Raw genomic sequence first — 922746 nt, 5'->3', positions numbered from 1 at the left:
AATCATCTTCCGGTTGTTGTCGAAAATGTCCTGCACGCTGTTGTTGTCGTTGGGGTTGCCCTGGAAGCCAAGGTCATTGGCGATGTAGTCGGCCAGGCGCTGGCCGACGATTTCCGCCGATTCCTCGTGCAGGTGCCAGACGTCGTCGGGATACGTCAGCGGATCGACTTCGTGTCGCAAGGGGAGGTCGTTGTAGTCCACCGCCAGCTTGACGTCGGCGCGCTCGGCGGCAATGGCTTCCTGGGCGGCGTGAACATAGCCAACCCCCTCGACGATGGAGGCGATCTTCTCTTCCGAATAGCCACGGGCGCGCGCCGCGTCCTGCTCGTAGTGACCGGTTTCCATCATGTACACGTCGAAGTTGCCGAACTGGGCATGCAGGTAGTCAAACACCTTTAGGGTCGCAGCCTTGTAGGCCGCGGCTGCCGCTGCTTTGTCCGTGGCTTGGGCGATCTCCTGAGCGGCTTCCTCACCCTGGCCCCAAATGATGCCCATGGTGACGTTATTGATCGATTGCAGTTCGGAGCGCTGTTCGCTCAGCAGCGTCACGGCGCGCAACAGCGCAGCCCCGGGTTGGTCGGTGTCGGTCAGCCACCAGCACAACTTGAGTTCCTCGGCGCTGAGCGTCGACAGGCCGGTGACCGTGCTGCCGCCCACCGCGATGTCGATGCCGTTGCCATCGGCATCGGTGAACTGGCTGCGCACGTCATAGGGGGTGTAGCGATCCAGGTCGTTGACCAGCATCGAGGTGCCGGACTGATTGTCGTCCTCCGTCATGCGCAGCAGGCGCGCATTGGATTGGCCGAGGGTGGGCAGGTAGAGGATGTCCTGCTGGGCGTGCTGGCCAAACACGAAGTCACTGGCGGTCAGGGTGTTAAGGTAGTTGCCGCTGAGGGCGATTTCAAAGCGATTGCCATTGGCATCCGCTTCGGCGGACTTGATGTAGGTCTTGTCGCCGGCCGCGTTGAGGGTGATGTACAACGTGCCATTGTGGCCATCGCCAAGGCCGACAAAGCCCAGGCCTGACACATCGATTTTGTCGACGCCCGCGGTGAAGTCATAAATCGTGTCGGTGGCCGTGATACCACCCGTGTCGTAGTCGCGGTAACTGTCGAGCAGGTTGGTATAGCGGAAGGTGTCGGCACCGTCGCCACCATACAGCGAGTCGCGTCCGCCGCCGCCGTCGACGGTGTCGGCGCCAGCGCCGGCCTTGATCGTGTCGTTGCCACCGAGGCCGAGGATCAGGTCTGCACCCGCCGTGCCGTTGAGGGTTTCGGCATTGTTGGTGCCGGTGACAGTGTTGGCCACTCCCAGGGCGAAGCTATCGCTGGCCGATGCACCGGCCGGGTCTGTGGCCTTGACCAGCACGTCGTAATTGCCGGACGCGGTGCTGGTCGGCGTGCCGGTGAAGGTCAGGTTGGTGGCATTGAAGCTCAGCCACGCGGGCAGGGCGCTGCCATCGGCGAGGGTGGCGGTGTAGCTGAGGTTGTCATTGTCCGCATCGGTGAAGCTGGTGGCTGGCACCACGTAGCTGAACGGGGCGTTTTCGGTTGCGTTCTGATCCAGCAGCGGCGTGGCCAGAACCGGTGCGTGGTTGGTCGGTGACGACGTGGCGAAGACGAAGTTGGCGCTGGTCAGCTTGTCGAGGTAGTTACCGTTCAGTGCCACTTCGAAGCGGTTGCCATCGGCGTCGGCAGTCAGGGACTTGATGTAAGTCTTGGTGCCGGCACTGTTGAGCACCACGTACACGGTGTTGTTCTTGCCATCCCCCAGGCCGGTGAAACCCATGGCCGAGAGGTCGATCTTGTCGGCGGTGATATCAAAATCGGTGATCAGGTCGGCAAGGTTGGCACCACCGGTGTTGTAATTGCGATAACTGTCCAGGCGATTGGAAAACACAAAGGTGTCCGCTCCGGCGCCACCGGTGAGGGTGTCCATACCGGCACCGCCATCGAGTTTGTCGTCACCCGCGCCGCCACTGAGGCTGTCGTTACCCGCCAGGCCGAGCAGGGTGTCGGCCGAATCACTGCCCAGCAGCGAGTCGTTGCCGCTGGTGCCGGCGAGCACACGATTGAAGATGAAATTGCTGGCGGTCAGAGTGCTGGCGAGGTTGCCCGAGAGTATCAATTCGAAGCGATTGCCACTGGCGTCGGCATCGTAGTCCTTGATGTAGGTGCGGTTAGTGCTGGCGCTGTAGCTGACTTGCAGGGTACTGCCATGGCCATTGCCCAGGCCGGTGAAACCGAGGCCGGCGAGGTCGATCTTGTCCTGGGTGACATCGAAGTCGGTGATGGTGTCATCGAAGCTCGCGGTTGCGTTGCGGTAGCTGTCGGACTGAGTGGTGAAACGGAACGTATCGGCGCCGGTACCGCCGGTGAGTTTGTCGATGCCTGCACCGCCTACCAGAATGTCGTCACCGGCCCCGCCATTGATGGTGTCGTTGCCGGCCACACCATAGAAAATCTCGCTGCTGGCGCTGCCCAGCAGGGTGTCATTGCCAGCTGTGCCTTGCACGGTGATCATCGGGACCGTGTCGCTGACGTAACTGCCGTCGCCATAGACCAGCGTCGCACCGTTGCTGGTGTGGCTGATGGTGTTGCCGATGATGGCGTTGCGATCAGTGCCGTCTTCATTGCGTTCCGCAACGCCGTAGGTCGACAGGTTACTGCCGGTGATGATGTTGCTCTGGATGATGTTATCGCTGCCGTTGTAGTACTTGCCGGACACACCCTGGGTGTCGTTGTAGGACTGGATGATGATCTCCGGTACGGGGTTGCCCAGGGAATTGCTGTGGAGCGTGTTGTCGATAAGCTCGACGTGGTTGCTGCCGTAGATACGGACCCCGGCGCTGGTGTTGTCGTGAATGTCGACGCCGCTGACCGTCACTTCGCTGGACATTTTGATCAGCACCCCTTCGGCGCCGTTGCCATACACCTCGCCACCGGTGATGGTGATGTTGCTGGGGGAGGGGATGTTCTCGCTGCCGCGCTGCACCACGATGCCATTGCCGCCGTTGTTGTAGGCAACGTTATTGGTGAGCGTGAAGTCGTGGGTGCTGGTCACGATATTGAAACCGTGCCGGTCGTTGTCGTAGGCGACGTTGTTTTCGAAGGTGCTGTTGCTCAGGAAGTCAGCTACGAAACCGTCCAGGCCGTTGCCGTGGGACACGCTGTTCTTGATGACCATGTTGACGGTCTGCTCGTGGGGGTCGAAACCGTACCCGGAGCAGTCCTTGATCTCGACGCTGTCGAGGGTGACGTTGGAGTCGTAGCCTGCTTGCCCGGGAATGTAGCCGTTGAACCAACCGTCGATCTTGCCCGTAGTGTTGTCACGGTTGCCGTCAATGGTGAGCTTGCTGACGCCGAAGTCGTGGGTTTCCTCGCCATAGGCGGAGCGGATGACGCCGGTGATCTTGGTGTCGGAGCCGTCAGCCACCTTGACGGTGGTAGCGCCCATGCCGTCGCCGTACAGGTAGACGTTGCTCTTGAGCATCAGGCAGCCGTCGGAAGGTTCCACTCCTCCCGAAACGATATAGGTTCCGGTCGGCACGTAAACCTGCCCCCCGCCTGCGGCGGCCGCCGCATCAATTGCACGTTGTATCGCCGCTGTGTCGTCAGTGATGCCATCTCCTTTGGCGCCAAAATTTTGTACATTGAAAATCATGAGCTTATCTCCGTATCAGGCAAGAACCTCGGAAGATGCCAATATTCCATCGACAACCAACGGTTATGACCGAGCGGAGAGCAAAAGTGTGTGACCACATATCGGGGATGTGTCAAAAAACCGGACTAACTGATTAGCGGTTGAGAAGGTGTTTCAAAAAAGTAACAGATTGTTGACGCTCACTCCGGTAGCGAGCGATGGCTCTGTGGGAGCGGGCTTTCATCATTGAGGTGTGTTACGAGGTGCTATCGATAGCCCGCAGGTGCGCTGCCGCAATGTTGTATGCGCGATGCTTGAGCTGGAGGTGTATGAGCGACATGGGTAATGAGGAGCGACCTCACTGGAACGTCGCTCCTCTGAATCCCAAAACGCTTACGTCGTCTTCAATGACTCCCGACGTGCAAGGCTTTCTCTAGAATCGCCAAGCCACCAGCGATTATCAGCGGCGCGGTGGTGAAATCCGCCCCGGCGTTACACAGGCTAGCTCCTGTCCTGCAACACGCGCCCATTCAGGTGCTTGCGTTAACCCGCGATCTTTATTGCAAGCTCAGCGACGTGTTTACCCTGGAAACGCGCAATATCCAGTTCATTTTTTGACGGTTGCCGTTTACCGTCAGCGCCTGCCAGGGTGGTCGCGCCATAGGGCGTACCGCCGGTGATCTCGCTCATGTTGGTCAGCCCTGCGCAGGTGTAAGGCACACCCACGATGACCATCCCTTGATGCAGGAGTGTGCTGTGAAACGACGTAATCGTGGTTTCCTGGCCACCGTGCTGGGTGCCGGTCGATGCAAAGACACTGCCGATTTTCCCGACCAGCGCGCCGCTCATCCACAGTCCGCCGGTCTGGTCGAGAAACGTGCGCATCTGTCCCGCCATATTGCCGAAGCGCGTCGGTGTACCAAAGATGATTGCATCGTAATTGCCCAGCTCGTCAGGTGTCGCCACCGGTGCCTTCTGGTCAAGTTTGACGCCGATGGCTGCTGCCTGTTCGGCCGGGATGGTTTCAGCGACACGCTTGAGCGTCACGTCGGTGCCAGGTACGGATCGTGCGCCTTCGGCCACTGCTCCAGCCATCGTTTCGAGGTGACCGTACATTGAGTAATAGAGAACCAGTACCTTCGCCATGATTTTTCTCCTGGAATAAGCGCCATTCGATGGATTAGGACGATCTTGGGTTACACCACTGCCAACGAACAGCAGCGGCAGGTGCAGCACTCGGTCATGAACAAAACGGCGGCTCACACCCACCCGACTGCAGGGACTTTGACGGCATGCGGATTAACACTAGCAGTTCCGTATGCTGCCTGCCGGGCAGTCAGGGAAGCTATTCGATTGGTGGCAGATGGCAGCACGTGTAGTGGGGAAGGGCGCGCAGCAAAGAGGGCATCTGTCATAGGTAATTCACTTCACTCAATGCGCATGGGCATGTGAATGGATGGTCAGGGCACCCGGTACCCAGCCATTAAAAAAAGTACCCCTTACTCCCGGATATCATGATTTTTCACAAGCATGAGCTTTCCATATAGTCCTCCCAAGCCCACTTGGAACACGGCTGTGTTTCCCTTGATGCGAGAGAACTTTATGGAAAATAAGAAACGCGCCGTCCAGGCTTCAGACATTGGGATGGGGACTCGAGTGGTATGGGGAGGAGAGCAGGTTCAACATCCTTACAATGCGACCCAGACACCCATCGTGGTCAGTGCTGCCTATGGCTATGACGATATCGATAAGTGGTATGACGTGGCATTGGGAAAGGAGCCCGGCTTCATTTACAGCCGGATGAGCAATCCTACTGTCTGCGTCTTGGAAGATAAACTCTGTGAGCTCGAAAACGCAGAGTCGGCCGTAGCTTTCAGTACCGGAATGGCCGCGATCAGCGGTGTACTGCACACCTTCCTGTCCTTTGGGCAGCGTGTGATATCTACGCGTGACAGCTACGGTGGTACGAACAAGATTTTCGAGGAGTTTCTTCCACGCATGGGGGTGGAGGTAACCCTTTGCGATACGCTCGACACCGTGGCACTTGAGCAGGAGATCGCTAAAGGCTGCAACGTCCTGTACCTGGAAACACCCACGAACCCAACGCTGAAAATCGTTGATATTCGGCGCCTTGTGGCAGCGGCCAAGCGAGTGGGCGCTTTGGTTGTTGCGGACAATACATTCGCGACGCCTCTGAATCAGAACCCGCTCGCCTTAGGCGTTGATGTGGTTGTGCACAGCGCGACCAAATTCCTGTCCGGTCATGGTGATGTCCTCGGTGGTGTGGTCTGCGGCGCCGAGCATTTGATGTCTCAAGTTCGCCATTACCGCGAAATCAATGGTGCCTCGCTGGATCCTTTTTCGGCGTATCTAATCATCCGAGGCATCAAGACTCTGGCTCTGCGTGTTCGCCAGCAACAGGCGAGCGCGAAGCTTTTGGCCGAGTACCTCTGTACCGAACCGCTGGTTGAGTCGGTGAACTATCCGGGGCTGCCTCAACATCCAGGTCATGACATCGCTCGTTCGCAAATGAACGGATTCGGAGCCATCGTCAGCTTCGTGCTGAAAGGAGGCATGGACACAGTGACTCGTTTGCTACCGCTGCTCAGGTATGCGCATCGGGCGGGTAATTTGGGCGCTGTCGAGACCATCTATGGGCCGGCTCGGACGACCAGTCACGTGGAAAATACCTTGGAAGAGCGTCAGGCACTGGGAATCTCCGAAGGCTTGGTTCGAGTGTCCGTAGGTATTGAAGATTCAGCAGATTTATTGGCTGACCTAAAACAAGCCTTCGCTTTAGTGCGAATTAAACACGGTGATGCAAACATTAACGCTGATAATGCCCAACGTTTCATTGAGGTAGAAACCTGAATACGGGCAGGACGCTCGAGATTCATCTTAAGCCCTTCATGAAGAATGAAAATAATAAAATCCAGCGACAACTAAATTGTACTGCCCAACCGCCAGTTACAAGGACGCTTGTCCGCACATTTCATGAGAATAAAACTATGTCCACGCATATTAAAGATCATCAGTCCGACCCAAACTCGCGTTTCAAAAAGGAAATGCAAACACGCCACATCGTTATGTTGGCACTGGGCGGTGTGATCGGTACGGGGTTATTCCTTACCTCCGGTTACACGGTTAATCAGGCAGGGCCACTCGGTGCAGTGATCGCTTACATCATCGGTGCAGTGATGGTGTATTTAGTCATGGTGTGTCTCGGTGAGCTGGCTGTACAGATGCCAGAAACCGGATCTTTCAGTAGTTACGCAACGCGATACCTGGGCCCAGGCACAGGCTATACAGTGGCCTGGCTATACTGGCTCACTTGGGCAGTAGCTATCGGTTCAGAGTTCACAGCTGCGGGCATTCTGATGGTTCGGTGGTTTCCTGATACACCCGTCTGGATTTGGAGCGCGCTATTTGCCATCGCAGTGTTCTCAAGCAATGTTGTCTCCGTTCGGTGGTTTGCGGAGACTGAGTTTTGGCTTTCGCTGATTAAGGTGCTGACCGTTATCACATTCATTGTGATCGGCGGAGCGGCAATTTTCGGTCTTATTCAAGTACAGAGTTTGCAGGGTGCGGGACTTTCCAACTTCACACGTGAGGGGCTTTTTCCCACCGGATTTCTACCCATTGCAATGACCCTCCTGGCTGTTTCCTTCGCCTTTTCGGGAACTGAGCTGATCGGGATTGCGGCAGGTGAAGCGCAAGATCCACAAACTAGCGTGCCCAAGGCAATCCGCACGACAGTGGTACGTTTGGCGCTGTTCTTCGTGGGGACCATTTTCGTCCTTGCGACGTTACTGCCACGAGAGCAAGCGGGGCTTGTAGAAAGTCCGTTCGTCATGGTGTTTGAGCTGATTGGCATCCCATACTCTGCCGACATTATGAACTTCGTCATTCTTACGGCACTGATTTCCGCCGCTAACTCGGGGCTGTATGCAGCATCGCGCATGCTGTGGACATTGAGCGATCAAGGACATATGCCTAAGCGCTACGCCAGGCTCTCCAGTCGTGGCACACCGGTGAACGCCATCGTGCTTAGTATGGCGGGCGCAGTGGCTTCTCTGCTCAGCAGTGTGTTTGCCCCTGATACGGTTTACTTGGCCTTGGTGTCCATTTCCGGTCTGGCGGTCGTAGTCGTGTGGATGAGCATTGCTGCCAGCCAGATCGCGTTCCGTCGTCAATACGTTGCTAATGGCGGACGAGTTGAAGACCTGCATTTCCGTGTACGCGGCTATCCATGGGTGCCTATCGGTGCACTGTTGTGTTGCTTGCTGGCCTGTGTGGGTATCGCTTTTGATCCTGAGCAGCGAGTGGCACTTTACTTCGGACTGCCCTTTATCGCGTGGTGTTATTTCGTCTACTGGGTCACTCGAAACAAGAGAGCAGAGCGGTTGGCTTTAGCCGCCGCTGTTCATTCCTCTGGCACCGCGTGAATTTCTCAGGCAATGATTGAGCATAGATAAAGCCCTGATGAGGTTGCGCCGATGAGTCAAAAGTCACTACCACCCTTGAACTGGTTGAGGGCATTCGAAGTATCGGCGCGCTGTTTAAACTTTACCCACGCGGCGGAAGAACTCCATTTGACTCAAGGGGCTGTGAGTCAGCAGATCCGTCAGTTAGAAAGTCACCTCGGTGTGGCGCTGTTCAAGCGCTTACCTCGAGGGCTTGGATTGACCGAGGAAGGGCAGTCGTACCTGCCTGTCGTACAAGACGCGATCAGTCGCCTTGCAGTCGGCACAAACGAGATTTTCGGCCAGCGCAATCGAAGACATTTGAAGGTGCGTGGCAGCCTTTCCTTTCTTCACTATTGGTTGGCCCCCCGACTCGCAGATTTTTGTCGGGAGTATCCCCAGATTGATATTCGATATATCAGCAATATTTGGGTGAAAGAACCGGACGGCGAGGATGACCTGGAGATTCGCTGGGGATGCGGTGAGTGGTCGGGCTTGCACGCTCAGCGGTTGACTTGGGACATCCTTCAGCCTGTTTGCTCCCCAAAGCTCATGGCCAGCTCACCCATACATGAGCCACGCGACTTGATGAACCATTCTCTGCTTCATGTGTTGGGGTACGAAGAAGGTTGGGGTTACTGGTTGAAGCGAGTTGGAGCAGACGACGTCGACTACTCCCGTGGCCTTCAGTTTGACACGCTGATTTCCACGATCCGCATGGCCGAATTGGGGCAGGGCGTTGCGCTGGCACGGTCTTCCGTGGTCGAGGATTTGCTTAAGAGTGGGCAATTGGTTGCGCCATTCAATCACCGAATCGAGGCAAGCGAATCCTTTTATCTGGTGCACGAACAGAACGAAGTGCTATCGCCTGATGCCGCACATTTTTCTACCTGGCTGGTGGCGCAAGCCCATCGCCTTTTGTAAAACTGATTTGGAGTTGCCATGGATTATGTAAGCACTCGCGGCGGCGACATGCGTGCTGATTTTCGCAGTGTGGTTCTGTCGGGGCTCGCCGAAAATGGTGGTCTCTATGTCCCAGCCAGTTTGCCTGTCTTTACCGAGAAACAGATTGCCGGCTGGTCGTGGCTGCCGTTTGATGAGTTGGTTTGGCGAGTGATTTCGCCTTTTGTTGGTTCATCCATAGACGAAAGCACCCTGCGTGCCTTGCTCAGTGACAGCTATCAACAATTCAAGCACCGCGCTATTACACCGCTTGAGCAAATCGGGCACAACGAGTGGATACTCCAGCTGTTTCATGGCCCGACCGGTTCTTCCAAGGATTTCGCCGCGCAATTGCAGTCGCGCCTGGTCGACCATTTCCTGAAGGAGATCGGTAAAGAAGCGTTGGTGGTCGGTGCAACTAACGGCGATACCGGCGTCGCGGCGCTTGAAGCCTTTGCTAACTGCCCGGCCGCCCGCATGGCGATACTGTATCCGCGCGACGGGCTTGCATCTGAGCAACTCAGTGCCTTGCAGGCAGCCGACCCGCAGCGGGTTCAGCTGTTTCCGGTTGACGGTAATTTCGATGATTGCCAGACGCTGGTCTCCCGACTCTTGCGTGAGTGGCCGTTGGATGGAGTGTTGCCGGTCTGTTTCAACTCGACCAATTGGATCGGCGTCCTGGCCCAGATCGTTTTTTACTTCCACGCAGCCTTGCAACTGGGCGGTGGCTCGCGTCCCGTTGGCTTTAGCGTTCCAGCTGCCAGCTCGGCCGAAATCTACGCTGGTTACATTGCGCAGAAAATGGGATTACCGATCAATCAGGTGATCATTTCCACCAACAGCAATGATGCCCTGCACCAGTTTTTTCATTGCAATCGGTACTCCACCCGGATGACTAATCGAACCGTGTCGCCGGCGATGGACTTCTCGTTGTTTTCCAACCTGGAGCGGTTTATCTGGGAGATTTACGAGCACGATGGCTGCTCAACAAAAGCACTGATGGAGCATTTTGAAAGTTGCGGAGAAATGAGCATCGGCAACCAGCAATGGCTGCGTGCTCGAGTACTCTTCGATTCCTATGCCGTACACGAATCCCAGGTGCGCGATGAAGTAGTCGAACTGTTCCGAGAGACAGGCTCGGCCATCGATCCTCACACCGCTGTCGGTGTACTGGCCGGCAGGCTTCATCGACGCAGCCTGGGCGCGCCGATGGTCACCTTCGGGCAAATTGCGCCGGCCAAGTCAGCGGCGCTGTTGGCCGAACTGGGCGTCTGGCAAGCAAGCGTTCCGAGCACTGTCGAGGTGCGCGCGCAACCGCCGTACCTGGCCAAGGGCGATCTGGACGGTTTGTACCAGGCTCTTCGTCTGGCGCAGCAGAGGTCTGCATGAAGCGCATTCTAGATCCGTTGGACGAACGCATACTGGCCGAACTTACCGCCAATGCGCGAATAGCCCATATCGAACTGGGTGCCAAGATCAACTTGTCGCGCAATGCGGTGCGCCAGCGCATCGAGCGTCTTGAGCGCGACGGTGCGATCCAGGGCTATACGGTACTTCTCGGTGAGTCGCGGCGGCCTACGTCACTTATCAGCGCGGTGATCTTTGTCTACCGCTACGACCGCATGCGTGGCGAAGAAGTACTGACTGCGCTGCGCTCCATTCCCGAAGTCGTGCAATGTGAAGTACTCAGTGGTGAGTTCGATTTAATGCTGCGTGTGAATGCCGCCACACCTGAACGCGTCCATCTCGTGTGGAAGGAAATCGCGGCCATGCCGGGGGTGGAAAACACCGTGACATCGTTCGTCCTTTCTGCGGTGTTTTGACAACATCGTGCTTGGGCAAAACGCTCAATTAATACAGCACTCTGCCATATTCAACTGCCAAAGCCCGGCTCTTAGGATGTTCCTAACGAACAACATCAATAAAGGAACAGCGTTTATGACTGAGTACAAAATTGCCTTGGTAGGGTTTGGTGGCGTGAACCGTGGCTTCGCCCAATTGGTCGCCGATCGTAATGCCGAGTGGAAAGAGGCCCTCGGCTTCACCATTAAAATTGTCGGGGTCACCGATCTGTTCCTCGGCTCAATCGTTGCCAAGGACGGTCTGGATGCAAAGCAGTTGGTGGCGCTACCGGTTGAGAAGGGCGCATTCGCTCAACTGCCCGGCGGCAATGCTGAGGCCTTCAACGAAACCGTGATCAAGCATTCCGGTGCAGACATCATCGCTGAGGCCACTTTTACCAATCCGGTGGATGGCGAGCCCGCCACTACCTTTTGCCGCTGGGCCTTGGAAAGCGGCATTCATGTAGTGACCACCAATAAGGGGCCTATTGCGCTGCACGGTGCCGAGCTCAAAGCGTTGGCCCGGCGCAACCAGGTCGCCTTCGAATACGAGGGGGCGGTGATGAGTGGCACCCCCGTGATTCGTCTGGCCAGGCAGGCTCTGGCGGGTGCCAATGTGCAAGGCTTCGAAGGCATCCTGAACGGCACTTCCAACTACGTGCTCACCCGGATGAAAGACGGCCTGGCGTTCAACGATGCCGTCGTACAAGCGCAACAACTCGGCTACGCCGAGGCAGATCCAACCGCCGATGTGGAAGGGTTTGACGTACGCCTCAAGGTGGTGATCCTGGCCAACGAACTGCTCAACGCACGACTGAATGTCAGCGATGTAGCGTGCTCGGGTATCAGCAATATCAGCGCACAAGATATTGCCCAGGCAAGTGCCAATGGCGCTAGCTGGAAACTGATTGGCTCAGCCGATCGTGAAGCAGATGGCTCGGTTCGAGCGAGTGTGGAAGCTCGGTTACTGTCGAACACACATCCTCTTGCCGGAATCAGCGGTGCTACGAATGCAGTGTCATTCAAGACCGAACTGCTGGGAGCTGTCACGGTGTCCGGGCCTGGGGCAGGGGGCATCGAAACAGCCTTCGCATTGCTGTCGGACATCGTCGCCATCCACACCGCCCACGGCAAATAACAGGAGATAGTCATGAGCGTATCCAGCATGGCCAGTATCCAGCTTGTTGAAGCCAAACAGATTGATGTGTTCAGTCCATTCGATGGTCGCCTGGTGGGCAGTGTCCCTTGCCTCGATGCCGCCGCAGTTCCTGGCTTGCTGGAACGTGCGCGAATTGGCGTGCGTGAGAGTGCGGCAATGCCTCGTCACCTGCGTGCGCGCATTCTTGAGGAGGCGGCCCGGCGTGTAGAGCTTGAGGCTGAAGCGTTTGCCAAACTTATTGTTGCAGAGGCGGGGAAGACGCTGCGACAAGCAGAGAAGGAAGTGAAGCGTTGTGTGAATACGCTGAAGCTATCGGCGGAAGAGGCTCGTCGTAACGCCGGGGAAGTGATTCCATTTGAGGCATATGAAGGCTCCGAATCGCGCCAAGGCTGGTTCACTCGGGAACCGTTGGGGCTTATCGTCGCGATCACCCCCTACAACGATCCGCTGAACCTGGTCGCCCATAAACTTGGCCCGGCCATCGCCGGTGGTAATGCTGTGATCCTGAAGCCCTCAGAGCTCGCACCGTTGTCTGCTCTCAAGCTGGTTGAGTGCCTGGTGGAAGCGGGTCTGCCTCCGTCTGTGGTAACCCCGGCGACCGGTGGCGTCGATCTGGGTAAAGCATTGGTGGAGGTTCGTGAAGTTCGGATGATTTCCTTTACGGGCGGTTTTGCCACAGGTGAGGCCATCGCTCGTAGTGCAGGGTTGAAGAAGCTAGCGATGGATCTGGGAGGAAATGCCCCGGTTCTCGTGCTTGAAGATTGCGATATCGAACCGACTGTTGAGTCCTGCGTGTCTGGCGCCTTTTGGGCAGCAGGGCAGAATTGCATCGGCACTCAACGCATCCTTGTACATAGTTCAATTTATGAGGACTTCCGTGAGCGGTTTGTCAGCCAAACGCGTGCCTTGGTAGTGGGTGATCCTGACCAGCGAGCAACGGATGTAGGCCCGATGATTACAGAACAGGCGGCCCGTCGTACCGAACAGTTGGTGAATGAAGCACTGGCCGAGGGGGCCGTTCTTCTGTGTGGGCACCATCGCGAAGTGGGAAGCTATGCGCCGACCGTGCTGGAGCGTGTACGCCATAACAGTCGGATCTGGCAGCAGGAAGTCTTCGCGCCGGTTGTCATCCTGGAGCCTTTTGACCAGTTGGATGATGCTGTTGCTCTGGCCAACGCTCCGGAGTACAGCTTACATGCGGGACTCTTCACACGTGATCTTTCCAAGGCCTTGAAATTGGCGCGGCAAATTCAAGCCGGTGGCGTGATGATCAATGACTCTTCCGATTATCGTTTTGATGCCATGCCTTTCGGTGGCTTCAAGTACGGAAGTCTGGGGCGAGAAGGTGTCCGGTTTGCCTATGAGGACATGACGCAGCCCAAAGTGGTCTGCATCAATGAAATGGGTTGAGCCATCAAAGTAGCTAATTACCGTCGACCGTTACATCGGGTGAAGTTGCTCGTCCAGTGACACCCGATGTTTTTTCTCAATGCTCATGGGCATGTGAATGGATGGTCAGGGCACCCGGTACCTTGGTGCGTTCGAGCCCCCCATGTTCCAGCCACCGGAGGGTCTGCTCATAGGCACGCTGCAGCAAAGACTCGGTTTGGTCGAAGTTGAACACCGAGACATCCACAGGGCACAAGGGCGGGACGATGTGCAGGCTGGTGAGCGTGCGGAAGTGTTCGATGTCGCTCACCAGTTGGCGCATGCTCATCAGATTGACGGTGTGCAAGGCCAAGGCGACCAGGCCTCGGGGCGGTTGTGTCAGGGCGCAACTCACCCCGGTGGGGATGACCACGACGTTGCTGGCTCCCAAGGCTACGGCAGTCGAAATAGGTGTATTGCTTGCCACGCCGCCGTCAACCAGGAACCGATCAGCGATCTGTACGCAGGGGAACACCAGTGGGATGGCAGCGCTGGCCAGTAACGCCTGCTCAAGTTCACCACTGGACAAAACCGTCTCGGCACCACTGAGCAGGTCGGTGGTGACGATGTGCAGGGGCAGCGCCGCATCCTCAATGCGATGAATGGGCAGTGCCTGACCCAGCAATCGGTGCAAGGCCGCCGGCTGCAACAGAAAACCACGCCGTTTGAGCAGTCCTCTGCAGGTGTCGAGCCAGGAGAGGGGAAAGATGTCCGTTTTACTCAGCCCACGCCAGAACCCGGCGAGCGCCTCGACGCCATCGGAATCGGGCCTTGCGGCAAAGTAGGCACCGTTGATAGCGCCTACCGAAGCGCCAACCACCATGTCGAATCGAACATCGGCCTCGACCAAGGCCCGCAACATCCCCACCTGCACCGCACCCAAGCTGCCGCCGCCAGCGAATACGATTGCGGTTTTGGTCGCCATGGTCGAAGTCTCGGCGTGGAAATGTATCGAATGAGTGTAGCTGGTGGGGTGGTGTTACAACGGAGCGTACTGGAAGGGAGGAGTGCCGAATGGGTAGCGAACAGGTATCAGTTCTGGGCCCGGTTTGAGCTTTAGCCATAGCTCTGCCAAGGAGATTTTGCACCCAGGTAGATGCAGCTTAGGTGCAAGTAGCTGCAGAGGATAGAGCACGAATGAGCGGGTCTGAATTTCGGCTCTAGGCAGCTGGACACCTTCAATATCGCCAGTCAGGCCGTCAAAAAGGAGCAGATCAATATCGAGAGTGATCAACCGCTGCGTCCCGCTCCTTCGACCATGGAGGTGTTCGATTCCTTTGATCCATGCGACGAGTTCGCGAATGTTGATATCAGTGGTCGCAGACATCACCAGGTTGTAAAAGGGCGGGTGGTCTCCGTCAAGGGAAATGCTTTCATAAACGGGTGAGCAACGGATATTTTCCAGATGCTCTTCCAGCATTGTAAGAGCGATCTCGATGTGTCTTTCACGCTCAACATTGCTGCCCAGGCCGAGATAGATTTTGTGATTTTTCATGAGGCCTGACTCGCTGATCTGAAACCTATTTGATGACGTAATTCCTTGTGGCATCAAATAGGCGATAGTAATGGCGCCTTCAATGGCATGACCTTCAGAATGAATTCAACTGATGGTGTAATTTAGAAGTAGAGTCGCGAGGAGAGCGACGATGGAGGCTACTACCGTCCCGCCTGTGAATTTCTTCAATGCATCTGAGAGCGATACATTTAAGTATTCCTTCACGACCCAGAAAGCAGAGTCGGTGACATGTGCCCAGCCGATAGAGCCAGCACCGATGGCGATAACAAGAATCTCGGGCTTCAGGTGAGGGTCGGCAGCCAACATTGGGTGAATCATTCCCGCGGCGCTCACCATTGCTACGGTCGCCGAGCCGACTGCGAAGTGCATCAGCCACGCAACAAACCAGGCAAGGATAATCAAATTAATATCAGATCCTGCAAGAAGCCCCGAGATGGCTTTACCCACCCCACTTTCGATCAGAACAGCATTGAATGCGCCGCCCGCTCCGATAACAAAGATGATATTGGCTAAGGCTGGAAAGCTACGCTGAGTCAGTTCCAATAGCTCGACCATGGTGCGACGTTGACGTAAGCCAAGCGACCAGTAGGCAAAGCCCACAGAAAGCATAAGCGCGATTAAAGGGTTTCCAACGAACTGTGCGGCCAACTTTACCCATATACCATCAGGGAGGCTTGCGGTAGCTGTTTTAAAAACCATGAGAACGAGGGGTAAGCCAATGGTCAATAGTGTAATCCCGAACCCTGGCAGTGTTCGCGCCGCGCCAACGCTTTCTCCTTGAACTTTCAGGAATACTTGCTGACTTGCTGAGGCTTCTCTCCCACAGTAAAGGTTTACCCAAATAGGCCCTGCAACAATGATTGTGGGAATGCCCACCAAAAGTCCGTAGATGATCACAGTCCCAACGTCAGCCCCCATCATCACAGTAATGGCCATCGCGGCTGGGTGCGGGGGTAGAATGCAATGGATGGTCATCAAGGATATGGCGAGAGGAATTCCCAAAAACAAGGTGTTTATCTTTGTTTCCCGCGCTACGACATAGACAAGTGGAATTAAGAGAACAAAACCGACTTCGAAAAATACTGGGATGCCTGCGATGGCCCCAACAATAGCCATTACCCAATGGGCTCGTTTGGAACCTAGGTTGTCGAGTAGTGTTTTAGCGAGTCGTTCAGCTCCACCGGACTCTTCTAGAATTTTACCAAGTATGCCTCCGAGGCCTATTATCGCAATCAGGAAGCCCAGTGTTCCGCCGATGCCTGATTCAAGGGTACTTATAATTTTTGGAACAGGCATTCCCGCACCAAAACCGACCACAAAACAAGCGATCACGAGTGCTATGAATGCGTGAAGCCTGACTTTCATAATCAGAAAAATAATTAACGCAATAGATGTAAATAGAACCCCTAACAACCATGTAGATTCTTGCATTGGTATGCCTCGCACCTTGTTTTTATTAGTGCAACGTTGAGCGGGATGATAATAAAGTGCCGAAGCTTTAAATTATTTTCATGGGATTTTGATTTGATATTGATCAGATTTTTTGTATGAAAGTGCCCCCTTGGGAATACTCCCAAGGGGGCACTTTCGTCTAAGGGTTTGGCCAGGTATCCAAGATTTTATGGTCTAGATATTGGTTGAAACACACACTTCAACCGATCGTCTCAGACGAATAGGAATCTGGCGAAGGCGGGAACACTATCGTCTTGGTATCGTTTAGAAAAACCCGGCCATGCACATAGGCATGAATAGCGCGTGCGAGAACCTGGCTTTCAACATCGCGTCCCAACGAAACATAGTCTTCAGGGCTCTGAGCATGAGTAATGCGAACGATATCCTGCTCGATGATCGGGCCTTCATCCAAGTCAGCTGTCACGAAGTGTGAGGTTGCGCCAATGAGTTTCACACCACGATCAAAAGCCTGCTTGTATGGGCTACCACCTTTGAAAGATGGCAGGAACGAGTGGTGGATATTGATGATCCGCCCCGACATCTGTTGGCACATTTCATCAGAGAGGATCTGCATGTAGCGAGCCAGAACGATGAGCTCGGCGCCGGTTTGGCGAACGATGCGCATTTGCTCAGCTTCAGCCTCTGCTTTGTTTTCCTTGGTTACCTTGATGAGGTGATAAGGAATGCCATGGCCTTCTACTACCTTTTGGAAGTCCAAGTGGTTTGAGATCACGCCAACGATGTCGATTGGCAGGGCACCGATGCTCCAGCGATAGAGCAGGTCGTTCAGGCAATGGCCGAAACGCGACACCATCAAAATGACTTTGCGTTTGGTACGCTCATCAAAGAATTCGTAATCCATCTTGTATTTCTCTACAAGTGGTTGGAATTCTCTTTCGAGATCCTGCAGTGAGCAACCTTCCTCAGAGCGGAAAGTAATGCGCATGAAGTAGTGATTGGTGCTCTCATCGTCAAATTGGGCGCTGTCACGAATATTGCAACCATGCCCAGACAAGAAAGCAGTAATATCAGCGGTTACGCCTCGGATCGAAGGACAGGTAACACGAAGTACGTTATTTTTAGCTTTGTTCATCTGAGATCACCTTAAACGGCAACTACTGCCTGATGGGTAACAATGTGGTGCTGACGCTTGAATGCTGTGACGGTATTGGCCAGCAAACATGCGATCGTCATTGGGCCAACGCCACCGGGAACTGGTGTGATTGCCGAGGCATGCCCTGCTTCTTCGAATGCAACATCACCAACAATCCGGGATCGCCCGTCGCGATGAATTCGGTTGATACCGACATCGATAACGACCGCGCCTGGTTTGATCCAGTCACCCCTCACCATCTCTGGGCGGCCTACAGCGACAACCAAGATGTCTGCGGTGCGGCAGAGCGCGGGTACGTCTTGGGTTTTCGAATGCGCCACTGTGACAGTGCAGTTCTCGCCCATCAGGAGTTGTGCCATGGGCTTGCCGACAATGTTGGATTTGCCCACGACCACGGCGTTAAGCCCTGCGAGGCTGCCGAGTCGATCTTTGAGCATCATCAAACAACCGAGGGGAGTGCACGGAACCAGGGCATCTTGACCGGTCGCGAGACGGCCAGCGTTCAAGATGTGGAAGCCGTCAACGTCTTTGTCCGGATCAATGGCGTTGATAACGGCATTTGTGTTCAGGTGTGCAGGCAGGGGAAGCTGCACCAAAATGCCATTGACTTCCGAAGCAGCATTTAGCTTTTCAAGCAACGCCATCAACTCGTTCTGAGTTGTTTCGGCTGGAAGTCGGTATACAAACGACTCCATGCCAATTGCGAGAGTTTGCCGGTGTTTGGCACCTACATATACGCCGCTGGCCGGATCCTCACCCACAAGGACAACTGCCAGGCCGGGTGTAAGGCCGGTTCTCGATTTGATATCTGCGACGTCAACCGTGAGCTTCTCAACGAGATCAGCTGCGAAGCCTTTCCCGTCGATACGGTCGGCCAGGAATGGATTATTCATGAAGCTTTACCTCAACATCAAAAACTGGCGTGGTTATAGTTTTTTGACGCAAGTTAGAGTGAATGGAGTATGAAGTTCATACCCTGGCAAAAACTCCTTAATCAACGTTGACCAAGGACGCGCCACGCTCCAGAAACTGTTTGAACTGGTCTTCGGGTACAAAGGCGCCACCGGTCGTCCAGACGACGTGAGTAGCCTGGGCGAGCTTGTCCTTCAGACCTTGGGCTTCCTGGTAAGCACGACCCTGCGTACTTTTGACAATGAACTCAGGCCCTGCGAATCCTGCGGTTGCCGAAGGTTCGAGACGAATGGACTGAGTCGTCTCGGCCATCCAGAGCCAGCGAAACAGGTCGTCATCGGCCACAGTAAAGACACCGGACAATATGGGTTTCATTACGTCCGCAACGAATGCCGACATGCGCGCGACTGCCATGCCGTCGGCTTCGGTACGGTTGGTCAGTCCAACGTCGTAGACGGATACCAGTTCTTTCGAACCACTCATCATGTGCACCAGCGCACATGGCGACTGGACAGGCTCAACGAAGAATGCGTGTGCAGCATCCCCGAAGATTGCCTTCAATCCATAGGCTGCGCCGCCTGGAGCTCCACCGATACCGCACGGTAGATAGATGAAAAGAGGATGCTCTTCATCTACGGTTACACCTGCTGCTTCCAATTGGGCCGCGAGCTCGCTTGCTGCTGCGCTGTAGCCGAAAAACAGCATTTCGGAGCGTTCGTCATCCACGAAGTAGATGGTTGGATCGCCTTCGGCGTCGATACGGGCACATTCAACCGCAGTGGTGTAATCAGCTTTATGCTGAACCACTTCAACCCCAAGACGAGTCAAGCGGTCGACTTTCCATTGTTTGGCATCGGACGACATGTGAACCACGGCTCGGAATCCTAGCGCGCGTGCGGCGATGCCCACGCTCAGGCCCAGGTTGCCGGTACTGCCCACAGCGATGGTGTGCTGGGCGAAAAGTGCTCGAGCCTGGGCACTGGCAAGCACGGTGATGTCGCCACCTGGTGTGAGAATTCCACGCTTCTCTGCCATCTGCTTGGCGTACATGAATACTTCATAGACACCGCCACGCGCCTTGATCGAGCCAGCGACAGGCAGATCATTGTCTGCCTTCACGAACACTCGACCGTATTCGGGGCCTGCGTAACCCAGGGCTTTGCGCAGATCTTTCGCTTCGATCAACTGGGAGAGAATCATCCCGTTTGAAGCCTCTAGTTCTGGAAAGCAGGTCTTCAATACAGGTGCAAGGATCCGCCAGTTTGCCTCGGCTTCGCTAACCTGGGCTGAACGAATTGGCAGCGACGGGTCGGAGATGCCATCAGGTTTCAAGTTGGGGTTCAGCCATAGTGCTGGACGCCCCGCCAAGACATCTTCCCGCGCTGGATCATTAGGGAGAGTAACGCTCATTTTTTTATTTTCCTGCGGAGTAGAGGAGGCCGGCGGCAGAGAATGTCCTCCACCGCCAATGTCACCTCAGGCATAAATCGGAAACGCAGCACACAGCTTGGCGACAGTTGCTTGGCTGCGTGCAATAACGGCGGCGCGTGTAGCCTCGTCAGCTACTTGAGCCTCGAAAATGTCCGCGATCAGGTTGCCGATGATCTCGAACTCGACCGCACCAAAACCACGAGTCGTACCCGCCGAGGAGCCCAGACGAAGACCTTTCCATTCCGAAGGTTTTGCACTGTCGAAAGGGATCGGGTTTTTGTTTGAGGTGACGTTGATCGTAGAAAGCGCATCTTGGGACTGCTGACCAGTCAGGTCTTTAGAAGAGACATCAACCAATACGACATGGGTATCAGTGCCGTCGCTGACGATACGCACGCCGCGTTTCTGTAGAACGTCTGCCAGCAGTCGTGCGTTGGCTTTGACGTTGGCGCCGTAAGTCTTGAACTCATCGGTCAGTGCTTCGCCTAGGCATACAGCCTTACCAGCGATAGTGGCCAGGTGAGCACTGCCTTGTACGCCAGGGAATACGGCTGGCTGGATTTTTTTGAACAGATCCTCTCTGTTGGTCAGGATCAAGCCGCCACGTGAACCGCGCAGGGTTTTGGTCGTGGTGCAGGTAACGATATCTGCGTAGGGGATCGGCGAAGGGTGAACACGTGCTGCAACCAGACCGGCGAAGTGAGCCATGTCGACCAAGTAAGTCGCGCCCACCTTGTCGGCGATTTCACGCATGCGAACGAAGTCGATTTCACGTGGATAGGACGAGCCGCCAGCGATCAGCAGTTTTGGCTTGTGTTCCAGAGCTAGCTTTTCGACGTTGTCATAATCGATACGCCCGGTTTCGCGGTCGACTCCATAAGAAACAATCGTAAACCAGCGACCGGATTGGTTGGGCTTTGCACCATGGCTGAGGTGGCCACCGGATGCCAAGTCAAGGCTCAGCACCACGTCGCCAGGTGTCAGCAAAGCAAAAAACACCGCCTGGTTGGCCTGCGTCCCGGAATGCGGCTGGACGTTGGCAAACTCGCAGCCGAACAGCTCTTTCGCACGATCAATGGCTGCTTGCTCGACGATATCTGCAAAATCAGCACCGCCGTGGAAACGTTTACCTGGGTAGCCTTCGACGGTTTTGTTGGTGATGACTGACCCAAGGGCGTCCAGCGATGCAAGGCTTACAGAGTTTTCGGAGGCGATGAGTTCGATCTGCCCTTGCTGGCGTTTCTTTTCATCTTCAAGCGCGTTGAAGATCAGCGGATCGCGTGCTGCAAGGTGAGCGTGGAAATAGGACTTGGTCATTGCTGCGGTTCCCGTCTTGGTTTTTTCATACCCTAATCCTTGGCCAAGATGAGAAAAAGCGAATAATATTTCAATATTACATTAGAGTTTCTTACTGATTGACTCTGTTAGGTGGAGGGACAAAAGCTCATGGATATCGGTAGATTGCGCGCATTGAGGGAGTTATCCATTCGCAAAACCATGGCGGCGGTAGCGGAGGCACTTCATGTATCTCCATCCGCTGTGTCCCAGCAAATTTCCCTTTTGGAGCAGGAAGTCGGAATCGACCTGGTCGAACGGCGGGGACGGGGGGTTAACCTGACCATCGCCGGTCGTATGCTGGTTGAACGGGCAAATCGCATTTTTACGGAACTTGAGTCGGCCCGTGCAGACATGGCGGAGCTCAAGGAAGTCGTTGCAGGCGAACTTCGGGTAGCGGCCTTTCCCTCAGTGGCAGCAGCCTTTATTCCTAAGACCATGCGCGCGCTGAGCGCCACACATCCTCAGTTGACGGTGCAATTTGACGAGATGGAGCCGGAGGAGGGGTTAAATGCGTTGAGAAGCTGGCAAACGGATGTTGCGCTAATCGACGATCTCAATATTCCCCCCGGCCTTCTTGATCCGGGCATCGAAACCATCCCGCTGATTGAGGATGTCTTTAATGTGATGATGTCTCCCAATCATCGGCTAGCAAACAAGGAAGAGGTCACGCTGGGTGATCTGAGTGGCGAGCACTGGGTGATAGATACGGCTTCCAGTACCTACACTCGCGTGTTGACTGATGCGTGTCAGAGCGCTGGTTTCACACCCCACATCATTGCGCGCTGTAAGGGGTTCGAAGTTGCTCTCTCCTTGATCCGCGAAGGCTGCGCAATTGCCATCTTCCCCGAATTACGAGCCAGCTTCGACCTGCAAGATGCACGGGTCTGTCGGCTGGTTCCCGAAATTCGACGCAGGATTTTCGTAGCGTTCCGCAAGGGTGAGAAGAAAAGCCCAGCGCTCCAGGCATTCATTCAAAGCATTTATGCTCATACAACTGATTTTCGCTGATCCTCCAGCCACCTGATCCTCTCAGAGGGTCAGTATCTCAAGCCCTATCCCCGCCAACCGCCAACCGCCAAGTGCCTCGACGCGCGGATGTCACTTCGTGTGCCTTGTCCTTCCCACAAAATCATTAGTTTTGCTTACGTGATATTGAAAAAATATTCGCTTTTTCTGACTTAGCGCAGGGGCTACGGTATTTGAAAGCGTTTTTGCCCCGTCACACCGGGGCCTTTTTAAAACAATAAAAAGAGGGCCTACGATGCCACTTTCCATAAGCGCTTACTGCGCATACCGGGTGCCCTGACGGCGTCCATCTTGTTTTCTGCCCTCCACATCGCTGTTCAAAATTCCGTCCGGTTTCGGTGCGTCGGCATCGTGCGGCCTGGATTTACTCGTGACATTTCTGGAGCATTAAAATGAAAAAAGAAAACAAGCTGATCAAAGTCTGTGGTGGTCTGGTTGGCATCACCCTGATGACTTTATTGTCCGCTAATGCCAGTGCTGGCGTGACGCTGGATAACGTGAAGAAAAAAGGCTTTGTACAGTGCGGAGTCAGTGATGGACTTCCAGGGTTTTCCTTTGTGGATGCCAAGGGGGCTTTTGCCGGTTTCGACGTAGACGTATGCCGTGCAGTGGCGGCGGCGGTCTTTGGTGATGCGAGCAAGGTCAAATACTCTCAGCTCACCGCCAAAGAACGCTTCACGGCGCTACAGTCCGGCGAAGTGGATCTGCTGTCCCGCAGTACCACCTGGACGTCCTCACGGGATGGCTCCATGGGCATTCTGTTTACAGGCGTCAGCTACTACGATGGCCAAGGATTTTTGGTCAATAAAAAACTGGGTGTGAAGAGTGCCAAAGAGTTGAATGGCGCAACGTTTTGCATCCAGGCGGGGACAGTTACCGAGCTGAACCTCGCAGACTATTTCCGTGCGAACAAACTGAAATTTACCCCTATCTCATTTGATACTTCTGACGAGAGCTTCAAGGCGCTCGAAGCTGGGCGCTGCGACGTGCTGACGTCTGATCAATCGCAGCTGTATGGTCAGAGATTGAAACTCGCGACTCCTGATGACTATGTCGTACTACCGGAAGTCATCTCAAAAGAACCCCTTACTCCTGCCGTAAGACGAGGTGATGAGGAGTGGTTTACGGTGGTGCGCTGGACGTTAAATGCAATGCTCAACGCTGAAGAGTTGGGCGTCACCTCCAAAAATGTGGCCGAGCAAAAGCAGGGCACTAACAATCCTGATGTTGCGCGGCTGCTAGGAGGCGAAGGAACGTTGGGTAAAGATTTGAATTTGCCGAACGACTGGGCTTTCCAGATCGTCAAGCAGGTAGGCAACTATGGTGAGTCGTTCGAGCGAAACCTCGGTGATGGCAGTGACTTGAAGATCAAGCGTGGGCTTAACGCGCTGTGGAGCAAAGGCGGCATTCAGTACGCGGCACCTGTTCGCTAAGTCTATTGCGCCCGGTCTTAGGCCGGGCGTTTTCTTATCTGTCCTGCCGGTGTACATATGCAAATGAACAATGGCTCAAAGCGCCTGGCGTCATTTAATGATCCTGTTGCGCGCGCATTACTCTTCCAGATCCTGATCGTTGCAGCAGTGGTGACGATGGGATGGACTCTCTACCAAAATACGTACACAAACCTTGTGCATCGCGGAATCACTTCTGGGTTTGCATTTCTTGAAAATAGTGCTGGCTTTGGGGTCGCGCAGCATCTGATTTCTTATAAAGAGGCCGATTCATACGCGCGTGTTTTTGTCATAGGTTTGTTGAATACGCTGCTAGTAACCTTCATCGGCGTGATCCTGGCGACGATCCTCGGTTTCATCGTCGGTGTGGCACGACTGTCGAAGAACTGGATCATTGCCAAGATGGCGACGGTTTATGTCGAGGTCTTCCGTAACATTCCGCCGCTGCTGCAAATCCTGTTCTGGTACTTCGCGGTGTTTCTCACCATGCCTGGGCCGCGCAATAGTCATAACTTCGGCGACACCTTCTTCGTCAGCAGCCGCGGCCTGAACATGCCGGCAGCGTTGATAGCGAACGGTTTCTGGCCGTTTGTGGCGAGCATCGTCGTGGCCATTGTCGCGATCGTGCTGATGTGCCGCTGGGCCAACAAGCGTTTCGAAGAGACCGGCGTACCGTTCCACAAATTCTGGGTAGGCCTGGCGATGTTCCTGGTGATCCCTGCGTTGTGCGCATTGATCTTTGGTGCGCCGCTGCACTGGGAAATGCCGAAGCTACAAGGCTTTAACTTTGTTGGCGGTTGGGTGTTGATCCCGGAGTTGCTGGCGCTGACCCTGGCGCTCACCGTTTACACGGCAGCGTTCATCGCCGAAATCGTGCGATCGGGCATCAAGTCGGTCAGTCATGGCCAGACCGAAGCAGCCCGTTCTCTGGGTCTGAGACCAAGGCCGACCTTGCGTAAAGTCATCATCCCGCAAGCCCTGCGCGTGATCATTCCGCCGCTGACCAGCCAATACCTGAACCTGGCGAAAAACTCCTCGCTGGCGGCCGGTATCGGTTATCCGGAGATGGTGTCGTTGTTTGCCGGTACGGTGCTGAACCAGACCGGCCAGGCGATCGAAGTCATTGCCATCACCATGAGCGTGTACCTGGCGATCAGTATCAGCATTTCCCTGCTGATGAACTGGTACAACAAGCGCATTGCGCTGATTGAGCGGTGAGGAAGCGTCCATGAGTTCGCATACTTTCAAACCCGACATGCTGCCACCGAGCAAAGTCTTCGGGCCGGTGGCGTGGATGCGCGCCAACATGTTTTCTAGCTGGCTGAATACCCTGCTGACCTTGCTCGCGTTCTATTTGATCTACCTGATCGTGCCACCGATTCTGCATTGGGCAATCCTGGATGCCAATTGGATGGGCACTACCCGCGCAGACTGCACCAAGGAGGGTGCTTGTTGGGTGTTCATCCAACAGCGCTTTGGCCAGTTCATGTACGGTTATTACCCACCGGAACTGCGCTGGCGAGTCGACCTGACGGTGTGTCTGGCGGTCATCGGCGTGGCACCGTTGTTCATCTCGCGCTTTCACCGTAAAGCAGTGTATGGCCTGAGCTTTTTGTTGCTGTATCCGTTCATTGCTTACTTCCTGTTGCACGGCGGCATCTTCGGCCTGACCAACGTTGCGACCAGTCAGTGGGGCGGCCTGATGCTGACCCTGGTGATCGCTACCGTCGGTATCGTCGGCGCATTGCCGCTGGGTATAGTGCTGGCCCTGGGCCGTCGTTCGAACATGCCGGCGATTCGAGTGGTCTGCGTGACCTTCATCGAATTCTGGCGCGGCGTGCCGTTGATCACGGTGCTGTTCATGTCGTCGGTGATGTTGCCGTTGTTCCTGCCCGAAGGCATGAACTTCGACAAACTGCTGCGGGCGCTGATCGGCGTGATCCTGTTCCAGTCGGCCTACATCGCCGAAGTGGTGCGTGGCGGTCTGCAAGCGATCCCCAAAGGTCAGTACGAAGCAGCCGCGGCGATGGGCCTCGGTTACTGGCACAGCATGGGCCTGGTGATTCTGCCGCAAGCCCTGAAGCTGGTGATCCCTGGCATCGTCAACACCTTCATTGCACTGTTCAAGGACACGAGCCTGGTGATCATCATCGGCCTGTTCGACCTGCTCAACAGCGTCAAGCAAGCCGCCGCCGACCCGAAATGGCTGGGCATGGCCACTGAAGGCTATGTGTTTGCGGCCCTGGTGTTCTGGATTTTCTGTTTTGGTATGTCCCGCTATTCCATGCATTTGGAACGCAAGCTGGACACTGGCCACAAGCGTTAGGAGTATCTCCATGAGTGAAGCGATCAAAAAGCCTGTGAGCCCTGAAGGCATTATTCAGATGCAGGGCGTGAACAAGTGGTACGGCCAGTTCCACGTCTTGAAAGACATCAACCTGAACGTCAAACAGGGCGAACGTATCGTACTGTGCGGCCCGTCGGGTTCCGGCAAGTCCACCACCATCCGTTGCCTCAATCGCCTGGAAGAACACCAGCAGGGCCGCATCGTGGTCGATGGCGTGGAACTGACCAACGACCTCAAGCAGATCGAAGCGATCCGCCGTGAAGTCGGCATGGTGTTCCAGCACTTCAACCTGTTCCCGCACCTGACCATTCTGCAGAACTGCACCCTGGCACCGATGTGGGTACGCAAGATGCCCAAGCGCAAGGCCGAAGAAATCGCCATGCATTACCTGGAACGCGTACGCATTCCAGAGCAGGCGCATAAATACCCGGGGCAACTGTCCGGTGGTCAGCAACAGCGTGTGGCGATTGCCCGTGCCCTGTGCATGAAACCGAAAATCATGCTGTTCGACGAACCGACGTCGGCACTCGACCCGGAGATGGTGAAAGAGGTGTTGGACACCATGATCGGCCTGGCCGAAGACGGCATGACCATGCTCTGCGTGACCCACGAAATGGGCTTCGCCCGTACCGTGGCCAACCGCGTGATCTTCATGGACAAGGGTGAAATCGTCGAACAGGCCGCGCCGAACGACTTCTTCGATACTCCGCAGAATTCGCGTACACGCTTGTTCTTGAGCCAAATCATTCACTGAGTCGACTGCCTTACTGGATTTCGACTTTGATAGTTTTTGTCAGGGCTCGTGATGAAAGATCCGTCTCTCCGTTCGAGCCGGTCTTTTGGTTTGGTCACCTTCGGTCACGTGTTCTGCGCTTGGTTTCCTGAGTAATCGGGAAACCCTTTTTATTTGGTTCGAGCTTAAGTCTTACGTATTGACTCTGCCGCCTATCAGCTGGACTCGCTTATTCACGGCTGGACTCCAAAACCACCCTCACGCTGAGAGAAACCAATATGCTCGATTCCAAACAATTACGTAGCCAAACTCAGGAAGTGGCGGATCGTCTTGCCTCCCGTGGCTTTAGCCTGGATGTCGCGCGCATAGAATCACTGGAAGAGCGCCGAAAAGCGGTGCAGACCCGCACCGAGAAATTGCAAGCAGAGCGTAATGCCCGCTCAAAATCTGTTGGACAGGCAAAGGCTAAGGGCGAAGACATTGCTCCCTTGATGGCTGACGTCGAGCGCGTGGCCAATGAACTTGAATCTGGCAAAAACGAACTGGATAGCATTCAGGCAGAACTGGACGATATCGTTCTGGCCGTTCCCAACCTACCGGACGCCAGCGTACCAATCGGCTCCGATGAGGATGACAACGTAGAAGTTCGCCGCTGGGGCACTCCGCGTGTGTTCGATTTCGAGATCAAAGACCATGTAGCGTTGGGTGAAATCAGCGGAGGTCTGGACTTTGAGGCCGCAGCCAAGCTGGCTGGCGCTCGCTTTTCCGTTTTGCACGGCCCGATTGCGCGCCTGCACCGCGCACTGGCGCAATTCATGATCAACCTGCACACCTCACAGCATGGCTATGAGGAAACCTACATCCCCTACATGGTTCATGCGTCTGCTCTTCAGGGCACCGGCCAACTGCCGAAGTTTGAGGAAGACCTCTTCAAGATCTCCCGTGAAGGTGAGGCTGACTTCTATCTGATCCCTACTTCTGAAGTCCCATTGACCAATCTGGCGGCTGGGCAGATTCTCGATGCAAAACGATTGCCCCTCAAATTTGTCGCCTACGGCCCATGCTTTCGCAGCGAGGCAGGTGCTTCTGGCCGTGACACTCGAGGAATGATCCGACAGCATCAGTTCGACAAGGTCGAGATGGTTCAGGTGGTTGAGCCTGCGAAGTCCATGGAGGCTTTGGAAGACATGACAGCTTGTGCCGAGCGTGTGTTGCAGGCGCTCAAATTGCCATACCGTGTTTTGGTTCTGTGCACCGGCGACATGGGTTTTAGCGCCGTCAAAACCTTCGACTTGGAAGTCTGGGTGCCGAGCCAGGACAAATACCGAGAGATCAGCTCTTGCTCCAACTGCGGTGACTTCCAGGCTCGTCGCATGCAAGCGCGCTGGCGCAACCCAGAAACCGGTAAGCCGGAGCTAGTGCACACCCTCAACGGTTCTGGGCTGGCGGTGGGGCGCACCTTGGTCGCGGTATTGGAAAACTACCAGGAGGCGGACGGATCTATCCGTGTGCCGGAGGTGCTCAAACCCTATATGGGCGGTGTCGATATCATTCGTTAAAGGCCGTATAGAGCTCTTGGGCTAGCACAGTGGTTCAGGCAGCAGAACGTCTTTGTATGGAAATTTCGGAAGGTAAACCGGGCCTATTCACATCCATCCGCGCAGGCTGACATCGATGGAATTGAGGTGGTGCGGTCACTATTGTCGAAGCTACTGGTAACATCACTAGACTCTGAGTGCATGCCTGGATTTGCACAAATCGGCAAGCAGTTGATTTGCTGTTTGGACGACTTGGCCCAAGCTAATTTCGCGGGTGATGTCTTTCAGTACGAAAAGATCCAGATCTCGTACCAGACGATCCCAGGCTGCGATCCGATCTCTACGCAGACGCATCATGCTGTCGATACCAGCCAACGTCACGCCACGCAAAATGAAGGGGGCAACGCTAGCAGCTAAGTCCATCCCTTGTGCGAGTCCGCATGCCGCAACGGTGCCTCCATAACAAGTGCTGGCACAGACGTTGGCCAGTGTATGGCTACCAACCGAATCAATCGCGCCTGCCCAGCGTTTTATCAGGACGATGGGGGCAGGGTGTTGGACAGGACAGGTGCGTGGCAGGCCTGCATTGATACGAAAGGCGAGTCAATGCAGGCAAGGTAGAGCGATTTATTCAGCTAAAAAACCAGAGCTCCAACGAAACCTCTCGTTGATCAAGCGTTGACTGTCACTGCCTTTTGCCGGTGATACAAGATCGTCGTCGCTGTGAAACCACACAAAGCGGCAAACATCAGCCAGTAGGCAGGCGACGCCTTGTCACCGGTTGCCTGCACTAGGATTGTGGATACGGCCGGTGTGAAACCGCCAAAAAAAGCGGTCGCCAAACTGAATGCCAGAGAAAATCCCACGACTCGTACGTTCTGAGGCATCACCTCAGTCAAAGCCGCAACCATCGCGCCGTTGTAAATGCCAAAGAAGAAAGAAAAGTACAACAGCACGGCGAGAAGGCGTTCAAAGCTTGCCGCCGCGGCCAGCCAATGCATGGCGGGATAAGCGGTGAACAGGCACAGTAAGGAAATCGCCAGCAACAAGGGGCGACGGCCGATGCGGTCGGAGAGTGCGCCGCCGATGGGCAACCAAATGAAGTTGCTCAGGCCGACGAAGAGCGTGACCACCAGACTGTCGGTGGTGCTCAGGTTCAGGACAGTCCTTCCGAAGGTGGGGGTGTAGACGGTAATCAGATAGAAAGTGGTGGTGGTCATTGAAGCCAGCAAGCCACCCGCCAGCACTGTTCGCCAGTTGTCTCGCATCGAGCGAAACACTTCATTGGCACTTGGGTGGTGCGCGCGTGCTTTGAACGCATCGGTTTCCTGTAGCGAGCGACGAATGATGAAGATGAACGGGATAATCAGGCAACCAATGAAGAATGGGATACGCCAGCCCCAGGCTGCAACGTCGGCTGCCTCCATGGACGCGTTAATCGTATAGCCCAACGCAGCCGCAAGAATGATCGCCACTTGTTGGCTGGCCGACTGCCAACTGGTATAGAAACCCCGGCGTCCGGGCGTGGCGATTTCAGCCAGGTACACGGAAACACCACCCATTTCCGCACCTGCGGAGAATCCCTGCAACAGTCGCCCGAGCAACACCAATATCGGCGCTGCGATGCCTATGCTGGCGTAGCCCGGAACCAAGGCGATCAAGACCGTGCCCGCGGCCATGATCGACAGCGTCACGATCAATCCCTTGCGCCGCCCTACCTTGTCGATGTACGCCCCCAGCACGATAGCGCCCAGCGGCCGCATCAGAAATCCTGAGCCAAATACGGCGAAGGTCATCATCAGCGAGGCGAACTCACTGGTGGTAGGAAAGAACGTCTGGGAGATGTAGGTCGCGTAAAACCCGAACAGAAAGAAGTCAAACTGTTCGAGAAAATTGCCGCTAGTGACCCGCAGGATGGCGCCCAGTTTCGACCCCTTGGATCGGGTGTCTTGAGTTGTTGTTTTCATCATGGCTACCGTGGTGATCAATATTGTTTTTGGAATGAATGGATCGCCGATCAGTCGCTACCTGCGTTGATCGGGTTGGGTTGGCGTTTTTCGATGGAGTACTTGAGCAGCGCGGCGCTGCGGAAGATGCCATGGGCGAATTTGCTGTAGGGCATTGTCAGGAAAAACGCCATGACCAGGCCGAGATGGATTGCCAGGAACAGGCCCAAGGCTGCGGTTTCACGGAACGCCAGGAGTGCCAGGCCGCTGGCGCTGACCAGGAACAGCAGTGCGATAAAGCCGCGATCCATGGGTTTCTGGTTTTCGTCGCCGTGTTCGGGGTTGCGACGCAGGTTCAACCACAACAGACCCGCAGGGCCGACCAGCAACCCGAGCCCACCGCTGATGCCCAGCATCACCGGCAAGCTCAAGACGGGGTAGGGCGCCGACCAGTCCAGCAGGAAATGGTAGAGCGTGGCGACCCCAGTGGCGGCGAAGCACAGCATGAAGCCGTAGAAGGTGAAGTGGTGGAAGCGCCGCCGCCACAAGGTGAATCGATCATCAGCGTTATTGCAGCCCTCGCCATGGCCACCGTCCAGAAATTTGAGCCGGGCGACGTTGGCCGTGGCTTCCAGTGCAGCAGCGGTTTTTTCCTGCGCGGGCGCGTCGGCCGGTGAAACATTGCGCCAGAAGCGCCGCGCGCCAAGGGTTAACGCGAGTACCGCGAATCCGAAAACTGCACCGAACATTACGGCCAGGGTGTTGTGCGGGAAGATCCCGTAGAAATTTCCCCCGGGCATCGCCGTGAACAGGTTGCCCATCACCATCAACGTGAGACACAGGAACAGTGCCAGCCCGGCACCGGCGGACAGTGCCAGAGTCAGTCCGTTGCGTCGGTATAGTGTGCCCATCACCTGTGGCCAGGCGTACTCGGTATAAGTGTCGAGGCGGACTTTGGCCATGGCCTTGGGCACATTGATTACGAATTCGTGAGGGGCAGCGTACTGACAGGCATGCAGGCACGCACCGCAGTTATGGCAAAGGTTCGCCAGGTAATGGATATCCGCCTGAGAAAACTCCAGACGCCTTGTCATGGCCGGGAATACAGCGCAGAAGCCCTCGCAGTAACGGCAGGCATTGCAAACGGTCATTTGTCGCTGAACTTCGCTTTCATCAAGGTTGAGTACGGGAATCAAATTACCCGGTGCCTTGGGATCAAACAGCTGCATGTTGGGGCTCCGTGGAGGAAGGGGTCAGGAAGCCGGCCGCAGCCGCGGCTTGCACACCGGCGATGCGACCGAATGCGGTACCAATGGCCATGCCGATGCCGGCGGTATAGCCCTTGCCCAATACGTTGCCCGCCATCATTTCTCCTGCGACAAACAGGTTGGGGCTAGCCTCGCCGTTGAAGTGAACGGCGGCGGTATCGTCGGTAGCCAGCCCCAGATAGGTGAAGGTCACGCCTGGCTTAAGTGGGTAGGCACAGAAGGGGGGCTTTACCAATGGGCGGGCCCAATGGGTTTTGGCGGGTGTCAAACCTTCGGTGTGGCAATTGTCCAGCGCGGTGTGGTCGAACGTGCCAACGCAGCAGGCTGCGTTATATTCCTCGATGGTTTTGACAAATTGCGTCACGGGAAGCTTCAACTGGCGGGCCAGGTCTTGCAGGGAGTTGGCTTTAGTGCCCGGAAACACCGGAGGCATGAAACGGCCGAGGGCTTGTTGGTCGATGATCGAGTAGGCCTGTTGACCGGGTTGACCCGCCACCAGGCGGCCCCAGATCGCATAGCGCTTGGGCCAGAAATCCTCGCCTTCGTCATAAAAGCGTTCGCCGTCGCGATTGACCACCACGCCCAGCGATACGCAATCGATACGGGTACAGATACCACCGTCATACAGGGGCGCACGGGCGTCGATGGCCACCATGTGCGCTTGGGTTGGGTCACCGATAAAATCGGCGCCCAAGCTCTGCATGCGCCGAAGCAGTACACCAGTATTGAAGCGTGTCCCGCGAATCAGAAAATTGTCTGACGGCCATTCTCCGCGATCGTTTTGGCCCCAAGCCTCACGGAGCCACTCGCGGTTCGACTCGAAACCGCCAGCCGCCAGAACGCACGTCTTGGCCTGGATCCGCTCGGCGGGCAAACGCTGACCATTGACCTCACGTTCACCGATGTGGGCTGCGACGAATGCTCCGTCCTTCAACTCGATGTCGGTGACTTGAGCGTTGTAGCTGATCTTCACACCCAGCCGCTCGGCGCTGCGGAAGTACGCGTTAACCAACGCTTTGCCGCCGCCCATGAAAAACGCATTGGTGCGCGCAACATGTAGGGCACCAGACAACGACGGCTGAAAATGCACACCATGGGAGCGCATCCAGTCACGGCAGTTCGACGAGGCGCGGATGACAATACGTGCAAGCTTTTCGTTAGTAATCCCACCGGTGACTTTCAGCAGATCCTGCCAATATTCTTCTTCGGGATAGGCATCGACCAACACATCTTGCGGTTCGTCGTGCATACATCGCAGGTTTCGTGTGTGTTGCGAGTTGCCACCACGCCAGATTTTCGGTGCGCCCTCCAGCAGCATCACGCTAGCACCAGCCTCTCGCGCCATCAACGCTGCACACAAGGCGGCATTGCCGCCGCCAATTACTAATACGTCGATCATCATCACTCCTCAATCGCAAGGAGGCATGAACGAAGTGCTCCTCGCGAGTGGGGGGAAGGTAGAGCTGTCAGCTTATTGTCGAAAGGCGCGAAATGAATGGGGGTGTTTAGTTTTCATAAAGGCTTTGGCGCGGACACCTCAGTATTGGAAACCGGGAAGAGGGTGCGCCGGGATCATGACGCGACGTCCTCAATCCACGATGCTCCCGGCCATTGTTGATCAACGACCAACTGTCGAGCGACATCGGTGATGACCAGTCGCGCCGCCAGAGCAGCGGGAGACAGCTCATCATCAGGCAGTGTCGCCAGCAGGTTTCGTCGACCTACGTGAGCATCGGAAATTTCCACCACTGAAAGTCCCGACTCACCTTTGAGCGCTGCTGCCGCACCGGGCTGGATGGTGGCAGCATGACCCGCGCGTACGGCGTTCATCAATACGGCAAGACCATCCACTTCCATGATGATGTTGGGAGCCAATCCCGAACGTTCAAACGCAACCATCAGCGTAGAACGCAAACCGTGTTGCGCACTCGGCATTACCAGTGGAAGTTGCCCCAGATCCGCCAGTTGCACGCTGGTTCCTTGTGGTGCGTGGGGCAGGTGCGGTGAGCTGATGACAAATAGTTTTTCGTCGAGCAGCGGTGTCACGCTCCAGCGCTTACCACCTTCGAGTTGAAACAGAATGGCCAGGTCGATCTGGCGAGCATTGAGTTGCGTGGCCAAATGCCCGGATAGCATTTCGACCAGGTGCAATTGAATATCCGGGTAACGCTCTCGCATCGCGTTGATCAATGGCAGGGCAAGAACAGTGGAAGTCGTGGGCGCCATTCCGACGGTGACGTACCCACTCATTCGCCCACGGTGAGCGGCCATGATCGCATTTTCGGCTTGCCGCAAACACAGCTGGGCATGGTGCAGGAACGCCATACCGGAGCTGGTAGGTGTGACGCCAGTAGTGGTGCGATTAAGGAGGCGGGTTGACAGCTCACTTTCAAGTTTCGCGATCTGTTGGCTAAGGGCTGATACGCCGACGTCCAGTTCAAGAGCTGCGCGTCCCAAGCTGCCGTGTTCGAGGATTTTTACGAAATATCGCAGTTGTCTCAATTCCAAGCGTTGCTGCTCCACGTCAAATTGTTGTTGGAATGCCTATCGATTACCGCGGCGAGCACCAAACCGCAAGACAATATAGGAGAGGGCCTGAAAATTTTGAGATTCGTTGTTGTTCCTACAATCCAAACAGAAACAGGATCAATGCGTAACGGAGCGCGCTTCTACTGCCAGACTGTACCGCAAGGTTTCAACATCTATGGTAGGGAAGAGAAACTACGTCTGAAGACTACCTATGAGTCTCGAGAAGGCACCGAGACTGAATGTCGACGACTTAACTTTGATCGCCTTCAAATCATACTTTCTGAGCGCGAATCCATAATTGCGCTGTAGGTATGAGCAGTCCTGCAAATCATCCGGCGCTTGGCGTTCCGAAATGAGTGGATCAAAGGATCTGGAGTTGCGTATCTGTCAGGCTGCGGTAACGAGCGTGGTCGGGACGAACATTGATGATATGGCTTTCAAAGCGTCGTTCAATCTCGAATGAGTATGGGCAACGGCGCTAGCAGGTTTGTCGAATCAGTGGTTTAGGCTGACACATGAACATCTATGACATGACACATCATTTAACATAATATACATTACACGTAACATTATGTTTCAAGATTAGTCCAGTGTCCCTTTCATTCAATGCAGGACGATCTCTGATGAATCAACCTATGTGCGTGCGGTGTGTCGATTTTACTGTCGATGGAAAACTACACGCTATCGGGAAGCTGCAAGGTGAAGCGGCTACCGCCATTCGGATTGGGCTCATGTCGAATGCCCCATCCAAGGTGATCTACAACACGTTCGACGGTGGATAGGTCCAAGCCCGAACCACCCGTGAAATCATCTGCGCCCCTAAAGCCGATTTTGGATTTGACAGGCATTCCTCGCATTTCTGATTGAGCTGTTCCCTTCAACGCCACCTTGGGATGAACTAATCAACAAAGTCGTGGGCGCGAGGCAGGAAAAAGGCATTCTGACGGTTTCTGAATGATCTGGCCCAGAGTGTGTAAAAACGCCGTCGCGAACACTTGCTATGGTTTTTGAGGGTTTCGTCGCAGGGATCGCCTCTGAAGCGCTTTATCCAATGTGAACATCGAGGCCAAGACACCTTTACTTCCCGAGAGCCTTGATGACTATGCCCACGATGCCAATCCGGTTCGCGTAGTCGACATCTTGGTCTACGATCTCGACCTCCGCCGTTATCGTTCCTGCCCCCTCTTCACTCTACTAATACCGGGACAGACCACATGCGTAGGCTCTGAGGTGTTGTCTCTCCTGAGTTGTCAGTAAAACCGTTTCCACCCTCTTTTCCTTTTTTCATAGATCATTAATCTGAGCCCATGTTGAACGACACCTCTAACTCGCATCGATAAAGGATTTCACCATGAGCCACGCCAGGTGCGCAAATGATGAACTGGTTCTCGGTAGCTTGCGAATTGCAGGGCGACTGGCGCAACGACATCGAAGGCCTGGGTAACCTGCTGTCCCAGCGCATTCCGAATTATCGCAACCTGATGAACAGCTACTCGGCATTAGCAGCGCGCTAAGCTTAATTCGGCCTTACAATTTCGAAAGCGCATACAACAAAGGGCCCTTGAAGGGCCCTTCGTTTCTACAACTTCGCCTGTGTGAGGTTTTTTGTAGACCTTCACCTGTCGGGGCTTACGCGTGCCGACACTTTAGGGTTAGAGCCGAGTAAAACACCCTGTGGAGCGTAACTCTATCTCCCCCCCTCGGCTAACTCGTTCGGGCAGGGTTACTAACTGCGAACAGATCCTGACTCAAACCACCGTGACAGCCGCATTCAACATCAACACCACAATCAAACCGACCACGGCTACGATGGATTGAACCACCGAAATGGTCTTGGTGGCTTCGCCCATAGTCATGCCGAAGGATTCCTTCACCATCCAGAAGCCCGCATGGTTCGCATAGTTGAAGAACAGCGAGCCGCAGCCTATGGACAAGGCAAGCAGAGGCAGGTTGAGGCTGGGATCAGCACCTGCAAGCGGCGCCAGCAAGCCAGCAGCACCAACGATACCGACAGTGGCAGAACCGGTAGATACCGAGAGCAACATCGCGATCAACCAACCCAAGATCAGCGGAGGGAACGCAGACTGCTGAGTCAGGTGCACAATGGCATCGCCCACCTTGGCGCTGGTCAACAGCTCCTGAAAGGCACCACCGCCGGCGATGATCATGATGATTGAGGCGATTGGCTTGAGGCTCTTGCCCAGGGATTCGCGCAATTGCCCCGCATCGCCGCCCCGCGCGAGTACCAGACTTGCCCCTGCGAACAGCACGCCCAGGAGCATGGCGATCAGGGGATTGCCCAAGAAACTAGCCATTTTCAGGATCGCATTGTCCTTGGGTAATACCATCTCAGCGACGGCATGAATCAGCATCAGGATCGCCGGTAGCAAGGCTGCCAGCACGCCAAGGCATACGCTGGTGCTTGGTTGATCGTCGGCTTTTTCAGCCAGGGTGAACTGATCTAGCAAAACCTGATCGGGCCGAGTGCTCATGCGCGGCGAAATGAATGCGCCATAAAGCGGGCCGCCTAAAATCATTGCAGGAATAGCCGCAAGGAAGCCATAGAGCATTGTGGGCCCAACCGAGGTTTTGAGCGCGGCGATGGCCGTCAAGGGGCCAGGGTGCGGCGGTACCATCCCGTGCATGGCTGCAAGTGCCGCAATCACCGGAACACCCACATACACATAGGCTGAACCTTTGAAGCGAGCCTGGCTTTCCAGCTTTCGCGCCACGCTGAATATCAGCGGCAGCATGATCACCAAGCCCACCTCGAAAAACATGGGAATGCCAATTACAAATGCAACCATCATCATGGCCCAAGGTATCATCCGATCCGATGTTCGCTTGAGGATGACCTCGGCGACCTGCTCTGTGACGCCTGCGTCAGCAAGGATTTTGCCTAGCATCGCTCCAAGCGCGATTACGACCCCTACTGCCCCCAGTGTCTTTCCGACGCCGGTGATCAAGTGGGAGACTATGGTTTCTGGTTCCATACTGGTTGCAAAGCCAACGCCAACGGAAACTACTAGCAAGGCCAGGAGCGGGTGCATTTTGAGACGCGACACGATGAGCGCCACCAGCACCAGGACGCTCACCAATGCGGTCAGTAAGAGGTCTACATCTAAGGGAGTCATGAAAGGATCTCGGTTGGGCTGGCGCTCAAACTGCACTCAGATTTGAAAGAGAAGTTTGAAACCGTAACGCCTGTCGGCGCACGCAATAAACCAAACATCGTTTGGGTGCTTTCAACTTCGGCATTGGATGACGTGTTCATGGAATCTACTCTCTTGTAATTGGAATATGCTGCTATTACACAGAACTTCTCGATGAGCCACGATAGGTTTTACTGCAACGGTCGCACTTCGAATGTTCTGTATGTATTCGTTTAAATGGGTGAGATGAATGGTCATCTGCAAATGCAGGCGTAAATTTCAGCTTTCGCCTTTCGCAAAACCGAATAACCTTCGAGGGACTTGCACCAGCAACGAATAGCTAACCTGCGTCGAACACTCCAGGGCTTGCAACTGATCGACTACGGTGCTGAAACCGATGCTTTGCTCATGCTGCGTATGCGGCCAGTCGCTGCCCCACACCAACTGGCGAAGGCCGAAACTTTGTTCCAGCAGCGGTAATGCCATTCGAGCGAAATTGATGTTCTGTTGCGGCGTACCTCCCAAACGATAGATTCCCGATACCTTCATCCAGATCGAACCTTTCGATCCCAACTCCAGTAACTCGCAAAAGCCGGGCTGATCGACGCCCGAATTGGCATCCGGCCGACCAAAGTGATCAATCACCAACTTCAAACCGAACGGCGTCAATTGATGGATCAGTCCCGGCAGATCCTTTACCTCCCTATGCAACTCGACATGCCAGTCAAGATCAGCAATGTGGCTGAAAAACTCTCTCCAGGCACTGTTACGAAAATCAGGTAACGCCTTACCCATCAGGTTCAAGCGAACGCCGACCACGCCCAGGTGATCCATGTCATTCAACATGGCGCGACTGACGCCTGGCTCCAGCACAACCACGCCTCGCAACTGCTCCGGCGCTTGCTTCAACGCCGCCAGCAAGTAGCTATTGTCGGTGCCGAGAAAGCTCGGTTGCACCAATACGCCATGACTCAGACCATGAGCGTGCAAGTGCGTCAGATACTGCTCAAGCGTGGCGTCGTAATCAGGGGTATAGCGCCGTGCACCGACCAGACATAGATCACGGCTAAACACATGAGCATGGGAGTCGATGCCGGTGATCGGCGTAGAACAGGTGTCAGTCATAGCGTTCATCTATAGAAGGTAAAGGGCATCAGGCCCGCGCACTCTCGTTGCCGTTGACCGTTGCTGGCACCGATGCACTCGAAGCTTCGAGGCTACGTCCACGGGTTTCCGGCAGACAAAGTGCCGCGATCACCGCCACGCCGTAGGCAATCCCAGCGTCGATGCCAATCGCCGAACCCAAGGACATGGAGTCGCTCATGTGACCGACCAGGAACGGGAATACTGCAGAGAGCACCCGGCCAAAGTTGTAGCAGAAACCGACACCGGCACCGCGTACATCCGCTGGGTACAACTCGTTGAACAGCGCACCAAGACTCGCAGGAATGCCTGCCGCGAAGAAGCCGAGCGGGAACCCCAGAAACAGCATCTGGGTATTGGTCAGCGGCAGGAACACATAACACTGCACGGTGACGACACAGCACAACGCGAACAACACGATGTTTTTGCGGCGGCCAATACGGTCGATCAAGAATCCGCTAACAACGCAGCCACACCAGAAGGCAAAGATGATCACGGCCAGGTAGCCACCGGAGTTCAGCACCGACAGGTTGCGTTCGGTCTTGAGGAATGTCGGCAGCCAAGTCATCACCGCGTGGTATCCGCCATGTGCGCCCAAGCCCAACAACCCGCCGAACAGCGTTACGCGGAGCAGTTCAGGTCGGAAAATACCGGCCAGGGATTTGAAGAAGCTCTGTGGAATGGCGTGTTCTTTCTGCAAACGTTGGAAGCTGTCAGGCTCCTCGACATTACGCCGTACCCAGAGGATCAGGAACGAGGGCAGCAGGCCTACGATAAACATCACACGCCAGGCCATGTCTTGCGGTACGAACGTATAAATCAGCGCAAATACCCCGACCGCCAGCCCCCAACCGACCGCCCAGGCACTTTGCACAGTGCCCATCACTTTGCCGCGGTATTTCGGGTTGATGGTTTCGGCCATCAATACCGCGCCGGCGGCCCACTCACCGCCAATGCCGAAGCCTTGCAGTGCCTTGACCATCAGCAACTGATGGAACCCTGTGACGAAGGCGGACAGAAAGGTGAAGAAGGAGAACCACAGAATCATCCACTGCAACGTACGCACCCGGCCGTAGCGGTCGGACAACGTCCCCCCTACCCATCCGCCGATGGCCGAAGTGACCAGCGTGGCGCCGCTGATCAGCCCGGCATCGCCCTTGGTCAGTGCGAACGCAGCGATCAACGCCGGAATGGCCAGGCCGAACATTTGTACTTCCAGAGCATCCAGCGACCATCCGCCGAAGCAGGCCCAGAACGTTTTGCGCTCCCGAGGAGTGACTTGGCGATACCAGCTGAACATGATTTCTTATCCTTATAAGTGAAACGTGAGGCAGCCGAAAGCGAACCGCGCCGCTACGAGGCCAGGCATGGCAAGCAAGACGATGAAGACGGCGCAGATCAGGCGCCGATGAGCGATCCGCTATTGAGGCAAGGCGCTAGCGAATATCCACGCTGTAACGGAAATGCTCGGCATGCCCACGGGAGCGACGCCATTCCAGAGGCGTCCCGGCGTAGTCACGCGCCAGACGCTCGATCACCACCACGGGACTGTTGACCGGTACTTGCAGCAATCGCGCATGCACGTCGTTTACAGACTCGGCGGTGAGTGTTTCTTCGGCAGAAGCGACGACCTGACCGCAGACTTCTTCGTAAATCGGATACAACAGCGGCCCTTTTCGACTCAGGTCGATCTCCAGCAGCGGCTGAAACCGGCTGCGAGGTAGCCAGATTTCTTCGGCAAGTACCGGCTGAACATCGAGAAGACGTACGCGAACAATGCGAATAACCGGTGCGTCGATTGGCAGGCCTAACGTTTGGGCCACCGCCGAGGGTGCGGCCACCGGCTCAATCGACAAGATGCGACTCTCCGGCACCTGGCGCTCGCCCGCAGCGGTCTGGAAGCGGAAAAATCGGAACAGTGACGATTGAAACTGCGGCCGGCGAACGAAGGTGCCTCGACCTTGCTGACGCTCAAGAACGCCCTCACTGACCAGCGCGTCAACCGCTTTGCGTACGGTGCCAGTGGACAGTTGGTACTCCGCTGAAAGTGCAGCCTCGGTGGGAATGGCCTCCCCGGGACGCCAACGATTGTTGGCAATCTGTTCAGCCAACTGATCTCGCAGGCGCTGATAAAGCGGTAGCCGGACATCACTGGATAAGGAGTTCATCGACTTTATTCACCTTGTTATATAGTCATATATATGAATCTTGAGGCGAGTATTCTCCTGATGCATTTTTCTGTCAACAAGGGTTGCTGATCTCGCTGACGAAAGGTGGGTGAGCCTAGGTCAACTGGAATGCCCCTCTGCCTCAATCCGAGAGAGCCCTACCCGCTCAGCCTGTTCTAAAATCTCCTCTGGCGTCGCGTCCGTAGTGGGCTTGATCTGGACTATGTGATTCAGTCCGGCACGCTTAAAGGTGTCGGATTTGGATGGCGCAACGGCAAGTCCAACAGCGAGGCGGCGCGTGACCAGGACCAGAATCGCTTGATCGTGAGCTACAGCATTCCGCTGCTTTAGCCAATCGACATCACGATATCGCGCACTTGGTAATCGCTGGCCCGGCCGCTTTACTTCAGCGCTGACGCAGAGTCAGCGTTTTATTGGCAGCCACCCGACATGTAAGCGTCAGGCGGCTCCGGCAATGCGGCAAGCATGTCTTGCAGTCCGGCGGCCCATTGCATACGGATACGCATGAAATACGGGTCGTCGGCCGTGATGCGATAACTTTTTGCACCACCAAAACTGTCTTTTCTGAACACCAGCAGATCCAGCGGCATACCCACCGACAGGTTGCTGCGCATGGTCGAGTCGAACGAGATCAGCCCGCAGCGCAGGCCCTCTTCGAGTGATGTGCGGTACGTGAGGTTGCGATCGAGTATCGGCCTGCCGTACTTGCTTTCACCCAATTGCAGGAAAGGCGTGTCCTCCGTCGCCTGAATGAAGTTGCCTTGCGGGTAAATGCTGTACACATCCATCGCCCCCTCCGCGATCTGCCCGCCCACCAGAAAAGAGCAACTCAAGTCGGTCTTGCCGGCCAACTTGGTACGGTCCCGGGCGACGACTTCGCGAACGGTTTCGGCCACCAGCACAGTGGCGTCATAGAGTGTGCGGACATTCAACAGGTGCGAGCCAGGCCCGCTGCAACGCTGCTTGAGCAAGTTCACCACCGATTGCGAGGTGGCCAGATTGCCCGCGGTCTGCAACACAATCAGCCGTTCGCCCGGCGTGCTGAAAATAAACAACTTACGAAACGTTGAAATCTGGTCGATACCGGCATTGGTCCGTGAGTCGGAGATGAACACCATCCCGTCGGCCAGGTGCATAGCGACGCAATAAGTCATTTGCGCTTACTCGTGAATTCTGGATGAAAGGCCATACCGTCTCCCCGACGGCATGGCCAATTACGATGAACGTTTCAGGCTTATTGGTGCTGAACCTGAAACAGCGACGTTACCTGTACCCGCGCCAGCATCGACTCGGCCCCGCCACCACGACGCATGCCACGTACCGGGCAGGCGTCGAGGTAGTCCAGGCCCACCGCCAGTTTCAGATGGCGTTCGGGCCGGGCCAGCCGGTTGGTGACATCGAAGCTGTACCAACCATCGTCGAGCCAGGCTTCGGCCCACGCATGGCTGGCCAAGTGGTTTTCATCTTCGGTGCACAAGTAACCGGAGACATAACGCGCAGGAATCCCCAGGCTACGGGCGCAGGCCAGGAAGGCGTGAGTGTGGTCCTGACAGACCCCGCCTCCGCCCGCAAACGCCTCGGCGGCCGTGGTGTCCACGGTGGTTGCGCCCGGGTTGTAGACCATACGGTCGGCCAGGCCGTGCATCAGGTCGATCAACGCCATTCGATCACGCCGTATGCCGCAGTGCTGCACGGCGAAGGCATTCAGGGCATCGTCCGCTATCGTCAGCTTACTGGTGCGCAAAAACGGCAAAGGCGATTGGCTGTCGCGCTCCAGCTCACGGTCCGAGTCGATATCCACCTGACCATAAGCTGTCAGTACCAAGGCCCCATGGGGTTCGTCCATCGTCAACACATGCAGGATGTTGCCGTACGGATCGAACTGGCTGCGCACCAGGCGCGGCAGTTCCAGGTGCCATTCCAGGATGCGCTGGCGTTCACTGTTCTGCGGCGTCAGACGCAGGAACTGAATGCTGGTGCAGACTTCATCGGCGTAGCTGTAGGTGGTGTCGTGACGTATGGACAGTTTCATACGGCCTCCAGATAGGACTCGTGAACGGTCTGGCCGAGATGGCGAACCTGGGAGATGAAGTCAGTCAGCCAAAGGTGCAGACCGAAGCCGAGAATCTCGTCGATACCGGTGTAGCGCAGCCGAGCATTCAACTCGGCGGCCAACCGCTGGGCGGCCCGCCCGTTGCTGCCCGGCAGGCTGGCGAGGATATGGTCCAGTTCCTCGATACAGGCGTGCAACGAACGCGGGACGTCGCTACGCAACAACAGCATCTCGGAGACCTGCTCGGCGCCCGGCGCATTGCGGTAGATCTCGTTGAACGCCTCGAAGGACGACAAGGCTCGCAGCAAGGCACTCCACTGGTAGTAGCCGCGCGCGGAGTTGTCACTCACCTCCTCCGACTCCTCGCCGAACATTTCGTAGCGTGCATCCAGCAGGCGCAGCGTGTTGTCTGCCCGCTCAAGGAAAGTCCCCAGGCGAATGAAGCAGTAGGCATCGTTGCGCATGATGGTGCCCGAGGTCGCACCGCGGAACAGGTGCGAACGCTCCTTGACCCACTCGCAGAAATGGCTGATGCCATAGCGCGCCAGACCATTGCTGGCGATGTTGCGCATCTCCAGCCAGGTGGCGTTGATGTTCTCCCACATGTCGGCGGTGATGCGTCCGCGCACGGCATGAGCATTGGCTCGCGCGGCTTGCAAACAGCAATAGATACTCCCGGGGTTGGTTTCATCCAGCGCGAAGAAGTGCAACATGCGTTCGGTGTTGAGCTCTCCATAACGCTCGTTGTAATCGTCCAGCGTACCGGCGGCGAGCAGCGACATTGCCAGTTCGGCGCGGCCATCGGTACGCCCCGCCTGAGGCATCAACGACAACGAGTAACTGACTTCGAGCATGCGCGCCAGGTTTTCGGCGCGCTCCAGGTAACGGGACATCCAGTAGAGGTCCGAAGCGGTTCTTGAAAGCATGTCTTAGTCCTCCACTACCCAAGTGTCTTTGGTGCCGCCGCCCTGAGACGAGTTCACCACCAGCGAGCCTTCGCGCAATGCCACGCGGGTCAGGCCACCGGGCACCAGACGGGTTTCTCTGCCCGACAGCACAAACGGGCGCAGGTCAATGTGGCGTGGAGCGATGCCGTTTTCGACAAAGGTCGGGCACGTCGACAGGCACAGGGTTGGTTGGGCGATATAAGCTTCGGGGCGTGCCTTGAGGCGCGCGCGGAAGTCTTCGATTTCCGCCGCCGTGGCCGCCGGGCCGACCAGCATGCCGTAGCCACCGGAGCCCTGGGTTTCCTTGACCACCAGCTCAGGCAGATTCGCCAACACATGGGACAACTCTTCCGGTTTGCGGCATTGCCAGGTAGGCACGTTCTTGAGGATCGGTTCCTCGGCAAGATAGAAGCGGATCATGTCGCCGACATAGGGATAGATCGACTTGTCGTCGGCCACGCCGGTGCCGACGGCGTTCGCCAGCACCACGTTGCCTGAGCGGTAAGCGGCAATCAGGCCCGGTACGCCGAGCATGGAGTCCGGGTTGAACGACAGTGGATCGAGATACGCATCGTCGAGACGGCGGTAAATGACGTCCACCTGTCTGGGGCCAGCGGTGGTGCGCATATAAACGTGATCGTCGCGGACAAACAGATCTGCGCCTTCAACCAGTTCTACGCCCATTTCACGGGCCAGGAACGCATGCTCGAAGTAAGCGCTGTTGAAGCGGCCCGGGGTCAGCACCACGGTCGTGGGATTGTCCAGCGGACTGGAGCTCCTCAAGGTGTCCAGCAGCAGGTTCGGGTAGTGATCGATGGGCGCCACACGCTGGGCGGCGAAGAGCTCGGGGAACAAACGCATCATCATCTTGCGGTCTTCAAGCATGTAGCTGACGCCGCTGGGAGTGCGCAGATTGTCTTCCAGTACGTAGTAGCTGCCATCGCCGTCGCGGACCAGATCGACCCCGGCGATGTGGGCGTAGAGGCCCCGGTGCAGATTCAGGCCCTGCATGGCGACCTGATAACCCTCATTGGCCAATACCTGTTCGGCCGGAATGATGCCCTCCTTGAGAATACGTTGCCCGTGGTAGATGTCGTCCAGGAACATGTTCAATGCCTGGACCCGCTGAATGCAGCCCTTCTCGACCATTTGCCATTCGCTGGCCTTGATGCTGCGCGGAATGATGTCGAACGGAATCAACCGTTCGGTGCCCTGCTCGTCCCCGTATAAAGTGAAGGTGATGCCGGCTCGGTGGAACAACAGGTCGGCTTCGCGACGACGTTGATCCAGTAACTCCAGAGGTGTGTCCGCCAACCAACGTGCGAACTCCTGGTAATGTGGGCGGCAGCCACCACTCGCATCATACATTTCGTTAAAAAAAGCTCGGGACATACCCTACTCCTTGCCGCGATACAGACGGCATTTTCTTATAACTTCGCTATTTCAATAAAATTAGGCCTTACGTTGTTTTAGTGAGTACTGTTTCTGTTGAGCACCTCAGTGTGCGTCGTTAACTTCCTGTCTCATTTGGAAACAAATTCCGCATGAATTCGGCAACCTCTTGACGCGTTCCGACGCCAGAGACTTGGCCTTTGCGGTTTGATTTCTGGCGCCCCATTTATAACGCTCCCCCATTATCTTTTTTCGATGAAAAACCACACTAGCGGTGGTTTGAAAGTACTTTTGCAAGGGCTGTGCCCAACTATTGTTACGACCGATAAAAACCGGAAAAACCCTTAGACAAGCCGGAATAGCGACACATCGTTTCATTTTTGAGACGAAAATCGATAAGACTACTGAAACGGTTTTTCCACTTGTAACTTGCACAACTCTGGATCGGACGAAAATGGTGCATTTGGCAACTGATTTGAGTTTTATGCCCTACAAGCGGGAAATTCCTACTCACTGTTTTTATTCTCCGTGTAATACAAGGCGTCCAGCGCGGCGCATTGATGAATACCGACGCACTATTAATGGTCAATAAAATGCACCCGGAGATGACGCCTGAAGCGAAGCTGCAAAGTAGTGAGGCATGGAGGACGGCCCGACACTGAGCCTTACCATCCGTACTACGCCAAAACCATATTCCACGCCCCGATGGCCAAGCTACAACGCAATAGGCATTGAGCTAGACAGTTGCTGTCCGACGCACGGCATCAGGCCGCGGGCAAACAGATCAGGATAGTTGATCCTGATCAATAGTTTGCCGGTTGATCGCGCACACGCTGTCGGGCACGCAACGACGCAATGCCATGGATTGCTCACCGCCAGCGTACTCAGAAAGCAAAGGATGAGCCTGCACACATCAGGATGATTGATTCCTGCCTTTTTGGAGCGCCGTCAATGAAGATTTATGTTGAAAAAGACCCTGCACAGAATTGTTGGTGGGTTCACATGGGTCTGTGGATGGCGAGCTTCCGCAGCCTTGATGGTGCCGAGTCTTTTGTCGAGAGATTGAACTCCCGAATCAATGCCCCGCACTCTCTGGAAATGATTACAAACCGTCCTTTGTGGCCGGGAACGATTTCCCGCAGCTCGCCTCTCGATCAGCACGATGAACCTCACTTGGCAAAGCCTGGGCCGAACGTATCAAGCAACTGTTGCCGTACCAGGTCAACACGGACTTGATGAAAGCCACCGGCAACCCGCCCCCCCCGGTTCATGCACTGCCTTCCGGCATTCGTTCTGTGAAATCCAAGCGTCCACGCGCGCTTTGCTTTCCCGGGAAATCCCGCCTGCGAAGCTCATTGGCGCGGGCTAACCCACTGGATAAATCACGAGATAACTTTCGACCGCATCGTCTATCGTTGGAAAAAACGCCGTTTCGCCCAGCTTGGCGAAAAGCCCGAATCGCTTTAGCTTGTCCTTGACCGGATCCTTCATCTCGGCCACGCACAACTTGATACCCGCCCCACGCAAGGTTTCATCGAGTTCAGCCAGCATATCGGCAGAAGTTACGTCCACGCTGGTGACCGGCTCCGACGCTACAACCAGCCAACGCACGGGCGAAGGCGATGTTGCCACGGCGTCCAGTACCCGGTCATTGAACAGCTCGGCATTGGCGAAAAACAAAGGCGCATCCCAGCGAAACAAAACCAGGCCTGGGATAAGGCGCGCGTCGGGATAGCGCTTGATATCGTGGTAACCCCGGATCTTTTCCGGGCTGCCCAGAACCGCCGAGTACGGGCGCCAGCCATCCCACAGGAACTCGATGACGGCGATCACGATGGCCAGGCCGATGCCCTCGATCGCGCCCAGTACGACCACACCGATGGTACAGACGATCGACAGCCAGAATTCCCAGCGCTGGATGCGATAGATTCGTCGCAGGTCGGTCACTTCGATCAGGCCGATGGCGGATGCGATCACCACTGCCGCCAATGCGCTGGTAGGCAGGTTCTGCAACAGGTTCGGCGCCACCATCAGCAATAAGGCAACGGCGATCGCACCGACGACACCGGTCAATTGGGTTTTCGCGCCTGCGGCCTCGGCGACGGGTGTCCGGGATGAACTGCTGCTGATTGGAAACCCCTGAAAAAGCCCGGCGGTCAGATTGGCGAAGCCGAGCCCGACCATTTCCTGGTTCGGGTCCACATAAGTACGAGTCCGCGCCGCATAGACACGAGAGAGCACACTGGTGTCGGCGAACGAAACGAGGGCGACGGCACAACCACCAATCAGGACGGGGACGATATCAGCCCTGGTGATCCAGGGAATGGCGAATGCTGGCAGCCCCTGTGGGAGCGATCCCAGGACCGACACCCCGGCGCGAGCTGCAAGGTCCAGTACACCAACGGCAACGGTCGCGCCTGCCACTGCGACCAGAATGCCCGGCACGCGTTTATTGCCCTTGAGTAGCAGGATCACCGACAGAGTACTTGCGCCCACCGTGAACGCGGCCCAGTTGGTTATCCCAGCCATCACTGCTGTAGCGATCTCCCATACATTTCTCAGCGGCCCGTCGGTTTCGATCGAAAAACCGAAAAACTTTGGCAGTTGACTGATCAATACCACCAGCGCAATCCCGTTCATGTATCCGTAGCGGATCGGTTTGGAAAGCAGCTCAGTAATGAAGCCCAGACGCGCGATGCCAGCCAGGATGCACACCACCCCCGAGACGATCGCCATCATGCCCGCGAGGGCGATTGCGCGATGCGGATCGCCGCCGGACAGTGGCAAGACGACGGCCAGGATGACAGCAGCCAGCGAAGAGTCTGGCCCAAGCACCAGAATCCGGCTGGGACCGAACAACGCATAAGCGAGTAATGGAACGATCGTTGCGTAGAGCCCATAAATACCGGGTACGCCCGATGCCACCGCATAGGCGATGCCGACGGGTATCAGCATAGTGGTGAGCACCAGTCCGGCCACGAGGTCGTGGCGCAACCAAATCATTTGGTATCCGCGCAACGTACGCAGTCCCGGGAACCAGCGGTCCCAGAGGGTCTGGCCGTCGTTCGACTTGCGGTGCGCAATCCGCCCCGGTTCCGGGACGGGAGGCACAATATCCGAATGACTCATGGCAATGCAGCCCTTGGCGGAGACTCGCTCGGCAATCCGTCAGAATTTTTCGGGAATTCGCCGCAACGGATAATCCGGCTCGCGATAACCGCCTGCCTTCTCTTGCAGACCGCTCATTCGTTTTATCCAGATCGCGTGGACGGCCCTTCTGCTCTTGACGTTTAACTCCATCAGGCCCCCGGTGAGTCTAGAACATGATCAGCGATCATGAGGGGCGTTCGCCCTGATGAAAAACCAGAGCGAATACCAACCGAATCGACCGTTGCAGGGTTGTCCTGCAACATAGAATCTCCCACAGGGTTTGGATCAACCTGGCTGTCAGGTCAGCAACACTTCGGCCCTGCCTTACCGCCGTAACGAGCCTCCTGGCGTTCGCGAAAGAACATCTCGTAGCTCATCACCGGCTTGTCCGGGTGTTCGGTTTGCATATGCTCGACGTAGTTGTCGTAGTCGGGCATGCCGACCATCAGGCGCGCGGCCTGACCGAGGTATTTACCGAGGCGACTCAGGTCATTGAACATTCTGCCCTCCTCGATCAAGCATCTGGCAGCGCATGGAATGGCGCTTCTTTATCCGTACGTTCTTTGGTGCCCCAGGCGGCGATACCGACCTTGAGCGCAAAGAACAGGATGCTGAACACCACGAGCAGGAACAACACCGTCAGCGTTGCGTTGGTGTAGGCGTTGTAGATCACATGCTGCATCTGCTCGATGCTCTTGGCCGGCGCCAGCACCTGACCGTTGGCCAGGGCATCGCTGTACTTCTTCGCCAGCGACAGGAAGCCGATCGCCGGGTTGGCGTCGAACAGCTTGATGAAGCCTGCAGTGGTGGTGCAGATCAGCAGCCATACCGCTGGCAGCATGGTCACCCACACATAGCGTTGGCGTTTCATTTTGATCAGCACAACGGTTGCCAACATCAGCGCGATACCGGCCAGCATCTGGTTGGAGATACCGAACAGTGGCCACAAGGTGTTGATCCCGCCCAACGGGTCGATCACGCCTTGGTACAGCAGGTAACCCCACATCGCCACGCAACCGGCGGTGGCGATCAGGTTGGCGGTCCAGGATTCGGTGCGTTTCAGCGCCGGCACGAAGGAGCCGAGCAAGTCCTGCAGCATGAAACGCCCGGCACGGGTACCGGCATCGACCGCAGTGAGGATGAACAGCGCTTCAAACAGGATCGCGAAGTGGTACCAGAACGCCATGGTGTTTTCACCCGGCAGCACGTGGTGCAGGATCTGCGCGATACCGACCGCCAGGGTCGGCGCACCGCCGGCACGGGCCAGGATGGTGGTTTCACCGATGTCCTTGGCCACCGCTTGCAACGCTTCCGGGGTAATCGCGAAACCCCAGCTGCTGACTGTCTGTGCAACCGAAACAGCATCGGCGCCGACAAGGGCCGCCGGGCTGTTCATGGCGAAATAGACACCCGGTTCGATCACCGAAGCGGCCACCATCGCCATGATCGCCACGAAGGATTCCATCAGCATGCCGCCATAACCGATGTAACGGGCATGGCCTTCGCTGGCGAGCAGCTTCGGCGTGGTGCCGGAAGCGATCAGTGCGTGGAAACCGGACACTGCGCCACAGGCAATGGTGATGAACAGGAACGGGAACAGCCCACCCTTCCACACCGGCCCGGTGCCGTCGATGAACTGGGTCAATGCCGGCATTTTCAGCACGGGCATGGTGATCAGAATGCCGATCGCCAGGGCGACGATGGTGCCGATCTTGAGGAACGTGGACAGGTAATCACGCGGCGCCAGAATCAGCCATACCGGCAACACCGCCGCCACGAAACCGTAGCCGATCAGCATCCAGGTAATCTGCAGTCCAGTGAAGGTAAAGGCTTTGGCCCAGACCGGGTCAGCAGCAATTTGCCCGCCCAGCCAGATCGAACCGAGCAGCAACGCCACGCCGATCACCGAGATTTCACCAATACGGCCCGGACGGATGTAGCGCATGTAGATGCCCATGAACATCGCGATCGGGATGGTCGCCATCACCGTGAAAATGCCCCACGGGCTCTCGGCCAGGGCCTTGACCACGATCAGCGCCAGCACCGCGAGGATGATGATCATGATCAGGAAGCAGCCGAACAGCGCTATGGTCCCGGGGATGCGGCCCATTTCTTCACGGACCATGTCGCCCAGGGAACGGCCGTTGCGGCGAGTGGACATGAACAGGACCATGAAGTCCTGAACCGCACCGGCCAGCACCACGCCGGCAATCAGCCACAGCGTACCGGGCAGATAGCCCATCTGCGCCGCCAACACCGGACCGACCAGCGGCCCCGCGCCGGCAATGGCTGCGAAGTGATGACCGAAGAGTACGTGTTTATTGGTCGGCACATAGTCCAGACCATCGTTGTTGAGTACGGCGGGAGTGGCCCGATTGGGGTCGAGCTGCATCACCTTGGTGGCGATGAACAGGCTGTAATAGCGGTATGCGACGAGATAAATAGCGACGGCTGCGACTACGATCCAGAGGGCGTTGATGGCTTCGCCGCGGCGCAGGGCCACGACACTTAGCGCAAACGCTCCCAAGACAGCCACGGCAAACCAGGCGAGGTGTTTAGCCAGACGGGGCATAGCGTGTCTCCTGCCGACAGTCAGTGACTGCGGCGGTAATTATTATAATTGTGTCCGCTTTGCGGAGCGGGCCCAATATCCACCCATGCTGTCGACAAATAAATCCGCGTTACTACGTACGTGGCGTCTACGTAGTTCTACGTAGACGGTTTGTCATTCTGTCCAGCACCGCTACTGGAGGCGCGTATCTTTGGCATATGATGCCGGGCCTTCGCCCTCCCTCGGTCTGGCCAGGAGTAGAGATGCAGCTCAAACACAAAATCGTCGCGCTCGGCATTCTGCCGCTGGTGTTGGCGATCGCGGTCATCTGCGCGCTGGTGATTTCCCTGAACCGCCAATTGGGTGATCAACAGGCGCAACTGATCGAAGACAGCATTCTGGCCAGCAAGCGCGCAGAGCTGAAAAACTACGTTGAAATGGCACAAAGCCTGATCGCGCCGCTGTACGACAACGGCCGTGGTGACGAACACGCACAGCAACAAGTGCTGGAAGAACTGCGCAAGCTCAGTTTTGGCATCAATGGCTACTTCTTCGTCTACGACCGCGAAGGCCGCAGCCTGATGCACGCACGCCAGTCAGAGCTGGTGGGCCAATACCTGTGGGACATGAAAGACCCTCACGGCCTGCCGGTAATCCAGGCGTTGCTCAAAAGCGCGGCATCCGGCGAAGGCTTTCAACGTTACGCCTGGAACAAACCCTCTTCCGGCCAAGTGACCGACAAGCTCGCCTACGTAGTGATGCTCGATCGTTGGGGCTGGATGCTCGGCACCGGCATCTACCTTGAAGATGTTGAGCGCGCCACCCAACAAGCGCGTGCCGAGGTGGCTCAGGGCATCCGCACAACCATGCTGGCGATTGCCGCGGTGGCGCTTGTAGCGGTGCTGTTTGTGTTCGCCAGCGGCATGACGCTGAACGTCAGCGAACATCGCCTGGCCGACAAAAAGCTGCAGCGCCTGACCCAACGTATCGTCAGCCTGCAGGAGGAGGAGCGTTCGCGGGTTTCCCGAGAGCTGCACGACGGTATCAGCCAGTTGCTGGTCTCTATCAAGTTTCAGTTCGAACTGGCCAGCCATGTACTGGAGAATGGCCAAGACAAAGGCTTGAGCATTTTAAGAGACGCCACCGAGCGCCTGGGGGAAGCGATCGGCGAGGTTCGCAGCCTCTCCCACGACCTGCGCTCATCATTGCTCGACACCCTCGGCCTGCCGGCGGCAATCGGTCAACTCGCCGCCGAGTTCGAGCAACGCAGCGGTCTTGTTGTAACCTTCAACGATAACGAATTCGACTGTCACCTGGCCGATGGCGCCGCCGCCTCGCTGTTTCGCATTGTGCAAGAAGGCCTGACCAACATCGAACGCCACGCCCAGGCAAAACACGTCATCATTACCCTGCACGGCTGCGAAAAGTCCGTACGGTTGACGGTGATCGATGACGGCATAGGTTTCAATGTCGCCCAGGTCGAACGTCGCCAGGCCGGCATTGGCCTGCGCAATATCCGTGAGCGAGTCGAGCATTTTGGCGGTCGATTCGACCTGACCTCGATGCCGGGAAGAAGTGAACTGGACGTGCTGCTGCCGATGAAGCCACCCGGTACAGAACGCTGACTCACCCCATAACAATTAGAGTGAATGCCTGCGATGAACCTGCCCTACCCGATCCGCGTCGCCCTGGTCGACGATCACTCCCTGGTCCGCGATGGAATCAAATCGCTGCTGGCGGTCATGGCGCCGCTGGAAGTGGTGGGCGAAGCCGAGAATGGCGCCGATGCCATTGAGATGGTCGGGCGCTGTCAGCCGGATCTGTTGCTGGTCGACATCAGCCTGAAGGATATCAACGGGCTCGAGCTGACCCGGCTGTTGCGCAGCCAGTACCCGTCGCTCAAGGTGCTGGTGCTGAGCATGTACGACAACTACGAATACGTCAGTGAATCGGTTCGCTCGGGGGCCAGCGGCTATGTGCTGAAGAACGCGCCTTCACGGGAAATCATTGCGGCCATCGAAGCCATTGTCAGTGGTGGGACGTTCTACAGTGCCGAAATCGCCCAACGGCTCATCGCCGATAAAAGTACCGACAACGAACTGACACCACGCGAGAGCCAGGTGCTGTACAAAATGGCTCAGGGGTTGAACAACAAGGAAATGGCTCGCGAGCTGGACATCAGCGTCCGCACAGTGGAAACCCATCGCCTGAGCATCCGCCGCAAACTCAACATCGACAAACCCGCCGCCCTCGTAAAATACGCGATCGATCACGGGATCATCTCTCGTTAGAAGCACTCACACCGTACTCACGTTGACAACACGCGCCGTGCGGATAAACAAAGCACGCACCTTGTCCCAGAAATTCCCGCCCAGTACGAAAAAGCTGCCGACCAACATGGCATCGCCCAGCGCCTGGACCTGCCAGAGGTTCGGTCTCAGCCCCGGCCACAGTGTGTCCACGTAAGGCTCGAGAAAGGATGAAATCAGTGGCAGGCAAAACATCACCAGGCCAATTCGATGGCGAGCCGGGCCTACTTCCAGTTCAGTCGGTGCGAGCGTGGAAACGTAGCCAAACACGCTGCGCTTGAGTTGCTGAAAACCAGACTTGCCCATGACGGCGATGGCGAGGATCAGCAGAATCTTGTTGCTGATAAACAAAATGCCTGTCAGTGCCGCGATCTTTGGGCCGGGCACATCCGCAGCGGCGGCGAGCGGCACCAACAGCCAGGCGAGCACTGTCAAACTGAGAATCCCGATGCCTGCTTTGAAACGCCAACCGGTAGAGCTGGGGGCAATCTCGTCCTGGGGACTGGTCATGGTCTTCGTACCCTTCTTATTCACCCGAATGAATAACTTTCAAAAGCGTAGCAGTTGCTCAATGCCCTGTTTGTCAAACATGACTTTGTGTTTGCCTTGGCTGTACTAACCTAATCAAAACCGGTTCAAACCCGCCCAACAGCCAGGGCATTCAACATTGGGGACGCTCGGATGAGGTTTTCCCGTGACCAACTTACAGTACTGCGATGCTGACGCGCCCGGGTCCGCTGCTTCTACTGAGTGCCCTCGCTCTTGGCGGTTGCGTGCGTCTGGGACCGGATTTCCAGGCCCCGGGCGAGGCCTGGACAAAACGCTGGAGCAGCCCTGCGCTTGAACAGGCCAGCCAAAGACGCGCCTATCCCGATGTGCGCCAGTGGTGGCAAGTGTTCGCTGACCCGGTCCTCGACGGGCTGATCGCCGAAGCGGATGCGCACAATTCCAACCTGAAAATTGCCGGCCTTCGTGTCATGGAAGCCCGTGCCCGGTTGGGGATTGCCCAAAGCGGACGCTATCCGCAACTGCAGCAGGCCAGCGCCGAGAGCTTGTACATCAACCGTCGGCAATACGGCGGCAACAACCCGCAAGACAGCCATTTCTGGCAACACAGCGTGGGTTTTGATGTCGGTTGGGAACTGGACTTCTGGGGACGTTTCAGTCGGGCCATCGAGTCGTCAGATGCCAGTTACTTTGCGGCTCAAGCCAATTATGAAGACGCACTGGTACTGCTGCGTGCTCAAGTGGCCGACACTTACTTCTCATTGCGCACCACCGAAGCGCGTTTACGCGTCGCCCGGGAAAACGCCGAACAGCAAAAGCGCAACTTTGAAATCACCGAGAAACTGTTCAACAGTGGCCAGAGCGCCGAGCTCGATTTGCAACAAGCCAAGACCCAGTACCTCGGCACCTTGAGCAGCATTCCGGAGCTTGAAGGGCAAGTACTGCGCACCCGCAACGCATTGGCCGTACTGATCGGACAGCCGCCCAACGCCCTGCCCCAATTGCTCGAAAACCAGGGACTGATTCCGCTGGTAGACCGTGCCGTGCTGCAAGACGTACCCGCCAGCCTGCTGTTGCGTCGACCGGACGTACGCGCCGCCGAACTCAACGTCGCCGCCCAATCGGCACTGATCGGCGTGGCAGAAACCGACTTCTATCCATCGCTGACCTTGCTCGGCAGCATCGTCTGGTCGACCGACACGCTGAAGGGCACCTCCAACAGCCTGGACCTGATCGGCGGCCCCAGTTTGCGCTGGAACCTGTTTGATCACGGTCAGATCAGCAACAACGTGCGGGTGCAGGATGCGCGATTGCAGCAGCTGATCGAGGTTTATCGCGACAAAGTCCGCGAGGCTGCACGCGAAGCCGATGATGCCGCCAGCGGCCTGAGCAAATCACTGGAACGCGAGCGCATCCTGAGTGAAGCGCAGGTCGCCGCCAAGCGCTCGCTGAGTTTGGCCAACAGCCAATACCGCGAAGGCTACTCGGACTTCCAGCGGGTGCTGGATGCCCAACGCGCATTGCTCGAACAACAGGACAATTACCTGATCAGCCGCAGCAGTGCCGTGAGCAACCTGATCGCCCTGTACAAAGCCCTCGGCGGTGGCTGGTACAGCGCCCTGCCAACCGTCGACCCAGGCACGCGCCAACAAATGGAACACCGCACCGACTGGGGCGACCTGCTGCATGAACCAGTCCCTTCGCCAGCCCCCTCTTCCACGTCAGACAAGGTCAAAGCCGATGAGTGAACCCTCACCGCCCGCCACTGAAGCGCCCTCTTCCAAGGCGCCCGAACCGGCTGCCGATCCGGCAAAAAAAGGCATCAAATGGGTGCTGCTGCTGATCGTCCTGAGCCTGGCCTGGTACCTGTTGGCTGACCGTTTCACGCCGTATACGCAACAGGCTCGGGTCGGTGCCTTTGTGATTCCGGTGACGGCCGAGGTGGCCGGTCAGGTGATCCGCGTGAATGTGCGCAACAACCAGGACGTCAAGGCCGGCGATGTGCTGTTCGAGGTCGATCAGCAGCCCTATCAAATAGCCGCCGACCGCGCACGCGCGGATCTTGAGTCTACCCGCCGGCAGATCGGTGCCAGCACTGCCGGCATTGCCTCCGCGCAAGCCTCGTTGCGGGCGGCCCAGGCCAATGAACTCAAGGCCCGGCAGGATAACGAACGCCTTGAAAGCCTGTACCGCCAAGACCGCGGAACCATTTCCGTGCGCCTGCTGGAAGCTTCGCGGGCCAGCCGTGAGCAGGCCGTCAGCCAGGTCGCCGCGGCCCGTGCTGAAGTCCAGCGAGCACGGGAACAGGAAGGCGGCAGCGAGGAAGACAACGCGTTGTTACGCAGCGCCGCCACGGCATTGTCAAAAGCCGAACTCGACATGGCCAACACCCAGGTCCGCGCGCGCTCGGCGGGTTTGATTACTGACCTGCGCACCGACGTCGGGCAATTCGCCGCGGTCGGCACGCCGGTCATGACCTTGATTGCCATTCACGATGTGTGGATCAGTGCGGACATGACCGAGAACAACCTGGGGCGGGTCAAGCCTGGAACTCCGGTGGCGATCGTGCTGGACGCGCTGCCGGGCGAGGTCTTCGAGGGGCGGGTGCGCAGCGTCGGCTACGGCGTCAGCGTGGGGCAGACGCCGGCGCCGGGCACCTTGCCCAGTGTGCAAAACAGTCGCGACTGGTTGCGTCCGGCCCAACGCTTCCCGGTGATCATCGAATTTTCTGACGAGGCGATGCAGGTGCTACGTGACAGTCGCGCCATTCGTGCCGGCGGCCAGGCCGAAGTCATGGCCTTTCCTGCGCAGAATAATCCGCTGAATCCCTTGGGACGCCTGTTTTTCTGGCTGATGAGTTGGTTGTCTTATGCCTACTGATCGCCCGCCCGGATTCCAACGGGCGCCGCGTCTGGCCGTCGGCACGGCGCTGTGCCTGGCCATCAGCTTCGGCCTGGCACTGCCGATTCCGTTTATTGCGTCGGTGCTTTGCGTGTTGCTGTTGGCCACGCTTAACAAACCCCTGCCATTCAAGGCAGGCGTGATGCTGGCAGTGGTTGCGATGCTGACCACCGGCATCGGGCTGTTACTGATCCCGGTCCTGCGTTATTACCCCCTCAGTGGCGTGCTGCTGATCGGTGTCGGTCTGTTCCTGGCCTTTGGTTTCGGGCTGCGCGGCGGCAACACCTTGGTCGTGACCTTTCTGATCATCGGCCTGACGATGATTTCCTCGGCCGGCGTTGCCGAGTTCGATCTGGCGATAATGGTCATCGGTGCCCTGGTCAAGGCCTTGCTCCTCGCCGTCATCGTCGTCGCGATCAGTCACTGGCTGTTTCCCGACCCGGCCAATGCACCCTTGCCACCTGTCGCCAGCGCTATGCCGGCGCAAGAAGTGCCAAGGATAGCGCTGCGTGCCACCCTGATCGTGATCCCAGCGTTCCTGTTGGCGCTGATCGACCCGGCCAGCTATCTGCCGATCATTTTGAAAGCGGTCAGTCTGGGCCAGCAGAGTTCGACGGTAACGACGCGCAACGCCAGTCGCGAACTGCTCGGCTCGACCTTGATGGGCGGGCTGTTGGCCATTATGTTCTGGTGCGCGCTCAGCCTGTTCGTGCACTTGTGGATGTTCTTTCTGTGGATGCTGCTGTTCGGCTTGCTGTTGGCGCGCAAGCTCTATGCCCTGAGTCCGACTCGACAAACCCCGGGGTTCTGGCTCAACAGCCTGGTCACGCTGATCATCCTGCTGGGCCAGTCGGTGCAGGACAGTCTTGCCGGCAAAGACGTCTATACCGCCTTCGCCGTGCGCATGGGGTTGTTTATCGCCCTCACGCTCTATGCCGACCTGATGGTTCACCTGATTGAACAGCGGCAGCGAACGCCCGGTGCTCAGGGCGTTACCTGATAACCCCGCCCTTGCAGGCAGCTGGTATAGGCGGTTGAACTGGTCGACGCGTTGGTCTGTTGCTGCGCCCGACGCTCCTGACGCTGGCGCGCGCCACCAACCACTGCGCCCGCCGCTGCGGTTTGCCCGGCCCGGTTCTGGCGATATTCCTGTTTCACATCGTCGTCGACCCCCTCGTAAAACTCGTCATGCTGACGCCCCCGCACCTCAGCGCCCACCGCCCCGGCAGCGGCACCCACCGCAGCACCGCGCAGTCGCCCGCCCGAGGGTGGTGGGGTTGAGGAACTCTGACTCGCCGCGACGTTGCGGCAATCGTTGATGTCCAGCTGGGTTTGTTGCGAACTCTGCCCTTTCAACGGCACAACCGCTTCGGCCTGGACCTGCGTACAGGCCATCGACACTACGACACACAGACTGAAAGACGATAACCGACTCATGATGACCTCCGACAAGGTCCACTGTGTTGGCGGGCGAGCGTCTGGCTGGGAAGCTCCTGGAACAACGCTCGATAACTGCTGGAAAACCGCCCCAAATGCCAGAACGACCAGTGCATCGCCACTTGCGCGACTGTCGTGTCGCTGGCCGTTCGGCTGAGCAACTCACGGCGCGCACTGTTGAGCCGGCGCAAGCGCAACCAATGCGAGGGCGTCATCCCGGTGTACGCCTTGAACGCGTGCTGCAACTGACGCAACGAAACCCCGGCCACCTGGGACAGTTCCAGCAAGTTGAGGGTTTCTTCCGGGGTATCGGCGGCCCATTCGGCGACGCGCTTCATGATCGTTCGCTCTTCGGCCCGACGCTGCAAGCCTGCGCGATCCAGGCACACACAGGCGTTATCGAGGATGAACAAACAGTCCTCCAGCAACTGCTGGGTCAATGCCTCTTTGCTCGGCGGATCCAGCGTCTGCTCCAGTCGCGTCAAGGTGCCGCTCAACCAGCGGCTGAACAGCGCGTTCTGCCCGCAATTGAGCGGCGACATGAACAAGCCTTCGAGCCGCGCCACGTCCAGGCCATGCCGTTGAACGAATTGCGGCCCGAACACCACGGCGATTTCCTGGTAGTTCTCCGGGGTGATCCAGATGTTGCGGCTCTCGCCGTTCAACATGTACAGCGAGTTGTCGTTGCGATCGAAACAGAACGCCAGTGAACCTTCGGGGGCGCTGAAATTCTGCTCGACCCGGGTGTTCATCTGCTCTTCGTAAATCTCCACGCCTTGCAAGTCCAGATAGCGCACCCGCCCGGCGAAATGCCCCGGTGACATCTGCTGATAGTGCTGCACCCAACCCGGTGTGGCGCGGATCTGCTCAGCCACGTCGGCGGTGTTGAAGGCTTGAACCTGTAACGGATTGCACGCTGTCATGGGGTGACCTTACGCACTCGTTTGGTGCGTTTTGGTGCTGCTTAAAGTGGATAGATGGAACGCCACGGCTCACCCAAGATAGTCGTCAACGCGCCACAGGGGAAGTGTCCGGTGGATGAAGGCGCCTTCCCCGGCGTAATTCAAACCAACAATGAGGTCTTTATGAATGTCCCTTTCGATCAGCTGTTCACGTGGCTGAAAGATCACAAGATTACCGAGGTCGAGTGTGTGGTCAGCGACTTGACCGGCATTGCTCGCGGCAAGATTGCACCCACCAACAAGTTCCTGCATGAGCGAGGCATGCGCCTGCCGGAAAGTGTGCTGTTGCAAACGGTAACCGGGGACTTTGTCGACGACGACATCTACTACGACCTGCTCGACCCGGCCGACATCGACATGGTCTGCAAACCTGTCGCCGACGCGGTTTACGTGGTGCCGTGGGCCATCGAACCCACCGCCATCGTGATCCACGACACCTTCGACAAGTTCGGCAACCCCATCGAACTGTCGCCGCGCAACGTGCTGAAGAAAGTGCTGCAGCTTTACACCGACAAAGGCTGGCAGCCGATTGTCGCGCCGGAAATGGAGTTCTACCTGACCCAGCGCTGCGAAGACCCGGACTTGCCACTCAAGGCGCCGCTGGGGCGTTCTGGCCGTGCGGAAAGCGGTCGACAGTCTTTTTCCATCGACGCCGCCAACGAGTTCGATCCACTGTTTGAAGACGTCTACGACTGGTGCGAACTGCAGGGCCTGGACCTCGACACGCTGATCCACGAAGACGGCCCGGCGCAGATGGAAATCAACTTCCGTCATGGCGATGCGCTGGACCTGGCGGACCAGATCACCGTGTTCAAACGCACCCTGCGCGAGGCGGCACTCAAGCACAACGTGACTGCGACTTTCATGGCCAAACCCATTGGTGACGAACCTGGCAGCGCCATGCACATCCATCAAAGCGTGGTCGACATCGCCAGCGGCCAGCCGATCTTCGCCGATGCCGACGGGCAGATGAGCGAGCTGTTCCGGCACCACATCGGCGGCCTGCAAAAGTACATCCCCAAAGTGCTGCCGATGTTCGCGCCCAACGTCAATTCGTTCCGCCGCTTCCTGCCCGACACCTCGGCACCGGTCAACGTCGAATGGGGCGAAGAAAACCGCACCGTCGGCCTGCGCGTGCCGACCTCGAGCCCCGACGCCATGCGCGTGGAAAACCGTTTGCCGGGTGCCGACGCCAACCCTTACCTGGCGATCGCCGCGAGCCTGTTGTGCGGCTACCTGGGCATGGTCGAAAAGGTCGAGCCGAGCGCCGCGGTGCAGGGTCGTGCCTACGAGCGACGCAACCTGCGCCTGCCGATCACCATCGAGGACGCACTCACGCGCATGGAAGAGTGCGAAACCATCAAGCGCTACCTGGGCAGCAAATTCGTCCGGGGGTATGTCGCGGTCAAGCGCGCCGAACACGAGAACTTCAAGCGCGTGATCAGCTCCTGGGAGCGCGAGTTCCTGCTGCTCAGCGTCTGAAAAACACACGCCCGCTCCCACAAAGCCAAATAACTCAAAGAGGTGTCGATATGCGTCTATTGAAATCCGTGGTTCCGGTCGCGCTGGCGGTATTGTTCAGCGCCGGGGCGCAGGCTCAGCCAAGCGTCAGCGTCTACAACTGGACCGATTACATCGGCGAGACCACCCTCGCCGACTTCCAGGCAAAAACCGGGATCAAGGTGATCTACGACGTATTCGATTCCAACGAAACCCTGGAAGGCAAACTGCTCGCCGGCCGCACCGGGTATGACGTGGTGGTGCCGTCCAACCACTTTCTCGCGCGGCAGGTGAAGGCCGGTGCGTTCCTCAAACTGGATCGCTCGCAGCTGCCCAACTTCAAAAACCTCGACCCAAAACTGCTGACACTGCTGGAGAAAAACGATCCGCAGAACGCGCATTCCGTGCCGTATCTGTGGGGCACCAACGGCATCGGCTACAACGTCGACAAGGTCAAGCAAGTGCTGGGCATTGATCACATCGATTCCTGGGCCGTGTTTTTCGAACCCGAGAACCTGAAGAAACTCAGCCAGTGTGGTGTGTCTATGATGGACTCGGCTGATGAAGTATTCCCGGCAGTCCTCAACTACATGGGCATGGACCCACGCAGCGAAAACCCTGAGGACTTTAAAAAAGCCGAAGCCAAACTCTTGAGCATCCGGCCTTACATCACCTACTTCCACTCCTCCAAGTACGTCTCGGACCTGGCCAACGGCGACATCTGCGTGGCCTTCGGTTACTCCGGCGACGTGTTCCAGGCGGCCAATCGCGCCAAGGAAGCGAAGAACGGCGTGAACATCGCCTACTCGATCCCCAAGGAAGGCAGCAACCTGTGGTTCGACCTGCTGGCAATTCCCGCCGACGCCAGCAACCCGAAAGAGGCCCACGCCTTCATCAATAACCTGCTGGACCCGCAAGTGATCGCCAAGGTCAGTGCCTCGGTGGGCTATGCCAATCCGAACCCGGCGGCCAAGGCCTACATGGATGCTGAGTTGGTCAATAATCCTGAGGTCTACCCACCCCAGGACGTCCTCGACAAACTCTACATTTCCACCACCCCGCCCCAGGCGATCATGCGTCTGATGACCCGTTCCTGGAGCAAAGTGAAGTCCAACCAATGAATCAGCATGACAAGCAACATGCCCGCTCCTATTACGCGGCATCGGCCAATGGCATGGCACCCTACCCTACGCTGGATTCGGACCTTGAAGCCGATGTCTGCGTGATCGGTGGCGGGTTCACCGGGGTCAACACCGCGATCGAACTGGCACAGCGCGGGCTCTCGGTGATTCTGCTGGAGGGCCGGCGGATCGGCTGGGGCGCCAGCGGTCGTAATGGCGGGCAGTTGATCCGTGGCATTGGCCATGACGTCAGTGGGTTCGCCCGTTATGTCGGCGAGGAAGGCGTGCGTTATCTGGAGCGTGCGGGCATCGAGTCCGTGGAGCTGGTGGGCAATCGCATCCGTGAACATGGCATCGATTGCGACCTGCGCTGGGGCTTCTGCGAACTGGCCAATACCCCGGCGCAGTTCGCTGCGTTCAAGGCAGAGCTGCATAGCCTCGCCGAGTTGGAGTACGCCCATGAAACCCGACTCGTCGGCCCCGAGCAGATCCGCCAGCAAGTGGTGGGCTCGGACCTTTATGCCGGCGGCCTGATCGACATGGGTTCGGGGCACTTGCATCCGCTGAATCTGGTGCTCGGCGAAGCGCGGCTGGCGCAATCTCTCGGGGTACGAATTTTCGAGCAGAGCCCGGTGCTGGAGTTGGTCCACGGCAGCACCGTGCAGGTTCGCTGCGCCGGCGGTACAGTGCGCGCCGGCAGCCTGGTGTTGGCCTGCAACGCACATCTGGAAGAACTCGAACCGCGCCTGAGCGGTAAGGTGCTGCCGGCGGGCAGTTACATCATCGCCACCGAACCGTTGGCACCCGAGGTGGCCGCTCAGCTGATCCCGCAGAACCTGGCGCTGTGCGACCAGAAAGTCGGTCTTGATTACTACCGGCTCTCGGCGGATCGACGTTTGTTATTCGGCGGTGCCTGCCATTATTCCGGGCGCGACCCGGTGGACATCGGCGCCTATATGCGGCCGAAAATGCTCAAGGTCTTCCCGCAATTGGCGGATGTGCGCATCGACTATCAATGGGGCGGCAAGATCGGCATCACCGCCAACCGCTTCCCCCAGGCCGGACGCTTGAGCCAGTACCCGAACGTGTTCTACGCCCAGGGTTATTCCGGCCATGGCCTGAACGTGACCCACTGGTGCGCCCGGTTGCTGGCCGAAGTGATACAGGTCGGCCACAGCCGGGGGCTGGACGTGTTCAGCGCCGTGCCGCATATGACCTTTCCCGGCGGACGAACCCTGCGCTCACCGCTGCTGGCGCTTGGCATGTTCTGGTACCGGTTGCGCGAATTGCTTGGCTGAGATTCGTGGTAATGGCTTTGCACATACCCTGAAGCCGAAGTGCAGTCTGCTACAAATGCCCTCTAGTGCCGCATTCGGGTTATCCCTGGAGTAGCCTTTAGATTTGCTCAATCGCAAGTCACTTCTATATTGAGGGAGTGCTCTGACTTTTCTGCCTCCCGGCGAGTGCTGCCCATGGCGACGACTGCTCCATTGATCATCTGCGAGCACTGCGACTGCGTGTATGAAAAAGTCACGCTCGCCAAACATCAAAAGGCCCTGTGTACACGTTGCGGCGGTGTGCTTGCGCGTTACAACGGTTTGTCGGTGCAACAACGCCTGGCGCTGAGTTTCACGGCGGCAGTGCTGTGGACTTTCGCTAATTTCTATCCGGTCATGAGCATCAGCCTCAAGGGCATGAGGAACAGCGCGACACTTTGGGATTCGGTGGTGGCGCTGAGCCAGGGGCCGATCACTTTCATCGCGTTGGTGGCGGCGATTTCCATCATCATCGCGCCGATGTTCCAGCTGCTCCTGTTGATCTGGGTATTGAGCTTCGCCCTTACCTCCCGACGCTCCCCAGGCTTCAAGCTGTGCATGCGCTGGCTGGAAACCCTCAGACCCTGGAGCATGCTGGAAGTCTGCTTGCTTGGGGCGATGGTCGCGGTGTTCAAACTCGCCGGGCTGCTGGATGTGCTGCCGGGTATCGGCATGTTTGCCCTGGCGCTCCTCAGCCTGTTGCTGATCCGCATCGCCGGGCGCGATGTACGTGATTTGTGGGACACCCTATGAACAGGCCACCGCTCGCCAGCGAACTCAACCTGTGCCTGTGCCACAGTTGTGGCATGGCCTGCGACATGACCGATCAACCTCACGAATGCGAACGCTGCGGCGCGCCGTTGCATGCCCGCAAACCTGACTCTCTGACCCGGACATGGGCCTACCTGCTGGCCTCACTGGTGTTTTATATCCCGGCCAATCTGCTGCCGGTCATGAACACCAGTCTGTTCGGCAACGGCTCCGACAGCACCATCATGAGCGGTGTGTTGGAGTTCTGGGCACACGGTGCATGGGACATTGCGCTGATCATTTTCATTGCCAGCATCGCGGTGCCGGGCATCAAGTTCGTTGCTCTCTCCCTGCTGCTGATCACGGTGCAACGCGGCAGCTTCTGGGCGCGCAAGGAACGTTCGAGGCTTTACCGTTTTGTCGAGCTGATCGGCTACTGGTCGATGCTCGACGTCATTGTCGTTGCGCTGGTGGCGGCATTGGTGAAATTCCAGGCCCTGGGCGATATCGAACCGCGCCCGGGCATTCTGTTCTTTGGTCTGGTGGTGGTGTTCACCATGCTGTCGGCGATGAGTTTCGACCCGCGGCTGATCTGGGATAACGAGCGGGATAGAGCGCTGCAAAACCCACAAGATGAGGAGCCCATGGATGAAGTCCCAAGCCACTGACGGTCCGCATGCCCCTGGCCAAGCCGCGATCAAGACCCGTCGCTTCAGCGTTTCGCTGGTATGGATCGTGCCGATCGTAGCGGTGTTGGTGGGGATTTCCCTGGTGGTGCACAGCTGGCTGCAGGAAGGCCCGACCATTACCGTCACGTTCAAGACAGGTAGCGGCCTGGTGGCCAACAAGACCGAGGTCAAATACCGCAATGTGGTCATCGGCCGCGTCTCGGAAGTGAAACTGAGCGGCGACCAGAAACGCGTCGACGCCACGATCCAGCTCGACAAACAGGCTGAAAGCTTTACTCGTGCAGACTCGCAATTCTGGGTTGTGCGGCCGCGCATCGGTGCCGGTGGCGTTTCGGGCATCGATACCTTGCTGTCGGGCGACTACATTGGTGCCGACATCGGCCAGGCCGATGCCCGCTCCAAACACTTCACCGGGCTGGAAAACCCGCCGCCCATTACCTATGGCGAGCCGGGCAAACGCTTTATGTTGCACACTCAGGACCTCGGTTCGCTGGACATCGGTTCCCCCGTCTACTACCGCAAGATCCCCGTCGGGCAAGTGGTGGCGTATGAACTGGATGCCGACGGCAAAGGGGTGAACATCGAAATCTTCGTACACGCACCCAACGATGCCTACGTTACCGAGAACACCCGGTTCTGGAACGCCAGCGGTATTGATGTGAATGTCGGCGCCAACGGTTTTTCGGTGAAGACCGAATCCCTGTCGGCCTTGTTGGTGGGCGGCGTCGCCTTTCGCGCGCCGGAATACAGTCCCAACGATGAAGTGGCCATCGAGGATAAAACCTTCGACCTGTTCGAGGATGAGCACACCGCCCTCGCCCCGCCCAACGGCAAGGCGCAGTTCCTGAGCTTGCGTTTCGATCAGGCGTTGCGCGGGCTCAAGGTTGATGCACCGGTGGAGTTTCTTGGTGTGGAGATCGGCCGGGTGGTGGCAGTCAATCTGGACTTCGACGCGAAAAAACGCAGCTTTCCAGTCAATGTCGGCATCGTGATCTACCCGCAACGTCTTGGTAAAGCTCACATCAAAATGCTCGAGGCCTTGAAGCATGACCCCAATGACGAATCTGCAACCGTGCGCCTGCTAGGCTCCTTCATCGAAAACGGCCTGCGAGCTCAGGCCCGTAGCGGCAATCTGTTGACCGGTCAGCTTTACATTGCGCTCGACTTCTATCCCAAGGCGGAGAAAGTCGCGTTCGATCCGGCTGCCCGCCCTATCTCTATTCCAACCATTCCCGGCAGTCTTGAGCAGTTGCAGGAAAAACTGGAAAGCATGGTCAACAAAATCAACCAACTGCCTATCGAACGCATAGCCGGGAACCTGGACAGCAATCTCGTCGAACTGCGCAAAGGCTTAGCGCAATTCAACGCCAAGACCCTGCCCGGCGTGCAAACCACCCTGTCGGACGTCAGCAAGACCTTGCAATCGGCCAGTTCGACCCTCGCCGAAGATTCGCCGCAACGGGAACAACTGAGCCAGACCCTAGACGAGCTTGGACGCATGTCGCGCTCGTTGCGTGAACTCTCGGACTACATGGGACGGCATCCGGAATCGCTGATTCGCGGCCGCCCCGACAATGCCGCGCCGATGGATCTGCAAGGGCCACCGCGCAACTGACCACAGGAGCTACCCATGGCATTTTCGCTGAAGATCACGCTGGTCACTGCGTTGTTGCTACTCGCCGCTTGCCGCAGTGAGCCGATTCAATTCCACACCCTGACCCCGGCTCAACCGAACGGTGCAAGCGGCGTCGCGGACATCCAGATCGAAAGCATCACCGTGCCGCCCCAGGTCGACCGTCCGCAGATCGTCATTCGTCAAGGCAACGCCGGCCTGGCAATCCTCGAAACCCAATGGTGGGGCGCAAGCCTGTCGGAAGAACTGCGCAGTGCCCTGGTCGATCAACTGGTCAACAGTAACCCGCAGCGCAAAGTGTCGTTGCGCCTGGACGTTCAGCGTTTTGATTCGATACCCGGCCAGTACGCATTGATCGACGTCAAATGGCGCCTGCGCAAACTCGGCGAAGGCGATGCTGCATTAATCACCTGCCGCAGCACCTTGCAGACGCCTTCCGGCACGAGTATCGATGAGTTGGTGGTGGCTCATCAGAACAATGTGAAGCGCTTGGCCGCCACCATCAGCCAGGCTACCGCTGGCACATCGAAAAGCTGCCCGGCAACTAAATAACAGTCATCAGACGCCTTCCAGTTCAATGGTGAAACAACTGCCGTTGGGCTGAAGGCTGCTGTGTTCCACTCGCCAATTCTGATGGGTGCAAATCCGTTGGACCAGTGAAAGCCCCAGTCCCAGGCCTTCTCCCCGGCGCTCGTCACCGCGAACGAACGGTTGAAACATCGTATGGCGTTTTTCTTCCGAAATGCCTATGCCACTGTCTTCGACGCTGAAACCGCGCGCCCGCAGGGTCAGGCGAATGTAGCCGTGATCGGTGTAATGCCAGGTATTGCGCAGCAAATTGCCCATGACCGATCGCAGGAACGTCAGGTTATGGCGATCCGACGAAACCTGTTCATTGTCGTAAATAAACTCGATGCCTTTTTCCCGGATCAGCGGTGCCCAGATATCCACGAGAGCATCGGCGACTTCTTTGAGCGTCGCACTTGCTGCGGTATCAGAGTCTTCCCGATCGCGAGCCAGCATCAGAAACGTATCGACCAATTGCCGCATTTCGTCGCTCGCGCGGGCAATTCGACTGACTTGAGCCACGGAGCGCCGGTCAAGCGAGGGATTGGCTAGCAGCAATTCGCAGGAACTGCCCAATACCATCAATGGCGTGCGCAGTTCGTGGCTGACATCGCTGGTAAAGAGTTTTTCCCGGTCCAGTGCCTCACGCAACCGGCCCAGGGTCTGATCGAAGGCAAGTGCCAGCGCTCCCACTTCGTCGGCCGCGTAGTCGGGATGAAGCTCAGGGGCCAGTTCCAGCAACTGCTCACGTTGACGCACCTGGTGCGCCAGACGAATGACCGGCGCCATCACACGCCTGGCCAGCATCCGGCCTAACAAAACCGCGAGCAGGATGCTCAAGACGAACCCGACGACCACCACTGAGAATAACGCCTGTTCACGCTGTTCGACGCTTCGCCGGTCTCGCAACAAAACGTATTTGCGACCGCCCACCAGGCTTACCATGGCGTAGTACTTAGAACCCGCGTAGAGCGTTTCCTGAAAACCTGGTGCAAGCGCCGCCAGTTCCTTATCCAGCGCCATCGCACCCGGACCTTCCTGGATGAAAAACAGTTCGTCTTTCTCCGGCTGATGGCTCCACCCGGCGCTGTTTTCCATCGACAGCAAGCGGTGCAGCCCTCCTACCAGGCGGGAAGCCGTGATATTTCGATCCACCACATGCACGGTCGCGACGATGCCCATCGCAAATACGCCCGCGACCAAGGTACTCATCAAGGCAAATACGATGACAATCCGTTTATTCAGACTCAGTTTGAAATCCATTCTGTTGCTTGGCTCCACTGCCGGTTCAAACCGCGCCATCTGCTGAATCAGGCCGATGCCGCAGAGCCGAGACGCGAACCAAAGATAGACCATAGACCACTGTACGTGGTGTTCAAGACAAGCGCTGCTACAACCAACTAAAAAAAAGTACTGAAATTTTTCTACGCAAATTTTTCACATCCCTTTCACTACTCCGACACCTCCCTTGAACTAGTGTCTTTCCAGGACCCTTCAAGCGTTGTTACGCTGGGTTGTATTTGAAAGTTGTTCTCTATTGCGTACCGACGGGTAAACAAAACATGGTTGATCATGTATCGCGCAAACAGCCAGCACGAATCGTTGCATCGCGGCTGGGCAAACTGGTCGCGGCAACGGCCGCTCTGGTTATCGCGGCACTCGTCATGGGGTTTGTCTGGTGGCCCAGATCGCCGATCAACCTGGTGACCGCCGGGTCCGAAGCGACCAACAGCCTGCTCGATCGCTGGCAAGCCGGTGAAGTGGTGGCACTGGTTCGCCATGCGGAACGCTGCGACCAGTCCAGCAATCCGTGCCTTGGCCCCGCCGACGGTATTACCCGAGTCGGCAGCGAAGCCGCCACAGCCGTGGGCCAAGGCTTTGTGCAGCTGGGCATGACCCAGACCGATGTGCTGAGCAGCCCAACCACCCGCACGGCGCAAACCTCGCGTTACATGTTCGGTAAAGACGCGGCGACCCAGGAATGGCTGGTCAGTTGTGGCAAAACCATGCGTAACGATGTGGTGGCGCACAAGCAAGCCCATCGAAATCTGGTGCTGGTCACGCACAGCGGTTGCATCAGCGACTTCGAAGCCCAGACCGGTTTCAAGCACGCGACGACCAGTAAGTATGGCAGTGCCTTGTTCGTGCAAATTGCCGCCGACGGGCAACCTCAGGTACTCGGCATTGTGAATGCCACTGACTGGCAGACGCTGTTGCACGGCAAAGCCTTGAAACAATAATCGCGGAAAAAAAAGTCGAAGCCGAGAAAGCCTTTTTGCTCGGGCAGACTATAACTAGTCCGTAACCATTAGATGGCTGACGCAACTTCTGTAGTCCACATCGCTATTGTGTTGCTTTATGTAAAAAGTTCCGCTAGTGCAAGCGTGCACCTGGCGGAGCAACATCCTTCTGCGCCAAGGTCGAGTCATGACGTCCAATAACTTGTTGCCCCACCCCGACGGCTCTTTATTGCGTGGCACCGCGCGTGCGCTGCCCATCACCGAACGCTGGATCGTGCCCGGCTTGCTGCTGGCGTACGTGGTCTTCTACCTGCTGCCGCTAGTCACCCATGGTCTATGGATTCCCGATGAAACCCGCTATGGCCAGATCAGTCAGGAAATGCTGCTGAGCGGTAACTGGGTGTCCCCGCACTTCATGGGTATCCGCTACTTCGAGAAACCCATCGCCGGTTACTGGATGATCGCCATCGGTCAAGCGGTGTTTGGCGACAACCTGTTTGGTGTGCGTATCGCTTCGGCGCTGAGCACCGGGCTGAGCGTCTGGCTGACTTACCTGATTGCTCGCCGATTCTGGAATGATCCGAGCAAGAGCTTTATCTGCGCCTTGCTCTACATGAGCTTCGGCCTGATCGCCGGGCAAGCCGGATACGCCAACCTCGATCCGCAATTCACGCTCTGGGTCAACTTGAGCCTGGTCGCGTTGTGGTTTGCCATCGATAGCCATTCCTCCCGCGGCAAACTCGGCGCTTGGGCGCTGTTGGGTTTTGCCTGTGGCATGGGCTTCATGACCAAGGGCTTTCTCGCCTGGTTGTTGCCGGTGTTGATCGCCCTGCCCTACATGATTTGGCAGCGACGCCTGGGCGAGCTGTTGCGCTACGGACCACTGGCGGTGGTCGTGGCCGCGGTGGTCTGCCTGCCGTGGGTGCTCGCCATTCACCATCAGGAACCGGATTTCTGGCGGTTTTTCTTCTGGCACGAACACATCCGCCGTTTCGCTGGCGAAGATGCGCAACACGCGCGCCCGTGGTGGTTCTATTTGCCGCTGCTGGTCGCCTCGAGCCTGCCGTGGGCTGCCTTGTTGCCAACGACACTCGTTCAGGCCTGGCAGCAAAAGCGCCAGCCCGTAATCGGCTTTCTGTTGCTCTGGATGCTGTTGCCGCTGGCATTCTTCAGCTTCAGTAGCGGCAAACTGCCGACCTACATCATGCCGTGTCTGTTGCCTCTGGCGTTGCTGATGGGACACGCAGTGATGGAGCTATTGAATCAAGGACGAGGCCGGATCATTCGCATCAACGGCGTGATCAACGTCGTCATCGCCACCAGCGCCCTGATCGCCCTGCTTTATCTGCAAGCCACCAAGGAAGTCTACGAAAACACCGAGATGTTCACCCTGTCCCTGGCGTTCATCGTGTTGCTCGGCTGGATCATCACCAACGCCTTGCAGGTGCTGCGTCCATTGATATTCTGGGCCATGCCGGCACTCGGCATCTGGCTGCTGGTAGCGTTGTTGCCGGCAGCGATGCCGGCGCAGATCGTCAATAGCCAAATGCCTGACCAGTTCATCGCCGAGCATCTGGATGCCTTGAGTCAGACGACATCGTTGCTCAGCAACGATCTGGGCGCGGCGTCAGCCTTGTCGTGGCGCCTGAAGCGACCTCAGGTCGATCTGTTCAACACTGTCGGCGAGCTGAAATATGGCCTCGACGATCCCGCCATGGCGTCACGTAAAGTCACCCTGGACAACGTCGGGCAATGGATGACCGAGGCCCGCAAAAAAGGCGCGGTCGGCGTGGTGATGCGGGTTAACAGTGTCGCGGAGATGCAGGAAGTCGAGATGTTGCCCATCGATGGCAAGCGCTATCAGCGCGGCCACCTGGAGATTCTGATATTCCCGCAGAGCCAACCCTGACACCGTTCTTCCTACAGGAAACCCGCTATGAACCTTCGGGCTAGTGACAGGGGCGCCTTGGCGCTCCTGCTCGGCGCCTCTGCGCTGATTTTGTTGTTGGGCCTGGGCACGCGGGAGTTATGGGGGCCGGAAACCCGCTGGGCCAACATCGCGTTGCAAATGCTCCAGAGCGGTGACTATTTCGATCCCTACCTCAAGGGCGGGCCGTATTACGACAAACCGCTGCCCTCCTACTGGCTGATCACGGCCACCGCCTGGCTGACCGGCGGTTTAGGGCACTGGTCACTACGCTTGTCTTCGGTGGTTGCCGCCTGGCTGAGCGTCTGGCTGGTGTACTTGATCGGCGAGCAGCTAATGCGCAAAGGCACCGGGTTGATTGCCGGGTGGATGCTGGCGACCACCTTTTATTTCGTGTTCTGGGCACGGGTCGCCACCGCCGACATCCTCACCGTCTGCGGTGTGCTGGCGGCGGTGTGGTGGTATTGGCGCGGGCCGCAAGACACGCGTTTCAGCCGTTACCTGGTGTTTTTCCTGCTGTTGTCCCTGACCTCATTGTTCAAAGGCCTGATCGGCTTCATTCTGCCGGGCTTGCTGCTATTACCGCATGTGGTGCAGGACGGTCGCTGGAAAAGCCATCTCAATCTGCGGCTGTGCGGCGCCCTGGTCATCGCCGGGGCGTTTTACATGACGCCATTCATATTGTCGCACCTCTACGGCGCGCCGACTTATGGCGAAAGTGGCCTGGGCCTGGTGCTGCGGGAAAACGTCGTGCGGTTTTTCCAGCCCTTCGACAACATCGGACCGATCTACACCTATTTGATTTACCTCCCGGTCTACACTCTGCCATGGGCGCCTTGCTGGATGCTGGGGTTGTGGTTTGCGCTGCGCCACTGGCGCAGCGTCGAACCCAATACGCGCTGGCTGGTTTGGGGGTTGGGTCTGTTGATGCTGTTTTTCACGGCCAGCGGCAGTCGACGCAGTTACTACGTATTGCCCCTGGTGCCCTTCGCCCAGTTGCTGGGCGCCTGGTGGATCACCCGGCGAATGGCCGAACGCAACGCCACAGACAGGTTCGGTAGTCGCCGATTGAAAATCGGTTTCGGCCTGACCGCTGTGTTGTTGATGGCGATACTCGGTGTGTTCTATCCCTGGACCAACGGCGGTGGCGGCGTGGTTCAGTTCGGTGAGACGGTCAGGCTTGAGGCCAGCAAACGCGCACCGCTCAATACATGGCGCATGGTGATGATCGAGGTGGACAACAAAGTGCCGATGTACCTGCAAACCGGCGGCGCCCCCTTCTATTACGTGCAGCAAAGCCAGGACTTTCCTCGCACCGGCGATACCGCCGCGCTGATGACCTGGCTGGACAACACCAGCGGCCAGCACTGGGACCCGCAACGCACCATCGTTATCACCCAGTACCGCAACGGTGATGCAGTACCGCTGGACTACCTGAGTGCCGACCATCAGGTCATCACCACCACGCCCACCAACGGCGAGCGCATATTCCACGGCCGTGAAGACCAGAGCGTGGCGTATATTCCCCGGGCCGAATAGGTGTCAGTGCAGGCGCTTGCTGTCGATCTTCGTCGCCTGGGTTTCCAGCGCCTCAGTACACGCAGTCAGATCCGGCGACCCGGTTCTGACTTGCTTCAACGCCCGGTCCAGGGACTTGTCGATGGAGGTCCAGCCTTCAGGATCAATCGGTCGCAGTTGTTCCTCGTTTTGGTCCCAGGCACTTTCCAGGTCAGTGATCCTGGCCCTTGCACCTTTCATGTCGCCACTGCCCAGTAGCTTTTTGGTGTCGGTAATGATGGCCATCAGGTAGGACAGATCGCCCATCGACCCGGCGGGAGTGGCTGCTACGGGGATGGCGGCACTGATCTGCTTGCTATCAAACTTGGCCAGCAGAGTCTTCAAGGCTTCGGCACAGGCTTGCGGATCCGGGTTGCCGGAGCGCAGTTGGGACAGTGCACGGTCAATCGATTTATCGACCGAAGTCCAGTCAGCCGGCGACTTCGGCTGCAAGGTTTCTTCGGCTTGATCCCACGCTGTTTCCAGATCGGTGATGCGAGCCTTGGCTGCTTTCAGGTCGCCGGCGTCCACTAAACGGGCAGTGTCTACGGTAATCGTCCGGAAACTCGACAAATCGCCAAGGGAACCGGTCACCGTCGAGGCGCTCACCGTCGGTTTACCGGCCGTTGCCTGAGCCGGCACCCAGAACCACCCACCGACGCCGACCGTGCAGACGAACAGCAGTGCCCCCAGGAACAGCGTGGACGCCAGATGCGGGACACGCTTGGGGCTGAGTTTCAATGTTGAACCAACCTTCGCCACCCGAAAGCTTCGCCGGGAAAGCGTCAGCCAGATAGCGCTGGACATGAAAATCGACGACACCGCGCCGGATATCAGACCCAGCACCAGAGCCAGCGAGAACATCTGCAACGGTTCGCAGGCAAACAGATACAGGCAGGTCGACGCCATCACCACTGTCAGCACGGTGTACAGCGAACGCCTCAGGGTCTGGCTGATGCTCAGGTTGATCAGGCTCCACAAGGCCAGCGCATCCACCGGCGGGGACTTTTTCACGTTTTCGACAATGCGTCCGAAGATCACGATCTTGTCGTTCAGTGAATAGCCGATGATCGTCAGCAATGCAGCGATGTAAGTGACGTCGATCTCGAACTTGAACAGCGAGAAGATCGCCGAAACGATGAGGATGTCCTGAACGATCGGCAGCAAGGTTGCCAAGGCGATGGCCCAGGAGAAACGCAGGCCGATATAGATTGCGATGCTGGCGAATGCCGCAATCACCGCATAAATGGCCCGAGTGGCAAAATCCCGTGCAACGCCCGGGTCTGCGGTGTTTTCCTCGTACTCTACGGTCTGATACTTACCCTTGAACGCAGTAATGATCTGCTTCAGATCAGCGGGCTTGAGCACTTCATCGAAGCGTACGGCGATGTGCTGATTCTGTGCACCGCCCACGGCCACGGTGGCCGGGATGGTGCCCGCCCCGGTCATGATTTGCGTGGCGGTTTCCTGAGTGATCGCACGGTCGACGTCGATGTCCAGCGCAGTGCCAGCGGTAAAATCAATGTCCAGGTTCAGGCCGTGAGCGCGGTAATACAGCGAGCCGGAAACGATGGTCAGCAACGAGACCACAATCGCCGTTTTACCCAGGCCCAAGAAGTTGAAACGGCGAGCCTTGGTGGCGCGCGGCTTGCTCTTTCCGATCAACCAACGCTGGCTGACCCACTGGGTATCGACCAGCCACAGCATCAGCTGGCGAATCAGCAAGAAGTTAGTGGCGACACTGATCACGATGCTCACCAGCATGGTCAGCGCAAATCCTTGAATCGGCCCGATGCCGGCCGCGAACAAGGCAATCATCGCCAGCGCGGTCACCAGGTTTGCATCACGTATCGTCGGCAGCGAGCCTTTGAAACCGTTATCCACGGCTTCGCGCAGAGACCGGCCAAGGTCGATTTCCTCGCGAATACGTTCCAGGCAAATGATGCTCGCATCCGCCGCCATGCCAATGCCCAGCACAAACGCGACCACCGCCGACAGCGACAAGGTGGCACCCGAGGCGGTGAATACAATCAGCAATAGCCACAGGTAGACCAGCGTACAAAACGCGGCGATCAAACCGGCAGTGCGGTACAGCCCCACCAGCAACAGGAAAATACAGGCGATGCCGATCAAACCTGCCTGAACGGTTTCCGCCAGCGCGGTTTTGCCGAGTACGCTGCCGACGGTCTGGGTGTATTTCTCGGTCAGCTGCGTGGGCAACCCCTGCGAACTTCCGAGCAGCGAGCGTGATTCTTCGGCGGACGTCAGGCCTGCCAGTTTCACCCGAATATGGTTGGCGCCCTCGACCCGGATGTCCGGTTCGGTAATACCAATGCTGTCGGCGCGTTTACTCAGGATCGCGACCGTCTGCAACAAGTCATCCTTGGCGAGCCGGGTTTTGCCCGGTGCCGGGTTCACAACGTAATAAATCTCGTAACCACCGCGAAACTCCAGCCCGAAGCGCACATGAGTGGCCAGGCTGGAAAATGTCGCAGCCACCAGACAGGCCAGCAGCCCCGTCAGGAGGATGAATGACAGGCGTCGACTGGAAAGGCTCATGGAAGAAATCCAGAAAAGGGACTGAAAAGCGAATCGAAGCCGAAGGGCTCGCTCACCACTGGCGGGCAGTCTAAAGAAGCGAAAATGAACCGCTTGTTAACGAAGTCACATGGCTGTGCGACGGCTTGCCAGTGCGTGCCGGACATGCAATGAATGCACGCCTGCAATGCCTGATCAGGAAGCGAGCGATGAAGGTTCTGGTGGCCGAAGACAATGCCCTGCTGGGTAACAGCATCAAGCGCGGGCTTGAGGAAGAAGGCTGGGTGGTGGATCTGGCCAGGGACGGCAAAGAGGCCTTGTACTATGCCGATGCCAGTGAATACGACGTGTTGGTGCTGGACTGGATGCTGCCGCAGATATCGGGTCTGGAAGTACTCAGCGTGGTGCGCGGCAAGGGCAACGACGTGCCGGTGATCATGGTCACGGCCAGAAGCGAAGTAGTGGATCGGGTGCAGGGCCTGGATCGCGGCGCCGACGATTATCTGAGCAAACCTTTCGAAATGATCGAGTTGGTGTCGCGGCTCAATGCCCTCTATCGGCGCTCGATCGCCCGTGGCTCGAAATCGCTGACACTGGGTAATCTGAACATCGAACTCGACACCTTGCGGGTCAGCATCGGCGGCCGTCCGCTGGATCTCACGGGCATGGAATACAATCTACTGGTGGCGCTGGCCGGCAAGGCGAATCAGTTGCAGACCCGCACGGTATTGCTGGGGTTGCTCTACCCTTTCGACAGCGAGCCGGACAGCAACAGCCTGGACGTGCTGCTCAATCGCCTGCGACGCAAGTTGGCTGGGGCCGACGTCGAGATTGAAACCGTTCGCGGCAAAGGGTTGATCCTTCGTGTGGCGTAACCTGGCACTGAACATCAAAATCGCGCTCACGCTGTTCGTGGTTCAGGCGTGTGTGTTGCTCGTCGGCTATGTGTGGCTGAGTCATTGGGTGCAAACCACCCGGCTCGATGAACTGCGGCACCATCTCGATACCCAGTCGGACGTCATCGAGTCGCTGATCAGCGTCGAAAACGCGCAGTTGGTCTATCAGCGCCAGGGTGAATTCGCCTCGGAACTGGATCACGATCACGACCTGTTTTTTGACTTGTCATCGATATCGGGTGAGATGCTGCAAGAATCCTGGGGACCAACGCCGTCAATGCGCAAAGCGCTTCGCGAGGCCATGAGTCAGGTTCGCGCGGGCGACGAAGAGACGTTCCTGTTCGATGTCGGTCACGAGAAATGGATCGCACAGATGGGCGACCTTGAGCGCGCCAGCCCCGAAGGCCCGCTGAAAGCCAGGCTGCTGGTGGCCACCAACGCGCAACCGGTGCTCAATGCGGTCAACGCCTTCAAACGGGTGGTGGCGCTGGCCGCGATAGGGATATTGCTGTTGACGACGCTTGGCAGTTTTATCGTGGTGTCGCTCTCCACCCGCAACCTTCGCCATTTCGCTCGACAACTGCGCACCTTGAAGCCGCCGGAATTCACCCGCCGGGTGGTGTTCGAGGCGCACTCGGCGGAAGAAAAACTGCTGTTCGACAGCTACGCGCAAATGGAAGCGGCGGTTCAGGAGGTGCTGGAACATCAACGGCTGTTTATCGCCAACGCCTCCCATGAACTGAAGACGCCGATTGCTGCCGTGACCTCTGCGCTGGAGGTCATTCTGGCGCGGCCACGGCACGCCGAAGATTACGCCCAGACCTGTCGTGATGTGCTGGCCGAAATGCAGGTGCTCAAGCGCCTGTCTCTCGGCCTGTTGGACCTTGCGCAACTGGAGGGCACCGCCGAGATTGCCGGGCAGGCAAGTGGGTTGAATGACAATGCGCTCAATGCTGTCGAGCGTTGGCGCAAGGCTGCCGAACTCAAAGGTCTCAGTCTCTCCCTGCATCTGCTGGAGGATTATCAGGCCCAAGTCGCCGGAGGACCGGAACAGTGGGAAGTGGTGTTTGGCAACCTGCTGGACAACGCCATCAAGTACACCCCGGCCGGCGGCGCCGTCGACGTCACGCTGGACGAACATCCGGGCAGCGGTTTGATCATCAGGATCACCGATAACGGTGCAGGCATGTCCGCGCAAGAAGTCCGGCAATTGGGGCAAGTGTTTTTCCGTGCCGACGCCGCACGGTCGCAATCATCGTCGTTCGGGCTTGGCTTTGCCCACTGCAAGCGGATTGTCGAAAGACTGGGTGGACATCTGACGGTTCAAAGTACGCCGCAGACAGGAACACGCGTGACCATTGCCATGATGCGTTATAAGCCTTGAGCCCCACGTCACCTCAGACCAGGCCAAAGTTCAGCCAAGGGGCCCAAAGCCACACTCCGATCGAAGATATCGTTTGAAAGTTGCCCACCACCGTGTCGGCTCAAGTTTTCCGTCGACCGTGAAATGACATCTATTTACGATTTTTTTGACGTTTTTTTCTCATTTGGCGCTCTACATTCGCGGCGACTCAAACATGCAAATGATTCGCATTGTTCCCATAATGAATCTGCGCGTGTTGACTAAAAAAACAGGAGCCGTCGACAGAATGATTTCCCGTATCCCCTCGTTCCTTAAAAACGCATTGCTGACCACTGCTTTCCTCAGCGCCGGTCACGTGTATGCCGCTGCGCAGACGGAGGGTATCGTGGTCTACAACGCTCAACACGAAAGCCTGACCAAATCCTGGGTCGAAGGTTTCACCAAGGAAACCGGCATCAAAGTGACCGTGCGCAATGGCGACGACACCGAGATGGGCAATCAGCTTGTGCAGGAAGGTGCAGCCTCCCCGGCCGACGTGTTCCTGACCGAAAACTCCCCGGCGATGGTGCTGGTCGACAACGCGGGGCTGTTTGCACCGGTTGCGCCGAGCACGCTGGAACAAGTGGGCGCGGCCTATCGTCCGGCGCATGGCAAATGGGTAGGGATTGCCGCACGCTCCACGGTGTTCGTCTACAACCCGAGCAAGCTGGCTGAAGCAGACTTGCCAAAATCGCTGATGGACCTCGCAGCACCGAACTGGAAAGGCCGCTGGGCCGCTTCGCCGGCCGGTGCCGACTTCCAGGCCATCGTCGCAGCGGTACTGGAACTCAAGGGTGAAGCCGCCACCCTCGACTGGCTGAAAGCCATGAAAACCAACTTCACCGCCTACCGGGGCAACAGCGCCGTGCTCAAGGCAGTCAATGCCGGTCAGATCGACAGCGGCGTGATCTATCACTATTACAGCTTCGTCGATCAGTCCAAGACCGGCGAGAACAGCAAGAACACCTCGCTGAGCTACTTCAAACACAAGGATCCAGGTGCCTTTGTCAGCCTGTCCGGCGGTGGCGTCCTGGCCTCCAGTCAACACAAGGAACAGGCTCAGGCATTCCTGAAATGGATTACCGGCAAAGACGGCCAGGCGATCCTCAAGAACGGCAACTCGTTTGAATACGCCGTGGGCAAGAATGCAGAGTCCAATCCAAAACTGGTGCCGCTGCAGCAACTCGACGCTCCGACTGTCGACGTCTCGAAACTCGACAGCAAAAAGGCGGTTGAGCTGATGACCCAGGCCGGGTTGCTCTAATTGTTGCCTGAAACGCTACCGGCAGAGGTCGCTGCGGCGTCCTCTGTAAACTTGCGCGCACGCTCTCGCGGCGTCTTCTCGGGCCGCGGCGGCGCCTGGGTGATTAGCCTGTCGGTGCTGATGTCGTTGCTGGCGTTGCTGCCGATTGCTTTCGTGATCGGCGTATCGGTGCAGACTGGCTGGGCGACGCTGGTGACGCTGGTATGGCGCCCACGCGTCGGCGAGTTGCTGATCAACACCGTGCTGCTGGTGGTGCTCACCATTCCCTTGTGCATCGCACTGGGTCTGGCGCTGGCCTGGTTGACGGAACGCACCAACTTGCCGGGGCGGCGCTGGTGGTCGCTGTTGGCGACGGCGCCGCTGGCGGTGCCGGCATTCGTGCACAGCTATGCGTGGGTCAGTCTGGTGCCACCGATTCATGGCCTGTTTGCCGGCGTTCTGGTGTCGGTCATCGCCTATTTCCCGTTTCTTTACCTGCCGATAGCAGCGACTTTGCGCCGGCTCGATCCGGCTATCGAAGATGTCTCCGAGTCGTTGGGGCTCAAGCCCTGGGCAGTGTTCTTTCGCGTGGTGCTGCCGCAGTTGCGCCTGGCCATCTGCGGCGGTGCCTTGCTGGTGGGGCTGCACCTGCTGGCCGAGTACGGTCTGTACGCGATGATTCGCTTCGACACCTTCACCACGGCCATCTTCGATCAGTTCAAGTCCACCTTCAACGGGCCTGCCGCCAATATGCTGGCCGGCGTCCTCGCGCTCTGCTGCCTGGCCATGCTGACGGCCGAGTCGGCTGCTCGCGGCACGGCGCGCTACGCCCGGGTCGGGTCGGGAAGCGCGCGCGAACAAAGGATTGTGCGCTTGAAGTTGCGCACCACCCTGCTCGCGCTGACGCTGCAAGGCATGACCTGTGTGCTGGCACTCGGTGTGCCGTTGATCACCCTTGGCAAGTGGCTGATCGACGGTGGCGCGCAAGTCTGGAACCTGAGCGAACTGCTGCCGGCGCTGGAGCAGACGCTGATGCTCGGGGCCGCCGGCGCGCTCATTACCACATGCGCGGCCATCCCGATCGCCTGGCTGTCGATTCGCTCACCGGGCCCGTTGCAACGTGTGCTGGAAAGCTGCAACTACATTACCAGCGCGTTGCCGGGGATTGTCGTTGCGCTGGCGCTGGTAACGCTGACGATTCATTTTGCCCGGCCGATTTACCAGACCACCATCACGGTGCTGCTGGCGTATTTACTGATGTTTTTGCCCCGCGCCCTGGTGAGTTTGCGCGCGGGCATCGCCCAGGCGCCGGTGGAACTGGAGAACATGGCGCGCAGCCTCGGCCGTTCGCCTGGTCGGGCGTTGTGGCTGATCACTCTGCGCCTGGCCGCACCCGGTGCTGCCGCCGGCGCTGCGCTGGTGTTTCTGGCGGTCAGCAATGAGTTGACCGCCACCCTGCTGCTCGCCCCCAATGGCACGCGCACCCTGGCTACCGGTTTCTGGGCAATGACCAGTGAAATCGACTATGCCGCCGCGGCGCCCTATGCCTTGCTCATGATTCTGCTGTCGCTTCCGTTAACCGGACTTCTTTACCATCAATCCAAACGCACGGCTGGCCGATGAACGCTCTTGAACTCCACTCGATCTGCAAGTCCTACGGTTCTCACCGAGCCCTGGAGAACATCAGCCTGTCGGTGCCGACGGGAAGCCGTACGGTGATCGTCGGCCCGTCCGGTTCGGGCAAGACCACCTTGCTGCGAATGATCGCCGGTTTCGAGTTCCCGGACTCGGGCAGCCTTGCGCTCAATGGTCAAATGCTGGTCGACGGCACCCGCGAGGTCCCCGCGCATCAACGCTTGATCGGCTATGTTCCGCAGGATGGTGCGCTGTTCCCGCACATGACCGTAGCCGCCAACATCGGTTTCGGGCTGGCGGCCAAGGGCGTTGCCAAACAGGAACGTGTCGCCGAGTTGATGGACAGCGTGGCACTGGACTCGAGTATGGCCAATCGTTGGCCGCATGAACTCTCCGGCGGCCAGCAACAGCGTGTCGCGCTGGCCCGGGCCCTGGCGCAACAACCACGGCTGATGTTGCTGGACGAGCCGTTTTCGGCACTCGATACCGGTTTGCGCGCCGCCATGCGCAAATTGGTCGCAAGGCTTCTGGCTGACGCCGGTGTCACGACCATTCTGGTGACTCACGATCAAAGTGAAGCGTTGTCATTCGCCGATCAGTTGGCGGTGATGCGTCAGGGCCGGCTAGTGCAATCCGGACATCCGCTGGACCTTTACCGCTATCCCGCCGATGAACAAACCGCCCTGTTTCTCGGGGATGCCGTGGTCATGCCGGCCAGAATCGAAGCGGGTTGGGCTCATTGCGATCTGGGTCGCATACCGGTCAACAACCACAGAAACAACCGATCAGCGCAAATCATGCTGCGCCCCGAGCAACTTCAGCTGATCAGCGCGCCCCACGGCCTGGAGCAACAGGACGGCTGTCGCGGCGTGGTCACCGAATGCGACTTCGGCGGTAATACCTGCACATTGACCGTGGAATTGCAGACGTTGAACGCTGATGACCGTCCGGGGCGTTCATTGCTGGTGCGCAGTTCCGGCATGCATGCGCCACCCGCTGGGAGCGAGGTTCATGTGTCGACCATCGGCCATGCTCATGTACTGAGCGAACCTTAAGCTTTTGAATCGGTAACGGGCGAGAAACGAAATCGCCCCCGAATATAACAATTCAAAAAAACAACTAAGCAATGCAGCGCAAGTCCATCAAGGCAGACACTTCTGTACGCCTTTCCCTACAAAAAATGCGATGAGCCGGTAGAAGCCTGAACAGTGCCTGTATGGGCTTGAAATAAAACGAATCACCTACCGGTTTTTCATGTTCCTTTCACAAAATCGCGCTTACCCTCAACGGATCACAGATGGCGTCTTGATAGCGTCCAACCCGTCGGGCATGACAAGCAAAGTCAACCGATGTAATTTGTCACAAATTACTGGCAACTGCTTGATGCCGCTTTTGTTTTAGCGTCTACGCTAATGTTGGATCCAACGTTCAAGCCTGATAGTCTAATTTTTTTTCAGTTCCGAGGTGCCCATGAGTCAGGCGTTTCTCCCCTTCTCTCGCCCGAGTATCGGCGATGAAGAAATTGCTGCGGTAGAGCAAGTACTGCGCTCTGGCTGGATCACTACCGGGCCGAAAAACCAGCAACTGGAAGAACACTTCGCCAACTATGTTGGCTGTCGGCATGCCGTCGCATTGTCCTCGGCCACCGGTGGCATGCACATTACTTTATTGGCCTTGGGTATCGGTCCCGGCGACGAAGTCATCACTCCGTCCCAGACCTGGGTGTCGACCGCCAACATGATCTGCCTGCTCGGTGCGACGCCGGTTTTCGTCGACGTTGACCGCGACACGTTGATGAGCGACCTGGAGAGCATCGAAGCGGCGATCACGCCTCGCACCAAGGCAATCATTCCGGTGCATTACGCCGGCGCGGCATTCGACCTCGATCCGCTCTACGCTCTGGCCGACAAACATGGCATCACCGTCATCGAAGACGCGGCTCACGCGGCGGGCACTTTCTATAAAGGTCGGCATGTCGGCGCCCAAGGCACGGCGATCTTCTCGTTCCACGCGATCAAGAACATGACCTGCGCCGAGGGCGCGATGTTCGTCAGCGACGATGAAGCCCTGGCCAATCGGGTACGCATGCTCAAGTTCCATGGCCTGGGCGTCGACGCCTACGACCGCCTCACCCACGGCCGCAAACCCCAGGCCCAGGTGATCGAACCCGGCTTCAAGTACAACCTGGCCGACATCAATGCCGCCATCGCCCTGGTTCAGCTGGAACGCCTGGACGCGATCAACGCCAAGCGCACAGAGCTGGCCCAGACCTACCTGCAACGCCTTGAAGGCCTGCCGGTGCAACCGCTGGCCATTCCGGCCCATGCGCAACAGCACGCCTGGCATCTGTTCATCCTGCGCATCGACGCCGAACGTTGCGGGCTGGATCGCGAGGCGTTCATGAAGGCGTTGCAGGAACAGAACATCGGCACAGGTATTCACTTCATCGCCACCCACCTGCACACTTACTACCGGCAGCGTTTCCCCAACATCTACCTGCCCAACACCGAATGGAACTCGGCGCGGCTGTGTTCGATCCCGTTGTTCCCCGACATGACTACCGATGATGTCGATCGTGTCGTCGGCGCCATTGAAAAAACACTGGACAGAAGCCTGTGAAACCTTATCCGATCCGTTGCGTATCAATCGTCATCCCGGTCTATAACGAGGAGGACAGTCTGCCCGAGTTGCTCCGGCGCACCGAAGCGGCGTGCCAGCAACTGCACCATGACTACGAAATTGTGCTGGTCGACGACGGCAGCCGCGACAACTCGGCGCAAATCCTCGAGGAGGCGGCCAGTCTCGACGGCAGCCCGGTGGTGGCGGTCATTCTCAACCGCAACTACGGCCAGCACGCGGCGATCATGGCAGGGTTCGAACAATGCAAGGGCGACGTGGTGATCACCCTCGACGCCGACCTGCAGAACCCGCCTGAAGAAATCCCGCGGCTGGTGGCTCAGGCCGAACTGGGCTATGACGTAGTCGCCACGGTGCGCAACAACCGTCAGGACTCGGCCTTGCGTCGCTGGCCGTCGAAGCTGATCAACCTTGCCGTGCAACGCTCCACCGGTGTTGCCATGAGCGACTACGGCTGCATGCTGCGCGCCTACCGCCGCACCATCGTCGACGCCATGCTCGCCTGCCGCGAACGCAGCACGTTCATCCCGATCCTGGCCAACAGCTTCGCCCGGCACACCACGGAAATTCTGGTGACCCACGCCGAGCGTGAACACGGCGAATCCAAATACAGCCCGATGCGCCTGATCAACCTGATGTTCGATCTGATCACCTGCATGACGACCACGCCCCTGCGATTGCTGAGCATCGTCGGCTTCGGCATGGCCGGCCTCGGCGTGCTGTTCGCCATCGCGTTGATTGTGCTGCGCATGGCTTTCGGCGCCGGTTGGGCGGGCGGCGGTACGTTCGTCCTGTTCGCCGTACTGTTCGTTTTCACCGGCGGGCAATTCATTGGCATGGGCCTGCTGGGCGAGTACCTGGGTCGCATGTACAGCGACGTCCGGGCACGTCCACGGTTCTTTATCGAAAAAGTTTTACGTAGCACCCCTTCTGCTCCTGCCCCCGTTGTCACCGTTGACGGTCTCACTTCCACTTCTTCAGATCAGGTTCTCTCATGAGTGCAAAAGCTGTTGTCTTCGCTTATCACGATATTGGCTGTGCCGGCATCGAATCCCTGCTTGCCAGCGGTTTCGAGATTGCAGCCGTGTTCACCCATCCCGATGACCCGAAGGAAAATGCGTTCTATGGCTCGGTTGCGCAACTGTGCGCCCGTAAAGGCATCCCGGTGCACGCCCCGGAAGACGCCAACCACCCGCTGTGGATCGAGCGCATCAGCAAACTCAACCCCGAGTACCTGTTTTCGTTCTACTACCGCAACCTGCTGAGCGAACCACTGTTGGCCACGGCCAGCAAAGGCGCCTTCAACCTGCACGGTTCGTTGCTGCCTCGCTACCGTGGCCGCGCACCGGCCAACTGGGTACTGGTCAACGGTGAAACCGAGACCGGCGTGACCCTGCACCGCATGGTCAAACGTGCCGATGCCGGCGCCATCATTGCCCAGGAGCGGGTAGCGATCGAGCGCGCCGACACCGCGCTGACCCTGCACGCCAAATTGCGCCAGGCCGCCAGCGATCTGCTGCGCGACACCTTGCCTGCCTTGCTTCAGGGCAAAATCAGCGAAACCCCACAGGACGAATCCAAAGCCACAGTGTTTGGCCGTCGCACCCCGGCGGACGGCAAACTGGTCTGGAGCAAGCCGGCCGAAGAACTGTTCAATCTGGTCCGCGCCGTGACCCAACCTTACCCGGGCGCGTTCTGTGCCGTGGGCGAGCACAAGTTGATTGTCTGGAGCGCGGATGTCGTCAAGGGCAACGAAGGCCAGGCACCGGGCCGGGTTATCAGCGTCGATCCGCTGCGAATCGCCTGCGGCGAAGACTCGCTGGTGGTCAACGCCGGCCAACGCAACGACAACGGCCTGTACCTCAGCGGTCCACAACTGGCCAATGAACTGGGGCTGGTCGACGGTTCTGTGCTGCGTGGCGCCGAATCGGGCCGTGCACCGCGTCGCACCCGCGTGCTGATCCTTGGCGTCAACGGCTTCATCGGCAATCACCTGTCCGAGCGCCTGCTGCGTGACGACCGCTATGAAGTGTACGGCCTGGACATCGGCTCGGACGCCATCGAGCGCCTGCGCAGCCATCCGAACTTCCACTTCGTCGAAGGCGATATCAGCATCCACTCGGAGTGGATCGAGTACCACATCAAGAAATGCGACGTGGTCCTGCCGCTGGTGGCGATCGCCACGCCGATCGAATACACCCGCAATCCGCTGCGTGTATTCGAACTGGACTTCGAAGAGAACCTGAAACTGGTTCGCTACTGCGTCAAATACAACAAGCGCGTGATCTTCCCGTCGACCTCCGAAGTCTATGGCATGTGCCAGGACGCCAACTTCGACGAAGACAGCTCCAACCTGGTGGTTGGGCCGATCAACAAGCAACGCTGGATCTACTCGATCTCCAAGCAGCTGCTTGACCGAGTGATCTGGGCTTACGGCCAGAAAGGCCTGAACTTCACCCTGTTCCGCCCTTTCAACTGGATGGGCCCACGCCTGGACCGTCTGGACTCGGCGCGTATCGGCAGCTCCCGGGCCATCACCCAGTTGATCCTGAACCTGGTGGAAGGCACGCCAATTCGCCTGTTCGACGGCGGCGAACAAAAACGCTGCTTCACCGACATCGCCGATGGCGTCGAAGCCCTGGCGCGGATCATCGACAACGACAACGATGTCTGCAACGGCCAGATCATCAACATCGGCAACCCGGACAACGAAGCCAGCATTCGTCAGCTGGGCGAAGAACTGCTGCGTCAGTTCGAAGCTCACCCGTTGCGCGACAACTTCCCGCCATTCGCCGGTTTCCGCGATATCGAAAGCAAGGCTTTCTACGGCACTGGCTATCAGGACGTGTCTCACCGCAAACCGAGCATCGCCAACGCCAAGCGTCTGCTTGACTGGGCACCCACCGTGGAGATGAAGGAAACCATCGGCAACACGCTGGACTTCTTCCTGCGCGAGGCCATGCTCGAAATCGCGGACAAAAAACGTTGATGCAGGCAGGCCTTCGAATCGATGTCGACACCTACCGAGGCACCCGTGAAGGGGTGCCGCGGTTACTCGAAATACTCGATGAAGCACAGGTCAAGGCGACGTTTTTCTTCAGCGTCGGGCCAGACAACATGGGGCGCCACTTGTGGCGCCTTATCCGTCCGCAGTTTCTCTGGAAGATGCTTCGTTCCAACGCTGCCGGCCTGTATGGCTGGGATATTTTGTTGGCAGGCACTGCGTGGCCGGGTAAACCGATCGGTCGCGACCTCGGGCACCTGATGCGTCAAGCCCAGGCGGCTGGGCATGAAGTCGGCCTGCACGCCTGGGATCACCACGGCTGGCAGGCCAATGCCGGACGCTGGAGCCAGGCGCAACTGATCGAGCAGATTCGTCGTGGCGTCGACAGCCTCAGTGACATCCTCGGTCAAAAAGTCGAATGCTCGGCATCCGCCGGTTGGCGGGCGGACGAGCGTGTGATCGAAGCCAAGCAAGGTTTCGGCTTTCGCTACAACAGCGATTGTCGAGGCCAGCATATGTTCCAGCCAATCCTGACCAATGGTAGTCTGGGCGCACCGCAGATTCCGGTGGACCTGCCGACCTTCGACGAAGTGGTTGGCCCGACCGTTGCGGCCAAAGACTTCAACACCTTCATTCTTGAGCGGTTCTCCCCGCAAAAACTCAATGTCTACACTGTCCATGCCGAAGTAGAAGGGATTCTGATGGCCAACGATTTTCGCCAATTATTGGCCGATGCTCGCCAACGTGATATTCATTTCCAGCCCTTGGGCAATTTGCTTCCCGACGCCCCCGCCATCTTGCCGAAGGGCCGGGTTGTACGCGGCACCCTTGAGGGTCGCGAAGGTTGGCTAGGGGTTCAAGGCGCATGAGCAAACCCTGGGCATTGCCGTTATTACTGGTCGTTCTGCTGCTGGCGTACTTGTTGCCACTGGGCACCCACGGCCTATGGATTCCCGACGAAACCCGTTACGCCCAGATCAGCCAGGACATGCTCCTGAGCGGTAACTGGGTGTCGCCGCATTTCATGAGCCTGCGTTATTTCGAAAAGCCCATCGCGGGCTACTGGATGATCGCTATCGGCCAGGCGCTGTTTGGCGACAATCTGTTTGGCGTACGTATTGCCTCGGTGCTGAGTACCGGGCTGAGCGTGTTGCTGTGCTACCTGATCGCTCACCGGCTGTGGAACGAGCCGCGCAAGAGTTTTGCCTGTGCGCTGCTGTACATGAGCTTTGCGATCATCGCCGGGCAAGCCGGCTACGCCAACCTCGATCCGCAATTCACCTTCTGGGTAAACCTGAGCCTGGTGGCTTTGTGGTTTGCGCTGGACAGCACCAGCCGTGGCCAGCGTCTGCTCGGCTGGACTGTACTGGGGCTGGCCTGCGGCATGGGCTTCATGACCAAAGGCTTCCTCGCCTGGGCGTTGCCGGTGTTGATCGCCCTGCCCTGGGTGCTCTGGCAGAAACGCTGGCGGGAACTGCTGACTTACGGCCCGGTGGCGATTATCGTCGCCATCGCGGTGAGCCTGCCGTGGGCCTTGGCGGTGCACGCGCAGGAACCCGATTACTGGCGGTTCTTCTTCTGGCACGAACACATTCGCCGCTTCGCCGGGGATGACGCCCAACACGATGCGCCATGGTGGTTCTACCTGCCGCTGCTGGTGGCGTTCAGCCTGCCATGGGCGGCGTTGCTGCCATCGGCGCTGAAACAGGCCTGGCAGACCCGGCGTCAGGCCAACATCGCTTTCCTGCTGCTGTGGTTGCTGATGCCCTTGCTGTTTTTCAGCCTGAGCAACGGCAAGCTGCCGACCTACATCATGCCCTGCCTGCTGCCTCTGGCGTTGTTGCTGGGCCATGCCCTGGCGGACCGACTGAAGCTGGAACAAGGCCGGGTGCTGGGGATCAATGGCCTGCTGAACATGACGCTGGGCCTGATCGTCCTGATTGCGCTGGTTTATCTGCAACTGAAAAAACCGCTGTACACCCACGAACTGCACAACCTGGTATTGGTGTTCATCGGGTTGATCGGCTGGATCATGGCCAACCTGCTGCAGGCCTTCCGTCCCTTGCAATGCTGGGCGGCACCGGCTTTTGGCAGTTTGCTGCTGATCGGCGTGCTGCCGGCCGGCATGCCGGATTCGGTGGTGGCGAACAAGATGCCCGACCAGTTCATCCTCCAGCACGCCCCGGAACTGGCGCAGACCGACAAGCTGTTGAGCAACGACCTGGGCGCTGCCTCGGCCCTGGCCTGGCGCTTGAAACGCCCGGAGGTGGCGTTGTACAACACGATAGGCGAATTGAAATACGGCCTCGACTATCCTGATCCAGATGCAATACAGCAACGGGTCGATCTCGAGCACGTGCAACAGTGGATGCGCGAAGCGCGTCAGAGTGGTTCGGTCGGCGTGGTGATGCGGGTCAAAGGGGATGACGAACTGCAAGAAATCGAACTGCTGCCCAAGGATGGCAAACGTTATGAACAAGGCAACCTGGTGATCCTGATCTTCCCCCGGGATGCGTCATGAGCCTGTTGCTGCTCCTGACCGCCTGCCTGCTGACTTGCCTTGGCCAGATCGCCCAGAAGTACGCCGTGGAAAGCTGGCGTGGCAAGACCTCGGGTTGGGGCGAGAAACTGCGTTCGCCCTGGCTGTGGCTGGCGCTCGCCTCTCTGGGGCTGGGCTTGCTGGTCTGGCTGCTGGTGTTGCAGCGCCTCGAAGTCGGTATCGCCTATCCCATGCTCAGCCTGAATTTCGTGCTGATCACACTGGTCGCCCGTTTCGTCTTTCACGAAGTCATCGACCGCCGTCACTGGTTGGGCGTGGCCCTGGTGATTGGTGGCGTGGCGTTGCTGGGGCAACACGCATGAGCCTGCGTCGCGGAATCGCCTTTACCATGGGCAGCGTAGTGCTGGGCACCGCCGCGCAGTTGGGCATGCGCTGGAGCATGACTCGCTTGCCACATCCCGAACAGTGGCTAGCGGCCTTGAGCAGCGGCAGTGTCGATATGCCCGCTGTGATTGTCGTGCTGGCCGCCATCCTCGCCTATGCCGTGTCGATGCTCACCTGGCTCGCCGCCCTGCGGGATGTGCCGCTGGGTCGGGCCTATTCGCTGCTGAGCATCAGCTACGCGCTGGTGTATGTGCTGGCCGCCAGCCTGCCGCTGTTCAACGAATCCTTCAGTCTTTCAAAAACCCTGGGAGTGGCGCTGGTCATCCTGGGGGTCATTACTATTAATTCTCGACCTGCTCGCGCGCCCGAACTTAGGAGTGCATCATGAAAATCAGTGTATTTGGTAGCGGTTACGTTGGTCTGGTGCAAGCCGCCGTCCTGGCTGAAGTCGGCCATGACGTAGTGTGCATGGACATTGACGAAAAAAAAGTTGCGTTGCTGCAACAAGGCCACGTCAGCATCTTCGAGCCGGGGCTGGCCAGCCTGGTGCGTGAAAGCCTGGATGCCAAGCGGCTGCACTTCACCTCGGACGAAAAGTTCGCGGTGCAACATGGCCAGGTGCTGTTCATCGCCGTCGGCACACCGTCCCGGGAGGATGGTTCGGCGGATCTGCAATACGTGTTGTCCGTGGGTGAAGCGGTCGCGCGTCATCGTGAACAGCCGGTGATCCTGGTGGAGAAATCCACGGTGCCGGTGGGCACCGGCGATACGCTACGCGCCCATATCGACCAGTACCTGCTCAAGGCCGGCCGTCAGCTGCAGTTCGATATCGTTTCCAACCCGGAGTTTTTGAAAGAAGGTTCGGCCGTGGCCGATTGCCGGCGCCCGGACCGCATCATCATCGGCTGTGAAGGCGATGAAGTGCGCGACGTGATGCGCGACCTCTATGCACCGTTCAACCGCAACCATGACCGCGTCATGTTCATGGACCTGCGCAGCGCCGAGCTGACCAAATACGCCGCCAACTGCATGCTGGCGACCAAAATCAGCTTCATCAACCAGATCGCCGAACTGGCCGAACACCTGGGTGCCGACATCGAATCGGTACGGCTGGGCATCGGTGCCGACTCGCGTATCGGTTACCACTTCATCTACCCCGGCTGCGGTTACGGCGGCTCGTGTTTCCCCAAGGACATGCGCGCTCTGATCCACAGTGCCGAAGAAGCCCACTGCAACAGCGACCTGCTGCAAGCGGTGGAAGCCATCAACGAGCGGCAGAAACACAAATTGTTCGAACGCATCAACGCGTTCTACAAGGGTGATTTGCGCGACAAGACCTTCGCCGTTTGGGGCCTGGCCTTCAAGCCCAACACCGACGACATGCGCGATGCGCCGAGCCGGGTGCTACTGGAATCGCTGTGGGCTGCGGGGGCCAATGTACGGGCGTTCGACCCGGAAGCCATGCAGGAAACCCAACACCTTTATCCTGACGAACCGAAGCTGATGCTCATGGGCACGCCGGAATCAGTCCTTTCGGGTGCCGACGCCTTGATCATCTGCACCGAATGGCAGCAGTTCAAGGCGCCAGACTTCGACCTGATCCAGCAACGCCTGAATGCACCGGTGATTTTCGACGGACGTAACCTGTACGACGCAGAGCGCCTGGCCCGCAGCGGCTTCCTGTATTTCCCGATGGGCCGTGGTGAATCCCGCAAATTGCCAATTCCCCTTCAGCAATGGCCATCGGCCTCAGGCGTCGCGTGAGTACGGTATCGCCCGGCATTCGTCGGCAGTCCTTAGGGTTCGGGCTGCTGACGTTCATGCTGTTCATCGCGGGGGTCTATCAGCAAACAGCAATCGGTTTCGATTCGCGGTTCGTGCTGTTCGCCCAGGAGATGCTGCGCCACGGGCCGTCGTTTTTCCCGACCACCTATGGCCAGCCCTATGCCGATTACTCGGCGCTGTCTACGGTGTTTGTCTGGCTGTTGTCCCTGCCGTTCGGTCAGGTCAATAGCCTCACCGCGTGGTTGCCGACTGCCATCGGCGCTGCGGTGATCGTCACGTTGATGTACCGGTTGGTCGCGCCCTGCTCCACACGCTGGGCGCTGCTGAGCATCGCGTTGATGTTGCTCACCAGTACATTTGTCACTGAAACCCGTGCCGTGTCCCAGGACCTGATGCTAGCGGCCGTGGCCTTTTCGGTGTTCTACCTTGGGTACGCCGCCGATCATTTCGCGATGCCCCGTCGGTGGCCGCTGATTTTTGTGCTGCTGCTGTTGGGCTTCGGGATTCGCGGGCCGATCGGGCTGGTTATCCCCACCGGTATGTTGTGCAGCTACTACCTGCTCAATCGCCAATGGTCACGGTTGTTCGGTTTTGGCCTGTTGGCGGCGGTGTTGTTGGTGGTGTGCGTCGGCGCGCTGCTGTGGCTGGCCGAAGCCAGTGGTGGAACGGCCTTCATGCATGACGTGGTGCGCATGCAGTTCATGGGGCGCATGGACGGCAGTGAAGGCGTCAGTGGCTCGCTGTATTACTTCACCGCTTCGTTTGGCAACTATGCGCTCGCTTATCCATTGGCACTGCTGGTATTGGCCGCGGTCTGGCTGACGAATCCACGGCAGGCAGGTCCGGCATTACGCTTGTTGCAATACTGCACGGCGGCCGGGTTGATCGTGATGATTGGCTTATCGATTCCCCAGGCGAAAAAGGCCCGTTACCTGCTGCCGATGCTGCCCATGGCGGCGATCATTGCGGCGTACCCGTTTCAGGTGGCGCAAGGTCGGGTATTCGGTTGGTTGCGGGGTTTGATGCAAGGGCTGTGGCTGGTGATACCGGGGGTGTTGATTGTCGCATTGCTGATCATTCAGCGGCGTCTGCCAGCACAACCTCCTGCCTTTGTGCCGGTATTGATCGTGCTTGCGGCTCTGCAAGTCATCACACTGGCGGCTTGGTTCCGCGCTCACTGGCGAGCCGAGGTACTGGCCTGTTGCGCAGTCCTGGCGCTGTGGTCGGTTTATATCCTGGTGTATGAACCGGTCGAACGTCAGCTTTACGACACGCAAGCCTTCAGTCGAGCCGCGTTCGCAGAGATTCAAAAAGCGCCGGCGCCGTTGGTGCTGCACGGCATGGGCAAAGACGCCAAGGCGATCAAGTTCATGGTCAATATCGAGCAGGACTTTCAACCGGTGTTCACCGAATCGACACAGGAACTGGAAGCCCTCTCGGGGCCGGCCTGGCTGATGATGGACCGAAACGACTACAACGCCCTGCAAGGCACTCCGCTGGGTGCCCAGCCACCGGTATTGAGCGGACGTTTCGATAAGAACGATTTCGTATTGCTGCACACGCCGCCCTTGTAGGAACTGCCGTAGGCTGCGATCTTTTGATGGTTTCGATGTTGCTGAAGAGCAAGATCAAAGATCGCAGCCTGCAGTAGCTCCTGCGTATCCATGTATTGTCCTTTAGTTACTGTTAACCACACTTGAACGCCTACGTTTGAGGTTAAACCGGCGCCTTCAAATCCACCCCCAGCGCCTGGGCAAACGCCTTCACCAACGGACTGCGCACAGTGTTGTGGCGCAGGATCAGATTGAACGGCGTGACGATGTTGATCAGGTCCGGACGCACCGCCCGAAACTGTCCCTGAGCCACCAGGTTTGCCACGTAATGCTCGGGCAGAAAACCGACGAAACGCCCCGTCTTGACCAGCAGCGCCACAGCTTCCACTTGAGTCGCCGAAGCGGAAAAGCTGTCGTAGCGGGCAAAGTTCAGTTTGTCCCGATGGATCGCGTAGCGGTGGTTGATGCACTCGTAATCCTGCAGCACATTGCCGCCCATGTCCGCCTCCGGCACCGAGAACAGTGGATGACCGACGGCGCAATACACATACGAGCGTTCTTCATACAGCGGGAAGTAATCGAACTCTTCTCTTTTTTGATAAACCGGCACGATCCCGGCCACTAACCGCCCCTCGACCACACCTCTTTCCACCTCATCTAACTGGGAGGCCTGAAGTTGAAATCTTACTTTCGGCGACTCTTCATTTATTCTTCTAAGCGCCGCAACTAACGGAGAATTCGAGTCCGTAATTGTATTATCAATGACGCCCACCCCAAGGTCGCCAATAAGTTCATTCTGCGCCGAACTAAGCCGATCACGAAAGTTATCGACCGAGGCAAATAAATCGATCGACGCCTGATACACCAGGCGCCCTTCTTCGGTCAGGTGAAACCCTTCCCGCCCCCGGGTACACAGGCGCATGCCGATGCGAATCTCAAGGTCGGAAATCTGTTTGCTGATGGCCGCCAAGCCCACGTTCAGCTCATTCTGCGCCGCACTGAAGCCGCCAGCCTCGACCACGGCCTTGAATACTTTGAGCAGTTTGAAGTCCAGGCCGCTGAGGGCCAACGGCGCCCGATGTACCGTTTTTAACGGCGGGTTTCCGGAATTGGAAAGTGGGGTTTCCATAATGCTTATTTACCTCTGGCGCCCTATTCAACAACCTGTGCCCAACAACAAAAACAGTGCTGGCTAATAATAATGAACACAGAAAACAAGGCTTGGCAACCGTTAATAAATTCCGCCGATCAGTGCCAACTCACTGATTTCGAACTATTAAAAGCTGACACTTCGATCAGCTCTCGCCCTTTAGCAACTGCCCTCTTGAACACTGCTTGGCCATGACCACACCCGAATAATTTCCGGGAAGTGTTTCAGGCTCTGCACACCGATATCAGTTCGCGTTACCGACGAGGAAAACAACAATGTCTCAAACCACCGACCGTCTCTGGGGTGCCCGCTTCAAGAGCGGCCCGTCCGAAGCCTTGGCGGCGCTGTCCCGTTGCCCCGAGCGCTACTTTCGCCTCACCCCGTACGACCTCGCCGGCTCCAAGGCGCATGCCCGGGAATTGCAGCGCGCCGGTCTTCTGAGTGAGCAGGAAACCCAGACCATGCTCGACGCCCTGCAGCGCATCGGTGATGACTTCCGTGCCGGCAGCATCGCGCCGACCCTGGATGACGAAGACGTGCATACCTTCATCGAGCGCCTGTTGACCGAACGCCTCGGCGCACTGGGCGGCAAGCTGCGCGCCGGCCGTTCGCGCAACGACCAGACCGCCAACGACCTGCGGCTGTTCCTGCGTGATCACGTCCGTACTTTGGCCGTTGAAGTGCTGGCCTTGCAGCAAGCGCTGGTGGAGCAGGCCGAGCAACACGTCGAAAGCATCTGCCCGGGCTTCACTCACCTGCAACAGGCCCAGCCGATCGTCTTCGCTCATCACTTGCTGGCCCACGCCCAATCGATGCTGCGCGATGTGCAGCGTCTGGTGGACTGGGACGCGCGCACCTCGCTGTCGCCACTGGGTGCGGCGGCCATGGCCGGTTCCGCCATCGCTCGCCTGCCCCAGCAGTCGGCCAAGGAAATGGGCTACAGCGGCGTGTGCGAAAACTCCATCGACGCCGTGGCCAGCCGCGATCACGTCGCCGAATTCCTGTTTATCGCCAGCATGCTCGGGATCAACATTTCCCGCCTCGCCGAAGAATTCTGCCTGTGGTCGTCGCGACAATTTCGCTGGGTCGCGCTGGACGATGCCTACGCCACCGGCAGTTCGATCATGCCGCAGAAGAAAAACCCGGACATCGCCGAACTGGCCCGGGGCAAGGCTGGCCGCTTGATCGGCAACCTGACCGGCCTGCTCTCGACGCTGAAATCCCTGCCGCTGTCCTACAACCGTGACTTGAGCGAAGACAAGAACGGCGTGCTCGACAGCGTCGACACCCTGCTGCTGGTGCTGCCGGCCATGGCCGGGATGGTCGCGACCATGAAGGTCAACGTCGAAGAACTGCGCCGTCAGGCACCACTGGGTTTCACCCTTGCCACCGAAGTCGCCGACTGGTTGGCGATGCGCGGCGTGCCGTTCAAGGAAGCGCATGAAATCACCGGCGCATTGGTCCAGGCCTGTGAGAAACACGACATCGAACTGTGGGAAGCCTCACCGGCGCTGCTGGCCGAGATCGATCCGCGCCTGACACCTGAGGTGCGCGACAGCCTGACCCTCGAAGCCGCCATCGCCGCCCGCAGTGGCTGGGGCGGTACCGCGCCGCAACAGGTGCGCGAGCAGATCGGCCGACTGAAAACCGCCCTTGTCGCGCAGCAAGAGTGGACCGAGAACTATCAGGGCTTCCGCCTCTGATAGACAACGCAAAACCTTGTAGGAGCCGGCTTGCTGGCGATGGTGTGTCAGCTGAATTGATGTCGACTGACACTCCATCGCCAGCAAGCCGGCTCCTACAAGGGGATTGTGCTTGATCTGAAAGAACAGTGTACGGAGAACCAACATGAGCCAGACACAGGCAGAACGACTCCAGGCGGAGCGCAAACTGGCGGAAAACCAGTTCGATATCACCCAGTACCAACACGTGCCACGGCGTTACTACGGGCGGATTTTCTTCGCCAGCGTCATCGTGATCGCGATTATTGGCCTGGTACGAGCCTTCGCCGAAGGCAAGATCGAATGGTCGTACATCGGCCAGTTCCTCACTTCGCAAGCGATCATGTGGGGCTTGCTCAACACCATCGTCATGGCGGTGCTGGCGATGGCGCTGGGCATTGTCTTCGGGGTGATCACGGCGATCATGCGCATGTCGGCCAACCCGATCCTGCGCTATGTGGCGCTGACCTACACCTGGCTGTTCCGTGGCACGCCGCTGATCCTGCAGCTGTTGCTGTGGTTCAACCTGGCGCTGATCTTCCCCACCATCGGCATTCCCGGCCTGTTCGAAATGGACACCGTGAGCCTGATGACGCCCTTCGTAGCCGCCCTCCTCGGCTTGAGCATCAACCAGGGCGCCTATACCGCCGAAGTGGTGCGTGCCGGCCTGTTGTCGGTGGACACCGGCCAGTACGAAGCCGCCAAGTCGATCGGCATGCCGCGCCTGCAAGCCTTGCGCCGGATCATCCTGCCCCAGGCCATGCGGATCATCATTCCGCCGGTCGGTAACGAGTTCATCGGCATGGTGAAAATGACCTCCCTGGCGAGCGTCATCCAGTACTCGGAGCTGCTCTACAACGCGCAGAACATCTACTACGCCAACGCCCGCGTGATGGAGCTGCTGATCGTCGCCGGTATCTGGTACCTGGCCACGGTCACCGTGCTGTCCTTTGGTCAAAGCCGTCTGGAGCGTCGTTTCGCTCGCGGCGCCGGCAAGCGTTCTTGAGGAATCCGACATGAGAAGCATCGTCAAGGCCGTGAGCCTGAACAAGTATTACGACCATTTCCACGCGCTCAAGGACATCAACATCGAAGTCGAGCAAGGCGAAGTGCTGTGCATCATCGGCCCGTCCGGCTCCGGCAAAAGTACCCTGCTGCGCTGCGTGAATCAGCTGGAAAAAATCGACAAGGGCGGCCTGTGGGTCGACGGCGAACTGGTGGGTTACCGGATCGTCGGCAACAAACTGCACGAGCTCAACGAATCGCAGATTGCCCGCCAGCGCCTGGCCACCGGCATGGTGTTCCAGCGTTTCAACCTGTTCCCGCACATGACTGTGCTGCAAAACATCATCGAAGGGCCGTGCCAGGTGCTCAAGCGTTCGCCCAAAGAGGCGCACGAAGAAGCCGTGGAACTGCTCGCTCGCGTCGGCCTGGCCGACAAGCGCAACAGCTACCCGATCGAACTGTCGGGTGGTCAGCAACAACGTGTCGCTATTGCCCGTGCATTGGCCATGCGCCCCAAGCTGATGCTGTTCGATGAACCCACTTCGGCACTCGACCCGGAACTGGTCGGAGAGGTGCTGTCGGTGATGCGCGATCTGGCGCAAACCGGCATGACCATGATCGTCGTCACCCATGAACTGGGCTTCGCTCGCGAGGTTTCCAACCGCATGGTGTTCATGGACGGCGGGCAGATCGTGGAGGCTGGAAGCCCCGAAGAAATACTAATAAGTCCGCAAAACCCACGCACCCAAAGCTTCATTTCTGCCGTTCGAACCTAAGCGCCCTTTGGCGCTCACAACACTCATAAGAGAACGACCATGAAGAACCTAGTAATCCCAGCAGTACTTGCCAGTGTCCTGGCATCCGGTTTCGCCTTCGCTGCCGAGTTGCCGGCCAGTATCAAAGACAAGGGCGAGATCGTTGTTGCGATCATGCCGAACTACCCGCCGATGGATTTCAAGGACCCGGCCACCAACACCCTCACCGGCCTTGACTATGACCTGGGCAACGCCCTGGCCGAACGTCTGGGCGTGAAGATCAAATGGCAGGAAACCGGCTTCGAGCAAATGATCAACGCGCTCACGACCGACCGCGTGGACATGGTGCTGTCGGGCATGACCGACACCGCCGAGCGTCAGGCCAGCGTGACCTTCGTCGATTACTTCACCAGTGGTCCGCAGTTCTACACCTTGCAGAAAAACAAGGACACCAACGAGATCGTCGACTTGTGCGGCAAGAAAGTCGGCACCAGCCGCCGTACCACCTTCCCGGCGGAAATCGCCGCGTGGAGCAAGGAAAACTGCGAAGCCGCCGGCAAACCCGCGATCAACGTGATCGGCACCGAAGGCTCGGCCGACGCCCGTGCGCAATTGCGTCAGAGCCGTATCGACGCGGCCATGCAAGGCAGCGAAACCCTGCCGTACCTCAAGACCCAGGAAAAGGACATGTACAAAACCGTGGGACTGCCGATCTCCAAGCAGTTCTCGGGCATGGGTGTGAGCAAGAAAAAACCTGAGCTGAGCGAAGCGGTGAAAGTCGCGTTGCAAAGCATGATCGATGACGGCAGCTACCAGGCAATCCTGAAGAAATGGGACCTGGAACTGGGCGCGATCAAGACCGTGACCATCAACGCCGGCAAGTAATGCTTGCCCTGTAGGAGCGAGGCTTGCCCGCGAAGAGGCCCTGCCAGTCAACTTTGACGTTGAATGACACACCGCTTTCGCGAGCAAGCTTCGCTCCTACAGGGTCTGTGTTTTATCTATGGATGAAGGGAGCGCCACGATGTCCTCCTCGCTGCAACCCACCTGGCCCGACCAGCACCAGGCCTGCCTCGCCCTGGCCTTCGACCTCGATGGCCCCACCGGCGATGCCATGCTTAACGGCTCGATCTGGCGCAAGCCCGAGTATTTCGGTTTCGGCGGTTACGGCCCCTATCGGGCGCTGCCGCGGATTCTCGATCTGCTGGATGAGTTCCGCATCCCGACCACGTTTTTCGTTCCGGCCTGGGTCGTGGAGAACTGGCCGAAACAGTGCCAGGCGATTGTCGAGCGCGGGCATGAGGTGGCCTATCACGGCTACAAACACGAATCTTTTTACGCCCTGACGCTGGAGCAGCAGAAGGACGTGATGCACAAATCCCGCGAGGTGTTCTGGAAGTACCTGAACATCCGCGCTGAAGGTTTCCGCACTCCATCGGGCGACTGGCGGGCCGAAACGCCGGCCATGCTGGTGGAAGCCGGCGTGACCTATTCCAGCAGCATGCGCGGCGATGACCGGCCCTACCTGGTCAAGGTGCCGGGCTTCGATACACCACTGGTGGAAATCCCCGGCCGCTGGGAAATGGACGACTACGCTTCCCTCGCCTACACCCGCGCACCGGACTTCCCTTCCGGGCTGGACCGAACCGCCAGCTACGAACTGACCCTCAATAACTGGTGCCGCGAGTTCGATGGCGCCATGGCTGAAGGCCTGTGCCTGACCACCCTGTTCCACCCCAAGATCAGCGGCAAACCGGGCCGCATCCTGTTACTGGAAAAACTCTTCGAACACATGCGCCAGCGCGACGACGTGTGGTTCGCCACCTGCCGCGATGTCGCCCACTGGTGGCTGAAGGAGCATCACCATGGCTGATTCCATTGTCTGGCCCAACGGCTACCGCTGCGCCGTGGTGCTGACTGTCGATTACAACGACATCCACGGCATCCTTACCCAGGCGCCGGAAGTCGCCGGGCGCGACAAGACCTTGTCGGTGTGGCGCTACGGCACCCAGCGCGGGGTCGAGCGTTTGCTTGGCGTGTTCGCAGAACTGGGGGTTTCCAGCTGCTGGTTCGTGCCCGGCATCGTCGCCGAGGAAAACCCGCAACACCTCCGGGCGATCCAGGCCGGCGGGCACGAGATTGCCTGCGCCGGCTACCGCCATCAGCACTACGACAACCTGACCCTGGCCGAGCAAAGCGCCGAAATCGCCAAGGGCTGCGCGGCCTTGAGCGCGCTGACCGGTCAGCGGCCGACAGGCTTTCGCATTCCCGCCGGCAATGGCGCACCGGGCTTCATCGAGGCGTTGCGCGAGCACGGTATCCGTTGGTCCTCGTCATGGCGCGGCGATGATTTGCCCTTCGCCCACCCGACGGCGCCCGAGGTAATCGAACTGCCGTTGCACTACGAACTGGAGGACGAGCCCTATTTCGCCTTCAACCTCAGCCCGGCGGTGCCACCGGCGCAATCGCGCATCGCCTCTTACAGCCACACCCTTGGCAATCTGAAGATGGACTTCGCCGGGTTTCACCGATTCGGCTTGTGTTACGTGCTGCGGCTGCACCCGGAAATCATCGCCACGCCAGGGCGGATCGGCGTGTTGCGCGAATTGCTGCAAAGCATTCAGCAGCACGATGACGTGTGGATCGCCACCGGTGCCGAAGTGGCCCAGTGGTGGGCAGAATCGGCAGCGCCGGTGACTGAGGATCACCCGGCCGCTGTGTACGAGCGTCATTATCGGGATTACGGCGTATGAGAGATCAGGATGGGGTTATGCGAATGGCGCGGCTGGCGCAGTTCTGCGTCGATACCCGTTTCGAAGATTTACCCGCCGCGTTGGTGGAGCAAGCCAAGCGGCACATTCTCGACACCTTCGGCGCAGCCCTGGCCGGAGCCGGCAGCGATGTCGCCAGACAGGCGCGTCAGGTGTTCAAGGGGGAAGCCGGCAGCACGTTGGTCTGGGGCACCGGTCAGCGAGTCGGCGCGGCGCAAGCCGCCATGCTCAACGGTATCGCCGCGCATGCCCTGGAGCTGGACGATACCGGCGGCTGCGACCATTCCGGCGCGGTGGTGCTGCCGGCGGTGATGGCAGCGTTGTCGATGTCAACGCTATCGGTTTCTGAAGCGTCAATTGATGGTCGCGAACTGATCACTGCCGTGGTGATCGGCTACGAAATCGGCCGTCGGGTGCTCGAAGCCTGCGGCAGTTACTCGGCCCACAACGGCGCCGGTTGGCACTCCACGGCGACGTGCGGAGTGTTTGGCGCGGCGGCGGCCAGTGCACGGATTCTGGGGCTGGATGCACAACAAACCTTATCGGCACTGGGCATCGCCGGCAGCTTCAGTGGTGGTCTGTGGGCGTTTATCCATGACGGCTCGCAAAGCAAAAGACTCCACAGCGGACGCGCCGCCGAAGGTGGATTGCTGGCCGCGCGGTTTGCTCAACAAGGCATCACCGGCCCGACAAAACTGTTCGATGACGTCTGGGGCGGTTTCCTCAAGACCCTCGCGGCGGACACCGCCGCGCCCGAGGCGTTGGACGCCGAACTGGGCCACGTATGGAAACTCGCGCGCTGCTCGATCAAGCCCTATGCGGCTTGCCGTGGGACCCATTCGGCGATTGATGCATTGGGCTTGTTGCTCAATCAATTGCAGATCAGCGCCGATCAGATCGAGGACGTTCAGGTGTCGCTGTGCGGATTCCTTCAGGACATGTGCGGTGGCCAGGACGTCAGCACGTTGCCGGCGGCGCAGATGAGCCTGCGTTATGCCCTGGCGGCCCGGCTGGTCCATGGGCATTGCCGGTTGGAAGCCTACGACGATGAACAACGCCGCCACCCGCGGATTGCGCACTGGATGTCGCGTATTCGCCTTGAAGTCGACCCGCAACTGTCCGAGGATGGCGAGCCTGTCGTCAGCGTGCGGACCGTGGACGGTCGGCAAGCAAGCCTGTGCGTTGAGGTGCCCTTGGGTGCTCCGGGCAATCCGCTGAGTGATGCGGCGCTGGAGGAGAAATTCTTCAGCCTGGCCGGGCGGGTGATACCGCTACAGCAGGCAAAAGAGCTGCTGGAGCAGTTGTGGCGGCTGGAAGAACTGGAGTCGGTTCGGGCGCTTGATCGGTGGCTGAGTTGAGCCTGGCGTTGCGCGTCGAACACCACAGAATCTGAATAAGGACATTTGCCCCACCGTGGCCACTTACTCCCTCGTTATCCGCCGGCTGATGATCTGCTCGCTGACCATCGTCGTCAGTCGCGCCATCACCAGCCCGTTGCTCACGCTGTTCCTGAGCACCAAGCTCGGCCTCAACCAACAGGACGTCGGCCTGCTGCTCGGGATTGCGGTGTTCATCGCCACCCTGCTCGCGCTCTATGGTGGTTACATCATCGACCGCCTCGAAAAGCGTCGGCTGTTGATCCTGGCCATGCTCTCCAGTGCCATCGGCTTCGTGCTGCTGACCTTTGCCGAAAACCTCTACCTGACCACCGCCACCCTGGTGATCACCGAAACCGCCTCGGCGCTGTTTCTGATCGGGTCCAAGGCGATTCTCAGCGACAACCTGCCCATGGGCCAACGCGCCAAGGCTTTTTCGCTGCGCTACACCCTGACCAATATCGGTTACGCCACCGGCCCGATGCTCGGCGTGGTGATCGCCGGCGTGTACCCGATTGCGCCGTTCCTGATCGCCGGCGGCATCGCGTTCTTCAGCATTTTCCTGATGAGCGGGATTCCCAAAGACCCGGCCCAGGTACCCGCCATCGGTCAGCCGCAAAACTTTCTCAAGACCCTGGTCACCCTGAAAAACGACCGCACGCTGATCATGTTCACCTGCGGCTGCCTGCTCAGCACCGTGGTCCACGGTCGTTTTACCTTGTACCTGTCGCAATACCTGCTGGTGACCCACGACTCCAAACGAGCGCTGGAAACCATGGCCGCCCTGCTCGCCTGCAACGCCATCAGCGTGATCCTGCTGCAATACCAGATCGGCCGGTTTCTCAAACGCGAACAACTGCGTTACTGGATTGTCGGCGGCAGCAGCCTGTTCATCCTCGGCTTGATCGGTTTCAGCCTGGCCGACGGCCTGGTGAGCTGGTGCATCGCAATGTTCATTTTCACCCTCGGCGAAATGATCATTTACCCGGCCGAATTCCTCTTCGTCGACACCCTGGCCCCGGAAGAACTGCGCGGCAGCTACTACGGCGCGCAGAACCTCGCAGCCCTCGGTGGTGCGATGAGCCCGGTGATCTGCGGCTTCTTGCTGATGCACACGCCCGCGCCCACCATGTTCTACGCCCTGAGCGCATTGACGGCGATGGGCGGTTTTCTCTGTTTCATGAGCGGTCGACGCGTCGCGATACTGCAAAAATAATGCATTGAAGCTGCATTAATATGAATTTGTCAGTATCGGTAATGACCGGCACACTGTTCGCCGTTCCTCCCCCAATAGTTGGAACCACTTCAAGGGCTTTCCGGGTATCCGGACAAGCCTTTTTTTTGCCCTGGTTTTTGTCAAAGGATCGATGTTCGTCATGCTCGCTCACTGGTTGCCCGCCGCCATCAACACCCGCCCCTCCGAATGGAGCCGTGCCGCCATCGGCATGGCCATGGGGACGATGTTCAGTGTCTGGTTGTGCGGCCAGGTGTTCGGCATCGACGTGGCGCTGCATCTGATAGGTCCGTTGGGCGCGTCGGCGGTATTACTGTTCGCCGTGTCCTCGGGTGCGCTGGCCCAGCCGTGGTCGATTCTTGGCGGTTACCTCTGCGCGGGGGTGATCTCGCTGCTGGTCGCTCACGTACTCGGCCGCACCCTCGGCAGCGCCTGCCTCGCGGCGGGCATGGCGCTGATTCTGATGTGCTGGCTGCGTTGCCTGCACCCACCCGCCGGGGCGCTGGCGCTGCTGATGGTGCTGGCAGACCCGGCGACCATCGCCATGGACTGGAAAGCCCTCGGCCCGGTAATGCTCAGTGGCTCGACGATGCTGCTCAGCGCGTTGGCGTACAACAACTTCACGCGCATTCGTTACCCCAAGCGTCCCGCCGAACCGGCCCCGCTTATGCCCGCGGCCGACAGCCAGGCGATCACCGCCGAAGATCTGCGACGGGCACTCGCCGACATGGAGGCCTTCTACGACGTCACCCCTGAAGACCTCGAGCAGTTGATTCATGCCAGTGAATTGCATGCCAAGCGCCGCAGTATCGGTGAAGTGCTGAGCAGCAGAACCTAAAGGCATCTTTGTGGCGAGGGGGCTTGCCCCCGTTGGGTCGCGAAGCGGCCCCAAAACCTGCTAACGAATTTTTCCAGGCATAGCTCATAGCCCTTATCTGCGGCTGCTGCGCAGTCGAACGGGACGGTGCGGCGATCCGACAAGCCCCCTCGCCACAAATTCAAGGTTGATTCAAAACGGAGTCAGTCTGCCGAAGGCTGCGATCTTTTGATTTTGCACTAAGGTAAAAATGCAGAAAGAACCTGCACGTATCTCGGTTGTACAGGGCAAATTTGCACTGTTACGATCCTGCATCGCTCGCGCGCGAGCTTCTCTATAAAGAACAATAAAAGCAGGGAGTTAGTGATGACTGCTCAGGTTTCATCCCCGGGGACACCGTCCATGGATGCCACGCAAAACGAAGTGTTGGCCGAGGTTCGCAATCACATCGGTCACCTGACCCTCAACCGCCCCGCCGGCCTCAACGCCATTACCCTGGACATGGTCCGCAGCCTGCAACAGCAACTCGATGCCTGGGCACAGGATCCGCAGGTGCATGCGGTGGTGTTGCGCGGTGCTGGCGAGAAAGCCTTCTGCGCCGGCGGCGATATCCGCTCGCTGTACGACAGCTTCAAAAGCGGCGACACGCTGCACGAAGATTTCTTCGTCGAGGAATACGCCCTCGACCTCACGATCCATCACTACCGCAAACCGGTCCTGGCCTTGATGGACGGCTTTGTCCTGGGCGGTGGCATGGGGCTGGTGCAAGGCGCCGATTTGCGGGTGGTCACCGAGCGTAGCCGTCTGGCGATGCCGGAAGTGGCCATCGGTTATTTCCCGGACGTCGGCGGCAGCTACTTCCTGCCGCGCATTCCCGGTGAGCTGGGCATCTATCTCGGCGTCAGCGGCGTGCAGATCCGCGCCGCCGATGCGCTCTATTGCGGCCTGGCCGACTGGTACCTGGAGAGCGCCAGCCTGGGCGAGCTGGACGAGCGACTCGACCATCTGGAATGGCACGATACCCCGCTCAAGGACCTGCAAGGCGCGCTGGCGAAACTCGCCGTGCAGCAACTGCCGGCAGCGCCGCTGGCGGCGCCGCTGGCGGCGCTGCGGCCGGTCATCGACCACTTCTTCGCCCTGCCCGATGTGCCGAGTATGGTGGAACAACTGCGTGCAGTGACCGTCGCCGACAGCCATGAGTGGGCCATGGCCACCGCCGACTTGCTGGAAAGCCGTTCACCGCTGGCCATGGGCGTGACCCTGGAAATGCTGCGGCGCGGTCGGCACCTGAGCCTGGAACAGTGCTTCGCCCTCGAACTGCACCTGGATCGCCAGTGGTTCGAACGCGGCGACCTGATCGAAGGCGTGCGCGCCTTGCTGATCGACAAAGACAAGAACCCGCGCTGGAACCCGCCGACCTTGCAGGCGCTGGACGCCGAGCACGTCGCGAGTTTTTTCACCGGGTTTGACCAGAGCGGGAGCTGAGCCATGCACGATATCGAATTGAGCGAAGAACAAGTGATGATCCGCGACATGGCCCGGGATTTTGCCCGCGGCGAAATCGCGCCCCACGCACAAGCCTGGGAAAAGGCCGGCTGGATCGATGACGGTCTGGTGGCGAAGATGGGGGAACTGGGTCTGCTGGGCATGGTGGTGCCCGAGGAATGGGGCGGCACCTATGTCGACTACGTGGCCTACGCGCTGGCGGTGGAAGAGATTTCCGCCGGTGACGGCGCCACCGGCGCGCTGATGAGCATCCACAACTCCGTCGGCTGCGGGCCGGTGCTGAATTACGGCACCGAAGAGCAAAAACAGCAATGGCTGCCGGACCTCGCCAGCGGCCAGGCCATCGGTTGCTTCTGCCTGACCGAACCGCAAGCCGGTTCCGAAGCCCATAACCTGCGCACCCGCGCCGAACTGCGCGACGGCCAGTGGGTGATCAACGGCGCCAAGCAATTCGTCAGCAACGGCAAACGGGCGAAGCTTGCAATCGTTTTCGCCGTGACTGATCCGGAGTTGGGCAAGCGTGGCATCTCGGCATTCCTGGTGCCGACCGAAACAGCGGGGTTCATCGTCGACCGCAGTGAACACAAGATGGGCATCCGCGCTTCCGACACCTGCGCCGTCACCCTGAACAACTGCACCGTCCCTGAAGCCAATTTGCTGGGTGAACGCGGCAAAGGCCTGGCCATCGCCCTCTCCAACCTCGAAGGCGGCCGTATCGGCATCGCTGCGCAAGCCCTGGGCATCGCCCGTGCGGCGTTCGAAGCGGCGCTGGCTTACGCGCGGGATCGGGTGCAGTTCGATAAGCCGATCATCGAACACCAGAGCATCGCCAATATGCTGGCCGACATGCAGACCCGACTGAACGCCGCGCGCCTGTTGATCCTGCACGCCGCGCGCTTGCGCAGTGCCGGCAAGCCGTGCCTGTCGGAGGCTTCACAGGCCAAGCTGTTTGCTTCGGAGATCGCGGAGAAAGTCTGTTCGTCAGCGATTCAGATTCATGGCGGGTATGGGTATCTGGAGGACTACCCGGTGGAGCGTTACTACCGGGATGCGCGGATCACGCAGATTTATGAAGGGTCGAGCGAGATACAGCGGATGGTGATTGCCCGGGAGCTCAAGAACTACCTGATCTAAAAAGATCTCTAAGAAGATCGTTCCCACGCTCTGTGTGGGAACGATCAGAAGCGCGACATCACTTGCCCTGGAATTCAGCCTCACGCTTGGCAATAAATGCCGCCATCCCTTCTTTCTGATCCTGGGTGGCAAACGCCGCATGGAATACCCGGCGTTCAAAACGCACGCCTTCCGACAGGCTGACTTCAAAGGCGCGGTTGACGCTTTCCTTGATCATCATCGCAATCGGCAGTGATTTCTTCGCAATCAGCGCCGCGACTTTCAGCGCTTCGTCCACCAGATCATCCGCCGGCACGATGCGCGCCACGATCCCGCAACGCTCGGCTTCCACCGCATCGATCAAGCGCCCGCTCAAGCACATTTCCATGGCCTTGGCCTTGCCCACGGCGCGGGTCAGGCGCTGGGTGCCGCCCATGCCCGGCAAGACGCCGAGGTTGATTTCCGGTTGGCCGAACTTTGCATTGTCGCCGGCCAGGATGAAGTCGCACATCAGCGCCAGTTCACAGCCACCGCCCAAGGCGAAACCGTTGACCGCGGCAATGATCGGCTTGCGGCGGTTAGCCACGCGATCGCTGTCGCTGAACAGATCATCGAGGTAGATCTGCGGGTAGGTCAGCTCGGCCATTTCCTTGATGTCGGCACCGGCGGCGAAGGCTTTTTTCGAGCCGGTCAGCACGATGCAACCGATGTTCGAATCGGCTTCCAGGCCATCGAGGGCGTGGTTCAGTTCACTGACGATTTGGGCATTCAACGCGTTCAAGGCTTGCGGACGGTTGAGGGTGATCAGGCCGACGCGGCCGTGGGTTTCCAGCAAAATCGTTTCGTAGTTCAGCTCTTTATTGCTCACAGACGGGACTCCTTCTCAAAGATTGCGCGAAATGACCATGCGCTGAATGTCGCTGGTGCCTTCGTAGATCTGGCACACCCGCACGTCGCGGTAGATCCGCTCCAGCGGGAAGTCGTTCAGGTAACCGTAACCGCCAAGGGTTTGCAACGCCGAGGAACAAACCTTTTCGGCCATTTCCGAGGCGAACAGTTTTGCCATCGACGCTTCGACCAGCGCCGGTTTGCCGCTGTCGCGCAATGCCGCCGCGTAATGCACCATCTGCCGGGCCACGGCGATCTGGGTGGCCATGTCGGCCAGGCGGAACGCTACCGCCTGGTGCTCGATGATCGGCTTGCCGAAGCTCTCGCGTTCGCGGGCGTAGTCGCGGGCCGCTTCGAACGCGGCGCGGGCCATGCCCACCGATTGCGAGGCGATGCCGACACGTCCGCCTTCGAGGTTAGCCAGGGCGATCTTGTAGCCTTCGCCCTCCTCACCCAGTCGATTGGCCACCGGCACTTTCACATCCTCGAAGAGGATCTGGCAGGTATCAGAGGCGTGCTGGCCGAGCTTGTCTTCGACCCGCGCGACTTTATAGCCCGGCGAATCGGTGGGCACGATCAGCGCGGTGATCCCGCGTTTGCCGGCACTCGGGTCAGTCACCGCAAACACAATCACCACTCCGGCGTTTTGCCCGGAAGTGATGAACTGCTTGCAGCCGTTGAGCACGTAGTGATCGCCTTCCAGCCGGGCACGGGTTTTCAGGCTGCTGGCATCGGAGCCGGCTTGCGGTTCGGTCAGCGCAAACGCACCGAGCATCGCGCCGGCGGCCAGCGGTTTGAGGAAACGTTCTTTCTGGTCGTCGTTGCCGAACTTGAGGATCGGCACGCAACCCACCGAGTTGTGCACGCTCATGATGGTCGAGCAGGCGCCGTCGCCGGCAGCGATTTCTTCCAGGGCCATGGCGTAAGCCAGGTATCCGGTGTCACAACCGCCCCACTGCTCCGGCACCAGCATGCCGAAGAAGCCCAGGTCAGCCATCTCGCTGATGGCTTCCTTGGGGAAGCGATGTTCGCGGTCCCATTCGGCGGCGAACGGTTTCAGCCGTTCCTGGGCAAACTGCCGGGCCGCGTCGCTGATCTGAAGTTGTTCGTCGTTGGGCAGCATGTAGATTCCTTAATGCCAAGCTTTAGTACAGGCATTCAACGGCCATGGCCGTCGCTTCGCCGCCACCGATGCAGATCGCTGCCACGCCGCGTTTCAGGCCTTTCTGGCGCAGGGCCGAGAGCAAGGTGACGAGAATCCGCGCGCCGGACGCACCAATCGGGTGGCCCAAGGCACAGGCACCGCCGTGGACGTTGATCTTCTCGTGGGAGATTTCCAGCTTGGTCATGGTCACCAGGCTCACCACGGCAAAAGCTTCGTTGACTTCAAACAACTCGACTTCGTCCAGTGACCAGCCGGTTTTCTTCATCAACTTCTTGATCGCACCCACCGGTGCCACCGGGAACAGCCCCGGGGTGTCGGCGAACGCCGCGTGGCCATGAATCACTGCCAGTGGTTTCAAGCCTTGTTTCTCGGCTTCGGAACGGCGCATCAGCACCAGTGCCGCCGCGCCGTCGGAAATCGAACTGGAGTTGGCCGCCGTCACCGTGCCGCCCTCGCGGAACGCCGGTTTCAGCGAAGCGATCTTGTCCAGTTTGGCTTTCGGCGGTTGTTCGTCGTGGCTGATCAGCACTTGCTGTTTGCCGACCGTCACGGTGAGCGGCACGATCTCGGCGTTAAAACTACCTTCCTCGATCGCCTGTTGGGCGCGGGTGGTCGACGCGATGGCAAACGCGTCCTGATCTTCACGGCTGAAGCCATTGGTCTCGGCGCAATCCTCGGCAAAGGTGCCCATCAGGCGGCCCTTGTCGTAGGCGTCTTCGAGGCCATCGAGGAACATGTGATCGAGCACCTGGCCATGGCCCATGCGGTAACCGCTGCGGGCGCGGTCCAGCAGGTACGGCGCGTTGGACATGCTTTCCATGCCGCCAGCGACCACCACGTCGGCGCTGCCGGCGATCAGCATGTCGTGGGCCAGGATCGTCGCTTCCATGCCCGAGCCGCACATTTTGTTCAGCGTCGTGCAGCGGGTCGATTTATCCAACCCGGCGCCCAGTGCCGCTTGCCGCGCCGGGGCCTGGCCGAGGCCGGCGGAGAGCACGCAGCCGAACAGCACTTCTTCGACGGATTCAGGGGCGATACCGGCGCGTTCGACCGCGGCACGAATCGCAGCAGCGCCCAGTTGCGGCGCGGTCAGGCTTTTCAGTTCGCCCTGGAAACCGCCCATCGGGGTGCGGACGGCGCTGACAATAACAATCGGATCGTTGGACAGTGTCATGACAAATACTCCTTATTTGGCGGCCATGCGCAAGGCACCGTCGAGACGGATCACCTCGCCGTTGAGCATGCTGTTTTCTATGATATGCCGGGCCAGCGCGGCGTACTCGCTCGGCTTGCCCAGGCGTGGCGGAAACGGCACCCCAGCGGCCAGTGAATCACGTACTTCCGGGGTCATGCCGGCCATCATCGGCGTTTCGAAAATGCCCGGTGCGATGGTCATCACGCGGATGCCGAAGCGCGCCAGCTCACGGGCGGCAGGCAAGGTCAGGCTGGCAATCGCGCCTTTGGACGCCGAATACGCGGCCTGGCCAATCTGGCCGTCGAAGGCCGCCACCGAGGCGGTGTTGATGATCACCCCGCGCTCGCCGTCTGCATCGGCTTCAGTCTCGGCAATCGCCGCAGCAGCCAGGCGCAGCATATTGAAACTGCCGATCAGGTTGACGTTGATCACCTGGCTGAAACTGGCCAAGGCATGAGGGCCGGTCTTGCCGAGGATCTTCTCGCCACGCACGATGCCGGCGCAATTGACCAAGCCATTAAGGCCGCCAAACGCTTTGACCGTCGCCTGCACCGCCGCTTCTGCCGCCGCTTCATTGCTGATGTCGGCCACCACGCTTTGCGCGCCGAGACATGCCGCCTGCGCCGCGACGGCTTCGGCGTTCATGTCCACCAACATCACCTTGGCGCCGGCGGCCACCAGCATTTCAGCAGTGGCGGCACCGAGGCCGGAAGCACCGCCGGTGACGAGAAAAACCTTGTTTTCGATCTGCATCATTGTTTCCTTGGATTCAAGCTGAAACGTTCTTCGCGGCGGCCTCTTGAGCCTTGGCGATTTCCTGGTTGCGCAAGATAAAGCGCTGCAATTTGCCGCTTGGGGTTTTCGGCAATTCGCTGACAAATTCGATTTCACGGGGGTACGAGTGCGCCGCCAGACGCTTGCGCACGTGTTGCCGCAGTTCTTCGGCCAGCGCAGGCTCGGCGCGGTATTGCGGGCTGAGCACGACGAAGGCTTTCACCAGTTCGGTGCGCTCCGGGTCGGGCTTGCCGATCACCGCCGCCTCGACCACCGCCGGGTGTTCGATCAGGGCGCTTTCCACGTCGAACGGGCCGACGCGGTAACCCGAGGTGGTAATCACGTCGTCGCTGCGGCCGACGAAGCTGATGCTGCCGTCCGGGTTCCACTCGACGGTGTCGCCGCTCAGGTAATAATTGCCGACGAACGCTTTGGTCGGTACGCCTTCGTAACCACCGAACCAGCACATCGGCGACTGGGTACGGTCAATGGCCAGGATTCCTGGCTGGCCAACGCCGAGTTCTTTGTATTCCTCATCCAGCACCACGATACGGTGGCCCGGCGAGGCAAAACCGGCGGCGCCCATGTGGATCGGATGTTCCAGGCCATGGTGATTGCACAGGACCATGCCCAGTTCGGTCTGGCCGTAATGGTCGTGAATCACCACGCCGAGGTTGTCGGCGAACCAGCGGATCACTTCCGGATTCAGCGGCTCGCCGGCGCTGCTGACGATGCGCAGCTTGCCCTTGATCGAACGGGCGAATTCATCGCCACCGGCAATCAGCAAGCGATAGGCGGTCGGTGAGCCAGTGAGGTTGGTAATCCCGTATTTGTTGATCACCCGGCAGGTGCTTTCGAGGGTGAACGGGCCATCGTAAAAGGTGATCGGATGCCCCATCGCCATCGGCCCGGTGACACCGAAATAAATACCGTAAGCCCAACCCGGATCGGCGACGTTCCAGAAGGCGTCCTCGGGGCGCAGGTCTACAGCGTCGCGGGTGTAACTCTGGAACGCAACGATGGCCTTGAGCGGCACCGACAGCGCTTTCGACGGGCCGGTGGTGCCCGAGGTGAACATCAGCAGGAACGGGTCTTCGCCAGTCAGCAATACCGGTTCGCAGACGCTGGAATAGTTGGCCAGTTCGGCCCAGAAACTGAAATCACCCCGAACAATACCTTGGCCTTTCGGACCGCCGACGGTGACGATGGTCGGGCAGTCGGCCACTTCAGCCAGTTTCGGGCGATTGACCGCATCGGTGACCACCACTTTGGCGCCGGAACTGTTCAGACGGTGTTCGATGGCTTTGGGGCCGAAGGCGGTGAACAGCGGCTGATAAACCGCCCCGATGCGCCAGGCGGCAAACACGGTGATCAGCAATTCGAAGTTGCGGGGCAGCAGGCCTGCGACCTTGTCGCCTTTCTTCACGCCCTGGGCCACCAGAAAGTTGGCGAAACGCGCGGCCTTGTCCTGCAAGTCGCTGAAGGTGTAGGTCGCGCTGCTGCCATCGCGACCCTCCCAGAACAGCGCAATGCGCCCCGGCAAGGCATGCCGGTCGCAACACTCGACGCAGGCGTTGAGCGCTGTCAACGACCCTGTGAGCGCGGCATCGACGGTGTGCTGATAATTGAACTGTGACGTAGCAGACAAGTAATCGCGCATTGCCAGAATCCCTCTGTATTTTTATTAGGTTGGGGGAACCGTAATCAACAAGGAAATACTCGCTCTGCGCGGGGAGCGGGACAATGGTCAAAGCTATCAAGTTGTGTGACTGGTTTGGCCAAGGTTCGAGGGCGTGCCCGCGATGGCGTCAGCCCCCCAGGATCCGGATCAGTCAGCCTCGTTCAGAATCAAACTCCGATAATGCCCAGGATTGGACCCCGACCATTTGCGAAACGCCTTGTAGAACGAGCTGGCATCGGCAAACCCCAAACGGGTGGCGATTTCAGCGAAGCTGATGGCCGGCTCGGCCAGCCAGACGATGGCCAGTTCCTTGCGCACGCTGTCCTTGAGCCCCTGATACGTCTGCCCTTCTTCAGCCAGGCGGCGGCGCAACGTTGAGGCCGACATGCACAGTTGCTGCGCCAGCGCTTCGGTTTCCGGCCAGCGCTCGGCGGGCAATTGCCGCAGATCGTGCTTGATCCGGCTGGCCAGGCTCTCGGGGTCGCGGTACTTGACCAGAATGTTCGCCGGCGCATGGGCCAGAAAGCGCTTGAGCTCTTCAGCGCTGCGCTTGATCGGCAAATCCAGGCAGTCGGCGGAGAAAATCATCCGCGTGCGCGGCCGGTCGAATCGCAGGTTCTCGGAAAACATCACCCGATAGTCATCGCAAAAATCCGGCTCCGGGCAACGCAGTTCGATGGCCAGGATCGGAATCCGCCGCCCCGCCAGCCAGCAGGCAACGCCGTGCACGATCATCCAGTAAGTGAAATAGGTGAAGGCGCGGCGCGGTTCTTCGTCGTCCTCCAGCAGGACGATTTCCGCCAGGCTTTGCTGGCGAACCAGTTGCGCGGGCAGGCGTTCGAGCATCAACGACAGAAAGCTCAGGCCCGAGGTCAGCCCGGCGGCCAGGCTTGGCTGGACCATGGAGCAGTGACAGAGGAACTCCAGGCTGCCGGACTTGAGCTTGCGCGGGTCCATGCCAAAAAACTCATCGTCCCCACGCCGGGCCAGCAAACGCCACAGGCGCGCATAGGCGGCGGCCGGGACACGCGCGTCGGTGCTGTCCAACAGCGCTGGATCGATGCCGACCTTGTTCAACACCTCTGCGGTGGCAGCGCCCGGGGCGCAACTTTGCAACAGTGCTTCACGCACCAGTTGAATGGCGATGGTGTCTTTTTCCGACATTGACCGGGGTGAGCCTTGTTATTGGAGTGGTGGGCATATTAGCGCACCGCTCGCTCCTAAGGGATGGTGGGATCTTCAGGGTTGTTCAGCTTAGGTTCAGGCAATTAGCAATAACTACCATATGAGAATGAGTTTCATCATGTTACAAATTAGCACCCTATCTAATTACTCCCCGGTGCTGAATGCTCGTTCCTTTTCTGATCATGCTGCGCGAAGGCATCGAAGCCGCGTTGATCGTTGGCATTATCGCCAGTTACCTCAAGCAGACCGGTCGCGGCCAATGGATGCCGGCAGTGTGGGTCGGTGTATTCCTCGCCGCCGCGCTGGCCCTGCTGGTCGGCGGTGGCCTGGAACTGGTCAGTGCTGAATTCCCGCAAAAGCAGCAAGAGCTGTTTGAAGGTGTGGTCGGTTTGCTGGCCGTCGGCATTCTCAGCTCCATGGTGTTCTGGATGCGCAAGGTGGCGCGTTCGATCAAGCATTCGCTGCACGTTTCCCTCGATCAGGCGCTGACCGGCTCCAGGCATCAAGTGACCGCGCTGATCGCCATGGTGTTTTTCGCCGTCGCCCGGGAAGGCCTGGAAACGGTGTTCTTCCTGCTCGCCGTGTTCCAGCAAAGCGAAGGCCCGGCCGCACCGCTCGGCGCCCTGCTCGGCCTGGCCCTGGCGATCATCGTCGGCTTCCTGATCTACACCGGCAGCCTGCGCCTGAATCTCTCGGCGTTCTTGCGCTGGACCGGTCTGTTCATTCTGGTGGTAGCCGCCGGGATTCTCTCCAACTCGGTGCAAGCCCTGCATGAAGCCGGCGTGTGGAATCACCTGCAAACCGTGCTCTTCGACTTCAGCGCCACGCTGCCGATGGACGGCCCGCTGGGCTCGGTGCTGGCCGGCATGTTCGGCTACCAGGACGCGCCGACCGTCAGCACCCTCGGGGCATATCTGACTTATCTGTTGGTGGCACTGGTGATGTTTTTTCTCCCGGCTCCCGTAGCCACGTCTGCGCAAACACCCTCCTCCGTTTCCAGCCAGTAAGGGCCTTCATGTCAACGCCAGTTCCTCCAGTGGCTTCCCCGCCCCGCGCCTTGCGCTGGGCGGTAGCCGGTTCGGTGATCGTGATGATCGCCGCCGGTGGCCTGTTCTACTACGCCTCGAAAATGGCCGCCGCCAAGCGCCAGAGCAACCACGACCAAGTGCTGGTCACCCTTCACCCGCACAGCTGCGAACCGAATGCGTTGACGGTTCCGGCCGGTCGCACCAGTTTCCGTATCGTCAACCGCTCGGACCGTGCCGTCGAATGGGAAATTCTTGACGGCGTGCTGGTGGTCGAAGAGCGCGAGAACATCGCCCCTGACCTGAGCCAGGTGATCAACGCCAACCTGTTGCCCGGCGACTACGCCATCACCTGCGGCTTGCTGAGCAACCCGCGCGGCATCTTGCATGTCACCCCGACCACCGCATCCGATGCGGCGGCCAAGGCGCGTCCGTCGATGGTGGCGTTCATTGGCCCATTGTCGGAATTTCGCGTGTACCTGAGCAGCCAGAGCACCGCATTGATCAAAGCCGTCGCCGCGCTTGAGCAAGCGATCGAGGCCGGCGACCTGAGCCAGGCACAAGCCTTGTATGTGCCGGCTCGTGCGGTCTATCAACGGTTGGCTCCAGCAGCCCAGCGCCTCGCGGAGCTGGACAACGCGATCAATTCCCGCGCCGATTACTTCGATAAGCGCGAGCAGGATCCGGGCTTCGTCGGCTTCCACCGCCTCGAATACGCGCTGTTCCAACAACGCAACCTCGACGGTCTGACGCCAGTTGCACAACGCCTGAGCATCGATGTCGCCAATCTCAAACAACAACTGCTGGCCCAGTCGCTGCCACCGGAACAACTGGTGAGCATGCTGGTGCGCAACCTCAACAGCCTCGCCGAGGTACGTGCCAGCAGCGGCGAAGAAGAACGCTACAGCCACTCCGACCTGAACGGTTTCGCCGCCAACCTCGACGCGACCCGCAAAGTCGTCGACCTGTTGCGGCCATTGCTGAGCAAACCTGCCGCTGAACTACTGGCGAAAATCGACAGCGCGGTCACGGCCTTCGACGCCGAACTCAACGGTTTCAAGGTCAAGGATGGCTACGCCAGCTACGACACTGTCAGCGCCGAACAGCGCAAACGTATCGCCGACAAGGCCAAGGTTCTGGCCGATGCACTCGATGGAATCGATCCCGCCCTTGGCCTTTCCGGCCTGTAAGCAGAAGACCTCAGACAGATGAACGACTCAGAACAGTTTTCAGCACAACGCCGTCGTGTATTGATGGGTATGGGAGCCGCCGGTGTGGCGATAGCCGGTTCGGCCCTGAGTTGCCCGGTCATGGCCGCGACCCCGGCGCAAGTCACCGAAGCACCGAGCAGCGACAAGACCGAGGACCGCCACGCCTTCCACGGCCAGCACCAGACCGGCATCGTCACCCCGCGCCCAACATCCGGCATGCTGGTGTCGTTCGACGTATTGGCCAGCGACCGCGCAGATCTGGAGCGGCTGTTTCGCACGCTCAACGAGCGTATCGCGTTCCTGATGCAGGGCGGTCCGGTGGCCCAGGTCGCCCCCAAACTGCCACCGCTGGACTCGGGGATTCTTGGCCCGGTGGTTACACCGGACAACCTGACCATCACCGTATCGGTGGGCGAGTCGCTGTTCGACGAGCGCTTCGGTCTGGCCGGCGCCAAGCCCAAGCGGCTGATCCGCATGGTCGGTTTCCCCAACGACGCACTGGAGGCCGACTGCTGCCACGGCGACCTTAGCCTGCAGTTCTGCTCCAACACCGCCGACACCAACATCCACGCCCTGCGCGACATCGTGAAAAACCTGCCGGACCTGTTGCTGGTGCGCTGGAAGCAGGAAGGCAGCGTGCCTCCGCAAGCCCCGACGAAACCCGGTGTGCCGGCGCAAAGCGCACGCAACTTTCTGGGTTTTCGCGACGGCTCGGCCAACCCCGACTCCAACGATGCCAAGGCCATGGACAGCATCGTCTGGGTCCAGCCCGGCAGCGACGAACCGGCCTGGGCGGTCAACGGCAGCTACCAGGCGGTGCGGATCATCCGCAACTTCGTCGAGCGCTGGGACCGCACGCCGCTGCAAGAACAGCAAAGCATTATCGGCCGGGTCAAGAGCACCGGTGCACCGATGGATGGTGCGCATGAAACCCAAGTCCCGGATTACGCCAAAGACCCGAAAGGCAAGCTGACCAAACTCGACGCCCACATCCGCCTGGCCAACCCGCGCACCGCCGCAACCCAGGCCAACCTGATCCTGCGCCGACCGTTCAACTACTCCAACGGCGTGAACAAGAACGGTCAGCTGGACATGGGTTTGCTGTTCATCTGTTACCAGGCGGATTTGCAAAAAGGCTTCATCACCGTGCAGACCCGACTCAATGGCGAGCCGTTGGAGGAATACCTGAAACCGGTTGGCGGCGGGTACTTCTTCACCCTGCCGGGTGTGACCGGCGACAAGGACTTCATCGGCCGCTCGCTGCTCAACGCCACACAACCCAAAGCCTCAGTCTGACCCTTACCACTCCACGGAACCGTCCCATGAAAAAGTCGCCCCTCGCGTTACTGCTGACCCTTGGTTTGCTCAACACCCCGTTTTCGGCTTTCGCGGCGACGGCGCCACTGGAGTTGGTGGGGCCGATCTCTGACTACAAGATCTACGTCACCGAACAACTGGATGAACTCGCCAGCCACACTCAGCAATTCACCGATGCAGTGAAAAAAGGCGACCTGGCCACCGCGAAAAAGCTCTACGCACCGACCCGCGTCTATTACGAGTCGATCGAACCAATTGCCGAGTTGTTCAGTGACCTCGATGCGTCCATCGACTCGCGGGTCGACGACCACGAAAAAGGCGTGAAGGCCGAAGACTTCACCGGTTTCCATCGCATCGAATATTCATTGTTTTCAGAGAACAGCACCCAGGGTCTGGACAAGCTGGCTGACGGCTTGAACAAAGACGTGAAAGACCTGCAAACCCGCGTCGCCGGCCTGACCTTCCCACCGGAAAAAGTCGTCGGCGGCGCCGCTGCGCTGCTTGAAGAAGTGGCCGCCACCAAGATATCCGGCGAGGAAGATCGCTACAGCCACACCGACCTCTATGATTTCCAGGGCAACATCGACGGCGCGAAGAAAATCGTCGACCTGTTCCGTCCGCAGATCGAGAAGCAAGACGCGGCATTCATGGCCAAAGTCGACAAGAACTTCGCTACGGTGAACAAGACGTTAGCCAAGTACAAAACTACAGGGGGTGGTTTTGAAACGTATGACAAGGTGAAGGACAGCGACCGCAAAGCGCTGGTCGGGCCGGTGAATACCTTGGCTGAGGACTTGTCGATGTTGCGGGGGAAGTTGGGGTTGAACTGAATATCGGCGTTGTCTGTGAAAAGATCGCAGCCTTCGGCGGCGCCCACAGGCGCGGAGCTGCCGAAGGCTGCAATCTTTGCTTTTGAGCCCTACAAAATCCGATACAACAACCGCTCGATCCGCACCCGACTCACACGCTTGAGAAACCTGGCCACTCCCGCCGGGTAATCCGGCAGCGTTTGCAGATCCAGGTAACGCTCAATACGGCGGGTGTGCTGGAAAATCTCTGCCAGTTCCTTGCCACGCGGCTCCAGCAACTCGCCTTTCGGATCATCAATCAGCAACGCATTTTCCAGGTCGAGACGGAACGCCCGTGGATTGAGGTTGTTGCCGGTCAGCAAGGTGTAGCGCTGATCGATCCACATGCCCTTGAGATGATAGGTGTTGTCACCATCCTTCCACAGATGCAGGTTCAGCTTGCCGCTGTCGATGTTGCGCTGATGACGCTTGGCGAAACGTCGCAGGCTGATTTCGTAGAGGTATGGCAGCGCCGCGATCACCTTGAACGGCTCGCTGGGCGGGATGTAGAAGTCGTTGGCGGTCTTGTCGCCGACGATGATGTCGATCTTCACGCCGCGAGCCAGGGCCCGATTGATTTCCCGGGTCACCGCCAGCGGCAGGTTGAAGTACGGCGTGCAGATGGTCAGCTGATGCTGCGCACTGGCGATCAGCTCGCAGATGACTCGACTCAACGGGTTGTTCTTGCCCACACCGAGCAACGGACTGACCGATAAACCGCCCTTTACCGTGCTGCCCGCCGTGGTGTCGTACGCCGCGTGCTTGAGACGGCTGCGCAGGTCGCCGATGTCGTGGCGCAGACTGCGGGTGGTCGGCAGGTTCGGCAGGTCTAGACGATGCACCGCTTTGGAGGTGATCAAACCGTGCTGGATCAGGTGATGCATCGAATCGGCCAGCGCCTGATTCTGCAGCAGGTGATAACGGTCGAAGCGGTACTTGTCGAATTTGTGCAGGTAAACGTTGTTCAGGCTCGCGCCGCTGTAGATCACGCAATCGTCGATCACGAAGCCTTTCAAATGCAGTACGCCGAACAGTTCGCGGGTCTGCACCGGCACGCCGTACACCGGCACTTCGCTTTCGTGGGTGCGGGTGGTTTCCTGATACCAGGCCGAGTTGCCCGGTTGCTTGCCGGCACCGATCAAGCCGCGCTGGGCGCGCAGCCAGTCCACGACCACCACCACGTCCAGTTCCGGACGTGCCAGTTTGGCCGCGTGCAGCGCATCGAGGATTTCCTGGCCGGCCTCATCCTGTTGCAGGTACAGCGCAACGATATAGATACGCCGGGTCGCCTGAGCGATTTTTTCCAGCAGGCAACGACGGAACTCGGCAGCGCCAGAGAGGATGGTGACGGCATCGGCGGTCAGCGGAAAACTGCGCAATTTAGGCAGCAGAGAACGTTTGAAAAGCAACGGCATAGGGCTCGCAAAGGGTCGAATCCGAAGAGCCTGAGAGCTTACACCATGGATGGGTTTGGGTCTTGTTACTGTCTGTAAAGACCTCTTCGCGGGCAAGCCTCGCTCCTACGGTTTTTCGTCGTTTGGAACACAAATCCTGTAGGAGCGAGGCTTGCCCGCGAAGGCAATTTCATAGGCGCTACAAATAACTACTTGACCATGAAGAACGATCATTCTACTGTTTGCCACATGAACGAAATCACTAGCAATGACACACGCGACATCATTCTGGATGTCACCGAAAAGTTGATCTACAAAAGTGGCATTGCTGCCACCGGCATGGATCTTCTGGTGAAAACCGCCGGCGTTTCCAGAAAAAGTATTTACCGCTACTTCACCAACAAGGAGGAGCTTGTCGTCGCGGCCCTGCAACGCCGTGATGAGCGCTGGATGCACTGGTACCGGAGCGAAGTCGGCACGGCCCAAACCCCGGCCGAGCGGCTGCTCAACCTGTTTACCGTGCTCAAGGCCTGGTTCGTCTCCGAAGGCTTCCGCGGCTGCGCATTCATCAATACCAGCGGCGAAACCGGCGACCCGCAAGACCCGGTTCGCCTGGTCGCCAAAGACCACAAACAGAAACTGCTCGACTACGTGCGCGAGCTCTGTACCGAATATGGCGCAACAGACCCGGAGACGCTGGCCAGACAGCTGCTGATCCTGATCGACGGTGCCATTACCGTAGCGCTTGTGATGGGTGATCACAGTGCCGCCGATAATGCGCAATGCATGGCGCGAAAGTTATTGGACCTGTAACACTTTAAATAAGCCCGACAACTTGTTTGAACGTTAATTTGATAGGGAGACTTAATATGTCTACTGCCGAAGTTCGTCCGCCATTGCCGCCGTTTACCCGTGAATCGGCCATCGAAAAAGTTCGCCTGGCCGAAGATGGCTGGAACTCCCGTGACCCGGAACGGGTGTCTCTTGCCTACACCCTGGACACCCAGTGGCGTAACCGCGCCGAGTTCGCCCACAACCGCGAAGAAGCCAAAGCTTTCCTGACCCGCAAATGGGCCAAGGAACTGGACTACCGGCTGATCAAGGAACTCTGGGCCCATGGCGACAACCGCATCGCCGTGCGTTACGCCTACGAATGGCACGACGATTCGGGTAACTGGTTCCGTTCCTACGGCAACGAAAACTGGGAGTTCGACGAGAACGGCCTGATGTTCAACCGCTACGCCTGCATCAACGACCTGCCGATCAAGGAAAGCGAGCGCAAATTCCACTGGCCACTGGGTCGCCGGCCGGATGATCACCCCGGGTTGTCTGACCTAGGTCTGTAACATCACCTCACCGATCGTTCCCACGCTCTGCGGGGTAATGCCGCCACGGACGCTCCGCGTCCGCCGTGACGCAGAGCGTCACAAGATGCATTCCCACGCGGAAGCGTGGGAACGATCGGCTCAGGTCGCCGCAGAAGTTGGATATGAGTAAGATACCGGCCTTTCCCCGCAGCCCTCTTCTGCGCCCTGCCGAATAAGCCCCATTCCATGCCTTTCGAACTCAGCGTTGACCTCACTACCCTGGCCGTTCTGGCTCTCGTCGCTTTCATTGCCGGTTTCATCGACGCCATCGCCGGTGGTGGCGGTCTGTTGACCACCCCGGCACTGCTGACCGCCGGCCTGCCGCCGCATCTGGTACTGGGCACCAACAAACTCAGTTCGACCTTTGGCTCGGCCACTGCCAGCTTCACCTTCTACCGGCGCAAGCTGTTTCATCCACGGCAATGGATGCATGCCATCGTCGGCACGTTGGTTGGTGCGCTCAGCGGCGCCATCGTCGCTCATTATTTGCCGGCGGAATGGCTGAACAAAATGCTGCCGGTAATTGTGTTCGCCTGCGGCCTGTACCTGTTGTTCGGCGGCACACCGAAAGCGCCGCTGGACAGCGATGCACCCATCAAGAAAAAGTGGCAATCGAGCCAAGGCTTCAGCCTCGGTTTCTATGACGGCGTGGCCGGCCCGGGAACGGGGGCGTTCTGGACCGTCAGCAGCCTGCTGCTCTACCCCATCGACCTGGTCAAGGCCAGCGGCGTGGCGCGCAGCATGAACTTCGTCAGCAACATTGCAGCGCTGTCGGTGTTCATCTTTTCCGGGCAAGTGGACTGGATTATCGGCCTGAGCATGGGCCTGTCGGTGATGGTCGGCGCCTTCTTTGGCGCGCGCACCGCCATCAGCGGCGGTGCGAAATTCATTCGTCCGGTGTTCATTACGGTGGTGCTCGGCCTGACCGTGCGCCTAGCCTGGCAGCACTGGTTCAGCGTGGCCTAAGCGCCGCGCCACGTAGACGTCGATCAGGTAGCGGGCAATCGAGCGTGACGCCGGCAACGGCGGCAGCTCGTGCACGTTGAACCACTGGGCGTCTTCGATCTCGTCTTCCTGACAGACAATCTCGCCACCGGCGTACTCGGCATGAAAACCGAGCATCATCGAATGCGGGAACGGCCAGCACTGACTGCCCATGTACTGGATGTTCTTGACCTCGATCTGCACCTCTTCGCGAACCTCGCGAATCAGGCAATCTTCGGCCGACTCACCCGGCTCGGCAAACCCCGCCAACGTGCTGTAGACCCCGGTGACAAAACGCGGCGAACGGGCCAGCAGAACCTCGTCGCCACGGGTCACCAGCACAATCATGCTTGGCGAAATACGCGGGTAGCTGCGTAAATCGCATGGCTCGCAGTACATTGCCCGCTCGCGCGGCACCTGGATCATCGCCTGCCCGCAGTTGCCGCAAAAACGGTGCTCACGGGCCCAGGTACCGATTTGCGCGGCATAGCCCAGAACCTTGTAGACGGTGTGATCGCCATCGAGCATGAACGCCCGCAGGCCTTTCCAGTTACAACCCGGCACGTCGCTGTGACCGCGCAGTTCCAGCAGGTACACCGGTTCGCCATCCAGGTGACCGATGCCGTGCTCGGCAAGAATCGACAAGTCCTGACGCTTGAGCCATTCCCGTGGAAACAGGGCGCCATTGTCATCGAACAAAAAACCTTCGGGGCTGCGCGCCACGGCCCAGCCGCCGGGTTGATCGGTGTCCAGTACTGCAGTGGTCCAGCGTGAAGTCATGGTTAATCAATCCAGAAATTCGGGTTTCTGTTTGCTCATATGGGCGGCCATGGCCACGCGCAGATCGGTGGACTGCAGCATGGCGGCGTTCCACGTGGCGACGTATTCAAGGCCGTCGTCGATGCGATGGTCGCGCATGTAGCTGATCATCTCTTTGGTACCGGTGATGGCAATCGGCGACTTGCCGGCGATTTCGCGGGCAATCCCCATCACGCCTTCAATCAGGCTGGCGGTGTCGCTGTAGACGCGATTGACCAAGCCAATGTTACGCGCTTCTTCGGCGCCAAAGGTGCGACCAGTGTAAGCCAGTTCACGCAGCATGCCGTCACCGATGATCCGCGGCAAGCGTTGCAAAGTGCCAACATCGGCCGCCATGCCGATATCGATTTCCTTGATGGAAAATTGCGCGTCTTCAGCCGCGTAACGCATGTCGCAGGCGGAAATCAGGTCGATGGCGCCGCCCAGGCAATAACCCTGCACCGCCGCCAGCACCGGTTTGCGGCAGTTGTCGACGGCGTTGAACGACGCTTGCAGCGCCAGGATCTTGCGCCGCAGCAGGCGCGCATTGCGGCCGACGTCCTTGCCCAGCTCATTGGCCACACCGGCGAGCATCATCAGGTCGATGCCGGAAGAAAAATGCTTGCCAGCGCCGCTGAGCACCACCACCCGGACTTCATCGGTATCGTCGATCCACTGGAAAATCTCGATGATCTCGCTCCAGAACGCGGCGTTCATCGAGTTGATCTTGTCCGGACGGTTGATCTGCACATGGGCGATGTTATCGGCCAGTTCGACGCTGAAGGCGGTGTATTGAGACATGGCAGTGATCCTTTACCGGGCAGAAAATGAAGCCCGAACTATAACAAGGCATCCGTGCCGGCAGTAAGGCAGCGGTTCGGCCAAATGCGGGACTGGCTTCAGGTTTTTTTAGCGTCTGGACCGGCCCTTTCGCGAGCAAGCCTGCTCCCACAGGGGGTCTTTGGCGCTCACAAATTCCCTGTGTGTGGGCTTACTCGCGAAGGCCGCACCGCCGATCTAACGGCCCTTCACCGCCACAAACGCTACGGTTTCATAAGGCACGGTCACCACATCCCGCCCCCTCAGCGCCGGTTCCCCGGCAATCAATGCCCGCAGTTGTGCATCAACCTTCGCCCGCTCCGCCACCGGCAACGCAGCGATATAACTGATGGAGCGCACCCGATTGAAAATTACATCCTCCAGCGACCCCGTATGACCATGACTGAAATACTGCACCTGCAACGGCCCGAATGCCTGATGTGGAAAGGCTTCGCGCCACGCGCCGGTGTAATAACGCGGTGTGTCGCCTTCCAGCGCGTTGACAATCGCATCCAGTTTTGGCATCCAGCTGACCTTGGCGTCGCGCAGGTTCCACACCAGCCCCAGCTTGCCGCCGGGCTTGAGCACCCGGGCAATCTCGGTCAACGCCTCGGTGCTGGCAAACCAGTGAAAGGCCTGAGCACAGACCACCACGTCCACCGACGCATCCGGCAGCGGGAGGTCGGTGGCGGTGCCGCTCGCTGCCAGTACCTCAGGAAAGGCTTCGCACAGTTTCTCCAGCATCTGCGGCACAGGTTCCACCGCAATCACCTGCGCCCCGGTCGCCACCAACGGCCCGGTGAACTTGCCGGTGCCGGCGCCTAGGTCGAGCACGGTTCTATCGGCGTTCAACTCAAGGGTAACCGTAAGCCAGTCAGCCACTTGGGGTGGATAATCCGGACGACCACGGACATAGGTGTCGGCACCGGTTTTATACCCTGCGGCCGCAGAGGGATGGACCTGATCTTTCATGGCAGTTCTCCAAATGGACAACGAACGCTGTCGAGGATAGCGCCTCGATTTGCGCTTTCCTTGCAATGATTGTCAGAAAAAAATGAATAATTGTTCACACTGCGGTGTTCACCGTCCATCGCCCATGAGGTCCATGACCGTTGTCTATTGGGCGAGCATGGAACACGCCTTGATGCTGATCGGGCATAACCCGGCGGCAGCACTGGAGGGCCCGGCGAAGTTATTGAGAAGCCGGCTTAGCACTCCAGCGAACTTGTCACTATGCTTGCACCCGACTTTCCAAGGAGGAACCTACCCCATGCCAATTTCTTCACGCGCTGCCTTACTGGTCATCGACGTACAAAACGACTTCATTCCCGGCGGTCAATTGCCGGTGCCGGAGGGTGACCTGATTGTGCCCCTGATTAATCGTCTGGGTCGCCAGTTCAAACAGGTCATCATTGCCCAGGACTGGCACCCGCCCGGCCACGCCTCGTTCGCTTCCAGCCACCCTGGGCACAAGCCTTACGACGTGATTCAGTTGCCTTACGGTGAACAGACGCTGTGGCCGGAGCATTGTGTTCGCGCCACGCCCGGCGCCGAGTTCCACCCGGAGCTGGACCTGCCCCACGCCCAATTGATCATCCGCAAGGGCTGCAACCCGGACATCGACAGTTATTCGGCGTTTCTGGAGGCGGATCGAACCACAACCACCGGTTTGGCCGGGTACCTGAAAGAACGCGGCATCGACACGGTTTACATGGTTGGGCTGGCACTGGATTTCTGCGTGATGTTTTCTGCGCTGGATGCGCGGGCGGCGGGGTTCAATGCGTTTGTGGTGATGGATGCTTGCCGCGCGATTGATCTGGAAGGGTCGCTGGCGGCGGCGATTGAGCGGATGCAGGTGGCGGGGGTTGGGTTGATTGAGTCAGCCGAACTGCTCGACTGAACTGCAGATCGTTCCCTCACCTGGCTCGTAGCAGCTGCCGAGCCCGCGAGGCTGCGTCCGAGGACGCAGTCCTCGCAAGTCCTGCGAATGCGGTTTTCCTGGAAGAACCGGTTGCCTGGTTTTACGAGTGCTGCGCACTCGAACGCAGCCTCGCGGGCTCGGCAGCTGCTACAACGAATGCGTCAGGCTGAGGTGGGCAGCCACAAACGGAACCGTGCGCCGCCCAATGGTGATGCCTGCGCGGTCAGCGTGCCGCCCTGCGCTTCCAGTGCTCGGCGGCTGATTGCCAGCCCCAGGCCAAACCCGCCTGTGGCGCGATCCCGACTGCGATCCAGCCGATAGAACGGCTCAAAGATCCGCTCCCGCTCTTCATCGGGAATGCCAATGCCATCGTCGTCCACCCAGATCTCACAGCCTTTGGCGCACACCTGCACACCAATCTGAATCCGCTTCTCGCAATAGCGCATGGCGTTGCGCAGCAGGTTCTGGATCGCCCGGGCGGTCAATCGCGGGTCCAGCGAGAAGCGTTCGAGCTGACCGTGCAGCAGCACATCAATGACGATTTCCGGTGACTCAAGCTCTTCATCGACGCTGCCCAAAATACTGTCGATGAATTCATCCAGCGACACCTCGACCTGATCCGGCAGCCGAGCCGGGTTTTGCAATCGGCTGTAGGACAGCAGCTCCAGCACCAGCTCATCCAGTTCGCGAATGTGCGCGACCAGGCCTTGCAGGCGTTCCCGGCTGGTGGCCGGCAAGTCGTCGGACAGCGCCAGGGCCAGGCCGAAATCCAGCCGCGTCAACGGCGTGCGCAATTCGTGGGACACGGCGTTGAGCAAGTCGCGCTGCTGGTTGAGCAGGTTTTCGATGTCGCCGGCCATGGTGTCGAACACGTTGGCCAGGCTGCCGATGTTGGAGCTGGGGGAAATCTGCGTGCGCTCGCTCAGGTGGCCCTTGCCGAAGCGTTCGGCGGTGCTTTTGAGACGTTCCAGGTCGCGCCAGTGCGGGCGCAGCCACAACAACAGGCAGGCCAGCATCGTCGCACCGATCAGCACGTTGATGCTCCAGTACAACCAACTGACATCCGTGGGGTCCGGTGGCACGACCATCTCCACCACCATCTGCTCGTTCAACGGTGTCACCGCCAGGGTGCGCCAGCCCCAGTCGCCGATGCGTACCACGTTCTCCCCGCGCTGCAAGCGTTCGCGCTCATCCAGGGTAAATTCGGTATCGTCGTTGCGGGTCAAAATGATGTGCAGCGGCTGGAACTCCTTGTCCATCTCCGCCGCCAGCGCCGGCCACTGCTCGACAGGCACCGTACGAAACTGTTTGACGATCAGCGTTTGCAAACCTCGGGAGTAATCGAGGTTGTAGGTCACAAAACGCTCATGGAAGACCTTGATCACCAGGTCCGGCACCAGGTAGATCGCCGCGCTGAACGAAACGATGGTCACCAGGTACAGACGAAACAGGATTCTGAACATGCTTCAGCATTCCCACTCGGAGCGGCTGAACAGGTAGCCCTTGCCCCACACGGTCTTGATCTTGCGCGCCTCGCCGGCGTGGTCGTCGAACTTGCGCCGCAGTTTGGAGATGGCCACATCCACCGAGCGGTCGGTACCGTTGAATTCGATACCGCGCAGGCGTTGCAGAATCTGATCGCGGCTCAGCACTTCGCCGGCATGCCGGGCCAGCACCACCAGCAAGTTGTATTCGCCGCTGGACAGCTCGACCAGTTGCCCGCGCCAGGTCACAGTGCGCTCGGACAGGTCGATGCACAGGTTGCCCATGAGAATACGGTCATTAGCGGTCTGCGGTTCGCTGAGGCTGCTGCGACGCAACAGCGTGCGTACGCGGGCCAGCAACACACGGGGCTCGCAAGGTTTGGTGACGTAGTCGTCTGCGCCCATTTCCAGGCCCAGCACCTGATCGTGGCTGTCGTCACGGGCGGTGAGCATCAGGATCGGCAACGTCGCCGAATCGGCCCGCAGCAAGCGGCAGACCTGCAAGCCGTCGAGCCCCGGCAGCATCAGATCGAGAATCACCAGGTCCGGCGGACTGACCCGCGCGCGTTCGCGTACATGATCGCCGCGGCTGATCACGCTGACGGAATAACCGTTGCGTTCCAGGTAGCTGGCAATCAGTTCCGAGAGTGCGGTGTCGTCTTCGACCAGGAGGATGTTGGGCATGGGTGTTTCCAGAAAGTGCTGTGGCGACTGGCGGGGCCTCATCGTGGGCTTGCCCGCGAAGGCGGCCTGACCGTCGCAAAAAGTTTCAAGCTGCGAAGGATATACGCCCTCATGCATACGCGAGCAAAACCCTTACACAATTTCACACAGCACCAACAAAGCTTCACCGCTACCCTCATCGACTCCCCGTAGGATGCGGGTAGTCATTATTGGGGTATTTCCATGTCAAAGAACCTGCTTGCCACGCTCAGCCTGATTGCCCTGGCGTTGGCGCTGAGCGCTTGTGACCAGTCTTCGACCGCCGAAGAATCGGCACCGCTGGCCACGGTGCGCATCGAAACCGTCGAAGCTCGTCCTCTGTCAATCAGCAGTGACTTGAGCGGGCGGATTGCCGCGCCACGAATTGCCGAAGTGCGTGCCCGGGTTGCCGGCGTGGTGTTGCAGCGGGTCTTCCGCGAAGGCAGCGACGTGAATAAAGGCGACGTTCTGTTCCGTATCGACCCGGCCCCCTTCAAGGCCGACCTGGACAGCGCCGAAGCCGCGCTGCGCAAGGCCGAAGCCAACGCGTTCCAGGCCAGATTGCAGGAGCAGCGTTACGCCCAGTTGATCGAAGGCAACGCCATCAGCGCTCAGGATTACGACAATGCCCGAGCCAATGCCCGGCAGACCGCCGCCGATGTCGCCGCCAACAAAGCCGCGGTGGAGCGGGCGAAATTGAACCTCGGTTATGCCACCGTCACCGCGCCGATTTCCGGGCGCATCGGTCGCGCGCTGGTAACTGAAGGCGCGCTGGTGGGCCAGAACGAAACCACGCCGCTGGCGCTGATTCAGCAGTTGAACCCGATCCACGCCGACCTGACCCAATCGACCCGTGAACTCAACGACCTGCGCCGGGCCTTCCGTTCCGGCCAACTGAAGGAAGTGGGCCAAGGCCAGGCCAAAGCCACACTGATCCAGGACGACGGCAGCCTTTATCCATTGCCCGGCAAGTTGTTGTTCACCGACATCACCGTCGACCCGGGCACCGGTCAGATCATTCTGCGCAGCGAGTTCCCCAACCCGGACCTCGACTTGCTGCCGGGCAGCTTCGTTCGCGTACGTCTGGAGCAGGCCTTCAATCAGCAAGGCATCAGCGTGCCGCAACGGGCCATTCAGCGTGACAGCGCCGGTGTCGCCCAAGTGCTATTGCTCGACGCCGAGCAGCGAGTCGGCCAGCAACCGGTAGAGCTGGGCCCGGTGCAGAACGATCGCTGGATCGTCACCCGCGGCCTCAAGCCCGGTGACCGCATCGTCACGGAAGGCCTGCAACACGCGCGCCCCGGTGAAAAAGTCCAGATCGACAACACCCCTCTTCCACTTGCCCAGGTTTCTGGTCAGTAAGCAGGACGCTTTTTATGCCGCAGTTCTTTATCGACCGCCCGGTATTCGCCTGGGTAGTTGCCTTGTTCATCCTGCTGGCCGGTGCGTTGGCCATTGGGCAGTTACCCGTGGCGCAATACCCGAACGTTGCGCCGCCGAAAGTCGAAATCTACGCCGCCTACCCCGGCGCTTCGGCGCAGACCGTGGACGAAAGCGTGGTCAGCCTGATCGAAGGAGAACTCAACGGCGCCGACCATCTGCTGTACTTCGAATCCCAGAGCAGCCTCGGCAGCGCCACCATCACCGCGACGTTCCAGCCGGGCACCAATCCGGAAATGGCCCAGGTCGATGTGCAAAACCGCCTCAAAGCGGTTGAGTCGCGCCTGCCTCAAGCGGTCACCCAGCAGGGTTTGCAGGTGGAGAAAGTTTCCGCCGGTTTCCTGCTTCTGATCACCCTCACCTCCAGCGACGGCAAGCTCGACGACGTGGCGCTCAGCGATTACCTGGCGCGCAACGTGATGAACGAGATCAAGCGTCTGGACGGCGTCGGCAAGGCCCAGTTATACGGCGCCGAACGGGCGATGCGGATCTGGATCGACCCGCAGAAGCTGATCGGCTTCAACCTGACTCCGGCCGACGTCAACGCAGCCATCGTTGCGCAGAACGCTCAGGTTTCCGCGGGCAGCATCGGCGACTTGCCGACCCGCACCACTCAGGAAATCACCGCGACCGTTCTGGTCAAAGGCCAGTTGTCGACGCCTGAAGAATTCGCCGACATCGTGCTCAAGGCCAATCCTGACGGTTCTACCGTGCGCATCCGTGATGTGGCGCGGGTCGAGATCGGCAGCCAGGAATATCAGTTCTCCACACGCCTGAACGGCAAACCGTCTACCGCCGTCAGTGTGCAACTGTCGCCGGGCGCCAATGCCCTGAGCACCGCAACGCTGGTGCGAGCAAAGATGGACGAACTGGCGCGCTATTTCCCGGCCGGTGTCGAATACAAGATCCCGTACGACACCTCACCCTTCGTCAAGGTCTCGATCACCAAAGTGGTTTACACCCTCGGCGAGGCGATGGTGCTGGTGTTTGCGGTGATGTTCCTGTTCCTGCAGAACATCCGCTACACGCTGATCCCGACGCTGGTGGTGCCGGTGGCGTTGATGGGCACGTTTGCGACCATGCTCGCGCTGGGCTTCTCGATCAACGTGTTGACCATGTTCGGCATGGTGCTGGCCATCGGCATTCTGGTGGACGACGCGATTGTGGTGGTGGAGAACGTCGAACGAATCATGGCCACCGAAGGCCTGTCGCCCAAGGAAGCGACGCGCAAGGCGATGAAGCAGATTACCGGCGCGATCATCGGCATCACCCTGGTGCTGGTGGCGGTATTCATTCCGATGGCGTTCATGCAGGGCTCGGTCGGGGTGATTTACCAACAGTTCTCGCTGTCCATGGCCACGTCGATCCTGTTCTCGGCGTTCCTCGCCCTGACGTTGACCCCGGCGTTGTGTGCGACGCTGTTGAAGCCGATCGCCAAAGGCGAGCATCACGAAAAAGCCGGATTCTTTGGCTGGTTCAACCGGCGCTTCGAACAACTGACCGAGCGTTATCAGGGCTGGGTCGCCTATGCGTTGAAACGCACCGGTCGTTACCTGTTGATTTATGGCGTGCTGCTAGTCGGCCTGGGACTGTGTTTCAGTCGTCTGCCCTCCTCGTTCCTGCCGGTGGAAGACCAGGGCTACACCATCACCGACATCCAACTGCCACCGGGCGCGAGCAAGAATCGCACAATAAATGTGGTGGAGCAGATCGAAGCACACAACGCCACCGAACCGGGCGTCGGCGACAGCACAGTGATTCTCGGCTTCAGTTTTTCCGGTAGCGGGCAGAACGCTGCGCTGGCGTTCACCACGCTCAAGGACTGGTCGGATCGGGGCAGCGACGACTCGGCGAGTTCCATCGCCGATCGCGCCAACATCGCGCTGAGCCAGATCAAGGATGCCATGGCTTTCTCGGTGCTGCCGCCGCCGGTTGACGGTCTCGGCACCTCCAGCGGTTTCGAGTTCCGCTTGCAGGACCGTGGCGGCCTCGGCCATGCCACGCTGATGCGGGCGCGTAGCCAGTTGCTGGCGGCCGCCGAGAAGAGCCCGATCCTGATGAACGTGCGCGAAAGTGCCCTGGCCGAAGCGCCACAGGTTCAGCTGATCGTGGACCGCAAGCAAGCCAACGCCTTGGGCATCTCCTTTGCCGACATCGGCAACGTACTGTCCACCGCTGTGGGTTCGGCTTACATCAACGACTTCCCCAACCAGGGGCGAATGCAGCGAGTGGTGGTCCAGGCTGAAGGCGATCAACGCAGCCAGGTCACCGATCTGCTGAAGATTCACGTACGCAACAACGCTGAAAAAATGGTGCCGCTGTCGGCCTTCGTCCGGGCCAACTGGACCCAGGGCCCGGCGCAATTGACCCGATACAACGGCTACCCGGCCATCAGCATTTCCGGCGAACCGGCGCCCGGTTACAGCACCGGCGAAGCCATGGCGGAAATCGAACGGCTGGTGGCGCAAGGCCCGGCGGGGTTGGGTCAGGAATGGACCGGGTTGTCGTTGCAGGAACGCTTGTCCGGCAGTCAGGCGCCGATGCTGCTCGGTCTGTCGCTGCTGATCGTGTTCCTGTGCCTGGCGGCGCTGTATGAGAGTTGGTCGATTCCGACCTCGGTGCTGCTGGTGGTGCCGCTGGGTGTGCTCGGCGCGGTCCTGGCTGTGACCCTGCGCGGGATGCCCAACGACGTGTTCTTCAAGGTCGGGCTGATCACCATCATTGGCCTGTCGGCGAAGAACGCAATCTTGATCATCGAGTTCGCCAAAAGCCTGTATGACGAAGGTCATGACCTGATCGATGCCACGCTGCAAGCGGCGCGCCTGCGGTTGCGGCCGATTGTGATGACATCGCTGGCGTTCATTCTTGGGGTGGTGCCGTTGGCGATTGCTACCGGAGCCAGTTCCGCAAGCCAGCAGGCGATCGGCACCGGGGTGATCGGCGGGATGATCACGGCGACATTGGCGGTGGTGTTTGTACCGGTGTTTTTTGTGGTGGTGATGAAGTGGGTGCGCAAATCCGCCAAACCCCACTGACTCCACCTGTAGGAGCTGCCGCAGGCTGCGATCTTTTGACTTTGCTTTTAAAGATCAAGATCAAAAGACCGTCCGAACGCGGCCCGAGCCTTCGGCAGCTCCTACAAAAGCGACGTCGCGTGCGCTATGGTGCTGGAACGCACCATCAAAGTGAGTCTCCATGCCCTTCCTCGCCCGCACCCACCCTCGCCTGTCCGCCGCCGCCACCCTTGGCGTCGCGGCAGGCATTCTGGCTCCGGCCGATTCGATCCTCGGCAAAATCCTCATCGGCTGGAATGCCGGGGTCTGGACGTATCTGGCCCTGATCATCTGGCTGACCATGCGCTCCAAAGCCGACGACGTGAAACGCATTGCCGAAGTCGAGGACGAAAACGCCGGGCTGGTGCTGTTCACCGTGAGCATGGCTGCACTGGCCAGCCTCGCCGCCATCACCCTCCAACTAGCAGGCAGCAAAGATCTGGACACCTATCACCGGCTGTTGCACTACGGCTTTACCGGGATGACCGTGATCGGCTCGTGGCTGTTGATCGGGGTGATTTTCAGCGTGCATTACGCCCGGTTGTATTACACCTGGGAAGGCAAGGAACCTGCGCTACGATTTGCCGAAGGGCTGACAACCCCCAATTACTGGGACTTCCTGTACTTCTCGTTCACCATCGGCGTGGCGGTGCAGACCGCGGATGTCGGCGTGGCCACGCGGGAGTTGCGCAAGATCGTGCTTGCGCAATCGTTGATCGGGTTTGTGTTCAACACGGCGATATTGGGGTTTTCCATCAACATTGCCGCCGGTTTGTTCAGCTGACGACCGCACCCTGCTCTGTTCAGCCTGGATACCAGCGTTTTGTGCCTGCATGCTGAGGCCATCCATTCACAGATTTTGACAGCTGTAACCTGTCAGGTTTGACAGTTTACAACCCGTCAGGAAAACGCTTCCATGGTGCATCCAGAGTTAGGGTCGGACGGCCTTTGGATACTTCCTTTTAGTGAACGGAGATCCTATTCATGAACGCTGTAATCAAACAAATCAGCTTTGCCCCAGGTAACTATGTTACTGCGAAGGCTTTCGCCAACACTGGTACACCCATCGAGGATTTCATTGCCACTTCCCGACTGATAGACCAGGTAAAAGTCGGCGTTCAACAACTTGATGCCGTACAGATTACGGCCATCGATCGACCCGCTTCGAATACTAAAGCCAAAAGCTATCCGGCACGTGAAATTATCATCATCCTCCCCAAGGACTTCCCGGTGGGCAAACATGCGATCAAAAGCAGTCCCGATGTGGCACTCAGCTTTAAAGACGACACCGTGGTAAGTGAAGCCATTTCAGGCGAAATCGAAATCGAACCGGCTGTCGACAGCGCTAACGTCAAAGCCAGGTTCAAGGTGGTCGTAGAGAATGCCGACGAAACTACATTTCAGCTCAATGGTGATTTTCAAGTTTTGAAATATTAACCGCTGTGTAAACCTTATTCAGGACGGGACACACAGTCAAAAAAAGGGAAGCCAGCGCTTCCCTTTTTCATTCGCGTCAGAACTTGTAATGCGCCCCCATGTTCACGCCAAAGTCCTTGGTAACGCCATCGCCCTTGCTGGTATCCAGTTCCGCGTGTAGCTGCCAGCGGTCATTGAGGGTCCAGGATGCTCCGGCGGCAACCTCCAACCGGCTGCCGGACAAATCATTGTTGAATTTATTGTTATTGACGCGCACCTCATTGGTCTTCACGAACTCATGAACGCCAGCAACACGCACATGAGGTTGCAGGACGCTGCCGTCAGACAGCGTCATGCCACGTCCCAGCGTTACACCCGCCTTGCCGAGCATGGAACGTGTGGTGTCGGCGTCGACCTTCAGGCCATTGTCCAGACCGAAGTCCTTGCCTTGCACGGAGGCTGCCTGCCATTGAGTGAACACCTCTGCGTAATAGCCGTCCTTGAAGTCGATGCGCTTGCCGAACTCGACCGATGCACTGGCCCCCAGATTGTTGTAGTTGCCTTTGGTTTTGGTGTTATCGCTCAGTGCGACATTGGCTTCATTGCGGAAGTGATTGAGCTTGGCCACCGTATCCAGGTAATAGCCACTATCACCCAGCCAGGTGCCATAAACGCCGAGGGATGTACTGCCGATTTCACCGGAGCTGCCACGGCTCAGATCGAGATCGGATTTGCTGTAACCGGCAAATACACCCAGCAACACGCGCTCGCCCGCGATCTCCACCGGGGTATCGACCCCCATCGACAACCCGTACTGGCGCTGGCTATAGCCGTTCCCGTAGGCATTGTTGCCGATGCTGTACCGACTGCCGAAAGACCGGACCCATCCGCCGGTTTGCCCGCCATTGACACGTAGATCGCCCATCCGGTTGTTCAATAGAGCCATTTCGCCGTAGGTCACCGCAGGCGTCGTGCCGGCAATCGCCAATATCGAGCGGGTCGGTGTGCTGACGACTTCCTTGTCGGGTTGCAAGTACCAGTCATTCCCGTCCTTCACCAGTCTATAGGTGAACGCCCCGACATCGACCTGGTTGTTGACGAGGCCGTATTGCGCGTTTGAAGCAACGCTCTGCACCACCTTGATCGAAGCATCATTGACCGGATCGAAACCCGAACTGCGAACCAGCAACTGATGATTGCCGGCAGCGCTTGCAGTGATATTCAACAAATCACTGATGCCCTGGTTGAAATCGGTACTCATCCTGAATGTACCGTTGCCCGCCAGGTTGGCCACGTTCAGTTGAAAATATTCCTGATTAGTGCCTAATCGGACTCCGCCGCCATTGCTGAGTGTCAGGTTGTTCACCGACTGGCTGCCGGTCATCTGCCAGAGCGCCTGATTACTGATGGCGAAATTGGCGACGTTGTTCACTTGCCCCGTCAGGCTCGCCCCGTTATCCAGTGTCAAGCCAGAAGCACTGCCCGTCGCAGCGTTGACGTTGCCGGTCATGATGCTCTGGTTGTTGATGGACACGCTGGCGACATTGTCCAGGTTACCGCTCAGTGTCGAACCATTATCAAGCGCGACACTTGAAGCACCCAGCACATTACCGGTCATACGTGCCTGATTATTTAACACGGCGGTCGTGACGTTTTGCAGGTCCCCGGTCAACGATGCATTGTTCTGCAGCGTGACGTTGGCGGAACTGCCGGAAGCCACCGTTACATTACCGGTCAATGCGCTGTTATCCACAAGGAAACCAGCCGAGGCGCCTCGCCTGACTTCCAGCAACGTATTGTTGCCTGAGACCAGGCTCGAGCCATTACGCACTTCGATGTTGGCCACGGTCGGAAAGTTCGGCGCGTTGATGCCGACCACCAACGCCGACCCTGTCTTGCCTTCGACACGGGTAGCGTCCAGAACGATGGTGGTTGGAATGACAGTCGATACTTGCGTGTCGGTGCCCACCGTCACGCCATTGAGGCCGCCGGTGATCGTACTTCCGGTGGCCGACAGTGAACCCTCCAGCATCCGAATCCCGAAACTGGTGGCGCCAGTCCCTTCAACAGTGGAATTTCGCAGATTGAGGACGCTGAACCGGTTGCCCGCGATACCTCCTTGCAAACCTCGAACGACAGACCCATTGCGCAATATCACATTCGAACCACCGACGCTGGCGACGTTTCGTACCGCAGAGATGCCGATGCCGGTGGCACTGTTGACGCTCGAGTTGTCCAGGTTGGCGCTGGCGTTGGTCAGGGAAATACCTGAACCCGTTGCGGCGCTGACGTTTGAGCCAGTCAAGTTGAACACACCACCAGCAGCACTGGTCATCTGCAGTGTTGTGGCATTGGTGGCGTTCAACGTAGCGTTGCTTTGAAGCTGCCAGGTTTGCAGGGGTGTCGTGGCGTCGATGGCTTGAGTGGTGCCCGCCGGAACAGTGGCAGCCTGAGTCATCGATGAATTCATCAGAAGAGGCATCAGGGTTGCCACCCAGAAGCTGATCGATGTTTTCAAAAAAGGAAATTGCGACTTTGGCAACATAGTTGAGTCCTACTCGATTGCATTCCATCAGGAACGAGTTTCCGACTCAAACGGTGTGCGAGCCGGACTAAAACGGTCGCCAGACTACGGATAACTTTCCCGGGGATATGTAGGATCAATCTCCGTCTTTGTACGATTTATCCCCTTGATTCGTAAGCTCGTACGTATCTGACTTCACCTCCTCGGATGAGGACGACAATTGCTGTCGCCCTTATCCTGGGAAGTTTCATTCGAAGCGCTGCTGATCCGTTATCAAGGACGGTTCTGCTCGCAATACACCAGGCTCGAGTTCAAGAGCGCCACGGGGACGATGACCTCGGAAGTGATTCCGTTGACCGTATACGCGATGCGCGCAAAACGGGTGGCAGGTCGCTGACCCGGGCCGGGGCTTGGCAGCTGGATCGTCCTGATGGCGGTGTAGTCCGTCAGGTTGAATTCCAGCACTCCGGTCGCTGGCATAGGCCTCGAATCCGTGATCTGAGTGCCGGGAATTGCAGCCCCACCCGCCGTGTTGGTGACCCGGCCCTCAAATTCCAGGTTCACTATTGCGCCTGTAGGGATATTGGGATCACGCAGGATCCTGATCCGCAGGCTGCGCGCCGCGTAAGGCGGCATCGGCCCGTTCGCTACAGTCGGGTGATCCATGCTTGGACAGTTGATGGAAGTCGCGACACGCTCCGGCACCAGGGTCCCGGTGGCTGTTCTGAAGGCTGAAACAATGATCTGTGGCGCAGGCAGATTGATCACGATGGCTGTCACGTTGACCGGGGTCACGGGCGTCTGCGTCATCACGTTCGCGCTGCCAGGGTATCCGATGGTGATGTAGGCTTCTCGCGCCGTTGCACCACTGCCGTTGCCTTCGGCCAGGATCGTGGCCCAAGGCAATGTCGTGGTGACCGTCGGCTGGTCACCCCGCACGCCCACCGGGCTCCCCACTTGCTTGCCCTGGTAGTAGAACGTCACGATTTCACGGTCTGTCACCGGCCGGTTTGGATCCCTCCACAAAGGCCAGGTCATGGTGGCGTCGAGGCCTGCCTGTGCCGTGCCAAGCGTGTTGGGGGCGGGTACCGGAGTGCCTGCGCCCTGAACCGCCACCGGCTGAATGTTGGGGTTTAGCGGGTCTGGCAGGTTCGGTTGCTCAGGCCCGGCGTACGATCGATCGAGAATACCGAATTGCTCCGGCTGCGAAACCGGATCAGATGAAATCGTAGGACGAATCAATCTGTACCTGTATGTGAACTGCTCCTCATCCTGGCGATTGGGGTCCGCATACACAGCGGCCCAAAACGCATCGTCCAGGTCGAAAAACAGTGTCTGTGGACCCGGTGTACCGACAGGCGGAATTTGTTGTTCAGGGATTGTCGGTGAAGGAACACCATTCGAATCAAAGACTTCTGGAACGATCCGATCACCGGGAAGCCCGTTCAACGGAAAATCGACTTCCATTACAGCTTTGGTGGGAAACGCTGACGTCCCAAGCGTAATAGGCGTTTGACCATTAGGACCGGTGACCGGGATCCTTGGCACGCCCAGTACCGGGGCGGGGGCACTTACCCGACTGAACAGCAACGTGATGGCCGAGTTGTTGCTGATATTTCCTGGCGCATCCTTGAGGTTATAGGAATAAAAGTACGAACCATCCCTCAACGCCTGCAGATCGGCCAGAGGAATGTTGATGACCCCGCCAACCGGCAGCGGAAAATCGATGACAGAGGCTCCGTTGACGTCGCCCTGCATCCCTGTAAATGTTGTTTGCGTAGAAACATAGATACTGACGCGATCGGTTAACGCTTCGAATTTTGTATAGCCGGTAGGAATGGGCAAATCGAGACCGCCGGCGTTGGCGGGATCCGCCAGCCAGGCGTCGTCAATCCTCGTAGGCAAGCCAGTCTGGCTGATCAACACAGGCCGTGTGCCGGTGCCGTTGCCCGTACCGGGTTGGCGCTGGTAAGGCGCGGTCAGATCGACTTTGAACTCAAGAGGTGGATCAGATATATCGGGGTTGGTGTGGGCGTCATAAATAATGAATGTCGCGCCGTATTCCGCGTATTCGCCGTTCATATCAAACCTGTCGACCAGTCGATCGAGTGCAGCTCCAGTCACGTCAAAATCGATCGGAAACGTCCAGTCAGCCGCTGGCTGATTGGCTTTCAACAACTCCAAAACCACCCATGTCGGGTCGAACTCTATGGGCTTGACCCCTTTCGGGTGCACGTGAAGTTCGATTCTGTGAGCGCCTTCAGGCGTTTTGTCATCGACATCGGCCAATTGAAATGTGACCCGTCTGTCGACTTTCAGTTGTTGATAGGGAATTCGGCCATCAGGCAACACACCGACAATAGTCGGAGGCAAGGCAAGGACACCGCCAGATTTAACCTGCATATTCATGTTTGTATGCTCCATGGATGAATTAATCGTTGAACCATCAACGTTGTGTCCCAATGAAAAATCTCGCGACTCCTGGCTGCATGTCCCTGGGATTGACGTTTTTCTTGCGTTTGTGTGTTCTACAACGGTTGAACTTGAGACTCCTTGAGTTATGGGCCGCAAGGTGGATTCCCCGATACGCCCCGGTCGATCTTTACCAGGCCCGGGGCCGATCGACCCAGAGCGACACCCTTTCGATAAAGCGTGTACTGAGCGAGTGCCGATGCGTTGATGACCATAGGCTTGATATGTTTTTCGTATTTGTCGCTTTCGAGCCTGAAGTCGAAGCCCAGCGCTGAATCGGCTTCCTGCTGCGTCAATGTTTTGCGCAAGCTCAGCGCCGTGCCTGGAATGGCGTTACCGCTGCCGTTGAGGCTGCTGAAGCCTACCCATCCCAGTTCACACACATCGCCTGCAAGGAACCGCCCCGGTTGTGCCGGAACACGCACAGTGACCACCACCCAGATCGCTGGAGACGTCCTGCAATTCAGGTAACCCCACAAGGTTGCGTTGGGAAAGACCGGTTCCTTCAGGTTGACCGGGACCGGGCGTTTGAGGATGAACACCTGCGCCAGCGAGTCATCCTCGTTCTTGGTATCTCCAGACGTCACCTTGTAGGTCAGAGTGATGTCACCTATCAGTTGCAGGAACTGCGAGGGCAAGTGGATCGAGGTCGGAAACACCACCGGGACGGGAAAAAGGTTGTTGTAAAAACGAGTGTCGGACGTTGCCCCAGGCTCTCGAATCCAGATCTGCAGCAAATCACTCTCGCCAGGTTTGAGCGAAGGTGCGAGCCAAGGGGGGATTCGCAGTGTCACGCCATTGAGGTGCGCGTCCGGCGGAAGCACCTTATCGGCACCGACACCGTCAATGCTTAATGGCGCGGCGAATATTCCGATGGGTGTCGTTGTGCTCATTCGCCGTTCTCCAGAGGCCTTGAAAACCCTTTGCTTCGGGAGAAATTAAACGCAGTAATCGCGATCTCGCCTACTGTCAGATCTGACAGGTTTAACTACCGCTGGTCGGAATACTCCGGCCCTGTCGTCGGGTTCAGATCTTTTCAAGCTTGACGAGCCGATGGGTTATGCGGTTACCTGAAACCGGTTTCAGACCTTGCGGTCGCCCCTGAATAATTCCAATAAGAAGGCTGTCTATCCGTGAACGACTTCTCCGCCGCCCAGCGCAGCCGCGTCACCATGCTCGACGTCGCCGAACACGCGGGCGTCTCCAAGGCCAGCGTCTCGCGCTTCATCGGCGATGACCGCGCCCTGCTCTCCGATGCCACGGCCCTGCGCATCGAGCAGGCGATTGCCGAATTGGGCTACCGCCCTAACCAGATGGCCCGCGGCCTGAAACGTGGGCGCACGCGTCTGATCGGCATGTTGGTGGCCGATATCCGTAACCCTTATTCGATTGCTGTGATGCATGGCGTGGAAACCGCCTGCCGTCGGCACGGCTACAGCCTGGTGGTGTGCAACACCGATCGCGATGACGAGCAGGAACGTCAGCACCTGGCGCTGCTGCGCTCGTACAACATTGAAGGCTTGATCGTGAACACCCTCGGCCACCACGTGGATGAGTTGCGCGAATTGCAGCAGGAAATGCCCATGGTGCTGGTGGATCGCAAGGTCGAACAGTTCGATAGCGATCTGGTGGGGCTAGACAATCCTGCCGCCGTTGAAATGGCCCTCGCCCACCTGCAAGAGCGCGGTTATCGCGATGTGCTGTTGGTGACCGAGCCGTATGACGGCACCAGTTCACGGATCGAGCGGGTCAGCAGTTTCAAGGCGCAGATTGCGCAACGTCCGGCGCTCTCAGGCGCGGTAGTTGAAACCGGCGGCGATCTGACCAGCCGCTTGAAAACCTTTCTTGAAACCCCTGGCCCGAAAGCGCTGTTTTGCGCCAACGGCATCGCTGCGCTGGCCAGCACCCATGCGTTGCGTGAATTGAAGTGCAACCTGTTTGAGGATATCGGGCTGATCGCCCTGGATGATCTGGATTGGTATCCGTTGGTGGGTAGCGGGATTACCGCCCTCGCCCAGCCGACCGAGGACATTGGCGCAAGTGCGTTCGAGTGTTTGCTCAAGCGTTTGCGCGGGGATGGCGGGCAGGTGCGGACTTTGGATTTTGCGGCGCGGTTGATCGTGCGGGGGTCGACTCTTGGGCATTTTCGGTGACTGAAAGAACGGCATCGACCACTGATATTTCTTTGAACATTTTTTTTGAACAGAAATGAAACCGGTTTCAGAGGTGATAACAATGAACAAACCACCCGTTTCCATCAGCCTGTCCAGCTACGGCGCCGAGCTTGTGCGCCAACGTGGCCAGGGTAGTTTTGTCGAAGTGCTGGCCGCTGCCGGTGCCACGCACATTGAATGGCGCGAAGAGCTGCTGACCCTTGAAGACCCCGCGCAATTGGCCGACTCCACGCAATCCCGGGGCCTGGAAAGCGTGTATTCCTCGCCGCTGGAGTTGTGGCTGGCCGGGCAATCGGCACCCAACCCTGAATTGCTCTCGACCCTGCAACGCGCCGAGGCATTCGGCGCCCAATGGCTGAAAGTCTCCCTGGGTTATTTCACCGATAACAATGACCTGCAAACACTGGCGCATGTGTTGCAGCAGAGCCCGGTGCAATTGCTGGTGGAAAACGACCAGACCTTGCACGGCGGCCGCATCGAGCCGTTCCAGCGTTTCTTCGCCGACGTCGAGCAGCATCAGTTGCCAATAAAAATGACCTTCGATATCGGCAACTGGCAATGGCAGGACCAGTCCGCCGCCAGCGCCGCGCGAATGCTCGGTCGACATGTCGGCTACGTGCACTGCAAAGCAGTGGCGCGTCGGGTCGACGGCAAACTGGTGGCGGTACCACCGGCGGCCAGTGACTTGCACCTGTGGCAACAATTGCTGCGGCACATGCCCCATAACGTAATGCGCGCGGCGGAATATCCGCTGCAAGGCGATGACCTGGTGCAGTTGACCACCGAACACGTCGCTACCCTCGCCTGCCTCGGCCAATCCCGCCTGGAGCCTGCGCATGTCTGAGATCGAGATTCTGTCGTTCGGCGAAACCATGGCGATGTTCGTTGCCGAGCAGAACGGTGAACTGGCCGACGTCGGCCACTTCCACAAGCGCATTGCCGGGGCCGACAGCAACGTCGCCATTGGCCTGTCGCGATTGGGCTTTAACGTCGCCTGGCTGAGCCGGGTGGGCGCCGATTCTCTCGGCCGTTTCGTCATCGATACGCTGAAGAAAGAAGGCCTGGATTGCAGCCACGTCGACATCGACCCGGCCCACCCCACCGGGTTTCAACTCAAATCCCGCGCAGATGACGGCAGCGATCCGGTGGTCGAGTATTTCCGTCGCGGTTCGGCGGCCAGTCACTTGTCGGTGCAGTCGATTTCCCCGTCGCTGCTCAACGCCCGGCACTTGCATGCCACCGGCATTCCTCCGGCGCTATCCGCGTCGGCCCGGGCAATGTCCTTCGAACTGATGACCCGCATGCGCGATGCCGGGCGCAGCGTGTCGTTCGACCCCAACCTGCGCCCGAGCCTGTGGGCCAGCGAACAGCAGATGATCAGCGAGATCAACCGCCTCGCCGCCCTCGCCCATTGGGTGCTGCCGGGGTTGAGCGAAGGACGGTTGCTGACCGGTTTCGAAGACCCCGCCGACATCGCGGCGTTTTACCTCGACCAGGGCGCCGAAGCCGTGGCGATCAAGCTTGGCCCGCACGGCGCGTATTACCGCACGCATCAGGATGAAGGTTTCGTCGCAGGCGTACCCGTGGCAACCGTGGTCGATACGGTCGGTGCCGGTGACGGGTTTGCCGTGGGCCTGATCAGCGCCCTGCTGGAAAACCACGGCGTTGCCCAAGCCGTACAACGTGCCAACTGGATCGGCAGCCGCGCGGTGCAGAGCCGTGGGGATATGGAGGGGTTGCCTACCCGAGCCGAAATGTATGCCGACTTGCCCGAGATAAGGCCCGCATAGTCACCACCGCATTTAAACCGTTACCTGCTGCGACAAAAACAACAAGCTCAGGAGCATCACTATGAAAACCGCAACACTGGCCACCCGCCGCTGGTGGTACATCATGCCCATCGTGTTCATCACCTACAGCCTGGCGTATCTGGACCGCGCCAACTACGGGTTCGCCGCCGCCTCCGGGATGGCCAAGGACCTGATGATCACCCCGGGGTTGTCTTCCCTGCTCGGCGCACTGTTCTTCCTCGGCTATTTCTTCTTCCAGATTCCGGGCGCGATCTACGCCCAGAAGCACAGCGTGAAAAAGCTGATTTTCGTCAGCCTGATTCTCTGGGGTGCCCTGGCGACCTTGACCGGGATCGTCTCCAACGCCTACTGGCTGATCGTCATTCGTTTCATGCTCGGAGTGGTCGAAGCGGCGGTGATGCCGGCGATGCTGGTGTACCTGTGCCACTGGTTCACCCGTGCCGAACGCTCGCGCGCCAATACCTTCCTGATCCTCGGCAACCCGGTGACCATGCTGTGGATGTCGGTGGTCTCGGGCTACCTGATCCAGCATTTCAACTGGCGCTGGATGTTCATCATCGAAGGCTTGCCGGCAGTGGTGTGGGCGTTTATCTGGTGGCGTCTGGCCGATGACCGTCCGGCTCAGGCCAAGTGGCTCAACGACCAGGAAAAGCAGGACCTGGAAAGTGCCTTGGCCGCCGAACAGGTCGGCATCAAGGCAGTGAAAAACTACGCCGAAGCCTTCCGTTCGCCAAAAGTCATCATCCTCGCCTTGCAGTTCTTCTGCTGGAGCATCGGCGTCTACGGTTTCGTGCTGTGGCTGCCATCGATCCTCAAGGCCGGCGCGCAAATGGACATGATCGAAGCGGGCTGGCTGTCGGCGCTGCCGTACCTGGCGGCAGTGATCGGCATGCTGCTGGTGTCCTGGGGCTCGGACAAGTTGCAGAAGCGCAAACGCTTCGTCTGGCCTCCGCTGCTGATCGCCTCGATTGCGTTCTACGGCTCCTACGCGCTGGGCGCGGAGCATTTCTGGTGGTCCTACACCCTGCTGGTGATTGCCGGTGCCTGCATGTACGCCCCGTACGGGCCGTTCTTCGCCATCGTTCCAGAAATCCTCCCGGCCAACGTGGCCGGTGGAGCCATGGCGTTGATCAACAGCATGGGTGCGCTCGGTTCGTTTGGCGGCTCTTATCTGGTCGGTTACCTGAACAGCTCCACCGGATCGCCCGGTGCGTCTTATCTGTTGATGAGCGGCGCGTTGCTGGTGTCGGTGGTGCTGACGATTTTCCTCAAGCCCGGCGCCAGTGACCGGGTCGTGGCCAAAACCGCCGCGCCCCGGCCGGTGGCGGCTCATTCCTGAATGGATGTAGATATGAAAAAGCAGGTTGTGCTGTACAAGAAACTCTCGCCGCTGCTGATGGCTCGCTTGCACGAGCAGACCGAGGTGACACTGATCGACAGCCTCGACGCCGAAGGCCTGGCCAAGCTGCGGCAGGCCCTGCCCCGTGCCCAAGGGTTGCTCGGCGCCAGTCTGAAACTCGATGCCGGGTTGCTCGACCTGGCACCGAACCTGGAAGCGATTGCCAGTGTGTCCGTCGGCGTCGACAACTACGACATCGACTACCTGACCGAACGGCGGATCCTGCTCAGCAACACCCCCGACGTGTTGACCGAGACCACCGCCGACACCGGCTTCGCGCTGATCCTGGCCACCGCCCGACGCGTGGTGGAACTGGCGAACATGGTTCGCGCCGGCCAGTGGAACCGCAACATTGGCCCGGCGCATTTCGGCAGCGATGTGCATGGCAAGACGCTGGGCATCATCGGCATGGGGCGGATTGGCGAGGCGTTGGCGCAGCGTGGGCATTTCGGTTTTGGCATGCCGGTTGTGTACCACAGCCATTCGCCGAAACCGGCGGTGGAGCAGCGCTTCAATGCGCAATACCGCAGCCTGACCGAGTTGTTGCAGCAGGCCGACTTCATTTGCCTGACCCTGCCGCTGACCGCCGAAACTGAAAAACTGATCGGCGCCCGGGAGTTCGCCTTGATGCGCCCGCAAAGCATCTTCATCAACATTTCACGGGGTAAGGTGGTGGACGAAGAGGCGTTGATCGAGACGTTGCAGCAGAACCGGATTCGCGCTGCCGGACTGGATGTGTTCGAGCGCGAACCGTTGCGCCATGACTCGCCGCTGTTGCAGTTGAACAATGTGGTGGCGACGCCGCATATCGGCTCGGCGACCCATGAGACACGGGAGGCGATGGCGACTTGTGCGGTCGAAAATTTGTTGGCGGCGTTGGCGGGTGAGCGGCCAGTGAATCTGGTGAATGCCGGAGCGTGGAAGGGGTAAGGAACTGATCGTTCTCACGCTCCGCGTGGGAACGATCAGGCCCGTCGCATCTGCAGCAAATCCGCCGCACAGGACGCAATCCGCCGACACGCTTCCGCCAGCTTCAGCTGGTCCACCACCAGCCCGATGCGTATGTGCCCCGCCGCACTCGGCCCGAAGGCTTCGCCGGCCAGCACCGACACGCCATAACCTTCCAGCAGCCGCTCGGCAAAATCCTGGGCGCCGAGCCCGGTCTGGCGCACATCGAGCATCACAAACATCCCGCCATCGGGCTTGATCGGCCGGATACCGGGGCAACCGCTCAACCTCGCGCACACCAGATCGCGTCGCTGGCGATACTCCTCACGCATCAGCGCCACTTCCGGCAAATCCTTATCGAGTGCCGCTTGCGCGGCTTTCTGAACGAAATCCGGAATGCCGAACAGCATGCACAACGACAGATGCATCACATGATCGGCCAGTGGTTTCGGGCCGATCATCCAGCCTACCCGCCAGCCAGTCATGGCATGGGATTTGGACAAACTGTTAAGGGTCGCGGTGCGCTCGGCCATGCCCGGCAGGCTGGCCGGGCTGATGTGCTCGCCCTCATACAACAAGTCGCTATAGACCTCATCGCTGATCAGCCAGAGGTCATGTTGCACACACAGCGCCGCCAGTTCCTGCCAGCTTTTCAAGGAAAGGCTGGCACCGGAGGGATTGTTCGGACTGTTGAGCAGAATGACCCGGGTTTTAGCGGTGATCAGCGCTGCGACATCCGCCGGCTCGACCCGAAAGCCGTTCTCCGGACGCACCGCCACCGGCACCACGCTCGCCCCGCAGGCACCGAACACGCCTTCATAAGTGACGTACATCGGTTCAGCGATGATCACTTCGTCACCCGGGTCGAGCAGGCACTGGGCAACCGAATACACCGCGCATTGAGCGCCGGGCAGCACGATCACATGGTCGGCGTCCACCTCTTGGCCGCAGCGCTGCTGGTGACGGCTGGCGATGCTGCTGCGCAATGTACGGGTGCCGCGCACATCCGAGTAATGGGTGTCGCCGGCCAGCAGGCTGTCGATGGCCGCGTGGACGACCGGCAGCGGCGTATCGAAATCCGGGTCGCCGACCGACAGCAGCAGCACGTCGACGCCCTGCTCGCGCAATTCCAGCGCTCGATCGTGAATCTTCCAGGCTGCCGCTCCATCACCGTCGATTCGTTGGGTCAAGGCTGAATAGCGCATGTACTTCTCCTAACGCGCGAGTTCCAGTTTCAACCCTATCTCAAATCACGAAACGCGCCACCATTGCGTTCAAATCTACCGCCAGTCGTGACAGTTCATGGGTGGCGGCGCTGGTCTGGTTGGCACCGGCGGCCGACTGGGTGGCCAGGTCGCGGATGTTCACCAGGTTGCGATCGACTTCACGGGACACCTGGGCCTGTTCTTCCGAGGCGCTGGCGATCACCAGATTGCGTTCATTGATCAGCTGAATCGATGAAGTGATCTGCTCCAGGGCGACACCCGCCGCACGGGCCATTTCCAGGGTGCTTTGGGTGCGCTGATTGCTTTGTTGCATCGACGAAACCGCTTCACCAGTACCGTTCTGAATGCCGGCCACCATTTTCTCGATTTCCTGGGTCGATTGCGCAGTGCGATGGGCCAGCGCCCGGACCTCGTCCGCCACCACCGCAAAGCCACGCCCGGCCTCCCCGGCACGGGCCGCTTCGATGGCAGCGTTGAGGGCCAGCAGGTTGGTCTGTTCGGCGATGGCGCGGATCACGTCCAGCACTTTGCCAATGTCGCGGCCCTGAGTGGCCAGCCCCTCGATCATCAATGCAGTGTTTTGCACGTCGTGGGTCATGGTCTGGATCGCGTCGACGGTTTCCACCACCCGGTCACGACCTTCACGGGCGGCCTGGGTCGACTGGTTCGAGGCTTCGGACGTCGATACCGCGTTGCGTGCCACTTCTTCCACGGCGGCGGTCATTTCGTTGACGGCGGTGGCGGCCTGTTCAATTTCGTTGTTCTGTTGTTGCAGGCCACGGGACGCTTCTTGGGTCACGGTGCTGAGTTCTTCGGCGGCGGCGCCCAGTTGCGTCGCGGAGCCGGCGATCTGTTCGATGGTCTTGCGCAGGTTCGTCTGCATGGTGGCCAAGGCGCCGAGTAAACGCGCCGGTTCGTCGTTGCCATCGACTTCGATGACCTTGCTCAGGTTGCCGCTGGCAATGGTTTCGGCCGCAAGCACCGCACGGTTCAGCGGCGTGACGATACTGCGGGTCAACAGCCAGGCCAGCAGCACGGTCATCAGGGCAGCGACCGCCGAGACCACGATGATGCCATTGGTGGCAAAGGCAAACTGCTCTTTGGCCTGGGCATCGGCCGCAGCCGCGCCAGCCTTGTTGATGGCAATCAACTTGTTCAACTGCTCGCCCATCTGATCGGTACCGTCCTTGATCCGGGTATTAATCAGGTTGAGCATTTCATCCAGTTTGTTCTGCCGCGAAAGCTCCATCATCTCACGCACCGCTTGCAGGTATTTGTCCAGCGTGGCCGAGAATGTCTTGAATAACGCCGCTTCCTCATCGCCGGCCGGCAATGCCCCATAAGCAGCCTGTGCCTGCTTGACCTTGTCCACCAGTATCCCGATTCGGGTTTCTGCTTCTTGCAGGCTCGCGGGCTCACGGTTCACCAGAACCCGGAACGAGAGAATTCGCAGACGCAGCACGTTTTCGGTCATGACCCCCAGGAAGCCGACGCTGGGTAGCTGATTGCTTTCCATATCCACAGAGGCCTGTCGGATGATCGACATGCGATTCGCCGCAAACACACCCAGCACAATGACCAGCAAGGCGATGAAAGCGAAACCGAGGAAAGCTCGAGGCGCGATTTTCAGATTACGCAGTGACATAGGATGATCTCGATAATTGAGGCGGCGAGCATCCTTGCGGTGATCACTGGCGGGCGGGCGATGGCGCGCACCTTTCAGTTTGGCGCCACTGTTGTAATTGGTTTGTGTACGCCTATTGGCTGTATCGGCCGGGGTTTAGGATTTTTGCAGGGGGGCTGGAGAAATATTTTTCAAGGGCGGCAGAGTGTTTCAGCGGTGAAACAGATGTTGCGCGGAGGTCGGCTTTGCGCAGTAGCCTTTGTGGCGAGGGAGCTTGCTCCCGCTGGGCTGCGTAGCGGCCCCAAAAAATTTACGGCTGCTGCGCAACCGAGCGGGAGCAAGCTCCCTCGCCACAGAGATTTCTTTTTACTGAAGACAGTGTCAGGCCTTGCGGGCGGCCACCCGCCAAACCCGCGCGATGTCACTGGCGCGCTCACGCAGCAATCGCGGCGCCTCGGTGCAGGCCTGCTCCAGGGTCATCGGCCCGCTCGCCAATGCAAAAGCCGCATCAATGCCATGCTCGTACAGCGCCTGATACCCCTCGCCCAAGGTGCCGGCGATGACGATGACCGGCACGCCCTGCTGCCGGGCAATGCGCGCCACGCCAAACGGGGTTTTGCCGCGCAATGTCTGGGCATCGAAACGACCTTCGCCGGTGATCACCAGGTCGGCGCCGTTGACCGCCTCGGCCAGCCCCACCAGTTCGGCGACCACTTCCACACCGGCCTGGAATTGCGCGCCAAGAAACGCCTTCGCGGCAAACCCCAGACCGCCCGCCGCGCCACTGCCCGGTTCATCGCGCACGTCCTTGTCCAAGGCTTGCGCACAGAGTTCGGCAAAGTGCCCGAGAGCAAGGTCCAGTTGCTGGACTTGCTCGGGCGACGCACCTTTCTGCGGGCCGAAAATTGCTGACGCCCCCTGAGGGCCGCACAGCGGATTATTGACGTCGGCGGCGATGTCGAAACGCACGCCGGCCAGACGCGGATCAATGTCGCTCAAATCGAGACGGGCCAGTTGCGCCAGCGCCAGACCACCCGGCGCCAGGGTTTGGCCCTGGACATCCAGCAGTTTCACCCCCAAGGCCTGCATCGCCCCGGCGCCGCCGTCGTTGGTGGCGCTGCCGCCAATCGCCAGAATCACTCGTTGCGCCCCGGCATCGAGCGCAGCGCGGATCAATTCGCCGGTGCCGAAGGTGCTGCTGGTGCAGGCATCGCGCAGGTTCGGCGGCACCCGTTGCAGGCCACTGGCCTCGGCCATTTCGATGATCGCGGTGTGGCTCTGCGGCAACCAGCCCCAGGCGGCATCGACCGTGGCGCCCAACGGCCCACGAACACGGGTGCGGCGCAGTTCTCCGTCGCACGCGGCCAGAATCGACTCGACCGTGCCTTCGCCACCATCAGCCATCGGGCACTTGAGCAATTGTGCATCTGGCCAAACCTGCGCCAACCCCAGCGCAATGGCCTCGGCCACACCCTGGGCACTCAAGCTATCCTTGAACGAATCGGGGGCAATGACGATTTTCATGCGAATTCTCCAGTTCCAATGCGTCCATGCTGCCAGCAGGCCTGAACAATAACGCCGGTCCGCTGCACAAGCGGCCATGTGGATTATTGTTCATTTCCACAAAACCCTTGTCCGCACTGGTCGTCGTAGCAGCTGCCGAGCCTGCGAGGCTGCGTTCGGCGGCGAAGCCGTCGTGAAATCATGCGGCGCGGTGTGTCAGGTAAGCCGTATTTATAGAATTTACGACGACTGCGTCGCCGAACGCAGCCTCGCAGGCTCGGCAGCTGCTACGGAGCGGTGGTCGGCAGCTCGGTTTGTGGCAGGAGCTGGACGCCAAGGTACAGTGCGAGCATTCCGTCGAGCTTCAGCGGGTCGACGCCGCTGAGTTCGGCGATCCGCTCCATGCGATAACGCAAACTGTTGCGGTGGATACCCAGGGCATCGGCGCAGGCCTGGCTCTGGCCGTCGTGTTCGCACCAACTGCGCAACGTCGCCAGCAGTTGGCCGTTGCCATCCTTGGCGATGACTTTACGCAGCGGCCGCAGCAGTTCATCCAGCGCATCGTCGTCGCGGTGCCGCCAGAGCATCACCGGCAGCCGATAACGGTTCAGGATCAACAAGCGAGAATGCGGCAACACATCGCGCCCGTAGGCCAGCAAATCGCCGACCCGTCGATAGCAGCGACGCAACCCCGACAAGCCGTCGGCCTGCCCGCCCACGGCGATGCGCAAAATGTTCCAGCCCAGGCCATCGAGCTTTTCCAGCAATCGTTCGTTCTCGACCGCAGGCGTCGCCGGGCGGCACCAGAGCAACGAAGATTTGGCCGAGCTCACGCACCAACTGTCCGGGTAGCGCGACATCAGCCAGGCGCTGAGCGCTTCGACGGTCTGGCTCGGGCCGTGTTCGATGCCCAACTCGAACAGATACGGCACCCGTGTCAGCTGTGGCTTGAGCCCCAGTTGCTGCGCTTCGTCCAGCAACCGTGGCGAATCCCCTGCTTCGCTCAACAGCAATGCCAGCAGATCGTCGCAACGTTGGCGCCGCCATTGCTGCTCGGCTTGCTGATTGCGCTGGGCGACCAGCATCTCGGCGGTCATGCGCACCAGTTCGGCGTAGGTGCGCAATTGCTCCGGTTCGCCAGTAATGCCCAGCACGCCGATCAAACGCTGATCGAGCAACAGCGGCAGATTAATGCCCGGCTGCACGCCTTTGAGATGAATCGCCGTTTGTGCGTCGATCTCCACCACGCGCCCGTTGGCCAACACCAGTTGCGCGCCTTCGTGACGGGTGTTGATCCGCTCCGGCTCGCCGCTGCCAAGAATCAGCCCCTGACTGTCCATGACATTGACGTTGTACGGCAGGATGGCCATCGCCCGGTCGACGATGTCCTGGGCCAGGTCGTGATCGAGTTCAAACATAGCGGGGATCCTTGAAAGCGTGATGGGGCGGCTTGTTCAGCCGCACAGGCCAGGGTCGCAAACCCTGTGCTCAGGCACAAAGACAACCACCCAAGGGGTGGCCGAGACTCACCGGGCGATCAACGTTACCCTTGCGTCGCAAAAAATCATAATAAAGAGAGAGCCCGCCATGTCACAGAGCGCCACCGCTACCCTGGCCAACGCTGACGACAAGAACGCCGTCTACAAACGCATTACCTTGCGTTTGATACCCTTCATCTTCATCTGCTACCTGTTCAACTACCTCGACCGGGTGAACGTCGGGTTTGCCAAACTGCAGATGCTCGACGCGCTGAAATTCAGCGAAACCGTATACGGCCTCGGTGCCGGGATCTTCTTCATCGGCTACGTCCTGTGCGGCGTGCCGAGCAACCTGGCCCTGACCAAGTTTGGCCCACGACGCTGGATCGCGTTGATGATGATGACGTGGGGCGCGCTCTCGACGTGTCTGCTGTTCGTCACTACACCCACCGAGTTCTACACCCTGCGCCTGTTCACCGGTGCCGCCGAAGCCGGGTTCTTCCCGGGCGTGGTGCTTTACCTTTCGCAGTGGTTCCCGACGTTCCGCCGTGGCCGCATCATGGCGCTGTTCATGTCGGCGATCCCGGTGTCGGGCCTGCTGGGCAGCCCGTTTTCCGGCTGGATCCTCAACCACTTCGGCGCAGGCCAGGCCGGTTTGGCCGGCTGGCAGTGGATGTTCCTGCTGCAAGGCATCCCGACCGTGATCCTCGGCGCCCTCGCCTACTTCCTGCTCAGCGACAGTTACGCCAACGCCAAGTGGCTGACCCCGTACGAGCGTTCAGTGCTTGAAGCCGACCACGCCGAAGACCTGGCCAGTAAACCGAAAACCACCACCGACTCCTTGCGGGCAGTGTTCAAGAACCCGGCGATCTGGGCGTTCGGCCTGATTTATTTCTGCATCCAGAGCGGTGTCTATGCGATCAACTTCTGGTTGCCGTCGATCATCAAGAACCTGGGTTTCAGCGATAACCTGGTGATTGGCTGGTTGAGCGCGATTCCGTACCTGCTGGCAGCGGTGTTCATGTTGATGGTCGGTCGCTCGGCGGACCTGCGCAAAGAACGTCGCTGGCACCTGGTGGTGCCGATGCTGATGGGCGCGGTCGGCCTGTTGATCGCCGTGAACTTCGCGACCACCCCAGCCATTGCAATCCTCGGCCTGACCCTCGCCACCATGGGCGCCCTCACCGGCTTGCCGATGTTCTGGCCGGTGCCGACAGCGATGCTCAGCGCCGGCGCGGCGGCCGGTGGCTTGGCGTTGATCAACTCCATGGGGCAGATGGCGGGTTTCCTTAGCCCGTATCTGGTGGGTTGGGTCAAGGACAGCACCGGGTCCACCGATGCGGCGTTGTACCTGCTGGCGGGTGTGATTGTGTGCGGCAGTTTGCTGGCGTTGCGCATGACCCGGACGTTGCGGGTTTAAGGTGCAGCGAAAACAAAAGCGGCCCTCCCGGGCCGTTTCTCATTCCATGCGTTCGCAATTGCTTCTGTGGCGAGGGAGCTTGCTCCCGCTGGGTTGCGAAGCGACCCCAATCCCGGTGATCGCGGTTTTTCAGACATACCGCATGCCCAGGCTTTGCGACTGCTGCGCAGCCGAGCGGGACGGTGCGGCGATCCGACAAGCTCCCTCGCCACAAGGAGTGCTCTCACTACAGACTTTCGTCAGCCTTGCGGATCGAGGTTATCCAGCACTCGGTTGACAGCCAGCTCCCCAAGCATGACCACCGATTGAATCCCCAGCATCATGTTGCGATGGGGCATGTCCATCAATCCGGCGAATTCAGTGAGCATCATGCTCGCTGACGCCAGGGATTCGCAGGCGTTGACCAGCAGGGTTTCGTTATCGACTTTCTCACCGACATGGTAAATGGTGCTGGGTTTGCGCTTGGTGACTTTGGGGGTGGGTGGTTTGAGGTAATGGTCGAGGGCGCGCTCGGCGGCTTCGTTGAGTTTTTTGGAATCGGGGGTTTCGTAGGGGGAAACGTCGTCCACTTCAGGTGGATTTGGCGTTGGTTTGAACATAGATGAAACTCCTAAAGCGCTTAAAAGGAGCCATCACCCTCGCTACCAAACGATGGGTGGAGGCCATACGCAGGTTGGTAGACCGGGCTCTAGGAAAACGGCGCACCCGAAGGTGCCCTGCGCATGACCACCATAAAGACGAGACGAAAAGGCTCGGCAAAAGGCAGTGCTTTGCAATTAGAGACCCGGGCTACCAAACCCGATCGCTGTTTTTCAGCGACAGAGAAACGATATAGCCCAGGCCAAAGATGCACTAGCCGGCGGATTCTGGCGCAGTCGTAGGCAGCGGCGCAAGAATATGTAGCCTTAGTGAGTATCTGGAAATGTCTTTTAAACATCGTCCTTAAACGCCCACCAGACTCCCCGCCTTGGCATCCAGCTCAATCACCAAACCACCCGGCATCTGCACGAAAATCTGCCAGATCCCGTCCTCCGGCACCTGCGCCACCTGATACGGCAAACCGCTGGCCTGCACCCGTCGCAACACCGTGGCAGCGTCCTCATCGGTGCGAAAGGCAATGTGGCTCAACGCCGTTTCATCGAACGTCGGCTGTTCGATTACATGCACCAGCGCCTGCGCATCCTGATACAACCAGCGTCCAGGGAACGGGAATGGCGGGCGGCGTCCCGGCGCCAATCCCAACAACGAACCGAAGGCCTCCTGCAACGGTTGCCCGTCGGGGGTGTTGAAGGCCAGATGATCAAAGTGCCAACTCATAGCAACCCTCCTCCGTCGACGTCGATGACGGTGCCGCTGATAAAGTCGTTTTCCATCGCCAGAATAAACGCTGCCGCCAGATCTTGTGGGGTGCCGACCCGGCCCACCGGCAATGCGGCGGCGGTACGGGCAAACATCGCGGCGCGTTGCGTTTCGTCCATTCCGGCGTAAGCCTCGGTGTCGGTGACACCGGGACTTATGACGTTGACCCGGCGCGGTGCCAGTTCCTTGGCCAGTTGCTTGCCCAATGCCTCCAGCGCCGCATTCAAGGTGGTTTTGATGAACTGCCCGGCGACAAATTTGCGCGACAACAAACCCGAGGTCAGCGTGATGCTGCCATGTGCGCTCAGGTATGGCAGCGCGACCTGAATCGCCCGCAGCGCGCCCCAGAATTTGACATCGAAGGCCTGTTGGGCGTGCTGCAAATCGCTGTCAGCCAACGGTTTGGCACTCACACTCGGACCGGCCGTGATCACCAGATGATCGAAAGGGCCGATACGCTCGAACAGCTGTCGCAACGACGCTTCATCGGTGACGTCCGCCGCTTCGTGTCGAATCTTTGCATCATGGTCGACCGCTGGCTGGCGGCGACTCGCCGCGACCACACGGGCCTCACGCTCGGCTGCGGCCCGGACGACGGCGGCGCCTATTCCACTGCTGCCACCGATCACCACGACGGTCTGATGGTGCAAGCAAGCGTTGAGTTGTGTCATGAGCTGATCTCCGGTCGGGTTAGGGAGATTCAATCTTCTCCGGTTGCCAATCGAAGAAAAATCCCGGTAAATCAGAAGGATCTTTAAAGGATTTTTACCAATGAGCTCGATTCTCGACCTGGAGATCTTCGTTCGCACCGCCGACTCCGGCAGCATTTCCGCCGCCGCCCGCGCCCTGGAGCTGACTCCGGCGGCGGCCAGCATCGCCCTCAAACGCCTGGAAACCCGCCTCGGCATCCGCTTGCTGGCCCGTTCCACGCGAAGCATGCGCCTGACCGAAGAAGGCCGGCGCTATCTGGATAGCGTGCGCCTGGCACTGGCCGCGCTGGCCGAAGGTGAGCAGGCGTTGAAGCAACAGACCCAAGGCTTGAGTGGTGTACTGCAATTGGCGGCGCCGTCGGACTTCGGGCGCAATGTGCTGTTACCGTGGCTAGATGATTTCAAGCGCCAACACCCCAACATTCAATTGCAACTATTGCTCAACGATCGACATGCCGACCTGTTCCGCGAGACGGTCGATGTGGCCCTGCGCTTCGGTGTGCCGAGTGACTCGACGCTGGTGGCGCTACCTATTCTGCCGCAGCATCGGCGCGTGGCCTGTGCCAGCCCCGAGTACCTGACCCGCCGTGGCACGCCGCAGCATCCCGAGGAACTGGGCGAACACAGTGCCCTTCTCTACCTGCGCAATGGCCGACCCTACAACCATTGGCGTTTCAGCCGTGGCGATGAGGTGCTGGAGGTTGATGTGCATGGCGACTATCTGAGCGATGACGGCGAAGTTGCCCGCCGCTGGGCCTTGGCCGGGCATGGCATCGCCTACAAGGCCTGGCTCGACGTCGCCGCCGATGTGCAGGCCGGGCGGCTGGTGACGCTGTTCGATGACTGGCAAGGCGAAAGCGTGCCATTCAATTTGCTCTGCCCGCATCGGGTGCAGGTTTCGGAGCGGGTCAAGGTGTTGCAAACGTTCTTGCAGGAGCGTTGTGAGGCACTGCGTCGATAATTCAGATTGCTCCGCGCAGCGGTTCTGGTATTTGATTAGGGCTTTCTGACCGGTAAAAGGATTTCGTCATGAGCTATCGCACGCTGGGTCATTCGGGTTTACAGGTGTCGACCCTCACATTGGGCACCATGATGTTCGGCGAACAGACCAGCACCGAAGATTCCCTGCGGATCATCGGCAAGGCCTGGGACCAGGGCATCAACTTCATCGACACCGCGGACGTGTACACCAATGGCCGCTCCGAAGAGATCGTCGGCGAAGCGATCGCCAGCCACCGCCACGAATGGGTGCTCGCCACCAAGGTCGGCTTCGGTCCAGTGGACGGTGTGCCGAACCGCAGCGGTTTGAGCCGCAAGCACCTGTTCAATGGCATCGACGCCAGCCTGACGCGGTTGGGCACCGATTATCTGGACATCTATTACCTGCACCGCGAAGACCACAACACGCCGCTGGAAGTCACGGTGTCGGCCATCGGCGATCTGATTCGTCAAGGCAAGATCCGCTACTGGGGCCTGTCGAACTATCGCGGCTGGCGCATCGCCGAGGTGATTCGTTTGGCCGACAAACTCGGCGTCGACAGGCCGGTGATCAGCCAGCCGCTGTACAACATCGTCAACCGTCAGGCGGAAACCGAGCAGATCACCGCCGCGCAAAACTATGGCCTCGGCGTGGTGCCTTACAGTCCGCTGGCGCGCGGTGTGCTCAGCGGCAAGTACGCGCCGGATGTGACACCGGACGCCAACAGCCGCGCCGGTCGCCAGGACAAACGCATCCTGGAAACCGAATGGCGGGTTGAGTCTTTGCGCATTGCCCAGCAGATCCAGCAATACACCCGGGACCGTGGCGTGGGCATCGTTGAGTTCGCCATCGCCTGGGTGCTGAATAACAGCGCCGTCACCTCGGCCATCGTCGGCCCGCGCACCGAAGAACAGTGGGATGGGTACACCAAGGCCCAGGCGGTGAAAATCACGGCGGAAGATGAAGCCTTTATCGATTCGCTGGTGACACCGGGGCATGCGTCGACACCGGGGTTCAATGATGTGAGCCATTTTGTGCCGGGACGCAAACCGCGTTCGGCTTGAGATTTATCAAGGGCAAGCTCGCTCTCACAGGTTCTGTGTCGATCTGCTGACTATGCTTCGACGAAGTTACTTGTGGGAGCAGGCTTGCCTGCGATAGCGATTCAACATCCACCGCGATGTTGAAAATATCAATCACCTGGCCAATATTCAGCACAAAAACCACGTATCCTGCGCGCCCCGTTTGACCTTCAACCCACGAGGACAGTTTGTCTAAAGGTATCGCTCTATCGGTCACAGCCTCGATGCTGTTTGCCGTCATGTATTACTACACCTCACTGCTCTCCCCCTTGAGTGGCGTGGAGATTTTCGGTTGGCGGATGTTGCTGACCGCACCATGCATGACCGTGTTCATGGTGGTGTCCGGCGAATGGAAACGTGTGGTCGAGATTCTTCGGCGGCTGGCCGCCAAGCCGAAGTTGCTCATCGCCCTGATCGGCTCGGCAGTGCTGCTGGGCCTGCAACTCTGGTTGTTCATGTGGGCGCCACTCAACGGCTATAGCCTTGACGTGTCGCTGGGGTACTTCCTGTTGCCGCTGTCCATGGTCCTGACCGGGCGAATCGTCTATGGCGAGCGCCTTTCCTATCTGCAGAAAATAGCCGTGTTCTTCGCCAGCCTCGGCGTGCTCAACGAGTTGTATCAGGTCGGCGGTTTTTCCTGGGCGACGTTGCTGGTGGTGATCGGCTATCCGATCTATTTCATCCTGCGCAAACGCCTGGCCACGGACAACCTTGGCGGGCTCTGGCTGGACATGGCGTTGATGCTGCCGGTGGCGTTCTGGTTCGTGCAGGGAGGTGAACAAGGTTTTGGCGTGTTCGATCAACATCCTTGGCTGTCGCTGTTGATTCCCCTGCTCGGGGTGATCAGCGCTTCGGCACTGGTGGTCTACATCATTGCCAGCCGGCTGCTGCCGTTCAGCCTGTTCGGGTTGTTGAGTTACGTCGAGCCCGTGCTGTTGCTGGGCGTTGCGTTGCTGTTGGGGGAAAGCATCAAGGCCGGCGAATGGCTGACTTACATTCCGATCTGGCTGGCGGTGGCGGCGTTGGTGTTTGAAGGGTTCAAGCATCTGGTCCGGCAACGACGCCGGCCAATGTAATTGCATGATTCAAAAAAAAGCCCGGCCAGCATTGCTGCTGACCGGGCTTTTTCACATCAGGAACGGCTTAATCGGTGGAGAGCACACCGCGACGAACCTGGTCGCGTTCGATGGATTCGAACAGAGCCTTGAAGTTGCCTTCGCCGAAACCATCGTCGCCTTTACGCTGGATGAACTCGAAGAACACCGGCCCCATCAGGGTTTCCGAGAAAATCTGCAGCAGCAGGCGCTTGTCGCCAGGTTCGGACGAACCGTCCAGCAAGATGCCCCGTGCTTGCAGTTGATCGACCGGCTCGCCGTGGTTCGGCAAACGGCCTTCGAGCATTTCGTAGTAGGTGTCCGGCGGCGGCGTCATGAAGCGCATGCCGATTTTCTTCAGGCGGTCCCAAGTATCGATCAGGTTATCGGTGAGGAACGCCACGTGCTGGATGCCCTCGCCGTTGAACTGCATCAGGAACTCTTCGATCTGCCCGGCGCCTTTGGACGACTCTTCGTTCAGCGGGATGCGGATCATGCCGTCCGGCGCGGTCATCGCCTTGGATGTCAGGCCGGTGTACTCGCCTTTGATGTCGAAGTAACGGATTTCGCGGAAGTTGAACAGCTTCTCGTAGAAGTTGGCCCAGTAGGCCATGCGACCGCGATACACGTTGTGGGTCAGGTGGTCGATGATTTTCAGACCGGCGCCGACCGGGTTGCGGTCCACACCTTCGATGAATACGAAGTCGATGTCGTAGATCGAGCTGCCTTCACCGAAACGGTCGATCAGGTACAGCGGCGCGCCGCCGATGCCTTTGATCGCCGGCAGGTGCAATTCCATCGGACCGGTTTCGATGTGGATCGGCTGGGCGCCGAGTTCCAGGGCACGCTTGTAGGCCTTTTGCGAATCCTTGACCCGGAACGCCATGCCGCACACCGACGGGCCGTGCTCGGCCGCGAAGTACGAGGCCACGCTGTGGGGTTCGTTGTTGAGGATCAGGTTGATCGAGCCCTGGCGATACAGGTGCACGTCTTTGGAGCGGTGGGTCGCGACCTTGGTGAAGCCCATGATCTCGAAGATCGGCTCCAGGGTGTTCGGGGTCGGCGATGCGAATTCGATGAACTCAAAGCCCATCAGGCCCATTGGGTTTTCGTATAAATCTGCCATTTTGGCGCCTCATCATGCTTTTAGAATTAACGGATCGTTAGTTGCTAGCAATGCTGAGACCGGCGGGTGGCGCGCAGGAGATGCCCCTCACGCTGCGGGCGAGGAAGTCACCGTAGATCAATTGGAACCCAAATATCTTCATTGTCGACCCAAGGCTCTTGCGGGCGAGGCTTCTGCTGCCAGAAGACGATTATTCTTATATGCGTAACCGGATTCTACACAGCGTAAATCAGTTTGTCCGCCTTCTTATACAATCCCCTTTTTCGTGGCCTGCGCAAGCGGTTTGTTGCACAGGAAAATCCCCGCCAAGATCAGCCCGCCGCCCAGGCACATCGCCAGTGTCAGCTGTTCGCCCAGCAACAACGCGCCGAGAAGAACAGCAGTCAACGGGTTCAAGGCGATGAACACGCCCGAGCGCGTCGCACCGATTTTGCGGATGCCGTCGTAATAACCAATGTAGGCCAATGCCGAACCCAGCACGCCCAGGTACATCAGGCTCAACCATTGTTGCGCGCCGAGCCCGGTGAGCGCCGCGACACTCAACTCGCCCCGCACGGCGCTGGTCACCCAGAGCATCAGCGTGCCGAGCCAAATCGAGTACGTCACCGTCTGCACCGGCCCCAGTGTTTGATTCAGGCCTTTGGAGAACAGCGAATAAATGCCCCAGCCGAGCACGCAGCCGAAGATCAACAGATCGCCGATCCAGGCATCGGCATTGCCGTCCAGTAACTGCGGATTGCGGCTGACGATCACCAGGCTGGCGCCAGCAATGCAGATCGCAATACCAGCCACTTTCGCCCGACTCAGCCGCTCCTTGAACAACAGCCAAGAAGCCAGGCCGATCACCGCCGGGTTCAACGCCACGATCAAAGACGCCCGGGACGCGTTGATGTAATGCAGCCCGTAAAAGAAGCACAGGTTGTAGAAGAAAATCCCGAAGAATCCCAACAGCGCCAATTGCAACCATTGCCTGGGGCTGGGTCGCACCAAGGGCACCCGCGCCAGCAGCAGGAACACCAGCAACGCCACGCTCGCCAGCAGGAACCGCAGACTCGCAGCGAATAACGGACTGAGGCTGTCGGCCAGAAACCGCCCGGCGACGAACGTCCCGCCCCAGATCATGGTGACCGCCGCCAGTTTCAGATAAACCGGCACATCCGAAGAGTTCGCAAGGGTCTGTTCACACGTAGTCATAAGTCTCCACCGCCAGAAATCGGGCATGTGGCGTATCATTCGACTAATGATCGATCATCGTAAAATGAGTAAAAACTCATGACCCTCACTCAACTCGAGATTTTCTCGCTGGTGGCCGAATTGCGCGGCTTCACGGCGGCCGCCCATCGTTTGGAGATTTCCCAGTCTGCGGTCTCCCACGCACTCAAGTCGCTGGAACAGGAATTGGGCGTCGAACTGCTGCGTCGGCATCAGTCCCAGGTCGAGCTCAGTGATATCGGCCAGCAGCTATTACTGCGCGCTCGGGCAATGCTCGGGCTGGCCAACACTTTGCGTCAGGAGGCGGCCGATTCACGCGGGATGAAAACCGGCACTCTGCGTATAGGCTCGTTCGGCCCGACCTCATCGATCAAGCTGTTGCCCAGGATCTTGCAGCACTACCGCGCCTCGCATCCGGGCATCGAGGTTCATATCGATGAAGGGCCGGATCGCCAGGTGATTCAGTGGCTGGAAGAACGGCGTATCGACATCGGCTTCGTGGTGTTGCCCCAAGAGCGTTTCGACACCGTGGCCTTGATCGAGGACCAGATGGTCGCGCTGCTGCCTGCCGACCATGTACTGGCCGGTCGCGGCAGCTTGCGCCTGAACGACTTGTGCCACGACCCTTTTGTGCTGACCGAAGCCGGGTCTTCGGAGCTGGTGTCGCGCCTGTTCAATACGGCGCGATTGACGCCGAACATTCGTTATCGCTGCTCGCAGTTGCTCAGCACATTGGACGTCGTAGGCCGTGGCGATGCCTTGACTGTCGTCGCCGAAAGCTCACTGCCTGACGACCACGACAACCGCTACGTGAAAAAACCGCTGTCGCCCCCCATCAGCCGCCAAGTCGGTCTGGCGGTGCTCGATCAGCGTCAGTCATCCCCCGCGACGCTGGCCTTTATTAAACTGGCCTCAAGATTGATTAAAGGTTGAGCGGCATAAGGGCCGATAGCCAACTATCATGGCTGAACTCTTTTGGGAGGCATGTCGACCTGCCAACCTTTGAGAGCCCTCTTTTATCGCGATGGATTTGCGAATGCCACTGAACGTCAAAAGTCGCCGCAAGCGTGGCACCCGAATCACTGTGACTGTTTTGAGCGGATTGCTCCCGGTGTTGCTGGGAGTCGCCATTCTCTATCTGCAGGCTGAACGTACCCTCAAGCAAAGTACTGAACTGACTGGCGAAGAATCCATTCGCCAGTTCGAACTGATGCTCGACAACACCGCCCAAGCGGCGCAGGAGCTCCTGCCGCTGGCTGGCAAAAACTGCAATGACGTCAAACTGGCCTTGCGCGAACAAGTTACGCGCCGGCCCTTCGTGCGCTCGACCAACCTGGTGTGGGACGACAACCTCTATTGCAGTTCGTTGTTCGGTGAATATCAGGAAAAGGTTAATCCCGGCGACTACACCCAAGGCCAGTTATGGCTCATGAACGGCAACCCGGTCACGCCCAATACCGCGCTGTTGGTGTACCGGCTCAGCGAAGGAAATAAAGGGGCATTGACCACGCTGAACGGTTATCACCTGAGCAATGAATTGCGCCTGATCGGCCGCAAGACATTACTGTTGCTACAAGTCGGTCCCAACTGGTTGTCCGCCGACGGCAAAGTTCACGAGGACGCCCTGCCCGCCTTGCCGGTAGCACAAAGTACGCTGACGTCCTCGCGTTATGCCTTTACGGTGGCCGCAGGTTTCCCCGAAGGAGAAACCTGGCGTTACATGCGTAGTGAATACCCGCCACTGTTCAGTCTGTTGATGTTCTTCGGCGTGGTGTCAGGTTCGATCGGGCATGTGCTGCAGAAGCGCTCGATGTCGCCCAGCCGTGAAATGCAGCGGGCGCTGGAGGCAGCAGAATTCATTCCTTACTTTCAGCCCGTGGTGCATGGCGACAATAAGCTGTGGTCCGGCACCGAAGTATTGATGCACTGGAAACATCCCAGGGAAGGCCTGGTGCGTCCGGATCTGTTTATCCCGTTTGCCGAACATTCCGGTCTGATCGTGCCGATGACCCGCTCGCTGATGCAACAGACCGCCACATTGCTGGCGCCCTTGTCGGCATCGTTCGAGGGGCCATTCCACATTGGCATCAACATCACCGCCAGTCATTGCCGGGATCTTGCGCTGGTCGAAGACTGCCGTGAATTCCTCAGTGCTTTTGCACCGGGCAGTGTCCATTTAGTGCTGGAGTTGACCGAGCGCGAACTGGTCGAACCGACAGCCATCACCCTGCTGTTGTTCGAACGGCTTCGCGCGCTGGGCGTGATGATCGCCATCGACGACTTTGGCACCGGCCATTCAAGCCTCGGTTACTTGCGTCAGTTCAATGTGGACTTCCTGAAAATCGACCAGAGTTTTGTCGCCATGATCGGTGTCGACGCCCTCTCCCGGCACATTCTGGACAGCATCATCGAACTCTCGGCCAAACTCGATCTGGGCATCGTCGCCGAAGGGGTGGAAACCGAGGAGCAAAGTGACTATCTGACTGCCCATGGCGTGAACTTTCTGCAAGGTTATCTGTTCGGCCGGCCGATGCCCGGCGCAGAGTTCATTAGAGCATTAAGTGATCATTAACTAACCACGTTAAGCGCCGGAATCATGATGATGCGCGCCAAATTGAATCAAAAGACTACTCTTGTTACATGAAGAAAAAGTCAGGATTTACTCTTGGCCAATTAACTACTACAATTTTTCATACCTGTGCAAAATCGGCAGGCGTGCCATTATCACCGAGTCGCTTCAAGGCTCTTGGCTTATAGCTTTGTTTGCGGTTGGTTTCAGCCAAACACACTATTGGAGTAAAGATATTGTCCAGACTCGCTGAATTCCGTGCAGCTGAAAAGGCCCTTCAAGAACAGCTCAAGCAGTTGGAATCTTTGAAGAACGATGCCGGTCTCAAAAAAGAAATCGAATTCGAAGAAAAGCTCCAGGGGCTGATGAAAACCTACGGCAAGAGCTTGCGCGACATCATCGCCATCCTCGACCCGCACCCGGCGAAATCCGGCCTGCAGCAGGCAACCGCCCCTAAAACCCGCCGCGCTCGCGTGGTCAAGGTTTATCAGAACCCGCACACGGGTGAACTGATTGAAACCAAGGGCGGCAATCACCGCGGCCTGAAAGCCTGGAAGGAACAATACGGTGCAGCCACCGTTGACTCCTGGCTGCGTGCCTAAGCGCTCACGGTAATAAAAAAGCCCTGCCAATGCAGGGCTTTTTCATGGATGCCGTCTAAAATGCGACGATAGTCGCCGATCAACTCGCTATAGACTGACTAACTTTGTGCTTAATCCGTTTGGCTATCTAAAAATCCGGGCCATGCTCAAAAGCGTGGGTACAGAAACCTTAAACTAAAGTTTCAAGCTGTTTCGAGCTGCCTCTATGTCGCCCTGACTTGCCTTATAAACCTCAGCCTGCCCCGCGTAGGAAAGAACATAGGCTTTATCGCCGTCGACTGCGGCGACCAATGTTTGAGACAACACATGTCGACCGTTCTGGGTAATGGTGCAGGTAGTTTCCAGCGCCGATAACCGGCTCAAGGCAGTCGGATGAATTTTGTTGCAGACGCTCTGATAGCCGCCCTGAAAAAAGTCCTTCTGCACAGACTTGCGCATTTCCAGCAACACACCTTCCAGATTCACCTGATGACCGCTTTCCACTTGAGTCATGGTCAACTCCATCACCATTACCGGTGTCCCGTCCTGGTCGTTTTTTACCGCGCGCTGCCGGGAAACCTGAGGCTTGGCCTCGTCTTGCGGAACGGTCTCGACAGTCCATCCATTGGGCCAGGTCACGACCGGAGCTTCTGCATCAGCACGGGTAACACCTGAAAGCAGACACATCAGGACGAACATCAATTGACAGGGTCGGATCATTGTAATGAACACTCACGGATTGAGCCGCGAAGTCTGAGCTTCACCCGCCCGGCAGGCAAGCCTGCGGTTTTGGTTTGGCGATGCCAGGGCCCTTGCGTATCATTGTGAGCATTCTTGGAATTTCCGGAGGGCCCATGAGCCTGCACGAACTCAATACATTTCCTGGCGTGACCGCCCAACCTGACACCGCCACCCAGAAGTTCGTCTTCAACCACACCATGCTGCGGGTCAAGGACATCACCCGGTCCCTGGATTTCTACACCCGCGTCCTGGGTTTCTCGCTGGTGGAAAAGCGTGATTTCCCGGAAGCCGAGTTCAGCCTGTACTTCCTGGCGCTGGTCGATAAAAACCAGATCCCGGCCGATGCCGCTGCCCGCACCGAGTGGATGAAATCGATCCCCGGCATTCTCGAACTGACCCACAACCACGGCACCGAGAACGACGCGGATTTCGCCTATCACAACGGCAACACCGACCCGCGCGGCTTCGGCCATATCTGCATCTCGGTCCCAGACATCCGTGCCGCGTGCGAACGTTTTGAAGCGTTGGGCTGCGATTTCCAGAAACGCCTGAACGACGGTCGCATGAAGAGCCTGGCGTTCATCAAGGACCCGGATGGCTACTGGGTCGAGATCATTCAGCCGGCACCGTTGTAAAACGATCGCAGCCTTGATCGCTCCCACGCTCTGTGTAGTAAAGATCAGTGCAAGACACAAAAAACCCCATGATCGCTCATGGGGTTTTGTGTTTTCAGCTTCGGCGTTTATGCCGGCGCCGAGGTGCGAATCAAGTGATCGAATGCGCTCAGGGAAGCCTTGGCGCCCTCGCCCACCGCAATCACGATCTGCTTGTACGGCACGGTGGTCACGTCGCCGGCCGCGAACACGCCGGGGATCGACGTCTCACCACGGGCATCGACAATGATCTCGCCGCGCGGCGACAGCTCGATGGTGCCTTTAAGCCAATCGGTATTAGGCAACAGACCGATCTGCACAAAAATCCCTTCCAGCTCGACAGTGCGCAGCTCGTCCGACTGACGATCCTTGTAGCGCAGGCCGTTGACCTTCTGGCCATCGCCGGTCACTTCAGTGGTTTGCGCACTGGTGATCACGGTAACGTTCGGCAGGCTGTGCAACTTGCGCTGCAGTACCGCGTCGGCGCGCAATTGCACGTCGAACTCCAGCAGGGTTACGTGGGACACGATCCCGGCCAGGTCGATGGCTGCTTCGACGCCGGAGTTACCGCCACCGATCACCGCCACACGCTTGCTTTTGAACAGCGGACCGTCACAGTGCGGGCAGTACGCCACACCCTTGTTGCGGTATTGCTGCTCACCCGGAACGTTCATTTCACGCCAGCGCGCGCCGGTGGCGAGGATCACGGTCTTGGCTTTCAAGGACGCGCCGCTGGCGAAATGGATTTCGTGCAATTCACCGTTTTTTCCCGGCACCAGCTTGTCGGCGCGTTGCAGGTTCATGATGTCCACGTCGTATTGCTTAACGTGTTCTTCCAGTGCCACGGCCAGTTTCGGCCCTTCGGTTTCCTGCACGGAGATGAAGTTCTCGATGGCCATGGTGTCGAGCACCTGGCCACCAAAACGTTCAGCCGCCACGCCGGTGCGAATGCCTTTACGAGCGGCGTAAATTGCCGCTGAAGCACCGGCCGGGCCACCGCCGACGACCAGTACGTCGAAGGCTTGCTTGGCGCTGATCTTCTCGGCCTGACGCTCGATGCCACTGGTGTCGATCTTGGCGAGGATTTCTTCCAGGCCCATGCGACCCTGGCCGAAGTTCACGCCGTTCAGGTAAACGCTTGGCACGGCCATGATCTGGCGCTCGTCAACTTCGGCCTGAAACAGCGCGCCGTCGATGGCGACGTGGCGGATGTTCGGGTTCAGCACAGCCATCAGGTTCAGCGCCTGAACCACATCCGGGCAGTTCTGGCAGGACAGCGAGAAGTAAGTCTCGAAGTTGAACTCGCCTTTGAGCGAGCGGATCTGCTCGATAACGTCGGCACTGGCTTTCGATGGGTGGCCGCCGACTTGCAGCAAGGCCAGCACCAGGGATGTGAATTCGTGGCCCATCGGGATGCCGGCGAAACGCAGGCTGATATCGGCTCCCGGGCGATTGATCGAGAACGATGGTTTACGCGCATCGTTACCGTTGTCGAGCAGAGTAATCTGGGTGGAAAGACTGGCAACGTCTTTGAGTAACGCGAGCATTTCCTGGGATTTCGCACCGTCGTCGAGGGATGCAACGATCTCGATCGGCTGAGTGACCCGTTCCAGGTACGATTTCAACTGGGCTTTAAGATTGGCGTCCAACATACGGGCGATTTCCTTAGATGCTGTTTGAATAGAGAGCAATCAGACATAAAAAAACGCCCGAGCGAATCTCGCCCGGGCGTTTTATGGGGCGGTGCAGCTTACTTAGTAGGTGCGGAGCTCCGCCCTGATGAAGCGCGTCACAGACTTAGATCTTGCCGACCAGGTCCAGGGACGGAGCCAGAGTGGCTTCGCCTTCTTTCCACTTGGCTGGGCACACTTCGCCCGGGTGAGCGGCGACGTATTGAGCGGCCTTGATTTTGCGCAGCAGCTCGGAAGCGTCACGACCTACACCGCCATCATTGAGTTCAACGATTTTGATCTGGCCTTCAGGGTTGATCACGAAAGTGCCACGGTCAGCCAGGCCAGCTTCTTCGATCAGCACGTCGAAGTTGCGGGAGATGACATGAGTCGGGTCGCCGATCATGGTGTACTGGATTTTGCCGATGGCTGGCGAAGTGTTGTGCCAGGCAGCGTGGGCAAAGTGGGTATCGGTGGAAACGCTGTAGATCTCGACGCCCAGTTTTTGGAACTCGGCGTAGTTGTCAGCCAGGTCTTCCAGTTCGGTCGGGCAAACAAAGGTGAAGTCAGCTGGGTAGAAGAAAACGACAGACCACTTACCTTTCAGGTCAGCGTCCGACACGTGTACGAAGTCGCCGTTTTTGTAGGCGGTAGCTTTGAACGGTTTAACTTGGCTGTTGATGATAGGCATCGGTGACTCTCCGTCAGGGGTTAAGAAGTTGATGTGGTGAATCCTACCCACCCGATCGCCAGTTGGCTCATTGGCAAACCTGATGTTGCTGATTTGTTTTCGCTATTAGCCGAGCGTATTAATAGAAGAAAACGTGATCTACAGCGCCAACGGCTTTTCAGCGATTCGGGTCATCCCGAGAAATGGGCTGGCTTCAACATAGCGCATGGCTGACTTCACATCCTTCCAGCCCACGTAATTCATCAACGACTTCAAATCCCAACCGCTCTGATGGGCCCAGGTGGCGAAGCCACGACGCAGGGAGTGACTGGTGTAGTGCTCGGCCGCAATGCCGGCGCGCTCCAGTGCCTGGCGCAACAACGGGATAACGCTATTGGCGTGCAAGCCCTCCTCGCTCAAATGGCCCCAGCGATCGATGCCACGAAACACGGGGCCACGGACCAACGCGGCTTCGGTAATCCATTCGATGTAGGCCTGTACCGGGCACAGGCGCTGCAAGGCGGGTGTCTGGTAGGTCTGGCCGAGGTTCTCGCGATCGCCCTTGCTGCGTGGCAAGTAGAGGGTAATGCCTGAACCGGCGCTGGCTTGTACATGCTCGATCTGCACGCGGCACAACTCATCACTACGAAAACCACGCCAGAAGCCCAGCAGGATCAGTGCGGTGTCGCGCTTGGCTCTCAGCAATCCCGCGCGATCGTCCTGCGCCCTGGCGGACTGTGCTTCCTGCTCCAGCCAGGCGATCACTTGCTCCAGATGTTGAAGCTGCAAGGGTTCAGCCTGTTTTTCCTGGGCCGGGTGCAGCGCGCGAATGCCTTTGAATACTTTGCGCACCACCGGCGCCTTGGTCGGATCGGCGAACCCCTGGCTGCTGTGCCACTGCGCCAACGCGGACAAGCGCAACTTCAAGGTATTGATCGACAGCACGCCCGCATGTGCAACCAGGTACCGCGCAACGCTATCGCTGGTCGCCGGCAGGAACCCGCCCCAGCTGACTTCGAAGTGCTCGATGGCCGCGCGATAGCTGCGACGGGTGTTGTCGCGGGTAGCGGCTTGCAGGTAGCGATCCAGATCGGTCATGGGCTCAGTGCTCGAAAACGTACCGCGTTGGCGATTGAATACCCGGTCTACAGCTCATCACACGGGGTAATACCAGTATATCCCGCATCAGTTATCACAAGTTTTTAACTTTATTCACGGCATGGTACATTGTGTATATTAGTGGTACGTACCACAGTATCAAATCGTAGGAGAACACATGGCACGTGGCGGCGTAAACAAGGCACTGGTGCAAGCGGCACGCTCGGCAATCCTCGCCCGGGGCGAACACCCGAGCATCGACGCAGTGCGGATCGAAATGGGCAATACCGGCTCGAAAACCACGATCCATCGCTATCTGAAAGAGCTCGATGACGGCACCGAACCCGCGCCAGCACCTTCCGAACCGATCGATGATGAGCTGACAGCGCTGGTGGCGCGACTGGCGCAACGCCTGAAAGAACAGGCGCAAGAACCCATCGACCAGGCACGCGCGCAGTTCGAGCAACAACGAAAAGAGCTGGAAACCCAGCTGCACGAGGCCCGCGAGGCCAATACCGAATTGCAACAGCAATACGAAATTCAAAGCCTGGCGCTGACCCAGGAATCGGCGGAACTGCACGACACCCGCTCGATGCTGCAATCCGAGCAAACCCGCAACGCCGGGCTGAACCAGGCACTGGCCGATTTCGAGTTGCGCTTGCAGGACAAGGACGAGCAGATCCGCTCACTGGAAGAAAAACACCTGCACGCCCGCGAAGCACTGGAGCACTACCGCAATGCCGTCAAAGACCAGCGCGAGCAGGAACAGCGACGCCACGAAGGCCAGGTACAACAAATTCAGATGGAATTGCGTCAGGCCCAGCAAAGCGCACTGGTACGCCAGGATGAAATCACCCAACTGCATCGCGACAATGAGCGTCTGCTGACCGAAAACCGTGGCACGCTGCGGGAGCTGAGCCTGTTGCAGGAGCAACTCAAGCACACCAACAGCCGACAGGATCAGTTACTGGAACAGGTCACCCGCATCGACAGCGAACGCACCCTCCTCCAGGAACGCTTGCGCATTGCCTTGCTGGAAAGCCAGTCGCTCAAGCAGAACATTGACGAGCAGTCGCACATCAACAAAGCGCTGGAAGTTGAACTGATCAAGTTGCAGGCAAGCCTGGATGAAAGCGTGCGCCTGGCCGCTGTCGTTGCGACAGCGCCAGACGCATCAGCGCCACAGAAGAACGATTAACCCGCGACTGGCGTGCGCATGGTGACGAACTCTTCGGCGGCCGTCGGATGCACGCCGATGGTTTCGTCGAAGTCGCGCTTGGTCGCGCCCGCTTTCAGGGCAATCGCCAACCCTTGCACGATCTCGCCAGCGTCCGGACCGACCATGTGGCAGCCCAGGACCTTGTCGGTCTTGGCGTCCACCACCAGTTTCATCAAGGTGCGTTCCTGGCATTCGGTCAGGGTCAGCTTCATCGGCCGAAAACGGCTTTCGAAGATGACCACATCGTGCCCAGCCTCGCGCGCCTCTTCTTCAGTCAGCCCGACAGTGCCGATGTTCGGCAAGCTGAACACGGCGGTCGGGATCATCTTGTAATCCACCGGGCGATATTGCTCAGGCTTGAACAAGCGCCGCGCCACGGCCATGCCTTCGGCCAGAGCAACCGGCGTGAGTTGTACCCGACCAATCACATCACCGAGGGCCAGGATCGACGGTTCAGCGGTTTGATACTGTTCATCGACCTCGACAAAACCTTTCTTGTCGAGTTTGACCCCGGTGTTTTCCAGCCCCAGGTTGTCGAGCATCGGACGCCGACCGGTGGCGTAGAACACGCAATCCGCCTCCAGCTCACGACCATCCTTGAGCGTCGCCTTCAGGCTGCCATCGGCCTGCTTGTCGATACGTTCGATGTCGGCATTGAATTGCAGGTTCATGCCGCGCTTGGTCAGCTCTTCCTGCAAATGTTTGCGCACTGCGCCGTCGAAGCCACGCAGAAACAGATCACCGCGATACAGCAGCGTGGTCTCAGCGCCCAGCCCGTGGAAAATCCCGGCAAACTCCACCGCAATGTAACCACCACCGACCACCAGAACGCGCTTGGGCAGCTCTTTAAGGAAGAATGCCTGGTTGGAGCTGATGGCATGCTCGTGCCCCGGAATCTGCGGGATCTGCGGCCAACCACCGGTGGCAATCAGGATGTTTTTGGCGGTGTAACGCTCGCCATTGATCTCAACCTGATGCGGATCGACGATTTTCGCGTGACCTTCATGCAAGGTCACACCACTGTTGACCAGCAGATTGCGATAAATGCCGTTCAGGCGATTGATCTCGCGATCCTTGTTGGCGATCAGCGTCGCCCAGTCGAACGTCGCTTCACCCGGAGTCCAGCCAAAACCTTGCGATTGCTCGAAGTCTTCGGCGAAGTGCGCGCCGTAGACCAGCAGTTTTTTCGGCACACAGCCAACGTTCACGCATGTACCGCCCAGGTAGCGGCTCTCGGCCACGGCGACTTTCGCACCAAAACCGGCCGCGAACCGCGCAGCCCGCACACCGCCAGAACCGGCACCAATCACATATAGGTCAAAATCGTAGGCCATTACTATCTCCTCGGCAGGACACCAGCATACCTGCGAGCGCCCTTTGGGCAAGCGTTGCAAACTATTTGGGGCCGAAAAATGAAAAAGCCACCCGAAGGTGGCTTTTCAATACAAGCAGCTCAGGCGCTATCAGTAAGCCTTGCCAGTCTTGTAGAAGTTCTCGAAGCAGAAGTTGGTTGCGTCGATGTAGCCTTCGGCGCCACCGCAGTCGAAACGCTTGCCTTTGAACTTGTAGGCCATGACGCAGCCGTTTTGCGCTTGCTTCATCAGGGCGTCGGTGATCTGGATTTCGCCGCCCTTGCCTGGCTCGGTCTGCTCGATCAGGTCGAAGATGTCCGGGGTCAGGATGTAACGGCCGATGATCGCCAGGTTCGACGGTGCATCTTCAGGTTTTGGCTTCTCGACCATGCTGTGAACGCGATAGATGTCGTCGCGAATCATCTCGCCGGCGATCACGCCGTACTTGTTGGTTTCCTGAGGATCGACTTCCTGGATGGCCACGATCGAGCAGCGGAACTGCTTGTACAGCTTGACCATCTGGGTCAGTACGCCGTCGCCTTCGAGGTTGACGCACAAGTCGTCCGCCAGTACTACGGCGAAAGGTTCGTCGCCAATCAGTGGACGGCCGGTCAGGATTGCGTGGCCCAGGCCTTTCATTTCGGTCTGGCGAGTGTAGGAGAACGAGCACTCGTCGAGCAGTTTACGGATGCCGACCAGGTATTTCTCCTTGTCAGTGCCCTTGATCTGGTTTTCCAGCTCGTAGCTGATGTCGAAGTGGTCTTCCAGGGCGCGTTTGCCGCGACCGGTAACGATGGAGATTTCGGTCAACCCGGCATCCAGTGCTTCTTCGACGCCGTACTGGATCAGTGGCTTGTTTACCACCGGCAGCATTTCTTTGGGCATGGCTTTAGTCGCTGGCAGGAAGCGAGTACCGTAACCGGCTGCTGGGAACAAGCATTTCTTGATCATATAAGTCCTTGAAAGGGCTGTGTGTACGAGTTTCGGCGCAGTCTAATCAGGCGGCGTGCACCTTACAATGCCCCGCACTGGCTAACCGACGCCATCATAGAGAAATATTCTGATGGATAGTTCCGCAGATAAGCTGCACAACGTCTTATAGATAGCAGAGATCGACGACCTGCGCGGCCATCAGTCTAGCGACAATCTGCCCCACCCTACACCCATCGGCACCCGTTGAGGGCATTTGGCGCTATCATTGCGCACCTGAACCAGCCAACGAGGCAGATAGATGTCGGCAGCAAAAAGCGTCAACGGGTACCTGATCAATCAGGCGAAAGACGGCCAGTGGTGGATAGACAGCGTCGGCGGCGAGAATATTGCCGGGCCGTTCCCTACAGAAGCGTTGGCGATTGAAGTGGCATCGGTGTTGCAGGATCAACCCGCAGCACCCAAGCGGCGCGGCAAGGACAAGCCTTGAGCTGAACCTGGCGCGACCGCAGCCCTGTCTTTGCGCAGGGCTTTTTTGTGAATGCCTGCAACGAAGTGGCCAATCGCTATAACCTTTCGTTGCAGCCGCTGTCATAGCGTTTAGCCCCCATCACTGACGACGACCACGACATGAAAAGATTCTTGCCACTGATTGCGGTACTGGCCCTGAGTGGCTGCGCCACGTCAGAAACGACTTACCTGAAAAATGGCGAGCAAGGCCTGACCATCGACTGCTCCGGGGAAGCCAACGCCTGGGCCAGTTGCTACGAAAAAGCCGATGCCTCTTGCGCCGGTACCGGCTATCGGATTGTCGGTACCGACGGTACACCTTCGACCAAGGAAAGCGACAAAACCCTGGGCGTCGACGTCGGCAATTACAAGAACCGCAGTGTGGTGGTGGTCTGCAAGTAGGGCACCCATTGCCCTACATATGGATTTCGGCGAACTTGATCCCGAGCCCGCGTACCGTCTCGATCAAATCGTCGAGGCGGCTGAAGGACTCGACTTCATCGTTGTCATCCACCAGGAAAAAACTGCGCCCGGCGCTTTTCTTGAAAAATACGATCCACTCCCCCGGATTCGCCGGGTTCTGAATCACATGGGTGGCAGAGATATGACCCTCTGCGTGGCGCTCCCGCACCTGCTCTCGTTTCATGCTCGACTCCAGAAATGACAATGCCGTCAAAGTGCGACTTTGACGGCATCGATGCTGACCGGGGGTAGTCTATCAGCCGGAAATGCACGCGGTGGCGGCATTGCGTACATCCCATGGGCGCAACGGCACATTGGAGATGCGCTCATGCAGTTTGATGCTGCTGCCACCGGAGCGGTCTTCAATGTCAAACACCGCTGCCGGCCCCGAGGAGAACTTCTGCGGCACAATCACCCGCATGCCATCCTTTTGCGGCTCGACTTGCAAGGCCCCACGGCTACTGGCCAATTTCTCGACCAGGCACTGGGCGTACTCATGGGGTTTCTTGCCTGAAATCACGTTCATGGTAGGCAACGACGCAGTGATGTCCGAGACCGTCGCACATCCACCCACTGCCAATACAAACGGCACGACCAGAACACCCCATTTCATATGAAACCTCCGATAAAGACCCTCCGACAGCACAAATGCTGTTTTTCTCCAAGGCTCCCTGCATTTATCGCTCATAGAATTCCAAATAACTGTTTTTAATTGTCAAAGCGGACCCCGACAGCCAGATAATAACCTGTTCGGGCTGATAAACTGCGCCAATCGCCCATGCTATCGTTTTGATTTTGTAGAAAAAGCCCTTCTGGAGGCGCCTCATGAAATTTATCCACCAGCGCGAGCACCTCAACGAAGACGACATCGTCGTCATTCAGTGCTCCCAAATGTGCAACATCCGCTTGATGAACGACGCCAACTTCCGCAGCTTCAAGAACGGCGGCCGTCACACGTATCACGGTGGCGCATTCGACACCTTCCCGGCCCGGATCACCGCGCCGAGCACCGGTTTCTGGAACATCACCATCGACACGGTCAACCGCCGCCCGATCAGCGTGACCCGCAAACCGACCCTGACGCACTCGATCAAGATCATCCGCCGCTCCAGCTCGAAGCTGAGCTGAACCCACACCAGAACAGGCAGGTATGACCGTGGCCCAGACGACCAAATACGTCATCAAATACAAACTCAACGGCGAACGTCGCTTCGAATTCGCCCAGCTTGAAAACGGCACTGCAGAAGAAGCCAAGGCTGCGCTGGACAAGCTGCATGGCCAGAGCGAAGACGTCATCAGCGAGATCAGCGTCAGCAAAGCGCTGTAACGCGATCTGGAGCGACAACATGGACGTCTGCTCCCCTCTCGCGAATTCGACCGCAAGCGCCGGAGTGCCCGCTCCCGCAACGCTCTCTAAACTGGCCGCCTCGACCTTTTGGTCAAGGAGTCAGAACCCTTGCTTACCGATCCGATTCACCACGATGCCCTCGACTGGGGCAAACTTACGCAGCAACTCGACCAGGATGGCTGCGCGATCATCAAATCGCTTTTAAGCCATAAGACCTGCGATGAAATAAGCGCCCTGTACGACTGCTCCGAACCCTTTCGCTCGAAAGTGGTGATGGCGCGCCACGGTTTTGGCCGTGGCGAGTACAAATACTTCAGATACCCGCTGCCTGATCCGGTGGCCCGGTTGCGCAGCGCGCTCTACCCTCGACTGGTTCCCATCGCCAATCGCTGGTACGAATGCATGGATTTGCCGACCCGTTTCCCCGAACCCCACGAAGCGTTTCTGCAACGCTGCCATGCCGCCGGTCAGGAACGCCCGACACCTTTATTGCTGCAATACGGCCCGCAGGACTACAACTGCTTGCATCAGGATCTGTACGGCGAACACGTGTTCCCGCTGCAAGTGGCAATTCTGCTGTCAGAACCGGGAAAGGACTTTACCGGTGGCGAATTTGTGCTGACCGAACAACGCCCACGGATGCAATCGCGCCCGCAAGTCATCGGACTGAAGAAAGGTGACGCGTTGATTTTTGCCGTGAATCAGCGCCCGGTTAAAGGCGTTCGCGGCTATTACCGAGTGACCCTGCGTCATGGGGTGAGTCGCCTGCACAGTGGAAAACGGCATACCCTTGGAATCATCTTTCACGATGCGTTATGAGCCCATGAACCCGATCACCTTCGATCTGTTTGCCGACGCAGAACCCGAGCAGCAGCCCAGGCGCGAGCAGATCGGCGAACAATCCTACGTCCTCAGGGGCTTCGCCCTACCCTGGCTCGACCGGTTACTACCGGCGCTGGAGGCGGTTCTGACAGCGGCGCCGTTTCGGCAGATGGTCACGCCCGGCGGCTTTACCATGTCGGTGGCCTTGAGCAGTTGCGGCACCTGGGGCTGGACCACCGATCGCAGCGGCTACCAGTACACCCGCAACGATCCGCAGACCGGCGCGCCCTGGCCTGAAATGCCCGAGGTGTTTTTCGAACTGGCCCAGGCGGCGGCGCGAGAGGCAGGGTTTATGGCGTTCGTACCGGACTCCTGCCTGATCAACCGCTATGTTCCCGGGGCCAGGATGTCGTTGCATCAGGACAAAAACGAAAACGCCTACACTGCCCCCATCGTGTCGGTGTCTTTGGGATTGCCGGCGACGTTTCTGTTTGGCGGCTTCGAACGCAGCGCCAAAAGCCAGCGAGTGCCGCTGTTTCACGGTGATATCGTGGTTTGGGGCGGTGTGGACCGTTTGCGTTACCACGGCGTATTGCCGATCAAGGAAGGCCAGCATCCGCGGCTGGGCGAACAGCGGATCAATTTCACTTTTCGTACTGCGCGATGATGCAGTCGAATTCGACCGCAAGACCCGGAGTGTGGCGTCGGTGCCGGCTGGTTAATCTGCATGAAACGGGTCAACGGACATGAAGCCATGACAACTCAATCGCCAACAATCGCCACCGAAAACGATCCTCGCTGGGCCGCCGTGGTCGCGCGCGATCCCCGTGCCGACGGGCAGTTTGTGTATGCGGTGAAAACCACCGGTATCTACTGTCGCCCCAGCAGCCTGGCACGCCTGCCGAAACCGCAGAATGTCGAGTTCTTCGACACTGCCGAGCAAGCTCAGGCGGCGGGTTATCGCCCCAGCAAACGTGCCGCGAAAGATCACAGCGACGTCGCCGCGCAACACGCCGCCACCGTGGCCGCCGCGTGCCGTCAAATCGAATCCGCCGAAACGTTACCGGCGTTGAATGAGCTGGCAGATGCAGCCGGTTTGAGCAGTTTCCACTTCCATCGTGTGTTCAAGGCCATCACCGGCCTGACGCCCAAGGGCTACGCCACCGCCCATCGTTCACGCAAGGTTCGCGAGCGCCTGACCGATGGCGGCACGGTTACCGATGCGCTGTATGACGCCGGATTCAATTCCAACAGCCGTTTCTATGAGGCAGCGGATCAATTGCTCGGCATGACACCCGGGGACTATCGCGCGGCCGGGCAGAACAATGACATTCGCTTTGCCGTCGGCCAGTGCTCTCTGGGAGCGATTCTGGTGGCACAAAGTGAGCGCGGAGTCTGCGCGATTCTGCTGGGCGACGACCCGCATCAACTGGTCTGCGACCTGCAGGACAAGTTTCGCCGCGCCAACCTGATTGGCGCCGATCATGAGTTCGAGCAGTTGATCGCCAAGGTCGTCGGCTTTATCGAAGCCCCGGCCCTCGGCCTGGATTTGCCGCTGGATGTACGCGGCACAGCGTTTCAAGAGCGGGTATGGCAAGCCCTGCGGGAGATTCCCGTCGGCAGCACCGCCAGTTACGCCGATATCGCTCAGCGCATCGGTGCACCGAAAGCCATGCGCGCCGTGGCCCAGGCCTGTGGCGCGAATAGTTTGGCGGTGGCGATCCCTTGCCATCGCGTGGTGCGCAGCGACGGCAACCTGTCGGGTTACCGCTGGGGCGTGGAACGCAAGCGTCAGTTGCTGGAACGTGAAAACGCGTCCGGGTCCTGAATGCCAATATAGACCGCCACGGATTCCGGGCCGGTGTAGACCTCGAAGTCCGTGGCGAACTTGCGGCGAACCTGCGGGTTGTCTTCGAAGTAAGCCCAGATAAAGCCCCAAGCCTGAATGACGCTGTCCGGCATCGCCCCTTTGGCGCTGAACACCAGGTAATCGCCGCCCTCAACCTGAATCTGCGCAAAGCCCTCGGAGGGTGTGGTGACCGCCGCGCCCGCGGTTACATCGAAGTGGCCTGAAGTGTCGGACTCGTAGTTGGAATACACGCCGTACATAAAGGAGTCCGGCTGTTTGTGGGCGATTTTGTCGAAAACGTCCTCGACGAAAAATTGTTCCCACATAGGGCCGATACGTGCGGTATCCGGCTGCTGCTCTGCGGCATTGCGGGTTCGCACCTGCAAACCCGAGACACTGAAGGGCAGCACTTCACGCAGTTTTACATCCATTGTCGCTATTTCCTTTTCACTACAGTTTGTCTGTTTGATTGGTGCCAAGACGATCAACGATTGACGTCGACCACCACCCGGCCGCGCAACTGCCCGGCAAGCAAGCGCGGCGCGGCGTCGATGGCTTCGCTCAAGCCGATTTCGTGGCTGATCAATGGTAACAAGGCGAAATCCAGGTCCTTGGCCAGGCGATTCCAGGCCAGTATCCGCCGGGCTTTGGGTTGGGTCACGCTGTTGATCCCGGCCAGGGTCACGCCGCGCAATATGAACGGTGCGACGGACGCCGGGAAGTCCATGCCCTGGGCCAGGCCGCAGGCGGCGACGGTGCCGTTAGCCCTGGTGCTCGCGCAAGCGTTGGCCAGTGTGTGGCTGCCGACCGAGTCGATCACCGCTGCCCAACGCTCCTTGGCCAACGGCTTGCCCGGCTCCGACAATGTGGCGCGGTCGATGATCTCACTGGCGCCCAAGTGCTTGAGGTAGTCGTGTTCGGAGGTGCGGCCGGTGGAGGCCACCACGCGATAGCCGAGTTTGCTCAGCAGCGCGATGGCGAAACTGCCTACACCGCCGTTGGCGCCCGTCACCAACACCTCGCCCTGTTCGGGACTCACGCCGTTGTGCTCCAGCGCCAGGATGCTCAGCATCGCCGTGTAGCCGGCCGTGCCGACGGCCATCGCTTGCGCGGCGGTGAATGCCTTGGGCAACGGAATCAGCCAGTCGCCATTCAAGCGAGCTTTCTGCGCCAATCCGCCCCAGTGTCCTTCACCCACACCCCAGCCATTGAGCAGGACTTGATCACCGACCTTGTAGTCCGGGTGACTGCTGACTTCGACGGTGCCCGCCAGATCGATCCCCGGCACCATCGGGAACTTGCGCACCACCGGGCTGCTGCCGGTGATCGCCAGGCCATCCTTGAAGTTCAGCGTGCTGTACGCCACACGCACCGTCACATCGCCCTCGGGCAATTGATCGTCAGCGATCTCTTGCAGCGTGGCCCGGTAACCGCTGTCATCTTTGTCGATCAGAATGCCTTTGAACATCACTGCCTCCTGGTGGAATCGTTCAGTTGTCGTGCTGTTGAAATAACACAGGGAACCCCATCACCGTACCCGACTTTAAGCCAATCCCCATCGGCTGGCGCCTTGCGGATCATCCTGTACGCATTAAAAACTCGACTGGCCTTGCGCCAGGCATTACTGATACAAACTTGCTTCTACCGTCCCTGCCCTGTTTCGACGTCGGAGAACACTGCACATGAGCCAATGGCCAGACACCCGCATTCTTGACCTGCTCGGGATCGAGCTGCCGATCATCCAGGGCCCTATGGCCGGCGCGACGACTTCGGCCATGGTGATTGCTGCGTGCAACGCTGGTGGCCTGGGTTCGATGCCTGCCGCGATGCTGAGCATCGAGCAGTTGCGCGAAGAACTGAATACGATTCGCCAACACACCCAGCGCCCGTTCAACGTCAATTTCTTCTGCCACCAACCTCCGCCGCCGGATGAGCAGCGCGCCCGGGAATGGAAGAATCTGCTGGAACCGTACTACCGGGAATTGGGCGTCGACTTCGACGCACCGACGCCGGTGTCCAATCGCGCGCCGTTCGATAACGCGGCCTGCGAAGTGATCGAAGAGTTTCGCCCCGCAGTGGTGAGTTTTCACTTCGGCCTGCCGGAAAAGTCGCTGCTGGATCGGGTAAAAGCCACCGGAGCGAAAGTTCTCTCCTCAGCGACTACGGTCGAAGAAGCCATCTGGCTGGAGCAGCATGGCTGCGATGCGATCATTGCGATGGGTTACGAGGCTGGCGGCCACCGGGGCATGTTCCTCAGTGATGACTTGAGCAGCCAGGTGGGTACTTTCGCGCTGGTGCCGCAGGTCGTTGATGCGGTGAAAGTGCCAGTCATTGCGGCGGGCGGGATTAGCGATGCGCGTGGCGTCGCAGCGGCTTTCATGCTGGGCGCATCGGCGGTTCAGGTAGGTACGGCTTATTTGTTCACGCCAGAGGCCAAGGTCAGCGCGTCCCACCACAAGGCGTTGCGCACGGCCAAGGAAAGCGAGACAGCGGTCACCAACATTTTCACCGGGCGCCCGGCGCGCGGGATTCTCAATCGGGTGATGCGTGAACTCGGGCCGATGAGCGCCAAGGCACCGGCCTTCCCCTTGGCGGGCGGTGCGCTGATGCCATTGCGGGCTAAAGGGGAAGCGGATTTCAGCAACCTTTGGGCCGGGCAGGCGTTCACCCTGGGCGTTGAACTGACTTCGGCAGAGATTACCCGGCGTTTGGCGGATGAAGGATTGGCCAAATTGCTTCACCGCTAGGACGGGGGCCCGTAGCAGCCGAACGCAGGCTGCGCCAGCTGCTACAGGGCGCGCGTGAATTCCGACGTGCACATCCCATTCGTTCCGTTTACAGGCATTTCGCTATATATTCTTATATATAGCGTTTCACTCGCCTACCACGGAGCCGTTTCATGACCATGCGTGCCTCACGTTTTGCCCCTGTGTGCCTGTTCAGCGTGTTCGCTTTCGGGTCCGCCCACGCGGATGAAGTCCAGGTCGCCGTTGCCGCGAACTTCACCGCGCCGATCCAGGCCATCGCTGCCGATTTCGAGAAAGACACCGGGCACAAACTGGTCACCTCCTTTGGTGCAACCGGCCAGTTCTATACCCAGATCAAGAACGGCGCGCCGTTCGAAGTGTTGCTCTCGGCGGATGACACCACGCCACAAAAACTCGAGACCGAAGGCGACACCGTCAAGGGTTCGCGCTTCACCTACGCTATCGGCACGCTGGCGCTGTGGTCGGCCAAGGAAGGTTATGTCGACGCCAAGGGCAAGGTTCTGAGCGACAACCAGTATCAGCATCTTTCCATCGCCAACCCGAAAGCCGCCCCGTACGGTCTGGCTGCCACTCAGGTGCTGGCCAAGCAAGGCCTGACCGACAAGGTCAAAGGCAAGATCGTTGAAGGCCAGAACATCACCCAGGCTTACCAATTCGTGTCCACCGGCAACGCCGAACTCGGTTTTGTGGCCTTGTCGCAGATCTACAAAGACGGCAAAGTGACCAACGGTTCGGCCTGGATCGTTCCGGCCAACCTGCATGATCCGATCAAACAAGACGCGGTGATCCTCAACAAGGGCAAGGACAACCCGGCCGCCCAAGCATTGGTTGACTACCTCAAAGGGCCGAAAGCCGCCGCCGTCATCAAGTCCTATGGTTACCAACTCTAAATGACGCTATCGAGTGCCGATTACTCCGCTATCTGGCTGACCCTGAAACTGGCGTCCCTGACCACGGTCATCCTGCTGATCATTGGCACTCCGATTGCGTTATGGCTGTCGCGTACCCAATCCTGGTTACGCGGCCCGGTCGGGGCGATCGTCGCCCTGCCCCTGGTGCTGCCACCCACGGTGATTGGCTTTTATTTACTGTTGGCTCTTGGCCCGAACGGGTGGATCGGCCAGTTCACCCAATCGCTGGGGCTCGGCACCCTGACCTTCAGTTTTGCGGGGCTGGTGATCGGCTCGGTGCTGTACTCGATGCCGTTCGTGGTCCAGCCGCTGCAAAATGCCTTTTCCGCCATCGGCACTCGCCCATTGGAAGTGGCCGCCACCTTGCGCGCCAACCCCTGGGACACGTTCTTCAGCGTGATTGTGCCGCTGGCCCGTCCCGGTTTCATCACCGCGGCCATTCTCGGTTTTGCCCACACCGTCGGCGAGTTTGGCGTGGTGCTGATGATCGGTGGCAACATTCCCGACAAAACCCGCGTGGTCTCGGTGCAGATCTACGATCACGTCGAAGCCATGGAATACGCCCAGGCCCATTGGCTGGCCGGGGCAATGCTGGTGTTCTCCTTTGCAGTGTTGCTGGCGCTCTACTCCAGCCGTAAAACCAAAGCGGCCTGGAGCTGACCCATGATTCAAACGCGCTTGAAACTGAGCTATTCGGGATTTGCCCTGGATATCGACCTGCAATTGCCCGGCCGTGGAGTGACTGCGCTCTATGGTCATTCCGGTTCGGGCAAAACCACTTGCCTGCGCTGCATCGCCGGTCTGGAACAGGCCGGGCAGGGCTTTATCCAGATCAACGATGAAGTCTGGCAGGACAGCGACAAGCGGATTTTCGTCCCGCCGCATAAACGCGCCCTGGGTTATGTTTTCCAGGAAGCCAGCCTGTTTCACCATCTGTCGGTGCGGGCCAATCTTGAATTCGGCCTCAAGCGCATCCCTCGCCAACAGCGGCGGGTCGACATGGCGCATGCCACTGAACTGCTAGGGATTGGCCATTTACTCGACCGCAATCCGCAGAATCTTTCCGGCGGCGAGCGCCAGCGTATCGGCATCGCCCGTGCCCTGCTCACCAGTCCCAAACTGCTGCTGATGGACGAGCCACTGGCGGCGCTCGATACCCAGCGTAAAAACGAAATCCTGCCTTACCTGCAACGGTTGCACGATGAGCTCGACATCCCGGTGCTGTACGTCAGCCATTCCCAGGATGAAGTCGCGCGGCTTGCCGATCACCTCGTCCTGCTCAGCAACGGCAAGGCTTTGGCCAGCGGCGCCATCGGCGAAACCCTGGCCCGGCTCGATCTGCCGCTGGCGCTGGGCGATGACGCCGGCGTGGTGATCGAAGGGCACGTCAGCGCCTATGACGCCGACTACCAGCTGTTGACCTTGCAACTGCCCGACACCGACCTGAGCATTCGGGTCGCCCACGCGCCGATGACCAAGGGCCAGGCATTGCGCTGCAAGGTTCAAGCGCGGGATGTCAGCCTGAGCCTGCAAGGCGTCGAACAGAGCAGCATCCTCAATCGCCTGCCGGTCACGGTGATCAGTGAAATCGGCGCCGACAACGCTGCTCACGTACTGATCCGCCTGAATGCCGCCGGCACACCGCTGCTGGCGCGAATCACCCGCTACTCCCGGGATCAACTGGGCGTGCACCCCGGCCAGCAACTCTGGGCGCAGATCAAAGCGGTGGCGGTGTTGGCCTGAAATCTGTCGGCATTCTTTAGGCACCCCGGCAATGGCGCGTGGTCAATGGCTTAACACCCTGACTCGCCGCCCGGGATTGCCTGCCATGCCAGATACCGCGTTGTCCGAGGGACTGCCGTCCGACCTGCATTACGTCGACGACAGCCAGCCTGGCATCACCCGCAAGAAGCTGCGTGGCGCATTCGGCTATTTCGCCCCGTCGGGTCGCCGCATTACCGATCCGGATGAAATCAAACGCATCAACGCCCTCGCAGTACCACCCGCCTACACCGATGTATGGATTTGCCCCGACCCGCGCGGTCATCTGCAAGCCACCGGTCGCGATGCCCGTGGCCGCAAGCAATACCGTTATCACCCGCGCTGGCGCGAAGTGCGCGATGCCGACAAATATTCACGCTTGCGGGACTTCGGCCTGGCCCTGCCGAAACTGCGCAAGCAGCTTGAAACCCTGTTGGCGACTCCCGGCTTCAGTCGCGACAAGGTGATGGCCACGGTGATTACCTTGCTCGATGCAACGCTGATCCGGGTTGGCAACACGCAGTACGCCCGGGACAACCGCTCCTATGGCCTGACGACCCTGCGCAACCGTCACGTCGAGATCAACGGCAGCGCGATCATGTTCCAGTTTCGCGGCAAGAGCGGCATCGAGCACCAGATCACCGTAAAAGACCGGCGCCTGGCGCGGATCATCAAGCGCTGCCTGGAGATTCCCGGGCAAAACCTCTTTCAGTATCTGGACGAAAACGGTGACCGGCACACCGTCAGCTCCTCCGACGTCAACGCTTACTTGCAAATGCTGACCGGCGCCGATTTCACCGCCAAGGATTACCGCACCTGGGCCGGCAGTGCGCTGGCGTTGGCGGTGTTGCGCAAGTTGCAGTGGCAATCGCCAGCCGATGCAAAGCGGCAGGTGGTGGACATGGTCAAGCATGTCGCCCGGCAACTGGGCAATACCCCGGCGGTTTGCCGCAAGTGCTACATCCACCCGGCGGTCGTCGATGAGTTTATGCAAGGCGCATTGGCCGGACTGCCGCCGTCGCGGGGGCGTAAAAGGCTCAGGGCAGAGGAAGTGGCGCTGGCGGTGTTTCTGGAGAAGCTCATCGAGAAGGCTGAAACACCATGAGTCGACTTCTGGGGTGCACTGAACCGACGAACTGACCCACCAGTTTTTTGCATGATCGCAAAGCGCTTCTATGCTTGATCTGAACACGAACAGCTTCGGTGGACGCCATGGAAGACATTTTCGTTGTGAAACGCTGCAACAAGATCATCGTTCATGGCCGCCGGGCCGGAGAAACCGGTCACCCACCACCCGACGCCGCCGTCTGGTATCGCATCGTCGATACCCGCACGCGCGGCTTCATCGGTGACGGTTACGATCTTGAAGAGGACGCCAGGCACGAATGTCGCAGGCTTAACGAGGCCAGTTCGCCGGTGTCGCACGGGTTGGCTTGACGCCGGCCACTTTCATTTTCCGGGTCTATACTTGAAGGAGCTGAAGGACCAGCGACCCATCGGCAGAAAGCTCGCTCCCCCGCGGGCTTTTTGTTGCCCTTTAGCCGATTTCCTTGAACGGAGGTGATTGTCATGTCCGAGAAAGAGTCTATCGCCACCCTGCTCACCCTGCTTGACTCCCGTCAGGCCCGCCTTGCTGCTGCGTGCAAGGAAATCGCCGACTGGGTCGATCATCAAGGGGGGCATCCGACAGCGCTCAGGATTCGTGACCGCTTGAACGACATCGAGAAGGACACGCCGCAGATTCGCAGCGCGTTGTCTGCACTCAAACATGTCGAGCCGCCACTGCCTCGGTTCAAATCAGGCGACCGCGTTATTTGAGCCAGGGACAGAGTCCAATCCAGCACACCTGAGCGGTGACCTCTTCGTCACCGTGGTTATGCCTGCCTGCCAGACTCGCGCTACATCCCAACCCGGCCCAGTTGCCGGGCTTTTTTTATTCGTGCCTTCGGCCATTTCACACCGTCTTCACAACCGAACTCCTACAGTTCACTTGCTCCTTTGAAAACATCCCCTGGCCCGCCCGCATGCGGGCCATTTTTTTGCCTGCCGTAACGCGAACGAACGCCCTCACCCGCCAGGTGTCGAACGCTTACACATCACGAAGGAGTATGTCCCATGGTCACTCACTTCAAAGTCGGCGGGCACCTGGCCTGCGGGCACAAAGGCAGCAACCTCACTTCCAGTAGCATATTGAACAGGGTGAAATGCAGAAGCTGCCGCAACACCGATGCGTACAAGGAAGCGCGCAAAACCGAACGCAACGCCGCCCGTCGGGCCGCACGCAAGGCCAAAGCCACCCACACCGCCAATGATTGGCGCTCAGAGTGGACCCAACGGCTGATCGAGATGCCCGGACTGCAACGGCTACCGCGTGGCTTTACTGGCCAGCCATTTGTATAGCTGACACGCCAGGCGTGAGGATTTCCTCTAGAAATTCGATAAACACATTGATCCGGCTGGATCCCCGGTGGTTGGGCAAATACAGCGCGTTGATGCAGCTGCTCGCACTGCCGGGATTGACTTCGTAGTGTTCCAGCAACCGCGTCAGCCGGCCTGCGGCGACATCGTCGCGCACCAGCCAGTCGGCCAACAGGGTCACCCCGCCGCCGGCGATTGCCGCTTCGCGCAGGATGTCGGCGTTGTTGCTTTGCAGGCGGCCGTGCACATTGAGCTGGATGGTTTCCTTATCGCCCTGGAACGTCCAGCACTGGTGCGAACCAGCGTAATCAAAGCGCAGGCATTGGTGCTCGAGCAAGTCGCGAGGATGACACGGCGCCGTGTGGCGGCTCAGGTAATCCGGGCTGGCCACCACCCAGCGCTGGAAGGCCCCTACCCGTTTACTGACGATGTCTTCACTGACCACCGACGATCCCAGACGCACCGACACGTCGATCTGTTCGCTCAGCAGGTCGCTGACCTGATCGCTCAACGACACGCTTATTTCCAGTCCCGGATGGCGCTCGAGCAATCGGCCCAGATGCGGCGCGATGATCCGCCGACCAAACTCGACGGGCACGCTGATCCGCAGGCGTCCTTGCGCCTCGCTGCCACGGTCGGCAACCACGGCATCGGCTTCGTCGATGGCGTCAAGAATCGCCACAGCCTTTTCGAAATAGGTTTGCCCGGCGACGGTCACGCTGGTGTTGCGTGTCGTGCGGTTGAGCAGGCTGGCGCCGAGCTCGTTTTCCAGCCCCGCCACCTGGCGAGTGACCGAAGACGTCGAGATGCCGAGCTTGCGCGCTGCGGAGGAATAACCGCCGCAACGCACGGTTTCAACAAACATCTTCAGTGCCAGCAACTTGTCCATAAGCGGAATCCGGTCAAAAAGAAACGGTGATGATAGTGCATCACCGTTCGCCAGCCGTCTTGTATGACCGTGCTTCACCGGACTCCCCCACACCCGGCGCTCAGGCATTGGCCTTGCGGCCGAGGAACATCACCAAAGCCAGGGTCGGGAGCAATGCCACCGACGCGGCAGACAGGTTCCAGCCGAAGTGCTCGTAGAGCGGGCTCGCCACCAGCGATCCCAAGGCACCGCCAACGAAGATACTGGTCATGTACACGGCGTTGAGTCGTGCCCGGCTGTGCGGGTCGATGGCGTACACCTCGCGCTGGCCCAGCACCATGTTCAGTTGCACGGCGAAATCCAGCAGCACCGCACACACCACCAGCCACAGGTAGCTGCTGCCGGGCAGCGCAGCGATCAACAATGAAACCGGTGCCAGCAGCAGTGCGACCCGTGTTCCGCGGTGGCCGTGGCCGGCATCGGCCAAGCGCCCGGCAATCGGCGCAGCGACTGCACCTACCGCTCCGACTAGGGCAAAAATCGCCACCTGCGCCTGGCTGAAACCGTGGTGACGCATCAGCTCAATCGGTGCAAGCGTCCAGAACAGGCTGAAGCTGGCGAACAACAATCCCTGATACAACGAACGTTGACGCAGCACCGGATGGCGACGAGCCAGGGTAAACACCGAGCCGATCAGCGCGGCATAAGTCGCCTGATGCGTTGGCACACGGCGCGGCAGCGCAGCCGCGGTGATCAGGGCGATGACGGCCATCAGCGCCGCCGCGCTGTAAAACACCCCGCGCCAGCCAAACACTTCCACCAGCAGGCTGGACAGCGGACGCGACAACAGAATGCCCAGCAGCAGCCCGCTCATGATATTTCCCACCACACGGCCGCGCGTGGCTTCGGGCGCCAGATGCGCCGCCAGTGGCACCAGAATCTGCACTGCAACCGAAGTGAGGCCGATCAGCAAGGAAAATACGAGGAACATCGACGGCGAGTGCGTCAGCCCGGCACACAGCAGCGTAACGCTCGCCGCGAGGGTGAAACCCACGACCAGGCGCCGGTTTTCCATCAGGTCGGCCAGCGGTACCAGCAACAGCAGACCCAACGCATAACCAAACTGTGTGAGTGAAACGATCAGGCTGGCATTGGCGCTGGACAGGCCGATCTGCGGCGCGATCAATTCGACAATCGGCTGGGCGTAATAGAGGTTGGCCACGACCGCGCCGCAGCAAAATGCCAGGAACGCGACCATCAGGCCGGAGAGTGAAGCAGGCTGTTCGGCCTTGGCCGCTGCTGCGGGGTTACCCGTGAGCATGATGACACCTCGTTGAGTTCGGGAAAGTGATGCCAAGGCTAAGGGCATGGGCCGACACAGAGAATCCATCATCCGGGCAATGGAGTGATGCGCCATCCGCAACGACCCCGGCGTTGCCGTTGGCGCAAAGCGCTATTGCGCGACGTGGCAATACTCCGGCGCTTGCGCTTTCTCTAACCTTGGGCACTTGGCGCAGGGCTCTCCATCAGCGCCCTTCCCCCGGATGCTCAAGGAGCTGTTCATGATCCCGAATCCTTCATCGATGCGCACCGCGCGTCCCTCGTGTTTCAAATCCTCATGAAGGGCAACTTCCTGAGATCCAGCCCCCTCTGGATCAGCGCGGCCGCCCTCGCTTCGATAGGTGCAATCGGCGCAGCGATGCTGATGTGGCGCCCGGCGATAGCACCGATTGAGCGCCCGCGAACGTTCGATGCCGCGCAATTGCAGCGCGGTGCGCGGGTGGTCGAAGCAGGCGATTGTGCGGTGTGTCATACGCGTCCGGGCGGTCAATACATGGCAGGCGGGCTGCCGCTGGTGACGCCGTTCGGCACGCTCTACAGCACCAACATCACACCCGACCCGCAGACCGGTCTCGGCCAATGGTCACTGCCGGCGTTCGAGCGGGCGATGCGTGAAGGGATCGCCCGCGATGGCCACTTCCTGTACCCCGCCTTCCCGTACGTGCACTACCGGCGCATGAGCGAAGACGACATTGCCGACGCGTATGCGTACTTGATGAGCGGCCCTGCCGTGAATTCACCGGCCATGCAAAACCACATGAATTTCCCGATGAACATCCGGCCGCTGGTGTCGTTCTGGAATCTGCTGTTTCTGCATGCAAAGCCGCTGACGCCGGTAGCGCAACAATCTGAAGCGTGGAATCGCGGACGTTATCTGGTTGAAGGCCCCGGCCACTGTGCGGGCTGCCATTCACCGTTGAACCTGATCGGTGCCGAGAAGTCCGGCGAAAGCCTCGCGGGCGGAGAGGTGGATGGCTGGGAGGCGCCTTCGCTGCTCGGCATGGCCCGTCGCACAAACCCGTGGAGCACTGAGCAGTTGGTCCACTATCTGCGGGCAGAAGTGGTGGACGGGCACGGCACAGCCGCGGGCCCGATGCGCCCGGTCAGCCTCAGTCTGGCTCGCTTGCCGGTCAGTGACGCCGAGGCGATTGCCGAGTATTTGCTGAGCCTGCAAACCAGGGCTGCGATCACCGAAATCCAACCCGGCGCCGGGAACGTTGAGACCTTGGACCAGACCAGCGGCGCCCTGCTGTTCGCCAGTGCCTGCGCCGGTTGTCATGCCCCTGCGGCGCCGATGCGCGAGATCGACGGGCGTCCGGGGCTGGATCGCACCTCGGCACTGCAAGCCCCAAGCGCACGCAACTTCCTGAAAACCGTGCTCGAAGGCGTGCCGGCAATGCCGGGCGTGCCCGGACCGGTCATGCCGCCGTTTGCCGCCAGCCTGGACAACGTTCAACTCATCGCCCTGGCGTCATACCTGCGCCAGCAAGCCAGGCCTGACCAACCCTGGACAGAGCTTTCTTCCACTATTGAAGCGATCCGTCAGGAGACGAAATGACCCAAGTCACGCTCAACGTCAACGGCTCGGCCCATGCATTGGAGCTGGAACCTGACATGCCGCTGCTCTATGCGCTGCGTAATCATCTGGGGCTGAACGGCGCCAAATACGGGTGTGGTTTGGGGCAGTGCGGCGCCTGTACGGTCATCGTCGATGACAAGCCGGTTTTTTCTTGCGTGACGCCCTGCGCGGGCCTTGAGGGCAAGAAGGTTCGAACGGTTGAAAGCCTCGGTTCTGCCGAACGTCCCGGCCCTTTGCAGAAAGCCTTTATCGACAAACAGGCGGCTCAATGCGGCTACTGCATCGCCGGCATGCTGATGCGCGCGCAGTCATTGCTGGAAAGCAATCCGCACCCGGACGAGCAGACCATTCGCGAGCACATGGCAGGCAACCTGTGTCGTTGCGGCACCCACCTGCGGATTATCGAGGCAATCAGCCTGGTGGCCGGGCAAAACGGGAGCGCGACATGACGATGGAGAAAAAAGTCGACCACAGTCGCCGGGCGTTCTTGCGTGGAGGCGCCTTGCTGGTGGCGTTTACCCTGGTGCCGGCGGCGCGTCGTGCATGGGCCGACACCGAAGTGGATACCCTCGGCACGGTGGTGCTGGCGCCTGATCTGCCCGGCAGCCTGCGCACCAATCCCTACCTCGATGCGTGGATTCGCGTGGGCCCTGAAGGCATCACCGTCTACACCGGCAAGGTCGAATTGGGCACTGGCGTCAAAACAGCCTTGCTGCAAATTGCCGCCGAACGTCTGGAGGTTTCGCCGACGGCGATCAACCTGCTGACTGCCGACACTGCCCTGACGCCCAACGAAGGCTACACCGCTGGCAGCCATAGCATTTTCGACAGCGGCACCGCGCTGTTCAACGCGGCGGCGCAGGTGCGTGAGTTATTGCTGCAGTCGGCCGGGCGCAGCTGGGAGGTGGCACCGCCACTGTTGACGACGCAGGAAGGCGTCATTCACGGCCCTGCCGGACAACGAATGTCCTACGCTGACGCCGTCAAAAACGTCGATCTGCACCTCTATGCCAAGTCCGAATCGCCGGCAATGCCCGCGACGGGCTTCAAGCTGATCGGTCATTCGCTGCAACGACTGGACATTCCGGCAAAAGTCAGCGGCGGCCCTGCATTTGTTCAGGACATTCGTCTGCCGGGCATGCTGCACGCTCGGGTAATTCGCCCTCCTCGTCCCGGCTGTACGCTGGAGGCCTTCGACGCGGAGTCGATCAAAACGTTGGCCGGGGTTGTGCAGGTGATTCGCGACGGCAATTACCTTGCCGTGGTGGCGCGTGATGAATGGCAAGCGATCAAGGCCATGCGCAGCGGATATGAATCGGCGCGCTGGAGCGGTGGACAAGCGATACCCGAGTCACGGGACATCCACACATTGCTCGAGCGCCTGCCTTCACGCCGCTACCCGATCAGCCATGAGGGAACCCCACAGGTGGCGACCGACAAGAGCTATCGAGCGCGCGTGACCAAGCAATACCTGATGCACGGATCCATCGGCCCGTCCTGCGCCGTGGCCTGGTTCAAGGACGGCACCCTCACCGTCTGGACCCACACCCAAGGCGTGTATCCGCTGCGCGCCGGGATCGCCGAAATGCTGCGGCTACCGCCCGACCGCGTTCGCTGTATCCACACCGAAGGGTCCGGTTGTTACGGCCACAACGGCGCAGACGATGCAGCGGCCGACGCGGCGTTGATTGCCATGCGAATACCGGGCACGCCGGTGCGGGTGCAGTGGATGCGCGAGCAGGAAAATCTCTGGGAACCCTACAGCTCGGCGATGGTGACTGAAGTGCAGGCCAATCTTGATGCGCAAGGTCGATTGCAGGACTGGAACTATGAACTGTGGACCACGCCGCATAACGAACGCATCGTCAACGCGGGCCGGTTGCTGCCGGCGCGACTGCTGGCCCGGCCGTTCATCTCTGCGCCTTCGGTGCCCATCGCTCAACCTGAAGGCGACGGCGATCGCAATGCCGTGCCGCTGTACACGCTGGCATCCACGCGCATCAACATGAACTTCGTCACTGAGATGCCGTTTCGCACCTCTGCCATGCGCTCGCTGGGCGCGCACATCAACATCTTCGCAATCGAGGCGTGCATCGATGAGCTTGCCGCCAGGGCCGGGAGCGATCCGGTGGCCTTGCGCCTTGCGCATCTGGCAGATCCCCGGGCGCGGGCCGTGGTGGAGCGCGTGCGCGACGCCATCGGCTGGTCGCAAAAAAGCAGCGAACCCGGCGCGGGCATCGGCTTCGCGTTTGCCCGCTATAAAAACATCATGGGTTATTGCGCGATCGCGGTGCGCTTGCGCGTACATCCGCAGACCGGCGAGGTGCAGGTCGATCACGTCGTCACGGCGGTAGACGTCGGGCAAATCGTCAATCCCGATGGCCTGCGCAACCAGGTGGAAGGCGGGATCGTGCAGTCCACCAGCTGGACGCTCTATGAAAAAGTCGCCTATGACGCCGGGGGCATACGCAGCTACGACTGGAGTGGCTACCCGATCCTGCGTTTTTCGCAGGTGCCGAAAAAGGTCGACGTGCACCTGCTCGACCAGCCGGGACAGCCGTTTCTCGGCGCCGCCGAAATCGTCCAGGGACCGATGGCCGCCGCCCTCGGCAATGCCGTGGCGAACGCTACCGGCCGACGCTGGCTGAACCTTCCTTTGACCCGCTCAGAGCAACCGTCCTGACCCTGCGCAGCGTTGCGTTTCACGCAATGCAGCGTAGAGGCTGATGCGGATTATCAAGCGGCATGCAGCGGATTAACTTACGGCCATACGGTGCCTGGCCAAACGTCCATCGCCGCCCTGCTCCCTCTTTTCGAAACCCGGAGAAATTCTATGACGCAGCAACTGTTCCAACCCATCGCATTGGGGCCATACACACTCCCGCACCGAGTGGCGATGGCGCCGCTGACCCGCTCACGCGCCGGGCAACCGGGCGATGTCCCGACGGCCATGAACGCCGAATATTACCGCCAGCGTGCGAGCGCCGCGTTGATCATCACCGAGGCGACGCAAATCTCCCGACAGGGCCAGGGCTATGCCTGGACCCCGGGAATCTACAGCGATGAGCAGGTACAGGCCTGGCGCGAAGTCAGCAGCCAGGTGCACGAGGCCGGCGGTTTGATCTTCATGCAACTCTGGCACGTGGGCCGCGTGTCGCACCCAAGCTTTCAGCCCGACAACGCCCTCCCGGTGGCCCCAAGCGCATTACCCGTGCCGGGCAAAACGTTCATCGTCGACGCGGATGGCAACGGTGTGTGGGGCGATGTGCCGGTTCCGCGGGCACTGGAAACCTCGGAGATCGCTGACATCATCAACGACTACCGCCGGGCCGCGCGCAATGCGCTGAACGCCGGGATGGATGGCGTGGAAATTCACGCCGGCAACGGCTATCTGTTGGATCAGTTCATCAACAGCAACAGTAACCAGCGCGAGGATAGCTACGGCGGCAGCCTGGAAAACCGTGCGCGCCTGTTATTGGAAGTGGTTGCTGCCGTCGTCGACGAAGTCGGTGCGCAGCGCGTGGGCGTACGCCTCACGCCGATGGGACGCTTCATGGGCATGGGCGATGAGACGCCGCAAGCTACGTTCGGCCACATCGTACGTTCGTTGAACCAGTGGAATCTGGCCTACCTGCACCTCGTCGAGCCTGCCGTCGTTGGCACCGTCAAGGACGAGAACTTCGATCCGCGCTGGGATGCAATCATCGGCCAACTGCGTGCAGCGTGGGACGGCGTGCTGATGATCGCCGGTGGCTACGACCCCGAGACGGCGGAACAGGCCTTGATCGACGGCCGCGCGGACATCATCGCGTTCGGCAGGCCGTTTCTGGCCAACCCTGATCTGCCACGACGAATTCGCGACGGGTTATCGCTCAATGCGCCGGATCCGAGCACCTTCTTCGGTGGCGATCAGCGTGGATACGTGGATTACCCGGCTCACTCCTGACAGGTGAATCCAGACCATCAATGCACCTTGGCGCGCCCGTGGGCGCCTCGTCCGACGGGCAGGAGCGCCGCGCCAAGGAACTGATGCTGCGTGCAATCAGCCGCAGCGTTTGCATCAGCGAACTGGCTGAACAATGCGCTCTAGCACAACCTCCAGTGGATGGCGCAATTGCGTGTTGGCGAAGCGCTTCACCTGACTGCGGCAGGAGTATCCCGTCGCCAGCGCCTCACCCTTTTTGTCCAGCTTGCCGGCCCATGACTGCTCGAAAATGGTCCGCGAGGTGTCCTGGTTCCGGGCTTCATGACCGTAGGTTCCAGACATGCCGCAGCAGCCGGTCGCCTCAGTCGTCAACTTGAGCCCGAGCCGGGCAAAAACGGTTTCCCATTGCGAAGTGCTGGCCGGGACATTGGTTTTCTCGGTGCAGTGCGCCAACAAACGGAAGGTATCAGTCGCCGGATGCGGATTTTCCGGCAACGCATCGCAGAGCCATTCCTGGGGTAGCAGGACCTTTGGGCAATCGTTGAGCCCCGGTACTTTCTGATATTCCTGGCGGTAGACCAGGGTCATCGCCGGGTCCAGGCCCACCAGCGGCACTCCACAGTCGGCGAGCGCCTTGAGCTGATGGGCGTTGCGGATCGCCGCCTTGGCGAAGGCACCGAGGAAACCCTGCACATGCAAAGGCTTGCCGTTGGGGCTATAGGGCGCCAGAAACACCCGATAACCCAGCTGATGCGCCAACTGGATGAAGCTCGCCAGCAATGGGGTTTCGAAGTACCGGGTGAAGGCGTCCTGCACCAGCACCACGCTGCGCTCGCGTTGCGCGACAGTGAGCTCGCGCAAGGCTGGCACACTGGCGACAGCGACCTTGCAGCGGGTCAGCGTGGCCTGCAGGTTATGGCGATTGATCAACGGACTGTCGAGCATACCGACCTGTCGCTCTAGCAGACGGCTCACCCATTTCGAGCTCATCACCGCGTTGTACACACCTGGCGCGTAGGCCATGTAAGGCAGGGTGAACTCCAGCGAGCCGATCAAATAGTCGCGCAGCGGGCGTTGATAACGACCGTGGTACAGCTCCAGAAATCGCGAACGGAATTCCGGCACGTTGACCTTGACCGGGCATTGTCCCGCACAGGATTTACAGGCCAGACACCCCGCCATCGCGTCGTAGACCTCATGGGAGAAATCCGCCTCGCCGCGCGAGCGCGCCAGGTTGTTGCGCAACCGAGCTGGCAACCCGCTCAGCCACGACAATTTGCCTCGGGCCGCTTGCAGTACATCGATATTGGCCGCGCCTTGCAGACGCAACCACTCGCGAATCAATGAGGCCCTGCCCTTTGGCGAATGCTGGCGTTCACGGGTGGCTTTCCACGACGGGCACATCGCATCGTTGGGATCGTAGTTGTAGCAGGCGCCATTACCGTTGCAGTGCACGGCGGAGCCGAAGCTTTGCCAGACGCGCTCGTCGATTTGCCGGTCCAGGTCACCACGCAGCGTGACTTCGTTGACCTTGAGCAAGCCTTGGGCGGCGTCCGGCGGAGTGCAGATTTTGCCGGGATTGAGCTGATTGTGCGGGTCGAACGCGCCCTTGAGCGATTGCAGCGCCGGGTACAGCTCGCCAAAAAATTCGGGGACATATTCCGAACGCAAACCTTTGCCGTGCTCACCCCACAGCAGCCCCCCATAACGCCGGGTCAGCTCGGCCACGGCATCGGAAATCGGCTTGACCAGAGCGGCCTGGGCCGGATCTTTCATATCCAGCGCCGGACGTACATGCAACACACCGGCATCGACGTGACCGAACATGCCATAGGCCAGGCCATGGCTATCCAGCAAGGCGCGGAACTCAGCGATGTAGTCAGCCAGTTTCTCCGGTGGCACGGCGGTGTCTTCGACGAAAGGCTGCGGGCGAACCTCGCCGTCAACGTTACCCAGCAGCCCGACCGAGCGTTTGCGCATGGTGTATACGCGGGTCACGGCTTCGGCCCCTTCGGCCAGGGTGTGGCCCAGTCGCTCAATCGTCGTGTCGGCCTGCAGATGCTCCACGAACGACGCCACGCGAGCATTTACGTCCGCCAGGTCTTCCCCGCTGAACTCCACCAGGTTGATGCCCAGCGTCGCGCGCCCGGCGTCCGTCGGGAAGTACTCGGCGACGCTGTGCCAGACGATGTCTTTCATCGCCAGCATCAACACTTTGGAGTCCACGGTTTCGATGGACAACGGCTTGTGCGCCAATAACGCATTAGCGTCGCGCAACGCATCCATGAAGCTGCTGTAGCGCACGTTCACCAACACCGAATACTTGGGAATCGGCAGCACGTTGAGCTTGGCCTCGACGATGTAGCCCAACGAACCTTCCGCACCGCACAGCACACTGTTGAGGTTGAAACGCCCGTGCTCGTCGCGCAGGTGCGCCAGGTCGTAACCGGTCAGGCAGCGGTTGAGTTTCGGGAATACCGACTCGATCAGGTCGGCCTGGGTTTCCTGAATGTGCCGCGCCGTCCGGTACACCTCGCCGATGCGGCCGGATTGCGTGCATGCCACTTCCAGCTCCGCGTCGGACAGAGGCCGGCTGTGCAGGCGCTCGCCACCGAGCAGCACACTGTGCAGTTCCAGCACGTGATCGCGGGTCTTGCCATAGGTGCAACTCCCCTGGCCGCTGGCGTCGGTGTTGATCATGCCGCCGACGGTGGCGCGGTTGGACGTCGACAGCTCCGGGGCGAAGAACAGCCCATGGGGTTTGAGCGCGGCATTCAGCTGGTCCTTGACCACGCCCGCCTGCACCCGCACCCAACGCTCGGCGACGTTGATTTCCAGGATGGTGTTCATGTGCCGCGACAAGTCGACCACGATGCCATCGGTCAATGACTGGCCGTTGGTGCCGGTGCCGCCGCCTCGCGGGGTCAGCTTGATCTGGCGAAAGCGTGGTTCGGCCATCAAGGTCGCGATGCGTGCGATGTCGTCCGCGTCCATGGGGAACACCGCCGCTTGCGGCAGGCGCTGGTAAATCGAGTTGTCGGTCGCCAGCACGGTGCGGGTGGCGTAGTCGGCGCTGAGCTGGCCACGAAAGCCGCTGGCGCGCAGGGCCTGAAGAAATTCCGGGTAGTCTGCCGCGAGTGCAACGGTGGGCAACTGAGCGATCATCGCAGGCTGTTCTCTTGTCGGTCTAATCATGGGAAAAAATCAAAACACTTGTCGCCTGAGCATTAATGGGTCAGCCTCAGGTCGTCGGCTACGCCAATGATCCTGTAGGCTCTGGCGCCGGACAAACGGATAATCCTGCCGCTATCGATGACTTTTACGAATGAATTACCGTCACCTCACGCCCTCGATGTCGTTGCTGCTGGCCTTTGAGGCCGCCGCCCGCCATGAAAGCTACACCCGTGCCGCGATGGAACTGTCACTGACCCAAAGCGCCGTGAGCCGGCAAGTCCAGGCGCTGGAACAGCAACTGGGCCTGACGCTGTTTCGCCGTGAAGGCCGGCAAGTGCAGTTGACCGATGTCGGTCGTCTCTACCAGCGGGAAATGAGCGAAGCGCTCGGACGCATCCGCAGCGCCACGTTGCAAGCCATGGCTTATCAATCCGGCAGCGGCACCCTGCGCCTGGCCACCTTGCCGACCTTCGGCTCGAAGTGGTTATTGCCGCGCCTACATGACTTCTACAAAACCCATCCCGGCATGCTGGTGCACATCAATTCCCGGATCGACGCCATCGACTTCGAAACCAGCGGTATCGATGCCGCGATCGTCGTCGGCAATGCCGATTTGCCGGGTCTGATCAGCCATCGCCTGCACACCGAAGAACTGATGGTGATCATTTCTCCAGAAGTGGCCGAGCTCCACGACGCCTGGACGCCGGAGCGCATTGGCGCACAGACACTGCTCAACGTCGCAAACAACGCTAACGTCTGGGGCGAGTGGTTCAGCCACCACGCCCTGCCCCATCGAATGATGCGGCTGGGGCCGAGTTTCGAACTCACCTCGCACTTGATCCAGGCCGTCAGGGCTGGCATCGGCATCGGTTTGGTGCCACGTATTCTAGTGGCCGACGAGTTGGCCAACGCAGAGCTGATCAGCCTCGACCAGCCGTTCGCCAGCCAGCGCAGTTACTACCTGACCTACCCGCCGCGCAACGAGATGTTGCCATCGCTTATCGCGTTCCGTACCTGGTTGCTGGAACAGATCTGAACGAGCGCGAAGAACAGGCTGACCATTTTGTTCTTCTATGATGTCCATCAGTTGCGCGCGCAACTGCAGGATTTTTGATGCGTTGGTGGCAAGGGAATTGAGGAATCGATGACTGACCGCGAACAACTCCATCGAGATGGCTTTGCGCTGCTCCGTCGAGCGATCCCAGCCGAGTGGCTGGGTGACCTTCGTGCCGTGTTCGATGCGGGCGTGAAGCCGGCGGACCAATGGCCAGTGCCGCGTGGCATGGATTGGCGCCATTCGCTGCTGGATTCTGATTCGAAGATTCAGGCGGTGTGTCGTCTGCCGGAGCTGCTGACGGTGGTTGGTGAGCTGATCGGAGAGCGGTTTTTCCTCTCGCAGGTGGAGGGTCGCGAGCCCCTTGCAGGTGGCGGTCATCAGCAGCTGCACCGCGACTTGTCGGTCCAACGGCCAGGCGACATTGTGAACGCTATTGCTTACTTCGACGATTATGGCCCCGAGAACGGCGCAACACGTATCGTTCCCGGCAGCCATCGCCCTGACCAGGAAGCGCCGCCATACGACTTCAATGATGAGTCCCGGTCCGTGCAGCTTTCAGGCTCCGCGGGTGACATCCTGGTGTTTGATGCCGATTTAGTGCATGCGGGCAGTCTGAACTCGATCGGCGCACGCCGACGCTCCATCCTGATCAGCTATTTTTCGGAGCCTTTATACGCGTCACACCTGGAAACGGTGAGCCTGCGCAGTATCCGGATGGACACAACCGATCGGTTCGACCCTTCGGACTTTACCTGCTCAAGCCATCAAAAATAGCGGACCGAAAACCAACAAGGAGTGCCTGCTATCAATGGCAGCCCCCACCACACCCGTCCAACTGACAATCGGACGGGTGTGGTGGCCTTGATGGATTCTCCAGGGGGGATCCACCCCTACAGCTGGGACTTTTTTTGTGTCCGCCACTTTCCTGGGGGCATATTGAATTTACTGGAGAACATTCGGGTGAAATGGGCTTGATCAGCAAACCCGCACTCCAACCCCACTTGAGAAATAGAAAAATCAGTTTGCTCAAGGAATTCTTTCGCTCGGGTTAATCTTGCAAGCTGAAGCCAATCACGTGGGGAGTGGCCCGTAGCATTCTTGAAAGCTCGGGAAAAATGACTTCGTGACAAGGAACACTCCTTGGCTACGGCCGAAACCTGAATGCCGCAATCAAGGTTTTCCATCATGACTTCTTTTGCTTTTCGCTCCTGCCAATAACTCAGTCTGCCCGGCCCGTTATTGGTCGCTATGAGTCGCAGATTGGCGCATGCCATCGTCATGATCGGCTCAGCGCCAAGCCCGGCGGCACCGATTGCGATGGATACCCGTTTGTCGCCTCCCTGGCTGGACTTGAAGACTTCTACAACGTCCACGTCGTTCATTGTGACCTCTCAATGTTGGAGACGAGGTCTATTGTGGCCAGCATCATTTTGGCGAAAGCGCTTGATCGGGCCGTCCATGCGCCCGTTTGGGCCAGATCGTTAGCGGGGTTTGCGTAGCCCGCTTGGGGTTAGACCCAGGTGGCGCTTGAACAGTCGAGCAAGGTATGAGGGGGAGTCCAGGCCTACCGCGAGGCTGACTTCGAGGATCGATAGTGAAGTGCATGAAACAAGCCGGGCGGCCGTTTCCACTCGGGTGCGGTTGGTGAAATCCAGCAGGGTTTCGCCCGTAATGTCTTTGAAGATACGAGTAAGGTGACGCCGTGACAGGTGGAACTCATGCCCAATCGACTCAATATCCAAATCTGTTTCCAGATTCTCCTGAATGTAGCGCTGTATGTCGCGAACCAGCGTCGCCTGCTGCTGATGTTCACTCGGCTGCGGCTGAGTCTGCTGACAAGCGATAACCCGCGCGCACTCCTCGAAGAGCAGATGATTGAGATGGGGTAATTGGCGCTGAAAGGCCTCCGCGGATGCACTGCCTTGCAGTTGGTCGTACAGGCGCAAGATACTTTCCAGCGTCTCTGTTCCTTGCCAGATCCCCGATCGATTTACCTGTTTGGCGAAACCGCTGTAACCGTTCATCTGTCCTTGATGCTTGATGTAAGAGGGATCGACATACAAGGTCATATGTTTCTCCCGCCCCGGAACCGCTTGGGTTGCGTGTGCAAAGTCTGCCGGCACAAAGGAAAACAACCGGGGCGAAACGTGAGAAGTTTGGCTGCTTTCGGTCGACAGAAATAGCCCTCCCTGGCGTGGTAACAGCAGCATATGACAGTCGTGGGCGTGCCAATCCACGGCGTAGCCACTGGTGTCGCTAGTCTCCAAGTGAAACACTTCGGGCGACTGACCACTGAGCTTGGACGACATGTAGGCCATAAAATAGACCCCTTAATACAAGTGCACCGCTGCAATAGCCTCGTCGGGGCGGTTCTGAGCGGCGGATGGGGACCATCGGTAACAATAGATGCGTCATCATACATACCTTCCCAACGCCGCACGACCAGACCAAAGCGTCCCTCCCCCCCTTGACTTGCGCCCGACCCACGCGCACTGCCGATCGCTGTGGATGACCCGGATCATCTCTCCATCAGGCAATACGCTCGAATAGTCCAAACATGGGTAACAGCCATTGGACTTGATCCGACGATGCAATTTTTTGAGGTATGCATTCCCTTCAGGAATGCTCCACATAAAATTAATGAATTTTTATTATTGCTGTGTCTGGCGTAGCTTGATTTCAGGACATGGAGAACCGCCTTGAAATCATCCCCTCTCAACTCAGAAAAATTTGATACCTCACGAGCCATTGAGTACGGACGACAGAGCCGTATTGCGCTAGCAGGATATGACGCCTGCCAAGACTTGGCGGCGTGCATGCTGGCGGCAAGCCTGGGCACTGCACGTTCGGCAAAAATACTTGTAGTTGGCGCTGGCGGTACGGCGCAGGAAATTGTTGCTATGGCCAAGCTTGAGCCGGGTTGGCGCTTCACGGCCGTTAATCCGTCCGAGCCGATGTTGGAGGCTGCAAAGCAGCAATTAGAGGCAAACAACTTGCTTGAAAGAACGGCCATGCATCTTGGGCATGTTGAAGACCTGGCAGCAGACGAGTCATACGACGCAGCGACCTTGATCGGGGTACTCCATCATCTCGATGGAGATGAAACCAAGCGACAAATTTTACGATCCATTCGGGCTCATCTAAAACCGGGGGCGCCGTTGATTGTCGCGGGGAATCAATACGCTTATGCCAGCCAGCCGCTACTGCTTGCGGCTTGGGGGCAGCGGTGGCGGCAGCATGGAGCCAGCCCGGATGAAGTGAAGGTCAAGCTTGGGAAAATCCTTCAAGGCGCTGATCCTCCACATTCCGAGGCGGCGGTTCAAAATCTCTTGCATGACGCCGGATTTGGAGACGCTACCCGTTTCTTCAGCAGCCTTTTCTGGGGGGCGTGGTTGACGTGCAAAGTGGTCTGAACATGATTGAAAGTATTAGATATACGTCGACCGTAACAGACCAATGGCGGGAAATCTATAATCACCAACGTCCACACCAAGCTCTGGATTTTAACGTTCCTGCCTCCCGGTACCGGCAAAGCGAGCTGTGCTATCAGGAGGTACCGGCGGAACTGGAGTACGGCGATGATGACGAAGTGCGAACAGTGCAAGCCAACGGGGAGCTCAACTGGTGAGGGTAGGAGCTCAAGCTGGGCCCGGGCGTTTACCGGTGAGCGTGTGGGCTTGCGCAGGACCTTGGAGGACGGCAAGCACGATGTCTACTGGGTAGGCATCGCATTGCACAAATTGAGATGAACGCCCGATCCGTAATATCAGGTAAACGGCTTCGTTAACTGTCCACTATGTCTCCGAACATGTGTCCACCATGTCCCCCGGTCCAAACAGAACGCCCCGCAGGAAACACCCTGCGCTTTCACAGAAGAGCGTTCAAGCGCAAGGGCACTGTCCTTCGGGGCATCACTCAATTTCGATGCAACAGGGTATTGGGCGCAACGCCAAATGCTTTGCGAAACGCATGGCTGAAATGGGAGAAGTCAGAAAACCCGAAGTCCAGCGCCGCCTGGGACACACTGCGCACCTGACCGCGCTCGATCGCTTCACGGCTGGCATTCAGGCGCTCTTTCCAGATTTCTGCCACGGGGGTCTTCTGGTAACGGGCGAAGGCTCGGGTGACGGTGCGGGTGGACACATTGTGGGCCTGCGCGATGACTTCAATCGACAGGTCCGGCTCGGTCAAGTGCCGTTGAATGTACTTCATGATGCGGCCGTAGAGATCCAGCTCATCGTGACTGATCTTCAAGTCCTGGAGTTCCAGGCTGATGACAAGGAGGTCGAGCAAAGCGCTGGAGTAACGGTTCGAGATGGCCTCATCCTGCAACGATGCCGGCGCACTCGCGGCCTGACGCAACATTTCACGCAATGGAATGACTCCCGGACGCCGCTCGTCGAGAACCATCGCGGTGTAATCGGCGATACGTGGCAGGCGTTCGACGAGCAAGGCTCGCGGAATGCGCACCAGGTGGTTTTCAGTGCCACCGAAGCTGAATCGAAACGCCTGAGTTGCGTCATAAAGAAACAAATTGCCCGCCGCCAGGTTGGCTTTTCTGCCGCCCTGTTCAATCTGGCCGTGGCCATTTCGAGAGAACCCCAACCATAAATCTTCGGAAGGACCACTGCGCAGATGCTGCTCGGAGCGTTCCCAGTAATGCAGGGGTGCAGACAGCGAACAAATGTCCAGATCACCCACGGTATTGACTGCAAGCGAGCCATCAAAACTGCTCTGGGACAAAGGTTTGCTATCGGCCGCCAGGCAATGGCGGCAGACCACTTCCTTCCAATAATCAAAGCGGCGCGGGGCCGCGACAGCGAGGGTCGAATATTGAGTGCTTGGGTTCATGCCACGGACCTCAGTACAACCTTGCAGTAAGAGCGCGAGAAGTTCTAACGGCTTTATCGCAGCAATTAACAGGCCAAGCGCATTCATGCCGATCCTGAAGGGCTCTGCGAAGAGACTGCCATCGAGGTTTTCGCCCGGCCAACGTGACGCGAGAACACCTCAAAATCCCCACTTAGAGGCAGAGTGCCTGACGTATTCGGCGTGGGTGCACCAATGCCGATCATGGCCGCGCCGCGTGTGTCGGCGTTGTCTTTTACAACCAAACGGTTGTCCTGACGAACAAAGCGGCCTATCGCCGTCCAGCCTAATTTTCACCTCACAGCAGCTCATCCCCCTGCTGATGAGGCCTCCCATGGACCGACAATATTCAAAACAATTGCCTGACTCATCCTGGCTTCTGCACATGCGCGATCTCGTGCCTGAGGAGTCGGCTTACTGGTTGATTGAATGGGGAGCCATGAAGCTGCTGCATCGACGGCAGGTCGCCAAGCGCACCCCGCCGCCGAAGCGTGAATCCAAACCGCTTGCCTGAAAAAAAACGAGGAGCTCAAGATGGAATCTGCAATCGACAAACATCTCAAATGCCCACGCACCCTGTCCCGCCGCGTGCCAGATGAGTATCAGCCACCGTTTCCGATGTGGGTGGCACGCGCTGACGAGCAACTGCAACAAGTAGTGATGGGGTACTTCGGCGTGCAGTATCAAGGCGATGCACAGCGCGAGGCCGCATTGCAGGCGATGCGTCATATCGTCGGCAGTTTCAGCCTGGCCAATGGCCCGCAGAACCACGACTTGACCCACCACACCGACAACAGCGGTTTCGACAATCTGATTGTCGTCGGGTATTGGAAAGACCCGGCGGCCCACTGTCGCTGGTTGCGTTCACCGGAGGTGAATGACTGGTGGGCTTCGTCGGATCGGCTGAGTGATGGCCTTGGCTATTTCCGTGAAATCAGCGCCCCGCGCGCCGAGCAGTTTGAGACCCTGTACGCCTTCCAGGACAACCTGCCCGGCGTCGGCGCGGTAATGGATACGACCAGTAGTGAAATCGAAGAACACGGCTACTGGGGCTCGATGCGCGACCGCTTCCCGATCTCCCAGACAGACTGGATGATGCCCACCAGCGAGCTGCAAGTGGTCGCGGGTGATCCCGCCAAGGGTGGCCGGGTGGTGATCATGGGGCATGACAACCTCGCCTTGATTCGCTCAGGCCAGGACTGGGCGGACGCCGAGGCTGAAGAACGTTCACTGTACCTCGACGAGATCCTGCCGACCCTGCAGGACGGCATGGACTTCCTGCGTGACAACGGCCAACCCCTGGGCTGCTACAGCAACCGCTTCGTGCGCAATATCGACCTGGACGGCAACTTCCTCGACGTGAGCTACAACATCGGTCACTGGCGCTCGATCGAGAAGCTCGAACGCTGGGCGGAATCCCACCCCACCCATCTGCGAATTTTCGTGACCTTCTTCCGTGTCGCGGCGGGCCTGAAGAAATTGCGGCTGTACCACGAAGTGTCGGTGTCGGACGCCAAGAGCCAGGTGTTCGAGTACATCAACTGTCACCCGCAGACCGGAATGCTGCGCGACGCGCAATCGCCTGCATCCTGAACCTGGCCGGCGTCTAAAACCCCGAATTTCTGCCGTTTTGCCGCCCTGCCCGGGCGGCACGGCCTTGCCGTGCAAGGAATAAAAGATGAATAAGATCCGTCTGCTGACACTCTCCACGCTGTTGCCCGTACTCCACGCGAACGCTGGTGAGGTGGCCCCTGGCGATTACGAGCAATACCCGGTCGGCGCTACCATCGGCGCGATTTACTACCAGCACTCCACCACAGACTCGGCCTACGCCAATGGCCATAAGGCCAGCTCGGACTTCAGGTTGAGCTCGGACGTCGGCATCCTGCGTCTGCTCCATGTGTACGCGCTGAGTGAAACGGTCACCATCGACCCGCAATTCCTCCTGCCCTTCGGGCACGTTTCCACTGGCGGCGATGCCTCGACACTCGGCAGTACCCGGGGCGTCGGCGACTTGATCCTCACCGCGCCGGTCAAGTGGCGGCTCAACGAAGCCCGCGACACCCTCAGTATCGCCCCCTATGTGTATGTCCCTTCCGGTACCTACGACAAGAACGACGCGCTCAACCTCGGTGAGAACCGCTGGAAATTCGAGCTGCAGAGCGCCTACGTCAAGCACTTCACGGAGAAGTGGGCAATGGACCTGGTCGGCGGTGCCACTTGGTATGGCGATAACACCGATTACGGCGCCAATGGCGACCGCCTCAAGCAGGACGTGTCCTACGCTGCCCAGGTGATGGGCCGTTACATGCCAGACGCCACCACGGCATTCGGCGTCGGCTTCGGGCGTACCTGGGGCGGTGAAACCAGCGTCGCGCGTGTCAACCAGGACGACGAAATGGGCACCACCAACTTCCGCCTGACAGCCACCAAATTCGTCACCCCCCAGGACCAGCTCCAGCTGCAGCTGGGCAAGGACCTTTCAGTGGATAACGGCGCCAAAGAGGACTTCCGCATGAACCTGCGTTACGCGCACGTGTTCTAGCCAACTGTCCAGCAGACAGCCGCCGGACACCCTTCCTGCGCCTGGCGCAAGGATGTCCGGCTCAACCAAGTCGGTGTCTTTTTCAACCAAGCCACCGCGCAGAGGCACGGATTATCTTGAACCCCAGGCCACCACGATAAGGACAGCCCCACCATGGCAATCGTTCGTCCCACCCTTGAACACTTACTGGACATCGCGAACGGCCTGCACATGCAGCTCAGCCGTGAACAAGCCAGTGAATACCTGGCCCTGATGCAGTCGAGCTTCGACGCCTACGACCTGATCGACGAGCTGCCCGATTGCGTGCCGCCCGTCCGTTACGAGCGCAGTTCCGGCTACCGCCCTTCGGCGGCCCACAACCCCTTGAACGCCTGGTATTACCGCACCGAAGTCAACGGCGCACCGCAAGGCAAGCTGGCGGGCAAAACCGTCGCGCTCAAGGACAATATCGCCCTGGCCGGCGTCCCCATGATGAACGGTGCCGCGCCACTCGAAGGTTTCGTCCCGTCGTTCGATGCCACCGTGGTCACGCGCTTACTGGATGCGGGGGCGACCATTCTCGGCAAGGCCACGTGCGAGCACTACTGCCTGTCCGGTGGCAGTCACACCTCTGACCCCGCACCGGTACATAACCCCTATCGTCAGGGTTTCGCCTCCGGTGGTTCCTCTTCCGGCAGCGCGGCACTGGTGGCCGCCGGCGAAGTGGATCTCGCGGTCGGCGGCGATCAGGGCGGCTCCATTCGGATTCCTTCGGCATTCTGCGGTACTTACGGGATGAAGCCGACCCACGGCCTGGTGCCCTACACCGGGATCATGGCGATCGAAGCGACCATCGACCATGCCGGGCCCATCACGGCCAACGTGCGCGACAACGCGTTGATGCTGGAAGTCATGGCCGGCGCCGACGGCCTCGACCCACGCCAGGCCGCGCCCCGGGTCGACACCTACAGCGATTACCTGGACCGTGGCGTGCAAGGGCTCAGGATCGGCATCCTGCAGGAAGGTTTCCAGCTGGCCAACCAGGACCCGCGCGTAACTGCATCGGTGCGTAACGCCATCGCCCAGTTGGAGCGGCTCGGCGCGCATGTCGAGGAAGTCTCCGTGCCGGAGCACAAGATCGCCGGCTCGCTGTGGCTCCCCATCGGCTGTGAAGGCCTGACAATGCAGATGATGCACGGCAATGGCGCCGGTTTTAACTGGAAAGGCCTGTACGACCTCACGTTGCTGGACAAGCAAGCCGGGTGGCGCGAGCAGGCGGATCAGCTGTCCGCGTCTCTCAAGCTGTGCATGTTTGTCGGTGAATACGGCATCAAGCACTACAACGGCCGTTTCTACGCCAAGGCGCAGAATCTCACACGCATGGCCCGGGCCGGTTACGACGCGGCGCTGGCGCGCTACGACTTGCTGGTGATGCCGACCGTGCCGATCATCGCCCAGCCTCATCCGGAACCCGGTTGCTCGATCACGGAATACGTGGCCCGGGCGCTGGAAATGATCGGCAACGCCTCAGCCCAGGACATCACCGGCCATCCGGCCATGTCGATTCCCTGCGGGCTGGTGGACGGCCTGCCGGTCGGGCTCATGCTGGTGGGCAAGCACTATGCCGAAGGCACGATTTACCAGGCGGCCGCAGCGTTCGAAGCGTCCGTTGACTGGAAAAACAATTAACCGGTCGGTTCCCGCGCAGCGCACAAAAACAAACACCCCAGGCGCTGCTTAAACGCTCAACGATGAGGAGTTAACTGATGAACACCGATGAAAAAACCACCTCGACCCCAGGCGAGCGAGCCCGCGCCCTATTCCAGGTGCTCAAGCAAAAGGAGCTGATTCCCGCCGGCTATATCGAACAGCTGACCCAACTCATGGCCCACGACTGGAGCCCGGAGAATGGCGCTCGCGTGGTGGCCAAGGCCTGGGTCGACCCGCAGTTTCGTGAACTGCTGCTCAAGGACGGCACCGCTGCCTGCGCGCAATTCGGCTATACCGGCCCACAAGGTGAATACATCGTCGCCCTGGAAGACACCCCCACGCTGAAAAACGTGATCGTCTGCAGCCTGTGCTCCTGCACCAACTGGCCCGTCCTCGGCCTGCCGCCGGAGTGGTACAAGGGCTTCGAATTCCGTGCCCGCCTGGTCCGCGAAGGGCGCACCGTTCTGCGGGAACTGGGCACCGAGCTGCCAGAGGGAGCCACCATCAAAGTGTGGGACACCAGTGCCGAAAGCCGCTATCTGGTGCTGCCGGTACGACCCGAGGGCAGTGAGGGCATGGATGAAGAGGCCCTGCGGGCCCTGATCACCAAGGACGTCCTGATCGGCGTGGCGCTGCCGCAGGTAGCGTAGCCAGGGCGCTGGGTTTCTTTCACTTTTCAGAGGTATTCACAATGGATGGCTTTCACGATCTCGGCGGTTTTCAAGGCTTTGGCAAAGTCCCGCACACCATCAATAGCCTGAGCTACAAACAGGTGTTCAAGCAGGACTGGGAACACCTGGCCTACAGCTTGATGTTCATCGGCGTCGATCACCTGAAAAAATTCAGCGTCGACGAAGTGCGCCACGCCGTCGAACGCCTGGATGTTCGCCAACATGTCGGCACGCAATACTACGAGCGCTACATCATCGCCACCGCGACCCTGCTGGTAGAAACAGGCGTGATTACCCAGGCAGAACTTGATGAGGCCCTAGGCTCTCACTTCAAGCTGGCGAACCCCGCCCACGCGGGCGGTCGCCAGGCGATCACCGGTCGGCCCCCCTTCGAGGTGGGCGATCGGGTGGTCGTTCGCGACGAATATGTGGCCGGGCATATCCGCATGCCGGCCTACGTACGCGGCAAGGAAGGCGTGATCCTGCACCGCACGTCAGAACAGTGGCCCTTCCCGGATGCCATCGGCCATGGCGATGTGAGCGCGGCGCATCAGCCGACCTACCACGTCGAATTTCGTGTGAAAGACCTTTGGGGCGACGCGGCGGACGATGGTTTCGTGGTGGTCGATCTTTTTGAAAGCTACCTCGACAAGGCGCCCAGCGCAAAAGCGGTGAACGCATGATTGACGGCGCCCAGGCGGGCCGACTGCCGGTGACGGTCCTTTCGGGCTTCCTCGGCGCCGGCAAAACCACCCTGCTGAACCATATCCTGCGCAATCGCGAAGGCCTGAGAGTCGCGGTCATCGTCAACGATATGAGCGAAGTCAACATCGATGCCGAAGCGGTGCAGCGCGACGTGTCGCTGCACCGTGGTCGCGATGAGTTAATCGAGATGAGCAACGGCTGTATTTGCTGCACACTGCGCGCCGATTTGCTGGAGCAGATCAGTGATCTGGCACGTCAGCAGCGTTTCGACTACCTGCTCATTGAATCCACCGGGATCTCCGAGCCGATGCCGGTGGCGGAGACATTCGCCTTCCTTGACACCGAAGGCTTCAGCCTCAGCGAACTGGCACGCCTGGACACCTTGGTGACGGTGGTCGATGGCAGCCAGTTTCAGGCGCTGCTCGAGTCGCCGGATACCGTGGCCCGTGCGGATGCCATGGAAGACGCGCCGGAGCGCCATCTGGCCGACCTTCTGATCGAGCAGGTGGAGTACGCCAACATTATTCTCGTCAACAAACTGGACCTGATCGATGACGCCGGTTACCAGGCACTGCACGCCATTCTCGCCGGCCTGAACCCCGGCGCGCGGATCCTGCCGATGACCCACGGTCAAGTCGCGCTGTCGAGCATCCTCGGCACCCATCTGTTTGATTTACCCAGCCTTGCCGCGTCGCCGGGCTGGATGAGGAAAATGGAGGCGACCGACGCGCCAGCCTCCGAAGCGGACACCTACGGTGTGACATCCTGGGTCTACCGTGAGCGGACACCCTTTCACCCACAGCGCTTGCTCGACTTTCTCCAGCGCCCCTGGCGCAACGGACGGCTGTTGCGCAGCAAAGGCTATTTCTGGCTCGCCAGCCGGCACCTGGAAACCGGCATGCTGGTGCAGAGCGGCGGGCAGTTCCAGTGGGACTATGTCGGCCACTGGTGGAACTTTATCGATCCGTCGCAATGGCCACGGGATGAATACCGGCTCCAGAGCATCATGGCCAAGTGGGACAACGTGGTCGGTGATTGTCGCCAGGAATTGGTGCTCATCGGCCAGGGCCTCGACACCGAGGTTTTACAGCGCGAGCTTGACCACTGCCTGCTCAGTACCCGGGAAATCGCCGCCGGCCCACTGGCCTGGCAAGCCCTGCCGGGGGCGACAGTGTTTGATTCGCAGTCGTTGTCGGTACGTCCACCGCAGCCCCTGGCGGCTGACATCACTTCACTCAGGTAGAGGTGCTCCATGTTTTTTTCAGCCGGACAACCCACTGGGTATTGGCTCCGCTCGCCGACAGACTGGACCAGCCTGACCAGGCGAGCACGCCGTTGTCGTCGAACAACCCGTTGTTGCGACGCATCCTGACCAGCGTCGAGCAATTGCTGCAAGAGCGTCGGATGCAGAAAGACGAGGTGCGCGCACTGAGCCTGGAAGTCGCCGAACTGAACGAGCGTGCCGTCGGCGTCAACGCGCTGCTGGGCGACCCGCGCCATTACCTCGCCGACTTCTATAGCCCGATTGGGCGTCCGTCGAAACGGCAGGCGTCGATTCAAGGCTACCTCCTCAACCCTAACAACCGCGCCGCATTCCCATAAAGCAACTTATCCAGCACCTGATCCTTGAACCCCAGCGCCTGAAAATCCTCGATCGACTGGCGGATCGGCCGGAACGGGTAGGACGAGCCAAACAACAGTTGGTCGCCCAGAAAGCCATTGGCTGCTGCGACAAAGGCCTCGCTGCCCGGCAGGAACAGGTACATGTCTGGCACGGCGAAGATGTTTTCATAGCGAAAAGCTACGCCCAGCAGTTGCGCCACGTTCGGCCAGTAGCCGTGGTAACAGACTATTTTCAGTTCGGGAAACGCTCGTGCCACCGCTGCCAGGCGGCCAGGGTCGTTGAAGGCCGGATCCGGCGTGGTCGGTCCGCTCATCAGGAACAGCGCAATGCCACGGCGCGACAAGTGTTCGTAGAGGGGAAAGTACAGCGGGTCATCCGGATGCCGTGCCGGCACGGCGAAACCCGGCTCCAGGCCGATACCGACCAGACCGAGTTGATCAATCACCCGGTCGATTTCGGCAATAGCGCCATCGATACCCTGAAGCGTCGGGTCAACCCCGGCGATACCCAGCAGCTCCTGATGGGGATGGGTGATTTCGTGGATGAAATCATTCGGCAGGTGTTGCCCAGGGGTGTGTCGCCCCACCACCACCGCCTGGCTCAAACCGGCTTCTCGGACTTCGGCAATAAAACCCTCTGGCGTCAGCGAGCGGGCAAAATGCTCGTCGCTGCCGCGAGCTCCGACGCGGCGATTCAGCCAGCGCGCGGTGGCGTAGCCCGCCGAGCCCGGGTTGGCGCCAAAGAAATCGTGCAGATAGGCCGGCCGGCAGCGCATGTCGATCACTTTCATACCGCGGTTTCCTCTTGTTTGGTCTTGGCTCGCACATCGAAGGCTCCGCCCGTGAGCACCTCATTGACGGTCACCGCCTGTTTACCGGGCAACGACGGGAACACCAGTTCGGCGAAGCGGTAGGCCTCTTCCAGGTGCGGATAACCTGAGAGCACGAAGCTGTCGACGCCGAGGTCGACGTATTCCTGCAGCCGGGCGGCGACGGTCTGCGGGTCACCGACCAAGGCAGTACCGGCACCGCCGCGCACCAGGCCGACACCGGCCCACAGGTTGGGACTGACTTCCAGCTGATCGCGACAGCCACCGTGCAGCGCAGCCATGCGGCGCTGGCCTTCGGAGTCCATGGTCGCGTAGTTGGCCTGGGCCTGGGCGATGGTCTCGTCGTCCAGGTACTGGATCAGTTCGTTGGCAGCGGCCCAGGCTTGCTCGTTGGTTTCACGCACGATCACGTGCAGACGTACGCCAAAACGCACTGTGCGGCCGTGCTTCGCGGCGCGGGCACGTACATCGCCGATCTTCTCGGCCACCGCGGCCGGTGGCTCGCCCCAGGTCAGGTAGGTGTCCACGTGTTTGGCGGCCAGCTCGTGGGCAGCCGGCGAAGAGCCACCGAAGTACAGCGGCGGATAGGGCTTCTGCACCGGCGGGAAGAAATTCTGCGCCCGCTTCACATGGATGTGCTTGCCCTCGAAGTCGACCGTTTCACCCTGCAATACCCGACGCCAGACGGTGAGGAACTCATCGGCGGCCTCATAGCGCTCATCGTGCTTGAGGTACACGCCCTCGGCGGCCAGCTCGGCCGCATCGCCACCGGGGACCACGTTGAGCAGCAGGCGCCCACCCAGGGCCTGGTCGAGGCTGGCAGCCTGACGTGCCGTTACGGTCGGGCTGCTGATTGACGTGCGCAAGGCCACCAACAATTTAATCCGGCTGGTCACTGGTACCAGGCTGGCAGCGGTGACCCAGGGATCAAGACAACTGCTGCCGGTGGGAATCAACAGGCCGTCGTAGCCAAGGCTTTCCGCAGCCACAGCAATCTGCCGCATGTACTGGTTGGTGGCCGGGCGGCCGGACTCGGACTTACCCAGGTAGCGGGTGTCACCGGAGGTGGGGAGAAACCAGAAAATATCCAAATTCATGGTACGGGCCTCAGGGAGTGATACAGGGCTGGATCACAAGGCGCACGGCACATCGGCCGGCAGATATAGGAAGCGAGCACTCTGTGGCGCCCTGATCAGCACTGTTGCTGGAGAGTCAGGTGCCTGAGCAAGAGCCATACCAGAAGCCCTGAAACCCTGCGTTGCGGGCTGCAGGCAGCGTGCACAACCACCTGAGCGGCGACGGTGGAAGGTGAATGCCATGCGCTTTGGTCCACCCACTGTTGCCCACCCAACAGTGATGTTGAACCGCTATTGTCTGAGCAACACTTGGCCGATCCGAGAGACATTACCCACTGATTTCGGCCGGCTAAAGCCTGCCAAAAGCTGCTCCCCTGGCACTGACAGCCCGACAAAGCCTTAAGCTAATAACCAAAAAGTATTTATTAGATGTTTTTTAGATCACTTACATTCAATTCATGGATGCCACAGTGTTGCCCGACAAACAGCAGCGCCATTGCTGCTCACGCAACAGTCGCTCAACAGTTAGCTGCCCAGACAACAGCAGCCGAGACCAAGCAATAGACTAACTTATTGTTTTTTATAGTTATTTTAACCATGGAACAACTCTTGCTCTGATGGCTGCACATCCCGCAACTCGAACAGGAACAGACCCCATGAGCACTCCACTTAAAGTCGTCGCCGTTTCCGGTGGAACCTATCGTCCGTCACGCACCCTGGTACTGGTCCAAGCCATCGTTGCTGAGCTGAGCCAGTACCTGCCAATCGAAAGCCGCATCATCGAGCTGGGTGACATTGTCCGCCCGCTGGGCAGCGCCATATCCCGTCGGGAGCTGCCGAAAACTGTTGAGTACGAGTTGAATGCGATTGAGTCGGCGGACCTGCTGGTGGTGGCTGCACCGGTCTACCGTGGTGCCTACCCGGGCCAGTTCAAGCACCTGTTCGACCTGATTGGCCAGGACGCATTGATCGATACCCCGGTGTTGCTGGCCGCCACCGGTGGCAGCGACCGGCATGCGCTGGTAATCGATCACCAGTTGCGCCCGCTGTTCAGCTTCTTCCAGTCGGTGACCCTACCCCTGGGCGTGTATGCCTCGGAGGCCGATTTCACGAATTACCAGATCAGCAGCGAAGCGCTGAAAACACGCATCCGCCTGGCAGTCGAACGGGCCGCACCGCTGTTCACCGCCAATGCCGCCGACCTGCGGAAAACAGCCTGAGGAACAGCCTGTGACCGCTATCCATACATCCAAACTTGAAACCCCGCTGCAGATCGCTCGGACGCTCGCCGCCGAGTTTTCCCGAACCGCCGCCGAACGCGACCATCTGGGCGGCACGCCGAAAGCCGAGCGCGACGAGTTGCGCCGTAGCGGTCTGCTGGCGATGAAAATTGACCAGCAGTACGGTGGCCTTGGCGCCAGCTGGAGCGACACCCTGGAAGTGGTGCGCGAATTCGCCAGGATCGACAGCTCGATCGCCCACGTGTTCGGCTTCCAGCACTTGATGCTGGCCACGGTGCGGCTGTTTTCCCGGCCCGAACAGTGGCAGCCCTGGTTCGAACAGACCGCGCGCAACAACTGGTTCTGGGGTAATGCCCTTAACCCGCTGGACACCCGCACCCTGTCGAAAAAGTTTGCCGGCTATCGCGAGTTTTCCGGGCGCAAGAGTTTCTGCTCCGGCTCCGCCGATTCGGAAATGCTGATTGCCTCGGCGCTGGATGAATCCACCAGCGGCAAGCTGTTGATCGCCGCCATTCCCAGCCACCGCACCGGCATCACCTTGCACGGCGACTGGGACAACATCGGCCAACGGCAGACCGACAGCGGCAGCGCCACCTTCGAACGGGTGCGCGTGGAAGAGAATGAGCTGCTGCTCGATCCCGGCCCGCTGAGCACGCCCTTTGCCTGCCTGCGCCCGCTGATCGCCCAACTGACCTTCGTCAATATCTTCCTCGGCATTGCCGAGGGCGCGTTCGAAGAGGCCCGCGATTACACCCTCAAGGAAACGCGCCCCTGGTTCAAGGCCAACGTCAGCCAGGCCAATCAGGACCCCTATGTCCTGCGCCATTACGGCGAATTCTGGGTCGGGCTGGAAAGCGTGCGCCTGCTCACTGAACGAGCCAACGCCCTGCTCGACCAAGCCTGGAGCAAGGAGCACCAACTCGCCGCCGAGGAACGTGGCCAACTGGCCCTGGCCATTGCCACCGCCAAGGTCGCCGCCACCCGCACCGGCCTGGACCTGACCAGCAGCCTGTTTGAAGTGACCGGCGCCCGCGCCACCCATGCCGCGCTGCGCCTTGATCGTCACTGGCGCAACCTGCGCACCCAGACCCTGCACGACCCCGTGGACTACAAGCTCCATGAACTGGGTGACTGGGCGCTCAACACGGCGCTGCCCACTCCGTCCTTTTACTCATAGGCCCGACCATGCAACTACTCACGCTGCCGCCCTCACCAGCCTTGGCCACCTCGATACGCGCCACCGCGCAAGTCTTCGAAGACCCGAAATCACAGGCGCTGCTGGCGCACCTGCAACAGGTTGCGCCCAGTGATGCCAGCGTGTTGATCATCGGCGAAACCGGGACCGGCAAGGAGCTGGTGGCCCGTCACCTGCACAACCTCAGCGCTCGTCGCAACAAACCGTTTATCGCGGTCAACTGCGGCGCGTTTTCCGAAAGTTTGGTGGAGGCCGAACTGTTCGGCCACGAAAAAGGCGCCTTCACCGGCGCCCTGAGCGCCAAAGCCGGCTGGTTCGAGGAAGCCAACGGCGGCACGCTGTTCCTCGACGAAATCGGCGACTTGCCGATGCCAATCCAGGTCAAGTTGCTGCGGGTGCTGCAGGAGCGTGAAGTGGTTCGCCTGGGTTCACGCAAAAGCATCCCAATCGATGTACGGGTGCTGGCTGCGACCAACGTGCAGCTGGAAAAAGCCATCAACGCCGGGCACTTTCGCGAAGACCTCTATTACCGGCTAAACGTGGTCAGCCTGGAACTCAGCCCGCTGCGCGAGCGACCGGGCGACATCCTGCCGCTGATCCGCCACTTCATCGCCGAGTACAGTCGTCGGCTGGGCTATGGCGAAGTGGTGCTGGATACCGAAGCCGAACAGAAGCTGGTGAATTACTCATGGCCGGGCAATATTCGCGAGCTGGAAAACGTCATTCACCACACCTTACTGATCTGCCGTAACAATCTGATCCGCGTCCAGGACTTGCACCTGTCCAACCTGCGTATCGAACGCCTGGACGCCAGCAATACCGTCCAGGACGACAGTGCCGACGCCCTGTTGCAGCAAGCCTTCAAGAAGCTGTTCGAGGAAGAAAGCGGCGCCCTCCACGAGCGGGTCGAGGAAGCGCTGTTGCGCGCGGCCTATCGCTTCTGCCACTACAACCAGGTGCACACCGCCAGCTTGCTGGGGCTGAGTCGCAACATCACCCGCGCGATGTTGATCAAGGTCGGTGAACTGGTGGTGAACAAACGCCGCCCGGTACAGGACGCCCAGACGGTCAAAGTGGTCAACCTGTCGATCTGACTGGTGGCGGTCAAGCAGCAGCTCCTTTACCCGCTGTCCCGCCCCCCAGATAGAAGTCCTGAATATCACTGCGCTCGGCCAACTGCCCGGTCGTGCCTTCGCTGACAACCCGGCCGCTTTCCAGCACGTAGCCGTACTGGGCGTAACGCAGGGCCAGGTTGATGTTCTGCTCGGCAATCAGGAAGCTCACGCCGTCGCGCTGATTGAGCTGCTGGATGATCTCGAAGATCTCCTCGACGATCTGCGGTGCCAGGCCCATCGAAGGTTCGTCCAGCAATACCAGCTGCGGCCGGGCCATCAGCGCCCGCCCGAGCGCAACCATCTGCTGTTCACCGCCGGAGGTGTAGCCGGCCAGGCTTTTGCGCCGCAGCTTGAGGCGCGGAAACTGGCTGTAGATACGCTCAAGATCGGCCTTCAGTTGCCCGCGGGACACCTGACGCGCAAAGGCACCCGTCAGCAAGTTTTCTTCCACTGTCAGTTGGGCAAAGCAATGCCGGCCTTCCAGTACCTGCACCAGGCCGCTGGCCACCAGGCTATGGGGCGTGCTACGGGTGACATCCTCGCCTCGATAGAGGATCCGCCCCTGCACTACCTCGCCCCGCTCGGCGCGCACCAGATTGGAGGCGGCCTTCAAGGTGGTGCTCTTGCCGGCACCGTTGGCCCCCAGCAACACCACGATCTGCCCTTGCGGTACCGCCAGCGATACCCCGCACACCGCGAGGATGGCCTGTTCGTACAGGACTTCAATCGCGTCGATCCGCAAGATCGGTACTTGGTTCATACGCCTATCCCCATGCTGTTCAATTAATAAAAGCTTGAAACAAGTGACTTGTGGCGAGTGACTTGCTCCCTCGCCACGGGATGTGTATTGAGCAGACATTGCCTTAACGGAAAAGCATTGGGGACGCCTCCCCGACCCGATTCACATCTCAGCTGTCCTGGCTGCAATCGCGCGGTGTGATGCCTTTTTCCTTGGCGTACTGGTGCGACGAGGCTTCGATGATCGGCCTGAGCAAGGCACGGTCGGCCTGCACCCAGTCACTGATCAGTTTCCACTGGCTGCCATCCCACTGCTGGAAGCGCACGGCACCGCCCCCTTCATGGTCCGAGCACGACAGCTGCAATGGTTGCACCAAGCCCAGTGCACCCAGCTCCTTGAGGCGGGCATCGTCCAGTTTGAGGTGCTCGAAGCCCCAGCGCACCTGCTCGCCGGTGAGCGGTTGCTTGCCGAATTTCTCCTGGGCAATGCGCACCGCTTCGACATTGAGAATGCCGTTCACCACACCGAGGTTGTAATACACGGTGCCGAAGCGTTTCGGATCGGCCAGGTCACCATTGCCCCTGGCCACCACCTGCTGCTGGATGCCTTGCAGGACCGGGAAATCGGTGCCCGTGGGGTGCGTGGTGATCGCGATAAAGCCTTTGGCGGCGGCACCGGCCGGTGCGGCATCGTCCTCGGAGTTACTCCAGATGTTGCCGATGATGTGATCCGCCGGGAAGCCGACTTTCTGCGCGGTTTTCAACGCCACCGGGTTCATCACGCCCCAGCCTCGCAGAATCACCCAGTCGGGTTTTTCCCGGCGAATGTTGAGCCATTGCGACTGCTGTTCGTTACCCGGATGGGGCACTTCCAGCAGGGTCAGCTTGAACCCGTACTTGTCGGCCAGGGTCTGCAACACCTCATTGGTTTCCTTGCCGTAGGGCGAGCCATGATACAGGGTGACTATCTTCTTGCCCTTGAGCTGGTCCAGCCCCCCGGCCTGCTGGCCGATGTAGTTGATGATCGCCGAGACTTCGGAGTACGGGTTCAGCTGCAACGGGAAGACATAGGGGAAAACGCTGCCGTCAGTGGAGTCAGTGCGGCCGTGGTTGATGGTGATCAAAGGCAGTTTGTCCGCGGTCGAGCGCTCCAGGGTGGCATAGGCGATGCCCACCGACAGCGGGTTAGTGGCGGCAGCCGGCGCACCATTGAGGCCTTTTTTCAGACGCTCGTAGCACTCCACGCCCTTCTCGACCACGTATTCGGTTTCGCACTCGCTCCAGGTCAGCTTGACGCCGTTGACCCCGCCATTGGCATTGACGTACTTGAGGTAGTCGATAAAACCACCAAAAAACCCGGTACCACCGGCGGCATAAGGACCGACCCGATAGCTCTGCAGCGGGAAGTACTGTTCGTTATCCGCCTGCGCAGTCAATGTGGCAACGCTCAGGCTGACGGCCAGGGCGAGGCTACTGAGTAGAGATCGTTTCAACATCGGTATTTTCCTTATCAATGATTCAATCGCACGTTTGCCGCAGGAGGATCGAAGCGCAGTCCATGCCTGCGCCGGTTTGCTCAGTAGCGCAGGGGCCACAACCGAGCGCGCTCGCGGAACTTCTGCCAGAGGCGCGCCAGGCCCTCCGGCTCCTTGACCAGGAACACAATGATCAGGGCGCCAAATGCCATCTTCTGCAGGTTTTCTATCTGCCCGGCATCGATCAGCCCGGCCGGCAACAAGGCCACCAGGTTCGACAGCAGCACCGGAAACAGCACAATGAACGCCGCGCCCAGGAAGTTGCCGAGGATGCTGCCCAGGCCACCGATAATGATGATGAACAGGATCTGGAAGGACCGATTCAGATCGAAACCGTGGGGCTCCACGGTGCCCAGGTAAGTGAAGGCCCACAGCGCTCCGGCCACCCCGAGAAAGAAGCCGCTGATGGCAAACGCCAGCAGCTTGGTCTTGAGCAACGCAATGCCCATCACTGCAGCGGCCGTGTCCATGTCACGCACGGCCATCCAGTTGCGTCCCAGTTCACTGCGCACCAGGTTCTTGCCCAGCCAGAACAACGCCACCACCACCCCCAACGTCAGCAGGTAACGGCCCACCGGTGAGTTCAAATCCACCCCGAGTATCTCCAGGCGCGGTGCACTGATCACCCCCGAGGCGCTGTTATTGGAGAACCAGCTCAAGCGGGTCAGCGCCCAGGTCACAAAGAACTGTGCCGCCAGGGTCGACACCAGCAGATAGAAGCCCTTGATCCGCAGGCTCGGCAGGCCGAACAGCACCGCCACCAGCGCTGCCACTCCCCCGCCCAGGGCCATGCTGAGCAATAACGGCGAGCCCGGCACCCGCAGTTCAACGTTGTAAGTGGCAAAGGCGCCCACAGCCATGAAGGCCGCCGAGCCCAGCGACAACTGCCCGGCATAGCCGGTCAGCAGGTTCAGCCCCAGCCCGGCCAGTGATAGCACCAGAAACGGAATCAGAATGGCGCTGAACCAATAGTCGTTACCCAGATACGGCACACCTACAAAGGCCAACAGCAGCAAGGCAACCAAGCCGTAACGGTCCTGCCGCAGGCGAAACACCCGGCGGTCCTGGGCATAGCGAGTACTGAACTGACCAGCTTCCTGATAAAACATCACGCCTCTCCTTAAACCCGCTCGATCGCGCGGTCACCAAATAGCCCGGCCGGCCGCACCAGCAGGAACAGCAACGCCAGCACATAGGGAAACCAGTTCTCGATACCGCCGCCGATGACGGGGCCCAGGTACACCTCGGCCAGCTTCTCCGAGGCGCCGACGATCAAGCCGCCGACAATCGCCCCACTGATCGAGGTAAAACCGCCGATGATCAGCACCGGCAATGCCTTGAGTACCACCAGCGACAGCGAAAACTGCACCCCCAGCCGCGCGCCCCAGAGCAGGCCGGCCACCAGACCGACAAACCCGGCCACCGCCCACACCAGCACCCACACCCGTTGGAGGCGGATGCCCATGGCCAACGCCGCCAGCGGGTCATCGGCCACGGCACGCAACGACAAACCGATACGGGTCTTGTTGAACAGCAGCGACAGCGCCAACACCAGCAGCGCAGCGGTCACGGCGGCAAAAATGTCGAACTGCGACAACAGCATGCCGCCCAGTTCCAGTGGCTCGTCACTGATGCCCAGTTCCAGGCCATGCACCTGGGCGCCCCACAGCGCCTGGGCGCCCCCTTCGATCACGTAGGACAAGCCGAGGGTGGCCATGAACAAGGTGATTGGCGAGCGGTTGACCAGCGGACGCAATACCACCCGCTCCACCGCCAACGCCAGCAGCACCATCGCCGCCAGGCTAATGACAAACGCCAGCCAGAACGGCACCCCGCGCTCCAAGAGGCTGACAAAGGTCAGCGCCGAAAACAGCACCATCGCCCCCTGGGCGAAGTTGAAGACGCCGGAGGCCTTGTAGATCAGGACAAAACCGATGGCCACCAGGGCGTACATCACCCCGGCCAGCAGCCCACCGATCAACACCTCTAAGAAAAATTCCATGAGCCTTCCTGTTTTGCGGGCAAAGGGTTCCTGGCCACCAGGCGGCTGGCGGCGATATCGACCCAGGGGTTAGTGGCGCGTGCCGAGGTAGGCGGCGATCACCTCGGGGTTTTGTCGCACTTCTTCGGGTGGGCCGTCGCCGATCTTGCGGCCGTAGTCGAGCACCACCACGTGATCGCAAATGCCCATGACCACGCCGATGTCGTGCTCGATCAACACCACCGTAGTGCCCAACTCACGGTTGATGTCGACGATGAAGCGGCTCATCTGCTGCTTCTCTTCGGCGTTCATCCCGGCCATCGGTTCGTCCAGCAACAGCAAACGCGGTTCGGCGGCCAGGGCACGGGCGAGTTCCACCCGTTTCTGCAAGCCATAGGGCAGCTTGCCGACAAGGGTGTCGCGCCAGGGCTGGATGTGCAGAAAGTCGATTATCCGCTCGGCGGCCTCACGTTGGCGGTCGTCCTCGCCAGCGGCGCGGCCGATGCGCAGAGCCTGCTCGATCCAGCTGCTGCGACGCTTGAGGGTGCGTCCGGTGAGCACGTTGTCGAGCACACTCATGCCTTTGAACAAGGCGATGTTCTGAAAGGTGCGGGCAATGCCGCGCACCGCCGCATCATGCGGGCTCATGCGCCGGCGCCCTTCTCCGGCAAAGCGGATGCGCCCCTGCTGGGCCTGGTACACGCCGTTGATCACATTCAGCAGTGAGCTTTTACCCGCGCCATTGGGGCCGATCAAGGCGCAAATCTCGCCGGCGGCCACGGCAAAGCTGATGTCGGTCACCGCCTTGACGCCCTTGAACGACAAGCCAATATTTTCCAGCTCCAGCAGATGTTCAACCTTTGTCGCCTGTGTCTGTGCCATGAGTCATGTCCTTGTCAGGCCGGTTGCGTGCTGTCTTCGATCCAGCCGTTGACCAACGGGGCTGGCCAGCGCGCAGGCCGGTGCCACTGTGCCGGGTCAGGCCAGGTGCGTACTTCAATCGCCAAGGCCTGGAAAAACGCCTGGGTGTGTGGCGCCAGCGCCTCGCCCACCACCAACGGCGCGCGGGTGCGGGAAAAGCCGAGGATGTCGCGCAACGGCCGGCGGATCAGCCAGTACCCCAGATGCCGTTGCAGCGCACCGGGGTGCGCCACCAGCGCCCAGTCCACCAGACGCCGACGCCAGCTGCCTGGCTCCGGCAAGCGGGCCAGGACCTGGGCATGCAGGCGCTCGTAGGTTTCCCGGGTGCCGGCCACCAGCGTCGGGCCCAACTCGCGACGGTCCTGGTCGCGAGTCGCCAGGTTCTCCGGAAAATTCAGTCGAAAGCCGGCAATCAACCAAGGCGCCAGCAAGTAACGCGCTTGACTACCCGCGGCAAACGCTCGCGCCGCCAGGGCTTCTTCCTGCCGCCCCAGCTGCTCGCTGTGCACCAGGCGCCAGCCTTCCTTTAGCAACTCGGCGTGGCTAATGCGCTGCTGCTCGATGCGCTGCCCCGCACCCAAACGGTAGAAGGTAAAAGCTGTGCGCTCGGCTCGGGCCTGGGGTTCCAGCCGGTGATCGCTGCCCAGCAGCAGTTGTGCGAACGCCAGGGTGTCACCGGCCTGACTCACCTCAGCCATGCCGCGGCCGTCGGCGTAAATCAGCAGCCTGGGCGCCAGTCCGGCGGCGCGCAGGCGCTGAATCTCCTCATGGCCTTCGGCGAACACCCATTCACTATGAAGCTCACGCAACAGCGGCACCTGTGCAGCCGCAGCCTCCAGCGGATCCAACAGCGCGGCCACCCCGCCCAACCACTGTGCCGCCAGTACAGCGATCAACGCCTCCGGCCGCGGGCGGCTGACAATCACCAAGTTCGCGCCAGGCACAAAACCACGCACCTGCAAGGCCATTGCCAGGTGTTCAACCTCAGCGGCCAGTTGGCGCCAGGTTCGCACCTGCCACACCCCCAGGCGCTTATGTCGCAGGGCAATGCCCGTCCCTTGCTGACGTGCCTGCTGTTGCAGCCACTGCGGCAAGGTGTCGGATTGCGTGTTATCAGTGAATGTCGCCATGACCTTTCCCCTCCTTTAGGCGAGCGCCGCAGCCTTGGCCGCGACCGCCTCGCGCTCCAGCTCACGCACCAACGGCAACACCTTGCGGCCGAAGTACTCCACTTCTTCATGAAAGTGCAGGAAGCCAGTGAGCACCAGGTCCACGCCCACCGCCTTGAGGGCGACGATGCGTTCGGCAATCTGCTGCGGCGTACCGATCAGGTTGGTCTTGAAGCCATCGTTGTACTGCACCAGGTCTTCGAAGGTGGACTTGGCCCAGTTGCCTTCGCCTTCAGGGCTGGAGGCGCCGGCGTTCTTCGCCTCGCTGCCGAAACCATTGACGGCCTCCGGATCGGCCTTGGCGATAATTTCCTGCAATACCGCTCGGGCTTCAGCCTCGGTTTTGCGGGCAATGACAAAGGCGTTCACCCCAACTTTCACTGAGTGGCCATTGATCGCGGCCTTGGCCCGAATGTCGTCGACCTGGGCCTTGATGCCTTCGACGCTGTTGCCGTTGGTGAAGTACCAATCGGAAACCCGCGAAGCCATGTCCCGCGCCGCGCGCGAGCTGCCACCCTGGAAGATTTCCGGGTGCGGTTGCTGCAGTGGCTTGGGTTTGAGGGTGTAGTCATGGAAGCGGTAGAAATCGCCATGAAAACTGAAGTTGTCCTGGGTCCAAATGCCCTTGAGCGCCTGGATGAATTCTTCCGAGCGACGATAGCGCTCATCGTGGTCCAGCCACGGCTCGCCAATGGCCCGGAACTCGCCCTTGAACCAACCCGACACGATATTCACCGCGACCCGACCGTTGGTGAATTGGTCGATGGTGGCCAGCTGTTTGGCCGCCAGCACCGGACTCCAGGGCCCAGGCAGGATGGCGGCGATCACCTTGAGCTTCTCGGTGGCGGCCAACAGCGCGTGGCTTATGGTCACCGACTCGTGCTGGTTTTCGGCGCCATAACCGGCGGTAAAGCGGATCTGTGACAAGGCGTATTCGAAGCCGGCCTTTTCGGCGATTTGCGCCAGCTTGCGGTTGTAATCGATGTCCCAGCTGGTGCGCTGTTCGATCTTGCTGACCACAAGGCCACCGCTGACGTTGGGAACCCAATAGGCAAACTTGATGTTGTCCTGGCTCATTGTACGTACTCCATTGACTCGTTGAAATGAGGGTTGACCCGGGACGTCAGGCAGCGCTGGCATCCCGGTGAACTTTCGGATTGAGGCTCAGGACCGCCGACTCGACAGCGCGCTCGATGCGTTCGAGCAACTGGGGGCTGGTGATCTGGTAGTCGGTGAAATCGGCTTCGGCGGCATACACACCGATGGGCAAGCTCAGGGCCTGGAAGAAACCAAACAGCGGGCGCAACTGGTGATCGATGATCAGGGCGTGGCGGTCCGAGCCACCGGTGGCGGCCAGTAACACCGGCACGTTGTTCAACGCCTGGTGATGGACGAAATCGAACAGGTGCTTGAACAGTCCGGTGTACGAGGCGCGGTACACCGGGCTGGCAGCAATCAGCAGGTCGGCCGTTTCAATGGCCTGCAGATCGGCCTCTACCGCAGCGGGCAAGTCTTCACGGCACAGCACCCCGGCAAACTGCGGGCCGACCTCGGACAACTCGATCAGGTGCAGCGCGATCGGCAGCTGTTGCGCAAGACCGGCGACCAGAGCCTTGAGCAGCACCAGGGTGCGCGTAGGCCGCTGCACGCTCCCGGATACCGCGACCACTTTCAGTGTGTTGCTCATTGCCCGTCCTCATGGTGGCAGAGGCCACCGCGGCACCTGCACAAGGACTAGAGCAGCAACCGTGCCATCTCTATAATTCAATAAAAATCAATAAGTTATACGGTTTTTCGCAAAACGCCGCAGTGTCGTCCACCGGGCAGGCTGTTGATCAACTGTTGCGCTCACAACAGCTGCCTCTCTGCCCATGCCGTGCAGCGCGCCCAGGCCGCTGTTGCCGGGCAGTCAGCGCTTCAGCAAGTTGCCCGGCAGACGACAGCAACCACCCTGGCGAACAGCCCTGCGCGCCCGATTAAACGGCTTTTGCAGTGCCAGGCACGACCTGTGCACTGGCAGTAGTACGCAACAGATCGACTGCACTGTTGCTTCTCTTGCCTTCCATAAGGAGCTACACCATGACTGTCCAGCAACAGCACCTGCCACACCCCCTCTCCAGCGGTACCGACTACCAGGCCCTGGCCGAGCGCTTCCGGCCGATCTTTGCACGCATCGCCGCCGGCGCACTGGAGCGCGAGCAAACTCGCAGCCTGCCCTTTGAACAAGTGAAGTGGCTGAAGGAAGCCGGCTTTGGCGCCGTGCGCGTGCCGGTGCAGTACGGTGGCGACGGCGCTTCCCTGCCCCAGTTGTTTGAGTTGCTGATCGAACTGGCCGAAGCCGATTCCAATCTGCCGCAGGCGTTGCGCGGTCACTTTGCCTTTGTCGAAGACCGCCTCAACGCCCATGCCGATGCGCCCCAGGACACCTGGTTCAAGCGTTTTGTCGACGGCGATCTGGTGGGCAACGCCTGGACCGAAGTCGGCAGCATCAAGATCGGCCAGGTTGGCACCCGTGTCTCGCGTCTGGGTGAACAATGGGTGGTCAACGGCACCAAGTACTACAGCACCGGCAGTATCTTCGCCGACTGGATCGACCTCTATGCCCAGCGCGATGACAACGGCGCCGATGTGATTGCCGCCGTTCGCGTGCAGCAACCGGGTATTGTGCAGAGCGACGACTGGGATGGCTTTGGTCAGCGCACCACCGGCAGCGGCACCTCGGTATTCGAGAACGCCGTGGTGGAGCCCGAAAACCTGCTGGACTTCACCACCCGCTTCAAATACCAGACGGCCTTCTATCAACTGGTGCTGTTGGCGGTCCAGACCGGTGCCGGCCGTGCCGCGGTGCGCGACATCACGGAAGAAGTACGCAAGCGCACGCGCATCTTCAGCACCGGCAACGCCAGCCACGTCAGCCAGGATGTCCAGGTGCAGCAAGTGGTGGGCAAGGCTTCAGCGCAGGTCTATGCCGCACACGCCACCACCCTGCGCGCCGCGGCTGCCTTGCAGGTGGCCTACGAAAGCCGCTTCGCCCATAACGACGAAGCCGAACGCGATGCCAACATCGCCGCCGAACTGGAATCCGCCCAGGCCCAAGTGGTGATCGCCGACCTGGTGCTACGCGCCACCAGCGACCTGTTCAACGCCCTCAGCGCCTCGGCCACCAGCACCGGCAAAGCCCTCGATCGTCACTGGCGCAACGCTCGCACCGCGGCCTCGCACAACCCGCTGATCTACAAGGAACGCATCATCGGCGACTGGGAAATCAACGGCACCGAACCGCCCTACGTCTGGCAGATCGGTGGAGGATCGAAGTAAGTCGACATAACGCGGGTGCCAGATACCCCGGCACCTGATCGGCCAGCGACGAAGCACGGGCCAGCAACGCGCCTGGCCCCTGGCTCGTCGCTACGCCCAGAAATCGACGTCCCTGGGCGCGGCTCTGGATACGCTCGATACCGCCATGCAGCAAGCTGACCTGCCCACCCAGTGCCTTGGGCGATGCCCAGCAGATCGGTCGCCACGGCCGGTGACACCTCGTGTTGCGGGTCACCAAAAATCTGCCACACCTCGCCCTGCTCCACGATCCGCCCACGGTCCAGCACCAGGCACGAGCGACCTGAGATAAGCTGACGGCTGACCTGTCTGTAGCTCAAATCTGCAACTGTCGCCTTTGCAGGATCCACAGACTCTACTGCTGACGCACATCGCCTCACTTCCAGCGTTATCGCGCTTGCTCAGTGTGCACCAGCAGAACGCACTACAACGTGTAGGAAATACCGACTTGCACGGTTCGTGGCGCACCCGGATAAGCGTAAACATTGCCGAACGCGCCTTCTTCATAATCGCGATCAAACAGGTTTTTCACGTCAAGATTGAGCCGCACCTTGTCATTGATCTTGTAGAAGCCAAGCAAGTCGACAACGGTGTAGCTGCCCATCGAAAACGCAGTGTTGGCGGTTTGTCCGGCGCGCTCGTCGACGTACTTGAATCCGGTGCCCAAGCCCAATCCCTTGAGGGTGCCGTCCTGGAATTCGTACATATTCAGCAGGCTGAAGCTGTTTTTCGGGATGTTCAGCAGCCGCGTGCCAGAGCGCAGTACGTTGTCTTTCGTCACTTCGGCATCGACATAGGCGTAGCCGCCAATCACGCGCCATTCGGGAGTGAGGTTGCCGGCAACGTTGATATCGAAACCACGGCTTCGCACTTCACCGGCAGCAACGCTGAAGGTGGAATCGACGGGGTCGGTGGTCAGCACGTTACGCTTCTCGATCTGATAGATCGCCGCATCGACACTCAACCGCTGATCCAGTGCTTCCCACTTGATACCCATTTCGTACGACTTGCCCTTCTCCGGCGCAAACCCTCCCCCGAGGCGGCTAGCGCCGGTGTTGGGCTTGAACGAGCGCGCGGTGTCGGCATAAACCGCTAATGTCTCGGTCAAATCGTAGGTCACGCCGATGCGCGGAGTTACTGCGTTGTCACTCGCCTGCCAACTCTTGCCGCCCGGGACAAAGGTTTCGTAGTCATGTTCGAAGCGTTCGAAACGCGCCCCTGCCAGCACCTTCAGTTTGTCGGTCAGTGCCAATTGATCCTGCACAAACGCGGCATAAGTTTTGAGGTTTTCCTTGTCGTGGGTCGGCGTGCGAGTCAGTGCTGGACGCGACTGGCCGTACACCGGATCGAAGATGTCGATCGGATACGCATCGACAGCACCGCTGGAGCGTTGAATGATCGACTTGTAGTCATAATCTTCGTACTCGATACCGGTGAGCAACGTGTGCTGCAAACCAGCGGTATCGAAATGGCCGGTCAGATTGAGCTGGGTATCCTTGTCGGTCCACTCCAGCTTGCGATAGTTGAAGTTGCGCCCCAAGGTGCGGCCGTCAGCGGCAATACCGTTGGCCTCGACTGCGTTGCCCTTGAGCGAACCATCGAGCCACTGGAAGCCACCACCCAGCGTCCAGTCGTCATTGAGCATGTGCTCGAAACGCAGCTGCGCCATGTTGTTGTCGTTATGCAGTTTGCCAGCGTCTTTTTCGCCGAAAAAACTGTCGCGAGAGGCGGTACCTGCCTGCCTCGGGTAACGTGTAACGCCTCGATCCAGAGGCGCGTTGTTACGCATGAAATCGCCTTCGAAAATCAGCTTGGTCGCGTCGGTTGCCTGCCACGTGAGCACCGGCGTGATACCGTAGCGCTCGGTTTCGACGTGATCGCGGAAGGTGTCGCCGCCCTCGCCCACTACGTTCAGTCGATAGGCCAGGCGCCCTTCTTCGTCGAGCGGGCCGGAAGCATCCAGCGTGCCACGCTTCATGCCCTGATCGTTCAGTTGACTGCCCAAGGTGACGGTGCGCTCGGGCAACGGCTGTTTGGAAATCACGTTGAACGTGCCGCCAGGATCACCCCGACCGTAGAGCATGGTTGCCGGACCGCGTAGCACTTCGAGTCGCTCGATAGTGTTGGCATCCGGCATGTTCGGATAGCCGCGGTTGATCGGAAAACCGTTGCGATAAAACTCGCCAGTGGTAAAGCCACGAACGGTAAACGTGGTCAGACCCTGTCCACCAAAATTGTTCGCCCGCCCCACGCCCCCAGCGTAGTCCAGCGCGTCCTGCAAACGGGTGGCTCCCAGATCCTCGACCGCATCTTTCGAGACCACACTGATCGATTGCGGGGTTTCGTGGATCGACGTGTCGGTGCGTGTGGCGCTGGCCGAGCGCGTAGCCAGATAACCCTGCACCGGGCCGTCCGCCCTTTCATAATTCGCAGTACCGATAACATCGGTTGCGTCCAGCTCAAGCGTTGAGGGTGACACCTCCGTTTGTTCAGCCCATGAGGTAGACGACAATGCTTGCAGCACACAAATGGAAAGCAGGGTTCGACGCATGAAGAGAAAAACCTTTACGAATAGGCCAATGCAGGGAGTGAAACCGCCAAAAAACTCCGACGCATGCTATACAAAACCATTCGTAATTAACACTGATTCCCATTAACAAAAACAGTCTTCGATAAAGTCATCACTTCATTGAAGCAATGGCCATTGCAGCATCATCCGCGCCACGGCCGAGATCATCCAGCGCTGCCGACCTTGGCGGTGTAGCCAATGACGCCGAGCATGCTCCGGAAGTGGTTTGATGATGCCCCGAAGTTTGCCGGCATTCCCAAGGCTGATTTTCAAATGCGCGTACGGACGAAGGCCGCGGCGGATAAGGAAGAATCGACACGCAACATTCGTGCTGCACGCGATCAACTTGGGCACACCACCGTAGGCATGACAGAGAAGTACATTCGAATGCGTAAAGGGATGAAAGTCACGCCCACAAAATGACCAGTGGTAGCGAATTGCGGAGCAGAGATAGATTTTTTGCGGTGGTACTCGATGCTCTGCCCCGCCGCGTCGGTAAAACAGATCATCAGGCCTCGCTCGTCGTATTCCCAAGCACTGGTTTTGCCGGAGCAGTCGGTATATTTCACGAGTTGGCCAGCGTCGTTGTATTCGAGCTCTTTCTCGTTGCCGTTTGCATCCTTAATAACGATCACCAACCTGCCGTTCGTCTTCAACCAGGTGATGGTGCTCGGCGACCTGCCGATCCGTGCCGCGAAGGCGCTCTTGTACAGGTAGTCGAATACGCTTAGGAGCTCTCCTTTTCAGCGGCTTCTCAATGAATCCTTTCAAGATTTCAGTGATTGAAATTTCAGTAAGCTGGCAGGCCTTCCACTAACAAGATCCCGCGGGTTTCCGACCCCGTGTCCTTTGCAAGTCCCCAGGGGCCCCGCCGGTTTTCTGCCTGGCCGGCTACCGAAGTCGGACAGGTCTGACAGTTCAAGCAGTGACATAGGAGGGCGTGGCCTGTTCATGGGCTACCTAATACTTGAAATACTGGCGCGTTGTAGGTATTGGTCGAGATCAACTCAACGCAAGGAGCGAGACAGTGATCAAAATTCGAGAGGCGACCATTGAGGATATCCACACACTTAGTGATATCGGTATAGAGACGTATCGAGACCACTTCTCCGACATATGGACCCCCTCAGGCATGCAGCATTTCTTGAGTGAAGACTTTTCAGTCCTGGCGCTTCAGGAATCGATAGGGGCACCCGCACGTCACTGTTGGCTCATAGCACTCGATGAAGACGACAGAGCGGTAGGGTTCTCAAAGGTTAACTGGTCGAAGCCGATGCCTATTTCCGGCAAGGCCGGTGCGGAGCTCCAAAAAATTTACTTCCTCAAGACCCAAGCAGGCAAAGGCTACGGGAAACAGCTTCTGCAATTCATCCGCCAACTGGCCGAAGATCGTAACGAGCATTTCATTTGGCTCGACGTACTCAAAACCAACGCCAGTGCGAGGCGTTTCTACGAGGGCTTCGGCTTCGAAGTACTAGGTGAGATCCCATTTAGCACCGACAAGACCGAGATCGGAATGGTTGTGATGTGCTGCGACATTTCCCGGTAGGCACGCTCGATCGACTCCCAGTTGCTTGGTTGTCATATTTCGTTACCTGTTAAGCCTAAAGCAGGATTGAAATAGCGGCGTGTTGCCGATATTGGTGTTGACCCAACTCAAACCAAGGAAAGCAACATGTCAGACTTCTCTAAGTACACTTTAAACGCGTCGTAGTATCAGAATGAGGGTCCAGCCCTCTAGAAACGATCGAACCTCTGCACGTTCGCCAGTACCTAACCTGGCGCAAATCAGCGCCGGTCCGAGCGAACCGTGAAAAGCCCCTCCTCAGGGCGATCTGAAACTACGCGCGGGACAAAGGCTACACATCGCTGGCCAATCCTTGTGCCGGCATCAAGGGCAATAAAGAAACTGGACGAGACACGTACGCCGAGGGGCAAATTTGGATTCTGCAGGGGAAAACAAAGGCGAAGCGCCGGATTGAAGTCACTGGCGAGCTGAAGTTTTGATTGATCGAATCATGCCCCGAAAGTCAGAAGGTAGGCTCGACACGGCTGATCGTTACAGAGGATGGCACACCAATGACGGTGGCGATGTTGCGGAGAAGGTTTGATTTGACCAGAGAAGCGGCCGGCGTCCAGAAATCTGAATTTCAGATGCGGGATTTACGCGCCAAAGCAGGTACAGATAAAGCCGAATCCAGCGGTGACATCTTACAGGCGAGAGATCAACTTGGGCATACGACGGTGGTGATGACGGAGCAATACATCCGTCATCGCCTTGGCAAGAAAGTCACTCCTATCAAGTGAATTGCGGAGCAACTCCAAAATAGCGGACCAGAAACAAACAAGGGTTTGCATTAGCTTTCGCCCGCAAACCCTTGATTTTAGATGGTGCCCGAAGCCGGAATCGAACCGGCACGCCCTTACGAGCGGGGGATTTTAAGTCCCATGCGTCTACCAGTTTCGCCATTCGGGCGGTAGCGCGGTAAGCAGTCTGAAGACTGTCCAAATAACGATCTGGCAGTTCTGACGCTTGTGCAACAGAGGGGGAAATATATACATCCCGCCCCGCTGAAGCAAGTTCGCAAATCCCCTTTTCAAGACTAAATCTTGCAGGACTGCGAAAATAAAAAAGCTCCGTAGATCATGGATCTACGGAGCTCGTTTAAAGTGGAGGCCGAAGTCGGAATCGAACCGGCGTAGGTGGATTTGCAATCCACTGCATAACCATTTTGCTATTCGGCCTCAAACATCTGATGTTCAGTAGCGCAACATCAAACGTGTAAACTCGTATCTGGAAACAAGATTCTAATCTAGCTTCCAACCCTTTGAAATCTAAGGGGTTTTCGTGTTCCTGAATCAGGAATGGACGCAATTCTGGACTGGTTCGAAAGGCATGTCAAGAACTGGAAGAAAATAATTCCAGATGCGCTAACGCCACTACCCGGTTGCTTTCGAGACTAACACTTCAGCGCCACAGAAAGCGCTACCCACCGCAAGATGCGCGCTGCAACCGCTGCCGATACTCGCTGGGTGTCTCATGCATTTCATGGCGAAAGTGCCGATTGAAATTCGACAAGTTGGCGTACCCCACCTCAAAACAGATATCGGCAACGCTGAAACTGCTTTGCGCCAGCAAACGGCAGGCGCGCTGGACTCGTAGTTTGCGCGTCAGGTCGACGAAGGTATGGCCGGTGGCGCGCTTGAAGAATTTGGAGAAGGCCGGCTCGTTCATGTCCAGCCGCTGGGCGATGACCGACATCCGCAACTCGTCAGCGAGGTCGTTCAGGATGTAGTCGAAGACAATGCTCATGCGCTGGGCCGTCAATGCGTCGAGCATGGGCGCGTATTGCAGGCTGGCAAGCGTCTGTCTCTCGCTGTCAGGGGCCGATGCCAGCAGTTGCAGCAATGACAGGAACAGGCACAGTCGCTGCAAGCCGTGGCACTGGCCGATCTCTTCCATCAGTCGAGCTGCTTTTTTGCGGGTGTTGCCATGAAATTCGATGCCCTGCGCCGCCTGGCGAAACAGGCTTTGTAACTCGCTGAGCTCCGGAACCTTGTCGCGCAGTTGCATCAGCATCTGGCCATCGAACTGCAACACGACGTCACGGCCGGTAATCACCTCGCCTTTGCCCAGATCGCTGATCCAGTCATGAGGCAGGCCCGGGCCGATGAGGGCGACATGGCCGGCTTCGAATACGCCGATGTAGTCACCAGCCAGTAGCCGACCGCTGCCTTCGCGGATCAGGTGGATCTCGAACTCCGGATGATGGTTCCAGCGCGCCAGGTCGAAGGGATAGTCGTGCTCATACCAACGAAAGCTGTGCTGGGGCTCGTTGAGGATGACTTCAAGCGCTGGCGGCTTGTCTGCGGTTACGTGATGGTTCATCACCCTGGCGATTCCGTTTTTGTTGGTTTTATCAAGGTACCGCGAAGCCTGGGACGAGTCGAAGTCTCGGGACGCTGACATGAGACTCGCACTAACGACGCCCGGCGCCTAGCACGTTACATGGCGCCCACTGATACTTTTTTTCCACGGTCAAAAAAGTATCAGCGGCGCGTATGCCATTCATTTGTTCGCTGCTTGGGTAGCTGCAATTCTGTGGTCATCCCGGTGCGGCTATGCCCCGCCTCGTGGATTACAACAACAATAAAGCTTCTGCCGCCCAAGGCGCAGAGCGGAGATCACGATGAAGATCATTCCAAGCGCACTTTTTCTGTCCGCCGGGCTGTGCTCTGCCCTGCTCTGCCAGGCGGGTGAAACGGTGACCATCGCCACAGTGAACAACAGCGACATGATCCGCATGCAGCGACTGTCCAAAACTTTCGAACAGCTGCACCCCGACGTAAAGCTCAACTGGGTGGTGCTTGAAGAGAACGTGTTGCGTCAGCGCCTGACCACCGACATAGCCACTCAGGGCGGCCAGTTCGACGTGCTCACCATCGGCACTTACGAAACACCGTTGTGGGGCGCCAAGCATTGGCTGGAGCCAATAAAGGACCTGCCCGCCAGCTATGACCTCGAAGATATTTTCCCTGCGGTTCGCCAAGGGTTATCGGTCAACGACACGCTCTATGCCCTGCCGTTCTATGGCGAAAGCACCGTCACCTATTACCGAACCGACCTGTTCAAGAACGCCGGCCTGAGCATGCCCGAGCACCCGACCTGGACGCAGCTCGGCGAGTTCGCCGGCAAGCTGCACCAGCCGGATAAAGAACAGTATGGGATGTGCTTGCGCGGCAAGGCCGGTTGGGGTGAGAACATGGCGCTGCTGACGACCATGTCCAACGCCTTTGGCGCGCGCTGGTTCAATGAGCAGTGGCAGCCGCAACTCACCGGGCCGCAATGGACTGCCGCCGCCAACTTCTACGTCAACACCCTCAAGCAGTACGGCCCACCGGGTGTGTCGAGCAATGGCTTCAACGAGACGCTCGCCCTGTTCAACAGTGGCAAATGCGCAATCTGGGTCGATGCCAGCGTCGCCGGCTCGTTCATCACCGACACAACGCAAAGCAAGGTGGCCAATGATGTTGGTTTCGTCGCCGCGCCAACAGAAGTCACCGACAAGGGTTCGTCCTGGCTCTATGCCTGGTCACTGGCCATCCCGGCGACATCCAAACACAAGGAAGCCGCCAAAGCCTTTGTGTCCTGGGCCACCTCCAGGGAATACATCCAACTGGTTGCCAAGACGGATGGCATCAGCAACGTACCACCGGGCACCCGCATGTCGACCTACAGCGACGCCTATTTGCAGGCTGCGCCCTTCGCCGGTGTCACGCTGAAAATGATGCAGAACGCCGACCCGGCGCACCCTTCGGTCCAGCCCGTGCCCTACGTCGGCATCCAATACGTGACCATTCCCGAATTCCAGGCGATTGGCACGTCGGTCGGCAAGCTGGTATCCGCGGCGCTCACCGGGCAGATGCCGGTGGAACAGGCCCTGGCCTCCGCGCAGCAAAGCACCGAACGCGAGATGAAGCGCGCCGGTTATCCCAAGTAGCAACGGCTAGGCGCAATCACTGCGGGGTCTTCGCAGACTAACGACTGGTTTTGATGCCCTCGATTGGGCAACTCTTTAGCTCTTACGATTGGATGGGAACAATGAAACGTCTAGAAGGAAAAAGCGCCCTGATTACCGGTTCCGCCAGAGGAATAGGCAGGACGTTCGCGCAAGCCTATATCCGCGAAGGCGCTACGGTCGCGATCGCCGACATCAACCTGGAGCGCGCCCAAGCCACGGCAACCGAGTTGGGGCCCAATGCTTATGCGGTCGAGATGGACGTGACCGATCAGCAATCCATCGACGCCGCCATCGCCACGGTGATCGCCACCACAGGCAAGCTCGACATCCTGATCAATAACGCGGCGCTGTTTGATCTCGCGCCGATCAGGGAGATTTCTCGCGACAGCTACGAACGGCTGTTCTCGATCAACGTTTCCGGCACCCTGTTCACACTGCAGGCCGCGGCCAAGCAGATGATCCGCCAGGGCCATGGTGGCAAGATCATCAATATGGCCAGCCAGGCCGGTCGGCGCGGCGAAGCGCTGGTCGCGGTGTATTGCGCGACCAAGGCGGCGGTGATCAGCCTCACGCAATCGGCCGGTCTCAATCTCATTCCCCATCGCATCAACGTGAACGCCATCGCGCCGGGGGTGGTGGACGGCGAGCATTGGGACGGCGTCGACGCGCTGTTCGCCCGGTATGAAAACCGCCCGCTCGGGGAAAAGAAAAAACTGGCGGGACAGGAAGTGCCGTACGGGCGCATGGGCACGGCGGATGACCTTGTCGGCATGGCGATCTTCCTGGCATCGGCCGAAAGCGATTACATCGTGGCGCAAACCTATAACGTCGATGGCGGCAACTGGATGAGCTGACTGGCCCTGATATCAGGGCCGCCAATGCCTCAAAGGCGAAACCGATCCACCGACTGCGAGAGCTGTCCGGCCAGGCTGGACAGCTCATCGGTGGTCGAGGCGGTCTGGTTGATCACCTTGCTGTTGCCTTCGGACATGCCGGCAATCATTTCCACCTGATGTGCGATTTCGTTACTGGCCAGGCTCTGCTCGCCGATCGTGCGGCTGATGTCATTGACCAGCTCCGTGGTATTGAGCGTGGCCTGGAGGATTTCGCGGATGGCGCGCTCGACGTCGGCGGTCACCGCCATGCCCTTGTCGACCTGCGCGACGCCCGCCTCCATGCTGCTGACCGCCTCGCGGGTGCTTTGCTGGATACGCGCGACCATGGTGGCGATTTCCTGGGTGGAGGCGCTGGTGCGGCCCGCCAGGCTACGCACTTCATCGGCGACGACGGCGAAACCACGGCCCTGCTCACCGGCACGGGCGGCCTCGATGGCGGCGTTAAGCGCCAACAGGTTGGTTTGATCGGCGATGCCCTTGATCACCTGAATGATGCTGAAAATCCCCTCGGACTCCTTGTCCAGGGTGCGGATCACCTGGGCCGACTGCTGCGCCGAACGGGCAATCCCGTCCATGTCGCTGACCACTTGATGAATCACCCGACCGCCGTCCTTGGCCAGTTCCTCGGCCTGGTTGGCCATGTTCAGTGCACGCTCGGCATGCCGGGTGATTTCCTCGATGCTCGCAGTCATTTCGCTGGCCGCCGCGGCCATGGTGCTGGCGGCAACGCTTTGCTGCTGGCTGCTGCCCGCGACCTGATGGCAACCGCTGCTCAACCGCTGGCTCATGCCACTTACGCCGTGGGCGTTGCTGCGAACCACTTCGATCATGCCGCGCAGGTCACGCTGCATGGTTGCCAGGCTGCGAATCAAGGTGCTGGCTTCGTCCTTGCGGGTGGGCTCGACGATAGGCTCGCTCAGGTTGCCATGGGCGATGCTGTCGGCAATCCGGCTGGCGATCTGCAACGGCCCCATGATGCTCAGGATGACCGAGCGTCCCAGGGCGAGCAGCAGCAACAAGCTGGCAATGAGTACGACACCGAGGGTGAAGTTGGCACTGCTGATGGTTTGCCGAGTGCCCGCGCTGGTCTGTTGAGTGTTGGTTTCGATCAGCTCACTGAGGGTGGCCATCTGGCTTTCCAGTTGGCTGAACGCGTTATTGAACGTACCCAGTTGCTGTTGTGCGGAATCAGGATTATCCAGCGCCAGCCCGACAATGCGCTCGGCGGCACTGATGTACGTATCGAGGCTTGGCTTGATCTTGTCCAGCGCGGCCTTGAGGGTGTCGTTGACCGGCAGCTTGAGGTTGTCACCGAGCATCTCGCGAAAATGCGCGGCATGCTCATTGAGTGAACTGCGCACCTCGGCCTTGCTGCTGGGGCTCTTGCCCAACCCTACCAGCATCGCCGACAGCACATCGGCGCGCAGTGCATCGTGCATCATGTCGGCTTCGAGGTGGTTGCGCAGCGCGGTCATACTGACCTCGTTGTCACTCACCGCTTCAGCCATCCGAGTGTTACCCACATAGCTGACCAGACTCACGATCAGGGCGGTGAGCAAGCCAGTGCCGATCAACAAGATCAAACGTAATTTTATGGACACTCGATGGTTCCCCTGTCGGCAGGTGCGTGGTCGGCTAATTGCCTACTGCTGGGGTTATCGACTGTTCCAACCGGTTACTTAGGTTTATTTCCACGCCAGCCGATTTTTGCGACCTACGGTATGCGCGGGCTCAATGCCCGCGAATATAGTGCTCAAGTTGCCGTATCAAATCGGCCTGCTCGACGATGGCTTCCTTGACCAGATCGCCGATCGACAGCAGCCCGATCAGTTCCCCGCCTTCCAGCACCGGCAGATGACGCAAATGACTGTCGGTCATGACCTCCATGCAGCGCTCGATGCTCTGCAAACTGTCGGCAGTCACCACCGGTGCGCTCATGATCTCGCGCACCGGCGTGCCGACCGAAGAACGCCCCTGTAGCACTACCTTGCGCGCATAGTCGCGCTCGCTGATGACGCCGACCACCTGCCCTTCTTCGATCACGGGCAGCGCGCCGACGTTCTTCTCGGCCATCATTTTCAGGGCGTCGAGCACCATCTGATCCGGTGCGATGCTGTGCACCTGCTGGTTTTGCACGATCTTCAGTTTCAGCAACTGTGCGGCTGTTTTCATCAACGTTCTCCGATACGGTCCAGGGCGACGGTCAAGCCGCCGCGACTTCCACGACGCCGGCGTTCAAGCGCACCGGCCACACCCGCAGGCGCTGTTCCGGGTACTCCAGGCAGCTGCCGTCTTCAAGACGGAAATGCTGCTTGTAGATCGGCGACGCCACCACCAGATCACCCTTGAGACTGCCGATCAGTCCGCGGCCAATGACGTTCGCGCCAGATTGCGGATCATGGTTGTCGATGGCGTAGAGGGTGCGGCCTTCGGCTTGTGGCAGGTAGAACAGCGCGACCTGGGCGCCGTCGAGCCAAACGACGACGCCGGAGTTGCTGACCAGATCCTGCTGGCTGCACACCGCCTGCCAGGCTTGGGCATTGGCTGCGGTGGCAAGGGCATCGACACGCTGGGTATTGGACTGGCTCATCAGGCATTCTCCTCGGTGACAGGGATAAGGTTGAGTTCGGCGGCCATGATCGGCCGGCGCTGACCGCGCTCCTGGACAAAATGAATGTCCGGGTCCGGGCGCTGATCGTTGACGAAGGTGCGGAAGCGCTTGAGTTTTTCCGGGTCTTTGAGGGCATTGGCCCATTCGCATTCGTAGCGGTTGACCACCAGTTGCATCTGCGACTCAAGTTCTGCGCCAAGCCCCAGGCTGTCGTTGATGATCACGTCCTTGAGGTAATCCAGCCCGCCCTCCAGGCTTTCGCGCCACACCGAGGTGCGCTGCAATTTATCGGCGGTGCGGATGTAGAACATCAAGAAACGGTCGATGTAACGGATCAGGGTTGCATCGTCCAGGTCGGTGGCGAACAGCTCGGCGTGGCGTGGGCGCATGCCGCCGTTGCCGGCAACATAGAGGTTCCAGCCGTTCTCGGTAGCGATCACGCCGACATCCTTGCTCTGCGCCTCGGCACATTCACGGGTGCAACCGGAGACGGCGAACTTGAGCTTGTGCGGCGAGCGCAGGCCTTTGTAGCGATCTTCGAGGGTCAGGGCCATTTTCACGCTGTCCTGCACGCCGTAACGGCACCAGGTGCTGCCCACGCAAGACTTCACGGTACGGGTCGATTTGCCGTAGGCGTGCCCGGTTTCGAAACCGGCCTCGATCAGCTCGGACCAAATGTCCGGCAACTGATGCAACTGCGCGCCGAACAGGTCGATCCGCTGGCCGCCGGTGATCTTGGTGTAGAGGTCGTATTTCTTCGCCACCACGCCGATCGCGATCAGTTTGTCGGCAGTGATCTCACCGCCAGCAATGCGCGGCACGACCGAATAGGTGCCGTTCTTCTGCATGTTGGCCATGAAGGTATCGTTGGTGTCCTGCAACGGCACCAGCGAGGCGTCCATGATCGGCTGGTTCCAGCACGAGGCGAGGATCGAGCCCACTGCCGGTTTGCACACGTCGCAACCGGTGTGTCCACGGCCGTGCTTGGCCAGCAGTTCTTCGAAAGTGATCACCCCTTCTACCCGCACCAGCGCATAAAGCTCTTGGCGGGTGTAGGCGAAGTGTTCGCACAGGCTCTTGTCGACGCTGACGCCACGGGCAATCAGTTCATGCTCGAAGACTTGCTTGAGCAGCCCAGCGCAACCGCCGCAACCGGTGCACGCCTTGGTCTGCGACTTGAGCAGGCCCAGGTCGGTGCAGCCGCCATCGATGGCCGAGCAGATCGAGCCCTTGGTGACGTTATGGCACGAGCACACCGTTGCCGACTCGGGCAACGCGCCCGGGCCCAGGGTTGGCGCACCGGCGGACGAAGGTAGAATCAGGCTGGCCGGTTCCGACGGCAAGGCAATGCCGTTCTGCATGTATTGCAGCAAGGTGTCGTAATAGCTGTTGTCGCCGACCAACACTGCGCCAAGTACACGCTTGCTGTCGGCATCCACCACCAGCCGGCGGTAACTGGCCGTCGCTTCATCGATGAACTGATAACTGCGCGCACCCGGCGTCTGCGCATGGGCATCGCCGATGGAGCCGACGTCAACACCGAGCAGTTTGAGCTTGGTCGACATGTCGGCGCCCTGGAACGGCTCGGCGACTTGATTGCACAGCAGCGACGCCACGCCACGGGCCATCTGATAACCGGGGGCGACCAGGCCGAAGAGGCTGCCATTCCAGGCGGCACACTCGCCGATGGCGTAGATGTTCGGGTCGCTGGTCAGGCACTGGTCGTCGATCACCACGCCGCCGCGAGGACCAATGTCCAGCGCGCATTGGCGGGCCAATGCATCTTGCGCACGGATGCCGGCGGAGAACACGATCAGGTCGGCTTCAAGAAATTCGTCGTTGGCAAAATTCATCCGGTAGCGGTACTGCTCGCCGGCACTGATCGACTGCGTGCCACGGGACAGGTGCACACCCACACCGAGCCGCTCGATTTGCGCCTTCAGCGCCAGACCGCCCTGCTCGTCCAGCTGCACCGGCATCAGGCGCGGGGCGAATTCCACCACATGGGCTTCCAGGCCCAGGCTTTTCAGGGCGTTGGCGGCCTCCAGACCGAGCAGGCCACCGCCGACCACCACGCCACGCCGGGCATTGGCCGCAGCAGCACGAATCGCGTCGAGGTCTTCAAGAGTGCGATACACCAGGCGCGAGTCGCCTTCGGCACCTTCAATAGGTGGCACGAAAGGATAAGAGCCGGTGGCCAGAACCAGTTTGTCGTAGGCGACGCAACCTTGCGCGGTAATCACCTGGCGCCGGGCGCGGTCGATTTCCAGCACCGGCACACCCAAATGCAGGGTGACGCCCGGCGTTTGATACAGGGAGGCTTCGCCCAGGGCCAGCGATTCGGCATCGCGACCGCCGAAATACTCGGACAGATGCACACGATCGTAGGCACGCATCGGCTCTTCGCTGAAGACATGCAGGCGGTAATGGTCGAGGGCGCCGCGCTCGATGAGCTGCTCGACACAATGATGTCCGACCATGCCATTGCCGATCACGATCAGCGTTTGCAGTTTGTTCAATGCGGCAACATTGGAATTCATAGTAAGCACCCAGCCAAAGCCAATCACGGATAAAAAAGCAAAAAAAAACGCCTGAAACCTCTCGGTTTCAGGCGTCTTTGCCTGTTCTTCGCGGTGTTCGACCTGGCGCCTTCGCCTGATCCACCGATGTTGCCCACGACCTGCCCGGCCGGTCGATCTTCGTTGATCGAGTGGGCTGCCCCTCTTTTTCAGATGAGGCTGAAGGGAGAATGCAGCCTTTGTGCCAGTCTGCAGCGCATGACTTCCTCAGTTCTGGAAAACCGACCTCTGAACGATGGGAGAATTTGATAAAAAACCCCGACCCAGTGGGTTTTATCAGGCACGAGTCACCTTTGCAGGATCCCACGAGCGGGTGGGCGGACGTTGGGGCTGAAGGAAGGAACAGCTCAGGAACCGCTTCGCACTGGTGCATGTTGTCAGGCATGGCTCTTTAAAAGTGCATGCGCTACACCCTGCCGGGCATTTCCCGGTGCCATTCGGGCAAGCGTCAATGCCGATCTGTAGCAGCTGCCGAGCCTGCGAGGCTGCGTTCGGCTGCGCAGCAGTCGTCAAATCAGTAATTGCGGTGTGTCAGGCAGACCGCGTCAGCCGGACTTACGGCTGCTGCGCAGCCGAACGCAGCCTCGCAGGCTCGACAGCTGCTACAGCGAGCTCGTCGCTGCTCAACTTACCGGCCCGGGCAAGCGTTGCCTTCAGCAGCATCGCGTATTTGTATTTTCAGATATATCGAGGCCGCGACCTTTTGGCGCATGCCGCCAAGCCATCGATTAAGCGTTACAGGGCAACAGTTTGTTAACATCCATGCGCTTTTTTTCGTCTGATTGATCAGCCACTGTAGATTCCCGGTCGCTACACAGGATGCTTTTGTTCATGAGTACGTTGTATACCCGTCGCTCGGTCCTGCGCGGCATGAGCCTGCTGAGCCTCGGCCTGCTCGCTGGCTGCGATGACAGCAGCAAGCTGTCGTTCAAGTACGGCAAGGACCTCAGTGACAAGATCATGGGGCGTACCTTCAAGCTCAAGGACGCCCAGGGCGAATCCCGGATGCTGACCAGCTATCGGGGCCTGATGCCGATGGTTTTTTTCGGTTTCACCCAATGTCCGGCGGTCTGCCCGACGACGCTGGCCCGTGCGGCACAAGCGAAAAAACTGATGGGCCGCGATGGCGAACGCCTGCAAGTGATCTTCATCACCCTGGACCCCGAGCGCGATACGCCGCAAATGCTCGACGCCTACGTCAAGGCCTTCGATCCCAGTTTCGAGGCACTGTACGGTACGCTGGAAGAAACCGCCGCCACCGCCAAGGAGTTCGGTGTGTTCTATGAAAAGATCCCGAGCGGTTCGACCTATACCCTCTCCCACACCGCGACCAGCTTCGTTTTCGACTCCCGAGGCAATTTGCGCCTGGGGCTGTCCGCGTCCCTTACCGCTAAAGAGTGTGCAGAAGACCTGCTCACCGTCATGGAGGTCTGCTGATGACTTCGATTTGCGCACCACGTATTAAACAGCTGGGTATCAAACAACTGGTCCTGGGTCTTTCCCTGATTGGCATGGCCTGGCAGGTGTCCGCTCAAACCCAGGTGAGCGACGCCTGGGTCCGCGCGACGGTGGCCGGTCAGCATTCGACCGGCGCCTTCATGACCCTGCAGGCCGACAGCGATAGCAAACTGCTCAGCGTACAGTCGCCGGTAGCGAACACCGTGCAAATTCACCAATCCAGCATGAAAGACGATGTGATGAGCATGAGCCAGGTCGAGTCCGTCGCGCTGCCGGCCGGCAAACCGGTAAGCTTCGATCCCCATGGCTATCACATCATGTTGATGGATTTGACGGCCCAGGTTAAGGAAGGCGACAAAGTGCCCCTGACCCTGACCGTGGAAAACGCCAAGGGCGAAAAAGAGACGATCACCGTTGACGCCGAGACTCAGGCGCTCGGCATGCCTGATCACAGCAAGATGCATTGAGAGCTCGATCCCAGCCTGTCTGATCGCTGGCTGGTGTTCCGGTGGCGTATGCCTGCCCTCACCTGATAGCCTGAGCACCCTTGCCTGCATGTCTCTGATGGATCATCGGCGCGTGAAGACGCCGCGATGATCACTTCACCCCCATTCAATCAAGACAACGGTGACTCTCTTGATCAGCAGCACCCCCACATTTGCCCGCGATATCGACGGCAAAGCCATTTCTGCCAAGGTTCTCGATGAGGTCCGGGAAGAGGTTCTGGCCCTGGCTGGCCAACAGATCTACCCCGCCCTGGCGGTCTTGTTGGTCGGCGACGACCCAGCCAGCCATGTGTATGTGCGCAATAAACTGCTGCGCGCCAAGGAAGTCGGTATCCGCTCCCTGGAATACCGCCTGCCGGAAACCGCCAGCCAGGCCCAGGTCCTGGAACTGATTGCACAACTCAATGCCGATCCCACGGTGAACGGCATCCTGGTGCAACTGCCCTTGCCGGCCCCTATCGATGAGCAGGCAGTGATTCATGCCATCGACCCGATCAAGGACGTGGACGGTTTTCACCGGGAAAACGTTGGCGGGCTGGTGCAAGGCATCGAAGTGCTGACTCCGTGCACGCCCAGCGGCTGCATGCGTCTGTTGCACGAAACCTGCGGTGATGACTTGAGTGGTTTGCACGCGGTGGTCATCGGCCGGTCGAACATCGTCGGAAAACCGATGGCGACCTTGCTGCTGCAGGCCAATTGTTCGGTCAGCGTGGTGCACTCGCGCAGCGTCGATGCCCCGGCATTGTGCCGGTTGGCGGATATCGTGGTCGCGGCGGTGGGCCGGCCAGCGTTGATCGATGCCAGTTGGCTCAAGCCCGGCGCGGTGGTGATCGATGTCGGCATCAACCGCATCACCAGCGAGTTCGGCAACCGTCTGGTGGGCGATGTCGACTACGCCAGCGCCCGCACCGTCGCCAGCGCGATCACCCCGGTGCCCGGTGGCGTCGGGCCGATGACCATTGCCTATCTGTTGAAGAACACCTTGATCGCCAGCCGGTTGCAACGCGCGGCACAGGCTCGCGGGCAGCAGCCCGAAGACGACCTGGCGTTAAACTGAGCACAATGCAAACGGCCCACCTGAGTGTGGGCCGTGTCGGTTTTGCACATCCTCTTGTTTATTTCCCCGCGTGCAACACCTGCGTTTGCGGCATCGCCGAAGAGTGGTGGTTGAGAATCTTCCACTGACCGCCCACCTGCTCATAAACGAAGGTGTAGCGTGCCTGCACCTGACGGGTCTTGCCATCGGCTTCGGTCAACGTAAAGGTGTAGACGCCACTGTCCATGGCCACCTTGGCGCCCAATGGGCGGATCTCACGGAAGTTGATCAGCCCTACCGGCTTGAGCGCCATGAAGTGATCGAAGTAGTCCTTGATCTGTGCCGGCGTGGTGCGCACCTGATTGGAAACCGTCGGTTGCAGCACCGCGTTCGGCGCATACAGGTCGACCACGCTCTGAACATTGCCACTCTTCAACGCGCTGTTCCAATGGTCAAACAGGGCGGCGATTTCACGATCCTTTGCGTTGGTCGGTTGCTGCGCCACGCTGCTGTAAACGTAAGGCACCGCTTCCAACGCCTGAGCCAACGGGGCGGTCAGGGCGAATAACAGGGCGATGGTCGAGGTCTTGAATTTCATTGCGCTATTCCAATGATGGTCGATGGGCACACTGTGCCGCCCTGAACGCGGCCCGCCATCGGCCAACCGGAGCCATTTGCCTATGCCATTCGGCAGATAGCGCCCTGCCCTGCTAACAAGGTTTAATGACGCCCCTGCCCGAACGGGCGTGCCCGCGCCGGAACCTGCCCCCATGCAAAACCCTGATCATGACCCCGGTAGCGCCCTGGCCATTCGCACTCAATATCGGCAGTCGCAAAGTCGCGCCGCGCGGCTGCGACTGCTGGTGGATACCGGCCAGGAGCTGACCCAACTGGCTCCCGAGGCCATGCGCCAACGGGTGCTGCAACGGGCCTGCGCCTTCCTGGCGATGGACCATGCGCTACTGCTGGAATGGGACATGGATGCGCAGGTCCGGACCACCGCCAGTCACGGCAGCCGTGATCGTTTGCACAGCCTCGAGCACCTCGCCGACACCGCAATGTGCGCACCGCAATGGCAGGAACAGCCGAGCGCGGATCTGCCCAATGTGTTGCGGGTGCCTTTACGCGGTGGCGATGGTGCCGCCTTCGGTGCGTTGGTGCTGGCCAACAGCGTCAGCATCAGCGCACCGGACACTGAAGACCTCGAATCCCTGCAACTGCTCGCCACCCTGCTCGCCGCGCACCTGGAAAACCAGCGCTTGCTCGACGCATTGGTGGCCCGCGAGCGCACCATGTCCGATCTGGTCCACAGACTGTTCCGGGCACAGGAAGACGAACGCAAACGCATGGCCTACGACCTGCACGACGGCCTGGCACAAACCCTTGCCGGGCTGCATCAGCGCCTGCAAGGTTTTGCCGGTCGCTGCCCGCCATTGCCCGATGAACTCGGTGCGGACTTACAGACGATTCTTCAACTGGCCCAGCATTGCGTCGGTGAAGGCCGGCAATTGATCCGTGGCCTGCGTCCGACGGTGCTCGACGACTTTGGCTTGCTGAAAGCGGTCGACAAAGAGGCCGATCGCCTGCGCGAGGCCGGGATCAAAGTGAACTGGAGTGCACGTTGCGAAGCACGTTTGCCCAGCCAGGTGGAGATCGCCCTGTTCAGGATCGCCCAGGAAGGCATCAACAATATTCTCAAACATGCGCAGGCCAGCCACGTCGTGCTGGCGCTGCAACTGCATGACGGACACGCCTCGCTGCGGGTGGACGATAACGGCCAGGGCTTTGCCATGGAACAACCCCTCGATACCTGCGGCGCCCGGCACCTGGGGCTTGCCGCGATGCAGGAACGCGCGAGCCTGCTGGGCGGCGAGTTCACCTGCATCAGCCATGCGCACGGCGGAACGCAACTGCGCGCCACCGTCCCCTCCGGCCTGAATGGAACCCCTCAATGACTGACGTTATACGACTGGTGGTCGCGGACGACCATGAAGTCACGCGCACCGGCTTCGTCTCGTTGCTCGCCGGCCTGACGCAATTCGAAGTGGTCGGCCAGGCGTGCAATGGCCAGCAAGCACTGGACTTATGTGAACGTCTTTTGCCCGACATCGTCATCCTCGACATCCGCATGCCGGTGCTCAACGGGCTGGGCGCCGCACGCCTGCTTCAAGAGCGCCTGCCGAGCCTGAAAGTGATGATGTTCACCATGGACGACAGCCCCGATCACCTTGAAGCCGCCATGAACGCCGGCGCCGTGGGCTATCTGCTCAAGGATGCCAGTCGCCACGAAGTGATCGACGCCTTGCAACGTGTCGCCGCCGGCGAGCAGGCCCTCAACAGTTCAGTCAGCGCGCAGTTGCTGCGCCGCCTGACCGAGCGCAACGCCAGCGGCGCTGCCCCCGTAACCCTGACCCCACGGGAACGCCAGGTGCTGGGGCTGGTGGCCAGCGGCATGAGCAACCGTGAAATAGGCGCAAAGCTCGGCATCACCACCGGCACGGCCAAGGCCCACGTGGAACGGGTCATCAGCAAACTCGGCGCCGCCGACCGCACCCAGGCCGCTGTGCGTGGCATTGCGCTGGGTCTGGTGACCCAGTCATGAAAGCGTCAAGCGCCCGCCGCTGGGCCGATCTGCCGTTACGCGGCAAAGCCCTCGTGGTGATTTCCCTGCCGTTGGTGATTCTGTTGCTCTCGCTGGTGCTGATCTACACCACCGAACGGCAGACCGCGCGCGCGGAAGAAGACGTGCGCCGCGTGTTGCTGGTGCAAGGCGATATTCAGGCGGTGCACACCCTGCTCGCCGAGGCCGCCGCCAGCGTGCGCGGCTATCTGCTGACCCATCGCGAGGATTTCCTGCCAGGTTACCGGCAAGCCAAGCCCCTGATCGAATCGGCCCTGCAGCGGCTCGACCGCAACGTTCGCGATCAGCGGGTGCGTAAACATCTGGAGGCGATCACGCCGCTGATCGACACCAAGGTCGAAGGTCTGGTTGAACTGCTCGATGATCGCAACGCAACCCCAGAGTCGATCACCACGATCCTGATCAACAACAAACATGTCCTCGACGAATTACGCGAACGCATCAGCGCCATGCGCACGCTTGAGGACACCCTGCTGGCCGAGCGCACCGCAGCGGCGGCCTCCACTCGACAGCGCCTGTTGTTCTCCACCTTGCTGGCCGCCGTTTGCGGGTTGTTCGGCGCCATTGTCGCGGTGCTGTTTCTGTCCAAAGGCATCGTCGCCCGAGTGCAGCAGGTTCAGCGCAACGCCCAACGGCTGGCACTCGGTCAGCCGTTATTGCCGCAACCGCCGGAGAACGATGAGATCGGTCAATTGGGCACGCGCCTGGTCGAGGCCGGGATGTTACTGGCCGAACGCGAACGAGCCTTGCGCGACAACGAAGAACGCTTGCGGCTGATCATCGACGGGGTGAAGGACTACGGTATTTTCGCCCTCGACACACGCGGCTTCGTCACCAGTTGGAATGCCGGCGCCGAACGGATCAAGGGCTACACCGAACAGGAGATCGTCGGCCAGCATTTCTCGGTGTTTTATCTGCCGCAAGAATGTCCGCAGCATCCCGACATGGCGCTGCGCGAGGCCACACGCAATGGTCATTACATGGAGGAGGCCTGGCGTTGCCGCAAGGATGGCAGCCGCTTCTGGGCCAGTGTGGTGATTACCGCGCAGTACGACAGCAGTGGCGCCCTGCGCGGGTTCTCCAAGATCACCCGCGACATCACCGATCGCCGTGTTGCCGAGATCGCGCTAAGTACTGCGCGGGAAGAAGCGGAACGCGCCAGCCGCGCCAAAAGCGAGTTTCTGTCGCGCATGAGCCACGAACTGCGTACTCCGCTCAACTCGATTCTCGGCTTCGCGCAACTGCTGGATATGGATTCGCCCAAAGGGCAGCGGGCGCAGATCGGTCACATCCTGCGGGCCGGGCAACACCTGCTGACCCTGATCAACGAAGTGCTGGACATCGCCAAGATCGAAGCCGGGCGGCTGCCGCTCAACGTTGAGGCTGTGCCCCTGGCGGTGGTGCTGCAAGAAGCCCTGACGCTGGTGTCGCCCATGGCCTGCGACGCCGGCATTCAACTGGTGGAACTGCCGATGCTGGCCGCCGACAGCGGGATCGTCGCCGATCGGCAACGGCTGGTTCAGGTGCTGCTGAACCTGTTGTCCAACGCGATCAAATACAACCGGCCCCAGGGTCAGGTGCACATTGAGGTCAGGGTTCATCAACAACGAATTGCAGTATCGGTCTGCGATACCGGCAAGGGCATTGCAGCTGATCGGCAGGACCAACTGTTCAAGCCGTTCGAACGCCTGGAGACCGACCCGAACGTTGAAGGCACGGGCCTCGGCCTGGCGTTGAGCAAAAGTCTTCTGGAAATGATGAACGGCAGCCTGACCGTCAAAAGCCAACCCGGCAACGGCTCCAGTTTCACCCTGGAGCTACCCTTCGAACGATTGCCGTCAACCACTGAGCCACCTGCGGCACTGATCAGCCCGCCAACCGCAACACCCGCCCTCGCCGCCCCCGATTACCAGGGCAAAGTGCTGTGCATCGAAGACAATCTGTCGAGCCTGGCTCTGATCGAAACCCTGCTGCAGCGACGGCCACACATCCAGTTGCTCTCAAGCATGCAGGGGCAAATGGGCCTGGACCTGGCCCGGCAACATGCACCGCAGCTGATTTTGCTGGATGTGGCGCTGCCGGATCTTGACGGTTTCAACGTTCTGCAGCGCTTGCGTCTGTCCTCCAGCACCCGCGCCACGCCCGTGCTGATGATCACCGCCGATGCCAGCGACCTCACGCACCAGGCCTTGCTGGAAGCAGGAGCGACCGCGGTGCTGACCAAGCCGATTCATATTCCTTCATTCCTCGCCCATCTTGACCAGCACCTACCGGAGCCCGTGTGAACACCGACCTGCGCATTCTGATCATCGACGACCAACGACCCAACCTCGATTTGATGGAGCAGTTGCTGGTCCGCGAAGGCCTGACCAATGTACTGAGCAGCACCCAGCCGCTGCGAACCCTGGACCTGTTCAACAGCTTCGAGCCGGATCTGGTGATTCTCGACCTGCACATGCCGGAGTTCGACGGCTTTGCCGTGCTCGAACAGCTCAACCGGCGCATTCCAGCCGGCGAATACCTGCCGATCCTCGTGCTCACCGCCGACGCCACCCGCGATACCCGCCTGCGCGCGCTGGCCCTGGGCGCCAAGGACTTCATCAGCAAGCCATTGGACGCCCTGGAAACCATGCTGCGGGTCTGGAACCTGCTAGAGACCCGCGCACTGTATAAAGCCCTGCGCACGCTGGTCCCTGCGGATCAAATCGAGTTGCTGCGTCAGTTAAGGCCGCAGCCAGTTAGCTGATTGCAGGGGCGGAATCACTGACGATTTGCCGCTGAAAGCCGGATTGCGTAGCTGGCTTGGCGTCTTCACGACTGGCGGCTGCAGAAAGCCCAGCAAGGCCCGCTGCGTGTCATGCCAGGCCGTGGGGTGTTCCATGTCGAGGAAATGCCCGGTGTTCTCGATGGTCTGAAACTGCGCCTTGGGGGTATGCGCCGCAAACAGACGGGCGTCTTCCACCGAGGTGTACTCGTCCCATTCACCATTGATAAACAGCAGCGGGACTTCGATGGCATCGGCACAAGACACGTAGCAGTGGGTGTCCTGGGTCAGCACCTCATTGACGTGGAAATGCATCTGACGGTATTCGTGTTCGTCCAGGCTGCTGACATGGCGCTCATTGAAACGCTTGAACAGCGACGGCAGGTGCTTGCCGATCGTGCTGTTGATCAAACGCCCGACGTTGCGCCGATCGCAGGCATGGAGAAAGTGCCGCCCGCTCTCCAGATACTCACGCATCGGTGTGTTGATCCGCGCGGCGAATGAACTGATCACCGCCTTTTCGATCCGGCGGGGCCGCTGGGCCAGCGCTACCAAGGTCGCCGCGCCGCCCCAGGAAAAGGACAGCACATGCTGGGCGCGAAAGTGCTCGATCAACTCCAGCAGTATTTCGGCCTCGTCTTCCTTGCGGATCGGTTGGTCATGCCGGTTGTGTTGTTTCGATTGACCGGCGTAGGGCTGATCGTAGAGAACCACATTGAAGCGTGGCCGCAGGTAACGCACCGTTTGCGCAAAGGATGCGGTCGTTGCCAGCGAGCCATTGACCAGAATGATCGTCTTGTCAGCAGCGGCGTTGAGATAGTGCTCGGTATAAACCTTGTACTTCTTACCAATCTCGACGATGGCAGTTTTCGGCATCATTTCATTCTATTCCTTGAACAAATTGGACCAGACACACAGCGTGATCGACTGTCCGGCTTCCTCCGGGCAAGCCTGACAGCACAAACCAGCGACAACGGTACAAGGGCGCTGAGATGAACGCCATGACCAATGAGTCACAACCCGACCAGCGGTTTCCAGTTAAGCAGGAATTCTCCCGTGTGCAAGCTCACAAGCTCGAAAGCATCTGCCCAGACGCTTCGCCGGCATCAGCCTATGCTTGTTGATTGCCCCACCCTTTTCATCTGCCCAACAAGGAGTTGAAAAATGTCGCTAACGCTTTACTACCATCCGCTGTCGTCGTACTGCCACAAAGTGCTCATCGCGCTTTACGAAAACGGCATCAAGTTCGACAGAAGAATCATCGATCTCACGGACGCCGCCGACCGCGCAGAGCTTCAGGCATTGTGGCCAATCGGAAAATTCCCGGTACTTCGCGATCATGCTCGTCAACGTAATCTGCCGGAGTCCAGCGTCATCATCGAGTACCTGGATCGCCTGTATCCAGGTGAACAGCGCCTGGTTCCGGACGATTGGGAGACCGCGTTGGAGGTGCGCTTATGGGACCGGTTTTTCGACAATTATCTACAAACGCCGGTCCAACAGATTGTCAGTGATCGACTACACGCGACCAACGGTGATTTGACCAGGGAACGGGCCACACTTGCGACGGCGTACGGCATGCTCGAGCGCCGAATGGCGTCCAGGATCTGGGTGGCCAGCCCGGACTTCAGCCTGGCCGATTGTGCCGCCGCCCCGGCGCTGTTCTATGCCTGCACACTGGTGCCGTTCCCCGACGACTACCAGCACTTGAGCGCCTATTTCGACCGGTTGATACAGCGACCGTCATTCCTGCGTGTGATCGACGAAGCCAGGCCCTGGTTTTCGTTTTATCCGTTTGCGGATCGCCTTGCACAACGGTTTCGTGAGGCGCCGGATAATGCATGACCAGTCATTGGCCGCAATGCGATCCGTAGACAACCCGGCGTTTGCGATGTTGCTGAAGGGGATTCGCAAGGCTGTGCGGGAGGGATGGGGGTCGTAGGAACGGCCCCTGCGACCGGCGGTTTACCGTTGCGCCAACTCATGCCGGATGCATTGCTCATAATACGTTTGCTTGATGCCGGCAGGCTTGAGACGCGAAGGGCTGTTATAGGTTTGCTCCGTGATGCCCATGGCCGTCATGCGCATCCACGGCCGGGGAAACTTGCGCGATTGCAGCTTCTTGCGTGCTCCGTAAAGCGTAAGCCCGGAAAGTTTCGAGGCTTGCGCGCCCTCGGCTATTTCCGAGCCCCAGCTGCATACATAGCGAGAGTTCTTGCTCAGTTCCTTTGCCTGGGCTCCAAACGAGATAACCACCAGGACAAACGTTGCAGTCATCCATACCAAAGTCCGCATATCGCCAATGCCTAACCTGCTGAAAAGAAAGCGAGTTTGACAACGAACCAGAGATCGGGGGGCCAGCAGTTTGCCTCATTTCATCACTGATTCTCTCTGCCAGGCCCGATGTAAAAGATCGATGACTTCCTGGTCCGACGTCTGAGTAAAGTCCGTGTACCAATGGCCGATCGATACCAGCCAATCGGGGGTGAGCGGGCAAATCAGCTCGTCCACTTCGTCGCGCAGTGCCTCTGCCGTTTCCATGGGGGCCACCGGCACGGCGACGACGATGCGCGATGGTGCTTGCAAGCGCACGGCCTGTATCGCAGCCATCATCGTGGCCCCTGTCGCCAGGCCGTCGTCGATCAGAATCACCACCTGATCCTTGAGTGCCAAAGGCCCGCGGGATACCCGGAATAGCTGCTCGCAACGCAACATTTCCTGCGTTTCCTTCGCCACCACCGCGTCGAGCGTACGCTGGTCGATGCCGTTAGCCCGCAGCGCATCGTCATTGACGATTTGAATACCACCGCTGGCGATAGCACCCATGGCGAATTCCTGGTGGGACGGCACCCCGAGCTTGCGGACCAGCATCAGGTCCAGGCGAACCTCCAGGGCCGTGGCCACTTCATAGGCGACCGGTACGCCGCCACGGGGCAAGGCCAGGACGATGACATCGGCTCTTTTAGCGTATTTAAGCAACGGTTCCACCAGGCTTCGGCCGGCATCAACCCGGTCATGCAAGATGGTTTGCAATGAAGGACTGTGATTCATCTGAAAACCTCCCTGGGGTAGGAACCCCGAAACGGGCAAGTCAATTTCGCCAAGGATGCTTGCGACTACACCGCCAGAACGCTGCAAGGCACCTGGTACAAAATATGTTCGGTCGTGCTGCCGAGCAGTTTCTCCAGGCTGCCGTACTGTGTTCTACCCATCACGATCACATCTATCTGGTGTTCGTGGGCGAACTCACTCAGCGCCGACACCGGATGCCCCGTGATGAAATGCCGGCATTCAGGGGGCACGCCGAACCGGGTGGCCAACTTGAGGAATGAGGTTTCCAGGTCCTTGCGCAATTCCCGGGTAAGCTCCGATAGCGTCAGGCCACCGCCCAGATCCGCCAGAAAAGCGGCCGGGATGTCACATGCGTACAGCAGATGCAACTCGGCATTGCATTGCAGCGCAAGGGTAGATGCCTGCAGGATGATCCGGTCATTGAGTTCGCTGTTCGAAGGCTCGGTATCGACAACATCAACCGCGGCCACCACCTTCTGCGGCAAGGCATGGCTTTCGGCGCCCACCAGATAGACCGGCACCGGACAATGGCGCAACAATCGCCAGTCCAGCGGCGTAAAGAACGCGCGCTTGAGCACGGGCTCATGCTGGACTTGCTTGATCAACAGATCGGGGTGCATTTCCGTGACGTGATCAAGGATGTCCTGGCGCATGTTGTCGGCCCAGGCGACCTCGGTTGTCACCTCGATCCCCCTGCCCTGCATTTTTTCCGCCTGTTCCTTGAGCCAGTCGCGGTGTTCCTGCAGGTAGCTCGCCCGAGCCACTTTCCGGTCGCCTTCTTCAAGTAACGAGAGAATGTCCAACGAGGGGATCAGCGCCGCAATATGCAAACTCGCCCCGCTGGCCTTGGCCACGGCAGCAGCATGGTTGAGCGCGGGAGACTGGCGCAGGAGCGGGTTGATGATCAGTAATAACCGTTGATACTGGCTCATGATCTGACTCCAGACAGCGATAGCGTTTTCGCCAGGTCAACACAACCCGGCTTCAGCCCAGACTCCCCCCTTAAAGCCTCTTGGGCCTTGATTCATATCAATTCCCTGTGGGCGTCATTGAAGGTGCCCACTTGGGAAAGAATAGTTCACAACGGTGTTGTGGAAATGCCCACCGGATGGTCGATGGCTCGGGTTTGTTTGTGACCCAAGAATCGGTCTCCCAGTCCCAAGAACAAACAACTCCAACATGGCCTCGACAGCATGCACCCGCAAAGACTGACCCTGCACAATGAGTTGCACGCGCGCCCTTCGCTGTATTTCGACGAGCCCGCCCACGTGTTTCATCTGGCGTTTCTGGCTAATGACGGGCAATGCGACACCCTGCTGAGTCGCTGCTGCCCCGGCCCCGTCGACCCGGATGCGGCCCAGGGCATCACCCGGCTGGAGGGGCATGCCTTGAAATGGGAGCGACACGCGGAGTTCCTGACGCTGACACTGGTGGTGCCCTCCTCCAGTCAGGAGCCTGACTGGAGCCAGCCCCCCAAGACCTTGATGGACCGCGTCGAACCCTTCATGCAGCACGTGATCAACGCCGTGCAGATTGTGGTGCGCAACGATGCGTCTTTTTCCGGCGATCTGTCGGTTTATGGATTCAAAGACCCTTGCGGCTCATGCATAGGCGGTGGCGATGCGACGGTCTGGAGCGATTTTCGCCTGAGCGAGGACGGCACCAACCGTTTCCTGTTCGTCAACAAGCGCCTGAATGCCTATCGCCAAGGCCGGATGATCCGCCGTCTGCTGGAAATCGAAACCTACCGCATGATGGCGTCGCTTTCCCTTACCACCGCGAAAACCTTGAGCGCTCAGCTCAACGTCTTCGATAAGACATTGGTCAACCTTTCGGAACGTAACGCCGGCCCCGATACCGGCAATGCAAAAGCGTTGTTGACTGATATCGCCAGTCTGTCGGCGCAAGTGGTCAGCAGCACCGCGAAAACTAGACACCGCTTCAGCGCCACCCAAGCGTATGCCCAGCTGGTTTTCGAGCGTTTGGGCGAACTCAGGGAAACTCACGTGGGCGATTGCCAGCGACTCGGGATCTTCATCGAAAGACGCTTCAAACCTACCGTCAGGTACTGTGACGTCACCGAACAACGCCTGGAGCAACTGGCCAAAAGCGTGGCCAACCTCGGGGATCTGCTGCAGGCGCGGGTGCAGGTTGAAATGGAAGAACAGAACTCGGAAATCCTGAGCAGCCTGAACGCTCGCGCCGATACCCAAATCAAAATCCAGCGCGCGGTCGAAGGCTTGTCGATTATCGCCATCACCTATTATTTGCTGAGCCTGTTCAAGCTGTTCTACTCGGGCCTGCACACCCTGGGCGCGGACATTTCCGCGCGGGACGCCATGCTGGCCATGACCCCGCTCGCGCTGTGCATCCTGCTGTTTATTTTGATCAGGATCAGAAAGGCCAAAGAACACTGATCAATCGGTTGGCGGCGTTCAAGGCTTGCGCAACAGGTAGGTATCCATGATCCACCCGTTGGCCAACCGCGCCGCCTTGCGCACCCGCTCAATTTCATCGGCCACGTCTTTGAGCTTGCCGCTGATCAGGATTTCATCCGGCGTCCCCAGATAGGCCCCCCAGTAAATGTCTATCTCCTGATCAGCCACGTGATGGTAGGCATCTTGCGCATCCAGCATTACCACCAGGCTGTCGGCATCGCTTACCTGGCCGGCCGCCAGCCGTCGGCCGGTGGTGATTTCAATCGAGCGGCCGATGCTGTTCAGCGGCACCTTATGTTGCGCCGCCAGCGCCTGCACGCTGGTGATGCCGGGAATCACCTCGAACTCGAACACACAACGACCAGACGCCAGAATCGCCTGCAGGATCCGAATGGTGCTGTCGTACAACGCCGGATCGCCCCACACCAGAAAACCGGCGCACTGGTCGTCGGTCATTTCCTCATCGATCAGTCGCTCGAACGTCTGCTGCTTGGCACGGTTCAGGTCTTCGACGCTGGCGTTGTAGTCCACTTCGCCGCGCTCACGCTCAGGGCTATTGGCTTCAACGAAGCGGTAGTCGCGATCGGTGATGTAGCGCTCGCAGATCTCGCGACGCAGATCGATCAGTTTGTCTTTGCTCTGGCCCTTGTCCATGAGGAAAAACACGTCGACCCGGTTCAGCGCCTTCACCGCCTGCATCGTGATGTAGTCGGGGTTGCCGGCGCCGACACCAATGACCAGAAGTTTTTTCATCACAGCGCTCCTTCAGGGTCCATGCCCATCAAGCGTAGCCGCCAGCGACCGTTGAACCGCAATTCGATGGCCGACAACGGTTCGACGTCGATCTGGTTGAACGCCGCACCCTGCAATACCTGCATCAGCGCGGCGCGAATGACAAACGGATGAGTGATGGCAACGATATGCTCCGGTGTCGCCTCAAGGGTCTTCAACCACGCGGCTACCCGCTCACCGAGCTGCGCCACCGATTCTCCACCGTGGGGCGCCGACGTCGGATCGCTGAGCCAGGTCTGAAGCGTCTCGGGTTCGGATGTTTGCAAGTCGTCGATCGACGTGCCCTTCCAGCGTCCGAAATCGCAATCCCCCAGTGCCGTGACAATCTCCACGTTGTCGCCAAACAGCTCAGCGGTTTGCCGGGTCCGCCGTTCAGGGCCGCAGAGTACACGGGGGGCTCGCTTGAACAGACGACAGCGCGAGCCCTTCGCCGATTGCCAATCCATTTCCACGGGTTCATTCGTAGGAAAACGCGCCAGTTTCTGTGCGACGGTTCGAGCGTGACAAATCAGGGTCAAGCGGGTTGCCTGCACGAAGGTTCTCTCTGTCGATGGGATTAAAGATGGCGCGATGCCACGAACGATCGGCTCATTGTGCCGCAAGAGGCGCACTCTGGGCGCCTTCCTTGTAGCAGCTGCCGAGCCTGCGAGGCTGCGTTCGGCCGCGTAGCGGTCGTAAAATCAGGCACTGTGATCCGTCAGGCACACTGTGCACTCAGGGTTTACGACTGCTTCGCAGCCGAACGCAGCCTCGCGAGCTCGGCAGCTGCTACGGCGTGGGCTCACAACGCCCATTTTATTCCTGAGCTGGGTCGATATCTCACACCTCTATGGGCGATGTCCTACAAAGCCTGTCGACATCCACTCAGCCCCGCACGCACGGGGGTTTTGCCCCATTTTAGTGCTTTCAAAATCCGCACAAAAATTCACTAGACATGTAGCACACGTTACATAAATACTAATTTAGCGTTTTATGAAATGAAACCGACATACCCATCCAGCAGGAGCCCGGATGCCCCCTCTCAGAGACCTGATCACCGAGCCCGGCCTGGACTTCACGCCGTCGGAACGCAAAGTCATACGTGCCTTGCTGGACCAGTACCCGCGTAACGGGCTGGGCCCGATGTCACGCTTGGCCGAACATGCCGGTGTCAGCGATCCGACCATCGTGCGGCTGGTAAAAAAGCTGGGTTTCAGCGGTTATGCCGACTTTCAGGAAGCCTTGCTCAGTGATATGGATCACCGCCTGCGCTCCCCCAGCACCCTGTTGCAGCCCCGCGCCCAACTCAAAAAAGATGACCCCTGGAGCCATTATCTGGCAGACAGCCATCGGGCACTGGTAGAAACCCAGGCCCTTACCCAGCCAGAAGATGTGCGGATTCTGGTGGAGTGGCTGCTCGACACCCGCCACCAGGTCCACTGCTTTGGCGGTCGCTTCAGCAGTTTCCTCGCCAACTATTTGCTCAATCACCTGCGCCTGTTGCGGCCCGGCTGTTTCGCCCTGGAAGACAACGCCCAGTTACCGGACCGGTTGTTTGACGTGCAGCGTCAGGACGTATTGCTGGTGTTCGACTATCGCCGCTATCAGTCCCAGGCCCTGCGGGTCGCCAATGCCGCGAAGAGCCGACATGCGCGTGTCGTGCTGTTCACCGACATCTACGCATCACCGCTGCGGGAAATAGCTGACCTGATCATCAGCGCACCGGTGGAATCGGCGTCGGCCTTCGACTCGATAGTGCCGGCGCTGGCCCAGGTTGAAGCACTGATTGCCTGCCTGACCCTGCGTAGCCCCGATCTGGCCGATCGCCTGGAAGGTATCGATGCCCTGCGAGCCGACTTCGACACTCACCTGCTGGAGGATAAATAAGGATGTTCATGCTCCCCCACCATTCGCCCCGGGACTTGCCGTTTGCCGCCGACCACACCGCGCTGTTGCTGGTGGACATGCAACGTGCCTGGCTCGAACCGCAGTTCGACCCACACCTCAACGAACCGGATGCCGACTACTTCCTGACCCGCGCCCGCACGCAGGTGGTGCCCAATCAACGCAGGCTGCTCAATGCCTTTCGCAGCGCCCGGCAAAACGTGTTGCACACACTCATCGAAAGCCTCACCGCCGATGGCCGCGACCGTTCGCTGGACCACAAACTCTCGGACATGCACCTGCCCAAGGGCAGCCCGCAAGCGCAAATCATCGAAGAGCTGACGCCGACCGAAAACGAAATCGTGCTGCCCAAGACCTCTTCCGGGGTGTTCAACTCCACCAGCATTGACTACGTGCTGCGCAACCTTGAAACCCGCCACCTGATCATCGCCGGCATCGTCACCGACCAATGCGTCGACATGGCCGTGCGCGACGCCGCCGACCGCGGGTATCTGGTAACGCTGGTCGAAGATGCCTGCGCCACCTACACCGAACAGCGGCATCACGCCTGCCTGAACGCCATCAAGGGCTACTGCTGGGTCACCGACACCCAGACTGTGCTTGGCCGGTTGCAGGAGATCCAGCCATGAGCGAACGCCTGTCACCCCTGCCCATGACCACCATTGTCACCACCGACCTGATCGGCGTGACACGCGGCCGTTCCTTCCCCACCGACGAACTCGATGCCTATCAAGTGGCCGGTTGCGGCTGGGTGCCGGCCAATAGCGCCCTGACCCCGCAAGACATCATCGCCGCCAGCAACCCTTGGGGCGCTTATGGGGATTTACGGCTGATTCCCGACTTGAGCAGCCGGGTGACCGTCAACAACGGCCCGGATGCCGACGCTCCGGCGCTGGACTTCATTCACGGCGACATTCGCGAAACCGATGGCCGTCCGTGGGGCGCCTGCCCTCGTACGCTGTTGCGCAACGAGGTGGCGCGCTATCGCGATGAGCTGGGGTTGCAGGTCAACGCCGCGTTCGAACACGAATTCAACCTCGACAGCGGCGCGGCGCAGCACCTGGCGTTCTCTCTGGAAGCCCAGCGCCAAGGCGCCGAATTCGGCGGCTGGCTGCTCAGTGCACTGCGAGCTGGCGGCGTCGAACCGGAAATGTTCCTGCCGGAATACGGCAAGCACCAATACGAAATCACCTGCCGCCCGGCCCTTGGTGTCGCCGCCGCCGACCGCGCGGTGAATGTGCGCGAGATCACCCGTGAGATCGCCCGGCAAATGGGCCTCAGCCTGAGTTTCGCCCCCAAGACGGCCGAGCATGCCGTGTGCAACGGCGTGCATTTGCACGTGAGCCTGCAAGACATGGCCGGCCAACCGGTGATGTATGACGCCGGCACCGCCAACGGCCTGTCGACCCTCGGCCAGCATTGGGCTGCCGGCGTTCTGCATTACTTGCCGGCGCTCTGTGCGTTCACCGCGCCAACGCCGATTTCCTATGAACGCTTGCAGCCCCATCACTGGAGCGCTTCCTACGCCTGCCTCGGCCAACGCAACCGCGAAGCGGCGCTGCGGATTTGCCCGACCGTCAGCCTGGGCGGCAAATCCGTGGCGATGCAGTACAACCTGGAATTTCGCGCCATGGACGCCACCGCCTCACCGCACCTGGCCATGGCTGCATTGCTGATCGCCGGGCGCCTGGGTATCGAGCAGCGCCTGGCGTTGAACGCCATCACCGATGAAATCCCCGACTCCCTGAACGAAGAGCAACGTCAGGCCCGCGGCATCGTCGCCCTGCCCGCGTCGCTGTCCCGGGCACTGGATTGCCTGCGCAACAGCGAGGCGCTGATCGAAGCCCTGCCGAGCGCGTTACTGGACACCTACTTCGCCCTGAAAACCGAGGAACTGACGCTGACGGAACAGCTCTCGCCCGCCGACCTCTGTGAGCACTATGCGCGCCTGTACTGAATCCGCCGAACTGGGCCTCTACACCCGGCCTGCCTACACCCTGAGCCGGGAAGCTTCCGAGCACCCGCTGATTCTGGTGTGTGAACACGCCAGTCGTTTTATCCCGGACCGGTTAAACGACCTGGGCCTGAGCGAGGAAGCCGCCCGCGAACACATCGCCTGGGACATCGGCGCCCTGGCGCTGGCCGAGGGTTTGGCCGAAGCACTGGGCGCGACCCTGTTGGCGGCCAACTATTCGCGGCTGTTGATCGACCTCAACCGCCCGCGCCACGCGCCGGACAGCATTCCGTTGCAGAGCGAGATTTATCAGGTGCCGGGCAATCGCGATCTGGACGAGGCCACCCGTGAATACCGCCGGCACTGCCTGTTCAAACCGTTTCATGCACGCCTGCAAACCTTGATCGACGCCCGTGTGGAGCAAAATAAACCGGTTCGAGTGGTGGGGATTCACAGTTTCACGCCGATATATTACGGCCAGCCACGATCGCTGGAAGTCGGCGTGTTGTACGGCCAGGCCACGGAATACGCCCAGCGAATGATCGACGGCCTGAGCCGGCACCCATTGAAAGTCGCCGGTAATCAGCCATACAAAGTCGATCCGCTGGGTGACATGACCGTACCGGTTCACGGCGACGCACGCGGGCTGGACTCGGTGCTGATCGAGGTGCGCAACGACCTGCTGCGCACCTCTGAGGACGTCAGTCGCTGGACCGACTATCTGGCGCCACTGCTATAGCAACAGCTTCAAACTCGCAGCGTGTAGCTGCTTATATCAAGGAGAACGGCTTCATGGACATTGAAGAATTCGGCTACAGGCAAGAGTTGAAACGTAGCCTGTCACTGACCGACCTGGTGGTGTACGGGATGATCTTCATGATCCCCATCGCTCCGTTCGGCGTGTATGGTTACGTCAACGCCGAAGCACCCGGCATGGTGCCGCTGGCCTACATCATCGGCATGGTGGCGATGCTGTTCACCGCCCTCAGTTACGGCAGCATGGCCCGGGCCTTTCCGGTGGCGGGCTCGGTGTATTCCTACGCACAACGCGGCCTCAACCAACATGTCGGGTTTATCGCCGGCTGGCTGATGCTGCTCGATTACCTACTGATTCCGCCGCTGCTCTACGTATACGCGGCGATGGCGCTGAATCATTTGTACCCGGACATCCCGAAAGTCGGTTTCATCCTGGCCTTTCTGGTCAGCGCCACTTTCGTCAACCTGCGGGGCATCACCTTCACCGCGCGGATGAACATCATCTTCCTGCTGGCGCAACTGGTGGTGCTGGGGATCTTCCTGTTCTACGCCTGGACTGCCTTGCACAGTGGCGGCGGTAACGGTCAGCTGACCCTGGCGCCGCTGTACAACCCCGAAACCTTCAACTTCGCCCTGCTGATGCAAGCGGTGTCGATTGCGGTGCTGTCGTTCCTCGGTTTCGATGCCATTTCCACCCTCGCCGAAGAGATCAAGGGTGATCCGGGCCGCAGTGTCGGCAAGGCTGCGCTGATTACGCTGCTGGTGATGGGCGTGATCTTCGTCGTGCAGACCTGGATCGCCACCGACCTGGCCGCCGGCCTGGGCTTCAAGTCCGCCGACACCGCGTTCTATGAAATCGCCGAAATCGCCGCCGGTAGCTGGCTGGCCACCCTGACCGCCGTGGCCACCGCGCTGGCCTGGGGTGTGGCGGTCGCCATCACCTCCCAAGCGGCGGTTTCGCGACTGCTGTTCGGCATGGCCCGAGACGGCAAACTGCCAAAAGTGCTGGCCAAAGTGCACCCGAAACACAACACACCGTACTTGAGCATTTATCTGGTGGCGGTGCTGTCGCTGGTGATCTGCTACCTGTTCATCAACTCGGTGGACATCCTCACCTCCCTGGTGAACTTCGGCGCCCTGAGCGGCTTCATGCTGCTGCACCTGACCGTGATCAACTACTACTGGCGCCGGCAGCAATCCGGCCAGGTGATCCGTCACCTGATCTGCCCGGTCATCGGCTTCATCATCGTCGCGGCCATCATGTACAACATGGGCGTCGATGCGCAGAAACTCGGCCTGATCTGGATTGCCCTGGGCCTGGTCTATCTGTTCTTCCTCAACAAACTGGGTGCCAGCACCGCACTGCCCGACCCAAGCAACGGCTGACAAGAAAAAGAGCAACGTCTGACATGATTTCAGGCGACTGCCGATTTTACGCGTGGAAACCGACAGTGATAGTCAGGTTCGGTGCAAGCCGCCGAACCCTTTGATACAGGAGTATGTCCATGCTGGTCTTACGTCCAGTCGAGTTAACCGACCTGCCCCAGTTGCAGCAACTGGCGCGTGACAGTCTGGTGGGGGTCACGTCCTTGCCGGACGACACCGAACGCCTGAGGGAGAAAATTCTCGATTCCTGTGCTTCGTTCGAAAAAGACGTCCAGGGCCAAGGTCCGGAGAACTATTTCTTCGTGCTGGAAAACCTGACGACTCGCCGTCTGGTCGGCTGCTCGGAAGTGCTCGCCACCGCCGGGTTCGGCGAGCCGTTCTACAGTTTGCGCAACCGCCATTTCACCAGCGCCTCACGGGAGCTGAACATCGAGCATGGGGTGCCGGCGTTGTCGTTGTGCCAAGACCTCAGCGGTCACTCTTTGCTACGCGGTTTCCATATCGACTCGGCACTGGAGCGCACGCCATTTTCCGAGTTGCTGTCCCGGGCGCGGCTGCTGTTCATCGCCGCCCACCCGGCACGTTTTGCCGAAGCGGTGATCACCGAGATCGTCGGTTACAGCGACGAACAGGGGCAATCGCCGTTCTGGGATGCGCTGGGCAAGCATTTCTTCGATTTGCCTTACGTCGAGGCCGAGCGGCTTTGCGGCCTGCAGAGCCGGACATTCCTCGCAGAATTGATGCCGCAATACCCGATCTACGTGCCGATGCTGTCGCAGGCTGCACAAGATTGCATCGGCCGGATCCACCCCGATGGCCAGGAGGCCTTCGACATTCTGGAGCGCGAAGGCTTCGAGACCAACAGCTACATCGACCTGTTCGACGGCGGCCCGACGCTGTACGCCCGCACCTCAAGCATTCGTTCCATCGCCCAGAGCCAGGCCGGCACGGTGCAAACGGGCTCGCCCATCGACGCCCGTGGCAGTTACCTGGTGAGCAACGATTCGTTGAAGGACTACCGCGCCATCGTCGCCGAGCTGGACTACAGCGCCGGGCAACCTATCGCCTTGAGCGCCGAGATGTGCGCGGCCTTGAACGTGACCGACGCCAGTGCGATCCGGCTGATCGCCCTGTGAGCGACAACCGGCCCCGAGCCCAACGACAGCGCCCGAGCAGGCGCGAAGAAGGAGCTGCATCATGATTTTGCGCCCGGTTCAAATGACCGACCTGCCCGCTTTACTGGATTTGGTACAACGGGCCGGCCCCGGGTTCACTACCCTGCCAGCCAACGAAGAGCGCCTGACCCACCGGGTGCGCTGGGCCCAGCGGACTTTCGCCGGACAGGTCGAGCGCGCGGATGCCGACTACCTGTTTGTGCTCGAAGACGATGATCAGCAAGTGGTTGGCGTCAGTGCCCTGATCGGGGCCGTCGGTCTGCGAGAGCCCTGGTACAACTACCGGGTCGGGCTCACGGTCAGTTCATCGCCGGACCTGGGTATTCAGCGCCAGATCCCCACGTTGTTCCTCAACAACGAAATGACCGGGCAATCGGAAATCTGCTCGTTGTTCCTGCGACACGATCAACGTTATGGCAGCAATGGTCGATTGCTGTCGCTGGGGCGTCTGCTGTTCGTTGCCGAATTCCCCCAGCTGTTCGGCGACAAGCTCATCGCCGAACTGCGCGGCAGTGCCGACGAACATGGCTGCTCACCGTTCTGGGACAGCCTGGGCCGGCACTTCTTCAAGATGGATTTCAGCCATGCCGATCACTTGTCGGGGCTGGGCAGCAAAGCGTTCATCGCCGAACTGATGCCGCGCCAGCCGCTCTACACCTGCCTGCTTACCGAACAGGCCCAGGCGGTGATCGGCAAGCCCCACCCCAACACCGAACCGGCGCTGAAGATCCTCACCGCCGAGGGGTTTGCCCATAAGGGTTACATCGACATATTCGATGCAGGCCCGGTGATCGAAGCCCCGGTGTCGAGAATCCGCGCGGTGCGCGACAGCCAATCACTGGTGCTGGCCATCGGCACGCCCGACGACCAGGCTCCGGTATGGCTGATCCACAACCGTCGCCTGGAAAACTGCCGCATCACCACCGCTCGGGCGCGGCTGGTGGGCAATAGCCTGGTGGTCGACCGCCTCACCGCGAAACGCCTGCAATTGCAACCCGGCAGCTCGGTCCGTGCGGTGCTGATGCGCAACCAACAGCAGCAGGCTGTGGCGGCGTAAGCGGTCAGTAGAGTTTGAACGCATCATCCCGCGGCACCCGCTAGCCCTCAGCCGTCAGCCGTCAGCCGTCAGCCGGGCGACAGGTTTCCCGGAATTGCGCATAAGCCGCGGCAAACTTCAGCTTCATCACTATCAATCAACACATCAAATAACAACTAACAACATAAACTAACAATCGCCAAATTGCGTTTAAGCGAAGCCTTCCTCCATACTCCAAAGACATTAACCAATCACGCAATGTAGCGCCTCATGATCAGATCTTTAATTTCCAAAAAACTTCACCTGACCGAAATAACCTCACTCATTAAAACTTTCGACATGACAGCAGAAGTCAAAGACCTGATCAGCAACTTGAACGCTCAACCAGAGTTCACTACAACCGTTTCTCGTCGTGCAGCGATCATGAACATTACTAACCCGCACACAGGGACCATCACGCTGCATTACACCGACATCGGCAACATCAGCATCAAGACACCACAATCCCGATCAGCACCGTCACCGCTGTACTCAGTTCCCGGACAATGTGTTTTGTTTGCGATCAAAAACCAGTCTTTCATGACCCATCGATACACCATTGAAGATAACCGCCTGATAATGAACGACACCATCATCGTTGATGAAAACAACCCATTGGCGATCGATGGTACACAGACATTATTCCACTGCGCTCCAATAACCCAAGGGCACCCTGCATTTATTGGCAGTATCAACCTGCCAGACAGAAGTGCAGATATCAGTGTGTTTGATCGTACCTCGTTGCGCAAAATTGCCTGGTTCCCGCATGACGATAGCGCCGCACGTTATCTGGTGAGCCTTGAGTTGCTAGAAGCCGCCCAAGATCCCGGGGGCGAGAAAGTGGCAGAAGAGTTGATTTATCACTACCACCCCGCCGTGGCATGGAAGGCGTTTCAGGTGCTTTACCAAGCCAACCGGCAGGCCGCGCTGCATTACATACCGCTATTGAGAAATCTGCAAAACCGTCGCCTTGACCATTTGCTCGATCAGTTCAAGGAAGCGGCATGAAACTGAAGACATTTATTGAGCGTATGTCGGCTTACGATCTGCAACGTGACAAGCCAAGAATAATTGACGATCTACGTCGACTGGCTACAAACCGCACATTGCTGAGCGAGCACCTTTATACCGCCATACAGAGCGAAGGTTTCAGTACCCGAAACAAACTTTATAGCGCTTATGCATTTGTACTTCACTACAACGAACTGTTTACTGTTCGCCTGGGATTCTGGTCGCCGGTCACGTCACAAGACGAAAGCGAAACATTCATCTATAAACTGAACCACACCCACGATTTTGAACTCTACGCGGTGGGTTACAGCGGCGATGGGTATACAACTATCACCCGAAAAATACTTGATCACACGCCGCCAAGAGTCGGAACAAGACCCACTCTGGGTGAAGAACAGGTACTTAAACTTGCGCCCGGTGAAGTTCTGCACATGCTTCCACTGCAAGATGTACACAGACAACTTCCGCCTCAAACAATGTCCGCATCGCTGAGCTTGCTTATCCACCCTCAGCGTTCGGTTAAAACCGGAGAAGCCTGGTGCTTTGACGAAAACCATATGCCGACTTACCCCGGCATAGCTACGCAGGAAACAGCGCTCTTTGAAGATACGCTGTCACTGCTTCAATATGGGTAGTCATTCGCTATCCAAATAAAACTAAAGGAAAACTGTATGAACAAGCCAATGAATAACTGGAACGAAACCCCACTGCTACGCGCAGCTACCAACGTGATCAACACCCCGGTCAAGACCACTATGGAAGCCCCGTGCTCCGGTTTCATGCCTCGCTATAACGTGGGCAATATCCACGAAATCAAACAAATCTGGAGTGTGCCAACCAAAGGCTGAAAGCGCTCTCGTTAAACGTACTACCAGGCTGCAGACAGAAAAGGTCTGCAGCCTTTTTTTAATCTAGCAATGGCATTGACGAAAATACCGCTTCCACCGACAAATTCGTCATCATCCTTTACCCGCCCGCGTGATAGCCTTTTGTTCCTTCGGCGTTGACACTTTTGCTCAAGCCCTTCCATTCCTTTATATGGTGGAACTCGTATGTCCAGGCTTTCTCATCAAGATTTGCGCCGTAATTTCCGCCAACTGCTCGCTTCCGGCATCTGCTACCACACGGCCTCGGTCTTCGACCCGATGTCGGCACGCATCGCCGCCGACCTGGGTTTTGAGGTGGGAATCCTGGGTGGTTCGGTGGCGTCGTTGCAGGTATTGGGCGCTCCCGATTTTGCGTTGATCACCCTCAGTGAGTTCGCCGAACAAGCCACCCGCATCGGCCGAGTGGCGCAATTGCCGGTCATTGCCGACGCCGATCACGGCTACGGCAACGCGCTCAATGTCATGCGCACCATCGTCGAACTCGAACGCGCCGGCGTGGCCGCCCTGACCATCGAAGACACTCTGCTGCCGGCGCAATTCGGTCGCAAGTCCACCGACCTGATCACGGTCGCCGAAGGTGTCGGCAAGATCCGCGCGGCCCTGGAAGCCCGGGTCGATTCGGAAATGGCGATCATCGCCCGCACCAACGCAGGGATCCTGCCGGTCCAGGAAATCATCAGCCGCACCCAGCATTACCAACAGGCCGGGGCCGACGGGATTTGCATGGTCGGCGTGCAGGATTTCGATCATCTGGAACAGATCGCCGAACACCTGAGCGTACCGCTGATGCTGGTCACCTACGGCAACCCGTTGCTGCGCGACGACAAACGCCTGGCCGAATTGGGCGTGCGCGTCACCATCGACGGCCATGGCGCCTACTTCGCCGCCATCAAAGCCACTTACGACAGCCTGCGCGAACAACGCCAGATCTTCACCCAAGCCTCCGACCTGAACGCCACCGAACTGACGCATACCTATACGCAGCCGGAGGACTACATTCGTTGGGCCAAGGAGTTCATGAGCGTTAAAGAGTGACGGCACAAGCGCCCTCACCACAGCGCTCGCGCGTCTGTGGTGAGGTTGCGGTCAAGCCATCTGCGCCTCTTTCGGTTCAACCTCCGGCGCCACCTCAAACCGATCCGCCAGAAACGGTGTGATATCCAGCGGCAACGGCTCGTTATTCACCAGTTTGTCCAGCACCACGCCGGTAATCGCCGAGGTCAGGATGCCGGTGCGGAAATGTCCGCAGGCATTGAGATAACCCTGCACGCCTTTCATCGGCCCGAGAATCGGCAGTTCGTCCGGCGAACCAGGACGTAACCCGGCCCAGCAACGTTTCAGGTTGATGTCGGCGAGCGCAGGAATGCAGCGCACCGCGCCTTGCACCAGACCGCTGATTTCAGGGTAGGTGGTGGTCACGTCGAAACCTTTGTCTTCGGTGGTGCTGCCGATCAGGATTTCGCCATTGTCTTTCTGCGCCACGTAACAGTCGCTGGTGGTCAGGCAACCGCGCAGGATCTTCGGCATGCGCTCGGTCAGCAGGATCTGGCCCTTCACCGGTTTCACCGGAATGCGAATGCCGGTGGCATGCTCGCTGAGGTCGGCGGCCCACGCACCCGCAGCGTTGATCAGCGTATCGCAACGGAACACACCGGCCTCGGAGGTCTGCACGCCAGTGACCTGCGAGCCGTGGTGCAGCACCCCGGTGACGTTGGTGTTGAAATACAGGTCCACACCGTTTTGCCGCGCGCCTTCGGTGTAGGCATCGGCCAGGCGGAACGGGCTGACCTGATGGTCGCAGAGAAACTCCAGCGCCCCCCTCGCCTCATGGCTGACACTTGGCTCGGCTTCGCGCAGTGCCGCTTGATCGAGCCAGCGCACCTGATCCGCCAGGTGCGGAATGCACGCCACGATGTGCTCGGCGTAGAGCCGGTCTTCATCGTCGTAGATCACGAATTTCAAGCCGGTCTTCTCGAACTTGAAATCCATCCCGTGATTGTCCTGCAGCTCCCGGTGCAAATCCGGGTACATCGCGTTGGACTGCAAGGCTAAATCGAAGAACGACTGCGGCAGGATATGCGGCGTGCTGGAGTCCACCGCCACCGCCGCGCCCTGGGCTTCGCGCTTGCGATTGGCCGACATCATGCGGAAGAAAATCACCCCGCAGCCCAAGCCCACCGACTCACCGATCGCCCACAAGCCACCGGCCGAAGCACGGGTCGCGTTGCCGGGTCGCTTGGCGTCGATCAGCGCGACTTTCAGGTGTTTGCGCTTGGATAACTGATAGGCGCAGGACGCCCCGATCACACCGCCGCCGGCGATGATCACGTCGTAGAACTTACTCATGGCTTGCAGCCTCCGTGCCGACAGACTGGAATGCTGAAAAAGGAATCGGGTCGACGGGAAAGCGCGGTCGCAACCAGCCCACATCTTGCCGCCCGGTGGCTTCGCGCAAACGGTCGGTGCAATAACCGACGCACATCCGCCCCTGACAGTCGCCCATGCTCACGCGGGTGCGCATTTTCAGGCTGGCCAGGTCTTGCACACCCTGCTCCAGCGCCCGATCGATATCGGCGCGGGTCGCGTGCTCACAGCGGCAAATCACCGTGTCGGCGACCGGCAATGCGGTCTGCCCGGCACCGCGTTCGGTGTAACGGTCGACGGCGGCGCGAAAGCGCACGATGGACTTGAGTTTCGACAGGTAGCGGTCACGTCTGACCCGCGCCAACTCCGCGTCCAGCACGTCACGTTGCAGCAGGATCGACACTGCTGCGATTCGTCCCGCGAGCATGGCCGCCTCGCCACCGCGAATTCCGCCCATGTCACCGGCCAGATGCACATGGGGTTCGCTGCTTTGCTGCCAGACATTGGCGCTGGCCCGCAGGTAGCCGTCATCGCTGAAGCCGTGGTCCAGGCCCATTTGCTGGCTGAGTTGGGTGCGAGGAATGAAGCCATAGCCGACCGCCAGGGTCTGCGCGGCAATCCGTTCAGCGCGGCTCAGGTCTGGCTCCCAGGTGCTGGAGTACGGCGCAACGGTCACTGATTTCAACTCTTCCCCGCCTTGAGCCTCGACCACGCCCCAGCCATAGTGCATGGGAATGCCGTGCAGTTTCAGGTACGCGAGCATGCTCAAACCGTCGAGGAACAACTGCGGCTTGTTCAATAGCGCGAGGCTTTCCCGGGCGATCTTGCCGAACGCGCACGCCTCGTAGACTCCGGCGACGCTCACCCCCGAAGCGTGTAGCTGGCAGGCCACCAGCGGCAACAGCGGACCGGTACCAGTAATCACCACCGGCCCCTGGGGTTGAACGACGCCGCTCTTGATTTGCAGTTGCAAACCACCCAGCAGAATCACCCCAGGCAAGGTCCAGCCGGGGAACGGTACGCTGCGCTCATGGCAACCGGCAGCCAACAGCAGCTGCGGGTATTGGACCTCCTGCAAATGCTCATTGACGTCCAGCACCACCAACGCCCGGGTAGCTTCGGCGCCGACCACGCGGTGGTTCAAGCGCACGTCGATCAGGCCCGACTGCTCGTGGAATTCTCCATGCAGTTTGGCCAGCACTTCCGAATAGCGCGGCCCCAGGTAATCCAGTTGCACGTTATCGCGCAAGGGGCCGCGATAGACCACCCCGCCAAGACGCGAAGCCTCTTCGAGCAAGGTACAACGCACACCATGGCGCGCCAGTTCAATGGCCGCGGCCATACCCGCCGGCCCGCCGCCGACGATCACCGGTTGCAGGCTCATAAAACCTCCTGCCCGGCGATACGGTTGACCCGGGTTTCGATGCTCATGCCCTCACGCACGATTGTCTGGCAGGCGCGCCGTTTGTGGCGCCCATCGATTTTCACCAGGCAGCATTGGCACACGCCCATGCCGCAATAGGCACCGCTGATTTGATCGTGATCGTTACGGGCCACCTGGCGAATGCCCAGTGATTGAATGACCGTCAGGACGGTTTCGCCGATGGCGGCGCTGACGGTCTGGCCATTGATGCACACAGTCATATCCGCACGCACCAGTGGCTGGATATCGAAGGTTCGGTTTATGCGTTGCATTGCGATTGTTCATCCGTGAAAGGTTCAGGTGAGATTCTTCAGCTCCATGCTGCACTACACCTTGCGGGCCACCTGACTGATAAAACGGGAAGGTCTGCACTGGTACTTCGACAACGCATCAGCTGCGCGCCCAAGCAATGTAGTCGATACCGCGAGATGGGGCTGGATCGTTTTATGTTAGGAAATATCGCCGAAGGAAATATTGATCCAGGCCAGTAAAAACACCTGAGCCGACGAACTAATCTGCAAACACCGTCTTCGCCGCCCGCAGCGCAAAAAAAGCAAAACGCCGCTTCTACCGGAGGCAGAAGCGGCAGAGGCCAAATGCCTCGAAGGGATCAGTGCATGAACAAGGCAATCAGAATGATGATCGGGATCGGCACGCCGAGCAGGAACAGCAGTAATGAGCGCATGGGGGTTCTCCTGGGTTAGCGAACAGGTGGTAGCGTCGTGGTCGTGGTGGTGGTCACATAGGCATCGGCCTCCAGATACTCCACGGCATCCCGGCGACGACCGCCGAAGGTCGCGGCGAGGCTGGCGAAAAACGCACCGGCCAACAGCGCGATAAACATCCACAACGCCGTCCATGCCGCAACTTTCGCGGCAGTGTCAGCCGCTTGTTGCGCGGCCAGTTTGGCGTCGGCCACGGCTTTTTGAGTACGGGCATACACTTCATCGACACGACGCTCGGCGTCCGCTTGCGTGAGGTTGGTCCGCTGGGCCACCAATTGCGCCAGATAAGCCCGATCTTCGGTGGCCAATTGACCGTCGTTGCTCAGGCTGCGCGCGAAGATGCGGGTGACGGTGCCGTGGGTGGCGTCATCACTGACAGCCACCGGGCGGTCATCGCGAAACAGACTGTCGATGAAGTAACCGTACGGATCATTCGCGGGATTGCCGATAGCGCTGCCGGCAGCCTGGGTCATGGCGCTGGCGGCACCGCCGGCGACCACTGCCCCGGCCCGCACACCACCGCTGACGACGCTACTGACCGAACCGACCACCAGGGTCGCGGTCACCAGCGTCGCCACACACCAGGCCAGGAAGCCATGGGCCGTGTCACGGAAATAAACCTCATCGCCGTGCATGAACGCCCACTTCACCCGCAAGCGGCCGGCGATGTAACCGCCGAGACCGGACGCCACGATCTGTGTAAAGGCCAGCCAGACAATCGTCGAAATACCCAGGCCCTTGGCACTCATACCTTCATTGGCCCACGGCGAGACCGCCGTGAAACCCAGGCCAAAACCGAGCAGTACGAGGATCAGCGACAACGCCGCGGCCGCTGCGGCCCCGGCGAAGATTGCGGGCCACGAGACGCCCGATAGTGTGCTGGACTCTTCGGCGACAGGATAAAAACCATCGGGGGATCTATTCATTGTTGTTGTACTCCAGGCAGTTGTTACAACTCGTCAAAGGAGCCATTGCAGACAGCGTGCCAGTCGCACCACTTAAATAAATCTTTGAATTTCAACAAGTTGAAAACAATGAACTTCTCAGGACCATGCACTTTGCAAGGAGCCGACGCTGGCGGCGGGTTTTATGCATTGCGCCAACCGAACTACTTGCGCTTGTAACTCTTGTTGCCGCTGGGCGTCAGGCAATACACCCCGCCTCTGGGCCCGGTGCAGAACGTACCGGTGCCGCAGGCGCAGCCGTCGGTTTCCTGTAACAGCGTCTGCGGCCGCGCCTGGCTTTTTGTGCCAAACATCGCCGAACAGCTTTTCTTTGAACCGCTGATGGAGCCGTCATTGCACAGGAACAGATCGCCGTCGCAACGATCAATACCGCCCTTCTTCCCGGAACACGGTGTGTTGGCAGCCCACGCAGATGAGCCGAACAGGCATACCAACAACAGAAATATTGGCATCCAGCCACGAACCATTAAAGTGCGCACAGTGCAGCTTCCCTTTAGAGTCATGGCTGGATGATATCAATGTTGCGACCAGCCTCACGAGACCACATGAAAGTTAATTTAATCAGCCGCATGTAATTCTTGGCAAAATGCCTCAACTTCGTATTGAACCGATTATCAGGCAAGCCCTATGACCCGTATTTTGACCATCGAAGACGACGCCGTGACCGCCCGGGAAATCGTCGCCGAACTGAGCAGCCACGGCCTCGAAGTGGATTGGGTCGACAATGGCCGCGAAGGCCTGGAGCGCGCCGTCAGCGGCGACTACGACCTGATCACCCTCGATCGCATGCTGCCGGAGCTCGATGGCCTGGCGATTGTCACCACCTTGCGCACCATGGGCGTGGCCACGCCGATTCTGATGATCAGCGCCCTCTCCGACGTCGATGAACGCGTGCGTGGCTTGCGCGCCGGCGGCGATGATTACCTGACCAAACCATTCGCCACCGATGAAATGGCCGCCCGGGTCGAAGTCTTGCTGCGCCGGCAGAACACCGTGACCGCCCAGGCCACCACGTTGCGCGTGGCCGATCTGGAGCTGAACCTGATCAGCCACGAGGCCAGCCGCGACAGCCAGTTGCTGACGCTGTTGCCCACCGAGTACAAGTTGCTGGAATTTCTGATGCGCAACACCGGGCAGATTCTGTCGCGGATGATGATTTTCGAAGAAGTCTGGGGTTATCACTTCGACCCCGGCACCAACCTGATCGACGTGCACATCGGCCGTCTGCGCAAGAAAATCGACCCGCCAGGCAAAGTCCCACTGATTCGGACCGTGCGAGGCTCGGGTTATGTCATTGCTGAACCCCTCTAAAGGCTGGCGTTCCTCCAGCAGCCGTTTGCTGGCGCTTTACAGTTCGCTGTTCGTCGCCTGGAGCGCGATTCTCATGGGGGTCATGTATTACGAGGTGTCCAACTACCTCGACACCCTCGCCAAACACTCGCTGATGCAACGTCAGCATCTGTTTTCACGCTTCCAGGGCGAGCAACTGGTGGATGCCCTCGCCGCCAGCATGACCTTCGACATTCGCGGCATCGATGCCTATGGCCTGTTCGATGACCAGCAGCGCTACCTCAGCGGCGCCTTGCGCCAGATCCCCGAAGAACTGCCGCTGGACGGCAAAATTCACATGCTCGGCGATTGCGCCGAATCCGACGACCCGACCCTGCCCGCCGACAGCTGCGACGCCGTCGCGACCCGAACCCTGGACGGCCGCTGGCTGGTGCTGGTGCGGGACAACGGTTCGTTGTTTGCCGTGACCCGGATCATCCTGCACGCGCTGTTGTGGGGCGTATCGCTGACGATTCTGCCGGGCATCGCCGGCTGGCATTTATTGAGACGGCGCCCGCTGCGGCGGATCCGGGCGATCCAGGCCAGCGCCGAAGCCATCGTCGCCGGCGACCTGACCCGGCGCCTGCCGTTGTCCAATCGCCGTGACGAACTGGACATGCTCGCCGCCATCGTCAACGCCATGCTCGAACGCATCGAGCGCTTGATGCATGAGGTCAAGGGCGTGTGCGACAACATCGCCCATGACCTGCGCACGCCGCTCACTCGTCTGCGGGCGCAGCTGTACCGGATTCAGCAGCAGGCCGATGAAGGCTCGACGCTGGCCGTGCAACTGGATTCGGTGCTCGGCGAGGCGGACACCTTGATGGCGCGTTTCCGTGGCTTGTTGCGGATTTCCGAGCTGGAGGATCGTCAGCGCCGTTCGGGGTTCGTGCGACTGGACCCGGTGCCGTTGCTGCGGGAGTTGCATGACTTTTATCTGCCGCTGGCGGAAGAAGGCGAACTGACCTTTGAACTGCAAATGCCCGAATCCTTGCCCGGGCTCAACGGCGACCGCGCTCTGCTGTTTGAAGCCGTGGCGAATTTGCTGAGCAACTCGATCAAATTCACCCCGCCGGGTGGCCAGGTGATTTTGCGTGGGGTGAATGACGCGGGGCACACGCGCATTGAAGTGCTCGACTCCGGCCCCGGGATTGCGCCGGCCGAGCGCGAGGCGGTGTTTCAACGTTTCTATCGCGCCGAAGGCGGCAACCCGCAAAGCGGATTCGGCCTGGGCCTGTCGATCGTCGCCGCGATTGCCAGCCTGCATGGGTTTACGCTGGAGGTGGACAGCAGTGAGTTAGGGGGCGCGCGGTTGGTGCTCGATTGCCGGCAGAACCTGATTCCCCAGGCTTGATACTTGCCTGTGTTTAACAGTGAAACGGGGCTTGTTTAAGTGCCCTCAAGGATACTTCCTGAAAGCTACAAAACCTTGCGTCGTTGCCTACGGCTGCGCCAGAATCCGCCGGCTTGTGCGCCTTGGGGCCGCTCGGTAACTTGATCCCGTCACTGCCCATCAGTGATCGGGTTTAGTCGCCCGTGGTTGTTAGTAAGGTGCATAGCGCATCATTCAGTCAGGCATTTCAGTCCTGTGCTTAATGGTGGTTGTGCGCAGGGCGCCCTCGGGCGCGCCGGTTTTGCTAACTTCCCCGGTCGACTAACCTGCGCACAGCTGCCTCCATTCGTTTAGTCGCGAAGTGGCTGCGGCTCCATTTCAGGAGTTAGCAACTATGTTCAAAGTAACACCCAACCCACCGGACACCGATCCAACCTCCCCGTACGAACCCGATTCAAAGAAACTCAACGAGGCCGCCGAGCGGGCTCTCGACTTCCACTTCCCATCGAACGCCGACATCAAAGCCACCACGCGTAAACCCAGCAAACTGTTTGCCGTAGCCCCAGAGGCCACGGCCGAAACCCTGGCGGTGTTTCTGGTCGAGACCCTGGCCTCGGTCGATGTGATGGTCCACCAGTTGGTGGATCATCTGGAGGGTGAGTCGCGCTATGCCCTGCTGGGTATTTCCAACAGCATCATGGTGGCGGAGATCACCGCGAACCGGGTGCTGGATAAGATTGATCTGCCCAAGTAGAGGCAATCTTCTGCGGAGAGTGGGTAACTGAGGCTGGCTGTGCAGCGGTCCCTTGTTCGGGGGCGTTGCGCAGTCCAGCGGCAGCAGGCATCCACTAGAGACAGGATGGCTGAATGAATGCGTACCCTTTTTGCACTGAACTCTCAAAACCAAAAGATCGCATTGCCCGCCAACTGACGATAACTCTGGCGTGCAAAGCATTCAAAGTACTATCAACTGGCGATTAGCATCATTCTAAAAACATATAAAGACCTGTCAAATATGACAGTAGACCAAGACTAAAAAGCAGGCGACCATTCATGGCACACCCTGATATAAACGATAAGCAGGTATTGCTATGAATTCGACCAAAGTTACTGCAACCGGGTATCTAACCGGCGACTCCTCAAAGTACGGCCATTTCGAAGCGACTCAGAAAACCGTGCGCTACCCATCCTATCCGCCACCGCATTCAGAACTAAGAATTATTGGCATGGATCCTTTTAATGGTGGCAGCCACGGTGTAATTCTTGTGATAAAGCGTAGTGAAATAATCAAGGGCGAATACAACATAGCCGAAGACACAGATATTACTGCGATCTATAATGCTGGCGAGCCATCCTATTTCGACAACAACGGCACACTTAATATCGAAGAATTCAACTCAGAAAAACAACATATCAAAGGGCAATTTAATTTCAAATCCGGAAAAGCTGAAATAACTGTTTCTGGCGAATTCGAACTAACTGGATTTGACAGTACTGTTTAGTACAAATAGAAATACCCTGCTCCCTTCAAGCCCGCTCCCACAGGATTTGCTTGGGCCAGCAGGGTTCAATACCCCGGAACCTCGCGCAAAAACTCTGACAGGTCGGTGATCGGCGGTATGGCCGGAATGTCGAAGTACATCTGGATCACCCAGCCCCGGTGATAGCTGGCGTGGTTGACCACATGCAACAGCATGGCGCCGGCACTCATGACCCCGCTTTCCCCCGACATGGAGGTGAATTCGATGGGTTTATCCAGCGACTCCTCGGTCTGGGCCGAGCTCCAGCCACAGAACCATTGATCAATCTCCTGTTGCGCCATTCGCAACTCGGCGAGCTCGGTATGGAGCAGGCCATGGGAGGTCTTGAAGTCGTGCCCCCGGCCCTCCAGATGAGCTTGCCAGATGCAATCCACCACATAGGTGTGGTTCAAGGCGCCGATCATGTTATTGAACACCGACACCCGTTTGCGATTGAGTTCCTCAGGTGGCAGCGCCATGAGGCTGTCGAAGAGTCGCTGATCGGCCCAGCGCTTGTAATCGGCGAGCATGCGGGCAGTGCGTACGTTGATCATCAAAGATCTCCCATAGCGATGGGCGCATTGCCAAGAATAGTCCTCGCAGCTGGTTGCAGCCTAAACCCTGATCATCGGTTGCGCCGCACGACTTTGTAGCAGCTGCCGAAGGCTGCGTTCGGCTGCACAGCAGTCGCTAAACCATACGCTGCGGGTGGGTCAGATAAACCACGTGCGCAGGATTCACGACTGCTACGCAGCCGAACGCAGGTTTCGCCAGCTGCTACAGAGTTTCATTGCGAATTAAACGCTGCACCACCCGTTCGGCCAGCGCCAGGCAACTGGTCAGCCCCGGCGATTCGATGCCGAACAAGTTAACCAAACCCGGTACGCCGTGGACGTCCGGGCCGCTGATGATGAAGTCGGCGGCCGGCTCGGTCGGCCCGCTGATTTTCGGGCGGATGCCGCTGTAGGCCGGTTGCAGACTGTCATCGGGCAACGCCGGCCAGTAGCGCCGGATCGCCTGATAGAAGCCGTCGCCACGATGGGGGTCAACGCGATAATCGATCTGCTCGACCCATTCGACATCCGGCCCGAAACGCGCCTGACCACCCAGGTCCAAAGTCATGTGCACGCCCAGCCCGGCGCTTTCCGGTGCTGGATAAACCAGATGCCGGAACGGCGCCGGGCCACTGAAACTGAAGTAACTGCCCTTGCACAGCCAGGCCTTGGGCACGTGCCGCGCCGACAAGCCTTCGATCCGGCTCGCCACCTCAGGCGCGGACAGTCCGGCGCAGTTGATCAGTTCACGACAGCTCAAGGTCATCGGCTGGGCCCCACCCATGTGCAGCTCGAAACCCTGCTCGGTACAACGGGCCGATGCAAACGGCGTATGAAAGGCTATCGAGGTGCCCCAGGCTTCGGCATCGGCCTGAAGCGCCAGCATCAAGGCGTGGGAATCGACAATCCCGGTGGACGGTGACCAAAGCGCTGCAACACAAAACAACGCCGGCTCAAGCGCCCGTGCCTGACCGGCATCCAGTAATTGCAGGTCATCGACACCGTTGCGCCGGCCTTGCTCCAGCAACGCCTGCAAGGCATGGCGCTGACGGTCATCGGTGGCCACGATCAGCTTGCCGAGGCGCCGGTAATCGACACCGCGCTCATCGCAGAAGGTATACAGGCGTTGCTTGCCCTCCACGCACAATTGCGCCTTGAGACTGCCGCTCGGGTAATAGATCCCGGCGTGGATCACTTCCGAATTGCGCGAGCTGATGCCCACGCCAATCCCCTCGCCCGCCTCGACCAGGATCACTTCTCGTCCGGTCCGGGCCAAGGCTCTGGCCACCGCCAGGCCGACCACGCCAGCCCCGACTACCACGCATTCGATATCGACGCTCACCTGCCCTCCACTCATTCAAGCCAGCCCTGGATGCGATAATCGATCAGGCTGGAGGATATCGCCAGCATGAACTCATACGGTCTGCTACGTGGCGTTCACACTATATGTTTAATTTCCCATTTAACGATCATTCAAAATAACAATTAACTGTCATTGACCTGAACACTTTCCAACTTCCCCCCTTCAACACAACCTTAACCGGCTATCGGCGATTGACTTTGCCAACCTGCCTGAGTAAATTGCGCCGGCCGATAACAACGGCTTTTTTCAACTCACAAAAGAATTCAATGGACACAGTATCTAGTCGCTGTCGGATGACTGCTCACACGCAGGATCTGGCACATAACCCAGACAATGACGGGCCTCGACTTTTCGGTCGGGTGAGCTGCGCTAGAGCTTGAGGCTCCACCGTAACTTGCCTCACCGGAATCATTCCGGCCCAGAGGCATGTTATGAACTTCAAAACCACTGTACTGCCGGGCGTACGCGCCTTTGCATCGACCATGCGGGTCACGCCCTGCCGTGAGCGTCTGCCGACGACTCGGCTCTGCGCCCCGTTCTCCGCCCCTTCTACCCACGCCAAGGTGCGCCCTCGTGCCAACTGGCGTGTCTGCCCGACGACCGGCCGGCTTCAGCAACGCTGGAGCTTCGACGACAGTCAGGACCCACAAAGTCGGCGCATCGCGCGCCTCTTCCAGCAGGCGAGCCTGATGCTCGGCCTGTCTATCGGGGCATGCATTTTCAGTTGATCTGAAGGCACTTCAAAGTCCTTCCAGAACGGTTTCCTTAAACGGGAATCCGACAACTTCTTATTGCCCGTAAAAAATTTGAATTATTGGAATTAGTTGCGGACCATCAAGTAACACCACAATCACGGGTGTTATTCAGATACCACGAGCCGGGTTCCGGGTCTTCAATAAATGCAATACGAAACAAGGGAGAGCCCTCATGTCGGGAACTACTCTACTGATCAACCTCGCCGGCTCCATTGCCCTGTTGCTATGGGGCACTCATATGATTTCTTCGGCGCTGTTGCGCGGCTTCGGCACGCCGCTGCGTCAGTGGCTGGGCCACAACCTGAACAACCGCTGGATGGCGTTGTTGTCGGGGATCGGTATCACCGGGGTCTTGCAAAGCAGCACCGCCGTGAGCCTGATGGCGACCTCGTTCACTGCCGCCGGGACGCTGGGACTGGCGCCGGCCCTGGCGGTGATGCTCGGCGCCAACATCGGCTCAACCCTGGTGGTGCAGTTGCTCAGCGTCGATGTGTCGATGCTCACGCCCAGCGTTTTGCTGGCGGGCCTGATCGTCTTTCGGCTGCGCGATGACTCGCGCTACGAAAGCGTCGGTTGTGCACTGATCGGCCTGGGGCTGATGCTCCTGGCCTTGCACATGCTCGGCTCCACATTGGCGGAAGTCGAAGGCACGCCGATCTTCCAGCTGATCATGCAGAGCCTCGAGGGCGATCTGGTCATTGCGCTGCTGGTGGCGCTGATCCTCACCTGGCTGTGCCACTCCAGCGTGGCCGTGGTGTTGCTGATCGTCTCGCTGGCCGCCACTGGCATGCTCTCGGCCAGCACCATCGTCGCGCTGGTGCTGGGGGTGAACATTGGCGGTGCGCTGCCCTCGGTCATCAACGCCGGATCGAGCGTCGGCCGACGCCTGCCGCTGGGCAACCTGCTGGTGCGTGCGGTCGGTGCTCTGGCGGTCTTGCCGTTTGCCGGGTTGCTCGCTCAGGCGCCGCTCGCGCCCTCGACCCTGGTGGTGTGCCTGCACACCGGTTTCAATCTACTGCTGGCGTTGGTGTTCATCGGTCTGACCGACGTACTTGCCAATGCCCTCACCCGACTGCTGCCGGCACCTGAGCGGGATGTCGATCCCGGCATGCCGTGCTATCTGGACGAAGCCGGCCTGGAAGTGGCCAACATCGGCCTGTCGAATGCCGCTCGCGAAGCGTTGCGCATGACCGACATGTTCTCGACCATGCTCGGCCGGATGCTGCAGCTGTTCCACACATCGCTACCGGCCTGCGCCGATGAAGTGCAGCGGATCGATCAATCCCTGGACCTGCTCAGCGCGGCGATTCGCGCTTATCTGGCCGACATCGGCAAGGAAGGCATCAGTGACAGCGATGCCGATCGTTCCCAGGAAATCCTCACGTTCGTGATCAACCTCGAACATGCCGCGGACATTCTTTCCAGCAGCCTCACGCAGTTGGCCATGCGCCGCTTGCGTCGGGGTGAACAGTTCTCGGCCTTCGAACTGGGCAACATCGCCCCGCTGCACGACGCCGTTCTGGAAAGCCTGAGCCTGGCGATCACCGTGTTCCTGCGCGAAGACATCGCCACCGCCCATCAACTGATCCAGCGCAAGGAGACCGTCAGAAGGCTCGAAGCCTGCGCCAGCCGCGAGCACTTTCGCCAGTTGCAGGAAGACAAAAGTACCTGGGCGCAATCCGGTGATATTTTCCAGCGGGTACTGCGTGATTACCGGCGCATGCATCACCACATCGCCGCCCTGGCGTATCCGCTGCTCGAACGCGCCGGTGAGCGCTCGGTCGAGAGCATCGATGCTCCCGCTACGGGTCGCATGACGGTAGATCTGGCTGGAATTGAGTGAGGCATATGTAGATCGGCAGGGAACTCCTGACCACCGCCGGGCATCCTAAATTATGTGTTACTTCTTTTACGCTTCACGCTTCGGAGGACGCCGTCATGCGCCGTCTGTTTTTAGTATCTTCACTCGTGCTTTGCTTGCCCTTTGGCTCAGCCATGGCCCGTGTGGATGCGGGCGATGTCGCCACCTCAGCCGGGGTATCCGCATCGCTGTACTCAACGTTCAAGGATCACAAAATGGTCATTCCCGCCCGGGATGACGCCTCCAGTTTTGTCGCCAGCGGCGGTACGATCCGTGGCGTTTACCTGGAGTCGGTATTGAAGGAAATTCGCCAGAATCATCCCGACCTGAAGGCCAGCGATGAAGACCTGGCCAGAGCGATCCTCGTTCAAGAAGGTGTTCCAGCCGGTCAATAAAGTCTGAAACGTAAGCGGTAGGGCTAGTGACAGCCCTACCTTGCTTCAACGCTGTGTTTTTCGACCCCGGCAGACAGGCGTGCCCAGCCGGCGACCAACTGCGCGCTGATGCTGACGCCGCCGCACACCACAATCACCACGTCATGGGCCTCGGCAATCGCCGGATGGTCGAGGTACGCCACCGCCAATGAAACGCCACACGCCGGTTCGACCAACTGGCGCAGGTCGTTGGCGTAACGAACCACGCCCATGATCGCCTCATCATCGCTGAGCACCACGCATTCATGCGGGAAATCAAGGATGTGCTGCACCGGCCAGGCGGCCACTTGCGCGGCGCCGAGTGACGTGGCAACGGTGTCGATGCGCGGCAGTCTGACCGGGTGCCCGGCAGCGATGGCGGCAGCGAACGACGCCGCCCCTTGGGTTTCGCACGCAACGATCCGACAATCCATGCGCTGATGACGGATCAGGCCGGTGAGCAGGCCCGCAAGCAAACCGCCGCCCCCCACGGATGTCACCAACGCATCGACCTGAGGGCAGTCCTCGAGGATTTCATCGACCATGGTGCTGTGTCCTTCCCACAACACCGGGTGATCGAAAGCCGGCACGTATTCGGTGTCTGCGCCCTGCGCGAGTTCTTTCGCCCGTTGATTGGCCTCGTCCCAGACCTTGCCATGGACAATCACCTCGGCACCGGTTTTCCTGATCCTGGCGCGGGTGGTTTCCGGGGTCGTGTTCGGCACCACGATGCAGGCTTTCAGCCCAAGGTTGGCGGCGGCCACCGCCGTGGCCAAACCGGCATTGCCACCGGAAGGGCAGACGACTTTGCGCTTGCCCTGCTCTGCCGCCTGACTGCATAACAGGCCCATGCCGCGCAGTTTGAACGAGCCGCTGGGTTGCAGGTTTTCCAGCTTGAGCCAGATTCGCCGGGTCGGAGTCGACAGACCCGGGTGCAGAATCAGGGGCGTTCTGATGTGAAGCATCGTGTGCTCCTTGTGACAGCACCGGCGCGTTGAGATCTTTCAACGGGCCGGAAGTGAACGGACAGGCTCATCCTTATCCAAGCTTAGTTCACCCTGCTCGACGACTACCGCTCTCATAACGGACTGCCCTCTACACTGGTGATATGCCCTTTTTGCGAGATCAGTTATGAAAATCTCAGCCAAACTCGCGTTTTTCGCCCTCGTCAGCACCCTTGCCTACCTCGCTCTCGCGGTGTTCGGGCTGGGCGGGTTGGCGGCGTTTTTCTCGCATCCACCGCTGGTGGTCATTGCGCTTGCGACCCTGGTGATGGCGATCGTGTCGTTGTTCAGTGAGGGCAATTTGAGCACTGGCGAACGTGAAGACCGGGCCAATCGCTGGGTGCTGCCGGTTTTCGGGGTGCTCGGGTTGTTGAGCGGGTATCTGCCGGCCTACACCGACCGGATCGACTTCTGGACCTTCGGTGGCGAGGGCGTGCGTTGGCTGGGTGCGCTGCTGTTCATTGGCGGCGGCGCGTTGCGGATGTGGCCGGTGCTTGTACTGGGCAAGCGCTTCAGCGGATTGGTGGCAATTCAACCTGGACACCGCCTGGTCACCGACGGAATTTATCGGAATGTGCGCAACCCCAGCTACCTGGGGCTGCTGATCAATGGCGTGGGCTGGGCGCTGGCCTTTCGTTCCGGTGTCGGGTTACTGCTGGTGGCGCTGATGTTGATACCGCTGATCGCCCGCATTCGCTCTGAAGAAGCGCTGTTACGCTCGCAGTTCGGCAACGAATACGAAGCTTATTGCGCCCGTAGCTGGCGATTGATTCCGGGGATCTACTGAACTGACCGCATCAGGGCCGTGTCGATTATAAAAAGTGTAAGCGGATCAGGTTATTGGCATCCACATGGCTCGTGACCGAGTCATAACTGGCCAGTGTGGCGTGCCGGGTCTGAAGGGGATGAACGTGGGTCGCGGTGATGACCATGATGTTGGCACCCGCCGCTTCGCCTGCGCGAATTCCGACGTCGGCGTCTTCGAAGATCAGGCACTCGGCTGGATCCACCTGCAGTCGACCAGCCGCCAGCCGATAGCCCGCAGGATCGGGCTTGCCGGCGCTGACATCTTCGGCGGTAACCATCACGCCAGGTTCGGGAATACCGGCCGCGGCCATTCGGCGCAACGCCAGGGCCCGCGGTGCAGAGGTGACGATGGCCCATTGGTGGGCGGGCAGCGACTTGAGGAAATTCGCCGCGCCGGACACCTCGACAATCCCCTCCACATCATCGATTTCCGCCTCGGTGATCCACGCCGCTTCAGCTTCGGCATCTACCCCTGGCAACGCCAGGCGATTGATGGTGTCGATGGCGCGAACGCCATGGATCGTCGGCAGGAAGGTTTCGACATCGACGCCGTGGCGCACCGCCCAGGTTGTCCAGATCCGCTCGGCGGCGGCGATGGAGTTGAGGACGGTTCCGTCCATATCAAACAGGAAGGCGCGGTATGAGCTGTTGAGCAGGGATGTTTGAACAGACAAAAGGGAGGTTTCCTTCGGTAAGAACCAGGCAGGTGTTGCCAGGCAATGTACACCACCCGCTACAGGGCTCGGCTCTACTCCAAGGCGTTTTTCACACAATCGAGCAACTGCCCCACCGCCCAGGGTTTCTTGATGAACGAAACCGGATGCTTGACTCCGGAGCTTTTCGGAGTTTCGAAGCCGGACATGATCATGATCGGTTTGTCTGGCCAACGGTCGCCAAACTGATTGGCCAGGTCCGCGCCATTGAGTTTGCCCGGCATGGTGATGTCCGTCAGCAATAACCTCACTTGCGGGGCGTGCTGTTCCAGAAACTGCGATGCGGCGTCCGCGCTGATCTGTGGTTCAACCGCAAAGCCTTCCTCCTGAAGAATTTCGCAAAGAAACTCCAGGATCAACGGGTCGTCCTCAACCACAAGAATCAATCCGCCAGACAAGCGCGCGCCCGCCGTTGATGCTGGACTCATGACTGTGCCACTCCCTGATTGCGCAAATAGTTTCGCAGGCTCAAATCCGCCACCTACAGGTATGAACAGCGGACCTCGCGAAAAATTCATTTTTGATACACCTATCCAGGGCATTCTCCGTTCCAGGCCGCTAAACATGACCGTTTGTCCGCGCATAATTGTGGTTAAAATGCCGCCCTTTCCACATGACCGACCCTGCCCGATGAATCCAGATGCCCTCTCCATCCTCCACGACCATTTGCTCACTGCGCTTGCGACAGCCCCCGCAGAAACCCGTCGGCTGTTCCACGGCCGTGGCCGCTGCTGGCCGGGGCTGGAGCAATTGACCGTCGACTGGCTCCAGGGCGTGATGCTGGTCTGTGTGTTCAAGGAGCCGCAAGCGTCGCAACTGGACGATTTGAAGCAGCGACTGATGGCGATCACACAGGCGCCTGCGTGGAAAACCTCCGGCGCACATACCTTGCTCCTGCAACATCGCTATCTGCAGGAAAGCACCACCGAATGGCTGCTCGGGGAGCCGATCGAGGAGATGACGATCACCGAGGGCGGCCTGCAGTATCGCGTGGACCTGGGCCGCAAACAGAACACCGGCCTGTTTCTCGACATGCGCTACGGCCGCGATTGGGTGCGGGCCAATGCGGATGGCAAGCGGGTGCTGAACCTGTTTGCCTATACCTGCGGGTTTTCGGTGGCCGCCATTGCGGGAGGCGCTACGCATGTGGTCAACCTGGACATGTCCCGCGCGGCCCTGAGCCGTGGTCGCGACAATCACCGGCTCAACGGCCATGACTTGAGCAAGGTGAGCTTTCTCGGCCACGACCTGTTCAAGTCCTGGGGCAAAGTGATCAATAGCGGCCCTTATGATCTGGTGATCATCGACCCACCGTCCTTTCAGAAAGGCAGTTTTCTGCTGACCAAGGATTATCAGCGCGTGCTGCGCCGTCTCCCGGAACTGCTCAGCCCCCAGGGCACGGTTTTGGCCTGCATGAACGACCCGGCTTTTGGCGCGGACTTCCTCATCGACGGCGTCACTCGCGAAGCACCGAGCCTGCGGTTTGAGCAACGGCTGGAAAATCCACCGGAGTTTCCCGATGCCGATGTCGAGTGTGGGTTGAAGGCGTTGGTGTTCAGGCAGGGTTAGTTGAAAATCAAAAGGGTGATTCAACACCAGGCAGGCCGGCCAGACTCAGTAGACTAATGGTACTTGAGCCCGAACCCGCGGCTTCCTACGATGATGATACGCAGCGGTTGGAGGTTTAAGCCGTTGCGTAAGTGGTGGGTGAACTGAACCCCAATAAGCCCACCCCTTGTTTCATGCGCATCTTGAGCCTCTCGGCTCTACTTCCTCCCCATCAAAGAGCTTTGAGGCTCTTTTTTTGTCTGTCAAAAAGCCTCGGCGCTGACCGCTCGGCAACGCTGAACATCCTGCTCCGCGTCGCGGCGCCCGGAGGCAGCAAAAAGCTCACGACCGATCGTGCGCGCAGCCTGCAAATGAACCGTCGGTTCCTGGATTTCCGATTCGAGCAGCAACTCGGACGTCACCACGCAAGCACCGCAATAATCGAAGATCCCATGGTCGATCTGCGTCTTCATGGCGTCGGCATAACCGTGGCGCGCATAGGTTCCTGCGTCGGCACCGCCAACACCCACCAGATGAACCCGCAGATGGCGAAGCTTCTTCTCCAACCTGGCATCCGCCGCGAAATCGAACGCCCAGCCATTGGCGAACACACGGTCGATCCAGCCTTTGAGCAGCGCCGGCATCGACCACCAATAAACCGGATAAACCAGCACCAGTGCATCGGCGCGATCGATTCGCGCCTGCTCGGCGGCCACATCGGCGGGCGGCGGTGCTTCACGGTGATGGACGGCGAGATCGGCCGCGCCGAATCTCGGATCGAACCCTTGCGCCCAGAGGTCCGCAATTTCGAAAGAGTGGTCGGCATCCGCCTCGGATACTCCTTCAGCGACGTGTCTCGCGAGGCTATGGGTAAGCGATTGGGGGTCATGGTGAGCCACAACGATGAGCGCGTGCATGGCAAAATCTCCTGCTACGGAATGAGTGATTGAGGGTGAAAGGCGAGCCTTATATACTCTTGGTAAGTTACGCTCAGTAAGCTACTTTTGGTATATAGCCATGTCAAGCACCGAAACACTCGAGCAAGATTCCAGTCCGCAACCGCGCCGGCGGATGTCGCGGGAGGAGCGCCTGCGCCAGTTGCTGGATGTCGCCTGGCAACTCGTTCGAGAGGAAGGTACGGACGCGTTGACGCTTGGCCGGCTCGCCGAACAGGCGGGGGTCACAAAACCGGTGGTTTACGATCACTTCACCACCCGCCCCGGGTTGCTGGCGGTGCTCTATCAGGAGTTCGACGCACGTCAGACCGCGCTCATGGATACCGCGCTTGAAGCCAGTGAACCGACACTGCCCAGTAAGGCAATGGTCATCGCCTCGTCTTATGTCGACTGCGTTCTGCTTCAGGGCCGCGAGATCCCGGGTGTGATCGCGGCGCTGACGAGCTCGCCCGAGCTGGAAAAGATCAAGCGCGAGTACGAAGCGATCTTCATGGGCAAGTGCCGCAACGCCCTGCTCCCTTTCGCCGGAACCGGTGATATCGCGCCAGCGAGTCTTCGGGCGATGCTCGGTGCCGCCGAGGCGCTGTCCCATGCCGCCGCGACCGGAGAAATCACCGCGGAGCAGGCACAGGACGAACTCTTCGAAACGATCGTGGCGATGGTCGAAAGGAGCGCACGTCAGGAGGGTCTAGAAACCTGAAGCGCATCGTAGGGCTGGCAAGCACTCGCCAGGACAGCAGCGTATTGCCACCTATACTCAAGCCACCTTCCCCGCGCTACCCACAATAAAAAGCAGAGGTGGAAAATGGTCTGGCAGCAAATCTACGACCCCTTCGGTAACCCGGTGCTCTCAACCATGATGGCGGCGACGCCGGTGGTGGTGATGCTGGTTTCCCTGGCGTTTTTCCACATCAAGGCGCATCTGGCGGCGTTGTTGGCCCTGGGTTCGGCCTTGCTGATCGCGATTTTCGCCTTCGGCATGCCCGCGAACATGGCGGGCTCGGCCGCACTGTTCGGCGCCGCCAACGGTCTGTTGCCGATTGGCTGGATCGTGCTCAACATTATTTTCCTGCATCGGCTGACCACCGAGAACGGCTCGTTCAAAGTGCTGCAAGACTCCCTGGCGCGCATCACCGACGACCGACGTCTGCAATTGCTGCTGATTGCCTTCTGCTTCGGTGCCTTCTTCGAAGGGGCCGCCGGTTTCGGCACTCCCGTGGCGGTAACCGGGGCCATTTTGATCGGGCTGGGTTTCTCACCCCTGGCCGCGTCTGGCCTGGCGTTGATTGCCAATACCGCGCCCGTGGCGTTCGGTGCTCTGGGCACGCCCGTTATCACCCTGGCCAAAGTGACCGGGCTGGATGAAATGGAGCTGTCGATGATGGTCGGTCGGCAGTTGCCGTTCTTCTCGGTGATCGTGCCGTTCTGGCTGATCTGGGCCTTCGCCGGATGGCGCAAGATGCTGGAAATCTGGCCGCCGATTCTGGTTGCCGGCGTCAGCTTCGCCATACCGCAATTCCTCGTCTCCAACTACCACGGGCCGATGCTGGTGGATGTGATCGCAGCGCTGATTTCCATGGCCTGCCTGACCGGTTTTCTCAAGATCTGGAAACCGGCCACCGTGCATACCTCGGCCGCCCTGTCAGGGCGAGTCGACAACTCCAAAATAGCCGAGGAGCATGACCAAAAACCCGTCGCCAGCGCGACCTTTGCCAGCGATGCAAAACCCGCCGTAATGCGCGCCTGGATGCCGTGGATCATCCTCACGGTGTTCGTTTTTGCCTGGGGCACCCAAAGTTTCAAAAACCTGTTCGATACCCGCCCGGCCATGGATCCGCAAACCCACTCGGCCAAGCTTGATCCGCAGGGCAAACCGATGCGCGAGGCCAACCCGATCTTTGCCCCGAGCGTGACCTTCACCACGATTCATCAACAGATCGAGAAGGTCCCGCCGGTGGTGCCCGCACCGAAAGCCGAGGACGCGATCTACAAGTTCACCTGGTTCACCAGCACCGGTAGCGGCATCTTGCTCGCGGCGATCCTCGGCGGGCTGCTGATGGGGTACTCAATCCCGCAACTGCTGCACCATTACCTGCGAACGCTGTGGGTAGTGCGCTATTCGCTCACCACCATTGTGGCGATGCTCGCCCTGGGTTTTCTCACCCGCTATTCGGGCCTCGACGCCACCATGGGCCTGGCCTTCGCCGCAACGGGCATTTTCTACCCGATGTTCGGCACCCTGCTCGGCTGGCTCGGCGTGGCCCTGACCGGCTCGGACACGGCCTCCAACGTGCTGTTCGGCGGCTTGCAACGGGTGACCTCCGAGCAACTGGGCCTGAGCCCGGTGCTGATGGCCGCCGCGAACAGTTCTGGCGGGGTCATGGGCAAGATGGTCGACGCCCAGTCGATCGTGGTCGCGTCCACCGCCACCCGCTGGTACGGCCATGAAGGGGAAATCCTGCGCTACGTGTTTTTCCACTCCGTGGTGCTGGCGATTCTGGTCGGCGGGCTGGTGACGTTGCAGGCGTATGTGGCGCCGTTCAGTCATATGGTGGTGGGCGGGCACTGATCCAGGGGGGCGGGCCTGATCGCGAACATTAATTCCAGCCGCCCCCCATTACCTTGTACAACGTCACCCGGTTGCTCTGCTCGGCCAGACGCAGGGTGATCAGGTCCTGTTGGGCGCTGTACCACGAACGCTGGGCGTCCAGCGCTTCGAGGTAGCTTTGCGAGCCGCCGCGATAGAGCGCGTCGGCCAGTTCAAAGCTTTTACGGCTGGCGTCGGTCAAGGCTTGCTGGGCCGTCAGACGTTGGTCCAGGGTGCTGCGCACCGCCAAGGCATCGGCCACTTCCTTGAAGGCAGTCTGCAAGGTTTGCTGGTAGGTCTGCACCTGAATTTCACGCTCGACCTTGGCCGCATCCAGTGTCGCGCGATTGCTGCCGGCATCGAAGATCGGCAGGCTGACGCTCGGGGCGAAGGTCCAGGCGCCGCTGCCGGACTTGAACAGACCGGACAAGGCCGAACTCGCAGAACCGGCATTGGCAGTCAGGCTGATGCTCGGAAAGAACGCCGCCCGCGCCGCGCCGATATCCATGTTGGCCGACTTGAGGGTGTGTTCGGCGGCCAGCACATCCGGGCGCCGTTGTAACAGACTGGACGGTAACTCATCCGGCACCTGCACCAGCAGCGCGACCGATTGCAGGCTCGCGCCGGGCAGCAGTTCATCGGGAATATCGCTGCCGACCAGCAAGCGCAAGGCATTGCGGTCCTGGAGAATCTGACTGGCGTAGACCGCCACATCGCCTCGGGCCGACTCCACAGTGGTTTGCGCCTGGGCCAGGGCCAAGCCGGAAGAACCGCCCAAGGCATGGCTGCGTTGGTTCAGTTCGTAGGTTGCCTGTTGGCTGCGCAGGGTTTCCTGGGCCAGTTGCAAACGCTCGTTGTCCGCCGCCAGCGTCAGCCAGGCCGTGGCCACTTCAGCCACCAGGCTGATCTGGGTGCTACGCCGGGTTTCGGTCAGTGCCAGATAGTCTTCCAGCGCTTCGTCCTGAAGGTTCTGTACTCGCCCGAACACATCCAGTTCATAGCTGCTCAGCCCCAGTTGCGCACTGTACTCATGACTGGTGCTCGCCGTGCCGCTGCTGGACGTGCGGCTATGTGTGCCGCTGACTCCGGCATCGATAGTGGGAAACGCCGCCGCCCGTTGAATGCGATATTGAGCCTGGGCCTTTTCGATGTTCAGGCTGGCCAGACGCAAATCACGGTTGTTGGTCAGCGCCAGGGTCTGCAAACGCGCCAAGCGACTGTCGGTAAAGAACTGCTGCCAGTGAATATCCGCCGCCGCATCGCCTGAGGCCACGCTGGTCGACGGCAACCATTGCCCGGCGACCGGCGCTTCGGGGCGCTGATACTGCGGCGCCAGATTGACACAACCGCTGAGCAACACCAGAGCAGCCAACAAGGGCCAATGAAACTTGATCATGCATCACCTTTCTGCGCGGTTGGGTTGGCGGTTGTTGCGGTGGATACGCGACCGAAACGACGACGGATCAGCACGAAAAACAGCGGCACAAAGAAGATCCCCAGCACGGTAGCGCTGAACATGCCCCCCAGCACGCCAGTACCGATGGCCTGGCGCCCGGCAGAACCGGCGCCGGAGCTCAATGCCAGTGGCAACACGCCGAACATGAAGGCCAAAGACGTCATCAGGATCGGTCGCAGGCGTTGGCGCACGGCAGTCAGTGTCGCGTCCCGCAGGCTGTTGCCCTGCTCTTGCAGGTGCTTGGCAAACTCAACGATCAGGATCGCGTTTTTCGCCGCCAGTCCCACCGTGGTCAACAGCCCGACCTGGAAGTACACGTCGTTGCTCAAACCACTGAAGCGGGTCGCCAGCACCGCGCCGACCACCCCCAGCGGCACCACCAGCATTACCGAAAACGGCACCGACCAACTCTCGTACAACGCCGCCAGGCAGAGGAACACAAACAACACCGAGATACCGTACAGCAGCGGCGCCTGGGAGCCGGACAAGCGCAGTTGATATGACTGCCCGGTCCACTCGTAGCCGATGCCTTCGGGCAGTTGTTTGATGATCGTTTCCACCGCATCCATCGCAACCCCGGCGCTCACCCCCGGTGCCGGATCACCGACCACCTCCAGCGAGGCGTTGCCGTTGTAGCGTTCCAGCAACGGCGAGCCATAGCTCCACGCGCTGCTGGCGAACGAGGAAAACGGCACCATCTCACCTTTGCTGTTGCGCACGAACCAGTGCTCCAGGTCGGCCGCCTGCATCCGCGCCGACGCCTCGCCCTGCACGTAGACCTTCTTCACCCGCCCCTGGTTGAGGAAGTCGTTGACGTAAGTGCCGCCCAACGCGGTGGACAAGGTGCTGTTAATGTCGCTGGTGCTCAGGCTCAAGGCCCCGGCCTTGCGATCGTCGATGCTGACTTTGAGCTGCGGTGTATCGTCCAGGCCATTGCTGCGTACTCCCAGCAGCCGCGGGTCTTTCTTCGCCAACTCGATGAACTGCTCCCGCGCGGCGACCAGGGCGTCATGCCCCAGCCCGCCAAGGTCTTTGAGTTGCAGGTCGAAACCCGAACTTTGCCCCAGGCCACGTACAGCGGGCGGCTGCATGACAAACACGTTGGCATCGCTAATGCTCGCCAACGCCAGGGTTGCACGTTGGGCAATAGAAGCCGCGTCCTGCCCTTTCCCCGATCGCTCGCTCCAGTCCTTGAGTTTGATGAAAGCCCGGCCGGTATTCTGGCTGTTGCCACCCATGCCCAAACCGCTGATGCTGATCAGCGCCTCGACTTCCGATTGTTCGAGCATGTAGCTCTCGAACTGCTTCATCACGGCCTGAGTACGGCTATCGGTGGCGCCCACCGGCAATTGGATCTGCGCCATGAGGATGCCTTGGTCTTCGTCCGGTAAGAACGAAGTCGGCAGGCTGGCATAACCAGCGCCCATCGCCAGCAAAATCACCCCGTACACCAGCAGGCTCCGACGCCCACGCTGCAGAATGCCGCCGACCCATTGTTGATAGCGCAAGGCGCTGCGTTCGAAGCTGCGGTTGAACCAGCCGAAGAAGCCGCTTTGCGCACCATGGCCCTGGGCATCGGACGGCTTGAGCAAGGTCGCACACAAGGCCGGTGTCAGGGTCATCGCCACCAACACCGACAGGAGCATGGCCGAGACGATGGTCACCGAAAACTGCCGATAGATAATCCCGGTGGAACCGCCAAAAAATGCCATGGGAATAAACACGGCGCTGAGCACCAGAGCGATGCCGATCAGTGCACTGGTGATTTCCGCCATGGACTGGCGAGTCGCCGCCAGCGCCGAAAGTCCCTTCTCACTCATCACCCGCTCGACGTTCTCCACCACCACGATGGCATCGTCCACCAGCAGTCCGATAGCCAGGACCATGGCGAACATGGTCAGGGTATTGATTGAATAGCCGAACAGCGCGAGCACGCCGAAGGTGCCCAGCAATACCACCGGCACGGTGATCGCCGGGATCAGCGTGGCCCGCAGATTCTGCAGGAACAGGAACATGATCAGCACCACCAGCACGATCGCCTCGCCCAGAGACTTGACCACCTCTTCGATGGACAGGCTGACAAAGGGGGTCGTGTCGTAAGCGATCACGTTCTTGAGCTGCATTTGCGCAGGGTAGAAAGGCTCCAGTTCCTTGAGTTTGGCCTTCACCGCTTCACCCACGCTCAGGGCATTGGCCCCGGCGGCGAGCTGCACGCCCATGGCGGCGGCAGGTTTGCCGTTGAGGGCAGAACTCACGTCGTAGCTTTCGCTGCCCAGTTCGACCCGCGCTACATCCCCCAACAGCACCACCGCCCCATTGCTGGTGGACTTGACCACCACGTTGCGAAATTCTTCGGCGGTTTGCAGCTTGCTGCGGGCACTGATAGTGGCGTTCAACTGTTGCCCGGCCACCGCTGGCAAGGCACCGAGCTGGCCGGCGGACACCTCGGTGTTCTGTGCTTCCAGGGCGCTGCTGATGTCCGAGGGCATCAACGCATACTTTTCCAACAGGGCCGGATCCAGCCAGATGCGCATGGCATAGCCCGAACCGAGGGTCTGCACGTCGCCGACGCCATCGATACGACTGATCTGGTCAAGCAAGGTGCTGGAAATGTAGTCGCCGATCTGGGTGCCGGTGACGCTTGGGTTGTCGGAGGCCAGGGCGGCAATCATCAGAAAGTCCGAACCGCCCTTGGTCACGGTCAGGCCTTCGCTCTGCACCGATTGCGGCAGTCGTGATTCAGCCTGTTGCAGTTTGTTCTGTACCTGCATCTGCGCCACATCCGGGTTAGTGCCGGCGGCAAAGGTCAGGCTGATGCTGGCGCTGCCCGCCGAACTGCTGGAGGCCGACATGTAGGTCAGGTTATCCAGCCCTTTCATCTGCTGTTCGATGACCTGCGTCACCGAGTTTTCCACGGTCTCGGCCGAGGCGCCGGTGTAGGTGGCGGAGATCCGTACCGTTGGCGGCGCGATGTCCGGGTACTGTTCCAGCGGCAGTTGGCTGATCGACAAGGCGCCGGCGAGCATGATGACAATGGCGATGACCCAGGCAAAAATCGGTCGATCGATAAAGAACCGCGCCATGCTCAACCCTCCTGCGCAATGGCAGTCGGCGCCGATTGCCGCGTGCGGCTGCGAGTGCCCGGGTTTTGCGCCAGCACCGGGGCGCCGACCCGGACTTTCTGCCCGCCCTCGACAATCACCTGGTCACCCGCCGTCAGGCCCGAGGTGACCCACCATTGGTTGCCCACGGCGCGATCGATAGTCAGCACACGCTGTTCGACCTTGCCATTGACCACCAGCAACACCGACGTCACGCCACTGGCGCTGCGGGTCACGGCTTGCTGCGGAATCAGGATCGCTTGATCGTCCCGGGCCTGCTCCAGCACCGCCCGTACATACATGCCCGGCAGCAACAGCCGGTCCGGGTTGGCGATTTCCGCCCGCAGGGTCACGGTGCCGGTGCCCTCATTGACGCTGACCCCGCTGAATTTCAAGCGGCCCTCATGGGCGTAGGTGCTGCCGTCGTCGAGCTTGAGACTGATCCGCGCTTCGCCCTCGCCGTTGCTTTGCAGCACACCGCTGGCGAGGTCGCGCTTGAGGCGCAACAGCTCAGTGGTCGATTGCGTGATATCCACGTAGATCGGGTCCAGTTGCTGCACCGTGGTCAGTGCGCTGTCCTGATTGGCCACCACCAATGCGCCAGGGGTGACCGTCGAAGTTTCGATACGCCCGTTGACGGGAGAACTGATGCGGGTATAGGCCAGGTTGATGCGCGCCGTATCCACGCCGGCCTGGGCCACTTGCAGTTCAGCCTCGGCGGTCAGCAGACTGGCCTGGGCATCCTCGTTGTCCTGCTGGCTGATGGCATCGATCTTCGCCAACTGGGCATCACGCTTGGCCGTGGCCTGAGCCGACTTCAATGTGGCGCGAGCCTTGGCCAGGGTCGCCTGTGCTTCAGCCAATGCAGCCTTGTATGAGGACGCGTCCAGCTGATACAGCGCCTGCCCGGCCTTGACCTCGGCGCCTTCGACAAACAGCCGTTGCTGGACGATACCGCCGACCTGCGGGCGAATCTCGGCAATCATGAACGCCTGAGTGCGCCCGGCCAGCTCCGTGGTCAGCGCCTGGCTTTGAGGTTGCACCGTGATCACTGACACTTTGGCCGGTTCGACCACGGGCGCGGATGCGCCGGGGGAGCAACCGCTCAACACCAACAGAACGATCAAGGACAGTAAAACCGCGGCGGTTACCAGGGATTTGGCGAGAATTTTGGTCGACATAAATGCCTCTGCAAGACGGGGTGGCTGAAGCCAGACGCCATACTGCGAGGCAAATGTGCAGGAAAATTGAAGATTGCCCGCCGCCCTTGAATCTTCGCCGCGCCAGGGCCTAAATGGGCGGGCCATTCACTGACCTGCCCGAGCCCATGAAACTGAGTATCTCCACCAAACTGTTTATCGCGGTACTGGCCAGTGTGCTGTTTGTCATCCTGAGCATGGGGCTGGCCAACGGCTGGAGCTTCGGCAAAGGCTTTCTCGATTACCTCAACGAACAGGCGCTGTTGCGCATGACTCCGGTGCTGCCGCGCCTGGCCAGCGCCTATGAGCGCGAAGGCAGTTGGGAATTTCTGCGCAACCAGCCGGATCGCTGGTTCGAACTCATGCGACCGGAGCCGGGCGTAGACTTCACCAACCCGCAGCAGCCGACCCTGCCCACGTCTGACCTGACCGGCGCGGTGTTTCGCATCGCTCTGTTGGACCAGCAAAAGCAGTTGGTCATGGGCTACTCGGCGATTGCCGACGACGCCCTGATGCGCCCGATCGAGGTGGCCGGTAAAACCGTCGGCTGGCTGGCGGTAACGCCGTTCCAGAACGTGACCGAAGCCGGCGGTGAACGCTTTCGCCTGTACCTGTTGCGCACCAGTCTGGCCGTGGGCGTGTTCTCGTTGCTGCTGGCAATGCTGATCGCCTGGTGGATCGCCCGCACTTTGCTTGACCCCGTCAAGCGAGTAGCCGCCGCCACGCATCGATTGGCCGCAGGCGAGTACAGCAACCGGGTGGCGGTGTCCTCCAATGACGAAGTCGGTCAGTTGGCCCGCGACTTCAATCAACTTGCGTATACGCTGGAGCGCAACGAAAAAATGCGCCGGGAGTTCATGGCCGATGTGTCCCATGAACTGCGCACCCCGCTGTCGGTGTTGCGAGGTGAACTGGAAGCGATCGAAGACGGTGTGCGCACGCTCGATCAGTCGTCGATGAAATCGCTGCAAGGCGAAGTCGGCATGCTCAGCAAACTGGTGGATGACCTGTATGAACTGTCCCTGGCCGATGTGGGCGCGCTGACCTACCGCAAAAGCGAATGCGATCTCAACGATCTGCTGCAAAGTTGCGTGGCGATGTTCCAGGAGCGCTGCAATGCCCGGCACTTGCGCTTGGAGCTGGAGCTGCCGACACCCCCCCTAAGAGTGGAAGCCGACCCCAAGCGCTTGCAGCAACTGTTCGGCAATCTGCTGGAAAACGCCGTGCGCTATACCGATGAAGGCGGTGTGCTGCGTATTCGTGCGGCCAGCGATGGCGACGACGTACGCATCGATTTCCTGGATTCCGGCCCCGGGGTCGACGCGGATCAGTTGCCGCGTCTGTTCGAGCGTTTCTACCGTGGCGAAACCTCACGCAACCGTGCCAGTGGTGGCGCCGGTCTGGGGCTGGCGATCTGTCACAGCATCGCCCTGGCTCATGGCGGCAGCCTCAGTGCCGATCACTCCCCGTTGGGTGGCCTTTGGCTGACCCTGCGCCTGCCACGGAATGCCTGAACCATGGTCAACGACAACCCGATCCTGATCGTCGAAGACGAGCCAAAACTGGCCGCGTTGATGCGTGACTACCTGATCGCCGCTGGGTATGCGACCCAATGCCTGGACAACGGGCTGGAGGTGGTACCGGCGGTCCGTGCCCGCGAGCCACGGCTGATCCTGCTCGACCTGATGCTGCCTGGACGCGATGGTCTGCAAGTGTGCAAGGAACTGCGCAGCTTCAGTGCCGTACCGATCATCATGATCACCGCCCGCGTCGAGGAAGTGGATCGCCTGCTCGGGCTGGATCTGGGCGCCGACGACTACATCTGCAAACCCTTCAGCCCGCGTGAAGTGGTAGCCAGGGTCAAAGCCATCCTGCGACGCAGCCCTCAGCTTTTGACGTCTGCACCACCGCGTCTACAGATTGATGAAGAACAGTACCTGGCCTCCCTCGACGGCATAACGCTGGACCTGACACCGCTGGAATTGCGCCTGCTAAGCACCCTCGCCCGCTCGCCGGGACGGGTGTTTTCCCGGGATCAGTTGCTCGACCGGATCTACTCCGATCACCGGGTGGTCACCGACCGCACGGTCGACAGCCATATCCGCAATCTACGGCGCAAGCTCGAACAGGCCTGCCCGGGGGAGCATCCGATTGAATCGTTGTATGGGGTGGGTTATCGGTTTCAGCTCGCCGACGCCTGAAGCGTCGTCGAGATGAAGGAAGACTACCGCCCCGTTCCACGGGCAGAACGGGGCGGCACATCAAGACAGTGCGATCAGAACGTCACGCTGGCGCTGAGGCGTGCCGTGCGCGGCTCGCCGACATTGACCGCCAGTTGGCTGCCGGTGGAGGACGGGTAGTACTGTTTGTCGAACAGGTTGTCGACGTTGAATTGCAGCGACGTCTTGTACCCGAACATCGGCGCCTCCCAGCGCACGAAGGCATCGGCGACGGTGTAGCTGCTCAGCCAGAAATCGTTGGCATTGTTGGCCGCACGCTCGCCGACATAACGCGCACCGCCGCCCGCATGCCAGGCCCCGAACTCCGTAGGCACATTCAGGTGATGGGTAAGGTACAGGCTTGCGGTGTGCTTCGGCGCATCGGCGAGGCGGTGACCTTCGTCATCCGGATCGTCGAGGATTTCCGTGTGAGTGTAAGCGTAGGTGCCGATCAGGTCCCAGCGCTCGGCCACACGCCCGGTGATGTCCAGTTCCAGGCCCTGTGAGCCGACTTTGCCCGCCGCCTCCGAGAGGCTGACGCCACCGACCGTCTGGGTGGTCACGACGTTTTTCTTCTCGATGTCGAACAGCGCCAGGTTGATGTTCAGCCCCGGCAGCGGATCGTACTTGGCGCCGACCTCATAACTGCGGCCCTCCTCCGGATCGAAGGTATGGCCGGCATCGTCGACTTGGGTATTGGGCTTGAACGAACGACTGTAGTTACCGTACAGCGACAAGCTATCGGTGGCTTTGTAGACCAGCCCCACGAACGGTACGAAAGCATCACCGTTATTGTCGCGGTTGACGGTGTAGCTGCTGCCGCGGCCCTGATCGCTGTACTGATCGTAATGCTGCTGGCGACCGCCGAGAACCAGGATCCAGCGGTCATCGAGGTGCCAGTTATCCTTGAAGTACACGGAGCTGGAGTTCAACTGGTTGCTCAGGTCACTTTGGCTGGCACTGACAAGGCTCGGCTCGGCCAGACGACCATAAACCGGCGAGGTGATGTCGAAGCCTGACTGCGCGGTATTACGGTAGGTTTTGCCACGGAATTGGTCGGACGCTTCGGTGTCCGCGCCGATCAGCAAGTCATGGCGCTGGCCGAACAGCTCCTGCTGGCCGATGAAATCCCAGCTGGCGTAACGGGTTTCATCGTCGTAGTGAGCGCCGTTGGCAGCACGTCGCAGGTTGTTGCCGGTCAACGAACTCGGCTGGGCAATCGAGAGGCTGTAGCGGTCGTTGTTCCAGCCGTAGGTAACGCGGGTCTTCCAGTCGTCACTCAGCTGATACTCGAAACGCGCGGTAGCCAATTCACGGATACCGACGCTTTTGGCCCATTTTTCGTCGAGGCGCTTGTCGTAGTCGATGTCCGCCGGATGACCATTGGTGAACACCGTGCCACGGTCGAAGGGTTTGGAGTAATCGTTGTATTCGTAGCTGAGGGTCAGGCTGGCACGCTCGCCCGTCCAGGTCAGCGAGGGTGCAACCAGGGTGCTTTCATTCACGCCGTAATTGCGCCAGTAATCCTCGTGGCCGCGTTCGGCAATCAGGCGATAAGCCAGGCCGGTATCGCCCAGCGGCCCGGTGGTGTCCACGGCCATGGTGCCGCCGCCTTCGCTGTAGGCCGAGCCGCTCAGGGTCGTGCTCTGGGTGTATTCAGGCTTCTTGCTGATCACGTTGATCAACCCGCCGGGTTCCAGCGCGCCGTACAGCATCGACGCAGGCCCTTTGAGCACTTCGATGCGATCCGTCGTGGCGCTGAAATTTTTCCCCAGGTTGGAACGCACGCCATCACGCAGGATCGAGCCGTCATCGTTGGTGCCGAAACCGCGCTTGACCAACGAGTCCCGGGAACCGCCCAGGGTGTTGCCCTGACTGACGCCGCTGACGAACTTCATCGCGTCGTCCAGCGAGCGCACCTGATAGTCGGCCAGGGTTTGCCGGGTGACGACGTTGACCGATTGCGCCTCCTCCTTGATCGGCACATCGCTTTTGCTCGCGGTGCTGGCTTGAGAGGTGGTGTAGCTGGTGTCTTGACTGACGCGGCTCGCCTGAATATCCGTGGTCGGCAGTTCAATCAGTTCCTGTGCCCACAAAGGACCGGCGAACATCACGCAGGACAGTGTCGGCAGCGCGTGTTTGATGAAAACCTTGCGACGGGCAAAGAGGTGGGGATGGCTCAAGACGTTGCACTCAATGAGTTAGTAGTAATGATTCTCATTGTATGGTGCGATGTATTTCCAGTAAACACCTTCGCGGTTATTAACTAACGAGTTATTGCTCTGCCACATAGATGATGGTTTGCGCGCTGTCTGCTGTCGCGGGCGGACGGGTGAAATAAGTGTCGCCGTCATCCGTGAGGATCTCGTATTGCACCTTGCCGGCGACACGGCTCGATACAGCGGCATGCTTGATGATCTTCAGCACCCGCTGAAATTTCACGCTTTGGGTGCCGTTCTGGGCAGGCCCGGTGAGCACATTGACCGTTTGAAACCAGCCATCATTTTTTTTGTTCGATACCAGGGTGCTGGTCAGCGCCTCGAAACGCTCCAACCGGGTAAAGCCCCAGAGCGTCTGCTCCTCGACCGTTTTGCCCTGCGCGGTAGAACCCGTAAACACAAACAGATTGATGGCCGGATTGTCTTCACAAAAGAAGTCATAGGGCACTAGCCCGTCGACCATTTTCTTGCCGGAAACGAAGCCCTTTTTATGAACCAGAAACATGCCCACCTCCACGCTGAAACATCAGCAAACGCTGCGTAAGTTTGAGCGGGAAGTCTACTGAGGCGAGGCGTACAGAGCCGTCAAGCCAATGTAATATCGTGTAAAGATCACGCCTGACGGGGCAAGCTGATTTCCACGGTCAGCCCAGCGGACGGCTCGTTGCGCGCCACAATCGTGCCGCCGTGCATTTCCACGGCCCTTGAAGCGATCGCCAGGCCCAGGCCGAAACCGGCACTGGCCTCGCTCAAGCCACGCTCGAACGGGTGAAAAATGCTCAGCAGCCGCTCGTTTTCAACACCCGCCCCCTGATCGGTAATCCGCACCGTCAGGCAGTCTGCTTCGAGATTGACCTCAGCCGACACAACAACCGCCGTCATCGGTTTGGTATGGCGCACCGCATTGCGAATGACGTTCTCGAAACACCGATACAGCAACTCGCCGCTGACCCGACTGACAAAGACCGGGCACGCCTGCAGGCTGACCCGGCAACCTTTCATTCCCGCCTCGAATTGAGCGTCCTCGACGATCACCGCCAGCAACTCGATGATGTCGAGTGGCTCGCGGTCGATACTTTCGGGCCGACCCTGCATGCGTGCCAGGGTCAACAACGCTTCGATCAGCGTATCCATGCGCACCGATTCGCGTTCGATGCGCTCCACCATTTCCTGGCGGGCCGGTTCTTGCTGCAACAGCCCGATGGCAGCTTGCATGCGCGTCAACGGTGAGCGAAGTTCGTGAGAGATGTCATGCAACAGGTGTTGCTGGGCCTCCACCAGCAGTTTCAGCTGGTTGGCCATTCGGTCACAGTCCCCGGCCAGATCGACGATTTCATCGCGGCGCCCGCCCATCATCGGTTTGACCCGGGTTTCGAAGCGCCCCTTGGCCACATCGCTCATCGCCCGCCTGAGATAGGCCAACGGCCACGCCAGGTAATACGCCATATACCCGCTGAACAGCGCACTCATCACCGTGCCGATGATCAGCGGGATCGAACGCCCCGGCCCTTGCTCACCTTCTTTGCCAAGGGGCTGTGAGGATCTGAGCGAGAGGGTCAAACCGTCCTTGCTGATGACCGTTCGCTCAAACGCTGGCCGCGGAACCGGCGACCCAGCCAGCAGTTGACCGGCACTGTCATAGACACCAATGGTTTCGTCGCCGGGGTGCCGCCACACTGTCAGCAATTGCCTTCCCGACTCGACGCCGAATTGTCGCAGCAGCTGTTCCTCGCTGGCCAGGATGGCCTCCAAATGAGGATCGCCAGGCCCGTGATTACCCAGTACCAGAATGCCCACCCCGACCAGAAACGTCAGGCTCGTGGCGAGCCAAAACGCCAGGAACAGTTTCCAGAACAGCCGACTGGGTTTCATCATTCGGCGATCAACAGATAACCGAGGCCACGCACGCTCTGAATCCAGGCCTTGGCGTCAGGGCGCGGACCGAGCTTCTGGCGAATGCTGCTGATGTGCACGTCGATGCGCCGGTCGTAGCGGGTCAAGGGACAGCCCAAGGCATTGAGAGACAGGTCCTGTTTGCTCACCACCTGCCCGGCACAGCGGGCCAGTTCTTCGAGCAGGCTGAACTCGGTACTGGTCACCCCCAGCTCGCCCCCCTGCCACTGGGCCTGGCGCTTGCCGGGCCACAAGACCAGCGGGCCGGTCCTGATCACTTCGGTGGTGGGCTGATCCGCCGGCTGCACCCGACGCATGATTGCCCGCAAACGCGCCACCAGTTCCCCCGGTGAACTGGGTTTAGGCACATAGTCGTCGGCCCCCAGTTCCAGGCCGGTGATCTTGTCGATGTTATCGCCACGGGCCGTGAGCAACACCACCGGTACCTGGCTCACGGCGCGAATGCGCCTGAGCACCTCGATACCCGACAGGCGTGGCAGCATCACGTCCAGCACCACAATGCTGTAGCGCCCGGACAGTGCTTGAATCTCGCCCTCCTCGCCCGTGTGCACGGCGGTCGCCTCGAAGCCTTCACGCTCCAGGTATTGGCTGAGCATTCCAGTCAGTTCCTGGTCATCGTCGACGAGCAATACAGAGATCATGGCGGGCTCTTGAGTGGGGGCCGCGCATTATCGCCCTTGCGCTGCACAGCGTCATCGCCCCGGGCAAACCTTTACCTAACTTGACACTTGGTTAACCGCACCAAACGCACCGAGCTTTTATGCTTCACCTCCACCAGCCTGCTCGCTTCGCGGTAACTCGTCTTGCTGTGAGATATCCGCGCCCGCCTACGCTGCTTGTCGATGTGTTCTGGATAAGATCTTGATGAATTTTTCGCGCCTGCTCTGCTCGGCTGCACTATTGCTCAACGCCACATTTGCGCACGCCCAAGGCTTCAAAATTTCCGATATTCGCATTAATGGCCTGCAACGGGTTTCCGCCGGCAGCGTGTTCGGTGCATTGCCGTTGAACGTCGGTGATGAAGCGGATGATCGTCGTTTGGTGGAGTCCACCCGTGCGTTGTTCAAGACCGGTTTCTTTCAGGATATCCAGCTGGGGCACGACGGTGACGTGCTGATCATCACGGTGGTCGAGCGCCCCTCGGTCGCCAGTATCGAGATCGAAGGCAACAAGGCGATCTCCACTGAAGACCTGATGAAGGGCCTCAAGCAATCGGGGCTGGCCGAAGGCGAGATCTTCCAGCGCGCCACCCTCGAAGGCGTGCGCAACGAGCTGCAGCGCCAATACGTCGCTCAGGGCCGCTACTCGGCGTCGGTCGATGCCGAAGTGATCCCACAACCGCGTAACCGCGTGGGCCTGAAAATCAAGATCGACGAAGGCTCTGTCGCGGCGATCCAGCACATCAACGTGGTGGGCAACACGGTCTTTGCTGATGAAGACCTGATCAACCTGTTCGAGCTCAAGACCAGCAACTGGCTGTCGTTCTTCAAGAACGACGACAAGTACGCCCGCGAAAAACTCTCCGGTGACCTGGAGCGCCTGCGCTCCTATTACCTGGATCGCGGCTATATCAACATGGACATCACCTCGACCCAGGTGTCGATCACCCCGGACAAGAAACACGTCTACATCACCGTCAACATCAACGAAGGCGCGAAGTACACCGTTCGTGACGTCAAGCTCAGCGGTGACCTGAAAGTGCCTGAAGACCAGATCAGATCGCTACTGCTGGTTCAAAAGGGCCAGGTGTTCTCGCGCAAGCTGATGACCACCAGCTCGGACTTGATCACCCGTCGCCTGGGCAACGAGGGTTACACCTTTACCAACGTCAACGCGGTCCCCAACCCGAATAATGACGACCATACCGTCGATATCACCTTCGTGGTCGACCCGGGCAAGCGGGCCTACATCAACCGCATCAACTTCCGTGGCAACACCAAGACCGACGACAAAGTGCTGCGCCGCGAAATGCGTCAGATGGAAGGCGGCTGGGCATCGACCTACCTGATCGACCAATCCAAGACCCGCCTGGAACGACTGGGCTTCTTCAAGGAAGTCAACGTCGAGACGCCGGCTGTAGCGGGCGTCGACGACCAGGTTGACGTGAACTACAGCGTCGAAGAGCAGGCCTCCGGTTCGATTAGCGCCAGCGTCGGTTTCTCTCAGAGTTCCGGCCTGATCCTCGGAGGTTCGATCACTCAGAACAACTTCCTGGGCACGGGCAACTACGCCAGCCTGGGCCTGACCCGCTCGGACTACCAAAGCAAGTACAACTTCGGTTTTACCAACCCCTACTTCACGCCGGACGGGGTGAGCCTGGGCTACAACCTGTTCTACAACGCCACCGACTACAGCGATTATTACAGTGACGGCGTTTCGTACTACTCCATCAACAGTTATGGCGCCGGCACTTCACTTGGCTACCCGATCAATGAAACCTCACGGCTGAGTTTCGGCCTGACCGTGCAACACGACAACATCGAGCCAGGCACCTACAGCGCTGATGAGATCTACGATTTCATTGCACGCGAGGGCAAGGAGTTCAACAACTTCAAGGCCAACCTCGGCTGGTCGGAATCGACCTTGAACAAGGGCGTGCTGGCCACCCGCGGGCATTCGCAGAACCTCAACCTGACGGTGACAGTGCCCGGCAGTGATCTGAGTTTCTACAAGATCGATTACACCGGGCAGACCTTCCTGCCACTGAGCAACGCCACTTCGCTGCGTTTCCACACCAAGCTCGGTTATGGCAACAGCTACGGCTCGACCGACGGCCTGCCCTTCTATGAAAACTACACGGCCGGTGGCGAAGGTTCGGTGCGCGGCTTTGAAAGCGGCACCCTCGGCCCGCGCAACACCCCGGCCACAGGCACCTATGCCAGTGCCGGCCAGGCGTATTATTCGGATCGGGACACCGACGCATTGGGCGGCAATATCCTCATTACCGGCGGGGTCGAATACCTGTTCCCGATGCCCTTCATCAAAGACAACAAATCCCTGCGCACTTCGGTTTTCTGGGACGTCGGCAGCGTCTACTCCAACAAGTGCTACCTGAGCACCACCCAGGGTTGCGACGGTGTCGACCTCGGTCAACTGGCCAGTTCCGTGGGGGTCGGCGTCACGTGGTACAGCCCGATGGGACCGTTGAGTTTCAACCTGGCCTTCCCGGTCAAAAAGCCTGAGAACGCTGATACGCAAGTGTTCCAGTTCTCCATGGGGCAGACTTTTTGAACCGGTGAGTCCGCAAGCATTCCACTTCGTTGGTGCACTGACACGATGTGCAGAATGTGGGACAAGCCCGCCCCCACAGGTTTCGCGCTGCCCCCCCTGCATCATGGCGCTCTCAGTCAACTCTGGCCGTTGTGCTCAAGCATCACGAACGTTCGGGAATTAAAGTCGAAGTGCCAGGGGAGCTACCCCGGCTCACAATTCCAAGAATAGAGCCACTTCGATGAGCCTGAAAAAATCCCTGCCAGTATGCCTGGCACTCAGCTTCGCATCGCTTGCCGTACCAGCAGCAGAGGGGCCTCCACCACCGTCGGTGAGTGAGCCCAGCGGTATCAATCTGGGCGGCACCAGTTTCTACGACGGTTTCGCGGGGCCGCCCGGTCTGTCCCACCTGACCTATCTGAAATTCAGCACCGCACGCAGCATCAGGGACAATGCAGGCAAGGATAATGGCGCCTTCGATAATCCGAAGATCAACGTCATCTCGCTGATCAACCAACTGAGCTATTACTCACCCGATACCATCGGCGGTGGTGCACACCTGGGCTGGAGCTTATTGGTGCCCATCATCTCCCTGGACGGTGACTTTGGCGACAACGGTGCCAAGCTCCAGGATAACGGCACAGGGCTTGGTGATGTCACGGTAGGGCCGCAGATCCAGTTCGACCCGATCGTCGACGCCCACGGCAGGCCCGTGTTTGTGCAGCGTCTGGCTTTCGACACCATCCTTCCAACCGGCAAATACGATAAACATAAAGATCTGAACCCAGGCTCCAACTACTTCTCTCTGAACCCTTACTGGGCCGCGACCTGGATGCCGGCGCCTCGTTGGGAAGTGAGCTGGAGGCTGCACTACCTGTACAACTTCAAGAACAACGATCCGGCGAGCAGTTCGACGCAACTTTTCGAGGGCCAGCCTGTGCGCGACACCCGGGCAGGACAATCGGCGTGGGCCAACTTCACGGCCTCGTATGAAGTGGTCCCCAACGTATCCGTCGGGATCAACGGGTACTACTTCAGGCAAATATCAGATGACGAGGTTAACGGAGGTCGGCTGAGCAACTCTCGGGAAAAGGTGCTGGGCATTGGCCCGGGCCTGTTCTGGAAAATCAGCGATGGCCAGGGCTTCTGGCTGAATACCTATAAAGAGACCGGCGTCGAGAACCGCGCGCAAACGGATTACGCCGTCCAGATCCGATACGCCCACACATTCTGACCGATGTGCGCCCACTCGTGCATGAGCGGGCCCTTTTACCCGAGGTGATGTTTCATGAACGCGCTCGACTCCATTGACAGTAAAAAATCATTGGCCGCTATCTGCCTGATGATGGTCATTTCCTTAGGGACGTTGCAAATCCAGCCTATTCTGGGCGGAGCCTTTATCGACCAACTCGGTTTGCCACTGAATGCCATCGGCGCCATTTTTGCGGCAGAACTGATTGCGATGGCCGTCGCCTGCGGCGTTTGCGCCATGTTGATGGCCAGCGTCGACCGGCGCCGCTTTGCCCTGATTGCCTTGCTGATGCTGGTACTCGGCAATCTGGCCAGTGCTCAACTGCATAGTCAGGGGTTGCTACTGATCTGCCGAATGATATGCGGCGCAAGCGGTGGCGCGGTCATGGCCGTTGTCTACGCCACCGCAGCCCTGCGCACATCCAAGGATTCGACGTTCGCGGTGATAAACATCGGCAACCTGCTCTGGGGGATGCTGCTTGTGAGTTCCATGCCGGTGATTCTGAAATCATTCGGCGTGGCCGGGGCGTTTTATCTCTTGGCCATCGCCAGTGCCCTGGCGATGGTTGGTAGCTGGAGAGTGCCGAGGAGCTACCCCGAGGCACATCGGGCAGCGAGCGGCTCGGTCCCGCCTTTCGGGCTCACATCGATCTTACTGCTGATGCTTTTTACGCTGCTGTTTTTTGGCCATTCCGCACTGTGGGTTTATCAAGAGCGCATTGGTAAAGGCATTGGCCTGGAGCCGCAACAGATCGGTGCAATACTGGGGGGCAGCATCCTTGCCGGTGCCCTTGGAGCGGCACTGGCCGGACTTATCGGCAGACGCCTTGGGTTGCTGTTTCCGCAACTACTGAGCTTCGGCACGGCGCTGATTGCGACTCTGGTCATGGTCTATGGCAATACCCCTGTCGCGTTTGCAGTCACTGCCTGCCTGATCCATGCAGTATGGTTTTTCAGTCTGCCTTACTTACTGTCTATGGCGGCCGAGCTGGACCCTTCCGGCCGACTGGCCGGGCTGGGTAACGCCGCGATTTTCGTTGGTCAGGGGCTCGGCCCGTTTGGCGCGGCACTCGTGGTAGGCGAAGGACAGTTCCGCGCCGTCGGATGGCTGGCGGCCTCGGCCTACCTGACAGCCCTGCTTATCTCGTGTCTGCTCGTTGCACGTTTTCGTCGTGACGCGAAGCCTTGCGCAACAGCACTGTCGCCTCAGTCGACCTGACCTGATATCAAACAGGAACCCCGTCAATGAACAATCGATACCCATCTTCAGAGGTTATGCCGATGACCACCCCGTTTCCCCAAACCCCTGAATTTTCCGGCGCGCTCTATGCACCCAGTCGGATAGAAGCCGAGGTGTTCGACCTGGAGATTGAAGGCACCCTTCCCGCTTCGATCCGTGGCGCTTTTTATCAGGTTGCGCCAGACCCGCAATACCCGCCGATGCTGGGCTCGGATATTTTCTTCAATGGCGACGGAATGGTCAGCGCGTTCTACTTTGCCGATGGCAAGGTGTCGATACGACGTCGCTACGTAATAACCGACCGGTTGATGGCTCAGCGCCGCGAAGGTCGCTCGCTCAATGGAATCTATCGCAACGTCTACACCAATGATCCACTGGCGGCGAAGAACAACACCACCGCCAATACCAGCGTTGTCGCTCATAACGGTGTGCTGCTTGCACTCAAAGAAGATGCCATGCCCTGGGCAATGGATCTTGAAACACTGGAAACCCTCGGCGAGTGGCATTTTGACGGGCAGATCGAATCAGCGACGTTCACCGCCCACCCCAAGCTCGACCCGGTAACAGGAAACCTCTTGGCCTTCAGCTACGAAGCCAAAGGTGACGGCACACCTGACCTGGCCTATTTCGAACTGTCGCCCGACGGAAAGCTGTTGCACCAAATCTGGTTCCAGGCGCCGTACGCGGCCATGGTTCATGATTTCGCGGTGACTGAACACTACGTGGTGTTCCCGCTGATTCCGTTGACGACCGACCTCGAGCGTATGAAGAAAGGTGGCCAGCATTTCCAATGGCAACCCGATCTGCCTCAGCTCTTCGCCGTCGTACCACGCAATGGGCGCGCGGAGGACGTTCGATGGTTCAAGGGCCCCAAGGACGGTTTCCAGGGCCATACGCTCAACGCGTTCGATGAGGGCGACAAGGTTTACGTAGACATGCCGGTCACCGGCGGGAATATCTTTTACTTCTTTCCCCAGGCCGACGGTCATGTCCCGCCACCCGAAACACTGGCGGCCAGCCTGATGCGCTGGACCTTCGACCTGACCAGCACGCAGGAGGACATTCAACCGCAGCCATTGACGGATTACCCCTGCGAATTCCCAAGGTGCGATGACCGCTACATCGGTCGAAAATATGAGCACGGCTTTGTGCTCGCGTTCGATCCAGAGCGCCCGTACAACCCCGCGAATGGGCCGATTCCGTTTCAATTCTTCAATCTGCTGGCCCATGTGAACCTGAAAACAGGCACCACCGATGCCTGGTTTCCCGGTGACAGCGGATGCTTCCAGGAGCCCATTTTCATTCCGCGCTCCCCTGATGCGCAGGAGGCGGATGGCTACGTCGTTTCCGTTCTCAATCACATCGCGGACGGTCGCAGCGAGCTTGTAGTTCTGGATTCTCGTGACATGGAGAATGGCCCCATTGCACGAATCAAAGTGCCGTTCCGGATGCGCATGTCGCTACATGGTTGCTGGGTGCCGAGCAAACAATGAACCCATGGGCGACCCACTGAAATGACAGGAAGCCTGTGATTCACCAGGCCGGGATACGGCCCCTGCCCTGACCTTCCAAACACGTCACTGTCTCGTATTGCCTGTTCCGGAGGGTCGGCAAAATGCTGCCAAAAATACATAAAAAAGCATAATTCCTGCATTTTGGGATTTTTAATAAATCCCGCTTTACAGGATTAATCTCCACAACTAGATTGAACCTCAACCGCCGCGGCTTACCTGCCGCCATAGCTGCATGAGCAGTGCCGAGCTTCTTTGCTCCCTGCGCATGCGCTGATCCTCTATCAAGGAGCACTCAATGAAACTCGCGAGCTTTATTGTTCAAGGCCGTAGCACCTACGGCGTCGTCGATGGCGAGCATGTCATCGATCTGGAGTCGGTCAAGCAAACCTTCGGCACCGATCTCAAGCAGGCTATCGCCAACAATCGCCTGGCCGAACTGAGCCACGAGGTCCTCGCGAGCCAGCCTCGTATCCCATTGGCTGAAGTAACTTTTCTACCCGTCATCCCGAACCCGGGCAAAGTGCTGTGCATTGGCATCAACTACGCCACACACGTACGTGAAACCGGTCGTGAGATGCCGACCTACCCGATGATTTTCACTCGTTTCGCTGACAGCCAGACTGCCCACCTGCAACCCATCGTTCGCCCGAAGGCCTCGCACAAGCTTGATTTTGAAGGCGAGCTGGCGGTGGTGATCGGCAAACCGGCGCGTCACGTCAAGCAAGCCGACGCGCTGGACTATGTCGCCGGTTACGCCTGCTACAACGACGGCAGTGTCCGCGACTGGCAGAAACACACCATTCAATTCGTGCCAGGCAAGAACTTCCCGAACACCGGCGGCTTTGGACCTTGGCTGGTCACCCGCGACGAGATCGGCGATCCGCAGGACCTGGAACTGACTACCCGCCTCAATGGCGAAGTCATGCAGCACACCAGCACCAGCGACATGATTTTCGATGTCCGCGCGCTGATCGAATATTGCTCCACCTTCACCGAACTGGCCCCCGGCGATGTGATTGTCAGCGGCACCACCGGCGGCGTCGGCGCGTTCCGTGAACCGCCGGTATGGATGAAACCGGGCGATGAAGTCGAGATCGAAATTTCGCGAATCGGCATCCTGCGCAACAGCATCGTCGACGAGCAGTAAGCCATGGCCACACTACGCGAATCAGAACAATTGCCGGCGCAGGATATCGACAGTAAAGGTTCTAGCCTGGAGCGCATGCTGCGGGTACTCGATCTATTTACCGAAGAGAGTCCGATCTGGGCTGTCGATGACATGGGCGGTGCATTGGGGTTTACCCGTTCAACCATCTACCGCTATGTGCGCGAACTGGCCGAGGCCAACTTGTTGTTCCAGGTCGGGGCCGGACGTTACGCCCTGGGCGCGAGAATCATTACCTGGGACCGTCAGTTGCGACTGAGCGACCCTTTGGTGCGCGCCGCACAATCATTGGAGCCAAGCCTCCCACGCTGGAGCGAGCAGCAGATCTGGCTGATCTGCCGCCTGTTCAAGGACCAGGTGGTCTGCATTCATCAATACGGCGATTTGTTCAGCGAGGTCAGCTACTCACGCGGCTCACCGAGGCCGCTGTTCCTGGGCGCGACCTCCAAGGCCATCCTCGCCAACATGACCTCGCGTCAACACAGCCAACTCTTCCTGGAAAACCCCGATGAGGTGCGCGCCAGCAACCTTGGTCAGACCTGGGAACAGTTCCGCCGCTCGCTGCAGCGTCTTCGTCATCAGGGCTATGTGGCCAGCGCCGGCGAAGTCGACGCTGGCGTCTATGGCCTCGCCGCTCCGATCTTCGATGGCGATGGCAAAGTCGTCGGCAGCATTAGCTGCGTGCGCCCGATTCAGGAACGTGACAGCACTCAGGAAGAACAGCAAGGACAGCAGGTCCTCGCCCTGGCGCAAAACCTGTCGCAACTCATGGCTGCACTCGCCAACCGCCCCAAGCCATTGGACTGAGCCATCCGGAAGGGAACAACAACAATGACACCCCTCAAAAAAATCAGTACACACGTCTTGATCGTCGGCGCCGGGCCCACCGGGCTGACCCTGGCCAACTTGCTTGGCCAAGCCGATGTGGACACCTTGATCATTGATCGCAAGCCGGACACCGTGACCGAGCCGCGGGCCGTTTCGATCGATGACGAATCCTTGCGCACCATGCAGGCCGTCGGACTGGATGAAGCCGTGTTGCGAGATGTAGTGCCGGGCTATGGCGTGCACTACTTCACTCGGCCCGGTGGCCGCTGCTTCGGCAAAGTCGAGCCCACCGGCAAGTTGTACGGGTTCCCCAAGCGCAATGCATTTCGCCAGCCACTGTTTGAACACACCCTGAAAATGGGCCTCGAGCGCTTTGCCAACCTGAAGGCCCGGTTCAGCCATGAGCTGCTGGAATTCAGTCAGGATAAGCATGGCGTACGCGCATTGATCCGTGACGCAGACGGCGAAACTGTCGAAGTCCATGCGGCCTATCTGGTCGCCTGCGACGGTGGTCGTAGCCCGGTGCGCAAGCAACTCGGAATCGAGATGGTTGGCTCGAGCTTCTCCTCGCGCTGGCTGGTGGTCGACACTGATCAGGATGACGATCCGTTCTGGCAAACGCGTGTGTACTGCGATGCACGCCGTCCCGTCGTTGAAGTACCCGGCCCCCACCGCACACGCCGCTTCGAGTTTCTGCTCAAGCCGGACGAAACCGATGAGCAGGTACTCGGCGATGCTCGCCTGCAAGCGTTGCTTTATCCCTTCAAGGGCAACACCCCGGCGTCCATCGTGCGCAAGACCGTTTATACCTTCCACGCCCGGGTTGCCGAACGGTGGCAAGTGAACCGCGTGTTTCTCGCCGGCGATGCCGCGCATCTGACCCCTCCCTATGCCGGACAGGGCATGAACAGCGGTGTTCGCGATGCCCATAACCTGGCCTGGAAACTGATCGGCGTGCTGAAGGGAAAAATGGCTGAAACGGCTCTACTGTCTTACGAAAGCGAGCGTCGCGATCACGCCTGGGCATTGATCAGACTGGCCTTGAACCTCGGCGTGGTCATGGCGCCGGCAACTGTCTTGCGCGCTCGTTTGATCAGCGGTGCATTTGCTTTGATCGGCCTGCTGCCGCCGTTGCGGGACTATTTCCTGCAAATGCGCTTCAAGCCTAAACCCCGATTCACCAAGGGGCTGGTACTGATCGAAGGCAAAGCCGGGAAACTGTCCTGCGGACACATGTTCCCTCAACCGATGCTCACCGATGTTCAAGGCCAGGAAATTCTGCTCGATGACTCGATCGGTGCCGGCTTCGCCTTGATTCAGTACGGCGACCACAGCCGCCAACGCATCGACGAACTCCAGCATGGCTTGTGGTTCCACCTCGAAGCCAAGCGCATTCTGATCCTTCCCGAGCCTGTCAAAAACATCCCTTCGATGCCTGGCTGCACGGTGCTTCATGACCGCCAGGGTTTGCTCAAAGAAATACTGGGCGATTCAAACACGTTCTTACTGCTGCGCCCGGATCGCTATATCGCCGCCATTTTCGATAAGGCCGGCGAAACAAAGGCTGCCGAATCTTTGCAGTTGCTGTTCGGCATCGCACAGGCGCGAAACCAAAAAGCCGAATCAAGCATCGCGCCAGTCTTTCCCTGAATTCTTAAAGCCACGGAGGTGTTTATGCAAACCCTACAGACCTGCACCCCTGCACCCCTGCACGCCTGTGCTACCTGCATCTGGCGAGCAAAGAGCCGCAACGACAAATCGATTTCTACCGGCGCATGCTGGACATGGAAGGCCTGGCACAGCCCGATGGCAGCTGGATACTCAGTGGCCCGCAACGCGCCATGCTCGTGTCGCCCGCCGATCACAGCGGCCTGCTTGCGGCGGCCTATGACCTGGGCGATCAGGCTCGGCTGGGAGAACTGCGCGCCCGCCTGAACGAGAACGGCTGTGCTGTCGAAGACATCGACTCGCCGTTGCTCGAACCGGATGCCTTTGTGCTTCGTGACCCTCAAGGCCGACAAACGATATTTGGCGTGTCCCGCGTTGATCCCGGTGTCGACCGTCAAGGCATGCCGGGCCGCTTGCAGCACGTGGTATTCCAGACCACTGAACTGGAAGCCATGATCGATTTCTACGTCAATAAGGTCGGGTTTACGGTATCGGACAATGTCGTCGACGAGCAGACCGGCCAGCTCATGACGTGTTTTCTGCGCTCCGACGATGAGCATCATTCGCTGGCGTTTTTCCGCGGTTCGAAAAACGAATGGGATCACCACTGTTACGAAACCAATGAATGGAACGACATCCGTGACTGGGGTGATCGCTTCGCCAAGGAACGTATAACCCTCTTTTTCGGCCCCGGCCGACATGGCCCTGGCAACAATTTGTTCTTCATGGTGGTCGATGCCGATCGCAACCGTCTGGAGTTTTCCGCCGAACTCGAAATAACCGATGCCGCCCGCCAACCCGGTGTCTGGCCTCAAGAGGAATACACGCTCAATTCCTGGGGACGCGCCTGGATCAGGAGCTGAGCAGTTTCTACAGACAAGGTTTTGCATCATCCATGTCCTTAATCGACGCGGCCACCTGCCTCCAAAGGTAAGACTATGACGACTCAACATTTGCCCCTCTACGCCATCAATGGCGACCAATACATCAATGGCACCTGGCGCGCAGGTCGTTCCTCGCGGCGCCTGGATGACCGCAACCCCTTCAATGGCGAGCAACTGCTGGAAATGCCACTGGCCTCGATTGCCGATCTCGACGATGCCTATCAGGCTGCATATCGTGCGCAAACAGCGTGGGCACAGCTGCATCCGACACAGCGCAGCGCGCAACTGGAGAAACTCGCTCACGTCATCCTGAACCGCCGCGATGAAATCATCGACTGGCTGATACGTGAGTCCGGCAGCACGCGCATCAAGGCGAGCATGGAATGGCAGTTCACCCTGAACCTGGTGCGTGAGTGCGCAACGTTGCCGATGCAGGTTGAAGGACGGATCCTGACGAGCTACAAGCCCGGTGAACAGAGCTTTGTCTTCCGTGAACCGCTGGGTGTTGTCGGGGTGATCAGCCCATGGAATTTTCCGTTGTACCTGAGCATGCGTTCGGTGGTCCCGGCACTCGCGCTTGGCAACACAGTGGTGCTTAAACCCGCCAGCGACACGGCAGTAACAGGCGGCCTGCTGATTGCTCATTTGTTCGAAGACGCAGGCTTCCCGGAGGGTTCGCTCAATGTCGTGGTCGGTGCAGGTTCGGAGATCGGCGATGCCTTCGTCGAACACCCGGTGCCAAGCCTGATTTCCTTCACCGGCTCAACCGATGTCGGTCGCAATGTCGGCCGGATTGCGACTGGCGGCAAACACATCAAGCGCGTTGCGCTGGAGTTGGGCGGCAATGCTCCACTGGTGGTCCTGGATGATGCGGATATTGATATAGCTGCGCACGCAGCAGTGGTCGGGCGTTTCCTGCATCAGGGCCAGATCTGCATGAGCGTCAACCGGGTGATCGTCGACCGCTCGCTGTATGCGGACTTCACCGCGCTGGTGGTGGAGCGAGTGCGCAAGCTCAAGACCGGCGACCCGGCCCACGCAGACACCGTGATCGGGCCGGTGGTCAATCAGAACCAGCTCGATGGCCTGTTGCGTAAAATCGATGCCGCCGAGAATGCGGGCCTCAAGCGGTTGTGTGGCGGCCCAGCGTCCGGGTTGGTGTTGCCTGCGCATGTCTTCGGTGAAGTCGGGATCGATCAGGAACTGGCACGTGATGAAACCTTCGGGCCGTTGCTGCCGCTGCTGATCGCAGAAAACGAAGCGCATGCGTTGGAGTTGGCCAACGCCAGCGAATATGGCCTGTCCAGCGCGGTATTCACCCGGGACATGGCCCGAGGCTTGAACTTTGCCCGTGGCATCGTGGCCGGGATGACCCATATCAACGACATCACCGTCGACGACCAGCCCAATGCGCCCTTCGGCGGCGAAAAGAACTCCGGCCTCGGGCGTTTCAATGGTCACTACGCCCTGGATGAATTCACCCGCGCCCATTGGGTCACCTGGCAACCGGGGAGCCACCACTACCCTTTCTGATTCTTGATCGATACTGACCGGACTAAAATTGGGCAAGTGTTGACCCATTTGCCCAATCAACAAAAACAATAAGAAAAGAGGCGAAAAAATGAGTCATTTAGCCTGTGTGTCCACCGATCAGGTTGTTCGCTCCGACCGGCTGATGAAGTGGAAAGAGTTCATGAGCGATCACTTGGGTCGCACGCCGGACTACATCAAGCGTCTGGAATCGACGTTCATCGACCCGTTGCATAACAGCAACTTTCAAGGTCGGCTGGAATATGGCGATCTGGGTCAGCTCGGCTTCTGCCGCATGACCGCCAGTGCCCATCGCTACTCACGCCATCTGAGCAAAGCGGTCGACTCACCCGATACGCCGCGCATGCTGATTCTGCAGATCGCCGGCGTCAGTCATTTCGAACAAGGTCGGCACTGCAGCGCATTAGCGCCTGACGAGATGCTGTTGGTCGACAGCGGCCAGCCCTTCAGCGTCACCAGCACTCAAGGTTGCGAACATTTTATCCTGCTCTTCAAGGGGCCGGCCCGACAGCCACCGCAAGCGGGCGATGTTCACCTGAACGGGCGCAATGGATTGGGCCGCATGTTGATGCATCTGATCAGTGATGCGTACAGCCAGTACCCACTGCTCAACAATCATTCGGCCGAACTGATCGGCAACAGCATCGTGGGGCTTCTGGATAACGCCCTGAAGAACAAACAGGAAGAAAAACAACTCGAACACGATTTCCGCTTCTTCAAGCAAAACCGCCTCAAGGCGTATATCGAGCGCCACCTGGCCGACCGCGACCTGACCATCGAGCGCATCGCCAGCGTCGAGCAATGCTCGGTGCGCAGTTTGCACCGCGCCTTTCAGGAGGAGCTCGGCTGCAGCATCAGCGAATACATCTGGCAACGGCGCCTGTCGCGCTGCGCCGAAGATCTGCGCAGCCGGGAACATGCCCATCGCTCACTCACCGACATCGCCTTTGCCTGGGGCTATGGCAGCAGTGCTCATTTCAGCAGACAGTTCAAATCGGCGTTCGGCATGTCGCCCAAGCTGTTCCGCGATACCCAGGCCCGATCCTGACGCCACCTGCTGCTCGCCCATTGTGATGCGGGTGCACAACAGGTACTGGCCCCGCAAAACACATTCACTTGGGAGGTAGATGTGTCCCGCCACAAAGTCTGCGTAAAATACGGCGTCGATGCCGAATCCAATACAAAAACAGACTCATCATCCCTGTGATCAATACCACCGGTGAATTGTGGCTCCCCCCTACTTTCAATGCCTGAATGATCAACCATGAGCGGGAGTTCACGGATCTCAACTGCCCGTACAAAGACGCTTTGCAGGTTGTGCCTGTCGATCTCGCTGCTGATTGCCTGTCACGCGAGTGGCGCGCCCTTGCCGCTCGAACTGTATATCCCGGACGCTCCACCCCTGACGTTCGTCGATGGCTCCAAAGGCCACGGCATGGTCGGCGAGGCCGTGATGACCGCCATTGCCAACGCCGGATATGTCGCGCATGTCCATGTGCTTCCCTGGGCCAGATCGCAGAAACATGTCAGCGAGACTCAGGACATCCTGATCGCCCCTTTGTCACGCACGCAGGAACGTGAAGATCGCTTCACCTGGATCGCGCCGATCATGCCCATGGAGCGTGCTTTTTTCAGCCTTGACCGGCCGGTGAGCAGCTTCGAGCAAGCGAAACAAACCTACCGGGGGATCGGCGTCGGCCTGGGCAGTGCGCAGGAGGAAATCCTCCGTGAACAAGGCTTCAGCGACGAGCAGATCCACCCCCTGACCATTGGCGACAACCCCGCGCAGATGCTCTTGAAAGGTCGCATCGATGCCTGGTTCAACGGTGTCCCGGAGAGTCGATACATCTGGCCGAAAGTGTCTGAACATACACTGCACATGAGCCCCGTCATGAGCAGTGTGGACCTCTACCTGGCTTGCTCGAAGCAGTGCTCCGCCCAACTGGTGCAAGACTTGCGTGCGGCGGTTGAAACGCTTCGCGATGACGGCACCCTGGCGCGCATACAAAAGCGCTATTTGTCGCCATAGGAATTCTGAGGGCACACGGCTAAACCCATTCAAGGCAGGCATCCCTCCTCCTCTGGCACCTGCAATCCCATGAACCGCCGCACTCTATGAGCCTCGGGCTGCTCGCGGATCGCCTGTGGCGAGGCATCCAGCTGAATGTGGCCGTTTTCCATGAAGATCACCCGGTCGGAAATCGACAGGGCAAAATCCATCTCGTGGGTGACAATCAGCAGGGTCATGCCTTCGCGGGCCAGGTGGCTGATGACCGCGAGTACTTCGCCGACCAGCTCCGGATCCAGCGCCGAGGTCGGTTCGTCGAACAGCAGGATATCCGGGTCCATGGCCATGGCCCGGGCAATCGCCACGCGTTGTTGCTGGCCGCCGGACAGTTGATGCGGATATTTGTGGACGTGTGCCAACAGGCCGACCTTGTCGAGTAACTGGCAGGCGCGTTGCTCGCTCAACACACGACCGACACCGTGATAACGGGGAGCGAGGCTGATGTTGTCCAGCAGTGTGCGGTGCGGGAACAGGTTGAAGCTCTGGAACACCATGCCGATGCGCCGTACGCCCTGACGAATCCGACGGCTATCCGGTTTGTCCCAGGCATTGATGAAGCCCTCGCCGAACAACAGGATTTCGCCCTGATCGATGCGCTCCAGGCCATTGACCGTACGAATCAGCGAAGTCTTGCCGGAGCCGGACGGGCCGATGATCGAAATCACCTGGCCACTTTGTACCTTCAGGTCGATGCCCTTGAGCACATGATGATCGCCGTAGCGTTTGTGCACGCCCTGCAGTTGCAGGGCCGGGGCGGCGCCTTTGGATGGCGGCTTGAGCTTGCTCGATAGAACAGGCGCCAGACTGTCACGCAGCGCTTGTGTCGAGGCGCTGTCGAGGGTTTGCGGTGTCCGCAGGTTGAGGTCCAGGTAGCGTTCCAGACGCTGCAGGGCAAAGCCGAACAGCGTAACGATCAGCACGTAGTACACACCCACCGCCGCCAGGGTTTCCATCACCAGGAAGTTCTGCGCATACAGGCGCTGGCCGACGGTCAACAGTTCGGTCAATGAAATCACCGAGATCAACGACGTCAGTTTGACCACCGTGATGTATTCGTTGATCAAGGTCGGCAGTGAGATACGAAATGCCTGGGGAATCACAATCAGCCGTTGCAGGCCGAGCAGGCCGATACCCAGGGCGCGGCCGGCTTCCTTCTGGCCCTTGGCGACCGAGATCAGTCCGCCACGATGAATTTCGGCCATGTAGGCGGCCTCAGTGACCACCAGCGCCAACAGGCCGGAATAGAACGGTACCGACAGCACCGGCCCGGCACCGGGCAGCAACTGCGGCAGGTTGTAGATGAAGACCACCAGCACCAGCAGCGGAATGCTGCGAAAGAACCAGATGTAGAGTGACGCCGGCAAGCGCAGCCAGGGCGAGCCGGACAGCTTGGCTGACGCCAGGACGAAGCCCAGCAACATCCCCAGGAACCAGGCCAGGGCGCTCAGTTCGATGACGGTCAGGCTCGCCGCCCAGAAGTCAGTCTTGGAGAACAGCGAAATAAAGTAAGACCAGTCGAATTGCATAGACACCTCGTGCTCGCCGCGCCCTCGACCGAGGGCGCGGCTTCAGCCATTACTCGGAGACCGGTTCCAGGTCGTACTTTTTGAGAATGGCGGCGTACTCGCCGTTGGCTTTGCTGTCAGCCAGGGCCTTGACCAGCGCCTGATAGGTTGCCTCGGCGTCTTTTTTCACGTAGATGCCCAAGGTCTGCGGGTAAACCAGTTTCTGCGAGCTGACCACGACCCGCCCGTTGGTGCGCTGGGCAATCATGTGCGCGGCACCGGCGATTTCCACCTGGGCCTGGATGTTCTTCGACAGCAGCGCCTGCGTCACTTCGGGAGCCGAGGGGTATTCGTTGACGGTGATCGCGCCTTTGTTGTTCGGAACGCAGTAGTCGCTGGACAACTGGTTGAACTTGGCGACCCAGGTGGTGCCCTGCTCCAGGCCGATCTTCAGGCCGCACAAGTCCTCGGGAACCTGCGGGCTCAACTCACTGCCCTTGGGCACCATGATCGCCGCGCCGGTATTGGCGTAGGCGATAGTGCGGGCCTGGAGCTGGCGCTCGGGGGTGATGTACATGCCGGAAATGATCGCGTCGTAATGCCCGGCGTTGAGGCCGTTGATCAGATTTGGGAACTTGGTGTCGACGAAGTTGGCCTTGACGCTCATCGCCTTGGCCAGGGAGTGGGCCAACTCAGGATCAGAGCCGACCACATTCTTGTCAGCGTCGTAGGACTCGAACGGCGGGTAAGTGATTTCCATACCGACTTTCAACACACCGGGGGTCGCGGTGCTGGCGAAGGCGGTGCTGGCGCAGAACAGGCTGGCGGCGAGCAGGCTCAGTCGGGTCGAGGCGCAATGGATTTTCATGGTGGGAAGCTCCGTGGGTTGTTTTTTTAGGAATGAGAGGTGGTGTTCTTCAGATGGCCGAAACTCGATGGCTTTCGGGCCCGGGACGGCAACTCAAGCTCGCCGTTCTCCACGCGTTTGCGCAGGTACTGGTAGGTCTGTAAGGCCTGGCTCCACATGTGTTCGCCAATCGCCAGCGCCTCGTACTCCCGGTCATCCCTGGCGAATGCCGGCAGCGGCTTGATCAGCGTGTGATAGTCGCAGGCGTAGAACAGCGGGAAGCTGTAGCGCTCCTGCGCGACCTTGCGCACCCGGTGGGCAGTGGCCACAAAGGCACCCGCGGTCATGACTTCCAGCATGTCGCCGATGTTCACCACGAACGCGTCGGGTAGTGGCGGCGCATCAATCCACTGCCCCTGATCATTGAGCACCTCCAGCCCCGGTTGATCGGCGTGCAGGATGGTGAAGCACTCGTAGTCGGTATGCGCGCCGATGCCCGGAGCGTCGACGACATCGGCGTCGAAGGGGTAATGGATCAGCCGCAATTTGGAGGGCGGGCGAGTCACCAGCGCGTCGAAGTACCCCTCCTCCAGCCCCAGGGCCAAGGCGAAGCCATCGAACAGCCGGCGGCCTAGCGCGAACACCGCCTGATAGTAGTTCTGTACCGCGCTCTGGAAACCCGGCACCTCAGGCCAGTGGTTCGGCCCCAGCAGCGGTGTACGGTTGAGGAACAGCGGGTCATCCGCTGGCACTTCGAAGCCGATATCGAACGCTTCTTTGTGATCCGGCTTGCCCTTGGAATACACCTCCTCGCCTTCGGGCACGAAGCCCTTGTGGCTTTCCGAGGCGCCGATGTAGTGGCGCATCTTGGCGTCCAGCGGTTGCGCAAAATAATCCCTGGCCGCCTGGCGCAGGCCCTCGATCAGCGCCGGATCGATGCCGTGCCCGGTGATGTACAGAAAGCCCACATCGCTGGCGGCGCGGCCCAGTTGCTCGGCCACGGCCAGGCGGTGCTCCAGTTCGATGCTGAAGAGTCCGGCGATGTTCACCACCGGAATGCTGTTGAAGTTGGCCTGGGTTGGCGAGGTGCTACGCATGGCGGGCTCCTTCACGGGTGAAACGGTCGAAGTGTTCGCGCTCGGTCCGGGCCATCCACTGGTTCAAGGTCCAGAGGTCGGCCACCGGCATGTTGGTGAAGGGCAAGTGGTGCAGATAACCGTCGGCACCGAACTCCGGGGTCAAGGTGCTGACCGGGTAGCCACGTTCGCGCTGAGCGGTCCAGACGGCCTCCCAGTGGCGCTGATGGAACGCCAGTTCACGGGCATATTCCGGTGCGGCGGGATGGGGGACTTGCGGGCCTTGGTCGTAGCCGACCCGAGCCTGGATGTGATGCACGCGTTCGACGAAAGCCGAAAGATCGTCGGCCGGATCGTCCAACAGTCGCTCACAGCACACCACCCAGTGGCTGACGTCACTGGTGAAACGCAGGCCCGGCAGTTGGCGGATCAGCTCCAGGGTCACCCAAGGGCTGTAAAGGGAACGGGCGCGATGGGTCTCGAAACTGCAGAACACGCCATGCCTGGCGGCCAGTTCCATGGCCTGGCCGAAGAATTCGACCTGCAATGCCTGCGGCCAGCGGTCGTTGCCTGCCAGCAGATTGACGAAACGTGGGGTCAGCTCCGAGGCCCAGCCCAGTTTGCGATCAATGTCGGCCAAGTGTTGGGTGGGCGTGGCGTTCTGGTCGGGCAATACATCGTAGGCACTGAACAGTGTGCAGATGTAGGGAACTTGATTACTGCGCAGGAAAGCGCCGAACTCGCCACGCTCATCGGCCTGCAGTGGCAGGCGCGCTTCGAGGCCATCGAAGCCGGCGGTGAGCAGTTCATCCAGGGCCTGCGCCTTGCTGGCGGTATAGCCCCATAACGTGCGGAAAATTTCTAGCTTCATGCATTCCTCTCGGCTGCGTCAGGCCACCCGCTATTGGGCTGGCGTTACTGGGCAGTCGAAAGAAGTTGCTGCGGGCCGCGGCTCTGATGGCTGCGATCCCGTGTGACGAATCCTAAGGCTAGGGCGACAAGCGATTGAATAGGCTGCAGCAAATAGTTAGTTCAGAAATTCATGAACTAACGATGCCGGATTTTCTCGCGTTGTGTAAGCCGCAATGCGATCCGTAGCAGCTGTCGAGCCTGCGCTCGCTGTAGCAGCTGTCGAGCTTGCGAGGCTGCGTTCGGCTGCGAAGCAGTCGTGAGTCCGGCTGATGTGGTCTGCCTGACACATCGCGAGCTCTGGTTTTACGACTGCTTCGCAGCCGAACGCAGCCTCGCAGGCTCGGCAGCTGCTACCAAGTGTGCGCCCGGTGCGGATGGGCACGAACCAGAACAGAGCACAGCGACGCAGCCATTCCCGCGACTGGTGCGTTGCTCGTCTGTGCTGCCCTTCGCAACCCTGTAGCCATCAGGTGCAATTCTCCTTCCACCGCGGGGTGACAGGCTGATCTGTTGTCGAGCACAAAGGCTGGCAAACAACTTGCTTGGGCTCTGTTCAAGCTTGAGCCATCAACACCGATGGTTTGGCAAACATCTCGGACAACGGCGTCCGCTCCCCTGCCCATTGCGGCAGGAGAGCGTGCGCCGTTTTTGCTTTCATCCCGGCATCAGAAGGAAATCCTCATGTCCGCTCAAGGAATGCACCCACCGGGTCACGCCATCGTTCATCTGCGCAGCGATGGCGGCACATCGCACCCGGCCGGCACATCATTCGCCAAAGCCTTGTTCGAACCTGGCAGAGCCCTGCTCGAACGCAGCAGGATCGGCTTCTGGCTACCGCTCGGATTAGCCCTCGGCGCCTGTGGTCTCGCACTGGCCGAACAGCCCGCAAGCGCATTGGCCCTGATACCTGGCGTGCTGTACCTGGGATGCGCCTGGCAGCTTCGCGAGCGTCATCAACGCCAACTGCAGACATTCTGGGACACGGAACTGGCACAACTGCTGCGCAGCTCCCAGGATGCCGACCCCGCGACGCTGCTGGTGGCCGCCAGCCTGCAACTGCGCAACAACGAACGCTTGCGCAGCGAAGTGCAGCGAAGTGCAGTTCGCCAGCCGTGCCCTGGAGCAGATGGCTCAGCAAGCCCGCGACCAGGGAGAGGAACAGAGCCAACGCATCGCGATGATCGCCGCCGCCAGCGAACAGATCGATCAGACCCTGCACAGCATCGATGCCTTGGCCAAGGGCGCGCTGGCAGCCTTCGCCAACGCTCACACCCAGAGCGAAACCGGTTGCCTGGAAGCGCGCTCAGTGGGTGACAGCATGCGCGCCATTCAACAACGCCTGGGCAATACCGCACACGCCGTGGAAGCGTTGCTGCAGCGCACGACCGCCGTGGAAAGCACGGTCAACAGCATTCAGGCATTGGCCAAACAGACCCAGTTGCTGGCGCTCAATGCCTCCATCGAGGCAGCCCGCGCCGGCGAGCACGGGCGCGGTTTTGCCGTGGTCGCCGATGAGGTCCGCAGCCTGGCCCAGGCCACCGACCGGGCGACCCACGAAATCACCAGCGCCGCGACGGCGATCGCCATGGCTGTGCGCCAGGTGGATGGCGAGGTCAAGGAACACCGCGATCTGCTGGCCGCCGGGAGTGAACAGAGCGAGCAGCTCGCCGCCAACCTCGACGACCTGGCGCAACATAGCCAGAGCAATCTGCAACACCTCGGTGCCATGCAACAGGCGCTCAGCGAGCATCAGCTAGCCAATCATGCCCTCAGCGAACAGTTGCAACAGGTCAATGGCGCGGTGCAGGAACAGAGCACGCAAACCAATGCGCTGCACGACCTGACCCGTTATCTCAACCAGCTCACCGTCGGAAGCCGCCCATGAATCCAGCACTCGCCACAGCATTCGACGATGGGCCGTCCCGCCAAGTCCGTCTGCCACAGGGTGACACCGGACTAAGGCTGGCGCTGTTGCTGGGTCTCGACCTGCTGCAAGGATTACAGCAACATCGCGGTCTCGGCGGACAAGTCACCCGCGAGGCGCAACAACGTTGCCAGGCATTGGGGCACGCGCTCGACCAACGCTGGAGGGAGTGGCCGTATTCCGCACAGTGCCAGGCCTGGGGCGCGTTACGTCGCGACCCGGCGGATTTCGATGGCCATTGCCGATTGCTGCAGGACCTGCTCGGCGCCATCCAGCACCTCGAACTGCAACGCTGTGCGCTCAGCCTGGCGCGCCCGAGCATCGCCGCGCGCTGCTGGGAACTTGAAGAGCTGGGACGACTGCGCGGGCTGTCGGTACGCGCCGCCGCCCATCGAAGTTGCCCATTGGAAATGCTGATTCAATTGCAGTACCTGCACGAACGCTTGCTCAAGCACGCTCCCCATTCGCTGCACACTGCGCTCGAACAACTGCAACGCTGCCTGATCGGGACAACCACCGTGTCCATCACCCCGGCGCAGTGCTATGCCCTCCTCACCCCATTGCTCGACGAACGCCTGGACGCCATTCGCCGGGATCTGGATTGAGGCTGCCGCCACCAGAACAGAGATCCGCAACAGCTCGTTCCTTTACCGTAGATTCGCTACTATGTTTGCACCGCTTTCCTTGTCGGCGGATTTCTTCACTCTGGAGCCCGAATGCCATCCTCAGCGACGACGCACTGACTCCTGCCGCGGCCGATAGCATCCGCAAACAGGGTGTCGAACTGCTGTTGCCTTCCGATAACAACCTGTAAGGCGTTAGCGCGCCTTCCAGTCCCGCAGCCACTGCAAGCCGGCCGACGTGTTGCCACGGGGCCGGTATTCGCACCCTACCCAGCCGTCATAACCCAACTGGTCGATCAACTCGAACAGATAGGGATAGTTGACTTCGCCCAAGTCTGGCTCGTGTCGATCCGGTACGCCGGCGATCTGGATATGACCGATGCCGGCGAAGTCCCGACGCAGTTTAGTCGCCAGGTCACCTTCTACGATCTGGCAGTGGTAGCAGTCGAACTGAACCTTCAGGTTACTGGCGCCCACTTCCTTGCAGATGGCCTGAGCCTGATCCTGGCGATTGAGGAAAAAGCCCGGCATGTCGCGCGTATTAATCGGCTCCAGTAGCACCGTGATGCCGGCCTTGGCAGCCTGCGCGGTGGCATACGCGAGGTTCTCCAGGTACACACCGTGGTGCCGCGGCCGATCACTTTCCGACGGTAGCAACCCGGCCATCACATGGATGCGCGAGTTGCCCAGCACTGCGGCGTATTCCAGTGCGCGATCGAAACCGCTGCGAAATTCACTCTCCCGGCCCGGCAACGATACCGTGCCCCGCTCGCCTGCCGCCCAATCGCCGGGCGGTGCGTTGAACAGCGCCTGTACCAGGCCGTTGTCGCTCAGGCGTTGTTTGAGTTCCTGGGCGCTGTAGTCGTAGGGGAACAGGTACTCCACCGCTTCGAAACCATCGGCGGCCGCGGCGGCAAAGCGATCCAGAAACTCATGTTCCGGATAGAGCATGCTGAGGTTGGCAGCAAAACGAGGCATGGTAGCTCCTTGGACAGAAGGTTAGACAAACGGCCAGATCAGCAAGGTAATACCGAAACCCAGCGTGCCGAGAAAGGTGGTCAGCACGGTCCAGGTACGCAGGCCGTCGGCCACGTTCAACCCGGACAGTTTGGTGAAGATCCAGTAACCGGCGTCGTTGATATGGGACATGGCCAACCCACCACCGCCCATGGCCAGGCACAGCAGCGCCATGTGATTCGCCGTGAGGTTGAGGGTCGCGATCAACGGGCTGATGATGCCGGCAGTGGTCACCAGCGCCACCGTGGTCGAACCCTGAACCGCACGCAGCAGCATGGTCAGCAGAAAGCCCAGCGCGAGGACCGGCAGACCGGTGGTGCGCAGCAAATCGGAGACCACCGCACCGATGCCGGTGTCCACCAGCACCTTGCCGAACACACCGCCGGCACCGGCAATCAGAATCACCATGGCCACACCTGGCAAGGCCGAACCGATCACGTCAGACACCTGGGTACGGCTCCAGCCCCGACGCGAACCCAGCAACCAGGCACACAGCAAAGTGTCGATCAGCAGCGCCACCAATGGCGCACCGAGCACGGTCATGATGCCGCGCAGGAGCGAGTCGGCCGGCAGCTGTGAAGTATTTTTTCAAAATAACATTTTTTAACATCAGCTCAGGGCATCCGTCGACGCAGGTGAAAAAGTCAGATTGCCATCAGGCCGCCTTGCAAAAACACCACGACCGTCTAAGTTCAGAACTATCTCTACAGGCGTAACCAAACCGTACATAAACCAGCCCCTCAGGCGAGAGAATCTATTGATCTAAAACCAACCAGACGCTGCTTTTAATTGCTGACACGGAATCAGTCATAAAAATAAAGAGGGATGCTTGATGAAGCGCAGCCATGGGTATCGTGCGTTCTCGCAACGGGGGCCTGCCGGTCATTTCTGGATTTCATTGCTTTGCTTCTCAGGCTTGGTGATCGCCAGCTTTCTGTTGTTCGAACAACAGATCCAGGACTTCCTGACCCATCTCAACTTGTACCAGCCTTCCACTCCCACCCAAAAACTCAACCTGGCCCTGCTGCTGATCGCCCTGCTCGCGCTGGACGTGGTGCTGCCGGTGCCTTCGAGCATGGTCGCGCTGCTGGCCGTGGCCATGCTCGGCGCTGTTGGCGGCTACCTGGTGATTTTCGTGGGGCTGTGCCTGGGGGCCGGACTGGGGTATGCGCTGGGGGCGGGCTATTTTCGGCTGCTGTCCGGCCGCCTGGGCCTGCATCAGCGCCAGCCGGGGCAACTGGCGTACAAGCTGGGCACGCTGTCGTTGATCTGCCTGCGCGGCGTGCCGGTATTGGCCGAAACCTCGGTGGTGGCCGCCGGGATGCAACGTTATCCGCTGCCCGCGTTCGTGTTAGTGACCACCCTGGCCAATGCCGGTCTGGCACTGGCCTACAGCGCCATCGGCATCTACCTCGTCGAGCAGAACGCGCTGCTGGTGACCCTGCTCGCCAGCATGGTGTTGCCCGGGCTGTTTATCGCCGGGTACAGCCTGTTCAAAACCTTGCGCAAGCAAAACGCCGAGCATTCCCTGCACGGGCGTTTCGAGGTCCGTTACGACTACCCGGTGGTGTTCACCGATCACCTATTCGAGCCGTCCAATCCGTGTCTGCACCGCCAGCTCACCGCAAGACTCACCCCACAGCACCGGGGCCCGGTGACGGTGCTGGTGTTCGCCGATGAACAACTGCTGCAAAGCGCCCCGAAATTGCTGGAACAGATCGACGCCTACTTTGCCGCCCATGCGACGGACCTGCATTTACAGGCCGCGCCGATTGCGGTGCCGGCCGGCGAACTGAGCAAGGACTCACAGGTGTTGCAGCAGCTTTACACCGACATGCTGCAGCATGGGCTGGACCGGCATTGCTATGTGCTGGCCCTGGGCGGCGGTGCGGTGCTGGATGCGGTGGGCTACGCCTGCGCCACCTTCCACCGTGGCATTCGCCTGATCCGCATCCCGAGCACCGTGCTGGCGCAGAACGACGCCGGCATCGGGGTGAAAAACGGCATCAATGCCTTCGGCCAGAAGAACCTGCTGGGCGCCTTCTACCCCGCCACCGCGGTAATCAACGACTTCCAGCTGCTGACCAGCCTGACTCGCCGCGACCAGATCGCCGGGCTGGCCGAGGCGGTAAAAGTGGCGCTGATCAAAGACCAGGCCTTCTTCCAATGGATGGAACAACAGGCCGACGCCCTCGCCCACTTCGATCACTCGGCCAGCCGCCATGCCATTCGCCGCTGCGCCGAACTGCACCTGGCACACATCACCGGTGCCGGCGACCCCTTCGAGCGCGGTAACGGACGGCCACTGGATTACGGGCATTGGGCCGCGCACAAACTGGAAAATCTCAGCCAGCACCGACTGCGCCATGGTGAAGCCGTGGCGGTGGGCATGGCCCTGGATGGGCTCTATGCCAATGCCCTGGGGTTGTTGAGCGATGCCGACACCGAACGGGTGCTGAACCTGTTGCTCAAGCTCGGCTTCAGCCTGAGCCCGCCGGAACTGACCTTGAAAGATGCACAGGGACGCTCGCTGGTGCTGCTCGGTCTGGAGGAATTCCGCCAGCACCTGGGCGGGCAACTCTCCATCCCCATGCTCAGCCGGATCGGCGAGTCGGTGGACCTGCACGAGATCGATGCCGCGCGGATGGAACAGGCGCTGCAACGGCTGTCGACCCGCATCGATCCGGCGCTCACCCTCAGCGAGGGCTGCGCGCAATGAGCCAGACACCACTGAACCTGAAAACCTGGATGACCCTCGGCCGGGTATCCAACCTGCCCACCGTGTGGACCAACACCTTGGCCGCCGCCCTGCTGGCCAGCAGCGCTGGTGCCCTGGCGCCGCCGTCGTCGCTGGTGTGGATCCTGCTGTTGGCCGCGCTGTCGTTGCTGTATTTGGCCGGCATGTTATTGAACGACCTGCTGGACGCCGACTGGGACCAACAGCACCACAATCCCCGCCCTATCACGTTGGGTCTGGTCAGCCGCCAGCAAGTGGGGCTGGCTACTGCGCTGTTGCTGATACTGGCTGCGGCCTCGGTATTGGGCCTGAGCCGGTTGATCGATCAACCGCACTGGTTGCTGGGTAGCGCCACCCTGCTGGTGGGCTGCATCCTCGGCTACAACGTGCTGCACAAGAAATACGCCCACAGCGTCTGGCTGATGGGCGCCTGCCGCTCGGCCCTCTACCTGACGGCGGCGGCCAGCCTGGCGGTGCCGCCGGAGCCGATCTGGCTGTGCGCCATGTTGCTTGGCGTCTACATCAGCGGCCTGACCTACCTGGCTCGTCAGGAGCACAACAACCAGTTGCTCAGCCGCCTGCCTCTACTGCTGATGTTGAGCCCGCTGGCGCTGGCGATCTATTCCGACAACGCCTGGTTCTGGCCGGTGCTGCTGCTCTGGCTTGGCTGGCTGGGCTGGCATTACTGGCACCACTTGGCCAACCCGCAGCAACGGCAAGTCCGTGCCTTTATCGGCGCTGGCCTAGCGGCTCTGCCACTGTTTGATGCCCTGGTGCTGGCTGTGGCCAACCAGCCGCTGGGCAGCCTGTTATGCGTTCTGGTGTTTTTCCTGCTTCCACACTTCCAGCGCTGGATCAAACCGACATGAACATGGACGTCACTGCATCGCCATCGGCGGCTCTCGAAATACGCCACGACTGCCTCGCCGAACAACACCAGGCCCTCACCCAACAGCTCGATGACACCGAGCTGCAGTGGTGGCGCCAGGCCCAGGAGCAGCTTGCCCAACGCCCGGACGGCAATACCGCGGCGCTGTTGAGCAGCCAGTGCAAGCGCAACCTCAAGGAGCAATCGCTGCCCCACAGTCCCGACTGGAGCAGTGTCCAACTGGCGCGGGCATTGTTGCTGGCTCAGGTCCTGGAGCAACAGCCCCTCGCAGGGCAACTGCCGTTGCTGCGCCAACTGTTCCTGTGGGGTGACGATCAAGAAAAAATCGCCACCCTGAAGGCCCTCGACTGGCTCGACAGTCGCGGGCTTTGCGTGGAACTGGCGCTGCAGGCCGGGCGTACCAGTAACAGCCAGGTGTTCGCCGCCCTCGCGCTCGACACCCTTTACCCATCGCGCCATTACAGCGAACGGGCCTTCCATCAATTGGTGCTGAAGGCGCTGGGCATGGGGCTCGATATACGACGCCTGATCGGCCTGACCCAACGACACAGCGTCACCCTCAACCAGCTGGCCCTCGACCTGCTGGACGAACAGCTCGCCGCCGAACGAACGGTGTCCGCCGGGCTGCCCCGAGTGATTGCCTTCGCCCTGCTCAGCCCGGCGCAACACCAGCGCCTGGCCGGCCTGAGTCAGCAGCAACGCTTGCCGCCTGAGTGGCATGAGTACTTGGCCGGCACCTCACAGAACTGACACTCAACGACTCCTTTTCCTTGACGAGGATTTACCATGCTCAAGTACTTCGACCCGCATATTCATATGGTCAGCCGCACCACCGATGACTACCAGAACATGGCCGCCGCCGGCATCACCGGGGTGATCGAACCGGCCTTCTGGCAGGGTCAGGCCAGGACCAGCGTCGGCAGTTTCATCGACTATTTCGACACCCTGTTGGGCTGGGAGCGCTTTCGCGCCAGCATGTTCGGCATTCATCATTTCTGCACCATCGGCCTCAACCCCAAGGAGGCCAATGACCTGTCGGTGGCCAATGAAGTGCTGGAGATTCTGCCGCGCTACCTGGTGAAAGACGGCGTCGTGGCGGTCGGCGAAATCGGCTACGACGACATCACCCCGGAGGAAGATCGCTTCCTCGCCGCTCAGCTGGAGCTGGCCAGACAATTCAATTTGCCGGTGCTGGTGCACACCCCGCACCGCGACAAGATCGGTGGCACCAAACGCACCCTGGCGGTGATTCGCGAAGTCGGGATTGCCGAGCACCTGGTGATCATCGACCACCTCAACGAACTGACCCTGCCGCTGGTGCTGGACAGCGACTGCTGGCGCGGCCATTCGATCTACCCCAACACCAAGATGTCGGAACAGCGCATGGTCGCCCTGTTGCAGCAGTACGGCACCGAGAAAATGGTGGTCAACAGCGCTGCCGACTGGGGCATCAGCGATCCGCTCAAGGTGCCGAAAACGGGCGAAGCGATGCTGGCGGCCGGCTTCAGCGAAAGCCAGGTCGAACAGGTGCTGTTCCACAACCCCGTGGACTTTTTTGCCCAAAGCGGCCAACTGGACAAGTCCCTGGTCAGCACCCCGCTGCCCATCGACCAGCGTCGGCAGTGGCAGGAGAACTCTGCCCTGCGTGGCCAGGAACCGGTGATCAAATGAGTGCCGGCACGGGTTGGGCTGCCGCGCAGGTCGGTTATTGCAGCAATGTGCACCCGACCCGTGACCTGGCGGGGCTACGGTCATCCATCGAATGGCATTTCCGGGGTGTGCGTACCCTGCGCGGCCTGAACGAGCAAGACAGTGGGCTGTGGATCAGCGCCCTCGCCGCGGCCGAACTACAGCAGGCGTCAGCTCGCGCGGATTTCCTCAGCCTGCTGCAACGCAGTGGGCTGCGGCTGACTTCACTTAACGGCTTTCCCTATGGCCAATTTCATCAGGGCGCGGTGAAAGCCAACGTCTATTTGCCCAACTGGACTGATCCGAAACGGCTGGCGTACAGCCTGAATCTGGCCCGAATCCTGGCGCACGCCCTGCCGTCGGATTGCCCCCAAGGCGTGATTTCCACCGTACCGCTGGGCTATGCCGCCGACTGGAACCCGCGGCGACAGCAGCGTGCCGAACATCTGCTGCGCCAACTCACGGCTTCACTGGCCAGGCTGCATCGGGAGACGGGCAAGAAGATCGTGTTCTGCCTGGAGATGGAGCCGGACTGCGTGCTGGAAAACACCGACCAGGCCATCGCCTTCTTCCACCGCTACCAAGCCAGCGACCCGCACCATGACTATCTGGCGCTGTGTTTTGATGTCTGCCACCAGGCCGTGGTTTTCGAACACTGCTATCAGTCGCTGGAAAAGCTGCGCCAGGCCCGGGTGCCTGTCGGCAAGATCCAGCTGTCCAACGCGCTGATTTGTCGCCTGCCCGCTGAAGACCACAACCGGCGCGAACACGTGCTCAAGACCTTGAGCGACTTCGCCGAAACCACCTACCTGCATCAAGTCAAAGCCCACGATGCACAGGCGCGGTTATCGGGCTGGGCCGACCTGCCCGCCGCCCTCGACGATTGCGCCAACAACCTGGGGCAATACCCCGAACTGCGGATTCATTTCCACATTCCGCTGTTCAGCGAACACTTGCTGCTGCCTGAGCTCAGCGGCAGCCAGATCGCCCTGTCGCAGACTTTCGACTATCTCGCAGACCATGGGGATTTTCGTCCCGTGCTGGAAGTGGAAACCTACAGCTGGGGCGTGCTGCCCGCGCAACTGCGGCCCGACACCGAGCACGCCCAACTGCAGGGAATCGCCGCAGAACTGCACTGGGTCGAAGAACAACTGCGCCAGCGTCAATTGCTACAACCCCAAGTGCGGGAGGCGTACGCCGATGCCCTCTGATCACCCGCGTCAACCGCTGCTGCTGATCAACGTGGTCGGGCTGACCCCCGCGCTGCTGGGGCCGGCAACGCCGCACATCAATGCCCTGCTGAAAACCGCAAAAATGGCCAGCCTGCAACCAGTGTTTCCGGCCGTCACATCGACGGTGCAGGCGTCGATTCTCACCGGCCTGTCGCCGTCGGAACACGGCATCGTCGGCAATGGCTGGTATTTTCGCGACCAGGCCGAAGTGCGATTCTGGCTGCAACCCAACGCACTGATCCAGGGAGAAAAGGTCTGGCAGGCGCTCAAGCGTGAGCTCCCCGGGTTCCGCTGCAGCCAGTTGTTCTGGTGGTACAACATGTATGCGGACGTGGATGCGGCCATCACCCCACGCCCGCACTACCCGGCCGATGGCCGCAAGCTGTTCGGCCTGTATTCGTCACCGGCCTCGTTGCATGAGCGTATCGAGCAGCAGATCGGTGAATTTCCGTTTCCGGGTTTCTGGGGTCCGGCGGCCGGCATCGCATCGAGCCGCTGGATCGTCGACTGCGCCATCGCCGAATTCCAGCTCGATCGACCGGACCTGCAGTTGGTCTACCTGCCGCATCTCGACTATTGCCTGCAGCGACTGGGCCCTGATCATCCGTCGATTGCCGACGAGGTGCGGGCCATCGACAGTGAAGTGGGTCGCCTGCTGGCCTTTGCCCAGGAGCAAGGCGCGGCGGTGATGCTGTTGTCCGAATATGGGATCGAAGCGGTACAGCAATCCATATCAATTAACCGGCTGTTGCGCTCGGAAGGCTTGTTGCAGGTGCGCCAATCGCTGACCTGGGAGTTGCTCGACCCTGGCGCCAGCGCGGCCTTTGCCGTGGCCGATCATCAGGTCGCGCACATCTACGTGAGGCAGGCGCAAGACATTCCTCGCGTCAAAGCGCTGCTGCAGCGCCAGCCCGGCATCGAGCAGGTGCTGGATAAAGCCGAACAACGGGCCTGGCAACTGGATCATCCGCGCAGCGGCGAGCTGGTGACCGTGGCCGCGCCGGGTTACTGGTTCGATTACTACTACTGGTTCGACGATCACAAGGCACCCGACTTTGCCCGCACCGTGGACATCCATCGCAAGCCCGGCTACGACCCGCTGGAACTGTTCATCGACCCGGCCATTCGCTTCCCCAAATTGAAAGTGGCGCGCCGCCTGCTGCAGAAAAAGCTCGGCTTTCGCTACTACATGGACCTGATTCCGCTGGACACCCGCCTGGTCCGTGGCAGCCATGGCCGCCTGCCCGACAGCGAGAACACCGGCCCGCTGCTCATCACCAATTGCGATCTGCCGTTGCCCCAGCGCCTTGCGGCCACGGCAGTGAAGCAACTGCTCCTGGAACACTTCCTGGGGCATTCACACACCGACCCGGCCAATGCCAAGGAGCTTCCATGCGGCGAGCCATTTCTATAACAGTTCTGAGTGCCTTGGCCGGTTTGGCTCAGGCTCAGAGCACAAACACCTTTGACTGCAGCAACTTTCTGCAATTTGGAGGAGACGTCGACAAGACCCGGGCCGCGTTTGCGCAGAGCCCCGAGACCATGGCCTGGAACTGGTTCGTCTGCCTGAACCAGCCCGCTGCCGCGGGGAGCCCCAACCGCGAGTGGGAATCCATGAAGCCTTCCGATCAGGTCTACCTGCCCAACGGCGCCAAGCCCGCCCCCTATGGCACGGCTGTGCCGCCGCCGAACGCGGTGCTTACACAGGCCAAGGCGCTAGGAATGGATATGTCCCGAACCTTCCATAACCTCAATGCCACCCAACAGGTCGATGGCTTGATTCTGCAGATGGGCGGCGCAGTGCCCTCAACAGAAAAAGGCAACCCTGTACGCTTTCAGCTGCTGATGGGCCAGGGCACGTTCGATTACATCGTGCAGAAGCAGGTCTACAACATGAACGGCCAGGCCGCCCTGACCAGCAATCTGGAGTTTCCGCCCATTGCCTGGGAGCTGAAATCCTCCTGGCTGTGGATCGGCTCCGACGCGACCTACAAACAGAAACTGGAGAAAGACGGTTACTACATCGCCCAGGCCTATTACCTGAAAAACGGTCAATACAAGGTCGGCTATGCAGCATTAAGCGGCTTACACGTCGTCAACAAGCTGAACGCCAACTGGGTCTGGACCACCTTCGAAAACATCAACAACAGCAAGTACACCGTGACCAATGCCGTACCGGCCACCCCGATGACCAACACCACAGGACCGACACCGGCTGCCCAATCGGTCAATACCAGCTTTCAGGCCGCTAATCCCTCCCTGTCGAAGTACGAACTGATCGGGGTGGAATTCCAGCCCATCACTCAGGTGCTGGCCAACTCCCAGCTGGAATCGGCCTTCCAGAACACCTCATCCTGCCTGGCCTGCCACGGCACCGCCGCCTACTCGAACCAAAAGGGTTACTTCAATTTCGCCCTGAAAGAACAGGGCGGCATTGTCTACCCCACCACCCCGCTGCCGAACTCGGCTTTCGCCGGTTACAACAAACTGGATTTTGTCTGGTCGTTGAAACACGCCCAGTGGCAACGCTAAGGAGCATGACATGAGCGTATTGAATTTCCCCCGTATCTACCTCAACGGCCACATGTTCTGGAACCCGCCAACAGCCAACAACAACGATGTGTTTCCACTCTATGACGCGGTCAACATGGATATTAACTGGCCGTTTGTGAACTTCTACGACATCACGCGCCAGAACGCCCCCAACAAGCTGATGCCCTGGGTCATCAGTCCCGTGAACAACGTCCCGGACTATGTGTCGATGGTGCCGACCAATGGCAGTCCGACCCCCTACATTCCCGCAGAATGGGATCTGTTTGGCGACAATGCCTGCGGCACGGTGAGCTACGACGATATCCGCTCCGTGGTCATCGGCGGCGAGCTGCAGGCCAACAACTACATCGCCCAGGATGCGCTGGTCGGCAAGAACTACCAATTGCTCGGTAACCCCTTTGGCAGCGCCAGTCCTACTGCCGCGCGCTTCGTGGACATCAGCCCGTGGCAGAACACCTTCACCGCGTTGTATTTCGACAAGCTGATGTTGGGGGATGATAAATGCGGCCTGACCCTCAATCGGCAATACCGGATGCTGGATCGATTCCTGAACTTCAATTGGGGGGCCCTCGGTGGTCTGAAGTATGTCACCACCACCTGGCAGACCTGCTTTCCTCAGGAAAACCTGGAATGGGTTATCGGCAACTCCGCGCTGCTGAGTCAGCTTCAACAGCAGATGAAGCAACAAGGAGCTCGTGGCTTGATGTTCAGGTTTTCCACCTACCTGACCTACTATGACAAGAACGGCATTTTCAACGATTTCCCGCCGATCAATACCCACTCCACGACAGCCGCGGACATGGCCAAAGTGCAAGCGATGTATCAGAAGGGCCTGGACAACGTTTCCGATATATTCTTCAACCCCGCCTACAGCCGCACCGCAGCGACCTTGGGTCTCTGGTTTGCCGACGAATACCCCACCGCACCCGCCGGCCGGCGCCTGGTATCTGCCAATCCGGTACCTGTTTTCAAAACAAACCAGCCTGTCGATGCCACAAGCATCACACTGGGTGTGATGTCGGCCCAGATTACCGGCAACACCCTGTCGCTGGATCTGGGCAACACTTTTCCGTTCTATCCAGTGGACTCCAACGCCCCGATCCCGACGGCCGAAAAATTCCATGCCGGCAACTATCTACTGGGCGTACGCAAGGATGGACAGTTCAACCCGGTGATCAACTTCGGTTTCGAGCAGTATCGACAAGCTGCCTTCGACAAACGTTCCGGCCTTCTGGACTTCACGCTCAACGACGCAGACAAGGCGACCCTGCAGGCCGGCCCTCTGGAGCTGCAGCTACAGGGCACACAAACGCCCCAGATCGCTTCCACTCAGCAGATGTGGACCGCCGAAGTGATAGAAAGCGGCAGTTTCATCGACGTGGGTGATCACAAGACGCTGCAAATCATGGTGCAAAAGGATGGCAAGCCAGCGGCCAACACCGTGCTGTGGGTGGCGGAGTATGGCAACCCCTTCTCGGTGACCACCAGCAACTACTATCTGGCATTCAGTAATCCGGCCGACTTCACACTGTTCTACGACCATCCGGCAGACCGTACATTGAACAAGCCCAATCTGCCGCAATTCAACGACATGCTCGCGATATCAAGCCACCTGGCTACCGGTAGCGGCCGTGGACTCATCGCCCTACAGGCCGTGGATACGTCGAATGCCGGGCCTTCGGGAATACCGGTAAATTATCAGCAGTTCCTGCATGACTTGGGCAAACCAGTCGCGGTCAATTTGCGCCCTTGCCTGACATTCGACTCAGCCATCTCCCGAACCGGGACGCTGCGCGATGCTCAGAACAGCATCGTCAATTACTCTGTTGCAAAGATCACCACCAACGCCAGCGGCATTGCCCAACTGGGCGTGAGTGCTCGAGCCCCGGGTTTTCCCACTCTGCGGTTCTTCGTGCAGGAAGATCACAACAACCCGGCCGTCCCCTTCAGTTTCAACTACACCCAGGCCTACACAGACTTCCTCGCCCCGATGCGCGTCCTGCCACTGGATCCTCAGTTGCAACAGGACTTCATCACCTACTGGAACTCCATCTGCACGCGTCAGAACGCCGCGACGCTGTTGTGGGAGAACTTCATCTACCCACGCATCTTGCAGACCTTCTATTACCTGTACCCGATCATGAACAAGTTCATGCCGCTCAACTCCCAGGCACGAGTTGAAGGCGCCATCGACCAACTGATTGTGCTGATCAGCAAGGAGTACCAGGAGGAAAGCACACTCGCCATGCCCATCACCCGCGACATGTCACAAAGCCGACGCGCCGTACTGGAGCTGTGGGCGCAGTCCCTGGTGAAACGCAATTACCCGCCCATCCCGCTCAGCATGAGCGACTACGAACAAAGCTAAAACTACAACGCTCAAGCAGGACCACCGGGTGACGAGTCTGTCACCCGGCACTTCACAGGAGTGTCATATGAAAGCCAGCATTTTGAACCGGCTGTTGCTGTTGACCCTGCTACTCATCCCGGCTCTATTCGCCCAGGCAGACAGCGGTGCCGTGTACTTCACCATGGGGGTGCACAACACCGAGGGGTGCAATGAACAGAACGGTAATTGCATCGCAACACGAGCACCGGGCGAGCCTTCCGATCCGTTTTTCCCGGCCTACTGGATCAGCGACTGGACCATGTACCGGGTGATGCACAACTACGAGAAAAACCCGCCGCCCTACAGCAATCCACCCACCACCCTGACCCCGGCGGACTACACCGTCTCTCGCGGCACCAGTTACTACGACACCGCCTACATCCCGCCGGATGGCGACGGCTTCGGCGCGATGATGGAACACTACGAGAAATACTGCCTGCCGATCTTCCCGATCAAGAACAACAACTACACCTGCTCCTTCGTGTCGCTGGGCAACAAGGCCTACTTCCTGACCTATCCCCAGGACCGTCCCAAGGACATGCCGGCCTGCTGCATGTTCTCGCCGATGAACCACCCACCACGGCAGGATTTCATCAAGCACCTGCCCTACAGTGCCGCGCGCAGCCAGAACCTCAATGGCAGCGTGCAAGCCTATGCCCTGGATGTCGACTCGCCACAAGGCCCGATCCTGTTCGGCTACGCCTTCTACAAGAACGTCACGGGACAACCGCCCTACCGGCATCCGCAATCGTTCTATTTCTCCGGTGATGCCAGCGTCGCCAACGCCCCCATCGTCAGCCAGAACTACACCAACTTCCGCATCGCCAAACCGGACCCGGCCCAGACCTGGGCGCAAGTGGCCGCCATGTGCCCGGCGAATCCGCCGCCCTGCCAATTGTTCGAGCCACCGGCGTCACAGAGCAACGGCCAAAAGGCGCAGTGGAACAAGCTCATGCAACGCAAACCCTGAATAACGACGAAGGATCGCCATGAAAACCACATTCCGTTTCTGCGTGATGTTAGTGGGCCTGGCCAGTCTGCCGGCCTTGATCCTGGAGCAGGCCCTGGCCCGAGAACAGGCCATGCCGTCGACGCAGGCCAGTAACCTGAGTTGCCAACCCCCCAGCACCGCGCCGGTCGCCACCGCCAGTCAGGACCAGTTCGATCAATACAGCTGGCAGATGTTCATCGCTTTGAACTGGCCCGCACAGGATGGGCAACGAGGTGATCCCGACTGCGCCAAACAGCTTGGGGATCCCGGCTACACCGTTTGGCAAACCTACAAGACCGTGGAGGAAATCTTTCTGCCGAGGGGTGCCAATCCTGGCCCGTGGAATACCCCGCAGACCGCCAAAAGCCTGGGCATCATCAACATCGCCGCGCTGAAGAACAGCACCCAGGTGAATGCCGTCGACCAGGCCGTCGGCGGCTGGCTGATCGACCAGGCAGGTAACCCGACCTACTACGACATCTCGGCCAACGAGACGTCCTACGACTACATCGTCAACAACAACTTCTATAACGCCGACGTCGTTTCCAAAGCCAATAACATCAACTTCCCCAATGGGGTCATCGAGGTCAAGTCGAGCTGGCGCATCCTCACCCCCAACGACAATGCCAGCCACTACCTGACCATGCTGGCGCGCGTAGCCACGTTCAACGACCAGGGCCAGCGCAGCGGTGTCACCGAGGCCTACCTGGGCCTGGTGGGCCTGCACATCATCACCAAGGTCAATGGCTACCCACAGTGGATCTGGTCGACCTTCGAGCAGATCGACAACGTTCCGCCCAAGGAGCTGGTGCACGGTCAGTGGGTCGATCAGCCGACACCCGGCACAACCTACTCCTACTTCAACCCCACCGCGCCCCTCGTCAGCCTCAACCAGTCACCCTGCGACTGGCAGACTCAGGGTGGACAACTGGTCTGCGTGCCCAAACCCGGCACCACGTTCCAGACCCCGAACCCACTGAACCGGGTCACCCCGATTGCCGAGATCACCAACGGGGTAAACACCAATTACCGCACCAACCCGGACGTGCAAAAAAGCGTGTTGAAGTACTACCAGCTCATCACCACCCAGCGCCCGCTGATGCCGGACAACCCCAGCAATCCACTGGGCCAGCCGACCCCGTCGCTCTCGGCCAACGTCACCATGGAGAGCTACATCCAGCCCAACAGCAGCTGCATGAATTGCCACTCCATGGCGACACCGGTCAAGAGCCCCTACAAGGCCGATTTCTCCTACATGTTCAAATTCGCCAACGCGCCTGTCGGCAAAACCACCAAGGACGAGGAATAGATCATGAGCATTCTCAATGGACCACGCCTGAATTTCTGGGGCGGCATCCGCACGGACGTCAGCCTGCCGAACAACTCCCCCACCATCCCTTACGACGGCAATGATGAATGGCCGCTCTTCGACCTGACCACCTCGACCCTGGCACCGACTGCGCAGTCTTACACCGACGATCAGCTGAACAACATGATCAACGCGCCCGACGGCGACTACTACACCGCCGGCGGCTGGAATCACTATGGGCAGCATGTCGTCGACATGCAGAACGCCTTGATCAGTTCCCAGGGTAATCCGGGCAGCATCAGCACCACCGGCGACATGGTGGGCCAGCCGGTTTATCTGCTCGGCTCGGTGGACCCGGTGACCGGACAAGGCCCCGTCTCCGGCCCGATGATGGTGGACCTGGACCCCACCTCCTCAACGACCACCCAGATATTCGTCGGCGGCCTGCAGATTGGTGGTAACAGCGACATCCAGTTGCTGATTCGCAGTAATACCGTGTGCAGCAGTTTCGACGTGGCGGGACGTGTGCTGTTGCCCGCGAAAATGGATGCGCCGGGATCTTTCCACGCCAGCGGTACGTTTCAACTGACCTTCCCTTTGAGCAGCATCGTCAGCTGGAACCAGAACAGCAGTGGCCTGCGCTCGATCATCCAGGCGCCGGGTGCGACCGGCATTGTCCTGCGTTTCGTCATGTTCGAAATGTGCCCCACGATGACCACGGAACAACTGGACGCCGATTATGCCGCCGGCCGATACACCCCCAACCCGAGCATCGGCAGGGTCATCGGTACACTGGCCCCGGCCTTCGCCGACGAGCCGCTGAACTGCCAGCCGGGCCGGCAACTGGTCAACCAGAGTACGGGGAATGCCGGCTATGCCGACCTGGGCGGCAACGGTTACCTGAGCATCGACATGGTGAACGTCATTCCGAAGCAAACCTTCAGGGCCGTCAGGGACGATATCACCAGCCCTATCGGACCGAACGCGAACTACGGCCCCGTCACCATCACCGCAGGCACCACTGAACTGGCCACCCTGGACCCGACCAACCGCTTTTTATTCGACTACTACGTGTATGGCGGCATCGTCGACCTGCCCCTGACCGCCAACCAGCTACAGGCAGTGCAGACCGCCGCCCTGGCGATCAACGCGCCCGGCAAGGTCGCCGGTACCACGTTGCAAGCCACCGAATCGACCTATCGGGTGTATGCCGATCAGCGCAACGTCTACCTGGAGGACTACCCCAATGGCCTGTCAATCACCTTGCAGGTCAGGTACTTGGGCGGTCCGGTCCCCAAAGCCACCGAAATCGACCTGCAGGCTGCTGCTCCTGCTGTGTACGATGAACCGCAATACTGGGATTTCCTCGATTTTCCTGCATCGCTGACCGTTAACCCTGGCCAGCTCGCGATCAGTTTCCCGGTCACCGTCAAAGCGGGTTCTGCCGCCCAGGCGGGTTTTGTCGCCTTGACCTACACAGCCAATGGCCTTCCAAGCAGTGGCTACTTCACCAGCTTTCGCAAATACGCACAGACCGACTTCGGCATCCCCGCGGGCACCCACATCACCTGGGAGCTGATGTACCCGAACGTCCTGCGCTTTCACTACCTGGCCTTCCCCGCCATGTCGCGCTACATCCCGCTCAATCAGCCCGACGCGGTCATGGGCGCCAAGAACCCCATCCTCGCCCGAACTTCGGATGCGTACAAAGGCACCACGCTGTTCATGCCCGTGGTGCGCTCGATGTCGCCCTGCCAGCGGGCGCTGCTCCGGGCTTATCTCACCGGTGAACCGTGGCAACCGCCGCAGTAACCGCATCCACCCGTTATTCATGGAGAGAGCCCTATGCCCATTCCCATTAATATCCCTGCGCGGCCCAGCGAAACCCTGTGCCCGAGCACCATCATCGCCGAAGGCCTGCTGAACCCTCGGGGCATTTGCGTGCAGGCCGATGGCAGCCTGCTGCTGACCGAAGCCGGCTCGGGCCTGCCGGAACAGCCCTTCAGCGGTCGTATCAGTCGACTGCGACCGGATCCGCACAAGCCCGGCGCCTATCTGCCCGGCGAGATACTGGCGCAAGGTTTTCGCGCCATGAACATGCAGGCTCGCATGCTGCGCGATGAAATCATGGGGCTGTCGGACATCGCCTGCGGTGACGGGCGCTGTCTGGTCAGCCAGACCGATTACGTCGAGGGTTCCAAACTGCTGGACCTGCAATTCACACCGCCCGAACCGGTGTTTCACAGCCGTGGCAATCTGAATGCGCTGTGTTACCACCCGACCCGCCGCAGTTGGCTGGCGGTCAAGCCCGATACCAATCAGTTGGTGGAATTCACCAGCGGACAGGACGAACGCGTGCTGGTCCGGTTGCCCGAACTGGACCAGGGCCAGGAAGCCGTCCCGGTGACCCTGGTGTACGAACCGGCGACCGACGCAGTGCTGATCAGTCTGTTTTCCGGAGAGTTGCAGGGCGACCCGACGCGCAAGGGCATCGACTTCGCCGAGAAGGCCGGCCAGGTGATTCGGGTCTGGCCTGACAGTGGGCAAGTCGAGCTCCTGATTCGCGGCCTGCAACTGCCCACCGGACTGGCGCTGTGTCCGAAGGGCAACGTGCTGGTCCTGGAACTCTGCGACCGCCTGCAGCAACCCTTGCCACCCGACTGGAACGGCGAACCGCTGCATGGCGGCTTTACCCGTTTTACCGGGCGACTGCTGAGCTGCAACTTGCATACCGCCCAGGTCGCCGTGCTCGCCCGCGACCTGGATACCCCTTCCAACCTGTGTCTGCTGGAGGATGCGGTACTGGTGAGCGAAGGCATGGGTTTGACCGGCCGGCCACTGCCCATGCCAGACAACACCGTCGTCCCGTTGAGCGGCAGGCTGCGGCGGGTGCAGCTCTGAAAAAGTGGGCCACAAGTTGCCTGAACATTACCTGCCCCGAGTTCGGCAGGAATGTTCAGGCTCGGTTCGCGTCAATCGCTTTCTGAGGCGTCTCGGATTCGAGCGGGTGACACGATGATTTTCACGTTGTGCTCCTTGTTGTTAACCAATTGCTCAAAGCCCTGCCCGACAATCTGTTCCAGCTGAATACGCCCGGTTATCAGCGGCGTGATGTCCAGCCGACCGTCGGCGATAAAGGCGATCACGTCTGCGAACTCCCCGTTATAGGCGAGTGCACCCAGCACCTGTTTTTCGGTGGCGACCAGCTCGAAGAAATTGAACTCGCTGGGCTCCTCGAAGATGCCCACCAATACACACGTGCCGGCCTTGCGGATCAGGTCGATGGCGAGCTTGGCCGTGTGTTTGTTGCCGATGCATTCGAAACTGACATCAGCGCCCAGCCCACCGGTCAGTCGCCGCACCTCTGCCAAAGCATCGCACTCATTGGGGTCCAGCACCTGGCTCGCCCCCACCTCCAGGGCCTTGGCCTTGCGCGCTCCCGACATTTCCAGAGCAATGACCTGGGCCGCGCCAGCCGCCTTGGCGCACATGATGGTGCACAGGCCGATGGTTCCCGCGCCAACCACCACCACATTTTTCCCCAGCAAACTCCCGGCCTTTTTCACCGCGTGCATGCCCACTGCCAGCGGTTCGATCAACGCCCCGGCTTCGGCGGGAAAGTTGGCCGGCAACTTGTAAAGCAGGTTGGCCGGTACGTTGACCAACTCGGCGAACGCGCCATTGTTCATCAGCCCGGTGAACGCCAGGTTCTCGCAAATGTTGTACAGCCCATGGGTGCAGTAATAACAAGTGCCACAGTGCTGACAGGCATCGGCTGCCACCGGTTCGCCCACACTGAACCCCTGGACCCCGGCGCCGATTTCGACGATCTCGCCACAGAACTCATGACCGAGAATGCACTGCCCCTTGATGCCGGTCAGCGGGTGCGGCGCATCCACCGGAATGAACACTGGCCCGGCCACGTATTCATGCAAGTCGGAGCCGCAAATACCGCACCATTGCACGCGAATCTGCACCCAGCCCGCCGGTGGCGAGACGGGCAACGGCACATCTTCGACGCGGATATCGTGACGACCATGCCAGACAGCGGCACGCATGCTGCGGGTCGGATCAATTGGAAGGCTCATGTTGGAATCTCCTTGAAATCGTTGGCCTTGGCGCCCGGCAAATGGCCGGCCGCCAAGGGAGGCATCAGTGTTGTTGGACAAAGTCCAGAATCAGCCGATTGACCTGCTCGGCCGCTTCCATCTGCACCATGTGCGCCTGACCCGGCAGGATTTCGACCTGAGCAGCCAGGCCAGCGCTGTGGGTCGCAGGAATGATCGCGTCGTCACTGCCCCAGATCAGCAACACCGGTTGCCGGTTTTCTTGCACCACGCCGCGCAGATCGAGTTGTTGCCGCCCTTCTTTGAACAGCCCCGCAACCAGCAGGCGCAGGGCCGCATCCACCCCTTCCAGACGCTTGTACTTGAGCATGTCTTCGAGCATCTGCCGATTGACCAGTTCGGGGTCGGAGAACAGTTTCACCAATTGTGGCTTGAGGGCATTGCGGCTGGCTGCCTCGACAAAACCTTGCAGGTAATCGCCGTTGATTTCCGCACCCAGGCCGGCGCTGCCGATCAAGCTCAGGGAACGCACCCGCTGGGGAGCCAGGCGCGCCGTGTTCAGCGACACCGCCCCGCCCATGGAATGCCCCACCAGATGCGCCACGGGAACATCCAGATGATCGAGCAGAGCCAGCAGCACCCCGCTCAACTCATCCAGAGTTCCGTGCTCCAACTGTTTGCCCGACTCGCCATGGCCCGGCAGATCCAGAGCAATCACCCGGCGCCCGGCGGCCAATGCTTCATGATTGAACATCCAGTTATTCAGGTCACCGCCGAACCCGTGCACCAGCACCAACGGCACCCCGCCTTCGCCGCGCTCGAAGTAACGGATCAGTCGCCCGTCCAGTTCGACCTTCTGCGGCTTTGGCCCACTGTCTTCCTCGGCACCGTCACCTGGCACGAACGCGGCCTGGAACTGCTCGATCACCGCATCGATCTCGGCCTCGCTGGCTTCGCCGTCGACCACGATGCCGAGCAATGCACCGACCGCGAGGGTTTCATCCTGGCGCGCGATCTGCCGGCGCAGCACACCGGAAAACGGCGCTTCGACACTGCTGGAAATTTTGTCGGTTTCTACGTCGAGCACTTCATCGCCCTTGGCGATCGCCTGGCCCTCCTCCTTGAGCCAGACATCGACCCGGCCTTCGGTCATGGACAAGCCCCACTTGGGCATGGTCAGGGTATGGATCTGGCTCATGAACGCTTGCTCCACTCGATCAGCTTGAGCACGGCGCTTTCGATCTTCGCCGCGTCGGGGATATAGAGGTCTTCCAGAGAGTCGGAGAACGGCACCGGCGTGTGCGGCGCGGTGACCATCTCGATGGGCGCCTTGAGCGAGGCGAACGCTTTTTGCGCCACCAGGGCCGAGATGTCGGTGGCCATGGAACAGCGCGGGTTGGCTTCGTCGATCACCACCAGGCGCCCGGTCTTTTCCACGCTTTCCAGAATGCTGTCTTCGTCCAGCGGGCTGGTGGTGCGCAGGTCAATGACCTCGCAGTCAATCCCCCGCCCTGCCAGGCTGCGGGCTGCATCCATCGCCGTATTGACCGTGCGCCCATAGGAAACCAGGGTCACGTCCTTGCCGTCGCGCAGGAAGTTGGCCTCGCCGAACGGGATGGTATAGAGCTCTTCCGGCACCTCGCCCTGCATGCTGTAGAGCAGTTTGTGTTCGCAGAAGATGACCGGATCGTTGTCGCGGATGGCCTGGATCAACAGGCCCTTGGCGTCATAAGGGGATGACGGGCAGACAACTTTCAGGCCGGGGATGTGGGTCCACAGCGACGTGAGCATTTGCGAGTGTTGGGCGGCGGCCCGCAGGCCCGCGCCGACCATGGTGCGAATCACCAACGGGGTGGAAGCCTTGCCCCCGAACATGTAGCGAAACTTGGCCGCCTGATTGAGGATCTGGTCCAGGCAGCAGCCGGCGAAGTCGACGAACATCAACTCACACACCGGGCGCACGCCGCAGGTCGCTGCGCCTACCGCGGCACCGACATAACCCAATTCCGACAGCGGCGTGTCCAGCACGCGGCCGGGAAATTGGTGGTAGAGGCCCTTGGTCACGCCCAATACCCCGCCCCAGGCGTCGTTTTCACCGGGAGCACCGGCACCGCCGGCGACGTCTTCCCCCATGATGAACACGCTGGGGTCGCGGCGCATTTCCTGAGCCAGGGCTTCGTTGATTGCCTGCTGATAACTGATTTTTCTCGCCATGATAAAGGTCTCGATTCTTGTTATAGGGGGCGTTCAGGGATAGGAAACGTAGACGTCGGTGAGCAGGTCGGCGGCGCTTGGCTTGGGGTCGGACTTGGCCTTGCGCACGGCATTTTCGATCAACAGGTCCACTTCGCCATCGATCTGGTCCAACTGGCTGGCATCGATCAAACCGGTCCGGGTGGTGCGCTCGCGAAACTGCATCAAGCAGTCGTTGTGTTCGCGGAAATACTTGACCTCGTCCGGTGCCCGATAGGTCTGGGCGTCGCCTTCAAAGTGACCGTAGTAGCGGGTCAACTTGACCTCGATCAACGACGGTCCTTCACCGGCTCGGGCGCGCGCCACCGCGGCACCGGCGGCTTCGTGAACGGCGAAAAAATCGAAGCCGTCGACGGTGACCCCAGGCATGCCGAAACCGGCTGCGCGGTCGGCGATGTGATCGCAGGCCACCGACCAGTTGGACGCAGTGGCCTCGGCGTAACCGTTGTTCTCGGCAATGAACAGGCACGGCAGGTTCCACACCGAGGCCATGTTCATCGCTTCGAACACGGCCCCTTCGTTGGAACCGCCGTCGCCGAAGAACGCGACGGCGACGCCATCGGTCCCCTTGAGCTTGGCGGCCAGGGCCGCCCCTACCACCAGCGGTGCACCGGCACCGACGATGCCATTGGCGCCGAGCATGCCTTTCTCGAAATCGGCGATGTGCATGGAGCCGCCCTTGCCCTGACAGACTCCGGTTTTCTTACCGTAGATTTCGGCCATCATCCCGTGCACATCAACGCCCTTGGCGATGCAATGACCGTGGCCACGGTGGTTGGAGGCGATGCAGTCGTCATCCCTCAGGTGAGCCATGACACCGGCGGCCGAGGCCTCTTCACCGGCATAAAGATGGACGAAACCGGGAATCTCGCCGGTGGCGAACTCCACGTGCAGGCGCTCTTCAAAGACGCGGATGGTGCGCATCACCCGATAGGCATGCAGCAATTGATCAGCAGTCAGCTGTGTCGACATTTTTATTCTCCAGGGTGTCTTGAGGCTCAAGTTTCAAAGTGCAAGGTTCAAAGGGTGTTGCGGGTGTTCACGACCGATGGCCAGCAGCCGCTCTTGCGCGGCATAGGCCAGCGCCGCATTGACATCGATGCTCAACGGGCCGCCGGAGTCGAGGGTCACGGTGGGCAAGTCATCGGCGTTGAATTCGATTTCCCGTTCGCCATCCAGGGCCAGGGTGCCGCTGCTCAGGCACAGGCGATGGGCAACACCGGGTTCAAGGCTGCCGGCCGCGAGTACGCCGCAGCCTTGCAACAGGCCGGGCGCCAGGGGCACCAGCAAGGCTTCGGACGATTGCGGATCAAGGCGCATCCAGGCACCGTTGGGGGCTTGGCGCGAGACCGGAAACCACAAGCCGCAGAGGGCCGATATGCCAATGGACTGAGGTTCCGCGAAGGTGACGAACACCTCCGCCAGATCGATCCCACGGCTGATTGCACGGGCGCCGATGAAGGGCAGCGGGGACACTGCCACGTCCACCAGCGCCACTTCGCACAGGTCGCGGCTCGGAATCCGCACCAGCAGGCGTTTATTGCGACGCAAGGCAATTTCGGGTGGGATCCGGCCGCTGGCGAATAGCCCGCCGGCCAGCCCGGCGCTGGTGGCCTCACGCAGTTCCGGGAAGGCATTGTTGGTCCCCGTCGACAGGGTCAGCAGCGGAATGTCGCCGACTTCGGCAGCCACCGCTTTGTGGGTGCCGTCACCGCCGAGCACGGCAATCAGCGACACGCCGCGTTCAGCCATCCAGCGCGCGGCCTGGCGAGTGTCCGCCACGCTCTGGCGCAAGGTCAGTTCCAGGAATTCCAGAGTTGGCCAGTGGCTGTCACGCGCCTGGCGGCCATGACTGTTCTTCTTCACCGCCGCCGCGATGCCGGTCATGTCGGTGGGCATCAGCACGCGCTCGACACCGGTGGCGCCAAAAGCCGCCAGCAGCCGTTGGATCACCGAGACCTTGTCGGTGCTGGAAAACAGCCCGGCATTCGCCGTCAGGCGCCTTACGTCCCGGCCGGACGCCGGATTGGCAATGATGCCGACGGTCAGGGGCAAGCGACTCATGTCGCCACCACGGGTACGGCAGAGTAAAAGCCTCGGCAGGAGGACATAGGGCACCTCTTGTTATTATCGGGTTGCCAGTCGTGCTGGTTGCCAGGGTTAGAGCAAGGCCGGTGCCAGAATCGCAAAAGATCGCCATAAAGCCCGTTCCAGAGCGGTTTTGACTACATTTCCAAGTGATGGGATCCCGCTCGATTGAGACGTCCCATGTCAGCCTGCACGGGTTAGCGGCCAGACCTTGAGACGTCGCGTCTCAGCTTCGCAGTGGGGTGAACCGATGCTTGTCGACCGTCCGTGAACGGCGCTTAATAGCCCGCACAACTAAAAGAAGATCGAACCGGAGGCCCTAATGCTTTCCGCACACTCGAAGGCGCATGTGGATTGCGTCAGCCGTGTTTTGAAGAACGCAGCGCACCTGCCGCAACTGCCCGTGCCGGACTTGATCCTGGATTCCTGGCGCCGTTCCATGGAGCAACACCACTTGGACCCTGGCTCATTACAAGGGCCGCGGATCCTGTCCCAGAACGTGCTGCAAGAGTGTCGAGAACGCTCCGAACTGTTCCTGCGCATCGCCAGCGAAGAAGTCGCCCGACTCCATGGTCGTGTGCGCGATGCCGACTATTGCGTGTTGCTCACCGACGCCCAGGGCCAGACCATCGACTATCGCGTGGAAACCTCCATCCGTAATGATTGCCGCAAAGCAGGCCTGTACCTGGGCACCTGCTGGTCAGAGGGCGAGGAAGGCACCTGCGGGGTGGCTGCGGTGCTGACCGCACGAACACCGGTTACGGTGCACAAGCGGGATCACTTCCGCGCGGCTTTTATCGGACTCACCTGCTCCGCCGCTCCGGTCTTTGACCCTCGGGGGGAACTGCTCGGGGTGCTCGATGTGTCTGCGGTGCGTTCGCCGGACGACCGTCGTTCGCAGCATCTGATCCGGCAGATGGTGGTGCAGAGCGCACGGGAAATAGAACAGGCGTTTTTCATGAACAGTGCCCAGGGTTACTGGGTGCTGCGGGCCCACAACAGCCCGGGCTACGTCGACAGCCAGCCCGACTACCTGCTCGCCTGGGACGACGACGGCCAACTGCAGGCACTCAACCCCGCGGCGCGGCAGTGGCTGTCGCAAAGTTTTGGTCACCTGCCGGACCACATCGGCCAAGTGTTCGATCAGCAGTTATTGCATCGCGCCAAAGACGAATCACTCTGCCTGTTTCACTGCCGGGGTGGCCGCCATGTCTTGCATGGGCGACTCAGCGCGCCACGGCAAGTGAAACGCAGCCCGGCTCGGCGGGTACTGTCACCCGCCGAACTCGACCCGCGACTGGAAGAAAGTTTGCGCCTTGCGGTTCGGGTCAAAGACCGTAATCTGCCGGTGCTGATCCACGGCGAAACCGGTTCCGGCAAGGAAGTCTTCGCCCGCCAGCTGCACCAGGCCAGTCTGCGCCGTGATCGACCTTTTATTGCGGTGAACTGCGCAGCGATTCCCGAAAACCTGATCGAAAGCGAGCTGTTTGGTTATGCAGCCGGCGCCTTCACTGGTGCTTCGAATAAAGGCATGCAAGGCCTGCTGGAACAGGCCGATGGCGGCACCCTGTTTCTCGATGAAATCGGCGATATGCCCCTGACCCTGCAAACCCGGCTACTGCGGGTTTTAGCCGAGGGCGAAGTGGCGCCCCTGGGAGCGTCAAGAAGCAAGGCGATAGACATTCAGGTGGTCTGCGCCAGCCACCGCGATCTGGAAGCCCTGGTGGCCAGCGGCGAGTTTCGCGAGGACCTGTACTTCCGCCTCAGTGGTGCGCGATTCCAATTGCCGCCGTTGCGCGAACGCAGTGATCGACTGGCATTGATCAACCGGATACTCGAGGAAGAATCATCGGCCTGCGCAATGGCGATGCAACTGGGAAGCGCCGCACTGGAATGCCTGCTCGGCTATCGCTGGCCGGGAAATGTGCGCGAACTGCGGCACGTATTGCGTTACGCCTGCGCGGTGTGCGAGACCGACTTGATTCTAATGAGTGACTTGCCTGAGCATCTGCCCGGCCGTCGACTCAACGATCCGGCTTCAGCTGACGCCTTGGAACGCTGCGCCAGTCCGGAACGCGAGGCACTCATCGATGCCCTCGTGCGTCATCGCTGGAAACCCACCCCCGCGGCCAAGGCTTTGGGCATCTCCCGGGCAACGCTGTATCGACGGGTGCATCAACATGGCATCGACATGCCTGGCAGGGGCTGACCACGAGTTCATCCGGCGGCCCCGCTTAATGAGCGTTGGCCACCGGACAGCACAATGGACTTGCATCGATCACAGTATTGGTGAACGGCATCGAATAAATGTGGGAGCAAGCCCCGGCTATTAAAACCAGGTTTCCATCTGTATCCCGTATTGCCACACACCGCCGGCGTTGAAGTCGGTCTTGCCGAAGTTGTCTGTGGAGCTGTATCGGTCCAGGTCCGAAGACCAGTTCATGAAGCTGGCGAACACTCGCAACTCGGGGCGTGTGAGCAGGTCTCCAACGTCGGGTTTGAAGGTCGGGGCGATGGTGAATTTCCAGAAGTTGCCGTCCACCGCATTACGTTGCAGGTAACCCTTGGGATCGAGGTTCATGGTTTGCCAGCTCATTTCGTAGGCCATCTCGAAATTGCTGTTGATTTCATTGGCCAACCGCATGTTCAGGGTCATCCAGCGGTAGTCGTCACCCTTGACGTAGCGATCCTTGCTTTGTTCGGCCAGCAGACTTGGACCGATGCGCCAGTGGGGTGCAATCGGTGTCTCGCCGTACAGCGCCAGGCGCAGCGCACGGGCGTCGTCGATCAGTTCGCCGTCCGAGCCGATGTTCTTGACCTCGGCCCCCAGCCCTTGCCCGTAGAGCAGCGCCGTCTTGAAGAAGCCTTCCCTGCCGAAAAAGTTTTTCTGATGATTTGCGATCATGCTGTGCAAGCCGGAGTCCGCAGGCTTCAGGCCCGCTTCATTGGTGCGAGTGCTAAAGTCGTTTTTCTTTGAGCCAATGCCATTGAACATCCACTGCCACTGACCATTATCGAAGAACTGGTTGGAGGTGAGGATGTAGCTTTCCACATCGGCATTGACACCGCCCTCACTGAAATCCCCGTAGTTACGCCCGATCAACGAGTAATTCGAGCGCCAGTTCTTGTTCATCTGCACGTCGTAGATACCACCCCCGGTGCCGGCCAGAAAGACGACGTCCGAGTCCAGCCAATGGATATCGAAGTTGTCCCTGTCGAATCGCTTGCCTGCCCACAGGGTGGCGTTCTCGAACGTCGAATTGCCCTTGAATGCGGCGAGATGATCGAGTTCCGTAAATACCTGGCGCACATTCAGGTTACTTTCGGCGGCCGTCCAGTCATTGGAGCTTTCCACTCCATCGGCGATGGAAACCGTGAATTTGGAATGGGTGCCGTTCTGCGCATAGGCTTCTTTCGACAGGTCTATACGCATGTAAGTATCGTCTTCATTACCCAGTCGCCCGACTGCACCACCGACTGAACCGGCAGGCGTTGTATAAGGACCGCCCCGCCCGCCCCCCAGGCCATCGTTGATCAGCAATCCCGAGCGGGCGTAGCCCTTGAAGCTGAACCCGTCGGTGAGGTGTCCGGTACTGCCCTCCTTCTCCAGGCTTTGCTGACGGGCTTCGAGTTTTGCCAACCGCGTATCCAAAGTGGGCGCCGCAGTGGCGGTCGCAGTGGACGCAACAGGCTGCAAAGCGGGAGTGGACTGTTTGAGCTGCTGCAATTCCCTGGCGAGCGCCTGGGTTTGTTGTTCGGCGGCGGCTGCACGTTTTTCCGCAGCGCTGGCGCGGGCTTCAAACGCGGCCATGCGTTCTTCCAGAGTCGCGGCCTGAGCAGTGGCCGCCGAGGTGCCGAGTACGCCTGCGAGTAGCCAGCTTGATGCTTTCTGCATGGGGGATTTCCTGTTTTGTTTTTATTTTTTGTCCTGCGACCGGCCTTTTTTTCGTGAATTGTTAATTGTCAAAATCCACGAAAAAAAGGATGCCTCATCGCAAATACGCTGCTACATTTGGCGATGTTAACGTTAACTTTTCTAAAAACAAAAATAAAGAGGGCTTTATGAAACAGCTCAAATCACTCTTTCCAGCAGCACTGCTTGCCCTTTGCGCCGGGCTTCCATCCCTCTCCAGCGCAGCCAATCTGACGATTTCCTGCGGTGCGGTGGGTGCGGAATTACAACTGTGCAAAGAGGCCGTCGAGGCGTGGTCTCAACAGACCGGCAATCACGTCGAGGTGGTGTCCACGCCTAACTCGGCAACCGAGCGGTTGTCGTTCTATCAACAGATCCTCAGTGCGCAGTCCAGCGACATCGACATCATTCAGATCGACATGGTGTGGCCGGGGATGTTGGCCAAACATCTGCTGGATCTGCGCGAGGTGCTGCCCGCCGACGCAACCCAAGGCTACTTCCAGGCACAGGTGGACAACGCCACGGTGAACGGACGGCTGGTGACGATGCCGTGGTTCACCGACTCGGGCCTGCTGTATTACCGCAAGGACTTGCTCGAGAAATACAACAAGCAAGTCCCCCAGACTTGGGAGGAAATGACCGCTACCGCCAAGGATGTACAACAGGCCGAGCGCAATGCCGGCAACGCCAACGCCTGGGGGTACATCTTTCAAGGGCGTGCCTACGAAGGCCTGACGTGTAATGCGCTGGAATGGATCAGCAGCCAACCGGACGGAGGGCTGGTCAATCCACGAGGCGACATCGTGGTCAACAGCCAGGCCTCAAGAGCGGCGTTGACCCTGGCCAAAAGCTGGGTAGGCGACATCTCCCCGCGTGGCGTGCTCAATTACACCGAGGAAGAAGGACGCGGCGTATTCCAGTCGGGCAATGCGTTGTTCATGCGTAATTGGCCTTATGTCTGGGCCCTGGTGCAAAGCCAGGACAGTGCGGTAAAAGACAAGGTCGGGGTCGCTCCCCTGCCCCGCGGCGGCAGCACCGGCACCCATGCCTCCACCCTCGGCGGGTGGGGTTTGGCGGTATCGCGTTACAGCGCCAACCCGAAGCTTGCCGCCGAACTGGTGAGCTACCTGACCAGCGCTCAACAGCAAAAACATCGTGCGTTGATTGGCGCCTATAACCCGGTGATCGAGTCGCTCTACCAGGATCCCGAGCTGCTCGCGGCCATGCCTTATTACAGTCAGCTGCACAGCATTCTCAACGATGGCGTCATGCGCCCCGCTTCAATCACCGCCGCTCGTTATCCACGGGTCACCAATGCGTTCTTCGATCAAGTGCATGGCGTGCTGGCCGGCGAGTTGCCGGTCGATCAGGCGCTGACCGAACTGGAAGGCGAACTCACGCGTATCAAACACCGGAACTGGTAAGCCACAAGGAAGAAAATCACCATGTCTGTCTCTACTACCCATGCTCCCTGTGACGAGCTCCTGCTCGCCAGGGAAACGCCGGTACAGCGCCGCCGAGTGCGCGCTGCCTGGCTGTTTCTGACGCCGATGTTGCTGTGTCTGGCCCTGGTAGCGGCCTGGCCGTTGCTGCGGACATTCTGGTTCAGCCTGACCGACGCTAACCTCGCGGACACCGCTGGCGGCACCTTCGTTGGCCTGAGCAATTATCTGTTCCACAACGGTTCCAGCTGGTCGGGCATCCTGGTCGATCCACAATGGTGGAATGCAGTGCGCAACACCTTGCATTTCACCGTGGTGTCGGTGGGGCTGGAAGTCGTGCTGGGGCTGCTGGTGGCTTTGCTGCTGAACATCCAGTTCGCCGGCCGTTCCCTGGTGCGAGCGTTGATTCTGATTCCGTGGGCGATTCCGACCATTGTCTCGGCGAAGATCTGGTCGTGGATGCTCAATGACCAGTTCGGCATCATCAATCACCTGATGCTCAGCCTCGGCCTGATTACCGCGCCTCTGGCCTGGACCGCAGATGCCGATCTGTCGATGTGGGCGGTGATTATCGTCGACGTCTGGAAGACCGTGCCGTTTGTCACCCTGCTGATGCTCGCCGCCTTGCAGATGTTGCCGAGTGACTGCTACGAAGCCGCCAGGGTCGATGGCATTCATCCACTGAAGGTGTTCTGGCGGGTCACGCTGCCACTGCTGATGCCCGCATTGCTGGTGGCGGCGATTTTCCGCATCCTCGACTCCCTGCGGGTGTTCGACGTGATTTATGTGCTGACCTCGAACTCATCGAGCACCATGAGCATGTCGGTCTACGCCCGCCAACACCTGGTGGAGTTCCAGGACGTCGGTTACGGCAGCGCCGCCTCGACCCTGCTGTTTCTGGTGGTTGCAGTGATCGCCATGCTTTATCTCTACCTCGGACGCCGTCAACTGGAGGTCCGGTCATGAGCCCTCGCCTACTGAAAAAAGCACTGTTGCGCTTCGGTTTCTGGTGCCTGATCGGGGTGTTGCTGCTGTATGCGGTGTTCCCTTTCTACTACGCCATCGTCACGTCGCTGAAGCCGTCCAGCGCCTTGTTCGAGGTGAGTTACTGGATCAAAAAACCCGACTTCTCCAATTACGCGGCGGTGCTTAACCAAGCCTCATTCCTGCGGGCTATCGGTAATTCACTGGTGGTCGCGCTTAGCGTAGTGACGCTGGCGCTGTTCCTCAGCCTGACCGCTGCTTATGCCTTGGGCCGGGTGAAATTCCGTGGGCGTGGCACGGTGTTGATGATGGTCCTTGGGGTGTCGATGTTTCCCCAGGTCGCGGTGCTGTCGGGGCTGTTCGAGGTGATCCGTGCCTTGGGCCTGTACAACACGTCCTGGGCGTTGATTCTCAGCTACACGATTTTCACCCTGCCCTTCACCGTTTGGGTGCTGACCACGTTCATGGGTCAACTGCCCCATGAACTGGAAGAAGCGGCAATCATGGATGGCGCCTCACCCTGGATCACGCTGACCCGGGTGCTGTTGCCGCTGCTCTGGCCCGCCCTGGTCACCACTGGCTTGCTGGCTTTCATCGCGGCGTGGAACGAGTTCCTGTTTGCCCTGACCTTCACCCTCACCGACACCCAACGCACGGTGCCAGTGGCCATCGCCCTGATTTCCGGCGGCAGCCCCCATGAGTTGCCTTGGGGGTTGTTGATGGCGGCATCGGTGCTGGTCACCGTCCCACTGGTGATTCTGGTGCTGATCTTCCAGCGCCGAATCGTTTCCGGCCTCACTACCGGCGCGTTAAAGGGTTGATGCCCGACAACTACAAGGAACAGCATCGTGATCAAGTTGAAACTGGATAACGTGAACAAACAATTGGGCGGTGCGCGGATTCTGCGCGACGTCAACCTGGAGATCGCGGCGGGTGAGTTCGTGGTATTCGTCGGCCCTTCGGGCTGCGGAAAGTCGACCCTGCTGCGCCTTATCGCTGGACTGGATTCGATCTGCGCCGGCGACCTGCTGATCGACGGGCGTCGGGTCAACGACCTGGAGCCGCGCGAGCGTGGCGTCGGCATGGTATTTCAGTCTTATGCTCTGTACCCGCACATGAGCGTCTACGACAACATCAGTTTTGGTCTGAAGCTGGCCAAGACTGAAAAGACCAGCCTGCGCGAACGCGTGCTGAAAACCGCGCAAATCCTGCAATTGGACAAGCTGCTGCAACGCAAGCCAAAGGAATTGTCCGGTGGGCAGCGTCAGCGTGTCGCCATGGGCAGAGCCATGGCGCGGGAACCGGACATTCTGTTGTTCGATGAGCCGCTCTCCAACCTGGATGCGTCCTTGCGGGTGCAGATGCGCAACGAAATCGCCCGGCTGCATGCCCGGCTGGGCTCGACCATGATCTACGTCACCCACGATCAGGTTGAAGCGATGACCCTGGCCGACAAAATTGTCGTGCTCAATGGCGGTCGCGTCGAACAGGTCGGCTCACCGCGCGAACTCTATGAGCGCCCGGCCAGTCGCTTTGTCGCCGGCTTTCTCGGTTCACCCAGAATGAACTTTCTGCTGGCGCGCTTGCAGGCGCCGGGCGAAACCAGCTTGGTCGACAGCCCCGTGTTGGGGATGACGTCCCTGCCCTTCGACAGCTCGAACCTGGCGGCGGGCACGCTGCTGAGCCTGGGCATTCGCCCGGAACACGTGTCGCTCAAGGCAGCGGAAGGAGCCGCCGGCATCGTGGTGACTGCGGTCGAATACCTGGGCAGTGAAACTTATGTGCACCTCGAGACAGGTCAGGACGAGCCACTGATCTGTCGTTGTGAAGTCCACGCCGGATGGCAGGCGGGCGACCGGGTCGAGCTGCTGCTGGACATCGACAACCTGCACCTGTTCGACGCTGACGGCACAGCCTTGAAGCGTCACCCACATGCCATTGAAACCGTCCCTCTGCGCCCGGCACGAGCAGGCGCCCTATGACTTTGTCTTTGAATACCATGAGCGATCCAATGCCTGACTCCCTTGACCTTGCGCAACAGGCGCTGAGTGACGGCCTGTCTCGGGTCATCCACGATTACCGCCCCGGTTATCACATTGCCCCCCCGACAGGCTGGATGAACGACCCTAACGGGGTGGTGTACTTCCGTGGCGAGTATCACGTTTTCTATCAACACCACCCCTTTGACGCCAAGTGGGGCCCGATGTATTGGGGGCATGCCAAGAGCGCCGACCTGGTCCATTGGCAGCATCTGCCCATTGCCCTGGCGCCCGGCGATGACTTCGACCGCGACGGTTGTTTTTCCGGTAGCGCGGTAGTGTGTGGAGACACCCTGGCGCTGATCTACACCGGGCACACCTGGCTGAAAGACGTGGGTGATGAAAGCTCGATCCGTCAAGTCCAGTGCCTGGCCACCAGTGTCGACGGCATTCGCTTCGTCAAGCATGGCGCTGTCATCGAGACCGCGCCGCAAGACTCGATCATGCATTTTCGTGACCCCAAGGTCTGGCAAGCGGACGACTATTGGTACCTGATTGCCGGCGCACGTCTGGGCGATCAACCGCTGCTGCCGCTGTATCGTTCCACCGATCTGCACACCTGGGAGTTCCTCGATTATGTAGCCAGCGGCAGCGAGGGCGATGGCTATATGTGGGAGTGCCCGGATCTGTTTCGCCTGAACGGGCGCGACGTGCTGCTGTACTCCCCTCAGGGCATGCAACCCCACGGTTACGAACGGCTCAACAAATACCAGACCGGTTATCGAGTGGGCCAACTCGACAGCCAATGGCACTTCACCGGCGGGCCTTTTATCGAGCTGGATAACGGCCACGATTTCTATGCCGCGCAAACGCTGGTGGCCGCCGATGGTCGGCGCCTGGTGTGGGCGTGGCTCGACATGTGGGAAAGCCCGATGCCGAGCCAGGCCCATCACTGGTGCGGCATGCTCGGTTTACCGCGCGAACTTGAACTGCATGACGATCGCCTTTGCGTGTATCCGGCACGGGAGCTCACCGCGCTGCGCGAGGCGCCATTGCCGAGTACGCCTTGGCGGGATGAGTCGGGAACCTGTTGGGTGCCGGAAGTGAATGGCGACCTGCTGGAAATCCATGTGCATCTGGATTTACGCGGCTGCACCGACGGCCACCTGGGCATCGCCTTGCGCTGCAGCAACGATGGCCGTGAAGAAACCCTGCTCTATTACGATGCGGCATTACAGCGCCTGGTGCTGGACCGCAGCCGCTCGGGTGCGCAAGTCAGCGGCCAGCGCAGCGTGTCGATAGACCCGACACAAGAGCGACTGGAACTGCGCGTGTTTCTCGATCGCTCGTCCATCGAGGTGTTCGACGAAAACGGCCGCTTCAGCCTCAGCAGTCGCCTCTATCCGCGGCCCGACAGTCTGGGCGTGAAGTTGTTTAACCACGGCAGTGGCGGGCGTGCTTCGATTCCCAGGGCGTGGCCTCTCGCTTCAGGTTGGGTATGAGCGTTGTCATTCGAGTCGCGAGAAACCCGGGCCCTGTGTCATGATTCTGCGTCAACCTGACCGGGCTCGCCTCGCATGACTTCAGTGAAAGACGTTGCACAGCTGGCCGGCGTGTCCTTGATGACGGTTTCTCGAGCGCTCAACAACCCGGAAAAACTGAGCCCCGAAACCCTTCAGCGGGTGCGTCGCGCCATTGATGAACTGCAATTCGTACCGAGCCTGTCGGCGCGCAAGATGCGCGGCGACAACCTCCAGTCGCGCACCATCGGTGTGTTCGCGCTGGACACCGCGACCACACCGTTCGCGGTGGAGCTGCTGCTGTCCATCGAACAGACCGCGCAACAGGCCGGCTGGAATGTCTTCATCCTTAACCTGTTAAGCAACCCGCCCACTGACCAGAACATCGACCTGATGCTGTCGCATCGCCCTGACGGGCTGATCTTCAGCGCCATGGGCTTTCGCCACGTCAGCATTCCCGAGCGCTTGAAGAGCAAACCGCTGGTACTCGCCAATTGCCTGGCCGATGACAGTCGCCTGGTCAGTTACGTACCGGACGACGAAACGGGGCAGTATCGCGCCGTGCATCACGCGTTGAGCCAAGGCTATCGGCGCCCGCTGTGCATCAATCTGCCAAAACAGAGCCTGGCCTGGGGGCTGCGACAAGAAGGCCTGCTGCGCGCCTGTCAGGCATTCGGGCTGGCGCCTGACGCGCTTCTGCAATACGACCTTTCCGAGCATGACGCCTACGGTGAAACCGCAGCCATCCTCGATCGGCACATTGTTGAGGGTCGCCCACAATTCGACATTCTGATCTGTGGCAACGACCGCATCGCGTTTTGTGCCTATCAGCTGTTGTTGAGCCGAGGCCTGAAAATTCCCGGCGATGTCGCCGTGCTCGGCTACGACAACATGATCGGTATCGCCGAACTGTTCATCCCGCCGCTGACCACGGTGCAACTGCCGTACTATGAGATCGGTCGCCGGGCTGCCCGGCATCTGATCGAAGCCCTTGAGGTAGAGGGAGCCCAGCCGGTTGATTGTCCATTGGTGGTCAGGGCGTCGCTATGAGTGCGAGCGCCGCAGACCAGCCTGTGCACGAGGTGCCTCAGGATTCGGCATCGACACCCGCGAGCATTGCCTCTCCCAATACGATTTTCCCGCTGTCCTTGAGTGCCTGACCTGCACCACGGATGTCTCTCGCTTCCTTATTCTGGCCCAGCTTGAACTTACCGACCAGGCGAGTGATCTCGATCTCTACCCCAACGATCGCTTTAAGCATCGAGGCGATGTAGTCCTTCGGGGCGTCCGTCATTTTCCATGGCTCGGGCTGGGAGGACTCATGGGTTCGGGTCAGGAGCGCCACCAACCCACGGACATAGCGCTCATCATCGTGAAGGGTGATCCTCCCATGGGCGTGCACCACCTTGTAGTTCCAGGTCGGAACCTGTTTATGTGTTTCGTGCTTGCTCGGATACCAGGTGGGCGAGATGTAAGCCTCGGCACCGCGAAAAACCACCAAGACTTCGTCGCCATTTTTAACGTCTTGCCAGACCGGATTGGCGCGCGCGACGTGCGCCTGGAGAACACCGAACTGCCCCTGCGCAGCCTTCAACTCGAAAGGAATGTGGTTGGCATCCAGTCCGCTTTCACCGTTGGTAAACAGAATGCCCAGCGGGTGCTGCACGATCAGTTCATGAAGGGCTTCGGCGCGAGGCTCATCAAAATGGGCAGGTACGTACATATCAACTCCTTCAATCGTTCAAGGGTGGGGACAGCGCGCCAGTGGTGAGGTGGCCTTCGTGTGAATTGTGTGGATGAACTGGCCCATGGTATAGAGCCAATATCCAACATAATCACTGAGCCAGAATTGATGGCACGTAAAGCCAACGTTGTTGAAATTCCATCGCTGGGCACGCTGGATCGAACCGCCGGTCAATTGGGACGACAGCTTGCTCAAGCGCTTAGGTCCGCGATCCGCAGGGGCGACCTCAAGCCTGGTGAGCTGCTGCCATCGACGCGCATTCTCGGCAAATCGCTGACGATTGCCCGAGGCACCGTTATCGAGGCTTTTGAGCAGTTGATCGCCGAGGGCTTCCTGGAATCCCAAGGCAGAGCAGGCACGCGGGTGGCCCGCTCTTTGGCAGAAGCGTCGCCAACCACCCGGCAGGAGCAAGGCCGGCCAACTGAAACCAGGTCGTGGACGCCCTCTTCCCGAATCGAACGGTTCGCTCAGGTGGCCCAGCAATTTAGAGCGGCTGCGCAGATTCCGTTCTCGGTCTCGGTGCCGATTGGCAAAGCGGCGCCTGACGATATCTGGCGTCGCCTTGGCAATCGCATCAGGGCGCGAGGGGCTGGAGCGCCCTCGGGATACGGCGATCCACAAGGTACGCTTGAGTTACGGGAAGCGGTAGCGGATTACGTGCGCAAGTCACGCTCTGTGCGCTGTGAAGCGAGCCAGGTCATCATTACATCCGGCACGCAACAGGGCCTGTATCTCGCCTGTCAGGTGCTGCTCGATGTGGGGGATTTTGCGTGGGTGGAGGATCCGGCCTACCGGGGTATCACAGGAATTCTGGAAAGCGCAGGCCATACAAATCAAATGATCCGCGTCCCGGTTGATGCCGAGGGGCTGAATGTTGAAAACGGCATAGCGCAATGCCCCCAGGCACGGGCAGCCTTCGTGACCTCGTCACATCAATATCCACTCGGCATGCCAATGAGCATGGCCAGGCGCGATGCCTTGCTGGCATGGGCCCGGGCGTCCGATGCCTGGATCGTCGAGGACGATTACGACAGTGAACTGCGTTACGCCGGCCACCCTTTTCCATCCTTGCAGGGGCTGGACCCCGACCGGGTTATCTACCTGGGGACGTTCAGCAAAATACTGTTCCCCTCGTTACGACTCGGCTACGCAATCGTTCCGCCTTATCTGGTGCAAGCCTTCTGCGGTGCGCGGGTCCTGATGGATCGGCATCCCGCCAACGCCGATCAGCACGTACTCGCAGCATTCATCGCAGAAGGACATCTGGATCGGCACATCCGGCGAATTCGCGGCGTATACGCAGACATCCACAGGCAAATCATCGAGGCGGTTGCCAGGCTGATTCCTCGCGAACTTGCGTGGCTGGAACCGAGCGATCAGGGCATGCATCTGGTGCTTTGGCTGGCGGAAGTTATCGACGATCAGTGGGTCGCCGCCAAAGCTTCCGAAGCTCAGGTATCGGTACGTGCCGTGTCGCCGATGTATGCCGGTGGCAATGGCCGTTCGGGATTGATTCTGGGTTTGGGCGGTTTCAGTGCCGAAGACATTGAGTCCGCCACCCGGCGCCTTGCGCAGGTCATCACGTTGGCCGCGAACCCGTCGGGCCGCAGAATCATGCCAATTGCCATAAAACATTTTTAAAACAATTAGTTGGACAACCTTAATAACTTATTGGACAGAAGGCTATATTTTTGACTAGTAACATTTGACAGGCCACCTTGAGTGATCAATACCTAACAGGGTCGACACCTGACAAAGGCGACGATCTAGTGGATGAATATCCATTGCTGACTGCATTGCAAATAAGGCTTACGAACAAAAGTACTTATTTTTAAAGGGCCGAAGGTTCGGACCGTGCGGTAGCTTTGGCCATCGCAAAGTATCGGCTTCATTTCGTGCCTGAAGGCGACATCATGCACAGCGTTAATTAAGGTTTACACATTCCACTTTGCAATCACTTTGAAATCACTTTACCGTTTCCCTGGCGTTACATGCTTCATCATTGATACACCGTTTTAAAAGCTTAACACTTTCGCGACTTCCACAACCTCATTGCGTTCACTGGAAGGATAACGGCATCGCTGATACGCAACAGGCATGCTTAAACCAACGTTACGGAGCTTGCCAGTATGCTGACGACTACCCAAGCCTCTAACTGGTATCTTTTGCAGTGCAAGCCACGTCAGGACGAACGGGCGAAAATCAATTTATTGCGGCAAAACTATGTCATATTTTGCCCGCAAACCGTTAGCCAACGCAGGATACATGGTAGCCCCCATCAATCCCTTGAGCCGCTCTTCCCGGGGTACCTTTTCATTCAGCTAGGCCGTGACGACAAGTGGGCCCCTTTGCGTTCTACACGTGGCGTCAGCCGAATCGTCGATTTTAATCACGGCCCGGCAATGGTCCCTGACGATGTCATCACACACTTGCAAGAGCGGTGTTATAAACCACCGGAAATTCTTGCACCTCACACGTTCAAGCCCGGTGAAAAACTGCAAATAACCCGAGGACCGCTGTCGACACTCGAAGGTATTTTCATGACCATGTTAGGTGACGAGCGAGTTATGATCCTGCTTCACTTTCTGAATAGAGAGCAGCCGGTTCGTATTCCACTGACTGATATTGAGCGAGCACGCCTCCATCTATAAGCCCCTATTCAACTTACTTCAATAACAAAACCTGAACACATTCACCCAACTTTAAATTCAAACAAAAATTTATGCCTTTTTTTATTTCATGGATTGTTTCCAGGCGAGTGATTACTCACACTTACGGACTCCATTCGCATGAAGAAATCACTGACATCAGCCGATATTACATCGCGCACATTCGGCCCTGTTTTTCCGGTCTATAGTCATTGGATTCATCCCCAAGGAGCAATGATATGACCCTTAAGACCCATGGCCCCTTCGCACTGATAGTGATCTCTCTATATCCCGGAGCGGCCTGGAGTCTCGACCCCCAGGCCATTAACATCTACGGATTCGACTTCACACCCACGTTGTTATTTTCAGAGAGCTACGATGACAACTTCCGGGAGCTGGATCGGGGACGTCAGTCTTCCATGGTGACCAAGGTGGCGCCCTCTTTCGAACTCAAGGCCGAAGATCGAAACAGTGCCACGCGACTTATCTGGCAGCCTACCCGCTACATTTATCATGATCATCCGGATGCCTCGAATACGGCACAACGTGTGCGGCTCGACAGCATCATGGAGTTCACCGACCGCCATCGCCTGAAACTTGAAGGGGAAGCGCGTAAATACGAACGCACGACATCGACTGCTGTCGATGGCATCAATGACAAGATTCGCACTAATCGCGTCAATGGTCTCTATACCTACGGCGCCAAGAGCGCTGCCAATCAGATCGATCTGGGCGCAAGTTACGCTCAACTTCGTTACGACAACTCCGACGGCATCAATAAAGACAAAGAGCGCAATACCACCGGCCTGACCACCACCTGGTACCACCGTATAGGCAGCAACACCCGCGGCTTGCTGGAGTACGACCATACCGTCTTCGACTACCTGCTCTCCGACAGCCGTCTCAACAGCACATCCAATGCGGTCCTGGCCGGTGCCGAGTGGGACTTCACCGCACGCACCACCGGCAAAGTACGCCTTGGTTATGAGCGCAAGAACTTTGATGACAGCAGTGTCAAAGACCTCAGTAACCCGACCTGGCAGGTGGACCTGCGATGGAAGCCACGAACCTACTCGACCTTTTCGTTCGTTGCTCGCCAGGCGCTGGCCGAGGGCGACGACGGTGCTGACGCCGTCAAGACCAGCTCTGCGCTGTTCGGCTGGCGTCATGGCTGGACCGAGCGGATCACAACGGTGGCCGAAGCAGGGCTGGCCCGCTATGAGTACGAGGGGCAGAACCGCACCGACAACCTTCGCGACTACAACTTCGCCGTGGAATACCAGATGCGCCGCTGGCTGGATATCGAATTGGGCTATCGCCACCGCAACGACAATTCCGATGCCGACAACCATAGTTTTGAACGCAACATCTTCCTGCTCAGCTTCAACGTAAGTCTCTAAGAGGTTTCCCCCCATGAACTCGCGAATGCTTGCCTTGTTGTTCGTGCCGTGGCTGTTGCCCGTGACTTTTGCAGCGGACACCGGCGCCCAGTACAAACTGGCGGCCGGCGATGTATTGCGCATCACCGTATTCGGAGAACGGGATTTAAGCTTCGACAAAATCCGCCTCAATGACGCCGGTACATTTTCCTATCCGTTCCTGGGTGAGATCTCCGCCAAGGGGCTCACCCCCAATCAGGTGGAAAAGATCATCGTCGACGGGCTCAAGCAAGGTTACCTGGTCGACCCCAAGGTCAGCCTCAACCTGATCGTCTACCGCTCGTTCTACATCAATGGCGAAGTACAAAAGCCCGGCAGCTATCCATACGAGCCCGGGCTGACACTGGAAAAAGCTATTGCACTGGGCGGTGGCCTGACCGAACGGGCCTCGATCAAGCGAGTGACCATCGTGCGCGGCGATGGCTCACCACCATTGACCGATACGGTCACGCGCAGCACCGCCATCGCTCCCGGTGACACCATCTCCATTGCACAAGGCTTTTTCTAAATCATGGATAACAGCCCAAGCATCTACGTTGAACGTCCGCTCCAGGCGCATCTGCCTCAGCACCAGCAGCATGGCGAGGAGAAGGACACCATTGACCTGCTCAAATTCTGGAGGGTGATCTGGCGTGCTCATTGGAAAATCGCTTGGTTGGTGCTGCTTGCCTGTGCGCTTGCGATGGCCATTCTGTCATTCATTCCCGCGCAGTACATCGGCAGCGCCACCCTGCTGATCAAAGAAAAAACGCCACCACTGCTGACCTTCCAGCAAGTCACGGACTCAAGCTCCGGTACCGTCGATTACTTGCAGACGCAATTGGCGCTTCTGCAATCGCGGGACTTGGCCGAACGCGCCGTCAAAAAGCTCAACCTCACCACTAACCCGGTGACCGATCCCCGCCAGCAACCGCAGTCATGGTTTACGCCACGCGAATGGTTGGCAAACCTTGATCTTGGCCAGTGGTGGCCGGCACTGGACTTTTTGATACCCCAACAGGTAACGCCCACTGAAACCGACATTTTCAATGAGGTCACGCAGAATCTCATGAAGCGCACCGACGTCAAATTCGTCGGCAAGAGCCAACTGCTCAACATAGAGGTGTTGCTGCCCGACCCTGACCTGGCGGCCGCAACCGCCAATGCGATTGCCCAAGGCTTCATTGATAGCCAGTTCGACAATAGCCTGAAGTCCTCGCAGACCAACGCCAGTTGGATGAATTCACGCCTGGTCGAATTGCGCAATAACCTGCGCATTGCCGAAGACAAGCTTCAGGCTTATCGGGAAGAACAAGGCCTGGTCGATGTCGGCGGTGTCGCCACCATCAGCGCCAACGAACTGGAAATGACCGGCAACCGCATGATCGATGCCCGCCGTAACCTGGCGGAAGCCGAGAGCCGGTACCGTCAGGTCCAGGCCCTGAGCAATGGCGATCTGAGCAGACTCTCCAGTGTGCCCGCCGTCTTGAGCAACGCTTTGGTGCAGAAATTCCAGGCACAACAGGCCAAGGCTCAAGCCAAGGTCGAAGAATTGTCCGGGCGTTACGGTCCAAAACATCCGACCCTGATCGCCGCCCTCGCCGAGTTGCGTACGGCCACCGACAGTTTGCGTCTACAGGTTCGACAGGTGGTTGCCAGCATCGAACAGGATTACCAGCTAGCCAAGGCCAGTGAAAGCTCACTGCATAAATCATTCAACAGCAACAAGACGCAGATACAGGATATCTCGCGCAAGGAGTTCCAGCTGCGTGAGTTACAGCGAGAAGTCGACAGCAGTCGCGCGTTGTATGAGACCTTCATCACTCGCTTGAAGGAAACTGCGGCCACCTCAGACATGGATTCCACCAAAGCGCGTATCGTCGACCCAGCGATTGTGCCTTTGGAACCGAGCAAACCCCGTAAAACACTGATCATGGTGATTGTCGCCATCGCGGCCGCGCTGATCGGCATGGCGCTGGCATTAATATCCGAAGCCCGGAACAAAACCTTCAAGACCGACGAAGCGGTCGAAAGCATGCTTAATATCCCCCTGCTCAGTGTGGTGCCGCTGGTCACGAAGAGAAGCCGCCGGCAACTGGCGCGATTGTTCGACGACAACGAGCATCCGCGTTTTTGCGAGACCATTCGCAACTTGCGCACCTGGCTGATGTTGCACAGTGGAGAAAAGCCGTCGCAGGTAGTGCTCGTTGCCTCGACCATGGCCGATGAAGGTAAAAGCACCATTGCCAACAACCTGGCTTACTCGCTTGCATTGCTGGAGCGGGTCCTGTTGATCGATGCCGACATGCGCCGATCCAGCCTTTCGCTCAATTTCGATTTTCCGGCAGACAGCCCGGGGCTGGCCAATGTCCTGGCGGGTACCGCCCGACTCGAAGACTGTATCCGGACTGTCGGCAATCTAGACATGTTGCCAGCCGGCAAGCTTGCGCCCCCGCCGCTTGATCTACTTAGTTCGCCGTGCCTGGCGCCCCTGCTCGAAGCGCTGAAGTCGCGTTACCAGCGCATCATCATCGACTCCCCGCCTGCGCAAATGGTCAGCGACGCGCTATTGCTGGCCAAGCATTCGGACGCGGTGATCTACGTGATCAAAGCCGAAAGCACACCGGTCAGCCAGGTGCAGAAATGCCTCGCCATTCTGCAACAGAGCCACGCGCCGGTGTTCGGTGTAGTGCTCAACCAGGTTGACCTGCGCAAGGCGCGCAAGCAGGGCTACAGCCATAGCGATACGTTCCAGAACTACGACTATCTGACCCGGTAAACCCTTGCGCCTGTCTCTTGAGTCGCTTCTTTCCAACAAACACCAAAAACTGCTTCATCCCAGTCGATCGATACCAGCGTGCGGGAACGAGGGCGTGCAGAATTCGACGCCGATGTCCAACCCATGCCTGGAGGTTGAGCCGATGACATCGCTATATACCGCTCAAATGATGCACCGGCGAGGTCTGACTTTCTGGGGCCAATGGGTGTGTGCGCTCAGCCTGGTCAACCTGCTATTGATATCGCTGGTGCATTGGAGGATCGGCAGCCTGACCAGTGAATACCGCATTCTGATGGTTCTCACTGTGCTCGGCTCGATTCCGATCTACAGCGTCATGCAGGTTTACCACAAGCGTCATGAGTGGTTGTCGGGGCTCGGTCGTTTGCTGGCGGCCTGGCTGATTCTACTGGCCGTTCTGATCAGCATCGCCTTTGTCACCCAGACCAGCGCGATTTTTTCGCGTCAAGTGATCATCGTCTGGACCGTGTTGGGTTACCTGATCCAGGCTGCAAGCTTCCTGCCCTTGCATTACCTGGCTCGATTGCACTCGCGCAAGCTCTGTAACGAACGCCGCGCGGTAATCATCGGTACTTGCCCGACCGCATGCCGGCTTGCAAGGAAACTGTCCAGACCGAACCGCGTACCCGTACTGGGGTTTATCGCGACCGCCGAACATACCGGCCCGGCACCGAGCATTTTGCCGCTGCTGGGCCGCATCGACGAAATTCGCGAAATCATCACCCACCTGCACGTACGCCGGGTCTACATCGTCCTGCCGTTGGCGCAGGCAGCCATCATTGAAGCCCTGTACATCGACCTTCTGGACATGAATGTCGACGTGGTCTGGATTCCTGATTTCGGCAGCATGGTGTTGCTCAATCAATCGATCTCGGAAATAGAGCGAATGCCGGCCATCTACCTCAATGAAAGCCTCATCAGTTCGCACCCCGGCAGCCTGCTCTGCAAAGAGCTGTTCGAACGTAGCCTGGCCGCCGTGGCCATTATTGTGCTCAGCCCCTTGCTGCTGATCGTGGCGGCAGCGGTCAAGCTCTCTTCGCCCGGCCCGGTGTTGTTCAAACAAGATCGTTACGGCTGTAACGCCGAGGTGATCAAGGTCTGGAAGTTCCGCTCGATGCATGTGCATGACGACAGCGAAGTGCGCCAAGCCTCTCGCGAAGATGAACGCATCACCCCGCTCGGGCGCTTTTTGCGCCGTAGTTCGATCGATGAGCTACCGCAGCTCTTCAACGTGCTGTTCGGTGAAATGGCCCTTGTCGGCCCGCGACCGCACGCGGTCACTCACAATATTTACTACACCGGCAAAGTACGCGCCTACATGGCCCGTCATCGCCTCAAGCCAGGCATCACCGGGCTGGCCCAGATCACCGGGCATCGCGGTGAAACCCAGACGCTGGAAAAAATGCAGCAACGCGTCGCCCAGGACCTCAACTACATCAACCAATGGTCGCTGTGGCTGGACATCAAGATTCTCGTCAAGACCCCTTTCACGTTGTTCTCAAAGGACATTTATTAAGGAGTCAGCCATGATAGATCTGGAACTGATCGGGCATTTCGCACCGAACCTGCTGGACGCCAACAAAGCATTTTCCTTCATTAACTTTGCGTCCATCGGCAGTCTGTTCGATCGGAGTCCGACGTCCATCGCCTATTTTTGCGATGGAATGTTGATGTCTACCTTCATGTCGCGCATCACCGGCCGGACGATCGGTCGGGTCAGCTTCGACTTCACGTCCATCGCCGACGCTGTCTTCAGTTGTGCCGAGAAACAAGGCAAGCGAATCTATTTTGTCGGTGCCAGGCAAACCGAACTGGACCTGTTCATCAACAAGATCAAGGGGCGCTACCCGGCGTTGCTTATCGCCGGTCATCACAACGGCTATTTCGATGCACCGCAGGCCGCGTGCATTCAGGCGGACATCTGCCGCAGTGAAGCCAACATCCTGATCGTCGGTCTGGGCGCCGGGCTTCAAGAGCAGTTCGAACAGGATGCCCTGCGTGCCGGCTTCAACGGTGTGGCATTCACCTGTGGCGGCTTCATACGCCAAGAGGCGACGGCCACACACCATTACTACCCTGAGCTGATCAACCGTCTGCATCTGCGCGCGTTCTATCGGATGTACCGCGAACCCCACACCATCAAGCGCTACCTGGTCGATTACCCGACCAATTTTGTTCATCTGCTGGCGATGATCGTCCGGCGCCAAGTGACGATCCATATCACTTATCCCTGAGCGCCAACCATGCATATCCTGTTCATCCTCAAGGACTTCAAGCCCGATGGCGGCCTGGAGCGTGTCCAGCAGCGCCTGGCCCGGCAGTTTCTCAAGGATGGCCAGCGGGTCAGCTATTTCGTCATGAACGGCGATATTGCGGACGATGAAGAAGCGGCCACCTTCAATGGTGGCGGCAATGGATTCTTCGGTCTGCTCAAGTCGATCGGAGTGCTGCGTCGCCTTATCCGCCGCGAGCGTGTGACCCACCTTATCGCCGCCAAGGAACAGGCCAACCTCTGCACCTGGTTTGCCACCCTGGGTCGCTCATGCAAGGTCATCTACGCCCGTCACGCGGCACTGGATTGCGGCGAGCAGAGAATAGGCCTCACTACCCTGCGCCTGCTCTATGGGTTGTACCTCTGCGGCAACGATCAGGTGGTGGCGGTATCCAAAGGCCTGCATCAGGCCCTCGCCGATCTGGTGCCCTGGGGTCGCCAGCGTATCCGTTATTGCCCCAATGCGGTGGTCACCGAACAACTGCTCAGCGCCGCGCAGACGCCCCTGCTCAGAGGGTTGCCGACCGAGTTCTGGTTGGCAGTGGGCCGGCTGGTGGAACCGAAGGGCTTCCATTTGCTGCTCGATGCCTATGCCATGGCCTTGAGCAGCGCCGCGCTACCGGATCTGGTGATCATTGGCGATGGTCCGCAACTCGCCGCGCTGACATTGCAGGCAAACCACCTGGGCATCAAGGACCGTGTGCATTTCACTGGTTTCCTGAGCAATCCCTACCCATTGATCAGGCATGCACGACTGCTGATCCTGAGTTCCTTTCATGAAGGCTTGCCGACCGTCCTGATCGAGGCCCTGGCGCTGGGTACGCCCGTGCTGGCCTGCGACTGCGAGACCGGGCCCAGGGAGCTGCTTGATAACGGCCGACTCGGCCAACTGGTCAAGGTCAATGATGTACCGGCACTGGCCGAAGGAATGCTGCGCAGCCTGGCCTCACAAGACCAGGCTGCGCCAAACGCACAAGTGGCCGCTGATGCAGTCCGCCAGTACACCAGTCAATACGCCGCGCAGGCGTATTACCAGGTATGGAATCAATGAAAAAATTGCTGATTATTCTGCAGGACTTGGGTGGAGGCGGTGCCGAAAAAATGATGGCGCGCCTCGCTGGAGCGCTGACTGACGCTGGCAATGACGTGACTTTACTGATGCTCACTGGCACCGGCGTGAACTCGGCGCACCTCGACCCACGGGTAAAACAGGTCGAGTTGCACAGCGCGCGCAGCTCCAGGGCCGTGCCGGCGCTGGCACGCTTTCTTCGCCACAATCGCTTCGACGCGCTACTGGCCGCCCTCACCCACGTCAACGTCGTGGCCATCGCTGCCGCCGCGCTGTCAGGTACGCTGGCGCGCCTGCATGTCAGCGAGCGCAACGCGTTTTCCCATGACAAATATGTCAACCCTGCGTTGAAGGTGCGCACAGCGTATCTGCTGGCACCATTGCTGTATCGACTGATCCCCAATCCGGTGATCTGCGTCTCGCGCGGCGTCGCCCAGGATCTGATCGACACCACCATCACCCGCCCCCAGGATGTCACCATCGCCGACAATCCGGTGCTCGACAACGATTTTCGCGACAAGGCACCGGCGCGTCCAAACCACCGCTGGCTGCAGGAAAAGTCCACCCCGGTGATTGTCGCCGTGGGCCGCCTGGCGCGACAAAAAGGCTTTGACGTATTGATCGACGCCTTCGCCCGACTGCCCGATCCCAGTGCCCGATTGATCATTTTCGGCGAAGGCGCGCTCAGGGCCCAATTGCTCGAACAAGCGGTCGCTGTGGGCGTGGCCGACCGGTTCGATTTACCAGGCTATACCAGTGATCCGATGGCAGAAGTGGCGGCGGCCGATTGCTTTGTCCTGTCGTCGCGTTTCGAGGGCAGCCCCAACGCACTGGTCGAGGCCATGGCCACTGGCACTCCGGTGGTATCGACTCACTGCCCCTATGGACCGCAAGAGATTCTCGGTAATGGCGCGATCGCTCCGCTGGTGGCCGTCGACGACCCTGACGCGCTGGCGCAGGCCATCACGATGCAGCTGACGTTACCGCGTGATGTAAATCGCCAGGCCCGCATCGATGCCGCCGCCCGTTTCGTGAGCGCTTGCGCGGCGAAAACTTATCTCGATGCGCTACTCGGGAGCCAGTCGTGATGAACACACTGGAAGTCAGGTACAGCACGCTGCGCAACGCCTTCACGCTGTTCGGTGTGCTGTTCTACATCCAGGTGATCGGATTTTTTTCCGGGCTGGCGGATACGTCAAATCTGGACTTGGCCGAAAAAGACCTCGAAGGCAACGCGGTCAATCAGATTTGCGGTCTGATCACCCTGCTGGTACCGCTGTTCTTCTTCATCCGCAACAAGGTCTTCCTCAGCAAAAGCTTTTACAGGAACAACGCCTTCTTGCTGGTGTTCATACTCTGCCTGGCGGTATCGATCAGTTGGTCCCACGACCCGATGTTAAGTTTCAAACGTTTTGTGGCGCTGATCAGCGTGGTCTTCTTTGCGGGTTTCATCGCCTACAACTACAGCCTCGAGAAAATCGCCTTCATGCTCGGCTGTCTCATCGGCGCCGCTGCGTTGTTCGGCTTGATACTGGCGCTTGTCAGGCCCGATGTCGCCTTCATTAACGGCGGTGTTCGCGAGGGTGCATTCAAAGGGATTTTCCCGGATAAAAATGCCGGCGCCCGGATCAACGCGATCGCCATTTTGCTACTGCTGCCGATGATCCGTCAGGGCAATCCCTGGGCCATCATCTGCTCGTTGTTCTCGCTGATCGCGATTGCACTGGCCCAATCCGCCACCGCCACAGCACTGATTGTTGCCGGCACCGTGAGCTACTGGTACTTCCTCACGCTGATCCGTTTGCACATCAACCGTTCATGGCCCGCATTCCTCGGCACGACGATCGTCTATTTGCTGATCTGTTTCTTTCTCTACGGCAACTACACGCTGCTGCTGGAGCTGACCGGTCGCGATCCATCACTCACCGACCGCACGTTGATCTGGGACCTGCTCACACCGCTGATCGACGCCGAGTTCCTCAAGGGTTACGGCTTCGGCGCCTTCTGGTCCAGCCCCAGCGCCGAGGTCTTTATCAGCCGCTGGGGTTACATCGGTAATGCCCACAACGGCTACATCGAAACCTTGCTGAACGGCGGTATCGTTCAGTTGATAGCGCTGCTCCTCATGCTGATCGAGGCACTGCTAAAACACTATCGGGCCGTGATGGCGGACCAATCGGCACGGTTTCATGTCAGCGCGATGGTCATCGTCGGATCATTCATGCTCACCAACTATGTAGCGTATGTCGTGCCCAACTACCGCTCGGCGGAGTTTCTGGTGTTCTGCGTCCTGGCCCTGTCCTTTCGGCATCACCACGCGAAATACCCCGTGTTGTCAGCAGCAACCCTGCGTCAGCGTCCGTCCGGCGAGGCATTGCCGCGCGATTCAGCCAAGGCGTAACGAAAGGAGAAATAACCATGCCAGACCAAGCCCACCCTTCACCCAATACCGTGTGCGTCATAATCGCGATGTACAACGGCGCCGACAGCATTGAGCAAACACTGGCGTCCGTGGCCGGGCAAACGCGACTGCCCGATCACGTCATCGTCATCGACGATGGTTCCACCGATGATGGACCCCAACGGGTCAGGGACTTCGCGGCGCCGTTTCGCCTGACGCTGTTGCATCAAGCCAACGAAGGCCAGGCCAGCGCCCGCAACCACGGACTGCAGCACACCGAAGAGACTCTTGTGGCGTTTCTCGATGCCGATGACAGATGGTATCCGCGAAAGCTGGAGCAACAAGTGGCACTGTTTGAAGAACTGGATCGTCAGGGACGGCCGGTGGGGCTGATAGATTGCTACGTGCATAACGACTACAGCGATGGCAGGCGAATACTGGAAGACCGGCAAAAAAACGGTAGGCATTTCGACGATTTCATCCGCGCCAACGTCCTCAATGGCGTGTCCTCCGCGATGGTCAGACGCGACGTGATCATGCAACTCGGCGGCTTCAATGCCAGCCTGCGTTACTCCGAAGACCGCTTCATGTGGACCCGGATCGCCGAACACTGGGAGGTCCATACGGTGCCAGAGGTGCTGCTGCAGCGCATGGTCAACAGCGCCAACATGACCGCGCAACCGACAAGGTACTACCCGCACAAGATCAGGTTCATCGAAGAGTACCTCGCCCACTTTGGCCCGCAGCTCAGCAAGCAGCAACGGATCGATTTCGCGCTGGGCAGCCTCTCCGACTTTCTCGAACTGTTTTCCCGCAGAGGAGAGCATGCCCAAGTGATCGGTGTGTACCGGCGAATGCTGGAGTATTCCTGGCAAGCGCTGATCTTCAGGAACGGCAAACCGACATTGCGCTTCCTCTATGCATGCGTCCAATCATTGCGCAAGGCACCTGCGTCCACCACCGCTCATTGAGCCGGTATCCGCCATGGCCAATCATCGTCTGGTTAAATTGATCTGGATTTTCACCGAGAAATTCGGCCTGATTTTCCTGTCGATGATTACCTTTGTCGCGTATGCCAGGCTGCTGTCGCCCACAGAGTTGGGTGTGGGCACGGTCATCATTGCCGTCGTCGAGTTGATCGGGATGATTTATTCCTCGGTTCTGGAAGACCCGCTGGTACGACTCGAACGACTGGAAGACAAACACATCGCCACAGCCTTCTGGGCGTCGGTACTCGTCAGCCTGCTGTCCATCGTCGTCATCTCGGGCGCGGTAACGCTGTACACACCCGACCCGGTGCTGCGATGGATGACAGCGGTGGCCTCGGTGAAAATCCTGTTCACCATGATGGCGCGGGTCTATGTGGCGCAAATGCGCCGTAGCGGCAACTTCAGGATGTTGGCGTCGCGCACGTTACTGGGCAAAGTATGTGGTGGCGTGGGTGGCATCGCTGTCGCGCTTTGGGGGTTGGGGGCCTGGGCGGTCATTGCCCAGGTACTGATCATGGAGTTCGTGTCCATTGTCGTATTGATGCGTGCAGACCCGCGCCGCATTGCCTTTAGCATTGACGGCCCGCTCCTGCGCGAACTGTTGAAGGCCGGTGCACCGGTTGCCATCAACGCGCTGAGTTCGCAAACGCTACAGCGCGGGGTCACCGTCATCCTGGGCATGACGGCCGGTAGCAACGCGGTGGGCATGTTCAACATGGCGATGCGCATCATCGATCTGCCGCGCACGGCGATCTATCACGGCCTGATCAGCTATGCGCTGCCGGTGTTTGCCCGGCGCAGCGCCGATCCCTCGCGGTTGCGCGCGATCATCAGCGATTCGACCGCCGTCAGCGGCTTCCTGCTGACGCCCCTGTTCATCGGCATCGCACTCACGGCGCATGACCTGATCCTGTTGATCTTCGGCGCCAAATGGACCGAGGCCATTCCCCTGCTGCAAGTGCTTGCGTGCACGGCAGCCATCGGCAATACCGCCATGTACGCCACAACCGCACTGGTCGCGGTCAATTGCAGCCACCTGACCATCAAGGCCGAAGTGGCAACCACCGTACTGGCACTGGCGCTGGTCTATAGCTTCGGCAGCCTTTATGGCGGCATGGCCGCCGCCCTCGCCCTGCTAGCCCGGATGGCGATCATCACGCCACTGCAAATCCGTGGGTTGAACCGCGCAATCGGCTATGACTGGCGGCTGTTTTTCGAAACCAACTATCGCAGCGTGGTTGCCTCGTTGGTCATGGCTGCGATCGTCCTGATGGTTTCTTTCCGATTGAGTGTTCAAGGCTACCTGCACCTGTTCTGCAGCATCGTGGTTGGCGCGCTGAGCTATGCCGTGGCGTACAGCGTGATGCATCCGCGCTGGCTGCAAGAATTCAAATCGGTTTTCACCACCCGCTGAGAGGACGCACCCGACAACCTTTCTCCTACCCGGCCCACATTCTCCTGACTCGCGCAATTTCCTTGTGACAGGAACGCCTCATCATGCACAAAACCACGTTGATTACCGGCGGGGCCGGATACATCGGCTCGCATACCACCCTGACCCTGATTGACGCCGGTCAACAGGTGCTGGTCCTCGATAACTTGTGTAACAGCTGCCGCGAATCGCTCGCGCGCCTGGAGTATCTGACTCGCAAGCGAGTCGACTTCATTGAAGGTGATATCCGCGATAACCACCTGCTCGATGATATCTTCAGCCGCTACGACATCGATGCCGTGGTGCACTTTGCCGGTCTCAAATCCGTGGAGGAAAGCATTCGAAAGCCGCTCGACTATTACGCCAACAATGTCATTGGTACGCTCAATCTTTGCCATGCGATGGCCCGATTCGAGGTCTTCAAACTGGTGTTCAGCTCATCGGCCACGGTGTATGGCATTCCCCGACAGATACCGCTCATTGAAGATCTGGGCACAGGCAAACCGATCAATCCCTATGGTCGTACCAAGCTGCTGATCGAAGAGTTGCTCACCGACCTGTGCCTGTCCGATCCGCAGTGGAGCATTGCGGTGCTGCGCTACTTCAACCCGATTGGTGCTCACGATAGCGGGCTGATCGGGGAAAACCCCAATGGCAAGCCCAACAATCTGCTGCCTTGCCTGACACGAGTCGCGATGAGGCAAATGCCCGAACTCACCGTATACGGCAGCGACTATCCCACTGTCGACGGAACGTGCGTGCGCGATTACGTCCATGTGGTCGACCTTGCCGAAGGCCATCTCAAAGCGTTGCGGGCGTTGCAGAACAGAAACGGTATCCACGTCTGGAACCTGGGAACAGGCATTGGCCACAGCGTGCTGCAAATCATCCGCAGCTTCGAGGACATTACCGGTATTACCATCCCGTTCCGGTTCGCGCCGCGCCGTGTCGGCGATATCGCCGAATGTTGGGCCGACCCCACCAAGGCGGGGCGTGATCTGGGCTGGTACGCACAGCGCGACCTGATGCAGATGATCATCGACACCTGGCGATGGCAAATGTGTAATCCGCACGGATACCGCTCCCAACCCGGATTGGCCGCATCGATTGTGTTAAAGCAATGGGTATGAGCAGGTACATCCTTTTGGCAGCCCTGGTATCGGTTGTGTGCTACGTGTCGGGGGGCACTCCCCCGCCGCTGGCCAACGGCCTGGTGCTGTGGCTCGACGCTGCCGATGCTTCAAAAATGACCTTCGATGCCCAGAACCACCTCCTGCGGTGGCACGACAAGTCCGGCAAATCCAATGACGTTACCGTAGACGATGCCGCAGGCGCCGCACTTCCGCTGCGTGTGGAGGACGCCATGAATGGCCATTCGGTGGTGCGTTTGAGTGGCTCGTCGGCGTTCCTTGGCAAGACAATTCGTGCCGCAAAAGGCCCCATGACCTTATTGATCGTGTCACGCAGACTGAACGGGCAAAGCGGCGGCGAGACCTGGCAGCGGCTGTTCAGCTCGCGCCCGTGGATCGCTGAAAACGACAACGTGGCACCAAATTTCGCGATCAGCGTGCAACAGCCCTCCGCCTACGCCCCGGCCCTCTTCGTTCTGGAACTCAACGACGTGCCTATAGGCCCGTTTGCGGTGGGGCGCAATGTGGTCGGTAGCACTGAAGACTTGCGTGGCGACATCGCGGAAGTGTTGGTGTACGACCGTCACCTGGCCTCTCTGGAGGAACGGCAGCGCGTGTTTCAGTATCTGGCGCAAAAGTGGTCCGTCGCTATCCCCAAGGCTGCCAATTCCTGGACCCGTATCGGCCCCCTGGACGCTGTACCGCAGCGGATCAATGCCGAACTGCCGTTGTCCGATCAGGCCAATGTCGGCCAATGGAGGGTGGACAGCCAATTTTCCGACGACTTCAACGGTGCGACCCTTAACACCAGTCGCTGGCACGTCAACAATGCCACGGGCACCGAATCGCTCGGGCGTAAACCGGCGCTGTTCACGCCGAACAATGCCTACCTGAGTGATGGCCATCTGAACATCGTTTTCCGCAAGGAAAACGTGCCGCAAAAGTACGTTCGGCTGGGTTACCAAGGCTATAGCTCGGCGATGGTCCGCACGATCGAGCGCAGTTTTTACGGCTACTACGAAGCCCGCGCCAAACCCATGGAATCGGCGGGTTCCAGCGCCTTCTGGCTAGCGTGGACGGGGCTTGCCGACAATGCCACGGAGATCGACATATTCGAGATCGGCGGCAAGACCAAGGGCGCCGCCTTCGACCGCCTATACAACATGAACGCCCATGTCTGGGCCACGCCACAGAGCACCGCCCACCTCAGCGACGGCAGCAGCTGGATCGCCCCGTGGCGACTGGCCAGCGACTTTCATGTCTACGGTTTTGACTGGCAACCCGACACCTTGCGCTGGTACGTAGACGGCGTCCTGGTGCGAGAGGCCAAGAACACCCACTGGTTCTTCCCGATGCAAATCAACTTTGACAGCGAGGCCATGTGGAATTGGTTCGGCGTTGTCGACGACGCCGATCTGCCCTCCACATTCAGCGTGGACTACCTCAAGGTGTGGCGGCGCGGTCGATAGCCGGGTCTTGATCCAGCGTCTTTGAATTTGATCCTTCCCCTTCCATCCTTGCTCAGCGGCAGATTCACTACATCAGCCATCGGATTCGGCCAAGGGATGAAGCCGATGGTTATTCGTGTTGCTCAGCGGACAAACGCCATCGGGCAGCACATGGGTGCCGGTCAGGCGTTTCGCCGCTACAATGCGCACCTTGACCGTGACAAGCCAGACTAAAAAAACATGTCCCTACCCAAGCATCACCTGGAATTGCTCAGCCCCGCCCGTGACGTGGCCATCGCCCGCGAGGCCATCCTGCATGGCGCCGACGCGGTGTACATCGGCGGCCCGAGCTTCGGCGCCCGCCACAACGCCTGTAACGAGGTGAGCGATATCGCCCAATTGGTGGAATTCGCCCGTCGCTATCACGCGCGGGTGTTCACCACCATCAACACAATCCTGCATGACAACGAGCTGGAGCCGGCGCGCAAGCTGATCCACCAGTTGTACGACGCCGGCGTCGATGCGCTGATCGTCCAGGATCTGGGCGTGATGGAGCTGGACATTCCACCGATCGAGCTGCACGCCAGCACCCAGACCGATATCCGCACCCTGGCGCGGGCGAAGTTCCTCGATCAGGCCGGTTTCTCGCAACTGGTACTGGCCCGCGAGCTGAACCTCCAGGAGATCCGCGCCATTGCCGACGAGACCGACGCGGCCATCGAGTTTTTCATCCATGGCGCGCTGTGCGTGGCGTTCTCCGGCCAGTGCAACATCTCCCATGCGCAGACCGGCCGTAGCGCCAACCGTGGCGACTGCTCCCAGGCCTGCCGCCTGCCCTACACCCTCAAGGATGAAAAAGGCGGTGTGATCGCCTACGAAAAACACCTGCTGTCGATGAAGGACAATAACCAGAGCGCCAACATCCGCGCGCTGGTGGAAGCCGGTGTACGCTCGTTCAAGATCGAGGGGCGCTACAAGGACATGGGCTATGTGAAGAACATCACCGCCTACTATCGCCAGCGCCTGGACGACGTTCTCGAAGACCGTCCGGACCTGGCTCGCGCTTCCAGCGGCCGCACCGCGCACTTCTTCCTGCCCGATCCGGACAAGACTTTCCATCGTGGCAGCACCGACTACTTCGTCAGCGAGCGCAAGATCGACATCGGCGCCTTCGACTCGCCGACCTTCACCGGCCTGCCGGTGGGCGTGGTGGAGAAAGTCGGCAAGCGCGACCTGCTGGTGGTCACCCACGAACCGCTGTCCAACGGCGACGGCCTCAATGTGCTGGTCAAGCGCGAGGTGGTGGGCTGGCGTACCAACATCGCCGAGCCCAAGGGTGAGTTCGAAGAAGACGGTGAAAAGCGCTACCGCTACCGTGTCGAGCCCAACGAAATGCCGAAGGGGCTGCACCAGTTGCGGCCGAATCACCCGCTGAGCCGCAACCTCGACCACAACTGGCAGCAAGCCCTGCTCAAGACCTCCGCCGAGCGCCGGGTGGGTCTGGCCTGGGTCGCTCGCCTGCGTGAGGATCGCCTCGAACTGACCGTCACCAGCGAGGAAGGTGTCAGCGCCAATGTCGCCCTGGACGGTCCATTCGGCCTGGCCAACAAGCCGGAACAGGCCCTGGAGCAACTGCACGACTTGCTCGGCCAGTTGGGCACCACGCAGTACCATGCCACGGATATCAAGCTGGATGCACCGCAGGCGTATTTCATCCCGAACTCGCAGCTCAAGGCCTTGCGCCGCGAAGTCATCGAAGCGCTGACCGCGGCCCGCATCGAAGCCCACCCACGGGGTGGTCGCAAGGCCGAGACCAATCCGCCACCGGTGTACCCGGAGTCCCACCTGTCGTTCCTGGCCAACGTCTACAACCAGAAAGCCCGCGACTTCTATCACCGTCACGGCGTCAAGCTGATCGACGCGGCCTATGAGGCTCACGAGGAGACCGGCGAGGTGCCGGTGATGATCACCAAGCACTGCCTGCGTTTCTCCTTCAACCTCTGCCCCAAGCAGGCCAAGGGCGTCACCGGCGTGCGCACCAAGGTCGCGCCGATGCAGCTGGTGCACGGTGACGAAGTGCTGACACTGAAGTTCGACTGCAAGCCTTGCGAGATGCACGTGATCGGCAAGATGAAGGGGCACATCCTTGGTCTGCCGCAACCGGGCAGCGTGCAGCAGGTTGTCGGGCACATCAGCCCTGAAGACCTGCTCAAGACCATCCCACGCGCGCCCCACTGAGTGACGGGCGAGCGCGCCGCCACGGCGTCGCGCTCGCTGTTCACTTAAGCCGTAATGCGATCTGTAGCAGCTGCCGAAGCCTGCGTTCGGCCTGTAGCAGCTGCCGAGCTCGCGAGGCTGCGTTCGGCTGCGCAGCAGTCGTAAAATCAGGCACTGCGGTCCGTCAGGCGCACCGTGCATTCAGGGTTTACGACTGCTTCGCAGCCGAACGCAGCCTCGCGAGCTCGGCAGCTGCTACAAGGAATGCGTCGCGGCTGAAATTGCTTAAGTGAACAGCATTACACCAAGAGGGGTATTTAACCGACACAAAAAAACGCCAGGCCGGATCGGCACTGGCGTTTCTCGTAAACACGACCATCCTGGACTCGCGCAATACTGCCGACTGAGTCATGACTGGATGAGTGTAAGGAAAATGGCAGGGGCGGCTGGATTCGAACCAACGCATGGCAGGATCAAAACCTGCTGCCTTACCGCTTGGCGACGCCCCTGTAGCTGTTGCGATGAGTGCCTGGCACTCTCTTTCTGAATGTGCAGCTTGCGAGCAATATCGAGCTGCTGCGTCCCTACGCTGCAAGCCCCGTAAGGGCCTCTGCAAGAACGCGCGGAAATTTATCAACTTTCGCTGCATCTGGGAAGCCCAAAAACAAACTAATTTGTTTTAAAACAGAGATTTACTGTTGATCCAGGCTATTCGGGATATCCGGAGGGTGCCATGGCAGCCGTTACCGATACGCTGAAGCTGTTTCTCACCGGCGATGTCATGACCGCCCGAGGCATCGACGCAGTGCTGCCGCATCCTGGCGATCCACGGCTTTACGAAGACTACGTCAAGAAAGCCGGCGATTACGTCCGGTTGGCGGAACGACGCAATGGCCCGATTCCCCGCCCGGTCGATTTCACCTATATCTGGGGCGTTGCGCTGGATGAGTTCGAACTTCGCCAGCCACACGCACGCATCATCAACCTGGAAACAGCGGTATCCCGACGCGGACGACCGGAGCCAAAGGGCATCAATTACCGCATGAGCCCGGAGAACTTCCCGGCCATCAGTGCCGCCGGCATCGACTGCTGCGTGCTGTCCAACAACCATGTGCTGGACTGGGGCGTGCCTGGCCTGGCCGATACGCTGGCCACCCTGGCGAACAACGGCATGTGCAGTGCCGGCGCCGGGCTCAACCGACAATCTGCCGAAGCGCCCGCCGTGCTGCCGTTGTCTGGCGGACAGCGCTTGCTGGTGTTTGGCCTCGGCGCTCCCGACAGCGGCATTCCACCGCAGTGGGCCGCCACGGATAGCCGCGCGGGCGTCGCGCGGCTGGAAGATCTGTCGATGCAAAGCCTGCGCCCTGTGGCCGAACGAATTCTCAAGTACAAAAATCCGGGGGATCGGGTGGTGGCCTCCATTCATTGGGGCGGCAACTGGGGGTTCGAGATCCCGCAGGAGCAGGTCCGGTTCGCCCATGCCCTGATCGATGAGGCCGGAGTTGACGTGGTGCATGGCCATTCCTCGCACCACGTCAAAGGCATCGAGGTGTACCGCGAGCGCCTGATTCTCTATGGCTGCGGGGATCTGCTGAACGATTACGAAGGCATCGAGGGCCACGCAGATTATCGCGGCGACCTGGGGCTTCTGTACTTTGTCTCGCTGGCCCCGGACGGACGCCTGCAGACGCTGGAGCTGATACCCACTCGCCTGCAGCGCTTTCGCCTCTGTCGCGCCGAAGGGGATGACCGTCAATGGCTGCAAGACACCCTTTCTCGCGAGTGCAAACGCTTGGGCAGCAGCCTCCAGACGGGCGCGCAAAATGCCTTCGAGTTGCGTTGGTAGGCTTTTTCATTTCTGCGTCGCTTTTGCATTTCTGTGCGACAGATCGCACTTCAGGTACTCCCGTACTACTCCCTCTTGGTGTTAGTTTGGAAAAGTTTCTGACTAATCAATCAGATATTTCCTACCAACCACCTGCAAAGGAATGCCCCCAGCAATGGACTTTTCACTTAAGCAACTGGCCGCGACAACCCTGATGCTGGCCAGCCTTTCGTCGTTCACCACCTCAGCGCACGCCAACATTACCCCGCAACAGAGCGCGACCATCCTCAAGACCTTCAGCGATGCATCGGTAACGGATTTCAGGCAGTTCCTGGAACGCCTGGCCAAGAGCGAGCTTGCCAAAACCGGTAACCTCGGCCCGGCAATCAGTGCTTTCCAGGGCAACAAGCCCCTTTCCGCTGAACAGCAGAACGAGATTCATCGCCTGCTTGGCCTCTATGCGCGGGTGAAGTACGGCAACGCGGCTACCGAGACCCTGCGCGAACTGGTGGCCATCCCGACCTTCCGCGTGGACGGCGTGGCCCAACACGACAACCCTGAATTCATCAAGATCGGCGACAAGCTCAAGGGCCTGGCCCAGGCCTTCAACCTGAACTTTCGCAATATCGACAACCGAGTCTATGAAATATCCCTCGAAGGGGCTGGCGACGAAATCGTGGGCATTCACGCACATGCCGATGTGGTGCCCGTGACGCCGGAGAACTGGGTCTTGAAAGACGGCACCCGCCTCGACCCGTTCAAGGTCACCCTGGTCGGCGACCGTATGTATGGCCGAGGCACCGAAGATGACAAAAACGGCATCGTGGTCGCGCTCTACGCCATGAAGATCATCAAGGAAGAGAAGCTGCCGCTGGCTCGCCATTTCAAGCTGCTGGTAGACACCACCGAGGAAACCACCGGCGACGCCATCCCCTATTACTTCGAACACAACCCGACACCCAACTACAACCTGGCGCTGGATGGCGGCTACCCGGTGGTGATTGCCGAGAAAGGCTACGGCACCGTCATGGCGAACTTTGCCCTGCGGAGCGCTCAGGGCAAGGGCGCCGAAATCACCTCAATGACCGGCGGCCTGGCAACCAACCAGATTCCGTCAACGTCGGTCGCTACCCTTGTGACTGACAAGCCCGCCGAACTGGCCGCCAGCCTGCAGAAGGCAGGTAGCGATTATGCCAAGCGCAATGGCGGCAACTTCGAGGTGACCGCCAAGGTCGTCGGCAAGGACGTCAAGCTCACGGTCACCGGCGTTTCCGCCCACTCCTCCGAGCCCGAGTCAGGCATCAACCCGGTGGCACGGATGCTGGGCTTCATCAACAGCCTCGACGGCAAGGTCGCGCTCAAGCACAACCACATTACCGACGCCGCCCGTTATGCCGTCGACAACTGGGGACTGGACTACCTGGGCGGCAAGTTGGGGGTCGGTTTTTCCGATGCCTTCATGGGGCCGCTGACCACCTCCCTGACCTATGTCGGGATGGATGAAAAAGCCTTCAAGCTTGCGGTCAACCTGCGCGTGCCGAAGGGCAAGTCCCCGGAAGCGCTCAAGGCTGAAATCGCCGAAAAGCTGGGTGCCTGGAGCAAGAAGACTCACATTGCAGTGGCTTTCGACTACAAGATCGCCGAGCCGATGTACCGCAACCCCGAAGGTGAATGGGTCAAGGCGCTGTTGGCGGTGGCCAGCGAGAACCTTGGCATGGAACACAAGTTCGGTACCTCAGCCGGCGCCACTTCGGTCCATGAGCTGCCCAACGGCGTGCAGTTCGGTTTGGCCAGGCCCGAGCTCAAGTACACCGGCCACAACGACAACGAGTTCAAGACCGTCGACCAGTTCCTGCTGGACCTGCAGATCGTGACCGAGATGATGGGTCGCATCGGGCAGTTGCCGACACTCTGATCCCCCTTCCGGACCCGCCATTCTGGCGGGTCCATCGTTTTGATCGTCTTGCCATGAACCGACGGCTATCGCATAACTGACCTATTCTGAATCAACCGACAAGAAGTCAAACCCCACCTGATGTACCCGGACTCTTTACAGCAATGGAGGCTAGGCGATGAAGGAGCAATCGATTGAGTTCCGCCCTGGAGAGGGACACTTTGAAGAGGGGCACTCTGCGCTCCTCGCCATGACCCACGCCACCCAATCTTCCACGACCAATAGCCGCATCGAGCTCTACACCCAGGAGTCGATGGTCAACTGGTTAGGCCCGTTTCAGCTCATGCGCACGGGCATGCAATCGGCCGCGGCCACCACCATGGGTGCCTTCGCAGACCCACGCGATGTGTTGGCCATGCTCAACCCCCGGGGCTCTAACCCACCCATTCAGGTGGCTGCCGACGGTGATGTGTGGATCGACTATCTGGCGGATACCGGCGATGGCTGGGACTCCACCTATTCCATGGCGCTGTGCGTCAGCCAGGATGTCAAGTTGCCGGAGCTCACGCTGCCGCGCGGCGACGTGCTGCTGCTCGGCGGCGATCAGGTCTACCCCACACCGGCCCAATCCGGCTATCGCACCCGCTTCCTTGATCCCTTCCGCGCCGCCTTCCCCGCGCCGGTCCCCAAGGTTCGCCCGAATGAGCAGGACCAGCCCGTGCCGCAGCCGGGTGCACCGTGGATGGTGGCGACGCCCGGCAACCACGATTGGTATGACGGCCTGCGCGGGTTCTCCCAACTGTTTTGCGAGCAGAAGCCCATCGGCGGCTGGGAAACCCGTCAACACACCAGTTACTACGTGCTGCAGCTGCCCAATGGCTGGTGGATCTGGGGCCTGGACCTGCAATTGGAGTCGATGATCGACCGCCAGCAGAAGCAGTACTTCGAAGAGATGCGCGCCAAACTGCAGCCAGGCGACCGCGTGATCCTCTGTACACCCGAGCCGAGCTGGGTGGATGAGGCCGAACGACTCGCACGCGTGGGGCGCAAGACCCTGCCCTCGATCGAGACCCAGACCTTGCGCTTCAGCAGTCTGCGCGAGATCGAGCAGCTCTTGGGTGACCACTTGGCGGTGGTCCTGGCCGGAGACTCGCACCACTACGCGCGCTACCAGCCAAAAGCCGGCAGCCAGGCACCGCAACGCATCACCTGCGGAGGCGGTGGCGCCTTCCTGCATGGCACTCATCAACTTCCAGATCCGCCCGAGCCGATCAGCGTCGGCGGAACGCCGCAGCACTACGAGCTGGCGGCAACCTACCCGGATAAAAAAACCTCCGAGCAGCTGCGTAACCGGGCATGGCGGCTACCCACCCACAACCTCTCGTTCTGCGGCATGCTGGCGATCTTGTACTTGCTGTTCGACTGGATGGTAGAAAGCGCCAGCAAGGTGCCCCATCCGGCGCGCGATAATCGCAGCCTGGTCGAGGTATTGTCTGGCCTCGAAGTATCTATTCCCAACCTGCGCGAGGTATGGCGACAGCTGGTCCTGGTTCTGGCACACAGTCCTTCGTCGGTGATGCTCGCCGTGACCATTGTGCTGGGCTGCGCAGTGCTCTCAGCCGCCGGGGTCAAACGCACCCGAAAGCTTGCCTATGGCGTCGGGGCCGTTCACGGGTTGCTTCATCTGGGACTGGCGATCGGGCTGCTGTGGCTCATGGGCCGTATCAACATCCACTACTTGCAGTTCGAGGTAGAAAACCTGCTCCAGGTCTTGTTGTTCCTGGTGGGGACACTGGTGCTCGGTGGTAGTTTGGGAGGCCTGCTATTCGGTGCCTGGATGGTGATGGCCAACACTTTATGGGGGCTGCATAGCGAGGTGGTTTTTTCCTCGCAACGCATCGCCGACCATAAATGCTTCCTGCGCATGCACTTCAACGGCGACCAACTCACCATTTACCCGCTCAAGCTGGAGAAGGTCTGCCGGCGCTGGTCCGTGGCGTCGGGAGTCGCCAAACTGGCGAAGGTGCAGCGCACCTGGAGGTTGCGGGCAACGCCTGAAAGCACTGGCCCGCGCTTCGTGCCCGCCTCGGGCGAGCTCGAACTGCGGCTGATCGAGCAGCCCATCGTGATTCGGCGTGGAGGAACCAGCTCATGAGGTCGCCCCCGCCGCCGTCTTGTGCTCATTCACAAACGTAATATACGACGTTACTCCTTCGCGCCCTCCTCCTCTTTCCCCTCCCAAGTAGTCTGAAACTCCCATCCCGCATGGGAGTTTCGGCCGATGCGCAATCCCCGGCGCTTCTCCATAGTTGCGACCAAAGGTCAACGGTCAGGCCTCGATGACCGCAATTGCTCTGGAGAAAGTCATGGCTACCGGCGAGCAAAATTCATCGCTAACGGGCGATCCGACCCCCCTATACATTCCGACCCTCGACTCAGTGGTCAACGCTCTCAGCGTTGTGACCTCTGGCGCGAGCGTTACGCTGGACGAAACGGCCGGGTTGCAAAACAGCACCGCCACGCCAAGCCCCGCGGGAGACGCTGACGACAACGACATTTTGCTGGCCTCCCTGCCCTCGACTTTCTCTACCCGTTTGACCGCACTGGGTGCAGGTACCGCAATGGGTGCGGCCTTGAGTGGCTATACCGGCGCCGTGGGCAATACCGGCAGCAATGCGTTCAGCGTCACCGCCGACCCTGGAGCAACCATTACCAACGTCAGCTTCGTCGACAGCACTGGCGCACTGCTCAATGGCGTGGACAGCGGACTGGACACCCTCGATGGCACCAGCATCCTTCTCTATACCGATACGAGCAACGACAACATCCTGGTGGGCCGAGCCGGGAGCGCAAGCGGCGCAATCGTGTTCGCGGCCTATATCGAAGAAACCGGATCGCCACTCTCGGGCGGCAAGATCTGGACCGTGGAGTACCAACCGCTCAAGCATCCAGATGCGACGAACCCCGACGATGCGGTCAATCTGCTGAATAAGGTGTTCATCGGAGCCGGTCAGGACGCGGAATTCAGTCTGGCCAATGCGCCGTCGGGTCAGCAGTTGTTCCTGATGTTCACGACCGCGGGCGCGACGGCCGATGCGAACGGCCGGATTCCCGGCGTCTCGATCGTCGTCACCGGCAGGGATCCGCTGGATCAGTCGGCAAGCAGTGCTGCCATCACCAGCGCCGACACGGTTAACAGCAGCCAGGGCGGCGGCAGCACAACCCTGGGCACCAACAACCAGGCGATCACCGAACAGGAAGGCCTGCGCTTCAGCTTCGTCACCGGTGCCAAGGCGGACTTCACAGTCCCCAACCTGAGCCCGGGCGAAGCGGGTGTCGAACAGAACATCGACTTCACCCAGTACTTCGGCGCCCGCTCCGCGACCTTCAAGATCGTGCAGGAGACGGGCGGCACGACTGCGAAGCTCTTGCTCACCGCCGTCAAGAACGCCGACAACGTCAGCGGGTCGCAGAGCGGTGTCAACTTCGTCAACAGCTACGCCAACGACAGCACCGAAAAGGTCGCGATCACCAACGGCAGCGTCACCGTGAAGACGTTCGCGGGCGCCACCGTCAGCACCGCCGTCATCACCTACAACGCCGACGGCACGGTGCTGATCACCGGCGTTCCGACCGACTCGCAGATCACCTACAGCACGGCGACCGACCACAACCGCGTGATGATCGAGAACGCCGGGTTGCTGACCGACAAGAACGGCGACAAGACGCACGCTGACTTCGACATTGGCGGCTTCAAGGTGCTGCAGTCCAGCACGTCAACCGCCGAAATCGGCTCCAAGATGATCTTCGAGGATGATGGGCCGAGCATCAGCACCACCGGCACGGAACCGACCCTGACGGTGGACGAAACGGTACTGGCGACCAACGATACCAAGAGCTTTGCCGCCAACTTCACGTCGGCGTTTGGCGCTGATGGGGCCGGCACGCTGACCTATGCCCTGGGCGTGGTCGCGGGAGGTTCAGGGTTAACGGACACCGCCACCGGTGAGGCAGTCAACCTGTCACTCAACGGTGCAGTGGTCGAAGGTCGCACGGCCACCACCAACCTGCTGGTGTTCACGGTCAGCGTGGCCGCCAATGGCGACGTCACCCTTGACCAGATCCGCGCCGTGGTGCATCCCGATGCGACCAATCCGGATGATTCGAAGACGCTGACCTCGGACAATCTGGTGACGCTGACGGCGACCAAGACCGATGGGGATGGGGACAGCGCCCATGCCACGCTAAATATCGGGCAGAACCTGGTGTTCAAGGATGACGCCCCCAACATCAGCACCACCGGCACCGAGCCAACGCTGACAGTCGACGAAACGGTACTGGCGACCAACGATACCAAGAGCTTCGCGGCTAACTTCAGTTCGGCGTATGGCGCTGACGGTGCCGGCACCCTGACCTATGCGCTGGGCGTGGTCGCGGGCGCCTCAGGGCTGGTGGACACAGCCACGGGCGAGGCGGTGAACCTGTCGCTCAATGGCGGCGTGGTCGAAGGTCACACGGCCACCACCAACCTGCTGGTATTCACGGTCAGCGTCGCCGCCAACGGTGACGTCACCCTCGATCAGCTCCGCGCCGTGGTGCATCCCGACACGACCAATCCCGATGATTCGAAAACGCTGACCGCGGACAATCTGGTGACCCTGACGGCAACCATCACCGACAAGGACGGCGACAGCACCCAGGCGACCCTCAACATCGGCCAGAACCTGGTGTTCAAGGACGACGGACCGAGCATCAGCACCACCGGCACCGAACCGACGTTGACGGTGGATGAGACGGTGCTGACCACCGACGCCACCCAGAGCTTCGCGGCGAACTTCACCTCGGCGTATGGCGCCGACGGTGCGGGTACGCTGACCTATGCGCTGGGCGTGGTGGCGGGTGCCTCCGGGCTGACCGACACGGCCACCGGTGAGGCAGTCAACCTGTCGCTCAACGGCGGCGTGGTGGAAGGCCGCACAGCCACTACCCATCTGCTGGTGTTCACCGTCAGCGTGGCCGCCAACGGTGACGTCACCCTCGACCAGCAACGGGCCGTGGTGCATCCCGATCCAACCAATCCGAATGATTCGACGAGTCTGTCCTCGGACAATCTGGTAACCCTGACGGCGACCAAAACCGATGGAGACGGCGACAGCGCCCATGCCACGCTCAACATCGGCCAGAACCTGGTGTTCCAGGACGACGGCCCTACACTTGCCTTCGGCAATCTGATCGGCACCGGTAGCATCCTTCCACAAACAGGGTACTGGGATCACTCGGCCGGAGCCGACGGATTGGGGGCAACCGGACTGGATATTTCGTTGGTGAATAACCAATTCACCCTCGTCCGGCCAGACAACACGACCACCACCGGCACCGGCACGCTCACCGAGCAGTCGCCCTCACCGGACGTCAATGGCGCCTACCATTTCGCAGGCACGTTGACCGGTGATTTCGACAACAACGCCGCCACCGCGAATACCAGCGTCGACTACACGCTGACCGCCTACACCAATGGCAGCTATACACTGGACCTGGTGCAAGGCTTCAGTTCGCAGATCGTGCTCAGCAGTGCCGACGGCTCGCTCAGTGCCGGCGGCCCGGATCCGGTGCGCACCTTGTTGATTCCGACGACGAATGACCCGACCATTCCTTCGGCCTCCGAGGAGATTGTGTTCTTTTCCGCCAAGGCGACGGCGTCGACTTCGGACATCCTGACCGGCATCGGGCTAGGGAAACCCGACCCCACCGAAGCCCAGCTACAGACCACCCCGCTGCCGTCGTACATCGACCCCGCAGCCATGAACGTCAGCACGTCCGGCATCGGCGTCGGCAATAACATTCTCCAGGGAGATAACCTGGCGGCCATCAGTTCTGCCGATGAAAGTTTCGTGATCAATCCGGAGACCCTGCTGGCGGGCATGAAGATCTTCATCGACAACTCCGTGGGAGGTTACAACACGGCGACCGAAGACCTGTACTACAGGGCCTACTATGAGGATGGCACGTTCTCGGCCCTCACCGAGGTGAACACCGTGACGCCGGAGGCCGGCGGACAGGTGTCCTTCCTCGTTCAGCAACAAGGCACGAAGTTGATTGATGCGGTTCAGCTCACGATGGGCCGAGGCGATGTCAAGATCCCGGTGATCCAGTTCATTCAGCCGACCGAAAGCCTGGCCAGCGATATCAAGCTGGCATTCAACGCGACGCTGACGGACAAGGATGGGGACTCGGCGACGAGTGGTTTCGACGCCAACCTGTTCGCCAACGACTTGGGCGCCACCTTCGACTTCACGCTGGTGGGCACAAGCGGTGAGCGGGATGCCTTCAACGTCGATTTGTCACTCACCCAGAACAAGTACCAGATCACCGGCTTCGATGCGAGCGCAGGGCTGCGCGACACGCTGGTGCTCAACGGCGACCAGAGCGCCGTTGTGCAGTCGATCGACAACAGCGGCGCCAACAGCGTCGTGACGATTGCCGAAACGGGCGGACAAATCACGACCATCACCTTGGTCGGGGTTGATGTTCTGAATACCGACATTGTCCATGGCAGCGCCTGAGGCAGCGCGTGTGTGAAAGGATGCGAGGGTGGCGAAAGTCACCCTCGCATTGTTTTTGCAGTTCCAAAATGAGATCGGCACGGATCGAATTCGCTGTGGGTTCTCAAACACCACAAGGCTTAAACACGGCAGAAAACAACGAGAACGACATGCAGCAGGCCACCAACGAGGACAGCTAGGCCGAAACTCCTATCCCGCATGGGAGTATCGGCCGATGTGCAATCCCCGGCGATTAGTCATAGTTGCAGAGGTCAATGGTCAGGCCTCGATGACCGTAATTGCTCAGGAGAACGTCATGACTATTCGCGAGCAAAACTCATCGCTAACGAGCGATCCGACCTCCCTCAACTTAACGTCGATTACAGCCAACGCCCTGAGCGTGACGCCCGGCGCAAACGTTACGCTGGACGAAACGGCCGGGCTGCAGAACCTCACCGCCACGCCAAGCCCCGCGGGAGACGCTGACGACAACGACATTCTGGTGGCCTCCCTGCCCTCGGCCTTCTCTACCCGTTTGACCGCACTAGGTGCAGGTACCGCAACGGGTGCGGCCTTGAGCGGCTATACCGGTGCCGCGGGCAACACGGGCAGCAATGCATTCACCCTCACCGACCCGTCCGGCGTTACCGATATCAGATTCGTCGACAGCGCTGGCGCACCGCTCAATGGCGTGGACAGCGGGCTGGATACTCTCGATGGCACCAGCATCCTTCTCTATACCGATACGAACGACAACAACATCGTTGTGGGCCGAGCCGGGGCCGCAGATGGCGCGATCGTGTTCGCGGCCTATATTGAAGAAACCGGATCGCCAGTCTCGGGCGCCAAGATCTGGACCGTGGAATACCAACCGCTCAAGCATCCAGATGCGACGAACCCCGATGATTCGCTCAATCTGCAGGATAAGGTGTTCGTCGGAGTCAGTCAGGACCTGGGATTCAGCCTGGCCGGTGCGCCCTCCGGTCAGAACCTCTTCCTGATGTTCACGAAAGCGAACCCGACAACTGAAGTTATCAATGGTGTCACACGGATCACCGATCCCTCCATCATCGCCACCGGTAAGGACCCCGCAGACCAGTCAAGTGGCGCCAACATAAACACTGGCGACACGATCAATACCAGCCAGGGCGGTGGCCCGACCACCATCGGCACCAATAACCAGATGATTACGGAACAGGAAGGTATCCGCTTTTCGTTCGTCACGGGTGCCCGGCAGGATGTGACCGTTCCCAACCTTAGCCAGACCGAAGCCGATGTTGAATCCAACATCGACTTTACCGGTGTCTACAATTCGACATCGGCCAATTTTGACATCGTGCAGTTGCAAAGCGGCAAGAGTGCGGTGGTAAAAATCAGCGCATTCAACACCGCAGCTGAACCTGGCGCGAATTTCGTCAACGGCTATGCGAATGACACGCCGGTTGCCATCACCAATGTTCAAGTCATCAACAATAGTACCGGGCTGGTGATCGAAAATTCCGACGGTTCGGTGAATGATCCGACCATCACCATCAGCTTTACGGGTGGGGTTGCAACACTCACCGGCATTAAAGCCGGCTACCAGATTGAATACACCACGACATCGGATCACAACCGCGTACTCATCGAGAACGGCGCGGCCCTCGACGCCAGAGGCGATAACCACGCCGATTTTGATATCGGCGGCTTCTCGCTGCGCCAAGCCTCCACCTCGATCGCCGAAATCGGCTCCAAGATGATCTTCGAAGACGACGGGCCGAGCGTCAGTGCGGCCGGCACGGAACCAACGCTGATCGTGGACGAAACGGTGCTGACCACCGACGCCACCCAGAATTTTGCCGCCAACTTCAGCTCGGCGTTTGGCGCTGATGGCGCGGGCACATTGACCTACGCGCTGGGCGTGGTCGCGGGCGGCTCCGGACTGACCGATACCGCCACCGGTGAGGCCGTCAACCTGTCGCTCAACGGCACCGTCGTGGAAGGCCGCACGGCCACCACCAACCTGCTGGTGTTCACGGTCAGCGTCGCCGCCAACGGTGACGTCACCCTCGACCAGCTGCGGGCCGTGGTGCATCCCGACGCGACCAATCCGGATGATTCAACGAGCCTGACCTCGGACAATCTGGTGACGTTGACCGCTACCATCACCGACAAGGACGGCGACAGTGCCCATGCCACGCTGAACATCGGCCAGAACCTGGTGTTCAAGGACGACGGACCGAGCATCAGCACCACCGGCAGCGAGCCAACGCTGACGGTCGACGAAACGGTGTTGACGACCGACGCCACCCAGAACTTCACCGCCAACTTCACCTCGGCGTTTGGCGCCGACGGTGCGGGAACGCTGACCTATGCACTGGGCGTGGTAGCCGGTGCCTCCGGGCTGACCGATACGGCCACTGGTGAGGCAGTCAACCTGTCGCTCAACGGCACCGTAGTCGAAGGCCGCACGGCCACCACCAACCTGTTGGTATTCACGGTCAGCGTTGCTGCCAATGGTGACGTCACCCTCGACCAGCAACGGGCCGTAGTGCATCCCGACGCGACCAATCCGGATGATTCGACGAGTCTGACCTCGGATAACCTGGTGACCCTGACCGCCACCATCACCGACAAGGACGGCGACAGTGCCCATGCCACGCTGAACATCGGCCAGAACCTGGTGTTCAAGGATGACGGGCCAAGCATCAGCACCACCGGCAGCGAGCCAACGCTGACGGTCGACGAAACGGTGTTGACGACCGACGCCACCCAGAACCTCGCCGCCAACTTCACCTCGGCGTTTGGCGCCGACGGTGCGGGTACGCTGACCTATGCACTGGGCGTGGTAGCCGGTGCCTCCGGGCTGACCGATACGGCCACTGGTGAGGCAGTCAACCTGTCGCTCAACGGCAGCGTAGTGGAAGGCCGAACGGCCACCACCAACCTGTTGGTATTCACGGTCAGCGTTGCTGCCAACGGTGACGTCACCCTCGACCAGCAACGGGCCGTGGTGCATCCCGACCCAACCAATCCGGATGATTCGACCAGTCTGACCTCGGACAATCTGGTGACCCTGACCGCCACCATCACCGACAAGGACGGCGACAGCGCTCATGCCACGCTGAACATCGGCCAGAACCTGGTGTTCAAGGACGATGGACCCAGCATCAGCACCACCGGCACGGAGCCAACCCTGACGGTCGATGAAACGGTACTGACCACCGACGCCACCCAGAGCTTCGCGGCTAACTTCAGCTCGGCATTTGGCGCCGACGGTGCGGGCACGCTGACCTATGCGCTGGGCGTGACTGCCGGCCCGTCGGGACTGACGGATACAGCCACCGGTGAAGCGGTGAACCTGTCACTCAACGGCAGCGTAGTGGAAGGCCGAACGGCCACCACCAACCTGTTGGTGTTTACCGTCAGTGTCGCCGCCAATGGTGACGTCACCCTCGACCAGCAACGGGCCGTGGTGCATCCCGACCCAACCAATCCGGATGATTCGACCAGTCTGACCTCGGACAATCTGGTGACCCTGACCGCCACCATCACCGACAAGGACGGCGACAGTGCCCATGCCACGCTGAACATCGGCCAAAACCTTGTGTTCAAGGATGACGGACCCAGCATCAGCACCACTGGCACGGAGCCAATCCTGACGGTCGATGAAACAGTGCTGGCGACCAACGACACCCAGAGCTTTACCGCCAACTTCAGCTCGGCGTTTGGCGCTGACGGTGCGGGTACGCTGACCTATGCACTGGGCGTGGTCGCGGGCGGTTCCGGGCTGACCGATACCGCTACCGGCCAAGCGGTGAATTTGTCGCTTAACGGTACAGTCGTGGAAGGCCGCACGGCGATTAGCAACGATCTGGTATTCACCGTCAGCGTCGCCGCCAATGGTGACGTTACCCTCGATCAGCTCCGCGCCATGGTACATCCCGACCCAACCAATCCGGATGATTCGAAGACGCTGACCTCGGATAATCTGGTGACCCTGACCGCCACCATCACCGACAAGGACGGCGACAGTGCCCATGCCACCCTCAACATCGGCCAGAACCTAGTGTTCAAGGATGACGGACCGAGCATCAGCACCACCGGCACGGAGCCAACGCTGACAGTGGACGAAACGGTGCTGGCGACCAACGACACCCAGAGCTTTACCGCCAACTTCAGCTCGGCGTTTGGCGCTGACGGTGCGGGTACGCTGACCTATGCACTGGGCGTGGTCGCGGGCGGTTCCGGGCTGACCGATACCGCTACCGGCCAAGCGGTGAATTTGTCGCTTAACGGTACAGTCGTGGAAGGCCGCACGGCGATTAGCAACGATCTGGTATTCACCGTCAGCGTCGCCGCCAATGGTGACGTTACCCTCGATCAGATCCGCGCCGTGGTACATCCCGACCCAACCAATCCGGATGATTCGAAGACGTTGACCTCGGACAATCTGGTAACCCTGACCGCCACCATCACCGACAAGGACGGCGACAGTGCCCATGCCACCCTCAACATCGGGCAGAACCTGGTGTTCAAGGACGACGGACCGAGCATCAGCACCACCGGCACGGAGCCAGTCCTGACGGTCGACGAAACGGTGCTGGCCACCAACGACACCCAGAGCTTTACCGCCAACTTCAGTTCGGCATTTGGCGCCGATGGGGCCGGCACGCTGACCTATGCACTGGGTGTGGTAGCGGGCGGCTCCGGGCTGACCGATACGGCCACCGGTGAAGCGGTCAACCTGTCGCTCAACGGCAGCGTGGTCGAAGGCCGCACGGCCATCACCAACCTGCTGGTGTTCACCGTCAGTGTGGCCGCCAACGGTGACGTCACTCTCGACCAGCAACGGGCCATAGTGCATCCAGACCCAACCAATCCGGATGATTCGAAGACGCTGACCTCGGACAATCTGGTGACCCTGACCGCCACCATCACCGACAAAGATGGCGACAGTGCCCATGCAACACTGAACATCGGCCAGAACCTGGTGTTCAAGGACGACGGGCCAAGCATCAGCACCACCGGCACGGAGCCAACCCTGACGGTTGACGAAACGGTACTGACCACCGACGCCACCCAGAGCTTTGCGGCCAACTTCACCTCGGCGTATGGCGCCGATGGCGCCGGCACGCTGACCTATGCGCTGGGCGTGGTGGCGGGTGCCTCCGGGCTGACCGACACGGCCACCGGTGAGGCGGTCAACCTGTCGCTCAACGGCAGCGTGGTGGAAGGCCGCACAGCCAATACCCACCTGCTGGTGTTCACCGTCAGCGTGGCCGCCAACGGTGACGTCACCCTCGACCAGCAACGGGCCGTGGTGCATCCCGATCCAACCAATCCGAATGATTCGACGAGTCTGTCCTCGGACAATCTGGTAACCCTGACGGCGACCAAAACCGATGGAGACGGCGACAGCGCCCATGCCACGCTCAACATCGGCCAGAACCTGGTGTTCCAGGACGACGGCCCTACACTTGCCTTCGGCAATCTGATCGGCACCGGTAGCATCCTTCCACAACAGGGATACTGGGATCATTCAACCGGAGCCGACGGACTGGGGGCAACCGGTCTGGATATTTCGTTGGTGAATAACCAATTCACTCTCGTCAGGCCAGACAACACGACCACCACCGGCACCGGCACGCTCACCGAGCAATCGCCTTCGCCGGATGTCAATGGCGCGTTCCACTTCGCAGGGACGTTGACCGGTGATTTCGACAACAACGCCGCCACCGCGAATACCAGCGTTGACTACACGCTGACCGCCTTTGCCAATGGCACTTATGCCCTGGACCTGGTGCAAGGCTTCAGTTCCGAGATCGTGCTCAGCAGTGCCGACGGCTCGCTCACTGCCGGCGGCCCGGATCCGGTGCGCACCTTGCTGATCCCACCGCAGAATCCGCCGACGATTCCTTCGCCATCTGAGGAGATTGTGTTCTTTTCCGCGAAAGCAACGGCGTCGACTGCGGACATCCTGACCGGTATCGGGCTTGGAGCCCCCGACCCCACCGAAGCCCAGCTACAGACCAACCCCCTGCCGTCGTACATCGACCCGAGGGCCATGAACGTCAGCACGTCCGGCATCGGCATCGCCAATAACCTGTTCCAGGGAGACAACCTGGCGGCCATCAGCAATGCCGATGAAAGCTTCGTGATCAACCCGGAAAGCCTGCTGACGAGCATGAAGGTCTTCATCGACAACTCCGTGGGGGGTTACGACACGGCGACCGAGGACCTGTACTACAGGGCCTTCTACGAGGATGGCACGTTCTCGAACCTGATCGAGGTGAACACCGTGACACCGGAGGCCGGTGGACAGGTGTCCTTCCTCATTCAGCAGCAGGGCACGAAGTTGATCGACGCTGTTCAGCTCACGATGGGCCGAGGCGAGATTAAGATCCCGACGATCGAGTTCACTCATGAGACCGAGAGCCTGGCCAGCGATGTCAAGCTGGCGTTCAACGCGACGCTGACAGACAAGGATGGGGACTCGGCGACGAGCACGTTCGACGCCAACCTGTTCGCCAACGACCTGGGCACCACCTTCGACTTCACGCTGGTGGGCACGAGTGGTGAGCGGGATGCCTTCAACATCGATTTGTCACTCACCCAGAACAAGTACCAGATCACCGGCTTCGATGCGAGCGCAGGGCTGCGCGACACGCTGGTGCTCAACGGCGACCAGAACGCCGTTGTCCAGTCGATCGACAACAGCGGCGCCAACAGCGTCGTGACGGTTGCCGAAACGGGCGGACAAGTCACGACCATCACCTTGGTCGGGGTTGATGTTCTGAATACCGACATTGTCCATGGCAGCGCCTGAGGCAGCGCGTGCGTGAAAGGATGCGAGGGTGGTGGAAACCACCCTCGCATTTTTTTGCAGTGCCAATATCAGATCCGCACGGATCGCATTCGTTGTGAGCGCTCTAGCACCACAAGCCTTGAACACTGGCCCCCTGCGGCCAGGCCTGCGACGAGGACGACTAGTCTGAAACTCCCAGCCCGCGTGGGAGTTTCGGCTGATGTGCAATCCCCGGTGCTTCTCCATAGTTGCGACCAATGGTCAACGGTCAGGCCTCGATGACCGCAACTACCCCAGGAACAAGTTATGACTATTGTCGAGCAAAATTCATCGCTGCCGGGCGATCCGACTTCCCTCTACACTTCGACCCTCGACCCATCGCTGACAACGTCGATTACGACCAACGCGCTGAGCGTCGTGGCCTCCGGCGCGAACGTTACGCTGGACGAAACGGCCGGGCTACAGAACCTCACCGCCACGCCAAGCCCCGCGGGAGACGCTGATGACAACGACATTCCGTTGGCGTCCCTGCCCTCGACTTTCTCTACCCGTTTGACCGCACTGGGTGCAGGTACCGCAACGGGTGCGGCCTTGAGTGGCTATACCGGCGCCGTGGGCAATACCGGCAGCAATGCGTTCAGCGTCAGCGCTGACCCCGGAGCAACCATTACCAATATCAGCTTCGTCGACAGCACTGGCGCACTGCTCAATGGCGTGGACAGCGGACTGGATACCCTCAATGGCACCAGCATCCTTCTCTATACCGATACGAGCAACGACAACATCCTGGTGGGCCGAGCCGGGAGCGCAACCGGCGCAATCGTGTTCGCAGCCTATATCGAAGAAACCGGGTCGCCGCTGTCGGGCGGCAAAATCTGGACCGTGGAGTACCAACCGCTCAAGCATCCAGATGCGACGAACCCCGACGATGCGGTCAATCTGCTGAATAAGGTGTTCATCGGAGCCGGTCAGGACGCGGAATTCAGTCTGGCCAATGCGCCGTCGGGCCAGCAGTTGTTCCTGATGTTCACGACCGCGGGCGCGACGGCCGATGCGAACGGCCGGATTCCCGGCGTCTCGATCGTCGTCACCGGCAGGGATCCGCTGGATCAGTCGGCAAGCAGTGCTGCCATCACCAGCGCCGACACGGTCAACAGCAGCCAGGGCGGCGGCAGCACAACCCTGGGCACCAACAACCAGGCGATCACCGAACAGGAAGGCCTGCGCTTCAGCTTCGTCACCGGTGCCAAGGCGGACTTCACGATCCCCAACCTGAGCCCGGGCGAAGCGGGCGTCGAAGCGAACATCGACTTCACCCAGTACTTCGGCGCCCGCTCCGCGACCTTCAAGGTCGTGCAGGAGACCGGCGGCACCACCGCGAAGCTCTTGCTCACCGCCGTCAAGAACGCCGACAACATCAGCGGGTCGCAGAGCGGCGTCAACTTCATCAACAGCTACGCCAACGACAGCACCGAAAAGGTCGCGATCATTAACGGCAGTGTCACCGTGAAGACGTTCGCGGGCGCCACCGTCAGCACCGCCGTCATCACCTACAACGCCGACGGCACGGTGCTGATCACCGGCGTTCCGACCGATTCGCAGATCACCTACAGCACGGCGACCGACCACAACCGCGTGATGATCGAGAACGCCGGGTTGCTGACCGACAAGAGCGGCGACAAGACGCACGCTGACTTCGACATTGGCGGCTTCAAGGTGCTGCAGTCCAGCACCTCAACCGCCGAAATCGGCTCCAAGATGATCTTCGAGGATGATGGGCCGAGCATCAGCACCACCGGCACGGAACCGACCCTGACGGTGGACGAAACGGTACTGGCGACCAACGATACCAAGAGCTTTGCCGCCAACTTCACGTCGGCGTTTGGCGCTGACGGTGCGGGCACGCTGACCTATGCCCTGGGCGTGGTCGCGGGTGGCTCCGGGCTGACCGACACGGCCACCGGTGAGGCAGTCAACCTGTCGCTCAACGGCACCGTGGTCGAAGGCCGCACCGCCACCAGCAACCTGCTGGTGTTCACCGTCAGCGTCGCCGCCAATGGCGACGTCACCCTCGACCAGATCCGCGCCGTGGTGCATCCCGACGCGACCAATCCCGATGATTCGAAGACCCTGACCTCGGACAGCCTGGTGACACTGACGGCGACCAAGACCGATGGGGACGGCGACAGCGTCCATGCCACCCTCAATATCGGGCAGAACCTGGTGTTCAAGGATGACGCCCCCAGCATCAGCACCACCGGCACCGAGCCAACGCTGACAGTCGACGAAACGGTGCTGGCGACCAACGCCACCCAGAACTTTGCCGCTAACTTCACCTCGGCGTATGGCGCTGATGGAGCCGGCACCCTGACTTATGCGCTGGGCGTGGTGGTGGGAGCCTCAGGGCTGGTGGACACAGCCACGGGCGAGGCGGTGAACCTGTCGCTCAATGGCGGCGTGGTGGAAGGCCACACGGCCACCACCAACCTGCTGGTGTTCACCGTCAGTGTCGCCGCCAACGGTGACGTCACCCTGGACCAGATCCGGGCCGTGGTGCATCCCGATACCACCAATCCCGATGATTCGAAAACGCTGACCGCGGACAATCTGGTGACCCTGACGGCAACCAAAACCGACAAGGACGGCGACAGCGCCCAGGCCACCCTCAACATCGGCCAGAACCTGGTGTTCAAGGACGACGGGCCGAGCATCAGCACCACCGGCACCGAGCCGACACTGACGGTCGATGAGACGGTGCTGGCGACCAACGATACCAAGAGCTTTGCCGCCAACTTCACCTCGGCGTTTGGCGCTGACGGTGCGGGTACGCTGACCTATGCCCTGGGCGTGGTGGCGGGTGGCTCCGGGCTGACCGACACCGCCACCGGCCAAGCGGTGAATTTGTCGGTTAACGGCGGCGTAGTGGAAGGCCGCACGGCGACGAGCAACGATCTGGTATTCACGGTCAGCGTCGCCGCCAACGGTGACGTCACCCTCGACCAACTCCGGGCCGTGGTGCATTCCGACGCAAGCAATCCGGATGATTCGAAAACGCTGACTTCGGACAGCCTGGTGACGCTCACAGCGACCAAGACCGATAAGGACGGCGACAGCGCCCAGGCCACCCTCAACATCGGCCAGAACCTGGTGTTCAAGGACGACGGGCCAAGTATCAGCACCACCGGTACAGAACCGACGCTGACAGTGGACGAAACGGTACTGGCGACCAACGATACCAAGAGCTTTGCCGCCAACTTCACCTCGGCGTTTGGCGCCGACGGTGCCGGCACCCTGACCTATGCGCTGGGCGTGGTCGCGGGCGGCTCCGGGCTGACGGATACGGCCACGGGCCAGGCAGTCAACCTGTCGCTCAACGGCGGCGTGGTGGAAGGCCACACGGCGATTAGCAACGACCTGGTGTTCACGGTCAGTGTCGCCGCTAATGGCGACGTCACCCTCGACCAGATCCGCGCTGTGGTGCATTCCGTCACGACCAATCCCGATGACTCGACGAGCCTGACCTCGGACGATCTGGTGACCCTGACGGCGACCAAGACCGACAAGGACGGCGACATCGCCCAGGCCACCCTCAACATCGGCCAGAACCTGGTGTTCAAGGATGACGGGCCAAGCATCAGCACCACCGGCACCGAGCCAACGCTGACGGTCGACGAAACGGTGCTGGCGACCAACGATACCAAGAGCTTTGCCGCCAACTTCACCTCATCGTTTGGCGCCGATGGCGCCGGCACGCTGACCTATGCCCTGGGCGTGGTCGCGGGAGGCTCAGGGCTGACCGATACGGCCACCGGTGAAGCGGTGAACCTGTCGCTCAACGGCGCAGTGGTCGAAGGTCGCACGGCCACCAGCAACCTGCTGGTGTTCACGGTCAGCGTCGCCGCCAATGGCGACGTCACCCTCGACCAGATCCGCGCCGTGGTGCATCCCGACGCGACCAATCCGGATGATTCGAAGACCCTGACTGCGGACACTTTGGTCACGCTGACAGCAACCAAGACCGATGGTGATGGCGACAGCGCCCAGGCAACGCTCAACATCGGCCAGAACCTGGTATTCAAGGATGACGCCCCCAGCATCAGCACCACCGGCACCGAGCCAATCCTGACGGTCGACGAAACGGTACTGGCGACCAACGATACCAAGAGCTTCGCGGCTAACTTCACCTCGGCGTTTGGCGCTGACGGTGCCGGTACCCTGACCTATGCGCTGGGCGTGGTCGCGGGCGGTTCCGGGCTGGTGGACACGGCCACGGGCCAGGCGGTCAACTTGTCGCTCAACGGTGGCGTGGTCGAAGGCCACACGGCGATTAGCAACGATCTGGTATTCACGGTCAGCGTGGCCGCCAACGGCGACGTCACCCTCGACCAACTCCGGGCCGTGGTGCATCCCGTCACGACCAATCCCGATGATTCGAAGACCCTGACCGCGGACAACCTGGTAACCCTGACGGCGACCAAGACCGATAAGGACGGCGACAGCGCCCAGGCGAGCCTGAACATCGGACAAAACCTGGTGTTCAAGGACGACGGACCGAGCATCAGCACCACCGGCACGGAGCCGACACTGACGGTCGACGAGACGGTGCTGGCGACCAACGATACCAAGAGCTTCGCGGCTAACTTCACCTCCGCGTTTGGCGCCGATGGCGCCGGCACGCTGACCTATGCGCTGGGCGTGGTGGTGGGGGCCTCCGGGCTGACCGACACGGCCAGCGGCCAGGCGGTGAACCTGTCGCTCAACGGCGGCGTGGTCGAAGGCCGCACGGCCACCAGCAACTTGCTGGTGTTCACGGCCAGCGTCGCCGCCAATGGCGACGTCACCCTCGACCAGCTCCGTGCCGTGGTGCATCCCAACGCCAGCAATCCCGATGATTCGACGACGCTGTCGGCGGACAACCTGGTGACGCTGATAGCGACCAAGACCGATGGGGACGGCGACAGCGCCCAGGCGACCCTGAACATAGGGCAGAACCTGGTGTTCAAGGACGACGGCCCTACACTTGCCTTCGGCAACCTGATCGGGACCGGTAGTATCCTTCCACAAACAGGGTACTGGGATCACTCGAACGGAGCCGACGGGCTGGGTGCAACCGGGCTGGATATTTCGTTGGTGAATAACCAATTCACCCTCGTCCGGCCAGACAACACGACCACCACCGGCACCGGCACGCTCACCGAGCAGTCACCCTCACCGGATGCCAACGGCGCCTACCATTTCGCAGGCACGTTGACCGGCGATTTCGACAACAACGCCTCCACGGCAAATACCAGCGTCGACTACACGCTGACCGCCTACACCAATGGCAGCTACACACTGGACCTGGTGCAAGGCTTCAGTTCGACGATCGTGCTCAGCAGTGCCGACGGCTCGCTCAGTGCCGGCGGCCCGGATCCGGTGCGCACCTTGCTGATCCCGGCGCAGAATCCGCCGACGATTCCTTCGCCATCCGAGGAGATTGTGTTCTTTTCCGCCAAGGCAACGGCGTCGCCTTCGGACATCCTTCCCGGTATCGGGGTCGGTAAACCCGACCCCACCGAAGCCCAGCTACAGACCACCCCGCTGCCGTCGTACATCGACCCGGCGGCCATGAACGTCAGCACGTCCGGCATCGGCGTCGGCAATAACCTTCTCCAGGGAGACAGCCTGGCGGCCATCAGCTCCGCCGATGAAAGTTTCGTGATCAATCCGGAAAGCCTGCTGACGGGGATGAAGATTTTCATCGACAACTCCGTGGGGGGGTACAACACGGCGACCGAGGACCTGTACTACCGGATCTACTACGAGAATGGCACGTTTTCGGCCCTCACCGAGGTGAACACTCTGACGCCAGAAGCCGGCGGACAAGTGTCCTTCCTCGTTCAAAAGGAAGGCTCGCTGCTGATTGACGCGGTTCAGCTCACGATGGGCCGAGGCGATGTCAAGATCCCGGTGATCCAGTTCATTCAGCAGACCGAGAACATGGCCAGTGATATCAAGCTGGCGTTCAACGCGACGCTGACGGACAAGGATGGGGACTCGGCGACGAGTGGTTTCAACGCCAACCTGTTCGCCAACGACTTGGGCACCACCTTCGACTTCACGCTGGCTGGCACGGCCGGTGTGCGGGATGCCTTCAACGTCGACTTGTCATTCACCCAGAACAAGTACCAGGTCACCGGCTTCGATGCGAGCGCAGGGCTGCGCGACACGCTGGTGCTCAACGGCGACCAAAGCTCCGTTGTCCAGTCGATCGACAACAGCGGCGCTAACAGCGTCGTGACGATTGCCGAAACGGGCGGACAAATCACGACCATCACCTTGGTCGGGGTCGATCTCCTGAATACCGACATTGTCCATGGCAGCGCCTGAGGAAGCGCACGCGTAAAAGAATGCGAGGGTGGTGAGAAACCACCCTCGCATGCCTTACAGGTCTGATATGAGGCTCACGAACGGCGACACAGTGACGGCTGGGCGCCCCGAAGAAATTCAGCGCAGTTGCACCCAAGTGGACTCGGGCGGTTCTTCGTTGTTGGTGAGCCCGTGCTTCTGTGCGTATATCAGCAAGTCGATCCGGTTAACGAGATTAAGCTTTTGATAAATGTTACTGAGGTGATTGTGCACGGTGTGCTCGCTGATACCCAGGCGCCCGGCGATGCACATGTATTTGGCAGACGGATCCCCCACGATGGCGCGAATCAGTTCCTTTTCACGCAGCGTCAGCCGCGCCTGTTTCGCCTGCTCCGAATTGCATTTCAAAGGTATATGCCCGGTCGCGGCATAGTCGGAAAGCCCACCGACCCAGGCTCTATCCAGCCCGATGTCGCGATGGTGGACCTGGATGATGGCTCGGATGATCGATTCCGTCGGGTCTTCCGCCAGCACGACGCCGCGTGCGCCCGCCTCTATCGCCTGGGCAACAGGGACGGTTTCGTACAGGCTCTTGAGCACCAGGACTTTCATTTCGGCGCTGCGGGCGAGCCCCGCGACGACCGCCAATGGGTTCAGCGCATCCGGAAAGAAACTGAAAAAAATGACATCGGGACGCAACTGATCGGCAAGATCCAGCGCTTTGGTATAGGTGGTGGCCTGCCCGCTCACTTCCATCTGAGGCTTGCGGGCATTGATCAAGTCTTGAAGGCCCATAAGAACAAGAGGACGACAGTCGATCAGCATCACGCTTATTGGTTTTATTTGGGTCGTCATTACCGTCCTGACTCCCTTGAAAAATGAACGATGGCCTCCACCCGTTGGCCTTCCTGGATCAGCAGCTCATTCACCTGTCCTTCACGATTGACGGACAGATACGAGCGCCGACAGGCCTTGACAGTGCCCGCCCGGGTATTAACCCTGGGGGACACTTCCACCCGTTGCACCGGCAGGGATTGCGGACGTTCCCAGAAGCCGGGCAAAAGCCATCGAAACAACAAAAATAGGAATAATCATCAATAGTTTGCGCTTGATGAAGTGCTCCTGCGAACCGCTCAACTGAGTCTAGGCCAGCTCGGCGCGCTGCCAGCCCAGCCATCCGCCAGTCGTCGACTCAGCCTCATGCGGATAGCCCGGCTGATGTTCCCAACGGTGCCATCTCCCCTAGAAAATCAAGGTCTTAGGCTCGCCACCGGCGACCTGCGGCTGAAGTCTGCCCCGATCAAAATCGTCAATTAACCGACGAGTGGCGTGCAGAAAAGCACGACAATAAAACCAGCGTCAATTTATCGGCGAAACCCACCTCGCCGAGCCACCCAAAAGCCGGCCCCAGGCCGTGGGCAGGCACTGAAAAACCAGCCTGGCGTGGAGGGTCTACAACGGCGGTATTGCTGGCAAGTTCAGGGGGATGTGAGTTTTTGGCTGGAGCTGCGGGGGCTCAGCCAGGCATTGACGTTTTCGACACTCTCGACAGGCGGCTTGCCCGCCCAGCGATTGAGCGTGAAGACATTGGTGACGAAGTCGTATTGGGTCTTGAGCAGATCACGACGAGCCCGGAATTCGTTGCGTACACTGGTCAGTACATCGACGGCATTGACCATTCCGTAACTGAGTCCTTTCTCTGCCGCCACTCTGGACAGCTGTGCCGAGGCCAGGGCATGCCGGCTCGCACTGATCTTTTCTGCGCTCGAGTTGGCCGTCAGGTAAGCGGTGGTGATCTCCTTGACCACCTGGCGCTGGACTGCTTCCAGTTGCTGCTCCGCCACAATCTGATCCTGGTAGAGCCCCCGCACCCGCGCCGAGGTTGAACCACCGCTGTATATCGGCACTTGCACGCCAATACCGGCGACATAACTGTCGGTACGCGGCGCCAGGGAGTTGTTGTAGCCCTCGTTGGTCTGTTGCGCGCTCAGAGACAGGCTCACGGTCGGATAGTGTCCGCCCTTGCCGCCGCGCAACGCAGCGCCTGCGGCCTCGACACCACTTTCGTTGGCCTTGAGCGCCGGGTTTTGCGCTATACCCTCGCGAACCCACGTTTCAAGACTCTGCGTCGACACCTGTAGTTGCACGTCATCGCGAATCCGGTTGAGCTTCTCCTTGACTGGCCGGCCGACGATCTCCGCCAATGCCTCGCGAGTGATACTGGCCTGGTTCTGGGCATCCAGTTCCTGCGCCGCCAGCAAATCGACCCGGGCCTTGAGGTCGAGCTGATCGGTAATCATTGCCAGCTGCTTTTCGTACAACGCATTGACCCTGTCCAGGCTCTTTTGCGTGGTTTGACGCTCCGCCTTTACCAACTCCAGTTCATCCTCGGCCGCCAATGCGGCGAAGTAACGCTGGGCGAGATCCACTGTAGCCTCGGCCTGGGCCTCCTGCGCTTCTGATTCGGTTTGCTTGGCCAGGCTTTTGAATCTTTGGTAGTTCTCCCACGCGGCCTTGTTGTAGAGGTACTGACGCAGCACCAGGCTGTAGATTTCGCTGTCGTAACTGCGCTGCACCAGGTCGCTCTCCTGATGAATCCGGTTCTGCCCGGCGTTGAGCGATACCTGTGGTAACAGCGAGCCCAGGGCCTCGCGCTGATGTTCCTCGCCCGCCTTCGCTCGCGCATACGAGGCCAACACTCGCGGGTCTTCCAGCCGGGCCTCGCGGTACAACTGCATGAGATCAGTGGAGTAAGTCGAGGCACTGACCCCGGTCGGCTTTGCTTCAGTGGTTTGCGCCAGAACGGCACCCGCGGCAAACATGAACGCCCCGCCCAGCAGAACTGTCGACGCTCGCATGATCACTCCTCGATCAACGCTTGAGAGATGACATTGCGGGCCGGCTGCAGAAGGTATTGCAACAGCGTGCGTTGCCCCGTGATGATCAACACGTCCGCAGGCATCCCTGGCAGTAATTTGCGATCACCCAAGGCGCGCACGCCGGCTTCGGTGACCCGGACCCGCGCCAGGTAATAGGGAGTCCCGGTCTTTTCGTTGACCAGCCGGTCCGCCGAGACACTGATGACCTCGCCCTGGATCACCGGCGTGGTCGCACTGTTGAACGCGCCGAAACGGATATCGGCACGCTTGCCGATGGCGATGCGATCGATATCGACCGGCGCCACCTGGGCCTCTATGACCAGTTCAGAAACCGAGGGAACGATGTCCAGCAAAGGCGTCGCCGAGCGCACGACGCCGCCAATCGTGTGCACCGTCATGCCGATCACCATGCCCGATTCGGGTGCGCGGATGATGATATGGCTGAGCCGGTCTTCCAGGGCGGAAGCCTTCTCTTGCAGGTCGTAGATTTTGGTCTGGACATCGGCCAATTGTTTGGCGACATCGGCATTGAAGTCTTTATCGACTTGTAGAATCTGCAGCTGTGTTTCATTGATCTGCAGGCGCGTCCTGGTGATGGTCGAACGATGGTCGGCCAATTCGGACTTGACCATTTCAAGCTTGCGCTGCTGCTCAAGCAGGCGTTGTTTGTCGACGAACCCTTGTGACAACATGTCTGTCAATTCAACGATTTCACCGCTGTAGGATTTATTCAGTTGGCTCTTGACCCCGATCATCGCCTCCAGCCCCTTGATCTGTTGATTCAACTGACCAATGCGCTCTTGCAGCACCGATATCTGGCCCAACCGTGACCCCCGTCGTGCGTTGAATACCTGGGTCTCGCCCTGGCGCGCCTCGGCACCTCGCAGACTGTCGGCATCGGTCATGACGTCAAAGCCAATGACTGGCAGATTGTCCCGCTCAGCCTTGAGTCTTGCCTCCATGGCTCTGGCGGCAATGAGCTGGCTTCGGGTCATCTCGTATTCGGATCGCAGCTGGGCATCATCGAGAATAATCAGCGGGTCATCCTGCTTGACGATGTCACCGTCATGGGCCAACACCTCTTTGACGATGCCACCTTCGAGGTGTTGTACCGTTTTCCGATAAGCCTGCACGGTGACCACACCAGGCGCGTAAGCCGCGCCATCGATCGGTGCGACCGCCGCCCAGGTGCCGAACACCCCGAAGGTCATCAATAAAATGCCAAAACCCAGGCGACGGATCTTTCGATCAGAGACCGCCAGGTCGGCGAAGTTATCTGTTTGACGACTGAGCATCGTACTGTTCATCGGCATCACCCTTGCGAGTAGCCACCGAAGCCACGCTTGCGCCTGCTTGCGTGGCGTGCTTTTGTGCCCGCTGCGCGAGTTCGGCCAGCACTTGTTCGCGTGGTCCATAGAGACTGATGGCGCCATCACTCATCACCATCAGCCGGTCAAGTTGGGACACAATGTTGGTTCGGTGGGTAATCACAAAAACGGTTGCACCTGTCAGCTTGAGCTGCTGGATGGCCACCGCCAGGGCACGATCACCGACTTCGTCGAGATTGGAATTGGGCTCGTCGAGGATAATCAGCCGCGGGTTGCCATACAGGGCACGGGCCAGGCCGATGCGTTGGCGCTGCCCTCCCGACAGCATGACGCCATCGCTGCCAATGACGGTGTCATAGCCATCGGGCAACAGCAGAATCATTTCGTGAACCCCGGCGGACTTGGCCGCCAGAACGACTTTCTCGGAGTCGACCTCGGCGAAGCGGGCAATGTTCTCGCTGACGCTGCCTTCGAATAATTCAATGTCCTGGGGCAAGTAGCCTATGTACGGCCCAAGTTCATGTTTGTCCCACGCGCTGATGTCTGCGCCATCAAGCCGGACCACCCCATGCTGCGGCGCCCATACTCCCATCAGTGCCCTGGCCAGGGTGGACTTGCCCGCCGCACTTGGACCGATGATTCCGATAATGCTGCCGGCAGGTACGCTGAAACTCATATTTTTGATGATCGGGGTTTTCGAGCCAGGTGCCGCAACGATCAGATTCTCCACCTGCACATGCCCCTGAGGCGCAGGCAATGACATACGCTCGGGCTGAGCCAGCTGTTTATCGAGGATGTCGTTGAGACGGCGGTACTGCGAGCGGGCCGCAATAAAGCCCTTCCAGCTGCCAATGATCAGATCGATGGGAGCCAATGCGCGCCCTAGCAGCACGGACCCGGCAAACACCATGCCTGGCCCCACCTGGTGATCCACGGTCAGGTACGCCCCCAGCCCCAGGATCAGCGATTGCACCAGGATCCGGAAGGACCTGGAAAGCGTGCTGATGATGCCACCTCTATCACTCGCCCCGGACTGCAGCATCAGGACATGTCTTTGGCGACGCCCCCACCGGTCCATCAGGGTTTCAAGCATGCCCATGGACTCGATGACTTCAGCGTTGCGCAGATTTTTCGTGGTGTGGAGCGTCGCGCTGATATGTTCCTTGTTGGCCTGGGCAAGTGCCGGCCCCGTCAACCTCTCATTGAGAAATGCGAGAAATAACAACAACAACGCACTGCCCACCGCTACCCAGCCATACCAGGGATGGAACATGAACATCACAGCGACATAGATAGGCAACCAGGGCGCATCAAAAAAGGCGAACAATCCATTACCGGAGAGAAACTGTCTCAAGCCCGTCAAGTCGTTGAGTGACTGGGCCGAGGCATCCATGCCGCCACTTTCCAGCGCCCGTTTGAAACTGGCCTTATAGACCTGGCGACTCAGCAACACATCCAGCCGGGTACTGACCCGAACCATGATGCGTGAACGCACCCATTCCAGGGAACCGAGTGTGACCACCAACCCGGTCATGATCAGCGTCAGCATCGCCAGGGTGGTCAGACTTCCGCTGGTGACCACTCGTCCATACACCTGAAGCATATAGAAGGTAGGAACGAGCATCAGCGCGTTGATGAAAAAGCTGAAAAAGCCAACAGAAACAAAGCTGTCTCTACAGGCTTTCAACGCTATTTTCAGACTGTTTTCAGGTGTGTTTCGCATGGAAACCCCTGCTCGGAAAGTCATACCTTGAGGAGCTTAGATCATGCCGAACGACTGTGTGTAGCAATCGACAGACCGTCAAAGGCACACGAGTTTTATCCCTGCAATTGCCCCGGTTCAGCTCTTTCCCCAACAAGGCCCCGCACTTGTCCTATCCTTCCATCCACCCCATTACTCTGGACATCAAAATGCCCGCCCCCGAATCCACCCTCCTCCAGAGCTGGCACCACAACGCCAAGCCCTGGATCGAGGCTATCCGCACCGGCACCATCGAAAGCCGCCTCAAGGTCACCGACCAGGCAATCCTGCTGGCGATACTGGGCCGCCAACCCGAGCGCGTGCTCGACCTGGGCTGCGGCGAGGGCTGGCTGTTGCGTGCGCTGGCTGAGCGGGCCATCGAGGCGGTCGGTGTGGATGGCGATGCGACACTGGTCGAAGCAGCACGGGCGGCGGGCTCTTCGCGGGTGCATTTGGCGAGCTATGACGAGTTGGTAGAGGCCAAGGTGGACATCGGCAGTGACTACGACCTGATCTGCGCCAACTTCGCCCTGCTGCACCAGGACATCATCCCCTTGCTCGCCGCCATGAACGCCCTGCTCGCCCCCGGCGGCGCGCTGGTGATCCAGACGCTGCATCCGTGGACTGCGGCGGCGGGCAACTATCAGGACGGTTGGCGGGAAGAGACCTTCGCCGGGTTCAAGGGGCAGTGGCAACCCATGCCGTGGTACTCGCGCACCTTGTCCAGTTGGCTCAACGCCCTGGACATGGCCGGTTTTCGGCTGGCCGCCCTGCAGGAGCCGCAGCACCCGCAAAGTCCGGTGCCGCAGTCGTTGTTGTTGGTGGCTGAGCGATAACGCTTTTACGCATGTCAACCTGGTCTGAGATCGGTGCTGTAATTCTGCCCGGACTCTCCTCGTTCATGGGCAGCCAGAGAAAATAGTGGCGAACAGTTAGCACATGCCAAGCATGCCCTCAGCCTTCGACAGCGGACACGAGCGGTAACCAGACGCAGACTTCGAATCCATCCTGTCGACCTGTTGCCGGCGACACCAGCATCATTCGCGCGTTGACCCCCTGCACAATGGTTTTGGCAATCGCCAACCCCAACCCTGACCCGCTGGCTTCACTGTGACCGCGCACAAAACGCTCGGTCAGGTGCTGCAACACGGGCTCCGGCACCACCGGGCCACCGTTGACCACCCGTAGCAACGCCTGGTCGGTCAGACTGACTTCGATCGGTTGATCCATCGCACCGTACTTCAGCGCATTCTCGATCAGGTTGCGCAACAGAATACCGAAAGCGTCTGGATCAATGACCGAGTACACGCAGGCCTGGGTTGGCAGCTGCAGCTCGATGTGGCGAGCGCTGCTATGGTTCCACTCATCAACCACATGGACCAGCAACGGAACGAGATCCTGGGGCGTTTCGGACAGCAGCCCACCGCCTTCGGCCTTGGCCAGTTGCATGAGCTTTTCCGAGAGCCGCGCCAACTCGCGCAACGAGTTTTCGATCTTTGCCGCGCGCACTCGCAACGGGCCTTCGGGCGCTTCGTGACGCAGCCGCTGGACCTGCGCCAGGGTAGCGGCCAGTGGCGTGCGCAGTTCATGAGCGCTATTGGCGGTAAAACTACGCTCGGCCTCCAGGGCCTTGCGCAAACGCTCCAGCAGATGGTTGACCGCGTCAGCCAGCGGATCGATTTCGGCCGGCAGGCGCGACGTTTTGATCGGCGACAGATCACCCACCCCACGGGCCTCCACCGCTCGACGATAGGCCAATACGCTGCGCAGGCTGATGCGCACGAATAACCAGGTGCCCAACAGGCTGATGGGAATCAGCGCCAATAGCGGCATCAGCAAGGCAAACAAGGCTTCCCGCGCAGCCTCACGGCGATGGCCAAGGGGCTCGGCGATTTCAATGAACAGCGTTTCCCGCAACGCACTGGCGCCATACAGACGGTATTTTTCAGTGGTGGAGAAACCTTCGGTCGGTTGTTTGTTGAAGATATTCGGGTTGGCGTCGTGGGATTGCATCAGGATCTTGCCCCTCGCATCGCGCACCAGATAGGTCAGGTATTCCTTGTGCATTGTGAGGGGGGCCACGTGGTGTGTCTCATCGGGCTTTTCCCGATTGCTGATTTCCAGTACGACCAGGGGCAGCATGCGTTGCGCCGTCTCTTCCAGCGCGCTGTCGAATGCCTCATTCAACTCATGTTGCACCACCAGCCAGGCGCCGACGGTCGCCCCCAGCCAAAGCAAGGTCATGCCCAGGGTCAAGCCCACGCCGAGACGTTTTTGCAGGCTGGACGACTTCATGCGGACGTCAACCGGTAGCCCATGCCGCGCACGGTTTCAATCAGGTCGCGCCCGAGTTTCTTACGCAACCGGCTGATATAGACCTCGATTGTGTTGCTCTCGATTTCGGCACCGAAAGCGTACAACCGTTCTTCGAGCTGCGCCTTGGACAGCAGTGCGCTGGGGCGCTGGACAAATGCCTCGAACAGCGCCCACTCCCGCGCCGTGAGGTCCACAGTCGCACCGGCCCGCTGCACCGTACGGGCACTCATATCGATCTGCAATTCGCCGAGTTTGATCTGCGGGTTGGGGTTGCCACTATAACGGCGAGCCACAGCAGCCACACGGGCCGAAAGTTCAAACAGGTCGAACGGTTTGACCAGATAATCATCGGCCCCGGCATTGAGGCCGGCGATACGATCGGATATCTGATCCTGGGCAGTCAGGATGATCACCGGCGTTGCATCCCCTGCGGAACGCTGCTGACGCAAAAAATCCAGCCCGCGACCGTCCGGCAACATCAGGTCAAGCAGGATCAGGTCGTAAGGGGTAGTGCGCACACTGTTGCGCGCATGCTCCAGGCGCTGCACCCAATCGACGGCGTGGCCGTCATCGGCGATCTGTTCGCGCACCGCCTCCCCCAACCCCGGTGCGTCCTCGACCAATAAAACCCGCATCTGGCACCTCCTTGATGGTTATCGTGCAGCACCTTAATCGTCTTACCTGACGTAAATCTGAAGACTCAGGTGAGTTCCTCTGTCGATGATTTTTACTGCGCTTCAGGTTGCTGTCAGCAAGCAAGTCCAGGATCTGGACCCAACGATCAAAAGGACACTCCCATGAAAAAAATTATCGCTGCATCCTGCCTCGCCGGCGCCGTTGCCCTGCCAGGACTGGTCCAGGCCCGTGAAGTGACCTTGACCACTCAGCTCAAGGACTACAGCGGCAATGATGCGTATCTGGCGATCTACGTCACCGACGCCACTGGCCAATACCAGAAAACCCTCTGGGTGGCCGGCAAGAAGGCCAAGTATTACAGACATCTGGCCGACTGGGCCCGTGGAAGCGGGATGAACCCGAGCGAGTTTGACGGAGTCAGCGGCGCCAGCGTCGGCAGTGGGCGCACCCTCAAAGTCAGTGTCGAACTGGCAGACACCCTGATCGATGCCGGCTATCAAATCCGCATCGACAGCGCCGTCGAGGACAAACGTGATGCCCGCGCCGATGTCAGCGTGCCCCTGACGTCCAAGGGCGCAGGCAAGCCGGCGACCGGCAGCACCTACGTCGAGTCCTTTACTTACGATCTGTAGCACTGGCCATTCTGGAGGCTGAACATGCTTCGCCAGTTCCATTCCCTGCCCGGCCTGATCGCCGCCCTGCTGGTCATGCTGTTGGCCATCAGCGGCGCGATGCTGTCTGTCGACCCCGCCCTGGAACGCCTGCACAGCACGTCCACCGCTGCCGGGCAAGTCAACGTCAGTCAACTGGCCGGGCGCGTAGCCAGCCATTTCCAGGGCGTGGAGCAGATCCAGCGCACAGCGTCCGGGACGGTCATCGTCTACTACAACCAGGACGGTCAGGCCGGGGCCGAAAAGGTCGATCCACTGACCGGTCAAGGCCTCGCACCTTACGAGCCATCCGCCTTCTCGCGCTGGATGAAAGACCTGCACCGCTCGCTGTTCCTTGGCACACCTGGCCACGGGGTGTCTGGAGTCGGCGCACTGTTGATGCTGATGCTGTCGGTGTCTGGTGCGCTGTTGCTGGCCCGGCGGCTGGGCGGCTGGCGCAACCTGTTGCGGCCACTGCGAGGTTCCTTCAGCCAGCGCTGGCATGCTGAAGTCGGACGCCTGGCATTGCTTGGGCTGCTGTTGTCGGCACTGAGCGGGCTCTATATGTGCGCCACGACTTTCGGCTTTATCGCTGATGGCAGTCAGAATGAGCCCACCTTCCCCGCCCACGTCAGCGCCGGCCCGGCCTTGCCGGTGGCGAACCTGAAAGCCTTGCAGGCCACTGACCTGAATGACCTGCGCGAGCTGGTCTACCCGAACCCCAATAACCCGCAAGACATGTTTTCCCTGCGCACGGCCCAGGGCGACGGTTACGTGGACCAGGCCAGCGGCACTTTGCTGTCCTATCAAGCCCACGATTCGATGCGCAACGTCTACGAATTGATTTATCAATTGCACACCGGTGAAGGCCTCTGGTGGCTCGGTCTGCCGCTGGGGCTCTGTGCCCTCTGCGTGCCGTTGATGAGCGTGACCGGTATCCTGCTGTGGTGGCGCCGCCGCAAGGCCGCTCCGAACATCCGTGAAAACTGCACCGCGCAATCTGCCGACAGCGTGATTCTGGTCGGCAGTGAAAACAATAGCACCTGGGGCTTTGCCAACACCTTGCATGACGCTTTGCACCAGGCCGGACACCGAGTACATAGCGCGGCGATGAATCAATACACCAGCGAATACGGCAATGCCCAACGGGTGTTCATCCTCACCGCGACCCACGGCGACGGCGACGCCCCGGCCTCGGCTTCGCAGTTCCTGGCACGGTTGACCAGGGTCGGCCTCAAACCCGGCCTTCCATTTGCCGTGCTGGGCTTGGGCGACCGCCAGTTTGCGCAGTTCTGTCAGTACGCCCATCAGGTGCAGGACGCGATGTTACAGGCCGGTGGCTCACCGCTGCTGGAGCTGGAAACCGTCAACCGCCAGTCCGCCCAGGAATTTGCTCGCTGGGGCCGCGCACTGGGCAAAGTACTGGGGCAGGACCTGACGCTGGTCCACACTCCGGAGCAGCCACGTACCCATCAACTGATTCTGATGGAGCGCATCGCCTACGGCGAACAGGTGAATGCGCCGACCCACGTACTACGCTTCAAGGCAGCCAGCGAGCTGCCGGAGTTTCTGGCCGGAGACCTGGCAGGGATTCTGCCCCCTGGTAGCGCGATCCCGCGGTTTTACTCGCTGGCCAGCAGTTCGCAGGACGGTGTGCTGGAAATCTGCGTACGTAAACACGAAGGTGGCGTGTGCTCGCAATTCCTTCACAACCTGGACATCGGTGCGTCGATCGAAGCTTTTATCCAGCCCAACCCACAATTTCGTCCGGCGTCGGGCGCGCACCCGGTGATCCTGATCGGCGCCGGTACCGGTATAGGCCCCTTGACCGGTTTTATTCGCAACAACAAGGCCCGACACCCCATGCACTTGTATTGGGGCGGGCGTAATCCGGCTTCGGATTTTCTCTATGAATCGGAGCTCAAACGTTACCTGGCGGACCAGCGCCTCACGGCATTGCGTGCCGCCTTCTCCCAGGTCATGGGCGGCAGTTACGTGCAAGACCGGTTGATCAGCGATGCGCTGGTCTTGCGCCGGTTGATTGAGAAAGGCGCCCAAGTGTTGGTGTGTGGCGGTCGCGAGATGGCCAAGGGCGTGATGCAGGCCCTGGATGAAGTGCTGGCGCCGATCAACCTGAGTGTGCTGACCCTCAAGGCACAAGGACGCTACCGTGAAGATGTCTACTGACTTGCAACGCTACAGCCTGAATGGCGAGACCATGGGCACCCGTTACACCGCCCTGTTCTATGCGCAAGCCGGGATCAATACCGACAACATCGACCATAGCCTGGCACGCGCCGTGGCCCGGGTAGACCAGCAAATGTCCACCTGGAAACCCGACTCCGATCTCAACCGCCTCAACGTCGCCCCCGAACAGGAGTGGGTGCCGGTACCCAAGGAACTGGCCATGGTGCTGTCTGCCGCGCTGCGTGTCAGTCAGCAATCCGGCGGCGCCTTCGACATCGCGGTCGGCGATCTGGTGAATGCCTGGGGGTTCGGCCCCGGCGAACAGACCGTCACGGAGCAGATGCTCGACACGCTGCCGCCGCAAGCTCGCCTGTCCGCCAGTGCGGCGCTGAGCGTTGACCCGCAACGTAATCAGGTGCGCAAACGTGCGTCGCTGAACCTCGATCTGAACGGTATCGCCAAGGGTTTTGCTGTCGATGAGCTGGCCCGCTGTCTGGAGGGTTTTGGCATCACTCGTTATCTGGTCGGCATCGATGGCGAGATGCGCGCCCGCGGCGTCAAACCTGATGCCCACCCCTGGGTCGTAGCCATTGAAAAACCCTGCCGGGGTGTGCGCGAAGTCATGGGTGTGATGGAACTCTGCGACGCTGCCATCGCCACGTCTGGAGACTACCGACACTGGGTCGATGTGAGGGGGCAGTCCTACGCCCACACCATGAACCCGGCCACCGGCGCACCGCTGTGCAACGCGCTCGCGGCCGTCACAGTGGTGGCGGCCTCATGCATGCTCGCCGACGCCTGGGCCACGGCGCTGATGGTGCTGGGCGAAACCGAAGGCCCACGCCTGGCACAAGAGCGCGGGATGGACGCGTTGTTCGTGCTGCGCGACGGTGAACAGTTCAAAGAAATATCCATCGTCGGCGGCCAGTTGCAGGCGCAGATTGAAATGCGCTGAAGGACCATTCGAAATCAGTACGAATCAAACCGCCAGATGAGACATGACGCCCTGGGCGGCCTCGCCCAGTTCGAGCCTTCATTGGTAACAGGTCGGTAGAAGACCCTGTGACCGGTTGATCCACCTCATCTGAATACAACCCGGATCAGCAGTGCCCACTGCTGAAGAGCTTTTTTATAGCTCCCAAGCATATTTTTAATAATTTTCCTCTTCCGATTGATGCCGCACTATCAAACCGCACTGAGCACCTCTGGTCCGGCTTTCCCGGATGAAAGCTTTTTTCATAACGATGCCAGCCCCAAGAGCCCGGCACGGTGGAACCTTATCGGCCTCTGGCCAGCACTGCCCGGCTTTACACCATTCTAAAAACCAGCTGTGGGAGCGTTCCATGTCTTTATCCTTACGTACCTGTGTTCCTTTTTCCCTGGCCCTGTTGTGCACCGGCGTGCTCGCCGAGCCCCAGGCCCTGACTGTCATTTCGTTCGGTGGCGCCACCAAGCAGGCCCAGGACAAGGCCTATTTCCAACCCTTCAATGCAAGCGGTGCAGGACGCATCGTCGCCGGCGAATACAATGGCGAACTGTCGAAGATCAAGGCCATGGTCGATGTGGGCCATGCCACCTGGGATGTGGTCGAGGTGGAGAGTCCGGAACTGTTGCGTGGCTGTGATGCCGGCTTGTTCGAGCGACTGGACAAGGCCAGTTTTGGCGACCAGGCCCAGTTCGTACCGGGGACCTTGACCGAGTGTGGTGTGGCCACCTACGTCTGGTCGATGGTCATGGCCTTCAACAAGGACAAGCTGGCCAAGACCCCGACTTCCTGGGCGGATTTCTGGAACGTCACCGACTTTCCGGGCAAGCGCGGCCTGCGCAAAGGCGCCAAGTACACCCTGGAAATCGCTCTGCTGGCCGATGGTGTCAAGCCAGACGAGCTCTACAAAGTGCTGGGCACCCCCGAGGGCGTGAACCGTGCCTTTGCCAAGCTCGACAAGATCAAGTCGAGCATCCAGTGGTGGGAGGCTGGAGCCCAACCGGCGCAGTGGTTGATCGCCGGTGACGTGGTGATGAGTGCCGCCTACAACGGTCGTATCGCCTCGGCGCAAAAAGAAGGTATGAACCTGAGCATCGTCTGGCCCCAGAGCCTGTACGACCCGGAATACTGGGCTGTGGTCAAAGGGTCGCCGAACAAGGCCCTGGCCGAGCGTTTCATCGCGTTTGCCAGCCAACCGCAAGCCCAGAAGGTTTTCTCGGAAAACATCCCTTACGGCCCCGTCCACCGCCAGGCCCTGGCGCTGCTGCCGGAGCCAGTACGGCAGCAATTGCCGACGGCCGAAGCCAACTTGGCCAAGGCTCAGTCGGTAGATGCGGAGTTCTGGGTGGACCACGGCGAGGAGTTGGAAGAACACTTCAACGCCTGGGCGGCGCGCTAGCCGCGGCACACTCTCTGTAGCAGCTGCCGAGCCTGCGAGGCTGCGTTCGGCTGCGAAGCAGTCGTGAATCCGGCTGACGCGGTCTGCCTGACGCACCGTAAGTTCTGGTTTTACGACTGCTGCGCAGCCTCGCCCCGGCTCGACAGCTGCTACGGATTAATCCATCAAGCCATCAAGAGCGCCCCACGGAACCTGTAACCGGTAGATTCCCCAGCAAGTTGAGCCCGGTACTCTTCACGAAAGCGTCATAGTCCATCGGCTTCTCGATGCGAGTTTCAGCGTTGGGCAGTACGTAAGCCCAGGCACGCTTGGACGATGCGTCGTAAACCAGTTTGAACAGGCGGGTCGGCACCCAGACCTTGTTGTCGCCGACGGTGCCGTGGCCTGAATCAAAGAGCGGGCCGGTAAAGACAAAGACATTGCCATCGGCTCGTTTGGCAAACTTTCTGACATCGGACTCGACCTTACTCCAGATCTTCCGGTTGTTGGTTGGGTCTTGCGGCACCATGTTCGACAGCGCAAAGGATTGGGCCATTGCATTGGGGTTCGGTGCATCGGCCGCCGGGGATTGATGGCCACGGTCCACGGCCGGATGTTGGCTACGGTAGTCGCTCAACTCTGCCCGCCCACTCTTGGGAATGCGTGGGTCCGGGTAGAACTGGTTGGTGCGCTCCTCCCCTTTGGCATCCTGCAGCTGGGCGGCATTAAGGCGTTCGACCACTACCAGCGGTGTCTTGCTGGTTTGCGAGTACAGCACCGCGAAGTTATCGGAACACAGGGCCAAGGGTTTCATTGTGGCAGGCACAGTGGCCATGTTGATCGGTTTCGCGGCCGGGAACAGATCCGCGCAGCCGTCAAACGATGCCTGTTTCTGTTTGTTTGAATAGAGTTCCAGCGCCGCGCTCTGGCTGATCGAGCCCGAGTGGGAGGTTTGTTGCTGATGCTGGGTGGGCGGCTTGATGAAATCCAGCAGACTGCGGGCTTGTGCCCCGGTCGAGAGCAAAACAAGGGCCGACAGCCCAACTGCAATTTTGCGTAGGTGCATGCTTTAAATCTTCGAATTGGATTGAGGGGTAAACGTACGGCGAGTCCCGATTCACGGAACCAGGTGCAGGCGGTTGCGGATTATATTGCGGTGAGCATGCTTTCACTGTCCTTGATCAAATTGCCGATGCGGATCCGGTCGGCGCCGGGCAGTACGACCGCTGACGGTCGCGCGGGGTGTATTGACCATCACAAGTCACATTAGTGCTGAGCGGCGTACACATTCTACTTGGCCATGCTCGTCGAATGGGCATACCTAAGCGGACTGGTTAACTGACGCGAAACGTTGTGCGTACTCCTTGTAGACAGGCGCGTATGCCGCTTTTCACTTAGCATCCAATAATCATCCATTCATTTTCAGGGAGTGTCTGATGAGCCCGAAAATAGAGCTGTATGGCGCGCCTACCGGCAACAGTCTGAGGGCTGCAATAGCCTTGGAGGAAGCAGGTATCCCCTACACCGCACGAAGACTGAACTTGCAGGCGAATGAGCAACGCGACTTGTCGTACCTGGCGCTTAATCCGGCAGGAAAAGTCCCAACCCTGGTCGACCATTCATCGACACTCCCGCTGGTCATTAACCAATCGAACGCAATCATTCAGTTCGCTGATGCAAAAGCTCCGGGTCGGCTTGCACCTGCGCATCGTGGACCAAAACGCGACCGGGTGTTTGATCGTTATTTCTTTTTCGTAACGGACGTCATCGGGCCCAGTCATGTTGCATTTTCCCTGCGCCAGGCAGGATTTAATGATGCGGCCACAGTTATCGATCAACGCGTCATTGAACAACTCGTCTACGCAGAACGGTTTCTTACCGACGACTTTATGGCCGGAGATCAGTTCTCCATGGCGGACATCTCCGCTTTCACCATTGCGGCATCATTTCGTGATCGGCTGGATTGGGCAGTGCTTTCACGCTTATCACGCTGGTTCGACGCGATCGAAGCCAGGCCCGCCGTACAACGAGGATTGAAAACGTTCCAGAATCACTGAGCGCTACTGCGCAGACCTTATTGTGTGCGCTAAAGATGGGCATGGCTGCTCGCATCCTGCCCGAGGTCTGAGCCCCGGACATGCGAATATCGTATGTATCACAAGAATGGCAGCGTTCTATAAGGGCTCTGCTGTCTGGATAAGCGAGTTCAACACCAGTTTTATTTCAGAGGCTGGATCTTTATGCCCTTGCAGTATCAAACCTTCCGACAAAGCGGTGAAGGTCCTTGCAAGAGCGGAATTCGCCAAAGGAGGCTTCTTGCCTGCATGATTAAATATGATGGTAATCAACTTACCCAAGGCTTCACTATTTTCCTGATGCAGATCGTAGTAATGCGTTGAGAACTCTTCATCACGCAAGGCGATCAGTTGCAACTCAGCATCAAGAATCGCGCAACTGGTATTATTTTTAAGCGTGTCAATATAGGCATTCAATCCATGGGTCAGCTCTTCCGATGAATACCCTGAAGTCAGGGTGACACTCAATCGATCAATCTCAACTCCCTTGAATCTCTGAGTTAACTGCAGAAGCAAGTCCGACTTACTTGTAAAGTTTGAAAAGAAGGCCCCCTTCGAAAAACCGGCTTCCTCGGAAATGGCGTTGACACTGGTGGCGTGAAAACCTTTTCTCACCATAAGGTCAGTGGCGGTATCGAATAACTTATCCCTTGTTATTTGCTGACTTTCTTCTCGACCTAATCTCTTTTTAATCACGCCTTCGGCTCCTTTGGCCAAACAAATCTATTTGTAACTGGATGCAACGGATCTGCCACTCACTGCGCAAACCTGTTTTAACTATCATATCTTATACTAAGCCCTCTTAATCACTTTGCATTTAAACTTTTAAGGAGTGCCATGTAAATGCCATGTATTGGGCCCCGCACGTTCAGGCGCCTTGGTATCCAGCCTGACGCGCGCGCCCTGATGAATCGAGTCAGCGAGGGTGTCTTTTGACTCCCCCCAGAAGGCAGGCGACGGACGGCAAAAATGTCTAGCGATGACCTCAATCCGCCCGATCCCGGTGAATGCCTGCTGTCGACAACGCTCTAAACCACAGGATTTTCGTGTTTCAGGTCGGGTTCAAGGACGTCGACCTTGTGGCGACTGTTAAATACCGCTTGATTTCCAGATACCGAATGGTTTTTACTTGCCGCCGTTGACGCCCCCTGCCTGGTCAAAGCATCGAGCGCGGTGACATCAATCTCAATGCAGTAGCAGGTTACCACCCCACAGGAGCTGGATTTTAATGGAATATGCCTTTGTTACAGGCGCTACAGGCCTGCTCGGCAATAATGTGGTTCATGCGCTTTTAAAGCGAAACATCAAAGTAAAAGCACTGGTCCGCTCCGTCGAAAAAGCCAAGAAGCAGTTCGGCAATCTGCCTGTCGAATTTATCGAAGGCGACATGCTCAATGTCGACGCCTTCAGTCATGCCTTGCAAGGCTGTGATGCCTTGTTTCATACGGCCGCCTATTTCCGCGATAGTTACAAAGGTGGAAAGCACTGGCAGAAACTGTATGACACTAACGTGACCGGTACCGAGCGCCTGTTGCAGGCCGCTTATGCCGCAGGCATTCGTCGTGCAGTCCATACCTCCTCCATTGCCGTCTTGAAGGGCGATAAAGATCAGGTGATCGATGAAACAATGTCTCGCAGTGAATCGGAGGCTGACGATTACTACCTGAGTAAAATATTGTCTGAACAGAAAGTTCAGGAATTCCTGGCGCGGCATCCGGACATGTTCGTCGCCATGGTATTGCCTGGCTGGATGTTTGGCCCTGGGGACATCGGCCCGACCTCATCAGGACAGTTCCTGCTCGACTTTGTCGGACAGAAATTGCCCGGCGTACTGCCTGGAAGTTTTTCCGTTGTCGATGCCAGGGATGTAGCAGAGCATCAACTCGCGGCGATCACACGCGGCCGATCCGGAGAACGCTACCTGGCAGCCGGCAATCACATGGACATGAAAAGCATTTTCCAGGCGCTCTCCAGTGTCAGCGGCGTAAAAGCGCCGGAGCGCAAAGTGCCACTGTTCATGCTGCGTATAATTGCCTTGATCTATGAAGGTTATTACCGAATCACGAAAAAACCGGTGCTCATCAGCACTTCCACTGTCAAACTCATGGAACAAGAGCAAGGGCGCACCCATTTCAGCCACAACAAAAGCCTGAAAGAATTGCAGTGCAAGTTCCGCCCCGTGACGGAAACATTGACCGATACCCTGGATTGGTATCGGAAAAATAACTACATTGATGCTTAATTGAAACAATTTATATATAGCCTGCCTCTGTAGTACTTTTTTGTCTGACCATAAATTCAAGGATTGAGAGAGGTTGGTAAATGAAAAGCCTTTCATCTAAAGAAGGTTTTCTGCATCGGTTCGTCGGTTTTTCAGAGTCGTTCCCCGAGCACATTGCTATCAGGAACCTGGACGCGGAAGAAGATACCGTCACTTACCGTGAGTTGCGTATAAAGGCTGAAGAGTGCAATGGCGCACTCTCAGCATTAAATGTATTGCCTGGCGACAAAGTAGCGCTCGTTCTACCCAATGGGGTGGAGTTCATCGCTTACTATTTGGCGATCATCGGTCGCGGTGCGGTTCCGGTCATTCTCAACTACAAACTGACGCCATTCGAAATGAACAGCGTCATCAGCATCGCCAGACCGACGCTGGTAGTGACCACCGAAACGCTGTTCGAGCAGCATAGCGAGACATTTCAGCCTGACTACGGCGTTAAGCACTCCTTGGTGTTGAACGCCGCAAGCGAGCCGTCATCGCCCCTGCCCGACAACGCAACAGCGGACTCTCGGCTTCCCCGACAGACCGAGCCCTTGTTACTGCCCGAAGGCAATCCGATTGTCTCGGTACAGTTCACCTACCGGGGCATCGGTAAACCGCTGGCCGTTTCTCACCGCTACCTTGATTTGACGCAATCGAGTGATGGCCTGCATGAGCAGTTTCATCTTCAAGGTGTCGGCTCCGTTCATCTGGTGACGCTGCCGCTGTATGCCATCTTCGGCCTGTCGGTGATGATGGTTTTCCCCTTGAGCGTGGGCGCCACACTGTTAATGACTAACACCCTGCTCAACAGGGATCTGGCAGAAGTCTTGTCCCAGCATAAGGTCACCTTTGCCTGCCTGGTGCCCGACGTCATTCGCTACTTCAATACACGACTGGCCAAACGCAAGGGCGCGTTGTTGCCGTTGCACCCTCACCTGATGATTTATTCGGGTGGCAGTCATTTACCCGCAGACGAAGCCGAGAAGCTGGGAAGGCTGCTGGGGTGCAATCCGGTGCTGCAAGGCTATGGATTGACCGAGAGCATGCCGGTGATTGTCCAGAGCTCGATTGGCAAGGTCCATCGCGGCGCCATGGGACAACCGATCAGAGGCGTAGAACTACGGGTCGTCGATGCCGAAGGGCGGGATGTCGCACCTGGACGCATTGGCGAACTGCTGATTCGCGGTTCGATGGTGATTGACGGCTATAACGATGCAGAGGACGCCAATGCCCGGTTCTTCCGTGATGGTTGGCTACACACGGGTGATCTGGTCTGGCGGGACGACGACGGGCATGTGTTCTTCTATTGCCAACGCCTGCGAATCTCGAAGATCAAAGCGCAAATGGTCGACCTGACTGAAATCGAATCCATTGCCCTGAAGCACCCGGATGTGGTGCGCGCGAAAGCTTACATCGTCCCGGACAACAAGGAGGTCAACGTACTGCACCTGTGCGTTGAAGGGAGCGGCGACCTGACCCAGAGCGCTGTCTCTACCCTGCTCTCGCGCTACCTCTCGGGCTTCAAGTTGCCCAAAACCATCGAGATCATCTCTCTCAAGGAAGAGATTCATGCAAGCTAATGGCACACAACCGGTACTGGCCGTGTTTGACTTTGACGGCACATTGACCGACAGACATACGTTCTGGCGCTACATGCGTTATATCGTGGGAACCCGATCGTTCTGGCTCAGGATCATTCCCCTGCTACCCAAAATGCTCAGTGTAATCGTTGGCATCACGCCATTGATGCAAGCCCGACTGGCATTCATTGCCTGTTATCTGGGCGGTCTGTCCGTTGAGCAAGAGCGCGAGCATGCCAAGTATTTCATCAGCGAGCTGCTACCGCTCTGGCTCAGGCCCGAGGCCCTGCGCCGGCTGCAATGGCATCAGTCCATGGGGCATGTCACTGCGCTGGTCAGCAACTCGCCGGAAAACTACCTGATTCCCTGGGGTCAGGCAGCGGGTTTTGACTATGTCTGCGGCACTCGCCTGGCGACGGCGAAGAACAAACTGACCGGAGGAATATCAGGTACCAACTGTGTTGAGAGAGAGAAAGTCACACGGCTCAAGGGCTGCCTGAGCAACCTTGATGACTTTTACATTTATGCCTACGGGGATTCATCCGGTGACGATGCCCTGCTCGGCATTGCCAACTCTCCCTTCTACAGAAACTGGTACTAACCGATGAACACTCTGAGCACTTTGGCCCCCAAGCACTTCAGCCAACCCGGTCATACCCCGACAGTCATGATCGTAGGCGCCGGCCCGATTGGCCTGTCCCTGGCAATCATGCTGAAGAAGTGGGGCGTCTCTTTTCGCATCATTGAAAAGAATGCCGGTCCCTCGACCGCAACCAAAGCGATGGCCATCCATTCCAGAACCCTGGAAATTTTCCGAGATCTGGGAGTTGCCGATCAGGCCATCAGCGACGGATTCACTATCAACCAGTTTTCGGTGCAATCGAACGCCAAACGGGTGCTGAACTACAACTTCTCCTACCTGGACGCCACCTACCCCCTGCTCCTCAGCCTGCCACAACCGCAGACAGAGAAGATTCTGCTTGAGCGACTGAACAAGTTGGGAGCAGATGTTGAATGGAATACCGAGCTGGTCGATATAGAAAACCAGCCGGGCTCGGTGCAGATGACGCTTCAGCATGCGGACGGCAGCGCCGAGTCCTTTTCCAGCCGCTGGGTGGTCGCGTGCGACGGTGCTCGCAGCAACATCAGAAAACGTCTTGATATGACCTTCGAAGGATCGTCCTACGACCGCTTCTTCATGCTCGCCGATGCCGATATCGAGTGGTCTGGAAGCAAGGACGAAGGCGCTTTCTTCCTGGGTGCACAGGACGGTTATGTCGCGGTCGCGCCGATCAGCGCTCAATCCCGTTATCGACTTTTCATCGAGATGCCCTACAACCTGCCACCAGAAGGTGAGCGCCCTTCCTTGAGCCTGGAGAACTTTCAGCGGTTGTGCGAAGGACGCGGGCAAAAGATGACGTTGTCCAATATTTCATCGACCACCATCGCCTCTTTCCAACATCGCCGCGTGCAGTCGTTGCAGCAAGGCTCTGTGTTTCTGGTAGGCGACTCGGCTCATATCGGCAGCCCGATCGGTGGCCAATGGATGAACCTGGGGGTTTCCGAGGCCTATAACCTGGCGTGGAAAATGGCCTATGTCGATCAGGGCCTGGCTGATCCATCGTTGCTGGAAAGCTACAACGAAGAGCGTTACCCGGTGGCCCTGGAAGTCGAGAACACGGCACATCGACTGACCGGACTGATTACCGTCAAGCATCGCGCCCTCGTTTGGCTGCGCGACAATGTTCTGCCACTGATAAGCAACAGGCGCAAGGTTCAGCGCAAACTGCCGTCGATGATTTCCGGTCATCAGTACCACTACGGCAAGAGTGATTACATCCAGGAATCGCTGACGAAAAAGCAGCGCATGAATTGGGATAAAAAAGGCAAGAAACCTGAATTCCAGACGTCGGTGCCTCGCGCCGGGCAACTGGCACCCGATGTCGAGTTGTGGCAACTGCAAGGTATGCCGCCAAAGCGCTTGATCGACTTGTTCCACGGAACGTTCACGCTGTTGATTTTCAGCGCAGCCGATCAGTTTTCCCCGTTGTTGCCGGGCTATTACTCGCTGGCCGAGTCGGTGGAGAAGGACTACCCGGGCATCAAGGCTTATTGCGTTATTGATGCCCTGAGCAGCGCCGAACTGCCTTCCTGGCACTCGACGTTGCTGGACCCCGATTGGCGGCTGCACAAGCGTTACCATGCCAAAGCGGGCACGTTGATGTTGATTCGTCCTGACGGCTACATCGCTTTCCAGGGAGCCGATGCAATAACGCTCTTCACTTATCTGAACGTAAGATCCGGGCTGCTCAAAGGAGCCAGAAAAACAACATCTTCCGAGATCGACGCAGTGGAACTCCAACTTTAAGTCGCTATATGGCTACTGCCAACCTGGTTCATTGATTCACACAAGGCCCACCCCTGGGCCAAGACTTTTTATTTCTTGTTTGTAGAAAACATATACCGACTTTGGTTAGGAGAACCTCATGCGCTTCCAACTCAACGATGTTGTGCAGGAATTCATCGTGTCCAATGGAAAAATAGCCAACAGCTATTTTTCTCTTTCAGAAAAAATCATTGATTCACTGTGCGAGTCCAATATTGCAAAAGAATCAATATTGATGCGTTTGCTGGAGCAGGCCGAATCCGTCACTGCGCATTACTTCAATGCTCACCAACAAGTCCTCGAGGGTGTTTATGCCAATGGGATTGAAGCCCCCGTCAATAAAAACCTTGCGGTGCTGGAGCCCGTACACTCGAACCCGGTAATACTGGAATCGACACCTGTTGCGGAACAAACACCCGCACTCAACTACGGGCAATGGCTGCGCGCCGAAATAAGTACAGTCACAGGATTCAAAAAAGAACAAATCGACTTCGATCAAAGTTTCGAAAGCCTGGGTATCGACTCTCTCGGCATGGTCGATATTTTCGAATCCCTGGCCCAGCACTTCCCGGAAAAGAAAGAGCTCACCTCGCAGCTCTTTGATGCCCCCACTCCTACCGCTTTGCTGGCGCGGCTTGAAGCCGATCCGCAGGCACCTGCCGTGGATGTCGAAGCATGGGTACTGGAACAACTGGCGAATATCACCGGTTTTACGGTTGACCAGATCGACCAAAAACAAAGCTATGAAAGCCTGGGCCTGGACTCCCTCGTGCAGCTGGACTTCCTGGAGTCGGTCGTCGCATTGTGGCCGCAACTCAAGGCCAACAGCACTGAGCTGGCCAACGCCAAGTATCCGCAGGCAACAATCGCCCTGATTAAAGCCGCCCTGGCCGCCCCCGAGTCGACATCAACACCCGCTACCGAAGTGCAAGCACCTGCCACAACGGACGACCAAGGGCAGGCAAGCAACCTGCTTTTCAACTCCCTGTCACCCCTGATCCCGGACGCGCCACAGTCGATCGACATTGAGACGCCCTTTGCACAGTTAGGGCTCAACGGTTTTGCCCGAGAAGCACTCTGCCAATCAATGGCGCAACAGTGCTCTGCCAGCGAGTTTGCCGGTGAAGCACTGATGTCGCGTCGTACGCCGCAGGACGCCTTGTCGCTTCTGGCACGACTGAGCTGAAGCACTGAGCCGCTGTAAAAAATGGCATGGAATCCGGGTGATCGGACAGATCACCCAGCATTTTGGCAATCAGGAGACAGGGTATGAATGGCGCGGTAACAACAGAGGGCGACTTTTGCTTCAGCGCGATGGCCGGCGAGTTTCCCGGGGCACCGTCAACGGATGCGCTTTGGCATTTGCTGACGCAAGGACAGATAGCACCTATCAATTCGATGCTGACACGCTGGGAACTGGATAAGGCGTCAATCTATTCAGCAAAGGCAGGTGAAAAGGATCGCGTTTACCTGGACAGCGCTTTTTGCCTGACCGATGACGCATCAACCCCTTCACGGCATGAAGGACGGCAAGTCGCCATCGGTAAGAAAGTACTGCAGACACTCCTCGCCCAGCTTGCCGGACAAGGCTCGACTCTGATCAAAGAACGCACCGCATTGGTGGTCGCAACATCCTGGAGTGACGAGAGTTATTTCGTCACCGGCATGTCCGGAAAAACCGAAGCACCACAGGGCTACACGCCGGGTGAACAAGTGGCTGAACTGGCGGCGGCTTTTGCCTTCGGTGGCCCGGCGTTATCGGTCGACACCGCCTGTAGTTCGTTCCCCTATGCAATCGACATGGCTCAGGCCCTGGTCAATAGCGGACAGGCGGATAACGCGATTGTCATGGCACTGAACACCGTGCTGCCACCGGCGCTGTTTCTGGGCTTCTCGCAGTTGACCGCCTTTTCCGCCCGGGCCCAAATGCAGGCGTTCGGCCAGGACGCTGACGGCATTGTGCCGGGCGAATGTGCAGTCGCCTTTTTGGTCGAACCTGTATCGCAGGCCCTGATTGCGCAGCGCCGTCCCCTGGGTGTTTTACGGGCATTGGGAATGTCCGCCGATGGCGCCGAAGGTTCAGTGTTTGCACCTGGCAAACAGGCCCAGTACACGGCTTACCAGCGTGCCTATATCGGTCTTGATCCCAATGACGTGGACTACATCGAAACCCATGGCACCGGTACTCCGCTGGGTGATGCGACAGAGCTGGACTCGCTGAACAGCTTCTTCGCCCCCCACTGCACAGACGGCAAAAAAATCACCATCGGTTCAATCAAGTCTGTCATTGGCCACCCACTGGCCGCTGCTGGAGGCGCTTCGCTCGCCAAGGCGCTGATGATCTTGCGCCACAAAGGGATTCCACCTCAGCCCGACTACCGTACCAGCGCAAAAGTCGACGAGACCAGCCTGCGACTGGCCACAAAGCAGATACAGCCCCTCGCGGACCGGCAGTCGGCGATCCGCATAGGCATATCCAGCTTCGGTTTTGGCGGCGCCAATGCGCATCTGGTAGTGGATGAATATATTCCCGACAACCGCCCTGTCGCCCCTCACGCCAACCCCGGCGTGTTAATGCTGGACCTTGCGATTGTCGAGGCTGAAGCAGCGATCGGCAGTCACGGCTCGTTGCAGTCATTCAAGCAACAGCTCGATCGGCCGGCAGCGCCATCAGTCAGTTTCCCTTATGGGCGTTTCGTTGATTACTCCCCTGCCCCAGGTCAGCCGTTACTGGGCCAATTCCTGGCGCAGGATCGCGTCATTGATATCGACGGTTTCGGCATGGGTCCCAAACCTCTGGCCCATGTCGATCCGTTCAAGCTGTTGATCACCGATCGCGTCAATCATTTGCTGCGACGCCTGCCGGGTGTGGCCGGCTCACCCGGCACGGCGATGGTCATGTGCTGCAACATGGGCGGGGAACGCTTCAGCAATGCGTACAGCAGCGCTCACAGCTTCTACTCCCAAGCTCAAGGCACGCCACCGGGCGTGGAGGTAGCGGACGTGGCAACCATGTTGCCGAACATGTTGTCCGGCTACCCGACGCAAATTTTTGACTTCAAGGGTTTCCATCAAACACTGGTCGGCACCCCGGGTCTGTTCTGGCAAACCTTGCTGGCATCGCAGCAATGGTTCAAGAACGGCATAACCACGCTGTTGCTCGGTGCAGGGCGCTTTATCAGCGGTGAAATCGAGATCGAGCGCGCCCGACATTCAGCGACGGTGCAAGGCGAAGGACTGGGGCTGATTGCGCTGCGTCCGTATCAACCAGACGCCAGCGACAAACCTGTACTGGTGATCCGCGCGGCGGTTCTCGCCCATGCCGCGAACTCGCTGGAAGAGGCTTGCCAACTGCTGGGCAAAGAGCGGAGTCAATACCAGAACATTGAAGTCTGCGAGCTGCAACCTGACGCGACTCATGCCAGTGGATCTCTGCAAGAGATTACCGGTTTCCTGGCTGAAGCCAGTGGCATCGAAACCCTGTTGGCGGTGATGTTGAGTGCATCGGCTCACACGGTGATCGAGGTTCGCGAAGCCGGCAAGGCAGTGATGTGGTTGTTTACTGAAAAGCTTCGGGAATGGAGCACGGCGGCCGAACCCGCTCCTGCCATCAAGCATCCCTTTACCCTGCGTTTTGCTCACTCGGCCCACCATGAACTGCAGCCGGTGATCCCGCCTGCCCGTCCTGTCAGCCTTGTCCGCGAACCACAAAACGACGGCGTCGATGTGTTGCAACTCAGCGACATGCTGACCAACACCCTGCTCTCAGGGTTGCGTGTCCGGGTTCGCGCCATGGAGAGTCTTTTCGCCCTGCACCGTGGCACTGAAGCCCAGCGCCCGGCGCACTGGCAACGTTGCCCGGAAAACGTCGTAATCACCAACGTCCAGCGCGGCCCCCAGTCACTGCGTGCCCAGCTCGTGGTGAATGAAGCGCACCCTTATTTCTTCGATCACCCTCTTGATCACATCCCCGGCATTTTATTGCTTGAGGGCGTGTTGCAATTGATTGAACTTGCCATGCCGCCACTGAGTGGACGGGTCGCCTATGTCAAAACCCTGAATATCAAGTTCCAGCAATACGTACAAAAGCAGGGTGTGATCGATCTGCATCTGGAACAGGGTAAAGACCCGCATGTGTTCAATGCCAAGGTGATGCAAGCCGGAAAGCTGATGTGCACCTGCGTCCTTGGGATGGCCTACAGCTCGGCGTTCGAGAAATCGCCCGCCGGCGAGTTCACGGCCACTCGCTGCCGCGACAAGGCCTTGCTGCACAAGGCCAGGGAAGAAAACGTCATCGTCAGTGACATGAGCGGCATCGCTCAGGGCTTGAGCGTGGACACGCTCAAACTGCCGGATGAGCACTTCTTCCAGGAGGGCGACCCCGAGCACCATTCGATGGTGTATTTCCTCGAAGTTGCCCGCCAGTGCTACATGCAGATTGCCCACAGCCATCTGCGGATTCCACTCAACACCCCGATGAACCTGCTGGCCTTGAGTTTCACCCTGGATCGGCCAATCCCCAGGAACAGTCCGCTGTCATTGGCACCGCAAGCCGGTTTTGACGCACAGCAGCCGTTCAAAACCAACCGCATCTATATCGACCTGTTCAACCGGGGCGAAAAAATCGGTCAAGCCAGCATTACAGCTCAAGTGCTGAGTCAATCCGCACCCGCGGCCTGAGGCACTCAATTGATCCCACTCTCCCGCATGACCGTGCCCCCAACAATCAAGGTGTCGCCGTGAACGATGTCAAAGTGCAAGTCATAGTCAAATCGCCGCGTGCTGAAATCTGGAATATCTGGAGCAATTTTTCAGAAGCGCCGCTATGGGATACCGACGTTCGCCAGTGTGAGCTCAATGGCCCGTTTCAACCTGGAACACGAGGCAAATGCGTCCTCAAAAATGGCCTGAATATGCCGCTGAAACTGGAAGCAGTGAAGCTGCATGAAAGCTATCGGAACACGGCAAGACTGCTTTGGATCGACCTTGAGTTCGATCACCAGATGCGCAGACTTTCCCCGAATGAAACCCAGGTCATCCATAGCGCGAAGATCTCTGGCCCCTTGAGTTTTTTATACCGCGGGCTGCTACGCAAAATGCTGACCGCGGCAATGACCACGGCACTGCGCAACCTGTGCACGCTGGCTGAACAACGAGCGAACGCCATCAGTACCCCAGGGCTCGAAAAACCTGGAAAGCATTTGCACCGTGTATGAAATATCCCGGGAGGGAGCGTGTTGAACGCTCGCTCCCTAACACCCCCCGCTTACTTATCGATAACGGCACACTTCGGACCGAGCATGAACCTATTTAAAAAACCTCAGTATCTCGTGATGGGCGTCATTGGCATGGGCCTTATTGCCCCTGAGTCCAGTTCCGCCGACACGCTCGGCCCCTATGTCAGTGTCATGGGTGGTCTGAACTGGGTGGCTCCGCAGGACCTTAACCAGAACAACCTCGACTTTGTCGAAATGGAATTCAACCAACCGTTACACTCCGGCTACGCCACCGGACTGGCACTGGGCTGGCGATTCCCCATCGGGCTCAGACCTGAAGTGGAACTCAGCTACCGCAAAAACACCCTGACCCAATTCAATAACCGGGTCTATGAAGGCGGCGGGAGCATCGACGGTAAAGGCGAAGAGGAAGCCACCAGCGTCATGGCCAACCTCTGGTATGACGTCTTGAACCTGCCAGCACCCTTCAGTCGGTTCACCCCTTACATCGGCGGCGGCCTGGGTTACACCACGCTGTCGGTCAGTGGCCTGGAAGCCGGCGGCGTCCAGTTCGGCGGCACTCATCGCGACACTGTATCGGCCTATCAACTCGGCGCCGGGGTAGGTTACGAACTCACCGAACAATGGTCCATGTCCCTGGATTATCGATACCTCAAGACTCGCGATGCGCACTTCGGTGACATTCAGGGCCTGCCCCAAGGCGATGTGCGTACTGACTACAGCGCCCAGTCATTAATGCTCGGCCTGCATTATTGGTTCTAAGGGGTTAAACAGATCGGCGCCTTGCGAGGCGTCGCTACGGCAAGCCGGTGAAATGCTTCGGCGCAGAGGCTCACCGGCTGATCAACTTACTGACGACCACCCGTTCAAAAATCGATCAAGGCACAAGTGAGTTCCTCACTTGATGCCTTGATTCGATACTTGACCCTCTGCCTACCTACACTTCACAAGCGCAGGAATCACATCGCCGCAGCCGCTTTTTCAATCAGCCGGGCTACCGGCTCCGGGTTTGAAACCATCACGACATGGGAAGCCCCTTTAACGACTTTCACCACCTTGGCCTCGGCTCGCTTGGCCATGAATTCCATGGCCTGCGGTGGAATGTTCTTGTCCTTGTCGCCATAGATGTACCAGGACGGAATGTGCTTCCAGGCGGGTGTACCTGACTGTTCGTTCAGCGCCGCTTCGGTGACCGGGCGCTGAGTCGCCGCCATCAATGCCGCCTGCGCGGCGGGGACGTCAGCGGCGAACTGATCGTGAAACTTGTCCTGTTGGATGTACAAATCCTTGCCGCCATCAGCCAGTGCGACAGGCGCTGCGAGGGTTGGGCCGAGGGTACTCCCCGGGAATTTTCCGGCTAGCCCGGCGACCGTTTCGCCCGCCTCGGGCGCGAAGGCGGCGACGTAAACAAGTGCCTTTACATTGGCATGGTCGTTGGCCGCTTCGCTGATGACGTTGCCACCGTAGGAGTGGCCGACCAGCACAACAGGCGACTTGATGCCATCGAGCAACGCAGAAACAGCAGCGCCATCGCTCTTCACACTGCGCAATGGATTGGCGGCGGCCACAACGGGGTAGCCATCTTTTTCGAGGATCTTCACCACACCATTCCAACTCGAAGCATCGGCAAAGGCGCCGTGTACGAGGACGACAGTAGGCTTTTCAGTTTGCGCCGACGCGTTGGCGCCGATGATCAGGCTAACGGTGCAGGCCAGAGCGGCCATTACTTTTTTCATTGGAAACTCCTTGGGTGGTTGAACTATTGAACGATGTCTCGATGGAGTTCATTTGACGCCGATCAGGTATCCCGGATGTGTCACCAACCGCCCATAAAAGAAACACTCCGTATCGGCATGCGGTCTGGATACACAGAGATACATTTGTGCTAGCAGTGGTGAAACTTGGCAACCATAAAAAAGAGACCGATGTTGCTCTTTTCAATTTTCACAAGCTTCAACGAAAGCCAATAGAACAATAACTTTAGCGAAAAACGCGACTCACACTCGGCCCCATTGAAATCGAAGAGATTTCTTTTATCCCTAAAACAAGAATATTCGGAAATTATTTCTTCCGATAAATGCACTTATTACCTGTTACCGCACCACACCTCACTGGACAGTTATTATTTTGGCGCACTTTAACACTCACACTTTCTACAAATATCACAACACACAAATAATACTTGGACAAACACCAACATGACTCGCTGACTTTTTATAACAATTATTGACACACCTACATGGAAACCCTAAATTAATGGCACTCTGCCAACGCCTAGACGACGCATCAACTTTGTTAAGTTAATGGAATGCTGAGTTTCTAAGTTATTTCATTCCTGGTACAACGCATGAAATATGTAGATGACATTACGAAACTCTTTACACGTTTTGGCGCAAACGCAGAGACTTACCAGGAAATACAACCAAACTATAAAGATTTCAAAGACGACCCGGTCATACCTGCGGTGGCTGAGCCAGAACCGCCGGTCGAACCGGTGAAAAATACTGTCCCCTCGCCACCATCGCCCAAGCCCCCTCCCCTGACCGAACCACTTGCGAGTTCTGCTACGGGTGACCGTCAGCGTTTGAGCGACCTGTTGCGAGAACTCAACCAGGTTCGCCGAGACGGTCTGCCAGAAACGATTCACAAGCGGACGAAGGCGAAGGTCATTGCCATCGTTTCAGCGAATGGTGGGGTGGGTAAAAGTACCGTCGCCGCTGGCCTCGCGAAAACCCTTCGGCACCCTGGCGGGCGAGTCATCGCGATTGATCTGGACCCTCAGAACGCGCTGTCCAGCCACTTGGGTATCACCAGGCCGGCTCCCGGGCTGATCCAGCTCAAAGAGCAGGACGCCGACTGGGGCGTTCATCGCCTGCCGGGCTTTAGTGACAGTGAGTGCCTGCCCTTCGGCACTGGCGAGCTGAACGAACGCCGATTGCTCAGGCAGATGCTGCTTGAAGATGCTGACTGGTTGAGCCAGCACCTGGCGTCAATGAACCTCAGCGAAAACGATACCGTGATCCTGGATACGCCTTCGGGCGCGACCGTCTATTCGCAACAGGCACTCGACGCTGCCGATCTGGTGCTGGTGATGACGGTGGCCGACGCGGCCTCCTACCTGGCACTGGACACCATGACCCAGTGGCTGGAAACCAGCCCGCGACGCGCACAGCGGCAGCGGTATGTGCTCAACCAACGGGATGACTCTCGTGCGTTCAGCAGGGACATGGGCGTGCTGTTTCAGCGACGGCTCGGCGCTGACCTGATCGGGACGATTCGCCTCGATCACCAGTTCAACGAGTCGCTGGCCTATGGTCGGGACCTGTTGCAGTACGCACCTGAGAGCATTGGCTGTCAGGACATTCTGTCGCTATCAGGCGCGGTCCATGCCCTGCTTTTCGCGGATGCTTCCAGCCAGCAGGGCACGCTATGACCGTCCAGCTGAATCAGCTACCTGCAAAGACCTGGTGGTTGCAGAAGCTACTGGATAGCTTCCAGGATCGCTTCAGTCAATGGCCCCTGCGTTGGCGCCTGGGCCTGAAAATTTCAGGCGGGCTGATTGCGGCATTGTTGGTGCTGGGTATCCTCACTGCACCGCAGAATCTGTATTCCCAAGCCGTGTTTGCCTCCGTCTGTTTTGCCGCCAGCCTGATCATCCGCAAGCAAACCGGGCGTCTGGCGATCCTGACCCTGATCACCCTCTCGCTGATCGCTTCGTTGCGTTACATGTACTGGCGCCTGTCCGACACCCTGGACTTCGACAACTGGCAGGATGCCGTATTTGGCTACGGGCTGGTGCTGGCAGAACTGTATGCCTTGCTCGTCCTGGTCTTCGGCTATATACAGACCGCCTGGCCGTTGCAACGTAAGCCGCAGTTTCTGCAACAGCCACCCGCTGAATGGCCGACGGTGGATGTGTTCATTCCCACCTATAACGAAGCATTGGGTATCGTCAAACTGGTGGTACTCGCGGCTCAGGCCATTGATTGGCCCGAGGGCAAACTGCGGGTGCACGTGCTCGATGACGGACGCCGGGAGGAATTCAAGGCTTTCTGTCAGCAGATTGGTGTCAACTACATCACCCGCGACAACAATCAACATGCCAAGGCCGGCAACCTCAACGAGGCACTCAAAGTCACCGATGGCGAGTTCATTGCCGTATTCGACGCCGACCACGTACCCACCCGCTCCTTCCTGCAAATCACCATGGGCTGGTTTTTAAAGGACCCGAACCTGGCGTTGCTGCAAACGCCGCACTTTTTCTACTCACCCGATCCGTTCGAAAAAAACCTCGATACCTTTCGCTCGGTACCCAATGAAGGTGAGCTGTTCTACGGCCTGGTGCAGGACGGCAACGACTTGTGGAACGCGGCATTCTTCTGTGGCTCCTGCGCGGTCATCCGGCGGACTCACTTGCTGGAAGTCGGCGGCATCGCCACCGAGACCGTGACCGAAGATGCGCACACGGCACTCAAGCTCAATCGCCGTGGTTTCAACACCGCTTACCTCGCCATTCCACAAGCGGCGGGACTGGCCACCGAAAGCCTTTCCCGACACATCAGCCAGCGCATACGCTGGGCGCGGGGCATGGTGCAGATTTTTCGGACCGACAATCCCTTGTTTGGCAAAGGACTGAACCTGGGGCAGCGCATCTGCTACCTCAACGCCATGATGCATTTTTTCTACAGCCTGCCCCGTCTGGTGTTCTTGACCGCACCATTGGCCTACCTTTTTTTCGACGCGCAGATTTTCCATGCCTCGGCGTTGATGGTCACGGTCTATGTGCTGCCGCATATTTTCCACTCCAGCCTGACCAACTCCAGCATCCAGGGGCGCTTCCGCCATTCCTTCTGGAACGAAGTGTATGAGTCGGTGTTGGCCTGGCACATCATGCGACCGGTACTGCTGGCCCTGATCAGCCCTTCGCTGGGCAAATTCAACGTAACCGACAAGGGCGGCACCGTCGAAAAGGACTATTTCAACTGGAAGCTCGCGCGGCCTTACATCGTCCTGCTGACCTTGAACATGATCGGTCTGGCGATCGGCGTGGTGAAACTGGTCGGGAGTGATTCGGCCGAGGTCACTACCCTGCTGATCAACCTGGTCTGGACCGTGTACAACATCATCATCGTCAGCACCGCCGTGGCGGTGGCCACTGAGTCCTCTCAAGTGCGCAACGAGCCCAGGGTGCCCGCGGATCTGCCCGTGCGCGTCTATCGCGAAGACGGCACATCGTTCGATTGCATAACCCGGGATTTCTCACAAAACGGCGTGGGTCTGGTACTGCCACCGCAGGTTCAGCTCAGCGCCAAAGAGAAGCTGCGGCTGTGCATTCTGCGCACCCCTCCCTCAAGCCTCTTTCCCGCAACAACGATCTTCAGCAACGACAACGTGGCAGGCGTGAAATTCGAGGGTTTGACCCTGCGCCAGCAAAGTGAGCTGGTGCGACTGACCTTTTCACGGGCCGACACCTGGGCCAACACGTGGGGCAACGGGCGCCTCGACGCGCCAATGTCAGCGTTGCGCGAGGTCAGCAGCATTGGCTTGCGCGCCATCCTGCGCTTGTTCGTTGCCACCCTAAAGGACAGCCAGGCGCTGCTGCGCAAACGCCCGGCCACTCCATCACCCATCGACCCCACCGCGGACACGCAACGATCTTGAAGCCTTCCACTCGCCGGACCTTTCCTCCTCGTCGCTCACTCATGCTGCTCGCCTGCTCACTAGTGGGCTGGAGCGACTGGGCGTTGAGTGCTACCACCCCCATCAGTGCCACAGAGCCGGCGGTGATGCCAGTCGCATCGCTGCCCGGGACCGATGCCCCGAGCAACAGCTATACCCGCACCCTCAAGGAGCTGGGCAAAAGCTATTCGATGAACCTTAAAGGCGTGGAGGCTACCGACAGTGTGAACTTCAATGTGCGCGCGGATGAAGTCGTCACGGCTGCGCAGGTCACGCTGCAGTACAGCTATTCACCGGCGCTGCTGGCCGACCTTTCGCAAATCAACGTGCTGATCAACGATCAAGTGGCCGCCAGCCTGCCCCTCCCGAAGGAAGAGGCCGGTAAATTGCAGACCCGGACCGTGCAGATTCCGCCGCAGACCATCACCGAATTCAACCGGCTCAGCCTGCAGTTCATCGGTCACTACACGATGCAATGTGAAGACCCTCTGCACTCCAGCCTGTGGGCCAAGATCGGCAACGATAGCCAGCTGAGCCTCCAGGTGTCCTCGATTAAACAGCCCAACGACCTGTCCGCTCTGCCTCTGCCCTTGTTCGATCGTCGAGACGCTTCGCCCCTGAAGCTGCCCTTCGTGTTCACTGCGCGCCCGGGCGGCCCTGAGCTTGAGGCCGCCGGTATCCTGTCGTCCTGGTTTGGCGCCCTGGCCAGCTACCGCGGCGCAACCTTCCCCGCCAGCCTCACCAGCCTGCCGGCCAAAGGCAACGCCGTGGTGTTTGTCAGCAGTGGCGAATCGACGGCCTTGAGTGGCTTGCCGATCAAAGCGGCCACGGGGCCGACATTGACACTCGTGAGCAACCCGAATGATGCTCAGGGCAAACTGTTGATCGTCTCCGGGCGCGATGGCGCCGATCTCAAGGTCGCCGCGACCGCGCTGGCCCTCGGTGGCTCGGCCTTTTCCGGGCAGAGCGTGGTGATCGACCGGATCGACTCGCTCAAGCCACGCCGACCGTACGACGCGCCTAACTGGCTGCCCTCCGACCGCCCGGTTCGCCTGGGTGAGCTGGCGAAGCCCGCAGAACTCAATGTGTCGGGTTACAACCCGGGACAAATGACGGTTGCGCTGCGCTTGCCACCCGACCTGTTCAACTGGCGTGAGCCTGGCGCGCAACTTGACCTGAAGTACCGCTATACGCCGCAACCGGTCTCCACCAATTCCTCGTTGCTGGTCCACTTCAACGATACCTTCATCAAGTCGATCGATCTGCCTTCGATCGAGAAACTCGGCAGCAGCGACAGCCTGCTGGCGATGCTCAAAACCGACGACAGCCTGGCCCGCACGTCGCGCATGCTGTTGCCGCTCAATTCCGTAGCGCTGCAATCACGCCTGCAATTTCGCTTTATGTATGACTACATCAAACAGGGCGACTGCCGCGACATCATCATCGACAACATGCGCGGTGTGATCGACCCGGACTCGACCCTGGACCTCAGCCAATACGAACACTTCATGGCCATGCCCAACCTCGGGGTGTTCAAGGACAGCGGCTTCCCGTTCACCCGCATGGCCGACCTTTCTGAAACATCGGTGATCCTGCCCAATGAGCCAGGCCCGGCCGATCTGAGCGCCTATCTGACCGTGCTGGGCCGCTTCGGTGACTCCACCGGTTATCCGGCCACCGGCGTAAAGGTGGTCCACGCCGACCAGGTGGCCGAGCAAAGCGACCGGGATCTGCTGGTGCTCGCCTCGGGCAACAATCAGCCGCTGCTGGAGCAATGGCAAAGCCTGCTGCCGGCCAAGGACGAAGCTGCTGCGCAGTACTTTGAACTGTCTGACCTGCCCTTGCGTCTGCGCAACTGGATCAGCCCGGATACGAAAACCAATCTGCGTGAAGCGCGCAGCAGCTTCAGGTTCAGCGCTGACGACGGCAGTGCTTATCTGACTGGATTCGAATCGCCGCTCAAGAGTGGGCGCAGTGTTGTGTTTATCGCCAGCGCAAGGCCCAACGGCTTGGCCGACGTGACCAACGCCCTGCTCAGCAACGAAGAAAACGCCCACGAGTTGCAGGGCAGTCTGGTGGTGGTCAAGGGCAAGCATGTCAAATCGCTGGTCGCCGAACAGGACTACTACGTCGGGAGCCTGGGGCCATTGCGCTATCTGCAGTGGTACCTCTCGCAAAACATAATGGCGCTCATGCTGTTCACGCTCCTCGGGGTCCTGCTGCTTGCTTCGATGACTTACCTGGCCCTGCGCTTACGGGCCAAACGTCGTCTTGGCCAATGAGCTGCGCATGCCTGTGTCGTCCATGAGCAGCCGGGCGGTTTCACTTCGCCAGTGCCTGCGCGGTAACGTGCGCAGGTTGAGCGTTGTGCTTGCGCTCGCCCTGCCGGTGCCTGCGATAGCCGCCACAACTCCCTGTGAGTTGCCGGCCTGGCCACTGTGGCAAACCTACGCAACGCGCTTCGTCCAGGCCGACGGCCGGGTTCTGGAATCGAGCCTGGAGAACAATCACAGCACTTCTGAAGGGCAATCCTACGGCATGCTCTTCGCACTAATCGGCAACGATCAGGCACGCTTTGACAAACTCTGGCGCTGGACATCAGCCAACCTCGCAGGCTCCACCACCGCCACTCGCCTGCCAGGCTGGTTATGGGGGCAAGGCACGGACGGTCAGTGGCGCCTGCAAGACGCCAACTCGGCTGCCGACGCCGACCTGTGGATCGCCTACGCCCTCCTCGAAGCCGCACGCCTGTGGCATCGGCCGGACTATCGCCAGGATGCCCTGCACCTGATGGCGACGATTGAAGCGCAATTGGTCGTCACGCTGCCCGGGCTGGGTCCGATGGTATTGCCTGGACCACAGGGCTTCGTCCTGCCGGATGCTCTCTGGCGCCTGAACCCCAGCTACCTGCCACTGCCACTGTTACGGCGGCTGGCCAAGGAAGCTCCCAACGGCCCCTGGCAAGCGATTGCCAACAACACCGCGACGATGATTGCCCAATCAAGCCACCACGGTTTTGTCGCTGACTGGGTCGGTTATCAAGGCACTTCAGCGCAATCGGGTGTCTTCGTCAGCGACCCGATCAACGGCGACACGGGCAGCTACGATGCCATTCGCGCGTACCTCTGGCTGGGCATGAGTGACGCCTCCGAACCGCTGGCAGCGCTCCTGCTCAAACGGCTGGACGGCATGGCTCGCAGCACTGTCGCGACGGGCTCCCCCCCGGAAACAGTCCGGACTCTCCACGGCAGTGTTCAGGGTCAGAGCCCGTTCGGATTCTGGGCTGCACTGATTCCCTACCTTGAGGCCAAGGGGCATCCCCGGTTGGCCGATCAACAACGCCAGCGCGTGGAGCTCGCCTTGCAAGAGGCGCTGGCCAGGCCTGATGCCGACGCCAGTCCGCCGCGTTACTACAACTTCATGCTTAGCCTGTTCGCGCTCGGCTGGGCAGATAAACATTACCGATTCCGGGAAGACGGAACGCTGAAACTCTCCTGGGAGACCGCATGCACGCGCACCACCGCACGCTAGCCATCGCCGTCATGAGCGCATGGACGGCTGCTGCACACGCTCAAAGTCCGACGCCACAGACGTTACTCGTCGAGCAAGGGCATTACTGGCAGTCGCACAACAACCCTCAACGCGCTACGGAAGTCTGGCAGAAAGTCCTGCTGCTGGACCCGGTCCAGGTTGACGCACTCTATGGCCTGGGCTTGATCGGCGTGCAACAGGGCAAGCCACAACAGGCGCAGCAATACCTCGCCCGCTTGCAAGCCATCCAGCCAACGCCTCGACAGGCCCTGCAATTGGCGCAGGACATCGGCGTGGCCCAACCGCAGAACCAGCAGCGCCTGGAGGAGGCTCGGCGCCTCGTCGATGCCGGTGAGCGTGACAAGGCGACCGCCGTGTTTCGCTCGCTGTTCGATGGCCGCCCACCTCAAGGTACGATCGGCCGCGAGTATTACAACAACCTTGCCTTCAATCAGGCTGACTGGGCTGAAGCACGCAGCGGATTCCAGCGCCTGCAACGTGAGATGCCCAACGACTCGATCGTCGCGCTGTTTTACGCCAAGCATCTGGTCCGTCGTGAAGACAGCCGTGCCGAGGGCATTCGTGCACTGGCCGCGCTGACCCAGCGTACCGACATTGCCGGTGATGCCGACGAAAGCTGGCGCCTGGCACTGACCTGGATCGGTCCGCCCAATCCGGCACAAGTACCGTTGTTCGAGGCGTACCTCAAGACGCATCCGGATGACGTGGAAATCCGCGCGCAGATGAACAAGGGCAAGCAACAGCCGGCAACGACGACCACCAAGGAATGGCAACCGCCCGCCGAAGTCGCGCGCGGCCTGAAGGCGCTCAAAGCAGGCGACCAGGCCACCGCCGAACAGGCGTTTCAAGCACGCTTGAAAACCCAGCCCGATGACGCTGACGCGCTGGGCGGCCTTGGAGTTATTCGCCAGCAGCAACAGCGACTGGCCGAAGCGGAAAAGCTCCTGGGGCAGGCCACGCGACAACACAACGGCAGCCGCTGGCAAGTGGCGCTGAACGAAGTGCGCTACTGGTCTGCGTTGCAGCAGGCCCGCGATGCCCAGGCCAAAGGCCAGACAGCCCAGGCACAGGCCTTGGTGAACCAGGCGCTGCGGCAGAATCCAAACGGGGCGGATGCTCTCCTCGCCCTGGCGGATATTCAGGCCAGCGCGGGCCAGTTCGATGAGGCTCAGCGCAACTATCGGCAAATTTTGAATCTGCGCCGCGACGACCCTCGAGCACAGGAAGGGTTGGTCAATGTGCTGCTCAAGAGCGGCAAGAACGATGAAGCCCTGCAACTGATCAACAGCCTGCCAGCCACCGGACAGGCAAAGACCGGCCAGTCCGCACGCCTGCAAGCCTTGCGCGCGACACAACTGGCCGCCCTCGCCGAACAACGCAACGACCTGCCCGCTGCGCGCAACGCCTTGCAAGACGCGCTGCGCTACGAACCGGACAACGTCTGGACACGTTTCGCCCTGGCCCGCCTGAACCTGGCGATGGGCGAACCGCAAAAGGCTCGGGACCTGATCAACACCATGCTCCAGGCCCACCCCGACAATGCCGATGCGCTTTACGTCAGCGCCTTGCTGTCGGTCCAGATGGGTGAGTGGAAAGCCGCCCAGGCAACCTTGGGACGCTTGCGCCCCGACCAGCGCACCCCGGACATGGAAGCACTGGCCGCTGATGTCAGCCTCAACCTGCAACTCAGCCAGGCGATCGGGTTGGGCAAGCGCGGACAGCGCCAGGAAGCCCTGACCTTGCTCGATCGTACTCAGCCGATGGCCAACAACAGTCCAGATCGCACGGCGAGCCTGGCCTCGGCCTATGTCGAGATCGGCGAGCCGACCCGAGCGCTGGCCCTCATGCGCGGCCAGTTGCAACACACCGCTGCGCCCTCGGCGGACTTCATCCTGCAATACGCCTCGGTCCTGCTTGAGTCCGGGGAAGACGCCCAGGTCAACGAGATTCTGCGCGACCTTCAGAACAAGCCCTTGAACGCACCGACTCGCAAGCGTTTCGACGACCTGCTCCATCTCTATCGCATCCGCCAGGCTGACCATCTACGCGAACAAGGCAATCTGGCCAGCGCGTATGACACGCTGGCGCCCGCGCTGGCGCAACGTCCCGGTGACAGCGCCGCCGTCGCGGCGCTGGCACGAATGTATTCGGCCAACGGCGACACGGCAAAAGCCCTCGAACTCTACAAGCCGCTGTTACAACGTCAGCCAAACGACCCACAACTGCTGTTGGGTGCCGCCGACGCGGCGGTGTTGGCACATGACACAGGCTTTGCCGAACAGGTACTGCAACAGCTGCTCAAGACCGAATCCGGTAACCCTCAAACGCTGACCGAGGCCGCCCGCCTTTACCAGAACATGGGCAAGACCGGCACGGCGACCGATCTGCTGCGCAAGGCAGTGGCCATCGAACAGAGCGAGAAACGCAGAAGCCAGAGCGGCCAACTGGCCGGTTCGACGGTGGCACCCAACCCTTTTGCGGGGGTGTCGGGGCCACGTAGCGAGGTCAGTCGCGACACCTTGCTGGCAGCGATCCCGCCACCGGCTCAGGAAATGCCGGGCAGCGTGAGGTCTACCTCCCCTTTTGGCATCGACGCCCTGCCAAGGCCCCAGCAGGCGAGCAATCCATTCGAGTCGCAGCTGCCGCGCGCAGCGCTGGTGAGTGAAGACATCAGCCCCGCACAACTGGCGCTGAATAAAATCCTTCAGGAGCGCAGTGCCTACGTCACCCAGGGCGTGAGCATTCGCAGCAACAACAGTGAGTCGGGGTTGAGCAAACTGACCGATATTGAAACGCCGCTGGAAATCAATATCCCGCTGGATGAAAGCCGCGTCGCCCTGCGCGTGACACCGGTCTCGCTGAACGCCGGCAGTGCCAGCGGCGAAGCACTGCAGCGCTTCGGTAGCGGTGCGCAGAGCGAAGGCGCCGGCTCGCAAAAAGCCGAGGGTGTCGGTCTTTCCGTCGCTATCCAACGGCCCGCGGAAGGGCTCAAGGCCGATCTCGGCACCACCCCGCTCGGCTTCAAATACTCCACCGCCACGGGCGGCATCAGCGTTGATCGCCCCATAAGCGACTCCTCTAATGTCCGCTACGGGGTGAGCGTTTCCCGGCGTCCGGTGACTGACAGCGTCACCTCGTTTGCCGGCACCACGGACAAACGCAGCGGGCAGTCCTGGGGCGGTGTGACCGCCAACGGCGGGCGCGGCCAGTTGAGCTATGACGACAGTGAAGTCGGCGCCTATGGCTACGCCTCCTGGCACCAGCTATTGGGCAACCATGTCGAATCCAACAGCCGCAGTGAACTGGGCAGCGGCATCTACTGGTACCTGCAAAATGCAACGGACAGCAAGCTGACCGTCGGCCTGAGCATGACCGGCATCAGCTACGCGAACAATCAGGACTATTTCACCTATGGCCACGGCGGCTATTTCAGTCCGCAGACGTTCTTCGCCCTGGGCGTACCGGTGACCTGGGCACAACGCACCGGGCGCTTGACGTATCAAGTCAAGGGCTCGGTCGGCGTGCAGCATTTCGAGCAAGACAGTGTCGACTATTTCCCGACCGACAAAGCCCTGCAGGCGGCCTCGGGCCTGCGTTACGCCGGGCAAAACAAAACCGGGATCGGCTACAGCGTCGCCGCAGCGGCTGAATACAAGGTCGCTTCGAACTTCCTGCTGGGCGCCAATCTGGGCCTGGACAACGCCCACGACTACCAACAATTCAGCGGCGCCCTGTCTTTGCGTTACCTGTTCGAGGACATCAGCGGCCCCATGAGCTTGCCGGTCAGTCCGTACGCCTCACCTTATTCCAACTGATCATTCTGGAGTTTCCGATGCCCACTTCTGCCCTTGCCGGCCTGACGCTCCTTGTTCTTGGGGAGAGCCATATGAGCCTCGCGGACCATTTGCTGGAGCCGCTGCACGACAACCTGACTCGCCAAGGCGCCCTGGTTCACTCCATCGGTGCCTGTGGCGCCAGCGCCGGCGACTGGCTGATCAGTAAAAAGGTCGACTGCGGTGCCGAGCGCAAAGGCAACGACAAGATGGTGATCAAGGGTCGTGACGCCACCACCACACCGATCCAGGACCTGATCGCCGCCGACAAGCCCGACCTGGTGGTACTGATCATCGGCGACACCATGGCGTCCTACGACAAGCCCGTGTTTCCGAAGGCCTGGGCATGGCAAAGCGTCACCGGCCTGGCCAAGGCCATCGCGGCCACCGGGACCCGTTGCGCCTGGGTGGGCCCGGCCTGGGGCAAAGCCGGTGGCATGTACCAGAAGAATGATGCCCGCACCCAGTTGATGTCGCAGTTTTTAGCCGCGAACGTGGCGCCTTGCACCTACATCGATTCGCTGACGTTCTCCAAACCCGGGCAGTGGATCACCACCGATGGGCAGCACTTTACCGTTGCCGGTTATCAAGCCTGGGGCACTGCGATTGGTGGTGCGTTGGCCAAGTTGCCCGCCGACACCGTCAGCAGCACAGGAGCCGGCAAATGACTCGATCCGCATGTGGCTGGGCGCTGTTCGCGCCCTTGATGCTGAGCCTGCACGCCCAGGCCGCCGACATTGCCCTGTACCCGACGGGCCCGGATCAGGACTCGGCCTTCTTGCGCTTTATCAACGCCGCCGACCGCCCCTTGCAGCTGCTGGCCGAAGGCTCGCGGGCCAGCCTCAGGCTCGAGGGTTCGAATGCCGTGTCCGACTACCTGCCCGTGCCCGCCAACCAACCGATCAAGGGCACCCTGGAACGCAACGGCAAAAGCCAGCCGCTGGACATCCAGGTGGCAGCAGGCGAATTCGCCAGTGTGATCGCTTTGCCAGATAGCGCTCAAGGTATCCGTCAGGTCGTCATCCGTGAGCAACCCGACGATTTCAATAGCCTGAGAGCCTCGCTGGCGTTTATCAGCGCCGATCCAGCGTGCACCCAGGCCGGTTTGCGTGCTGCGGGGAAAAATACCGACCTGTTCAAGGAGGTGGCCGACGGCAGCGTGCAACGCCGAGCGATCAACCCGGTCACCCTATCGGTTCAATTGGTCTGCGCCCAAACCAATGTCGGTGCGCCACTCGACCTCGGCCAGCTCAAGGCCGGCGAGCGCTACAGCGTTGTGCTGCTGCCTGGTGCAAATGGCCCGCACCTGTTGCTCGCGACTGACGTCCTGGCCCACTGATCGGATCGCGCCACCACCATGGTTTTTGCCTCTCTCGAGTTTCTGACGTTGTTCCTGCCGCTGTTCTTGTGCAGCTATGCAGTGTGCCCAGCCGCCTGGCGCAATGTCACGTTACTGATCGGCAGCTGGCTGTTCTATGGCTGGTTGAGCCCTCGGTTCCTCGCAGTGCATGTGGTGCTGACGATCACGGCGTGGGCCGGCGGCTTGCTGATTGACGCCTTGCGGGAAAAAGACAAGGGTCGCGTGCGGCTACTCGTGACATTGATCGTGCTCAACACGGCGGTGCTGTGCTGGTACAAGTACGCCAACATCGTCGCCGGTACGTTGATCGATGCCCTTGCCTGGTCTGGCGCCATGCCGCTGGACTGGCAGCGAGTCATCATGCCGGCCGGGCTATCGTTTATCGTCTTGCAGGCGATTTCCTATCTGGTGGATGTACACCGCCGCACCGTGCCGGCCGAACGCAGCTTCATTAATTACGCCACCTATATTTCGATGTTCGGCCATTCGGTCGCCGGTCCCATCATTCGCTATGACTGGGTTCGGCGTGAGCTGAATCAGCGTCACTTCAACTGGCAGAATTTCTCGCTGGGCGCACGCCGGTTCATGGTCGGGATGAGCATGAAGGTCCTGGTGGCCGACACCCTGTCGCCGGTGGTCGATGTGGCGTTCAATGTGCAGAACCCAAGTTTCTCTGACGCCTGGATCGGCTGCCTTGCCTACTCCTTGCAACTGTTCTTCGACTTCGCCGGCTACAGCGCCATGGCCATTGGTCTTGGATTGATGCTGGGCTTCCACTTTCCCGAGAACTTCAACCGTCCCTATCTGGCCAACAGCATCCAGGACTTCTGGCGCCGCTGGCATTTGTCGCTGTCCAGCTGGCTGCGTGACTATCTGTATATTTCGCTGGGTGGTAATCGCAACGGCACCTGGAAAACCTATCGCAACCTGTTCCTGATCATGGCCATCGCCGGCCTCTGGCACGGTGGCGATAGCTGGAATTATCTGCTGTGGGGCAGCGCCCATGGTATTGCGTTGTGTGTGAATCGTGTCTGGAACAGCTCTACCCTGCCCCCGTTACAGCCAGTGTTTTCCCATGGGCTGACCCTGCTGTTCGTCTGCCTGGCCTGGACACTGTTCCGCGCCCCCGACTTTCATAGCGCGCTGAGCCTGTATGCCGGACAGTTCGGCTTGCAGGGCATTGCCCTCGGTGACGAACTGTCCGCGACCCTACGCCCGGTACACGGCCTTGCGGGTTTGCTGGGGGTGTTCGGTGTCGTTGCACCGTTGTTGCACCCTTACTGTGAGAAACGACTGGGCGGCCTATTGCTCCACACCACCGCCCTTTGGCCCATCGCCGGTTTCATGCTGTCGTTCGCACTGATCGCCAGTCGCGAAACCGTACCCTTCCTGTACTTCCAATTCTGATGACAACCCTAAAGCCTCCCCCGCTCCCTACTCAGCCAGATGATTTGGCGATTCGCAGCAGTCGGTTGGCAGGCGTGGCGCTGCTGATATTCCTGTTCGTCGGACTGCTGTCCTCTGGCCATCTGATCGTTTCAGGGCAGATCTCACTGTTACCCGGTGAAGTGCAGACCTCGCAGATTCTTGACGGCGATATCACTCATCGACTCGCCAAGGAACTGTCGAACGCTCACCTCCCCACGACCTTCGCCAAGCTGGAGCGCGGAGTCAGTTGGCTGCTCCTCAGTGACACCGGGCCGAGGGTTCACTCAGGTTGTCCTGGCTGGTTGTTTTTGGCCGATGAGCTCAAGGTTAATCATCAAGCGCAGCGCAATGCCGATGCCAAAGCCCAGGCCGTGATTGACCTGAAGCAGCAGCTCTCCCAGCGTGGTATCAGCCTGCTGGTGGTCATCGTTCCAGACAAGAGCCGCATCGCTTCCGAGCAGCGTTGCACACTGCACCGCCCAGCTGCTCTCGAAGGACGCATCCAGGCCTGGACCTCAAAGCTGGATGCGGGCGGCGTGTCGAATCTGGACCTCACCGCTGCGCTGACGCCACTGGGGGCCAGTGCCTGGTTGCGCACCGATACGCACTGGAGCGAATCCGGCGCGAAAACGGCGGCCGATGCCATCACACAGCGCCTGAAGACCCTGGGCATCAGCGCCACGCCAAGCAGGTCGTTCAATGAACGTCATGCCCCGCTCGCGGTTCGACCTGGCGATCTGGTCCATCTGGCGGGAATCGACTGGCTGCCGCTCAAATGGCAACCCGCACCCGACATGGTCGCCCAAACCAGCACCCACGAACTTCCCGTTACGTCGGCCGCCAACCCTGACACTGAGGCAGACCTTTTTGGCGATGCCGACCTCCCCAACACCGCGCTCATCGGCACTTCATTCTCACGCAACTCCAACTTCGCAGGGTTTCTGCAGCAGGCACTGGGCGCCCCCGTGGGTAACTTCGCCAAAGACGGTGGAGCGTTCTCTGGCGCTGCAAACAGCTACCTCAACAACCCGGCTTCCAAAGAAACGCCGCCAAAGCAAATCATCTGGGAAATCCCGGAGCGGGACCTGCAATCGGCGTACGTCGACCCCATTGCCTATCGCTCTTTGCGGTAGGCAATCACACCTGGCTGAAGGCAATCTTCGCCAGCTCGCCCCGTGTGTTCAGGGGCATTTCTCTCGATTGTTACCGTATTCGCAACAGTGTTTCTCCTTTCCGGCAAATGACAATTTGTCGCAGGGCTCGCTTTTTTTGATATCTTTGCGCAATTAACCAAATAGTTAACAACTATTTTCAGACTTGCCTTCACTGCTCTTAACCCTCCCCACAAACGTTCATGCGTCAGTAGGATCATGCAACATGACTAAGTCTCGACCTTCGGCATCCGTCAGCCGCTGGCCCATCTGGGTCGTCGCCTTCGGTGTGCTGGTATTTGGATTATTCTTCGCAACCGGTGGTGGCTACCTCGCCACGCTGGGTGGCAGCTGGTACTTCCTGCTCGCCGGTTTCGGTTTGATCGTCTCTGCGGTACTGCTCTTCAAGCAGCGTCTGCAGGGTGCCTGGCTGTTCGCGGCGGTGATGGTGCTGACCGTGATTTGGGCGCTGGCGGATGTCGGACTGAACTTCTGGCCACTGATCTCTCGCTTGTTCGCCCTGGGCGTGCTGAGCCTGTTGGTGGCATTGGTCTACCCCCATCTGCGCAAGGCCAATAGCCTGGCCAGCGGTCGCAGTGGCTACGCTCTGAGCGGTGTGCTGGCAGTCGCCATCGTTGCAGGTGGTGCCGGTATGTTCGTACCCCATGCCCCTGTTTCGCCGACCGGTGACGGCCCTGGCCTGACCACGGTCGACCCTGCCAAGGCCCAGAAAAACTGGGAACACTACGGTAACGACGAAGGCGGCGGCCGCTTCGCCGCTCTGGACCAGATCAACCGTAGCAACGTCTCGAAGCTGGTGCCGGCATGGACCTACAATACCGGGGACATCGCGATCAGCGACGGCAATGGCGCCGAAGATCAGATGACACCGTTGCAGGTTGGCGACAAGGTGTTCATCTGCACCCCGCACAACAACCTCATCGCACTGGATGCCGATACCGGTAAACAGCTGTGGAAGAACGAGATCAACGCCAAGACCCGTGTTTGGCAGCGTTGCCGCGGTATCGCCTACTTCGACGCTACCGCTGCGCTCGCCCAGCCTGCTGACGGCAGCACACCTGTCAAACCCGTGTCGATACCGGCCGGCGCCAACTGCCAGCGCCGTCTGCTGACCAACACCATCGATGCGCGCCTGATTGCAGTGGACGCCGATACAGGGGAGTTCTGCCAGGGCTTCGGTAACAACGGCCAGGTTGATCTGAAAGCAGGTCTTGGCGACGTCCCTGATTCCTATTACCAGCTGTCATCGGCACCGCTGATGGCCGGGACCACCGTGGTTGTCGGCGGCCGTGTCGCCGACAACGTCCAAACCGACATGCCAGGTGGCGTGATCCGTGGTTTCGACGTCGTCACCGGCGAGATGCGCTGGGCATTCGACCCGGGCAACCCCGAAGACAAGCAGGCTCCGGCGGCCGGCAGCACCTACGTGCGCAGCACGCCCAACAGCTGGGCACCGATGTCCTACGACCCGGCAATGAACACCGTGTTCTTGCCGATGGGCAGTTCGTCCACCGACATCTACGGTGTGGAACGTACGGCACTGAACCACAAGTACGGCGCTTCCGTTCTTGCACTGAACGCAACAACCGGCGAAGAAAAGTGGGTCTACCAAACCGTCCACAACGACCTGTGGGATTTCGACCTGCCCATGCAGCCAAGCCTGATCGACTTCACCAAAGCCGACGGCAGCAAGGTGCCCGCCGTAGTGATCGGCACCAAAGCCGGCCAGATCTTCGTGCTTGATCGCGCCACCGGCAAGCCGCTGACCAAGGTTGAAGAGGTTCCGGTCAAAACCTCGAACATCCCGAACGAGCCTTACTCGCTGACTCAGCCGAAATCGGTGGGCATGCCAGCGATCGGCGCGCAAACGCTGACCGAGTCGGACATGTGGGGGGCAACGCCGTTCGATCAACTGCTCTGCCGTATCTCGTTCAAGAAAATGCGTTACGACGGGCTGTACACCGCACCAGGCACCGATATCTCGCTGAGCTTCCCGGGCTCGCTGGGAGGGATGAACTGGGGTGGTATCTCGACTGACCCGGTACACGGTTTTATCTTCGTCAACGACATGCGTCTGGGCCTGTGGATCCAGATGATTGCGGCGCAGAAAGATGCCAAGACCTCTTCCGGTGGTGAAGCACTGAACACCGGCATGGGCGCAGTACCGCTCAAAGGCACCCCGTATGCAGTGAACAAGAACCGCTTCCTGTCGGTTGCCGGCATCCCTTGCCAGGCACCGCCTTTTGGCACACTGACCGCGATCGACATGAAAACCCAGAAAGTCGCGTGGCAAGTGCCGGTCGGCACCGTCCAGGACACTGGCCCATTGGGTATCAAGATGCATCTGCCGTTGCCGATCGGCATGCCGACGCTGGGTGGTACGCTCTCCACCCAGGGCGGCCTGGTGTTCATCGCCGGTACACAGGACTACTACCTGCGCGCCTTCAACTCCGCCAACGGACAAGAGGCCTGGAAAGCCCGGCTACCCGTGGGCAGCCAGGGTGGCCCGATGACGTATGTGTCGCCGAAAACAGGCAAGCAGTACGTTGTCATCACCGCGGGTGGTGCGCGTCAGTCGCCCGATCGCGGCGATTATGTGATCGCTTACGCGCTGCCTGATAGCAAGTAACCTGTAACAACAAAAAGCCGCTGCCGCCCTGTGAGGGTGGCAGCGGCTTTTTGTTGTCTGCACGCTTGGCCCGTTGAACTCGCTGGCTCGGCGCGAAGCGGGTTTTAAAAATCGAAGAACACCGTTTCACCCTCCCCCTGAATACGTATGTCGAAACGATAAGCCGCCTTGCCATCCACCTCGCAACGCTGCGCTATCAGCGTTTCTCGACGCTGCGGTTGCTCGATCAGATTAAGCACCGGGCACGTCGCGTTGGCTTGTGGCTCATCGGCAAAGTACAGCCGGGTTTGCAGGTGAATATTGATCCCGCGGGCAAACAGCGACACATTGATGTGCGGCGCCATCGGCACCCCGGCGGCATTGTTCACCACGCCCGGCTTGATGGTATTGAGTGTCCACTCCCCCGCATCGAAGGTGGTGGCGGTTCGGCCGAAGCTGTTGAAGGTTTTTTCCGAGTCAAAGACCGGGTCGTAAACCCCTTCATGATTGGCCTGCCAAAACTCCAGAAACGAGTCTCGTACCAGGTGACCGTTGCCGTCATAGACATGACCGATCAGCAGAATCTGTTCGCCCTCGGCACCCGGCTTGGCCATCTGATTCCAGATTTCTTCCGGCCGTGTCGGGTTGCCGGCAGCCTCTAGGGCCAGACCGATATGCACATAGGGGCCGGCCGTTTGCGAAGGGGTTTCGGGTAGCAGTTCGATAGGCATGGACGGACTCCTCAGCAGTTTTCGAAGTGGGTCTTGCGCTGGCCGCGCAGCACGATGTCGAAGCGATAGGCCAGGCAATCCATCGGATTGGCATTACCCATGTCGAGCCGGGCGATCAGGCTCTGTACCGCCTCTGGATTGGCGATCGACTTGACGATCGGGCACATCGGGATCAGTGGATCGCCTTCGAAATACAGCTGGGTGATCAGGCGCGTGGCGATCGATGGTCCGCTGATGGAAAAATGGATGTGCGCCGGGCGCCAGTCATTCGGACCGTTGCGCCAAGGATACGGACCGGGTTTCACGGTGCGGAAGCTGTAGTAGCCGTCACGGTCGGTCAGAGCCCGGCCGACACCACCGAAATTTGGGTCCAGTGGTGCCAGGTAGCGATCATTCTTGTGCCGGTAGCGACCACCGGCGTTGGCCTGCCACATCTCCACCAGGGTATGCGGGATGGGCTTGCCATATTGATCACAGACCCGGCCGGAAACGATGATCCTCTCGCCCACCGGCAGCCCACCATTATTGAAGTTGAGTAGCAGGTCGTTATCGAACCGCCCCATCTTCAGGAGAGAGAAATCCGGGCCGCTGGTTTCGCTGGCCGACTGGGGGATGCTCACCAAGGCTTGGCGTGGAGAACGGGCGACAGAGGTTTTGTAATCAGGGGTCAGGGCTTTGGGGTGCCAATTACGGTCACGAATAACGAAACGACTGCTGTCTGCATCAGACATGTCGATCTCCTGTTGTTTGATTTATGGAGCACTACCTGCGCAGTTTCAAACAACAGAAGGCTGGGGAATATTGAAAAGCCACCCTCAACACATAACCAAATGGTTATGGATAAGACCCTTCGCGATACGCCTGCCCTACCTCGCGCAGCACCTCGACGCACCACTGGGCCGCCAGTGACAACGGCAAGCTGGCGTTACTGGAAATCCCCACCGAACCACCCGGTTCGCGCTGCCCCAGGTTGATCTCAAGCAGTTCGCCGCTTGCCAGATCCAGGCGCACGGCATCCAGAGGCGCGATCCAGATCGCCTCGCTGGACAACACATAACGACGGCTCAGGGTCACGGACAAGGTTTCCAGGCGCTGCCGCGACTGGCTGATGCCGCATTGCACGAACAGGCTATCGGCATATTTGCGAATCGTCGTCCCTGCCAGCGGCAGCACCAGCGGGAAATCTTCCAGGGCGCTACGCTCCAGTGGCTCGGCCAGCAAGGGATGATCGGGACGCACCACCAGTGTCATGGACTCACTGTACAGATGCTCGAAGGTCAGCCCCTGAATCTCCGGGCTATCGGTCATACGGCCGACCACCAGGTCCACATCGCCCACTCGCAACTGCGACAACAAATAGGCGCTTGGCCCGGTCACCACACTCACCACCAGCGCCGAATGGCGCTCGTGCAAGCGCCGTACAACCTCAGGCACCAGCAAACTTTCCACTGTCGACAACACGCCGAGTCGAACCGTGCCTGCCGCATATTCGCCACCGCGCAAGGTATTCACCCCATCACGCAGCGCCTGCACCGAGGGCCCGGCATAACGCAAAAAGGCAACCCCGGCTTCGGTCAGGTTCACACCACTTTTACTGCGTATAAACAGACTTGCCGCCAGCAGTTCCTCCAGCTCCTTGAGCGTCTTCGACATCGCTGGCTGACTCACCGCCAACACATCCGCCGCCCGCGCCAGACTGCCCTGACGAGCCATTTCGAGAAAGCACACGAGGTGACGGAATTTGATGCGGGTGTCGATGTTCACTACGGAGCCCCGTGAGGTTGCCTCATTGGTATCGAAACGTTTGCAGGCAATCTTAGCGTGCGCTCAATTTCCTGGTGATCGGATGGTGGCAATGGACTTTTTTGACTTGCTCGGAGGGGATGTCAAATACAGGACATTGCGTCAATCAGGGCTTGATGTTCTTCAATTTATTGAGCAGTTCCAGCAACTGCTCAAGCGACTCCGCGCCGAACTGCTCCTGAATCTTCAAGTAGTTGCTTTCCATCCCCGCACTCATGTCGACGAAACACTGCTGCCCCTGCTCGGTCAGGGCGATGAATACCCGGCGCTGATCTTCGGACGACTTCCTGCGCCGGACGATACCGTCGCGCTCCAGCCGGGACAGCACGCCGGTCATGCTCGGTTTGAGGATGCATGCCAGATTGGCCAGTTGATGGCTTTCCAGTTCGCCGTGCTGACGCAAGATACGGATCACCCGCCATTGCTGTTCAGTCAGATCATGTTCGTTGAGCAACGGCCGGAAAAATGCCATGGCTGCTTCGCGGGCCTGCAACAAGGTGAGCGTAAGGGACGGTCTGGGGGTCGGCATGGTTCACGCGGAAAAAGAGGTCGAAGCGTCAAAGCTTAGAGTCGGCACAGAGTGCATGCAACATCCCCTCTGCAGCACATCATTAACTTATAAACAAATCAATGATCTCAGATAAAAAATAATCGCCACCACCCCTATTTCTTCTGAAAAAACTGAAAAAAACGCTACGCAAATAATAGATAAGATGTTAACTATATGACACCCCTTACCGAATAGGGGGTGATACCTACAAAAACAACAAAAGGACCCCCCTCATGCATTCGTGCCTCCTTCGCACGGCGGCAAGCGTTGCCCTGTGCGCCGCGTTTAGCCCGTTTAGCGCTCACGCTGATTTTGTCCAGGACAGTAAAGCCAGTTTGGACCTGCGCAATTTCTACATGAACCGAGACTTTCGTCAGAGCAACGCACCACAGAACAAGGCCGAAGAGTGGGCCCAGGGTTTTGTATTACGCCTGGAGTCGGGCTACACCGACGGCATGGTCGGTTTCGGGGTCGATGCCTTGGGCGAACTCGGGGTGAAACTTGACTCCAGTCGCGATCGTCGAGGCACCGGCTTGCTGCCCTTTGGCGCCAGCCAGCAACCAGAGGACAGCTACAGCGAATTGGGCCTGACCGCCAAGCTGCGAACATCGAAGACCGTGCTCAAACTCGGCACCCTACAGCCGCAACTGCCCGTGGCCGCCTATAACGACACCCGACTGCTGCCCTCAACCTACAGCGGTGAGCTGGTCACCTCCCAGGAAGTCGACGGCCTGACCCTGAATCTGGGCCGCCTGGAAAAGCAGAACCTACGAGACTCCTCCAGCAATGACGAGATGAGTTACGCCGGTGTGCAAAGCAGCCATCTCGATCTGGCCGGTGGCACCTACGCGATCAATCCACACCTGGCAGCGACCTATTATTACGCCCGGATGCAGGACATCTACAGCCAGCACTTCATCGGTCTGGTGCATGAATTGCCCTTGGCAGAAGGTGTGAATCTGCGCAGCGATTTGCGCTATTTCGATACTCGCGAACAAGGCAACCATGAATTGCGCAGTCCATCCAGGGTCGATGGCGGCAAGATCGACAACCGTTTTTTCAACGGCATGGTAAGCCTGTCGATGGGTGCCCATAAATTCGGCCTGGGGTACCAGAATCTCTCCGGAGACGGCGACTTCGCCTTTCCGGGCCTGGACCCATATTCAGTAAACCTGGTGACCATCAACGTCTTCACCAAGGCCGAGACCGACGCCTGGCAGGCGCGTTACGACTACAACTTCGCGGCCCTGGGCCTGCCTGGGCTGACCTTCATGACTCGCTATGTCGACGGCTCTCATGTGCAAACCTCCACCGTGCGTAACGGTCGGGAATGGGAGCGTGACACCGACCTGGTTTACACGGTGCAGAGTGGTCCGCTGAAGAACGTCAATGTGCGGCTACGCAACGCCACTCTTCGCTCAAGCAACGGCCTGACCAGCGATATAGACGAAAACCGGATCATCATCGGCTACAGCCTGGCCTTGTGGTGAGCCGCCCATGAAAAGTGCAATCGGTTCCCTGTAAAAGCCATTTTTCAGGGCACCGGCTGCGACCATGATTGCTCGACAGACACTCGGCGCCTATCGAGAAGCAAACATGGCTACCTCAGCGCAAACCCGACTGCCGCAGGCGGTACTCCCCAGGGGTCACCAGCGCATAACGCTGGAAAAACCGACTGAAATAGGCCGGGTCCTTGAAGCCCAGCTGGTAGCAGATTTCATTGGCCGAACTGCCAGTGAACAACAACAGACGCTTGGCCTCCTGCATCAGCCGTTCAAGGATCAAACGTTTGGACGGCAGGTCGGCAATGCGCCGGCAGACATCATTGAGCCGTGCCTCGGTAACACCAATGCCATCGGCATAGCGCGACAGCGGCCAGTGCTGCAGGTAATGGTCTTCGATCAATTCGTTGAAGCGGTGGAAGATCCGCAAGTCTTCATGGCGTGCCGGGCGGGCTTCCAGGGAATTGGCGCACAGCCTGAGCAGGCTGATCACGATCAATCGCGTCAGGCTCTCCAAGGCCGCCCCCCGCCCTGGCTTGTCGCCGTTGATCTCGTTGCACAGTTCCTCGAACAGAAACTCCAGTCTCCTGGCCTCGGGCTGGAACTGTGGTGCCAGCCCCGCCAATGCCACGCAAGCCGCTGGCAACTGCGAGCCCGGCGCCAGACTCGGATCGGCATCGATCAACTGCCAGACCAGTTGCTGGCGCACCGTCAACACATGCCCGTCGGCGTCCGCTTCGGTGACGAAGGAATGGGCCACCGTCGGTGGCGTGAGGAAAAACATCGGTCCCGACTCGAGGTATTGCTGGTCATCCAGATAGACCCGCACCGCACCGCTCTTCACGTAATGCACCTGGAAGAACCGGTCGTGTCGGTGCACGGGCATATTGCGGCCGAAGAACTCAGCCAGATTGCCGAGTTTGTCGTAGTGCACTTCGGCATCGCTGTAACGCTGGTCGTAGACCTGACCGATGTTGATATTGGGGATCGTCTGACGATCGATCATCGCTCGGTTCTCTTTCTTGTTTGCGTGTTGGCAGTGCAAGGACTTTCATCCTGCGCCGGTTTGCGGCGGCTAACCACTGCCAGCGCATTTTGCCACGCTTGACGATTGTTAACATATTAATTATAACGTTAACAGGTTAACGAATATTTCGCGAAGCAGTCACTGCTCCGCCACTGCCAGGAGAAAAGCATGAGCCGTGCCCTGCATGATGTTGCGAACGGCACCCTGTTCGGCGTTGCGCTGAACTATCAAGGGTTGCTGAACCAACGTATCGCCGAATTCGGGCAAGCGCCTTACCAGAAACCGCCGGTTAAACCGGTGCTGTTCATCAAGACGCCCAACACCCGCAATGGCCATGACCGCGCGGTGATTCATCCGCAAGGTGAACGCCTGCAACCGGGGCCTGCACTGGGTGTGGTGATCGGTAAAAGCGCCAGCCGGGTCAGCATCGAGAATGCGCTGGAACATGTGGCCGGCTACACCATCGTCAACGAGTTCAGCCTGCCGGAAGACAGCTACTACCGCCCGGCGGTGAAAGCCAAGTGTCGTGACGGCTTCTGCTCGCTGGGCCCGGAATTGGTGGGCCGTGACCAGCTCGCCGATCCGCATCAGTTGAGTCTGAAACTGTTCGTCAACGGTGAACTGCGCCAGGAAAACTCCACGGCCAACTTTGTCCGCAGCATTCCCCAGTTGATCGCCGAAATCAGCGAATTCATGACCCTCCACGAAGGCGATGTGCTGATCACCGGCACCCCTGAAGGCCGTGTCGATGTCCAGCCCGGTGACACCGTCGAAGTCGAAATCAGCGGCCTGGGCCGCCTCGTCAACCACATCGTGGCCGAGTAACAGGAGCTTCCATGAAACACGCCCGTATCCGCTTTGAAGGTGAAGTCCACCTCGTCCATGTCGAAGAGCACAACGCCGTGCGCCTGGCCGACGGCCGCCTGCTGGCCGAAGAACAAGTGCAATGGCTGCCACCGGCCACCGGCAGCATGTTCGCCCTGGGCCTGAACTACGCCGACCACGCCGCCGAGTTGGCCTTCAAGCCGCCCACCGAGCCCCTGGCGTTCATCAAGTCCCCGGGCACCTACACCGGCCATAACCAGGCTACATGGCGCCCGGACAACGTCGCCTATATGCACTACGAGTGCGAACTGGTCGCCGTCATCGGCAAGCCCGCGCGTAACGTCAAGCGTGAAGACGCCCTCCAGTACCTGGCCGGCTACACGGTGTGCAACGACTACGCGATCCGTGACTACCTGGAAAATTACTACCGGCCCAACCTGCGGGTGAAGAACCGCGATGCCACGACGCCGGTCGGTCCGTGGATCGTCGACGTCGCCGACGTGCCGGACCCGAGCAACCTGAAACTGCGCACCTGGATCAACGGTGAGTTACGTCAGGAAGGCTCGACCTCCGACATGATTTTCGACATCCCTTACCTGATCGAATACCTGTCCAGCTTCATGACCTTGCAGCCCGGCGACATGATCGCTACGGGCACGCCGGAAGGTCTGGCCGATGTGGTTCCCGGCGATGAAGTGATTGTGGAAGTGGAAGGCGTGGGTCGCCTGGTTAATCGAATTGTTAGCGAAGCGGAATTTTTCTCCGCCCGTAAAGAGGCTTGAGCAGCATGATCAAACACTGGATCAACGGCCGTGAGGTCGAAAGCAAAGACGTTTTCGTCAACTACAACCCGGCCACCGGCGAAGCCATCGGTGAAATCGCCAGCGGCGGCGCCGAAGAAGTCGCTCAGGCCGTAGCCGCGGCCAAGGAAGCCTTCCCCAAGTGGGCTAATACGCCAGCCAAGGAACGTGCCCGACTGATGCGCAAGCTCGGTGAGCTGATCGAGCAGAATGTCCCGCGTCTGGCCGAACTGGAAACGCTGGACACGGGCCTTCCGATCCATCAGACCAAAAATGTGTTGATCCCCCGCGCTTCGCACAACTTCGATTTCTTCGCCGAAGTCTGCACCCGCATGGACGGTCACTCTTACCCCGTCGACGACCAGATGCTCAACTACACCCTGTATCAGCCGGTGGGTGTTTGCGGTCTGGTGTCACCGTGGAACGTGCCGTTCATGACTGCCACCTGGAAAACCGCGCCGTGCCTGGCACTGGGCAATACTGCGGTGCTGAAGATGTCCGAGCTGTCCCCGCTGACAGCCAACGAACTCGGTCGTCTGGCTGTTGAGGCTGGCATTCCCAATGGCGTGCTCAACGTCATCCAGGGTTACGGCGCCACCGCCGGTGACGCACTGGTTCGGCACCCGGATGTGCGCGCAATTTCGTTCACCGGAGGTACCGCCACCGGCAAGAAAATCATGCAGACCGCCGGCCTCAAAAAATACTCCATGGAACTCGGCGGCAAGTCACCGGTGCTGATCTTTGAAGATGCGGACCTGGAGCGCGCCCTCGACGCCGCACTGTTCACCATCTTCTCGCTGAACGGCGAACGCTGCACCGCTGGTAGCCGGATCTTCATTCAGGAAAGCGTTTACCCTCAGTTCGTCGCCGAGTTTGCTGCCCGCGCCAAACGCTTGATCGTCGGCGATCCACAGGACCCGAAGACTCAGGTCGGCTCGATGATCACTCAGGCCCACTACGACAAGGTCACTGGCTACATCAAGATCGGCATCGAGGAAGGCGCCACCCTCCTCGCCGGTGGTCTGGAACGTCCGGCCAACTTGCCGGCGCACCTGAGTAAAGGCCAGTTCATTCAGCCGACGGTGTTCGCCGACGTGAACAACAAGATGCGTATCGCCCAGGAAGAGATCTTCGGTCCGGTGGTGTGCCTGATTCCGTTCAAGGACGAAGCCGAGGCCCTGCAACTGGCCAACGATACCGAGTATGGCCTGGCGTCTTACATCTGGACCCAGGACATCGGCAAGGCCCATCGCCTGGCCTACGGCATCGAAGCCGGCATGGTGTTCATCAACAGTCAGAACGTGCGGGACTTGCGTCAGCCGTTCGGTGGTGTGAAAGGTTCCGGTACCGGACGCGAAGGCGGCCAGTACAGCTTTGAGGTGTTCGCCGAAATCAAGAACATCTGCATTTCCATGGGCAGTCATCACATCCCGCGTTGGGGTCTCTGAACAGCCGATGGTCGCTGCTGAAGGCAGCGATGGGCCGCGCATCGGCTCATCGCAGCCTTCACTGGCCACCAGATTGAATCGAATAACAACAATTTCAGGAGAATCATCATGGGCGAAGTCGTCCTGGCCGCGAAAATCTGCCATGTACCCTCGATGTACCTGTCGGAACTGCCCGGCAAGCATCACGGTTGTCGCGAGGCGGCAATTGCCGGACACAAGGAAATCGGCCGTCGCGCCCGCGAGCTCGGTGCCGACACCGCCGTGGTGTTCGACGTGCACTGGTTGGTCAACAGCGGCTATCACGTCAACTGCGGCGAGCATTTCAAGGGCATCTACACCAGCAACGAACTGCCGCACTTCATCAAGAACATGGAGTACGAGTACCCGGGTTGCCCAGCGTTGGGCGAGCTGATCGCCACCGAGGCCAATCAGGCCGGAGTGCGCACCATGGCCCATAACATCCCGAGCCTGGAGTTGGAATACGGCACTCTGGTACCTATGCGCTACATGCACATGGGCGTCCCGGACGAGCAGAAGTTTGACGTGATCTCCATCGCCGCCTGGTGCGCCTGGCATCGCCTGGAAGACAGCTTCGCCTTCGGCGCCGCCGTGCGCCGGGCCATCGAGAAGAGCGACCGCAAGGTGCTGGTACTGGCCTCCGGCTCGCTGTCCCACCGTTTCTCCGACGACCGCGAAGCCGAAGCCAACATTCACAACTGGACCCGTGAATTCGACAAGCAGATGGACCTGCACGTGGTCGAGATGTGGAAGCAAGGTCGCTTCAAGGAGTTCTGCGCAATGCTCCCGGACTACGCCGAGCATTGCTTCGGCGAAGGCAAGATGCACGACACCGCGATGCTCCTTGGACTGCTGGGCGGGCCCGAGTACAACAAACCGGTGGAAGTACTGACCGAGCCCTTCGGCAGTTCAGGCACTGGCCAGATCAACGCCATTTTCCCTCTCTGAGGTACCAGACAGGAACTGGCGTAGCAGCTGTCGAGCGGAGCGAGGCGGCGTCCGAGGACGTAGTCCTCGTAAAACCGGTGCTCTCGATTTACCTGAAACACAGAGGTGTATGAGGTTACGACTGCTTCGCAGCCGGACGCTGCCTCGCTCCGCTCGACAGCTGCTACGCGATGCGAAACATCAACGTTACGGGAGACTCACATGCCTCATTTCATTGCTGAATACACCGACAACATCGAACAACAAGCCGACTTGCCCAGCCTGTTCGAAAAAGTCCACGCCTCCCTCGGCGACAGCGGCGTGTTCCCCCTGGGCGGCATCCGCAGTCGTGGAGTGCGCCTGGACACCTGGCGCATGGCGGATGGCAAGCACGATTACGCCTTCGTCCATATGACCCTCAAGGTCGGTCACGGACGAGATCTGCCGACCCGGCAGACAGTCGCACAAACACTGTTCAACGTAATCACCGAGCACTTCGCCGAGCTGCAGTCGCAACGCTTGCTGGCGCTGTCGTTCGAGATGATCGAGCTGCACCCCGAACTGAATTTCAAGCAGAACAACGTGCATGCCTTCTTGAAGAACCAGGCGGGCTGATTCACGCCCTCCTTCCGCCAACGGCCACTCAAACAAAAAGTACAACATCATGAGCACAGCCAATACCGCTGACAGCATCACCCTTGCCGAGCACGATCGAACCCACAGCACCGTTACCTGGCGCCTGATGCCATTGCTGTTGATCTGTTACCTGTTCGCCCATCTGGACCGGATCAACATCGGCTTCGCCAAGATGCAGATGAGTACCGACCTGCACTTCAGCGACACCGTCTACGGCTTCGGAGCCGGACTGTTCTTCATTGCCTACGCGCTGTTCGGGGTACCGAGCAACATGGCCCTTGACCGGGTCGGACCACGGCGTTGGATCGCCAGCCTGATGGTGGTCTGGGGCGTACTTTCTGCCAGCATGTTGTGGGTCGAAAGCTCCAGCGGTTTCTATGTCCTGCGCTTTTTGCTGGGCGTAGCCGAAGCCGGCTTCTTTCCCGGGATCCTGGTGTTCCTCAATCGCTGGTACCCGGCCCGGCGCCGGGCTCAAGTCACCGCGCTGTTTGCCATTGCCGTGCCGATGGCCGGAGTCATCGGCGGACCGCTGTCCGGGGCGATTCTGGAAAACCTCCATGACTTCGGTGGACTGCGCGGCTGGCAGTGGATGTTCCTGATCGAAGGGGCGCCGGTGGTCTTGCTGGGCCTGGTGGTGCTCAAGTGTTTGCCGGATAACTTCGAAGTCGTGAAGTGGCTGAACCCGGCGCAGAAACAGCAACTGCGCGCGCAACTGAGCAGCGAAGAACAGCGTAAATCCATCACCTCCTTCGGTGGGATTGTGCGCGACCCGCAGGTCTGGCTGCTGGTGGCGATCTATTTTGCGGTGATGCTGGCGGTCAACACCCTGGCCTTCTGGATGCCAACACTGATCCACGGCGCGGGAATTGGCAGCGACGGCAAGGTAGGCCTGCTCAGTGCAGTGCCCTATCTGGCCGGGTGTTTCTTCATGATCGGCTGCGGACGCTCGTCGGACCGTAACCGCGAACGCCGCTGGCACCTGTGTGTGCCGCTACTGATGGCCGCCGCCGGTATCGCAGTGGCGGGCCTGGCGCCGGGCAACCCGCTGTTGGTGATGGGCGGCTTGACCGTCGCAGGCATGGGTGCCAGCGCCGCGTTGCCGATGTTCTGGCAACTGCCTCCGGCCTTTCTCTCCAACTGCACACAAGCCGCCGGCATTGCCCTGATCAGCTCGTTCGGCAGCATCGCCTCGTTCCTCGCGCCTTACCTGATCGGCTGGATGCGCGACACCACTCAGAGCGCCAGCCTGGCCCTGTATGTCCTGGCGCTGTTAATCGCTCTCGGCGGCTTCCTGGTGCTGCGCACCAATGCGGCCATCGTCAATCCACAATAAGAGATCTTCGTCATGCTCGATCAACAGCAAATCCTTCACGCCGCCGCACAACTGGATCGGGCTGAACGCTCCAGGGAGCAGGTCCGGCAATTTTCCCTCGATCACCCGGCTATCACCATCGAAGACGCGTATGCCATCCAGCGCGCCTGGGTCGCCCAGAAAATCAAGGACGGGCGCAAACTGGTCGGGCACAAGATCGGTCTGACCTCGCGGGCCATGCAAGTGTCCTCGAACATCACCGAGCCGGACTTTGGTGCCTTGCTCGATGACATGTTCTTCGACGAGGGCACGGACATTCCGTTCGAGCGCTTCATCGTGCCGCGGGTGGAAGTGGAGCTGGCGTTCATCCTTGGCAAGCCGCTCAAAGGTCCGAACTGCACGATCTTCGACGTGCTCGACGCCACTGAATGGGTGATCCCGGCGCTGGAAATCATCGATGCGCGAATTCAGCAAATCGACCCGCAGACCAAGGCGACACGCAAGGTGTTCGACACCATTTCCGACAACGCCGCCAACGCTGGCGTGGTCATGGGCGGTCGTGCCGTGCGGCCGACCGAGATCGACCTGCGCAAGGTGCCTGCGGTGCTCTACCGCAACGGCGTGATCGAGGAGTCCGGGGTGTCGGCCGCCGTGCTCAATCATCCGGCCAAAGGCGTGGCCTGGCTGGCGAACAAACTGGCCGCCTACGACGTCACCCTGGAAGCGGGCCAAATCATTCTCGGCGGCTCCTTCACCCGCCCGGTGGCGGCCGACCCCGGTGATACCTTCCATGTCGATTACGACATGCTGGGTTCCATCTCCTGCCGCTTTGTTTGATCCCTGGAGGACTGTTCCATGGACATGCCCATCAACCGTTTCAAACAACGCCTCAAAAGCGGCGAAGCTCAGATAGGCCTCTGGCTCGGTCTGGCCGACGCCTACTGTGCCGAGCTGGCAGCCAATGCCGGTTTCGATTGGCTGCTGATCGACGGCGAACATGCACCCAATGATCTTCGCGGGTTGCTCGGCCAGCTTCAGGCAGTGGCGCCCTACCCCAGTCATCCGGTGATACGCCCGGTGATCGGCGATATCGCGCTGATCAAGCAGGTGTTGGATATCGGCGCCCAGACCCTGCTGGTGCCGATGGTTGAAAGTGCCGAACAGGCACGGGAACTGGTGCGTGCGATTCACTATCCGCCCCAGGGCATACGCGGTGTCGGCAGTGCGCTGGCCCGTGCGTCACGCTGGAACAGCATTCCCGGTTACCTCGACAAAGCGGATGAACAAATGTGCCTGCTGGTACAGATCGAGAACCGCGAAGGCCTGGTCAACCTGGATGCCATTGCGGCGGTCGAGGGCGTGGACGGGGTGTTTATCGGCCCGGCGGATTTGAGCGCGTCCATGGGCCATCGCGGCAATCCGGGGCATCCCGAGGTGCAGGCGGCCATCGAGGACGCCATCGTGCGGATTCAGAAGGCCGGCAAGGCCGCAGGCATTCTCAGCGCCGACGAGACACTCGCCCGGCGCTATATCGAGTTGGGCGCGGCATTCGTTGCCGTGGGTGTCGACACCACCGTGCTGATGCGTGGCCTGCAAACCCTCGCCGGCAAATTCAAAGATGCTCCGGTGCCCACCAGCTCCGGCGGCGTGTACTGATTTTTCGAGAAGCCCGATGAAACTTAACGATTTGAAACTGCTGCGCGAGCAGGCTTACATCAATGGCCAATGGGTCGACGCCGATGACGGTTCACGCTTCGCGGTGACCAACCCGGCGGATGGCGAAGTCATCGCCCAAATCAGCTCCCTCGGCCAAGCCGAAACCGCCCGCGCCATCGCCGCGGCCCAGGCCGCCCTGCCCGCCTGGCGCGGCAAAACCGCCAAGGATCGCAGCAAGGTATTGCGCACATGGTTCGAGCTGATCATGGCCCATCAGGAAGACCTGGCCCGCCTGCTCAGTTGGGAACAAGGCAAACCGCTGGCCGAGAGTCGTGGCGAAGTTGCCTATGGCGCGAGCTTTATCGAGTGGTTCGCCGAAGAGGCCAAGCGGGTCTACGGCGATGTGATTCCTCATGACAAGCAAGGTCGGCGGCTGGTGGTGATCAAGCAAGCCATCGGGGTGGTGGCGGCCATCACACCGTGGAATTTTCCCAATGCAATGATCACCCGCAAGGTTGGTCCAGCGCTGGCCGCCGGTTGCACCGTGGTGCTTAAACCGGCTTCAGAAACCCCATTGTCGGCTTTGGCCCTGGCTGAACTCGGCGAACGCGCCGGCATTCCGGCGGGTGTGCTGAACGTCGTCACCGGCACCCGCTCCCGGGAAATCGGTGCAGAGCTGACGGGTAACCCGGCAGTGCAAAAACTCTCGTTCACCGGCTCCACCGGCATCGGCAAATTGCTGATGGCCCAGTGTGCGCAAACCATCAAGAAAGTCAGCCTGGAACTGGGCGGTAACGCGCCGTTTATCATCTTCGAAGACGCCGACCTGGATGCCGCCGTGGAAGGTGCGATCGGCTCGAAATTCCGCAACAGCGGCCAGACCTGTGTCTGTACCAACCGCTTGCTGGTACAAAACAGTGTCTATGACGAGTTCGCCCGCCGCCTGGTGCTGGCGGTCAACACCCTCAAGGTCGCCCGGGCCGAAACCGAAGGCGCGCAACAAGGGCCGCTGATCAACGCCAAGGCGGTGGCCAAGGTCGAGGAACACATCAACGACGCACTGGCCCAGGGCGCGACGCTGCTGGCCGGCGGCAAACCCCACGCACTGGGTGGCAACTTCTTCGAGCCCACGGTCCTCGGCGACGTCACCCCGGCCATGCTGGTGGCCCGGGATGAGACCTTCGGCCCGCTGGCACCGCTGTTCCGTTTCGACACCGAAGCCGAGGCAATCGCCATGGCCAACGATACCGAGTTCGGTCTGGCGTCCTATGTCTACACCCGCGACCTGGGCCGGGCCTGGCGCGTCAGCGAGGCGCTGGAGTACGGCATGGTCGGAGTCAACGAAGGACTGATCTCCACCGAAGTGGCGCCGTTCGGCGGGATAAAGCAGTCAGGGTTGGGCCGCGAAGGTTCCAAGTATGGGATCGATGATTACATCGAGCAGAAGTACATGTGCCTGAGCATCAAATAATCTCTGTACAACGCGTCATTCGATTTCGCGAGCAAGCTCGCTCGCGAAATCGCTCCGATATTGTCAGCGCTTGATGGTCTTCAACTCGTTGAGCAGCCCGAGCAACGTCTGCAACTTCTCCTCTCCCAACTGTGCCTGCAACCGTTGGTAGTTCTCTTCCATGCACTGGCTCATGGACTCAAAGCACGCCTCGCCCTTTTCGGCCAGGGTCACCAGCACCCGTCGCTGGTCCTGCTCGGCCTTGCGCCGATGGACCATGCCGGCCGCCTCCATGCGCACCAGCACACCGGTCATGCTCGGTTTGAGGATGCACGCCAGTTCCGCCAGCCGGTAGATTTCCAGCTCCCCGTGCTGACTGAGAATGCGGATAACCCGCCACTGTTGTTCAGTCAACCCGTGCTGGTTGAGCGAGGGACGAAAAAAACTCATGGCTGCTTCACGTGCTTGCAGCAGGGTCAAGGTCAGGGATTGCCGGGGTTTGAGCATCGGAGTCAGGATCACGGTTGATTTAGTTAATAATTTAACGAAACTCTATCATCCTGTCCTCCCGAACGCGCCATAACTTCTTATCGCAAAGGCCTTCTGGCGCGCTGAATCAAAAATCCCGGCATAGAGAATCAAGACATCCACCGAGCCAAGGCTCTTAATAGGAGTCATCCGGTACAGAGCTAATCAAAGGCCCTGCGTTGAGTTTTTCTTCACTTTTTCAGGCTGCGCCATGATCAATATCGAAACGCCCACCTATTACACGGCCACCAAAAAATACAATCTCAGCTTCCCGACCCTGGAACAGGATGTGGAAGCCGACGTTGTGGTCATTGGCGGTGGTTTCTCCGGCATCAATACCGCGCTTGAGCTCGCCGAAAAAGGCATCACCAACATCGTTGTGCTGGAGGCGCGTTACCTGGGTTTCGGTGGCACCGGGCGCAATGGAGGGCAGATCATGGCCGGCATCGGTCACGACCTGGAGAAGATCAAGAAGGACGTGGGTGAGGACGGTCTGCGCCAGGTCTTCGAGATCAGCGACCTGGGCGCGGACATCATCAAGGACCGCATCGCCAAGTACAACATCGATGCCGACTTCTGCCACGGCTACGGCTACATGGGCTTCAACGCTCGCCAGGAAAAGACCCTGCGCGCCTGGGAAAAAGACTTCAAATCGATCAACAGCAAACACGAGATTCGCTTTCTCGGTGGTTCGGACGTCAAGCAAATCATCGGCTCCGATGCCTACAGCAGCGCATTGCTGCACATGGGCGGCGGTCACGTCCATTCGTTGAACCTGCTACTCGGTGAAGCCAAGGCACTGGTTGGGCACGGCGTGCGGATTTTCGAGAACAGTCCAGCGCTGGAAGTCAGCTATGGCGAGCGCATCACCGTGCGCACCGGCCGTGGTTCAGTAAAGGCCAGCAAGCTTCTGTGGGCCTGCGACAGTTTCCTCAACAAGCTGGAACCTGAGCTGCACCGCTCGACCATAAACACTTACGCTTTCCAGATGATGACCGAGCCACTGTCGGACGAGTTGATCAACCGCATCAGCCCGATTCGCGGCGCCTACAGCGACATTCGTCCGGTGATCGACTACTACCGCGTCACCAACGAAAACCGTCTGTTGTTCGGTGCGGCCACACCGCTGGTCGAGCACATTCCCCTGGACCTGAAAGCCTGGAACCGCAACCTGATGCTGAAGATTTTCCCGTACCTCAAGGACGTGAAAATCGATCTGGCCTGGGGCGGTCCGATGGCCTGCAGCCCGAATCTGTTCCCGCAGATCGGCACCCTGCCCGGTCGCAGCAACGCCTTCTTCGTTCAGGGCTATTCGGGCTTCGGCGTCACCCCCAGCCACATCATCTGCAAGGTGCTGGCCGAAGGCATGAGTGAAGGCTCGGCGCGCTATGACCTGGTCAGCTCGATCCACCGCCCTACCATCCTTGGCAAAGATGCGTTTCGCCCACTGTTGCTGACCGCCGGCAAGTCCTGGCACCAGCTGTCAGGTTATTGGAACGGGCGTCGGTAACTGCCAAGGCGCTCTTCCCTTTTCTGTTTTTTTACTCATCAGGAGCAACTGCCATGACCCTTACCACCCTCAAGAAAGACATCCAGCTGTCCGAACTGGACGCCTGGGGCTCCGTTGCCGACCTCGGCTCGGAAATCCTCGAAGGCGAAGTCAAAGCCTTCGGCAAAATGACTTTCGGCGCACCGACCGACCCGGTCAGCAGTGCCTATTTCGGCACCACCCAGGGCAAGTTCCGCATGGTCTATCCGTTCGCCGAACAAGCTACGGTGGTTACCGGCGAAGTGGTCCTGACCAACGAATCCACCGGCCAGAGTGCTCGCTACAAGGCCGGCGACAGCTGGTTCGTGACCAAAGGCACTCCCGTGCTGTGGGAAGTGGTCAGCGAAAGTTTCGTCAAACACTACTTCGCTGTCGCTTGACCGATTCGGGTTGCCGGCGAACAGCCGGTAGCCCCTTGGCGAGGTACCGAACATGAATGCCCTCCCCACCCAGGAAATCGCCGGCCATTGCCTGCAAGCTTTCACTCAACTCGTACCTGCCAGTCAGGCGGCGTTCTACTGTGTCGACCGGCAACTGCAAGCCCGTGACTTCCGGCTGCATTGCATGAGCGATGAGATGCATCGCGACTATCTGGACAACTACCGTCGGTTCGACCCTTTGCAACCGCGAAATTGCCTGTCCAGCGGGCGAGCCGTGGTGCCTCTGGGTTTTGCCATGGCCCGACAGCCGACACGGGACAGTCGGCGCTATCGGGACTTTCTGCAGCGCTATGGCATTGTCGATGTGGTGGAAATCCTCGCCCATCGCGCCGGCCAGCCTCAGGCCGCGATCTCGATGTTACGCACCGCCGAACAAGGCGCCTTCACCACCGACCAACTGGCCCAGCTCAATGCCTTGCAGTCCCTGCTGCAACTCGCCGTCGCGAACATACAGCCCTGCGAAGATCCGCTGACCGGCCTGACGCCCAAGGAGCGGCAGATCGCGTTGTTACTGCGCCAGGGCGCCAGCAACAAGCAACTGGCCCTGGAACTGAAAGTCGGTCTGCCGACCATCAAGACCCACCTGATCAACCTGTTTCGCAAGACCGGCGTCAGCAGCCGCACCGAGCTGGTCGGAACCCTGTTTCTCCAGCTCTGATTTTTTAGCCCGGCTCAACCATCCGGTTGATAGGCGAGCTTGTTTGCGAACCGCATGCTCCAGATTGTTATTTCACTCAACTGGAGCATTGCAATGACAACATCATCCGACTGGATCACCGTTGGCGCCCTGGCCGACGGCTTCGCCCCTGAAGCCTTCATCCTGCCGAACCTGGCCGACCTGAACGGCAAGGCCTTCACGCTGAACTTCGCCAATGGCTGGCAGATCGAACATCGTTTCGACACCGAAGCCCTATCCTGGACCGCTGCCGATGGGCACTCCACAGGCACTGCAAACTATCGAGCCACCTCAGTGCGTCCAGGTCTGTACCTGGTGGACTTCATCAAGCACGAAGGTGGTCAAGCCTGGTCGATCAGCCTGGTGCTCGACACCGTTAGCGCTGCATTCACCGCCGTGATCGGCCGCATGCCGACCCAGGAGCAAACCCGTGAAGGCCTCTACAGCCGTGCGCTGGCGGGCAAGCACCTGACCTCGGTCGAAGTCGAGTTTTTGCATGGCAGCCTTGATCGTCCGTGGCAGGAAGGCCAATGCCCTCACGCACCGACCAGCGAACTGAGCGGCCTGCGCAACCTGTATCGCTACAGCCCAAGTGAAGTCTACGAACACATCTACCTCAACGATCAGTTCTATTCCTGGCAGTGCCTCAAGGGCGTCGAGCAAGGCCTGTGCGACACCGACCGTTGTCACTACTACAAGATCGCCGATCAGCTGTACCTGTTCGTCTGGCGCGAAAAGATCATCCCGACCCTCGGCCTGGTGCTGATCGATCTGCAACAGCACCGCAGCGACGGCAAGATCTTCGGTTATGCCGGGTCGTCCTTCGATGAACTGTCGAACTTTCCGGTCAGCTCTTACTGCCAGGTTCTCAACCGGACGGAGTATCCCAATGCCTGAGCCACGTACCGTTGCAATCACCGGTGCCGGGACGGGCATCGGTGCTGCCTGTGCCCGGCTGTACGCAGCCGAAGGCGTCAATCTGGTGTTGATCGGCCGCCGCCGCGAGCCCCTGGAGCAAATTGCCCGGGAAACCGGCGGGCTGGTTTTGGTCGGCGATGCCGCCTGCCCGGACACCTGGGAAGGATTCGTGGCACAGATTCGTCAGCGCTACGGGCGCCTTGATGTACTGCTGGCCTGTGCCGGCGGCCTTGGCCTGGGCAGCGCCACCGACACCAGCCCGCAGACTTGGGAAGCAGCGTTGCGCAGCAACCTGGACAGCGCCTTCTACAGTGCCCGGGCCTGCCTGCCTCTGCTGCTGGAGAGTACCGGCAGCATCGTGCTGATCGGTTCCATCGCCTCGCTAGCGGCGGGGCCCGAAGTCTGCGGCTACACCACGGCCAAGCACGCGCTGCTCGGCCTCAACCGCTCGCTGGCCAGGGATTACGGCCCGCGCGGTGTACGAGTGAACGCCGTCTGCCCGGGCTGGGTGCGCACGCCCATGGCCGATCAGGAGATGCAGCCGCTGATGGACTTTTATGGCGAAACGCTGCAGCAAGCCTATGACCGGGTCTGCGCCGACGTGCCGTTGCGACGACCGGCCAGCGCCGAGGAAATTGCCAGGGTTTGCCGCTTCCTGGCCTCTAGCGAAGCGTCGATTATCACGGGCGCAACCGTGGTGGCCGACGGCGGCTCGAGCATCGTCGATGTGCCGACCCTGGCCTACACCCACATGGAGCCGTCTCATGCCTGATGACCTGGATTTCAGCGGTAAAACCGTACTGGTGACCGGCGGCGCCCAAGGCATTGGCCGGGCGATCGTCGAAGCCTTCGCCTGGCGCGGTGCGCGAGTGGTAATCGCCGACCTGCAACTGTCACAGGCTCAGGCACTGGCCAGCGAATTGTCCGGGCAGACGTGTCAGGTCGAAGCTGTGGGCGTCGATCTGGCCGATGCCACGGCAGTGTTCGACATGGTCCGGGCACTGGAGCAACGCTGGGGTCGGCTCGATATTCTGGTGCACAACGCCGGGTATTTTCCGCTGACACCGTTTGCCGACATCACGCCATCCATTCTCGAGCGCACCCTGGCGGTCAATCTCTCGGCATTGTTCTGGCTGACCCAGGCGGCCTTGCCGATGTTTCACCGTCAGGGCGGTGGTTGTGTGCTGGTCACTTCGTCAGTTACCGGCCCAAAAGTGGCTTATCCGGGGCTGAGTCATTACGCGGCATCAAAAGCCGGGGTCAACGGTTTCATCCGCAACGCGGCACTGGAACTGGCCGGACACAACGTGCGGGTCAATGGCGTCGAGCCGGGCATGATCGCGACGCCAGCCATGGGCAATCTGGGGGACGACCAACTGAACGAAAATATCGCCAGTCGAGTGCCCCTGGGACGGCTTGGCAAGGCGGCGGATATTGCCGGAGCCATGCTGTTTCTAGCATCGGATCTGGCAACTTACATCACCGGACAGACGCTGGTGGTCGATGGCGGCTCGACCTTGCCAGAGGTTTGATGTAGCGTTTTTTCATGCTGGAAGGGGGCTTTGAAAAGCCCCCTTTTTCATTCAGAGAGTCAAGCCGTCCCCACCGCCTGCTGCAAATGACTGGAACGAAAATCCTTGGGTGACAGCTCGAACTGCTTCTTGAACGAGCGGCTGAAATGCGCCGAGTCGGTGAAGCCCCACTTGTAAGCGATGGAGGTGATCGATTCGCTACGCAAGAACGGATTGGTCAGGTCATCGGCGCTGCGCTTGAGCCGCGCCCGTTGAATGTAGCGGCAGACGCTATCGTCCTGCTCTTCAAATAACCGATACAAGTGCCGCACTGAAATGTTCAATCGATTGGCCAGCCCGACGGGACTCAAGCCCGGCTGGGTCAGGGACTCGTCGATGACTTTCTGCACATAACTGCGCAGGTTGTTGCCCTGCAACGAAGTAACGTCATCCCCCGACACCTGATCCTGATCGAATGCCGAACCCAGCAACGATACAAAAGCCGATTGCAACGCCTCACCCTCACCGACTGCGCCCTCGCCCACCCACGCGTCCTTGCACAGCTGATCCACCAGCACATGCAGCATCCGCCCACAGGCCTTGCTCGAGGAAATCTTGCCGAACGTCCGGGACTGGCTGCCAAGCTGTTTGCACACTTCGTTGCGGGACAAGGAGACCGAGACATGCTCGATCAGCCCGAATGGGCTGATTTCAATGGAACCTGCCGAGTCCATCAGCAGCAGGTCCCCGGGTGCCAACTGGATGCTCTGTCCGTACTGGGTGATCTGGCAGTAACCGCTGCGCTGGCTGACCAGGAAACAATCCTGTTCGTTGTCGTGATCGGCGTTGGGCTTGTCGCGCTTGATAAGCCCTGCGTTGGTACGCAAGTTCGCCAAGGACAGACCGCCCCGGGAACACTCGGAAACCTCACCAATGAACAGCGAACGGTTGTAGGCCAATTCTGTGTCGAAATGACCACAGGCTGCTCGCAGATCCCGGGTCCAGGTTTCCAACCCGTCTTGCACAGACTGATGGATGCTCATGGGGCTCTCCACAATGGCTTTTTGTTTTTGTTGCGCAATAGTTAACATGTTATCTATATACGCGCAACAAGTACGTGTCTGCCAAAGTGGGTAGCACTAATGATGCCAAAATCGCGAATCAGAACGTGCGCAACAGGCGCTGCAATCCAGTCAACGTGTCAAGCAGCCAAGTGCGTTGATCACGGCTCAAAGCGATGTAGCGACGAAAGGCCGGCATGCGGTTGACCACCTCGCTGCCACCCATATGCTCCAGCCGTACGCACCACTGATGCCCTTGCAGATCAATGCGCAAGCGTTTGAAGTCCAACGGCATCAAGGCCTGGTGCAGCGCACTGTCCTCCTGCAACCTGGCCTGCAACCTGGCTAATAGCGCGGCGTCTCCAGCACGCTGCCGACAGCGGATCCCGGTCCGTCGAACAGCCCCGCTATGGTGCAGTTCGAAGCTCGCCGCGCCCTCAGTCGAGGCAGGCACCCGGATCACGAACTCGGTCATGACCAGGTGCATCAACAGCTGCGACTCGGTGCGCTCGACGATCTCCAATTGCAGGCTGCCATCGTCCAGCGAAGCCCGGGCCGCTGTCGGCTCTGTCTGCTCGAAACTGGCCAGACCGAGGTTGCGCCGCAGGTGCTCGAGCGTCACCCCAGGTCGATAACCGGCTGGGGCGCGTCTGGCGCTGAACAGCTCAGACAGTTTTTGCAGCATGGTCGATATACCCGTTGTCAGGGTGCCCCGGTTCATTGGAGAACTCCTTGGCCAGCACTTCTTCCACCGAAGCAGGCTTGAATGGATTGACCTTCTGCACGACTAACGTCCAGAACAGCGCGTACACCGCGGTGCCACCAAGCATCACCGCGAACGGGACATAGATATCCGCGGGGTTCATGCCGGGCGGCGTGATAAACCACATGCCCAGCAGGATGCCGACGCTGGAAAGGATCTGTGGCAACGGGAAGAAGGGCGAGCGATAGGCCCGTGGCAGATCGGGACGACGGATGCGCAGCATTACCACCGACAGCGTCACCAGCAGATAGGCAAAACTCCAGGCACAAACGGCGGCCAACACCAGATGCATGATGTTGTCAGTGTTACCGCCCAGATACAGCGCATGCAGGCAAGGAATCAGCATCGCCACCAGAATGCACAGCAGCGGCGTCTTGAAGCGTGGGTGCAAGTAGGTGAAGACCTTGGGCAACGCGCCGTCGACTGCCATGCCGTAAAGAATCCTCGGCACACCCGCCATCAGTGTATTGATGGTCGCCGCCCCGGCAAACAGAAAGCCGATCCCCAGCCACATCGGACCGATATTGCCCATCACCTGCTCGGCGAACTTTGGAATGGCCATCGGTGTATCGAGCAGATGCACGCCACCGGCGGCATCAAGCAACACGTTCTCCACTTGACGCTTCATTGCCGCGCCATAGATGAACATGCACGACGCAACGCTCAACAACCCCAGAATCATCGCCTTGGGCATGACCTTGGCCGATTGGCGCAAGTCCGGCGCCAGAGGGGTGACGAACTCACAACCGACGAACATGAACATGGCCATGCCCACCAGCGACAGGATGGTGATCAGGTCAGTACCCACAAGGGATACACCGAACCAGCCATCCAGTTGCACCGCTGGCGCCGCGATCAACCCCAACACGCCAAACACCATCAACGTGGTCCACATGCCGAAGGTCAGAATGATCTCTGCCCTGCCGAAGGCGCTGACGCCGAAGGCATTGAGAATCCCGAACACCACGACGAACCCAACCCCAAGCAACCAGGAACCACCGGCAGATTCTGCCAAGGTATTGAGGTGCTCGAAGTTCACCAGGGCCATGACCCCGGAAAGAATGGTCTCGGCAGTGCCTGCGAACACATGCACGATCAGGTAGGCCGACAACGTGCCAGTGATAGCAAAGAAGCGGCCCATGCCGCAATTGATGTAGTCGTAGACCGAACCGGTAGTCGGCAGGATCGATGCCGCTTCAGCGAAGGTGGTCGCCTGGGCCAACATCATCACCACGGCAATCAGCATGGCCACCGCGAAGGCGCTGCCGCCGATGCCAAAGCCCATGGTCGCGGTGAGAATCACCGGGCTGGCCATGATCAGACCAATGGTACTGGCGAGCGCAGTGGGAAAACCGACCGTGCCCCGGTTCAAATGCTCGGTGAGTCTGTCATTGATCGACATAGTGCAGATCCTCAAAAGCGGATTTTTATAGTGGATGTAACGAGCCGTTCAAGGAGCTGGCGACAAAGCCCTCCCCAGCCAGTCCCTGAGCGAAACGGCGCCGTGTGCAGAGTGACTGTGCTCCTCTGCCACCCAGATCGTCTTGCCCATGTCTGCCGCCGGTCTTGTTGCTCCCTGCCATGCTTCACCGCGTGGCTGACAGGATCAAATGCCTGGCACGCAGGTGAAAGACTTCCCCCACCTCCAGTCGCCCTAATGCGCACTCGACCTATCGAACTGTCCAACAAAAGCTGGGGAAAACAACAATGGAGCAAACACTGAAAGCACGAGCGCTGCCCAAGGCCGTTGGTCTGGGTATCGCGCTCTTGATCGCCGACTCGTCGGCCCAGGCGTACGAGCTGTATGCTGATAACGACACCAAGGTCACGGGCAACTTCCTCGCGGTCTATGGGATGTTCAACAGTCGCAAGAACTATGACGGCACCACAGGCGGGTCTAGTTGGCGCGAAGGATTTATCAAGTATGGCTTGAGTGTCGAGCAAACGCTCGGCGGCCTGGGCAGCGCCTACGGCACGGCCAATATGGTCAGTTCCGGCACCTGGGGCGATGGCGATGCCGCGGGCATCACCGACGGTACCGAACGAACCACAAAGTTTGATGAAGCCTTCGCCGGCTGGCGTTCCGGCGACCTGTTCCCGGTACTTGGCAAGGATGGCGTGGATGTGTCGTTTGGGCGCCAGGTCATTACTCTCGGTGACGGTTTCATCATCAACGACGACGGCCTGAACCTGGGTAAAGGTGTGGCGGATGGTGAGTTCAACCGAGGTGGTGCCTATTATCTCGCGGCGCGCCACGCATTCGACGAAACGGCCGTCCTGCGCCTGGGCGGCAAGGAAGGCGTGCACGGCAGCCTGATGTGGATCAAGTCGGACAACCGCGCCCAGGCCAAGACCGAGATGGCCGCCAGCACCCTGGAATACACCGCCGCGCCAGGTACCCTCGGGCTGACGTATATTCACGGCATTGACGTCGATGATCGTTATGCCAGCGACTTCCAGAAGCAACGTGAAGGCATGAACATCTATAGCCTGCGGGGCGCTGGCAATGCCGGAATAGAGAACGCTCACTTTTCCTTCGAATATGCCTGGCAGGACAAGGACGCCGGCCCGGAAAAAGCCTGGTACACCGAAGCCGGCTACACCTTTGCCGACCTGCCATGGTCGCCGGACCTGACGTACCGTTACAGCCGCTATTCCAAAGATTGGGATTCGATGTTCAACGGTGTCAACCGTGGCTACGGCACCTGGTTCCAGGGCGAAGTGGCCGGTAATTATTCGGGCCCGTTCAACAGCAACACCGCGATCCAGCATGTGGCGCTCAAAGTCAAACCACTGGAGCCAGTGACCGTTGGCGTGCTGTTTTTCGACTACAAGACCCTGCACAAGAACAATGCGCTGGACCTCGATGGTCGTGAACTGGACCTGTATGCCGAATGGGCGGTGAACGAGCACCTGATCGTCACCCCGTTGGTGGGCCTGTATAAGCCGGAAAAGGATGAAAGCAACGGCGGTAATCAGGTTGGTGGCAACGGCACTAATGTCTACAGCCAACTGACCGTGGCCGTGCCTTTCTAATCCATGTCAGGAGCTGCCTGGCGCAGCTCCTGACGCGGTTTACTGTTTGTGCTGATGCAACATCGTCTGAATCTGATGAGTCGCCTGGCGGGTATTTTCCGCCAGTTTGCGCACTTCATCGGCCACCACTGAAAACCCGCGCCCGACCTCCCCCGCCCTGGCCGCTTCGATGGCGGCGTTCAAGGCCAGCAAGTTGGTCTGGTCGGCGATGCCTTTAATGACTCCTACCACCGTCGCGATCTGGCCGTAGGTCGCCTGATTCTGCTCGAGCATTCGTTGATGGGTGGCCTCGGCTGAACGCTCATCGCTAATGTCGCGCACCGCGCCGATCACTCGGGTCAAGCGGCCCTGCTCATCACGGGCTGCGCGACCACGCTCGCGACACCAGATGTAACCTCGGGTCTTGTGGCGCATCCGGTATTCAAAGACGTATTCACCACTGCCGTGGGTTGCGAGGATTTCCCGGTCGAAGATCGACATGATTTTCGGCAGATCGTCAGCATGGGTGATGTTGACTTGAGCATCCCAACCGTCGGGCAGCTCGTGCGGGGCATACCCCATGAGGAGGCGGAACTGACTGGAAAACCGCATGCAACTGGCTGGATCCTGCACATCACCGTTGACCACGGTGATGTCCCAGCAACCCTCGGTCAGCGTTGACTGCAACAATTCCCAGATCTGCTCCTCCTGCCGGTGCTGGTGGGACAACTGCACGTGCAGGCTTAACTCGGCCTCCAGCGCCTGCTCGCGGAGCCGGGTCTGTTCCAGCTGTTGGCGAAGCGTTTCAAGCGCCTGCTCGCTGCGCTCCAATTGGCAGGCCTGGCCCTTGGACAGCTCCTCGGCGACCCGCAGACGTTGCACGATTTGGTTTTTTTCTTGTGTAAACCGTTCCAGTTGCAAGGCCTCGGTGAGCGCCTGCTGCTGTTTATGTTTCTTGAAGAACATCAGCCTGTCCTTTGTTCATCGAGTCGAGACACTGGATCTGATAGCAAACGGGAGATGATTGCTTGTACGTGGCTGCTGAGGCGTTTGCTCCTGTCTGCCACACACAAAAGGCCTTCCTGTAGCAGCCATCGTGCATCTGTAGGATAGCGATACTCTCTCAACCCGCCGATACTCGTCCTCAGGCCCTGCCCACGTCAAAACGACGTTTCGGTCCTTAATGACTTCGTGACGAAAACAATAAAAATGTCGCACAGAGGTACATACGAATGAGCCGTCATGATCATGGTCACGCCAGCCTCCTAGAGGCGTTCAGTGCAATGACACTAGAGCTTCAGCGCCTGGCTCAGGACAAAGACATCGAGCATTTCCACCACGCCGCGCTGGGCTGCATCAACCAGTTGTTACCCTTCGACAGTGCCTGGTGGGGGCGTGCGGCGCTGATTGAAGGGTTGCCTGAAGAACACAACTCCTATCTCTACAAATTGCCCCGCAGCTACCTGTCGGACTGGCAATCGATTCGCCACATCGACGTGACCGTCGGCAGGGTCCACGACATCCCCGGGCAAGCGGTCATCGTCGACATGCGCGACCCTTCCAACGGTTCCGGACTCAACTGGCTCGGCGAATCCTATGGTATTGGCGAATTGCTGTGCATTGTGTACGTCGACCCACAAACCCACCTCAGCGATCACCTCACGGTGTATCGCGCTCCCGAAGCACCGCGCTTTTCCGATCAGGATTGTCGGTTGCTGAACAACCTCATGCTTCATCTGGTTGCTGCGGTATCGGCCAACCAGATCCGCACCCTTGTGGCCATGCGCGAAACCCTCACCCGCCCGCGCAATCTGGCGCTCGCCGTATGCGACCAGCGCGGCACACTGCACTGCGCGGAACGTGGTTTCGTCGACTTGCTGCTGACCGAGTGGACGGACTGGACCGGCCCTTGCCTGCCGGTGGCAATGGACGCTAATGGGTATGAAGGCAAGTATCTGCAGATCGAGGCCTCGACGGTCGGTGATCTGTTCTTGCTGGCAGCCCGCAGCCGCACTGTGCTGATGCAATTGAGTCCACGAGAAAACGATGTGGCTCAAGGCTTCGGCGAAGGCAAGACCTACAAGGAAGTCGCCCGCGATCTGGGCATGTCACCCAATACCGTGCGCCACCACATCCGCGCCATCTACAGCAAACTCGGGGTCAAGGACAAAGCCCGAATTGCCCATCTGCTGCACGCCCCGCCTGACTGATCTACCCCGCTGACTCGCGCTGACTTTTTAGCTGCCTTTTTGACAGCCACGGGACACTTTTGCCCTTTTTTCCCTATGCCACGTAGGGGCGATCCGTTCGCCGCACAACAACTCAAAGAAGAGACGCAATGCCCATGACCAGTACCTTCAACCGCAACACTGCACTGGCTCTTATCAGTGGTCTGTCGAGCCTGCATGCTGGCGCCGCCGACCTCAACGCCCGGGATTTTTTCGGCGCCCCTTCGGGCACCACCCTGGGCGTGCTGTATTTGCCGGCAAGCCGCGCCAATGATTTCCACGGCCCCGCCGACAGCACGGGCAAGGCCGACCTTAAGGTCAACGCCGTGGCTTATCGCCAGGTCTTTTTCACCGACATCTGCGGCACCCTCTGCACCCCACAATTCATCGTGCCCTTCGCCGACATCAGCGCCCACCTGCCAGGTGCCAGTCAGCACACCGGAGAAAGCGGTTTCGGTGACCCTCAGGTCGGCGGCACCCTGTTCTTCATCAACGACCCCACCTCGCGCACCTACAGCGGGTTGCTGACCCTGATTACCCTGCCGGTGGGCGAGTACCACAGCACAAATCCCGATGTGTCACCCGGTGCCAATCGCTGGGGGGCAACCTTCGTTTACAACTACACCCAGGGCATCGGTGAAAAATGGGTGCTGGAAGCCAACCTCGAAGCCCAGCTCTATGGCAAGAACGACGACTACTTCAGCAATGACCTCAAACAGGACCCTCTGTATCGCTTGCAAGCTTTTGCCTCTTATGACTTCACGTCGAGCACCTATGGCGCGTTGCGACTGATCCACGCCGATGGCGGCGAGTTGCGGATCAATGAACAACGCATCGATGACACCCACAAGCGCTACACCCAGGTGGGTTTCGAAGTCGGTCACTGGCTCGATAAACAGAATCAGTTGATGTTCAGCCTCTCGCAGAACGTCGTCACCGACAACGGCTATCACGGTACCGACGCATTGCTGCGTCTGGTCCATGTGTTCTGAATTCATTCATCGGAGCTTGAACATGAACACCCAGACCAAACCGCTGACCAATCACCGCTCGCTCGCATCATCCCAACTGGCATTGCTGGCAGCCATTGTGTTGTTCGCCGCCATCACCCCGACCATCCTCATGACCGCACCGGCTGTGGCGGCGCAACTGGCAACTCAATGGCAGCTGAGCCCGTCACAGATAGGCAATCTGTTCTCCACCGAACTCGGTGCCATGAGCCTGGCCACCCTGCCCGCTCTCTGGTGGCTCAAACGTATCGACTGGCGCCGCGCCGCATTGCTGGCCGGGATACTGTTCATTGCAGCCAACCTGCTCTCGATGCTTGCCCACAATTATTCGCTACTCCTGGCATTGCGCTTTTGCAGCGCCCTGGCCGGCGGTTCACTGATGATCATCTGTCTGTCCAGCGCCGCCTCGACGTCCAACCCCGATCGCGTCTATGGCTTATGGGTGATGGGGCAACTGGTGGTCGGGGCGATTGGCTTGAGCATCCTGCCACGCCTGTTCGAACACTACGGGCTGTCAGCCTGCTACTTGATCCTTGCAGGGCTGATGACGGTCTTTTTGCCAATGGCCCGTTACTTTCCCCAAGGCAGCCCGCCGACTGAGAAAACCGCCGAGCGAGTAGCCCTCGCCTCGAAGTGGAAGGCGGCACTAGGCATTCTTGCCATCCTGAGTTTTTACATCAGCCTGAGCGGCGTCTGGACCTTTATCGGTTCCATCAGCACCCACGCCGGCCTCTCTGCCGAGTCCAGCGGCGAGATTCTTGCCGTTGCTACGGTGACAGGCATTGTCGGTGCGGGTTGTGCCTCGCTGATCGGCAATCGTCTGCCACGCCTGCTGTTGTTGCTGCTGGGTTACGGGCTGATGGCAGGCTCGGTGCTGCTGTTGCTGGGCCAACCTGAAATGCTGCGCTTTGCTATGGCTGCGCTGCTTTTCAAGTTCACCTGGACCTTCATTCTGCCGTTGATTCTGGCCTGCCTGGCCGACCTCGACCGTTCCGGAAAACTGATGAATGCCTCCAACCTTGTGATCGGTGGTGGCCTCGCCATCGGCCCGACAGTGGCTGGCCGGCTGATCGAAGCCAGCGGCGGTTTCCAATCGCTGCTTATCGGAGGGGCCTGCATCACTTTGCTGTCCCTGGTGTTGATTCTGAGCTGCCGCCCTAGCGCGTGAGTGGTCCTTTTACCCTAAAGAAAATGGAAAGAACGATGAGCCGAAAAAGTGCGTTTTTCTTCGACGAACTCAGCCTCTGGCACAGCGCCGGACTGCACGCCTTGACCTTGCCGGTGGGAGGTTGGGTGCAACCGCCTGCCGCTGCCGGCCACGCCGAATCGCCGGAAACCAAGCGCCGTCTGAAGAGCCTGCTGGACGTTTCCGGCCTGACCCGACACTTACAGGTACGAAGCGCCAATGCGGCAGCAGATGAGGATCTGCTACGGGTTCATACGCCTGACTACCTGCAACGCTTCAAGGCCATGAGTGATGCCGGCGGCGGCGAATTGGGGCCGAATGCTCCCATTGGGCCCGGCAGTTATGAAATAGCCAGGCTGTCCGCCGGACTGGCCATGGCAGCGGTCGATGCCGTACTATCCGGCGAGGTCGACAATGCCTACTCTCTGTCACGCCCACCGGGTCACCACTGCCTGGCCGACAGCGCCATGGGTTTCTGCTTCCTGGCCAATATCGCCATCGCCATTGAAGCCGCAAAAGCACACCGTGGCCTGGGCAAAGTCGCGGTGATCGACTGGGATGTGCACCACGGCAACGGTACTCAATCAATCTTTGAGGAACGCGGTGATGTGCTGACCATTTCGCTGCATCAAGACAGCTGTTTCCCCGCCGGTTACAGCGGTGAAGCCGATCGCGGCCGCGGCGCGGGATTGGGAGCGAATATCAATATTCCGTTGCCCCCAGGCTGCGGTCATGAGGCTTATCTCTATGCGATGGAGCGTATCGTGATTCCGGCGCTGGAGCGCTTCGAGCCCGAGTTGATCATCGTTGCCTGCGGTTACGACGCCAACGCCGTCGATCCCCTCGCCCGGATGCTGTTACACAGCGACTCGTACCGGCAGATGACTCGCTGCGTGCGCGAAGCCGCCGAACGGTTGTGTCAAGGCCGTCTCGTTCTGGTGCATGAAGGCGGGTACTCCGAAGCGTATGTGCCGTTTTGCGGGTTAGCGACCATTGAGGAATTGGCTGGCATCAGGACTGAAGTCACCGACCCCATGTTGGAGTTTGTGCAGCTGCAGCAACCGAAGGAAGCGTTTGCGGCATTTCAACGGCACTTGATCGATGAGTTGGCCGTAGCACGCTGAGCCTTGGCGCTGACAATGTTGCAGCGCAGTTCAACGGCCCGAGCGTGACGCAAAAAAAAATCCGATGCCATTACCGGCATCGGATTTTTCTACCCCAAGATCAAACGGTCAGCAGTTGCTGATCAGTCGTTTCAACACGGTTTTGAACGTTTCTATCTGCGTCTCGCTGAATTCGGCAAAGACTTTCTCTTGTTGCGCCTGAGCGATCGCCCAAAGGTCTTCGGTCTGCTCGATACCGGCAGCCGTCAGACGTACACCGTTGTCATCGTCGTTCACCAACCCCTTGCGTTTGAGGTTGGCGACGGCCTCATCGATTTCCCGAACAGGCATCGCCACCTCACGCAACAGATCGTTGGGGTTCAGCCTTGCGTCACTTTCCAGCACCATCAGCATGCGCGCCTCGCTGGTGCGCAGGCCGGTGGACAGTTGCCGTGGCTGGTAGCTGGACTGGTAGGCCCGCACCGCCTGGGTCATCAGGTAATACAGATTATGGCTGAGGCGCCCCTGAAAATGGCTGCTCGGTGGCTGGCTTTCATCGCGTTTAGTCATGCGGGTATGGGGCAAGACCATGGAATAGGCGCCCTGGTGATAGAGCAACGGCGAGCGACCGAAATCATCGAACGCCACCACCTTGCCGATCATGATCCAGTGATCGCCGCCATCCACCTGCTGGTACTTCTCGCAGTGAAAACGCGCCGAGCAATCGGCGAACACCGGTGCCCCGCCCTCGCCCGGTTCGAACTCGATCTCGGCGAAACGATCTTCCTTGGGCCGGGCGAAATTATTGGAAAGGTCAATCTGGTCCGCCGCCAACACGTTGACCGCGAAATGGCTGGCCTGCTCGAACACCTCGTGGCTGTTGGAGCGCTTGTCGATGCTCCACAGCACCAGCGGCGGATCGAGGGATACCGAGTTGAAGCTGTTGGCGGTCACCCCGACTTTGCGCCCGGATGCGCTGGCGGCAGTCACCACCGTCACGCCGGTGGCGAAATTGCCCAGCGCCCGGCGAAAGGCTCGTGGGTCGAAGGTCGTTTCAGTAGCTGCACAAACGCTGTTATCAGACATGCAAGACTCCCGGACTGCTTTCAGGAGCAGTCCTGATTGTTGTTATGGGGACGCGGTGACGATCTGGCTCAGATCATGCTCGGGTCGGGCTCCAGTCCCATCAGCTCGCGGCCGAGGATCTGCGCGCAGACGTCGTAGTCGGTGTAGGCATGGGCCCCGGTCATGTGCGAGTCGCGGAACAGGCGTTGCATCTCGTTATGCTCGAACCAGGCATTGCCGCCGGCGGCCTCGAACAACCGGTCCACTGCCTGAATGCACATCTTGGTGGCGTAGGCCTGGTTGGTGCGCCAGAACGCCAGGGTTTCGCGGCTTGGGTATTCATGTCGTTCGCTGTGCTCGGCATGCTCCTGCCAGGTCTTTTCGAGAAAGGCCCGGGCCGCTGCTACCTGATGGGTCGACTCGGCCAGGCGCATCAACGCCGGGGTCGTGGCACCGACCGCCGCACCGGTGTAGGCACGCACGCGGGTTTTGGTTTTTTCACGGAACACCTCCAGCATGCGCTCGGCGACACCCAGGCTCACCGTGGAGAAACCGCTGGCAAAGTAAGGACGGTATGGCGAGTAGAAGATCTTGCTGTCCGGGTACAGACCGAAACCCGCGGACTTGCCTTCCATCATGTCTTTGGCTTTCTGGATGCGATGTTCCGGTACCAGCACATTGTCGATGATCAAAGTCTTGGTGCCACTGCCTTTCATGCCAGCGGCGAACCAGTCGTCACGGATCTGGTAGTCGCTGCGCGGCAGCACCGCGAAGCAGTAGTCCTGGGTACCCTCGGCATTCTTGCGACGGAAACCGACAATCGCCCACTCGGCATGGTCGCAGCCGCTGCTCCAGCCCATTTCACCGCTGAACAGCACACCGCCTTCGGTCTCTTCGGTACGGCCGAAAGGCGCGATGCTGCTGCTGGCGGTGGCATCCGGGTTGGTGCCCCAGACTTCCTGCTGCAATTTGGCCGGGAACATCGCCAGTTGATGGCTGTGAGTACACAGCAGACTCATGGCCCATGCCGTGCTGGCACAAGCGCCGGCGAGCAAGGCAATGCAGTCGGCAAATTGCGGCAGCGATATTTCCATCCCGCCGAACTGCTTCGGCTGAAAGGCACGGTGCATGCCGATGCTTTTGAGCAGCGCAATGTTCTCGTCGGGGACCTTGCGGTCCTGCTCGGCCTCAAAGGCATTGGCAGCGATGGTCGGCAGAATGGATTTGAGGTCTTCGAGGAGCGGGTTTGGCTTTTTCATGGACGGCCCTGCTTATTATTGGATGTCCGGCCGGCGCCCCGAATCGAGGCACGGCAGCGGATACAGGGCCAGTATGGAACCCGCCATCGCGGTAGAAAATGCACCTTCCAGAGCCAAGATTGTACTTTTCAAAGGCAACGATCCAATCATTCTGCCCACACTTGAAGCCGTTCTGGCACCCACGGGCATGTAGCACGGCAGGCACAGTCAAGCCACGCATGCCCCCACGGATTAACCTCGGGTTTTTCTCTTGTTCGCGATCAGGAAAACCCCCATGAGCGATATTGCGCTGCTGCCTCAAGTTGAAGCCTTCCTCCGTCGAAGCCATGCATTGTTTATCGACGGCGGCTACGTCCAGAGCCGTTCCAGCCAGACACTGGAAGTGATCAACCCTGCCACTGGCAAGGTCATTGCCCAGGTCGCCAATGCCGATCCAGCCGATATCGACGCGGCGGTGGAATCGGCCAAACGTGGCTTCAAACAATGGTCCCAGGCCACACCGGCGACGCGGGGCAATGTGCTGCTGAAACTGGCGGACTTGCTGGAGCGCAACCGCGAAGAACTGGCACAGATCGAAACCTGCCAATCGGGCAAGATCATCCAGATTTCCAGGGCTTTCGAAGTCGATCAGGCCGCTCACTTTCTGCGTTACTACGCTGGCTGGGCGACCAAGATCAGCGGCCAGACCATCACCCCGTCATTGCCCTCCTTCGCCGGCGAACGCTATACCGCCTACACCTTGCGCCAACCCGTCGGGGTGGTGGTCGGCATCGTGCCGTGGAACTTCTCCACCATGATCGCTATCTGGAAACTCGCCTCGGCGCTGGTGACCGGTTGCAGCATCATCATCAAACCCAGTGAGTTCACCCCGCTGACCATCCTGCGGATCGCCGAACTGGCCATTGAAGCCGGTCTCCCGGCCGGCGCACTGAACGTACTGACAGGGGGCGGGCTGGTTGGCAAAGGGCTGATCGAACACCCGGGCACCGACAAGGTGTCGTTCACCGGCTCGGTGCCGACCGGCATTGCCGTCGGTCAGAGCGCCATGGGTGCCGGCCTGACCCGCGCCACCCTGGAACTGGGCGGCAAAAACTCGGCGGGGTTCCTGCGCGACGTCGATCTGGATAAAGCGGTCAACGGCATCATCGAAGCCGGCTTCCTGCATTCCGGGCAAATCTGTGCCGCTGCCGAACGGTTCTTCGCCCATCGCTCACAGATCGAGCCAATCATGGACAAACTGGCCCAACGTTTGAGCACGCTGAACATCGGCTCGCCCCTGGACGAGCGCACCGAATTCGGCCCGGTGACCAACCGCCAGCATCAACTCAAGCTCGGCGCGTTTTTCGACAAGGCCCGTGCTGAAAACAACACCATCATCTGCGGTGGCAACCTGATCGACCGCCCCGGCTGTTATGTCGAACCGACGGTGATCCTCGCCAACACCGTCAACGACTCCCTGCTCAACGAAGAAACCTTCGGCCCGGTCGCCACCTTCTACCCCTACGACACCGAAGACGAGCTGCTCGAACTGATGAACAACACACCGTACGGCCTGAGCGCGAGCCTGTGGACCAACGATTTGTCCAAAGCCATGCGCATGATCCCGAGCATCGAAGCCGGCACCGTCTGGGTGAACATGCACACCCTCCTCGACCCGGCAGTACCGTTCGGCGGCATCAAGTCTTCAGGCATCGGCCGTGAATTCGGCGGCGCGTTTATCGACGACTACACGGAGCTGAAATCCGTGATGATCCGCTATTGATTCGGAGGATTCCAAAGTCACCAGTGGATCCACCAAATCGTTAATAAACAGAATCAGTTTGACAAAACCTCAATAAATCACCATTAATGGATCCACTAAATAACAACAAACAACCTTGGAGAATCTCCATGTACCCCAAGAACACCTGGTACGTCGCCTGCACGCCCGATGAAATCGCTGGCAAGCCATTGGGCCGTCAGATCTGCGGTGAAAAGATGGTTTTTTACCGCGGCCACGAGGGTAAGGTGGCGGCTGTCGAGGACTTCTGCCCTCATCGCGGCGCGCCGCTGTCCTTGGGTTATGTGGAAAACGGCAATCTGGTGTGCGGCTATCACGGCCTGGTGATGGGGTGCGACGGCAGGACTGTGGAAATGCCCGGGCAGCGGGTTCGCGGCTTCCCGTGCAACAAGACCTTTGCCGTGGTCGAGCGCTACGGCTTTATTTGGGTCTGGCCCGGCGATCAGGCGTTGGCCGACCCGGCGCTGATCCATCACCTGGAATGGGCCGTCAGTGACGAGTGGGCCTATGGCGGCGGCCTGTTCCACATCCAGTGCGACTACCGCCTGATGATCGACAACCTGATGGACCTGACTCATGAAACCTACGTTCATGCGTCCAGCATCGGCCAAAAGGAAATCGACGAAGCGCCGCCGGTCACAACGGTCGAAGGCGATGAGGTGGTCACCGCCCGCCACATGGACAACATCATGGCCCCGCCCTTCTGGCGCATGGCCCTGCGCGGCAACAACCTGGCCGACGATGTGCCGGTGGACCGCTGGCAGATCTGCCGCTTCACCCCGCCCAGCCATGTGCTGATCGAAGTCGGCGTGGCCCATGCCGGCCATGGTGGTTATCAGGCTCCCCAGCAGTTCAAGGCGTCGAGCATCGTCGTCGACTTCATCACGCCGGAAACCGAGACCTCGATCTGGTACTTCTGGGGCATGGCGCGCAACTTCAATCCGCAGGATGAAGCCTTGACCGCGAGCATTCGCGAGGGACAGGGCAAGATTTTCAGCGAGGACCTGGAGATGCTCGAACGCCAGCAACAGAACCTGCTCAGCCATCCCGCGCGCAATTTGCTCAAGCTCAACATCGACGCTGGCGGCGTGCAGTCGCGTCGGGTTCTGGAGCGCCTGATCGCCAGGGAGCAAGCCCCGCAGGAGTCAATGGCATGATCGAAGTGCTGGTGGTATCGCGCAACAACGAAGCCCACGACATCTGCAGCTATGAACTGGCCAGTGTCGATGACCGACCGCTGCCGGCCTTCAGCGCCGGTGCGCATATCGATGTGCACCTGCCCGGCGGCTTGATCCGGCAATACTCCCTGTGCAACCACCCCGAAGAACGCCATCGCTACCTGATCGGCGTGCTCAAGGACCCGACCTCCCGCGGTGGTTCACTGGCCATGCACGAGCAGATCCACCCCGGCACCCGCCTGCCGATCAGTGAACCGCGCAACCTGTTCCCGTTGGTCCATGAGGCCAGGCGCAGCCTGCTGTTCGCTGGTGGTATCGGGATCACGCCGATCCTGTGCATGGCCGAACGCCTGGCACACAGTGGCGCGGATTTCGAGCTGCATTACTGTGCCCGATCACGGGACCGTGCAGCCTTTGTCGAACGCCTGCAGCACTCGCCTTTTGCCGACCGGGTGTTCCTGCATTTCGATCAGGAACCCGACACCGCGCTGGACGCGGCCAAGGTTCTGGCCACGCCGCTGAACGACGTTCATTTATATGTGTGTGGCCCCGGCGGCTTCATGCAGCACGTGTTGGACACGGCCAGGAAGCAGGGCTGGCAGGAACAATACCTGCACCGCGAGTACTTCGCCGCCGCGCCCGTCGACACTGGCGCCGATGGCAGTTTCTCGATCAAGCTCGCCAGTAGCGGTCAGGTCTTCGAGGTGCCGGCCGACAAGAGCGTGGTGCAGGTGTTGCAAAACCAAGGCATCGAGATCGCCATTTCCTGTGAACAAGGCATTTGTGGCACTTGCCTGACTCGGGTTCTGGAGGGGGTGCCGGAGCATCGCGACCTGTTCCTCACCGAGGATGAACAGGCCTGCAACGACCAGTTCACCCCTTGCTGCTCGCGCTCGAAAACGCCGCTGCTGGTACTGGATATCTGATAAACCGCGCTTATTCCGAGCGGAGAATGACCTTCATCCGCTCCTCGGCCGTCGCTGAGCCGAAGACCTCGGCGTAGCGCAACGTGGCGTTGGCGTGTTCGCGCATGATCGCTTCGGCACGCGCGCCCTGGCGGTTGACCAAGGCATCGAACACCGAATGGTGTTGCATGTGGGCATAGTTGAAGCGTCGGTATTCCCGGACCATGTCGTTGCGGTCCACGGCCAGGGCGGTCACCGAAGCGAAGGGCAAATGATCGTTGCGCGCCAGGGCATCGGCGATCGCCGGGTTGTGGCTTCCCTCGACGATCACCTGGTGAAAACGCATGTTGAGGTCGTGATAGACCTCCAGGTCTTCTATGGTCACGTACCCTTTATCGAACAGCTGATCACCCTGCATCAGGCACTGTTCGAGGGTCGCCCGGGCTTCGTCTGAGAGCCCGCGCTCGGCGGTCTGACGCGCCGCCAGGCCTTCGAGTACGCCCCGTACTTCGACCGCACCGGCAATGTCATCGGGGCTGACCGAACGCACCTGAAACCCGCGCCCGCCAAAACGCACCAGCAAGCCTTCCTGCTCCAGCGTGCGGAACGCCATGCGCACCGGCATCCGCGAAACACCGAACAGCTGCGCCGTGGGGATTTCCATCAACCGCTCGCCCGCCGCCAGCTCGCCCGAGGCGATCATCTTGCGCAATGCGACCAACACCGTTTGACCGGGCTTACTCATCCAGGCAACTTCCAGAAAGGTGGGCCTGCATAGTAACGCAAGAGAGAGACGCCAGGTTTGAGCAGAGGTCGCGGTGTTCAGCCTTGATAGGCCGGGTTCTCGATCAGCAGCGCCATACCCTGCCCGCCGCCAACACACGCGGCGGCAATGCCATAACGCAGATTGCCCTCGCGCAGTTGCCTGGCCAGGGTCAGCACCAGACGCAACCCGCTGGCGGCCAAGGGATGCCCCAGGGCGATGGAGCCGCCCCGCCGGTTGAGGCGGTCGCCGTCCAGTTCAAGCACCTGCGCCACGGCCAGCACCTGTGCCGCCTGGGCCTCGTTGATTTCCAGCAAGCCGATGTCGTCAATAGCCAGGCCGCTGCGTTGCAGCAGCAACTGGATCGCCGGCGCCGGGCCGATGCCCATGAACTCCGGTGCCACGCCCACCACGGCACTGGCCAGCAAATGGGCCAACACCGGACGCCGCGCCGCAGAAGCTCGCCCCACCAGCGCGGCCGCCGCACCATCGACCACCGCGCAACTGTTGCCGGCCGTTTGCACACCGCCGGCATGCACCGACCGCAACCGGCCCAAAGCGCTCAGGTCGGTAGGTCGCGGGTGGCTATCGTGCGTTACGCGGTCCACGCCCCGTGGCAACTGAATATTGCGTGGCTGATAGCCGGCCAACTCAAAACGCTCATTACCGATCGCTACCAGTTCCGGTTCGAACCAGCCGTCGGCTTGCGCCTGCAATGCCAGTTGATGACTGCACAGAGCGTATCGATCCACTTCGTCGCGGCTCAGGCCATGCCGCCGGGCCAGGTTGTCGGCGGTGGTGATCATGTCTACGCCCGGGGCCGGGTCGTAGAGGGCTTCCCAGAGAAAGTCCTTGAACGCCACCTCGGCGCCGAGCCGGAAACCGCTGCGGTGGGTGTAAGCGGCAATCGGGTTGCGTGACATCGATTCGGCTGCCACACACAGGGCCAGCTGCACGCCGTCATCCAGCTGCCTGGCGGCCTGCCGCAAGAGTTCGAAACCGGTGGCGCAGATGCGCTGCACCCCCAGCGCCGGAGTCTCTTGCGGCACACCACTGTAAAGGCCGATATGTCGAGGCAGCAGGTAAGCATCGAAACTGGCCTGAGCCACGGAGCCGGCGAGCACGCTGTCCACCGAGGAGGGATCGAGAGCGGCGCGGGCCAATACCTCGCGCCCGACCTTGATCCCCAGATCGATCGGCGAGACCTGAGCCAAGGCCCCGCCAAGGTCGACCCAAGGCGTGCGCAGGGCTTCGAAAATCGCCACATCGCTAAAGCTCGAATACTGCCCCGCACCGTTCACGGCAGAGGTCCGGCGCGCAGGATGGAAGGCTCTTCACCGCGATACAGCGCCTCGACCTTGTCGGCACGCCACTGCAACACCGCACGCTGATTGATCGAGCCCTTGTCGGTGATTTCACCACGGTCGATGGAAGCTGGTTCGTCGAGCAACGCGATCCATTCCAGGCGGCTGGCATTACCGGTGGCGTCGCGGTTGAGCCGTTGCAGCCAATCGCTGAACCACTGACGCACCGGCGCGCTGGCCAGAACCTCGGCATCGCTGGCGTGGGCACTCAAACCCGCCAGACGTCGGCATTCATACAACCGGGGAAAGACCAGCGCCCCCAGGCACTCGCGGTCCGGCGCGGCCACCACCAGGTCCTGAACATAGGGCGAACCTTCAAGCACCGCGCGATTGCGCAACGGGCCGACGCTGACAAACACGCCGGAGCTCAGCTTGAAGTCCTCGGCGATGCGTCCGTCGAACATCAGCCCGAGTTGCGGATCACGGGGGTCAGCCAGCTTTAACGCATCGCCAGAACAATAGAAACCCTGCTCGTCGAACACCTCGGCGGTCTGCTGCGGCGCGCGCCAGTAACCGGGCATGATGTGCGGCCCGCGAAAGCGCCCTTCCAGCTTGCCGTCCACCGGCACCAACCGCACTTCGCAACCGGGTGCCGGCAGGCCAATGTAGCCGGCCATGGACAGCGGCCCGGTGGTGAACGTGCAGGACGGCGACGCCTCGGTCATGCCAAGCCCGGCCATCATGCGAATACGTTCGCCACAATGCTGTTCGGCGACCCGGTCCAGGCGATCCCAAACCCGTTGCGACAAACCGGCGGCAGCGAAAAAGAACAGCTTCATGCGCGAGAAGAAACGCTCGCGCAACTCGCCATCCTGCTCCAGAGCGTTGACCAGCTCTTCCCAGCCCTTGGGCACGGTCAGGTAGGCGGTGGGCGATATTTCCTTGAGGTTGCGCAGTGTTTCAGCAAAACCCTGAACGGTCGGCTTGCCGTCGTCCAGGTAAAAAGTGCCGCCGTTGTACAGCACGATGCCGACGTTGTGGCTGCCACCGAAGGTGTGATTCCACGGCAGCCAGTCCACCAGCACCGGAGGTTCTTCGCCGAACACCGGGAAGGTTTGCAACAGCATCTGCTGGTTGGCGCAGAGCATGCGCTGGGTGGTGACCACCGCCTTGGGCAGTTTGGTGGAGCCTGAGGTAAACAGGAATTTGGCGATGCTGTTTGGCCCGGTAGCCGTGAAGGCGCAATCGGCCTCGGCACCGCCGGGCCGTTCCAGCAGGCTGGCAAAACTCGCCTGACGGCGGCCCGGTACTTGGCCATGCACGGTAACCAGCGGCGTATCGGCCGGCAGCACCGCCTCAATCGCCCGCTGATAGGTCGCGGCGTCGCTGACGAACACCAGCCCCGGTTGCAGCAGGTCGCAGACATGCCGCAGCTTGGCGAAATCCTGGGACAACAACGAATAGGCCGGGGAAATCGGACTATAGGGAATGCCGGCGTACATCGCGCCCAGGGCCATCTGCAAATGCTCGATGTCATTACCCGAGAGGATCGCCAGCGGTCGCTCGGCCGACAGACCATAAGTCAGCAGGCTCTGGGCAATGGCGCGGACGCTGGTCAGCATCTCGGCGTAACTCACCCGGCGCCAGTCGCCGCCGTCCTGGCGAGCGGCGACAAAGGTCTGTTGCGGGCGCACCCGGGCCCAATGCACCAGGCGATCGAGCAAGCGTACGGGCAACTCGGCCAAGGGTTCCAGGGAGCGCATATGCAATATGCCCTGCTCTTCGCTGACTTCGACCGCAGGACAGCCAATGGATACCTGGCGATAGCGCGGTGCACTGGCTTCGGCCTGGGGTGGCGATCTGAATTCGGAACTCACGTGCTTGTTCTCCATCAAGGCACGCCACCGGTCCGCTGCGAAGCAGTCAACTGGGGCATGGCAGCCTTGTTATTGTTATTTCTGGCCTGCACGCGGGCGACGAGCGCTCTCAAGCGTACGTCGCCCGACGCTGCGACAGCTGCTCAGATCGGGTAGTGCCGCGGGCCGTTCTGCAAGGTCACCCAGCGCAATTGGGTGAAGTGCTCGATGGACGCCTTGCCGCCAAAACTGCCATAGCCGCTGGACTTGACCCCGCCGAAAGGCATCTGTGCCTCGTCGTGCACGGTCGGGCCGTTGATGTGGCAGATGCCCGACTCGACCCGCTGGGCCAAGGCCAGAGCACGGCCGGTGTCACGACTGAAGATCGCCGCCGACAAGCCGAACTCGGAATCATTGGCCAGACGCAGCAGCTCTTCATCGCCCTCACCGCGCAGCACCACCGCCACCGGGCCAAAGGATTCTTCGCGGTACAGGCGCATGGCATCGGTGACGCTATCGAGCAAAGTCGGCTGCAGAATACTGCCCTCCAACCGGCCACCTGCGACCAGGGTTGCGCCCTTGTCGAGAGCATCGTCGATCATCAGTTTGATCCGTTCGCCGGCGTTGCTGTCCACCAGGGAACCAAGCACCGAACCTTCCGCATTGGGGTTGCCGGCGGGCAAGGTGGCGATCTTCGCCGCCAGTTTGGTGACAAAGGCATCGGCCACCTTGGCATCGACGATCAGGCGCTCGGTGGACATGCAGATCTGCCCCTGATTGAAAAAGGCACCGAAGGCCGCTGCCTCCACCGCCGCATCCAGGTCGGCATCTTCCAGCACCAGGAACGGCGCCTTGCCACCCAGTTCCAGCAACGCCGGCTTGAGATGACGCGCCGACAGCTCACCAACGATGCGCCCGACATGGGTCGAGCCGGTGAAGTTGACCCGACGCACCGCCGGGTTGGCGATCAACCGTTCGACAATCGCCGCGGCATCCTGGGGCGCGTTGCTGATGACGTTGACCACGCCGTCACCGAGGCCGGCGTCTTGCAACACTTGGCCAATCAGCCGGTGCACCGCCGGGCTCAACTCCGACGCTTTGAGCACCACAGTATTGCCGCAGGCCAGCGGCATGGCGATGGCGCGGGTGGCGAGGATGACTGGGGCGTTCCACGGCGCGATGCCGAGCACCACGCCACACGGTTGACGCAGGGCCATGGCGAAGCTGCCGGGCACATCCGAAGGAATGACTTCGCCGGTGATCTGGGTGGTCATCGATGCCGCTTCACGCAGCATGTTCGACGCCAGATGCACATTGAAGCCGTACCAGTTGGCCATGGCGCCGGTCTCGCCAGCGGCGGCGATGAATTCCGCGCTGCGGGCCTGCAACTGCTCGGCGGCGCGCAACAACCGGGTGCGTCGTTCATTGGGGGCCAGGGGCGCCCAGGTGGGGAATGCCGCTTTGGCCGCAGCCACGGCGGCGTCGGCATCTTCCAGGGTGGCGGCGGCAACCCGCGACACGATTTCGCCGGTCACCGGATTACGCCGTTCGAAGGTTCGACCGTCTCGGGCGGGGCACGACTGGCCGCCGATCAGCAGGGGCACGTCCAGCATGGTGATTCCTCTTTATTGTCTTTATCGGGAATACAGTCGAGGGGTTCACAGTAGCGCCTGGGCGCCGGGGCGAACAGCTGGCGGACGCTCGATCGCCCGGCCAGCTCGCCTGATGCAACGCCAGGCTTCAGCGTTTGTAAGCCTGCAAACCGGGCTTGATGCTCTTGTCGTCGAGGAACTGCTTCATGCCCTGCTCGCGGCCACCTTCGGTGTCCAACAGGCGCGACTGATCGAGCTTGGCGTACAGGTAATCTTCGTTCTGCTCCCAGGTCAGTTCGCGGCAACGCTTGAAGCCATGCTTGGCTGCGCGCAGCACCACCGGGTTTTTCTCCAGCAGGTTACGCGCCAGTTCGATCGTCACCTCACGCAGTTGCGCCAGCGGCACGCTCTCGTTGACCAGGCCCATCTCGGCGGCTTTCTGCCCGCCGAAGGTCTTGCCGGTCATGATGTAGTACAGCGACTGGCGATGGCCCACGGTGTCGGCCATGGCCTTGCTCACCAGGTTGCCCGGCGGAATGCCCCAGTTGATTTCCGACAGGCCGAAAGTCGCTTCATCGGCGCAGATCGCCAAATCGCAGGCCACCAGCGGGCTGAAACCGCCACCGAAGCACCAGCCGTTGACCATGGCGATGGTCGGCTTGGCGTACATACGCAGCAGTTTCCATTGCCATTGAGAGGCTTCGCGGCGGATTTTTTCCTGAAGGATTTCCGGGCCGGCGTCCACTTCGCGGAAGTATTCCTTGAGGTCCATGCCTGCAGTCCAGGCTTCGCCCGCCCCCGTCAGCACCAGGACACCGGCGTCCGGATCCTGCTCCAGGGTTTCCAGAACGTCGATCATCTCGCGGTTCAGGGTCGGGCTCATGGCGTTGCGTTTTTCCGGACGGTTGAGGATGACCCAAGCGATGCCTTCCTCGATTTCCACTTTGACCGTTGTCCAGCGACCTTCGTAATTGCTCATGGCGATGCTCTCTTGTTCTTGGCTTGACGATGGGTAAAAACTAAACCGCAAATATAGTTATGTCAATTAACTATTAATAAAATTAACCGAGTTGTTTTCGTGCCTGAAACGGGCGCAGCGCCTAGAAATCTGAAAGAGGTCGTGGCTATCCCCGGCCAATCTCGGCAAACTAGATAGCCTTCTTAACCGCCAGCCCGAGGATTCACCCTGCAATGGCCAAGTCTTCCAAGATTGCCGCCGCCCCCGAGGCGCCTGCCGACAGCCCCGAAACCCAGGCGTCGCTGGACGCAGCCCTCGACGACCTGATCGGTTACGCCATGCGCCGGGCGCAACTGAAACTGTTCCAGAACCTGATTGGCCGGCTCTCGGCCCACGACTTGCGCCCGGCGCAGTTCTCGGCCCTGGCGATCATCGACCAGAACCCCGGGCTGATGCAGGCCGACCTGGCCAAGGCACTGGCCATCGAGCCACCGCAAGTGGTGCCGCTGCTGAACAAACTGGAAAGCCGGGCGCTGGCGGTGCGAGTGCGCTGCAAACCGGACAAACGCTCCTACGGGATTTTTCTCAGCAAGACCGGCGAAACCCTGCTCAAGGAGCTGAAACTGATCGCTGCCGAGAGCGACATGGATGCCACGTCCGCCCTCGACAGTCAGGAACGCGAAGAACTGCTCAGGTTGCTGAAGAAGGTCTATCAGGCCTGAAACGACTTACCAGATCGGCACGGTGTAGAGCACCAGAAAGCGGGTCTGGTTTTCATCGCGAAACGCCGCGCCGGTGGGGAAGTCATTGCGATAGATCGACTTGCGCGCCATCAGCCCGACGTTCTTCAGCGGGCCACTCTGGATCACATACCCCAGCTCCATCTGGAACTCCCGCTCCTTGCGGTCGTCGGCGTTCAGCGCCGCCAGTTCGATATGGTCACCGCGCACATAACGCAGCCGGCTCTTCAGGCCGGGCACCCCGGCGGCGGCGAAGTCATAGTCGTAGATCGCCTGCCAGGTTCGCTCCTTGGCATTGAGAAAGTCTGAGCTCATGGTCAGCTCACTCATGCCCATCAACTCGGTGCCCGACACGTAAGGCGTCGCGGTGTCACCACTGGAGTGCATATAACCCAGGCTCAGGCGATGGCCGCCAAAGCGATAACCGAACAACGCCGAGAGGTTGCGGTTGTCCACCTTGCCGGCCTTGGCGCTGCCGTCCTCGTCGCTGAAAAAACTGCGCAAGTCAGTGGTCAACGTGCCCTCGCCTACCTGCAGCGTGTGCAGCAAGGCCAGGGTGTTCTGCTGATACAGATCCGCCACTTCGGCGTGATAGGCACGCAGGCTCAGATCCTTGTTCACCTGGTAATCGCCACCGACATAGGCCATGTGCGATGAGGTGGCCGCGCCGTTGAAACGCCGGTTCGGCGAGGCGATGCTCATCGGCTGGTAGTTGGTGGAATCGCGCTTGTTGATGCGATCGATGTAGCCAGTGTTGAAGGTCAGCCCGTCGATGTCCTTTGAACTGAGGGTGGTGCCACGAAACGTCTGTGGCAGCAGCCGTGACGGACTGGCGAAAGCGAACGGCAGGAAGATCGACACATCGCCGGTCTTCACCGTGGTCTGGGCAAAACGCATCTTGGCGGTCATGGCCAGGCGCGAATACTCGTCCGCCGCACGCTTGTCGCTGGCGGACACCGGCAACAACTCGGTGCCACTGCGGTCCGGCGACGAGTCCAACTTGACGCCCATCAGGCCGCGAGCGTCCAGGCCAAAACCAACAGTCCCCGGAGTAAAGCCCGACTCCATATTCATGATAAAACCCTGGGCCCATTCCCGGGCCGCGGTCTTCGCCCCGTCGTCCTTGTAGTCCCGATCCAGGTAGTAATTGCGCAGGGTCAAGGTGCCGTGACTGTCATCGATAAAGCCTTCGGCCAGCGCCGGAGTGGCAATCACACTCAAACCCAACAGGGCCAGATGACGTGCGCGAACAGGTAAGGTTGAGATCGCCACGAGGGCGTCCCGAGGGAGATTTGGCATGTTCGATGTCCACTTATTGTTGTTGTTTTTTTGAACGGGATCGTCGGGTTGCCCCAAGGATCTCCGGTCAGAGAATGGAAACGCCTGAGGGTGGCGTCAATCCACAATGACCGATAATCGAACATTAATATTATTATCTATTTTTTAAATACATCTTCAACCTTATGTCATCACATTGATTTAAATGAAATTAATGGCATTTTTCAGTAAAAAACCTTGGTCATTCATTTTTTAGTTATCTTTGTTAATCTTAATTTCAGCCTGCTATCGCCTACAGCAATCAGGCTCGCGTTCCCCCGTAAGCCCCAACAAAAACAATAATGAGGTTCGCCATGGACACCCCATCACGTCGCACGACGCTGACCATCGCCCTGTGTTTTATCGTTGCACTGATCGAAGGCTTCGACCTGCAAGCCGCTGGCACTGCCGCCGCAGGCCTGCGCCAGACCTTTGCCCTGGACCCGAAAATGATGGGTTGGGTATTCAGCGCCGGCATCATCGGTTTACTGCCGGGTGCCTTCTTCGGCGGCTGGATCGCCGATCGCATCGGCCGCAAGAAAATCCTCATCGGCGCCGTGCTGCTGTTCGGCGTGTTCTCCCTCAACACGGCCTATGTCAGCAGTTTTTCCGGCCTGCTGCTGGCGCGCTTCATGACGGGCCTGGGCCTGGGTGCCGCCCTGCCCAACCTGATCGCGCTGTGTGCCGAAGCCGTGGGTGAGCAACGTCGCGGCACCGCGATCAGCATCATGTATGCCGGCGTGCCGTTGGGCGGCGCGCTGGCGGCGGTGGTCGCCATGTTGTTTGCCGAGCATTGGCAGATGACCTTCATCATCGGTGGTCTCGTGCCCTTGCTGGTGGTGCCGTTGATGGTCCTGCTGCTGCCTGAGTCCAGCGCCTTTCGCCAGCAACAAGACAGCGTCAACGTGGCGCGCGCGTCAACCGGCCAGGCGCTGTTCGGCGAAGACCGGACCCGCGTCACCCTGGCGTTGTGGCTGAGCTACTTCTTCACCCTGACAGTGATGTACATGCTGCTCAACTGGCTGCCATCGCTGTTGCTGGAACAGGGTTTCAGCAAACCCCAGGCAGGCCTGGTGCAGATGCTGTTCAACATCGGCGGCGCCCTCGGTTCCCTGCTCGGCGGACTGCTGCTGGATCGCTGCAACGGCATCAAAGTGGTGCTGTTTGTCTACGCCGGGTTGCTGGCGGCGCTGGCTGGAGTCGGCCTGTCGGTGGGCATCGTCCCCATGGCCATCGCCGGTTTTTCTGCCGGGTTGTTTGTGATGGCCGCGCAGCTGGTGCTTTACGCCCTGGCACCGCCGTCGTACCCGACCTCGGTGCGCGCCACCGGCGTCGGCGCTGCGGTGGCGATCGGTCGCCTCGGATCAGTGGCCGGGCCCTTGGCCGCCGGGCAGATTCTGGCGGCCGGGGCTGGCACCACCGGAGTTTTGCTGGCGACCTCGCCCGGGCTGCTGATTGCAGCACTGGCGATCATCAGCGTGATTGCCCGCTCGGCCGAGCCGCCGTTGCGTACGGCGAACCCGATTGCGGATAAAACCTGACCGGGGCGCCCTCCTTGTAGCAGCTGCCGAGCCTGCGTGGCTGCTGCTACAGATCGTGTTACGGCGTGGTGCGCAGGCACGCATTCACCGGCGGTACGCGCTGCCGCCAGGGCTGAGCCTGCTCCAGTTGTGCGGCCAGGCTCAGCAAGGTCGCCTCTTCGCCGAAGCGGCCTGCGAAGTGCGCGCCCATGGGCAAGCCTTGCGGGCTCCAGTGAAGCGGTACCGACATTGCCGGTTGCCCACTGGCATTGAACAACGCGGTAAACGGCGAGTAACTGTGGAAGCGCTCGATCAATTCATCGAGACTCAAGCGGTCGTCCCGCAGGTCCAGCTCGCCGATCGGTACCGGTTCACGGGTCAGGGTCGGGCTGAGGATCAGGTCGTAATCCTGCATGAACAGCGCCAGTTGCCGGCCCAGGGCATGAATCCACTCCACCGCTGCCGCGTATTGCGCGCCACTGACCCCGCCCTTGTCGCGCAGAATGATCCGCGTACGGGCTTCCAGCTCCTCGGGCTGTACAGGCGCGCCACGCAATTGGCCCAACAGGTCGACGTAGTTTCGCGTGCTGGCACCGATGATAGTGAACACCTGGTCAAGAAACTCAGGCAGCACCACCGGTAACCGGGCGGGTTCTACCCGATGCCCCAGCGACTCACACAGGCTCGCAGCCTGACGCACCGCCTCCAGGCTTTGTGTGGAAGTCGGCCAAGACCCGATCTGCTCCACCAGGGCGATACGCATTGGCCGCGGAGTCTGTTGTACAGCAGTCACATACGGTTGCGCCGACAGCGGCGCAGCATAGGGCGCACCCAAATCGATTCCCGCCGTGGCGTCGAGCAAAGCCGCGCTGTCACGTACCGATAAGGTGATGCAGTGGTTGGTGCCCATGCCCGCCCAGCCCTCGCCTATCATTGGCCCGGAGGGCAGCAAACCACGGCTGGGTTTGAGGCCGAAGACTCCGCAGCAGGACGCCGGCACCCGCAGCGAACCGCCGCCGTCATTGCCGTGGGCAAAAGGTACTACCCGCGCCGCCACCAGGGCCGCCGCCCCGCCGCTGGAGCCGCCGGCGCTGTGCTCGGTGTTCCACGGATTGCGGGTGGCGCCGAAACGTGTCGACTCGGTGGAATAGGATGTGCCGAACTCTGGTGCCGTGCTGGTGCCGACGATCAGGCAACCGGCGCGGCGCAGGCGGATCACCACCTCGGATTCGAAATCGGCGCGGGCCCCGCCCAGCGCCAGCGAACCATTGGTCATTGCGGCACCCTGCACCGGCGCGAACAGGTCCTTGATCAAGGTCGGCACACCGGCAAACAGTCCGTCCCGAACCTGAGGTTCGAGCGCTGCCTCGCGGGCCTTGTCGTAGAGCCGCTCGGCCACTGCGTTGAGTTGCGGTTCAACCCGCTCCAGTCGCTCGATCACTGCGTCGACCAGCTCCACGGGCTGCACTTCACCACGCCTGACCCAAGCGGCCAGGCCGGTGGCGTCTTCCTTGTCCAACAACTGATGGATGTCTTGCATGTTTGATACTCCGGATCTATTTCAATGACGAATGGGTGGATGGCACGGAAGAGTTCGAGCGGCGGCGCGATAACCCGGCGATCGCCCAAAGCAACGCGGCAGCAAGACTGGCAAAGGCCAGCCATTCGATGGCGTGACGCAGGTCGCCGGCAAATGCGCCGAGCATCGCCACCACCAAGGGGCTGACGAACTGACCGAAATACAGGCACGCGGTGAAGCCTCCCAATCCCCGACCACGGGTTCTAGCACTCAAGGCCTCCATCATCGGCGCCATGACATTGGGCACCAGCAATCCCGCGCCCAGGCCATGGATCACCACAGCCAACACCACTTGGTTGTAGCTTTGCCCGCGCATCAGCAACCACAACCCGAGCGCCAACAACAGCAGCAACACCGCATTGGTGCCGGCGATCCCCAAGCGTCGACGCAGCAGCGGCCAGGCCAGGGAACCGCCCAGGGTGGCCAGCAGGCTCAAGCCGGCGGACAGGCCAATCAGGGTGCTGGATGTGACCCCGAGACCCACCAGCAAAATGGGCGTCTGTACCGGCACCACAAAGCTCAGCACCATGCCAACGAGAATCAGCAGATAACCCAACACCAGCGGCAGAATCGCCACCCGCTCCGGTCCCTGAACCTCAACGGACGGCTGCGTACGAGCCGGCTCCCAGAGCACCTTCACCATGGCCGGCACCAGCAGCAGCGGCAGCAAATAGAGGAGGAACGGCAAGCGCCAGGAGTGCTCGCCCAAAGCGCCACCAACGACGAAGAACAACGCACCGACCAAACCGATGGTGACCACCTGACGGTTGATGTAGCGCAAGCGTTCCTCGCCCTGCCAATAGTCACCGATCAGGGTCGCGCAACAGGTCATCACCGCCGCCTCGGCCACCCCGAACAGCAGGCGCACGGCGACGATGGACTGCAGATCTCCCAGCACCGCCGGCAACGCGCCGAGCAAGGCATAGAGCAAGGTGGCGATCACCAGCAACGCCTTGCGCCCGACTCGATCGGCGAGCCAACCGGCCAGAGGCGCGCACACCGCAATCGCCAGCGCCGGTCCGGTGACCGCCAGTGGCACCAGCAGGTCGGCCCGGGAAGTGAGCGGCCCGAACTCGGCACCGAGTTTGGGCAGGATCGGCGCGATCATCACCGAGCCCATGATGGTCAGGCTGCTGCCCAGCACCAGCACCAGCCCTTCGCGGCGTCCCGTGGCCTGACGCACGACAGGCGTCGCCAGGGTTGAAGCGCAATGCACAGAAGTCATGGTCCGGTCCTCAGAAACTTTGGGAAACGCGCAAGGCGACGGTGTAGCCCTCGGCGCGGTTGCTCGCGCCCTGCTCTTTGTAGAGGTGCAGCCAGACCGGCGGCAGGCCCGGTTTGACGTAGCTCACCGCCGGTCCCACGGCCAGCACCCTGGCGCGATTGCCACTCGTCAGGCCCGGGGCGTCGTCATCGGTGAACTGACGGTAGTAGTACCCGCCGATACCGGCGGTCCAGGGGCCGAAGTGCTGGCCCACGGCGAACTCATGCCGGTACTCCACGCCGTTCTTGTAGTCAGTGGCAGGGTTGCGCGTGTTGATGTCCACCTCGAAGCTCGATGACACCTCGAAGCCGGTGTCACTGATGTAAGTGGCATTGACGATGGGGGAAAAAGTCCAGTGATTGAGCCCGGGGGAAATCAGCCGGTTCTTGTCGTAGTCGCCGGTGGGGGCCTGGATCTGAAACTGGGTGTTGACGAACAGGTTGGGCGACAGGTTCCACTGCAGGATCAGCGGCAGAAACTGCACGTCTGCCAGGCGGAACGGATCGGCCTCAAGCTTCAACGGACCGCCCGGCGTCGGCACCTCCAGGGAAGCATCCATCTTGAAGAAAGGCACCACCGTGCCGAAACCGTATTGGGCACCGAGGACGCTGTAGTCCGTCATGCGCATATAGGCCAGGCCGATGGACAGCACGTCCAGGGAGAGATTGTTGTCCAGAGAACGACCGTGGCGGTCCTTCTGCACGTTGGCCGAATAGTAGGCCGTGCGCAGGCCCAGGGTGCCGAATGGCGTGGCCGGCGGCATCATCCCGGCGCCGAAGTCATAGACGCCTACCGCGGTGGTCGGCGCTCCGTTTTCAGTGGCCTGTGCTCCGGCGCACAGGCCGAACAGCCCCAGGGTAAACACAGTGACGCGGCTGATGCCTGAGTTGTTGTTCTTGTGATTCATCGAATGCCCCTCCCAACCAAATGGTGTGGGCCATCCTAGTAACGACTCCGGTAGGCGGGTTATCCGTTTTCAGCACAGTTAATGGCGACGCAAGGTCTGTGAGGGCGTCTCTCCGAACAGTGTGCGGTAATCGCTGGCAAAGCGACTCAGGTGCCAGAAGCCCCAACGCGCCGCCACCTCTTGCACCCCATGTTCATGGGGGCTGTCACGCAGTTCACGACGCACTGCATTGAGGCGCAACGCCCTTAAATACGCCACCGGATTGATACCCAGGGTTTCCTGGAAACAGTACTGGAGTTTGCGTCGGCTGGCGCCGATGTGATTGCACAGATCGAGGATCGACAATGGTTCATCCAGATGCCCCAACGCGTATTCCCTGGCACGATCAACCATGCGTTTGCGCGCCGTCGGGTTAAGGGGCGCGGCCTGATCCGGCGCGACCAGTTCCAGCAGTTGCACCATCACGGCATCGCGAATGCCATGACGGATCGCCTCATAGCCCAGCAGGCTGTCGTGGCCCTGATCGGCAGCGGCCAGCTCGTCGAACAGCGCCGCCAACTCAGCCTGCACCGAGGAAGCCCCCAGACGGTAACACTTGGGAAGATCGGTAATTTGAAACCGGGCGCCCTGGCGCTCCAGCACATGTTCAAGGGCCTGGACATCAACCGCCACCCCCAACAGATCCAGATGTTCGGGCGTGCGCAGATCGGGCAAGTGATCACCATGGGCCACCAACAGGCTCGCATCATGAATCGGATGCCCCGCACAAAACACCGCCCCCTGAGCGCTCAGCGGCACGCTGAAGGTGATGGCTCCCTTCCAGGCGCTGCCACTCTTGAGCATCGCCTGATTAGAGCGGTCGCGCGCCAGTTGCATCCATCCGGCGCGAAACTCGATCAACTCACCTTCGAAGCGACCGGGCGTCAGCTGGTCATAGCGTACCTGCCAGCCGTCCATGTTCTGTGCGTGCTGATCGATGTCGTTGGTGCGATAACGATGAATCGCCGCAGTCATGTCCGGCGTACCGGTGGCGCCTTCCACGCTAGGGTTATTGTTATTCATGGACCTTTCCTGTTGGGCACACAAGGCTTGCAGGCCGTTGGGGAGGCAAGTTCCATTCCGCCGTAACAGGCATTGGCGCAATTGTGCCGAAAACGGCTAGTCGGTCCTCACTGTCCCCGTCCTCGTGTAGCGCTTGCCGAGTCCTCAGCCCTCCTTGACCAACAGCCCATGCCGGCTCGCTTCAGGCTTTTTTGCGAAGACCTTCTGCGGCAGCAGCAGCCAGGCCAGGGCCGGCAGCAGGATCAGGGCGCCGAGCATGTTCACCAGGAACATGAACGCCAGCAGAATCCCCATGTCGGCCTGGAACTTGATCGGTGAGAACGCCCAGGTCGACACTGCGACCGCCAGGGTCATGCCGGTCAGCAACACCACTTTGCCGGTGAACAGCAGCGCCTGGTAATACGCCTGGGCCAGGGTGTCGCCGGCACGCATGCGAGCCAGGATTACACTCAAGACATACAGCGCGTAGTCGATGCCAATGCCCACGCCCAATGCGATTACCGGCAGTGTCGCGACTTTAACCCCCATGCCCAGCCCCACCATCAGCGCCTCGCACAGTATCGAGGTGAGCATCAGCGGCAGCATCGCGCAAAGGGTTGCGCGCCAGCTGCGGAAGGTCAGCAGGCACAACAGGCTGACCGCGCCGTAGACCCAGAACAGCATCTCGCGCATGGATTTTTTCACCACGATATTGGTCGCGGCTTCGATCCCGGCGCTGCCGGCGGCGAGCATGAATTTGACCTCTGTGATCTGATGCTCGCTGATGAATTTCTCGCTGGCCTCCACCACCCGATTCAGGGTATCGGCCTTGTGATCGGCCAGGTAAACGTACAGCGACAACATCGAGCAGCCCTGATTGAACAGCTCCCTCGGTGCACGGGTTTGCACGGCGCCCAGTGCACCATCATTGGGGATCAGCTCATACCATTTGAAGTTGCCTTCGTTGTAACCGGCAGTGGCGATTTTGCTCAGCGCCGCCATCGAGGTGGTCGACTCCACGCCGGGCAATTGCTCCAGCCGCCAGGCCAACGCATCCACTGCCGACAGGCTCGCGTAACGGGTGCACTGATCTTCCGGAGTCTTGATCATGACCACGAAAATATCCGAGCTGGCCGCATAGTTCTGGGTCATGAACAGCGCGTCGCGGTTGTAGCGCGAGTCAGCCCGCAACTCCGGGGCGCCGGGATCGAGATCGCCGATCTTCAGGTGCAGGCTCACGGCAAAACCGAACGCTGCCAGCAGCAGACCGCCCAGCATGGCGCCCATGGCCCAGCGCCGTTGGGTGAACAAATCGAGCACGCGCCATAACGGATGCTTGATCTGCGCCTGCAGTTCGGCGTTTTCCGAACTCAGGCTGCGTTGCGCCGCTGCCGGGCTGACACCGATATAGCTGAGCAGGATCGGCAACAGAATCAGGTTGGTGAAGATCAGCACCGCCACGCCGAGGCTGGCGGTGATCGCCAGATCCTGAATCACCCGGATATTGATCAGCAGCAGCACCGCGAAGCCCACCGCATCACAGAGCAACGCGGTCATGCCGGCCGCGAACAGTCGGCGGAAGGTATAACGCGCGGCCACCACCCGGTGGGTGCCGCGACCGACGTCCTGCATGATGCCGTTCATCTTCTGCGCGCCGTGGCTCATGCCAATGGCGAACACCAGAAACGGCACCAGCGCCGAGTACGGGTCCAATTCATAACCGAGGATGGCGAGCAGACCCAGCTGCCAGAGCACCGCCACCAGCGAACACGTCACCACCACCAGCGTGCTGCGCGCGCAGCGGGTATAGCCAAACAGCACCAACACCGTCACCAGTACCGCCACCACGAAGAACAGCAAAACCTGGGTCAGCCCCTCGATCAGGTCGCCGACGATTTTGGTGAAACCGGTGATGTGAATCCGCAGGTCATCGCTCTGGTACTTGTCCCGCAGGGCTTCCAGTTGCCGGGAAAACTCGCCGTAGTCCAGGGCCTTGCCGGTCTGCGGACTGATGTCCAGCAACGGCACGAAGATCACGCTGGACTTGAAGTTGCCGGCCACCAATTGACCGACCTCACCGGAACGCGCGACGTTGGTCCGCACCTGTTCGATACTGGCCGCCGAGCCATCGTAGTCGTCGGGGATCACGGTGCCGCCATCGAGCCCCTCCTCGGTCACGGCGGTCCAGCGCGTGGTCGGGGTCCATAACGATTTCATGTAGGGCCGGTCGACACCCGGCAGCAGATAGAGCTCGTCGTTGAGCCTGGCCAAGGTGTCGAGATAGTCCTTGGTGAAAATGCTGCCTTGTTTGACCTCCACGGCGATCCGCAGCGAGTTGCCCAGGCCACTCAACTCACTGCGATTCTCCAGAAAGTTGGCGACATAGGGATGCCCCGTGGGAATGGTTTTCTCATAACTGGCATTGATGCCGATGCGCGTGGCTTGCCAGCCGAGCACCAGCGTCACCAGCAGACACAGCAGGATCACCAGCGGTCGATGGTTGAAGATCGCCCGCTCGGCGAAGTTGCCCGACGCCTGGTCGAAGTCTGCCAGGCGGCCAATCACGGTTTGGGTTTTGTCGTCTTTCAAGTCTGACTCCTGTTGCACGGGCCGTGGCCCGATAGCGCTGCACCGTGAAGATTCAAGGTTTGCCAGAGGCTCGTGGATCCTGGTCAGCGGCCACACCGCTCAAACCAACGCTGGCCAGACTGCCATCGGCCGCCTGTTGCACGGCAGCGACAGTCCCGCCGCTGCGGCTCTGGCGTTTGTCGAAGCTACGACCCTGGTCATGGCTGAATAAAAGCTCGCCGCCCTGGCTGGCTAACAGCAGGCTGCCATCGCGCAGTTCGATGGCGCTCGACAGTGTTGATTCGATGCCGGTGTCGAGGCGTCGCCAACTGCCGCCACGGTCATCGGACCACCAGGCGTTACCGCGCAAACCATAGGCAATCAAGGCGCCGCCGCGAGTGCCGAGCAGGCCGAAAAAGCTGCCTTCATAAGGTGACTTCAAGGCCTGGAATGAATGCCCGGCATCGGTCGAACGCAACAGCAAACCGCGCTCCCCCACCAGCAGCAAATCGTTGCCCGAGACGCGAATGCCATACAGGTTCAGGCCCTGCGGATTGTCCACATGCTGCATCCACGGCTGCCAGCTTCGCCCACCGTCGTCGGTGCGGTAGATCTGGTTATAGGCGCCAACGACGTAGCCATGCAGGCGGTCACTGAAGTACAGGTCGAGGAACGGTTTGTCCGGTCCGTCGTCGAGCATCTGCCGGGCCTGCGCCAGGTTGCCGGCGCCGCCCGGCTGATCGGCATCGCGCTCAGCGGCCTGCACCGCCAGCGCGGCGGCGCGTTCACCGTCGAGTTGCTTGTGCCAGGTTTCACCGCCGTCCTCGGTGTGCAACACCACGCCCAGATGACCGACTGCCCAACCCTGCTCGGCATCGACGAACTGCACCGCCGTCAGGCTGACGCTGACCGGCACACTGGCCTGGCGCCAATTCACTCCAGCGTCATCCGAGAGCAGCACGATCCCGCGCTCGCCGACCGCCACCAGCCGCTCACCGGCCCGGGTCAGCCCGAGCAATGCTGCGCGCTGGGCCTTGGCGGTCGACAGTGCCGGCTGCTGCAGTACTGCAAACGTGCTCGCCTGGGCGTTGAACACACACGCCATCAAGCCCAATGCCAGGACGCAGGCGCCCCGGCGCAGGCCGAAGCCCGCATAGCGTTTTTGCACCATCATGTCGGTATCCCACTCGCAAAGTCACAAGCGACCGTAGCGCGCACCCTCACCCACCACGGCCCCCTCAGGTTCAACGCATGTTTTCGTTGGCCATGGCATCCGGCGTGAAATAGGACGCCGAAGGTTTCGCGACTTTCTGGTACTGGACCGCCAGATCGTTGCTCGAGGAGTTGAGGAAGTAAGCCCCGGTGTCGAGGTTGTAGCTACCCCACATGACCTGCGCGGTAAGGGCCGGCAGGTCCGGCGCCAGCAGCGTCAGCGAATACATCTGCCGTCCGAGCTTGCCCTGCGCGTCATACCCGTCGGCCATCAGGATCTGCCAGGAGTCTTCGTCGATGTAGTAGGTGCGACGCGGCACCACATGGCGCTTGCCGGATTTGAGCGTGGCCTCGACCACCCAGACCCGATGTTTCTCCCAACGCACCAAGTCAGGATTGAGGAAGTTCTGCTTGACCAGGTCGTCGCTCTTGGCCAGGCCGGCGCGGTTATTGTTGTAGGCGACAATCAGTTCTTTCTTGCCCATCAGCTTGAGGTCATAGCGATCGGTAGGCCCGAACAGCATGAACGCTTCGTCGAACAGACCGACCCCCGAGGTCACGAAGTCCGGGGTGTCGTAGGCAATGTTCGGCGCCCGACGCACCCGGCGCTGGCCGACCAGATACTGCCAGGCCGCGCGGTTGGCCGGGTCCAGGTCCCAATGGGTCATCAGGCCTTCACCGGCCTTGGACGATGGCAACTCGGTCAGCAGCTTGCCCACCAGGTACTTGCCGGAAAAGTTTTCCAGGCTGCCGTCTTCGACGTAGTAGGGAAACTGGTAGGTGTACTGGGCGCGGGTTGCCTGGACTTTCTTGCCGCCGGCGGTCATCAGCCAGGTATCGAAAGGCGAGCTGATGGTGTCGCCGCCCTGCCAGGACAATCGATAGTTCCACAGCACTTGCGTACCGTTTTCCGGGATCGGGAACGGAATGCCGCCATAGGCGCCGGTGACTTTCTCGCTCGCCACGTCCAGCGTGGCGCGGGTGGCATTCTTGCCGGTGTTGTCATACACCCATTGCGGGGCTGCCGCCGAGCGATGGGTCGGGTAGACGTCCAGGCGATAGTCCGGGTATTTCTTCAGCAGCAGTTTGGTGCCTTCGGCCAATACATTGGCGTACTGCTCCATGTTCGAGGCCTTGATCGAATACAGCGGTTTTTCACCGGCGAATGGATCGGGACGTTTGTCACCTGGCTTGTAGCCAGGCGCGACCTTGGTGTAACCGCCTTGCCAGGCCGGGATGCTGCCATCGGCGTTGCCGGCGCGCTCGCCACCAAGGGGTGTCAGTTCAGTCTTCAAACGTGCAGCCTGCTCAGGCGACACGGCCGCCTGCGCCAGGCTCATGCCGGCAAGGGCCAGGGTGAGGACGCAAGTGTTGAGAAATGCTTTGTTCTGCATGGCGAATCCACCTTATTAGAATGAGGTTTTCACGTAGAGCGAGACGAAGTCGCGGTCGGCCAACGACTGCCCGTAACTGAAATTGCCGTCCTCGCGCAGCCCGGCTTTTGGGGCACCGAAGAAGTTCACGTAGTTCAGGCCGACATCCCAGCGCTGCAGGTAGGTGGCCTTGAGCCCGACACTCCAGTCGCCGGAATGGGTATTGCCGAAGCCCGATTTGTTGACCGCCGAAGAGCGCCCATCGAGTACCACACCCATGCCGATCGGCACGGTCAGGTCGATCCCGTCGACAATCTGGAAGTACGCCGGCTCCACCAATACCCGCAGTGCCGTAGCATCGCGGGTGGTGTTGGCATCCAGCGCGGCGGCGTTCTCGGTCACGCTCAGGGTGCGGTTCCAGGCCAGCTCGGCCAGTGCCGAGCCGCCATCCCAAAATGCGGTGGGCGATAACAGGTAAATCGCCGACAGGTTGGCGTGAGCGGTTTTGCCCCTGGCAAACAGTGAGTTATCGTCGCCATCGGCCGCCACGCCAGGGGCCACCACTTGCAGATTGCTCACCAGCGGCGCGTTCCAGCGCACGGAAGTTTCACCGGCAAAGTTGAACGGCCCATAAGCGGTGGAGAAGCTGACGCCGGCAGTCTTGATGTCTTCGGCGTAGACCTGACGATAGGAACTCAGGATCGGCAACCCGGTGGCGGCCGCAGCCGCACCGTCGAGGTAGGCGTACAGGCCGGTCGGGGTTTTGTCGTGATACTGCGCAGCGTAGAAACCCAGCTCCAACTCGGTGCCGGTCGGCTTGAAGCGGATCTGCATACCGCCCTGCCCCGAATTTCGCGGTTTCAAATCGCCAACATTCACCGTGTCGTTGCCGAACACTTCGTGCAGTGAACCGCTGCCGTAACCGATGGCATCGATATCGCTCAGGTAGCTGCCGGCGCCGGGCACATTGGAGCGTTCCCACTCAAACTGGTAGTAAGCGCCCACCGACAACTGCGGGTTGATCTGCAACTGCCCGGAGATCTGATTGACCGGACGCAGGATCTCCTTGAACTGGGTCCCCGGCACGCTGAGCAACTTGACCACATCGGTCGGGCCCTGGGCATTGGCAATGCCGTTGCCACCGTAGAACAGGCTTTCGCCGTAGATCAGGCTGTGTCGGCCCAGACGCACCACGCCCTGGGAGTCTTCACCGAGGTCACCGCGCAGGAACACGAAGGCGTCGAGAATTTCCGCATCGCGACCGTGGAGCTTGCGGGTTTCGCTGAGGAAATGCGTTTGCTCGCTGCTGTCGGTGCCCTTGTTGTAGATATCGTCGTACCAGGCTGCGCCGCTCACGCGCAGGCCATAGTTTTGCCGGCTGAGGTCCATTTCGGAAAACAGGTCCAGACGATTGGAGACCAGGCCACTGCTGAAGTTTTTATCGCCCTGACTCTGGATCGAGGGATACAGGCCGTTGGCGGTCGGTGCGTTGACCAATCGGCTGTCCTGCCCCTGAAGACGCCAGGCCTGGCTGTACTTGATGGTGTTGTCCCAACGCAGTTTCCAGTCGGAATCACCAAGGTCCATTTGCATGGCCTCGACCCTTTCGACCATCACACCGGCGCTGCATAACGCCAGAAACAGGGCGCAATGCTTGAAACGAAAGCAACGTTTAACGTTGTCCATGGACGCTCCTCATTATTTTTATTTTTGGCATGGCTTCGCCACAGGTAGCGGCTTGCGCCGCCGTCTACAGGTGTGCATTTCAGATGTAGGTGGAGGCCAATCCGCCATCGACGGCCAGGTTGACGCCGTTGATCCAGCGCGACTCGTCGGCACACAGGAAAGCGATCACCGCCGCTACCTCATCGGCATAAGCGGGGCGTTTCATGCGATGGGCATCGGCCTGGGTTCGGGCCTCACCGAGCATGCTCACGAAGTCGCCGAGGATCGGCGTGAAAACCGGACCTGGCGCGACGCTGTTCATGCGCACCGAATGTTCGAGAAACCAGGGTTGGGCCTGCAGGTAATTCCAGACGATCAAGGCTTCCTTGAAATACTGGTAGCAGGTCTGGTCCGGTACCAGGTGCTCGGCCAGCCAGGCCTGCCCGGCGGCGAAACCTTCGATGCGCGCCAGCGCCTTGTGCTGTTCCAGACGTAACGGCCACTCGGCGCCGAGGATCGAGGCGATATTGACGATGCTGCCGCCAGCGTTCATGCGTGGCAGCAACGCGCTGCTCAAGTGGCGCAATCCCAGGTAGTTGACCCGCGCCAACAGTTGCGGGTTTGCAGTGCCCGGCACCCCGGCGATATTGCACAGGCTGTCGATCCGTGCCGGTAGCTGCGCCAGCAACCGGTCGATGTTCTCGGCACTGCTCAGATCGCCCTGAACAAAACCATCCAGGGTCATGTGCGGCGCCTTCAGGTCCACGCCAATCACGTGGGCGCCGTGGCTGCGCAGCAGGCTTGCCGTGGCCGCGCCGATACCCGAAGAGACGCCGGTCACCAGCACAATCTTGTTGTCGAGTTTCATGTTGAGTCCTCTTATTATTTTTGTGTACTCGGTGAGCCGACCTACCTTGTCGGCCCGACAAAACCGGCCCGTCAGAACGGGTAACGCGGCGCCTTATCCTTGACCGTCACCCATTGCCATTGGGTGTATTCATCCCAGTCGGCCGGGCCGCCTACGCTGCCGGCATTTCCTGAGCTGCCGCGTCCGCCGAAGGGGTTGATGCATTCGTCGGCCACTGTCTGGTCGTTGATGTGCAGCAGCCCGCAATTGAGTTGCTCGCCCATCGCCATCGCGTGCCCGACCGAAGGCGTAATGATCCCCGCGGACAAGCCATACTCGGTGCGGTTGGCCAGGTCGATGGCCTCATCGTCGCTGGCAAAACTCACCACCGTGGCCACCGGGCCGAAGATTTCCTCGTCGAACGCACGCATGCCCGGGCGCACACCGGAAAGCACCGTGGGTTGGTAGAAGAGCTGCTCATACTCGCCGCCGGCTTGCAGAGTTGCCCCGGCCGTCACACTCTCCGTGACGATTTCATGCACTCGCAACAGCTGGCGTTTGTTGATCAACGGCCCCAGCACCGCCTCACCGCGAGCGGCATTGCCGACCGTGATTGCCCGTGCCTTTTCTGCCAACCGGCGGACCAGTTCTTGTGCAATCGACTCATGGGCCAGGATGCGTCCGGTGGCCATGCAAATCTGCCCCTGATGCAGCCAGGCACCCCACGCGGCGTTGCTGGCCGCCAGTTCGAGATCGGCGTCTTCGAGCACGATCAACGAGTTCTTGCCGCCCAGCTCCAGGGCGACTTTTTTTAGATGACGCCCAGCCAGCTCCGCGACTTTGCGCCCCGCTGCGGTGGAGCCGGTGAACGCGATCATCCGCACATGCGGATCGCGGCACAGCGCTTCTCCGGCTGGCGCTGCACCCGGCAACACCTGCAGCAAGCCCTTGGGCAGACCGGCCGCCTCGAACAACCGGGCAATGATGAAACCGCCACTGACCGGGGTCTGCGGATCGGGCTTGAGCACCACGGCGTTGCCCGCCGCCAGCGCCGGCGCCACCGAACGCAGGGACAACACCAGGGGAAAGTTGAACGGCGAGATCACCCCGACCACGCCATGGGGCAATCGGCGTGCATAGGACAAACGCCCCGCTTCGCTCGGCAGAACCAGACCATGGGGTTGCGACAGCAGCCCGGCCGCCTGATGCAGCAACACGATCGCCTCACGGACCTCATGTTCACCCTTGAACAGGCTGCCGCCACTTTCCCGGGCGATGTACAACGCCAGTTCGGCAAAGTGTTGCTGGGCCAGTGCGGCAGCTTTACGAAAGATCTCTGCGCGTTCCCGTGGCCCCAATGCCGCCCAGGCCGGTTGAGCACGAGCGGCGTTCAGGCTGGCAAACGCGATGTCCGCTGCATCGGCCAAACCGGTGACGGTCAACACCTCGCCGGTGGCCGGTTCGATGACGCTATGGCTGCCGCCCAATGGACGTAGCCAGTCGCCATTGAAGATGCGTTCACGCCATGGCTCGTCCCGCAGAAAATCAGATGGTTCACTTACCGACATTTCGGTCTCCCGGCTCTTGTGTTTGTCATTGCCTGACGCGGCCTTGCTAAAACGATGCAAGGCGTCTGCGTGGTGAAAGCGCTAGAGCAAGGGCTGTGCCGACTTCCTGCGTCGCGCCGCATTTCAAGTGGCGAAGGCTCTGGCCTGCGGGCTATAGAGGGGTGTTTGCGAATAGGACAAGGTGCTTGGCGTACAGCCGGCAGCTCGCCACTTGTCCAAATGATAAAGTTATGTTTAATAACTGTTTTGCTAGTTGATCATTTCGATCAGTCGACTCGCTCAGGGGCATAACAATGAACAATCCCCATTCGCTGCTTCCTCATCTTGCCGTGCAGGAGGAGCATTTCTCGCCCCGAGGCGACAGTACCCAACTGGCCGAAGGCAACTCACCGACCCTGGCCGAGTTGACCGAATGCCTGTTCTTTTCCCCTGTTGACGGACGTATCTGGCTCAACGACCAGCGCATGCTGCTATTGCACAGCTCATCCTTCGGCGCGCTGCGACGGGAAATTATCGAGCGCCAGGGACTGGAACAGAGCCGCGGCCTGTTTACCCGCACCGGCTATCTCTCCGGCGCACGCGATGCGCGACTGATCCGCGAGCGCTGGCCGGACGCCGACGCCGCGGCGGTTTTCTCGGCCGGCACGCGTCTGCATACACTTGAAGGCATGACCAAGGTCGAACCCCTGCACTTCAAATTCGACGCCGACTCAGGCTTCTATGAAGGTGAATTCCTCTGGCACCATTCCTGTGAGGCCGACGAACATATCGCCGCCTACGGGATCGGCCAGGATCCGGTGTGCTGGACCGAACTGGGCTATGCCATCGGTTATGTCAGCGGGCTGTTCGGCCGTCTGGTGATCTTCCGCGAAACCGAATGCCGGGGCATGGGCCATGAGAGCTGCCGGGTGATCGGCAAGACCGCCGAGCAATGGGGCGATGTCGAGCAGGACCTGAGTTATCTCACTGCCTCACCCTCAAGCGCCGAGCCCAAACAGCCTCAAGCCCCGGCGCCCGCCCCCCAGGATGACGACAGCGAAAACCCCGGCGGGCCAAAACCGATTGGCGCCAGCGCGGCCTTCAATGCCGCTACCCTCGCCTTGCAGCGCGTGGCGCCGACGCCCGCCACGGTGTTGTTCAGCGGCGAGTCCGGGGTCGGCAAAGAGTTGTTCGCCCGTCAGTTGCACCAGTTCAGCCCACGCCATCAAGCACCTTTCGTGGCGCTCAACTGCGCCGCCATCCCGGACAATCTGATCGAGGCTGAGCTGTTTGGTGTCGAGCGTGGCGCCTACACCGGCGCGACCCATTCGCGCCCCGGACGCTTCGAGCGCGCCCAGGGCGGCACGCTGTTTCTCGACGAAATCGCCAGCCTCAGCCTGCCGGGTCAGGGCAAGTTGCTGCGTGCATTGCAGGAGCGAGAGATCGAGCGCATCGGCGGTGGCCAGCCCATCAAGGTCGACGTCCGGGTGGTGGCGGCCACCAATGTCGACTTGCGCAAAGCCGTGGCGGCCGGAGAATTTCGCGAAGACTTGTTCTACCGGCTGAATGTCTACCCCATCGTGCTGCCACCGCTGCGCGAACGTCGCGACGACATTCCGTTGCTGGTCAACGCGTTCCTGCGGCGCTTCTGTCAGGCCTACGCCCGCAAACCCGCCGGCCTGACCATGCGCGCACTCAAGGTGTTATTGCGCTATGACTTCCCCGGCAACGTACGGGAACTGCAGAACCTGGTGGAGCGCGGCCTGATCGCCAGCGAAGACGGCCAAGCCATCGATCTGATCCACCTGTTTCGCAACGAACCCATGCCGCAGGATGCGTACTCTCTGGACGACAATGGCAGTCTCGCCGCAACCGACCAGAGTCCCGCCGGCACACAGCCTCGCCCGGCCTTGCTGGAGACCCTGGCTCGCCTGGAACACGGCTTCTCCATTGAAGGGCTGGAGTCGCGCCTGATCGATGAAGCGCTGCAAAAAAGCCAAGGCAATCTGGCCGCTGCCGCGCGACTGCTGGGTTTGAGTCGTGCGCAGTTTGCCTATCGACTGAAAAAATACCGACAGGCATCGGCTTGATTCAGGCGGGTCAATGCATGGTGAACAGCGCTTAAAAGATTAATGAAATTAACTATTAAGCCTGAGGACGCTCGCCATCAGCCAACGAGACTTTTCGCTTCCGGGATAAACGCGCACTACAGAAATTAGCGCTTTAAAAGTTTTACCCGATTAAGTATTTTGCATGGATGATTGGGCGACATGCGCCCCCTTTATTCATAGCGACAAGGGATCAACCGTGAGCGGACTGCGTGAACGTCAGAAAGTCGAACGACGCCAAGCCATCAGCAAGGCAGCGATCGAACTGTTCGAGCGTCAAGGTTTCCAGAACACCACCATCGAACAGATCGCCAACCAGGCTGGGGTGTCGGCGCCCACCGTGTTCAAGTACTTCGGCAACAAGCAGGAAATCATCCTGGAAATCCTGCACGACGCCGACCAGCGCGCCCTCAAGGACACCCGCAACCAGATCCCTGAAATTGAGGATCCGGTCGACGCCCTGTGCTACCTGGAACGCCTGCTGACCGGTTACGCCCTGGAAGTCATGCATCCCAGTCTCTGGCGTGAACTGCTGCCGTTGATTCTATTTGGTGGTGATAACGGACTGCCCGAAGGTTATCGGGCCATGAACGATGCGCTCAGGGCCGAAATCAGCGGTTTACTCAGAGAACTGCAACAGGCCGGCAAGCTACGCGCCGACCTCAACGTCGACCTGGCCGCCTTCCTGTTGAACGACTACTCACACCTGCAGTTGTTCAGGCTGGTCAACCAGGAACAGCCGGACATCGAGTCACACTCCGCCCAGGTAAGGCGTATCACCGAGCTGCTCTTTTACGGAATGCGGGCCTGAGAACGCCAGCCTCCTCCCAGACTGGCTGCATGCCATAGCCGAGGCGCGTCATCGCTGGCGAGCCCGGCGTCACGATGATCAGCGGTTGGTCTTGATGGTGGTCCAGGTGCGGGTGCGGATCCGCTCCACGGCTGCCGGCATGGGCTGCAGAGCGAACAGTGTTTTGCGCGCTTCGTCCGGCACATACATGTTGGGGTTATTACGGATCTCGGCGTTCACCAGTGCGGTGGCGTCCTTGTTCGGATTGGGGTAACCGATCTTGTTGCTGATCCGGGCAATGACGTCAGGGCGCAGGATGTAGTTGATGAACTCATAAGCTTCTTTGGTATGGGGGGCGTTGGTCGGCACCATCATCACGTCCGACCACATCGGCGCGCCTTCCTTGGGTAACGCCATCTCCACCCTGACGCCCTTGCCGGCCGCATCGGCCAGTTGCTTGGCCAGCGCCACGCCACCCGACCAGCCGACGGCTACGCAAATGTCACCGTTGGCCAGGTCCATGCCGTAGCGTGAGGAGTTGAAGTAGGTGATGTGCGGGCGAATCTTCATCATCGCCGCCTGGGCCTGCGGGTAGTCTTCGCGCTTCTGGCTGTTGGGGTCGAGGCCCTTGTAGTGCAAGGCGATGGGCACGATTTCGTTGGCTGCGTCGAGGAAACCGACACCGCAACTGGCCAGCTTGGCGAGGTTCTCTTCCTTGAAGATCATGTCCCAGGTGTTCATCTGCACATTGGCGCCCAGGACTTGCTGAACCTTGTCGACGTTGTAGCCGATCAGCGTGGTGCCCCATAGGTACGGTGCTGCGTAGCGGTTGCCCGTATCACCGGCAGCTTCCAGGGTTTTCATGAACTCCGGGTCCAGGTGCCGCCAGTTCGGCAGCTGGTTGCGGTCCAGCGGCTGGACGGCACCGGCGGCGATCAGGTGACTCAGGTTGGCGCTGCCGGGGTACACCACGTCATACCCGGAATTGCCGGTCAGCAGCTTGGACTCCAGGGTTTCGACACTGTCAAAAACGTCGTAGATCGGACGGATGCCCGTTTCCTCCTGGAAGCTCTTGAGCACTTCAGGTGGCAGGTATTCGATCCAGTTGTAGATCCGCACCGTGCGCTCTTCAGCCAGGCACACACCGCTGGCCAGCAACGACACTACAGCGCCCAATAAGGTGTTACGCAAAAACGTGTTCATGGTGAAGCACTCCTGCGCGGCCGCGAAGGCTCGCGGCACTTAATAGCGGTAGGTGAAGTACAGTTCCAGCGCACTGAATTTCTGGTCATCGCCGAACACCTGCCTGGCGGCGGCCAGCGGCTTGACCCAGTTATAGGAGAGCGACGTATAGAACGACGGCGTCGGGGTCCAGTCGAGGAAAACCACACTCTCGTCCGCAAAGCGCCGATCGCTGACCTGCGCACCCATGTAGTTTTTCTCGTCCAGCCAGAACTGATAGTGGATCGCGCCGAGGGTCAGCGTTTCATTGAGGTGGGTCTTGAGCGAGAACTGCTGGACGTTTTCGTTGCTGTTGAACAGCAGGTAGTTGCCGACGACATCCCCCACCAGCCAGGTGCTCCAGTCGACGAAGCCCTTGCTCAGTGACTCCCAGGCTTTCTGCCGGTTGTCGGCGAGGTTGTCGTCGCCGGAAAAACTGGCGTAGCGATAGCCGATCACCGGGGTCAGCGGCAACGTGTTGAAGGCGTAATCCGCCTGACCGTACCAGGCGTTGGCATCGTAATCCACGCCTTCACCACTGCCCCGTTCCACGGCGTATTCGGCATTCAGGGTCAAGTCCGGCACGCCCGGTACTTTGGCCTTCAACGCACGCACGTTGTACACCTGCATCCCGTCCCGGCGTCGTGGCAGTGTACTGCCCTTGGGCCCCAGCGCGTTGACCTTCATCGCCATGGCCCCCAGTGTCACCTGGTCGTCGAGGTTGTAGTCCAGGTTAGCGCCGGTCATGCGGAAGTCACCCAGATCGTCATCGACCCGCAAGGTGAAGGCCTGGGTCTTCAATGCGCCATGATCCCAGGCCAGGATGGCCGAATCCTTGAAGGCGGTTCTGGGGCCAAGCCAGTAGGCGCCGTCCTTGAGTTGGTCGAGGTTACCGTCCATGACGATGAAGCCGGTCCCGATCATGTAGTTCTGGCGACCGGCTGTGAGCGTCCACTCCCCGGCCCGGAAACCACCGTAGAGTTCTTCGGTGGCTACATCACCATCAGAGCTGCGGGTGAAGCCGCCGGCATCGCCGTCGCCAAAGGTGGTCGCCGCCACCAGCGAGCCACCGGCCAACAGGCTGAAGTCTGGCTGCAGGGCGTATTCCAGCTTGACGCCGGGCTTGACGTAGAGCTCCTGCCAGTCGATTTTCGTACCGCCATTCTTGCCACTGCGCGCATCGACGCGGCCGCTGCCGAAGTTGACGTTACGGGTGGAAAGGGTCGCACCGCCGGCAGTGAAGTTGACCTCACCCTTGAGGTTGCCATCCTCGAAGGTGTAGCCCGCCAGTGCGACTTGGGCGGTCAGGGGTAAGCTGACCGCTAAGAGCGTTCGAGAGAAACGCGTCATGAGAACCATATGAAGCTCCTGTGTGATTATTGTTGTTACAGGGCAGTGAATGGCGGCGCAAAGCGCCGCCAACACCTGGTCGAGCCAGGCGAATAGGTCGCAAACTTCTTGTCGTTATGAGGCGTTTCAGTGAGTAAGGTGCGCGGCGATGGCACGCAGCATGCGCACGCTGTCAGCATCGAACGGGCTGACAGCCTCGGTCAGCGATGACTGCTTGACGATCACCACACCGGACGGCTTATCGACGAACAGGTACTGGCCGTGGATACCGCCGGCCATGATCGCCTGACTGTGGTCGTTGAAGACGTACCACTGGCTGCGGTAGGAGGCGTCAGGGGTCCATTGGGAGAACTCGGAGTTTTTGGCGTAGATCGCTGGATCGGAGCCGGCACAAATGCGTGCAACCGTCTCGGTCGACAGCAATTGCAGCCCATCACGGCGACCGTCGTTGGCCAGCAGCCGACCGAACCGCGCCATGTCTCGCAAGGTGGCGTTGAAACCGGCACCGGCAACGCTACGCCCCCAAGGATCGGCCATGAAGTAGCCGTCGCGCTCACACCCCAACTGGCTCCAGATGTCTTGCAGCAATTGATTGCAAGCCTTGCCCGAAGCGCGCTCCATGACCCAGGCCAGGGCTTCGGTGGTGGCGGTCACGTAATGGAAAAAGCCGCCGTGACTGCCGCGTTTTTTCAGCGACGGCAGGTACTGATACAGCGACTCGAACTGAGCGTACTGCGCAGGTGCCGGCTGGAAACCGCAGGCATAGCCGTACTGCGAGCTCTCGGAGTTGGGATCGTCATAGACTTCGCTGTAGTCGATGCCCACGGCCATGTCGAACAGCTGGCGCACCGTGGCATCGCCAAACGCGCTGCCCAACAGTTCGGGCACGTAAAACGCCGCCGGCAACTCCGGATTGAGGATGCCATCGCAGACCAGTTGCTCCCCCAGGGTGCCGATCAGCGACTTGGTCACCGAGAACATGACGTGCCGGTCCCGGGGACGCTGGCCGTTGAAGTAACGCTCGAACAACACGGTGTCGCCCTGCATCACCAAAAAGGCGTCGGTCTGACTGGCCACCAGATGATCGATGACACTGACGCTCAGGCCACATTCACTGTCGAAGTGCAGTTCATCCAGCGCTTGTGGCGCTTCCTTCAAGACGCTGACCGCTCCACCACCCGCCTCCACATCAATGGAGGGACGCAGGCGCGCCAGATTGCGGAACCCCCACTGATTGAACGGTGGACGCATCCAGTTGTTCCAGGTGACGCGGCGTTTCGGCTCGGCCGGAAAACCCTGCATAAACAAAGGCGCCAAGCGCCTGTGGAGTGACGATTCATTCGTCTCGATGTAAAGACTGGCCAGCAACGGCACGGTGTTCTGACTCATCGGGTTTCCCCTGCAAAATGACTCTGCGTGAAAGCAGATGCAGGGAAATAATTACCCGGTATTATTTTTTAGTCAATAAAACATTTATCAGATAAAAATATTTTTATCGCTGTGCTTTGATGGGGGGGCAAACACGGCGTTCAGCGCCCGTTACTCCTGCACCAGCCCTGCCAACCGGGGGGTAATTGGGTGCTAAATGCCCTCGCAGGGTGCTGATACCAGGCGTAGGATCAATACGATGACGGCTTATCACGCATCGTTGGAAGGTGACTTCCAACCCATCTGCATTCACGCGCAAACGCAAGACATTTACCGCCGCACTGTAAGGCCGCGCGACCCTTCGCAGTACAAGGGCCGTGTTCTCACAACAACAAAAGCGAGGTGAAATCATGTCTGGTAATCGTGGTGTCGTGTATCTCGGCGCAGGCAAGGTCGAGGTGCAAACCATCCCCTATCCGAAAATGGAAGACCCGCGCGGCAAGCGCATTGACCATGGCGTGATCCTGCGCGTGGTTTCGACCAATATCTGCGGCTCCGACCAGCATATGGTGCGTGGCCGGACCACGGCCCAGGTCGGGCTGGTGCTTGGCCATGAGATCACAGGCGAGGTCATCGAGAAGGGCCGTGACGTGGAAAACGTGCAGATCGGTGACCTGGTATCGGTGCCGTTCAACGTCGCCTGCGGCCGTTGTCGCAGTTGCAAGGAGCAGCACACCGGCGTCTGCCTGACGGTCAATCCGGCGCGCCCCGGCGGTGCCTATGGCTATGTGGACATGGGTGACTGGGTTGGCGGCCAGGCCGAATATGTGTTGGTGCCGTATGCCGACTTCAACCTGCTGAAGCTGCCCGACCGCGACAAGGCAATGGAGAAAATCCGCGACCTGACCTGCCTCTCCGATATCCTGCCGACCGGCTACCATGGCGCGGTGACCGCCGGTGTCGGCCCTGGCAGCACGGTGTATATCGCCGGCGCCGGTCCGGTCGGACTGGCTGCCGCCGCCTCCGCCCGTCTGCTGGGTGCGGCGGTGGTGATAGTCGGCGACGTCAATCCGCTGCGCCTGGCGCATGCCAAGGCCCAGGGCTTCGAGATCGCCGACCTGACCCTGGACACTCCGCTGCACGAGCAAATCGCCAACCTGCTCGGTGAGCCGGAAGTCGATTGTGCGGTCGATGCGGTCGGTTTCGAAGCCCGTGGCCACGGCCATGACGGCGCGCAGCACGAGGCCCCGGCCGATGTGCTCAACGCGCTGATGGGCGTGGTGCGCGTCGCCGGCAATATCGGTATCCCCGGTCTGTATGTCACCGAAGACCCGGGTGCGGTCAACAAAGCCGCCAAGCATGGCAGCCTGAACATCCGTTTCGGCCTCGGCTGGGCCAAGTCCCACAGTTTCCACACCGGCCAGACCCCGACGATGAAGTACAACCGTCAGCTGATGCAGGCGATCATGTGGGACCGGATCAAGATTGCCGAGGTCGTCGGCGTGCAGGTGATCAGCCTGGACGACGCGCCGCGTGGCTACCACGAGTTCGATGCCGGGGCGCCGAAGAAATTCGTCATGGATCCGCACAGGCTGTTTACCGCAGCCTAAGGAATGGGTTGGGACAAGGGCAGCTTTGAGCTGCCCTTTTTTATGGCCGTTTATAACGTTAGAAACAGCGCCGAGGTCCAGACTCGGGATTGATCGCGCTGCCGGGCGCAGATGAACAATGGATGTTCACGCCCCTGCTCCAGATTCAACCGGGCAAGCTCGATTTGCCCTTGCAGTTCACGAGGCAGCGGCGCAGCGGTTGTCCTTTCGAGGGACACCTTCAACTCCGCGCCCGGCAACTCTTCGGTCACTTGCGATTGCACCAGCAACTCATCGCCGGACAACTCCATCAGCACCGTCGGCGCATGCACGTAAGGTTGCGGTTCAGACGGGTCGCCGACCTTGATGTAGTTATCGATGCGGCTATGAACCTGCAGCGTGGCGCCGGCCAATTGCGACAAGTCGATTTCGATGCTGTCGGTGTCGCCGTTGGTGTCGGTGCGAAAGGCCAGAACCGTTGCATCCTTGCGCCATACAGTTTGTTCGGGGTGATCGAGACCCAAGGCGCGAAAGCCGTTGATGACCGCACCCGTCACGCGAATCTCGCCGGTCCAGTAGGCGCCGCGATAACGGTCCTTGATCCTTGCGCCGCCCAGGCGCAGACGAATACGTTGGCTGGAAAAACCCAATTCCTGATGCAGGTTGCGCGACCAGATCAGTTTGTCGCCATCGAACAGATCGACCTGCTCCCAGCCCGCCTCTCCGAGCAGTCGATAGTCCAGCGTGGCATTTGCATCGGCGGTGAACACTTCACCCATGAAATGCTGGCCCTGGCGCAGGCTGGCAAATGAACGCTCGCCGGTGGTGGCAAAAGTGCGACGGGCGCGAAGTGCCTTGCCAACACTGGCTCGATCGAAGGCCTCGGCCACCACGCCAGTCAGCCCGCCGCGAGAGCCGAACACCGCCGTGGCCGGAACACCACCGCCACAACGCCCCTGATGCTCATCGCTGTTCGCCGCGGCACCCACCCGATAGCCACGCTGAAGCGCTTCGGCGTAGACCCAATGGAACTGCCCCCAGGCCGAGCCGACCTCGATCAGGCGCTCCAGCTCCGGATGGTGCCAGTCGAGGTTGCAACGGCGTCCGCCGACGTGAGGCATCATCAAATGCCCTTCGGGGTCCTTGGCATAGGCGGCATACAACTCATCCACCGGCCAGGCACCCGGCTTGATAGTGCCGGCGGTGAACTCGTTCCACTCGAAAGAACGCACCAGCCGCCCTTGATTGTCGAAGGGAAACTCGGGTTTGCGGTCATGCAGGAACACCACATTACGGTCGCCGCCCGCGCAAGAGTTGCCGCACCATTCGGTGCCGGGATAGCAAACAAATCGTCCTGGTTCATTGAGTTCGTGAATCAGGTTGACCGCCTGATCCCAGCGCTGCTCAGTGATATTGAAATCATTGGCGGTGTAACCGAGGACATCGAGCCCGGCGACATCGCGACCGTAGCTGAGGTTGTACAAGGTGTCGTTGGTGCCCACCGTGTCATCGGAGTGCACATGCAGGTCGGCGTACAGCGGGCGCAATGCAGTGCCAGCCGGATCGACCGTGACAAACGCCCGAGCGGCACGCACAAAAGGTACCGCCACCTCGGCCGACAAGCGCCACTCCCCCACCGCACCAAGATCAAAACCTTCAAGCCGGGCAGTCGCCCAACCTTCAGCCGCCAGGGTGAACGGTTGTTGTCGCTCCCCCCCTTCGGGATCAACCAGAGTCAGGACACCTTGGAGCGGCAAGTTGCGGCAGGTGTTGCCCCAGGCATCATCCACCCTGAGCAGTACGTCGAACGCCTCACCCGCGCTGACCAGGCGAGGCACGATCAACTGCACGCTTTGCGCCGGTCCCGGCACGATGTTCAGCAGCGGGTCACCCGGCACCTCGGCAAATTTCGAGCTGCCCAGCGGGTCGATGAACAAACGGAAACGGAAGTCCTTCTCGACAAAACTCTGCACCCGCGTACCCGCGCCGCCCTGACGACGATCGCCCAGGCGAATGATTATTTTGTCTCCCGGATTCAGGTAACCGTCGATGATGTCGATGATGATCGCTTTCTGAAACGGCCGTTCATGCCCCTTCTGGTCGAAGCGCACTTTCAGATGCTGCACAGAGGCCTGGCTCTGGCCAGGGACCAGCTCGCCTGCCTGATATTCGGCGCTGACATAGTTGGGGCCAGTCGGATTCGAGGTCTGGAACAAGGCCCAGTCGGAGTAGAACTTGAAGGCCAGTTTCAGCCAGGCGCCGTCCGCAAGGCCGCTGCCGCCGACCTCGTAGACCAGGGTAATTTCATCCCATTGGCCGGCAATCAGCGTGTCACGATCACAGTGGATGCTGCCCAGAAACGGGCGTTGTTTGTTGCGTTCGTAGAGGCCTTGAGGGGCAATGTAATACCCGGCTTCGCGGGGATCGAAAACGTTACTCACATGACACCTCGTGCAGTGGTCCACTGAAGGTTTGAAGGGGGTTGAAGTCAAATGACGATGCTTACTGCACTCGCCATTTCTGGTAATGACGCTCGATACGCCTGAACACAAAACTCTCCATCAGCCAGGCAATCAGGCCGATCACCACAATGCCCAGCAGCACCTGGCTGCTGTTGCCGATCTGCCCACCCGTCGACACCATCCAGCCGATGCCCTGGGACGCACCGATCATTTCCGCCGCGACCAATGCCCTCCAGCCCTGGCTGAAGCCGATGCGCAACGCCGCCGTCACGAAGGGCAGCGAGGCCGGCAGGTAAACGTGGGCCAGCAGTTGCCAGCGGTTGGCGCCCAAGGTGCGTGCCGCACGGACTTCACCGCCGCGGATACTCTGCACGCCCTCCTGAATGGTCACGGCCATGGGGAACATCGCGGCGATGAAAATCACCAACACGATGGAGACATAGCCCAAGCCAAAAATGATCATGATTAGCGGTGCCCAGGCGATCGGCGGGATCGCCATGAACAGGCTGTTGAGCGGCGAGATGAAATCGCGAAAACGCGAGGACAGGCCACCGGCAGTACCCAGCAGAATCGCGACGACCACCGCCGCGCAAAAGCCGCCAACCTCTTCAAGGACGCTGGCCCGCAGGTGCTGCCACAACGAACTGTCGCCCAGCCAGCGCACAGCCTCGCGGGCAACATCCCATGGCTGCGGCAGGATGTAAGTGGGAAAGCGGCTGGCCAGGGCCATCCAGATCAACAGCAGGAATGGCAGTGACGCCCATCCCCAATTCGGTTTTGGCAAGGACATGACAGACTCAGTGCGAGGCTTTTTGCAGGTAGGAGGTATCCACGATCTGTTCGGTCTTTAGCGTGGTATCGATAAAACCCAGGTCGTGGGAGTAATTCATCAGGCGCTGGATGAATTGAATATCCGCAGGCTGCAAGTCCGCTGACCAGCCCAACCGGGTACGTGCCTGGGCGACGATGGCTTGCGGGGCGATGGTCTTGCCGTCTACGCCTTGCACCGCTTCAAGCTTGAACGCCTCGGCGATGATTCGATTCGACTCATCGGGGTGCTCGTTGAGAAAGGCGATGGCCTTGCGGTGCGCACGCAGCAGCTTCACCACATCTTCCGGTCGCTCCTGCAAGGTTTTGGGTAAGGCGATCACCACGTACCAAGGGTAATTCGGCAGCGCCTGATTGACGTCGAGCAGGATCCGGCTCGACCCGCGCAACAACGACTGGCTGACAAAGGGTTCCCAGGAAAACGCCGCATCGACAATGCCGCGCTCCAGCGCCGCGTTCATATTGCCGGGTGGCATGTCGATGATGTCCAGATCCTTGTCAGGATTGAGCCCGGCCTTTTCTTTCAGCACATAGCCGCGCAGCAGCACATCCATGCCACTGCCCTTCTTGACCCCGGCCAGTTTTTTCCCCTTGAGTTCATCCAGGGCGGTAACCGGACTCTTGGCGTCGACAATCACCGCGGCCTGACCGTAATTGACCTTGGCCAGAATCCGGCTTTGCAGCCCCCGGGAAAACCATTGATACACCGGCGGCGTACCGACATAGGCCACATCCAGCTCGCCAGCGGCCAGCGCCTGCTGGATTACCGGACCATCGCCCAAGGCCATGAGATCGACATTCAAGCCTTCCTCGCGGTAGTAGCCCTGTTTGTCGGCGATCAACGCCGGGGCGTTGGCCATCGCGAATACATAACCCACACGCAAGGGTTTCTCTTCGCCAGCCATGGCGAATACGCTGCTTGCCAAGGCGGCAACAGACAAGGAAAGGGCAAGCAGCGAATGTTTGATCATGCTGTCAACTCAGGTTGGCGGGTTGGGTAAGCGGAGGCTGCAGGCACTTCCATGACCTGGGAAATGCGCTCCATCAGCTCATTGCGGTAATCGAGAAAGGCCGGCAACCGGCGGGTTTCGAGGTTGGAGCGAGGACGCGGCAAATGAATATTCAGTTCGCTGTGGATACCGCCGGGGGCGATGTTGAGCACGATGACCCGATCCGCCAGAAACACCGCTTCGTCGATATCGTGGGTAATGAACAGCACCGTCTGACCCAATTCAGCCCAGATGCGCAAGGTCTCTTCGTTCAAGCTGTTGCGGCTGATGGCATCCAGTGCAGCGAATGGCTCATCCATCAGCAACACGCTGGGCTCCAATGCCAGGGTCCTGGCCAGGGAAACCCGCTGCTGCATGCCGCCAGACAACTGATGCGGCAACCGATGCGCGGCATTCTCCAGACCGACCAGACGCAGGTACTGCAAGGCTTGAGAACGCTGCTGCGATTCGTTGATCCGAGCCGCCATTCGCAGGCCGAAACGGACGTTTTCCAAGGCGCTCAACCAGGGAAACAACTGCGGCGCCTGAAACACATAACCCAACTCCGAACGCTCTGGACGCACCGCCGTCTGGTTGATACTGATCTGACCACTTTGCGGTTGCACAAAACCTGACAACAAGTTCAGCAAGGTGGTTTTCCCGCAACCGGATGGCCCCAGGATCGCAACGAACTCACCGGGCCTGGCGTTCAGGCTGAAAGAGGAAAACACGCGATGCCCATTGGGGTAGCTGAAGCTGATGTCATCGACCGTCAGCGCATCGGCTTGCTGCTGTGCGTAAGGGAGGGTTTTGAACATGGCAAGTGTCGTCAGGTCGTTTACAATGGGAATACCTGACATAATACGTATTAATACAAGTCGTCCCAATAACCTATTTTTATAACCTTAGAAGTGAAGGCGCACCGCCCTCCTCCAAGGCCATGGAAACCGACAGTGTCTACGTCCATTCTTCGCGACAGCACCACCTCACTCTACGAGCAGATTGCCCAGCAATTGCTGGAAGAGATTCAACGTGGCGACTTTGAGCCCAGCGGCAAGCTGCCGTCAGAAGCAGAGCTGGGTAAACGTTTTGCGGTGAGCCGCGTCACCGTTCGCCTGGCGGTGGGCAAACTCAGCGACGACGGCGTGGTAGAGCGCAAACAAGGCAAAGGCACCTTCGTGGCGGCCAAACAGGTGCGGCACGGCCTGGACGCGTTGCGTAGTTTTCATGAAGCCTTGTTGCTGCAAGGGCTCGAACCGAGCATGCGCGTCATCAGCCATACCCTGCAGCCGGTTCCAGAGGCATTGCGTGGTTTGTTTGAAGAAGCGGACGATTGCCTGCTTCTGGAACGACTGCATTTCGTCGATGACGAACCCATCGCACTGGGCCGCAGCCATTTACCGGCCGAATTGGCCAGCGTGGTCTGGACTGAAGTCGAGCATCAACCGATTTACTCCATTCTCGAGTCGATCACTGGCATGGCGGTCACCCGAGCCGATCTGGCGATCCGCGCGCAAGAAGCCGATAAACACCTGGCCAGTGCCTTGCACATCAAACGTGGCGCGGCACTGCTGGTCATGGAGCGCACCTCCTGGTTTGCCGACGGCCGCTGCTGCGACCGTACGACCTTCTACATCCGCCCGGAACGTTATGCCTTTGTCTTGAGTGGTGTCTTCAAATCCAGACCCGCCAGCTGAATCAGTGCACCCGCAGGAATGCCCGCCTCAATCGCCAATTCAACCCGACGCATGGCGGTCAATGGGGTTTCCATCGCCGGTTTGATTCTCACCGTGCCGTGGGTTTCATTGGCCCGGGAGCTCAAGGTTTTTGAGAAAGCCTGCGACCAGCGCGTTGAACGCCTCGCCTTGATCATCGTGTACATAGTGACTGGCGCCTGCGACCTCCACCGTCTGGACGTGCGGATTGCTGGCGCTCATCGCTTGCAGCATCGCGGGCGGCAGAAAGTCCGAGCGGCCGCCGCGAATGAACAGGGTCGGGCAATCCAGCGCGCGCACCGCCGGCCATAGGTCCGTCGGCTCGATACTCAGGCGCGCCTCGGCAATACCCTGCTGATCATGGCGCCAAGTGATCACGCCATCGATCTCTTTCATCGAATGAGTGAGCCTTGATGCCAGGCCCTGTTCCGACAACCCAGGGCGCGAAGCCTGCCAGAATGTGCGGGCCGCCTCCCAGCTATCGAACTGCAAAGGCGTCTGGCTCATTTCGCGGCGAATACGCGCGGCGCCATCGCCCCGGATTGAGGAGCCGGGGCCGATGTCCTCGATCATCAAGCCAACCAATCGCCCCGGGTTTTGCCGCGCATATTCAAGGGCGTTGGCGCCCCCTAATGAGTGCCCCAGCAATACAAAACGCGACAAGCCAACATGGGCGACCAAGTCCTCGAGGTCCTCGACATACGACTGCGTGTGGTAGCTGCCGGGCGCGGCCCAGTCACTCAGTCCTCGACCGCGCTGGTCCAGGGCATAGACGCAGTAGCCTGCACCCAGAGATTGCACCAGCGATTCCCAGGTTTGGGCGTAGGCCCGCAAGCCATGTAATAGCACCAGGGGCACGCCGGTGGATTCACCCCAGCGCAAAAAGTGCAGGCGCAAGCCAGAACGGTTGGTAAAGAAGCAGCTGTCAGAAGGCATCGTTTGGTTCCTTATATGCGTGGCTTCGACCGACCTAGAAACGATCGAACCGATAAGGGCTTGGATCAATGATCGGCGCATGACCGCTGACGAGATCCGCGGCGAGGTGACCTGCCGCCGGCGACGTGCCGAAGCCGTGCCCCGAGAAGCCGGTGGCCACGGTCAGCCCCGGAATCTGCGCGACCGGCCCAATGACAGGATTCGAATCGGGTGTGACATCAATAGTGCCTGCCCAGGCCAGGGCGATCCGCGCCTGTTCAAACACCGGCCAGGCCGCAATGAGGTTGTTCATCGCATCGTTATTGAGCTGCGGGTTGGCGGCCGGGTCCTGCACCCTGACGCGCTCGAACGGGCTGACACTGTCGGATTTCCAACGCCGGGCAAGCGCCAAGTCATTGAAAAAAGGCTTGCCCAACGACACGTTCAGAACGCTGCGTTGCGCACGGAACTGCGGCATGTATTGCTTGGCGAGCAACAGGTGGTCGAGGGTCAGGAAGGCATCCAGTTTGCCGCGCTGGGTAATGATGAAGCCGCCGTCCTTGTGCTTGCGAAACGAAAAGTCCGGTGCGCCGACAGCAATTTCCGTCGGCCCCTCCATTGGGTGAGTACGTAGCACCGAGCAGGTCAAGGGCAAGGTCGGCAACGACACACCGAGGTTGCCCAGAAAACGCCGTGACCACATCCCCCCAGCCAGCAGCACATGATCACAGCGAATCTCACCTTGCTCGGTGACCACGCCACTGACCGTGCCGGCGGACATTTGCAGCGTCCGTACCGCGCACTGCTCGATAATCACCACACCCAGGGCCATGGCGGCCTTGGCGATAGCGCTGCTTGCCAGCGTCGGTTCGGCACGCGCATCGGACGGCGTGAAGATGCCACCGGCCCACTCACCCACGCCGCCCGGAACCAGCGCGTCAATCTCGCGCTTGCTGAGCAGCCGTGAATCCAGCGACAAATGCTCCACCGACTTGAGCCATCCCTCGTGCATCGCCATCTGCGATGGGCTGCGGCCCACGAACATGATGCCTTCCTGGCGATACCCGACATCCGCCCCTACCCGCTCAGGCATCTTTGCCCACAGACGGTCAGCGGCGAGGGCCAGAGGGATATCGGCTGCGTGGCGGCTGGTCTTGCGTACCCAGCCCAGGTTGCGTGACGACTGCTCGCCGGCGATACGACCTTTTTCCAGCACCACCACCGCAATATTGCGTTCGGCCAATGTCAACGCTGCAGTCAGGCCGATAATCCCGCCGCCAATGATGACGACGGAGGTTGCGGAGGGAAACACGGTAGACGTTTTCACGGGCGCTATAGTGGGTGCCATGATCAAGACTCGGTAAACGAATGAGGTAGGCCACGCCTGCGCATGGCCGCGTGACAGTTACTGCGACAGTCGAATGACTTCAACTTGCGCCTTCGACGCGTTGCGATACGCCGTCACTTCCAGCTCCACCTTGTAGACCGTCGACCCCAAGGGCGGACAGGTGACGGTGCTGGCAGGGTCAACGCCGCGAAACTTTTCGCCGATCAGGGCCATCACGGCAGGTACGTCCTTGGGGTCTTGGATGAACACCCGCGAACACACCACGTCCGCCAGGCTCGCATCGACCGCCGCCAGGGCCGCCTCGATGTTGGCGAATACCTGATGGGTCTGTTCGAGGATATCTTCCGGGATCAGCTTGGTTTGTGGGTTGCGGCCTGCGGTGTTGGACACGTAGATCCAGTTGTCCACGACCACCAGGCGCGAATAGCTGGCCTGATCTTCAAACGGGGAACCGGTCTTGAGCTTGATGATGTTTGTCATGTGGAATGCCTCTTCAAAATAAGTGATGGATGGCTTAACGCAGAACCGGGGTTTCCCACAGGTTCAAGGTGACGCCGATGCCTTTTTCGATGGCGTTGCGGTAAACCACCGTGCCCCAGGCCACGTCTTCCACGGGCATCCCGCCCACCGACATGATGATGATTTCTTCATCGTTCTTACGGCCTTGCGCGGCCCCGGCGATGATCTTGCCAATGTCCTCGACGTCTTCGAGCCGCATCTTGCCTTCGGCAATCATGTCCATGAAGCGCACGCCAATCACCGGCACGCAGTGATGCGCAGGCTTGGGCAGTTCTTCAAACCAGGCTTGGTAGAGACCGGTGTTGTCCAGCACCTTGCGTACGTCGCGCTGTTCCATCCCGTCGTCAAGGGAGCAGGATGCAGGCATCGCGAGGAAGGCACCTGGCTTGACCCACTCGCGCTTCACAATTGGGTAGGTTGTGGGATCGCCCACCTCACCGGAGCTACAATAAGTAACAAGGTCGGAGTCACGAACCACCGCTTCAAGGGTGTCGACCACTTCGATCGTGGTGACCTGCGGGTAGGTTTCCTTGACCCAGGCAATAAAGTTATCAAGGCTCTTCTGGCCGCGACCCTTGATCTTCAGTGTGTCGATATGCGGGCATACCGCGATGAATGCCGCCAGTGTGGTCTTGCCCATCACACCCGGGCCGAGCAGGCCGACGACTTTCGAGTCCTTGCGTGCCAGGTGGCGCGCGCCCACGCCGGGAATCGCACCGGTGCGGTACGCGGACAGCAGGTTGGCCGACATATGGGCCAGCGGTGCGCCGGTGTCGGGGTCGTTCAAGGTAAACATCAGAATCGAGCGCGGCAGGCCTTTTTCGCGGTTGGCGATATTGGAGCCGTACCATTTCACGCCTGCGGTGCAAAAGCTGCCGCCCAGGTAGGCAGGCATGGCCATCATGCGTCGGTCAGCCGTGGGCTTGGGCATGTTCGGGAAGGGTGAATCCTGCGGGAAGATCACCATCGCGCCATGGGAGTCATTGTTCGGACCGGCCATGCGATAGTCACCGGCATAGAGCAGGCCGAACATCTCCTCCATGGTGTTCACGCACGCCAGCATGTCAGTCACGCCCGCGCGGATCATGTCCTGCTCGGAGAGGTAGATGAAGTCGATTTTTGTATTTGTAGACATAGTTATTCTCGGGCTGAAGGTGATATCGCTGCGGTAGGCGCAGCTCCACGCTGTCGACCTCGAGTATCAGGGCGCGTTTTTCGGCGGTATTGTAAATTTCGGACATGCCCGATTGACCGGCGCGCAACAGTTGGCGTGATTAATGCGTGAAAACTTCCGTATCGCTGCTCATCGAAGGTGCAACCATGATCAAACAGTGCGCGCCGCCTCCCAGGCACCACACTGCGAACGAACAGCCCTGGTTCGTGCTCAACTCTTCACGGTATTCGGTCATGCCCTCCGAACACCCGGCGATCTCGCATTTCTATGCCTTCGATGTGGCTCAATCAGCCAACCTGCTGGCCGTGCCGGACGGTTGCGTGGATATTGTTTTCGACTGTGATGCGACACGCCCTACCGCCCGGATCTGTGGCACGCCGCTGGCTGCCCAAGCGGTCGAGTTACACCAGAACCATCACTACTTCGGCGTGCGCTTTTCACCGGGCGTCATTCCCGGATTTATCAATGTGCTGGCCGAGGAATTGACCGAACGGGAACTCGACCTGCTGGAGGTCTCGGGGTTCGCCCAGCGCATCTTCGAAAATATCGTTCAAGCACCGCTGCTGGGCGATCAGATGCGGCTGTTCAACGACTACCTCGCCCCCCGCCTGATGGGGAGAACGTCAGCGCTCACGGCCATGGTCATTCAGCAGGCGCTGCGCCACCGCGGTGATATTCGTATTCAGCAACTGGAAGAACTCAGCGGGTACACCAGTCGCACGCTGCACCGACAGTTCAGCCAGGACACTGGTATGTCACCCAAGACCTTTTGCCGAATCATCCGCTGCCAGGCAGCTCTGGACACCCTCAATACCCAACACGATGTATCGTTTTCGGAGCTGGCCCTCGACCTGGGCTTTTCCGATCAATCGCACTTCCTGCGCGACTTCAAGAAACTGGTCAGTACAACGCCTTGCGACTATCAACGCCAAATGACCCAGAACGCCTACACCGACCGGATCAACTACGCCTGACCCTCCCTTTCAAAAACAAACGCGCGCCTTCATCCCCCCTGGGTAACTCCCTGTGTTTCGAATACGGCAAGGCATATCCAGCGAGCCGAGTTGCCAGCTTCGCGCAGCGAAACCAACAATTCACGAGCGCTTGAATATCAGCCTGGAAAAGGAAATCGGGTGGGAGGACAGCGTCAGCCGCACATGAGGTCTTTAGCGCATAGCCCTGAGCGTTTCAGACGGTGACTCGCCGAACAATTGCCGGTAATGCGCGGCAAAGTGGCTCAGATGAAAAAAGCCCATCGCCATCGCGATCTCACTGATGTTGTGAGTGCAGGCAGAGGTTGTGATCAAGCGGCGTCGCACCGCGTTGAGGCGTAGATTGCGCAGGTATTCGACCGGACGCATTCCGGTCACTGCCTGAAAACTGTTCTGCAGGGTCCGGCGACTCACCCGCAGGTGCTCGCACAGGTCGAGAATGCTCAGCGGTGTTTCACCACTGGCATCGATCAGCTCTTGGCAACGCTTCACCAGGTAAGCACTCACGGCGAAATTACCGCGACGACAACGTACCTCATCGGTGGCGTGGCTGAACAAATCGAGGAACGCGCCGAGCAGTTCTTCCTCCAGCATTTTCTCGGCGGTTGAGTTGATAGCGTCCGTCTGTTCCAAAAGGTGATGAAACAGCGGGTGGATACGCTGACGTATTCGCAACAGTAACGCGTCATCCACGCTGAGTTGGGACGTGGTCTTCAGGCGCTTGAGCTGATCGTCAGACAATTCGAAGGCCGCCAGTTTGGCGAAGCGTACCGCGTCGATATTGAGCGCAAAGAAGTGCATGCCTTCAGGGGCGTGCAACACAAACTCCTCGCCGTCACGCAACAGTACCACGCTGTGAGTGCCCACCTGTTGCCCCTGCACCACCGGCGCGCAGCCTAACGACATGGCTGCGCACAGCCGACCTTTGGGCGCATAGCCGCGCTGTACCACGCGTTTGTCCAGCACTTCCTGGAAGATTTGAAAGCGGTCAGAGGACAACTGCCGCAGCTCACTGGTCAGGCAGCCACGGCCGAGTTGGTCATACACTTGTCGCCAGCCCTGGATGGAGCCAGCGTGTTGTTGAGGGTCATTGAAGGTTCGAACTTCAGCAAGCATGGTCGTCGTTCCTCGGTGGCCCCGTTTGTTTATCGGCCTGAAAGGGACTCAGTCATCCGTGACGGCAGCTATCGTTCACACCGGGGCGGCGTCCGCCTTGAAAACCAAAGCCAGTTCCATGCCAAGCATGTGCAGGCAGTACGTGGCGGGCTGGATATTCATCGGCGGCAACAACGCCCCGGACAACACGACCTGCCCAGCCTCCACAGGTTGACCGTCGGCCAACAGACGCCGAATCAGCCAGCACAGATTGGCCAGCGGGCTGTCCTCCCGATCACGCGTATTACCGTTACCGCAGAGCGCGCCGTCGCACTCCAGGCGATACGCTACGTTGACGTGGTGTACAGGATCGAACGGGATACGCGGTCCGAGACAATAAAGCCCCGCCGCCGCGTTGTCGGCAAGAAAGGCGCCCACTCCGAAATCCCAGCCCTGCCAACGGCAGTCGGCGATCTCGAACGCGGGCGCTACGTCGCCGATGGCGGCCAGAATATCCTCGTCACGGTAATCCCCCGGCGCCAGGGTACGCCCCAGTACAAACGCCAATTCGATCTCCAGCTTGGGCTGGATCAATCGCGAGAACTCCACCGCCGTACCCGGCTCGACGATCATGCTATCCATCAGGCCGCCATACACCGGCTCGTCAAGGCCAAAGCGTTTTTGCGCGGCGCTGCCGGCGAAGGCGACCTTCCACCCGCTCAGTCGCTCGCCTGCGGCTTGGCGATGGTCCAGCGCCTGGCGTTGCAGCGCATAACCCGCAAGCCGATCTATCGCCTCGGGGGCCAGTGGCGCAATGGCTTGCACCGTGCGCGTTGCCTGATGTAGCCGGTTAAGTAGCGCGTTGCCGCTGTTCATGACAGTTGCTCCGCCAGTTTGCGCAGCACACCTTCAAGCCTCTCTGGTGTGGTAATGGCGGCGACAAACCGGTCCGGACGCACCACCACGATGCAGTCACGCACCCTGGAGAACCATTCACCCAGGCGATTATCCACGTCCTCCACGCTGATGGCGTCCGAGGCCGTCAACGGCTGGCCACGTCCGATGCCGCTGCGCGAACGATTGACCTGAATGAAACGCGTGTCCCAGCGCGCCCAATAAGCGGCCATTTCCTCGCTGAGTTGCTCGCGCGGGTTCACCCGATAACCCAGCACCGCATAGGAATTGCCAAGCACTTCGTCCAGGCGACGACGCTGCCCCTGGGCGTCTTCGATATGCGGCTGTACAAACAGCTGGCCGACCAGGTCGTCCTCGCGCAACTCGGCCCGCTCGTGATAGACCAACCCCTTGGTGATGGTGGCCTTGGGTTTGAATTTGAACTCCAGCAGGTGCGAGCGCAGGTTGTCGACACTGTTCACCGCCTGGAACAGCCAGTCGCGCACGCCGGCCATCAGCGGGTTGGTCATTCCCAGTACCGCGCCCATGTTGTCGGCCAGGGCTACCAGCTCGGTGGCATGCCCACGGCGCTCCTGGTCGTAGCTGGCGAGGATCGAGTGCGAGGCACGGCCCTGGATGATCGCCGCCAGTTTCCAGGCCACGTTGGCCACGTCCCTCAGCCCGGAATTGAGGCCCTGCCCGGCCCAGGGTGGAGAAATATGCGCGGCATCACCCACCAGCGCCACACGCCCTTCGACAAACCGCACCGCGACCCGGGAGTGGTGGGTATAGGCGCGGATGCGGATGATGTTCAACTGATCGACCGCGTTGCCGATATGCCCACGGATCAAGTCGCGAATAGTGCTTTCCTCACACATCCTCGCTTCATCTTCGCCCTCCAGGAGCATGAATTCCCAGCGGCGTTGCTGGTACGGCAGATAGATGCACACGAAGGGCCGCTCCGGGTCGGCATGCAGTGCGGTGTAGGGTGCATCTAGGGTGTCATTGGCCGTATCGACCACCACCCATTTGCGCGCATGTGTCAGCCCCGACAGCTCGATACCAAGCTTTTTACGCACAGTGGAGCGTCCGCCATCGGCGCCGATGACATAGTCAGCCCGCAGTTGATAAATCTCGCCTTGAGCATCGCGCACCTGCAATGTCACGCCCTGCCCGTCCTGCTCGAGTTCGAGCATTTCGTGGCCTTGGCGCAACACAACGCTGGCACGCTGTCCCAGGGTTTCGCGCAACGTGCCTTCCAGCAACTGCTGCATGAAAATATTACGCATTGGCCAGCCGTAATGTGCGGTACTCGGCTTGACCTCGGCGAAGCACACACCGCGTGCATTGTAATAGCGCAGCGGTACATCACAGATCATGTCGCGTACAGCGAGATCGGCGATGCCGATCCCCTGCAGCACGCGCAGTGCTTCATCATCCATGCCCACCGCGCGTGGGTAAGGCAGTACGCCGTCGGCAAGCTCAAGGACGACGCAGTCGATACCGTACATCCCCATATAGTGTGCGGCCGTGATCCCGTTAGGGCCGCCGCCGACAATGACAACTTGGGTCTTCTCCTGCTTCATCGCTATTCACCGCTTTCTTGTTGTGTTTTTAATCCGACGCCGCTAAAGCCATGCGCCTGAAATCAGTGCAGCCCATCAATACCTTTGACGTCTGCCGCCTGCAGACCGCCCAGCCGCGCATGCAAGCGCCCGCGCGTGGCGAAGGCCCAGATCACGATTACCTCATCCGGCGCGGGGCCGTCGCCAAACATCAGGGACATGCTGTCGTAATGGGAGCGTACATACAGTGCATCCTTGTGGGCCAACGGCACATCGATGGTTGAACCCGGGGCGCCCCGTTTGCCGGTGGACGGCACCCAGGATTTGCCCCCGCCCAGCGCCAGGCGCACCGGATCGGCAGCCGGGTTGGTCAGGAACGCATTGCCGTGTTCGTATTCGCCCTGGCTGCCCACCATGCAAGCTTTACCGTAGCTGACAATATCCCGCGAGCCGGCCAGCGCCTGAATGCGACGACCGAACTCTTCGCCCAGCAGCGGCGACGGTTCTACCAGCTCTGTCAGCGACTCGCTGTAGCGACCGGCATAGGGGTTGGCGATAACGGCGGCGACGGCATATTTGAACAGCGGCTCGCCATCGGCCAACTGGCCACTTTCGTTGGCCAGGGTTTCTTCGACAAAGCTGTACCACTTGCGGATGTGATACGAAGCAAAATTCGCGGTTTTCATCTGGGTGGCCTCAAAGCGGGTCTAGTGGGTCTAGTGGATCTAGATTGAAATGTCGGCTTGGCGCGCCAGCGGCCTTGAACCGGGCCTTGCCGCGCGCATCGTCGTGTTCAGTCTCAAGGAAAAATTCCATGCGATTACCGTCAGGGTCGTTGAAATACACACCATGGCCGATTTCGTGATCGGTGATCTTCACCACCTCGACGCCCTTGCCCAGCAACATGCCGTAGAGCTGGCGCAAGGTGGTCATGTCCCCGGCGATTTCCAATCCATAGTGTTGCAACCCCAACCCGCCCTGATGGGCGCCGGGCTCTGCACGAAGCAAGGCGATGTCGTGATGTTTGGTGCCAAACGCCATCATGACCCAGCTTTCGCCCCGGGCACTTTCATGCATGCCCAGGATGTCGGCGTACCAGCGTGCCGACACATCAGGATCACTTACCGAGAGCGATAAGTGAGTACGAAGGATTTCGACTTTCATCGCGTGATACCTCAGCTTTTTTTGACCACGGATTGATGCCCTGCCTTGATCTGCGCCACTGCGGGGGTCCAGAGCACGTCAGCGATCTCACTGAATTCGCGCCACTGTTTCTGCCAGCCATCACCGCCATTCCCGGAGGTGAACAAGTGCCCGTACTTGGTTCCCGCAACGATCTGTCGCGGATTTTCCGGGTTGAAGGCAATGGCCCAGACGCAGGAATTGGGTTGTTGCGGCAGGGGCAGCACTTCCCAGCTGAGCGCAGCATCACGGGACACCAGGATCTTGCTGGTGGTACCGGGCGTGCCATCGGAAATACTCAGGTACAGGTCGCTTTGCGTGCCCAACGGCGCGTTCATGGCGCGCATGTAGTACAGGCCGAACGCTTCTCGACCGATAATGCCAGTCCAGGTCAGCCCCTCATCCAGGCTGCGGTAGACGGCGTTGACGCAGACCACCACGATGACTTTCTGACCATGATTGGGCAGTACCAGAATGTTGTGGACATCCGAGTTGTAGTCCCACAGCAGCCGATCATCGACGCGCGTCCAGCTGTCGCCACCGTCACGGGAGTGGAATAACCCACCCTCTTCAAGGCCGAACCATAGCTGGTTGCGGTCGGTCGGGTCATAGGTGAAAGCCAGCAGCCGTGGGCGGCTGACTCCGTCGCAGAACTCCGGAATCTCCACCGGCGCACGGTCCCAACTGAGACCACCGTCCAGGGTCCGCCACAGTACGGCGCGCGAAGGTGCACCGGTGCCGACGAAGATCCGTTGCGCGTCCTGCGGATCGACGGCGACTTTCCAGACCGTCTGCCCGTTGAACGGCGAATCGACCCGCTGCCAATGGCCGCCGGTGTCGCGGCTGACACACAAACCTACGTCCGTGCCGGCGTAGATCACCTCAGGCTCGCCGGGGTGCACGCTCAAGGATCGAGTGATCGCGTCGAACTCCAGATCCTGGCCCAGGCCCAGGCGATGCCAGGTCCGACCCTCGTCGGCGCTGCGGATCACCGCCTGCCCTACCGTGGCCACTAACAGGGTTCCGTTACTCATCGCTGGTGCTCCTCAGATGTAGATACCGCGGGTCAAACCGCCGTCGATGCCGATGGATTCTCCGGTCACCGCGCCAGCCTTCGGCGACGCCAGGAAACCAATCAGCCAGCCCATTTCAATCGGTGCCAGGGTGCGGCGAATCGGCGTCGCGTCGATGTAGGCCTGCTCAACCTGTTCCGAGGTCTTGCCTTGCTTGACCGCTTCGCGCTCGTACAACTCCTGGATGTGCGGGGTATCCACCACGCCGGGATGGATCAGGTTGACCGTGATGCCCGAAGGGCCCAACTGGTCGGAGAGGGTTTTGGTCATGTGGGCGATCGCCAGGTTGCGCATCCCCGAGAGGACTTTGCTGCTACGCCCGGTGAGGCCGCCGATGTTGATGATGCGACCGAAACCGCCGGCCTTCATGTGCGGGGTCACTGCCTTGGCGCAACGGAAGTAGCCGATCACCTTGGTGTTGAGATCCGACAGCAACTCGTCGTCGCCGGCATGTTCGATGTCATTGCGCACCACGCCGGACGGCGCTGCGGCACCGTTGACCAGGATGTCGATGCGGCCGAAGTGTTTGTGCGCGGCTTCGACCATGTCAGACACGGCCGACATCTGATTGGTGTCGCAGTACAGCGGCAGCACTTCGTTGCCGGTCTGAGCCGTGATCTCTTCGGCAGCCTGTTGGAGAAACTCCATGCGGCGTGCGCAGATCACCACCTTGCAGCCCTCTTCGGACAGAAAACGTGCGACTTCCTTGCCGATACCCATACCGCCGCCGGTGACGATGGCCACGCGGCCTTTCAATTCCAGATCCATAGCATTTCCTCTTGTGATTATTCGGTTCAGGCGAGATCGACGAAGACGCTCTTGGTCTCGGTGTAGGCATCGATCACGTTTTTACCCATTTCCCGGCCCCAGCCAGATTGCTTGTACCCGCCGAACGGCGAAGCCGCGTCGACCACGTTCCAGCAGTTGATCCACACCGAGCCCGCCTTGAGCTGCGCCGCCACGCGGTGCGCCGAGCGCAGGTCGCGGGTCCACAGGCCTGCTGCGAGGCCATAAGGCGAATCGTTGGCGCGCAGCACCAGGTCGTCGATTTCGGTCCAGCTCATGACGGTCAACACCGGACCGAAGATCTCTTCGCGGGCGACACAGGCACGTTCGGCGCGATCAAGGAACACGCTGGGCGCAATGAAGTGGCCGCGCTCCAGGTGGGCGGGACGGCCGCCACCGCAGATCAGTTCGGCGCCCTCCTCCTGACCACGTTGCAGGTAGCCTTTGACCGTGCTCAATTGGCGGCCCGACACGAGTGGGCCCATGCTGGTGGCCGGGTCCAAACCATTACCGAGCACGTGGGCGGTGGCATGCCGCTCAAGTTCTTCGAGCACCTGATCGAGCACACTGGCGTGCACGTATAAACGTGAGGCAGCCGTGCACACCTGGCCCTGGTTGTAGAAGATGCCGTCGGCGGCACCTTTGGCGGCGCGCACGATATCGGCGTCCGGCAAGATGATGTTCGGCGACTTGCCGCCCAATTCCAGCGAGACCTTTTTCATGTTGCTGGTGGCCGCCTGAGCGATCAGCCGGCCGACGTGGGTCGAGCCGGTGAAGGCGATCTTGTCCACGTCGGGATGCTGCGCCAGCGGTCCGCCCGTTTCCGCGCCAAGACCGGTGATCAGGTTGACCACCCCCGGTGGAAACCCGGCGGCCTCGATCAACTGCACCAGTCGAATCGCAACCAGCGGCGTTTGCTCGGCGGGCTTGAGCACCGCGACACAACCTGTCGCCAGCGCTGGGCCAAGCTTCCACACGCACATGTTCAACGGGAAGTTCCACGGTACGATCAGCGCGCACACACCCACCGGTTCACGCAAGGTGTAGTTGAGCATCGGCGCACCGCTGGCCGGCGATACAGGCAACGTGCTGCCTTCGATCTTGGTCGGCCAGCCGGCGAAATAGCGAATGATGGTCGCCGCACTGGCCGCTTCACCTCGAGCGGCCGAGATGGGCTTGCCGTTCTCCAGCGTGATCAACTGCGCCAGCTCCTCGCGGTGCTGATCCAACAGGACCGCCAGTCGAAACAGCAGCAGACCGCGCTGGGCGGGAGACTGCAGCGCCCAGGCGCCGTTGAACGCTGCGCGGGCTGCCGCAACGGCCGCATCTACGTCACTCGCGTCACCTTGGGCCACTTCCGTCAGGGTTTCTTCAGTTGCCGGGTTTTCCACGGCAAACCGTCGGCCAGCGGCGGCGTCCTGCCAACTGCCACCGATAAACAGGCGGCCAGGCTGGGACAGAAAATGTTGCACAGCAGGTAGCACTTCGAACTGTTTCATCATCGACTCCTTCACAGCGCCATTTCGATCAGGCAAGGACCACCGTCGGCATTGGCATTGGCCAGCGCCTGTTGCAGTTCGGCATTGGTGTGCACCGTGCAGGCCGGCACACCGTAGCCCTTGGCCAGCGCTTTCCAGTCAATCCGCGGGCTATCGAGCACCGTCAGGCGCAGGGCTTCGGGGCCCATTTCAGTCATGCCGAAGCGGCGCAGTTCGTTCTGCAAAATGGCGTAGCGATGGTTGGCGGCAATCAGGATCACCACCGGCACCTGCTCACGGGCGATGCTCCACAGGGTTTGGATGGTGTACTGGGCACTGCCGTCGGATTGCAGGCAGAACACGCGATTGCCCCGCTCCGCCAAGGCGGCGCCGAACCCCACCGGAATGCCCTGGCCGATCGCGCCACCGGTATTGGTCAACACCCGGTGCCGCGCGGCGCTAGCAGAGGCGGTGAAAAACGGATAGCCACAAGTGCCGCCTTCCACGGAGACAATGCTGTCGTCCGGCAGCGATGCGGCTAAAACCTGGCCGATGGACTGAGGTGTGAGCTCGGCATGGCCTGGCGGCAGTTCGATGCCCATCGGCGTCGGCACGTAGGCCGGTGCATTGAGGGCATCGGCCAGCGCCGTCAGCGCGCCGGCTACATCGTCACCGACATCGGCCAGCGTCAGCAGACGCTCACGCTCGGCGAGGCGCGACGGGATGCCTTCGTAGCCAAAATAACTGATGGGCTCCGGCACCCCGGCACACACGACCTGGTCGTACTGCTCAAGGATTTCAATGGCCACTTCCGGGAAGTACGGCAGGCGATCCAGATCCGGCAAACCACCACCACGGTAGCTGAGCCGTGGAAAGGTCTCGGCAAACAGGCGCACGCCAGGCAGTTGGGCCAGGCGCCCCGCTGCTTCCAGACCGGCAACCGACAACCCCTCATCCCCGACAATAAACACCAGGCGCTGCCCGTCACGCAGTGCCTGTGCCACCGTCTCGACCCGGTCACCGGCAAACCGGCGAATCGGCGCCCGCATCGGAGCGAACACGCCGTTGTGCGTCACTGCGCTGGCTTGCAGGTCCATGGGCAGAATCAGGCTGGCGATCTGCCCTTTGGCCTGCCAGGCCGACCGCACCGCTTCCTGCAAATCTTCGCCGATACCCGACGCCGTGCGCGAGGTGCGCACCCAACCGGAGACAGTCCCGGCCAAGGCCTGGATGTCACTGGCCAGCGGCGGATCGTAGTTGACATGCCATGACGCGTGATCACCGATCACGTTGACGATAGGGGTATTGGCACGACGTGCGTTGTGCAGGTTGGCGATGCCATTGGCAAACCCGGGGCCCAGGTGCGTCAGGGTCATCGCCGGCTTGCCGGCAATCCGGCCATACCCATCCGCCGCCCCCGTGCACACCCCTTCGAACAACGACAACACCGGCTTCAGTGCTGGTGCGCTGGCCATGGCCGCCACCAATGGAATTTCGGTGGTTCCGGGGTTGGCGAAGCAGTATTCGATACCGCTTGCCGCTGCCGCATTCACTATCAGTTGCGCACCATTCATTTTCAGCCCTCTTGCTTGAGCATTTGCAGTGATGAGATTTATCACACACAAATACTCAACCAACAAGCATTAAATTCGTATTTGTCTCGTTTTGTGAGATTTATGCGATTTTATTTGCACCAGAAAGACTGCCGAGATTGCGTTTTTCTCTCACTGAGGTAGTGTTGCGCCAGCGCTTGGCGCTTCTGCGGGATGTCTGGTCTACGCCGGAACGAAGCACGCGCCCTCCCCCCGTCTTTAGGAACGAAATGAGTAGCCTGAGCAAATTGCTGAGTGTCTTGGACCTGTTCGGTCCACAGACATTGAAAATCGACCCCGACACCATTGCCGAGCGCATGGGCCTGTCACGTGCGACCGTGTACCGCTACGTCAAGGATTTGTGCGACGCCGGCCTGCTGACCCGCGTGGACGCCGGCAGTTATGGCTTGGGACCGCGAGTCATCGAACTGGACTGGATGATGCGTCAGTACGACCCTATCCTCGTTGCCGGGCGCGAGTTGATGCACGAGCTGTCCGCGCAAACCGGCCTGGCCGTGTTTGCGAGCGTCTTTTATGACGGTCGCATCATCAACACCTACATCGCCGAACCCACCGACACCTACCACTTTGCGTTCGGGCGCGGGCAACCGCTGCCGTTCTTTCGCGGCGCGCAATCCAAGGTGTTGATCGCCTTTCAGAAAGGTCGCCGTTTGCAACGCTTGTTCGACGAGCATATGGCCAACGACCCGGACTGCCCTTATGACTGGTCAAGCTTCTCCAAGGCCGCGAAAAAGATTCGCAAGGACGGTTACTGCCTCACCCATGATGAACTCAACCTGGGCTTGACCGGCATCGCCGCGCCGATCATCCAGACGGACATCGACGAAGTGGTTGGCAGCCTGTCCGCCGTCGGCAGCACGCAGAGCTTCAAGCTGCTGCGCCAGGAAACCGTGATCGAAATGGTCATGGATACCACTCGGCGCATCGCCGAAAACATGCGTAATCAGTCGAACACCACCACGCCCTAGCCTATGGACAAGCCGCCGGTCTCTTACCGGGGACGCGGCGGATGTGCGGTCAGAACGGAACAGCCACCGTCAATTGGCTGTACAGGTTGGTGCCATTGCCGCCGACTTGATTGCCACCCGTGGTTGAGTCCTGATCGGGTTTGTAGAGGCCAATCAGCGGGGTAATGATCAAGTGCGGGTTGGCTGCCCATTCGGCGTAGATATCCAGCTCACGGGCATTGAGGTTCAGCGCGTTGTTTTTACGCACCGTATCGAAATCGAAATACAGCGCGCCCAAGGTCAGGTTTTCCAGCGGAGTGGCCTTCAGACCGACGTGCTGAATGCTGGTATTGCTGTTGAACGGCCCGGCGTAGTTTCCGGCGACTTCGCCCTGGAACCAGGTGCCGTAGCCCATGCTCAAGCCAGTGAACAGCGGATCCCATTTCTGTGAATAGCGGGTATAGCGATAGGTCACCTTGGGCGCCCAGGCGGTATCGGCGAAGGTGTAGCCCGCTTCGCCGTACCAGGCTTTCTCAGGCCCGGCGTCCTTGTCCTGCCAGGCGTATTCGAACGCCAGGCTGACGTTCTCGATGCCCGCATCGCCTTCACCGCGAACGCTGTAGACGTTCATGCCTTTGCGCTGGCGTTGAAAGTCGGTGGCCCATTGATCGCTCACGTCGATGCCGTGTACCCAGGTCAATCCGATCGTACCCGGCTGGGTGGTGTAATCCAGCGTGCCGGCGGCCAGTTCGGTTTCGGCCTGGACGCGGTTGTCGGATTTGAGCCACACCAGACTGCCGTGCAGGCCATCTTGCCCACCCAGGCGCAACAGCGCGGTTTGATCGAACGCATGCCGTGCAGCCAGGTAATAAGCGCCCCCACGGTTCATAGTGCCATTGGCCGGACCCTCGCCCGGGTTCAGTCCGTCATCGTTGATCAGGAACCCTCGGCCCAGCTTGACCACCTGGCGCCCGCCGGAAATATCAACCCCGTCCTTGCCTAACGCAGGGAACAGGTCGCCGGAGCGCCAGCCCAGGTAGGCGTCTTCGATCTTTGTTGTGCGCTCAGTTCCCAGGGAATTGCCGCCTGGGTCGCCGTCGCCCCAGGTGGCGGAACTGACCAGGGCGAATGCCCCATATGCAGTGCCATTGCCCGCCAGGGACTGGTCGCCACTCAAGCCGTATTTGATAAAGCCTTCGCGCCAGGTAGATCCACCGGGTGTGCCGTCGTAGTTCTTGCGACTGTTGAACTGGCCGAACACGGCGGTCATGTCTGCGTTGAGGTGACGGCCCTCATCACTGTACAACTCATAGGCCTGGGCCTGATTGATGGCGCATAGCACCAATGTGCACACAAGCGTGCTACCAAACACGGGATGGCGTGATGGATTGCGCATGGCTCAAGCTCCTTGTGGTGCGCTTTTAAAGGGGCGGACAAACAGCAGTTGCTGGCCAGTGAACTCCAGCAGCCCCTCAAGGCCGAACTCGACGCCAAACCCGGACATCTTGCTGCCGCCAAACGGCGTATTCGGCTGAATCTGCGCGTGGCAATTGACCCAGGCAACGCCGCTTTCCAGGCGGCTGGCCAGTGCCTGGGCCTGCTCGACATCCGGCCCCCAGACCGATCCGCCCAGCCCCATGTCGCCGGCATTGGCGCGCCGCAGTACATCCTCGACATCCCGGTACGCGATCAAAGGCAACACAGGACCGAACTGTTCCTCGTCGACCAGACGCTGGCCATCTGTCACGTCCGCGACCAGGGTCGGCGGATAAAAGAAACCGGGGCGATCCAGACGCGCGCCGCCGCACAGCACGCGTGCGCCTTGTGCCCGCGCGTCAGCGACCAGCGCGTCGACAAGCTCCAATTGCTCAAGGTTTTGCACCGGTCCAAAGGTGACGCCAGCTTCCAGGCCATCGCCCACCACTTGGCGCGTCGCAATCAGGGTCAGCGCATCAGCAAAGGCCTGGTACTGCGATTCGTGGATATACAGGCGCTTGAGGGCCGCGCAGGTCTGGCCCATGTTGAGAAACGCCGCCTGGAAAATCTCCTCGACCACCGCCTCAACCGACGTACCGGGCAGAACGATTGCCGCGTCGTTACCACCCAGCTCCAGCGTCAGGCGCTTGAGGTTGTTGGCGGCGCCGCGCATGACGCTTTGTCCGGTGGCGGTCGAGCCGGTGAACACAATCTTCTGAATGCCGGTGTGCGAAGTGATTGCGCTGCCGAAACCTTGCTCACCCGTCAGGCAATTGATCACGCCGTGAGGCACATGGCGGGCGATGATCTCCACCAGGCGCAAGGTGCTCAGCGGGGTCAGGCTCGACGGTTTGCTGATCACACAGTTACCGGCTCGCAGCGCCGGCATGATGTGCCAGACGGCGATCATGAATGGCCAGTTCCACGGCGTGATCGACGCCACCACACCCAAAGGCTTGCGATGCAACTCGATCCGCTGGGTGGGGGTTTCCTCCACCAGCTCCACGGCAATCTCCTGCCCGGCCGCATAGCGGGTCCAGGCGGCGGACCCCATGACTTCGGAAAACGCCAGTTCCAGTGGTTTACCTTGTTCCAGCACAATCAGTCGGGCCAGTGACTCTGCCTCCCGCTCGATATCCGCCGCAACCGCCAACAGGCGCTCGCAACGGTCTGCGTGGGTGCTGTGCCGCCAGCTTTTGAACGCCGCTTGTGCAGCGTCGACCGCCTGGTCGAGTTGCGCCAGCGAGCCGGCGGGGCATTGGGCGAATGCAGCACCGGTGGCCGGGTTGATCACATCAAACTGGCCCTGTTCACCGGCGACCTGAACGCCATTGATGAGCATCTTGTAGTTGTGCATTTGAAACCTTCCTTTCACACACTGACGAGCCATGCCGAGCAACGGCAGGCTGGAATTGTCTGGTTAGTCGAGCAGTAACGAGTGCGGCCTTAAAGCTTGTGGCTGCCCAAGGCGAGAAACCGTTGCGGGGAGATCTTTCGCAAGCGCGCGGCGAGCATGACGCCGATGATCAGGGCCGCGGGAATGATGGCGCAGAGTCCGTAGGACAACAGCTGGCTGGCCCCGGTCAACACGTCGAAATGCACCACCGCCAGTCCCAGCACGAGCACCAATGCCAGGGAGGAGAAAACAGGCAGGATGCGCCCACGCCATATCCCGACGTTAAGCTCGGGATGACGCTGAAAGTAGACGCAGACCGCTACCGACGTCAGCGCCATCAGTAAAATGACGCAGAGGGTGGCGAGGTTGGAGAACCAGGCGAACAGTTGCAGGATCGGGTCCGCATCCAATGCAGCGAAAATCAGTACCACCACAGCAGCAATCAGGCTCTGCAACACTGAGCCCATATGGGGGCTCTGATGCACGCGGTGAGTGGTGCCCAACAGACTGTGCAACAGGCCGTCACGGCCGATCGCGTAAAAATAACGCGCCGCGGCGTTATGAAAGGCCAGGAGGCCGGCATAGATACTCACCATGAACAGCACCCGGATAATCTGAGTCAGCCAGGGGCCGACAAAGTGATCGGACATGCCATAGATAAACGTCGTGGGATCCTGCAAGGCCTGCAGCATCGGCACGATCTTGTCCGCGCCCACGCCCACCACCATCGACCACACCGACAGCGCGTAGAACCCGCCGATCAGCAGCACCGAACTGTAGGTGGCAATCGGAATGGTACGTTTAGGGTTTATGGCTTCTTCACCGTAAATGGTGGTGGCCTCAAAGCCGATGAATGCCGCAAAGCAAAACAGCAGGCCGATGGACGGGGTACCGCCGAGCACATGGGCGCGGTCGAATGCATCAAGGTTGATGCCGCTGTCGCCGCCGGATTTGAGGATGGCAAAATCCAGGATCAGGATCGCCAGGTACTCGGCGATTACCACCACCGACAGCACCCGCGCAGAAAGGTCGATCTTGCGATAGCCCAGAATCGCAATGCTCGCCATCGCCATCAGCGAGTAGGACCACCACGGCAACACCAGCCCAAATACACTTTCCATGGTGCCACTGACGACCCCACCGAACATGCCATACAACCCGACCTGAAGAATGTTATAGGCAAACATCGCCAACACCCCGGCCGCGCCGCCTGCCAGGCCACCCAAACCACGTGAGGTGAACGCATAAAAACCGCCGGCATTGGTCAGGTGCCGGGACATGGTGGTGTAACCCACCGAGAACGCGAGCAGCACCAGCAACGCCAGGATCAGCAATGCCGGAGTACCGGCACCGTTACCCAGCATGATGCCAATCGGGAAGCCACCGGCGATCACACTTAAAGGACTCGCCGCCGACACCACGAAGAAGATGATGAACCCGACGCCCAGGGCGCCACGCTTGAGCTCCGTGGAGCTGTTGATCGAGATAGGTACACTCATGTTGTTGACCTTATTGTATGAGGCAGTCGCTGTTGGGGTGGCCCGATTGAATTCCATCGGCACCAATTAGCGTTTTGTTTTAGTTGCGCGCTGAACTCGATCCTATGCCCGCCCCTGAACCGCTCGCTATCCCAAATCGGTAGCATCCGAGGCGCCGCCCCAAAACAGGTCGATGCGGCACCCGCAATCCGGCAGTCCTTGCCGATTCGGGATAACCGGCTGGCCGTTCCCTCCCGCATGCTAGCGTCACCCGCTCTATACCCAGATGCCGGCACCGATAATAAAAGCGAGGGCCTGGTCCACAGCCCATCGCAGCCAAAGCCCTCTGCAGGAAGTCCCAGTCATGCGTTTAGCTCATCTCACTATCCAATGGCGGATCACACTCCTGAGCGGACTGTGCCTGTTGGCTGTCGTCGGCGCGCTGGTAGGCACCTCGGTGTACCAGAACCAACAAAGTGCAAAATTGCTGAAGGAGCAGAGCAGTCACCTGCTCGGGCAAGCCGCCGTGGAGCGCTTGCAAGCCCAGGCCGCTGCCCATGGCCAACAGGTCGAACGCTTTTTCAACGAAACGGCGCTGTATAGCGAAGGATTCGCGCAACAGGTTCTGCAACTGCGCGATCAAACGCTCAATGGACGCCTCACGGCTGGGCAATTGCGCGAAGCGCTGATCAGCGTGACCCGTCAGACATTGCTCAACCGCGAAAAAGTGCTCGGCCTGTACGTCATCCTTCTGCCTGACGCGTTGGCGGGCGCAGACGCTAATTTCGTCGGGCAACGTGCACTGGCGAGCAACGAAAAAGGTCGTTTTGCGCTGTATTGGTCACAGAGCCAGCCGGGACAATTGGTCCAGGATGTGCTCACCGAGGCGCAAATCTTCACCAACACAGCGCCCCCCGGCAGCGAACCGACAAACGTCTGGTACACCTGCCCTCAAGCTCAAAGGCGCACGTGCGTGGTGGAGCCCTACACCAGTGAGGTGGAAGGCCAGAAAGTCCTGATGAGCAGCATTTCTGTCCCTCTGATCGCCAACGGCAAGATCCTCGGCGTGGTCGGCATAGACATTGGCCTCGACACGCTGCAAAAGCTGGCTGCCGACCTCGGCCAGGACCTGTATCAAGGCAACAGCGAAGTGGCCATTGTGTCGGCCTCCGGCCAGGTGGCAGGACGCAGCGGCGAAGTCTCCGGGACCACCCTCGATATACGCCAGGCTCTGCAACCCGTGGCAGGCAATCCACTCTGGCAACTGGAGATCAAGGTTCCCCAAGCCCTGGTGCAGGCACCCGCCCGGCAAATGCAAAGCGAACTGGACGACAAAAGCCGCCAGGCCAACTGGCTCAACCTTTGCCTGGGGGTATTGGCCAGTTGCCTCGGCATGTTGCTGATCTGGCTGGCCGCCTACGGGGTGACACGCCCGCTGCTGAAGGTGGCAGGCCTGCTTGATGCCATCGTCGATGGCGATGGTGACCTCACCCAACGCCTGCCCGCCGGGCGACGCGACGAATTGGGCCAATTAGCCAATGGGTTCAACCGTTTTCTGGACAAGTTGCAGCCAATTATTCGCGACATTCAAACCGCCTCCCTGGATACCCGCAACAGCGCCAATACCTCGTCGGGGATTGCCCGGGAAGTCAGCGCAGGGATGCAACGCCAGTACCGCGAAGTGGAGCTGGCCGCGACCGCGCTGCACGAAATGAGTGCCAGTGCCCAGCAAGTGGCGCGCCATTCCCACGGTGCCGCCGACGCAGCGACAGCCGCCGAAAGCGCGAGCCGATCAGGTCAAGCGGTGTTCTCCATCGCCGAAAGCAGCATCGAAAGCCTCGATCAGCGTCTGGACACCACCCTTAAGCAAGTGCATGCCCTCGCCAATAGCAGCACCCAGATCGGCCAGGTGCTGGACGTCATCAGCACCATCGCGCAGCAGACCAACTTGCTGGCGTTGAATGCGGCCATCGAAGCGGCCAGAGCGGGCGAACAGGGGCGCGGCTTCGCGGTGGTAGCCGATGAAGTCAGGCACCTGGCCAGCAACACCCAGAGCTCGGTCGAACAGGTCCGCACGGTGATAGAAATGTTGCAGCAGTTGAGCCAGGAGGTGGTGCACAGTACCCAGCTGAGCCGCGAGCAAGCCGGCAACAGCGTGATCCAGGTGCAACAGACCCGTACGGCGCTGGAGAATATTTCCCAGGCCGTGGATGTGATCGAGCAGATGAATCAGCAGATCGCCAGCGCAGCCCTGGAGCAAAGCACGGTCGTGGAAGATATCAACCATCGGGTCAGTGGCATTCGCAGCATCAGCGAAACACTGACCAAACGGATGAGCGATGCCTCAACGGCCAGTGACTCACTCCATGAAATGGCCAACCATCAACAGCAGCTTGTCGGCCATTTTCGAGTGTAAAGGGGCACGGCAGGCTACCTGCCGGTGCTGACGTCTTGACTGAGTGACAGTTGCCGGCTTTCGACCATCGTTCATCGAGCCCCCCCATGATTCCCCCACGTCGTTGGCTGATCCTGGCCATTATTTCCAGCGCATTGCTGCTGATCGTCATTGATATGACGGTGTTGTACACCGCCCTGCCGACACTGACCCGTGAGCTCGATGCCTCGGCCTCGCAAAAGCTCTGGATCATCAACATCTATGCATTGATCGCTGCCGGGCTGCTGTTGGGCATGGGCACACTCGGTGACCGCCTCGGGCACAAACGCCTGTTTATCGGCGGGCTGAGTGTGTTTGGCCTGTTCTCGCTGATCGCGGCCTTCTCGCCATCGGCCAGCGTATTGATCGGTGCCCGCGGCTTCCTGGCTGTCGGCGCGGCGATGATGATGCCGGCTACGCTGGCCATCGTGCGGTTGACGTTCGCCGACCCGCGCGAGCAGGCGATGGCATTCGGCATCTGGGCATCGGTTGCCTCAGGGGGCGCCGCGTTCGGCCCGGTGGTGGGCGGCCTGCTGCTGGAGCACTTCTGGTGGGGCTCGGTATTTCTGATCAACGTGCCTATTGTGCTGGTGGCATTGGTCCTCGGCGCGGTGTTGATCCCGAATCACCCGGGGGATGCCAAAAAGCGATGGGACTGGCTGGGCTCGCTGCAGGTCATGATCGGGTTGATCAGCCTGGCGTATGCCGTCAAGGAACTCGGTAAACGGGCGCCCTCCTTCGACGGCATGCTGGTGGCGGTCGTGCTGGGTGCGCTATTTCTGACACTGTTCATTCGACGCCAACGCCGTGCCGCACAGCCGATGCTCGATCTGGCGCTGTTCACTGCACCGGGCTTCAGAAATGCCGTCATTTCAGCAGTCGTGTCGGCCGCTGCGTTGATCGGCATGGAACTGGTGTTCAGCCAGCGCCTGCAACTGGTACTCGGCATGTCGCCGCTGGAGGCGGCATTGTTCATCCTTCCCCTCCCACTGGGCTCCTTCGTCGCAGGGCCGCTTGCCGGTTACTACCTGCCGCGCCTGGGAAACCGGCGGATGCTGTGCTGGACGTTGCTGCTGTCGTCAGCCGCGATGCTGAGCTATCTCTTGCTGTACAACGCTGCGGTTTACCTGCAAGTCGCCAGCCTTGCCCTATTGGGCTTGACGATTGGCGCTGCACTGACCGTTTCGTCCAGCACCATCATGCTCAGCGTGCCCGCCGATAAAGCCGGCATGGCCGCCTCCATCGAGGAAGTGTCCTTTGAACTGGGCGGTGCTGTGGGTGTGACGCTGGCGGGCAGTCTGTCATCGGCGATTTATGCGTATTCGGCGGGCCTGATGATTCCGGCATGGCTGACCCTGAACCCCGCGACATTCGAGAGTCTCGACGACGCGTTGGTCGTCGCCGAGACGTTGTCACCCGAAGGCCGCGCGATGCTGAGCGCATTCGCCCGTGCGGCGTTCGATGCAGGCTTCGTTGCCGTGCTGGCAGCGTCGGCAGTCCTGCTGTTGATCGCCTCGCTGCTGGTCATGCTGAGCAGACAGGCGCAGCCGCGCGAGGTCGCAGACCTTCCTTGGTAAGCAACGCGCAGATTTGGTTGAAAAGTTCTGCGTGGGGCCTTAAAGCTTGTGGCTGCCCAATGCCTGGTACCGCTGCGGCGACGCCTTGCGAAGTCGAGCCGCCAGGAACACGCCACCCAGCAGGGCCGCGGGAATGATCGCGCAGAGACTGTATGACAAGGCCAGGCTGGCGCCCGTCAGTACATCGAAATGCACCACCGCGAGTACCAGGACCGCCAATAGGGCAATGCAAGAGAAACCGGGGAAAATCCGCCCACGCCAGATCCCCACCTTGAGTTCGGGGTGACGCCGGAAAAAGAAGATAACCGCTGCGGACGTGAGCGCCATCAACAAAATCACGCACAGCGTGGCCAAGTTGGACAGCCAGGCAAACAGCTGCAGGATCGGATCGGCATCCATGGCGGCGAAAATCAGTACCACCACCGCCGAAATAAGGCTCTGCAACGCCGACCCCATATGAGGACTCTGGTGCACGCGATGGGTAGTACCCAAGCGGTGCGGCAACAGGCCGTCACGCCCAATCGCGTAGAAGTAACGGGCCGCGGCGTTATGAAACGCCAGCAGGCCGGCATAGATACTGACCATGAACAGCACCCGGATAATCTGAGTCAGCCAGGGGCCGACAAAGTGGTCGGACATGCCGTAGATAAACGTCGTCGGGTCCTGCAAGGACTGCAGCATCGGCACGATTTTGTCCGCACCCACGCCCACCACCATCGACCATACCGACAGTGCGTAGAACCCACCGATCAGCAACACCGAGCAGTAGGTGGCAATCGGGATAGTACGCTGCGGGTTCTTGGCCTCTTCGCCGTAAATAGTCGTCGCCTCGAAGCCGATAAATGCCGCGAAGCAGAACAGCAAGCCGATTGACGGTGTGCCGCTGAACACATGACCGCGATCAAACGCATCAAGGTTGATGCCGCTGTCGCCGCCGGATTTGAGGATGGAAAAATCCAGGATCAGGATCGCCAGGTACTCGGCGATCACCATCACCGACAGCAGCCGCGCCGACAGGTCGATCTTGCGATACCCCAGAATCGCAATGCTCGCCATCGCCATCAGCGAGTAAGACCACCACGGCAGCACCAGTGCGAACATGCTTTCCATGGTGCCACTGACCACCCCGCCGAACATGCCATACAACCCGACCTGAAGAATGTTATAGGCAAACATCGCCAATACCCCGGCCGCTCCGCCTGCCAGGCCACCCAAACCACGTGAGGTGAACGCATAAAAACCGCCGGCATTGGTCAGGTGCCGGGACATGGTGGTGTAACCCACCGAGAACGCGAGCAGCACCAGCAACGCCAGGATCAGCAACGCTGGCGTGCCGGCGCCATTGCCCAGCATGATGCCAATCGGGAAGCCACCGGCGATGACACTTAACGGGCTCGCCGCCGACACCACGAAGAAGATGATGAAACCAACACCCAGGGCACCACGCTTCAACTCCGTCGAACTGTTGATCGGGATAGATACGCTCATGTTCTTGACCTTATTGTATGAGGCAGTCGCTGTAGGATCGGTGCAGCAAGCCGTTCACCATCACCGATAGAGCTTGTCGCTTTTATCGCACGCTGGATTCGATCCTATGCCTCACCGTGAACGCCCCGGTATCCCAAATCGGTAACCTGTTACTCCATCACCTGAACAGCGCCATCCGCCTGCCTGACCTCACTGCGAAGCGAGACGCGCCGTCAGTTCTGACGCCGCGCCGGTCACCAGGTCGCACAGATAGCCTTGCTGAAACGCACCGAACCGCTCACTGCGCCCCACCAGGGTCATGCTCCCTAGGACGCGCTGCTTTTCGTCGAAGATCGGCGCCGCGACGCCACTGCGTCCTGGGTGCAGCTCGCTTTCGCTGATGCAGTAGCCCTGCTTGCGGATGGCGAGCAGGCTCTTGATGAACGGCTTCCACTCCAGCCCCAGATGCTGCAATTCGGATGGGTTCACGTGCGCGTCGTAAACACGTCGGATTTGGCGCGGTAGCAGATAAGCCAGTACGACCCGGGAGGTCGCGCTGTGGAAAAGATCGATCGACCGCCCCCTGCCGCTACCGACCGGTCCAGCATCGGAGCCACGATGGATCAGCACGTTGACCACGGAGTCGCCATGCCACTCGCTGACCAGCGCGTCCAGGCCGGTGTCGACGACCAGGTTGTCGACCAGATCCCGGCTGCATGCCAACAACGGATCGTAGTTCGTCATCAGATGCTCCAGCGTGACGATTCGCGGGCCGAGCGCGTAACCGCGCGGCAATCGCTTCAAAAAGCCCGCGTCGCCCAGTTCGCGCAGATAACGATAGGCGGTGGCGGACGTGTAGCCGAGCTCCCGGCAAATGATGTCCACATCGATGACCGGTTGTTCCGGGCGAAACAGGTCGAAGACCATGAGCAGACGGCGCAGGCTATTCATCTTTCTCTACATCCTTGTGAAGCCAACGGTCACCCCACACTGCTTTCAGCGGGCGGGTGTTCAGGCATGAGCGCAACCGGTGATGGCTGCGCGGGGGGTATGGGACGGCAACTCTGCGAACAACTCCTGGTACTCCGCCGCAAAATGGCTGAGGTGAAAGAAGCCCCATTGGGCAGCGGCATCGCCGATCGAGAGATGCGACGCGCGGGTGGACATCAAGGTCCGGCGTACACCGTTGAGCCTCACAGAGCGCAAGTAATTCAGCGGCGTCGTCTCGGCAACCGAGCGAAAGCTGTTCTGCACGGTACGCCGACTGACCTGGAGTCGCTGGCACAACTCGATCACGCTGGGCACGTCGATCATCTCCGCGGTCGCCAGACGGTGGCATTTCTCGACAATGAAGCTGCGCGTGGAGCTTGCGGAGCGTTGTTGCTTGTCGCATGCCGGGTCGGTCATGAGTTGCAGCAACTCGCCGAGCATCGCCTGTTCCAGCGCCAGCTCCCGCTCCCGATCTCGCGTGCTGTCGAGTTCTTCGTACACCAGGGCCTGGGAGAACATCGCCAGCAATCGGCGACGAGCGTCTGCAAAGCGCGGCGTGGAAACCCTGATCACCGGCTGACGCAGCAACAGGCTGACCTCCTTCGCCGAAGCCGTTTGCGCCAACGCCTGCTCGAACAATTCACGTTCGAAGGTGATCGACAGCAGCTCCATGCCCATCGGCATATGGAACATGAACTCCTCGCCACCGTGAAGAAAGAACAGGCTGCTATCGTCCGCCTCCCGTCCCTGCATCCGAATCGAACCCGGGGTGGTGATCGGCACGGCAAAGCACATCTTGCCTCGGGGAGCCACGCCGTGCTGCACGACACGCTGGTTGATCTGCTCGAGAAAGACGTGGACACCCGCCGTCGACAACTGCATCAGCGAACTCTCAGTCGAGCCTGCCGTTAGCTGACTGTAGTCCTGGCTCCACTCCTGGACGGTGGCCGCATGGACATGGACGTCTCTGAAATGGCTGATAGTCTGATTTTTCATGATGTCGAAAGCCTCTGCCAATATTCTTGTTTTTAGATCGCCTTCCTATGCGATATTCGCACATAGTGAGAATTTTGCACAATTCTTTATGAGATTTTAAATTCACTGGACAGTGCGCTCAGGGCGGTCCACTCATATGCCAATTCGGGCTACCGGCCATACACACACCACGGAGATGATCAGCACACTTAAATCGACATCCAGAGTGAACGTCATGAGTGAAGCCAAACTTGAATCCCTCCATTTCGCGGATGCCCCGCGAATTACCTCCAGCACACTTCCCGGCCCCAAAACCAGCGAGGCCCTGGCGTTGTCGGCGCGTACCGAGTCGATGGCGCGCGGCGGCGGACGCATGCCGGTGGCCATGGACCGCGCCTTCGGCGCGACCTTCAAAGACCCCGATGGCAACACCTACATCGATTTGTCCGCCGGCGTGGGCGTCAGCAGCGTAGGCCGCTGCCATCCGAAGGTGGTGCAGGCGATCCGCGAACAGTCCGAAGTGCTGATGCATGCCCTGGAGGTCAACAGCACCCGGCGCACCGAGCTGGCGGCCAAGCTCTCCGAGATCGCGCCCGACGGCTTGCGTGGCGACTGCATCACCTTCTTCACGCAAAGCGGCAGCGATGCGCTTGAAGCAGCCATCAAGTTCGCCAAACGCATCACCGGGAGGCACCAGATCATCGCCTTTCATGGAGGCTACCACGGCGTGTGGAACGCCTCGGGTTCCCTGACGACAGGTACGGCCTACCGCAAGGGTTACGGAGCCCAAATGGGCGGGGTGATTCACGCCCCCTACCCTTATGCCTACCGTTTCCCTTTCGACACCACTCACAAAAGCGCCGAGCAGATCGCCGGCGAGTACGTGGACTACCTGTTGAACACCCCCTACACCGCCGCCGATGACGTGGCTGCCGTTATCGTGGAGCCGGTGCAGGGCGAAGGCGGCTACGTGCCTCCTTCACCAGAATTCCTGCAGCTGTTGCGCAAAGCATGCGACCGTAGCGGCACGCTGCTGATCGTCGACGAAGTGCAATCGGGCGCAGGGCGCACCGGCAAGATGTGGGCGGTCGAGCACTCGGGCGTGAAGCCGGACATGCTCACGTTCGGCAAAGGCATCGGCAGCGACCTGCCAATGGCGGGCCTGATCATGCGTTCGGACCTGGCGGCCGCGATTCCTGACGGATCGATGCCCAACACCTTTGCCGCCAACTCGTTGTCCGCGGCGGTGGCGCTGACCAACATCAGCATCCTGCAGGACCCGGAGCTCGATCTGCTCAACCGCGCGCACACCCTGGGGTTGGAGGCGCAGGAACGTATCCGTGGCTTCAACAGCCCGTTCGTCGCTGAAGTCCGCGGCCGCGGCCTGATGATCGGTATCGAACTGGTCGAAGACCCAGCCACCAAGGCTCCCCTGGCGCCCGAAAAAATCGGCCAGCTCATGGGCTACCTGCTGAACCACGGCGTGCTGATGATTCCCTGTGGTCGCTACAGCAACGTGATGCGAGTCATGCCGTCGCTGACGATCTCACGCTCGCTGTTCTTCAAGGCACTGGACATCTTCGGCGACGCCCTGGCTTCCCTTGAGGCATGACCCGACCACTGCACATCACTTATGGACCGCAAAATGACTGAGCACTTGAATCACTTCATCGAAGGCGCGTCCTTCGAAGCCTCCGACGGTCGTCGCATAAACCTCGTCAACCCCGTGACAGAACAGGTGTACGGCAGTTCCGCACAGGGCACGACTGAGGACGTGGACCGCGCAGTGGGGGCCGCACACCGCCAACTTGAGGGTGGCGCCTGGAGCCAGCTCGACGGCGCCCAGCGCGGTCGACTGCTATCGAAACTCTCTGACCTGGTTGAACGCGACAGCGAATTGCTGGCCGATCTGGACGCCAACGCCATCGGTCGCTCACCCATCGAACCGCGCCGGATGGACTTGCCCAACGCGATCGCCAACCTGCGTGCCGCTGCTGGCTGGGCCAACCAGCTGGAAGGTCGCACCATTCCCACCGGTGGCTACTTCGGCACCAAGACTCTTTCGTACACGGTACGCGAGCCCGTGGGTGTGGTCGGCGCCATCGTTCCCTGGAATTCGCCGTTGATGATCACCGTCTGGAAGCTCGCCGCGTTGCTGGCGGCAGGCTGCACCGTGGTCATCAAACCTTCGGAAGAGACGCCGCAGTCTGCCCTGCACCTGGCGGTGCTGGCTCAGGAAGCGGGCTTCCCTGACGGTGTGATCAACGTGGTCACCGGCTACGGCAATGAGGTGGGTCGCGCCTTGTGCGAACACCCGCTCGTTGCCAAGATCAGCTTCACCGGCAGCCCCGAGGCCGGACGCGAAATCCAGCGCACCGCCGGTGTGCTGTTCAAGCGCGTGGCATTGGAACTGGGCGGCAAAAGCCCCCAGATTGTCTTCGACGATGCTTCTTTCGAAGACGCGCTGCGCGGGTGTGCGCTCGGCCTGTTCGCCAACCAGGGCCAGGTCTGTGCGGCCGGCTCGCGCATCCTGGTGCACCGCAGCATCGCAGATCGCTTCGGCGCAGCGCTGGCCGATGCCGCAGAGGCAGTCAACGTGGGCGACCCTCGCCAGCCCGGTGTACAGATGGGACCGGTGGCCAAGAAAGCGCAATTCGATCGCGTTAACCGATACATCCAACTGGGAATAGACCAAGGCGCCTCGCTGCTGGCCGGTGGTGTATCGACGCCTGAACAGGGCTGGTTTGTCCGGCCGACGATCTTCACCAACGCGAACAACGCCATGGCGATCGCCCAAGACGAAATCTTCGGGCCCGTCGGCACGCTGATCACGTTCGACAGCGAAGAGGAAGCTATCGCACTGGCCAATGACTCCTCCTACGGCCTGGCGGCCACGGTCTGGACGACCGACCTGGTGCGAGCGCACCGCGTAGCCGCTGCGGTGAAGGCCGGTGCCGTGGGTATCAACTGCTGGAGTCCGCTGGACGCCAACCTGCCCTGGGGTGGCGTAAAGACCAGCGGTATCGGCCGTGAAGGCGGGTTTGCCGGCGCGGTGGCCTACACCGAGGAGAAAGTCATCACCGTGCTGCTACCTTCCTGAGCACGATCCCTGTCCTGACCGAATAACCCTCCGGCCCCTGTGCCGCGAGGGTTAGCGTTCAAAAGTGCATCCCTGATGCCGTTGATAATCAATGGAGAGACTGCGATGAACCCGATAGATCAACAAACAACCGATCGGTATCCGACGTCCCTGCGAATGTTGCACTGGGTGCGTGCCGCACTCATCGCAGGCCTCCTCTGGGCAGGCTGGCATATGACCGGTCTGAATGACGAAGTGGCGAGCAAGTACGAGCTCTATTACCCGTGGCACAAATCCTTTGGGCTGTTGGTGTTTCTGGTTGTCCTGACCCAGATCGCCCTGCGCTTTCGGACCCCCGTGCTTCCGCAGCCGCTGGAAACGCTGGCAAGTTATGAAAGGTTCCTGTCAAGGCTTACGCAGCGTGTCATGTATGCGCTCGTCGTGATCGTGCCGTTGATGGGTTACTCAATGTCGAGCACTTACACGATGAGCGACGGGGTGTTCTTTTTTGGGGTCAACCTGCCGGAGCTCCTTCCGAAAAATGACAATTGGTTCGTCGTCTTCCAATGGCTGCACAAAGTGCTCGCCTACACCCTGCTCGGACTGATCCTGTTGCATGTCGTAGGCGCCCTCAAACACCGGTTTTACGACCGGGACCCTCGAAACGACGTCCTGCGCCGCATGCTGTAACTTGATGAGGCGTGGGCGCAAGATGTCCACGCCTTCGTGGCTCTGACCTGAGGGGGCCCGGTACAGTCACTTGCGTACGGGGTTCTTGAAGTCTTCAGTTCTGTTGTGCTTACCTGCTATCAGTTTGGCCCAGGTCTGACGAGGTGAGCCCGCCATGCTGAAATCACTCGCTGTTATCGCCGTTGGTGCGTCACTTGGTGCCTGGTTGCGCTGGCTCCTGGGCATGAAGCTGAACGCCCTGTTCCCCACGATTCCCCCGGGCACGGTGGTCGCGAACATGGTCGGGGGCTACATCATTGGCCTGGCTATCGCGTTTTTGGCCGCCTCACCCACCTTGAGTCCTGAGTGGCGCCTGCTGATCATCACGGGTTTCTGCGGTGGGCTTACCACCTTTTCTACGTTTTCGGCCGAAACAGTTGCCCTGATCCAGGAAGGCAGACTGCTCTGGGCGCTCGGCTCAATTTCATTGCACGTCGTAGGCTCGTTGGTGATGACCGCTGCCGGGCTTTTGTCCTATCAAATCATTGGCATGCGATGAGGAGATGAAAATGAAAGGTTTTCTGGTGATTTTCTTCACTCAACAGAACCGCCGTTATCAGGGAAAGATGCTTGGCGAATGGATCGTCGATGTGGCCAAGGAGATGGGGCTGCGTGGTGCGACTCTCTCTACGGCTATCGAGGGTTTTGGACACACCGGTCGACTGCACTCTTCGCATTTTTTTGAACTCGCGGATCAGCCTACGGAGATTCGCATGGCTATCACCGAGGACGAATCCGAAAGGTTGCTCAAGAGGCTGGAGGCTGAGGAAATCTCTGTGTTCTACATAAAGACCCCAATCGAGATGGGCTTCGTCGGCAAAAAAACCACCTAGCCTGGCCCCTCCTCGATCGTCTGTTGCCTGGCGACCTCCCATCGGGAATGCGCCACCGCGGGTGGCGCCCCCGATCAAGATACCGGCAACAAACCTTCGTCGTTACGGCGTGAGCGGCGACTCAGAACGTCATCCACACGATGAACTGGAAGTAAGTGTTCGTTGATGCGCTCCCGCTCTGCAGACCACCGTCCCCGAGCCACTTTTCGGGCTTGTAGAAGCCGACCAGAGGCGAGAGTGTGACGTTATCCGTCACCATCCAATCCAGAAAAAGGTCGACCTCACGTGCAGCGAAGTCCTGCTCATGCGTACGGGAGAGCTGGTGGTAGTTGAAGGCCATTGCGTTAAGGGTCAATTTATCGGTCGGCTTGACTGAGAGGAGCACGTCGTTGATCGCCATGTTCGAGGTCACTGAACCTGCGTAATTGGCGGCGACTTCACCCTGGTATCGCTTGCGAAAACCTCCCTGGAACAGAAAGTCGTAACCTTCGGAATAGCGCGAATATCGATAGCTCACCGTCGGTTGCCATTGGGTGTCGGCAAAGGTGTAGCCCGCTTCGAAGAACATCGCCCGCTGTGAGCCCGAGCGTTTTTCCTGACGTGCGACCTCGAACGCAAAGTCGGCATTCTCGATCCCGGCATTGCCCTGCCCACGAATGCTGTAGACGTTCATGCCCTTGCGCTCAAGCCGATCACCAAAGGCATATCGCTCGTCAACATCCAGGCCGTGCACGTACGTCGAACCGATCGAGCCGACGGGCGTCGTGTAGTCGAGGGTGGCGGCAGCCACTTCGGTCTTCGACTGCCCGGGGTTATCGGATTTGAGCCATATCAGGCTACCGTGCAGGCCCTCCTGACCACCCAGTTTCAAGACTGCCGTATTCCCGAACGCCAACCGCGGGCCAAGGTAAAAGGCGCCACCGCGATTGAACCGGCCATCCCTTACGCCCTCGATAGGGCTGAAGGCCTTCCCGGGGGCGAACCCGTCGTCAGTGATCAGGAAGCCGTCCACCGTAACGAGCTGCCGGCCAAAAGAGAAATCAACGCCGTCCTTGCCCAGCGCAGGAATCAGGTCACCTGACTTCCAGCCCAGGTAGGCGTCTTCCACAGCCGTTCTTCTTTCATCCCCGACGGTGAGTCCTCCCGCGTCCCCATCGCCAAATGATCCCGTGCTGATCCAGCTGAGTCCGCCATAGACGGAACCGGCAGTGATCTTGTTTGTCGTGCCGTTGAGACCGTACTTGGCGAAGCCTTCTTGCCAGCGCATCCTGCCAGGCTCCCTCTCAGGGTCGCCAATGTAGTTTTTCTCGCTGCCGAACCAGCCAAACGCCGCCGACAGGTCGGCGTTCAGGACGGTTCCGCCATCGTCTTCGTTGTAGAGCTGGTAGGCGTGTACCTGCGGCTCAAATGTACAGAGTGCGACCAGCGAAAGTAATGGGGCATAACTGAGGGTGCGCATGACGTCTCTCCTGTTTTTATATTTATGAGGCGAGCCATGAGTGTTCCGGCTTGGGTCGCGCAAGCGGTAACCCAAATCAGCACTTTCAAGGGGCTGGCCGCCCATCCCCTCGCGCGATACCTCCCCCGCTGCAAAACATCCTCAGCGCCTCGAATGGTTGCCGTTTTGGGCTACGGCCTCTGAGCGCACTCCCCCTATGCTGGGCCCATAAGAACCATAAGAACCGAGGCACCTGTCATGACCCCTTTGTCACCCTCCCCGCTGTTACGTCAGGGGCTTTGTCTTCTGACCCTCTTCGCCTGCAGTGCCCTGGCACCTGTTGCCAGTGCTCACCATTCGTTCGCGCTTTTCGACCAGACCCAGACCGTCTCGATCAAGGGTGTCGTCGAGCGCTTTGCCTGGACCAATCCCCACATCACGATTTACGTCGATACACCCGGCCCGCCGGCCCAGCGATTCAAGATCGAAACGGGCAGTGTCAACGCGTTACAGCGCACGGGCTGGACCGCTGAGTCGATCAAGGCCGGCGAGACTGCCGAGGTGTCCTTCAAACCGTTGAAAAACGGTGAGCCAGGCGGGCTGCTCGTGGAAATCAAGAGCGGAGACGTCGTACTCACGGGCGGCGGATGAGAAGTCCCTCCCCGGCTTCCTGACGAACTCACCGACCAGACCAGACCAGCAGCGTGGAGACGTTTCAATGAAACCGACACGAACCTTGAACACGGCAATGATCGTCCTGGGCATCGCCCTCGTGACTGTCGCCGGGATGTGCAACGCCGCTACACCTTCCAAACCTCTAAGCGACAAACACAGCGTCAGCGCACGCCCCGACATCAGCGGCACCTGGGAACGAACCCCGGACGACTGGTTCGGTGAGAACCCCGACAACCCGGTGCACCCAGGCGGACCGATGGACCTGAAGGCGCCCTATGCCGACGAATACGTCGCGCTGAAGAAGAAACAAGCCGCTGCGAACGAGGCCGGAACGCCGTTGGCCACAACAAGTTCCAGATGCCTGCCCGAGGGAATGCCAACGTTGATGGCGGCGCTCTTCCCGATCCAGATCATTCACGACGACAAGCAAGTGATTGTCCTCGGTGAGTATCTCCAGCAGGTCCGCCGGATTCTCTTGAACGAAGCGATGCCTGCAAAAGAGACCCTGGACCCTAAATATCAAGGCCATTCACGCGGCCATTGGGAAGGCGACACGCTCGTCGTGGAAACACAACGGGTGCGAACGGACGTGAGTTTCTACGACGTTCCACACGGCAAGGACATGAAGATCATCGAACGCATCAGGCTGACGGCGCCGGATCACCTGGAGAACCAGGTCGTGATCGAAGACCCGCAGGTGCTCAAGACCCCGTATCGCTTCACGTTCGAGTACAAACGGTCCAACTACGCCATTCAAGAGTATGTCTGCGAGAACAATCAGATCGTGATCGATAAAGAGGGCAAGGCATCCCTCAGTCTCGAGTGAAGTCGCCATTAATCGCCATCGGAGCTGACCAAATGGAAAGACTGACAACCATCAGCATCCTGCGGCCGACGCTGCAAAGCGCCCTGCTGTTGCTGATCCTCACGTCGAACACATTCGCCGAGGTGCCCCGAATGCCCACGGCCATCGCGGTGCCGCCCTCCGGCAAGCCACCGCTCTCGTCGGCGAAACGCCCGGGCACCGAATACAGCGACCTCGACAAGTACGGCTACATCGAGGAGGAGTTTTACCTGCAAGGCGTTGCCCCGGCCATTACCGCCTCGGGCAAAACCCTGTTGGAGGCGCCTTACACCACACGCATTCTGGTGCGCAAACCGGCTGACCCCGCGCGCTTCAATGGCACGGTCGTGATCGAGCCGTTCAGCTGGTTCGGCGAACGCGCCGCGGGATGGATCCTGACCCGCGACTATTTGCTGCGTCGCGGCTACGCGTACGTCGGGTACACGCTGAATGTGAACAAGCCGCCAGTCGATCCCAAGTTCATCTCGGACACCCCGGCTGCCGAGGCCGAGCAGATCGCCCAGTACGGACGGATCGTGAACTTCGAGTTCATGCGCCGCTTCGACTTTGCACGCTACGCGCCGCTGGGCACCTATTACGACCCGGAACACTTCACCCGCGGTGAAGCTCCCGATCCGTTCGCTCCACAGTCCCAGGGCATCGGGGCGCAACTGGCGTTGCTGCTGAAAACCAATGCAGCGCAAAGCCCGTTGGCCGGTCTCGATGTTCAACGCATCTACGTCAATAGCTGGGCCGTGACTGCGCAAGTCTGGATGGACTACCTCGACCAGGGCCGGCACCAGCAATGGCGTATGCCCGACGCAAGGCCGCTGATCGATGCCTACATGACCGGCCGCATGGCCTACGGAGAAGTGGGCGGCGACGTCATCCGGGTGCCGCGCCATACGCCCGATGGCGTGCCGTTCGTGACCGTCTACAGCCAGTCCGAACTGATGCACGACGTGATCGAAGGCATCAACCTGCCGCCGGACACCGACAGCCCGCAGATTCGCTACTACGAAGTGACCGGCATGCCGCACCTGCGGCTGGCCGACCTCGGTACGGAGCATACCGAAAAGCTCGCTGCCGACATCGGCAAGGGCGACGACCCACGGTGCCGGACGCTGTACGACGAACCGGCGGAGCTGGTCGTCTCGGCGCTCCTGGATCGCATGGACCAATGGGTGCGCCAAGGCAAACCCATGCCGAATGCTCCGCGGGTCGCCCGCGATGGCAAGACCGCCGCGCGCGACCCTGTTACCGGCAACCTGCAAGGGGGCGTACGCCCACCGTGGGTCCAGGTGCCCAGTGCGACCTACCTCACGGATCAGGAGACCGGCTGCGGACTGATTTACGACACCAAGGTGCCTTACTCCAAGGACGTGCTTGACCAGCGTTATGGAAGCTTCAGCAACTACGAACAGAAATTCGAAGACGCCAAAGCCCTTTCGATAAAGGAAGGCTACCTACTGCCAGAAGATGCGGCGGGCCTGCGTTCGATCGCAACGCCTCAAGACTTCTAACCCATTGGGAAGAACAGCAAATGTCATCATCACTCATCATTGCCTGGATCTATGCGTCACCTTTGAGCACAGCCATCCGGGACATTCTCTGGGTCATACCCACCGTCCAGAGCATTCATATCCTCGCCATCACAGTGCTCTTCGGCTCTGCGGTCATCTCCGATCTTCGGCTGGCGGGTGTGTTCGCCACGGACGAGCCCTTGCGTGGCGTCGTTCGCCGGTACTACCCGTGGATGCGCAATGCGCTCCTCGTCCTGCTCTTCACGGGGTTGATCATGATCATCGCCGAGCCTGATCGCGTACTCGTCAACTCGACCTTCTGGCTGAAGATGGCGCTGGTCGTGAGTGCGTTCACGCTGACCTTGCTTCTGCGGCGCCCCCTTCTGCGCCCTGCCGACGATGCACAACGTGATGACAAGCCTCCTCTTGTCAAGGCGCTAGCCTGGCTGTCGATTGGCTTGTGGTGCGTCGTCATCATCTGTGGTCGCTGGATCGCCTACGCGATCTAAGCGTTTTCAACGAAAGCTCCCAGGTATTCGCCATGGACATTCAACCAACACTACAAGCCCTCCAGGACACCTCTGTCGCCACCTTCATCCGAGAGTCGGGCTCCGTCTTTCCAGCCCTTGAATCGGTACATGTGATCGGCATCGCCCTTGTGTTCGGGACCATCGCCGTCGTCGATTTGCGTCTGCTCGGCGTTGCCTCCCATCGCCGCAGCGCGCTACGGCTGATAAAAGATTTGCTGCCGTTCACCTGGGTCGCTTTCGTGGCTTGCGTGATCACCGGCCTGCTCATGTTCGCCGCCAATGCCACGACCTATGCCGAGAACACCGCGTTCTTGTGCAAGATGGGCGTGTTACTGCTGGCGGGGCTCAACATGGGGGTATTCCATTTGGGCGTCTTTCGCCGCATTGCCGAATGGGACACAACGCTAATGCCTCCCAGCCAGGCGCGTGTCGCAGGGTTCAGTTCGTTGGCATTGTGGGCGGGCGTGGTGTTCCTCGGCCGCTGGATCGCGTTTCTCTGATGGCTCGTCTATCGCCGCGTCGCGCATCCGGTGCAGATATGCCCAGCGATCACGCAAACAGCGCAATCAAGGTGGTGCGCCCGGTATCCGGCCGATGGGAATCGCTGGCACTGTTGCTTGCGGCCCTGGCAGTCATCGCCAGCGTGGCAGGCTATATAACGCTGCGCCCCCAGAAAGTCGGCCCACCGATAACCTTGAGCTGGCAGGTGCGTTCCTTCGATGGCCTGGGTGCGGTCGATCAGGCGATTCACAGCGCTCTGCTGCCGGCCGGTGAAGAAATCATCTGGTTCAATAACGATACCGGCGGCTGGATCACGCTGGAGCGTGCGCAGAAAATCTTGCTGCCGCCCTTCTACCGTGACGCCTTCTGGAAGACCAATGGCGAGGTGCAGTGGCAATTGATTCTGCCTGGCACTCACCTGCCGCATGCCGCTTCCGGCGACGTGCACGCCGATGCGCCTGTCACCCCGCCGGACCAGACCGCCAACAAGGTGTCGCAAGCCACCCAGGGCCAGGGCGCTACGGTCTATTACGGCTCGGGCGGCCGCGCGCCGGGCCAGAGCGCCTACCTGCTCGTCATCGGTCACGCGCATGCCGGTGTCATGTGGGCCAACCAGGCGACGATCTGGGTCCACCGCGACCCGAACGCGCCCTACCCTGGCATCGTCAAGCCCGAATCGCTGGTCGGCGACGGCTGGCGCCAGGTCATCCCTTACAACGGTGCCAGCGAAGTCGAACGCGTAAAAGGAACCCAGCCATGACCGTTTCTACGAAACACCGCGCACTGTGGCGCCGATGCATCGCGCTATTGCTGCTGATACCCGCCATCGCACTCGCCAGCCCGGCTCCCTCTTCGGGCAAGAAGCTCAAGATCGGCGTCACACTGCATCCCTACTACAGCTTCGTGGCAAATATCGTTGGAGATCGGGCGGAAGTCGTTGCGCTCATCCCGGCGGAAGCGAATCCGCACAACTACCAGCCGCAGCCCGATGACATCACCCGCGCGATGAATATCGATGTTCTGGTCGTCAACGGCATCGGACACGATGAATGGGCCTTCCAGATCATCAAGGCCGCTGGCCGCGGGGCGACCCTGCCGATCATCCAGGCCAATGCCTCGGTTGCGCTCATTCCAATCGGCGGCGGCCAGGACGGCGTCAAGGTGGTCAATCCGCATACCTTCGTATCCACCACGGCAGCGATACAACAGGTCTTCGAGATCACTCGCCGGTTGGGGGAACTGGACCCGGACAACGCTGCGGCGTATCGACAAAACGCCCTGGCGTATGCCGCGCGTATCCGGGCGCTAAGGGCCGGCTTCATGACCCGTTTCGCCGCGCTGGATTTGTCTTCCTTCCGGTGCGCGACAACGCACGCTGGCTACGACTACATGATGCAAGAGTTCGGCCTGTTCGTGAGTGCGGTGATCGAGCCGCGTCACGGCGTCGCGCCGACTGCGCGCCAGTTGGCCAACACCATCGACGCGATCAAGAAGGCCAATGTGCGTGTGCTTTTTGCCGAGAAGAATTTCTCCCTCGACCTGGCCAAGCCTATCGAGGCAGCCACCGGCGTGAAGGTGTTCGCGCTGTCTCACATCACCGGTAATACCTACAGCCCGGACGAATTCGAGGTGGCGATGCGTGAAAACCTCGAGACCTTGGCCGAAGCCGTTGAGTTTACGCAGCGATGAACGCGATGAAGGAGGAACAAGCGATGCGCGGCCCCGCCATAGTGTTCGATAACGTCTCCCTGCAATTGGGAGGTACGCAAGTGCTCGACAAAGTGAGCTTCCGGGTAGAAGCCGGTGCGCTGCACTGCCTGGTAGGCCCGAACGGCGGTGGCAAGACTTCACTGGTGCGTGCGCTGCTGGGCCAGATGCCGCATTCAGGGACGGTCCGGTTCGAAGGCGAGGTCACGACACCCATGGGGTATGTCCCGCAATTGCCGGACTTCGACCGCAACGTGCCGATGACGGTCAACGACATCATGGCCCTTCTCGGTCAACGCAGGCCGGCCTTCCTGGGCTCAAGCCGATCTGCCAAGGCGGCCAATGCCCAAGCACTGGAGCGCACCGGCGTGGCCGGAATGGGCGCAAAACCTTTTGGCAGCCTGTCCGGTGGCCAGCGTCAGCGAGTGCTGCTGGCCCAGGCGATCAGCCCGGCGCCCTGGCTACTGATCCTTGACGAACCGACCGCCGGCATCGACGAACCGGGTGTGCGACTGGTGGAGGCGCTGGTGGCCGAGCTGAACGGCCGCGGCGTCACCATCCTCTGGATCAACCATGACCTGGAACAAGTCAGGCGCATCGCGCAATCGGTGACCGTTATCAACCGGCGGGTGCTGTTCCATGGTTCGCCCGACCAGGTCGCCTACCCTCTGGAGGCTACCCAATGAGTGCCCTGTACGAATTGATTCGCAACCAGCTCCAGGCGCTTGCCGCGAGTGGCATCCTGCCGCAACCGTTCGAGTACGAGTTCGTGATCAATGCGCTGCTCTGTGCAGTGCTCATCGGACCGCTACTGGGCGTGCTGGGCTCGATGGTGATGATCAAGCGCATGGCGTTCTTCAGTCAGGCCGTCGGTAATGCGGCGATGACCGGCGTTGCCATTGGCGTGCTGATCGGCGAGTCCTACACCTCCCCCTACTTCTCAATGTTCGGCTTTTGCCTGCTGTTCGCCCTGACGCTGAAGTACACGCAGCACCGCACCACGCTGGCCAATGACACGCTGATCGGCGTGTTCTTGTCCATCTCGCTGGCGGTCGGGGCCTCGTTGCTGCTGTTCGTGTCGGCGAAGATCAACACGCACGTAATGGAAAGCGTGCTGTTCGGTTCCATCCTGGCGGTCGACTACACCGACATGAACGTGCTGCTTGTGGTAACGGCGACGTGTGCTCTGCTCGGACTGCCGATGTACAACGGCATGCTGTTGGCCAGCCTCAATCCGAGCCTGGCACATGCTCGCGGCGTGCGCGTGCGAAGCGTCGAGTACCTGTTTGTCGTACTGGTCACCCTGGTGACGGTAGCCTGCCTGAAAATCATCGGCGCAGTACTCGTCGAAGCCCTTCTGCTCATACCGGCCGCGGCAGCACGCAACATCAGCCATTCGCTCCCGGGGCTGGTCGTGCGCGCCATCCTGATCGCGACTTTTTCCTGCGTGGTCGGCATCCTGGCCCCCATGCAATTCCACATCCCCGTACCGACAGGCGGCGCAATCGTGATCGTCGCCGCCCTGGTATTCGTCGTCACCACCGTCATCCGCGCTACCGGGGCCCGGTTCAGAGGTGCCAGCGTATGAAATGGCTTTGCATGTCACGTCGACCCTGGCTAGCGATGCTGGTACTGCTGCTGGGCAATCCGCTTTCTGCCTTCGCGGATACCGGCAGGCAGCAGGTGCTTGTCGCACTGCCGGCGGTGTATGCGCTCACCTCGACGCTCAGCGACGGCACAACCCTCAAGGTCGTCCGCCTTCCGGCAGACTCTGCCGTGCCCATGGAAAGCCAGGCCAACGCGCTGTCGCGCCTGGAGCCCGCCGTGTTCCAGCAGGCCACCGCCGTAGTTACCCTGGGCAACCTCTGGCGCGCGGATCCGCTTTACACCACGGCACGTCGCCACAATCTGCGAATCGTCGAGATCGATGCCTCGCACTCATGGGACACCGTCAAGCCCGGAGTGGCCGTGGCCCGCGTGCCATCGAACGACGTTCCCTGGGCAACCGAACGCGACGTCGATGGCGGACTGTCGCCGTACGCCTGGCTCGGCCCCGTCAACGCCATGCGCATGTCGGCGATTATCGCTACCGACCTGGCACGCCTGTCTCCCCCCGATGCGCCTCGGATAGAGCGCAACCTCGCCGCACTCGAAGGCCGATTGCGCCAGCTCAAGGCCAACTACGGTGCCCGGCTGCTGGCAGTGCCGGATCTGCGCGTGCTGTCGCTGGCCGATGAGTTCACCTATTTGTTCGGCGAGTTCGGGATTTTTGTCGACGGCTGGTTCGTCCGACAGGACATCGACTGGAGCGACGCCGACTGCACCGCACTGACCCGATACCTGCGCGAGCGTGACATCCACGTGGTGGTCCACAAGTGGGCACCGGACGCCAGGATTGCCAAGGCCATCGAGGACGGCGGCGCACGGTTGTTGATACTGGACGCCGGCAACCCGGGAATGCTCGCCGACGCGGCCAACGGGTACGAAGCACTCCTGAGTTCGAACCTGGATTCCTTACTGACGGCCTTCGCGCCGCCTGGCCCGAATACGAGCGGCGATCACAAATCGCCGCTCCAATGATCAACCTCGACCGTGGAGATCGAAGACCTTATGAAACCCCCAGGTTCAGCACATCGGATACTGATCGCCGGCGCCCTGGTGTTCTGCCAGGCAGCCTTCCCTCATGGCCCCGTCTTCGACTGCTACATCGAGAGCGATGATCTGGTGAAGTGCGAGGCGGGTTACACCGACGGCAGCTCCGCCGCTGGCAGAAAAATCCATGTCCAGGACACCAGCAACAAGGTGTTGCTCGAAGGAAGCGTCGATAAAGACAACAGCTACACCTTCCAGCCCCCCGCCGGAAAATACTCCGTTGTGTTCATGGGCGGAGACAACCATCAAGCCACGATTCAGTCATCCGACATTTCCAGGTGAAATCGACAATGCCGATCAAACGACGACTGCTCCAAGCACTTGCCGCCGTAACATTAGGCTGCCTGACAGGCGCTGCACAGGCCCATTTCCAGATGCTCTACGTCGAGGAAACGGCGCTGCCACGTGCGGATAAACTGGAGTTCGCGCTGGTGTTCACGCATCCCTTCTCCGGCGGCCCCACCATGACCATGGATGAACCCCGCGCCTTTAGCCACATCAGCTCGCACGGCGGGGAAAAAATCGATCTTCGCCAATACTTGCGCCCTGTCCAGTGGCAGAGTCGCGATAACCAAACGACTGCCTATCGTGCGTCGATTCCGCGGGAGTTGGTTCGCTCACTGGGTGACCATATCTTCGTACTCGAGCCCGAGCCCTACCTGGAAACCGAGGAAGACGTCTACATCCAACAGTTCACCAAGCTGATCGTGAACGTGGGCGGAGTACCCGGCAACTGGGCAGAACCACAAGGGTTGCCGGTTGAGATCCAGCCACTGAACAAGCCTTATGCAAACTGGACAGGCGGAGTGTTCCGCGCCTTGGTGCTGGCCGATGGCAAGCCCGTTCCGTTCGCCGAAATCGAAATCGAATACATCAACCATTCCGTCGATATCGAGAAAAACGCCTTCGGCCAGCAAGACTATGTAACGGCACCTCAAGCTTCATTCAAGTCCCTGAGCACGTACACGGACGCCCAGGGTGTCGTGACCATCGGCCTGCCCCGGGCCGGCTGGTGGGGTATTGCAGCGCTCGACATCGGGACAACGAAAACCCACAAGGGCAAGCCCTTGTCGCAAGACGCGGTGCTGTGGGTGCAAGCCAGGGATATGAAATGAAAAGCGCATAAAGCAACCGCGCCTGATAGCCCTCACGGAAAGCGCCCCCCGCCCCCTCAGAAACGGATAGATATCGCCTCGAATCCGGATAGATGCACCGCACAGAAAGGCTTTCAATCAGGTCGTGCCTAAAACTACAAAAAGGGTGTACCTGATGAACAGCTCTAGAAGCATTGCGCAGTGGCAAGATTACATTCAGGGTTGCCTGGATTTTCGGCCGGCCGAAGGTATTTACCGCGTCGCCCGTGACATGTTCACAGAGCCGGAACTGTTCGACCTGGAGATGGAACTGATCTTCGAGAAGAACTGGATCTACGCCTGCCACGAGAGCGAAATCGCCAATCCCAATGATTTTCTGACGATGCGCGCGGGTCGTCAGCCGATGATCATCACCCGCGATGGGAGCAATCAGCTCCATGCGCTGATCAACGCTTGCCAGCACCGGGGCGCGACCCTGACTCGCGTCAGCAAAGGCAACCAATCTACCTTTACCTGTCCGTTCCACGCCTGGTGTTACAAAAGTGACGGCCGCCTGGTCAAGGTCAAGGCCCCAGGTGAATACCCGGAGGGTTTCGATAAAGCAACCCGCGGCCTGAAGAAGGCCCGGATCGAGAGCTACAAGGGCTTCGTCTTTATCAGCCTGGACGTCAATGGCAGCGACTCGCTGGAGGACTACCTCGGCGATGCCAAAGTGTTCTTCGACATGATGGTCGCGCAGTCTCCGACCGGCGAGCTGGAAGTACTGCCCGGCAAGTCGACCTATAGCTATGACGGCAACTGGAAACTGCAGCACGAAAACGGCCTGGATGGTTATCACGTCAGCACCGTGCACTACAACTACGTCTCCACGGTGCAGCATCGCCAGCAAGTCAACTCGGCCAAGGGCGGCGGCTCCGACACGCTGGACTACAGCAAGTTGGGCGCCGGAGATGCCGAAACCGACGACGGCTGGTTCTCGTTCAAGAATGGCCACAGCCTCTTGTTCAGCGACATGCCCAACCCGACTGTACGCGCCGGGTATGCCAGCGTCATGCCGCGTCTGGTGAAGGAATACGGCCAGCAACAAGCCGAGTGGATGATGCACCGTCTACGCAATCTCAACATCTACCCAAGCCTGTTCTTCATGGATCAGATCAGCTCACAGCTGCGTATCGTGCGCCCAGTGGCCTGGAACAAGACCGAGATCACCAGCCAGTGCATCGGCGTCAAGGGTGAGTCCGACGCAGATCGGGAAAACCGGATCCGCCAGTTCGAGGACTTCTTCAACGTTTCAGGCATGGGCACTCCCGACGACCTGGTGGAGTTTCGCGAAGCCCAACGCGGATTCCAGGCCCGCCTCGAGCGCTGGAACGAAGTGTCCCGCGGCAGTGAGAAATGGGTCGAAGGCCCCACCCCGAACAGCGAGGCTCTGGGCATCAACCCGGTACTGACCGGCACCGAGTTCACGCATGAGGGGCTCTACATCAATCAGCACGGATCCTGGCAGCGCTTCCTTCTGCAAGGTCTTGCACAAAAAGCCCTGAAGTTGAAGGAGGTGTGAAATGAGCGCACTACAACATTCCGTCGAACAATTCCTCTACCGCAAAGCCGAGCTGTGTGATCAACAGGATTGGGACGCCTACATCGCCCTGTTTGATGAACAGAGCGAATTCCACCTGCCGCAATGGGAGTCGGAGCATGTGTACACCACCGATCCCAAGCGCGGCATGTCGCTGATTTACTACTCGAACCGCTCCGGTTTGGAAGACCGGGTATTTCGTCTGCGCACAGGCAAGTCGGCGGCTTCAAACCCGATGCCGCGCACCTTGCATCAAATCAGCAATGTGCGAATCAAGGAGATCGATAACGGCTTGCTTGAAGTCAAGGCCGCCTGGGTCACGCTCTACACCCGGCAAGGGCTGTCCGAGCAGTTCTACGGCCATGTGACCTACCACCTCAAAGCGGACGCAGACAGCTGGAAGATCACTCGCAAGCACATCGTGCTGCTCAACGACACGATCAACTCAGTGCTTGATTTCTATCACCTGTGAACTGTGGGGCACGCTGTCATGAACCATAAAGTCGCTTTCAGCTTCGCAGATGGCAAGACCTCGTTCTTCGAGGTCAAGCCCAACGAACTGCTGCTCGACGCCGCGCTACGCAATGGCGTGAACATCCCGCTGGACTGTCGCGAAGGTGTCTGTGGCACTTGCCAGGGTCGCTGCGAATCAGGCCAATTCACTCAAGACTACGTCGATGAAGAGGCTCTTTCCGAGCAGGATCTGGCGCAACGCAAAATGCTCTCTTGCCAGACCCGCGTGCAATCGGATGCGTCGTTCTATTTCGACTTCGATTCGAGCTTGTGCAACGCTGGCGCAACCCGGTTACTGCAAACGGTGATCACCGGTGTAGAACAGGTGTCGGCCACCACGGCGATCCTTCATCTGGACGCTTGCGCCCACCAGCAGCAATTGGACTTTCTTCCGGGGCAATACGCTCGACTGCATGTACCGGGCACCAGTGAGTGGCGCTCCTACTCATTCGCCAACCGCCCCAACCCCACCAACCAATTGCAGTTTCTCATCAGGCTCTTGCCTGATGGCGTGATGAGCAACTTCATCCGTGAGCATTGCCGCCCCGGTCAAACACTCGAGCTCGAGGCCCCATTGGGAAGCTTTTATCTACGTCAGGTGACCAAACCTCTCGTACTGGTGGCAGGAGGAACCGGCCTGTCGGCCTTCCTCGGGATGCTTGATAACATTGCAGAAAAAGGTGGCTGCGGGCACCCGATCCAACTGTTCTATGGCGTCACGCAGGACAATGACCTGTGCGAAACTCAACGCCTGGCTGATTATCGCGACCGCATCGCCGACTTCGACTATCACCTTGTGGTTTCGAAACCCTCCGTGGATTGGCAAGGTAAAACCGGGTGGATTCCTGATCACTTCGACCGTCAGTCGTTCGACGCCAACCCATTCGACATCTACCTGTGCGGTCCTCCGCCCATGGTCGACGCGATTAAAACCTGGTTCAACGATCAGAAGATCGAGCAGTTCCAGATGTATTACGAGAAGTTTATCGATAGCAATTCCACACATTGAGCAACAGGGAAATATCCGGAGAGGCATCCAGATATTTCCCTGTTTTTTTATCTTCTGACTACGTCGCAGCCAATCTCACTTCCTCAAAGAATCTGCGAGGTTTGGCGCGCACTAGACACCATCATCCGCTGTCTTGTCTGTGACGATGAGGGGCTCGATGCCCCAGTCTCCAGACAAATACCAATCTTCTCCGAACATCTCGGCCGGATGCATCGTACGGTCGGAGCCATTGCCGCATGCCAGGGACTTGGCCGGACAATACCGGTCGCACCCCCAACAGATCCGCTCGGGGTGCTTGGGGTTGACGGGGAAGTTCTTGGCCATTTCGATCTCCGGTCATTGAGAGATGTTCTTGCAACCTACAGCCATTGTGCAAAACCATCCTTGATGGATATCAAGAATCGACATCTAGCGACTGCTCTCCCTATCGCGATCCTGGAGCTAAGCTTCTAACGGTTTAATTGATCAAAACTTGATAACAATCATTATTGTTCGCAGCAAAGCTTCCTAGACTCGGGTTCCTACTCGTCAGTGCTCAGGAAGACATTATGCGTACCCACCTCTCACTCGCCCTGCTCTTGCTCGTACCGCTGGCTCACGCAAAGGAATACCCGATCGGGGAACCACAGCTGTGTCAGGGACTGGAAGTCGGGGCGGTGTATCTGCAACCGATCGAGATGGCCCCGGCTGGCATGATGCGGGCTACTGTCGATTCTGATGTTCACCTGGAAGCCGACATTCGGGCCACCGCGGACAATCGACAGGGTTTTCAGGAAGGCAGTTTCGTGCCTTACCTCAATGTCTCGTTCAACTTGAGCAGAGCGGGTAACCCGGACGAAATCAAGGGTGACTTCCATCCCATGGTCGCCAATGACGGCCCGCACTATGGCGACAATGTGAAGCTGCTGGGGCCGGGCAAATATCGGCTGACGTTCACCGTGCTACCACCCACCGGTCACGGCTCCCTCGGGCGTCACACCGATAAGGAAACCGGTGTGGCGCCCTGGTTCGAACGCTGCGAACTGCACTACGAGTTCATCTACGCCGGCATCGGTAAAAAAGGCGGCTATTGAATGAAGCGCCTGCATCTTGCCTGGCTGATCGTGGCCGCAACAGTTGCGCCGTTGACGGCCCATGCCGAGTTGCCGAGCTTTGAGCTGACCCTGCGCGATGGCCACTTCTCCCCTGCCTTGCTTGAGGTCCCGGCCGGACAGCGCTTCAAGATCGTCCTGAAAAATAGCGGTCAGGGGCCGGCCGAGTTCGAGAGCACGCCGTTGCGGGTTGAAAAGGTACTGTCGCCGGGCGTGACAACCTTCGTCGTCATTCACCCGCTCAGGCCCGGCCACTATCCCTTTTTCGACGAGTTCAATCCGCAATTGCCCGAGGGCGGCATCCTCGCGAAATAACCTGTTAGCGCACGGAGCTTCCATGAATCAATCAATGTTCATCGTCTGGCGCGAAAGCGTCGAGACGTTGCTGGTGATCGGCATTCTCCAGGCCTGGGCCAGCCAGCAAGGCCAACGTCATCGTTTGGTCAAATACCTGTGGGCGGGTGTGGTGCTGGGGTTGATGCTCTCGGGCCTGCTGGCGGTGTTGATTCTGTTTGCCGGTGAGGCCATGAGCGGGTCGGCCAGTGAATGGTTCCAGGCCGCACTCGCACTGTTTGCCAGCCTGTTAATGGTGCAAATGGTCGGCTGGATGCACCGTCACGGGCGCACCCTCAACCACGATTTGCGACGGCACGCCGATAGCCACCTGGCTCGACAAGGAGGCGCAGGTCTACTACTGCTGGCCATGCTCGCGATCAGCCGTGAAGGCAGCGAAACGGTGGTATTTCTCTATGGCGCCGGCGCCCGATTGCGGGGTCCGCAGCTCGGTTTGTTTGCCGTCGGCGGCGTGTTGGGGCTGGTGTTGTCCGCGCTGACCATTACGCTGCTGCACAGCAGTCGCCGCTTCATTTCATGGCAACGATTCTTTGCCATCAGCGAAGTCATCTTGCTCATGCTCGGCGCGGGGTTGCTGGTCAGCGGCACCGAGCGAATCGGCGGCCAACTGCTCGCCCTGGATGTGCCGGACGTGGTTTACAGCCTCGTAGGCGAATCGCTTTGGGACGGCAGCGCGTGGCTGAGCGATAGCCATGGATTGGGTGGTTTTCTGGCCAGTTTTGTCGGTTATCGCGCAACACCCAGCGGCATGACCTTACTGGTGTGGGTCGGTTACTGGCTGGTCGTCAGCGCCTGGCTCCGCCAACGGACTGCGGAGAAAGTCCCATGCCTGACCTGAGCCGGCACAATCGATGGCTCCAGCGCCTGGGTGACGGGATGCGTCGCCATGCGTCCGTCATCCGGGCGCTGCAGTGGGCTGTCGTAGTGTTTTACGCAGTGCTGTTGGTGACCCCGGCGCTGTTGCCGCTGCCGGACAGCCAGGCACGGATACTCGACAACCTGACCTTGCTCGCGCAGTTTTTATTCTGGGGAATCTGGTGGCCGTTCGTGTTGCTGTCGATGGTGTGCTTCGGTCGACTCTGGTGTGGCGTTCTGTGCCCGGAAGGTTCGCTCAGCGAATGGGCCAGTCATTACGGCAAAGGCCTGGGTGTGCCGCGTTGGTTGCGTTGGGGCGGTTGGCCCACATTGGCGTTCTGCCTGACGACCCTCTACGGCCAATTGATCAGCGTCTATGACTACGCCCAGGCCGCACTGTTGATTCTGGGTGGCTCGACCGTCGCAGCGGTCATCGTCGGGTTGTTGTTTGCCCGGGGCAAGCGGGTCTGGTGCCGTTACCTGTGCCCGGTCAGCGGGGTTTTCGCCCTGCTCGCAAGGCTGGCCCCCGTGCACTTTCAGGTCAATGAGCAACGCTGGATAGAGAATGCCGCGCCACGCCTGCCGCCCCCCAACTGCGCTCCCCTGCTCGATATCCGTCGCCTGCAAGGCGCCAGTGATTGCCACGCCTGCGGACGCTGCAGCGGGCAACGCGGCGCCGTGCAGCTGATCGCCCGCTCCAGCAATCAGGAGATTCTTCACGCAACCGCGCAGGCGCTGTCCCCTTGGGATACACGCTTGCTGCTGTTCGGCGTGATCGGCTTGGCCATGGGCGCGTTTCAGTGGACGGTCAGCCCATGGTTTATCGCCCTCAAACAAACCCTGGCCCAGTGGCTGGTGGAACACAACCAGCTCTGGGCCTTACGGGACAACGCCCCCTGGTGGTTGCTGACCCATTACCCGCAACTCAACGACAGCTTCAGCTGGCTCGACGGCTTCAGCATTGTCGCTTACTTGAGTGTGAGTTCGATCATGCTCGGCACGGCGTTGATGCTGCTCCTGCGCCTGACGGCCCGACTGGCGCGAGATCGCGCACTGTATTGGCCTCTGGCGCTGACACTCACGCCTGTGGGTGGTGCCGGACTGTTTCTCGGGCTGTCGGCCACCACCGTCAAATTACTGCGTTATGAAGGTCTGCTGCTGGAGTGGGTACAACCCGCCAGGGCCTGCCTGCTATTGGCCACCATGGGGTGGAGCCTGCTACTGGGTTGGAAACGGCTGAAACACGAAGGTATTCCCCTGGCTCGGCGCGTGTCGGGTGGAGTTTGCCTGTTCCTCGCCAACGCCCTGATCGGGTTTGGCTGGTGGTTGCAGTTCTGGGGCTGGGCTTGAGTTTCCCCAGCCCCCGTTACCCCCGCAGCACGAAGGCTGGGAACAACTCGCGCATGGCCTCCCACAACTCTGGCAACAAGGCTTGTGCCGAAATGCTTGGCAGTAGCGAATCGAACATCCGCTCAGTGCGGACCAGTTGCACGGCGAAGCGTTTGACGCCGAGCGCACTCAAGCGTTTTGCCAGGATCAGCAGACGCGCCGGCTCGAACAGACGCCAATGCACGGTGGTGCGACATTCGTAGTCCACACCACTGGCCAGCAGATGCTCAAGGCTGCGCCAGTTAGCCGTTCCACTGCCCTCGACCCGGGTAATGGCCAGGCAATCTTCGGGCAACGCCTTGACGTCGAAACCGACCCAATCCGCGCCCGTGAGTGCCTTGGCGAAGGCGGCAGGCTTGATGCCGGCGCTGTGCAAGCCGATGCGAAAGCCCATGTCCCGCACTTCATCCATGGCACCGAGCAAGCCGTCCTGCAAGGTTGGCTCACCGCCGCTGAACACCACGGCATCGAGCAGGTCCTGACGACGTTGCAGAAACGCCAACACCCGCCGCCAATCCACTTCCTCACTGCCACGAGGCGGAATCAGCTGCGGGTTATGACAGTAACGACAACGCCAGGCGCAACCCTGGCAAAACAGCACGCAAGCGAGCTGTCCCGGATAGTCGATAGTGGTCAGGGGCACCATGCCCCCGACCCGAAGCATTCGACTCATTGGCGCCCGGCCAGTGCCGCGCTTTCAGTGAAGTGCAGCCGCTCGCGGTGCTCCGACTGTTTGCCCGGATTGAACGCCGACACAGGACGGTGATAGCCCATCACCCGGGTCCAGACTTCGCAGCGTTGACGTTGAGCCTGGGGCAGTGGTTGCGATGCAGTCATGGTGAAGCTCCTTGCAGTTGAGTGGATCAAAATCAATGAACAGCGCCGGCCTTCTGTTCTTGTAGCAACAGGGCCTCGTCGCATTTGGGGCAGAACTCATGTTCGCCATCGAGGTAGCCGTGCACCGGGCAGATGGAGAACGTCGGGGTCACGGTCAGGTACGGCAGGCGGAAACGTCCAAGGGCCTTGCGCACCAGTTGCTTGCAGGCCTGCACCGAGGAAATCCGCTCGGCCATGTACAGGTGCAAGACCGTGCCGCCGGTGTATTTGCATTGCAGTTCGTCTTGAAGTTCAAGGGCCTCGAAGGGGTCTTCGGTGTAGCCCACGGGCAGTTGCGAGGAGTTGGTGTAATACGGCGCCTGCGTACTGCCCGCCTGGAGAATGTCCGGATAGCGCTTGAGGTCTTCCTTGGCGAAGCGGTAGGTGGTGCCCTCCGCCGGTGTCGCTTCCAGGTTGTAGAGATGACCGGTTTCCTCCTGGAAACGCAGCAAGGTGGCGCGCACATGGTCCAGCAGATTCAGGGCAAACTGTCGGCCATGTTCGGTGTGCATGCCCTCCTCGTCGCCAGTGAAATTGCGCAGCATTTCATGCAGGCCGTTGAGGCCGATGGTGGAAAAATGGTTACGCAAGGTGCCCAGGTAGCGCTTGGTGTAAGGGTACAAACCGGCATCCATGTGGTGCGCAATGACCTTGCGCTTGACCTCCAGGCTCTCCATCGCCAGCTCCATCAGCGTGTCCAGGCGTTGCAACAAGCCACTGGTGTTGCCCTTGAACACATAGCCCAGGCGTGCACAGTTGATGGTCACCACGCCGAGCGATCCGGTCTGTTCCGCCGAACCGAACAAGCCACCGCCGCGCTTGAGCAACTCGCGCACATCGAGCTGCAACCGGCAGCACATCGAACGCACCTGATTGGGCTGCATGTCCGAATTGAGGAAGTTCTGGAAATACGGCAAACCGTACCGCGCCGTCATCTCGAACAGACGGTCGGCGTTGTCACTGTCCCACGGAAAGTCATGGGTGATGTTGTAGGTCGGGATCGGAAAGGTGAACACTCGCCCTTTCGCGTCGCCAGCCTGCATCACCTCGATGTACGCGCGGTTGAGCAGGTCCATTTCGACTTGCAGGTCACCATAGGCAAACGGCATCTCCTCACCGTTGATGACGGGTATCTGCTCACGCAAATCCTGCGGGCAAACCCAGTCGAAGGTCAGGTTGGTGAACGGCGTCTGGGTGCCCCAGCGTGACGGCACATTGAGGTTGTAGATGAACTCCTGGATCGCCTGGCGCACCTCCTGGTAACTCAGCCGGTCCTTGCGCACGTAAGGCGCCAGGTAGGTGTCGAATGAACTGAACGCCTGGGCACCGGCCCATTCGTTCTGCAGGGTGCCGAGAAAATTCACCATTTGCCCCAGGGCACTGCTCAAGTGCTTTGGCGGGCCGGCTTCGACACGCCCCGGCACACCGTTGAGCCCCTCGTGCAACAGAGTACGCAGCGACCAACCGGCACAGTAACCGGCGAGCATATCCAGGTCGTGCACATGCAAATCCGCCTCGCGATGGGCCTGGCCGATGGCCTCGCTGTACACCTCGTCCAGCCAGTAGTTGGCGGTGACCTTGCCCGACACGTTCAACACCAGCCCGCCCAGGGAGTAGCCCTGATTGGCGTTGGCCTGGACCCGCCAGTCTTCACGGTCCAGGTACTCATTCATAGAAGTCGCCACCTCGACCATGGTCCGGCGGTCACGACGCAAACGCCCGTGCTGTTCGCGGTAGACGATGTAGGCGCGCATGGCGAAGAAGTAACCGGCATCCATCAATACCCGTTCGACCCGATCCTGAATCTGCTCGACGTGCAACCTTGGCAGCCCTTCCAGTCGGGCGAGTACCGCCTGAAGCAGGCCTTCAACCTCAACCTCGGTGTACTCCCCGGTTGCCTTGCCGGCGGCGATCAACGCCTGGCGGATCTTGTCGGCATCGAAGGCAACCAGACTGCCATCGCGTTTGTGCAAGCGGTTACATCCCACTGAGATCAGCGTGCTCTGCATTTGGCCTCCAGATACTACATATAGATGTTCAGACACAATCAAACACAACATGCAGTGAAGACTACGGACAAAGTGCTGTTCTGCAATTGATCGACATCAAGATTTGCCGGTGAAAAAAACCGCCCGAAGGCGGTGAAGGAAAAATCGGTGCGAACACTGTGGCGAGGGAGCTTGCTCCCGCTCGGCCGCGAAGCGGTCGCAATCCTGCAAGCTCGATTTGTCTGAATAATCGTGGTGCCTCATTTAGGGTTGCTTCGCAACCCAGCGGGAGCAAGCTCCCTCGCCACAAGTATTGTGTTTAGCAAACTCTTTCCTTAACAGAACAGCTCAACCGCCACTCATGTTCATGAACCGCACAATCTGCACCTCCCCTTCGGGGTTGAAGTCGTGGCGCAATGGCTTGCCGCGCAAAGCCTTTTGCACCGCATTGATCAGCGGCTGGTCGTCCAGCGGATAACGCCGCAACAATCCACGCAAATCCAGCGCGTCGTCCTGGCCCAGACAGAGCAACAGCTTCCCTTCAACGGTCATCCGCACCCGGTTGCAGGTGCCGCAGAAGTTATGGCTGTTGGGTGAAATGAAACCGATCCGGGTATCGGGATGGCGTTCCAGACGCACATAGCGCGCCGGTCCGCCGCTGTTTTCCGTACTGTCGAGCAACCGATGTTGAGCGGCGATCGATGCCCGCACTTCATCGCTGGAACAAAACGATTCACCCCGTGACCTGCCGACATCGCCCAACGGCATTTCTTCGATGAAACTGATATCGATGCGCTGATCGATGGCGTACTGCACCAACGCCGGGACTTCATCGAAGTTGCGCCCCTTCATCACCACGCAGTTGAGCTTGATCCGCTCAAACCCTGCGTCCCGCGCCGCCTCAATGCCGCCCAGCACCTGATCGAGATCGCCGTTGCGGGTGATCGCGCGAAACTTCTGCCCGTCCAGGCTATCGAGGCTGATGTTCATCCGCTTGACGCCTGCCTCCGCCAACGGCCGGGCCAGACGGCCCAGCTGCGAGCCGTTGCTGGTCATCACCAGTTCGCGCAAACCGGGCAATGCGGCGATGTTGCGGCACAGTTCGACAATGCCCGGACGAATCAGCGGCTCGCCGCCGGTGAGGCGGATTTTGCGGACGCCCAACCCGACGAACAGCGTTGCCAGGCGCTGCAACTCCTCCAGCGTCAGGACCTGCTGACGCGGCAGGAAGGTCATGTTTTTCGCCATGCAATACACACAACGAAAATCACAACGGTCCGTCACCGACATCCGCAGATAATCGATCTGCCGTCCAAAACCATCCTGCATGACAGCGTTCATCACATCTCCCGGTTTGTCTCGATGCTCACTGCACCAACGGTGAGTCGGCGCCCTGCAAGTGGATGCCACGAATATCCGCCGCTCCGATCAGGGTTTGCAGGTACTGCACCAGCGCTTTTTGCCAGACGCCCTGCTGCAACTGCGTGCGGATCGCCGTCGACACCACTTCATAAGGCAACGGCATGCCTTCAATCCGCTGATCGACACTCACCACATGCCAGCCGTAGCGACTTTCCAGCGGTTTACTGGCCAGGCCGGGCGCCAGCGTGAACAGCTGACGCTCCAGTTCCGGCACGGTCTGGCCCTTGCTGATCTGCCCCAGAGAACCGCCTTGAGCCTTCGACGGGCAGGCCGAATATTTCACCGCCAGCTCGGCGAAACTGCCGGGGAAATCCTCCAGACGTTGCAGCAATATCTCGGCCTGAGCATGCGCAAGGCTGCGAGCCTCGACATCATCCGGCGCGCACTCGAGCAGGATGTGTCGCACCGCCAGCAACGGCGCGCTGTGAAAGCGCCCGCGATTGTTTTCGTAGTAGCGCAGGCTGGTTTCCTCGTCGCACTGCGGCACGTGCACCTCGCGTTCGAGCAACAAACGCGTGGCCGCTTCTTCTTCGTTCTCACCAGCGCCGATCTCCAGAGCCAGGCCGAGTTCGGCAATGCGCTGCTGCAACAATTCGCGGATCACCAGTGCCCTGGCGGCCAGATAGACCGCCTCTTCACGGCTTTCGGCCGGGTGATATTGCAGCTCCTGGGCCATTGCCTCAGGCGTGATCGACACCCCGTTGACGCTGATGATCGGCCACTCCTGTTCGCTGCTGGCGATCAACTGCACCGGGGCGTCCTCGGCCGCCGCCGGCTCGACCGGCAGTGCTTCAAACTGCGCGATGTCGACAACTTCCGGTACCGAAGACTCTGCATTTTTAGAAGAACCGCAGCCACCGCTGCCGCCGTTACCGCCGCCACATCCACATCCACCTGACATGATGTTCTCCTCAGACTTTCTGCCGAACGATTTGATAACGACGCCCCAGGTACCAGATCGGTGCACTGACGATGTGTACGAGACGGGTGAAGGGGAACAACACGAACAGGGTCAAGCCTAGAAACACATGCAGCTTGTAGGTCAGCCCGACCGGCGCAATGGACGCCGCCGCTTCCATCGGCCGCAACAGCACGGTGTTCTGCGCCCAGTCGGCGAGCATCACCATCACCGAGCCGTCCATGTGCGCGGTGGACGCTGCAATCGTCAGCAAACCGAGCAGCAACTGCACCAGCAGCACCAGCAGAATCAAAATGTCCGAAGCGCTGGAGGCGGCACGTACCCGAGGATCGGTGAGCCGCCGATTGACCAGCATCAGCAAGCCGATCAGGCACAGCAGGCCGAAGAGCCCGCCGGAGACCATCGCCAGCAACTGCTTGTTCTCGGTGCTGATCACATGGTGATAAACCGATGCAGGCGTCAGCAGGCCGACGAAATGCCCGGCCAGTACAAACAGCACACCGATGTGGAAGAGGTTGCTCGCCACGCGCATGCCGCGCTGGTTGAGCATCTGGCTGGAGCCAGCCTTCCAGGTGTACTGCGACAGATCGAAACGGGCCCAACTGCCAATCAGGCAAATCGCCAAAGCGACATAGGGATAGATCCCGAACAACAACAGGTTCCATTTAGACATTGCCTACCTCCTTGGCTGGCACGGTGGCCAACCCTTCATGCTGAAAATCCACCCAGTGCAACGGCACGGCGCTTTCTTCCCGGGCCTTGCCCGGGGCGCCAGGCAACGAACTGCAACGGTCTTGCTGTTCGGCCTGGAGAAAGTCCACGGCCTCCTCTTCCCAGATCTTGTCGAGGGCTTCGAGGGAGTCGTCGCGCGGTTCCGACGCCACCTGCGCCCGCAGGTCGGCCACCGCCTGATGCGGCTCGGCCCCGGCGATTTGCAGCAACGCCCGGAAGCAACTGGCATAGGCGCTTTCGCGCTCTTCCAGACGCGCCGCGAGCAAGGCCAGCAAGTGCGAAACATCCGCCAGGCCCTCGCGGGCCTCGAGGTCTTCGCGGGTGGACAGGAACTCCAGGTACAGCGGGATATAGTCCGGCAGCTCCTTGACGCCGATGGCAAAACCGGCGGCTTCGTATTGCGCCATCATGTCGACCATGGCCTGGCCACGATCGCGGGATTCGCCGTGCACATGCTCGAACAACAGCAACGACAGCGAACGCCCCCGGCCGAACAGCGCGCCGTAGTGCTCCTGCCCGTCCATCAGGTCATTGGCGCAGATCAACTCCAGCAATTCGAACAACGCACCGCGCTGTTTAGGGCTGATTTCCCGTGACTGGATGATCGCCTGCTCCAGTTCGTCGCGCCCGCCAATCAGCGTCTCGGTCGGATAGTCGAGCAGCAGCGAAATCACTTTGAGAATTTGCATACTCACTCCTCCCACAACTGGACGGTTTTCAGGACGTCGCGGCGGTTGGCTTTCTTCGCACCGAACATGTTGGTGTCGGAGCTGCCGCTGCAACCGCTGCCGAAACTGAAGCCGCAACCGGAGCGCTCGGCAAAGGCGTCGCTCATGGCGTCTTCACGGTGGGCACTCGGTACCACAAAGCGGTCTTCATAGTTGGCAATCGCCAGGTAGCGATACATCTCTTCGACCTGGGCCACGCTCAAGCCGACGTCCTTCAACACTTGCAGGTCCTGAACGCCATCGACTTGCTCGGAACGTTTGTAGGCGCGCATCGCCAGCAAGCGTTTAAGTGCGCGCTTGACCGGTTTTTCATCGCCCGCTGTCAGCAGGTTCGCCAGGTACTTCAGTGGAATACGCAGGCTGTCGACATCCGGGATCACCCCGTTCATGCCCACGGTGCCGGCAGTGGCGGCGTTCTGGATCGGCGACAGCGGCGGCACGTACCAGACCATTGGCAAGGTGCGGTATTCCGGGTGCAGCGGCAGTGCGAGTTTCCAGTCCACGGCCATTTTGTAGACCGGCGAACGCTGGGCGGAATCAATCACCGACTGCGGTACGCCATCGGCCAGGGCCTGGCGAATCACTGCCGGGTCATTCGGATCGAGGAAGATCTCCAGTTGTTTCTCGTACAGGTCTTGCTCATTGGCGGTGCTCGCCACTTCGCTGATGCGGTCGGCGTCATACAGCAGCACACCGAGGTAACGGATACGCCCGACACAGGTTTCGGCGCAAACAGTCGGCATCCCGGCTTCGATACGCGGGTAGCAGAAGATGCACTTCTCGGACTTGCCGCTTTTCCAGTTGAAATAGATCTTCTTGTACGGGCAGCCGCTGATGCACATCCGCCAGCCACGGCATTTTTCCTGGTCGATCAGCACAATGCCGTCTTCTTCACGCTTGTAGATCGCCCCGCTCGGGCACGACGCTGCGCACGCCGGGTTGAGGCAGTGCTCGCACAGGCGCGGCAAATACATCATGAAGGTGTTTTCGTATTCGCCGTAAATGTCCGCCTGGATCTTGTCGAAGTTCTTGTCCTTGCGGCGCTTGGCGAATTCGGTGCCGAGGATTTCTTCCCAGTTCGGGCCCCATTCGATTTTCTCCATGCGCTTGCCAGAGATCAGCGAACGCGGGCGCGCAGTGGGCTGATGCTCGCCCAGCGGCGCGGTATGCAGGTGCTGGTAATCGAAGTCGAACGGTTCGTAGTAATCGTCGAGGCTCGGCAGGTCCGGGTTGGCGAAAATATTCGCCAAGACCCGGAATTTACCGCCGATGCGCGGGTTGATCGTGCCGTTGGCATTGCGGATCCAGCCGCCCTTCCACTTGTCCTGGTTTTCCCATTCTTTCGGGTAACCGATGCCGGGTTTCGATTCGACGTTGTTGAACCAGGCGTATTCCATGCCTTCGCGGCTGGTCCAGACGTTCTTGCAGGTAATCGAACAAGTGTGGCAACCGATGCACTTGTCCAGGTTCAGCACCATGCCGATCTGTGAGCGAATCTTCATCTCAGTTCTCCTCGATATCGGTCGGCAGAGGACGCGGCAGGTCATCGCCGTTTGAGCCATCGAGCCAGTCGACTTTGGCCATTTTGCGTACCACGACGAATTCATCGCGGTTGCAACCGACCGTGCCGTAATAGTTGAAACCGTAGGCCTGCTGCGCATAGCCACCGATCATGTGGGTCGGTTTGAGCACCACGCGGGTGACCGAGTTGTGGTGGCCGCCACGGGTCTTGGTGGTTTCCGAACCAGGCACGTTCACGATCCGTTCCTGGGCGTGGTACATCATCACCATGCCGTCCTTGACCCGCTGGCTGACCACCGCTCGTGCGGTCAGCGCGCCGTTGGCGTTGAAGCATTCGATCCAGTCGTTGTCTTCGATGCCGGCGCGTTTCGCGTCGTTCTCCGAGAGCCAGACAATCGGCCCGCCGCGGCTGAGGGTCAGCATCAGCAGGTTGTCGCTGTAAGTGCTGTGGATGCCCCATTTCTGGTGCGGAGTAATCCAGTTCAGGACGATTTCGGTCTCGCCGTTGCTGCGCTTGCCTTTCACCCCTGCAATGGTGCGGGTGTTGACCGGCGGGCGGTAACTCATCAGTTGCTCGCCGAATGCCTGCATCCACGGGTGATCCTGGTAGAACTGCTGGCGACCGGTGATGGTGCGCCATGGGATGGCTTCGTGAACGTTGGTGTAGCCGGCGTTGTAGCTGACGTGATCGTCTTCGAGACCCGACCAGGTAGGGCTGGAAATGATCTTGCGCGGCTGCGCCTGAATGTCGCGGAATCGGATCGCCTCGTGTTCCTTGGATAACGCCAGGTGGCTGTGATCGATGCCGGTAAATTCCGACAACGCAGCCCAGGCCTTGACGGCAACATGGCCGTTGGTTTCCGGCGCCAGGGACAGAATCACTTCAGCAGCATCGATCGCCGAGTCGATTTTCGGCCGGCCATGACTGATCCCGGCAGCCCCTTCGCGGTGATTGAGCGCACCGAGGAATTTCACTTCGGCGTCGGTGTTCCAGTTGATGCCCTTGCCACCGTTGCCGTGTTTTTCCAGCAATGGCCCCAGCGAGGAAAACTGCTTGTAAATGTTCGGGTAATCACGCTCCACCACATGCAGGTTCGGCGCGTTCTTGCCTGGCACGGGGGCCACGCCGGCGCTTTTCCAGTCGGTGCCGCCAAAAGGTTGAGCCAGTTCACCGACGCTGTCGTGCATCAGCGGGATGGTCACCAGGTCCTTCTCAACGCCCAGATGCCCTTCAGCCATGCTGGAAAAGGCCTTGGCGATGCCTTTGTAGATTTCCCAGTCGGAACGCGATTCCCACGCCGGGTCGATGGCGGCCGACAACGGGTGAATGAACGGGTGCATGTCCGAGGTGTTCATGTCGTCCTTTTCGTACCAGGTCGCGGTCGGCAAGACGATGTCGGAATAGACGCAGGTCGAGGACATGCGGAAATCCAGTGTGGTGACCAGATCGAGCTTGCCGATGGCGCCCTCGTCCACCCATTCGGCTTCTTCGGGTTTGCAATCCCCGACCTGGCCGATGTCTTCGTTCATCACCCCATTCTTGGTGCCGAGCAGGTACTTGAGCATGTACTCGTGGCCCTTGCCCGAGGAGCCCAGCAGATTGGAACGCCAGATAAACATGTTGCGCGGGAAGTTCACCGGGCTGTCCGGCTGTTCGCAGGAGAAGCGCAGCGAGCCGTCTTGCAGCGACTTGACCACGTAGTCTTTCGGGTCCATGCCGGCTGCCGCGGCATCGCGGCAAATGTGCAGCGGGTTGGTGTTGAGTTGCGGTGCGCTGGGCAACCAGCCGGCGCGTTCGGCACGGATGTTGTAGTCCAGGGCATGCTCGGGAAACTGTGATTTATCGGCCAGCGGCGAGAGCACGTCGTGCATGCTCATTTTCTCGTGGCGCCATTGCGAACTGTGGGCGTAGAAGAAGCTGGTGCCGTTCATCTGCCGTGGCGGACGGTTCCAGTCCAGGCCGAACGCCAGGGGCAGCCAGCCGCATTGCGGACGCAGTTTTTCCTGACCGACATAGTGCGCCCAACCGCCACCGGTCTGGCCGACACACCCGCAGAGCATGAGCATGTTGATCAGCCCGCGGTAGTTCATGTCCATGTGGTACCAGTGGTTCATCGCCGCGCCGACGATGATCATCGAGCGCCCCTTGGTCTTGTCGGCGTTATCGGCGAACTCGCGGGCGATCTGGATCGCTTTCTCGCGGCTGACGCCGGTGATCTGCTCCTGCCAGGCCGGGGTGCCGGGTACGCTTGCATCGTTGTAGTCCTTGGCGACGTTAGCGCCACCCAGGCCACGATCGATCGCCAGATTGGCGGCCGACAGGTCGAACACAGTGGCGACTTTGGCCACACTGCCATCGGCCAGTACCACGTTGTGCACCGGCACGCGGCGGTATTGCACGGCATCGCCAGCGACGTGCTGGAAGTGCTCGTGGGACTCGCCGGCAAAATACGGGAACGCCACTTCGGCGACGTCATCGCCGATCAGGCTCAGCTTCAGATCGATCTCACGCCCTTCACCGCCTTCACGAGGCAGGATGTTCCACTTGCCCTTCTCGCCCCAGCGATAACCGATGGAGCCCTGAGGAGAAACCAGTTCACCGCTGACATCCAGCGCGATGGTTTTCCATTCCGGGTTGTTTTCCTGGCCGAGGTTGTCGGTAAGGTCCGAGGCGCGCAAGAAACGGTCCGGCTGGTAACCGGCGCCCGGCGCCTTGTCGACCATTTGTTTGAGCAGCACCAGCACCGGCAAATCGGTGAAGCGCTTGGCGTAGTTGGTGAAATACGCGCTCGGTTTGTCCAGGTGAAACTCTTTGAAGATCACATGATTGAACGCCTGGGCCAGCGCCGCATCGGTACCCTGCTTGGGGTTGAGCCACAGGTCGGTGAGCTTGGCGACTTCCGAGTAGTCGGGGGTGATGGCGACGGTCTTGGTGCCCTTGTAACGGACTTCGGTAAAAAAGTGCGCATCGGGGGTACGGGTCTGCGGGACGTTGGAGCCCCAGGCAATGATGTAGTTGGAGTTGTACCAGTCGGCCGATTCCGGCACGTCGGTTTGCTCGCCCCAGACCATCGGCGAGGCCGGTGGCAAGTCGCAGTACCAGTCATAGAAACTCAGGCACGCACCGCCGATCAGCGACAGATAACGCGAACCCGCGGCATAGCTGACCATCGACATGGCCGGAATCGGCGAGAAACCGACGATCCTGTCCGGGCCGTATTGCTTGATGGTGTAGACGTTGGACGCGGCAATGATCTCGTTGACTTCCTCCCAGTTGGAGCGAATGAAGCCCCCCATGCCGCGCTTGCTTTTATAGGAGTCGGCCTTGGCCTTGTTCTCGACAATGCTGGCCCAGGCTTCCACCGGCGCCATGGTCTGCCGCGCCTCGCGCCAGAGCTTGAGCAACGGCTTGCGGATTTTCGGGTACTTGAGGCGGTTGGCGCTGTAGATGTACCAGCTGTAACTGGCGCCACGCGGGCAACCGCGGGGTTCGTGGTTAGGCAAATCGTTGCGGGTGCGCGGGTAATCGGTCTGCTGGGTTTCCCAGGTGATCAGGCCGTTCTTGACGTAGATTTTCCACGAGCACGAGCCGGTGCAGTTCACCCCATGGGTGGAACGCACGATCTTGTCGTACTGCCAGCGCGAACGGTAGACGTTCTCCCAGTCGCGAGACTCTTTGCGAGTCTCTCCATGACCATCGGAAAACTCGTTTTGCTTGCGATTGAAAAACCGCAGTTGATCCAGTAAATGACTCACGGTGTGTCCTCTCAGGCTTGCTGCGGGGTTCTGTGCCCCGCCCACGCAATGGTTGGATTCAGGTCGTCTCAGCAGGGTGTCGCGGCGCCTTTGCGCGCGTACCACCACCAGGTCACCACGATGCAGCTCAGGTAAAAAACGACGAACATGTAGAAGGCCATCTCAGGGCCGCCGGTCTGGGCCATCGAAGTGCCGAAGGATTTGGGAATGAAGAACGCACCGAAGGCGCCCATGGCCGAACTGAAGCCCAGGACGGCGGCCGATTCCTTGCCGGCATCCTTGAGCGCCTGTTCACGCACGGCTGGCGATTTCCCGGCCGAGGCTTTTTCGTGCTGCGTGCGGAAGATCACCGGGATCATCCGGAAGGTGGAGCCGTTGCCCACGCCAGTGGTGATGAACAGCAGCATGAACAAGCCGAGGAAGCCGTAGAAGCTGCCGCCCGCGCCGTTCTGCGGCAAGAAGTGCATCACGCCGAAGACCATCGCGATCATCGCCACGAAGTTCCACAGGGTCACTTTCGCGCCACCGAGCTTGTCCGCCAGCCAGCCACCCAATGGCCGCACCAGAGCGCCAACCAGTGGGCCGAGGAAGGCGAATTTCAAGGCAATGACATCCGGAAAGGAGGTTTTGATCAGCAGCGGAAACGCGGCGGAAAAGCCGATGAACGAACCGAAGGTCGCCAGGTACAACCAGCACATCAGCCAGTTGTGCTTGCGCTTGAAGATCACCGCCTGTTCGCTGAACGAGGCCCGGGCGCTGGACAGGTCATTCATGCCGAACCAGGCCAACACTGTCACCAGGACGATAAATGGCACCCAGATGAACCCGGCGTTCTGCAGCCACAACTGACCGCCGTCCGGCAACGCTTGCGGCGAGCCACCCATGAAGCCGAACACACCGAAGGTAATCACCAGCGGCACGCAGAACTGCATCACCGAGACGCCCAGGTTGCCCAGTCCGGCGTTGAGGCCCAGAGCTGTGCCCTGTTGGGACTTGGGATAGAAGAAGCTGATGTTGGACATGCTCGAGGCGAAGTTGCCGCCACCGAAACCGCAGAGCAAGGCAATCACTACGAACACGCTGTATGAGGTGCTCGGGTCCTGCACGGCGAAGCCCATCCAGATCGATGGCAACAGCAGCGACGCGGTGCTCAGGGCAGTCCAGCGCCGGCCGCCGAAGATCGGCACCATAAAGGAATAGAAGACCCGCAAGGTCGCACCGGACAGCCCCGGCAATGCCGCCAGCCAAAACAGTTGGTCGGTGGTGAAGCTGAAGCCGATGGCGTTCAAGCGCACAATCACCGTGCTCCAGACCATCCACACCGCAAAGGCCAACAACAGCGCAGGAATGGAAATCCACAAGTTGCGAGTGGCGGTCTGTTTGCCGCTACTTCCCCAGAACGCGGGGTCCTCGGGGCGCCAGTCATGAATGACCGGGCCTTTGTCAGGCGTTTGCAGAACGGACATGTTCTTCTCCTTGGGCAATGCTGGAAATCGGGGACGGGATCAGCAGCGGCTCTTTACCAAGCACCGGGCTTTTGCGTATTTCGCTGAAGTACATCCAGGTGAGGGAGACCCAGACCACGCCGTACATCAACATGAAGCAGGAAGAGCGCACGCCGGTGAGGTCCACCAGGGCGCCGAACAGGATCGGCAGCACGAAACCGCCCAGGCCACCCGCCAGGCCGACGATGCCGGACACCGCGCCCATGTTTTTCGGGTAGTCATTGGCGATGTACTTGAAGACCGAGGCCTTGCCGAATGCGAAGGCGATGCCCATGACGAACAGCAGCACGGTGAACAGCGCAGGGCTCAGGCCAATGTGGAAATCCAGCGGGCCGTCGATGGTCTGCACTTGCAGTTGGGTCTGGGGATACGAGAGCAGGAACAGGCAGATCCAGCTGACCCACAACACCCACCAGGTCACGCTTTGCGCCCCCCAGCGATCCGACATCCAGCCGCCGACGGCGCGCAGTACGCCGCCGGGCAGGGAGAAACAGGCCGCCAGCAGCGCCGCGCTTTGCAAGCTGAAACCGTATTCCTGCACGTAGTACTTGGTCATCCACAGTGCCAGGGCAACGTAGCCGCCGAAGACGATCGAGTAGTACTGGCAGTAGCGCCACACCGCAGGATCTTTCAGTGAGCGCAGTTGCTCACGCAAGCTGGCGCCCGTGGCACTACGATGGCCCTTGTTTTCTGAGGTCAGGAACCAGAACAGCAGCGCAGTGATAAACAAGATCGCACTGAAGACTTTCGGCACCAGCTGCCAGCTGCCGGCGGCGATCAGCGCCGGGGCCAGGAACTTGGTCACCGCCGACCCGGCGTTACCGGCACCGAAGATGCCCATGGCGAAGCCCTGGTTCTCCTTGTCGAACCATTTGGCGACGTAGGCAATCCCAACGGAAAACGAGCCACCGGCCAGGCCGACGAACAAACCCAGTACCAGGAACTGCCAGTAGGCGGTGGCGTGACTGATCAAGTACAGCGGCGTGACGCAAGTCAGCATCAGCAGGAAAAACACGCTGCGCCCGCCAAATCGGTCGGTCAGCAACCCCAGCGGCAAACGCACCAGCGAGCCGGTCAGCACCGGGGTCGCGGCCAGCAGGCCGAATTGGGTTTCGTTGAGCTGGAGCAATTCCTTGATCGGCACCCCGAGCACGGCAAACATCATCCAGACCATGAAGCACACAGTGAAGGCCAGCGTGCTCATGCCCAGCACCAAGCCTTGTCGTACACGCGGTTGGGTCACAATGCTCTCCCGTCAATTAGCCATGGCGGCAGACTAGAGAGGCAAACCCCGCAAAAACTTGACCCAGGTCAACGATGCCCATGAGGGCCTAAGCCTATGCTTAGCCCGCCTACCTCCAAGGAGGTAGTGCAAGAAAACCTTGAAAACCTTTATTTATCAGCTTGTTAAGGGTTTCAACCCACGCTTTTGCCGACAAGGAACTGTCGACAACTCTTTAGAGGTAGCTCGCCCAGGAACGGCGGCAAAACCCCACGCTGGAACGTGCATGCTCTGTTTTCTTATCGCTTTCCCGGACCTGCGCCGATGATCCGCTGGTTGCGCAGCTCCCTGCCCGCTCGCGCCGGGCTGGCGGTGATCCTGATCGCCGTGCTGGCGCTCGCCAGTTCATTGAGCGCCGGGCTGATCGCCTGGTTCAGCCAGGGCGATGCCGCTGCCATCAACACCGCAGGCTCGGTGCGCATGGAGACCTATCACCTGAGCTGGAAACTCGCCGCTGGCGTCGCCGACGAAGAAATCACCACCATCATCGACAGCCTGCAAAACCGCTTGGACAGCCACTCTCTCAAAGCGGTACTGGAAGATGGCCCGACCACCGCATTGCAACTCAGTTATGGGCAAATCCAGCAACACTGGAATGAGGATTTGCGTCCGGCACTGGAGCGCGGCGATGCGGCGGCCTTTCAGGCCCAGGCGCAGTCCTTCGTTGAGCAACTGAACCAGTTCGTCGATCTGTTGCAGCGCCAAAGCGAACAAAAGCAAGGTTGGCAACAGGCGATCCAGGGCCTGGCCCTGTTCACCACCATGATCGTCCTGCTGCTCGGGCTCTACGAACTGCAGTACGGCGTCGTTACCCCTTTGAAGGAGTTGGTGGATGCAACCCAGCGCTTTCGTCGCGGCGACTTCAAGGTGCGGGTCAACCATCAGTCCGAGGATGAGCTGGGCCAGTTGGCCATGAGTTTCAACACCATGGCCGAGACGATCGAAGAGTCGCATCGCACCCTGGAAAGTCAGGTCCGGCAAAAAACCCTGAACCTGCAACAAGCCAATGCCGCCCTGGAGCTTCTGTATCAAAGCAGCCGAAGCCTGGCCACACGCCTGGCCAATGCCGAGGGGCTGGACGAGTTGATTCGACGCTTCCAGCAACGCCTGCCCGGCTTGCGCCTGTCGCTGTGCCTGCAGGGACAAATGCAGGCACCGGCCCAGCAGTTGCTCGCCCTGCATGGCGCAAACATCCGGGAAGTCTGCGCCAGTAGCGACTGCGCCACGTGCCAGAGACACCCTAAAACCAACCCGCAAATCTTCAGCATCAGCAACCAGGGCAGTGAACTGGGGGAGCTCAAGGCGCACTTTGTCGACGGGCACCCCATGCAAGCCTGGGAAACCCAACTGATCCAGGCCCTGGCCAATCTGATCGGCACCTCGCTCTCGCTCAAGCGTCAACGGGAACAGGATCATCGCCTGCTGCTGCTCGAAGAACGCACGATCATCGCCCGCGAGCTGCACGATTCACTGGCCCAGGCCCTGTCCTACATGAAGCTGCAAGTCAGCCGCATGCAAACCCTGATGCGCCGGGGCGAACCGGTCCAGACCCTGGAAACCGTCACCAGCGAATTGCGCGAGGGACTGAACAATGCCTATCGCCAGTTGCGCGAGTTGCTGACCACGTTTCGCTTGCAGATTCACGACGCGGGACTGGTACAGGAACTCAAGGACACGGCCGAGGAGTTTTCCCGTCGCGGAGAATTCCAGGTGCACCTGCACGTCGACACGCTGGCCTTTCAACTATCGGCCAGCGAACAAATCCACATTTTGCAGATCACCCGCGAGGCGCTCTCCAACTGCCTGCGCCACGCCCATGCGCAAAACGCCTGGCTGCAACTGCGCCAGGATGGCGAGACCGTCAGGTTGTCGGTCGAAGACGACGGGCGTGGGTTCAGTGGCAACGTCGACCAGCGCGAACACCACGGCCTGAACATCATGGATGAGCGGGCTCGCAGCTTGCGCGGCCAACTGCAGATATTTTCCAGGGAGCCCCAAGGCACCCGTGTCCAACTGGAATTCCACCCGGAGTTTCTCGGGCAGCAAACAGAAGGTAGCGCCACATGACCCTGTCCCCACAACACAAAATCCTGCTGGTAGACGATCACCCGATGATGCGTCACGGCATTCGCCAGATGCTCGAACTCGAAGATGATTTCCTGATCGTCGGCGAAGCCAGCCAGGGTGAAGAAGCACTCAGTCTCATTGAGCCGCTTCAACCGGACCTGGTTTTGCTCGACAACAACATGCCGCAAATGAATGGCATCGAAACCCTGCGCCGACTACGAGCCATGCACTACACCGGCAAAGTGCTGCTGTTTACGGTATCGGACGCCGAAGACGATATTCGCGATGCACTGCGCCTGGATGCCGACGGCTATCTGCTCAAGGACATGGAGCCCGAACTGTTGATTCAGTACATCCGCGATGCCCTGAACGGCGCGTTGGTAATCAGCCCGGGACTGACCCAAGTCATGGCGCAAGCACTGCGTGCTCCTGCGCGTCAGGCCGTGGTGGAACTGACCGAGCGTGAGCGTCAGGTGCTGAAAACCATCGCCAGCGGCTTCAGCAACAAGGTCATCGGGCACAAACTGGGCATCACCGAAGGCACGGTCAAGGTTCACGTCAAAAACCTGTTGCACAAACTCGGCTTGCGCTCACGAGTAGAGGCGGCGGTGTGGGCCATGGAACATCTGCGCAACGCCGGCTGAAGGGTATTCCTCTTTGGAGGTAGGCCTGCAGAGGCATAGGTCATCAAGCCTGCGCTCTCTACTATGGCCGTCAGCGGAGGTACGCCATGCTGACTCACCCTTCCATCGTTTTAACGTTGCGCCGTCATCATCTGTTCAGCCAACTGCCGGAGAAAGTCTTCGAGGAAGTCTGCAGCCTGGCCATGCTCAAGCGCCTGAGTTGTCACAGTACGCTCATGCATCAAGGGGATCCGGCCAGGCGTTTTTTCCTGCTGGTCAGCGGCCAGGTCAAGTTGTACCGGCTCACCGGCGAAGGCCAGGAGAACCTGGTGGAGATCATTCAGCCCGGCCAGACTTTTGCCGAAGCCTTGCTGTTCAGCCAGGCTCGTCTGTATCCGGTGAGCGCCACCGCGCTGAAGGACAGCGTGCTGGTGAGCATCGACGGCAACCATTACCGCAATGCCCTGGAGGACCAGCCGAAAGTCTGCCTGGCCATCCTGGCGAGCATGAGCGTTCACCTGCACCTGCGTCTGCGCGATATCGATACCTTGACCATGGCCAGTGCGAGCCGTCGGGTGATCAATTTCCTGTTCCAGGAACGCCACCCGGTGACCGGCCAGATTGTCTTGCAGATGTCCAAACGCCTGGTGGCGTCGAAGCTGGGAATTCAGCCGGAAACCTTTTCGCGGATACTGCATCGCCTGGTGGAAAGCGGCCTGATTGCCATGGAGCGACGCCACATCAGCATCCTCGCTGAAGAGGAACTGGCCGCTTTCCAATAGCCGGAATTGACCGTCATCAAGGTACCCATCCACACCTCTTGCACACTGACAGAGCCCATCCACGGAGAGTGCAAATGCCCCGTTCAACCCTGCCTTTGGTTTACTCCTGCTCAGGCTGCTCCAACGTCGCCCAACTGGCCAACACCCTGGCCGTGCGCCTGGATCGCAGTGGTCTCGCTGAAATGTCCTGCATCGTTGGTGTCGGCGGGCATGTGGCAGCGCTGGTCAACAAAGCGCGCTCGGGGCGCCGGATCTTCGCGCTGGACGGCTGCCCGCTGCAATGCGTCGAGAACTGCCTCAAGCAACATGGCCTGCACGCGGACGTGCACCTGATCCTCAGCCACTACGGGCTGCGCAAACGCTATGGCGAGGACTGCACGCTGGCGCAGAGTGATGAGTTGTTTGAAGGGATCAGGCAGTTGATTGCCAGTGATGCCCGACAGCACGGAAGCCGCCAGTAAACGATTAATGCTGTTCACTTAAGCAATTTCAGCCGCGACGCATTCCTTGTAGCAGCTGCCGAAGGCTGCGTTCGGCGGCGAAGCCGTCGTCAAACCAGTGATTGCGGCGTGTCAGGCAGACCGCACTAGCCGGATTCACGACGGCTTCGCCGCCGAACGCAGCCTCGCAGGCTCGACAGCTGCTACAGATCGCATTACGGCTTAAGTGAACAGCATTACAGTAAACGATGGCCTGAGGGCCAACGAAAATCCAACTGTGGGAGCGGCGGTGCGACGATTCGACCTGCTCGCTCCCACATTTAATCTACGTTGGTCATCCCGCCGCCAAGCCCTTCCCCGCCCGCTCCAGATTGCGCCACAACCACACAGGCAGAACATCGGGGTCAAGGCTGTCGATCAGGTTCTTCAGCGCCAGCCCCAGTTCGGTATCGCCCTCGATGACCAGTCGCCGGCGAAAGAACAACGTGTCCGGATCTTCCTGACGGCTGGCCAGCAATAAAAATTCGCGCCAGTTACCGCTGATGGTCACGTTCGCCGTAGCGTGCTCGGCAATCCGCAAGCCCTGACGACTGAGTGTCAGGTACCAGGACAAACCCAGGTCCGGAATCCGCAAGCACAGCCAGCGCCCGCGCAGCACTTCGAACTCGCCCTCGCGCAATGGCTCGGCGAGGCAGCGATTCAGCGCCTGCTGCAACGCCAGGCGCTGCACGGCAAAAGGCACCCGGCGCACCAGTGGCAACAACCGGTCGGCGCCTTTCAACAGCCACTTCTTTCGATTCAGCACAGGCCAACCTCCTCGACGCGCAGCATGCCGGCCTGACCATGCCAATAGCCATTGCAACCTTCGACGAACAGCGGCGGTGTTTCGCCCAGACGAACCCGTTGATAGGCCGCGATCACTTCGTCCATGCCCTGAGCACGAGGGCTCAAGCGCAACAGATCGGCACCACAGGCCACCAGTCCGGCGTAATCGGCCAGCAGGTTGGTCACCTCGGCCGACATCGTTTGAATACCGTTAAGGGTAAACAGTGGTTGCCCCTCCTGGCTGGTCAGCGCCAGGCCATCGGGGTAGTTGATGCAGCAGAACCGGCAGTCGTCCTTGGGCCGGTTTTCTGCACGGGCAGTGAAGCAGCGGGCGGAATAGGCCAACGGCAGATGCCCATAGGCGAAGATTTCAACTTCCGGCACTGCACGGCCCAACTCGCGCACTTGCCCGATCACGTCGCTGATCAGCGTCGCCGAACACTCCACGGGCGGCACCCAGCGAGTCATTCCGCTGTCGAGTAATTGTGCCAATGAGTGGCCGTTGTACAGATTGAGCGCCGGGCCGCCCACGAAAGGTAACTTGCGCTCGGCCAGGAAATGCACCGCGCCCATGTCGTTGGCCTCCACCAACAACTCGCCGTTGTCGCACAGCCGGCGCAGGCTGGAGAGTTCGGAGGCAGCCTCGATCAGCGTCAGGCTGGAAAGCACCAACTGTGCCTGGCTGCATTCCTGTAACTCGCGCCCCAGCCCCAGCCATTGATCCAGGGAAAAGGCCCGGCGTTTGGAGCACACGGTTTCCCCCAGATAAATCACGTCCAGGGGCAAGGTCGACATGTCGGCGTAAAAGTTGCTGAGTTGCTCTTTGTCCCAATAAAACAGGACCGGTCCCAGGCTGAGCTTCATGTCGCGTCCCTCATTGCCATGATCGATGATAAGCGCCCAGGGTGGTCTGGCTGCCTTCGGACAAACCGGCCAGCACCTGACGCCATTCTTCCTTGACCCGAAAACTGCCGGGCGCGCCACGGTGAGCATCCAATGCCGCGCGCCAGACCCGGGTGACTTGTTCGACATACGCCGGGCTGCGTTGGCGGCCCTCGATTTTCACCGCTTCGACGCCAATGGCCGTCAATTCCGGGAGCAAGTCCAGGGTGTCGAGGCTGGTGGGCTCCTCCAGCGCATGAAAGCGTTTGCCATCGACCAGAAAACGGCCTTTGCACAAGGTCGGGTAACCGGCCGATTCGTCAGGGGTGTAGCGATCGATCAGCACTTCGCTGAGGCGCGCGCTCAAGCCTTCGGCGTCCTCGCTCCAACGCACGGCTTTGGCTGGCGAACAGACACCGCACAGGTTCGGCGACTCACCGGTAATGTAGGAAGACAGGTGGCAACGCCCTTCGGCCATGATGCACAAGCTGCCGAAGCCAAAGACTTCGATGGGCACCGGGCTGCTGGCGGCGACTTGACGTACCTGCGCCAACGACAACACCCGTGGCAATACCGCGCGACGAATGCCGTAGCGCTGCGCATAAAATTCCAGCGCCGCGGCATGGGTTGCCGACCCCTGAACCGACAGATGCAGGGCCAATTGCGGGTGACGCTGACTGGCATAGTCGAGCACCCCGGGGTCGGCGGCGATCAGCGCATCGACGCCGAAATCGGCGGCACGATCCACCGCCCGTTGCCAGCGCTCCCACCCCTTGGGTTGTGGGTACGTGTTGACCGCGACGTAGAGTTTGCGTTGATGTTGGCGGATGTGGGCGACGGCGGCGTCGAACTGTTTGTCGTCCATGTTCAACCCCGCGAAATGCCGGGCATTGGTGTCATCGCGAAAGCCGACATACACGGCATCGGCGCCTTGGCGCACCGCCGCTTTAAGCGCAGGCAGATTCCCTGCCGGGCAGACCAGTTGCATGGGTAATCCTCATGAAATTACGCGTCCGGGGCAGCGCCCGGCGTCTGTGGCGCACCCTTCGAAAAAGGCGCTGCCAGTCTAGCCAGACCGGCAGGCACAGCCTTGACGGCAATCAATTGCCATCACTGCATCAGGTCGGCGAAGGACAGGAACATCACGTTGTCGTGCTTGAGCACTTGCTGCTCACACTCGATCACCGCCAGCCCGTCGGCCCAGCACGCGGCGGTCAACATGGCCGAGCTTTGCTGAGGGTGCAGTTCCACACTCAACTGGCCATCGGCGCCGGGCGTCAACCTGGCCCGCAGGTATTGTCGACGCTTGTTACGCTGCAACCAGTCGAACCCGGCGGGTACAGCCAACGGCACTGGCATCACGTCAGTCACACCCTGAGCCCTGAGCAGGAACGGACGCACCACCACCAACGCGGTAATCAGCGCCCCTGACGGGTTTCCCGGCATACCGATCCACGGTTTACCGGCCACTTCGCCATAGGCCAATGGCTTACCCGGCTGGATGGCCAGCCGCCAGAAATCCACACTGCCCAGTTCCTCGATGGCCTGTTTGAGGTGATCTTCCTCGCCGACCGACACGCCACCGGAGCTCAACAGCAAGTCGCATTCCGAAGACGCCAGGCTCAAGGCATGCCGGCTGGCCACCAACTCATCGGCCATGACGTCATAGTCATGCACCTCGACGCCCCAGCCGCGCAACAACGCAGCAAGGCAATACCGGTTGCTGTTGTAGATCTGCCCCGGTGCCAAGGAATCGCCCGGCTCGCGCAGTTCATTACCGCTGCTGAGCAGGCACACTTGCAACGGCCTATAGACCTCGACCCGGGCAATCCCGGCACCGGCCAGCAATCCCAGTTCTTGTGCGCGCAGGCGTTTGCCAGCCTTGAGCAGCAGATGCCCGCGGCGAACTTCCTCCCCTTCCTTGCGCACGTGATCGCCAACGGCTACGGGCGGGAACCAGACTCGCTCGCCTTCGACCCGGCAGCGCTCTTGCGGCACGACGGTATCGGCACCCGGTGGCAATGGCGCGCCGGTAAAGATCTGCACCGTTTGCTGCGCAAGCAAGGGCGAGCACGCCTGATCCCCCGCCGCAATTCGGCCGCCAATCGTCAAACAGCCACCTTCCGCCGGCAGGTCGGCAGCCCTGAGGGCATAACCGTCCATGGCACTGTTGTCCCAGGCCGGCAGGTTCACCGGGCAATGAATGTCCACCGCCAGTACCCGCCCCATGGCTTGGTCCAGACGGACCATTTGCGCCAGGGGTGGTGGTGGCGCCTGGTCGAGCAGACGGCTGATGGCCTCGTCCACGGGCATCAGGTTGCCGAGGTCGCACACCCGGCCGCTCATGAGCGTGTCTCGCAGGCGTCGATGACCCGCTGTGCTTGCGCTTTCAAATGCGGGGCGAAGTTACACGGGCCGGTGCGACTGTCCAGTTGCTCGAGCAGAATCTTGTTCCAGGCAGTCCGGCAGGCACCCGGCGAGCCAGGAACGCAGCACACCAGTACACCGTTACTCATCCCGGCCAGTGCCCGGGACTGCAGACTGGACATGCCAATCTCCTCCAGCGACACCTGGCGGAACAATTCGCCGAAGCCTTCCACATGTTTGTCCAGCAGTGGCAGCACCGCTTGCGGTGTGTTGTCACGAGCGGTGAAACCGGTGCCGCCAGTCATCAATATGACTTGCACCCGGGGGTCGGCGATCCACTGGGAGACCGTTGCGCGGATCTGATAAATGTCGTCCTTGACCAGGCCACGATCGATCAGCACATGCCCGGCCGTTTGCAGCAAATCCGCCAGGGTCTGTCCTGAAGTGTCGGTGTCAAAGGTGCGCGTATCGCTGATGGTCAGCACGGCAATGTTCAGGGGTTCGAAACTGCGTTGCGTCAGATGGGCCATATCCAGGCTTTCCCGTAGATGAGGGTATGGCCCAAAGCCTGAACCGGAATAGCGAACGAGCCTATTCCTCCAAGGAGGTACCTCGTCGGGGTCTATGGATTAATGGGGGACTCAAGCCCGTAGCAGCTGCCGCAGGCTGCTACGGGGGAACTTACTCGTCGCTCAAGGCGCCAAGCGGCGCCGTTGCCATGCACCATCTCGCAACCGGTAATCGAGACGGTCATGCAAGCGGTCGGCACGGCCCTGCCAGAACTCCAGACGTTCAGGGTGCAGGCAATAACCGCCCCAATGTTCGGGGCGCGAGACGGTCTGGCCAACGAAGCGCTTGATGGTCTGCGCCAACATCGACTCCAGCGCGGCACGACTGGCCAACGGCCGGCTTTGCGGTGAAGCCCAGGCGCCCAGGCGACTGGCCATCGAGCGGGAATCGAAGTATGCATCCGAGAGTTGCGGGTCGAGCCTGGACACCCGGCCTTCGATGCGCACTTGACGCTCCAGCCCCGGCCAGAAAAACGTCATGGCGGCATAGGGATTGACCGCCAGCTGCTGCCCCTTGTCGCTCTGGTAATTACCGAAAAAAGTAAAACCTTCATCGCTCAAGCCTTTGAGCAACAGCACACGGCAGTGCGGCCGTCCTTCACCGTCGACCGTCGCCAGCACCATGCTATTGGCCTCGACAGGTGCGCACTCGGTGTCGCGGGCCTGTTGCAGCCATTGACGGAACATCGCCAGCGGATCGTCCAGCGCAGCCTCATCTTGCAGGCCATTAAGGGTGTAGTTACGGCGCATTTGGGCCAGGGACAGGGGCATGACGGTAATCTCCGGAAGGTTTTGCGCAGTGTGCGAGGCACTGCGCGATACCACCTTGACCGCCATCAACACCGAGGGTCGAAGCGACAACGCCCTGACCTACTTCAGACGCAGGCGCCGCGCCAGTTTGTGCAAATTGCTGGGGTCGACTTCCAGCATCCGCGCGGCGCTGGCCCAGTTGTCCCCGGACAGGCTCAGGGCCTCGAGGATCTTCCTGCGCTGGTAATCGTCGACGGCTTCGCCCAGGGGCTGGAACGGTAGATCAGCCGTAATGTCCCGGGATGGCTCGACCTCTGCCCCCGATGCTGCCATCGGGCTGTCGAGATCGAGAACCTCTGGCTCCAGCGTCATGATCGATGTGCGACTCGTCCCGCGACTGAGCTGCTTCAACGCCGCCCGACTGATGACGTGCTCCAGTTCGCGCACATTGCCCGGCCAGGTGTATGCCAGCAAGGCTCGCTCCGCCGCCGGCGACAAACGCAAACCTCGCAGGCCGAGCCGCGCCCGATTGAGCTCCAGAAAATGCCCGGCCAGCATCAACACATCGTGACCACGCTCGCGCAGCGCTGGAATCGGCACCGGGTACACCGAGAGGCGGTGATACAGATCGGCGCGAAACAAGCCATCGCGGATGCTGTCCGGCAGGTGCCGATTGGTGGCGGCGATGATGCGCACATCGACGTGCAACGGCTTGTCGGCGCCCAGGCGCTGGATCTCGCCGTTTTGCAGGGTGCGCAGCAATTTCGCTTGCACACTCAAGGGCAACTCCCCGACTTCATCGAGAAACAGCGTGCCACCGTTGGCGGCGTCGAAGCGTCCGGCACGGTCACTCGTAGCACCGGAAAAGGCGCCTTTGACATGCCCGAACAACTCACTCTCTGCCAGCGACTCCGGCAAGGCTGCGCAGTTAACCTGTATCAGCGGTTTGTGGTGGCGCCTTGAAAGACGATGCAAGCGCCGTGCGAACAGCTCTTTGCCGACGCCGGTCTCGCCCAGCAGCAATACCGGCAGATCGGAATCGGCCAGTACATCCAGCTCATTGAGCAACTGATGCAACACCTCACTTTGCCCAAGGATCTCGCCTTCTCCGACGGGCACGCGCAAGTCCTGAGGATCGCTGCGGGACAGGCGCAAGCTGCGGTTTTCCTGCTCCAGGCGGGTGACCCGCACGGCGGCTTCGATCTGCAAAGTGCAACGCTTGAGTTCTTCCCGCGCCCGGTTGTCAAAGGTCCCGGCGTGCAGCGCATCGAGGGTGATCGCGCCCCAGATCCGCCCCTCGACATAGAGGCTCACGCCCATGCAGTCATGCACCGGCAGCGGTTCGCCGACATGGTTGTCGAGCAAGCCGTCGTAGGGGTCCGGCAGGCGGCTGTCGGGCTCGAACCAGGTCGGCTCGCGCGACGCCATGATTGCCGCCAGCCGAGGATGCTGGGCAATGACGAACCGGCGCCCCAACGCTTCATGAACCAGCCCCACCGTTGCAACGGGCCTGAGGCTGTCGTCATCCAGACGCAGCAAGCCCACGGCGCCACTGTTGAAGTATTCGCGCAGGGTCTGGACCAGTCGTTGCAACCGCACGGCATTGGGCAACTCGACGATCAGGTCGGCCGCCAGGCTTTCTCGCAGCATGGTAGTCATCACCCTCTATGGTTGTATTTACCCTGAAGCATCAGGGTGAATATCACCACAACTAAAAATTAATCCATGTTTTTCAATACGTTAAAAATGGCATGCCGGGTGCAATGAGCCTGGGGAACCGTTGAAACCCAAACAAGGAACCCTGATGAGCCAGCCCCTATTGGAACAAAGCCTCGGCCAACTGGCCTGCGACATTCCCGGTGCCACCCGGATCTTTCACACCTTCAAACTGGACTTCTGTTGCGGCGGGCATAAAAGCCTGCGTGAAGCGGCCCTTGGCAAAAACCTCGATCCGGTCCTCATTGCCGACGCCCTGCAGATTCTGCAAGACGCCGGCGAAACCCAGCACGACTGGCGCAACGAACCGTCGGAACTGCTGATCGCCCACCTTCTGACGCGCTACCACGCCCGCCACCGCGAGCAACTGCCGGAGCTGATCCGACTGGCTCGCCGCGTCGAGCAGGTCCATGGCGCGCGCAGCAGTTGCCCCAACGGCCTGGCCGATCTGCTGACAGACATGCAGCAGGAACTCGAAGGCCACATGCTCAAGGAAGAACAAGTGCTCTTCCCGATGTTGCAACAAGGCGTTGGCCCTCAGGCCGCACCGCCGATCCAGGTGCTGCGTTTCGAACACGATCAACATGGTGAAGCGCTGGAGAAGATGCTCGCCCTGACCAATCACATCATCCCGCCCGCCGATGCCTGTAACACCTGGCGTGCGCTCTACCGTGGGCTGCTGGAGTTCAAAGACGACCTGATGCAACACATCCACCTGGAAAACAACGTGTTGTTCATTAATGCCCTGACCCCCCGCCATTGATCGATTACCGGCCACCCCCAACCCGCGCCATCCAACCGGATGACGCGGGTTTTGTTTATGAGGGACGTATTGCGATCAGCCGTGCCAATAGAACATGGCCTTGGCCAGGATCACGATCAACACCATGTGCCCGAGAATGCTGCGGCGAATCCAGCTTGCGCGGGTCGCGGTCAGGCGCCCGTGGGTCAGCCAATAGGCCAGCAGCAAGTAATGACCGATGATGCTCAAGGCCAACAGGATTTTCAGGCTCAGCAACGTACCAAAACTGCTGGCCAGCGGCTGACTCAATGCGCCACGGTACTGCCACGCCAAACCGATACCGGCGCCATACAACAGCAACACCACGCCGTGCAGAACCTTACGCGAACGCAGGGCAATCGCCTGATCCGCCGTCACTTGCGCAATCTCCGTCAACGGCTGGCGGGCGCGATGCCAGATGACCACCTCGAAAAACAGCGTGCCAATGAAGGCGATTGCCGCCAGCAAATGCGTGACCAGTAAAAAGGGATACATCAGCGGCTGCCTCCATTCATTCGCGTATTCATCCTGGATGACCGTCGACCCGGGCCCGCAACAGCATCGGCCCATAGCGCCAGGCATACAGTGCAAACGCCAGCGCCCAGCACAGGCCCGCCAACCACAATGCGGCCAAGGGGAAAAACAGGATCAACACCACCCGGCTCAGACACGCCAGGTTGAGCAGAATGAAGGCCAGGGTCATGCCCGATGGCGGTTCCAGGGGGCGACCGGTGTGGCCGAGGCTGACCCGCGCGATCATCGCCAGCACCAGGCCAGCCATGGCCCCGATGGTCAGGCAATGCACCGCCAGACTCGGGTTAACCGGCACACCGAAATGCCACAGCGCCATCCCGAGACACGCCACCGCCAGCCAGCCATAGGCCAGATGCAGCGACCACAACAACGGCACGCGCCAGAGTGCCCGGTCATGCCAGCGCACCAGGCGCACCAGATGCCCTGCCGCCAGCACCGCGAACAGCAGGCCCACCCAGACATTGGGGTTGAGCGCCGGTCCTGCGGCATACAACAACGCCACCAGCGGCGAACCGACCAACAGCAGGCGATCCAGCCAGGGCCAGGCGGCAACGCCTTCAACCCGACCAAGGCCGCGCTGGGTGAAGAACGGAATGACCCGCCCGCCGATCAACCCCATCATCGCCGCCACCAGCCAGAGGCCGCTCAGCACGCCCTGGCGTTGCCAGCCTTCATGCCCCTCGACCAAGCCATACAGGGACAACCCGTCGGCCCCGGCCAACAACAGCAGAACCACCACAATCGGGTAGTTACGTTTCTGCCGCACTTTCCACAAGGTGAAGCCCATGAGTACCGCCACCGCCAACGGGAACGCCAGTTCCAGCACGGCGAGCAACGGCCATGGCGCATTGGCCAGCCAGACCACCCGCGCCAACAACCACAGCAACGCCAGCGCGGCCAACGGTTTGCTGCTGAGGCCGGGGCGACCGGTCCAGGTCTGCACCGCCGTCAACAGAAAGCCCGCGATAATCGCCAACCCGAACCCGAACAGCAATTCATGCCGATGCCAGCCCAGCCAACCGCCCGCCGGCTGCCAGTTGGAAATCGAACCACTGAAGGCCGCCAGCCAGAGTGGAATGACCAGCACTGCCAAAAGGCAACCGGCGAGGAAAAATGGCCGAAAGGCCAGCCGAAACAGCGGCGTGATTGCCATCGCTTTACGGCGGTCAAGCACTTGCATAAAACCACTCCTCTACCTTGTTGCCGACCTGACACCAACCCGCAGGCGCCGAGGTAAATCCAGGGGCAATCATCGGGTATTACCGATCCATTGCCGTTGTCGCAGATCAAGTGTGCAAGGGGCGTGCCCTGATGCTTTCTCGTATTCCTGTGGCGAGGGAGCTTGCTCCCGCTCGGGTGCGCAGCAGCCGTAAAACCGGCGAATGCGTTCTATCAGACATACCGCGTAGATCGATGTTGGGAGTGCTTCGCACTCCAGCGGGAGCAAGCTCCCTCGCCACAGGGCATTCCGGATCAGGGTACTAATGACCATTAAAGGGTTATTTTCACCCTAATCCTCAGGGTCTTTTTTACCCTCACGCCTGAGAACCCCGCTAAATAAAGGCCTCCAAGCCTGGCCCATGTCTTGCTCAAGCTTGTGGAAATCAAACAAACCGATCCCAGGAGTCGTCATGAAAAAAGTCATCCAGCCACTGGCCTGGTTCGTGGTGTTGACCTCAATCCTGGCCGTAGCCAGCGGCGTTTCCCTGGGCCTCGTCTGACTTGATCGCCAGCCCCCTTCTCAATCTTCAGGATGAATTCTCATGGTGCTTCACCGCGTCCATCACCAGATTCTGCGCAGTCATCATCTGTTCGAGCCGTTGAACGAAGAACAGCTGGACGAATTGATGAGTACCAGCCAATTGCTGAGCATCGACAAAGGCGAGCCGTTGTTCCGTCAGGGCGAGCCGGCCGATGCGTTCTACTTCGTGATTGCCGGCGCGGTAAAAATCTACCGGCTGACACCGGATGGGCAGGAGAAAGTGTTCGAGGTCATCAGCGAGCGGCAAACCTTCGCCGAGGCGATGATGCTGATGGACACCCCAAACTATGTGGCCTCGGCCGAAGCGATCTGCCCCACCCAGCTCTATCGTTTATCCAACAGCACCTACATGCGCCTGCTGCAGAGCAATAGTCGGTTGACCTTCGCACTACTGGGCAAGCTCTGCGTTCGCTTACATCAACGGGTCAACGAAATCGAAACCCTGTCGCTGAAAAACGCCACCCACCGGGTCGTGCGTTATCTGCTGACGCAACTGGTGCGCCAGCAAACCGTTGACTGCCAATTCGAACTGCCGATGGCCAAGCAACTGATTGCCGGGCATCTGTCGATCCAGCCAGAAACCTTTTCGCGAATCATCCGCCGCTTGATCGATGAAAACATCATCACTCAGGACGGCCGTCAGATCGCCATTCTTGATCGTCTGCGCCTGGAACAGTTCGAGTGAGTGCCATGCCCGTCTGCCTGTATTGCCAACATGCCAACCCTTCACAAGAAACCGAGTGCCACCAATGCGGCATGCCCCTGCCAGCACTGGCCGAATACGCCGGGGAACGTCGGCAGCGCCGATTCATGTGGTTCTGCGTTGGCCTGACGGTCTTTTGCGTGGTGATGTTTTTCTGGTTGCCGCGCAGCTGAAGATCGCACATATCCCTGTAGCAGCTGGCGCAGCCTGCGTTCGGCTGCGCAGCAGTCGTAAATCCTGAGCCCACGGTACGACTGAAACACCGCGTTGTATGGTTTTGCGACTGCTGCGCAGCCGAACGCAGCCTTCGGCAGCTGCTACAGGAGCGCAGGTGGTCAAGGACATCACGGTTGGGTCAGCTGGCGGTACAACTGCGGCAAGCGCAGGGGCAGTTGTTCGGGCTGGCGGATCAAGGTGTAGCCATTGGCGCCGAACATGTACGGCAAGTAATCCCCGGCCTCGCGATCGATCGTGATACAGAACGGCGTCAGCCCCTGACGCCGTGCCTCAAGCACCGCCTCGCGAGTATCTTCAACACCGTAGCGCCCTTCATACAGATCCAGATCATTCGGTTTGCCATCCGTCAGCAGCAGCAACAGTTTGCTGCGCCGCTTGCTCGTGCCCAATAGTTGCGTGGCCTGGCGAATGGCAGCCCCCATGCGTGTGTAATACCCCGGTTTGAGACCTTGAATACGACCTCGGGTGGTGTCGTCATAACGCTGGATGAACGACTTGAGTTCCTGCATGCGCACTTGCTGACGACGCAACGAGGAAAACCCGTACAGGGCGAAATCATCACCCAGCACCGACAAGGTTTCGCCGAACAGCAGCAGGCTGTCGCGGATCACGTCGATGACACGATGCTGATCGTTCAGGTGGGCGTCAGTGGACATCGACACGTCGGCCAGCAACAGGCACGCCAGGTCGCGGCGAGTCTGCCGCTGCTCCATGAACAAACCGCGTTCGGCGCACTGGCCATGCTCGCGATCAACGTGAAAATCCAGCCAGGCCTGCATGTCCAGCTCTGATCCCTGAGGTTGTTGGCGTAACCATTGACGATCATTGCGCAGGTGCTCGAACTGACGCCGCAAACGGTGCGCCGAGGCCTTCAAGCGTAGCGGCAGCGGCTGCGCCTCACAGTCGCGGGGCACCAGCATCTGCAGGTTGACGAAGCTGTCCTGCATCCGTTGTTTGCGATAGTCCCACTCCGGCAACTTGATGCCCTCGCCGAGGGGAATATCGTCGACATCGGCCGGTGGTAAATCCAGATGCAGCTTGAGACCGCCCCCCTTGCGCAGGCGTGTGCGCGACAGCGTCAACTCATCCAGGTCGTCGGCGACTCGGGCAGCGTCCGGGTCTTCGCTGTCATCCGACCAGCGATCCAGGTCCACGTGCTCGGTCCAGCTGAACAGGTTCTCCAGACGCACCACCAGCAACCCGCCTTCACGGGTGCTTTCATCGATCCGCGTCGCGCGCTTACGCCCGCCTTTCTGCTCGCCGGGTGGCGTGGTCAAAGACTCTTCGGACTCATCGCCCAGATCGGCAGCCTGGGGACTAGCGAGATTTTGCGGCGGGTACAACCACAGCGGCAACGGCCACGCGGCCCGTTCGCTGCGAGGAAAATGCTCGACACTGCCGGGCTCGCGCAACGCCTGGCATAACGCCCGTTCCAGCGCCGCTTCGCTGCCGTTCAACGAGGCCGGATCGGGGCGCAATTGCAGATGGGCATCGACCAGTCGTTGGTAACGAGCACGCAGCGCGGGATAGCGTCGCAGCAGCTGTTGCGTCCAGCGTTGATTGTCCCTGTCCCAGTGGCGCATCTGCCCGGCCTGCGCCGCCAGCAACGCGAGCCAGCGATAGAGTTCCTCATTCAGTGCCACTTCGGGAAACACCGCCAGGCTCGATGGCAGCCGTAAATTACGCTCGTCACACCACGCCAGCGGCACTTGTTTGCAGGTGCCGGCGATTTGCTGCAACACGTTGCGTCGCAGCAGCAGATCGCGGTCGCTGGCCGCTTCCACACCGACGCCATTGGCACCGCCCATGGCGCGGAACAACAGCGCCAGCGGGCGTTGCTGGCTGGCCAGTTCAACCCGTGCTTCGGGGAAATCAGGGCTGGCGCGCCGGGTGATGAAACGATGCCAGACACTGCCTACCCACTCTTCCAGTTCGACGGTAAACGCCATGATGCTTGCCCTTGCTGGAACCAAAAAACGGCCCGCTGTATCAGCCGGGCCGACCTTTTCCTAGCCATTGCACCCGATCATGAAGGTACAACCGCCGCCGGAGCGCGCAAGGCTGCGCGGCCACGTTGCTTGAAGCTGAACAGGTAACAGAGCAGCCCGGCGAAGAAGCCGATACCAGCACCCAGACGCGCCCAGAACAGCACTTGCAGATGTTCGACCGTGGCCATGAATGGCAACGCGATCCCATCGGCCTGCCAGCGTTGCAGGTAAACCTGTACGACACCGGCCGCGGTGAGGAACAGCGTGATCATCACCATCGACAGGGTCATTAACCAGAAGCCCCAGACTTCGAGGGTCTGTGAACGCTCGTCACCCGCTTCACCCAGCCCGCGCAGGCGTGGCATGGCGTAGCTGATCAAGGTCATCACGATCATCGCGTAAGCACCGTAGAAAGCCAGGTGACCGTGCGCTGCCGTCAATTGCGAACCGTGGGTGTAGAAGTTGACCGGCGCCAGGGTATGCAGAAAGCCCCAGACACCCGCACCGAAGAACGCCGTGACCGTGGTGCCCTTGGCCCACAGCGTGGCGGCACGGTTCGGGTGTTGCCGCCGACGGTTCTTCACCATGCTGAAGGCAAAGATCACCATGGCCAGGAACGGCAGCGGTTCGAATGCGGAGAAGATCGAGCCGACCCACAGCCAGACCTCGGGCGCACCGATCCAGAAGAAGTGGTGACCGGTGCCGATGATCCCGGTAATCAGCGCCATGGCGATGATCACGTAGAGCCATTTCTCCACGACTTCCCGGTCGACACCGGTGATCTTGATCAGCACGAAGGCGAGCATCGAGCCCATGATCAGTTCCCACACGCCTTCCACCCAAAGATGCACCACCCACCACCAGTAGAACTTGTCGCGGGCCAGATTACCGGGGTTGTAGAAGGAGAACAGGAAGAACACCGCAAGGCCGATCAACCCGGTCATCATCACCATGCTGACGGTGGTCTTGCGACCTTTGAGCAAGGTCATGCCGATGTTGTAGAGAAAGCCCAGGCACACCACCACAATGCCCATCTTGGTGATGGTCGGCTGCTCCAGGAACTCCCGGCCCATGGTCGGCAGCAGCTCGTTATGCGTCAGTTTGGCCAGGCCCGCATAAGGCACCAGCAGATAGCCGAGAATCGTCAACACACCAGCAGCGGCGAATACCCAGAACAGAATGATCGCCAGCTTCGGGCTGTGCAGTTCGCGGTCGGCCTCTTCCGGAATCAGGTAATAGGCGGCGCCCATGAAGCCGAACAGCAACCAGACGATCAGCAGATTGGTGTGCACCATCCGCGCCACGTTGAAGGGAATGATCGGGAACAGAAAGTCTCCGATCACGTATTGCACCCCCATGATCAAACCGAACAGCACCTGACCGAGAAACAGCATCAGGGCAAACACGAAGTACGGTTTGGCCACGGCTTGCGAGGCGAATTTCAGATGCGGATTAGCGATGCTCATCTCTTAGCCCTCCTTGTTTGGCGGCCAGCCATTGGTGTTGATGTTCGAGCTCCATTTGAGGAACTCGGCGATGTCATCCACCTCTTGCTCGCTCAACTTGAACTGCGGCATCGCTCGTCGGCCCGGTACGCCCAGCGGCTGCATTTTCATCCAGGCATGTAGAAAAGGTTTAAAGCCCTCCTCCCCGCCGCGCCGCTGGAATACGTTGCCCAGCTCTGGCGCAAAGTAGGCGCCCTCGCCCAGCAACGTGTGGCAGCCGACGCAGTTGTTTTGCTCCCAGACCGTCTTGCCGCGAATCACTGATTCGGTTAACTGCGCTTCGTTGCTGCGCACTGGAAAGGTCTGTTCCGTGTGATAGGTCAAGGCCAGGAATATCAGGAAGAAAAAGACGCTTCCCCCGAAGTAGATATTCCTGGCCATGCCTTTGGTGAAGGTCTCTGACATGGTCGCTTCCTCTTTGCTTGGCGTGCTCATGATAGAAAGCGAGGGGGTAAAACCTGCTTGATGGCGATCAAGAAAGGCAGATGGTTTTGGTCGGGTAATACGCTTAAGTCGTACTCGGTCCATGTAGCAGCTGGCGCAGCCTGCGTTCGGCTGCGAAGCAGTCGTGAAATCAGCCACCGCGGTGTTTCAGATGGACCGAGGCGGTAGGATTTACGACTGCTGCGCAGCCGAACGCAGGCTTCGCCAGCTGCTACATGGATTGGTTAGCCGATCGACAGCAGCGTCAGCCCCACAACGACTGCCAACACCAGCGCCCAGCTCACCATCAACCGGCGCCACAATCGCGGCGCATGGCGCATCTCCATGAAGCCATCGGCGATCAGCCAGGCCTTGCCAACCGCCACCAGCAAAATGGCAATGGACAACAGCCACGTCGCGCCGACTTGTGACAACACAACGGTGCACACGCTTAATGTGGCCAACGCTGCCCAGCAGACGAGCAACAACCTGGAAGCCGACATCAGAACCTCCGTCAATTCAGCACGTACACCAGCGGAAACAGCACGACCCAGATCAGATCGACCATGTGCCAATACAGCACGCCCGATTCAAACCCGCTGCGGTTGACGGCGTTGTACAGGCCTCGACGGCAGCGCTCGGCCAGCCATCCGAGAATGACCATGCCGAGCAATACATGGAGAAAATGAAAACCGGTGAGGATCCAATAGAGGGTGAAAAACGTGTTGTGCTCCATGCCCAGCCCCGAGGCCAGCAAGTGCCGGTATTCGGTAAGTTTCAACACCACGTAGACGCTGCCGGCAAGCAACGCGGCCAGCAGAAGTACGGCGCCGTGGCGGGACCGGGAACGCCTGACCTGCTCCTGAGCCAGCGCGGCGAACAGCCCGGCGGTGAGCAGGCTCAGGGTCATCGCCAGGCCGGTAGAGGTGTTGAGCAATTGACGGCTTTCACCAAACAACTGCGGCTTGAGTGCCTGGGTCACGGCGAACGCCAGAATCAGGATGGCGAACACCGACAACTCGGCCAAAATGAAAAACCACATCGCCAGATCGCCCGGCAGGTGGCCACGCGCAACGCCCCTGGACTCAGCCGAAGTGGACATCAACCACGCCCATCAGCGCCGCAACCGTCAGCGGATCATCGCTCAGCGGCTCGGCCAGGCAAGCCATGCACGCTTCACGCGGGCTCATGCCGGAGCGGATCATTCGCGCAGTAAAAATCAGCAGCCGTGTCGAGGCGACTTCCTCAAGATCATGTTGATCCAGCCTTCGCAGGGCCTGCCCCAGCCTGACCACTTGCGCCGCCAGCGCGCTGTCCACCTGCGCTTCCCGGCTGACAATACGCTCTTCGTCGGCCACCGGCGGATAGCCGAAACGCATCGCCACGAAACGTTGTCGGGTGCTGGGTTTCATGCCTTTGAGCAGGTTCTGGTAGCCGGGGTTGTACGACACGACCAGCATGAATGAGGACGGCGCCTGCAACACTTCGCCGGTGCGCTCCAGGAACAACTCGCGACGATCATCGGCCAGTGGGTGCAGTACGACCACCGTGTCCTGCCGCGACTCGACCACTTCGTCCAGATAACAAATGCCGCCTTCACGCACCGCGCGGGTCAGCGGCCCGTCCTGCCACCAGGTGCCTTGGGCGCCAATCAGATGACGGCCAATCAGGTCGGCGGCACTCAGGTCGTCATGGCACGCCACGGTGTACAGCGGTAGCTTCAGCCGATGGGCCATGTGCTGGACGAAACGGGTCTTGCCGCACCCCGTCGGGCCTTTGATCAGCACCGGCATGCCGTGTCGCCAGGCTTGCTCGAACAGCGCCTCCTCATTATTGAGCGGTTGATAGAAGGGTTCGCAAGACTGGATTCGGTCCATGGGCTGTCTGTTCCAAAAGCGGATTCAAGCCACACGCTACGGGCGCCTGCGACAACCTGGCAAGTGACATGGCCGGCAAACTTGATCGCGGTCAAGCAAGCATTGGCCTGCTCGGGCATAGCCTTGCACGGCACTAAGAACCTGCGTTCTGCGCTGCCGTTCCAGCACATCGCAAAGGTCTTGCCTGAGGAGAAATGGAATGCTGATCAGCAATAGAAAAACGTTTGCTCTGACTGTCGCCACATTGTGGTCGGCGCTGGCCCTTGCGGTGACTCACGCAGCCAGAGCCGAGGAACCCGCCACTGCTGCGGCCAGCCCGCTGATGGTCAAAACCGCCGGAGCGCCCGACATGAGTCAGGCCGAGTTCGACGCGTCCAAGGAAATCTATTTCCAGCGCTGCGCCGGCTGCCACGGCGTGCTGCGCAAAGGCGCCACGGGTAAACCACTGACGCCGGACATCACCCAGTCTCGCGGCCAACTGTATCTGGAGGCGTTGATTACCTTCGGTTCACCAGCGGGCATGCCGAACTGGGGAACATCCAATGCGCTGACCAAGGATCAGATCACGGCCATGGCCAAGTTCATCCAGCACACACCGCCCACGCCACCGGAATGGGGCATGGCCGAGACGCTGAAAACCTGGAAAGTGCTGGTCAAGCCCGAGGATCGTCCGAAGAAGCAACTGAGCAAACTCAATCTGCCCAACCTGTTTTCGGTGACGTTGCGCGATGACGGCAAGATTGCCCTGATCGACGGTGACAGCAAGAAAATCGTCAAGCTGATCGAGACCGGTTACGCGGTGCACATCTCGCGCATTTCTGCCTCCGGTCGCTACCTGCTGGTGATTGGTCGAGACGCCCGGATCGACATGATCGACCTGTGGCCGGTGGAGCCGACCAAGGTCGCCGAAGTCAAAGTGGGCATCGAGGCGCGCTCGGTGGAGACTTCCAAGTTCAAGGGTTACGAAGACAAATACACGGTCGCCGGCTCCTATTGGCCACCACAATTCACCATCATGGATGGTGAAACCCTGGAGCCCAAACAGATCGTCTCGACCCGCGGCATGACTGTCGACAAGCAAGAATATCACCCGGAACCCCGGGTCGCGGCGATCATCGCCTCCCACGAATGGCCGGAGTTCATCGTTAACGTCAAGGAAACCGGCAAGGTCATGCTGGTCAATTACCAGGACATCAAAAACCTCACCATCACCTACATCGATGCCGCCCCTTTCCTGCATGACGGCGGTTGGGACAGCACCCATCGCTACTTCATGACCGCCGCCAACAACTCCAACAAAGTCGCCGTGATCGACTCCAAGGATCGCAAGTTGGCCGCCCTGGTGGACGTCGGCAAAACCCCTCACCCGGGTCGTGGCGCCAACTTTGATCATCCTGTCTACGGCCCGGTCTGGGCCACCAGCCACCTGGGAGACGACGGTATCTCGCTGATCGGTACCGACCCGGCCAAACACCCGCAATACGCCTGGAAACAGGTCGCCTCGCTCAAGGGCCAGGGCGGCGGTTCGTTGTTCATCAAAACCCACCCCAACTCGCGCCACCTGTATGTCGACACCACCCTCAACCCGGACGCCAAACTGAGTCAGTCGGTGGCGGTGTTCAACCTCGACAAACTCGACGCCGGCTACACCGTGCTGCCCATCGCCGAGTACGCCGGCATCAAGCAAGGCGCCATGCGGGTCGTGCAGCCGGAATACAACAAGGCCGGCGATGAGGTCTGGTTCTCCGTGTGGAGCGGTCAATCAGAGGAGTCGGCACTGGTGGTGATCGACGACAAAACGCTGAAGCTCAAATCGGTGATCAAGGACAAACGCCTGATTACCCCCACCGGGAAATTCAATGTCTACAACACCCAACACGACATTTATTGAGCTCCATCAATGCAAGGAACGACCATGAAAAATACTCTGCTTTCACTGTTCGCCCTGACCGCTGCGCTGAGCGTGCAGCCGGTTGTGGCCCAAGATGCGCAGGAACTGTTCAAGAGCAAACCCTGCGCCGCCTGCCATTCCATCGACACCAAGCTTGTCGGCCCGGCGCTCAAGGATGTCGCGGCCAAGAACGCTGGCGTACCCGAGGCCGTCGACACCCTGGCCAACCACATCAAGAACGGTACGCAAGGCAACTGGGGCCCGATACCAATGCCGGCCAACCCGGTGACGGATGACGAAGCGAAGACACTTGCAACTTGGGTCCTGAGTCTCAAATAGCCAACGGAGGGCGCCATGATGGTTCATCGACACGCAGTGGTTCTGGCGGCCCTCCTCCTTTTTTGCGCGACCTCGGTTGCGGCGCCGAACGCCAAGCGTCAGGCCCAACTCGAGCACCTGCTGGCCCAGGATTGCGGCGCCTGTCATGGACTGCACATGACCGGCGGGCTGGGTCCCGACCTGACACGTGCAACGCTGGCAGGCAAGTCCCGCGACAGCCTGATTGCCACCGTCACCCAAGGCCGCCCCGGCACCGCGATGCCCGGTTGGGCCCCGTTGCTCAGCCCGGACGACATCCGTTGGCTGGTCGATCTTCTTCTCCAGGGATATCCCGCACCATGATCCGTTCAACCCTGCTTTTAGCGGCGACCGGGCTGCTGTTGTCCGCGTGTGTTCAGCCTCCGTTGCGGGGCTCCGGCGATCTGGGCGTGGTGGTGGAGCGCGCCACCGGCAGCGTGCAAATCATCGAAAGCGACACCCGCACGGCACTGGCCCGACTCGAAGGCTTCGGCGATCTGTCCCATGCCTCGGTGGTGTTTTCCCGCGACCAGCGCTATGCCTATGTGTTCGGCCGCGACGGCGGGTTGAGCAAAATCGACTTGCTGACCCAACGCATCGACCATCGCGTCATCCAGGGCGGCAACAGCATCGGCGGCGCCATCAGTCAGGACGGCAAGTTGATCGCGGTCTCCAACTACGTGCCCGGCGGCGTGAAGGTGTTCGATGCCGTCACTCTGCAACAGGTGGCCGATATTCCCGCGACACCGCTCGCCGATGGCAGCAAACGCTCACGGGTGGTCGGCCTGGTCGACGCGCCCGGTCAGCGTTTTGTGTTCAGCCTGTTCGATACCGGCGAGATCTGGACCGCCGATTTCAGTCAGGGCAGCACGCCACGGATCAGCCGCTTCACCGGCATCGGCCAGCAACCCTACGACGCGCTGATTACCCCCGATGGTCGCTATTACATGGCTGGGCTGTTCGGCGAAGACGGCATGGCGCAACTCGACCTCTGGCACCCCGAGCGCGGGGTGCAGCGAGTGCTCGGTGATTACGGACGCGGCCAGGCGAAGTTGCCCGTCTACAAGATGCCGCATCTGGAGGGTTGGGCCGTTGCCGACAACCAGGCCTTCGTGCCCGCCGTCGGCCGTCATCAGGTGCTGGTGATGGATTCCCGCACGTGGCAGCAGACCGCTGCCATCCCGGTGGCCGGCCAACCGGTGTTCGTCACGTCGCGGCCGGACGGTCGGCAACTGTGGGTCAATTTCGCCTACCCGGACAACGATCGGGTCCAGGTCATCGACACCGAAACCCGTGCCGTAGTCGCCGATCTGCGACCGGGGCCGGCGGTGCTGCACATGGAATTCACCGCGCGCGGCGACCAGTTGTGGCTGTCGTTACGCGATGGCGATCAGGTTCAGGTCTGGGATCCGTACAGCCTGAAGCAGCTGAGCACCCTTCCCGCCACCGCGCCGAGCGGCATCTTCTTCAGCAGTCGCGCGCAGAAAATGGGCTATTGAAATGAACCTCGACCTGCTCAGCCGCCAACTTATCGACCGCTTCCAGCACGGCATGCCGTTGTGCCCGGAACCTTACAAGGAGATGGCCCGGATTCTCGGTTGCCGCGAGGCCCAGGTGATGGATTGTCTGGAAAAAATGGCTCAGGCCGGCCCCCTCTCACGCATCGGCCCGGTGTTCGAACACAGCCGCGCCGGGGCCAGCACCCTCGCCGCCTTCGCCGTGCCCGCCGAACGTCTGCAACAGGTCGCCGAGCGCGTCAGCCAGTATCCCGAGGTCAATCACAACTACGCACGGGAGCATTTCTACAACCTGTGGTTTGTGCTGACCGGGCCTGATCGCCCCCACATCGAACGTGTTCTCGAAGCACTTGAGAACGAAACCGGCCTTGTTCCGCTGGATCTGCCGATGTTGACCGCTTACCGCATCGACCTCGGTTTTGCCTTGGGAGAAGGCCCATGAAGACGGGATTGAGCCCCGAACAGACACAAGCCTTACGAAGGCACCTGGAAGACGGATTACCGCGTGTTTCGCGCCCCTATCAAACCCTCGCGGAACGGATAAACGCCGACGAAAACCAGGTGCTCGCGCAGATGCACCAGTGGCACGAACAGGGGCTGTTTCGCCGGGTCGGCCTGGTGCTCAACCATCGCGCCCTGGGCTTTACCGCCAACGCCATGCTGGTGCTGGATGTTCCGGACGCGCTGATCGACGAAGTCGGCCAGCGCCTGGGGCGAGCGTCCGGTATCACCCTCTGCTATCAACGGCCACGGCGCCTGCCGCAGTGGCGCTACAACCTGTTCTGCATGGTTCACGGACGCCAACGCGCGCAGGTCGAGGCGCAGATCCAGGCGTTGCTGGGAGAACACTTGCTGAGTGACCTGCCCCATCAACTGCTGTTCAGCACCCATGCCTTCAAACAATGCGGCGGACGCTTTGTCGCCTCCTCAACGGGAACCAAGCCCCATGGATGATCTTGACCGTCGGTTGATCAACCGCTTGCAACTGGGCCTGCCACTGGTGCGTAACCCCTGGCAGGCGCTGGCCAGCGAACTGGACAGCAGCAGCCCTGAATTGCTCCACCGCCTCCACGAACTGCTCTGTGAAGGAATACTCACGCGCTTCGGTCCGATGTTCGACATCGAACGCCTCGGTGGCGCCTTCACCCTCGCGGCGCTGGCAGTGCCGGAAGAACGGTTCGAAGAGGTCGCCGAGCAACTGCATGCCCTGCCTGAAGTGGCGCACAACTATCGACGCGAACACGCCTGGAACATGTGGTTCGTGCTCGCCTGCGCGACCGAACAAGACGTCACCGAAACCTTGCAATACATCGAAACCCTGACCGGTTTGCCGCTGCTCAACTTGCCTAAAGAGGAGACTTACCATGTCGGTCTGTACTTCCCGGTCTGAAGACACCCTGGCACACCGGCTGATTGAACTGACCCAGGCCGGCCTGCCGCTGCTGAATGACCCGTGGGCCTGGCTCGCCGAACAGCTGGACCTGAGCATCGAATCCACCCTGGATCTGCTCAAGCGCTTGCAGGCCGAGGGCGCGATCCGGCGCATTGCCGCCGTCCCCAACCACTATCGCCTCGGCTATCGCTACAACGGCATGACCGTTTGGGATGTGCGCGACACCGACATGCCGCGCCTCGGCGCGCTGATCGGCGCACAGCCTTTTGTCAGCCACTGTTATCGACGCCCGCGACGAACCGCGTGGCGCTACAACCTGTTCGCCATGGTGCACGGTCGCAGCCGCGAGGAAATCGACAGCTACCGCGAACACCTGCGCTACTTACTGGGCGACGCCTGTGTCGCCGACGAGATGCTGGTGAGCAGTCGCATCCTGAAAAAAACCGGTTTACGGCTACCGCCAGTGCCACGCTGAACACGCGCTGGTTCAAGGAGAGTTGCATGTTGAGGATCAGCCAATACCTGCGTGCCCTGACCGGCCAGGTGCCCGCCCCCAGAACCAGCCCACCGGGCAGCAACCGGCCGCCGGTGGTGATCTGGAACCTGCTCAGGCGCTGCAACCTGACCTGCAAGCACTGCTACGCCACGTCCGCCGACAGCGTCTTTCGCGACGAACTGGATACGCCCGCCGCACTGAACGTGATCGACGATCTGCACGATGCCGGCGTGAAGGTATTGATTCTTTCCGGCGGTGAACCCCTGCTGCGTGACGATCTGTTTGTGCTCAGCGCCTACGCCCGCGCCAAGGGTTTCTTCGTGGCGTTGTCCACCAACGGCACGTTGATCGATGAGCAGAACATCGCGCAGATCCGCGCAGCGAATTTCGACTATGTCGGGATCAGCATCGATGGCCTGGAAGCCACCCATGACGCCTTCCGCCAATTGAAGGGCAGCTTCGCCAGTTCCATGCGGGCGATCCGGCTCTGTCGCGAACAGGGCATTCGCGTCGGCCTGCGCACCACCCTGACCCAGGAGAATCATGCGCAGCTGCCGCAATTACTGGCACTGATGCGCGAATACGACGTGCAGAAGTTTTATCTGTCGCACCTCAACTACAGCGGTCGCGGCAAACGCAGCCGCCAGCTCGACGCCCGGCAGCAGATGAGCCGCGAGGCGATGACGCTGATCTTCGAACGGGCCTGGGAAGATATCCAGCACGGTCGCGACAGCGATTTTGTCAGCGGCAACAACGATGCCGACGCGATTCTCCTGCTGCAATGGGTAGGCCTGCATCTACCCGAGCATTACCGGCGCCTGGAACACATGCTCCGCGCCTGGGGCGGCAATGCCTCGGGCAGCGGCATCGCCAACATCGACAACACCGGCGAAGTTCACCCCGACACCTATTGGTGGCAGCACTCGGTGGGCAATGTCCGGCACACACCGTTTCGCACGCTGTGGCTGGACCGCCCGGACGCCTTGTTGCAGCAACTGCGCGCGCATCCTCGCGCCGTGGGTGGCCGTTGTGGCCAATGCCGCTGGCTCAGCATCTGCAACGGCAATACCCGCACCCGCGCCTGGGCCGAAGGTGATCTCTGGGGCCAGGACCCCGGATGCCACCTCAGCGATGAAGAAATCGGCATACCACCATTAACGACCATCCCTTGCGTCATGCACTGAAGCACCCGCCTGGCGAGCCATCTGACAAAGGATGGGGCCGGCCCACCTGATGAAGTACCAAGGACGTCCCATGCATCCATCGATTATTTTACCGGCTGCACTTGAGTCCCCGTTCAGACCGGGCGAAGTCGCCCTGGTCGGCGCTGGCCCCGGCGATCCACGCTTGCTGACCCTGCGCGCCTGGAGCCTGTTGATGCAAGCCGACGCCGTGGTTTACGACCGCCTGATCAGCCCCGAGCTGCTGGCATTGATCCCCCTCACCTGCGCCCGGCATTACGTCGGCAAGGCCAGCGGCTGCCACAGCCTGCCTCAGGATCAGATCAACGAACTACTCGCCGACCTCGCCGATCTGGGGCAGCGTGTGGTCCGGCTCAAGGGTGGCGACCCGTTCATCTTCGGCCGTGGCGCCGAGGAGCTGGAGTATCTGCTGCAACGCAACATTGACTGCCAGGTGGTCCCCGGCATTACTGCCGCCTCCGGGTGTAGCGCTTACGCTGGCATTCCGTTGACCCATCGGGATCTGGTCAACTCCTGTCGATTCATCACCGGGCACTTGCAACACGATGGTGAGTTGCAATTACCCTGGAGCAGCCTCGTCGACAGCAGTCAGACCCTGGTGTTTTACATGGGGTTGTCAAATCTCGGGATTATCGCCCAGCGCTTGATCGAAGCCGGAATGCCCGCCGAGACACCGGCGGCGCTGATCAGCAATGGCACGCGTCCCGACCAGCACGTTGCCCGAGGCAGGCTGCACCAATTGCCGACCCTGGCGCGGGAATGCCCACCTGGCATTCCGACGCTTGCGGTGATCGGCAAAGTGGTCGATCTGTTCGCTGCCCAACAGCAGCAATACCCGGCGCGTTTTTCCTCCGCCCCAGCGCTGCAACGCCAGCGCAAGGTGGCGATATGAGGCGCATGGTGCTTGCCCCATTGTTATGGATCGGCGCGGCTCATGCCGGTACAGCGGTTCCGCCCAACGACACGGCCGCCAATCTCTACCAACAGCATTGCCAGAGCTGCCATGGCGCCAATCGTCTCGGCGGTACGGGACCGGCCTTGCTGCCGGAAAGCCTGAGCCGGATCAAACCCGACGAAATCCGCAGCGTGATCCAGGACGGTCGTCCCGCGAGTCAGATGAGCGGGTATGCCAACGTGTTCAACGCCACGCAGATCGACGCGCTGGTGGACTACCTCCAGCAACCACCCGCCACCCCACCCACCTGGAGCAACGATGACATTCGCGGCAGTCATTCGGTTCTCGCCGATATCAACAAACTGCCCGACACGCCCCAGCATCGCGCCGATCCACTGAACCTGTTTGTGGTGGTGGAAGCCGGTGATCATCACATCGACATCCTCGACGGCGACCGCCTTGAAGTGCTTGCACGGTTCGCTTCGCACTTTGCAGTGCATGGCGGGCCGAAGTTTTCGCCGGACGGACGCTTCGTCTACGTGGCCTCTCGCGATGGCTGGATCAGCCTGTATGACTTGCATAACCTGAAACTGATCGCCGAGGTCCGCGCCGGGCTCAACACCCGCAACCTTGCGGTGAGTAAGGACGGCCGATGGGTGCTGGTGGGCAACTACTTGCCGGGCAACCTGGTGGTGCTCGATGCCCGTGATCTGTCATTGGTCAAAACCATTCCGGCGATCGGCCAGGACGGCACCGCGTCACGGGTCAGCGCGGTCTATACCGCACCGCCACGGGACAGCTTCATCGTGGCGCTCAAGGACGTGAAGGAAGTCTGGGAACTGCCCTGCACCGGCACACCGGATTTCGAACCGCGACGGATCCACGCCGAAGATATGCTGGACGACTTTTCCTTCTCACCGGACTACAAGCAACTGCTGGCCACGTCGCGCAAGGCCAAGGGCGGTCAGGTGATCGACCTCGACAGTGGCAAGGTGGTCACCGACATTCCACTGCCGGGCATGCCGCACCTGGGGTCCGGGACCTACTGGAAACGTAACGGTGAGTGGGTGTTCGCCACGCCGAACATCAGCAAGGGCCTGATCTCGGTCATCGACTTCAAGACCTGGAAACTGCTCAAGGAAATACCGACCCTGGGGCCGGGCTTCTTCATGCGCAGCCACGTCAACTCGCGGTATGCCTGGACCGACGTGTTCTTCGGCCCCGACAACGATGCGATCCACCTGATCGACAAACAGACCCTGGAAATCGCTCACACCCTGCGCCCGATGCCCGGAAAGACCGCCGCCCACGTCGAATTCACCCGCGACGGTCGCTACCTGCTGCTGAGTATCTGGGCCACTGACGGTGCGCTGATCGTCTACGACAGCAACACCCTCAAGGAGGTCAAACGCCTGCCGATGAACAAGCCGTCGGGTAAGTACAACGTGGGCAATAAAATCGAGTTTGCCGAGGGTACGTCGCACTAGATTTTGTGTCTGAACATCGAAATACACATCGCACTTGTGGCGAGGGAGCTTGCTCCCGCTGGGGCGCGAAGCGGCCCTAAAAGCAGTCACTGCGTACATTCAGATTAAACGCAGGTGCTGATTTTACGACTGCTACGCAGCCGAGCGGGAGCAAGCTCCCTCGCCACAGGGTTTGTGTTCACCTCTTCAGCTCAGGGTATAACCGTTATCGACTTTCCAGTCCTGACCATAAACACCCCGCGCGCCTTGAGACAGCTGAAAAACAATCACGTTGGCCACCGCAGACGCATCGAGGAAATGACCGGGCAGCAGACGTTTGCCGAGGGTGCCGGCAACGTCGTCGAGTTCCCCGTCGCTCAACCCCAGGTTGTCCCACATCGAGGTCGCGGTCGGCCCCGGGGAGACCAGATTGATGCGCACGTCATAACGCGCGAATTCCACCGCCAACGTGCGCGCCTGCGCCGCCAGCGCGGCCTTGCTGGCAATGCAGGCGGCCAGACCGGGAAAACTCGAGCCGGTCAGGAAGCTGCCGACAAACACCACCGAAGCCGGACTCGCCAACTCCCCGCGTAACGCTGCCAGGGTATTCAACGCCCCGGCGCCGTTGACCGCCCACTGACGCTGGAAGGCCGGCATGTCGAGGCTATCGGCCATTTCGGCGATACCCGCGTTGGGCACCAGATAATCCACCTGGCCCAGTGTCGATGCACGTTGGGCCAGCGCCTGCAGGTCATCCTGACAGGTCACGTCACCGGCACACCATTGCAAGCGCTCGCCATAGATCTGCTGCAAGGCCGGCAGTTCCCCGATTTTCCGTGACATCGCCAGCACCTTGACCCCGCGCGGCAACAGCGCCGCACACAGGGCCAGGCCTATCCCGGAACTGGCACCCGTGACCACCGCCAAACGATCCTGAAACTCGGTTCTCATCATTTCCTCCTGGCATCGCGGACGCCAGCACTGGGGACTTCAAACGGTACGTGAAAACCGGCCTTTTTGATCAGCGCCCAAATAGGCATCAAACGCCATCGCGGCGCTGCGCATCATCAAATGCCCGTGGGGCAACAACACCAACGCGTCTTTGTGAATCTGCAGCAAGCCATCGCGAACATGCTCGTCCAGTTGCATCAGCGCATCGGCAAAGTAATCGGTAAAGCAGATGTCATGACCCGCTTCAAACTTGCCGAAGTCGATCCGGCCGTGGCACATCAGATCGCTGATCACTTCACGGCGCAGACGATCATCGGCGCTCAACCGGTAACCCCGATGCACAGGCAACAAGCCTTGATCAATGCGGGCGTAGTACTGCGATAGCTCCTTGACGCTCTGGCTGTAGCTGTCGCCGACCTTGCCGATGGAGGACACCCCGAGACCGATCAAATCGCAGTCGGAATGGGTGGAATAACCCTGGAAATTGCGTTGCAACGTGCCATTGGCCCGGGCCAACGCCAACTCATCGTCCGGCAAGGCAAAATGGTCCATGCCGATATAGATATAACCGGCCTCAGTCAGACGACGGACAGTCAGTTCAAGCAATTCCAGTTTGCGCTCCGGTGGCGGCATGTCGGCCGAACGAATCAGCCGTTGTGCGCGCACCAGTTCCGGCAGATGGGCGTAGCTGTAGGCGGCAATCCGGTCCGGACGCAGCGCGATGATTTTGCCGAGGGTGACATCGAAACTCTGCACGGTTTGCAATGGCAGGCCGTAAATCAGATCGACACTGATCGATTTGAATCGCGCCTGGCGCGCCGCAGCGACCAGCGCATGGATTTGCTCTTCACTTTGCTGCCGATTGACCGCTGCCTGCACGTCGGGATCGAAGTCCTGTACGCCAAAGCTCAAACGATTGAACCCCAACTGACGCAACAACTGGATCTGTTGCGTACTGATGGTGCGAGGGTCGACCTCGATGGAAAACTCATGGTCATCGCTGTCGTCCATGTCGAATGCCTGGTGCAGGCAGTCCATAAGGTCAGCCAGTTGTTCGCCGGTCAAATAGGTCGGCGTGCCACCTCCCAGGTGCAGTTGCGTGAGTTTGCGGGTGCGGTCGAACAAGGCAGCCTGCATCACGATTTCGCGCTTGAGGTACGTCAGGTACTCGACGGCGCGGTGGGTTTTCTGGGTAATGATTTTGTTGCAGGCGCAGTAGTAACAAAGGCTCTTGCAGAACGGGATGTGGATGTACACCGACAGCGATTTTGGCGTTGTCGCCTGGTTGCTGTCCGAGGCCGCACGCTGATAGTCATCGACGGCGAACGCCTGATGAAACTGCGGCGCGGTCGGGTAAGAGGTATAGCGCGGCCCCGGGAGGTCATACTTTTCGACCAGGGCACGATTGAAATCAAATGAAGTTGTCATGATCAATCCATTCGTAATGGGGTTCATGCCCCGCACCGTCCGAATCCTTTTCAAACAGGTTGCAGACGGCATCCACGTGCGGCCGACCGGCCGGAAGAATGCTGATGAAACGGTCAGACAGTTCAATCAACCCGTCACGGCTCAATTGCTCAAGCACAGGCCAGGCGGTGAAAAAGTACTGGCGAAAAATGACTCCATGACGCCTCTCGATTGCCTGGATATCCAGCTCCAGATCACACGCCAGGCGTTCCATGACCATGTGCCTGACCTGATCCCCTTCCTCACAGCGCCAGCCACGACTCGTCGGCAGTTGGTCCATGTCCAGTTGCTGCTGGTACCGTTCCAGTTCGTCGGTGTTTTGCGCATACAAACCGTCGATCTGACTGATAGCGCCCAAACCGAACCCGATATGGTCGCAATGCCCGTGACGGGTAAACCCCTCACAATTGCGACGTAATCGGCCGCGCTCCTGAGCAATCGCCAAATCGTCATCGGGTCGGACAAACTGCCCCAGGCCAATGTAGTGATAACCGGCGCCGATCAACTGTTCAAAGCAGATCCGGCGCATGGCGCCTTTATCTTCCTCGCTGCAAAACGCCCCGATTGTGTCTGCAGTCTTTGGCCGATAGCGTTGGGGTGGCCGGGCATAGTCAAACACCAGCAGCCGGTCCGGCTCCAGTTCGATGATGGTCGCCAGTTTCAGCGCAAAACTTTCTGGCGTCTGCCAGGTATGGCCATAACCCAGATCGACATTGATGGATCGATAGCCGAAGGTCCGAGCGGCATCGATAAGCGAATGGATCGGTGCCGGATTCTGGTAGCAGGCCACCGACATCGCACGGTCGGCACCGATGTCCGGAACGCCGATGCTGACATGGTTGAACCCCAGGTCACGCAGCATGCCCATGGTCGACCAATCCGTATGGTGAAGGTCCACTTCTATGCTGTAGTCACCGCACTCATGTCCAAGAAAGTTGAATCGGCCACGAAGGTGATTCATCAGCCGTCTCAGTTGGGCGATGGCGGGTGTTCCGCCCCCCAGATGGAACTGCTCGACCCGCTGCCCGGCTCCCAGATGACAACCGACGAGGTCGATCTCATGTTGCAGACGCTGAAGATAGTGTTCGACACCACTGTGCTCGCATGAAGTTTCGCGAGGGGACCACAAGGCACGCTTGAGGTTAGAAGGCAGTTGCACGTTCAGCGACAGCGGACGGCACTTCTGACGGCTGACGCGCAATGCACGATGCAAATCCAGAGAGCCGATGCCGTCGTGAAATTTTTCAGTGTCGACATGGCCGTTGGGGTCGAGCACGCCTTGATCGCACCGGACGTTCAGCTCTCCAGGGCTGTGAAACGAATTGAGCATAACGGGTCTCCGAGACTGGCTGCGGACCGCCAGTGTCGGAGCCTGGCGACCCATGCTCCTTGATTTGCATCAAGCGCGAGCAAAGTGCTTGTCGCGCAACGGACACCAGGCATGCCCAGTCACCACGTCAGGTAAAACATCCACTTGGCCAACAGCACAATGACAACCATGTGGCAGAACAGGCTGCCATGGATGAAATGCAGGTATCGAGCACTCATCCGGCCACTTTTGAACAAAAACATGGCGACCAGGAAATGCAGCAGTACGCTGACGGCCACCACGATTTTCAACATCAGCAACGTGCCAAACGATGAGGCCATTGGTGTGGCAAGGACCGGTAAATAGCGCAGCCAGACCATCCCCAACCCGGCACCGAACAACACCAGCAAGACCCATGGAATCAAGGTGCGTGCACGTCGACCGACACCCTGCTCGACCAGTAACATGACCTTGACCGGCAGTTGTTTGCGGATACTTTCAAGGAACAGGACTTCGAAGAATACCGTGCCGATGAAAATCATCGCGGCAAACAGGTGCAATGTCAGAAACAGCGGATAGAGCATGGGATTCTCGCTCTCAATACAGCTGAACACGTTCCACTCACCGCGAGGGAAACGTCACTCCCATCGTTGCGCCGCCTCGCGATCACTGTGGCGAGCCTCGACCCAATGGGAACTCTCGGCCACCTGTTCTTTCTTCCAGAATGGCGCTCGGGTTTTCAGGTAATCCATTACAAACGCACAGGCATCAAAAGCCGCTTGACGATGACTGCTGCTGACGCCGACAAAGACAATGGGGTCTCCCGGTTGCAGCGCGCCGATTCGATGGATCAGCACCAGTCCGAGCAACGGCCAGCGCTGTCGGGCTTCGTCGGCGATCTTGCCCAGGACCTTTTCGGTCATACCGGGGTAATGCTCAAGAAACATCCCGGCGACTTCTTGTCCGACGTTGGTGTCACGTACATACCCGACAAAACTCACCACGGCACCGACATTCAGGCTCAAAGCCTGCAGGGCATTGATTTCGGTGCCGGGTTCGAAGCGCTCTGTCTGCACTCGAATCATCGAATCACCCTCCCGTTACGGTTGGGAAAAAACCCACTTCATCACCGTCTATCAACGGCTCATCGAGCCCACACATGTCCTGATTGCGGGCACACATGAGGTTCTGTTCGGCCAGCACCTGCCAGACGCCAGACCGATGTATCAGGTGCTGACGCAACTGATCGACAGAAGTGAAATCACCTTCAATCGTTTCATCGTCCAGGCCAAGCGTTTCGCGGTACCGCGAGAAATACAAAACATTCAGCTTCATTGTTGCGGCGCCTGATACCGGCCACTCTTACCACCCTGTTTCTCCAACAGCCGCACCGATTCGATACTCATGCCCCGGTCCACGGCCTTGCACATGTCATACAGGGTCAAGGCCGCCACACTGGCGGCGGTCAGTGCCTCCATCTCGACGCCGGTCTGTCCGGACAGCTTGCACCGAGAAACAATGCGTACGCGTTGGTCACCTTCAAAACTCAACTCAACGTTAACACTGCTCAGAAGCAGCGGATGACAGAGCGGAATCAACTCGCTCGTGCGTTTGGCCGCCTGAATGCCGGCGATCCGCGCTACCGCAAATACATCACCTTTAGGGTGAGCACCACTGGCAATCAGTTGTCGGGTCTCGGCAAGCATATGAACCCATGCCTCAGCCACGGCTTCTCGGGACGTCACGCATTTATCCGTAACATCGACCATTCGCACGCGTCCCAGTGAGTCGAGGTGAGTCAGCATCAATTCAGTCATGAGCAATAAGCCTTGCGCTACCAACAGTCGGTTTCAGCGCAGAATACAGCGCAGGCCGACACAGGCGGTTGACGTCAATCAAGTAATCCAGACAAGGCCATTCCTACAACCTTGCGTAAACCTGGATGTCGAGGACGGACCTGGAAAAAAATCTAAGCGGGACCCGATTTCCAACGAGCAAAATTTATGTAACTCATTGTTGTTAAATATAATTTTAAAAAAATCACTCACATTTTCCTGGCGTCTGCCGATGGCTTTTTTACCGGACCCAGGGAGCTGCAGGAATGAGGAACAACCAACCCGTTACGCAACGTGAGGTCGCGCTTGCACCTCAACAGAAACTCATCTCGACAACAGATGCTCGAGGAGTCATCACTTACTGCAATGACGCCTTCGTAGAAATCAGTGGCTTCGACAGAGCCGACCTGATTGGCGCACCGCAAAATATCGTCCGCCATCCCGATGTGCCTCCTGCTGTATTCGCCCATATGTGGGGCGCTCTTAAGCAAGGCAACCCGTGGATGGGCATTGTCAAAAACCGCTCCAGAAACGGTGACCATTACTGGGTCAATGCCTACGTCACACCGATTTTCGAAGGCAGCCAAGTGGTTGGCTATGAATCAGTCAGGGTCAAACCCACTGCCGAACAAGTTCACCGCGCCGAATCCCTCTACAAGCGCATCAGTCAGGGCAAGGCGGCCATCCCCGCGCGTGACAAGTGGCAACCGGCCCTGCTTGGCTGGTTGCCATTCCTGGTTATGGGCTTGGCGGGGGCTTTGAGTGGTGTCTTACTCAACACCTTCGTGGCCATTGCCATCACCGCAGCAGTCTCTGCACCGCTCGGACTGATCGTCACGCGCTGGCAAAAACAGGGGACATTGCGCTTGCTACAGATGGCTGAACCCTCCACCTCCGATCAACTGATCGCGAAAATGTACAGCGACGAGTGTGGCCCTCAGGCACGCCTTGAAACGGCCTTTGTGAGCCAGGCCGCGCGCCTGAAGACCTGTCTTACACGTCTGCAGGACACCGCGGAGCAACTCAGCGGACTAGCCGGGAGGTCCGATGTATTGGCCGCCGACAGCTCACGGGGTCTTGATCGCCAGCGTGTCGAGACCGAACAAGTGTCCGCAGCGGTCAATCAGATGGCGGCGACCACACAAGAAGTCGCCAGCCATGTCCAACGCACCGCTGACGCCTCCCAAGAAGCTAACTTGCTGACCGGACGCGGACGCGATGTGGCCCGAGATACCCGCGAAGCGATCCAGCGACTGTCCGCAGTGGTTGGCGAAACCGGGCAGACGGTCGCGCAGTTGGCCAAGGACAGCAATGAAATCGGAACCGTGGTCGATGTCATCAAAGGCATTGCCGATCAAACCAACCTACTGGCCTTGAATGCCGCGATCGAAGCTGCGCGCGCTGGTGATATGGGGCGAGGCTTCGCCGTGGTGGCGGACGAGGTGCGTCAGTTGGCGCAGCGCACCTCTGAATCCACGACGCAAATCCATGGCCTGATAACCAAGCTCCAGATGTCTTCCGATAACGCCGTGCAAACAATGGAAAGTGGTCGCCGTCAGGCCGAAGAAGGTGTGACGTGGGTGCTTGAAGCAGACAAAGCGTTGGTAGGTATCAGTGAAGCGGTCGCCAATATCACTGATATGACAACCCAAATTGCAGCAGCCACTGAAGAGCAAACCGCCGTTGCAGAGGAAATCAGCCGTAATATCACCACCATCGCGCACCTGGCAGATCAGACATCAGAGCAGGCCCATCATTCGGCAGAGTTAAGCAAGGAATTGACCCGGACGGCTAATACTCAGTATTCATTGGTCGAGCGCTTTAATCGATGACTAGAGGTGTTTGAGCTGACCGAAGAAGCTCGCAGTTGACCGGCGAAAATACGCGAGAGCACCGACCTCAAGTGGTTTGCGCCACAATCGGCATGGGGACGGCCTTCATAGGTCGTTCCCCTGCCACACTACCCGGCTCATCGAGATTGGCACCATGGTTCATGCCAGATGCAAGTTTTCTCTCTTGCTGAATGCCGAGCGTGCCATGCCACAGTCCATCAAAAATGCTGAAGCGAAATTCCGTCGTCCGGTGCTGGCCACTCTGGTGGTTTCTCTGGTCACCAGTTGGGTGAGCAGCAGAAAAATCGCCGATGCCTTTTTTGCCGCAGGTCGACACAGCAGCGTTTTACCGTACGCCAAGTCATTAATGCCCGGGCATTGGACTGCGTGGACGTTTTACATCGCGTTTTCGCCTTACCGCGTCAGGGCTGGTAATACAGCTCGATTGAGGCAATCGGGGCGTACGCAGTAATAGACTGATTTCCTCTGCGCTGACCGCTCTGCTGAAAAAGTGGCCCTGAATTTCATCGCAGCCGTTTTCACGCAGGAAGGTTTGCTGCTCTTCGGTTTCGACACCTTCGGCTATGACCTTGAGGTTCAGTTGGTGCCCCAACGAAATCACTGCGGTAGCGATGGCTTTGTCGTTCTCGTTGTCGGGCAGATCGTGCACGAAAGACTGGTCGATCTTGAGTCTTGCGATGGGGAAGCTTTTCAATGCCGCGAGGCTGGAGTAGCCGGTGCCGAAGTCGTCGATCGACAGACTGATCCCCATTGATTGCAATTCCTTCATTTTGCTGATGGCTTGCTGAAGGTCTTGCATGATCAGACTTTCGGTCAGCTCCAGCTCAAGGTACATCGGGTCCAGACCGGTCTCTTGCAAGGCATGCCTCACCCGGTCGATCAGGTCCCTTTCGATGAACTGGCGTGCTGAAATATTCACCGACATGGTGATCGGCGGCCAGCCCGCATCCTGCCAGTCCTTGTTCTGTCTACACGCGGTATGAATCACCCAATCGCCTATGGGCACGATCAACCCGGTCTCTTCGGCCTGCGGAATGAATTTGACTGGAGACACCATGCCGAGTTCGGGATGCTGCCAGCGGATCAGTGCTTCTACGCCGATAATCTGACCTGACTGCAAATCCACCTGTGGCTGGTACAGCAGCAGGAACTCGTCATGGTTGAGTGCGTTTCGTAGCCCGTCTTGCATGGCGAGCTTGCCCTGATCCTTGTTATTCATCTCGCTCGTATAGAACTGGTAACTGTTGCGACCCAGTTCCTTGGCCCGGTACATGGCGGCGTCCGCATTGCTGAGCAACGTGTCGGTATCGCTGCCGTCGGCTGGGTAGGTGGCCAACCCCATGCTGCAGGTGACGTGGAGTGTATGCCCGCTGAGCTGAATCGGCTGCAGGATGGCTTCCTGGATCTTGTGCAGGGCTGGAGTAACGCCGTCGAGGTCTGAGGGCTGGTCGAACAGGATGATCACAAACTCGTCGCCACCCAGTCGCACGACGGTGTCGGTGCGGCGCACACACTCCTGCATGCGCTGGGCGACGGTTTTCAGCAGTACGTCTCCAGCGCTGTGCCCAAGGCTGTCATTCACCAGTTTGAATTTGTCCAGATCGAGAAACACCACCGTCACCAGCCGGCTGTAGCGCTGGGCATAAAGTATTGCCTGCTTGAGACGGTCTTCGAGCAGTGTGCGATTCGGCAGCCCGGTCAGTGCGTCATGGTCGCCCATATAGCGAATGCGCTTTTCGGTCAGTTGGCGTTCTATCGCAATACCGGCAAGAGGTGTCGCCATGTCGATCAGTCGCGTCTCGGTCGAGCTAGGGCTGCGGACGGTGTTGGAATACAAGGCAAACGTACCCAATACCTTTCGCTCATGGGACAGAATCGGCGTCGACCAGCAGGCGCGAAATCCATAGGGCGCAGCGGCTGATCGGTACTCCTCCCACAGCGGGTCCAGCTCGATATCCGTGACGATGACCGGTTCTCGTCGATACACCGCGGTGCCGCAAGAGCCGACGTTTGGACCGATCGCAATCCCGTCAATGAGCTGGTTATAGGCTTTCGGCAAACTGGGGGCAGCCCCGTGCAGCAGGTGTTTGCCATCCTCATCCAGCACCAGGATGGACACCATCATCCCCTCCAGTTGGGACTCGACCAGGTGAGCCAGACTCTCGAGGACTTCTGCAAGCTCGGTGCTCCTGGCGATCAGCTCCAGGACATGACCTTGTCCGGCACGGATGATGGCTTCTTGCTCTAATCGGTTGTTTTGCAGGGCGAGCCGCTCTGTGGCGATACTCAATTGGACCGTCTTTTTTTCCAGCTGAAGACGGTCTTTGAGGAATTGATTCACCGCGCGAGCCATGTTGCCGATCTCGTCTTTCCCATGTTCCACCATCATCAAATGCGTTTTGTCAGTGCGTTCCTGACGCAATTGCCGGCTTATTTCATTCAGGCGCACAAGCACATGACGGCCCATGAAGACCCGGGTCACGAACCAGGCGAACACCAGGCTGGCGCCCAACATGATCAGCACCCATTGCTGGCTACGATTTGAGGCCTCGACCAGGCGCTGCACGGCTTCGCGATAGTCTTCGGTGTAAGCACTGGATTGCGCACGGGCCACCGCGACCAGAACCCCGGCCTCATTCTTCAACTCCTCATTGAAGCGCTGGATGACGCTGTGCTGATTGATGAGTCTCAGGCGCAGGGAGAAGAGATCGGGCGTTTCCCCATCAGCGTCGGGTAACTTGCCAGCGGCGCGTGACAGGCGCTCATATCGGATCCGCAGCCGTTGCACGGCATCACTGTCATTAGCCTGCGGCAGATCGAAAAGTAACACCGCCAGTTCCAGGCTGGACCGGGACTTGGTCGCGGTTAACCGGGCAGCGTGATCCTCCAGGGCTTGCTCGAAGGTGACCTCGGTCTGCAACAGGCTTTCTCGCAGTTGCGCAACGATGTTGGCGGTATTGCGGAACATCTGACTCGACTGATGCATGTCGAGTATCGCCTCGCCACTGTTCGCGGCAGTCAGCTCCTGCACCAGTTGATCAAGGGCTTCAAGCTGTTCGACGGTCGCCGCATAGCTTGAACGCAGGGCGTCGGGGGAACGGGTTGTCAGAAGCTGATCGGTCTGGCGTTCGATCAGCAAGGTCCGCTGCACCATGTCTTGCCCATTTTGCATGCGCACCAGTCGTTCATCCGTCAGCTGGCGGGTGGCGCTGTTTGACGTGCGCAACGCGTAGACCGCTGTGGCACCACCCGCCAGGATCAGCAGCGCCAGCGTCAGGAACGCCAGTGTGAACTGTGCGCGCAACGACTGCGGCAATAGCCGGCGTCCGAGCCGGGAAATAACGTCCAATGTCAGGGATTCCATTGGTGGCGATAAATGTCTCGATAACCATTGTCAGGGTCGTACTGGAATTTCTTCCCGCCGTCGAAAGCAATATTGTCGGCATTGACCAAGTGAATCGGTGCTACGAAGCCGCTCACCGGCTGCCCTGCAAACAACCGGTTCAATTCATCCATCACTTGCCAGCCATGCAGGTTGAGCGGCTCGGCCACGGTGACGGTCTGGTAGGTTTTTGCCTGTATGCGCAAGAAAGCCGAGGCGCTGCCATCACCGGCAGATAACAGACTGATGCCGTCACTGGGCATTGCGGCGTTGGTCAATGAGGCAATCGAGTAGTCGAAATAGATATCGTTGATGGCCAGCGTGTGGGTCCAGCGCTTGCCATAGCGCTGAAGCAGCTCCTTGGTGAGCGCCGGCATCTTCTCGCCACTTTCGGAGATCGCCACATCGCGCACTTCCAGCAACGTACATTCTCGACAGGCCCGAATGACGTTTTCCATGGCCTTGGCTTTCGCCATGGCGATGCTGTACTTGGAGTCGGTCAGGATGACCACGCCGGCGTGTCCGTTTGACTGTGCCACTGCCGCCATGGCCGTGAGGCGAGCCACTTCGAGCGGGTCGGTCGTGACGTTCATGGCCACCGGCGTGCCGTCAATCGGCCCGGGGCGTGCCCCGGCGTGCCAGCCAACCACCGGCACATCCCTGTTGGCGAAGAGGATCAGCGCCGCATTGTTCTCAAGGGCATCGGAACCGCACAGAATGAGGCCGTCGGGTTTCTCTGCCAGCGCATCGGAGAAGGCCTTTGCGCGCCCGGCCGATGATCCAGCGCCATCGAATATCTTCAGCGTCCAGCCCATCGCCTTGGCTGCCTCGCGAGCGCCCTGCGCGACACCGACGATGCCTCCGTTACGCAAATCCTCTGCGACAAGGGCGATGCTCTTGCCCCGCTGGGCTTTCGGGCCGGACTCAGGGCCGCTCCAGCGAACGGCTTCAAGGGTGGCCCTGGAAACGATTTCCTGCGCTTGAATCACCGTTACCGTGGCGTTTTCGATACCTGCCGCGGTTGGCAGGTTCTGGCCGTATCCGGGTGTTGCCGTGAAAAGACAGAAAACCGTAATTGAAGCCATCCGGAGTAGCCAGGGCCTGAGTAACCAGGGCCCGATCAGACAGGTTCGATCACCGTATGTAATGCCGGGTGTGGAGCCGATGGCGCGATCATAGTCTGGCATGGCGTCCCTTTTTGCCAAGAGTGCAGCGTTCACTATCCGAAAGGATAGTCGGTTCTGCTGTCATCAGGTCTTCGGTGGTTAAAAGTGCGCGAACTTTAGTTTTACAGTACTCATCCTTTACGCAACTTTGAAAGATGCTCTTCATAAGCACGATTGAATTCGCGCTGAATAAATTGCGCGGGTACTCACTTTTTAGAATAAAGCCTATAACCAAAGATACTAAATAATGACCTCCGATCACCGATCTTGAAACGCCTCGGTGTTCACCCCACTGGTCGGAGAGTTTCTTGACAAGAATTGAACAGCGCTAACACTTCCTTGAATTGTAAGGATTAGAGATAACGCCAAAGAGGCGTTGGGCAAAAGGTTAATCCGCTGGAAACGGATTCAGTCGTACGTTGCGTTATGTATTCGAGACGGCCGACTGACGCCCAAACACGAGGCAGAGGAAGCCGTGCATGGCAATCACGCAAAACAACCGTTTGGTGCAGGTCAACTGCCCCCTCGGCGGCGATGTCCTGCTGCTGCGGAGCATGGAAGGCAACGAAGAATTGGGGCGGTTGTTCCACTACGAATTGAACCTCACCTCCGAAGACCGGGCGATCACGTTCGACCATTTGCTGGGCAAGCCGATGGGCCTGACCCTGGAACTGCACGACGGCGGCAAACGCTACTTCCACGGCATTGCCTGCAGCTGTCGACAACTGACCGGCCATGGCCAGTTCGCCGGCTACCACGTCAGCCTGCGGCCCTGGTTCTGGCTGCTCACGCGCACCTCGGATTGCCGGATTTTCCAGAACAATACGGTGCCGGACATCATCAAGCAGGTGTTCCGCGACCTCGGTTTTTCCGATTTCGAAGACAGCCTGAGCGGCAGCTACCGCCAGTGGGAATATTGCGTGCAGTACCGCGAAACCAGCTTCGATTTCGTCAGCCGCTTGATGGAACAGGAAGGGATCTATTACTACTTCCGCCATGAGCAAGCGCGTCATGTACTGGTGTTGGCCGACGCCTATGGCGCCCACTCCACGGTGGCAGATTACGACTCAGTGCCGTTCTACCCACCCGATCGGCAAATGCGCGAGCGCGATCATTTCTACGATTGGCAACTGACGCGGGAAGTCCAACCCGGTTCGCTGGAGCTCAACGATTACGACTTCCAGCGCCCCCGCGCCAACCTTGAGGTGCGCTCCAGTGTGTCGCGCAGCCACAGCAACGGCGACTACCCGCTCTACGACTACCCCGGTGAATACGCACAGAGCAATGACGGCGAGCACTATGCGCGTACCCGCATCGAAGCCATCCACAGCCAGTTCGAGCGCGTACAACTGCGCGGCCGTGCCCGCGGACTGGGCTCCGGCCACCTGTTCTCGCTGACCGGCTATGAGCGCGAAGACCAGAACCGCGAATACCTGGTGGTCAGCGCGCGCTACCACATCCACCAGGAGCCCTATGAAAGTGGCACCCAGGATCTCTCCGAGCAGTTCGTGGGCGAACTCGCTTGCATGGATGCCAGCCAGGTTTTCCACCCCCTCCCCCTGACCCCCATGCCGATTGTCCGAGGGCCACAGACCGCGGTGGTGGTCGGCCCCAATGGCGAGGAGATTTGGACCGACCAGTATGGCCGGGTCAAAGTGCACTTCTACTGGGATCGCCACGACCAATCCAACGAGAACAGCTCCTGCTGGATGCGCGTCTCCCAGGCCTGGGCCGGCAAGAACTGGGGGGCGATGCAGATCCCGCGAATCGGTCAGGAAGTGATTGTCAGTTTTCTCGAAGGCGACCCGGATCGGCCGATCATCACCGGCCGCGTCTACAACGCCGAACAGACCGTGCCCTACACGCTGCCGGCCAATGCCACCCAGAGCGGCGTGAAGAGCCGTTCAAGCAAGGGCGGCTCACCGGCCAACTTCAATGAAATCCGCATGGAAGACAAGAAAGGCGCGGAGCAACTGTTTATCCACGCCGAGAAGAACCAGGACATCGAGGTCGAGAACGACGAGACCCACTGGGTCGGCCACGACCGCAGCAAGTGCATCGACAACGACGAAACCGTGCACGTCAAACACGACCGCACCGAAACCGTCGATAACAACGAGACCATCACCATTGGCGTCAACCGTACGGAACGCGTCGGCAGCAACGAGACCATCAACATTGGCAGCAACCGCACGATCAGCGTCGGCGCCAACGAAACCGCGACCGTGACCCTGCAGCGCACCCATGCGGTAGGTATCAACGAGACGATCGCCATCGGCGCAGCGCAGGAAGTTGTCATCGGTGCCTTTCAAACGGTGAATGTCGGGGCCTACCAAAACGTCAATGTGGGCCTCTACCAGTCGACCAATGTGGGCGCCAACCGCTCGGTGGACGTGGGTGCCAATCTTTCAACCACGGTAAAGGCAAACGAATCGCGCAAGGTCGGTGCAGGACGCACGACCGATATCGACAACAACGATGCGCTGACGGTGGGCAAGGACCTTGTCATCGATGCCGGTGACTCGGTGACCATCACCACCGGCAAAGCCAGCATCGTCATGAAGAAGGACGGCACCATCAGCATCCGCGGCAAGGACATCACCATAGACGGCTCTGGCGCGATCAACATCAAGGCCAACAAGAACGTGGTGATCAAAGGACGCAAGATCCTGCAAAACTAGGAGTCACGCGTATGACGGTTCAATACCCACTACCCACCCAGGCCCGCATCGATGGCGTGGTCATCGGCGTCCTGCTCGACCTGCCGCAAGCCAGTGCGCCCCTGGTGACCTACCCCGGTTGCCCCGAGGAACAGAGCATCGCCGCCCGCAGCACCACCCTGCTCGCCCCTGCAGACATCGGCACCCAGGTGGCGCTGATGTTCGAAGATGGCGACCCTTTCCGCCCGCTAGTGATCGGCCGCCTGCTTGGCCAGACCGCGGCGCCCGCACCGGTTGCCTGCGTGCAACTGGACGACCAGCGCCTGGAATTGAGTGCCGAACGCGAGATCGTGCTGCGTTGCGGCAAGGCCAGTATCACCCTGACCCGAGCGGGCAAAGTGATTATCCAGGGCGCCTACCTGTCCAGCCGCTCCAGCGGGGTCAACCGCATCAAGGGTGGTTCGGTGCAGATCAACTAGACAGGTATTCGGCCCATGGAACTGCTCAACGCCAGCAAACTGCTTGCTGCCTATACCCAGGGCATGGAGCCCGATGGCCGCGAATCCCTGGTGGTGGTGGCCAAAGGCACTTTCAATCTGCCGCTGGACGGCCGCGCGGCGACCCTCGCCGACAGCCAGCAACCGCTGCTGATGGCCGATACCTTCCTCGGCGAGCCTGGTCTCAGCGCCCCGCTGCAGGAAATGGACTTCGCCCCGATCAAGCCATTCTGCGATGTGCTGGTGCGAGGCAAGGCCTATGCCCCAGGCGGGCGGCCCGTGAGGCAACTGGCTGCGGGCATTCGCGTCGGTCAGATGAGCAAAGCCTTTTCCGTCCTCGGCCCCCGGCAGTGGCAACCGGGGCTATTGGGCGTTTCTCCCGGCTTGCCGCAGCCCTTCACCGAGCAGCACATCTCTTATGCCCAGGCCTTTGGCGGCAGTCATCCGATGGCCAAAGACTCCGAAATGCGTCACTGCTACCTGGACAATCCGACCGGTTGTGGCTGGTTCCCACGCCATATGGGTAGTGCTGATATCGGTGGCATGCCGATGCCGAACACCGAGGAATTGGGCAAGGCGATCGACAGTCCCTCTGGCGACTACCGCCCGATGGCCCTCGGCCCCATCGGCCGCAGCTGGCCGCAACGCGCCCGCTTCGCCGGTACTTACGACGATGCCTGGTTGGCCGACTGCTTTCCGTTTCTGCCGAGTGATTTCGACCGCCGCTACTTTCAGGCGGCCCCTGACGATCAGCAGATCCACTATCTGCGAGGCGGCGAGGACGTGCTGCTGCTCAACCTCACGCCCCAGGAGCGCGCGGGCTTTCGCATCCCCGAAATCGACGTGCCGGTGACCTTCTTCCTGAAAAAAGGCGGTCATGAGACTGTGCAGGCGGTGATCGACACCCTGCTGATCGACACCGACGCGCTCCAGGTGCAGCTGACCTGGCGTGTCGCCCGTCCGCTACGGCGCAACATGTTCGAGATCGCTCAGGTGCTGGTCGGCACGATGTCCACGGGCTGGTGGCGCGCCCGTGAACTGGGCAAGGATTACTACCCGTCGCTCTCCTCCCTGGTAAAAGACAAGCACACACCCGAGGAGACGGACTGATGACCGTGCTTTGCATCATCGGCTCCGGCATGGTCAGTGCTGTCGGCCTCAGCGCACCCGCGAGCTGCGCGGCGATCCGCTGCGCCATCGACAATTTCCAGGAAACCCGCTTTATCGACCAAGGCGGCGAATGGCTGATTGCCGCCAGCGTGCCTTTGGAACAGCCCTGGCGCGGCCGCACCAAGCTGATCAAGATGGCCGCCCGCGCCATCGCCGAGGCGCTGCAAAGCACCCCCAACGTCGACCCGGAAAAGACCCCGCTGCTGCTGGGGGTGGCGGAAGTCGAGCGCCCCGGCCGCCTCGATGGTCTCGATAAGGGGCTGCTGCACGCCATCGAAGCCGAACTGGGCCTGCGCTTTCATCCCGGTTCCAACGTCATTGCCCGTGGTCGGGTCAGCGCTGCCGTGGCCCTGCTGAATGCACGCACGCTGATCTACCAGGGCGGCCATCGCCATGTGCTGATTGCCGGCGTCGACTCCTTCCTCAACGGACCGACCTTGGCCGCTTTCGAAGCACGCGAACGCCTGCTCACCAGCCAGAACTCCAACGGATTTATCCCCGGCGAAGGCGCCGCCGCCGTGGTGCTGGCCGCCCCCGTTGCCAGCAAAGAGCCGCAATTGGCCTGCATCGGCCTGGGGTTCGGTATGGAGAAGGCCACGGTGGAGGCCGAAGACATTCCCCTTCGCGCCGACGGCCTGACTCAAGCCGTACGCGCCGCCCTGAGCGAAGTCGGCTGTGGTTTGGAGCAAATGGATTATCGGCTCACCGACATCTCCGGCGAGCAGTACTACTTCAAGGAAGCGTCCCTGGCCCTGAGCCGCACCCTGCGCGTGCGCAAGGAGTTCTTCCACCTCTGGCACCCCGCCGACTGCATCGGCGAAGTCGGCGCCGCCATCGGCCCGGCGATGCTCGCCGTGGCACTGGCCGCCAGCCGCAAGGGCTATGGCGAAGGCCCGAATATCTTCTGCCACTTGGGCAACGACGCCGGCGAACGCGCCGCCGCGATGCTCAGTTACCAGACTGTGAGGGCTGCGTGATGGCGAATGAGGTCTACGCCAACAATATGGAAGTTTCTTGCAAGGCGGCGGCTGGCAAGTCGATCGCCTGCTTTCCGGATGTCTGCTTCACCCCGCCCCAGGCTCCGCCCACCCCGCCCGGGGTGCCGATCCCCTACCCCAATACCGGCATGGCCAAGGACACGACCAAGGGAAGTCGGACGGTGAAGATCAGTGGTAAGGAAGTGATGCTCAAGAACAAGAGTTACTTCAAGACCAGCTATGGAGATGAAGCAGGCTGTGCGCCGAAGAAGGGTGTGATCACCGGTAAGATCAAAGGCAAGGTGTACTTCACCTCCTGGTCGATGGATGTGAAGTTCGAGGGGGAGAATGTGGTTCGGCATATGGATATGACGACCCATAACCACGCTTCCGATCCGGGTAATACTGTACCTTGGACATACTTGGACCGCATGGCGCTCGGCATGAAGACGGGCCAGTGCAACAACGAGATCGACGCTGCAAAGAAGGCCTGCGGGGACGATCTGAACCGGAAGGCGACCTGCCCGCCTGAGGGCCAGCAGGTGGCCGATGAGCGCAAGAAATTTGACAGGGAGCGCAGGGGTGGGGCGAACAAACAGACGCTGGATAATATCCGTAAAGACATTAGGCAATTAGAAAGGCGGCTGGGCGGCGCCTCGCAGAGACCCTGCCAGCGGGCAATGCGTTGCTTTCTCACCCCCTACGACAGCGGCCATTGCTGTCCCGGCCAGACGCCCGACCACCTCATCGAAGTGAAATGCATCGTCGAGGCCGGAGCGGACCGTCAGAGTGGTGGAAAAAGACCGGGCTGGGACAATTACGACTCCAACAAGGCACCCTGTCTGTGCGCCGAAGGCGAAGCGGCCACGGTTAGCACTCACGGGGTGCTCTCGGCAAGACGCAAGGTGGCGATGAAGGCCCGTGGATCTAGCGAGATGAGCCTAGATGAAGCCGCAACCATAGGTGCGAAATCAGCCTCCACCACTTTCAAGGGCTGCTCGGAAGCATGCCTCAAGGCACAACTCATGGACTACCATCAGGAGGCGCGGACCGACCCGAACGCGACCTTACGCCCTTCCTCTTACGGGATGGGGAAAACAGGCAGGGCGAAGAAAGGCGTGCTGGCGCGGTCCACCGCGTTAATGAACGGTTAGATAGGGAGATCGCCCCCCATGCCATTACAGATTCCAAGACAGATTCCTGGCATGACGCTTGTCGATGCACGGCTCGTCGCGCCCGGCAGTGGCGCCTTGATCGTCTCCGTCGATGAGCTGTTTCAACAGGACGAACCCAATGCAGTGCTCAGCTGGCTGGAGGCCGGCAAGCTAACCTCCATTCCTGTCGAGTGGAACGCCTGTTCGGTCGATATCCGCCAGATCCGTCCCTATCCACAAGCCATCTATCTGGGAGAGGCTGGGCAGCTCGTTCGGTTCGACGGCCAGAGCTTCCATGAGCTTCCGTCCATCGAGGGGGTGGAGCCGCAGGGCCCGCTACGCTCAATCAGGACCATAGGCGCGGATTTTACACTGGTGGTGGGTACGGTCCTACAGGTGTACTGCAGCCGCGACTGGACCCTCTGGGAAGCGGAAACGATTCCCTTACTACCAGGCGAACAAGCCTTGGATCTGGCCGTGGAAGCGGTGGCGGCCTTTTCCAGCGATGAGCTGTATGCCGTCGGCTGGCAAGGATTGCTCTGCCGACGAACAGCAGCCGGCTGGGAACGCCTGGACGCCCCGACCAACCTGGACCTTTTCGATCTAGTCTGCGCCGAGGATGGCTCGGTATATGCTGTGGGCGACGAGGGCGTCATTCTCAAGGGACGCGGTGATGTCTGGACCCTGATCGAGCAGGACGAAACGTGCGAGAAGCTGTGGGGTGTCGCCTCTTTCGCCGGGCGCGTGTTCGTATCCGATATGCGTCGGCTCTATGAAATCGTCGGCAATGAACTGATTCCCCTCGCGCCACCCGATGATGAGGTATTCCCCTCCTCCACTTACCGCCTGAGAACCACTGAAGAGGGGCTCTGGTCGGTCGGAGGCAAGGAATTGTTCGAGTTCGACGGCCAGCGCTGGAAACCACTGCTGAGCTTCTTCGACCAGTGAAGGAGACTTAGGGGGGAGGGACTCCCACGGTAGGCGCTCGGCAATTTTCCGCTCCTCTTCCTAAACACCTAGTGGAAATTGGAAAGGTCGTTGAAACCTAGCAACAAGGTGGTTTCAGGCAGTGGCAGTTGCCGAGGTGCACGAGAGAGTCGCTTCGCTTTGCTTTTCCGCCTGTGTTAGACCTGAAGAGATCACGTTTCTGGTGAAATACGCCGACTCCGCTATCCCAGTTTAGCCATGAAGCAGATGACCTTCGTCGGTGCTGAGTGCGCCGCCAAGCGCAAGCAGACCCGCAAGGAGTTGTTCCTGATCGAGCCGCACTACTCGACAGGTGAAGGCGGTCATCCGGGTTATCCGCTGATGGCAATGTTGCACATGCATCTTGGGCGCAGGTTATATATCCAGATAACATTTAAACGCTTTCAATTTTAAAATACGCCACTCCATAACTGAGAAGTCCCTATTGAAAATAGTCTCCTTGGTGATCGATCAACACGCCGACGAAGCCGGTTTTCTCGTCGATCTTCGTGACCATGCCGTGTGTGCCCCGCACTACAGCCTGAACGACCTGCACACCCTTGAACGGCGTATCGAGGCCCATCTCGATGGCCTAAGGGTCGCCGGTTCAGCCGGTCTGGAGACTCTGCTGCAGTTCCGGCCGAATACCCGCGCAGAAGTCTTTGCCGCCGTCGTGCTAGCCTTCGAGTCCGGCAATAGCGTCGCACTCTACAAGCTCAGTGTACATCTGCACGAATACCCCGAAGCCGAGCGCTTTTTCTCGGCCGCACTCGGTTGGCTGGAGTGGGAACTGATCTCGCCCTGGATCGACCGCATGCTCGCCTCCCCTGAACCCCTGTTCCACCGCCTCGGCCTGGCCGCCTGCGGCATGCACCGCTACGACCCTGGCCCTGCCCTGCTTACCGGACTTTCCCACGCCGACCCAAGCGTGCTGGCACGTGCCGCCCGCACTGCCGGCGAGCTGCGTCGTCGTGACCTGATGCCGACAATTCGTGCCCACCGTCTACACCCGGATCCAGCCACGCGCTTCTGGGCCAATTGGGCCACCGCACAGATGGGCGATGAGCACGCCCTGGAACCGCTGCGCCAGTTCGCCGAGCAACCGGGCGAGTTCCAGTACCGAGCGCTCTGCGTATTGCTGGCCTGGCAAAAGCGTGAAAACAGCATCGCCTGGATACGCCAATTGATAGAGAACCCTGAGCAGCAGCGCATCGGCATCCAGGTCATCGGGCTGCTGGGCGACCCGTTCAGTGTGCCCTGGTTGATCCAGCAGATGAGCGACCTGCCTCATGCCCGCGTCGCCGGCGAAGCCTTCAGTCTGATCACTGGCGCTGACCTGGCGCTGCTCGACCTGGAATTGCAGGACCTGCCGGATTTCGATGCCGGCCCGAACGACGATCCTGAGGACGCTAATGTCGCCATGGACCCCGATGAAAACCTGCCCTGGCCCGACCCACAGTTGATCGCCGCCTGGTGGCGAGCCCATGGAGGCGATTTCCAGGCGGGCATGGGCTATGTGCTGGGGCTACAGCAGAGCGAGAACAGTTACCGGCGCGTCCTTGTCCAGGGCCAGCAACGCCAGCGTATTGCGGCCGCCTTCGGCGTTGCTCGCTGGCGACCGAACGAAGTGCTGTTCCCCACCAGCGCACCCGCCTGGCGGCAAAGGATGTTGTTGGGGGAGCCGGCGCCGCCCGTTCGGCGCCTCTGAGGTTTTGCCAAAATAGAATGCAGCCCCTAAGCCAGACAGCTTGGAAATACTTAAATGGTTGGGCCTTTTCGTGCTGGCATTCATTCCGCAGTTTGTCGACCCGCACCGCGGCTCAGTGAGTATCCAGATGCAGGTGTACGGCGTGTGATTTGCTGTACTTACGGCAGCTGGATTCGCGCCCATGGGCGCTTTCGCCACTACACTTTCCGGTTTTCTACGCCAGCGGCCACGACTTGTGAATGGTCTGACGTGGGGGCAGGAATGACGTTTGTGGCATCGGGGGTATCGATCGCGGCGCTCAGCCAAAAATAGAGCAAGGGACTCGCCCCGCTGAGCACCCTACGCGCGCGCGCCTCGTATGGCTTTAATCACCCACGCCGATCGGTCGCGGCGTTTCATAATTCTTAAGGTTTGATTAAGGACTTTAAAGGTCGCCGGCGGACAGACTTTCCCTAACGATCAGGAGAGCCGCCATGAACCCGCAATCGGTGAATTCAGACCATCCATGTGAACTTGCGAGACCGCTGGGCGCCCTGTCCAGCTGGCAAGAGCGCCGCGCCAAGGAACTGATGCTGCGTGATATGGGCAGTTGCGTTCGCATCAGCGAGATTGCCGAACACTGCAACCTTTCGCGCAGCCATTTTTCCCGGGCGTTCAAAAAAAGTACCGGACACTCACCCCAAGGTTGGCTGGTGAGGATGAAAATCGAAAAAGCCAAAAGCCTGCTGATCACCTCGATGCCGATCACCGACGTCGTCTATGAATGCGGTTTCGCGGACCACTCGCATTTCACCCACACCTTTAGCCGGCTGGAAGGGATGACACCCAAGGCCTGGCGGCGGGCCGTTGATCACGTGATCACAAACCGACGTCCCAACACACCAATGATTGATCGAGACATATCCGACAGGAGAATCCCCGATAGCGTGGTCGACGGCTTGCGACAACTTCGCGCGCAGGCGCTGCACGCGTGAACTGATCGAGGCCAACAGAACGAACTCCTCCCCTTTGGCCGCTCATGCGGCCTTTTTTTATCCGACGCTGGCCGCCGCGATCGGCAGATTGAAACAGATCCTGGCGCCCTGCTCGCTGTCCTGGACCACCAGCGTCCCGCCGTGCGCACCGATCACTGACCTGCAGATGGCCAGCCCCATCCCCATGCCGCTGCCTTTGGTGGTGTAGAACGCATCGAAGATTTGCTCGCGCTGTGGTGCGTCAATTCCCGGCCCATTGTCCTGGAAGCAGACTTGAACATGATCATCCTTGACCGCTGAGCCGATGATGATGCGTCCATCTGGCAACCCGGCTCCGACGATGGCTTCCTGCGCATTGGTGATCAGGTTGAACACCACTTGCTGGATCTGCACCGCATCGACCCAAACCGGGCATTGCGCATCAAGCCGGGTTTGCAGTTGCACGTTGCGGTTCGCCAGATCGGTGGCGGTCAGGCGCACGACCTCACCAATCAACTCGTCGATCTGCACCGGTAGCCGTTGCAACGGCGCCTGTTTGGCGAGCGCGCGAAGTGCCTGGACAATATCGGCGGCGCGGGCGCTGTCTGAGCGAATGTCTTCCAGCCCCTGAATCGCCTCTTCCAGATCGGGCTGATCGCGCTTAAGCCAGCGCAGGCTCGCCGAGGCGTTAGACAAGATGCCCAGCAGCGGCTGGCTGATTTCATGGGCAATTGAAGCAGACAACTCGCCCATGACTTTAAGGTGCGAGCTACGCGCCAGTTCTGCCCGGGAACTGCGCAAGTCCGCTTCCATTTGCGCACGCAGTCGGGTGTCTTCGACCAGCTGTGCATACAGCCTGGCGGTATGCAGTGACACGGCGGCCTGAGAGGCGAGTATTTCCAGCATGGTCAGGCGCTCGGCGCTGAACAGCTTGGGGACCAGGCTGTTTTCGAGATAGACCAGACCGATCAATGTGCCTTGTCTGAGCAACGGCAGGCACAACATGGAACGCGTCTGGCGCTGTAGGAGGTCGGCGCTGTAGGCCTCGGGACAATCTGCCCGGGCATCGTCGAGCACCAGAGTGTTGCGGGTGCGCTTGCTGGCGTTGAGCACCGAGGCAGGCGCCATCTGTTCGAGCGGCTGCCCGGTGTCCAGCGCGACCCGCACGTTGCCGGCCTCGACAGAAGCGGTTGCCGCGAGTTGCAGCTCGGCGCCGCTGACAATCATCAGAACGCCATGATCGGCACCCGCCTGAATCATCAGGTGGTTCATCAGGGTTTCGACCAGTCGTTCCAGCAATACCTCTTGCGAAAGTGCGCGCGCCGCCTCGATTCCCACTTCAAGATCGAGGCGGACCTGGGTCACAGGCCGGACAGGTTCGAACGACGACTCTGCGCTCAGAAACGGGTGCAAGGCTTCCAGCTGGCGGGCCTTGCTGTTGGCCCCCCAGAGGTTGTAACAGTCGCGCGCGACGCGCAGGTGGTGATTGGCACCCGACACCAGCCCGTTAGGTAAGCAGATATCGGCTAGCTGTTCATGCGCCAGCGCCTGCTCGTGGATGAAACCGGCCGCTGCAGCAGCTATCTGGGACTGATCAAAACAGCGGATGGCAACCAGCTCCTGACCGCGTAAACGGGCGATGACCCCTTCGATCAGCAGCAATTTGTTGCGAAAGGTTGCCGGGTTGAGCTCGACCCATGACAGAAACCGCAGACGTTGCCGTTCGAGTTGTTCCAGTTTTTCGGCCACCTCCCCCGGTGCCTGCGCACTGCCCAGCGCCAGGCTGTAGAACAGGTAGTAATCGGCGAGATTGATGTGTGCCGGAATGGACCAGGTCAGCGCGGCCGCCTCTTCGAAACGCCGCAATGCGTAAGGGATATCGCCGTAGTAAAACGCGGACATGCCTGAATACAGCCACGTCCAGAACAGAGTCGGCTGTGACACGCTGGTGCGGTCGATGGGGCCGAAACGGTCATGTTCAGTGCCGTCCAGTTCGGTCAGCGGCCGGTGCTGACGCCCATCGCGCAGATCGCTGGCGTACGCCTGTTGCGCCAGCAGGATGCGTTCGATGTCGATATAGTGAAACTGACGCACCCAGGCCAGGCCATGCTCCAGTTCGCTCAACACTCGTTGTAAGGGTTCGCCCATGAACAACAGATCGGAGCCGATGTGGTTGCAGGCATAACAGGACATACCCAGGTCACCGCCGGCCTGACCGCACTCGAATGCTGCGAACGCCTTCTGTCGGGCGTACGCCATCGGTCGGGTCCACGGGCTGACTTGATCAAGCGCCACCAGCGTACCTGTGCGTCCGGCTTCGTAGCCGTGTTTGTCAGTGAGTTCAAGGGCCACTTCAGCGAAGGACTGCCCGTCCACATACTCGCCATAGCGCTCGGCAATCATCACGCCAAACCAGGCAAACCCATAACCGCTGCTCGGCGTGGTGCCATGCATCAACGTAAGTTCGACCATTTTCGCCAAATGCAGAAAACGAATGTCGTCGTTGACGAAGAACGAGGAAATCAACGTGCTGAGCAACTCCATGGCCACTTCGACAAGCGGGTCTTCGGCCTTGGGCAAATGCACCAGATCGGCGATGCGGCGCGCGCCCACGAGTGCGCGTACCTGGGCAAACACGAGGTTCAGCTGATCGTGCGAGGGCTTGCGCTGCAGGGGAATATCCAGCAGGGCCAACCCGGTCAACGCCTCGGTTATCGCACCCTCGTAATCGGAGTGCAACGTGCGCAAGGTGGCCCGTAACCGATAGGTTTTCGCGCGGTCGAGCGCTGTGGTGGCGTGATTCAGGCAGTCGTCGAGGCGGTGTTGGGCGCTGGCCAGATCGGCCAGCAGCATGTCACATTCGGCAGTCAGCCATTGGGTGGCAAACGCCTGAGTGTAAAGGCTCGACCAACCGGTCTGCCCGAGCAGACGCTCGGCCGTGCGCAGATAGCCCACGGCCTGCTCGACAGCCGCGGTGTCCCTGGCACGTTCGGCAGCTTCGACCAACAGCTCGACGAACGCGGCACGGCGATGCGCCTCCAGTTTATCCACGTCAATACGCTGAACCTGGCTGGCGACTTCAAATACACGCTCATGGATCTGCTCACCCCACTGATCAAGCATGGCGACGGCGATACGGGCATGCTCGGCGGCGCGTCCCGCTGGCGCAGCAAGCCGACAGGCTGCCTCAAGTACACGGTCGTGGGGAAACACCAGTTGCTCGCGCTCACGCAACAGAAAACCGGCATCGACCAGACTTTGCACTTCACGGTTGATCTGTTGCTGATCACACGGTAACAACCGGTGCAGCAGCGATTCATCACAGCGCCCGCCGACATATCCGGCCGTGCGCAACACTTCGCGTTCCATCGGTGCCAGCCGTTCGAATCGCTGCACCATCAAGTCCGCGACGTTATCGGCATAACGGTAACCATCCACCTCCTCCTGGTTCCAGACCCAGCGGCGACCGTGCACGTCGAAGCACACCAGACGTTCATCGATCAACGCGCGCAACACCTGGCTGATGAAAAGAGGGTTGCCGGCCGTCTTGTAGTGCACGACTGGTGCGAGCGACTCGATAGCCTCGGGGTCGGTGTCCAGTTCAGCGGCGATCAGTTCCGCGACTGCTGGCACCGATAGTGGACCCAGCATGACGCTTGTACAGGGTAACGATTGCCCATGCTCCAACACCTGCAGCAATCCACCCTCACGCTGGAGGGACTGCGATTCGGCCTCACGGTACGCCAGAATGAGCGCCAGATGCCGGGGCGGCCGGGCGATGAAGGCTTGCAAGAACGACAGCGTCGAGTCGTCGGCCCACTGCACATCATCTACGAATAGCACCAGGGGTCGTCCCGGCTGAGCGAAGACTTCCAAAACATCGAGCAGCGTTTGATTGGCGCGATCAAGCGCATGCCGGGCCGGCATGTTCGGCAGTTCAGGCGCGACACCGATGACCAGCTCGGCCTCGGGCGCCAGCTCCGCCAGGAGTTTACCCCGTCCCTTGAGGCGTTCGATCAGTTGCTCGCCCAGCGTCTCCAGTTCCAGAGCCGGCTTGCCCAGCAGTTGGGTCATCAGCGACTTGAGGATCTCTGCCAATGGCGCATAGGGAATTTCCTGCTGCAGCAGATTGCTCTTGCCGCTGGCCCAGTAGCCGGGCGCCAAGGGCCGGACACCCTGGTGGATCAGCGTCGACTTGCCGGCACCCGGCGCGCCACCGATCAGCAGGACCCGGGCGATGCCATCGCTGCGCACCTGACTTATCTGCTCGATCAACTGCATGCGTTCGGCCTCGCGGCCGAACAGAACATCACCGCGGGCCGCAGAAGGCAACGCATCGAAGGCGCCTAGCCGAAACCCATCGATGCGCTCGTGCTCCAGCCACTGCTGTTGGCACCAGGCCAGATCCGCGGCCATCGACTCTGCGCGCTGATAGCGGGCACCCGGTTCCTTCGCCAAGCCTTTGAGCAGCACTTGGCAGATGCCTTCCGGCAGATCGGCAACATGAATTGCCGGTGATTGCGGTTGCACGGCGGCGTGCACGTGCAGCCATTGCGAGGGGTCGCGGGCGGTGAGCGGCAGTCGGCCGGTCAGCGCTTGATAGAGGATTACGGTCAGGGCGTAGATATCGCTGCGCGCGTCAAAACTGGCGGCATCGCGCCGTACCTGTTCGGGCGCCAGGTACGGCCATTGTTCCAGACCGGGCAACTCAGCGGTGGGCGCCTCTGCGGCATGACTGTGAAAACCCAGGAGTCTGACCGAATCGGTGGTTTCCACCATCAAATGGTGGGGCAGCAGGCTGGCATGGCGCACACCCGCGTTCTGCGCGCTGGCCAGCGCGTTGGCCGCCGCCACGGCGATGGCCAACAAGCGCCCCAGCGGCAGCCCGGCGTCACCGATCAGATCCATCAGCGGCGTCCCCGATGCGGGATAGATCAACAAGGGCCCCTCGGCCGAGCGGATAAACGCGACAGGTGCAATCGCCCATGCCGGATCCAGGCGCAGATGAAAATCGCGCTCCAGCCGCTGGCACGTGGCGGGCAGCTGAATCGGTGCCCGGGCGGCAAGCCAGTGTGTGCCCGACGGCCGGTCCTGAAGCGTGAACCAGGTCAGGTCATTTTGCCTGCGCAGCATGGAGAAGGTGCAGCGTTCCAGCCAGGCTTCATCGTGGACGACCTCAAGACTGCGGGAACCGGATGATGAGAGAGGACGGCTGGACATGAACAATCACCGCTGAAGATTCGTTTCGGGCTGAGCCCTGGAGTATACGCAAGGCTCTGGCCCAACGGCTGCATGCCGGTAATCCTGTCCGTAATCGGCACCATGATGGCTGTCTTGCTGCCCCGTTGCCGATGGTTTTTGCGCACTGAAATCACGGTGTGTTATCCCTCGGGATAATTGCATTATGCGGGGCCGTCCCCTAGCGTGTACCTCTGATGAATCGATGCTCCGGCGTCACTCTCCATCCACGCAGTGCAGAGGAACGCATGATCCGACTCGGCCAAGCCACTATTTCCCTGGAGCGGCGCGAAGCCTTTCTTGATGGACGGCCGCTGCGTGTCGGGGGCCGGGCGTTCGAAATCCTCTCGGTGCTGATGCACGCCGATGGCCGGATTGTCAGCAAAGATGAATTGATCACACAGGTCTGGCCCGACACCGTCGTCGAGGAAAACAATCTGCAGGTGCAGATTTCCTCGCTGCGCAAGCTGCTCGGGGAAAAAGAACTTATCCAGACGGTCCCGCGCCGAGGTTACCGATTATTGAAAAAACGTGAACCGCCCCTGCCCCTGTTCCATCCGGTGGCACCGGGCCCTTTGGCGCCAGAGGATCAGGAGACGATCGATCCTGACAGCGTGCCGGTGTTCATCGTCGACGATGAAGCGAGCGTGCGTACAGCTCTCAGCCGACTGCTGCGGGCTGAAGGCATCGCGCACCGGATATTCGCCTCGGCCGAAGAATTGCTCAACGCTGACCTCGACACCGGCCCCGCTTGCCTGTTGCTTGACGTCAGTCTGCCCGAAACGACAGGCCTGGAACTTCAATCGGCGCTCGGACAGCGCGGGCATCCGTGGCCGGTCATTTTCATGACCGGTTTCGGCACCATCTCGATGTCGGTGCAGGCCATGAAAGCAGGTGCGGTCGAATTCCTGACCAAACCATTCAACGACGACCAGTTGTTGGACACCCTGCGCGCCACCCGTCAGCGTGCAGCGACGGCGTTCGAGCAATGGCAACGCATACAAAGCGCCCGTCAAAGGGCTGCCCTGTTGACCCCCCGTGAGCGCGAAGTGCTGCCGCTGATCGTCGCGGGTCTGTCCAACAAGCACATCGCCAACCAGCTGGGCACCAGTGAAGTCACCGCCAAGGTCCATCGCAAACACATCATGGAGAAAATGCAGACACGCTCGCTGGTCAATCTGGTCAAGCTGTATGGTTTGATCAGCACGGAGCCAGCGTTTGGCATGCAGGGTTCTTCATGACTACGGAGACTGGCTGCGCCCCCGAATCATCCCGTAGCGCCATGATCATCGTCTGCATCGTGGACGACGATGCGTCCGTACGCAAAAGCCTGGCCAATCTGCTCCGGTCGGCCGGATACCGTTCTCGGGTGTTCGCCTCGGGCGAGGAATTCCTGGCCCTCGAAAACTTCGATGACGTTGCCTGCCTGCTGTTGGATCTGAAAATGAACGGCCTGTCAGGGCTGGACGTCATGCGCGCGCTGACGCTCAAGGGCAGAAAGTTTCCAGTGATTTGCATGTCGGCACACTGGGATGAAGCCACACTGGCCGAATCCAGCCGCTATGAGCCCATCGAATGCTTGCGTAAACCCTTCAACGGCGATGCCTTGCTAAGCGCCGTCGAGTTTGCGCTGCAACGTGAGCGATGAACAATCACGTGTTGGACGGTGATTGCGGCGTATCAGGATTGAGTTGCTGACGCCTGAATTGCCCTGGAGGCTGGCCGTGGATCTGGCGGAAGCGTCGCGAAAAATAAGCCTCGTCAGCGAAACCGCACAACCTTGCCACCTCCCCCACTGGTCGTGTCCCATTGAGCAAATAATTGCGTGCCGCGTGCATCCTGCGCTCGAGCACCAGCTCAGTGAAGGTCTTGCCGATTTCCTTGCGCAACCAGTGCGTCAGGTATGTCGGTGACAGGTAAGTCGCAGCAGCCACCTTGATCAGGTTGAGGTCGGGATCGGCAATGTTCTTGCGCAAGTATTCGGACATCCTGCTCAGCGCATCGCGTCGGCTGACTTCGGCGGCATTCTCTTCGGCCAACCGTTTGAGCGGCTCGGCATACAAGGCACAAACGCTCCCCACCAGTTGCAGCAACAACCCCTTGAGCATCTCGCGAGTGCCGAACTGACGGTTTTCATCGAGCACGCGCATCTGTTCGATCAGGGCACAGACTTTGCTGAAATCTTCATCGGACAGAATGAAATCCAGATGCTCCTGAAAGCGGAACGGCGACAACTCGGGTGCCAGCAGAATCGAGACTTCCTCCAGGTCCATCGGGTCGCACTGCAAATGCGGCAACAGGAAGGTCTGGGAAAAGTTGATCACCATGAAATTGCTGTCGGCCGGATGCGGAATCACGTGCACGCGATGCGGCAGGATGAAGGCCAGCGTGTTGCGCGGAAACGGCCGCTCGACGTTGCCGATGTGCTGCACGGTATCGCCACCGAGGTTGACCTGGATCTGGAAATACTCATGGCGATGCGGGCTGGTTTCGGCGCGCCGGCCCTTTTTGTCGCGGATGTAAAAGTCCGTCAATTCGCTGCGTTGCTGCATGACGTAAGTGGGTACTCGACTCGGTGACGACATCGCCTGAGGATCCTCGACAGGTACATGGACAGGTTGTCGTCGCGCCGCGACGCAGGCGGCGACCGCAGTGATTGTGAAGGCAGACACCGCTGGCTTCAACATGTCATAGGATGACAATGAAACACAGAGAACTAATTGTATCCGTGTGTGATGTGTCGCCTGTCCAAAAAAATAAGAGCACACAAAAATATTTAATCCTTTAAAAACATCAACTTATTAAGTGAATAAAGCATAACGAAGGAAATGAGCCGATTTGATTTCTCTTGGACACCTGCATGAATAACCTTTTACAGGAGAAAAAACGATCTAACGCCTCCGTTGATTTTGAGAGGTTGTACGACCACTGTAACAACCAATGCAGCCCGACCCTTCCAAAAACAATCAAAAGGTGCGCTCGTGATGAACCTGCTTTTTTCCCTCGCCAACCCTCCCCCGACCGAGCCAGTCCGAAGGCGTATCTGAGCGCCTGACAGTAGCTGTCCGCGCCCTCATTCAAGTAGCGATTGCCCTGCCCCGGCACTGGGGGCATCGGCTTCGGCTGCGCGCGAACATCTCGATTCTCCTAACAATAAAAAGGTCTACTCATGTCGAATTCGCAAACCTCCCCGTCCACCGCGCCGTCGGTGAGCGCCGGCGCCCGGGACGCCCTGTTGCCTCAGCGACTACCGACGCGGCGGCGCTGGTTCATGCTGTCATTGCTGCTGATTGCGACCATCATCAACTACATCGACCGCGTAAATATCTCGATTGCCGCACCGTTCATGGCCAAGGACCTGGGCCTGGACAAGATCGAAATGGGCCTGATTTTTTCCGCGTTTGCCTGGACCTACGCACTCGCCCTGGTCCCCGCCGGGTTCATCGCCGATCGCTTCGGTTCCCGGTTCACCTACGGGGTGTCGCTGATCAGTTGGTCGACGGTCACCGTGTGCCAAGGCTTTGCCACTGGGTTCGCTTCGCTGTTCGGGCTGCGCCTGGCTGTCGGCGCCATGGAAGCTCCAGCGTTTCCGGCCAACAGCCGAGCGGTCACAGTGTGGTTCCCAGCCCGCGAACGGGGCCTGGCCAGCAGCATTTACGTGTGCGGCCAGTATCTGGGCACGGCATTGTTTACCGGCATGCTGTTATGGCTGGCCACGACCTATGACTGGCGCCATGTTTTCTACAGCACCGGGATACTCGGCATTGTGTTTGGTGTGATCTGGCTCTACGTGTACCGCGATCCGCTGAGCTGCAAGAACGTCAGCCAGGAAGAACTGAAGTACATCGAAGCCGGGGGCGGACTGGTCAAGAGCAGTCAGGAGCGCACCCGGTTCAACTGGCGGCAGATCGCCGAGCTGTTCAGCTATCGGCAGATCTGGGCGATTTGCATCGGCAAGTTCGCCAGCACCTCGGCGTTGTACTTCTTCCTGACCTGGTTCCCGACGTACCTGATCGAAGAACGCAAGCTGACCATGATCAAGGCCGGGGTCTTCGCCGTGCTGCCGTTCGTAGGTGCAACGGTCGGCATTCTGCTGGCCGGCATCGTCTCTGACTTGCTGATCCGTCGTGGTTACTCAATGTCCTTCGCTCGCAAGTTGCCATTGGTGGTCGGCTCAATGCTGGGGATGTCGATCGTGCTGGTGAATTTCACCGACTCGAACGTGATCTGCATTGCAGTGCTGACCATGGCCTTCTTCGCCCAGGGAATCGCTTCGTCGTCGTGGGCGGCCGTATCGGAAGTCGCGCCCAAGGAACTGATCGGCCTGACCGGCGGGGTCACCAGCCTGGCCGCCAACATCGGCGGGATCGTCACCCCGATCGTGATTGGCGGCATCGTCCACGCGACAGGCTCGTTTGCCTACGCCTTCTGGTTCATTGGCGGCGTGGCGCTGATGGGGACCTTGTCCTATTCGTTGCTGCTCGGTCGCTTGTATCGCATCGAACTCAAGGCGCGCTGAGCCAAGAAACCGTTTTTCTCCAACACGAGGCGGCTTTCGTCCAACTTTGCAAAAGATTGCCGCCGTACGCTGACGCTTCAAACAGGACGACAACAAAAATGACGATGACCGAGTACGTGTTTACCCCGGACCTGCCCGTGACCTTGCCGGTTGCCGCCAGCCAGCAACGCTTTCCCGTTGGCCGAGTATTTTGCGTCGGCCGCAACTACCCTTGGCCAGACACCCAAGGCCAGTCCCGCCAGCCGCCGGTGTTCTTCATGAAACCGGCGAGTAACGTGGTGGATGCGACGGGCGAAGTGACTTTCCCGCCATTGACCGAAGAGTTTGTCCACGAAATCGAATTGGTCGTGGCCATCGGCGAAGGCGGCGCCAATATTCCGGAGAGTCAGGCGCTGGCCTATGTCTGGGGCTATGCCGTCGGCCTTGACCTGACCCGCCGTGATGTCCAGCGTGCGGCCAAAAGCAATGGCTTGCCGTGGGAAGGTGCCAAGGTGTTCGACGGCGCCGCGCCGATGACCGCCATCGTGCCGGTGACTCGTGCCGGACACCCGGACGGTGATTTGTGGCTGAACGTCAACGGCGAAGAGCGCCAACGCGACAGCCTCGACAGCCAGATCTGGTCGGTCAGTGAAATCATCAGCCGCATCTCGCAATCGGTAGCGCTACGGGCCGGTGACTTGATCATGACCGGCAGCCCGGCGGGCGTCGATGTGCTGCAACCGGGCGACATCATCAATGCCGGGATCGACGGCATCGGCCAACTGGAAATGCGCGTCGGTCAGCGACCTTGAACCCGACGTACGCTCTCGTGAATTGAAAAAAGGAGATAACAACATGTCCAGTCCTTTGAAAGTGGCCCTGGTCACCGGCGCCGGCAGCGGAATCGGCCGCGCCGTGGCGCTGGCTCTGATGGCAGACGGATTCACCCTGGTGTTGGCCGGTCGCCGAGCGGAGCCTTTGCAGGCCTTGGTCGAATTGGCGCTCAGCGAAGGACACGAAGCGTTGGCGGTGCCCACTGATGTGCGCGACCCGGCCAGCGTCGATGCGCTGTTTGCCACCATCACCGAGGTATACGGACGCCTCGACGTGGTGTTCAACAACGCCGGGGTCAACGCCCCTGCAGTGCCGCTCGATGAGCTGACGTTCGAGCAGTGGCGAAACGTGATCGACACCAACCTCAACGGCGTTTTCCTCTGCGCCCGTGGTGCCTTCGCACTGATGCGCCGGCAACAGCCACAGGGCGGACGCATCATCAATAACGGCTCGATCTCGGCGCATACCCCACGCCCCTTCAGCAGCGCCTACACCGCCAGCAAACATGCGGTGCTGGGGCTGACCAAATCCCTGGCCCTGGACGGGCGCGAATTCAACATCGCCTGCAGCCAGATCGACATCGGCAACGCCTTGACCGAAATGTCGGTGCGCATGACCAAAGGCGTGCGCCAGGCCAACGGCACCATCGCCGTGGAGCCGATGGTGGACGTCAAACATGTGGCCGATGCCGTGCGCTACATCGCCGGCCTGCCGCTGGAAGCGAACGTCCTGAACATGACCGTCATGGCCACTGCCATGCCGTTTGCCGGTCGCGGTTGAACCGGTCTTTTTATTCCGCTACACGAGGTTTACATGAAGCCAGAAGTCTTGCAGCTCAGCCCGATCCTGATCCCTGAAATCAACGCGCGGCTCGATGAGCTGTTTACCGTCAGACCTTACTTCCAGCAGGCCGACAAGCAGGCTTATTTGCAGGAACACGGCGCGAACATTCGCGGGGTGATCACCGGCGGGCATACCGGAATCAGCCAGGCGCTGATGGCGCAACTACCGAAACTGGAAGTGGTGGCGGTCAACGGCGTGGGTACCGATGCGGTGGATCTGGCTTACGCCCGGGATCGCGGAATCCGCGTAACGGCAACCATCGGAGCGCTGACCGAAGATGTCGCCGACCTGGCCATCGGCTTGTTGATTGCCGTGTGCCGGGGTCTGTGCACCAGTGATCGTTATGTGCGTTCGGGCCAATGGCCCCATAGCCCGACGCCGTTGGCTCCGTTGCCGTTGGCACGTCAGGTGTCGGGCATGCGCATCGGCATCGTCGGCATGGGCCGGGTCGGCCGTGCCGTGGCGACCCGGGCCGCGGCGTTCGGCTGCCCGATCAGTTACACCGATCTGCAGCCGATGAGCGACGTGAACCACACGTTCATCGCCGATCTGAAGCAGCTGGCCAGCTACAGTGATGCACTGATTCTCGCGGCCGCTGCCGACAAGGCTGAAGCCATCATCAATGCCGAGGTGCTGCACGCACTGGGCAAGGACGGGTATCTGATCAACGTGGCGCGCGGCAAGTTGGTCAACGAGGTCGATCTGGTGACGGCACTGGCCGCTGGAGAGATCGCGGGTGCGGCAATGGATGTGTTTGTCGATGAGCCGAACGTACCCGAAGCACTGTTTGGTAACGAGAACGTGGTGCTGCAGCCCCATCGCGCCAGTGCGACGCTGCAGACTCGCACGCGAATGGGAGAGATGGTGGTGGCGAGCCTGGTGGACAGTTTCGCCGGGAGAATACCGCAGGGGTCTGTGACTGACTGAACGTTGGCCGCCGAGGAGACGTTGCGTCCCCTCGGCGGTTCGGTGTCAGGTAAACAGCCACGTCGACGCCCACTAAAGCAGCACGCTATGGCCTACGGCTAAAGCTCTGTGGTTTGGTGAACATCGAGAGGACGAGGTGGCGTCCTATCCACCAGGCTTGCTTGCTTATTGGCTGGTTCAGTTTTCCCCGCATGGTCGGGACGGATCTTGAACCAGATGGAGTACATCGCTGGCAGGAACACCAGCGTCATGATGGTTCCGACGAACGTGCCTCCGATCAGCGTGTAGGCCAGCGTCCCCCAGAAGACGGAGTGTGTCAGGGGAATGAATGCCAGGATCGCCGCCAGCGCTGTCAGCAGTACCGGGCGGGCACGTTGGACCGTGGCTTCGACCACCGCGTGAAACGGATCCAGCCCTTCTTGGGCGTTGTGATGGATTTGCCCAATCAGAATCAGCGTATTGCGCATCAAAATGCCTGAAAGGGCGATTAGACCTACCAGAGCGTTGATACCAAACGGCTGCTGGAAGATAAGCAGTGTCGGCACCACACCAATCAACCCCAGTGGCGAGGTGAGGAACACCATGACCATCGCCGAGATCGAACGTACCTGCAGAATAATGATCAGCAGCGTCATGGCAATCATGATCGGGAACAGCGGCAACATCGCTTTACCGGCTTTGCCCGACTCCTCGATTGCACCCGCCTGCTCGATCCGGTACCCGTCAGGCAGCTGGTCGATGACCGGCTGCAGCTCTTTCATGATCACGCTCGAGACGTCCGGTGGCTGCAGGCCTTCGGCAATGTCACCGCGCACGGTAATGGTCGGCGTGCGGTCACGACGTCGGAGGATCGGATCCTCCATACGAACATCGACCTCTCCCACCTGAGACAGCGGAATCCGCTGACCCGCCGTGCCCACCAGCGTAAAACCTTCTATCTTGGCGGGATCGAGCCGGATATCACCCGCAGCACGACCAACCACCTGCACCGAGCGAATGTCCTCACGAACTGCGGTGATCGGTACTCCGGCCAACAGGAATTGCAGTTGCTGCGCGACTGAGTTTGACGTCAACCCCACCGCCTCCAAGCGATCCTGATCCAGGGCGAAATGCAGCGTCGGCGTCAGTGGCCCCCAGTCAGTGTTGACGGTTCTCATCATCGGGCTCGACTGCATCACGTCCTGTACCTGGCTCGCGATCTCGCGCAATTTTGACGGATCAGGCCCCATCACCCGATAGGCAACAGGGAACGGCGAATACGGACCAAATACAAGCTGAGTCACCCTGACACGCGCTTCTGGGGCAAGTCCCTCAGCAGCGGCTTCGCGGAGACGGAACTTGAGGGCCTCGCGCTCCTCCTGGCTGTCCGTCAGCACCACAATCTTCGCGAACGATGGATCAGGGAGTTCCGGCGCCATCGCCAGATAGAAACGCGGCGCGCCTTGCCCGATATAGGCCGTGACGATTTTTGCCTCACCCTGCTTTTGCAGCCAGGCCTCTATCTTGGCGGTGGTGGCGCTGGTCTGCTCAATGGAGGTTCCATAAGGCATTTGCACTTCAATCAATACCTCTGGACGGTCCGAGGTAGGGAAGAACTGTTTCTTGACCAGGCTCATGCCGAGAATCGCCACGCCAAACATTGCGATAACAGTACCGGCTACCAGCCATTTGCGAGCGATGACACGCGTCAATACCTGGCGGAAGCGGTTGTAATTTCGGGTGTTGTAGATGGCCGCATGACCACCCTCCACCTTCTTGATGTTCGGCAACATCTTCACACCCAGGTACGGGGTAAAAGCTACCGCAACCACCCAAGAGGCAATCAGGGCAATGCCCACGATCCAGAACATGTTGCTGGTGTACTCGCCGGCTGTCGACTGCGCGAAACCGTTGGGCATAAAGCCGATAGCCGTCACCAGCGTACCGGAAAGCATCGGCGCGGCTGTATGACTCCAGGCGTACGCGGAAGCTTTGATGCGGTCGTAGCCCTCTTCCATTTTCACCACCATCATTTCGATAGCAATGATGGCGTCGTCCACCAACAGTCCGAGCGCCAGAATCAACGAGCCAAGGGTGATACGGTCAAAGTTCTTTCCAGTGGCCGCCATCACCACAAACACCACAGCCAACGTCAACGGCACAGCCGCAGCGACCACAACGCCTACACGCCAGCCCATGCTGAGAAAGCAGACGAGCATCACCACAAGCAGCGCGACGAAAAACTTGACCATGAACTCGCCGACGGCCGAACTGATATTTACAGATTGATCGGTGACCTTGGAGAGCGTCATGCCCAACGGCATGCCTTCATTGATCTTGACCGTCTCCGCGTCCAGCGCCTTGCCCAGGTCAAGACCGTTCCAACCCTCACGCATCACGATCCCCAGCAACAAGGCCTCTTCACCGTTATTACGCACGAGAAAGGTTGCCGGATCTTCATAACCACGTTCGATCGTCGCCACGTCCGAGAGCTTCAGCGTCCGCCCCTGAACCGCAATGGGTGTGTCACGAATCTTCTGCACCTTATCGAAGGCGCCATCCAGCCGAAGAAAAACCTGCGGCCCGTCGCTTTCGATCGAGCCGGCAGGCGTGAGCACGTTCTGATTATTCAGCGCGGCAAAGATGTCCTGAGGCGATACGCCCAAGGTGGCCAGCCGATCATGGGAAAAGGAAACAAAGATGCGCTCGGGTTGCTCCCCAATGATGTTGACCTTCTTCACGCCCGGCACATGCAACAGTTGTTGGCGCAACGACTCTGCATCACGCACCAACAGTCGCTGCGGTTCGCCTTTGGCTTTCAGGGCGAACAGTGCAAATGTCACGTCCGAAAACTCGTCGTTGACCATTGGCCCGATGACACCCGCCGGCAGCTTCCTGGCCTCATCGTCGAGCTTTTTACGCGCCTGATAGAACTCCTCCTGCACCTGCGCGGGCGGCGTGCTATCGCGCAGTGACACCATGGTGAAGGCGAGGCCAGGACGGGTGTAGGTTTCCGTGCGGTCGTACCATTTCAGTTCTTGCAGGCGCTTTTCAAGTGGCTCTGCTACCTGATCCTGCATCTCCTGCGCCGTGGCGCCCGGCCACGCGGTAATGACCGTCAACTGCTTGACCGTAAACGGAGGATCTTCCGCACGCCCCAGCTGGAAGAACGACAGGATGCCCGCAACGGCGATCAGGAAGATCAGAAACACCGTGATGGAGCGCTCGCGAACGGCGATCGCGGAGAGATTGAAGCGCCCCTCGCTCATGGATGACTCCCTGCGACCTTGACGCCATCCGGTTGAGCCAGCCTCACCTCCTCACCATCGCGCAGCAGATGCGCGCCTAACGCTACAATCTGCTCGCCGACCTTGAGATCGCCTGCGACTCGCGCTGCGTCGTCGCTCAAGCCCAAGACTTGAACAGGTCGCCAGGCCACCTTCGCAGGTGTACCGGCAATGACCCACACGCCAGTGCCTTGGCCTGGGTCATAAACGGCAGCGATCGGCACTTGTAGCCCCTGCCCTTGCGTGGCGCCTTCAGCGATCCGAAGCGTGACGGTCGAACCTAGCGGTGCATTGGCCAGCGCGCCCTCAAGCACATACCGCGCCTCGAAGGTGCGTGTCATTCGGTCGGCCGAGTCAGAAAGCAACCTCAGCTTCGCTGTAACAGCACCCGTGGTATTGCCATAAAGCGTCGCCTGCGCGGTGGATCCTGCTGCGGGGCGTAGCGTCTCGGGCAGATGCACGATGGCTTCACGTTGCCCCGCCCGCGCCAGTCGAACCACGGGCTGTCCCGGGCTGACGACTTGTCCGGGCTCGGCGAGCGTCTCCACCACTACGCCGTCGGAATCCGCAAACAGCACCGCATAACCAGAAGCATTGCGGGCTACATCAGCCTGCGCTTCAGCGGCGCTGAGCTGCGCCTTTGCGGTATCCGCTGCGGCTTTGATCTGGTCGTAAGCCGATGCGGAAATAGCGCCTGCGGCGACCAGGTCGCGATATCGCGCCTCGTCATCTGCAGTCTGCTTGGCTCGGGCCCGAGCGGCGATGACCGACTCTTGCTGTGCTCGCGCCTGCAACCCCAGGTCGATTGGGTCGAGACGCATGAGTGGCTGACCGCGCTTAACGGTCTGACCGGTGTCAACCAGACGCTCAAGCACCTTGCCTGATACCCGGAAGCCCAGGTCGCCCTGGACGCGGGCAGCCACGACGCCCGTGAAAGAACGTGAGACGTCGGACGAACCCTGAACCGCAGAGGACCTCACCAGAGGGGCATGCGTGCGTGGATCTTCAACGGTGGATGAGTCGCCACACGCCGTCAGGACGAGAGGCAACAAGCAAGCGGCAATGGGGACAGGTCGAAGCCGGCGCATAGGTTCCCTTACTTAAACAAATAGGACTGGCGCTTCATTCTCAGTCTAGTGACTATATCTGTCAATGGTCACGATTCATGAAGTACTGCCCCCCATGATCCCAGCACTAGCGTTGCCGAATACTGCTGGCCAACCTCGAGCTCAGTCCAAAGAGCGTCGATTGACAGATAGTGACCATAACGTAATATGGTCACAAACATCCTCAATTGAAGGTACCTCAATGCCTCCCCTCCGCCCCATTGCTCTCTTGGTGAGTGCCAGCTTGATGACAGGTTGCGCGGTCGGTCCGGACTATCACCGTCCGGACGCCCCACTGTCGGACCATTACTTGGGGCAGTCTTCTGTCGAACAGAGGCCTGGGGCGACGCCGGCCAGTCTTGTCGCCTGGTGGGAAGGCTTTGGTGATCCGCTGTTAGCCGACTTCGTCTCCAAGGCACTTGAGCAGAACCTGGATCTGGCGCAGGCGTCGGCGCGAGTCACGCAGGCACGGGCCGGACTGGGCGCCGCAAATGCCGCTTTACTGCCCTCGGGGAACATCAGCGGACAGGCCGCGCGCTCCTACCAGTCAATCGAGACTCCGCTCGGCCAGGTGTTGAACTCAACGCCTGGCTATGACCGGTACGGAAGTTCCTACGAGGCCAACCTCGATGCCAGCTGGGAGGTAGATGTCTTTGGCGGATTGCGCCGCGGACGCGAGGCTGCTCTGGCTGAGTACCAGGCTTCCCAGGCGGGCGTCGCTGCCACACGATTGGCCGTCGCTGCACAGACCGCCGATGTCTACATCACTATCCGCGGACTGCAGACCCGGCTGGACATTGCGAACCGACAAGTCAAAACACAGCGAGAGCTACTAGAGAAAGTCCAGTTGCTCTACAGCAAGGGGCTCGCCGCCAACTATCAGGTTCGCCAGGCCGAAGGGGCGCTATCGCAGGTCCAGGCGACAGTGCCGGTCCTGCAGACCGGTCTCGATGCTGCCATGAATGCGCTGGATGTCATGCTCGGCACGCCGCCAGGCACTCACCGCACACAACTGGCCAGTGCGGGGAGCATTCCTGTAGCGCCGCAGTTAAAGGCGATGGGAACGCCGGCCGATTTGCTGCGCCGCAGGCCAGACCTCATTGTGGCTGAGCGCCGTCTTGCGGCTTCAAACGCACGCATCGGGGAGGCGATTGCTGAGTACTACCCGAAATTCTCCCTCAGCGCATTGCTGGGTAGTGCTACGGCTGTATCCGCAGGCAATCTTTTCACCAGCGGCGCCAGCCAGTCGGCGGGCGTATTGGGACTGCGCTGGAGACTCTTCGACTTCGGTCGCATAAACGCCCAAATCGACCAAGCCAAGGGACAGGAAGCCGAAACCCTGGCCGCTTACCGTCAGTCCGTGCTGCGCGCCACCGAGGATGTGGAGAACGCGCTCTCCTCCCTGGTGAATCGGGAAGCTCAAGCAACCACCCTCACCGGGGGAGAGGCGTCTCTGACACAGGCTCGCCAATCGTCGTTCATTGCCTATGAGAAAGGCACGGCCAGCCTGATCGACGTCCTGCACGCCGACGAGACGATGCTGCAGGCTTCCGATGCCCGGGCACAAGCACGAACGGAATCAGCACGGGCGGCGGTCGCGGCATTCAAGGCCCTCGGTGGTGGCTGGCAGCCTCCTGAAGCCCAGCCTGTTGCGACACGATGATTTAACCAGGTGATGTAGCACTTGATGCACGCACCTCCCCCCTCTTTCAGCTACTACCCAATCCGAGAGTGGGTTCGCTCACCGACTGACGCGGTCAGCAGCCAATTGCTCAATAGAAACCAACCGGAGTAAAGCGAAATGAAGTCGAACGAAAATTCCTGGGTACTCATCACCGGCGCATCAAGCGGATTTGGCGAGGAGTTTGCCCGGCAATATGCAGCGCAGGGAAAATCGCTCGTTCTGGTAGCAAGAAGGCTGAGCAAGCTCGAAGCGCTATCGGCGCAGTTGCGCGAACGCTTCGGCGTTGATGTGATCGTCGAACAAGTAGACCTGTCCTCGATCCCGGCGATCATCGGACTGCATGAGCGACTCAGCGAACGCAATATAGTGATCGATGTGCTCATCAACAATGCGGGTCATGGATTGCAGGGGCCTTTCCTGGATCAACCTCTGGATGAGTCCCTGACCATGATTGATTTGGATATCGCCAGCCTGACAGCCCTGACACGCCTTTTCGCGGCCGACATGCGAGCCCGCAAACGTGGGCACATCCTGATGGTCGCCAGCTTGCTGTCCTTCCAGGGCGTGAAGAATTTCGCCGTTTACTCTGCCGCGAAAGCCTATGTTCTTCGCTTCTCTGATGCGCTTCATCGCGAACTGAAAAATGACGGCGTCGTCGTTACCGCACTGTGCCCAGGAATGTCGGATACCGGATTTGCAGAAAGCGCCAAGCAAAAGATCACGCCGGTCTTGAAAAGGGTGATGATGCAGCCCCAACCCGTCGTACGTGCAGGAATCCGTGCGCTGCAAGCCGGACGCATGAGCGTGGTGCCGGGTTTTGGCAACAAGGCCATTACTGTCTTGACTTGGGCCACGCCTCGTCGGTTTCATCAGGGCCTTATGGCGCAGGTGATGGGAGTCTGAGGGGGCGACAAAGAGGCCTTTTACCTCAGGGGAAAGGCCCGAGATGTGTTCCTAAAGGTCGGGAGGCAACGCGTGCTCCCGACAGGACATTCATCGTGTAACAGCACTCAATTAGAAGCGGTAACTCACAGACGTACCGAGCCCGTTCGCACTGTTCTTGAATTTGGCACTGTATGCACCTCTATTCGCAGAGGCGTCGTTGATCTGCACGCTCTCCTCCCATAGGTAGGAATAAGCAACATCGATCGTGACATTGTCCGCCGGAGTCCAGCCAGCACCGAAGCTGATAACCTTCCGGTCACCCGTAGGAATGCGCGGTCCACGGTTGGTGTTGTTGGTGGGAGACTGGTCGACCGAGAAGCCTGCGCGAAGTACCCATTGGCTGTTCAATTTGTACGCCGTGCCGATAGCGTGAGCCCACGTATCATGCCAGTTCTGTTCTTCGGTAATCGTGCCCAGCGAGCCGCTCAACAAAGGGGGTAAACCCGTGTTCTCGATGGTTAATTCTTTAAAGCGACTCCAGCGTGTCCAGGTACTCCCCAAATATAGAGTCCAGTCATTATTGAGCTGATGAGTCACCGAGAAATCCACTGACTCTGGGGTATCCACATCCAGCGAAGCGTCATAACTCCGGCCGCTGACCCCCAACACGCTAAAGATGCCGTCGGTGACCTTGGTCTTGGCGTCCAAGTGGTAACTGACCTTGGAATGGTAAGTCATGCCCAAGCGAGTTTGGTCTGTAGCCTGCACCAGGATACCGGCGTTGAAACCGAGGGCCGTGTCATCGCCCGTGCTTTTGAGTTTTCCGTCATTGCGACCTGGGCTAAGTGGATTGGGCACCATCCCGGACAGCTCACCGGTGATGCGGTTGATGGTCGGACCGAACCCGATCGAAACTTTGTCGTTGAAGGCATAGCTGATGGTGGGCTGGAACGTAAGGGTCGTGACCTCACTTTTGTTGGCGTAGTAACGCCCGGCAAAACCGCTGCCATAGTCAGTCATCAGACCGAAAGGTACATAAAAACCTACACCGAACGCCCAATGCTCATCGATGGGTTTGACGTAGTAACCCATAGGCACTGTGGTGGTTGGCACCATGTCGCCGTCTTCCTGACCTCCGAATGTACTGCGGGTTTGGCTTATGTCGGTCTTCGCGAATAGAGTCGCCGCGCCCACGCTGACCTGCTCTCTTTTCAATCGAGACATACCCGCCGGATTACCGAAGACCGTGCTCGCATCTTCAGCGGATGAGGAGCGCCCGGCAAACCCGGACCCCATCCCACTGACGCTTTGTTCATTGAGAGCGAAACCGCTTGCAAACACATTTGAAGATGCGAGCACGACAGCGAGGCCAAATGGGCTCTTGAGCAACATTTTTTTCATTGTTTGAACTCTATGGGATCACTGAGATGAAGCAGTAGAAGTAACGGCTCACCATATTTATTCATGTGACCAATTCAGTCAACGGTCACAATGCGAATAAATGAAATACCCTTCGACGACTGGAAGAAGGGCAAAGTGAAAAGCCGTTTTGGTGATGTGTCGCTTACACAGGCATGACGTAAAACCGTTAGCCGAAGGTCAAGGCATGAGGCTACGCAAAATGAGGTTGGCGGTGAGCGTGGGCGCCTCCTCGACATAATCGAGGTTGTACTGCAGGAGTAAAGGATTGACGAAAGGCCGCAAAGCCAGATGTATCGCTTCTACTGTTTCGTCCAGGGGAGTCTTGCGTTCAAATTCGCCGATCTCTCGCCCCTCCCGCACGATTTGCAACACGAAGCGTTTGATCTGTGCGTCATAAGCCTGCGTACTGGGCCAGCTTTCCGACGCCGCAAATGCTGCAATGTCATAGAGTTTTCGGTCGTTAAAGAACAGATTCACGCCTGTGGCGACCACAGTTTTGACCAATCGTCGAAAGCGTTCCGTCGGCGACAGGTCTTCTACATTGATCGCCTGCTTCACAGCCGCGACGATTTCTGCCAGACAATTTGCGCAGATGGCTTCACCGATCGCCTGCTTGGAATCAAAAAATTTGTAGATGTAGGCCTTGGAAAACCCAATGGCCCTAGCCAGGTCGGAAACCGTGGTTTTGCCGTAGCCGTACTGACTGAAGTGTTCGTTGGCCGCCGCAACAATCTGGTCTCGAATGTCGTGATCGGCTGGGCCACGGGGGCTGGGCGAAGCTGAAGATATTGATGGCTGATTCATGGGAACAGCTTACTCACCCAATCGCCGACTGACAACTTGTGACCGATAAGATATCTAGTCACGAATCGGCCATTTTGAACGACTTTTCCGAGCGCCCACAAACTTCATCACTTGAGCCGGTCGACAGTGGCTGCCTCGAAGAGTTGCTGCTGCGCGACACACGACTGATTTATTGGAGAACATTATCTGATAGTCCTTCAGTGGTGAGTGCGGCCGCCGAGACTGGTTCGGGGAACGGAACTGCGAACGAAGGTGTCATCTGTATTAGGCACCATGGTGTCGCAATCCTGTTGGGATAGAGAGGTGGTTTTCATGAACAATATTATCTACATCGTCGGGGCAGTTGTGATTGTCCTGGTTATTCTGTCGTTTGTCGGCCTTGTATAGCCTTAGCTGCCAGCTGAGAGCCATCCTGATGGCGCCTGCCTGACAGGGTGTATTTATGTTGCTACCCCCTGCCCTCGCAACATCGCAATATCCCGCTTGGGGGGTACGCCAAACAGACGGCTGTATTCGCGGCTGAACTGCGATGGGCTTTCATAGCCGACCTGGTAGGCTGCGCTTGATACTTCCTGATGCTCGTTGAGCATCAATCGCCTCGCCTCGTTCAATCGCAACCACTTCTGGTACTGCAACGGGCTCATCGAGGTGAGCTGGCGGAAGTGGTGATGAAAGGTGGGTGTGCTCATCTGCACTCGCGCCGCAAGTTCTTCGACGCGAAGCGCCGAGGCGTAATTCAACTTCAGCCAGTCGATGGCTTTTGCGATGCGATAACCCTGGCCATCGACCGAGGTAATCTGCCGCAACCTGGCGGCCTGATCACTCTTCAAGAGACGATAGTGAATCTCGCGCTGAATCAGGGGCGCAAGCACAGGGATGGCTTCGGGTTCATCGAGTAGCGCCAGCAAGCGCTCGAACGACGCCAACATGGCAGGCGTTACTGAACCAATCCCGACACCTTTCACCACTGATCGATCACGGGTTGGCGGCAAGTCACCCTGCACTATCAGCTCAGCCAGCATGCGCAGATCGAGCTTCAAAGTCAGCCCCAGGCATGGCTGCTCCGGGCTTGCCGCCAGCACCTCAGAATTGGCGGGCAAGTCCAATGAGGTGATCAGAAATCGCGACGTGTCATACGGGTAGCCCTCGCCACCTACCCACAACTGTTTCTCACCTTGGGCGACGAGGATGATGCTTGGCTCGACCATGCAGACGACGGGCGGCGACGGATGTTCGCGCCTGAAAAAGCCCAGGCCCGCAATGGGCGTTCCGTAGTCACCTGGTTTCGGGATCTGCTCGCCAATGATCCGCACGAGCGTTTCTTGTGGCGACAGGTGCTGAGCAGCAGTGTCGTGTTTGATCGTCATGTTCGCCTTGTACCTCTTCGCTGAACTCTAACTCGCCCGCTCGTGACCGTCCTGCAAAAAAACAGAGACTCATAGAATCAGGCAAGTAATCCAGCGCAATGCACTACAGGGAGTCTGGGCAGAGCCGGAAAATGTTCATCCGACAAAGCCATTGAGGACTCTCCCATGCTTGTACAAGCCTATGGTGCTCATGCGGGCGACAAGCCCCTTGAACCGTTGCAAATCATTCGCCGTACACCCGCCGCCCATGACGTTCAGATCGATATTGCCTTTTGCGGCATCTGCCATTCGGACTTGCACCAGGTGCGCGCCGAGTGGGCAGGCACGCAATTTCCCTGCGTACCGGGGCACGAAATTGTGGGTCGTGTATCGGCGGTCGGCGCGCATGTTGTGGATTTCAAAGTCGGCGATCTGGTCGGTGTCGGTTGCATCGTCGACAGCTGCAAACACTGTGAAGACTGTGCCACGGGGCTGGAAAACTATTGCGACGGCATGGTCGGCACCTACAACTTCCCGACCCCGGACGCACCTGGCTGGACGCTCGGCGGCTACTCACAAAACATCGTGGTGCATGAACGTTATGTTCTGCGTATCCGCCATCCCGAAGAACAACTGGCCGCCGTCGCACCACTGCTGTGTGCGGGCATCACCACCTATTCCCCACTCCGTCACTGGAACGCCGGGCCGGGCAAGAAAATCGGCGTGGTCGGCATTGGTGGCCTGGGCCACATGGGCATCAAGCTGGCCCACGCGATGGGCGCCCACGTCGTGGCGTTCACTACATCCGAATCCAAGCGCGAAGCGGCGAAGGAGTTGGGCGCTGACGAAGTGGTGGTATCGCGCAACGCTGAGGAGATGGCCGCGCATGCCAAGAGCTTCGACTTCATCCTCAACACCGTCGCAGCCCCCCACGATCTCGATGCCTTTCTGGTTCTACTCAAGCGCGATGGTGCGCTGACCCTGGTCGGTGCGCCCGCCTCGCCGCATCCATCGCCCAATGTGTTCAACCTGATCATGAAACGACGAACGATTGCCGGCTCGATGATCGGCGGTATCCCCGAGACGCAGGAGATGCTGGATTTCTGCGCCGAGCACGGCATCGTCGCCGACATCGAGTTGGTCCGGGTCGATCAGATCAACGAATCCTATGAGCGGATGCTCAAGGGCGACGTCAAGTATCGCTTCGTGATCGACAACGCCACATTGGCTGGCTAAGCGAAAGGCGCCAGCGAATAACCACTCATCAAAAGGACTATCCAGTGAAAGGCATTTTGCTTGCCCTAGGGCTGCTTGTTACCTCTTTTTCTTCAACGGGAGCCGATTTGTCGAACGGCGCGGACAACTTCTACAAAAGCGAAAAAGTGACGGTAGAAAAGGTCACCTTCAAGAATCAATACGGCATGAAGGTGGTGGGCAATCTGTTCATCCTGAAGAACCTCAATCCTCAATCGAAGAATGCCGCGATCATTGTCGGTCATCCAATGGGGGCAGTGAAGGAGCAGAGTGCAAACCTCTACGCCACAAAAATGGCCGAACAGGGATTTATCACACTGTCGCTGGACTTGTCCTTCTGGGGTGAAAGTGAGGGCACGCCTCGCCAGGCCGTTTCGCCTGATATCTACGCCGAAGACTTCAGTGCCGCCGTGGACTTTCTCGGCTCTCGCCCATTGGTCGATCGTGAACGTATCGGCGTCATCGGTATTTGCGGCAGTGGCAGCTTCGCCATCAGTGCGGCCAAGATCGATCCGCGCCTGAAGGCCATCGCCACCGTCAGCATGTACGACATGGGCGCCGCCAATCGTAATGGCCTCAAGCACAGTGTAACGATCGAACAACGCCAGCAAATCATTCGCGAAGCGGCGCAGCAGCGCAACGCCGAATTCTGGGGTGGCGAAGTCCGCTATACCAGCGGCTCACCACTGAAGCTGACCGGCAACGCCGTGGGTGACGAGTTCTACGATTTCTATCGCACACCGCGTGGTGAGGTCACCCCTGCCGGCGCATCGGCACAGACAACCACCATGCCGACGCTGACCAGCAACGTGAAATTCATGAACTTCTATCCGTTCAACGACATCGAGACGATCTCCCCTCGCCCACTGCTGTTCATTGCTGGCGCCCGGGCACACTCACTCGAGTTCAGCGAGGATGCCTACAAACGCGCGGCAGAACCTAAAGAACTGCTCATCATTCCAGATGCCGGCCATGTGGATCTTTACGACCGGGTCGACCTCATACCATTCGCCAAGTTGACCACGTTCTTCAAAAGCAACCTGAAGTAGCACTGAGCAGTGCCCTGGCCGGGCATCCGTTCTCACGCGCGGCCTCGTTCCCGGGGCCGCGACGCTTCGCGCATTACGGGATTCAATCAATGATCCAACACACGCTCTCAGCCCCGCGAAAACCTGAACAATCATGGGGTGCCGTATTCGCCATGTCGCTCGCCGCCTTCGTCCTGGTGGCATCGGAGTTCATGCCCGTCAGCCTGCTGACACCGATTGCCGCCGATCTGCATATCACCGAAGGGCAAGCGGGCCAGGGCATTTCAGTCTCTGGGCTGTTTGCGCTATTCGCCAGCCTCCTGACCGCTTCGGTGGCGGCGCGGGTCGACCGCAAGCCACTGCTGTTGTCCCTGACCCTGCTGATGATCGTTTCGGGAACCGTGGTCGCGTTCGCGCCGAACTACTGGGTGTTCATGGCCGGCCGCGCGCTGATCGGCGTAGCAATTGGTGGTTTCTGGTCATTGTCGGCGGCAACTGCCATACGCCTGGTGCCTGACGACCAGATCGCTCGCGCCATGGCAGTCGTCAATGGCGGCAACGCTCTGGCGACAGTGATTGCAGCACCTCTGGGCAGTTTTCTCGGAGCCTTCATCGGATGGCGCGGCGCATTTTTGTGCGTCATCCCGGTCGCGGTAATCGCCAGTCTCTGGCTTTGGGCGAGCCTTCCTGCGATGAAGTCGCAAAGCGGTTCAGGCACTGGAAATGTTTTCAGGCTGATGAAAAGCACACCGGTCGCGTTAGGCATGGCGGCGGTCAGTGTCTTTTTCATGGGCCAGTTCATGCTATTTACCTACCTGCGCCCGTTCCTTGAAACGGTCACGCACGTCAGTATTTCCATGCTGTCACTGATGTTGCTCGTCCTCGGCCTGGCAGGCCTCGCGGGAACCTTCCTGATTGAAGCATTCTTGAAAAATGGCCTGCATCGCACCCTCATCGTCATCCCGATATTGATGGCGGCGATCGCACTGGCACTCGTTTCGTTCGGCAGCTCTGCGACTACCACCACCGTCTTGTTGAGCCTCTGGGGGCTGGTTGCGACCGCGGCGCCGGTGGGATGGTGGACATGGCTGGCCAGAACATTGCCAGAGGATGCTGAAGCCGGAGGCGGCTTAATGGTGGCGATCATCCAACTGGCCATTGCATCCGGCGCAACCGTTGGCGGGCTGGTCTTTGACTCGAACGGCTATCAAGCGACTTTCGAGTTGAGCGCCACGCTGCTAGGCGTGGCGGCAGTTCTTGCCTTCCTGGCGGCACGCGCTGCCTCGCGAGAACCTGTTGCATCGGAGAGCATCGCTTGAAAAAACACAAGACATGCCAAGGCGAGTCTTGTGTTCCCTGTGGGGCAATCGGTTGCAGACTGGACGGTAAAATCAGCGTGCGCTGTCGATGATTTGGCCACCGTCAGGCGTCAGGCTATACCCCGTCAAAAATTGCCCATCCTTGCTGGCGAGAAACAGCACCACCGGTGCGATGTCCTCTTCGGGTGATCCATAACGGCCAAGTACGTTAGTGGGCGCAGGCACATCGGCCGCAGTACCCCAAGTGTCTGCGACCGGCATGACATTGTTCACCGTTCCTCAAAGAGCCGTGGACGTTAATTACCGATTCAGGGACAGATGAATCGCTGGTGGCGCCGTTCCGGGCAAACAAAATGATCACCCTTGAAATAGCTGACAGCTGACTGTTCTATGTACGGGCTCAAGGGACAAGCTTTCTTCTCTCGATGGGGACAGACAAGACAATGCTTGTACGTGTCTCACCGTACGCGTTGATCTTCGCAATGATATTTTCGATATCGGCCATTGACCTGGCATAGATCCTGATCAGGTAGGAGTCGTTACCCGTGACGTGCAGGCACTCAACGACTTCGGGTATGTCGTTGAGCGTCGCTATCAATTTGGATTTCGCAGGCTTGAGGGTGGTCATGCCGACGACAGCAGATATGCCGAACCCTAGTTTGGTTGGATCTAACTGAGCGCTATATCCCTTGATGACCCCAGAATCTTCGAGCTTTCGCAACCGATCAGTGGTGGCGGGAATAGAAAGACCTGCGTGCTTGGACAGCTCCGTGATGGAAATGCGACCAAAGTCCTGCACCTTCCCCAAGATTTTGATGTCTATACGGTCCATGTAAGCTCCCACAGCAAAAAGTATAAATTTTAATGAAAAGCACCCGGTTTTCATTAAAAAATAATGCACCAAAATAAAGCAGAGTGCTAGTCTATTTGCAGCCCGGTAAAGCCTAACAAGAACCCGGGTAATCAATAGCTCTGAATCCTTAGCGTTACGCACTGCATAATAAAATATTCTCCTCCAGGGATGGTGTTCGTATGGAAGATGAAAAAATAAAGTGTGAAAAAAAATCCTATCCATCATTCGCGAATTATATTGGAACGCAAGTCCTAAGTTTTCGTGATTTCAAGATGGATCAGATTTTTATGTATTTGGCTGGCGTCGCCCTTTTCTCGGTGGGGGCCAAGTTTTTCATAGTCAGTCAACTGGGGACTGACCCATTAGATGTCCTGATCATCTCGATAAATAAAATACTCATGCTCGGAATGGGCGTTTGTTCGGGTATCGTTTCTCTATTCTTTCTGCTGTGGTGGATGCTCTGGAACAAGAAATATCCTCCGATAAGCCCATTTGTTACAACCACACTTACAGGTCTGTTGATTGACCTCTGGTCCGTGCTGGGGCTTGGAGAGTATTTGATTGTCAGAGTGAATGAGTACACGATATTGGCGATGGGTCTGGTGCTGTGTGCTTATTCGTCTGCACTGATTATCATGAGCGGTATTGGTATCAGAATCATGGACCTTGTGGTGCTTACCATGGTGTCCAAATGGGCGTGGTCATTCACCAAAGCCAAAATGATAATTGAAATTGGCATCTTTTCAACCGGATGGCTTCTAGGCGGGCCCTTCGGTATGGGAACCATTGCATTCTTGTTGGTCATAGGCCCTCTTATACAGCCTTTCATGAATATAAACGCCAGGCGTTTTTCACTTAAGAATTATGGATTGACCAGCGTTTCTTCCGCCTATCAATAACTACTAGGGGATTGCTGCCACTGTGGCGGCGGGATTGTTTCGCCTCGACTATTTAAACCGATGATATTGACAGCAACTTCCGTAAAATGAGGAGTGAGAGATGGACACTACAAAAAATAAAAACTGGACCTTGGAAAGCACGCCTGCAAAGTTGGAAGAAATACTCCCGAACGGCGTTGTAAAGTGTCATCTTTCTCCCCGAAACTGTGTCATTCAGGAGGGTAAAGTAGGTTTTTGCAAGGTGCGCGGAAACAGAGGCGGCCGGTTAGTTACATTGAATTATGGCAAAGGCGTTCACAGCACCGAAGAGACCATCGAAACCGAGGCGGTATTCCACTTTGCTCCCGGAGAGCGAATCCTTTCCCTAGGCAATATCGGCTGCATGCTTAACTGCGGCTACTGCCACAATTGGAAGACCTCTCAGGCCAAGTATGTGACAGACAAAGATGTTTACTACTATACGCCTGAACAGGTTGTAGAAACCGCCTTAAAGCATGGTATACGCGTTATCTCCTGGACGTATAACGACCCTGTTGTCTGGCATGAATTCATCCTCGATACGGCAAAACTGGCAAAGGAAGCGGGCTTAATCAATTTATATAAATCAGCTTTTTTTATCAGTGAAGAAGCCATTGATGAACTATTGCCCGTCATCGACATATTCTCGATTTCGCTAAAATCCATCTCCCCCGAATACTATCGAAAAGTCACAACAGGCTGGGTAGAGCCCGTTCTGGCTGGCATCAAGAAAGTATACGATGCTGGTAAATATGTTGAAGTCAGCACCTTGATGGTTACCGATATCAGTGACGATGAGGATACCGCCAGGAAAATCAGCCAGTGGGTGCTGGATGAACTGGGCCCGAATGTACCGCTCCACTTTGTAAGGTTTCACCCTGATTATAAAATGAGTAATAGCATCAGGACGCCCGTGGATAGACTCCTGAAGGCCCGGGACATTGCCCGGAGCATGGGGGTTGAGCATGTTTATCTGGGTAACGTAAATGATGTCGAGGGCACCAATACCAACTGCAATAATTGTAACGCTCTACTCGTTACCCGCTACGGTTTGAATGCTGAACTGATCGGATTGGATAGCAACGGTTGCTGCACCCGTTGTGGGCACGACGCACACTTCAAGTTACTGGGCGAACACAAAGCGAACATGCCTGTTGAACTGCGAGAGGCTGCATTGACCTCTTACGAGAAGCGAAAGTTCGAGTGGCATGGGGATATCGTATCGCTGCACGCCCAAGTGCTGAATACTGAAGACTTTGAACAGACCGTCTACCTGCGGCGCAACTATACCGACGGGCTCAACAGTGATTGGAAATCACTGACATTGCGGCCGTATGAAAGCTATCGATTTATTATTGCCAAGGCACGAATTGATGAATCAGGCCCTGAAGTCTGGCTTCCCAAGGGGGTGAACTCAAATCTTCATGAAGTATTCGACAGGGCTCACTTCCCAACCGAGTCGATTGAAGAGATTGGTATTTCGCAAAACGACATCACGCCGACCATTGGGTATGAAGGCAAGCAGAACATGTATGAGCAGGTTATCAAACTGGTGAGCAAATCATGAGCGTGTCTACTGAAATACTCCACATCAGGGTCGATGACCGAGAGGCCCACCCATCCGTGACGCCTATTTATCAGTGCAGCGCTTTTAGCGCTGACTCGGCGTTCTTCTACTCGAGAAAAGCCAATCCCAATGTGACTGAGCTGGAACAGGTTGTCGCTGCACTGGAAGGAAGCGAATACGCCTTGGCCTACAGCACCGGAATGAGTGCCATCTACATGGTGCTGGAGCTGCTGAAACCTGGTGGGTCGCTGGTGATCAACAAATATATCTATGGCTGTTCTTATAAGCTGTTTCAGCGATATGCGGCACGTATCGGTGCGAAACTGACGATTCTGGATCTCACCACGGAAAGTGGATTGAAAGAGTTGCCGTCGGACGTGGACATGGTCATTTTCGAAACACCGACCAATCCCTTTCTGAAAGACATTGATATTCATGCGGTCAGCAAGGCGGTTAAGCAAAACAACCCACACGCTCTGGTGGTCGTTGACAACACGTGGGCCACTCCGATATTTCAAAAGCCTCTGAACTTCGGCGCGGATATTTCTCTGTACAGCGCAACGAAGTATTTCTCCGGGCATAGCGATGTCATGGGCGGCCTGGTACTCGTCAACAATGAAATGATTTATACGCGCCTCCTCGAAGGCCGCTTTTACTCAGGCTCAATATTAGCGCCTAATAGCGCATGGCTGCTCCGCAGAAGCATGCAGACATTTAACCTGCGCATGGAGAAACACAGCAACACAACCTCCAGCATGCTCAACTATCTACGGGAACTGCCCTTCATTGAGCATGTATATTATCCACGAGTCGATGGTAAACAATTGACCGGCTACGGTGGCATTGTGTTTGTTGATATTCGGCCCGATCTGGTCCCCTTTTACAAAACCTTCACCAGCTCCCTCAAATGGTTTGGAACGGGTACGGGAATGGCCTGTGTCACGTCAATGGTTGCGCAACCCTTTAGCGGAAGCCATGCCTCGATGACTGAGCAGGAAAAAGCGGATATGGGGATTGAAAAGGGGTTGGTACGATTGTGTTTTGGTTTAGAGGCCCTTGAGGATCTTAAAGAGGATCTGCTTCAGGCATTTGTGGCCATGGAAAATATGGCCAATCAAAAAAGTGCACTTAAACCTGCGTAACAGATGTTAATCATGAGCAACGAGCCTTCAACGGCTCGTTGCTTTTTATGGAGAAGCGAGATTGCCCAGCGTACTCGAAAAAACGATATTCGAAGACCCTACTCTGAACGTTATCCATCTTCTAAATTCCATTTCCAGTGAAAATCCAGAGGCAATCTCTCTGGCTTCCGGTCGACCTGACGACGAGCAATGCGACCTGTCCCTTATTGATAAAGGGCTGGCCAGCTATGCACGATACGCCGTCAATCCGGAACACTCGCTTGCGACACTACTTTGCCAATATGGAAAAACCACCGGAATTATCAACGGCATAATAGCCGAACACTTGCAGGTGGATGAAGGCATAAAGATTTTCAACCCTGAAAGTATTGTCGTGTGTATGGGGTTTCAGGAAGCTGCTACCTTGACACTGCTATCAATTTTTGAAGGAGGTGGTATTTTATTAGTGCCTGACCCTGTGTTTTCCGGAATAACGGGGATTGCGAAATTATTAAGAATAAAAATTGTACCCGTTCCCGAGGACACCTTCCTCGATCCATCTGCCCTGCGCAAGGTAGCTGAAGATCTTGAGTCCAGGGGGGAAAAGGTAAAAGCGCTGTACGCGATTTCAGATTTTAGTAACCCTACTGCTAACAGCCTTTCCTATGAAAACAGAAAGGCCATGCTCTCCTTGGCCAATGAAATGAATTTTTTTATCCTGGAGGATAATGCCTACAGCTACTTCAGGTACGAGGGAGATAAAATCCCCTTGATGAAGTCGATCGACAGTAGTCGAGTATTCCTTCTTGGTTCTTTTGCAAAGTCAATTTTTCCGGGATTGCGTATGGGCTATGTAGTCGCCCCGGAGAACGCTGGGGTGATTTCCTTTAGCGCCAGGTTATGTAAAGCCAAAAGCTTGATCACCGTCAATACACCTGCCCTGTGCCAGGCAATTGTCGGAGGTTTGCTGATAGAGAACAATTACTCTTTAAAACAGCTTAATCAACCAAGAGTGTTGTCTTACAGGCAAAAAAGAAACCATATGATTGAATGCCTTGAACGTGAATTCCCGGTCAAGGCTGGTTCTGAAAGAAGTGTCACCTGGAACCATCCAGAGGGAGGTTTTTTCATCAATGTACAGTTGCCCTTCACCTTTGAATATTTTGAAATGTGCGAGTGCGCCAGGAACTTCAAGGTTATTGTATTTCCCACTTCCTTGTTTTCGCTGACGAATCAGGCTGTCACTCAGGTCAGATTGTCGTTTAGCAATGCGACAGAATCAGAAATCAAACAAGCGATAGGTAGCCTCAGGGCGTACATTGAATCCAGAATTCAGTAAAGCATCCTCCCGTCAAACCGTAGGGGATTGATGCCAAGGCTTACTCATCAGCCAATAAGAAATAAGCCTTGCCTCATTTCCCTATTAAGCTGCTGTGGCGAGCATAACGCCAGTGGCTACTTGGTAGGCACCCAGAATGGTGATGGTTGACCCGGAAAAATAGTTGATCAACCTGAGCTTTGATTGGGAGATTCTGGTCTTGAATATGGAGGAGAATCCGCTCAATCCCAGCCACCAGACAGCCGAGCCTAGAAATATACCTGTCACCATAGGCAGCACTGAGTGCTGACCGCTTTGATCATTAGCCATGCCGTCGCTCATGGCAGCAAATATCGCAATAAACGACAGGATGGTCATTGGGTTCGACAGTGTCAAAAACAGTGTACTCAAGTAGGCTTTTAACAGGTTGGCTCGTTCACCCGCCAGGGCTGTTGAGCTCGCTTTCGATTTTATTGTTTGATAACCAATGTACGCGAGGAACATCCCCCCCAAAATACACAACCATGGCTTAAAGCTAATGAGTGTCGCTATGATGACTGTGATTCCCAGCGCACCGACAAATCCATAGATCGAATCGGCTGTGGCCGCCCCTAACCCTGTCGCGAAACCTGCTCTCCATCCAAGCGCAAGGCTCCTCTGTATGCACAACAACCCAATGGGTCCCACAGGGGCTGCAATACAAAGCCCAATGATCATCGACTTAATGAAAATCAACATAAATGCACCTCCGCAATTGATGCTTAAAGGTTAGGGGAAGTGCATTTTTTTATGAATTAATTATTTATTCCTATAGAGGCTTTTTCGATAATTTTGTAAGAAGTATTCTTATTTTTCCTTCATTATTAAGGTGCACTCTGTGATGAGCCTTACTAAACACGATCGGCATGCCATTCGCCTTCGACGATGACGCCGGCCAGGACGTTGCAGGCTTTTTCGTTTCTGCGTCGCTTTTGCATTTTTGTGCGATAGATCCCACTTCAGGGATCTCCCCTACCGCTCCTTCTGTCTCCGATGCCGTGGGACGAATAACCGGCTATACACACGACATCGCAGGCCGTGACTGACAGCTGACCCCACCTTCAACCAACTGACCAGTCACACCGATGGTCTGAGCCATACTACCAACTACAGCTACGACAGTTTGGGGCGTCTGACACAGATTACCGCCCCCTTGGGCAATACCGTGAAATTCACATCAGATAGCCAAGGGCGGGTGACGCAGATCACTGATCCCATCGGAGCGAATACCGCTCTCAACTATTCTCTTGGAGACCTCGCCAGCGTTAGTGACCCATTGGGGCGAACCACCAGCTACGTCACCGACAACGTGGGACGCGTCATGGCAATGACTGACACCGTGGGACGCCGCACCCTGATGGAGTACGACGTGTTGGATCGCAAAACCAGGATCACAGACCCGCCAAGAAGCGTGACCGGTTTTGCTTACGACACGAACAGTAATCTCCTGAGCGTCACTGACGCCAAGAACGGAGAGCATGCGTACACCTATGATGCTCGCGATCGTCGTATAACTTACACCGACCCATTGAACGCTACGCAAAGCTATGGTCTCGACGGCTTGGGTAATGTGACACAGTGGACCGCCCGCAATGGCGTCATCGCCACCTACACCTATGACGCCTTGAATCGCCGCACGCAATCAGCCTTCGGACAGACCTTGATTGGCAGTGGTCCCTCGTTGACAGCACCGGATGCCACCGTGGGCTACACCTTCGATGGTGGTAACCGTCTGACGCAGATTGTTGATACTCAAGGCGGCACGATCACCCGCAGCTATGACAATCTGGATCACCTGCTTAGCGAGACTACTTCCCTAGGCACCGTTTCCTACACCTACGATGCCGCTGATCGCCGCACCAGTATGACGGTGACGGGCCAGCCCGCTGTGAATTACACCTACGACGCTGGCAGTCGCCTGACCAATCTCAGTAACGGCAGCCAGAGCGCGGCGTTCACCTATGACGCGGACAACCGTCGTGCCACCTTGACCCTGCCCAACGGGGTGACCGTCAGTTACGGTTACGATAACGCCGGTCAACTGATCAACCTCAACACTTACACCTGGGATTCGCGCCAGCGCCTGAGCAAGACCGCAAAGTTCAAGAGGCCACCGATCAAATTAAAAAAAACCCCGGAAACTACCGAATTACAGGACCAAACTGCTCAACCACAGTGCATGACACATTTAGCGCCGGAGGAATAAACTCTATATATACAATATGGCCAAGACGACTGATGGAAAACTTAAAAGAAAATTACACCCCGGAGGCAAAATGAAACTCTCACGTCTTCTGATTTGGTCTGCAACTGCAGGAGCATTTACTCCTATCATTCTCCATATCATATGGCGCCTAGATAACAACATGCTTCTTCTTAGCAATAGTGCAAAAATAATATTACAAAAAATAACTTTAGCCTTATGGCCAAGTTCCTTTTTTATGCTAGCAGCAAGTGGCGATGAACCGTATTTATTATCCGTACTGGCAAATATTGCGCTTTATGGCATTCTGGGTATCGGCATATATTATGGGCTTACCAAACACTGGCTAATTCTAATATTCCCCATCCTGGGGACCTGCCTAATTTGGTGGGGTCTTTTCTCACTAAAATAAACAATGAGATTTTGTCATTACTCTGAGTATCATGGCAACGGCCCCAATCCGCATCCAGAGAGTGGTACCAATGGCCCATATGGTTTGCATAGGATTATCATCTTCAACGTTCCGGGGCGAACAGGAATGGGACTCCATTCAGGAAGAGCGAATAGCGGTGCACAAAACCATCCGACGCTGGTAGGCATCCGAACGACAGACGCTGCTATGGGATTCGTGCGTAATCTCATAACACCTGCCCCAGCAACATCCATGACTGCTATCATCAATAACGTCAATACTCCTCAGTTTGGTACCCAACAGTAGTGTGGTCGACAGGGTGATAATCATGATGCTCATCAGATTTTTATGCACTCGCTCCCTGACCTTCTTAGTCTTGTTGTTCGGACTTGGATTGGGATGTGTGTCACTCTCTCAGGTTTCGGCACACGGAAACTGCCCTCCCGAAATGAATAGCCAAGCAGGGTCTTTTTTAGTTGATGCGCGCGGAGATTGGCCCTCCCTTTTCAAGCATCAGAGAGTCTTCGCTTCTTGTGATGATGGTGAGCTTGGCGAGGGCTATTCTGAAGCAGTGGCGAACCTCTTCGCCCAAGAATGGGATCAGTTCGATACATTTGTTGCACTTGCAAAAACACACCCTGACTTTCAAAATTGGGCGATACGACATATCGATGCGACTGTCTCAGATGACGACCTAAATAGAATCATATTAAATTCCAACACATGCATTAATAATGCACCGGTGGAAAAACTTTGCAGGGTTATTCGACAGAGTGCTGAAAATGCCCTGATGGAATCTGCACGGATGCGACGATAAAATTTGGGGATAGGTTCTACGCCTATGTCAGCTGCATCCTTGCTGTATGACGCCAACGGCAATATGACCAGTGACGGCAGCAATACCTACACTTGGGATTCGCGCCAGCGCCTGAGCACACTCAAAGGCACCACGTCCGGGAGCTTCATTTATGAGGCGGCCAACAGACGCAGCCAGAAGACGATTGCCAGACAGACCACCGGGTATGTTTTCGATGGCCTCAACCTGGTGCAAGAGCTGACCGGTGCCGTCCCCCCGACGGTGCGAGCCAATCTCCTCACGGGCGGTCTCGATGAAATCTTCAGCCGCACCGAGGCGGCAACACCTACAGCTACTTGGTTGATGCACTGGGTTCAACTCAGGTTCTCACCGACAGCAGCGGAGCGCTCACCACGCAATACACCTATGACCCCTACGGCAAGACCAGCAGCAGCGGCTCCACCAGTGCTAACAGCCAGCAGTATACCGGGCGGGAAAATGATGGCACGGGGGTCTATTATTATCGGGCACGGTATGACTCTCCTAGCTTTGGACGGTTTATCTCAGGAGATCCGATTGGCTTGGCTGGAGGGCTTAATATCTATGCATATGTTCGTTGGAATCCGTTGAGTGGAATTGATCCATTAGGTCTTTTCGATATCCTCGCTTATAGCCAATGGATGAATTATCACGCACATACAAGTTCTCAGCATCAATGCACGAAGTATGTTCGGCGAGGTCTCGAAGCTGGAGATGCAGATATTACTGGGCACCCTAGCGATGCGAGAAATTATGGGCTGACGTTGACAAACAATGGGTTTACGCCTATTCCTTCAGAAAATTACACTCCTCAAGCAGGTGATACCGTAGTATTTCAACCAAATCCTGGCGGAAATCCGTCTGGATATATTGAAATATTCATTAGTGATCAATGGGTGTCGAACTTCAACAAAAATCATTTCTCACCAGGCATCTAACATGAAAACTCGACATATCAAATATATCGAGCACCAAATCAATAATATAAAATCTATAACATTAGTCTACTTGCGAAACCTGGTATTCCTGCATATCGTTGGAGTGCCGCTTCTATTTGCACAACCTGCCTACCCACAAGATGCCGAATCGACAGACATTGTATATCAACTATATAAGAATTATGGTTGGGAGGCGCTATTCTCATCTCCAGATGATGCCAAGAAGAGCATTGGAGACCCTCTTCTAATGCAATCGAAGGAAGAACTCGAGAAGTATTTTGATGACAAACTTGTGCACCTCATTTTAAAGGAGGCAGACTGTATTGCAAAAAATCCCGGCGAGACTTGCAAGTTAGAGTTTAATCCAATATTTGCCTCACAAGATGCTTCCGCATCAGAATTAAGCATAAAGAGCATCAATCCAAGGCGCGTTGACGTGCAATTTGTTTATCCATCAAATCATGAAAAAATCAAGCTTTCGTATGTAATGATTGATTCTCCGAAAGGATGGAGAATTGCAGATATCAAATATATTGACAGTCATGCATCACTGAAGAATCTTCTGGAAAGATAAGGTAATGTAACCCCCACGGTACAGGCCAAATCTCCTCACGGGCGGCTTGGATGAAGTATTCAACCGCACCGAGGCCAGTGGCAGCACCTACAGCCACTTGGTTGATGCGCTGGGTTCAACCCCAAGCACTTGCCGACAGCACTGGCGCGCTCACCGCGCAATACACCTATGACCCTTATGGCCAGACCAGTAGCAGCGGCTCCGCCAGTGTTAACAGCAGCAGTACACCGATCGAAAAAATGATGGCACGGGTCTCTATTACTATCGGGCACGGTATTGCCAACCAGGTTTTGGGCGTTTTATCTCGGGAGATCCGATTGGTCTTGCGGGAGGGATAAATATATTTGTCTATGTATCGGGAAACCCGACAAATTTCATTGATCCATTTGGTTTAGAACTTGCCCCAGTGCAGCAGGCAGCTGTGGAGCTAGCAGCCCAAGACTGGTCAAGTTCCAACGCCCCATATGTCTGGGGCGGCGCTACGAAGACTGGGGCAGATTGTTCAGGATCCATTTCATTGATCTACAAACAAGCAGATATTGATATTGGACGAATGACAAGTGGCCAATTCTCTAGTAGCTTCCTCAAATAGAGATGTATGGAGCGCCTCACACACAGGAGGGCCAGTTTTTGGTCCCGCCAAAAGCTCCTGGTACGGCGCGCCGACTTTGTATCGTTACAAAGGAAATTAACCGATGAGCATTCCAAACATTAAGATCTTCATGATTGCAATTTCGTGCCTATTGCCGCCATTGACTGCATGGGCCAAATCACCCTGTGATGGTATTGACCGACGTTTAAACTTATCTGAAATACCGAAGCTACGCATAGAGGTGGGACATCAATTAAATGTCGACAACGTAGAGATTTTACAATCTTTTAAAAGCCTTAGCTGGACGATTTTGTATGCAGCCTCAGATGAGACTGACCCTGCATTTTTATTTTATTCAGACAACCCAATCAACCATCACTTTATAACTCTATGGAGTGGCGGAGCGAAGCCTGATGAGGAGCAAGCTATTAGTTCATGGCTTCAGAAAAACGCCAAAGGTATTCCTACCAATCTAGCGCAATGTTTTGTATGGCATGTGACGAAAGATCGAGACATGTAAACAAATCTCCGCTCGAAAAGCTAAAACATCTTTCCCCATGCTGGGGGGAAGATCGATAATTTAGGCCACATCAAACAAGGTCAAGCCCGACTCCCCACATTGCTTTACGGTGAGGGCGGCAGTTGTCAAATATACGCCCCCAAGCGACAATCAGTTGCAATGGCAGCTAATGCACCCGATTAGCCCCGGAACTCCGCATTCCACCGATCGCCTTGGTGACACAATAAACACCATGGATAGAACCAACAACATTATCAGCCCTGATGGAACTGAAAGAATTACAGCATCTGTTAGTCCATCGAATGACTTGTTTGACGACGAATGAGAACACCCTGCGTACGGGGGTAATTCTCCAGGAAAGATACTTCATTGATCTATTGAAAGGTGGTGCGCCATGATCATAAAAAAGTCGACACTTGAATTTTTGTTTACGCTACTCACACTTACAAGCTTAGGCATGCCAGCTTCGGGGAGTGATAGTTCACCCCATTGCCGAGAGGCAGTCATGATGTTTTTAACCACTCCAGAAAAGCGTACTCTTATTGCATTATCAGAAGCTAGCGAAACTGAATGCTGGTCGGTTATCGAGCAGTCGAACAGCAACCTCAACCAATTGATGCATTTGGTTGAACAAGGAAATGATTGGAGCGCTCAGTATTTAGTTGAGCACTTAAGAGTGCTAGATGGCGGAAATTTAGAAGACTCACTTATAGCGCTGGGGCTATTTTCTGACCACCATATGGAACGCTTATTGATTTTCGCGAAGAAAGGACAGCTCTCAAAGCAGGAACTCAGTGACACCTTAACCATGCTTCCACTTTCATTGAGTGATAATCCAGCGGGCCAATTGGATTATCTAAAGGCAAGAAGAAATCGAGTGATGCGCGTAACGAGAAAAAATCTATCTGAGCAAAAGACTCTAGCACTAAGCGCTATCGATAATTTTGAGTCCGAGATCAGGTCAAAAAACCCGCAACTCATTGAAAATCCTCAGCATTAGATTAGTGCTTTCATCACCCCCAAGCTCTACATCAAACTGGGCCGAGCCTCAATGTAACCACCTTGAAGGTTCGCCAGGCCAGAAAGACTGCTGTAAGAGAATTCTCGCCAGCAGCCAAGGCAGTGAGACGATCCTCTCTTCGAGCGGTTCGAGGATTAATCCCCTTTCGCATTTTCAGTCAAAGGCATATGTACATCTCCTCGTCTCGATCGATTGAGGAGAGATGTACGGGTTCCAGCAATGCGTCATCTATCTGAAAACCGGCATGCCCTGGGACCGGATTTCGACGTACGTTTTAATGTACAAAAAAGCGTGGCTGGGGGTGGTTCTCAGTAGAAATCACTGGAACGAAAAAAAGAGGCAAAAGCCTCTTTTTTCAATGCTGACAACAAAATACCGCGCAAAAAAAACGCCACTCAATGAGTGGCGTTTTTCTGTATTTGGAGCGGGAAACGAGACTCGCATCTAGCGTCCTACCCATTGAAATCTAAGGGTTTTCTTTTATTCCTGCTGCAGGAATGGACTTGATTCTGGACTTGTTTTCAGGGTGTATCAAGAGCAAAAAAGGAGTGAATCCACGCCACGCTATTGGAGCCTACCTATAGCCAACTGACGATTTTTGCGGCTACGAGGCCAGCTTTGAACTTGGTGTCATCGAACTTGTGCCGCCATGGATCAAGCTGCCAATAGGGAATGCGCTGACCGCGATTCCCCTGGCTCAGAAGCAGTAAGCGTCGAGCCTTGATATCGCGATTGATCTGATCGCGAGATTTACCTGCCAGCCTGGCGAAAACCAGCAGCGGCAAGTTACTCGAAACCTCAAACGTGGCCGACATTTCAGCTCGTTCACGCTGGATGTCAGACACGTGAGATTTGTGAGGTTTTTCTGTCCGTATCGGTGCAGGTACGGCAGGCGATCGGTTGCGCCCAAGGGGGGCTTTCTCGCTACTGACCAGCATCGTCGATGCGACGGTCGCCGGTACAAAGCTTCGGTAGCTGAGCCACAACTGCACTTGCCTTCGGATTTGAACGTCACCTAAATCGTCGAGCATCGAATTCAATAGCAGCTCGTCCTCACAGTCCAGAATCTTACGTGCAGGTTGACCGATTTCCAGATCAAGAGGTCAACAGCGACAGCGCGATCACGGCCTTCCAAGACGTGACTCCAAGCAGCAACAAATCCCGGTGCAATGAACATCCATGTTTTCACTCCAATAGTTCCCGTAGTCGTACACCTCACCGACCATCGACCGCTACAAGATCGATAGCACCAGTCCTGCTGCAGCGATGTACTCCGAGCAACGGGCAATACCTGCCCTCCCTTTTATCGCCTTCCGACCAGAAACCCATAGAGGGGACTTGCGCAACCAGTATTATGGTATACCATCATACGCACAGACACTCTTACCCTTACAACGGAGCAGCTCATGAGTTTCGAAATTCGCAAGATCGTCAGCTATGTCGAAGAAACCTTTATCGAAGGCGGCAAGGCTGCCGACAAGCCCGTGACCATGGTCGGGCTGGCCGTGGTGATGAAAAACCCTTGGCTGGGTCGCGGCTTCGTCGAAGACCTGAAGCCGGAGATCCGTGCCAATTGCTCCGACCTCGGCGCGCTGATGGTTGAACGCCTGGTGGGCATCATCGGCGGCGCCGAGAAGATCGAAGCTTACGGCAAGGCCGCGGTGGTTGGCGCCGATGGCGAAATCGAGCACGCCTCTGCCGTGATCCACACCCTGCGCTTCGGCAACCATTACCGCGAAGCGGTCAAGGCCAAGAGCTACCTGAGCTTCACCAACAAGCGCGGCGGCCCGGGCACTTCGATCCAGATTCCGATGATGCACAAGGACGACGAAGGCCTGCGTTCGCACTACATCACCCTGGAAATGCAGATCGAAGACGCGCCGCGCGCCGATGAAATCGTCGTGGTACTGGGTTGCGCCGATGGCGGCCGCCTGCACCCACGCATCGGCAACCGTTACATCGACCTGGAAGAACTGGCGGCCGAGAACGCCCAGTAATCCGATCAGTCACCACAACAAAAAAGGCATGCAGGAGCGCTCCATGATTCGGCTCACCGCTGAACGCACCCCGGCTGGCACCAGTTACCTGGCGACCGGCCAAGGCCAGCCCGTGGTTTTGATCCACGGCGTGGGCCTGAACAAAGAAATGTGGGGCGGCCAGGTCGTTGGCCTGGCCACAAAGTACCGTGTGATTGCCTACGACATGCTGGGCCATGGCGCCAGCCCGCGCCCGGAAAGCGGCACGCCCCTGCTGGGCTATGCCGACCAGTTACTGGAGTTGCTCGACCATCTGCAATTGCCTCAGGCAACAGTGATCGGTTTTTCCATGGGCGGGCTAGTGGCGCGGGCGTTTGCCTTGCATTACCCGCAACGCTTGCAAGGCCTGGTGGTGCTCAACAGCGTGTTCAACCGCAGCCCCGAACAGCGTGCCGGCGTCATCGCGCGCACCGCTCAAGCGGCCGAGCATGGCCCGGATGCCAACGCCGAAGCTGCGCTGTCGCGCTGGTTCAGCCGTGAATACCAGGCGGCCAACCCGGCGCAGATCGCCGCGCTGCGCCAGACCTTGGCGGGCAACGATCCGCAGGGCTATCTGACCACGTATGAGTTGTTCGCCACCCAGGACATGTACCGCGCGGAAGATCTGGGCAGCATTCAGGTGCCGACACTGGTCGCCACCGGCGAACTGGATCCCGGCTCGACACCGGAAATGGCCAAACAACTGGCCGAGCGAATTCCCGGCGCGACCGTTGCCGTGCTCGCCGAGCAGCGGCATATGATGCCCGTAGAATCGCCGCGCCTGGTCAACCAGCTGTTGCTGGAGTTTCTCGACACGGCAAACGCCCGACAAAACCAAATAAAGGGGATCGTTGCATGACACTCGCACGCTTCCAGATGTGCATCGGCGGTGAATGGGTCGATGCCCTCTCCGGCAAGACTTTTGAAAGCCTGAACCCTGCCCTGGCGCAAGCCTGGGCTGAATTACCCGATGCCGACGAAGCCGATGTCGAACGCGCCGTGCAGGCCGCGCAGACGGCTTTCGACAGCCCGGCCTGGCGCGGCTTGACCGCCACCGCTCGCGGCAAACTGCTGCGACGCCTCGGTGATCTGATCGCTGAGAACAAAGAACAACTGGCGCAGCTGGAAAGCCGCGACAATGGCAAGCTGATTCGCGAAACCCGCGGTCAGGTCAGCTACCTGCCGGAGTTTTTCCACTACACCGCGGGTCTGGCCGACAAACTCGAAGGCGGCACCCTGCCCCTCGATAAGCCCGATCTGTTTGCCTACACCGTGCATGAAGCCATGGGCGTAGTCGCGGCGATCATTCCCTGGAACAGCCCGCTGTACCTGACCGCGATCAAACTGGCGCCAGCTCTTGCGGCAGGCAACACCATCGTGATCAAACCGTCCGAGCACGCCTCGGCGACCATTCTGGAGCTGGCTCGCCTGGCGCTGGAAGCCGGGATTCCGCCGGGGGTAGTCAACGTCGTCACCGGTTACGGCCCAAGCACCGGCGCCGCCCTCACCCGCCATCCGCTGGTGCGCAAGATCGCCTTCACCGGTGGCGCCGCGACCGCACGGCATGTGGTGCGCAGCAGCGCGGAGAACTTCGCCAAGCTGTCGCTGGAGCTGGGCGGCAAATCGCCGAACATCATCTTTGCCGACGCCGACCTCGACAGCGCGATCAACGGTGCGATTGCCGGGATCTATGCGGCGTCCGGCCAGAGCTGCGTTTCCGGCTCGCGACTGCTGGTGCAGGACGACATCTACGACGAATTCGTCTCGCGTCTGGTTGAACGCGCCAAGCGCATCCGCATTGGCAACCCGCAGGAAGACAGCAGCGAAATGGGCCCCATGGCCACCGCGCAGCAATTGGCGGTGGTCGAAGGCCTGGTGGCCGATGCCATCGCCGAAGGTGCGCTCCTGCGCCTGGGCGGCAAGCGTCCAAAGAATCTGGGCGATGGCTGGTTCTATGAGCCGACCCTGTTCGAGTGCGACCGCAACTCGATGAAGATCATGCAGGAAGAAGTCTTCGGCCCGGTGGCCTCGGTCATCCGCTTCAAGGACGAAGCCGAAGCGCTGGCGATTGCCAACGACTCGCAGTTCGGCCTCGCCGCCGGCATCTGGACCCGCGACCTGGGCCGCGCCCATCGCCTGGCCCGGGACGTGCGCTCCGGGATCATCTGGGTCAACACTTACCGTGCGGTATCGGCCATGGCGCCAATCGGCGGCTTCAAGAACAGCGGCTATGGACGCGAAAGCGGCATCGATTCGGTGCTGGCCTACACCGAGCTGAAAACGGTGTGGATCAACCTGTCTCAGGCGCCAATGCCTGATCCCTTCGTGATGCGCTAGGAGACCGCCGACATGATCGAACCCGGCATTTATAAAGACGTCATGAGCTCGTTCCCTTCCGGAGTCACGGTGGTTACCACCCTGGACCCGGACGGCGGCATCGTCGGCATCACCGCCAGCGCCTTCAGTGCGCTGTCGATCGACCCGGCACTGGTGCTGTTCTGCCCCAATTATGCCTCCGACACCTACCCGATCCTGCGCGACAGCAAGCAGTTCGCGATTCATCTGCTGTCCGCCGACCAGACTGCCGAAGCCTATGCGTTTGCCGGTAAAGGCAAGGACAAGGCCAAAGGCATCGACTGGCACCTCAGCGAGCTGGGCAACCCGCTGCTGGGCAAAGCCACCGCGATTATCGAGTGCGAACTATGGCGTGAGTACGACGGCGGCGATCACGCGATCATCGTCGGCGCGGTGAAGAACCTGATTCTGCCCGAGCAACCGGTGACGCCGATGGTCTATCACAAAGGCAAGCTGGGCCCGCTGCCCGCGCTGGCCTGATATTTATCTTCAGGGGCGCAGGTCCATGTGGCAGCGCCCCCCACTTTCTTAGGAGCCGGCATGAGCCCAGCAGCCTTGCAACTGTTCCGCCAGCAGGCCTACATCGACGGCCAATGGCTGGATGCGCCCAACGGTGCCTGTCAGGACATCTTCAACCCGGCCAACGGCGAGCTGATCGGCCAAGTGCCCAACCTTGGCGCCGAACACGCGCGCCAGGCCATCGCCGCCGCCAATAATGCCTGGCCGGCCTGGCGCGCACTGACCGCCAAGGAACGCAGCGAGACGCTCAAGCGCTGGCATTCGCTGATGCTCGAAAACGCCGACGCCCTGGCGGAAATCCTCACCCTGGAACAAGGCAAACCCCTGGCCGAAGCCAAGGGTGAAATTCTCTACGCCGCAAGTTTCATCGAGTGGTTCGCCGAAGAAGCCAAGCGCATCTACGGCGACACCATTCCCAGCCACAAAGCCGATGCGCGCATTGTGGTCAGCAAAGAGCCGATCGGAGTCGTCGCGGCGATCACCCCGTGGAACTTCCCGTCGGCGATGATCACCCGTAAGGCCGGCCCGGCGCTGGCGGCCGGTTGCCCGTGCATCGTCAAACCGGCCCCGGAGACACCGTTCTCGGCGCTGGCCATGGCCGCGCTGGCGGAACAGGCCGGGATTCCACCGGGCATTTTCAACGTGATCACCGGCGACGCCGTGGCCATCGGTGGCGAACTGACTGCCAGCCCATTGGTGCGCAAACTGTCATTCACCGGCTCCACTGCAATCGGAAAGTTGTTGATGGCTCAGTGCGCGCCGACGCTGAAAAAAGTCTCGCTGGAACTGGGGGGCAACGCGCCCTTCATTGTGTTCGACGATGCCGACCTGGAGCGTGCCGTGGAAGGCGCGCTGATCGCCAAGTTCCGCAATGCCGGGCAGACCTGCGTCTGCGCCAATCGCTTCCTGGTGCAGAGTGGTATTCATGATGCTTTCGCCACGCGCCTGGCCGAACGCGTGGTGCAACTGAACGTGGGCGACGGTTTTGAGGCAGGCGTCACCCAAGGTCCGCTGATCAACGAACGCGCGGTGGCCAAAGTCGAAGACCACGTGCAGGACGCCCTCGCCCAGGGTGCACAACTGCTTTGCGGTGGCGACCGCCATGCGCTGGGCCACGGTTTCTTCCAGCCAACGGTGCTGGCCGGCGTAACCGGTGAGATGAAAGTCGCTCAGGAAGAAACCTTCGGCCCGCTGGCCGCGGTGTTCCGCTTCGACACCGAAGCCGAGGCCGTGCACCTGGCCAACGACACCGAGTTCGGCCTCGCCGCCTATTGCTACACCCGCGACCTGGGCCGGGCCTGGCGCATGAGCGAAGCGTTGGAGTACGGCATGGTCGGGATCAACGAAGGACTGATTTCCACCGAAGTCGCGCCGTTCGGTGGCATTAAGTCCTCGGGGCTGGGCCGCGAAGGTTCCAAGTACGGCATCGAGGATTATCTGGAACTCAAATACACCCTGATGGGCGGGCTCGACGACTTTGGGAGCACACAACGATGAGCAACGAAAAGTATGAAAAAGGCCTGAAAATCCGCACCCAGGTGCTGGGCGAAGCCTACGTGAACCGCTCCATCGAGAACGCCGACGACTTCACCCGGCCACTGCAGGAAATGGTCACCGAGTATTGCTGGGGCCACGTCTGGGGCCGTGAGGGTTTGTCGCTTAAAGAGCGCAGCATGATAAACTTGGCGATGATTTCGGCCCTCAACCGGCCGCACGAACTCAAGCTGCATGTACGCGGTGCCTTGCGTAACGGGCTGAGTCGTGAACAAATACGCGAAATTCTGCTTCAGGTCGGTATTTATTGCGGTGTCCCCGCTGCCGTAGACAGTTTCCGGCTCGCCCGTGAAGCCTTCGCCGAAGCCGATGCCGAGGCCTCCAGTTAACCCTTGGCTGCTGTGATGACCTGAGCACGATGATCCTCGATCGACGTGCTCTTTTTGCATGGACAGCCACACTCAGAGCGGACCCCATGAAACGCCTGCCACTCGACGACAGCTTCAAGGTCAATCGCAACCCCGTTACCCTGCGCGAAATCGTGCTGGATAAACTGCGTAGCGCCATCATGAACTTCCAGCTCCTGCCGGGAGACCGACTGGTCGAACGCGATCTGTGCGATCGCCTGGGCGTCAGCCGCACTTCCGTACGTGAAGCCTTGCGTCACCTGGAATCCGAAGGCCTGGTGGAGTTCGCCGACGCCAAGGGCCCACGGGTCGCGATCATCACCCTGGCCGATGCCGTCGATATCTATGAGCTGCGTTGCGTGCTCGAAGGCCTGATCGTTCAGCTGTTCACCCTGCGCGCCAAAGCCAAGGACATCAAGGCCCTGGAAAAAGCCCTGGAAGAAAACCGCAAGGCCCTCAAGGAAGGCGAACTGCAACAGGTCATCGATTCGGTGCAGGGTTTCTACGACGTGCTGCTCGAAGGTTCCGGCAACCATGTCGCCGCCACCCAGCTGCGCCAGTTGCAGGCCCGCATCAGCTACCTGCGGGCGACCTCGGTGTCCCAGGAAAACCGTCGCGGCAGCAGCAACCAGGAAATGGAACGCATGGTCGAGGCGATCAAGAGCGGCGATCCGCTAGCCGCTCACCAGGCTTGCGTCGACCACGTGCGCGCCGCCGCTGCTGTGGCTCTCGATTACCTGAAACGCAAACAGGAAGAAACCGGCGCGATCCCAGAGATCACGCTGCCCATCGCCCTTAAAGAACCGCGCATAGGTCGCTAATCATGTTCAGCCCGAGCTTTTGTCCGAAGTGTGGCGGCAGTGACCTGGGTCAGCAGCTACCGCCGGGCGATACGCACGAGCGCCTGATGTGCCGCGGTTGCGGCTACATCCATTACATCAATCCGAAAATCATCGCCGGTTGTATCATCGAACAGGACGGCAAGTACCTGCTCTGCCAGCGCGCGATCCCGCCGCGCCCTGGTACCTGGACGCTGCCGGCCGGCTTCATGGAAGCTGGCGAGACCACCGAGCAGGCAGCGCTGCGTGAAGTCTGGGAAGAAAGCGGTGTGCGCGCGGAAATCCTCTCGCCCTACTCGATCTTCAGCGTGCCGAAGATCAGCGAGGTGTACATCATCTTCCGCGCCATCGCGCTGGAGATCACCGGTCAGTATGGGCCGGAAACCCTGGACTACAAATTCTTCGCGCCCGAGGACATTCCCTGGGACAGCATCTATTATCCGGCGATCCGGCAGATCCTCGAACGCTATATCGAGGAACGCCAGGCCGGGGTCTACGGCATCTACATCGGCAACGACGACAGCGGCAAAATTCACTTCATCCGCTGATATCCCCTAGGGCGCCACGCCTTCGACAATGATCACTTCGGCCCGAGCCACGCCCTCGCGGTGCCGTTTCGCCTCTTGATATTGCTCGCTGTGGTAACAGGCGAGCGCCTGCTCGTAAGAATCGAATTCGATGACCACGCTGCGTTGCGGCGTGCGGCGACCTTCCATCGCTTCGCTGCGCCCGCCCCTGGCAAGCATCCGCCCGCCATATAACGCGAAGGCCGCCGGTGCCCGCTGGGTGTATTGGCTGTATTGATCGGGGTCGGAGACATCCACGTGAGCAATCCAGTACGCCTTCATAGTGACCTCTTGGTTTATTTTGTATTATGGTATACCAATAAATATACCCACCCAACACTGAGAGTTCCAGCATGGCCTTCAACAGCATCGAAGAAATCATCGAAGACTACCGGCAAGGCAAGATGGTGCTGCTGGTCGATGACGAGGACCGGGAAAACGAAGGCGATCTGCTCCTCGCCGCCGATCGCTGTACCGCCGAGGCTATCAGCTTCATGGCCCGCGAAGCACGGGGCCTGATCTGCCTGACCTTGACCGATGAACACTGTCAGCGCCTGGGGCTGGAGCAGATGGTGCCGAGCAATGGCAGCGTGTTCAGCACCGCGTTCACCGTGTCTATTGAAGCCGCCGTCGGTGTGACCACTGGCATCTCCGCCGCCGACCGTGCACGTACCGTCGCCGCGGCGGTTGCCGCCGATGCCGGGCCCGCCGACCTTGTGCAACCGGGTCATATCTTTCCGTTACGCGCCAAAGAAGGTGGCGTACTGACCCGCGCCGGCCACACAGAAGCCGGTTGTGACCTCGCCCGCCTGGCCGGTTTCACCCCGGCGTCGGTGATTGTCGAAGTGATGAACGACGATGGAACCATGGCCCGTCGCCCGGACCTAGAAGTGTTCGCCCGCAAACACGGGATCAAGATTGGCACCATCGCCGACCTGATCCATTACCGCCTGAGCACCGAACACACAGTGGTGCGCATCGGCGAGCGCGAATTGCCGACGGTGCATGGGACTTTCCGGCTGATCACCTTCGAAGACCGCATCGAAGGCGGCGTACACATGGCGATGGTAATGGGCGACATCCGCCGGGACGAGCCGACGCTGGTGCGGGTGCATGTGATTGATCCGCTGCGTGATCTGGTTGGCGCCGAATACAACGGCCCGTCCAACTGGACACTATGGGCGGCCCTGCAGCGAGTGGCTGAAGAAGGTCGCGGCGTAGTGGTCGTGCTGGCCAATCATGAGTCGTCGCAAGCGCTGTTGGAACGCGTGCCTCAACTCACCCAGCCGCCGCGACAGTTCAGCCGCTCGCAATCGCGCATCTATTCTGAAGTAGGGACCGGAGCGCAGATTCTCCAGGATCTCGGGGTGGGCAAGTTGCGTCATCTCGGCCCACCACTGAAATACGCAGGCTTGACCGGTTACGACCTGGAAGTGGTAGAGAGCATCCCTTTCACCGAATGAGTCCGGGGCTGGCCCCTTTACCCGCGCAGTTCACTATTGGGTGGCCTGACGGCAAAAAAACCGCTTTTGGCTGATAACCGGTAAGGCAAAATGCTTGCACAAAGCTTGGAATACCATAATATGATATTCCATAGACCGAACGCTTCAGCCAAAAGCCCCGGCAGGGAAAAGCACAAACAACAGCTCTTGGCACGGTCGCCTTTAAGGCCAGATGGACCTACTGCTCCCGATAGGCGGGCGACAAAAGCCCGCTTAAAAACACAACAATGAGGGCGTGAAAATGGTGTTGAAGAAAAGTGCAACCGCAATACTGTTCGCGGGCTTACTGGCCACGGTCAGCCATGTGGCAATGGCGGCCGAAAGCGTCAACTTCGTCAGCTGGGGCGGTACCACCCAGGATGCGCAGAAGCAGGCCTGGGCCGATCCGTTCAGCAAGGCCACCGGCATCACCGTGGTCCAGGATGGCCCTACCGACTATGGCAAACTCAAAGCCATGGTCGAAAGCGGTAACGTGCAGTGGGACGTGGTCGACGTCGAAGCTGACTTCGCCTTGCGCGCAGCCTCCGAAGGTTTGCTCGAACCCCTCGATTTCTCCGTGATCCAGCGCGACAAAATCGACCCGCGCTTCGTCTCCGATCATGGCGTCGGTTCGTTCTTCTTCTCGTTTGTGCTCGGTTACAACGAAGGCAAGCTCGGCGCCAACAAACCTCAGGACTGGTCCGCGCTGTTCGATACCAAGACCTACCCCGGCAAACGCGCCCTCTACAAATGGCCAAGCCCTGGCGTGCTCGAATTGGCACTTCTGGCCGATGGTGTAGCTGCCGACAAACTCTATCCGCTGGACCTGGATCGGGCCTTCAAGAAGCTCGACACCATCAAGAAAGACATCGTCTGGTGGGGCGGCGGCGCGCAATCGCAACAGCTGCTGGCGTCGGGTGAGGCGAGCATGGGCCAATTCTGGAACGGCCGGATTCATGCCCTCCAGGAAGATGGTGCACCGGTGGGTGTGAGCTGGAAACAGAACCTGGTCATGGCCGACATTCTGGTCATTCCAAAAGGCTCGAAAAACAAGGCCGCGGCCATGAAGTTCCTGGCCAATGCCAGCAGCGCCAAAGGACAAGCTGACTTCTCCAACCTGACCGCCTATGCGCCGGTCAACGTCGACAGCGTGGCACGCCTGGATTCAGTGCTGGCCCCTAACCTGCCGACGGCCTACGCCAAGGATCAGATCACTCTTGATTTCGCGTACTGGGCCAAGAACGGTCCGGCCATCGCGACACGGTGGAACGAATGGCTGGTCAAATGAAAATGACGGCAACAGCGTCCCGTCAACCTACACCGACCGGGAGCGCCGCTGGCGCTGCCGGGGCGGTTCCCGGCAAGGCGGCTGCGATGAACCAATCTCCTTCCCTGGCACAGCGCTGGCGCGGGTCGAGCAATCTGATCCCCGCCCTGCTGTTCCTCGGTCTGTTCTTTCTCGCGCCGTTGATCGGCCTGCTGCTGCGGGGGGTGCTGGAGCCGGTACCGGGCCTGGGCAACTATGAACAACTGTTCGCGAACTCGGCTTACGCCCGGGTCTTGATCAACACCTTCTCGGTAGCCGGACTGGTAACGCTGTTCAGCTTGCTGCTGGGTTTTCCGCTGGCCTGGGCAATCACGCTGGTGCCCCGTGGCTGGGGCCGCTGGATGCTCAACATCGTGCTGCTGTCGATGTGGACCAGTCTGCTGGCGCGGACCTATTCCTGGCTGGTGCTGTTGCAGGCCTCCGGGGTGATCAACAAAGCGCTGATGGCGATGGGCATCATCGATCAACCCCTGGAAATGGTGCACAACCTGACCGGCGTGGTGATCGGCATGAGCTACATCATGATCCCGTTCATCGTGCTGCCGTTGCAGGCGACCATGCAGGCCATCGACCCGATGATTCTGCAAGCCGGTTCGATTTGCGGTGCCAGCCCCTGGACCAACTTCTTCCGGGTGTTCCTGCCGCTGTGCCGGCCGGGGCTGTTCTCCGGTGGCCTGATGGTGTTCGTGATGTCTCTTGGTTACTACGTGACCCCGGCCCTGCTGGGCGGCGCGCAGAACATGATGCTGCCCGAATTCATCATCCAGCAGGTGCAGTCGTTCCTCAATTGGGGACTGGCCAGCGCCGGCGCAGCCTTGCTGATCGTGATCACGCTGGTGTTGTTCTACTTCTATCTGAAGCTCCAGCCGGAATCCCCGGTTGGCGCCAGCAACGCGAGGTAAGCCGTCATGCTCCTGACCCCCAATGCCATGAGCCGCCGGATGCGTTTCGGCCTGTACTTCACCACCGGGCTGATCGCGTTGTTCCTGCTGTTGCCGATTGTGTTCATCGTGCTGCTGTCCTTCGGCTCCTCCCAGTGGCTGGTGTTCCCGCCACCGGGCTGGACACTGAAATGGTACGGCCAGTTCTTCTCCAACGCCGACTGGATGAACGCCGCCATGGCCAGTCTCAAGGTGGCGGTGCTGACTACGATCTGCGCCGTAACCCTGGGCTTGCCGACCGCGTTTGCCTTGGTGCGCGGGCGCTTCCCTGGCCGGGAAATGCTCTATGGCCTGTTCACCCTGCCGATGATCGTGCCGCTGGTGATCATCGCGGTGGCGGTGTACGCGCTGTTCCTCAAGCTTGGTTACACCGGGACGATGTTCGCTTTCGTGGTTAGTCACGTGATTGTCGCGCTGCCGTTCACCATCATCTCGATCATCAATTCGCTGAAGCTGTTCGATCAGTCGATCGAGGATGCGGCGGTGATCTGCGGTGCCTCGCGCCTGCAAGCGGTGTTCAAGGTGACCTTTCCGGCGATTCGTCCGGGCATGGTCGCCGGTGCGCTGTTCGCGTTCCTGGTTTCCTGGGATGAAGTGGTGCTGAGCGTGATGATGGCCAGCCCGACCCTGCAAACCCTTCCGGTAAAAATGTGGACCACCCTGCGCCAGGACCTGACGCCCGTGATCGCCGTCGCCTCGACGCTGCTGATCGGCCTCTCGGTATTGGTCATGGTCATCGCCGCCGCCGTTCGCCGGCGTAATCAAATCAGCGCCTGAGCGCCCAGGAGAACGACATGAGTGCCGTCATCAAAGATTCCGCGCAGCAGCACGACAAACCACTGGTCAGCCTGCGCAACCTGAACAAGTACTACGGCGACTTCGCCGCCGTGGACAACATCTCGCTGGACATCAAGGACGGTGAATTCCTCACCTTCCTCGGCTCCAGCGGCTCCGGCAAAAGCACCACCTTGTCGATGCTCGCCGGCTTCGAAACCCCGAGCAGCGGCGAGATCCTGGTCAACGGTCAATCGCTGGTCAACGTGCCGCCGCACAAGCGCGACATCGGCATGGTGTTCCAGCGTTATTCGCTATTCCCACACCTGTCGGTGCGCGACAACATCGCGTTCCCGTTGTCGATCCGCAAACTGGCCCCCGCCGAACGCGAGCGCCGGGTCGATGCCATGCTCAAACTGGTACAGCTTGAGCAGTTTGCCCATCGCCGCCCTTCACAACTCTCCGGTGGTCAGCAACAACGGGTAGCGATCGCTCGCGCGCTGGTCTATGAGCCACGCATCTTGCTGATGGACGAACCCCTCGGCGCGCTGGATAAAAAGCTGCGCGAAGACTTGCAGGACGAACTGCGCCAACTGCATCGGCGACTCGGTATCACCATTATCTACGTGACCCACGATCAGGAAGAAGCCATGCGTTTGTCTCAGCGCATCGCGATCTTCAGCCATGGCAAGATCGTGGGCCTGGGCAGCGGTTATGACCTGTACCAGAATCCGCCGAATGCGTTTGTCGCTTCGTTCCTCGGCAACTCGAATTTCCTCAAACTCAAGGCTCAGGGCAATGCGGTGGCTTCGTTTGAAGGCCAGTCGTTGTCGATTCGCCTGACAGCCGGTTTGCAAACCGATCAGGATGTATTGCTGATGGTGCGTCCGGAAAAAGCCCTGGCCCTGAGTGTCGAACAAGCGAGTCAAGAACCATTGGCGGCGGGCTGGAATGAAGTCTCGGCCAAGGTGGTGGAAGTGCTGTTCCTTGGCGAAAGCCAGACCTGCAGCGTAGTGACCTCGGGCGGCACGTCGATGACCGTCAAGGCCCTCTCTGCGGCCGGCATGCCACTCAAGGCGGGCGACCCGGTGCGCGTGCGCTGGGCGACGGCAGACGCTTGCGTTTATACCGAATGGGCTGAAAGTGATCTGAACAAAGCCGCTGGCGCTCACTGATGCAAAGGCCCACCAAGGTGGGTCCGATTTTCGCGTATCACCCTCGGGTCACCACAGCGTCGGGCTGCGGTGACCCTTTTTTATGCCGAGGATTGGTGATCATCCGCGACACTTCGTAAATAACGAACTATCGATAAGGAATAATCGATTTTTCTTCCTCGCAATTCCCCCGCTAGCATGAACCTGTCGGCTCCAGAACACGTCCAGACAGGGAGAACGACATGCAGCCTATGAACATCGGCGAACCCTGGATGTGGGTCGCCTTCATCGCCTTCGTCCTGGCCATGCTGACTCTGGATCTGTTTGTCTTCGGCGGGCGCAAGGCACATCGGGTGTCGGTGCGTGAAGCATCGTGCTGGGTCATTGCCTGGTGCGCGCTGGCGCTGGCCTTCGCGGGATTGCTCCGGTGGTACTTGAATGGCGAGTTCGGACCCGAGATCGCCCAGCGCAAAATGCTGGAATTCCTCACGGGGTATCTGATCGAGCAGTCGCTATCGATCGACAACATGTTCATCTTCGTAATGATTTTCGGCTACTTCGCCGTGCCGCCGGAGCTGCAGCGCCGAGTGCTGCTGTACGGTGTGCTCGGGGCAATCGTGATGCGCGGGGCGATGATTCTCGCCGGCGTGTGGCTGGTGTCGCAGTTCGCGTGGGTGCTGTATGTGTTCGGTGTATTCCTGATCATCACCGGGATCAAAATGCTGGTATTCGCCGGTCACCGGCCTGACCTCGATAAAAACCCCTTATTGCGCTGGATACGCGGCCATCTGCGCGTTACCAACGGGCTTCATGGCGAGCATTTTTTTGTGGTGCAAGACGGTCGGCACTGGGCGACGCCGATGTTTCTGGTACTGGTGCTGATCGAAGCCAGCGACCTGGTGTTTGCGATCGACAGCATCCCGGCGATCTTCGCCGTCACCACCGATCCATTCATTGTGTTCACATCGAACATCTTCGCGATCATGGGTTTGCGGGCGTTGTATTTCCTGCTGGCCGACATGGCTGACCGCTTTCACTTGCTCAAATACGGTTTGGCGACCGTATTGGTGTTCATCGGCACCAAGATGACGCTGATGCCGTGGCTTCACATGCCAGTTGAATGGTCACTGGCCGTTGTCGGCGGGATCATCCTGACTTCGGTGCTGTTGAGCCTGATCATGAGTCGCAAGGAGGATCGAATGCGATCCCTGTAGAAGCTGATGCGGGCTGCGGCAGCTTCTACAGGCTTGATGCCCTACATTGTCAGTCGGCATAGCCCAGCTGCGCCGCCCTGCTCTGCCGGGTTTGCCCACGCGTCGCCAGGCAATAATAAAGCGGACACGTCACCACCAACCCCACCAGCCACGAAAGATCCGCCCCCTCGACCATATTGGCATACGGCCCGACATACAACGATGTATTGGCAAACGGCAGCTGCACGATGATCCCGATGAAATACGCAACGATCGCATGCAGATTGAAGCGTCCATAAATCCCGCCGTCAGCCCGGAAGATCGACGCGATGTCGTAGCGGCCGCGCTTGATCACATAGAAGTCGATCAGATTGATCGAAGCCCACGGCACCAGTACCAGCAACAGCGCCAGGATCAAACCGATGAACTGCGAGATGAAATCCGCCGAAGCGCCCAGCGCAATAACACAGCAACCGGCCAGCACCCCGCTCGACAACACCACCCGCAGCTTGATGCTCGGCGTCCACTGGCTGGCGAAGGTCTGGATCGAAGTGATGATCGACAGCACCGCGCCATACAGATTCAAGGCGTTGTGGCTGATGATGTTGAGCAAAAACAGCACCATCAGGATCGGTCCGAGCCAGCCGGTGGATTGCTTCACCGCGGCCATCGCTTCGGTACCTTCCGGGGTCGCCAGCACCGCCACCGCGCCGAAGCTAAACGACAGAATGGTGCCCAGGGTCGCACCCATGTAAGTGGCCCAGAACGGTTTGGCGATGCCGATATCCGCCGGCAGGTAACGGGAATAGTCCGATACATAAGGCGAGAAACTGATCTGCCAGATGATCCCCAGCGATACCGTGGCCAGCCAGCCGGAGAGGTTGAAGCTGCCGCGAGTCAGGAAATCCGATGGCAAATCATGGGCGAAGATGTAAATGAACCCGGCAAGCAATGCGCTGCCCATCACCCAAGTACCGATGCGGTTGAGGGTGTGGATGAAGTTGTACCCGATCACGCCGATCGCGGTGGCGCCAAGGGCACCGATCAGGATGCTCGCCGGCACCGGAACCGCAGGCGCGATGCCGACGATTGACTTGCCGGCCAACACGATGTTGGAAATAAAGAAGCCGATGTAGATCAGCGCGGCGAAAAACACAATCAACAACGCGCCATAACGGCCGAACTGGCCACGGCTCTGGACCATCTGCGGAATGCCCATACGCGGGCCCTGGGCTGATGCAAGGGCGATCACCAGTCCGCCGAGCATATGCCCGAGGGCAATCGCCAGCAGCCCCCAGAACAGGTCGAGGTGAAACACCTGAACCACCATCGCCCCCGTCACGATCGGCAACGGTGCGATGTTGGTGCTGAACCATAAAGTGAACAGGTCGCGGGCCTTCCCATGGCGTTCCGCGAGAGGGACGTAATCGACCGTGTGATTCTCGATCAACGGGTCTTGCCGGGACATCTGGGACATGTGCATGAACTCGAGTTTGTCTGATCTTATAGTTGTACGAAGCCAAACCGGGGGTGCGGCTTGGCAGCCCTCCAGATGCGAACCATATTATGGTATTCCAACCTTTTCACAAGGCTGATCCGATACTTTACCGGTAATCTGATCTGCACCTTCTGGGGTCTTCAGTACTCAAATTCGCGCCACAAACCCCGAAAACATTGGGTTATAAGCCCTCGAAATGCGTTTATCGGCAAAAATAAAAAGCCCTTGCAAACTATGTATTACGGTATACCATCAGACCTATAAATTCATAAAAACCACCTCACAGCACCCGAGGACCCTCCAATGATCGATGCCGCCATCTACAAACAAGTCATGGGCTCGTTCCCGTCCGGGGTGACGGTCATCACCACGCTGGATGACGATGGACAAATCGTCGGCCTCACCGCCAGCGCATTCAGCTCGCTGTCGATGGACCCGGCCCTGGTGCTGTTCTGCCCCAACTACAGTTCCGATTCCTATCCCGTATTGATCAAGAACAAACGCTTTGCCATCCACGTCCTTTCCGGCGGCCAGCAAAGCGAAGCCTATGCTTTCGCCCGCAAAGGCAAGGACAAGGCGCAAGGGATCGAATGGACGTTGAGCGAACTGGGCAATCCGATCCTGGCCAACGCCACGGCCGTCATCGAGTGCGAGTTGTGGCGCGAATATGAAGGCGGCGACCACGCGATCATGGTCGGCGCCGTGAAGAACCTGATAGTGCCGCAGCACACCGCCGGCCCACTGGTGTACTGCCACGGCAAGATGGGCGCCCTGCCCGTCCTCGCCTGAACCGACAGCCAATTACAAAGATTAGAGGTAGCGTCATGAAATTTTCCCTGTTCGTACACATGGAACGTTGGGACGAAAGCGTCAGCCACCGTCAGTTGTTCGAAGAACTGACCGAACTGACCCTGATGGCCGAGGCCGGTGGCTTCAGCACTGTGTGGATCGGCGAACACCACGCCATGGAATACACCATCTCGCCAAGCCCGATGCCGCTGCTGGCGTATCTGGCCGCCAAGACCACCACCATTCACCTGGGCGCCGGCACCATCATCGCGCCGTTCTGGCACCCTCTGCGGGTAGCGGGCGAATGTGCGCTGCTGGACGTGATCAGTAACGGTCGCATGGAAGTCGGCCTGGCCCGTGGCGCCTACCAGGTCGAATTCGACCGCATGGCCGGCGGCATGCCTGCCTCGTCCGGCGGTCAGGCGCTGCGGGAAATGGTCCCGGTGGTGCGCGCCCTGTGGCAAGGCGACTACGCCCACGACGGCGAGATCTGGAAATTCCCCACTTCCACCAGCGTGCCCAAGCCGATCCAGAAGCCCAACCCGCCAATGTGGATAGCGGCTCGCGACCCCGACTCGCACAACTTCGCCGTGGCCAACGGCTGCAACGTGATGGTCACGCCATTGATGAAGGGCGACGAAGAAGTTCTCGACCTGAAGAACAAGTTTCAGACCGCCCTGGACAACAACCCGGACGTACCGCGCCCGCAATTGATGGTGTTGCGCCACACCCACGTGCATGCCGCCGATGACCCTGAGGGCTGGAAAGTCGGGGCCAAGGCGATTTCCAAGTTCTACCGCACCTTCGATGCTTGGTTCGGTAACAAGACAACACCGGTCAACGGTTTCCTGGAACCGAGCCCGGAAGAGAAGTTCGCCGAGCGCCCGGAGTTCAAACTGGAAAGCCTGCACAAAACAGCGATGATCGGCACCGCGGAAGAAATCATCCCGCGCATCAAGTATTACCAGGAACTGGGCGTCGATGAGTTCAGCTTCTGGTGCGACAACAGTCTGCCCCACGCAGAGAAGAAAAAATCCCTGGAGCTGTTCATCAAGCAGGTGGTACCAGCGTTTCGCTGAGTCCACCTATCAGGCTTTGCGATAAAACCCAGGTAAGCCAAACGCCGGCTCATGCCGGCGTTTTGCTGTCCGCGCCAGACCTCAATGGTTGTAGGCACGCTCGTTGTGCTCGGCCAGATCCAGCCCCATCTCCTCCACCGATTCATCAGCCCGTAAGCCGACAAGGACATTGACGAGTTTGAGAATGACCCAGCTCACCACGAAGCAATAGACCGTGGTCAGCGCAACGCTTTTATCTGCGCCCAGACTTGTCCTCCCAGGGTCACGCCCTCCACCAGCCCGCCCAGAGATGGTATGCAGAATACTCCGGTCAGGATCGCGCCAATCATCCCGCCGATACCGTGCAAGCCGAACACGTCGAGACTGTCGTCATAACCGAAGCGACGTTTCAGCACGGTGACGCTCAAGTAGCAGAACACCCCGCACAGCAGACCAATAGCCAACGCACCTCCAACGCCGACATAGGCGCACGCCGGCGTGATGCCCACCAGACCGGCCAAAGCCCCACTGGCCAGGCCCAAAGCACTCGGTTTGCCGACCTTGAACCACTCGGTGAACATCCAGCCGAGAATCCCGGCGCAAGCGCCCAGCTGGGTGTTGAGCATGACGATGCCGGAGGTGCCATTCAGACCGCCGCCAGAGCCGATGTTGAAGCCGAACCAGCCGACCCAGAGCATGGCCGCACCGGCCATGGTCAGGCTCAAGTTATGCGCCGGCATTGGCTCGTTTTGGTAACCCTTGCGTTTGCCCAGGATCAGGCACGCCGCCAGCGCTGCAACACCCGCATTGATATGTACCGCGGTGCCACCGGCAAAGTCGAGGACGCCCCAGTTATGCATCAAGGCCCCCGAACCACCCCAGACCATGTGCGCTACCGGGGCGTACACGAGGGTGAACCACAGCGCCATGAACAGCAGCGCCGCCGAGAACTTCATGCGTTCGGCGAATGCCCCGGCGATCAGCGCCGGGGTGATGATGGCGAAGGTCATCTGGAAGGTCACGAACACCCCTTCCGGAATTTCACCGACAAGGCTTTCCGGTGTCATGCCCGCCAGAAAGGCCCGGCTCAATCCACCGACAAAACTGTTGAACGTCACCTGTCCCTCGACCATGCCGGTGCTGTCGACCACCATGCTGTAGCCATAAATCACCCACAGCACCCCCACCAGGCCGGCGATGCCGAAGCACTGGGTAAACAACGACAGCATGTTTTTTGCCCGCACCAGGCCGCCGTAAAACAACGCAAGGCCTGGCAGACACATGAACAACACCAGCACGGCGGCGGTGACCATCCAGGCCGTGCTGCCGGTGTTCAACGTGGGAGCATCGGCTGCCTGTGCCAGCGGCACGAGCGCGCCGGCAGCCAGTAGGCCGAAAAGGGACTTGCCGAGAAGACGATTGACCATGTTCAAAGCTCCTGCAAAAGAAATGGGAAGTGTCGGGCAGTGAGCAAAGTAAGTGCGTACGGGTCTCTTGGGAGACCTCTTGATCGTTGGGCGAGCCTGCAGGCCAACCGACGTTTGTGGCGAGGCGCAGAACCTGTAGGAGCCTGGCTTGCCCGCGAAGAATGCACCGCGTTTTTTCACGTATTACGCGTCATCGTTCTTCGCAGGCTAGCCACGTTCCTACTTTCATTGGGGCTTGCCCCCTCGCCACAGGTTATCTCACCGGTTTCAATAACCACCCGAGCCCGGAACCCAGTTGGTCCCCGCCAACGGCACCCGCGCCATGGCGGCCGACTCCACCGTCAATGCCACCAAATCCTCGGGATCGAGGTTATGCAAGTGCGACTTGCCACACGCCCGGGCCATGGTCTGCGCCTCCAGTACCAATACCCGCAGGTAGTTGGCCAAACGCCGACCGCCTTCCACTGGATCCAGACGTTTGGACAGCTCCGGATCCTGGGTAGTGATCCCCGCCGGGTCGCGGCCGTTCTGCCAGTCGTCGTAGAAACCGGCGGCCGAGCCGATTTTCTTCAGTTCCTCGTCCAGGCGTGGATGGTTATCACCCAAGGCAATCAGCGCCGCCGTGCCGATGGCCACCGCATCCGCGCCCAGCGCCATCGCCTTGGCCACATCGGCGCCGTTGCGAATACCACCCGACACGATCAACTGCACCTTGCGATGCATGCCCATCTCCTGCAAAGCCTGTACCGCTTGCGGGATGGCCGGCAGAATCGGAATCCCCACGTGTTCGATAAACACTTCCTGAGTCGCCGCGGTGCCGCCCTGCATGCCGTCAAGGACAATCACATCCGCGCCTGCCTTCACCGCCAATTTGACGTCGTAGTACGGCCGGCTCGCGCCGATTTTCACGTAGATCGGTTTTTCCCAATCCGTGATTTCACGGATCTCGGCAATTTTGATCGCCAGGTCATCCGGGCCGGTCCAGTCCGGGTGACGGCAGGCGCTGCGCTGATCGACACCGATCGGCAACGTGCGCATGCCGGCCACCCGCTCGGTGACTTTCATGCCCAGCAGCATGCCGCCGCCACCGGGTTTGGCGCCCTGGCCCAGGACGATTTCGATGGCGTCGGCTTTACGCAGGTCGTCCGGGTTCATGCCGTAGCGCGATGGCAAATACTGATAAACCAAATGCTGGGATTGACCGCGTTCTTCCGGGGTCATGCCACCGTCACCGGTAGTGGTGCTGGTGCCGGCGATGGTCGCGCCACGGCCCAGCGCCTCCTTGGCATTGGCCGACAACGCACCGAAACTCATGCCGGCAATGGTTACCGGAATCTTCAGGTGGATCGGCTTCTTGGCGAAGCGGTTGCCGAGGATCACATCGGTGCCGCACTTCTCCCGATAACCTTCCAGCGGGTAGCGTGAAACGCTGGCGCCCAGCAGCAACAAGTCATCGAAGTGCGGCAGCTTGCGCTTGGTGCCACCGCCGCGAATGTCATAGATGCCGGTTTCAGCGGCACGCTGTATTTCCTGAATGGTCAGGCGGTCGAAGGTCGCGGACTCACGCAACACTGGAGTGCCTGCTTTTTGGGTAGTAGGGTCGCTCATGTCTATTCTCCTCGCGCGGATCAGTACGCGGATGCGTTATCGACTTTGAAGTTGTACAACTGACGGGCCGAGCCATAGCGCTTGAAGTCAGTCGCCTTATGCTCGAAACCGGCACGGTTCAGCAGGACTTGCAGCTCCTCCAAGTGTTCGGCGCGCATCTCTTTTTCGACGCAGTCCGAACCCAGAGATGCGACGCTACCCTTCACGTAAATATGGGTCTCGTATAACGAATCACCCAGTGCATCGCCGGCATCGCCGCACACCACCAGGCGTCCCGCCTGGCCCATGAAACAACTCATATGGCCAATGCTGCCGCCGACCACGATGTCGATACCCTTCATGGAAATCCCGCAACGCGCACCAGCATCACCTTCAATCACCAGCAGCCCGCCATGGGCCGTGGCACCGGCCGCCTGAGAGGCGCTACCTTTGACCCGGACGTAGCCGGACATCATGTTCTCGGCGCAACCGACACCGACATTGCCGTGGACGGTGATCGAAGCCTTTTGATTCATGCCGGCGCAGTAGTAACCGGCGTGGCCCTGGATCTCGATGGACACGGCCTGGTTCACCCCGACCGCGAGGTTGTGCTTGCCGTTCGAATGAGTCACCACCCATTCGCGGTCTTCAACGTTGTTGACCTGGTCGTGCAGCGCCTGGTTGAGGTCGCGCACGGTGGCAATGGAAAGATCGATGGTTTTCATGTGTGCGCCCCTTAAGCTGACTCGCGTTCCCAGATGTACATAGTGGCCGGTGCCGGTTCCCAGACCCTCGCGTGTTCGATCCCCGGCAGGCTCGACAGCGCCTGGTATTCGGAAGCCATAGCGACGTAGTCCTCCGTCTCGGCGAGGATCGCCGGCTTGCAGGCGATCGGATCGCGGATCACCGCAAAACCGTTACGGGTACCGATGGCGAAGGTGAAGAAGCCGTCCAGATCCTCCAGCGAATGATCCAGTGCCTCCTTCAGCGAGTCGCCCTGTTGCAGGCGCCAGGTCAGGTAGCCGGCGGCGACTTCGGTGTCGTTGTCGGTCTCGAAGTGAATGCCTTCGCGCTTAAGTTCCTGACGCAGGCGGAAGTGGTTGGACAGCGAGCCGTTGTGCACCAGGCACAGGTCGGCGCCGGTGGAGAACGGGTGGCTGCCTTCCATGGTCACCGCGCTTTCGGTGGCCATCCGGGTGTGGCCGATGATGTGGCTGCCCTTCATGCCGGCCAGGCCAAAGCGTTGGGAAATCTCCTGGGGCAAGCCCATACCCTTAAGGATTTCGATGCTTTGTCCAGCGCTCATAATGCGTACGCTCGGCGCCAGCTCAGCGAGGGCCAAGCGTACCGGCGCCTCTTCGGCATTGACCTTGAGCACGGCGGCGTTGGCGTTCTGGAACCAGTCCAGCGAGCAGCCGAGGCGCCCTTCCAGCTCACCCATCAGGGTTGTCCAGTCGAAGCCTTCGGTGGTCGCCTGCAGGGTCAGCTTGACCCAGCCATCGGCGACTTCATCGCCGTAAATGGCGAAGCCGGCACTGTCCGGGCCACGATCGGTCATGGCCTGCAACATGGGTTCAAACAGCTGGCCGAGCTGAGATTCCAGCTGTGGATTTTTCAGATAAAGACCTACGATTCCACACATATCAAGTCTCCTTCGGAGGCAGTGAACACTCGACGCCATGCCGGGTGCCCGAATGGTTGTCACAACTCAGTGTTAGAAAAATTCGGTGTAGCGCTGGATTTCCCAGTCGGAGACGTGGCGGCTGTATTCCACCCACTCCATGCGCTTGAGCTTGATGAACTCGCCGACGATCTGCGGACCCAGCACCTCGGCGAACAACGGGTCGGCTTCCAGCGCATCGCAGGCTTCCTTGAGCGATTGCGGCAAAGTCTTGATGCCCCGTGCAGCGATCTGCTCCAGGCTCAGGCTGTAGAGGTTTTCATTGCAAACCTGGTCGATTTCCAGCTGACGGTCGACGCCATCCAGGCCGGCCGCAATGATCGCGGCGCTGACCAGATAGGGATTGCAACCGGCGTCCGGCAGGCGGAATTCGAGGCGGCCGTAAGGCACCCGCACCATCGCCGAACGGTTGTTTGCGCCGAAGGCAATAAAGGCCGGCGCCCAGGTCGCGCCGGACAACGAGTTGCCCACCACCAGACGCTTGTAGGAGTTGACCGTCGGCGCGGCGAAGGCACATAGCGCCGGGCCGTGGGCCAGCAGACCGGCGGCGAAGTGATAAGCCATTTTCGACAGGCCCATGCCGCTCGGGTCGCTGGCGTCATGGAACAGGTTCTTGTTCTCGGCGCTGCTGATCGACAGGTGAAAGTGCATGCCGTTGCCGGCACGTTTCGGGTCTGGTTTGGGCATGAACGAGCAGATCATGTCCAGGTCATTGGCAATCTCGCCGGCGGCCATGCGGAAGAAGGTGAAGCGGTCCGCCGAGGTCATGGCGTCGCTGTAGGTGTAGTTGATTTCGAACTGGCCGTTGGCGTCCTCATGGTCGATTTGATAGACCTCGAAATCCACCGCCTGCAAAGCTTCCGTCAGGCGTTCAAGAAACACCCGGGAGCGCGACAGGCCTTTGTAGTCGTAGCAAGGCTTGTCCAGGTTGTCGCTGAGGTCGACCAGTTGCAGCTTGCCCTGCTCGTCGCGGCGCATCAGGTTGAACTCGGGCTCCAGACCAGTGTTGAGGGTCCAACCCTTTTCTTCCAGGCGTTGCACTTGTTGCTGCAGCACATAACGGCTGTCATAGGGATGGGGCTTGCCGTCGACGTGGCCGATGCACACCACCCGCCCGTAACCCGGTTGCCAGGGCACTGCCGTCAGCGTCGACAGATCGCCACGGGCCATAAAGTCCGGGCCGTGAGGTTCCATGCCCATGCCGCTGATCGCGAACCCGGCAAACCCCGCTCCTTCCTCGGCAACAGCCTTGAGCCCACAGATGGGCACCGACTTGGTTTTGGCCGCCCCGTGTATATCCACAAACTGCGCAAGCACATACTTGATCCCGTGCTTGTCGATGATGCGCTGGGTTTCTGCTGGCAACATTGCTCGTCACTCCTCGCGAAAGGCAAAACATTGTGGATGGGCCTTGACTGACTTTTTATTCCTAAAAAGAAAGTTAGTTTCCCACTAGGAATGCAAGGCCCTTGCCAGATTCGCGAGTGAAGCGTTGATTCGCCGAGAAAAGCGCTTTTGTGCTGTATATATGGGAAAATTCTTTTCCCAGTGGGAATACCGCCCAATGGATGCGAGCTGAGCGCCGCGATTTGCACTTTCTCAGTGCGAAACTAATATTACCGAACGGAAAGTGTGCAGGATCTGATGACTATGCCGACCGAAACCGCCCCGCGCCTCAAGCTTGAGCAATACCTGGGTTTGCAGATCAAGCGCCAACGCCAGGCGCAGGATCTGAAACTGTCCGATGTAGCCAAGATCGCCGATATCAGCCAGGGCATGCTGAGCAAGATCGAAAACGCCCAGGTGTCCACCAGCCTCGATACCCTGAGCCGTCTGTGCGACGTGCTGGGCCTGCCGTTGTCGAAATTGTTCAGCGAATACGACCAGCAAGATGGCAGCGCGTTGTTGGTCAAGGCTGATCAGGGGATGGAAGTGGTTCGGCGAGGGACCGAGAAAGGTCACACCTACCATCTGCTCAATCACACCCGTGGGCCGAAGAAGAGTTTCGAGGCGTACATGGTGAGCATGGATGACGCGAGTGAAGAGTTTCCGACCTTCTCCCACCCGGGCACCGAATTCCTGCACTTGCTGGAAGGCGAACTGATTTATCGCCACGGCAATCAGCTGTACCGCATGGAAGCCGGCGACAGCCTGACCTTCGAAGGGGAAATTCCCCATGGCCCCGAGCAACTGGTGCAGGTGCCGATCCGTATGCTGTCGATCATGAATTACGGCAACGACAAAGAGTAACGCCCCCCTCTCCCTCGCTTTTCAGATGCCTTGGGGTCGGCTCATGCCGACCTCACGCTTTTTCCTGCCAGTTAAAAAACTTTCACAAAAGATCTGGACGCCACGCGGCCATTCCCCTATAAAGCCACCAACAGGAATATATTATTCCCCACAAGAAAATGCGCTCATGGATGAGCCTGCTGTCCGCTGATGATTTTTTTCGCTATGCGATGAGCTGCCGCCATCATCCCGAGGACGTGTCATGCAACACGAAAAAAACCATTTCATTATCAAGATCACCTGTCCCGCGGTGTCTGGCATTGTCGCTGCCGTCACCACCTACCTGGCGGACAACGGTTGCTACATCGGGGAGATGGCGCAATTCGACGACGACTTCAGCGGCCGTTTTTTCATGCGCGCGGTGTTCCGTTTCAACGACGGCCACCAGGGCGATATTCAGCAGATCAAGGATGGTTTCGCCGACGTCGCCCAAGCGTTCGACATGACCTGGGAATTGCACGATACCCGTGAACCGATGCGCGTACTGCTGATGGTCAGCAAGTTCGACCACTGCCTGACCGACCTGCTCTACCGCTACCACAAGGGCGAGATGGACATGACCATCACCGCCATCGTCTCCAACCACCTCGACCTGCGGCCCATGGCCGAACGCGAGGGCATTCGCTTCATCTACCTGCCAGTCACCAAAGACACTAAGGTGCAACAAGAAACCGAGTTGATGAAGATCGTCGACGACACTCGCACCGAACTGGTGGTGCTGGCGCGCTACATGCAAATCCTCTCCGACGATTTGTGCAAGCAACTCTCGGGCCGGGCGATCAACATCCACCATTCGTTCCTGCCCGGGTTCAAAGGCGCGAAGCCCTATCACCAGGCCTACCAGCGTGGTGTGAAACTGATCGGCGCCACGGCGCATTACGTCACCAGCGACCTCGACGAGGGGCCGATCATCGAGCAGGAAGTGCAGCGCGTCGATCACGTCTATCTGCCCGACGATTTGGTGGCTACCGGGCGTGACACCGAAACCGTGGCCCTGTCCAAAGCGGTCAAGTACCACCTGGAACACCGGGTTTTCCTCAACCAGGACAGAACGGTGATCTTCCGGTGAACGCGCCCCGACTGATTGACGGCAAAGCCGCCGCCGCCCGTGTGTTGGCACAGGTCCGCGAGGACGTGGACAGCCTGCGCGAGCAAGACATTCAACCGGCACTGGCCGTAATTCTGGTGGGCAGCGACCCGGCCAGCCAGGTCTACGTGCGCAACAAAATCCTGCGCACCGAAGAGGTCGGTATCCGCTCCGTGGAGCACCGGTTGTCTACGGACACCAGCACCGAACAGCTACTCAATTTGATTGCCTGCCTGAATGCCGACCACTCGATCAACGGCATTCTCTTGCAACTGCCGTTACCGGCGCATATCGACGAATTACGTGCACTGGAGGCCATCGACCCGGACAAGGACGTCGACGGTTTTCATAGCCAGAACGTCGGCGGACTCAGCCAGGGTCGCACCGTGCTTGCGCCCTGCACCCCCAGCGGCTGCCTGTATTTGCTGGAGCAAACCTGCGGCGACCTGCGCGGCAAGCATGCGGTGGTGGTTGGTCGCTCGAACATCGTCGGCAAGCCCATGGCCGCGCTGCTGCTCAAGGCTGACTGCTCGGTGACTGTGCTGCATTCGCGCAGTCGCGATGCGCAAGCCCTGTGCCGTCAGGCCGACATCGTCATTGCCGCCGTGGGTCGGCCGCGGCTGATCGATGCCGGCTGGCTCAAGCCCGGCGCGGTGGTGATCGACGTCGGCATCAATCGCATCGACGACGATGGTCGCAGCCGTCTGGTGGGCGACGTCGACTTCGACAGTGCTCTGCCCCACGTCGCGGCGATCACCCCGGTACCCGGTGGTGTCGGCCCGATGACCATCGCCTTTCTGATGAAAAACACCGTCAGCGCAGCCGTTGCGCAACACCAGGCCCTACGCAGCCAATCGGAGGCCCTATGCCATTCAATCTATTGAAGTACGGGCTGAGTTCGGAGTACCCGGTGGAAGTGGATTTGCCGCCACCGAAGGAACTCAAGCCGAGCTATGACGTGGTGATCATCGGTGCTGGCGGCCATGGCCTGGCCACCGCTTATTACCTGGCCAAGTACCACGGCATCACCAACATCGCGGTGCTGGAAAAGTCCTATCTGGGCGGCGGCAACACGGCTCGCAACACTGCAGTGATCCGCTCCAACTACCTGACCAGTGAGGGCGTACGCTTTTATGCCGAGTCGGTGCGAATGTTTCAGGGGCTGTCCAACGAGTTCGATTTCAACATCATGTACTCCGAGCGCGGCCAACTGACCCTGGCCCACACCGATGCCACGGTGCGTTCGTTCCGTCAGCGCGCCGAGGTCAACAAACACTTCGGCGGCCGTACCGAGATGATCGACCGCCAGCAGATCCGCGAGCTGGTGCCCAGTCTCAACCTCGATCCCGGCCACTTGCCGGTGCTCGCCGGGCTCTGGCACATCGACGGCGCCACCGCACGCCACGACGCCGTGGCCTGGGGGTACGCCAAACAGGCGGCCAAGCGCGGGGTGGAAATCCATCAGCTCACCGAAGTCCAGGACCTGATCATCGAGAACGGCGCGATCACCGCCGTCAAAACCAACCGCGGCACGATTAAATGTGGTTGCGCGGTGCAGGCGATTGCCGGGCACAGTTCCTTGCTGATGGCCAAGGCCGGGATTCGTTCGCCGATCCAGACCTTCCCGCTGCAAGCGATGGTCACGCAGCCGTTCAAGCCGTTTCTCGACCCGCTGGTGAGCTCCTCCGCCCTGCACTGCTACGTGCAGCAAACCAGTCGTGGCGAAGTGGTGTTCGGCGGCGGCTCCGATCCCTATCCATTGTTCAACACTCGGTCGACCCTGGACCTCAAGGAAAGCTTGCTGGCCCACGCCATCGAGATGTTCCCGTTCCTGGCCAACGCCAAGCTGATGCGCCAATGGGCCGGCATTACTGACATGACCCCGGATTACAGCCCGATCATGGGCCTGTCGCCGGTGAAGAACTACTACCTCGACGCTGGCTGGGGCACCTGGGGCTTCAAAGCTACGCCGATCTGCGGCAAGACCATGGCCGAGTTGGTCGCCAGCGGCGGCAAGGTGCCGGAGTTGATCAAGCCCTTTGGTCTCGAACGCTTTTCGACCTTCCAGCAAGTCAACGAAATGGGCGCCACGGCGGCCAGCCACTGACGGAGAGCAGACGATGAAAATCATGAATTGCCCGCTCAACGGGCCGCGCAACATCAGCGAGTTCACCTATGGCGGTGAGTTCAAGCCAATGCCCGACCCAGTTAATTGCAGCGATGCCGAATGGGCCGACTACGTGTTCAACACCGACAACCTCGCCGGCGTGGTGCGCGAATGGTGGATGCATACACCGTCCAGCTACTGGTTTCTGGCAGAACGTCACACCGTCAGCGATGAAATCCTGCACACCTTCGACCCTAAAGAACTGTTCAGCACCCGTGTCGAGTTCAGCGCAATTGCCAAGGAGATCGCAGGATGAACCGCCTACCCGCCCCCATGGGCCTGCTGATTAACCGCGATCAGCCGCTGGATTTCAGTTTCGACGGCGACCGTTATCAGGGCTTGCAAGGCGACAGCATCGCCAGCGCCTTGTTGGCCAACGGACGCTTCCTGATTTCCCGTTCGTTCAAATACCATCGCCCGCGTGGCCCGCTGACCATGGCCGGCCAAGACGCCAACAGTCTGGTGCAACTGCCCGAAGAACCTAACGTCCTGGCCGATGCACACGCTTTGTCCGCCGGCTTGCAAGTCACGGCGCAGAACGTCAATGGCTCGCTGGACAATGACCGCGATGCTTACCTGGGCAAGTTTTCCAAATTCATGCCAGTGGGGTTCTACTACCGCTCGTTCTACAAACCCAAAGGCATGTGGAAGGTCTGGGAACCGATCATTCGCAAAAAGGCTGGCCTCGGCGTGCTCGACCTGACCTTCCAGCCCGAGTATTACGACAAAGCATATCTGTTCACCGATCTGGCGGTGATCGGCGCAGGACCCGCCGGCCTGTACGCGGCCCTCACTGCAGCGAATGCCGGAGCCAAGGTTCTACTCATCGAGCAGCAGCCAATTCTCGGCGGCTCGCTGACCTATGCCCGCTTCGATATCGAAGGTAAAAGAGCAGAAAACCTACGCCGCGAATTGCTCGCTGCGGTGCAACAGCACGCCAACATCCAGATACTCACAGAAGCTACCTGCAACGCCTGGTTCACCGACAACTACCTGCCGGTGATTCAGGGCAAGCGCCTGTACAAGGTGCGTGCCCGCCAGTGCCTGGTGTGCAGCGGCTCTTTCGACCAACCGGTGATCTTTCGCAACAACGACCTGCCGGGCGTGATGCTGACCAGCGCCGCGCAACGGCTGATGAAGCTGTATGCGGTCAAACCCGGCAAACGCGCCGTGGTGCTGACGGGTAACGATGATGGTTATCTCGCCGCCCTCGATCTGCATGATCAAGGCGTGGAAGTGGCCGCTCTGGTGGACCTCCGTACAGGACCCGGCGACGCAGCCCTGTCCGAAGCGTTGGCCAAGCGCAAAATTCGTTGTTTGAGCAACAGTACGGTGTACGAAGCCCTGTACGAAAAAGGCATGCGCCATGTCACTGGCGTCGACGTGCGCAAGATCACCGCACAGGGTCAGGTCGCCGACAGTGGGCACCACCTGGATTGCGATTTGCTGTGCATGTCAGCCGGTTACATGCCGGTCTATCAACTGCTGTGCCAGGCCGGCGGCAAACTGGCCTATGACGACCAGCGTGCGGAGTTCACTCTCAATGGCCTGCCACAGAACCTCGCCGTTGCCGGTTCGGTCAATGGTCGCCACCAACTGGACAACGTGATCGCCGACGGCGTGAATGCCGGTACTGACGCCGCCCTCGCCCTCGGCCTGACAGTCGGCGCGCAACGCGCGCCGTTCAGCGGCGAAGCTCGGGTCAACTTCAACTGGCCGATTTTCCCTCATCCCAAGGGCAAGGATTTCGTCGACTTTGACGAGGATCTGCAAGTGGCCGACATCGTCAATGCAACGAAAATCGGCTACCGCGACGTGCAACTGGTCAAGCGCTACTCCACCGTAGGCATGGGCCCGTCCCAGGGACGACATTCGGCACTGCCGACTGCGCGTCTGGTGGCTTGGGCGACCCAGCGCAACATCAGCGAAACCGGGGTGACCACCGCTCGGCCGCCCTTTGTTGCCGAGAAACTGGCACATGTCGCCGGTCGCGCTTTTGATCCCTATCGGCAAACGCCGATGCATGCGCGCCATTTGCAAGCCGGGGCGAAGATGATGCCCGCCGGCATCTGGCAACGTCCGGCCTACTACGGCAGCGCCAAGGATCGCGAGGCGTGCATGCAGGCCGAAGCCCTGCACGTGCGCAACAAGGTTGGCCTCATTGACGTCTCGACCCTGGGCGGCCTCGATGTGCGCGGTCCGGACGCCGCCGAACTGCTCAACCGGATGTACACCTTTGCGTTCCTCAAGCAGCCAGTCGGCCGTTCCCGCTACGCGCTAATGACCAATGAGCACGGGGTGGTGATCGACGACGGCGTCTGCGCGCGGTTTGCCGAGAACCATTTCTACGTCACCGCCACCACCAGCGGTGTCGACCGAATCTATCAGCAGATGCTCAAGTGGAATGCGCAATGGCGCCTTGACGTGGACGTTGCCAACGTCACCGCGGCTATCTGCGCGGTCAACGTCGCCGGCCCCGACTCGCGCAAGGTACTGGAACAGGTCTGCAGCGACCTGGACCTGAGTGCCGAAGCGTTCCCTTATCTGGGAGTGCGCCAGGGCACGGTGGCAGGCATCAAGGCTCGGTTGCTGCGGGTCGGTTTTGTCGGCGAACTGGGCTATGAAATCCACGTCCCGGCGCGCCACGGACTCAAGCTCTGGGACGCGCTGATGGAGGCCGGCAAGGTGCATGACATCCGCCCGTTCGGCGTGGAAACCCAACGCCTGCTACGTCTGGAAAAAGGCCATGTGATCATCAGTCAGGACACTGACGGCATGACCCACCCCGCGGAAATCGACATGGGCTGGGCGGTCAGTCGCACCAAACCATTCTTCGTCGGTCGCCGCTCGGTGGACATCCTCGAAGCCCAGCCGCTGAAACGCAAACTGGTCGGTTTCACCTTGCCCAAGGGCAGCCCACAACCACTGGAAGGCCATCTGGTGCTCAACGGCCCGGACATCAGCGGCAACGTCACCTCCTGCGAATATTCCGCCTCTCTGGGCAAGATCATCGGCCTGGCCTACGCCGGCATCGACCAGAGCACGCCTGGGCAACGGATTCCGATCCGCGTCGAAGGCGGCATCGTGGTCCAGGCCGAAGTGGTGAAATTGCCTTTCTTCGATCCCGATAATCAACGCCAGGAACTTTGAGTCATGACCAGTCTGAGAGAACAACCTAGCGTCAGTCAGCAAGCCCTGGCGCCTTCGCCGGAGTACTGCCTGGTGGACCTGACCGACCTGCCTCGGGTCGGCTTTCGCGGCGCACACAGTGCCGAGTACTTGCGCAACCGAGGCTTCGTCCTGCCGGACGCGCCCAACCGCGCCGTGGCCCAGGCCGATGGCAGCCTAGTTGCGCGACTGTCGCAGACCGAGTACTTACTGCTGGGCAGTCCAGAAGATCAGGGCGAACGGATGGCCGATGAAGAAGCCCGCTGGGAACTCGATCATCAGGCCAATTACCTGCTGCCGCGTCAGGACAGTCATGCCTGGTTTCAGCTGACAGGGGAATGTCCGAGCGAGGTGATGGCCAAGCTCTGTGGCGCTGACTTGAGTCCCCAGACATTCGGTCCGGGGACGGTGGCACAGACGTCGGCGGCGCGCATCAACGTGATCGTGATCAACGCCGGTACCGCGCATCAGGCGAGTTTGCACATCCTTTGTGATCGGGCGTCGAAAGCGTATTTTCGGGGGGCGTTGGAGGATGCAATGCAGGAGTATTCAGGTCTGGCTACGGCTGTGACAACGCGCTGACTCTGCCGCCCTACTGGTCATGCATGCTGAGACAAAATTCCGTTCTAAGCATGTATGGGCAGATGCCAACAGTGATGACAATGCCGCTTGTACACGCTGCACCGGCGATTAACAACGCCCCAATAATTTAGCTTTTCAGTGTAGCGAATTCGCTTCTGTGAACGCACGATAAATGAGCAACGTAGTACTGACGCTTCAGCTAGGATTTCGATGTACGTTTTAACGTACAAAAAAAAGCGTGGCTGATAATGGTTTTCAGCAGAACTCGCTGGAACGAAAAAAGAGGCAAAAGCCTCTTTTTTCAATGCTGACAACAAAATAGCGCGCAAAAAAAAACGCCACTCAATGAGTGGCGTTTTTCTGTATTTGGAGCGGGAAACGAGACTCGAACTCGCGACCCCGACCTTGGCAAGGTCGTGCTCTACCAACTGAGCTATTCCCGCGTCTTGGTGAGGCGCATTCTATAGAATCCAGATGCCCCGTCAACCCCTTGATTCAAAAAAGTTTTATTTCTTTTCCACATCCGTCTTCAGATGCGGCCAGGCGGCCCGCAAGTACTGGACCATGGACCACAAGGTCAGGCCAGCGGACACCATCAGCAAAGCGTAGCCCATCAGGACCCAGAAGCTGAAGTCCGACGGATTGGCCAGCAGGATCACCAGCGCCAGCATTTGCGCGGCGGTTTTCCATTTGCCCAGGTTCGATACCGCCACATGGGCACGGGCGCCGAGTTCGGCCATCCACTCGCGCAGCGCCGATACGACGATCTCGCGACCGATGATGACGGCGGCCGGCAGTGTGAGCCACAGGTTGCCGTGTTCTTGCACCAGCAGCACCAGCGCAACGGCGACCATCAGCTTGTCCGCAACAGGATCGAGGAAAGCCCCGAACGGTGTGCTTTGTTCCAGACGTCGGGCCAGATACCCGTCCAGCCAGTCGGTCGCGGCGGCAAAGGCAAAAACCGAAGCCGACGCCAGATAGCTCCAGTGGTAAGGCAAGTAAAACAGCAAAATGAAGATCGGGATGAGCAGGACGCGTAGAACGGTAATCAGATTAGGGATATTCATCGACACAACTGGCTACGAGGTGAGTTGGGCATTCTACTCGCTGTGCAGATTTGCATAAATCAACTCTGCGAGCTTTTTACTGATCCCGGGTGCTTTGGCGATCTCTTCGATGCTGGCACGAGACAGCTCCTGCAATCCACCAAAATGTTTCAACAAATCCCGTCGACGTGTCGGTCCGACACCAGCAACCCCCTCGAGCGTCGAGGTGCGGCGGGTTTTACCGCGCCGTGCACGGTGCCCGGTGATGGCAAAACGGTGAGCTTCGTCGCGGATCTGCTGGATCAAATGCAGCGCGGGGGAATCACCGCGCAAGGTGAATTCATGGGCCGCATCGTTGAGGTACAAGGTTTCGAAACCGGCCTTGCGCGTCGCCCCCTTGGCCACGCCCAGCAGAATCAGGTCGGGCACGGCCAGCTCATTGAGCACGTCACGGGCCATCGACAGCTGACCTTTACCGCCGTCGACCAGCAGAATGTCCGGCAGTTTGCCCTCCCCGTCCTTCAACTTGCTGAAGCGTCGGGTCAGGGCCTGGTGCATCGCGGCATAGTCGTCGCCTGGCGTGACGCCTTCGATGTTGTAGCGGCGGTAGTCGGACTTGATCGGGCCTTCCGGGCCGAACACCACGCAGGACGCCACGGTGGCCTCGCCACTGGAATGACTGATGTCGTAGCACTCGAGACGTTGCGGCGGCTCGTCCAGGCTCAGTACTTCGGCCAGGGCATCAAAACGTGCCGCGACGTGTTGCCGGTTCGCCAGACGTGCACCCAGAGCCTGCTCGGCATTGGTGACCGCCAATTGCTGCCAGCGCGCGCGGGTGCCCCGTACACGATGACTGATGGTCAGTTCACGACCGCGCAGCTCTTCAATGGCCGCAATCAGGGTCGGAAAGTCTTCGTGAACCACGTTGACGATCAGCTCGCTCGGCAAGTCGCGTTCGGGGCTGCTGATGAAGTACTGACCGAGAAACGCCGCCATGACTTCGGAAACGTCTTCTTCAATACCCACCTGCGGGAAGAAGTTCTTGCTCCCCAACACCCGGCCGCCGCGTACGCTGATCAAGTGCACACAGGCGCCACCCGGATTGACGAACGCTGCGATCACATCGACATCGCCCGTCCCGCCTTCCATGCTCTGCTGGTCCTGGACCCGGCGCAGCAATGAAATCTGGTCGCGCAATTCGGCGGCACGTTCGAACTCCAGATTGACCGCCGCCTCCTCCATGGCCGCGGACAACTCGTCCGCCAACGCGTTGCTGCGCCCTTCAAGAAACATCACCGAGTGGCGAACATCTTCGGCATACACTTCGGGCTCGACCAGGCCGACACACGGCGCCTTGCAGCGCTTGATCTGGTATTGCAGGCAAGGTCGCGTGCGGTTCTTGTAATAGCTGTCTTCGCACTGACGTACAAAAAAAGCCTTTTGCAGCAGGCTCAGGCTTTCGCGGATCGCTCCTGCGCTGGGGTAAGGGCCGAAATACTTGCCCTTGGCCTTTTTCGCTCCGCGATGGATGCTCAAGCGCGGAAACTGGCCATCCGAGAGAAAGACATAAGGGTAGGACTTATCGTCGCGCAGCAGGATGTTGTACGGCGGGCGCCATTCCTTGATCAGCGTCTGCTCGAGTAGCAAGGCCTCTGTTTCGTTGGCCGTGATGGTGGTTTCGACCTGGGCGATACGGCCTACCAGCGCGGCGGTCTTGGGGGCCAGACCGGTTTTGCGGAAGTAGCTCGCCAAACGTTTCTTGAGATTCTTGGCTTTGCCGACATAAAGCAGACGGGCATCGCTGTCGAACATGCGATAGACACCCGGCCGCCCACTGACCGTCGACAGAAAAGCACTTGGATCGAAGGTTTCAGTCATTTTCAGAGGCTGGCATCAACCATGCCGTGACGAACCGCCAACAGCGTCAACTCGACATCGCTGCTGATCGAAAGCTTTTCGAAAATACGGTAACGGTAGGTATTCGCTGTTTTTGGCGACAGGCACAGTTTGTCGGAGATGATCTGCACCTTCTGACAGCCGACAATCATCAACGCAATCTGGATTTCCCGCTCAGACAAGGCGTCGAACGGCGAATCGTTGGTTGGCTGGAACGATTTGATCGCCAGTTGCTGGGCAATTTGCGGGCTGATATAGCGTTGCCCGGCAAACACCAGGCGAATGGCCTGGACCATTTCCGGCAATCCGGCGCCCTTGGTCAGGTAGCCCGCGGCACCTGCCTGTAACAGGCGGGTTGGAAACGGATCTTCTTCGCACACGGTGACCGCGACGACTTTGATGTCGGGATGACTGCGCAATAATTTGCGCGTGGCTTCAAGACCGCCGATCCCGGGCATCTTGACGTCCATCAGCACCACATCGGGTTTCAACTCACGCGCTTTGAGCAGGGATTCCTCTCCCGACTCGGCCTGACCGACTACTTGCAGGCCATCGATGTCAGCCAGCATTCGTGTAATGCCTGTACGAACGAGATCATGGTCATCGACTACTAGCACCCTAATCAAGCAGACACCTCGCGATTTGGTCTTATTGGGTTGCCGGACACCTTAGCAAAAAGCGACTGGCAGACCTAGCGGAAAGCAGCATATAAAAAGTGTCAATTCTTCTGGCGAGGCTTGCTGGCAGTGTGTTTCAGCGATGCAGTCCATTGATATCACGCTGCATTCTCAGGAAACACTGGTCCTTGCCGACCACCTTCAGTCCTTTTCTCTCGTAAAGTATTTTTGCCGGATTATTTTCAAATACGGTCAGACGCAATGCCAGGCGCCGTTCCTTGCAGGCCATGGCGAATACCTGATCGATCACCCACGAACCGGCGCCCTGCCCCCGGCACGCTTCAAGTAAATGCAATTCGCGGATATACAAGGCGCTGGCGTCACGGCTCAGGCTGACATACCCCATCAGTGTGTCATCACGCACAATCAGCCAGTTTTCGCGTCCCTCCCAAGCAACATCGAAAGCCTCGTCCTGCCACAACAGTTCATGTTGAATGTAGTAGCGCAGCATATTTCGACAAGTCAGGTCACGCGCGAAGTCCAGGTCACGAGACGTTGCCGGGCGTAATTCGAACCCCATTCAAGCCTCCGCGACAGTCACGATTTGCCCCTTCCAGCCGTCAGCATTGCGACGAGCAACCACCATGAGATTCCCCGTCCCCGGTGCCGCCGCAACCAACGAGCCGTCCGCCGCCCAGATTGCACTACGCCCTGCCGACTCCCAGCCACCCGTTGCGCCACCATGGTTGGCCATCAGTACCGCCATCGAGTGGGTGCGGGCATAACCTTGCAACAGTGCGGTATCTGGAGCGTAGCCGCTTTCTGTAATCAACACGCCCGCGGCATAAAGATCAGCGCCCTGCCGTGCCGCGGCGGCTGCATGACTGGCGTGAGAAAAATCGGCGCATACCGCCAACGCGACGGTGTCGGTGCCGATCTTCAATGTCGAACCGCCTGTTCCCGGGGCAAATGCCACCTCCTCCCCTGGGTGCAAATGCTGTTTGCTGTAGATCTCGAGCAAACCATCGGCCCCCAACACCAGGGCACCGATCAACACCGGCGAATCGTCCGACAGACGAATCGGCATCCCGACGACACTGGTCACACCGACCTCCCGCGCGAAATCGCGCAGAGGTTGCAGCACTCTGGCGTCTGGCGCGATGGCCAGCTCCGCTGCCAGACCGCGCTCGTAGCCGGTCAGCGACAGTTCTGGAAACACCAGCAATTGCACGCCCTGCTCCGCGGCAACCTGCATGAAGCGCAGGTGCCGGGCAATATTGGCGGCAAGATCACCGGCGACAGAGATCGATTGTGCGGCGGCGATGGTCAGTGTCGTCATGGTTCGTCCTTGTGACGTTGATGGTTTGGACGCCGGTTACACGCCGCCCGCTGCGTAAAGTGTGTCACAACTCCCGACCTACCCAACCGATAGAAACGCCCCGTGATGCCCGATAGCATTTTCTGATTGAATCCGCGTACCGGCCTCTAGTAAGCTCGGCTCATTCATCGGAGACAGACCATGTTCAACGCCCTCTCACCGCTTCGTACCGCCAGCGCCTCGCGCTCGGATGCGGCTGCCCGGGTGAATGACGTTTGTGCTTCGGTCAGCTTTTATTTTGGGTATTGGTTTAGCCACTGGCGCGCCTGATACCCACACGGCGCCCACTTTAAACGGGTCGCCACCAGAGAATTCTCTACCCCCGGTCGGCCTCCCGACCGGGGGTTTTGTTTTTTCAGCCCTGAACATTTTTAGCGTCACACCAGACAACTTGAGGATTTACGACATGAATTACGCCACTTATTACCGTTACGACACTTTTACCGCCTGGCGATTTACCAGCTTCCGCTCGGGACAGCCTGCCGCCTCCGATCGGTCACCCACAGGTGGCAAGCACACACACGCAGCCAATCCGGCCAATTGTCGAACACCCCACTAGGGCCGAGCGCGCGGGACGAACCCGCCGCCAGCCCAGGAAGCCCGAATATGAACTCGTCCGTCTCTGCTCTGCCGCTGTCCACCTTGAGCCCTGCCAATGAAGCGCTGACCTTGCGTCTGCCCAGCTCATTGCAACTCAAACAGCAACTGCCACTCAGCAATGCCCTGACCCAACAAGTCGCCGCCCACCGCCAGGCCGTCCGCGCGATCCTCAACGGTGAAGACTCCCGTCTGCTGGTGATCGTCGGTCCCTGCTCGATTCACGACCCACGTTCTGCCCTCGAATACGCCGCCAACCTGGCCCGTCTGTCTGCACAAGTCGGCGACGAGATGCTGCTGGTGATGCGCGCCTACGTCGAAAAACCCCGCACCACGGTCGGCTGGAAAGGCCTGGCCTACGACCCGCACCTGGATGGCAGCGATGACATGGCGGGTGGTTTGACCCTGTCCCGCGAATTGATGCGCGAAATGCTCCAACTGGGCCTGCCCGTTGCCACCGAGCTGCTGCAACCGATGGCCGCCGGTTACTTTGACGACCTGCTGAGCTGGGTCGCGATCGGCGCCCGCACCACCGAATCGCAGATCCATCGGGAAATGGCCAGTGGCCTGAGCATGCCGGTAGGGTTCAAGAACGGCACCGATGGTGGTGTGGCTGTCGCCAGCGACGCCATGCGCTCGGCCGCTCATCCGCACCGCCATTTCGGTGTCGACAGCCAGGGCCATCCTGCGATTATCCAGACACCGGGCAACCCCGACACTCACCTGGTATTGCGCGGTGGCCATCGCGGGCCGAACTACGACCGCGACAGCATTGCCAAAGTGCACAGCGACTTGACCAGACTCAAGATTCCGGCGCGGATCATGGTCGACTGCAGCCACGCCAACAGCGGTAAAGATCCGTTGCGTCAGCCCGCCGTGTTCAACGACGTGCTTGAACAGCGCCTGCAAGGTGATCGCTCGCTGGTCGGCATGATGATTGAGAGTCATCTGTTCGAAGGCTGCCAACCGTTGAGCCCTTCGTTGCGGTACGGGGTGTCGGTAACGGACGGCTGCCTTGGCTGGACCGGGACGGAACAATTGTTGTTGCAGGGAGCCGAGCGACTTCGTGCACAACGAAGCGCTCAGCAGCCAAAGTAAGCCGTGTCGCCGAGAACCGCGATGCAGCGCGATCGGGTCGGTTTGCACGGAAAAATGACCTACCAGAGGTAGGTCATTGAAAGAAATATCTCGGCCATCGTTAAAAAGATGTCCGGATATTCCGACCAAGACCTCACGCTCATTCGAGTTTTCGTACCATTTCTATTCCGTTTTCATCAGGTTACAGCGGCTTTTTCATACATCGCCGAGCGGTGGGTGTGCTTTAGAGTGCCCCCTTGAGCACACACCTGACCTACTGCGAAAAAGGAAATGTACATGCTACGGAATGCAACCACTGACTATCCGATCCTGCTGGTCCACGGGCTCTTCGGCTTCGATCGCATCGGCAAACTCGAACTGTTCCATGACGTCAAACAGGCCTTGAGAAGCGCCGGTGCGAGGGTTTTCATCCCGCACCTGTCGGCGACCCACAGCAATGAAACCCGTGGCGAACAGTTGCTGGTGCAGATCGAACGGGTACTGCAAGGAACCGGTGCAAGCAAAGTCAATCTGATCGGTCACAGCCAGGGCGCACTGGCTGCACGATATGCGGGGGCGCTGGCGCCACAGGTGGTCGCTTCGGTGACATCGGTCAGCGGGCCGAACCACGGCTCGGAACTGGCCGACTTCCTGCGCAAGGCGCTGACGCCCGGGCGCCTGCCGGAACAGGTCGCCGGAGCGGTGGCCACCCTGTTCGCCGACTTCCTGTCGTTGCTCAGCGGCAACCGGCACCTGCCGCAGAACGCCATCGCCGCACTCAACGCGCTGACCACCGAAGGTGTCGGCGCATTCAACGACAAGTACCCTCAAGGGTTGCCGAAAACCTGGGGCGGCAAGGGTCGCGAACTGGTGAACGGCGTACGCTACTACTCCTGGAGCGGCACCCTGCAGGGAAACATCCTCGACGAAGGGCTCTATGCGCTCAACCCGCTGCACGGGTTCCTGCGGGCCTTCTCCCACTACTTCACCACCGAAGCCGAGCAGAATGACGGCATGGTCGGCCGGTTCAGCTCCCATCTGGGTAAAGTGATCCGTTCCGACTATCCGCTGGATCATCTGGACAGCCTCAGCCAGACCACAGGTCAAGTCCGCAAGGGCATCGACCCCATTGACCTGTATGTGCAACATGCCGAACGCTTAAGAAATGCCGGGCTTTAGACAATGCCTTAAGCTGGACGGCATTTTGAGAAGAAATAGCCCTCTGAATCCGGTAGGCTCCGCACTTTACTGAACATTGAATGGAGTATTTTCCCATGGCCAAAGCCACCGCCCGCCACATCCTGGTTTCCAGCGAAGCCAAGTGCAACGAACTCAAGGCCCAGATCGAAGCCGGCGCCGATTTCGCCGAAGTCGCCAAAGCCAACTCCAGCTGCCCATCAAGCCGCCAGGGCGGTGACCTGGGTTCGTTCGGTCCAGGCCAGATGGTCAAGGAATTCGACACCGTGGTTTTCAGCGCGCCAATCAACGTGGTGCAAGGCCCGGTCAAGACCCAGTTCGGTTACCACCTGCTGGAAGTAACCAGCCGTCAGGACTGATCAACCCCTGAGTTTTCTCCACAACGGCCCGCCTTTTGGTGGGCCGTTGTGTTTTCGTTACGTGATACGGCTGGCGAGGGACGCGCCGCTAGCGTACAAATTGTGCTTATCGATCACCCGGCTCTAAGGCTGACAATGCGACTGGCTTTCCCCACTTTACTGTTCACTGCCGTGGCCCTGCTGTTGGGCGCCGCCGGTGTGAGCGCTGCACCGCAACAGGCGTTGACCGTGTACGGTGAACCGGCGAAGTATCCCGCCGGTTTCAGTCATTTCGACTACACCAACCCGCAAGCGCCCAAGGGCGGCACGATGCGTCGCTCGGCGCTGGAAATCGGTCATTTCGACCACATCCTGCCGTACATCGACAAAGGGATTGGCGTCACACAAGTCGATGGCTTGATCTACTCGCCCCTGGCCGTGCGTTCACTGGACGAACCCTACACCGTGTACGGCCTGGTGGCGCAGCAGATGGAGCGTTCCGACGATGGACTGTCCCTGCGTTTCTACCTGAACCCGAAGGCCCGTTTCGCCGATGGCAAGCCGATCACCGCCGAAGACGTGCGCTACACTTTCGACCTGCTGATGACCCAGGGCAGCCTGCGCTATCGCACGCAATTTGCCGACGTCAAAGGCGTCGAAGTGGAATCGCCGCGAACCATTCGGTTCGATTTCAAGAGCAACGAGAACCGCACCCTGCCCCTCGACATCGCCACTTTGCCGGTGCTTCCCGAACACTGGTGGAAGACCCGCGACTTCGCCAACGGTGGCGGTTACGAGCCGCCGCTGGGCAGCGGGCCGTACCGCGTGAGCAAGGTCGACTCAGGGCGCAGCATTACCTTCGAGCGTAACGCCGACTGGTGGGCCAGGGATTTACCGGTCAGCCGCGGCCTCTACAACTTCGATCATTTCAGCATCGAGTACTTCGGCGACACCGACGTCGCCCGTCAGGTCCTGCGTGGCGGCGCCTATGACTACAACCGCGAGTTCTCCGCCACCGCCTACTCCATCGGCTACGAGAGTCCGGCCTTGCGCGACGGCCGCCTGCAAAAAGCCCACCTGGCGACACAGGCACCACAACCGTCCCAGGGTTTTGTATTTAACTTGCAAAACCCGATGTTCCAGGACCGCCGCGTGCGCCAAGCGCTGGCCATGCTCTGGGATTTCGAATGGAGCAACCGGCAGATGATGCGCGACCTGTACATCCGCCAGCAGAGTTTCTTTTCCAACACCGAGCTCGCCGCCCGACAACTGCCCGACGCGGGTGAGCGGGCGATTCTCGAACCGCTGCGCGGACAGATCCCCGACGAAGTCTTCACTCAGGTCTTCGAAGCACCGAAAACCGATGGCAGCGGCGTAATTCGCGACAAACAGTTGCAAGCACTGGATCTGCTCGAACAGGCCGGCTGGAAACCCGATGGCGATCAACTGGTCAACGCCGAAGGCCAACCGCTGAGCTTCACCTTCCTGATCAGCCAGAACGGCATGGACCGATTGCTGCTGCCTTACAAGCGCACCCTGAAACAAATCGGCATCGACCTGAACATTCGGCGCATCGACGCCTCCCAGTACGTCAACCGCCTGATGTCCCGGGACTACGACATGATCGTCACCGGCTACCCGGTCACCAACTCGCCGGGTAACGAGCTGTACAACTACTTTGGCTCGGCGGCGGCCAGCGATCCGGGCTCCAACAACTACATGGTGCTGAAGAACCCGGCGGTCGATACGTTGATCAACGGCCTGGTCCGCGCCAACACCCAGGCCGACATGCTGCGCTACGCCCATGCCCTGGACCGTGTCCTGCAATGGAACTTCTATTGGATTCCCAACTATTACCCGCCCGGCAGTTCGACCGTGTGGTGGAACCGCTTCGGCATTCCCTCTGTACAAGCAAGCAATGACGAAGCCATCGAGAGTTGGTGGGAAGTCAGCTCCACACCCCTGACCAACGAACAGATGACCGCCGAACTCATCAAGCGCGGCAAATCCGGAGGGTCGCACTGATGTGGGCTTACGTACTGCGGCGCTTGCTGCTGATCATCCCGACTTTAGTGATCATTCTTCTGGTCAACTTCGCCATCGTCCAGGCCGCGCCCGGTGGCCCGGTGGAACAGGCCATAGCGCACTTGCAAGGCATCGGTGGCGCGAGTATCGGCGGCGGTTCCAGTGAGACCATGCACGGCAGCTCTCGGGCCAGCCGTGGGCTCGATCCGCAGCTGATCAAGGAGATCGAAAAGCAATACGGCTTTGACAAGCCAGCGCCGGAACGCTTGTGGCTGATGCTCAAGAGCTATGCCCACCTCGACTTCGGCAAGAGCTTTTTTCGCGGTGCCACGGTCACCGACCTGATCCTGGATAAAATGCCGGTGACCATTTCCCTCGGGCTCTGGGCGACGTTGATCACTTATCTGGTGTCGATTCCGCTGGGCATCCGCAAGGCCGTGCACCACGGCAGCCATTTCGATATCTGGAGCAGCACCGCGATCATCATCGGTTACGCAATGCCGGCGTTCCTGTTCGCGATGTTCCTGATCGTGGTCTTCGCCGGCGGCACCTCGTTGAACTGGTTTCCGGTACGCGGCCTGGTCTCGGACAACTTCGATTCGCTGTCGACGGTGGGCAAGATCGCCGATTACTTCTGGCACCTGGTGCTGCCAGTAACGGCGCTAGTGGTCGGCGGCTTTGCGACCCTGACCATCCTCACCAAAAATTCCTTCCTCAATGAAATCACCCGCCAGTACGTGGTCACCGCCCGGGCCAAGGGCTTGAGCGAACGCCAGGTGCTTTACGGCCATGTGTTTCGCAACGCCATGCTGCTGGTGGTCTCGGGAATTCCCCAGGCCTTTATCAGCGTTTTCTTCGCCGGCTCGCTGCTGATCGAAGTGATTTTCTCCCTCGATGGCCTGGGTCGCATGAGTTACGAAGCGGCGGTATCGCGGGACTATCCGGTGGTATTCGGTTCGCTGTTCATCTTCACCTTGTTCGGCCTGCTGATAAAAATCATCGGTGACCTGTGCTACACCCTGGTCGATCCGCGTATCGACTTCGCCGCGAGGAACGCCTGATGTTCAAACTCTCGCCGCTGGGCCGTCGCCGTTTTGAACGCTTCAAGAAAAACCGCCGGGGCTGGTGGTCGTTGTGGTTGTTTGTCGGTTTGTTCCTGCTGACCCTGGGCGGCGAACTGATCGCCAATGACCAACCGCTGGTGCTCAGTTATCAGGGCTCGCTGTACTTCCCGGCGTTCAAACACCACACCGAGCAAGAATTCGGCGGCCAGTTGCCGTTTCAGGCCGATTTCCGCAGCGATTACGTGCAGAAGCTGATTCACAAGGGCGACGGCTGGATGCTGTTTGCGCCGATCCCGTTCAGCGACGACACGCCCAATTACGATCTCAATCAACCGGCGCCGAGTCCGCCGTCGAAGGTCAACTGGCTGGGCACCGACGATCAGGCCCGGGACGTGCTGGCGCGAGTGATTTTCGGGGCACGGGTGTCGATCCTGTTTGCGCTGATGCTGACGTTTATCAGCGCCTTGATCGGTATCGCCGCCGGTGCATTGCAGGGCTATTACGGCGGCTGGGTCGACCTGCTTGGTCAGCGCTTGCAGGAAGTCTGGTCGGGGCTGCCCGTGCTGTACCTGCTGATCATTCTGTCGGGTTTCGTCGAGCCGAATTTCTGGTGGCTGTTGGGGATCATGGCGTTGTTTTCCTGGCTGGCGCTGGTGGACGTAGTGCGCGCCGAGTTCCTGCGCGGGCGTAACCTGGAATACGTCAAAGCCGCCCGTGCGTTGGGCCTGACCGACCGCAAGGTGATCGTGCGACACATTCTGCCCAACGCAATGAACGCCACCCTGAGTTATCTGCCGTTCATCCTGACCGGGGCGATTTCCACCCTCACGGCGCTGGATTTCCTCGGTTTCGGCATGCCAGCCGGCAGTGCGTCCCTGGGCGAATTGATTGGCCAAGGCAAACAGAACCTGCAAGCGCCGTGGCTGGGGCTGACGGCGTTTTTCACCCTGGCGCTGATTCTTTCTTTGCTGGTATTCATTGGCGAGGCGTTGCGTGATGCCTTTGACCCTCGTTCTTGAAGCGGACTGGTGATATGACTGACAACCTGATCGAAATCCGTGACCTCAATGTAGCCTTCAGTGGCCAGACTGTGGTGCGCAACCTGTGCCTGGACATCCACCCCGGCGAATGCCTGGCGCTGGTCGGCGAGTCCGGATCCGGCAAGTCGGTGACCGCCCACTCGATCCTGCAACTGCTGCCAGAAAACGGTACGCAAACCACCGGCAGCATTCGCTATCGCGGCCAGGAATTGATCGGCGCCGACGCTAACGTCTTGCGCGAACTGCGCGGTAACCGGATCGCGATCATATTCCAGGAGCCGATGACCTCCCTCAATCCGCTGCACAGCATCGAGAAACAGATCGGCGAAACCCTGCTGCTGCACAAAGGGCTGGGTGGCAAAGCGGCGCAAGCGCGGATTCTCGAATTACTGCAACTGGTGGGCATCCAGAAGCCCGAAGAGCGGCTCAAGGCCTACCCTCATCAACTGTCCGGCGGCCAGCGACAACGGGTGATGATCGCCATGGCCCTGGCCTGCGAACCGGAATTGCTGATCGCCGACGAGCCGACCACCGCGCTGGATGTGACGGTGCAGCGCAAGATCCTGCGGCTGCTCAAATCCCTGCAACAGCAGCTTGGCATGTCGCTGCTGCTGATCAGCCACGACCTCAATCTGGTGCGCAGCATGGCCCAGCGGGTGTGCGTGATGCACGCTGGGGAAATCGTCGAGCAGGCACCTTGCGAAACGCTGTTCACCGAGCCGAAACACCCTTACAGCTGTGTGCTGCTGAACGCCGAGCCGGAAGGTGAAGCCCTGCCCCGGGACGAGCGTGAAAACGTGCTGGAAGTGGAGAATCTGCAAGTGCAGTTCACCCTCGGTGGCGGGCTGTTCCAGCGTAAGACGTACCTGCGTGCAGTGGACGGCATCAGCCTGAACGTTCAGCGCGGCAAGACCCTGGGCATCGTCGGTGAGTCCGGTTCAGGCAAGTCCACGCTCGGTCAGGCGATCCTGCGCTTGCTTGATTCCGAAGGCAGCATTCGCTTTCAGGGGCAGGCGCTGGATGGCCTGACGCAAAAGCAACTGCGACCATGGCGCAAGAAGATGCAGGTGGTGTTCCAGGACCCGTTCGGCAGCCTCAGCCCGCGAATGTCCGTGGCGCAGATCATCAGTGAAGGCCTTGAGGTCCATAGCCAGTCCACCCCTGCCCAATGCGAAGCCCAGGTCATCCGGGTGCTGGAAGAAGTCGGCCTCGATCCGCAAAGCCGTCATCGCTACCCGCACGAATTTTCCGGCGGGCAGCGCCAACGCATTGCCATTGCCCGCGCGCTGGTGCTCAAACCGGCGTTGATCCTGCTCGACGAACCGACCTCGGCCCTCGATCGCACGGTGCAAAAACAAGTGGTCGCCCTGCTCCGCCAGCTTCAGGAGAAATATGGCCTGACCTACCTGTTCATCAGCCACGACCTGGCGGTGGTGCGTGCCCTGGCCCACGACATGATCGTGATCAAGGACGGCAAAGTGGTGGAAAGCGGCGCTAGCCACACGGTGTTCGAATCACCGCAGCACCCATACACCAAAGAGCTGTTGGCGGCGGCGCATCCGGGGTTGGCATAATCCCTGCGATCTTTTGATCTTGATTTCCAAAAATGGACACTCCGATGAACACCACCGAAAGCCTCAAGGACTACCAGCGCGTTCGCACCCTGGCGATCCGCTCGCTGTTCGAGATCATCGAGCAATCGAGCGAAGGCACGGTGATTGTCGACCGCGATGCGAATATTGTCTGGATGAACGAGCGCTATGCCCGGCGATTCGGCCTGGAGTCGGCCGCAGGCGCCATCGGCAGGGCCTGTGAAAGCGTGATCCCCGGCAGCCTGTTGCGCGAGGTGGTGCGTACCGGACGGCCGATCCTGCTGGACATGCAAGACACCCCCAAAGAACCGCTGGTGGTGATGCGCCTGCCGATTCACGACGATGCCGGCGCGGTGATCGGCGCCATCGGTTTTGCCCTGTTCGACGAATTGCGCAGCCTGTCGCCGATGCTCAAGCGCTACCTGAGCATGCAGGAAGAACTGGCGTCCACCCGCTCGCTGCTGCGGGCGCGACAGACCAAGTACAACTTCGCGCACTTCATCGGCACCAGCGCCGCCAGCCTCGAAGTCAAACGCCGCGCCCGACGCAGCGCCAGTGCAGAGTCGCCGGTGTTGTTGCTCGGTGAAACCGGCACCGGCAAGGAACTGCTGGCCCAGGCGATCCACGGCGCATCGCCCCGGGCACATAAAGCCTTCGTCAGCATCAACAGCGCAGCGATTCCCGAGTCGCTGCTGGAAGCCGAGTTCTTCGGCACCGCGCCCGGTGCGTTCACCGGCGCCGATCGCAAGGGCCGCGCCGGCAAGCTGCAGATCGCCCAGGGCGGCACGCTGTTTCTCGACGAAATCGGCGACATGCCGCTGCCGCTGCAAAGCAAGTTGCTGCGGGTGTTGCAGGAGAAGGAATTCGAACCGGTGGGCTCCAACGAGGTGATTCAGAGTGATGTGCGAGTGATCGCCGCCACCTCCACCGATCTGGTGGCGGCGATCAAACGCGGCGAGTTTCGCGCCGACTTGTATTACCGCCTCAACGTGCTGCCGATCCAGGTCCCGCCCCTGCGTGATCGCCTCGACGACCTGCCGGCCCTCAGTGAAGCGATCCTTGAGGAACTGCGCAGCCAGCACGAATTGAACCGCGAAGCCCTGGATTTGTTGGGGCAACACGCCTGGCCGGGGAACATTCGTGAACTGCGCAACGTGCTGGAGCGGGCGGCGTTGCTCAGTGATGACTTGATGCTGAACGCGGCGGATATCCGCGCGGCGATTGGCAGCTTTACCCCGGTGGAGCGTGCGGCGCCTCTGCCCATTGAGCCGATTACCCATGAAACCTTCAGTGAGGCTCGCGAACGGTTTGATCGGCAGTTGATTGAATCGACCCTCGCGCAATGCGGTGGGAAGGTAATCGAAGCGGCGGCGCGGTTGGGGCTGGGGCGGTCGACGCTGTACAAGAAGATGGCGGCGCTGGGGATTGCTGAGTCTCTATAAAGAGACATTGATCTCCATGGGTAGACAGCGCCTCTTCGCGGGCAAGCCTCGCTCCTACAGGTCGTGCAATTTCGTAGATAACCACACTCCCGTAGGAGCGAGGCTTGCCCGCGAAAGCGTCAGCCCAATCGCCAAAAATCTCAATACAGAGACAAAAATCACCAAAATCACCTCACAAACAAATAATCTCCTTATATTTCAATAGCTTAGATATCTGGCACGAAACCCGCTATAGCCCTCCCACCAAGCTTCACCCTACAAAAATAACAATCCAGGAGAGACACACCATGAGTGTGATCATTGCCTTGGCAGCCCTCGCGCTGCTGATGGTGGCTGCTTACCGTGGCTACAGCGTTATCCTCTTTGCCCCGATCGCCGCCCTCGGCGCCGTCCTGTTCACCGACCCTTCCGCCGTAGCCCCCGTCTTCACCGGGGTGTTCATGGAAAAGATGGTCGGCTTCGTCAAACTGTATTTCCCGGTGTTCCTGCTCGGTGCGGTGTTCGGCAAGCTGATCGAGCTGTCGGGCTTCTCCCGCTCCATCGTTGCGGCGGCGATTCGCTTGCTCGGCACCCGTCAGGCGATGCTGGTGATCGTGCTGGTCTGCGCCCTGCTCACGTACGGCGGTGTGTCGCTGTTTGTGGTGGTGTTTGCGGTGTACCCGTTTGCCGCCGAGATGTTCCGCCAGAGCAATATTCCCAAACGCCTGATCCCGGCGACCATCGCCCTCGGCGCGTTCTCGTTCACCATGGACGCCCTGCCTGGCACGCCGCAGATCCAGAACATCATCCCCAGCACCTTCTTCAACACCACCGCCTGGGCGGCGCCATGGCTGGGTGTGATCGGCACGATTTTCGTGTTCTGTGCCGGCATGCTGTTTCTGCAGCGCCAGCGCAACAAGGCCCAGCGCACGGGTGAAGGTTACGGCTCAGAACTGCGCAACGAGCCGGAAACCGCACCGGACATCCAGCTGCCTAATCCGTGGATCGCGCTGTCGCCGCTGTTGCTGGTGGGCCTGATGAACCTGCTGTTCACCCGCTGGATTCCTGTGTGGTACGGCAAGACCCACAGCCTTTCGCTGCCGGGCATGGCCGCCCCGGTGACCACCGACATCGCCAAGCTGACGGCGATCTGGGCGGTCCAGGCGGCCTTGCTGGTCGGCATCGTCATGGTGCTGGTGTTCGGCTTTCAGGCGATTCGTGGCAAGTTGGCCGAAGGCAGTAAAAGTGCGGTCAGCGGCGCATTGCTGGCAGCGATGAACACTGCGTCGGAATACGGTTTCGGGGCGGTGATCGCCTCGTTGCCAGGTTTTCTGGTGCTGGCCGACTGGCTCAAGAGCATTCCCAACCCGTTGGTCAATGAAGCGATCACTGTGACCTTGCTGGCCGGCATCACCGGCTCGGCGTCAGGCGGGATGAGCATCGCTTTGGCGGCGATGTCCGAGAGTTTCATCAGCGCTGCCCACGCCGCCAATATTCCCCTGGAAGTGCTGCACCGGGTCGCCGCGATGGCCAGTGGCGGCATGGACACCCTGCCGCACAACGGCGCGGTGATTACCTTGCTGGCGGTCACCGGGTTGACCCACCGCGAGGCCTACAAAGACATTTTCTGTATTACGCTGATCAAGACACTCGCTGTTTTTGTGGTGATCGGTACTTTCTACGCCACTGGCATTGTGTGAGGTATTCATGACGACTCTTTCGGGCAAGACCGCACTGGTCACCGGTTCCACCAGCGGCATCGGTCTGGGGATCGCCCTGAGCCTGGCCAAGGCCGGCGCCAACCTGATCCTCAACGGTTTCGGCGATGCGTCCTCGGTGATCGCTGAGGTCGAACAATTCGGCGGCAAGGTCGGCCATCACCCGGCCGATGTCAGCGACCCTGCACAGATCGCCGACATGATCGAGTACGCCGAGCGTGAGTTCGGCGGCGTGGATATCCTGGTCAACAACGCCGGCATCCAGCACGTGGCGGCGGTGGAAGATTTTCCGGTGGAGCGCTGGGACTCGATTATTGCGATCAATCTGTCGTCGGTGTTCCACAGCACCCGCTTGAGCCTGCCGGGCATGCGTACCAAGGGCTGGGGACGCATCATCAACATCGCTTCGGTGCACGGCCAGGTCGGTTCGGTGGGTAAAGCGGCGTATGTCGCGGCCAAGCATGGCGTGATCGGCCTGACCAAAGTGGTCGGCCTGGAAACCGCCACCACCAACGTTACCTGCAACGCCATTTGCCCAGGCTGGGTGCTGACGCCGCTGGTGCAGAAGCAGATTGATGATCGCGCCGCGACCGGGATTGACCCGCAGCAGGCGCAACACGATTTGCTGTCCGAGAAACAGCCCTCCCTGGAATTCGTGACGCCGCCGCAGCTGGGTGAGTTGGTGCTGTTTTTATGCAGCGAAGCCGGTAGCCAGGTGCGTGGCGCAGCGTGGAATATAGATGGTGGGTGGTTGGCGCAGTAGCCTGCCGCCCGCCCCTGTGGCGAGGGAGTTCTGTGGCGAGGGGGCTTGCCCCCGTTCGGCTGCGAAGCAGCCGTAAATAGGTTTGGGACAGCTGCGCTATCCAGCGGGAGCAAGCGCCCTCGCCACAAAAGCCTGTGTGTTATGCATAAACAAGAAGAGGCCAAGCCATGTCCGACATCCTCTGGCAACCCGGCACCGAGCGCATCGGCAAGTCCCGCATGGAGGCCTTCCGGCGTTTCGTCAATCAGCGACACACCCTTGGAATCGCCGACTACCCTGCCCTGCACCAATGGAGCATCGACCAGCGGGAAGCCTTCTGGCAGGCCATCGTCGATTTCTTTGACATCCGTTTTCACGATCAGCCAGACGCGGTGCTGATCGAAGGCTCGCAAATGCCCAGCGCCCAGTGGTTCCCCGGCGCTACCTTGAACTTCGCCGAACACCTGCTGCGCCGTCGTGACGATGCCGTGGCCGTGGTCGCCATCGGTGAAAACGGCCAACGGGAACAGCTGACCTGGGCCGAACTGGCAAGCCACGTCGCCGGTTTTGAAAATAGCCTGAAAGCCGCCGGTGTCGGCCTCGGCGACCGCGTGGCAGCGTGCATGCCGAACACCTGGCAAACCCTGGTGGCCATGCTCGCCACCACCAGCCTGGGTGCAATCTGGTCCTGTTCTTCACCGGACTTCGGCACCCACGGGGTGATCGATCGCTTCGGCCAGATCGAACCGAAAGTGCTGATCACCTGCGCCGGTTACCGCTACGCCGGCAAAGAGATCGACCAGACCACCAAGGTCAATGAAATCCTCGGACAGTTGCCGTCCTTGCAGCAATTGATTGTTGTGCCTTATGCGCGTTCTCAAGCGCGCATCGAGGATTTCCGCTGCCAGGCCAACGTGACGCTGTGGGACGATTTTTACGACCCGGGCGGCGAGCCGCAATTCGTTCCCGTGCCTTTCGCCCATCCGCTGTACATCCTCTACTCCAGCGGCACCACCGGCGTACCGAAGTGCATTGTGCACGGCACCGGCGGCGTGCTGCTGCAACACGTCAAGGAACATGGCCTGCACACCGACCTCAGTGCCGGTGACCGTTTGTTCTACTACACCACCTGCGGCTGGATGATGTGGAATTGGCTGGTCTCGGCGCTGGCCGTCGGCAGCGCCGTGGTGCTGTACGACGGCTCGCCGTTTCATCCAGGGCCGGAGCGCCTGATCGACCTGATCGACGACGAACGCCTCAATGTCTTCGGCACCAGCCCGAAATTCCTCACAGCGCTGGAAAGCAATGGCTTGAAGCCGTGCGAAAGTCATGACCTGAGCAGCCTGAGAACCATCCTGTCTACCGGCTCGGCGCTGTCGCCGCAAAGCTTCGATTACGTCTACCGCACGTTCAAATCCGACCTGTGCCTGTCTTCGATGTCCGGTGGTACCGATATCGTTTCGTGCTTTGTGATTGGCAACCCGGTCCTGCCGGTGCGCCGTGGTGAGATGCAATGCAAGAGCCTGGGCATGGCGGTCGAAGTGTGGAACGACGATGGCAAGCCTGTGATCGGTGAAAAAGGCGAACTGGTGTGCACCCGGCATTTTCCGGCCATGCCCATCGGCTTGTGGAACGACCCGCAACAGGAAAAGCTGCGCGCTTCGTATTTCAGCCTGTTCCCCGGCGTCTGGGCCCAGGGCGATTACGCCGAGCAACTGCCCCACGGTGGCATGCTGATCCACGGCCGCTCCGACGCAGTGCTCAACCCCGGCGGCGTACGCATCGGCACGGCGGAAATCTACCGTCAGGTGGAGAAAGTCCCGCAGGTGCTGGACAGCGTCGCCATCGGTCAGCAATGGCAGGATGACGTGCGAGTGGTGCTGTTCGTGCGCTTGCGCGAAGGCGTCGAGCTGGACGAAACGCTGCAACAACAGATCCGCCAGGTCATCCGCGCCAACACCACGCCACGGCATGTGCCGGCGAAGATTGTCGCGGTGACGGACATTCCGCGGACCATCAGCGGCAAGGTGGTCGAACTGGCGGTGCGCAACGTGGTGCATGGCCAGAAGGTGAAGAACACCGATGCACTGGCCAACCCCGAAGCCCTGGAGCAATTTCGAAACCGCCCCGAACTGAACGACTGACGCCGTAGATCTACTGTGGGAGCAAGCCCGCTCCCACATTTTTGATCAGCGTCGGCCCCTTCAGTCCATCAACCCCCATTCGCCCGGCGGCGTATGGGGGCCAGGCGTGGCCTCGGCGTGCATTTTCAGGCGCAAGCGCAGATTGTTCACCGAATCAGCATGTTTCAACGCCTCTGCCTCATCGATTGCGCCCTCGGCAAACAGCGCGAACAGCGCCCCGTCAAACGTCTGCATCCCCACCTCTGAAGACTTCTCCATGATCCCCTTGAGTTCGCCAAACTCATTGCGCCGGATCAGGTCACCGATGGTTGGTGTGCCCAGCATCACCTCCACCGCCGCCCGGCGCTGCCCGTCGCGGGTACGCACCAGACGCTGGGACACAAACGCCTTGAGGTTGTTGCCCAGGTCGTTGAGCAACTGCCCCCGGCGCTCTTCAGGAAAGAAATTGATCACCCGATCCAGCGCCTGATTGGCGTTGTGCGCATGCAACGTGGAAATCACCAGATGACCGGTATCGGCAAACGCCAGCGCATGTTCCATAGTCTCGCGGTCACGGATTTCGCCGATCAACACAACGTCCGGTGCCTGGCGCAACGTGTTTTTCAGCGCAGCGTGGAAACTGCGGGTATCGACGCCGACCTCGCGCTGATTGACGATCGACTTCTTGTGCCGATGGATAAACTCGACCGGGTCTTCGATAGTGATGATATGACCGCTGCTGTGGCGGTTGCGGTAATCGATCAGCGCTGCCAGCGAGGTCGACTTGCCCGAGCCGGTCGAACCGACAAACAGCATCAGCCCTTGTTTGAGCATCACGGTTTCAAGCAGCACCGGTGGCAAGTTAAGGTCTTCGAAGCGTGGAATGTCGAGCTTGATGTTGCGCGCCACGATGGACACATCATTACGCTGCTTGAAGATATTGAGCCGGAAACGCCCGACCCCGGCCAGGGAAAGCGCCAGGTTCATTTCCAGGTCCCGATCGAACTCCAGGCGTTGTTCGGCGTCCATGATGGACGCGGCAATGGCCGCCACTTCTCCCGGCTTGAACGGTTGATCGGTCAGGGCTTTGAGCACACCGTCAAATTTCGCGCTGGGTGGCGCGCCCGTGGACAGGTAAAGATCGGAGCCATGGCGGCTGGCCAGAATCTGCAACAGTGCATCGATTTCCATGGCAAAAAGCACCCGCGAAGCATTCAATGAAAAAAATGACCCCATGCGGGTCATCCAGCGTCTACCGCCTTGCAAGGATAGTAGACGCCGCCACACTGACTCATGCGCAGGACATGTAGATGAACGCACCACCGACCGCCAGCGATGCCCAGGCCTTGATTGCCCGACTGGACTGGACAAACAACCCGCTGGGCGCCGCCGAAAACTGGCCGCAGAGCCTGCGCACCGCGGTGGACATCGTGATCCACTCGCCAATGCCGATGCTATTGCTGTGGGGCCCGCAGCTCACCCAGATCTACAACGACGGCTTCGCCTTCCTCGCCGGCAGCAAACACCCTCACGCTTTCGGACAACCGACGCACCAGATCTGGCCGGAACTCAAAGACTTTACCGACCCGATTTACAGCGCCGTCCTACAGGGCCAGGTGCGGACCTACAGCGAACAGCGCTTCACCTTGCAACGCGACGGTCGGGATTCTGACTTCTGGCTGGATTTGACCTACAGCCCCATTCGCAACGAAAGCGCCGAGGTTGCCGGGATTCTGGTCACGGCCATCGAAACCAACGAACGTCGCCGCATCGCCCTCGAACTGGAACAACGCTCTGCCGCCAGCCTCAAGGCCCAGCAAGAAACCGAGCAGCGCCTGCAACTGGCACTGGCCGCCACCGATGCCGTCGGCACCTGGGACTGGGACATTGGCGAAGACCGTTTCATTGCCGATGCGCACTTCGCGCAATTGCATGGCGTCGATCCGGCCATGGCCAACCAGTTGCCGATCAGCGAATACCTCCACGGCGTGCACCCGGAAGACCGCGCCATGATCGCCCGCAGCATCAAGCACTGCATCACCCATGGCAGCGAGTACGCCGAGGAATATCGCTTGCTGCAAGCCGATGGCCAGTTGCGCTGGGTGTTTGCCCGGGGTCGTTGCTACAAGGACCACCATGGCCGGCCGATCCGCTTTCTCGGCGCCGCGCTGGACCTGACCGAACGCAAACACATCGAACAGGCCTTGCGCCAAAGCCAGACCGAGCTGCAACTGATCATCAACGCGATGCCGATCCTGATCAGTTATGTGGACCGCGAAGAGCGCTTTCGCCTGAACAATGCCGCCTATCTGGAATGGTATGGCCTGACGCCCCAGGAGCTTTACGGCCGCACCATTCGTGAAGTGCTCGGCGATGAAGCCTATGCCCTGCGCGCCGAATACATCGCCGAGGCGCTGAAAGGCAAGACCTGTTGTTTCAGCATCAGCGCCGATCACCGCGATGGCAGCACCCGCCAGGCCCTGATGAACTACCTGCCACGCCACGGCGCAGACGGCGCGGTGAATGGTTTCTACATCTTCGTGATCGACGAGACCGAGCGCAAACAGACTGAAGAGGCGCTGCGCAACCTCAACGAAACCCTGGAAGAACGCGTGAGCGCTCGCACCCAACAACTGGCCGAAGCCAACCAGCGACTGCAGAACGAGATGTTCGAGCGTGAGCGTGCCGAAGACGCCTTGCGGCATGCGCAGAAAATGGAAGCGGTCGGCCAGCTCACCGGCGGCATCGCCCATGACTTCAACAACATGCTCACCGGGATCATCGGCAGCCTCGATTTGATGCAGCGCTACATCGCCGATGGGCGCGCGGCCGAGATCGGTCGCTTCACCGAAGCGGCGGTGTCCTCGGCCCATCGCGCCGCCGCCCTGACCCATCGGTTGCTGGCATTCTCAAGGCGTCAGTCACTGGATCGCAGGCCACTGGACGCCAACCAGCTGGTGCATTCCCTGGAAGACTTGCTCAGCCGGACCAAGGGCGATCACATCGAGCTCAAACTGAAGCTGGCCGATGAGGTCTGGCCGGTCAGTACCGATGTCAGCCAACTGGAAAACGCCTTGCTCAACCTCGTGATCAACGCCCGGGATGCGATGCCCGATGGCGGTGAGTTGTTGATCGAAACCGCCAATGTTCACCTCGACGGCAGCGACGTCACTCCGCTGGAGCCAGTCAGGGCCGGGGATTACCTGATGATTGCCGTCAGCGACAACGGTGCCGGCATGACCCCATCAGTACTGGCCAAGGCCTTCGATCCGTTCTTCACCACCAAACCCATCGGCCAGGGCACCGGCCTTGGGTTGTCGATGATCTATGGTTTCGCCCAGCAGTCGGGCGGGCACGTCAGCCTGCACAGCCGGCCGGGCCAGGGCACCAGCGTTCGCCTGTATTTGCCACGGTTGCACGTCGCCCTGCCGGAACACGCTCAGCTGCCGGCCACCGGCGAAGCACCGCCAGCGGTTGCCGGTGAAACCGTGGTGTTGGTGGAAGACGATCCGGCGGTGCGCATGCTGGTGCTCGACCTGCTCAAAGAGTTGGGTTACCACGCCCATGAAGCCGAAGATGCCAATAGCGCCCTGCCGTTGCTGGAGTCCGACCTGCGGGTCGATCTGCTGGTGACCGACGTCGGGCTGCCGGGCATGAACGGTCGGCAACTGGCGGAAATCGCACGTCAGCACCGCCCGGAACTCAAAGTGCTGTTTATTACCGGTTATGCCGAGAAAGCCGCCGAACGCCAGGGTTTCCTGGAGGCGGGCATGGACATGGTGGCCAAACCCTTTTCCATGGACCTGTTGGCCAACAAGATTCGCACGATGATCGGCCAAGCCGGCTGAGTTGAGGCATAATCGCGCGCCCCACGCTGGCACCAACATAGCCACCACCGTTGCAAGGTACTGCCCATGAAAGCCCAAGCCCGCCATATTCTGGTGAAAACCTCGGAAGAAGCCGAGCAGCTCAAACAACGCATCGCCAAGGGCGAAGCCTTCGATGTGCTGGCCAAGAAATACTCCACCTGCCCGTCCGGCAAACGCGGTGGCGATCTTGGCGAAGTGCGGCCCGGGCAAATGGTCGGGGCAATCGATGCGGTGATCTTCAAAAAACCGCTGCGAGTGGTGCATGGGCCGATCAAGAGCAAGTTCGGGTATCACCTGGTGCAGGTGTTTTACCGGGACTGATCGATTGGCTCGATGTACAGGGTGAGGCTTGCCAAAAAAATCACAGCATCCCCAAAGATTGCATTTCAATCTTTGGGGATCAGTGCCCCCGGCACTTGAATCACCCGACTCGCCAAGCGATGCCCCGCTTCAGCAGCCTCGACCGGGCTCCCACCCTTGAGGCGGCAAGCCAGATACGCCGCGCTGAACGAATCTCCCGCCGCCGTGGTGTCCACCACCCGTTCGACCACTTGCGCCGGCACTTCGAACGACTCGCCGTCACAGCGAATCAGACACGCCTCGGCACCGCGCTTGAGCACCACTTCGGGCGTGCCCATCTGCTCGTAAGCGGCAAACACCGCCGCGCAATCGGAAAACTGGAACAGCGCCTGCTCGTCATCAACCGTCAGCAACGCCAGGTCGACATAGGGCAACACTTCGCGATAAGCCGCTCGTGCGTCCTCGACCGAAGCCCATAGGCGTGGTCGATAATTGTTGTCGAACACGATCCGCGCATCCCGCTGTCGGGCTTCGATCAGGGTGTCCAGCAGTTTCTCCCGGCCCTGTTCACCGAGCACCGCCAGGGTGATGCCGCTGAAATACAGCACGTCGTAATCCGGCAGCGCTGCCAGGATCGGCGCGGCCGCCGGGGTGGTAAAGCAATCGCGCACGGCCGCTTCATTGCGCCAGTAGAGAAAACGCCGCTCGCCGGCCGCGTCGGTCTGGATGCAATACAGACCGGGCAAGCGACCGGGCAAACGCTGGACCATGCCCAGGCCGATGTGTTCGCTGGCCCAGCTCTGGCACATCGCATCACTGAAACTGTCGTCACCCAGGGCAGTGACGTAATCCACCATGCCGCCATCGCCCAGTTCACGGGCCAGATAGACCGCGGTGTTCAGGGTATCGCCGCCGAAGCTTTGTTGCAGGGAGCCGTCGGCGCGCTGCTGCAGTTCGATCATGCACTCGCCGATCAGGGCGATGCGCGGGATGTTGGGGCCCAGAGGGCTGATGTTGTTCATGTTGTGGGGGCTCTTAGAAACAGGTTTCCATGGTTTCGATGACATTCAGCTGCTCATCCACCAGACACCCGATACGCCACTTGTCGAACGTCAAACACGGGTGCGAAGTCCCGAACGAAATGATATCGCCCACCCGCAACTCAACTCCCGGCGCCACGGTCATGAATGCGTGCTGGTCCATCACCGCCGTCACCTTGCAGGCACTCACATCATCGCCGGTCGCCGGCACCACGCCGGCCTTGTAACGCAGCAACGGCACCGGCAAACCGGCGTCGTAGGCCACGTCGCGCTTGCCCAGGGCGATCACCGCAAAACCCGGTTCGGGCAACGACTGCACATGCGCCCAGACTTCCAGCGCCGGGCGCAAACCTTCGTGCAGGTCGCTGCGACGGTCGAGCACGCAACATTGCGCTTCTTTGTAGATGCCATGGTCGTGGGCCACGTAACTGCCGGGGCGCAGCACGCTGAGGAAACGCCCGCCGGCATTCTGCGCTTCGAACGACTCGGCGATCAGGTCGTACCAGGCCGACCCCGACGCAGTGATGATCGGCTTGACAATCGCGAACGCGCCGCTGTCCTGCAGTTGCACCGCCAGACGCACCAGGGAGGCGGCGAACTCGCGGATGCCGCTCACCGCATGATCACCGTGAATCACCCCTTCATAGCCCTCGATGCCGGTCAGCGCCAACGCCGGTTGAGCGTTGATAGCCTTGGCCAGTGCCAGCACTTCGGCTTCGGTGCGGCAACCGCAACGACCGCCGACCACTCCGTACTCGATCATCACGTTCAGGCGCACGCCCCGCGAGGCGAAAAACGCGCCGAGGTCGGCGACGTTATCCGGGTGATCGACCATGCAATAGAAATCGAAAGTCGGGTCAGCCAGCAGGTCGGCGATCAGTGCCATGTTCGGCGTGCCAACCAGTTGATTGGCCATCAGCACCCGGCGCACGCCATGGGCGTAAGCCGCGCGGGTTTGCGTGGCGCTGGCCAGGGTGATGCCCCAGGCACCGGCGTCCAGTTGGCGACGAAACAGCGCCGGGGTCATGCTGGTTTTACCGTGAGGTGCCAGTTCCGCGCCGCTGTGGCTGACGAAGTCCTGCATCCAGCGAATGTTGTGTTCCAGCGCGTCGCGGTGCAGCACCAGCGCCGGCAGACTGACGTCCCGCACCAGGTTGGCGCCGGTCTGGGCAGCGCCCTTTTCCACGGCGGCGGTATTGATGGCAGTAGACATGGTCGATCTCCTCACACACGGCCGCAGGCAGCCGCTGTTATTCGTTGATACGCCGGGCGAGGCTGTTGGCGCTGTCGATCAGCACCCGGCGATAGTCGTTGTAATTGTTCTTCGCATCGGCCCGTGGGGCGACGATGCACAGGGTCGCGATGGCCACGCCGCTCGGGTCTTTGACCGGGGCGGCGAAGCAATGGGTAAAGGTGTCGGCGACGCTGTCGAAGGAAAAGAATCCGTCGATGGCGGCCTGGCGGATTTCCTCAAGAAACTGCTCCAGTGGCAGGCGTTTGCCGTCGGGCAGGATGAAGTCGTCGGGGTCGATCAAATCGACAATTTGCTGATCGCTCAGGTGCGCCAGCAGCAGGCGCCCGGAAGCGGTCCAGGGGATCGGCGCGTTTTCGCCGATGTCCGAGGAAATGCGGAAATGCCGCTCCCCCTCTTTCATCAATGCCACGGTGTATTTGCGCCCGTTGAGCAGACACATCTGCGCGGTTTCGCGGGTCTGGCTGACGATTTCCTGCAAGGCGTGATCGGCCTCGCGGGACAGGTCGAAATGACGCAAATGCGCCTGCCCGAGGAAGTACAGCTGACGACCGAGGTAAACGTGACCTTCCTTGCCCACGGGTTCGAGGATGCGCCGCTCCAATAAGGACGCTACCAGTTCATAGATCGTGGATTTCGGGCTGCCGATGCCGCTGGCGATTTCGTTCGGGCGCAGGGGCTGGCCGATTTCCTTGAGGAAGTCGAGGATGTCGAACGCCCGGTCCAGACCGCGAGCCCGGCGCTTGATGGTGTCTTCGGTCATTTCAGTGGTCCCATTCAAAGTGCCGGGAGTTTACCCAGAAGGCCGCCTTCGCGGGCAAGCCTCGCTCCTACAGGATTTCGCCGTTTGTAGGAGCGAGGCTTGCCCGCGAAGAATTCACTGCGGTTCAGACCTTTTTCTTGTACGCGATGCAATCAATCTCGACCTTGCAATCGACCATCATGTTCGCCTGCACGCAGGCCCGGGCCGGGGCGTGTTCGCTTTTGAAGTACTCGGAAAACACCTTGTTGAAACTCCAGAAGTCCCGCGGGTCTTCCAGCCACACGCCCGTGCGCACCACGTCTTCAAGCCCGTAACCGGCCTCTTCCAGAATCGCGATCAGGTTTTTCATGGTTTGGTGAGTCTGCTCGACAATCCCGCCCACGATGATTTCACCATCCACCGCCGGCACTTGGCCGGACACGTGCAGCCAGCCATCGGCTTCGACGGCGCGGGCAAAAGGACGGGGCTGGCCGCCACCGGCGGTGCTGCCGGTGCCGTAACGAGTAATGCTCATGGGTGTTTCTCCTGATTAAAAAGTGAAGGCTTAAAAGCGGGTGCTCTTGAGAAATTCCGCCAGTCGCGGCGACTGCGGGCGCTCGAACAGTTCCTTGGGCGGCCCCTGCTCTTCGATCCGCCCCTGATTCATGAACACGATCTTGTCCGAGACCTCGAAGGCAAAACGCATTTCGTGGGTCACCAGCAACATGGTCATGCCATCCTCGGCCAGGCCCTTGATCACGTTCAGCACTTCGCCCACCAGTTCCGGATCGAGGGCCGAGGTGACTTCATCGAACAGCATCAAACTCGGGTTCATCGCAATCGCCCGGGCAATCGCCACGCGCTGTTGCTGACCACCGGACAACTGACCGGGGTAATGATCGCGGCGCTCCAGCAGGCCGACCCGCTCCAGCCATTTCTCCGCCAGCGCTACCGCCTCGTCCTTGTGCAACTTTTTTACCTTGAGCAAACCGAGGGTGACGTTCTGCAACGCAGTGAGGTGCGGGAACAGATTGAATTGCTGGAAGGCCATGCCGGTCATGGCGCGATGGCGGGCGATGACTTTTTCCGGGTGGCGCACGCGCTTGCCGTTGACCTCGTCATAGCCGATGGATTCACCGTCGAGCAGAATCTGCCCGCCCTGGAACTCTTCGAGCATGTTCACGCAGCGCAGCAGCGTGGTCTTGCCCGAGCCGCTGGAGCCGATCAACGTGACCACATTGCCGCGCTGCATAGTCAGGTCGACACCCTTGAGCACTTCGAGCGGGCCGTATTGTTTGTGCAGGCCGCGGATGTCCAGCAGCGCCTGATTCTGGGTCGAAACTTGAGCTTGTGTCATGGCAAGGCCACCCGCTTTTCAATGTGCCGGCCGAGTAATTCGATGGCGTAGTTGATGACGAAAAACAGCAATCCGGCGAACAGGTAAAACTCCAGGGTCATGAAGGTCCGGGCGATGATCTGTTGAGTACTGAGCAGCAGCTCGGCGACGCCGATCACCGACAACAAGGTCGACGCCTTGACGATCTCGGTGGACGAGTTGACCCAGGTCGGCAAGATCTGCCGCAACGCCTGGGGCAACAACACATAACCCAGCGCCTGGTAAAACGTCAGGCCGATGGCCTTGCTCGCTTCCATCTGACCGCTGGGCAGCGCTTGCAACGCACCGCGCACGATCTCGGCGACATGGGAACCGCAAAACAGCGTCAGGCCCAAAGTGCCTGCCCCGAAGGCGCTGATTTGCCAGCCCAGTGCCGGCGCCATGTAAAAGCAGGCCAGTACCAATACAAACACCGGCGTGCCGCGAATGATGTCGACGTAGAACCGGAACGGCGCGCGCATCCAGAACGTGCCGTAGGTGAGTACCAGGCCGGCGACGATGCCAACCAGCGTACCCAGCAAAATTGCCAGGCCCGAGCACTGCACACTTGTCAGGAAGCCCTGCCACAGGACATCCCGGGCCACCCATAACTCATGCAACCAACTGGGGGATTCGTACATGGGGCCTCCTAACGGCGAATCGCCAGACGCTGCTCGAGGTAACGCAGCATCATGGCAATGAGGTAACAGGCCGCAACATAGAGCGCTGTGGTCACCAGCCAGGTTTCGATCACCCGGTAGCTCTCGACATTGATCTTGCGCGCGTAATAGGTCAGCTCCGGCACGGCAATCGCCGCCGCCAGCGAGGTGTCCTTGAACAGCGAAATGAAGTTGTTCGACAGCGCCGGCAGCACATTGCGCAGCATCACCGGCACGGTGATGTACGCCTTGACCTGCCACTCGCCCAAGCCGATCGCCAACCCGGCTTCACGTAGCCCCTTGGGAATGCTCAACAGCCCGCCACGAAACACTTCAGTCAGGTACGCCCCGGCATACAGCGACAGGGTGATGATGAACGAGGGGATCTTGTCCAGACGAATGCCCAGACTCGGCAACGCGAAGTAGATCAACAGAATCAACACCAGAATCGGCGTATTACGGATCACCGTCACATACACCGACGCCAGCCCCCGCAATGCGCGGTGCTTCGACAGCAAAGCAAACGCCATCAGCAGGCCGATCACGCAGCCGATGGCGATCGACACCAGCGCCAGCTCAAGACCCAGACCGAGCCCCGCCAGCAAGGTGTCGAAGTCGCGCCACACGGCGGCAAAATTCAACTGATAGTTCATGGTCAGCAGTACCTTGAGCGGGGCGATGTATCACCGCCCCGCTCTCACGGGATCATTTGAATTCGACTGGGAAACCGATTGCAGGTGTAGGCAGGTCGACACCGAACCACTGCTTGAACGATGCCGCGTAAGTCGGGAATTCAACGCCGGTCATGCCTTCATGCAGCACGGTGTTGACGAAGTTCAGCCAATCCTGATCGCCGCGTTTGACCGCACAGGCGTAGGTCTGCGGGCTCCAGGCGTAGGTCGGGCTGCGATAACGGCCTGGGTTCTGCACCATCAGGTATTTCACCGACGACTGATCGGTGGCCGCCGCGTCGGCACGGCCGGAGTTCACCGCCTGATACATCAGATCCACGCTGTCGTACTGATCGACCTTGGCCTTGGGCAGCGCCTGATGCACCAGTTCTTCGGCGTACACGTTCTGCAGCACCGCCACGGTCACGCCGTCGGCGGCGGCCCTGAGGTCTTCGATTTCCTTGTACTTGCTGTTGGCCGGCAGCAACAGGCCAACACCTTCACGGTAGTACGGCAGCGTGAACGCGACCTGTTGGGCCCGGCTGGCGGTCACGGTGATGAACTGGCAACTCATATCGACCTTGTCGGTCAGCAGGTTCGGAATCCGCGCATCGGACGACTGCACCACGAACTCGACCTTGCTCGGGTCGTTGAACAACCCCTTGGCCACCATCCGCGCGATATCGATATCAAAACCCTGCAACTTGCCGTCGGCTCCCTGGAAGTGCCACGGCGCGTTGGTACTGCCCGTGCCCACGATCAATTTCCCACGGGCCAGCACGCTGTCGAGCTTGCTGTCTGCCGCTTGAGCGACACCCACGGCAGCGGCCGAAGCCGCGAGTACGAAAACACACGCTTTAAACAAGGAAAGTCGACGATGCATGGCAAGCACTCCAGGGCTGTGTTTATTCCGCTATACCGGAACTTGGTATGTAACAACGGAATAGACAGCAGAAAGTGTGCCACAGGATGTGGCCAGAATCTCGGAGGATTTGAAAAGTGTTTTGAATCAAATGGATGCGCACAGGCGCGAAGAAAGTGTTACGAAAAGACAGCTGGCTGAACGCTACCGTTGGCTACAGGCTGTGTGTGGTTGAGTCACATTGCGGTGCATTGCAGGTCAAAAAGAAGCAGAGCACACCTGTAATTTCTGACAGTAGACCCACCCGCTCGCCTCCTTTAACGTCAAAGGGCCTTCGATAGTCTTTGAAAAGGAGATTTCAATGAGTTCGATGTCCACCCAGTCATTGGATCCGGCCTACCGCAAAGCGCTCAACACTTGGCGCCCGGTGATTCTGTATTTCGGCAACGACCACTGTCCCGCCTGCGAATGGGCCGGACCGGTTTTCCGGGCCATTGCCGAGAAGTACAAAGATCATGCGTGCATCTATATGCTGGATACGAGCAAGTCCCCTCGGCATCCGGAAGTCAAAGGCACACCCACTTTGCTGTTCTACGAGGAGGGGAAGCTGCTGACGAAGCTCAAGGGCATAGGCACCCCGGAAACCCTGGAAGAACATTTCAAAAAGCACATCGGCAAGCTCAGGCCCAAACAGATTGCCCACAAACCCCGCCACGACTTGCCGTGGTTGCAGAGAACCCTCAGCACTTTATGCACTGCGCCTCGGGCACGGGAGCGGTTGAATGCACGTTTGATGAGTAATGCAATGGGCAAATAACTGACCTGTAGCAGCAGCCTTGCGCTGCTCGGCAGCTGCTACAAAAAGTGCCCGCCGGTGTGTTTATCGTCCGGAAAAACGCAGCCGCGACAACATCCGCAGGTCGCCCTCGCGGTAATAGTCATCGGTCCAGCTGTCATCCGCCGCCAACGGCCGGACCTGCTTGAGTTGCAGTTTCTTTGCGAAGTAGCGGAACCGGTAATGTTCGTAGAAGCGCAGCAGTTCCAGCCCGTAACGATCGGCCAGGTCGGTGTCGCCACGGATGATCAGGTAGTTTTCGTCATTGCCGTTGCTGGCCGCGTCACTGAGGTTGTGGCTGCCGCTGATGATGGTCGGTGAATCGCTGGTGAAGTCGACGACGATGGCTTTGGTGTGCACCAGCAGGTTGCCCTTCTGGCCTTTCATGTTTTCCTTGAGCCAGCCCTCCAGGCCGGTGTTGAGCAGCGCGGTGGCGGCGAATTCGGCGGTGCGGTCGGCATGGAAACCGGTGATGTTGCTGACCGTGTTTTGCAGGCCGTAACGCAAGATGTCGTCGTGGGGTTGGCCGAGCAGCGCGTTGAGTATTTTGTCCGGCAAGGTGAATGCGGTGACAAACAGCAGGTCTTTTTTGGCGGCGTTGATGATCTTGATGAACTCACTCAAGTCGCCCTCGCCCGAGCGCGGTGAAAAACCGGCGAACAGCGGCTGGTCAGGCTGCATCGGATTGTGTTCCGTGAGCCAGTCCCGCGTGGCGCCGACGTCCGTCGGTGTGGCCCAGACCTGCTCGAAGGTTTGCAGGTAAGTGGCGCCGATCCGAGCGTCGTCCAGCACATGCACGACGTTGGCCTGACGGTAGACGCCGTTGGCAGTGAAGTTGGTACTGCCGCAGAGTACCGCTTCGGGCTGATGCTGCCCCGCCGCATCGAGCCGGCTCAGGACCATGAACTTATCGTGAAAGATATTGTGGGTGACTCGCCCGCGTTTGTTCGCCGCCGGGATTTTTTCCAGGCTGGCTTCGTTCAGCGCCGTGGTGTCTTCGCCAGGTTGGGCGTGATACAGGACCCGAACCTTTACGCCACGCTCGAAGGCGGCGTTCACCGCATCGACGATCGCCTGCAGCTGGTATTCATAGATCGCGATGTCCAGCGCCCACTGGCCATCCACGGCACGTTCGATAAACCCGAGCAGGCGTGCGAGCAGACCATTTTCCAGCCATTGCCGCGGCGCATCGGGCCATTCTTCGATGGGCAGTGTCTTGTTGACGCTGAGCAGCGCATCGAGGTCGGCGAATTTGCGCTGGAACGCCTGACTGGCAGCCACTGCTCGGTTGAATATCACGTTCTGCCCCTTGGGCAGGCCATTGTCCGTGGTGACCGTCACTTCCAGGCTTTCACCCAACTGTGGCGTATCGGCAGTGCCATAGGCCAGGTGAACCCGATAATGGATCGTCACACCCGGATTGACCGCGTAATCGGCCCAGCGAAATTTCTGCAAAGGCGCGGCATCGCTGGGGGTGGCGTGAAACTGAGGGAATGTATGATCCTTGCCGGGGAAGGTCAGGCTGTTGAACAGAAACAACCAGGGTTTGTCACCTTGCTGTTTTTCGATGGCAAACCCCAACAGGCCTTTGCGGCGGGGTTCGGCCAGGTCGATGGCCAGCAGCACACCGTTGGTGCCAGCGTAGGCTTTGACGCGGAAATCGTCCTGATCGTTGCGGGCTAGAACGCGCATGGGTCACTCCTGTGATGGGTTTGCTTACAGAGCATAGGGCAGCGATGCGATGGGGCCAGCACTGTCAGCACAAAACTCAACCTGAAATCAGCTCATCGATATGTCGATAATCAACCTGTAACTGCGCTGCCAACACCTTTGCCCGCCCGAGCCGAATCGGCCCGCGCTCGATGTCGATCAGCAACCCCGGACAATCCAGCTCCGGCAATGTCGACCATTCCTTCAACCGTCCATCCGTCACTAGCAACAGCCGCTGCTGTTCGGCCTGAAAACGCTTTTGCCGTGCCACCAGCCAGTGCCCCGCCTCGCCCAGCGCCGCCAGCATCGGCGTCCCGCCGCCGGCGCCCAATCCCTCGAGCCAATCGCGTAAGCCCGCAGAAGCTTTCAACCCCTGCACCTGCCACTTCGGCAAGTGACCGCTGGCGGTCAGCAAAGCCAGGCGTGCGCGCTGGCGATAGGCATCGTCGAACAGTTGCGCCAGCAAGCCCTTGGCATCGCTCAACGCCTGATGGCGCCGGGTCGAAGCCGAGGCATCGACGATCACCAGCCACAGTTCATGCGGGGTGCGGGTCCGCAGATGGAACAATAGGTCATCGCGTTGACGCGGTCGGCCATTGAGCAAGGTGCCGGGCCAGTTGACCGATCCGCTACGGGCGGCGTGACGCTTGCCCTGTTTACCGTGATCCAGCCGGCCTGCGCGGGGTCTGGCATTCGCCCCCGCGTCTGATCGAGGGCGAATGCCTAGGGCTTTTTTGGCCAGCTCGGCACTTCACGTCGAGCACCGACCGGCAGCGCCTGGGCGGGCATTTCGCCCCACTGGCCCTGACCTTCGTTCGGGTTGGGGGTTTGCGCAGGGGATTGCTGTGGCGCTTGGGAGTTTTGCGGCGCAGAGGTCGAATGCTCCCGACGACGATGACGCAAGGCAAATTCGGCGACCGCGTCGATATCCTCTTCGGCAATGGCGTTCGCACCGCGCCAGGCCGCATGTGCCCGCGCCGCGCGCAGCCAGACCAGATCGGCCCGCAAGCCATCGACGCCGGCAGCAAAGCAGCGCTCGGTGATCTGCGCCAGTGCAGCATCGTCGAGCGGGATACTCGCCAAGGCCGCACGCGCCTTCTGGCAACGCTCGCGCAGGGCGTGTTGCTGACTTTCCCACTCGGCGCAGAACCCTTGCGGATCGCTGTCGAAATCCAGTCGACGACGGATGATCTGGCCGCGCTCGGCGGGTGCGGTATGGCCACTGAGGGCGACGTTCAGGCCAAAGCGGTCGAGCAGTTGTGGGCGCAGTTCGCCCTCTTCCGGGTTCATGGTGCCGATCAGCACAAACTTCGCCGAATGCCGATGGGAAATCCCGTCGCGCTCGATCAGGTTGGTGCCGCTGGCGGCCACGTCGAGCAGCAGGTCCACGAGGTGATCGGGCAGCAAGTTCACTTCATCGACGTAGAGCACGCCGCCGTCGGCCTTGGCCAATACACCCGGAGAAAACTGTGCGCGCCCTTCGCTCAAGGCCGCGTCGAGATCGAGGGTGCCGACCAGCCGTTCTTCAGTGGCGCCCAGGGGCAAGGTAACGAATTGACCGCTGGCCAGCAGGTCCGCCAGGCCTCGGGCCAGGGTCGACTTGGCCATGCCGCGCGGGCCTTCGATCAGCACACCACCGATTTTCGGGTCGATGGCGGTCAGGTACAGGGCGAGCTTCAAGTCATCGGCGCCGACCACGGCGGAGAGCGGGAAATGGGCGGTGTCGGTCATGTTCAAATCTCGGTCATGGTCGGTGATTACTCTGTGGCGAGGGAGCTTGCTCCCGTTGGGCTGCGTAGCAGTCGTAAAACCTGAAAATGCGGTGTGCCTGACAGAGCCTGGTTTTTTGTTTTGGGGCTGCTGCGCAGCCCAACGGGAGCAAGCTCCCTCGCCACAAATTTCCTTTGCTCACCGGCTAACTGTCTTCTTCTATGTCCAGCAACAAATTCTCCAGCGCCTCGCGGTATTCACCCGGCTCCTGCCACATCCCCCGTTGCTGCGCTTCGAGCAGGCGCTCGGTCATGTCGCGCAAGGCGTGGGGATTGTGTTCGCGAACAAACTCCCGGGTCGCCGGATCAAGCAAATAGGCGTCCGCCAGCAACGCATACTGGTGATCGTCGATCAACTGCGTGGTGGCGTCGAACGCAAACAGGTTATCGACCGTCGCCGCCAGTTCGAACGCGCCTTTATAGCCATGACGCTTGATCCCGTCGATCCATTTCGGATTGGCCGCCCGGGAACGGATCACCCGGTTCAGCTCTTCCTTCAATGTGCGGATCTTCGGCAAGTCCGGCTGACTGTGGTCGCCGTGATAACTCGCCGCCGCTGCGCCGCCGAGGCTTTCGACGGCCGCCAACATGCCGCCCTGGAACTGGTAATAGTCGTTGGAATCGAGCAAGTCGTGCTCGCGGTTGTCCTGATTTTGCAGCACGGCCTGCACCTGGCTCAGACGCTGGGCGAACTGCTCGCGTGCGGCGGTGCCTTCATCGGAGCCGCCGTAAGCGTAGCCGCCCCAGTTCAGGTAAACCTCGGCCAGGTCTTCGCGGCTCTGCCACAAACGACCGTCGATGGCACCTTGCACGCCGGCACCGTAAGCACCCGGTTTGGCCCCGAAGATCCGCCAGCCGGCCTGTCGCCTGGCCGCTTCTTCATCCAGACCGGACGTCAGCAGCGCTTCGCGCTCGGCACGAACCTTGGCTGCCAACGGGTTGAGATCGTCCGGTTCATCCAGCGCGGCGACCGCTTGCACGGCGGCGTCGAACAGCCTGATCAGGTTGGCAAAGGCATCGCGGAAGAATCCGGAGACGCGCAAGGTCACGTCCACCCGCGGCCGGTCCAGCAGGCTCAACGGCAGAATCTCGAAGTCGTCGACCCGCTGACTGCCCGTCGCCCACACCGGCCGCACACCCATCAAGGCCATGGCCTGGGCAATGTCGTCGCCGCCGGTGCGCATGGTCGCGGTGCCCCAGACCGACAGGCCGAGCTGACGCAAGTGATCGCCGTGATCCTGCAAGTGCCGTTCAAGAATCAGGTTCGCGGATTGAAAACCGATGCGCCACGCCGTGGTGGTCGGCAGGTTGCGCACGTCCACCGAATAGAAATTGCGCCCGGTGGGCAACACGTCCAGCCGTCCACGGCTGGGCGCACCACTCGGCCCGGCCGGGACGAATCGCCCGCTGAGGGCGTCCAGCAGGCCGCGCATTTCCGCCGGGCCGCAGGCGTCCAGGCGCGGGGCGACGACCTCGCGCAAACTGTCGATGATCGCGCTCACGTCGGACCAGCCTCGCTGGTTCAACGGAGCAATTTCAGCGCTCAAGGCTTGCTCGATCAACTGCTCGGCGAACAGTTCCAGACGCTCACGGGTGTCCCCCGCCGTGCGCCACAGCTCATCACTGACCGCCTGCAAGGCATCCGGCCGAGGACCGTTCCAGGGCTCGGCCAACACGCAATCCAGTGGATCGAAGCCCAATTCGAACGCCTTGGCCAGCGCCCGCAGCACGCTCGATTGCGCGCCACGACCGTCACCGCGAGGAATGCGCAGCAAGGCCAATAAAGTGTCGATGCGCAATCGCCCGGTCGGCGACTCGCCAAACACGTGCAGGCCATCGCGGATCTGCGATTCCTTCAAGTCACACAGGTAAGTGTCCAGGCGCGGCAACCAGATCGCCGCGTCGGCATCGCTGTCGAGCTTCTCGTCCAGCTGCAGTTCGCGATCAATGTGCGTGTCGCGCACCAGTTGCAGAATGTCGCGTTGCAGTTCCCGGGCGCGGCGCGGATCGAGCAACTGCGCTTCGTAATATTCGTCAGCCAACAACTCAAGGTTGCGCAGCGGGCCGTAGGTTTCGGCGCGGGTCAGCGGTGGCATCAGGTGATCGATGATCACCGCTTGCGTACGGCGCTTGGCCTGGGCACCCTCGCCCGGGTCGTTGACGATGAACGGATAGATGTTCGGCAGCGGTCCGAGCAGCGCGTCGGGCCAGCAGTTTTCAGATAACCCGACGCCCTTGCCCGGCAGCCATTCGAGGTTACCGTGCTTGCCGACATGGATCACGCCGTGGGCGCCGTAGGTGTTGCGCAACCAGAAGTAGAACGCCAGATAACCGTGGGGCGGCACCAGGTCCGGGTCGTGATAGACCGCGCTCGGGTCAACCTGATACCCCCGGGCCGGTTGAATGCCGACGAAAGTCAGGCCGAAGCGCAACCCGGCAATCATCATTCGCCCGCCACGGAACATCGGATCGCTTTCGGGCGTGCCCCAACGTTGCAGCACCGCCTCGCGATTGGCTTCGGGCAGTGCGTTGAACATCAAAAAGTAATCATCCAGCGCCAGGCTTTGCTGGCACGGACGTTGATCGATAGTGTCCAGATCATTGCTGACACCACCAAGCAGTTGCTGGATCAGCGCGGTGCCGCTGTCCGGCAACTCGGCCGGCAACGGATAACCTTCGGCGTACAGGGCACGCAGGATGTTCAGCGCAGCGGCCGGGGTGTCGAGACCGACGCCATTACCGATGCGTCCATCGCGAGTCGGGTAGTTGGCGAGGATCAGGGCGATGCGTTTTTCGCTGTTGGGCAGCCGCGCCAGATCGATCCAGCACCGCGCCAGTTCAGCGACAAAATCCATGCGTTCCGGTTGTGGTCGATAGCAAACCACATCGGACTGACTGCGCTCGCTGCGCCACGCCAGATCCTTGAAGCTGATCGGCCGACTGATGATTCGCCCGTCCAGCTCCGGCAGCGCGATGTGCATCGCCAAGTCACGGGGACCGAGGCCTTGCTCGCTGGCACGCCAACCGGGCTCGTTGTCCTGGGCGCAGATCGCCTGAATCACCGGGATGTTGCGACGAAACGGCCGCAGATGCGGCGCTTCAGGGCTGGACTGGGCGAAACCGGTGGTGTTCAGAATCACCCCCGCCTCAACTTCATCCAGCCAGTCCTCGACCACCGCCAGGCAGCCTGGCTCTTTCAGACTGGCCAGCGCAATCGGCAACGGGTTGAGCCCTGCCGCCTGCAAACGCTGGCAGAAAATATCGATGAAACCGGTGTTCGCCGCCTGCAAGTGCGAGCGGTAAAACAGCACCGCCGCCACCGGCTGATCGGCCTGCCAATCGGCTTGCCAATCCTGAAGGTGCGCGGGGCTTTTTTGCGGGTGGTAGATCGCGGTGCGTGGCAGGGTTTGCGGCTCGGACCATGGATAATCACGACCCAGCCAACGACTGGCAAGGCAGCGAAACAGGTCGAGCGCATTGGCCATGCCGCCCTGACGCAGGAAGTGCCAGAGCCGGTCGCGGTCTTCGGGGGCCACGGTGCTCAGATCGCTGAGTTCCGGGTCCGGGCGATCGTCACCCGGCACCAGAATCAACTGCACACCGCGCTGGGACAATTCCACCAGACGCTCGATGCCGTAACGCCAATAGGCGATGCCGCCGTGCAGCGAGATCAGAATCACCTTGGCGTGGCGCAGCACTTCGTCGACATAAAGATCGACCGAGGCGTGATTCTGCACCTGCATCGGGTTGGCCAGGCGCAGGCTCGGGTAATCGTCGGGCAGCTGCTGCGCCGCCTCGGCGAGCAACGCCAGACTGGAATCGCCGCTGCACAGGATCACCAGCTCGGCGGGGGTTTGTCCAAGGTCGGCAATGTTGTCATCCGACACGAAACCGCCGGGCTGGGTCCTGAGCAGGTGCATGGGTTAAACGCTGAGCGCAGCGCGCAATTGCGCTTCGAGTTGAACGGCGTCCAGCGCCTGACCGATCAACACCAGACGGGTGGTGCGCGCTTCCTCGGCGCCCCACTGACGGTCGAAGTGCTTGTCGAAACGCGTGCCCACGCCCTGAATCAGCAGGCGCATCGGCTTGTTCGGCACCGCCGCGAAACCCTTGACCCGCAGAATACCGTGCTGCACCACCAGTTGCGTCAGCGCGTCCATCAGCAGGCTTTCGTCGGCTTGTGGCAGCTCGATCGAGATGGAGTCGAACGCGTCATGGTCGTGATCGTGGTCGTCTTCACCTTCATGGTGATGATCGTGATGGCTGTGGCGGCTGTCGATGTGTTCTTCGGAACCGGCGCCGAGGCCGATCAGCACGTCCAGCGGCAAGCGACCGCTGCTGGCTTCGATGACTTTCACCGCCGGTGGCAGCTCTTCGGCGACTTCCAGGCGCACGCGGGCAAGGTCTGCGGCGCTGATCAGGTCGGCCTTGTTGAGAATCACCAGGTCGGCGCTGGCCAGTTGGTCGGCGAACAGTTCGTGCAGCGGCGATTCGTGGTCCAGGTTCGGGTCGAGTTTGCGCTGGGCGTCCACTTGATCCGGGAATGCAGCGAAAGTGCCGGCAGCGACGGCCGGGCTGTCGACCACGGTGATCACCGCGTCAACGGTGCAGGCGCTGCGGATTTCCGGCCACTGGAAGGCTTGAACCAAAGGCTTTGGCAGGGCCAGGCCCGAGGTTTCGATGAGGATGTGGTCGAGGTCGCCGCGGCGAGCAACCAACTCGCGCATCACCGGGAAGAATTCCTCCTGAACGGTGCAGCACAGGCAGCCGTTGGCCAACTCGTAGACGCGGCCGCTGGCCTCTTCTTCGGTGCAGCCGATTGAGCACTGCTTGAGGATCTCGCCGTCGATGCCCAGCTCGCCGAACTCGTTGACGATCACCGCGATGCGACGGCCCTGGGCGTTGTCGAGCATGTGCCGCAGCAAGGTGGTTTTGCCCGAACCGAGGAAGCCGGTAACGATGGTGACGGGGAGTTTGGCCAGTGTTTTCATCGGATGCCCTTTGGCAAGGTGGCGGGCATACGGGACGACAACCGGCAACGCGGGCACGCGTGCCTGAAGAGTTCGCCACCGGATCACCCCGCCCGGTTGAAAGTGAGAATCTGTGTCGAGGCAGGTCTCCTGGCTGACGGTGCGCCGGGCGTTGGCCCGGCATTCGCTGCGCCTTCCCGCGAACCCGTTGCACAGGGTTTGCAGTGGCGTGGCAGCGAACATCACCGTTCACAGTTGCGGGGGCAGCCGCGGCATCGACCGCGTTCCCTTCTTAGCTTCGACAGACGCCGAAGAACCTCGAAAGCGCAAGGCTACGCATCGTGTGGGGGCGGGTCAATGTCTTGTCGGCGAATACGATCACCTGTGGCGAGGGGGCTTGCCTGTGGCGAGGGAGCTTGCTCCCGTTCGGCTGCGAAGCAGCCGTGAAACCATGCACTGCAAATCTTACAGACAGACCGCATGAATCCGATGCGACCGCTACGCGCTCGAGCGGGAGCAAGCTCCCTCGCCACAGGTATTGGGTGTTAGTGAGACCCCCTGCCAATTGACTCCCCGCCCTCGCCCATGCTCTCCTACACGCCTTGTTACGGGTGCCCTTCACAGGGTGAAACGGGAAACCGGTGAATCATGTGCTTTACTCTAAAGCCATGTCAGTCCGGTGCTGCCCCCGCAACGGTAAGCGAGTGAAGCGTCAGATCCACTGTGCCGGTCATATGGCATGGGAAGGTGATGCTTGCAGGTCCAGGCGCAAGCCCAGCCCCTCGCGAGCCCGGAGACCGGCCCGCAACACAAAGTGACTTTTACGTTCACTGAATAACAAACCCGCGGTGGGCGGGCGCTGTTCGAAATCTCTGCGAGCCCTTGGCGTGCGGAGATTTTCATGCGCTCTATTCACCCGCTGACAGACCAGAGGGAAGCGCCATGACGATCATCAGCAGCACCGCCAGCAATACCGACAAGAGCATCGCCAGCACCACCACGACCCTGACTCAACGCCTGACCGCCGCCGTGTGTGCGTCGATCCTTGGCGCCAGCCTTGTGTATTTCGCCGGTTTCTCGCACATCGAAGCGGTGCACAACGCCGCGCACGATACCCGTCACAGCTCCGCCTTTCCGTGCCATTGAGACCTGCTGAGATGATCAAGCGTATTGCGCAAACCGCAGGTTTCACCGGGCTGCTGGCCGCCCTGCTATTGACCCTGCTGCAAAGCTTCTGGGTCTCCCCGCTGATTTTGCAGGCCGAGACCTACGAAAAATCCGAGCCGGCTGCTGTTGAAATCCACGAGCACGCCGCGGGCGCAGTCGCTCATACCCACGATGCCGAAGCCTGGGAACCGGAAGACGGCTGGCAGCGCGTGCTGTCCACTACCGGCGGCAACCTGGTGGTAGCCGTCGGTTTCGCCCTGATGCTCGCCGGTCTTTACACCCTGCGCGCACCGACCAAAACCTCTCAGGGCCTGCTCTGGGGCCTGGCCGGTTATGCGACGTTCGTACTGGCTCCGACTCTCGGCCTGCCGCCTGAGCTGCCGGGCACTGCCGCGGCTGATCTGGCGCAACGGCAAATCTGGTGGATCGGCACTGCCGCGTCCACGGCCGTCGGCATCGCGTTGATCGTGTTCAGCCGTCACTGGCTGATGAAAGTTCTCGGCGTGGCGATCCTGGCCGTGCCGCATGTGATTGGCGCACCACAACCGGAAGTCCATTCGATGCTGGCGCCGGAAGCCCTGGAAGCACAATTCAAAATCGCTTCGCAGTTGACCAACGTGGCGTTCTGGCTGGCCCTGGGCCTGATCAGCGCCTGGTTGTTCCGCCGCAAAAGCGATGGCCATTACAGCGCATGACTGAAAACGGCACAGTGCCGACCCTGGTGGTCGGCCTGGGCTGCCAGCGCGGCTGCCCCGTCAGCACGCTGCGGGCGCTGCTCGATCAGGCGTTACAGGCCCATCAAATCGAGCTTCGTGAGATCAAGGCCCTGGCCAGCATCGACCTCAAGCGCGATGAACCTGGCCTGATCGAACTGGCCGAACAACTGGCATTGCCGCTGATGTACTTCAGCAGCGAACAATTGGCGACCTATCAAGCACAACTGAGCCACCACTCGGACATCGCGTTTGAACGCACCGGTTGCTACGGCGTGGCGGAAAGCGCTGCGTTGGCCCTGGCCGAACAATTGGCCCAGGCACCGGCAAAGTTGCTGATTCCACGACAAAAATACGCCCAGGCCACCCTGGCATTGGCCAGCGCCGCGTAAAATCCCCGATAATCCTCGCCTTCGATCATGAGCATTCTTCATCTGAAGCATGCCCAGGCCCTATTTCTGACAGGAAACGACGATGACCGTCTACTTCATTGGCGCCGGCCCCGGCGACCCGGAACTGATCACCGTCAAAGGCCAGCGGCTGATTCGTAGCTGCCCGGTCATCATATATGCCGGCTCCCTGGTCCCCGCCGCCGTGCTGGAAGGCCACCGGGCCGAACAGGTGGTCAACAGCGCCGAACTGCATCTGGAACAGATCGTCGAGCTGATCAAGACCGCCCACGCCAACGGCCAGGACGTGGCCCGGGTGCATTCCGGCGACCCGAGTCTGTACGGCGCGATCGGCGAGCAGATTCGCTACTTGCGTGAACTCGACATCCCTTTCGAAATCATTCCCGGCGTCACCGCCACCGCCGCCTGCGCGGCCCTTTTGGGGGCCGAACTGACCCTGCCGGACGTGTCACAGAGCGTGATTCTGACCCGTTACGCCGACAAGACCGCCATGCCCGCTGGCGAAGAACTGGGCAGCCTGGCGCAACACGGGGCGACCATGGCGATCCATCTGGGGGTCAATCATCTAGAGAAGATCCTTGCCCAATTGCTGCCGCACTACGGCGCCGACTGCCCGATCGCGGTGATTCACCGGGCGACCTGGCCGGATCAGGATTGGGTGGTGGGAACGCTTGCGGACATTGCGCAGAAGGTACAAGCCAAGGGTTTTCGCCGAACGGCGCTGATTCTGGTGGGTCGAGTGCTGGGCAGCGATCACTTCAGTGAATCGTCGCTGTATCGCGCGGGGCATGCTCACCTCTACAGACCCTGAAGCACTTGTGGCGAGGGAGCTTGCTCCCGCTGGACCGCGCAGCGGTCCCAAAATCAGCCAACGCATTCATCACGGGAAAATGCATCGGCTGGATTGCGACTGCTTCGCAGTCGAGCGGGAGCAAGCTCCCTCGCCACAGGTTATCGATCATCCATAAAAAAACGGTGCTCACGGGCACCGTTTTTTTATGTCGCAGCGAACACCTTAGTAGTAGGCGTTTTCTTTCTGCGTGTGGTCAGTCACGTCACGTACACCCTTGAGCTCGGGAATACGCTCGAGCAAGGTGCGCTCGATGCCTTCCTTCAGGGTGACGTCTGCCTGGCCGCAGCCCTGGCAACCGCCGCCGAACTTCAGCACGGCGATGCCGTCTTCGACCACATCGATCAGGCTGACCTGACCGCCGTGGCTGGCCAGCCCCGGGTTGATCTCGGTTTGCAGGTAGTAGTTGATGCGCTCGTTGACCGGGCTGTCGGCGTTGACCATCGGTACTTTGGCGTTTGGCGCCTTGATGGTCAGTTGGCCGCCCATGCGGTCGGTGGCGTAGTCGACTACCGCATCGTCCAGAAACGCTTCGCTGAACGAGTCGATATAGGCGGTGAAGCTTTTGAGCCCCAGCGCGGTATCTTCAGGTTTTTCTTCGCCCGGCTTGCAGTAGGCAATGCAGGTTTCGGCGTACTGGGTGCCAGGCTGGGTGATAAAGACGCGGATGCCGATACCCGGGGTGTTCTGCTTGGAGAGCAGATCGGCCAGGTAATCATGGGCGGCGTCGGTAATGGTAATAGCGGTCATGGAAACTCCTCGCAGGCTTGGACGCAGTTTACGCCAATCGACGCGCCGCACAAAGTCCTAGTATTTTTGTCGGGAAAGCGGTCATCACAGATTCTCGTAGCGATTCATGTCCAGCACGCCCTCTTCCACCGGGTCGGTGTCGTGGATGTACCGGCTCAGATCATGGAAATACTGCCAGAATTGCGGATGACTGCGACGAATGCCCCAGCGTTCGACGATTTTTTCGAAACTCGCGGCGTCTTTGGCATTTTCCATCTCGTCGACAAACGCCGGCACCTGCCCGGCCGGAATGTTGAACATGAAGTTCGGGTAGCTGCTCAGAACACCCGGATAGATCGTCAACGTGTCGAGCCCCGGCTGATAACGCAGCGACTCCCCGAGCAGGAACGCCACGTTGCTGTGGGCGCGGTTACGCAGCAGGCTGTAGACCTCACGCTTGCCGCTTGAGGTCTCGATGCGCAACATCGTGGCCTCCGGCAACTGATCGATGACTTTCAAACCGGCGGCCGGGCGCGACGTCAGGCGGCTCAAGGCTTGCTCGGCGTTCTGCAACGCCGGATCAATGTTCGGCCGCGAGCAGTAAGCGCCGTCGCAGCGGTTGATCGGATCGGGCCTGGCATTAAGTTCGCCGTAACGGGACAGCAGCTGCAAGGCGAAATCGCGTTTCGGGTCGTTTTCGTCCAGCGTCAGCGCCGTCGGCTTGTCGTTGTCGATGTCCTCGTAATCCAGCCACATCTTGAACTTGCCGCTGTTCTGGTACCAATCGTCGAGATAGCCGTCCCGTGAGCTGGCCGGCATCAGGCGCAGGAAGTTCTGCTCGGCGCCGTTGCGGATCAGGTCGAAGTACAGCCGGGTCTGGGCCTGATGGGACACGTTACCGAACACATCGAAGTTGACCGCCAACTGGTAATACGTGCGTTCCAGCAACGGGTAATCGAACAGCCACATCGTCTGCGGCACATCGCCGATCAGGCCCTTGGTCACCGAGGCGCTGTCGAAATGCCGGAAGATACTCAGCAACGCATTGTCATTACCGGCCCACAGGGTCGACCAGCTCGGCGCTGGCAAGTCGGCATAGCTGTCCCGGCGCAGGGCCTCATATTCGTTGCGTTTGTTGCGGTAGTCGTGCCACAGGCTCAGGACACTGCCGACGTCATCGTTCTGCCCCGGCATCGCCAGCAACGGCGTAGCCTTGCCGCGATATTTCGGGTCGGTGATGTAAAGGTCATGTTCCGGGGCCTGGAACAGTGCCCAGAAGTTGTCGCGAATCACGTCGGTGGCGATCTGGCCCCGGCAGACCGGGCCGCGAATAAAGGTACGCACGAAGTATTCGGCGTTATCGAGCATGAACTGGTAACGCGCCTGGGCCGGGATCGCTTCGAACGTGGCAAACGGATTGGCCCGCCGCTCCGGCCCGTAGCCCGGTAACGCGTTGACCTGCCAGTTACCGTTGTAAAACAGGCTCTTGATCCGCGCCATCTTCGCCGCGCTCAGCGGGTAGGTGATGTGGGTCTTGTGCACGATCACGCCTTGCACCGGCCACAGACGGTAATAGACCTGAGTGCCCGGATCATCATTCGGACGGCGGGTGTTGATCAGGTCGATGGGCTGCCCCGTCGGCGTGCGCGAACGTACCCACTGAAAGAAATGCCCCGGTTCGCCGTCCTTGAAATAGATATGGGCCAAGAACCAGTGCTCGAACAGCCAGCGCCCGACCAGGCTCTCCCGGGCGCCCGGCGCATTGAGCAGGTTTTCCCACTGCACCACTTCCAAGGCTTCCCTGGCGCTGGGCACCAGGCCCTGCTGATCGATCGGCGCGCCGGAGGCCAGCCAGCGCTGCAGCGTCTGGTATTGCTGATCGGTCAGACCGGTGACCGCTAGCGGCATGCCCTCTTTCGGATGAGAGTTGGCGTAATCGCTGAACTCTGCCGGCATGGCGCACTGGTTTTCCCGGTTCAGGCCCAGGACGATGTCTTCCGGCAGTTTGGCGTTGGGTTGCAACGGGGTTTTGTGCCCCAGCTCAAGCATCCGCGCCATCAGCGCCGCCTGACTGCCTTGGGCGTCGAGCACCGAATAGAAGCCCTTTTGCTGCCAGGCACGCTTGCCGAAGGCGTCATAAAACAACCGGGTCGGCGCGGCGGCCTTGCTACGTTCGCCGTCATAGACCGGCGCCTTCGTCGCACCTCGGGACGCCCCTTCGCCACTGCCCAGGTTGAGCTGACAGGCGGAGTCGTAGCAGGCATGGCAGGCCACGCACTTTTCGGTGAAGATCGGTTGAATGTCGCGAACGTAGGAAATGTCCGGACCTTGCGCAGCGGCGCCCCCGCTTAAAAACAGCATCAATAGGCTGGTGACGACGCGATACGACATATCCCTGGTCCTGATCATGAGAAAACGCCGCGATTCTACCGGTCCGACCCGCGCACCAACATGAACGATATTCATGCAAAACCGGCATATGCTCCAAAAGCACACAGGTTTGTTATTATCCCGGCCCTTCGTCATGGCCTTACCGAGTAGTCCAAATGTCCGATCGCAGCGTTCGCCTTCAAGCTCTCAAGCACGCCCTCAAAGAGCGCATCCTGATTCTCGACGGCGGCATGGGGACAATGATCCAGAGCTACAAGCTCGAGGAACAGGATTACCGTGGCAAACGCTTCGCCGACTGGCCGAGCGATGTCAAAGGTAACAACGACCTGTTGGTGCTGACCCGCCCGGATGTGATTGGCTCTATTGAAAAAGCCTACCTGGATGCCGGCGCCGACATTCTGGAAACCAACACCTTCAACGCCACTCAGGTGTCCCAAGCCGACTACGGCATGCAAGGCCTGGCGTACGAACTCAACGTAGAAGGCGCACGCCTGGCGCGCAAGGTGGCGGACGCCAAGACCCTGGAAACCCCGGACAAGCCGCGTTTCGTCGCCGGCGTGCTCGGTCCTACAAGTCGTACCTGCTCGCTGTCGCCCGACGTGAACAACCCCGGCTACCGCAACGTGACCTTCGATGAACTGGTGGAGAACTACACCGAGGCCACCAAAGGCCTGATCGAAGGCGGCGCCGACCTGATCCTGATCGAAACCATTTTCGACACCCTCAACGCCAAAGCGGCGATCTTCGCCGTGCAAGGGGTTTACGAAGAGCTGGGCGTCGAGCTGCCGATCATGATTTCCGGCACCATCACCGATGCCTCTGGCCGCACCCTCTCCGGCCAGACCACCGAAGCGTTCTGGAACTCCGTGGCCCACGCCAAGCCGATTTCCGTCGGCCTGAACTGCGCCCTCGGCGCCCGTGAATTGCGTCCGTACCTTGAAGAGCTGTCGAACAAGGCCAGCACCCACGTGTCGGCGCACCCGAACGCCGGCCTGCCGAACGAGTTCGGCGAGTACGACGAACTGCCGGCCCAAACCGCCAAGGTCATCGAAGAGTTCGCCCAAAGTGGCTTCCTCAACATCGTCGGCGGCTGCTGCGGCACCACACCGGGCCACATCGAAGCCATCGCCAAAGCGGTCGCCGGTTACGCCCCGCGTGAAATTCCGGACATCCCCAAGGCCTGCCGCTTGTCGGGCCTGGAACCGTTCACCATCGATCGCAGCTCGTTGTTCGTCAACGTCGGCGAACGGACCAACATCACCGGTTCCGCCAAGTTCGCCCGCCTGATCCGTGAAGACAACTACACCGAGGCCCTGGAAGTCGCCCTGCAGCAGGTCGAAGCCGGCGCCCAAGTGATCGACATCAACATGGATGAAGGGATGCTCGATTCGAAGAAGGCCATGGTGACCTTCCTCAATCTGATTGCCGGCGAACCGGACATCTCCCGCGTCCCGATCATGATCGACTCCTCCAAGTGGGAAGTGATCGAAGCCGGCCTCAAGTGCATTCAGGGCAAGGGCATCGTCAACTCCATCAGCATGAAGGAAGGTGTCGAGCAGTTCATTCATCACGCCAAACTGTGCAAACGCTACGGCGCCGCGGTGGTGGTGATGGCCTTCGATGAAGCCGGCCAGGCCGACACCGAAGCGCGCAAGAAAGAAATCTGCAAACGCTCCTACGACATTCTGGTCAACGAAGTCGGCTTCCCGCCGGAAGACATCATCTTCGACCCGAACATCTTCGCCGTGGCCACCGGTATCGAAGAACACAACAACTACGCTGTGGACTTCATCAACGCCTGTGCCTACATCCGTGACGAACTGCCCTACGCCCTGAGCTCCGGCGGCGTGTCCAACGTGTCGTTCTCGTTCCGTGGCAACAATCCGGTGCGCGAGGCGATTCACTCGGTGTTCCTGCTGTATGCAATCCGCAACGGCCTGACCATGGGCATCGTCAACGCCGGCCAACTGGAGATCTACGACCAGATCCCGGTGGAGTTGCGCGACGCCGTTGAAGACGTGATCCTCAACCGTACTCCGGAAGGCACCGACGCCCTCCTCGCCATCGCCGACAAGTACAAGGGCGACGGCAGCGTCAAGGAAGCCGAGACCGAAGAGTGGCGCAACTGGGACGTCAACAAGCGTCTGGAGCATGCGCTGGTCAAGGGCATCACCACGCACATTGTTGAAGATACTGAAGAATCGCGGTTGTCGTTCGCGCGCCCGATCGAAGTCATCGAAGGCCCGTTGATGGCCGGCATGAACATCGTCGGCGACCTGTTCGGCGCCGGCAAAATGTTCCTGCCGCAAGTGGTGAAGTCCGCCCGCGTGATGAAGCAGGCCGTGGCCCACCTGATCCCGTTCATCGAACTGGAAAAAGGCGACAAGCCGGAAGCCAAGGGCAAGATCCTCATGGCCACGGTCAAGGGCGACGTGCACGACATCGGCAAGAACATTGTCGGCGTGGTGCTGGGCTGTAATGGCTACGACATCGTTGACCTCGGCGTGATGGTGCCGGCGGAGAAGATCCTGCAGGTCGCCAAAGACGAGAAATGCGACATCATCGGTCTGTCCGGCCTGATCACGCCTTCGCTGGACGAAATGGTTCACGTGGCCCGCGAAATGCAGCGTCAGGACTTCTATCTGCCGCTGATGATCGGTGGCGCGACCACTTCCAAAGCGCACACGGCGGTGAAGATCGAGCCCAAGTACAGCAACGACGCGGTGATCTACGTCACCGACGCCTCCCGCGCCGTGGGCGTGGCGACGCAGTTGCTGTCCAAGGAATTGAAGGCCGGCTTCGTCGAGAAGACCCGCCTGGAATACATCGACGTTCGCGAGCGCACCGCCAACCGCAGCGCCCGCACCGAGCGCCTGAGCTACCCGGCGGCCATTGCCAAGAAACCGCAGTTCGACTGGGCCAACTATGAGCCGGTCAAACCGACGTTCACCGGCGCCAAGGTGCTGGACAACATCGACCTGAAGGTTTTGGCCGAATACATCGACTGGACACCGTTCTTCATCTCCTGGGACCTGGCCGGCAAGTTCCCGCGCATCCTGCAGGATGAAGTGGTCGGTGAAGCCGCTACCGCGCTGTACGCCGATGCCCAGGAAATGCTTGCCAAGTTGATCGACGAGAAACTGATCAGCGCCCGTGCCGTGTTCGGTTTCTGGCCGGCCAACCAGGTGCGCGACGATGACATCGAAGTCTATGGCGACGACGGCAAGCCATTGGCCAAGCTGCATCACTTGCGCCAGCAGATCATCAAGACCGACGGAAAGCCGAACTTCTCCCTGGCCGACTTCGTCGCGCCGAAGGACAGCGGCGTGACCGACTACGTGGGTGGTTTCATCACCACCGCCGGGATTGGCGCCGAAGAAGTGGCCAAGGCCTATCAGGAAGCGGGCGACGACTACAACTCGATCATGGTCAAGGCGTTGGCCGACCGTCTGGCCGAGGCGTGCGCCGAGTGGCTGCACCAGCAAGTGCGTAAAGACTACTGGGGCTACGCCAAGGACGAGACGCTGGACAACGAGGCGCTGATCAAAGAGCAATACACCGGCATCCGCCCTGCTCCGGGCTACCCGGCGTGCCCGGATCACACCGAGAAAGCCACGCTGTTCAAGCTGCTGGACCCGGAAGCGGAAGAGCTCAAGGCCGGCCGCAGCGGCGTATTCCTCACCGAGCACTACGCGATGTTCCCGGCGGCGGCGGTCAGCGGCTGGTACTTCGCTCACCCACAGGCGCAGTATTTCGCCGTGGGCAAGATCGACAAGGATCAGGTGCAGAGCTACACCTCGCGCAAAGGCCAGGAGTTGAGCGTGACCGAGCGCTGGCTGGCGCCTAACCTGGGTTACGACAACTAACCCCTTCCCCTGTGGGAGCGAGCCTTTGTGGCGAGGGAGCTTGCTCCCGTTGGACTGCGTAGCAGTCCCATTTTTTGGGGCCGCTTCGCGACCCAACGGGAGCAAGCTCCCTCGCCACAACGGCTCCCACAGAGTTCGAGTCTGTTGTCTATGCTTGCCTCATACACATTCGTGACGGGGGATTTATGGACGATCCAGTCGACAACAATAACCACAACAAACCGCCGACCTTCTGGCAGATGCTGCACAGCGTCATGGCAGCGGCGTTCGGGGTGCAAAGCGGGAAAAACCGGGCCCGGGACTTCACCCATGGCAAGCCCAGTCATTTTGTGATTCTGGGGATTCTGTTCACGGTGGTGTTCGCCCTGACGCTGTTCGGCATCGTCAAACTGGTGTTGCACCTGGCCGGGATCTGAGCCGGCTCAATGCATCAAGGTTTGCAGGTTGAACGGGTAGCGGTACGACGTCGGCCGCCCCTTGGCCGAGAGCTTTTGAAAATCCACGTCGTAATCCTGAGTGGTACTCAAGCCCAGCAGTCGCCGGGCTTGCGCGTGGTCGATCAACTGCAATAAGGGGATCTGTCGGTCGCGCCCGCCGTACTGGCTGACATCCACCCCCTGATCGTAGTCATGCAACTGCACAAGAGCCCAGCCGCCCAGAGTGAAGTGCCCGCCCAACAACACGCTTAGCCGCCCTTCCAACAGCGCCTGCAACGCGGCCGGTGAATTGTTGATGGCACTGAACAGCACACCCTTGCCCGGCTGGCCTCCCGTTTCGGCGTATGCCTGCATGGCACCGAACGCCATTTCATCGTTGGCCGACCAGACCAGCGATGTTTGCGGGTAACGCTTGAACAATAACCTGGCCTGTTCATAGGCGCGCTCGCGGGTCCAGCCGCCGTACACCAACTGGCGCAACCGCACTTCGGGGTGTTCGGCCAATGCCCGCATCATGCCCTGCTCACGCTCTTGCGCGGCCGGCGTGATTTTCAGGCCGGAAAAGGCCACCAGTTCAATGACCTCACCGGGTGCTACCGGGCCATGCAGGCGAATCAGTTCCTTGAGCATCAGGTAGCCGCCCTCCTCATTGTTGGGCACCAGGCTACCCAACCAGTCGGGATACTTGTCCGGCTGGGCGCCGAGCAGACGCATCTGGTCGGCGGTCAGGCCGTTGTTGACCAAAAACAGCTTCACACCGCTGCCTTGAGCCAGGCGCAGGATTTCGGGGGCGACATACAGTTCGTTGGAGAACACCAGATAGTCCGGCCGACTCGGCCCTTGCAGCGCTTCGCGGGCCTGTTTGAGTGTGGTCTCGGCGTTTCGCTCGGCATACTGGATTTGCAAATCCATGCCCAGGTTCTTGGCCGCGGTCTGCATGAACTGCGAGTAACTGACCCAGAACGTCTCTTGGCTGGTCCCGGGATTGAGAAACAATACGGACGCCGCCTGGGCACACGGCCCCAGGACCGCGCCAAGCGCCAGCACTACACCATAGAAGAACTTCAACATTGATCGTCCGAGCCCCCGAAAATCCGCCGCGCATTATAGCCAGCGAAGTCCCTGGAAACGGCGCATATTCCGGCTTTTTGTCCGACAATCGTCGGCGCCGGGCCCGGACGGGGTTGTTTATTGATGGCTGACCCAGAATACCGCCGTACCCACGACCAGGATGATCAGGAACAGAATCGCCCAGGCATCGACCGTGCTATCGCTTTTCCTTGCTTTGGTTGGGTTGCTCATTGCATCGCCTCTTGTCGGTTTTATCGGTGATTGCATAAAGACTCGAGCACAGTTAAGACGATGATTGCCCGCACGACAAATGAGGGTTTTATCACAACGACTTTCATTAGTCGTTTTGGTTCTTTGCATATACTCAAACATCACTTTTGCGCATAACTGCAAACTGGTATCTTGCGTCGGCTCCGTTGGGAGTGCGCGGCCGTGCGCGCAGAATTGCCGAGGCAGAATCGGATGAAAGCTTGCGAAAACGCAGCTGTATCCGACCGGCCCAAGCCTGAGAACAGGACTTATATGTACGTATACGACGAGTACGATCAGCGGATCATCGAGGACCGCGTCAAGCAGTTCCGTGATCAGACCCGACGCTATCTGGCAGGCGAGCTGAGCGAAGAAGAATTCCGCCCCCTGCGCCTGCAAAATGGCCTTTATATCCAGCGCTTTGCCCCGATGCTGCGGGTGGCGGTGCCTTACGGCCAACTCACTTCGCGCCAGACGCGAATGATGGCCAAGATTGCCCGCGACTATGACAAGGGCTACGCCCACATCAGTACCCGGCAGAACGTGCAGTTCAACTGGCCGGCCGTGGAAGACATCCCGGACATCCTGGCTGAGCTGGCGACCGTGCAGATGCACGCGATCCAGACCAGCGGCAACTGCCTGCGCAACGTCACCACCGACCAGTTCGCCGGTGTCGCCGCCGACGAGTTGATCGACCCGCGGCCATGGTGCGAAATCGTCCGTCAGTGGACCACGTTCCACCCGGAATTCGCTTACCTGCCGCGTAAATTCAAAATTGCCATCAACGGTTCGACGTCCGACCGTGCGGCCATCGAAGTCCATGACATCGGCCTCGAGCCGGTGCACAACGCCGCGGGCGAACTGGGCTTCCGTGTGCTGGTCGGTGGCGGCCTGGGCCGTACTCCGGTGGTGGGCGCGTTCATCAACGAATTCCTGCCGTGGCAGGACCTGTTGAGCTACCTCGACGCCATTCTGCGGGTCTACAACCGCTACGGCCGTCGCGACAACAAGTACAAGGCGCGGATCAAGATTCTGGTCAAGGCCCTGACGCCTGAAGTGTTCGCGCAGAAAGTCGATGCGGAAATGGAACACCTTCGCGGTGGCCAGACCACGCTGACCGAGGCCGAAGTGCATCGCGTGGCCAAGCACTTTGTCGATCCGGACTACAAGGCTCTGGAAAACCAGACGGCCGAACTGGCCGACCTCGACAAGCAACACCCGGGTTTCGCCCGCTGGCGTGCCCGCAACACCCTGGCCCACAAAAAGCCGGGTTACGTCGCCGTGACGCTGTCCCTGAAACCGACCGGCGTTGCACCGGGCGACATCACCGACAAGCAGCTCGATGCCGTTGCCGACCTCGCCGACCGTTACAGCTTCGGTCAGCTGCGCACCTCCCACGAGCAGAACATCATTCTGGCCGATGTCGAGCAGAGCCAGTTGTTCGCCATGTGGGGCGAGTTGCGCGAGCAAGGTTTCGCCACGCCGAACATCGGCTTGCTGACCGACATCATCTGCTGCCCTGGCGGCGACTTCTGTTCCCTGGCCAACGCCAAGTCGATCCCGATCGCCGAATCGATCCAGCGCCGTTTCGACGACCTGGACTACCTGTTCGACATTGGCGAGCTGGACCTGAACATCTCCGGCTGCATGAACGCCTGTGGTCACCACCACGTCGGCCACATCGGTATTCTCGGAGTGGACAAGAAAGGCGAAGAGTTCTATCAGGTGTCCCTGGGTGGCAGCGCCAGCCGCGATGCGAGCCTGGGCAAGATCCTCGGCCCGTCCTTCGCCCAGGAAGCCATGCCTGATGTGATCGAGAAGCTGATCAACGTGTACATCGAACAACGTACCGAAGACGAGCGCTTCATCGACACTTATCAGCGTATCGGCATCGACCTCTTCAAGGAGCGCGTCTATGCAGCGAATAATTAAGAACAACGAAGTCGTCGACGAAACCTGGCACTTGCTGCCGAAAGATTTCAACATCGATGAAATCAGCAACTGCGACGACCTGATCGTCCCGTTGCACATGTGGCGCGAACACAGCCGCATGCTCATGGCCCGCGATGGCGGCCTGGGTGTATGGCTGGATGCCGATGAAGAAGCTGAGGAAATCGGTGATGACGTGGCGAACTTCCAGGTCATCGCCCTGAACTTCCCGGCCTTCACCGATGGTCGCAATTACTCCAACGCCCGTCTGCTGCGTGACCGCTATGGTTTCAAAGGCGAATTGCGGGCAATTGGCGATGTGTTGCGCGACCAGCTGTTCTACATGCACCGCTGCGGTTTCGATGCGTTTGCCATTCGCGCCGATAAAGACCCCTACGAAGCCCTTGAAGGCCTCAAGGACTTCTCGGTGACCTATCAGGCCGCCACCGACGAACCGCTGCCGCTGTTCCGTCGCCGTTGATCGTCACACCTTGAACCCCTTGCGGGGTTCAAGGTTTTTCCCTTACTGCGTGCCTATCGGAAACGGTCGCCCCATGGCCTCCCAGTTCCGATAAAACCGGGCACGGTCCTCAAGTGCCGTGAACAGCGCAAACGGGTTTTCAGGATCGACCTCGGCCGATTCAATATCCTGGACCAGTCTTTCCCAAAGCGCTTGCGAAGCATCGGCTTCACCGAGCAGTCGCCACACCCTCGCCTGAAGCGGCAGATAATCGACCCGGAAGTCCGCCGTCAGGCTCAGTCCATCCATTACCCTCAAGAACCGGGCGCCAAGGGGCCTGGCTGCCAGCCTCTGCCAGATCAATCGTCGCGTCGCTTGCAACTCCCCATCGCCCTCGCGCAACCACTCGATGACATTCCCGTAATTAACCCCGGGATCACTTAACCACAGGTTGATACCCGTTCGCCGCCGATGATCGACAATGCGCAACAAGGTGTCCTCATCCGTCAATGGATTGCCCTGCAGCAGCACACGGTCCCTCGAGATAGCCTGGTTCAGTACTGCTGGCGGCACTCGGGTTATCTGGTTATTACGCAGGTCCAATGACGTCAGATAGGGCTGCTCCATGATTCCGACTGGGCAACCAGTGATCCCGGTGTTGCTCAGGTTCAGCCAGCGCAAGTCGTTCATTCCGAGCACCAAAGGCGGGACGCCCAGCGGGTTGTTGCTCAGGTCCAGCGTCTGCAAGTGTGTCAACCCGGTCAATTGAGAGGCGGCGCGCTCATTGAACGTCAGATTCGTCGACCTCAGATTCAGCGAAGAGAGACGCGCCATCTGGTTGATCGAAGGAGGCAGTGCACACTCCGCAAGGCCGCCATGGTTGAAGTGACTCAGGTCGACATTTTCCAGGTTCAGCACTTCAAGATTTGGAAAACACTCGAGAAATCCGTTCAGACTTTCTTCTTCAGTCAGGTGAAAGCCGCGCATCGATAACTCGAGAATATTATTGAACCGGACATTCAACGTGGGTAACCGGTGATAATTCTCGAAGTCGAGATCCAGCCTGACGCCGCGTATCTGATCAGCAGGCAATAACGGATCCTGCAGCGCCCTGCGTCGTTGCCAGATGGAGACCAGCTCCTCGGCCAACTCATTTCGAATCGCTCGCTCCTGTTGCATTTCGGTCTGCACCAACTGAACGTTATAGGCCTCGATTTGTGCAGCGCTCAATCCCGCTGCTTCGGGATCATTCGGGGCCAGGAAATCGATAGCCATGTCATGAATGTCATCCGCCACCTGATCTACCCAGGCGGTCAGGTCGATGTCGAGTTGCTGCAGCTGTTGCTTCAACCACTCAATGTGCGCCTGCGCGTTTACACCTTCGCGTTGAAGAACCGCATCTGCCTGGGCATCGGTGAAGTCTGGATAGACCTCTTTGAGTTGCAGCCTCATCATCTGGTGCGTCAGCGCCTCGGCCTGGGGCGTTCCCGGAAAACCGCCGCCGCTGAGCCCGTGGGCATCGAACGGCAACCCACCGTCCATTCTTCGCAGCCCGAGTATCACCTGTGATCGGGGCAACGCCTGGTCGCTGATGGCGAGTCGTAGTTCGTCGACTGAACCAGGCGACGTCAGGAGCAGCGCTGAACGGTCGTCGTCCGTCAACACACCGAGAAGCGCCGTATAAAAGTCTGTTGGCGAGGCCTGATGCAGATAGTGCTGTCCGACTCTGACCAAGCGCCGGACCTCCGTGGCATCCTGCGCGCCGATGCGGTCCAGCACTCGCCCCGCGACGGATTGATCAAGGACATCGATCCGCAGGTTCCGCGGCCAGCCCGGCAGGTTTTGCAGCGAGTGCAAGGCCAGGATGTCCGAGTCCGGGCTCGCCACCGAATGCAGATAAAGACCTTCATAAGCGCGATTGAGCCGCACATGCTGCTGGTACTGCCGCGCCTTGCTGTCCAGACGCGTGAACACTTGCCTGACCTCGGTCACATCGGGGGCTTGCTGGATATCCACGCCATAGCGGTCGAGCATTTGTTCGATGGCACCTTTGGGCAGCGCCGGGTATTGCTGCTGAAACAGCCGCACCCATTCATGTTCCGACTGTTGAAGTGCGGCGTAACGCCTGTTGAATTGCTCAGGCGTGCCGGCCGCCCCCAGATCCTGATCGATCTTGAAGCGACTGATCGTATCCGTCAGTAAAGGCGTAGGTGGACGCCCCGTTTGCATCAGTCGCAGCATGTCATCGTCAATCACACTGACCTTGCCGATCTGTGCCAGGACTTCATCGCTGAAAGACGCCACAGTCGGGCCGATTCCGCGGATCAGCTCCACGCGGGAGGACAGCACGGAAACCGGTGGCTCGGGCGTCGGGGCAACGGTGATTTGCGAAGACGGACGTACTGACTCGACGGCCGCTTCATCCTTCAGCACCGCCTGTGCGCCGATCGGCAGCGCATTAAGCAAACCGAACACGGTGCGCGACACGCCCTCCGACCGTTCACGTGGTGTTTCACCGTTTACTGCCTGATCAAGACCGTAACCGGCGTCAATAAGCCCGGCCAGCGCCAATATGCCTTCGCCTCCCGGGACGAACAACGCCAATGGCCCGAACCGGTTGATCCATTGCACCACCGGTTCGACCACCGCACTTAAATTGTCACGATTGACCTGTGCATCGGTACGAATGCTTTCGATACTGGCGTGGGCGGCCTGCTTCATCGTCAGCACCAGTTGCGCAAACGGATCGGTCGCCGATGGCGGATTGTCGTAGCCAATGTAATCGGCGGGGTCCCAATAGCCGTCGTTATTGAAAAAACCGGCATTGTTGGTCAGCCGATGCATCGCGGGGTACTGCGCCATGCCGTCCAATGCCGTCAGCACCCCCGCATGAAACGTACCGTCCTCTCGATCATCTTCGGCAAAATGGGCGGCCAATGCCTGTTTTGTCTCGCTGAGCTTGCCCTGCGCGACGACCCATTGGTGCAGTTGAGTGGCATCGGTGAATTCGTGCAGCGGAGAAGAGTTGCCAGGGATGTACAGCAGCACTCGGGTACTGGCAGTGTCACGGAACGCCCAGATATCTGTTGCGGTGTAACGGTATAGCTTCAAACGGCCGGCCCTGACGGACAAAGGGGGGCGCGTCGCCGCTTGCAGTTGTTCGATGGTCAGCGTTTCCCATGCCTGACCGGGCGGCAAGCCAGCCGCCTCCATCGCGAGCTCAAGTCCTTTTTGCGACAGGCAGCGCTCCTTGAACTGCAACCAGGCCGTCATCACAAACGCTGCCTTGACCGATGTCCTCAAGGCGTACGGGCCGGACGCAGCGAGCACCTCGTCAGCGGGCCAGACCTTTTCAAGATAGGTCTCGTACACGTGCTTGAAGTCCAGCTCCCAGACCCATTTCTTGAAATCGGCCGGCCTCAGCTTCAGTTGTGAGGCGGGACCGTAAGTCTGCGGCGTCGTTTGCCGATAGATGCCTTCATAGGTGTCGTGATTGCCGCTGCCGTAATCAGCGAACTCATCGACATGCTCGACAATCCGCACCCTCGGGCCGACGTCCGGCGGTGTGTACAGACCAAAGGCGGTTTCAGCAAAACGGCCGTCCCCAACCGTCTGGTAATTTGAAAGCAGCGCTTGCAACAGCGACCGCGAGTTCGCCACCTGGCCCTGCTGGAAACCGTTCTCTTCAGGGTGGCCCTTGTAGTGGTAATCGAGGGTGACCATCAAGGTCGTCTGCGGGTCGATGTCCTGCCCCCATTTTTCCTTGATCAGGTGTGCGCCCAACTGGCCGGGGGTTTGGGGGAGAGCGATGTCCAGTGCAGCTTTCAGTTCGTCGCGCATTCGCAACGATGGGGGTGGATGAGGTGCGGCAACGTGGTGAAGGAGCTCATTCATGGTGCAATCCATTGCAGTCAATTCAGGCCAGTCACCCTACCCCACCTGACTCCACACGAAAGCGCGACCGATCGACAAAGGCATTAGGAAAATTCGTTATTTCTTGAGGGTGAGTGGACACTTTCTGAAGGTCAAAAAAAAACCGTGGGCAATCCACGGTTTTTTTACTGACGGTGATGCCTGGTACGGTTACCAGAAGCGTTGCTGGGTCAACCGGCTCCACCAGCTCAGCAATACGCGATCGATCGAACCGCTGGCCGCCATGCCGATGCGCTCCTGCAGGGTTTTACGTTCGGCGTAATGCAAATGATAGAGCTCGGACTGTTTAGCGCGCTCAGCGAGGTATTCGTCGCTGGTCTTGAGCTCGTCCACCAGTTGCTTGTCGAGTGCCGAAACACCGAGCCAGATTTCACCGGTGGCCACTTCGTCGATAGCCAGTTGCGGGCGATAGCGGGAAACGAAGTTCTTGAACAGCTGATGGGTGATGTCCAGCTCTTCCTGGAATTTCTCCCGGCCCTTCTCGGTGTTTTCGCCAAACACTGTCAGGGTGCGCTTGTACTCACCAGCCGTGAGCACTTCGAAGTCGATGTCATGCTTTTTCAGCAGGCGATTGACGTTGGGCAACTGCGCCACCACGCCGATCGAGCCTAGAATCGCGAACGGTGCGCTGATAATTTTCTCGCCGATGCACGCCATCATGTAGCCGCCGCTGGCCGCGACCTTGTCGATGCACACGGTCAACGGCACGCCGGCTTCGCGAATGCGCGCCAGTTGCGAAGATGCCAGGCCATAGCTGTGAACCATGCCGCCGCCGCTTTCCAGGCGCAGCACCACTTCATCCTTTGGCGTGGCGAGGGTCAGCAGCGCGGTGATTTCGTGGCGCAGGCTTTCAGTGGCCGACGCCTTGATGTCACCGTCGAAATCCAGCACGAACACCCGCGGCTTGGCCTCGGGCTTCTTCTTTTGCTTTTTCTCGGTTTTAGCCTGGGATTTGCGCAAAGCCTTGAGCTGGTCCTTGTCGAGCAAGGTCTGCTCCAGCCGCTCGCGCAGTCCTTTGTAGAAATCATTGAGTTTGCTGACTTGCAGTTGGCCGGTCGACTTGCGCCGACCTTTGCTGCGCAACGCCGCAAAACTGGCCAGGACCACCAGAATGGCGATCACCAGTGTCACGGTTTTAGCCAGGAAACTGGCGTACTCGGACAAAAACTCCACAGAGACTCCTTCAACACGATGCGCGGCATGAACACGCGCGGGATACCTTCAGCATACCCATGAGCCGGCCCGGCGACCAGTCGTGAAACCTCGAGTGTCCTGTCTCACAAATACTGTTCCCTTTTTACGGCGTCCGTTGCCGTCATGCTGCGTTGCCGCTCCTCGCCTGACGACAACAGCCACTCGTCAAAAGAGAAACGTATTTGTGAGACAGGACACTAGCAACAGGCCTGTAACGGGCATTTCAAACAAGCGTATGTTTTTTCATTGACAGCTCACCGTCATCCTCATAACCTCGCCAAACCTTCAACGTACCGGGATGACGCGGACGTGGGCAGCATCTATTTGATTCGACATGGCCAGGCCTCCTTTGGTGCAGACGACTATGACGTTCTGTCGCCGACCGGTATTCGCCAGGCAGAAGTCCTTGGCCGGCACCTGGCCGAACTCGGTGTCAGCTTCGATCGCTGTCTGTCGGGTGACCTGCGCCGTCAGCAACATACGGCCACCAGCGCTCTGGAACAGTACGCTGCCGTGGGCTTGCCGGTGCCGCCCCTGGAAATCGATTCGGCCTTCAACGAGTTCGACGCCGACGCGGTGATCCGCGCCCTGCTGCCCGCCATGCTGGAAGACGAACCCGAGGCGCTGGAGATCCTGCGCAACGCCGCGCAAAACCGTGCCGAGTTCCAGCGTATCTTCGCCCTGATCATCGAGCGCTGGCTCGCCGGTACCTATGACACACCGGGCCTGGAAAGCTGGCTGGGCTTCGTCGATCGTGTGCAGGCTGGCCTGCAGCGGCTGCTCGAAAATGCCGACAACACCCAGAAAATCGCCGTGTTCACCTCCGGCGGCACCATCACTGCCCTGCTCCACCTTATTACGCAAATGCCTGCCCGGCAGGCCTTTGAGCTGAACTGGCAAATCGTCAACACCTCGCTCAACCTGCTCAAGTTTCGTGGTCGCGAGGTGGCCCTGGCTTCCTTCAACAGTCATACGCACCTGCAACTGCTGAAGGCCCCGGAACTCATCACGTTTCGCTGATTCCGGACTATTGTGACCCTGGCTGTATCCACCCAGCTCTTATTACCCAAGAAAGGATCGAACCATGACCTCCGTAGCTGATGCCGTACAAGCAATGAAAGCCAAGTTCAACCCAGCCGCTGCTGCCGGTCTGGACCTGGTATTCGGTTTCCGCATCGACGACACCAAGAACTTCTCGTTGATCGTCAAAGACGGCACCTGCGAGCTGCAAGAAGGCGAAAACCCGGACGCCCAGGTGACTCTGGTGATGGACGGCGAAACCCTGGAAGGCATCGTCGACGGTTCGACCGACGGCATGCAAGCGTTCATGGGCGGCAAGCTGCGCGCTGAAGGCGACATGATGCTGGCCATGAAACTGTCCGAGCTGTTCCCAGGCTAAGACGACGGCTCCCGCTCTCGGGAGCCTCTCTGGCTGCATGCGAATCCCGCCCCTCGTGGCGGGATTCGTCGTTTTTCACCCTCGGAAAACGGCTATCTGTGGATATGCCGTCTATATTCCTTCTGGCCGCATGCGTCAGACATCGGCTGTTTGCCCTCGCTTCTTTTATGAAGAACTGTGTGGAGAGCACTGCCATGAGCCCACCTGACGAGCACAATGACTTCAGTCGCCGCCGTGTACTGCAAGGTCTTTCGGCAGGCGCCATCGGTGCCTGGATCAGTCCGCTAACCGCAGGGAGTAAAACCATGCCCGACACCCCCGCCGACCTGATTCTGTACAACGGACGCCTGCACACCGTCGACCGCAAGAAACCCCAGGCCAGCGCCGTCGCGATCAAGGACGGGCACTTTGTGGTGGTCGGCAGCGATGCCCAGGCCATGGCCCTGCAAGGCCCCGGCACGCAAATCGTTGACCTGCATGGGCGCACGGTGATTCCCGGCCTCAACGACTCCCACTTGCACCTGATTCGTGGCGGCCTCAATTACAACCTCGAACTGCGCTGGGAAGGCGTGCCGTCCCTGGCTGATGCGTTGCGCATGCTCAAGGATCAGGCCGACCGCACCCCTACCCCGCAATGGGTGCGGGTGGTCGGTGGCTGGAATGAATTCCAGTTTGCCGAAAAACGCATGCCGACCCTTGAAGATCTGAACAAAGCCGCGCCGGACACTCCGGTATTCGTCCTGCACCTCTACGACCGCGCCCTGCTCAACCGTGCCGCACTGAAAGTGGTCGGCTACACCCGTGACACGCCGAACCCGCCGGGCGGCGAGATCCAGCGCGATGCCAATGGCGACCCCACCGGCATGCTGATCGCCCGCCCGAATGCGATGATCCTCTACTCAACCCTGGCCAAAGGGCCGAAGCTGCCGCTGGAGTATCAGGTCAACTCGACCCGCCAGTTCATGCGCGAACTCAATCGACTGGGCATCACCAGCGCCATCGATGCCGGCGGCGGTTATCAGAATTACCCGGACGACTATCAAGTCATCCAGCAACTGGCCAAAGATCAACAGCTCACGGTGCGCATTGCCTACAACCTGTTCACCCAGAAACCCAAGGAAGAACTGACCGATTTCAAGAACTGGACCAGCACTTCCCATTACGGCCAGGGCGATGACTTCCTGCGGCACAACGGCGCCGGCGAGATGCTGGTGTTCTCGGCAGCGGATTTCGAAGACTTCCTCGAACCACGCCCGGACCTGCCGCAAACTATGGAGCAGGAACTGGAACCGGTGGTGCGCCATCTGGTGGAGCAGCGCTGGCCCTTCCGTTTGCACGCCACCTACAACGAATCCATCAGCCGCATGCTCGACGTGTTCGAGAAGGTCAACCGGGATATTCCATTCAACGGTTTGCCGTGGTTCTTCGATCACGCCGAAACCATCACCCCCCGTAACATCGAACGGGTCAAGGCCCTGGGCGGTGGTATCGCCATCCAGGACCGCATGGCGTTCCAGGGTGAATACTTCGTCGACCGTTACGGCGCCAAGGCGGCCGAAGCCACGCCACCGATCGCACGCATGCTCGCCGAGGGCGTTCCAGTGGGCGCCGGCACCGATGCCACGCGCGTCTCCAGCTACAACCCCTGGACCTCGCTGTACTGGCTGGTCAGCGGCCGCACCGTCGGCGGATTAGCCCTGTACCCACAAGGCTTGAGCCGCGATACGGCGCTGGAACTGTTCACCCACGGCAGCGCCTGGTTCTCCTCCGAACAGGGCAAGAAAGGTCAGATCAAAGTCGGGCAACTGGCGGACCTGATTGCGCTGTCGGCAGATTACTTTCACATCGAAGACGAAGCCATAAAGTGGATCGAGTCGGTGCTGACCATTGTCGACGGCAAGATCGTCCACGGTAGCGTCGAGTTCGAAAAACTGGGGCCACCGCCAATCCCGGTGGTGCCTGAGTGGTCGCCCGTGGTGAATGTGCCGGGGCACTGGAAACCCCTGGCGCCAATGACCGCGCAAGTGCACCAGTGTGTGGGCGCTTGCGCGGTGCATGCCCATAGCCATGAACGAGCGCGATTGTCGTCGGCGCCGGTCAGTGACTTCCAAGGGTTCTGGGGGGCGTTTGGCTGTTCGTGTTTTGCGTTTTAAAAAGCGAAAAAATCGTCCGAAGGCTCGGGCCGCGTTCGGACGATCTTTTAATTTTAAGCCTCTGCAACACCCCCTCACACAAGCTTGATCTCGATCAGTTGTTCTCTCCCCCACACTCTCTACTATCGCTCTTCCATCGAAGGCCAAGGACGGCTCATCGGGAGCCTGCGGCCGATCACTCTCAAGGAAGAGTCAATCATGCGGTCATTGAAAATCATTCTGCTGGCATCGGCGTTCAACGGCCTGACCCAGCGGGCCTGGCTGGACTTGCGTCAGGCCGGCCACTCGCCCAGCGTGGTGCTGTTCACCGATGAAGAGGCAGTGTGCGAGCAGATCGAGCATTCCGGCGCCGATCTGGTGATCTGCCCGTTCCTCAAGGATCGGGTGCCACAACAACTGTGGAGCAATCTCCAGCGTCCTGTGGTGATCATTCATCCGGGTATCGTCGGCGACCGTGGCGCCAGTGCGCTGGACTGGGCGATCACCCGTGAACTCAGCCGTTGGGGCGTGACCGCGTTGCAAGCGGTGGAGGAAATGGACGCCGGGCCGGTCTGGGCCACTTGTGAATTCAACCTGCCCCAGGGTCTGCGCAAATCCGAGTTGTACAACGGGCGCGTCAGCGACGCGGCAATCACCTGTATCCGCGAAGTCGTGGAAAAGTTTATCGACGGTTTCGAGCCAGTGCCTTTGGACTACAGCCAACGCCATGTGATTGGCCGCTTGCAGCCGAACATGAAGCAAGCTGACCGGATCTTCAGCTGGCACGACAGCGCACACTTCATCAAACGCAGCATCGACGCCGCCGACGGTCAGCCCGGCGTATTGGCCAGCCTGGCCGGCGGTCAGTATTACCTGTATGACGCTCATCTGGACTCGCGCAGCGGCACGCCGGGAGAGATTCTCGCGGTGCACGACGATGCGGTGCTGGTCGCGACCGGTGATCACAGCCTGTGGATCGGTTCGCTGCGACGCAAACCCCGGCCCGGCGAAGAAACCTTCAAGCGTCCGGCCCGACATGTACTCGCCGAACAGCTTGCGCACGTCCCGACCCTTGATTGGTCGATCGCCTCTCAGCCGTTTAACAACGAAAGCTATCAACCGATCCGCTATCGCGAGTCGGGGCATGTCGGCGAGTTGACCTTCGAGTTTTACAACGGCGCCATGAGCACCGAACAGTGCCAACGACTGGTGGAGGCCCTGCGCTGGGCCAAGTCCCGGGACACCCAAGTGCTGCTGATCAAGGGTGGACGCGGCAGTTTCTCCAACGGCGTGCACCTCAACGCGATCCAGGCCGCAGCGGTTCCGGGGCTGGAAGCCTGGGCCAATATTCAGGCGATCGACGACGTCTGCCAGGAACTGCTCAGCGCCCGGCAACTGGTGGTCAGCGGCCTGACCGGCAATGCCGGGGCCGGTGGCGTGATGCTGGCGCTGGCTGCCGATATTGTTTTCGCCCGCTCCGACATCGTGCTCAACCCCCATTACAAAACCATGGGCCTGTACGGCTCCGAATACTGGACCTACAGCCTGCCCCGCGCCGTCGGCCCGGCGATGGCGGAAAAACTCACCGAAGACTGTCTGCCGATCAGCGCCGTCCAGGCCTTGCAGCTAGGCATGGTCCAGGAAATCGGTCCGCGCTGCCCGGATGAGTTTGGCCTGTGGCTGTTGCAGCGCGCCAATGGAGCGTTGAGTGATCCGGCATATCTGGCGGTGCGTGAGCGTAAAAACCGGTTCGATACTCAATTGATGCAGCACTGCCGCAATGCCGAGCTGGAAGAAATGCACCAGGACATGGTGCAAAACCGTAAACAGTTCGCCGAGAAGTGCCGTAATTTTGTGCTTAAGCGCAAGGCGTGTGGCACGCCGCAGCGGTTGGTGGCCGATTGGGCGGTGGTGAGGGCGGTTGAGTTGGCGGACTGATTGTTTGGCACGGGTGATCAGGCCGGACAGTGAACTCTGTGGCGAGGGAGCTTGGGGCCGCTTCGCGCCCCAGCGGGAGCAAGCTCCCTCGCCACAGACGGTATCGGAAGACCATGGCTGCTCTTACAATGCCCGCACCTCCCTCATCGGCCTGCCCATGGACATCGACCTCGCACGCACCTTTCTGGAAATTGTCCGCCACGGCAGCCTGGCCGCGGCGGCTGAAAAGCTGCACGTCACCCAGACCGCGATCACTGCCCGGGTGCAGAAGCTCGAAAGTCAGCTGGGCAGCACGCTGTTCGTGCGCAATCGCGCCGGTGCGCGCCTGACGCCGAACGGCGAGGCCTTTGTGGTTTACGCCAATCAACTGGTGCAGACCTGGGAAGCCGCACGCCGGGACTTGCCGCTGCCCGAGGGCTACCGCGACGTGCTGCACATCGGTGGCGAGGTCAGCCTGTGCAACCCGTTGATGCTCAGTTGGGCCGGGGAACTGCGCGAGAAGATTCCCAGCCACGCCCTGCGCATGGAAATCCGCGATGGCGAAAACCTGCTGCGCCAACTGGAGTTGGGGGTGTTGGATGCGGCGCTGGTCTATCAGCCCGAATACTGGCCACGCCTGCAAGTCGAGCAGGTGCTGGAAGAAAAACTGATCCTGGTACGCCTGGCCGGAAAGCCCGATCCTTACGTGTATATCGACTGGGGTCCGGATTTCCGTCGCCAGCACGATGCGGCGCTGCCGGAAAAAGCCAAGGCAGCCCTGAGCTTCAACCTCGGCCCGCTGGCCTTGCAATACATCCTGGAAAACGGCGGCAGCGGCTATTTCCGCACCCGCGTGGTCCAGAGTTACCTGGAAAACGGCTTGCTGGAACAAGTGCCCAAAGCTCCGGAGTTCAGCTACCCGACCTATCTGGTTTACTCCCGGGACCGCGACTCGGCGACCCTGCAACGGGCGTTCGACTTGCTGCGTGAAGTGATCAAGACGGACGACGACTGGTCCCAGCGCTGGAACCCGCTGACCTGACACCATACGGGCGTCTTGCACCGGAGCATGGCGCTTGTGTCCTCAAGGTTCGGCCTGCCTGTGCGGAGGGATCGGCTAATCTGCTGGTTATAACAATAACCACAGGTGAACCCAGTGAGGCAGACCACCGAAGCGTTCCGCGCGCGCTACCGTGCCGATATTCATCCGCTCTACAACCCTTGGTTGCACGGCGCTTTTGTGTTGCTGTTCGGGTTGCTGGTCATCGGTGGGTTCTGGAGCACGGTGCATCAGGTGCAACCGCTGGAATGGCTGGCGGTGCCGCTGACCCTGTTGTTTTTCAACTTCGGCGTGTACGTCGTGCATCGGCATCTGGGGCACCACAAAAAGAGCCTGGCGCGGATGTTCTACGCCCGTCACGCCGGTGACCATCACAGCTTTTTCACCCCCGGCCACATGACCTACGACAGCGCCCGGGACTGGCGGGTGATTCTGTTTCCAGCCTGGCTGATCGTGTTGCACACCCTCGTCATCACGGCGCCTGGCTGGTGGCTGCTGGCTCAGTTCAATAGCAACGTCGCGGGGCTGTTTGGCGGCTGCATGGTGCTCGGTTACCTGACCTACGAGGTGTTCCATGCCTGCGAACATCTACCGCCCGGCAACCCAGTGACGCGTTTGCCGTGGATCCGCCAGATGCGCCGTCTGCATGAGCTGCATCACCGTCGTGAGCTGATGCAGGAACGCAATTTCAATATCGTGTTGCCCCTGATGGACTACCTGTTCGGCACCCTCTACTGGGAACCGGAGCAAGCGCCCCCGCACCTGACGAGCACGTCCATGACCCGTATGCAGCATGTGATCGACATCGCTGGAAACCCAGTGGCTGTGCTCGCCTACGCCAGCACAGCGACCCATTGGCCGCAGTGGCATCCGTCCTCCCTCAAGGTCGACGGCCAGAGCGGCCCGCTGTATGCCGGGGAGCGATTCGAGGAAGACATTCGGGCCGGCGGGCGTGAGGGGCATTTGAGCTGGGAAGTCGACGAATACCTGCCCGGACGCCGCTGGAGGGCTCGGGCCCGGGGCGATCATGGTCTGTCGTTGGTGGTGACTTACGAGTGTGAGGTTGAGGGCGATGACACGCGGTTTGTCCGCACTCTGGAATACAGCTTCAGCGGCCTGGCAATGCGCATTGCCAATCGTCTGGTGCTCAAGCGGCGCATCGAGCGCGAATCGGCGGAGTCGATGCTGGCGTTACGCGAGATGGCGCAAAAACATCTGGCCCTGGCAGGAGTCAGCGCATGAAAAGACCCCTCAAGTTTCGGCATTGGTTGCTGCTGCTGATCATCGTGATCAGTGCCTTGCTGTTTCTATTGCCGACCAAGGTTCAACCGGTAGCCTGGACACCGCCAACGGCGCCCTCCCTCGTCGAGGGCATCTACGCCGACAACCAGCGACTCAAAGGCGTGAAGCGGGTCGGTGCTGCTGACATCGACGGCCCTGAGGCGTTGCTGCTGGAGAAAGACGCCCTTATCACCGGCCTGCATGACGGCCGATTGATTCGCACCAGCCTCGACGGCAAAACCACCCAGGTGCTGGCTGATACCGGTGGCCGGCCGCTGGGCCTGGCGCGGCACCCCAATGGTTTGTTGGTGATCGCCGACGGGGTCAAAGGCTTGCTGTCGCTCGACGCTCAGGGCCGGTTGATTCCATTGACCACCACGGCCAACAACCTGCCCTTCGGTTTTACCAATGACGTGGCCATCGACAAGCCCGGGCATTACGCTTATTTCAGCGACTCCTCCAGCCGTTGGGGCTACGGCAAGGACGGCGAGGCGATCATCGAGCACGGTGGCGACGGCCGTTTGCTGCGCTATAACTTCCAGACCGGCAATACGGCGGTCCTGCTGGACAAACTGGAGTTCGCCAACGGCGTGACACTGGGGCCTGACGACGCGTTTGTGCTGGTCAATGAAACTGGCGCCTATCGCATCAGCCGCTATTGGCTGACCGGGCCGAAAGCCGGCACTCACGACCTGTTCATCGACAATTTGCCGGGGCTGCCGGACAACCTGGCATTCAATGGTCGCGACCGTTTCTGGGTGGCGCTGTATGCACCGCGCAATGCACTGCTCGACACCACGGCGCCCTACCCTCTGGTACGCAAAATGATCGTGCGAGCGATGACTATTCTGCCCAAGCCCCTGGAGAAACGTGCCTTCGTCCTGGGACTGGACCTCGACGGCAAAGTGATTGCCAATCTGCAGGACGCCAGCAGCGGCAACTACTCACCCATCACCACCGTGCGCGAATATGGGGACTGGTTGTATCTGGGGTCGCTGAAAGCCCGGCACATGGCGCGGTTGCCGTTGAGTGCAGCATTGAAATAGAGGGTGTAGCCAAAAGATCGCCCGAAGGTTCGGACCGCGTTCGGACGATCTTTTGATTTTGAATCAACGCAGATCTCGTATTGATCCCCGTTCCAATTGTTCAGTCACCGGTCGTCGGTGATTCTGCACAGCGTCCTCAGGACGGCGTCTTAAGTCGCTCAGCGATCTTGTCCTTGACCTGCACACGCTTCTCCTTGAGCTTCTTCAGTACCTCATCGCTAGGCGCATCCGATTGTGCGGACTCGGCCTTCACCACCTCTGCGTCCGCCTGGGTGTACTTGTTGAGCAGTGAATCCAGTAACTTATCCTTGGTGCGTTTTTGCTGGAGCTCTTCCTTCGTACAGCGCAAGTCCTGATAAAGGTCATGGGTCACCGGCATGGAACACCTCCGTTTGTTAATCGGTGGCAAACGTGATCGATGGCGTTCGCCAATTATCAGAATGGCCTTGCTTACCCGGTTCTGTCGACCGTCTATCAGACCAGCGGCGTCCGTTCGTCGTCCTGTCGCAAACGTGATACCCCCTTGCCCGAGCGCCTGGAAAGCCCCCCTTGAATCAACCACCGAGTACCGTACGAACCATTCGTGTCAGCGCCTCGGGACCATAAGGTTTGCTCAGCAGATAAGTGTCAGAGCTGAGTTGGTGATCGCGCGAAATGATGTCGCGGGTGTGTCCGGAGGTAAACAACACCGCCACCGGAGGGTTTTGCACCTTGGCCCAGGCGGCCAGGTCCGAGCTTTTGATCAAGCCGGGCATGACCACGTCGGTAAAGATCAGGTCCACTGTCGCGCCGTCGAGCAACATCTGCATCGCCAGGTCACCGTTGGCCGCGGTCAGGACCTGATAGCCCTCTTCGCACAACAAGTCCACGGCCGAACTGCGCACCGCTTCGTTGTCCTCGACCACCAGAATGGTTTCATGCCCGCCCCGGTGCTGCGGAGCATGGCGCATTGTTTCGTCAGGCAACGGGCGCAAGCTGCGAGGGAAATACAGCTGCACCCGAGTGCCCCGCCCGACGACGCTGGAAATCTCGATATGCCCGCCGCTCTGTTTGACGAACCCGAACACCATACTCAAACCCAGGCCGGTGCCTTGACCATCAGCCTTGGTGGTGAAAAACGGCTCGAAGGCCTGTGCAAGCACTTGCGGCGGCATGCCGACGCCCGAGTCAGCCACCGTCAGGCAGACATAATCGCCAGCGACGATGCCCTTGCCGGCGCAAAACTTGCGGTCGAGGACGATGTTCTCTGCGCTAAGGGCAATGGTCCCCTCGCCGTTCATGGCATCTCGGGCGTTGATCGCAAGGTTGAGAATGGCGTTTTCCAGTTGATTGCAGTCCACGTAGAAGTGCCATGGATCGTCAGGTGCGGACACCTTGATCTGGATCGTCTCTCCCAGCGCGCGCTGCAATAATTCCCCGAGGTCTTCGAAGATCTGCCGTGGGTCGCATACGGCCGGTGACAACGGCTGACGTCGGGCAAAGGCGAGTAATTGCGAAGACAATTTGGCCCCGCGCTCGACTGCGGCAATTGAGGCGCCGACCCGGCGCTGCACGTTGGCGTTATCCGGCTCATGACGCGCCAGCAAGTGCAGGTTGCCGGCGATCACCTGCAACAGGTTGTTGAAGTCATGGGCCACCCCGCCGGTGAGACCACCAATGGCTTCGAGCTTCTGTGATTGACGCAGTTGCTCTTCGGCCGCCAGCCGCGCCTCGACTTCTTCAGCGACTCGTTGCTCCAGGTTGCGGGTGAACTTGAGCAAGGACTCTTCGGCAATCTTGCGTTCGTGGATGTCGATCAACACCCCTGGAAAGCGCAACGCTTCACCTTGCTCATTGAACTCGCAACACCCGCTGGCGAGCACCCACAGGTAACTGCCATCGGGACGCAGGACCCGATATTCGGCGTTATAGGGCACGCCGGTTTCCACCGACTGATTCATCCGCTCCCGGGCCCAGCTGCGATCATCGGGATGGATCTGCATTTGGGCGATGGCCGGTGGCAGGTTGGCCAGGTCCTGGCCTGGCGGATAGGAAAACGTGCGGGCGAATCGCTCGTCGCCCGATAGCACATCAGCCTTGATGTCCCAGACAAACGAGCCGAGCAAAGCCCCGGCATTGAGGGCCAGGCGAACCCTTTCATTATCGGCACGATAGGCGTTTTCGGCTTCTTGGCGTCGGCGTTCGGAAATCACATGGTCAGTGGTTTCGACCACCATTGCCATGACCCCGGCGGGACACCCTTCATCATTGGAGACAGGGCTGTAGTAAAGGTCCATCCAGACGTCTTCGGGAACGCCGTCGCGCAGCAATACCAGGGCTTTGTTGTGATAGGACAAGGTGCCGCCCGCAAGGCAGGTGTCCACCACTTGCCGATTGAATTCGGCGACCTCCGGCCAGCCCAACTCCACCGGGGAGCCCAGCAGGTAAGGATGGCGGCCACCGGCAAATCTTGAGTAGGCGTCGTTATAGATCATGTAACCGGGGCGGCCCCACAGCATCACCATCGGCAGCGGTGAAGCGAGCAGTAACTGCACCGCGCTGCACAGACTTCCGGGCCAGGTGTCGATGCGTCCGAGTTCGGTCAGGCTCCAGTCGAACGCGCGAATGCGTTCGGCCATTTCGCCGCTCCAGCCGGTACAACCGTGGCTATTGTCTAGAAACTGCATCGACTGGCCTATGTCTTGTGAATGACATGTTTTCAGGCAGTGCAACAGCATGAGGAGACGGTGCCTGCCCGTTTGTTTCGAGCACTGCCGACGCCAATGGTTTCATTGAGGTATAGCTGATTCTCGACCGGCCCCTGCGACAAGCTGCTCCTGCACAGGTGACATATCCACCACCAAGGCTCAGTGGAAATCCCGACTGCGCACATGGATACCGTCGAGCAATGAACTCAGGTCGCTCAAGCGTCCGGCAATCAGGTGCCGCACCTCGCCCACCTGTTCCCAGCGCCCGTCGACCTTGAGCAATTGCGAGCCGACCAATACCTGCCGTTGCCGTTCGGCCAGGTCGCGCCAGACCACCACGTTGACGTTGCCGAATTCGTCTTCAAGCGTCACGAAGGTCACACCGCTGGCGGTTCCCGGACGCTGCCGACCGGTGACCAGCCCGGCGACGCTGACCGGACGCCCATGCTCGACCATCAGCAGTTCCCTGGAGCTGCGACAGCGTCGGGCCTTGAGCTCCCCCCGCAGCAACGCCAGCGGATGCGGGCCGAGGGTGGTGCCGACACTGGCGTAATCGGCTTGCAGGTCCTCGCCCACGGTGGGTTTAGGCAGCTCCACCGCCGGCTCTTCCTGACTCGGCAGACCGGCAAACAAACCGAGCTGCTTCTGCACCCCCGCCACCTCCCAGCGCGCCCGATGCCGGTCACCGGCCAGCCCGCGCAGCGCACCGGCATCGGCCAGTTGCTCCTGGGCGCGAGCATCGAGTCGTGCCCGCTCGCCGAGGTCGGCGATGTCGGCAAACGCCCCTTTCGACCTTGCTATCTCGATGCGCCGGGCATCGTCTTCGCGAAAGCCCTTGATCATCCGCAGCCCCATGCGTATCGCCGGCTGCGCACCGGTGATCGGTTCCAGGCTGCAATCCCAGTCACTGGCCCGCACGTCCACCGGGCGAATCTGCAAATGATGGCGGCGGGCGTCCTGGAGAATCTGGTCCGGGCTGTAGAACCCCATCGGCCAGCTGTTGATCAGCGCACAGGCGAAAGCCGCCGGCTCGTGGCATTTCAACCAGCAACTGGCGTAGGTCAGCAAGGCGAAACTGGCGGCGTGGGATTCGGGAAAACCGTAATCGCCGAAGCCTTTGATCTGCTCGAAGATCTGCGCGGCGAACTCCGCCGTGTAGCCGTTTTTCTTCATTCCGTCCGCCAGGCGTTCCTTGTGCGGTTCCAGTCCGCCGTGGCGTTTCCAGGCCGCCATGGAGCGGCGTAACTGATCAGCCTCGCCGGGGCTGTAGTCGGCGGCGACAATCGCGATCTGCATCACCTGCTCCTGAAACAGCGGCACGCCCAGCGTACGTTTCAGCACCGCTTCAAGTTCTTTCGACGGGTATTTCACCTCTTCTTCGCCCTTACGCCGCCGCAGGTAGGGATGCACCATCCCGCCCTGAATCGGCCCCGGACGAACGATCGCCACCTCGATCACCAGATCGTAGAAGTTCTTGGGCTTGAGCCTGGGCAGCATCGACATCTGCGCCCGGGACTCGATCTGGAACACCCCGATGGTGTCCGCATGGCCAATCATCTCGTAGGTTTGCGGGTCTTCGGCCGGCACCGTCGCCAGGCTCAGGTCGCGGCCCCGGTGCCGACGCAGCAGATCGAAACAACGGCGAATCGCGCTGAGCATGCCCAGCGCCAGAATATCGACCTTGAGCAGCCCGACCGCATCCAGATCGTCCTTATCCCACTGGATGATGGTGCGCTCGGCCATGGCGGCGTTTTCCACCGGCACCAGGCTGTCCAGAGGCTGCTCGGAAATCACGAAACCGCCGGGGTGCTGGGACAGGTGCCGGGGAAAACCGATCAGTTGCTGGGTCAGGCTCAGCACTCGACGCAACACCGGGCTATCGGGGTCGAAACCACCTTCACGCAGGCGCTCGACGGGCGGCGCCTGATTACTCCAGTGGCCGCAACAGTCGGCCAGGGCGTTGACCTGATCCGGCGGCAAACCCAACGCCTTGGCCACGTCGCGGATTGCGCCGGCACCGTGGTAAGTGCTGACCACCGCCGTCAGCGCCGCACGGGCCCGGCCATAACGCTGAAACACATACTGCAGGACTTCTTCGCGCCGCTCGTGCTCGAAATCCACGTCGATGTCCGGCGGTTCGTTGCGTTCCCTGGAGAGAAAACGCTCGAACAGCAGCGTGCTGCGTTCCGGGTCGATCTCCGTGATCCCCAGCACGAAGCACACCGCCGAGTTGGCGGCAGAACCGCGGCCCTGGCAAAGGATGTGTTGCTGGCGGGCGAAATTCACAATGTCGTGAACCGTGAGGAAATAACTCTCGTACCCCAGCTCGGCAATCAGCTCCAGTTCCTTGTCGATCTGCGCCAACACCTCGGCCTTGGGGCTTTTTTCCCAGCGCCAGCGAATCCCCTTTTCTGCCAGCACCCGCAGCCAGGACGTGGCCGTGTGCCCCTCGGGCACCAGTTCCCGGGGATATTGATAACGCAACTGACCGAGGTCGAAAGTACAGCGCCGGGCGATGTTCAGCGTCTCGTCGAGCAGCGCTTGCGGGTAGAGATCGCGCAAGTCGTCGAGGCTGCGCAAATGCCGTTCGCCATTGGGGTGCAGACGCAACCCGGCCTCGGCCACGGGAACGTGATGGCGGATTGCGGTCATGGTGTCCTGCAAGGCGCGCCGGCCGCGGGCGTGCATATGCACATCGCCGCTGGCCACCGCCGGGATCCGCAGTTCCCGCGCCAGGGTCAGCAGTGCTGCCAGTCGCCGGGTGTCGTCCTGCCCGCGATGTAACTGAACGCTCAGCCACAGGCGCTCGGCGAAGCTCTGCTTCAGCCAATGGCCCTGCGCAAAATCATCGACGGCGTCCGGCGCCCACAACGCCAACAGCCCCGGCAACGGCTCGCTGAAATCCTCCCGCAGCACCTGATACTGGCCTTTCTGCGTGCGGCGTCTGGCGCGGGTAATCAGTCGGCACAGGGCTTGATAACCTTCGAGGCTTTCCACCAGCAGCACCAGTTTCGGGCCATTTTCGATACGTATTTCGCTGCCGATGATCAGCGGCAGCTCCACGGTCTTGGCCGCCTGCCAGGCACGGACGATACCCGCCAGCGTGCATTCGTCGGTGATTGCCAGCGCTTGATAGCCCTGCTTTTTCGCCCGTTGAAAAAGCTCAAGCGCACTGGAGGCACCGCGCTGGAAACTGAAGTTCGACAGGCAGTGCAGCTCGGCATAGTCGACGCTCATGCGAACCAGCCTTGCAGCCACAACGGACCGTCTTCGCCCACCGCCCGATAGGCCCAGCCCTGCTGACCGGAACGGGTTTCGATCAGGTAGTAATCGCGGCGCACGTCGTCGCCGTCCCACCAGCCGGACTCGATGCGCTCCGGCCCCATGAGGATGCGCGTCGAGCTTTCGTGTACCGCCTGCGGTTCAGTCAGCAACCAGCCTGGACGTTGCACGGCAGGCAGCCCCTCGCAGGCCTGGCTGTCGACAGTGGTCTGCCACGCGCATTCCGGCCGGTGATCGGCCTGGAAGCGCAAGCCCTGCACCGCGTCATCCCCCAGCCGTGCGCGCAAGCGTTCACGCAGTTGCTCCCAGGGCAAGGACTGCTGCGGACGGTCGTCGAACAGCTCCTGACGCTGGGGCACGAAGGCCGGCAGATCTTCGGCGCGCAGACGAAAACCGCGCACCGGGGCTTCGACCTGAACCTGTTCCAGCCGCCCTCGGGCCAGTTCGAACAGCATCGCCGGATCGCGCTCGGCGCTGAGCAGGCCGACCTTGATCACGGTGTCCGGCAAGCCGGCGTGTTCCAGGTGCAAGTCGAAACGTTGCACGCCGCTGTCCCGGCCGCAGAGGAACGCCGACAGATCGCCGGTCAATCGTCTTAAAGGAAACAACAATGCCTGATGGGATTGCACATCGAAATTGAGTTCGATGCGCACATCGAAACGGTCCGGCGGCAGGTAAAACGCCAGTGCCAGCCGCCGCTCACCGAACAGGCTGTCCAGATGCTTGAGCACCTGGGCCTCGAAACGCCGGGCCAGACTATGCCGGGGCAGCGCCTGCACCTGACTCAAGGTGCGCAGCCCCATGCGCGATAACGCCGTAGCAACGCTGGGCTCCAGGGCAATGCGATCGACGGGCAGTTGCCCGAGGTGATGCTGCAAGGCTTGATTGTCCGGCACCACCAGACCGTCATAAACGTTGGCCAGCACCCGCGCCGCCACCGGATTTGGCGCGGCGACAATCCGATGGCGAAACCCCAGCTCAGCGAGCTCGGCGCGCAGCCGCGCCTCGAACTGCGGCCAGGGCCCGAACAAGCCCAGGCTGGATTCGATTTCAAACACCACGGCACGCGGGTAATGCACGCTGACCTGGGAGCTGAACCGATAGGCCCAGGCGGCCAGGAACTGCTGCCAATGTTCGATTTCGGCGGCATCGTATTCGGCGGTGACGAACCCTTTGCTCAGGGCCTGTGCGGCCGTCATCGACTGACCGGGTCGCAAACCCAGCGCCCGTGCCGCACCGTTGACTGCCTGCAGCACCCGCCGCTGGGCCGGGCCGGTCAGCAGCGCCAACGGCTCATCGGGGTCGGGGCGCTGACGCAGTACCGCGTCCAGCGCCAATTGCGGGAAGACAATGCACACCCAGCGCATGGCAACCTCAATGCCCCACGGCAAAGGCAATCGGCGCCGAACGGGCCAGCCCGCCCCGGCACTTGAGCACCCGCAACTGAGCAGGCTTGGCGTCGATGGCGATGCGCAGGGCCGCTGGCGACGGGTTGATGGCTTCACTGAGCGAGCGATAGGCGAACGCCAGGGTCTGCCCGGTTTCGGCCGCCACCTGCAAACGTCGCAACGCCCGGTCATCGGCCTTGTGCGGCCAGCACAACACCGCCCCGCAACTGCCCGAACGCAGGCATTGTTCCGCCGCCCACAGCGCATCGCGCTCGCTGGCCTGGATGATCGACAACTGGCGCAGATCGACCCCGGCGTTCTGCCAGGCCTGGGGATACGGCACGTAGGGCGGCGCCACCAGCACGATGCGCTCGCCCGCCGCCGACAGCCGTGCCAGCGTCGGCCACACCAGTTGCAACTCACCCACGCCCTGCCCGGCCAGGAGGATTTCGCTCAGCGCCGCTTCCGGCCAGCCACCGCTCGGCAACGCCGCATCCAGCGCCGCATGCCCCGTGGGTTGCGGGCTGACGGCCGGTGGCGCAGGTCGGCCCTTCCAGACCTGGCCGCCATTGAACAGCGTATCCAGCGCAACGACGGCGCCCATCACCCTTGCCTCACCAGACCACAGAACACGCCTTCGATGGCCAGCTCCTGATCGGCTCGAACAATGATCGGCTGGTAAGCCGGATTGCGCGGCAACAGGCGAACGGTATCGCCGACCCGCTCGAAACGCTTGATGGTGACTTCGCCGTCGAGCCGCGCCACCACGATCTGGCCGTTGACCGCCTCGGGATTGCGCCGCACGCCCACCAGATCGCCATCGAGAATGCCGTCCTCGATCATCGAATCACCCTGGACCCGCAGCAGGTAATCCGGCACCCGCGAGAAGATCGACGGATCGAGCAGCAAGCGGCTGTGGACCTCGGCATCGGCACCGATCGGTGCGCCGGCCGCCACTCGACCGAGTACCGGAACGTCCAGCAGCTCGGGCCGCAGCGGCTGGTTCAACAGGCGGATGCCGCGCGCCTGATGCGGATTGACCTCGATGAAACCGGCTTCGGTCAGCGCCAGCACGTGCTTGCGCGCCACGCTACGGGAGGCGAAGCCAAAGGCCTCGCTGATCTCAGCGAGGCTCGGGGGCTGACCGTGTTCGGCGATGCGATCGCGGATGAAGGTCAGGATGGCGGTACGGCGGGGAGTTAAAGTCGTCATGGAGTACATTTGTACTCTTTCGGCTTTTTCCTGGCAAGGACCGCCAGTCAGCTCAGCCCGCGAGAGGCCAGAAACCCGGCGATGTAATCGATAAAAGCCACGACTTTGGCGGTCGCTCGCCGATGGCTCGGGTACACCGCCAGAATGTGCGGGCCAAAGCTGTCGGGATCGATGTCGTAGTCCGCCATCACCCGCACCAGTCGACCGTCGGCCAGATACGGCGCAGCGCTCCATAGCGGCGTGTGCAACAACCCGCGTCCGGCCAGCGCATTGGCCAGCAGCAAGTCGTAATTGTCGCTGCGCAGCCGTGGCGCCTGGGGTTGCGACAGGCTCAAGCGCTGCCCATCGCGCTCGGCCCACCAGAATTCGCGGCTGAGCAAGGGATGGCGATACAGCAACCATTCGTGCTCATCGAGGGTTTGCGCGGTGACCGGCAACGCCTTGCGCGCCAGATAGGCCGGGCTGCCACACAACGCCAGACGATTGCTGCCAACGACGCGGGCGATCAGCCCCGGCAGGTCGTCATGGCCTTCGCGCAGGGCCAGGTCGTAGCCGCTTTCCAGCAGATTGACGAACTCATCGCACAGGTCCACTTGCAGATTGATCTGCGGATACTGCTCCAGAAAACCGCCACACACCTGATCGAGAAAGGCATGCCCATAGGCCAGTGGCGCGGTGATTTTCAGATTGCCGCGCAGGCCATGCTGCAACTGCTCGATTTCCTCACCGGCCTCGTCCAGCCGCTGCAACACCTGACGCGCGGTTTCCAGGTAGAGCCGCCCCACTTCCGTCAGCAGAATCCGCCGGGTGCTGCGCTCGAATAGCCGGGCACCGAGCTCGGCCTCCAGGTGATTGACCGCTTTGGTCAGGGCCGACGGGGTCTTGCCCAGTTGCTCGGCGGCGCGGCTGAAACTGCCCAGTTGCGCCGTGACCACGAACATTTTCAACGCACCCAACTTGTCCATTCTTTTTCCATTCCGGCAAAAACGTTTTTCGTGAGTGAGGCGTTCTGTTGAGCATAAGCAGCCACTAATCTGGCCATCAGACGCAATAACAAGGAAACATTCAATGAAAAGATTCCTCCCGAATCTATTGATGGCCGCTGTGGCTTTTGCCTCGATGGAAGCCATGGCAGCGACCGATCTGGTGCTGCTCAACGGCAAGATATTCACCGCCGACCGCAACCAGCCCAAGGTGCAGGCCCTGGCGGTGCAGGACGGCAAAGTGCTGCAAGTTGGCAGCGATGCACAGATAAAAGCCTTGATTGAATCGCAAACGAAAGTGATCGACCTCGGCGGCAAGACGTTGATGCCCGGCCTGATCGACAGCCATTCCCACGCGATTTTCGGCGGCCTGGAAATGGCCTCGGCCAATATGGAAGATGAGGTGGTCGACCTCAATGAGCTGGAAAAACGCCTGCGCGGATGGCGTGATGACGGCAAGGCGAAACACGGCGATGTGCTAAGCGTGGCCGGCATGAGTTCGGCGTATTGGGCCCAGGCCGAGGCCCTCGGCAAAAAATTCAACAGCGGCGAATGGGCCAAGGTGCCTGTGGTGTTCACCGGCAGCGACCACCACACCGCCTGGGCCAACAACGTCATGCTCGAACGCGCGGGCATCGACGCCGCCCTGCTGCAAAACCTGCCGGCCGCCGAACTCGACACCATTGGCAAGCTTGTCGACGGTAGCCCCAACGGTTTTCTGGTGGACGCCGGTTGGGATCGGGTTGCGTTAAAAATGCCCGCGCCCAGTGCCGCCGACATGCTGCGCGCCGCGCAAACCGCCGTGCGCTACAACAACAGCCTGGGCATTACGGCCTGGATGGACCCCGCTGCCAACGCCGCCCCCGGCGAGCCGGTGTTTGCCCTTAAACCCACAGAGAAAACCGTCGGCGTACTGCCGGTGTACAAAGCGCTGTCGCAAAGTGGTGGCATGACCGCCCACGTCGCGGCCCTGCTGGTGGCCAATCCGAAAAGCGTACCGGCCGATCTCGACACGCTGGACAAGGTCCGCCAGCAATTCCAGGGCATCCCCAACCTGACCCTGCCCGGTATCAAGATTTTTGCCGACGGCGTGATCGAATACCCGGCCCAGAGCGCGGCGATGATCGATCCTTACACCAACTCGCAAAAACAGGGCGAGTTGCTGATCGATCCGAAGCACTTCGGCGAACTGGTCAGTGCCATCGATCAACGCGGCTGGCGGGTGCACATCCACGCCATCGGCGACCGCGCGGTACGAGAATCCCTGAACGGCATCGCCCAGGCGCGCAAGGATCGCCAGAGCGGCGTGACTCACTCGATCACCCACTTGCAAATGGTCAACCCGAAAGAGTTTGCGCGGTTCAAACCGCTCAACGTCATCGCCTCCATGCAGTTGCTCTGGGCCTCCGCCGACGATTACACCCTGGACATGATCAAGCCTTACGTCAGCGCCCTCGCCTTCCGCTATCAGTACCCGGCGCACTCGCTGCTCAAACAGGGCGCGACGATCGCCGGAGCCAGCGACTGGCCGGTGTCTTCACCCAATCCATGGAACGCCATCGCCCAGGCGATCACCCGAAACGGCCCGTTGGGTGTGTTGAACGCCGACGAACGCATCGACCGGGAAACGATGTTCTACACCTACACCCTCAACGCCGCCCGCACTATCGGTCTAGAGAAGCAAATCGGCTCGTTGAGCCCCGGCAAGCAAGCCGATTTCATCGTGCTGGACCGCGACGTGTTCAGCGTCGATGAGAAAGCCCTGCACGACACCCAAGTGCTGCAAACCTGGTTCGCCGGTCGCGAAGTCTACGCCCCGACACTCTGAGAAAAATCGCCTGTACACGCAGCCCAACTCCGCGTTCATCGCTGGGGTCTGGAGCAGCGTTGTCTCAAATCTGCCCATAACAATCACAACAAAGGCACTGCACCATGAAAGCGTTCACCCTGTTCGCCCTCGCATCCTTCAGCCTGTTGCCCCTGGGCAGCCAGGCCCTGCCCTTGAATGACGACTTCACCGTGCTGGTCGACCTGACCCTGGCCAGCGACTATCGCACTCGCGGCATCTCGCAAACCCAGAACGACCCCGCCGTGCAAGCCGGTGTGACCCTGGCCCACAGCAGCGGCCTGTACCTGGGCGCCTGGAGTTCGAACGTCGATTTCGGCGGTGGCCTGAAAACCCGCCAGGAAGTCGACTACTACGGTGGTTGGCTGTGGCAGGCGACCGACGCCATCAGCCTGGATGTCGGCTATCTCAAATACGCGTATCCAAAAGAGAGCCAGTTCAATCAGAGCGAGGTCTACGGGATTCTCGACGTCTATGGCGTGAAACTCGCGGCCTATTACTCTGCCGATGCACCGGGCATCGACAGCAAACAGAGCACGTTGTACCGCTACGTTGGCTACGAAACCGAGTTGCCCTATGGGCTGGGGCTGAAACTGCGCTACGGCGAAATGGACTTCAAAGACCCGCGCCTGTATTCGGCCTCGGGGCATGGCGAGGAGGCTTACCACGAGTGGGAGGCGAAGCTGACCCGCGAAGTGGCCGGGGTGCTGCTAGGGTTGAGTTACATCGATACCGATTTGTCGAAAAGCCAATGCATCAGTAACTGGGGGTTCGACGATGTGTGCAGCGCGACCCTGGTGGCGAGTGTCAGCAAATCCTTTTGATGGTTTTTTGTAGGAGCGAGGCTTGCCCGCGAAAGCGTTTTACCTGACACACCGCCTTCGCGGGCAAGCCTCGCTCCTACAGGTGTACGCGATCCGCTATTTAGCCGACACGCAATGCGCGCAGGTCGAGGCGACCGTCCTTGAGCGGCGGGCACCAGTAGTAGCCGCCAGTGATCGGTCGGCTGATGCGGTACAAACCGTCGGTGATGCCGTCCTCCAGACCGCTCATGCGTCGCAGTTGGGCTTCGAATGCATCGAGGGAAAAACCGAATGCCAGGAACATCAGGCCGGCGCGATCGCCTTCGATCCACGGCATCGAGCGACGGACCACGAAGGCTTCCGGTGCGAAGCTTTCCTGGGCGGTGCGTTTGACGTGGGCAGAGATCGGCGCGTCGTCGAGTTCTTCGTTGTCGCTCAGGCGCCGGCCCATGATGTTGTCCTTCTCGTGGGACGGCATCGCGTGGAAGCCTTTCAAGTCATGCTGCCATTGCTGGATCGCGGCGAAGCTGCCACCGACCAGCCCCTCAGCGCCCTTGCCCAGCAGCGCGGCGGCGACAGCGGCTTCGTCGTGAGGGTTTTCGGTGCCGTCTTCGTAACCGGTCAGGTCATGGCCAGTCATGTGGCGGAAGGTTTCGTTCATCTGCACCAGACGCAGGGCCGGTGCCAGCGCGGCTTCGATCGCGTGGCTGCGATTGAGCAGTTCGCCACGGTCAACACCGTGCAACCAGCACCAGAGCGCGTGTTGGGTCGACGGGTTGTCGACGCCGACACCGACCAGCGCAGGAAAGGCGCGCAAGCCGTCGATCTGCGCGTGCAGCGCCTTGACCAGGGACTCGCCGAAACCGACCACCGCCGATTTTCCGTCCACCAGGCGCGTCAGGTTATCCAGCGCTGCCGGCAGTGCCTCGGCGGATTCGAGGGCGAAGAACATATGACGAGCTTGAGGCGGAACTGGGGTGGCGAGGATGCCCGGCTGGTAGTAACTCATATGAACTCCTTTGAGAAAGAGCGCGAAGTTTAACCGGGGGATCGTTACTTGTGTGTTCTCAAGGGGAAAAGATCGGCTTTCATGAGCGGATGAGCCGACAGATTCGCGATCCACAACGCCGAGCCCAAAAAACCCTAAGATGAATCATGACAAGCCAGGCCGAGGTCTGCTAAAACGATTCATCAGTGCATCACCCAATCCAGACGGGGTAGCGACATGACCACAGCATCGATCCTTGGCAACCTGTTTCCCACCGCCGACGGCATCCCGGAAAAGTATCGCCTCAACGGCCAGACCGAACAGCGCGAATACCTGGTCGACGGTGAACTGAAAACCTGGTCCGGCCCCCTCGCCCAGGTGCGCAGCCCGGTGTACCTGAGCGGCGCGAATGGCGACGAACAAGTGATCCTCGGCAGCACGCCGCTCCTCGATGCCGACACCGCCCTGACCGCGCTCGACGCGGCTGTCCGTGCCTATGACCGGGGCCAGGGTTTGTGGCCGACCATGCGCGTGGCCGAGCGTATCCAGCATGTCGAGACCTTCCTCGGTCGCATGCGCGAACAGCGCGAGGCGGTGGTCAAGTTGCTGATGTGGGAGATCGGCAAGAACCTCAAGGATTCGGAGAAAGAGTTCGACCGCACCTGCGACTACATCGTCGACACCATCAACGCCCTCAAGGAACTCGACCGCCGCTCCAGCCGCTTCGAACTGGAACAGGACACCCTCGGCCAGATCCGACGCGTTCCGCTGGGCGTGGCGTTGTGCATGGGGCCTTACAACTATCCGCTGAACGAGACCTTCACCACGCTGATTCCGGCGCTGATCATGGGCAACACCGTGGTGTTCAAGCCGGCCAAGCTTGGGGTGCTGTTGATTCGTCCGCTGCTGGAAGCCTTTCGCGACAGCTTCCCGGCCGGGGTGATCAACGTCATTTACGGCAGTGGCCGCGAGACCGTCAGCGCACTGATGGCCAGCGGCAAGATCGATATCTTTGCGTTTATCGGCACCAACAAGGCCGCCAGCGACCTGAAAAAACTCCACCCAAGGCCTCACCGCTTGCGTGCGGCACTGGGCCTGGATGCGAAGAACCCCGGCATCGTGTTGCCTGAGGTGGATCTGGACAACGCGGTCAGCGAAGCCGTTACCGGCTCCCTGTCATTCAACGGTCAGCGCTGCACCGCGCTGAAAATCCTCTTCGTCCATGAAGACGTGGTCGAGGCGTTCATTGAGAAATTCAACGCCAGGCTCGCCTCACTGAAACCCGGTATGCCGTGGGACAGCGGCGTGGCCCTGACACCGCTGCCGGAGGCGAGCAAAGTCGATTATCTGCATTCGCTGGTGGCGGACTCGGTCAGCAAAGGCGCCGCCGTGGTCAACCCCAATGGTGGTGAGTCCCGGGCATCGTTCTTCTACCCGGCCGTGTTGTACCCGGTGACACCGCAGATGCGCGTCTATCAGGAAGAACAGTTTGGCCCGGTCGTGCCGATCGTGCCTTACCGTCATCTGGACACCGTGATCGATTACGTCCTGGAATCCGACTTCGGCCAGCAACTGAGCATCTTCGGCACCAACCCGGTGGCGGTCGGCAGGCTGGTGGACACCTTCGCCAACCAGGTCGGCCGGATCAACCTCAACGCCCAGTGCCAACGCGGCCCGGACACCTACCCGTTCAACGGCCGCAAGAACTCCGCCGAGGGCACGTTGTCGGTGCATGATGCGCTGCGGGTATTTTCGATCCGGACCCTGGTGGCGACCAAGTTCCAGGAAAGCAGCAAAGAGCTTCTCAGCGAGATCATCAGCGGCCGGAACTCGAGCTTCCTGACCACCGACTATATTTTCTGAGGACACCAAAATTTTCTGAGGACACCAGACCTGAGCATCATCAAAGGCCTTCGACTGCCACCGCTGTTGCGCCGAATACTGCGTCCATTGCTGGACCCGTACCGGCGCTACCGCCACGCCAAACTGATCCATGCGGTGCGGGTTTCGTTGGGGTTGCTGGCGACGATTCTGCTGACCACCGGCATCCATCTGCCCCATGGCGAATGGGCGTCGGTGACCATGCTGGTGGTGATCGGCGGTTTGCAGCACCACGGTAACATCGGCAAAAAAGCCGCCGAGCGAGCCATCGGCACCTTGATCGGGGCCGGTGTCGGCTTGTTGCTGGTGGCGCAACAGGCCTGGCTCGGGATGCCGTGGCTGACCTATTTCGCAATGTCGGTGGTGTGCGGGTTTTTCTCGTACCACGCCATCGGCAAGGGTGGTTATACGGCGCTGCTGTCGGCGATCACCGTGTTTATCGTTGCCGGGCACGGTGACAACCCGGTCACCGATGGCCTGTGGCGCGGGGTGGATATTCTGATCGGCATCGCCCTGGCACTGGCTTTCTCCTTTGCCCTGCCGCTGTACGCGGTGTACTCCTGGCGCTACAACTTGGCCGATGCGTTGCGCGACTGCGCGGCAATCTATGGCCGTATCATCAACGGCGAGTCCGTCGCCGCTGACGAGCACTTGAAGCTCATGAATCGCTTGAACGCAGTCATGGTGCAACTGCGCTCACTGATGCCCTCTGTGTCCAAGGAGGTGCGGGTTTCCATGACCGAACTCGATGCGATTCAGCGCAACCTGCGGATGTGCGTCAGCATCCTGGAAATCCTCGGCAATAGCCGGCCGAATGCCGATGACTCTGAGGCAATGGCCCACCTGCAATCGTCATTGAAAACCGAGCACCGACAGATCCGGGTGCAACTGATCGGTATGGCCCGGGCATTGAAATCGGGCGCTTCACAACGGCTCAGCCGGCCAGCCGAACCGCCATTGGACTCTACGCTTGATATGCCGGTCTACAGTCCACTGGATGGCTACCGATTGCTGACCCGACAATTGGCCGCGAACATCGGCGAGATGCGCCAGCGTCTGGCGAAAACCGCACCGCGCTGGAACATCTGAGAGGCCGTTTATTGTGTAGCCACCCGCCGAAGCTTCAGGCCCCAACCCTGTTGCATCCCGGCGGCGGCCAGCAGAATCGCGGCGACACCGATCCATTGCAGCGGCTCCAGGCGATGACCGAAGGCAAACCAGTCCACGAAAATCGCCGCAATCGGATAGATGAACGACAACGCGCCGGTCAGGGCGGTCGGTAGCTTTTGAATTGCTCCGTAGAGCAGCACATACATCAAGCCGGTATGCACGATACCCAGGGTCACCAGGCTGGCCCAGGCACTGGGCGCTTGCGGCATCGCCGAGAAGTGCGCAAAGGGCGCGAGCAACAGCACGCCGGTGCAGACCTGGATCAACGCGATCAGATGCGGTGGCGTGCCGGTCAGGCGTTTGATGATCAATGCGGCAATCGCGTACAGGAAGGCAGCACCCAGCGCCAGAGCGATCCCCATCAGGTAATCGTTGCCACCCTCGCCTTGCTCGCCATGTGCGCTGACAATCGCCAGCATCCCGAGAAACGAAATGCCCAGCCAGAACAGTTTTTGCAGGGTGATTTTCTCCCCGAGAAACAGCGCGGCCAGCCCCACCAACATGAACGGCTGGACGTTATAAACCGCCGTGCCGATGGCAATCGAGGCGCGAGAATAGGACGCGAACAACAGCACCCAGTTACCGACAATCGCCACGCCACTCAGTACGGCCAACACGAAAGTGGTGGACGTCAAAATGCCCGGGCGCAGAAAGCCGAACGCCGCGCAAATCAGCAACAAGGTGGCGGCACCGAACACACAGCGCCAGAACACCACGTCCAGCACCGGTTGCCCGGACACCAGCACGAACCAGCCAATGGTTCCGGAAATCAGCATGGCGGCGGTCATCTCGAATGAGCCGCGACGTAGTGTTCTGTCCATCATCAACCTCCTGTGTTTGAGGCCAAAGTATGCCAATCCGCCGAGGGGCTTCTCCAGCGCAAAAAGCAGGCTAAACTCGGTATCTGCCTTTTTTATCAAGGCTTATCCAGCCGATTGCCTAACAGGGGATTCGCCATGACCGACGACATCGACCAAGTGCTGATCAGCGCATTGATGGAAGACTCCCGCCGCTCACTCAAGGCCCTGGCACAGATCAGCGGCCTGTCCTCGCCCAGCGTTGCCGAGCGCCTGCGCCGCCTCGAAGAACGCGGCGTACTCAAGGGCTATACCGTCGAAATCGACCCTAAATGCTTCGGCTATCAACTCCAGGCCATCGTCCGCATCCGCCCGTTACCGGGCCAGTTGCAGGAAGTGGAACGGCAGATTCAGGCGATCCCCGAATTCACCGAGTGCGACAAAGTCACCGGCGACGACTGCTTCATCGCCCGCCTGCATGTGCGCTCGATGGAACAACTGGACACCCTCCTCGACCGCCTCAACACCCACGCCGAAACCAACACCGCCATCGTCAAGAAAACCCCGATCAAACGCCGGCTGCCACCGATGGCGTGAGTGCTGTTTGGTTCGCAAAGACGTGGATACCCCGATTCCCAGACGATAAAAAACCCGCCGAAGCGGGTTTTTTACTCAAGGCTGGCGATCAATCATCGCGGCCCATGATGCCGAACAGCTGCAGCAAGCTGATGAACAGGTTGTAGATCGATACATACAGGCTGATGGTCGCCATGATGTAGTTGCGCTCGCCGCCGTGAATGATGGCGCTGGTCTGGAACAGAATGCAGACCGAGGAGAACAGCACGAAACCTGCGCTGATCGCCAGTTGCAGACCACTGATCTTGAAGAAGAAGCTCGCCAGCGTCGCACCCAGCAACACGAAGAAACCGGCCGTGATGAAACCACCCAGGAAGCTCATGTCCTTACGGGTGATCAGCACATAAGCCGACAGGCCGCCGAACACCAGCGCGGTCATCGCGAAGGCCGAGCTGACCACTTCCGCGCCGCCCTGCATGCCCAGGTAACGGTTGAGGATCGGGCCGAGCAGGAAACCCATGAAACCGGTCAGCGCGAACGCAGAAACCAGGCCCCACGCCGAGTCACGGAGTTTGTTGGTGAGGAAGAAAAGGCCGTAGAAGCCGATCAGCACCACGAAGACGTTCGGGTAACCGACACGCATCTGCTGTGCGACAAACGCCATCACGCCGCTGAATGCGAGGGTGAGGGCGAGTAGGCCGTAAGTGTTGCGCAGGACGCGGCTAACCTCTAGCTGCTCAGCCTGCACGCTGTTATTAACTGCGTAATCCTGTTCGCGCATGGCGACACTCCTGTTGGTTTGAAACGTTCAGTCGCAAAGATCATAACAGACGCTCTGTAACAAGCCATGCAGAGAGTTTGACAGTGTGTTTCATTCAGGTATTATGGCGCCCGCAACGCAAACGGAGGTGTGGCCGAGTGGTTTAAGGCAACGGTCTTGAAAACCGTCGACTGTAACAGGTCCATGAGTTCGAATCCCATCGCCTCCGCCATCTTTATACGACAAAGCCCTGATTTTTCAGGGCTTTGTCGTTTCTGGGGTTTGGTGAAAATCTCGGCTCTCGGCATGTGTTCCATAACTATTATGGACGTGTTCCAGAACTCAGCGGCTGAACCCCCTCCTCCGGCGTCCTGCTGATCGTTAAAAATCCTTCACGTAAGGTGGTGCTACGCTGTCCTCAAAACCGAGGATTTGCGATGCCACATTCGGACCGTCCCCCTCCCTGCTGTACAAGATCAACGAAAACCAACTCGCGCTCGAAGCCGCCATCATGGAGCTTTCCAACTGGGTCGAAGCCCGCGGCTCAGCCGACGTCGCCGACAACGTGCGCGGCGCCTTGGACACCATCGACAAGAACGAAGAGTTCATCAAGATGACGCTCGCGGTACTGATGACGCTGGAGTGAATTAGCACTGCATCTTATCGCTACCCCGCTACCACCTCGCCTCAAATACTGAGGCGAAACCGTGGATCCGTACGAAATCGAAGACACCCGCAACTGGCTGGAATGTCCTTAATCCTCCCTATCAAAACCAACGTACGTTCGATCTTTTTTAAAGATTTTACGATTGCTGAAACGTATCATCACCGAAATTAGCCGGTTTTAACCGAAATACACTCTGCATTGCACTGCGCCATCTCCGCTGACCTAGGAATTTCTCTATTTCGAGCCAGCTAGCGGAAGAGCAATACATCCAAAGAAACATCCTCACTTAGATGAATATCGATACGCCCCCCTCCAGACGACCCTCCGCTTTCGAGGCGCACGCCCCCGTTGAAAAGAGTATGTTCAACGCAATACGCGCACAAAGTTCAAATGCATGGATGCTAGTCGAGCCTCTGCGATTACTTACTAACAATGAAAAAACTATCAATCTAACCAAGATGGAGTACGCAGTACTCGACTTGTTAATAAGCAGCACAGAACGGATAGTAAGTAATGATGCCATTGCCAAAAAACTAAACAAAAACCTTGACCACTATAAGGGACTGGTGATGTGCCTCAGCAGGCTACAAGCGAAGTTCAAGAGGTCCGCTAGAGGAGATAACCTTTTCCGCTCGGTGAGAAATCGCGGCTACTGCATCGTCCAAACAATACACATTGAGAAGGACTTATCTAACAGGCATACCGCATGCGATGAAAAAACCTGGAAGCGCTGCTCGCCCCCCCCCCCGCCACAGCATCTACTTGCTAGCCGATGCATCTGCCTATTGGGTTGACGTATGTAGCGGCTCTGGCACGGAGGAGGTGCCGAGCTTCCATGAAGTGCGGGCGCTGTCGCTGCACCTGTGGAAGAACGCCGGAAACGATGGACAGAAGATCGCAGGGCACGCGAGCGAGGGCATGACCAAAAACTACCAGCGGGACCACGAGAAAATCGTCCGGCCTGAGGCGATACCGGATCTGAATATCAGCGAAATCACTGGGTAGTTTTGCGTAGACCTGAAACGAGAAAGGGGACCAAGCCACTAAGCGCTTGATCTCCTCACGAAATATGGTCGGGACGGAGTGACTCGAACACTCGACCCCTAGCACCTCATGCCGGGGACTGTAACGACCTAAGCTATTGTTTTAGAACGAATATGACCCCCTTTAAGAGTGGCAAAACATTCGATTTTTTGTGCTTATGCAAACGGAAACACGCGGCCTCCAGAGGAGGTTTTGCGCAAGCCACCGCAGGAGAATGACGAGGTGACATTGCGAAACTTTCTGCATCCGCTAGAACTTCGAGATGGCGCAGAATTGTCTGCCCGTCACCTCGAGGAAGGGACATGGCTGTAATCACGAAGAGTGACTTGGTGTACAAGTACACTTGGTCGGCAGATCAAGGCGACAACCCGCATTACACTGGGTTGCTGGATCGCGACAAGGTAGACCGGGACGAGGGACACCAGGTTGTACATTTTCCGACAGTAGTGCCCTCCCTTCCAGGCGTTCTGCCGACCTGAACCCCAAGCCCCTAGTTTGCCCCTGCCCTTACGCACCAGCCAAAAAACCGAGTAATCAGCGTGTTTTTTCCTCCTAAAGACCAAGCGCCGGATATGTATTAACCCTGATACATGAAAGGTTATTATTTGACGCTTTTCTAACAGAGGCACATTGCTATGATCCCGGCAAACTCCACTGCTAGAGGCTCTGAAGTGAAATTAACACCTGCCGAAAAGACCAAGTCTCGGGGTTGGGAATGGGCCTATAAAAAAATCCGGAGTTTTGGTTGCTCTCGAAGAACGGCCATCTACAGGGCAAGCCTCTATGCTCTTCGAGGTGACTCGGGAGGTTTCTCAAGCGAGCGGAGCTTGCAAAGATTCCGACTACGGCGTTAACCAAGCTGGTCATCACCGGTACGCCATGGCTCGACCCGATCCCCCTTCGGGCTGCAGGGCTGCGGCCACAAAGACAACCCTGACTACAAGACCGGCGCCTGCAAGATCTCCATCAACTGCTAAGACAAGCGTTGGAACTCCTTCTCGGGGCGGCATGGGGCCGCGTACGGTGGCCGAGTAGGTCCCTTGATCTCCCCCGACGGCCTCACGCTGGCGTCACACATTCCGCCGCCGACGATGACACCCCGCCCGAACCAATGACATGCATGACCGACTCGACCTGCCAAAGTCTGTTCGCGCTGGCGCGATGGTTGTGCACATCGATCCGCCCCTCGGCGACCATTCCAGGCGTCAGCGGCCGAGTGATGGACATGGTCGACTTGCCGCGTTGCAGCTTCTTCAGTTGCGCCGTTGCAGCTTCCTGGGCGCTCTTCTGATCCGTATGTGTCTTGCGGATGATGTAGCGCGGACCCGCCTGACTGTCGGCGTCCTCGTTGGCCTCACCGGCATTGTCCGGGGCATTGCCGTACACCGACACCGCCCCGGCGACTATGCCCGTGACTACCGGCACCTTGCGCTGCTCGGCTTCGTTGAACCAATACGCGACCACCAACTGATAGTCGTTGCGCTCTTGGATCGTGACCCGGCCGCTACTGTTTTCCGGATCACAAATCACGACGGTCGGCAGCGCCGCGCCGGTGACGGTCTGAGCCCCCCCCTAGGCACCACTACCAGGCGACCGTCGACCGGCTTCGCCACGGCGCCCAGTTCACGTGCCAAACGCGTCAGTAGGTTCATATCGGATTCGGCGCGCTGGTCGATATGGCTGAAAACATGCTTTGCCAGCTCCGGCGCTACGGCCGCAATGTAGCATGCTCCTTGGCCATCTTGGCGACCAGAGCGCCCAGCGTTTTGGATCGGACCTCCCTCCGGAAAATCAAGGAACCAACTGATAGGTTGACTGCACTAGACCGGAAGGAAAACACCGGCTATTTACTAGCTTCAATTCAATGTCCTGCGTAAGGGCCCCGAACAATGGTCTTCCCGACCCAATCAGCACGGGAACAGTGGTGATCACCATATCGGCGACTAACCCGTCACGCAGGAATGACTGCACCAATTGCCCGCCATCGACATAGACTCGATGCACACCTTGCCTCGCCAGTTCCGCCAGTAGGTCTGAAGGAGTGAGGTTGGAAAAACGCACTTTCCCCTCTAGCGCATTAGGCACCTGTGAATCGGCCAACTGTTGAGACAACACGATTACTGGCAGGTCGTAGAACCAAGTGTCGAAGGTCAGCACTTTCTCATAGCTCCCCCTCCCCATCACGATAGCATCCTTATCGGCGATGAAGCCCAGGTAGCCGTGATCCTCACTCTGATCATCGCGCTGCAATAGCCAGTCAATGTCACCGTCGGACCTGGCGATATAGCCATCTAGACTGATGGCGATGAAAACATGTGCAGTAGTCATAGAAGTTTCCTTATTCAGACGACGCATGACTGACCGCAAAGAGGATAGCAAAACTAATATATAGCTAAATTTCTTAGCTGGTTTTCTACAAATCCCGCTCAAATCAAATGGGTCAAAAAAACCGTGTAGCGTATTTTGATCGCGCGAATAGGCCGTTCACGCTTTGAATTAATCTTCCTTCAACACCGGTTCAACTTCATCGACCGGCAACGAAGCCAACATTTCAGCGCGACAAACCTCAAGGATCTCATCCGCGAGTGCAGAATCATCCGGACAGGCACGCGACAAAATAATCGCGCCGACAGCGCGAGACAGCAGGTCGATCATTTTCTTTCTCCCCTCTCCCGCCTCGGCATCCGGTCCCGTCGGATATTTCTCTCCCAGCGTTTGCAGGGTGTGTTCAATGCCTTCGGCAAATGTCGTTTTCACATCATCCGATTGACGCGCCGCGTCGCTGCACAACGCGGCCATGGTGCAACCGCTGCCACGTCCGTCCCGATGTTCTCGGGTCACATAGACGTTGATGAAGCCCGGAACATCGAGCGCTTGGGCGCCTGTCAGCGATTTGGCAAGACTGCAGGCCGAGGCTTCGGCCATCAGGTCGGCCTTCGACCCGAAGTGCTTGTAGAAGCCTCCATGGGTGAAACCGGCAGCCGCCATGAGATCCGCCACACCGACGCCATCAAAGCCGCGCTCACGGAACAGCTCTGAGGCCGTTTCAACGATGTGCTCTCGATTGGCCTGCGCCTGGGCCTTGGTCACTCTCACGTGCAATACCTCGTGTTTACCGGAAAATCATGCGTCCAATCATACATAGATGCTGGTCATAATCAAAACCGTTGACAGTTTAGATTTCGATCATCATCCTAATTGCACGCAACACCGATCTCCATCAACGGGCACGGAAGAAATACCAGATGACCAATCAGAATCTGTTCACCCCTTACACCCTTGGCAGCCTAACGCTGTCGAACCGGGTAGTCCTTGCGCCGCTGACACGTAACCGCGCAGGCCAGGGCTTCGTCCCCAGCGAGTTCGCGGCCACCTATTACAGCCAACGCGCCAGCGCCGGCCTGCTGATCAGCGAAGCCACGCAGATTTCCCGACAGGGCCAGGGCTATCAGGACACCCCCGGGATCTACACGCAGAAGCAGATAGACGGCTGGCGCACCGTGACCGATGCCGTCCATGCCAAGGGCGGAAAAATCTTTCTGCAACTGTGGCATGTCGGCCGCGTGTCGCATGTTGATCTGCAAGAAAACGGCGCCGCTCCTGTGGCCCCTTCTGCACTGCGCGCCGCCACCAAAGTGTTCGTCAACAACTGTTTTGAAGACGTCTCCGAGCCGCGCGCACTGGACATCAGCGAACTGCCGGGGATCGTCTCCGATTTCCGCCAGGCCGCGGCAAACGCGGTCGCCGCCGGGTTCGATGGTGTGGAGATTCACGGTGCAAACGGCTATTTGCTGGATCAATTCCTCAAGGACAGCGCCAATCTGCGTACCGACGCTTACGGCGGTTCGATTGAGAATCGTGCGCGCCTGTTGCTCGAAGTGACGGCGGCGGTCGTTAATGAAATCGGCGCGGATCGCACCGGTGTGCGCCTGTCTCCGGTTTCGCCGGCCAATGGCGTATCCAGCAGCGATCCGCAGGCGCAATTCGATTACGTCGTTGAACAACTCGACGCCCTCGACGTGGTTTATCTGCACGTGGTCGAAGGCGCGACCGGTGGCCCGCGCGACGTGGCGCCCTTCGATTTCGGCGCCCTGCGCCAGCGCTTCAAAAACACCTACATCGCCAACAACGGCTATGACCTGGACCTGGCGACTTCGAAACTCGCTGAAGACCAGGCTGACCTGATCGCCTTCGGTCGCCCGTTCATTGGCAATCCGGATCTGGTGGAGCGCCTCAAACGTGGCGCGCCGTTGTCCGCGTTCAATCCCGCCACCCTCTATGGCGGCGGTGCGGCTGGCTACATCGACTACCCGACGCTGGCTGAATCGAGCGCTATCGCAAGCTGAGCCATCAGTGATCGCGCTTTCTGTTTCTCACATCCTGAAAGAGAGATAACCCATGAGCACTCGCCCTACTGTTCTCATCACTGGCGCCTCCACCGGCATTGGCGCGGTCTACGCCGAGCGCTTCGCGCAACGCGGCCACGATCTGGTACTGGTCGCCCGCGATCAGGCGCGCCTGGATGCACTTGCAGCGCGCTTGCGCAGCGAACACGACGTCGCCGTCGATGTCATTGCGGCGGACCTGACCCAACTCAGCGATCTGACAACCGTTGAAAGCCGCCTGCGCGACGACGCCCGCATCGGCATCCTCGTCAATAACGCCGGCGCCGCGCTGTCCGGTAACTTCATCGACCAGAGCACCGACAGCGTTGCGCAACTGGTCGCCCTCAACACCACGGCGCTGGTGCGGCTCGCCAGCGCCATCGCCCCACGCCTGGCCAAGGCAGGCGACGGCGCGATCATCAACATCGGTTCGGTGGTAGGTCTCGCGCCGGAGTTCGGCATGACAGTCTACGGTGCGACCAAGGCATTTGTGCTGTTCCTTTCCCAGGGCCTGAGCCTGGAACTTTCGCCTCAGGGCGTCTACGTGCAGGCCGTGCTGCCCGCCGCCACCCGCACGGAGATCTGGGATCGCTCCGGCGTCGACATCAACACCTTGAGCGAAATCATGGAAGTGGGCGATCTGGTGGATGCCGCCCTAGTCGGTTTTGATCGTCGTGAACCGGTGACCATCCCGCCGCTGCACGAAGCGGAACGCTGGGATGAGCTGCAGAGAGCACGTCAGGGCCTGCTGGGGCAAATCCGCCAGTCTGCAGTCGCCCAGCGCTACCAGACCCAACCGTGATCTTTTGGTAGCGAGTATCCGCGCCGGATTCGATGCAGGCGCAAGGCACTGCATCGAACCCGGCCACTGTCCGGAGTAGCAATGAATTCAACGCAGACAAGTACGCCCTCGGGTTCACAGACGTCGTTCATCAACGCGACGAACCAGTCGATCACGGTCAACGGCATTCCCTTTGCCTATCGCGATACCGGCCAAGCAACCGGTGTGCCCCTCGTACTGTTCAACCATTGGGGCGCGGTGCTGGACAACTTCGACCCCGCGATCATCGATGGCCTTGCACAAACCAGACGCGTCATTACCACCGACTATCGCGGCATCGGCGGCTCTGGCGGAAGCGCACCACTGACCGTCGGCGAAATGGCTGACGATGCCATCCAGCTGATTCATGCGCTGGGGTTGGAAACCGTTGATGTGCTCGGTTTCTCCCTCGGCGGCTTCGTCGCTCAGGACATCGCCCTGAAGGCGCCTGATTTGGTGCGGCGTTTGATTCTGACCGGCACCGGACCAGCCGGCGGCAGCGGTATCGACAAGGTCGGCTCGGTGACATGGCCATTGATGCTCAAAGGCTTGCTGACCTGGCGCGATCCGAAGTTCTACCTGTTCTTTACTTCGACGCCCAATGGTCGTCGATCCGCCTCGCAGTATTTACAACGCCTGAAAGCACGCAAAAAAAATCGCGACAAAGGCCCGACGCCCAGCGCTTTCCTGCGGCAGTTGAAAGCCATCACTGCGTGGGGCAAACAGGCGCCACAAGACCTCAGACGCTTGCGGACGCCGACGCTGATCGTCAACGGCGACAACGACATCATGGTGCCCAGCGTTAACTCGAGTGCACTGGCAAAGCGTATCCCCAACGCACAACTGGTGATTTATGAGGATGCCGGGCACGGCGGTATTTTCCAACACCACGTTGACTTTGTGGCCAAGGCGCAGGCGTTCCTCGATGCCTGACAACACGGCGCAGCAACGCCGCAACACACCGGCTACCCTCCTTACAACCGAAAAGAGCTGCACCACGATGAAAGCATTTCTAATTGATCGCTATGGCAAGAACCCCGGGCGGATTGGCGAAGCGCCCGCCCCCGCAGTGGGTGCCCACGACGCCTTGATCGAGGTACACGCCAGCAGTGTCAACGTGCTGGATTCGAAGATCAGCAAAGGCGAATTCAAGCTGATCCTGCCCTACTCATTTCCGTTGATCCTGGGTAACGATCTGGCAGGCGTCGTGATTGAGGTGGGCTCGAAGGTGACACGCTTCAAACCGGGAGACGAAGTGTACGCTCGCCCACCGGAAGCGCGGATCGGCACGTTCGCCGAATTGATCGCCGTGAACGAGAACGCGATCGCCCTGAAACCTGCCAATACCAGCATGGCACAAGCCGCGTCCCTCCCCTTGGTTGCACTGACCGCCTGGCAAGTGCTGGTCGAAACCGCCCAACTGAAAAAGGGTCAGAAAGTGCTGATTCACGCCGGCTCCGGCGGCGTCGGCACCCTCGCCATCCAGCTCGCCAAACACCTCGGTGCGTTTGTCGCTACAACCACCAGCACTGCGAATGTCGAATGGGTGAAGGCATTGGGGGCCGATTTGGTGATCGACTACAAACAGCAGAACTTCGAAAGTGTCTTGCACGACTACGACGTAGTGTTGAACAGTCTCGGCGCCGATGTCCTGGAGAAGTCACTCAAGGTGCTCAAGCCAGGTGGCCAGCTCATTTCCATCTCTGGGCCACCCACTGCGCAGTTCGCACAGGAGCAAGATTTGTCCTGGCCATTGAAGCAAATCATGCGCCTGCTGAGCCTCGGTATTCGGCGCAAGGCCCGCAAGCAAGACGTCAGCTACAGGTTTGTATTCATGCGGGCCAACGGCGCCCAACTGCAACAAATAACCGCGCTCATCGAGGCCCGCATCATCAAACCGGTGATTGACCGCGCCTTCCCCTTTGAATCAACGGCAGAGGCGTTGAAGTATGTCGAGCAGGGACGAGCCAAAGGCAAGGTCGTTGTTTCGATCAAATGACTAAGCCGCCTATCGATGAGTCGACCGAAGAGCCCGACAAACTTTTAGCACGCCAGCATTCTTCATCCGGGCTGAGCGAGTTGACGACACTAGAGTTGCCGAAACCGGAAGCGCAGCAAACGGACGTCGTGCCTGTAGCACCAACTGTGATCCTATGGCGCAGTTTGATGCTTAAGCAGTAGATCTCGGCCTCGCCACAGCCACCGTACAAAGCACATTCATAATCAGTTTGGCGACTCTCTCCGTAGCACAATTGACGAACCCGAGGATGAATATACGTTCATCAAAAACATTGTTCTATGCGTCTAGCCTGTGGGTTCCGACATAGTGAATACAGGAGTAACCCACCATGTTCTCGCACGAAAGCATCCCGCTGATCATCATTTTCATCATCCTGCTGCTTGGCGTGCTTACCGCCGTCCTCCATCCGGTACATGCGTTCTATAGCTGGCTTCAGAGGCGCAGGGAAAAATCATCCGTCGAGATCGCGAAAGAGGTGGATTCGCGCTGAATTTTTTTTAACGAGCCCGGCTAAGTCCGGGCATTTTTTTGAAGCTTTCGGGCCGATTCTGTTGAAAAAGTCGGCCTTGGTTTGCGCATCAGAAAAGTACGCGTCCGAGATTGAAATCCGAGTCCTGAACCTTCTGCCCAAAACACAGATTTAAATCTCAGGCACGTACTTTTCTGCCGTGGAAACCGAAGCCGACTTTTTCAACAGAATCGGCCAAGAGCGGACACTCGAGCACATCACCTGGTTGGCTGTTTTTTCAGGACGAAGCGGTCACCCGTGTTCTGCTGCCAACATTGACCTGAACTGAGAAATGATCTCTGAAGATAACCCGGCAGCTTCGAACACTGCGCAGGTAAAGCTAACGGGAGCAGGACCTGGCGCAGTTATGATGCGGTCAGCAAAAGCGAGGACCCTTCATAACCTGCGGCATTCTGTTGTAAAAAGTCAGCGCTGTTCGAGGTATGAGAAACCGTGTCGAGAAGCCCGGCTCTCGCAAGTGCCAGCGTTCCCCCACAGATACCGGCAATTGTCGCGCCACTTGAACGACTAGTATGAAGAAAGTCCCGAATATCCGGTGCATCTGCACGTTCCCAGATCATTCCACCGATGACGACAACAACGTCCGGTTTCCAGTCCAGGCATTGTTGCAAGCTGCAATTCACAGTTACTGCCAATCCACCCTGCGAGCGGAACTGTCCCGTAGTAGAGGCGAAAAACCTAACGTCGATCCCGTAGAACGGGGATGCAGTTCCTGCAATGAAAGCATATTCCCAGTCCGCAAAACCGGGTGTCAGTATCAATCCCACGCGTGCCATCAGTCAGAATCCTCCATGAAAACGAATAACATAAAGCGACAACACATAGGTCTCAACGGCTGCCTTGGGTCGAAAGTTTCCCCTCACCACTGACAGCTTTCGGCCAGAGGCTGATTGTTGAAATCGACTGAAATCGCCACTCAATGGTCAAGCCTATAAACTTGCGGATGACTCAAGGTGCGTATCACTTCCTGCCAGTCGCCGTAATTCGCTCACATCGGCGAACCACTCATGGGACTGAAGACTGTGGAATGCATCATATGCTCCATACCCCCAGGCGACCGCACCAAAGGCGATACCGGCAGTCGCAGCTGCTTCACCATCCGTAGGTTGGTCGCCGATGTAGATAACTTCCTCTTGCGCCACGTCGAATTTGCGCATGACCCGGCGCAAGCGAGACGCCTTGCCGAAAATGGAGGCGCCGCACTCGAAGGCCCGGATATGTTGACAGCTGGAGCCCAAAATTTGCTTGATATTTTCTTGGGAGTTAGAAGATACCACCGCCAGAATCAGTCCTCTCTCGTCAAGATGGGCGAGGGTATTTGCAATGTTATTGAACAGTGGGATCGAGCTTCGATGTTTCTTCATCAAGCTCATGAAGGTTCGCGCCACCAGAGGCAACTTCCAGCGAGGCATTCCGATATGAGCCATGATCTCCCGAGCCCCCTGCTTGCGCAAACCGTCCAACTCTTGCGGGTGAATTCGACTGAATGCGTGCCTGTCAGCGACCTGGTTGAACACTGAAACAAAGAACGGAAAGGAATCAGCGAGCGTGCCGTCAAAGTCGAAAATGGCAAGCCGGTATGACATGTAAAAGCTCCTTCCTGTAGTGGTGGCAGCCGAGTCCAGGCGGCTGCTTGTGCTGGGCGATTGATTCACCCGATTGGTGGGAAAGGCGCATTATCCCTGCTCCGGAATCTGCCCGGAAGGAGTAAGTGGCTTAACGCTGTTGCCGTATCTGACTACCTTCAAGGCCTTGACTTGATTTATCGAGCTCGCCGAGCATATTCCGATGATTGCCAAGGCCAAAGTCGTTTTTCTCGCCACCCGCAATCACCTCAACCATCCGCTTCAGCACTCCTTCACGGCGATGCATGGGAGTAAACGTCCCATCGATATGGGGCGGCATTCTATCGAACGACAAATCAGCGACAGGGATCGTCATCAATGCAATGCTGACCGAGCCGTTGTTCGCCGCGCTGCTGGCGTTTGTGGTGCTCAATGAAGTACCGCGCGAAAGCCTGTACGCAGGAGCGGTACTGATCATCGTCGGCCTGTGTTTTTCCAATGAGCTGATCCGCTTGGGCAGCAAAGCATCCGTCCCTTCGACCGAGTGAGCTACTTTCGGATCCTGATTGCTTTAGCAATCAGTGGTTTTGAAGTGTTTTCAGGGCTTTGTCGTTTCTGGGGATGCGAGCGAGCAGCCCCTCTAAGCCCCAGCAATCTCCACTGAACCTACCGCGCCCCAACCACGTCCAGTCGAAGAAGGCTAGAGAACACGCGAGGCCACGCTGTGCATCAGTTCCGCGCACGGATGCACAGCGTATTTCTCACGCAGAAGAGACCGAGTCGTCTTCGTTTGTTTTCAGCTACCCGTTACCACACAGCAATATGGGAATCGGCCCGCGGCTCGGTGCCGCCGCACAACACACCGGTGTCCGGGTCGCGGATGATGATCTGCCCTCGGCCATAGTTGATCAGGTCGCAATCGACCTGAACCTTATGTCCGCGCCGGGCCAGCGAAGCGGCCAAGTCCCTCGACGCCCCCTGCTCGATGCCGACTTTCATGCCTCCCAGCCATTGCCATCGCGGTGCATCCAGCGCAGCTTGAGGATTGAGACCAAAATCCACCAGGTTCATGACCATCTGCACATGGCCTTGGGGCTGCATGTAGCCACCCATGACGCCGAACGGTCCCACCGGCGCGTCACCTTTACTGATGAAGCCAGGAATGATGGTGTGGAAGGTCTTTTTGCCCGGTGCCAGGCAGTTGGCGTGGTCAGGGTCGAGACTGAATTCCTGCCCACGGTTCTGCAAGGCGATGCCGCTGTCTGGCAGCACCACGCCAGAACCGAAGCCGTGGTAGTTACTCTGGATGAAGGACACCATATTGCCCTGCGCATCTGCCGTGGCCAGGTACACCGTACCGCTGGCGTGAGGATCGCCGGGATCAGGTTGCTGAGCCTGATCAACGATCTGTTCACGGCGTTGGCTGCTATAGGTGTCGCTGAGAAGATCAGCCACCGCCACACGCATGTGCAGCGGATCGGTGATGTAATGCAGGCCATCGCTGTAGGCCAGCTTCATGGCTTCCAATTGACGATGCCAGGTCTGCTGGCTGTCTCGGTGATCGAAGTCGAAACCCTGAAGGATTTTCAGGGTCATCAGGGCCACCAATCCTTGCCCGCTTGGAGGGATTTCCCACACATCGTAGCCGCGGTAATTGATGCTGATCGGGTCCACCCATTGGGCGCGATAGTCCTGCAGGTCGCTGGCTCGCAGGTAGCCGCCGGTGGCGCGGGAATGGGCATCCAGCCGCTGAGCCAGAGCGCCGCGATAGAGGCTTTCGCAAGCGCTGTCCGCCAGTTCTTCCAGCGTTCGGGCTTGCGCCGGGTTGCGGAATAATTCACCGGCCTTTGGCGCACGGCCATCAATCAGGAACGTGTCGAACCAGGCGTCTAGCACCGGGTCTCGATGGGGGCTGAATTCATCCACAGCAGTCTGCCATTGTCGGGCGACCACCGGCGACACTGGGAAGCCCTCCCGGGCCAGACTGATCGCGGGCTGCAGCAACTCGGCAAAGGGCAGCTTGCCGAACCGTCTGGACAACTCCGCCCAGGCCGAAGGACAACCGGGCACCGTGACCGGCGTCCAGCCATAAAGCGGCATCCGCTCGTGACCACACGCCTTGACTGCATCGATCGTCAGTGCCGCCGGCGCTTGGCCGTTGCCGTTCAGTCCGTGCAATTGGCCTTTGCTCCAGACCAGAGCAAAGGCGTCGCCGCCCAAGCCGCAGCCGGTGGGTTCAACTACCGTTAGCGCCGCCGCTGTAGCGATCGCGGCATCAATGGCATTGCCGCCGTTGCGCATGATTTCGATGCCGGCCTCGGCGGCCAGTGGCTGTGAAGCCGCGACCATGCCACGGCGGGCAAACACACTCTGACGTTGCGACGGATAGGGATATTCGTGGGCAGAAAATTTCAACATGGCAAAAGCTCTTCCAAACAAAGATTCAATGGCCGCAGGTATCCGGTTCCATTGCCGGGTAAAAAACCCTGACTGAGAAGGTCACAGCACGCGACTGAGAAAGGCCCGAGTTCGCGGGTGTGTCGGTCGACTGAAGATCTGCTCCGGCGGACCCTGCTCAATCAGTTCGCCCTGATCGAGAACCACCACGCGATCAGCGACTTCCCGGGCAAAACCCATTTCATGGGTGACCACTACCATGGTCATGCCGTCATCGGCCAACTGCTTCATCACCTGCAGGACCTCGCCGACGGTTTCCGGATCCAGGGCGCTGGTGGGCTCGTCGAACAGCATGGCTTGAGGTTTCATCGCCAACGCCCGGGCGATTGCCACGCGCTGCTGCTGTCCACCGGACAACATCGACGGGTAATGCATGGCCTTGTCCGCCAGGCCGACCCGGGCGAGCAAGGCCCGGGCCTGTTCCAACGCTTCGGCGCGTGGCACGCCGAGCACCTGGATCGGTGCCTCAATGATGTTTTCCAGCGCGGTCATGTGGGGGAACAGATTGAAACGTTGAAAGACCATGCCGATGTCCCGACGCTGGCGAGCGATGTTGCGCTCGGAGTCGCGCACCAGGCTGCCGTCGGCGCGCTCGCGATACCCCATGGAGCGACCGTTGACGCGTATGCGCCCGCCTTGAATGTCCTCCAGCAGATTAATGCAGCGAATGAAGGTGGTCTTGCCTGAACCCGATGCACCGATCAACACCACCACTTCACCGCGCCGCACCTGCAAGGAAATCCCCTTGAGAATCTCCAGGTCGCCAAAAGACTTATGAATGTCCAGGGCCTCGATAATCAGTTCTTCACTTTTGTGCGCCATGCTTAACGCCCTCTCAGCAATTTGAGCGTGCCGCGGCCAAACATGCGACTGCCGGCCGCTGGCGGTGCGGGTCGATCGGACTGTCCGAAACGCGCTTCCAGCCAACGCTGGAAGAAACCCCAGAGGGTGGTCAGCAGCAGGAAATAAATCGCCACCACCAGGTACAGTTCAAATACCCGGAATGTCGCCGACGTGACCATTTGCGTACTCAGCAGCAACTCCTGCACGCCAATCACGCTGACCAGCGTCGTATTCTTGAGCATCACGTTGAATTCGTTGCCCAACGGCGGAACGATGACCCGGAACGCCTGAGGCAAAACGATACGCCGCATCAGTTTGGCGAAGGTCATGCCCAGCGAACGCCCAGCCTCATACTGTCCCTTGTCGACAGCGCCGATCCCGGCACGAATGATCTCGGCCATGTAGGCACCTTCGTTCAGGCCCAGGGCGATGATCGCTGCCTGAATATTGCCCGGCACCACCAAACCAAACAGTTCCACGTCCTCGAAACGGAAGATGCCGCCGGCCGCCAATGCGGTATAGAGAAAAACGATTTGCACCAACAGCGGAGTGCCGCGCATCAGCCACACATAGAACCGTACCGGCAGGTTGAGCAACGGGTTGCGCGACAGACGCATCAGCGCCGCTGCCAGCCCAAGCACGCAGCCCAACACCATTGCCAGCACACTGATCAGGCAGGTCAACCAGAGCCCAGTGAGGTACACCCCGCTGGGCTGCAAAAGGTATTGCCAGAACACATCCCAATTGAAATTCATCGAGCGCTCGCCTCAGTCGAGTGTGTCGCTGGAAACATGCCATTTGCTCAACAACTGCACATAACTGCCGTCACTGCGCATGTCACTGATGATCTGCTGTACTGCGGTGGTGAGCTGGGAATCATCCTTGCGGGTCCCTAAACCCGTGAGAATCCGGCTGAAGGCTGGCACCCCCTCCTCGAATAAATCAGGCGCCATTGCGGCGTAGTAACCTGCTGTTTCTACGGTGGTGCCGTAAGCGTCCACCTGACTGATACGCAGCGCCTGGAAGGCGTCAGTGTCACTGTTGTAAACCACCAGTTTCATCGGTGTCTTGCCGGCCTTGGTGAGCTTTTCGTTCTCGGCGTCCAACAAGGTTTTGATCGTGGAGCCATTGAGCACTGCCACCTTGTGCCCAGACAGTCCATCCAGGGTTTTGATGCCCTTGGGATTGCCTTTGGGAACGACCACTGACTGGCTGGAATACATGTAGTTGACGATGTCGATCACTTCCCGGCGTTCGGGCTTGTCGAACAGCTGATCAACGATCATGTCGCACTGCTGGGCGAGCAATGCCGGCAGCAACCCGGAGAATGGAATGACCCGCCATTGCACCGGTTTGTCTCCGAGCCGTTTGGCGATTTCCAGCCCCAGATCGACAGTCAGGCCCCTGGGTTTTTGCGCCTCATCGAAAGACACCAAGGGTGGCGAGTCCATGCCAGAGCAATACGTGAGTTTTTCGGCCTTTTGCAGTCGTTCCGGCACTTGGGGTGTGGCGAACGCCCACTGTGCGCAGAGTCCCAGGGATACAGCAGCAAGCAACACACGGCGTTTATGCATGACCAGACACTCCAGTTGTTTAGTAACGGGGCAGTACTCAAAGTCAACACACGGTCGGGCTCGAGCCCGATTCTATTTTTCCGATTGCAGGAACTGAATCAGCGCCGGCACTGTGCCCTCGATGTGCTGACGCACCACCGACTCGGCCTGGTCGGCATCGCCTGAGCGAATGGCATCAAGGATCACCGCGTGTTCCTGGCGGGCACTCAAGGGCTTTTCACCGTGTTGCAGCCACAGGCGCATGGGCGCCTCGATCAACGAGTACAGGGCCGAGATTTGCTTCATCAAACGCGGACGGCCGCTGAGGCTGCACAGGTATTCATGGAAAGCCCGATGACGGCTGACCCATTCCGCGCTTTCGTCGCGGTAGTCATCCATCTCGTCCAGCATGCGTTCCAGAGCCGCCAGCTGACGCTCACCGATCTTGGCCACGGCGACGCGGATGGCCAGGCCCTCGAGGGCACTGCGCATCTCGAAGACTTCGTGCAGTTCGTCGATGTTCAGGCCGCTGACTATCGCCCCGCGGTTAGGCCGCAAGGTCACCAGGCCTTGAGCATCGAGGCGTCGGAAGGCTTCGCGCACCGGCATGCGGCTCATGCCGATCTCAGTGGCGATGTCCTCGGCGATCAACCGGTCGCCTTTGCGGTAACGACCGCCACAGATCGCTTCCAGCAGAAAGTTGTAAGCCTCCTCCTCGGCGGTCAGGGGCTGACGCTCAATGTAAGCGGGAGCGAATTGCATAAAGTCACCTTTTGCAGTTTTGTATCCAATTATCCACGGATTCAAAAATGCAGAAACCGTGCCAGGCTGCGTAGCACTGCTTCAAGCGCTTAATTGGAAAGGATTTTCGACTCAAGAGACGCTGATCTATAGATCAGCGTGGTACTCACCGTGCGCTACGAAATGGCCCAGTGCGCCCCAAATGGGTGAAAAATGGTACCCAGGTAACAAATCATTTCGCCGAATGCCCCCAAAGCCCTTGGCGCGTTCTCTGAGTAATTGCACAGACTTGCCCACCCATTTACATTCGGCCTGACCAGTCATTTGCAACGGATTTGACCAGCACGTTTCGCGGACATGACCGGCAGAGAATGGCCCAAAGCTGACCCCTCAGGATTTCGTACTCTCAGACCCCGCCCGCGAATTTGCACACCACTGACGACATATTGGTACGTCTGGAGAGGGGCATGACCACCACGCAAAAACTGACTCAAACAATGCTATGTGCATTGTAAGATCAACCAAAGGTTATGGTTTGTCATGAAATGAAAAAGCGCTGTCGCCAAATGAAAGGCTGGCGCGCGCCCCGTCTATAAACTCCTCCTCAAGCCTGCGCAGCAAGCCCAGGGCTCTCACGGGTGCGAAACACCTATGGAGAAATCCACGCATTTCCCACGAATGGAGAAGAGACAATGAGTGACCGGTCGATCAAGCCACGGCTGATCGATACATCCTACGATTACCTGCTTCAACGTTGAATCTGGATAATTAAGAGTTTTAAAAAACCAATTCTATTAGTAAGCGCTTAATGCCCAGCCTACAAATATATTACTGAAAGCCCACGACCTACCGTGCACTCACCTTAATAGAACTCACACTTAAAAATACGCCCCCTAGAACTACATTGCGGAAGACAAAAATAAGTAATGTTTTTGCGATTTGTTTTTTGTTGCATTCATGAATTTTATAATCAGAAACCATGACAAAACTTGCAGAGACATCACTTCAACACCCTCAATGCTGGAAGCTCGATATAAATAATCGAATCTTATTCGACGACGCCATTCAAATACACTTAACAAATATTGAGGGCATCATTGTAAAAAACATGCTCCTCAAGGAGGAACGCGTAATCAGTAGAGCAGAGCTAATTAGCAGTATTGGGAGAGATCCTGAGCTCTATCGCGGCCTGGAGATGAGTTTGAGTAGACTGCAAATAAAATTCAAGAAAAACGCAGGAGGACGGCATCTCTTTCGCGCAGTCAGAAATCGCGGCTACTGCCTCACTCAAGCCATACATATTAATGGGGAGCCGTCTCGGGAATTTACGTGAGGTAAGCGGCAATACACCCCTCGCATGGTCATATGGCTGATGATGACTAACGAACGTATGAATTTAGGGGTGGCCGTGGGCGCAGCGTTCAAGATGAGTGAGTTCACTTTTTACGATTGACCTTGCGCTTTGATACTGGTGTAGCGGCGTTAAAAAACTGTCGCATAACTTCTAAGTTATGCGACGACTCACTCGGGCTTGACAGTAAAGGCTTTGTGACATCACGTGAGTCTGTCGCAGGTTCTCAATTATCTGCGACATGAAATGTGATAGATGTGACATTGAGAATGTTGGAATGTTAATCCGATATGCTCGTCCCCCACTCCAGGCAAAAATCTGGAGCCGCAGCAAGGCCTGCTGGCGTATCTGTCACGGTTGACCGGAAATGGCCGTTTTCAGCCGGCCGCGACCGACTGAAAACGCCCTATAGCAACCACTCGCAGTGGTGCGACAAATGTCCTGCGAGCTGTAATACCTTACTGCTCCGCCTGCCCTTGCAGATGTCGGTACCCAGCCGCCTGAATGAAATCGGCCAAATGCCAAATCGCTCCGTTGGCTGCCCAGAAGCCATCTCTGACTTCATCAAGGATGATCGAAGTCATGATGATCCGCAGGTCGTCCGCTGCTTGCGACCGGGTTACTGCTTGATGCAAACGCTGCACATAGTCGCTTCGCATGGCCTCATTCAGCACACCGCCGGGAACCTTAACCTGCACAATGCAGGGGATGGCTTGAGCGCTGATATCCACTGCGCCGCATGTCCAGGAGCCAGAAGCCACTTCGTCAATGAGAGTCCAGCACAGGCCCCGTTGACGTGGATCGTCGCCGATTTGCTCGACCGCGATGGCCACTTTCGTAATCTCTTCGCACAGCAGTGCCCGTTGTTCGCAAGTAAAAGAACCTTGAGGCACCTTGATCAGGATATTTGGCATACAGGTTAACGCTCGATGAAATGGAAGCGTTATTAAGTCAGCCCTCGACCACTGCAACCAGCGACCGATTCGACATCTTTCGTGCATAATCAGCCAATGAATGACTTCACGATTCTGGTAGTTCCTGGCGCCTTTGCCTCCAGTGTCGCACTGACTCTGGATATCCTTTCAACGGCGGCCGTACTCGCCCAGCGACTGGGCTCCGCTGTACCTCGCTGGCAAGTCTGTGGGGTGAACACGGATTGCGTGACGCTCGGCCACGGTATGCAGATTGCGGTTCAGCCCTTGGCTATCAACCCTGATGACCGCTCTTGCTGGATCATCCCCGGCATCGGAGTGGCTGACGCCCCCATGATCGAGCACCGATTACAACAGGCGGATATCGCTCTGCTGGTTCCGGCATTACGCGCGCATGTGCAGGCCGGGGGTAACGTAGCCGCATCATGTTCTGCGGTATTCGTGCTACAGGCTGCAAACCTGCTCGCTGGGCGCTGTGTAACCACTTCTTGGTGGATGGCACCCTTACTCCAGCAGTGGGCGCCGGAGTGCCAGGTAGATGCCGAGCGCATGGTAATCCTCGATCCGCCGTTGATTACTGCGGGTGCAGCGCTAGGTCATAGCGATCTGATGTTGCATCTTCTGCGAAGCCATTTCTCCCCAGCTTTGGCAGATGGCGTTGCTCGGGCGCTACTGATCGATGGTCGGCAACTGCAATCGCCTTTTATGGTTCCGGCAATGATGGCTCAGGGGAACGAATTGATCGCACAATTGACAGCTCATATTGAAGCCTCGCTACCGGCGATTATCAGCGTCAGCACACTCGCATCCGACTTTGGTCTGTCAGAGCGGACCTTGTCTCGACACATCCACAAGGCCACCGGATATAGCCCGTTGCGGCTGATCCAGCGTGTCCAGGCCAATAAAGCCCGGGAACTGCTGGCAAACAGTAAATACTCAATCGACACCATTGCCGAACAAGTTGGATACAGAGATCCCACATCCCTGCGGCGACTGATGAAAAAAATGCTGAACGCAACACCACGGCAACTGCGTTAACTGCAGCGACGATTTTTTCAATTCAATTATCCGATTTGGCGTGCGACTCAGGCAGTTCAATATTGGCCGATTTCTGCCTTTGCCAAGGACTACAATCGACCCTTAGGCGTCATCCAGTTGCGGACTGACGAACATTAGCCAGATGTCTTGGGATGACTAGTGCTTCGACGCCTGAATGGCTTCTTCGAGCAAAGGCCCCGTAATTCGTCGACCGTTGTAATCATCGACAAAGTAATTGATTCGGTTAGCCAGGTGCTGAATGGACAGCCAGCCCAAGCCCTGGTAGTCACGCAATTCCTCGTCGTTGAGCTTGATCAGGCATTCGTAACTCACAAAAGACGCTTCACACTCGACGAGAATATAAATTGAGCCATCCTCTGCGTTGAGAAGGTGCCAGTAGCTGTCCGTTGTGTGGTATGCCGCAGGTACGAGCCGAACCAAATCCATGTTTGATTTCCATGCGTTACTTTTCGGTTTCTGACCATAACATGGCTGCGAGCGCACGATTCTCGAATGTCTGCTTCTGGCTGTCGATTCAACCGGTCAGGCGCGGCAGCTAACAGCCAATTTCTGCCTCTTGCGAAGGTCTGCAATCCCCCGATTCTGTTGAAAAAGTCGGATTTTCAGCTGGCCTGAACTCAGGCACGACCAGCACTGGAGAACCTACTCACCACATTGAGTGGTTTTTCGGCCCTTCGTTGAGCTTTGCCGCTCGGTTATTGGGTTGGTTTTAGGGTTTTTGTTTCGTGCAGACGCACCTATCCCGTGACCGGTGGCCCTTGAGAGGTAAATTTGGCCAGACGTCGCAGGTTCTGCACCGCAGCGGCCAGCGTGAATTCATCAGTCGCGCCACTCATGCCACGTAGGCGCAGGCGATCCAATTTCAGGATGCGCTTGAGGTGGGCAAACAACATTTCGACCTTTTTACGTTCGTGGCGAGAGCGCACATACGCAGGTGTCGTTGCGATTTGCCGAGCCACATCACGCGCGGCTTCATGGACGCTGCGAGCGATCTTACGGAACGCAGTGTTCGGGCAGCATTGGGCTTTCATCGGACATTCAACGCAGTCGGCCTGCCGGGATCGGAAGATGATGGTGTTGGCCTTGGTGACGTGTGAACGCTCATTCTTGAAGGCTCGCCATTCGCTGCGCAATGCGTTGCCGGCCGGACAGCGGTATTCCTCAGTCTCTTCATTCCAGTGGAAATCGCTGTTCGAGAAACTGTCGTTCTTGCGCTCGGTTTTGTCCCACACCGGCACATGCGGCTCGATGTCTTTTTCCTCCACCATCCAGGCCAACATCGGCGCAGTGCCGTACGCGGTATCGCCGATGAGGCGTTCCGGCTTGATGTCGAATTGCGCTTCGACTCGTTCGATCATCGTCTTGGTGCTCTCAACCTCCGCCGTTCGATGAGCCGGTGTGGGTTCCACATCCATGATCACGCCGTGCTCGGTATCGATCAGATAATTCGTGGAGTAAGCGTAGAACGCTGGCCCACCTGGAGCTGCGGTCCAGCGGGCTTGAGGATCCGTCAGCGACAGGCGCTTCGGTAGCGTTTCGGCCAGAGCCTCTTCATCGAGAGCTTCAAGGTACTCACGCACGGCGCGGGTACTCAGGGCCGGATCGCTCCAGTTGACCGGTTCATCACCTGGTACACCGCGCTGCCGACTCGCATCCGCTTTGATGATGCTGGCATCCACGGCAAATCCTTCACCCTTGACCAGACCTGCGTCCATGCAGCGACGCAGCACTTCATTGAACAACCAGCGAAACAGATCACTGTCCCGAAAGCGGCCATGTCGATTTTTGGAAAAGGTCGAGTGATTAGGGACTTCATCTTCAAGGCTCAACCGGCAGAACCAACGATACGCCAGGTTCAAGTGAGCCTCTTCGCACAGCCGTCTCTCGGAGCGAATACCGTAGCAATAACCCACGATCAGCATGCGAATCATCAGTTCGGGATCAATCGACGGACGCCCAATCGGGCTGTAGAAATCGGCGAGGTAATGGCGCAGGTCGCTTAGATCGAGACACTGATCAATGCTGCGCAAAAGGTGATTGGCTGGGATGTGATCTTCAAGGTTGAACGAGTAAAACAGTCGCTCCTGCCCACTCGATAACTGTCCCATCATGCTGCGTGCTTCCCTGCTGGCCAATGCAGCAATTTTGCCGCAGGCCAAATAGGGGAGCTACTTTTTCAACAGAATCCCCCCATAGCGGACAATCGCCTGTGTAAGCTCAGACGCCAAGTCTTTATGGCTCCCCGGCATAGTTCATCACAGATTCCGTCCCGCTCCCCCTAGCAGGTCGCGTCTATTGGTCGTCCCCTTGGTTTTGATGGGACGTGGCCGGAACGAGCAACATTATGAAGAAGCAGAGCTGAATCCTATGAGGTACCAGGCCCAGATCGGCAGAGCTCAACAATAGCAAAGGGCCTCGACACTTGGCTTGGCGATAATGGCTTTCTGATTTCAGTCCGGCTACGCTCATGCGTATCAGGGAGGAGGCGCGATGAGCCAGTACCTTTTGAGTTTTGCCAGGCAGAATCTTGAAGGACGCAGTGACGCTTACCTCGTGCTGCTCTGGTGCATGTACCAGGCGAACCAAGGCAAGGGCCGCTATTCCGACCACATCAAAACGCACATCACAGCGGCAGCTGACCAGTTGCTGGGTCGCAACTATCAGCGCATCGCCGCACGCTTCAAAAAGGTGCTCGACAGCAAGCCAGAACTGGATCGAATACCGCCGTTCGGACTCGGCACGTTGGACTACCTTCGCGTAAAAAACTTCCGAGGCTTTGGAGAATTTGGCCCTGACGACACAGGCACCTTCATTCGCTTCAGCAAGCTGAAGAACATCTTCTACGCACCCAATGGCGGCGGCAAATCATCGTTGTGCGAGGCGTTGGAAATCGGCACCACTGGCGATATCAAAGAAGCGGCCAGGCGCAAGACTAAGATCAATCAGTACATCGCCCGGGGAGAGGTGAAGCCCAAGCTCATGCTGATGGGAACAGACAAGTTACCAGTCAAGCGAAGCATCAGCTGGTCGGGCTGTTTCATTGATCGGAACCGTCTTCAAGAATTTTCGTTGCTGGGCTCCAAGGATACTGGCAGTGCCGAGAGCGATGTCCTGGCCACCTTGTTTGGTTTGGAAGAACTCCAGGAGGTCATTTCTCGGTTCGTCCGGCCTGAAAGCTTCTCGCTCAAAGCCTTCATGCGTGCTGATCAAGCCGAGGCACTGGACACCCTGGAACGTGCCCGGGTAAGCCTGGGCCAGCTGCGGCGTAATCACAGGGCAGACCTTCATGCATCGATTTCCGAGAGTTGTAGGCTGCTGGGGTTGAGGGCCGACCAAGACTTCGATGTGCGCCGAAAGGTCTTGCGGCTGCGCGACACGGTCGAAATGCATATTCGTGGCGCTGAGCGCCTGCGAGCCGCCAAGGCCCCGTTCGCTATACCGCTAAAGCAGGTCAGGCGTATCTGTGCCATCGCTCAGCGCTTGCTCCACCGCAGAGCCGATATCGAGAAGGTGTTTCTGCAGAGGGCCAGCGAGGTCAATTATCGCGCCGTATATGAGGCATTGGTGACCATCGAACAGTTGCAGGTCGGGGAAACTTGTCCCGCATGCCTGACGCCCCTCGACCAGGTGGTGATGAACCCGTTCGAGAGGGCGCGAGAGCAGATCAAGGCGTTGGGTGCACTGGAGTCCCTCAAGCAATCCAGGCAGAGAAATGACGCCCGGATCGCGCTCTGGGCTTCACGAGTCGCGACCGGAATCGGCGCGGTGAAAGGCAATGAGCACGCCGATGTTCCCTGCCCACTGAACATGGACGAATTGGAGGTGGAGCTTGCAAAGTTCCATGCCGCTACCGATCGCTCGGAAGTGGCGCCGTCCGTTCTCGACTCGTTTCTGAAGCTCTGCGCGCGGAGTGCAGATCAGATCGAGGACTACTTGCGCGCCTGTGAGCGCAAGCTTGGGGAGGTTGGCCAGGCAGACGCGCAGGCAGCCCGCCTCGAAGAACGGGTGACGCAGCTGAAAGAAATTGACGAATTGCTGAAGCTGCAGTTCGACAGAAAAAAACTGGCGATAAGCGAGTTCAAGGTCGCCAACGACCAGATGGCAGACCTGATAAAGCAAAAAGCGGCATTGCTCAACGATGCAGTCGACAATAGCCACTTCAACCAGTTGCTCAAGGATCTGGAAGCTGAGTACCGAACACTGTACCGCGACCTGCTGGATTACAAGCTTGAGCTGGAGAAAGCGCGAATCACCGGGATCGAAGCCAAGGCTGCTGAGTACTACCGCGCGATCAACAACCACGACGATGACCATGAGCAGATCGCGTCGTTGACCTTCGACCGCCAGGCGGATAGCTATCGGATCAAGATCACCAGCGTGGACGGATCATTCCTTGATGCGTTTGCGGTGCTCAGCGAAGGGCATCTGCGAGCGCTGGGTTTGTCCATCCTCTTGGCGATGGCTGAGAAGAACAACTTCCCGCTCATCGTATTCGATGACGTCGTCAATGCGATCGACACCGATCACCGATCGAACATCATCGACCTGTTCTTCAGCGATGCTTACCTGCGCCGGATCCAAATGGTCGTCACCACCCATGACCGTCTTTTCTGGGAGCGTTTCTGTATTATTGCCCAGCGTCATGCTCAGCAGGTTCAGTACACCAGTAATGTTCTCAGCTATACGAACAAAGGCATTCTAGTCATTGATCACGTGGGCAGCTTCCAGGAGAAAATTCTTGCCGCGCTTTCGGTATTCGATGTGCGTCAAGCGCTGCTCTATTGTCGTATCTGGTTCGAATCCATGGTGCTTGAGTTCTGCATAGAAAATGAAGTCAAAGTAACCGCGCACTTTAATAAATCACAGCTCAAGAAGAGCATGTACCTGCAGGTCAGCCTGGAACACACCTTTTCGCTGGTGGAACCGTTCATTGACTATGACCTGTCATATTTCAATTTCATCAAGAATGACCTGGTCAACTGGGGTGGGCAGAACCAGGAGCACCATGCCTTCAACGAGGGCAGCCTGAACTTCGTGCACTCAAAAACTAGCAGTGAGGTCTTTAAAATCTACGACGCCATCCGCTATTTGGAGTGCCAGCTATTTACAGCTAAGAAGAGAGAATCAGGCGTCAAATGTCTTGCCGACCTGAACGGTGATATCGCGTGGAGGCAGCGCAAGCTTGCCAGACTCGCCAAGGCGCCAGAAGAGGTGCAGCAGGAGCACCAGGCGGCGTTGAAAGCTCTGGAAAAGCGCGCGGTCGAGCTCGACCAGGAGCTTCAGTTCATCGAACAGTGTCTCGCCAGCGTCGCTCAGCGCGAGCAAGCTAAAGAACTGCCATGACCTCTGTTCCGCTTGGAGCAGATCTGGCTGCTTTAGGCTCATATTCTGCGAGGACTCAACGGCCGCTTTGGGTCGGATAGCGACGGTCTGGCCTAGACCGTCGCAGTGGATGGTCAGACTTCTGTCTGCTCTGCCATTTCCAGAGCATCGTCGACCTCGATGCCCAGGTACCTGACAGTGCTTTCGAGCTTCGTATGACCAAGCAAGAGTTGGACTGCTCTCAAGTTCTTTGTCCTGCGATAGATCAACGATGCCTTGGTTCGCCGTAGCGTGTGAGTACCGTACATGGTCGGGTCAAGGCCAATGGCTGTTACCCATGCTTTGACTATTCGAGCGTATTGCCTGGTGGAGAGATGATCTGAGCCATGCAACCTGGTCGGGAACAGGAAGTCCTCACTGCAAAGATGGGCCTGATGCATCCAAGCCTCCAGAACCGTTCGTGTTTGCTCAGTAATTTCAAACTGCACTGGATGCTGAGTTTTCTGCTGCATCACGATGGCCCGTGATGACACATGCTCCCCATGCGCTATGTCTCGTACTCGCAGCTTGGTTAAGTCACAGGCACGCAGCTTGCTGTCGATGGCCAAGTTGAAGAGAGCCAGATCCCGTGTCTTCTCCGCGAGCTGGAGTCTGACCCGGATGGCCCAGATATCTCTGACTCGGAGCGGGGCTTTCTGCCCTACAAGCTTTCCCTTGTTCCAAGGCTGATGGCGATATTTAGCAATAGTGTTCATGGCATGTCCTCCAGGTTGAGGGAGGACAAGGGTGGATCAGTCACAGTGCGTGGTGGTCGCTAACCGACCCATAGCGGACGCTGACCAACGAGTAAGCTAAGGGGCGGCGGCGCGCCGTCCCAGCGAATGAAATGAGCGATTTCAGCGCCTTGTTAGGCGTAACTGATATACGGCTCACCGAATACATCCTTGAATCTGAAAATATCTTTACCCACTATAAATATCCGAAATCTTGGGTCATTTTGTGCTTGATATGCAGGTATGTCATTGCGCACAAATCGGATTCCAAGGTTAGAAAGCTTAGATTCCATGGCTTCTGCCAAGTTGTTGTCTTTGTAAAAGCCTACGATGTGCCAATGCTCCATTTTCATAATGTGGTCATAGAAGAATTTACAGGCTGCTTCTTCGGATATCGAACTGAATATTGGAGGGTGATCTATCCCGCGCTCCGTATAAAAAACTGACCAAAAACCATTTGTATTGCATAGGCAATACATGTCACTTCCAATGCTGTTGATTGCGAAGTTTTGAGTGCTGCAGCCTTCGGCAATTAACTTTTCATGCGTTTCGAAGGTATTCATGGCTATGCCTGACTATAAGTAGACGACACAAGTGGCATAATATTTTCCGCTGTTTGTGTCTGATAACGTTCCTTGTCCATGTGTAACCCTTGTTCGGCTTGAGTGTCGCGCCAGAAACGCAACATGAGGTGAGGATGTAAAGCGACATGACTTGGGCACACATTACTGGCGTATTAGCAGCGTGTCCATGGTCTGCTTTTGGCCGAGTGCAGCCAATTTCAACTGTAGCTTTCGGCCAATCACGCGCGCTCAATTTCGATTTTCAGACTCTCCTGATGCCACTGCCAGGATCGCCCCAAATGCGCCTTCCTCAGGGACATAGGAAACAAATCTGTCACTGGCATCCTTTTGCACCCAAAGGCGTCCACAGTTCTGGCATTCGTAGACAGTCGACATTCGATGGATGTAGATGCTGGATATCCGGCCTTGCAGTTCGTCAGTAGCGCTGATCCAGGGTGCGAACTCGCCAAATGCCTCAGCTATCGCAGCCTTGTCTCCGGACTCCGCAGCCTCTATCAGAGGTTTGAGCTCACGGTGCACTTCATTCCAGAATTCATTTTCTACCTCGTCGCGAAGCAGGCTAGCCTTAAAGGGCGAGCTGTCGGTCTGATCGGTAATCACATGGCCACACTTGCAACCCAGTTTGCTCATTTGCGGTTCATCACCCTGGCGTTCGATCATTTCGTTAAATGGCGGACAACTCTTTGGCAAAACTTTCGACTTGGGCAGGAGTAATTCACTCAGCCCCTCAGGCTTTCATCAGCCTGTAAAAGTCCTCCAGCGCCTCGCGAAAGTCCGCCAGGGAAAAACTGATCGGGCGATTCTCGACGTCCCATCGAGTGGTAATACCGACTTCCAGGCCGCTGGACACGCTCAACCCAAAACGGCGCCAGTGCAGAGTATCTCCGTCAATCACCTGTTCGGTCATCAGCACAAAGCAATCGAAGTCCATGTCATCGCCGCAGACCAGCAGCGGAACCGGCGTCGATGTGCCGTCTTCTGCAGGCGCGAAACGCCGTTGGGCGAGCGCGTCTTCTTCCTCGTCCAACAACCACATCAATGAAAGACCATTCAGGTCTAGATCGGGGTATTCGAGGTGACTGTATAGCCACTCCTCGATAGGTACATCGTCGATAAACAGCCAGGCACAGCGGCTACGGCTAAACTTCGCTTGATGGTAAGCGGCATGGATGCGGTGATGCATAGGAAGTCCATTCAACGATAGAGGGCTAGGGGATCACTCGGTGGGAAAACGCCCGAGTCCGCGTGAGTCGCCGAACAGGTTATCGCCAGGTTCAACGCTTGCTGAAGGGCAACCGCGCGATAAACGGCTCGTGCCAATAGCGGACGTCAAACCTTGGTATTTATCGTTTACGTGTCGTAGCTAGCCGATGCGGGAAGTGTTCCAATTACGGAATTTCCGAAAATGATTGAAAGGTAATCAGCAATGCCAGATGCGACCGATGAAGCATTCTATGATCGTGCAGACGCGCATATAAACCTGTCGAACAAGCAGCTTAGAGAGTTCAGAGACCTTGGCAAGGTAAGCGCGTCGATGATGTTTGGCACCACTCGATTCAATGCTTGGGTGAGCGCTCGCAACTTCAAATCAGGCGAGGAAATGGCGCAGGCTCGCGAAGCGATGTTGAAGTATTTTTGTGAGCAGTACCGGATGATGCTCGAGGATAATCTCGACGACCATATCAACAACTTCAGCAAGTACATGACTGCGAAAGACGCCTGATTGATCTTGGTTGCTCTCGGTGATTGACTGTTTTTGGTCGTTGGCAGTCGATCTTGATGCGCCGCTATCGACCAGAAGCACGCCGACCGCAAGTTATCTTAATCGAAGGAGTGTTTTTAGTGAGCGGCCATAACCACGACTTGAGAAACGACTTCATAGAGGCGCTCAAGGAAATCACCGCGCTGATGTCCATTGCATACGAACAAACCGGCCCAGTACCGGATGACCATGCGTTAGCTCAGGCAGGTTTAGAGAATGGTGGTGAAATCGTTCTGGATTATGTCGATCACAACGAGGCTGGAATAGCGTTCGAACACCTGCTTTACATGATTAATGAGCCACCACTCATTGTTTCTGAAAAATGCACAAAGATATTGGCCCGAATCGCAAAGACTCTGGAGATGCCGTTTACAGGGGACGAACGCAGCCGCCTATGAAGGGCAGCTTCTGGCCGTTACTTGCCTGTCACGACCGCAGCCGACTGCTGCTTGATGCGAAGAGCCACCCGAGCTTGTATTAATCGGAGATTGTTCATTAGCGATGTGCCCGCGCGAGGTCGACTGACTCACCGGCATCGCCCCACAAGCCCTCAAATCTGAAATGGCATTTAATTTTCTGTGCCTGCCTCTCATCTCTAAAATCATCGATTCTTTGAAATCACACCACCCATGTATTCATTTAAATCGCGCAGATCTTTAATCCTCCAAGCGTACGGCGATAGCTTTACACCATTCTCTCGCAACGTTCTTGGAATCAAGTCTCCATTTGGACGAAGTATTATCGATGATACAATTACGCCCGGATAATCATTTAATCGCTTTTTGAAAGCGGATGTTGTTAGATCAGGCGTAGGAGGATTGCTTTTATTAGCCAATGGTCCTGTTGCTTTAAGATCTACTCCGTGGCACATGCTGCATCGCTGTAAATAGAGATTTTTTCCATTAACATTATCCGCGAAGGATAGTGATGCTTGAATTAGCGATGCAATTCCTAGCGAAGCGATGAATAACACTTTCATTGTTTCTATCTTCCTTGATGGGATCAGCGCCGACTGGAGGCAATTTGGTGCGCAGGAAAGATATCAGCCATCGTGTCCGCACGCACCGTCATTTCTGATGCCCATTGAATCAACTCGTTTTCCAGGCGCATCCCGCCGACCGCTTCTGGCCGTTCTCTGCCGTACATGGTTGCAAAGTATGCTGCTCGAATCCGATGCAATCGGTAGTCAGAACGAATGCAAATGACTGGTCAGGTCGATGCAAACGGGTGTTCCAGTGGAGTGCAATTTCGCATTCTCCACTGGGCGCCTTTATGCAAGGCATCCAAGCCTATAAAGTAGCCCCCTCCAAACAAGGAGGATGGAACAGTGCTCACCAAAATTGAGCTGCTGGACGAACTGCTTCAGCGCTATGCCGGAAACCTCGGCAATGACTTCACCGGATACCGAAATCATGTGTACCGAGTCATCAACTTTTGTTGCTCGCTCAGTACGCTGGACGCTGTGAATCTAGAAAAGATAGTTTTGGCCGGGGTATTTCATGATCTTGGTATATGGACGGCCAAGACGTTTGATTATTTGCCCCCCTCAGAGCAATTGGCAGAAGACTTCCTTCAGGAAATCGACAAGCTGGATTGGGCGCAAGAAATTATCTTGATCATTCGCAACCACCATAAAATAACTCGGTCCCATCGCGATCCACAGAACCTTGCAGAGGTCTTTCGCAAAGCCGATTGGGTCGACGTCTCCCGTGGTGCGGTTACTTTTGGACTCTCACGACAGAAGCGACGTGAGATATTCTCGGCCTTTCCTGATGCAGGATTTCACATTCGCTTAGTTCAGCTTTCGCTCAAACGATTGCTAACGAACCCACTGAGCCCACTGCCAATGATGCGGCTCTGAATTTAGTGAGCCCACCCAGGCTGTGGTGATCACAACGCTACCGGACTTGTGGTCGTTGCACGGCGCGCATTGCTTCCAGACATTGAGCGCTTTGGGGGGGACCGCCCATACGGGAACACCCATACCACATGATTATAGGAATACCGATTTGCAAGAGTATGGGAGCGCCCGTAATACTTCGCGGATGGAATTTAAAGAAAGACTCAAAATCGCCCGTCGCCATGCCGGTCTAAACCAGACCGAGCTTGCCGAGCGCGCCGGCCTCACGCAGACATCAATTTCCGACCTTGAGCGCGGCAAATCGAAGGCGACAGCCTTTGCTGCTCAGATTGCTTCGGTCTGTGGTGTCTCCCCTATGTGGCTCGCTGAAGGCAGTGGCGACATGCTCAAAGGTGTTGCAGTAACTGCTGAGCGCACTCAACCAAACGTGGCAATGTCAGACATTGAGACATGGGATGACGAAACCCCGCTCGATGACGACGAGGTTTACGTGCCATTTCTCCAGGAAGTGGAGTTAGCAGCGGGCTCCGGCCGATTCGCGATTGCCGAAAGCGCCAGCGCCAGGCTGCGCTTCTTCAAGAAAGACCTTCGCCACAACAACGTTCAGTTCAGCAACGCGAAGTGCGTCGCGGTGAGCGGCAACAGCATGCTGCCGGTGCTGCGCGACGGCGCCACGGTTGGCGTGAACGTTGGCAAGAACACATTGAGCGATATCGTCGACGGCGAGATGTACGCGATCAACCACCACGGCCAGCTAAGGGTCAAACAGGTGTACCGCACGCCCACCGGAATTCGCCTGCGAAGCTTCAACCGAGACGAACATCCGGACGAGGACTACACGTTCCAGCAAATCCAGGAGCAGCAGATTTCAATTCTGGGGCATGTGTTCTGGTGGGCGATGTATTCGCGTTGAAGGGCTGAGTTGGCTCCAACGGTTGCAGCCTTGGCAGAACACACGCTCTGCTGGACGCCACTCCTCAATGCCTGGACGAGCTTGAGGCGTTCGTCGTACTGCGCGTGGCTGCACTCCCAAGAAGAATTTCAGCGCATCCAATCTCACCAAATACAGACCCCCTCTCCATAGGAATGTGGGAGCGGCTGAATTATGGGAATGCCCATTGACATAAATTACGGGAATACCTATATTTCAATTCAAGCCAACGCATCACTGGCCCAGCAGCACCAAACGTAAGGCTCAACTGAGCAAAGGGTGACATCAAATGAAATAGGGAAATGACCATGACCGTAGACATCAGCAACTACACAATCGCTACACCGCTTCCAATCTCCGACACCAACCCGATCGCGCTTGAATTGATCGGTTGGCGGGCACTGCTTGAATGCCCGGAAGTTGTTTCGATGCTTCCAGATGGCTCGCTGCAAATGACGGCGCCGACGCTCGGTGCTTCGAGCAAGAGCACCCTGCGGACGCGCTGCGAGTGGAAAGAGCCGGGCTATTGGTTGTTCGCCAGCGCTGCTGACCACTGGAACCGACAAGAAATGCGAGTCACGAAGGTCAACTCGCTGCAGAAGGTTGTGATCAGCCAGATTCATGTTCAGGGTTCGGAAAGGCCACCTGTAAAAGTGTTTTGGAACAAAGGCCGAATCACGATGGGATTTCGGTCGAGCTATCTCCAGGAAGACCCGGTGAACACGACGATTCTGGAAGACGTGCCACTCGGTGCACTTTTCAAAATCAACATTCACGCCAATTCGAGCGGCGCTGTATCCGTCTCGGCGAGCTGTAATGGCGTCAAATCCACCTCTGCAATCATGCGCCTCGACAACACCTGGGACACGAAAACTCTCGCCTTCCACGGCGGTGTGTACAACCAGATCGATTACTCCGACACCACTGACCCGCAAGACGGTTCGGTCTGCATCATCAGCGACCTTTCCATCACCCACCTCTGAAATCGCGCATTTCGTGCGAGCAAGACAACCAGCGTCACGTCAGCCTGACGATAACTGCCCGCCCCTCTCAATGAGAGCGCATCGGAGTGTGATCTGTAGCAAAGCAGGCACCTGACCGGTAATCAGGCCAGCCACTGAGTACGCCGGGCAGAGACCGGCGCAGGCAGAGCCAGAGGTGACGACCTCGCGCAGATCACCCCCGATGCGCACGGCACGGATGAGCGCAGCCGAGTGGCTTGGGATCAATTCACGACCTGAATGCACCACAAAAAGCGATTATCGGTTGAGGCAGATATCCGAGCGCAATGCTCAACACGTCTCGAACTAAACAGACCACAAGAAGACTTCCCGGATGGGTCAATCATCCCGACCTTGAAACCGCAAACGGTATTGCCCCGGGCTCTCCCCCGTCCATTTTTTGAAGGCGCGGTGAAACGCACTCGGCTCCTGAAACCCCAACTGTTCGGCAATATCACTGATGTTCGCCTTACTCTGGCGCAACCGTTCAAACGCCACCCCGCGCCGCACTTCATCCTTGATTTCCTGATACGAACAGCCCTCACGTCCCAGTTTCCGGCGAAAGGTACTGGGGCTCAGGTGCTGTTCCAGGGCGAAGTCCTGCAAGGTCGGCCATTCGCTGTAATGGCTATGGCGCAGGCGCTGATGAACCTGCGATGCCAGCCCATGCTGGTTGCGGAAGCGGATCACCAGCCATTGCGGTGCGGTGCGCAAAAACACTTTCAGCGAGGCAAGGTCCTGAACCACCGGCAGCCGCAAGTAGTGACTGGCGAACTCGATTTCGGTGTGTTCGGTGCCAAAGGTCAGGTTGGGCCCCCAGAGCAAGGCATCATCACGCAGCGACAAACGCTGATGACGAAAGTCCGCACGATCGATGGGAATTCGCCGCCCGCCCAGCCAACACAGCAGACTGATCATCAACACCAGAAACGTTTCTTCGCCCAGCCGGCTGACCTCGCTGTTCTGCGAGCGGGTCTGCAAGCTGATGACCGCACGCTTGCCACGCACACTCAACGTGCCGCGAAAATCACGCAGGAACAAGGCGAAATTGGCCAGGCACTGACGCATGGCTTTTTCCAGCGTCGGCTCCTGAATCAATGCCCGACAGATCAAGGCAAAACTGCCCGGCGGCATACCATGGGAGTCCAACTGGAAAAACTCATCGTTCAACTCACGAATCTGTGCCAGCCACAACGCGGCGAAAGCCGTGGCCGGCACCCGTGCTGTCGGCTGATCCATCAGTGCCGGATCAATTCCCACCTGTTCAAGGAGTGACCGCAGACGCTGCGGCTTCTCACGCAACGCATGGATCATGGGATACATGAAGTAAACCGCCACCGAATCCGTTTCCCGCATTTGAATGCCTCTCTCGTTACATCTGAACATGGCAAAAAACGCCATCACCCTTGAACAGTTTTGGCATAGGCCAGCGGCGCTGCTGATTCTAGACTCGTGCTCAACAAAAAAGACCTGTTCAAGAGAGCCAACATGAACCATTCCGATATTTTTGTAGTGAGCGCCGTCCGCTCTGCCATCGGCAGCTTTGGCGGTTCACTCAAGGATGTACCGCCTATTCAGTTGGCAACCGATGTTTGCCGCGCCGCTATCGAACGATCTGGCCTGGCGCCCGAGCATATCGGCCACGCGGTGATGGGACATGTGATCCCGACCGAGGCACGCGATGCCTACATCTCCCGGGTCGTAGCGATGAATGCCGGCCTGACGAAAGAGACTCCCGCCTTCAACGTCAACCGTCTTTGCGGTTCGGGTTTGCAGGCGATTGTCAGTGCCGCGCAAAGTTTGATGCTGGGGGATGCGGGCGCTGCGCTGGCAGGTGGCGTCGAGTCCATGAGCCGAGGCGCGTACCTGTTGCCGCAGGCGCGCTGGGGCGCACGAATGGGCGACATGCAGGCCGTCGACTACATGCTTGGCGCACTGCAAGACCCGTTTGCCGGTTTCCATATGGGGATCACCGCTGAAAATATCGCCGAGCACTATGGCATCACGCGTCAGGCCCAGGATGAGTTGGCGCTTCTCAGCCAACAGCGTGCTGCCCGGGCGATTGCCGAGGGGCGTTTTTCCGGGCAGATCGTGCCGATCGAAGTCGCGACCCGCAAAGGGACGGTTTCGTTTGCGACGGATGAGCATGTACGGGCTGAGGTCAACGTCGAGCAATTGAGCCGCATGAAACCGGCGTTCAAAAAGGACGGCACCGTCACCGCCGGCAACGCGTCTGGTCTCAATGATGGTGCCGGCGCACTGATCATGGCCACCGGTCAAACTGTTCAGGAACAGGGTCTCAAGCCCATGGCTCGACTGGTGGGTTATGCCCACGCAGGCGTTGAGCCCTCAATGATGGGGCTGGGACCGATTCCCGCCACCCGTTTGGTGCTCAAGCGCGCCGGCCTGACCGTTGCCGATCTTGACGTGATCGAGTCCAACGAAGCCTTCGCCGCCCAGGCCTGTGCCGTAGCGCAAGAGCTGGGCTTCGATCCGCAGAAGGTCAACCTCAACGGTTCGGGCATCTCGCTGGGCCATCCGGTGGGCGCCACTGGCGCGATCATCGCCACCAAAGCCATTCATGAACTGCATCGCTGTCAGGGCCGTTATGCCCTGGCGACCATGTGCATCGGTGGCGGCCAAGGCATCGCCGTGTTGTTCGAACGGGTTTGATCACAAGGACATACGCATGAACCTACAGAACATTGGCGTTATCGGCGCCGGCACCATGGGCAATGGCATCGCGCAAGTCTGCGCCCTGGCCGGCTTCAACGTGACCTTGATCGACATTTCCGAGAGTGCTCTGCAAAAGGCAATCGCGACCGTCGATAAAAATCTCGATCGCCAGATCGCCAAAGACACGCTCACGCTTGAGCAAAAGCTCGCTGCCCTCGACAAGATTCGCACCAGCACTGATTACGGCAGCCTGCTGAACGCGCAACTGGTGATCGAAGCCGCCACCGAAAACCTCGATCTGAAACTGCGCGTGTTGCAACAGATCGCCGCGCAGGTCAGCGCCGAGTGCGTGATCGCTTCCAACACGTCGTCGCTGTCCATTACCCAACTGGCAGCCAGCGTGAGCCAGCCTGAGCGTTTCATCGGCCTGCACTTTTTCAACCCGGTGCCGGTGATGGGCCTGATCGAAGTGATTCGTGGCCTGCAAACCAGCGATGCCACCCACGCCCTGGCGCTGGACATGGCAAAAACCCTCGGCAAGACCGCGATCACCGCGGGCAACCGTCCGGGCTTCGTGGTCAACCGGATTCTGGTGCCGATGATCAACGAAGCGATCCTGGTGTTTCAGGAAGGCCTGGCCAGCGCCGAAGACATCGACGCCGGCATGCGCCTGGGTTGCAACCAGCCGATCGGGCCACTGGCTCTGGCGGATCTGATCGGTCTGGACACGGTGCTGGCCATTCTCGAAGCGTTTTACGACGGCTTCAATGACAGCAAATATCGCCCTGCACCGCTGCTCAAGGAAATGGTCGCCGCCGGTTACCTGGGGCGTAAAACGGGACGTGGCTTCCATGCCTATGCCTGAGCGTTGCTCACGGTTTGCCGAGTACCGGGGCAAGGTGCTGGAGCTGTTTGCCAGCAAGGGTTTCGGTCAGGTCGGCATGCGTGAGCTGGCGACAAGCCTGGGGCTCACTCCAGGCTCGTTGTATCACCATTACCCCAGCAAACAGCACTTGCTGCTCGACTTGATCGAGGAGTTCTACGAAGAGCTGTTGGCAACCTTGGGGCGCCTTGAACAACAGGCGCCGGCAAAACGCGACAGGCTCAACAGCCTGATCCGCGCCCACCTGAATCTGCACCAGGAAATGCCCTGGCATTTTCGACTGGCGGAGCGCGATAGTGGCTGCCTGAACGAGGAGCAGCAGGAACAGGTTCGCCACTTGCGTGAGCAATACGAACGCAAATTGCTGCTGATGCTCGGAGCCAAACCCCGCGTGAGCGAACCGGCGCAACGGGCCGCGGGTCGAGCCATTGCAGCCTTGCTCAATAGCGCGCCCAGTTGGCTGATGCAACATTCGCTGGAGGAACAAGAGCGCGATAATTTGATGGAAAACATGGTGAGTGGCGCCATCGAGCGATTATTGGCGCCAAAGACGCGTAATTGGGTGACGACTGCCAACGCGGGCGACAGTACGGAGCCGCCAACTACGAAATAAGCGGCTCTTCCTTGAACTGTACCGCCAGCCGATTCCGTACGACAAAGCCCCGATTATTCGGGGCTTTGTCATTTCTGGGGATACCTGCTGGTTGAGCCGGCAGACGTCGGAACAGTCGAAGGCTGCGGTCTTTTGACCTTCCAGCGCCCTTTGTTTACTGGGTGACCACAATCTTCCCGATCATCTGCGGGTGCAGCGCACAAAAATACTCGAACTCTCCCGGTGTATTGAACACCCAGGAAAAACTGTCATTCGTATCCAGCGCCCCCGAGCGAAACACCTTGTGGGTTTCTGCCACCGTGTGCGGAATCTGGTCGTCATTCACCCACGTCACTTTGGTGCCCACGGCCACGGTCAAATCCTTGGGTGCAAACATGAACTCCTTGATATCGATCTTCACCTCCTGAGCCCACGCCGGCATCGACAGCATCAGGCACACCACCGCCAACAGTCGCGTTTTCATCTGACCGCCCTCCCCTAGACCAGTGTCGAATCAATCAGCGCCAGCGGATGATCGCCCTGTGTCGCTCGCACATCGGTGATCCCCAGGTAATTGCGCAATTGATCGGCGGCCACCGTCATCGGCCCCGGTGCCGGCGCCGCACCCGGTGCAGGTTGTGGGTAAGCCGTGCCACGGGCGGTGTGGAAGGTGATGTTGCCTTCGACCTTCTGGATGACTTGATGGATGTGGCCGTTCAATACCGTCACTGAACCGTACTTGCGCAGCATCGCAATCGCTTGATCACCATCCTCGGTGCCCCAGCCCCACGGCTGATAAATCGTCCACAGCGGAATGTGGGTAAACACGACGATGGGTGTACTGGTCGTCACCGCCCGCAAATCATCGGCCAGCCAGGCCAGTTGATCGGCGCCAAGGGTGGCTTCGTGACCGGCCTGGAAGTTGAAGACGTTTACCAGTGCGATGAAATGCACGCCGTGGTCATCGAAGCTGTACCAGCCATTGCCTTTGGTGCCCTTGCCGTATCGCTCCAGGTAAAGCTTGCCGCCGCCCTCATCGAGGGTGTCGTGTTCACCCGGCACGTAATGCACGGTGGACGGCAGCCCCTTGAGCAACTGTGCCGCAGTGTCGAACTCCTCAGGCTTGGACAGGTGCGTGATGTCGCCGGTATGCAGAATCAGCGACGGTGGTTTTGGCAGCTTGATGACCTTGTCGATCGCCACCTGCAATGTCTTTGCCGGCTCCGGGTTGGCTTCCTTGTTGAAGCCGATGTGCGAGTCGCTGATCTGCACGAAGTGAAACGTGCTGGCCAGTGCCTTGGGGTCGGCGACGTTGCCTGCCTCATCCAGCGCAAAGGCCCGGGGAATGCCGCCGCTCAGGGCCCAGATAACCCCTGCCCCGGCCCACGCCGAGCACTTGAGCAGCGTTCGGCGGTCAGGGTTCAGCAAGTCGTCGGTGCGCAATGGGTGTTTTGATTGAATGTCCATCGGTATGTCCTCGCTGGCGGACTACAGTGATGTAGCTGACACGAGGTAAACCTTGCGGGATGAGTGTTTATTCCGTGCTGGAAAACAAATTCTTTTCAGGGAATAAAAGACCACGCACCACGGTTATAGGGGTGTGACAGTGCGGAAGCCACTATGAAGCGATTTGAGGACCTGATTGCGCCCCATCTGGACGCCGCTTACAACCTCGCGCGCTGGCTCACTGGCAACGACGCCGCCGCACGCGATGTCGTGCAGGAAAGTGCCCTGCGCGCCTTCAGGTTTTTGCAGCGTTTCGCCGATGGCAACGCCAAGGCCTGGTTTCTGACCATCGTGCGCAATGAAAGCTACACCTGGCTCAAAGCCTCGGCCGGGCGCCATTGGGTTGCTTTCGATGACGACATTGGCGATGACGAAGGCGCACTGAGCCACAGCCAGACCCCGGAATTGCTGGCTATTCACACGGAAAACGCAGCGCTGATCCAGCAAGCGCTGTGCGCCCTGCCGCCAGTGTTTCGTGAGGTGATTGTGCTGAAAGAACTCGAAGACATGCCTTACAAGGACATCGCTTTGGTGGTCGATATCCCCATCGGCACCGTCATGTCGAGACTGGCCCGGGGGCGCGCGATGCTCAAGCTCGAACTACTGAAGTTGCACGATCATGAATGAACTCGACTGCACGGTTTGCCAGACACGGCTGCATGGTTATCTGGATCACGAACTCGATCCTGCGACGGCTGCGGATGTAGCTGCGCATCTGGCCGCATGCCCCGAGTGCGCGCGGCTGCATGATGAAGTGAAACTGCTGAAGGTCAGTGTGAAGCGCCAGGCGCCGTATTACCCGGCGCCGGCATCGTTAGCGGCCAGCGTGTTTGCCGCGGGTGCTCCCGCGACTCGCGCCGTCGAACGCTGGCAGAAATGGTTCGCACCGACGTTTTCCGCGGCGGCGCTGGCCTTGGCGGCAGTGCTTTATGTGATGACGCCGGGCAGCGAGCAACCTCTGATGGACGAGGCTGTTTCCAGCCATGTCCGCTCGTTGATGGGCGAGCATCTGAACGATGTGGTGTCCTCCGACCGCCACACCGTGAAGCCCTGGTTCACCGGCAAACTCGACTTCTCGCCGCCGGTGTTCGATTACTCGGCGCAGGGATTTCCATTACTGGGCGGACGGCTGGATTATCTGCAACACCAGACCACGGCAGCGCTGAGTTATGGGAGGGCCAAACACATCATCAATGTGTTTATCCTGCCCGTGCCGGAGGCAGACAAGCCGCGGCAGACCCAGACGATTCGTGGCTTTAACGTGGTGTCCTGGCAAGCCAACCACATGCGCTTCGTGCTGGTTTCCGATGTGGAAAAAAGTGAACTGGAGGCGTTCAGCCAGTTGCTCAGGGACGGTGCCTGAAGGGAGCACGGTTTCGCGTGCGCCGTCATTCTCTCTGTCGAGAACAATCAAAAATGGGTGCTCGCCCAACCAAGGCCTAGCACTCCGTGCCTGGTAAAGAGCCGAAGCTGGGTGAGCGGTGAGAACTCTATCCAGAGTTGCGCCCAGTGTCCCGAACACAATTCTGAATAAACCTGAACAGCCCGCCGGTGAACGGCGGGCCAGGAATCTTCATGTTCGAAGAACTCTGAACTGCCTAACAGGTCGGCATTTCTGTTACGAATGCACGCGCCCCTACGCGCAATGGTTCGTCGTTCAGCGTCCGGCGTAATCAGGTTTTACTCACTGCCAGTGCGCGACCACTCATCATCCATGGCACCCGCTGTGCTGGCAACTATCCACTCCACTGCACAAGCCACTAACGAGAACACGGCAAAAGCCCCCATCACCTGCAAGTAAGGCAGCACGTGATTCCACGCTCGAGCCACCCCCAGGAATGCGGCAAATAACCAGCCACTCATAGAGAGAGCGCCCAACAGGGCAAGGCGAGTCCGGGCGCAGCTGTTTAACAAAACAAAGGGAGCTTTCTGCAGCAGCGGAAAACCGATTCGATGCAACAAAGCGCCGTTGAGGCTAAGCAGCGCGACAACACTCACCTTGGCCCAGAGCTTTTGATTGAGCAGATACGTGGTCCCCTCATAGAGGTAACCCTGGAGCACCAGCAGCAAGCCACTTCCCCAAAGAGCCAATAGCGCGAGCATGACGATTTTTTGAGTCTCGTCGAGATACTCACGTTGCACTTGGCTCAACACCTCCTTGCGTCAGCTCCATAGCTTTTGATCTGCCTGCAGCACCCTCCCCTGAGCAATACAGGTGGCAATCAGATGACCGTACACGAGTAGCATTTTGAGCATTACCTGAACCTTATTTTTATGTGGGCAATGCACTCCCTCGCACCCTTGATTTGAAACTAAATGATACGGATTATTATTTGTATCGAGCAAGTTACAAACTCAACCATCCATCCGAAGCCGCCCTCCCGCACGTTTGCGGTGTTGCGCTGTTCCTTGAGCAACGCCCGAATACGAAAACGCCGCTAAGTGAGCGGCGCTGGAGAATCCCGGTTCACCACGATGACGAGCGGAGACAAAACATTCTGAACCCTGTACATCCCCTCCAAGTCGAAAAATATACAGTCAGTAATCACTGAAGCATCCCTTTAAAAGGAGTCTTTTTCATGAAGATCTCGGAAGTTATGACGAAAGATGTTTTAACAGCCAAACCAAGCCAGACGATCCAGGAGGCTGCAAGCATGATGGCCAGGATCGATAGCGGCGCCATTATGGTTGAAGAGCAAGAGCGCCTGATTGGCATGATCACGGACCGGGACATCGCCATCAGAGCAGTCGCCGAAGGACTCACCGGAACAACCCCTATCAGTAAAATAATGAGTGGCGGCATCCGCTATTGCTATGAGGATGAAGACATCGAGCATGTCGCTAGAAACATGGCGGACGTCCACCTCCGTCGCCTGCCCGTGCTTAACCGAGACAAGCGTCTGGTTGGCGTCGTATCGCTGGGAAACATTGCCAGCACACGATCTCAGTCCGCCGCCGCGACTGTTTTGTGCGGCGTGGCACAGGCTCATTAACCGATTGGATAATGAGCCGTTCAAGTGTTTATCAGGATTAAAGCCCCATGGATCCGACACGCTCGCCTGACCTGGAATCCGTTGGAAATTCGGCTTCAAGGCCAGGCGAGTCCTTCTGTAAATAGTCGCTGCCCCTTCCCCCACGCAACGCACCCTTCGCTGAACTGCATTCGCTTTGCGCGACACATTAGCCCGGCTCGATGAGTAGGTCTTTGTCTTCCGGGCCTAGCGCCGGCTCTTGATCCTCCAATTTGCCGGTTTCACGCTTCTTCTTCAGGCGGGTTCGAGCGCGCTCGGTGTCATAAGACTTTCCTTCAGCCAAGGCATGCAGGGTCGATGAAATTCGATAGAAACCACCACACGGTTCGCAATGAATGCGCAATCCGCCCCCGAACGAAAGATCTTCCAGCGCATTGGTATTGCCACACAGCGGACAGTTCATAGCCACCTCCTGAACATTCAGCTATAGCCGCTTTCAGCCCGCCATAAACGCTGGCAACCTGGACAGGTGTGATGACGAATAGCGCGGATATGTTTATATCGACACGGGCGATCCAAGGAGGTTGCTTGTTTTTACATGACAGTCGAACGTTAGGCGTCGCTCGGCAGCTGCTGCATCTCTTGGATCGTTCAGAAGCCGCTGAAGATCAAAAGATCGCAGCCTTGGGCAGCGCCTACCGAGGGTGGCGTTACAGCCGGGGCGGAATCTAATCCGAAGTCAGCGGCTGCCTGGAGCGACTCGGCGCGATGGCCGACTTCTCCCCGGTGTCGCGATGCAACAAGGCAACGTTGTAGTCATAGCGGGATATCAACGGCACCGGCTCGTCATTGCGGGACATCTTGAGCCATTGTCTTGTGCGCTCGATGTCAAAGGATTCGTTCCTGCCCTTCATGCTTTTAATCAGGTTGGCCGAGACCCTGAAGCGTCCACATCCAGCCGAGCATGCAACTTCTGACCAGTCTTCAGCCACATGAACAGTGTTAGAGACAGCGTGACAAATTAAGCACTTCATGTTCGATCTCCGTATCCATGAATTACCAACTGTAGACGATCCACGAACAAAGAACTCAGCGCCCAAAAAAACCGGGGCAGTCCATCGCGCCACCCAGTGACAGCCTGGCCAGGTGACCTGTCAAAGGGGCGATAAGTGAAGAGCCCGGCCGCAATGGCCGGGCTCCGTTTTATCTTCTGTTTTCAAGCATCTTGTCGGCGAGCGCTTTGGCTCTTTGGATCAGCATGTTTTGCCTGTCTTCGTGGGTGGTTTCTCCTACCACCGGTGCCGTCAGATGGCTTTCGGCAATCAGCGCAGCACAGAAATATTGGTCCCAAACAGTGCTTTGCTCCGACGCCTGTCTAATCGTTTGGTCGGCGATCATATGCGGCTCCTTTTGATGAGGTAGCCTTTTCAGTTTACGCCCGAATCACCAACAACCTACGTTGTGCAGGACAGTCGGCACTGCCAATCGCTGGCGACAAATCGTTTCCTCGACTAGGATCTTTATCGCACAGGACTTCGCCCACTGTGTTGTCGGGCGACTCACAAGGGAGAGATAGATGACGCCTACTCGTATTACCGAGCAAACCTATCGTGGCTGGTCCAGCCCCATCTTGCTTGAACTCAAGGAGAGAGAACATCAACTGGATCCTTCGGCACGCCAGGCCCTGCGAAATGTCCTGGTCGAGAGAAGGCTTATAAACACTGGCAATCCTTCTGGCAGTGATCGGCGCAAGGCTGATCCGGCCGGGTAACAACAGGTTTTAGCAATAGCGCTTACCCACCTCATCACCGACGCTGCTGGCGCTTTGCCGGCAGCGTGCTTGTACGTCACCCCCAAATTCCAGGCAAAAAAAAGCCCAGGCAGCTGATGGACGCCTGGGCTTTAAAAATGCATAAACCGTGGTGGTGAACGCGGGGCAATATTACCCAATCAATTGATCTGTAACAAGATATTTTTACTCACCATCCAGTTACTAAATCTCGCAACCCATTAAATATCCACACTATTTTTGAGTCATCTACTGAAGAAACCGTTACAAACAATCCCGGACAGCCTTGCGCAGCGTTCCTGACTTGGCCCATGGCGGCCCTTGGTAAAGCGATACCCGGCTGCCATCCTTGGACTTCACGATATCCAGAATTTCGTCAGCTGTGATGACGCTCGGTGCAGTAATCCGATAGCCATTGGAAATCGCAGTTTGCGTCGTTCCAGCAATCTCCTGGCGCCACAATGGCAATACACACCCGGCATATTCCTTGGGCGCCTTATCGCTGTATTTGCTGACATTAGGCTCACCGGGCACCAGGGATGCGGGCAATGAACAGCCCGCCAACGCAGCCAACGCTACTCCCGCTATCAACATCCGCATGATGCTTCTCTATCCTGAAAAACGGGAAATGTAGCCTGTACTTGCGCAGACATCCAGCAAACGCTGGGGCTACGCCGCTATAAAGCAGCTTTTTATACAAAGGCTTCTATACAGAGGCTTCGCCCTGCCCCGGATCGACCCCCGAGCCGGAATCGGTATACGAACTCGCATTCAGATACTTCATCCACCGCTCGTACGCTTCATGCTGCCATTTCGTGACCCGTTCCCATTCCGGCCCAGTGAGCTGATGAGCTGAAATCAACTTCATCATTTCCGTTGTGGCCGCATCCAGGTCCGCGATCAGATCATGCGCATGGTGTCTGAAATCATCAGTCGCCGTCATTTGAGATACCTCGCCCCAGCGAATAGATCACTACCTCCATACGACAGCAGAGCTGTCCACTCCCGTTGATTTTCCCGACCAGCGGAATACCTCCCATCCCTACCCCTTCACGCACACCACCTGTCGCAACGTATGCAGCACTTCCACCAGATCACGCTGGGCGTGCATGACTTTGTCGATGTCCTTGTAGGCCATCGGGATCTCATCGATGACCGCCGCATCCTTGCGGCATTCCACATGGGCGGTCGCGCGGATCTGGTCGGCGACGGTGAAGGTGTTCTTGGCTTTGGTGCGGCTCATGGTGCGACCGGCGCCGTGGCTGCAGGAACAGAACGATTGCTCGTTGCCGAGGCCGCGAACGATGAAGCTTTTGGCCCCCATGGAACCGGGAATGATCCCCAGCTCGTCCTTCTTCGCCGACACCGCGCCTTTGCGGGTGACCAGGATGTCCTCGCCAAAATGCCGCTCTTTCTGCACGTAATTGTGATGGCAGTTCACGGCCTCCAGCGCAACCTCGAAGGGCTTGCGGATCACCTGCCGCGCCGCATGAATCACCGCTTGCATCATCAAGGCACGGTTCTGCCGGGCGAAGTCCTGAGCCCAGCCCACCGCTTCGACGTAGTCATCGAAGTGCCGGCTGCCCTCCTTGAAGTAGGCCAGGTCACGGTCCGGCAGGTTGGCGATGTGCTGGCGCATGTCCGCCTGGGCCAATTGAATGAACAGAGTACCGATGGCATTGCCCACGCCGCGAGAGCCGCTGTGCAGCATGAACCACACGCGATTGGCCTCGTCCAGACAGACCTCGATGAAGTGATTACCGGTGCCGAGGGTCCCCAGGTGCTGGCGGTTGTTGGTGCTGGCGAGTTTCGGGTACTTGTCGGTGATCGCCTTGAACCGAGGGTTCAGCGCCGCCCAGGCCTGATCGGCCTGCTGTGGAACGCGTTCCCAGGCGCCTTCGTCACGGCGGCCATGGCTCAAGGTGCGGCCATGGGGCACGGCCTTTTCAATGGCAGTGCGCAGACCATGCAAGTTATCCGGCAAGTCGGCAGCGGTCAGCGAGGTGCGCGCGGCGATCATGCCGCAGCCGATGTCCACGCCCACGGCCGCCGGAATGATCGCGCCCACGGTGGGGATCACGCTGCCGATAGTGGAACCTTTGCCCAGGTGCACGTCCGGCATCACCGCCAGGTGCTTGAAGATGAACGGCATCTTCGCGGTATTGATCAGTTGCTGCCGGGCTTCGCTTTCAACCGGCACGCCTTCGGTCCAGAGTTTGATCGGCTTGCCGTTGGCGACTTCCAGCAGTTGGTAGGCAGGTTGTTGCATGATTTCGACTCTCTTTGGATCAGACGAACATAACGCTCCATCGAGGTAAATGGGATTACTATTTCGTAGCGGGGAACTGCAGGAGGTCATCATGTGGCTTAACGAATATGAACAGCAACTACGGCGCGACCTGCAAGGTGTGGCGTCGGATCTGAGGTGGTCGGCGGTAGAGCTTTTGCGCATCGCAGAGCAGTTGCGCCTGGCCGGCAATGATGTGGACGCAGAGGCGACGCTCAGGCTGTGCTCCTTGTTCCAGGGCGATGAAGAGCGGCTGGCGGGCTATGCTGAAGAAGTGAAAGCAAAAACCATCACGCGAACGAAAGTTCACTAGAGAGCATTGCCATGAACAAGCCTCTATGCGCGCTAATCGCCGTGCTGGCGGCGACAGGTGGCTGTAACACGGAATCGCATATCTACCGGGACCAACCGCTGGTCGCCAAGGTCGAAGCCGGCATGACCAAGGATCAGGTCGAGCAGATTGGCGGCAAGCCGCTATCGATCACCGATCGCACGGTGGAGCCAGGCGCTTGCTTTGATTACAAGTTGACCCAGGCCGGCAATCAGCAGCCGTACAGTGTCAGTTTTGATGGCAGGGGCCAGGTCGACCATAAAGCCTTCATGACCTGCGCCGAGTGGAGTCGCGTCCAACAAAAAGCCAGAGCGTATTCCCCGTCCACGGGCGGGATGGGTGGTGGTTACTGAGCCCACGACTTTAATAACGAGAAGCCCCGGCGTACCGGGGCTTCAGGCACACTATTTGTCTGATTTGTGGCTACGCGATGATCTGCCCGACCGGGCTCTGTAGGCGGGAAGCGCAGCCGCATAGGCCAGTGCTTCTTCTCGGCTGCCAAAGGATCCAAGCCGGTCACCTTTGGTGCACACCCGCCACGGGCCACTGTTCACGCTGAGTACGTCATAGCCGTTCATGTGCATTTTGGTCAGCATCGGAACGCTCATTAGTCACCTCCATTTCGGCAGTGATAGTCCAGGGTCCACTTAGCTACCTTACACCCGACCTTCACTGAAGTGCCGACCAGACGTCGCGTCAGGATTCCGGCATTCCATTGCACTTTCAACCGCCCTGTCGACTCTAACCCTTGAAGCAGACACGTCTGCGGATTGCGGTCTGAATATTGCATTTTTATGACTGTTTTATGACAACCGGCAGTCAGGTAATCCATGAAAGTACGCGCAACCGTCATTTGCGAGCAGGACCGGCACATTCTCCTGGTGCGCAAACCCAGGGGGCGCTGGACCCTGCCGGGTGGAAAAATCGAGCCTGGCGAAACCATCGCGGGCGCGGCCACAAGAGAGCTTTATGAAGAAACCGGGCTTGGGGTCGACAGCCTGCTGTACTTGATGGAGTTGGACACGACCAGCACCAGGCATCATGTCTACGAGGCATCGGTCATAAACGTGGCCGAGGCGCGGCCCCAGAATGAAATCGTCGACTGCATCTGGTACCCGCTGGACGCCGTCCAGAACCTGAACACAAGCGACGCCACACTCAGAATCGTCAGAGCATTTCAGCGTCGCTTGTAGCTCAACACAGCCGACGCCCTCCTGAAGGTCAGCCCAGATCGCCGCCACCGACCGGCATGACCATGCCGGTGATGTAGGAGGCTTCGTCGCTGGCCAGAAACAGGATAGCGCTGGCCTGTTCATCCAGTGTGCCATAGCGCTTCATCAAACTGCTGTCGAGGGTCTGGTCGACGATCTGCTGATACCACAGCTTTTCCTGAGCGCTTTGTTCCGCGGTGTTGCGCGGGATCAGCCGCGGCGGCGCTTCGGTGCCACCGGGAGCGGTCGCGTTGACCCGTACCCCACGGCCGGCGGTTTCGAACGCCAGGCACGCGGTCAACGCGTTGACCCCACCCTTCGCCGCACCGTAAGGCACGCGATTGACGCTGCGGGTGGCGATGGATGAAACGTTGACGATGGCGCCGTTGCCTTGCTCAAGCATGAACGGCAGCGCGGCATGGCAACACCACAGCGTCGGGAACAATGAACGTCGGACTTCGGCCTCGATCTGCGACTCTTCATAGTGCTCGAAAGGCTTGGCCCAGATCGTGCCGCCGACATTGTTGACCAACACATCGAGGCGCCCGAAGCGCTCGACGGCGGTGCGCATCACCCGGCTGCATTCGCTGTATTGCTCAAGGTCGGCGGTCAGGGCGAGCACCTGGCTGTCCCGCCCCAGTTCTTTCTGCAACTCGAACACCAGATCGGAGCGGTCGACCAGAATCAACCGCGCACCTTCAGCGGCCATGCGTTCCGCCACACGCCGGCCGATGCCTTGGGCGGCACCGGTAATCAGCGCGATTTTTTCGTGGAATCTATTCATGTATCTCTCCCACAACAGCGCGGCTCAGGCCGCGCTGGCGGCAAATTTCTCGTAGTAGAAGTTCGCAGGCGCGATGCCTTGCTCGCGAATGAACTGGCTGACCGCTTCGACCATCGGCGGCGGGCCGCACAGATAGACATCGACGTCGCCATCGTTCAGATGCCGTGGCTCGATGTGCTGGGTCACGTAGCCCTTGAGCGGGTGCCGACTGTCGGGGTTGGCCACGCAGGCGCTGAAGCTGAAGTTCGGGATTCGTGCGGTAAAGGCTTCCAGTCGATCGATTTCCACCAGGTCGAAATCGTTGGTCACGCCGTAGATCAAATGCAGCGGATGCTCGCTGCCCTGCTCGGCGATTTTTTCCAGCATCGCGGTAAACGGCGCCAGACCGGTGCCACCGGCCAGCAGCAACAACGGCCGGCGGATATCGCGCAGATAGAAACTGCCCAACGGTCCGGCCAGGCTCATGCTGTCGCCGGCCTTGGCCATGCCGGTCAGGAAACTGCTCATCAAGCCGCCGGGCACGTTGCGAATCAGGAAACTGACTTCGCCGTCACGCTGCAACGAGCTGAACGAATACGCGCGGGTCTGCTCGCTGCCCGGAACCCCGAGGTTCACATACTGCCCCGGCAAAAACGCCAGTTTGCTCAGGGCTTCGCCCTTGATCGACAGTGCGATGGTGCTGTCGGACAGCTGACGCACGGCGCTGATGGTCGCGTCGTAACTGGCCTGACGAGTACGGCAGACATCCGATGAAACCGGCACCCGCACCACGCAATCGCTCTGCGCACGCATCTGGCAAGTCAGGACAAAACCCTGCTGCGCTTCGTCAGCGCTGAGGGCGTCTTCGATGTAGTCCTCGCCCAGGTCGTAGCGCCCGGCTTCGGCGAAACACTTGCAGGTGCCGCAAGCGCCGTCGCGGCAGTCCAGCGGAATATTGATGCCCTGGCGGTACGCAGCATCGGCCACGGTTTCGCCGGCGTTGGCGTCGATGAACCGGGTGACGCCGTCTTCGAAATTGAACGCAATGGAATGAGTCATGACGGCCGCCTCAGAGGTGGTAAACATCAATGACCTGGCGAACGTAGTCGTTCTTCAGGATCACTTTCTTGGCCAAGATCAGCGGGTTCTCACCGCGCACATCCAGGGTGTAGAAACTGCTGCCGAAATAGCTGTCGACGGTCTTGTAGCGAAAGCTCAGGGTGTGCCAGTTGAAACGCACCTTGCACAGGCCGTCGGCCTGTTCGATCAGCTCGATGTTGCTGAGGTTGTGCGAGGTGCGGGTGTCCGGCACGCTGGCACTGGAACGCTCGGTCTTGATACGGAAGATGCGGTCTTCCAGGCCCGTGCGGTTGCCGTACCAGATCAGCGAGATTTCCCGCTGCGGATCGATGGTCAGCTCGTCGTTGTCATCCCAGGACGGCATCCAGAACGTTGCGTCCGGCGCGTACAACTCCAGCCAGTCATCCCATTGCTTGTCGTCGAGGTAGCGCGCTTCGCGGTAGAGAAAATCGCGCACCGCGTCATAGGTCATGGTCATTGCACGGCCTCCACTGCAATCAGTTCGGACTGTTCGGCGGCCAGGGCCTTGAGCATGGTCTGCTGCCAATATTTGTGTTGCAGCACGAACAGGCCTTCGTCTTCGGTACGCACCCCGCTGAGCAATGGGTGCAGGTCAATTTCCTTGGCCGCGTCATCGGCGCCTTCAATCCAGTGTTCGGCACCACGGGACATGTCATTCCAGGTGGTGACGCTGCCCTGGTAACCGGTCTGGCAGGAGCGAAACTCTTCCAGATCGTCTGGAGTGGCCATGCCACTGACGTTGAAAAAGTCCTCGTACTGCCGAATGCGGCTCGAACGGGCGTGGTCGCTTTCACCTTTGGGGGCGATGCAGTAAATGGTGATTTCGGTGCGGTTGACCGAGATCGGCCGGGCGATGCGAATCTGCGAGCTGAACTGGTCCATCAGGTACACGTTCGGGTACAGGCACAGGTTGCGCGAGTTCTCGATCATCCAGTCGGCGCGAGCCTGGCCGAAGTCCCGGGCCAACTCGTCGCGACGCTCGTACAGCGGACGGTCCTCGGGGTTGGACCAACGGGTCCAGAGCAGCATGTGGCCCTTGTCGAAGGAATAGAAACCACCGCCCTGCTTGGCCCAGGTGCCGGCGCTCATGGTGCGGATGTCTTCGCCCGCTTCGCGCTGTTTGCGCTGATTCTGGGTGGCGGCGTAGTTCCAGTGCACGGAGCTGACGTGATAGCCGTCGGCACCGTTTTCGGCGGTGAGTTTCCAGTTGCCTTCGTAGATGTAACTGGAGGAACCGCGCAGCACTTCCAGGCCATCGGCGGACTGGTCGACGATCATGTCGATGATCTTCGCCGACTCGCCCAGGTGCTCCACCAACGGCACCACGTCGGCCTTGAGACTGCCGAACAGGAAGCCGCGATAGGACTCGAAACGCGCGACTTTGGTCAGGTCGTGGGAGCCTTCGCAATTGAAGCTCGCCGGGTAGCCGGCCGCCGCCGGGTCCTTGACCTTGAGCAGCTTGCCGGAGTTGTTGAAGGTCCAGCCGTGGAACGGGCAGGTGTAGGAGCTCTTGTTGCCGGTCTTGTGCCGGCAGAGCATCGCCCCGCGGTGGCTGCATGCGTTGATAAAGGCATTCAGCACGCCATCCTTGTTGCGCGCGATGAAGATCGACTGGCGCCCCATGGTGGTGGTGTAGAAATCGTTGTTGTTGGGGATCTGGCTTTCGTGCGCCAGGTACAGCCAGTTGCCTTCGAAGATGTGTTCCATCTCAAGGTCGAACAGCCGCGGGTCAGTGAACATCTCGCGCTTACAGCGATAGATACCCTGTTCAGGGTTTTCTTCAAGCAGGGAGTGAAGGTATTCGGGTCGCAGGGACATGGCCGCCGCCTCCATTGTTTTTATTCAGGCAGGGCCATGCTAGGGCGTGGGGATGGGGCGGACTATCCGCCGGGTGCAGACCTGTATCCGTTTTGTGCAAAGGGCGGTCGGTGGTTGATGATTGCCACAGGTTGCTCATTGATCTCAGTGACGGCGCTTGAGGGTGTCGGAAGGCAATTCGCCGAACTGTTTGCGGTAGCTGTCGGAGAACCGGCCCAGGTGCAGGAAGCCGTAATCCATGGCCACCTCCGTGACGTTGCGCACGTTGCAGGTCGGGTCGCTCAGGTTGGCGTGAATGCGCTCGAGCTTCTTCTGCCGGATGTAGTTTTTCGGCGTGTCCCCCGCATTGCGTTCGAACAGCCCATACAGCGAACGCAGGCTCATCCGCGCCTGGCGCGCCAGTTCTTCGCTGTCGATGTCTTGCTTGAGGTTGCAGGCGATGTAATCGACCAGCGCCTCGAACGTGGCCGAGGCTGAGCCGGGATCGGTGCGCATGACGTTGGTTTTCATCAGGCCGAGCATCTTGCTGACCACGATTTGCGCATAGTGCTCCTGCACGCGAGGAATCGGCTCGGATGCCTCGGCTTCCTGGCAAATCATCGCCAGCAGGCCGACGAAACCTTCCAGTTGATTGAGCTGATAACGGTTTTCCAGAAACCGCACGCCCTGCCCCGGATACCGCCAGCGCTGCTCCTCGCACACCGACTCCAACAGCCGGGTGGGGACTTTCAGGATGAATTTTTCGCAATCACTGGAATAGGTCAGATCCACCGGATCGTCCGGGTTGATCAGCAGCAACTCCCCGGGCGCGAAGTAATGTTCCTGACCGTGGCCACGCCACAGACAATTGCCGCGCAACAACACTTGCAAGTGATAGATGCTGTCGAGCGCGCCAGAGGTAACCCGCACGCTGGCGCCATAACTGATGCGGCACAGGTCGAGGCTGGCGAACGTGCGATGATCGAGGCTGGCCAGCGGTCGGCCGGCCCTGGGCATCTGCAGGCAATGGTTGCCGACATGCTGATTGACGTAGCCCGACACTGCATACGGGTCGGCATGGTCGAAGATTCTGCTGCGATGACTCAACAATTGCGCTTGCATCATCGGTTCACTCTCATTGTTGTTATCAGTGGCGCCGCCATTCTAGTGTCCTGCCCGAAACACAGAAGGCCACGAGATAAACGGTCGGTTATCTCGTGGCCCGGTTCGGCTGCTCGAGAGGTATCAGTCCTCGAGTGCGCGGACCCGTTCGTGGCGTTGCTGCTCCTCAGGCTGGGCGGACGACTGCAGGGTGAAGTCGAAATCGATTTCGGCAAAACGACCACTCACGCCATGAGCCGCCGCACGCTGCGGATCGTCGCTGAAGGTGATTTTGGCGATCAGTTCGTCACGGGTGGCGTAGGCGAAATCGTCATGCAGGTACTGATCGCCATCGAGGTTGATCTGGGTGGTCAGGTGACGATGATCCGGTGCCGAAATGAAGAAGTGAATGTGCGCCGGCCGCTGGCCATGACGTCCCAGTTGATTGAGCAGTTGCTGGGTCGGACCATCCGGCGGGCAGCCGTAGCCCGACGGCACGATGCTACGGAAGCGATAACGGCCCTCGGCATCGGTGACGATCCGGCGACGCAGGTTGAACTCGGACTGGGTGGTGTCGAAGTACGAATAGGTGCCGCCGGTGTTGGCGTGCCAGACATCCACCACCGCCCCGGCCAGCGGTTCGCCGGCGGTGTTGAACACCCGGCCCTGCATGAACAGAGTCACACCCGGATCGACGCCGTCATCGAGACGCGCTTCGCCTTGCGACAGCGGCGCACCCGCCACATACAGCGGCCCCTCGATGGTTCGCGGGGTGCCGCCGGATTTGCCGGCCTGCTCGTCTTCGGCATCCATCAACAGGTCGAGGTAATGCTCAAGACCGAGCCCGGCAACCAACAGACCGGCCTCCTGCCGCGCGCCCAGCACGTTGAGGTAATTGACGGCTTTCCAGAATTCTTCCGGGGTCACGGCCAGGTCTTCGATGATGTTCACCGAATCACGCAGGATGCGGTAAACCAGCGCTTTGACCCGCGGATCGCCGGCTTCATTGAGCAGGCCGCTGGCTTCTTCGAGAAACTTCTGGACACTGGCGGTGTGGGAAATCTTGACGTTCATGGTGGATCCTCATCTTGTAATTATTAGCGTAGCGAACTGAACAGGCTGGATTCAGCGGTCATCCTCGCGAATGGAAGAAGGATGCCGGCACAGCGCGTTGACCTCGATCGCCATGTACGGGTACAGCGGCAATTGCATCAGTAGGTCGTGCAGTTCCTGAACGCTGTCGACATCGAACACGCTGTAATTGGCATAGAGCCCGGCAATGCGCCACAGATGACGCCACTTGCCTTGCTCTTGCAGGCGCTGGGCCAGGGCTTTCTCGTCGGCCTTGAGCTGAGCGGCGCGCTCCGGGTTCATGTCGACCGGTAAATTCACGGTCATTTTTACGTGAAACAGCATGATGCCCTCCTCAGGCTTGATGAACGACAGTGGAACTTTTGTCCCGACGGAAAAACGCCAGGCGTTCTTCATCCAGAACCAGGCCCAGCCCCGGTGTTGACGGGACGTGCAGTTGAAAATCGCGGTAGACCAATGGCTCGCTGAGGATGTCTTCGGTCAGCAGCAGCGGGCCGAACAATTCGGTATCCCAGCTCAAGGTATTCAGTGTGACAAAGGCATGGGCCGAGGCCAGCGTGCCGATTCCGCCTTCGAGCATGGTGCCGCCGTACAGGCCGATACCGGCCGCCTCGGCAATCGCGGCGGTTCGCAGCACGGCGCGCGGGCCACCGTTCTTGGCGATTTTCAGAGCGAACACCGAAGCGGCGCCTTCCCGTGCCAGGTTAAAGGCATCTTCCACGCATTCGATGGATTCATCGGCCATGATCGGCGCCGGGCTCATGGCATTCAGGCGCACCATCCCGGCGCGGTTATTGCGCGAGATCGGTTGTTCGATCAGGTCGATGCCGTTGGTGCCGAGGATCCGGCAGGCCCGCAGAGCGACTGCTTCGTCCCAGGCCTGATTGACATCGACCCGCACGCTGGCGCGATCGCCCAGGGCCTTTTTGATCGCAATGACGTGAGCCAGGTCGCGGTTGACCTCGCCGGCGCCGATTTTCAGTTTGAAGATCCGGTGGCGGCGCAGGTCGAGCATTTTTTCCGCTTCGGCAATGTCCTTGGCGGTGTCGCCGCTGGCCAGGGTCCAGGCCACCGGCAATGCATCGCGAACCCGTCCACCCAACAGTTCGCTGACCGGCAGGCCAAGGCGCTTGCCCTGGGCGTCGAGCAAGGCGCTTTCGATACCCGATTTGGCGAAGGTGTTGCCACGAATGCTGCGCTCCAGGCGCAACATCGCGGCATTCACATTGCCGCAGTCCTGGCCGATCAGCAGTGGCGCGAAGTGTTTGTCGATGTTGGTCTTGATACTGTCCGGGCTTTCGTTGCCGTAGGCCAGGCCGCCAATGGTGGTCGACTCACCGATACCTTCAATGCCATCGGCACAGCGCACCCGAATGATCACCAGAGTCTGGTTCTGCATGGTGTGCATCGCCAGCTTGTGTGGGCGAATGGTCGGCAGATCGACGATGATCGTCTCGATCGATTCAATGGCTGTTGCAAGCATGTCGCGATACCCGTCAGGTTCTTAAAGTTCTGGAACCGATTCTGGTACGGCTTTTTTCGGGAAGCCAATATAGAATTGGTCTGACTCGATACCTTAAAGGTATTTAACAGATCGACGTCCGGAGGCCCCATGGAACTGCGTCACCTGCGATATTTTCAGGTGCTGGCTCAAACCCTCAACTTCACCCGCGCCGCCGAACTGCTGCACATCGCCCAACCGCCGCTGAGCCGGCAGATCCAGCAGCTGGAAGACGAACTCGGGGTACTGCTGCTGGAGCGCGGCCGACCGTTGAAGTTGACCGACGCCGGGCGTTTTTTCCATGAACACTCCACCGCCCTGCTCGAACAACTGGGCAAGGTCTGCGACAACACGCGGCGGATCGGCCTGGGCGAAAAGACCTGGCTGGGCATCGGCTTTGCGCCCTCGACCCTCTATGGCGTGCTGCCGGAACTGATTCGCCGGTTGCGCAGCGGCGAGCCTCTGGCGCTGGAATTGGGGCTCTCGGAAATGACCACGTTGCAACAGGTGCAGGCGCTCAAGGCCGGGCGTATCGATATCGGCTTCGGGCGCATCCGCATCGACGACCCGGCCATTCTGCAGACCGTGCTCACCGAAGACCGACTGGTGGCCGCCCTCCCCGCCGGCCACCCGCTCCTCGCCAGGCCCATCAGCCTTCGGGAACTGGCCAAGGAACCCTTTGTGCTCTATCCCGGCAACCCGCGCCCGAGTTACGCCGACCACGTGATCGCATTGTTCGAAGCCAGTGGCGTGCACATCAAGGTGGCGCAATGGACCAACGAGCTGCAAACGGCGATTGGTCTGGTGGGGGCGGGAATCGGGGTGACGCTGGTACCGGCCTCGGTGCAGTTGCTGCACCGCGACGACATTGGCTTCACTCCAGTGCTGGAAGACAACGCGATCTCGCCGATTATTCTCAGCAGGCGCGTGGGCGATGTGTCGCCGGGGTTGAATCATTGCTTACAGATGATTGATGAACTGCTGCCGCGCGACAGTTGAGCCGTAAATGCAATCCGTAGCAGCTGTCGAGCCCCAGCGAGGCTGCGTAGCGGTCGTGAATCCGGCTAATGCGGTCTGCCTGATGTATCGCGATCTCCGATTTTACGACTGCTACGCAGCCGAACGCAGCCTTCGGCAGCTGCTACAAGAAGTCGCGGTTAGGCCACGACACCGGCGAACGCTCGGCGACCGGCACGCATTTCTGTACGAAGTTCGCCAATCAGGTTGGAAATATCGCGAACACTGATCAGTTTGTCGGGGGATACGCCGGTGATCAACAACTCAATCCGCCCGGTGCTCTGATCGAAAACCTTGATCCGCAAGGTTTCATCATGGTTCACGGTGCATTCGCAGGAGAGCGGCTTGAAACCGGACTCGACAATCTGGCAAAGCTGCTCAATTGAAACCATGACAGACGCCCCTCCATGGACGGTTTTCCGATTGGATCCACTGAGATTAGTCCAGCTTGCGCAATGCGCCAGCGGGTTCAGTGAGCATCCCCATCCCATATCCAATTCCAGATCCCCGGCAAACGAACAGGCTCGGAACTCTGCTTGACGGTGCGCGCCATGGCCGCCCGCTGTAGCGCTGCCGTGTCGTCGTAAAACGGCTTCTGCGCCGTGGCCAGACCGGTGGCGTTGGCACTGTCGAGGAGGATTTGCAGGTATTCGCGGGCATGCCGGGCGGTGTAGCGGTTGAGGTCGTGAAAGGTCACCACCACCGGAATCACCCCATCCACCGTCGGCAACTCGCCAAGGGCTATGCGCTCGCGGACTTCGGACAGCTGCCGCAGCATATTGGCCCGCCGCCGAGGGCTGGCGTTGAAGCCCCAGATCTTGCCGTCATTGGCGCTCAGGTCGGTCAGCAGTACATGCATGCCGTGCTGCTGATAGGCCGCGAAAGTGCGCTTGTCATAATTCCAGAACGGCGGACGCACCAGGATCGGCGAGGCGCCAGTGATCGCGGCGATGTCTGCGCTGCCGTTGGTCAGCGATTGCTCCAGTTGCTCCGGCTCCAGGGAGCGATGGTTGGTGTGGTGGGGAGTGGCCGTGTGGAAGCCCAGTAGATGCCCTTCGGCCTGTTCGCGCCGCATGAGTTGGCGCCCCACGTCACTGCCGCCGGCGCCCGAGGCTCGGGTCTGCACGAAGAACACGGCTTTGATGTCCGGTTGCAGCGGATTGTGCGCCAGGCTGTCGAGTACAGTGGCGGTCGGGTTGTAAAAACCGGACGCGCTGGGCCCGTCGTCGAAGGTCAGCAGAAAGCGGATCGGCGCCTGCGCTTGCAGACGCTGTTGCGTCTGCGGCGTCATTTCAATGGGCGCGGCGATGCAGCCAAACAGGCCGACAGCGATGGCGAATACGGATAGAACCTTGATCAACTGCTTCATGTTTTGCCTTGGGCCAGACCTTGCGACCGTCACGTTTAATGGCAAAAACCCCTCGCCCATTCATCCTTCGACCGGCCCGCCAATCGCTGCGAGCCGAGGTTGGATAAGGGTACACAGTGTTTGGTTCCAGCGCCTGCTCCCCAGGTGATTGCATTACAAACTACAAAAACTAAAAAGCCCCGCCATCTATTGGCGGGGCTTTGGGGATGTGCAAACCGATCAGGGCTTCAGCGGGTGTTCCTGGTCGCGGTCCGACAGCTCTTTGCCGTCGTCGGGGTGCTTCCAGTCCGGCGTCGAACGCTTCTGCCGCTCGATTTCTTCCTCTGTCGGTTCATCGGTCTCATCATCCAGGTCCGGACGCTTTGGTTCAGTGGCCATGCCCACCTCCCGTCCTCAAGGGATCATCCGTTAAGCGTAGAACAGTTTCGCCTCGGACGACTCAGAGCCACCAGCGCAGCAAAAAGAAAAAGCCCATGCTCAACAACATGCTGAGCAGAGTATTGCGGGTGTAAAGCACCAGGCCCACGGCCACCAGCGAACTGATCAGGTAGGGGTTGTCCCACTGCAGGTTCAACTGTTTGTCGGGCATGAACACAATCGGCCCGCAGATCGCGGTGAGCATGCCCGGCACCGCGAAACCGAGGAACTGCCGGGCATTGCTGCTCAAGCGCACCGGCAGCCGAGGTTCGAGAAAGACGTAGCGGTTCAGGAACACCAGCAGGCCCATCCCGATAATCACAGCCCAGACCATCATGTGCGCCCCACGTAGAGTTTGTTGCAGATAAAGCCCGCCGTCATGCCCGCCAACCCCGACAGCACCAGCGCCGAGCCCCATTGCCAATAGCTGAACAGCACCGAACAGAACAGCGAGACTGCCACGCAAACCACTGTCGGAACGTTGCGCACCACCGGCGTGATCAAGGCGATAAAGGTCGCGGCGATGGAGAAGTCCAGTCCCAAGTGTTCAAGGCCCGGAATGCTGCTGCCCAGCACAATGCCCGCCAGGGTGAAGAGGTTCCATGCGATGTAAAACGTCAGGCCCACACCGAGGGCGTACCAGCGATTGAACTGCTGTTTGTCATGCTGGCTGGTCAGGGCGAACAACTCGTCGGTGAGCAAAAAGCCCAGCCCGATACGCCAGCGGCCCGGCAACGGGGAAATCACCGAACGCATGCTCATCCCGTACAGCAAATGCTGGGAGGTCAGCAGCAGCGTGGTCAACAGAATCGAAAAGACCCCGGCGCCGCCCTTGAGCATGCCGATGGCGACCAATTGCGCCGCGCCGGCAAACACGATGCTCGACAGCCCCTGGCCTTGCAGGGGCGTGAGGTTGGCCTCGATGGCCATGGAACCGGCCAGCAATCCCCAGGGCGCGGTCGCCAGGGACAACGGCATGATGGCCGCGGCGCCACGAAGGAATGCAGTGCGCGGCATGAATGAGTTGGACATAACGCTCTACAACCAGGAAAAGTCTTCAGACTGTGCCAGCAGTCATGGCCGATGGCTTGAACAATCTTGCGCACTTGCAACGACTTCACGATTGACAAATACCCCGTCGGCTTTTAAAACTGGGCGCCTCATTCAGGGTGTAAGCAACCATGTCCGCAACCTTCAACCTCAACACTGTCGTCATTGGCTTGATTGCCAAGGCGCAAGGTTGCGTTGCGCACGCCCCTAAATCGAAGAAACAGTCGCTCATGTGACCGGGGCGCGCTGTCCCGTCAGATGAGCTGACAGGACATTGAGCGCGACGGACACCCCTCCTCTTGCTGACTTCCTTCTACGCTTCTGACGGTGACGAAATCGGTCAACCTTCAGGAGAAAGTGCATGTCATCGTTTCAAGGTATCTGGGTTCCCATCGTTACGCCGTTTCACGATGGCGCGATCGACTTCGCCGGATTGCGACGGCTGGTCAGTCATCTGCTGGAAAAAGGCGTCGATGGCATAGTGGTCTGCGGCACCACCGGGGAAGCCGCGGCGCTGGGTAAACACGAGCAACTGGCGGTGCTCGATGCGGTGCTGGAACAGGTTCCGCCAGAACGCGTGGTCATGGGCCTGGCCGGCAACAACCTCACCGAGTTGCTGCAATTTCAAAGCGAAATCCTGAAGCGTCCCCTGGCGGGCTTGCTGGTGCCGCCGCCGTACTACATCCGCCCTTCCCAGGCCGGCCTCGAAGCCTTTTTCAAGACCGTCGCCGATGCGTCCAGCGCCCCGATTATTCTCTACGACATCCCCTATCGCACCGGCATAGCCTTCGAGCAGGCGACCCTGCTCCGGATCGTCGCCCATGAGCGGATCGTCGCGATCAAGGACTGCGGCGGCAACCCAGCCAACACCTTGGCACTGCTCTCCAGCGGTAACGTCGACGTGCTGTGCGGCGAAGATAATCAGATCTTCGGCGCGCTATGCCTGGGGGCCAAAGGCGCAATTGCCGCCTCGGCCCATGTTCATCCCGAGCTGTTCGTGACGCTGTATCAACAGCTTCGCGACAACCGCTTAGCGGCCGGCCGAACGACCTTCTTCCAGTTGCTGCCACTGATCCACAGCCTGTTCATCGAGCCCAATCCCGCCCCGGTGAAAACTGCCCTGGCCCTTGAAGGATTGATCCGCGACGAGCTGCGAGCGCCAATGCAACGCAGCAGTGAAAGCACGACGGTGCGTTTGAAAGAAGTACTGACAGCGCTTGAAGGCGGCAATCGATAGAGCACAAGCGTCCAGCCCGAGTACCATGGAGCGATTCACCCAACACGTCAGGGAATCGACATGCTTTACCGAATCGCCGCCGACGGGCTGGTGCTGTCTCACTTGTTGTTCATTCTGTTCGTGCTGTTCGGCGGGCTGCTGGTGCTCAAATGGCGCCACCTGATCTGGTGGCACCTGCCCGCCGCTGCATGGGGTGTGATCGTGGAAATCTTCCACCTGGCGTGCCCACTCACCGAATGGGAAAACCGCATGCGCCACGCGGCCGGGCAAACCGGTTACGGTGGCGGTTTTATCGAGCATTACGTGTGGCCGATTATTTACCCGGCCGGGCTGACGCCCACGATTCAACTGGCACTGGGCAGCGTGGTGTTGGCGCTCAACGTGCTGATCTATGCGCGGCTGTTCCGGCAATGGAAGCATCCGACCCGTTCAGGCAGTAACCACCGGTCCGGTTGAACTCAGTTGGCGATAACACTCATGTTCCGGCCACTGGCCTTGGCCACATATAGCGCCTTGTCCGCGGCGCCGACAATGTCGTCGGGCTGGGCTTGCGAGGCCGGGTCGTAGGCGCAGACACCCACGCTGACCGTGACCACGCCCTCCACACCCTCAACGTGTTTGATGCCGGCCTGCTGAACCGCACGGCGGATGTTTTCTGCTACCAGAAACGCCCCCACGTAGTCGGTTCCGGGCAGCACCACCGTAAACTCCTCACCACCGAAGCGAGCCGCGAGATCGCCGGGGCGCTTGATGTTTTCGGTGATGATCGTGCTGATTTTGCGCAAACACTCATCGCCCGCCAAATGACCGTAGTGATCATTGAAGTTCTTGAAGTGGTCGACATCGATCATCAACAGCGCAAGATGGGTCTGGCTACGCCTGGCGCGGCCCATTTCCGCGAGAATGAACAGGTCGAATTGACGCCGGTTGGAAAGCCCGGTCAGTGCATCCTCCAGCGCCAGCAACTCCAGGCTGCGGTTGACCTCAATGAGTTTGTCCTGAGTCTCCAACAGATTGTTCTGAATATGATTCTGCTGCTTCATGAGGCGGATCAGGCGATAACCGAGAGCCCCCAGAAACCCCAGCAGCAACAGGACGATGCCCGCACTGAATATTGATTCCTGCCGCCAACTGGCCAGGACTTCATCCTTGTCGAGCCCGGCAAAGACGACAAGCGGATACCCCTCGACCCGTCGAAACCCCACGACCCGCACCACCCCGTCGACAAAGGACCTGACCGTTGCCGTACCGGAATCGCCCTTGGGCAACAGCTGGGTAAACAGCGGCCCTTTGGCAACACTGGTGCCGATATCGGCTTCGTTGAACGGGCGCCGAACGACGATGGTGGCGTCATCGGAGATCAGGTTGATCACGCCGTTATTGCCCATGTCGATGCTGTTGTACAAATCCAGGAAATGCTTGAGGTAGATCGAAGCCACCACCACGCCGGCAAACCGGCCATCAGGGTGATTGATCCGGCGTGACACGGTCATGATCCACTCACCGGTCGAGCGACTTTTTATCGACGGACCGATATGAGGGCCGCGGTCGGGATGATCACGGTGGTAGATGAAATATTCACGGTCGGAATTATTGGCATTGGGCGGTATGACGTTAATGGCGTTGGCGAGCCAGCGTCCTTCTTCATCGAACACGAACAGCCCATGGATCTGTACCAACTCACTGCGCTGAGCCTGGAGCAAACGTTGCAGTCGGGGAAATTTTTCCGGTTGCATGCCATCGATTTCGAGGCGGTCCACCAGGGAGAACAGTAGCGTGTCGGCCTGTTTGATCGATGCCTGCGCCTGCGAGGCCAGGGTTTGCGCCAGGTTGGACATCGCCACTTCGCTCTCACGCAGATGGTACTGACGCGAGTTCCAGCTTTCACCGATCACAATGGCCATCAAGGACAGGCACACCGAAATCAGCAGAGAAACCGCGTATCGAACCTTGAGCGTTGTCTCAACCGGCTCGGGCACCCAAGGCGTGGCGAACCGGGTGTGTTCAATACGATCTTTGACGGACGGATGCCCCATGACGCTCCCTGAATCCCTTATGACATGGCGAATTTTCCCGTTCGCCCTTTTAGCGCCAGCCAGCCGTGACCGGCGCTCAAACCATTACAACCCGATACCGATACGATAGGTGATTTGCACAAAAACGCTCATTGCCAGCGATCGTAATCGCTACATCGGCGTCTGTTTGATCGCCTCAAACCAGGCCGGATTCAATCGCCTCTGTTCGGTCTCGATGCCCAACGCGTCCATCCGTGCCTTGTGCTGGTCCATCTCTCGGGTCAGCTGACTTTGATCGCTGGAGTTGCCGTCCAACTGGTGCATCTGGCTCAGCCCCAAGTGATAAAAGCGCAGCAGCTTCATGGCGGCAGGGTCGCCCTGCTCCACCGCCGCCGTCACCTGGTGCATGACGTTGGTGACGCTCATCAGGCTGCGCTTGAGCTGCCAACCATAGACCGCTGGCGCCATCCACTCCTGCCTCCAGAACTTGCCGCGCATCAGCGCCACCGTCAGCAACAACGCGGCAAACACACCGCCCACGTTGAACCGCAGATTATCGCCGCCGGGTTCACCGAACAACGTCACCGCCGCCGTCGACAGCACCATCGCCAGCGCCAGGAACATCAGGGCGATGATCACCGTGCTGCGCCGCGTCTGGCGTCGATAGGTTTCGGCATTCATTGGCTGGATTTCGAACATCGCGACGGGGTTCCTTGCATCGATGGTAAAAGGCGCTGTGACAAAAAGACTGCGAGGCATTATCGCCTCCCCGAAGGATTTAGCTATGCTGGAGCTCCTTTTCATCTTTTCATCGTCAAACGGGAGCATGGCGATACAGCGCAGTTCGTGCCATCTTCATCATGGATACACACTATTCGGATGCCATGCGCCGTTGCTGGCGGGTGACATCGTTTTAAGGATCATTGAATGACCCAACGACATGTAATCAACGCCTCGGTCAGCCCTAAAGGCAGCCTGGAAACGCTCTCCCAGCGTGAAGTGCAGCAACTGAGCGAAGCATCATCCGGCATCACCTACACCCTCTTCCGCCAGTGCGCCCTGGCCATCCTCAATACCGGCGCCCACGTCGATAACGCCAAGACCATCCTGGAAGCCTACAAAGACTTCGAAATCCGCATTCACCAGCAAGACCGTGGCGTACGCCTGGAACTACTGAACGCCCCCGCCGACGCTTTCGTCGATGGCGAAATGATTGCCAGCACCCGTGAAATGCTCTTTAGCGCCCTGCGCGACATCGTCTACACCGAAAACGAACTCGACGCCTTGAGCATCGACCTGAGCACCTCCCAGGGCATCAGCGACTACGTCTTCCACCTGCTGCGCAACGCCCGCACCCTGCGCCCCGGCGTCGAGCCGAAAATCGTGGTGTGCTGGGGCGGCCACTCGATCAACACCGAAGAATACAAATACACCAAGAAAGTCGGCCACGAACTCGGCCTGCGCAGCCTGGACATCTGCACCGGTTGCGGCCCTGGCGTGATGAAAGGCCCGATGAAAGGCGCGACCATCGCCCATGCCAAGCAACGCATCCACGGCGGTCGCTACCTCGGTTTGACTGAACCTGGGATCATCGCCGCCGAGGCGCCGAACCCGATCGTCAACGAACTGGTGATCCTGCCGGACATCGAGAAACGCCTGGAAGCGTTCGTGCGGGTTGGCCACGGCATCATCATTTTCCCCGGTGGCGCGGGCACGGCCGAGGAATTCCTGTACCTGCTCGGCATCCTGATGCACCCGGACAACCAGGACCTGCCGTTCCCGGTGGTCCTTACCGGGCCGAAAAGCGCCGCACCGTATCTGGAGCAACTGCACGCCTTCGTCGGCGCAACCCTCGGTGAAGAAGCGCAGCAGCACTACGAGATCATCATCGACGACCCGGCCGAAGTGGCGCGGCAGATGACTCAGGGCCTCAAAGCGGTCAAACAGTTCCGCCGCGAGCGCAACGACGCGTTCCATTTCAACTGGCTGCTGAAGATCGACGAAGGCTTCCAGCGCCCGTTCGACCCGACCCACGCCAACATGGCCAACCTGCAATTGAGCCGCAACCTGCCGCCCCACGAACTGGCCGCCAACCTGCGCCGCGCGTTCTCCGGCATCGTCGCCGGCAACGTCAAGGACAAGGGCATCCGCCTGATCGAAGAACACGGGCCGTACCAGATTCGCGGTGATGCCGAGGTCTTGCAGCCGCTGGACCATTTGCTCAAAGCCTTCGTTGCCCAGCACCGGATGAAACTGCCGGGTGGCGCGGCGTATGTGCCGTGTTACCAAGTAGTGGCTTGAGACGCAAAACCTGTAGGTTTGGTTCGAAGTATCAGCGCTACTGAGTTGCCGGTTTGAACTGCCTGAAATGAGAAACCCCGCTTGATGCGGGGTTTCTTGTTTTTGGGGACTGAGTCAGTGGAGCCCACTGTGGCGAGGGAGCTTGCTCCCGCTGGGTTGCGAAGCGACCCCAAATCCAGCAACCGCATTTTTTTGGCACACCGCATATGCCGGTTTTGCGACTGCTGCGCCCGGACGCGGATCGGCCGGCGGGAGCAAGCTCCCTCGCCACAATGGGTCACTCAGTTCTGAGGATCGAGGTTATCCAGCACCCGGTTCACCGCCAACTCCCCAAGCATGACCACCGATTGAATCCCCAACATCACATTGCGATGTGGCATGTCCATCAGTCCGGCGAACTCACTGAGCATCATGCTCGCTGACGCCAGGGATTCGCAGGCGTTGACCAGCAGGGTTTCGTTATCGACCTTCGTACCCACATGGTAAATGGTGCTGGGTTTGCGCTTGGTGGCTTTGGGGATGGGTGGTTTGAGGTAGTGGTCGAGGGCGCGGTCGGCGGCTTCGTGGAGTTTTTTTGAATCGAGGGATTCGTAGGGGGGAAACGTCGTCGGTTTCCGGAGGATTTGGTGTTGGTTTGAACATAAATGAAGCTCCTTGATCAGTGGAGCCGACATCTATCGCTGCTAAACGAAGAAGGTGGCGGCTGTACGCGGGTTAGCAGACCAGGGATCAAGGAACCCGGCGCACCGAAGTGCCCCACGCATAGCCGCCATAACGCGAATGGCGACACTGACGTGCCTTGATATTCATCGAGCTGCTAAACCCGATCGCTGATTCGTCAGCGACCCGGAAACGATAGAGCCCGGCCTCAAGGCGCACAAGTCGGCGGATTCTGGCGTAGTCGTAGGCAACGGCGCAAGGCTGTGTAGCCTGAGTGAGTATCTGGAGATGTCGATTAAACATCGCCTGTTTATTGGTCTTACTGTGGATTTTGCGGTGGATGGGCTGGCCTCTTCGCGAGCAAGAGACTTGGCCTGCCCGTAGCAGCAGCCTCGCGGGCTCGGCAGCTGCTACAACAGATCGCTGACTAATCGCGCCGCAAGAGACTTGGCCTGGCTCGCCACATCAGTTACCGCCGTGCTCTCCCACCACATGCCGCGCAACGGCGGCCCCATGGCGAACAAACGGCTGGCGACCTGCCCATCGGCGCTTAAAACTGCGCCGTCAACCGCGGCGGCAATGCCCAATCCCAACGGCCCCGGCCGTACCAGCCCGCGAGCGAGCAATTGCTGGGGCAACGGCCGCGCCACCCGGCGCCAGTCGTATTCGATGCCGCTGGAGTTGATCAGCGCCGCGCCATGCACCACGCAGGTTTGCGCCTCACCACGACGACGAATGCGGATGCTGACCTCACCGTCCGACGCAGGCTCGAGCCCCTTGAACGATGCGGCATGAATCCGCAACCGCCCTTCCCCGTGTAGCCGCGCCACCAACTCGGCACTCAGCGGCGGCGAGCGATGGTGATGGCTTTCCCACCATGGCCGTACATGCCGCACAAATTGCCGGCGTTGCACATCGGTCGCCTGACTCCACAACCGCCCGATATGCGCCCGAACGGTATCCAACGGCGCTTGCCAGTCGATGCCCTGAGCGATGGCATCGCGGCAATGCCGGCGCAGTTCGCGCACCAGCTGACGCGGTGTGCGAATACTGTGGTCCTCGGCGAGAAAATCCACCCACGCCGGCGGTTGTCGGCGCACATGCGGCAGCAAACCATGACGGGAGAACACTTCGATCGGCCCACGATGCCCGGCCTGCTCCAGCGACACCACGGCATCGACCATGGTCAGGCCCGAGCCGATGATCAGCACCGTCGACTGCGGATCGAGTTGACGCATGGCGGCCACATCCCACGGGTCGAGTGCAGCTGCATTCAAACCGCTGGACTCGGTCTGCGGCGTGCGGGCGGCGGGAAACATTCCGGTCGCCAACACTGCGTAAGCGCCCTGCAATTGCTGCCCATCACTCAGGCTCAACCGCACCGAATCGCTCAACGTTTCCAGGTCCACCACCTCGGCCCGCACATGTTCGACACGCGCCCCCTTCAATGCGCCCACCGCCTGCGCTTCAGCAAGACGCTGCTGCACATAAACGCCAAACAGCCCGCGCGGCGGAAACAGTTCGCTGACCGGCACATGTTGCTCATCCGACTCCGGCCAGCCACCGGCGGCGATGTGTTCGGTCAGCCATTGGGTCAGGTCATCGGCGTTGTCCGGGTCGACGCTCATCCGCGCCGCGTTGCCATTGAGCGTATGCCCCAGTTCCACCGCGCTATAGGCTTCGCCACGGCCCAGTTCTGCCCGCGGCTCGATCACCAGAACCCGGCGCTGACCGGGCAAACGCAACAACTGCGCCGCCAGCATCGCGCCACTCAGGCCGCCACCGATGATCAGGATGTCAGCGTGGCGGATGGCGTCGCTCGCCTGTCCGCGTGGGGTGTCAGTCATGGCGTTCTCACTGGTCAATGTTTACCTGAATAGAAGTCATACAGATCGCCCCGTGTCAGTCACTCACCGGACGCTAGCCTGTGAAGCGAACTTGAGTGCCACGTTAATATTTTGCTCGGCCATCAGGAAGCTCACCTGCTCGTCTCGATGCCATCCCCACTGTTTCTCAGGAGCCGAACTTGAATATAATTTTCTTTTATTTCAATAGGTTGAATAATTATTCAAGAAACACTTGCAGCTTTAAAACAGCAAAGTGTTTATCCAGTGTTAGCCGGTAAACAGTCAAATCACCACATTACGCACAAACCGCGCCGCCACGTCCCCATCATTGCGATAAGAATGCGGTTGATGACTGGCAAACATAAAGAACTCGCCAGCCGCAATTTTCTGCGGCTGACCGCCAAGCATCAGGGTCAGGCAACCTTCGAACACATAAAGCTGTTCGCTGTAGCCTTCGGCATCCGGCTCCGAGGGGTAATGCTCGCCCGGTTCCAGGCGCCATTCCCAGAGTTCTACTTCGCGGGTGGCGGTGGCTTTGGCCAGCAGCACCGCTTTACTGCCCGGGATCGTACCGGCCCAGGCCAGTTCGTTGATGCGGCTCGGGTCGCGAGCGTCGGGGGCCTGGATCAGGTCGCTGAAGGCCACGTCCAGCGCTTCGGCCACGCGGTCGAGGGTGGTCAGGCTGACGTTCTTCTCGCCGGCCTCGATGGCCACCAGCATCCGGCGGCTGACCCCGGACTTTTCGGCCAGGGCGCTCTGGCTCATGTCGGCGGCGTGGCGCAGACGTCGCACGTTCAGGCTGACGTGCTGGAGGACCGAAGCCCGTTGGGTGGAATCTTTGTGCACTATATTGCTCACTGGGTGGCGTTGCGCAGTATACTGCCCAACTTCGGGCGCATTGTGCGTCTCCCTCAGATGGCGCGCAAGGTCATGACGTCAATGAACGCTTCTCATACTTCCCCCCGTTTCTCCCGGTTCAGCAAGGCCGAGTGCGTGCTGGTGCTGATTACCATGGTCTGGGGCGGGACCTTTTTGCTGGTGCAGCATGCGATGACCGTCAGCGGGCCAATGCTCTTCGTCGGCCTGCGTTTTGCCGCGGCGGCGAGCCTTGTTGCGCTGTTCTCCTGGCGCCATCTGCGCGAACTGACCCTGTTCGAACTCAAGGCCGGGGCGTTTATCGGCGTGGCGATCATGCTCGGTTATGGCTTGCAGACCGTGGGTTTGCAGAGCATTCCCAGCAGTCAGTCGGCGTTTATTACCGCGCTGTACGTGCCGTTCGTGCCGTTGCTGCAATGGCTGGTGCTGGGGCGTCGTCCGGGGTTGATGCCGAGCATCGGGATCATGCTGGCCTTTACCGGGTTGATGTTGCTGTCGGGGCCTTCCGGCGCTTCGTTCAATTTCAGCCCCGGTGAAATCGCCACATTGATCAGCGCCGTGGCGATTGCCGCGGAAATCATTCTGATCAGCACCTATGCCGGCCAGGTCGACGTGCGGCGGGTGACGGTGGTGCAATTGGCGGTGACGTCGGTGCTGTCGTTCCTGATGGTGGTGCCGACCCAGGAAGTGATTCCGGATTTCTCATGGTTGCTGTTGTGCAGCGCTTTAGGCCTGGGCGCGGCGAGTGCGGCGATCCAGGTGGCGATGAACTGGGCGCAGAAGAGTGTGTCGCCGACTCGGGCGACGTTGATCTATGCCGGGGAGCCGGTGTGGGCCGGGATTGCCGGGCGGCTCGCCGGGGAACGCTTGCCGGCGATTGCGCTGGTTGGCGCGGGGTTGATTGTGGCGGCGGTGATTGTCAGTGAGTTGAAGACCAAGGGGAAAGTTGTTCCCGAGATCGAAGAAGATTCGGTACAGGAAACCGAACACTGATCGTTCCCACGCGTGGGAACGATCGCGATCTCCTTTGAAACAATGATAAACAGGGTTTCTGCGTCTATCTTGTAGGATTCTGCGACAGCTTGGCGTTTGGTGATCGGGGAGCTGGCACGTATGATGCTTCACAAACTTCCGCAGATTAGAAGCCTATGTCCCTGATAGTTCTACTGCTTCTGCCTTTTATCGGCAGCTGTCTGGCAGCCTTGCTGCCGCACAACGCGCGTAATACCGAATCGCTGTTGGCTGGTCTGGTTGCCTTGATCGGCACCGTCCAGGTCGCCCTCTTGTACCCGCAAATCGCCCATGGCGGCGTGATCCGTGAAGAGTTCTTCTGGCTCCCCAGCCTGGGCCTGAACTTCGTGCTGCGCATGGACGGTTTCGCCTGGCTGTTCTCGATGCTGGTGCTGGGCATCGGCACGCTGGTTTCGTTGTACGCCCGTTATTACATGTCACCAGACGATCCGGTGCCGCGCTTCTTTGCGTTTTTCCTGGCGTTCATGGGCGCCATGCTGGGGTTGGTGATTTCCGGCAACCTGATCCAGATCGTGTTTTTCTGGGAGCTGACTAGCCTCTTCTCGTTCCTGTTGATCGGCTACTGGCACCACCGCGCCGATGCGCGACGGGGTGCTTATATGGCACTGATGGTCACCGGCGCGGGCGGTTTGTGTTTGCTGGCGGGGGTCATGTTGCTCGGCCATGTGGTCGGCAGCTATGACCTGGACAAGGTCCTGGCCGCCGGCGATCTGATTCGCGCGCATGCCCTCAACCCTATTCTGCTGCCCCTGATCCTGATCGGCGCCCTGAGCAAAAGTGCGCAATTTCCCTTCCACTTCTGGTTGCCCCACGCGATGGCGGCACCGACACCGGTCTCGGCGTATCTGCACTCGGCGACCATGGTCAAGGCCGGGGTGTTCCTGCTCGCGCGCCTGTGGCCGTCGCTGTCCGGCAGTGAAGAATGGTTCTACATCGTCAGCGGGGCCGGCGCCTGCACCCTGTTGCTCGGCGCTTACTGCGCGATGTTCCAGAACGACCTCAAGGGCCTGCTGGCCTACTCGACCATCAGCCACCTGGGCCTGATCACCCTGCTGCTGGGCCTGAACAGTCCGTTGGCCGCCGTGGCCGCGGTGTTCCACATTCTCAACCACGCCACGTTCAAGGCCTCGCTGTTCATGGCCGCCGGGATCATCGACCACGAAAGCGGCACCCGGGACATTCGCAAGCTCAGCGGCCTGGTCAAACTGATCCCGTTCACCGCCACCCTGGCCATGGTTGCCAGCGCCTCCATGGCCGGCGTGCCGCTGCTCAACGGCTTCCTGTCGAAAGAGATGTTCTTCGCCGAAACCGTGTTCATCAACGCCACGGCCTGGGTCGAGATGACCCTGCCGATCGTCGCGACCATCGCCGGGACGTTCAGCGTCGCCTACTCCCTGCGCTTCACCGTCGACGTGTTCTTCGGCCCGACCGCCACCGATCTGCCGCACACCCCGCACGAGCCGCCGCGCTGGATGCGCGCGCCGGTGGAGTTGCTGGTGCTCACCTGTCTGGTGGTGGGGATTTTCCCCGCTCAAGTGGTCGGCTCGCTGCTCGCCGCCGCCGCATTGCCGGTGGTGGGCGGCACGCTGCCCGAGTACAGCCTGGCGATCTGGCACGGCTGGAACGCACCGATGTTCATGAGCCTGATTGCCATGTCCGGCGGCATCGTGCTTTACCTGTTGCTGCGTAATCAACTCAAGCAAGGACGCTTCACGCACCCGCCGGTGATCAGCCGTTTCAATGGCAAGCGGCTGTTCGAGCGCAGCCTGGTGGTCATGATGCGTCTGGCCCGACGGCTGGAGCGGCGGATCAGCACCCGGCGCCTGCAAACCCAACTGTTTCTGGTGGTGCTCGCCGCCGTACTGGCCGGGGTGATCCCGATGCTGCACAGCAGCCTGAGCTGGGGTGACCGGGCGAAAATTCCGGGCTCGATCGTGTTCGTGATCCTCTGGCTGCTGGCGATTGCCTGTGCCCTCGGCGCGGCGTGGCAAGCCAAGTATCACCGGCTAGCGGCCCTGACCATGGTCAGTGTCTGCGGCCTGATGACCTGCGTGACCTTCGTCTGGTTCTCGGCGCCGGACCTGGCCCTGACGCAACTGGTGGTCGAAGTGGTGACCATGGTGCTGATCCTGCTCGGCCTGCGCTGGTTGCCGCGACGGATCGAAGAGGTGTCACCGTTGCCGAGCAGCCTGCGCAAGGCGCGGGTACGGCGGGTTCGCGACTTGCTGCTATCGACAGCGGTCGGTGGCGGCATGGCGCTGTTGTCCTACGCGATGCTGACCCGCCAGACGCCCAACGACATTTCTTCGTTCTACCTCAGCCGCGCCCTACCCGAAGGCGGTGGCAGCAACGTGGTCAACGTGATGCTGGTGGATTTCCGTGGCTTCGACACCCTCGGCGAAATCACCGTGCTGGTGGCCGTGGCCCTGGCGGTGTTCGCCCTGCTGCGACGCTTCCGCCCTCCGAAAGAAAGCCTGCAACTGCCGGCCCAACAGCGTCTGCTGGCGCCCGATGTGGTCACCGATCTGGTCAACCCGCGCCACGCCAGCGACACCGCGCTCGGTTTCATGATGGTGCCGGCGGTGCTGGTGCGCTTGCTGTTGCCGATCGCCCTGGTGATCTCCTTCTATCTGTTCCTGCGCGGGCACAACCAGCCGGGCGGCGGTTTCGTCGCTGGCCTGGTGATGTCGGTGGCGTTCATCCTGCAATACATGGTCGCCGGTACCCAGTGGGTCGAGGCGCAAATGAGCTTGCGGCCGCTGCGCTGGATGGGCACCGGGCTGTTGTTCGCCACCGTTACCGGGCTCGGGGCGATGGCGGTCGGGTATCCGTTCCTGACCACCCACACCTGGCATTTCGAGCTGCAGCTGCTGGGTGACATTCATATCGCCAGCGCGCTGTTCTTCGATATTGGCGTGTACGCCGTGGTGGTCGGTTCGACGCTGTTGATCCTCACCGCCCTCGCCCACCAATCGGTACGCGGTCATAAAACCAGCGCGCAAATCAGGCCCGCGGCCAAATCCGTTGTCACCCAAGGAGCCATCTGATGGAAGAAGTCATCGCAATCGCCATCGGTGTGCTGGCCGCGTCCGGCGTATGGCTGATCCTGCGGCCACGGACGTTCCAGGTGGTCATGGGCCTGTGCCTGCTGTCCTATGGCGTCAACCTGTTCATCTTCAGCATGGGCAGCCTGTTCATCGGCAAGGAGCCGAACATCAAGGACGGCGTGCCTCAGGATTTGCTGCACTACACCGACCCGCTGCCGCAGGCGCTGGTGTTGACCGCAATCGTCATCAGTTTCGCCATGACCGCGCTGTTCCTGGTGGTGCTGCTCGCCTCCCGGGGCCTGACTGGCACCGACCATGTGGATGGCCGGGAGCCTAAAGAATGATGGCGATGACTCACCTGATCGTTGCACCGATTCTGCTGCCGCTGCTGACCGCCGCCATGATGCTGATGCTGGGCGAGAAACACCGCCCGCTAAAGGCCAAGATCAACCTGTTCTCCAGCCTGCTGGGACTGGGCATTGCCGTAATGCTGCTGCAATGGACGCAGACCACCGGTGTGCCCGGCTCCATCGGCGTGTACCTGCCGGGCAACTGGCAGGCGCCGTTCGGTATCGTGCTGGTCGTCGATCGCCTGTCGGCGTTGATGCTGGTGCTGACCGGGATCATCGGCGTCAGCGCCCTGCTGTTCGCCATGGCCCGCTGGGACGGCGCCGGTTCGAGTTTCCACGCACTGTTCCAGATTCAGTTGATGGGCCTGTACGGCGCCTTCCTCACGGCGGACCTGTTCAACCTGTTCGTGTTTTTCGAAGTGCTGCTCGCCGCCTCTTACGGGCTGATGTTGCACGGTTCGGGCCGGCCGCGGGTGTCGTCGGGGTTGCATTACATCTCGATCAACCTGCTGGCCTCGTCGCTGTTCCTGATTGGCGCGGCGCTGATTTACGGCGTCACCGGCACGCTGAACATGGCCGACCTGGCGCTGAAAATCCCGCTGGTGCCGGAAGCCGATCGCGGCCTGCTGCATGCCGGCGCGGCGATTCTGGCAGTGGCGTTCCTGGCCAAGGCTGGTATGTGGCCGCTGAACTTCTGGCTGGTGCCGGCGTACTCCGCGGCCAGCGCGCCGGTAGCGGCGATGTTCGCGATCATGACCAAGGTCGGCGTCTACACCCTGCTACGCCTGTGGACGCTGCTGTTCTCCGGCCAGGCCGGGGCCTCCGCGTACTTCGGCGGCGACTGGCTGATCTACGGCGGCATGGCGACCATCGTCTGCGCCGCCGTGGCGATCCTCGCCGCGCAACGCCTGGAGCGCATGGCCAGCCTGAGCATCCTGGTGTCGGCAGGCATTTTGTTGTCGGCCATCGGTTTCGCCCAGCCGAACCTGATCGGCGCGGCGCTGTTTTACCTGGTCAGCTCGACCCTGGCCTTGAGCGCGCTGTTCCTGCTGGCGGAGTTGATCGAGCGTTCGCGTTCGGCCAACGAAATGCCACTGGACGATGACGGCGAGCTGCTGCCACGGCCCCTGGAATCCTTGCAGCCGCCCAAAGGCTTCAACCTCGATGACGACCAGAAAGCCGTGGTCGGTCAGGTGATTCCCTGGACCATGGCCTTCCTCGGCCTGAGCTTCATCGCCTGCGCTTTATTAATTATCGGCATGCCGCCGCTCTCCGGTTTTATCGGCAAACTCAGCCTGCTCAGCGCCCTGCTCAACCCGCTGGGCCTGGGTCATGGCAGCGACGAGCCGGTATCGAACGGCGCGTGGGGGTTGCTGGCGTTGTTGATCCTGTCCGGATTGGCCTCGTTGATCGCTTTCTCGCGTGTGGGTATCCAGCGTTTCTGGACCCCACAAGAGCGGCCATCGCCCTTGCTGCGTCGTCTGGAATGCGTGCCGATCATGGTTCTGCTGGGGCTGAGCATTGCGCTGACGTTCAAGGCTGAACCGCTGTTGCGCTACACCCAGGCCGCCGCTCAAGCATTGAATAACCCTCAGCAATACGTGATGGCGGTGCTCGGCACCCGTGCGGTGCCGAGCCCTGAAGCCAGGGCAGCACTGGTGGAGGTGCAACCATGAAGCGTCTGTTTCCTGCGCCGTGGTTGTCACTGTCCTTGTGGCTGCTGTGGCTGCTGTTGAACCTGTCGATGAGCCCCGGCAATGTGCTGTTGGGCGCGGTATTGGGCCTCTGTGCCCCACTGATGATGCGCAAGCTGCGGCCGTTGCCGATCCGCATTCGTCGCCCCGGGGTGATTTTGCGTTTGTTCTTGCTGGTCGGGCGCGATGTGCTGGTGTCCAACCTCGCCGTGGCCTGGGGCGTGCTCAATGCCGGGCGGCGTGCGCCTCGCTCGCGGTTCATCAAGGTGCCGCTGGACTTGCGCGATGCCAACGGTCTGGCGGCGCTGTCGATCATCTGCACGGTGATTCCCGGCACGGTCTGGTCGGAACTGGCGCTGGATCGCAGCATTCTGTTGCTGCACGTTTTCGATCTGGATGACGAAAACCAATTCATCCAGCACTTCAAGGCGACCTACGAGCGCCCCTTGATGGAGATCTTCGAATGAGCGAATTGCTGTCGAACGCGATCCTGCTGAGTCTGTTCATCTTTTCGCTGGCGATGATTCTGACCCTGATCCGCCTGTTCAAGGGCCCGTCAGCCCAGGACCGGGTTCTGGCCCTGGATTACCTGTACATCATCGCCATGCTGATGATGCTCGCGCTGGGCATTCGTTATGCCAGTGACACTTACTTCGAGGCGGCGCTGCTGATCGCCCTGTTCGGCTTCGTCGGCTCGTTTGCCCTGGCCAAATTCCTGTTGCGTGGCGAGGTGATCGAATGAACGCTGAACTGTCTTTGTGGGTGGAAATTCCGGTGGCGATTCTGCTGGTGCTCAGCAGTCTGTTTGCACTGATCGGCGCGGTCGGGCTGCTGCGGATGAAGGATTACTTCCAGCGCATGCACCCACCGGCGCTGGCCTCGACTTTGGGCGCGTGGTGTGTGGCTCTGGCTTCGATCATTTACTTTTCGGCGCTCAAGTCGGGGCCGGTGTTGCATGCCTGGCTGATTCCGATTCTGTTATCGATCACGATGCCGGTGACCACGCTGCTGCTGGCCCGGGCGGCGCTGTTCCGCAAGCGCATGGCGGGGGATGATGTGCCGGCGGAAGTGAGTAGTCGGCGCACGGAACCCGGGAGTTAGTTCAGGGATTTGTGTTGATTGGCGGGGTCTCTTCGCGGGCTTGCTCGCGAAAGCGATTGACCGCCCCCCCTCAGATCCAGGCCACTGCCAGCAACCCGGCCCCCAACACCAAGCACAACGGCGAATACGCCCAAGTGTCGAGCCGGGCAAACTTCGAATCCTTGACCTGCTTGAAGAACCCCACCAGATTCGAATCGCCGATCGCCCGAGCGAACATCAGCAGCGCAATCGCGCTAATCACCCATTGCAACGACCAGTGATGCACCGTGGGCAGATACAGTCCGACCCGCAAGCACACCAGCATCGCAATCAGCAGCAAACCCACCGCCACCAGCAGCGTGCCAAAGCCCGATGGCTTGAACGCCGGCCTTGATGCCTCACCGCCCTCCCCGGGTACGCTCGGTACCACCGCCTCGCTACCCCACTTGCCACCCGCCGCCCAATACAGGTGGATCAGGCTGATGACCAGAAAGATTGCAGCAATCCATTGCGCGACCAAAAGGCTCATATTCAGACGTCCCGTGTGAAATGTTGCAGCAGAATGAACTTCCTTGCGCGATTTTAAAAGCGCCCGGCACAAGCTGGCGAAGCCTGCAATCTTTTGACTTTGCTTCCAACGGCAAAATCAAAAGATCGCAGGCTTCTACGGGTTTTATGTACACCCGAGCAGTTTATTTCAGCTGGGCAGCGACTTTATCCGCCACATCCTTGGGCACCCAGGCCTGCCACACCTGCGGGTTCGCCTTCATGAACGCCTCGGCCGCTTGACGTGGCGGAGTGTGTTTTTCACTCATCTCCGCCAGGGCCTTGTTCAACGCTTCGATCGGTAAATCGACCTTGCTGAAGAACTCGGTGAGCTGTGGGTACTGTTTCTGGAACGGCGCGGACACACCGATGGACAGCTTCGAGGGCAGTGAGCGAGTCGGCTTCGGATTAGGGTTGTCGGCCTCGGTCAGGGTTTTCCAGGCTTCGGCGTCGAATGGCGGCTCTTGCAGTTGAATCAGCTTGAAACGGCCGAGCAATGGCGTCGGTGACCAGTAATAGAACAGGACTGGTTTGCCGCGACGAATCGACGAACTGATCTCTGCGTCCAGCGCCGCCCCCGAACCACTGCGAAAGTTCACGTAGCTGTCGTTCAGCCCATAGGCCTTGAGCTTCTGCTTGTTGACCACCTCCGACGTCCAGCCGATCGGGCTGTTCAGGAAGCGTCCCTTGCTCGGGGTTTCCGGGTCTTTGAACACATCCTTGTAGCGCGGCAGATCACTGACACTGCGCAGCCCCGGCGCCAGCGGCTTGATGCCCTTGGCCGGGTCGCCCTTGATCACGTATTCCGGCACCCACCAGCCCTCGGTGGCGCCCTTGACCGTATCGCCCAGGCTCGCGACTTTGCCCTCGGCCTCAGCCTTGACCCAGACCGGACTGCGGCCCGCCCACTCTTCGCCAATGACCTGAATGTCATTGTTGGCCAAGGCGGTTTCCAGGGTAATGGTCGTTCCGGGCAAGGTATCGGTCGGCAAGCCGTAGCCCTGCTCGACGATGATCCGCAGAATCTCGGTGATCAGGCTGCCACTTTCCCAATTCAGGTCGGCAAAGTGAATCGGTGCCTGGGCAGCGAATACCGGAACGGGTGAAACCAACAAGCCGAACGTGGCCAGGGTAGCGGCCAGTAACCGTCGTAATCCCTTCATGCTCTTGCACCTCGTGCTGTTCACAGCAATAGCAGGATGGCCTGACAAAGAAGACCACAAGCCTCTGAATACTCAGTCAACTGACTGTAGTAGAGGTTTCTGCTTTCGAGGGGCGAGGATTATTTTTCGGAAGGTTCCTGCAAGCGCGCAAGCTCTCTTCTGACCATGCTGGCGTACGCCGCCGGGCGCAACATATAAATCTGTGACGCTACCCAACTCAGCCAGGCTCCCTGCAGAACGGCCTTTTCAGCCAACAGGCGCTGGGCCTCGGCGTGTGCACTGGCCTGGTTCTGTTCATGGAAATCGGCGCGGGTCTGGGTCATTACTCGCTGGCCTTGAAGGTCACCAGTTCGCCTTTGCGCCACTTGGCGGCCTTGGCAGTCACGGCTTTCAGTGTCTTGGTCAGGCCTTCCTGCAATTGTTGGTGGGCCGCAAACACCATCACCACGCTATGACCTTCCTTGAACACAATGCCGTGGCCGTCTGCGGTGGTCACGAACGCGTAATCCCCCAGTCCGTACACCGTCAATTTGATTTCGCGGAACTTGATATCCAGTTTTCCGCCTTCGCGGCTGGGCAATACGGAAGCGCTGAAATGATCGCCGACCTTGAGTTTCAGCCCGGGCTTGTCGTCTACCACCAGCGCGGCTTCGGTGTCGATCTCGGCAATGTAAATGCCTTCAGCGTTCTGTTCGGTGATGTAGACGAAACGTGACTGAAACTGTTTAACCAGCTTTGCGCGCAAATCACCCAGTACGAACAAAGCATGCATATCGAGATTACTTACTGCCAAGGAAACATCCCCACATCTGAAAATGATGCCGCACGCAGGAAACGCGCACAGCAGAAAAAAGCGGCAATGCCGAGGTTTAGCCAAATGACCCGGGTCGTAATCCTGGAACGAGCAGAGGGCTCATTCATCGCGAGGTTTGGGAAGATTACTGGAACATCCCCCGCATCGTCTTGCCTGGCGGTCGTCAGAGGTTGAAGGAAAACGCCCTTCTGACGGCCAGAAAAACCGGATCACCAACTTTAGGGAAAAATCTCTTTAAAAAAAGCACTTTTCTGACATATCGCCAGTAAAAAATTGCTTTAGATGGGCAGCAATCGCCAACCAGTGAGAGCGATTCTAGAGCAGCCATGCTCACCGAGACTACCCAAAACAACGTACGCACGTCGGTAAAACCACGAAAAGGACTTCATATGTGCACACTGACTCACTTCGCCCAGCCTCACACACACCACACAAACGGCTCGTCACTTCTGCAATCGATAGTACTCCGCCAGCAGGATTTCCTCCCTGAAGCGCATCTGCTCCCGCGTTTTCAGGTGGTATTGGCCGGCAACGCCTTTTTCCACATCAGGGAAATATCCACCGGACGTGTCAGAGGTTTCCGCGCCGACCATAACGAAGCCTGCGCCCTTGCCCGCTCGCTCGAGTCTCGCAACTGACTCATCTTGCGGCATTCACATTTATAGACGTTTCGTCACGCCGGCGACTTAACTCAGCCGCCGGCAGGCAACTACTGCCATACTGCCCGCCCCATGAAACCCGTCTCCAGGGTGGACGGCGCTCAATACAACATAATATTTCAAAGGGAAGACTGCTACGTGACGGAATTTGATATCGGTGAATTTTTTATCCGGGGCGAAGCCAGAGAGGTCGACGGTGAATTCCAGGCAGTCATTATCATGCGCGCCAAACCACCGTTGACCACGGTGTCGTATCACCAGGTCGAAAAGGATCGCTGGTTCAAGACCGCGGAAGTCGCGACGATTGCCGCCCAAGAGTCCGCCAAAGCCCTGAAGCTTGCCGTCGATGACGGTGCGTTGAAGGGCTGACCATCGGGTTTGCAGTCTATGCTCATCCCTGCTTTGAACATCGTTATCGAACTCCCTGGTGCGCGGCCCCCTCAGATGCAATGAAGCCGCACCTCAGACCTCACGCCCGAGGCGATTGATTATCTGCAAGGAGATGAAGATGGATTCACCCACACATGACTTGAAAGGCTTGTTCGACCAGCTCGGCCTGGACTCCAGCGAAAAGGCCATCGACGATTTCATTGCCCTGCATTCACCGTTGCCCGATGACAAGAAACTCATCGATGCCGAGTTCTGGACTCCGCAACAAGCCGGCTTCCTCAAGGAACAACTGCGTGAAGACGCCGATTGGGCGCACGTGGTCGACGACCTGAACCTGCGCATGCACCAGATTCACTAGCTGAGGCTCAATGCAGGCTGTCGGGCATTTCGGCGTTCAATTGTGCCAACCAGGCAGCCCTGCACTCCTCGGCTTCATTACGACTGGAGAACACCGTCCCCCGGCGCTCACCGTTGAGCAGCACCACCCAACAGACGCTCTGCCCCATCGCTCGCAAACTGGCGGGCACGCCGCTGCCGATCATGACCGCGACATCGACTTTGCTTTGCATGCTGACCTCTCGAATTTCATTAGCGACCTAACTATGCAGGCATGTTAATGAGTTCATCCTCGAGGAAACAGCAACGGCGTTGCATAGCTTCGTTGCATATGCGGTAACAATTGCCAGGCTATCAGCGAGGCTTTTCCGGTTTGTAGCCCAACCGCAATCCACCCCAGTGGCGCCCCTTGAGCATGATCGGCACCGAGAGGTCGTGCATCAGTTCACCGGTGTCGCGGGTGTAGGTCTGCAACAGTACGGCCTGCTGGTGGCTGCCACAGCGAATCCCGGTGCGGTCGGCGAACTTGCGCTTGGTGCGGTTTTGCAGGGTATCGACCTGCACGTCGCCGGTCAGTGGCTGGCTGAACACCGTGTTGTGGGTCGGGACATACCCCTGCTGCGTGCAGGCAATGGCGAATACCAGGCCTTCGTGACGCGGCAGCAACGGTTCCTGAATCGCCGGCAAGACCTGATCGGTGTAACGGTCGAAGCGGGTCTGGTATTTGGTCGGGCTGGTGTTGGGGATCGTCTGATAATTGCGATCAAACAGGTCGTCGAGGCTGATCCGCCCCTGGTCGATATCCGCCTCGAAACGCGCGGCAATCTGACTCGCCCCTTCGCGGGCCAGGTCGTAAATCCGCTGGTGATAGTCATCCAGCCCGACTTCGGCAAGGCGTTCGCTGATGGTTTCGGCCTGCCCTTCCATTTGCACCGCCGCCTGGGCCAGGCGCTGGGTTTGCTGGTCACTGATCGCCAGGTCGCTGCGCATTTGTTCGATGGCGTGGAACAGGCTGTCGAGTTGTTCGCGATTAGTGTCCGCGCCCAGAGCGATTTCCCCGACCTGCCTTTCAACACCGGCGGCCAGGCGCGCGATGTTTTCCAGGTGCTGCCCCGTGTGCTCGACCTGCGCAACGCCAGTATTGAGGTCGCTGGCCAGTTGACGAATCTGCTCTACAACTTGCGCCGTGCGTTGTTGAATGTCAGCGACCATCTCCCCGACTTCGCCGGTCGCCGTCGCCGTGCGCGCGGCCAGGCCACGAACCTCATCGGCCACCACCGCAAACCCGCGACCGTGTTCCCCGGCCCGCGCCGCTTCGATGGCTGCGTTCAACGCCAACAGATTGGTCTGGCTGGCGATGGACTGGATCACCAGCGTGACCCGCTGGATATCGTCACTGCGCAGGCTCAGGGCTTCGATCAACTCGCGGCTGTTGCTGGCACGCTGACTGAGTTGATGCATGCGCGCGATGGACTCGATCAGTTCCGTACGCCCTGCCGCACTGCTCTGATGGGCTTCGCTCGCCGCGCTCAAGGCTTCCCGGCTGAGTGTCGAGGTAGCCTGTTCGGTGGCGATCATCACTTCAGCGCTGCTGACAATCTGTGCTGCGGCGCCGAGTTGCGATTGCAGCTTGTCGGCCAGTTGCTTGACCGAAAAGGCCACGCCGGCGGCCGACAAGGCGTTATGACTGGTGGTGTAGGAAAGATCGCGAGTCAAACCGGCGATGGCGCTGGCGTTGTCAGCCGGGGTTGCCTGCGGCAGCGTGCGCGAGCGCAGGCGCGGCAGCCAGATAATCAGCACAGCCAATGGCAGGCCAAGGTAAAGCGACCAGCCAGCCAATGCCATGCCACACAGCAAGAGCATCAGGGCGATGCTTTGCAGAGTCGGCGTGAGCCACTGGTTTTTCGGCAAAAGTACGGCTGCGGGCACTGCCCCAGCCAGAGACCCGTCTCGCATCATCGTTTGTCACCCCAGGCATCTTCTAATTGTTGTATCCGCATTAAACGCCACCACAAGGCCATTATCTATGGTCCGTTAGTAGTGGGGGGTTGCAGCAGATCAATAGAAGTGCACGGGTGTTTTCGCAGACGTCGAAAAGCAAAGATCGCAGCCTTCGGCAGCTCCTGCACGGGTTCACATAAACCTGTAGGAGCTGCCAAAGGCTGCGATCTTTTCAAGGCAGCCAGTTATTAGCTGGCTGCCTCACAGAATCAGGCCTGACGCTGGTGCTTGTCGATCTGCTCGTGACGTTCTTGAGCTTCGATGCAGTACTTGGTGGTCGGGCTGATCAGCAGGCGCTTGAGGCCAATTGGCTCGCCGCTGTCATCGCACCAGCCGAAGCTGTCTTCCTTGATGCGTTCCAGGGCCTGTTCCAACTGAGGCAGCATGCGCTGGTCGCGATCGATCGCGTTCACCAGCCAGGTGCGCTCTTCTTCGACAGAAGCTGCGTCAGCCGGATCGGCCGGGGTGTCCAGGCTCTCGATGGCGATGCGATTCTGTTCGATGCGCTCATGGGTTTCGACTTTCATGTTCTGCAACAGCTCAGAGAAAAAAGCATGTTGCTCGGCATTCATGTAGTCATCCGCCGGCATGGCCAGCAACTTGTCCTTTGTCATTGATATCTCTATAAAAAAACGTGCATTAAGGCGAATTAGGGAGCGTTCCGTTGAGCCTTGTGCGGTCATTGGAACGGCGCCGTTTATTCCAAGCGCCACCCGGCACTCAATTTACGAGGGGCGGCAGTCTAAGGCCGACTTGAGGCCTCAGCAACTGAAAAGACAGCAAATCTGTCCGACAAAGCCCTGAAAGTGCTCTATGGCGAGCTTTGAGGCGCTTATCGGAGTGCGTTTATAGCAAGAAATTCAGTCCAGCGGCTGTATATAGAAGACAAACGGCTGCGCCACGCGGGTCAGGCGTGGCGCAGTTTCGTCTTTCGTGTGGGTTTAGCGCTTGAGTTTGCGCTTGTTGCGGTACTGGTCGATGACCACCGCCACCACAATAATCAGCCCCTTGATAATGTCTTGAATATAAGCGTCAACACCGACAAAGGTAAAGCCGCTGGCCATGACCCCGAGAATCAATGCCCCGATTACGGTGCCAGTGATGCGCCCAACGCCACCGGCCAGGCTGGTGCCGCCGATGACCGCCGCGGCAATCGCGTCCAGTTCATAAGACATGCCCATCCCGGCCTGCCCCGTCGCGGCCCGTGCCGACGCCACCACCCCGGCCAGGCCGGCAAGCAACCCGGCGATGCTGTAGACAATCACCAGATGCCGCTTGACGTTGATCCCGGAGGTGCGCGCCGCCTGCATATTGCCGCCGATGGCGTAGGTGTATTTACCGTACTTGGTGTAGCGCAGGGCAATGTGAAAGATCACCGCCACCACCAGAAAGATGATCACCGGCATCGCGCCATGCCCAATGGCCGTGTAGGAATCCGAGAGCATGCTCACCGGCTGACCTTCGGTGTAGTAGCGCGCCAGACCGCGCGCCGAGACCATCATGCCGAGGGTGGCAATGAACGGTGGAATCCCGGTGATTGCAATGATGCTGCCGTTGATCGCCCCCGCCAGCAATCCCACCCCCAGCCCGGTGATCACTGGAATCCACACCGGCAAGTCAGTCAGGGACGGAAACACCGCCCGGGCAAAGTCCGAGGTCTGGGCCAGGCTGGCGGCAATCATCGCCGACAGCGCCAGCACCGAACCCGAGGAAAGGTCGATACCGGTGGTGATGATGACCTGGGTTACCCCGATTGCCAGCAGGCCGATGATCGACACTTGCAGGATCATCAGCACCAGGCGCTGAGAGTTCATCAGGAAGCTCTGGTCCCGCACGATCCAGCCGAACAGCTCGAAGACCAGGCCGATGCCGATCAGTACCAGGAAGATACTCAGCTCGGTCGGGAAGCGTCGACGACTCTTGACCGGTGCCATTGCAGGCTTGTTTTCCAGTATCGCGTTCATAACCACTCACCCTTCTATTGCGTCATCGACGGCGGCCATGGCCACCGCCGGCATCCATTAGTGAACCGCGGACATGCCCGAGGCCAGTTGCATCACTCGTTCCTGGGTCGCTTCGCTGCGGTCGAGGGTGCCCATCAGGTCGCCCTCGTGCATGACCATGACCCGGTCGCTCATGCCCAACACTTCCGGCAGTTCCGAGGAAATCATGATCACCGCCATGCCTTCGCTGGCCAGGTACGAGATCAGCCGGTAGATCTCGGCCTTGGCGCCGACATCGATGCCCCGGGTCGGCTCGTCGAGAATCAGGATTCGCGGGTTGGTCATCAGCCAGCGCGCCAGCAACGCCTTCTGCTGATTACCGCCGGACAAGGTATCGATGCACTGCTCCAGCGACGGCGTTTTCACCCGCAGCTTCTTGCACATGTCTTCACACAACGCGCGCAGGGCTTTCTGCTGGATGAAGCCGTTGCCGACGTAATGGGGCAATACCGCCATTTCCATGTTTTCCAGCACCGACAGGCACGGGAACAGGCCGCTGAGCTTGCGATCTTCGGTCAACAACGCGAAGCCCTTCTCGATGGCCATGTGCGGATCAGTGATGCGCACCACCTCGCCGTCGAGCCGGATCTCGCCACCGTCACTCGGAGTGATGCCGAAAATCGCCTCGGCGACATTGGTCCGCCCCGAGCCCATCAACCCGGCAATGCCCAGGATCTCCCCGGCATGCAGGTCGAAGGAGACATCCTTGAAAATGCCGTCCAGCTTGAGATCGCGTACCGACAGCAACAGATCGCCGATCGGCTTCTCGCGCACCGGGAACAACTGGCTCAGTTCGCGACCGACCATCATCGAAATCAGGCTGTCGCCGTCCATGCTGTCGGCCCGTTGCAGGCCGATGTAGGCGCCGTCGCGGAACACCGCCACTTCATCGGCGATGCTGAACACTTCGTTCATTTTGTGAGTGATGTAGATGATGCCTTTGCCCTGGCTCTTGAGGTCGGCAATGATCGAGAACAGGTGGGCTACTTCCTTATCGGTGATAGCCGAAGTCGGTTCGTCCATGATCAGGATGTCGGAGTCGTAGGACACCGCCTTGGCGATCTCGACCATCTGCCGTTCGGCGATGCTCAGGTTGCCCACCTGCTCTTCCGGGTCGAGATTGATCCGCAGCCGCTCCAGCAGTTTGGCGGTGCAGCGGTGCATTTCGCGGTGATCGATCATGTGCAGGCCGTTGAGCTGCTCGCGGCCGATCCAGATGTTCTCGGCGATGCTCATGTGTGGCATCAGGTTGAGTTCCTGGTGGATCATCGCAATCCCGGCCTGGAGCGCGGCCAGTGGCGTTTCGAAGACCACCGGCTTGCCCCGCAGGCGCAACTCGCCAGCGTCCGGCTGGTAGATGCCGGCAATGATTTTCATCAGGGTGGATTTGCCGGCACCGTTTTCGCCCATCAGCGCCAGCACGGAACCGGGACGCACCCGCAGCTGTACGTCGGACAAGGCCACCACACCGGGAAAACCCTTGCTGACGTTGATGATCTCCAGCAGGTACGGCTCATCGACAGGTGTTGCGGTTGGCTGGATACCCACCAACGGGGTGCTCGAAGCAGTCGCTGAAGCGAACATGATCAGGTACTCCATCAGCAAGGTCGCGTCGCAACCTTGCGTGCTTATTGTTGTTATCGAACGGACGGACTATTTGAACTGGTCAACGTTTTGCAAAGTGATCAAGCGATACGGCACCCACACGGCCTGCTCCACCGGTTCGTTCCTGGCCATTTTCACCGCCGTGTCGACCGAACCATCAGCCTGCCCCTTGGCGTCCTGGAACACCGAAACCAGCAGAGAGCCCTTCTTCACCGCGTTCAAACCGTCGGGCGTACCATCAACACCGGCGATCAGCACACTGCCTTTGGCGACACCCGCCTGTTGCAGGGCCATTGCCGCGCCAATCGCCATCTCGTCGTTGTTGGAGACGACCGCGTCGAACTTGCGGCCCTGGGTCAGCCAGTCGTTGACCAGGGTCATGCCCTTGTCCCGCGACCAGATGCCGCTCTGCTCTTGCTCGATCTTGATGTTCGGGTACTTGGCCAGCACCTCTTTTACGCCCTTGGTACGGTTGGTGGTGGAGTTGTTGGCCAAATCACCGAGCAGAATCACGATGTCGCCCTTGCCGCCCATTTTTTCCGCCAGGTACTGCATCTGCATCTGACCGGCCTCCAGATCGTTGGAGGCGACAGTGACCACGCCTTTGGGCAGGTTCAGGTCGTCGGGACGACGATTGACGTACACCAGCGGAATGCCGGCCTTGACCGCCGCTTCGGTAATTTTCTTGGTGGCGGCGGTATCCACCGGGTTGACCACAATGGCGTCGACCTTCTGGCTGATGAAGCTTTCTACCTGGCTCAACTGCCTGACCACGTCGCTGCGCGCATCTTCGAACTGCAGCTTGACGCCATCGGGATAGGACTTGGCTTTGGTGTCCATGGATTCGCGCAGGTAGGTCAGCCAGGTGTCATCGAACTGGGCCATGCTGACGCCGATCTTCATGTCCGCGAGTGCGGCACCGCTGGCGAGCATCAGGGACAAGGCGAGCGAGGCGAAACGGATCTTGGTCTTCATGAAAGGTCTTTCTCCACATTCTTGTTGGTTTTATGGATAAGGCGTGACGATTTCAGTAAGCGGGCAAGCGGACTATCGGCGCTCCCGGAATGCAGCAGACCAGGGCGCCCTTGCGTTCGACGCAAAGCAAGCGAGAGACGGAATGAAACGAGACGCGAGGCAGGTCGCGAGAGAGGTGCAGCGCGGAACGTAAAGCATGCAGAGCAGAGTTGAAGGTTTTCATCGACGGTACCTGGCTTTGTTTCTTGTTTTTGGTGCGTCCTTCACTCGTTCAAAGCCTGCTTGAGCGTGATCGGACGTTGATAGTCGGCAACCTGGAAACGACTTTATTGGAAAATAATTTCTATATCAACTCATTTTAGAATTTTATTCTGATTTTGTTCCATGGCTTTCAAATGCGCTCAACGCCACCACTTGATGGCGCTCGAAACTGAGCCGCGCAGCGTCTAGCACGCGGGTGGTCGCCAGTGCATCACGGGCCTCGACCGGCAGTGGGCCACCGCTCTGTAACGCGGTTTGTAGCTGCAAATAGAACTGGTTCCAGCAGCCTCGCTCGGACGGCACCCGCTCGCGCACCTCGCCCTGCTCGAACCAGCCCCAGCGACGATGCTCTTCGACGCCCCAGCGCTCGCCCTCGGATTTGGGCGTGAGCCCGGCCAGGGCCGACGCCTCTTGCCCGTCCAGACCGTCGACGCTGTAGCAGCCCTGGGTGCCGGTCACGCGAAAACGCGGGCCCGGGGTGTTTTGCAGGCAACTGCCACTCAGGTGCGAGATCACGCCACTGGCATGGGTCAGGGACATAAAGAAGCCGTTGTCGAAGGTCTGGCCTTTTTCGAGGTAATCCAGTTCGGCGTAAACCCGGGTGACGGGGCCGAACAACAGCAACGCCTGATCCACCAGATGGCTGCCCAGATCACGCAGGAAACCACCGCCGCTGCCGTTGTTCACCGACTGTGGCGAGTAGCGTTCGATCCGCGACTCGAAACGGGTGACCTGGCCCAGGGCACCAGACCCGATGAGTTTGCGTACGGTGAGGAAATCCGAATCCCAGCGCCGGTTCTGGTAGACGCTCAAATGCACGCCCTGACGCTCGGCCATGGTGATCAGGGTTTGCGCCTGTTGCGTATCGGCGGCGAACGGCTTGTCGCTGACCACCGCCACCCCGTGTTCGATGGCGTCGAGCACCAACGCCGGACGACCTTTGAGCGGCGTGGATACCACCAGCACATCAATCCCGGCTTCGACCAGTTGGCCAATGCTGTCGAAGGCCGGCACACCGGGATGTTCCGTGGCCAGCAGTTGTCGGCGCTCGGCGGAACGGGTGACCACGCCCACAAACGTCGCCGCCGGCAAACTGCTGATCAGCGGCGCATGGAAAAACCGGCCGCCATGGCCGTAACCGACAAGTCCGATACGCATGAAAGTATTCTCCTTATAGAACGCGGCCCCTGTGGGAGCGGGCTTGTGTATGCCGCGGTTATTGGCAGAGTTCGCGGGTCACGCGTTCGAGCATCATTCGGTTGGACTCGTCCGGCCGGTCTTCCCAGGCGAATACCGAGACGGTGGCGATGCCATCGAACTTGATCTCGCGCAAGGTGCCGAAAAACGCTTCCCAGTCGACCTCGCCCTGGCCGATGTCCAGGTGCTGGTGCACTGTGGCGGTGACGCCCGGCGGGTTGACGATATAGCGCAAGCCCGAAGAAGCCTTGTGGTTGTAGGTGTCGGCGATGATCAAGTGACTCAGCTTCGAGCCGGCGTACTTGAGCATCGAGGCGATGTCACCCACGCCATCGTCATAGAAAAACGTGTGCGGCGCGGCGTAGAGGTAGTTGATCCAGTCGCGGTCCAGACCGCGAATGATGTCCACCGACTCGTTGTTGCGCTCGCAGAAATCATAAGGATGGGCCTGGATATCGAGCTTGATGCCTTCGCGTTCGAACTCGGGGATCAGTTCGTCCATGGAACGCATGAACTGGTTCTCGCAGACCAACGGGTTGTCCGACTGGCCGGTGAACTCGGTGTTGACCAGTTCGCAGTCCATCTCCACGGCAATCTGGATCGCCCGCTTCCAGTTGCGCACGGCGGCCACGCGCAAACCTTCATCGGCGGCGGCCCAGTGGTACATGGGTAATAAAGAAGAGAGTTTGACCCCGGTGTCGCTCAGGGCTTTGCGAAATTCCTTGATCCGCGCCTTGTCGACTCGCGGGGCTTTATAGAACGGCAGGAAATCTTCTCGGGGCGACAGCTCGATGTGTTCGTAACCGAGCTCGGCGACCTTGTCGACCATCTTGCCCAGGGACAGGTTGCGGTACATGTAGGGGTCTAGTGCGATGCGCATGTTTTTTTGTTCTCCTTAACCAGAAATCGACACCATCCCCTGTAAGAGCGAGGCTTGCCCGCGAAGACGGACCTTCAGCCGACATCAATGTTGAATGTGTCGACGTCTTCGCGGGCAAGCCTCGCTCCTACAGGGGTCAGTGGTTAACCGTAGAAGCGTGGGCGATCAGGGAGTGCGACTTTGACGATCTGGCCGCTGTTCTGCGCCTCGATGCAAGCATCCGCAGCGACGGCGGCGGCGAAACCGTCCCACGCCGATGGCCCACCGACCTGCCCGGCGCGCACGCCATCGATGAACGCCTGCAACTCGACGTCGTACGCGGCGATGAACCGATCCTTCCAGTCCATCAGAATCGCATTGGACAGTTTCGCTCCGCTGCGCAGTTGAACCTGCGACGGCTCCGGCAGTTTGGCGATGCCCGTTTCCCCTACCACTTCGCACTGGATGTCGTAGCCGTACTGACAGTTGACGAACACTTCCACGTCGATGCGCGTGCCCTTGGCGGTTTCCAGCAACACGATCTGCGGGTCTTTCAAATGGGCGTGGGCCTTACTGGTCTTGCGCGGGAACACCACTTGCACCGACACATAATCGTCGTCGAGCAACCAGCGCAACACGTCCAGCTCATGGATCAGCGTGTCGGTGATCGCCATGTCGGTCTTGTAGTTTTCACCTACGGTCGGATTGCGGTGTGCGCAGTGCAGCATCAGCGGCTCGCCGATCTGGCCACTGTCGATCACCGATTTCAATGCCCGATAACCTTCATCGTACGGGCGCATGAAACCAACCTGCACCAGTCGCTTGCCGTGGGCCACTTCGGCCTCGACGATCTTGCGGCAGCCTTCGGCGGTGACCGCCAGCGGTTTCTCGCAGAACACCGGTTTGCCCGCCGCAATGGCCGCCAGCACGAACTCTTCGTGGCTCGGGCCCCAGGAGGTGACGAGGATTGCGTCGACGTCCGGTGCCTTGATCAACGCGTGGCCATCGGGATAGACCTCGGCGGTCAGCTTCAGATCGGAGACGACCTTGGCCGCTTGCTGCAAATTGATGTCGGTGACCGCGACAACCTGACTGTTGAGCAAGGTCTGGCTGCAACGACGGATATGGTCCTGGCCGATGGCCCCGGTGCCGATGACGCCGATACGCAACGAATTGGAAAGCGAAGACATATAAACACTCCTGTTGTTCGTTTCAGGGCAATCAGTATTGACGGGCCTTGGCCAATCGTTCGTTGAGGGTCTTGGCCACTGCGTCAGTGCGCGCGCTGGTGGAGACTTGCGCCACGCCGACCCGCCACCACGACAGGTATTTGTGAATCATGGTTTTGGGCAGGACCTTGATGTCGATCAGCGTCGACACCGTCTGCAACCGCGCATCCGCCAACGCGGCTCGCAGATCTTCAACCGTGTTCACCTTGTAGGTCTTGCAGCCGTAAGCCGCCGCGCTCATGGCGAAATCCACCGGCACGAAACCGCCATCGAGCTTGCCGGTTTCAGGATTGCGGAAACGGAACTCGGTGCCGAAGCTGTCCATGCCGTGTTCCATTTGCAGGTTGTTGATGCAGCCGAAGGTCATGTTGTCCAGCAACACCACGTTGATCTTGCGGCGCTCCTGGATCGAGGTTGCCAGCTCCGAGTGCAGCATCATGTAGGAGCCGTCGCCCACCAGCGCATAGACCTCGCGCTCAGGCTCGGCGAGCTTCACCCCCAGTGCCGCGTTCACCTCGTAACCCATGCACGAATAACCGTACTCGACGTGGTAGGTGTTCACACCCTTGCTGCGCCAACTGCGCTGCAAGTCGCCGGGCAGGCTGCCGGCGGCGGCGACGATCACCGCGTCATCGGCCAGGGTTTCATTGAGCACACCGAGCACCCGGCTCTGGGTCAGGCAGGAACCGGTCAGCTCGATGAATTCGCGCAGCACCGCCGGGTCCAGGTGGTCGTTGATTTCCGGCACGAAGTTTTGCGTCTGGTACTCGACCTGATAGATGCGGTCGACTTCCTCGTCCAGCTGCGCCCGGGCCTGTCGGGGTTGATCGCCCCAGCCGGAGCGATAGTCGCCCAACACAGCGGCCAAGGCGTTCAAGCCGGTTCTGGCGTCCGCCAGCAGTTGCACGCCATCGAGTTTCAGGGCGTCGCAAGGGCTGATGTTGAGGTTGAGAAATTGCACGTCCGGGTGTTTGAACAAGGATTTCGACGCGGTGGTGAAATCGCTGTAGCGGGTGCCGATGCCGATGATCAAATCTGCGTCCCTGGCCAACAGGTTCGCCGCCAGGCAACCGGTTTCGCCGATCCCGCCGACGTTCAGCGGATGGCTCGACACCACCGCGCTCTTGCCGGCCTGGGTTTCGGCGAAAGGAATATCGAAGCGCTCGGCAAAGGCCTGCAACGCTGCATTGGCACCGGAATACTTGACCCCACCGCCGCAGATGATCAGCGGTTTGCGCTTGCCGTTGAACAACGCCACGGCATCGCCAAGCATCGCTTCGGTGGCCGGACGGCGCTCGATGCGATGCACGCGTTTTTGCAGGAAGTAATCGGGATAGTCGTACGCCTCGGCCTGCACATCTTGCGGCAAGGCCAGGGTCACGGCGCCGGTTTCGGCGGGGTCGGTGAGCACGCGCATGGCGTGGATCGCCGCAGTCATCAGTTGCTCGGGACGGTTGATCCGGTCCCAGTATTTGCTCACGGCCTTGAACGCATCGTTGGTGCTGATGCTCAGGTCGTGGAACTGCTCGATCTGTTGCAACACCGGGTCTGGTTGGCGGCAGGCGTAGACGTCGCCGGGCAACAGCAGCAAGGGAATACGGTTGGCGGTGGCCGTCGCGGCAGCAGTCAGCATGTTCGCCGCGCCCGGGCCCACCGATGAAGAGCAGGCGTAGATCTTGCGCCGCAGGTGTTGCTTGGCAAAACCAATGGCCGCGTGGGCCATGCCTTGCTCGTTGCGGCCCTGATGGACGATCAGGTCGCCGCTGTCCTGTTCCAGGGCTTGCCCCAGACCCAGCACATTGCCGTGGCCAAAAATGGTAAAGATCCCGGCGACGAATTTGCTCTGGACCCCATCGACCTCGATGTACTGGTTATCGAGGAATTTCACCAGGGCCTGGGCCATGGTCAGTCTTGTTGTGGTCATGCTTGCACCTTTTCCGTATGCAAATCCGATGTCAGCTCAGGGATTTCTGCAGGTGATCCATACTCGCGCCGATCGCCGTCTGGATATCCGCCAGGTCATGGACGCTGTCGGCAAACGGTTCGAACGACAGGTAGCCGCTATAGCCGCTACTGAGCAAGGTGTCGATCTGCGCCGCATTGCCGAGGATGTCGCCCTCGCCCACCAGCACCCGATGGCCGTCACGAATGGTCGCCAGTGGCGCCTCGGCATCTTCGACGCCGGAGATGTGCACCAACCCGGTCAGTTCAGGGAAGAATTCATGCTCGCTGGCCAGGTGATGGTGGAAGGTGTCATGCACCAGACGAAACACATCCAGCCCTCCGATGGCCTTGATCGCATCGACTGCCGTGCGTTTGCGCCGCAGCGAGCATTCTTCGAAACCCAGCGGTTCGATGAAGCCGAGAATGCCGTGATCGCGCAGGATCGGTGCCAGTTCACTCAACGCCGTGCGCAGGCCGGACGCACGCTGCGCTTCGGTTCGTGGATCGGCGCGGTCGTTCAATGGGCACATCACCAAGCCCCGTGCGCCACAGTCACGGGCATAAGCGGCAAGCTTCAGGGCGTGTGCGCGGCGCTCGTCATTCCAGACATCGAACGGATACAGCGCGTTGATCGACAGCACAGTGATGCCTTTGGCCGCGCACAGCTCACGGACGTGTTCGGGTGCGGTGCCATCCTCGATCTCGACGCCTTTGAGGTCGTTGCGAATCTCGATGGCGTCGGCCTTGAGGGTCACCGCCAACTCGATGAACGCCGGCAGGGACAAACGTGGGGCGACCATACGGTTCAAGGCGAAACGCAGGGGTTTGCTCATTTTTTGTTGTTCTCCGCACACGTGAATTATTTGGCTGTCGGCATGCTGAATTCAGGGCCCTTGGCGATGCTGTCGGGCCAACGCTGCATCACGCTTTTGTAGCGGCTGTAGAAGCGAATGCCTTCTTCGCCATAAGCGTGGTGATCACCGAACAGCGAGCGCTTCCAGCCGCCGAACGAGTGCCAGGCCATGGGCACCGGAATCGGTACGTTGATGCCGACCATGCCGACCTTGATGCTGCGGGCAAACGAGCGGGCAATGCCGCCGTCGCTGGTGAAACAGGACACGCCGTTGCCGAATTCATGGGCGTTGATCAGCGCCACGGCGCTGGCGAAGTCCGGCACGCGCACAATGCCCAGCACCGGTCCAAAGATCTCTTGCTGGTAGATGCTCATCTCGGTCGTGACCTTGTCGAACAGCGTGGCGCCGACGAAGAAGCCTTTCTCGGCGCCCGGCACCTTGAAGTTGCGCCCATCGACAATCAGCTGCGCGCCCTGGGCCACGCCTTCGCCGATAAAACCCTCGACCTTGGCCTTGTGTTCGGCGGTCACTAGCGGCCCCATGTCGCTGTCGCCCTGCATACCGTTGCCGACCTTCAGTTGATCGATGCGCGGCAGCAGTTTGGCAATCAACTGGTCACCGACATCACCCACGGCCACGGCAATCGAAATCGCCATGCAACGCTCACCGGCCGAGCCGTACGCCGCGCCGATCAGCGCGTCCGCCGCCTGGTCCAGATCGGCATCGGGCATGACGATCATGTGGTTCTTCGCCCCGCCCAGCGCTTGTACACGCTTGCCGCGCGAGGTGGCTTGCTGGTGGATGTACTCGGCAATCGGCGTCGAGCCGACAAAGGAAATCGCCTCGATGTCCGGGTGTTGCAGCAAGGCATCGACCGCCGCCTTGTCGCCCTGGACCACGTTGAACACACCGTCCGGCAACCCGGCTTCGGTGAGCAAGCGAGCCATCAACAAACTGGCGGATGGATCACGTTCAGACGGTTTAAGGATGAAGCAGTTGCCGGTGACCAGCGCCAACGGGATCATCCAAAGCGGCACCATCACCGGGAAGTTGAACGGCGTAACGCCGGCGCAGACGCCCAATGGCTGGCGCAGGTTCCAGTTGTCGATGCCACCGCCGATGTTGTCGCTGAAATCGGTTTTCAGCAGGTTCGGCGCACCGCAGGCGTATTCGACGATTTCGATGCCACGGGTCACTTCGCCCTTGGCGTCGGAGAACACCTTGCCGTGTTCGCGGCTGATGATTTCGGCCAGTTCGTTGTGATGGCGGTCGAGCAATTCCTTGAACTTGAACATCACCCGCGAACGGCGCAGGGACGATTGCTCGGACCAGGCCGGGAACGCCTTCATGGCCGAAGCGACGGCCTCGTCCACGGTCTTCTGGCTGGCCAGCCCGACCCGCGCCTGAACGCTGCCGGTGGCCGGATTGAAGACATTGCTGAACCGCTCGCTACCGCTGTCCTGCACCTGACCGTCGATGTAATGACCTATGACCGGGGCGTCGCTCATTGTTCTTGTTCTCCCTTTGAATGTTGGAATTTAGAGATCCAGTAGCCAGCTGTGCTGCGGATCGTTATGGAACTGCCAGACGCGTTTCGGGCCGGCCATCACGTTCAGGTAATACGACTCATAGCCGTAGGGCACGCTGACCGGGTGATAACCCTTGGGCACCACCACCAGGTCGCTGTTTTCCACCGCCATGGCCTGATCGATACTGCGATCGTCGGTGTAGACCCGCTGGAACACGAAGCCCTGGGGCGGGTTGATCTGGTGGTAATAGGTTTCTTCGAGAAAGCTCTGGTGCGGCAGATCGTCGGTGTCGTGCTTATGCGGCGGGTAGCTCGACGAGTGACCGGACGGCGTACGCACTTCCACCACCAGCAGCGAATGGGCGGGCTCGGTGTCCGGCAAAATGTCGCAGACATAACGGGTGTTGGCGCCCTTGCCGCGCACGCTGCGTTTCATGCTGTCGGGCTTGATCAGTCGTGGGCCGAGGTTTTCGGCGGTGGAACCGGGCGCCGCGCACACGGCGATTTGCACGTCGCTCAACGCCACCACTTGGGCCTGGCTGCCGGGTGGCAAATACACGGCGAACGGTGATTTGTCTTCGAACACCGACTGACGATCGCCGATGTTGTCCCAGTCGAACGCGCCCTGCCCCGGTGCTTCACCCTTGATGCCGACCCGACCGCTGAGCAGCACCAGGCACAATTCCTTGTCGCCCGCGCTGACCGGTAGGGTTTCGCCAAGACTCAGGCGGTAAGCGGCAAAACCGACGTATTCCAGCTCTCCCTGCCCCAACTCGACCATGGTCCGGCCACGGGCATTGCTTTTGACCAGCAGGCTCATCGCGCGGTCCTCTCGTCGAGCAAGGCACGCAAGGTGTCGTAGCCTTTTTTCGCGTAGACGTAACTTGGTGCCACCGCCGGATCCTGCTCGGCTTCCACCACCAGCCAGCCGTGGTAGTCGGCGCCCAGCAGCACGTCGAGCAAGGCGCCGAAGTCGATGTCGCCATCGCCGGGCACGGTGAAGGTGCCGTTGATGATGCAGTCCGGGAAGCTCCACAGGTTGTTGCGCGCCAGTTGCACCACCGGTTTGCGCACGTCCTTGAAATGCACGTGGCAAACCCGTTCGATGTGTTTGCGTAGCACCTGCAACGGCTCGCCGCCGCCCATGTAGCAGTGGCCCGAATCGAACAGCAGTCCGACTTCGCTGCCGGTCAACGCCATCAGTTTGTCGATGTCGGCCGGGGATTCGACGTAGGCCCCCATGTGATGGTGATAGGCCAGACGCACGCCCTGGGACAGGGTGAAGCGCGCCAGTTCGGTGAGTTTGTCGGCATATTCTTGCCAGGCCTGCTCGGTGTGGAAACGTGGGCGCTCGACCAGTGGAATGCGCTGGCCTTGAATGGAGTCGGCGACTTCGCCATAGACCAGCACCTTGGCGCCGTTCTTCGCCAGCAGCTCGACATGGCTGCCGATGGCGTCGATTTCCTCGGCCACGGAACGGCGGGCCAGACGGCTGGAATACCAACCGGACACCAGCGCCAGGTCGTAAGGCCGCAGCACATCGCCGACGCCCTTGGCGTCCTTGGGGAACTTGCCGTTGAGTTCGAAGCCTTCGTAGCCGATGTCCTTGCCTTCACTGAGGGCGGTGCTCAACGGCGTCTCGCCACCGAGGGACGGCAGGTCGTCGTTGCTCCAGGAGATCGGGTTGATGCCAATTCGGATAGCGGGCATGGCTGCACCTTTTATTGTTTTCTAAATTACCGTTGAGTCTGAGGCCGCCTTCGCGGTGTGACGTCAAGCGCGGGCCGTGCGCCAGGCATCGATCAGTTCGACGAAGGTGCCCTGCACCTGGCGAATCAGTGCCTCGTCGTCGATTTCACCGGCCAGCCACGCGCGGCTCGGTTCCTGGAAGATCGTCCGACCCACGGCGAAACCACGGCAGGTCTGGCTCTGGCTGGCCTGTTGGAACCCTTCGGCCAAGGTCGCCGCCGGGGCATTCAGGCCCAGCAGCACCACGCCACGGCAATACGGGTCGCGTTCCTGGATCAGCTCGTCGAGTTGTTTCCACTCCTCGGCGCTTTGCGCTTCGATCTTCCACCACGCCGGGTAGATGCCCAGGTTGTAGAGGCGTTTGAGAGCGCGATAGAGCACGTCTGGATGCGGTGATGGGTGATCCTTGGGCGGAATGATCTCCAGCAGCAATTCATGCCCGCTGACCTGCGAGGCCTGGTACAGGCCCTTGATCTGCGCCTCCTGCTCCAGACGCAGCAGAGGCTCGTCGTCGGGATGGAATTGCACCAGGCATTTGATGATCTGTTCTTGCGGCCAGGCGATCAGGTTGCTGCCGATCGAGCGCCCGTGTTCGAACGCCAATGGCCGCGAACCCTGCACTTCCACTGGCCGCGCCACCCACCAGCCACGACCGGTGGCGGCGTTCAGCGAGTCCTGACCGAAACGTTGATCGGCCAGCAAGCCGACATCGGCGTCGACGCCCTGCTCACGCAAATCCGCCTCGACCCGTTCCACGGCTTTGATAAAGAGTTGTTTGAGTTCGCAGATGGCGCTCAGGTCGCGCCCGCCCTTGTGGGCCAGCTCCACCAGTTGCCCGCGATGATCGAAGGCAAAGATGAACAGTTGCTTCCACTGTTTGCGCGGCACGCTGACCTGATGCAGACGCTGCAATGTCACGTCCTGATCCGGCCGGGTGATCGGCACCGGGCTGTTGAACAGGTAATCGAGTTCGGCGCGGGTCGGCATCGCCGGGGCGCAGGCATGGCGCGACACCACCAGACCGCCGCAGGCATTGGCCAACTGGCAGCAGCGCTCGTCGCTGGCGTCCTCCAGCCAGCCACTGAGGAAACCCGACATGAAGGCATCGCCGGCCCCCAGCACATTCAGCACTTCGACGCGCACACCGGGATAGATCGCGCCGTCTTCGAGACGCGCCGGGATCGCCCCGTGAATCACCGTGCAACCTTGCGGGCCGAGCTTGACCACCAGGGTTGCCGCGCTCAGGCGCCGGACATTGCGCAGCGCGGTGAGCAGATCCTCGGAGCCGCCGGCGATCAGGAATTCTTCTTCAGTACCGACGATCAGGTCGAAACGCGGGAGGATTTTCTGCACGTGCTGGCTGACGTTCTGGTCGGCGACGAAACGGGTTTCGCCGTCCGCCTTGCCGGCCAGGCCCCAGAGCACCGGGCGGTAGTCGATGTCCAGGACCCGCCTGACGTTGTGCTTTTCGGCGTAGTCCAGCGCCTGAATGCTCGCCTTGTAGACACCGTCGGTGGAGAAATGGGTGCCGGTGATCAGCAGGGCTTTGCTGGAAGCGATAAAGGCTTCGCTGATGTCTTCGGCGCGCAACGCCATGTCGGCGCAGTTTTCGCGGTAGAACACCAGGGGAAAGGTTTCGCGATCCTTGAGGCCCAGCAGGACCATGGCGGTCAGGCGTTCCGGATCGACCTTGATGCCGCTGACGTCGCAGCCTTCACGGACCAGGGATTCAACGAGGAAACGGCCCATGTGGTCGTCCCCTACCCGGCTCAACATCGCCGACTTCAGCCCCAGTCGCGCGGTGCCGAAGGCAATGTTGGCGGACGAACCGCCCAGGTACTTGGCGAAGCTGCTCACATCCTCCAGCCGCGCCCCGACTTGTTGCGCATAAAGATCGACGCCAAGGCGTCCGAGGCAAATCAGATCCAATTGACGCCCACTGGCAAAACGAGTCTGGCCCATGCTGGCTCCTGTTATTTTTATCAGCCTGCGTCCGGGGCGATGAAGGCGCCGAACACTCTTGGTGGATGCAGACTAAAACGACCGGGGCCGAACAATCAATATTTATTCTATATATTTTTTACGTGGAATATTTTTTCCAATAAACTTTGATACAAGCGTTCCAGACACCGTGCATCGTTTCAGCAGGCCCCAGGCCGATTGCAAGCTCAAGATTTTATTCCGGCCTACCCTGTAGACTGCGCATAGCCAACCTATTGTCAGGGGATGACGAGAACCGTCATCCCTATAAGAACAAGCCAGAAGGATTTCTTATGTCCCGCACCGATCAGCCGGCTACGACCGAGAGCTCGCCCGACAGCGATCTCGCCAGCCCTCCGATCAATGCCGAGCGTCTGTTGCAGCTGATCACCGAGGAGTACGAAAGTCTACCGCGCCAGCTCAAACGCATCGCCAGTTACATGAGCCAGCAGAGCGACCGGATCATGGTCGACCGCATCAGCGACATCGCCCGCGAATGCGAAGTGCACCCGTCGGCCATCGTGCGCTTTTCCCAGCGCTTCGGCTTCAGCGGGTTCAGTGAAATGCAGGCGCTGTTTCGCGAGGCCTACACCCACAAGACCACGCCGGTGCAGAACTACCAGCAACGCATCCGCAGCATGATCGCCAACAAGTCACAGAAGGCCAACGGCGGCGACCTGGCGCGCGAATGCATCAACGCCACCCTGTCAGGCATCGAGCGATTGGGGCTGGAACTCGATGACCAGGCTTTCGACAAGGCCGTGGACCTGGTGGTGAATGCCGACAACATCTACGTGGTCGGGGTGCGCCGCTCGTTCGCGGTGGCCGATTACCTGGTCTACAACTTGCAACACACCAACAAGCGCATCCACCTGGTGTCGGGCCTTGGCGGCAGTTACCGCGAGCAGATGCGCAGCGTGCGCGCCAACGACCTGGTGATCGCCATCAGCTTCACGCCCTATGGCAAGGAAACCCAGCACTGCCTGCGCATCGCCCAGCACCATCAGGCGAAAACCCTGATCATCACCGACAGCAACCTCTCGCCATTGGCCAAGCGCGCCAACACCGTGCTGCTGGTCAACGAGGGCAGCTCGTTTGCCTTCCGTTCATTGAGTGCCACCTTGTGCCTGTGCCAGGCGCTGTTCATCGCCGTGGCTTATCGACTGGAATTGAAGGTCGATGAGATTCATGAGCAGGCAGGCTTTGAGGATTAGCCTTCGAGGATGAACAATAGGCCTGAGGATCAGCGCGAAATCGTTTGCACGTCGCTGAACCTCGGCTAAGGTTGTCCATCCCCAAGGACCGTCTGTAAGGAGAAACTCAATGAAACTGATCGGCATGCTGGATTCGCCCTACGTGCGGCGCGTCGCCATTTCCGCCAAATGCTTGGGCATCCCGCTGGAACACGCGTCGGTTTCGGTGTTCAGGCACTTCGAGCAGTTCCAGCAGATCAACCCGGTGGTGAAGGCGCCGACGCTGGTGCTGGATGACGGTGAGGTGTTGATGGATTCAACGCTGATCATCGATTACCTCGAAGCCCTGGCCGCTCCGGGTAAAAGCCTGATATCCGACAATCCGGCTCAACGCTTGCGCTCGCTGCGGCTGATCGGCCTGGCATTGGCGGCGTGCGAGAAGTCGGTACAGCTTTACTACGAACGCAACCTGCGGCCAGCGGAGATTCAGTACGCGCCTTGGGTGAAACGGGTCGAAGGACAATTGGCGGCAGCGTATTCGGCGCTGGAGCGGGAGCTGGAAAAGCAGCCGCTGAAGACCGATGGCTCGATTGCTCAGGATGGGATTAGCCTGGCGGTGGCCTGGAGTTTTACCAACCTGGTGGTGCCGGATCAGGTGGATGCTGCGCAGTTTCCACTGATCAACGCGTTCACGGCGTATGCCGAAGGGCTTGAGGTGTTTATCGATACACCGATCGAGTAGGCAATACGCAGTAAGCCCAAACACTGAAAATCCCTGTGGGAGCGGGTTCCGCATTGGGCAATGCTCACCACAGGGGCCTGACGATCTGGCTGATTACCGCTTGGCCAATTCCATAATCATCCGCGACAGCAAATAAATCCGCGGCGCCACGCTTTCGACCTCGGCGTACTCCTCAGGCGTATGGATATTGCCGCCGACAATCCCGAACCCGTCCAGCGTCGGCGTACCAACACCCGCGGACAAACTCGCATCTGCCGCCCCGCCGCTGCCTTCTTCCGTCAACTTGCGGCCAATTTCGCCGTAAATCCCTTGGGCCATGGCCATCAAGCGATCCGATTCCGCCGTTTGCGGCATCGGTGGCAAGCCGCGCTTGAGGCTGGTGGTGACTTGCGTATCAGCAATCAGTTTGTCCTTCGACACCCGCGCCAGGTCCTTTTCGATCCGGTCGAATTCCTCCGGCACCGCCGCCCGCACATCAGCCTTGGCCGTAGCCTGATCCGGAATCACGTTGGTGCGGTCGCCGGCCTTGAGCACGGTGAAGTTGATGGTGGTTTTCTTCTCTTCATCGCCCAGTTTGCCGAGTTGCAAAATCTGGTGCGCGGCTTCCATGGCAGCGTTACGCCCCAATTCCGGGGCAACGCCCGCATGCGCAGCCTTGCCTTTGACCTCGACCACGGCAGTGGCGCTGCCTTTGCGCCAGACCACCAGGCCATCGGCCGGGCGGCCCGGTTCGAGGTTGAGGGTCACATCGTGGGCCTTGGCGGTTTTCTTGATCAGGTCGGTGGCGACGTCCGAGCCGGTTTCTTCACTGGCATCGAGCAGGAAGGTGATCTGCGCGTAGTCCTTGAAGTCGAGGTTCTTGAGGATTTTCAGCGCGTAGATCCCGGCGACGATGCCGCCCTTGTCGTCCATCACGCCCGGCCCATAGGCGCGGCCGTCCTTGATGTGGAACGGACGCTCGGCGGCGGAGCCTTCCTTGAACACAGTGTCCATGTGCGCCATCAGCAGGATCTTCGCCTTGCCGGTGCCTTTGAGGGTAGCCAGCACATGGTTGCTCTCGTCCGGGGTGTTGGGCACCAGTTCGATGGTGGCACCCAGTTTTTTCAACTCTTCGATGGCGATGTCGCTCACCTGGGTCAGGCCCGGTTCATAGCCGGAGCCGGAGTCGATGTTCACCAGCCGTTCCAGCAGTTTCAGGGCTTCAGCCTTGTACTGTTCAGCATCGGCGAGGACTTGTTTGTGGGGTTCGGCGAAGGCTGCGGGGGTGAAGGTGCCGAGGGCGAGGGTCAGGCCAAGACTGGTGGCCAGGAAGGAACGCGGGAGCTTGAACGTCATGAATCGATCCTTGTTTCGTGTCGGGGGTCTTTAGACCCTACCTGACTACGACGCAAGGCTCTACACCGGATGCGACACATACAAACCTGCATGACCACACATTCCCTGTGGGAGCGGGCTTGTGTGGTTATTGGGTTACACAGAATCCAGCAACTCTTTACGCGGCTTGCCGTCGCCATGGCAAATGACGCGGTTACGGCCGGTGCTCTTGGCTTCGTAGAGCGCCTGGTCGGCGTCGTTGAGCCACAGGGTCGCTTCGTCGTGGGCCGGGTTGAAGGCCGCCAGGCCGATGCTCAAGCTGACCTTCAGCGCCGGGTTCTGCTCGTAACCCAACGTGGCGAAACGAGCACGCAGCGCATCCATCGCCACGGCGGCACGCTCCAGCGGCAGGTCCGGCAGCAGCACGCAGAATTCGTCGCCACCATAGCGCCCGGCGACATCGGCTGCCCGCAGGTTCTGCTTGAGAATTTTGCTCAGCTGACGCAAGACGATGTCCCCGGCGACATGGCCGTAGGTGTCGTTGATGGTCTTGAAATGGTCGATGTCGATCAACGCAATCGCCCCACCCTTCTGCTGGCGCCGGCAACGCTGAAACTCGATTTCCAGCTGGTCTTTCCAGGCGCCGTGATTCAGCAAGCCAGTCAGGCTGTCGGTGCGGCTCAGGGCCAGCAACTCGCGCTTGTGTCGGCCCAGAGTGTGGGCCTGACGGAAACAGACCCAGCCCAGGGACATCGGATAAATCGACAGTAAAGGTAAACAGGCGTATAGCTGAAATGGACTGGTTTGCGGGACAAAAGCCGGCATGAACACCAGCAGCCCGAGGCCGATCCCGAGGATCTGCGCGACGGCGCCCGCCAACAGAAAACGCACGCCACCGATGGCCACGTTGTGCATCGCCATCATCGACAGCGTAGCTGCGCTGGGCAGCGGATTGAACTGCATGGCGGCCACCCAGAAACCGCCGAGAAACGCGTCCACCAGAATGTTGCGGTGTTCGGCGTGATAAGGAATTTTCGCCCGACGCGCCCATTGATAGGCCACATGCGGCCAGATGACGCCGTTGAACAGCATCACCACCCAGACCCAGGGCGCGGGGTCGAGTGGATACATCCCTGCACCGACACACAATAGTCCAAGGGCCAGACCCAGGATGCGCGACCCATAAAGCCTCCTGGCCAATGAAAGTCCCTTTCCTCCCTTTTTTTCCATAGAGGCCTCTGTACTACTGAACCGAGCCTGACATCACATGGGTGAAAGTGATTGAAGTCTATCAGGGGAACGGCGAATAGCCATCACCGGATGACGGTCTGACAGCTGGTAGCTCCAATAGTGTGGCATCGCGATGAGGCGAGTGCCCAATGTTTGTCTATACATGAAGTAAGGGATCGATAAACCACGATAAACAGGAGGCCGCTGCAGAGGCTCCGCCAACCACCTTCCGTCCTGATCACTGCAAAAGGAATAGCCTGATGCTTTTGTTGGTTGTCGTTATCGCCGTTTTCGCGGCCTGGAGCTGGTTGAGCTACCCGGCCATCGGTTACTGGCTCTATGACTTGAACATGGCGCTGGAGGCCCGGCTGTATCGGTTGCACAAGCTTATCGTGCCGATCACCGAAATGACCGTCTCGACCTGGCAAGGCGGCCCCTACGAAGCCTCCAGCAACATACTGATGCTGCACGGCTACAGCGCCGACAAGAATATCTGGCTGCGCTTCGCCCGGCATTTTGTCAACGACTACCGGGTGATCATCCCCGACCTCGCCGGCCATGGCGAAACTGGTTTCAAGGCCGGCGGTGGCTACGACATTCCGGTCCAGGCCAAGCGGTTGATCCAGTTGCTCGATGTCTGCGGGGTCGAGAAGGTGCATGTGATCGGCAACTCCATGGGCGGCTACATCGCGGCATGGCTGGCGGCCAATTACCCCGAGCGTATCGTCTCCCTGGCGCTGCTCGACCCGGCTGGCGTCACTGCCCCGGAACCCAGCGACATGGAGCGCCACCTGGCTCGCGGCCATAACCCGTTCCTGATTCATTCCCGCGAAGAGTTTCAGCATTTCTACGCCATGACCATGGCTTCTCCGCCATGGGTACCGGGGATCGTGCTGGACGCCGTCGCCCAGCGCTATGAACAGCAGCGCGACGAACTGGAAGAAATCTTCAGGGACTTCCGGGCCAGCCCGCCGATGGAGCCAAAACTGCCCGATATCAAATGCCCGGCGCTGCTGCTGTGGGGGCGCAAGGACCGCTTGATCGACGTCAGCAGCGTGCCCGTCTGGAGCAAGGGCATCGCCGATCTGCGGGTGGAAATCTGGGACGGTGTCGGCCACATGCCGATGGTTGAGCAGCCGACCAAAACAGCACGCTTGTACCGGGAGTTTTTGCGGGCGCATCACATGACCCCCACCGCCTCATAGCAGCTGCTACGAGTTGGCAGATAATTCGGGGGGGATGCTCGGCGATTCATACGAGGCGCGATTGATGAACATTCTTTACGACGAACGCATCGACGGCGCCCTGCCCAATATCGACAAGGCCGTGTTGCTCAAGGCCTTGCAACAGGAGGTGCCGGACCTGGACATCCTCTGGCGCGAGGAAGAACTCAAGCCCTACGAATGCGACGGTCTCTCGGCCTATCGCACCACGCCGATGCTGGTGGCCCTGCCCCGGCATCTTGAACAGGTGCAGGCACTGCTCAAGCTCTGTCATGCCCGGAACGTGCCGGTGGTGGCGCGCGGAGCCGGCACCGGGTTGTCCGGCGGTGCGCTGCCGCTGGACAAAGGCGTGTTGCTGGTGATGGTGCGATTCAACAACATCTTGCACATCGACCCCGCCGCCCGCACCGCACGGGTCCAGCCAGGGGTGCGCAACCTGGCGATTTCCCAGGCAGCGGCGCCCTTCGGTTTGTATTACGCGCCGGACCCTTCCTCGCAAATCGCCTGTTCCATCGGCGGCAACGTCGCGGAAAACGCCGGTGGCGTGCATTGCCTCAAGTACGGCCTGACCGTGCACAACCTGCTGAAACTCGAAATCCTGACCCTTGAAGGCGAACACCTGACCCTCGGCGCCGACTCGCTGGACGCGCCGGGGTTTGACCTGCTGGCGCTGTTTACCGGCTCCGAAGGCTTGCTGGGGATCATCACCGAAGTCACGGTCAAACTGCTGCCCAAACCCCAGGTCGCCAAAGTCCTGCTGGCCAGTTTCGATTCCGTGGAAAAGGCCGGTCTCGCGGTGGCCGAGATCATCGCCGCCGGGATCATTCCCGGTGGCCTGGAGATGATGGACAACCTGGCGATCCGCGCCGCTGAAGACTTCATCCACGCCGGTTACCCAGTGGATGCCGAAGCGATCCTGCTGTGCGAACTGGACGGCGTCGAAGCCGATGTCCATGACGATTGCGAGCGAGTCCGCGAGGTGTTGCAACAGGCCGGCGCCAGCGAGGTGCGCCAGGCCCGGGACGAGGCCGAGCGCGTGCGGTTCTGGGCCGGGCGCAAAAACGCCTTCCCGGCCATCGGCCGCCTCTCGCCGGATTACTACTGCATGGACGGCACCATACCCCGCCGCGAACTGCCCGGCGTACTCAAGGGCATCGCCAACCTGGCGCAAGAATATGGCTTGCGGGTGGCCAACGTGTTCCACGCCGGCGACGGCAACATGCACCCGCTGATCCTGTTCGACGCCAACCAGCCCGGCGAACTGGAACGGGCCGAAGCCCTCGGCGGCAAGATCCTCGAACTGTGCGTGAAAGTCGGCGGCAGCATCACCGGTGAACACGGCGTGGGCCGGGAGAAAATCAATCAGATGTGCGCGCAGTTCAACAGTGACGAGCTAACGCTGTTTCACGCCGTGAAAGCCGCGTTCGATCCGCAGGGTTTGCTCAACCCCGGCAAGAACATCCCGACCCTGCACCGCTGCGCGGAGTTCGGTGCGATGCACATCCACGCCGGGCAATTGCCGTTCCCTGATCTGGAGCGTTTCTGATGGCAGATTTCGATGCCAGTGCAACCCTGCTCGAGCAGGTCAGGCAGGCGCGGGAAAATTCCACGCCGCTGCGCATTCAGGGAGGGAACACCAAGGCGTTTCTCGGCCGTGAAGTGGCCGGCGAAGTGCTCGACACCCGCGCCCACTGCGGCATCGTCAGCTATGACCCGACGGAACTGGTGATCAGCGTTCGCGCCGGCACACCGCTGAGCGAACTGTTTGCCGCGCTGGATGCCGCGGGGCAAATGTTGCCCTGCGAGCCGCCGTCGTTCGGCGAAGGCGCCACGGTCGGCGGGATGATCGCGGCGGGGCTGTCCGGGCCACGGCGCCCGTGGGCCGGCTCGGTGCGGGACTTTGTCCTCGGTACGCGGGTGATCAGCGGTCTGGGCACTCACCTGCGCTTTGGCGGCGAAGTGATGAAAAACGTCGCCGGTTATGACCTGTCGCGCCTGATGGTCGGCAGTTACGGCTGCCTCGGGGTGCTGACTGAAGTCTCGCTCAAAGTGCTGCCCAAACCCCGGCAATGCCTGAGCATCAGCCTGGACATCGACTGCGCCCGCGCCTTGGCCAATCTGGCGCAATGGGGCCAGCAACCGCTGCCCATCAGCGCCGCCAGCCACGACGGCCAGCGTTTGTACCTGCGCCTGGAAGGCGGCGAAGGCTCGGTCGCGGCGGCCCATCAACGGCTCGGTGGCGAACCGTTGGACTCGGCCTATTGGTCCGACCTGAACGAACAACGACTAGACTTTTTCAATGAAGGCCTGCCGTTGTGGCGCTTGTCATTGCCCAATAACCTCGGGCCACTGGACTTGCCCGGCGAGCAACTGATCGACTGGGGTGGCGCGCAACGCTGGTTGAAATCAGCAGCCGATAACATTCAATCACTGGCTCAGCAGCACGGCGGCCATGCCACCTGTTTCAGCCATGGCGTCACAGAAATGCCTTTCCAGGCCCTGGCCCCGGCGCTGCTGCGCTATCACCGGCAACTCAAGGCGCAACTGGACCCGCAAGGGTTGTTCAACCCCGGCCGGATGTACGCGGAGCTGTAAGATGCAAACCAATCTCAGCGAAGAGGCCCGACAACTGCCCCGCGCCGAAGAAGCGGACAAGATCCTGCGCACCTGTGTGCACTGCGGTTTTTGCAACGCTACATGCCCGACCTATCAACTGCTCGGCGACGAACTGGACGGGCCGCGTGGGCGCATCTACCTGATCAAGCAAGTGCTCGAAGGCGCCCCCGCCACGGCCCAGGCCCAATTGCACCTGGATCGCTGCCTGACCTGCCGCAACTGCGAAACCACCTGCCCGTCCGGGGTGGATTATCACAACCTGCTGGACATTGGCCGCGCCGTGATCGATCAAGCGGTGCCACGCCCGGCCAGTCAACGACTGTTGCGTCAGGGCCTGCGGGCATTGGCGCCAAACCCGAACCTGTTCAAGACCCTGCTGCAGATCGGCGCCACTTTCCGGCCGTTGCTACCACGGGGGGTTGAGGCGAAGTTACCCCACGACCTCCCTGCTCCGGGCGAACGCCCCGTCCCTCGGCATGCGCGCCAGGTGTTGATGCTCGAAGGCTGCGTACAACCCGGTCTGTCACCGAACACCAACGCCGCGACGGCGCGGGTGCTGGATCGGCTGGGAATTAGTGTGATTACGGTGCTGGAAGCCGGCTGCTGCGGCGCGCTGGACTATCACCTCGACGCCCAAGCTGTGGGCCTGGACCGCGCCCGACGCAACATCGACGCTTGGTGGCCGTACCTGGAAAGCGGCGCCGAAGCCATCGTGCAAACCGCCAGCGGCTGCGGCGCATTCATCAAGGACTACGGGCATCTGCTGGAGCGCGACCCGGTTTATGCGGCCAAGGCCCGGCGAGTCAGCGAAATGGCCCTGGACCTGGTGCAAGTGCTGGCCGATGAGCCGTTGGAGCGAGTTTGCGCCGCCACCGACCGGCGGATCGCCTTTCACTGCCCCTGCACCTTGCAGCACGCACAGAAACTCGGCGGCGCGGTCGAGGCCGTGTTGACGCGGTTGGGCTTCAATCTCACAGCTGTACCCGACAGTCATTTGTGTTGCGGCTCGGCGGGCACCTATTCGATCACCCAACCGGAGCTGGCCCGGCAACTGCGCGACAACAAACTCAACGCCCTGGAAAGCGGCCACCCAGAAGTCATCGCCACCGCCAATATCGGCTGCCAGAGCCACCTCAACAGCGCCGGGCGCACCCCAGTCAGGCACTGGATCGAATTGGTGGACCAAGTGCTGCGTTGACCGAGCAGCCTGAGTGGCAAGAACAGTCCTTGGCAGAATGAAGTTCGTCAGAAACTTCGTTTGTCGGCGCCGCCGAAGGCTGCGATCTTTTCCGGCATCCGTTACGTCACTGCGCCAGGAATTTTTTTCATGAGCCACCCGAATTTCGTCAGCCCCGACCTGATCCGCCAACGCTTCTCCAAAGCGATGTCCGACATGTACCGCGAAGAAGTGCCGCTGTACGGCGCGCTGATGGAACTGGTGGAACAGACCAACCGCCACGTGCTGGACAGCGACCCGCAAATCGCCCGCCAGCTGCACAGCACCGGCGAAATCCAGCGACTGGACCTGGAACGCCACGGTGCAATCCGCGTCGGCACCGCCACTGAACTGGCAACCCTCGCCCGCCTGTTCGCGGTGATGGGCATGCAACCGGTGGGCTATTACGACCTGACCCCGGCCGGCGTGCCGGTGCATTCCACCGCGTTCCGTGCCGTGCATGAGGCGGCGTTGCAAGTCAGCCCGTTCCGGGTGTTCACCTCGCTACTGCGCCTGGAACTTATCGAAGACACCGAACTGCGGGCCTTTGCCCAATCAGTGCTGGACCAGCGTTCAATCTTCACCCCGGCTGCGCTGACGCTCATCGAGCGCGCCGAAACCCAGGGAGGGCTGACCGAATACGAGGCGCAGGACTTCGTCGCACAAGCCTTGGAAACCTTCCGCTGGCACCACAGCGCCACCGTCACCGCCGAGCAGTACCAACAACTCAGCGCCCAGCATCGACTGATCGCCGACGTGGTGGCGTTCAAAGGCCCGCACATTAACCACCTGACGCCGCGCACCCTGGACATCGACATCGTCCAGGCACAAATGCCCGCCCATGGCATTACCCCCAAAGCGGTGATCGAAGGCCCACCCCGCCGCCAATGCCCGATTCTGCTGCGTCAAACCAGCTTCAAGGCGCTGGACGAGCCGATCGCTTTTACCGATCAAGCCGAGATGCGTGGCAGCCACAGCGCCCGCTTCGGTGAAATCGAACAACGCGGCGCAGCGCTCACGCCTAAGGGCCGGGCGCTTTACGACCGTTTGCTCAACGCTGCCCGGGATGAGCTCAAAGAGTTCCCCAACGAAGCCAATGCCGCACGCTACAACGCGCTAATGACGCAGCACTTTGGCGAATTCCCTGACACCGTTGAGGATATGCGCCAACAGGAACTGGCGTACTTTCGCTACTTCGTGACCGAAAAAGGCCTGGCGGCGGATGGGCTGAAAGACGCGTCGCTGGAGGATTTGCTCCGCGACGGGTATGTACGGGTTGAACCGCTGGTGTACGAAGATTTCCTGCCGGTCAGTGCGGCGGGGATTTTTCAGTCGAACCTGGGGGACGCGGCGCAAACCCACTATGGCGTGCATTCGAACCAACAGGCGTTCGAAAAGGCGCTGGGACGGCCGACGATTGATGAGTTGGGCTTGTATGCCGAGACGCAGCGGCGATCGATCGAAGAGTGTTTTGCAGCATTGGGCTTGAAGGTTACCGATTAGGCGTTATGGCCGCGAAAAGATCGCAGCCCTGCGGCAGCTCCTGCAGGAATACGTATTTCATGCAGGAGGGGCCGCCTCGTCGTTCGTCGCGTCGTTGCAGGCACGGCACGTTTTCAACCTTTTAAGCCGCACCGCCCTTGGCCTGTTGCTCCAGGTGCAGTTGCAGCTCTGGATCGATCTTCAGCGCAGCGGCCAGTTCATCCAGATAATTGCGCTCGGCGTCCTGCTGATCGTCCACCAGCATCACGCTGGCCAGGTACATCTCGGCGGCCATGCCCGGGTCCTGAGCGGACTGCGCCACATCGGCGGCATCCAGCGGCCGGGCGACTTCGTCATCGAGCCATTGTTGCAGTTGCGGGTCGTCGGTATGGCGGCCGATTTCAGTGCTGATCATTTGTTTCTCGGCGTCGTCGATACGGCCGTCGGCCTTGGCGGCGGCGATCAAGGCGCGAAGGATGGCGTGGCTGTGGTCTTCGATTTCCGGACCGGACAACAGATCAACGGTACGCGGCGCCTGTTGGGGTGCCGAGGCCTGGCTGCGTTGCCATGCCTGATAGGCCTGGAAGGCCATCATCCCCAAAGAGGCCAACGCCGCATAGTTGGTGCCGCCCGAGCGCGATTGGCTTGAACCGCCCGAAGGGGAACCGCCGCCCAACAGACCACCGAGCAAACCTCCCAGACCTCCGCCGCCAGCACCTCCACTCGCGCTGCCACCCAACAGGCCACCGAGCAAGCCACCCAAGCCGCCTTGAGTCGACGCCGCACCACCACCTTGTTGCGACAACGAGCCCTGGCCGGCCCGCAGTAATTGCTCAAGCAAATCGCTGGTGTTCATGACGACGTCCTCATTGATGGGCAGAAACCAAGTCAGGCAACGATAGTCCTCGCCGGACATTCCGCCAACTCCGTCTGGCTGACGTCAAATGGTGCCCCTTCACACTCCTGACAGAAACTGACAGCGCCTCCTTTTATGCTGCGCCCACCTTCTAATGGAGCAACCCCATGATCACTCCCCGTTTCATTTTGCTTTTCGTGGACAACCCCGCCGTCAGTGCACGGTTTTATGAGTTTCTGCTGGAGCGCAAGCCCGTGGAAGAGTCGCCGACCTTCGCCCTGTTTGTCCTGGACGACGGCTATAAACTGGGGCTCTGGTCGCGGCATACCGCCGAACCTGCAACGACTGTAACGGGCGGCGGGACCGAGCTGGCGTTCCCGGTGGAGTCTGCCGAACAGGTCGATGCACTGTTTGCCAAGTGGAGCGCTCTCGGGCTGACCATGCTGCAAACACCGACCGAACTCGACTTCGGTCGCACCTTCGTCGCCCTTGACCCGGATAGCCATCGGCTGCGTGTGTTCTTTCCTCATTAAGCTGACAACACTGGCATACAACGCTCATGACGTACCCCGGATATTTCCGGGGTATTTTTTTGCGCGGCGTCTAAGATTCAAAGGTGGTGAACCTTATCCCCGAAAATCCGGTCGATACCTGCAACCCGATCCGGTTTGCCGACGCCCTCAATAGCAGGGTGATAACTGGCTGCTTCATTTTCTGGAGAACGCCCCCGTGATATCCACCGTACACATCGCCAGGCTCAAAGCATGGGGCGCCCATGGTTTTACCGCCACCGGCGTGGTCACTGCTTTCCTCGCGACCCTCGCCCTGCTGGAGAACCAGCCCACCCATTGCCTGCTGTGGCTGGGCGTGGCGCTGATCGTCGACGGGCTGGACGGCGCGCTGGCACGCAAGGTCAATGTGCAATCGGTGCTGCCGAGTTTCGACGGCTCGATCCTCGACCTGGTGATCGACTACCTGACGTATGTGTTTATTCCGGCGCTGTTCATCTACCGTTACATCCCGTTGCCGGACTACACCCTGCTGCTGACCGTGTCGCTGATTCTGGTGTCGTCGCTGTTCTGCTTCTGCAACGTCAACATGAAGAGCAAGGACAACTACTTCCAGGGCTTCCCCGCTGCGTGGAACGTGGTTGCGCTGTGCCTGTACATCATCGGTCCGTCGCCGTGGATCACGTTGCTCACCGTGATCGGCCTGGCGCTGTTGACCGTGACTCGAATGAAATTCCTGCACCCGTTCCGCGTGCGCCGCTTCATGCCGATCAACATTGCCGTGACGGCCATCTGGTTGCTGTGCAGCTTGTCGCTGGTGCTCAACCATCCGGTCATCAATCCACTGGTGATGGGCCTGTGGCTGCTGATGTCGGCGTACTTCCTGGGGATCTGCATCTGGCGCACGGCGCTGGAGTGGTTCGACGGCTCGCGGCTCAAATAGGCACTACGATCATGCCCATCCATATCGTGCGACTCGGCTCACCCCGCACCGCAAATGAAGGCCTGCGCCTGGGCACGGTACGCCGCCCGCCCCGTGGCGTACCGAAGGCCGAATTCGCCAGCCGTGATTTCTATGATGTGTGGCAACCGCTGCTGTCCCCCAGCTCCGAACTGGTGGCCGAAGCCAAAGCGGCAGAAGATGCCAAAGCCTGGGAGAACTTCAAGCGCAAGTTCAAGGCCGAGATGAACCATCCCGCGCCCAGTCAGCTGCTGGACCTGCTGGCCGCCCTCTCCCATCAAACCTCACTGGCCGTGGGGTGTTATTGCGAAGACGAAGCGCACTGCCATCGCTCCGTATTACGGGAGTTGCTGGAGGCACGGGGCGCAAAAATTGTTTAGCCAAGATGCAGATTTGATCGCTCGCCCGAATGTTCACCGGCAAGCCGAATACACTTCATAGCCAGAATGGTCGTCGGGTCGATCAATGCCACTTGATGCCCCTTGATCATGAAGGCCTCGCCGTGCTGCAACACCAGCGGCAACTCCGTACATCCCAGGATAAGCACATCGGCGCCCAGTTCACACAAGTGCTCGGCGGCGATCAGGAGTTGGTCCCTGCAAAGACCCTCGGTGAACCCGGCCTTGATCCCGAGCGCCCCATAAATCGCATCCATGACCAACGCCTGGTAATCCACACCAGGGGCGATTATGTGCAGCCCGGCCCGCCGGGCGGCCTCGTGGTAGACCTGACTCTTGATCGTGCCCGACGTCGCCAGCAGCCCCACTGTTTTCCCGGCACCATACCGCTGAACGATGGCCTCTACCGTCTCGGCAAGCATGTTCACAATGGGTACGCGCAAGTGTGCCTGGATGCGCTCGACGAATGCGTGGGCGGTGTTGCACGGGATCGCAATCGCATTGGCTCCTGCGCTTTCAAGCCGCTTGCAGGTGGCATACATCGCCATCGTCGGATCAGTTTCGTCATTCAGCAAATTGGCGGTGCGATCAGGAATCTGGGGGTTTTGTTCGACCACCATCTTGATGTGCTCCTGGTCACGGCCGGCCGGTGTATGCGCAACCACCTTGCCCATGAAATCGACCGTTGCCGCAGGCCCCACCCCGCCTACGATCCCAAGCTTGAAGGGTGGGCGATTCGACTGACCTTTCTGCTGAGTCGCGAAGCCGGCATAAATCTCATTGATATCCAGCACCGTGATGCCCCGACGCTGCAGGTCGCCGCAGACCAACGAGAGCTCGGTCATGCCCGGCAAGACCATCGTGGCCCCCTGCTCCTGAAGTGACAGGCAGGCCTGATACACGCATTCCAGCGGTACACCGTCAAGGTAACCATCCTTGATGCCGTTGACGCCATACATCGCTTCCATCAACCCCGATTGTTCGTCAGCACCTGGATAAACGAGTTTGAAGTCGGAGCCGAAGTAGCGTTCGAACAAACCGGCGTGACGAACATAGTCTGAGGCGAGAATGCCCAATACCGTGCCGGGTTCAACAACATGGTCGATGTGCCTGCGCAATGCGGCCATCATGTCCAGAACCGGTATGCCTATCTCCTCCTGTATCTCTTCGCGGAAAGTGTGACTGGCAAAACACGGCAGTACGATCGCGCTGACCCCGCTGGCCTCGAAAGTCTGACAGACCTGGAAAACATAGAACTTTCTGGAGGTCATGCTCGCGCCCCGATCCAACGGCATCAGCACATCTTTGAACGGGTGCTGCTCGAACAGGAAGTGATAGCGGCCTTGATCCTCCAGTACCGCCCTGGACTTCACCAACTTATAGAAAAGATCGCCGCCGGCCAGTGAGCCAAGCCCGCCGACGATGCCCAGTTTGTGTACCAATGAAGACTCACGGGATGGCTTCGATTTCGTTTTCATGGTGGTAGCGCTCAGACGGTGGCTACAGAGCGAACAGGCAGTGGGGACGCCTCGGATTGCGGCACGTCATCCGGCTCTTCGAGAGGCTCGGATTTAGCGATCACGGCCGTTGCGATGCTGTTGCCCACCACATTGGTGGCCGTCCTGGCCATATCGAGGAACTGATCAATACCGATGATCAGCAAAATGCCAGCCTCTGGCAGATTGAACATGGGCAACGTCGCCGCCACGACCACCACCGAAGCCCGGGCAACACCCGCCATGCCCTTGCTGGTAATCATCAGCGTCAGCAAGATCAGCAGCTGCTGCGTAAAGCTCAAATCAATGTTGTAGGCCTGAGCGATGAACATAATGGCGAAGGCTTGATACATCATCGAGCCGTCGAGGTTGAATGAGTACCCCAGTGGCAGTACGAAGCTGGATACCCGCTTGGGTGCGCCGAACTTCTCCAGGGCTTCCATGGTTTTTGGATAGGCGGACTCACTACTGGCCGTCGAGAATGCCAGCAGAATAGGTTCACGGATCAGCTTGCCCAGGGTGAAGACTGAACGCCCCAGAAACAGGTAGCCGGCAGCGAACAGCACGCCCCACAGAATCACAATGCCCAGGTAGAACTCGGCAATCAGTTTTCCATAATCGATCAGCAAGCCGAGACCTTGGGTGGTGATGGCCGAAGCGATGGCGGCAAAGACACCGACCGGCGCAAAGGCCATGACATAGTCGGTGATCTTGAACATCACCTTGCCCAACTCTTCAATGCTGTCGGTAATCTTCGTGTAACCAGCGCGCTTGATGCCTGCCAGCGCAAAGCCGAAAAACAAAGAGAACACTACAATTTGCAGAATCTCATTGTTGGCCATGGCTTCTGCGATGCTTCGAGGGAATACGTGACTGATGAACACCTTGAGGCTGAAGTCACCCGTGCTGACAACGGCCGGCGCCGCTGCGCCTTGAGTCACCTGCAGATCCAGGCCCGCGCCTGGCTGGAACACATTAACCAGCAACATGCCAATGAATAGCGAAATGATTGAGGCCGACACGAACCAGATCATCGCCCTGGCGCCGATCCGCCCTACGGAACGGGAATTGCCCATGCTGGCAATACCACCGACCAGTGTGGCGAACACCAAAGGCGCGATGATCATCTTGATCAACCGCAGGAAAATGTCCGTCACCATCGAGAAGTAGGAGGCGATCTCCCGGGCGGCTTTCTCATCCGCTGCGAAATGATGGCAGGCCCAACCTGCAAGGACGCCCAAGGCGATAGCCATCGCAATCTGGCGGGGTAGTCTGTTTCTTTTCACGGTGCATTTCCTCAAGTGGTTTTGTAGGTCTTTTTACTTGGCAGGAGACAAGATTGAAGTCCCCCCGATGCTCTGCGGCAGCGGGGTTGTGGCACCGATTCTAAGGACGCCCTTCACGCCGGATGATGAGTAATCACCATAGGCTGATGCGTTTTTGGAATAGTTTGCGAAATACCCTCAATGGCGCCATTGCACCGCAGTAAACTCTTCGCCAGAGACGCAATGAGGTGCCAGCATGCAAACCAAATGGTTGGACGATCTTCTGGCGATTGCCGAATGGAAGAACTTTTCCCGAGCGGCCGAAGTGCGTTGCGTCACGCAGTCCGCGCTGTCCCGACGGATTCGTTCACTTGAAGAATGGGTAGGCGCCGAACTGGTGGATCGCGGCACTTATCCTGTCCAGCTGACTCAAGCGGGCCGCAGCTTCTGTGAAGAGGGGCGCGAGGCGTTGTCGGCATTGCTGCAATTGCGCCTGGCCCTTCGCGAAGGCGAACGAATGCCGGGGCGCTCGATTCAGGTCACCGCCGGGCACAGTCTTTCAATGACCTTCCTGCCTAAATGGCTCACCCAGTTCCAACAGCAGAATGAGCCCTTCAATGCTCGCGTGGTGGCCGCGAACATCCACGATGCGGTGATTGCGCTGGAGGAAGGCAGCTGCGATTTGATGATCGTCTACCACCATCCCCTCGCCCCGATCCAGCTCGACCCCGAGAAGTTCGGCAGCTTGACCCTGGGGCATGATTCGTTCGTTCCACTGTGCGCGCCGGACAATAACGGCAAACCGTTGCATCGGCTGCCGGGGACGGCCGCCAAACCAGTGCCGCACCTGGCCTATACCGCGACCACTTTTTTGGGCCGTGTGGCCGATATTGTCATCAAGAATGCACCGACTGCTTGCGTGCTTGATCGTTGCTTTGAGGCGGACATGGCCATGTTGCTGATGAGAATGGCGATCGAGGGCTACGGCGTTGCCTGGCTGCCCCTGAGCGCCGTGACCGATGAGCTGGAGCGAGGGCAATTGGTGCTGGCCGGCGGCGATGAATGGAAGACCCGGCTGGAGATTCGTTCGTATTGTTCGATCGCCAATCAGAACCCGACGATGCGCGAGCTTTGGAAGACGCTTGAGAGCGCATCGCGAGCAAACCCGCTCCCACATTAGAACCGGACGAGGGGTTGATCATGGTCAATAATGAAAGGATTGAGATGTATTGAACGACCACCGTCTGCTCGCTTACCCACGGGAGGTTTGTCATGTCTGGTGAATCACGCTTCATGCTGGTCGCTTCACCGCTGATGGAACACAGCCCCGCCTTCGACCGGGCCGCGATGCTGGCCAAGGCCGAGGGGGCAGCCCTGCACATCGTGGCCTTCGACTATCTGGAAGGTCTGGCGACCGCCAGCCTGGTCAACGAAAAAGCCCTGGAACAGATGCGCCTGGGCTACGTCGAGCGTCACCGCCAGTGGCTTGAGGAACAGGCCCATCCCTTGCGCAAGATCGGTGTACACGTCACCACCGAGGTGGCCTGGGTCGAGCATCCGCTGGAGGAAATCCTGATTCACCTCAAAGAGCAGCCGATGGACGTGCTGATCAAGGCGTTGGAGCATCAATCGCGGCTGTCGCGACTGGTGTTTACGCCCCTCGACGTGCATTTGCTGCGCGAATGCCCGGTGCCGCTGCATTTCGTCAGCCATGCCACTCGCGCGTTGCCGCGCAAGATCGTCGCCGCGGTCGACCCGCTTCATCGCGATGATCACTACAAAAGTTTCAACGACCGAATCCTTCACGAAGCATCGAAACTGGCGAGCGCCTGCAATGCCGAGCTCGATGTGGTCTACGCCTGCGACCTTTCAGCCATCAGCGCGGATGAGTTCAACTTCTATAACGGTTCGGCGCTTTTCTCTTCAGGCCAGATCAAGACCCTGTTCGACCTCCAGGAGGATGCGTTCAACGAACTGGCCGCGCGCAACGGCATCGCGCCGGAGCAGCGGCACATGATCATGGGCAACCCCACCAAGGTACTGACCCACTACACCGAGACCCATGATGTGGATGTGATCGTCATGGGCCGGATCGGCCATCGCGGCATGGGCCGGTTGATCGGCAGCACGGTGGAGCATGTGCTGTACAAAATGCCATGCAGCGTGTGGGTGGTGTACACCGAATCACTGGATGAGTGACTGGGCGGGTTGAAATCCCTCGCCACAGGTGGTTGCTCCCACAGTTTTTTTTGCACTACCGGTTCAACGCCGGGTGATCACCACCTCCAGGTATTCACCGGGCACCACCAGCGACCGCTCTCCCGCTCGGTTCAGGCGCTTGAGCAGTTCCGTCAGGTCGTGTTCCAGGGCGGCGGACCCTTCGGGTGGCAGGGTCGCAAAAGCCTTGTGAACCGGGCCATACCAGGTGCGGAAGGTGTCGATGAAATGGGCGGCCGAACGATAGCGGAAGTTGAATAAGCGTCGTGTCACCTGAAGCACGAAGTCGCGCTGATCGAAGTGCGAGTGCAACCACGCTTCGGAGCCCCAGTTTGAAGGCGGTTGAGCGCCCACGGGTGGCGGCATGTGGCGCCCCAGTACCTTGAACATCTGGCCAACGAAGCCTTCAGGCGTCCAGTTGGCAAGGCCGATCCGGCCTCCCGGGCGGCACACCCGCGCCAATTCCGCGGCAGCCTTTGGCTGATCCGGGGTAAACATCACCCCAAAGGTCGAGAGCACGGCATCGAAACTGGCATCCTCGAAAGGTAGCGCCTCGGCATCGGCCACCTGAAAGGTCACGTTCAGGTGTTCCGCCCGTGCCCGGTCTTCGCCACGCTCAAGCAGCTTGGCCACATAGTCGGTGGACGTGACCTTACAGCCCCGGCGCGCAGCGGCAAGCGTGGCATTACCGTTGCCCGCAGCGACGTCCAGCACCCGCTCATCGCAGAGCAGGTCGCAGGCTTCAGCCAGTTGTTCGCCGACGATCTGTAAAGTGGTGCCGATCACGGCGTAGTCGCCGCTGGCCCACGCAGTCATCTGACGGTTTTTCAGGGCGGTGAGATCAATGGGTGTGCTCATGAAGTCTGCTCCGCTGCGGGTTGGAACGCGTCCCGGCTTACTCCGCCGTGGTGGGATCGATGATGTTCACAACTCGGGAAACGCTGTTGATCGGAAAACCACCTTGTTTGGCATGCTCCCTGATGAGCTCCTCGCTCGGCGCGATGTACACGCAATAAATCTTGTCGCCCGTGACGTAACTCTGCTGCCATTGCACTTGCGGCCCCAACCCGCGCAACACATCGCAGGATTTTTGCGAGATCGCTTTGAGTTCCTGCGGCGGCAGTGCGCCAGCTCCTGGAAGCTCGCGTTCAATAATGAACTTAGGCATAACCCTCTCCCTTTCATGATGGTGATGGCAGGGTCGCAAGCGACCCCGTCCACAAACTAAAGCTCCCGGACAGGTATCCGTCCTGCCCGGTCGTCCGGCAGACTCACGAAATACGCCGGTCTCCGATGCATGGTCATGCGTTTGTAACGCAGGATTAACACCCGGCCCCCGGGATTGCCGATGCGCCATGAATCAGCTCTTATGGGCCACCGTCTTTTGAAAGGATTCCCCCATGCCTCGCCTGGACTGGCTCGCTCACCACATGCACCACAGCGACATCTTTGCTTCATGGATTCACCAACAATTCCACTATGAATACGCCGACCAGCCCTTGCCTCAGTGGCAACGGGAATTCGCTGACGGCCAATTCGACGGCACATGGCAATGTTTGATCGCCCTGGATGAAGACCGCCTGCTGGGTGGTGCGGCACTGGCCGCCGCCGACCTGGCTCACCGGCCTGACCTGGGTCCTTGGCTGGCTTGTGTGTTCGTCACACCCCAAGCAAGGGGAAAAGGATTGGCGGAGCGCTTGATTGAGGGGATATGCGCGCAGGCCAGGGAACGTGGCGTGGCGAAGATCTATTTGCACACCCGGGACCAAAGCGATTACTACGCCAGACGCGGATGGACAGTGCTGGAGCGTTTTCAGGCCTGGGAAAACGACCAATGGCTCATGGTGCGCAACCTGTGAGCCATTGATTGGAAAGGTTACGCGGCAGGCGCCTTGGCCTCTTCCAACAGCTGCCGGATCATCTGCTCCTGAGTCTCGTAGCGACCCTCGCCAAAGTGGCTGTAACGCACCTGCCCCTTGGCATCGATCAGGTAGTGAGCCGGCCAGTATTGGTTGTCGAAGGCGCGCCAGATCGCGTAGTTGTTGTCGATCGCCACCGGGTAGGTGATGCCGAGCTTTTTCACCTGATCGCGAACGTTGTCGAGGATGCGTTCGTAACCGTATTCCGGGGTGTGCACGCCGATCACCACCAAGCCGTCCTTTTCATATTTTTTCGCCCAGTCCTTCACGTAGGGCAAGGTGTGCTGGCAGTTGATGCAGTCATAGGTCCAGAAATCCACCAGCACAACTTTGCCGCGCAGGGAGTCGTTACTCAGCGCTGGCGAGTTGAGCCATTCGACCGCACCGGAGAGTGACGGCATCGCACCTTTGGCCGCGTCCATCGGGTCGGCCTTGACCTTGCTGACCAGGTAATCGACCACTTTCGGCACGGTTTCCAGCACCTGCTGTTCCACCGAGGTAACACCTTCGGAGGAGGTGCCGGCGAGCAGTCTGTTTTCGGTGCCGGTGGCGATGACCGCCGCCGCGACCAACACCCCGGCACCCGCGCCGCGACGCAGCCAACCGGTGACCGGAATCGACGGTTTCAAGCGATTGACCAGGCCGCGACCGGCGAAGATCAAGGTGCCCAGTGACAACGCGCTGCCCAGGCCATACGCCACCAGCAGCAGACTGGTCTGAGCGTTGGCGCCTTGCAGCATCGCGCCGGAGAGGATCACACCGAGGATCGGCCCGGCACACGGTGCCCAGAGCAGGCCGGTGGCGACGCCGATCATCACCGAGCCCAGCGGGCCGGACATTTTGCGAGTGTTGGGGTCGAGGCGATTGCCCAGCAACACGAACGGCCGCGCCAGCCAGCCGCCGATGCGGGCGGAGATCAGCGACAGCGCAAACAGCACCATCACGATCAGCGCCACATGGCGGCCGGTGTTGTTGGCTTGTATCACCCAATCGCTGCTGACCACGGCCAGGCTGGAGATCAGGGCGAAGGTCAGGGCCATGCCACCGAGGGTGAGCAGGATCGAGGTGCGTGTGCGTTTAACACCGGCAAACAGAAACGGCACGACCGGGAGGATGCAGGGGCTGAGGACGGTCAAAATGCCGCCCAGGAATGCGATGAGAAACATGGGTTCACCTTGAGAATACGAGTCCCATGTGGGGGCTAGCCTGCTCCCACACTGGGAATATTGAGTTCATCGGAACAGTGCCTGGCTTCAAGCCATCTGGTTTTCCAACTGCTGGCCCTGTGGCGTCCGGCTGGAGCCGTTCTCTGCAACCAATTGCCCCTGCGGTGTGCGGCTGGAACCATCCTCAGCCACCAGCGGCGTCAGTTGGAAGCAGGTGCTGCTGACACAGCTGCTCTGTTCAACAGCCGCGTTGGCATGAGCGGCGACGCCGGCTATGGAAAAGACGATGGCGGTCAAAAAGCGGGTGGCGTTGTTCATGGAGTTATTCCTGTTTCAAAAAAGGGATTGATAACGGGTGAGCAAAGGACTCAGTTGTCTTCGTTGCAGTTGTCAGCGAATTTGCGGTAATCAAGGGCCTGGGTTTTGCCTTGGGAATCCAGGTAGGTCATCCGCGCATTCACAATCCCGCAGGAAGGCGTGGCGTCCTCTTTCATCGACAGCACTTTCTGGATGTCCAGGTGCGTGCCATAGGTGTAGGTTTGCGGGGTGACATTGGCTTCGGCCCGGGCCGACAAGGTGCAGATGTTCAGGGCGGCAAACAGGCAGGCGGCGCAGACGGCTTTGGTATTCATGGTGGTTTCCTCGGGGCTTCAATGGGTCAATCGTTGCCAAATCGTTGATGGGGCCGAGGCGGTTTGGGTTTGCCTCGATGGAAGCCATTAGAAGCCCGCGAGGTATCCCGTCTGTGTCTGGAACAGGCGCGAGTAAATTGCTATGTATCAACACCGGCCGGCGATACACAGCGATACAAAACCCCTGAAACCGGCTGTTTTTGCGTCCCCGTGTATCCGCCGACAGGCCAGATACACTGCAATACAAACCGCTGCGGGCGAGCGAGCCTTGACTCGGTAGACTGCGCGAAAACTCCTACTCAAGAGGCATGGCGACCATGGAACACGTCGATCACATTCTCATCGTGGACGATGACCGCGAGATCCGGGAACTGGTAGGCAATTACCTGAAGAAGAACGGCCTGCGCACCACCGTGGTGGCGGATGGACGGCAGATGCGCGCGTTTCTGGAGACCACGCCGGTGGACCTGATTGTGCTCGACATCATGATGCCGGGCGACGATGGCCTGCTGCTCTGCCGCGAGCTGCGCGCCGGTAAACACAAGGCCACGCCGGTGCTGATGCTCACCGCGCGCAACGATGAAACCGACCGCATCATCGGCCTGGAAATGGGCGCCGACGACTACCTGGTCAAACCGTTCGCCGCCCGTGAACTGCTCGCCCGGATCAACGCCGTGCTGCGCCGTACGCGGATGCTGCCGCCGAATCTGGTGATCACCGAAAGCGGTCGCCTGCTGGCGTTCGGTCGCTGGCGCCTGGACACCTCGGCCCGGCATCTGCTGGACCAGGACGGCACCATGGTCGCCCTCAGCGGCGCGGAATATCGTTTGCTGCGGGTGTTCCTCGATCATCCTCAGCGGGTGCTCAATCGCGACCAGTTGCTCAACCTGACCCAGGGTCGCGACGCCGATCTGTTTGACCGCTCCATCGATTTATTGGTCAGCCGCTTGCGTCAGCGTCTGCTGGACGACGCCCGGGAACCGGCCTACATCAAGACCGTGCGCAGTGAAGGCTATGTGTTTTCCCTGCCGGTGGAAGTGCTCGGTGCGCCGTCATGAACCTTGCGTTGCACTGGCCCCGCACGCTGGCCTCGCGGCTGTCGCTGATTTTCCTGATCGGCCTGATCCTCGCCCAGGCGTTGTCCTTTGGCGCGCAGTACTACGAGCGTTACGAAAGCGCGAAAAACACCATGCTGGGCAATCTGGAAACCGACGTTTCGACCTCCCTCGCCATCCTCGACCGCTTGCCTGCCAACGAACGAGCGAGCTGGCTGCAGCGCCTGGAACGCACCAACTATGGTTATCTGCTGAATGAAGGTTCGCCCGGCACACCGATGGCGCCCAGCGATGTGCCGATTGCCGTCCCCTCGATTCAGGACGCCATCGGCCATGAATATCCGCTGACTTTTACCGACATCCCCGGCCCGAAGAAACACTTCCAGGCCCATCTGAAACTGAAGGACGGCAGCCCCGTCACCATCGACGTGCGCCCCGCGATGGTGCCTTTGTCCCCGTGGTTACCGGCGGTATTACTGGGACAACTGGCGCTGCTGATCGCCTGCACCTGGCTGGCCGTGAGAATCGCCATCCGCCCGCTCACCCGTCTGGCCCAAGCGGTGGAAACCCTCGACCCCAACACCCACGCCGTGCACCTCGATGAAAAAGGCCCGACCGAAGTCGCCTACGCCGCCAGGGCATTCAATGCCATGCAGGCGCGCATCGCGGCGTATCTCAAGGAGCGCATGCAACTGTTGGCGGCGATTTCCCACGACCTGCAAACCCCGATCACGCGCATGAAACTGCGTGCCGAATTCATGGACGACTCCAGCGAAAAAGACAAACTGTGGAATGACCTCGGCGAGATGGAACACCTGGTGCGCGAAGGCGTGGCCTATGCCCGCAGCATCCATGGCGCCACCGAGGAAAGTCGCCGCACCGATCTGGATTCGTTCCTCGACAGCCTGGTGTTCGACTATCAGGACATGGGCAAAGACGTGCAGCTGGGCGGCAAAAGCGCCGCAGTCATCGACACCCGGCCCCATGCCTTGCGGCGAGTGCTGGTGAACCTGGTGGACAACGCGCTGAAATTCGCTGGCGCGGCTGAGTTGTGGGTGGAAACGAAGGCCGACGGCAGCTTGTCGGTGAAGGTCATGGACCGAGGGCCGGGGATTGCCGAAGAGCAATTGGCCCAGGTGATGCAGCCGTTCTACCGCGTCGAAAACTCACGCAACCGCAGTACCGGCGGGACCGGGTTGGGGTTGGCGATTGCCCAGCAATTGGCGCTGGCGATTGGCGGGTCACTGACCTTGAGCAATCGCGTGGACGGTGGGTTGTGTGCGGAGCTCAGGTTACCGAAGCCCCAATAAGCACCGCCAACCCCAATGGGAGCAGGCTTGCCCGTTCCCACGGGGATTGGTGTTTGGGGGATTGCGTACGGTCAGGCCGCTATGCCGATTACCCCCTCCCCATGCATCTGCCGCAACAACGCCAATCCACTATCGATAAAGGCCTGCGACCCCGCCATCCCTGCCTCCACCGCCAGCCCTTCCAGTTGCGACCGGCCATCGAGCTCAGGAAATTCCCCGATCCGCTGCAACAACCGCCACGCCAGCGGGCTCAGTTCGGAAAACTTCACACTCCAGTCTTCAGCCCGACGCACCAACAGCAACGTCGGCTGAGTCGGTGGCACTTGCGGCCGATAATCCGGCCCCACTTTTTGCACCGGCCAGCCATAGGCCAACGGCCAGGCCAGTGGCGAAACCTGCAACGGTAGATCCAGCAGCAGCCCTGCATCGCTGGCGGGTAGCGGCTCGGCGTCGGATTGTTGCAGGGCCATTTCGACCCATTCGTAATGCGCCAGTTCGACCATGAACGGTGGCCATGGCCCATCGTTCAGCGCCAGCGGAATCGATGCGAGGAACTCGACAAACTCCCGGGCGATCTCGCCGAATTTTGGCGTGTGAGCGCGGTAGTCCCGCAGGAAGATTCGCACCAGAGAACGCCAGTCACTGTCCCCCAGTATTCTCACCAACACCGGAAAGGTGCCGCTGAGCAACGACGACAGGTTCGAGAACACCAGATCGCGATAAACCTGCGCCCGTGCCACGTCCATCCCGGCGGGTGGAGCACAGTGCTCAGGGTCGCGCAGGTAGCGAGTCAAGGTGTCTTGCTGCTGATACAGCGTCGGTTTATCCACGGTCCGCCTCCTCCTGCAGTCGGCGGATGGTCTGCAACTCGCTCACCAGTTCAGAGAACGCCGGGTAATTGAAGTCCCGTTCAAGCAGCGTCGGCTGTACGCCGAACCGCGCATACGCTTCGGCCAGCAAAGCCCAGACCACCGGTTTGACCGAGGCGCCGTGGGTGTCGATTTTCAGGGTGTCGGATTCGTCGAAATGCCCCGCCACATGCATCGCGACCACTCGCCCCGTGTCGATGCCCGCCAGAAACGTCTGCGGATCGAAACCGTGATTGATCGAGTTGACGTAGACATTGTTGACGTCCAGCAGCAGGTCGCAATCGGCTTCGCGCAGCACTGCGTTGGTGAACGTCAATTCGTCCATGTCCTGCTGCGGCGCGGCGTAGTAGGAGACGTTTTCCACCGCCAGGCGCCGACCGAGAATGTCCTGTGCCTGACGAATTCGGGCGGCAACGTGATGCACCGCTTCCTCGGTAAACGGCAACGGCAGCAGATCGTAAAGATGCCCGTCATCGCTGCAGTAGCTCAGGTGTTCGCTGTACAGCGGCACCTTGTAGTGATCGAGGAAAACCCGCACCTCCCGCAGAAGCCCGACGTCCAGCGGCGCCGATCCGCCCAGCGACAAGGACAAGCCGTGACAGGACAATGGATAACGCTCGGCCAGGGCACGAAACGCCGCGCCATGCGCGCCGCCGATGCCGATCCAGTTTTCCGGCGCGACTTCCAGAAAGTCGAAAGCGCCCGCCGAGGCTGCTTGAAGGTCCTTCATCAAACCGCGGCGCAAGCCTAGCCCGACGGTCGCCTGCGCAGATGTAAGGGGAATTTGCATGGTGTCGATCTCATCCTGGGATCCGGTCTCCAGCGCCTGAAAATCAGTGCCGGCCGGCAGGCCCAGTCAAGCGCCTCGGTGTGTCGGGTCTGTGTGCGCAAACACCCCTCTTCTCAGCGCACTGTATCGGACAGGCAGCCAGATACAGAGGGATACACGAACTAGACTTGTTGATTACCCCCCGCGGGGGGAGCCAGGACGCGGTTATCGTCCTGTTCATTCCCACGATCACCGCCCACAGGCGCATGCCTCGACAAACAATGCCTGCGGGCCGTGATCCTGCTGAAGGAGCACACAAGATGGACGAGGCCAGACTCAATGATTTCATGGGCAAACTGGTGAGCGACATGGGGGGCGCGGCGATGCTCGCCAACGTCATCCTCGGCGAAGAACTCGGCCTGTACCGGGCCATGGCCGACAGTCAGCCCGTCACCCCCGAAACACTCGCCGCGAAGACCGGCTGCAACACCCGCCTGCTGCGTGAATGGCTCAGCGCCCACGCGGCCTCCGGTTACATGGAACACCGCGACGGCCAGTTCCGCCTGCCTGAAGAGCAAGCCCTGGCGCTGGCGATCGAAGACTCACCGGTCTATGTGGCCGGCGGTATGGCGGTGGTTGCGTCGTTTTTTCATGACAAGGACAAACTGGTCAACGCCATGCGCGGCAACGGCGCCCTGCCCTGGGGCGATCACCATCCGTGCATGTTCAGCGGCACCGAGCGGTTCTTCCGCCCAGGCTACAAGGCGCATCTGGTCAGCGAGTGGCTGCCGGCCCTCGACGGGGTGGTCGCCAAACTGGAGGCTGGCGCGAAAGTGGCAGACATCGGCTGCGGCCACGGCGCCTCGACCGTGATCATGGCCCAGGCTTTCCCCGAGTCGCGGTTCGTCGGTTTCGATTACCACGCGCCTTCGATCACCGTCGCCACCCAGCGCGCCGAAGAAGGTGGCGTGTCCGGTCGGGCGCGGTTCTTCCAGGGCAACGCCAAGAGCTATCCGGGCGACGACTATGACCTGATTTGCTATTTCGATTGCCTGCACGACATGGGTGACCCGGTCGGTGCCGCAAAGCATGCCTATGAATCGCTCAAACCCGACGGTACGGTGCTGCTGGTGGAGCCCTTCGCCAACGACACGCTTGACGAGAACACCAACCCGGTGGGACGGCTGTTCTATGCCGCTTCGACCTTTATCTGCACACCTAACTCGCTGTCCCAGGAGGTCGGCCTCGGGCTCGGTGCCCAGGCAGGCGAGGCACGGTTGCGCAAGGTCTTCACCGAAGCGGGGTTCACCCAGTTCCGGCGAGCCACGGAAACGCCGTTCAACCTGATTCTGGAGGCGCGTAAATAAGGGCAGGCGCATCACCCAAGCAGGCTAAACCCAATCCCTGTCGGGGCGGGCTTGTGTGGCAAGGGGGCTTGCCCCCTCGCCGCAGTCCATTTCCACAGGTGACCGCGATCAGCTCAGACGCTCACCCAGGTTTTCGGCCTTGAGAATATCGAACAACGCCTGCGCCGCTGCCGACAGTTCTTGCCCCGTCGTCAGCACCCCGATCGCCCGTTCCACCACCGGGTCGCGCAGGGTGATGCAACGCGCGCCCAGCTCGCGCATCTGCCCGGCGCACAACGCTGGCACCGCGCTCACGCCCAGTCCGCTGGCCACCATCCGCCCGACCGTTGCCAACTGATGACTTTCAAACTCCACCGGCAATTTCATGCCCCGCGCCTGCAAGTGCTCTTCGAGCATCACCCGCACCGTGGACGGTCGCTGCAAGGTAATGAACGGTTCCTTGAGCAAGGTCTGCCAATCGATATCGCCCAGGTCCGCCAGCGGTGAATCAAGCGGCACCACCGCCACAAACCGGTCGATGTACAACGGGGTAAATTGCAGCGACGAACTCTGGGTCGGCTCAAACGCCACGCCCAGCTCCACCTGGCGGTCGCGGACCATTTCCAGCACCTGCTCGTTGATCACGTCGTTCACCGTGACGTTGACCTTGGGATAACGCGCGCGAAAGGTCTTGAGGATCGGCGGCAGCAGGTTGCCGGCAAACGATGGCATCGCCGCCAGCGTCACGCGGCCGCGCTGAAGGGTGAAACGTTGGCGCAGTTCATCCTCGGCGTTGTCCCAATCCGCAATCAGCCGACGGGCCAGTGGCAGCAGTGATTCACCCTCGGCGGTCAGAGCGACGTTGCGGGTATTGCGGGTGAACAGGCGCCCGCCCAGGCCCTCCTCCAGCGCCTTGATGGTCAGGCTCAACGCCGACTGGGACAGGTGCAGCCGTTCGCAAGCCACGGCAAAGCTCAAACTCTGGGCCACGGCCAGGAAGGCGCGGATCTGTTTAACGGTCATGGCCACTGTCTCCAACATAGCGCGAACTAATTGGTGAGTTTTATCTATCAATCAACCTTAAAAATCAACTTAACAAATAAATCCTGCGGCGAGACACTCCCTCCCCATCCGGCTAGCCAGCCGCCCACAAAGAATAAAAGAGGTGCATATGGCAGGGTTCGACAAGCGCGTGTATTCCTATGAGGAAGCGATGGCCGGTCTTGAAGACGGCATGACCGTGATCTCCGGCGGCTTCGGCCTGTGCGGGATTCCGGAAAACCTCATCGCCGAGATTCAGCACCGGGGCACCCGTGACCTCACCGTGGTCTCCAACAACTGCGGCGTCGATGGTTTCGGTCTCGGCGTGCTGCTGGTGGACCGGCAGATCCGCAAAGTGGTGGCCTCCTACGTCGGCGAGAACAAACTGTTCGAAGACCAACTGCTTAAAGGCGAAATAGAAGTCGTCCTGACCCCCCAAGGCACCCTCGCCGAGAAAATGCGCGCAGGCGGTGCCGGCATCCCGGCGTTCTTCACCGCCACCGGCGTCGGCACTCCAGTCGCTGAAGGCAAGGAAGTGCGCGAATTCAAGGGCCGCCAGTACCTGATGGAAGAATCCATCACCGGTGACTTCGCCATCGTCAAAGGCTGGAAAGCCGACCACTTCGGTAACGTGGTCTATCGCCACACCGCCCAGAACTTCAACCCGCTGGCCGCCACCGCCGGCAAGATCACCGTGGTCGAAGTCGAAGAAATCGTCGAACCCGGCGAGCTGGACCCGTCGCAGATCCACACCCCTGGCATCTACGTCGACCGGGTCATTTGCGGCACGTTCGAAAAGCGCATCGAACAGCGCACCGTGCGTAAGTGATCCCCTGCCCCCGGACCGAATGAAGGAATAACAACAATGGCACTTTCCCGCGAACAAATGGCTCAGCGCGTCGCCCGCGAAATGCAGGACGGCTACTACGTGAACCTCGGCATCGGCATTCCGACCCTGGTCGCCAACTACATCCCCGAAGGCATGGAAGTCATGCTGCAATCGGAAAACGGCCTGCTCGGCATGGGCGCCTTTCCGACCGACGCCGAAGTCGACGCCGACATGATCAACGCCGGCAAGCAAACCGTGACTGCGCGTATCGGCGCGTCGATTTTCTCCTCCGCCGAATCGTTCGCGATGATCCGTGGTGGCCACATCGACCTGACCGTACTCGGCGCGTTCGAAGTGGACGTCGAAGGCAACATCGCCTCCTGGATGATCCCCGGCAAACTGGTCAAGGGCATGGGCGGCGCGATGGACCTGGTGGCCGGTGCGGACAACATCATCGTCACCATGACCCACGCCTCCAAGGACGGTGAGTCGAAACTGCTGCCCCGCTGCAGCCTGCCGCTGACCGGCGCCGGTTGCATCAAACGCGTACTGACTGACCTGGCCTACTTGGAAATCCACAACGGTGCGTTCATCCTCAAGGAACGCGCACCAGGCGTGAGCGTTGAGGAAATCGTCGCCAAGACCGCCGGCAAACTGATCGTGCCTGACCACGTCCCGGAAATGCAGTTCGCTGCCCAGTGAGGAATCCGTCCATGCAAGACGTTGTGATTGTTGCTGCCACTCGCACTGCCATCGGCAGTTTCCAGGGCGCGTTGGCCAATGTGTCCGCGGTGGACCTCGGTGCTGCGGTGATCCGCCAGTTGCTGGCGCAAACCGATCTGGACCCGGCGCAGGTCGATGAAGTGATCATGGGCCAGGTATTGACCGCCGGCGCCGGGCAAAACCCTGCGCGTCAGGCTGCGATCAAGGCCGGCCTGCCCCACGCCGTACCGGCCATGACCCTGAACAAGGTCTGTGGCTCGGGCCTCAAAGCGCTGCACCTGGCGGCGCAGGCGATTCGCTGCGGCGATGCCGAGGTGATCATCGCCGGTGGCCAGGAAAACATGAGCCTGGCCAATTACGTGCTGCCGGGCGCCCGCACCGGTCTGCGCATGGGCCACAGCCAGATCGTCGACACGATGATCAGCGACGGTTTGTGGGATGCGTTCAACGATTACCACATGGGCATCACCGCCGAGAACCTGGTGGACAAGTACGGCATCAGCCGTGAAGCCCAGGACGCCTTCGCTGCCGCCTCGCAACAAAAAGCCGTGGCCGCCATCGAAGCCGGGCGTTTCGTCGATGAAATCACCCCGATCCTGATCCCCCAGCGCAAGGGCGATCCGCTGGCCTTCGCCACCGATGAACAGCCGCGTGCCGGCACCACCGCCGAGTCCCTGGGCAAGCTGAAACCGGCCTTCAAGAAGGACGGCTCGGTGACCGCCGGCAACGCCTCTTCGCTGAACGACGGCGCCGCCGCGGTGATTCTGATGAGTGCAGAGAAAGCCAAGGCCCTCGGCCTGCCGGTGCTGGCGAAAATCGCCGCGTACGCCAACGCGGGCGTCGACCCGGCGATCATGGGCATCGGCCCGGTCAGCGCCACCCGTCGTTGCCTGGACAAGGCCGGCTGGTCCATCGATCAACTGGAGCTGATCGAGGCCAACGAAGCCTTCGCCGCGCAATCCCTGGCGGTGGCCAAGGACCTGGAATGGGACCTGAGCAAGGTCAACGTCAACGGTGGCGCGATTGCCCTGGGCCATCCGATTGGAGCCTCGGGTTGCCGGGTGCTGGTGACCTTGCTGCACGAGATGATCAAGCGTGACGCCAAAAAAGGCCTGGCCACCCTGTGCATTGGTGGTGGTCAGGGCGTGGCATTGGCGATCGAGCGCTAGCCCGAGACCGCGTTGTCGTTCATCGCGAGCAGGCTCGCACACAGGTGACCGCATTCTCCCGAGAGCACTCGGTTACCTGTGGGAGCGTGGCTTGCCCGCGACGACGGCGGCACAGTCAACATTGATGTCGCCTGACACACCGCTTTCGCGGGCAAGTCCCCTCACCACAACGGCTGGAAACCTCTGGCCCTCAGGCAAATTTCACCAGGTTCAAGACCGGCAACGGACCGCCCGGGAACTGCACCAGCCGCGCCCCGACACTCAGTTCGCCCAGATCGATTCCAAAGAAGCCCAATCGCTCGATCAGCGCTGCCACTTGAGCCTTGGCCTCGGCATCGTCACCAGAAAGAAACAACACTCGCCGCCCACCCTCCGCCGCCGGATCACTCTCAAGCAGATGCGCTTGAAGGTGATTGAAGGCCTTGACCACCCGCGCGCCAGGTACCCATTCGGCAAACACTTCACTGGACGGACGGCCCTGCAAATCCACCGCTTTGAACGATGGCGCCTCGATCGAATTGTTCGCGTCGATGACAATCCGCCCGCCGAAATCCGGCAATCCGGCCAGTGCCGTTGGCAATTTCGACCAGTTCACCGCGACCAGAACGATCGGCTGCGCGGCCGCTTCTTCACGGGTGCCGGCCCGCGCCGTCGGCCCGAGTTCTTCCACCAGTGAGGCCAGGGTTTCCGGGCCGCGGCTGTTGGCGATGACGACTTCAATGCCCTGACGGGACAATGCTTTGGCGAAGGCTGTGCCGATGGCGCCGGCGCCGATGATTCCGATAGTGCTCATGGTGTTCACTCCGTAGTGGGTTGGTGGAGTGAATACTGCGCTTGCCATTACTACTTTATTAGACGGTAATGAGTTGAATGATCTTCAAGTATTAATATCAGGTGTCTGAGATGGAAACACTCGCCAACCTCGAATCTTTCGTGCGCAGCGCTGAAACCGGCAGCTTCTCCGCCGCCGCACGGTTGCTCGCACTGACGCCCGCCGCCGTCAGCCGCAACGTGGCGATGCTTGAACGCAATATCGGTGTGCGGCTGTTCCAGCGCTCGACCCGCAAGCTGTCACTGACCGAAGCCGGCGAACGCTTTCTGGCCAGCATCGGCGGCAATCTGCAGGCGCTGCAGACGGCGATCAGTGCGGTGTCCAGTGATCGCGGGGAGCCGGCGGGGGTGCTCAAGGTCAGCTTGGCGCCGACGTTCGGCATTGACCACGTGTTGCCGCTGTTACCGGAATTTCTGGCGCGCTACCCGCTGATTCGCTTGGAATGGCACTTTGAAAACCGCCAGGTCGATCTGATCGCCGAAGGGTATGACGCCGCCATCGGCGGCGGTTTCGAGCTGACACCCGGGGTCGTCTCGCGGACGTTGGCAGCGGCGGATGTGGTGGCGGTGGCCTCACCGGCGTACATGGCCGGACGCACCCTGCCCAGCAGCCCGGCGGACCTGGCTCAGTACAACGGCATTGTGATGCGCGGCATTCGCACCGGGCGGGTGCGCCAATGGGTGATGCGGGATAGCGTGGGCAATGAAGCCAGCGCCGAGCTGAGTGAAAACATCGTGCTCAATGACCCTGCCGCCATGCGTGAAGCGGCCCTGCTCGGCCTTGGTGTGACGCTGCTGGTGTCGCCCGATGTCATCGCCCATATCCAGCACGGCGAACTGCTGCGCTTGTTGCCGGACTGGCATGCCGACGCGGGATCGATCTCGCTGTATTACCCGAGCCGCACGTTGATGCCGGCCAAGACCCGGGTGTTTATCGATTATCTGGTTGAGGCGTTTGAGCGGGGGTGAAGATCAAAAGAATGACTCAGCCCACAAACTGCAAAATCAACCAGCTGTTGGCCGCACTGATTACCGTAAACAATCCCCACGCCAACACCCGAGTTGGCAGCCGATTCACAAACGGCCCCATGAGCGTCTGATCGTTGGTCATGCGAATCAACGGGTACAACGCGAATGGCAGTTGCAGGCTGAGTACCACCTGACTCAACACCAGCAGTTTGCCGATTGCCCCGTCGCCCATCAGCCACACGCCGATAAACGCCGGGATCAGCGCCAGCCCGCGAGTGATCAAGCGCCGTTGCCAGCAGGGCAAGCGCAGGTTCAGGTAGCCCTCCATTATCACCTGGCCCGCGATGGTGCCGGTGAAGGTCGAGCTCTGCCCCGACGCCAGCAACGCCACACCAAACAACACGCTGGCCAACGCCCCGCCCACCAATGGATCGAGCAAGTGATAGGCATCCTGGATGTCCACCACGTCGGTGTGCCCGGTCTTGTGGAAGGCCGCGGAAGCAAGAATCAGGATCGCCGCGTTGACCAGCAGTGCCAGCGCCAGGGAGCCGATGGTATCGATGCGCGCCAGTTTGACCGCGTCCTGCTTGCTGGCCAGGTCTTTGCCGATCATCCGCGTCTGCACGATCGAGGTATGCAGGAACAAGTTATGCGGCATCACCGTGGCCCCGAGAATGCCGATGGCCAGGTACAACGGCGCCGCATCGCCGATCACCGAAAGTGACGGTGTGAAACCGCGAGCGACGTCCGGCCAATAGGGTTTGATCAGCAGCAGTTCGACGAAGAAACACGCGCCAATAGTGCCCACCAGCACCAGCATGATCGCCTCCAACCGGCGGAAACCCCGGTTTTGCAGGGCCAATACCAGCAACGTGTCGAACGCGGTGAGCGCGATGCCAAACGTCAGCGAACAACCCAGCAGCAAGTGGAACGCCAAGGCGCAGCCGAGCACTTCGGCAAGGTCGGTGGCGATGATCGAAATT

Annotated in this window: 806 protein-coding genes, 5 tRNA genes, 26 pseudogenes and 2 riboswitches (2 of these 839 cut by a window edge); of the genes and pseudogenes, 466 read left to right on the top strand and 371 right to left on the bottom strand. The window is 59.5% G+C overall.

Annotated elements, in window-relative coordinates; genetic code table 11:
• Together FFH90_RS15905 and wrbA are read right to left on the bottom strand one after the other, a co-directional pair.
• Positions 1–3663, bottom strand: the 5' portion of a protein-coding gene (locus tag FFH90_RS15905) for a M10 family metallopeptidase C-terminal domain-containing protein (protein ID WP_138867553.1). It extends 1152 nt beyond the left edge of the window; the window shows 3663 of its 4815 coding nt (coding positions 1–3663); the start codon lies at positions 3661–3663; the stop codon falls past the left edge of the window.
• Between the two features lie 522 nt (positions 3664–4185).
• A complete protein-coding gene (gene wrbA, locus FFH90_RS15900; protein WP_064617932.1) occupies positions 4186–4788 on the bottom strand; it encodes an NAD(P)H:quinone oxidoreductase in 603 nt (200 codons plus the stop codon).
• A 456-nt stretch (positions 4789–5244) separates the two neighbouring features.
• On the opposite strand from wrbA, the gene FFH90_RS15895 reads away from it, so the two are divergent.
• The 7 genes from FFH90_RS15895 (at position 5245) to FFH90_RS15865 (ending at position 13457) form a co-directional block, all read left to right on the top strand.
• A complete protein-coding gene (locus tag FFH90_RS15895; RefSeq protein WP_138867552.1) occupies positions 5245–6513 on the top strand; it encodes a cystathionine gamma-synthase family protein in 1269 nt (422 codons plus the stop codon).
• A gap of 137 nt (positions 6514–6650) precedes the next feature.
• The gene (locus FFH90_RS15890; protein ID WP_138867551.1) at positions 6651–8087 is read left to right on the top strand and encodes an amino acid permease; all 1437 of its coding nucleotides are present in this window, start codon (positions 6651–6653) and stop codon (positions 8085–8087) included.
• A 51-nt stretch (positions 8088–8138) separates the two neighbouring features.
• Positions 8139–9029 (top strand): LysR substrate-binding domain-containing protein, encoded by an 891-nt coding sequence (locus FFH90_RS15885; protein WP_111453343.1) that lies wholly within the window; start codon positions 8139–8141, stop codon positions 9027–9029.
• Positions 9030–9047: 18 nt separating this feature from the next.
• Positions 9048–10436: a threonine synthase gene (gene thrC, locus FFH90_RS15880; RefSeq protein ID WP_138867550.1), complete on the top strand. Its 1389-nt coding sequence runs from the start codon at positions 9048–9050 to the stop codon at positions 10434–10436.
• The gene (locus FFH90_RS15875; protein WP_018925939.1) at positions 10433–10870 is read left to right on the top strand and encodes an Lrp/AsnC family transcriptional regulator; all 438 of its coding nucleotides are present in this window, start codon (positions 10433–10435) and stop codon (positions 10868–10870) included. Before thrC ends, FFH90_RS15875 begins: the two co-directional genes overlap by 4 nt.
• Before the next feature lie 115 nt (positions 10871–10985).
• Entirely contained in the window at positions 10986–12026 is a 1041-nt protein-coding gene (locus FFH90_RS15870; protein ID WP_138867693.1) for a homoserine dehydrogenase, read from the top strand.
• Between the two features lie 12 nt (positions 12027–12038).
• Positions 12039–13457 carry an aldehyde dehydrogenase family protein gene (locus FFH90_RS15865; protein ID WP_138867549.1) on the top strand — a complete coding sequence of 473 codons (1419 nt, stop codon included), beginning with the start codon at positions 12039–12041 and terminating at the stop codon, positions 13455–13457.
• Between the two features lie 76 nt (positions 13458–13533).
• Here the strand turns inward: FFH90_RS15865 and FFH90_RS15860 are convergent, their stop codons facing one another.
• The 7 genes from FFH90_RS15860 to glyA all read right to left on the bottom strand — a co-directional run bounded on the left by FFH90_RS15860 (position 13534) and on the right by glyA (position 21217).
• Positions 13534–14400 (bottom strand): patatin-like phospholipase family protein, encoded by an 867-nt coding sequence (locus tag FFH90_RS15860; RefSeq protein WP_138867548.1) that lies wholly within the window; start codon positions 14398–14400, stop codon positions 13534–13536.
• Between the two features lie 54 nt (positions 14401–14454).
• Positions 14455–14970 carry a 2-amino-4-hydroxy-6-hydroxymethyldihydropteridine diphosphokinase gene (folK, locus tag FFH90_RS15855; protein WP_138867547.1) on the bottom strand — a complete coding sequence of 172 codons (516 nt, stop codon included), beginning with the start codon at positions 14968–14970 and terminating at the stop codon, positions 14455–14457.
• Positions 14971–15075: 105 nt separating this feature from the next.
• A complete protein-coding gene (locus tag FFH90_RS15850) occupies positions 15076–16422 on the bottom strand; it encodes a gluconate:H+ symporter (protein ID WP_138867546.1) in 1347 nt (448 codons plus the stop codon).
• A 220-nt stretch (positions 16423–16642) separates the two neighbouring features.
• Complete coding sequence (gene purU, locus FFH90_RS15845; RefSeq protein WP_095054757.1) at positions 16643–17536, bottom strand: formyltetrahydrofolate deformylase; 894 nt, start codon at positions 17534–17536, stop codon at positions 16643–16645.
• A gap of 11 nt (positions 17537–17547) precedes the next feature.
• Positions 17548–18450 (bottom strand): bifunctional methylenetetrahydrofolate dehydrogenase/methenyltetrahydrofolate cyclohydrolase FolD, encoded by a 903-nt coding sequence (gene folD / locus FFH90_RS15840; RefSeq protein WP_138867545.1) that lies wholly within the window; start codon positions 18448–18450, stop codon positions 17548–17550.
• Between the two features lie 97 nt (positions 18451–18547).
• Complete coding sequence (locus FFH90_RS15835) at positions 18548–19879, bottom strand: D-serine ammonia-lyase (RefSeq protein WP_105341590.1); 1332 nt, start codon at positions 19877–19879, stop codon at positions 18548–18550.
• 66 nt (positions 19880–19945) lie between these two features.
• Entirely contained in the window at positions 19946–21217 is a 1272-nt protein-coding gene (gene glyA, locus FFH90_RS15830) for a serine hydroxymethyltransferase (RefSeq protein WP_138867544.1), read from the bottom strand.
• A 129-nt stretch (positions 21218–21346) separates the two neighbouring features.
• Between glyA and FFH90_RS15825 the strand changes: the two genes are divergently transcribed.
• The 6 genes from FFH90_RS15825 (at position 21347) to serS (ending at position 28354) form a co-directional block, all read left to right on the top strand.
• The gene (locus tag FFH90_RS15825) at positions 21347–22246 is read left to right on the top strand and encodes a LysR family transcriptional regulator (protein WP_138867543.1); all 900 of its coding nucleotides are present in this window, start codon (positions 21347–21349) and stop codon (positions 22244–22246) included.
• 467 nt (positions 22247–22713) lie between these two features.
• The gene (locus tag FFH90_RS15820; protein WP_138867692.1) at positions 22714–23697 is read left to right on the top strand and encodes an amino acid ABC transporter substrate-binding protein; all 984 of its coding nucleotides are present in this window, start codon (positions 22714–22716) and stop codon (positions 23695–23697) included.
• Between the two features lie 57 nt (positions 23698–23754).
• Positions 23755–24933: an amino acid ABC transporter permease gene (locus FFH90_RS15815; protein WP_138867542.1), complete on the top strand. Its 1179-nt coding sequence runs from the start codon at positions 23755–23757 to the stop codon at positions 24931–24933.
• A 10-nt stretch (positions 24934–24943) separates the two neighbouring features.
• The gene (locus FFH90_RS15810) at positions 24944–26041 is read left to right on the top strand and encodes an amino acid ABC transporter permease (RefSeq protein ID WP_138867541.1); all 1098 of its coding nucleotides are present in this window, start codon (positions 24944–24946) and stop codon (positions 26039–26041) included.
• Between the two features lie 10 nt (positions 26042–26051).
• Positions 26052–26816, top strand: coding sequence for an amino acid ABC transporter ATP-binding protein (locus FFH90_RS15805; protein WP_138867540.1), 765 nt, complete (start codon positions 26052–26054; stop codon positions 26814–26816).
• 257 nt (positions 26817–27073) lie between these two features.
• Positions 27074–28354, top strand: coding sequence for a serine--tRNA ligase (serS, locus tag FFH90_RS15800; protein WP_138867539.1), 1281 nt, complete (start codon positions 27074–27076; stop codon positions 28352–28354).
• Between the two features lie 165 nt (positions 28355–28519).
• On the opposite strand, the pseudogene FFH90_RS30370 reads toward serS, so the two are convergent.
• From FFH90_RS30370 to FFH90_RS30710, 6 genes and pseudogenes are all read right to left on the bottom strand, one after another.
• Positions 28520–28864, bottom strand: a pseudogene (locus FFH90_RS30370) (oxidoreductase); the annotation flags it as partial.
• A gap of 140 nt (positions 28865–29004) precedes the next feature.
• Entirely contained in the window at positions 29005–30303 is a 1299-nt protein-coding gene (locus tag FFH90_RS15790; RefSeq protein ID WP_138867691.1) for an MFS transporter, read from the bottom strand.
• Positions 30304–30350: 47 nt separating this feature from the next.
• Positions 30351–31508 (bottom strand): tricarballylate utilization 4Fe-4S protein TcuB, encoded by a 1158-nt coding sequence (gene tcuB / locus FFH90_RS15785; RefSeq protein ID WP_138867538.1) that lies wholly within the window; start codon positions 31506–31508, stop codon positions 30351–30353.
• Positions 31495–32946 (bottom strand): FAD-dependent tricarballylate dehydrogenase TcuA, encoded by a 1452-nt coding sequence (tcuA, locus tag FFH90_RS15780; protein WP_138867537.1) that lies wholly within the window; start codon positions 32944–32946, stop codon positions 31495–31497. Before tcuA ends, tcuB begins: the two co-directional genes overlap by 14 nt.
• A 173-nt stretch (positions 32947–33119) precedes the next feature.
• Positions 33120–34055 (bottom strand): LysR substrate-binding domain-containing protein, encoded by a 936-nt coding sequence (locus tag FFH90_RS15775; RefSeq protein ID WP_138867536.1) that lies wholly within the window; start codon positions 34053–34055, stop codon positions 33120–33122.
• Positions 34056–34750: 695 nt separating this feature from the next.
• Entirely contained in the window at positions 34751–34924 is a 174-nt protein-coding gene (locus FFH90_RS30710; protein ID WP_363319458.1) for an ATP-binding protein, read from the bottom strand.
• Between the two features lie 186 nt (positions 34925–35110).
• Here FFH90_RS30710 and FFH90_RS30365 point away from each other — a divergent pair.
• Positions 35111–35237, top strand: a pseudogene (locus FFH90_RS30365) (hypothetical protein); the annotation flags it as partial.
• Positions 35238–35440: 203 nt separating this feature from the next.
• Positions 35441–35590: pseudogene (locus FFH90_RS15765) on the top strand (hydrolase); the annotation flags it as partial.
• On the opposite strand, the pseudogene FFH90_RS30705 reads toward FFH90_RS15765, so the two are convergent.
• The 6 genes and pseudogenes from FFH90_RS30705 to FFH90_RS15745 all read right to left on the bottom strand — a co-directional run.
• Positions 35576–35716: pseudogene (locus tag FFH90_RS30705) on the bottom strand (hypothetical protein); the annotation flags it as partial. The pseudogenes FFH90_RS15765 and FFH90_RS30705 sit on opposite strands and share 15 nt — an antisense overlap.
• A 108-nt stretch (positions 35717–35824) precedes the next feature.
• Positions 35825–37210, bottom strand: coding sequence for a GntP family permease (locus FFH90_RS15760; RefSeq protein WP_032833722.1), 1386 nt, complete (start codon positions 37208–37210; stop codon positions 35825–35827).
• Complete coding sequence (locus FFH90_RS29990) at positions 37207–37350, bottom strand: hypothetical protein (RefSeq protein ID WP_168206167.1); 144 nt, start codon at positions 37348–37350, stop codon at positions 37207–37209. Before FFH90_RS29990 ends, FFH90_RS15760 begins: the two co-directional genes overlap by 4 nt.
• Before the next feature lie 157 nt (positions 37351–37507).
• Positions 37508–38353, bottom strand: a complete 846-nt coding sequence (locus tag FFH90_RS15755; RefSeq protein WP_018925911.1) for an amidohydrolase — start codon at positions 38351–38353, stop codon at positions 37508–37510.
• Positions 38354–38381: 28 nt separating this feature from the next.
• Entirely contained in the window at positions 38382–39671 is a 1290-nt protein-coding gene (locus FFH90_RS15750) for an MFS transporter (protein ID WP_138867534.1), read from the bottom strand.
• A 136-nt stretch (positions 39672–39807) separates the two neighbouring features.
• On the bottom strand, positions 39808–40539 hold the full coding sequence (locus tag FFH90_RS15745; RefSeq protein ID WP_111453331.1) for a GntR family transcriptional regulator: 732 nt from the start codon (positions 40537–40539) through the stop codon (positions 39808–39810).
• 213 nt (positions 40540–40752) lie between these two features.
• Between FFH90_RS15745 and FFH90_RS15740 the strand changes: the two are divergent.
• Positions 40753–40890: pseudogene (locus tag FFH90_RS15740) on the top strand (OprD family outer membrane porin); the annotation flags it as partial.
• 80 nt (positions 40891–40970) lie between these two features.
• On the opposite strand, the gene FFH90_RS15735 reads toward FFH90_RS15740, so the two are convergent.
• The 4 genes from FFH90_RS15735 to FFH90_RS15720 form a co-directional block, all read right to left on the bottom strand.
• Positions 40971–41714: a proteasome-type protease gene (locus FFH90_RS15735; protein ID WP_138867533.1), complete on the bottom strand. Its 744-nt coding sequence runs from the start codon at positions 41712–41714 to the stop codon at positions 40971–40973.
• Positions 41715–41794: 80 nt separating this feature from the next.
• Entirely contained in the window at positions 41795–42592 is a 798-nt protein-coding gene (locus FFH90_RS15730) for a transglutaminase family protein (protein WP_138867532.1), read from the bottom strand.
• The gene (locus FFH90_RS15725) at positions 42589–43539 is read right to left on the bottom strand and encodes an alpha-E domain-containing protein (RefSeq protein WP_019578892.1); all 951 of its coding nucleotides are present in this window, start codon (positions 43537–43539) and stop codon (positions 42589–42591) included. Before FFH90_RS15725 ends, FFH90_RS15730 begins: the two co-directional genes overlap by 4 nt.
• 3 nt (positions 43540–43542) lie before the next feature.
• Positions 43543–44952: a circularly permuted type 2 ATP-grasp protein gene (locus FFH90_RS15720; RefSeq protein WP_138867531.1), complete on the bottom strand. Its 1410-nt coding sequence runs from the start codon at positions 44950–44952 to the stop codon at positions 43543–43545.
• Between the two features lie 1178 nt (positions 44953–46130).
• Here FFH90_RS15720 and FFH90_RS15710 point away from each other — a divergent pair.
• A pseudogene (locus FFH90_RS15710) lies at positions 46131–46242 on the top strand (ornithine carbamoyltransferase); the annotation flags it as partial.
• A gap of 75 nt (positions 46243–46317) precedes the next feature.
• Here FFH90_RS15710 and FFH90_RS15705 read toward each other — a convergent pair.
• The 3 genes from FFH90_RS15705 to FFH90_RS15695 all read right to left on the bottom strand — a co-directional run bounded on the left by FFH90_RS15705 (position 46318) and on the right by FFH90_RS15695 (position 50674).
• Positions 46318–48081, bottom strand: a complete 1764-nt coding sequence (locus tag FFH90_RS15705) for a SulP family inorganic anion transporter (RefSeq protein WP_138867530.1) — start codon at positions 48079–48081, stop codon at positions 46318–46320.
• A gap of 323 nt (positions 48082–48404) precedes the next feature.
• Complete coding sequence (locus FFH90_RS15700; RefSeq protein ID WP_007938220.1) at positions 48405–48602, bottom strand: YbdD/YjiX family protein; 198 nt, start codon at positions 48600–48602, stop codon at positions 48405–48407.
• 14 nt (positions 48603–48616) lie between these two features.
• Positions 48617–50674: a carbon starvation CstA family protein gene (locus FFH90_RS15695; protein WP_138867529.1), complete on the bottom strand. Its 2058-nt coding sequence runs from the start codon at positions 50672–50674 to the stop codon at positions 48617–48619.
• A 242-nt stretch (positions 50675–50916) separates the two neighbouring features.
• On the opposite strand from FFH90_RS15695, the gene FFH90_RS15690 reads away from it, so the two are divergent.
• Positions 50917–52278: a cache domain-containing protein gene (locus FFH90_RS15690; RefSeq protein ID WP_018925860.1), complete on the top strand. Its 1362-nt coding sequence runs from the start codon at positions 50917–50919 to the stop codon at positions 52276–52278.
• A 33-nt stretch (positions 52279–52311) separates the two neighbouring features.
• Positions 52312–52944 (top strand): response regulator transcription factor, encoded by a 633-nt coding sequence (locus FFH90_RS15685; protein WP_018925859.1) that lies wholly within the window; start codon positions 52312–52314, stop codon positions 52942–52944.
• Between the two features lie 6 nt (positions 52945–52950).
• Here the strand turns inward: FFH90_RS15685 and FFH90_RS15680 are convergent, their stop codons facing one another.
• Entirely contained in the window at positions 52951–53472 is a 522-nt protein-coding gene (locus FFH90_RS15680) for a transporter suffix domain-containing protein (RefSeq protein WP_019578884.1), read from the bottom strand.
• A gap of 206 nt (positions 53473–53678) precedes the next feature.
• On the opposite strand from FFH90_RS15680, the gene FFH90_RS15675 reads away from it, so the two are divergent.
• From FFH90_RS15675 to FFH90_RS15665, 3 genes are read left to right on the top strand one after another with little or no spacing between them, the layout of a single operon-like run.
• Entirely contained in the window at positions 53679–55217 is a 1539-nt protein-coding gene (locus FFH90_RS15675) for an efflux transporter outer membrane subunit (protein WP_138867528.1), read from the top strand.
• The gene (locus FFH90_RS15670; protein ID WP_111453324.1) at positions 55210–56349 is read left to right on the top strand and encodes an HlyD family secretion protein; all 1140 of its coding nucleotides are present in this window, start codon (positions 55210–55212) and stop codon (positions 56347–56349) included. The genes FFH90_RS15675 and FFH90_RS15670 overlap by 8 nt, the downstream gene beginning before the upstream one ends.
• Positions 56339–57370, top strand: coding sequence for a DUF2955 domain-containing protein (locus tag FFH90_RS15665; RefSeq protein ID WP_138867527.1), 1032 nt, complete (start codon positions 56339–56341; stop codon positions 57368–57370). The genes FFH90_RS15670 and FFH90_RS15665 overlap by 11 nt, the downstream gene beginning before the upstream one ends.
• Here the strand turns inward: FFH90_RS15665 and FFH90_RS15660 are convergent.
• Together FFH90_RS15660 and FFH90_RS15655 are read right to left on the bottom strand one after the other, a co-directional pair.
• Positions 57355–57807, bottom strand: a complete 453-nt coding sequence (locus FFH90_RS15660; RefSeq protein WP_138867526.1) for a YMGG-like glycine zipper-containing protein — start codon at positions 57805–57807, stop codon at positions 57355–57357. The two genes, FFH90_RS15665 and FFH90_RS15660, sit on opposite strands and share 16 nt — an antisense overlap.
• Positions 57804–58730: a helix-turn-helix domain-containing protein gene (locus FFH90_RS15655; RefSeq protein ID WP_019578879.1), complete on the bottom strand. Its 927-nt coding sequence runs from the start codon at positions 58728–58730 to the stop codon at positions 57804–57806. Before FFH90_RS15655 ends, FFH90_RS15660 begins: the two co-directional genes overlap by 4 nt.
• A gap of 162 nt (positions 58731–58892) precedes the next feature.
• Between FFH90_RS15655 and FFH90_RS15650 the strand changes: the two genes are divergently transcribed.
• From FFH90_RS15650 to FFH90_RS15620, 7 genes are all read left to right on the top strand, one after another.
• Positions 58893–60251 (top strand): glutamine synthetase family protein, encoded by a 1359-nt coding sequence (locus FFH90_RS15650; protein ID WP_018925852.1) that lies wholly within the window; start codon positions 58893–58895, stop codon positions 60249–60251.
• Positions 60252–60301: 50 nt separating this feature from the next.
• A complete protein-coding gene (locus FFH90_RS15645) occupies positions 60302–61390 on the top strand; it encodes a polyamine ABC transporter substrate-binding protein (protein WP_019578877.1) in 1089 nt (362 codons plus the stop codon).
• A complete protein-coding gene (locus tag FFH90_RS15640; RefSeq protein WP_138867525.1) occupies positions 61387–62688 on the top strand; it encodes an FAD-binding oxidoreductase in 1302 nt (433 codons plus the stop codon). Before FFH90_RS15645 ends, FFH90_RS15640 begins: the two co-directional genes overlap by 4 nt.
• Before the next feature lie 174 nt (positions 62689–62862).
• Positions 62863–63459 (top strand): paraquat-inducible protein A, encoded by a 597-nt coding sequence (locus FFH90_RS15635; protein WP_138867524.1) that lies wholly within the window; start codon positions 62863–62865, stop codon positions 63457–63459.
• Entirely contained in the window at positions 63456–64124 is a 669-nt protein-coding gene (locus FFH90_RS15630) for a paraquat-inducible protein A (protein ID WP_086944304.1), read from the top strand. Before FFH90_RS15635 ends, FFH90_RS15630 begins: the two co-directional genes overlap by 4 nt.
• Positions 64105–65760 (top strand): intermembrane transport protein PqiB, encoded by a 1656-nt coding sequence (locus FFH90_RS15625; protein WP_138867523.1) that lies wholly within the window; start codon positions 64105–64107, stop codon positions 65758–65760. The genes FFH90_RS15630 and FFH90_RS15625 overlap by 20 nt, the downstream gene beginning before the upstream one ends.
• A gap of 15 nt (positions 65761–65775) precedes the next feature.
• Positions 65776–66330 carry a membrane integrity-associated transporter subunit PqiC gene (locus FFH90_RS15620; protein WP_138867522.1) on the top strand — a complete coding sequence of 185 codons (555 nt, stop codon included), beginning with the start codon at positions 65776–65778 and terminating at the stop codon, positions 66328–66330.
• Between the two features lie 6 nt (positions 66331–66336).
• Here FFH90_RS15620 and FFH90_RS15615 read toward each other — a convergent pair whose 3' ends face one another.
• Positions 66337–67608, bottom strand: coding sequence for a HAMP domain-containing sensor histidine kinase (locus tag FFH90_RS15615; protein ID WP_138867521.1), 1272 nt, complete (start codon positions 67606–67608; stop codon positions 66337–66339).
• Between the two features lie 299 nt (positions 67609–67907).
• Here FFH90_RS15615 and FFH90_RS15610 point away from each other — a divergent pair, with 299 nt between their 5' ends.
• The 3 genes from FFH90_RS15610 (at position 67908) to FFH90_RS15600 (ending at position 72051) form a co-directional block, all read left to right on the top strand.
• The gene (locus tag FFH90_RS15610) at positions 67908–68585 is read left to right on the top strand and encodes a histidine phosphatase family protein (protein ID WP_111453315.1); all 678 of its coding nucleotides are present in this window, start codon (positions 67908–67910) and stop codon (positions 68583–68585) included.
• A gap of 187 nt (positions 68586–68772) precedes the next feature.
• Positions 68773–70494 (top strand): lipid IV(A) 4-amino-4-deoxy-L-arabinosyltransferase, encoded by a 1722-nt coding sequence (arnT, locus tag FFH90_RS15605; RefSeq protein ID WP_064617811.1) that lies wholly within the window; start codon positions 68773–68775, stop codon positions 70492–70494.
• A gap of 27 nt (positions 70495–70521) precedes the next feature.
• Positions 70522–72051: a glycosyltransferase family 39 protein gene (locus tag FFH90_RS15600; protein WP_018925842.1), complete on the top strand. Its 1530-nt coding sequence runs from the start codon at positions 70522–70524 to the stop codon at positions 72049–72051.
• A gap of 3 nt (positions 72052–72054) precedes the next feature.
• Here FFH90_RS15600 and secF read toward each other — a convergent pair whose 3' ends face one another.
• On the bottom strand, positions 72055–74628 hold the full coding sequence (gene secF, locus FFH90_RS15595; RefSeq protein WP_138867520.1) for a protein translocase subunit SecF: 2574 nt from the start codon (positions 74626–74628) through the stop codon (positions 72055–72057).
• 188 nt (positions 74629–74816) lie between these two features.
• Between secF and FFH90_RS15590 the strand changes: the two genes are divergently transcribed.
• The 14 genes from FFH90_RS15590 (at position 74817) to FFH90_RS15525 (ending at position 91667) form a co-directional block, all read left to right on the top strand.
• Entirely contained in the window at positions 74817–75482 is a 666-nt protein-coding gene (locus FFH90_RS15590) for a response regulator transcription factor (RefSeq protein WP_018925840.1), read from the top strand.
• Positions 75472–76887: a HAMP domain-containing sensor histidine kinase gene (locus tag FFH90_RS15585; RefSeq protein WP_064617805.1), complete on the top strand. Its 1416-nt coding sequence runs from the start codon at positions 75472–75474 to the stop codon at positions 76885–76887. Before FFH90_RS15590 ends, FFH90_RS15585 begins: the two co-directional genes overlap by 11 nt.
• Before the next feature lie 265 nt (positions 76888–77152).
• Positions 77153–78169, top strand: a complete 1017-nt coding sequence (locus FFH90_RS15580) for an iron ABC transporter substrate-binding protein (protein WP_064617803.1) — start codon at positions 77153–77155, stop codon at positions 78167–78169.
• Positions 78170–78172: 3 nt separating this feature from the next.
• Positions 78173–79771 (top strand): iron ABC transporter permease, encoded by a 1599-nt coding sequence (locus FFH90_RS15575; protein WP_111453405.1) that lies wholly within the window; start codon positions 78173–78175, stop codon positions 79769–79771.
• Positions 79768–80838, top strand: coding sequence for an ABC transporter ATP-binding protein (locus FFH90_RS15570; protein WP_018925836.1), 1071 nt, complete (start codon positions 79768–79770; stop codon positions 80836–80838). Before FFH90_RS15575 ends, FFH90_RS15570 begins: the two co-directional genes overlap by 4 nt.
• 415 nt (positions 80839–81253) lie before the next feature.
• Positions 81254–82402: a UDP-4-amino-4-deoxy-L-arabinose aminotransferase gene (gene arnB / locus FFH90_RS15565; protein WP_018925835.1), complete on the top strand. Its 1149-nt coding sequence runs from the start codon at positions 81254–81256 to the stop codon at positions 82400–82402.
• Positions 82399–83418, top strand: a complete 1020-nt coding sequence (gene arnC / locus FFH90_RS15560; RefSeq protein WP_018925834.1) for an undecaprenyl-phosphate 4-deoxy-4-formamido-L-arabinose transferase — start codon at positions 82399–82401, stop codon at positions 83416–83418. Before arnB ends, arnC begins: the two co-directional genes overlap by 4 nt.
• Positions 83415–85409: a bifunctional UDP-4-amino-4-deoxy-L-arabinose formyltransferase/UDP-glucuronic acid oxidase ArnA gene (arnA, locus tag FFH90_RS15555; protein WP_018925833.1), complete on the top strand. Its 1995-nt coding sequence runs from the start codon at positions 83415–83417 to the stop codon at positions 85407–85409. Before arnC ends, arnA begins: the two co-directional genes overlap by 4 nt.
• Positions 85409–86293: a 4-deoxy-4-formamido-L-arabinose-phosphoundecaprenol deformylase gene (gene arnD / locus FFH90_RS15550; RefSeq protein WP_111453311.1), complete on the top strand. Its 885-nt coding sequence runs from the start codon at positions 85409–85411 to the stop codon at positions 86291–86293. Before arnA ends, arnD begins: the two co-directional genes overlap by 1 nt.
• Positions 86290–87945, top strand: a complete 1656-nt coding sequence (arnT, locus tag FFH90_RS15545) for a lipid IV(A) 4-amino-4-deoxy-L-arabinosyltransferase (RefSeq protein ID WP_018925831.1) — start codon at positions 86290–86292, stop codon at positions 87943–87945. Before arnD ends, arnT (FFH90_RS15545) begins: the two co-directional genes overlap by 4 nt.
• Positions 87942–88286, top strand: coding sequence for a 4-amino-4-deoxy-L-arabinose-phosphoundecaprenol flippase subunit ArnE (gene arnE / locus FFH90_RS15540; protein WP_018925830.1), 345 nt, complete (start codon positions 87942–87944; stop codon positions 88284–88286). The genes arnT (FFH90_RS15545) and arnE overlap by 4 nt, the downstream gene beginning before the upstream one ends.
• Positions 88283–88696 (top strand): 4-amino-4-deoxy-L-arabinose-phosphoundecaprenol flippase subunit ArnF, encoded by a 414-nt coding sequence (arnF, locus tag FFH90_RS15535; RefSeq protein WP_138867519.1) that lies wholly within the window; start codon positions 88283–88285, stop codon positions 88694–88696. The genes arnE and arnF overlap by 4 nt, the downstream gene beginning before the upstream one ends.
• Entirely contained in the window at positions 88693–90072 is a 1380-nt protein-coding gene (locus FFH90_RS15530; protein WP_018925828.1) for a UDP-glucose/GDP-mannose dehydrogenase family protein, read from the top strand. The genes arnF and FFH90_RS15530 overlap by 4 nt, the downstream gene beginning before the upstream one ends.
• Positions 90045–91667 carry a glycosyltransferase family 39 protein gene (locus FFH90_RS15525; protein WP_018925827.1) on the top strand — a complete coding sequence of 541 codons (1623 nt, stop codon included), beginning with the start codon at positions 90045–90047 and terminating at the stop codon, positions 91665–91667. Before FFH90_RS15530 ends, FFH90_RS15525 begins: the two co-directional genes overlap by 28 nt.
• Before the next feature lie 142 nt (positions 91668–91809).
• Here FFH90_RS15525 and FFH90_RS15520 read toward each other — a convergent pair whose 3' ends face one another.
• Positions 91810–92775 (bottom strand): LysR family transcriptional regulator, encoded by a 966-nt coding sequence (locus FFH90_RS15520; RefSeq protein ID WP_138867518.1) that lies wholly within the window; start codon positions 92773–92775, stop codon positions 91810–91812.
• A gap of 296 nt (positions 92776–93071) precedes the next feature.
• Here FFH90_RS15520 and argH point away from each other — a divergent pair, with 296 nt between their 5' ends.
• The 11 genes from argH to FFH90_RS15465 all read left to right on the top strand — a co-directional run bounded on the left by argH (position 93072) and on the right by FFH90_RS15465 (position 105115).
• Positions 93072–94499 (top strand): argininosuccinate lyase, encoded by a 1428-nt coding sequence (gene argH / locus FFH90_RS15515; protein ID WP_138867517.1) that lies wholly within the window; start codon positions 93072–93074, stop codon positions 94497–94499.
• A 145-nt stretch (positions 94500–94644) separates the two neighbouring features.
• A complete protein-coding gene (locus FFH90_RS15510) occupies positions 94645–95523 on the top strand; it encodes an amino acid ABC transporter permease (protein WP_018929142.1) in 879 nt (292 codons plus the stop codon).
• 10 nt (positions 95524–95533) lie between these two features.
• Complete coding sequence (locus FFH90_RS15505; protein WP_018929141.1) at positions 95534–96298, top strand: amino acid ABC transporter ATP-binding protein; 765 nt, start codon at positions 95534–95536, stop codon at positions 96296–96298.
• A 39-nt stretch (positions 96299–96337) separates the two neighbouring features.
• Positions 96338–97162, top strand: coding sequence for an ABC transporter substrate-binding protein (locus tag FFH90_RS15500; RefSeq protein WP_028940620.1), 825 nt, complete (start codon positions 96338–96340; stop codon positions 97160–97162).
• 139 nt (positions 97163–97301) lie between these two features.
• Positions 97302–98150, top strand: a complete 849-nt coding sequence (locus FFH90_RS15495; RefSeq protein ID WP_138867516.1) for a polysaccharide deacetylase — start codon at positions 97302–97304, stop codon at positions 98148–98150.
• Positions 98143–99030, top strand: a complete 888-nt coding sequence (locus FFH90_RS15490) for a polysaccharide deacetylase (RefSeq protein WP_138867515.1) — start codon at positions 98143–98145, stop codon at positions 99028–99030. Before FFH90_RS15495 ends, FFH90_RS15490 begins: the two co-directional genes overlap by 8 nt.
• A gap of 17 nt (positions 99031–99047) precedes the next feature.
• Positions 99048–100406, top strand: a complete 1359-nt coding sequence (locus FFH90_RS15485; RefSeq protein ID WP_138867514.1) for an MmgE/PrpD family protein — start codon at positions 99048–99050, stop codon at positions 100404–100406.
• Positions 100407–100461: 55 nt separating this feature from the next.
• Positions 100462–101640, top strand: a complete 1179-nt coding sequence (locus tag FFH90_RS15480) for an MFS transporter (protein WP_138867513.1) — start codon at positions 100462–100464, stop codon at positions 101638–101640.
• A 160-nt stretch (positions 101641–101800) separates the two neighbouring features.
• Positions 101801–102496, top strand: a complete 696-nt coding sequence (locus tag FFH90_RS15475) for an HPP family protein (protein WP_026286646.1) — start codon at positions 101801–101803, stop codon at positions 102494–102496.
• A gap of 345 nt (positions 102497–102841) precedes the next feature.
• Positions 102842–103960, top strand: a complete 1119-nt coding sequence (locus tag FFH90_RS15470) for an enoyl-CoA hydratase/isomerase family protein (protein ID WP_138867512.1) — start codon at positions 102842–102844, stop codon at positions 103958–103960.
• Between the two features lie 3 nt (positions 103961–103963).
• Entirely contained in the window at positions 103964–105115 is a 1152-nt protein-coding gene (locus FFH90_RS15465) for an acyl-CoA dehydrogenase family protein (RefSeq protein WP_018929133.1), read from the top strand.
• Positions 105116–105173: 58 nt separating this feature from the next.
• On the opposite strand, the gene FFH90_RS15460 is transcribed toward FFH90_RS15465, so the two are convergent.
• The 6 genes from FFH90_RS15460 to FFH90_RS15435 form a co-directional block, all read right to left on the bottom strand.
• On the bottom strand, positions 105174–105947 hold the full coding sequence (locus FFH90_RS15460; protein WP_019649661.1) for an enoyl-CoA hydratase: 774 nt from the start codon (positions 105945–105947) through the stop codon (positions 105174–105176).
• Positions 105948–105977: 30 nt separating this feature from the next.
• Positions 105978–107105: an acyl-CoA dehydrogenase gene (locus tag FFH90_RS15455; protein WP_138867511.1), complete on the bottom strand. Its 1128-nt coding sequence runs from the start codon at positions 107103–107105 to the stop codon at positions 105978–105980.
• Between the two features lie 22 nt (positions 107106–107127).
• On the bottom strand, positions 107128–108321 hold the full coding sequence (locus tag FFH90_RS15450; RefSeq protein WP_018929130.1) for an acetyl-CoA C-acyltransferase: 1194 nt from the start codon (positions 108319–108321) through the stop codon (positions 107128–107130).
• A 12-nt stretch (positions 108322–108333) separates the two neighbouring features.
• Positions 108334–109095 carry an SDR family NAD(P)-dependent oxidoreductase gene (locus FFH90_RS15445; RefSeq protein WP_138867510.1) on the bottom strand — a complete coding sequence of 254 codons (762 nt, stop codon included), beginning with the start codon at positions 109093–109095 and terminating at the stop codon, positions 108334–108336.
• Positions 109096–109111: 16 nt separating this feature from the next.
• The gene (locus tag FFH90_RS15440) at positions 109112–110776 is read right to left on the bottom strand and encodes an AMP-binding protein (RefSeq protein ID WP_138867509.1); all 1665 of its coding nucleotides are present in this window, start codon (positions 110774–110776) and stop codon (positions 109112–109114) included.
• A gap of 168 nt (positions 110777–110944) precedes the next feature.
• Positions 110945–111961, bottom strand: a complete 1017-nt coding sequence (locus FFH90_RS15435) for an AraC family transcriptional regulator (protein ID WP_138867508.1) — start codon at positions 111959–111961, stop codon at positions 110945–110947.
• Between the two features lie 182 nt (positions 111962–112143).
• On the opposite strand from FFH90_RS15435, the gene efeU reads away from it, so the two are divergent.
• The 4 genes from efeU to efeO (FFH90_RS15415) are packed head-to-tail and all read left to right on the top strand — an operon-like array spanning position 112144 to position 116365.
• Positions 112144–112989: an iron uptake transporter permease EfeU gene (efeU, locus tag FFH90_RS15430; RefSeq protein ID WP_105346113.1), complete on the top strand. Its 846-nt coding sequence runs from the start codon at positions 112144–112146 to the stop codon at positions 112987–112989.
• Positions 112990–112997: 8 nt separating this feature from the next.
• Positions 112998–114197 carry an iron uptake system protein EfeO gene (gene efeO, locus FFH90_RS15425; protein WP_138867507.1) on the top strand — a complete coding sequence of 400 codons (1200 nt, stop codon included), beginning with the start codon at positions 112998–113000 and terminating at the stop codon, positions 114195–114197.
• A gap of 18 nt (positions 114198–114215) precedes the next feature.
• Positions 114216–115514: an iron uptake transporter deferrochelatase/peroxidase subunit gene (gene efeB / locus FFH90_RS15420; protein ID WP_138867506.1), complete on the top strand. Its 1299-nt coding sequence runs from the start codon at positions 114216–114218 to the stop codon at positions 115512–115514.
• 26 nt (positions 115515–115540) lie between these two features.
• Complete coding sequence (gene efeO, locus FFH90_RS15415; protein WP_018929123.1) at positions 115541–116365, top strand: iron uptake system protein EfeO; 825 nt, start codon at positions 115541–115543, stop codon at positions 116363–116365.
• 89 nt (positions 116366–116454) lie between these two features.
• Here the strand turns inward: efeO (FFH90_RS15415) and pssA are convergent, their stop codons facing one another.
• Positions 116455–117798 (bottom strand): CDP-diacylglycerol--serine O-phosphatidyltransferase, encoded by a 1344-nt coding sequence (gene pssA, locus FFH90_RS15410; RefSeq protein WP_138867505.1) that lies wholly within the window; start codon positions 117796–117798, stop codon positions 116455–116457.
• A 228-nt stretch (positions 117799–118026) separates the two neighbouring features.
• Here pssA and FFH90_RS15405 point away from each other — a divergent pair, with 228 nt between their 5' ends.
• From FFH90_RS15405 to FFH90_RS15390, 3 genes are all read left to right on the top strand, one after another.
• Complete coding sequence (locus FFH90_RS15405) at positions 118027–118590, top strand: TetR/AcrR family transcriptional regulator (protein WP_138867504.1); 564 nt, start codon at positions 118027–118029, stop codon at positions 118588–118590.
• Positions 118591–118646: 56 nt separating this feature from the next.
• Positions 118647–119123: a nuclear transport factor 2 family protein gene (locus FFH90_RS15400; protein WP_018929120.1), complete on the top strand. Its 477-nt coding sequence runs from the start codon at positions 118647–118649 to the stop codon at positions 119121–119123.
• A gap of 207 nt (positions 119124–119330) precedes the next feature.
• The gene (locus FFH90_RS15390) at positions 119331–120110 is read left to right on the top strand and encodes a TSUP family transporter (RefSeq protein ID WP_019578834.1); all 780 of its coding nucleotides are present in this window, start codon (positions 119331–119333) and stop codon (positions 120108–120110) included.
• Here FFH90_RS15390 and nudC read toward each other — a convergent pair.
• The 3 genes from nudC to FFH90_RS15375 all read right to left on the bottom strand — a co-directional run bounded on the left by nudC (position 120078) and on the right by FFH90_RS15375 (position 122717).
• Complete coding sequence (gene nudC / locus FFH90_RS15385) at positions 120078–120908, bottom strand: NAD(+) diphosphatase (RefSeq protein ID WP_138867503.1); 831 nt, start codon at positions 120906–120908, stop codon at positions 120078–120080. The two genes, FFH90_RS15390 and nudC, sit on opposite strands and share 33 nt — an antisense overlap.
• Positions 120909–120914: 6 nt before the next feature.
• On the bottom strand, positions 120915–121727 hold the full coding sequence (locus FFH90_RS15380; protein WP_138867502.1) for a crotonase/enoyl-CoA hydratase family protein: 813 nt from the start codon (positions 121725–121727) through the stop codon (positions 120915–120917).
• 216 nt (positions 121728–121943) lie between these two features.
• Positions 121944–122717 carry a class I SAM-dependent methyltransferase gene (locus FFH90_RS15375; protein ID WP_018929116.1) on the bottom strand — a complete coding sequence of 258 codons (774 nt, stop codon included), beginning with the start codon at positions 122715–122717 and terminating at the stop codon, positions 121944–121946.
• A gap of 298 nt (positions 122718–123015) precedes the next feature.
• Between FFH90_RS15375 and pncA the strand changes: the two genes are divergently transcribed.
• The gene (gene pncA, locus FFH90_RS15370; protein WP_019578833.1) at positions 123016–123645 is read left to right on the top strand and encodes a bifunctional nicotinamidase/pyrazinamidase; all 630 of its coding nucleotides are present in this window, start codon (positions 123016–123018) and stop codon (positions 123643–123645) included.
• 182 nt (positions 123646–123827) lie between these two features.
• On the opposite strand, the gene FFH90_RS15365 is transcribed toward pncA, so the two are convergent.
• Both FFH90_RS15365 and FFH90_RS15360 read right to left on the bottom strand, forming a co-directional pair.
• On the bottom strand, positions 123828–125129 hold the full coding sequence (locus tag FFH90_RS15365; RefSeq protein ID WP_018929114.1) for an ATP-binding protein: 1302 nt from the start codon (positions 125127–125129) through the stop codon (positions 123828–123830).
• Positions 125130–125132: 3 nt separating this feature from the next.
• Positions 125133–125834, bottom strand: coding sequence for a response regulator transcription factor (locus FFH90_RS15360; protein WP_018929113.1), 702 nt, complete (start codon positions 125832–125834; stop codon positions 125133–125135).
• 222 nt (positions 125835–126056) lie between these two features.
• Here FFH90_RS15360 and FFH90_RS15355 point away from each other — a divergent pair, with 222 nt between their 5' ends.
• From FFH90_RS15355 to FFH90_RS15340, 4 genes are all read left to right on the top strand, one after another.
• Positions 126057–127214 (top strand): efflux RND transporter periplasmic adaptor subunit, encoded by a 1158-nt coding sequence (locus tag FFH90_RS15355; protein ID WP_138867501.1) that lies wholly within the window; start codon positions 126057–126059, stop codon positions 127212–127214.
• Between the two features lie 14 nt (positions 127215–127228).
• Positions 127229–130327 carry an efflux RND transporter permease subunit gene (locus tag FFH90_RS15350; RefSeq protein WP_138867500.1) on the top strand — a complete coding sequence of 1033 codons (3099 nt, stop codon included), beginning with the start codon at positions 127229–127231 and terminating at the stop codon, positions 130325–130327.
• Between the two features lie 160 nt (positions 130328–130487).
• Positions 130488–131129, top strand: coding sequence for a DUF1345 domain-containing protein (locus FFH90_RS15345; protein ID WP_019649642.1), 642 nt, complete (start codon positions 130488–130490; stop codon positions 131127–131129).
• 200 nt (positions 131130–131329) lie between these two features.
• The gene (locus FFH90_RS15340; RefSeq protein WP_138867499.1) at positions 131330–131782 is read left to right on the top strand and encodes a hypothetical protein; all 453 of its coding nucleotides are present in this window, start codon (positions 131330–131332) and stop codon (positions 131780–131782) included.
• Positions 131783–131858: 76 nt separating this feature from the next.
• Here the strand turns inward: FFH90_RS15340 and FFH90_RS15335 are convergent, their stop codons facing one another.
• From FFH90_RS15335 to FFH90_RS30360, 3 genes are all read right to left on the bottom strand, one after another.
• The gene (locus tag FFH90_RS15335; RefSeq protein WP_230139157.1) at positions 131859–134219 is read right to left on the bottom strand and encodes an autotransporter outer membrane beta-barrel domain-containing protein; all 2361 of its coding nucleotides are present in this window, start codon (positions 134217–134219) and stop codon (positions 131859–131861) included.
• 339 nt (positions 134220–134558) lie between these two features.
• A complete protein-coding gene (locus tag FFH90_RS15330; RefSeq protein ID WP_225602745.1) occupies positions 134559–136694 on the bottom strand; it encodes a hypothetical protein in 2136 nt (711 codons plus the stop codon).
• A gap of 149 nt (positions 136695–136843) precedes the next feature.
• Positions 136844–137650 carry a hypothetical protein gene (locus tag FFH90_RS30360; RefSeq protein ID WP_064617742.1) on the bottom strand — a complete coding sequence of 269 codons (807 nt, stop codon included), beginning with the start codon at positions 137648–137650 and terminating at the stop codon, positions 136844–136846.
• Between the two features lie 240 nt (positions 137651–137890).
• On the opposite strand from FFH90_RS30360, the gene FFH90_RS15325 reads away from it, so the two are divergent.
• The 5 genes from FFH90_RS15325 to FFH90_RS15305 all read left to right on the top strand — a co-directional run bounded on the left by FFH90_RS15325 (position 137891) and on the right by FFH90_RS15305 (position 143071).
• A complete protein-coding gene (locus FFH90_RS15325; protein WP_111453285.1) occupies positions 137891–138910 on the top strand; it encodes a LacI family DNA-binding transcriptional regulator in 1020 nt (339 codons plus the stop codon).
• 82 nt (positions 138911–138992) lie between these two features.
• Positions 138993–139775 (top strand): sugar phosphate isomerase/epimerase, encoded by a 783-nt coding sequence (locus FFH90_RS15320; RefSeq protein ID WP_138867497.1) that lies wholly within the window; start codon positions 138993–138995, stop codon positions 139773–139775.
• On the top strand, positions 139768–140721 hold the full coding sequence (locus tag FFH90_RS15315) for a sugar kinase (RefSeq protein WP_111453283.1): 954 nt from the start codon (positions 139768–139770) through the stop codon (positions 140719–140721). Before FFH90_RS15320 ends, FFH90_RS15315 begins: the two co-directional genes overlap by 8 nt.
• A gap of 61 nt (positions 140722–140782) precedes the next feature.
• Positions 140783–142081, top strand: a complete 1299-nt coding sequence (locus FFH90_RS15310; protein ID WP_138867496.1) for an MFS transporter — start codon at positions 140783–140785, stop codon at positions 142079–142081.
• 12 nt (positions 142082–142093) lie between these two features.
• On the top strand, positions 142094–143071 hold the full coding sequence (locus FFH90_RS15305) for a D-glycerate dehydrogenase (RefSeq protein WP_138867495.1): 978 nt from the start codon (positions 142094–142096) through the stop codon (positions 143069–143071).
• 35 nt (positions 143072–143106) lie between these two features.
• Here FFH90_RS15305 and FFH90_RS15300 read toward each other — a convergent pair whose 3' ends face one another.
• The 4 genes from FFH90_RS15300 to FFH90_RS15285 form a co-directional block, all read right to left on the bottom strand.
• Entirely contained in the window at positions 143107–144294 is a 1188-nt protein-coding gene (locus FFH90_RS15300; protein ID WP_064617730.1) for a pyridoxal phosphate-dependent aminotransferase, read from the bottom strand.
• Between the two features lie 40 nt (positions 144295–144334).
• Complete coding sequence (locus FFH90_RS15295; RefSeq protein WP_138867494.1) at positions 144335–145960, bottom strand: methyl-accepting chemotaxis protein; 1626 nt, start codon at positions 145958–145960, stop codon at positions 144335–144337.
• A 360-nt stretch (positions 145961–146320) separates the two neighbouring features.
• Positions 146321–147463, bottom strand: coding sequence for a glycerate kinase (locus FFH90_RS15290; protein WP_138867493.1), 1143 nt, complete (start codon positions 147461–147463; stop codon positions 146321–146323).
• A gap of 266 nt (positions 147464–147729) precedes the next feature.
• Positions 147730–148860 carry a sugar diacid recognition domain-containing protein gene (locus FFH90_RS15285; RefSeq protein ID WP_064617724.1) on the bottom strand — a complete coding sequence of 377 codons (1131 nt, stop codon included), beginning with the start codon at positions 148858–148860 and terminating at the stop codon, positions 147730–147732.
• Positions 148861–149029: 169 nt separating this feature from the next.
• On the opposite strand from FFH90_RS15285, the gene FFH90_RS15280 reads away from it, so the two are divergent.
• On the top strand, positions 149030–150340 hold the full coding sequence (locus FFH90_RS15280) for an MFS transporter (protein WP_138867492.1): 1311 nt from the start codon (positions 149030–149032) through the stop codon (positions 150338–150340).
• Positions 150341–150579: 239 nt separating this feature from the next.
• Here the strand turns inward: FFH90_RS15280 and FFH90_RS15275 are convergent, their stop codons facing one another.
• The 3 genes from FFH90_RS15275 to FFH90_RS15265 all read right to left on the bottom strand — a co-directional run bounded on the left by FFH90_RS15275 (position 150580) and on the right by FFH90_RS15265 (position 152370).
• A complete protein-coding gene (locus FFH90_RS15275; protein WP_138867491.1) occupies positions 150580–150939 on the bottom strand; it encodes a DUF6124 family protein in 360 nt (119 codons plus the stop codon).
• A gap of 343 nt (positions 150940–151282) precedes the next feature.
• Complete coding sequence (locus FFH90_RS15270; protein WP_138867490.1) at positions 151283–151657, bottom strand: hypothetical protein; 375 nt, start codon at positions 151655–151657, stop codon at positions 151283–151285.
• Positions 151654–152370 (bottom strand): SDR family oxidoreductase, encoded by a 717-nt coding sequence (locus tag FFH90_RS15265; RefSeq protein WP_138867489.1) that lies wholly within the window; start codon positions 152368–152370, stop codon positions 151654–151656. The genes FFH90_RS15270 and FFH90_RS15265 overlap by 4 nt, the downstream gene beginning before the upstream one ends.
• A 100-nt stretch (positions 152371–152470) precedes the next feature.
• On the opposite strand from FFH90_RS15265, the gene FFH90_RS15260 reads away from it, so the two are divergent.
• The 3 genes from FFH90_RS15260 (at position 152471) to rarD (ending at position 155546) form a co-directional block, all read left to right on the top strand.
• The gene (locus FFH90_RS15260; RefSeq protein ID WP_018929083.1) at positions 152471–153370 is read left to right on the top strand and encodes a LysR family transcriptional regulator; all 900 of its coding nucleotides are present in this window, start codon (positions 152471–152473) and stop codon (positions 153368–153370) included.
• Between the two features lie 68 nt (positions 153371–153438).
• Complete coding sequence (locus FFH90_RS15255) at positions 153439–154452, top strand: aldo/keto reductase (RefSeq protein ID WP_018929082.1); 1014 nt, start codon at positions 153439–153441, stop codon at positions 154450–154452.
• Between the two features lie 206 nt (positions 154453–154658).
• Positions 154659–155546: an EamA family transporter RarD gene (gene rarD, locus FFH90_RS15250; RefSeq protein ID WP_026286642.1), complete on the top strand. Its 888-nt coding sequence runs from the start codon at positions 154659–154661 to the stop codon at positions 155544–155546.
• A 67-nt stretch (positions 155547–155613) separates the two neighbouring features.
• Here rarD and hppD read toward each other — a convergent pair whose 3' ends face one another.
• Together hppD and FFH90_RS15240 are read right to left on the bottom strand one after the other, a co-directional pair.
• Positions 155614–156690, bottom strand: a complete 1077-nt coding sequence (gene hppD, locus FFH90_RS15245) for a 4-hydroxyphenylpyruvate dioxygenase (RefSeq protein WP_007935668.1) — start codon at positions 156688–156690, stop codon at positions 155614–155616.
• Between the two features lie 246 nt (positions 156691–156936).
• Entirely contained in the window at positions 156937–157884 is a 948-nt protein-coding gene (locus FFH90_RS15240) for a DMT family transporter (protein WP_018929079.1), read from the bottom strand.
• 78 nt (positions 157885–157962) lie between these two features.
• On the opposite strand from FFH90_RS15240, the gene FFH90_RS15235 reads away from it, so the two are divergent.
• The 3 genes from FFH90_RS15235 to FFH90_RS15225 all read left to right on the top strand — a co-directional run bounded on the left by FFH90_RS15235 (position 157963) and on the right by FFH90_RS15225 (position 161073).
• Positions 157963–158835 carry a LysR family transcriptional regulator gene (locus FFH90_RS15235; protein ID WP_064617707.1) on the top strand — a complete coding sequence of 291 codons (873 nt, stop codon included), beginning with the start codon at positions 157963–157965 and terminating at the stop codon, positions 158833–158835.
• Between the two features lie 103 nt (positions 158836–158938).
• The gene (locus FFH90_RS15230; RefSeq protein ID WP_111453271.1) at positions 158939–160474 is read left to right on the top strand and encodes an EAL domain-containing protein; all 1536 of its coding nucleotides are present in this window, start codon (positions 158939–158941) and stop codon (positions 160472–160474) included.
• Positions 160475–160707: 233 nt separating this feature from the next.
• Complete coding sequence (locus tag FFH90_RS15225; protein ID WP_007935661.1) at positions 160708–161073, top strand: histone-like nucleoid-structuring protein, MvaT/MvaU family; 366 nt, start codon at positions 160708–160710, stop codon at positions 161071–161073.
• Between the two features lie 174 nt (positions 161074–161247).
• Here the strand turns inward: FFH90_RS15225 and FFH90_RS15220 are convergent, their stop codons facing one another.
• The gene (locus FFH90_RS15220) at positions 161248–161772 is read right to left on the bottom strand and encodes a DUF4946 domain-containing protein (RefSeq protein ID WP_026286641.1); all 525 of its coding nucleotides are present in this window, start codon (positions 161770–161772) and stop codon (positions 161248–161250) included.
• Positions 161773–161906: 134 nt separating this feature from the next.
• On the opposite strand from FFH90_RS15220, the gene gloA reads away from it, so the two are divergent.
• Positions 161907–162428 (top strand): lactoylglutathione lyase, encoded by a 522-nt coding sequence (gene gloA, locus FFH90_RS15215; protein ID WP_007935657.1) that lies wholly within the window; start codon positions 161907–161909, stop codon positions 162426–162428.
• Positions 162429–162535: 107 nt separating this feature from the next.
• On the opposite strand, the gene ahpF is transcribed toward gloA, so the two are convergent.
• The 3 genes from ahpF to FFH90_RS15200 form a co-directional block, all read right to left on the bottom strand.
• Entirely contained in the window at positions 162536–164098 is a 1563-nt protein-coding gene (ahpF, locus tag FFH90_RS15210) for an alkyl hydroperoxide reductase subunit F (protein WP_138867488.1), read from the bottom strand.
• Between the two features lie 145 nt (positions 164099–164243).
• Positions 164244–164807 carry an alkyl hydroperoxide reductase subunit C gene (gene ahpC, locus FFH90_RS15205; RefSeq protein WP_105345993.1) on the bottom strand — a complete coding sequence of 188 codons (564 nt, stop codon included), beginning with the start codon at positions 164805–164807 and terminating at the stop codon, positions 164244–164246.
• 138 nt (positions 164808–164945) lie between these two features.
• Positions 164946–165884: a site-specific integrase gene (locus tag FFH90_RS15200; protein ID WP_138867487.1), complete on the bottom strand. Its 939-nt coding sequence runs from the start codon at positions 165882–165884 to the stop codon at positions 164946–164948.
• Positions 165885–166062: 178 nt separating this feature from the next.
• Here FFH90_RS15200 and FFH90_RS15195 point away from each other — a divergent pair, with 178 nt between their 5' ends.
• Positions 166063–167082 (top strand): DNA-binding protein, encoded by a 1020-nt coding sequence (locus FFH90_RS15195; protein ID WP_138867486.1) that lies wholly within the window; start codon positions 166063–166065, stop codon positions 167080–167082.
• Here FFH90_RS15195 and gorA read toward each other — a convergent pair.
• Positions 167079–168437 carry a glutathione-disulfide reductase gene (gene gorA / locus FFH90_RS15190; RefSeq protein WP_018929070.1) on the bottom strand — a complete coding sequence of 453 codons (1359 nt, stop codon included), beginning with the start codon at positions 168435–168437 and terminating at the stop codon, positions 167079–167081. The two genes, FFH90_RS15195 and gorA, sit on opposite strands and share 4 nt — an antisense overlap.
• Positions 168438–168566: 129 nt before the next feature.
• Positions 168567–169406, bottom strand: a complete 840-nt coding sequence (galU, locus tag FFH90_RS15185) for a UTP--glucose-1-phosphate uridylyltransferase GalU (RefSeq protein WP_003182953.1) — start codon at positions 169404–169406, stop codon at positions 168567–168569.
• 280 nt (positions 169407–169686) lie between these two features.
• Here galU and FFH90_RS15180 point away from each other — a divergent pair, with 280 nt between their 5' ends.
• Positions 169687–169875, top strand: a complete 189-nt coding sequence (locus tag FFH90_RS15180) for a hypothetical protein (RefSeq protein WP_007935646.1) — start codon at positions 169687–169689, stop codon at positions 169873–169875.
• Positions 169876–170015: 140 nt separating this feature from the next.
• Positions 170016–170297: a hypothetical protein gene (locus FFH90_RS15175; RefSeq protein ID WP_018929069.1), complete on the top strand. Its 282-nt coding sequence runs from the start codon at positions 170016–170018 to the stop codon at positions 170295–170297.
• A gap of 13 nt (positions 170298–170310) precedes the next feature.
• On the opposite strand, the gene FFH90_RS15170 is transcribed toward FFH90_RS15175, so the two are convergent.
• Entirely contained in the window at positions 170311–170541 is a 231-nt protein-coding gene (locus FFH90_RS15170; protein WP_007935641.1) for a hypothetical protein, read from the bottom strand.
• 72 nt (positions 170542–170613) lie between these two features.
• A complete protein-coding gene (locus FFH90_RS15165; protein WP_018929068.1) occupies positions 170614–170970 on the bottom strand; it encodes a hypothetical protein in 357 nt (118 codons plus the stop codon).
• Between the two features lie 212 nt (positions 170971–171182).
• On the opposite strand from FFH90_RS15165, the gene FFH90_RS15160 reads away from it, so the two are divergent.
• From FFH90_RS15160 to ada, 5 genes are all read left to right on the top strand, one after another.
• Complete coding sequence (locus tag FFH90_RS15160; protein WP_007900033.1) at positions 171183–171485, top strand: DUF1883 domain-containing protein; 303 nt, start codon at positions 171183–171185, stop codon at positions 171483–171485.
• Positions 171486–171513: 28 nt separating this feature from the next.
• Positions 171514–171684 (top strand): hypothetical protein, encoded by a 171-nt coding sequence (locus tag FFH90_RS29985; protein ID WP_086945763.1) that lies wholly within the window; start codon positions 171514–171516, stop codon positions 171682–171684.
• Positions 171685–171813: 129 nt separating this feature from the next.
• Entirely contained in the window at positions 171814–172524 is a 711-nt protein-coding gene (locus tag FFH90_RS15155; RefSeq protein WP_138867485.1) for a 2OG-Fe(II) oxygenase, read from the top strand.
• A complete protein-coding gene (gene alkB / locus FFH90_RS15150; protein WP_018929064.1) occupies positions 172514–173194 on the top strand; it encodes a DNA oxidative demethylase AlkB in 681 nt (226 codons plus the stop codon). The genes FFH90_RS15155 and alkB overlap by 11 nt, the downstream gene beginning before the upstream one ends.
• Before the next feature lie 87 nt (positions 173195–173281).
• A complete protein-coding gene (gene ada, locus FFH90_RS15145; RefSeq protein ID WP_026346071.1) occupies positions 173282–174355 on the top strand; it encodes a bifunctional DNA-binding transcriptional regulator/O6-methylguanine-DNA methyltransferase Ada in 1074 nt (357 codons plus the stop codon).
• Here ada and FFH90_RS15140 read toward each other — a convergent pair.
• Positions 174319–174807: a GyrI-like domain-containing protein gene (locus FFH90_RS15140; protein ID WP_138867484.1), complete on the bottom strand. Its 489-nt coding sequence runs from the start codon at positions 174805–174807 to the stop codon at positions 174319–174321. The genes ada and FFH90_RS15140 overlap by 37 nt on opposite strands.
• Before the next feature lie 53 nt (positions 174808–174860).
• On the bottom strand, positions 174861–175844 hold the full coding sequence (locus tag FFH90_RS15135; RefSeq protein ID WP_138867483.1) for an MDR family oxidoreductase: 984 nt from the start codon (positions 175842–175844) through the stop codon (positions 174861–174863).
• 214 nt (positions 175845–176058) lie between these two features.
• On the opposite strand from FFH90_RS15135, the gene FFH90_RS15130 reads away from it, so the two are divergent.
• The 8 genes from FFH90_RS15130 to FFH90_RS15095 all read left to right on the top strand — a co-directional run bounded on the left by FFH90_RS15130 (position 176059) and on the right by FFH90_RS15095 (position 182216).
• Entirely contained in the window at positions 176059–177123 is a 1065-nt protein-coding gene (locus FFH90_RS15130) for a nitronate monooxygenase family protein (RefSeq protein WP_138867482.1), read from the top strand.
• 158 nt (positions 177124–177281) lie between these two features.
• Entirely contained in the window at positions 177282–178034 is a 753-nt protein-coding gene (modA, locus tag FFH90_RS15125) for a molybdate ABC transporter substrate-binding protein (RefSeq protein ID WP_372240865.1), read from the top strand.
• On the top strand, positions 178035–178715 hold the full coding sequence (gene modB, locus FFH90_RS15120; RefSeq protein ID WP_138867480.1) for a molybdate ABC transporter permease subunit: 681 nt from the start codon (positions 178035–178037) through the stop codon (positions 178713–178715).
• A 3-nt stretch (positions 178716–178718) separates the two neighbouring features.
• Positions 178719–179798, top strand: a complete 1080-nt coding sequence (modC, locus tag FFH90_RS15115; protein ID WP_138867479.1) for a molybdenum ABC transporter ATP-binding protein — start codon at positions 178719–178721, stop codon at positions 179796–179798.
• 85 nt (positions 179799–179883) lie between these two features.
• A complete protein-coding gene (locus FFH90_RS15110; RefSeq protein WP_111453259.1) occupies positions 179884–180921 on the top strand; it encodes a DNA topoisomerase IB in 1038 nt (345 codons plus the stop codon).
• A gap of 107 nt (positions 180922–181028) precedes the next feature.
• A complete protein-coding gene (locus tag FFH90_RS15105; protein ID WP_111453402.1) occupies positions 181029–181253 on the top strand; it encodes a hypothetical protein in 225 nt (74 codons plus the stop codon).
• Positions 181254–181385: 132 nt separating this feature from the next.
• Positions 181386–181634: a hypothetical protein gene (locus FFH90_RS15100; protein ID WP_018929055.1), complete on the top strand. Its 249-nt coding sequence runs from the start codon at positions 181386–181388 to the stop codon at positions 181632–181634.
• 297 nt (positions 181635–181931) lie between these two features.
• Positions 181932–182216: a hypothetical protein gene (locus FFH90_RS15095; RefSeq protein WP_111453258.1), complete on the top strand. Its 285-nt coding sequence runs from the start codon at positions 181932–181934 to the stop codon at positions 182214–182216.
• Here the strand turns inward: FFH90_RS15095 and FFH90_RS15090 are convergent.
• Positions 182194–183123: a LysR family transcriptional regulator gene (locus FFH90_RS15090; RefSeq protein WP_138867478.1), complete on the bottom strand. Its 930-nt coding sequence runs from the start codon at positions 183121–183123 to the stop codon at positions 182194–182196. The two genes, FFH90_RS15095 and FFH90_RS15090, sit on opposite strands and share 23 nt — an antisense overlap.
• Before the next feature lie 100 nt (positions 183124–183223).
• Entirely contained in the window at positions 183224–184423 is a 1200-nt protein-coding gene (locus FFH90_RS15085; protein WP_138867477.1) for an MFS transporter, read from the bottom strand.
• Between the two features lie 378 nt (positions 184424–184801).
• On the opposite strand from FFH90_RS15085, the gene FFH90_RS15080 reads away from it, so the two are divergent.
• From FFH90_RS15080 to FFH90_RS15065, 4 genes are all read left to right on the top strand, one after another.
• Positions 184802–186001, top strand: a complete 1200-nt coding sequence (locus FFH90_RS15080) for a cytochrome c (protein ID WP_225602744.1) — start codon at positions 184802–184804, stop codon at positions 185999–186001.
• Positions 185998–186471 (top strand): (2Fe-2S)-binding protein, encoded by a 474-nt coding sequence (locus tag FFH90_RS15075; protein ID WP_111453256.1) that lies wholly within the window; start codon positions 185998–186000, stop codon positions 186469–186471. Before FFH90_RS15080 ends, FFH90_RS15075 begins: the two co-directional genes overlap by 4 nt.
• The gene (locus tag FFH90_RS15070; protein ID WP_138867476.1) at positions 186468–188705 is read left to right on the top strand and encodes a molybdopterin cofactor-binding domain-containing protein; all 2238 of its coding nucleotides are present in this window, start codon (positions 186468–186470) and stop codon (positions 188703–188705) included. Before FFH90_RS15075 ends, FFH90_RS15070 begins: the two co-directional genes overlap by 4 nt.
• 150 nt (positions 188706–188855) lie before the next feature.
• Complete coding sequence (locus tag FFH90_RS15065; protein WP_111453254.1) at positions 188856–189968, top strand: alkene reductase; 1113 nt, start codon at positions 188856–188858, stop codon at positions 189966–189968.
• A gap of 114 nt (positions 189969–190082) precedes the next feature.
• Here the strand turns inward: FFH90_RS15065 and FFH90_RS15060 are convergent, their stop codons facing one another.
• On the bottom strand, positions 190083–193112 hold the full coding sequence (locus FFH90_RS15060) for an FAD-binding and (Fe-S)-binding domain-containing protein (protein ID WP_138867475.1): 3030 nt from the start codon (positions 193110–193112) through the stop codon (positions 190083–190085).
• Positions 193113–193272: 160 nt separating this feature from the next.
• Between FFH90_RS15060 and FFH90_RS15055 the strand changes: the two genes are divergently transcribed.
• Positions 193273–194157, top strand: coding sequence for a LysR substrate-binding domain-containing protein (locus FFH90_RS15055; RefSeq protein ID WP_086945559.1), 885 nt, complete (start codon positions 193273–193275; stop codon positions 194155–194157).
• A gap of 108 nt (positions 194158–194265) precedes the next feature.
• The gene (locus tag FFH90_RS15050; protein ID WP_138867474.1) at positions 194266–194952 is read left to right on the top strand and encodes a phytanoyl-CoA dioxygenase family protein; all 687 of its coding nucleotides are present in this window, start codon (positions 194266–194268) and stop codon (positions 194950–194952) included.
• A gap of 116 nt (positions 194953–195068) precedes the next feature.
• On the opposite strand, the gene FFH90_RS15045 is transcribed toward FFH90_RS15050, so the two are convergent.
• A complete protein-coding gene (locus FFH90_RS15045) occupies positions 195069–195560 on the bottom strand; it encodes an AraC family transcriptional regulator (protein ID WP_064617675.1) in 492 nt (163 codons plus the stop codon).
• 99 nt (positions 195561–195659) lie between these two features.
• The gene (locus FFH90_RS15040; RefSeq protein ID WP_138867473.1) at positions 195660–196496 is read right to left on the bottom strand and encodes an AraC family transcriptional regulator; all 837 of its coding nucleotides are present in this window, start codon (positions 196494–196496) and stop codon (positions 195660–195662) included.
• 195 nt (positions 196497–196691) lie between these two features.
• Between FFH90_RS15040 and FFH90_RS30355 the strand changes: the two are divergent.
• From FFH90_RS30355 to FFH90_RS30350, 3 genes and pseudogenes are all read left to right on the top strand, one after another.
• Positions 196692–196769 (top strand): annotated as a pseudogene (locus FFH90_RS30355) (integrase); the annotation flags it as partial.
• Between the two features lie 108 nt (positions 196770–196877).
• Positions 196878–197591: a class I SAM-dependent methyltransferase gene (locus FFH90_RS15030; RefSeq protein WP_138867472.1), complete on the top strand. Its 714-nt coding sequence runs from the start codon at positions 196878–196880 to the stop codon at positions 197589–197591.
• 2 nt (positions 197592–197593) lie between these two features.
• Complete coding sequence (locus FFH90_RS30350; protein ID WP_225602743.1) at positions 197594–197806, top strand: integrase core domain-containing protein; 213 nt, start codon at positions 197594–197596, stop codon at positions 197804–197806.
• A gap of 287 nt (positions 197807–198093) precedes the next feature.
• Here the strand turns inward: FFH90_RS30350 and FFH90_RS15020 are convergent, their stop codons facing one another.
• Complete coding sequence (locus tag FFH90_RS15020) at positions 198094–199029, bottom strand: helix-turn-helix domain-containing protein (RefSeq protein WP_018929040.1); 936 nt, start codon at positions 199027–199029, stop codon at positions 198094–198096.
• A 352-nt stretch (positions 199030–199381) separates the two neighbouring features.
• On the opposite strand from FFH90_RS15020, the gene FFH90_RS15015 reads away from it, so the two are divergent.
• The 8 genes and pseudogenes from FFH90_RS15015 to FFH90_RS30530 form a co-directional block, all read left to right on the top strand.
• On the top strand, positions 199382–199561 hold the full coding sequence (locus FFH90_RS15015) for a hypothetical protein (RefSeq protein ID WP_018929039.1): 180 nt from the start codon (positions 199382–199384) through the stop codon (positions 199559–199561).
• Between the two features lie 20 nt (positions 199562–199581).
• Positions 199582–200640 (top strand): phenylacetaldoxime dehydratase family protein, encoded by a 1059-nt coding sequence (locus FFH90_RS15010; RefSeq protein WP_138867471.1) that lies wholly within the window; start codon positions 199582–199584, stop codon positions 200638–200640.
• Between the two features lie 85 nt (positions 200641–200725).
• Positions 200726–201592: a transporter gene (locus tag FFH90_RS15005; protein ID WP_138867470.1), complete on the top strand. Its 867-nt coding sequence runs from the start codon at positions 200726–200728 to the stop codon at positions 201590–201592.
• 153 nt (positions 201593–201745) lie between these two features.
• Positions 201746–203260: an amidase gene (locus tag FFH90_RS15000; RefSeq protein ID WP_018929036.1), complete on the top strand. Its 1515-nt coding sequence runs from the start codon at positions 201746–201748 to the stop codon at positions 203258–203260.
• A 77-nt stretch (positions 203261–203337) separates the two neighbouring features.
• Positions 203338–203931 (top strand): nitrile hydratase subunit alpha, encoded by a 594-nt coding sequence (gene nthA / locus FFH90_RS14995; protein ID WP_138867469.1) that lies wholly within the window; start codon positions 203338–203340, stop codon positions 203929–203931.
• 41 nt (positions 203932–203972) lie between these two features.
• Positions 203973–204635 carry a nitrile hydratase subunit beta gene (nthB, locus tag FFH90_RS14990; RefSeq protein ID WP_018929034.1) on the top strand — a complete coding sequence of 221 codons (663 nt, stop codon included), beginning with the start codon at positions 203973–203975 and terminating at the stop codon, positions 204633–204635.
• Positions 204632–205900, top strand: a complete 1269-nt coding sequence (locus tag FFH90_RS14985; RefSeq protein ID WP_138867468.1) for a GTP-binding protein — start codon at positions 204632–204634, stop codon at positions 205898–205900. Before nthB ends, FFH90_RS14985 begins: the two co-directional genes overlap by 4 nt.
• A 2-nt stretch (positions 205901–205902) precedes the next feature.
• A pseudogene (locus FFH90_RS30530) lies at positions 205903–206118 on the top strand (chemotaxis protein); the annotation flags it as partial.
• A 101-nt stretch (positions 206119–206219) separates the two neighbouring features.
• Here FFH90_RS30530 and FFH90_RS14975 read toward each other — a convergent pair.
• Entirely contained in the window at positions 206220–207071 is an 852-nt protein-coding gene (locus FFH90_RS14975; protein WP_111453241.1) for an amidohydrolase family protein, read from the bottom strand.
• The gene (gene ssuD / locus FFH90_RS14970; RefSeq protein ID WP_018929030.1) at positions 207068–208207 is read right to left on the bottom strand and encodes an FMNH2-dependent alkanesulfonate monooxygenase; all 1140 of its coding nucleotides are present in this window, start codon (positions 208205–208207) and stop codon (positions 207068–207070) included. The genes FFH90_RS14975 and ssuD overlap by 4 nt, the downstream gene beginning before the upstream one ends.
• 635 nt (positions 208208–208842) lie before the next feature.
• Here ssuD and msuE (FFH90_RS14965) point away from each other — a divergent pair.
• From msuE (FFH90_RS14965) to FFH90_RS14955, 3 genes are read left to right on the top strand one after another with little or no spacing between them, the layout of a single operon-like run.
• Complete coding sequence (msuE, locus tag FFH90_RS14965; protein ID WP_138867466.1) at positions 208843–209406, top strand: FMN reductase; 564 nt, start codon at positions 208843–208845, stop codon at positions 209404–209406.
• Positions 209407–209416: 10 nt separating this feature from the next.
• Entirely contained in the window at positions 209417–210604 is a 1188-nt protein-coding gene (locus FFH90_RS14960; protein WP_018929028.1) for an acyl-CoA dehydrogenase family protein, read from the top strand.
• 8 nt (positions 210605–210612) lie between these two features.
• Positions 210613–211716 (top strand): sigma-54-dependent Fis family transcriptional regulator, encoded by a 1104-nt coding sequence (locus FFH90_RS14955; RefSeq protein ID WP_018929027.1) that lies wholly within the window; start codon positions 210613–210615, stop codon positions 211714–211716.
• Positions 211717–211726: 10 nt separating this feature from the next.
• On the opposite strand, the gene FFH90_RS14950 is transcribed toward FFH90_RS14955, so the two are convergent.
• From FFH90_RS14950 to msuE (FFH90_RS14915), 8 genes are all read right to left on the bottom strand, one after another.
• Positions 211727–212497: an ABC transporter ATP-binding protein gene (locus FFH90_RS14950; protein ID WP_138867465.1), complete on the bottom strand. Its 771-nt coding sequence runs from the start codon at positions 212495–212497 to the stop codon at positions 211727–211729.
• Between the two features lie 148 nt (positions 212498–212645).
• Entirely contained in the window at positions 212646–213971 is a 1326-nt protein-coding gene (locus tag FFH90_RS14945) for an ABC transporter substrate-binding protein (RefSeq protein ID WP_018929025.1), read from the bottom strand.
• Between the two features lie 80 nt (positions 213972–214051).
• Positions 214052–215119, bottom strand: coding sequence for a branched-chain amino acid ABC transporter permease (locus tag FFH90_RS14940; protein WP_138867464.1), 1068 nt, complete (start codon positions 215117–215119; stop codon positions 214052–214054).
• Positions 215120–215130: 11 nt separating this feature from the next.
• Positions 215131–216012 carry a branched-chain amino acid ABC transporter permease gene (locus FFH90_RS14935; RefSeq protein ID WP_064617653.1) on the bottom strand — a complete coding sequence of 294 codons (882 nt, stop codon included), beginning with the start codon at positions 216010–216012 and terminating at the stop codon, positions 215131–215133.
• Positions 216013–216081: 69 nt separating this feature from the next.
• Positions 216082–216873: an ABC transporter ATP-binding protein gene (locus tag FFH90_RS14930; RefSeq protein WP_018929022.1), complete on the bottom strand. Its 792-nt coding sequence runs from the start codon at positions 216871–216873 to the stop codon at positions 216082–216084.
• A 14-nt stretch (positions 216874–216887) separates the two neighbouring features.
• Positions 216888–218042 (bottom strand): AMP-binding protein, encoded by a 1155-nt coding sequence (locus tag FFH90_RS14925; RefSeq protein ID WP_138867463.1) that lies wholly within the window; start codon positions 218040–218042, stop codon positions 216888–216890.
• A 15-nt stretch (positions 218043–218057) separates the two neighbouring features.
• Positions 218058–219158, bottom strand: coding sequence for a dimethylsulfone monooxygenase SfnG (gene sfnG, locus FFH90_RS14920; RefSeq protein WP_018929020.1), 1101 nt, complete (start codon positions 219156–219158; stop codon positions 218058–218060).
• 46 nt (positions 219159–219204) lie between these two features.
• Positions 219205–219768: an FMN reductase gene (msuE, locus tag FFH90_RS14915; RefSeq protein ID WP_018929019.1), complete on the bottom strand. Its 564-nt coding sequence runs from the start codon at positions 219766–219768 to the stop codon at positions 219205–219207.
• 392 nt (positions 219769–220160) lie between these two features.
• Between msuE (FFH90_RS14915) and FFH90_RS14910 the strand changes: the two genes are divergently transcribed.
• Positions 220161–221399 (top strand): acyl-CoA dehydrogenase family protein, encoded by a 1239-nt coding sequence (locus tag FFH90_RS14910; RefSeq protein ID WP_138867462.1) that lies wholly within the window; start codon positions 220161–220163, stop codon positions 221397–221399.
• 442 nt (positions 221400–221841) lie between these two features.
• Here FFH90_RS14910 and FFH90_RS14900 read toward each other — a convergent pair whose 3' ends face one another.
• Positions 221842–223968, bottom strand: a complete 2127-nt coding sequence (locus FFH90_RS14900) for a TonB-dependent siderophore receptor (protein WP_138867461.1) — start codon at positions 223966–223968, stop codon at positions 221842–221844.
• A gap of 213 nt (positions 223969–224181) precedes the next feature.
• Here FFH90_RS14900 and FFH90_RS30335 point away from each other — a divergent pair.
• A pseudogene (locus FFH90_RS30335) lies at positions 224182–224409 on the top strand (integrase); the annotation flags it as partial.
• On the opposite strand, the gene FFH90_RS14890 reads toward FFH90_RS30335, so the two are convergent.
• Together FFH90_RS14890 and FFH90_RS30700 are read right to left on the bottom strand one after the other, a co-directional pair.
• Positions 224328–224612, bottom strand: a complete 285-nt coding sequence (locus FFH90_RS14890) for an RHS repeat domain-containing protein (protein ID WP_372240864.1) — start codon at positions 224610–224612, stop codon at positions 224328–224330. The pseudogene FFH90_RS30335 and the gene FFH90_RS14890 sit on opposite strands and share 82 nt — an antisense overlap.
• A 3-nt stretch (positions 224613–224615) precedes the next feature.
• Positions 224616–224699, bottom strand: a pseudogene (locus FFH90_RS30700) (terminase small subunit); the annotation flags it as partial.
• Between the two features lie 314 nt (positions 224700–225013).
• Here FFH90_RS30700 and FFH90_RS14885 point away from each other — a divergent pair.
• Both FFH90_RS14885 and FFH90_RS30695 read left to right on the top strand, forming a co-directional pair.
• Positions 225014–225535, top strand: coding sequence for a GNAT family N-acetyltransferase (locus FFH90_RS14885; RefSeq protein ID WP_138867460.1), 522 nt, complete (start codon positions 225014–225016; stop codon positions 225533–225535).
• A gap of 182 nt (positions 225536–225717) precedes the next feature.
• Positions 225718–226293, top strand: a pseudogene (locus tag FFH90_RS30695) (tyrosine-type recombinase/integrase); the annotation flags it as partial.
• Positions 226294–226375: 82 nt separating this feature from the next.
• On the opposite strand, the gene FFH90_RS14875 reads toward FFH90_RS30695, so the two are convergent.
• The 3 genes from FFH90_RS14875 to FFH90_RS14865 all read right to left on the bottom strand — a co-directional run bounded on the left by FFH90_RS14875 (position 226376) and on the right by FFH90_RS14865 (position 227875).
• Positions 226376–226462, bottom strand: a tRNA-Leu gene (locus FFH90_RS14875).
• A gap of 195 nt (positions 226463–226657) precedes the next feature.
• A tRNA-Cys gene (locus tag FFH90_RS14870) sits at positions 226658–226731 on the bottom strand.
• 241 nt (positions 226732–226972) lie between these two features.
• Entirely contained in the window at positions 226973–227875 is a 903-nt protein-coding gene (locus FFH90_RS14865) for an AraC family transcriptional regulator (protein ID WP_064617637.1), read from the bottom strand.
• A 301-nt stretch (positions 227876–228176) separates the two neighbouring features.
• On the opposite strand from FFH90_RS14865, the gene FFH90_RS14860 reads away from it, so the two are divergent.
• Both FFH90_RS14860 and FFH90_RS14855 read left to right on the top strand, forming a co-directional pair.
• On the top strand, positions 228177–229487 hold the full coding sequence (locus tag FFH90_RS14860; RefSeq protein WP_138867459.1) for a sugar ABC transporter substrate-binding protein: 1311 nt from the start codon (positions 228177–228179) through the stop codon (positions 229485–229487).
• Between the two features lie 101 nt (positions 229488–229588).
• Entirely contained in the window at positions 229589–230362 is a 774-nt protein-coding gene (locus FFH90_RS14855; protein WP_138867458.1) for an L-iditol 2-dehydrogenase, read from the top strand.
• 29 nt (positions 230363–230391) lie between these two features.
• On the opposite strand, the gene FFH90_RS30690 is transcribed toward FFH90_RS14855, so the two are convergent.
• The 5 genes and pseudogenes from FFH90_RS30690 to nirB form a co-directional block, all read right to left on the bottom strand.
• A complete protein-coding gene (locus FFH90_RS30690) occupies positions 230392–231117 on the bottom strand; it encodes a methyl-accepting chemotaxis protein (protein ID WP_371924247.1) in 726 nt (241 codons plus the stop codon).
• A 132-nt stretch (positions 231118–231249) separates the two neighbouring features.
• Positions 231250–232005, bottom strand: a pseudogene (locus FFH90_RS30685) (MCP four helix bundle domain-containing protein); the annotation flags it as partial.
• 130 nt (positions 232006–232135) lie between these two features.
• Entirely contained in the window at positions 232136–232576 is a 441-nt protein-coding gene (locus FFH90_RS14845) for a CBS domain-containing protein (protein ID WP_018929008.1), read from the bottom strand.
• 31 nt (positions 232577–232607) lie between these two features.
• The gene (gene nirD, locus FFH90_RS14840) at positions 232608–232994 is read right to left on the bottom strand and encodes a nitrite reductase small subunit NirD (RefSeq protein ID WP_018929007.1); all 387 of its coding nucleotides are present in this window, start codon (positions 232992–232994) and stop codon (positions 232608–232610) included.
• The gene (gene nirB / locus FFH90_RS14835; protein ID WP_138867457.1) at positions 232994–235555 is read right to left on the bottom strand and encodes a nitrite reductase large subunit NirB; all 2562 of its coding nucleotides are present in this window, start codon (positions 235553–235555) and stop codon (positions 232994–232996) included. Before nirB ends, nirD begins: the two co-directional genes overlap by 1 nt.
• A gap of 870 nt (positions 235556–236425) precedes the next feature.
• Between nirB and FFH90_RS14830 the strand changes: the two genes are divergently transcribed.
• The 3 genes from FFH90_RS14830 to FFH90_RS14820 all read left to right on the top strand — a co-directional run bounded on the left by FFH90_RS14830 (position 236426) and on the right by FFH90_RS14820 (position 238615).
• Positions 236426–237031 carry an SCO family protein gene (locus tag FFH90_RS14830; RefSeq protein ID WP_138867456.1) on the top strand — a complete coding sequence of 202 codons (606 nt, stop codon included), beginning with the start codon at positions 236426–236428 and terminating at the stop codon, positions 237029–237031.
• Positions 237031–237519, top strand: coding sequence for a copper chaperone PCu(A)C (locus tag FFH90_RS14825; RefSeq protein WP_138867455.1), 489 nt, complete (start codon positions 237031–237033; stop codon positions 237517–237519). The genes FFH90_RS14830 and FFH90_RS14825 overlap by 1 nt, the downstream gene beginning before the upstream one ends.
• Positions 237520–237688: 169 nt before the next feature.
• The gene (locus FFH90_RS14820; protein WP_018929003.1) at positions 237689–238615 is read left to right on the top strand and encodes a bifunctional 5,10-methylenetetrahydrofolate dehydrogenase/5,10-methenyltetrahydrofolate cyclohydrolase; all 927 of its coding nucleotides are present in this window, start codon (positions 237689–237691) and stop codon (positions 238613–238615) included.
• A 58-nt stretch (positions 238616–238673) separates the two neighbouring features.
• Here FFH90_RS14820 and FFH90_RS14815 read toward each other — a convergent pair whose 3' ends face one another.
• A complete protein-coding gene (locus FFH90_RS14815; protein ID WP_138867454.1) occupies positions 238674–239192 on the bottom strand; it encodes an SgcJ/EcaC family oxidoreductase in 519 nt (172 codons plus the stop codon).
• Between the two features lie 172 nt (positions 239193–239364).
• On the opposite strand from FFH90_RS14815, the gene FFH90_RS14810 reads away from it, so the two are divergent.
• Genes FFH90_RS14810 through FFH90_RS14795 form a run of 4 tightly spaced genes read left to right on the top strand, consistent with a single transcriptional unit; the run spans position 239365 to position 243981 of the window.
• A complete protein-coding gene (locus FFH90_RS14810) occupies positions 239365–240549 on the top strand; it encodes a sensor histidine kinase (RefSeq protein ID WP_018929001.1) in 1185 nt (394 codons plus the stop codon).
• Positions 240546–241196 (top strand): response regulator transcription factor, encoded by a 651-nt coding sequence (locus tag FFH90_RS14805; protein WP_138867453.1) that lies wholly within the window; start codon positions 240546–240548, stop codon positions 241194–241196. Before FFH90_RS14810 ends, FFH90_RS14805 begins: the two co-directional genes overlap by 4 nt.
• A complete protein-coding gene (locus tag FFH90_RS14800; protein ID WP_138867452.1) occupies positions 241193–243520 on the top strand; it encodes an ATP-binding protein in 2328 nt (775 codons plus the stop codon). The genes FFH90_RS14805 and FFH90_RS14800 overlap by 4 nt, the downstream gene beginning before the upstream one ends.
• Entirely contained in the window at positions 243517–243981 is a 465-nt protein-coding gene (locus tag FFH90_RS14795; protein WP_018928998.1) for a response regulator, read from the top strand. Before FFH90_RS14800 ends, FFH90_RS14795 begins: the two co-directional genes overlap by 4 nt.
• Here FFH90_RS14795 and FFH90_RS14790 read toward each other — a convergent pair.
• Positions 243958–244878: an alpha/beta fold hydrolase gene (locus FFH90_RS14790; protein ID WP_086945588.1), complete on the bottom strand. Its 921-nt coding sequence runs from the start codon at positions 244876–244878 to the stop codon at positions 243958–243960. The genes FFH90_RS14795 and FFH90_RS14790 overlap by 24 nt on opposite strands.
• 285 nt (positions 244879–245163) lie before the next feature.
• On the opposite strand from FFH90_RS14790, the gene FFH90_RS14785 reads away from it, so the two are divergent.
• Entirely contained in the window at positions 245164–245844 is a 681-nt protein-coding gene (locus FFH90_RS14785) for a glutathione S-transferase family protein (RefSeq protein ID WP_138867451.1), read from the top strand.
• A 120-nt stretch (positions 245845–245964) separates the two neighbouring features.
• Here FFH90_RS14785 and FFH90_RS14780 read toward each other — a convergent pair whose 3' ends face one another.
• The 3 genes from FFH90_RS14780 to FFH90_RS14770 form a co-directional block, all read right to left on the bottom strand.
• Positions 245965–246294, bottom strand: a complete 330-nt coding sequence (locus FFH90_RS14780) for a hypothetical protein (protein ID WP_111453226.1) — start codon at positions 246292–246294, stop codon at positions 245965–245967.
• 75 nt (positions 246295–246369) lie between these two features.
• Positions 246370–247050 (bottom strand): phosphoribosyltransferase, encoded by a 681-nt coding sequence (locus FFH90_RS14775; RefSeq protein WP_111453225.1) that lies wholly within the window; start codon positions 247048–247050, stop codon positions 246370–246372.
• 65 nt (positions 247051–247115) lie between these two features.
• Complete coding sequence (locus FFH90_RS14770) at positions 247116–248003, bottom strand: universal stress protein (protein ID WP_138867450.1); 888 nt, start codon at positions 248001–248003, stop codon at positions 247116–247118.
• Positions 248004–248264: 261 nt separating this feature from the next.
• Between FFH90_RS14770 and FFH90_RS14765 the strand changes: the two genes are divergently transcribed.
• On the top strand, positions 248265–249488 hold the full coding sequence (locus FFH90_RS14765; RefSeq protein WP_026331625.1) for a DUF3422 domain-containing protein: 1224 nt from the start codon (positions 248265–248267) through the stop codon (positions 249486–249488).
• An 18-nt stretch (positions 249489–249506) separates the two neighbouring features.
• Here FFH90_RS14765 and cobF read toward each other — a convergent pair whose 3' ends face one another.
• Both cobF and FFH90_RS14755 read right to left on the bottom strand, forming a co-directional pair.
• Positions 249507–250262 (bottom strand): precorrin-6A synthase (deacetylating), encoded by a 756-nt coding sequence (gene cobF, locus FFH90_RS14760; RefSeq protein ID WP_138867449.1) that lies wholly within the window; start codon positions 250260–250262, stop codon positions 249507–249509.
• On the bottom strand, positions 250262–250834 hold the full coding sequence (locus tag FFH90_RS14755) for a histidine phosphatase family protein (protein ID WP_138867448.1): 573 nt from the start codon (positions 250832–250834) through the stop codon (positions 250262–250264). Before FFH90_RS14755 ends, cobF begins: the two co-directional genes overlap by 1 nt.
• Positions 250835–251312: 478 nt before the next feature.
• Between FFH90_RS14755 and FFH90_RS14745 the strand changes: the two genes are divergently transcribed.
• The 11 genes from FFH90_RS14745 (at position 251313) to FFH90_RS14700 (ending at position 261464) form a co-directional block, all read left to right on the top strand.
• Positions 251313–252167, top strand: coding sequence for a MurR/RpiR family transcriptional regulator (locus tag FFH90_RS14745; protein ID WP_018928989.1), 855 nt, complete (start codon positions 251313–251315; stop codon positions 252165–252167).
• 2 nt (positions 252168–252169) lie between these two features.
• Positions 252170–252814 (top strand): isochorismatase family cysteine hydrolase, encoded by a 645-nt coding sequence (locus tag FFH90_RS14740; protein WP_138867447.1) that lies wholly within the window; start codon positions 252170–252172, stop codon positions 252812–252814.
• Positions 252811–254142, top strand: a complete 1332-nt coding sequence (locus tag FFH90_RS14735) for a glutamine synthetase family protein (protein ID WP_138867446.1) — start codon at positions 252811–252813, stop codon at positions 254140–254142. The genes FFH90_RS14740 and FFH90_RS14735 overlap by 4 nt, the downstream gene beginning before the upstream one ends.
• Entirely contained in the window at positions 254126–254878 is a 753-nt protein-coding gene (locus FFH90_RS14730) for an N-formylglutamate amidohydrolase (RefSeq protein ID WP_111453219.1), read from the top strand. The genes FFH90_RS14735 and FFH90_RS14730 overlap by 17 nt, the downstream gene beginning before the upstream one ends.
• 53 nt (positions 254879–254931) lie before the next feature.
• Positions 254932–256281, top strand: a complete 1350-nt coding sequence (locus FFH90_RS14725; RefSeq protein WP_138867445.1) for an APC family permease — start codon at positions 254932–254934, stop codon at positions 256279–256281.
• A 119-nt stretch (positions 256282–256400) separates the two neighbouring features.
• On the top strand, positions 256401–257417 hold the full coding sequence (locus tag FFH90_RS14720; RefSeq protein ID WP_018928984.1) for an arginine N-succinyltransferase: 1017 nt from the start codon (positions 256401–256403) through the stop codon (positions 257415–257417).
• Positions 257418–257478: 61 nt separating this feature from the next.
• On the top strand, positions 257479–258513 hold the full coding sequence (astA, locus tag FFH90_RS14715; RefSeq protein ID WP_111453218.1) for an arginine N-succinyltransferase: 1035 nt from the start codon (positions 257479–257481) through the stop codon (positions 258511–258513).
• Positions 258514–258762: 249 nt separating this feature from the next.
• The gene (locus FFH90_RS14710; protein WP_225602736.1) at positions 258763–259539 is read left to right on the top strand and encodes a hypothetical protein; all 777 of its coding nucleotides are present in this window, start codon (positions 258763–258765) and stop codon (positions 259537–259539) included.
• Positions 259536–260177: a transposase gene (locus FFH90_RS14705; RefSeq protein ID WP_138867444.1), complete on the top strand. Its 642-nt coding sequence runs from the start codon at positions 259536–259538 to the stop codon at positions 260175–260177. Before FFH90_RS14710 ends, FFH90_RS14705 begins: the two co-directional genes overlap by 4 nt.
• 36 nt (positions 260178–260213) lie before the next feature.
• On the top strand, positions 260214–260390 hold the full coding sequence (locus FFH90_RS29980; RefSeq protein ID WP_168206166.1) for a hypothetical protein: 177 nt from the start codon (positions 260214–260216) through the stop codon (positions 260388–260390).
• A 204-nt stretch (positions 260391–260594) separates the two neighbouring features.
• A complete protein-coding gene (locus tag FFH90_RS14700) occupies positions 260595–261464 on the top strand; it encodes an oxaloacetate decarboxylase (RefSeq protein WP_018928982.1) in 870 nt (289 codons plus the stop codon).
• A gap of 51 nt (positions 261465–261515) precedes the next feature.
• Here the strand turns inward: FFH90_RS14700 and hcnC are convergent, their stop codons facing one another.
• From hcnC to FFH90_RS14675, 5 genes are all read right to left on the bottom strand, one after another.
• Positions 261516–262775 carry a cyanide-forming glycine dehydrogenase subunit HcnC gene (gene hcnC, locus FFH90_RS14695; protein WP_138867443.1) on the bottom strand — a complete coding sequence of 420 codons (1260 nt, stop codon included), beginning with the start codon at positions 262773–262775 and terminating at the stop codon, positions 261516–261518.
• Entirely contained in the window at positions 262768–264177 is a 1410-nt protein-coding gene (gene hcnB, locus FFH90_RS14690; RefSeq protein ID WP_138867442.1) for a cyanide-forming glycine dehydrogenase subunit HcnB, read from the bottom strand. Before hcnB ends, hcnC begins: the two co-directional genes overlap by 8 nt.
• Complete coding sequence (locus FFH90_RS14685; RefSeq protein ID WP_111453214.1) at positions 264174–264488, bottom strand: (2Fe-2S)-binding protein; 315 nt, start codon at positions 264486–264488, stop codon at positions 264174–264176. Before FFH90_RS14685 ends, hcnB begins: the two co-directional genes overlap by 4 nt.
• A gap of 428 nt (positions 264489–264916) precedes the next feature.
• The gene (locus FFH90_RS14680) at positions 264917–265867 is read right to left on the bottom strand and encodes a hypothetical protein (protein WP_111453213.1); all 951 of its coding nucleotides are present in this window, start codon (positions 265865–265867) and stop codon (positions 264917–264919) included.
• Between the two features lie 182 nt (positions 265868–266049).
• A complete protein-coding gene (locus FFH90_RS14675) occupies positions 266050–266373 on the bottom strand; it encodes a hypothetical protein (RefSeq protein ID WP_007934993.1) in 324 nt (107 codons plus the stop codon).
• Between the two features lie 160 nt (positions 266374–266533).
• Here FFH90_RS14675 and FFH90_RS14670 point away from each other — a divergent pair, with 160 nt between their 5' ends.
• The 4 genes from FFH90_RS14670 (at position 266534) to FFH90_RS14655 (ending at position 270070) form a co-directional block, all read left to right on the top strand.
• Entirely contained in the window at positions 266534–267217 is a 684-nt protein-coding gene (locus tag FFH90_RS14670; protein ID WP_007934994.1) for a response regulator transcription factor, read from the top strand.
• A complete protein-coding gene (locus FFH90_RS14665) occupies positions 267195–268589 on the top strand; it encodes a HAMP domain-containing sensor histidine kinase (protein ID WP_018928976.1) in 1395 nt (464 codons plus the stop codon). The genes FFH90_RS14670 and FFH90_RS14665 overlap by 23 nt, the downstream gene beginning before the upstream one ends.
• A 373-nt stretch (positions 268590–268962) precedes the next feature.
• Positions 268963–269322, top strand: coding sequence for a DUF6124 family protein (locus tag FFH90_RS14660; protein WP_111453212.1), 360 nt, complete (start codon positions 268963–268965; stop codon positions 269320–269322).
• Positions 269323–269659: 337 nt separating this feature from the next.
• Positions 269660–270070, top strand: coding sequence for a hypothetical protein (locus tag FFH90_RS14655; RefSeq protein WP_138867441.1), 411 nt, complete (start codon positions 269660–269662; stop codon positions 270068–270070).
• Between the two features lie 65 nt (positions 270071–270135).
• Here the strand turns inward: FFH90_RS14655 and FFH90_RS14650 are convergent, their stop codons facing one another.
• Together FFH90_RS14650 and FFH90_RS14645 are read right to left on the bottom strand one after the other, a co-directional pair.
• Positions 270136–270642: a DinB family protein gene (locus FFH90_RS14650; protein WP_018928975.1), complete on the bottom strand. Its 507-nt coding sequence runs from the start codon at positions 270640–270642 to the stop codon at positions 270136–270138.
• 223 nt (positions 270643–270865) lie between these two features.
• Complete coding sequence (locus FFH90_RS14645) at positions 270866–271984, bottom strand: NAD(P)/FAD-dependent oxidoreductase (RefSeq protein WP_111453210.1); 1119 nt, start codon at positions 271982–271984, stop codon at positions 270866–270868.
• Between the two features lie 452 nt (positions 271985–272436).
• Between FFH90_RS14645 and FFH90_RS14640 the strand changes: the two genes are divergently transcribed.
• The 3 genes from FFH90_RS14640 to FFH90_RS14630 all read left to right on the top strand — a co-directional run bounded on the left by FFH90_RS14640 (position 272437) and on the right by FFH90_RS14630 (position 275016).
• Positions 272437–272733: a hypothetical protein gene (locus tag FFH90_RS14640; protein WP_111453209.1), complete on the top strand. Its 297-nt coding sequence runs from the start codon at positions 272437–272439 to the stop codon at positions 272731–272733.
• Between the two features lie 199 nt (positions 272734–272932).
• Entirely contained in the window at positions 272933–274603 is a 1671-nt protein-coding gene (locus FFH90_RS14635) for a Na/Pi cotransporter family protein (protein WP_111453208.1), read from the top strand.
• Between the two features lie 95 nt (positions 274604–274698).
• Entirely contained in the window at positions 274699–275016 is a 318-nt protein-coding gene (locus FFH90_RS14630) for a DUF2388 domain-containing protein (RefSeq protein ID WP_026286632.1), read from the top strand.
• Between the two features lie 35 nt (positions 275017–275051).
• Here FFH90_RS14630 and FFH90_RS14625 read toward each other — a convergent pair whose 3' ends face one another.
• Complete coding sequence (locus FFH90_RS14625; RefSeq protein WP_138867440.1) at positions 275052–275999, bottom strand: pyridoxal-phosphate dependent enzyme; 948 nt, start codon at positions 275997–275999, stop codon at positions 275052–275054.
• Positions 276000–276165: 166 nt separating this feature from the next.
• Here FFH90_RS14625 and FFH90_RS14620 point away from each other — a divergent pair, with 166 nt between their 5' ends.
• Positions 276166–276825 (top strand): isoprenylcysteine carboxylmethyltransferase family protein, encoded by a 660-nt coding sequence (locus FFH90_RS14620; protein ID WP_138867439.1) that lies wholly within the window; start codon positions 276166–276168, stop codon positions 276823–276825.
• 25 nt (positions 276826–276850) lie between these two features.
• Here FFH90_RS14620 and FFH90_RS14615 read toward each other — a convergent pair whose 3' ends face one another.
• Both FFH90_RS14615 and FFH90_RS14610 read right to left on the bottom strand, forming a co-directional pair.
• Entirely contained in the window at positions 276851–277519 is a 669-nt protein-coding gene (locus FFH90_RS14615) for an HAD-IA family hydrolase (RefSeq protein ID WP_111453205.1), read from the bottom strand.
• Positions 277520–277593: 74 nt separating this feature from the next.
• The gene (locus FFH90_RS14610; protein ID WP_111453204.1) at positions 277594–277986 is read right to left on the bottom strand and encodes a response regulator; all 393 of its coding nucleotides are present in this window, start codon (positions 277984–277986) and stop codon (positions 277594–277596) included.
• Positions 277987–278188: 202 nt separating this feature from the next.
• Here FFH90_RS14610 and FFH90_RS14605 point away from each other — a divergent pair, with 202 nt between their 5' ends.
• The gene (locus tag FFH90_RS14605) at positions 278189–279127 is read left to right on the top strand and encodes a class I SAM-dependent methyltransferase (RefSeq protein ID WP_111453203.1); all 939 of its coding nucleotides are present in this window, start codon (positions 278189–278191) and stop codon (positions 279125–279127) included.
• 242 nt (positions 279128–279369) lie between these two features.
• On the opposite strand, the gene FFH90_RS14600 is transcribed toward FFH90_RS14605, so the two are convergent.
• Positions 279370–280023, bottom strand: coding sequence for an NAD(P)H-dependent oxidoreductase (locus FFH90_RS14600; RefSeq protein WP_018928965.1), 654 nt, complete (start codon positions 280021–280023; stop codon positions 279370–279372).
• 100 nt (positions 280024–280123) lie between these two features.
• Between FFH90_RS14600 and FFH90_RS14595 the strand changes: the two genes are divergently transcribed.
• Together FFH90_RS14595 and FFH90_RS14590 are read left to right on the top strand one after the other, a co-directional pair.
• Positions 280124–280762: a TetR/AcrR family transcriptional regulator gene (locus FFH90_RS14595; RefSeq protein WP_138867438.1), complete on the top strand. Its 639-nt coding sequence runs from the start codon at positions 280124–280126 to the stop codon at positions 280760–280762.
• Positions 280763–280867: 105 nt separating this feature from the next.
• Positions 280868–282631: an L-lactate permease gene (locus tag FFH90_RS14590; protein ID WP_138867437.1), complete on the top strand. Its 1764-nt coding sequence runs from the start codon at positions 280868–280870 to the stop codon at positions 282629–282631.
• 28 nt (positions 282632–282659) lie between these two features.
• On the opposite strand, the gene FFH90_RS14585 is transcribed toward FFH90_RS14590, so the two are convergent.
• From FFH90_RS14585 to FFH90_RS14575, 3 genes are read right to left on the bottom strand one after another with little or no spacing between them, the layout of a single operon-like run.
• Positions 282660–284045: an efflux transporter outer membrane subunit gene (locus tag FFH90_RS14585; RefSeq protein ID WP_138867436.1), complete on the bottom strand. Its 1386-nt coding sequence runs from the start codon at positions 284043–284045 to the stop codon at positions 282660–282662.
• Positions 284042–287188 carry an efflux RND transporter permease subunit gene (locus tag FFH90_RS14580; RefSeq protein ID WP_138867435.1) on the bottom strand — a complete coding sequence of 1049 codons (3147 nt, stop codon included), beginning with the start codon at positions 287186–287188 and terminating at the stop codon, positions 284042–284044. The genes FFH90_RS14585 and FFH90_RS14580 overlap by 4 nt, the downstream gene beginning before the upstream one ends.
• 2 nt (positions 287189–287190) lie before the next feature.
• Positions 287191–288387 (bottom strand): efflux RND transporter periplasmic adaptor subunit, encoded by a 1197-nt coding sequence (locus FFH90_RS14575; protein WP_138867434.1) that lies wholly within the window; start codon positions 288385–288387, stop codon positions 287191–287193.
• A 113-nt stretch (positions 288388–288500) separates the two neighbouring features.
• Between FFH90_RS14575 and baeS the strand changes: the two genes are divergently transcribed.
• Together baeS and FFH90_RS14565 are read left to right on the top strand one after the other, a co-directional pair.
• Positions 288501–289919, top strand: coding sequence for a sensor histidine kinase efflux regulator BaeS (gene baeS / locus FFH90_RS14570; RefSeq protein ID WP_086945610.1), 1419 nt, complete (start codon positions 288501–288503; stop codon positions 289917–289919).
• A 3-nt stretch (positions 289920–289922) separates the two neighbouring features.
• On the top strand, positions 289923–290606 hold the full coding sequence (locus tag FFH90_RS14565) for a response regulator (RefSeq protein WP_018928958.1): 684 nt from the start codon (positions 289923–289925) through the stop codon (positions 290604–290606).
• A 74-nt stretch (positions 290607–290680) separates the two neighbouring features.
• On the opposite strand, the gene FFH90_RS14560 is transcribed toward FFH90_RS14565, so the two are convergent.
• The 4 genes from FFH90_RS14560 to FFH90_RS14545 all read right to left on the bottom strand — a co-directional run bounded on the left by FFH90_RS14560 (position 290681) and on the right by FFH90_RS14545 (position 295398).
• Positions 290681–292807, bottom strand: a complete 2127-nt coding sequence (locus tag FFH90_RS14560; protein ID WP_138867433.1) for a TonB-dependent siderophore receptor — start codon at positions 292805–292807, stop codon at positions 290681–290683.
• Positions 292808–292898: 91 nt separating this feature from the next.
• Positions 292899–293348, bottom strand: coding sequence for a hypothetical protein (locus FFH90_RS14555; protein WP_138867432.1), 450 nt, complete (start codon positions 293346–293348; stop codon positions 292899–292901).
• A 107-nt stretch (positions 293349–293455) separates the two neighbouring features.
• Positions 293456–294718: an ATP-binding protein gene (locus FFH90_RS14550; protein WP_138867431.1), complete on the bottom strand. Its 1263-nt coding sequence runs from the start codon at positions 294716–294718 to the stop codon at positions 293456–293458.
• Complete coding sequence (locus FFH90_RS14545) at positions 294715–295398, bottom strand: response regulator transcription factor (protein ID WP_138867430.1); 684 nt, start codon at positions 295396–295398, stop codon at positions 294715–294717. Before FFH90_RS14545 ends, FFH90_RS14550 begins: the two co-directional genes overlap by 4 nt.
• A 223-nt stretch (positions 295399–295621) precedes the next feature.
• On the opposite strand from FFH90_RS14545, the gene bamA reads away from it, so the two are divergent.
• The 11 genes from bamA to FFH90_RS14490 all read left to right on the top strand — a co-directional run bounded on the left by bamA (position 295622) and on the right by FFH90_RS14490 (position 310097).
• Positions 295622–297988, top strand: coding sequence for an outer membrane protein assembly factor BamA (gene bamA, locus FFH90_RS14540; protein ID WP_064617559.1), 2367 nt, complete (start codon positions 295622–295624; stop codon positions 297986–297988).
• A 220-nt stretch (positions 297989–298208) separates the two neighbouring features.
• Positions 298209–299201, top strand: coding sequence for a transporter (locus FFH90_RS14535; RefSeq protein WP_064617557.1), 993 nt, complete (start codon positions 298209–298211; stop codon positions 299199–299201).
• Positions 299202–299255: 54 nt separating this feature from the next.
• On the top strand, positions 299256–300437 hold the full coding sequence (locus FFH90_RS14530; protein ID WP_138867429.1) for an MFS transporter: 1182 nt from the start codon (positions 299256–299258) through the stop codon (positions 300435–300437).
• A 62-nt stretch (positions 300438–300499) separates the two neighbouring features.
• Positions 300500–301951, top strand: a complete 1452-nt coding sequence (locus FFH90_RS14525) for a carotenoid oxygenase family protein (protein WP_064621263.1) — start codon at positions 300500–300502, stop codon at positions 301949–301951.
• 316 nt (positions 301952–302267) lie between these two features.
• Positions 302268–303119 carry a fumarylacetoacetate hydrolase family protein gene (locus FFH90_RS14520; RefSeq protein WP_028940727.1) on the top strand — a complete coding sequence of 284 codons (852 nt, stop codon included), beginning with the start codon at positions 302268–302270 and terminating at the stop codon, positions 303117–303119.
• A 3-nt stretch (positions 303120–303122) separates the two neighbouring features.
• Entirely contained in the window at positions 303123–303944 is an 822-nt protein-coding gene (locus tag FFH90_RS14515; RefSeq protein ID WP_018928948.1) for an IclR family transcriptional regulator, read from the top strand.
• 24 nt (positions 303945–303968) lie between these two features.
• Entirely contained in the window at positions 303969–305615 is a 1647-nt protein-coding gene (locus tag FFH90_RS14510) for a bifunctional 3-(3-hydroxy-phenyl)propionate/3-hydroxycinnamic acid hydroxylase (RefSeq protein WP_138867428.1), read from the top strand.
• Between the two features lie 41 nt (positions 305616–305656).
• Complete coding sequence (locus tag FFH90_RS14505) at positions 305657–306496, top strand: VOC family protein (protein WP_138867427.1); 840 nt, start codon at positions 305657–305659, stop codon at positions 306494–306496.
• A gap of 75 nt (positions 306497–306571) precedes the next feature.
• Entirely contained in the window at positions 306572–308050 is a 1479-nt protein-coding gene (locus tag FFH90_RS14500; protein ID WP_138867426.1) for an aldehyde dehydrogenase family protein, read from the top strand.
• Positions 308051–308138: 88 nt separating this feature from the next.
• Positions 308139–309116, top strand: a complete 978-nt coding sequence (locus tag FFH90_RS14495; protein WP_138867425.1) for a helix-turn-helix domain-containing protein — start codon at positions 308139–308141, stop codon at positions 309114–309116.
• Between the two features lie 216 nt (positions 309117–309332).
• Complete coding sequence (locus FFH90_RS14490; RefSeq protein ID WP_064617548.1) at positions 309333–310097, top strand: ABC transporter substrate-binding protein; 765 nt, start codon at positions 309333–309335, stop codon at positions 310095–310097.
• A 29-nt stretch (positions 310098–310126) separates the two neighbouring features.
• Here the strand turns inward: FFH90_RS14490 and FFH90_RS14485 are convergent, their stop codons facing one another.
• Genes FFH90_RS14485 through FFH90_RS14470 form a run of 4 tightly spaced genes read right to left on the bottom strand, consistent with a single transcriptional unit; the run spans position 310127 to position 314435 of the window.
• A complete protein-coding gene (locus FFH90_RS14485) occupies positions 310127–311662 on the bottom strand; it encodes an amino acid ABC transporter permease/ATP-binding protein (protein WP_138867424.1) in 1536 nt (511 codons plus the stop codon).
• Positions 311663–311711: 49 nt separating this feature from the next.
• Positions 311712–312509, bottom strand: a complete 798-nt coding sequence (locus FFH90_RS14480; protein ID WP_064617543.1) for a transporter substrate-binding domain-containing protein — start codon at positions 312507–312509, stop codon at positions 311712–311714.
• 26 nt (positions 312510–312535) lie between these two features.
• The gene (locus FFH90_RS14475; RefSeq protein ID WP_138867423.1) at positions 312536–313585 is read right to left on the bottom strand and encodes an isopenicillin N synthase family oxygenase; all 1050 of its coding nucleotides are present in this window, start codon (positions 313583–313585) and stop codon (positions 312536–312538) included.
• Complete coding sequence (locus tag FFH90_RS14470; RefSeq protein ID WP_138867422.1) at positions 313578–314435, bottom strand: sugar phosphate isomerase/epimerase; 858 nt, start codon at positions 314433–314435, stop codon at positions 313578–313580. The genes FFH90_RS14475 and FFH90_RS14470 overlap by 8 nt, the downstream gene beginning before the upstream one ends.
• A gap of 1056 nt (positions 314436–315491) precedes the next feature.
• Here FFH90_RS14470 and FFH90_RS14465 point away from each other — a divergent pair.
• The 3 genes and pseudogenes from FFH90_RS14465 to FFH90_RS30325 form a co-directional block, all read left to right on the top strand.
• On the top strand, positions 315492–316361 hold the full coding sequence (locus tag FFH90_RS14465) for a methyl-accepting chemotaxis protein (protein ID WP_372240858.1): 870 nt from the start codon (positions 315492–315494) through the stop codon (positions 316359–316361).
• 86 nt (positions 316362–316447) lie between these two features.
• Positions 316448–317005: a hypothetical protein gene (locus tag FFH90_RS14460; RefSeq protein ID WP_064621261.1), complete on the top strand. Its 558-nt coding sequence runs from the start codon at positions 316448–316450 to the stop codon at positions 317003–317005.
• 113 nt (positions 317006–317118) lie between these two features.
• A pseudogene (locus FFH90_RS30325) lies at positions 317119–317214 on the top strand (DeoR/GlpR transcriptional regulator); the annotation flags it as partial.
• A 4-nt stretch (positions 317215–317218) separates the two neighbouring features.
• Here the strand turns inward: FFH90_RS30325 and otnI are convergent.
• On the bottom strand, positions 317219–318001 hold the full coding sequence (otnI, locus tag FFH90_RS14450; protein WP_138867421.1) for a 2-oxo-tetronate isomerase: 783 nt from the start codon (positions 317999–318001) through the stop codon (positions 317219–317221).
• A gap of 21 nt (positions 318002–318022) precedes the next feature.
• Positions 318023–318622: pseudogene (locus FFH90_RS14445) on the bottom strand (transporter); the annotation flags it as partial.
• Between the two features lie 250 nt (positions 318623–318872).
• On the opposite strand from FFH90_RS14445, the gene FFH90_RS14440 reads away from it, so the two are divergent.
• From FFH90_RS14440 to FFH90_RS14385, 12 genes are all read left to right on the top strand, one after another.
• Entirely contained in the window at positions 318873–320759 is a 1887-nt protein-coding gene (locus FFH90_RS14440; RefSeq protein ID WP_138867420.1) for a 3-dehydroquinate synthase, read from the top strand.
• Positions 320756–321646 carry a UbiA family prenyltransferase gene (locus FFH90_RS14435; RefSeq protein ID WP_028940744.1) on the top strand — a complete coding sequence of 297 codons (891 nt, stop codon included), beginning with the start codon at positions 320756–320758 and terminating at the stop codon, positions 321644–321646. Before FFH90_RS14440 ends, FFH90_RS14435 begins: the two co-directional genes overlap by 4 nt.
• A complete protein-coding gene (locus FFH90_RS14430) occupies positions 321643–322416 on the top strand; it encodes an EboA domain-containing protein (protein WP_138867419.1) in 774 nt (257 codons plus the stop codon). The genes FFH90_RS14435 and FFH90_RS14430 overlap by 4 nt, the downstream gene beginning before the upstream one ends.
• 36 nt (positions 322417–322452) lie before the next feature.
• The gene (locus FFH90_RS14425; protein WP_138867418.1) at positions 322453–323337 is read left to right on the top strand and encodes a TatD family hydrolase; all 885 of its coding nucleotides are present in this window, start codon (positions 322453–322455) and stop codon (positions 323335–323337) included.
• A complete protein-coding gene (eboE, locus tag FFH90_RS14420; protein WP_138867417.1) occupies positions 323334–324566 on the top strand; it encodes a metabolite traffic protein EboE in 1233 nt (410 codons plus the stop codon). Before FFH90_RS14425 ends, eboE begins: the two co-directional genes overlap by 4 nt.
• Positions 324556–326001, top strand: coding sequence for an alkaline phosphatase family protein (locus tag FFH90_RS14415; protein ID WP_138867416.1), 1446 nt, complete (start codon positions 324556–324558; stop codon positions 325999–326001). The genes eboE and FFH90_RS14415 overlap by 11 nt, the downstream gene beginning before the upstream one ends.
• Positions 325980–327119: a hypothetical protein gene (locus tag FFH90_RS14410; RefSeq protein ID WP_019651677.1), complete on the top strand. Its 1140-nt coding sequence runs from the start codon at positions 325980–325982 to the stop codon at positions 327117–327119. Before FFH90_RS14415 ends, FFH90_RS14410 begins: the two co-directional genes overlap by 22 nt.
• Positions 327120–327129: 10 nt before the next feature.
• On the top strand, positions 327130–329508 hold the full coding sequence (locus tag FFH90_RS14405; protein WP_138867415.1) for a hypothetical protein: 2379 nt from the start codon (positions 327130–327132) through the stop codon (positions 329506–329508).
• 67 nt (positions 329509–329575) lie between these two features.
• Positions 329576–330499: a hypothetical protein gene (locus FFH90_RS14400; protein ID WP_138867414.1), complete on the top strand. Its 924-nt coding sequence runs from the start codon at positions 329576–329578 to the stop codon at positions 330497–330499.
• Between the two features lie 19 nt (positions 330500–330518).
• Positions 330519–331829 carry a hypothetical protein gene (locus FFH90_RS14395; protein WP_086945631.1) on the top strand — a complete coding sequence of 437 codons (1311 nt, stop codon included), beginning with the start codon at positions 330519–330521 and terminating at the stop codon, positions 331827–331829.
• 3 nt (positions 331830–331832) lie between these two features.
• Entirely contained in the window at positions 331833–333641 is a 1809-nt protein-coding gene (locus FFH90_RS14390) for a hypothetical protein (protein WP_138867413.1), read from the top strand.
• 33 nt (positions 333642–333674) lie between these two features.
• Positions 333675–334730 carry a hypothetical protein gene (locus FFH90_RS14385; RefSeq protein ID WP_138867412.1) on the top strand — a complete coding sequence of 352 codons (1056 nt, stop codon included), beginning with the start codon at positions 333675–333677 and terminating at the stop codon, positions 334728–334730.
• Between the two features lie 71 nt (positions 334731–334801).
• Here the strand turns inward: FFH90_RS14385 and FFH90_RS14380 are convergent, their stop codons facing one another.
• The 5 genes from FFH90_RS14380 to FFH90_RS14360 all read right to left on the bottom strand — a co-directional run bounded on the left by FFH90_RS14380 (position 334802) and on the right by FFH90_RS14360 (position 340213).
• Positions 334802–335887 carry a 2,3-butanediol dehydrogenase gene (locus FFH90_RS14380; protein WP_225602761.1) on the bottom strand — a complete coding sequence of 362 codons (1086 nt, stop codon included), beginning with the start codon at positions 335885–335887 and terminating at the stop codon, positions 334802–334804.
• 94 nt (positions 335888–335981) lie between these two features.
• On the bottom strand, positions 335982–337094 hold the full coding sequence (locus tag FFH90_RS14375) for an acetoin dehydrogenase dihydrolipoyllysine-residue acetyltransferase subunit (protein WP_111453172.1): 1113 nt from the start codon (positions 337092–337094) through the stop codon (positions 335982–335984).
• Positions 337091–338110, bottom strand: coding sequence for an alpha-ketoacid dehydrogenase subunit beta (locus tag FFH90_RS14370; protein WP_138867411.1), 1020 nt, complete (start codon positions 338108–338110; stop codon positions 337091–337093). The genes FFH90_RS14375 and FFH90_RS14370 overlap by 4 nt, the downstream gene beginning before the upstream one ends.
• A 33-nt stretch (positions 338111–338143) precedes the next feature.
• Positions 338144–339121, bottom strand: coding sequence for a thiamine pyrophosphate-dependent dehydrogenase E1 component subunit alpha (locus FFH90_RS14365; protein ID WP_111453171.1), 978 nt, complete (start codon positions 339119–339121; stop codon positions 338144–338146).
• A gap of 33 nt (positions 339122–339154) precedes the next feature.
• Positions 339155–340213 carry an ATP-NAD kinase family protein gene (locus tag FFH90_RS14360; protein ID WP_138867410.1) on the bottom strand — a complete coding sequence of 353 codons (1059 nt, stop codon included), beginning with the start codon at positions 340211–340213 and terminating at the stop codon, positions 339155–339157.
• Positions 340214–340559: 346 nt separating this feature from the next.
• On the opposite strand from FFH90_RS14360, the gene FFH90_RS14355 reads away from it, so the two are divergent.
• Positions 340560–342446, top strand: coding sequence for a sigma-54-dependent Fis family transcriptional regulator (locus tag FFH90_RS14355; RefSeq protein ID WP_138867409.1), 1887 nt, complete (start codon positions 340560–340562; stop codon positions 342444–342446).
• Between the two features lie 120 nt (positions 342447–342566).
• Here the strand turns inward: FFH90_RS14355 and FFH90_RS14350 are convergent, their stop codons facing one another.
• Positions 342567–344132, bottom strand: coding sequence for a carbohydrate porin (locus FFH90_RS14350; RefSeq protein ID WP_028940758.1), 1566 nt, complete (start codon positions 344130–344132; stop codon positions 342567–342569).
• A 167-nt stretch (positions 344133–344299) separates the two neighbouring features.
• Between FFH90_RS14350 and FFH90_RS14345 the strand changes: the two genes are divergently transcribed.
• The 6 genes from FFH90_RS14345 to FFH90_RS14320 all read left to right on the top strand — a co-directional run bounded on the left by FFH90_RS14345 (position 344300) and on the right by FFH90_RS14320 (position 351125).
• Positions 344300–345574: an ABC transporter substrate-binding protein gene (locus FFH90_RS14345; RefSeq protein WP_018928910.1), complete on the top strand. Its 1275-nt coding sequence runs from the start codon at positions 344300–344302 to the stop codon at positions 345572–345574.
• A 21-nt stretch (positions 345575–345595) separates the two neighbouring features.
• Positions 345596–346558 (top strand): carbohydrate ABC transporter permease, encoded by a 963-nt coding sequence (locus FFH90_RS14340; RefSeq protein WP_111453167.1) that lies wholly within the window; start codon positions 345596–345598, stop codon positions 346556–346558.
• The gene (locus FFH90_RS14335) at positions 346555–347397 is read left to right on the top strand and encodes a carbohydrate ABC transporter permease (protein ID WP_086945641.1); all 843 of its coding nucleotides are present in this window, start codon (positions 346555–346557) and stop codon (positions 347395–347397) included. The genes FFH90_RS14340 and FFH90_RS14335 overlap by 4 nt, the downstream gene beginning before the upstream one ends.
• A gap of 27 nt (positions 347398–347424) precedes the next feature.
• Complete coding sequence (locus FFH90_RS14330; RefSeq protein ID WP_138867408.1) at positions 347425–348558, top strand: ABC transporter ATP-binding protein; 1134 nt, start codon at positions 347425–347427, stop codon at positions 348556–348558.
• On the top strand, positions 348555–350057 hold the full coding sequence (locus FFH90_RS14325) for a glycoside hydrolase family 32 protein (protein ID WP_138867407.1): 1503 nt from the start codon (positions 348555–348557) through the stop codon (positions 350055–350057). The genes FFH90_RS14330 and FFH90_RS14325 overlap by 4 nt, the downstream gene beginning before the upstream one ends.
• Positions 350058–350132: 75 nt before the next feature.
• On the top strand, positions 350133–351125 hold the full coding sequence (locus FFH90_RS14320) for a LacI family DNA-binding transcriptional regulator (RefSeq protein ID WP_028940763.1): 993 nt from the start codon (positions 350133–350135) through the stop codon (positions 351123–351125).
• 37 nt (positions 351126–351162) lie between these two features.
• Here the strand turns inward: FFH90_RS14320 and FFH90_RS14315 are convergent, their stop codons facing one another.
• Positions 351163–351798: an FMN-binding negative transcriptional regulator gene (locus tag FFH90_RS14315; protein ID WP_111453164.1), complete on the bottom strand. Its 636-nt coding sequence runs from the start codon at positions 351796–351798 to the stop codon at positions 351163–351165.
• A 129-nt stretch (positions 351799–351927) separates the two neighbouring features.
• Between FFH90_RS14315 and FFH90_RS14310 the strand changes: the two genes are divergently transcribed.
• The 15 genes from FFH90_RS14310 (at position 351928) to FFH90_RS14240 (ending at position 371661) form a co-directional block, all read left to right on the top strand.
• Positions 351928–353460 (top strand): PLP-dependent aminotransferase family protein, encoded by a 1533-nt coding sequence (locus FFH90_RS14310; protein ID WP_138867406.1) that lies wholly within the window; start codon positions 351928–351930, stop codon positions 353458–353460.
• 488 nt (positions 353461–353948) lie between these two features.
• Positions 353949–354470, top strand: a complete 522-nt coding sequence (gene rfaH / locus FFH90_RS14305; RefSeq protein ID WP_111453162.1) for a transcription/translation regulatory transformer protein RfaH — start codon at positions 353949–353951, stop codon at positions 354468–354470.
• A gap of 236 nt (positions 354471–354706) precedes the next feature.
• Positions 354707–355867, top strand: coding sequence for an outer membrane beta-barrel protein (locus tag FFH90_RS14300; protein WP_026286627.1), 1161 nt, complete (start codon positions 354707–354709; stop codon positions 355865–355867).
• A 13-nt stretch (positions 355868–355880) separates the two neighbouring features.
• Positions 355881–356414 (top strand): polysaccharide biosynthesis/export family protein, encoded by a 534-nt coding sequence (locus tag FFH90_RS14295; RefSeq protein WP_026286626.1) that lies wholly within the window; start codon positions 355881–355883, stop codon positions 356412–356414.
• Positions 356415–356417: 3 nt separating this feature from the next.
• Positions 356418–358664: a polysaccharide biosynthesis tyrosine autokinase gene (locus FFH90_RS14290; protein ID WP_138867405.1), complete on the top strand. Its 2247-nt coding sequence runs from the start codon at positions 356418–356420 to the stop codon at positions 358662–358664.
• A gap of 142 nt (positions 358665–358806) precedes the next feature.
• Positions 358807–360198, top strand: coding sequence for an undecaprenyl-phosphate glucose phosphotransferase (locus tag FFH90_RS14285; protein ID WP_138867404.1), 1392 nt, complete (start codon positions 358807–358809; stop codon positions 360196–360198).
• 10 nt (positions 360199–360208) lie between these two features.
• Positions 360209–360916: a WecB/TagA/CpsF family glycosyltransferase gene (locus FFH90_RS14280; RefSeq protein WP_018928897.1), complete on the top strand. Its 708-nt coding sequence runs from the start codon at positions 360209–360211 to the stop codon at positions 360914–360916.
• 9 nt (positions 360917–360925) lie between these two features.
• Positions 360926–362005, top strand: coding sequence for a glycosyltransferase (locus FFH90_RS14275; protein WP_138867403.1), 1080 nt, complete (start codon positions 360926–360928; stop codon positions 362003–362005).
• Positions 362002–363111 carry a glycosyltransferase gene (locus FFH90_RS14270; RefSeq protein ID WP_138867402.1) on the top strand — a complete coding sequence of 370 codons (1110 nt, stop codon included), beginning with the start codon at positions 362002–362004 and terminating at the stop codon, positions 363109–363111. The genes FFH90_RS14275 and FFH90_RS14270 overlap by 4 nt, the downstream gene beginning before the upstream one ends.
• On the top strand, positions 363111–364424 hold the full coding sequence (locus tag FFH90_RS14265) for an O-antigen ligase (RefSeq protein ID WP_138867401.1): 1314 nt from the start codon (positions 363111–363113) through the stop codon (positions 364422–364424). Before FFH90_RS14270 ends, FFH90_RS14265 begins: the two co-directional genes overlap by 1 nt.
• Positions 364425–364441: 17 nt before the next feature.
• Complete coding sequence (locus FFH90_RS14260) at positions 364442–365395, top strand: glycosyltransferase family 2 protein (protein WP_138867400.1); 954 nt, start codon at positions 364442–364444, stop codon at positions 365393–365395.
• Positions 365396–365408: 13 nt separating this feature from the next.
• Complete coding sequence (locus FFH90_RS14255; RefSeq protein WP_138867399.1) at positions 365409–366827, top strand: oligosaccharide flippase family protein; 1419 nt, start codon at positions 365409–365411, stop codon at positions 366825–366827.
• An 83-nt stretch (positions 366828–366910) separates the two neighbouring features.
• Positions 366911–367975, top strand: coding sequence for a UDP-glucose 4-epimerase GalE (galE, locus tag FFH90_RS14250; protein ID WP_096480326.1), 1065 nt, complete (start codon positions 366911–366913; stop codon positions 367973–367975).
• Positions 367972–369444 carry a family 16 glycosylhydrolase gene (locus tag FFH90_RS14245; RefSeq protein WP_138867398.1) on the top strand — a complete coding sequence of 491 codons (1473 nt, stop codon included), beginning with the start codon at positions 367972–367974 and terminating at the stop codon, positions 369442–369444. Before galE ends, FFH90_RS14245 begins: the two co-directional genes overlap by 4 nt.
• A 219-nt stretch (positions 369445–369663) precedes the next feature.
• Positions 369664–371661, top strand: a complete 1998-nt coding sequence (locus FFH90_RS14240) for a U32 family peptidase (protein ID WP_064617477.1) — start codon at positions 369664–369666, stop codon at positions 371659–371661.
• A 413-nt stretch (positions 371662–372074) separates the two neighbouring features.
• Here the strand turns inward: FFH90_RS14240 and FFH90_RS14230 are convergent.
• Positions 372075–372149: transfer RNA gene (locus FFH90_RS14230), tRNA-Gln, on the bottom strand.
• Between the two features lie 224 nt (positions 372150–372373).
• On the opposite strand from FFH90_RS14230, the gene FFH90_RS14225 reads away from it, so the two are divergent.
• From FFH90_RS14225 to FFH90_RS14200, 6 genes are all read left to right on the top strand, one after another.
• Positions 372374–373486, top strand: a complete 1113-nt coding sequence (locus FFH90_RS14225) for a CapA family protein (protein WP_138867397.1) — start codon at positions 372374–372376, stop codon at positions 373484–373486.
• A gap of 154 nt (positions 373487–373640) precedes the next feature.
• Positions 373641–375380: a dipeptidase gene (locus tag FFH90_RS14220; RefSeq protein ID WP_138867396.1), complete on the top strand. Its 1740-nt coding sequence runs from the start codon at positions 373641–373643 to the stop codon at positions 375378–375380.
• Between the two features lie 157 nt (positions 375381–375537).
• Positions 375538–377514, top strand: a complete 1977-nt coding sequence (locus FFH90_RS14215) for a metallophosphoesterase (RefSeq protein ID WP_138867395.1) — start codon at positions 375538–375540, stop codon at positions 377512–377514.
• Positions 377515–377725: 211 nt separating this feature from the next.
• Positions 377726–381922 (top strand): DUF5801 repeats-in-toxin domain-containing protein, encoded by a 4197-nt coding sequence (locus tag FFH90_RS14210; protein ID WP_138867686.1) that lies wholly within the window; start codon positions 377726–377728, stop codon positions 381920–381922.
• Between the two features lie 295 nt (positions 381923–382217).
• Positions 382218–388709 carry a DUF5801 repeats-in-toxin domain-containing protein gene (locus FFH90_RS14205; RefSeq protein ID WP_138867394.1) on the top strand — a complete coding sequence of 2164 codons (6492 nt, stop codon included), beginning with the start codon at positions 382218–382220 and terminating at the stop codon, positions 388707–388709.
• Between the two features lie 285 nt (positions 388710–388994).
• Positions 388995–395057, top strand: a complete 6063-nt coding sequence (locus FFH90_RS14200) for a DUF5801 repeats-in-toxin domain-containing protein (RefSeq protein ID WP_138867393.1) — start codon at positions 388995–388997, stop codon at positions 395055–395057.
• Positions 395058–395174: 117 nt separating this feature from the next.
• Here FFH90_RS14200 and FFH90_RS14195 read toward each other — a convergent pair whose 3' ends face one another.
• The 4 genes from FFH90_RS14195 to FFH90_RS14175 all read right to left on the bottom strand — a co-directional run bounded on the left by FFH90_RS14195 (position 395175) and on the right by FFH90_RS14175 (position 400966).
• Positions 395175–395891 carry a LuxR C-terminal-related transcriptional regulator gene (locus tag FFH90_RS14195; protein WP_026286568.1) on the bottom strand — a complete coding sequence of 239 codons (717 nt, stop codon included), beginning with the start codon at positions 395889–395891 and terminating at the stop codon, positions 395175–395177.
• Positions 395892–396514: 623 nt separating this feature from the next.
• Positions 396515–397894, bottom strand: a complete 1380-nt coding sequence (locus tag FFH90_RS14185) for a TolC family outer membrane protein (protein ID WP_018927964.1) — start codon at positions 397892–397894, stop codon at positions 396515–396517.
• A gap of 2 nt (positions 397895–397896) precedes the next feature.
• Entirely contained in the window at positions 397897–399210 is a 1314-nt protein-coding gene (locus FFH90_RS14180; RefSeq protein WP_018927963.1) for an HlyD family type I secretion periplasmic adaptor subunit, read from the bottom strand.
• Positions 399188–400966 carry a type I secretion system permease/ATPase gene (locus FFH90_RS14175; protein WP_111454962.1) on the bottom strand — a complete coding sequence of 593 codons (1779 nt, stop codon included), beginning with the start codon at positions 400964–400966 and terminating at the stop codon, positions 399188–399190. The genes FFH90_RS14180 and FFH90_RS14175 overlap by 23 nt, the downstream gene beginning before the upstream one ends.
• A 188-nt stretch (positions 400967–401154) precedes the next feature.
• Here FFH90_RS14175 and FFH90_RS14170 point away from each other — a divergent pair, with 188 nt between their 5' ends.
• On the top strand, positions 401155–401820 hold the full coding sequence (locus tag FFH90_RS14170; protein ID WP_111454961.1) for a bifunctional 2-polyprenyl-6-hydroxyphenol methylase/3-demethylubiquinol 3-O-methyltransferase UbiG: 666 nt from the start codon (positions 401155–401157) through the stop codon (positions 401818–401820).
• A 118-nt stretch (positions 401821–401938) separates the two neighbouring features.
• Here FFH90_RS14170 and FFH90_RS14165 read toward each other — a convergent pair whose 3' ends face one another.
• Together FFH90_RS14165 and FFH90_RS14160 are read right to left on the bottom strand one after the other, a co-directional pair.
• Positions 401939–403279, bottom strand: coding sequence for an ATP-binding protein (locus FFH90_RS14165; protein WP_111454959.1), 1341 nt, complete (start codon positions 403277–403279; stop codon positions 401939–401941).
• Positions 403276–403935, bottom strand: coding sequence for a response regulator transcription factor (locus FFH90_RS14160; RefSeq protein WP_111454957.1), 660 nt, complete (start codon positions 403933–403935; stop codon positions 403276–403278). The genes FFH90_RS14165 and FFH90_RS14160 overlap by 4 nt, the downstream gene beginning before the upstream one ends.
• 162 nt (positions 403936–404097) lie before the next feature.
• On the opposite strand from FFH90_RS14160, the gene FFH90_RS14155 reads away from it, so the two are divergent.
• The 4 genes from FFH90_RS14155 (at position 404098) to FFH90_RS14135 (ending at position 409157) form a co-directional block, all read left to right on the top strand.
• Positions 404098–404568 (top strand): DUF2271 domain-containing protein, encoded by a 471-nt coding sequence (locus tag FFH90_RS14155; RefSeq protein ID WP_018927958.1) that lies wholly within the window; start codon positions 404098–404100, stop codon positions 404566–404568.
• A gap of 24 nt (positions 404569–404592) precedes the next feature.
• Positions 404593–406773, top strand: a complete 2181-nt coding sequence (locus FFH90_RS14150; protein ID WP_111454956.1) for a PepSY domain-containing protein — start codon at positions 404593–404595, stop codon at positions 406771–406773.
• Positions 406763–407728 (top strand): FAD:protein FMN transferase, encoded by a 966-nt coding sequence (locus tag FFH90_RS14145; RefSeq protein ID WP_111454955.1) that lies wholly within the window; start codon positions 406763–406765, stop codon positions 407726–407728. The genes FFH90_RS14150 and FFH90_RS14145 overlap by 11 nt, the downstream gene beginning before the upstream one ends.
• A gap of 388 nt (positions 407729–408116) precedes the next feature.
• Positions 408117–409157 (top strand): ABC transporter substrate-binding protein, encoded by a 1041-nt coding sequence (locus tag FFH90_RS14135; protein ID WP_111454953.1) that lies wholly within the window; start codon positions 408117–408119, stop codon positions 409155–409157.
• Between the two features lie 172 nt (positions 409158–409329).
• On the opposite strand, the gene FFH90_RS14130 is transcribed toward FFH90_RS14135, so the two are convergent.
• Entirely contained in the window at positions 409330–410202 is an 873-nt protein-coding gene (locus FFH90_RS14130; RefSeq protein WP_018927953.1) for a DNA/RNA non-specific endonuclease, read from the bottom strand.
• A 370-nt stretch (positions 410203–410572) separates the two neighbouring features.
• Here FFH90_RS14130 and FFH90_RS14125 point away from each other — a divergent pair, with 370 nt between their 5' ends.
• Complete coding sequence (locus FFH90_RS14125) at positions 410573–411193, top strand: glutathione S-transferase family protein (RefSeq protein WP_111454951.1); 621 nt, start codon at positions 410573–410575, stop codon at positions 411191–411193.
• A gap of 117 nt (positions 411194–411310) precedes the next feature.
• On the opposite strand, the gene FFH90_RS14120 is transcribed toward FFH90_RS14125, so the two are convergent.
• A complete protein-coding gene (locus FFH90_RS14120; RefSeq protein ID WP_138867392.1) occupies positions 411311–411907 on the bottom strand; it encodes a TetR/AcrR family transcriptional regulator in 597 nt (198 codons plus the stop codon).
• 532 nt (positions 411908–412439) lie between these two features.
• Between FFH90_RS14120 and FFH90_RS14115 the strand changes: the two genes are divergently transcribed.
• The 8 genes from FFH90_RS14115 (at position 412440) to FFH90_RS14080 (ending at position 423439) form a co-directional block, all read left to right on the top strand.
• Entirely contained in the window at positions 412440–413453 is a 1014-nt protein-coding gene (locus FFH90_RS14115; protein ID WP_111454949.1) for an SDR family oxidoreductase, read from the top strand.
• Between the two features lie 80 nt (positions 413454–413533).
• The gene (locus tag FFH90_RS14110) at positions 413534–415054 is read left to right on the top strand and encodes a class I adenylate-forming enzyme family protein (RefSeq protein ID WP_064617441.1); all 1521 of its coding nucleotides are present in this window, start codon (positions 413534–413536) and stop codon (positions 415052–415054) included.
• The gene (locus FFH90_RS14105; RefSeq protein WP_018927948.1) at positions 415044–415655 is read left to right on the top strand and encodes an HAD-IB family hydrolase; all 612 of its coding nucleotides are present in this window, start codon (positions 415044–415046) and stop codon (positions 415653–415655) included. The genes FFH90_RS14110 and FFH90_RS14105 overlap by 11 nt, the downstream gene beginning before the upstream one ends.
• Positions 415656–415658: 3 nt before the next feature.
• On the top strand, positions 415659–417422 hold the full coding sequence (locus FFH90_RS14100) for an FAD-dependent monooxygenase (RefSeq protein ID WP_111454948.1): 1764 nt from the start codon (positions 415659–415661) through the stop codon (positions 417420–417422).
• 118 nt (positions 417423–417540) lie between these two features.
• Entirely contained in the window at positions 417541–418626 is a 1086-nt protein-coding gene (locus FFH90_RS14095; RefSeq protein ID WP_018927946.1) for an acyl carrier protein, read from the top strand.
• A gap of 83 nt (positions 418627–418709) precedes the next feature.
• Positions 418710–422120: a beta-ketoacyl synthase N-terminal-like domain-containing protein gene (locus FFH90_RS14090; RefSeq protein ID WP_111454947.1), complete on the top strand. Its 3411-nt coding sequence runs from the start codon at positions 418710–418712 to the stop codon at positions 422118–422120.
• A gap of 59 nt (positions 422121–422179) precedes the next feature.
• Positions 422180–422656 carry a polyketide cyclase gene (locus tag FFH90_RS14085; RefSeq protein ID WP_019578642.1) on the top strand — a complete coding sequence of 159 codons (477 nt, stop codon included), beginning with the start codon at positions 422180–422182 and terminating at the stop codon, positions 422654–422656.
• Between the two features lie 84 nt (positions 422657–422740).
• Positions 422741–423439, top strand: coding sequence for an outer membrane protein (locus tag FFH90_RS14080; RefSeq protein WP_111454946.1), 699 nt, complete (start codon positions 422741–422743; stop codon positions 423437–423439).
• Positions 423440–423636: 197 nt separating this feature from the next.
• Here the strand turns inward: FFH90_RS14080 and FFH90_RS14075 are convergent, their stop codons facing one another.
• Entirely contained in the window at positions 423637–424413 is a 777-nt protein-coding gene (locus FFH90_RS14075; protein ID WP_138867391.1) for an alpha/beta fold hydrolase, read from the bottom strand.
• Positions 424414–425024: 611 nt separating this feature from the next.
• On the opposite strand from FFH90_RS14075, the gene bcsQ reads away from it, so the two are divergent.
• The 10 genes from bcsQ to FFH90_RS14025 all read left to right on the top strand — a co-directional run bounded on the left by bcsQ (position 425025) and on the right by FFH90_RS14025 (position 442330).
• Positions 425025–426110 carry a cellulose biosynthesis protein BcsQ gene (bcsQ, locus tag FFH90_RS14070; RefSeq protein ID WP_138867390.1) on the top strand — a complete coding sequence of 362 codons (1086 nt, stop codon included), beginning with the start codon at positions 425025–425027 and terminating at the stop codon, positions 426108–426110.
• The gene (gene bcsA, locus FFH90_RS14065; protein WP_138867389.1) at positions 426107–428338 is read left to right on the top strand and encodes a UDP-forming cellulose synthase catalytic subunit; all 2232 of its coding nucleotides are present in this window, start codon (positions 426107–426109) and stop codon (positions 428336–428338) included. Before bcsQ ends, bcsA begins: the two co-directional genes overlap by 4 nt.
• The gene (gene bcsB, locus FFH90_RS14060; protein ID WP_225602733.1) at positions 428335–430638 is read left to right on the top strand and encodes a cellulose biosynthesis cyclic di-GMP-binding regulatory protein BcsB; all 2304 of its coding nucleotides are present in this window, start codon (positions 428335–428337) and stop codon (positions 430636–430638) included. The genes bcsA and bcsB overlap by 4 nt, the downstream gene beginning before the upstream one ends.
• Positions 430639–430645: 7 nt before the next feature.
• Complete coding sequence (gene bcsZ, locus FFH90_RS14055; protein ID WP_138867387.1) at positions 430646–431887, top strand: cellulose synthase complex periplasmic endoglucanase BcsZ; 1242 nt, start codon at positions 430646–430648, stop codon at positions 431885–431887.
• Positions 431863–435723, top strand: coding sequence for a cellulose biosynthesis protein BcsC (locus FFH90_RS14050; RefSeq protein ID WP_138867386.1), 3861 nt, complete (start codon positions 431863–431865; stop codon positions 435721–435723). The genes bcsZ and FFH90_RS14050 overlap by 25 nt, the downstream gene beginning before the upstream one ends.
• Before the next feature lie 17 nt (positions 435724–435740).
• Positions 435741–436409 (top strand): SGNH/GDSL hydrolase family protein, encoded by a 669-nt coding sequence (locus FFH90_RS14045; RefSeq protein WP_138867385.1) that lies wholly within the window; start codon positions 435741–435743, stop codon positions 436407–436409.
• A complete protein-coding gene (locus FFH90_RS14040) occupies positions 436406–437080 on the top strand; it encodes an alginate O-acetyltransferase AlgF (RefSeq protein ID WP_018927935.1) in 675 nt (224 codons plus the stop codon). Before FFH90_RS14045 ends, FFH90_RS14040 begins: the two co-directional genes overlap by 4 nt.
• Positions 437081–437098: 18 nt before the next feature.
• Positions 437099–438508 (top strand): MBOAT family protein, encoded by a 1410-nt coding sequence (locus FFH90_RS14035; protein ID WP_028940804.1) that lies wholly within the window; start codon positions 437099–437101, stop codon positions 438506–438508.
• On the top strand, positions 438508–439662 hold the full coding sequence (locus FFH90_RS14030) for a cell division protein FtsQ (RefSeq protein ID WP_168206164.1): 1155 nt from the start codon (positions 438508–438510) through the stop codon (positions 439660–439662). Before FFH90_RS14035 ends, FFH90_RS14030 begins: the two co-directional genes overlap by 1 nt.
• 244 nt (positions 439663–439906) lie before the next feature.
• Positions 439907–442330 (top strand): glucose/quinate/shikimate family membrane-bound PQQ-dependent dehydrogenase, encoded by a 2424-nt coding sequence (locus tag FFH90_RS14025; protein ID WP_138867383.1) that lies wholly within the window; start codon positions 439907–439909, stop codon positions 442328–442330.
• 104 nt (positions 442331–442434) lie between these two features.
• On the opposite strand, the gene pcaG is transcribed toward FFH90_RS14025, so the two are convergent.
• The 4 genes from pcaG to hpaR (FFH90_RS14005) form a co-directional block, all read right to left on the bottom strand.
• Positions 442435–443040: a protocatechuate 3,4-dioxygenase subunit alpha gene (pcaG, locus tag FFH90_RS14020; RefSeq protein WP_018927931.1), complete on the bottom strand. Its 606-nt coding sequence runs from the start codon at positions 443038–443040 to the stop codon at positions 442435–442437.
• 11 nt (positions 443041–443051) lie between these two features.
• Positions 443052–443771 (bottom strand): protocatechuate 3,4-dioxygenase subunit beta, encoded by a 720-nt coding sequence (gene pcaH, locus FFH90_RS14015; protein WP_138867382.1) that lies wholly within the window; start codon positions 443769–443771, stop codon positions 443052–443054.
• Between the two features lie 103 nt (positions 443772–443874).
• A complete protein-coding gene (pcaQ, locus tag FFH90_RS14010) occupies positions 443875–444804 on the bottom strand; it encodes a pca operon transcription factor PcaQ (RefSeq protein ID WP_018927929.1) in 930 nt (309 codons plus the stop codon).
• A 145-nt stretch (positions 444805–444949) separates the two neighbouring features.
• Positions 444950–445372 (bottom strand): homoprotocatechuate degradation operon regulator HpaR, encoded by a 423-nt coding sequence (hpaR, locus tag FFH90_RS14005; RefSeq protein ID WP_026286558.1) that lies wholly within the window; start codon positions 445370–445372, stop codon positions 444950–444952.
• Between the two features lie 254 nt (positions 445373–445626).
• Between hpaR (FFH90_RS14005) and FFH90_RS14000 the strand changes: the two genes are divergently transcribed.
• Positions 445627–446883, top strand: coding sequence for an OprD family porin (locus FFH90_RS14000; RefSeq protein ID WP_018927926.1), 1257 nt, complete (start codon positions 445627–445629; stop codon positions 446881–446883).
• 115 nt (positions 446884–446998) lie between these two features.
• On the opposite strand, the gene hpaA is transcribed toward FFH90_RS14000, so the two are convergent.
• Complete coding sequence (gene hpaA / locus FFH90_RS13995) at positions 446999–447901, bottom strand: 4-hydroxyphenylacetate catabolism regulatory protein HpaA (RefSeq protein ID WP_138867381.1); 903 nt, start codon at positions 447899–447901, stop codon at positions 446999–447001.
• Between the two features lie 189 nt (positions 447902–448090).
• On the opposite strand from hpaA, the gene FFH90_RS13990 reads away from it, so the two are divergent.
• From FFH90_RS13990 to FFH90_RS13950, 9 genes are all read left to right on the top strand, one after another.
• Positions 448091–448747, top strand: a complete 657-nt coding sequence (locus FFH90_RS13990; protein WP_028940811.1) for a fumarylacetoacetate hydrolase family protein — start codon at positions 448091–448093, stop codon at positions 448745–448747.
• An 11-nt stretch (positions 448748–448758) separates the two neighbouring features.
• Complete coding sequence (locus FFH90_RS13985; protein ID WP_018927923.1) at positions 448759–449529, top strand: fumarylacetoacetate hydrolase family protein; 771 nt, start codon at positions 448759–448761, stop codon at positions 449527–449529.
• 5 nt (positions 449530–449534) lie between these two features.
• Positions 449535–450995 (top strand): 5-carboxymethyl-2-hydroxymuconate semialdehyde dehydrogenase, encoded by a 1461-nt coding sequence (gene hpaE, locus FFH90_RS13980; protein ID WP_064617391.1) that lies wholly within the window; start codon positions 449535–449537, stop codon positions 450993–450995.
• A 108-nt stretch (positions 450996–451103) separates the two neighbouring features.
• Positions 451104–451961, top strand: a complete 858-nt coding sequence (gene hpaD / locus FFH90_RS13975; RefSeq protein ID WP_138867380.1) for a 3,4-dihydroxyphenylacetate 2,3-dioxygenase — start codon at positions 451104–451106, stop codon at positions 451959–451961.
• A gap of 201 nt (positions 451962–452162) precedes the next feature.
• Positions 452163–452555 carry a 5-carboxymethyl-2-hydroxymuconate isomerase gene (locus FFH90_RS13970; protein WP_018927920.1) on the top strand — a complete coding sequence of 131 codons (393 nt, stop codon included), beginning with the start codon at positions 452163–452165 and terminating at the stop codon, positions 452553–452555.
• 49 nt (positions 452556–452604) lie between these two features.
• Positions 452605–453909, top strand: a complete 1305-nt coding sequence (locus tag FFH90_RS13965; RefSeq protein ID WP_018927919.1) for an MFS transporter — start codon at positions 452605–452607, stop codon at positions 453907–453909.
• Positions 453910–453921: 12 nt separating this feature from the next.
• Positions 453922–454725 carry a 2-oxo-hept-4-ene-1,7-dioate hydratase gene (gene hpaH / locus FFH90_RS13960; RefSeq protein ID WP_028940813.1) on the top strand — a complete coding sequence of 268 codons (804 nt, stop codon included), beginning with the start codon at positions 453922–453924 and terminating at the stop codon, positions 454723–454725.
• An 18-nt stretch (positions 454726–454743) separates the two neighbouring features.
• Positions 454744–455544, top strand: coding sequence for a 4-hydroxy-2-oxoheptanedioate aldolase (hpaI, locus tag FFH90_RS13955; protein WP_018927917.1), 801 nt, complete (start codon positions 454744–454746; stop codon positions 455542–455544).
• A 16-nt stretch (positions 455545–455560) separates the two neighbouring features.
• Positions 455561–457015: an NAD-dependent succinate-semialdehyde dehydrogenase gene (locus tag FFH90_RS13950; RefSeq protein WP_138867379.1), complete on the top strand. Its 1455-nt coding sequence runs from the start codon at positions 455561–455563 to the stop codon at positions 457013–457015.
• A gap of 63 nt (positions 457016–457078) precedes the next feature.
• Here FFH90_RS13950 and hpaR (FFH90_RS13945) read toward each other — a convergent pair whose 3' ends face one another.
• Positions 457079–457501 (bottom strand): homoprotocatechuate degradation operon regulator HpaR, encoded by a 423-nt coding sequence (gene hpaR / locus FFH90_RS13945; RefSeq protein WP_064621252.1) that lies wholly within the window; start codon positions 457499–457501, stop codon positions 457079–457081.
• A 232-nt stretch (positions 457502–457733) separates the two neighbouring features.
• Here hpaR (FFH90_RS13945) and FFH90_RS13940 point away from each other — a divergent pair, with 232 nt between their 5' ends.
• The 6 genes from FFH90_RS13940 (at position 457734) to FFH90_RS13915 (ending at position 462637) form a co-directional block, all read left to right on the top strand.
• Positions 457734–459032, top strand: a complete 1299-nt coding sequence (locus tag FFH90_RS13940) for an FAD-binding oxidoreductase (RefSeq protein WP_018927914.1) — start codon at positions 457734–457736, stop codon at positions 459030–459032.
• A 53-nt stretch (positions 459033–459085) separates the two neighbouring features.
• Complete coding sequence (locus FFH90_RS13935) at positions 459086–459451, top strand: cupin domain-containing protein (RefSeq protein ID WP_018927913.1); 366 nt, start codon at positions 459086–459088, stop codon at positions 459449–459451.
• Between the two features lie 52 nt (positions 459452–459503).
• Complete coding sequence (locus FFH90_RS13930; RefSeq protein WP_018927912.1) at positions 459504–460169, top strand: LuxR C-terminal-related transcriptional regulator; 666 nt, start codon at positions 459504–459506, stop codon at positions 460167–460169.
• A gap of 93 nt (positions 460170–460262) precedes the next feature.
• A complete protein-coding gene (locus FFH90_RS13925; protein WP_138867378.1) occupies positions 460263–461084 on the top strand; it encodes a molybdenum cofactor biosynthesis F family protein in 822 nt (273 codons plus the stop codon).
• Positions 461077–461877 carry an SDR family NAD(P)-dependent oxidoreductase gene (locus FFH90_RS13920; RefSeq protein ID WP_138867377.1) on the top strand — a complete coding sequence of 267 codons (801 nt, stop codon included), beginning with the start codon at positions 461077–461079 and terminating at the stop codon, positions 461875–461877. Before FFH90_RS13925 ends, FFH90_RS13920 begins: the two co-directional genes overlap by 8 nt.
• On the top strand, positions 461870–462637 hold the full coding sequence (locus tag FFH90_RS13915; protein WP_111454930.1) for an SDR family oxidoreductase: 768 nt from the start codon (positions 461870–461872) through the stop codon (positions 462635–462637). Before FFH90_RS13920 ends, FFH90_RS13915 begins: the two co-directional genes overlap by 8 nt.
• Before the next feature lie 59 nt (positions 462638–462696).
• Here FFH90_RS13915 and feaR read toward each other — a convergent pair whose 3' ends face one another.
• The 3 genes from feaR to FFH90_RS13900 all read right to left on the bottom strand — a co-directional run bounded on the left by feaR (position 462697) and on the right by FFH90_RS13900 (position 465842).
• Positions 462697–463659, bottom strand: a complete 963-nt coding sequence (gene feaR, locus FFH90_RS13910; RefSeq protein WP_086945690.1) for a transcriptional regulator FeaR — start codon at positions 463657–463659, stop codon at positions 462697–462699.
• 118 nt (positions 463660–463777) lie between these two features.
• A complete protein-coding gene (locus tag FFH90_RS13905; protein ID WP_028940818.1) occupies positions 463778–464362 on the bottom strand; it encodes a DUF3156 family protein in 585 nt (194 codons plus the stop codon).
• Positions 464343–465842 (bottom strand): APC family permease, encoded by a 1500-nt coding sequence (locus FFH90_RS13900; RefSeq protein ID WP_064617366.1) that lies wholly within the window; start codon positions 465840–465842, stop codon positions 464343–464345. Before FFH90_RS13900 ends, FFH90_RS13905 begins: the two co-directional genes overlap by 20 nt.
• 305 nt (positions 465843–466147) lie before the next feature.
• Here FFH90_RS13900 and FFH90_RS13895 point away from each other — a divergent pair, with 305 nt between their 5' ends.
• Entirely contained in the window at positions 466148–467476 is a 1329-nt protein-coding gene (locus FFH90_RS13895; protein ID WP_086945692.1) for a hypothetical protein, read from the top strand.
• Between the two features lie 39 nt (positions 467477–467515).
• On the opposite strand, the gene FFH90_RS30520 is transcribed toward FFH90_RS13895, so the two are convergent.
• The gene (locus FFH90_RS30520) at positions 467516–468421 is read right to left on the bottom strand and encodes a methyl-accepting chemotaxis protein (RefSeq protein ID WP_138867376.1); all 906 of its coding nucleotides are present in this window, start codon (positions 468419–468421) and stop codon (positions 467516–467518) included.
• A gap of 266 nt (positions 468422–468687) precedes the next feature.
• Here FFH90_RS30520 and FFH90_RS13885 point away from each other — a divergent pair, with 266 nt between their 5' ends.
• The 4 genes from FFH90_RS13885 (at position 468688) to FFH90_RS13870 (ending at position 473003) form a co-directional block, all read left to right on the top strand.
• Entirely contained in the window at positions 468688–469665 is a 978-nt protein-coding gene (locus FFH90_RS13885; protein ID WP_018927903.1) for a helix-turn-helix transcriptional regulator, read from the top strand.
• 128 nt (positions 469666–469793) lie between these two features.
• On the top strand, positions 469794–470675 hold the full coding sequence (locus FFH90_RS13880; protein ID WP_178114252.1) for a transporter: 882 nt from the start codon (positions 469794–469796) through the stop codon (positions 470673–470675).
• Positions 470676–470697: 22 nt separating this feature from the next.
• A complete protein-coding gene (locus tag FFH90_RS13875) occupies positions 470698–471861 on the top strand; it encodes an MFS transporter (RefSeq protein WP_138867375.1) in 1164 nt (387 codons plus the stop codon).
• Between the two features lie 35 nt (positions 471862–471896).
• The gene (locus FFH90_RS13870) at positions 471897–473003 is read left to right on the top strand and encodes a class II histone deacetylase (RefSeq protein WP_018927900.1); all 1107 of its coding nucleotides are present in this window, start codon (positions 471897–471899) and stop codon (positions 473001–473003) included.
• 108 nt (positions 473004–473111) lie between these two features.
• Here the strand turns inward: FFH90_RS13870 and FFH90_RS13865 are convergent, their stop codons facing one another.
• Positions 473112–474068 carry a p-hydroxyphenylacetate 3-hydroxylase reductase component gene (locus FFH90_RS13865; protein ID WP_018927899.1) on the bottom strand — a complete coding sequence of 319 codons (957 nt, stop codon included), beginning with the start codon at positions 474066–474068 and terminating at the stop codon, positions 473112–473114.
• Between the two features lie 68 nt (positions 474069–474136).
• The gene (locus tag FFH90_RS13860; protein ID WP_138867374.1) at positions 474137–475306 is read right to left on the bottom strand and encodes a p-hydroxyphenylacetate 3-hydroxylase oxygenase component; all 1170 of its coding nucleotides are present in this window, start codon (positions 475304–475306) and stop codon (positions 474137–474139) included.
• Positions 475307–475580: 274 nt separating this feature from the next.
• Between FFH90_RS13860 and FFH90_RS13855 the strand changes: the two genes are divergently transcribed.
• The 3 genes from FFH90_RS13855 to FFH90_RS13845 all read left to right on the top strand — a co-directional run bounded on the left by FFH90_RS13855 (position 475581) and on the right by FFH90_RS13845 (position 479190).
• Positions 475581–477068, top strand: coding sequence for an aldehyde dehydrogenase family protein (locus FFH90_RS13855; protein ID WP_018927897.1), 1488 nt, complete (start codon positions 475581–475583; stop codon positions 477066–477068).
• Between the two features lie 128 nt (positions 477069–477196).
• Positions 477197–478243, top strand: coding sequence for an aromatic ring-hydroxylating dioxygenase subunit alpha (locus FFH90_RS13850; RefSeq protein ID WP_138867373.1), 1047 nt, complete (start codon positions 477197–477199; stop codon positions 478241–478243).
• Positions 478240–479190, top strand: a complete 951-nt coding sequence (locus FFH90_RS13845; protein WP_138867372.1) for a PDR/VanB family oxidoreductase — start codon at positions 478240–478242, stop codon at positions 479188–479190. Before FFH90_RS13850 ends, FFH90_RS13845 begins: the two co-directional genes overlap by 4 nt.
• Before the next feature lie 10 nt (positions 479191–479200).
• Here FFH90_RS13845 and FFH90_RS13840 read toward each other — a convergent pair whose 3' ends face one another.
• The 5 genes from FFH90_RS13840 to FFH90_RS13820 form a co-directional block, all read right to left on the bottom strand.
• Entirely contained in the window at positions 479201–479914 is a 714-nt protein-coding gene (locus tag FFH90_RS13840) for a GntR family transcriptional regulator (RefSeq protein ID WP_018927894.1), read from the bottom strand.
• 77 nt (positions 479915–479991) lie between these two features.
• Positions 479992–481233 (bottom strand): thiolase family protein, encoded by a 1242-nt coding sequence (locus FFH90_RS13835; RefSeq protein WP_138867371.1) that lies wholly within the window; start codon positions 481231–481233, stop codon positions 479992–479994.
• Positions 481230–483113, bottom strand: a complete 1884-nt coding sequence (locus FFH90_RS13830; RefSeq protein WP_138867370.1) for a feruloyl-CoA synthase — start codon at positions 483111–483113, stop codon at positions 481230–481232. Before FFH90_RS13830 ends, FFH90_RS13835 begins: the two co-directional genes overlap by 4 nt.
• Before the next feature lie 143 nt (positions 483114–483256).
• A complete protein-coding gene (locus FFH90_RS13825; RefSeq protein ID WP_138867369.1) occupies positions 483257–484705 on the bottom strand; it encodes an aldehyde dehydrogenase in 1449 nt (482 codons plus the stop codon).
• A 127-nt stretch (positions 484706–484832) separates the two neighbouring features.
• Positions 484833–485663, bottom strand: a complete 831-nt coding sequence (locus FFH90_RS13820; protein ID WP_007895816.1) for a p-hydroxycinnamoyl CoA hydratase/lyase — start codon at positions 485661–485663, stop codon at positions 484833–484835.
• Between the two features lie 212 nt (positions 485664–485875).
• On the opposite strand from FFH90_RS13820, the gene FFH90_RS13815 reads away from it, so the two are divergent.
• On the top strand, positions 485876–486364 hold the full coding sequence (locus FFH90_RS13815; RefSeq protein ID WP_018927890.1) for a MarR family winged helix-turn-helix transcriptional regulator: 489 nt from the start codon (positions 485876–485878) through the stop codon (positions 486362–486364).
• Positions 486365–486370: 6 nt separating this feature from the next.
• Here FFH90_RS13815 and FFH90_RS13810 read toward each other — a convergent pair whose 3' ends face one another.
• A complete protein-coding gene (locus FFH90_RS13810) occupies positions 486371–487681 on the bottom strand; it encodes an OprD family porin (protein WP_019649001.1) in 1311 nt (436 codons plus the stop codon).
• Between the two features lie 332 nt (positions 487682–488013).
• Here FFH90_RS13810 and mhpT point away from each other — a divergent pair, with 332 nt between their 5' ends.
• Positions 488014–489240: a 3-(3-hydroxy-phenyl)propionate transporter MhpT gene (gene mhpT / locus FFH90_RS13805; RefSeq protein WP_138867368.1), complete on the top strand. Its 1227-nt coding sequence runs from the start codon at positions 488014–488016 to the stop codon at positions 489238–489240.
• A gap of 58 nt (positions 489241–489298) precedes the next feature.
• Here mhpT and FFH90_RS13800 read toward each other — a convergent pair whose 3' ends face one another.
• From FFH90_RS13800 to FFH90_RS13755, 10 genes are all read right to left on the bottom strand, one after another.
• Entirely contained in the window at positions 489299–490759 is a 1461-nt protein-coding gene (locus tag FFH90_RS13800; protein ID WP_138867367.1) for an amidase, read from the bottom strand.
• A gap of 16 nt (positions 490760–490775) precedes the next feature.
• Positions 490776–492023, bottom strand: coding sequence for an MFS transporter (locus FFH90_RS13795; protein WP_138867366.1), 1248 nt, complete (start codon positions 492021–492023; stop codon positions 490776–490778).
• Positions 492024–492033: 10 nt separating this feature from the next.
• Positions 492034–492969 carry a transporter gene (locus tag FFH90_RS13790; RefSeq protein ID WP_138867365.1) on the bottom strand — a complete coding sequence of 312 codons (936 nt, stop codon included), beginning with the start codon at positions 492967–492969 and terminating at the stop codon, positions 492034–492036.
• A gap of 78 nt (positions 492970–493047) precedes the next feature.
• Entirely contained in the window at positions 493048–494031 is a 984-nt protein-coding gene (locus tag FFH90_RS13785; RefSeq protein WP_138867364.1) for a helix-turn-helix domain-containing protein, read from the bottom strand.
• A 144-nt stretch (positions 494032–494175) separates the two neighbouring features.
• Positions 494176–496599 (bottom strand): RND family transporter, encoded by a 2424-nt coding sequence (locus tag FFH90_RS13780; protein ID WP_138867363.1) that lies wholly within the window; start codon positions 496597–496599, stop codon positions 494176–494178.
• Positions 496600–496651: 52 nt separating this feature from the next.
• On the bottom strand, positions 496652–497752 hold the full coding sequence (locus tag FFH90_RS13775) for a YCF48-related protein (RefSeq protein ID WP_138867362.1): 1101 nt from the start codon (positions 497750–497752) through the stop codon (positions 496652–496654).
• A gap of 70 nt (positions 497753–497822) precedes the next feature.
• Positions 497823–499184 (bottom strand): DUF1329 domain-containing protein, encoded by a 1362-nt coding sequence (locus FFH90_RS13770; RefSeq protein ID WP_018927881.1) that lies wholly within the window; start codon positions 499182–499184, stop codon positions 497823–497825.
• A gap of 15 nt (positions 499185–499199) precedes the next feature.
• A complete protein-coding gene (locus FFH90_RS13765; protein ID WP_138867361.1) occupies positions 499200–500849 on the bottom strand; it encodes a DUF1302 domain-containing protein in 1650 nt (549 codons plus the stop codon).
• Positions 500850–500928: 79 nt separating this feature from the next.
• On the bottom strand, positions 500929–501696 hold the full coding sequence (locus FFH90_RS13760) for a coniferyl-alcohol dehydrogenase (protein WP_138867360.1): 768 nt from the start codon (positions 501694–501696) through the stop codon (positions 500929–500931).
• Positions 501697–501767: 71 nt separating this feature from the next.
• The gene (locus FFH90_RS13755) at positions 501768–503243 is read right to left on the bottom strand and encodes a benzaldehyde dehydrogenase (RefSeq protein WP_111454916.1); all 1476 of its coding nucleotides are present in this window, start codon (positions 503241–503243) and stop codon (positions 501768–501770) included.
• Positions 503244–503536: 293 nt separating this feature from the next.
• Here FFH90_RS13755 and FFH90_RS13750 point away from each other — a divergent pair, with 293 nt between their 5' ends.
• A complete protein-coding gene (locus FFH90_RS13750; RefSeq protein WP_138867359.1) occupies positions 503537–505312 on the top strand; it encodes a sigma-54-dependent Fis family transcriptional regulator in 1776 nt (591 codons plus the stop codon).
• 217 nt (positions 505313–505529) lie between these two features.
• The gene (locus tag FFH90_RS13745) at positions 505530–506141 is read left to right on the top strand and encodes a TetR/AcrR family transcriptional regulator (RefSeq protein WP_018927876.1); all 612 of its coding nucleotides are present in this window, start codon (positions 505530–505532) and stop codon (positions 506139–506141) included.
• Positions 506142–506219: 78 nt separating this feature from the next.
• Here FFH90_RS13745 and FFH90_RS13740 read toward each other — a convergent pair whose 3' ends face one another.
• From FFH90_RS13740 to FFH90_RS13730, 3 genes are all read right to left on the bottom strand, one after another.
• Positions 506220–507323, bottom strand: a complete 1104-nt coding sequence (locus FFH90_RS13740; RefSeq protein WP_064617327.1) for a polyamine ABC transporter substrate-binding protein — start codon at positions 507321–507323, stop codon at positions 506220–506222.
• A 39-nt stretch (positions 507324–507362) separates the two neighbouring features.
• Positions 507363–508700 (bottom strand): alginate export family protein, encoded by a 1338-nt coding sequence (locus FFH90_RS13735; RefSeq protein WP_111454914.1) that lies wholly within the window; start codon positions 508698–508700, stop codon positions 507363–507365.
• 117 nt (positions 508701–508817) lie between these two features.
• On the bottom strand, positions 508818–510080 hold the full coding sequence (locus tag FFH90_RS13730) for a serine hydrolase (RefSeq protein WP_138867358.1): 1263 nt from the start codon (positions 510078–510080) through the stop codon (positions 508818–508820).
• A 389-nt stretch (positions 510081–510469) separates the two neighbouring features.
• Here FFH90_RS13730 and fdhA point away from each other — a divergent pair, with 389 nt between their 5' ends.
• Positions 510470–511669, top strand: a complete 1200-nt coding sequence (gene fdhA, locus FFH90_RS13725) for a formaldehyde dehydrogenase, glutathione-independent (RefSeq protein ID WP_019578605.1) — start codon at positions 510470–510472, stop codon at positions 511667–511669.
• A 50-nt stretch (positions 511670–511719) separates the two neighbouring features.
• On the opposite strand, the gene FFH90_RS13720 is transcribed toward fdhA, so the two are convergent.
• From FFH90_RS13720 to FFH90_RS13705, 4 genes are all read right to left on the bottom strand, one after another.
• Entirely contained in the window at positions 511720–514089 is a 2370-nt protein-coding gene (locus tag FFH90_RS13720) for a hypothetical protein (RefSeq protein WP_138867357.1), read from the bottom strand.
• 61 nt (positions 514090–514150) lie between these two features.
• On the bottom strand, positions 514151–514900 hold the full coding sequence (locus tag FFH90_RS13715; RefSeq protein WP_138867356.1) for an ABC transporter permease: 750 nt from the start codon (positions 514898–514900) through the stop codon (positions 514151–514153).
• 7 nt (positions 514901–514907) lie between these two features.
• Entirely contained in the window at positions 514908–515909 is a 1002-nt protein-coding gene (locus tag FFH90_RS13710) for an ABC transporter substrate-binding protein (RefSeq protein ID WP_138867355.1), read from the bottom strand.
• Positions 515906–516745 carry an ABC transporter ATP-binding protein gene (locus FFH90_RS13705; protein ID WP_138867354.1) on the bottom strand — a complete coding sequence of 280 codons (840 nt, stop codon included), beginning with the start codon at positions 516743–516745 and terminating at the stop codon, positions 515906–515908. The genes FFH90_RS13710 and FFH90_RS13705 overlap by 4 nt, the downstream gene beginning before the upstream one ends.
• A gap of 135 nt (positions 516746–516880) precedes the next feature.
• On the opposite strand from FFH90_RS13705, the gene FFH90_RS13700 reads away from it, so the two are divergent.
• Entirely contained in the window at positions 516881–517624 is a 744-nt protein-coding gene (locus FFH90_RS13700) for a GntR family transcriptional regulator (RefSeq protein ID WP_019578600.1), read from the top strand.
• On the opposite strand, the pseudogene FFH90_RS30680 reads toward FFH90_RS13700, so the two are convergent.
• The 5 genes and pseudogenes from FFH90_RS30680 to FFH90_RS13680 all read right to left on the bottom strand — a co-directional run.
• Positions 517612–517719, bottom strand: a pseudogene (locus tag FFH90_RS30680) (aldehyde dehydrogenase family protein); the annotation flags it as partial. The gene FFH90_RS13700 and the pseudogene FFH90_RS30680 sit on opposite strands and share 13 nt — an antisense overlap.
• A 10-nt stretch (positions 517720–517729) precedes the next feature.
• Positions 517730–518578, bottom strand: coding sequence for an alpha/beta fold hydrolase (locus FFH90_RS13695; protein WP_138867353.1), 849 nt, complete (start codon positions 518576–518578; stop codon positions 517730–517732).
• A gap of 34 nt (positions 518579–518612) precedes the next feature.
• Complete coding sequence (locus tag FFH90_RS13690) at positions 518613–519905, bottom strand: FAD-binding oxidoreductase (RefSeq protein WP_138867352.1); 1293 nt, start codon at positions 519903–519905, stop codon at positions 518613–518615.
• Positions 519906–519962: 57 nt separating this feature from the next.
• On the bottom strand, positions 519963–520385 hold the full coding sequence (locus FFH90_RS13685) for a RidA family protein (RefSeq protein WP_033062030.1): 423 nt from the start codon (positions 520383–520385) through the stop codon (positions 519963–519965).
• Between the two features lie 34 nt (positions 520386–520419).
• Positions 520420–521559 carry a tyramine oxidase subunit B gene (locus tag FFH90_RS13680; RefSeq protein WP_018927864.1) on the bottom strand — a complete coding sequence of 380 codons (1140 nt, stop codon included), beginning with the start codon at positions 521557–521559 and terminating at the stop codon, positions 520420–520422.
• A 185-nt stretch (positions 521560–521744) separates the two neighbouring features.
• Between FFH90_RS13680 and FFH90_RS13675 the strand changes: the two genes are divergently transcribed.
• A complete protein-coding gene (locus FFH90_RS13675; RefSeq protein WP_019649022.1) occupies positions 521745–522572 on the top strand; it encodes a helix-turn-helix domain-containing protein in 828 nt (275 codons plus the stop codon).
• Positions 522573–522764: 192 nt separating this feature from the next.
• On the opposite strand, the gene FFH90_RS13670 is transcribed toward FFH90_RS13675, so the two are convergent.
• The 9 genes from FFH90_RS13670 to FFH90_RS13630 form a co-directional block, all read right to left on the bottom strand.
• The gene (locus tag FFH90_RS13670; protein WP_019649023.1) at positions 522765–523706 is read right to left on the bottom strand and encodes a helix-turn-helix domain-containing protein; all 942 of its coding nucleotides are present in this window, start codon (positions 523704–523706) and stop codon (positions 522765–522767) included.
• A 75-nt stretch (positions 523707–523781) separates the two neighbouring features.
• Positions 523782–524561: a 2-keto-4-pentenoate hydratase gene (locus FFH90_RS13665; RefSeq protein WP_138867351.1), complete on the bottom strand. Its 780-nt coding sequence runs from the start codon at positions 524559–524561 to the stop codon at positions 523782–523784.
• Positions 524558–526165 carry a bifunctional 3-(3-hydroxy-phenyl)propionate/3-hydroxycinnamic acid hydroxylase gene (locus tag FFH90_RS13660; protein ID WP_018927860.1) on the bottom strand — a complete coding sequence of 536 codons (1608 nt, stop codon included), beginning with the start codon at positions 526163–526165 and terminating at the stop codon, positions 524558–524560. Before FFH90_RS13660 ends, FFH90_RS13665 begins: the two co-directional genes overlap by 4 nt.
• A gap of 62 nt (positions 526166–526227) precedes the next feature.
• On the bottom strand, positions 526228–526830 hold the full coding sequence (locus tag FFH90_RS13655) for an amino acid synthesis family protein (RefSeq protein ID WP_018927859.1): 603 nt from the start codon (positions 526828–526830) through the stop codon (positions 526228–526230).
• Between the two features lie 10 nt (positions 526831–526840).
• Entirely contained in the window at positions 526841–527308 is a 468-nt protein-coding gene (locus FFH90_RS13650) for a VOC family protein (protein WP_064617305.1), read from the bottom strand.
• Between the two features lie 11 nt (positions 527309–527319).
• The gene (locus FFH90_RS13645) at positions 527320–528360 is read right to left on the bottom strand and encodes a YCF48-related protein (RefSeq protein WP_111454535.1); all 1041 of its coding nucleotides are present in this window, start codon (positions 528358–528360) and stop codon (positions 527320–527322) included.
• A gap of 12 nt (positions 528361–528372) precedes the next feature.
• Positions 528373–529167: an SDR family NAD(P)-dependent oxidoreductase gene (locus tag FFH90_RS13640; protein WP_019578593.1), complete on the bottom strand. Its 795-nt coding sequence runs from the start codon at positions 529165–529167 to the stop codon at positions 528373–528375.
• 26 nt (positions 529168–529193) lie between these two features.
• Positions 529194–530684, bottom strand: coding sequence for an aldehyde dehydrogenase family protein (locus FFH90_RS13635; protein WP_138867350.1), 1491 nt, complete (start codon positions 530682–530684; stop codon positions 529194–529196).
• Between the two features lie 11 nt (positions 530685–530695).
• Entirely contained in the window at positions 530696–532237 is a 1542-nt protein-coding gene (locus tag FFH90_RS13630; protein ID WP_111454537.1) for an acetolactate synthase large subunit, read from the bottom strand.
• Between the two features lie 248 nt (positions 532238–532485).
• Between FFH90_RS13630 and FFH90_RS13625 the strand changes: the two genes are divergently transcribed.
• Complete coding sequence (locus tag FFH90_RS13625) at positions 532486–533244, top strand: IclR family transcriptional regulator (protein ID WP_018927853.1); 759 nt, start codon at positions 532486–532488, stop codon at positions 533242–533244.
• A 49-nt stretch (positions 533245–533293) separates the two neighbouring features.
• On the opposite strand, the gene FFH90_RS13620 is transcribed toward FFH90_RS13625, so the two are convergent.
• The 3 genes from FFH90_RS13620 to FFH90_RS13610 form a co-directional block, all read right to left on the bottom strand.
• Positions 533294–534619 carry a hypothetical protein gene (locus FFH90_RS13620; RefSeq protein ID WP_177431119.1) on the bottom strand — a complete coding sequence of 442 codons (1326 nt, stop codon included), beginning with the start codon at positions 534617–534619 and terminating at the stop codon, positions 533294–533296.
• A 3-nt stretch (positions 534620–534622) separates the two neighbouring features.
• A complete protein-coding gene (locus tag FFH90_RS13615) occupies positions 534623–536056 on the bottom strand; it encodes an aldehyde dehydrogenase family protein (RefSeq protein WP_138867349.1) in 1434 nt (477 codons plus the stop codon).
• Between the two features lie 89 nt (positions 536057–536145).
• Positions 536146–537594 carry an APC family permease gene (locus FFH90_RS13610; RefSeq protein WP_138867348.1) on the bottom strand — a complete coding sequence of 483 codons (1449 nt, stop codon included), beginning with the start codon at positions 537592–537594 and terminating at the stop codon, positions 536146–536148.
• Positions 537595–537859: 265 nt separating this feature from the next.
• Between FFH90_RS13610 and FFH90_RS30675 the strand changes: the two are divergent.
• The 3 genes and pseudogenes from FFH90_RS30675 to FFH90_RS13600 form a co-directional block, all read left to right on the top strand.
• Positions 537860–539131, top strand: a pseudogene (locus FFH90_RS30675) (HAMP domain-containing protein); the annotation flags it as partial.
• Positions 539132–539233: 102 nt separating this feature from the next.
• Positions 539234–539989: a methyl-accepting chemotaxis protein gene (locus FFH90_RS30670; RefSeq protein ID WP_372240863.1), complete on the top strand. Its 756-nt coding sequence runs from the start codon at positions 539234–539236 to the stop codon at positions 539987–539989.
• 86 nt (positions 539990–540075) lie between these two features.
• Entirely contained in the window at positions 540076–541584 is a 1509-nt protein-coding gene (locus tag FFH90_RS13600; RefSeq protein WP_138867346.1) for an MFS transporter, read from the top strand.
• Between the two features lie 39 nt (positions 541585–541623).
• On the opposite strand, the gene FFH90_RS13595 is transcribed toward FFH90_RS13600, so the two are convergent.
• From FFH90_RS13595 to FFH90_RS13585, 3 genes are all read right to left on the bottom strand, one after another.
• Positions 541624–543072 carry an APC family permease gene (locus tag FFH90_RS13595; RefSeq protein ID WP_018927847.1) on the bottom strand — a complete coding sequence of 483 codons (1449 nt, stop codon included), beginning with the start codon at positions 543070–543072 and terminating at the stop codon, positions 541624–541626.
• Positions 543073–543261: 189 nt separating this feature from the next.
• Positions 543262–544002 carry an IclR family transcriptional regulator gene (locus FFH90_RS13590; protein ID WP_018927846.1) on the bottom strand — a complete coding sequence of 247 codons (741 nt, stop codon included), beginning with the start codon at positions 544000–544002 and terminating at the stop codon, positions 543262–543264.
• 60 nt (positions 544003–544062) lie between these two features.
• The gene (locus FFH90_RS13585; RefSeq protein WP_064617295.1) at positions 544063–545037 is read right to left on the bottom strand and encodes a helix-turn-helix domain-containing protein; all 975 of its coding nucleotides are present in this window, start codon (positions 545035–545037) and stop codon (positions 544063–544065) included.
• A gap of 214 nt (positions 545038–545251) precedes the next feature.
• On the opposite strand from FFH90_RS13585, the gene FFH90_RS13580 reads away from it, so the two are divergent.
• From FFH90_RS13580 to FFH90_RS13560, 5 genes are all read left to right on the top strand, one after another.
• Entirely contained in the window at positions 545252–546628 is a 1377-nt protein-coding gene (locus tag FFH90_RS13580; protein WP_018927844.1) for an aspartate aminotransferase family protein, read from the top strand.
• 33 nt (positions 546629–546661) lie between these two features.
• Positions 546662–548116, top strand: a complete 1455-nt coding sequence (locus tag FFH90_RS13575) for an aldehyde dehydrogenase (protein WP_138867345.1) — start codon at positions 546662–546664, stop codon at positions 548114–548116.
• A 105-nt stretch (positions 548117–548221) separates the two neighbouring features.
• On the top strand, positions 548222–548785 hold the full coding sequence (locus FFH90_RS13570) for a cytochrome b (RefSeq protein WP_018927842.1): 564 nt from the start codon (positions 548222–548224) through the stop codon (positions 548783–548785).
• A gap of 154 nt (positions 548786–548939) precedes the next feature.
• Positions 548940–549323 carry a fluoride efflux transporter CrcB gene (gene crcB, locus FFH90_RS13565; protein WP_064617293.1) on the top strand — a complete coding sequence of 128 codons (384 nt, stop codon included), beginning with the start codon at positions 548940–548942 and terminating at the stop codon, positions 549321–549323.
• Between the two features lie 10 nt (positions 549324–549333).
• Entirely contained in the window at positions 549334–549657 is a 324-nt protein-coding gene (locus tag FFH90_RS13560; protein WP_019578582.1) for a DUF190 domain-containing protein, read from the top strand.
• 121 nt (positions 549658–549778) lie between these two features.
• Here FFH90_RS13560 and FFH90_RS13555 read toward each other — a convergent pair whose 3' ends face one another.
• Positions 549779–551116 (bottom strand): hypothetical protein, encoded by a 1338-nt coding sequence (locus tag FFH90_RS13555; RefSeq protein ID WP_064617291.1) that lies wholly within the window; start codon positions 551114–551116, stop codon positions 549779–549781.
• Between the two features lie 237 nt (positions 551117–551353).
• Here FFH90_RS13555 and FFH90_RS13550 point away from each other — a divergent pair, with 237 nt between their 5' ends.
• The 15 genes from FFH90_RS13550 to antC all read left to right on the top strand — a co-directional run bounded on the left by FFH90_RS13550 (position 551354) and on the right by antC (position 563722).
• Positions 551354–551746, top strand: a complete 393-nt coding sequence (locus tag FFH90_RS13550) for a DUF6152 family protein (RefSeq protein ID WP_019578580.1) — start codon at positions 551354–551356, stop codon at positions 551744–551746.
• A 67-nt stretch (positions 551747–551813) separates the two neighbouring features.
• A complete protein-coding gene (locus FFH90_RS13545) occupies positions 551814–552596 on the top strand; it encodes a hypothetical protein (RefSeq protein WP_018927837.1) in 783 nt (260 codons plus the stop codon).
• Between the two features lie 32 nt (positions 552597–552628).
• Positions 552629–554137, top strand: coding sequence for an alpha/beta hydrolase domain-containing protein (locus tag FFH90_RS13540; RefSeq protein WP_138867344.1), 1509 nt, complete (start codon positions 552629–552631; stop codon positions 554135–554137).
• 20 nt (positions 554138–554157) lie between these two features.
• On the top strand, positions 554158–554646 hold the full coding sequence (locus tag FFH90_RS13535; RefSeq protein WP_105341342.1) for a DUF6644 family protein: 489 nt from the start codon (positions 554158–554160) through the stop codon (positions 554644–554646).
• Positions 554647–554678: 32 nt separating this feature from the next.
• Entirely contained in the window at positions 554679–555167 is a 489-nt protein-coding gene (locus tag FFH90_RS13530; protein ID WP_138867343.1) for a DUF6644 family protein, read from the top strand.
• Positions 555168–555205: 38 nt separating this feature from the next.
• The gene (locus tag FFH90_RS13525) at positions 555206–555928 is read left to right on the top strand and encodes a DUF6162 family protein (protein ID WP_018927833.1); all 723 of its coding nucleotides are present in this window, start codon (positions 555206–555208) and stop codon (positions 555926–555928) included.
• Complete coding sequence (locus FFH90_RS13520; protein ID WP_018927832.1) at positions 555925–556857, top strand: metal ABC transporter solute-binding protein, Zn/Mn family; 933 nt, start codon at positions 555925–555927, stop codon at positions 556855–556857. The genes FFH90_RS13525 and FFH90_RS13520 overlap by 4 nt, the downstream gene beginning before the upstream one ends.
• Positions 556854–557561, top strand: a complete 708-nt coding sequence (locus tag FFH90_RS13515) for a metal ABC transporter ATP-binding protein (protein WP_064617283.1) — start codon at positions 556854–556856, stop codon at positions 557559–557561. Before FFH90_RS13520 ends, FFH90_RS13515 begins: the two co-directional genes overlap by 4 nt.
• On the top strand, positions 557558–558463 hold the full coding sequence (locus FFH90_RS13510) for a metal ABC transporter permease (protein WP_018927830.1): 906 nt from the start codon (positions 557558–557560) through the stop codon (positions 558461–558463). The genes FFH90_RS13515 and FFH90_RS13510 overlap by 4 nt, the downstream gene beginning before the upstream one ends.
• Positions 558464–558498: 35 nt before the next feature.
• Positions 558499–559455 carry a metal ABC transporter solute-binding protein, Zn/Mn family gene (locus FFH90_RS13505; protein WP_138867342.1) on the top strand — a complete coding sequence of 319 codons (957 nt, stop codon included), beginning with the start codon at positions 558499–558501 and terminating at the stop codon, positions 559453–559455.
• Between the two features lie 30 nt (positions 559456–559485).
• Positions 559486–559809, top strand: coding sequence for a hypothetical protein (locus FFH90_RS13500; RefSeq protein ID WP_178114251.1), 324 nt, complete (start codon positions 559486–559488; stop codon positions 559807–559809).
• Between the two features lie 8 nt (positions 559810–559817).
• On the top strand, positions 559818–560642 hold the full coding sequence (locus tag FFH90_RS13495) for a DUF4198 domain-containing protein (RefSeq protein WP_028940857.1): 825 nt from the start codon (positions 559818–559820) through the stop codon (positions 560640–560642).
• Between the two features lie 154 nt (positions 560643–560796).
• Positions 560797–562182, top strand: coding sequence for an anthranilate 1,2-dioxygenase large subunit (gene antA / locus FFH90_RS13490; protein WP_086945715.1), 1386 nt, complete (start codon positions 560797–560799; stop codon positions 562180–562182).
• A gap of 1 nt (position 562183) precedes the next feature.
• Entirely contained in the window at positions 562184–562672 is a 489-nt protein-coding gene (gene antB / locus FFH90_RS13485; protein ID WP_018927825.1) for an anthranilate 1,2-dioxygenase small subunit, read from the top strand.
• Between the two features lie 18 nt (positions 562673–562690).
• Positions 562691–563722: an anthranilate 1,2-dioxygenase electron transfer component AntC gene (gene antC / locus FFH90_RS13480; RefSeq protein ID WP_138867340.1), complete on the top strand. Its 1032-nt coding sequence runs from the start codon at positions 562691–562693 to the stop codon at positions 563720–563722.
• A 111-nt stretch (positions 563723–563833) separates the two neighbouring features.
• Here antC and FFH90_RS13475 read toward each other — a convergent pair whose 3' ends face one another.
• Complete coding sequence (locus FFH90_RS13475) at positions 563834–564046, bottom strand: DUF3079 domain-containing protein (RefSeq protein WP_018927823.1); 213 nt, start codon at positions 564044–564046, stop codon at positions 563834–563836.
• A gap of 224 nt (positions 564047–564270) precedes the next feature.
• On the opposite strand from FFH90_RS13475, the gene FFH90_RS13470 reads away from it, so the two are divergent.
• Genes FFH90_RS13470 through FFH90_RS13455 form a run of 4 tightly spaced genes read left to right on the top strand, consistent with a single transcriptional unit; the run spans position 564271 to position 567372 of the window.
• Positions 564271–564795 (top strand): iron transporter, encoded by a 525-nt coding sequence (locus tag FFH90_RS13470; RefSeq protein WP_138867339.1) that lies wholly within the window; start codon positions 564271–564273, stop codon positions 564793–564795.
• Positions 564796–565128: a cupredoxin domain-containing protein gene (locus FFH90_RS13465; protein WP_018927821.1), complete on the top strand. Its 333-nt coding sequence runs from the start codon at positions 564796–564798 to the stop codon at positions 565126–565128. It begins immediately after the preceding gene.
• A gap of 22 nt (positions 565129–565150) precedes the next feature.
• Entirely contained in the window at positions 565151–566005 is an 855-nt protein-coding gene (locus FFH90_RS13460) for an FTR1 family protein (protein ID WP_138867338.1), read from the top strand.
• A complete protein-coding gene (locus FFH90_RS13455) occupies positions 565993–567372 on the top strand; it encodes a 4Fe-4S binding protein (RefSeq protein ID WP_138867337.1) in 1380 nt (459 codons plus the stop codon). The genes FFH90_RS13460 and FFH90_RS13455 overlap by 13 nt, the downstream gene beginning before the upstream one ends.
• A 16-nt stretch (positions 567373–567388) precedes the next feature.
• Here FFH90_RS13455 and FFH90_RS13450 read toward each other — a convergent pair whose 3' ends face one another.
• The 11 genes from FFH90_RS13450 to FFH90_RS13400 all read right to left on the bottom strand — a co-directional run bounded on the left by FFH90_RS13450 (position 567389) and on the right by FFH90_RS13400 (position 582101).
• Positions 567389–568084 carry an anaerobic ribonucleoside-triphosphate reductase activating protein gene (locus FFH90_RS13450; RefSeq protein WP_178114250.1) on the bottom strand — a complete coding sequence of 232 codons (696 nt, stop codon included), beginning with the start codon at positions 568082–568084 and terminating at the stop codon, positions 567389–567391.
• Entirely contained in the window at positions 568081–568248 is a 168-nt protein-coding gene (gene nrdD / locus FFH90_RS13445) for an anaerobic ribonucleoside-triphosphate reductase (RefSeq protein WP_018927817.1), read from the bottom strand. Before nrdD ends, FFH90_RS13450 begins: the two co-directional genes overlap by 4 nt.
• A gap of 32 nt (positions 568249–568280) precedes the next feature.
• Positions 568281–570296 carry a ribonucleoside triphosphate reductase gene (locus FFH90_RS13440; protein WP_138867336.1) on the bottom strand — a complete coding sequence of 672 codons (2016 nt, stop codon included), beginning with the start codon at positions 570294–570296 and terminating at the stop codon, positions 568281–568283.
• 327 nt (positions 570297–570623) lie between these two features.
• Positions 570624–571616, bottom strand: coding sequence for a GTP 3',8-cyclase MoaA (moaA, locus tag FFH90_RS13435; RefSeq protein WP_138867335.1), 993 nt, complete (start codon positions 571614–571616; stop codon positions 570624–570626).
• 25 nt (positions 571617–571641) lie between these two features.
• On the bottom strand, positions 571642–572598 hold the full coding sequence (locus FFH90_RS13430; protein WP_138867334.1) for a peptidylprolyl isomerase: 957 nt from the start codon (positions 572596–572598) through the stop codon (positions 571642–571644).
• A 10-nt stretch (positions 572599–572608) separates the two neighbouring features.
• The gene (gene narI, locus FFH90_RS13425) at positions 572609–573289 is read right to left on the bottom strand and encodes a respiratory nitrate reductase subunit gamma (protein ID WP_018927813.1); all 681 of its coding nucleotides are present in this window, start codon (positions 573287–573289) and stop codon (positions 572609–572611) included.
• Complete coding sequence (narJ, locus tag FFH90_RS13420) at positions 573282–574037, bottom strand: nitrate reductase molybdenum cofactor assembly chaperone (RefSeq protein ID WP_138867333.1); 756 nt, start codon at positions 574035–574037, stop codon at positions 573282–573284. The genes narI and narJ overlap by 8 nt, the downstream gene beginning before the upstream one ends.
• A 2-nt stretch (positions 574038–574039) precedes the next feature.
• Positions 574040–575578 (bottom strand): nitrate reductase subunit beta, encoded by a 1539-nt coding sequence (narH, locus tag FFH90_RS13415; RefSeq protein WP_018927811.1) that lies wholly within the window; start codon positions 575576–575578, stop codon positions 574040–574042.
• Position 575579: 1 nt separating this feature from the next.
• Positions 575580–579353: a nitrate reductase subunit alpha gene (locus FFH90_RS13410; protein ID WP_138867332.1), complete on the bottom strand. Its 3774-nt coding sequence runs from the start codon at positions 579351–579353 to the stop codon at positions 575580–575582.
• 68 nt (positions 579354–579421) lie between these two features.
• A complete protein-coding gene (locus FFH90_RS13405; protein WP_111454555.1) occupies positions 579422–580819 on the bottom strand; it encodes a NarK family nitrate/nitrite MFS transporter in 1398 nt (465 codons plus the stop codon).
• Entirely contained in the window at positions 580797–582101 is a 1305-nt protein-coding gene (locus FFH90_RS13400; protein WP_111454556.1) for a nitrate/nitrite transporter, read from the bottom strand. The genes FFH90_RS13405 and FFH90_RS13400 overlap by 23 nt, the downstream gene beginning before the upstream one ends.
• Before the next feature lie 303 nt (positions 582102–582404).
• On the opposite strand from FFH90_RS13400, the gene FFH90_RS13395 reads away from it, so the two are divergent.
• The 4 genes from FFH90_RS13395 to FFH90_RS13380 all read left to right on the top strand — a co-directional run bounded on the left by FFH90_RS13395 (position 582405) and on the right by FFH90_RS13380 (position 586073).
• A complete protein-coding gene (locus FFH90_RS13395; RefSeq protein ID WP_086945724.1) occupies positions 582405–584207 on the top strand; it encodes a HAMP domain-containing protein in 1803 nt (600 codons plus the stop codon).
• Positions 584204–584851: a two-component system response regulator NarL gene (gene narL / locus FFH90_RS13390; protein WP_028940874.1), complete on the top strand. Its 648-nt coding sequence runs from the start codon at positions 584204–584206 to the stop codon at positions 584849–584851. Before FFH90_RS13395 ends, narL begins: the two co-directional genes overlap by 4 nt.
• 86 nt (positions 584852–584937) lie before the next feature.
• The gene (locus FFH90_RS13385; protein ID WP_019649064.1) at positions 584938–585612 is read left to right on the top strand and encodes a Crp/Fnr family transcriptional regulator; all 675 of its coding nucleotides are present in this window, start codon (positions 584938–584940) and stop codon (positions 585610–585612) included.
• A gap of 74 nt (positions 585613–585686) precedes the next feature.
• Positions 585687–586073, top strand: coding sequence for a putative zinc-binding protein (locus tag FFH90_RS13380; RefSeq protein ID WP_064617227.1), 387 nt, complete (start codon positions 585687–585689; stop codon positions 586071–586073).
• Between the two features lie 313 nt (positions 586074–586386).
• Here FFH90_RS13380 and FFH90_RS13375 read toward each other — a convergent pair whose 3' ends face one another.
• The 7 genes from FFH90_RS13375 to norR form a co-directional block, all read right to left on the bottom strand.
• A complete protein-coding gene (locus tag FFH90_RS13375) occupies positions 586387–586857 on the bottom strand; it encodes an SCP2 domain-containing protein (protein ID WP_019649068.1) in 471 nt (156 codons plus the stop codon).
• Positions 586851–587741 carry a U32 family peptidase gene (locus FFH90_RS13370; RefSeq protein WP_018927802.1) on the bottom strand — a complete coding sequence of 297 codons (891 nt, stop codon included), beginning with the start codon at positions 587739–587741 and terminating at the stop codon, positions 586851–586853. The genes FFH90_RS13375 and FFH90_RS13370 overlap by 7 nt, the downstream gene beginning before the upstream one ends.
• 10 nt (positions 587742–587751) lie before the next feature.
• A complete protein-coding gene (locus FFH90_RS13365) occupies positions 587752–588747 on the bottom strand; it encodes a peptidase U32 family protein (protein ID WP_064617223.1) in 996 nt (331 codons plus the stop codon).
• Positions 588748–588869: 122 nt separating this feature from the next.
• On the bottom strand, positions 588870–590105 hold the full coding sequence (gene glp, locus FFH90_RS13360) for a gephyrin-like molybdotransferase Glp (RefSeq protein ID WP_138867331.1): 1236 nt from the start codon (positions 590103–590105) through the stop codon (positions 588870–588872).
• Positions 590102–590656, bottom strand: coding sequence for a molybdenum cofactor biosynthesis protein B (gene moaB, locus FFH90_RS13355; protein ID WP_018927799.1), 555 nt, complete (start codon positions 590654–590656; stop codon positions 590102–590104). Before moaB ends, glp begins: the two co-directional genes overlap by 4 nt.
• Before the next feature lie 162 nt (positions 590657–590818).
• Positions 590819–591466 (bottom strand): pyridoxamine 5'-phosphate oxidase, encoded by a 648-nt coding sequence (gene pdxH, locus FFH90_RS13350; protein WP_138867330.1) that lies wholly within the window; start codon positions 591464–591466, stop codon positions 590819–590821.
• Between the two features lie 99 nt (positions 591467–591565).
• Entirely contained in the window at positions 591566–593095 is a 1530-nt protein-coding gene (norR, locus tag FFH90_RS13345; RefSeq protein ID WP_138867329.1) for a nitric oxide reductase transcriptional regulator NorR, read from the bottom strand.
• A gap of 154 nt (positions 593096–593249) precedes the next feature.
• Here norR and ytfE point away from each other — a divergent pair, with 154 nt between their 5' ends.
• Complete coding sequence (ytfE, locus tag FFH90_RS13340; RefSeq protein ID WP_138867328.1) at positions 593250–593924, top strand: iron-sulfur cluster repair protein YtfE; 675 nt, start codon at positions 593250–593252, stop codon at positions 593922–593924.
• A 75-nt stretch (positions 593925–593999) separates the two neighbouring features.
• Here ytfE and FFH90_RS13335 read toward each other — a convergent pair whose 3' ends face one another.
• Both FFH90_RS13335 and FFH90_RS13330 read right to left on the bottom strand, forming a co-directional pair.
• Positions 594000–594437 (bottom strand): membrane protein, encoded by a 438-nt coding sequence (locus tag FFH90_RS13335; protein ID WP_018927795.1) that lies wholly within the window; start codon positions 594435–594437, stop codon positions 594000–594002.
• A 28-nt stretch (positions 594438–594465) separates the two neighbouring features.
• Positions 594466–595656 carry an NnrS family protein gene (locus FFH90_RS13330; RefSeq protein ID WP_111454561.1) on the bottom strand — a complete coding sequence of 397 codons (1191 nt, stop codon included), beginning with the start codon at positions 595654–595656 and terminating at the stop codon, positions 594466–594468.
• 583 nt (positions 595657–596239) lie between these two features.
• Between FFH90_RS13330 and FFH90_RS13320 the strand changes: the two genes are divergently transcribed.
• Positions 596240–596923, top strand: a complete 684-nt coding sequence (locus FFH90_RS13320; protein WP_018927791.1) for a Crp/Fnr family transcriptional regulator — start codon at positions 596240–596242, stop codon at positions 596921–596923.
• Positions 596920–597114 (top strand): protein DnrP, encoded by a 195-nt coding sequence (locus FFH90_RS13315; protein ID WP_178114249.1) that lies wholly within the window; start codon positions 596920–596922, stop codon positions 597112–597114. Before FFH90_RS13320 ends, FFH90_RS13315 begins: the two co-directional genes overlap by 4 nt.
• 171 nt (positions 597115–597285) lie before the next feature.
• Here the strand turns inward: FFH90_RS13315 and FFH90_RS13310 are convergent, their stop codons facing one another.
• The 6 genes from FFH90_RS13310 to FFH90_RS13285 all read right to left on the bottom strand — a co-directional run bounded on the left by FFH90_RS13310 (position 597286) and on the right by FFH90_RS13285 (position 602962).
• Positions 597286–599127: a nitric oxide reductase activation protein NorD gene (locus FFH90_RS13310; protein WP_138867327.1), complete on the bottom strand. Its 1842-nt coding sequence runs from the start codon at positions 599125–599127 to the stop codon at positions 597286–597288.
• 77 nt (positions 599128–599204) lie between these two features.
• On the bottom strand, positions 599205–600632 hold the full coding sequence (locus FFH90_RS13305; RefSeq protein WP_018927788.1) for a cbb3-type cytochrome c oxidase subunit I: 1428 nt from the start codon (positions 600630–600632) through the stop codon (positions 599205–599207).
• 3 nt (positions 600633–600635) lie between these two features.
• A complete protein-coding gene (locus FFH90_RS13300; RefSeq protein WP_018927787.1) occupies positions 600636–601076 on the bottom strand; it encodes a cytochrome c in 441 nt (146 codons plus the stop codon).
• 263 nt (positions 601077–601339) lie between these two features.
• Positions 601340–601597: a cytochrome C oxidase subunit IV family protein gene (locus FFH90_RS13295; protein ID WP_138867326.1), complete on the bottom strand. Its 258-nt coding sequence runs from the start codon at positions 601595–601597 to the stop codon at positions 601340–601342.
• 11 nt (positions 601598–601608) lie between these two features.
• Positions 601609–602196, bottom strand: a complete 588-nt coding sequence (locus FFH90_RS13290) for a cytochrome c oxidase subunit 3 (RefSeq protein WP_018927785.1) — start codon at positions 602194–602196, stop codon at positions 601609–601611.
• Positions 602180–602962, bottom strand: a complete 783-nt coding sequence (locus FFH90_RS13285) for a CbbQ/NirQ/NorQ/GpvN family protein (RefSeq protein WP_372240862.1) — start codon at positions 602960–602962, stop codon at positions 602180–602182. The genes FFH90_RS13290 and FFH90_RS13285 overlap by 17 nt, the downstream gene beginning before the upstream one ends.
• Positions 602963–603170: 208 nt before the next feature.
• On the opposite strand from FFH90_RS13285, the gene FFH90_RS13280 reads away from it, so the two are divergent.
• The 11 genes from FFH90_RS13280 (at position 603171) to FFH90_RS13230 (ending at position 612209) form a co-directional block, all read left to right on the top strand.
• Entirely contained in the window at positions 603171–604862 is a 1692-nt protein-coding gene (locus FFH90_RS13280) for a nitrite reductase (RefSeq protein ID WP_138867324.1), read from the top strand.
• A gap of 24 nt (positions 604863–604886) precedes the next feature.
• Positions 604887–605201, top strand: a complete 315-nt coding sequence (locus tag FFH90_RS13275; RefSeq protein ID WP_019649087.1) for a c-type cytochrome — start codon at positions 604887–604889, stop codon at positions 605199–605201.
• A gap of 15 nt (positions 605202–605216) precedes the next feature.
• Positions 605217–605543 (top strand): cytochrome c, encoded by a 327-nt coding sequence (locus FFH90_RS13270; RefSeq protein WP_018927781.1) that lies wholly within the window; start codon positions 605217–605219, stop codon positions 605541–605543.
• Entirely contained in the window at positions 605540–606718 is a 1179-nt protein-coding gene (locus FFH90_RS13265) for a cytochrome D1 domain-containing protein (RefSeq protein ID WP_138867323.1), read from the top strand. Before FFH90_RS13270 ends, FFH90_RS13265 begins: the two co-directional genes overlap by 4 nt.
• A 1-nt stretch (position 606719) precedes the next feature.
• Complete coding sequence (locus tag FFH90_RS13260; RefSeq protein ID WP_064617206.1) at positions 606720–607178, top strand: Lrp/AsnC family transcriptional regulator; 459 nt, start codon at positions 606720–606722, stop codon at positions 607176–607178.
• Positions 607175–607690, top strand: coding sequence for an Lrp/AsnC family transcriptional regulator (locus tag FFH90_RS13255; protein ID WP_138867322.1), 516 nt, complete (start codon positions 607175–607177; stop codon positions 607688–607690). The genes FFH90_RS13260 and FFH90_RS13255 overlap by 4 nt, the downstream gene beginning before the upstream one ends.
• The gene (locus FFH90_RS13250; RefSeq protein WP_086945734.1) at positions 607683–608126 is read left to right on the top strand and encodes an Lrp/AsnC family transcriptional regulator; all 444 of its coding nucleotides are present in this window, start codon (positions 607683–607685) and stop codon (positions 608124–608126) included. The genes FFH90_RS13255 and FFH90_RS13250 overlap by 8 nt, the downstream gene beginning before the upstream one ends.
• Positions 608101–608604, top strand: a complete 504-nt coding sequence (locus FFH90_RS13245; protein WP_138867321.1) for an Lrp/AsnC family transcriptional regulator — start codon at positions 608101–608103, stop codon at positions 608602–608604. Before FFH90_RS13250 ends, FFH90_RS13245 begins: the two co-directional genes overlap by 26 nt.
• A gap of 26 nt (positions 608605–608630) precedes the next feature.
• Entirely contained in the window at positions 608631–609809 is a 1179-nt protein-coding gene (gene nirJ, locus FFH90_RS13240; RefSeq protein ID WP_138867320.1) for a heme d1 biosynthesis radical SAM protein NirJ, read from the top strand.
• Between the two features lie 70 nt (positions 609810–609879).
• A complete protein-coding gene (gene cobA / locus FFH90_RS13235) occupies positions 609880–610719 on the top strand; it encodes a uroporphyrinogen-III C-methyltransferase (RefSeq protein WP_138867319.1) in 840 nt (279 codons plus the stop codon).
• Complete coding sequence (locus tag FFH90_RS13230; RefSeq protein WP_138867318.1) at positions 610716–612209, top strand: nitrite reductase; 1494 nt, start codon at positions 610716–610718, stop codon at positions 612207–612209. The genes cobA and FFH90_RS13230 overlap by 4 nt, the downstream gene beginning before the upstream one ends.
• Before the next feature lie 186 nt (positions 612210–612395).
• Here FFH90_RS13230 and FFH90_RS13225 read toward each other — a convergent pair whose 3' ends face one another.
• From FFH90_RS13225 to moaC, 7 genes are all read right to left on the bottom strand, one after another.
• Positions 612396–613139 (bottom strand): SDR family NAD(P)-dependent oxidoreductase, encoded by a 744-nt coding sequence (locus tag FFH90_RS13225; RefSeq protein WP_018927772.1) that lies wholly within the window; start codon positions 613137–613139, stop codon positions 612396–612398.
• 39 nt (positions 613140–613178) lie between these two features.
• Positions 613179–614567 (bottom strand): oxygen-independent coproporphyrinogen III oxidase, encoded by a 1389-nt coding sequence (gene hemN / locus FFH90_RS13220; protein WP_138867317.1) that lies wholly within the window; start codon positions 614565–614567, stop codon positions 613179–613181.
• Positions 614551–615936: a coproporphyrinogen III oxidase gene (locus FFH90_RS13215; protein ID WP_026286546.1), complete on the bottom strand. Its 1386-nt coding sequence runs from the start codon at positions 615934–615936 to the stop codon at positions 614551–614553. Before FFH90_RS13215 ends, hemN begins: the two co-directional genes overlap by 17 nt.
• Positions 615937–616055: 119 nt before the next feature.
• The gene (locus FFH90_RS13210; RefSeq protein ID WP_018927767.1) at positions 616056–616499 is read right to left on the bottom strand and encodes a CopD family copper resistance protein; all 444 of its coding nucleotides are present in this window, start codon (positions 616497–616499) and stop codon (positions 616056–616058) included.
• A gap of 54 nt (positions 616500–616553) precedes the next feature.
• Entirely contained in the window at positions 616554–617000 is a 447-nt protein-coding gene (moaE, locus tag FFH90_RS13205; protein ID WP_018927766.1) for a molybdopterin synthase catalytic subunit MoaE, read from the bottom strand.
• A 4-nt stretch (positions 617001–617004) separates the two neighbouring features.
• Positions 617005–617250 (bottom strand): MoaD/ThiS family protein, encoded by a 246-nt coding sequence (locus FFH90_RS13200; RefSeq protein WP_018927765.1) that lies wholly within the window; start codon positions 617248–617250, stop codon positions 617005–617007.
• The gene (gene moaC, locus FFH90_RS13195) at positions 617247–617720 is read right to left on the bottom strand and encodes a cyclic pyranopterin monophosphate synthase MoaC (protein WP_138867683.1); all 474 of its coding nucleotides are present in this window, start codon (positions 617718–617720) and stop codon (positions 617247–617249) included. Before moaC ends, FFH90_RS13200 begins: the two co-directional genes overlap by 4 nt.
• Positions 617721–618016: 296 nt before the next feature.
• Between moaC and FFH90_RS13190 the strand changes: the two genes are divergently transcribed.
• On the top strand, positions 618017–619582 hold the full coding sequence (locus FFH90_RS13190) for a PAS domain-containing methyl-accepting chemotaxis protein (RefSeq protein WP_138867316.1): 1566 nt from the start codon (positions 618017–618019) through the stop codon (positions 619580–619582).
• 67 nt (positions 619583–619649) lie between these two features.
• Here FFH90_RS13190 and FFH90_RS29975 read toward each other — a convergent pair whose 3' ends face one another.
• From FFH90_RS29975 to FFH90_RS13175, 3 genes are read right to left on the bottom strand one after another with little or no spacing between them, the layout of a single operon-like run.
• On the bottom strand, positions 619650–619919 hold the full coding sequence (locus FFH90_RS29975) for a hypothetical protein (RefSeq protein ID WP_168206163.1): 270 nt from the start codon (positions 619917–619919) through the stop codon (positions 619650–619652).
• 27 nt (positions 619920–619946) lie between these two features.
• The gene (locus tag FFH90_RS13180) at positions 619947–622967 is read right to left on the bottom strand and encodes an EAL domain-containing protein (protein ID WP_138867315.1); all 3021 of its coding nucleotides are present in this window, start codon (positions 622965–622967) and stop codon (positions 619947–619949) included.
• The gene (locus tag FFH90_RS13175) at positions 622955–623974 is read right to left on the bottom strand and encodes a substrate-binding domain-containing protein (RefSeq protein WP_018927759.1); all 1020 of its coding nucleotides are present in this window, start codon (positions 623972–623974) and stop codon (positions 622955–622957) included. Before FFH90_RS13175 ends, FFH90_RS13180 begins: the two co-directional genes overlap by 13 nt.
• 656 nt (positions 623975–624630) lie before the next feature.
• Here FFH90_RS13175 and FFH90_RS13170 point away from each other — a divergent pair.
• From FFH90_RS13170 to FFH90_RS13125, 10 genes and pseudogenes are all read left to right on the top strand, one after another.
• Entirely contained in the window at positions 624631–626832 is a 2202-nt protein-coding gene (locus FFH90_RS13170) for a type VI secretion system Vgr family protein (RefSeq protein ID WP_138867314.1), read from the top strand.
• Between the two features lie 11 nt (positions 626833–626843).
• A complete protein-coding gene (locus tag FFH90_RS13165; protein WP_028940907.1) occupies positions 626844–627290 on the top strand; it encodes a DUF6484 domain-containing protein in 447 nt (148 codons plus the stop codon).
• A gap of 15 nt (positions 627291–627305) precedes the next feature.
• A complete protein-coding gene (locus FFH90_RS13160) occupies positions 627306–628418 on the top strand; it encodes a DUF2169 domain-containing protein (protein ID WP_138867313.1) in 1113 nt (370 codons plus the stop codon).
• A complete protein-coding gene (locus FFH90_RS13155; RefSeq protein ID WP_138867312.1) occupies positions 628418–629455 on the top strand; it encodes a hypothetical protein in 1038 nt (345 codons plus the stop codon). Before FFH90_RS13160 ends, FFH90_RS13155 begins: the two co-directional genes overlap by 1 nt.
• Entirely contained in the window at positions 629455–630609 is a 1155-nt protein-coding gene (locus FFH90_RS13150; protein ID WP_138867311.1) for a PAAR-like domain-containing protein, read from the top strand. The genes FFH90_RS13155 and FFH90_RS13150 overlap by 1 nt, the downstream gene beginning before the upstream one ends.
• Before the next feature lie 18 nt (positions 630610–630627).
• A complete protein-coding gene (locus tag FFH90_RS13145; protein WP_064617155.1) occupies positions 630628–631557 on the top strand; it encodes a hypothetical protein in 930 nt (309 codons plus the stop codon).
• 237 nt (positions 631558–631794) lie between these two features.
• Positions 631795–631941: pseudogene (locus FFH90_RS13140) on the top strand (IS5/IS1182 family transposase); the annotation flags it as partial.
• A gap of 79 nt (positions 631942–632020) precedes the next feature.
• On the top strand, positions 632021–633283 hold the full coding sequence (locus FFH90_RS13135; RefSeq protein WP_138867310.1) for a TIGR02270 family protein: 1263 nt from the start codon (positions 632021–632023) through the stop codon (positions 633281–633283).
• Positions 633284–633344: 61 nt separating this feature from the next.
• Positions 633345–633595 (top strand): annotated as a pseudogene (locus tag FFH90_RS30305) (LysE family translocator); the annotation flags it as partial.
• 161 nt (positions 633596–633756) lie between these two features.
• Positions 633757–634257, top strand: a complete 501-nt coding sequence (locus tag FFH90_RS13125; protein ID WP_018927751.1) for a helix-turn-helix transcriptional regulator — start codon at positions 633757–633759, stop codon at positions 634255–634257.
• Between the two features lie 57 nt (positions 634258–634314).
• Here FFH90_RS13125 and FFH90_RS13120 read toward each other — a convergent pair whose 3' ends face one another.
• The gene (locus tag FFH90_RS13120; protein WP_138867682.1) at positions 634315–639369 is read right to left on the bottom strand and encodes an ATP-binding sensor histidine kinase; all 5055 of its coding nucleotides are present in this window, start codon (positions 639367–639369) and stop codon (positions 634315–634317) included.
• A 353-nt stretch (positions 639370–639722) separates the two neighbouring features.
• Here FFH90_RS13120 and FFH90_RS13115 point away from each other — a divergent pair, with 353 nt between their 5' ends.
• Together FFH90_RS13115 and FFH90_RS13110 are read left to right on the top strand one after the other, a co-directional pair.
• A complete protein-coding gene (locus FFH90_RS13115) occupies positions 639723–640715 on the top strand; it encodes a response regulator (protein ID WP_018927749.1) in 993 nt (330 codons plus the stop codon).
• 41 nt (positions 640716–640756) lie between these two features.
• Positions 640757–641122, top strand: coding sequence for a response regulator transcription factor (locus FFH90_RS13110; protein ID WP_019578533.1), 366 nt, complete (start codon positions 640757–640759; stop codon positions 641120–641122).
• A gap of 4 nt (positions 641123–641126) precedes the next feature.
• Here the strand turns inward: FFH90_RS13110 and FFH90_RS13105 are convergent, their stop codons facing one another.
• Positions 641127–642059, bottom strand: coding sequence for an AraC family transcriptional regulator (locus FFH90_RS13105; protein WP_026286543.1), 933 nt, complete (start codon positions 642057–642059; stop codon positions 641127–641129).
• A 584-nt stretch (positions 642060–642643) separates the two neighbouring features.
• Here FFH90_RS13105 and FFH90_RS13100 point away from each other — a divergent pair.
• From FFH90_RS13100 to FFH90_RS13085, 4 genes are all read left to right on the top strand, one after another.
• Entirely contained in the window at positions 642644–643993 is a 1350-nt protein-coding gene (locus tag FFH90_RS13100; RefSeq protein WP_019649133.1) for an MFS transporter, read from the top strand.
• A 98-nt stretch (positions 643994–644091) separates the two neighbouring features.
• Positions 644092–644784: a fumarylacetoacetate hydrolase family protein gene (locus FFH90_RS13095; protein ID WP_138867309.1), complete on the top strand. Its 693-nt coding sequence runs from the start codon at positions 644092–644094 to the stop codon at positions 644782–644784.
• 43 nt (positions 644785–644827) lie between these two features.
• Entirely contained in the window at positions 644828–645586 is a 759-nt protein-coding gene (locus FFH90_RS13090; protein ID WP_138867308.1) for an SDR family oxidoreductase, read from the top strand.
• A 33-nt stretch (positions 645587–645619) separates the two neighbouring features.
• Positions 645620–646576 (top strand): 2-hydroxyacid dehydrogenase, encoded by a 957-nt coding sequence (locus FFH90_RS13085; RefSeq protein ID WP_138867307.1) that lies wholly within the window; start codon positions 645620–645622, stop codon positions 646574–646576.
• A 98-nt stretch (positions 646577–646674) separates the two neighbouring features.
• Here the strand turns inward: FFH90_RS13085 and FFH90_RS13080 are convergent, their stop codons facing one another.
• Positions 646675–649824 carry an efflux RND transporter permease subunit gene (locus FFH90_RS13080; RefSeq protein ID WP_138867306.1) on the bottom strand — a complete coding sequence of 1050 codons (3150 nt, stop codon included), beginning with the start codon at positions 649822–649824 and terminating at the stop codon, positions 646675–646677.
• Positions 649821–650930, bottom strand: a complete 1110-nt coding sequence (locus FFH90_RS13075; protein WP_138867305.1) for an efflux RND transporter periplasmic adaptor subunit — start codon at positions 650928–650930, stop codon at positions 649821–649823. The genes FFH90_RS13080 and FFH90_RS13075 overlap by 4 nt, the downstream gene beginning before the upstream one ends.
• A 220-nt stretch (positions 650931–651150) precedes the next feature.
• Here FFH90_RS13075 and FFH90_RS13070 point away from each other — a divergent pair, with 220 nt between their 5' ends.
• Together FFH90_RS13070 and FFH90_RS13065 are read left to right on the top strand one after the other, a co-directional pair.
• Positions 651151–652611 carry an efflux transporter outer membrane subunit gene (locus FFH90_RS13070; protein ID WP_138867304.1) on the top strand — a complete coding sequence of 487 codons (1461 nt, stop codon included), beginning with the start codon at positions 651151–651153 and terminating at the stop codon, positions 652609–652611.
• Positions 652612–652749: 138 nt separating this feature from the next.
• The gene (locus tag FFH90_RS13065) at positions 652750–653535 is read left to right on the top strand and encodes an SDR family oxidoreductase (protein ID WP_138867303.1); all 786 of its coding nucleotides are present in this window, start codon (positions 652750–652752) and stop codon (positions 653533–653535) included.
• Positions 653536–653646: 111 nt separating this feature from the next.
• On the opposite strand, the gene FFH90_RS13060 is transcribed toward FFH90_RS13065, so the two are convergent.
• The 3 genes from FFH90_RS13060 to FFH90_RS13050 all read right to left on the bottom strand — a co-directional run bounded on the left by FFH90_RS13060 (position 653647) and on the right by FFH90_RS13050 (position 657110).
• The gene (locus tag FFH90_RS13060) at positions 653647–654918 is read right to left on the bottom strand and encodes an OmpP1/FadL family transporter (RefSeq protein WP_018927738.1); all 1272 of its coding nucleotides are present in this window, start codon (positions 654916–654918) and stop codon (positions 653647–653649) included.
• A gap of 198 nt (positions 654919–655116) precedes the next feature.
• Positions 655117–655743, bottom strand: a complete 627-nt coding sequence (locus FFH90_RS13055; RefSeq protein WP_138867302.1) for a TetR/AcrR family transcriptional regulator — start codon at positions 655741–655743, stop codon at positions 655117–655119.
• A 440-nt stretch (positions 655744–656183) separates the two neighbouring features.
• Positions 656184–657110, bottom strand: coding sequence for an AraC family transcriptional regulator (locus tag FFH90_RS13050; protein WP_138867301.1), 927 nt, complete (start codon positions 657108–657110; stop codon positions 656184–656186).
• Positions 657111–657275: 165 nt separating this feature from the next.
• On the opposite strand from FFH90_RS13050, the gene FFH90_RS13045 reads away from it, so the two are divergent.
• The 3 genes from FFH90_RS13045 (at position 657276) to FFH90_RS13035 (ending at position 660690) form a co-directional block, all read left to right on the top strand.
• Positions 657276–658325, top strand: a complete 1050-nt coding sequence (locus tag FFH90_RS13045; RefSeq protein ID WP_018927735.1) for an NAD(P)-dependent alcohol dehydrogenase — start codon at positions 657276–657278, stop codon at positions 658323–658325.
• A 44-nt stretch (positions 658326–658369) separates the two neighbouring features.
• Entirely contained in the window at positions 658370–659392 is a 1023-nt protein-coding gene (locus FFH90_RS13040) for an alpha/beta hydrolase (protein ID WP_086945756.1), read from the top strand.
• An 89-nt stretch (positions 659393–659481) separates the two neighbouring features.
• Positions 659482–660690, top strand: a complete 1209-nt coding sequence (locus tag FFH90_RS13035) for an MFS transporter (protein ID WP_168206162.1) — start codon at positions 659482–659484, stop codon at positions 660688–660690.
• Between the two features lie 72 nt (positions 660691–660762).
• Here FFH90_RS13035 and FFH90_RS13030 read toward each other — a convergent pair whose 3' ends face one another.
• Positions 660763–660951 (bottom strand): short-chain dehydrogenase/reductase, encoded by a 189-nt coding sequence (locus FFH90_RS13030; RefSeq protein ID WP_081791079.1) that lies wholly within the window; start codon positions 660949–660951, stop codon positions 660763–660765.
• Positions 660952–661090: 139 nt separating this feature from the next.
• Entirely contained in the window at positions 661091–661522 is a 432-nt protein-coding gene (locus FFH90_RS13025) for an Lrp/AsnC family transcriptional regulator (protein ID WP_019578517.1), read from the bottom strand.
• A 200-nt stretch (positions 661523–661722) separates the two neighbouring features.
• On the opposite strand from FFH90_RS13025, the gene FFH90_RS13020 reads away from it, so the two are divergent.
• The 4 genes from FFH90_RS13020 to FFH90_RS13005 all read left to right on the top strand — a co-directional run bounded on the left by FFH90_RS13020 (position 661723) and on the right by FFH90_RS13005 (position 666487).
• A complete protein-coding gene (locus FFH90_RS13020) occupies positions 661723–662442 on the top strand; it encodes a YitT family protein (RefSeq protein WP_018927730.1) in 720 nt (239 codons plus the stop codon).
• Between the two features lie 100 nt (positions 662443–662542).
• Positions 662543–664027: an AmmeMemoRadiSam system radical SAM enzyme gene (gene amrS / locus FFH90_RS13015; protein ID WP_018927729.1), complete on the top strand. Its 1485-nt coding sequence runs from the start codon at positions 662543–662545 to the stop codon at positions 664025–664027.
• Positions 664024–665169 carry a PLP-dependent aspartate aminotransferase family protein gene (locus FFH90_RS13010; protein ID WP_018927728.1) on the top strand — a complete coding sequence of 382 codons (1146 nt, stop codon included), beginning with the start codon at positions 664024–664026 and terminating at the stop codon, positions 665167–665169. Before amrS ends, FFH90_RS13010 begins: the two co-directional genes overlap by 4 nt.
• A gap of 61 nt (positions 665170–665230) precedes the next feature.
• Positions 665231–666487 (top strand): PLP-dependent aminotransferase family protein, encoded by a 1257-nt coding sequence (locus FFH90_RS13005; RefSeq protein ID WP_138867300.1) that lies wholly within the window; start codon positions 665231–665233, stop codon positions 666485–666487.
• 84 nt (positions 666488–666571) lie between these two features.
• On the opposite strand, the gene FFH90_RS13000 is transcribed toward FFH90_RS13005, so the two are convergent.
• Complete coding sequence (locus FFH90_RS13000) at positions 666572–667204, bottom strand: LysE family translocator (RefSeq protein ID WP_018927726.1); 633 nt, start codon at positions 667202–667204, stop codon at positions 666572–666574.
• Positions 667205–667547: 343 nt separating this feature from the next.
• Between FFH90_RS13000 and FFH90_RS30665 the strand changes: the two are divergent.
• The 10 genes and pseudogenes from FFH90_RS30665 to FFH90_RS12960 all read left to right on the top strand — a co-directional run.
• A pseudogene (locus tag FFH90_RS30665) lies at positions 667548–667670 on the top strand (RHS repeat domain-containing protein); the annotation flags it as partial.
• Positions 667671–668711 (top strand): RHS repeat protein, encoded by a 1041-nt coding sequence (locus FFH90_RS12995; RefSeq protein WP_138867299.1) that lies wholly within the window; start codon positions 667671–667673, stop codon positions 668709–668711. It abuts the pseudogene before it with no gap.
• A gap of 70 nt (positions 668712–668781) precedes the next feature.
• A complete protein-coding gene (locus tag FFH90_RS12990; RefSeq protein ID WP_138867298.1) occupies positions 668782–669120 on the top strand; it encodes a hypothetical protein in 339 nt (112 codons plus the stop codon).
• 328 nt (positions 669121–669448) lie between these two features.
• Complete coding sequence (locus FFH90_RS12985; protein ID WP_138867297.1) at positions 669449–669937, top strand: hypothetical protein; 489 nt, start codon at positions 669449–669451, stop codon at positions 669935–669937.
• Positions 669938–670272: 335 nt separating this feature from the next.
• Positions 670273–670893, top strand: a complete 621-nt coding sequence (locus tag FFH90_RS12980; protein WP_138867296.1) for an RHS repeat-associated core domain-containing protein — start codon at positions 670273–670275, stop codon at positions 670891–670893.
• Between the two features lies 1 nt (position 670894).
• Positions 670895–671467, top strand: a complete 573-nt coding sequence (locus tag FFH90_RS12975) for a hypothetical protein (RefSeq protein ID WP_138867295.1) — start codon at positions 670895–670897, stop codon at positions 671465–671467.
• A gap of 280 nt (positions 671468–671747) precedes the next feature.
• A pseudogene (locus tag FFH90_RS30660) lies at positions 671748–671801 on the top strand (hypothetical protein); the annotation flags it as partial.
• A 72-nt stretch (positions 671802–671873) separates the two neighbouring features.
• Positions 671874–672059, top strand: coding sequence for an NlpC/P60 family protein (locus tag FFH90_RS30655; RefSeq protein WP_218573884.1), 186 nt, complete (start codon positions 671874–671876; stop codon positions 672057–672059).
• Between the two features lie 103 nt (positions 672060–672162).
• Positions 672163–672579 (top strand): hypothetical protein, encoded by a 417-nt coding sequence (locus FFH90_RS12965; RefSeq protein WP_018927722.1) that lies wholly within the window; start codon positions 672163–672165, stop codon positions 672577–672579.
• Between the two features lie 394 nt (positions 672580–672973).
• Positions 672974–673579, top strand: coding sequence for a hypothetical protein (locus FFH90_RS12960; RefSeq protein ID WP_111454590.1), 606 nt, complete (start codon positions 672974–672976; stop codon positions 673577–673579).
• 599 nt (positions 673580–674178) lie between these two features.
• Here the strand turns inward: FFH90_RS12960 and FFH90_RS30650 are convergent.
• Positions 674179–674640 (bottom strand): hypothetical protein, encoded by a 462-nt coding sequence (locus FFH90_RS30650; RefSeq protein WP_370694448.1) that lies wholly within the window; start codon positions 674638–674640, stop codon positions 674179–674181.
• Between the two features lie 366 nt (positions 674641–675006).
• Between FFH90_RS30650 and FFH90_RS12945 the strand changes: the two genes are divergently transcribed.
• From FFH90_RS12945 to FFH90_RS12910, 8 genes are all read left to right on the top strand, one after another.
• Entirely contained in the window at positions 675007–675597 is a 591-nt protein-coding gene (locus FFH90_RS12945; protein ID WP_018927718.1) for an amino acid synthesis family protein, read from the top strand.
• A 43-nt stretch (positions 675598–675640) separates the two neighbouring features.
• Positions 675641–676474, top strand: a complete 834-nt coding sequence (locus FFH90_RS12940) for an alpha/beta fold hydrolase (protein ID WP_064617118.1) — start codon at positions 675641–675643, stop codon at positions 676472–676474.
• A complete protein-coding gene (locus tag FFH90_RS12935; protein ID WP_138867294.1) occupies positions 676471–677952 on the top strand; it encodes an aldehyde dehydrogenase in 1482 nt (493 codons plus the stop codon). Before FFH90_RS12940 ends, FFH90_RS12935 begins: the two co-directional genes overlap by 4 nt.
• 12 nt (positions 677953–677964) lie before the next feature.
• Positions 677965–678450 carry a flavin reductase family protein gene (locus tag FFH90_RS12930; RefSeq protein WP_064617116.1) on the top strand — a complete coding sequence of 162 codons (486 nt, stop codon included), beginning with the start codon at positions 677965–677967 and terminating at the stop codon, positions 678448–678450.
• 60 nt (positions 678451–678510) lie between these two features.
• Positions 678511–679986: an NAD-dependent succinate-semialdehyde dehydrogenase gene (locus FFH90_RS12925; RefSeq protein WP_138867293.1), complete on the top strand. Its 1476-nt coding sequence runs from the start codon at positions 678511–678513 to the stop codon at positions 679984–679986.
• Positions 679983–680372 (top strand): carboxymuconolactone decarboxylase family protein, encoded by a 390-nt coding sequence (locus FFH90_RS12920; RefSeq protein ID WP_008059553.1) that lies wholly within the window; start codon positions 679983–679985, stop codon positions 680370–680372. Before FFH90_RS12925 ends, FFH90_RS12920 begins: the two co-directional genes overlap by 4 nt.
• Positions 680373–680458: 86 nt before the next feature.
• Positions 680459–681211 (top strand): GntR family transcriptional regulator, encoded by a 753-nt coding sequence (locus FFH90_RS12915; protein ID WP_018927713.1) that lies wholly within the window; start codon positions 680459–680461, stop codon positions 681209–681211.
• Positions 681212–681213: 2 nt separating this feature from the next.
• Entirely contained in the window at positions 681214–681777 is a 564-nt protein-coding gene (locus tag FFH90_RS12910) for an NUDIX hydrolase (RefSeq protein WP_018927712.1), read from the top strand.
• A gap of 6 nt (positions 681778–681783) precedes the next feature.
• Here FFH90_RS12910 and FFH90_RS12905 read toward each other — a convergent pair whose 3' ends face one another.
• The gene (locus FFH90_RS12905) at positions 681784–682077 is read right to left on the bottom strand and encodes a DUF1330 domain-containing protein (RefSeq protein ID WP_138867292.1); all 294 of its coding nucleotides are present in this window, start codon (positions 682075–682077) and stop codon (positions 681784–681786) included.
• A gap of 71 nt (positions 682078–682148) precedes the next feature.
• Here FFH90_RS12905 and ribBA point away from each other — a divergent pair, with 71 nt between their 5' ends.
• The 6 genes from ribBA (at position 682149) to FFH90_RS12875 (ending at position 688686) form a co-directional block, all read left to right on the top strand.
• Positions 682149–683258: a bifunctional 3,4-dihydroxy-2-butanone-4-phosphate synthase/GTP cyclohydrolase II gene (gene ribBA / locus FFH90_RS12900; RefSeq protein ID WP_018927710.1), complete on the top strand. Its 1110-nt coding sequence runs from the start codon at positions 682149–682151 to the stop codon at positions 683256–683258.
• Between the two features lie 280 nt (positions 683259–683538).
• Complete coding sequence (locus FFH90_RS12895) at positions 683539–684564, top strand: ABC transporter substrate-binding protein (RefSeq protein ID WP_018927709.1); 1026 nt, start codon at positions 683539–683541, stop codon at positions 684562–684564.
• The gene (locus tag FFH90_RS12890; RefSeq protein ID WP_032833935.1) at positions 684561–685505 is read left to right on the top strand and encodes an ABC transporter permease; all 945 of its coding nucleotides are present in this window, start codon (positions 684561–684563) and stop codon (positions 685503–685505) included. Before FFH90_RS12895 ends, FFH90_RS12890 begins: the two co-directional genes overlap by 4 nt.
• A 6-nt stretch (positions 685506–685511) precedes the next feature.
• Entirely contained in the window at positions 685512–686321 is an 810-nt protein-coding gene (locus FFH90_RS12885; RefSeq protein ID WP_026286542.1) for an ABC transporter permease, read from the top strand.
• 17 nt (positions 686322–686338) lie between these two features.
• Positions 686339–687493 carry an ABC transporter ATP-binding protein gene (locus FFH90_RS12880; RefSeq protein WP_018927706.1) on the top strand — a complete coding sequence of 385 codons (1155 nt, stop codon included), beginning with the start codon at positions 686339–686341 and terminating at the stop codon, positions 687491–687493.
• A gap of 221 nt (positions 687494–687714) precedes the next feature.
• A complete protein-coding gene (locus tag FFH90_RS12875) occupies positions 687715–688686 on the top strand; it encodes a TerC family protein (protein ID WP_111454597.1) in 972 nt (323 codons plus the stop codon).
• Between the two features lie 49 nt (positions 688687–688735).
• Here the strand turns inward: FFH90_RS12875 and FFH90_RS12870 are convergent, their stop codons facing one another.
• A complete protein-coding gene (locus FFH90_RS12870) occupies positions 688736–690142 on the bottom strand; it encodes a cytosine permease (RefSeq protein ID WP_111454598.1) in 1407 nt (468 codons plus the stop codon).
• A 324-nt stretch (positions 690143–690466) separates the two neighbouring features.
• Here FFH90_RS12870 and FFH90_RS12865 point away from each other — a divergent pair, with 324 nt between their 5' ends.
• Positions 690467–690952 (top strand): flavin reductase family protein, encoded by a 486-nt coding sequence (locus tag FFH90_RS12865; protein WP_018927703.1) that lies wholly within the window; start codon positions 690467–690469, stop codon positions 690950–690952.
• A 35-nt stretch (positions 690953–690987) separates the two neighbouring features.
• Positions 690988–692031, top strand: a complete 1044-nt coding sequence (locus FFH90_RS12860; RefSeq protein WP_018927702.1) for an LLM class flavin-dependent oxidoreductase — start codon at positions 690988–690990, stop codon at positions 692029–692031.
• A gap of 81 nt (positions 692032–692112) precedes the next feature.
• On the opposite strand, the pseudogene FFH90_RS12855 reads toward FFH90_RS12860, so the two are convergent.
• The 5 genes and pseudogenes from FFH90_RS12855 to glnT all read right to left on the bottom strand — a co-directional run bounded on the left by FFH90_RS12855 (position 692113) and on the right by glnT (position 698073).
• Positions 692113–693437, bottom strand: a pseudogene (locus FFH90_RS12855) (ammonium transporter).
• A 267-nt stretch (positions 693438–693704) separates the two neighbouring features.
• Entirely contained in the window at positions 693705–695045 is a 1341-nt protein-coding gene (locus FFH90_RS12850; protein ID WP_018927700.1) for an FMN-binding glutamate synthase family protein, read from the bottom strand.
• 20 nt (positions 695046–695065) lie between these two features.
• Positions 695066–695749 carry a protein glxC gene (locus FFH90_RS12845; RefSeq protein ID WP_064617109.1) on the bottom strand — a complete coding sequence of 228 codons (684 nt, stop codon included), beginning with the start codon at positions 695747–695749 and terminating at the stop codon, positions 695066–695068.
• A gap of 11 nt (positions 695750–695760) precedes the next feature.
• Positions 695761–696666 (bottom strand): glutamine amidotransferase family protein, encoded by a 906-nt coding sequence (locus tag FFH90_RS12840; RefSeq protein WP_018927698.1) that lies wholly within the window; start codon positions 696664–696666, stop codon positions 695761–695763.
• Between the two features lie 72 nt (positions 696667–696738).
• The gene (gene glnT / locus FFH90_RS12835) at positions 696739–698073 is read right to left on the bottom strand and encodes a type III glutamate--ammonia ligase (protein ID WP_018927697.1); all 1335 of its coding nucleotides are present in this window, start codon (positions 698071–698073) and stop codon (positions 696739–696741) included.
• 282 nt (positions 698074–698355) lie between these two features.
• Here glnT and FFH90_RS12830 point away from each other — a divergent pair, with 282 nt between their 5' ends.
• The 7 genes from FFH90_RS12830 (at position 698356) to FFH90_RS12800 (ending at position 705998) form a co-directional block, all read left to right on the top strand.
• Positions 698356–698955 carry a helix-turn-helix domain-containing protein gene (locus tag FFH90_RS12830; RefSeq protein ID WP_018927696.1) on the top strand — a complete coding sequence of 200 codons (600 nt, stop codon included), beginning with the start codon at positions 698356–698358 and terminating at the stop codon, positions 698953–698955.
• Positions 698956–699196: 241 nt separating this feature from the next.
• On the top strand, positions 699197–700063 hold the full coding sequence (gene purU, locus FFH90_RS12825; RefSeq protein ID WP_111454602.1) for a formyltetrahydrofolate deformylase: 867 nt from the start codon (positions 699197–699199) through the stop codon (positions 700061–700063).
• Positions 700060–700965, top strand: a complete 906-nt coding sequence (gene folD, locus FFH90_RS12820; protein WP_138867291.1) for a bifunctional methylenetetrahydrofolate dehydrogenase/methenyltetrahydrofolate cyclohydrolase FolD — start codon at positions 700060–700062, stop codon at positions 700963–700965. Before purU (FFH90_RS12825) ends, folD (FFH90_RS12820) begins: the two co-directional genes overlap by 4 nt.
• The gene (locus FFH90_RS12815; RefSeq protein ID WP_105341124.1) at positions 700947–702188 is read left to right on the top strand and encodes an FAD-dependent oxidoreductase; all 1242 of its coding nucleotides are present in this window, start codon (positions 700947–700949) and stop codon (positions 702186–702188) included. Before folD (FFH90_RS12820) ends, FFH90_RS12815 begins: the two co-directional genes overlap by 19 nt.
• 13 nt (positions 702189–702201) lie before the next feature.
• Entirely contained in the window at positions 702202–702504 is a 303-nt protein-coding gene (locus FFH90_RS12810; protein WP_138867290.1) for a sarcosine oxidase subunit delta, read from the top strand.
• Positions 702501–705398: a 2Fe-2S iron-sulfur cluster-binding protein gene (locus FFH90_RS12805; protein ID WP_138867289.1), complete on the top strand. Its 2898-nt coding sequence runs from the start codon at positions 702501–702503 to the stop codon at positions 705396–705398. The genes FFH90_RS12810 and FFH90_RS12805 overlap by 4 nt, the downstream gene beginning before the upstream one ends.
• Before the next feature lie 3 nt (positions 705399–705401).
• A complete protein-coding gene (locus FFH90_RS12800) occupies positions 705402–705998 on the top strand; it encodes a sarcosine oxidase subunit gamma (protein WP_111454605.1) in 597 nt (198 codons plus the stop codon).
• Between the two features lie 367 nt (positions 705999–706365).
• Here the strand turns inward: FFH90_RS12800 and FFH90_RS12795 are convergent.
• The 6 genes from FFH90_RS12795 to FFH90_RS12770 all read right to left on the bottom strand — a co-directional run bounded on the left by FFH90_RS12795 (position 706366) and on the right by FFH90_RS12770 (position 710896).
• A tRNA-Gly gene (locus tag FFH90_RS12795) sits at positions 706366–706441 on the bottom strand.
• A gap of 63 nt (positions 706442–706504) precedes the next feature.
• Entirely contained in the window at positions 706505–707065 is a 561-nt protein-coding gene (pgsA, locus tag FFH90_RS12790) for a CDP-diacylglycerol--glycerol-3-phosphate 3-phosphatidyltransferase (protein WP_007933765.1), read from the bottom strand.
• Positions 707066–707098: 33 nt separating this feature from the next.
• Positions 707099–708922 carry an excinuclease ABC subunit UvrC gene (uvrC, locus tag FFH90_RS12785; protein ID WP_007933764.1) on the bottom strand — a complete coding sequence of 608 codons (1824 nt, stop codon included), beginning with the start codon at positions 708920–708922 and terminating at the stop codon, positions 707099–707101.
• 2 nt (positions 708923–708924) lie between these two features.
• Complete coding sequence (gene uvrY / locus FFH90_RS12780) at positions 708925–709566, bottom strand: UvrY/SirA/GacA family response regulator transcription factor (protein ID WP_138867288.1); 642 nt, start codon at positions 709564–709566, stop codon at positions 708925–708927.
• 127 nt (positions 709567–709693) lie between these two features.
• Positions 709694–710137: a GNAT family N-acetyltransferase gene (locus tag FFH90_RS12775; protein ID WP_138867287.1), complete on the bottom strand. Its 444-nt coding sequence runs from the start codon at positions 710135–710137 to the stop codon at positions 709694–709696.
• Positions 710138–710896, bottom strand: coding sequence for a carbon-nitrogen hydrolase family protein (locus tag FFH90_RS12770; RefSeq protein ID WP_111454607.1), 759 nt, complete (start codon positions 710894–710896; stop codon positions 710138–710140).
• Positions 710897–711541: 645 nt separating this feature from the next.
• On the opposite strand from FFH90_RS12770, the gene FFH90_RS12765 reads away from it, so the two are divergent.
• From FFH90_RS12765 to FFH90_RS12705, 11 genes are all read left to right on the top strand, one after another.
• Positions 711542–712630 (top strand): 3-deoxy-7-phosphoheptulonate synthase, encoded by a 1089-nt coding sequence (locus FFH90_RS12765; RefSeq protein ID WP_138867286.1) that lies wholly within the window; start codon positions 711542–711544, stop codon positions 712628–712630.
• Positions 712631–712906: 276 nt separating this feature from the next.
• Positions 712907–713788 (top strand): triacylglycerol lipase, encoded by an 882-nt coding sequence (locus tag FFH90_RS12760; RefSeq protein WP_019649160.1) that lies wholly within the window; start codon positions 712907–712909, stop codon positions 713786–713788.
• Positions 713789–713883: 95 nt separating this feature from the next.
• On the top strand, positions 713884–714165 hold the full coding sequence (locus FFH90_RS12755) for a peptidylprolyl isomerase (protein WP_007933754.1): 282 nt from the start codon (positions 713884–713886) through the stop codon (positions 714163–714165).
• Positions 714166–714300: 135 nt separating this feature from the next.
• Positions 714301–716169, top strand: a complete 1869-nt coding sequence (locus FFH90_RS12750) for an extracellular solute-binding protein (RefSeq protein ID WP_138867285.1) — start codon at positions 714301–714303, stop codon at positions 716167–716169.
• Positions 716169–717230: a microcin C ABC transporter permease YejB gene (locus tag FFH90_RS12745; protein WP_064617099.1), complete on the top strand. Its 1062-nt coding sequence runs from the start codon at positions 716169–716171 to the stop codon at positions 717228–717230. Before FFH90_RS12750 ends, FFH90_RS12745 begins: the two co-directional genes overlap by 1 nt.
• Positions 717230–718252: an ABC transporter permease gene (locus tag FFH90_RS12740; protein ID WP_018927669.1), complete on the top strand. Its 1023-nt coding sequence runs from the start codon at positions 717230–717232 to the stop codon at positions 718250–718252. Before FFH90_RS12745 ends, FFH90_RS12740 begins: the two co-directional genes overlap by 1 nt.
• Before the next feature lie 14 nt (positions 718253–718266).
• On the top strand, positions 718267–719847 hold the full coding sequence (locus tag FFH90_RS12735) for an ABC transporter ATP-binding protein (RefSeq protein ID WP_064617098.1): 1581 nt from the start codon (positions 718267–718269) through the stop codon (positions 719845–719847).
• Positions 719848–719891: 44 nt separating this feature from the next.
• Positions 719892–721307 (top strand): sigma-54-dependent Fis family transcriptional regulator, encoded by a 1416-nt coding sequence (locus tag FFH90_RS12730; protein WP_064617097.1) that lies wholly within the window; start codon positions 719892–719894, stop codon positions 721305–721307.
• A gap of 287 nt (positions 721308–721594) precedes the next feature.
• Complete coding sequence (locus tag FFH90_RS12720) at positions 721595–722986, top strand: GntP family permease (protein WP_138867283.1); 1392 nt, start codon at positions 721595–721597, stop codon at positions 722984–722986.
• A gap of 7 nt (positions 722987–722993) precedes the next feature.
• The gene (gene hbdH / locus FFH90_RS12715; protein ID WP_138867282.1) at positions 722994–723767 is read left to right on the top strand and encodes a 3-hydroxybutyrate dehydrogenase; all 774 of its coding nucleotides are present in this window, start codon (positions 722994–722996) and stop codon (positions 723765–723767) included.
• A gap of 167 nt (positions 723768–723934) precedes the next feature.
• Complete coding sequence (locus FFH90_RS12705; RefSeq protein WP_138867281.1) at positions 723935–725890, top strand: acetoacetate--CoA ligase; 1956 nt, start codon at positions 723935–723937, stop codon at positions 725888–725890.
• A 60-nt stretch (positions 725891–725950) separates the two neighbouring features.
• On the opposite strand, the gene FFH90_RS12700 is transcribed toward FFH90_RS12705, so the two are convergent.
• Positions 725951–727060: a PilT/PilU family type 4a pilus ATPase gene (locus tag FFH90_RS12700; protein WP_111454631.1), complete on the bottom strand. Its 1110-nt coding sequence runs from the start codon at positions 727058–727060 to the stop codon at positions 725951–725953.
• 119 nt (positions 727061–727179) lie between these two features.
• On the opposite strand from FFH90_RS12700, the gene FFH90_RS12695 reads away from it, so the two are divergent.
• Positions 727180–729717, top strand: a complete 2538-nt coding sequence (locus FFH90_RS12695) for a PAS domain S-box protein (RefSeq protein ID WP_138867280.1) — start codon at positions 727180–727182, stop codon at positions 729715–729717.
• A 66-nt stretch (positions 729718–729783) separates the two neighbouring features.
• Complete coding sequence (locus FFH90_RS12690) at positions 729784–730059, top strand: peptidylprolyl isomerase (RefSeq protein WP_007933743.1); 276 nt, start codon at positions 729784–729786, stop codon at positions 730057–730059.
• 65 nt (positions 730060–730124) lie between these two features.
• Here FFH90_RS12690 and FFH90_RS12685 read toward each other — a convergent pair whose 3' ends face one another.
• The 8 genes from FFH90_RS12685 to FFH90_RS12650 form a co-directional block, all read right to left on the bottom strand.
• Positions 730125–731060 (bottom strand): sugar kinase, encoded by a 936-nt coding sequence (locus FFH90_RS12685; protein ID WP_138867279.1) that lies wholly within the window; start codon positions 731058–731060, stop codon positions 730125–730127.
• 13 nt (positions 731061–731073) lie between these two features.
• Positions 731074–732291 carry an amino acid deaminase gene (locus FFH90_RS12680; RefSeq protein WP_138867278.1) on the bottom strand — a complete coding sequence of 406 codons (1218 nt, stop codon included), beginning with the start codon at positions 732289–732291 and terminating at the stop codon, positions 731074–731076.
• 37 nt (positions 732292–732328) lie between these two features.
• Positions 732329–733093 carry an IclR family transcriptional regulator gene (locus tag FFH90_RS12675; RefSeq protein ID WP_138867277.1) on the bottom strand — a complete coding sequence of 255 codons (765 nt, stop codon included), beginning with the start codon at positions 733091–733093 and terminating at the stop codon, positions 732329–732331.
• Positions 733094–733217: 124 nt separating this feature from the next.
• Positions 733218–733607: a RidA family protein gene (locus tag FFH90_RS12670; RefSeq protein ID WP_138867276.1), complete on the bottom strand. Its 390-nt coding sequence runs from the start codon at positions 733605–733607 to the stop codon at positions 733218–733220.
• Between the two features lie 30 nt (positions 733608–733637).
• The gene (locus FFH90_RS12665) at positions 733638–734429 is read right to left on the bottom strand and encodes an amino acid ABC transporter ATP-binding protein (RefSeq protein WP_018927657.1); all 792 of its coding nucleotides are present in this window, start codon (positions 734427–734429) and stop codon (positions 733638–733640) included.
• Positions 734426–735088: an amino acid ABC transporter permease gene (locus tag FFH90_RS12660; protein WP_018927656.1), complete on the bottom strand. Its 663-nt coding sequence runs from the start codon at positions 735086–735088 to the stop codon at positions 734426–734428. The genes FFH90_RS12665 and FFH90_RS12660 overlap by 4 nt, the downstream gene beginning before the upstream one ends.
• A gap of 8 nt (positions 735089–735096) precedes the next feature.
• A complete protein-coding gene (locus tag FFH90_RS12655; protein ID WP_018927655.1) occupies positions 735097–735759 on the bottom strand; it encodes an amino acid ABC transporter permease in 663 nt (220 codons plus the stop codon).
• A 52-nt stretch (positions 735760–735811) separates the two neighbouring features.
• On the bottom strand, positions 735812–736660 hold the full coding sequence (locus tag FFH90_RS12650) for a transporter substrate-binding domain-containing protein (RefSeq protein WP_018927654.1): 849 nt from the start codon (positions 736658–736660) through the stop codon (positions 735812–735814).
• A gap of 340 nt (positions 736661–737000) precedes the next feature.
• On the opposite strand from FFH90_RS12650, the gene FFH90_RS12645 reads away from it, so the two are divergent.
• Positions 737001–737456 carry a co-chaperone YbbN gene (locus FFH90_RS12645; RefSeq protein ID WP_086946285.1) on the top strand — a complete coding sequence of 152 codons (456 nt, stop codon included), beginning with the start codon at positions 737001–737003 and terminating at the stop codon, positions 737454–737456.
• Positions 737457–737519: 63 nt separating this feature from the next.
• On the opposite strand, the gene FFH90_RS12640 is transcribed toward FFH90_RS12645, so the two are convergent.
• The 5 genes from FFH90_RS12640 to cobW form a co-directional block, all read right to left on the bottom strand.
• On the bottom strand, positions 737520–739166 hold the full coding sequence (locus tag FFH90_RS12640; RefSeq protein WP_138867275.1) for a phospholipase D-like domain-containing protein: 1647 nt from the start codon (positions 739164–739166) through the stop codon (positions 737520–737522).
• 76 nt (positions 739167–739242) lie between these two features.
• Positions 739243–739788, bottom strand: a complete 546-nt coding sequence (locus FFH90_RS12635) for a VWA domain-containing protein (protein WP_138867274.1) — start codon at positions 739786–739788, stop codon at positions 739243–739245.
• Positions 739789–739907: 119 nt separating this feature from the next.
• A complete protein-coding gene (locus FFH90_RS12630) occupies positions 739908–740915 on the bottom strand; it encodes an ATP-binding protein (RefSeq protein WP_138867273.1) in 1008 nt (335 codons plus the stop codon).
• Between the two features lie 184 nt (positions 740916–741099).
• Complete coding sequence (cobN, locus tag FFH90_RS12625) at positions 741100–744873, bottom strand: cobaltochelatase subunit CobN (RefSeq protein WP_138867272.1); 3774 nt, start codon at positions 744871–744873, stop codon at positions 741100–741102.
• Positions 744874–744876: 3 nt separating this feature from the next.
• Positions 744877–745944 (bottom strand): cobalamin biosynthesis protein CobW, encoded by a 1068-nt coding sequence (gene cobW, locus FFH90_RS12620; protein ID WP_026286539.1) that lies wholly within the window; start codon positions 745942–745944, stop codon positions 744877–744879.
• Between the two features lie 101 nt (positions 745945–746045).
• Positions 746046–746259: riboswitch (cobalamin riboswitch) on the bottom strand.
• Between the two features lie 256 nt (positions 746260–746515).
• Positions 746516–746744: riboswitch (cobalamin riboswitch) on the top strand.
• 121 nt (positions 746745–746865) lie between these two features.
• Between cobW and FFH90_RS12610 the strand changes: the two genes are divergently transcribed.
• The 4 genes from FFH90_RS12610 (at position 746866) to cobM (ending at position 749024) form a co-directional block, all read left to right on the top strand.
• Positions 746866–747069 (top strand): CbtB domain-containing protein, encoded by a 204-nt coding sequence (locus FFH90_RS12610; RefSeq protein ID WP_018927647.1) that lies wholly within the window; start codon positions 746866–746868, stop codon positions 747067–747069.
• An 11-nt stretch (positions 747070–747080) separates the two neighbouring features.
• Positions 747081–747785, top strand: a complete 705-nt coding sequence (locus FFH90_RS12605; protein ID WP_111454625.1) for a CbtA family protein — start codon at positions 747081–747083, stop codon at positions 747783–747785.
• A complete protein-coding gene (locus FFH90_RS12600) occupies positions 747782–748195 on the top strand; it encodes a cobalamin biosynthesis protein (RefSeq protein WP_064617086.1) in 414 nt (137 codons plus the stop codon). Before FFH90_RS12605 ends, FFH90_RS12600 begins: the two co-directional genes overlap by 4 nt.
• Positions 748196–748277: 82 nt before the next feature.
• Positions 748278–749024 carry a precorrin-4 C(11)-methyltransferase gene (gene cobM / locus FFH90_RS12595; protein ID WP_064617085.1) on the top strand — a complete coding sequence of 249 codons (747 nt, stop codon included), beginning with the start codon at positions 748278–748280 and terminating at the stop codon, positions 749022–749024.
• Between the two features lie 204 nt (positions 749025–749228).
• On the opposite strand, the gene nfuA is transcribed toward cobM, so the two are convergent.
• The gene (gene nfuA / locus FFH90_RS12585) at positions 749229–749813 is read right to left on the bottom strand and encodes a Fe-S biogenesis protein NfuA (protein ID WP_007946504.1); all 585 of its coding nucleotides are present in this window, start codon (positions 749811–749813) and stop codon (positions 749229–749231) included.
• 84 nt (positions 749814–749897) lie between these two features.
• Positions 749898–752183: a fatty acid cis/trans isomerase gene (locus FFH90_RS12580; RefSeq protein ID WP_138867270.1), complete on the bottom strand. Its 2286-nt coding sequence runs from the start codon at positions 752181–752183 to the stop codon at positions 749898–749900.
• 155 nt (positions 752184–752338) lie between these two features.
• Between FFH90_RS12580 and metH the strand changes: the two genes are divergently transcribed.
• Entirely contained in the window at positions 752339–756049 is a 3711-nt protein-coding gene (gene metH / locus FFH90_RS12575; RefSeq protein ID WP_018927643.1) for a methionine synthase, read from the top strand.
• 185 nt (positions 756050–756234) lie between these two features.
• Positions 756235–756465, top strand: coding sequence for a DUF2970 domain-containing protein (locus tag FFH90_RS12570; RefSeq protein WP_018927642.1), 231 nt, complete (start codon positions 756235–756237; stop codon positions 756463–756465).
• Positions 756466–756471: 6 nt separating this feature from the next.
• Here FFH90_RS12570 and FFH90_RS12565 read toward each other — a convergent pair whose 3' ends face one another.
• Entirely contained in the window at positions 756472–757557 is a 1086-nt protein-coding gene (locus FFH90_RS12565; protein ID WP_018927641.1) for an ABC transporter substrate-binding protein, read from the bottom strand.
• A 522-nt stretch (positions 757558–758079) separates the two neighbouring features.
• Between FFH90_RS12565 and FFH90_RS12560 the strand changes: the two genes are divergently transcribed.
• Together FFH90_RS12560 and FFH90_RS12555 are read left to right on the top strand one after the other, a co-directional pair.
• Positions 758080–759738 carry a nitrite/sulfite reductase gene (locus tag FFH90_RS12560; RefSeq protein WP_138867269.1) on the top strand — a complete coding sequence of 553 codons (1659 nt, stop codon included), beginning with the start codon at positions 758080–758082 and terminating at the stop codon, positions 759736–759738.
• The gene (locus FFH90_RS12555) at positions 759722–760216 is read left to right on the top strand and encodes a DUF934 domain-containing protein (protein WP_018927639.1); all 495 of its coding nucleotides are present in this window, start codon (positions 759722–759724) and stop codon (positions 760214–760216) included. The genes FFH90_RS12560 and FFH90_RS12555 overlap by 17 nt, the downstream gene beginning before the upstream one ends.
• 42 nt (positions 760217–760258) lie before the next feature.
• Here the strand turns inward: FFH90_RS12555 and FFH90_RS12550 are convergent, their stop codons facing one another.
• Together FFH90_RS12550 and sohB are read right to left on the bottom strand one after the other, a co-directional pair.
• Entirely contained in the window at positions 760259–764089 is a 3831-nt protein-coding gene (locus FFH90_RS12550; protein ID WP_138867268.1) for a dermonecrotic toxin domain-containing protein, read from the bottom strand.
• Between the two features lie 189 nt (positions 764090–764278).
• Positions 764279–765301, bottom strand: coding sequence for a protease SohB (gene sohB / locus FFH90_RS12545; RefSeq protein ID WP_018927637.1), 1023 nt, complete (start codon positions 765299–765301; stop codon positions 764279–764281).
• A 330-nt stretch (positions 765302–765631) separates the two neighbouring features.
• Here sohB and FFH90_RS12540 point away from each other — a divergent pair, with 330 nt between their 5' ends.
• From FFH90_RS12540 to FFH90_RS12510, 7 genes are all read left to right on the top strand, one after another.
• A complete protein-coding gene (locus tag FFH90_RS12540) occupies positions 765632–766342 on the top strand; it encodes a histidine phosphatase family protein (RefSeq protein WP_138867267.1) in 711 nt (236 codons plus the stop codon).
• Between the two features lie 64 nt (positions 766343–766406).
• Positions 766407–766721 (top strand): SCP2 sterol-binding domain-containing protein, encoded by a 315-nt coding sequence (locus FFH90_RS12535; protein ID WP_007941766.1) that lies wholly within the window; start codon positions 766407–766409, stop codon positions 766719–766721.
• A gap of 305 nt (positions 766722–767026) precedes the next feature.
• Complete coding sequence (locus FFH90_RS12530; protein ID WP_064621239.1) at positions 767027–768874, top strand: amidohydrolase; 1848 nt, start codon at positions 767027–767029, stop codon at positions 768872–768874.
• A 198-nt stretch (positions 768875–769072) separates the two neighbouring features.
• Positions 769073–770791, top strand: coding sequence for a hydrogenase maturation protein (locus tag FFH90_RS12525; RefSeq protein ID WP_138867266.1), 1719 nt, complete (start codon positions 769073–769075; stop codon positions 770789–770791).
• Positions 770792–770948: 157 nt separating this feature from the next.
• Entirely contained in the window at positions 770949–771812 is an 864-nt protein-coding gene (locus FFH90_RS12520) for a LysR family transcriptional regulator (protein WP_007941771.1), read from the top strand.
• Positions 771813–771926: 114 nt separating this feature from the next.
• Positions 771927–773072: an SRPBCC family protein gene (locus FFH90_RS12515; protein WP_138867265.1), complete on the top strand. Its 1146-nt coding sequence runs from the start codon at positions 771927–771929 to the stop codon at positions 773070–773072.
• Complete coding sequence (locus FFH90_RS12510) at positions 773069–774157, top strand: SMP-30/gluconolactonase/LRE family protein (protein ID WP_018927631.1); 1089 nt, start codon at positions 773069–773071, stop codon at positions 774155–774157. Before FFH90_RS12515 ends, FFH90_RS12510 begins: the two co-directional genes overlap by 4 nt.
• Before the next feature lie 136 nt (positions 774158–774293).
• Here the strand turns inward: FFH90_RS12510 and FFH90_RS12505 are convergent, their stop codons facing one another.
• From FFH90_RS12505 to FFH90_RS12475, 7 genes are all read right to left on the bottom strand, one after another.
• Positions 774294–774536 (bottom strand): DUF465 domain-containing protein, encoded by a 243-nt coding sequence (locus FFH90_RS12505; RefSeq protein WP_138867264.1) that lies wholly within the window; start codon positions 774534–774536, stop codon positions 774294–774296.
• Between the two features lie 175 nt (positions 774537–774711).
• Complete coding sequence (locus FFH90_RS12500; protein ID WP_138867263.1) at positions 774712–776823, bottom strand: PAS domain-containing sensor histidine kinase; 2112 nt, start codon at positions 776821–776823, stop codon at positions 774712–774714.
• A gap of 180 nt (positions 776824–777003) precedes the next feature.
• A complete protein-coding gene (locus FFH90_RS12495) occupies positions 777004–780102 on the bottom strand; it encodes an error-prone DNA polymerase (RefSeq protein WP_218573883.1) in 3099 nt (1032 codons plus the stop codon).
• A complete protein-coding gene (locus FFH90_RS12490; protein WP_018927626.1) occupies positions 780078–781493 on the bottom strand; it encodes a DNA polymerase Y family protein in 1416 nt (471 codons plus the stop codon). The genes FFH90_RS12495 and FFH90_RS12490 overlap by 25 nt, the downstream gene beginning before the upstream one ends.
• A gap of 7 nt (positions 781494–781500) precedes the next feature.
• Complete coding sequence (gene imuA / locus FFH90_RS12485) at positions 781501–782118, bottom strand: translesion DNA synthesis-associated protein ImuA (protein ID WP_019578465.1); 618 nt, start codon at positions 782116–782118, stop codon at positions 781501–781503.
• Positions 782118–782735, bottom strand: a complete 618-nt coding sequence (gene lexA, locus FFH90_RS12480) for a transcriptional repressor LexA (protein WP_138867261.1) — start codon at positions 782733–782735, stop codon at positions 782118–782120. Before lexA ends, imuA begins: the two co-directional genes overlap by 1 nt.
• A gap of 38 nt (positions 782736–782773) precedes the next feature.
• Positions 782774–783691 (bottom strand): LysR family transcriptional regulator, encoded by a 918-nt coding sequence (locus tag FFH90_RS12475; RefSeq protein ID WP_138867260.1) that lies wholly within the window; start codon positions 783689–783691, stop codon positions 782774–782776.
• 103 nt (positions 783692–783794) lie between these two features.
• Here FFH90_RS12475 and FFH90_RS12470 point away from each other — a divergent pair, with 103 nt between their 5' ends.
• On the top strand, positions 783795–785537 hold the full coding sequence (locus tag FFH90_RS12470) for an amidohydrolase (RefSeq protein ID WP_138867259.1): 1743 nt from the start codon (positions 783795–783797) through the stop codon (positions 785535–785537).
• Positions 785538–785641: 104 nt separating this feature from the next.
• Positions 785642–786379, top strand: coding sequence for a TorF family putative porin (locus FFH90_RS12465; RefSeq protein ID WP_138867258.1), 738 nt, complete (start codon positions 785642–785644; stop codon positions 786377–786379).
• 100 nt (positions 786380–786479) lie between these two features.
• Here the strand turns inward: FFH90_RS12465 and FFH90_RS12460 are convergent, their stop codons facing one another.
• Positions 786480–787367: a Dyp-type peroxidase gene (locus FFH90_RS12460; protein WP_064617076.1), complete on the bottom strand. Its 888-nt coding sequence runs from the start codon at positions 787365–787367 to the stop codon at positions 786480–786482.
• A gap of 216 nt (positions 787368–787583) precedes the next feature.
• On the opposite strand from FFH90_RS12460, the gene FFH90_RS12455 reads away from it, so the two are divergent.
• Positions 787584–789209, top strand: a complete 1626-nt coding sequence (locus FFH90_RS12455) for an NADP-dependent glyceraldehyde-3-phosphate dehydrogenase (RefSeq protein WP_086946267.1) — start codon at positions 787584–787586, stop codon at positions 789207–789209.
• A gap of 87 nt (positions 789210–789296) precedes the next feature.
• Positions 789297–790316: an FUSC family protein gene (locus FFH90_RS12450; RefSeq protein WP_138867679.1), complete on the top strand. Its 1020-nt coding sequence runs from the start codon at positions 789297–789299 to the stop codon at positions 790314–790316.
• Positions 790317–790324: 8 nt separating this feature from the next.
• Here FFH90_RS12450 and FFH90_RS12445 read toward each other — a convergent pair whose 3' ends face one another.
• On the bottom strand, positions 790325–791218 hold the full coding sequence (locus FFH90_RS12445; RefSeq protein WP_019649207.1) for a DMT family transporter: 894 nt from the start codon (positions 791216–791218) through the stop codon (positions 790325–790327).
• A 135-nt stretch (positions 791219–791353) separates the two neighbouring features.
• On the opposite strand from FFH90_RS12445, the gene FFH90_RS12440 reads away from it, so the two are divergent.
• Complete coding sequence (locus FFH90_RS12440) at positions 791354–791791, top strand: Lrp/AsnC family transcriptional regulator (RefSeq protein ID WP_007941786.1); 438 nt, start codon at positions 791354–791356, stop codon at positions 791789–791791.
• Between the two features lie 88 nt (positions 791792–791879).
• Here the strand turns inward: FFH90_RS12440 and FFH90_RS12435 are convergent, their stop codons facing one another.
• Positions 791880–792551 carry a Bax inhibitor-1/YccA family protein gene (locus tag FFH90_RS12435; RefSeq protein WP_018927616.1) on the bottom strand — a complete coding sequence of 224 codons (672 nt, stop codon included), beginning with the start codon at positions 792549–792551 and terminating at the stop codon, positions 791880–791882.
• 123 nt (positions 792552–792674) lie between these two features.
• Between FFH90_RS12435 and FFH90_RS12430 the strand changes: the two genes are divergently transcribed.
• From FFH90_RS12430 to FFH90_RS30290, 4 genes and pseudogenes are all read left to right on the top strand, one after another.
• Positions 792675–792762, top strand: a tRNA-Ser gene (locus FFH90_RS12430).
• A gap of 205 nt (positions 792763–792967) precedes the next feature.
• Positions 792968–793176 (top strand): annotated as a pseudogene (locus FFH90_RS12425) (hypothetical protein).
• Between the two features lie 311 nt (positions 793177–793487).
• Positions 793488–793991, top strand: coding sequence for a winged helix-turn-helix domain-containing protein (locus FFH90_RS30645; RefSeq protein ID WP_138867257.1), 504 nt, complete (start codon positions 793488–793490; stop codon positions 793989–793991).
• 22 nt (positions 793992–794013) lie between these two features.
• A pseudogene (locus FFH90_RS30290) lies at positions 794014–794202 on the top strand (integrase); the annotation flags it as partial.
• A 1098-nt stretch (positions 794203–795300) separates the two neighbouring features.
• On the opposite strand, the gene FFH90_RS12405 reads toward FFH90_RS30290, so the two are convergent.
• The 3 genes from FFH90_RS12405 to FFH90_RS12395 form a co-directional block, all read right to left on the bottom strand.
• Entirely contained in the window at positions 795301–795771 is a 471-nt protein-coding gene (locus tag FFH90_RS12405; RefSeq protein WP_138867256.1) for a hypothetical protein, read from the bottom strand.
• A 261-nt stretch (positions 795772–796032) separates the two neighbouring features.
• On the bottom strand, positions 796033–796569 hold the full coding sequence (locus tag FFH90_RS12400; RefSeq protein WP_018927610.1) for a dihydrofolate reductase family protein: 537 nt from the start codon (positions 796567–796569) through the stop codon (positions 796033–796035).
• Positions 796570–796737: 168 nt separating this feature from the next.
• Positions 796738–797337 (bottom strand): TetR/AcrR family transcriptional regulator, encoded by a 600-nt coding sequence (locus tag FFH90_RS12395; protein ID WP_026331592.1) that lies wholly within the window; start codon positions 797335–797337, stop codon positions 796738–796740.
• A gap of 149 nt (positions 797338–797486) precedes the next feature.
• Between FFH90_RS12395 and FFH90_RS12390 the strand changes: the two genes are divergently transcribed.
• The 5 genes from FFH90_RS12390 to FFH90_RS29970 all read left to right on the top strand — a co-directional run bounded on the left by FFH90_RS12390 (position 797487) and on the right by FFH90_RS29970 (position 801956).
• Positions 797487–798587, top strand: a complete 1101-nt coding sequence (locus tag FFH90_RS12390) for an alkene reductase (RefSeq protein ID WP_138867255.1) — start codon at positions 797487–797489, stop codon at positions 798585–798587.
• 52 nt (positions 798588–798639) lie between these two features.
• Positions 798640–799428 (top strand): SDR family oxidoreductase, encoded by a 789-nt coding sequence (locus FFH90_RS12385; RefSeq protein ID WP_138867254.1) that lies wholly within the window; start codon positions 798640–798642, stop codon positions 799426–799428.
• Between the two features lie 81 nt (positions 799429–799509).
• On the top strand, positions 799510–800379 hold the full coding sequence (locus FFH90_RS12380) for an alpha/beta fold hydrolase (protein ID WP_138867253.1): 870 nt from the start codon (positions 799510–799512) through the stop codon (positions 800377–800379).
• A 67-nt stretch (positions 800380–800446) separates the two neighbouring features.
• Positions 800447–801445, top strand: a complete 999-nt coding sequence (locus FFH90_RS12375; RefSeq protein WP_138867252.1) for an NADP-dependent oxidoreductase — start codon at positions 800447–800449, stop codon at positions 801443–801445.
• A gap of 349 nt (positions 801446–801794) precedes the next feature.
• The gene (locus FFH90_RS29970) at positions 801795–801956 is read left to right on the top strand and encodes a hypothetical protein (RefSeq protein ID WP_018927603.1); all 162 of its coding nucleotides are present in this window, start codon (positions 801795–801797) and stop codon (positions 801954–801956) included.
• 270 nt (positions 801957–802226) lie between these two features.
• Here FFH90_RS29970 and FFH90_RS12365 read toward each other — a convergent pair.
• The 3 genes and pseudogenes from FFH90_RS12365 to FFH90_RS29965 all read right to left on the bottom strand — a co-directional run bounded on the left by FFH90_RS12365 (position 802227) and on the right by FFH90_RS29965 (position 803867).
• A pseudogene (locus FFH90_RS12365) lies at positions 802227–802771 on the bottom strand (DJ-1/PfpI family protein).
• 153 nt (positions 802772–802924) lie between these two features.
• Positions 802925–803581, bottom strand: coding sequence for an HAD hydrolase-like protein (locus FFH90_RS12360; RefSeq protein WP_018930324.1), 657 nt, complete (start codon positions 803579–803581; stop codon positions 802925–802927).
• A gap of 130 nt (positions 803582–803711) precedes the next feature.
• Positions 803712–803867, bottom strand: coding sequence for a hypothetical protein (locus FFH90_RS29965; RefSeq protein ID WP_155944828.1), 156 nt, complete (start codon positions 803865–803867; stop codon positions 803712–803714).
• Positions 803868–803946: 79 nt separating this feature from the next.
• Between FFH90_RS29965 and FFH90_RS12355 the strand changes: the two are divergent.
• A pseudogene (locus FFH90_RS12355) lies at positions 803947–804108 on the top strand (EamA/RhaT family transporter); the annotation flags it as partial.
• 259 nt (positions 804109–804367) lie between these two features.
• Here FFH90_RS12355 and FFH90_RS12350 read toward each other — a convergent pair.
• From FFH90_RS12350 to FFH90_RS12320, 6 genes are all read right to left on the bottom strand, one after another.
• The gene (locus tag FFH90_RS12350; protein ID WP_138867250.1) at positions 804368–805978 is read right to left on the bottom strand and encodes a gamma-glutamyltransferase family protein; all 1611 of its coding nucleotides are present in this window, start codon (positions 805976–805978) and stop codon (positions 804368–804370) included.
• Between the two features lie 81 nt (positions 805979–806059).
• Positions 806060–806839 (bottom strand): amino acid ABC transporter ATP-binding protein, encoded by a 780-nt coding sequence (locus tag FFH90_RS12345; RefSeq protein WP_018930320.1) that lies wholly within the window; start codon positions 806837–806839, stop codon positions 806060–806062.
• Between the two features lie 2 nt (positions 806840–806841).
• Positions 806842–807615, bottom strand: a complete 774-nt coding sequence (locus FFH90_RS12340) for an amino acid ABC transporter permease (protein WP_086946256.1) — start codon at positions 807613–807615, stop codon at positions 806842–806844.
• A 12-nt stretch (positions 807616–807627) separates the two neighbouring features.
• The gene (locus FFH90_RS12335) at positions 807628–808434 is read right to left on the bottom strand and encodes an ABC transporter substrate-binding protein (protein WP_007941906.1); all 807 of its coding nucleotides are present in this window, start codon (positions 808432–808434) and stop codon (positions 807628–807630) included.
• A gap of 72 nt (positions 808435–808506) precedes the next feature.
• The gene (locus tag FFH90_RS12330) at positions 808507–809175 is read right to left on the bottom strand and encodes a GntR family transcriptional regulator (RefSeq protein ID WP_018930317.1); all 669 of its coding nucleotides are present in this window, start codon (positions 809173–809175) and stop codon (positions 808507–808509) included.
• A gap of 1788 nt (positions 809176–810963) precedes the next feature.
• Positions 810964–811419, bottom strand: coding sequence for a tautomerase family protein (locus tag FFH90_RS12320; protein ID WP_138867248.1), 456 nt, complete (start codon positions 811417–811419; stop codon positions 810964–810966).
• 96 nt (positions 811420–811515) lie between these two features.
• Here FFH90_RS12320 and FFH90_RS12315 point away from each other — a divergent pair, with 96 nt between their 5' ends.
• Positions 811516–812475, top strand: coding sequence for a GlxA family transcriptional regulator (locus FFH90_RS12315; protein ID WP_064617065.1), 960 nt, complete (start codon positions 811516–811518; stop codon positions 812473–812475).
• 156 nt (positions 812476–812631) lie between these two features.
• Here the strand turns inward: FFH90_RS12315 and FFH90_RS30125 are convergent, their stop codons facing one another.
• Positions 812632–812808, bottom strand: coding sequence for a hypothetical protein (locus FFH90_RS30125; RefSeq protein ID WP_173861154.1), 177 nt, complete (start codon positions 812806–812808; stop codon positions 812632–812634).
• 425 nt (positions 812809–813233) lie between these two features.
• On the bottom strand, positions 813234–814607 hold the full coding sequence (locus FFH90_RS12305; RefSeq protein ID WP_138867247.1) for a transposase: 1374 nt from the start codon (positions 814605–814607) through the stop codon (positions 813234–813236).
• A gap of 379 nt (positions 814608–814986) precedes the next feature.
• On the opposite strand from FFH90_RS12305, the gene FFH90_RS12300 reads away from it, so the two are divergent.
• Positions 814987–817839, top strand: coding sequence for an AAA family ATPase (locus tag FFH90_RS12300; RefSeq protein ID WP_018930311.1), 2853 nt, complete (start codon positions 814987–814989; stop codon positions 817837–817839).
• A 113-nt stretch (positions 817840–817952) separates the two neighbouring features.
• Here FFH90_RS12300 and FFH90_RS12295 read toward each other — a convergent pair whose 3' ends face one another.
• The 4 genes from FFH90_RS12295 to FFH90_RS12280 all read right to left on the bottom strand — a co-directional run bounded on the left by FFH90_RS12295 (position 817953) and on the right by FFH90_RS12280 (position 820358).
• On the bottom strand, positions 817953–818573 hold the full coding sequence (locus FFH90_RS12295) for a tyrosine-type recombinase/integrase (protein ID WP_018930310.1): 621 nt from the start codon (positions 818571–818573) through the stop codon (positions 817953–817955).
• Between the two features lie 152 nt (positions 818574–818725).
• Positions 818726–819154: an SPOR domain-containing protein gene (locus FFH90_RS12290; RefSeq protein ID WP_111453447.1), complete on the bottom strand. Its 429-nt coding sequence runs from the start codon at positions 819152–819154 to the stop codon at positions 818726–818728.
• A 249-nt stretch (positions 819155–819403) separates the two neighbouring features.
• On the bottom strand, positions 819404–819805 hold the full coding sequence (locus FFH90_RS12285) for a hypothetical protein (protein ID WP_225602808.1): 402 nt from the start codon (positions 819803–819805) through the stop codon (positions 819404–819406).
• Between the two features lie 97 nt (positions 819806–819902).
• On the bottom strand, positions 819903–820358 hold the full coding sequence (locus FFH90_RS12280) for a hypothetical protein (protein WP_111453445.1): 456 nt from the start codon (positions 820356–820358) through the stop codon (positions 819903–819905).
• Positions 820359–820601: 243 nt separating this feature from the next.
• Here FFH90_RS12280 and FFH90_RS12275 point away from each other — a divergent pair, with 243 nt between their 5' ends.
• Positions 820602–820898 (top strand): DUF3144 domain-containing protein, encoded by a 297-nt coding sequence (locus tag FFH90_RS12275; protein WP_111453444.1) that lies wholly within the window; start codon positions 820602–820604, stop codon positions 820896–820898.
• A 119-nt stretch (positions 820899–821017) separates the two neighbouring features.
• Positions 821018–821335, top strand: a complete 318-nt coding sequence (locus tag FFH90_RS12270; RefSeq protein WP_138867245.1) for a hypothetical protein — start codon at positions 821018–821020, stop codon at positions 821333–821335.
• 203 nt (positions 821336–821538) lie between these two features.
• Here FFH90_RS12270 and FFH90_RS12265 read toward each other — a convergent pair whose 3' ends face one another.
• Positions 821539–821916: a c-type cytochrome gene (locus FFH90_RS12265; protein ID WP_081626537.1), complete on the bottom strand. Its 378-nt coding sequence runs from the start codon at positions 821914–821916 to the stop codon at positions 821539–821541.
• A 348-nt stretch (positions 821917–822264) separates the two neighbouring features.
• Here FFH90_RS12265 and FFH90_RS12260 point away from each other — a divergent pair, with 348 nt between their 5' ends.
• The 3 genes from FFH90_RS12260 to FFH90_RS12245 all read left to right on the top strand — a co-directional run bounded on the left by FFH90_RS12260 (position 822265) and on the right by FFH90_RS12245 (position 824712).
• Positions 822265–822798 (top strand): HD domain-containing protein, encoded by a 534-nt coding sequence (locus FFH90_RS12260; RefSeq protein ID WP_032834034.1) that lies wholly within the window; start codon positions 822265–822267, stop codon positions 822796–822798.
• Between the two features lie 184 nt (positions 822799–822982).
• Positions 822983–823711, top strand: a complete 729-nt coding sequence (locus FFH90_RS12250; protein ID WP_064617062.1) for a helix-turn-helix transcriptional regulator — start codon at positions 822983–822985, stop codon at positions 823709–823711.
• 326 nt (positions 823712–824037) lie between these two features.
• Positions 824038–824712 (top strand): polysaccharide lyase family 7 protein, encoded by a 675-nt coding sequence (locus FFH90_RS12245; RefSeq protein WP_026286569.1) that lies wholly within the window; start codon positions 824038–824040, stop codon positions 824710–824712.
• Positions 824713–825069: 357 nt separating this feature from the next.
• On the opposite strand, the gene FFH90_RS12240 is transcribed toward FFH90_RS12245, so the two are convergent.
• Entirely contained in the window at positions 825070–826086 is a 1017-nt protein-coding gene (locus tag FFH90_RS12240) for an AraC family transcriptional regulator (RefSeq protein WP_018927971.1), read from the bottom strand.
• A 132-nt stretch (positions 826087–826218) separates the two neighbouring features.
• Between FFH90_RS12240 and FFH90_RS12235 the strand changes: the two genes are divergently transcribed.
• Genes FFH90_RS12235 through FFH90_RS12225 form a run of 3 tightly spaced genes read left to right on the top strand, consistent with a single transcriptional unit; the run spans position 826219 to position 828902 of the window.
• Positions 826219–827403 carry an acetyl-CoA C-acyltransferase family protein gene (locus FFH90_RS12235; RefSeq protein WP_138867243.1) on the top strand — a complete coding sequence of 395 codons (1185 nt, stop codon included), beginning with the start codon at positions 826219–826221 and terminating at the stop codon, positions 827401–827403.
• Positions 827404–827419: 16 nt separating this feature from the next.
• On the top strand, positions 827420–828271 hold the full coding sequence (locus tag FFH90_RS12230) for a 3-hydroxybutyryl-CoA dehydrogenase (protein WP_028940995.1): 852 nt from the start codon (positions 827420–827422) through the stop codon (positions 828269–828271).
• Positions 828258–828902, top strand: coding sequence for a TetR/AcrR family transcriptional regulator (locus tag FFH90_RS12225; protein ID WP_138867242.1), 645 nt, complete (start codon positions 828258–828260; stop codon positions 828900–828902). Before FFH90_RS12230 ends, FFH90_RS12225 begins: the two co-directional genes overlap by 14 nt.
• Before the next feature lie 154 nt (positions 828903–829056).
• Here the strand turns inward: FFH90_RS12225 and FFH90_RS12220 are convergent, their stop codons facing one another.
• Both FFH90_RS12220 and FFH90_RS12215 read right to left on the bottom strand, forming a co-directional pair.
• Entirely contained in the window at positions 829057–829365 is a 309-nt protein-coding gene (locus FFH90_RS12220) for a cupredoxin family copper-binding protein (RefSeq protein WP_007941931.1), read from the bottom strand.
• 14 nt (positions 829366–829379) lie between these two features.
• Positions 829380–830348, bottom strand: a complete 969-nt coding sequence (locus FFH90_RS12215; protein WP_018927975.1) for a metallophosphoesterase — start codon at positions 830346–830348, stop codon at positions 829380–829382.
• Between the two features lie 153 nt (positions 830349–830501).
• Between FFH90_RS12215 and FFH90_RS12210 the strand changes: the two genes are divergently transcribed.
• Both FFH90_RS12210 and FFH90_RS12205 read left to right on the top strand, forming a co-directional pair.
• Complete coding sequence (locus tag FFH90_RS12210) at positions 830502–831014, top strand: sigma-70 family RNA polymerase sigma factor (protein WP_007941935.1); 513 nt, start codon at positions 830502–830504, stop codon at positions 831012–831014.
• Entirely contained in the window at positions 831007–831750 is a 744-nt protein-coding gene (locus FFH90_RS12205) for an anti-sigma factor (protein ID WP_138867241.1), read from the top strand. Before FFH90_RS12210 ends, FFH90_RS12205 begins: the two co-directional genes overlap by 8 nt.
• A gap of 317 nt (positions 831751–832067) precedes the next feature.
• On the opposite strand, the gene FFH90_RS12200 is transcribed toward FFH90_RS12205, so the two are convergent.
• Complete coding sequence (locus FFH90_RS12200) at positions 832068–832541, bottom strand: hypothetical protein (protein WP_230139449.1); 474 nt, start codon at positions 832539–832541, stop codon at positions 832068–832070.
• 425 nt (positions 832542–832966) lie between these two features.
• On the opposite strand from FFH90_RS12200, the gene FFH90_RS12190 reads away from it, so the two are divergent.
• A complete protein-coding gene (locus FFH90_RS12190) occupies positions 832967–833380 on the top strand; it encodes a CBS domain-containing protein (RefSeq protein ID WP_018927979.1) in 414 nt (137 codons plus the stop codon).
• A gap of 187 nt (positions 833381–833567) precedes the next feature.
• On the opposite strand, the gene FFH90_RS12185 is transcribed toward FFH90_RS12190, so the two are convergent.
• The 3 genes from FFH90_RS12185 to FFH90_RS12175 all read right to left on the bottom strand — a co-directional run bounded on the left by FFH90_RS12185 (position 833568) and on the right by FFH90_RS12175 (position 834757).
• Complete coding sequence (locus FFH90_RS12185) at positions 833568–833822, bottom strand: hypothetical protein (protein ID WP_018927980.1); 255 nt, start codon at positions 833820–833822, stop codon at positions 833568–833570.
• Between the two features lie 265 nt (positions 833823–834087).
• The gene (locus FFH90_RS30285) at positions 834088–834219 is read right to left on the bottom strand and encodes a hypothetical protein (RefSeq protein ID WP_256597093.1); all 132 of its coding nucleotides are present in this window, start codon (positions 834217–834219) and stop codon (positions 834088–834090) included.
• A gap of 343 nt (positions 834220–834562) precedes the next feature.
• Positions 834563–834757, bottom strand: coding sequence for a hypothetical protein (locus FFH90_RS12175; RefSeq protein ID WP_018927982.1), 195 nt, complete (start codon positions 834755–834757; stop codon positions 834563–834565).
• Positions 834758–834935: 178 nt separating this feature from the next.
• Here FFH90_RS12175 and FFH90_RS12170 point away from each other — a divergent pair, with 178 nt between their 5' ends.
• On the top strand, positions 834936–835130 hold the full coding sequence (locus FFH90_RS12170) for a hypothetical protein (protein WP_081625797.1): 195 nt from the start codon (positions 834936–834938) through the stop codon (positions 835128–835130).
• A 282-nt stretch (positions 835131–835412) separates the two neighbouring features.
• On the opposite strand, the gene FFH90_RS12165 is transcribed toward FFH90_RS12170, so the two are convergent.
• The 3 genes from FFH90_RS12165 to FFH90_RS12155 form a co-directional block, all read right to left on the bottom strand.
• Positions 835413–835748 (bottom strand): hypothetical protein, encoded by a 336-nt coding sequence (locus tag FFH90_RS12165; protein ID WP_064617054.1) that lies wholly within the window; start codon positions 835746–835748, stop codon positions 835413–835415.
• A gap of 106 nt (positions 835749–835854) precedes the next feature.
• Entirely contained in the window at positions 835855–836091 is a 237-nt protein-coding gene (locus tag FFH90_RS12160; protein ID WP_111453845.1) for a hypothetical protein, read from the bottom strand.
• Positions 836092–836190: 99 nt separating this feature from the next.
• Positions 836191–837417, bottom strand: coding sequence for an RtcB family protein (locus FFH90_RS12155; RefSeq protein WP_138867240.1), 1227 nt, complete (start codon positions 837415–837417; stop codon positions 836191–836193).
• A 91-nt stretch (positions 837418–837508) separates the two neighbouring features.
• On the opposite strand from FFH90_RS12155, the gene FFH90_RS12150 reads away from it, so the two are divergent.
• Together FFH90_RS12150 and osmE are read left to right on the top strand one after the other, a co-directional pair.
• Positions 837509–837748: a hypothetical protein gene (locus FFH90_RS12150; RefSeq protein ID WP_018927986.1), complete on the top strand. Its 240-nt coding sequence runs from the start codon at positions 837509–837511 to the stop codon at positions 837746–837748.
• An 11-nt stretch (positions 837749–837759) separates the two neighbouring features.
• The gene (gene osmE / locus FFH90_RS12145) at positions 837760–838119 is read left to right on the top strand and encodes an osmotically-inducible lipoprotein OsmE (protein WP_018927987.1); all 360 of its coding nucleotides are present in this window, start codon (positions 837760–837762) and stop codon (positions 838117–838119) included.
• A gap of 51 nt (positions 838120–838170) precedes the next feature.
• On the opposite strand, the gene FFH90_RS30280 is transcribed toward osmE, so the two are convergent.
• The gene (locus FFH90_RS30280; RefSeq protein ID WP_007941550.1) at positions 838171–838374 is read right to left on the bottom strand and encodes a hypothetical protein; all 204 of its coding nucleotides are present in this window, start codon (positions 838372–838374) and stop codon (positions 838171–838173) included.
• 222 nt (positions 838375–838596) lie between these two features.
• Between FFH90_RS30280 and FFH90_RS12135 the strand changes: the two genes are divergently transcribed.
• Positions 838597–838959 carry an NUDIX hydrolase gene (locus FFH90_RS12135; RefSeq protein WP_138867239.1) on the top strand — a complete coding sequence of 121 codons (363 nt, stop codon included), beginning with the start codon at positions 838597–838599 and terminating at the stop codon, positions 838957–838959.
• 28 nt (positions 838960–838987) lie between these two features.
• Here FFH90_RS12135 and FFH90_RS12130 read toward each other — a convergent pair whose 3' ends face one another.
• From FFH90_RS12130 to FFH90_RS12095, 8 genes are all read right to left on the bottom strand, one after another.
• A complete protein-coding gene (locus FFH90_RS12130; RefSeq protein ID WP_064617053.1) occupies positions 838988–839761 on the bottom strand; it encodes a 1,6-dihydroxycyclohexa-2,4-diene-1-carboxylate dehydrogenase in 774 nt (257 codons plus the stop codon).
• A 24-nt stretch (positions 839762–839785) separates the two neighbouring features.
• The gene (gene benC, locus FFH90_RS12125; protein ID WP_138867238.1) at positions 839786–840799 is read right to left on the bottom strand and encodes a benzoate 1,2-dioxygenase electron transfer component BenC; all 1014 of its coding nucleotides are present in this window, start codon (positions 840797–840799) and stop codon (positions 839786–839788) included.
• Between the two features lie 10 nt (positions 840800–840809).
• Positions 840810–841298, bottom strand: a complete 489-nt coding sequence (benB, locus tag FFH90_RS12120) for a benzoate 1,2-dioxygenase small subunit (RefSeq protein WP_018927991.1) — start codon at positions 841296–841298, stop codon at positions 840810–840812.
• A complete protein-coding gene (gene benA, locus FFH90_RS12115) occupies positions 841295–842659 on the bottom strand; it encodes a benzoate 1,2-dioxygenase large subunit (RefSeq protein ID WP_019649241.1) in 1365 nt (454 codons plus the stop codon). The genes benB and benA overlap by 4 nt, the downstream gene beginning before the upstream one ends.
• Before the next feature lie 144 nt (positions 842660–842803).
• Positions 842804–843763 (bottom strand): AraC family transcriptional regulator, encoded by a 960-nt coding sequence (locus FFH90_RS12110; RefSeq protein WP_064617050.1) that lies wholly within the window; start codon positions 843761–843763, stop codon positions 842804–842806.
• 120 nt (positions 843764–843883) lie between these two features.
• Positions 843884–844813, bottom strand: a complete 930-nt coding sequence (catA, locus tag FFH90_RS12105) for a catechol 1,2-dioxygenase (protein ID WP_018927994.1) — start codon at positions 844811–844813, stop codon at positions 843884–843886.
• Between the two features lie 51 nt (positions 844814–844864).
• Positions 844865–845155, bottom strand: coding sequence for a muconolactone Delta-isomerase (catC, locus tag FFH90_RS12100; protein WP_007936026.1), 291 nt, complete (start codon positions 845153–845155; stop codon positions 844865–844867).
• Positions 845156–845165: 10 nt separating this feature from the next.
• Positions 845166–846314: a muconate cycloisomerase family protein gene (locus FFH90_RS12095; protein ID WP_111453842.1), complete on the bottom strand. Its 1149-nt coding sequence runs from the start codon at positions 846312–846314 to the stop codon at positions 845166–845168.
• 129 nt (positions 846315–846443) lie between these two features.
• Between FFH90_RS12095 and FFH90_RS12090 the strand changes: the two genes are divergently transcribed.
• Complete coding sequence (locus tag FFH90_RS12090) at positions 846444–847331, top strand: LysR family transcriptional regulator (RefSeq protein ID WP_111453841.1); 888 nt, start codon at positions 846444–846446, stop codon at positions 847329–847331.
• A gap of 158 nt (positions 847332–847489) precedes the next feature.
• Here FFH90_RS12090 and FFH90_RS12080 read toward each other — a convergent pair whose 3' ends face one another.
• The 5 genes from FFH90_RS12080 to FFH90_RS12065 form a co-directional block, all read right to left on the bottom strand.
• The gene (locus FFH90_RS12080; RefSeq protein WP_018927997.1) at positions 847490–847741 is read right to left on the bottom strand and encodes a DUF1652 domain-containing protein; all 252 of its coding nucleotides are present in this window, start codon (positions 847739–847741) and stop codon (positions 847490–847492) included.
• Positions 847742–847818: 77 nt separating this feature from the next.
• Entirely contained in the window at positions 847819–848718 is a 900-nt protein-coding gene (locus FFH90_RS12075) for a polysaccharide deacetylase family protein (protein WP_018927998.1), read from the bottom strand.
• Between the two features lie 219 nt (positions 848719–848937).
• Positions 848938–849096, bottom strand: coding sequence for a hypothetical protein (locus tag FFH90_RS29960; RefSeq protein ID WP_018927999.1), 159 nt, complete (start codon positions 849094–849096; stop codon positions 848938–848940).
• Between the two features lie 61 nt (positions 849097–849157).
• Positions 849158–849469, bottom strand: coding sequence for an AzlD domain-containing protein (locus tag FFH90_RS12070; protein ID WP_162830927.1), 312 nt, complete (start codon positions 849467–849469; stop codon positions 849158–849160).
• Positions 849469–850167 (bottom strand): AzlC family ABC transporter permease, encoded by a 699-nt coding sequence (locus FFH90_RS12065; RefSeq protein WP_018928001.1) that lies wholly within the window; start codon positions 850165–850167, stop codon positions 849469–849471. The genes FFH90_RS12070 and FFH90_RS12065 overlap by 1 nt, the downstream gene beginning before the upstream one ends.
• A gap of 379 nt (positions 850168–850546) precedes the next feature.
• Between FFH90_RS12065 and dapA the strand changes: the two genes are divergently transcribed.
• Together dapA and FFH90_RS12055 are read left to right on the top strand one after the other, a co-directional pair.
• Entirely contained in the window at positions 850547–851422 is an 876-nt protein-coding gene (gene dapA / locus FFH90_RS12060; protein ID WP_138867237.1) for a 4-hydroxy-tetrahydrodipicolinate synthase, read from the top strand.
• A gap of 60 nt (positions 851423–851482) precedes the next feature.
• Positions 851483–851878: a DUF2784 domain-containing protein gene (locus FFH90_RS12055; RefSeq protein WP_111453837.1), complete on the top strand. Its 396-nt coding sequence runs from the start codon at positions 851483–851485 to the stop codon at positions 851876–851878.
• A gap of 2 nt (positions 851879–851880) precedes the next feature.
• Here the strand turns inward: FFH90_RS12055 and FFH90_RS12050 are convergent, their stop codons facing one another.
• Both FFH90_RS12050 and FFH90_RS12045 read right to left on the bottom strand, forming a co-directional pair.
• Entirely contained in the window at positions 851881–853458 is a 1578-nt protein-coding gene (locus FFH90_RS12050; RefSeq protein ID WP_111453836.1) for a sensor domain-containing diguanylate cyclase, read from the bottom strand.
• 150 nt (positions 853459–853608) lie between these two features.
• Positions 853609–854136: a DUF3087 domain-containing protein gene (locus tag FFH90_RS12045; RefSeq protein WP_138867236.1), complete on the bottom strand. Its 528-nt coding sequence runs from the start codon at positions 854134–854136 to the stop codon at positions 853609–853611.
• A gap of 228 nt (positions 854137–854364) precedes the next feature.
• On the opposite strand from FFH90_RS12045, the gene ppnN reads away from it, so the two are divergent.
• On the top strand, positions 854365–855738 hold the full coding sequence (ppnN, locus tag FFH90_RS12040; RefSeq protein ID WP_018928007.1) for a nucleotide 5'-monophosphate nucleosidase PpnN: 1374 nt from the start codon (positions 854365–854367) through the stop codon (positions 855736–855738).
• A gap of 281 nt (positions 855739–856019) precedes the next feature.
• Here ppnN and FFH90_RS12035 read toward each other — a convergent pair.
• From FFH90_RS12035 to FFH90_RS12020, 3 genes and pseudogenes are all read right to left on the bottom strand, one after another.
• A pseudogene (locus tag FFH90_RS12035) lies at positions 856020–856380 on the bottom strand (DUF6124 family protein).
• A gap of 428 nt (positions 856381–856808) precedes the next feature.
• A complete protein-coding gene (locus FFH90_RS12030) occupies positions 856809–858245 on the bottom strand; it encodes an FAD/NAD(P)-binding protein (protein WP_138867235.1) in 1437 nt (478 codons plus the stop codon).
• Positions 858246–858527: 282 nt separating this feature from the next.
• Positions 858528–859091: a helix-turn-helix domain-containing protein gene (locus FFH90_RS12020; protein WP_018928010.1), complete on the bottom strand. Its 564-nt coding sequence runs from the start codon at positions 859089–859091 to the stop codon at positions 858528–858530.
• Here FFH90_RS12020 and FFH90_RS12015 point away from each other — a divergent pair.
• The 7 genes from FFH90_RS12015 to FFH90_RS11985 all read left to right on the top strand — a co-directional run bounded on the left by FFH90_RS12015 (position 859086) and on the right by FFH90_RS11985 (position 866345).
• A complete protein-coding gene (locus FFH90_RS12015) occupies positions 859086–860114 on the top strand; it encodes a DMT family transporter (RefSeq protein WP_138867234.1) in 1029 nt (342 codons plus the stop codon). The genes FFH90_RS12020 and FFH90_RS12015 overlap by 6 nt on opposite strands.
• 155 nt (positions 860115–860269) lie before the next feature.
• Entirely contained in the window at positions 860270–863200 is a 2931-nt protein-coding gene (locus tag FFH90_RS12010; RefSeq protein WP_138867233.1) for a monovalent cation/H+ antiporter subunit A, read from the top strand.
• Positions 863200–863544 (top strand): Na+/H+ antiporter subunit C, encoded by a 345-nt coding sequence (locus FFH90_RS12005; protein ID WP_007935994.1) that lies wholly within the window; start codon positions 863200–863202, stop codon positions 863542–863544. Before FFH90_RS12010 ends, FFH90_RS12005 begins: the two co-directional genes overlap by 1 nt.
• A complete protein-coding gene (locus tag FFH90_RS12000) occupies positions 863541–865226 on the top strand; it encodes a monovalent cation/H+ antiporter subunit D (protein ID WP_111453830.1) in 1686 nt (561 codons plus the stop codon). The genes FFH90_RS12005 and FFH90_RS12000 overlap by 4 nt, the downstream gene beginning before the upstream one ends.
• On the top strand, positions 865223–865711 hold the full coding sequence (locus FFH90_RS11995; RefSeq protein WP_018928014.1) for a Na+/H+ antiporter subunit E: 489 nt from the start codon (positions 865223–865225) through the stop codon (positions 865709–865711). Before FFH90_RS12000 ends, FFH90_RS11995 begins: the two co-directional genes overlap by 4 nt.
• On the top strand, positions 865708–865986 hold the full coding sequence (locus FFH90_RS11990; RefSeq protein WP_007935991.1) for a K+/H+ antiporter subunit F: 279 nt from the start codon (positions 865708–865710) through the stop codon (positions 865984–865986). The genes FFH90_RS11995 and FFH90_RS11990 overlap by 4 nt, the downstream gene beginning before the upstream one ends.
• Entirely contained in the window at positions 865983–866345 is a 363-nt protein-coding gene (locus FFH90_RS11985) for a Na+/H+ antiporter subunit G (protein WP_018928015.1), read from the top strand. Before FFH90_RS11990 ends, FFH90_RS11985 begins: the two co-directional genes overlap by 4 nt.
• 70 nt (positions 866346–866415) lie before the next feature.
• Here FFH90_RS11985 and FFH90_RS11980 read toward each other — a convergent pair whose 3' ends face one another.
• The 4 genes from FFH90_RS11980 to FFH90_RS11965 all read right to left on the bottom strand — a co-directional run bounded on the left by FFH90_RS11980 (position 866416) and on the right by FFH90_RS11965 (position 868826).
• The gene (locus FFH90_RS11980; RefSeq protein WP_138867232.1) at positions 866416–866853 is read right to left on the bottom strand and encodes a DUF3995 domain-containing protein; all 438 of its coding nucleotides are present in this window, start codon (positions 866851–866853) and stop codon (positions 866416–866418) included.
• Between the two features lie 163 nt (positions 866854–867016).
• Complete coding sequence (locus FFH90_RS11975) at positions 867017–868033, bottom strand: ABC transporter substrate-binding protein (protein WP_064617035.1); 1017 nt, start codon at positions 868031–868033, stop codon at positions 867017–867019.
• A gap of 119 nt (positions 868034–868152) precedes the next feature.
• Positions 868153–868356 (bottom strand): hypothetical protein, encoded by a 204-nt coding sequence (locus FFH90_RS11970; protein ID WP_007935975.1) that lies wholly within the window; start codon positions 868354–868356, stop codon positions 868153–868155.
• Positions 868356–868826 carry a hypothetical protein gene (locus FFH90_RS11965; protein WP_026286571.1) on the bottom strand — a complete coding sequence of 157 codons (471 nt, stop codon included), beginning with the start codon at positions 868824–868826 and terminating at the stop codon, positions 868356–868358. The genes FFH90_RS11970 and FFH90_RS11965 overlap by 1 nt, the downstream gene beginning before the upstream one ends.
• Positions 868827–869236: 410 nt before the next feature.
• Between FFH90_RS11965 and FFH90_RS30270 the strand changes: the two genes are divergently transcribed.
• The 3 genes from FFH90_RS30270 to FFH90_RS11950 all read left to right on the top strand — a co-directional run bounded on the left by FFH90_RS30270 (position 869237) and on the right by FFH90_RS11950 (position 870254).
• Entirely contained in the window at positions 869237–869485 is a 249-nt protein-coding gene (locus FFH90_RS30270; RefSeq protein WP_081626538.1) for a hypothetical protein, read from the top strand.
• Positions 869486–869644: 159 nt separating this feature from the next.
• Positions 869645–869875 carry a hypothetical protein gene (locus FFH90_RS11955; protein ID WP_138867231.1) on the top strand — a complete coding sequence of 77 codons (231 nt, stop codon included), beginning with the start codon at positions 869645–869647 and terminating at the stop codon, positions 869873–869875.
• Positions 869876–870014: 139 nt separating this feature from the next.
• Complete coding sequence (locus FFH90_RS11950; RefSeq protein ID WP_018928021.1) at positions 870015–870254, top strand: DUF2789 domain-containing protein; 240 nt, start codon at positions 870015–870017, stop codon at positions 870252–870254.
• 7 nt (positions 870255–870261) lie between these two features.
• Here FFH90_RS11950 and FFH90_RS11945 read toward each other — a convergent pair whose 3' ends face one another.
• The 15 genes from FFH90_RS11945 to iolC all read right to left on the bottom strand — a co-directional run bounded on the left by FFH90_RS11945 (position 870262) and on the right by iolC (position 888399).
• Positions 870262–870465, bottom strand: a complete 204-nt coding sequence (locus FFH90_RS11945; RefSeq protein ID WP_018928022.1) for a hypothetical protein — start codon at positions 870463–870465, stop codon at positions 870262–870264.
• 121 nt (positions 870466–870586) lie between these two features.
• Positions 870587–871810: a methyl-accepting chemotaxis protein gene (locus tag FFH90_RS11940; protein ID WP_370741122.1), complete on the bottom strand. Its 1224-nt coding sequence runs from the start codon at positions 871808–871810 to the stop codon at positions 870587–870589.
• A gap of 632 nt (positions 871811–872442) precedes the next feature.
• Positions 872443–872847: a TraR/DksA C4-type zinc finger protein gene (locus FFH90_RS11935; protein WP_007935965.1), complete on the bottom strand. Its 405-nt coding sequence runs from the start codon at positions 872845–872847 to the stop codon at positions 872443–872445.
• 327 nt (positions 872848–873174) lie between these two features.
• Positions 873175–874197 (bottom strand): ABC transporter permease, encoded by a 1023-nt coding sequence (locus FFH90_RS11930; RefSeq protein WP_018928024.1) that lies wholly within the window; start codon positions 874195–874197, stop codon positions 873175–873177.
• Between the two features lie 57 nt (positions 874198–874254).
• Positions 874255–875820, bottom strand: coding sequence for a sugar ABC transporter ATP-binding protein (locus FFH90_RS11925; protein WP_018928025.1), 1566 nt, complete (start codon positions 875818–875820; stop codon positions 874255–874257).
• Between the two features lie 69 nt (positions 875821–875889).
• The gene (locus tag FFH90_RS11920) at positions 875890–876816 is read right to left on the bottom strand and encodes a sugar ABC transporter substrate-binding protein (protein ID WP_064617031.1); all 927 of its coding nucleotides are present in this window, start codon (positions 876814–876816) and stop codon (positions 875890–875892) included.
• A 366-nt stretch (positions 876817–877182) separates the two neighbouring features.
• Positions 877183–878235, bottom strand: a complete 1053-nt coding sequence (locus FFH90_RS11915; protein ID WP_138867230.1) for a Gfo/Idh/MocA family oxidoreductase — start codon at positions 878233–878235, stop codon at positions 877183–877185.
• A gap of 58 nt (positions 878236–878293) precedes the next feature.
• Positions 878294–879154 (bottom strand): sugar phosphate isomerase/epimerase family protein, encoded by an 861-nt coding sequence (locus FFH90_RS11910; RefSeq protein WP_007939382.1) that lies wholly within the window; start codon positions 879152–879154, stop codon positions 878294–878296.
• Between the two features lie 143 nt (positions 879155–879297).
• A complete protein-coding gene (locus FFH90_RS11905; RefSeq protein ID WP_018928028.1) occupies positions 879298–880323 on the bottom strand; it encodes a Gfo/Idh/MocA family protein in 1026 nt (341 codons plus the stop codon).
• A gap of 31 nt (positions 880324–880354) precedes the next feature.
• Positions 880355–882286 (bottom strand): 3D-(3,5/4)-trihydroxycyclohexane-1,2-dione acylhydrolase (decyclizing), encoded by a 1932-nt coding sequence (gene iolD, locus FFH90_RS11900; RefSeq protein WP_138867229.1) that lies wholly within the window; start codon positions 882284–882286, stop codon positions 880355–880357.
• 31 nt (positions 882287–882317) lie between these two features.
• Complete coding sequence (locus FFH90_RS11895; protein ID WP_086945492.1) at positions 882318–883139, bottom strand: TIM barrel protein; 822 nt, start codon at positions 883137–883139, stop codon at positions 882318–882320.
• A 26-nt stretch (positions 883140–883165) separates the two neighbouring features.
• On the bottom strand, positions 883166–884668 hold the full coding sequence (locus tag FFH90_RS11890) for a CoA-acylating methylmalonate-semialdehyde dehydrogenase (RefSeq protein WP_064617027.1): 1503 nt from the start codon (positions 884666–884668) through the stop codon (positions 883166–883168).
• 30 nt (positions 884669–884698) lie between these two features.
• Positions 884699–885508: a 5-deoxy-glucuronate isomerase gene (gene iolB, locus FFH90_RS11885; protein WP_138867228.1), complete on the bottom strand. Its 810-nt coding sequence runs from the start codon at positions 885506–885508 to the stop codon at positions 884699–884701.
• Positions 885505–886398 (bottom strand): myo-inosose-2 dehydratase, encoded by an 894-nt coding sequence (iolE, locus tag FFH90_RS11880; protein WP_019649283.1) that lies wholly within the window; start codon positions 886396–886398, stop codon positions 885505–885507. The genes iolB and iolE overlap by 4 nt, the downstream gene beginning before the upstream one ends.
• 63 nt (positions 886399–886461) lie before the next feature.
• Entirely contained in the window at positions 886462–888399 is a 1938-nt protein-coding gene (iolC, locus tag FFH90_RS11875; protein WP_138867227.1) for a 5-dehydro-2-deoxygluconokinase, read from the bottom strand.
• A gap of 311 nt (positions 888400–888710) precedes the next feature.
• Between iolC and FFH90_RS11870 the strand changes: the two genes are divergently transcribed.
• Both FFH90_RS11870 and FFH90_RS11865 read left to right on the top strand, forming a co-directional pair.
• Positions 888711–889631: a MurR/RpiR family transcriptional regulator gene (locus tag FFH90_RS11870; protein ID WP_138867226.1), complete on the top strand. Its 921-nt coding sequence runs from the start codon at positions 888711–888713 to the stop codon at positions 889629–889631.
• A gap of 109 nt (positions 889632–889740) precedes the next feature.
• Positions 889741–890352, top strand: coding sequence for a glutathione S-transferase (locus FFH90_RS11865; RefSeq protein WP_018928035.1), 612 nt, complete (start codon positions 889741–889743; stop codon positions 890350–890352).
• A gap of 93 nt (positions 890353–890445) precedes the next feature.
• On the opposite strand, the gene FFH90_RS11860 is transcribed toward FFH90_RS11865, so the two are convergent.
• Both FFH90_RS11860 and FFH90_RS11855 read right to left on the bottom strand, forming a co-directional pair.
• Entirely contained in the window at positions 890446–891687 is a 1242-nt protein-coding gene (locus tag FFH90_RS11860; RefSeq protein WP_138867225.1) for a M20/M25/M40 family metallo-hydrolase, read from the bottom strand.
• Positions 891688–891822: 135 nt separating this feature from the next.
• Positions 891823–892896: a diguanylate cyclase gene (locus FFH90_RS11855; RefSeq protein ID WP_138867224.1), complete on the bottom strand. Its 1074-nt coding sequence runs from the start codon at positions 892894–892896 to the stop codon at positions 891823–891825.
• A 260-nt stretch (positions 892897–893156) separates the two neighbouring features.
• Between FFH90_RS11855 and FFH90_RS11850 the strand changes: the two genes are divergently transcribed.
• From FFH90_RS11850 to FFH90_RS11830, 5 genes are all read left to right on the top strand, one after another.
• Positions 893157–894101: an alpha/beta fold hydrolase gene (locus FFH90_RS11850; protein ID WP_111453820.1), complete on the top strand. Its 945-nt coding sequence runs from the start codon at positions 893157–893159 to the stop codon at positions 894099–894101.
• A 64-nt stretch (positions 894102–894165) separates the two neighbouring features.
• Positions 894166–895665 carry a glycolate oxidase subunit GlcD gene (gene glcD, locus FFH90_RS11845; RefSeq protein WP_138867223.1) on the top strand — a complete coding sequence of 500 codons (1500 nt, stop codon included), beginning with the start codon at positions 894166–894168 and terminating at the stop codon, positions 895663–895665.
• Entirely contained in the window at positions 895665–896714 is a 1050-nt protein-coding gene (gene glcE / locus FFH90_RS11840; protein ID WP_138867222.1) for a glycolate oxidase subunit GlcE, read from the top strand. Before glcD ends, glcE begins: the two co-directional genes overlap by 1 nt.
• A 1-nt stretch (position 896715) precedes the next feature.
• A complete protein-coding gene (gene glcF, locus FFH90_RS11835; protein ID WP_138867221.1) occupies positions 896716–897933 on the top strand; it encodes a glycolate oxidase subunit GlcF in 1218 nt (405 codons plus the stop codon).
• A gap of 129 nt (positions 897934–898062) precedes the next feature.
• Positions 898063–899454: a VOC family protein gene (locus FFH90_RS11830; protein WP_064617019.1), complete on the top strand. Its 1392-nt coding sequence runs from the start codon at positions 898063–898065 to the stop codon at positions 899452–899454.
• Between the two features lie 121 nt (positions 899455–899575).
• On the opposite strand, the gene FFH90_RS11825 is transcribed toward FFH90_RS11830, so the two are convergent.
• Positions 899576–900349 (bottom strand): tellurite resistance TerB family protein, encoded by a 774-nt coding sequence (locus FFH90_RS11825; protein WP_138867220.1) that lies wholly within the window; start codon positions 900347–900349, stop codon positions 899576–899578.
• A gap of 107 nt (positions 900350–900456) precedes the next feature.
• On the opposite strand from FFH90_RS11825, the gene FFH90_RS11820 reads away from it, so the two are divergent.
• The 3 genes from FFH90_RS11820 to FFH90_RS11810 all read left to right on the top strand — a co-directional run bounded on the left by FFH90_RS11820 (position 900457) and on the right by FFH90_RS11810 (position 902139).
• Positions 900457–900822 carry a VOC family protein gene (locus FFH90_RS11820; protein ID WP_018928044.1) on the top strand — a complete coding sequence of 122 codons (366 nt, stop codon included), beginning with the start codon at positions 900457–900459 and terminating at the stop codon, positions 900820–900822.
• A gap of 196 nt (positions 900823–901018) precedes the next feature.
• Positions 901019–901741 carry a phosphatidylcholine synthase gene (gene pcsA / locus FFH90_RS11815; RefSeq protein ID WP_018928045.1) on the top strand — a complete coding sequence of 241 codons (723 nt, stop codon included), beginning with the start codon at positions 901019–901021 and terminating at the stop codon, positions 901739–901741.
• Between the two features lie 11 nt (positions 901742–901752).
• Entirely contained in the window at positions 901753–902139 is a 387-nt protein-coding gene (locus FFH90_RS11810) for a DUF488 domain-containing protein (RefSeq protein WP_138867219.1), read from the top strand.
• Here the strand turns inward: FFH90_RS11810 and FFH90_RS11805 are convergent.
• Entirely contained in the window at positions 902136–903635 is a 1500-nt protein-coding gene (locus FFH90_RS11805; protein WP_138867218.1) for an amino acid racemase, read from the bottom strand. The two genes, FFH90_RS11810 and FFH90_RS11805, sit on opposite strands and share 4 nt — an antisense overlap.
• Positions 903636–903646: 11 nt before the next feature.
• Complete coding sequence (locus FFH90_RS11800; protein WP_138867217.1) at positions 903647–904939, bottom strand: dicarboxylate/amino acid:cation symporter; 1293 nt, start codon at positions 904937–904939, stop codon at positions 903647–903649.
• 235 nt (positions 904940–905174) lie between these two features.
• Here FFH90_RS11800 and FFH90_RS11795 point away from each other — a divergent pair, with 235 nt between their 5' ends.
• Both FFH90_RS11795 and FFH90_RS11790 read left to right on the top strand, forming a co-directional pair.
• Positions 905175–906098, top strand: a complete 924-nt coding sequence (locus FFH90_RS11795) for a LysR substrate-binding domain-containing protein (RefSeq protein ID WP_138867216.1) — start codon at positions 905175–905177, stop codon at positions 906096–906098.
• 92 nt (positions 906099–906190) lie between these two features.
• Positions 906191–907117 carry a universal stress protein gene (locus FFH90_RS11790; protein WP_064617013.1) on the top strand — a complete coding sequence of 309 codons (927 nt, stop codon included), beginning with the start codon at positions 906191–906193 and terminating at the stop codon, positions 907115–907117.
• A 63-nt stretch (positions 907118–907180) separates the two neighbouring features.
• Here the strand turns inward: FFH90_RS11790 and FFH90_RS11785 are convergent, their stop codons facing one another.
• Positions 907181–907993: a class I SAM-dependent methyltransferase gene (locus tag FFH90_RS11785; RefSeq protein ID WP_086945479.1), complete on the bottom strand. Its 813-nt coding sequence runs from the start codon at positions 907991–907993 to the stop codon at positions 907181–907183.
• A gap of 37 nt (positions 907994–908030) precedes the next feature.
• Positions 908031–908303: a DUF4242 domain-containing protein gene (locus FFH90_RS11780; protein WP_018928052.1), complete on the bottom strand. Its 273-nt coding sequence runs from the start codon at positions 908301–908303 to the stop codon at positions 908031–908033.
• Positions 908304–908535: 232 nt separating this feature from the next.
• Between FFH90_RS11780 and FFH90_RS11775 the strand changes: the two genes are divergently transcribed.
• Positions 908536–908994: a GNAT family N-acetyltransferase gene (locus FFH90_RS11775; RefSeq protein ID WP_018928053.1), complete on the top strand. Its 459-nt coding sequence runs from the start codon at positions 908536–908538 to the stop codon at positions 908992–908994.
• 17 nt (positions 908995–909011) lie between these two features.
• Here FFH90_RS11775 and FFH90_RS11770 read toward each other — a convergent pair whose 3' ends face one another.
• The 3 genes from FFH90_RS11770 to FFH90_RS11760 form a co-directional block, all read right to left on the bottom strand.
• A complete protein-coding gene (locus FFH90_RS11770) occupies positions 909012–910220 on the bottom strand; it encodes a cytochrome c biogenesis protein DipZ (RefSeq protein WP_138867215.1) in 1209 nt (402 codons plus the stop codon).
• 87 nt (positions 910221–910307) lie between these two features.
• Entirely contained in the window at positions 910308–910538 is a 231-nt protein-coding gene (locus tag FFH90_RS11765; protein ID WP_138867214.1) for a hypothetical protein, read from the bottom strand.
• A 50-nt stretch (positions 910539–910588) separates the two neighbouring features.
• Positions 910589–910852, bottom strand: a complete 264-nt coding sequence (locus FFH90_RS11760) for a DUF2790 domain-containing protein (RefSeq protein ID WP_138867213.1) — start codon at positions 910850–910852, stop codon at positions 910589–910591.
• Positions 910853–911169: 317 nt separating this feature from the next.
• Here FFH90_RS11760 and FFH90_RS11755 point away from each other — a divergent pair, with 317 nt between their 5' ends.
• The gene (locus tag FFH90_RS11755) at positions 911170–911910 is read left to right on the top strand and encodes a response regulator (RefSeq protein WP_026286577.1); all 741 of its coding nucleotides are present in this window, start codon (positions 911170–911172) and stop codon (positions 911908–911910) included.
• Positions 911907–913217, top strand: coding sequence for an ATP-binding protein (locus FFH90_RS11750; RefSeq protein WP_138867212.1), 1311 nt, complete (start codon positions 911907–911909; stop codon positions 913215–913217). The genes FFH90_RS11755 and FFH90_RS11750 overlap by 4 nt, the downstream gene beginning before the upstream one ends.
• Before the next feature lie 71 nt (positions 913218–913288).
• Here the strand turns inward: FFH90_RS11750 and FFH90_RS11745 are convergent, their stop codons facing one another.
• Entirely contained in the window at positions 913289–914047 is a 759-nt protein-coding gene (locus FFH90_RS11745; protein WP_138867211.1) for a DUF2063 domain-containing protein, read from the bottom strand.
• Positions 914040–914876 carry a DUF692 domain-containing protein gene (locus tag FFH90_RS11740; RefSeq protein ID WP_138867210.1) on the bottom strand — a complete coding sequence of 279 codons (837 nt, stop codon included), beginning with the start codon at positions 914874–914876 and terminating at the stop codon, positions 914040–914042. Before FFH90_RS11740 ends, FFH90_RS11745 begins: the two co-directional genes overlap by 8 nt.
• Positions 914877–915175: 299 nt before the next feature.
• Between FFH90_RS11740 and FFH90_RS11735 the strand changes: the two genes are divergently transcribed.
• Complete coding sequence (locus FFH90_RS11735; protein WP_064617006.1) at positions 915176–916222, top strand: class I SAM-dependent methyltransferase; 1047 nt, start codon at positions 915176–915178, stop codon at positions 916220–916222.
• Between the two features lie 108 nt (positions 916223–916330).
• Here the strand turns inward: FFH90_RS11735 and FFH90_RS11730 are convergent, their stop codons facing one another.
• Entirely contained in the window at positions 916331–917224 is an 894-nt protein-coding gene (locus FFH90_RS11730) for a LysR family transcriptional regulator (protein ID WP_019649313.1), read from the bottom strand.
• 148 nt (positions 917225–917372) lie between these two features.
• Here FFH90_RS11730 and FFH90_RS11725 point away from each other — a divergent pair, with 148 nt between their 5' ends.
• From FFH90_RS11725 to FFH90_RS11715, 3 genes are read left to right on the top strand one after another with little or no spacing between them, the layout of a single operon-like run.
• A complete protein-coding gene (locus FFH90_RS11725; RefSeq protein WP_018928063.1) occupies positions 917373–918071 on the top strand; it encodes a CoA transferase subunit A in 699 nt (232 codons plus the stop codon).
• A 36-nt stretch (positions 918072–918107) separates the two neighbouring features.
• Positions 918108–918773 (top strand): CoA transferase subunit B, encoded by a 666-nt coding sequence (locus FFH90_RS11720; RefSeq protein ID WP_018928064.1) that lies wholly within the window; start codon positions 918108–918110, stop codon positions 918771–918773.
• 11 nt (positions 918774–918784) lie between these two features.
• On the top strand, positions 918785–919963 hold the full coding sequence (locus tag FFH90_RS11715; protein WP_018928065.1) for an acetyl-CoA C-acetyltransferase: 1179 nt from the start codon (positions 918785–918787) through the stop codon (positions 919961–919963).
• Between the two features lie 190 nt (positions 919964–920153).
• Here FFH90_RS11715 and FFH90_RS11710 read toward each other — a convergent pair whose 3' ends face one another.
• Positions 920154–920756 (bottom strand): NADPH-dependent F420 reductase, encoded by a 603-nt coding sequence (locus FFH90_RS11710; RefSeq protein ID WP_018928066.1) that lies wholly within the window; start codon positions 920754–920756, stop codon positions 920154–920156.
• Between the two features lie 110 nt (positions 920757–920866).
• Here FFH90_RS11710 and FFH90_RS11705 point away from each other — a divergent pair, with 110 nt between their 5' ends.
• Positions 920867–921763 (top strand): LysR family transcriptional regulator, encoded by an 897-nt coding sequence (locus FFH90_RS11705; RefSeq protein ID WP_018928067.1) that lies wholly within the window; start codon positions 920867–920869, stop codon positions 921761–921763.
• Positions 921764–921779: 16 nt separating this feature from the next.
• Here the strand turns inward: FFH90_RS11705 and FFH90_RS11700 are convergent, their stop codons facing one another.
• On the bottom strand, positions 921780–922746 hold the 3' portion of the coding sequence (locus tag FFH90_RS11700; protein WP_086945471.1) for an Nramp family divalent metal transporter. It continues 353 nt past the right edge of the window; the window shows 967 of its 1320 coding nt (coding positions 354–1320); its start codon lies off the right edge, out of view; it ends in the stop codon at positions 921780–921782.

This window comes from Pseudomonas sp. ATCC 43928 (assembly GCF_005938665.2).
Classification (GTDB): domain Bacteria; phylum Pseudomonadota; class Gammaproteobacteria; order Pseudomonadales; family Pseudomonadaceae; genus Aquipseudomonas.
This window is presented reverse-complemented; position numbering and strand designations above follow the sequence as displayed.

Bases quoted from the DNA above. Each gene is read 5' to 3' on its own strand.
- crcB (WP_064617293.1), top strand. From the start codon at position 548,940: ATGCTGAAATCACTCGCTGTTATCGCCGTTGGTGCGTCACTTGGTGCC.
- FFH90_RS29990 (WP_168206167.1), bottom strand. From the start codon at position 37,350: ATGAACACGTCATCCAATGCCGAAGTTGAAAGCACCCAAACGATGTTT.
- FFH90_RS12300 (WP_018930311.1), top strand. From the start codon at position 814,987: ATGAGCCAGTACCTTTTGAGTTTTGCCAGGCAGAATCTTGAAGGACGC.
- FFH90_RS15390 (WP_019578834.1), top strand. From the start codon at position 119,331: ATGCCTTTCGAACTCAGCGTTGACCTCACTACCCTGGCCGTTCTGGCT.
- FFH90_RS15080 (WP_225602744.1), top strand. From the start codon at position 184,802: ATGCTGATGTGGCGCCCGGCGATAGCACCGATTGAGCGCCCGCGAACG.
- FFH90_RS12150 (WP_018927986.1), top strand. From the start codon at position 837,509: ATGTGGCTTAACGAATATGAACAGCAACTACGGCGCGACCTGCAAGGT.
- FFH90_RS14075 (WP_138867391.1), bottom strand. From the start codon at position 424,413: ATGAAAAAAGTAATGGCCGCTCTGGCCTGCACCGTTAGCCTGATCATC.
- FFH90_RS14575 (WP_138867434.1), bottom strand. From the start codon at position 288,387: ATGTCGACCAAAATTCTCGCCAAATCCCTGGTAACCGCCGCGGTTTTA.
- pdxH (WP_138867330.1), bottom strand. From the start codon at position 591,466: ATGCCCCTGTCCCTGGCCCAAATGCGCCGTAACTACACCCTTAATGGC.
- FFH90_RS13010 (WP_018927728.1), top strand. From the start codon at position 664,024: ATGAGCGTGTCTACTGAAATACTCCACATCAGGGTCGATGACCGAGAG.
- FFH90_RS12800 (WP_111454605.1), top strand. From the start codon at position 705,402: ATGACCAGTCTGAGAGAACAACCTAGCGTCAGTCAGCAAGCCCTGGCG.
- FFH90_RS12065 (WP_018928001.1), bottom strand. From the start codon at position 850,167: ATGTCCAACTCATTCATGCCGCGCACTGCATTCCTTCGTGGCGCCGCG.
- FFH90_RS13335 (WP_018927795.1), bottom strand. From the start codon at position 594,437: ATGTATCCCTTTTTACTGGTCACGCATTTGCTGGCGGCAATCGCCTTC.
- FFH90_RS12030 (WP_138867235.1), bottom strand. From the start codon at position 858,245: ATGACTGACACCCCACGCGGACAGGCGAGCGACGCCATCCGCCACGCT.
- FFH90_RS13385 (WP_019649064.1), top strand. From the start codon at position 584,938: ATGCTGACTCACCCTTCCATCGTTTTAACGTTGCGCCGTCATCATCTG.
- FFH90_RS15705 (WP_138867530.1), bottom strand. From the start codon at position 48,081: ATGAGTCATTCGGATATTGTGCCTCCCGTCCCGGAACCGGGGCGGATT.
- FFH90_RS13705 (WP_138867354.1), bottom strand. From the start codon at position 516,745: ATGTTCAAAACCCTCCCTTACGCACAGCAGCAAGCCGATGCGCTGACG.
- FFH90_RS12000 (WP_111453830.1), top strand. From the start codon at position 863,541: ATGATGGCGATGACTCACCTGATCGTTGCACCGATTCTGCTGCCGCTG.
- FFH90_RS14400 (WP_138867414.1), top strand. From the start codon at position 329,576: ATGAAAGCCAGCATTTTGAACCGGCTGTTGCTGTTGACCCTGCTACTC.
- FFH90_RS12070 (WP_162830927.1), bottom strand. From the start codon at position 849,469: ATGGTCTGGGCTGTGATTATCGGGATGGGCCTGCTGGTGTTCCTGAAC.
- FFH90_RS14370 (WP_138867411.1), bottom strand. From the start codon at position 338,110: ATGGCGAGAAAAATCAGTTATCAGCAGGCAATCAACGAAGCCCTGGCT.
- FFH90_RS12550 (WP_138867268.1), bottom strand. From the start codon at position 764,089: ATGAATGAGCTCCTTCACCACGTTGCCGCACCTCATCCACCCCCATCG.
- FFH90_RS13820 (WP_007895816.1), bottom strand. From the start codon at position 485,663: ATGAGCAATTACGAAGGTCGCTGGACAACGGTCAAAGTGGAAATCGAG.
- FFH90_RS15675 (WP_138867528.1), top strand. From the start codon at position 53,679: ATGCTGACGCGCCCGGGTCCGCTGCTTCTACTGAGTGCCCTCGCTCTT.
- FFH90_RS12530 (WP_064621239.1), top strand. From the start codon at position 767,027: ATGCCCGACACCCCCGCCGACCTGATTCTGTACAACGGACGCCTGCAC.
- FFH90_RS15160 (WP_007900033.1), top strand. From the start codon at position 171,183: ATGAAATTTATCCACCAGCGCGAGCACCTCAACGAAGACGACATCGTC.
- FFH90_RS15625 (WP_138867523.1), top strand. From the start codon at position 64,105: ATGAAGTCCCAAGCCACTGACGGTCCGCATGCCCCTGGCCAAGCCGCG.
- FFH90_RS15690 (WP_018925860.1), top strand. From the start codon at position 50,917: ATGCAGCTCAAACACAAAATCGTCGCGCTCGGCATTCTGCCGCTGGTG.
- bcsQ (WP_138867390.1), top strand. From the start codon at position 425,025: ATGAAATATGTAGATGACATTACGAAACTCTTTACACGTTTTGGCGCA.
- FFH90_RS15050 (WP_138867474.1), top strand. From the start codon at position 194,266: ATGACTGACCGCGAACAACTCCATCGAGATGGCTTTGCGCTGCTCCGT.
- ahpC (WP_105345993.1), bottom strand. From the start codon at position 164,807: ATGCCTATCATCAACAGCCAAGTTAAACCGTTCAAAGCTACCGCCTAC.
- FFH90_RS12455 (WP_086946267.1), top strand. From the start codon at position 787,584: ATGACCACAGCATCGATCCTTGGCAACCTGTTTCCCACCGCCGACGGC.
- FFH90_RS15070 (WP_138867476.1), top strand. From the start codon at position 186,468: ATGACGATGGAGAAAAAAGTCGACCACAGTCGCCGGGCGTTCTTGCGT.
- FFH90_RS11970 (WP_007935975.1), bottom strand. From the start codon at position 868,356: ATGACCCAGACCCGCGCCGATTTCCATGAACAGAACCAGGCCAGTGCA.
- FFH90_RS14220 (WP_138867396.1), top strand. From the start codon at position 373,641: ATGGACTTTTCACTTAAGCAACTGGCCGCGACAACCCTGATGCTGGCC.
- FFH90_RS14295 (WP_026286626.1), top strand. From the start codon at position 355,881: ATGAACTCGCGAATGCTTGCCTTGTTGTTCGTGCCGTGGCTGTTGCCC.
- FFH90_RS13855 (WP_018927897.1), top strand. From the start codon at position 475,581: ATGAGCGATATTGCGCTGCTGCCTCAAGTTGAAGCCTTCCTCCGTCGA.
- FFH90_RS12655 (WP_018927655.1), bottom strand. From the start codon at position 735,759: ATGAACTATCAGTTGAATTTTGCCGCCGTGTGGCGCGACTTCGACACC.
- efeB (WP_138867506.1), top strand. From the start codon at position 114,216: ATGAACGACTCAGAACAGTTTTCAGCACAACGCCGTCGTGTATTGATG.
- FFH90_RS15380 (WP_138867502.1), bottom strand. From the start codon at position 121,727: ATGTCTCAATACACCGCCTTCAGCGTCGAACTGGCCGATAACATCGCC.
- eboE (WP_138867417.1), top strand. From the start codon at position 323,334: ATGAGTGCCGGCACGGGTTGGGCTGCCGCGCAGGTCGGTTATTGCAGC.
- FFH90_RS14680 (WP_111453213.1), bottom strand. From the start codon at position 265,867: ATGAATAGATCCCCCGATGGTTTTTATCCTGTCGCCGAAGAGTCCAGC.
- FFH90_RS13365 (WP_064617223.1), bottom strand. From the start codon at position 588,747: ATGCAACTGGTCTGCCCGGCAGGGAATCTGCCTGCGCTTAAAGCGGCG.
- FFH90_RS13785 (WP_138867364.1), bottom strand. From the start codon at position 494,031: ATGAATAACAATAACCCTAGCGTGGAAGGCGCCACCGGTACGCCGGAC.
- FFH90_RS14180 (WP_018927963.1), bottom strand. From the start codon at position 399,210: ATGCTCAGTCGTCAAACAGATAACTTCGCCGACCTGGCGGTCTCTGAT.
- FFH90_RS14105 (WP_018927948.1), top strand. From the start codon at position 415,044: ATGCAAGCTAATGGCACACAACCGGTACTGGCCGTGTTTGACTTTGAC.
- FFH90_RS15445 (WP_138867510.1), bottom strand. From the start codon at position 109,095: ATGCAGATCGAAAACAAGGTTTTTCTCGTCACCGGCGGTGCTTCCGGC.
- FFH90_RS13750 (WP_138867359.1), top strand. From the start codon at position 503,537: ATGAACAATCCCCATTCGCTGCTTCCTCATCTTGCCGTGCAGGAGGAG.
- FFH90_RS13305 (WP_018927788.1), bottom strand. From the start codon at position 600,632: ATGAGCATCGCTAATCCGCATCTGAAATTCGCCTCGCAAGCCGTGGCC.
- FFH90_RS12090 (WP_111453841.1), top strand. From the start codon at position 846,444: ATGGAACTGCGTCACCTGCGATATTTTCAGGTGCTGGCTCAAACCCTC.
- FFH90_RS13815 (WP_018927890.1), top strand. From the start codon at position 485,876: ATGGCCAAGTCTTCCAAGATTGCCGCCGCCCCCGAGGCGCCTGCCGAC.
- FFH90_RS13575 (WP_138867345.1), top strand. From the start codon at position 546,662: ATGACTGAGCACTTGAATCACTTCATCGAAGGCGCGTCCTTCGAAGCC.
- FFH90_RS14045 (WP_138867385.1), top strand. From the start codon at position 435,741: ATGCCCACTTCTGCCCTTGCCGGCCTGACGCTCCTTGTTCTTGGGGAG.
- FFH90_RS15670 (WP_111453324.1), top strand. From the start codon at position 55,210: ATGAGTGAACCCTCACCGCCCGCCACTGAAGCGCCCTCTTCCAAGGCG.
- FFH90_RS15270 (WP_138867490.1), bottom strand. From the start codon at position 151,657: ATGAGTTGGCACTTTGATCATCTGGCCTTCAACACCCCCGACGGGCAA.
- hpaR (WP_064621252.1), bottom strand. From the start codon at position 457,501: ATGCTCAAACCCCGGCAATCCCTGACCTTGACCCTGCTGCAAGCACGT.
- FFH90_RS13430 (WP_138867334.1), bottom strand. From the start codon at position 572,598: ATGTCAGGTGGATGTGGATGTGGCGGCGGTAACGGCGGCAGCGGTGGC.
- FFH90_RS15695 (WP_138867529.1), bottom strand. From the start codon at position 50,674: ATGCCCCGTCTGGCTAAACACCTCGCCTGGTTTGCCGTGGCTGTCTTG.
- FFH90_RS12345 (WP_018930320.1), bottom strand. From the start codon at position 806,839: ATGGCGCACAAAAGTGAAGAACTGATTATCGAGGCCCTGGACATTCAT.
- FFH90_RS29965 (WP_155944828.1), bottom strand. From the start codon at position 803,867: ATGCATCGCCGTGAAGGAGTGCTGAAGCGGATGGTTGAGGTGATTGCG.
- FFH90_RS15485 (WP_138867514.1), top strand. From the start codon at position 99,048: ATGCGAATGGCGCGGCTGGCGCAGTTCTGCGTCGATACCCGTTTCGAA.
- iolB (WP_138867228.1), bottom strand. From the start codon at position 885,508: ATGAGCCTGCTGGTCAAAAGCAATGCCCGTGGCCGGACCATGGTCGAG.
- FFH90_RS14590 (WP_138867437.1), top strand. From the start codon at position 280,868: ATGGTCTGGCAGCAAATCTACGACCCCTTCGGTAACCCGGTGCTCTCA.
- FFH90_RS13520 (WP_018927832.1), top strand. From the start codon at position 555,925: ATGACCGTTTCTACGAAACACCGCGCACTGTGGCGCCGATGCATCGCG.
- FFH90_RS13090 (WP_138867308.1), top strand. From the start codon at position 644,828: ATGTCCAGTCCTTTGAAAGTGGCCCTGGTCACCGGCGCCGGCAGCGGA.
- FFH90_RS15020 (WP_018929040.1), bottom strand. From the start codon at position 199,029: ATGAACCCAAGCACTCAATATTCGACCCTCGCTGTCGCGGCCCCGCGC.
- FFH90_RS13380 (WP_064617227.1), top strand. From the start codon at position 585,687: ATGCCCCGTTCAACCCTGCCTTTGGTTTACTCCTGCTCAGGCTGCTCC.
- FFH90_RS14610 (WP_111453204.1), bottom strand. From the start codon at position 277,986: ATGAGTCCAGCATCAACGGCGGGCGCGCGCTTGTCTGGCGGATTGATT.
- FFH90_RS13125 (WP_018927751.1), top strand. From the start codon at position 633,757: ATGAACCCGCAATCGGTGAATTCAGACCATCCATGTGAACTTGCGAGA.
- FFH90_RS14485 (WP_138867424.1), bottom strand. From the start codon at position 311,662: ATGCAATTCGACTGGTCTTACTTTATTTCGCTGTTCTCCAAGACTGAC.
- FFH90_RS13585 (WP_064617295.1), bottom strand. From the start codon at position 545,037: ATGAAAAATCAGACTATCAGCCATTTCAGAGACGTCCATGTCCATGCG.
- FFH90_RS14855 (WP_138867458.1), top strand. From the start codon at position 229,589: ATGAAACGTCTAGAAGGAAAAAGCGCCCTGATTACCGGTTCCGCCAGA.
- FFH90_RS13795 (WP_138867366.1), bottom strand. From the start codon at position 492,023: ATGACTTCTGTGCATTGCGCTTCAACCCTGGCGACGCCTGTCGTGCGT.
- hbdH (WP_138867282.1), top strand. From the start codon at position 722,994: ATGACGACTCTTTCGGGCAAGACCGCACTGGTCACCGGTTCCACCAGC.
- FFH90_RS12490 (WP_018927626.1), bottom strand. From the start codon at position 781,493: ATGCGCTGGGTGTGCATTGTCTTCCCGCAATTGGCGCTGGACGCGGTA.
- FFH90_RS12275 (WP_111453444.1), top strand. From the start codon at position 820,602: ATGCCAGATGCGACCGATGAAGCATTCTATGATCGTGCAGACGCGCAT.
- FFH90_RS30710 (WP_363319458.1), bottom strand. From the start codon at position 34,924: ATGCCTGTCAAATCCAAAATCGGCTTTAGGGGCGCAGATGATTTCACG.
- FFH90_RS14145 (WP_111454955.1), top strand. From the start codon at position 406,763: ATGTCTACTGACTTGCAACGCTACAGCCTGAATGGCGAGACCATGGGC.
- argH (WP_138867517.1), top strand. From the start codon at position 93,072: ATGTCTCAAACCACCGACCGTCTCTGGGGTGCCCGCTTCAAGAGCGGC.
- FFH90_RS11765 (WP_138867214.1), bottom strand. From the start codon at position 910,538: ATGAACAACGCCACCCGCTTTTTGACCGCCATCGTCTTTTCCATAGCC.
- FFH90_RS12295 (WP_018930310.1), bottom strand. From the start codon at position 818,573: ATGAACACTATTGCTAAATATCGCCATCAGCCTTGGAACAAGGGAAAG.
- FFH90_RS13715 (WP_138867356.1), bottom strand. From the start codon at position 514,900: ATGTCCTTGCCAAAACCGAATTGGGGATGGGCGTCACTGCCATTCCTG.
- FFH90_RS11825 (WP_138867220.1), bottom strand. From the start codon at position 900,349: ATGTCCGGCGAGGACTATCGTTGCCTGACTTGGTTTCTGCCCATCAAT.
- cobA (WP_138867319.1), top strand. From the start codon at position 609,880: ATGCATCCATCGATTATTTTACCGGCTGCACTTGAGTCCCCGTTCAGA.
- FFH90_RS12135 (WP_138867239.1), top strand. From the start codon at position 838,597: ATGAAAGTACGCGCAACCGTCATTTGCGAGCAGGACCGGCACATTCTC.
- arnE (WP_018925830.1), top strand. From the start codon at position 87,942: ATGAGCCTGTTGCTGCTCCTGACCGCCTGCCTGCTGACTTGCCTTGGC.
- FFH90_RS14350 (WP_028940758.1), bottom strand. From the start codon at position 344,132: ATGCAGAAAGCATCAAGCTGGCTACTCGCAGGCGTACTCGGCACCTCG.
- iolE (WP_019649283.1), bottom strand. From the start codon at position 886,398: ATGCCCGCTATCCGAATTGGCATCAACCCGATCTCCTGGAGCAACGAC.
- FFH90_RS12880 (WP_018927706.1), top strand. From the start codon at position 686,339: ATGAGTGCCGTCATCAAAGATTCCGCGCAGCAGCACGACAAACCACTG.
- FFH90_RS15275 (WP_138867491.1), bottom strand. From the start codon at position 150,939: ATGTTCAAACCAACGCCAAATCCACCTGAAGTGGACGACGTTTCCCCC.
- FFH90_RS13630 (WP_111454537.1), bottom strand. From the start codon at position 532,237: ATGAATGGTGCGCAACTGATAGTGAATGCGGCAGCGGCAAGCGGTATC.
- FFH90_RS15505 (WP_018929141.1), top strand. From the start codon at position 95,534: ATGAGAAGCATCGTCAAGGCCGTGAGCCTGAACAAGTATTACGACCAT.
- FFH90_RS12965 (WP_018927722.1), top strand. From the start codon at position 672,163: ATGAGCATTCCAAACATTAAGATCTTCATGATTGCAATTTCGTGCCTA.
- FFH90_RS14510 (WP_138867428.1), top strand. From the start codon at position 303,969: ATGACACCCCTCAAAAAAATCAGTACACACGTCTTGATCGTCGGCGCC.
- FFH90_RS15235 (WP_064617707.1), top strand. From the start codon at position 157,963: ATGACCCTCACTCAACTCGAGATTTTCTCGCTGGTGGCCGAATTGCGC.
- FFH90_RS29960 (WP_018927999.1), bottom strand. From the start codon at position 849,096: ATGGCCACTGAACCAAAGCGTCCGGACCTGGATGATGAGACCGATGAA.
- FFH90_RS15720 (WP_138867531.1), bottom strand. From the start codon at position 44,952: ATGTCCCGAGCTTTTTTTAACGAAATGTATGATGCGAGTGGTGGCTGC.
- FFH90_RS12565 (WP_018927641.1), bottom strand. From the start codon at position 757,557: ATGTTGAAGTTCTTCTATGGTGTAGTGCTGGCGCTTGGCGCGGTCCTG.
- FFH90_RS13595 (WP_018927847.1), bottom strand. From the start codon at position 543,072: ATGAGCGTATCTATCCCGATCAACAGTTCGACGGAGTTGAAGCGTGGT.
- glcD (WP_138867223.1), top strand. From the start codon at position 894,166: ATGAACATTCTTTACGACGAACGCATCGACGGCGCCCTGCCCAATATC.
- FFH90_RS12960 (WP_111454590.1), top strand. From the start codon at position 672,974: ATGATCATAAAAAAGTCGACACTTGAATTTTTGTTTACGCTACTCACA.
- FFH90_RS12050 (WP_111453836.1), bottom strand. From the start codon at position 853,458: ATGGGGCATCCGTCCGTCAAAGATCGTATTGAACACACCCGGTTCGCC.
- FFH90_RS14465 (WP_372240858.1), top strand. From the start codon at position 315,492: ATGCCGACCCCGCGACGCTGCTGGTGGCCGCCAGCCTGCAACTGCGCA.
- msuE (WP_018929019.1), bottom strand. From the start codon at position 219,768: ATGAGCAACACACTGAAAGTGGTCGCGGTATCCGGGAGCGTGCAGCGG.
- modA (WP_372240865.1), top strand. From the start codon at position 177,282: ATGCGTGCCTCACGTTTTGCCCCTGTGTGCCTGTTCAGCGTGTTCGCT.
- FFH90_RS14340 (WP_111453167.1), top strand. From the start codon at position 345,596: ATGTCTGTCTCTACTACCCATGCTCCCTGTGACGAGCTCCTGCTCGCC.
- FFH90_RS15875 (WP_018925939.1), top strand. From the start codon at position 10,433: ATGAAGCGCATTCTAGATCCGTTGGACGAACGCATACTGGCCGAACTT.
- FFH90_RS13290 (WP_018927785.1), bottom strand. From the start codon at position 602,196: ATGTCCACTTCGGCTGAGTCCAGGGGCGTTGCGCGTGGCCACCTGCCG.
- FFH90_RS12340 (WP_086946256.1), bottom strand. From the start codon at position 807,615: ATGAATTTCAATTGGGATGTGTTCTGGCAATACCTTTTGCAGCCCAGC.
- FFH90_RS13150 (WP_138867311.1), top strand. From the start codon at position 629,455: ATGGCGAATGAGGTCTACGCCAACAATATGGAAGTTTCTTGCAAGGCG.
- FFH90_RS13640 (WP_019578593.1), bottom strand. From the start codon at position 529,167: ATGGATCTGGAATTGAAAGGCCGCGTGGCCATCGTCACCGGCGGCGGT.
- FFH90_RS13850 (WP_138867373.1), top strand. From the start codon at position 477,197: ATGTACCCCAAGAACACCTGGTACGTCGCCTGCACGCCCGATGAAATC.
- FFH90_RS14425 (WP_138867418.1), top strand. From the start codon at position 322,453: ATGCTCAAGTACTTCGACCCGCATATTCATATGGTCAGCCGCACCACC.
- FFH90_RS14210 (WP_138867686.1), top strand. From the start codon at position 377,726: ATGGCTACCGGCGAGCAAAATTCATCGCTAACGGGCGATCCGACCCCC.
- FFH90_RS13440 (WP_138867336.1), bottom strand. From the start codon at position 570,296: ATGCAGAGCACGCTGATCTCAGTGGGATGTAACCGCTTGCACAAACGC.
- FFH90_RS14170 (WP_111454961.1), top strand. From the start codon at position 401,155: ATGCCCGCCCCCGAATCCACCCTCCTCCAGAGCTGGCACCACAACGCC.
- FFH90_RS11720 (WP_018928064.1), top strand. From the start codon at position 918,108: ATGGCACTTTCCCGCGAACAAATGGCTCAGCGCGTCGCCCGCGAAATG.
- FFH90_RS13495 (WP_028940857.1), top strand. From the start codon at position 559,818: ATGCCGATCAAACGACGACTGCTCCAAGCACTTGCCGCCGTAACATTA.
- FFH90_RS13620 (WP_177431119.1), bottom strand. From the start codon at position 534,619: ATGCGCAATCCATCACGCCATCCCGTGTTTGGTAGCACGCTTGTGTGC.
- FFH90_RS12810 (WP_138867290.1), top strand. From the start codon at position 702,202: ATGAAAATCATGAATTGCCCGCTCAACGGGCCGCGCAACATCAGCGAG.
- FFH90_RS14270 (WP_138867402.1), top strand. From the start codon at position 362,002: ATGAAAAAATTGCTGATTATTCTGCAGGACTTGGGTGGAGGCGGTGCC.
- FFH90_RS15065 (WP_111453254.1), top strand. From the start codon at position 188,856: ATGACGCAGCAACTGTTCCAACCCATCGCATTGGGGCCATACACACTC.
- FFH90_RS14495 (WP_138867425.1), top strand. From the start codon at position 308,139: ATGAGTCATTTAGCCTGTGTGTCCACCGATCAGGTTGTTCGCTCCGAC.
- FFH90_RS30520 (WP_138867376.1), bottom strand. From the start codon at position 468,421: ATGTTCTTCAAGAAACATAAACAGCAGCAGGCGCTCACCGAGGCCTTG.
- FFH90_RS13155 (WP_138867312.1), top strand. From the start codon at position 628,418: ATGACCGTGCTTTGCATCATCGGCTCCGGCATGGTCAGTGCTGTCGGC.
- FFH90_RS12460 (WP_064617076.1), bottom strand. From the start codon at position 787,367: ATGAGTTACTACCAGCCGGGCATCCTCGCCACCCCAGTTCCGCCTCAA.
- FFH90_RS11755 (WP_026286577.1), top strand. From the start codon at position 911,170: ATGGAACACGTCGATCACATTCTCATCGTGGACGATGACCGCGAGATC.
- FFH90_RS15640 (WP_138867525.1), top strand. From the start codon at position 61,387: ATGAATCAGCATGACAAGCAACATGCCCGCTCCTATTACGCGGCATCG.
- FFH90_RS13260 (WP_064617206.1), top strand. From the start codon at position 606,720: ATGAACCTCGACCTGCTCAGCCGCCAACTTATCGACCGCTTCCAGCAC.
- FFH90_RS13625 (WP_018927853.1), top strand. From the start codon at position 532,486: ATGAGTAGCCTGAGCAAATTGCTGAGTGTCTTGGACCTGTTCGGTCCA.
- FFH90_RS12830 (WP_018927696.1), top strand. From the start codon at position 698,356: ATGCCGACCGAAACCGCCCCGCGCCTCAAGCTTGAGCAATACCTGGGT.
- FFH90_RS14845 (WP_018929008.1), bottom strand. From the start codon at position 232,576: ATGAAAACAGCCGCACAGTTGCTGAAACTGAAGATCGTGCAAAACCAG.
- FFH90_RS15620 (WP_138867522.1), top strand. From the start codon at position 65,776: ATGGCATTTTCGCTGAAGATCACGCTGGTCACTGCGTTGTTGCTACTC.
- FFH90_RS13080 (WP_138867306.1), bottom strand. From the start codon at position 649,824: ATGAGCGAGGGGCGCTTCAATCTCTCCGCGATCGCCGTTCGCGAGCGC.
- FFH90_RS12155 (WP_138867240.1), bottom strand. From the start codon at position 837,417: ATGCAACAACCTGCCTACCAACTGCTGGAAGTCGCCAACGGCAAGCCG.
- FFH90_RS14345 (WP_018928910.1), top strand. From the start codon at position 344,300: ATGAAACAGCTCAAATCACTCTTTCCAGCAGCACTGCTTGCCCTTTGC.
- FFH90_RS13085 (WP_138867307.1), top strand. From the start codon at position 645,620: ATGAAGCCAGAAGTCTTGCAGCTCAGCCCGATCCTGATCCCTGAAATC.
- FFH90_RS13635 (WP_138867350.1), bottom strand. From the start codon at position 530,684: ATGAAACAGTTCGAAGTGCTACCTGCTGTGCAACATTTTCTGTCCCAG.
- FFH90_RS30645 (WP_138867257.1), top strand. From the start codon at position 793,488: ATGAATATCGATACGCCCCCCTCCAGACGACCCTCCGCTTTCGAGGCG.
- imuA (WP_019578465.1), bottom strand. From the start codon at position 782,118: ATGGGCGCCGTCGTTGCGCTGGATACGCTGTTCAATGGCGGCCAGGTC.
- FFH90_RS15345 (WP_019649642.1), top strand. From the start codon at position 130,488: ATGCCCTTCCTCGCCCGCACCCACCCTCGCCTGTCCGCCGCCGCCACC.
- FFH90_RS14710 (WP_225602736.1), top strand. From the start codon at position 258,763: ATGATCAGATCTTTAATTTCCAAAAAACTTCACCTGACCGAAATAACC.
- FFH90_RS15140 (WP_138867484.1), bottom strand. From the start codon at position 174,807: ATGGATGTAAAACTGCGTGAAGTGCTGCCCTTCAGTGTCTCGGGTTTG.
- FFH90_RS13105 (WP_026286543.1), bottom strand. From the start codon at position 642,059: ATGTCGTCACCGAGTCGAGTACCCACTTACGTCATGCAGCAACGCAGC.
- catA (WP_018927994.1), bottom strand. From the start codon at position 844,813: ATGAACGTCAAGATTTCCCACACCGCCAGTGTCCAGAAGTTTCTCGAA.
- FFH90_RS15350 (WP_138867500.1), top strand. From the start codon at position 127,229: ATGCCGCAGTTCTTTATCGACCGCCCGGTATTCGCCTGGGTAGTTGCC.
- FFH90_RS12755 (WP_007933754.1), top strand. From the start codon at position 713,884: ATGGCCAAAGCCACCGCCCGCCACATCCTGGTTTCCAGCGAAGCCAAG.
- FFH90_RS14865 (WP_064617637.1), bottom strand. From the start codon at position 227,875: ATGAACCATCACGTAACCGCAGACAAGCCGCCAGCGCTTGAAGTCATC.
- FFH90_RS15495 (WP_138867516.1), top strand. From the start codon at position 97,302: ATGTCCTCCTCGCTGCAACCCACCTGGCCCGACCAGCACCAGGCCTGC.
- FFH90_RS14285 (WP_138867404.1), top strand. From the start codon at position 358,807: ATGACATCGCTATATACCGCTCAAATGATGCACCGGCGAGGTCTGACT.
- FFH90_RS12400 (WP_018927610.1), bottom strand. From the start codon at position 796,569: ATGACTACTGCACATGTTTTCATCGCCATCAGTCTAGATGGCTATATC.
- FFH90_RS13845 (WP_138867372.1), top strand. From the start codon at position 478,240: ATGATCGAAGTGCTGGTGGTATCGCGCAACAACGAAGCCCACGACATC.
- FFH90_RS15520 (WP_138867518.1), bottom strand. From the start codon at position 92,775: ATGGAAACCCCACTTTCCAATTCCGGAAACCCGCCGTTAAAAACGGTA.
- FFH90_RS12080 (WP_018927997.1), bottom strand. From the start codon at position 847,741: ATGGTTTCAATTGAGCAGCTTTGCCAGATTGTCGAGTCCGGTTTCAAG.
- FFH90_RS13535 (WP_105341342.1), top strand. From the start codon at position 554,158: ATGTCATCATCACTCATCATTGCCTGGATCTATGCGTCACCTTTGAGC.
- FFH90_RS14320 (WP_028940763.1), top strand. From the start codon at position 350,133: ATGACTTCAGTGAAAGACGTTGCACAGCTGGCCGGCGTGTCCTTGATG.
- FFH90_RS13245 (WP_138867321.1), top strand. From the start codon at position 608,101: ATGTCGGTCTGTACTTCCCGGTCTGAAGACACCCTGGCACACCGGCTG.
- FFH90_RS13300 (WP_018927787.1), bottom strand. From the start codon at position 601,076: ATGTCAGAGACCTTCACCAAAGGCATGGCCAGGAATATCTACTTCGGG.
- antB (WP_018927825.1), top strand. From the start codon at position 562,184: ATGAGCGCACTACAACATTCCGTCGAACAATTCCTCTACCGCAAAGCC.
- arnA (WP_018925833.1), top strand. From the start codon at position 83,415: ATGAGTGCAAAAGCTGTTGTCTTCGCTTATCACGATATTGGCTGTGCC.
- FFH90_RS12385 (WP_138867254.1), top strand. From the start codon at position 798,640: ATGAGCACTCGCCCTACTGTTCTCATCACTGGCGCCTCCACCGGCATT.
- FFH90_RS11930 (WP_018928024.1), bottom strand. From the start codon at position 874,197: ATGAACGCGATACTGGAAAACAAGCCTGCAATGGCACCGGTCAAGAGT.
- arnB (WP_018925835.1), top strand. From the start codon at position 81,254: ATGAGTCAGGCGTTTCTCCCCTTCTCTCGCCCGAGTATCGGCGATGAA.
- FFH90_RS15590 (WP_018925840.1), top strand. From the start codon at position 74,817: ATGAAGGTTCTGGTGGCCGAAGACAATGCCCTGCTGGGTAACAGCATC.
- FFH90_RS15300 (WP_064617730.1), bottom strand. From the start codon at position 144,294: ATGCGCTATTCAGCCTTGACCCAACGAATCGACGGTGATGGAGCGGCA.
- FFH90_RS12905 (WP_138867292.1), bottom strand. From the start codon at position 682,077: ATGAAGGCGTACTGGATTGCTCACGTGGATGTCTCCGACCCCGATCAA.
- hpaH (WP_028940813.1), top strand. From the start codon at position 453,922: ATGCTCGATCAACAGCAAATCCTTCACGCCGCCGCACAACTGGATCGG.
- FFH90_RS13120 (WP_138867682.1), bottom strand. From the start codon at position 639,369: ATGCTGCGCAGGCAAAATGACCTGACCTGGTTCACGCTTCAGGACCGG.
- msuE (WP_138867466.1), top strand. From the start codon at position 208,843: ATGAGCACTCCACTTAAAGTCGTCGCCGTTTCCGGTGGAACCTATCGT.
- FFH90_RS13525 (WP_018927833.1), top strand. From the start codon at position 555,206: ATGCCCAGCGATCACGCAAACAGCGCAATCAAGGTGGTGCGCCCGGTA.
- FFH90_RS13295 (WP_138867326.1), bottom strand. From the start codon at position 601,597: ATGTCGGCTTCCAGGTTGTTGCTCGTCTGCTGGGCAGCGTTGGCCACA.
- FFH90_RS13560 (WP_019578582.1), top strand. From the start codon at position 549,334: ATGAAAGGTTTTCTGGTGATTTTCTTCACTCAACAGAACCGCCGTTAT.
- FFH90_RS14735 (WP_138867446.1), top strand. From the start codon at position 252,811: ATGAGCGAACGCCTGTCACCCCTGCCCATGACCACCATTGTCACCACC.
- nthA (WP_138867469.1), top strand. From the start codon at position 203,338: ATGAACACCGATGAAAAAACCACCTCGACCCCAGGCGAGCGAGCCCGC.
- FFH90_RS15260 (WP_018929083.1), top strand. From the start codon at position 152,471: ATGAGCTCGATTCTCGACCTGGAGATCTTCGTTCGCACCGCCGACTCC.
- FFH90_RS15305 (WP_138867495.1), top strand. From the start codon at position 142,094: ATGAAAAAGCAGGTTGTGCTGTACAAGAAACTCTCGCCGCTGCTGATG.
- FFH90_RS12705 (WP_138867281.1), top strand. From the start codon at position 723,935: ATGTCCGACATCCTCTGGCAACCCGGCACCGAGCGCATCGGCAAGTCC.
- FFH90_RS15450 (WP_018929130.1), bottom strand. From the start codon at position 108,321: ATGACACTGTCCAACGATCCGATTGTTATTGTCAGCGCCGTCCGCACC.
- FFH90_RS15685 (WP_018925859.1), top strand. From the start codon at position 52,312: ATGAACCTGCCCTACCCGATCCGCGTCGCCCTGGTCGACGATCACTCC.
- FFH90_RS12735 (WP_064617098.1), top strand. From the start codon at position 718,267: ATGACTGACAACCTGATCGAAATCCGTGACCTCAATGTAGCCTTCAGT.
- FFH90_RS15655 (WP_019578879.1), bottom strand. From the start codon at position 58,730: ATGACAGCGTGCAATCCGTTACAGGTTCAAGCCTTCAACACCGCCGAC.
- FFH90_RS14000 (WP_018927926.1), top strand. From the start codon at position 445,627: ATGCATTCGTGCCTCCTTCGCACGGCGGCAAGCGTTGCCCTGTGCGCC.
- glcE (WP_138867222.1), top strand. From the start codon at position 895,665: ATGGCAGATTTCGATGCCAGTGCAACCCTGCTCGAGCAGGTCAGGCAG.
- FFH90_RS14670 (WP_007934994.1), top strand. From the start codon at position 266,534: ATGACCCGTATTTTGACCATCGAAGACGACGCCGTGACCGCCCGGGAA.
- FFH90_RS13515 (WP_064617283.1), top strand. From the start codon at position 556,854: ATGAACGCGATGAAGGAGGAACAAGCGATGCGCGGCCCCGCCATAGTG.
- FFH90_RS12895 (WP_018927709.1), top strand. From the start codon at position 683,539: ATGGTGTTGAAGAAAAGTGCAACCGCAATACTGTTCGCGGGCTTACTG.
- FFH90_RS13460 (WP_138867338.1), top strand. From the start codon at position 565,151: ATGAATCAATCAATGTTCATCGTCTGGCGCGAAAGCGTCGAGACGTTG.
- cobW (WP_026286539.1), bottom strand. From the start codon at position 745,944: ATGAAAACACTGGCCAAACTCCCCGTCACCATCGTTACCGGCTTCCTC.
- FFH90_RS12130 (WP_064617053.1), bottom strand. From the start codon at position 839,761: ATGAATAGATTCCACGAAAAAATCGCGCTGATTACCGGTGCCGCCCAA.
- FFH90_RS14650 (WP_018928975.1), bottom strand. From the start codon at position 270,642: ATGATCAACGTACGCACTGCCCGCATGCTCGCCGATTACAAGCGCTGG.
- FFH90_RS13095 (WP_138867309.1), top strand. From the start codon at position 644,092: ATGACGATGACCGAGTACGTGTTTACCCCGGACCTGCCCGTGACCTTG.
- alkB (WP_018929064.1), top strand. From the start codon at position 172,514: ATGCGTTATGAGCCCATGAACCCGATCACCTTCGATCTGTTTGCCGAC.
- pssA (WP_138867505.1), bottom strand. From the start codon at position 117,798: ATGCCGTTGCTTTTCAAACGTTCTCTGCTGCCTAAATTGCGCAGTTTT.
- FFH90_RS13170 (WP_138867314.1), top strand. From the start codon at position 624,631: ATGGCAATCACGCAAAACAACCGTTTGGTGCAGGTCAACTGCCCCCTC.
- FFH90_RS12375 (WP_138867252.1), top strand. From the start codon at position 800,447: ATGAAAGCATTTCTAATTGATCGCTATGGCAAGAACCCCGGGCGGATT.
- FFH90_RS11790 (WP_064617013.1), top strand. From the start codon at position 906,191: ATGTCTGGTGAATCACGCTTCATGCTGGTCGCTTCACCGCTGATGGAA.
- FFH90_RS12285 (WP_225602808.1), bottom strand. From the start codon at position 819,805: ATGAGCAAACTGGGTTGCAAGTGTGGCCATGTGATTACCGATCAGACC.
- glp (WP_138867331.1), bottom strand. From the start codon at position 590,105: ATGAGCGGCCGGGTGTGCGACCTCGGCAACCTGATGCCCGTGGACGAG.
- ahpF (WP_138867488.1), bottom strand. From the start codon at position 164,098: ATGTTGGACGCCAATCTTAAAGCCCAGTTGAAATCGTACCTGGAACGG.
- FFH90_RS13475 (WP_018927823.1), bottom strand. From the start codon at position 564,046: ATGGCCAAGAACTTCCCCGTCAACCCCAAGCACCCCGAGCGGATCTGT.
- osmE (WP_018927987.1), top strand. From the start codon at position 837,760: ATGAACAAGCCTCTATGCGCGCTAATCGCCGTGCTGGCGGCGACAGGT.
- FFH90_RS15680 (WP_019578884.1), bottom strand. From the start codon at position 53,472: ATGACCAGTCCCCAGGACGAGATTGCCCCCAGCTCTACCGGTTGGCGT.
- FFH90_RS12010 (WP_138867233.1), top strand. From the start codon at position 860,270: ATGTCCCTGATAGTTCTACTGCTTCTGCCTTTTATCGGCAGCTGTCTG.
- hpaA (WP_138867381.1), bottom strand. From the start codon at position 447,901: ATGATCGATCGTCAGACGATCCCCAATATCAACATCGGTCAGGTCTAC.
- FFH90_RS12985 (WP_138867297.1), top strand. From the start codon at position 669,449: ATGATGCTCATCAGATTTTTATGCACTCGCTCCCTGACCTTCTTAGTC.
- norR (WP_138867329.1), bottom strand. From the start codon at position 593,095: ATGCTGCGAGAAAGCCTGGCGGCCGACCTGATCGTCGAGTTGCCCAAT.
- FFH90_RS12875 (WP_111454597.1), top strand. From the start codon at position 687,715: ATGCAGCCTATGAACATCGGCGAACCCTGGATGTGGGTCGCCTTCATC.
- FFH90_RS11810 (WP_138867219.1), top strand. From the start codon at position 901,753: ATGCCCATCCATATCGTGCGACTCGGCTCACCCCGCACCGCAAATGAA.
- FFH90_RS15850 (WP_138867546.1), bottom strand. From the start codon at position 16,422: ATGCAAGAATCTACATGGTTGTTAGGGGTTCTATTTACATCTATTGCG.
- pgsA (WP_007933765.1), bottom strand. From the start codon at position 707,065: ATGAATATCCCTAATCTGATTACCGTTCTACGCGTCCTGCTCATCCCG.
- FFH90_RS14785 (WP_138867451.1), top strand. From the start codon at position 245,164: ATGTCGCTAACGCTTTACTACCATCCGCTGTCGTCGTACTGCCACAAA.
- FFH90_RS12525 (WP_138867266.1), top strand. From the start codon at position 769,073: ATGCGGTCATTGAAAATCATTCTGCTGGCATCGGCGTTCAACGGCCTG.
- FFH90_RS13935 (WP_018927913.1), top strand. From the start codon at position 459,086: ATGACCCTTACCACCCTCAAGAAAGACATCCAGCTGTCCGAACTGGAC.
- FFH90_RS12610 (WP_018927647.1), top strand. From the start codon at position 746,866: ATGACGATCATCAGCAGCACCGCCAGCAATACCGACAAGAGCATCGCC.
- FFH90_RS15255 (WP_018929082.1), top strand. From the start codon at position 153,439: ATGAGCTATCGCACGCTGGGTCATTCGGGTTTACAGGTGTCGACCCTC.
- FFH90_RS13965 (WP_018927919.1), top strand. From the start codon at position 452,605: ATGAGCACAGCCAATACCGCTGACAGCATCACCCTTGCCGAGCACGAT.
- FFH90_RS11975 (WP_064617035.1), bottom strand. From the start codon at position 868,033: ATGAAGGGATTACGACGGTTACTGGCCGCTACCCTGGCCACGTTCGGC.
- FFH90_RS15730 (WP_138867532.1), bottom strand. From the start codon at position 42,592: ATGAAACTGTCCATACGTCACGACACCACCTACAGCTACGCCGATGAA.
- FFH90_RS14705 (WP_138867444.1), top strand. From the start codon at position 259,536: ATGAAACTGAAGACATTTATTGAGCGTATGTCGGCTTACGATCTGCAA.
- FFH90_RS14975 (WP_111453241.1), bottom strand. From the start codon at position 207,071: ATGAAAGTGATCGACATGCGCTGCCGGCCGGCCTATCTGCACGATTTC.
- FFH90_RS14030 (WP_168206164.1), top strand. From the start codon at position 438,508: ATGACAACCCTAAAGCCTCCCCCGCTCCCTACTCAGCCAGATGATTTG.
- FFH90_RS13145 (WP_064617155.1), top strand. From the start codon at position 630,628: ATGCCATTACAGATTCCAAGACAGATTCCTGGCATGACGCTTGTCGAT.
- FFH90_RS14900 (WP_138867461.1), bottom strand. From the start codon at position 223,968: ATGCGTCGAACCCTGCTTTCCATTTGTGTGCTGCAAGCATTGTCGTCT.
- FFH90_RS12265 (WP_081626537.1), bottom strand. From the start codon at position 821,916: ATGAAAGTGTTATTCATCGCTTCGCTAGGAATTGCATCGCTAATTCAA.
- FFH90_RS14585 (WP_138867436.1), bottom strand. From the start codon at position 284,045: ATGATCAAGTTTCATTGGCCCTTGTTGGCTGCTCTGGTGTTGCTCAGC.
- FFH90_RS30690 (WP_371924247.1), bottom strand. From the start codon at position 231,117: ATGGCCGCGGCGGCCAGCGAAATGACTGCGAGCATCGAGGAAATCACC.
- FFH90_RS15815 (WP_138867542.1), top strand. From the start codon at position 23,755: ATGCAAATGAACAATGGCTCAAAGCGCCTGGCGTCATTTAATGATCCT.
- FFH90_RS15820 (WP_138867692.1), top strand. From the start codon at position 22,714: ATGACTTTATTGTCCGCTAATGCCAGTGCTGGCGTGACGCTGGATAAC.
- FFH90_RS14160 (WP_111454957.1), bottom strand. From the start codon at position 403,935: ATGCGGGTTTTATTGGTCGAGGACGCACCGGGGTTGGGGGAGGCGGTG.
- FFH90_RS13735 (WP_111454914.1), bottom strand. From the start codon at position 508,700: ATGGTTCTCATGACGCGTTTCTCTCGAACGCTCTTAGCGGTCAGCTTA.
- FFH90_RS15010 (WP_138867471.1), top strand. From the start codon at position 199,582: ATGGAATCTGCAATCGACAAACATCTCAAATGCCCACGCACCCTGTCC.
- FFH90_RS13255 (WP_138867322.1), top strand. From the start codon at position 607,175: ATGAAGACGGGATTGAGCCCCGAACAGACACAAGCCTTACGAAGGCAC.
- FFH90_RS15135 (WP_138867483.1), bottom strand. From the start codon at position 175,844: ATGTTCAAAGGCATTCTGATCGACAAAGATGACAGCGGTTACCGGGCC.
- FFH90_RS30360 (WP_064617742.1), bottom strand. From the start codon at position 137,650: ATGAGCACAACGACACCCATCGGAATATTCGCCGCGCCATTAAGCATT.
- FFH90_RS14955 (WP_018929027.1), top strand. From the start codon at position 210,613: ATGCAACTACTCACGCTGCCGCCCTCACCAGCCTTGGCCACCTCGATA.
- FFH90_RS13695 (WP_138867353.1), bottom strand. From the start codon at position 518,578: ATGCCTTCTGACAGCTGCTTCTTTACCAACCGTTCTGGCTTGCGCCTG.
- FFH90_RS12990 (WP_138867298.1), top strand. From the start codon at position 668,782: ATGAAACTCTCACGTCTTCTGATTTGGTCTGCAACTGCAGGAGCATTT.
- FFH90_RS15755 (WP_018925911.1), bottom strand. From the start codon at position 38,353: ATGACTGACACCTGTTCTACGCCGATCACCGGCATCGACTCCCATGCT.
- FFH90_RS13905 (WP_028940818.1), bottom strand. From the start codon at position 464,362: ATGCTGCAAAAACTGTCTGAGCTGTTCAGCGCCAGACGCGCCCCAGCC.
- FFH90_RS13710 (WP_138867355.1), bottom strand. From the start codon at position 515,909: ATGATCAAACATTCGCTGCTTGCCCTTTCCTTGTCTGTTGCCGCCTTG.
- FFH90_RS11860 (WP_138867225.1), bottom strand. From the start codon at position 891,687: ATGACGTTCAAGCTCCCGCGTTCCTTCCTGGCCACCAGTCTTGGCCTG.
- FFH90_RS15725 (WP_019578892.1), bottom strand. From the start codon at position 43,539: ATGCTTTCAAGAACCGCTTCGGACCTCTACTGGATGTCCCGTTACCTG.
- FFH90_RS15265 (WP_138867489.1), bottom strand. From the start codon at position 152,370: ATGACACAACTCAACGCTTGCTTGCACCATCAGACCGTCGTGGTGATC.
- FFH90_RS14430 (WP_138867419.1), top strand. From the start codon at position 321,643: ATGAACATGGACGTCACTGCATCGCCATCGGCGGCTCTCGAAATACGC.
- FFH90_RS13025 (WP_019578517.1), bottom strand. From the start codon at position 661,522: ATGGACCGTATAGACATCAAAATCTTGGGGAAGGTGCAGGACTTTGGT.
- FFH90_RS13915 (WP_111454930.1), top strand. From the start codon at position 461,870: ATGCCTGATGACCTGGATTTCAGCGGTAAAACCGTACTGGTGACCGGC.
- FFH90_RS12245 (WP_026286569.1), top strand. From the start codon at position 824,038: ATGACCGTAGACATCAGCAACTACACAATCGCTACACCGCTTCCAATC.
- FFH90_RS12205 (WP_138867241.1), top strand. From the start codon at position 831,007: ATGAATGAACTCGACTGCACGGTTTGCCAGACACGGCTGCATGGTTAT.
- FFH90_RS13770 (WP_018927881.1), bottom strand. From the start codon at position 499,184: ATGCAGAACAAAGCATTTCTCAACACTTGCGTCCTCACCCTGGCCCTT.
- FFH90_RS12815 (WP_105341124.1), top strand. From the start codon at position 700,947: ATGCCATTCAATCTATTGAAGTACGGGCTGAGTTCGGAGTACCCGGTG.
- FFH90_RS13825 (WP_138867369.1), bottom strand. From the start codon at position 484,705: ATGCTGGACGTGCCCCTGCTGATCGGCGGCCAGTCGTGCCCCGCCCGA.
- FFH90_RS13510 (WP_018927830.1), top strand. From the start codon at position 557,558: ATGAGTGCCCTGTACGAATTGATTCGCAACCAGCTCCAGGCGCTTGCC.
- FFH90_RS14800 (WP_138867452.1), top strand. From the start codon at position 241,193: ATGAAAGCGTCAAGCGCCCGCCGCTGGGCCGATCTGCCGTTACGCGGC.
- feaR (WP_086945690.1), bottom strand. From the start codon at position 463,659: ATGAGCATCCATCAGTCTGTGCAAGACGGGTTGGAAACCTGGACCCGG.
- FFH90_RS11805 (WP_138867218.1), bottom strand. From the start codon at position 903,635: ATGAAAACGAAATCGAAGCCATCCCGTGAGTCTTCATTGGTACACAAA.
- FFH90_RS12925 (WP_138867293.1), top strand. From the start codon at position 678,511: ATGAGCCCAGCAGCCTTGCAACTGTTCCGCCAGCAGGCCTACATCGAC.
- FFH90_RS13755 (WP_111454916.1), bottom strand. From the start codon at position 503,243: ATGTCGGTAAGTGAACCATCTGATTTTCTGCGGGACGAGCCATGGCGT.
- FFH90_RS13655 (WP_018927859.1), bottom strand. From the start codon at position 526,830: ATGAAAACCGCGAATTTTGCTTCGTATCACATCCGCAAGTGGTACAGC.
- FFH90_RS12520 (WP_007941771.1), top strand. From the start codon at position 770,949: ATGGACATCGACCTCGCACGCACCTTTCTGGAAATTGTCCGCCACGGC.
- FFH90_RS15760 (WP_032833722.1), bottom strand. From the start codon at position 37,210: ATGACTCCCTTAGATGTAGACCTCTTACTGACCGCATTGGTGAGCGTC.
- FFH90_RS12935 (WP_138867294.1), top strand. From the start codon at position 676,471: ATGACACTCGCACGCTTCCAGATGTGCATCGGCGGTGAATGGGTCGAT.
- FFH90_RS15500 (WP_028940620.1), top strand. From the start codon at position 96,338: ATGAAGAACCTAGTAATCCCAGCAGTACTTGCCAGTGTCCTGGCATCC.
- pcaH (WP_138867382.1), bottom strand. From the start codon at position 443,771: ATGTCTGATGCAGACAGCAGTCGTTTCGTTATTCGTGACCGTAATTGG.
- FFH90_RS14635 (WP_111453208.1), top strand. From the start codon at position 272,933: ATGTCGGGAACTACTCTACTGATCAACCTCGCCGGCTCCATTGCCCTG.
- FFH90_RS14740 (WP_138867447.1), top strand. From the start codon at position 252,170: ATGTTCATGCTCCCCCACCATTCGCCCCGGGACTTGCCGTTTGCCGCC.
- FFH90_RS13545 (WP_018927837.1), top strand. From the start codon at position 551,814: ATGAAACCGACACGAACCTTGAACACGGCAATGATCGTCCTGGGCATC.
- FFH90_RS13070 (WP_138867304.1), top strand. From the start codon at position 651,151: ATGCCTCCCCTCCGCCCCATTGCTCTCTTGGTGAGTGCCAGCTTGATG.
- FFH90_RS12005 (WP_007935994.1), top strand. From the start codon at position 863,200: ATGGAAGAAGTCATCGCAATCGCCATCGGTGTGCTGGCCGCGTCCGGC.
- FFH90_RS15230 (WP_111453271.1), top strand. From the start codon at position 158,939: ATGCCACTGAACGTCAAAAGTCGCCGCAAGCGTGGCACCCGAATCACT.
- FFH90_RS15650 (WP_018925852.1), top strand. From the start codon at position 58,893: ATGAATGTCCCTTTCGATCAGCTGTTCACGTGGCTGAAAGATCACAAG.
- FFH90_RS11820 (WP_018928044.1), top strand. From the start codon at position 900,457: ATGATCACTCCCCGTTTCATTTTGCTTTTCGTGGACAACCCCGCCGTC.
- FFH90_RS15090 (WP_138867478.1), bottom strand. From the start codon at position 183,123: ATGGACAAGTTGCTGGCACTGAAGATGTTTGTTGAAACCGTGCGTTGC.
- FFH90_RS14805 (WP_138867453.1), top strand. From the start codon at position 240,546: ATGACTGACGTTATACGACTGGTGGTCGCGGACGACCATGAAGTCACG.
- FFH90_RS14535 (WP_064617557.1), top strand. From the start codon at position 298,209: ATGAGCCTGAAAAAATCCCTGCCAGTATGCCTGGCACTCAGCTTCGCA.
- FFH90_RS14185 (WP_018927964.1), bottom strand. From the start codon at position 397,894: ATGCGAGCGTCGACAGTTCTGCTGGGCGGGGCGTTCATGTTTGCCGCG.
- FFH90_RS15745 (WP_111453331.1), bottom strand. From the start codon at position 40,539: ATGAACTCCTTATCCAGTGATGTCCGGCTACCGCTTTATCAGCGCCTG.
- FFH90_RS15600 (WP_018925842.1), top strand. From the start codon at position 70,522: ATGAACCTTCGGGCTAGTGACAGGGGCGCCTTGGCGCTCCTGCTCGGC.
- FFH90_RS14625 (WP_138867440.1), bottom strand. From the start codon at position 275,999: ATGCTTCACATCAGAACGCCCCTGATTCTGCACCCGGGTCTGTCGACT.
- FFH90_RS13470 (WP_138867339.1), top strand. From the start codon at position 564,271: ATGCGTACCCACCTCTCACTCGCCCTGCTCTTGCTCGTACCGCTGGCT.
- FFH90_RS15525 (WP_018925827.1), top strand. From the start codon at position 90,045: ATGGCCATCGGCCTCAGGCGTCGCGTGAGTACGGTATCGCCCGGCATT.
- FFH90_RS14475 (WP_138867423.1), bottom strand. From the start codon at position 313,585: ATGCGTAGCACCTCGCCAACCCAGGCCAACTTCAACAGCATTCCGGTG.
- FFH90_RS15530 (WP_018925828.1), top strand. From the start codon at position 88,693: ATGAAAATCAGTGTATTTGGTAGCGGTTACGTTGGTCTGGTGCAAGCC.
- FFH90_RS15075 (WP_111453256.1), top strand. From the start codon at position 185,998: ATGACCCAAGTCACGCTCAACGTCAACGGCTCGGCCCATGCATTGGAG.
- FFH90_RS15630 (WP_086944304.1), top strand. From the start codon at position 63,456: ATGAACAGGCCACCGCTCGCCAGCGAACTCAACCTGTGCCTGTGCCAC.
- FFH90_RS14375 (WP_111453172.1), bottom strand. From the start codon at position 337,094: ATGAGCCAGATCCATACCCTGACCATGCCCAAGTGGGGCTTGTCCATG.
- FFH90_RS14525 (WP_064621263.1), top strand. From the start codon at position 300,500: ATGACCACCCCGTTTCCCCAAACCCCTGAATTTTCCGGCGCGCTCTAT.
- FFH90_RS14790 (WP_086945588.1), bottom strand. From the start codon at position 244,878: ATGATGCCGAAAACTGCCATCGTCGAGATTGGTAAGAAGTACAAGGTT.
- FFH90_RS14290 (WP_138867405.1), top strand. From the start codon at position 356,418: ATGGATAACAGCCCAAGCATCTACGTTGAACGTCCGCTCCAGGCGCAT.
- FFH90_RS12770 (WP_111454607.1), bottom strand. From the start codon at position 710,896: ATGACGACACTGACCATCGCCGCCGCACAATCGATCTCTGTCGCCGGT.
- FFH90_RS11940 (WP_370741122.1), bottom strand. From the start codon at position 871,810: ATGATCGCCACCGAACAGGCTACCTCGACACTCAGCCGGGAAGCCTTG.
- FFH90_RS14555 (WP_138867432.1), bottom strand. From the start codon at position 293,348: ATGTTTCTGGTTCATAAAAAGGGCTTCGTTTCCGGCAAGAAAATGGTC.
- baeS (WP_086945610.1), top strand. From the start codon at position 288,501: ATGGGCGGGCCATTCACTGACCTGCCCGAGCCCATGAAACTGAGTATC.
- FFH90_RS14815 (WP_138867454.1), bottom strand. From the start codon at position 239,192: ATGAAATTCAAGACCTCGACCATCGCCCTGTTATTCGCCCTGACCGCC.
- FFH90_RS12560 (WP_138867269.1), top strand. From the start codon at position 758,080: ATGTACGTATACGACGAGTACGATCAGCGGATCATCGAGGACCGCGTC.
- FFH90_RS14685 (WP_111453214.1), bottom strand. From the start codon at position 264,488: ATGCAACGCATAAACCGAACCTTCGATATCCAGCCACTGGTGCGTGCG.
- FFH90_RS13165 (WP_028940907.1), top strand. From the start codon at position 626,844: ATGACGGTTCAATACCCACTACCCACCCAGGCCCGCATCGATGGCGTG.
- FFH90_RS13210 (WP_018927767.1), bottom strand. From the start codon at position 616,499: ATGCTCTATCCGCTGTTTCTGACATTGCACCTGTTTGCCGCGATGATT.
- FFH90_RS11705 (WP_018928067.1), top strand. From the start codon at position 920,867: ATGGAAACACTCGCCAACCTCGAATCTTTCGTGCGCAGCGCTGAAACC.
- FFH90_RS12170 (WP_081625797.1), top strand. From the start codon at position 834,936: ATGACGCCTACTCGTATTACCGAGCAAACCTATCGTGGCTGGTCCAGC.
- FFH90_RS15315 (WP_111453283.1), top strand. From the start codon at position 139,768: ATGTCTGAGATCGAGATTCTGTCGTTCGGCGAAACCATGGCGATGTTC.
- FFH90_RS14730 (WP_111453219.1), top strand. From the start codon at position 254,126: ATGCGCGCCTGTACTGAATCCGCCGAACTGGGCCTCTACACCCGGCCT.
- FFH90_RS13395 (WP_086945724.1), top strand. From the start codon at position 582,405: ATGATCCGCTGGTTGCGCAGCTCCCTGCCCGCTCGCGCCGGGCTGGCG.
- FFH90_RS12505 (WP_138867264.1), bottom strand. From the start codon at position 774,536: ATGCCGGTGACCCATGACCTTTATCAGGACTTGCGCTGTACGAAGGAA.
- tcuB (WP_138867538.1), bottom strand. From the start codon at position 31,508: ATGCAGCTGTTTGATCCCAAGGCACCGGGTAATTTGATTCCCGTACTC.
- FFH90_RS14395 (WP_086945631.1), top strand. From the start codon at position 330,519: ATGAAAACCACATTCCGTTTCTGCGTGATGTTAGTGGGCCTGGCCAGT.
- FFH90_RS14360 (WP_138867410.1), bottom strand. From the start codon at position 340,213: ATGAGTCGCTTGCCCCTGACCGTCGGCATCATTGCCAATCCGGCGTCC.
- FFH90_RS13370 (WP_018927802.1), bottom strand. From the start codon at position 587,741: ATGAAGCTCAGCCTGGGACCGGTCCTGTTTTATTGGGACAAAGAGCAA.
- FFH90_RS13060 (WP_018927738.1), bottom strand. From the start codon at position 654,918: ATGAAAAAAATGTTGCTCAAGAGCCCATTTGGCCTCGCTGTCGTGCTC.
- FFH90_RS15335 (WP_230139157.1), bottom strand. From the start codon at position 134,219: ATGACTCAGGCTGCCACTGTTCCGGCGGGCACCACTCAAGCCATCGAC.
- FFH90_RS12670 (WP_138867276.1), bottom strand. From the start codon at position 733,607: ATGAGCATTACTCGTTACGGCACCGGCAGCACCGCCGGTGGCGGCCAG.
- FFH90_RS11920 (WP_064617031.1), bottom strand. From the start codon at position 876,816: ATGAAGACCAAGATCCGTTTCGCCTCGCTCGCCTTGTCCCTGATGCTC.
- FFH90_RS13875 (WP_138867375.1), top strand. From the start codon at position 470,698: ATGAACACCCAGACCAAACCGCTGACCAATCACCGCTCGCTCGCATCA.
- FFH90_RS11730 (WP_019649313.1), bottom strand. From the start codon at position 917,224: ATGACCGTTAAACAGATCCGCGCCTTCCTGGCCGTGGCCCAGAGTTTG.
- FFH90_RS15440 (WP_138867509.1), bottom strand. From the start codon at position 110,776: ATGCGCGATTACTTGTCTGCTACGTCACAGTTCAATTATCAGCACACC.
- FFH90_RS14200 (WP_138867393.1), top strand. From the start codon at position 388,995: ATGACTATTGTCGAGCAAAATTCATCGCTGCCGGGCGATCCGACTTCC.
- FFH90_RS12840 (WP_018927698.1), bottom strand. From the start codon at position 696,666: ATGTGTGGAATCGTAGGTCTTTATCTGAAAAATCCACAGCTGGAATCT.
- FFH90_RS12535 (WP_007941766.1), top strand. From the start codon at position 766,407: ATGACCTCCGTAGCTGATGCCGTACAAGCAATGAAAGCCAAGTTCAAC.
- FFH90_RS13990 (WP_028940811.1), top strand. From the start codon at position 448,091: ATGAGCCGTGCCCTGCATGATGTTGCGAACGGCACCCTGTTCGGCGTT.
- moaE (WP_018927766.1), bottom strand. From the start codon at position 617,000: ATGATTCGAGTGCAGACAGAGCGCTTCGAACCCGGCACCGAAATCAAT.
- mhpT (WP_138867368.1), top strand. From the start codon at position 488,014: ATGGACACCCCATCACGTCGCACGACGCTGACCATCGCCCTGTGTTTT.
- FFH90_RS15290 (WP_138867493.1), bottom strand. From the start codon at position 147,463: ATGAAAATCGTCATTGCCCCCGATTCGTTCAAGGATAGCTTGAGTGCC.
- FFH90_RS15790 (WP_138867691.1), bottom strand. From the start codon at position 30,303: ATGATGAAAACAACAACTCAAGACACCCGATCCAAGGGGTCGAAACTG.
- FFH90_RS14205 (WP_138867394.1), top strand. From the start codon at position 382,218: ATGACTATTCGCGAGCAAAACTCATCGCTAACGAGCGATCCGACCTCC.
- FFH90_RS12555 (WP_018927639.1), top strand. From the start codon at position 759,722: ATGCAGCGAATAATTAAGAACAACGAAGTCGTCGACGAAACCTGGCAC.
- FFH90_RS15660 (WP_138867526.1), bottom strand. From the start codon at position 57,807: ATGAGTCGGTTATCGTCTTTCAGTCTGTGTGTCGTAGTGTCGATGGCC.
- modB (WP_138867480.1), top strand. From the start codon at position 178,035: ATGACGCTATCGAGTGCCGATTACTCCGCTATCTGGCTGACCCTGAAA.
- FFH90_RS14315 (WP_111453164.1), bottom strand. From the start codon at position 351,798: ATGTACGTACCTGCCCATTTTGATGAGCCTCGCGCCGAAGCCCTTCAT.
- FFH90_RS15295 (WP_138867494.1), bottom strand. From the start codon at position 145,960: ATGTCACTGCGTAATCTGAAAATCGCGCCTCGAGCTTTCCTCGGTTTC.
- FFH90_RS15510 (WP_018929142.1), top strand. From the start codon at position 94,645: ATGAGCCAGACACAGGCAGAACGACTCCAGGCGGAGCGCAAACTGGCG.
- FFH90_RS12475 (WP_138867260.1), bottom strand. From the start codon at position 783,691: ATGGACAAGTTGGGTGCGTTGAAAATGTTCGTGGTCACGGCGCAACTG.
- FFH90_RS11980 (WP_138867232.1), bottom strand. From the start codon at position 866,853: ATGAGCCTTTTGGTCGCGCAATGGATTGCTGCAATCTTTCTGGTCATC.
- FFH90_RS13550 (WP_019578580.1), top strand. From the start codon at position 551,354: ATGACCCCTTTGTCACCCTCCCCGCTGTTACGTCAGGGGCTTTGTCTT.
- FFH90_RS12630 (WP_138867273.1), bottom strand. From the start codon at position 740,915: ATGACCGACACCGCCCATTTCCCGCTCTCCGCCGTGGTCGGCGCCGAT.
- FFH90_RS15005 (WP_138867470.1), top strand. From the start codon at position 200,726: ATGAATAAGATCCGTCTGCTGACACTCTCCACGCTGTTGCCCGTACTC.
- FFH90_RS12660 (WP_018927656.1), bottom strand. From the start codon at position 735,088: ATGTACGAATCCCCCAGTTGGTTGCATGAGTTATGGGTGGCCCGGGAT.
- FFH90_RS15085 (WP_138867477.1), bottom strand. From the start codon at position 184,423: ATGCTCACGGGTAACCCCGCAGCAGCGGCCAAGGCCGAACAGCCTGCT.
- FFH90_RS15400 (WP_018929120.1), top strand. From the start codon at position 118,647: ATGTCTACTGCCGAAGTTCGTCCGCCATTGCCGCCGTTTACCCGTGAA.
- FFH90_RS12190 (WP_018927979.1), top strand. From the start codon at position 832,967: ATGAAGATCTCGGAAGTTATGACGAAAGATGTTTTAACAGCCAAACCA.
- benB (WP_018927991.1), bottom strand. From the start codon at position 841,298: ATGACCATGACCTATGACGCGGTGCGCGATTTTCTCTACCGCGAAGCG.
- FFH90_RS13800 (WP_138867367.1), bottom strand. From the start codon at position 490,759: ATGCAAGACATCCATCAGTTGTTGGACAAGGAAGACGCCACCGGCCTG.
- purU (WP_095054757.1), bottom strand. From the start codon at position 17,536: ATGAACAAAGCTAAAAATAACGTACTTCGTGTTACCTGTCCTTCGATC.
- FFH90_RS14435 (WP_028940744.1), top strand. From the start codon at position 320,756: ATGAGCCAGACACCACTGAACCTGAAAACCTGGATGACCCTCGGCCGG.
- FFH90_RS14135 (WP_111454953.1), top strand. From the start codon at position 408,117: ATGTCTTTATCCTTACGTACCTGTGTTCCTTTTTCCCTGGCCCTGTTG.
- benA (WP_019649241.1), bottom strand. From the start codon at position 842,659: ATGTCCCTGCGACCCGAATACCTTCACTCCCTGCTTGAAGAAAACCCT.
- FFH90_RS14275 (WP_138867403.1), top strand. From the start codon at position 360,926: ATGCATATCCTGTTCATCCTCAAGGACTTCAAGCCCGATGGCGGCCTG.
- FFH90_RS13230 (WP_138867318.1), top strand. From the start codon at position 610,716: ATGAGGCGCATGGTGCTTGCCCCATTGTTATGGATCGGCGCGGCTCAT.
- FFH90_RS13320 (WP_018927791.1), top strand. From the start codon at position 596,240: ATGGTGCTTCACCGCGTCCATCACCAGATTCTGCGCAGTCATCATCTG.
- FFH90_RS13505 (WP_138867342.1), top strand. From the start codon at position 558,499: ATGCTGGTACTGCTGCTGGGCAATCCGCTTTCTGCCTTCGCGGATACC.
- FFH90_RS13645 (WP_111454535.1), bottom strand. From the start codon at position 528,360: ATGAGTAACGGAACCCTGTTAGTGGCCACGGTAGGGCAGGCGGTGATC.
- FFH90_RS29980 (WP_168206166.1), top strand. From the start codon at position 260,214: ATGAACAAGCCAATGAATAACTGGAACGAAACCCCACTGCTACGCGCA.
- hpaE (WP_064617391.1), top strand. From the start codon at position 449,535: ATGATCAAACACTGGATCAACGGCCGTGAGGTCGAAAGCAAAGACGTT.
- catC (WP_007936026.1), bottom strand. From the start codon at position 845,155: ATGCTGTTTCACGTAAAAATGACCGTGAATTTACCGGTCGACATGAAC.
- FFH90_RS15055 (WP_086945559.1), top strand. From the start codon at position 193,273: ATGAATTACCGTCACCTCACGCCCTCGATGTCGTTGCTGCTGGCCTTT.
- FFH90_RS15470 (WP_138867512.1), top strand. From the start codon at position 102,842: ATGACTGCTCAGGTTTCATCCCCGGGGACACCGTCCATGGATGCCACG.
- FFH90_RS15455 (WP_138867511.1), bottom strand. From the start codon at position 107,105: ATGCTGCCCAACGACGAACAACTTCAGATCAGCGACGCGGCCCGGCAG.
- FFH90_RS12330 (WP_018930317.1), bottom strand. From the start codon at position 809,175: ATGCAATTCGCTCCCGCTTACATTGAGCGTCAGCCCCTGACCGCCGAG.
- FFH90_RS14945 (WP_018929025.1), bottom strand. From the start codon at position 213,971: ATGTTGAAACGATCTCTACTCAGTAGCCTCGCCCTGGCCGTCAGCCTG.
- FFH90_RS12685 (WP_138867279.1), bottom strand. From the start codon at position 731,060: ATGAACAACATCAGCCCTCTGGGCCCCAACATCCCGCGCATCGCCCTG.
- FFH90_RS11990 (WP_007935991.1), top strand. From the start codon at position 865,708: ATGAGCGAATTGCTGTCGAACGCGATCCTGCTGAGTCTGTTCATCTTT.
- FFH90_RS13765 (WP_138867361.1), bottom strand. From the start codon at position 500,849: ATGGACAACGTTAAACGTTGCTTTCGTTTCAAGCATTGCGCCCTGTTT.
- FFH90_RS12750 (WP_138867285.1), top strand. From the start codon at position 714,301: ATGCGACTGGCTTTCCCCACTTTACTGTTCACTGCCGTGGCCCTGCTG.
- FFH90_RS13115 (WP_018927749.1), top strand. From the start codon at position 639,723: ATGATCCGACTCGGCCAAGCCACTATTTCCCTGGAGCGGCGCGAAGCC.
- FFH90_RS14035 (WP_028940804.1), top strand. From the start codon at position 437,099: ATGGTTTTTGCCTCTCTCGAGTTTCTGACGTTGTTCCTGCCGCTGTTC.
- FFH90_RS15110 (WP_111453259.1), top strand. From the start codon at position 179,884: ATGCCAGATACCGCGTTGTCCGAGGGACTGCCGTCCGACCTGCATTAC.
- FFH90_RS13275 (WP_019649087.1), top strand. From the start codon at position 604,887: ATGAAAAATACTCTGCTTTCACTGTTCGCCCTGACCGCTGCGCTGAGC.
- cobN (WP_138867272.1), bottom strand. From the start codon at position 744,873: ATGCACCTGCTCAGGACCCAGCCCGGCGGTTTCGTGTCGGATGACAAC.
- FFH90_RS14660 (WP_111453212.1), top strand. From the start codon at position 268,963: ATGTTCAAAGTAACACCCAACCCACCGGACACCGATCCAACCTCCCCG.
- FFH90_RS15200 (WP_138867487.1), bottom strand. From the start codon at position 165,884: ATGACCGATCTGGATCGCTACCTGCAAGCCGCTACCCGCGACAACACC.
- FFH90_RS13160 (WP_138867313.1), top strand. From the start codon at position 627,306: ATGGAACTGCTCAACGCCAGCAAACTGCTTGCTGCCTATACCCAGGGC.
- FFH90_RS13610 (WP_138867348.1), bottom strand. From the start codon at position 537,594: ATGAGTGTACCTATCTCGATCAACAGCTCCACGGAGCTCAAGCGTGGC.
- FFH90_RS12235 (WP_138867243.1), top strand. From the start codon at position 826,219: ATGAACCATTCCGATATTTTTGTAGTGAGCGCCGTCCGCTCTGCCATC.
- FFH90_RS30350 (WP_225602743.1), top strand. From the start codon at position 197,594: ATGATTGAAAGTATTAGATATACGTCGACCGTAACAGACCAATGGCGG.
- FFH90_RS15805 (WP_138867540.1), top strand. From the start codon at position 26,052: ATGAGTGAAGCGATCAAAAAGCCTGTGAGCCCTGAAGGCATTATTCAG.
- FFH90_RS12890 (WP_032833935.1), top strand. From the start codon at position 684,561: ATGAAAATGACGGCAACAGCGTCCCGTCAACCTACACCGACCGGGAGC.
- bcsA (WP_138867389.1), top strand. From the start codon at position 426,107: ATGACCGTCCAGCTGAATCAGCTACCTGCAAAGACCTGGTGGTTGCAG.
- FFH90_RS15285 (WP_064617724.1), bottom strand. From the start codon at position 148,860: ATGTTTGAACTCGATCACGACCTGGCCCAGGACATCGTCGACCGGGCG.
- FFH90_RS15405 (WP_138867504.1), top strand. From the start codon at position 118,027: ATGAACGAAATCACTAGCAATGACACACGCGACATCATTCTGGATGTC.
- FFH90_RS29970 (WP_018927603.1), top strand. From the start codon at position 801,795: ATGTTCTCGCACGAAAGCATCCCGCTGATCATCATTTTCATCATCCTG.
- FFH90_RS14195 (WP_026286568.1), bottom strand. From the start codon at position 395,891: ATGACGACCCAAATAAAACCAATAAGCGTGATGCTGATCGACTGTCGT.
- FFH90_RS15870 (WP_138867693.1), top strand. From the start codon at position 10,986: ATGACTGAGTACAAAATTGCCTTGGTAGGGTTTGGTGGCGTGAACCGT.
- FFH90_RS13590 (WP_018927846.1), bottom strand. From the start codon at position 544,002: ATGAATAGCCTGCGCCGTCTGCTCATGGTCTTCGACCTGTTTCGCCCG.
- FFH90_RS13680 (WP_018927864.1), bottom strand. From the start codon at position 521,559: ATGTCTACAAATACAAAAATCGACTTCATCTACCTCTCCGAGCAGGAC.
- FFH90_RS13600 (WP_138867346.1), top strand. From the start codon at position 540,076: ATGATTCCCCCACGTCGTTGGCTGATCCTGGCCATTATTTCCAGCGCA.
- rfaH (WP_111453162.1), top strand. From the start codon at position 353,949: ATGCTGACGACTACCCAAGCCTCTAACTGGTATCTTTTGCAGTGCAAG.
- FFH90_RS14950 (WP_138867465.1), bottom strand. From the start codon at position 212,497: ATGAACCAAGTACCGATCTTGCGGATCGACGCGATTGAAGTCCTGTAC.
- FFH90_RS11855 (WP_138867224.1), bottom strand. From the start codon at position 892,896: ATGGAAAAAAAGGGAGGAAAGGGACTTTCATTGGCCAGGAGGCTTTAT.
- FFH90_RS11985 (WP_018928015.1), top strand. From the start codon at position 865,983: ATGAACGCTGAACTGTCTTTGTGGGTGGAAATTCCGGTGGCGATTCTG.
- FFH90_RS14150 (WP_111454956.1), top strand. From the start codon at position 404,593: ATGCTTCGCCAGTTCCATTCCCTGCCCGGCCTGATCGCCGCCCTGCTG.
- iolD (WP_138867229.1), bottom strand. From the start codon at position 882,286: ATGACCACAACAAGACTGACCATGGCCCAGGCCCTGGTGAAATTCCTC.
- FFH90_RS12435 (WP_018927616.1), bottom strand. From the start codon at position 792,551: ATGCGCGAACAGGATTACGCAGTTAATAACAGCGTGCAGGCTGAGCAG.
- FFH90_RS13075 (WP_138867305.1), bottom strand. From the start codon at position 650,930: ATGCGCCGGCTTCGACCTGTCCCCATTGCCGCTTGCTTGTTGCCTCTC.
- FFH90_RS14110 (WP_064617441.1), top strand. From the start codon at position 413,534: ATGAAAAGCCTTTCATCTAAAGAAGGTTTTCTGCATCGGTTCGTCGGT.
- nirJ (WP_138867320.1), top strand. From the start codon at position 608,631: ATGTTGAGGATCAGCCAATACCTGCGTGCCCTGACCGGCCAGGTGCCC.
- FFH90_RS12690 (WP_007933743.1), top strand. From the start codon at position 729,784: ATGAAAGCCCAAGCCCGCCATATTCTGGTGAAAACCTCGGAAGAAGCC.
- FFH90_RS11760 (WP_138867213.1), bottom strand. From the start codon at position 910,852: ATGAATACCAAAGCCGTCTGCGCCGCCTGCCTGTTTGCCGCCCTGAAC.
- FFH90_RS13110 (WP_019578533.1), top strand. From the start codon at position 640,757: ATGATCATCGTCTGCATCGTGGACGACGATGCGTCCGTACGCAAAAGC.
- moaC (WP_138867683.1), bottom strand. From the start codon at position 617,720: ATGCTGACTCACCTCGACTCACTGGGACGCGTGCGAATGGTCGATGTT.
- FFH90_RS12160 (WP_111453845.1), bottom strand. From the start codon at position 836,091: ATGACGGCGACTGATGATTTCAGACACCATGCGCATGATCTGATCGCG.
- secF (WP_138867520.1), bottom strand. From the start codon at position 74,628: ATGAGCCTTTCCAGTCGACGCCTGTCATTCATCCTCCTGACGGGGCTG.
- FFH90_RS12510 (WP_018927631.1), top strand. From the start codon at position 773,069: ATGAAAAGACCCCTCAAGTTTCGGCATTGGTTGCTGCTGCTGATCATC.
- FFH90_RS13810 (WP_019649001.1), bottom strand. From the start codon at position 487,681: ATGCCAAATCTCCCTCGGGACGCCCTCGTGGCGATCTCAACCTTACCT.
- FFH90_RS14520 (WP_028940727.1), top strand. From the start codon at position 302,268: ATGAAACTCGCGAGCTTTATTGTTCAAGGCCGTAGCACCTACGGCGTC.
- FFH90_RS14930 (WP_018929022.1), bottom strand. From the start codon at position 216,873: ATGGCACAGACACAGGCGACAAAGGTTGAACATCTGCTGGAGCTGGAA.
- wrbA (WP_064617932.1), bottom strand. From the start codon at position 4,788: ATGGCGAAGGTACTGGTTCTCTATTACTCAATGTACGGTCACCTCGAA.
- FFH90_RS12920 (WP_008059553.1), top strand. From the start codon at position 679,983: ATGAGCAACGAAAAGTATGAAAAAGGCCTGAAAATCCGCACCCAGGTG.
- FFH90_RS11915 (WP_138867230.1), bottom strand. From the start codon at position 878,235: ATGCGTATCGGACTTGTCGGTTACGGCCATGGCGGCCGGTTTTTCCAT.
- folD (WP_138867545.1), bottom strand. From the start codon at position 18,450: ATGAATAATCCATTCCTGGCCGACCGTATCGACGGGAAAGGCTTCGCA.
- FFH90_RS15865 (WP_138867549.1), top strand. From the start codon at position 12,039: ATGAGCGTATCCAGCATGGCCAGTATCCAGCTTGTTGAAGCCAAACAG.
- lexA (WP_138867261.1), bottom strand. From the start codon at position 782,735: ATGTACTCCATGACGACTTTAACTCCCCGCCGTACCGCCATCCTGACC.
- FFH90_RS13000 (WP_018927726.1), bottom strand. From the start codon at position 667,204: ATGTTGATTTTCATTAAGTCGATGATCATTGGGCTTTGTATTGCAGCC.
- FFH90_RS13330 (WP_111454561.1), bottom strand. From the start codon at position 595,656: ATGCAAGTGCTTGACCGCCGTAAAGCGATGGCAATCACGCCGCTGTTT.
- FFH90_RS12230 (WP_028940995.1), top strand. From the start codon at position 827,420: ATGAACCTACAGAACATTGGCGTTATCGGCGCCGGCACCATGGGCAAT.
- FFH90_RS12380 (WP_138867253.1), top strand. From the start codon at position 799,510: ATGAATTCAACGCAGACAAGTACGCCCTCGGGTTCACAGACGTCGTTC.
- FFH90_RS11735 (WP_064617006.1), top strand. From the start codon at position 915,176: ATGGACGAGGCCAGACTCAATGATTTCATGGGCAAACTGGTGAGCGAC.
- FFH90_RS30285 (WP_256597093.1), bottom strand. From the start codon at position 834,219: ATGTCCCGCAATGACGAGCCGGTGCCGTTGATATCCCGCTATGACTAC.
- FFH90_RS12110 (WP_064617050.1), bottom strand. From the start codon at position 843,763: ATGATGCAAGCGCAATTGTTGAGTCATCGCAGCAGAATCTTCGACCAT.
- FFH90_RS12445 (WP_019649207.1), bottom strand. From the start codon at position 791,218: ATGGACAGAACACTACGTCGCGGCTCATTCGAGATGACCGCCGCCATG.
- FFH90_RS12910 (WP_018927712.1), top strand. From the start codon at position 681,214: ATGTTCAGCCCGAGCTTTTGTCCGAAGTGTGGCGGCAGTGACCTGGGT.
- FFH90_RS12240 (WP_018927971.1), bottom strand. From the start codon at position 826,086: ATGCGGGAAACGGATTCGGTGGCGGTTTACTTCATGTATCCCATGATC.
- nthB (WP_018929034.1), top strand. From the start codon at position 203,973: ATGGATGGCTTTCACGATCTCGGCGGTTTTCAAGGCTTTGGCAAAGTC.
- FFH90_RS14255 (WP_138867399.1), top strand. From the start codon at position 365,409: ATGGCCAATCATCGTCTGGTTAAATTGATCTGGATTTTCACCGAGAAA.
- FFH90_RS14515 (WP_018928948.1), top strand. From the start codon at position 303,123: ATGGCCACACTACGCGAATCAGAACAATTGCCGGCGCAGGATATCGAC.
- FFH90_RS14620 (WP_138867439.1), top strand. From the start codon at position 276,166: ATGAAAATCTCAGCCAAACTCGCGTTTTTCGCCCTCGTCAGCACCCTT.
- FFH90_RS14545 (WP_138867430.1), bottom strand. From the start codon at position 295,398: ATGATCTCTGTATTGCTCGTCGACGATGACCAGGAACTGACTGGAATG.
- FFH90_RS13840 (WP_018927894.1), bottom strand. From the start codon at position 479,914: ATGAGTAAGCCCGGTCAAACGGTGTTGGTCGCATTGCGCAAGATGATC.
- FFH90_RS12860 (WP_018927702.1), top strand. From the start codon at position 690,988: ATGAAATTTTCCCTGTTCGTACACATGGAACGTTGGGACGAAAGCGTC.
- FFH90_RS13450 (WP_178114250.1), bottom strand. From the start codon at position 568,084: ATGAGTCGAATGCTTCGGGTCGGGGGCATGGTGCCCCTGACCACTATC.
- nfuA (WP_007946504.1), bottom strand. From the start codon at position 749,813: ATGACCGCTATTACCATTACCGACGCCGCCCATGATTACCTGGCCGAT.
- FFH90_RS14265 (WP_138867401.1), top strand. From the start codon at position 363,111: ATGAACACACTGGAAGTCAGGTACAGCACGCTGCGCAACGCCTTCACG.
- FFH90_RS14775 (WP_111453225.1), bottom strand. From the start codon at position 247,050: ATGAATCACAGTCCTTCATTGCAAACCATCTTGCATGACCGGGTTGAT.
- FFH90_RS13690 (WP_138867352.1), bottom strand. From the start codon at position 519,905: ATGGCACCCACTATAGCGCCCGTGAAAACGTCTACCGTGTTTCCCTCC.
- FFH90_RS14630 (WP_026286632.1), top strand. From the start codon at position 274,699: ATGCGCCGTCTGTTTTTAGTATCTTCACTCGTGCTTTGCTTGCCCTTT.
- FFH90_RS12850 (WP_018927700.1), bottom strand. From the start codon at position 695,045: ATGAGCGACCCTACTACCCAAAAAGCAGGCACTCCAGTGTTGCGTGAG.
- uvrC (WP_007933764.1), bottom strand. From the start codon at position 708,922: ATGACTGAAACCTTCGATCCAAGTGCTTTTCTGTCGACGGTCAGTGGG.
- FFH90_RS13215 (WP_026286546.1), bottom strand. From the start codon at position 615,936: ATGCTCAATTCGTTTCACAGCCCTGGAGAGCTGAACGTCCGGTGCGAT.
- FFH90_RS13100 (WP_019649133.1), top strand. From the start codon at position 642,644: ATGTCGAATTCGCAAACCTCCCCGTCCACCGCGCCGTCGGTGAGCGCC.
- FFH90_RS14040 (WP_018927935.1), top strand. From the start codon at position 436,406: ATGACTCGATCCGCATGTGGCTGGGCGCTGTTCGCGCCCTTGATGCTG.
- FFH90_RS14365 (WP_111453171.1), bottom strand. From the start codon at position 339,121: ATGTCGACACAGCTGACTGCTGATCAATTGCTGCATGCCTATCGGGTG.
- FFH90_RS15665 (WP_138867527.1), top strand. From the start codon at position 56,339: ATGCCTACTGATCGCCCGCCCGGATTCCAACGGGCGCCGCGTCTGGCC.
- narI (WP_018927813.1), bottom strand. From the start codon at position 573,289: ATGTCTAAATGGAACCTGTTGTTGTTCGGGATCTATCCCTATGTCGCT.
- FFH90_RS13270 (WP_018927781.1), top strand. From the start codon at position 605,217: ATGATGGTTCATCGACACGCAGTGGTTCTGGCGGCCCTCCTCCTTTTT.
- FFH90_RS12335 (WP_007941906.1), bottom strand. From the start codon at position 808,434: ATGCATAAACGCCGTGTGTTGCTTGCTGCTGTATCCCTGGGACTCTGC.
- FFH90_RS13225 (WP_018927772.1), bottom strand. From the start codon at position 613,139: ATGAGAACCGAGTTTCAGGATCGTTTGGCGGTGGTCACGGGTGCCAGT.
- hpaR (WP_026286558.1), bottom strand. From the start codon at position 445,372: ATGCCGACCCCCAGACCGTCCCTTACGCTCACCTTGTTGCAGGCCCGC.
- FFH90_RS15360 (WP_018929113.1), bottom strand. From the start codon at position 125,834: ATGCCCAACATCCTCCTGGTCGAAGACGACACCGCACTCTCGGAACTG.
- FFH90_RS12075 (WP_018927998.1), bottom strand. From the start codon at position 848,718: ATGAAGCAGTTGATCAAGGTTCTATCCGTATTCGCCATCGCTGTCGGC.
- astA (WP_111453218.1), top strand. From the start codon at position 257,479: ATGATTTTGCGCCCGGTTCAAATGACCGACCTGCCCGCTTTACTGGAT.
- FFH90_RS14215 (WP_138867395.1), top strand. From the start codon at position 375,538: ATGAAGGAGCAATCGATTGAGTTCCGCCCTGGAGAGGGACACTTTGAA.
- ssuD (WP_018929030.1), bottom strand. From the start codon at position 208,207: ATGAATTTGGATATTTTCTGGTTTCTCCCCACCTCCGGTGACACCCGC.
- FFH90_RS15735 (WP_138867533.1), bottom strand. From the start codon at position 41,714: ATGACTTATTGCGTCGCTATGCACCTGGCCGACGGGATGGTGTTCATC.
- bamA (WP_064617559.1), top strand. From the start codon at position 295,622: ATGAATTTTTCGCGCCTGCTCTGCTCGGCTGCACTATTGCTCAACGCC.
- FFH90_RS13920 (WP_138867377.1), top strand. From the start codon at position 461,077: ATGCCTGAGCCACGTACCGTTGCAATCACCGGTGCCGGGACGGGCATC.
- FFH90_RS13530 (WP_138867343.1), top strand. From the start codon at position 554,679: ATGGACATTCAACCAACACTACAAGCCCTCCAGGACACCTCTGTCGCC.
- FFH90_RS12640 (WP_138867275.1), bottom strand. From the start codon at position 739,166: ATGCGCGTTCTAGCCCGCAACGATCAGGACGATTTCCGCGTCAAAGCC.
- FFH90_RS13580 (WP_018927844.1), top strand. From the start codon at position 545,252: ATGAGTGAAGCCAAACTTGAATCCCTCCATTTCGCGGATGCCCCGCGA.
- FFH90_RS12865 (WP_018927703.1), top strand. From the start codon at position 690,467: ATGATCGATGCCGCCATCTACAAACAAGTCATGGGCTCGTTCCCGTCC.
- FFH90_RS12675 (WP_138867277.1), bottom strand. From the start codon at position 733,093: ATGACCGAAGACACCATCAAGCGCCGGGCTCGCGGTCTGGACCGGGCG.
- FFH90_RS13950 (WP_138867379.1), top strand. From the start codon at position 455,561: ATGAAACTTAACGATTTGAAACTGCTGCGCGAGCAGGCTTACATCAAT.
- FFH90_RS15175 (WP_018929069.1), top strand. From the start codon at position 170,016: ATGAAAAGATTCTTGCCACTGATTGCGGTACTGGCCCTGAGTGGCTGC.
- FFH90_RS15040 (WP_138867473.1), bottom strand. From the start codon at position 196,496: ATGGCCTACATGTCGTCCAAGCTCAGTGGTCAGTCGCCCGAAGTGTTT.
- FFH90_RS11895 (WP_086945492.1), bottom strand. From the start codon at position 883,139: ATGAGCAAACCCCTGCGTTTCGCCTTGAACCGTATGGTCGCCCCACGT.
- FFH90_RS14405 (WP_138867415.1), top strand. From the start codon at position 327,130: ATGAGCGTATTGAATTTCCCCCGTATCTACCTCAACGGCCACATGTTC.
- FFH90_RS13055 (WP_138867302.1), bottom strand. From the start codon at position 655,743: ATGAATCAGCCATCAATATCTTCAGCTTCGCCCAGCCCCCGTGGCCCA.
- FFH90_RS13465 (WP_018927821.1), top strand. From the start codon at position 564,796: ATGAAGCGCCTGCATCTTGCCTGGCTGATCGTGGCCGCAACAGTTGCG.
- FFH90_RS11890 (WP_064617027.1), bottom strand. From the start codon at position 884,668: ATGAGCGACGCCCCGGTCATAGGTCATTACATCGACGGTCAGGTGCAG.
- FFH90_RS12720 (WP_138867283.1), top strand. From the start codon at position 721,595: ATGAGTGTGATCATTGCCTTGGCAGCCCTCGCGCTGCTGATGGTGGCT.
- FFH90_RS12175 (WP_018927982.1), bottom strand. From the start codon at position 834,757: ATGATCGCCGACCAAACGATTAGACAGGCGTCGGAGCAAAGCACTGTT.
- efeU (WP_105346113.1), top strand. From the start codon at position 112,144: ATGCTCGTTCCTTTTCTGATCATGCTGCGCGAAGGCATCGAAGCCGCG.
- efeO (WP_018929123.1), top strand. From the start codon at position 115,541: ATGAAAAAGTCGCCCCTCGCGTTACTGCTGACCCTTGGTTTGCTCAAC.
- FFH90_RS14605 (WP_111453203.1), top strand. From the start codon at position 278,189: ATGAATCCAGATGCCCTCTCCATCCTCCACGACCATTTGCTCACTGCG.
- FFH90_RS15885 (WP_111453343.1), top strand. From the start codon at position 8,139: ATGAGTCAAAAGTCACTACCACCCTTGAACTGGTTGAGGGCATTCGAA.
- FFH90_RS13035 (WP_168206162.1), top strand. From the start codon at position 659,482: ATGATCCAACACACGCTCTCAGCCCCGCGAAAACCTGAACAATCATGG.
- FFH90_RS14810 (WP_018929001.1), top strand. From the start codon at position 239,365: ATGCAAAACCCTGATCATGACCCCGGTAGCGCCCTGGCCATTCGCACT.
- FFH90_RS14310 (WP_138867406.1), top strand. From the start codon at position 351,928: ATGGCACGTAAAGCCAACGTTGTTGAAATTCCATCGCTGGGCACGCTG.
- FFH90_RS12185 (WP_018927980.1), bottom strand. From the start codon at position 833,822: ATGAACTGTCCGCTGTGTGGCAATACCAATGCGCTGGAAGATCTTTCG.
- nirD (WP_018929007.1), bottom strand. From the start codon at position 232,994: ATGAGCCAGTCCAATACCCAGCGTGTCGATGCCCTTGCCACCGCAGCC.
- FFH90_RS14470 (WP_138867422.1), bottom strand. From the start codon at position 314,435: ATGAAGCTAGAAATTTTCCGCACGTTATGGGGCTATACCGCCAGCAAG.
- FFH90_RS15825 (WP_138867543.1), top strand. From the start codon at position 21,347: ATGGATATCGGTAGATTGCGCGCATTGAGGGAGTTATCCATTCGCAAA.
- FFH90_RS14500 (WP_138867426.1), top strand. From the start codon at position 306,572: ATGACGACTCAACATTTGCCCCTCTACGCCATCAATGGCGACCAATAC.
- FFH90_RS14100 (WP_111454948.1), top strand. From the start codon at position 415,659: ATGAACACTCTGAGCACTTTGGCCCCCAAGCACTTCAGCCAACCCGGT.
- purU (WP_111454602.1), top strand. From the start codon at position 699,197: ATGCAACACGAAAAAAACCATTTCATTATCAAGATCACCTGTCCCGCG.
- FFH90_RS12680 (WP_138867278.1), bottom strand. From the start codon at position 732,291: ATGTCTACTGCCATCAATACCGCCGCCGTGGAAAAGGGCGCTGCCCAG.
- fdhA (WP_019578605.1), top strand. From the start codon at position 510,470: ATGTCTGGTAATCGTGGTGTCGTGTATCTCGGCGCAGGCAAGGTCGAG.
- FFH90_RS12605 (WP_111454625.1), top strand. From the start codon at position 747,081: ATGATCAAGCGTATTGCGCAAACCGCAGGTTTCACCGGGCTGCTGGCC.
- FFH90_RS12885 (WP_026286542.1), top strand. From the start codon at position 685,512: ATGCTCCTGACCCCCAATGCCATGAGCCGCCGGATGCGTTTCGGCCTG.
- FFH90_RS14780 (WP_111453226.1), bottom strand. From the start codon at position 246,294: ATGCGGACTTTGGTATGGATGACTGCAACGTTTGTCCTGGTGGTTATC.
- FFH90_RS15105 (WP_111453402.1), top strand. From the start codon at position 181,029: ATGGAAGACATTTTCGTTGTGAAACGCTGCAACAAGATCATCGTTCAT.
- FFH90_RS13885 (WP_018927903.1), top strand. From the start codon at position 468,688: ATGAGCCGTCATGATCATGGTCACGCCAGCCTCCTAGAGGCGTTCAGT.
- FFH90_RS12220 (WP_007941931.1), bottom strand. From the start codon at position 829,365: ATGAAAACGCGACTGTTGGCGGTGGTGTGCCTGATGCTGTCGATGCCG.
- FFH90_RS13310 (WP_138867327.1), bottom strand. From the start codon at position 599,127: ATGGCGTTTACCGTCGAACTGGAAGAGTGGGTAGGCAGTGTCTGGCAT.
- FFH90_RS11770 (WP_138867215.1), bottom strand. From the start codon at position 910,220: ATGTTTCTCATCGCATTCCTGGGCGGCATTTTGACCGTCCTCAGCCCC.
- FFH90_RS14745 (WP_018928989.1), top strand. From the start codon at position 251,313: ATGCCCCCTCTCAGAGACCTGATCACCGAGCCCGGCCTGGACTTCACG.
- pcaG (WP_018927931.1), bottom strand. From the start codon at position 443,040: ATGCCTATCGAACTGCTACCCGAAACCCCTTCGCAAACGGCCGGCCCC.
- FFH90_RS15890 (WP_138867551.1), top strand. From the start codon at position 6,651: ATGTCCACGCATATTAAAGATCATCAGTCCGACCCAAACTCGCGTTTC.
- FFH90_RS15095 (WP_111453258.1), top strand. From the start codon at position 181,932: ATGGTCACTCACTTCAAAGTCGGCGGGCACCTGGCCTGCGGGCACAAA.
- FFH90_RS13540 (WP_138867344.1), top strand. From the start codon at position 552,629: ATGGAAAGACTGACAACCATCAGCATCCTGCGGCCGACGCTGCAAAGC.
- FFH90_RS12975 (WP_138867295.1), top strand. From the start codon at position 670,895: ATGAAAACTCGACATATCAAATATATCGAGCACCAAATCAATAATATA.
- FFH90_RS12760 (WP_019649160.1), top strand. From the start codon at position 712,907: ATGCTACGGAATGCAACCACTGACTATCCGATCCTGCTGGTCCACGGG.
- FFH90_RS15465 (WP_018929133.1), top strand. From the start codon at position 103,964: ATGCACGATATCGAATTGAGCGAAGAACAAGTGATGATCCGCGACATG.
- FFH90_RS12215 (WP_018927975.1), bottom strand. From the start codon at position 830,348: ATGGACATTCAATCAAAACACCCATTGCGCACCGACGACTTGCTGAAC.
- hcnC (WP_138867443.1), bottom strand. From the start codon at position 262,775: ATGAGTAAGTTCTACGACGTGATCATCGCCGGCGGCGGTGTGATCGGG.
- FFH90_RS14155 (WP_018927958.1), top strand. From the start codon at position 404,098: ATGAAAAAAATTATCGCTGCATCCTGCCTCGCCGGCGCCGTTGCCCTG.
- FFH90_RS11935 (WP_007935965.1), bottom strand. From the start codon at position 872,847: ATGACAAAGGACAAGTTGCTGGCCATGCCGGCGGATGACTACATGAAT.
- FFH90_RS12055 (WP_111453837.1), top strand. From the start codon at position 851,483: ATGCTTTACCGAATCGCCGCCGACGGGCTGGTGCTGTCTCACTTGTTG.
- FFH90_RS13790 (WP_138867365.1), bottom strand. From the start codon at position 492,969: ATGAATCACAAGAACAACAACTCAGGCATCAGCCGCGTCACTGTGTTT.
- dapA (WP_138867237.1), top strand. From the start codon at position 850,547: ATGTCATCGTTTCAAGGTATCTGGGTTCCCATCGTTACGCCGTTTCAC.
- FFH90_RS12695 (WP_138867280.1), top strand. From the start codon at position 727,180: ATGAACGCACCACCGACCGCCAGCGATGCCCAGGCCTTGATTGCCCGA.
- FFH90_RS15240 (WP_018929079.1), bottom strand. From the start codon at position 157,884: ATGACTACGTGTGAACAGACCCTTGCGAACTCTTCGGATGTGCCGGTT.
- FFH90_RS14385 (WP_138867412.1), top strand. From the start codon at position 333,675: ATGCCCATTCCCATTAATATCCCTGCGCGGCCCAGCGAAACCCTGTGC.
- FFH90_RS13650 (WP_064617305.1), bottom strand. From the start codon at position 527,308: ATGAAAGTCGAAATCCTTCGTACTCACTTATCGCTCTCGGTAAGTGAT.
- FFH90_RS13740 (WP_064617327.1), bottom strand. From the start codon at position 507,323: ATGAACACGTTTTTGCGTAACACCTTATTGGGCGCTGTAGTGTCGTTG.
- FFH90_RS13665 (WP_138867351.1), bottom strand. From the start codon at position 524,561: ATGAACAGCGGCAACGCGCTACTTAACCGGCTACATCAGGCAACGCGC.
- FFH90_RS15375 (WP_018929116.1), bottom strand. From the start codon at position 122,717: ATGAAAGATCAGGTCCATCCCTCTGCGGCCGCAGGGTATAAAACCGGT.
- FFH90_RS12870 (WP_111454598.1), bottom strand. From the start codon at position 690,142: ATGTCCCAGATGTCCCGGCAAGACCCGTTGATCGAGAATCACACGGTC.
- FFH90_RS14925 (WP_138867463.1), bottom strand. From the start codon at position 218,042: ATGGCGACATTCACTGATAACACGCAATCCGACACCTTGCCGCAGTGG.
- FFH90_RS11725 (WP_018928063.1), top strand. From the start codon at position 917,373: ATGGCAGGGTTCGACAAGCGCGTGTATTCCTATGAGGAAGCGATGGCC.
- FFH90_RS11925 (WP_018928025.1), bottom strand. From the start codon at position 875,820: ATGTTCGCTTCAGCGACTGCTTCGAGCACCCCGTTGGTGGGTATCCAG.
- FFH90_RS14355 (WP_138867409.1), top strand. From the start codon at position 340,560: ATGCTTTCCGCACACTCGAAGGCGCATGTGGATTGCGTCAGCCGTGTT.
- FFH90_RS14600 (WP_018928965.1), bottom strand. From the start codon at position 280,023: ATGCACGCGCTCATCGTTGTGGCTCACCATGACCCCCAATCGCTTACC.
- benC (WP_138867238.1), bottom strand. From the start codon at position 840,799: ATGACTCATTCCATTGCGTTCAATTTCGAAGACGGCGTCACCCGGTTC.
- FFH90_RS13615 (WP_138867349.1), bottom strand. From the start codon at position 536,056: ATGCACAACTACAAGATGCTCATCAATGGCGTTCAGGTCGCCGGTGAA.
- FFH90_RS12740 (WP_018927669.1), top strand. From the start codon at position 717,230: ATGTTCAAACTCTCGCCGCTGGGCCGTCGCCGTTTTGAACGCTTCAAG.
- moaA (WP_138867335.1), bottom strand. From the start codon at position 571,616: ATGAACGCTGTCATGCAGGATGGTTTTGGACGGCAGATCGATTATCTG.
- FFH90_RS11910 (WP_007939382.1), bottom strand. From the start codon at position 879,154: ATGCGCATCGCACTAGACCCCTACATGTACCGCAACCTGTCCCTGGGC.
- FFH90_RS12940 (WP_064617118.1), top strand. From the start codon at position 675,641: ATGATTCGGCTCACCGCTGAACGCACCCCGGCTGGCACCAGTTACCTG.
- FFH90_RS12500 (WP_138867263.1), bottom strand. From the start codon at position 776,823: ATGCAGTTTCTAGACAATAGCCACGGTTGTACCGGCTGGAGCGGCGAA.
- FFH90_RS14770 (WP_138867450.1), bottom strand. From the start codon at position 248,003: ATGAGCCAGTATCAACGGTTATTACTGATCATCAACCCGCTCCTGCGC.
- otnI (WP_138867421.1), bottom strand. From the start codon at position 318,001: ATGCCTCGTTTTGCTGCCAACCTCAGCATGCTCTATCCGGAACATGAG.
- FFH90_RS12805 (WP_138867289.1), top strand. From the start codon at position 702,501: ATGAACCGCCTACCCGCCCCCATGGGCCTGCTGATTAACCGCGATCAG.
- narL (WP_028940874.1), top strand. From the start codon at position 584,204: ATGACCCTGTCCCCACAACACAAAATCCTGCTGGTAGACGATCACCCG.
- FFH90_RS13065 (WP_138867303.1), top strand. From the start codon at position 652,750: ATGAAGTCGAACGAAAATTCCTGGGTACTCATCACCGGCGCATCAAGC.
- FFH90_RS15860 (WP_138867548.1), bottom strand. From the start codon at position 14,400: ATGGCGACCAAAACCGCAATCGTATTCGCTGGCGGCGGCAGCTTGGGT.
- FFH90_RS13940 (WP_018927914.1), top strand. From the start codon at position 457,734: ATGATCAATATCGAAACGCCCACCTATTACACGGCCACCAAAAAATAC.
- FFH90_RS12600 (WP_064617086.1), top strand. From the start codon at position 747,782: ATGACTGAAAACGGCACAGTGCCGACCCTGGTGGTCGGCCTGGGCTGC.
- FFH90_RS11830 (WP_064617019.1), top strand. From the start codon at position 898,063: ATGAGCCACCCGAATTTCGTCAGCCCCGACCTGATCCGCCAACGCTTC.
- galE (WP_096480326.1), top strand. From the start codon at position 366,911: ATGCACAAAACCACGTTGATTACCGGCGGGGCCGGATACATCGGCTCG.
- FFH90_RS14300 (WP_026286627.1), top strand. From the start codon at position 354,707: ATGACCCTTAAGACCCATGGCCCCTTCGCACTGATAGTGATCTCTCTA.
- FFH90_RS15310 (WP_138867496.1), top strand. From the start codon at position 140,783: ATGAAAACCGCAACACTGGCCACCCGCCGCTGGTGGTACATCATGCCC.
- FFH90_RS30280 (WP_007941550.1), bottom strand. From the start codon at position 838,374: ATGAGCGTTCCGATGCTGACCAAAATGCACATGAACGGCTATGACGTA.
- FFH90_RS13970 (WP_018927920.1), top strand. From the start codon at position 452,163: ATGCCTCATTTCATTGCTGAATACACCGACAACATCGAACAACAAGCC.
- galU (WP_003182953.1), bottom strand. From the start codon at position 169,406: ATGATCAAGAAATGCTTGTTCCCAGCAGCCGGTTACGGTACTCGCTTC.
- arnT (WP_064617811.1), top strand. From the start codon at position 68,773: ATGACGTCCAATAACTTGTTGCCCCACCCCGACGGCTCTTTATTGCGT.
- FFH90_RS15330 (WP_225602745.1), bottom strand. From the start codon at position 136,694: ATGAATATGCAGGTTAAATCTGGCGGTGTCCTTGCCTTGCCTCCGACT.
- FFH90_RS30270 (WP_081626538.1), top strand. From the start codon at position 869,237: ATGTGCACACTGACTCACTTCGCCCAGCCTCACACACACCACACAAAC.
- FFH90_RS14225 (WP_138867397.1), top strand. From the start codon at position 372,374: ATGGCAGCCGTTACCGATACGCTGAAGCTGTTTCTCACCGGCGATGTC.
- FFH90_RS12305 (WP_138867247.1), bottom strand. From the start codon at position 814,607: ATGATGGGACAGTTATCGAGTGGGCAGGAGCGACTGTTTTACTCGTTC.
- FFH90_RS14860 (WP_138867459.1), top strand. From the start codon at position 228,177: ATGAAGATCATTCCAAGCGCACTTTTTCTGTCCGCCGGGCTGTGCTCT.
- FFH90_RS12915 (WP_018927713.1), top strand. From the start codon at position 680,459: ATGAAACGCCTGCCACTCGACGACAGCTTCAAGGTCAATCGCAACCCC.
- nudC (WP_138867503.1), bottom strand. From the start codon at position 120,908: ATGACTTCACGCTGGACCACTGCAGTACTGGACACCGATCAACCCGGC.
- FFH90_RS15365 (WP_018929114.1), bottom strand. From the start codon at position 125,129: ATGTTCAGAATCCTGTTTCGTCTGTACCTGGTGACCATCGTTTCGTTC.
- FFH90_RS14825 (WP_138867455.1), top strand. From the start codon at position 237,031: ATGACTTCGATTTGCGCACCACGTATTAAACAGCTGGGTATCAAACAA.
- FFH90_RS11740 (WP_138867210.1), bottom strand. From the start codon at position 914,876: ATGCAAATTCCCCTTACATCTGCGCAGGCGACCGTCGGGCTAGGCTTG.
- FFH90_RS15280 (WP_138867492.1), top strand. From the start codon at position 149,030: ATGTCACAGAGCGCCACCGCTACCCTGGCCAACGCTGACGACAAGAAC.
- FFH90_RS13660 (WP_018927860.1), bottom strand. From the start codon at position 526,165: ATGAAGCAGGAGAAGACCCAAGTTGTCATTGTCGGCGGCGGCCCTAAC.
- FFH90_RS13865 (WP_018927899.1), bottom strand. From the start codon at position 474,068: ATGTCTGATAACAGCGTTTGTGCAGCTACTGAAACGACCTTCGACCCA.
- FFH90_RS13670 (WP_019649023.1), bottom strand. From the start codon at position 523,706: ATGCTTGCTGAAGTTCGAACCTTCAATGACCCTCAACAACACGCTGGC.
- glcF (WP_138867221.1), top strand. From the start codon at position 896,716: ATGCAAACCAATCTCAGCGAAGAGGCCCGACAACTGCCCCGCGCCGAA.
- moaB (WP_018927799.1), bottom strand. From the start codon at position 590,656: ATGGCCCATCTGACGCAACGCAGTTTCGAACCCCTGAACATTGCCGTG.
- folK (WP_138867547.1), bottom strand. From the start codon at position 14,970: ATGAAAAATCACAAAATCTATCTCGGCCTGGGCAGCAATGTTGAGCGT.
- FFH90_RS14640 (WP_111453209.1), top strand. From the start codon at position 272,437: ATGAACTTCAAAACCACTGTACTGCCGGGCGTACGCGCCTTTGCATCG.
- nrdD (WP_018927817.1), bottom strand. From the start codon at position 568,248: ATGACTGCATCGCAACCACTGCCCCAGGCTCAACGTCAACGCTGCGAA.
- FFH90_RS15320 (WP_138867497.1), top strand. From the start codon at position 138,993: ATGAACAAACCACCCGTTTCCATCAGCCTGTCCAGCTACGGCGCCGAG.
- FFH90_RS15100 (WP_018929055.1), top strand. From the start codon at position 181,386: ATGTCCGAGAAAGAGTCTATCGCCACCCTGCTCACCCTGCTTGACTCC.
- FFH90_RS11785 (WP_086945479.1), bottom strand. From the start codon at position 907,993: ATGAGCACACCCATTGATCTCACCGCCCTGAAAAACCGTCAGATGACT.
- FFH90_RS11850 (WP_111453820.1), top strand. From the start codon at position 893,157: ATGCTTTTGTTGGTTGTCGTTATCGCCGTTTTCGCGGCCTGGAGCTGG.
- iolC (WP_138867227.1), bottom strand. From the start codon at position 888,399: ATGGGCCAGACTCGTTTTGCCAGTGGGCGTCAATTGGATCTGATTTGC.
- FFH90_RS14935 (WP_064617653.1), bottom strand. From the start codon at position 216,012: ATGGAATTTTTCTTAGAGGTGTTGATCGGTGGGCTGCTGGCCGGGGTG.
- FFH90_RS12570 (WP_018927642.1), top strand. From the start codon at position 756,235: ATGGACGATCCAGTCGACAACAATAACCACAACAAACCGCCGACCTTC.
- hcnB (WP_138867442.1), bottom strand. From the start codon at position 264,177: ATGAGCCTGCAACCGGTGATCGTCGGCGGCGGGCCGGCGGGTATGGCC.
- FFH90_RS15610 (WP_111453315.1), top strand. From the start codon at position 67,908: ATGGTTGATCATGTATCGCGCAAACAGCCAGCACGAATCGTTGCATCG.
- FFH90_RS14115 (WP_111454949.1), top strand. From the start codon at position 412,440: ATGGAATATGCCTTTGTTACAGGCGCTACAGGCCTGCTCGGCAATAAT.
- FFH90_RS13265 (WP_138867323.1), top strand. From the start codon at position 605,540: ATGATCCGTTCAACCCTGCTTTTAGCGGCGACCGGGCTGCTGTTGTCC.
- FFH90_RS12280 (WP_111453445.1), bottom strand. From the start codon at position 820,358: ATGCATCACCGCATCCATGCCGCTTACCATCAAGCGAAGTTTAGCCGT.
- ada (WP_026346071.1), top strand. From the start codon at position 173,282: ATGACAACTCAATCGCCAACAATCGCCACCGAAAACGATCCTCGCTGG.
- FFH90_RS12095 (WP_111453842.1), bottom strand. From the start codon at position 846,314: ATGCTTGCAACAGCCATTGAATCGATCGAGACGATCATCGTCGATCTG.
- FFH90_RS11870 (WP_138867226.1), top strand. From the start codon at position 888,711: ATGTCCCGCACCGATCAGCCGGCTACGACCGAGAGCTCGCCCGACAGC.
- FFH90_RS15060 (WP_138867475.1), bottom strand. From the start codon at position 193,112: ATGATCGCTCAGTTGCCCACCGTTGCACTCGCGGCAGACTACCCGGAA.
- FFH90_RS12225 (WP_138867242.1), top strand. From the start codon at position 828,258: ATGCCTATGCCTGAGCGTTGCTCACGGTTTGCCGAGTACCGGGGCAAG.
- FFH90_RS12360 (WP_018930324.1), bottom strand. From the start codon at position 803,581: ATGTCATACCGGCTTGCCATTTTCGACTTTGACGGCACGCTCGCTGAT.
- FFH90_RS14530 (WP_138867429.1), top strand. From the start codon at position 299,256: ATGAACGCGCTCGACTCCATTGACAGTAAAAAATCATTGGCCGCTATC.
- FFH90_RS12930 (WP_064617116.1), top strand. From the start codon at position 677,965: ATGATCGAACCCGGCATTTATAAAGACGTCATGAGCTCGTTCCCTTCC.
- FFH90_RS14130 (WP_018927953.1), bottom strand. From the start codon at position 410,202: ATGCACCTACGCAAAATTGCAGTTGGGCTGTCGGCCCTTGTTTTGCTC.
- ppnN (WP_018928007.1), top strand. From the start codon at position 854,365: ATGACCCAACGACATGTAATCAACGCCTCGGTCAGCCCTAAAGGCAGC.
- FFH90_RS12045 (WP_138867236.1), bottom strand. From the start codon at position 854,136: ATGTTCGAAATCCAGCCAATGAATGCCGAAACCTATCGACGCCAGACG.
- FFH90_RS15645 (WP_019578877.1), top strand. From the start codon at position 60,302: ATGCGTCTATTGAAATCCGTGGTTCCGGTCGCGCTGGCGGTATTGTTC.
- metH (WP_018927643.1), top strand. From the start codon at position 752,339: ATGTCCGATCGCAGCGTTCGCCTTCAAGCTCTCAAGCACGCCCTCAAA.
- FFH90_RS13045 (WP_018927735.1), top strand. From the start codon at position 657,276: ATGCTTGTACAAGCCTATGGTGCTCATGCGGGCGACAAGCCCCTTGAA.
- FFH90_RS14910 (WP_138867462.1), top strand. From the start codon at position 220,161: ATGACTGTCCAGCAACAGCACCTGCCACACCCCCTCTCCAGCGGTACC.
- FFH90_RS12650 (WP_018927654.1), bottom strand. From the start codon at position 736,660: ATGCATCGTCGACTTTCCTTGTTTAAAGCGTGTGTTTTCGTACTCGCG.
- FFH90_RS11950 (WP_018928021.1), top strand. From the start codon at position 870,015: ATGGATTCACCCACACATGACTTGAAAGGCTTGTTCGACCAGCTCGGC.
- FFH90_RS15615 (WP_138867521.1), bottom strand. From the start codon at position 67,608: ATGGATTTCAAACTGAGTCTGAATAAACGGATTGTCATCGTATTTGCC.
- FFH90_RS15490 (WP_138867515.1), top strand. From the start codon at position 98,143: ATGGCTGATTCCATTGTCTGGCCCAACGGCTACCGCTGCGCCGTGGTG.
- FFH90_RS12315 (WP_064617065.1), top strand. From the start codon at position 811,516: ATGAATGACTTCACGATTCTGGTAGTTCCTGGCGCCTTTGCCTCCAGT.
- FFH90_RS14090 (WP_111454947.1), top strand. From the start codon at position 418,710: ATGAATGGCGCGGTAACAACAGAGGGCGACTTTTGCTTCAGCGCGATG.
- FFH90_RS13760 (WP_138867360.1), bottom strand. From the start codon at position 501,696: ATGAAACTCGACAACAAGATTGTGCTGGTGACCGGCGTCTCTTCGGGT.
- FFH90_RS12440 (WP_007941786.1), top strand. From the start codon at position 791,354: ATGACCGACGACATCGACCAAGTGCTGATCAGCGCATTGATGGAAGAC.
- FFH90_RS13020 (WP_018927730.1), top strand. From the start codon at position 661,723: ATGGAAGATGAAAAAATAAAGTGTGAAAAAAAATCCTATCCATCATTC.
- FFH90_RS13675 (WP_019649022.1), top strand. From the start codon at position 521,745: ATGATCAAACAGTGCGCGCCGCCTCCCAGGCACCACACTGCGAACGAA.
- FFH90_RS15700 (WP_007938220.1), bottom strand. From the start codon at position 48,602: ATGTTCAATGACCTGAGTCGCCTCGGTAAATACCTCGGTCAGGCCGCG.
- hemN (WP_138867317.1), bottom strand. From the start codon at position 614,567: ATGACAACTTCATTTGATTTCAATCGTGCCCTGGTCGAAAAGTATGAC.
- FFH90_RS14410 (WP_019651677.1), top strand. From the start codon at position 325,980: ATGCGGCGAGCCATTTCTATAACAGTTCTGAGTGCCTTGGCCGGTTTG.
- FFH90_RS12730 (WP_064617097.1), top strand. From the start codon at position 719,892: ATGAACACCACCGAAAGCCTCAAGGACTACCAGCGCGTTCGCACCCTG.
- FFH90_RS12580 (WP_138867270.1), bottom strand. From the start codon at position 752,183: ATGTCGTATCGCGTCGTCACCAGCCTATTGATGCTGTTTTTAAGCGGG.
- FFH90_RS14080 (WP_111454946.1), top strand. From the start codon at position 422,741: ATGAACCTATTTAAAAAACCTCAGTATCTCGTGATGGGCGTCATTGGC.
- FFH90_RS12390 (WP_138867255.1), top strand. From the start codon at position 797,487: ATGACCAATCAGAATCTGTTCACCCCTTACACCCTTGGCAGCCTAACG.
- FFH90_RS14245 (WP_138867398.1), top strand. From the start codon at position 367,972: ATGAGCAGGTACATCCTTTTGGCAGCCCTGGTATCGGTTGTGTGCTAC.
- FFH90_RS11995 (WP_018928014.1), top strand. From the start codon at position 865,223: ATGAAGCGTCTGTTTCCTGCGCCGTGGTTGTCACTGTCCTTGTGGCTG.
- FFH90_RS15340 (WP_138867499.1), top strand. From the start codon at position 131,330: ATGAACGCTGTAATCAAACAAATCAGCTTTGCCCCAGGTAACTATGTT.
- narJ (WP_138867333.1), bottom strand. From the start codon at position 574,037: ATGCAAATTCTCAAAGTGATTTCGCTGCTGCTCGACTATCCGACCGAG.
- FFH90_RS13730 (WP_138867358.1), bottom strand. From the start codon at position 510,080: ATGAGTCAGAACACCGTGCCGTTGCTGGCCAGTCTTTACATCGAGACG.
- FFH90_RS13860 (WP_138867374.1), bottom strand. From the start codon at position 475,306: ATGAAAAAGCCAAACCCGCTCCTCGAAGACCTCAAATCCATTCTGCCG.
- FFH90_RS14985 (WP_138867468.1), top strand. From the start codon at position 204,632: ATGATTGACGGCGCCCAGGCGGGCCGACTGCCGGTGACGGTCCTTTCG.
- hpaD (WP_138867380.1), top strand. From the start codon at position 451,104: ATGGGCGAAGTCGTCCTGGCCGCGAAAATCTGCCATGTACCCTCGATG.
- FFH90_RS14380 (WP_225602761.1), bottom strand. From the start codon at position 335,887: ATGCGTGCCGCTGTCTGGCATGGTCGTCACGATATCCGCGTCGAAGAT.
- modC (WP_138867479.1), top strand. From the start codon at position 178,719: ATGATTCAAACGCGCTTGAAACTGAGCTATTCGGGATTTGCCCTGGAT.
- FFH90_RS13200 (WP_018927765.1), bottom strand. From the start codon at position 617,250: ATGAAGCTGAATGTTTTGTATTTCTCGCGGTACCGCGAAACGCTTGGC.
- gloA (WP_007935657.1), top strand. From the start codon at position 161,907: ATGAGCCTGCACGAACTCAATACATTTCCTGGCGTGACCGCCCAACCT.
- FFH90_RS11905 (WP_018928028.1), bottom strand. From the start codon at position 880,323: ATGTCTTCGCTTTCCAATTCGTTGCGTATCGGCGTCATCGGCACCGGG.
- FFH90_RS15570 (WP_018925836.1), top strand. From the start codon at position 79,768: ATGAACGCTCTTGAACTCCACTCGATCTGCAAGTCCTACGGTTCTCAC.
- FFH90_RS15435 (WP_138867508.1), bottom strand. From the start codon at position 111,961: ATGTCGGAAAAAGACACCATCGCCATTCAACTGGTGCGTGAAGCACTG.
- arnD (WP_111453311.1), top strand. From the start codon at position 85,409: ATGCAGGCAGGCCTTCGAATCGATGTCGACACCTACCGAGGCACCCGT.
- FFH90_RS13880 (WP_178114252.1), top strand. From the start codon at position 469,794: ATGCCCATGACCAGTACCTTCAACCGCAACACTGCACTGGCTCTTATC.
- FFH90_RS14665 (WP_018928976.1), top strand. From the start codon at position 267,195: ATGTCATTGCTGAACCCCTCTAAAGGCTGGCGTTCCTCCAGCAGCCGT.
- gorA (WP_018929070.1), bottom strand. From the start codon at position 168,437: ATGGCCTACGATTTTGACCTATATGTGATTGGTGCCGGTTCTGGCGGT.
- FFH90_RS14260 (WP_138867400.1), top strand. From the start codon at position 364,442: ATGCCAGACCAAGCCCACCCTTCACCCAATACCGTGTGCGTCATAATC.
- arnT (WP_018925831.1), top strand. From the start codon at position 86,290: ATGAGCAAACCCTGGGCATTGCCGTTATTACTGGTCGTTCTGCTGCTG.
- FFH90_RS15220 (WP_026286641.1), bottom strand. From the start codon at position 161,772: ATGATCCGACCCTGTCAATTGATGTTCGTCCTGATGTGTCTGCTTTCA.
- FFH90_RS11780 (WP_018928052.1), bottom strand. From the start codon at position 908,303: ATGCCTAAGTTCATTATTGAACGCGAGCTTCCAGGAGCTGGCGCACTG.
- cobF (WP_138867449.1), bottom strand. From the start codon at position 250,262: ATGAAAAAACTTCTGGTCATTGGTGTCGGCGCCGGCAACCCCGACTAC.
- FFH90_RS14480 (WP_064617543.1), bottom strand. From the start codon at position 312,509: ATGAAAATCCATTGCGCCTCGACCCGACTGAGCCTGCTCGCCGCCAGC.
- FFH90_RS14025 (WP_138867383.1), top strand. From the start codon at position 439,907: ATGACTAAGTCTCGACCTTCGGCATCCGTCAGCCGCTGGCCCATCTGG.
- FFH90_RS14335 (WP_086945641.1), top strand. From the start codon at position 346,555: ATGAGCCCTCGCCTACTGAAAAAAGCACTGTTGCGCTTCGGTTTCTGG.
- FFH90_RS14580 (WP_138867435.1), bottom strand. From the start codon at position 287,188: ATGGCGCGGTTCTTTATCGATCGACCGATTTTTGCCTGGGTCATCGCC.
- FFH90_RS13870 (WP_018927900.1), top strand. From the start codon at position 471,897: ATGAGCCGAAAAAGTGCGTTTTTCTTCGACGAACTCAGCCTCTGGCAC.
- FFH90_RS30670 (WP_372240863.1), top strand. From the start codon at position 539,234: ATGCAACGCCAGTACCGCGAAGTGGAGCTGGCCGCGACCGCGCTGCAC.
- sfnG (WP_018929020.1), bottom strand. From the start codon at position 219,158: ATGAGCCAGGACAACATCAAGTTTGCCTATTGGGTTCCCAACGTCAGC.
- FFH90_RS15895 (WP_138867552.1), top strand. From the start codon at position 5,245: ATGGAAAATAAGAAACGCGCCGTCCAGGCTTCAGACATTGGGATGGGG.
- FFH90_RS11775 (WP_018928053.1), top strand. From the start codon at position 908,536: ATGCCTCGCCTGGACTGGCTCGCTCACCACATGCACCACAGCGACATC.
- FFH90_RS15580 (WP_064617803.1), top strand. From the start codon at position 77,153: ATGATTTCCCGTATCCCCTCGTTCCTTAAAAACGCATTGCTGACCACT.
- FFH90_RS15475 (WP_026286646.1), top strand. From the start codon at position 101,801: ATGCTCGCTCACTGGTTGCCCGCCGCCATCAACACCCGCCCCTCCGAA.
- antA (WP_086945715.1), top strand. From the start codon at position 560,797: ATGAACAGCTCTAGAAGCATTGCGCAGTGGCAAGATTACATTCAGGGT.
- FFH90_RS14765 (WP_026331625.1), top strand. From the start codon at position 248,265: ATGCACCCGCAAAGACTGACCCTGCACAATGAGTTGCACGCGCGCCCT.
- FFH90_RS11945 (WP_018928022.1), bottom strand. From the start codon at position 870,465: ATGCAAAGCAAAGTCGATGTCGCGGTCATGATCGGCAGCGGCGTGCCC.
- antC (WP_138867340.1), top strand. From the start codon at position 562,691: ATGAACCATAAAGTCGCTTTCAGCTTCGCAGATGGCAAGACCTCGTTC.
- FFH90_RS12250 (WP_064617062.1), top strand. From the start codon at position 822,983: ATGGAATTTAAAGAAAGACTCAAAATCGCCCGTCGCCATGCCGGTCTA.
- FFH90_RS15835 (WP_105341590.1), bottom strand. From the start codon at position 19,879: ATGAGCGTTACTCTCCCTAATGATCCAGCGCGGGAAGATGTCTTGGCG.
- FFH90_RS14550 (WP_138867431.1), bottom strand. From the start codon at position 294,718: ATGATGAAACCCAGTCGGCTGTTCTGGAAACTGTTCCTGGCGTTTTGG.
- FFH90_RS14655 (WP_138867441.1), top strand. From the start codon at position 269,660: ATGAATTCGACCAAAGTTACTGCAACCGGGTATCTAACCGGCGACTCC.
- FFH90_RS14095 (WP_018927946.1), top strand. From the start codon at position 417,541: ATGCGCTTCCAACTCAACGATGTTGTGCAGGAATTCATCGTGTCCAAT.
- tcuA (WP_138867537.1), bottom strand. From the start codon at position 32,946: ATGATCGACGTATTAGTAATTGGCGGCGGCAATGCCGCCTTGTGTGCA.
- FFH90_RS15015 (WP_018929039.1), top strand. From the start codon at position 199,382: ATGGACCGACAATATTCAAAACAATTGCCTGACTCATCCTGGCTTCTG.
- FFH90_RS13500 (WP_178114251.1), top strand. From the start codon at position 559,486: ATGAAACCCCCAGGTTCAGCACATCGGATACTGATCGCCGGCGCCCTG.
- FFH90_RS11715 (WP_018928065.1), top strand. From the start codon at position 918,785: ATGCAAGACGTTGTGATTGTTGCTGCCACTCGCACTGCCATCGGCAGT.
- FFH90_RS13280 (WP_138867324.1), top strand. From the start codon at position 603,171: ATGCTGATCAGCAATAGAAAAACGTTTGCTCTGACTGTCGCCACATTG.
- FFH90_RS14595 (WP_138867438.1), top strand. From the start codon at position 280,124: ATGTCAAGCACCGAAACACTCGAGCAAGATTCCAGTCCGCAACCGCGC.
- FFH90_RS12665 (WP_018927657.1), bottom strand. From the start codon at position 734,429: ATGACACAAGCTCAAGTTTCGACCCAGAATCAGGCGCTGCTGGACATC.
- FFH90_RS13900 (WP_064617366.1), bottom strand. From the start codon at position 465,842: ATGTCGATCAATGACAGACTCACCGAGCATTTGAACCGGGGCACGGTC.
- FFH90_RS15635 (WP_138867524.1), top strand. From the start codon at position 62,863: ATGGCGACGACTGCTCCATTGATCATCTGCGAGCACTGCGACTGCGTG.
- FFH90_RS11710 (WP_018928066.1), bottom strand. From the start codon at position 920,756: ATGAGCACTATCGGAATCATCGGCGCCGGCGCCATCGGCACAGCCTTC.
- FFH90_RS13030 (WP_081791079.1), bottom strand. From the start codon at position 660,951: ATGCCGGTCGCAGACACTTGGGGTACTGCGGCCGATGTGCCTGCGCCC.
- FFH90_RS12210 (WP_007941935.1), top strand. From the start codon at position 830,502: ATGAAGCGATTTGAGGACCTGATTGCGCCCCATCTGGACGCCGCTTAC.
- FFH90_RS13985 (WP_018927923.1), top strand. From the start codon at position 448,759: ATGAAACACGCCCGTATCCGCTTTGAAGGTGAAGTCCACCTCGTCCAT.
- FFH90_RS14240 (WP_064617477.1), top strand. From the start codon at position 369,664: ATGTCCCTACCCAAGCATCACCTGGAATTGCTCAGCCCCGCCCGTGAC.
- FFH90_RS14675 (WP_007934993.1), bottom strand. From the start codon at position 266,373: ATGGTTCGTGGCTGGATGCCAATATTTCTGTTGTTGGTATGCCTGTTC.
- serS (WP_138867539.1), top strand. From the start codon at position 27,074: ATGCTCGATTCCAAACAATTACGTAGCCAAACTCAGGAAGTGGCGGAT.
- FFH90_RS15355 (WP_138867501.1), top strand. From the start codon at position 126,057: ATGTCAAAGAACCTGCTTGCCACGCTCAGCCTGATTGCCCTGGCGTTG.
- FFH90_RS15195 (WP_138867486.1), top strand. From the start codon at position 166,063: ATGGCACGTGGCGGCGTAAACAAGGCACTGGTGCAAGCGGCACGCTCG.
- FFH90_RS13250 (WP_086945734.1), top strand. From the start codon at position 607,683: ATGGATGATCTTGACCGTCGGTTGATCAACCGCTTGCAACTGGGCCTG.
- FFH90_RS13190 (WP_138867316.1), top strand. From the start codon at position 618,017: ATGAGGAACAACCAACCCGTTACGCAACGTGAGGTCGCGCTTGCACCT.
- FFH90_RS14720 (WP_018928984.1), top strand. From the start codon at position 256,401: ATGCTGGTCTTACGTCCAGTCGAGTTAACCGACCTGCCCCAGTTGCAG.
- FFH90_RS12700 (WP_111454631.1), bottom strand. From the start codon at position 727,060: ATGGAAATCGATGCACTGTTGCAGATTCTGGCCAGCCGCCATGGCTCC.
- FFH90_RS13930 (WP_018927912.1), top strand. From the start codon at position 459,504: ATGAATGCCCTCCCCACCCAGGAAATCGCCGGCCATTGCCTGCAAGCT.
- FFH90_RS12465 (WP_138867258.1), top strand. From the start codon at position 785,642: ATGAAAGCGTTCACCCTGTTCGCCCTCGCATCCTTCAGCCTGTTGCCC.
- FFH90_RS15045 (WP_064617675.1), bottom strand. From the start codon at position 195,560: ATGAACGACGTGGACGTTGTAGAAGTCTTCAAGTCCAGCCAGGGAGGC.
- nirB (WP_138867457.1), bottom strand. From the start codon at position 235,555: ATGAATTCCAATGTTGCCGCATTGAACAAACTGCAAACGCTGATCGTG.
- thrC (WP_138867550.1), top strand. From the start codon at position 9,048: ATGGATTATGTAAGCACTCGCGGCGGCGACATGCGTGCTGATTTTCGC.
- FFH90_RS15810 (WP_138867541.1), top strand. From the start codon at position 24,944: ATGAGTTCGCATACTTTCAAACCCGACATGCTGCCACCGAGCAAAGTC.
- FFH90_RS13455 (WP_138867337.1), top strand. From the start codon at position 565,993: ATGCCTGACCTGAGCCGGCACAATCGATGGCTCCAGCGCCTGGGTGAC.
- FFH90_RS14390 (WP_138867413.1), top strand. From the start codon at position 331,833: ATGAGCATTCTCAATGGACCACGCCTGAATTTCTGGGGCGGCATCCGC.
- FFH90_RS11750 (WP_138867212.1), top strand. From the start codon at position 911,907: ATGAACCTTGCGTTGCACTGGCCCCGCACGCTGGCCTCGCGGCTGTCG.
- FFH90_RS14830 (WP_138867456.1), top strand. From the start codon at position 236,426: ATGAGTACGTTGTATACCCGTCGCTCGGTCCTGCGCGGCATGAGCCTG.
- FFH90_RS14415 (WP_138867416.1), top strand. From the start codon at position 324,556: ATGCCCTCTGATCACCCGCGTCAACCGCTGCTGCTGATCAACGTGGTC.
- FFH90_RS12945 (WP_018927718.1), top strand. From the start codon at position 675,007: ATGAGTTTCGAAATTCGCAAGATCGTCAGCTATGTCGAAGAAACCTTT.
- FFH90_RS12290 (WP_111453447.1), bottom strand. From the start codon at position 819,154: ATGAATACCTTCGAAACGCATGAAAAGTTAATTGCCGAAGGCTGCAGC.
- FFH90_RS12645 (WP_086946285.1), top strand. From the start codon at position 737,001: ATGAGTTCGATGTCCACCCAGTCATTGGATCCGGCCTACCGCAAAGCG.
- FFH90_RS12775 (WP_138867287.1), bottom strand. From the start codon at position 710,137: ATGGGGTTCGAATTACGCCCGGCAACGTCTCGTGACCTGGACTTCGCG.
- FFH90_RS13050 (WP_138867301.1), bottom strand. From the start codon at position 657,110: ATGACGATCAAACACGACACTGCTGCTCAGCACCTGTCGCCACAAGAA.
- FFH90_RS12165 (WP_064617054.1), bottom strand. From the start codon at position 835,748: ATGCGGATGTTGATAGCGGGAGTAGCGTTGGCTGCGTTGGCGGGCTGT.
- FFH90_RS11795 (WP_138867216.1), top strand. From the start codon at position 905,175: ATGCAAACCAAATGGTTGGACGATCTTCTGGCGATTGCCGAATGGAAG.
- hpaI (WP_018927917.1), top strand. From the start codon at position 454,744: ATGGACATGCCCATCAACCGTTTCAAACAACGCCTCAAAAGCGGCGAA.
- FFH90_RS13570 (WP_018927842.1), top strand. From the start codon at position 548,222: ATGAACCCGATAGATCAACAAACAACCGATCGGTATCCGACGTCCCTG.
- FFH90_RS15130 (WP_138867482.1), top strand. From the start codon at position 176,059: ATGAGCCAATGGCCAGACACCCGCATTCTTGACCTGCTCGGGATCGAG.
- FFH90_RS15165 (WP_018929068.1), bottom strand. From the start codon at position 170,970: ATGAAATGGGGTGTTCTGGTCGTGCCGTTTGTATTGGCAGTGGGTGGA.
- FFH90_RS14175 (WP_111454962.1), bottom strand. From the start codon at position 400,966: ATGCGAAACACACCTGAAAACAGTCTGAAAATAGCGTTGAAAGCCTGT.
- FFH90_RS15180 (WP_007935646.1), top strand. From the start codon at position 169,687: ATGTCGGCAGCAAAAAGCGTCAACGGGTACCTGATCAATCAGGCGAAA.
- pncA (WP_019578833.1), top strand. From the start codon at position 123,016: ATGCCAATTTCTTCACGCGCTGCCTTACTGGTCATCGACGTACAAAAC.
- FFH90_RS15750 (WP_138867534.1), bottom strand. From the start codon at position 39,671: ATGTTCAGCTGGTATCGCCAAGTCACTCCTCGGGAGCGCAAAACGTTC.
- FFH90_RS15170 (WP_007935641.1), bottom strand. From the start codon at position 170,541: ATGAAACGAGAGCAGGTGCGGGAGCGCCACGCAGAGGGTCATATCTCT.
- FFH90_RS13555 (WP_064617291.1), bottom strand. From the start codon at position 551,116: ATGCGCACCCTCAGTTATGCCCCATTACTTTCGCTGGTCGCACTCTGT.
- arnF (WP_138867519.1), top strand. From the start codon at position 88,283: ATGAGCCTGCGTCGCGGAATCGCCTTTACCATGGGCAGCGTAGTGCTG.
- glnT (WP_018927697.1), bottom strand. From the start codon at position 698,073: ATGTTGCCAGCAGAAACCCAGCGCATCATCGACAAGCACGGGATCAAG.
- bcsZ (WP_138867387.1), top strand. From the start codon at position 430,646: ATGCCTGTGTCGTCCATGAGCAGCCGGGCGGTTTCACTTCGCCAGTGC.
- FFH90_RS14165 (WP_111454959.1), bottom strand. From the start codon at position 403,279: ATGAAGTCGTCCAGCCTGCAAAAACGTCTCGGCGTGGGCTTGACCCTG.
- FFH90_RS14490 (WP_064617548.1), top strand. From the start codon at position 309,333: ATGAGCGGGAGTTCACGGATCTCAACTGCCCGTACAAAGACGCTTTGC.
- FFH90_RS13405 (WP_111454555.1), bottom strand. From the start codon at position 580,819: ATGTCCGTTCTGCAAACGCCTGACAAAGGCCCGGTCATTCATGACTGG.
- FFH90_RS12350 (WP_138867250.1), bottom strand. From the start codon at position 805,978: ATGTTGAAATTTTCTGCCCACGAATATCCCTATCCGTCGCAACGTCAG.
- FFH90_RS14725 (WP_138867445.1), top strand. From the start codon at position 254,932: ATGGACATTGAAGAATTCGGCTACAGGCAAGAGTTGAAACGTAGCCTG.
- FFH90_RS15000 (WP_018929036.1), top strand. From the start codon at position 201,746: ATGGCAATCGTTCGTCCCACCCTTGAACACTTACTGGACATCGCGAAC.
- FFH90_RS14325 (WP_138867407.1), top strand. From the start codon at position 348,555: ATGACTTTGTCTTTGAATACCATGAGCGATCCAATGCCTGACTCCCTT.
- efeO (WP_138867507.1), top strand. From the start codon at position 112,998: ATGTCAACGCCAGTTCCTCCAGTGGCTTCCCCGCCCCGCGCCTTGCGC.
- hppD (WP_007935668.1), bottom strand. From the start codon at position 156,690: ATGGCAGATTTATACGAAAACCCAATGGGCCTGATGGGCTTTGAGTTC.
- narH (WP_018927811.1), bottom strand. From the start codon at position 575,578: ATGAAGATTCGCTCACAGATCGGCATGGTGCTGAACCTGGACAAGTGC.
- ribBA (WP_018927710.1), top strand. From the start codon at position 682,149: ATGGCCTTCAACAGCATCGAAGAAATCATCGAAGACTACCGGCAAGGC.
- FFH90_RS14700 (WP_018928982.1), top strand. From the start codon at position 260,595: ATGTCCAGGCTTTCTCATCAAGATTTGCGCCGTAATTTCCGCCAACTG.
- FFH90_RS13925 (WP_138867378.1), top strand. From the start codon at position 460,263: ATGACAACATCATCCGACTGGATCACCGTTGGCGCCCTGGCCGACGGC.
- FFH90_RS12745 (WP_064617099.1), top strand. From the start codon at position 716,169: ATGTGGGCTTACGTACTGCGGCGCTTGCTGCTGATCATCCCGACTTTA.
- FFH90_RS12470 (WP_138867259.1), top strand. From the start codon at position 783,795: ATGAAAAGATTCCTCCCGAATCTATTGATGGCCGCTGTGGCTTTTGCC.
- FFH90_RS12845 (WP_064617109.1), bottom strand. From the start codon at position 695,749: ATGAAAACCATCGATCTTTCCATTGCCACCGTGCGCGACCTCAACCAG.
- glyA (WP_138867544.1), bottom strand. From the start codon at position 21,217: ATGACCAAGTCCTATTTCCACGCTCACCTTGCAGCACGCGATCCGCTG.
- ytfE (WP_138867328.1), top strand. From the start codon at position 593,250: ATGAGCCAGCCCCTATTGGAACAAAGCCTCGGCCAACTGGCCTGCGAC.
- FFH90_RS14125 (WP_111454951.1), top strand. From the start codon at position 410,573: ATGAGCCCGAAAATAGAGCTGTATGGCGCGCCTACCGGCAACAGTCTG.
- FFH90_RS14280 (WP_018928897.1), top strand. From the start codon at position 360,209: ATGATAGATCTGGAACTGATCGGGCATTTCGCACCGAACCTGCTGGAC.
- FFH90_RS12320 (WP_138867248.1), bottom strand. From the start codon at position 811,419: ATGCCAAATATCCTGATCAAGGTGCCTCAAGGTTCTTTTACTTGCGAA.
- FFH90_RS13895 (WP_086945692.1), top strand. From the start codon at position 466,148: ATGGAGCAAACACTGAAAGCACGAGCGCTGCCCAAGGCCGTTGGTCTG.
- FFH90_RS14565 (WP_018928958.1), top strand. From the start codon at position 289,923: ATGGTCAACGACAACCCGATCCTGATCGTCGAAGACGAGCCAAAACTG.
- amrS (WP_018927729.1), top strand. From the start codon at position 662,543: ATGGACACTACAAAAAATAAAAACTGGACCTTGGAAAGCACGCCTGCA.
- FFH90_RS14940 (WP_138867464.1), bottom strand. From the start codon at position 215,119: ATGTTTTATCAGGAAGCTGGTCAGTTCAGTACTCGCTATGCCCAGGAC.
- FFH90_RS13180 (WP_138867315.1), bottom strand. From the start codon at position 622,967: ATGGAATCCCTGACATTGGACGTTATTTCCCGGCTCGGACGCCGGCTA.
- FFH90_RS14050 (WP_138867386.1), top strand. From the start codon at position 431,863: ATGCACGCGCACCACCGCACGCTAGCCATCGCCGTCATGAGCGCATGG.
- FFH90_RS13685 (WP_033062030.1), bottom strand. From the start codon at position 520,385: ATGACAAACATCATCAAGCTCAAGACCGGTTCCCCGTTTGAAGATCAG.
- FFH90_RS11865 (WP_018928035.1), top strand. From the start codon at position 889,741: ATGAAACTGATCGGCATGCTGGATTCGCCCTACGTGCGGCGCGTCGCC.
- cobM (WP_064617085.1), top strand. From the start codon at position 748,278: ATGACCGTCTACTTCATTGGCGCCGGCCCCGGCGACCCGGAACTGATC.
- FFH90_RS12765 (WP_138867286.1), top strand. From the start codon at position 711,542: ATGAACTCGTCCGTCTCTGCTCTGCCGCTGTCCACCTTGAGCCCTGCC.
- FFH90_RS14440 (WP_138867420.1), top strand. From the start codon at position 318,873: ATGAAGCGCAGCCATGGGTATCGTGCGTTCTCGCAACGGGGGCCTGCC.
- FFH90_RS13775 (WP_138867362.1), bottom strand. From the start codon at position 497,752: ATGATGGTGCAAAAACGCTATGCGGGCTTCGGCCTGCGCCGGGGCGCC.